Annotated in this window: 930 protein-coding genes, 22 tRNA genes, 2 other RNA genes, 24 pseudogenes, 8 riboswitches and 8 other annotated features (2 of these 994 cut by a window edge); of the genes and pseudogenes, 781 read left to right on the top strand and 197 right to left on the bottom strand. The window is 45.6% G+C overall.

Translation table 11 applies throughout. The features are described 5' to 3' along the window. The 25 genes from P3X63_RS16870 to P3X63_RS16750 all read left to right on the top strand — a co-directional run. Positions 1–61, top strand: a tRNA-Val gene (locus tag P3X63_RS16870); it begins 15 nt to the left of the window's first position. A 14-nt stretch (positions 62–75) separates the two neighbouring features. After that, positions 76–151, top strand: a tRNA-Thr gene (locus P3X63_RS16865). A gap of 70 nt (positions 152–221) precedes the next feature. Continuing rightward, positions 222–297 (top strand) — tRNA-Lys (locus P3X63_RS16860). 7 nt (positions 298–304) lie between these two features. Then, a tRNA-Leu gene (locus P3X63_RS16855) sits at positions 305–388 on the top strand. 16 nt (positions 389–404) lie between these two features. Then, positions 405–476: transfer RNA gene (locus P3X63_RS16850), tRNA-Gly, on the top strand. A gap of 47 nt (positions 477–523) precedes the next feature. Further along, positions 524–600, top strand: a tRNA-Arg gene (locus tag P3X63_RS16845). Between the two features lie 9 nt (positions 601–609). Next, positions 610–683: transfer RNA gene (locus P3X63_RS16840), tRNA-Pro, on the top strand. A gap of 8 nt (positions 684–691) precedes the next feature. After that, a tRNA-Ala gene (locus tag P3X63_RS16835) sits at positions 692–764 on the top strand. 30 nt (positions 765–794) lie between these two features. After that, positions 795–868 (top strand) — tRNA-Met (locus P3X63_RS16830). A 5-nt stretch (positions 869–873) separates the two neighbouring features. Continuing rightward, positions 874–950 (top strand) — tRNA-Ile (locus P3X63_RS16825). Positions 951–958: 8 nt separating this feature from the next. Continuing rightward, a tRNA-Ser gene (locus P3X63_RS16820) sits at positions 959–1,051 on the top strand. Between the two features lie 15 nt (positions 1,052–1,066). Further along, a tRNA-Met gene (locus P3X63_RS16815) sits at positions 1,067–1,143 on the top strand. A gap of 22 nt (positions 1,144–1,165) precedes the next feature. Then, positions 1,166–1,242: transfer RNA gene (locus P3X63_RS16810), tRNA-Asp, on the top strand. An 8-nt stretch (positions 1,243–1,250) separates the two neighbouring features. Further along, positions 1,251–1,323, top strand: a tRNA-Phe gene (locus P3X63_RS16805). Positions 1,324–1,347: 24 nt separating this feature from the next. Then, positions 1,348–1,423 (top strand) — tRNA-His (locus P3X63_RS16800). 8 nt (positions 1,424–1,431) lie between these two features. Continuing rightward, positions 1,432–1,505, top strand: a tRNA-Gly gene (locus P3X63_RS16795). A gap of 12 nt (positions 1,506–1,517) precedes the next feature. Further along, positions 1,518–1,594: transfer RNA gene (locus P3X63_RS16790), tRNA-Ile, on the top strand. A 4-nt stretch (positions 1,595–1,598) separates the two neighbouring features. Continuing rightward, positions 1,599–1,673: transfer RNA gene (locus P3X63_RS16785), tRNA-Asn, on the top strand. A gap of 3 nt (positions 1,674–1,676) precedes the next feature. Then, positions 1,677–1,767, top strand: a tRNA-Ser gene (locus tag P3X63_RS16780). A 10-nt stretch (positions 1,768–1,777) separates the two neighbouring features. Further along, positions 1,778–1,849, top strand: a tRNA-Glu gene (locus P3X63_RS16775). Positions 1,850–2,045: 196 nt separating this feature from the next. Then, the gene (gene glgB, locus P3X63_RS16770; protein WP_277692938.1) at positions 2,046–3,962 is read left to right on the top strand and encodes a 1,4-alpha-glucan branching enzyme; all 1,917 of its coding nucleotides are present in this window, start codon (positions 2,046–2,048) and stop codon (positions 3,960–3,962) included. Further along, complete coding sequence (locus P3X63_RS16765) at positions 3,895–5,025, top strand: glucose-1-phosphate adenylyltransferase (protein ID WP_481748559.1); 1,131 nt, start codon at positions 3,895–3,897, stop codon at positions 5,023–5,025. Before glgB ends, P3X63_RS16765 begins: the two co-directional genes overlap by 68 nt. Positions 5,026–5,061: 36 nt before the next feature. Further along, positions 5,062–6,090: a GlgC family sugar phosphate nucleotidyltransferase gene (locus tag P3X63_RS16760; protein ID WP_277691553.1), complete on the top strand. Its 1,029-nt coding sequence runs from the start codon at positions 5,062–5,064 to the stop codon at positions 6,088–6,090. Beyond that, complete coding sequence (glgA, locus tag P3X63_RS16755) at positions 6,087–7,568, top strand: glycogen synthase GlgA (protein ID WP_277691552.1); 1,482 nt, start codon at positions 6,087–6,089, stop codon at positions 7,566–7,568. The genes P3X63_RS16760 and glgA overlap by 4 nt, the downstream gene beginning before the upstream one ends. Further along, positions 7,529–9,928, top strand: coding sequence for a glycogen/starch/alpha-glucan phosphorylase (locus P3X63_RS16750; protein ID WP_077736160.1), 2,400 nt, complete (start codon positions 7,529–7,531; stop codon positions 9,926–9,928). The genes glgA and P3X63_RS16750 overlap by 40 nt, the downstream gene beginning before the upstream one ends. A 31-nt stretch (positions 9,929–9,959) precedes the next feature. Here the strand turns inward: P3X63_RS16750 and P3X63_RS16745 are convergent, their stop codons facing one another. Both P3X63_RS16745 and P3X63_RS16740 read right to left on the bottom strand, forming a co-directional pair. After that, positions 9,960–10,712 carry a TraR/DksA C4-type zinc finger protein gene (locus P3X63_RS16745; protein ID WP_077736161.1) on the bottom strand — a complete coding sequence of 251 codons (753 nt, stop codon included), beginning with the start codon at positions 10,710–10,712 and terminating at the stop codon, positions 9,960–9,962. A 106-nt stretch (positions 10,713–10,818) separates the two neighbouring features. After that, the gene (locus P3X63_RS16740) at positions 10,819–11,751 is read right to left on the bottom strand and encodes a 1,4-dihydroxy-2-naphthoate polyprenyltransferase (RefSeq protein ID WP_026588396.1); all 933 of its coding nucleotides are present in this window, start codon (positions 11,749–11,751) and stop codon (positions 10,819–10,821) included. A gap of 257 nt (positions 11,752–12,008) precedes the next feature. Between P3X63_RS16740 and P3X63_RS16735 the strand changes: the two genes are divergently transcribed. The 6 genes from P3X63_RS16735 (at position 12,009) to menC (ending at position 19,448) form a co-directional block, all read left to right on the top strand. Beyond that, a complete protein-coding gene (locus tag P3X63_RS16735; protein WP_077736162.1) occupies positions 12,009–13,433 on the top strand; it encodes an isochorismate synthase in 1,425 nt (474 codons plus the stop codon). Next, positions 13,430–15,169, top strand: coding sequence for a 2-succinyl-5-enolpyruvyl-6-hydroxy-3-cyclohexene-1-carboxylic-acid synthase (gene menD / locus P3X63_RS16730; RefSeq protein WP_077736163.1), 1,740 nt, complete (start codon positions 13,430–13,432; stop codon positions 15,167–15,169). The genes P3X63_RS16735 and menD overlap by 4 nt, the downstream gene beginning before the upstream one ends. Next, entirely contained in the window at positions 15,157–15,975 is an 819-nt protein-coding gene (gene menH / locus P3X63_RS16725; RefSeq protein ID WP_026588393.1) for a 2-succinyl-6-hydroxy-2,4-cyclohexadiene-1-carboxylate synthase, read from the top strand. The genes menD and menH overlap by 13 nt, the downstream gene beginning before the upstream one ends. A 14-nt stretch (positions 15,976–15,989) precedes the next feature. Beyond that, a complete protein-coding gene (gene menB, locus P3X63_RS16720) occupies positions 15,990–16,808 on the top strand; it encodes a 1,4-dihydroxy-2-naphthoyl-CoA synthase (RefSeq protein WP_026588392.1) in 819 nt (272 codons plus the stop codon). 81 nt (positions 16,809–16,889) lie between these two features. Further along, on the top strand, positions 16,890–18,326 hold the full coding sequence (locus tag P3X63_RS16715) for an o-succinylbenzoate--CoA ligase (protein WP_026588391.1): 1,437 nt from the start codon (positions 16,890–16,892) through the stop codon (positions 18,324–18,326). Positions 18,327–18,338: 12 nt separating this feature from the next. Then, positions 18,339–19,448, top strand: a complete 1,110-nt coding sequence (menC, locus tag P3X63_RS16710; RefSeq protein WP_277691551.1) for an o-succinylbenzoate synthase — start codon at positions 18,339–18,341, stop codon at positions 19,446–19,448. Between the two features lie 169 nt (positions 19,449–19,617). On the opposite strand, the gene P3X63_RS16705 is transcribed toward menC, so the two are convergent. From P3X63_RS16705 to P3X63_RS16690, 4 genes are all read right to left on the bottom strand, one after another. Beyond that, positions 19,618–19,788 carry a hypothetical protein gene (locus tag P3X63_RS16705; RefSeq protein WP_201278479.1) on the bottom strand — a complete coding sequence of 57 codons (171 nt, stop codon included), beginning with the start codon at positions 19,786–19,788 and terminating at the stop codon, positions 19,618–19,620. Between the two features lie 28 nt (positions 19,789–19,816). Next, entirely contained in the window at positions 19,817–19,978 is a 162-nt protein-coding gene (locus P3X63_RS16700; protein ID WP_077736165.1) for a DUF1540 domain-containing protein, read from the bottom strand. Between the two features lie 66 nt (positions 19,979–20,044). Then, positions 20,045–21,094: a cytochrome d ubiquinol oxidase subunit II gene (locus P3X63_RS16695; RefSeq protein WP_077737182.1), complete on the bottom strand. Its 1,050-nt coding sequence runs from the start codon at positions 21,092–21,094 to the stop codon at positions 20,045–20,047. A gap of 32 nt (positions 21,095–21,126) precedes the next feature. Then, on the bottom strand, positions 21,127–22,452 hold the full coding sequence (locus P3X63_RS16690) for a cytochrome ubiquinol oxidase subunit I (protein WP_026588388.1): 1,326 nt from the start codon (positions 22,450–22,452) through the stop codon (positions 21,127–21,129). A gap of 192 nt (positions 22,453–22,644) precedes the next feature. On the opposite strand from P3X63_RS16690, the gene P3X63_RS16685 reads away from it, so the two are divergent. Continuing rightward, positions 22,645–22,890, top strand: a complete 246-nt coding sequence (locus P3X63_RS16685; protein WP_026588387.1) for a type B 50S ribosomal protein L31 — start codon at positions 22,645–22,647, stop codon at positions 22,888–22,890. 69 nt (positions 22,891–22,959) lie between these two features. On the opposite strand, the gene P3X63_RS16680 is transcribed toward P3X63_RS16685, so the two are convergent. Further along, a complete protein-coding gene (locus tag P3X63_RS16680) occupies positions 22,960–23,964 on the bottom strand; it encodes a metal ABC transporter solute-binding protein, Zn/Mn family (protein WP_026588386.1) in 1,005 nt (334 codons plus the stop codon). Positions 23,965–24,212: 248 nt separating this feature from the next. On the opposite strand from P3X63_RS16680, the gene P3X63_RS16675 reads away from it, so the two are divergent. Then, the gene (locus P3X63_RS16675; RefSeq protein ID WP_026588385.1) at positions 24,213–24,782 is read left to right on the top strand and encodes a beta-class carbonic anhydrase; all 570 of its coding nucleotides are present in this window, start codon (positions 24,213–24,215) and stop codon (positions 24,780–24,782) included. On the opposite strand, the gene yidD (P3X63_RS16670) is transcribed toward P3X63_RS16675, so the two are convergent. Beyond that, positions 24,779–25,006: a membrane protein insertion efficiency factor YidD gene (gene yidD / locus P3X63_RS16670; RefSeq protein ID WP_026588384.1), complete on the bottom strand. Its 228-nt coding sequence runs from the start codon at positions 25,004–25,006 to the stop codon at positions 24,779–24,781. The genes P3X63_RS16675 and yidD (P3X63_RS16670) overlap by 4 nt on opposite strands. A gap of 135 nt (positions 25,007–25,141) precedes the next feature. Between yidD (P3X63_RS16670) and P3X63_RS16665 the strand changes: the two genes are divergently transcribed. Beyond that, positions 25,142–25,615 carry an S-ribosylhomocysteine lyase gene (locus P3X63_RS16665; RefSeq protein ID WP_277691550.1) on the top strand — a complete coding sequence of 158 codons (474 nt, stop codon included), beginning with the start codon at positions 25,142–25,144 and terminating at the stop codon, positions 25,613–25,615. Between the two features lie 134 nt (positions 25,616–25,749). After that, positions 25,750–26,196 carry a FixH family protein gene (locus P3X63_RS16660; protein WP_026588382.1) on the top strand — a complete coding sequence of 149 codons (447 nt, stop codon included), beginning with the start codon at positions 25,750–25,752 and terminating at the stop codon, positions 26,194–26,196. Here the strand turns inward: P3X63_RS16660 and ytzI are convergent. Continuing rightward, a complete protein-coding gene (gene ytzI / locus P3X63_RS16655; RefSeq protein ID WP_077736168.1) occupies positions 26,190–26,333 on the bottom strand; it encodes a YtzI protein in 144 nt (47 codons plus the stop codon). The two genes, P3X63_RS16660 and ytzI, sit on opposite strands and share 7 nt — an antisense overlap. A gap of 131 nt (positions 26,334–26,464) precedes the next feature. Here ytzI and P3X63_RS16650 point away from each other — a divergent pair, with 131 nt between their 5' ends. The 4 genes from P3X63_RS16650 to ytkD all read left to right on the top strand — a co-directional run bounded on the left by P3X63_RS16650 (position 26,465) and on the right by ytkD (position 28,465). Beyond that, positions 26,465–26,902, top strand: a complete 438-nt coding sequence (locus P3X63_RS16650; protein ID WP_026588381.1) for a Dps family protein — start codon at positions 26,465–26,467, stop codon at positions 26,900–26,902. 155 nt (positions 26,903–27,057) lie between these two features. Continuing rightward, the gene (locus P3X63_RS16645) at positions 27,058–27,465 is read left to right on the top strand and encodes a phage holin family protein (protein ID WP_026588380.1); all 408 of its coding nucleotides are present in this window, start codon (positions 27,058–27,060) and stop codon (positions 27,463–27,465) included. Positions 27,466–27,512: 47 nt separating this feature from the next. Continuing rightward, positions 27,513–27,836, top strand: a complete 324-nt coding sequence (locus P3X63_RS16640; RefSeq protein WP_026588379.1) for a hypothetical protein — start codon at positions 27,513–27,515, stop codon at positions 27,834–27,836. Between the two features lie 155 nt (positions 27,837–27,991). Then, positions 27,992–28,465 (top strand): RNA deprotection pyrophosphohydrolase, encoded by a 474-nt coding sequence (gene ytkD / locus P3X63_RS16635; RefSeq protein ID WP_026588378.1) that lies wholly within the window; start codon positions 27,992–27,994, stop codon positions 28,463–28,465. 32 nt (positions 28,466–28,497) lie between these two features. On the opposite strand, the gene P3X63_RS16630 is transcribed toward ytkD, so the two are convergent. The 3 genes from P3X63_RS16630 to P3X63_RS16620 are packed head-to-tail and all read right to left on the bottom strand — an operon-like array spanning position 28,498 to position 31,059. Then, complete coding sequence (locus tag P3X63_RS16630; protein WP_236251152.1) at positions 28,498–29,298, bottom strand: ABC transporter permease; 801 nt, start codon at positions 29,296–29,298, stop codon at positions 28,498–28,500. Continuing rightward, positions 29,285–30,055 (bottom strand): ABC transporter ATP-binding protein, encoded by a 771-nt coding sequence (locus P3X63_RS16625; RefSeq protein ID WP_026588376.1) that lies wholly within the window; start codon positions 30,053–30,055, stop codon positions 29,285–29,287. Before P3X63_RS16625 ends, P3X63_RS16630 begins: the two co-directional genes overlap by 14 nt. Before the next feature lie 11 nt (positions 30,056–30,066). Then, positions 30,067–31,059 carry an ABC transporter substrate-binding protein gene (locus P3X63_RS16620; protein ID WP_481748558.1) on the bottom strand — a complete coding sequence of 331 codons (993 nt, stop codon included), beginning with the start codon at positions 31,057–31,059 and terminating at the stop codon, positions 30,067–30,069. Positions 31,060–31,168: 109 nt separating this feature from the next. On the opposite strand from P3X63_RS16620, the gene P3X63_RS16615 reads away from it, so the two are divergent. Together P3X63_RS16615 and P3X63_RS16610 are read left to right on the top strand one after the other, a co-directional pair. Next, positions 31,169–31,942 (top strand): alpha/beta hydrolase family protein, encoded by a 774-nt coding sequence (locus P3X63_RS16615; protein WP_026588374.1) that lies wholly within the window; start codon positions 31,169–31,171, stop codon positions 31,940–31,942. Positions 31,943–31,992: 50 nt separating this feature from the next. Continuing rightward, positions 31,993–32,235 carry a DUF2584 domain-containing protein gene (locus P3X63_RS16610; RefSeq protein ID WP_026588373.1) on the top strand — a complete coding sequence of 81 codons (243 nt, stop codon included), beginning with the start codon at positions 31,993–31,995 and terminating at the stop codon, positions 32,233–32,235. 40 nt (positions 32,236–32,275) lie between these two features. On the opposite strand, the gene P3X63_RS16605 is transcribed toward P3X63_RS16610, so the two are convergent. Next, a complete protein-coding gene (locus P3X63_RS16605) occupies positions 32,276–33,460 on the bottom strand; it encodes a dicarboxylate/amino acid:cation symporter (protein WP_026588372.1) in 1,185 nt (394 codons plus the stop codon). 132 nt (positions 33,461–33,592) lie between these two features. Further along, a complete protein-coding gene (gene pckA / locus P3X63_RS16600; RefSeq protein WP_026588371.1) occupies positions 33,593–35,176 on the bottom strand; it encodes a phosphoenolpyruvate carboxykinase (ATP) in 1,584 nt (527 codons plus the stop codon). A 195-nt stretch (positions 35,177–35,371) separates the two neighbouring features. Beyond that, a riboswitch (SAM riboswitch) is annotated at positions 35,372–35,512 on the top strand. A gap of 398 nt (positions 35,513–35,910) precedes the next feature. Between pckA and metK the strand changes: the two genes are divergently transcribed. Continuing rightward, positions 35,911–37,113: a methionine adenosyltransferase gene (gene metK, locus P3X63_RS16595; protein WP_026588370.1), complete on the top strand. Its 1,203-nt coding sequence runs from the start codon at positions 35,911–35,913 to the stop codon at positions 37,111–37,113. Positions 37,114–37,335: 222 nt separating this feature from the next. Next, positions 37,336–39,234: an asparagine synthase (glutamine-hydrolyzing) gene (gene asnB / locus P3X63_RS16590; protein ID WP_277691547.1), complete on the top strand. Its 1,899-nt coding sequence runs from the start codon at positions 37,336–37,338 to the stop codon at positions 39,232–39,234. Between the two features lie 42 nt (positions 39,235–39,276). Here the strand turns inward: asnB and P3X63_RS16585 are convergent, their stop codons facing one another. The 3 genes from P3X63_RS16585 to P3X63_RS16575 all read right to left on the bottom strand — a co-directional run bounded on the left by P3X63_RS16585 (position 39,277) and on the right by P3X63_RS16575 (position 41,669). Next, positions 39,277–40,413, bottom strand: coding sequence for a glycosyltransferase family 4 protein (locus P3X63_RS16585; RefSeq protein ID WP_026588368.1), 1,137 nt, complete (start codon positions 40,411–40,413; stop codon positions 39,277–39,279). 40 nt (positions 40,414–40,453) lie between these two features. Further along, positions 40,454–40,984, bottom strand: coding sequence for a phosphatase PAP2 family protein (locus P3X63_RS16580; protein ID WP_051290397.1), 531 nt, complete (start codon positions 40,982–40,984; stop codon positions 40,454–40,456). A gap of 166 nt (positions 40,985–41,150) precedes the next feature. Further along, positions 41,151–41,669 carry a gamma carbonic anhydrase gene (locus P3X63_RS16575; RefSeq protein WP_026588366.1) on the bottom strand — a complete coding sequence of 173 codons (519 nt, stop codon included), beginning with the start codon at positions 41,667–41,669 and terminating at the stop codon, positions 41,151–41,153. A gap of 53 nt (positions 41,670–41,722) precedes the next feature. Between P3X63_RS16575 and P3X63_RS16570 the strand changes: the two genes are divergently transcribed. Then, positions 41,723–42,502: an alpha/beta hydrolase gene (locus P3X63_RS16570; protein ID WP_026588365.1), complete on the top strand. Its 780-nt coding sequence runs from the start codon at positions 41,723–41,725 to the stop codon at positions 42,500–42,502. Between the two features lie 14 nt (positions 42,503–42,516). Beyond that, positions 42,517–43,596 carry a tetraprenyl-beta-curcumene synthase family protein gene (locus P3X63_RS16565; RefSeq protein ID WP_077736173.1) on the top strand — a complete coding sequence of 360 codons (1,080 nt, stop codon included), beginning with the start codon at positions 42,517–42,519 and terminating at the stop codon, positions 43,594–43,596. Between the two features lie 34 nt (positions 43,597–43,630). Here the strand turns inward: P3X63_RS16565 and mnmM are convergent, their stop codons facing one another. Together mnmM and mnmL are read right to left on the bottom strand one after the other, a co-directional pair. Beyond that, positions 43,631–44,215 carry a tRNA 5-(aminomethyl)-2-thiouridylate-methyltransferase MnmM gene (gene mnmM / locus P3X63_RS16560; protein ID WP_026588363.1) on the bottom strand — a complete coding sequence of 195 codons (585 nt, stop codon included), beginning with the start codon at positions 44,213–44,215 and terminating at the stop codon, positions 43,631–43,633. Beyond that, positions 44,212–45,180 carry a tRNA modification radical SAM protein MnmL/YtqA gene (gene mnmL, locus P3X63_RS16555; RefSeq protein WP_077736174.1) on the bottom strand — a complete coding sequence of 323 codons (969 nt, stop codon included), beginning with the start codon at positions 45,178–45,180 and terminating at the stop codon, positions 44,212–44,214. Before mnmL ends, mnmM begins: the two co-directional genes overlap by 4 nt. 151 nt (positions 45,181–45,331) lie before the next feature. Between mnmL and P3X63_RS16550 the strand changes: the two genes are divergently transcribed. From P3X63_RS16550 to P3X63_RS16465, 18 genes are all read left to right on the top strand, one after another. After that, positions 45,332–45,610 (top strand): YtzC family protein, encoded by a 279-nt coding sequence (locus P3X63_RS16550; protein WP_026588361.1) that lies wholly within the window; start codon positions 45,332–45,334, stop codon positions 45,608–45,610. 180 nt (positions 45,611–45,790) lie between these two features. Continuing rightward, positions 45,791–46,708, top strand: a complete 918-nt coding sequence (locus P3X63_RS16545; RefSeq protein WP_035428250.1) for an ABC transporter ATP-binding protein — start codon at positions 45,791–45,793, stop codon at positions 46,706–46,708. Beyond that, the gene (locus tag P3X63_RS16540) at positions 46,709–47,440 is read left to right on the top strand and encodes an ABC transporter permease (protein WP_026588359.1); all 732 of its coding nucleotides are present in this window, start codon (positions 46,709–46,711) and stop codon (positions 47,438–47,440) included. A gap of 19 nt (positions 47,441–47,459) precedes the next feature. Continuing rightward, complete coding sequence (locus P3X63_RS16535) at positions 47,460–48,200, top strand: ABC transporter permease (protein ID WP_026588358.1); 741 nt, start codon at positions 47,460–47,462, stop codon at positions 48,198–48,200. A gap of 110 nt (positions 48,201–48,310) precedes the next feature. Then, the gene (locus P3X63_RS16530; protein WP_026588357.1) at positions 48,311–49,084 is read left to right on the top strand and encodes an ABC transporter ATP-binding protein; all 774 of its coding nucleotides are present in this window, start codon (positions 48,311–48,313) and stop codon (positions 49,082–49,084) included. Beyond that, on the top strand, positions 49,056–50,984 hold the full coding sequence (locus P3X63_RS16525) for an ABC transporter permease (protein ID WP_277691541.1): 1,929 nt from the start codon (positions 49,056–49,058) through the stop codon (positions 50,982–50,984). The genes P3X63_RS16530 and P3X63_RS16525 overlap by 29 nt, the downstream gene beginning before the upstream one ends. 410 nt (positions 50,985–51,394) lie before the next feature. Beyond that, positions 51,395–51,526, top strand: coding sequence for a type A2 lanthipeptide (locus tag P3X63_RS16520; RefSeq protein ID WP_035428248.1), 132 nt, complete (start codon positions 51,395–51,397; stop codon positions 51,524–51,526). Between the two features lie 78 nt (positions 51,527–51,604). After that, positions 51,605–51,736 carry a type A2 lanthipeptide gene (locus tag P3X63_RS16515; RefSeq protein WP_035428248.1) on the top strand — a complete coding sequence of 44 codons (132 nt, stop codon included), beginning with the start codon at positions 51,605–51,607 and terminating at the stop codon, positions 51,734–51,736. A 211-nt stretch (positions 51,737–51,947) separates the two neighbouring features. Next, positions 51,948–55,160, top strand: a complete 3,213-nt coding sequence (locus tag P3X63_RS16510) for a type 2 lanthipeptide synthetase LanM family protein (RefSeq protein WP_277691538.1) — start codon at positions 51,948–51,950, stop codon at positions 55,158–55,160. Continuing rightward, positions 55,157–57,316, top strand: coding sequence for a peptidase domain-containing ABC transporter (locus tag P3X63_RS16505; protein WP_035428246.1), 2,160 nt, complete (start codon positions 55,157–55,159; stop codon positions 57,314–57,316). Before P3X63_RS16510 ends, P3X63_RS16505 begins: the two co-directional genes overlap by 4 nt. Continuing rightward, positions 57,313–57,840, top strand: a complete 528-nt coding sequence (locus P3X63_RS16500) for a TlpA family protein disulfide reductase (protein WP_026588353.1) — start codon at positions 57,313–57,315, stop codon at positions 57,838–57,840. The genes P3X63_RS16505 and P3X63_RS16500 overlap by 4 nt, the downstream gene beginning before the upstream one ends. Beyond that, a complete protein-coding gene (locus P3X63_RS16495) occupies positions 57,833–58,258 on the top strand; it encodes a vitamin K epoxide reductase family protein (RefSeq protein ID WP_277692936.1) in 426 nt (141 codons plus the stop codon). The genes P3X63_RS16500 and P3X63_RS16495 overlap by 8 nt, the downstream gene beginning before the upstream one ends. Before the next feature lie 289 nt (positions 58,259–58,547). Further along, positions 58,548–58,751: a hypothetical protein gene (locus P3X63_RS16490; protein ID WP_026588352.1), complete on the top strand. Its 204-nt coding sequence runs from the start codon at positions 58,548–58,550 to the stop codon at positions 58,749–58,751. 203 nt (positions 58,752–58,954) lie between these two features. Continuing rightward, positions 58,955–59,347, top strand: a complete 393-nt coding sequence (locus tag P3X63_RS16485; RefSeq protein ID WP_026588351.1) for a GntR family transcriptional regulator — start codon at positions 58,955–58,957, stop codon at positions 59,345–59,347. Continuing rightward, positions 59,340–60,221: an ABC transporter ATP-binding protein gene (locus P3X63_RS16480; RefSeq protein WP_026588350.1), complete on the top strand. Its 882-nt coding sequence runs from the start codon at positions 59,340–59,342 to the stop codon at positions 60,219–60,221. Before P3X63_RS16485 ends, P3X63_RS16480 begins: the two co-directional genes overlap by 8 nt. After that, positions 60,215–61,195: an ABC transporter permease gene (locus P3X63_RS16475; protein ID WP_026588349.1), complete on the top strand. Its 981-nt coding sequence runs from the start codon at positions 60,215–60,217 to the stop codon at positions 61,193–61,195. Before P3X63_RS16480 ends, P3X63_RS16475 begins: the two co-directional genes overlap by 7 nt. A gap of 12 nt (positions 61,196–61,207) precedes the next feature. Continuing rightward, on the top strand, positions 61,208–61,906 hold the full coding sequence (locus tag P3X63_RS16470) for an ABC transporter ATP-binding protein (RefSeq protein WP_277691529.1): 699 nt from the start codon (positions 61,208–61,210) through the stop codon (positions 61,904–61,906). After that, positions 61,896–63,221, top strand: coding sequence for an ABC transporter permease (locus tag P3X63_RS16465; protein WP_026588341.1), 1,326 nt, complete (start codon positions 61,896–61,898; stop codon positions 63,219–63,221). Before P3X63_RS16470 ends, P3X63_RS16465 begins: the two co-directional genes overlap by 11 nt. Positions 63,222–63,249: 28 nt before the next feature. Here P3X63_RS16465 and P3X63_RS16460 read toward each other — a convergent pair whose 3' ends face one another. Further along, positions 63,250–63,930, bottom strand: a complete 681-nt coding sequence (locus P3X63_RS16460) for a sunset domain-containing protein (protein WP_277691526.1) — start codon at positions 63,928–63,930, stop codon at positions 63,250–63,252. Positions 63,931–64,167: 237 nt separating this feature from the next. Between P3X63_RS16460 and P3X63_RS16455 the strand changes: the two genes are divergently transcribed. From P3X63_RS16455 to P3X63_RS16435, 5 genes are all read left to right on the top strand, one after another. Next, positions 64,168–64,455, top strand: a complete 288-nt coding sequence (locus tag P3X63_RS16455) for a hypothetical protein (RefSeq protein ID WP_077736181.1) — start codon at positions 64,168–64,170, stop codon at positions 64,453–64,455. 297 nt (positions 64,456–64,752) lie between these two features. Continuing rightward, on the top strand, positions 64,753–65,946 hold the full coding sequence (locus P3X63_RS16450) for an MDR family MFS transporter (protein ID WP_277691522.1): 1,194 nt from the start codon (positions 64,753–64,755) through the stop codon (positions 65,944–65,946). Between the two features lie 211 nt (positions 65,947–66,157). After that, positions 66,158–66,487 carry a DUF4257 domain-containing protein gene (locus P3X63_RS16445; RefSeq protein ID WP_142246139.1) on the top strand — a complete coding sequence of 110 codons (330 nt, stop codon included), beginning with the start codon at positions 66,158–66,160 and terminating at the stop codon, positions 66,485–66,487. Between the two features lie 102 nt (positions 66,488–66,589). Next, positions 66,590–66,796 (top strand) — a binding site (T-box leader). A gap of 107 nt (positions 66,797–66,903) precedes the next feature. Beyond that, complete coding sequence (leuS, locus tag P3X63_RS16440; protein ID WP_026588336.1) at positions 66,904–69,318, top strand: leucine--tRNA ligase; 2,415 nt, start codon at positions 66,904–66,906, stop codon at positions 69,316–69,318. Positions 69,319–69,499: 181 nt separating this feature from the next. Next, positions 69,500–69,904, top strand: coding sequence for a VOC family protein (locus P3X63_RS16435; protein ID WP_026588335.1), 405 nt, complete (start codon positions 69,500–69,502; stop codon positions 69,902–69,904). On the opposite strand, the gene P3X63_RS16430 is transcribed toward P3X63_RS16435, so the two are convergent. Beyond that, a complete protein-coding gene (locus P3X63_RS16430; RefSeq protein ID WP_026588334.1) occupies positions 69,901–70,806 on the bottom strand; it encodes a LysR family transcriptional regulator in 906 nt (301 codons plus the stop codon). The two genes, P3X63_RS16435 and P3X63_RS16430, sit on opposite strands and share 4 nt — an antisense overlap. A gap of 127 nt (positions 70,807–70,933) precedes the next feature. Between P3X63_RS16430 and P3X63_RS16425 the strand changes: the two genes are divergently transcribed. The 5 genes from P3X63_RS16425 to P3X63_RS16405 all read left to right on the top strand — a co-directional run bounded on the left by P3X63_RS16425 (position 70,934) and on the right by P3X63_RS16405 (position 76,427). Continuing rightward, on the top strand, positions 70,934–72,184 hold the full coding sequence (locus P3X63_RS16425; protein ID WP_026588333.1) for an APC family permease: 1,251 nt from the start codon (positions 70,934–70,936) through the stop codon (positions 72,182–72,184). A gap of 33 nt (positions 72,185–72,217) precedes the next feature. Continuing rightward, positions 72,218–73,105, top strand: coding sequence for a dienelactone hydrolase family protein (locus tag P3X63_RS16420; protein WP_277691519.1), 888 nt, complete (start codon positions 72,218–72,220; stop codon positions 73,103–73,105). Between the two features lie 20 nt (positions 73,106–73,125). Further along, the gene (locus P3X63_RS16415; RefSeq protein WP_026588331.1) at positions 73,126–73,887 is read left to right on the top strand and encodes an NAD-dependent epimerase/dehydratase family protein; all 762 of its coding nucleotides are present in this window, start codon (positions 73,126–73,128) and stop codon (positions 73,885–73,887) included. 142 nt (positions 73,888–74,029) lie between these two features. Then, a complete protein-coding gene (locus P3X63_RS16410; protein ID WP_026588330.1) occupies positions 74,030–74,908 on the top strand; it encodes a carbohydrate ABC transporter permease in 879 nt (292 codons plus the stop codon). A 16-nt stretch (positions 74,909–74,924) separates the two neighbouring features. After that, complete coding sequence (locus P3X63_RS16405; protein ID WP_026588329.1) at positions 74,925–76,427, top strand: extracellular solute-binding protein; 1,503 nt, start codon at positions 74,925–74,927, stop codon at positions 76,425–76,427. 371 nt (positions 76,428–76,798) lie between these two features. Here P3X63_RS16405 and P3X63_RS16400 read toward each other — a convergent pair whose 3' ends face one another. Continuing rightward, complete coding sequence (locus P3X63_RS16400) at positions 76,799–79,108, bottom strand: helix-turn-helix domain-containing protein (protein ID WP_277691515.1); 2,310 nt, start codon at positions 79,106–79,108, stop codon at positions 76,799–76,801. 216 nt (positions 79,109–79,324) lie between these two features. On the opposite strand from P3X63_RS16400, the gene P3X63_RS16395 reads away from it, so the two are divergent. From P3X63_RS16395 to P3X63_RS16350, 10 genes are all read left to right on the top strand, one after another. Next, positions 79,325–80,290 (top strand): ABC transporter permease, encoded by a 966-nt coding sequence (locus tag P3X63_RS16395; protein WP_026588327.1) that lies wholly within the window; start codon positions 79,325–79,327, stop codon positions 80,288–80,290. A 30-nt stretch (positions 80,291–80,320) separates the two neighbouring features. Further along, a complete protein-coding gene (locus tag P3X63_RS16390; RefSeq protein WP_277691510.1) occupies positions 80,321–81,442 on the top strand; it encodes a glycoside hydrolase family 88/105 protein in 1,122 nt (373 codons plus the stop codon). Next, positions 81,439–81,933 (top strand): lipoprotein YteS, encoded by a 495-nt coding sequence (locus tag P3X63_RS16385; RefSeq protein WP_277691508.1) that lies wholly within the window; start codon positions 81,439–81,441, stop codon positions 81,931–81,933. The genes P3X63_RS16390 and P3X63_RS16385 overlap by 4 nt, the downstream gene beginning before the upstream one ends. 14 nt (positions 81,934–81,947) lie before the next feature. Next, positions 81,948–83,225 (top strand): Gfo/Idh/MocA family protein, encoded by a 1,278-nt coding sequence (locus tag P3X63_RS16380; RefSeq protein ID WP_026588324.1) that lies wholly within the window; start codon positions 81,948–81,950, stop codon positions 83,223–83,225. A gap of 16 nt (positions 83,226–83,241) precedes the next feature. Further along, positions 83,242–83,886 (top strand): YesL family protein, encoded by a 645-nt coding sequence (locus tag P3X63_RS16375; protein WP_026588323.1) that lies wholly within the window; start codon positions 83,242–83,244, stop codon positions 83,884–83,886. Between the two features lie 56 nt (positions 83,887–83,942). Then, positions 83,943–84,305 carry a DnaJ family domain-containing protein gene (locus P3X63_RS16370; protein ID WP_026588322.1) on the top strand — a complete coding sequence of 121 codons (363 nt, stop codon included), beginning with the start codon at positions 83,943–83,945 and terminating at the stop codon, positions 84,303–84,305. Between the two features lie 109 nt (positions 84,306–84,414). Further along, a complete protein-coding gene (locus P3X63_RS16365) occupies positions 84,415–85,521 on the top strand; it encodes a response regulator aspartate phosphatase (RefSeq protein ID WP_236251149.1) in 1,107 nt (368 codons plus the stop codon). Then, the gene (locus tag P3X63_RS16360) at positions 85,518–85,670 is read left to right on the top strand and encodes a hypothetical protein (protein WP_179115699.1); all 153 of its coding nucleotides are present in this window, start codon (positions 85,518–85,520) and stop codon (positions 85,668–85,670) included. The genes P3X63_RS16365 and P3X63_RS16360 overlap by 4 nt, the downstream gene beginning before the upstream one ends. Positions 85,671–85,730: 60 nt before the next feature. Beyond that, complete coding sequence (locus P3X63_RS16355; protein WP_026588320.1) at positions 85,731–86,045, top strand: rhodanese-like domain-containing protein; 315 nt, start codon at positions 85,731–85,733, stop codon at positions 86,043–86,045. Positions 86,046–86,181: 136 nt separating this feature from the next. After that, complete coding sequence (locus P3X63_RS16350) at positions 86,182–86,364, top strand: sporulation protein Cse60 (RefSeq protein ID WP_026588319.1); 183 nt, start codon at positions 86,182–86,184, stop codon at positions 86,362–86,364. Between the two features lie 125 nt (positions 86,365–86,489). Here the strand turns inward: P3X63_RS16350 and P3X63_RS16345 are convergent, their stop codons facing one another. The 3 genes from P3X63_RS16345 to P3X63_RS16335 form a co-directional block, all read right to left on the bottom strand. Beyond that, positions 86,490–87,002, bottom strand: coding sequence for a hypothetical protein (locus tag P3X63_RS16345; protein ID WP_026588318.1), 513 nt, complete (start codon positions 87,000–87,002; stop codon positions 86,490–86,492). 430 nt (positions 87,003–87,432) lie between these two features. After that, on the bottom strand, positions 87,433–88,971 hold the full coding sequence (gene opuD, locus P3X63_RS16340; RefSeq protein WP_277691500.1) for a glycine betaine transporter OpuD: 1,539 nt from the start codon (positions 88,969–88,971) through the stop codon (positions 87,433–87,435). A gap of 229 nt (positions 88,972–89,200) precedes the next feature. Then, a complete protein-coding gene (locus P3X63_RS16335) occupies positions 89,201–90,475 on the bottom strand; it encodes a BaiN/RdsA family NAD(P)/FAD-dependent oxidoreductase (protein ID WP_077737183.1) in 1,275 nt (424 codons plus the stop codon). A 232-nt stretch (positions 90,476–90,707) separates the two neighbouring features. On the opposite strand from P3X63_RS16335, the gene P3X63_RS16330 reads away from it, so the two are divergent. Continuing rightward, entirely contained in the window at positions 90,708–92,333 is a 1,626-nt protein-coding gene (locus P3X63_RS16330; protein ID WP_026588314.1) for a putative polysaccharide biosynthesis protein, read from the top strand. A gap of 41 nt (positions 92,334–92,374) precedes the next feature. Further along, positions 92,375–93,106 carry a pseudouridine synthase gene (locus tag P3X63_RS16325; protein ID WP_026588313.1) on the top strand — a complete coding sequence of 244 codons (732 nt, stop codon included), beginning with the start codon at positions 92,375–92,377 and terminating at the stop codon, positions 93,104–93,106. Between the two features lie 132 nt (positions 93,107–93,238). On the opposite strand, the gene P3X63_RS16320 is transcribed toward P3X63_RS16325, so the two are convergent. Further along, complete coding sequence (locus P3X63_RS16320; protein ID WP_003184500.1) at positions 93,239–93,460, bottom strand: DeoR family transcriptional regulator; 222 nt, start codon at positions 93,458–93,460, stop codon at positions 93,239–93,241. Between the two features lie 273 nt (positions 93,461–93,733). Between P3X63_RS16320 and P3X63_RS16315 the strand changes: the two genes are divergently transcribed. Beyond that, complete coding sequence (locus P3X63_RS16315) at positions 93,734–94,441, top strand: ABC transporter ATP-binding protein (protein ID WP_372708973.1); 708 nt, start codon at positions 93,734–93,736, stop codon at positions 94,439–94,441. Further along, positions 94,438–95,607 carry an ABC transporter permease gene (locus tag P3X63_RS16310; protein WP_277691494.1) on the top strand — a complete coding sequence of 390 codons (1,170 nt, stop codon included), beginning with the start codon at positions 94,438–94,440 and terminating at the stop codon, positions 95,605–95,607. The genes P3X63_RS16315 and P3X63_RS16310 overlap by 4 nt, the downstream gene beginning before the upstream one ends. Before the next feature lie 63 nt (positions 95,608–95,670). Here P3X63_RS16310 and P3X63_RS16305 read toward each other — a convergent pair whose 3' ends face one another. Next, positions 95,671–96,978: an NCS2 family permease gene (locus P3X63_RS16305; RefSeq protein WP_026588310.1), complete on the bottom strand. Its 1,308-nt coding sequence runs from the start codon at positions 96,976–96,978 to the stop codon at positions 95,671–95,673. 107 nt (positions 96,979–97,085) lie between these two features. Between P3X63_RS16305 and pepV the strand changes: the two genes are divergently transcribed. Next, the gene (pepV, locus tag P3X63_RS16300; RefSeq protein WP_077736189.1) at positions 97,086–98,477 is read left to right on the top strand and encodes a dipeptidase PepV; all 1,392 of its coding nucleotides are present in this window, start codon (positions 97,086–97,088) and stop codon (positions 98,475–98,477) included. Between the two features lie 173 nt (positions 98,478–98,650). Continuing rightward, positions 98,651–99,814 (top strand): MFS transporter, encoded by a 1,164-nt coding sequence (locus tag P3X63_RS16295; RefSeq protein ID WP_026588308.1) that lies wholly within the window; start codon positions 98,651–98,653, stop codon positions 99,812–99,814. Between the two features lie 130 nt (positions 99,815–99,944). Here the strand turns inward: P3X63_RS16295 and cysK are convergent, their stop codons facing one another. Continuing rightward, positions 99,945–100,883, bottom strand: a complete 939-nt coding sequence (gene cysK / locus P3X63_RS16290; protein ID WP_077736190.1) for a cysteine synthase A — start codon at positions 100,881–100,883, stop codon at positions 99,945–99,947. Positions 100,884–101,019: 136 nt separating this feature from the next. Here cysK and thpR point away from each other — a divergent pair, with 136 nt between their 5' ends. From thpR to P3X63_RS16265, 5 genes are all read left to right on the top strand, one after another. Continuing rightward, entirely contained in the window at positions 101,020–101,625 is a 606-nt protein-coding gene (gene thpR, locus P3X63_RS16285; RefSeq protein ID WP_077736191.1) for an RNA 2',3'-cyclic phosphodiesterase, read from the top strand. Next, positions 101,609–102,553: a hypothetical protein gene (locus P3X63_RS16280; RefSeq protein ID WP_077736192.1), complete on the top strand. Its 945-nt coding sequence runs from the start codon at positions 101,609–101,611 to the stop codon at positions 102,551–102,553. Before thpR ends, P3X63_RS16280 begins: the two co-directional genes overlap by 17 nt. Positions 102,554–102,594: 41 nt before the next feature. Further along, positions 102,595–103,515 carry a YegS/Rv2252/BmrU family lipid kinase gene (locus P3X63_RS16275; protein WP_026588304.1) on the top strand — a complete coding sequence of 307 codons (921 nt, stop codon included), beginning with the start codon at positions 102,595–102,597 and terminating at the stop codon, positions 103,513–103,515. A 26-nt stretch (positions 103,516–103,541) separates the two neighbouring features. After that, on the top strand, positions 103,542–105,674 hold the full coding sequence (gene pulA, locus P3X63_RS16270) for a type I pullulanase (RefSeq protein WP_277691488.1): 2,133 nt from the start codon (positions 103,542–103,544) through the stop codon (positions 105,672–105,674). A 188-nt stretch (positions 105,675–105,862) separates the two neighbouring features. Then, complete coding sequence (locus P3X63_RS16265) at positions 105,863–106,666, top strand: phosphotransferase family protein (RefSeq protein WP_026588302.1); 804 nt, start codon at positions 105,863–105,865, stop codon at positions 106,664–106,666. On the opposite strand, the gene P3X63_RS16260 is transcribed toward P3X63_RS16265, so the two are convergent. Continuing rightward, entirely contained in the window at positions 106,661–106,939 is a 279-nt protein-coding gene (locus P3X63_RS16260) for a YtzH-like family protein (RefSeq protein ID WP_026588301.1), read from the bottom strand. The genes P3X63_RS16265 and P3X63_RS16260 overlap by 6 nt on opposite strands. A 181-nt stretch (positions 106,940–107,120) precedes the next feature. Between P3X63_RS16260 and trmB the strand changes: the two genes are divergently transcribed. The 3 genes from trmB to P3X63_RS16245 all read left to right on the top strand — a co-directional run bounded on the left by trmB (position 107,121) and on the right by P3X63_RS16245 (position 110,449). Continuing rightward, the gene (gene trmB / locus P3X63_RS16255; protein WP_277691483.1) at positions 107,121–107,762 is read left to right on the top strand and encodes a tRNA (guanosine(46)-N7)-methyltransferase TrmB; all 642 of its coding nucleotides are present in this window, start codon (positions 107,121–107,123) and stop codon (positions 107,760–107,762) included. Between the two features lie 66 nt (positions 107,763–107,828). Next, positions 107,829–108,674 carry a YtnP family quorum-quenching lactonase gene (locus tag P3X63_RS16250; RefSeq protein WP_077736194.1) on the top strand — a complete coding sequence of 282 codons (846 nt, stop codon included), beginning with the start codon at positions 107,829–107,831 and terminating at the stop codon, positions 108,672–108,674. A gap of 59 nt (positions 108,675–108,733) precedes the next feature. Continuing rightward, positions 108,734–110,449: an NAD-dependent malic enzyme gene (locus tag P3X63_RS16245; protein WP_372708979.1), complete on the top strand. Its 1,716-nt coding sequence runs from the start codon at positions 108,734–108,736 to the stop codon at positions 110,447–110,449. A gap of 28 nt (positions 110,450–110,477) precedes the next feature. On the opposite strand, the gene P3X63_RS16240 is transcribed toward P3X63_RS16245, so the two are convergent. Beyond that, positions 110,478–110,792 (bottom strand): hypothetical protein, encoded by a 315-nt coding sequence (locus P3X63_RS16240; protein ID WP_026588297.1) that lies wholly within the window; start codon positions 110,790–110,792, stop codon positions 110,478–110,480. Positions 110,793–110,930: 138 nt separating this feature from the next. Between P3X63_RS16240 and P3X63_RS16235 the strand changes: the two genes are divergently transcribed. Further along, on the top strand, positions 110,931–112,004 hold the full coding sequence (locus P3X63_RS16235; protein WP_026588296.1) for a M42 family metallopeptidase: 1,074 nt from the start codon (positions 110,931–110,933) through the stop codon (positions 112,002–112,004). A gap of 29 nt (positions 112,005–112,033) precedes the next feature. Here the strand turns inward: P3X63_RS16235 and P3X63_RS16230 are convergent, their stop codons facing one another. Continuing rightward, positions 112,034–112,480 (bottom strand): YtoQ family protein, encoded by a 447-nt coding sequence (locus P3X63_RS16230; protein ID WP_026588295.1) that lies wholly within the window; start codon positions 112,478–112,480, stop codon positions 112,034–112,036. A 300-nt stretch (positions 112,481–112,780) separates the two neighbouring features. Between P3X63_RS16230 and P3X63_RS16225 the strand changes: the two genes are divergently transcribed. The 13 genes from P3X63_RS16225 (at position 112,781) to motS (ending at position 125,623) form a co-directional block, all read left to right on the top strand. Then, positions 112,781–113,101 (top strand): thioredoxin family protein, encoded by a 321-nt coding sequence (locus tag P3X63_RS16225; RefSeq protein ID WP_026588294.1) that lies wholly within the window; start codon positions 112,781–112,783, stop codon positions 113,099–113,101. 19 nt (positions 113,102–113,120) lie between these two features. Then, on the top strand, positions 113,121–113,927 hold the full coding sequence (locus P3X63_RS16220) for a DUF1444 domain-containing protein (protein WP_077736196.1): 807 nt from the start codon (positions 113,121–113,123) through the stop codon (positions 113,925–113,927). A 21-nt stretch (positions 113,928–113,948) separates the two neighbouring features. Continuing rightward, positions 113,949–114,554, top strand: coding sequence for a YtpR family tRNA-binding protein (gene ytpR / locus P3X63_RS16215; RefSeq protein WP_026588292.1), 606 nt, complete (start codon positions 113,949–113,951; stop codon positions 114,552–114,554). 187 nt (positions 114,555–114,741) lie between these two features. Further along, complete coding sequence (locus P3X63_RS16210) at positions 114,742–117,537, top strand: DNA translocase FtsK (RefSeq protein ID WP_077736197.1); 2,796 nt, start codon at positions 114,742–114,744, stop codon at positions 117,535–117,537. Positions 117,538–117,798: 261 nt separating this feature from the next. Beyond that, entirely contained in the window at positions 117,799–119,097 is a 1,299-nt protein-coding gene (murC, locus tag P3X63_RS16205) for a UDP-N-acetylmuramate--L-alanine ligase (protein WP_026588290.1), read from the top strand. Positions 119,098–119,264: 167 nt separating this feature from the next. Then, positions 119,265–119,690 carry a DUF948 domain-containing protein gene (locus P3X63_RS16200; protein WP_026588289.1) on the top strand — a complete coding sequence of 142 codons (426 nt, stop codon included), beginning with the start codon at positions 119,265–119,267 and terminating at the stop codon, positions 119,688–119,690. Beyond that, positions 119,691–120,104: a YtxH domain-containing protein gene (locus tag P3X63_RS16195; RefSeq protein ID WP_077736198.1), complete on the top strand. Its 414-nt coding sequence runs from the start codon at positions 119,691–119,693 to the stop codon at positions 120,102–120,104. Between the two features lie 20 nt (positions 120,105–120,124). After that, positions 120,125–120,451: a bacillithiol system redox-active protein YtxJ gene (gene ytxJ, locus P3X63_RS16190; RefSeq protein WP_277691469.1), complete on the top strand. Its 327-nt coding sequence runs from the start codon at positions 120,125–120,127 to the stop codon at positions 120,449–120,451. A gap of 174 nt (positions 120,452–120,625) precedes the next feature. Further along, positions 120,626–121,411, top strand: a complete 786-nt coding sequence (locus P3X63_RS16185) for a tropomyosin (protein WP_256860338.1) — start codon at positions 120,626–120,628, stop codon at positions 121,409–121,411. A 217-nt stretch (positions 121,412–121,628) separates the two neighbouring features. Then, a complete protein-coding gene (locus P3X63_RS16180; RefSeq protein ID WP_026588285.1) occupies positions 121,629–122,705 on the top strand; it encodes a bifunctional 3-deoxy-7-phosphoheptulonate synthase/chorismate mutase in 1,077 nt (358 codons plus the stop codon). A 313-nt stretch (positions 122,706–123,018) separates the two neighbouring features. After that, positions 123,019–124,023, top strand: a complete 1,005-nt coding sequence (ccpA, locus tag P3X63_RS16175; protein ID WP_026588284.1) for a catabolite control protein A — start codon at positions 123,019–123,021, stop codon at positions 124,021–124,023. Between the two features lie 90 nt (positions 124,024–124,113). Further along, complete coding sequence (gene motP / locus P3X63_RS16170; RefSeq protein WP_026588283.1) at positions 124,114–124,932, top strand: flagellar motor protein MotP; 819 nt, start codon at positions 124,114–124,116, stop codon at positions 124,930–124,932. Continuing rightward, positions 124,922–125,623 (top strand): flagellar motor protein MotS, encoded by a 702-nt coding sequence (gene motS / locus P3X63_RS16165; RefSeq protein WP_026588282.1) that lies wholly within the window; start codon positions 124,922–124,924, stop codon positions 125,621–125,623. Before motP ends, motS begins: the two co-directional genes overlap by 11 nt. Positions 125,624–125,696: 73 nt before the next feature. Here motS and P3X63_RS16160 read toward each other — a convergent pair whose 3' ends face one another. Genes P3X63_RS16160 through P3X63_RS16150 form a run of 3 tightly spaced genes read right to left on the bottom strand, consistent with a single transcriptional unit; the run spans position 125,697 to position 128,152 of the window. Then, the gene (locus P3X63_RS16160; RefSeq protein WP_026588281.1) at positions 125,697–126,857 is read right to left on the bottom strand and encodes an acetoin utilization protein AcuC; all 1,161 of its coding nucleotides are present in this window, start codon (positions 126,855–126,857) and stop codon (positions 125,697–125,699) included. Then, positions 126,854–127,498 carry an acetoin utilization AcuB family protein gene (locus P3X63_RS16155; protein WP_026588280.1) on the bottom strand — a complete coding sequence of 215 codons (645 nt, stop codon included), beginning with the start codon at positions 127,496–127,498 and terminating at the stop codon, positions 126,854–126,856. The genes P3X63_RS16160 and P3X63_RS16155 overlap by 4 nt, the downstream gene beginning before the upstream one ends. 21 nt (positions 127,499–127,519) lie before the next feature. Then, positions 127,520–128,152 carry a GNAT family N-acetyltransferase gene (locus P3X63_RS16150; RefSeq protein WP_026588279.1) on the bottom strand — a complete coding sequence of 211 codons (633 nt, stop codon included), beginning with the start codon at positions 128,150–128,152 and terminating at the stop codon, positions 127,520–127,522. Between the two features lie 155 nt (positions 128,153–128,307). On the opposite strand from P3X63_RS16150, the gene acsA reads away from it, so the two are divergent. The 3 genes from acsA to P3X63_RS16135 all read left to right on the top strand — a co-directional run bounded on the left by acsA (position 128,308) and on the right by P3X63_RS16135 (position 131,907). Then, positions 128,308–130,026: an acetate--CoA ligase gene (acsA, locus tag P3X63_RS16145; RefSeq protein ID WP_026588278.1), complete on the top strand. Its 1,719-nt coding sequence runs from the start codon at positions 128,308–128,310 to the stop codon at positions 130,024–130,026. A gap of 53 nt (positions 130,027–130,079) precedes the next feature. Then, positions 130,080–130,319, top strand: a binding site (T-box leader). 48 nt (positions 130,320–130,367) lie between these two features. Next, a complete protein-coding gene (gene tyrS, locus P3X63_RS16140) occupies positions 130,368–131,633 on the top strand; it encodes a tyrosine--tRNA ligase (protein ID WP_026588277.1) in 1,266 nt (421 codons plus the stop codon). A 130-nt stretch (positions 131,634–131,763) separates the two neighbouring features. After that, positions 131,764–131,907 carry a hypothetical protein gene (locus P3X63_RS16135; RefSeq protein WP_179115700.1) on the top strand — a complete coding sequence of 48 codons (144 nt, stop codon included), beginning with the start codon at positions 131,764–131,766 and terminating at the stop codon, positions 131,905–131,907. Between the two features lie 338 nt (positions 131,908–132,245). Here the strand turns inward: P3X63_RS16135 and P3X63_RS16130 are convergent, their stop codons facing one another. Beyond that, on the bottom strand, positions 132,246–132,656 hold the full coding sequence (locus P3X63_RS16130; protein WP_026588275.1) for an Lrp/AsnC family transcriptional regulator: 411 nt from the start codon (positions 132,654–132,656) through the stop codon (positions 132,246–132,248). 169 nt (positions 132,657–132,825) lie between these two features. Between P3X63_RS16130 and P3X63_RS16125 the strand changes: the two are divergent. Then, a pseudogene (locus P3X63_RS16125) lies at positions 132,826–133,241 on the top strand (MBL fold metallo-hydrolase); the annotation flags it as partial. Between the two features lie 6 nt (positions 133,242–133,247). Beyond that, a pseudogene (locus P3X63_RS16120) lies at positions 133,248–133,823 on the top strand (peptidoglycan recognition protein family protein); the annotation flags it as partial. 282 nt (positions 133,824–134,105) lie between these two features. Here P3X63_RS16120 and P3X63_RS16115 read toward each other — a convergent pair. Then, positions 134,106–134,312, bottom strand: a complete 207-nt coding sequence (locus tag P3X63_RS16115) for a hypothetical protein (RefSeq protein ID WP_481748557.1) — start codon at positions 134,310–134,312, stop codon at positions 134,106–134,108. Between the two features lie 394 nt (positions 134,313–134,706). Beyond that, on the bottom strand, positions 134,707–135,309 hold the full coding sequence (gene rpsD / locus P3X63_RS16110) for a 30S ribosomal protein S4 (protein ID WP_026588272.1): 603 nt from the start codon (positions 135,307–135,309) through the stop codon (positions 134,707–134,709). Between the two features lie 332 nt (positions 135,310–135,641). Here rpsD and P3X63_RS16105 point away from each other — a divergent pair, with 332 nt between their 5' ends. After that, on the top strand, positions 135,642–137,357 hold the full coding sequence (locus P3X63_RS16105) for a sensor domain-containing diguanylate cyclase (protein ID WP_026588271.1): 1,716 nt from the start codon (positions 135,642–135,644) through the stop codon (positions 137,355–137,357). Between the two features lie 14 nt (positions 137,358–137,371). Here P3X63_RS16105 and P3X63_RS16100 read toward each other — a convergent pair whose 3' ends face one another. After that, on the bottom strand, positions 137,372–137,866 hold the full coding sequence (locus P3X63_RS16100; protein WP_026588270.1) for a GAF domain-containing protein: 495 nt from the start codon (positions 137,864–137,866) through the stop codon (positions 137,372–137,374). Between the two features lie 128 nt (positions 137,867–137,994). Here P3X63_RS16100 and refZ point away from each other — a divergent pair, with 128 nt between their 5' ends. Further along, positions 137,995–138,633 (top strand): forespore capture DNA-binding protein RefZ, encoded by a 639-nt coding sequence (gene refZ / locus P3X63_RS16095; RefSeq protein WP_077736203.1) that lies wholly within the window; start codon positions 137,995–137,997, stop codon positions 138,631–138,633. Here the strand turns inward: refZ and hisJ are convergent. Next, on the bottom strand, positions 138,630–139,439 hold the full coding sequence (gene hisJ / locus P3X63_RS16090; protein ID WP_026588268.1) for a histidinol-phosphatase HisJ: 810 nt from the start codon (positions 139,437–139,439) through the stop codon (positions 138,630–138,632). The two genes, refZ and hisJ, sit on opposite strands and share 4 nt — an antisense overlap. Before the next feature lie 188 nt (positions 139,440–139,627). Between hisJ and ezrA the strand changes: the two genes are divergently transcribed. Continuing rightward, positions 139,628–141,322 (top strand): septation ring formation regulator EzrA, encoded by a 1,695-nt coding sequence (ezrA, locus tag P3X63_RS16085; RefSeq protein WP_277691456.1) that lies wholly within the window; start codon positions 139,628–139,630, stop codon positions 141,320–141,322. Positions 141,323–141,411: 89 nt separating this feature from the next. Here the strand turns inward: ezrA and brnQ (P3X63_RS16080) are convergent, their stop codons facing one another. Then, complete coding sequence (gene brnQ / locus P3X63_RS16080; protein ID WP_277691454.1) at positions 141,412–142,749, bottom strand: branched-chain amino acid transport system II carrier protein; 1,338 nt, start codon at positions 142,747–142,749, stop codon at positions 141,412–141,414. A 194-nt stretch (positions 142,750–142,943) separates the two neighbouring features. Between brnQ (P3X63_RS16080) and P3X63_RS16075 the strand changes: the two genes are divergently transcribed. The 7 genes from P3X63_RS16075 (at position 142,944) to P3X63_RS16045 (ending at position 150,207) form a co-directional block, all read left to right on the top strand. Next, positions 142,944–144,089 (top strand): cysteine desulfurase family protein, encoded by a 1,146-nt coding sequence (locus P3X63_RS16075; protein WP_026588265.1) that lies wholly within the window; start codon positions 142,944–142,946, stop codon positions 144,087–144,089. 8 nt (positions 144,090–144,097) lie between these two features. Next, positions 144,098–145,303 carry a tRNA uracil 4-sulfurtransferase ThiI gene (thiI, locus tag P3X63_RS16070; RefSeq protein ID WP_077736205.1) on the top strand — a complete coding sequence of 402 codons (1,206 nt, stop codon included), beginning with the start codon at positions 144,098–144,100 and terminating at the stop codon, positions 145,301–145,303. A 114-nt stretch (positions 145,304–145,417) separates the two neighbouring features. Beyond that, positions 145,418–145,630 carry an alpha/beta-type small acid-soluble spore protein gene (locus P3X63_RS16065; RefSeq protein WP_077736206.1) on the top strand — a complete coding sequence of 71 codons (213 nt, stop codon included), beginning with the start codon at positions 145,418–145,420 and terminating at the stop codon, positions 145,628–145,630. A gap of 136 nt (positions 145,631–145,766) precedes the next feature. Further along, a complete protein-coding gene (gene mbcS / locus P3X63_RS16060) occupies positions 145,767–147,356 on the top strand; it encodes an acyl-CoA synthetase MbcS (protein WP_277691449.1) in 1,590 nt (529 codons plus the stop codon). A gap of 23 nt (positions 147,357–147,379) precedes the next feature. Then, positions 147,380–147,808, top strand: a complete 429-nt coding sequence (locus P3X63_RS16055; protein WP_026588261.1) for a MarR family winged helix-turn-helix transcriptional regulator — start codon at positions 147,380–147,382, stop codon at positions 147,806–147,808. A 138-nt stretch (positions 147,809–147,946) separates the two neighbouring features. After that, the gene (locus tag P3X63_RS16050) at positions 147,947–149,569 is read left to right on the top strand and encodes an MFS transporter (RefSeq protein ID WP_277691447.1); all 1,623 of its coding nucleotides are present in this window, start codon (positions 147,947–147,949) and stop codon (positions 149,567–149,569) included. Positions 149,570–149,571: 2 nt separating this feature from the next. Continuing rightward, positions 149,572–150,207, top strand: coding sequence for a biotin/lipoyl-containing protein (locus P3X63_RS16045; RefSeq protein ID WP_077736208.1), 636 nt, complete (start codon positions 149,572–149,574; stop codon positions 150,205–150,207). Between the two features lie 48 nt (positions 150,208–150,255). On the opposite strand, the gene P3X63_RS16040 is transcribed toward P3X63_RS16045, so the two are convergent. Next, positions 150,256–151,056, bottom strand: coding sequence for an NAD kinase (locus P3X63_RS16040; protein WP_026588258.1), 801 nt, complete (start codon positions 151,054–151,056; stop codon positions 150,256–150,258). Positions 151,057–151,247: 191 nt separating this feature from the next. Between P3X63_RS16040 and sppA the strand changes: the two genes are divergently transcribed. The 16 genes from sppA (at position 151,248) to P3X63_RS15960 (ending at position 165,035) form a co-directional block, all read left to right on the top strand. After that, on the top strand, positions 151,248–152,255 hold the full coding sequence (gene sppA / locus P3X63_RS16035) for a signal peptide peptidase SppA (RefSeq protein WP_026588257.1): 1,008 nt from the start codon (positions 151,248–151,250) through the stop codon (positions 152,253–152,255). Positions 152,256–152,269: 14 nt separating this feature from the next. Further along, entirely contained in the window at positions 152,270–152,812 is a 543-nt protein-coding gene (locus P3X63_RS16030; protein ID WP_026588256.1) for an RDD family protein, read from the top strand. A gap of 85 nt (positions 152,813–152,897) precedes the next feature. Further along, positions 152,898–153,581, top strand: a complete 684-nt coding sequence (locus tag P3X63_RS16025) for a DUF2953 domain-containing protein (protein ID WP_277691441.1) — start codon at positions 152,898–152,900, stop codon at positions 153,579–153,581. Positions 153,582–153,593: 12 nt separating this feature from the next. Further along, a complete protein-coding gene (ytfJ, locus tag P3X63_RS16020) occupies positions 153,594–154,049 on the top strand; it encodes a GerW family sporulation protein (RefSeq protein WP_026588254.1) in 456 nt (151 codons plus the stop codon). Between the two features lie 131 nt (positions 154,050–154,180). After that, the gene (gene tpx / locus P3X63_RS16015) at positions 154,181–154,684 is read left to right on the top strand and encodes a thiol peroxidase (RefSeq protein ID WP_026588253.1); all 504 of its coding nucleotides are present in this window, start codon (positions 154,181–154,183) and stop codon (positions 154,682–154,684) included. A gap of 82 nt (positions 154,685–154,766) precedes the next feature. Further along, positions 154,767–155,753, top strand: coding sequence for a class I SAM-dependent methyltransferase (locus tag P3X63_RS16010; RefSeq protein WP_026588252.1), 987 nt, complete (start codon positions 154,767–154,769; stop codon positions 155,751–155,753). A 227-nt stretch (positions 155,754–155,980) separates the two neighbouring features. Then, positions 155,981–157,168 carry an acetate kinase gene (locus P3X63_RS16005; RefSeq protein WP_026588251.1) on the top strand — a complete coding sequence of 396 codons (1,188 nt, stop codon included), beginning with the start codon at positions 155,981–155,983 and terminating at the stop codon, positions 157,166–157,168. Between the two features lie 95 nt (positions 157,169–157,263). Beyond that, positions 157,264–157,794 carry a MogA/MoaB family molybdenum cofactor biosynthesis protein gene (locus tag P3X63_RS16000; protein ID WP_277691436.1) on the top strand — a complete coding sequence of 177 codons (531 nt, stop codon included), beginning with the start codon at positions 157,264–157,266 and terminating at the stop codon, positions 157,792–157,794. Positions 157,795–157,978: 184 nt separating this feature from the next. Continuing rightward, on the top strand, positions 157,979–159,190 hold the full coding sequence (locus P3X63_RS15995) for an argininosuccinate synthase (RefSeq protein WP_026588249.1): 1,212 nt from the start codon (positions 157,979–157,981) through the stop codon (positions 159,188–159,190). Beyond that, positions 159,187–160,566: an argininosuccinate lyase gene (gene argH, locus P3X63_RS15990; RefSeq protein ID WP_026588248.1), complete on the top strand. Its 1,380-nt coding sequence runs from the start codon at positions 159,187–159,189 to the stop codon at positions 160,564–160,566. The genes P3X63_RS15995 and argH overlap by 4 nt, the downstream gene beginning before the upstream one ends. Positions 160,567–160,643: 77 nt before the next feature. Then, positions 160,644–160,787 (top strand): hypothetical protein, encoded by a 144-nt coding sequence (locus tag P3X63_RS15985; RefSeq protein WP_179115701.1) that lies wholly within the window; start codon positions 160,644–160,646, stop codon positions 160,785–160,787. Positions 160,788–160,974: 187 nt separating this feature from the next. Beyond that, positions 160,975–161,736 (top strand): SDR family oxidoreductase, encoded by a 762-nt coding sequence (locus P3X63_RS15980; RefSeq protein ID WP_026588247.1) that lies wholly within the window; start codon positions 160,975–160,977, stop codon positions 161,734–161,736. Between the two features lie 34 nt (positions 161,737–161,770). Beyond that, positions 161,771–162,457 carry a metal-dependent hydrolase gene (locus tag P3X63_RS15975; RefSeq protein ID WP_026588246.1) on the top strand — a complete coding sequence of 229 codons (687 nt, stop codon included), beginning with the start codon at positions 161,771–161,773 and terminating at the stop codon, positions 162,455–162,457. A gap of 198 nt (positions 162,458–162,655) precedes the next feature. Beyond that, on the top strand, positions 162,656–162,928 hold the full coding sequence (locus tag P3X63_RS15970) for a CPCC family cysteine-rich protein (protein ID WP_026588245.1): 273 nt from the start codon (positions 162,656–162,658) through the stop codon (positions 162,926–162,928). A 136-nt stretch (positions 162,929–163,064) separates the two neighbouring features. Further along, positions 163,065–163,628, top strand: coding sequence for a PadR family transcriptional regulator (locus P3X63_RS15965; RefSeq protein ID WP_026588244.1), 564 nt, complete (start codon positions 163,065–163,067; stop codon positions 163,626–163,628). 84 nt (positions 163,629–163,712) lie between these two features. Next, the gene (locus tag P3X63_RS15960; protein ID WP_077736211.1) at positions 163,713–165,035 is read left to right on the top strand and encodes a CBS domain-containing protein; all 1,323 of its coding nucleotides are present in this window, start codon (positions 163,713–163,715) and stop codon (positions 165,033–165,035) included. A 28-nt stretch (positions 165,036–165,063) separates the two neighbouring features. Here P3X63_RS15960 and P3X63_RS15955 read toward each other — a convergent pair whose 3' ends face one another. Beyond that, positions 165,064–165,366 carry a YtpI family protein gene (locus tag P3X63_RS15955; RefSeq protein WP_026588242.1) on the bottom strand — a complete coding sequence of 101 codons (303 nt, stop codon included), beginning with the start codon at positions 165,364–165,366 and terminating at the stop codon, positions 165,064–165,066. A gap of 145 nt (positions 165,367–165,511) precedes the next feature. Between P3X63_RS15955 and P3X63_RS15950 the strand changes: the two genes are divergently transcribed. Further along, positions 165,512–166,456: a DHH family phosphoesterase gene (locus P3X63_RS15950; RefSeq protein WP_026588241.1), complete on the top strand. Its 945-nt coding sequence runs from the start codon at positions 165,512–165,514 to the stop codon at positions 166,454–166,456. A gap of 112 nt (positions 166,457–166,568) precedes the next feature. On the opposite strand, the gene P3X63_RS15945 is transcribed toward P3X63_RS15950, so the two are convergent. The 3 genes from P3X63_RS15945 to ytrH form a co-directional block, all read right to left on the bottom strand. After that, complete coding sequence (locus P3X63_RS15945; protein WP_026588240.1) at positions 166,569–166,748, bottom strand: YtzJ family protein; 180 nt, start codon at positions 166,746–166,748, stop codon at positions 166,569–166,571. Between the two features lie 107 nt (positions 166,749–166,855). Beyond that, positions 166,856–167,359 (bottom strand): sporulation membrane protein YtrI, encoded by a 504-nt coding sequence (ytrI, locus tag P3X63_RS15940; RefSeq protein ID WP_026588239.1) that lies wholly within the window; start codon positions 167,357–167,359, stop codon positions 166,856–166,858. Next, on the bottom strand, positions 167,356–167,697 hold the full coding sequence (gene ytrH, locus P3X63_RS15935) for a sporulation membrane protein YtrH (RefSeq protein WP_026588238.1): 342 nt from the start codon (positions 167,695–167,697) through the stop codon (positions 167,356–167,358). The genes ytrI and ytrH overlap by 4 nt, the downstream gene beginning before the upstream one ends. 138 nt (positions 167,698–167,835) lie before the next feature. Between ytrH and dnaE the strand changes: the two genes are divergently transcribed. From dnaE to P3X63_RS15900, 7 genes are all read left to right on the top strand, one after another. Continuing rightward, positions 167,836–171,183, top strand: a complete 3,348-nt coding sequence (dnaE, locus tag P3X63_RS15930; RefSeq protein WP_077736212.1) for a DNA polymerase III subunit alpha — start codon at positions 167,836–167,838, stop codon at positions 171,181–171,183. A gap of 142 nt (positions 171,184–171,325) precedes the next feature. Further along, positions 171,326–172,561, top strand: a complete 1,236-nt coding sequence (ystJ, locus tag P3X63_RS15925) for an NADP-dependent malic enzyme (RefSeq protein WP_026588236.1) — start codon at positions 171,326–171,328, stop codon at positions 172,559–172,561. A gap of 358 nt (positions 172,562–172,919) precedes the next feature. After that, complete coding sequence (gene accD / locus P3X63_RS15920) at positions 172,920–173,795, top strand: acetyl-CoA carboxylase, carboxyltransferase subunit beta (protein WP_026588235.1); 876 nt, start codon at positions 172,920–172,922, stop codon at positions 173,793–173,795. Next, positions 173,780–174,757, top strand: a complete 978-nt coding sequence (gene accA / locus P3X63_RS15915; RefSeq protein ID WP_026588234.1) for an acetyl-CoA carboxylase carboxyl transferase subunit alpha — start codon at positions 173,780–173,782, stop codon at positions 174,755–174,757. Before accD ends, accA begins: the two co-directional genes overlap by 16 nt. Before the next feature lie 241 nt (positions 174,758–174,998). Next, positions 174,999–175,958, top strand: a complete 960-nt coding sequence (gene pfkA, locus P3X63_RS15910) for a 6-phosphofructokinase (RefSeq protein ID WP_026588233.1) — start codon at positions 174,999–175,001, stop codon at positions 175,956–175,958. 23 nt (positions 175,959–175,981) lie between these two features. Further along, on the top strand, positions 175,982–177,739 hold the full coding sequence (gene pyk, locus P3X63_RS15905) for a pyruvate kinase (RefSeq protein ID WP_026588232.1): 1,758 nt from the start codon (positions 175,982–175,984) through the stop codon (positions 177,737–177,739). Between the two features lie 121 nt (positions 177,740–177,860). After that, entirely contained in the window at positions 177,861–178,247 is a 387-nt protein-coding gene (locus P3X63_RS15900) for an FxsA family protein (RefSeq protein WP_026588231.1), read from the top strand. Positions 178,248–178,287: 40 nt separating this feature from the next. On the opposite strand, the gene ytvI is transcribed toward P3X63_RS15900, so the two are convergent. Then, positions 178,288–179,406, bottom strand: coding sequence for a sporulation integral membrane protein YtvI (ytvI, locus tag P3X63_RS15895; protein WP_077736213.1), 1,119 nt, complete (start codon positions 179,404–179,406; stop codon positions 178,288–178,290). Positions 179,407–179,504: 98 nt separating this feature from the next. Between ytvI and P3X63_RS15890 the strand changes: the two genes are divergently transcribed. The 10 genes from P3X63_RS15890 to coaE all read left to right on the top strand — a co-directional run bounded on the left by P3X63_RS15890 (position 179,505) and on the right by coaE (position 191,938). Beyond that, a complete protein-coding gene (locus tag P3X63_RS15890; protein WP_026588229.1) occupies positions 179,505–179,969 on the top strand; it encodes a DUF441 domain-containing protein in 465 nt (154 codons plus the stop codon). A 449-nt stretch (positions 179,970–180,418) separates the two neighbouring features. Continuing rightward, positions 180,419–181,537, top strand: coding sequence for a citrate synthase (gene citZ / locus P3X63_RS15885; protein ID WP_026588228.1), 1,119 nt, complete (start codon positions 180,419–180,421; stop codon positions 181,535–181,537). 154 nt (positions 181,538–181,691) lie between these two features. Continuing rightward, complete coding sequence (gene icd, locus P3X63_RS15880) at positions 181,692–182,963, top strand: NADP-dependent isocitrate dehydrogenase (RefSeq protein ID WP_026588227.1); 1,272 nt, start codon at positions 181,692–181,694, stop codon at positions 182,961–182,963. A gap of 51 nt (positions 182,964–183,014) precedes the next feature. Further along, positions 183,015–183,953, top strand: a complete 939-nt coding sequence (gene mdh / locus P3X63_RS15875; protein WP_026588226.1) for a malate dehydrogenase — start codon at positions 183,015–183,017, stop codon at positions 183,951–183,953. Positions 183,954–184,290: 337 nt separating this feature from the next. Beyond that, positions 184,291–185,013 carry a response regulator transcription factor gene (locus P3X63_RS15870; protein ID WP_026588225.1) on the top strand — a complete coding sequence of 241 codons (723 nt, stop codon included), beginning with the start codon at positions 184,291–184,293 and terminating at the stop codon, positions 185,011–185,013. Beyond that, entirely contained in the window at positions 185,006–186,763 is a 1,758-nt protein-coding gene (gene pnpS / locus P3X63_RS15865) for a two-component system histidine kinase PnpS (protein WP_277691422.1), read from the top strand. The genes P3X63_RS15870 and pnpS overlap by 8 nt, the downstream gene beginning before the upstream one ends. A 254-nt stretch (positions 186,764–187,017) precedes the next feature. Continuing rightward, entirely contained in the window at positions 187,018–189,657 is a 2,640-nt protein-coding gene (polA, locus tag P3X63_RS15860; RefSeq protein WP_026588223.1) for a DNA polymerase I, read from the top strand. 17 nt (positions 189,658–189,674) lie between these two features. After that, positions 189,675–190,502 (top strand): DNA-formamidopyrimidine glycosylase, encoded by an 828-nt coding sequence (gene mutM / locus P3X63_RS15855; protein WP_026588222.1) that lies wholly within the window; start codon positions 189,675–189,677, stop codon positions 190,500–190,502. A gap of 188 nt (positions 190,503–190,690) precedes the next feature. Beyond that, on the top strand, positions 190,691–191,323 hold the full coding sequence (ytaF, locus tag P3X63_RS15850) for a sporulation membrane protein YtaF (protein ID WP_026588221.1): 633 nt from the start codon (positions 190,691–190,693) through the stop codon (positions 191,321–191,323). An 18-nt stretch (positions 191,324–191,341) separates the two neighbouring features. Further along, positions 191,342–191,938 carry a dephospho-CoA kinase gene (gene coaE, locus P3X63_RS15845; protein ID WP_026588220.1) on the top strand — a complete coding sequence of 199 codons (597 nt, stop codon included), beginning with the start codon at positions 191,342–191,344 and terminating at the stop codon, positions 191,936–191,938. A gap of 29 nt (positions 191,939–191,967) precedes the next feature. Here coaE and P3X63_RS15840 read toward each other — a convergent pair whose 3' ends face one another. Then, the gene (locus P3X63_RS15840; RefSeq protein WP_077736214.1) at positions 191,968–193,452 is read right to left on the bottom strand and encodes a pectate lyase family protein; all 1,485 of its coding nucleotides are present in this window, start codon (positions 193,450–193,452) and stop codon (positions 191,968–191,970) included. Positions 193,453–193,706: 254 nt separating this feature from the next. Between P3X63_RS15840 and P3X63_RS15835 the strand changes: the two genes are divergently transcribed. The 9 genes from P3X63_RS15835 (at position 193,707) to thrS (ending at position 202,690) form a co-directional block, all read left to right on the top strand. After that, positions 193,707–194,729 carry a glyceraldehyde-3-phosphate dehydrogenase gene (locus P3X63_RS15835; protein WP_277691417.1) on the top strand — a complete coding sequence of 341 codons (1,023 nt, stop codon included), beginning with the start codon at positions 193,707–193,709 and terminating at the stop codon, positions 194,727–194,729. 231 nt (positions 194,730–194,960) lie between these two features. Further along, a complete protein-coding gene (gene speD, locus P3X63_RS15830) occupies positions 194,961–195,347 on the top strand; it encodes an adenosylmethionine decarboxylase (RefSeq protein WP_026588217.1) in 387 nt (128 codons plus the stop codon). 158 nt (positions 195,348–195,505) lie between these two features. Continuing rightward, positions 195,506–195,895: a hypothetical protein gene (locus P3X63_RS15825; protein WP_026588216.1), complete on the top strand. Its 390-nt coding sequence runs from the start codon at positions 195,506–195,508 to the stop codon at positions 195,893–195,895. 16 nt (positions 195,896–195,911) lie between these two features. Beyond that, the gene (gene nrdR / locus P3X63_RS15820; protein ID WP_026588215.1) at positions 195,912–196,370 is read left to right on the top strand and encodes a transcriptional regulator NrdR; all 459 of its coding nucleotides are present in this window, start codon (positions 195,912–195,914) and stop codon (positions 196,368–196,370) included. 97 nt (positions 196,371–196,467) lie between these two features. Beyond that, a complete protein-coding gene (dnaB, locus tag P3X63_RS15815; protein WP_277691415.1) occupies positions 196,468–197,889 on the top strand; it encodes a replicative helicase loading/DNA remodeling protein DnaB in 1,422 nt (473 codons plus the stop codon). An 18-nt stretch (positions 197,890–197,907) separates the two neighbouring features. Then, on the top strand, positions 197,908–198,837 hold the full coding sequence (dnaI, locus tag P3X63_RS15810) for a primosomal protein DnaI (RefSeq protein ID WP_026588213.1): 930 nt from the start codon (positions 197,908–197,910) through the stop codon (positions 198,835–198,837). A gap of 22 nt (positions 198,838–198,859) precedes the next feature. Continuing rightward, positions 198,860–199,492, top strand: a complete 633-nt coding sequence (locus P3X63_RS15805; protein WP_026588212.1) for a TVP38/TMEM64 family protein — start codon at positions 198,860–198,862, stop codon at positions 199,490–199,492. Between the two features lie 78 nt (positions 199,493–199,570). Next, positions 199,571–200,413: a putative sporulation protein YtxC gene (gene ytxC / locus P3X63_RS15800; protein WP_026588211.1), complete on the top strand. Its 843-nt coding sequence runs from the start codon at positions 199,571–199,573 to the stop codon at positions 200,411–200,413. A gap of 345 nt (positions 200,414–200,758) precedes the next feature. Next, positions 200,759–202,690 (top strand): threonine--tRNA ligase, encoded by a 1,932-nt coding sequence (thrS, locus tag P3X63_RS15795; protein ID WP_277691411.1) that lies wholly within the window; start codon positions 200,759–200,761, stop codon positions 202,688–202,690. A gap of 46 nt (positions 202,691–202,736) precedes the next feature. On the opposite strand, the gene P3X63_RS15790 is transcribed toward thrS, so the two are convergent. Then, a complete protein-coding gene (locus tag P3X63_RS15790) occupies positions 202,737–203,534 on the bottom strand; it encodes an HAD family hydrolase (protein WP_077736218.1) in 798 nt (265 codons plus the stop codon). Between the two features lie 131 nt (positions 203,535–203,665). Here P3X63_RS15790 and P3X63_RS15785 point away from each other — a divergent pair, with 131 nt between their 5' ends. Next, entirely contained in the window at positions 203,666–203,818 is a 153-nt protein-coding gene (locus P3X63_RS15785) for a hypothetical protein (RefSeq protein ID WP_163170537.1), read from the top strand. A gap of 176 nt (positions 203,819–203,994) precedes the next feature. Here P3X63_RS15785 and P3X63_RS15780 read toward each other — a convergent pair whose 3' ends face one another. Beyond that, on the bottom strand, positions 203,995–205,548 hold the full coding sequence (locus P3X63_RS15780; RefSeq protein WP_277691408.1) for an alkaline phosphatase D family protein: 1,554 nt from the start codon (positions 205,546–205,548) through the stop codon (positions 203,995–203,997). Positions 205,549–205,786: 238 nt separating this feature from the next. Between P3X63_RS15780 and P3X63_RS22930 the strand changes: the two are divergent. The 5 genes and pseudogenes from P3X63_RS22930 to P3X63_RS15760 form a co-directional block, all read left to right on the top strand. Next, positions 205,787–205,941 (top strand): annotated as a pseudogene (locus tag P3X63_RS22930) (LrgB family protein); the annotation flags it as partial. Between the two features lie 140 nt (positions 205,942–206,081). After that, positions 206,082–206,213 (top strand) — a sequence feature (ribosomal protein L20 leader region). Between the two features lie 68 nt (positions 206,214–206,281). Then, the gene (gene infC / locus P3X63_RS15775; protein ID WP_111304963.1) at positions 206,282–206,800 is read left to right on the top strand and encodes a translation initiation factor IF-3; all 519 of its coding nucleotides are present in this window, start codon (positions 206,282–206,284) and stop codon (positions 206,798–206,800) included. A gap of 17 nt (positions 206,801–206,817) precedes the next feature. Further along, complete coding sequence (rpmI, locus tag P3X63_RS15770) at positions 206,818–207,018, top strand: 50S ribosomal protein L35 (protein WP_003184267.1); 201 nt, start codon at positions 206,818–206,820, stop codon at positions 207,016–207,018. A gap of 33 nt (positions 207,019–207,051) precedes the next feature. Further along, positions 207,052–207,411, top strand: a complete 360-nt coding sequence (gene rplT / locus P3X63_RS15765; protein ID WP_003222420.1) for a 50S ribosomal protein L20 — start codon at positions 207,052–207,054, stop codon at positions 207,409–207,411. A gap of 99 nt (positions 207,412–207,510) precedes the next feature. Continuing rightward, positions 207,511–207,777: a DUF1294 domain-containing protein gene (locus P3X63_RS15760; RefSeq protein ID WP_026588206.1), complete on the top strand. Its 267-nt coding sequence runs from the start codon at positions 207,511–207,513 to the stop codon at positions 207,775–207,777. A 13-nt stretch (positions 207,778–207,790) separates the two neighbouring features. Here the strand turns inward: P3X63_RS15760 and P3X63_RS15755 are convergent, their stop codons facing one another. Further along, complete coding sequence (locus tag P3X63_RS15755) at positions 207,791–208,192, bottom strand: sigma-w pathway protein ysdB (RefSeq protein ID WP_077736220.1); 402 nt, start codon at positions 208,190–208,192, stop codon at positions 207,791–207,793. A 171-nt stretch (positions 208,193–208,363) separates the two neighbouring features. Between P3X63_RS15755 and P3X63_RS15750 the strand changes: the two genes are divergently transcribed. The 11 genes from P3X63_RS15750 to P3X63_RS15700 all read left to right on the top strand — a co-directional run bounded on the left by P3X63_RS15750 (position 208,364) and on the right by P3X63_RS15700 (position 220,978). Beyond that, a complete protein-coding gene (locus P3X63_RS15750) occupies positions 208,364–209,449 on the top strand; it encodes a M42 family metallopeptidase (RefSeq protein ID WP_026588204.1) in 1,086 nt (361 codons plus the stop codon). 192 nt (positions 209,450–209,641) lie between these two features. Then, a complete protein-coding gene (gene abnA / locus P3X63_RS15745; RefSeq protein ID WP_179115754.1) occupies positions 209,642–210,565 on the top strand; it encodes an arabinan endo-1,5-alpha-L-arabinosidase AbnA in 924 nt (307 codons plus the stop codon). A gap of 272 nt (positions 210,566–210,837) precedes the next feature. After that, positions 210,838–212,319, top strand: a complete 1,482-nt coding sequence (gene araA, locus P3X63_RS15740) for an L-arabinose isomerase (protein WP_277691404.1) — start codon at positions 210,838–210,840, stop codon at positions 212,317–212,319. An 11-nt stretch (positions 212,320–212,330) separates the two neighbouring features. Continuing rightward, complete coding sequence (gene araB / locus P3X63_RS15735) at positions 212,331–214,010, top strand: ribulokinase (protein WP_077736222.1); 1,680 nt, start codon at positions 212,331–212,333, stop codon at positions 214,008–214,010. Between the two features lie 27 nt (positions 214,011–214,037). Continuing rightward, the gene (araD, locus tag P3X63_RS15730; RefSeq protein WP_277691401.1) at positions 214,038–214,724 is read left to right on the top strand and encodes an L-ribulose-5-phosphate 4-epimerase; all 687 of its coding nucleotides are present in this window, start codon (positions 214,038–214,040) and stop codon (positions 214,722–214,724) included. A 16-nt stretch (positions 214,725–214,740) separates the two neighbouring features. After that, positions 214,741–215,931: a sn-glycerol-1-phosphate dehydrogenase gene (locus P3X63_RS15725; protein ID WP_077736224.1), complete on the top strand. Its 1,191-nt coding sequence runs from the start codon at positions 214,741–214,743 to the stop codon at positions 215,929–215,931. 30 nt (positions 215,932–215,961) lie between these two features. Beyond that, complete coding sequence (gene araN, locus P3X63_RS15720; protein WP_372709695.1) at positions 215,962–217,242, top strand: arabinooligosaccharides ABC transporter substrate-binding protein AraN; 1,281 nt, start codon at positions 215,962–215,964, stop codon at positions 217,240–217,242. Positions 217,243–217,273: 31 nt separating this feature from the next. Further along, positions 217,274–218,218 carry an arabinooligosaccharides ABC transporter permease AraP gene (gene araP / locus P3X63_RS15715; protein ID WP_277691398.1) on the top strand — a complete coding sequence of 315 codons (945 nt, stop codon included), beginning with the start codon at positions 217,274–217,276 and terminating at the stop codon, positions 218,216–218,218. After that, positions 218,218–219,060 carry a carbohydrate ABC transporter permease gene (locus tag P3X63_RS15710; RefSeq protein WP_026588196.1) on the top strand — a complete coding sequence of 281 codons (843 nt, stop codon included), beginning with the start codon at positions 218,218–218,220 and terminating at the stop codon, positions 219,058–219,060. The genes araP and P3X63_RS15710 overlap by 1 nt, the downstream gene beginning before the upstream one ends. A 35-nt stretch (positions 219,061–219,095) precedes the next feature. Continuing rightward, a complete protein-coding gene (arfA, locus tag P3X63_RS15705; RefSeq protein WP_077736225.1) occupies positions 219,096–220,604 on the top strand; it encodes an arabinosylfuranosidase ArfA in 1,509 nt (502 codons plus the stop codon). A 101-nt stretch (positions 220,605–220,705) separates the two neighbouring features. Further along, positions 220,706–220,978 carry a hypothetical protein gene (locus P3X63_RS15700; RefSeq protein WP_026588194.1) on the top strand — a complete coding sequence of 91 codons (273 nt, stop codon included), beginning with the start codon at positions 220,706–220,708 and terminating at the stop codon, positions 220,976–220,978. Positions 220,979–221,117: 139 nt separating this feature from the next. On the opposite strand, the gene P3X63_RS15695 is transcribed toward P3X63_RS15700, so the two are convergent. Genes P3X63_RS15695 through P3X63_RS15685 form a run of 3 tightly spaced genes read right to left on the bottom strand, consistent with a single transcriptional unit; the run spans position 221,118 to position 223,640 of the window. Next, on the bottom strand, positions 221,118–222,566 hold the full coding sequence (locus P3X63_RS15695; protein WP_277691394.1) for a PH domain-containing protein: 1,449 nt from the start codon (positions 222,564–222,566) through the stop codon (positions 221,118–221,120). Next, complete coding sequence (locus P3X63_RS15690) at positions 222,553–223,032, bottom strand: PH domain-containing protein (protein ID WP_026588192.1); 480 nt, start codon at positions 223,030–223,032, stop codon at positions 222,553–222,555. Before P3X63_RS15690 ends, P3X63_RS15695 begins: the two co-directional genes overlap by 14 nt. Beyond that, positions 223,029–223,640, bottom strand: coding sequence for a TetR/AcrR family transcriptional regulator (locus P3X63_RS15685; protein ID WP_277691391.1), 612 nt, complete (start codon positions 223,638–223,640; stop codon positions 223,029–223,031). Before P3X63_RS15685 ends, P3X63_RS15690 begins: the two co-directional genes overlap by 4 nt. A gap of 164 nt (positions 223,641–223,804) precedes the next feature. Here P3X63_RS15685 and cstA point away from each other — a divergent pair, with 164 nt between their 5' ends. Beyond that, a complete protein-coding gene (cstA, locus tag P3X63_RS15680; RefSeq protein ID WP_026588190.1) occupies positions 223,805–225,601 on the top strand; it encodes a carbon starvation protein CstA in 1,797 nt (598 codons plus the stop codon). 35 nt (positions 225,602–225,636) lie between these two features. On the opposite strand, the gene sspI is transcribed toward cstA, so the two are convergent. Continuing rightward, on the bottom strand, positions 225,637–225,849 hold the full coding sequence (gene sspI, locus P3X63_RS15675) for a small acid-soluble spore protein SspI (RefSeq protein WP_026588189.1): 213 nt from the start codon (positions 225,847–225,849) through the stop codon (positions 225,637–225,639). A 117-nt stretch (positions 225,850–225,966) separates the two neighbouring features. On the opposite strand from sspI, the gene P3X63_RS15670 reads away from it, so the two are divergent. From P3X63_RS15670 to pheT, 3 genes are all read left to right on the top strand, one after another. Continuing rightward, a complete protein-coding gene (locus P3X63_RS15670; RefSeq protein WP_026588188.1) occupies positions 225,967–226,713 on the top strand; it encodes a TrmH family RNA methyltransferase in 747 nt (248 codons plus the stop codon). A 364-nt stretch (positions 226,714–227,077) separates the two neighbouring features. Further along, positions 227,078–228,112 carry a phenylalanine--tRNA ligase subunit alpha gene (gene pheS / locus P3X63_RS15665; RefSeq protein WP_026588187.1) on the top strand — a complete coding sequence of 345 codons (1,035 nt, stop codon included), beginning with the start codon at positions 227,078–227,080 and terminating at the stop codon, positions 228,110–228,112. 15 nt (positions 228,113–228,127) lie between these two features. After that, positions 228,128–230,542 carry a phenylalanine--tRNA ligase subunit beta gene (gene pheT / locus P3X63_RS15660; RefSeq protein ID WP_277691385.1) on the top strand — a complete coding sequence of 805 codons (2,415 nt, stop codon included), beginning with the start codon at positions 228,128–228,130 and terminating at the stop codon, positions 230,540–230,542. Positions 230,543–230,630: 88 nt separating this feature from the next. On the opposite strand, the gene P3X63_RS15655 is transcribed toward pheT, so the two are convergent. Next, positions 230,631–231,431 (bottom strand): zinc-dependent metalloprotease, encoded by an 801-nt coding sequence (locus P3X63_RS15655; RefSeq protein WP_026588185.1) that lies wholly within the window; start codon positions 231,429–231,431, stop codon positions 230,631–230,633. A 760-nt stretch (positions 231,432–232,191) separates the two neighbouring features. Between P3X63_RS15655 and P3X63_RS15650 the strand changes: the two genes are divergently transcribed. After that, positions 232,192–232,527, top strand: a complete 336-nt coding sequence (locus P3X63_RS15650; RefSeq protein WP_277691382.1) for a hypothetical protein — start codon at positions 232,192–232,194, stop codon at positions 232,525–232,527. Positions 232,528–232,875: 348 nt separating this feature from the next. Here the strand turns inward: P3X63_RS15650 and rnhC are convergent, their stop codons facing one another. Continuing rightward, positions 232,876–233,808, bottom strand: a complete 933-nt coding sequence (gene rnhC, locus P3X63_RS15645) for a ribonuclease HIII (RefSeq protein WP_277691380.1) — start codon at positions 233,806–233,808, stop codon at positions 232,876–232,878. A gap of 151 nt (positions 233,809–233,959) precedes the next feature. Between rnhC and zapA the strand changes: the two genes are divergently transcribed. The 14 genes from zapA to P3X63_RS15575 all read left to right on the top strand — a co-directional run bounded on the left by zapA (position 233,960) and on the right by P3X63_RS15575 (position 249,783). Continuing rightward, a complete protein-coding gene (gene zapA, locus P3X63_RS15640) occupies positions 233,960–234,217 on the top strand; it encodes a cell division protein ZapA (RefSeq protein ID WP_026588182.1) in 258 nt (85 codons plus the stop codon). 8 nt (positions 234,218–234,225) lie between these two features. Further along, a complete protein-coding gene (locus P3X63_RS15635; protein ID WP_026588181.1) occupies positions 234,226–234,762 on the top strand; it encodes a CvpA family protein in 537 nt (178 codons plus the stop codon). 129 nt (positions 234,763–234,891) lie between these two features. Next, entirely contained in the window at positions 234,892–236,607 is a 1,716-nt protein-coding gene (gene polX, locus P3X63_RS15630) for a DNA polymerase/3'-5' exonuclease PolX (RefSeq protein WP_277691377.1), read from the top strand. A 16-nt stretch (positions 236,608–236,623) separates the two neighbouring features. After that, positions 236,624–238,981 (top strand): endonuclease MutS2, encoded by a 2,358-nt coding sequence (locus P3X63_RS15625; RefSeq protein WP_077737187.1) that lies wholly within the window; start codon positions 236,624–236,626, stop codon positions 238,979–238,981. A 19-nt stretch (positions 238,982–239,000) separates the two neighbouring features. Further along, positions 239,001–239,405: a DUF350 domain-containing protein gene (locus P3X63_RS15620; RefSeq protein WP_026588178.1), complete on the top strand. Its 405-nt coding sequence runs from the start codon at positions 239,001–239,003 to the stop codon at positions 239,403–239,405. Positions 239,406–239,622: 217 nt separating this feature from the next. Continuing rightward, positions 239,623–241,302 carry an AMP-binding protein gene (locus P3X63_RS15615; protein ID WP_277691375.1) on the top strand — a complete coding sequence of 560 codons (1,680 nt, stop codon included), beginning with the start codon at positions 239,623–239,625 and terminating at the stop codon, positions 241,300–241,302. 153 nt (positions 241,303–241,455) lie between these two features. After that, positions 241,456–242,055: a fatty acid metabolism transcriptional regulator FadR gene (locus tag P3X63_RS15610; RefSeq protein WP_026588176.1), complete on the top strand. Its 600-nt coding sequence runs from the start codon at positions 241,456–241,458 to the stop codon at positions 242,053–242,055. 2 nt (positions 242,056–242,057) lie between these two features. Beyond that, positions 242,058–242,834: an enoyl-CoA hydratase gene (locus P3X63_RS15605; protein ID WP_026588175.1), complete on the top strand. Its 777-nt coding sequence runs from the start codon at positions 242,058–242,060 to the stop codon at positions 242,832–242,834. 31 nt (positions 242,835–242,865) lie between these two features. Then, a complete protein-coding gene (locus P3X63_RS15600; protein WP_026588174.1) occupies positions 242,866–243,639 on the top strand; it encodes an electron transfer flavoprotein subunit beta/FixA family protein in 774 nt (257 codons plus the stop codon). A gap of 39 nt (positions 243,640–243,678) precedes the next feature. Next, positions 243,679–244,656, top strand: a complete 978-nt coding sequence (locus tag P3X63_RS15595; protein WP_026588173.1) for an electron transfer flavoprotein subunit alpha/FixB family protein — start codon at positions 243,679–243,681, stop codon at positions 244,654–244,656. Between the two features lie 186 nt (positions 244,657–244,842). Then, the gene (trxA, locus tag P3X63_RS15590) at positions 244,843–245,157 is read left to right on the top strand and encodes a thioredoxin (RefSeq protein ID WP_026588172.1); all 315 of its coding nucleotides are present in this window, start codon (positions 244,843–244,845) and stop codon (positions 245,155–245,157) included. A gap of 130 nt (positions 245,158–245,287) precedes the next feature. Beyond that, positions 245,288–247,060, top strand: coding sequence for an excinuclease ABC subunit UvrC (uvrC, locus tag P3X63_RS15585; protein WP_277691371.1), 1,773 nt, complete (start codon positions 245,288–245,290; stop codon positions 247,058–247,060). Positions 247,061–247,124: 64 nt separating this feature from the next. Then, a riboswitch (Lysine riboswitch) is annotated at positions 247,125–247,306 on the top strand. Between the two features lie 151 nt (positions 247,307–247,457). After that, positions 247,458–248,690: an aspartate kinase gene (locus P3X63_RS15580; RefSeq protein ID WP_026588170.1), complete on the top strand. Its 1,233-nt coding sequence runs from the start codon at positions 247,458–247,460 to the stop codon at positions 248,688–248,690. A 478-nt stretch (positions 248,691–249,168) separates the two neighbouring features. Beyond that, on the top strand, positions 249,169–249,783 hold the full coding sequence (locus P3X63_RS15575) for a hypothetical protein (RefSeq protein WP_277691370.1): 615 nt from the start codon (positions 249,169–249,171) through the stop codon (positions 249,781–249,783). Between the two features lie 111 nt (positions 249,784–249,894). On the opposite strand, the gene P3X63_RS15570 is transcribed toward P3X63_RS15575, so the two are convergent. After that, a complete protein-coding gene (locus P3X63_RS15570; RefSeq protein ID WP_277691369.1) occupies positions 249,895–250,338 on the bottom strand; it encodes a YslB family protein in 444 nt (147 codons plus the stop codon). Positions 250,339–250,640: 302 nt separating this feature from the next. Between P3X63_RS15570 and P3X63_RS15565 the strand changes: the two genes are divergently transcribed. The 14 genes from P3X63_RS15565 (at position 250,641) to P3X63_RS15500 (ending at position 261,052) form a co-directional block, all read left to right on the top strand. After that, positions 250,641–251,249: a succinate dehydrogenase cytochrome b558 subunit gene (locus P3X63_RS15565; RefSeq protein WP_026588167.1), complete on the top strand. Its 609-nt coding sequence runs from the start codon at positions 250,641–250,643 to the stop codon at positions 251,247–251,249. Positions 251,250–251,282: 33 nt separating this feature from the next. Further along, the gene (sdhA, locus tag P3X63_RS15560) at positions 251,283–253,046 is read left to right on the top strand and encodes a succinate dehydrogenase flavoprotein subunit (protein WP_277691368.1); all 1,764 of its coding nucleotides are present in this window, start codon (positions 251,283–251,285) and stop codon (positions 253,044–253,046) included. Continuing rightward, on the top strand, positions 253,043–253,807 hold the full coding sequence (sdhB, locus tag P3X63_RS15555; RefSeq protein WP_026588165.1) for a succinate dehydrogenase iron-sulfur subunit: 765 nt from the start codon (positions 253,043–253,045) through the stop codon (positions 253,805–253,807). Before sdhA ends, sdhB begins: the two co-directional genes overlap by 4 nt. Positions 253,808–253,869: 62 nt before the next feature. Further along, positions 253,870–254,316 carry an acyl-CoA thioesterase gene (locus P3X63_RS15550; RefSeq protein WP_026588164.1) on the top strand — a complete coding sequence of 149 codons (447 nt, stop codon included), beginning with the start codon at positions 253,870–253,872 and terminating at the stop codon, positions 254,314–254,316. Between the two features lie 36 nt (positions 254,317–254,352). After that, complete coding sequence (locus P3X63_RS15545) at positions 254,353–255,051, top strand: SDR family NAD(P)-dependent oxidoreductase (RefSeq protein WP_026588163.1); 699 nt, start codon at positions 254,353–254,355, stop codon at positions 255,049–255,051. 197 nt (positions 255,052–255,248) lie between these two features. Beyond that, positions 255,249–255,473, top strand: coding sequence for a spore germination transcription factor GerE (gene gerE, locus P3X63_RS15540; RefSeq protein WP_003184172.1), 225 nt, complete (start codon positions 255,249–255,251; stop codon positions 255,471–255,473). A 161-nt stretch (positions 255,474–255,634) separates the two neighbouring features. Further along, positions 255,635–256,078 carry a MarR family winged helix-turn-helix transcriptional regulator gene (locus P3X63_RS15535; RefSeq protein WP_026588162.1) on the top strand — a complete coding sequence of 148 codons (444 nt, stop codon included), beginning with the start codon at positions 255,635–255,637 and terminating at the stop codon, positions 256,076–256,078. Positions 256,079–256,085: 7 nt separating this feature from the next. Next, positions 256,086–256,907, top strand: a complete 822-nt coding sequence (racE, locus tag P3X63_RS15530; protein ID WP_142246095.1) for a glutamate racemase — start codon at positions 256,086–256,088, stop codon at positions 256,905–256,907. Between the two features lie 180 nt (positions 256,908–257,087). Next, positions 257,088–258,197, top strand: coding sequence for a GerMN domain-containing protein (locus P3X63_RS15525; protein WP_277691367.1), 1,110 nt, complete (start codon positions 257,088–257,090; stop codon positions 258,195–258,197). Positions 258,198–258,332: 135 nt separating this feature from the next. Then, a complete protein-coding gene (gene rph / locus P3X63_RS15520; protein WP_077736231.1) occupies positions 258,333–259,073 on the top strand; it encodes a ribonuclease PH in 741 nt (246 codons plus the stop codon). A gap of 21 nt (positions 259,074–259,094) precedes the next feature. Further along, positions 259,095–259,694 carry an XTP/dITP diphosphatase gene (locus tag P3X63_RS15515; RefSeq protein WP_277691366.1) on the top strand — a complete coding sequence of 200 codons (600 nt, stop codon included), beginning with the start codon at positions 259,095–259,097 and terminating at the stop codon, positions 259,692–259,694. Beyond that, complete coding sequence (locus P3X63_RS15510; RefSeq protein WP_026588157.1) at positions 259,691–260,212, top strand: YfcE family phosphodiesterase; 522 nt, start codon at positions 259,691–259,693, stop codon at positions 260,210–260,212. The genes P3X63_RS15515 and P3X63_RS15510 overlap by 4 nt, the downstream gene beginning before the upstream one ends. Positions 260,213–260,314: 102 nt before the next feature. Then, a tRNA-Arg gene (locus tag P3X63_RS15505) sits at positions 260,315–260,388 on the top strand. A 145-nt stretch (positions 260,389–260,533) separates the two neighbouring features. Further along, on the top strand, positions 260,534–261,052 hold the full coding sequence (locus P3X63_RS15500; protein WP_026588156.1) for a hypothetical protein: 519 nt from the start codon (positions 260,534–260,536) through the stop codon (positions 261,050–261,052). Positions 261,053–261,091: 39 nt separating this feature from the next. On the opposite strand, the gene P3X63_RS15495 is transcribed toward P3X63_RS15500, so the two are convergent. Further along, complete coding sequence (locus P3X63_RS15495; RefSeq protein WP_026588155.1) at positions 261,092–261,349, bottom strand: hypothetical protein; 258 nt, start codon at positions 261,347–261,349, stop codon at positions 261,092–261,094. 118 nt (positions 261,350–261,467) lie between these two features. Then, positions 261,468–261,704: a hypothetical protein gene (locus P3X63_RS15490; protein ID WP_277691365.1), complete on the bottom strand. Its 237-nt coding sequence runs from the start codon at positions 261,702–261,704 to the stop codon at positions 261,468–261,470. Positions 261,705–261,761: 57 nt separating this feature from the next. Here P3X63_RS15490 and gdhA point away from each other — a divergent pair, with 57 nt between their 5' ends. After that, on the top strand, positions 261,762–263,144 hold the full coding sequence (gene gdhA / locus P3X63_RS15485; protein WP_277691364.1) for an NADP-specific glutamate dehydrogenase: 1,383 nt from the start codon (positions 261,762–261,764) through the stop codon (positions 263,142–263,144). A 26-nt stretch (positions 263,145–263,170) separates the two neighbouring features. Here gdhA and P3X63_RS15480 read toward each other — a convergent pair whose 3' ends face one another. Further along, positions 263,171–263,431 carry a hypothetical protein gene (locus P3X63_RS15480; protein WP_277691363.1) on the bottom strand — a complete coding sequence of 87 codons (261 nt, stop codon included), beginning with the start codon at positions 263,429–263,431 and terminating at the stop codon, positions 263,171–263,173. A 456-nt stretch (positions 263,432–263,887) separates the two neighbouring features. On the opposite strand from P3X63_RS15480, the gene ilvE reads away from it, so the two are divergent. From ilvE to yihA, 14 genes are all read left to right on the top strand, one after another. Further along, a complete protein-coding gene (gene ilvE, locus P3X63_RS15475; protein WP_026588152.1) occupies positions 263,888–264,802 on the top strand; it encodes a branched-chain-amino-acid transaminase in 915 nt (304 codons plus the stop codon). 3 nt (positions 264,803–264,805) lie between these two features. Next, positions 264,806–265,066 (top strand) — a binding site (T-box leader). 152 nt (positions 265,067–265,218) lie between these two features. Beyond that, positions 265,219–266,943, top strand: coding sequence for an acetolactate synthase large subunit (gene ilvB, locus P3X63_RS15470; RefSeq protein WP_026588151.1), 1,725 nt, complete (start codon positions 265,219–265,221; stop codon positions 266,941–266,943). Continuing rightward, on the top strand, positions 266,940–267,458 hold the full coding sequence (gene ilvN / locus P3X63_RS15465; RefSeq protein ID WP_026588150.1) for an acetolactate synthase small subunit: 519 nt from the start codon (positions 266,940–266,942) through the stop codon (positions 267,456–267,458). Before ilvB ends, ilvN begins: the two co-directional genes overlap by 4 nt. Before the next feature lie 22 nt (positions 267,459–267,480). Continuing rightward, on the top strand, positions 267,481–268,509 hold the full coding sequence (gene ilvC, locus P3X63_RS15460; RefSeq protein WP_026588149.1) for a ketol-acid reductoisomerase: 1,029 nt from the start codon (positions 267,481–267,483) through the stop codon (positions 268,507–268,509). Next, a complete protein-coding gene (locus P3X63_RS15455; protein WP_277691358.1) occupies positions 268,496–270,052 on the top strand; it encodes a 2-isopropylmalate synthase in 1,557 nt (518 codons plus the stop codon). Before ilvC ends, P3X63_RS15455 begins: the two co-directional genes overlap by 14 nt. A gap of 28 nt (positions 270,053–270,080) precedes the next feature. After that, positions 270,081–271,193, top strand: a complete 1,113-nt coding sequence (leuB, locus tag P3X63_RS15450) for a 3-isopropylmalate dehydrogenase (RefSeq protein WP_026588147.1) — start codon at positions 270,081–270,083, stop codon at positions 271,191–271,193. 33 nt (positions 271,194–271,226) lie between these two features. Next, positions 271,227–272,645: a 3-isopropylmalate dehydratase large subunit gene (gene leuC, locus P3X63_RS15445; RefSeq protein WP_026588146.1), complete on the top strand. Its 1,419-nt coding sequence runs from the start codon at positions 271,227–271,229 to the stop codon at positions 272,643–272,645. A 15-nt stretch (positions 272,646–272,660) separates the two neighbouring features. Then, positions 272,661–273,260 carry a 3-isopropylmalate dehydratase small subunit gene (gene leuD, locus P3X63_RS15440; RefSeq protein WP_026588145.1) on the top strand — a complete coding sequence of 200 codons (600 nt, stop codon included), beginning with the start codon at positions 272,661–272,663 and terminating at the stop codon, positions 273,258–273,260. A 132-nt stretch (positions 273,261–273,392) separates the two neighbouring features. After that, positions 273,393–274,400, top strand: coding sequence for a DNA damage checkpoint antagonist DdcA (ddcA, locus tag P3X63_RS15435; protein ID WP_277691354.1), 1,008 nt, complete (start codon positions 273,393–273,395; stop codon positions 274,398–274,400). A gap of 207 nt (positions 274,401–274,607) precedes the next feature. Beyond that, positions 274,608–275,882: a trigger factor gene (tig, locus tag P3X63_RS15430; RefSeq protein ID WP_026588143.1), complete on the top strand. Its 1,275-nt coding sequence runs from the start codon at positions 274,608–274,610 to the stop codon at positions 275,880–275,882. A 261-nt stretch (positions 275,883–276,143) separates the two neighbouring features. Next, the gene (clpX, locus tag P3X63_RS15425) at positions 276,144–277,409 is read left to right on the top strand and encodes an ATP-dependent protease ATP-binding subunit ClpX (protein ID WP_026588142.1); all 1,266 of its coding nucleotides are present in this window, start codon (positions 276,144–276,146) and stop codon (positions 277,407–277,409) included. 132 nt (positions 277,410–277,541) lie between these two features. Next, positions 277,542–279,197, top strand: a complete 1,656-nt coding sequence (gene lonB / locus P3X63_RS15420) for an ATP-dependent protease LonB (protein WP_026588141.1) — start codon at positions 277,542–277,544, stop codon at positions 279,195–279,197. A gap of 221 nt (positions 279,198–279,418) precedes the next feature. After that, positions 279,419–281,743 carry an endopeptidase La gene (gene lon, locus P3X63_RS15415; protein WP_026588140.1) on the top strand — a complete coding sequence of 775 codons (2,325 nt, stop codon included), beginning with the start codon at positions 279,419–279,421 and terminating at the stop codon, positions 281,741–281,743. Continuing rightward, entirely contained in the window at positions 281,740–282,327 is a 588-nt protein-coding gene (gene yihA, locus P3X63_RS15410; protein WP_026588139.1) for a ribosome biogenesis GTP-binding protein YihA/YsxC, read from the top strand. The genes lon and yihA overlap by 4 nt, the downstream gene beginning before the upstream one ends. A 43-nt stretch (positions 282,328–282,370) precedes the next feature. Here yihA and P3X63_RS15405 read toward each other — a convergent pair whose 3' ends face one another. Then, positions 282,371–282,865: a hypothetical protein gene (locus P3X63_RS15405; RefSeq protein WP_410207089.1), complete on the bottom strand. Its 495-nt coding sequence runs from the start codon at positions 282,863–282,865 to the stop codon at positions 282,371–282,373. 180 nt (positions 282,866–283,045) lie between these two features. Here P3X63_RS15405 and hemA point away from each other — a divergent pair, with 180 nt between their 5' ends. The 8 genes and pseudogenes from hemA (at position 283,046) to ysxE (ending at position 291,801) form a co-directional block, all read left to right on the top strand. Continuing rightward, positions 283,046–284,401 (top strand): glutamyl-tRNA reductase, encoded by a 1,356-nt coding sequence (gene hemA / locus P3X63_RS15400; protein ID WP_026588137.1) that lies wholly within the window; start codon positions 283,046–283,048, stop codon positions 284,399–284,401. 5 nt (positions 284,402–284,406) lie between these two features. Continuing rightward, positions 284,407–285,237: a cytochrome C assembly family protein gene (locus P3X63_RS15395; protein ID WP_026588136.1), complete on the top strand. Its 831-nt coding sequence runs from the start codon at positions 284,407–284,409 to the stop codon at positions 285,235–285,237. A gap of 36 nt (positions 285,238–285,273) precedes the next feature. Continuing rightward, positions 285,274–286,215 carry a hydroxymethylbilane synthase gene (hemC, locus tag P3X63_RS15390; RefSeq protein WP_026588135.1) on the top strand — a complete coding sequence of 314 codons (942 nt, stop codon included), beginning with the start codon at positions 285,274–285,276 and terminating at the stop codon, positions 286,213–286,215. Further along, the gene (locus P3X63_RS15385; RefSeq protein WP_077736307.1) at positions 286,205–286,999 is read left to right on the top strand and encodes a uroporphyrinogen-III synthase; all 795 of its coding nucleotides are present in this window, start codon (positions 286,205–286,207) and stop codon (positions 286,997–286,999) included. Before hemC ends, P3X63_RS15385 begins: the two co-directional genes overlap by 11 nt. A gap of 3 nt (positions 287,000–287,002) precedes the next feature. Further along, complete coding sequence (gene hemB, locus P3X63_RS15380) at positions 287,003–287,977, top strand: porphobilinogen synthase (protein WP_026588133.1); 975 nt, start codon at positions 287,003–287,005, stop codon at positions 287,975–287,977. A 25-nt stretch (positions 287,978–288,002) separates the two neighbouring features. Then, on the top strand, positions 288,003–289,298 hold the full coding sequence (hemL, locus tag P3X63_RS15375) for a glutamate-1-semialdehyde 2,1-aminomutase (protein WP_277691348.1): 1,296 nt from the start codon (positions 288,003–288,005) through the stop codon (positions 289,296–289,298). A 135-nt stretch (positions 289,299–289,433) separates the two neighbouring features. After that, positions 289,434–289,982, top strand: a pseudogene (locus P3X63_RS22925) (LysM peptidoglycan-binding domain-containing protein); the annotation flags it as partial. Between the two features lie 796 nt (positions 289,983–290,778). After that, positions 290,779–291,801: a spore coat protein YsxE gene (gene ysxE / locus P3X63_RS15365; protein WP_026588130.1), complete on the top strand. Its 1,023-nt coding sequence runs from the start codon at positions 290,779–290,781 to the stop codon at positions 291,799–291,801. Between the two features lie 16 nt (positions 291,802–291,817). Here the strand turns inward: ysxE and P3X63_RS15360 are convergent, their stop codons facing one another. Continuing rightward, a complete protein-coding gene (locus P3X63_RS15360) occupies positions 291,818–292,009 on the bottom strand; it encodes a hypothetical protein (RefSeq protein ID WP_026588129.1) in 192 nt (63 codons plus the stop codon). A 168-nt stretch (positions 292,010–292,177) separates the two neighbouring features. After that, positions 292,178–292,409, top strand: a binding site (T-box leader). Between the two features lie 59 nt (positions 292,410–292,468). On the opposite strand from P3X63_RS15360, the gene P3X63_RS15355 reads away from it, so the two are divergent. The 11 genes from P3X63_RS15355 to minD all read left to right on the top strand — a co-directional run bounded on the left by P3X63_RS15355 (position 292,469) and on the right by minD (position 304,156). After that, complete coding sequence (locus P3X63_RS15355) at positions 292,469–295,111, top strand: valine--tRNA ligase (RefSeq protein WP_026588128.1); 2,643 nt, start codon at positions 292,469–292,471, stop codon at positions 295,109–295,111. Positions 295,112–295,189: 78 nt separating this feature from the next. Beyond that, positions 295,190–296,503 carry a bifunctional folylpolyglutamate synthase/dihydrofolate synthase gene (locus P3X63_RS15350; RefSeq protein ID WP_026588127.1) on the top strand — a complete coding sequence of 438 codons (1,314 nt, stop codon included), beginning with the start codon at positions 295,190–295,192 and terminating at the stop codon, positions 296,501–296,503. Between the two features lie 114 nt (positions 296,504–296,617). Further along, positions 296,618–297,367 (top strand): prepilin peptidase, encoded by a 750-nt coding sequence (locus tag P3X63_RS15345; RefSeq protein WP_277691346.1) that lies wholly within the window; start codon positions 296,618–296,620, stop codon positions 297,365–297,367. A 205-nt stretch (positions 297,368–297,572) separates the two neighbouring features. Continuing rightward, the gene (locus P3X63_RS15340) at positions 297,573–298,595 is read left to right on the top strand and encodes an SPOR domain-containing protein (RefSeq protein WP_277691344.1); all 1,023 of its coding nucleotides are present in this window, start codon (positions 297,573–297,575) and stop codon (positions 298,593–298,595) included. 163 nt (positions 298,596–298,758) lie between these two features. Beyond that, positions 298,759–299,331: a Maf family protein gene (locus P3X63_RS15335; RefSeq protein WP_077736313.1), complete on the top strand. Its 573-nt coding sequence runs from the start codon at positions 298,759–298,761 to the stop codon at positions 299,329–299,331. A gap of 54 nt (positions 299,332–299,385) precedes the next feature. After that, positions 299,386–300,060: a RadC family protein gene (gene radC / locus P3X63_RS15330; RefSeq protein WP_026588123.1), complete on the top strand. Its 675-nt coding sequence runs from the start codon at positions 299,386–299,388 to the stop codon at positions 300,058–300,060. Between the two features lie 87 nt (positions 300,061–300,147). Beyond that, positions 300,148–301,158: a rod shape-determining protein gene (locus tag P3X63_RS15325; RefSeq protein WP_026588122.1), complete on the top strand. Its 1,011-nt coding sequence runs from the start codon at positions 300,148–300,150 to the stop codon at positions 301,156–301,158. 30 nt (positions 301,159–301,188) lie between these two features. Continuing rightward, positions 301,189–302,097 carry a rod shape-determining protein MreC gene (gene mreC, locus P3X63_RS15320; protein ID WP_026588121.1) on the top strand — a complete coding sequence of 303 codons (909 nt, stop codon included), beginning with the start codon at positions 301,189–301,191 and terminating at the stop codon, positions 302,095–302,097. Beyond that, on the top strand, positions 302,094–302,612 hold the full coding sequence (mreD, locus tag P3X63_RS15315) for a rod shape-determining protein MreD (RefSeq protein ID WP_277691338.1): 519 nt from the start codon (positions 302,094–302,096) through the stop codon (positions 302,610–302,612). Before mreC ends, mreD begins: the two co-directional genes overlap by 4 nt. A 54-nt stretch (positions 302,613–302,666) precedes the next feature. Beyond that, positions 302,667–303,347, top strand: a complete 681-nt coding sequence (gene minC / locus P3X63_RS15310; protein ID WP_026588119.1) for a septum site-determining protein MinC — start codon at positions 302,667–302,669, stop codon at positions 303,345–303,347. A gap of 2 nt (positions 303,348–303,349) precedes the next feature. Continuing rightward, entirely contained in the window at positions 303,350–304,156 is an 807-nt protein-coding gene (minD, locus tag P3X63_RS15305; RefSeq protein ID WP_277691335.1) for a septum site-determining protein MinD, read from the top strand. 37 nt (positions 304,157–304,193) lie between these two features. Here the strand turns inward: minD and P3X63_RS15300 are convergent, their stop codons facing one another. Together P3X63_RS15300 and P3X63_RS15295 are read right to left on the bottom strand one after the other, a co-directional pair. Continuing rightward, positions 304,194–304,532 carry an ArsR/SmtB family transcription factor gene (locus P3X63_RS15300; protein WP_077736314.1) on the bottom strand — a complete coding sequence of 113 codons (339 nt, stop codon included), beginning with the start codon at positions 304,530–304,532 and terminating at the stop codon, positions 304,194–304,196. Beyond that, the gene (locus tag P3X63_RS15295; protein WP_026588116.1) at positions 304,532–304,969 is read right to left on the bottom strand and encodes an SRPBCC family protein; all 438 of its coding nucleotides are present in this window, start codon (positions 304,967–304,969) and stop codon (positions 304,532–304,534) included. Before P3X63_RS15295 ends, P3X63_RS15300 begins: the two co-directional genes overlap by 1 nt. A gap of 149 nt (positions 304,970–305,118) precedes the next feature. Here P3X63_RS15295 and P3X63_RS15290 point away from each other — a divergent pair, with 149 nt between their 5' ends. The 9 genes from P3X63_RS15290 (at position 305,119) to pheA (ending at position 311,458) form a co-directional block, all read left to right on the top strand. Beyond that, positions 305,119–305,913 carry a M23 family metallopeptidase gene (locus tag P3X63_RS15290; RefSeq protein ID WP_026588115.1) on the top strand — a complete coding sequence of 265 codons (795 nt, stop codon included), beginning with the start codon at positions 305,119–305,121 and terminating at the stop codon, positions 305,911–305,913. Further along, positions 305,906–306,772 carry a M50 family metallopeptidase gene (locus tag P3X63_RS15285; protein ID WP_026588114.1) on the top strand — a complete coding sequence of 289 codons (867 nt, stop codon included), beginning with the start codon at positions 305,906–305,908 and terminating at the stop codon, positions 306,770–306,772. The genes P3X63_RS15290 and P3X63_RS15285 overlap by 8 nt, the downstream gene beginning before the upstream one ends. A gap of 77 nt (positions 306,773–306,849) precedes the next feature. Then, positions 306,850–306,925 (top strand) — a sequence feature (ribosomal protein L21 leader region). Positions 306,926–306,937: 12 nt separating this feature from the next. Further along, entirely contained in the window at positions 306,938–307,246 is a 309-nt protein-coding gene (rplU, locus tag P3X63_RS15280) for a 50S ribosomal protein L21 (RefSeq protein WP_006637846.1), read from the top strand. A gap of 12 nt (positions 307,247–307,258) precedes the next feature. Continuing rightward, entirely contained in the window at positions 307,259–307,600 is a 342-nt protein-coding gene (locus P3X63_RS15275; protein WP_026588113.1) for a ribosomal-processing cysteine protease Prp, read from the top strand. Between the two features lie 13 nt (positions 307,601–307,613). Then, positions 307,614–307,895 carry a 50S ribosomal protein L27 gene (gene rpmA, locus P3X63_RS15270; RefSeq protein WP_026588112.1) on the top strand — a complete coding sequence of 94 codons (282 nt, stop codon included), beginning with the start codon at positions 307,614–307,616 and terminating at the stop codon, positions 307,893–307,895. Positions 307,896–308,129: 234 nt separating this feature from the next. Then, positions 308,130–308,699 (top strand): sporulation initiation phosphotransferase B, encoded by a 570-nt coding sequence (locus P3X63_RS15265; protein ID WP_277691327.1) that lies wholly within the window; start codon positions 308,130–308,132, stop codon positions 308,697–308,699. A gap of 34 nt (positions 308,700–308,733) precedes the next feature. Beyond that, complete coding sequence (gene obgE, locus P3X63_RS15260) at positions 308,734–310,020, top strand: GTPase ObgE (RefSeq protein ID WP_026588110.1); 1,287 nt, start codon at positions 308,734–308,736, stop codon at positions 310,018–310,020. 115 nt (positions 310,021–310,135) lie between these two features. Next, positions 310,136–310,579 carry an ACT domain-containing protein gene (locus tag P3X63_RS15255; RefSeq protein ID WP_026588109.1) on the top strand — a complete coding sequence of 148 codons (444 nt, stop codon included), beginning with the start codon at positions 310,136–310,138 and terminating at the stop codon, positions 310,577–310,579. Positions 310,580–310,606: 27 nt separating this feature from the next. Then, positions 310,607–311,458, top strand: coding sequence for a prephenate dehydratase (gene pheA, locus P3X63_RS15250; protein WP_026588108.1), 852 nt, complete (start codon positions 310,607–310,609; stop codon positions 311,456–311,458). A gap of 53 nt (positions 311,459–311,511) precedes the next feature. Here pheA and P3X63_RS15245 read toward each other — a convergent pair whose 3' ends face one another. Both P3X63_RS15245 and P3X63_RS15240 read right to left on the bottom strand, forming a co-directional pair. Beyond that, positions 311,512–312,054, bottom strand: coding sequence for a transcription repressor NadR (locus P3X63_RS15245; RefSeq protein ID WP_026588107.1), 543 nt, complete (start codon positions 312,052–312,054; stop codon positions 311,512–311,514). Further along, positions 312,023–313,201, bottom strand: coding sequence for an IscS subfamily cysteine desulfurase (locus P3X63_RS15240; RefSeq protein ID WP_026588106.1), 1,179 nt, complete (start codon positions 313,199–313,201; stop codon positions 312,023–312,025). Before P3X63_RS15240 ends, P3X63_RS15245 begins: the two co-directional genes overlap by 32 nt. 98 nt (positions 313,202–313,299) lie before the next feature. Here P3X63_RS15240 and nadB point away from each other — a divergent pair, with 98 nt between their 5' ends. From nadB to P3X63_RS15205, 7 genes are all read left to right on the top strand, one after another. Continuing rightward, complete coding sequence (nadB, locus tag P3X63_RS15235) at positions 313,300–314,874, top strand: L-aspartate oxidase (RefSeq protein WP_277691321.1); 1,575 nt, start codon at positions 313,300–313,302, stop codon at positions 314,872–314,874. Next, a complete protein-coding gene (gene nadC / locus P3X63_RS15230; protein ID WP_277691319.1) occupies positions 314,855–315,694 on the top strand; it encodes a carboxylating nicotinate-nucleotide diphosphorylase in 840 nt (279 codons plus the stop codon). Before nadB ends, nadC begins: the two co-directional genes overlap by 20 nt. Before the next feature lie 20 nt (positions 315,695–315,714). Further along, on the top strand, positions 315,715–316,824 hold the full coding sequence (gene nadA / locus P3X63_RS15225; protein ID WP_077736319.1) for a quinolinate synthase NadA: 1,110 nt from the start codon (positions 315,715–315,717) through the stop codon (positions 316,822–316,824). Positions 316,825–316,942: 118 nt separating this feature from the next. Continuing rightward, positions 316,943–318,019, top strand: coding sequence for a SafA/ExsA family spore coat assembly protein (gene safA, locus P3X63_RS15220; RefSeq protein WP_026588102.1), 1,077 nt, complete (start codon positions 316,943–316,945; stop codon positions 318,017–318,019). A 166-nt stretch (positions 318,020–318,185) separates the two neighbouring features. After that, a complete protein-coding gene (locus P3X63_RS15215; protein ID WP_026588101.1) occupies positions 318,186–318,821 on the top strand; it encodes a YhcN/YlaJ family sporulation lipoprotein in 636 nt (211 codons plus the stop codon). 114 nt (positions 318,822–318,935) lie between these two features. Next, positions 318,936–319,658 carry a YebC/PmpR family DNA-binding transcriptional regulator gene (locus P3X63_RS15210; protein WP_026588100.1) on the top strand — a complete coding sequence of 241 codons (723 nt, stop codon included), beginning with the start codon at positions 318,936–318,938 and terminating at the stop codon, positions 319,656–319,658. 184 nt (positions 319,659–319,842) lie between these two features. Further along, positions 319,843–320,160, top strand: coding sequence for a hypothetical protein (locus tag P3X63_RS15205; RefSeq protein ID WP_026588099.1), 318 nt, complete (start codon positions 319,843–319,845; stop codon positions 320,158–320,160). Between the two features lie 101 nt (positions 320,161–320,261). Here P3X63_RS15205 and P3X63_RS15200 read toward each other — a convergent pair whose 3' ends face one another. After that, positions 320,262–320,441 carry a DUF8096 family protein gene (locus P3X63_RS15200; RefSeq protein ID WP_026588098.1) on the bottom strand — a complete coding sequence of 60 codons (180 nt, stop codon included), beginning with the start codon at positions 320,439–320,441 and terminating at the stop codon, positions 320,262–320,264. Between the two features lie 420 nt (positions 320,442–320,861). On the opposite strand from P3X63_RS15200, the gene P3X63_RS15195 reads away from it, so the two are divergent. The 3 genes from P3X63_RS15195 to P3X63_RS15185 all read left to right on the top strand — a co-directional run bounded on the left by P3X63_RS15195 (position 320,862) and on the right by P3X63_RS15185 (position 322,379). After that, the gene (locus P3X63_RS15195; protein ID WP_035428224.1) at positions 320,862–321,584 is read left to right on the top strand and encodes a poly-gamma-glutamate hydrolase family protein; all 723 of its coding nucleotides are present in this window, start codon (positions 320,862–320,864) and stop codon (positions 321,582–321,584) included. 60 nt (positions 321,585–321,644) lie between these two features. After that, positions 321,645–322,109, top strand: coding sequence for a DinB family protein (locus P3X63_RS15190; protein WP_026588096.1), 465 nt, complete (start codon positions 321,645–321,647; stop codon positions 322,107–322,109). A 90-nt stretch (positions 322,110–322,199) separates the two neighbouring features. After that, positions 322,200–322,379 (top strand): small acid-soluble spore protein H, encoded by a 180-nt coding sequence (locus P3X63_RS15185; RefSeq protein ID WP_026588095.1) that lies wholly within the window; start codon positions 322,200–322,202, stop codon positions 322,377–322,379. A 138-nt stretch (positions 322,380–322,517) separates the two neighbouring features. Here P3X63_RS15185 and P3X63_RS15180 read toward each other — a convergent pair whose 3' ends face one another. Together P3X63_RS15180 and P3X63_RS15175 are read right to left on the bottom strand one after the other, a co-directional pair. Then, positions 322,518–322,646 carry a hypothetical protein gene (locus tag P3X63_RS15180; RefSeq protein WP_256860365.1) on the bottom strand — a complete coding sequence of 43 codons (129 nt, stop codon included), beginning with the start codon at positions 322,644–322,646 and terminating at the stop codon, positions 322,518–322,520. Between the two features lie 80 nt (positions 322,647–322,726). Then, the gene (locus P3X63_RS15175; RefSeq protein ID WP_277691310.1) at positions 322,727–323,365 is read right to left on the bottom strand and encodes a protein kinase domain-containing protein; all 639 of its coding nucleotides are present in this window, start codon (positions 323,363–323,365) and stop codon (positions 322,727–322,729) included. Positions 323,366–323,675: 310 nt separating this feature from the next. Between P3X63_RS15175 and P3X63_RS15170 the strand changes: the two genes are divergently transcribed. The 7 genes from P3X63_RS15170 to yajC all read left to right on the top strand — a co-directional run bounded on the left by P3X63_RS15170 (position 323,676) and on the right by yajC (position 328,640). Beyond that, positions 323,676–324,149: an intercompartmental signaling factor BofC gene (locus P3X63_RS15170; protein WP_026588093.1), complete on the top strand. Its 474-nt coding sequence runs from the start codon at positions 323,676–323,678 to the stop codon at positions 324,147–324,149. Positions 324,150–324,279: 130 nt separating this feature from the next. Continuing rightward, positions 324,280–324,885 (top strand): Holliday junction branch migration protein RuvA, encoded by a 606-nt coding sequence (ruvA, locus tag P3X63_RS15165; RefSeq protein WP_026588092.1) that lies wholly within the window; start codon positions 324,280–324,282, stop codon positions 324,883–324,885. A 10-nt stretch (positions 324,886–324,895) separates the two neighbouring features. Then, positions 324,896–325,900 (top strand): Holliday junction branch migration DNA helicase RuvB, encoded by a 1,005-nt coding sequence (gene ruvB / locus P3X63_RS15160; protein ID WP_026588091.1) that lies wholly within the window; start codon positions 324,896–324,898, stop codon positions 325,898–325,900. Beyond that, the gene (locus P3X63_RS15155) at positions 325,893–326,093 is read left to right on the top strand and encodes a DUF2905 domain-containing protein (RefSeq protein ID WP_026588090.1); all 201 of its coding nucleotides are present in this window, start codon (positions 325,893–325,895) and stop codon (positions 326,091–326,093) included. The genes ruvB and P3X63_RS15155 overlap by 8 nt, the downstream gene beginning before the upstream one ends. Before the next feature lie 34 nt (positions 326,094–326,127). Continuing rightward, a complete protein-coding gene (queA, locus tag P3X63_RS15150; RefSeq protein ID WP_077736325.1) occupies positions 326,128–327,156 on the top strand; it encodes a tRNA preQ1(34) S-adenosylmethionine ribosyltransferase-isomerase QueA in 1,029 nt (342 codons plus the stop codon). A 28-nt stretch (positions 327,157–327,184) separates the two neighbouring features. Next, entirely contained in the window at positions 327,185–328,330 is a 1,146-nt protein-coding gene (tgt, locus tag P3X63_RS15145) for a tRNA guanosine(34) transglycosylase Tgt (protein WP_026588088.1), read from the top strand. 46 nt (positions 328,331–328,376) lie between these two features. Then, positions 328,377–328,640 (top strand): preprotein translocase subunit YajC, encoded by a 264-nt coding sequence (gene yajC, locus P3X63_RS15140; RefSeq protein WP_085959518.1) that lies wholly within the window; start codon positions 328,377–328,379, stop codon positions 328,638–328,640. A 70-nt stretch (positions 328,641–328,710) separates the two neighbouring features. Here the strand turns inward: yajC and P3X63_RS15135 are convergent, their stop codons facing one another. Further along, positions 328,711–329,094, bottom strand: coding sequence for a TIGR04086 family membrane protein (locus P3X63_RS15135; RefSeq protein WP_026588087.1), 384 nt, complete (start codon positions 329,092–329,094; stop codon positions 328,711–328,713). A 152-nt stretch (positions 329,095–329,246) separates the two neighbouring features. Between P3X63_RS15135 and P3X63_RS15130 the strand changes: the two genes are divergently transcribed. Then, the gene (locus tag P3X63_RS15130) at positions 329,247–329,891 is read left to right on the top strand and encodes a DUF421 domain-containing protein (protein WP_026588086.1); all 645 of its coding nucleotides are present in this window, start codon (positions 329,247–329,249) and stop codon (positions 329,889–329,891) included. 4 nt (positions 329,892–329,895) lie between these two features. On the opposite strand, the gene spoVB is transcribed toward P3X63_RS15130, so the two are convergent. Then, the gene (gene spoVB / locus P3X63_RS15125; protein ID WP_277691291.1) at positions 329,896–331,449 is read right to left on the bottom strand and encodes a stage V sporulation protein B; all 1,554 of its coding nucleotides are present in this window, start codon (positions 331,447–331,449) and stop codon (positions 329,896–329,898) included. A gap of 116 nt (positions 331,450–331,565) precedes the next feature. On the opposite strand from spoVB, the gene P3X63_RS15120 reads away from it, so the two are divergent. From P3X63_RS15120 to dtd, 7 genes are all read left to right on the top strand, one after another. Then, positions 331,566–331,862, top strand: a complete 297-nt coding sequence (locus P3X63_RS15120; protein ID WP_026588084.1) for a post-transcriptional regulator — start codon at positions 331,566–331,568, stop codon at positions 331,860–331,862. Positions 331,863–331,900: 38 nt separating this feature from the next. Further along, positions 331,901–334,126, top strand: a complete 2,226-nt coding sequence (secDF, locus tag P3X63_RS15115) for a protein translocase subunit SecDF (protein WP_277691289.1) — start codon at positions 331,901–331,903, stop codon at positions 334,124–334,126. A gap of 150 nt (positions 334,127–334,276) precedes the next feature. After that, the gene (locus P3X63_RS15110; RefSeq protein ID WP_026588082.1) at positions 334,277–334,585 is read left to right on the top strand and encodes a LapA family protein; all 309 of its coding nucleotides are present in this window, start codon (positions 334,277–334,279) and stop codon (positions 334,583–334,585) included. A 53-nt stretch (positions 334,586–334,638) separates the two neighbouring features. After that, positions 334,639–336,999, top strand: coding sequence for a single-stranded-DNA-specific exonuclease RecJ (gene recJ, locus P3X63_RS15105; protein WP_277691286.1), 2,361 nt, complete (start codon positions 334,639–334,641; stop codon positions 336,997–336,999). A 5-nt stretch (positions 337,000–337,004) separates the two neighbouring features. Beyond that, the gene (locus tag P3X63_RS15100; RefSeq protein ID WP_026588080.1) at positions 337,005–337,517 is read left to right on the top strand and encodes an adenine phosphoribosyltransferase; all 513 of its coding nucleotides are present in this window, start codon (positions 337,005–337,007) and stop codon (positions 337,515–337,517) included. 164 nt (positions 337,518–337,681) lie between these two features. Continuing rightward, positions 337,682–339,883: a RelA/SpoT family protein gene (locus tag P3X63_RS15095; protein WP_026588079.1), complete on the top strand. Its 2,202-nt coding sequence runs from the start codon at positions 337,682–337,684 to the stop codon at positions 339,881–339,883. Between the two features lie 12 nt (positions 339,884–339,895). Beyond that, a complete protein-coding gene (gene dtd, locus P3X63_RS15090) occupies positions 339,896–340,339 on the top strand; it encodes a D-aminoacyl-tRNA deacylase (protein ID WP_026588078.1) in 444 nt (147 codons plus the stop codon). A gap of 25 nt (positions 340,340–340,364) precedes the next feature. On the opposite strand, the gene P3X63_RS15085 is transcribed toward dtd, so the two are convergent. Continuing rightward, positions 340,365–341,936 carry an N-acetylmuramoyl-L-alanine amidase family protein gene (locus P3X63_RS15085; RefSeq protein ID WP_277691281.1) on the bottom strand — a complete coding sequence of 524 codons (1,572 nt, stop codon included), beginning with the start codon at positions 341,934–341,936 and terminating at the stop codon, positions 340,365–340,367. A 143-nt stretch (positions 341,937–342,079) separates the two neighbouring features. Here P3X63_RS15085 and P3X63_RS15080 point away from each other — a divergent pair, with 143 nt between their 5' ends. From P3X63_RS15080 to P3X63_RS15060, 5 genes are all read left to right on the top strand, one after another. Then, on the top strand, positions 342,080–342,244 hold the full coding sequence (locus P3X63_RS15080) for a YrzK family protein (RefSeq protein WP_163170565.1): 165 nt from the start codon (positions 342,080–342,082) through the stop codon (positions 342,242–342,244). 54 nt (positions 342,245–342,298) lie between these two features. Then, positions 342,299–342,542 (top strand) — a binding site (T-box leader). Between the two features lie 78 nt (positions 342,543–342,620). Continuing rightward, entirely contained in the window at positions 342,621–343,895 is a 1,275-nt protein-coding gene (gene hisS, locus P3X63_RS15075; RefSeq protein ID WP_277691277.1) for a histidine--tRNA ligase, read from the top strand. Between the two features lie 14 nt (positions 343,896–343,909). Then, positions 343,910–345,688 carry an aspartate--tRNA ligase gene (gene aspS, locus P3X63_RS15070; protein ID WP_277691276.1) on the top strand — a complete coding sequence of 593 codons (1,779 nt, stop codon included), beginning with the start codon at positions 343,910–343,912 and terminating at the stop codon, positions 345,686–345,688. A 68-nt stretch (positions 345,689–345,756) separates the two neighbouring features. After that, a non-coding RNA gene (gene ssrS, locus P3X63_RS15065) (6S RNA) lies at positions 345,757–345,953 on the top strand. 145 nt (positions 345,954–346,098) lie between these two features. Continuing rightward, a complete protein-coding gene (locus P3X63_RS15060; protein ID WP_077736332.1) occupies positions 346,099–346,863 on the top strand; it encodes a tRNA threonylcarbamoyladenosine dehydratase in 765 nt (254 codons plus the stop codon). Positions 346,864–347,072: 209 nt separating this feature from the next. On the opposite strand, the gene P3X63_RS15055 is transcribed toward P3X63_RS15060, so the two are convergent. Next, positions 347,073–348,338, bottom strand: a complete 1,266-nt coding sequence (locus P3X63_RS15055) for a replication-associated recombination protein A (protein ID WP_026588073.1) — start codon at positions 348,336–348,338, stop codon at positions 347,073–347,075. Between the two features lie 331 nt (positions 348,339–348,669). Between P3X63_RS15055 and cymR the strand changes: the two genes are divergently transcribed. From cymR to P3X63_RS14950, 21 genes are all read left to right on the top strand, one after another. Next, on the top strand, positions 348,670–349,086 hold the full coding sequence (gene cymR, locus P3X63_RS15050) for a cysteine metabolism transcriptional regulator CymR (RefSeq protein WP_026588072.1): 417 nt from the start codon (positions 348,670–348,672) through the stop codon (positions 349,084–349,086). Between the two features lie 19 nt (positions 349,087–349,105). Further along, positions 349,106–350,245, top strand: a complete 1,140-nt coding sequence (locus tag P3X63_RS15045; RefSeq protein WP_277691271.1) for a cysteine desulfurase family protein — start codon at positions 349,106–349,108, stop codon at positions 350,243–350,245. 83 nt (positions 350,246–350,328) lie between these two features. Then, positions 350,329–351,447 (top strand): tRNA 2-thiouridine(34) synthase MnmA, encoded by a 1,119-nt coding sequence (mnmA, locus tag P3X63_RS15040; protein WP_277691269.1) that lies wholly within the window; start codon positions 350,329–350,331, stop codon positions 351,445–351,447. 97 nt (positions 351,448–351,544) lie between these two features. Further along, entirely contained in the window at positions 351,545–352,195 is a 651-nt protein-coding gene (locus P3X63_RS15035) for a tetratricopeptide repeat protein (protein WP_026588069.1), read from the top strand. A 70-nt stretch (positions 352,196–352,265) separates the two neighbouring features. Then, positions 352,266–354,638: an SF1B family DNA helicase RecD2 gene (gene recD2, locus P3X63_RS15030; protein ID WP_277692935.1), complete on the top strand. Its 2,373-nt coding sequence runs from the start codon at positions 352,266–352,268 to the stop codon at positions 354,636–354,638. 89 nt (positions 354,639–354,727) lie between these two features. Beyond that, complete coding sequence (locus P3X63_RS15025) at positions 354,728–355,192, top strand: PRC-barrel domain-containing protein (protein WP_026588067.1); 465 nt, start codon at positions 354,728–354,730, stop codon at positions 355,190–355,192. A 15-nt stretch (positions 355,193–355,207) separates the two neighbouring features. Beyond that, on the top strand, positions 355,208–355,399 hold the full coding sequence (locus P3X63_RS15020; protein ID WP_006637793.1) for a hypothetical protein: 192 nt from the start codon (positions 355,208–355,210) through the stop codon (positions 355,397–355,399). A gap of 15 nt (positions 355,400–355,414) precedes the next feature. Further along, a complete protein-coding gene (locus P3X63_RS15015) occupies positions 355,415–355,546 on the top strand; it encodes a YrzQ family protein (RefSeq protein WP_077736334.1) in 132 nt (43 codons plus the stop codon). A gap of 90 nt (positions 355,547–355,636) precedes the next feature. Continuing rightward, entirely contained in the window at positions 355,637–356,695 is a 1,059-nt protein-coding gene (locus P3X63_RS15010) for an AI-2E family transporter (protein ID WP_277691263.1), read from the top strand. Between the two features lie 345 nt (positions 356,696–357,040). After that, entirely contained in the window at positions 357,041–359,677 is a 2,637-nt protein-coding gene (alaS, locus tag P3X63_RS15005; protein WP_077736335.1) for an alanine--tRNA ligase, read from the top strand. An 83-nt stretch (positions 359,678–359,760) separates the two neighbouring features. After that, positions 359,761–360,027, top strand: coding sequence for an IreB family regulatory phosphoprotein (locus tag P3X63_RS15000; protein WP_003183920.1), 267 nt, complete (start codon positions 359,761–359,763; stop codon positions 360,025–360,027). Positions 360,028–360,033: 6 nt separating this feature from the next. Further along, complete coding sequence (gene ruvX / locus P3X63_RS14995; RefSeq protein ID WP_026588064.1) at positions 360,034–360,450, top strand: Holliday junction resolvase RuvX; 417 nt, start codon at positions 360,034–360,036, stop codon at positions 360,448–360,450. Positions 360,451–360,463: 13 nt separating this feature from the next. Then, positions 360,464–360,748 carry a DUF1292 domain-containing protein gene (locus P3X63_RS14990; RefSeq protein WP_026588063.1) on the top strand — a complete coding sequence of 95 codons (285 nt, stop codon included), beginning with the start codon at positions 360,464–360,466 and terminating at the stop codon, positions 360,746–360,748. A gap of 105 nt (positions 360,749–360,853) precedes the next feature. Continuing rightward, entirely contained in the window at positions 360,854–361,954 is a 1,101-nt protein-coding gene (gene mltG / locus P3X63_RS14985) for an endolytic transglycosylase MltG (RefSeq protein WP_026588062.1), read from the top strand. A gap of 170 nt (positions 361,955–362,124) precedes the next feature. Continuing rightward, positions 362,125–362,775: an O-methyltransferase gene (locus tag P3X63_RS14980; protein WP_026588061.1), complete on the top strand. Its 651-nt coding sequence runs from the start codon at positions 362,125–362,127 to the stop codon at positions 362,773–362,775. 6 nt (positions 362,776–362,781) lie between these two features. Next, positions 362,782–363,711, top strand: a complete 930-nt coding sequence (locus P3X63_RS14975) for a peptidase U32 family protein (protein WP_077736336.1) — start codon at positions 362,782–362,784, stop codon at positions 363,709–363,711. A gap of 13 nt (positions 363,712–363,724) precedes the next feature. Then, positions 363,725–364,993: a peptidase U32 family protein gene (locus P3X63_RS14970; RefSeq protein WP_077736337.1), complete on the top strand. Its 1,269-nt coding sequence runs from the start codon at positions 363,725–363,727 to the stop codon at positions 364,991–364,993. 4 nt (positions 364,994–364,997) lie between these two features. Next, positions 364,998–365,633, top strand: a complete 636-nt coding sequence (udk, locus tag P3X63_RS14965) for a uridine kinase (RefSeq protein ID WP_026588058.1) — start codon at positions 364,998–365,000, stop codon at positions 365,631–365,633. A 240-nt stretch (positions 365,634–365,873) separates the two neighbouring features. Beyond that, a complete protein-coding gene (greA, locus tag P3X63_RS14960; RefSeq protein ID WP_026588057.1) occupies positions 365,874–366,350 on the top strand; it encodes a transcription elongation factor GreA in 477 nt (158 codons plus the stop codon). Positions 366,351–366,404: 54 nt separating this feature from the next. Then, a complete protein-coding gene (locus tag P3X63_RS14955; protein ID WP_077737192.1) occupies positions 366,405–368,159 on the top strand; it encodes a peptidoglycan D,D-transpeptidase FtsI family protein in 1,755 nt (584 codons plus the stop codon). 64 nt (positions 368,160–368,223) lie between these two features. Continuing rightward, complete coding sequence (locus P3X63_RS14950) at positions 368,224–368,928, top strand: YrrS family protein (RefSeq protein WP_077736338.1); 705 nt, start codon at positions 368,224–368,226, stop codon at positions 368,926–368,928. A gap of 41 nt (positions 368,929–368,969) precedes the next feature. Here P3X63_RS14950 and P3X63_RS14945 read toward each other — a convergent pair whose 3' ends face one another. Next, the gene (locus tag P3X63_RS14945; protein ID WP_026588054.1) at positions 368,970–369,170 is read right to left on the bottom strand and encodes a DUF2536 family protein; all 201 of its coding nucleotides are present in this window, start codon (positions 369,168–369,170) and stop codon (positions 368,970–368,972) included. Between the two features lie 189 nt (positions 369,171–369,359). On the opposite strand from P3X63_RS14945, the gene P3X63_RS14940 reads away from it, so the two are divergent. The 7 genes from P3X63_RS14940 to P3X63_RS14910 all read left to right on the top strand — a co-directional run bounded on the left by P3X63_RS14940 (position 369,360) and on the right by P3X63_RS14910 (position 374,032). Next, the gene (locus P3X63_RS14940) at positions 369,360–370,001 is read left to right on the top strand and encodes a class I SAM-dependent DNA methyltransferase (protein ID WP_077736339.1); all 642 of its coding nucleotides are present in this window, start codon (positions 369,360–369,362) and stop codon (positions 369,999–370,001) included. Positions 370,002–370,021: 20 nt separating this feature from the next. After that, complete coding sequence (mtnN, locus tag P3X63_RS14935; protein WP_026588052.1) at positions 370,022–370,717, top strand: 5'-methylthioadenosine/S-adenosylhomocysteine nucleosidase; 696 nt, start codon at positions 370,022–370,024, stop codon at positions 370,715–370,717. A 52-nt stretch (positions 370,718–370,769) separates the two neighbouring features. Further along, positions 370,770–371,693: a PLP-dependent cysteine synthase family protein gene (locus tag P3X63_RS14930; RefSeq protein ID WP_077736340.1), complete on the top strand. Its 924-nt coding sequence runs from the start codon at positions 370,770–370,772 to the stop codon at positions 371,691–371,693. A gap of 1 nt (position 371,694) precedes the next feature. After that, the gene (locus tag P3X63_RS14925) at positions 371,695–372,837 is read left to right on the top strand and encodes a bifunctional cystathionine gamma-lyase/homocysteine desulfhydrase (RefSeq protein ID WP_077736341.1); all 1,143 of its coding nucleotides are present in this window, start codon (positions 371,695–371,697) and stop codon (positions 372,835–372,837) included. Positions 372,838–372,921: 84 nt separating this feature from the next. Next, positions 372,922–373,155, top strand: a complete 234-nt coding sequence (locus tag P3X63_RS14920; RefSeq protein ID WP_026588049.1) for a YrhC family protein — start codon at positions 372,922–372,924, stop codon at positions 373,153–373,155. A gap of 396 nt (positions 373,156–373,551) precedes the next feature. Next, positions 373,552–373,701: a YrzI family small protein gene (locus P3X63_RS14915; RefSeq protein WP_077736343.1), complete on the top strand. Its 150-nt coding sequence runs from the start codon at positions 373,552–373,554 to the stop codon at positions 373,699–373,701. Between the two features lie 175 nt (positions 373,702–373,876). Continuing rightward, complete coding sequence (locus P3X63_RS14910) at positions 373,877–374,032, top strand: hypothetical protein (RefSeq protein WP_236251281.1); 156 nt, start codon at positions 373,877–373,879, stop codon at positions 374,030–374,032. Between the two features lie 101 nt (positions 374,033–374,133). Here P3X63_RS14910 and P3X63_RS14905 read toward each other — a convergent pair whose 3' ends face one another. Next, positions 374,134–374,280, bottom strand: a complete 147-nt coding sequence (locus P3X63_RS14905; protein ID WP_077736344.1) for a YjcZ family sporulation protein — start codon at positions 374,278–374,280, stop codon at positions 374,134–374,136. 285 nt (positions 374,281–374,565) lie between these two features. Between P3X63_RS14905 and P3X63_RS14900 the strand changes: the two genes are divergently transcribed. The 3 genes from P3X63_RS14900 (at position 374,566) to P3X63_RS14890 (ending at position 379,351) form a co-directional block, all read left to right on the top strand. Further along, a complete protein-coding gene (locus P3X63_RS14900; RefSeq protein ID WP_026588048.1) occupies positions 374,566–375,159 on the top strand; it encodes a class I SAM-dependent methyltransferase in 594 nt (197 codons plus the stop codon). Positions 375,160–375,523: 364 nt separating this feature from the next. Further along, positions 375,524–376,099 (top strand): TetR/AcrR family transcriptional regulator, encoded by a 576-nt coding sequence (locus tag P3X63_RS14895; RefSeq protein ID WP_026588047.1) that lies wholly within the window; start codon positions 375,524–375,526, stop codon positions 376,097–376,099. 33 nt (positions 376,100–376,132) lie between these two features. Further along, positions 376,133–379,351: a bifunctional cytochrome P450/NADPH--P450 reductase gene (locus tag P3X63_RS14890; protein WP_077736345.1), complete on the top strand. Its 3,219-nt coding sequence runs from the start codon at positions 376,133–376,135 to the stop codon at positions 379,349–379,351. Positions 379,352–379,648: 297 nt separating this feature from the next. On the opposite strand, the gene P3X63_RS14885 is transcribed toward P3X63_RS14890, so the two are convergent. Beyond that, complete coding sequence (locus tag P3X63_RS14885; protein ID WP_077736346.1) at positions 379,649–380,869, bottom strand: MFS transporter; 1,221 nt, start codon at positions 380,867–380,869, stop codon at positions 379,649–379,651. A 120-nt stretch (positions 380,870–380,989) separates the two neighbouring features. On the opposite strand from P3X63_RS14885, the gene P3X63_RS14880 reads away from it, so the two are divergent. After that, complete coding sequence (locus tag P3X63_RS14880) at positions 380,990–381,127, top strand: hypothetical protein (protein ID WP_236251299.1); 138 nt, start codon at positions 380,990–380,992, stop codon at positions 381,125–381,127. On the opposite strand, the pseudogene P3X63_RS14875 reads toward P3X63_RS14880, so the two are convergent. Together P3X63_RS14875 and P3X63_RS14870 are read right to left on the bottom strand one after the other, a co-directional pair. Beyond that, a pseudogene (locus P3X63_RS14875) lies at positions 381,074–381,217 on the bottom strand (helix-turn-helix domain-containing protein); the annotation flags it as partial. The gene P3X63_RS14880 and the pseudogene P3X63_RS14875 sit on opposite strands and share 54 nt — an antisense overlap. 175 nt (positions 381,218–381,392) lie before the next feature. After that, positions 381,393–382,235 (bottom strand): NAD-dependent epimerase/dehydratase family protein, encoded by an 843-nt coding sequence (locus P3X63_RS14870; RefSeq protein ID WP_077736347.1) that lies wholly within the window; start codon positions 382,233–382,235, stop codon positions 381,393–381,395. A 110-nt stretch (positions 382,236–382,345) separates the two neighbouring features. Here P3X63_RS14870 and P3X63_RS14865 point away from each other — a divergent pair, with 110 nt between their 5' ends. The 3 genes and pseudogenes from P3X63_RS14865 (at position 382,346) to P3X63_RS14855 (ending at position 384,694) form a co-directional block, all read left to right on the top strand. After that, a complete protein-coding gene (locus tag P3X63_RS14865) occupies positions 382,346–383,164 on the top strand; it encodes a helix-turn-helix transcriptional regulator (RefSeq protein WP_277691241.1) in 819 nt (272 codons plus the stop codon). A gap of 190 nt (positions 383,165–383,354) precedes the next feature. Then, a pseudogene (locus tag P3X63_RS14860) lies at positions 383,355–383,654 on the top strand (LysR substrate-binding domain-containing protein); the annotation flags it as partial. 77 nt (positions 383,655–383,731) lie between these two features. After that, on the top strand, positions 383,732–384,694 hold the full coding sequence (locus P3X63_RS14855; RefSeq protein ID WP_026588043.1) for an iron-hydroxamate ABC transporter substrate-binding protein: 963 nt from the start codon (positions 383,732–383,734) through the stop codon (positions 384,692–384,694). Positions 384,695–384,753: 59 nt separating this feature from the next. On the opposite strand, the gene P3X63_RS14850 is transcribed toward P3X63_RS14855, so the two are convergent. Then, on the bottom strand, positions 384,754–385,701 hold the full coding sequence (locus tag P3X63_RS14850; RefSeq protein ID WP_026588042.1) for a cupin domain-containing protein: 948 nt from the start codon (positions 385,699–385,701) through the stop codon (positions 384,754–384,756). Between the two features lie 103 nt (positions 385,702–385,804). Here P3X63_RS14850 and P3X63_RS14845 point away from each other — a divergent pair, with 103 nt between their 5' ends. Further along, positions 385,805–386,638: a uroporphyrinogen-III synthase gene (locus tag P3X63_RS14845; RefSeq protein ID WP_077736348.1), complete on the top strand. Its 834-nt coding sequence runs from the start codon at positions 385,805–385,807 to the stop codon at positions 386,636–386,638. A gap of 59 nt (positions 386,639–386,697) precedes the next feature. On the opposite strand, the gene P3X63_RS14840 is transcribed toward P3X63_RS14845, so the two are convergent. After that, positions 386,698–387,390, bottom strand: a complete 693-nt coding sequence (locus tag P3X63_RS14840; RefSeq protein WP_236251146.1) for a Type 1 glutamine amidotransferase-like domain-containing protein — start codon at positions 387,388–387,390, stop codon at positions 386,698–386,700. Between the two features lie 2 nt (positions 387,391–387,392). Further along, on the bottom strand, positions 387,393–387,776 hold the full coding sequence (locus P3X63_RS14835) for a winged helix-turn-helix transcriptional regulator (RefSeq protein WP_026588039.1): 384 nt from the start codon (positions 387,774–387,776) through the stop codon (positions 387,393–387,395). A 177-nt stretch (positions 387,777–387,953) separates the two neighbouring features. Here P3X63_RS14835 and P3X63_RS14830 point away from each other — a divergent pair, with 177 nt between their 5' ends. The 7 genes from P3X63_RS14830 to kdpDN all read left to right on the top strand — a co-directional run bounded on the left by P3X63_RS14830 (position 387,954) and on the right by kdpDN (position 396,304). Continuing rightward, positions 387,954–389,192: an MFS transporter gene (locus P3X63_RS14830; RefSeq protein ID WP_026588038.1), complete on the top strand. Its 1,239-nt coding sequence runs from the start codon at positions 387,954–387,956 to the stop codon at positions 389,190–389,192. 29 nt (positions 389,193–389,221) lie between these two features. Continuing rightward, positions 389,222–390,067: an aldo/keto reductase gene (locus tag P3X63_RS14825; RefSeq protein WP_142246099.1), complete on the top strand. Its 846-nt coding sequence runs from the start codon at positions 389,222–389,224 to the stop codon at positions 390,065–390,067. A 227-nt stretch (positions 390,068–390,294) separates the two neighbouring features. Beyond that, positions 390,295–390,439: riboswitch (cyclic di-AMP (ydaO/yuaA leader) on the top strand. A 225-nt stretch (positions 390,440–390,664) separates the two neighbouring features. Continuing rightward, entirely contained in the window at positions 390,665–390,742 is a 78-nt protein-coding gene (kdpF, locus tag P3X63_RS22920) for a K(+)-transporting ATPase subunit F (RefSeq protein ID WP_077737193.1), read from the top strand. A 16-nt stretch (positions 390,743–390,758) separates the two neighbouring features. Continuing rightward, a complete protein-coding gene (gene kdpA / locus P3X63_RS14820; protein ID WP_026588036.1) occupies positions 390,759–392,426 on the top strand; it encodes a potassium-transporting ATPase subunit KdpA in 1,668 nt (555 codons plus the stop codon). Positions 392,427–392,445: 19 nt separating this feature from the next. Beyond that, positions 392,446–394,500, top strand: coding sequence for a potassium-transporting ATPase subunit KdpB (gene kdpB, locus P3X63_RS14815; protein WP_026588035.1), 2,055 nt, complete (start codon positions 392,446–392,448; stop codon positions 394,498–394,500). Positions 394,501–394,509: 9 nt separating this feature from the next. Continuing rightward, complete coding sequence (kdpC, locus tag P3X63_RS14810) at positions 394,510–395,082, top strand: potassium-transporting ATPase subunit KdpC (protein WP_277691235.1); 573 nt, start codon at positions 394,510–394,512, stop codon at positions 395,080–395,082. Between the two features lie 64 nt (positions 395,083–395,146). Next, positions 395,147–396,304 carry a KdpD-like non-kinase potassium sensor gene (kdpDN, locus tag P3X63_RS14805; protein ID WP_026588033.1) on the top strand — a complete coding sequence of 386 codons (1,158 nt, stop codon included), beginning with the start codon at positions 395,147–395,149 and terminating at the stop codon, positions 396,302–396,304. A 20-nt stretch (positions 396,305–396,324) separates the two neighbouring features. On the opposite strand, the gene P3X63_RS14800 is transcribed toward kdpDN, so the two are convergent. Both P3X63_RS14800 and P3X63_RS14795 read right to left on the bottom strand, forming a co-directional pair. Then, on the bottom strand, positions 396,325–396,852 hold the full coding sequence (locus P3X63_RS14800) for a methylated-DNA--[protein]-cysteine S-methyltransferase (protein WP_077736349.1): 528 nt from the start codon (positions 396,850–396,852) through the stop codon (positions 396,325–396,327). Positions 396,853–396,855: 3 nt separating this feature from the next. Continuing rightward, on the bottom strand, positions 396,856–397,419 hold the full coding sequence (locus tag P3X63_RS14795; RefSeq protein ID WP_026588031.1) for a bifunctional transcriptional activator/DNA repair enzyme AdaA: 564 nt from the start codon (positions 397,417–397,419) through the stop codon (positions 396,856–396,858). 238 nt (positions 397,420–397,657) lie between these two features. Between P3X63_RS14795 and catA the strand changes: the two genes are divergently transcribed. After that, entirely contained in the window at positions 397,658–398,311 is a 654-nt protein-coding gene (catA, locus tag P3X63_RS14790) for a type A chloramphenicol O-acetyltransferase (protein WP_026588030.1), read from the top strand. A 47-nt stretch (positions 398,312–398,358) separates the two neighbouring features. Here the strand turns inward: catA and P3X63_RS14785 are convergent, their stop codons facing one another. The 3 genes from P3X63_RS14785 to P3X63_RS14775 all read right to left on the bottom strand — a co-directional run bounded on the left by P3X63_RS14785 (position 398,359) and on the right by P3X63_RS14775 (position 399,855). Next, entirely contained in the window at positions 398,359–398,700 is a 342-nt protein-coding gene (locus P3X63_RS14785) for a DUF4064 domain-containing protein (protein WP_026588029.1), read from the bottom strand. 548 nt (positions 398,701–399,248) lie between these two features. Then, entirely contained in the window at positions 399,249–399,503 is a 255-nt protein-coding gene (locus tag P3X63_RS14780) for a YciI family protein (RefSeq protein WP_026588027.1), read from the bottom strand. A gap of 70 nt (positions 399,504–399,573) precedes the next feature. Next, entirely contained in the window at positions 399,574–399,855 is a 282-nt protein-coding gene (locus P3X63_RS14775; RefSeq protein ID WP_026588026.1) for a YrhK family protein, read from the bottom strand. Positions 399,856–400,018: 163 nt separating this feature from the next. On the opposite strand from P3X63_RS14775, the gene P3X63_RS14770 reads away from it, so the two are divergent. From P3X63_RS14770 to P3X63_RS14720, 11 genes are all read left to right on the top strand, one after another. Then, positions 400,019–401,242 (top strand): MFS transporter, encoded by a 1,224-nt coding sequence (locus P3X63_RS14770; protein ID WP_277691229.1) that lies wholly within the window; start codon positions 400,019–400,021, stop codon positions 401,240–401,242. Beyond that, a complete protein-coding gene (locus tag P3X63_RS14765) occupies positions 401,220–401,630 on the top strand; it encodes a carboxymuconolactone decarboxylase family protein (protein ID WP_035428218.1) in 411 nt (136 codons plus the stop codon). The genes P3X63_RS14770 and P3X63_RS14765 overlap by 23 nt, the downstream gene beginning before the upstream one ends. An 84-nt stretch (positions 401,631–401,714) precedes the next feature. Beyond that, positions 401,715–402,554: a helix-turn-helix transcriptional regulator gene (locus tag P3X63_RS14760; protein WP_026588024.1), complete on the top strand. Its 840-nt coding sequence runs from the start codon at positions 401,715–401,717 to the stop codon at positions 402,552–402,554. A gap of 93 nt (positions 402,555–402,647) precedes the next feature. Next, complete coding sequence (locus P3X63_RS14755) at positions 402,648–403,142, top strand: hypothetical protein (protein ID WP_051290392.1); 495 nt, start codon at positions 402,648–402,650, stop codon at positions 403,140–403,142. A 196-nt stretch (positions 403,143–403,338) separates the two neighbouring features. Next, a complete protein-coding gene (locus P3X63_RS14750; protein ID WP_026588022.1) occupies positions 403,339–403,752 on the top strand; it encodes a YjdF family protein in 414 nt (137 codons plus the stop codon). Between the two features lie 376 nt (positions 403,753–404,128). Then, positions 404,129–406,930: a sigma-54-dependent transcriptional regulator gene (locus tag P3X63_RS14745; RefSeq protein ID WP_026588021.1), complete on the top strand. Its 2,802-nt coding sequence runs from the start codon at positions 404,129–404,131 to the stop codon at positions 406,928–406,930. Positions 406,931–407,137: 207 nt separating this feature from the next. Beyond that, positions 407,138–407,578 (top strand): mannose/fructose/sorbose PTS transporter subunit IIA, encoded by a 441-nt coding sequence (locus P3X63_RS14740; protein WP_077736352.1) that lies wholly within the window; start codon positions 407,138–407,140, stop codon positions 407,576–407,578. Continuing rightward, on the top strand, positions 407,575–408,063 hold the full coding sequence (locus P3X63_RS14735; protein WP_026588019.1) for a PTS sugar transporter subunit IIB: 489 nt from the start codon (positions 407,575–407,577) through the stop codon (positions 408,061–408,063). Before P3X63_RS14740 ends, P3X63_RS14735 begins: the two co-directional genes overlap by 4 nt. 17 nt (positions 408,064–408,080) lie before the next feature. Continuing rightward, entirely contained in the window at positions 408,081–408,887 is an 807-nt protein-coding gene (gene levF / locus P3X63_RS14730) for a PTS fructose transporter subunit IIC (RefSeq protein WP_026588018.1), read from the top strand. A gap of 19 nt (positions 408,888–408,906) precedes the next feature. After that, positions 408,907–409,734, top strand: coding sequence for a PTS fructose transporter subunit IID (gene levG, locus P3X63_RS14725; RefSeq protein WP_026588017.1), 828 nt, complete (start codon positions 408,907–408,909; stop codon positions 409,732–409,734). Between the two features lie 148 nt (positions 409,735–409,882). Beyond that, positions 409,883–411,916, top strand: coding sequence for a glycoside hydrolase family 32 protein (locus P3X63_RS14720; protein ID WP_077736353.1), 2,034 nt, complete (start codon positions 409,883–409,885; stop codon positions 411,914–411,916). A gap of 33 nt (positions 411,917–411,949) precedes the next feature. On the opposite strand, the gene P3X63_RS14715 is transcribed toward P3X63_RS14720, so the two are convergent. Continuing rightward, on the bottom strand, positions 411,950–412,744 hold the full coding sequence (locus P3X63_RS14715; protein WP_026588015.1) for an SDR family NAD(P)-dependent oxidoreductase: 795 nt from the start codon (positions 412,742–412,744) through the stop codon (positions 411,950–411,952). A gap of 363 nt (positions 412,745–413,107) precedes the next feature. On the opposite strand from P3X63_RS14715, the gene P3X63_RS14710 reads away from it, so the two are divergent. Beyond that, the gene (locus P3X63_RS14710; protein ID WP_026588014.1) at positions 413,108–414,481 is read left to right on the top strand and encodes an MFS transporter; all 1,374 of its coding nucleotides are present in this window, start codon (positions 413,108–413,110) and stop codon (positions 414,479–414,481) included. Positions 414,482–414,517: 36 nt separating this feature from the next. Continuing rightward, complete coding sequence (gene xynB / locus P3X63_RS14705; RefSeq protein ID WP_277691217.1) at positions 414,518–416,119, top strand: xylan 1,4-beta-xylosidase; 1,602 nt, start codon at positions 414,518–414,520, stop codon at positions 416,117–416,119. Between the two features lie 71 nt (positions 416,120–416,190). On the opposite strand, the pseudogene P3X63_RS22915 reads toward xynB, so the two are convergent. Beyond that, a pseudogene (locus P3X63_RS22915) lies at positions 416,191–416,312 on the bottom strand (gfo/Idh/MocA family oxidoreductase); the annotation flags it as partial. 197 nt (positions 416,313–416,509) lie between these two features. On the opposite strand from P3X63_RS22915, the gene P3X63_RS14700 reads away from it, so the two are divergent. Then, positions 416,510–417,745 carry a cytochrome P450 family protein gene (locus P3X63_RS14700; protein ID WP_077736355.1) on the top strand — a complete coding sequence of 412 codons (1,236 nt, stop codon included), beginning with the start codon at positions 416,510–416,512 and terminating at the stop codon, positions 417,743–417,745. 332 nt (positions 417,746–418,077) lie between these two features. On the opposite strand, the gene P3X63_RS14695 is transcribed toward P3X63_RS14700, so the two are convergent. After that, entirely contained in the window at positions 418,078–418,599 is a 522-nt protein-coding gene (locus tag P3X63_RS14695; RefSeq protein WP_077736356.1) for a hypothetical protein, read from the bottom strand. A 643-nt stretch (positions 418,600–419,242) separates the two neighbouring features. Between P3X63_RS14695 and P3X63_RS14690 the strand changes: the two genes are divergently transcribed. From P3X63_RS14690 to P3X63_RS14660, 7 genes and pseudogenes are all read left to right on the top strand, one after another. After that, positions 419,243–420,079 (top strand): alpha/beta hydrolase, encoded by an 837-nt coding sequence (locus P3X63_RS14690; protein WP_026588010.1) that lies wholly within the window; start codon positions 419,243–419,245, stop codon positions 420,077–420,079. 133 nt (positions 420,080–420,212) lie between these two features. After that, positions 420,213–420,311: pseudogene (locus P3X63_RS14685) on the top strand (thioredoxin family protein); the annotation flags it as partial. Positions 420,312–420,788: 477 nt separating this feature from the next. After that, positions 420,789–421,859 carry a PAS domain-containing sensor histidine kinase gene (locus P3X63_RS14680; RefSeq protein ID WP_026588008.1) on the top strand — a complete coding sequence of 357 codons (1,071 nt, stop codon included), beginning with the start codon at positions 420,789–420,791 and terminating at the stop codon, positions 421,857–421,859. Further along, positions 421,834–422,478: a response regulator gene (locus P3X63_RS14675; RefSeq protein WP_026588007.1), complete on the top strand. Its 645-nt coding sequence runs from the start codon at positions 421,834–421,836 to the stop codon at positions 422,476–422,478. The genes P3X63_RS14680 and P3X63_RS14675 overlap by 26 nt, the downstream gene beginning before the upstream one ends. A 188-nt stretch (positions 422,479–422,666) precedes the next feature. Then, positions 422,667–423,866 (top strand): NAD(P)/FAD-dependent oxidoreductase, encoded by a 1,200-nt coding sequence (locus tag P3X63_RS14670; RefSeq protein WP_026588006.1) that lies wholly within the window; start codon positions 422,667–422,669, stop codon positions 423,864–423,866. Positions 423,867–423,995: 129 nt separating this feature from the next. Continuing rightward, positions 423,996–425,408 carry a rhodanese-like domain-containing protein gene (locus P3X63_RS14665; RefSeq protein ID WP_077736357.1) on the top strand — a complete coding sequence of 471 codons (1,413 nt, stop codon included), beginning with the start codon at positions 423,996–423,998 and terminating at the stop codon, positions 425,406–425,408. Between the two features lie 101 nt (positions 425,409–425,509). Further along, positions 425,510–426,289, top strand: a complete 780-nt coding sequence (locus tag P3X63_RS14660; RefSeq protein WP_277691209.1) for a sulfite exporter TauE/SafE family protein — start codon at positions 425,510–425,512, stop codon at positions 426,287–426,289. A gap of 234 nt (positions 426,290–426,523) precedes the next feature. On the opposite strand, the gene P3X63_RS14655 is transcribed toward P3X63_RS14660, so the two are convergent. Further along, positions 426,524–426,622 (bottom strand): ester cyclase, encoded by a 99-nt coding sequence (locus P3X63_RS14655; RefSeq protein ID WP_236251279.1) that lies wholly within the window; start codon positions 426,620–426,622, stop codon positions 426,524–426,526. Between the two features lie 222 nt (positions 426,623–426,844). Beyond that, positions 426,845–427,606, bottom strand: a complete 762-nt coding sequence (locus P3X63_RS14650) for an MBL fold metallo-hydrolase (RefSeq protein ID WP_077736358.1) — start codon at positions 427,604–427,606, stop codon at positions 426,845–426,847. A 418-nt stretch (positions 427,607–428,024) separates the two neighbouring features. Here P3X63_RS14650 and P3X63_RS14645 point away from each other — a divergent pair, with 418 nt between their 5' ends. The 3 genes from P3X63_RS14645 to P3X63_RS14635 all read left to right on the top strand — a co-directional run bounded on the left by P3X63_RS14645 (position 428,025) and on the right by P3X63_RS14635 (position 432,908). Beyond that, on the top strand, positions 428,025–428,354 hold the full coding sequence (locus P3X63_RS14645; RefSeq protein ID WP_026588001.1) for an ArsR/SmtB family transcription factor: 330 nt from the start codon (positions 428,025–428,027) through the stop codon (positions 428,352–428,354). Positions 428,355–428,356: 2 nt separating this feature from the next. After that, positions 428,357–430,903, top strand: a complete 2,547-nt coding sequence (locus P3X63_RS14640) for a heavy metal translocating P-type ATPase (RefSeq protein WP_277691203.1) — start codon at positions 428,357–428,359, stop codon at positions 430,901–430,903. A 244-nt stretch (positions 430,904–431,147) separates the two neighbouring features. Continuing rightward, on the top strand, positions 431,148–432,908 hold the full coding sequence (locus tag P3X63_RS14635) for an acid phosphatase (RefSeq protein ID WP_481748556.1): 1,761 nt from the start codon (positions 431,148–431,150) through the stop codon (positions 432,906–432,908). Positions 432,909–433,040: 132 nt separating this feature from the next. Here P3X63_RS14635 and P3X63_RS14630 read toward each other — a convergent pair whose 3' ends face one another. From P3X63_RS14630 to P3X63_RS14615, 4 genes and pseudogenes are all read right to left on the bottom strand, one after another. Beyond that, the gene (locus tag P3X63_RS14630; RefSeq protein ID WP_026587999.1) at positions 433,041–433,838 is read right to left on the bottom strand and encodes a thermonuclease family protein; all 798 of its coding nucleotides are present in this window, start codon (positions 433,836–433,838) and stop codon (positions 433,041–433,043) included. Between the two features lie 263 nt (positions 433,839–434,101). Further along, positions 434,102–434,896, bottom strand: coding sequence for an SDR family NAD(P)-dependent oxidoreductase (locus P3X63_RS14625; RefSeq protein WP_026587998.1), 795 nt, complete (start codon positions 434,894–434,896; stop codon positions 434,102–434,104). A gap of 50 nt (positions 434,897–434,946) precedes the next feature. After that, a complete protein-coding gene (locus tag P3X63_RS14620) occupies positions 434,947–435,960 on the bottom strand; it encodes an AraC family transcriptional regulator (RefSeq protein WP_026587997.1) in 1,014 nt (337 codons plus the stop codon). A 376-nt stretch (positions 435,961–436,336) separates the two neighbouring features. Then, positions 436,337–436,579: pseudogene (locus P3X63_RS14615) on the bottom strand (GntT/GntP/DsdX family permease); the annotation flags it as partial. A gap of 377 nt (positions 436,580–436,956) precedes the next feature. On the opposite strand from P3X63_RS14615, the gene P3X63_RS14610 reads away from it, so the two are divergent. After that, the gene (locus P3X63_RS14610; RefSeq protein ID WP_077736363.1) at positions 436,957–437,346 is read left to right on the top strand and encodes a tautomerase family protein; all 390 of its coding nucleotides are present in this window, start codon (positions 436,957–436,959) and stop codon (positions 437,344–437,346) included. Positions 437,347–437,614: 268 nt separating this feature from the next. Here P3X63_RS14610 and P3X63_RS14605 read toward each other — a convergent pair whose 3' ends face one another. From P3X63_RS14605 to sufU, 4 genes are all read right to left on the bottom strand, one after another. Next, entirely contained in the window at positions 437,615–438,439 is an 825-nt protein-coding gene (locus P3X63_RS14605; protein ID WP_277691198.1) for a metal ABC transporter permease, read from the bottom strand. Beyond that, entirely contained in the window at positions 438,385–439,092 is a 708-nt protein-coding gene (locus tag P3X63_RS14600) for a metal ABC transporter ATP-binding protein (protein ID WP_026587994.1), read from the bottom strand. Before P3X63_RS14600 ends, P3X63_RS14605 begins: the two co-directional genes overlap by 55 nt. Before the next feature lie 42 nt (positions 439,093–439,134). Beyond that, positions 439,135–440,088, bottom strand: a complete 954-nt coding sequence (locus P3X63_RS14595) for a metal ABC transporter substrate-binding protein (protein WP_277692933.1) — start codon at positions 440,086–440,088, stop codon at positions 439,135–439,137. A gap of 314 nt (positions 440,089–440,402) precedes the next feature. After that, positions 440,403–440,843 carry a Fe-S cluster assembly sulfur transfer protein SufU gene (sufU, locus tag P3X63_RS14590; RefSeq protein ID WP_142246100.1) on the bottom strand — a complete coding sequence of 147 codons (441 nt, stop codon included), beginning with the start codon at positions 440,841–440,843 and terminating at the stop codon, positions 440,403–440,405. Positions 440,844–440,955: 112 nt separating this feature from the next. On the opposite strand from sufU, the gene hemB (P3X63_RS14585) reads away from it, so the two are divergent. The 3 genes from hemB (P3X63_RS14585) to P3X63_RS14575 are packed head-to-tail and all read left to right on the top strand — an operon-like array spanning position 440,956 to position 442,973. Then, the gene (gene hemB, locus P3X63_RS14585) at positions 440,956–441,942 is read left to right on the top strand and encodes a porphobilinogen synthase (protein WP_277691196.1); all 987 of its coding nucleotides are present in this window, start codon (positions 440,956–440,958) and stop codon (positions 441,940–441,942) included. Next, a complete protein-coding gene (gene yidD / locus P3X63_RS14580; RefSeq protein WP_026587990.1) occupies positions 441,939–442,166 on the top strand; it encodes a membrane protein insertion efficiency factor YidD in 228 nt (75 codons plus the stop codon). Before hemB (P3X63_RS14585) ends, yidD (P3X63_RS14580) begins: the two co-directional genes overlap by 4 nt. 12 nt (positions 442,167–442,178) lie before the next feature. Further along, complete coding sequence (locus P3X63_RS14575; protein WP_277691193.1) at positions 442,179–442,973, top strand: MBL fold metallo-hydrolase; 795 nt, start codon at positions 442,179–442,181, stop codon at positions 442,971–442,973. A 291-nt stretch (positions 442,974–443,264) separates the two neighbouring features. Here P3X63_RS14575 and P3X63_RS14570 read toward each other — a convergent pair whose 3' ends face one another. Next, the gene (locus P3X63_RS14570; protein ID WP_026587988.1) at positions 443,265–444,257 is read right to left on the bottom strand and encodes a CobW family GTP-binding protein; all 993 of its coding nucleotides are present in this window, start codon (positions 444,255–444,257) and stop codon (positions 443,265–443,267) included. Positions 444,258–444,267: 10 nt separating this feature from the next. After that, on the bottom strand, positions 444,268–444,660 hold the full coding sequence (locus P3X63_RS14565; protein ID WP_077736367.1) for a (2Fe-2S) ferredoxin domain-containing protein: 393 nt from the start codon (positions 444,658–444,660) through the stop codon (positions 444,268–444,270). 630 nt (positions 444,661–445,290) lie between these two features. On the opposite strand from P3X63_RS14565, the gene P3X63_RS14560 reads away from it, so the two are divergent. Further along, positions 445,291–446,340 carry an NAD(P)/FAD-dependent oxidoreductase gene (locus P3X63_RS14560; RefSeq protein WP_026587986.1) on the top strand — a complete coding sequence of 350 codons (1,050 nt, stop codon included), beginning with the start codon at positions 445,291–445,293 and terminating at the stop codon, positions 446,338–446,340. Between the two features lie 544 nt (positions 446,341–446,884). On the opposite strand, the gene desR is transcribed toward P3X63_RS14560, so the two are convergent. The 8 genes from desR to nikA (P3X63_RS14520) all read right to left on the bottom strand — a co-directional run bounded on the left by desR (position 446,885) and on the right by nikA (P3X63_RS14520) (position 455,328). Next, a complete protein-coding gene (gene desR / locus P3X63_RS14555) occupies positions 446,885–447,484 on the bottom strand; it encodes a two-component system response regulator DesR (RefSeq protein WP_026587985.1) in 600 nt (199 codons plus the stop codon). A gap of 19 nt (positions 447,485–447,503) precedes the next feature. Next, positions 447,504–448,616 (bottom strand): two-component sensor histidine kinase DesK, encoded by a 1,113-nt coding sequence (desK, locus tag P3X63_RS14550; protein WP_077736368.1) that lies wholly within the window; start codon positions 448,614–448,616, stop codon positions 447,504–447,506. 118 nt (positions 448,617–448,734) lie between these two features. Further along, positions 448,735–449,793 carry a Delta(5) desaturase DesA gene (gene desA / locus P3X63_RS14545; RefSeq protein WP_026587983.1) on the bottom strand — a complete coding sequence of 353 codons (1,059 nt, stop codon included), beginning with the start codon at positions 449,791–449,793 and terminating at the stop codon, positions 448,735–448,737. 445 nt (positions 449,794–450,238) lie between these two features. Beyond that, on the bottom strand, positions 450,239–451,060 hold the full coding sequence (gene nikE, locus P3X63_RS14540; protein WP_026587982.1) for a nickel import ATP-binding protein NikE: 822 nt from the start codon (positions 451,058–451,060) through the stop codon (positions 450,239–450,241). 31 nt (positions 451,061–451,091) lie between these two features. After that, on the bottom strand, positions 451,092–451,910 hold the full coding sequence (gene nikD, locus P3X63_RS14535; RefSeq protein WP_026587981.1) for a nickel import ATP-binding protein NikD: 819 nt from the start codon (positions 451,908–451,910) through the stop codon (positions 451,092–451,094). 17 nt (positions 451,911–451,927) lie between these two features. After that, on the bottom strand, positions 451,928–452,758 hold the full coding sequence (gene nikC / locus P3X63_RS14530; protein ID WP_277691183.1) for a nickel ABC transporter permease subunit NikC: 831 nt from the start codon (positions 452,756–452,758) through the stop codon (positions 451,928–451,930). Continuing rightward, complete coding sequence (gene nikB / locus P3X63_RS14525) at positions 452,755–453,699, bottom strand: nickel ABC transporter permease subunit NikB (protein ID WP_077736370.1); 945 nt, start codon at positions 453,697–453,699, stop codon at positions 452,755–452,757. The genes nikC (P3X63_RS14530) and nikB (P3X63_RS14525) overlap by 4 nt, the downstream gene beginning before the upstream one ends. A gap of 9 nt (positions 453,700–453,708) precedes the next feature. Next, positions 453,709–455,328 carry a nickel ABC transporter substrate-binding protein gene (gene nikA / locus P3X63_RS14520; protein WP_277691180.1) on the bottom strand — a complete coding sequence of 540 codons (1,620 nt, stop codon included), beginning with the start codon at positions 455,326–455,328 and terminating at the stop codon, positions 453,709–453,711. Between the two features lie 371 nt (positions 455,329–455,699). Here nikA (P3X63_RS14520) and phoB point away from each other — a divergent pair, with 371 nt between their 5' ends. The 6 genes and pseudogenes from phoB (at position 455,700) to P3X63_RS14490 (ending at position 460,393) form a co-directional block, all read left to right on the top strand. Continuing rightward, positions 455,700–457,088 carry an alkaline phosphatase gene (gene phoB / locus P3X63_RS14515; protein WP_077736372.1) on the top strand — a complete coding sequence of 463 codons (1,389 nt, stop codon included), beginning with the start codon at positions 455,700–455,702 and terminating at the stop codon, positions 457,086–457,088. Between the two features lie 68 nt (positions 457,089–457,156). After that, complete coding sequence (locus P3X63_RS14510) at positions 457,157–457,864, top strand: DUF4352 domain-containing protein (protein WP_026587976.1); 708 nt, start codon at positions 457,157–457,159, stop codon at positions 457,862–457,864. 280 nt (positions 457,865–458,144) lie between these two features. Next, a pseudogene (locus P3X63_RS14505) lies at positions 458,145–458,529 on the top strand (GntP family permease); the annotation flags it as partial. 176 nt (positions 458,530–458,705) lie between these two features. After that, positions 458,706–459,551: a MerR family transcriptional regulator gene (locus P3X63_RS14500; protein ID WP_026587974.1), complete on the top strand. Its 846-nt coding sequence runs from the start codon at positions 458,706–458,708 to the stop codon at positions 459,549–459,551. A gap of 82 nt (positions 459,552–459,633) precedes the next feature. Then, positions 459,634–459,798 carry a hypothetical protein gene (locus P3X63_RS14495; protein ID WP_201278478.1) on the top strand — a complete coding sequence of 55 codons (165 nt, stop codon included), beginning with the start codon at positions 459,634–459,636 and terminating at the stop codon, positions 459,796–459,798. 25 nt (positions 459,799–459,823) lie between these two features. Then, entirely contained in the window at positions 459,824–460,393 is a 570-nt protein-coding gene (locus tag P3X63_RS14490; protein WP_277692932.1) for a flavin reductase family protein, read from the top strand. Between the two features lie 599 nt (positions 460,394–460,992). Here the strand turns inward: P3X63_RS14490 and P3X63_RS14485 are convergent. Beyond that, positions 460,993–461,328 (bottom strand): MmcQ/YjbR family DNA-binding protein, encoded by a 336-nt coding sequence (locus P3X63_RS14485; protein ID WP_026587972.1) that lies wholly within the window; start codon positions 461,326–461,328, stop codon positions 460,993–460,995. A 762-nt stretch (positions 461,329–462,090) separates the two neighbouring features. Here P3X63_RS14485 and yidD (P3X63_RS14480) point away from each other — a divergent pair. The 6 genes and pseudogenes from yidD (P3X63_RS14480) to P3X63_RS14455 all read left to right on the top strand — a co-directional run bounded on the left by yidD (P3X63_RS14480) (position 462,091) and on the right by P3X63_RS14455 (position 466,602). Beyond that, positions 462,091–462,315 (top strand): annotated as a pseudogene (gene yidD, locus P3X63_RS14480) (membrane protein insertion efficiency factor YidD). A gap of 511 nt (positions 462,316–462,826) precedes the next feature. After that, a complete protein-coding gene (locus P3X63_RS14475) occupies positions 462,827–463,669 on the top strand; it encodes a sialate O-acetylesterase (protein ID WP_026587971.1) in 843 nt (280 codons plus the stop codon). Positions 463,670–463,941: 272 nt separating this feature from the next. Next, a complete protein-coding gene (locus P3X63_RS14470; RefSeq protein ID WP_277691176.1) occupies positions 463,942–464,280 on the top strand; it encodes a GNAT family N-acetyltransferase in 339 nt (112 codons plus the stop codon). Between the two features lie 221 nt (positions 464,281–464,501). Further along, positions 464,502–465,125, top strand: coding sequence for a L,D-transpeptidase (locus P3X63_RS14465; RefSeq protein WP_277691175.1), 624 nt, complete (start codon positions 464,502–464,504; stop codon positions 465,123–465,125). A gap of 244 nt (positions 465,126–465,369) precedes the next feature. Further along, on the top strand, positions 465,370–465,966 hold the full coding sequence (locus tag P3X63_RS14460; protein ID WP_277691174.1) for a class I SAM-dependent methyltransferase: 597 nt from the start codon (positions 465,370–465,372) through the stop codon (positions 465,964–465,966). A 345-nt stretch (positions 465,967–466,311) separates the two neighbouring features. Then, a complete protein-coding gene (locus P3X63_RS14455; protein WP_277691173.1) occupies positions 466,312–466,602 on the top strand; it encodes a hypothetical protein in 291 nt (96 codons plus the stop codon). Positions 466,603–467,418: 816 nt separating this feature from the next. Here the strand turns inward: P3X63_RS14455 and P3X63_RS14450 are convergent. Continuing rightward, a pseudogene (locus tag P3X63_RS14450) lies at positions 467,419–467,593 on the bottom strand (sigma factor-like helix-turn-helix DNA-binding protein); the annotation flags it as partial. Positions 467,594–467,821: 228 nt separating this feature from the next. On the opposite strand from P3X63_RS14450, the gene P3X63_RS14445 reads away from it, so the two are divergent. From P3X63_RS14445 to P3X63_RS14415, 7 genes are all read left to right on the top strand, one after another. Beyond that, positions 467,822–468,487, top strand: a complete 666-nt coding sequence (locus P3X63_RS14445) for a helix-turn-helix transcriptional regulator (protein ID WP_077736378.1) — start codon at positions 467,822–467,824, stop codon at positions 468,485–468,487. A gap of 5 nt (positions 468,488–468,492) precedes the next feature. Further along, positions 468,493–468,867, top strand: coding sequence for a RidA family protein (locus tag P3X63_RS14440; RefSeq protein ID WP_077736379.1), 375 nt, complete (start codon positions 468,493–468,495; stop codon positions 468,865–468,867). Between the two features lie 74 nt (positions 468,868–468,941). Continuing rightward, positions 468,942–470,045 carry a threonine synthase gene (gene thrC / locus P3X63_RS14435; protein WP_026587965.1) on the top strand — a complete coding sequence of 368 codons (1,104 nt, stop codon included), beginning with the start codon at positions 468,942–468,944 and terminating at the stop codon, positions 470,043–470,045. 42 nt (positions 470,046–470,087) lie between these two features. Further along, positions 470,088–471,062, top strand: a complete 975-nt coding sequence (locus P3X63_RS14430; protein ID WP_277691172.1) for an asparaginase — start codon at positions 470,088–470,090, stop codon at positions 471,060–471,062. Between the two features lie 17 nt (positions 471,063–471,079). Continuing rightward, positions 471,080–471,469 carry a RidA family protein gene (locus P3X63_RS14425; protein WP_026587963.1) on the top strand — a complete coding sequence of 130 codons (390 nt, stop codon included), beginning with the start codon at positions 471,080–471,082 and terminating at the stop codon, positions 471,467–471,469. Next, positions 471,466–472,572: a D-TA family PLP-dependent enzyme gene (locus P3X63_RS14420; protein WP_077736381.1), complete on the top strand. Its 1,107-nt coding sequence runs from the start codon at positions 471,466–471,468 to the stop codon at positions 472,570–472,572. Before P3X63_RS14425 ends, P3X63_RS14420 begins: the two co-directional genes overlap by 4 nt. Positions 472,573–472,595: 23 nt before the next feature. Next, complete coding sequence (locus P3X63_RS14415) at positions 472,596–473,828, top strand: alanyl-tRNA editing protein (RefSeq protein WP_277691171.1); 1,233 nt, start codon at positions 472,596–472,598, stop codon at positions 473,826–473,828. 105 nt (positions 473,829–473,933) lie between these two features. Here P3X63_RS14415 and P3X63_RS14410 read toward each other — a convergent pair. Then, positions 473,934–474,238 (bottom strand): annotated as a pseudogene (locus tag P3X63_RS14410) (sigma factor-like helix-turn-helix DNA-binding protein); the annotation flags it as partial. Positions 474,239–474,361: 123 nt separating this feature from the next. On the opposite strand from P3X63_RS14410, the pseudogene P3X63_RS14405 reads away from it, so the two are divergent. The 11 genes and pseudogenes from P3X63_RS14405 to P3X63_RS14355 all read left to right on the top strand — a co-directional run. Continuing rightward, positions 474,362–474,808: pseudogene (locus tag P3X63_RS14405) on the top strand (ABC transporter ATP-binding protein); the annotation flags it as partial. A 528-nt stretch (positions 474,809–475,336) separates the two neighbouring features. Continuing rightward, entirely contained in the window at positions 475,337–475,597 is a 261-nt protein-coding gene (locus P3X63_RS22910) for a poly-gamma-glutamate hydrolase family protein (protein WP_077736383.1), read from the top strand. Next, positions 475,516–475,788: pseudogene (locus P3X63_RS22905) on the top strand (substrate-binding domain-containing protein); the annotation flags it as partial. The gene P3X63_RS22910 and the pseudogene P3X63_RS22905, both read left to right, overlap by 82 nt. 234 nt (positions 475,789–476,022) lie before the next feature. Next, the gene (locus P3X63_RS14390) at positions 476,023–476,595 is read left to right on the top strand and encodes a TetR/AcrR family transcriptional regulator (protein ID WP_043928354.1); all 573 of its coding nucleotides are present in this window, start codon (positions 476,023–476,025) and stop codon (positions 476,593–476,595) included. Between the two features lie 95 nt (positions 476,596–476,690). Beyond that, a complete protein-coding gene (locus P3X63_RS14385) occupies positions 476,691–477,215 on the top strand; it encodes an OsmC family protein (protein WP_277691170.1) in 525 nt (174 codons plus the stop codon). Between the two features lie 203 nt (positions 477,216–477,418). Further along, positions 477,419–478,708 carry a homocysteine synthase gene (locus P3X63_RS14380; protein ID WP_077736386.1) on the top strand — a complete coding sequence of 430 codons (1,290 nt, stop codon included), beginning with the start codon at positions 477,419–477,421 and terminating at the stop codon, positions 478,706–478,708. 742 nt (positions 478,709–479,450) lie between these two features. Further along, positions 479,451–479,924: an Lrp/AsnC family transcriptional regulator gene (locus P3X63_RS14375; RefSeq protein ID WP_277691169.1), complete on the top strand. Its 474-nt coding sequence runs from the start codon at positions 479,451–479,453 to the stop codon at positions 479,922–479,924. 12 nt (positions 479,925–479,936) lie between these two features. Then, positions 479,937–480,701: an azaleucine resistance protein AzlC gene (gene azlC / locus P3X63_RS14370; RefSeq protein WP_077736388.1), complete on the top strand. Its 765-nt coding sequence runs from the start codon at positions 479,937–479,939 to the stop codon at positions 480,699–480,701. Beyond that, a complete protein-coding gene (locus P3X63_RS14365; RefSeq protein WP_076762672.1) occupies positions 480,698–481,030 on the top strand; it encodes a branched-chain amino acid transporter permease in 333 nt (110 codons plus the stop codon). Before azlC ends, P3X63_RS14365 begins: the two co-directional genes overlap by 4 nt. Before the next feature lie 40 nt (positions 481,031–481,070). Beyond that, a complete protein-coding gene (locus tag P3X63_RS14360) occupies positions 481,071–481,202 on the top strand; it encodes a hypothetical protein (protein ID WP_256860378.1) in 132 nt (43 codons plus the stop codon). A 164-nt stretch (positions 481,203–481,366) separates the two neighbouring features. Continuing rightward, a complete protein-coding gene (locus P3X63_RS14355) occupies positions 481,367–481,612 on the top strand; it encodes a Rok-like winged helix domain-containing protein (RefSeq protein ID WP_277691166.1) in 246 nt (81 codons plus the stop codon). Between the two features lie 150 nt (positions 481,613–481,762). Here P3X63_RS14355 and P3X63_RS14350 read toward each other — a convergent pair. Then, a pseudogene (locus P3X63_RS14350) lies at positions 481,763–482,071 on the bottom strand (sigma-70 family RNA polymerase sigma factor); the annotation flags it as partial. A gap of 329 nt (positions 482,072–482,400) precedes the next feature. Then, a riboswitch (TPP riboswitch) is annotated at positions 482,401–482,504 on the top strand. A 77-nt stretch (positions 482,505–482,581) separates the two neighbouring features. Between P3X63_RS14350 and P3X63_RS14345 the strand changes: the two are divergent. From P3X63_RS14345 to P3X63_RS14315, 7 genes are all read left to right on the top strand, one after another. After that, a complete protein-coding gene (locus P3X63_RS14345; RefSeq protein WP_242792879.1) occupies positions 482,582–483,028 on the top strand; it encodes a nucleoside 2-deoxyribosyltransferase in 447 nt (148 codons plus the stop codon). A 14-nt stretch (positions 483,029–483,042) separates the two neighbouring features. Beyond that, a complete protein-coding gene (locus tag P3X63_RS14340; RefSeq protein ID WP_277691162.1) occupies positions 483,043–484,050 on the top strand; it encodes a thymidylate synthase in 1,008 nt (335 codons plus the stop codon). Then, entirely contained in the window at positions 484,050–484,808 is a 759-nt protein-coding gene (locus tag P3X63_RS14335; protein WP_277691159.1) for a class I SAM-dependent methyltransferase, read from the top strand. Before P3X63_RS14340 ends, P3X63_RS14335 begins: the two co-directional genes overlap by 1 nt. A gap of 14 nt (positions 484,809–484,822) precedes the next feature. Next, complete coding sequence (gene thiD, locus P3X63_RS14330; RefSeq protein WP_077736391.1) at positions 484,823–485,641, top strand: bifunctional hydroxymethylpyrimidine kinase/phosphomethylpyrimidine kinase; 819 nt, start codon at positions 484,823–484,825, stop codon at positions 485,639–485,641. Between the two features lie 11 nt (positions 485,642–485,652). Continuing rightward, on the top strand, positions 485,653–486,888 hold the full coding sequence (locus P3X63_RS14325) for an HAD-IIA family hydrolase (protein WP_277691156.1): 1,236 nt from the start codon (positions 485,653–485,655) through the stop codon (positions 486,886–486,888). Positions 486,889–487,650: 762 nt separating this feature from the next. Continuing rightward, positions 487,651–488,082 carry a MarR family winged helix-turn-helix transcriptional regulator gene (locus P3X63_RS14320; protein ID WP_256860473.1) on the top strand — a complete coding sequence of 144 codons (432 nt, stop codon included), beginning with the start codon at positions 487,651–487,653 and terminating at the stop codon, positions 488,080–488,082. Continuing rightward, complete coding sequence (locus P3X63_RS14315; protein WP_277691154.1) at positions 488,072–488,665, top strand: GNAT family N-acetyltransferase; 594 nt, start codon at positions 488,072–488,074, stop codon at positions 488,663–488,665. The genes P3X63_RS14320 and P3X63_RS14315 overlap by 11 nt, the downstream gene beginning before the upstream one ends. Positions 488,666–488,883: 218 nt before the next feature. Here P3X63_RS14315 and P3X63_RS14310 read toward each other — a convergent pair. After that, a pseudogene (locus tag P3X63_RS14310) lies at positions 488,884–489,192 on the bottom strand (sigma-70 family RNA polymerase sigma factor); the annotation flags it as partial. Between the two features lie 348 nt (positions 489,193–489,540). On the opposite strand from P3X63_RS14310, the gene P3X63_RS14305 reads away from it, so the two are divergent. After that, positions 489,541–492,051 carry a DEAD/DEAH box helicase gene (locus P3X63_RS14305; RefSeq protein ID WP_105953564.1) on the top strand — a complete coding sequence of 837 codons (2,511 nt, stop codon included), beginning with the start codon at positions 489,541–489,543 and terminating at the stop codon, positions 492,049–492,051. A 191-nt stretch (positions 492,052–492,242) separates the two neighbouring features. Next, the gene (locus tag P3X63_RS14300; protein ID WP_105953565.1) at positions 492,243–492,908 is read left to right on the top strand and encodes a hypothetical protein; all 666 of its coding nucleotides are present in this window, start codon (positions 492,243–492,245) and stop codon (positions 492,906–492,908) included. A gap of 194 nt (positions 492,909–493,102) precedes the next feature. Here P3X63_RS14300 and P3X63_RS14295 read toward each other — a convergent pair whose 3' ends face one another. Next, positions 493,103–494,956, bottom strand: a complete 1,854-nt coding sequence (locus P3X63_RS14295) for a DUF4365 domain-containing protein (protein WP_277691149.1) — start codon at positions 494,954–494,956, stop codon at positions 493,103–493,105. Between the two features lie 453 nt (positions 494,957–495,409). Beyond that, positions 495,410–495,718: pseudogene (locus P3X63_RS14290) on the bottom strand (sigma-70 family RNA polymerase sigma factor); the annotation flags it as partial. A gap of 1,133 nt (positions 495,719–496,851) precedes the next feature. Here P3X63_RS14290 and P3X63_RS22900 point away from each other — a divergent pair. The 3 genes and pseudogenes from P3X63_RS22900 to P3X63_RS14280 all read left to right on the top strand — a co-directional run bounded on the left by P3X63_RS22900 (position 496,852) and on the right by P3X63_RS14280 (position 498,586). Then, a complete protein-coding gene (locus P3X63_RS22900; RefSeq protein ID WP_481748555.1) occupies positions 496,852–497,052 on the top strand; it encodes a LysM peptidoglycan-binding domain-containing protein in 201 nt (66 codons plus the stop codon). A gap of 3 nt (positions 497,053–497,055) precedes the next feature. Then, a pseudogene (locus P3X63_RS14285) lies at positions 497,056–498,053 on the top strand (C40 family peptidase). 221 nt (positions 498,054–498,274) lie between these two features. Beyond that, positions 498,275–498,586 carry an AbrB/MazE/SpoVT family DNA-binding domain-containing protein gene (locus P3X63_RS14280; protein WP_277691147.1) on the top strand — a complete coding sequence of 104 codons (312 nt, stop codon included), beginning with the start codon at positions 498,275–498,277 and terminating at the stop codon, positions 498,584–498,586. Positions 498,587–499,286: 700 nt separating this feature from the next. Here the strand turns inward: P3X63_RS14280 and P3X63_RS14275 are convergent. Continuing rightward, positions 499,287–500,828, bottom strand: coding sequence for an AcpB/EbpR/MafR family transcriptional regulator (locus P3X63_RS14275; RefSeq protein WP_277691145.1), 1,542 nt, complete (start codon positions 500,826–500,828; stop codon positions 499,287–499,289). Between the two features lie 795 nt (positions 500,829–501,623). Continuing rightward, positions 501,624–501,818 (bottom strand): annotated as a pseudogene (locus tag P3X63_RS14270) (IS3 family transposase); the annotation flags it as partial. A gap of 132 nt (positions 501,819–501,950) precedes the next feature. Here P3X63_RS14270 and P3X63_RS14265 point away from each other — a divergent pair. The 15 genes and pseudogenes from P3X63_RS14265 to narI all read left to right on the top strand — a co-directional run bounded on the left by P3X63_RS14265 (position 501,951) and on the right by narI (position 523,952). Further along, positions 501,951–505,568, top strand: a complete 3,618-nt coding sequence (locus P3X63_RS14265) for a pectate lyase-like adhesive domain-containing protein (protein WP_277691143.1) — start codon at positions 501,951–501,953, stop codon at positions 505,566–505,568. 14 nt (positions 505,569–505,582) lie between these two features. Continuing rightward, a complete protein-coding gene (locus P3X63_RS14260; protein WP_277691141.1) occupies positions 505,583–505,987 on the top strand; it encodes an LPXTG cell wall anchor domain-containing protein in 405 nt (134 codons plus the stop codon). Between the two features lie 24 nt (positions 505,988–506,011). Next, positions 506,012–506,782, top strand: a complete 771-nt coding sequence (locus P3X63_RS14255) for a WxL domain-containing protein (RefSeq protein WP_277691139.1) — start codon at positions 506,012–506,014, stop codon at positions 506,780–506,782. A gap of 45 nt (positions 506,783–506,827) precedes the next feature. Then, a complete protein-coding gene (locus tag P3X63_RS14250) occupies positions 506,828–507,595 on the top strand; it encodes a WxL domain-containing protein (protein ID WP_277691137.1) in 768 nt (255 codons plus the stop codon). Positions 507,596–507,810: 215 nt separating this feature from the next. After that, a complete protein-coding gene (locus tag P3X63_RS14245; protein WP_277691135.1) occupies positions 507,811–508,887 on the top strand; it encodes a WxLIP family cell surface protein in 1,077 nt (358 codons plus the stop codon). Between the two features lie 13 nt (positions 508,888–508,900). Further along, positions 508,901–509,728: a class A sortase gene (locus P3X63_RS14240; protein ID WP_277691133.1), complete on the top strand. Its 828-nt coding sequence runs from the start codon at positions 508,901–508,903 to the stop codon at positions 509,726–509,728. A gap of 191 nt (positions 509,729–509,919) precedes the next feature. After that, on the top strand, positions 509,920–511,020 hold the full coding sequence (locus P3X63_RS14235; RefSeq protein WP_277691132.1) for an N-acetylmuramoyl-L-alanine amidase family protein: 1,101 nt from the start codon (positions 509,920–509,922) through the stop codon (positions 511,018–511,020). Between the two features lie 304 nt (positions 511,021–511,324). Further along, positions 511,325–512,223: pseudogene (locus P3X63_RS14230) on the top strand (C40 family peptidase); the annotation flags it as partial. 945 nt (positions 512,224–513,168) lie between these two features. Next, entirely contained in the window at positions 513,169–514,482 is a 1,314-nt protein-coding gene (locus P3X63_RS14225) for a DUF3440 domain-containing protein (RefSeq protein WP_277691130.1), read from the top strand. After that, a complete protein-coding gene (locus P3X63_RS14220; protein WP_277691128.1) occupies positions 514,464–514,991 on the top strand; it encodes an IbrB-like domain-containing protein in 528 nt (175 codons plus the stop codon). Before P3X63_RS14225 ends, P3X63_RS14220 begins: the two co-directional genes overlap by 19 nt. Before the next feature lie 923 nt (positions 514,992–515,914). Next, positions 515,915–517,411 carry a nitrate/nitrite transporter gene (locus P3X63_RS14215; protein WP_277691126.1) on the top strand — a complete coding sequence of 499 codons (1,497 nt, stop codon included), beginning with the start codon at positions 515,915–515,917 and terminating at the stop codon, positions 517,409–517,411. 42 nt (positions 517,412–517,453) lie between these two features. Continuing rightward, entirely contained in the window at positions 517,454–521,137 is a 3,684-nt protein-coding gene (locus P3X63_RS14210; RefSeq protein ID WP_277691124.1) for a nitrate reductase subunit alpha, read from the top strand. Then, positions 521,127–522,677 (top strand): nitrate reductase subunit beta, encoded by a 1,551-nt coding sequence (gene narH / locus P3X63_RS14205; RefSeq protein ID WP_277691122.1) that lies wholly within the window; start codon positions 521,127–521,129, stop codon positions 522,675–522,677. Before P3X63_RS14210 ends, narH begins: the two co-directional genes overlap by 11 nt. Continuing rightward, positions 522,649–523,212: a nitrate reductase molybdenum cofactor assembly chaperone gene (gene narJ / locus P3X63_RS14200; protein WP_277691120.1), complete on the top strand. Its 564-nt coding sequence runs from the start codon at positions 522,649–522,651 to the stop codon at positions 523,210–523,212. The genes narH and narJ overlap by 29 nt, the downstream gene beginning before the upstream one ends. Before the next feature lie 20 nt (positions 523,213–523,232). Next, a complete protein-coding gene (gene narI / locus P3X63_RS14195) occupies positions 523,233–523,952 on the top strand; it encodes a respiratory nitrate reductase subunit gamma (protein WP_277691119.1) in 720 nt (239 codons plus the stop codon). 79 nt (positions 523,953–524,031) lie between these two features. On the opposite strand, the gene P3X63_RS14190 is transcribed toward narI, so the two are convergent. Continuing rightward, on the bottom strand, positions 524,032–524,373 hold the full coding sequence (locus tag P3X63_RS14190) for a hemerythrin domain-containing protein (RefSeq protein WP_347176580.1): 342 nt from the start codon (positions 524,371–524,373) through the stop codon (positions 524,032–524,034). Between the two features lie 233 nt (positions 524,374–524,606). Here P3X63_RS14190 and moaA point away from each other — a divergent pair, with 233 nt between their 5' ends. Then, entirely contained in the window at positions 524,607–525,623 is a 1,017-nt protein-coding gene (gene moaA / locus P3X63_RS14185) for a GTP 3',8-cyclase MoaA (RefSeq protein ID WP_277691115.1), read from the top strand. 257 nt (positions 525,624–525,880) lie between these two features. Continuing rightward, positions 525,881–526,732 (top strand): NTTRR-F1 domain, encoded by an 852-nt coding sequence (locus P3X63_RS14180; protein WP_277691114.1) that lies wholly within the window; start codon positions 525,881–525,883, stop codon positions 526,730–526,732. A gap of 210 nt (positions 526,733–526,942) precedes the next feature. On the opposite strand, the gene sigK is transcribed toward P3X63_RS14180, so the two are convergent. Next, positions 526,943–527,668, bottom strand: a complete 726-nt coding sequence (gene sigK / locus P3X63_RS14175; RefSeq protein WP_009327855.1) for an RNA polymerase sporulation sigma factor SigK — start codon at positions 527,666–527,668, stop codon at positions 526,943–526,945. Positions 527,669–528,024: 356 nt separating this feature from the next. Between sigK and P3X63_RS14170 the strand changes: the two genes are divergently transcribed. Further along, the gene (locus tag P3X63_RS14170; protein ID WP_051290390.1) at positions 528,025–528,204 is read left to right on the top strand and encodes a hypothetical protein; all 180 of its coding nucleotides are present in this window, start codon (positions 528,025–528,027) and stop codon (positions 528,202–528,204) included. Between the two features lie 57 nt (positions 528,205–528,261). Here the strand turns inward: P3X63_RS14170 and P3X63_RS14165 are convergent, their stop codons facing one another. Together P3X63_RS14165 and fdhF are read right to left on the bottom strand one after the other, a co-directional pair. Then, a complete protein-coding gene (locus P3X63_RS14165) occupies positions 528,262–528,741 on the bottom strand; it encodes a helical membrane plugin domain-containing protein (RefSeq protein WP_277691112.1) in 480 nt (159 codons plus the stop codon). Positions 528,742–528,760: 19 nt separating this feature from the next. Then, the gene (fdhF, locus tag P3X63_RS14160; protein WP_481748580.1) at positions 528,761–531,700 is read right to left on the bottom strand and encodes a formate dehydrogenase subunit alpha; all 2,940 of its coding nucleotides are present in this window, start codon (positions 531,698–531,700) and stop codon (positions 528,761–528,763) included. A 309-nt stretch (positions 531,701–532,009) separates the two neighbouring features. Here fdhF and P3X63_RS14155 point away from each other — a divergent pair, with 309 nt between their 5' ends. The 4 genes from P3X63_RS14155 to P3X63_RS14140 all read left to right on the top strand — a co-directional run bounded on the left by P3X63_RS14155 (position 532,010) and on the right by P3X63_RS14140 (position 534,238). Continuing rightward, positions 532,010–532,375, top strand: coding sequence for a Na-translocating system protein MpsC family protein (locus P3X63_RS14155; protein ID WP_026587950.1), 366 nt, complete (start codon positions 532,010–532,012; stop codon positions 532,373–532,375). A 12-nt stretch (positions 532,376–532,387) separates the two neighbouring features. Further along, positions 532,388–533,143, top strand: coding sequence for a GNAT family N-acetyltransferase (locus P3X63_RS14150; RefSeq protein ID WP_026587949.1), 756 nt, complete (start codon positions 532,388–532,390; stop codon positions 533,141–533,143). A gap of 136 nt (positions 533,144–533,279) precedes the next feature. Then, entirely contained in the window at positions 533,280–534,011 is a 732-nt protein-coding gene (locus tag P3X63_RS14145; protein ID WP_035428200.1) for an SGNH/GDSL hydrolase family protein, read from the top strand. Between the two features lie 80 nt (positions 534,012–534,091). Next, on the top strand, positions 534,092–534,238 hold the full coding sequence (locus P3X63_RS14140; RefSeq protein ID WP_179115706.1) for a hypothetical protein: 147 nt from the start codon (positions 534,092–534,094) through the stop codon (positions 534,236–534,238). Positions 534,239–534,351: 113 nt separating this feature from the next. Here P3X63_RS14140 and sda read toward each other — a convergent pair whose 3' ends face one another. Then, complete coding sequence (sda, locus tag P3X63_RS14135) at positions 534,352–534,492, bottom strand: sporulation histidine kinase inhibitor Sda (RefSeq protein ID WP_026587947.1); 141 nt, start codon at positions 534,490–534,492, stop codon at positions 534,352–534,354. Between the two features lie 363 nt (positions 534,493–534,855). On the opposite strand from sda, the gene P3X63_RS14130 reads away from it, so the two are divergent. From P3X63_RS14130 to P3X63_RS14095, 8 genes are read left to right on the top strand one after another with little or no spacing between them, the layout of a single operon-like run. Then, positions 534,856–535,374 carry a YqeG family HAD IIIA-type phosphatase gene (locus tag P3X63_RS14130; protein WP_026587946.1) on the top strand — a complete coding sequence of 173 codons (519 nt, stop codon included), beginning with the start codon at positions 534,856–534,858 and terminating at the stop codon, positions 535,372–535,374. Between the two features lie 3 nt (positions 535,375–535,377). After that, positions 535,378–536,478, top strand: a complete 1,101-nt coding sequence (gene yqeH, locus P3X63_RS14125) for a ribosome biogenesis GTPase YqeH (protein WP_026587945.1) — start codon at positions 535,378–535,380, stop codon at positions 536,476–536,478. A gap of 18 nt (positions 536,479–536,496) precedes the next feature. Continuing rightward, entirely contained in the window at positions 536,497–537,333 is an 837-nt protein-coding gene (gene aroE / locus P3X63_RS14120; protein WP_026587944.1) for a shikimate dehydrogenase, read from the top strand. Beyond that, a complete protein-coding gene (gene yhbY, locus P3X63_RS14115; RefSeq protein WP_026587943.1) occupies positions 537,327–537,617 on the top strand; it encodes a ribosome assembly RNA-binding protein YhbY in 291 nt (96 codons plus the stop codon). The genes aroE and yhbY overlap by 7 nt, the downstream gene beginning before the upstream one ends. 20 nt (positions 537,618–537,637) lie before the next feature. Then, on the top strand, positions 537,638–538,207 hold the full coding sequence (locus P3X63_RS14110; protein WP_026587942.1) for a nicotinate-nucleotide adenylyltransferase: 570 nt from the start codon (positions 537,638–537,640) through the stop codon (positions 538,205–538,207). Further along, the gene (gene yqeK, locus P3X63_RS14105) at positions 538,197–538,760 is read left to right on the top strand and encodes a bis(5'-nucleosyl)-tetraphosphatase (symmetrical) YqeK (RefSeq protein ID WP_026587941.1); all 564 of its coding nucleotides are present in this window, start codon (positions 538,197–538,199) and stop codon (positions 538,758–538,760) included. Before P3X63_RS14110 ends, yqeK begins: the two co-directional genes overlap by 11 nt. A gap of 13 nt (positions 538,761–538,773) precedes the next feature. Continuing rightward, complete coding sequence (rsfS, locus tag P3X63_RS14100) at positions 538,774–539,127, top strand: ribosome silencing factor (RefSeq protein WP_026587940.1); 354 nt, start codon at positions 538,774–538,776, stop codon at positions 539,125–539,127. Continuing rightward, entirely contained in the window at positions 539,127–539,882 is a 756-nt protein-coding gene (locus tag P3X63_RS14095; protein ID WP_277691101.1) for a class I SAM-dependent DNA methyltransferase, read from the top strand. The genes rsfS and P3X63_RS14095 overlap by 1 nt, the downstream gene beginning before the upstream one ends. A 67-nt stretch (positions 539,883–539,949) precedes the next feature. Here P3X63_RS14095 and comER read toward each other — a convergent pair whose 3' ends face one another. Next, positions 539,950–540,771 carry a late competence protein ComER gene (gene comER, locus P3X63_RS14090; RefSeq protein ID WP_026587938.1) on the bottom strand — a complete coding sequence of 274 codons (822 nt, stop codon included), beginning with the start codon at positions 540,769–540,771 and terminating at the stop codon, positions 539,950–539,952. A gap of 83 nt (positions 540,772–540,854) precedes the next feature. Between comER and P3X63_RS14085 the strand changes: the two genes are divergently transcribed. The 3 genes from P3X63_RS14085 to P3X63_RS14075 all read left to right on the top strand — a co-directional run bounded on the left by P3X63_RS14085 (position 540,855) and on the right by P3X63_RS14075 (position 544,459). Next, positions 540,855–541,484 carry a helix-hairpin-helix domain-containing protein gene (locus P3X63_RS14085; RefSeq protein WP_277691098.1) on the top strand — a complete coding sequence of 210 codons (630 nt, stop codon included), beginning with the start codon at positions 540,855–540,857 and terminating at the stop codon, positions 541,482–541,484. 68 nt (positions 541,485–541,552) lie between these two features. After that, positions 541,553–542,122, top strand: a complete 570-nt coding sequence (locus P3X63_RS14080; protein ID WP_077736398.1) for a ComE operon protein 2 — start codon at positions 541,553–541,555, stop codon at positions 542,120–542,122. Positions 542,123–542,128: 6 nt separating this feature from the next. Further along, positions 542,129–544,459, top strand: a complete 2,331-nt coding sequence (locus P3X63_RS14075; protein WP_277691095.1) for a DNA internalization-related competence protein ComEC/Rec2 — start codon at positions 542,129–542,131, stop codon at positions 544,457–544,459. A 111-nt stretch (positions 544,460–544,570) separates the two neighbouring features. Here P3X63_RS14075 and P3X63_RS14070 read toward each other — a convergent pair whose 3' ends face one another. Then, positions 544,571–544,702, bottom strand: coding sequence for a YqzM family protein (locus P3X63_RS14070; RefSeq protein ID WP_026587934.1), 132 nt, complete (start codon positions 544,700–544,702; stop codon positions 544,571–544,573). Positions 544,703–544,936: 234 nt separating this feature from the next. On the opposite strand from P3X63_RS14070, the gene holA reads away from it, so the two are divergent. From holA to P3X63_RS14055, 3 genes and pseudogenes are all read left to right on the top strand, one after another. Next, complete coding sequence (holA, locus tag P3X63_RS14065) at positions 544,937–545,959, top strand: DNA polymerase III subunit delta (protein ID WP_026587933.1); 1,023 nt, start codon at positions 544,937–544,939, stop codon at positions 545,957–545,959. A 219-nt stretch (positions 545,960–546,178) separates the two neighbouring features. Beyond that, a pseudogene (locus P3X63_RS14060) lies at positions 546,179–546,509 on the top strand (winged helix-turn-helix transcriptional regulator). 170 nt (positions 546,510–546,679) lie between these two features. After that, on the top strand, positions 546,680–546,973 hold the full coding sequence (locus tag P3X63_RS14055) for an RNA polymerase alpha subunit C-terminal domain-containing protein (protein ID WP_026587932.1): 294 nt from the start codon (positions 546,680–546,682) through the stop codon (positions 546,971–546,973). A 160-nt stretch (positions 546,974–547,133) separates the two neighbouring features. Here the strand turns inward: P3X63_RS14055 and rpsT are convergent, their stop codons facing one another. After that, positions 547,134–547,400, bottom strand: coding sequence for a 30S ribosomal protein S20 (gene rpsT, locus P3X63_RS14050; RefSeq protein WP_026587931.1), 267 nt, complete (start codon positions 547,398–547,400; stop codon positions 547,134–547,136). Between the two features lie 207 nt (positions 547,401–547,607). Here rpsT and gpr point away from each other — a divergent pair, with 207 nt between their 5' ends. From gpr to mtaB, 12 genes are all read left to right on the top strand, one after another. Further along, positions 547,608–548,714 (top strand): GPR endopeptidase, encoded by a 1,107-nt coding sequence (gene gpr, locus P3X63_RS14045; protein ID WP_026587930.1) that lies wholly within the window; start codon positions 547,608–547,610, stop codon positions 548,712–548,714. Positions 548,715–548,829: 115 nt separating this feature from the next. Beyond that, positions 548,830–550,035 carry a stage II sporulation protein P gene (gene spoIIP / locus P3X63_RS14040; RefSeq protein ID WP_026587929.1) on the top strand — a complete coding sequence of 402 codons (1,206 nt, stop codon included), beginning with the start codon at positions 548,830–548,832 and terminating at the stop codon, positions 550,033–550,035. 15 nt (positions 550,036–550,050) lie between these two features. After that, positions 550,051–550,374, top strand: coding sequence for a YqxA family protein (locus tag P3X63_RS14035; RefSeq protein WP_026587928.1), 324 nt, complete (start codon positions 550,051–550,053; stop codon positions 550,372–550,374). Between the two features lie 142 nt (positions 550,375–550,516). Further along, positions 550,517–552,355, top strand: a complete 1,839-nt coding sequence (gene lepA / locus P3X63_RS14030) for a translation elongation factor 4 (protein WP_026587927.1) — start codon at positions 550,517–550,519, stop codon at positions 552,353–552,355. Positions 552,356–552,413: 58 nt separating this feature from the next. Continuing rightward, entirely contained in the window at positions 552,414–553,553 is a 1,140-nt protein-coding gene (gene hemW / locus P3X63_RS14025) for a radical SAM family heme chaperone HemW (protein WP_026587926.1), read from the top strand. An 80-nt stretch (positions 553,554–553,633) separates the two neighbouring features. Beyond that, the gene (gene hrcA / locus P3X63_RS14020; RefSeq protein WP_026587925.1) at positions 553,634–554,665 is read left to right on the top strand and encodes a heat-inducible transcriptional repressor HrcA; all 1,032 of its coding nucleotides are present in this window, start codon (positions 553,634–553,636) and stop codon (positions 554,663–554,665) included. An 80-nt stretch (positions 554,666–554,745) separates the two neighbouring features. Beyond that, complete coding sequence (gene grpE, locus P3X63_RS14015) at positions 554,746–555,333, top strand: nucleotide exchange factor GrpE (RefSeq protein ID WP_026587924.1); 588 nt, start codon at positions 554,746–554,748, stop codon at positions 555,331–555,333. Between the two features lie 23 nt (positions 555,334–555,356). After that, on the top strand, positions 555,357–557,189 hold the full coding sequence (dnaK, locus tag P3X63_RS14010; RefSeq protein ID WP_077736401.1) for a molecular chaperone DnaK: 1,833 nt from the start codon (positions 555,357–555,359) through the stop codon (positions 557,187–557,189). A 181-nt stretch (positions 557,190–557,370) separates the two neighbouring features. After that, on the top strand, positions 557,371–558,498 hold the full coding sequence (dnaJ, locus tag P3X63_RS14005; protein ID WP_077736402.1) for a molecular chaperone DnaJ: 1,128 nt from the start codon (positions 557,371–557,373) through the stop codon (positions 558,496–558,498). Between the two features lie 23 nt (positions 558,499–558,521). Then, entirely contained in the window at positions 558,522–559,457 is a 936-nt protein-coding gene (gene prmA, locus P3X63_RS14000) for a 50S ribosomal protein L11 methyltransferase (protein ID WP_277691086.1), read from the top strand. A gap of 24 nt (positions 559,458–559,481) precedes the next feature. Further along, positions 559,482–560,249: a 16S rRNA (uracil(1498)-N(3))-methyltransferase gene (locus tag P3X63_RS13995; protein ID WP_026587920.1), complete on the top strand. Its 768-nt coding sequence runs from the start codon at positions 559,482–559,484 to the stop codon at positions 560,247–560,249. Positions 560,250–560,251: 2 nt separating this feature from the next. After that, a complete protein-coding gene (gene mtaB, locus P3X63_RS13990) occupies positions 560,252–561,607 on the top strand; it encodes a tRNA (N(6)-L-threonylcarbamoyladenosine(37)-C(2))-methylthiotransferase MtaB (RefSeq protein WP_026587919.1) in 1,356 nt (451 codons plus the stop codon). A gap of 91 nt (positions 561,608–561,698) precedes the next feature. On the opposite strand, the gene P3X63_RS13985 is transcribed toward mtaB, so the two are convergent. Beyond that, the gene (locus P3X63_RS13985) at positions 561,699–562,634 is read right to left on the bottom strand and encodes a Na/Pi symporter (protein ID WP_277691081.1); all 936 of its coding nucleotides are present in this window, start codon (positions 562,632–562,634) and stop codon (positions 561,699–561,701) included. Positions 562,635–562,819: 185 nt separating this feature from the next. Between P3X63_RS13985 and rpsU the strand changes: the two genes are divergently transcribed. The 25 genes from rpsU (at position 562,820) to P3X63_RS13860 (ending at position 586,052) form a co-directional block, all read left to right on the top strand. Then, complete coding sequence (gene rpsU, locus P3X63_RS13980) at positions 562,820–562,993, top strand: 30S ribosomal protein S21 (RefSeq protein WP_003183654.1); 174 nt, start codon at positions 562,820–562,822, stop codon at positions 562,991–562,993. 14 nt (positions 562,994–563,007) lie between these two features. After that, positions 563,008–563,454 (top strand): GatB/YqeY domain-containing protein, encoded by a 447-nt coding sequence (locus P3X63_RS13975; RefSeq protein ID WP_026587917.1) that lies wholly within the window; start codon positions 563,008–563,010, stop codon positions 563,452–563,454. Between the two features lie 146 nt (positions 563,455–563,600). Next, on the top strand, positions 563,601–564,926 hold the full coding sequence (locus P3X63_RS13970; RefSeq protein WP_481748554.1) for an NfeD family protein: 1,326 nt from the start codon (positions 563,601–563,603) through the stop codon (positions 564,924–564,926). 24 nt (positions 564,927–564,950) lie between these two features. Beyond that, positions 564,951–565,943 (top strand): flotillin-like protein FloA, encoded by a 993-nt coding sequence (gene floA / locus P3X63_RS13965; protein WP_026587915.1) that lies wholly within the window; start codon positions 564,951–564,953, stop codon positions 565,941–565,943. A 29-nt stretch (positions 565,944–565,972) separates the two neighbouring features. Beyond that, the gene (locus tag P3X63_RS13960) at positions 565,973–566,410 is read left to right on the top strand and encodes a hypothetical protein (protein ID WP_026587914.1); all 438 of its coding nucleotides are present in this window, start codon (positions 565,973–565,975) and stop codon (positions 566,408–566,410) included. A gap of 63 nt (positions 566,411–566,473) precedes the next feature. Beyond that, the gene (gene yqfC / locus P3X63_RS13955; RefSeq protein WP_026587913.1) at positions 566,474–566,755 is read left to right on the top strand and encodes a sporulation protein YqfC; all 282 of its coding nucleotides are present in this window, start codon (positions 566,474–566,476) and stop codon (positions 566,753–566,755) included. 16 nt (positions 566,756–566,771) lie between these two features. Continuing rightward, positions 566,772–567,968, top strand: a complete 1,197-nt coding sequence (gene yqfD / locus P3X63_RS13950) for a sporulation protein YqfD (RefSeq protein ID WP_277691073.1) — start codon at positions 566,772–566,774, stop codon at positions 567,966–567,968. Then, positions 567,965–568,924: a PhoH family protein gene (locus tag P3X63_RS13945; RefSeq protein ID WP_077736404.1), complete on the top strand. Its 960-nt coding sequence runs from the start codon at positions 567,965–567,967 to the stop codon at positions 568,922–568,924. Before yqfD ends, P3X63_RS13945 begins: the two co-directional genes overlap by 4 nt. Before the next feature lie 109 nt (positions 568,925–569,033). Continuing rightward, complete coding sequence (locus tag P3X63_RS13940; protein ID WP_142246141.1) at positions 569,034–571,118, top strand: HD family phosphohydrolase; 2,085 nt, start codon at positions 569,034–569,036, stop codon at positions 571,116–571,118. After that, positions 571,115–571,591 (top strand): rRNA maturation RNase YbeY, encoded by a 477-nt coding sequence (ybeY, locus tag P3X63_RS13935; RefSeq protein ID WP_026587909.1) that lies wholly within the window; start codon positions 571,115–571,117, stop codon positions 571,589–571,591. Before P3X63_RS13940 ends, ybeY begins: the two co-directional genes overlap by 4 nt. Further along, on the top strand, positions 571,569–571,949 hold the full coding sequence (locus P3X63_RS13930) for a diacylglycerol kinase family protein (protein ID WP_026587908.1): 381 nt from the start codon (positions 571,569–571,571) through the stop codon (positions 571,947–571,949). Before ybeY ends, P3X63_RS13930 begins: the two co-directional genes overlap by 23 nt. 133 nt (positions 571,950–572,082) lie before the next feature. Further along, positions 572,083–572,493, top strand: coding sequence for a cytidine deaminase (locus P3X63_RS13925; protein WP_026587907.1), 411 nt, complete (start codon positions 572,083–572,085; stop codon positions 572,491–572,493). Continuing rightward, on the top strand, positions 572,474–573,379 hold the full coding sequence (gene era, locus P3X63_RS13920; protein ID WP_026587906.1) for a GTPase Era: 906 nt from the start codon (positions 572,474–572,476) through the stop codon (positions 573,377–573,379). Before P3X63_RS13925 ends, era begins: the two co-directional genes overlap by 20 nt. Positions 573,380–573,535: 156 nt before the next feature. Continuing rightward, the gene (locus P3X63_RS13915) at positions 573,536–573,679 is read left to right on the top strand and encodes a YqzL family protein (RefSeq protein ID WP_077736405.1); all 144 of its coding nucleotides are present in this window, start codon (positions 573,536–573,538) and stop codon (positions 573,677–573,679) included. Between the two features lie 37 nt (positions 573,680–573,716). After that, positions 573,717–574,487 (top strand): DNA repair protein RecO, encoded by a 771-nt coding sequence (gene recO, locus P3X63_RS13910; protein WP_026587905.1) that lies wholly within the window; start codon positions 573,717–573,719, stop codon positions 574,485–574,487. Positions 574,488–574,839: 352 nt separating this feature from the next. After that, positions 574,840–575,727, top strand: a complete 888-nt coding sequence (glyQ, locus tag P3X63_RS13905; protein ID WP_026587904.1) for a glycine--tRNA ligase subunit alpha — start codon at positions 574,840–574,842, stop codon at positions 575,725–575,727. After that, complete coding sequence (gene glyS / locus P3X63_RS13900; RefSeq protein WP_026587903.1) at positions 575,720–577,759, top strand: glycine--tRNA ligase subunit beta; 2,040 nt, start codon at positions 575,720–575,722, stop codon at positions 577,757–577,759. Before glyQ ends, glyS begins: the two co-directional genes overlap by 8 nt. Positions 577,760–577,959: 200 nt before the next feature. After that, on the top strand, positions 577,960–578,598 hold the full coding sequence (ccpN, locus tag P3X63_RS13895; RefSeq protein ID WP_026587902.1) for a transcriptional regulator CcpN: 639 nt from the start codon (positions 577,960–577,962) through the stop codon (positions 578,596–578,598). A gap of 25 nt (positions 578,599–578,623) precedes the next feature. Further along, positions 578,624–579,436 (top strand): pyruvate, water dikinase regulatory protein, encoded by an 813-nt coding sequence (locus P3X63_RS13890; protein ID WP_026587901.1) that lies wholly within the window; start codon positions 578,624–578,626, stop codon positions 579,434–579,436. A gap of 264 nt (positions 579,437–579,700) precedes the next feature. Continuing rightward, the gene (locus tag P3X63_RS13885; protein WP_026587900.1) at positions 579,701–580,192 is read left to right on the top strand and encodes a YaiI/YqxD family protein; all 492 of its coding nucleotides are present in this window, start codon (positions 579,701–579,703) and stop codon (positions 580,190–580,192) included. Positions 580,193–580,224: 32 nt separating this feature from the next. Next, a complete protein-coding gene (dnaG, locus tag P3X63_RS13880; protein ID WP_077736407.1) occupies positions 580,225–582,048 on the top strand; it encodes a DNA primase in 1,824 nt (607 codons plus the stop codon). A 202-nt stretch (positions 582,049–582,250) separates the two neighbouring features. Beyond that, the gene (gene rpoD, locus P3X63_RS13875; RefSeq protein ID WP_003183609.1) at positions 582,251–583,372 is read left to right on the top strand and encodes an RNA polymerase sigma factor RpoD; all 1,122 of its coding nucleotides are present in this window, start codon (positions 582,251–582,253) and stop codon (positions 583,370–583,372) included. A 368-nt stretch (positions 583,373–583,740) separates the two neighbouring features. Beyond that, positions 583,741–584,100 (top strand): cytochrome c550, encoded by a 360-nt coding sequence (cccA, locus tag P3X63_RS13870; RefSeq protein WP_026587898.1) that lies wholly within the window; start codon positions 583,741–583,743, stop codon positions 584,098–584,100. A gap of 121 nt (positions 584,101–584,221) precedes the next feature. Then, positions 584,222–584,938 (top strand): tRNA (adenine(22)-N(1))-methyltransferase, encoded by a 717-nt coding sequence (locus P3X63_RS13865; RefSeq protein WP_026587897.1) that lies wholly within the window; start codon positions 584,222–584,224, stop codon positions 584,936–584,938. Beyond that, positions 584,931–586,052 (top strand): Nif3-like dinuclear metal center hexameric protein, encoded by a 1,122-nt coding sequence (locus P3X63_RS13860; RefSeq protein WP_026587896.1) that lies wholly within the window; start codon positions 584,931–584,933, stop codon positions 586,050–586,052. Before P3X63_RS13865 ends, P3X63_RS13860 begins: the two co-directional genes overlap by 8 nt. Positions 586,053–586,243: 191 nt before the next feature. Here P3X63_RS13860 and P3X63_RS13855 read toward each other — a convergent pair whose 3' ends face one another. From P3X63_RS13855 to vrrA, 3 genes are all read right to left on the bottom strand, one after another. Then, positions 586,244–587,821: a Na+/H+ antiporter gene (locus P3X63_RS13855; RefSeq protein WP_026587895.1), complete on the bottom strand. Its 1,578-nt coding sequence runs from the start codon at positions 587,819–587,821 to the stop codon at positions 586,244–586,246. A 225-nt stretch (positions 587,822–588,046) separates the two neighbouring features. Then, entirely contained in the window at positions 588,047–588,991 is a 945-nt protein-coding gene (locus P3X63_RS13850) for a 4-hydroxy-3-methylbut-2-enyl diphosphate reductase (RefSeq protein WP_026587894.1), read from the bottom strand. 117 nt (positions 588,992–589,108) lie between these two features. Next, the gene (gene vrrA, locus P3X63_RS13845; protein ID WP_277691056.1) at positions 589,109–589,741 is read right to left on the bottom strand and encodes a VrrA/YqfQ family protein; all 633 of its coding nucleotides are present in this window, start codon (positions 589,739–589,741) and stop codon (positions 589,109–589,111) included. A gap of 253 nt (positions 589,742–589,994) precedes the next feature. On the opposite strand from vrrA, the gene P3X63_RS13840 reads away from it, so the two are divergent. Next, positions 589,995–591,314 (top strand): DEAD/DEAH box helicase, encoded by a 1,320-nt coding sequence (locus tag P3X63_RS13840; protein WP_026587892.1) that lies wholly within the window; start codon positions 589,995–589,997, stop codon positions 591,312–591,314. Between the two features lie 11 nt (positions 591,315–591,325). Beyond that, positions 591,326–592,219, top strand: coding sequence for a deoxyribonuclease IV (locus tag P3X63_RS13835; protein WP_026587891.1), 894 nt, complete (start codon positions 591,326–591,328; stop codon positions 592,217–592,219). A 26-nt stretch (positions 592,220–592,245) separates the two neighbouring features. On the opposite strand, the gene P3X63_RS13830 is transcribed toward P3X63_RS13835, so the two are convergent. Then, positions 592,246–592,500 carry a DUF2624 domain-containing protein gene (locus tag P3X63_RS13830; protein WP_026587890.1) on the bottom strand — a complete coding sequence of 85 codons (255 nt, stop codon included), beginning with the start codon at positions 592,498–592,500 and terminating at the stop codon, positions 592,246–592,248. A 122-nt stretch (positions 592,501–592,622) separates the two neighbouring features. On the opposite strand from P3X63_RS13830, the gene P3X63_RS13825 reads away from it, so the two are divergent. The 5 genes and pseudogenes from P3X63_RS13825 (at position 592,623) to zur (ending at position 595,690) form a co-directional block, all read left to right on the top strand. Next, positions 592,623–593,504, top strand: a complete 882-nt coding sequence (locus P3X63_RS13825) for a YitT family protein (RefSeq protein WP_277691051.1) — start codon at positions 592,623–592,625, stop codon at positions 593,502–593,504. A gap of 167 nt (positions 593,505–593,671) precedes the next feature. Continuing rightward, positions 593,672–594,097, top strand: a pseudogene (locus P3X63_RS22895) (metal ABC transporter ATP-binding protein); the annotation flags it as partial. A gap of 6 nt (positions 594,098–594,103) precedes the next feature. Then, positions 594,104–594,424 carry an AAA family ATPase gene (locus P3X63_RS22890; protein WP_409444678.1) on the top strand — a complete coding sequence of 107 codons (321 nt, stop codon included), beginning with the start codon at positions 594,104–594,106 and terminating at the stop codon, positions 594,422–594,424. Then, a complete protein-coding gene (locus P3X63_RS13815) occupies positions 594,424–595,284 on the top strand; it encodes a metal ABC transporter permease (RefSeq protein WP_026587887.1) in 861 nt (286 codons plus the stop codon). The genes P3X63_RS22890 and P3X63_RS13815 overlap by 1 nt, the downstream gene beginning before the upstream one ends. After that, positions 595,262–595,690: a zinc uptake transcriptional repressor Zur gene (gene zur / locus P3X63_RS13810; RefSeq protein ID WP_026587886.1), complete on the top strand. Its 429-nt coding sequence runs from the start codon at positions 595,262–595,264 to the stop codon at positions 595,688–595,690. The genes P3X63_RS13815 and zur overlap by 23 nt, the downstream gene beginning before the upstream one ends. A gap of 53 nt (positions 595,691–595,743) precedes the next feature. Here the strand turns inward: zur and P3X63_RS13805 are convergent, their stop codons facing one another. Further along, positions 595,744–596,328 carry a hypothetical protein gene (locus P3X63_RS13805; RefSeq protein ID WP_277691048.1) on the bottom strand — a complete coding sequence of 195 codons (585 nt, stop codon included), beginning with the start codon at positions 596,326–596,328 and terminating at the stop codon, positions 595,744–595,746. A 138-nt stretch (positions 596,329–596,466) separates the two neighbouring features. Here P3X63_RS13805 and P3X63_RS13800 point away from each other — a divergent pair, with 138 nt between their 5' ends. Next, complete coding sequence (locus P3X63_RS13800) at positions 596,467–596,841, top strand: MFS transporter (protein WP_026587885.1); 375 nt, start codon at positions 596,467–596,469, stop codon at positions 596,839–596,841. A gap of 35 nt (positions 596,842–596,876) precedes the next feature. Here the strand turns inward: P3X63_RS13800 and ispG are convergent, their stop codons facing one another. From ispG to P3X63_RS13785, 3 genes are all read right to left on the bottom strand, one after another. Beyond that, positions 596,877–597,995 (bottom strand): flavodoxin-dependent (E)-4-hydroxy-3-methylbut-2-enyl-diphosphate synthase, encoded by a 1,119-nt coding sequence (gene ispG / locus P3X63_RS13795; protein WP_142246142.1) that lies wholly within the window; start codon positions 597,993–597,995, stop codon positions 596,877–596,879. 106 nt (positions 597,996–598,101) lie between these two features. After that, positions 598,102–598,404: a LysM peptidoglycan-binding domain-containing protein gene (locus P3X63_RS13790; RefSeq protein WP_026587883.1), complete on the bottom strand. Its 303-nt coding sequence runs from the start codon at positions 598,402–598,404 to the stop codon at positions 598,102–598,104. 74 nt (positions 598,405–598,478) lie between these two features. Further along, the gene (locus P3X63_RS13785; protein ID WP_077736416.1) at positions 598,479–599,237 is read right to left on the bottom strand and encodes a DUF1189 domain-containing protein; all 759 of its coding nucleotides are present in this window, start codon (positions 599,235–599,237) and stop codon (positions 598,479–598,481) included. A 150-nt stretch (positions 599,238–599,387) separates the two neighbouring features. Here P3X63_RS13785 and P3X63_RS13780 point away from each other — a divergent pair, with 150 nt between their 5' ends. The 9 genes from P3X63_RS13780 (at position 599,388) to pstB (P3X63_RS13740) (ending at position 608,948) form a co-directional block, all read left to right on the top strand. Beyond that, complete coding sequence (locus P3X63_RS13780) at positions 599,388–599,873, top strand: DUF456 domain-containing protein (RefSeq protein ID WP_277691045.1); 486 nt, start codon at positions 599,388–599,390, stop codon at positions 599,871–599,873. 186 nt (positions 599,874–600,059) lie between these two features. After that, on the top strand, positions 600,060–600,668 hold the full coding sequence (gene sodA, locus P3X63_RS13775) for a superoxide dismutase SodA (protein ID WP_026587880.1): 609 nt from the start codon (positions 600,060–600,062) through the stop codon (positions 600,666–600,668). A gap of 122 nt (positions 600,669–600,790) precedes the next feature. After that, positions 600,791–602,077 carry an MFS transporter gene (locus P3X63_RS13770; RefSeq protein WP_026587879.1) on the top strand — a complete coding sequence of 429 codons (1,287 nt, stop codon included), beginning with the start codon at positions 600,791–600,793 and terminating at the stop codon, positions 602,075–602,077. Between the two features lie 109 nt (positions 602,078–602,186). Continuing rightward, entirely contained in the window at positions 602,187–604,304 is a 2,118-nt protein-coding gene (locus P3X63_RS13765) for a peptidoglycan D,D-transpeptidase FtsI family protein (protein ID WP_026587878.1), read from the top strand. Positions 604,305–604,508: 204 nt separating this feature from the next. Then, on the top strand, positions 604,509–605,426 hold the full coding sequence (locus P3X63_RS13760) for a phosphate ABC transporter substrate-binding protein (protein WP_026587877.1): 918 nt from the start codon (positions 604,509–604,511) through the stop codon (positions 605,424–605,426). Positions 605,427–605,501: 75 nt separating this feature from the next. Further along, positions 605,502–606,431: a phosphate ABC transporter permease subunit PstC gene (gene pstC, locus P3X63_RS13755; RefSeq protein ID WP_077736417.1), complete on the top strand. Its 930-nt coding sequence runs from the start codon at positions 605,502–605,504 to the stop codon at positions 606,429–606,431. Next, positions 606,431–607,318, top strand: coding sequence for a phosphate ABC transporter permease PstA (gene pstA / locus P3X63_RS13750; RefSeq protein WP_026587875.1), 888 nt, complete (start codon positions 606,431–606,433; stop codon positions 607,316–607,318). The genes pstC and pstA overlap by 1 nt, the downstream gene beginning before the upstream one ends. Positions 607,319–607,333: 15 nt before the next feature. Then, positions 607,334–608,155, top strand: coding sequence for a phosphate ABC transporter ATP-binding protein PstB (gene pstB, locus P3X63_RS13745; RefSeq protein WP_077736419.1), 822 nt, complete (start codon positions 607,334–607,336; stop codon positions 608,153–608,155). A 13-nt stretch (positions 608,156–608,168) separates the two neighbouring features. Continuing rightward, on the top strand, positions 608,169–608,948 hold the full coding sequence (gene pstB / locus P3X63_RS13740) for a phosphate ABC transporter ATP-binding protein PstB (RefSeq protein WP_026587873.1): 780 nt from the start codon (positions 608,169–608,171) through the stop codon (positions 608,946–608,948). Positions 608,949–609,038: 90 nt separating this feature from the next. Here the strand turns inward: pstB (P3X63_RS13740) and P3X63_RS13735 are convergent, their stop codons facing one another. Next, a complete protein-coding gene (locus tag P3X63_RS13735; protein WP_026587872.1) occupies positions 609,039–609,533 on the bottom strand; it encodes an endolytic transglycosylase MltG in 495 nt (164 codons plus the stop codon). Beyond that, on the bottom strand, positions 609,530–609,880 hold the full coding sequence (locus P3X63_RS13730; protein WP_026587871.1) for a hypothetical protein: 351 nt from the start codon (positions 609,878–609,880) through the stop codon (positions 609,530–609,532). The genes P3X63_RS13735 and P3X63_RS13730 overlap by 4 nt, the downstream gene beginning before the upstream one ends. 176 nt (positions 609,881–610,056) lie before the next feature. Here P3X63_RS13730 and P3X63_RS13725 point away from each other — a divergent pair, with 176 nt between their 5' ends. The 13 genes from P3X63_RS13725 to P3X63_RS13665 all read left to right on the top strand — a co-directional run bounded on the left by P3X63_RS13725 (position 610,057) and on the right by P3X63_RS13665 (position 620,890). Continuing rightward, positions 610,057–610,548 carry a hypothetical protein gene (locus P3X63_RS13725; RefSeq protein WP_277691035.1) on the top strand — a complete coding sequence of 164 codons (492 nt, stop codon included), beginning with the start codon at positions 610,057–610,059 and terminating at the stop codon, positions 610,546–610,548. Next, positions 610,545–611,672, top strand: a complete 1,128-nt coding sequence (locus tag P3X63_RS13720) for a glycosyltransferase family 4 protein (RefSeq protein WP_277691033.1) — start codon at positions 610,545–610,547, stop codon at positions 611,670–611,672. The genes P3X63_RS13725 and P3X63_RS13720 overlap by 4 nt, the downstream gene beginning before the upstream one ends. Before the next feature lie 101 nt (positions 611,673–611,773). After that, complete coding sequence (rpmG, locus tag P3X63_RS13715; protein ID WP_077736422.1) at positions 611,774–611,923, top strand: 50S ribosomal protein L33; 150 nt, start codon at positions 611,774–611,776, stop codon at positions 611,921–611,923. 49 nt (positions 611,924–611,972) lie between these two features. Further along, on the top strand, positions 611,973–612,533 hold the full coding sequence (locus P3X63_RS13710; RefSeq protein ID WP_277691031.1) for a 5-formyltetrahydrofolate cyclo-ligase: 561 nt from the start codon (positions 611,973–611,975) through the stop codon (positions 612,531–612,533). Positions 612,534–612,589: 56 nt separating this feature from the next. Then, positions 612,590–612,763 carry a hypothetical protein gene (locus tag P3X63_RS13705; RefSeq protein WP_201278477.1) on the top strand — a complete coding sequence of 58 codons (174 nt, stop codon included), beginning with the start codon at positions 612,590–612,592 and terminating at the stop codon, positions 612,761–612,763. 89 nt (positions 612,764–612,852) lie between these two features. After that, positions 612,853–614,094: a rhomboid family intramembrane serine protease gene (locus P3X63_RS13700; RefSeq protein WP_277691026.1), complete on the top strand. Its 1,242-nt coding sequence runs from the start codon at positions 612,853–612,855 to the stop codon at positions 614,092–614,094. A gap of 5 nt (positions 614,095–614,099) precedes the next feature. Continuing rightward, positions 614,100–614,390 (top strand): tetratricopeptide repeat protein, encoded by a 291-nt coding sequence (locus P3X63_RS13695; protein WP_277691025.1) that lies wholly within the window; start codon positions 614,100–614,102, stop codon positions 614,388–614,390. 74 nt (positions 614,391–614,464) lie between these two features. Beyond that, complete coding sequence (locus tag P3X63_RS13690) at positions 614,465–615,919, top strand: spore germination protein (protein WP_026587866.1); 1,455 nt, start codon at positions 614,465–614,467, stop codon at positions 615,917–615,919. A 99-nt stretch (positions 615,920–616,018) separates the two neighbouring features. Then, the gene (locus tag P3X63_RS13685; RefSeq protein WP_026587865.1) at positions 616,019–616,216 is read left to right on the top strand and encodes a YqgQ family protein; all 198 of its coding nucleotides are present in this window, start codon (positions 616,019–616,021) and stop codon (positions 616,214–616,216) included. A gap of 26 nt (positions 616,217–616,242) precedes the next feature. Continuing rightward, a complete protein-coding gene (locus P3X63_RS13680) occupies positions 616,243–617,214 on the top strand; it encodes an ROK family glucokinase (protein ID WP_026587864.1) in 972 nt (323 codons plus the stop codon). Between the two features lie 180 nt (positions 617,215–617,394). Beyond that, positions 617,395–619,305: an LTA synthase family protein gene (locus tag P3X63_RS13675; RefSeq protein WP_277691024.1), complete on the top strand. Its 1,911-nt coding sequence runs from the start codon at positions 617,395–617,397 to the stop codon at positions 619,303–619,305. A gap of 181 nt (positions 619,306–619,486) precedes the next feature. Next, positions 619,487–620,431 carry an iron-hydroxamate ABC transporter substrate-binding protein gene (locus P3X63_RS13670; RefSeq protein ID WP_026587862.1) on the top strand — a complete coding sequence of 315 codons (945 nt, stop codon included), beginning with the start codon at positions 619,487–619,489 and terminating at the stop codon, positions 620,429–620,431. Between the two features lie 228 nt (positions 620,432–620,659). Next, a complete protein-coding gene (locus P3X63_RS13665; RefSeq protein WP_051290388.1) occupies positions 620,660–620,890 on the top strand; it encodes a hypothetical protein in 231 nt (76 codons plus the stop codon). Between the two features lie 282 nt (positions 620,891–621,172). Here P3X63_RS13665 and P3X63_RS13660 read toward each other — a convergent pair whose 3' ends face one another. Next, positions 621,173–621,256 carry a putative holin-like toxin gene (locus P3X63_RS13660; protein WP_201278511.1) on the bottom strand — a complete coding sequence of 28 codons (84 nt, stop codon included), beginning with the start codon at positions 621,254–621,256 and terminating at the stop codon, positions 621,173–621,175. Between the two features lie 899 nt (positions 621,257–622,155). Between P3X63_RS13660 and P3X63_RS13655 the strand changes: the two genes are divergently transcribed. Genes P3X63_RS13655 through P3X63_RS13645 form a run of 3 tightly spaced genes read left to right on the top strand, consistent with a single transcriptional unit; the run spans position 622,156 to position 624,773 of the window. After that, the gene (locus P3X63_RS13655) at positions 622,156–623,280 is read left to right on the top strand and encodes a M14 family metallopeptidase (protein ID WP_026587860.1); all 1,125 of its coding nucleotides are present in this window, start codon (positions 622,156–622,158) and stop codon (positions 623,278–623,280) included. Between the two features lie 55 nt (positions 623,281–623,335). Next, the gene (locus tag P3X63_RS13650; RefSeq protein WP_077736427.1) at positions 623,336–624,445 is read left to right on the top strand and encodes a YqgU-like beta propeller domain-containing protein; all 1,110 of its coding nucleotides are present in this window, start codon (positions 623,336–623,338) and stop codon (positions 624,443–624,445) included. A gap of 16 nt (positions 624,446–624,461) precedes the next feature. Beyond that, positions 624,462–624,773: an MTH1187 family thiamine-binding protein gene (locus P3X63_RS13645; RefSeq protein ID WP_026587858.1), complete on the top strand. Its 312-nt coding sequence runs from the start codon at positions 624,462–624,464 to the stop codon at positions 624,771–624,773. Between the two features lie 75 nt (positions 624,774–624,848). On the opposite strand, the gene P3X63_RS13640 is transcribed toward P3X63_RS13645, so the two are convergent. Further along, the gene (locus P3X63_RS13640) at positions 624,849–625,022 is read right to left on the bottom strand and encodes a DUF2759 domain-containing protein (protein WP_003183486.1); all 174 of its coding nucleotides are present in this window, start codon (positions 625,020–625,022) and stop codon (positions 624,849–624,851) included. Positions 625,023–625,180: 158 nt separating this feature from the next. On the opposite strand from P3X63_RS13640, the gene P3X63_RS13635 reads away from it, so the two are divergent. Beyond that, positions 625,181–625,819, top strand: a complete 639-nt coding sequence (locus P3X63_RS13635) for an MBL fold metallo-hydrolase (RefSeq protein ID WP_026587857.1) — start codon at positions 625,181–625,183, stop codon at positions 625,817–625,819. A 41-nt stretch (positions 625,820–625,860) separates the two neighbouring features. On the opposite strand, the gene P3X63_RS13630 is transcribed toward P3X63_RS13635, so the two are convergent. Further along, positions 625,861–626,106 carry a DUF2626 domain-containing protein gene (locus P3X63_RS13630; protein WP_026587856.1) on the bottom strand — a complete coding sequence of 82 codons (246 nt, stop codon included), beginning with the start codon at positions 626,104–626,106 and terminating at the stop codon, positions 625,861–625,863. 213 nt (positions 626,107–626,319) lie between these two features. On the opposite strand from P3X63_RS13630, the gene P3X63_RS13625 reads away from it, so the two are divergent. Further along, on the top strand, positions 626,320–626,697 hold the full coding sequence (locus tag P3X63_RS13625; RefSeq protein WP_035428189.1) for a Spx/MgsR family RNA polymerase-binding regulatory protein: 378 nt from the start codon (positions 626,320–626,322) through the stop codon (positions 626,695–626,697). 60 nt (positions 626,698–626,757) lie between these two features. On the opposite strand, the gene P3X63_RS13620 is transcribed toward P3X63_RS13625, so the two are convergent. Beyond that, positions 626,758–626,829: transfer RNA gene (locus P3X63_RS13620), tRNA-Gln, on the bottom strand. Between the two features lie 118 nt (positions 626,830–626,947). Here P3X63_RS13620 and P3X63_RS13615 point away from each other — a divergent pair. The 9 genes from P3X63_RS13615 to P3X63_RS13575 all read left to right on the top strand — a co-directional run bounded on the left by P3X63_RS13615 (position 626,948) and on the right by P3X63_RS13575 (position 632,175). Next, positions 626,948–627,799: an STAS domain-containing protein gene (locus tag P3X63_RS13615; protein ID WP_277691023.1), complete on the top strand. Its 852-nt coding sequence runs from the start codon at positions 626,948–626,950 to the stop codon at positions 627,797–627,799. A gap of 169 nt (positions 627,800–627,968) precedes the next feature. Beyond that, positions 627,969–629,036: a competence type IV pilus ATPase ComGA gene (comGA, locus tag P3X63_RS13610; RefSeq protein WP_277691022.1), complete on the top strand. Its 1,068-nt coding sequence runs from the start codon at positions 627,969–627,971 to the stop codon at positions 629,034–629,036. After that, complete coding sequence (gene comGB, locus P3X63_RS13605; protein WP_277691021.1) at positions 629,023–630,060, top strand: competence type IV pilus assembly protein ComGB; 1,038 nt, start codon at positions 629,023–629,025, stop codon at positions 630,058–630,060. Before comGA ends, comGB begins: the two co-directional genes overlap by 14 nt. A gap of 14 nt (positions 630,061–630,074) precedes the next feature. Further along, complete coding sequence (gene comGC, locus P3X63_RS13600) at positions 630,075–630,368, top strand: competence type IV pilus major pilin ComGC (protein ID WP_026587852.1); 294 nt, start codon at positions 630,075–630,077, stop codon at positions 630,366–630,368. After that, positions 630,368–630,811 (top strand): competence type IV pilus minor pilin ComGD, encoded by a 444-nt coding sequence (gene comGD, locus P3X63_RS13595; RefSeq protein ID WP_236251143.1) that lies wholly within the window; start codon positions 630,368–630,370, stop codon positions 630,809–630,811. The genes comGC and comGD overlap by 1 nt, the downstream gene beginning before the upstream one ends. Beyond that, on the top strand, positions 630,795–631,142 hold the full coding sequence (gene comGE, locus P3X63_RS13590) for a competence type IV pilus minor pilin ComGE (RefSeq protein WP_277691020.1): 348 nt from the start codon (positions 630,795–630,797) through the stop codon (positions 631,140–631,142). Before comGD ends, comGE begins: the two co-directional genes overlap by 17 nt. Next, positions 631,051–631,539 carry a competence type IV pilus minor pilin ComGF gene (comGF, locus tag P3X63_RS13585; RefSeq protein WP_277691019.1) on the top strand — a complete coding sequence of 163 codons (489 nt, stop codon included), beginning with the start codon at positions 631,051–631,053 and terminating at the stop codon, positions 631,537–631,539. The genes comGE and comGF overlap by 92 nt, the downstream gene beginning before the upstream one ends. A gap of 13 nt (positions 631,540–631,552) precedes the next feature. Continuing rightward, positions 631,553–631,918, top strand: coding sequence for a competence type IV pilus minor pilin ComGG (gene comGG, locus P3X63_RS13580; protein ID WP_026587848.1), 366 nt, complete (start codon positions 631,553–631,555; stop codon positions 631,916–631,918). 71 nt (positions 631,919–631,989) lie between these two features. After that, on the top strand, positions 631,990–632,175 hold the full coding sequence (locus P3X63_RS13575; RefSeq protein ID WP_277691018.1) for a YqzE family protein: 186 nt from the start codon (positions 631,990–631,992) through the stop codon (positions 632,173–632,175). A gap of 291 nt (positions 632,176–632,466) precedes the next feature. On the opposite strand, the gene P3X63_RS13570 is transcribed toward P3X63_RS13575, so the two are convergent. Further along, on the bottom strand, positions 632,467–632,784 hold the full coding sequence (locus tag P3X63_RS13570; protein ID WP_026587846.1) for a YqzG/YhdC family protein: 318 nt from the start codon (positions 632,782–632,784) through the stop codon (positions 632,467–632,469). Positions 632,785–633,053: 269 nt separating this feature from the next. Here P3X63_RS13570 and tapA point away from each other — a divergent pair, with 269 nt between their 5' ends. The 3 genes from tapA to tasA all read left to right on the top strand — a co-directional run bounded on the left by tapA (position 633,054) and on the right by tasA (position 635,226). Then, positions 633,054–633,782: an amyloid fiber anchoring/assembly protein TapA gene (gene tapA, locus P3X63_RS13565; protein ID WP_026587845.1), complete on the top strand. Its 729-nt coding sequence runs from the start codon at positions 633,054–633,056 to the stop codon at positions 633,780–633,782. Next, complete coding sequence (gene sipW, locus P3X63_RS13560; protein WP_026587844.1) at positions 633,779–634,363, top strand: signal peptidase I SipW; 585 nt, start codon at positions 633,779–633,781, stop codon at positions 634,361–634,363. The genes tapA and sipW overlap by 4 nt, the downstream gene beginning before the upstream one ends. Positions 634,364–634,431: 68 nt before the next feature. Then, positions 634,432–635,226 carry a biofilm matrix protein TasA gene (gene tasA, locus P3X63_RS13555; RefSeq protein WP_277691017.1) on the top strand — a complete coding sequence of 265 codons (795 nt, stop codon included), beginning with the start codon at positions 634,432–634,434 and terminating at the stop codon, positions 635,224–635,226. A 109-nt stretch (positions 635,227–635,335) separates the two neighbouring features. Here the strand turns inward: tasA and sinR are convergent, their stop codons facing one another. The 4 genes from sinR to P3X63_RS13535 all read right to left on the bottom strand — a co-directional run bounded on the left by sinR (position 635,336) and on the right by P3X63_RS13535 (position 638,544). Then, complete coding sequence (sinR, locus tag P3X63_RS13550; protein WP_006637528.1) at positions 635,336–635,671, bottom strand: transcriptional regulator SinR; 336 nt, start codon at positions 635,669–635,671, stop codon at positions 635,336–635,338. 33 nt (positions 635,672–635,704) lie between these two features. Further along, the gene (sinI, locus tag P3X63_RS13545; protein ID WP_026587842.1) at positions 635,705–635,881 is read right to left on the bottom strand and encodes an anti-repressor SinI; all 177 of its coding nucleotides are present in this window, start codon (positions 635,879–635,881) and stop codon (positions 635,705–635,707) included. 185 nt (positions 635,882–636,066) lie between these two features. Beyond that, entirely contained in the window at positions 636,067–636,861 is a 795-nt protein-coding gene (locus P3X63_RS13540) for a YqhG family protein (RefSeq protein ID WP_026587841.1), read from the bottom strand. Between the two features lie 3 nt (positions 636,862–636,864). Beyond that, complete coding sequence (locus tag P3X63_RS13535; RefSeq protein ID WP_026587840.1) at positions 636,865–638,544, bottom strand: DEAD/DEAH box helicase; 1,680 nt, start codon at positions 638,542–638,544, stop codon at positions 636,865–636,867. 248 nt (positions 638,545–638,792) lie between these two features. Then, a riboswitch (glycine riboswitch) is annotated at positions 638,793–638,895 on the top strand. 232 nt (positions 638,896–639,127) lie between these two features. Between P3X63_RS13535 and gcvT the strand changes: the two genes are divergently transcribed. The 6 genes from gcvT to P3X63_RS13505 all read left to right on the top strand — a co-directional run bounded on the left by gcvT (position 639,128) and on the right by P3X63_RS13505 (position 646,391). After that, entirely contained in the window at positions 639,128–640,222 is a 1,095-nt protein-coding gene (gene gcvT, locus P3X63_RS13530) for a glycine cleavage system aminomethyltransferase GcvT (RefSeq protein ID WP_026587839.1), read from the top strand. A gap of 30 nt (positions 640,223–640,252) precedes the next feature. Continuing rightward, positions 640,253–641,599, top strand: a complete 1,347-nt coding sequence (gene gcvPA / locus P3X63_RS13525; protein ID WP_277691016.1) for an aminomethyl-transferring glycine dehydrogenase subunit GcvPA — start codon at positions 640,253–640,255, stop codon at positions 641,597–641,599. Next, entirely contained in the window at positions 641,592–643,052 is a 1,461-nt protein-coding gene (gene gcvPB / locus P3X63_RS13520; RefSeq protein ID WP_077736498.1) for an aminomethyl-transferring glycine dehydrogenase subunit GcvPB, read from the top strand. The genes gcvPA and gcvPB overlap by 8 nt, the downstream gene beginning before the upstream one ends. Positions 643,053–643,397: 345 nt before the next feature. Further along, positions 643,398–644,654 carry a glycine/proline betaine ABC transporter ATP-binding protein OpuAA gene (opuAA, locus tag P3X63_RS13515; protein WP_277691015.1) on the top strand — a complete coding sequence of 419 codons (1,257 nt, stop codon included), beginning with the start codon at positions 643,398–643,400 and terminating at the stop codon, positions 644,652–644,654. A gap of 1 nt (position 644,655) precedes the next feature. After that, positions 644,656–645,510 (top strand): glycine/proline betaine ABC transporter permease subunit OpuAB, encoded by an 855-nt coding sequence (gene opuAB / locus P3X63_RS13510; protein WP_026587835.1) that lies wholly within the window; start codon positions 644,656–644,658, stop codon positions 645,508–645,510. Next, positions 645,510–646,391: a glycine betaine ABC transporter substrate-binding protein gene (locus P3X63_RS13505; protein WP_026587834.1), complete on the top strand. Its 882-nt coding sequence runs from the start codon at positions 645,510–645,512 to the stop codon at positions 646,389–646,391. Before opuAB ends, P3X63_RS13505 begins: the two co-directional genes overlap by 1 nt. 161 nt (positions 646,392–646,552) lie before the next feature. Here P3X63_RS13505 and P3X63_RS13500 read toward each other — a convergent pair whose 3' ends face one another. After that, a complete protein-coding gene (locus tag P3X63_RS13500) occupies positions 646,553–646,939 on the bottom strand; it encodes a rhodanese-like domain-containing protein (protein WP_026587832.1) in 387 nt (128 codons plus the stop codon). 175 nt (positions 646,940–647,114) lie between these two features. Here P3X63_RS13500 and P3X63_RS13495 point away from each other — a divergent pair, with 175 nt between their 5' ends. From P3X63_RS13495 to P3X63_RS13485, 3 genes are all read left to right on the top strand, one after another. After that, the gene (locus tag P3X63_RS13495; protein ID WP_026587831.1) at positions 647,115–647,951 is read left to right on the top strand and encodes a lipoate--protein ligase family protein; all 837 of its coding nucleotides are present in this window, start codon (positions 647,115–647,117) and stop codon (positions 647,949–647,951) included. Positions 647,952–648,042: 91 nt separating this feature from the next. Continuing rightward, on the top strand, positions 648,043–648,471 hold the full coding sequence (gene mntR, locus P3X63_RS13490) for a transcriptional regulator MntR (protein ID WP_026587830.1): 429 nt from the start codon (positions 648,043–648,045) through the stop codon (positions 648,469–648,471). Positions 648,472–648,592: 121 nt separating this feature from the next. Next, positions 648,593–649,468 (top strand): patatin-like phospholipase family protein, encoded by an 876-nt coding sequence (locus P3X63_RS13485; RefSeq protein ID WP_026587829.1) that lies wholly within the window; start codon positions 648,593–648,595, stop codon positions 649,466–649,468. Here P3X63_RS13485 and P3X63_RS13480 read toward each other — a convergent pair. Both P3X63_RS13480 and P3X63_RS13475 read right to left on the bottom strand, forming a co-directional pair. Continuing rightward, the gene (locus P3X63_RS13480) at positions 649,465–649,851 is read right to left on the bottom strand and encodes an SA1362 family protein (RefSeq protein ID WP_026587828.1); all 387 of its coding nucleotides are present in this window, start codon (positions 649,849–649,851) and stop codon (positions 649,465–649,467) included. The two genes, P3X63_RS13485 and P3X63_RS13480, sit on opposite strands and share 4 nt — an antisense overlap. A gap of 40 nt (positions 649,852–649,891) precedes the next feature. Next, positions 649,892–650,845 (bottom strand): DUF1385 domain-containing protein, encoded by a 954-nt coding sequence (locus P3X63_RS13475; RefSeq protein WP_277691014.1) that lies wholly within the window; start codon positions 650,843–650,845, stop codon positions 649,892–649,894. Positions 650,846–651,095: 250 nt separating this feature from the next. On the opposite strand from P3X63_RS13475, the gene P3X63_RS13470 reads away from it, so the two are divergent. From P3X63_RS13470 to P3X63_RS13320, 31 genes are all read left to right on the top strand, one after another. Then, a complete protein-coding gene (locus P3X63_RS13470; protein WP_026587826.1) occupies positions 651,096–651,632 on the top strand; it encodes a YqhR family membrane protein in 537 nt (178 codons plus the stop codon). 92 nt (positions 651,633–651,724) lie between these two features. Next, positions 651,725–652,159 carry a type II 3-dehydroquinate dehydratase gene (gene aroQ, locus P3X63_RS13465; RefSeq protein ID WP_026587825.1) on the top strand — a complete coding sequence of 145 codons (435 nt, stop codon included), beginning with the start codon at positions 651,725–651,727 and terminating at the stop codon, positions 652,157–652,159. A 12-nt stretch (positions 652,160–652,171) separates the two neighbouring features. After that, complete coding sequence (locus tag P3X63_RS13460) at positions 652,172–653,233, top strand: M24 family metallopeptidase (RefSeq protein ID WP_026587824.1); 1,062 nt, start codon at positions 652,172–652,174, stop codon at positions 653,231–653,233. Positions 653,234–653,263: 30 nt separating this feature from the next. Next, entirely contained in the window at positions 653,264–653,821 is a 558-nt protein-coding gene (gene efp, locus P3X63_RS13455) for an elongation factor P (protein WP_026587823.1), read from the top strand. Between the two features lie 144 nt (positions 653,822–653,965). Continuing rightward, positions 653,966–654,247, top strand: a complete 282-nt coding sequence (locus tag P3X63_RS13450) for a YqhV family protein (protein ID WP_026587822.1) — start codon at positions 653,966–653,968, stop codon at positions 654,245–654,247. A 92-nt stretch (positions 654,248–654,339) separates the two neighbouring features. Further along, on the top strand, positions 654,340–655,263 hold the full coding sequence (spoIIIAA, locus tag P3X63_RS13445) for a stage III sporulation protein AA (RefSeq protein ID WP_026587821.1): 924 nt from the start codon (positions 654,340–654,342) through the stop codon (positions 655,261–655,263). Further along, positions 655,257–655,772, top strand: a complete 516-nt coding sequence (spoIIIAB, locus tag P3X63_RS13440; protein WP_026587820.1) for a stage III sporulation protein SpoIIIAB — start codon at positions 655,257–655,259, stop codon at positions 655,770–655,772. Before spoIIIAA ends, spoIIIAB begins: the two co-directional genes overlap by 7 nt. A 22-nt stretch (positions 655,773–655,794) precedes the next feature. After that, entirely contained in the window at positions 655,795–656,001 is a 207-nt protein-coding gene (spoIIIAC, locus tag P3X63_RS13435; protein ID WP_026587819.1) for a stage III sporulation protein AC, read from the top strand. Positions 656,002–656,013: 12 nt separating this feature from the next. Continuing rightward, complete coding sequence (gene spoIIIAD / locus P3X63_RS13430) at positions 656,014–656,409, top strand: stage III sporulation protein AD (protein WP_256860478.1); 396 nt, start codon at positions 656,014–656,016, stop codon at positions 656,407–656,409. A gap of 24 nt (positions 656,410–656,433) precedes the next feature. Continuing rightward, complete coding sequence (gene spoIIIAE / locus P3X63_RS13425) at positions 656,434–657,642, top strand: stage III sporulation protein AE (RefSeq protein ID WP_026587817.1); 1,209 nt, start codon at positions 656,434–656,436, stop codon at positions 657,640–657,642. Positions 657,643–657,655: 13 nt separating this feature from the next. Next, entirely contained in the window at positions 657,656–658,285 is a 630-nt protein-coding gene (gene spoIIIAF / locus P3X63_RS13420; RefSeq protein WP_026587816.1) for a stage III sporulation protein AF, read from the top strand. Further along, complete coding sequence (gene spoIIIAG, locus P3X63_RS13415; RefSeq protein WP_026587815.1) at positions 658,278–658,961, top strand: stage III sporulation protein AG; 684 nt, start codon at positions 658,278–658,280, stop codon at positions 658,959–658,961. The genes spoIIIAF and spoIIIAG overlap by 8 nt, the downstream gene beginning before the upstream one ends. A gap of 3 nt (positions 658,962–658,964) precedes the next feature. Further along, the gene (locus tag P3X63_RS13410; protein WP_026587814.1) at positions 658,965–659,615 is read left to right on the top strand and encodes a SpoIIIAH-like family protein; all 651 of its coding nucleotides are present in this window, start codon (positions 658,965–658,967) and stop codon (positions 659,613–659,615) included. Between the two features lie 174 nt (positions 659,616–659,789). Beyond that, on the top strand, positions 659,790–660,275 hold the full coding sequence (accB, locus tag P3X63_RS13405) for an acetyl-CoA carboxylase biotin carboxyl carrier protein (protein ID WP_026587813.1): 486 nt from the start codon (positions 659,790–659,792) through the stop codon (positions 660,273–660,275). Between the two features lie 12 nt (positions 660,276–660,287). Then, a complete protein-coding gene (gene accC / locus P3X63_RS13400) occupies positions 660,288–661,640 on the top strand; it encodes an acetyl-CoA carboxylase biotin carboxylase subunit (protein WP_026587812.1) in 1,353 nt (450 codons plus the stop codon). A gap of 47 nt (positions 661,641–661,687) precedes the next feature. After that, positions 661,688–662,071 (top strand): Asp23/Gls24 family envelope stress response protein, encoded by a 384-nt coding sequence (locus tag P3X63_RS13395; RefSeq protein ID WP_035428366.1) that lies wholly within the window; start codon positions 661,688–661,690, stop codon positions 662,069–662,071. 290 nt (positions 662,072–662,361) lie between these two features. Beyond that, a complete protein-coding gene (gene nusB, locus P3X63_RS13390; RefSeq protein ID WP_026587809.1) occupies positions 662,362–662,751 on the top strand; it encodes a transcription antitermination factor NusB in 390 nt (129 codons plus the stop codon). A 16-nt stretch (positions 662,752–662,767) separates the two neighbouring features. Next, entirely contained in the window at positions 662,768–663,616 is an 849-nt protein-coding gene (gene folD / locus P3X63_RS13385; protein ID WP_026587808.1) for a bifunctional methylenetetrahydrofolate dehydrogenase/methenyltetrahydrofolate cyclohydrolase FolD, read from the top strand. Positions 663,617–663,687: 71 nt separating this feature from the next. Further along, the gene (gene xseA / locus P3X63_RS13380; RefSeq protein ID WP_026587807.1) at positions 663,688–665,037 is read left to right on the top strand and encodes an exodeoxyribonuclease VII large subunit; all 1,350 of its coding nucleotides are present in this window, start codon (positions 663,688–663,690) and stop codon (positions 665,035–665,037) included. Then, the gene (locus P3X63_RS13375; protein ID WP_026587806.1) at positions 665,030–665,290 is read left to right on the top strand and encodes an exodeoxyribonuclease VII small subunit; all 261 of its coding nucleotides are present in this window, start codon (positions 665,030–665,032) and stop codon (positions 665,288–665,290) included. The genes xseA and P3X63_RS13375 overlap by 8 nt, the downstream gene beginning before the upstream one ends. A gap of 19 nt (positions 665,291–665,309) precedes the next feature. Continuing rightward, positions 665,310–666,170 carry a polyprenyl synthetase family protein gene (locus P3X63_RS13370; RefSeq protein ID WP_481748579.1) on the top strand — a complete coding sequence of 287 codons (861 nt, stop codon included), beginning with the start codon at positions 665,310–665,312 and terminating at the stop codon, positions 666,168–666,170. A gap of 261 nt (positions 666,171–666,431) precedes the next feature. After that, entirely contained in the window at positions 666,432–668,333 is a 1,902-nt protein-coding gene (gene dxs, locus P3X63_RS13365; protein ID WP_026587804.1) for a 1-deoxy-D-xylulose-5-phosphate synthase, read from the top strand. After that, entirely contained in the window at positions 668,330–669,175 is an 846-nt protein-coding gene (locus P3X63_RS13360) for a TlyA family RNA methyltransferase (protein ID WP_026587803.1), read from the top strand. Before dxs ends, P3X63_RS13360 begins: the two co-directional genes overlap by 4 nt. Positions 669,176–669,281: 106 nt before the next feature. Next, a complete protein-coding gene (gene ahrC, locus P3X63_RS13355) occupies positions 669,282–669,731 on the top strand; it encodes a transcriptional regulator AhrC/ArgR (RefSeq protein WP_026587802.1) in 450 nt (149 codons plus the stop codon). A gap of 29 nt (positions 669,732–669,760) precedes the next feature. Next, positions 669,761–671,491 carry a DNA repair protein RecN gene (recN, locus tag P3X63_RS13350; protein ID WP_026587801.1) on the top strand — a complete coding sequence of 577 codons (1,731 nt, stop codon included), beginning with the start codon at positions 669,761–669,763 and terminating at the stop codon, positions 671,489–671,491. A gap of 180 nt (positions 671,492–671,671) precedes the next feature. Beyond that, positions 671,672–672,955: a SpoIVB peptidase gene (gene spoIVB, locus P3X63_RS13345; protein WP_026587800.1), complete on the top strand. Its 1,284-nt coding sequence runs from the start codon at positions 671,672–671,674 to the stop codon at positions 672,953–672,955. 290 nt (positions 672,956–673,245) lie between these two features. Beyond that, on the top strand, positions 673,246–674,046 hold the full coding sequence (spo0A, locus tag P3X63_RS13340) for a sporulation transcription factor Spo0A (RefSeq protein ID WP_277691008.1): 801 nt from the start codon (positions 673,246–673,248) through the stop codon (positions 674,044–674,046). Positions 674,047–674,391: 345 nt separating this feature from the next. Continuing rightward, entirely contained in the window at positions 674,392–674,961 is a 570-nt protein-coding gene (locus P3X63_RS13335; protein ID WP_236251141.1) for a serine O-acetyltransferase, read from the top strand. Between the two features lie 421 nt (positions 674,962–675,382). Next, the gene (locus P3X63_RS13330) at positions 675,383–675,691 is read left to right on the top strand and encodes a hypothetical protein (RefSeq protein WP_026587797.1); all 309 of its coding nucleotides are present in this window, start codon (positions 675,383–675,385) and stop codon (positions 675,689–675,691) included. Positions 675,692–675,726: 35 nt separating this feature from the next. Then, the gene (locus P3X63_RS13325; protein WP_035428363.1) at positions 675,727–676,347 is read left to right on the top strand and encodes an N-acetylmuramoyl-L-alanine amidase family protein; all 621 of its coding nucleotides are present in this window, start codon (positions 675,727–675,729) and stop codon (positions 676,345–676,347) included. Between the two features lie 152 nt (positions 676,348–676,499). Next, positions 676,500–677,228 carry a glycerophosphodiester phosphodiesterase gene (locus P3X63_RS13320; RefSeq protein ID WP_277691005.1) on the top strand — a complete coding sequence of 243 codons (729 nt, stop codon included), beginning with the start codon at positions 676,500–676,502 and terminating at the stop codon, positions 677,226–677,228. A gap of 36 nt (positions 677,229–677,264) precedes the next feature. Here P3X63_RS13320 and P3X63_RS13315 read toward each other — a convergent pair whose 3' ends face one another. Beyond that, entirely contained in the window at positions 677,265–677,510 is a 246-nt protein-coding gene (locus tag P3X63_RS13315) for a DUF2627 domain-containing protein (protein ID WP_026587794.1), read from the bottom strand. A gap of 153 nt (positions 677,511–677,663) precedes the next feature. Between P3X63_RS13315 and P3X63_RS13310 the strand changes: the two genes are divergently transcribed. The 8 genes from P3X63_RS13310 (at position 677,664) to P3X63_RS13275 (ending at position 687,712) form a co-directional block, all read left to right on the top strand. Next, positions 677,664–679,730 (top strand): sigma 54-interacting transcriptional regulator, encoded by a 2,067-nt coding sequence (locus tag P3X63_RS13310; RefSeq protein ID WP_277692929.1) that lies wholly within the window; start codon positions 677,664–677,666, stop codon positions 679,728–679,730. Positions 679,731–679,857: 127 nt separating this feature from the next. Beyond that, positions 679,858–680,769 (top strand): phosphate butyryltransferase, encoded by a 912-nt coding sequence (yqiS, locus tag P3X63_RS13305; RefSeq protein ID WP_026587792.1) that lies wholly within the window; start codon positions 679,858–679,860, stop codon positions 680,767–680,769. Positions 680,770–680,772: 3 nt separating this feature from the next. Further along, positions 680,773–681,867, top strand: coding sequence for a branched-chain amino acid dehydrogenase (gene bcd, locus P3X63_RS13300; protein ID WP_277691003.1), 1,095 nt, complete (start codon positions 680,773–680,775; stop codon positions 681,865–681,867). 34 nt (positions 681,868–681,901) lie between these two features. Then, entirely contained in the window at positions 681,902–683,008 is a 1,107-nt protein-coding gene (gene buk, locus P3X63_RS13295; RefSeq protein ID WP_026587790.1) for a butyrate kinase, read from the top strand. Continuing rightward, entirely contained in the window at positions 682,998–684,419 is a 1,422-nt protein-coding gene (gene lpdA / locus P3X63_RS13290) for a dihydrolipoyl dehydrogenase (RefSeq protein WP_077736529.1), read from the top strand. The genes buk and lpdA overlap by 11 nt, the downstream gene beginning before the upstream one ends. Before the next feature lie 22 nt (positions 684,420–684,441). Continuing rightward, positions 684,442–685,434 (top strand): thiamine pyrophosphate-dependent dehydrogenase E1 component subunit alpha, encoded by a 993-nt coding sequence (locus P3X63_RS13285; protein WP_077737212.1) that lies wholly within the window; start codon positions 684,442–684,444, stop codon positions 685,432–685,434. Between the two features lie 13 nt (positions 685,435–685,447). Continuing rightward, a complete protein-coding gene (bfmBAB, locus tag P3X63_RS13280) occupies positions 685,448–686,431 on the top strand; it encodes a 3-methyl-2-oxobutanoate dehydrogenase subunit beta (protein WP_026587787.1) in 984 nt (327 codons plus the stop codon). A gap of 21 nt (positions 686,432–686,452) precedes the next feature. Next, positions 686,453–687,712, top strand: a complete 1,260-nt coding sequence (locus tag P3X63_RS13275; RefSeq protein WP_277691002.1) for a dihydrolipoamide acetyltransferase family protein — start codon at positions 686,453–686,455, stop codon at positions 687,710–687,712. A gap of 25 nt (positions 687,713–687,737) precedes the next feature. Here P3X63_RS13275 and P3X63_RS13270 read toward each other — a convergent pair whose 3' ends face one another. Beyond that, positions 687,738–688,640: a YegS/Rv2252/BmrU family lipid kinase gene (locus P3X63_RS13270; protein WP_026587785.1), complete on the bottom strand. Its 903-nt coding sequence runs from the start codon at positions 688,638–688,640 to the stop codon at positions 687,738–687,740. Between the two features lie 183 nt (positions 688,641–688,823). On the opposite strand from P3X63_RS13270, the gene P3X63_RS13265 reads away from it, so the two are divergent. From P3X63_RS13265 to P3X63_RS13245, 5 genes are all read left to right on the top strand, one after another. Then, positions 688,824–689,261: a BrxA/BrxB family bacilliredoxin gene (locus P3X63_RS13265; protein ID WP_026587784.1), complete on the top strand. Its 438-nt coding sequence runs from the start codon at positions 688,824–688,826 to the stop codon at positions 689,259–689,261. A gap of 224 nt (positions 689,262–689,485) precedes the next feature. Beyond that, positions 689,486–690,250 carry an arginine ABC transporter substrate-binding protein ArtP gene (gene artP, locus P3X63_RS13260; protein WP_026587783.1) on the top strand — a complete coding sequence of 255 codons (765 nt, stop codon included), beginning with the start codon at positions 689,486–689,488 and terminating at the stop codon, positions 690,248–690,250. Positions 690,251–690,340: 90 nt separating this feature from the next. Continuing rightward, positions 690,341–691,003 carry an arginine ABC transporter permease ArtQ gene (artQ, locus tag P3X63_RS13255; RefSeq protein ID WP_077736531.1) on the top strand — a complete coding sequence of 221 codons (663 nt, stop codon included), beginning with the start codon at positions 690,341–690,343 and terminating at the stop codon, positions 691,001–691,003. Next, positions 690,996–691,718: an arginine ABC transporter ATP-binding protein ArtM gene (gene artM, locus P3X63_RS13250; protein WP_026587781.1), complete on the top strand. Its 723-nt coding sequence runs from the start codon at positions 690,996–690,998 to the stop codon at positions 691,716–691,718. Before artQ ends, artM begins: the two co-directional genes overlap by 8 nt. 72 nt (positions 691,719–691,790) lie before the next feature. Then, complete coding sequence (locus tag P3X63_RS13245) at positions 691,791–692,750, top strand: aromatic acid exporter family protein (RefSeq protein ID WP_026587780.1); 960 nt, start codon at positions 691,791–691,793, stop codon at positions 692,748–692,750. 109 nt (positions 692,751–692,859) lie between these two features. Here the strand turns inward: P3X63_RS13245 and prli42 are convergent, their stop codons facing one another. Then, complete coding sequence (prli42, locus tag P3X63_RS22885) at positions 692,860–692,961, bottom strand: stressosome-associated protein Prli42 (protein ID WP_372709190.1); 102 nt, start codon at positions 692,959–692,961, stop codon at positions 692,860–692,862. Positions 692,962–693,058: 97 nt separating this feature from the next. Here prli42 and P3X63_RS13240 point away from each other — a divergent pair, with 97 nt between their 5' ends. Both P3X63_RS13240 and P3X63_RS13235 read left to right on the top strand, forming a co-directional pair. Next, entirely contained in the window at positions 693,059–694,588 is a 1,530-nt protein-coding gene (locus P3X63_RS13240) for an acyl-CoA carboxylase subunit beta (protein ID WP_026587779.1), read from the top strand. A 19-nt stretch (positions 694,589–694,607) separates the two neighbouring features. Beyond that, positions 694,608–695,726, top strand: coding sequence for a tripeptidase T (locus P3X63_RS13235; protein WP_026587778.1), 1,119 nt, complete (start codon positions 694,608–694,610; stop codon positions 695,724–695,726). A 109-nt stretch (positions 695,727–695,835) separates the two neighbouring features. Here the strand turns inward: P3X63_RS13235 and P3X63_RS13230 are convergent, their stop codons facing one another. Then, on the bottom strand, positions 695,836–696,663 hold the full coding sequence (locus P3X63_RS13230) for a membrane protein insertase YidC (protein WP_026587777.1): 828 nt from the start codon (positions 696,661–696,663) through the stop codon (positions 695,836–695,838). Between the two features lie 53 nt (positions 696,664–696,716). Then, entirely contained in the window at positions 696,717–696,998 is a 282-nt protein-coding gene (locus tag P3X63_RS13225) for a hypothetical protein (protein ID WP_026587776.1), read from the bottom strand. 79 nt (positions 696,999–697,077) lie between these two features. Between P3X63_RS13225 and P3X63_RS13220 the strand changes: the two genes are divergently transcribed. From P3X63_RS13220 to P3X63_RS13180, 9 genes are all read left to right on the top strand, one after another. Beyond that, on the top strand, positions 697,078–698,334 hold the full coding sequence (locus P3X63_RS13220; RefSeq protein WP_026587775.1) for a DNA polymerase IV: 1,257 nt from the start codon (positions 697,078–697,080) through the stop codon (positions 698,332–698,334). 86 nt (positions 698,335–698,420) lie between these two features. Beyond that, positions 698,421–699,830, top strand: a complete 1,410-nt coding sequence (gene gndA, locus P3X63_RS13215) for an NADP-dependent phosphogluconate dehydrogenase (protein ID WP_026587774.1) — start codon at positions 698,421–698,423, stop codon at positions 699,828–699,830. Positions 699,831–699,948: 118 nt separating this feature from the next. After that, on the top strand, positions 699,949–700,734 hold the full coding sequence (locus P3X63_RS13210) for a glucose 1-dehydrogenase (protein WP_026587773.1): 786 nt from the start codon (positions 699,949–699,951) through the stop codon (positions 700,732–700,734). 141 nt (positions 700,735–700,875) lie between these two features. Continuing rightward, positions 700,876–702,534, top strand: a complete 1,659-nt coding sequence (locus P3X63_RS13205; protein WP_026587772.1) for an alkaline phosphatase — start codon at positions 700,876–700,878, stop codon at positions 702,532–702,534. 147 nt (positions 702,535–702,681) lie between these two features. After that, complete coding sequence (locus tag P3X63_RS13200; protein WP_026587771.1) at positions 702,682–702,990, top strand: PTS sugar transporter subunit IIB; 309 nt, start codon at positions 702,682–702,684, stop codon at positions 702,988–702,990. A gap of 5 nt (positions 702,991–702,995) precedes the next feature. Beyond that, a complete protein-coding gene (locus tag P3X63_RS13195) occupies positions 702,996–703,328 on the top strand; it encodes a PTS sugar transporter subunit IIA (RefSeq protein ID WP_026587770.1) in 333 nt (110 codons plus the stop codon). 37 nt (positions 703,329–703,365) lie between these two features. Next, positions 703,366–704,682 carry a PTS cellobiose transporter subunit IIC gene (celB, locus tag P3X63_RS13190; RefSeq protein WP_026587769.1) on the top strand — a complete coding sequence of 439 codons (1,317 nt, stop codon included), beginning with the start codon at positions 703,366–703,368 and terminating at the stop codon, positions 704,680–704,682. 15 nt (positions 704,683–704,697) lie between these two features. Continuing rightward, on the top strand, positions 704,698–706,113 hold the full coding sequence (locus P3X63_RS13185) for a glycoside hydrolase family 1 protein (protein ID WP_026587768.1): 1,416 nt from the start codon (positions 704,698–704,700) through the stop codon (positions 706,111–706,113). 120 nt (positions 706,114–706,233) lie between these two features. Next, the gene (locus P3X63_RS13180) at positions 706,234–706,947 is read left to right on the top strand and encodes a GntR family transcriptional regulator (protein WP_277690999.1); all 714 of its coding nucleotides are present in this window, start codon (positions 706,234–706,236) and stop codon (positions 706,945–706,947) included. Positions 706,948–707,064: 117 nt separating this feature from the next. On the opposite strand, the gene P3X63_RS13175 is transcribed toward P3X63_RS13180, so the two are convergent. Then, positions 707,065–707,613: a helix-turn-helix domain-containing protein gene (locus P3X63_RS13175; protein WP_026587766.1), complete on the bottom strand. Its 549-nt coding sequence runs from the start codon at positions 707,611–707,613 to the stop codon at positions 707,065–707,067. 602 nt (positions 707,614–708,215) lie between these two features. On the opposite strand from P3X63_RS13175, the gene brnQ (P3X63_RS13170) reads away from it, so the two are divergent. The 9 genes from brnQ (P3X63_RS13170) (at position 708,216) to P3X63_RS13130 (ending at position 717,700) form a co-directional block, all read left to right on the top strand. Then, positions 708,216–709,571: a branched-chain amino acid transport system II carrier protein gene (gene brnQ, locus P3X63_RS13170; RefSeq protein ID WP_277690998.1), complete on the top strand. Its 1,356-nt coding sequence runs from the start codon at positions 708,216–708,218 to the stop codon at positions 709,569–709,571. An 83-nt stretch (positions 709,572–709,654) separates the two neighbouring features. Continuing rightward, positions 709,655–709,924, top strand: a complete 270-nt coding sequence (locus P3X63_RS13165; protein WP_026587764.1) for a (2Fe-2S)-binding protein — start codon at positions 709,655–709,657, stop codon at positions 709,922–709,924. Continuing rightward, positions 709,921–710,262: a (2Fe-2S)-binding protein gene (locus tag P3X63_RS13160; protein WP_277690997.1), complete on the top strand. Its 342-nt coding sequence runs from the start codon at positions 709,921–709,923 to the stop codon at positions 710,260–710,262. The genes P3X63_RS13165 and P3X63_RS13160 overlap by 4 nt, the downstream gene beginning before the upstream one ends. Next, positions 710,255–711,487: an NAD(P)/FAD-dependent oxidoreductase gene (locus P3X63_RS13155; protein ID WP_277690996.1), complete on the top strand. Its 1,233-nt coding sequence runs from the start codon at positions 710,255–710,257 to the stop codon at positions 711,485–711,487. Before P3X63_RS13160 ends, P3X63_RS13155 begins: the two co-directional genes overlap by 8 nt. Next, positions 711,484–712,665 (top strand): NAD(P)/FAD-dependent oxidoreductase, encoded by a 1,182-nt coding sequence (locus P3X63_RS13150; RefSeq protein WP_277690995.1) that lies wholly within the window; start codon positions 711,484–711,486, stop codon positions 712,663–712,665. Before P3X63_RS13155 ends, P3X63_RS13150 begins: the two co-directional genes overlap by 4 nt. 76 nt (positions 712,666–712,741) lie before the next feature. Then, positions 712,742–713,719, top strand: a complete 978-nt coding sequence (locus P3X63_RS13145; protein ID WP_277690994.1) for an ornithine cyclodeaminase family protein — start codon at positions 712,742–712,744, stop codon at positions 713,717–713,719. A gap of 399 nt (positions 713,720–714,118) precedes the next feature. Continuing rightward, positions 714,119–715,114: a TAXI family TRAP transporter solute-binding subunit gene (locus tag P3X63_RS13140; RefSeq protein WP_277690993.1), complete on the top strand. Its 996-nt coding sequence runs from the start codon at positions 714,119–714,121 to the stop codon at positions 715,112–715,114. An 83-nt stretch (positions 715,115–715,197) separates the two neighbouring features. Then, positions 715,198–715,725 carry a DUF1850 domain-containing protein gene (locus P3X63_RS13135; protein ID WP_236251139.1) on the top strand — a complete coding sequence of 176 codons (528 nt, stop codon included), beginning with the start codon at positions 715,198–715,200 and terminating at the stop codon, positions 715,723–715,725. Then, positions 715,718–717,700, top strand: coding sequence for a TRAP transporter permease (locus tag P3X63_RS13130; RefSeq protein ID WP_026587757.1), 1,983 nt, complete (start codon positions 715,718–715,720; stop codon positions 717,698–717,700). The genes P3X63_RS13135 and P3X63_RS13130 overlap by 8 nt, the downstream gene beginning before the upstream one ends. A gap of 242 nt (positions 717,701–717,942) precedes the next feature. On the opposite strand, the gene zwf is transcribed toward P3X63_RS13130, so the two are convergent. Beyond that, positions 717,943–719,406, bottom strand: a complete 1,464-nt coding sequence (zwf, locus tag P3X63_RS13125) for a glucose-6-phosphate dehydrogenase (protein WP_035428361.1) — start codon at positions 719,404–719,406, stop codon at positions 717,943–717,945. Positions 719,407–719,652: 246 nt separating this feature from the next. Between zwf and rnz the strand changes: the two genes are divergently transcribed. Continuing rightward, positions 719,653–720,573: a ribonuclease Z gene (gene rnz, locus P3X63_RS13120; RefSeq protein WP_026587755.1), complete on the top strand. Its 921-nt coding sequence runs from the start codon at positions 719,653–719,655 to the stop codon at positions 720,571–720,573. Positions 720,574–720,692: 119 nt separating this feature from the next. After that, complete coding sequence (rpmG, locus tag P3X63_RS13115; RefSeq protein WP_006637447.1) at positions 720,693–720,842, top strand: 50S ribosomal protein L33; 150 nt, start codon at positions 720,693–720,695, stop codon at positions 720,840–720,842. A gap of 38 nt (positions 720,843–720,880) precedes the next feature. Here the strand turns inward: rpmG (P3X63_RS13115) and P3X63_RS13110 are convergent, their stop codons facing one another. Next, positions 720,881–721,648 carry an alpha/beta fold hydrolase gene (locus tag P3X63_RS13110; RefSeq protein WP_026587754.1) on the bottom strand — a complete coding sequence of 256 codons (768 nt, stop codon included), beginning with the start codon at positions 721,646–721,648 and terminating at the stop codon, positions 720,881–720,883. A gap of 128 nt (positions 721,649–721,776) precedes the next feature. Continuing rightward, complete coding sequence (gene namA / locus P3X63_RS13105) at positions 721,777–722,847, bottom strand: NADPH dehydrogenase NamA (protein ID WP_236251272.1); 1,071 nt, start codon at positions 722,845–722,847, stop codon at positions 721,777–721,779. A 133-nt stretch (positions 722,848–722,980) separates the two neighbouring features. Here namA and P3X63_RS13100 point away from each other — a divergent pair, with 133 nt between their 5' ends. After that, on the top strand, positions 722,981–724,603 hold the full coding sequence (locus P3X63_RS13100) for a M20/M25/M40 family metallo-hydrolase (protein WP_026587752.1): 1,623 nt from the start codon (positions 722,981–722,983) through the stop codon (positions 724,601–724,603). Positions 724,604–724,638: 35 nt separating this feature from the next. Here the strand turns inward: P3X63_RS13100 and proC are convergent, their stop codons facing one another. Continuing rightward, positions 724,639–725,460 (bottom strand): pyrroline-5-carboxylate reductase, encoded by an 822-nt coding sequence (gene proC / locus P3X63_RS13095; RefSeq protein WP_277690992.1) that lies wholly within the window; start codon positions 725,458–725,460, stop codon positions 724,639–724,641. A 44-nt stretch (positions 725,461–725,504) separates the two neighbouring features. After that, positions 725,505–725,707, bottom strand: a binding site (T-box leader). A 144-nt stretch (positions 725,708–725,851) separates the two neighbouring features. Here proC and P3X63_RS13090 point away from each other — a divergent pair. The 14 genes from P3X63_RS13090 to P3X63_RS13025 all read left to right on the top strand — a co-directional run bounded on the left by P3X63_RS13090 (position 725,852) and on the right by P3X63_RS13025 (position 737,944). Further along, positions 725,852–726,805 (top strand): MBL fold metallo-hydrolase, encoded by a 954-nt coding sequence (locus P3X63_RS13090; RefSeq protein WP_026587750.1) that lies wholly within the window; start codon positions 725,852–725,854, stop codon positions 726,803–726,805. A 10-nt stretch (positions 726,806–726,815) separates the two neighbouring features. Continuing rightward, entirely contained in the window at positions 726,816–727,598 is a 783-nt protein-coding gene (locus tag P3X63_RS13085) for an SDR family NAD(P)-dependent oxidoreductase (protein ID WP_026587749.1), read from the top strand. A 432-nt stretch (positions 727,599–728,030) separates the two neighbouring features. Beyond that, positions 728,031–728,756: a poly-gamma-glutamate hydrolase family protein gene (locus P3X63_RS13080; protein ID WP_026587748.1), complete on the top strand. Its 726-nt coding sequence runs from the start codon at positions 728,031–728,033 to the stop codon at positions 728,754–728,756. Positions 728,757–728,811: 55 nt separating this feature from the next. Beyond that, positions 728,812–729,318 (top strand): DUF3189 family protein, encoded by a 507-nt coding sequence (locus P3X63_RS13075; RefSeq protein ID WP_026587747.1) that lies wholly within the window; start codon positions 728,812–728,814, stop codon positions 729,316–729,318. A gap of 138 nt (positions 729,319–729,456) precedes the next feature. After that, on the top strand, positions 729,457–730,176 hold the full coding sequence (locus P3X63_RS13070; protein WP_026587746.1) for a response regulator transcription factor: 720 nt from the start codon (positions 729,457–729,459) through the stop codon (positions 730,174–730,176). Then, positions 730,163–731,197, top strand: coding sequence for a sensor histidine kinase (locus tag P3X63_RS13065; protein ID WP_277690991.1), 1,035 nt, complete (start codon positions 730,163–730,165; stop codon positions 731,195–731,197). The genes P3X63_RS13070 and P3X63_RS13065 overlap by 14 nt, the downstream gene beginning before the upstream one ends. A 79-nt stretch (positions 731,198–731,276) precedes the next feature. Continuing rightward, on the top strand, positions 731,277–732,197 hold the full coding sequence (gene bcrA, locus P3X63_RS13060; RefSeq protein WP_026587744.1) for a bacitracin resistance ABC transporter ATP-binding subunit BcrA: 921 nt from the start codon (positions 731,277–731,279) through the stop codon (positions 732,195–732,197). Continuing rightward, on the top strand, positions 732,190–732,924 hold the full coding sequence (locus tag P3X63_RS13055) for an ABC transporter permease (protein WP_026587743.1): 735 nt from the start codon (positions 732,190–732,192) through the stop codon (positions 732,922–732,924). The genes bcrA and P3X63_RS13055 overlap by 8 nt, the downstream gene beginning before the upstream one ends. Before the next feature lie 115 nt (positions 732,925–733,039). Next, on the top strand, positions 733,040–733,651 hold the full coding sequence (locus P3X63_RS13050) for an undecaprenyl-diphosphatase (protein ID WP_277690990.1): 612 nt from the start codon (positions 733,040–733,042) through the stop codon (positions 733,649–733,651). Between the two features lie 393 nt (positions 733,652–734,044). Then, the gene (locus P3X63_RS13045) at positions 734,045–734,533 is read left to right on the top strand and encodes a hypothetical protein (RefSeq protein ID WP_026587741.1); all 489 of its coding nucleotides are present in this window, start codon (positions 734,045–734,047) and stop codon (positions 734,531–734,533) included. Between the two features lie 115 nt (positions 734,534–734,648). After that, entirely contained in the window at positions 734,649–735,311 is a 663-nt protein-coding gene (locus tag P3X63_RS13040; RefSeq protein ID WP_026587740.1) for an ATP-binding cassette domain-containing protein, read from the top strand. After that, positions 735,289–736,254: an ABC transporter permease gene (locus tag P3X63_RS13035; protein WP_277690989.1), complete on the top strand. Its 966-nt coding sequence runs from the start codon at positions 735,289–735,291 to the stop codon at positions 736,252–736,254. Before P3X63_RS13040 ends, P3X63_RS13035 begins: the two co-directional genes overlap by 23 nt. Positions 736,255–736,562: 308 nt before the next feature. Beyond that, a complete protein-coding gene (coaA, locus tag P3X63_RS13030) occupies positions 736,563–737,522 on the top strand; it encodes a type I pantothenate kinase (RefSeq protein ID WP_026587738.1) in 960 nt (319 codons plus the stop codon). Between the two features lie 20 nt (positions 737,523–737,542). Then, positions 737,543–737,944 carry a VOC family protein gene (locus tag P3X63_RS13025; protein ID WP_026587737.1) on the top strand — a complete coding sequence of 134 codons (402 nt, stop codon included), beginning with the start codon at positions 737,543–737,545 and terminating at the stop codon, positions 737,942–737,944. A gap of 40 nt (positions 737,945–737,984) precedes the next feature. Here the strand turns inward: P3X63_RS13025 and P3X63_RS13020 are convergent, their stop codons facing one another. Further along, the gene (locus tag P3X63_RS13020; RefSeq protein ID WP_026587736.1) at positions 737,985–739,226 is read right to left on the bottom strand and encodes an MDR family MFS transporter; all 1,242 of its coding nucleotides are present in this window, start codon (positions 739,224–739,226) and stop codon (positions 737,985–737,987) included. Positions 739,227–739,350: 124 nt separating this feature from the next. Beyond that, entirely contained in the window at positions 739,351–739,560 is a 210-nt protein-coding gene (locus P3X63_RS13015; protein WP_026587735.1) for a YqzH family protein, read from the bottom strand. Between the two features lie 696 nt (positions 739,561–740,256). Between P3X63_RS13015 and P3X63_RS13010 the strand changes: the two genes are divergently transcribed. The 4 genes from P3X63_RS13010 (at position 740,257) to P3X63_RS12995 (ending at position 743,360) form a co-directional block, all read left to right on the top strand. After that, the gene (locus P3X63_RS13010; protein WP_077736544.1) at positions 740,257–740,691 is read left to right on the top strand and encodes a DUF6376 family protein; all 435 of its coding nucleotides are present in this window, start codon (positions 740,257–740,259) and stop codon (positions 740,689–740,691) included. A gap of 187 nt (positions 740,692–740,878) precedes the next feature. Continuing rightward, on the top strand, positions 740,879–742,141 hold the full coding sequence (locus P3X63_RS13005; protein ID WP_026587734.1) for a Y-family DNA polymerase: 1,263 nt from the start codon (positions 740,879–740,881) through the stop codon (positions 742,139–742,141). A 15-nt stretch (positions 742,142–742,156) separates the two neighbouring features. Continuing rightward, the gene (locus P3X63_RS13000) at positions 742,157–742,495 is read left to right on the top strand and encodes a YolD-like family protein (RefSeq protein ID WP_026587733.1); all 339 of its coding nucleotides are present in this window, start codon (positions 742,157–742,159) and stop codon (positions 742,493–742,495) included. 226 nt (positions 742,496–742,721) lie between these two features. Further along, complete coding sequence (locus P3X63_RS12995) at positions 742,722–743,360, top strand: FusB/FusC family EF-G-binding protein (RefSeq protein ID WP_026587732.1); 639 nt, start codon at positions 742,722–742,724, stop codon at positions 743,358–743,360. Positions 743,361–743,397: 37 nt separating this feature from the next. Here P3X63_RS12995 and P3X63_RS12990 read toward each other — a convergent pair whose 3' ends face one another. The 6 genes from P3X63_RS12990 to nikA (P3X63_RS12965) are packed head-to-tail and all read right to left on the bottom strand — an operon-like array spanning position 743,398 to position 749,693. Then, positions 743,398–744,738, bottom strand: coding sequence for an MATE family efflux transporter (locus P3X63_RS12990; RefSeq protein ID WP_026587731.1), 1,341 nt, complete (start codon positions 744,736–744,738; stop codon positions 743,398–743,400). Positions 744,739–744,754: 16 nt separating this feature from the next. Next, complete coding sequence (locus tag P3X63_RS12985) at positions 744,755–745,540, bottom strand: ABC transporter ATP-binding protein (RefSeq protein WP_026587730.1); 786 nt, start codon at positions 745,538–745,540, stop codon at positions 744,755–744,757. Next, a complete protein-coding gene (locus tag P3X63_RS12980) occupies positions 745,537–746,379 on the bottom strand; it encodes an ABC transporter ATP-binding protein (protein ID WP_277690988.1) in 843 nt (280 codons plus the stop codon). The genes P3X63_RS12985 and P3X63_RS12980 overlap by 4 nt, the downstream gene beginning before the upstream one ends. A 1-nt stretch (position 746,380) precedes the next feature. Then, complete coding sequence (gene nikC / locus P3X63_RS12975) at positions 746,381–747,217, bottom strand: nickel transporter permease (RefSeq protein WP_026587728.1); 837 nt, start codon at positions 747,215–747,217, stop codon at positions 746,381–746,383. Beyond that, positions 747,214–748,155: a nickel ABC transporter permease gene (nikB, locus tag P3X63_RS12970; protein WP_026587727.1), complete on the bottom strand. Its 942-nt coding sequence runs from the start codon at positions 748,153–748,155 to the stop codon at positions 747,214–747,216. Before nikB (P3X63_RS12970) ends, nikC (P3X63_RS12975) begins: the two co-directional genes overlap by 4 nt. Next, positions 748,152–749,693 (bottom strand): nickel ABC transporter substrate-binding protein, encoded by a 1,542-nt coding sequence (gene nikA / locus P3X63_RS12965; protein ID WP_026587726.1) that lies wholly within the window; start codon positions 749,691–749,693, stop codon positions 748,152–748,154. The genes nikB (P3X63_RS12970) and nikA (P3X63_RS12965) overlap by 4 nt, the downstream gene beginning before the upstream one ends. Positions 749,694–749,976: 283 nt before the next feature. Here nikA (P3X63_RS12965) and P3X63_RS12960 point away from each other — a divergent pair, with 283 nt between their 5' ends. Then, a complete protein-coding gene (locus P3X63_RS12960; protein ID WP_026587725.1) occupies positions 749,977–750,189 on the top strand; it encodes a hypothetical protein in 213 nt (70 codons plus the stop codon). Positions 750,190–750,376: 187 nt separating this feature from the next. Here the strand turns inward: P3X63_RS12960 and P3X63_RS12955 are convergent, their stop codons facing one another. Then, positions 750,377–751,012 carry an esterase/lipase family protein gene (locus P3X63_RS12955; protein ID WP_026587724.1) on the bottom strand — a complete coding sequence of 212 codons (636 nt, stop codon included), beginning with the start codon at positions 751,010–751,012 and terminating at the stop codon, positions 750,377–750,379. A gap of 469 nt (positions 751,013–751,481) precedes the next feature. On the opposite strand from P3X63_RS12955, the gene P3X63_RS12950 reads away from it, so the two are divergent. From P3X63_RS12950 to P3X63_RS12940, 3 genes are read left to right on the top strand one after another with little or no spacing between them, the layout of a single operon-like run. After that, positions 751,482–751,952 carry a GNAT family N-acetyltransferase gene (locus P3X63_RS12950; protein ID WP_277690987.1) on the top strand — a complete coding sequence of 157 codons (471 nt, stop codon included), beginning with the start codon at positions 751,482–751,484 and terminating at the stop codon, positions 751,950–751,952. An 11-nt stretch (positions 751,953–751,963) separates the two neighbouring features. Continuing rightward, positions 751,964–752,320, top strand: coding sequence for an antibiotic biosynthesis monooxygenase family protein (locus P3X63_RS12945; protein ID WP_026587722.1), 357 nt, complete (start codon positions 751,964–751,966; stop codon positions 752,318–752,320). Next, positions 752,317–753,285, top strand: a complete 969-nt coding sequence (locus P3X63_RS12940) for a GNAT family N-acetyltransferase (protein ID WP_077736547.1) — start codon at positions 752,317–752,319, stop codon at positions 753,283–753,285. Before P3X63_RS12945 ends, P3X63_RS12940 begins: the two co-directional genes overlap by 4 nt. 17 nt (positions 753,286–753,302) lie before the next feature. Here the strand turns inward: P3X63_RS12940 and P3X63_RS12935 are convergent, their stop codons facing one another. After that, positions 753,303–753,500, bottom strand: a complete 198-nt coding sequence (locus tag P3X63_RS12935; RefSeq protein ID WP_277690986.1) for a CDGSH iron-sulfur domain-containing protein — start codon at positions 753,498–753,500, stop codon at positions 753,303–753,305. Positions 753,501–753,611: 111 nt separating this feature from the next. On the opposite strand from P3X63_RS12935, the gene P3X63_RS12930 reads away from it, so the two are divergent. Further along, positions 753,612–753,935: an iron-sulfur cluster biosynthesis family protein gene (locus P3X63_RS12930; protein ID WP_026587719.1), complete on the top strand. Its 324-nt coding sequence runs from the start codon at positions 753,612–753,614 to the stop codon at positions 753,933–753,935. Between the two features lie 13 nt (positions 753,936–753,948). Continuing rightward, positions 753,949–754,188, top strand: coding sequence for a YqkC family protein (locus P3X63_RS12925; protein ID WP_026587718.1), 240 nt, complete (start codon positions 753,949–753,951; stop codon positions 754,186–754,188). 21 nt (positions 754,189–754,209) lie between these two features. Here the strand turns inward: P3X63_RS12925 and P3X63_RS12920 are convergent, their stop codons facing one another. Further along, a complete protein-coding gene (locus P3X63_RS12920; protein WP_026587717.1) occupies positions 754,210–755,139 on the bottom strand; it encodes an alpha/beta hydrolase in 930 nt (309 codons plus the stop codon). A 158-nt stretch (positions 755,140–755,297) separates the two neighbouring features. Here P3X63_RS12920 and P3X63_RS12915 point away from each other — a divergent pair, with 158 nt between their 5' ends. Further along, positions 755,298–755,528 carry a YqkE family protein gene (locus tag P3X63_RS12915; RefSeq protein WP_026587716.1) on the top strand — a complete coding sequence of 77 codons (231 nt, stop codon included), beginning with the start codon at positions 755,298–755,300 and terminating at the stop codon, positions 755,526–755,528. A gap of 40 nt (positions 755,529–755,568) precedes the next feature. Here the strand turns inward: P3X63_RS12915 and P3X63_RS12910 are convergent, their stop codons facing one another. The 4 genes from P3X63_RS12910 to mciZ form a co-directional block, all read right to left on the bottom strand. Then, a complete protein-coding gene (locus tag P3X63_RS12910; RefSeq protein WP_077736548.1) occupies positions 755,569–756,489 on the bottom strand; it encodes an aldo/keto reductase in 921 nt (306 codons plus the stop codon). Between the two features lie 58 nt (positions 756,490–756,547). Continuing rightward, positions 756,548–756,892, bottom strand: coding sequence for a DoxX family protein (locus tag P3X63_RS12905; protein WP_026587714.1), 345 nt, complete (start codon positions 756,890–756,892; stop codon positions 756,548–756,550). A gap of 7 nt (positions 756,893–756,899) precedes the next feature. Beyond that, positions 756,900–757,508, bottom strand: coding sequence for a TetR/AcrR family transcriptional regulator (locus P3X63_RS12900; protein ID WP_277690985.1), 609 nt, complete (start codon positions 757,506–757,508; stop codon positions 756,900–756,902). Positions 757,509–757,587: 79 nt separating this feature from the next. Then, a complete protein-coding gene (gene mciZ, locus P3X63_RS12895) occupies positions 757,588–757,710 on the bottom strand; it encodes a Z-ring formation inhibitor MciZ (RefSeq protein ID WP_026587712.1) in 123 nt (40 codons plus the stop codon). A 77-nt stretch (positions 757,711–757,787) separates the two neighbouring features. Here mciZ and P3X63_RS12890 point away from each other — a divergent pair, with 77 nt between their 5' ends. From P3X63_RS12890 to P3X63_RS12875, 4 genes are all read left to right on the top strand, one after another. Next, on the top strand, positions 757,788–758,345 hold the full coding sequence (locus P3X63_RS12890) for an NUDIX hydrolase (RefSeq protein WP_026587711.1): 558 nt from the start codon (positions 757,788–757,790) through the stop codon (positions 758,343–758,345). Beyond that, entirely contained in the window at positions 758,342–759,505 is a 1,164-nt protein-coding gene (locus P3X63_RS12885; RefSeq protein WP_277690982.1) for a TIGR00375 family protein, read from the top strand. Before P3X63_RS12890 ends, P3X63_RS12885 begins: the two co-directional genes overlap by 4 nt. A gap of 21 nt (positions 759,506–759,526) precedes the next feature. Continuing rightward, positions 759,527–759,982: a GNAT family N-acetyltransferase gene (locus P3X63_RS12880; protein WP_277690980.1), complete on the top strand. Its 456-nt coding sequence runs from the start codon at positions 759,527–759,529 to the stop codon at positions 759,980–759,982. 123 nt (positions 759,983–760,105) lie between these two features. Then, the gene (locus P3X63_RS12875) at positions 760,106–760,912 is read left to right on the top strand and encodes a TylF/MycF family methyltransferase (protein WP_026587708.1); all 807 of its coding nucleotides are present in this window, start codon (positions 760,106–760,108) and stop codon (positions 760,910–760,912) included. Positions 760,913–761,802: 890 nt separating this feature from the next. Here P3X63_RS12875 and P3X63_RS12865 read toward each other — a convergent pair. From P3X63_RS12865 to P3X63_RS12855, 3 genes are all read right to left on the bottom strand, one after another. Next, entirely contained in the window at positions 761,803–762,363 is a 561-nt protein-coding gene (locus P3X63_RS12865; RefSeq protein ID WP_277690977.1) for a GNAT family N-acetyltransferase, read from the bottom strand. Positions 762,364–762,384: 21 nt separating this feature from the next. Beyond that, positions 762,385–762,936, bottom strand: a complete 552-nt coding sequence (locus P3X63_RS12860) for a GNAT family N-acetyltransferase (protein WP_077736552.1) — start codon at positions 762,934–762,936, stop codon at positions 762,385–762,387. A gap of 122 nt (positions 762,937–763,058) precedes the next feature. Next, a complete protein-coding gene (locus P3X63_RS12855; RefSeq protein ID WP_372709710.1) occupies positions 763,059–764,495 on the bottom strand; it encodes an NCS1 family nucleobase:cation symporter-1 in 1,437 nt (478 codons plus the stop codon). Between the two features lie 299 nt (positions 764,496–764,794). Between P3X63_RS12855 and P3X63_RS12850 the strand changes: the two genes are divergently transcribed. The 19 genes from P3X63_RS12850 (at position 764,795) to P3X63_RS12760 (ending at position 779,337) form a co-directional block, all read left to right on the top strand. Continuing rightward, positions 764,795–765,094 carry a PTS sugar transporter subunit IIB gene (locus P3X63_RS12850; RefSeq protein WP_077736553.1) on the top strand — a complete coding sequence of 100 codons (300 nt, stop codon included), beginning with the start codon at positions 764,795–764,797 and terminating at the stop codon, positions 765,092–765,094. 31 nt (positions 765,095–765,125) lie between these two features. Next, positions 765,126–766,457 (top strand): PTS sugar transporter subunit IIC, encoded by a 1,332-nt coding sequence (locus P3X63_RS12845; protein WP_256860482.1) that lies wholly within the window; start codon positions 765,126–765,128, stop codon positions 766,455–766,457. A 118-nt stretch (positions 766,458–766,575) separates the two neighbouring features. Beyond that, complete coding sequence (spoIIM, locus tag P3X63_RS12840; protein ID WP_026587702.1) at positions 766,576–767,232, top strand: stage II sporulation protein M; 657 nt, start codon at positions 766,576–766,578, stop codon at positions 767,230–767,232. Positions 767,233–767,350: 118 nt separating this feature from the next. Continuing rightward, entirely contained in the window at positions 767,351–767,800 is a 450-nt protein-coding gene (gene fur / locus P3X63_RS12835; RefSeq protein WP_026587701.1) for a ferric iron uptake transcriptional regulator, read from the top strand. A gap of 118 nt (positions 767,801–767,918) precedes the next feature. Further along, on the top strand, positions 767,919–768,143 hold the full coding sequence (locus P3X63_RS12830; RefSeq protein ID WP_277690972.1) for a YqzK family protein: 225 nt from the start codon (positions 767,919–767,921) through the stop codon (positions 768,141–768,143). A gap of 6 nt (positions 768,144–768,149) precedes the next feature. Continuing rightward, entirely contained in the window at positions 768,150–769,040 is an 891-nt protein-coding gene (xerD, locus tag P3X63_RS12825) for a site-specific tyrosine recombinase XerD (protein WP_026587699.1), read from the top strand. 192 nt (positions 769,041–769,232) lie between these two features. Continuing rightward, positions 769,233–770,417: a phosphopentomutase gene (gene deoB / locus P3X63_RS12820; RefSeq protein ID WP_077736555.1), complete on the top strand. Its 1,185-nt coding sequence runs from the start codon at positions 769,233–769,235 to the stop codon at positions 770,415–770,417. 20 nt (positions 770,418–770,437) lie between these two features. After that, the gene (locus P3X63_RS12815; protein ID WP_077737214.1) at positions 770,438–771,253 is read left to right on the top strand and encodes a purine-nucleoside phosphorylase; all 816 of its coding nucleotides are present in this window, start codon (positions 770,438–770,440) and stop codon (positions 771,251–771,253) included. Between the two features lie 146 nt (positions 771,254–771,399). Next, a complete protein-coding gene (locus tag P3X63_RS12810) occupies positions 771,400–772,572 on the top strand; it encodes a D-alanyl-D-alanine carboxypeptidase family protein (RefSeq protein ID WP_026587696.1) in 1,173 nt (390 codons plus the stop codon). A gap of 93 nt (positions 772,573–772,665) precedes the next feature. Beyond that, positions 772,666–773,019, top strand: coding sequence for an anti-sigma F factor antagonist (spoIIAA, locus tag P3X63_RS12805; protein ID WP_277690967.1), 354 nt, complete (start codon positions 772,666–772,668; stop codon positions 773,017–773,019). Then, on the top strand, positions 773,016–773,456 hold the full coding sequence (gene spoIIAB / locus P3X63_RS12800) for an anti-sigma F factor (protein ID WP_026587694.1): 441 nt from the start codon (positions 773,016–773,018) through the stop codon (positions 773,454–773,456). The genes spoIIAA and spoIIAB overlap by 4 nt, the downstream gene beginning before the upstream one ends. A 12-nt stretch (positions 773,457–773,468) precedes the next feature. Then, complete coding sequence (gene sigF / locus P3X63_RS12795; protein WP_026587693.1) at positions 773,469–774,236, top strand: RNA polymerase sporulation sigma factor SigF; 768 nt, start codon at positions 773,469–773,471, stop codon at positions 774,234–774,236. A gap of 162 nt (positions 774,237–774,398) precedes the next feature. Further along, on the top strand, positions 774,399–775,019 hold the full coding sequence (locus tag P3X63_RS12790) for a stage V sporulation protein AA (RefSeq protein ID WP_026587692.1): 621 nt from the start codon (positions 774,399–774,401) through the stop codon (positions 775,017–775,019). Then, a complete protein-coding gene (locus tag P3X63_RS12785) occupies positions 775,009–775,434 on the top strand; it encodes a stage V sporulation protein AB (protein ID WP_026587691.1) in 426 nt (141 codons plus the stop codon). The genes P3X63_RS12790 and P3X63_RS12785 overlap by 11 nt, the downstream gene beginning before the upstream one ends. 13 nt (positions 775,435–775,447) lie before the next feature. Continuing rightward, positions 775,448–775,897 carry a stage V sporulation protein AC gene (spoVAC, locus tag P3X63_RS12780; protein ID WP_026587690.1) on the top strand — a complete coding sequence of 150 codons (450 nt, stop codon included), beginning with the start codon at positions 775,448–775,450 and terminating at the stop codon, positions 775,895–775,897. Between the two features lie 12 nt (positions 775,898–775,909). Next, positions 775,910–776,929, top strand: a complete 1,020-nt coding sequence (spoVAD, locus tag P3X63_RS12775) for a stage V sporulation protein AD (protein WP_026587689.1) — start codon at positions 775,910–775,912, stop codon at positions 776,927–776,929. 1 nt (position 776,930) lies between these two features. Beyond that, entirely contained in the window at positions 776,931–777,281 is a 351-nt protein-coding gene (spoVAE, locus tag P3X63_RS12770; protein WP_026587688.1) for a stage V sporulation protein AE, read from the top strand. A gap of 6 nt (positions 777,282–777,287) precedes the next feature. Then, positions 777,288–777,896 carry a stage V sporulation protein SpoVABEA gene (spoVAEA, locus tag P3X63_RS12765; protein WP_026587687.1) on the top strand — a complete coding sequence of 203 codons (609 nt, stop codon included), beginning with the start codon at positions 777,288–777,290 and terminating at the stop codon, positions 777,894–777,896. Next, positions 777,850–779,337 (top strand): spore germination protein, encoded by a 1,488-nt coding sequence (locus tag P3X63_RS12760; RefSeq protein ID WP_026587686.1) that lies wholly within the window; start codon positions 777,850–777,852, stop codon positions 779,335–779,337. Before spoVAEA ends, P3X63_RS12760 begins: the two co-directional genes overlap by 47 nt. A 44-nt stretch (positions 779,338–779,381) precedes the next feature. Here P3X63_RS12760 and P3X63_RS12755 read toward each other — a convergent pair whose 3' ends face one another. Further along, on the bottom strand, positions 779,382–779,699 hold the full coding sequence (locus tag P3X63_RS12755) for a hypothetical protein (RefSeq protein WP_026587685.1): 318 nt from the start codon (positions 779,697–779,699) through the stop codon (positions 779,382–779,384). A 380-nt stretch (positions 779,700–780,079) separates the two neighbouring features. Here P3X63_RS12755 and lysA point away from each other — a divergent pair, with 380 nt between their 5' ends. Both lysA and P3X63_RS12745 read left to right on the top strand, forming a co-directional pair. Continuing rightward, positions 780,080–781,402: a diaminopimelate decarboxylase gene (gene lysA / locus P3X63_RS12750; RefSeq protein WP_026587684.1), complete on the top strand. Its 1,323-nt coding sequence runs from the start codon at positions 780,080–780,082 to the stop codon at positions 781,400–781,402. A 241-nt stretch (positions 781,403–781,643) separates the two neighbouring features. Then, positions 781,644–782,432: a poly-gamma-glutamate hydrolase family protein gene (locus P3X63_RS12745; protein WP_026587683.1), complete on the top strand. Its 789-nt coding sequence runs from the start codon at positions 781,644–781,646 to the stop codon at positions 782,430–782,432. A gap of 69 nt (positions 782,433–782,501) precedes the next feature. Here P3X63_RS12745 and P3X63_RS12740 read toward each other — a convergent pair whose 3' ends face one another. Together P3X63_RS12740 and P3X63_RS12735 are read right to left on the bottom strand one after the other, a co-directional pair. Beyond that, entirely contained in the window at positions 782,502–783,398 is an 897-nt protein-coding gene (locus tag P3X63_RS12740) for a DUF1002 domain-containing protein (RefSeq protein ID WP_026587682.1), read from the bottom strand. A 157-nt stretch (positions 783,399–783,555) separates the two neighbouring features. After that, positions 783,556–783,717 carry a hypothetical protein gene (locus P3X63_RS12735; RefSeq protein ID WP_179115713.1) on the bottom strand — a complete coding sequence of 54 codons (162 nt, stop codon included), beginning with the start codon at positions 783,715–783,717 and terminating at the stop codon, positions 783,556–783,558. A gap of 111 nt (positions 783,718–783,828) precedes the next feature. On the opposite strand from P3X63_RS12735, the gene P3X63_RS12730 reads away from it, so the two are divergent. From P3X63_RS12730 to P3X63_RS12695, 8 genes are all read left to right on the top strand, one after another. Next, positions 783,829–784,266 carry a peptidylprolyl isomerase gene (locus P3X63_RS12730; RefSeq protein ID WP_026587681.1) on the top strand — a complete coding sequence of 146 codons (438 nt, stop codon included), beginning with the start codon at positions 783,829–783,831 and terminating at the stop codon, positions 784,264–784,266. A 151-nt stretch (positions 784,267–784,417) separates the two neighbouring features. Then, complete coding sequence (locus P3X63_RS12725) at positions 784,418–784,855, top strand: Hsp20/alpha crystallin family protein (RefSeq protein ID WP_077736557.1); 438 nt, start codon at positions 784,418–784,420, stop codon at positions 784,853–784,855. A 490-nt stretch (positions 784,856–785,345) separates the two neighbouring features. Beyond that, complete coding sequence (locus P3X63_RS12720) at positions 785,346–785,690, top strand: hypothetical protein (RefSeq protein WP_026587678.1); 345 nt, start codon at positions 785,346–785,348, stop codon at positions 785,688–785,690. Between the two features lie 101 nt (positions 785,691–785,791). Continuing rightward, positions 785,792–785,942, top strand: a riboswitch (FMN riboswitch). A 138-nt stretch (positions 785,943–786,080) separates the two neighbouring features. Next, positions 786,081–787,151, top strand: coding sequence for a bifunctional diaminohydroxyphosphoribosylaminopyrimidine deaminase/5-amino-6-(5-phosphoribosylamino)uracil reductase RibD (gene ribD, locus P3X63_RS12715; protein WP_142246149.1), 1,071 nt, complete (start codon positions 786,081–786,083; stop codon positions 787,149–787,151). 11 nt (positions 787,152–787,162) lie between these two features. Then, on the top strand, positions 787,163–787,810 hold the full coding sequence (ribE, locus tag P3X63_RS12710) for a riboflavin synthase (protein WP_077736559.1): 648 nt from the start codon (positions 787,163–787,165) through the stop codon (positions 787,808–787,810). 19 nt (positions 787,811–787,829) lie between these two features. After that, positions 787,830–789,026: a bifunctional 3,4-dihydroxy-2-butanone-4-phosphate synthase/GTP cyclohydrolase II gene (locus P3X63_RS12705; RefSeq protein WP_077736560.1), complete on the top strand. Its 1,197-nt coding sequence runs from the start codon at positions 787,830–787,832 to the stop codon at positions 789,024–789,026. A gap of 34 nt (positions 789,027–789,060) precedes the next feature. Further along, a complete protein-coding gene (ribH, locus tag P3X63_RS12700) occupies positions 789,061–789,525 on the top strand; it encodes a 6,7-dimethyl-8-ribityllumazine synthase (protein ID WP_026587674.1) in 465 nt (154 codons plus the stop codon). Between the two features lie 101 nt (positions 789,526–789,626). Next, positions 789,627–790,001, top strand: coding sequence for a GNAT family N-acetyltransferase (locus tag P3X63_RS12695; protein WP_026587673.1), 375 nt, complete (start codon positions 789,627–789,629; stop codon positions 789,999–790,001). A gap of 10 nt (positions 790,002–790,011) precedes the next feature. On the opposite strand, the gene P3X63_RS12690 is transcribed toward P3X63_RS12695, so the two are convergent. Both P3X63_RS12690 and P3X63_RS12685 read right to left on the bottom strand, forming a co-directional pair. Then, positions 790,012–790,539, bottom strand: a complete 528-nt coding sequence (locus P3X63_RS12690; protein ID WP_077736561.1) for a DUF309 domain-containing protein — start codon at positions 790,537–790,539, stop codon at positions 790,012–790,014. A gap of 139 nt (positions 790,540–790,678) precedes the next feature. Continuing rightward, a complete protein-coding gene (locus P3X63_RS12685; RefSeq protein WP_077736562.1) occupies positions 790,679–790,774 on the bottom strand; it encodes a YjcZ family sporulation protein in 96 nt (31 codons plus the stop codon). A gap of 180 nt (positions 790,775–790,954) precedes the next feature. On the opposite strand from P3X63_RS12685, the gene P3X63_RS12680 reads away from it, so the two are divergent. The 20 genes from P3X63_RS12680 (at position 790,955) to P3X63_RS12585 (ending at position 811,007) form a co-directional block, all read left to right on the top strand. Next, positions 790,955–791,713, top strand: a complete 759-nt coding sequence (locus P3X63_RS12680) for a segregation/condensation protein A (RefSeq protein WP_026587671.1) — start codon at positions 790,955–790,957, stop codon at positions 791,711–791,713. Next, complete coding sequence (gene scpB, locus P3X63_RS12675; protein WP_026587670.1) at positions 791,703–792,296, top strand: SMC-Scp complex subunit ScpB; 594 nt, start codon at positions 791,703–791,705, stop codon at positions 792,294–792,296. Before P3X63_RS12680 ends, scpB begins: the two co-directional genes overlap by 11 nt. A gap of 113 nt (positions 792,297–792,409) precedes the next feature. Further along, entirely contained in the window at positions 792,410–792,898 is a 489-nt protein-coding gene (locus P3X63_RS12670) for a YpuI family protein (RefSeq protein WP_026587669.1), read from the top strand. A 128-nt stretch (positions 792,899–793,026) separates the two neighbouring features. After that, positions 793,027–794,178, top strand: a complete 1,152-nt coding sequence (locus P3X63_RS12665; protein ID WP_077736563.1) for a D-alanyl-D-alanine carboxypeptidase family protein — start codon at positions 793,027–793,029, stop codon at positions 794,176–794,178. Further along, positions 794,166–794,753, top strand: coding sequence for a nucleoside recognition domain-containing protein (locus P3X63_RS12660; RefSeq protein ID WP_026587667.1), 588 nt, complete (start codon positions 794,166–794,168; stop codon positions 794,751–794,753). The genes P3X63_RS12665 and P3X63_RS12660 overlap by 13 nt, the downstream gene beginning before the upstream one ends. Positions 794,754–794,757: 4 nt before the next feature. Beyond that, positions 794,758–795,294 carry a spore maturation protein gene (locus P3X63_RS12655; RefSeq protein WP_026587666.1) on the top strand — a complete coding sequence of 179 codons (537 nt, stop codon included), beginning with the start codon at positions 794,758–794,760 and terminating at the stop codon, positions 795,292–795,294. 157 nt (positions 795,295–795,451) lie between these two features. Then, the gene (gene rluB, locus P3X63_RS12650; RefSeq protein ID WP_026587665.1) at positions 795,452–796,186 is read left to right on the top strand and encodes a 23S rRNA pseudouridine(2605) synthase RluB; all 735 of its coding nucleotides are present in this window, start codon (positions 795,452–795,454) and stop codon (positions 796,184–796,186) included. 88 nt (positions 796,187–796,274) lie between these two features. Then, positions 796,275–796,808 carry a thiol-disulfide oxidoreductase ResA gene (gene resA, locus P3X63_RS12645; protein WP_026587664.1) on the top strand — a complete coding sequence of 178 codons (534 nt, stop codon included), beginning with the start codon at positions 796,275–796,277 and terminating at the stop codon, positions 796,806–796,808. Then, the gene (gene resB / locus P3X63_RS12640; protein WP_026587663.1) at positions 796,808–798,436 is read left to right on the top strand and encodes a cytochrome c biogenesis protein ResB; all 1,629 of its coding nucleotides are present in this window, start codon (positions 796,808–796,810) and stop codon (positions 798,434–798,436) included. The genes resA and resB overlap by 1 nt, the downstream gene beginning before the upstream one ends. A gap of 24 nt (positions 798,437–798,460) precedes the next feature. After that, positions 798,461–799,636: a c-type cytochrome biogenesis protein CcsB gene (ccsB, locus tag P3X63_RS12635; RefSeq protein ID WP_077736564.1), complete on the top strand. Its 1,176-nt coding sequence runs from the start codon at positions 798,461–798,463 to the stop codon at positions 799,634–799,636. 140 nt (positions 799,637–799,776) lie between these two features. Beyond that, the gene (locus P3X63_RS12630; RefSeq protein WP_077736565.1) at positions 799,777–800,499 is read left to right on the top strand and encodes a response regulator transcription factor; all 723 of its coding nucleotides are present in this window, start codon (positions 799,777–799,779) and stop codon (positions 800,497–800,499) included. Then, positions 800,496–802,277, top strand: a complete 1,782-nt coding sequence (locus tag P3X63_RS12625; RefSeq protein ID WP_026587660.1) for an ATP-binding protein — start codon at positions 800,496–800,498, stop codon at positions 802,275–802,277. Before P3X63_RS12630 ends, P3X63_RS12625 begins: the two co-directional genes overlap by 4 nt. Positions 802,278–802,715: 438 nt before the next feature. Beyond that, the gene (locus tag P3X63_RS12620) at positions 802,716–803,417 is read left to right on the top strand and encodes a response regulator transcription factor (RefSeq protein ID WP_026587659.1); all 702 of its coding nucleotides are present in this window, start codon (positions 802,716–802,718) and stop codon (positions 803,415–803,417) included. Between the two features lie 3 nt (positions 803,418–803,420). Beyond that, positions 803,421–804,872 carry a sensor histidine kinase gene (locus tag P3X63_RS12615; RefSeq protein WP_277690949.1) on the top strand — a complete coding sequence of 484 codons (1,452 nt, stop codon included), beginning with the start codon at positions 803,421–803,423 and terminating at the stop codon, positions 804,870–804,872. Continuing rightward, positions 804,872–805,993 carry a WD40 repeat domain-containing protein gene (locus P3X63_RS12610; RefSeq protein ID WP_179115714.1) on the top strand — a complete coding sequence of 374 codons (1,122 nt, stop codon included), beginning with the start codon at positions 804,872–804,874 and terminating at the stop codon, positions 805,991–805,993. The genes P3X63_RS12615 and P3X63_RS12610 overlap by 1 nt, the downstream gene beginning before the upstream one ends. A gap of 331 nt (positions 805,994–806,324) precedes the next feature. Continuing rightward, on the top strand, positions 806,325–807,161 hold the full coding sequence (locus P3X63_RS12605; protein ID WP_026587656.1) for a polysaccharide deacetylase family protein: 837 nt from the start codon (positions 806,325–806,327) through the stop codon (positions 807,159–807,161). 72 nt (positions 807,162–807,233) lie between these two features. Then, positions 807,234–808,151 carry an LCP family glycopolymer transferase gene (locus P3X63_RS12600; protein ID WP_026587655.1) on the top strand — a complete coding sequence of 306 codons (918 nt, stop codon included), beginning with the start codon at positions 807,234–807,236 and terminating at the stop codon, positions 808,149–808,151. Positions 808,152–808,417: 266 nt separating this feature from the next. Next, the gene (sigX, locus tag P3X63_RS12595; protein ID WP_026587654.1) at positions 808,418–809,002 is read left to right on the top strand and encodes an RNA polymerase sigma factor SigX; all 585 of its coding nucleotides are present in this window, start codon (positions 808,418–808,420) and stop codon (positions 809,000–809,002) included. Continuing rightward, positions 808,938–810,062: an RsiX protein gene (locus P3X63_RS12590; RefSeq protein WP_277690945.1), complete on the top strand. Its 1,125-nt coding sequence runs from the start codon at positions 808,938–808,940 to the stop codon at positions 810,060–810,062. Before sigX ends, P3X63_RS12590 begins: the two co-directional genes overlap by 65 nt. Before the next feature lie 120 nt (positions 810,063–810,182). Beyond that, positions 810,183–811,007, top strand: coding sequence for a M23 family metallopeptidase (locus P3X63_RS12585; protein WP_277690943.1), 825 nt, complete (start codon positions 810,183–810,185; stop codon positions 811,005–811,007). 61 nt (positions 811,008–811,068) lie between these two features. Here the strand turns inward: P3X63_RS12585 and serA are convergent, their stop codons facing one another. Beyond that, entirely contained in the window at positions 811,069–812,646 is a 1,578-nt protein-coding gene (gene serA, locus P3X63_RS12580; protein ID WP_277690941.1) for a phosphoglycerate dehydrogenase, read from the bottom strand. Positions 812,647–812,899: 253 nt separating this feature from the next. Then, a riboswitch (FMN riboswitch) is annotated at positions 812,900–813,034 on the top strand. A 157-nt stretch (positions 813,035–813,191) separates the two neighbouring features. Between serA and P3X63_RS12575 the strand changes: the two genes are divergently transcribed. Next, positions 813,192–813,776, top strand: a complete 585-nt coding sequence (locus P3X63_RS12575; protein ID WP_026587650.1) for an ECF transporter S component — start codon at positions 813,192–813,194, stop codon at positions 813,774–813,776. 80 nt (positions 813,777–813,856) lie between these two features. Here P3X63_RS12575 and P3X63_RS12570 read toward each other — a convergent pair whose 3' ends face one another. Continuing rightward, the gene (locus P3X63_RS12570) at positions 813,857–814,105 is read right to left on the bottom strand and encodes a ferredoxin (RefSeq protein WP_003183064.1); all 249 of its coding nucleotides are present in this window, start codon (positions 814,103–814,105) and stop codon (positions 813,857–813,859) included. Positions 814,106–814,370: 265 nt separating this feature from the next. On the opposite strand from P3X63_RS12570, the gene P3X63_RS12565 reads away from it, so the two are divergent. From P3X63_RS12565 to fni, 17 genes are all read left to right on the top strand, one after another. Then, a complete protein-coding gene (locus tag P3X63_RS12565; RefSeq protein WP_277690938.1) occupies positions 814,371–815,429 on the top strand; it encodes a YpbB family protein in 1,059 nt (352 codons plus the stop codon). Beyond that, entirely contained in the window at positions 815,422–816,918 is a 1,497-nt protein-coding gene (locus P3X63_RS12560) for a RecQ family ATP-dependent DNA helicase (protein WP_277690935.1), read from the top strand. Before P3X63_RS12565 ends, P3X63_RS12560 begins: the two co-directional genes overlap by 8 nt. Next, positions 816,912–817,562: a CPBP family intramembrane glutamic endopeptidase gene (locus P3X63_RS12555; RefSeq protein ID WP_026587647.1), complete on the top strand. Its 651-nt coding sequence runs from the start codon at positions 816,912–816,914 to the stop codon at positions 817,560–817,562. Before P3X63_RS12560 ends, P3X63_RS12555 begins: the two co-directional genes overlap by 7 nt. After that, a complete protein-coding gene (locus P3X63_RS12550) occupies positions 817,498–818,256 on the top strand; it encodes a LysM peptidoglycan-binding domain-containing protein (protein ID WP_026587646.1) in 759 nt (252 codons plus the stop codon). The genes P3X63_RS12555 and P3X63_RS12550 overlap by 65 nt, the downstream gene beginning before the upstream one ends. 122 nt (positions 818,257–818,378) lie before the next feature. Continuing rightward, positions 818,379–818,768 (top strand): YpbF family protein, encoded by a 390-nt coding sequence (locus P3X63_RS12545; protein WP_077737215.1) that lies wholly within the window; start codon positions 818,379–818,381, stop codon positions 818,766–818,768. Between the two features lie 87 nt (positions 818,769–818,855). Then, complete coding sequence (locus P3X63_RS12540; protein ID WP_026587644.1) at positions 818,856–819,626, top strand: metallophosphoesterase; 771 nt, start codon at positions 818,856–818,858, stop codon at positions 819,624–819,626. A gap of 153 nt (positions 819,627–819,779) precedes the next feature. Next, positions 819,780–820,364, top strand: a complete 585-nt coding sequence (locus P3X63_RS12535; RefSeq protein WP_026587643.1) for a genetic competence negative regulator — start codon at positions 819,780–819,782, stop codon at positions 820,362–820,364. 195 nt (positions 820,365–820,559) lie between these two features. Next, positions 820,560–821,834, top strand: coding sequence for a Glu/Leu/Phe/Val family dehydrogenase (locus P3X63_RS12530; RefSeq protein ID WP_026587642.1), 1,275 nt, complete (start codon positions 820,560–820,562; stop codon positions 821,832–821,834). An 87-nt stretch (positions 821,835–821,921) separates the two neighbouring features. Continuing rightward, positions 821,922–822,887, top strand: a complete 966-nt coding sequence (locus tag P3X63_RS12525) for a YpdA family putative bacillithiol disulfide reductase (RefSeq protein ID WP_026587641.1) — start codon at positions 821,922–821,924, stop codon at positions 822,885–822,887. Between the two features lie 105 nt (positions 822,888–822,992). Beyond that, entirely contained in the window at positions 822,993–823,961 is a 969-nt protein-coding gene (locus P3X63_RS12520) for an asparaginase (RefSeq protein WP_277690927.1), read from the top strand. 77 nt (positions 823,962–824,038) lie between these two features. Then, positions 824,039–824,707: a glutamic-type intramembrane protease PrsW gene (prsW, locus tag P3X63_RS12515; RefSeq protein ID WP_026587639.1), complete on the top strand. Its 669-nt coding sequence runs from the start codon at positions 824,039–824,041 to the stop codon at positions 824,705–824,707. A 317-nt stretch (positions 824,708–825,024) separates the two neighbouring features. Further along, a complete protein-coding gene (sleB, locus tag P3X63_RS12510; protein WP_372709714.1) occupies positions 825,025–825,936 on the top strand; it encodes a spore cortex-lytic enzyme in 912 nt (303 codons plus the stop codon). A 17-nt stretch (positions 825,937–825,953) separates the two neighbouring features. Continuing rightward, the gene (gene ypeB / locus P3X63_RS12505; protein WP_026587637.1) at positions 825,954–827,306 is read left to right on the top strand and encodes a germination protein YpeB; all 1,353 of its coding nucleotides are present in this window, start codon (positions 825,954–825,956) and stop codon (positions 827,304–827,306) included. A 161-nt stretch (positions 827,307–827,467) separates the two neighbouring features. Then, positions 827,468–827,644, top strand: a complete 177-nt coding sequence (locus tag P3X63_RS12500) for a YpfB family protein (protein ID WP_163170561.1) — start codon at positions 827,468–827,470, stop codon at positions 827,642–827,644. Positions 827,645–827,723: 79 nt separating this feature from the next. Then, on the top strand, positions 827,724–828,404 hold the full coding sequence (gene cmk / locus P3X63_RS12495) for a (d)CMP kinase (protein ID WP_077736573.1): 681 nt from the start codon (positions 827,724–827,726) through the stop codon (positions 828,402–828,404). 220 nt (positions 828,405–828,624) lie between these two features. Then, a complete protein-coding gene (gene rpsA / locus P3X63_RS12490; protein ID WP_277690921.1) occupies positions 828,625–829,773 on the top strand; it encodes a 30S ribosomal protein S1 in 1,149 nt (382 codons plus the stop codon). Between the two features lie 13 nt (positions 829,774–829,786). Next, entirely contained in the window at positions 829,787–830,836 is a 1,050-nt protein-coding gene (gene fni / locus P3X63_RS12485) for a type 2 isopentenyl-diphosphate Delta-isomerase (RefSeq protein ID WP_026587634.1), read from the top strand. 32 nt (positions 830,837–830,868) lie between these two features. On the opposite strand, the gene P3X63_RS12480 is transcribed toward fni, so the two are convergent. Beyond that, positions 830,869–831,000: a YpzI family protein gene (locus tag P3X63_RS12480; RefSeq protein ID WP_077736575.1), complete on the bottom strand. Its 132-nt coding sequence runs from the start codon at positions 830,998–831,000 to the stop codon at positions 830,869–830,871. A 72-nt stretch (positions 831,001–831,072) separates the two neighbouring features. On the opposite strand from P3X63_RS12480, the gene P3X63_RS12475 reads away from it, so the two are divergent. From P3X63_RS12475 to ypjB, 36 genes are all read left to right on the top strand, one after another. Then, on the top strand, positions 831,073–831,675 hold the full coding sequence (locus tag P3X63_RS12475; protein ID WP_026587633.1) for a YphA family membrane protein: 603 nt from the start codon (positions 831,073–831,075) through the stop codon (positions 831,673–831,675). Then, the gene (locus P3X63_RS12470) at positions 831,672–832,571 is read left to right on the top strand and encodes a YIEGIA family protein (protein WP_026587632.1); all 900 of its coding nucleotides are present in this window, start codon (positions 831,672–831,674) and stop codon (positions 832,569–832,571) included. The genes P3X63_RS12475 and P3X63_RS12470 overlap by 4 nt, the downstream gene beginning before the upstream one ends. Then, positions 832,568–832,762: a capping complex subunit for YIEGIA gene (locus P3X63_RS12465; RefSeq protein WP_026587631.1), complete on the top strand. Its 195-nt coding sequence runs from the start codon at positions 832,568–832,570 to the stop codon at positions 832,760–832,762. The genes P3X63_RS12470 and P3X63_RS12465 overlap by 4 nt, the downstream gene beginning before the upstream one ends. Positions 832,763–832,893: 131 nt before the next feature. Continuing rightward, positions 832,894–834,204, top strand: a complete 1,311-nt coding sequence (gene der / locus P3X63_RS12460; protein ID WP_026587630.1) for a ribosome biogenesis GTPase Der — start codon at positions 832,894–832,896, stop codon at positions 834,202–834,204. 14 nt (positions 834,205–834,218) lie between these two features. Beyond that, positions 834,219–835,256 (top strand): NAD(P)H-dependent glycerol-3-phosphate dehydrogenase, encoded by a 1,038-nt coding sequence (locus tag P3X63_RS12455; protein ID WP_026587629.1) that lies wholly within the window; start codon positions 834,219–834,221, stop codon positions 835,254–835,256. Between the two features lie 323 nt (positions 835,257–835,579). Beyond that, positions 835,580–835,783 (top strand): DUF2768 domain-containing protein, encoded by a 204-nt coding sequence (locus P3X63_RS12450; protein WP_026587628.1) that lies wholly within the window; start codon positions 835,580–835,582, stop codon positions 835,781–835,783. A 20-nt stretch (positions 835,784–835,803) separates the two neighbouring features. After that, on the top strand, positions 835,804–836,532 hold the full coding sequence (locus P3X63_RS12445; protein WP_077736576.1) for a hypothetical protein: 729 nt from the start codon (positions 835,804–835,806) through the stop codon (positions 836,530–836,532). 188 nt (positions 836,533–836,720) lie between these two features. Continuing rightward, positions 836,721–838,199 (top strand): stage IV sporulation protein A, encoded by a 1,479-nt coding sequence (spoIVA, locus tag P3X63_RS12440; protein WP_026587626.1) that lies wholly within the window; start codon positions 836,721–836,723, stop codon positions 838,197–838,199. Between the two features lie 392 nt (positions 838,200–838,591). Further along, positions 838,592–838,870: a non-specific DNA-binding protein Hbs gene (hbs, locus tag P3X63_RS12435; RefSeq protein WP_003183006.1), complete on the top strand. Its 279-nt coding sequence runs from the start codon at positions 838,592–838,594 to the stop codon at positions 838,868–838,870. Positions 838,871–839,065: 195 nt separating this feature from the next. Then, positions 839,066–839,638 (top strand): GTP cyclohydrolase I FolE, encoded by a 573-nt coding sequence (gene folE, locus P3X63_RS12430; protein WP_026587625.1) that lies wholly within the window; start codon positions 839,066–839,068, stop codon positions 839,636–839,638. A gap of 21 nt (positions 839,639–839,659) precedes the next feature. Then, the gene (gene mtrB, locus P3X63_RS12425; protein ID WP_026587624.1) at positions 839,660–839,890 is read left to right on the top strand and encodes a trp RNA-binding attenuation protein MtrB; all 231 of its coding nucleotides are present in this window, start codon (positions 839,660–839,662) and stop codon (positions 839,888–839,890) included. Positions 839,891–840,021: 131 nt separating this feature from the next. Next, on the top strand, positions 840,022–840,795 hold the full coding sequence (locus tag P3X63_RS12420) for a heptaprenyl diphosphate synthase component 1 (protein WP_026587623.1): 774 nt from the start codon (positions 840,022–840,024) through the stop codon (positions 840,793–840,795). A gap of 5 nt (positions 840,796–840,800) precedes the next feature. After that, complete coding sequence (locus P3X63_RS12415) at positions 840,801–841,499, top strand: demethylmenaquinone methyltransferase (protein ID WP_026587622.1); 699 nt, start codon at positions 840,801–840,803, stop codon at positions 841,497–841,499. Positions 841,500–841,528: 29 nt separating this feature from the next. Continuing rightward, the gene (hepT, locus tag P3X63_RS12410) at positions 841,529–842,491 is read left to right on the top strand and encodes a heptaprenyl diphosphate synthase component II (RefSeq protein ID WP_026587621.1); all 963 of its coding nucleotides are present in this window, start codon (positions 841,529–841,531) and stop codon (positions 842,489–842,491) included. 124 nt (positions 842,492–842,615) lie between these two features. Then, complete coding sequence (ndk, locus tag P3X63_RS12405) at positions 842,616–843,062, top strand: nucleoside-diphosphate kinase (protein WP_077736577.1); 447 nt, start codon at positions 842,616–842,618, stop codon at positions 843,060–843,062. Positions 843,063–843,214: 152 nt separating this feature from the next. Next, positions 843,215–843,982, top strand: a complete 768-nt coding sequence (locus P3X63_RS12400; RefSeq protein WP_026587619.1) for a CheR family methyltransferase — start codon at positions 843,215–843,217, stop codon at positions 843,980–843,982. A gap of 71 nt (positions 843,983–844,053) precedes the next feature. Next, positions 844,054–845,226: a chorismate synthase gene (aroC, locus tag P3X63_RS12395; RefSeq protein ID WP_026587618.1), complete on the top strand. Its 1,173-nt coding sequence runs from the start codon at positions 844,054–844,056 to the stop codon at positions 845,224–845,226. Beyond that, the gene (gene aroB, locus P3X63_RS12390) at positions 845,226–846,314 is read left to right on the top strand and encodes a 3-dehydroquinate synthase (protein ID WP_026587617.1); all 1,089 of its coding nucleotides are present in this window, start codon (positions 845,226–845,228) and stop codon (positions 846,312–846,314) included. The genes aroC and aroB overlap by 1 nt, the downstream gene beginning before the upstream one ends. Beyond that, positions 846,311–846,694 carry a chorismate mutase gene (gene aroH / locus P3X63_RS12385; protein ID WP_026587616.1) on the top strand — a complete coding sequence of 128 codons (384 nt, stop codon included), beginning with the start codon at positions 846,311–846,313 and terminating at the stop codon, positions 846,692–846,694. Before aroB ends, aroH begins: the two co-directional genes overlap by 4 nt. A 243-nt stretch (positions 846,695–846,937) precedes the next feature. After that, positions 846,938–848,485: an anthranilate synthase component I gene (gene trpE, locus P3X63_RS12380; protein WP_277690901.1), complete on the top strand. Its 1,548-nt coding sequence runs from the start codon at positions 846,938–846,940 to the stop codon at positions 848,483–848,485. Beyond that, positions 848,457–849,473 carry an anthranilate phosphoribosyltransferase gene (gene trpD, locus P3X63_RS12375; protein ID WP_026587614.1) on the top strand — a complete coding sequence of 339 codons (1,017 nt, stop codon included), beginning with the start codon at positions 848,457–848,459 and terminating at the stop codon, positions 849,471–849,473. The genes trpE and trpD overlap by 29 nt, the downstream gene beginning before the upstream one ends. Beyond that, entirely contained in the window at positions 849,466–850,230 is a 765-nt protein-coding gene (gene trpC / locus P3X63_RS12370; protein WP_026587613.1) for an indole-3-glycerol phosphate synthase TrpC, read from the top strand. The genes trpD and trpC overlap by 8 nt, the downstream gene beginning before the upstream one ends. Next, on the top strand, positions 850,223–850,879 hold the full coding sequence (locus P3X63_RS12365; RefSeq protein ID WP_026587612.1) for a phosphoribosylanthranilate isomerase: 657 nt from the start codon (positions 850,223–850,225) through the stop codon (positions 850,877–850,879). The genes trpC and P3X63_RS12365 overlap by 8 nt, the downstream gene beginning before the upstream one ends. Beyond that, positions 850,860–852,086, top strand: coding sequence for a tryptophan synthase subunit beta (trpB, locus tag P3X63_RS12360; protein ID WP_077736578.1), 1,227 nt, complete (start codon positions 850,860–850,862; stop codon positions 852,084–852,086). Before P3X63_RS12365 ends, trpB begins: the two co-directional genes overlap by 20 nt. Continuing rightward, positions 852,055–852,858 carry a tryptophan synthase subunit alpha gene (trpA, locus tag P3X63_RS12355; protein ID WP_277690896.1) on the top strand — a complete coding sequence of 268 codons (804 nt, stop codon included), beginning with the start codon at positions 852,055–852,057 and terminating at the stop codon, positions 852,856–852,858. Before trpB ends, trpA begins: the two co-directional genes overlap by 32 nt. A gap of 12 nt (positions 852,859–852,870) precedes the next feature. After that, positions 852,871–853,953 carry a histidinol-phosphate transaminase gene (gene hisC, locus P3X63_RS12350; protein ID WP_026587609.1) on the top strand — a complete coding sequence of 361 codons (1,083 nt, stop codon included), beginning with the start codon at positions 852,871–852,873 and terminating at the stop codon, positions 853,951–853,953. A gap of 49 nt (positions 853,954–854,002) precedes the next feature. Continuing rightward, positions 854,003–855,118: a prephenate dehydrogenase gene (locus tag P3X63_RS12345; RefSeq protein WP_077736579.1), complete on the top strand. Its 1,116-nt coding sequence runs from the start codon at positions 854,003–854,005 to the stop codon at positions 855,116–855,118. Between the two features lie 10 nt (positions 855,119–855,128). Further along, on the top strand, positions 855,129–856,415 hold the full coding sequence (gene aroA / locus P3X63_RS12340; protein ID WP_026587607.1) for a 3-phosphoshikimate 1-carboxyvinyltransferase: 1,287 nt from the start codon (positions 855,129–855,131) through the stop codon (positions 856,413–856,415). Between the two features lie 214 nt (positions 856,416–856,629). Beyond that, positions 856,630–857,904: a tetratricopeptide repeat protein gene (locus P3X63_RS12335; protein WP_026587606.1), complete on the top strand. Its 1,275-nt coding sequence runs from the start codon at positions 856,630–856,632 to the stop codon at positions 857,902–857,904. 68 nt (positions 857,905–857,972) lie between these two features. Continuing rightward, complete coding sequence (locus P3X63_RS12330; protein WP_026587605.1) at positions 857,973–858,512, top strand: ReoY family proteolytic degradation factor; 540 nt, start codon at positions 857,973–857,975, stop codon at positions 858,510–858,512. A gap of 81 nt (positions 858,513–858,593) precedes the next feature. Further along, positions 858,594–859,040, top strand: a complete 447-nt coding sequence (locus P3X63_RS12325; protein WP_026587604.1) for a YpiF family protein — start codon at positions 858,594–858,596, stop codon at positions 859,038–859,040. A 145-nt stretch (positions 859,041–859,185) separates the two neighbouring features. Then, entirely contained in the window at positions 859,186–859,692 is a 507-nt protein-coding gene (locus tag P3X63_RS12320) for a QcrA and Rieske domain-containing protein (protein ID WP_026587603.1), read from the top strand. 2 nt (positions 859,693–859,694) lie between these two features. Then, entirely contained in the window at positions 859,695–860,369 is a 675-nt protein-coding gene (qcrB, locus tag P3X63_RS12315; protein WP_026587602.1) for a menaquinol-cytochrome c reductase cytochrome b subunit, read from the top strand. A 30-nt stretch (positions 860,370–860,399) separates the two neighbouring features. Beyond that, a complete protein-coding gene (locus tag P3X63_RS12310) occupies positions 860,400–861,167 on the top strand; it encodes a menaquinol-cytochrome c reductase cytochrome b/c subunit (RefSeq protein ID WP_026587601.1) in 768 nt (255 codons plus the stop codon). Between the two features lie 240 nt (positions 861,168–861,407). Then, entirely contained in the window at positions 861,408–861,992 is a 585-nt protein-coding gene (gene lhaT / locus P3X63_RS12305) for a lipoprotein heptaprenylglyceryl N-acetyltransferase LhaT (RefSeq protein WP_026587600.1), read from the top strand. 77 nt (positions 861,993–862,069) lie between these two features. Further along, positions 862,070–862,870, top strand: coding sequence for a sporulation protein YpjB (ypjB, locus tag P3X63_RS12300; protein ID WP_277690888.1), 801 nt, complete (start codon positions 862,070–862,072; stop codon positions 862,868–862,870). Between the two features lie 43 nt (positions 862,871–862,913). Here ypjB and P3X63_RS12295 read toward each other — a convergent pair whose 3' ends face one another. Next, positions 862,914–863,783 (bottom strand): YitT family protein, encoded by an 870-nt coding sequence (locus tag P3X63_RS12295; RefSeq protein WP_026587598.1) that lies wholly within the window; start codon positions 863,781–863,783, stop codon positions 862,914–862,916. A gap of 136 nt (positions 863,784–863,919) precedes the next feature. On the opposite strand from P3X63_RS12295, the gene P3X63_RS12290 reads away from it, so the two are divergent. The 18 genes from P3X63_RS12290 (at position 863,920) to P3X63_RS12205 (ending at position 880,162) form a co-directional block, all read left to right on the top strand. After that, positions 863,920–864,258: a nucleotide pyrophosphohydrolase gene (locus tag P3X63_RS12290; RefSeq protein WP_026587597.1), complete on the top strand. Its 339-nt coding sequence runs from the start codon at positions 863,920–863,922 to the stop codon at positions 864,256–864,258. 11 nt (positions 864,259–864,269) lie between these two features. Next, on the top strand, positions 864,270–865,073 hold the full coding sequence (dapB, locus tag P3X63_RS12285; RefSeq protein WP_026587596.1) for a 4-hydroxy-tetrahydrodipicolinate reductase: 804 nt from the start codon (positions 864,270–864,272) through the stop codon (positions 865,071–865,073). 19 nt (positions 865,074–865,092) lie between these two features. Then, positions 865,093–865,506, top strand: coding sequence for a methylglyoxal synthase (mgsA, locus tag P3X63_RS12280; RefSeq protein ID WP_026587595.1), 414 nt, complete (start codon positions 865,093–865,095; stop codon positions 865,504–865,506). After that, positions 865,499–866,197: a bacillithiol biosynthesis deacetylase BshB1 gene (bshB1, locus tag P3X63_RS12275; RefSeq protein ID WP_026587594.1), complete on the top strand. Its 699-nt coding sequence runs from the start codon at positions 865,499–865,501 to the stop codon at positions 866,195–866,197. The genes mgsA and bshB1 overlap by 8 nt, the downstream gene beginning before the upstream one ends. A 2-nt stretch (positions 866,198–866,199) precedes the next feature. Beyond that, the gene (bshA, locus tag P3X63_RS12270; protein WP_026587593.1) at positions 866,200–867,378 is read left to right on the top strand and encodes an N-acetyl-alpha-D-glucosaminyl L-malate synthase BshA; all 1,179 of its coding nucleotides are present in this window, start codon (positions 866,200–866,202) and stop codon (positions 867,376–867,378) included. Continuing rightward, positions 867,338–868,531: a CCA tRNA nucleotidyltransferase gene (locus P3X63_RS12265; RefSeq protein ID WP_077736581.1), complete on the top strand. Its 1,194-nt coding sequence runs from the start codon at positions 867,338–867,340 to the stop codon at positions 868,529–868,531. Before bshA ends, P3X63_RS12265 begins: the two co-directional genes overlap by 41 nt. Next, on the top strand, positions 868,516–869,499 hold the full coding sequence (locus P3X63_RS12260) for a biotin--[acetyl-CoA-carboxylase] ligase (protein ID WP_277690883.1): 984 nt from the start codon (positions 868,516–868,518) through the stop codon (positions 869,497–869,499). The genes P3X63_RS12265 and P3X63_RS12260 overlap by 16 nt, the downstream gene beginning before the upstream one ends. Before the next feature lie 233 nt (positions 869,500–869,732). Beyond that, on the top strand, positions 869,733–870,572 hold the full coding sequence (gene panB / locus P3X63_RS12255; RefSeq protein WP_026587590.1) for a 3-methyl-2-oxobutanoate hydroxymethyltransferase: 840 nt from the start codon (positions 869,733–869,735) through the stop codon (positions 870,570–870,572). Further along, positions 870,569–871,432: a pantoate--beta-alanine ligase gene (gene panC / locus P3X63_RS12250; RefSeq protein ID WP_026587589.1), complete on the top strand. Its 864-nt coding sequence runs from the start codon at positions 870,569–870,571 to the stop codon at positions 871,430–871,432. The genes panB and panC overlap by 4 nt, the downstream gene beginning before the upstream one ends. Before the next feature lie 2 nt (positions 871,433–871,434). Then, the gene (gene panD, locus P3X63_RS12245) at positions 871,435–871,818 is read left to right on the top strand and encodes an aspartate 1-decarboxylase (RefSeq protein WP_026587588.1); all 384 of its coding nucleotides are present in this window, start codon (positions 871,435–871,437) and stop codon (positions 871,816–871,818) included. 133 nt (positions 871,819–871,951) lie between these two features. Further along, a complete protein-coding gene (gene dinG, locus P3X63_RS12240; RefSeq protein WP_277690880.1) occupies positions 871,952–874,729 on the top strand; it encodes an ATP-dependent DNA helicase DinG in 2,778 nt (925 codons plus the stop codon). Between the two features lie 166 nt (positions 874,730–874,895). Next, positions 874,896–875,066, top strand: coding sequence for a YpmA family protein (locus P3X63_RS12235; RefSeq protein WP_076758946.1), 171 nt, complete (start codon positions 874,896–874,898; stop codon positions 875,064–875,066). 8 nt (positions 875,067–875,074) lie between these two features. Then, complete coding sequence (tseB, locus tag P3X63_RS12230) at positions 875,075–875,560, top strand: cell wall elongation/penicillin-binding protein regulator TseB (RefSeq protein ID WP_026587586.1); 486 nt, start codon at positions 875,075–875,077, stop codon at positions 875,558–875,560. A gap of 22 nt (positions 875,561–875,582) precedes the next feature. Beyond that, positions 875,583–876,767, top strand: a complete 1,185-nt coding sequence (locus P3X63_RS12225) for a pyridoxal phosphate-dependent aminotransferase (RefSeq protein WP_026587585.1) — start codon at positions 875,583–875,585, stop codon at positions 876,765–876,767. A gap of 160 nt (positions 876,768–876,927) precedes the next feature. After that, complete coding sequence (gene asnS, locus P3X63_RS12220; RefSeq protein ID WP_277690873.1) at positions 876,928–878,220, top strand: asparagine--tRNA ligase; 1,293 nt, start codon at positions 876,928–876,930, stop codon at positions 878,218–878,220. Positions 878,221–878,295: 75 nt separating this feature from the next. Then, positions 878,296–878,991 carry a DnaD domain-containing protein gene (locus P3X63_RS12215; RefSeq protein ID WP_026587583.1) on the top strand — a complete coding sequence of 232 codons (696 nt, stop codon included), beginning with the start codon at positions 878,296–878,298 and terminating at the stop codon, positions 878,989–878,991. A gap of 17 nt (positions 878,992–879,008) precedes the next feature. Further along, entirely contained in the window at positions 879,009–879,671 is a 663-nt protein-coding gene (gene nth / locus P3X63_RS12210) for an endonuclease III (protein WP_026587582.1), read from the top strand. Continuing rightward, the gene (locus P3X63_RS12205; RefSeq protein WP_026587581.1) at positions 879,668–880,162 is read left to right on the top strand and encodes a YpoC family protein; all 495 of its coding nucleotides are present in this window, start codon (positions 879,668–879,670) and stop codon (positions 880,160–880,162) included. Before nth ends, P3X63_RS12205 begins: the two co-directional genes overlap by 4 nt. A gap of 33 nt (positions 880,163–880,195) precedes the next feature. Here the strand turns inward: P3X63_RS12205 and P3X63_RS12200 are convergent, their stop codons facing one another. Together P3X63_RS12200 and recU are read right to left on the bottom strand one after the other, a co-directional pair. Next, positions 880,196–882,850: a PBP1A family penicillin-binding protein gene (locus P3X63_RS12200; RefSeq protein WP_277690869.1), complete on the bottom strand. Its 2,655-nt coding sequence runs from the start codon at positions 882,848–882,850 to the stop codon at positions 880,196–880,198. A 58-nt stretch (positions 882,851–882,908) separates the two neighbouring features. After that, on the bottom strand, positions 882,909–883,505 hold the full coding sequence (gene recU / locus P3X63_RS12195) for a Holliday junction resolvase RecU (RefSeq protein WP_026587579.1): 597 nt from the start codon (positions 883,503–883,505) through the stop codon (positions 882,909–882,911). Positions 883,506–883,583: 78 nt separating this feature from the next. Between recU and P3X63_RS12190 the strand changes: the two genes are divergently transcribed. Then, positions 883,584–884,516, top strand: a complete 933-nt coding sequence (locus P3X63_RS12190) for a DUF2515 domain-containing protein (RefSeq protein ID WP_277692928.1) — start codon at positions 883,584–883,586, stop codon at positions 884,514–884,516. Between the two features lie 32 nt (positions 884,517–884,548). Here the strand turns inward: P3X63_RS12190 and sspM are convergent, their stop codons facing one another. Then, complete coding sequence (gene sspM, locus P3X63_RS12185; RefSeq protein ID WP_026587577.1) at positions 884,549–884,653, bottom strand: acid-soluble spore protein SspM; 105 nt, start codon at positions 884,651–884,653, stop codon at positions 884,549–884,551. 204 nt (positions 884,654–884,857) lie between these two features. On the opposite strand from sspM, the gene P3X63_RS12180 reads away from it, so the two are divergent. Next, positions 884,858–885,085, top strand: coding sequence for a YppD family protein (locus tag P3X63_RS12180; RefSeq protein WP_277690867.1), 228 nt, complete (start codon positions 884,858–884,860; stop codon positions 885,083–885,085). A gap of 54 nt (positions 885,086–885,139) precedes the next feature. Beyond that, positions 885,140–885,514 carry a YppE family protein gene (locus P3X63_RS12175; protein WP_236251137.1) on the top strand — a complete coding sequence of 125 codons (375 nt, stop codon included), beginning with the start codon at positions 885,140–885,142 and terminating at the stop codon, positions 885,512–885,514. Between the two features lie 29 nt (positions 885,515–885,543). Here the strand turns inward: P3X63_RS12175 and P3X63_RS12170 are convergent, their stop codons facing one another. Next, positions 885,544–885,744: a YppF family protein gene (locus P3X63_RS12170; RefSeq protein WP_026587574.1), complete on the bottom strand. Its 201-nt coding sequence runs from the start codon at positions 885,742–885,744 to the stop codon at positions 885,544–885,546. A 181-nt stretch (positions 885,745–885,925) separates the two neighbouring features. On the opposite strand from P3X63_RS12170, the gene P3X63_RS12165 reads away from it, so the two are divergent. After that, positions 885,926–886,342: a YppG family protein gene (locus P3X63_RS12165; protein WP_026587573.1), complete on the top strand. Its 417-nt coding sequence runs from the start codon at positions 885,926–885,928 to the stop codon at positions 886,340–886,342. 18 nt (positions 886,343–886,360) lie between these two features. Here the strand turns inward: P3X63_RS12165 and P3X63_RS12160 are convergent, their stop codons facing one another. Beyond that, entirely contained in the window at positions 886,361–886,780 is a 420-nt protein-coding gene (locus P3X63_RS12160; protein ID WP_026587572.1) for an Hsp20/alpha crystallin family protein, read from the bottom strand. A 178-nt stretch (positions 886,781–886,958) separates the two neighbouring features. Between P3X63_RS12160 and P3X63_RS12155 the strand changes: the two genes are divergently transcribed. The 8 genes from P3X63_RS12155 (at position 886,959) to P3X63_RS12120 (ending at position 894,389) form a co-directional block, all read left to right on the top strand. Next, the gene (locus P3X63_RS12155; protein WP_277690864.1) at positions 886,959–887,465 is read left to right on the top strand and encodes a PTS sugar transporter subunit IIA; all 507 of its coding nucleotides are present in this window, start codon (positions 886,959–886,961) and stop codon (positions 887,463–887,465) included. Positions 887,466–887,565: 100 nt separating this feature from the next. After that, positions 887,566–889,839 (top strand): DEAD/DEAH box helicase, encoded by a 2,274-nt coding sequence (locus tag P3X63_RS12150; RefSeq protein WP_035428154.1) that lies wholly within the window; start codon positions 887,566–887,568, stop codon positions 889,837–889,839. Positions 889,840–889,847: 8 nt separating this feature from the next. Next, positions 889,848–891,134, top strand: coding sequence for a ribonuclease H-like domain-containing protein (locus tag P3X63_RS12145; RefSeq protein WP_277690861.1), 1,287 nt, complete (start codon positions 889,848–889,850; stop codon positions 891,132–891,134). Between the two features lie 262 nt (positions 891,135–891,396). Beyond that, positions 891,397–891,678, top strand: a complete 282-nt coding sequence (locus P3X63_RS12140) for a CotD family spore coat protein (RefSeq protein WP_277690859.1) — start codon at positions 891,397–891,399, stop codon at positions 891,676–891,678. A 97-nt stretch (positions 891,679–891,775) separates the two neighbouring features. Continuing rightward, entirely contained in the window at positions 891,776–892,327 is a 552-nt protein-coding gene (locus P3X63_RS12135) for an SLOG family protein (protein WP_026587567.1), read from the top strand. An 80-nt stretch (positions 892,328–892,407) separates the two neighbouring features. Next, a complete protein-coding gene (gpsB, locus tag P3X63_RS12130) occupies positions 892,408–892,707 on the top strand; it encodes a cell division regulator GpsB (RefSeq protein WP_026587566.1) in 300 nt (99 codons plus the stop codon). 49 nt (positions 892,708–892,756) lie between these two features. Continuing rightward, an RNA gene (gene rnpB / locus P3X63_RS12125) (RNase P RNA component class B) lies at positions 892,757–893,143 on the top strand. Between the two features lie 94 nt (positions 893,144–893,237). After that, positions 893,238–894,389, top strand: coding sequence for a THUMP domain-containing class I SAM-dependent RNA methyltransferase (locus P3X63_RS12120; RefSeq protein ID WP_026587565.1), 1,152 nt, complete (start codon positions 893,238–893,240; stop codon positions 894,387–894,389). Positions 894,390–894,496: 107 nt separating this feature from the next. Here the strand turns inward: P3X63_RS12120 and P3X63_RS12115 are convergent, their stop codons facing one another. Further along, positions 894,497–894,991 carry a hypothetical protein gene (locus P3X63_RS12115; RefSeq protein WP_277690856.1) on the bottom strand — a complete coding sequence of 165 codons (495 nt, stop codon included), beginning with the start codon at positions 894,989–894,991 and terminating at the stop codon, positions 894,497–894,499. Positions 894,992–895,264: 273 nt separating this feature from the next. On the opposite strand from P3X63_RS12115, the gene P3X63_RS12110 reads away from it, so the two are divergent. The 13 genes from P3X63_RS12110 to P3X63_RS12050 all read left to right on the top strand — a co-directional run bounded on the left by P3X63_RS12110 (position 895,265) and on the right by P3X63_RS12050 (position 909,039). Beyond that, a complete protein-coding gene (locus P3X63_RS12110; RefSeq protein ID WP_179115715.1) occupies positions 895,265–895,441 on the top strand; it encodes a hypothetical protein in 177 nt (58 codons plus the stop codon). 110 nt (positions 895,442–895,551) lie between these two features. Next, positions 895,552–897,471, top strand: coding sequence for an ATP-dependent DNA helicase (locus P3X63_RS12105; RefSeq protein WP_026587563.1), 1,920 nt, complete (start codon positions 895,552–895,554; stop codon positions 897,469–897,471). Positions 897,472–897,595: 124 nt separating this feature from the next. Continuing rightward, positions 897,596–899,098 (top strand): carboxypeptidase M32, encoded by a 1,503-nt coding sequence (locus tag P3X63_RS12100; protein WP_179115716.1) that lies wholly within the window; start codon positions 897,596–897,598, stop codon positions 899,096–899,098. Between the two features lie 139 nt (positions 899,099–899,237). Further along, positions 899,238–899,337: riboswitch (purine riboswitch) on the top strand. A 118-nt stretch (positions 899,338–899,455) separates the two neighbouring features. After that, positions 899,456–900,040, top strand: a complete 585-nt coding sequence (locus tag P3X63_RS12095) for a xanthine phosphoribosyltransferase (protein WP_026587561.1) — start codon at positions 899,456–899,458, stop codon at positions 900,038–900,040. Continuing rightward, a complete protein-coding gene (locus P3X63_RS12090; protein ID WP_077736590.1) occupies positions 900,037–901,353 on the top strand; it encodes a nucleobase:cation symporter-2 family protein in 1,317 nt (438 codons plus the stop codon). The genes P3X63_RS12095 and P3X63_RS12090 overlap by 4 nt, the downstream gene beginning before the upstream one ends. Before the next feature lie 72 nt (positions 901,354–901,425). Next, a complete protein-coding gene (locus tag P3X63_RS12085; protein ID WP_277690851.1) occupies positions 901,426–901,977 on the top strand; it encodes a GNAT family N-acetyltransferase in 552 nt (183 codons plus the stop codon). A gap of 52 nt (positions 901,978–902,029) precedes the next feature. Continuing rightward, positions 902,030–903,133: a type III polyketide synthase gene (locus P3X63_RS12080; protein ID WP_277690848.1), complete on the top strand. Its 1,104-nt coding sequence runs from the start codon at positions 902,030–902,032 to the stop codon at positions 903,131–903,133. 1 nt (position 903,134) lies between these two features. Then, entirely contained in the window at positions 903,135–903,638 is a 504-nt protein-coding gene (locus P3X63_RS12075) for an isoprenylcysteine carboxyl methyltransferase family protein (RefSeq protein WP_026587557.1), read from the top strand. A 62-nt stretch (positions 903,639–903,700) separates the two neighbouring features. Continuing rightward, on the top strand, positions 903,701–903,790 hold the full coding sequence (fbpC, locus tag P3X63_RS12070; RefSeq protein WP_035428152.1) for a Fur-regulated basic protein FbpC: 90 nt from the start codon (positions 903,701–903,703) through the stop codon (positions 903,788–903,790). A gap of 136 nt (positions 903,791–903,926) precedes the next feature. Beyond that, complete coding sequence (dynA, locus tag P3X63_RS12065; RefSeq protein WP_277690843.1) at positions 903,927–907,493, top strand: dynamin GTPase; 3,567 nt, start codon at positions 903,927–903,929, stop codon at positions 907,491–907,493. Between the two features lie 67 nt (positions 907,494–907,560). Beyond that, positions 907,561–907,830, top strand: coding sequence for a YpbS family protein (locus P3X63_RS12060; protein ID WP_277690841.1), 270 nt, complete (start codon positions 907,561–907,563; stop codon positions 907,828–907,830). Between the two features lie 78 nt (positions 907,831–907,908). Further along, a complete protein-coding gene (locus P3X63_RS12055; protein ID WP_179115717.1) occupies positions 907,909–908,058 on the top strand; it encodes a hypothetical protein in 150 nt (49 codons plus the stop codon). A 93-nt stretch (positions 908,059–908,151) separates the two neighbouring features. Then, complete coding sequence (locus P3X63_RS12050) at positions 908,152–909,039, top strand: 5'-3' exonuclease (RefSeq protein WP_026587554.1); 888 nt, start codon at positions 908,152–908,154, stop codon at positions 909,037–909,039. Positions 909,040–909,052: 13 nt separating this feature from the next. Here the strand turns inward: P3X63_RS12050 and sspL are convergent, their stop codons facing one another. The 3 genes from sspL to P3X63_RS12035 are packed head-to-tail and all read right to left on the bottom strand — an operon-like array spanning position 909,053 to position 910,328. Continuing rightward, a complete protein-coding gene (sspL, locus tag P3X63_RS12045) occupies positions 909,053–909,199 on the bottom strand; it encodes a small, acid-soluble spore protein L (protein WP_026587553.1) in 147 nt (48 codons plus the stop codon). A gap of 42 nt (positions 909,200–909,241) precedes the next feature. Further along, positions 909,242–909,637: a reverse transcriptase-like protein gene (locus tag P3X63_RS12040; protein ID WP_026587552.1), complete on the bottom strand. Its 396-nt coding sequence runs from the start codon at positions 909,635–909,637 to the stop codon at positions 909,242–909,244. Continuing rightward, on the bottom strand, positions 909,627–910,328 hold the full coding sequence (locus tag P3X63_RS12035; RefSeq protein ID WP_026587551.1) for a queuosine precursor transporter: 702 nt from the start codon (positions 910,326–910,328) through the stop codon (positions 909,627–909,629). The genes P3X63_RS12040 and P3X63_RS12035 overlap by 11 nt, the downstream gene beginning before the upstream one ends. Positions 910,329–910,404: 76 nt before the next feature. Here P3X63_RS12035 and P3X63_RS12030 point away from each other — a divergent pair. After that, a pseudogene (locus P3X63_RS12030) lies at positions 910,405–911,086 on the top strand (reverse transcriptase-like protein). Further along, positions 911,079–911,264 carry a zinc-finger domain-containing protein gene (locus P3X63_RS12025; protein ID WP_026587549.1) on the top strand — a complete coding sequence of 62 codons (186 nt, stop codon included), beginning with the start codon at positions 911,079–911,081 and terminating at the stop codon, positions 911,262–911,264. Before P3X63_RS12030 ends, P3X63_RS12025 begins: the two are co-directional and overlap by 8 nt. A 35-nt stretch (positions 911,265–911,299) precedes the next feature. Here P3X63_RS12025 and P3X63_RS12020 read toward each other — a convergent pair whose 3' ends face one another. Further along, the gene (locus tag P3X63_RS12020) at positions 911,300–911,566 is read right to left on the bottom strand and encodes a DUF2564 family protein (protein ID WP_026587548.1); all 267 of its coding nucleotides are present in this window, start codon (positions 911,564–911,566) and stop codon (positions 911,300–911,302) included. A 160-nt stretch (positions 911,567–911,726) separates the two neighbouring features. Here P3X63_RS12020 and P3X63_RS12015 point away from each other — a divergent pair, with 160 nt between their 5' ends. After that, entirely contained in the window at positions 911,727–911,909 is a 183-nt protein-coding gene (locus tag P3X63_RS12015) for a hypothetical protein (protein ID WP_077736596.1), read from the top strand. A gap of 55 nt (positions 911,910–911,964) precedes the next feature. Here the strand turns inward: P3X63_RS12015 and cspD are convergent, their stop codons facing one another. Then, positions 911,965–912,162 carry the 3' portion of a cold-shock protein CspD gene (cspD, locus tag P3X63_RS12010; RefSeq protein ID WP_003153604.1) on the bottom strand. It continues 3 nt past the right edge of the window, so the window shows 198 of its 201 coding nt (coding positions 4–201); its start codon lies beyond the right edge, outside the window — the gene reads right to left on this strand; it ends in the stop codon at positions 911,965–911,967.

Here is a 912,162-nt window from a genome sequence, read left to right as displayed (position 1 = left end):
CTGGGAGAGCATCTGCCTTACAAGCAGAGGGTCGGCGGTTCGAGCCCGTCATCCTCCACCATTCATATTGAATGGGCCGGTGTAGCTCAATTGGTAGAGCAACTGAATCGTAATCAGTAGGTTGGGGGTTCAAGTCCTCTTGCCGGCACCATCAATTTATGATATAATATAAAAGTTGCTGAAAAGAAGAAAATCAACGGCTTTTATCTAAGAATGTCTTAGAGCCATTAGCTCAGTTGGTAGAGCATCTGACTTTTAATCAGAGGGTCGAAGGTTCGAGTCCTTCATGGCTCACCATTTTTATGCGGATGTGGCGGAATTGGCAGACGCGCTAGAATCAGGCTCTAGTGTCTTTACAGACGTGGGGGTTCGAGTCCCTTCATCCGCATCGCCAATTATATTATGCGGAAGTAGTTCAGTGGTAGAACACCACCTTGCCAAGGTGGGGGTCGCGGGTTCGAATCCCGTCTTCCGCTTCAACCATCCGATCCAGGTTGGTGGAATTGGCAGACACACAGGATATGCGCCCGTAGCTCAATTGGATAGAGCGTTTGACTACGGATCAAAAGGTTAGGGGTTCGACTCCTCTCGGGCGCGCCATTATAACAACGGGAAGTAGCTCAGCTTGGTAGAGCACATGGTTTGGGACCATGGGGTCGCAGGTTCGAATCCTGTCTTCCCGATTCTTTTTGGGGCCTTAGCTCAGCTGGGAGAGCGCCTGCTTTGCACGCAGGAGGTCAGCGGTTCGATCCCGCTAGGCTCCACTTTGTTATCTCTATATTCATATTGATCATGGCGGCGTAGCTCAGCTGGCTAGAGCGTACGGTTCATACCCGTGAGGTCGGGGGTTCGATCCCCTCCGCCGCTATTAAAGGACCTTTAGCTCAGTTGGTTAGAGCAGACGGCTCATAACCGTCCGGTCGTAGGTTCGAGTCCTACAAGGTCCACCATTTATTACGGAGGAATACCCAAGTCTGGCTGAAGGGATCGGTCTTGAAAACCGACAGGGGTGTCAAAGCCCGCGGGGGTTCGAATCCCTCTTCCTCCGCCATACATATTTTATCGCCGCGGGGTGGAGCAGTTCGGTAGCTCGTCGGGCTCATAACCCGAAGGTCGCAGGTTCAAATCCTGCCCCCGCAACCAAATTTAAATTCATTGCCAAAATGGTCCGGTAGTTCAGTTGGTTAGAATGCCTGCCTGTCACGCAGGAGGTCGCGGGTTCGAGTCCCGTCCGGACCGCCATTTATCAAGGCTCGGTAGCTCAGTTGGTAGAGCAACGGACTGAAAATCCGTGTGTCGGCGGTTCGATTCCGTCCCGAGCCACCTTGTTAACAATTATATATTGCGGCGGTTGTGGCGAAGTGGTTAACGCACCAGATTGTGGCTCTGGCATTCGTGGGTTCGATTCCCATCAACCGCCCCATGCGAAATGCGGGTGTAGTTTAGTGGTAAAACCTCAGCCTTCCAAGCTGATGTCGTGGGTTCGATTCCCATCACCCGCTCCATTTGCATATCATGGGCCTGTAGCTCAGCTGGTTAGAGCGCACGCCTGATAAGCGTGAGGTCGATGGTTCGAGTCCATTCAGGCCCACCATGATTCCACAGTAGCTCAGTGGTAGAGCTATCGGCTGTTAACCGATCGGTCGCAGGTTCGAATCCTGCCTGTGGAGCCATCTGGAGAAGTACTCAAGTGGCTGAAGAGGCGCCCCTGCTAAGGGTGTAGGTCGCGTAAGCGGCGCGAGGGTTCAAATCCCTCCTTCTCCGCCATTTTCAATAAGGCCCGTTGGTCAAGTGGTTAAGACACCGCCCTTTCACGGCGGTAACACGGGTTCGAATCCCGTACGGGTCATCATCACTTGAAACCCCTGCATCTTTTTGATGCAGGGGTTTTTAATATGTGCTGCAATTCGAAGTCATTGTTGAATTTTGTCAATAAAAAGAAGCGCTTTCACAAAAGGGAAACAGCCATTTTCTGCGAATAAATGAGTAATCTTTAAATATAGTGGCAGAAAGGAGTGACGCGTGTGAGCGCCGCAGAATTTGAAATGCACCTGTTTCATGAAGGCCGTCTTTTCGAAGGCTACAGGCTGTTTGGCGCTCATCAGGCAGAGCAGGACGGCCAAAAGGGCTTCAGGTTCTGCGTTTGGGCTCCTCATGCCAAAGAAGTCCGAATCGTGGGGACGTTTAACGACTGGGTCGGTTTGGCGCATCGAATGGAAAGGGTGAACCGGCAAGGAGTATGGGAATTGTTTATACCCGGGCTTGAAGAAGGGGAGCTTTACAAATATGAAATCATCACGGCGGCAAATGAATCAAAGCTGAAATGCGATCCTTACGCATTTCTTTCTGAAGTCAGACCGAAGACCGCATCTGTTACTTACCGATTTCCGGAGTTCGCATGGAATGATCATCAATGGCGGAAGAAGAAAAGGCGGAAACCAGTTTATGAAAAACCGGTTTCCATCTATGAACTTCACTTTGGTTCGTGGAAAAAGAAAGCCGATGGGAGCTTTTTTACGTATCGGGAAATGAGCGACATGATCATCCCTTATGTGAAAGAGCATGGATTTACGCATATTGAGCTGATGCCGCTGACGGAACACCCTTTGGACCGTTCATGGGGTTATCAGACAACGGGATATTACAGTCCGACGAGCAGATATGGAAAACCGCATGATCTCATGTATTTTATCGATCAAGCCCATCAGCATGACATCGGCGTCATTCTCGATTGGGTCCCCGGCCATTTCTGCAAGGATGAGCACGGCTTGTATTTATTCGACGGTCTGCCTCTATATGAATATATCCATGAGCATGACAGGGAAAACCGGGAATGGGGGACCGCGAATTTTGACCTCGGAAAGCGGGAAGTTCACAGTTTTTTAATATCCAATGCGTTGTATTGGATCGAGATGTATCATATAGATGGTTTTCGAGTCGATGCTGTTGCAAACCTCCTATATTGGCCAAACCGCCCTCAGCCTGAAGCCAACCGCTATGCGATCGAATTGATCCAAACCTTGAATGAACAGGTTTTTGCCAAAGATCCGCACTTTTTGATGATGGCTGAGGATTCCACAGACTGGCCGAAGGTAACGCATCCGACATATGAAGGCGGTCTCGGATTCAACTATAAGTGGAATATGGGTTGGATGAATGACATTTTAACCTATATGGAAGCTTCTCCAGAACAAAGAAAGCATCTGCATCATCTTGTTTCTTTCTCCTTAATGTACGCCTACTCTGAAAATTACATCCTGCCGTTTTCCCATGATGAAGTGGTTTACGGTAAAAGGTCTTTGCTTCATAAAATGCCGGGCGATTATTGGCAAAAGTTCGCTCAATACCGCCTGCTGATCGGATTTTTCATTGCCCACCCCGGAAAAAAGCTTCTCTTTATGGGCGGTGAGTTCGCCCAATTTGATGAATGGAAGGATGATGGACAGCTTGATTGGTTTTTAGACGGCTTTGACATGCATCAAAAGGCGAGGAACTTCGCCAAAGATGCTTTTCACATCTATAAAAAAAGCAGGGTTCTTTATGAAAATGATCATCGTCCGGAAGGTTTTGAATGGATTGATGTCCATAATGCCGAACAATCGGTGGTCTCTTTTATCCGCTACGGAAAAAAGCCGAATGAAGCGCTGATTGCCGTTTGCAATTTTACACCCGCCGCCTACCACGGATATCGGATCGGCGTCCCTTTTCAAACGGAGTACGTTGAAATTTTAAACAGTGATCATCAAGCCTACGGCGGTTCACATCAAATCAACAGAAGGGCTCTTCAGGCACAAAAAAACGGCCTGCACGGCAAGCCATACTGTATCAGCATGACTGTCCCTCCGCTTGGGATCTCGATTCTCAGGGCGGTCAAAAAGAGAGGGGGAAAAAGAGATGAAAGAACGGTGTGTGGCCATGCTTTTGGCGGGCGGCAAAGGAAGCAGGCTGAGCGATTTGACTAAGCATGTGGCAAAACCTGCCGTTCCATTTGGCGGGAAATACAGAATCATCGATTTTGCCCTCAGCAACTGTGCAAATTCCGGCATTCATCATGTCGGTGTCCTGACTCAATATCAGCCGCTTTTATTGAACTCATATATCGGTATAGGCGAAACATGGGATCTGAACCGGAATAACGGCGGAGTCGCCATTTTATCCCCTTATGCCGAAGCATCTGAAGTCAAGTGGTATAAAGGGACGGCGAGCGCCATATACGAAAACCGCCACTTTTTAAAAGAGCGCCAGCCTGACCATGTATTGATCTTATCCGGGGATCACATCTACAAAATGGATTACGGAAAGATGCTTGAGTACCATATTGAAAAAGAGGCGGATGCCAGCATTGCTGTCATTGAGGTCAATTGGGCTGAGGCCGGACGTTTCGGCATTCTTCACACAAACGACCGGCTGGATATCACATCTTTTGAGGAAAAGCCGAAATATCCGAAAAGCAATTTGGCTTCGATGGGCGTCTATATTTTTAAATGGAGTGTGCTTGAAGAAGCGTTGGAAAAAGATGAGATCAATCCTGATTCAAGCCATGATTTCGGCAAGGATATCATTCCCGCCCTGCTTCAGGAAGAAAAGAAGCTGAGCGCTTATCCGTTTCAAGGCTACTGGAAGGATGTCGGGACGGTCGAGAGTTTGTGGCAGGCCAACATGGATCTGCTTGGAGACAATCCTGCGCTCGATTTGTTTGAACGGAACTGGCGCATTTACTCGGTTGCGCCCAACCTTCCGCCCCAGTTTATCGCCGATCAGGCGGATGTCAAAGAATCGCTCATCAGTGAAGGCTGCGCCGTTTATGGAGCAGTCCGCCGCTCGGTTATTTTTCAAGGGGTCAAGATCGGCCGGCATTCCAAAGTGGAACATTCGGTCATTATGCATGACGCGGAAATCGGAGACCATGTTGAAATAAAAAATGCGATTGTTCCGGCAGGGGTGAGGATTCCTGACGGTTTTCGCGCAAGCTGTAAAAGTGGCGGGGTTCTGGCTTATCACCGAGGACTATATAGAAAATCATAAAGTTGTCTAATCAACTGGGAGAGGCGGATGATGCCAATGAATAAACAAATACTGGGAATGATTGACACCGCTTTTAACCAGCAGTCTCTTCAGGATTTAACGGCCTGCCGTTCCATCGGAGCCGTCCCGTTTGCCGGGAGATACCGGCTGATCGATTTTATCCTTTCATCCATGGTCAATTCCGGAATTCGGAGTGTTGCGGTATTTTCAAAGCCTCCGTACCGTTCGTTGATGGATCATTTGGGATCTGGGAAAGAGTGGGATCTGCACCGAAAAAAAGACGGTTTGTTTTTTCTGCCTTCTTCACTTCCCCATGACGATAAGGCCGGGCTTGGCTCGTTTCCGATGTTTTTCGAGCATCTCGATTATTTAGAAAGAAGCAGCCAGCAATTTGCCGTCATCACAAACAGCTATACAGTCTGTCAAATTCCTTTTGAACATGTATTGAAAAGGCATCTGGAATCCGGCTGTGATCTGACTGAAATTTGCCAGGAGGGAAAGCCTCTTGATATGTATGTCATCGCCAAAAAACGATTGAAAGAATTGATTGAGGGCCATCGGGAAACAGGGCTGAACTCGTTTGCAGAAGCTGTCAATAAAGAGCGGGAATCACTTTCAGTCAGCCGGTATGAGCATTCGGGATATACCGCTGTTATCGATACGCCGGACAACTATTTGTTGCACAGCCTGAAACTGATTGATCCCGCGTGTTGGCGGCAGGTTTTTCATATGGATCGCCCCGTTTTTACAAAAATGAAAAATGAACCTCCAGTGAAGTATTCGAAAACCGGCAGTGTGAAGCAATCGATCATTGCAGACGGCTGTGTTATTGAAGGGGAAGTCGAGAATTCCATCCTGTTCCGGGGGGTTTATGTCGGCAAAGGAACAAAAATTAAAAACAGCATCATTATGCAAAAAACACAGATTGGCGAAGGTTGCCGCTTAGAAAATGTCATCTGTGACAAAGACGTCAAAATCGGCCAGCGTATCGAAATGTCGGGGACTTTGGACCTTCCGTTCGTTTTGAAAAAAGGAGCTGTGCAAGGAGCGCTGATGAACTCTTGAAGATCATATCCGCTGTGTCAAAGTGTGCGCCGTTTGTGAAATCCGGGGGGCTCGCCGATGTAGCCGGAGCGCTGCCGAAGGAGCTTTCCCTTTTAGGGATTGAGACGGCCGTGATCATGCCCAAATACAGTTTGATTGCCGAAGGCTTCAGAAAAAGGATGGCCAAAATCGCCGAGTGCGAGGTTTCCGTCGGCTGGCGCAGGCAGTATTGCGGCATCGAAGTTTTGGAGCATGACGGCGTGTCTTATTATTTTATAGACAATGAATATTACTTTAAGCGGGATACACTTTACGGTCATGATGATGACGGGGAGCGGTTCGCCTTTTTTTCGCGAGCCGTTTTAGAAGCTTTGTACACGCTTGATATGGCTGTTGATGTAATTCATACCCATGATTGGCATGCGGCCATGATCAATTATTTATTAAAAGAAGACTACGGAAAAAGGCCTTTTTATCAAAACATGAAAACCGTTTTTACAATTCATAATCTCCAATTTCAAGGAATTTTTCCGAAGGAGGCCGTCAGCGATCTGCTCGGCCTTGATTTTCCCCATTTTACCCCAGAAACGCTTGAGTTTTATGGGAATGTCAATTACATGAAAGGGGGGATTATTGCGGCGGATCAAGTGACAACGGTCAGTCCGACATATCGCGATGAAATCCTCACACCTTATTACGGCGAGCGGCTTGAAGGCGTCCTCTCCGAAAGGCGGCATGTCCTCACAGGCATTTTAAATGGAATTGATGAATCCGTTTATGATCCATTGTACGATCCGGACATCGATTATCATTATGACGCGGAAAATCGCGCAGGTAAACGGAAAAACAAAGCCGTGTTACAGCAGATGATGGGTCTCCCTGAAAGGGAGGACATTCCGGTTGTCGGCATGGTCACAAGGCTCACGAAGCAAAAAGGCATTGATTTGATCAAAAGGGTTTTGCATGAACTGTTTGAAGAGGAAGAGATGCAGCTGATCGTTTTAGGATCGGGAGAAACGGAATTTGAAAACTATTTCCGTTATATGGAGTATGCTTATCCGGAGCAGTGCAGGGCGCACATCGGCTTCAGCGAACAGCGGAGCCGCAAGATTTATGCCGGGAGCGATCTGTTTTTAATGCCTTCGAAATTCGAACCTTGCGGACTGGGGCAGCTGATCGCCCTCAAATATGGAGCGGTTCCGATCGTCAGGGAAACAGGCGGCCTTAATGACACCGTTTCGGCCTTCCAGGAGAAAACCGGAGAAGGAAACGGGTTTACGTTTGCCCATTTTAATGCACATGATATGAAGCACACGATCAAACGGGCGCTTTTCTTTTATCGGCAAAAAGGCGTGTGGAACGGTATCGTTCAAAAAGGGATGACCCAGGATGTGAGCTGGGCCGAATCAGCCCGGCGGTATCAGCGGATATTCGACCGGGTGATAAAGGGGGATGCGTCATGTTCACGTGCAAAGACAGCTTTAAACAATGCTTTTTAAAGCGGGTTGAAAGGTTGTGCGGGAAAAGCTTCCGCGATTCGTCAAAGCTCGATCAGTACCAGACGCTGAGCATGATGGTCAGGGAATACATCAGTTCTGATTGGATCGGGACGAATGAAAAGAGCCGTACCAATCAAAACAAGCAAACATACTACTTATCGATTGAATTTCTGCTGGGCCGTCTGCTCGGCCAAAATCTGCTTAACCTCGGCGTCCGCGGTGTTGTTGAAAGAGGGCTTTCCGATCTGGGCATTTCCCTTGATGAGATCGAAGAGACCGAAATGGACGCGGGGCTCGGTAACGGAGGTTTGGGCCGTCTTGCGGCCTGCTTTCTGGATTCGCTGGCATCGCTGGACCTTCCCGGGCACGGAATGGGCATTCGCTACAAGCACGGCTTCTTTGAACAAAAAATCGTTGACGGTCATCAGGTCGAGCTTCCGGAGCAGTGGCTAAAGCACGGGTATGTCTGGGAAATCCGCAATGCCGATCAAGCGGTCTGCGTTTATTTCGGCGGTGAGGTCAAGATGACAGAGGAAGGCGGCCGTCTGCGTTTTTGGAATGAAAATGCTAAAGTGATAACCGCCGTGCCCCATGATATTCCCGTCATCGGCTATGAGACAAAGACGGTCAACACGCTCAGGCTGTGGAACGCCGAGCCTTGCACTCTTCATCAGGAAACAAACATCTTGAAGTACAAGCGGGAAACAGAAGCCATAACGGAATGTTTATATCCGGATGACACACATGATGAGGGAAAAATGCTCCGGCTGAAACAGCAGTATTTTTTAGTGTCTGCCAGTCTGCAAAGCATTGTGAAAAGCTATAAAAAAAACCATCGGTCGCTATGCGGCCTCCACAAAAAAGTCTCGATCCACATTAATGACACACACCCCGCTTTAGCTGTACCGGAGCTGATGAGAATTTTGCTGGATGAAGAACGCATGACCTGGGAAGAAGCTTGGCATGTAACGGTACATACGATTTCATATACGAACCATACGACGCTGGCCGAGGCGCTTGAAAAGTGGCGGATTGATTTATTTAAACCGCTTCTCCCGAGGATTTTTATGATCATTGAGGAGATCAATGAACGCTTTTGCAGCTGGCTTTGGGAAAAATACCCGGGAGACTGGGAGCGGATCGAAAAGCTGGCCATTATCGCCCACGGAGAAGTGAAAATGGCGCATCTCGCGATTGTCGGAAGCTATAGTGTAAACGGTGTGGCCAACATTCATACCGCGATCTTAAAAGAGCGTGAGATGAACGGTTTTTATCATGTTTTTCCATATAAATTCAACAATAAAACAAATGGCATTTCACACAGAAGGTGGCTTTTAAAAGCAAATCCGCAGCTGTCGGATCTCATAACCGAAGCGATAGGAGACCGGTGGATCAAACATCCTGAAAGCCTGCATAATCTTTTGCCGTTTGCCCATGACACCGCTTTTATTGAGGCGTTTCAAAAAGTGAAAAGGGAACGAAAACAGATTCTCGCAAGACTCATTAAAAATGCGACGGGATTTGCCGTTCATCCGGACAGCATCTTCGATGTTCAGGTCAAGCGGCTGCATGCCTATAAACGGCAGCTTTTGAATGTGCTTCATATCATGTATCTTTACAACAGGCTGAAGGATGATTCAAGCTTTTCCATATACCCGCAAACGTTTATTTTCGGGGCGAAAGCGTCGCCTGCTTATCATTACGCCAAAAAGATCATTAAGCTGATTCATTCTGTCGCCGATAAAGTCAATCATGATCCTGAAGTCAGACAGTCATTGAGGGTCATCTTCTTAGAAAATTACCGGGTCTCATTAGCTGAGCGGATTTTTCCTGCCTCAGACGTCAGCGAACAAATCTCAGCGGCAAGCAAAGAAGCTTCGGGAACAGGGAACATGAAATTCATGATTAACGGGGCCCTGACAATCGGCACGCATGATGGCGCCAATATTGAAATACTGGAACGGGTGGGTTCTGATTGTATTTATACGTTTGGTTTAAAGGCGGATGAAGTGCTCGGCTACGGTGAAAAGGGCGGATACCGGCCGCGGGAATACTATCAGCACGATGCAAGAATCAGGCAGGCCGCTGATCAGCTCATCAACGGATTTTTTGAAGGGGAGAGAGACGAGTTTGAAGAAATCTACGATTCCCTGCTTGCTTATCATGATGAATATTTTGTTTTAAAGGATTTTGCTTCCTATATTGAAGCGCAGGAAAACATCCAGAGCGATTACCGGAAAGAAAGGCTCTGGGCTGAAAAAGCCGTGACGAATATCGCCCATGCCGGCTATTTCTCAAGCGATCGCACGATAAAGGAATACGCCGGAGAGATTTGGGGCATTAAACCGCATCACCGCTAATGCAAAATGCTAAGCCCCAAAGATCCGGGGCTTAGTCATCCTCTGTATACGGCTCTTTTTCCGCTGGAGGAAGGTCTCCGAATGAGGTCATGATCCCTTCTTCATCAAGGAGATCTTCATACTGTTCATGTTCTTTTGTCGGATAGACGGTGATTTCTTTTCCTGTAATATCTGTTGCGGCATAGTTTTCATAATCTTCGACATTTCCGACAGGCTCTTCATATTCCATGTACATTTGGCCGTAGGACAGCGGCGGAACAGCCAAATCCTGCGGAGTATCGGAGTTTCCGTAACGTTCGACCTCCTGATAGGCGTCTTCTGAATCGTATGCGACATTTTCATCCTCTTCATCAAGTTCAAAATGGCCGAACGGAGGATTCAGCACCTCTTCTTCAATCGGACGGTCTTTTGAGACAGAGACTGTTGAGGAATGTTCGCTGCACGTTGTCGCCGTAGGCAGCACGTTCAGCCTTTCATAAGGAATATCCTTTCCGCACACTTCACAGCGGCCGTATTCCCCTTTTTCGATCAGTTCCAGCGCGTGCTCGATATCGTGCAAATGCTCCCTTTCATGTTCATAAAGGGCCAGGTCTTTTCCCCGTTCATACAGCTCTGTTCCCTCATCACCGGGGTGATTGTCGTAAGCGGACAGCTCTCCGGTTGAATTGTAAGGATATGCGTCATCCATGCCAAAATGGTCGCTGTCTTTAAACCGGGTGATAATCTGTTCTTTTCCGGCTTCAAGTTCATTTTTCAATCTTTCCAATTGTCCTTTGGTTAGCACGTATATCGCCTCATTTCTAAAAAGTGCTGCCTTTTTAGTATGAGCGAATTTAAACAGAACTTTCATTGTAAAAAAAGCAAAAAAAAAAGCCTATAAAAGGCTCTTTTTAGAAAAGATATTCAATGGCCAGGGCGAGTGCCAGCAGAAGGCCAAAAAATGTGTTTGTCTGCGCTGTTGATTTCATGGCGACCATCAAATCGGCCGGTTTTTCTTTCACCTTGAATTCCTTAATCGCTTTGATCGGCTTTGGCAGGCTTAACAGAACGAGACAGCTCCAGAACGAAATGATCCCGAACACGATGTACAGTCCGATTAATAAATAAGAAACAATGAATACCCAGCTTAAAATCTGTACGGCATTTTTTCTTCCCGCCAAAATCGGCAGCGTTTTTCTTCCGTTTTCCTTATCACCGACCAAATCGCGAATATTGTTGGACAGGTTGATTCCTCCGACCAAAATCGTAATCGGCAGTGAAATCAGAAACACGCTCCAAGTGAGTCCGCCTGTCTGGATATAGTAGGAAATGAGGATGATGCCCATACCCATAAAGAGGCCTGACATGATTTCGCCGAACGGTGTATATGAGATCGGCAGCGGACCGCCTGTATAAAGATAGCCGACGGCCATGCAAATCAATCCGATGAGCGCCAGCCACCAGCTTGAAGAAACACATATATAGACCCCGAGCAAAACGGCTGCCAGAAAAAGGCCGTAGGCCAGATATAATACCGTTTTCGGCTTCATTCCGTAGCGGACGATGGCGCCCCCGATGCCGACCGATTTTTCATTATCGAGCCCGCGGACATAATCGAAATATTCATTAAACAAATTCGTTCCGATTTGAATTAATATGGAGGCGAAAAGCATAGCTAAAAACAGCCATATATCAATCCGCCCTGCTTCTAGAGACATCACCGTCCCGAGTGTGACAGGGACAAACGCGGCTGTCAGTGTATGCGGTCTTGTTAACATCCACCATACGCGCCATTTTTCTGGCTTTATTTCAGAAACACTCCCTGAAAGTGATTGATGCTGCATAAAGTTTGACTCCTTTAGTTTTAATACGTACACTTCCATACTAAGTTTAGAAAAAGTTAAAAAAGGTGTCAATATAATGGGTTGAAAAAAGCGTTCGGGTCATCTGCAAAAAATAAAAAACGCCTCGTCTTTTTCAAACGGACGATAACGTTTATAATAGTAAGGGCATCTGTTTCAGAAAGTGTCGTTTTGTTGACACACATCGTACACAGGTGTATGGTTATAAAAGCATTTTACGCATGTTGGAGGAATGTATCATGGTGACAGCAGTGCAGCGCACGTTCCTGCGGGAAGCGCCTGAAGCAATAAATGCAGTCAAAAAAGTCAACCATGCTGTTTTAATAAGTTATTCCAGTAAAATAGAAGACATCAATGCCCTTTCCTTTTTTAAAAATGGAGAAGAGAAGTATGCCGGTAAACGGTTTTTGTGGTCTGACCCCGACGGAGGCTTGACGCTTGTCGGCTGGGGAAAAGAAATCACGATTTCCACCGACCGAAAGGATGCCGGCCGCTTTCGGGATATTCATGAAAAATGGGAGCGCTTAAAAGAGACATCGTATCATTTCCATGAGGGTGAAAGACGAAATCAAACGGCAGTAGGACCGCTTTTGTTCGGCGGTTTTTCTTTCGATCCCCTGGAAAAACGGGAACGACATTGGAACGGCTACGGGGAAGGCGCTTTTTTTATCCCTTCCGTCATGCTGACGCAAACCGGAGAGGAAACATTCCTAACTATTAATAAATGGAAATATCCAGAAGAAGATATCCAGTCTGTCCTTGACTGTGCCAAAAACGCCGTTTCACAGCTCTTCAATCAAAAAGTTCTTAAGGTTGCTGAGAAACGGCAGCCTTTGTGTAAAGGAAAGAAAGAGCTTCACCTTCAAGAATGGCTCGGAGCGGTAAATCAGGCGACAGAGGACATTAAAAAAGGAAATTATGACAAGGTCGTACTGGCAAGAGACATTGTCTTGACATTTGACCGGCCTGTTCAGCTTGATCAAGTTCTGACCAATCTGATGTCTGAACAGCAAACCAGCTATATTTTCGCCATTGAGGAAAACGGCAAAAGTTTTGTCGGGGCGACGCCTGAACGGCTGATTAAAAAAGAGGCCGACAAAGTGCTGTCCACCTGCCTTGCGGGATCGACCAGAAGAGGCGAAAGCGAAGAGGAAGACCGAAGGATCGGTCTTGAGCTGTTGAATGATGAGAAAAATTTAATTGAACACGACATTGTCGTTAACATGATCTACAAAGCATTTTTATCAAACTGCACCAATGTCAAAAAACCGGCCAAGCCCGGATTATACAAAACTAAAAATGTACAGCACTTATACACGCCTGTTGTCGGCAAAATGAATGAGGAAGCATCCTTGTTTGATCTGATCAGACAGCTCCATCCCACACCGGCTCTCGGAGGAGCGCCGCAGCAAAAAGCGGTTGAGGTCATCAGGGAAATTGAACCGATGTCACGGGGATGGTACGCCGCTCCAGCCGGATGGGTTGATATGGGAGGCAATGGTGAGTTTGCGGTTGCGATACGATCAGGTTTGATTGAATCGAAAGAAGCCAGGCTTTTTGCAGGCTGCGGGATTGTCGCCGATTCCGATGCCGCACTGGAATATGAAGAAACGCAGATGAAACTGAAGCCGATGCTGTCTGCTCTTGGAGGCGAAATTCGTTGACTGAAAATCCGATTACAAAATATATAGGAAACTTTATCGATGAGCTTTCATTAGCAGGCGTGACAGAAGCGGTCGTCTGTCCGGGGTCAAGATCGACACCGCTCGCGATTTTGGCGGCCGCTCATCCGGACATCAACGTCCATGTTCATGTTGATGAACGGTCAGCCGGGTTTTTCGCTCTGGGAATGGCAAAGGCGAAACGGAAACCCGTCGCTTTGATCTGCACATCCGGGACGGCAGCGGCGAATTTTTACCCGGCGGTTGTTGAAGCTCATTACGCAAGAGTCCCGCTTATCGTCTTAACGGCTGATCGGCCGCATGAGCTGCGCGAAGTAGGAGCGCCCCAAGCGATTGATCAGCAATTCTTATTCGGCAACTTTGTTAAATATTTCACAGACTCGGCTCTGCCTGATATCCATCCCGATATGCTGGCATATATTCGTTCATTGGCAGGGCGCGCCGCCGCTGAAGCGGTGAAAGCGCCGTTTGGGCCGGTGCACATTAATTTTCCTTTGAGAGAGCCGTTGATGCCGAATCTCGATGATGAACCGTTCACAAGAGCGAAAGGCAGCCGTCACGTATCTGCTGTAAGCGGGCGTGCCTCAGCTGACCAACACGAGCTCAAAGCGCTAAGCGAATTCATCAGCGGGACTGAAAAAGGCGTGATTGTTTGCGGAGAGCTTCCACATGCCGAAGCCATCCCGCATATTCTTTCCCTTTCAAAGGCTTTGGGATATCCGATTTTGGCCGATCCGCTTTCAAACTTAAGGAACGGCAGCTATTCGAAGGAGACGGTCATCGATGCGTACGACTCGCTTTTAAAAGACGAAGGAATGAAAGGGACTCTCAGGCCAAAGCTTGTCATCCGCTTCGGGCCGATGCCGGTTTCAAAGCCGCTGTTTCAGCTTTTAAAGCAAAATCCCGAAATCGTGCAAATTGTCGTTGATCCTGATGGCGGCTGGCGCGATCCGACACAGCAAGGCGCGCATATGGTACAGGCTGAGGAACGGGAATTTGCCGCTTTTGTAGAGGCTTCGGTTTCCGAAGAAAGGCCGGGCGGCTGGCTTGAGCAATGGCAGTTCGCCAACAGACGGTTCCGCCATCACTTAAGAAATCTTGAAGCTGAGGATCTTACATTTGAAGGAAATGTTTACCGACATCTTCAGCATTACATTCCGGAAAACAGTTCTTTGTTTGTCGGCAACAGCATGCCGATTCGCGATGTTGATACGTTTTTCGAAAACCAGGACCGGTCTTTTTCGATTTTTGCCAACAGGGGGGCCAATGGAATCGACGGAGTGGTATCGACCGCACTCGGCATATATGCCGCTACAAAAGAGCCGGTGACACTCATCATCGGAGATTTGTCTTTTTATCACGATTTGAACGGCCTCTTGGTCACGAAAACGCTCGGCATACCGCTGACTGTCGTCCTCGTCAATAATGACGGAGGAGGGATTTTCTCATTTCTGCCCCAGTCTGCAGAAGAGACCTATTTCGAGCAATTGTTCGGAACGCCGACAGGACTTGAATTTGAGCATGCCGCCAGGCTGTATGGGGGACGCTATCATTGTCCCGAGTCTCCCGCCCATTTTAAAGACGCCTACTTGTCAGCCGTCGACCGCCCAGGGCTCGACATTATTGAGGTGAAAACAAAGCGTGATGACCGCGTGCCGCATCATCGCCGGATGCTGGATGCGGCTCTTGATCAAATGAAAGAAGAGTGGCCGTTTTGAAATTGACATTACATGACGGTGTCTGTTATGAAATAGAAGACAGCGGCCTGCCTGAGGAAAAAACAGCGGTTTTTCTGCACGGCTTTACCGGCAGTGTGAAAACATGGGATGAAATCGACAATTATATGCGAGGCATCAGGCTCATCAAGATCGATTTGCTCGGGCACGGCAAAACCGATTCACCTAGAGAGGCAAGCCGCTACACAACGGAAAAGCAAGTCGCTGATCTTGAGGAAATCTTTGATCGACTGGGGTTGAAGCAAGTTTTTTTGATCGGCTATTCAATGGGTGGAAGGCTTGCGTTATCCTTTTCAATGATCCATCCCGACCGCGTCGCAGGTTTGGTATTGGAAAGCAGCTCGCCTGGACTGCAGACAGCGTCTGAAAGAGAGAAACGAAGGGAACAGGACGGCCGGCTCAGCCGGAGGGTGATCGATGAAGGAATCGAGTCTTTTGTGACATACTGGGAAAGGATTCCGCTGTTTGCTTCCCAGCGGTCATTAGATTTTTCCAAAAGGAACAAAATCCGTATAGAGCGGCTGAACAACAATCCGCTCGGGATTGCCGGCAGCTTAATCGGCATGGGAACCGGGGCACAGCCTTCCTGGTGGGAAAGGCTCGGCGAACTCGATTTTCCGGTTCTGCTCATCGCCGGCGGCCTTGATCAAAAGTTTGTCGCGATCAATCAGGAGATGGAGCGGCGCATCCCAAACAGCCGCCTCATCGTTTGTGAGCGGGCAGGCCATGCGATTCATGTGGAAGAGCCCGGTTTTTTTGGTAAAATGGTAAGTGAATTTATTTTATGAGGAGGTCGTGTTCCATGACTGTAGAATGGAAAAGCGAACGTCAATACGAAGATATTTTATATGAAACATATAACGGTATTGCAAAAATCACGATCAACAGGCCTGAAGTACATAACGCATTTCGACCGAAGACCGTTTCAGAGCTGATCGATGCATTTGCTTATGCAAGGGATGATGCTGACATCGGTGTGATCGTCCTTGCCGGTGCGGGAGATAAGGCGTTCTGTTCAGGCGGAGACCAAAAGGTCAGAGGCCATGGAGGTTATGTCGGAGAAGACGAAATCCCGCGTTTGAACGTGCTTGATCTGCAGCGTTTGATCCGTGTGATACCGAAGCCCGTCGTTGCGATGGTCTCAGGCTATGCGATCGGCGGCGGCCACGTGCTTCACATCGTATGCGACTTGACAATTGCCGCGGACAACGCCATTTTCGGACAAACAGGCCCGAAAGTAGGCAGCTTTGACGCCGGATACGGTTCAGGCTATTTGGCGCGCATCGTCGGCCATAAAAAAGCCCGTGAAATCTGGTATCTGTGCCGTCAATACAATGCTCAGGAAGCAAAGGAAATGGGTCTGGTCAATACGGTTGTTCCGCTTGAGAAGCTTGAAGAGGAAACGATCAAATGGTGTGAAGAAATGCTTGAGAAAAGCCCGACGGCACTCAGATTTCTTAAAGCTGCGTTCAACGCAGACACCGACGGACTGGCGGGCATTCAGCAATTTGCCGGAGATGCCACACTCCTCTACTACACAACAGATGAAGCAAAAGAAGGCCGCGATGCGTTTAAAGAAAAACGCCGTCCAGACTTTGGGCAGTTCCCGCGCTTTCCGTAAAAACAGAACATTGAAGAAACAGCTTAGTGCGACTGAGCTGTTTTCTTTTATCCACCAGAAATACGTCTTGGAGATGATGATATGCTAATGGACCAGCCGAATTGGCTTAAACAGCGCGCAGAACTCTCACCCGACAGGCTGGCTGTCATTCAGGGCAACCGGCAGCTCACCTTTATGGAATTGCATCAAGAAGCGGCAAAAATGGCTGCTCAGCTCAAAAGCTGTTCAATCGGAAAAGGGGATACAGCCGCGATGCTGCTGACAAACCGGATTGAAATGGTCATCGCCCTTCACGCCTGTATTTTTCTCGGCACCCGAATCGTTTTGCTGAATACGAAGCTGTCAAAAGCGGAAAGAATGTATCAGCTCGAACATTCCGAGGCAAAGCTTTTGATTACGGAACAGCCTTTTGCAAAAGAGCACAAGGAGAATGCTTCTTTCCGCACAGTTGACATTGATGAACTACAAAGCATACAGGCCGGTCCCCTTTTAACAGCAGCGGAGATTCGTTTGGACGATCCGGCCACCATCATGTACACATCGGGTACGACAGGACGGCCGAAAGGTGTGATGCAAACATTCGCCAACCATTATTTCAGCGCCGTTTCATCAGCCTTGAATCTCGGACTCTCGGAGAATGACCGCTGGCTGATCGCTTTGCCGCTGTTTCACATCAGCGGATTATCGGCTTTATTTAAATCTGTGATCTATGGAATGACTGTTGTGCTTCATCAAAAATTTGCCGCAGAAGATGTTCTGCATTCGATTAACCAGCATCGGGTGACGATCATATCGGTCGTTCAGACGATGCTTTCCCGCCTTGCAGCCTGTGTAGAAAGCTGTCCGGAATCGCTGAGATGCCTTTTGCTGGGAGGAGGGCCTGCACCGTTTGCTTTGCTTGAAGAATGCAAAAGCAAACAGATGCCTGTCGTTCAATCGTACGGAATGACGGAAACGTGTTCGCAAATCGCGACGCTCGCTCCCGAATACAGCATCTTGAAGCTTGGCTCAGCAGGAAAACCGTTGTTTGCTTCAAGCATCAGAATCGAAAAAAACGGTGCACAATGCCGGGCGGGGGAACACGGGGATATCATCGTCAAAGGCCCGACTGTGATGAAAGGCTATTTAAAAAATGAAGCGGCAAATGAAGCATCTTTCAAGGAAGGCTGGTTTAAAACTGGCGACATCGGGTATCTTGACGATGACGGATTTTTATATGTTCTCGACAGACGTTCGGACTTAATCATTTCAGGAGGGGAAAATATTTACCCCGCCGAAGTTGAAGCGGTTCTTCTTGCACATCCTTCCGTTTTGGAAGCAGGGGTCAGAGGAGCCGATGACGAGACATGGGGGAAAGTTCCTCACGCTTACCTCGTCGTGAATGAGCCTGTCGATGAACAGGAACTGCTCCGTTTTTGCAAGGAGAGACTCGCTTCATATAAAGTGCCGAAGGCTTTTCATTTTATCGACCGATTGCCGCGCAATGCTTCAAATAAATTGATGAGACATAAATTGTAGAAGGAGATCGCCATGATTCAAATCAGACAGCTGACATTGTACCACCTCGGCATGCGCTTGAAAAAACCTTTTAAATCAAGCTTGGAGACCATTCAAGAGCGCAAATTCATCATTATAGAGGCTAAAGACGAAAGCGGTGTGACAGGCTGGGGCGAAGTCTCCGCTTTCTCATCGCCCTGGTATACAGAAGAAACGACTGAGACCTGCTACCACATGCTAAAAAGTTTTTTTATCCCTGTCGTGCTGCGCGAATCCTTCTCACATCCTTCAGAAGTTCCCGAAAGCTTAAGGGGGTTTAAAGGCAACCGAATGGCAAAGGCGGGACTTGAGGCAGCATGTTGGGACATTTACGCCCAAAAAAAGGGTGTATCTTTAAGTGAAGCCCTGGGCGGAGTCAAAGCAGAAGTGGCTGCCGGTGTTGTCGTCGGACTTGCTCCACTTGAGGATATGCTTCAGGAAATGGCCCAATATGTAAAAGAAGGATATCAAAGAATAAAATTAAAAATTCAGCCCGGACAGGATGTAGAGCTTTTAAAAGAAATCCGCAAGCATTTTCCGAGAGTTCCGCTGATGGCCGACGCAAATTCGTCCTATCACCTGAAAGATATCAGCCGCATCAAGGAGCTTGATCAATTCAAACTGATGATGATCGAACAGCCGCTGGCAGATGATGATATCGTCGACCATCGCCATCTTCAAAAGCATATTAAAACTTCGGTTTGCCTTGACGAAAGCATCAGGTCTGCCGATGATGCGAGAAAGGCGATCGAACTCGGCAGCTGTAAAATCATCAATATCAAGCCTTCACGGGTCGGCGGTCTGACGGAAGCGCTGAAGATCCACGATCTTTGCAAAGAGCATCATATGCCGGTCTGGTGCGGCGGCATGTTTGAAACAGGTATTTCCAGGGCGCATAATATTGCGCTCAGCTCCCTTCCGCAATTTTTAATTCCCGGTGATATTTCCTCATCTTCACGGTATTGGGAAGAGGATATTGTCAAACCGGAAATTGAGATTGAGAACGGCTGGATAAAAGTTCCGAAACGACCGGGAATGGGGTTTGAGGTGGATGAAAATGTTTTGAGAAGACATTCATCAAAAATGGATGTCTTTAAGCGATAAAAAACGGTTTTTAGCCATTGAATGATCGATTTTCGGGATTTGTTTGCAAGCCTGCTAAATTGTATATTGAACATGTACACATTATCCCCTTCTCGTTTGGGCCGGCTAACGATCAGCCGGTTTTTTAACAACAAAAGAGCCGTCTTTAAAGACAGCTCTTTTGCTTTGCTCAATGCTCGGTCTGTCCGATCAGCCGATCCGCATCTTCCGGCAAATCGTCAAGGCCGCCGTATTCATAGTCCCATAAGTTCATGAAGGAGCGGGCCGCCTTTTGAAAAGATGTTTCATCGGCTCCCTGGATTTCTTGATAAAAAGCCTCAAGCAGCGACTCTTTATTCATAACCTTGCCCTCCTTCATTCCTTTCGGTTTAATGGTGTTCAGGTTTAAATGTTTTGCAATCTGTTTCCTCGCTTTTTGAGGCTTTCTCGCCCTCGGCATGGCTGACGACATAGATGGCGTCGGCCGTACATTTGTTTCCTTGATCCCAGTATGTGCAGTTGCTGACTTCACACAGTATTTTTTGTTCCATACGGACTTTGAGCCCCCCTAAAAATGTAGTACACCTTTAGCTTATCCACCTGCCTCAGGTTCATACTTACTCGTGCTGTTTAATGTACCGCCTGTCTTTCATGAATAATTTCCAGAAGTAATAAAAGCCGGGAAACAGAATAATAAAACCGATAATGTATGAAATAAACAGCGCCCTGAATGTTTCCGGGGCGGTAAAGCCGGATTGAATCGTCACATCGGGATAGATCATGTATGGCAGATGGGAGCGCCCGTACACATAGCTTGCCGTAAAATACTGCAGGGTAATAGCGATGACGGCAAGGCGCGGTTTTCCAAGCCGGTCTTTATTGTAGGTGTTGGGTAAAAACAGTGCTGCAAACGCGATCAGAAACAAGAGAAAAGAAAGGACCAGCCAAGGAAGGCCGTTCATCATTCTTGTGAAAAGCCAGTTTGCTTCGGTTCTCATCGTCATCATAATGAAAAAAGACATGATCAAAGCGAGCGGTCCGGATATCAGAGCGTTCCGACGGTAAACCTGATAAGCATCTCTTTCCCCGGCAACGTTTGAAAAATCGGCCAGCAATAAGGATGACAAAAACAAGGTGCTGAAAATGGCAAATCCCATAAATGAGTAGGCGTGCGGGCTCAACAATAAATGAGCGAAAGCCAATTGGTAAGCGCCGTTTTGCTGGTAGACGAAATCTCCGTGAGTCACGGGAAGAACGAGAATTAAGACGGCGGGAATAATAAAGCCGCTGATGCCTGAAACATATGTCAACGCTTTTTCATACCCTTTCGCAGCGTGAGAAAAAACCAAAAAGCCGCTTCGAATTGCCAGCAGCAGCAAAATGATGCTGCCGGGAATCAAAAGCACCGTTCCCAACACATAAGTTCCGCCGGGAAAAAAGCTGAAGAGAGCCACGACGATTCCGACGATAAAGACATTTGTCACTTCCCATGTCGGAGAAAGGTAGCGGTTTGCAATATTCGTTGCTTTCAGCTGTTTTTTGTTCATATAAATCATCGACCAAAAACCGGCTCCAAAATCCATGGACGCCATGACGGCGTAGATGAATATGAAACCCCAGACGATCGAAATGGCCAGCAGTGCATCTGTTGTCCCATCCAATTGCATCATATGACTTCCCTTCTGTTATGGCGTAATGTTTATGCTTCCTTGAGATCTTCTTCGACAGGATGGCGTTTAAAATAATACTGTAAAACAAACACCACCGCTGCCCCCAAAATGATATAAACGATAAAAAACAAAAGAAATAAAATCCCGATTGACCCTGATGAGGTCACGACTTCAGACGTTTTCTGCATGTGATAGATCACCCACGGCTGTCTTCCGGTACAGGCAAACACCCAGCCGAATTCGATCGCAAGCAGGCTGAGCGGTCCTGCCGTCGTGAAAAAGACGAGCATCCAGCGCGGAAAATGGTCCTTTTTCAACACTTTTCTCCATAAAAAGCCGCAGGCAGCATAGACGATCAAGAGCCCTCCGATTAATACCATTCCGTTAAACAGCGTATGGATGAACAGCGGAGGCCACTCATCTCTGGGAAATTCATTCAAACCTTTGACGACGGTATCAAACCGGTTACCTGCCAAAAAGCTCAGAGCCCATGGGATTTCAATCGCCCACTTGATCGATTGTGTGGCTTCATCGGTTATACCGCCGATTGCCAAGGGCGCATGCGACTGGGTTTCAAATAACCCTTCCGCACCCGCCAGCTTTTCAGGCTGATAACGGTGCAGGTATTGTGCGGATTCATGTCCGCTTATGGCAGTGATAAGAGAAAACACGCCTCCGACGAGCAGTCCGAGAAGAAGCGCTTTTCTGTGCAGGATATACACTTTTTCGTTCCCGCGATTACGGAGCATTTTATATGCGGCGATTGTCGCAATGATAAAAGCGCCTGTCATAAAAGCAGAAACAACGACATGAGCAGCCGTTACTGCAAAGCTTTTATTAAAAAAGGCCGTCCACGGCTGCACATCGGTAATTTCCCCGTTTACAATTTTGAAGCCTTCAGGCGTTCCCTGAAAAGCGTGGACATTGGTGATTAAAATGGCAGAAGCGGCGGCGCCAATCACGATAAAGACTACGGCTGTGATTCGCATCATAGGCGACAGACGGTCTGCCGCGTATACATAAATTGACATGAATAATGCCTCGATAAAAAACGCGTATATTTCAATTTGAAAAGGCAGGGACATCACTTTTCCGATCACTTCCATAAAGCCCGGCCAAAGAAGCGCCAGCTGTGTTCCTGCAATGGTTCCGGTCGGGATCGCAACCCCCAGCAAAACGGCTTGGGCCTTTGTCCATCTTTTTGCCATAATCGCATAGTGGGGATCGTTTGTTTTTTGATAAATCAGCTCAGCCAAAAGAATCATTAAAGGAATTCCGACGCCAAGCGAGGCAAAAATGATGTGGAATCCCATCGTTGTTCCGAAAAGGCTTCTTGCAAACATTAAATCATTCATCCGGAAAGCCACCTTTCATTCACACCAGTTTCCTTTTATTGTTTACCTCCTTTTTTAGATTATTCTTCCTGTCTGTCAGCAAAATTGTCAGGATGTTTAAAATTTGTCATATCAATCGTATGATTTTGACATGAAGAAGCGGAAGGTTTATAATAAAACGTAATTATTACGCTTTAAAAGGAGGAATAGTCAATGAAACCAAATATTCATCCCAAAACATATCAAGTGATTTTTCAGGATGTAAACAGCGGATACCGTTTTTTGAGCCGTTCAACAAGAACGTCTACTGAAACGGCGGAGTGGGAAGACGGCAAAACATATCCGGTGATTAAAGTTGAAGTCAGCTCAGATACCCATCCATTTTACACGGGCAGACAAAAATTCAACGAAAAAGGCGGAAGGGTCGAACAGTTTAAGAAAAGGTTCAATATGGATTAAAAGACCGGAGCATCCGGTCTTTTTTTATGCAATAAAAAACGCGCATGACATGCATGCGCGTGTAAGCTGTTATTGATTTGACAATGCCTTTTTCAAAACCGTCAAGTTCTCTTTCATGATGCTGATGTAATCTTCGCCTTTTTCGATATCCTCTTTTGTAACGGATTCGAGGTTTTTCATCGTCAGGCTCTCAGCTCCGATCTCTTTTTTAATGATCTCTGAGATTTTGCTGCTTACATTGTTTTCAAAAATAACATATTTTATATTGTGTTCTTTCGCGGTTTTGACGATATTTTCAAGTTCTTTTTGGGAAGGCTCCTCTGTCGGTGAAAGGCCGAGCACGCTCATCTGTTCAATCCCATAGCGTTTTTCCCAGTAGCCGTATGCGGCATGAGACACGAGGATCTCTTTTTTGTCAGCCTTGTCGACAGTTTGTTTAAACTCCTGATCAAGCTGTTCTAAATCTTTTTTTAGAGATTCGTAGTTTTTTGTAAATGTTTTTTGATGATCGGGATCGAGTTGAACAAGCTCATTCTTAATGTTTTCCGCTAATTTTTCAGCAAGTACAGGGTCGAGCCAGACGTGCGGGTCATGATCTCCATGGTCGTGTCCGTCATCGGCATGTTCGTGCTCCTCATCATGTCCATGTCCATGTTCTTCATGCCCGTGTTCTTCTTCATGTCCATGTTCTTCTTCATGCGTCAGGAGATCAATGCCTTCCCCGGCTTTGACGATTTTCACGTCGCTTCCCTTTAACGTATTGACGGCTTTGTCTGCGAAGCCTTCAACACCGACGCCGGAATAAATAAAGGCATCGGAGTCGGAAATTTCCGCCATTGTTTTTGAGCTTGGCTCATAAGTATGGGCCTCTACGTTAGGAGGGTAAACGCTCTTGACGTTCACATATTCACCGCCGATTTTTTTAGTGAAATCCTCAAGCGGATATATCGTTGTATAAATGTCCAATTTTCCGTTGTCTTCTTTTTGGTCGCCGGAAGCTCCATTGCTTGAGCAGCCTGCGGTTAATCCGGCAGCAAGAATAAATGCAGATGCTAATCCGAATGCTTTTTTCATCGTATTTCTCCTCTCAACATCAAAACTGAAATCGTTCCGATTTAATAAATCCTGTATCATTGTATCGTAATAGTTCCGATTTGAAAAGAGGTAATCTTCGTCAAATCGTGTTGGAAAGTGGAGGTATCCGAAGCAACCTTTCTTATAAAACGTAATTATTACGAATTTCATCGTGGGCAAATGGTGAAAAAAAGAAAAGACATATGTTATATTTAAAATTAAAAAAGTGAAGAGAAAGGAATCGGATCATGAAACTTTTGGATAATATTCTGCAATTTAACCAGCAGTTTGTAGAACGGCAAGACTACAAGAAATATGAAACAAGCAAATTTCCCGATAAAAGAATGGTCATCCTCTCCTGTATGGATACAAGGCTTGTCGAACTTCTGCCGCATGCCATGAACATGCGGAACGGGGATGTGAAGATCGTCAAAAGCGCCGGCGCGCTTGTGGCCCATCCATTTGGAAGCATCATGCGAAGCATTCTTGTCGCCGTCTATGAGCTGAACGCTGATGAAGTATGTGTAATCGGCCATCACGACTGCGGAATGAGCAAGCTGAAAGCTGAGAGCTTTTTGGAAAAAGTGGTGGAACGCGGAATTCCAAAAGAACGGATCGAAACGCTTGAATATTCCGGTGTTGATTTTGAGCAATGGCTGAAAAGCTTTCACTCTGTGGAAGACAGCGTCAGAGACAGTGTGAAAGTCATCCGAAACCATCCGCTGACACCGGCAGATGTTCCTGTGCACGGGCTTGTTATCGATCCGGAAACAGGAAAGCTTGACCTTGTTGTCAACGGCTATGAAGAAGTGAATTAATCCTTTTGCTTTTTATCAGGCACGGGATCAATGCCGCCGGGATGAAAAGGATGGCATTTTAGAATCCGCCTGACGGTAAGCCAGCCTCCTTTGAGCGCTCCATGTTTTTCGATCGCTTCACGGCCGTAGTTGGAGCAGGTCGGATAAAATCGGCAGGAAGGCGGGAGAACGGGCGATATCCATTTCTGATAGAGCCGGATAATCAAGAGGAATAGTGATTTCATGTGTTTCAGCACCTTTTTGTTTTGTCTCTATTATAATATAAGCAAAACACGCACAAAAAGGAAAAGCATTCACCTGAAAACTGACCGGTAAAGTATGATATAATACAAAAAGACCGATGGAAGGGAGAGAGGAATATGCCTTCAGTTGAAAGTTTCGAACTGGATCATGATGCGGTAAAAGCGCCTTATGTCAGACATTGCGGCGTTCACAAAGTTGGGACGGACGGCGTTGTCAACAAGTTTGATATCCGTTTTTGCCAGCCGAACAAACAGGCGATGAAGCCTGATACAATTCATACACTTGAGCATTTGCTCGCATTTACGATCCGCACATATGCTGAAAAATACGATCATTTTGATATTATTGACGTGTCGCCGATGGGATGCCAGACAGGTTATTACCTTGTCGTAAGCGGTGAGCCGAAAGTGGAAGAAATCGTCGATTTGCTTGAGGACACGTTTAAGGAAGCCGTAGAAGTGACTGAGATTCCGGCCGCAAATGAAAAGCAGTGCGGGCAGGCAAAGCTTCATGATCTTGAAGGTGCGAAACGCATGATGCGCTTTTGGCTTTCGCAAAACAAAGAAGATTTATTAAAAGTATTTGGCTAAAAACATAAGCAGCCGGCGCCAAGAGTATGGCGCCGGTTTTTCATTTTTTGTTCACAAAGAAAATAATGCCATTAATCCCTGAACTTTGCTACACTTGTTTATGTAGTACATAACATGACAAAAAGGGTGATAGGATGCGTTGGGGAAAATGGATTGTTCTCTTGTTTTTAGCAATTGGCCTCACCGCCTGCGGCCAAACGGAAAAGCCTGCGGCATCGGATGAAAATCCCAAAGTGCTGACAGCCAAGCTCTCGGCGCCTGAACAAGTCGCCAAAAATGAAAAGGCTGTCATCAAGGCGACCGTGCTTTACGGGGACGAGCCGGTGGCAGATGCAGATGAGGTGGAATTTGAATCTTGGAAGGCGGGGAGCAAGGAAGAGAGCCAGCTTCAAAAAGCAAAGCATGAAGGAAAAGGAGTCTACAGCATCGAGAAATCGTTTCCGGATGACGGACATTATAAAATCCAAGTCCATGTCACGGCCAAAAATCAGCATACGATGCCCGTAGCCGACATGACAGTCGGCTCGCCTGGGGATGAACATCAGGGAGATGATGAAAAAGAGGAAACCCATCATCATTGATGGGTCTGTTTTTCTTCCTGATTCGGCAGGGGATCGACCTGATGCCTGTAATCGTACGCTTTTGACGTAGTGACAAGCGACACTGCCAGCACGGCGCCTGTAATCAAAACACCTACTATAATCCAGAACAGGATCATATGCAACCTCCGCATGCTTTTTCCAACAGTTTACCATATGGGAGAAAGAAAATCATGAGCAAGAGTAAAAGAAATGTTTCCTGCACAACCTAAACGGGTAAAGAAAAAGTAAACAAAGGAGGAAGATCAAGATGTCAGAAAAGTTGAAAACAACGGTTAACAAACAAGTCGCTAACTGGACCGTGCTGTATGTGAAGCTACATAATTATCATTGGTATGTGAAAGGCAAAGATTTCTTTACTTTGCATGAAAAATTTGAAGAGCTTTATACGGAATCTGCACAGTATATCGACGATTTGGCTGAACGCCTGCTCGCCATGCAAGGCTCGCCCGTGGGCACGATGAAGGAATGCCTCGAGCTGTCATCCATTAAAGAAGCGGACGGCAGCGAGACGGCCGAGCAAATGGTGCAGAACATTTACGATGATTTTTCAACGGTGGCTGACGAGCTGAAAAGCGGAATCGAGCTTGCTGAGGAAGTCAATGATGAAACGACGGGCGATATGTTTTTGGCGATCCACCAATCGATAGAAAAGCACAACTGGATGCTGAAAGCTTATTTAGGATGATACGGAAAGGCCGGGCTGATGCCCGGCTTTTTTTGTGTTATTCGTTCTTTTTACAGCCTCTTTTGAAAATTGTCAAACAATTCATCCAAGCCTTTCAAAGCTTTTTTTCATAGGATAAGCTATGAAAAGTCTTTTTTGAAAGGATGTTGAAGCGCATGTTTAAGGACTTAGGCATAGGCATCTTTTCGCTATCGGTCAGCTTATCGGCCGTCGGATTTTTGTTTGGCGCGATCGAATATTTTTTCTTCATTTTAATCACGTTAATGGGAATTGAATTTGTAAGCAAAAGCTTGAATGAATGTGTGAAAGATCAATTTACAATCAACGGGCTGTTTACAAGGCTGGCGAAAAAGTTAGTCACGATTTTTCTCATATCTGTTGCCCACTTTTTTGACCAGCTGCTGCAAACCGATAATTCGATCCGTGATTTTTCAATCATGTTTTATATTTTATATGAGGCGTTTCAAATCATCAGCACCGCCCATTCACTGGGAATCCCGGTTCCGCAGGTGGTGGTGGATATTCTTGAAATCATTAAGGAAAAACTGCGGGGAAAGCTGTAACATTTTAAAACAACTGGCCATACTAACACGAAAAAGGATGATTGGCTTTGGAAAAGAGGACATACTTTGTTTCGGTTCAAGATGGAATGATTTCACAAAGCTCTGACGCTTCCCCGTGGGAGTTTGAAATCAAGGCAACAGACGATGACATTATCATTTTGAGAGAGTATTTTGATCAGATGCATTCCGAGGATTGGGTCAACTTTTTCCGATCCCATGTACCTGCTGTCGAGTACCATTATGACAGCTCCAATGACAAACTGGATGAACTGCGGAAGGACATATATTCAATGCTCTATCGGCTCGGCACGGAAGAAACGAAAACATTCATCAGTGAAAACGGTCTGGCGGACATGAATTCTGCTGATTAACCTATAGACGGGAGCCGCCCGGTGTGTCCGCCTTGTACCCTCTCATATCGATTAGCTTTAATTAAAAGGCGGGAACTCGACAAAAAACATACCGAACGAATCAATATATGATATGATGAGTGGAAGAAGCAAGGAAACGGATTTGAGGGATTATGATGTACGAATTTAAAGATTTCTACCGCAATACGGTTCAGCTTTCATTTGAAAAGCATCCCTTTTCACAGAAGCCCAAACATGTATGGGTCATTTGCCGCTATCAAAATCAATGGCTTTTAACAAACCATCAGGACAGGGGCTACGAATTTCCGGGCGGCAAAGTCGAGCCTTTCGAAAACGCCGAAGAAGCGGCTCTGCGGGAAGTGAAAGAAGAAACAGGCGCGGATGTACGAAAGCTGACATATCTCGGACAATATAAAGTTCTCGGCAGAGAAAAAGTGATTGTCAAAAATATTTATTTTGCCGAGATCGAAAAAATTGAAAAACAGGAGACATACTATGAAACGAAAGGCCCTGTTTTGCTAAAGAACCTGCCTGATGACATGGCCAAAAACAGAAAGTATAGTTTTATCATGAAAGATTCCGTCCTGACGATCAGCCTTGAAAAGCTGAAAAAGCAGGGGATGATCTAGGAAAAGGCCCCGCTGTTAAGCAGGGCCTTTTTTCAAGTTCTTCCCTTCATCCATTTCCTTTCCAAGAGCTCCACGCACTGATACATGATCGTTGCAAACACGGCGATGATGAGAAGGCTCAGCATGACAAGGGTGAAATTGAAAACTTGAAAGCCGTAAATGATCATATAGCCGAGTCCTCGGGCTGATACTAAAAATTCCCCGACGATGACACCGACCCAGCTCAGTCCGACGTTTACTTTCAGCGTTGAAATCATCGTCGGAATGGAAGCGGGAAGAATCACTTCTTTGAAAATTTCACTTTTTTTGGCGCCGAACGTTTTCATGACCTTTACATAATTTTCATCGATTTCCTGAAATGAAGTGTAGACAACGATTGTCGTGATAATGACGCTGATGATGGCGCCCATCGCAATGATGCTTGTGAGACTGGGACCGATGGCGACGATGAGGATCGGGCCCAATGCAACCTTTGGCATTGCATTTAAGACGACGAGATAGGGGTCCAATATATTGGAGAGCCTTGGAAACCACCATAAGAGCGCGGCCAGGAAAATTCCGAGCAAGGTGCCGGCAAGAAAGCCGAGAATGGTTTCAAATACCGTGACGCCGATATGTCCAGGCAATGAACCGTCCCCCATTTTTTCAAGGAAAAGCCCCCAGACGGCTGAAGGGGAGCTGAAGATGAGCGGATCGATCCATGCCAGGCGGCTTGCCGTTTCCCACAGTGAGAAAAAGATGATAAATATCGCGATTTGGTAAAAGCGGACCCGTCGTTTTTCCGCCTGCTGCTTTTTTAAAAACTGTTGATGAAGGAAATCAGTGTTGTTCAAGGTGATTGAGCTCCTTCCATATGGCCTGAAAGATGGCCTGAAATTCCGGTTCCTGCCTTGCTTCAAACGGTGTCAGCTTTCGTAAAGATTCGGGAATCGCAAAGGTTTTATGAACCGTACCCGGCTGCTTTGAAAACAGCAGGATCCGATCGCTCATGGCGATCGCCTCTTCAATGTCATGGGTGACAAGGACGGCTGTCTTTTGATAGGTATGCAGCGTGTTGAAAACCAGGTCTTCAAGGTTGAGCTTTGTCTGATAATCAAGGGCTGAAAAGGGTTCATCAAGCAGGAGGATTCCGGGATCGACGGCGAGTGTGCGGGCGAGAGCGGCTCTTTGTCTCATGCCCCCTGAAAGCTCTTTCGGATACTTGTTTTCCACTTGATGAAGTCCGAACTTTTCCAACAGCTCCAAAGCGGCCTGTTTTGTTTCAAGGCTGAGCTTTTTTGAGATGCGCAAGCCGATAAGGACGTTTTCTTCAATCGTTTTCCAGGGGAACAAATAATCCTGCTGAAGCATATAGCCGATCAGCCGGTCTTTTTCATCAGGCTGTTGCCCTTCAAATAAAACACGGCCTTCCGTCGGCGCCACGATGCCGGCGATGATCGAGAGCAGCGTTGTTTTGCCGCATCCGCTCGGACCGAGAAAAGAGACAAACTCGCCTTTTTCAACATTGATGCTGACATTCTCCAGCGCGGTGGTTTTTTCTTGCAAAGAAAAATAAGTATGTGTGACATCCTGAACTTGCAAAAAAGACATGCGGCCACCTCCTATTGATTTTTTGTGACCTTTTCGGCGATCTGTGTATTGACCAGCTCTTGGTGAGATATGTGTTTCGGCAGCTCTCCGGCTTCATCCATAATGGTTTGCAGCTGATTCCATTCCTCTGCATCAAGAACAGGATGGAGTGCGAAAGAATCCTGTTTTTTATATCGTTCGATAGAGGATGCAATGATGGACAGATCTGTGTCTTTAAAATAATCCTGAATGCTGAGCGCGGCTTCTTTTGAGGAATGTGACTTGACCCACTTTTGAGCTTTATAGATCGCCCGGGTGAATTTTTCCGCTGTTTCTTTATTCTTCTTTAAGTAGCTTTCTTTTGCCATGAAAGTCGTGTAGGGAATCCGGCCCGATTCTTTGCCGAAGGAGGCGACAATTTGGCCGATGCCTTCTTTTTCAAAAATGGAGGCCTGAGGTTCGAAAAGCTGAACATAATCTCCCGTTCCGGAAGCAAAGCTGTTGGCGATGTTGGCAAAGTCGATCGTTTGGATCAAATGAAGGTCTTTCTTAGGATCGATGCCTTTTTGCTTTAAGGCGTATTCTCCCGCCATCTGCGGCATGCCGCCTTTCCGCTGGCCGAGGAACGTTTTACCTTTCAGCTGATCCCAGCTGAAATCATCCGCCTTTTGCCTGGAGACAAGAAATGTTCCGTCCGTCTGGGTAAGCTGGGCAAAATTAATGACAGGGTCGCTTGCTCCCTGTGCATTCACATAGATGGATGTTTCCGATCCGACAAGCGCGATATCTGCGCCGTTTGACAACAGGGCAGTCATTGTTTTATCTCCGCCCCAGGTCGTTTTCAGCTCGATATCGATGCCTTCTTCTTTAAAAAAGCCTTCGGAGATGGCGATATATAAAGGCGTATAAAAAACGGAACGGGTCACTTCCGCCAGGCGGACTTTTTCTGATTGCTGCCCGCTGCAGGAAGCGAGGATAAAGAGCATCACGGTGAAGGATAATATGGTCAAAAAGAAACGCTTCAAACCGATTTCCCTCCTTTAATTTCGGTTGTTTTCGGCATAAAATAGTTTATGTTAAATGCAAAACAGGTGTGAGGGACAACTGCGGATTAAATAGAGGTGACATGACCAAATGTGGATAGAAAAAAGAAGATTCCCATCACCGAACGGCCAAGTGCGGCTGTTTTCCGTTACATACCTTTCACAAGGACTGAAAGTCAAGGGACTGCTTGCGGAACCTGCAGCGCCCGGACGCTACGACGGTTTTTTGTATTTGCGCGGCGGGATTAAAAATGTCGGTATGGTCAGGCCCGGGCGGATCGTGCAGTTTGCCTCGCAAGGCTTTGTCGTTCTCGCTCCCTATTACAGGGGCAATCAAGGCGGTGAGGGGAACGAGGATTTTGCCGGGGATGACCGGGAAGATGCGTTTGCGGCATTCCGTCTGCTGCAGAAGCATGAGCTTGTGAAAGAACAACGCGTTCATATATTCGGGTTTTCGCGCGGCGGAATTATGGGCATTTTAACAGCCATAGAAATGAAATCAGCCGCCGCTTCTTTTGTTTCCTGGGGCGGTGTGAGCGATATGGTCATGACCTATCGCGAACGTAAGGATTTGCGGAGGATGATGAAGCGGGTCATCGGCGGGACGCCGGAAAAAGCGGCGCAGGCATATGCCTGGCGGACGCCGTTTGACAAGCTCGATCATATTGATGCGCCGATCCTTTTGATTCACGGAGTGAACGATCAAAATGTCTCGATTGAACATGCGCGCCGCCTGGAACAGGAATTGATGAAAAGAAGGAAATCGGTTGAAACCTGGTACTTCAATGCGTTCACCCATTACTTCCCTCCGGGGGAAAACAGAAGGATTGTCAGAGAGCTCTCGCGGTGGATGAAGAGCAGGTGATGGACAAGTTATGATAAACTAAAGTAAAAGATAAAGGAGGGGGCTTTCGCGTGGGAATGCCAGTTGAATTTAATACGATGATTGTGACAAAAGGAAAAGAAACAAGGGTCGAGGAAAACTTGTTTACACTGGAAAAAGAAGGCTATCGGGTGTACCCTCTTCACGTACCGATCGAAGTCAGAAAGACAAAGAAGGGCGACATTACTGGAACGGCGCATGCGGAGCGCCTTGAATGGTCAGAAGGACGCACACATTTAACATATAGACTCGTTTCCTTAAATTCAACGAATTAAAAAAGCCAAGGCGCTGAATGCGTCCTTGGCTTTTCTGCAGTTATGCAGGTACATCTTCTTCATTTCCAAGACCTTTTTTGAAAGTCAGTCTGTGAATGATCATCGTAAGAGCGCCGTCCCCCGTGACATTCGTCGCCGTGCCCAAGCTGTCCTGGGCGAGATAAAGGGCGATCATTAAGGAGACGCTTGTTTCATTAAAGCCGAGCATCGACTGTAAAAGCCCGGCTGCAGCCATGACAGCTCCCCCCGGAGCGCCCGGCGCTGCGACCATTGTGATGCCAAGCATTAAGATGAACGGCATCATCATTGAAAAGGTCGGCGTCTGCCCGTTTAAAATCAAGACGCCCATTGCGCAGCTTGTCAGGGTGATCGTACTGCCTGACAAATGAATATTGGCGAGAAGCGGAACCGCAAAATCGGCCACTTTTTGGCTGGCGCCTGTTTTTCTCACTTGTCTGAGCGTCACCGGAATGGTTGCGGCTGAAGACTGTGTGCCAAGCGCGGTAAAATAAGCAGGCGCCACGATTTTCAACAGTGCGAACGGGTTCCTGCCATTGGCAAGGCCTGCCGTCGTGTATTGAAACAAGAGAATGACGAAGTGCAGCACAATAATCATCACAAACACTTTTGCAAACACGGATAAGATGGTCTGTACCTGGCCGCCGTACGTCATATTTGTGAAAATGCCGAAAATATGAACGGGCAATAAAGGAATAATGATATACGAGATCAGCTTTTCGATAACCGTTTGAAATTCATCAAACGCGTTTTTTAATGTTTTGCCAGGCAGATAGGCGATTCCGATACCCATGATGAAAGCGAAAATCAGCGCGCTCATCACGCTCATGAAAGGCGTCATTTCAATCGTGAAAAATCCGCTTTGCAGCACTTCTTCCGGATTTTTAAATTCCTGCAGCTGATGTCCGGAAATGATGGCGGGCAGCAGGTTTGAGCCGACGAGAAAGGCCAAAAGCCCCGCGATAATGGTTGACGCATAGGCGATACCGGCTGTAAGGCCAAGAATTTTTCCAGCTCCGCGTCCGATTTGTCCAATGCCCGGAATGATAAAAGCAATAATAATAAAAGGAATGGCAAATTTGATAAAGTTTCCGAAAATGTCATTGAACGTTGCGGCGGTTTTGACAAACCAAAGCGGAGCAAAGCTTCCAACGATAACACCAAGAACAATTGCCGTGATAATTCTCGGCAGCAATCCAAATTTCATCGATATGTCCTCCTGAAGTATACAAATGTTTTTATCATATTATCATATGAAAACTTTCTTTTGTTAAAAATGAAAAAAGTCTTTATTTTCAAACAACAGCAGCGCAAGATCTTGCGCTGCTGCTTATTGGTTTTAGATCAGAGGACCTCCGGCTTTTTCGATATCGCCGGTATTAGAAAACTTTTTAAAGTTCTTTTTAAATTCGTTTGCCAAAAGAATTGCTTTTTCTTCGTACGCTTTTTCATCCGCCCAAGTTTTTGCCGGTTCGAGCACCTGATCGGGAACACCCGGAACGTGTATCGGCGTATGCAGACCGAAAATCCGGTCCGTTCTCATGTCTGCATGATCCAGTTCACCCTCAATTGCGGCTTGAACCATTGCTCTCGTATAAGCCAGGCTCATTCTCTCTCCGACGCCGTAGCCTCCGCCGGTCCAGCCTGTGTTGACGAGGAATACGCTGACGCCGTGCTCATCAATTTTGCGTCCCAGCATTTCTGCATAAACATGGGCCGGGAGCGGGAGGAATGGCGAGCCGAAGCAGGTTGAAAAAGTCGCTTCAGGAGAGGTGATGCCGCGTTCTGTTCCGGCAAGCTTGCTCGTATATCCGCTCAAGAAATGATACATCGCCTGTTCTTTCGTCAGTTTGCTGATCGGAGGAAGCACGCCGAACGCATCCGCCGTCAGAAATACAATGGTTTGCGGGTGTGCCGCGATGCTCGGTTTGACAATGTTGTCGATCGCCTCTATCGGGTAAGCGGCTCTAGTATTTTCCGTATAAAAGCTGTCAGAGTAATCCGGTTCCCCGGTTTCAGTGTCAACGACGACATTTTCAAGAACGGAGCCGAAGCGGATCGCTCTATAAATCTGCGGTTCTTTTTCTTCGCTTAAATGGATGCATTTTGCGTAGCATCCGCCCTCAATATTAAATACACCTGTACTTGACCAGCCGTGTTCGTCATCGCCGATCAGCCTCCGCTTCGGATCTGCCGAAAGGGTCGTTTTTCCGGTGCCTGACAAACCGAAGAAGAGAGCGGTTCCCCCTTCCTCGCCGACGTTCGCAGAGCAGTGCATCGGCAGAATGTTTCGTTCCGGCAGAAGAAAATTCATAATCGAAAAAATCGATTTTTTCATTTCTCCGGCATATTCGGTTCCTCCGATTAATATGGTGCGCTTCTCAAATGAGACGATGATAAATGTTTCCGATCTTGTACCGTCAAGGAGCGGATCGGCTTTAAAATGAGGAGCGGAAAGGATCGTAAAAGGCTCTTCAGCCGGCTTTTGATGATGATCTTCAGGCCTGATGAACAGCTGTCTCGCGAACAGGTTGTGCCAGGCGAACTCGTTGACGACAGTGATCGGAAGGCGGTATTTTTCATCTGCACCCGCAAATCCTTCAAACACAAACAGTTCGTCGCGCTCCTTTAAATAGCTGACGACTTTTGTGTAAAGCCTTTCAAAAGCGGCCTCTGAAATCGGCTGGTTTACGGCGCCCCAGTCAATCTTTTCCTTTGAGCTTTCCTCCTCAACAATGAATTTGTCTTTTGGAGAACGGCCGGTATATGTACCGGTCGTCGCCCGTACGGCTCCTGATGATGTCAAGACCCCCTCTTTGCGGTGAAGGATTTTTTCAACAAGATGCGGAACGGATAAATTGAACTGGACGTTATCACCCGTTAATAATGTTTGCAAGTCAGTCGCCAAATCTACAGAATTCATAAAAAACCTTCCTTTGCGTGTTTTTTAATGTGTATAACATTAATGTAGAAATAGTATAACACATTTACTCTTATAGTCTATACTGTTTTCTGCAATTTCGTTCGGGTTTTTTCTTCAAAGAGTTGTTCCAAATTTATCTTGACCGATATTGACATGACAAGCCATTTTAAGATAAGATATTTCATTGAGCGGATACTCTTATCCCGAGCTGGCGGAGGGACAGGCCCGATGAAGCCCAGCAACCGGTTTCTCTCTATATAAAGGATGTAAAACAGTTCCTGAGAACACTATGGTGCTAACCTGATGCAAGGTGTCGAATACCTTGAGCGATAAGAGTGAAAGGCACGCAATACCAGACCCTTTCCTCAGAGAATAGGAAAAGGTTTTTTTATTGCATAAATCCATATACAAAAACTGCTAAAAAAAATGCCTTCAGGACGAAGGTACTGGGCGTTTTTCACAGGACGTGAAAGGTTTTAGCCGAGTATCAAGCAGGACGAAGGTACTGGGCGTTTTTCACAGGACGTGAAGGGATGCAGCCGGGAAGCCGATCAGGAAAGGCCGCCTGCAAAAGGGGAATATCGGCTCAGGATCTCGTTAAGAATAAGAAATATGGAAATTCTTTCAAAGTGAGAGGTCATGATGCCCCGGTGCGTCATATCATGTAAAAGGGACGGGTTCCGTATCATCATTAAGATCACGGCTGATCTTCATATACAGGAGGAAATATAAACATGAGCAAAAATCGTCGGTTATTTACTTCAGAGTCAGTTACAGAGGGCCATCCGGACAAAATTTGCGATCAGATTTCGGATAGTATATTAGACGAAATTTTAAAGAAAGATCCGAATGCACGCGTCGCATGCGAAACATCTGTAACAACCGGTTTGGTGCTGGTAAGCGGTGAAATTACAACATCCACATACGTGGATATTCCGAAGACAGTACGCGAAACGATTAAAGAGATAGGATACACTCGCGCAAAATACGGCTTTGATGCTGAAACATGCGCAGTATTAACATCTATAGACGAGCAGTCTCCTGACATTGCAATGGGTGTCGATCAGGCGCTTGAAGCGCGTGAAGGTGACATGAGCGACGCAGAAATTGAAGCGATCGGAGCCGGAGACCAAGGCCTGATGTTCGGCTTTGCCTGCAACGAGACAAAGGAACTCATGCCTCTGCCGATTTCCCTTGCTCATAAATTGTCCCGCCGGTTGACGGAAGTTCGGAAAGAGGAAATCCTTCCATACTTGCGTCCGGACGGAAAAACTCAAGTAACCGTTGAATATGATGAGAACAATAAACCGATTCGCATCGATACAATCGTGATTTCTACACAGCATCATCCGGAGATTACGCTTGAGCAGATTCAGCGCAACCTGAAAGAATATGTCATTAATCCGGTTGTGCCAAAAGAACTGATCGATGAAAACACGAAATATTTCATTAATCCAACAGGACGTTTTGTCATCGGCGGTCCGCAGGGAGATGCCGGATTGACCGGCCGGAAAATCATTGTCGACACGTACGGCGGATATGCCCGCCACGGAGGCGGCGCGTTTTCCGGGAAAGACGCGACAAAAGTTGACAGATCTGCCGCTTATGCTGCCAGATATGTAGCGAAAAACATCGTCGCAGCAGGACTTGCCGAGTCATGCGAGGTTCAGCTTGCCTATGCGATCGGCGTCGCTCAGCCGGTATCGATTTCGATTGATACATTCGGTACGGGAAAAGCGAGCGAAGAGACTTTGATTGAAGTGGTTCGCAAAAACTTTGATCTAAGACCTGCCGGCATTATCAAGATGCTTGACCTGCGCCGTCCGATTTATAAACAAACGGCAGCATACGGACATTTTGGACGCCTTGATCTTGATCTGCCTTGGGAGCGCACGGATAAAGCAGATCAGCTTCGCAAAGAGGCGCTAGGAGAATAACAACCGCATAGCCGCTTAATCAAGCGGCTTTCTTTTTCGCGACGGATACGGGACGCTTTTGAAACTTGAAAAACAGGTTTCATATGTTTGTTTTTTTATTGAAAACAATGAGGGCAATATGCTCGTTTTTCAAGTTTTTTGAAACGTTTTTCTTTAAATACATGTCTAATCAAGAAGCAGATCTTACTCTGCATGAAATTTAAAAAAATCGGAGGCAATACTATGTGTGGATTTGTAGGGGTATTCAATCATCGCCCATCATCCGAGACGGCAGGCCAGGAAGAACTGATTAAACAAATGAATGAATTGATTGTACACCGCGGTCCCGACGATGATGGGTACTATCATGATGAGCATGTAGGCTTCGGATTTAGAAGGCTGAGCATCATCGATGTTGAAAACGGAGGACAGCCTCTGTCATATGAAGATGATTCCTACTGGATTATTTTTAACGGAGAAATCTATAACTATATAGAATTGAAAGATGAGCTTCTTTCAAAAGGCTATCAATTTCAGACCGATTCCGATACCGAGGTTTTGCTTGCGACCTACCGCCATTATAAACAGGAGGCTGCATCAAAACTGCGGGGAATGTTCGCCTTTTTAATCTGGGATAAACAAGAACAGCTTTTATACGGAGCACGCGACCCGTTTGGCATTAAGCCGCTTTATTTTACAAAAACGGACGGCCATGTTTATTTTGCATCAGAACGAAAAAGCCTGATGCCTGTCGGTGCTGAGCTGGAATTTAACGAAAAAGGCCTTCAGCAATATACATCTTTCCAATTCGTGCCTGAGCCTGAAACGCTTGACAAAAAGGTGCGAAAAGTGGAACCGGGTCAGCAGTTTACGATTCGTCCCGGAGAAGATCTTCAATTTAAAACATACTGGAAAGTTCAATTTAAGCCGGTGCAGACGGAAGAAGAAAAGCTTGTTCAGGAAGTAAGGGACGCGATTTTTGATTCTGTCAAAGTCCATATGAGAAGCGATGTGCCTGTCGGTTCATTCCTTTCAGGCGGAATTGACTCTTCCTTTATCGTGTCTGTGGCCAAACAGTTTCATCCGAATTTGAAAACATTCTCGGTCGGGTTTGAACATGAAGGCTTCAGCGAAGTGGACGTTGCGAAAGAAACCGCGGACAAGCTCGGCTTGGAAAACTTCAGCGCCGTCATTTCTCCTGAAGAATACATGAACGAGCTTCCTAAAATCGTCTGGCACTTGGATGATCCGCTTGCCGATCCTGCTGCGATTCCTTTGTATTTTGTAGCGAAGGAAGCGAAAAAACAGGTGACGGTCGTCCTTTCCGGAGAAGGGGCGGATGAGCTGTTCGGCGGATATAACATTTACCGCGAACCGCTGTCATTAAAACCGTTTGAACGGATTCCGTCGCCTTTGAAAAAAATGCTTCTCCGCGTTGCCCAAGCGATGCCTGAGGGAATGAAAGGAAAAAGCTTTTTAATGAGAGGATGCACCCCTCTTGAAAAAAGGTATATCGGAAATGCGAAGATTTTTGAAGAAGGTATGAAATCAAAACTTCTTCGCCAGTATGACAGCAACCTCTCTTACTGTGACGTGACAAAGCCGTATTTTGAAGAAAGCAAGTCCTACAGCGAAATCAATAAAATGCAGTATGTTGATATTCACACATGGCTGCGCGGGGACATTTTGCTGAAAGCCGATAAAATGACGATGGCCAATTCCCTGGAGCTCCGCGTTCCATTTTTGGACAAAGTCGTTTTTGAAGCGGCTTCAAAAATTCCGGAAGAGCTGAAAACAAAGAACGGCACGACAAAATACCTGCTTCGAAAAGCGGCGGAAGGCATCGTTCCCGAGCATGTGCTGAACCGCAAAAAGCTCGGCTTCCCTGTGCCGATCCGCCACTGGTTGAAAAACGAAATGCATGACTGGGCCGTGGGCATTATTAAAGAGAGCGAAACAGACGCATATATTCATAAAGACTATGTGCTTCAGCTCCTTGAAGACCACTGCGCCAACAAAGCGGACAACAGCCGTAAAATCTGGACGGTACTTATCTTTATGATCTGGCACAGCATTTTTGTCGAAAAGCGCTATGTCCCGGAAGAATTAAACCATCAGCCGAAAGAAGTCATCATTGTTTAACTGCAAAAAAAGGTTTTCGATTCGTCGAAAACCTTTTTTTTATTATGCTGTTCTGTCTCCAATGGATTTGGCAAGCACGCTTTCACATTCCGCAAGGAGGCTCTCAAAAATAGCCTCCCACGATTGGGCAAGAGCGTAGTTTCTTGCTTCCTGTTCCATTCGTTTTTTCAAAGAAGGGTTCCCGAGGACATGCATAATGGCTTCTGTGAAGGCTTCCGGACATTTTGGCTCTGCAAGAAATCCGTTTTTTCCGTTTTGAATAAAATCTTTCAGGCCGCCGGAGTCTGCGCCGATGACAGGTGTACCGCAGGCGAGCGCTTCAAGAGCGGAATTTCCGAAGGTTTCCGTCGGGGAAGGAAACACAAACAGGTCTGAGCTGGCGTAAATGCGGGAGAGCTCTTCTCCTTCCACATAGCCGGCAAACGTCATGTTGGCCGGTGCCTGTTTTTCAAGCTCCTTCTTTAATGGGCCGTCGCCTGCGATCAGCCAGTGAACATCTTTTCTCAATGAAGGGTGTCTTGCGATCTTAAGCAGCGTTTCCAAGTCCTTTTCAGGGGCAAGCCTGCCGACATAGCTCAGGATGTATGTTTCTTTTATGCCATAGCGCTCGCGGACCTGTTCGGATTTGAAAGACGGATGAAACCGCGAGCAGTCCACACCCCGTCTCCAAATTGAAAGGTTTCTGAACCGTTTCGCTTTTAGCTGCATCAGCGTTTCATTGGAGGGAACGAAGATTTTATGAAAAGATTTATGAAACCAGCGCATATACTTCCACAAGAGATTGGAAAACATTTGCAGATCATAATAAGAAAGGTACTGGTCAAAATCGGTGTGATATGATGCGACAGCGGGGATGTTCCATTTTTTTGCGAGCTTCAGCCCCGCAAGGCCGATGTTGAACGGTGTAGCGATATGAATGAGGTCAGGATTGAACGTGCGAAGTTCAGCTTTGATTTGGACGAGATTTGGAAGGGCCATTCTGCATTCGGGGTATAAGAAGAACGGAAGGCTTGTAAACCGCCGGATATCGCTTGAGAAAGGTGTCTCATGCGTGCTTTCCGGCGCAAATACTTTAAACGGGATTCCTTTGCTGTTAAGGTAGTCCGTATACCTTTTTAACGTTTTGGCACAGCCGTTCACATCCGGTGTAAACGTGTCTGTAAAAATCGCAATTTTCATTGTTTCCCTCCTGATGATGATTTCTTAAACAAAAGACGGGTTACATGAGAAAGGATGACAGAATGCCGACAGAGACGCCAAGCAGCATGCCGGCGAGCACATCTGACGGGTAGTGCAAGCCCAGATAAATTCTCGAAAGACCGACACTGATGGCAAGAGGAATTAATAAAAGTGCAAGTATCGGAAAGAATACGATTATCGGTGTTATAACAGAAAATATGGCTGTCGTGTGTCCGGATGGAAAGGAATGATCCTTCAGCGGATCTTTCAAAACCTGTGCTTGTTTCAGCGTCATATACGGACGTTTTCGCGGGTAGAGCTTTTTGATGAGCACGACCTGCAGATGGCTGATTAACAGCGCAAGTGCGCTCGCGGTTCCGGCTTGACGTATGCTTCCTGATCCGAAAACGATGAGCGACAGGGAAGCGAGAATGGTGCATAAAGCTCCTCCTAAATGGGTTGAGGAACGAAAAAAGCGATTTAATGCTTTTTGTTCGAACAAGCTGTTCATGCCGAGAAAAATCCGGCATTCAAAGTTGTACATGCCAAGCATCAGTTTATTCAGCGTCATAACCCCCTTAGATGAATGGTTGCTTCTCATTTATTGTAAAAAACAAATGTTTAGCACATAATAAGAAATTGTAAAGATTGCCGTGGCGAAAAAAAAAGCCGCAGATCGCGGCCGGAAGGGTTTTTGCTTAATTTATCCCTAAAAAAATGGTAAAGTTGTAGCAAAGCTAATCTTTCTGTTGCAGGGATTTGTAGTATTGTCCTTTTTCAACATACTCGTTGCGAATTCTTTCCATATCCTGCTGATCGCTTTCGGTTAACGGGCGAATGACTTTTGCGGGTCTGCCAAATGCAAGGTGAAACGGCGGAATCTTCTTTCCCGGCGGGACAAGGCTGCCCGCGCCGATAAAGGCGCCTTCCCCGATCTCGGCTTCGTCCAGAATAATCGAACCCATTCCGATAAGGGCATGCTTTCGTATAACGGCGCTGTGCAATGTGACCTGATGGCCGACTGTCACACCATCCTCGATCAAAAGGGGGCGGTTTGGACTTTGATGCAGGCACGAAAGGTCTTGAATATTTACGCCTTTTCCAATCCGGACCGGTGCGACATCGCCGCGGATAACAGCGGAGAACCAGACGCTTGATTGCTCTCCGATGGTGACGTCACCGGTGATGCACGCATTGTCGGCGATAAAGGCCGTTTCATGAATAGCGGGTTCGGTGTTTTGATAAGGGTAGATCATCAGTTTCATCCTTTCTTTCAAGTGTTTTTAAAAACTAGCGTGAGGTGGCCAGCATGTGGTGCATGGAAGCGGAAAGACCTGTTGCCTCGATTGTCATTGTTCACGGTGCTTGTGAGCATTCTGGCCGGTATAAATGGTTATCCGAGATGTGGCGTTCATCCGGATACAATGTCGTCATGGGCGATCTCCCCGGCCAGGGAACATCGACGAGGGATAGAGGACATATACGCACATTTCAAGAATATATTGATGAAGTAGACAAGTGGATAGATCGGGCGAAAGCCTTTCAGGTGCCGGTACTCCTTCTCGGGCACAGTATGGGCGGTCTGATTGCGATCGAGTGGTTTAAACAGCGCCAAAGCGATGTTGCCGGTCTCATTTTATCATCCCCTTGTCTCGGGCTGCAATTGAAGCCGAACAAATTTCTCGATGTGATATCAAAAGGGCTTAATGTTGTGGCTCCTTCCCTCAGATTTGAATCCGGGATAACGCCTGATAAAGCAACGAGAAATAAAGAAGTCATCGAAGTGGATATCAATGATTCATTATATATCACAAAAGTTTCCGTCAGATGGTATCAGGAGATATTAAAAGCGATTCAAAGCGCGATGGAGCCGACCGACGCCTTTCTCAATATCCCTTTGCTTGTCATGCAGGGGGGGACTGACTGGCTCGTCGACAAAAAAATGGTGCTCAAATGGTTTGACCAGCTCGCTTCCCGCAACAAGACATACAGGGAGTGGGAGGGCTTGTATCATGAAATCTTTAATGAGCCTGAACGGGAGGACGTTTTTAAAGCGGCCAAAGCGTTTGCTGAACAACATATCACATAATGGAGGTGCATTCTTTGTCAGTACCGGAACATCCATTTGGATTAATGGCGAAAGTTTACAGAGAGGTTTTTCCGCTCGTCCATCAGGAATTGGACAAATGGCGGGCCAAAGCTGAACATATTCAAAATCCAGAGCTGAAATTGCAGGCGTTGGCCAGCATCAGAGACAAAACCTTTCACTGTGAAGGGGGCGGCATTATGGCGCTTCTTTCAGGCAGACAAATCAGCAAGTCCATTCGGTTTATTACCGCCTATCAAACGATAAGCGACTATCTGGACAATTTATGCGACCGCAGCACCTCTCTTGATCCGGATGACTTTACAATGCTCCATCAGTCGATGAAAGACGCATTGACGGTCGGAGCCGAACTGAAGAACTATTATCGGTTTCGAGAAGACCAGGATGACGGCGGCTATCTGCACGATCTGGTCAAAACGTGCCAGGATGTGCTGATTGAGATTGAAAATTATGATGTCATCAAAGATCATCTCCTCGAACTTTGCAGCTATTACTGTGATCTGCAAGTCCATAAGCACGTGGTTGAGCATGAACGCGTTCCGCGGCTTGAAGCATGGTTTAACAATTATAAATCCGCTTTGCCTGAAATGGAGTGGTACGAGTTTTCGGCATGTGCAGGCTCAACGCTCGGCATCTTTTGCCTAGTCTCTTATTCGGTCCATTCCGATTTTACAAAAGCGATGGCGGGAAAAATACGCGACAGTTATTTTCCATACATACAAGGGCTGCACATCCTTCTCGATTATTTAATTGATCAAGAGGAGGATTTAATCGGCGGGGATTTGAACTTTTGCACATATTATCCGTCACATTCAGAGATGATGGAGAGGCTTGAACATTTCATCCAAATGGCCGATGAGCATCTGCGCGGTATTCCGCATGAAAACTTCCACCGCTTGATCAACAGAGGTCTTTTAGGTGTTTATTTGTCAGATGACAAAGTCGCGGGGCAAAAGGAGATCGGTCGGCTGGCGAAAAGGCTGATCAAAGCGAGCGGCAAAACATCCTTTTTCTTCTATATCAATGGCAGGGCCTATCGTAAAATTCAAAAAATGCCCTGGATTAAAAGCTCCTAGATGCGGCAATATAAAAACAAACAGAAAGCCCAAATCATTGGTTGATTTGAGCTTTTTTTTCAATCGCGATAATAAACGGCGGATCATTTCGCTGATTTAAATATTGATAACAGAGGACGCGGGCCGCATCCTGGTCAATGGAGGCGCAAAAATCAAGGAGATCGCTTTTTTCCCGCTTTCCTTCCGGATGGCCGTGATACACGACCAAAACGATCAGCCCGCCTTCTTGTAAAACCTCTAAAAGCTGTCTGATGCTTGAGATGGTTGATTCGCTTTTCGTTGTGACCGATTTGTCTCCGCCCGGCAGATAGCCGAGGTTAAAGACGGCAGCCGCCACCCGGCCAAAAGCCTCGGACGGGAGTGCGGAGATCAACTCATCATGGCTTTTTTGAAACAATGTGACCCTTTTCCCGTATGTTTGACCAAGCCTTTCAGCGGTCTTCTCCAACGCGGATTCCTGGATGTCAAAAGCATAAACATGTCCGCTTTCGCCGACAAGTTCAGCCAGAAAATAAGTATCATGACCGTTTCCCATCGTCGCGTCAATGACGATATCTCCTTCTCCGGCTGCTGATTTCAGCAGCTCTTTTGAGTATGGCAAAATGTTCTTCAGCGTCATGACATCGCTTCCTCTTTCGTTTTGTTAAACCGTTTTCCCTGGTAGCTTCCGCGCTTTTCGAGTTCACCGTTGATGGCGTTCAATACCTCCCACTTGTTGACGCTCCACATCGGTCCGACCATTAATTCAATCGGTCCGTCGCCTGTGATTCTGTGGATGATCATCTCCGGAGGCAGAATTTCCAGCTGGTCGCAAACAAGCTGGACGTATTCATCTTGGGAAAGAAACGTCAATTTGCCTTTTTCATATTGCTTCACCATCGGCGTTCCTTTTAAAAGGTGCAGCAGATGAATTTTAATGCCTTGTACATCAAGGTTTGCCACCGCTTGAGCCGTTTCCATCATCATAGCGTAGTCTTCCTGCGGAAGGCCGTTAATAATATGTGAGCAGACGCGTATTCCGTGTTTTCTCAGTTTGTTGACGCCATCGACATAGCATTGGAAATCATGGGCGCGGTTGATCAAGTCTGCCGTCCGTTCATGAACGGTTTGCAGCCCGAGCTCCACCCAAAGGTATGTCCGTTCATTCAGCTCTGCAAGATATTCGACGACATCATCCGGCAGGCAATCCGGCCGTGTGGCGATCGAAAGGCCGACTACACCGTCGAGGCCAAGCACGGTTTCGTATTTTTCACGAAGAACGTCGACTGGGGCATGCGTGTTCGTAAACGCCTGAAAATAGGCCATATATTTGCCGTCTTTCCATTTTTTGTGCGTTCTGTCCCGTATTTGATGAAATTGGGTGATGAGGTCATCAGCCCGGTTTCCCGCAAAGTCGCCGCTGCCTGCAGCACTGCAAAATGTGCATCCGCCATGTGCGACCGTGCCGTCCCTGTTCGGACAGTCGAACCCGCCGTCAAGGGCTATCTTAAAGACTTTATGTCCGAAATGCTTCCTTAAATGATAATTCCATGTATGGTATCGTTTTTCACTGTTCGTGTATGGAAAAGGGTTGTTCTGATGCAAATCTAAAGAACCTCCTTAGAATAAATGGCACATCCTAAAATTGTAGCAAATAAATACGAATTGAACAAATCCCCATCATTTTCTTTATTGAATAAAGGCTGAAGTGGTCAAACTAATCACGATGGATTTTTCCATTAAGGAGGGGTTTTCTTTGGCAACAAGACAATCCGTCGGAGAACACATCCAAAGAAGCGAAGACGCTTATGAATATGCGTTATCTCAATTTGAAACTGCAAGCAGGCAGGAACATTACAATGAGATAGAATACAGCGAAGCGCAGCAGAAGCTTGAAGATGCCGTAAATGATTTAAATAAGCTTTCATTGTTTTCCAATGAACAGCAAAGGGAAGAGATTTACCGCAAAAGACTTCAGCTGCAAACCCTTCAAAACAATATGATCCTGCAAAGGTCATTCGAAAGGCCCCATTAATTGGGGTCTTTTTTTTGGGAAAAATTGTTGACAAATCTTTTGTGTGTCATTATTGTATTAAGTGTACTACTTATATGAATACACTTAGTTCACTGCCAAGGGGGAATCACAAGAATTTATTTAGATTGACAGCATTTATTCAAATCATTGATGAAATAAAGAAAAAGGGGGAAATCAATCGTGAACTCCAACGAAGTATTGGTTAAGACAAAAGGATTGACAAAACAGTTTGGTGAGCAGGTTTCAGTCGATCACCTTAATTTGGAAATTGAAAGAGGCCAAATATTTGGATTTCTGGGCCCGAACGGCGCGGGCAAAACGACGACGATCAGGATGCTGCTCGGTTTAATGAAGCCGACGGAAGGAGAGGTCCGCCTCTTTGGAAAATCCTTTGCAAAGGATAGGTTAGCTATTTTAAGCAAGGTCGGGGCCCTGGTGGAATCCCCTTCCTACTATGGAAATTTGACAGGGTACGAAAATCTGAAGCTGTCCAGCAAAATTTTAGGCGTATCAGATCAACGCATTCAGGAAGTGCTGGACATTGTCCGCCTTAAGGAAGCGGCCAATAAGCAGGTGAAGCAGTATTCACTCGGAATGAAGCAGCGCTTGGGAATCGGCTTGGCTTTGCTCGGTTCTCCAGAATTGCTGATCCTTGATGAACCGACGAACGGTCTTGATCCGAGCGGGATTCATGAGATTCGTCAGCTGATCAAAAGGATGCCGGAGGATTTTGGCATTACCGTCATTATCTCCAGTCATAACCTGGCGGAAATTGAAATGGTCGCGACCCATGTCGGCATTATTCAGACGGGGAAATTAAAGTTTCACGGAAAATTAGCCAAACTTCAAGATGAGAATAAGCCCGTTTTAGAAATTAAAGTAAATGATCCGAAAAAGGCGAAAGAACTTCTCAGCGAACAACAAATAAAAGCTGACTTAAGACATGATGTGTTATGCATTCCGGATTTTGAAGACGATCCGGCTGATCTTAACAGCCTGCTGGTTCAAAATGGCTTGAAAGTTTCCCATCTGTTTGTGAAAGTGCGGACGCTGGAGGAGATCTTCCTTGAATTAACCGGAGGAAAGGGGGCGCTGTAAGTGTTTTGGACCATAATGAGAGCAGAATTGATGAAGCTGAAACAAAGCCGAATTGCTTTTCCGGTCATCCTGGCTCCTTTGCTGATTGTATTGCTCCAACTCGCCAACTTTTTTGTGCGCTACGATAGCGTCGTCAAACCGGGGGCTGATCCTTGGACGATTTTTATTGCACAGCATTTATCGATGTGGGCATTATTGATTTTGCCTATTCTTGTCGCTATTCTGTCCGGAATGGTCGTTTCAATCGAAAACACAAACAACAGCTGGAAGTATATGTTTTCTCTTCCGTTTAAACGGGGATATTTATATTTTGTCAAAGTGGCGCTTGTTCTCTTTTTTATTATCATCAGCTCGGTGATCTTAGGAATCGGAATGATTGCGAGCGCCATGCTGTTGAATTTATCCGGCGCTGTGCCGGTTGATGATCTGGTCAAAACGATCGGTGCTGCGCTTTTGGGAACATTTGCAGTCCTTGCAGTCCAATTTTGGCTCAGCATCAGATTTAAAAATTCCGGAATTCCTCTTGGTGTAGCCATTTGTGCCACAGTAGCAGCTATCTTTTTCGTCCAGTCTACATTTACACATTGGCTTCCATGGGTTTATCCGTATTTGACACTGCCGATCACCTTGAATGAAGGAACAAATGTGATGTGGTATATCTGTCAGTCCCTGATTGTCGGCATCATTTGCTTATGGGCGGGATGCCGCGAGTTTGTCCGCAGGGATGTATAGAAAGGGGTACATGATAATTATGAAGTTTACGCATGTTATGCAGATGGAGCTGTTAAAACTTAAACGTTCATACGTATGGCTGCTGATGATCATTGCACCTTTGATCATGGTTATCTTCGGTGCTTTCAACTTTGTACGCTATAAAGAAGTCTTTTTGCAGGGGGATGCAGTCCCTTGGGATAAACTGCTCGGACAGGTCGTCGTCTTTTACGCGATGCTGCTGCTTCCTTTATCAATTGCTGTAATGGCTGTTTGGCTCGCACGAATTGAACATTCCGAAAACAATTGGAAACACTTGTTTGTTCTTCCGATTAAATACGTTCATATTTATGTTGCCAAAACAATTGTCCATATTTTATTGGTCGGTATATCGATGCTGTTTTTTTTCGCAGGAATGGTTGTTGCCGGAAAAATTGTTGATATCGGGACGATCCCTTATCATTCGCTGGCAATCAGTGTTTTGTTGTGCTGGATAACGTGTTTGCCGATTTTGGCTGTGCAAATGCTGCTCAGCATTCGATTTCACAGTCTTGGAGTTCCGGTCGGTGTTGGTCTGGCAGCATCGATTGCAGGTATGGTCATTTCAAACAGCTCTTATGGAAAGTATTATCTGTGGTCGCTTCCTTCTTTGACACTCAATCCCGGAACTGGAGGAAATGAGCTTCCCGGGTACTCTTACTTTTTAAGCATTTCGCTTATCTCATTTCTTATTATATTTGTGATCGGGTTTGCCATGTTTAGACGACGTGATGTTCAGTAGCTCTGGAGAAGGATCGTTCAGATCCTTCCAGAGCGATCCTTTCATAAAAGAATCGGCAGCCGCGCGTTCGGTTTAACGATTAAAATTTGATTAGAAGGATTGTGTTAATAGTGGATATTTTAAAGGTGAAAAATCTTTCAAAAGTATACAATGGTAAGGTTCCTTATCAGGCATTGTCCAATATTGGCCTGACGGTTAAGGAAGGTGAATTTGTCGGAATCATGGGTCCTTCCGGAAGCGGAAAAACGACATTTTTAAATGTGATTTCGACTATTGATACGCCTGATTCCGGTGATGTTTTGATCAATGGAGAAAACGTCCGCAACCTCAGCAAAAAGAAATTGGCGCTATTCCGCCGGAGAGAATTGGGATTTGTATTTCAAGACTTTAATCTTTTGAAAACGTTGACTGTCATCGAGAACATTGTGCTGCCCCTCACGCTTGAGGGAACGGATGTGAAAGAAATGGAAGAACGTGCAGTCGCGATCGCGAAAAAACTCGGGATTGGGCATATTTTAAACAAACGCACGTACGAAATATCGGGCGGACAATCGCAAAGAACAGCGATCGCCCGTGCCATTATCCATCAACCGAAATTAATTTTAGCAGATGAGCCCACGGGGAATTTAGACTCTAAATCGGCAAAAGACGTGCTGGAAATTTTAAAAAAGATCAACAGGGAGGACCGCGTGACCATGATGATGGTGACGCATGATCCATTGGCGGCCAGTTATTGCGACCGCATCATTTTTATTAAAGACGGTACGCTGTATAACGAAATTTATAAAGAAGAGGATCAACAAGCGTTTTTTAATCGAATTTTGACGGTTTTATCGGCTATAGGAGGAAATAAAGATGAGCTTTCGCCAACTGGTGTTCAATAATGTGTTGCGCAATAAACGCCTTTATGCCGGCTATTTTCTAAGCAGCGCTTTCTCTGTCATGCTCTTTTTCGTTTATTCGATGCTCGCCTTTCATCCAAATCTCAACTTGGAAAAAAGCGGAACGCTGGGTTCGGGAGCACAGACAGGAATGTATTTTGCCCAGTTTATCATCTATGTATTTACATTTTTTTTTATATTGTATTCAATGGGCATTTTATTAAAAACACGCAAAAAAGAATTTGGAATTATGAGCATGTTTGGCATGACGAATATGCAATTAAAGTTTCTTGTGTTTTTGGAAAACCTGCTGATTGGATTTGCTTCGACCATTTCCGGGATTGCGGCCGGACTTGTTCTCTCGCAGGGAATTTTAGCTCTCGGTTCCAAGCTGCTGGACATTGATTATTCCCTCGGGTTTTATTGGCCTCTCAAGGCCATAGGGGTTACATTTTTTTCGTTCATGGCTCTATTTTTGTTTATTTCTTTTTTCACAGCCGCGATTTTAAAAAACAGTTCCATTATTTCATTGTTGAAAGGAACCGCCAAGCCAAAGCCCGACCCGGCAGTTTCCCCATTTTTGACTGTTTTGGCCGTTGTGCTGCTGATCGGCGGATATACGGCTGCATTGCTTGTAAGGGGAATCATGGTTCTAGCTGCAATGATTCCTGTAACGATAGCTGTGATTATTGCCACTTATTTATTGTTTTCACAACTCAGTGTGTTCCTCATCAAATTATCAAAGAAGAAAAAACAATTTTATTGGAAAAAAACAAATTTGATCACGCTCTCTGATCTGGCTTACCGGTTGAGGGATAATGCCCGGATGTTCTTTATTGTAACGATCGTTTCAACGGTAGCGTGCACCGCAATCGGAACACTTGTTGGATTAAGGTCATTATTGCTGCAAATGGAAGAAGATAAACCCGAGGCTGCCATTCAATATGAATCACCAGCGGGCGGCTCTCATCAGCAAAACGATATTCAAATGATCGAACGTTTACTGAACAAAGAAAAGATACATTATGAAAAAACGATCATGAGTATAAAAAACGAAACCGATGTTAGCACTTCAAATAAGCTGACCATATTAAAGGCTTCCGACTATAATAAAGTGATCGAAAGCCATAAACAATCCATCGATCTTGCCGGAAGCCAAGCCGTTTTTCTTTTCAACAAAGGGATGAGCGCGGCTAAAAAAAGTGAATGGACGCTTGAAGAAAGTCAAAAAAAGATTCATGTCATTCAATCTCAAGCCGTTCCAGCGCCTCTTTTGAAATTCACCGGCTATAACGGGGCCCTGATTGTATCTGATGATCTATACGCGCAGCTGGGAAATGGCGAGAATGAAAGAAAAGTTTATGCATATGATATCGCGGACTGGAAGCAGACTGAAAAGGTTTCAAAGGAGATTCAGCATAAACTGGAAAGTTCCTTAAAGGATGACGCTTATCATTTTCAGGCAAAAGCGCTGTACTTTAACGAAATAAAACAGCAAATGGGGCATGTTTTGTTTGCTGGTCTATTCATTGGGGCCGTGTTTTTTGCTGCTGCGGGAAGCTTTTTATACTTTAGAATATATACTGATTTTGAAAATGACCGGGCTCAGCTGCAGGCAATCGAAAAATTAGGTTTAACCGAACAAGAGATGTCAAACATCATAACAACGCAGCTTATGTTGCTGTTTTTTGTTCCGATTGGCGTGGCGCTGACTCATGGAGCCGTTGCACTTACTGCACTGGAGCATGTTTTTGAAGCGGCAGGTGTTTCACTCATCAAAGAATCAGCATTCGTGCTTGGTGCATTTCTTCTCATTCAATGCATGTATTTCTTGTTTATTCGCTTTCAGTATTTGAAACAATTGAAAAACGCCATTTATCATGATGGCGGCGTATCGAAATAAAAAAAAGATGGACTTCTGATGGGAGTCTATCTTTTTTTATTTTACATTCAGGTTAAAAAAGCGTCAAAAAGTGTAAATATTCCATCTTGTTGTTTTTATATAAGTTTAGTCGGGTTTTAAAAAATTTTTTAAATTCCACTTTATATAAATATAATAAAAAACTTTTTATGAAAAAGGTTGTGCTCTTTTCGGAATATTGAATAAACCGTTTTCTTTCATATGAGTATGCGAAATAGATTCAAATATACCGAAATAACCCCTAATAAATGGGTTTAATTATACTAGAAAATTACTAAATTAAAAGGGTGTTGAAAGTCTTGAATTATTTTGAAAAATCCCTTTGACATCATCCTCTCTTTTCATATAATAGGAAATACAGGTAATAATCCCAATTGAAAGGAGGTGAAAAGATGGAAGAATTGAAGAACACAGTCGTCACTTTGTCTGATGAAGAATTGAAGGAAGCAGCAGGAGCTGCAGGCTGCGGCTGGGCATGCACAATCACTGACGATTGCCCTAACAGCGTGTTTGTTTGCTGCTAAGTACAAACTCGTGTAAACAAGTTCTTCTTTACCAATTTTTTGAGAGAAATGCTCTAAAATTAAAAAGAGGTGAATAAAATGGAAGAATTGAAGAATACGGTTGTTACTCTATCTGATGAAGAATTGAAAGAAGCAGCAGGAGCTGCAGGCTGCGGCTGGGCATGCACAATCACTGACGATTGTCCTAACAGCGTGTTTGTCTGCTGCTAATAAAATATTATACATTCTATATCTATGCCAGCAGCTGCAAAGTATTCAACAGGCAGCATCGTTGAGCATGGATTAAATTGAAGGTTTTCCAAACGCTATATATATTTTATTTTCAACAATGGAAACCTTTTATAGAGGGCAAGGGAGAATTCGTTCACCCTTGTCTTCTATTGTCATTACGGATGATGTAAAAGACAGGGAGGTAAGGCAAATGTCAAATCGCTTGTCTACAGTAGATCAGACAGCAGCATGGAATCGGGGTCTTTATTTGCATGAAAGGGCAATTGAGAATGACGCAGATACTAAGATCGATGAAGAAATAGAACTGGAAAAATGGTGCAAACAGACTGGTTTACCTTTGCGTTTGATGGAACATCGTCTGCAAAATGACGGACTTGATAAGCGTTCTTTCCAATTGCTGCTGGCCGCCAAACATTCTCCGGCCGCCCGCCAAAAGGCCGAGTGGATGGATGAGCTGGATGACATATTTTTTAACGAGCATTTGCCGATCAATTGCAAGGTGGACCTGGAAGATGACGAGTTGAAAAGTCATATGTTCATCAGTTTTGTTAGGCCATTTCTGGATTGGCTGAACACCGGCATAGCCGATACATACCGGATTTGGAAGATAAAATACGGACGGGAATGTGCGGAAGAATCCGTCATCAGGCGGAGCATCCTCAGCGCTGTATGCAAAAACTTATTGGCTCTGGCAGAACGCGTCCTTGTCTATGAATTGAATCTTGCCCGGATGGAAGGACGTCTGAAAGGAGACACCCCGGAAAAGCGTTTTGAATATTTTATTGCTGAATACGCTGAAAAAAAGGAAAGCATTTCTCAATTATTATCTAAATATCCTCTGCTGGCCCGCATCATGGTTGAAACGGCAATGAGGAGAAAGAATGCCATTTGTGAAGGAATTGAACGTTTATTTGCTGATTATGATTCTATTCAGCATTCTTTTTCAGGAGACTTCTCTCATCTAACACACCTTAATACAGGGAGCGGTGATTTGCATCGGAATGGGCGGAGCGTGATGATTTTTGAGTTTGCCTCAGGCAGCCGCCTGGTGTATAAGCCTCGTTCACTTGGCGTCGATCTTCATTTCAATCAGCTGCTATTCTGGCTGAATGAAAAAGGCGCTACTCCATCTTTTCAACCTTTACATACAATGGACTGCACTAGCTACGGCTGGCAGGAATTTGCTGAAGCAAGAGAGTGCGAAACTCTTGAGCAAGTAAGCCATTTTTATCAGCGGCTGGGGGGCTGTATAGCGGTACTACATATGCTGTATGCGACTGACATGCACATGGAAAACATGATCGCTTCAGGAGAATTTCCGCAATTTATCGACTTGGAATCCTTATTCCAAAACATCCAGCCGACGGATGAGGACGAATTTACCGCCTTGCAGAGAACTTCCGAAGAACTGTCACAGTCCGTATTAAGAACCGGCATCTTGCCTGCCTCCTTATTTAAGTCGGGATCATTCCGTTCCATTGAACTGAGCGGAATCGGCGGACATGGCGGACAAAGACTGCCGAGGGGAAAATATAAGTACGAAAATATCAGAACAGACAAAATGCGGCTTGTAAAAGGAAGCGGATTTTCAAAAGGGGCGAAAAATCGGCCGAGCCATAATGGGAACGAGATTTCGCCGGAGGATTATATCGATGATATCGCTGCCGGATTTGAACGAGTTTACTTAATATTTATGCGGCATCGGGAAGAACTGCTTTCTTCAGAGGGGCCTGTCAAGGCTTTTCAACATGATACAGTCCGTTCGATTTTTCGGCATACACAGTCCTATTCTACTATGCTGGAAGCCGGTTTACATCCTGATTATCTTCGAAACGGACTTGACAGAGTTCGGCTATTTGACTACTTATGGCGGATAGTGGACACAAATGATAAATTTTTGGAACTTATACCTTCAGAAACACGGGATTTGCTGCAGGGGGACATCCCTTACTTCTATTCGAAAATTAATTCTTTGTCTGCTTGGGACAGCGACGGCAAGGAGATTCAGAACTTTTATCATATTACGGTATTAGAGCGAGTATTGACTAGGATCAAGATGTTCAGCAGAGAGGACTGTTCCAAACAGATTAGGTATATCCGCACCTCGATGGCCACGATGCTGAAGCGCTGGGACCTTAAGCAATACCGAAACGATTTTTCTAACGTGAAAATTGGACATCAGCATCCGCCTGAGGAATTTGTCAAGCAGGCCATGATGATCGGTGATCGGTTATTGGAAGCAGCTTATTGGGGCGACAAAAAAGAAGATGTCAGCTGGATCGGTATCGGCGCTTCCCTTAATGACCGGTGGCTGTTTACGCCTTTGGATGCCACCTTATATGACGGCGTGCTTGGCGTCGCGTTGTTTTATGCGTATTTGGCGGAAATTTCCGAGGATCGGCGTTATGCAGAAGTAGCTGAAGCCGCGGTAAAATCAGCCGAAGACTTTCTTCACCGGTATAATGGTCTCGGTTCTCTCTCCGCTTTTCACGGGTATGCTTCCATTGCCTATGTGTACAGCCATCTGTGGGCATTATGGAAGGAAGAGAAATATATCCGGAAAGCGGCGGATGCCATCGGAGAGTGTGAAAAGTGGATCGAAAAAGATCAAATGTTTGATCTGATCGGCGGATCGGCGGGAACACTCCTAGTGGCATTGCGTCTTTACCATTTGACAAAGTCAGACAAGCTTCTGCAGGTTGCCGTTCAATGCGGCGAACACCTGCTTGCAAATGCAGCTGAGCAAAAGGCAGGGTGCGGTTGGACATCGCCAGTTGACAAAAGCAGGGCGCTGATCGGCTTGTCTCACGGCACTGCAGGGATCGCTTGGGCATTGGCGGAACTGTACACCGCCACAAAAGATACGCGTTTTCTTGAATGCAGCAAACAGGCCATTTCCTATGAGCGAACAATGTTTATACCTGAAGAGGGAAATTGGGCGGATCTTCGCTACCGGGAAGAACGAAAGAGTCTAGGCATTACAAATCCGGTTCAATGGTGCCATGGCGCGGCTGGAATAGCGCTGGGACGGCTTATGACAATGCAGCACTGGCGGGACGATAAAATGAAGGAAGAACTTGAAACGGCAATCCAGACGACGCTCCGTGAAGGGTTTGGCGGAAGTCATTGCCAATGTCACGGTGACTTCGGCAATTTGGAAGTTTTGTTATTGGCTTCAGATGTTTTAAAAGATGAAAAGCTGAAGAAAAATGCCATGCAAATCGGAAGTGCAATCGTAGAAGAAGCGATGGATAAGGGATGGTGCTGCGGAATACCTCAAAATGAGGAAACCCCGAGCTTAATGCTGGGGCTGTCAGGGATCGGATACGGCTTATTGCGTCTTGCAGCTCCTGAGAAGGTGCCGCCTGTCGTCGTACTCGGAACTCCATTGAGGAGGGAATGATGAAACGTTTGCGTATACCTTTCATAGAACAGATGGAGCAGTCAGAATGCGGGCTATGCTGTCTTGCCATGGTATTATCCTCCTACAAATGTCAATACACATTGACGGAATTAAGGGATATGTTAGGCGGAGGCCGGGACGGGATCAATTTATTGACGATAAAAAAAATGGCTGAAACATTGGGATTAAAAGCAGAAGGAAAGCGCGTGCAGCCCGAGCATCTTGATAAGCTTGAAACTCCTGCTGTTTTGCATTGGGAGGGCAATCATTTTGTCGTACTGGAGAAAGTAAAGGGCAAAAAAGCTCACATTTTAGACCCTGCTGTCGGGCGTCGAATCCTTCCAATGAAAGATATGGAAAACCATTTGACCGGAATGTGCTTAACGATGAAGCCTTCCGAACATTTGAAACGCCGCAAAGTAAAGGGAATATGGCGCGAATACCTTCGCTTTTTATGGCAAGAGCCTTGGCTTGTAAGCTTTATTATTGCCTGCTCCCTATGGGTGCAAGTATTGGCCATTGCAACTCCGATGTTCGTACAGTTTGTGGTTGATCAGGTGATTACCCCAGGCGAAGAAGCAAATTATATGAACGTACTAGGGATTGCCATCATCTTGCTGGTCGTTATTCAGTTTATCTTTACATTGTTCAGGTCAAGAACCCTTGTATGGCTGCAAACACGGCTTGATTGGAATTTAATGAGCCGGTTCTTTAACCGTTTGCTGCAGCTTCCGTTTCATTTTTTTCAAATGCGGTCCAGCGGCGATTTAATTTTGCGGGCAAACAGCAACATGATTGTCCGGGAAATTTTATCGACCCGCACAGTCACAATGTTTCTTGATGGCGGCCTTGTGTTCCTATTTCTTTTCTATATGTTTAGCAAATCGGCACATTTAACGATGTACGTTCTGGCAATCGGAATTTTACAGGTTGGTTTGCTCATGATCAGCCAGCGTTATACGAAGATGTATGCCCAAGAAGAGATACTGCGCCAAACGCGCGCTTCGAGCTATTTGGCGGAAATATTGAGAGGGATATTGGTCGTGAAGGCTGAAGGTGTAGAGCCCGGTGTATACGGCCATTGGTCCGGTCTGTTTCAAGAGCAGATGAAAGCAGCCCGCAAAAGAGGCTTCTTTACGGCTTACGTAGACAGCATGCTGCAAACGCTGCGCTACGCAGCACCACTTCTTGTCCTGTGGGTTGCAACTCAGGAAGTCATCGCCCAGAAAATGACGCTCGGTTCAATGTTTGCATTCTATACATTGTCAGTAAGCTTCTTAATGCCGCTTACCAATATTGTCACAACTGCAAATCAGATGATTTTCATGGGAACTTATTTCAGGCGCATCATGGACATTCTTGATGCCACACCGGAACAAAATGAAGAGCAGGCGATCAGTCCTCCGCAAATAAAAGGCGATATAGAGCTTCAAAATGTGGGATTTCGGTATCATCAATACAGTCCCCAGGTGATTCATAATGTTTCGGTCAAGATTCAGCCCGGTCAATTTGTGGCCATCGTCGGTTCAACCGGATCGGGTAAAAGCACGTTGGCATCTTTGTTATTGGGACTTTACCAGCCGACACAAGGAAAGATTTTATTTGACGGCCAGGACATCAGCGGGCTCCACAAATCTCAGCTGCGACAGCAAATCGGGGTGGTTACGCAGCAAATCCATCTATTCAATCGGTCTGTTTTTCAAAACATTGCCTTCCATAATCAAAACTTGTCGGAAAAAGAAGTGATACGTGCGGCTCAGATGGCGGAAATTCATGAAGACATCATGAATCTTCCAATGAAGTACGAAACACTGCTATCAGAGGAAGGCACGAATATTTCAGGAGGGCAGCGTCAGCGTCTTGCTTTAGCAAGAGCATTGGCGCACAATCCAAGGATATTGCTGCTGGATGAAGCGAGCAGCTCTTTGGATACGAAAACGGAGCAAAAAATTCATGATAACCTTGATGAATTGGATTGTACGCGAATCGTCATCGCCCATCGTTTAAGCACGGTTGTTCGCGCAGACTTAATTCTTGTTGTTGAAAAGGGGCAAATTGTTGAACAAGGTACGCATTTTGAATTGATGGAACTCAATGGGCATTATGCTAACTTGCAGAAAAGCCAAATCAAGAAAACTGCGGAGGTTATCTCATGAAAAAATATTTAAAGTGGGGTATGTTGATCGTGATGTTGGGGATTGCTGTCCTGGGTATTTGGGTGGTGACCAATCCCAAGGCTGCGATTGAGACATTTGTCGATATGGGCGGATTAAAGGAAGGAGCCGAACTTCCGTTGGTAAAAGGAGAAGAAGTAGATGGCAAACCGGTTTCCTTAACAGAGTATAAGGGGAAGAAATTTGTGGTGATGATCGGCCGGATCGATTGTGAAGTTTGCCAGCAGACATATCCTCTTTTAGAAAAATTAAAGACCGAGTATCCGGATACAAAGCTGATACTGATCGGCCAAGGGGATAAAGGCAAATATGCCGAAGTCAAAAAGGAGCATCAATTTCAATTTCCTATTATGTCGGCGAATGCTCAAATCCGTAAACAACTGAATTTTAAAATTTTCCCTGTGTTTTATTTGGTCAATGAACAAGGTACCATTGAAGAGAGATTGAATGGTTTGGATGAAGACCAGCTAAATGGCATGCTAAGGAAGGCCGGTGAAAATGCTTAATCACATACGTTTGTTGTTGCTGCAGATCATTGCAATTTTAGGGGTGCTTGTTTCTCTCTATCTCTACCTCACGCATTTATCAAGCAGTACTTTTTGTCCGCTGGGGGATTGTGCAGCAGTCAATAACAGCAAATATGCCCAAATCGGCGGAATCCCAATGTCAGTCCTTGGATTTTTTTATTACATGTGCCTATTCGCGGTCTCTATGTTTAGCGGAAGAAAACTTTTTTCTTTGTTGATGAAAGCGATGCTGCTATTCGGTCTGCTATTCTCTATCTATTTAACGTATCTTGAAATTTTTGTTATAAACGCCATTTGTTTTTGGTGTGTGATTTCTTTCATTTTAATTCTTACAGGAAATGCAATCGTGTTTTGGGCTAAGAAAAAAGATGGCAAACGGAGCTTTTTCCATGTGTAAACCGTTTGCAGCATGATGATATTCTGACGGACAGTGTCCCTTGAGGGGGGCGCTGTCTTTTTTTACCCTCAACTTTCCTGATGGTAAAACCATCCTTTATTGTCGTTATTATATAGAAATACTTGCTGAACATTGCGAATTCCGTATTGGATAGTATTTTTAACCTAATTTTTAAACGCGAATTTAAGAAAACATGTTGACAATCTGCAAACATGTCATTAATGTATTAAGTGTATTATGTTTTATAATACACCAATACAGTCTCTTCATCTAAAAGGAGAGTTTCAAAATGAATAAAATAAAATTGATGATGAAACGTTTGATCAGTGATGGAAAATATATGAGTTTGATTGTCTCGGTAGCTATTGCCTGCTCATTCCTGCTTATGTTTACGGTGTTCAGTTTTGCCGTCCAGAAAAAGATGGAGCAAGAATTCCTGACGAGCGATTCCATCGAGTATATCCACACACAAATCAAGCCGAAAATAGAGTGATCTCGTAAGAACGGAGCGGCGGACCCGGGAGATCAGGGATACATAGCGTCTTCAATTCCGGCAGCATCATGTGCTGTAAACAAAAGATCAGCTGCCTTCGAGCGGCTTATAAAGAAATTTGGACTCCTGATGTAAGTTCTTAATAAGGATGGAGCTGGTGTACGATGAAGAAAATTGAAATTGGACAGAAAGAAGGGAGATAGATGATTCAAATCGATCCGAGAAGCTCGACACCGATCTATGAACAGATCATTCAGCAGATGAAAGAGCTTTGTTTAAAAGGGATTATGAAACCAGGAGATAAGCTTCCTTCTGTCCGAGAGCTTGCAACCATTATCATTGCAAATCCAAACACGGTTAGCAAAGCCTACAAAGAGCTTGAACGCGAAGGAATTATCGAAACTTTGCGGGGAAGAGGGACATACATTTCAGAAAATGCGAAAATCACGCTTGATGAAGGGAAGATTACGATGATGAAAGAGCAGTTAAAGCAGCTGATCATCGATGCCCATTATGCAGGAGTTGATATCAAAAAGCTGCAGGAATGGATGGCGGAAATCAGCGAAGAAGTGAAAGGAGGCCAGACGAATGATTGAGGTAAAGAATGTTTCTAAAACGATAGATGGAAAACAAGTGCTCAAGGATATTTCTTTTAAGCTTGAAGAAGGGGAGATTTTCGGACTGCTCGGCAGAAACGGGTCCGGGAAAACGACGCTCCTTCGGCTCATTCAGCAAATCCTGCTTCCTGATCAGGGGGAGATCTTATTTGACGGCATCAAAATTAAAGACCACCCGTTGGTGAAGCGCAATATCGTTTATATGCCGGTCCAGAACCCTTATTTTGAGAAGTATAACTACAAGCAGCTCGTTGCGATTTTACGCAATGTTTATCCCGATTTTGATGTTACATATGCCAATGAATTAATGAACCGTTACGGCATATCCGACTCAAAAAAATACCGGGAGCTGTCAACGGGTATGAAAAAACAGCTGTCACTCATTCTTTCGTTTGCCATCCGCCCGGCCGTCATTTTGCTTGATGAACCGACAGACGGAATTGATGCGGTGACAAGACACGACGTTCTTCAGCTGATGGTCGATGAAGTCGCTGAGAATAATACGGCTATCCTGATCACATCACACAGGCTTGAAGATATCGAGCGGATGTGCAGCCGAATCGGATTTCTCGAAGACAATACATTGTCAAATGTCATGGATCTTGACGATCTGAAAGGCGACTTTATCAAAATTCAGATGGCTTTTGAAGAAGAAGATGTCGATTTGAAAATCAGAGAGAGGGAAATTCCTGTTTTAGATCATGCGGGCGTGTTTTATACAGTTCTCATCCCGAAAGAAGATGACGTAAAAAAGCAGTTTCTTAAAAGTTTGTCTCCTAAGGTGTGGAACGAGCTTCCAGTCAGCCTTGAGGAAGTATTCATCGCGAAGTTTGGAGGGAAGCGAAGATGGTAGACCGAGGGCTGTTTTATAAGGAATGGAAACAGCATCAAGCCGTATTGCTTGTGATTTTCTTGCTTTTCTTTTTAAGCACTCCTATTTCAATCATAAGCGAATATTTTACTTATCAGGGATGTTTGAGTGATCATTTTTATCCTAAAGATTGCCGATTTTATCTAGATTATCAAACCGGCGGTTCACTTCAATTTTTCTGGGCGCCGGCTGTGCTGTTGGCGATAGTCCAAGTGGGGCTTGAGCGAAGCAAAGGGCTGCTGGATTTTACGTTAAGCCTGCCGTATTCACGAGGCCAGGTGTTTAACACGAAATTTTGGATGGGAAGCTCTATTATCGTAGGCGCCCAGCTGCTGGGCTACATGTTGTCAAAGCTTTTGATCATGCTATTAAATCCCGGAAGCGTCGAATTTTTCGATCACTTTATGGTCGGCTCGATGATCATCAGCTTTATGGCGTATGCTCTGGTGATGGCGGCAGGAGCATTAACGGGAAATATATTTGCCCAGTTGTTAACATCTTTTTCCGTAACGATTTTGCCCGTTTTACTTGTGGTGCTCCCTGCTATCAATCTCGGCATCATCATAGGAAGTGATCATTTTTGGGGAAGATATCCAATTGTGGATTCTCCGATTTTTCAGTATTTAATCCCGATTATATACGTAAATCCTTCGTGGGTCATGGATTCGAAATATATTTTACTGATTCCGGCTGCAATGGGAGTTCTATTTTATCTTATCGGGTATGTCAGCTTTATTAAACATCCATGCGAACGAAACGGGAGCTTTTTCTTATGGAAGAAGCTTGATCGGCCGATTCAAATCTTGGTTATTATTCTAGGTGTTCTCGCCTTTGGATATATGGGCTATTCCGCCGGCGATTCCATTATCGGATATCTGCTCGGCATGATCCTGGGCGCTGTCATCGGCTTTTTAATCAGCTATTTTGCCATTTATAAAAAGACAAAATTGTTATAAAGGAGAGGGAAAATGATTGACATTCAGCACATTCACCACTCATTCAAAATCGGAAAAAAAGGCAGAGAAAGCGAAATTAAGGTATTGAAGGATGTCTCGCTCACGGTCCAAAAAGGAGAAATCGCCTGCATCGTCGGGCGAAGCGGTTCGGGAAAATCGACGCTTTTAAACTTAATCTCCGGCTATATTGCGCCGACAAAGGGAAAGATCGCGATCGGCGGGACGGATGTAACGGGCTTCAATGAAAAAGAGTGGGCGGAGTTCCGCCTCGCACATTTCGGCTTTATCTTTCAAAGCTTTCAGCTCATTCCGAGTCTGACGACATTTGACAACATTGAGCTGCCCCTTACGTTAAAAGGCGTCCGCCCGGCGGAGCGCAAACAAAGGGTGACCGAAATGCTGCACCGCGTCGGCCTTGAAAATCATGCCGGCCATTATCCGAACGAGCTTTCAGGAGGGCAGCAGCAGCGCGTCAGCATCGCCCGCGCGCTGATCTTAAATCCGTCCATCATTTTGGCGGATGAGCCGACGGGAAGCCTGGACACGGAAACAGAAGAGGAAATCCTTGGATTTATCAAGCAGCTGAATCGGGAGCGGGGCATTACCTTTGTGATCATCACCCATGATGACGAAGTGGCATCGATCGCCGATACGAAATTTCATTTAGCAGATGGTGTGCTGGAGAAGGGAGTGGAGCCTGTTGAAGTTTAAGGATCAGCTGACATTCATCAGAAGAAATATGAAGAAAAACCGTCTCCGCGTGTTTATGACGATCCTTGCGACGACTGTGGCCTGCGCGTTTTTAATCGTACTTTCCTCCGTCGGATTTGGCCTGCAAAAATCGCTGACCGAGCAGCTGATGAAGGAGCAGGTTGTGACGAAAATCGATATTGTCGGTCAAGAGGGGCAGAGTGACAAGCCCGTACAAAAGAAAGATTTAAATGAGTTTGCAGACCGCGATGATGTGGCGGCCATCATTGAGCGTGCACAAGTGAATGTACCTGTTGAAGCCAAATTAGGCGACAGGACCAATCAGCAAATTCCGTATGTTACGATAACCGATATGGCAGCGGAGCAAAAGGCCAATATTGACCTGGACCGCGGACGGGTTGCGAAATCCCCGAATGAAATTGTTGTCGGCTATCATTTTGGAGAGACATTCTGGACGAAAAAAGAAGCCGAAGAATATGAAAAGCAGATGAGCAGCAATGCGGAAGATATAAAAGAGCCAAAAGGCTATCAACAAGATATACTCGGCAAAACGATTGAATTAAAGGTCTCGCAAATCGATGAGAAAACAGGGGAAGAAGGCAAAGAAAAAACGTACGATTTTAAAGTTGTCGGAGTGACGAAGAAGCCTTCATATGATTGGGCAAGCGATACGAATGTGTATATCAGCGATGAAATGGCAAAACAATTCAGCGACTTTTTGAAAACGGACAAAGCCGACGGTGTCATTCAAAAAACACTGTCAGTCTTTGCCGACAGCTTTGAACATGTTGGACAGCTGACAAGCGATTTGGAAGACAAAGGGTTCTACGTTGATTCAGTGACGAAAAAGCTTGACAGTATCAATGTGTTTTTCATGGCTTTTAAAATCGGCCTGATTTTCGTCGGCGTCATTGCCGTACTGATTTCCGCGATCGGCATTTTCAACACGATGACGATGGCGGTCACAGAGCGCACACAGGAAATCGGCATTATGAAGGCGATCGGCGCGAGCCCGAATGTGATACGCAAAATGTTTTTGATGGAAAGCGCCTATATCGGCATCATCGGATCGGTTTTCGGTGTGGTCATTTCTTACGGCGTCAGCTTTTTAGTGAACAAAATGATTCCGCCGCTTCTGACATCCATGACTCAAGGCGGAGGGGAAGAGTTCAACATTACATTTTCTTATATTCCGTTGAGCCTTGTCATCATCGCCACCGCCATCAGCGCAGGCGTCGCGATCCTTTCCGGCCTCAATCCGGCCGTCAAAGCGACAAGAACGAATGTGCTGACGGCATTAAGAAGAGAATTATAGAATGAAAGCCGGCGCAATGCCGGCTTTTTTAACGTTTAGGCGGCCTGTATCCAGCCGCCTGGGCTTCTTTTTCTGAACAGAACCATTGGACGACGTTTTTCGTGCGGTTGTAGTATGTACTTCCCGGTGTATGGTAAATGTGGTTGACGCTTCCCTTGATTTTGCACTCTTGATTGCTTTGTGCGGTATTTTGCGAAGAACTGTCGTTGTTGTTTGACGGAGGGGCGGCGGCGGAAGTGCTCTTTTCTTTTAGCTCCGGTTTTTCCTCCCCGCTTTTGATTTCAGCTTTTGCGAGTTTTTCAGTCAGTGATTTTTTTTCTTTTGTCAGCTTGTCTTTTTCTTTGGCGAGTTTTTCGTTTTCTTTTTTCAGCGCTTTATTCTCTGTTTGAGTGGCTGTTAGCTTTTCTTGTGCTTGTTTGATCTGCTGTTTTAATGTCTTTTGTTCTTTTTGTAAATTTGACTTTTCAGAGGTTAATTCTTTCACTTCCGCCGTCAAATCTTCAGATTTTTTTGCGGCGGAATATGTTTGCTGATCTGTAAATGGCGCAGTGATGAACATCAGAAGAAGCCCGCCGATAAAACAAGGATAGAAGATTTTTCTTGAAAGCCTTTTGTCTTCTTTGGAAAAGAACTTTCGAATAAAGACAAATAGCAAATACCCGATGGAAAACATAATAGATAAAAATCCAATCCCCATTAAAGATTCCATTTTTCCTCTCCTTTCTGTTTTGATAATCATATTTTAACTTATTATGAAAAAAATGTTTAACTAGATATTTCTGTAACCTGCATAAAATGAATGGCAAAATAGCCGATAGAAAAAAGGAAAGCTGAGACCTGATGAACAATGAGGGATCGGAGCAGCCAAGATGTAGGATGTTTAAAGGAAAGCGGAAAAAACTCTTGCAGAGTGCGGAAGAGTTTTTTTGATTGGGAGGGGATCAAAGTGATCAAATTGATCATGATGACGGGTGCGCTGGGATTGGCGGTCATCATGACGCTCTTCGTCTCATGGGCAAACGGGACGGACAGCGGCAGCCGAAAGATTATCAGCGGGGACGAGATCGAACAGTATTTTCATTTTCAACCCCGTAAAAAAGCAACGGCGGCTGTTTTTTCGGAGTCACTAAGTGCAGAAAATCGTTATATCGATTTGTTTCAAAATGGGATTTTGGCAGAACTTCAATCGAAAGAAACAGGCAAAAAGCCCGGCGGAGCGGCTGAAGCGAAATAGCCGGATCATCCGTTAGCAGGATGCGGTAAACGTCCCGAGGCAAAACAGTTTGTTGACGCATGGAACAAAGAGGGCGGCGGGCCTGAGAAGATGCAATTACATCATGCTCCTGGACCTGAAAAAAGCGCTCATCAGCGGTTTGTAGCGGAAAAACAGAAATGATCCTTTTGCTGAATATTAAAAGCCCCTTTTCAAAGGGGTTTTTTAAATGAGGAAAACAGAATTCTCTTCAATTGAAAAAAACAAGGAGAACGAATAGAATCTAGGAGGAACTAAATTTAGAAAGAAGGAAAAACAATGCCGCGAACATTATGGCTTTTGGTCATCGGGATGTTTATCAATGTAACGGGAGCTTCTTTTTTGTGGCCGCTGAATACGATTTATATTCACCAGCACCTGGGCAAATCTTTAACAGCAGCCGGATTCGTGTTGATGCTCAACTCCGGTGCGAATGTCATCGGCAACTTGTGCGGCGGACTTCTTTTTGATAAAATCGGCGGTTTTAAAACGGTTCTTTTAGGAATTGTGATGACGTTTGCCTGCCTGTCAGGGCTTGTCTTTTTTCACGGCTGGACCGCTTACATTCTTCTGTTGACAGCGGCCGGCTTTGGTTCGGGCATTGTTTTTCCGGCATGTTATGCAATGGCCGGTTCGGTTTGGCCGGAAGGCGGAAGAAAAGCGTTTAACGCAGTGTATGTGGCACAAAACGCGGGGGTTGCCGTAGGTTCGGCCCTCGGAGGGCTTGTCGCCTCTTTTTCTTTCACTTATGTATTTTTTGCGAATGCGCTTCTCTATGCATTGTTTTTCCTGATTGCGTTTTTTGGATTGAAACATATCCGGACGGAAAAGACGGTTCAGTCATCTGTTCTCGATCATGCCGATACGGTCAATGTGAAGCCGCGGTTTGCCGCCCTGATGATCGTATGTACGGGATATCTTCTGGCTTGGATCGCCTATTCCCAGTGGTCCTCAACCATCGCTTCACACACACAGGAGCTTGGTATATCCCTTGGCCAGTACAGCCTGTTATGGACGGTAAACGGAGCGCTGATCGTCCTTGGACAGCCGCTGATCGGCCTCTTTGTGAAACGGGTAGCCGAATCGCTGTTGAAACAGATTGTGATCGGCTTTGTCGTTTTTATGTTTGCTTACGGCATTTTGTTTGCGGCGGAACATTTTCCGGCGTTCCTTGCTGCCATGATCGTGCTGACGATAGGTGAAATGCTTGTGTGGCCGGCGGTTCCGACGATAGCCAACCGCCTCGCCCCGCAGGGAAAAGAAGGGTTTTACCAAGGGTTTGTCAACAGCACGGCCACAGGAGGAAGGATGATCGGGCCTCTTTTTGGCGGCGTGCTGGTTGATGTTTTCAGCATGCAGGCTTTGTTGGCGGTGATGATCGCCATATTAGCGATCGGCATCGGAACGGCATGTTTATACGGAAGGAAAGAAAAGCAGCTGCCAACCCATCACCACAGTAATGACAATGCATAGAAAAAATAGGTAATTGTAATTACTCGAAAATGAATCAAAGGAATCAAGATTATCAACCAAATCTTCACATATAATGGAAGAAACAAGCTTTTTTTCTTCAAAGACAGAACACATTTTCTGTTTGGTAGTATCGAATATCATCGCACAGGGGTCTAGGGGGGCTGCTCGATGGCCTGAAGTCGCTTGACTAAATAAGGGCTTTAGGAAGGTGATGAAGATGCTGCATCAAGTTTTTGTTGCTTGTTTGATTGGAGGGATTATGGGGGTTCTCGGGCATATTAAAAAAAGAGGGCGCCTTGAGAAACCGAGAACAACGAAACGATTCATTTACCTTGGCTTTTTTGAAGATATTCTTGTCAGTATGGTTGCTTCTATTTTGCTTGTTTTATCTGCGGAACCCGACTCGGGAATTCAGCTTGTGATTTTATCGATTATTGCAGGCTACGGCGGTGAAGCTGTATTGAGAAGTTTTGACTTTGTCAGAGAACAGCAGGCAAATGTACAGAACTCCGAACGGCAAAACAAATCTCCACATGAATAAGATCCTCACTCTTACCCTTTTTTCAGCACATTCCCATTGTATACAAACCTGCTTGCACTTATGAACAGAATTCTATAAAATACAGATAAGATTACGGTTACGGCAAGAACGGTGAAGAGGAGCAGTAAGAAGCCCATTTTGTTTAGAGAGTTGACGGCTGGTGAAAGTCAATCAAATGCGCTTCTGAACTCGCCTCAGAGTTGCAGCAGTGATAAGCTGCTGCCGCATTTCTGCGTTAAAGATATCAAGTGAGTGTGCAGCCTGCACGCTAACAAGGGTGGTACCGCGGGAAAATCTCTCGTCCCTTTTGGGGATGGGAGAGTTTTTTTGATTTTAGAATAATCTGAATATAAAGCTGTCAGGCCCGTCTATACTTGAAACAACGAAGCCGTACGCACAATAAGGAGGTTTTTCAATTGAGTTTTGATCATCAAAAAATCGAAAAAAAGTGGCAGGACTATTGGCTGAACAACAAAACGTTTGCCACGCTTGAAGATAAATCCAAACCGAAATTTTATGCATTGGACATGTTTCCGTATCCGTCAGGTGCAGGGCTGCACGTCGGCCATCCCGAAGGCTATACAGCAACGGATATCCTGTCCCGCATGAAGCGGATGCAAGGGTATGATGTCCTGCATCCAATGGGCTGGGACGCATTCGGGCTTCCGGCTGAGCAATATGCGCTTGATACAGGAAACGATCCTGCGGTCTTTACAAAGCAGAACATCGACAACTTCCGCCGCCAGATTAGGGCCCTCGGTTTTTCGTACGACTGGGACCGTGAAGTGAATACAACAGATCCGGCCTACTATAAGTGGACACAGTGGATTTTCTTAAAGCTTTATGAAAAAGGACTCGCTTACATAGATGAAGTGCCTGTCAACTGGTGCCCTGCGCTCGGAACGGTTCTGGCCAACGAAGAAGTCATCGACGGAAAAAGCGAACGCGGCGGCCACCCCGTAGAACGCCGTCCGATGAAGCAGTGGATGCTGAAAATTACGGCATACGCCGACCGCCTTCTTGAAGATCTTGAAGAGCTTGACTGGCCGGAAAGCATTAAAGAAATGCAGCGGAATTGGATCGGCCGCTCTGAAGGCGCTCACGTCCATTTTGCCATCGACGGCAGCGATGAAACGTTCACCGTTTTCACAACGCGTCCTGATACACTGTTTGGCGCGACATATGCCGTACTCGCTCCCGAACATGAGCTTGTTCAAAAAATTACGACGAAAGAACAGCAGGATGCAGTCAATGCCTATATTGAAGAGATTCAGTCAAAGAGCGATTTAGAGCGGACAGACCTGGCCAAAACGAAGACAGGCGTCTTCACAGGGGCTTACGCGGTCAATCCGGCAAACGGAGAAAACATTCCGGTCTGGATTGCGGATTATGTTCTGGCTACATACGGAACCGGGGCGGTCATGGCTGTGCCGGCCCATGATGAACGCGATCATGAGTTTGCTGCGGCCTTCGGTCTGCCCGTCAAAGAAGTCGTTAAAGGCGGGAATGTTGAGAAAGATGCCTATACAGGAGATGGCGAACATATCAATTCCGATTTTCTGAACGGTCTTGATAAAGCGGCTGCGATTGCAAAAATGATCGAGTGGCTTGAAGAAAACGGCAAAGGTGAGAAAAAGGTGACATACCGCCTCCGCGATTGGCTGTTCAGCCGTCAGCGCTACTGGGGCGAGCCGATTCCGATCATTCATTGGGAAGACGGCACATCAACACCCGTCCCTGAAGAAGAGCTCCCGCTTATGCTGCCGAAAACGTCTGAAATCAAGCCGAGCGGTACAGGTGAATCCCCGCTTGCCAACATTAAAGAGTGGGTGGAAGTGACAGATCCTGAGACTGGCAAAAAAGGAAGACGGGAAACGAATACAATGCCGCAGTGGGCCGGCAGCTGCTGGTACTTCCTGCGCTATATCGATCCTCATAATCCGAATCAACTCGCCTCGCCGGAAAAATTAAAGGAATGGCTTCCTGTCGATATGTATATCGGAGGCGCCGAGCATGCGGTTCTTCATTTATTGTATGCGCGCTTCTGGCACAAATTCCTTTATGATATCGGTGTCGTCCCGACGAAAGAGCCGTTCCAGCAGCTGTACAACCAAGGCATGATCCTTGGCGAAAACAACGAGAAAATGAGCAAATCTAAAGGCAATGTCGTCAACCCGGATGAAATTGTCGAGACGCACGGCGCGGATACGCTCCGTTTGTACGAAATGTTCATGGGACCGCTCGATGCATCGATCGCCTGGTCAACGACAGGACTTGACGGAGCCCGCCGTTTCCTAGACCGTGTATGGCGTCTGTTTATCGATGACAATGGCGAGCTGAACAGCAAGATCAAAGAAGGCGCCGGTGAAACGCTTGAGCGCGTCTACCATGAAACAGTCATGAAAGTGACAGACCATTTTGAAGGCTTGCGTTTTAATACAGGGATTTCCCAGCTGATGGTTTTTGTCAATGAAGCGTATAAAGCGGACGAGCTTCCGAAGGAATACATGGAAGGCTTTGTGAAGCTGCTTTCTCCTGTAGCGCCGCACCTTGCTGAGGAGCTGTGGAGCCGCCTCGGGCATGAAGGAACGATCACATATGAATCATGGCCTGTCTATGATGAAGCAAAGCTTGTCGATGATGAAATCGAAATCGTCGTTCAGCTGAACGGAAAAGTGAAAGCGAAGTTAAACGTACCGGCTGATGCTGGAAAAGAAGAGCTTGAAGAACTGGCCAAAAACAATGACAAAGTAAAAGAACAGCTGGAAGGAAAAACGATCAGAAAAGTGATCGCTGTTCCCGGAAAGCTAGTGAATATAGTCGCGAATTAACCGGCTTATTAAAGAAAAGGCTTCAGCCCTGGATTTCACAGGGCCGAAGCCTTTTTTCTCGCAATGGTTCTTTTTTTAACCGGCTCCTCTTTAAGGCCAAAGTCTGAGGGTTTTTCATGATTTTAGCCGGTTTCAGCAGCCGGCGTCAGTCGTAACATATGGATAAAGGAGTGTGATCATCATGAAGTTTGCCGATTTTTCCGCTGTGCAGGTCAGAATGGCACGGCCGACAGACCGCATGAGTGCAGTCATCGATTTTTATGAAAAAGGGCTGGGATTAGAAAGGCTTGGCGAATTTTCCGGACATGCCGGTTATGACGGTGTGATGTTCGGCCTGCCGAATGAAAAATACCATCTGGAGTTCACTTCCCATGTCAGCGGAAGCCCCTGCCCCGCACCGACAAAAGACAATTTGCTCGTGTTTTACATGCCTGATTCGCATGAAATCAAGGCCATTTTGCAGAGGCTCGCTGCTATGGGATATCAAGAAGTGCCGCCGGAAAATCCATATTGGAAAGACAAAGGCGTGACAGTCGAAGATCCTGATGGATGGCGAATCGTCCTGATGAATACCGAAGGCATCTAAACTTCTGCCAACTCTTGCGCCCATTCTTTGGCCTGCCTGCGGACAATTTCGAGGAAAGCCGTCATGGCAGGCGACAGCCATTTGTTTTTATGATAAGCCATTTGTGTAGAAAAAAGGGCGTCGCGGACCATTGTGCCCTGAAGCTTCCCTTCGCTGATGTCAGTCCTCGTCGTGATCAATGGCAGGAGAGAGACGCCTAAACCGCACATCACGCATTGTTTTATCGCCTCTACACTCCAAAACTCCATCGTATGATCGGTTATGACGCCTTGTTTTTGCAAGTATTCCTCAAAAAAGTCCCTGTAGCTGCAGCCGTGTTCCGTGTATAAGAACGTTTCATTCGCGGAAAAAGCCAGGTCGTCAAAGGCTGTCTCACCGGATGGATGTCCCTTTGGAAACACGAACACCATCGGCTCTGCGACAAGACTTTCGATCTGAAGGTCATCCTCTTTGCGCTCCTTATCCAATAGAAAAGCGATGTCAATTTTACCCTGTTTCAGCTCATCCCTCAGCTGCCAGCATGTTGAGGACTTTAATGTCACCGTCACCTGCGGATATTGGCTTGTAAATTCATGAAGAATCGCAGGCAATCTGTAAACGGTTAAAGACTCGGAAGCCCCGATGGTTAAGTTTCCCGACGGTTCCTGGTCATTTTCGGGAATGTGCCTCGCTTTTTCATAAAGCTCTATCATTTCCGCCGCATAAGGGAGAAGGTGTTTCCCCGCTTCTGTCAAGAGCATTTTTTTCCCCAGCCGGTAGAACAACGGCTTTCTGATTTCCTGTTCGATCGCCTGAATGTGTGATGTCACGGTTGATTGCGCATAGCCCAAATAATCGGCCGCTCTTGTATAGCCTCCGATTTCCACAATGGTTTTGAACGTTTTCAGATGCCGGATTTCCATTTCAACTATCTCCTTTTTTTCTAATATCGAAAAATTCGAATCTTGGAATCGATAATATCTATTTTACTGATTAAACAAACAAGATTACAATCATTTTAAATTGCTTCTTGGAAGGGTTGTGCTCATTATGAAAGAAAAAAAGCTTGGGTCCGTGTTGCTAAGCGGTTTAATGACAGGGCCTATTTTAGGATCGGGGATTATTTTATTGCCGCCGATGATTCATCAGATAGCGGGGGATTACGCGATTTTTGCGTGGCTGCTGATGATGGGCATCGGCTTTTTATTTGCCTGGGTCTTTGCCAGGTTAAGCGTTGAGCATCCGAATGATGCGGGGGTCGCCTATGCGGCTGAAAAAGCGTTCGGTCCCCGGATCAAAAAGGTTGCTGTCTTTTATTTTATCATGGCTGCCAGCTTCGGACCCGCCGCAGTGTTAATGACGGCAAGCGAATATATTCATTCGCTTGCAGGCGATGTTTCGATCCCCGCCGCAGGATATGGTTTTTTGTTTTTCATCATTTGCATGATTGTCCTGTGCTTTAATCTTTCGTTTGTCGGGATGGTTTCCTTCATCTTTTCCACGGCGGCTGCGCTCGTCTTGTTTGGGAGCAGTGTGGCATCCGTTCCTCATTTCAGGGAGGGGCCGCTCGTGGAAGGGACATTTCAGTTTGCCGATTTTGGCTGGGGGTTGCTTTTGCTGTTTTGGGCGTTGGTCGGCTGGGAAATCGTCGGCAATTACAGCATGGAGGTGAAAGACCGGAAGAAAACCATTCCCCGGGCCGTCATGATCAGCTGTCTCACGGTAACCGTGATTTACCTGGTGACAGCCGCGGCTGTTCAATGGATTGATCCTGAGCGCTTTGAAAGCGGACAGTTGAAGCTTGTGATCATGCTGACACCGCTGTTCGGTTCTTTTGCATTGCCGGTGATTGCGGTCCTGACTGCTGTCCTGTGTATGAGCGCTTATTTTCAGGTTGCGGGCGGAGTTGCCAGGCTTATAGCTTCGCAAGCCGGCGGGTTTTTTGCGTACCGGTCAAAGAGCAATCAGCCGCTTGCAGCTTTAGGATTGATATTCTGCATCCATACGATGGTTTTTGTCTGTTTGTTTTTTCACATTCTGAATGTTGAGGCCCTGGTTGCGATTGCAAACGCCTTTTTCATCTGCCATTCGCTGTGCGGTCTGGCCGCTGCTTATAAGCTGCTATCCGGCCTTGTTTACCAAATGGTTTGCCTTTTTTTAACGGCATGTTTTTTACTGCTTCTCCTTTTTTCATCACCATGGGTATTGTTGTTTATCTTTCTTATGACCGCCTTTTTTGTTTTGAACAAGGCTCGCGTTTTCAGCTGGAAAAAGGTAAAAAGCCCTTTCAAATCGTATTAATGAATCAAGCGATAAAAAGAAAGGAGCACCAATATGCGCAAACACCTTTTCAAATTGCTCGGCGATTTGCCGGAAAAAAGGGACATTCAAGCCAGCACCCTTAGGATTGAAGAAAAGGAATCATTCATGGTTGAAACGCTTTTGCTTGACTTAAACGGGATGGAACCGGTTCCGGCTTATTTTGCAAAGCCGAAGCATGCGAAGGGCCCGCTTCCAGCCGTGCTTTATTGCCATTCCCACGGCGGGCGTTATGAGAGAGGAAAAAAAGAGCTTCTTGAAGGTGCGGAATATTTAGCGTCGCCGCCATATGCCGAGGAGCTCACATCCCTTGGGTTCTCAGCGCTTGCCATCGATCATTGGGCGTTCGGAGACAGGCGCGGGAAAACGGAAAGCGAGACGTTTAAAGAAATGCTGTGGACAGGCCGGGTGATGTGGGGAATGATGGTGTACGACAGCCTGAGGGCTCTCGACTATCTAGAAGCCAGGGATGATTCGGACAGCAGCCGGATGGCAACGCTTGGAATGTCAATGGGGGGAGTGATGGCCTGGTGGACGGCGGCATTGGATGAACGGGTCAGCGTATGCGTTGATATGTGCGGCCAAGTCGACAGTGAAACACTGCTCAAAACGCAAAACCTGGACCGCCACAATCTGTATTTTTACGTTCCGGGGCTCGTCAAGCACTTCTCCACTGCCCAAATCGAAAGTCTGATCGCACCAAGGCCGCATCTGAGCCTCGTCGGGACAGCGGACAAACTGACGCCTGTCACAGGAATAGACATCATTGAGGAAAAGCTTTCTTCTGTGTATAAAGAAAAAAACGCGGGCGAACGCTATGAAGTGTTCCGCTCTCATTCCGGCCACATTGAAACGGCTGTGATGAGGCAGAAAGCGCTTGCCTTTTTAAAAACGTGGCTCTGAACAGGAGGAATGAAAAAGCTGTGAAAAAGGTGATGATTTTCGGAGGAAACGGAACGGTGGGGCGCATTTTAGCCAAGGGGCTGTCACGGGACGGGTATGAGCTGACGGTCATGGATTTGAAAAAGCCTGAATCGGCAATGTCAGCCCGGTTTGTCCGCGGTGATGCAACAGATTATGAACAGGTGGTAAACAGTATTCCGGCGCGGACAGACGTGCTGATCAACCTTTTGGCTGTAAAGCCGTCCGGCGATCTCCTTGACCGAAATGAATTCGAGAAAATGACCGGCATCTACTTTAAAGCGACGTACAGCATTTTGCGGGCGGCAGCCGAGTGCGGTGTTCCCAAAGTTATTTTTGCCAGCAGCAACCATGTCACAGATGTTTATGAAAAAGACGGGGTGTCTCTTTTAGAGAGGGAGATCCAGACAGATGACTACCCGCAGTCCAAAAGCTTGTACGGACTGTTGAAATTGGCTTCCGAAAACCTCGGTCATTTGTTTGCACATCATTCAGAGGCTCCGCATTCCGTTATCAATTTGCGGATCGGAACAGCGGCTGACAACGAAAAAGAAACGCTTCATAAAAAGCCGAGAACAATCAAAACACTGTTGTCGCACACGGACCTTATCAGTATTTTTAAAGCCGCCATCGAATCCGGGATCACGTATGGTACATATTACGCAGTCAGCGACAATCCACAGAAGCCGTGGTCGATTGACTCAGCTGTCCGCGAGCTGGGCTACACGCCGAAAGTCAACACGTCAGACCTTCTCGGGACCTGACATGTCATTTCTTAAGGTCATAATCCGATTCTCCGTTTTCCCGCCCCTGCTTAAAAAATGATTATAGACGCTCTCACCTCTGTTTGCTACATTTTAGACACGATATCGTAATTTTTTGATAGCGCTTACAAGGAGGGGTGGAATGACGATCAGACATTCTGCAGGTAGCCGTTTGTTTGACATATTGAATTATTCATTTTTAGCGGGATTTGGACTGGTTTGTGTACTGCCGTTTATCCATGTGATAGCCGCTTCTTTTGCGACAGTGGAAGAGGTGATTTCGAAAAAGTTCATTTTAATCCCGACGACTTTTTCACTGGAGGCGTACAAATATATTTTTTCGACCGATATTGTCTACAGAAGCTTAATCATTTCCATTCTTGTGACGGCCGCAGGAACGGCGGTCAGCATGTTTCTTTCCTCACTGATGGCCTACGGATTGTCGAGAAGAGAGCTGGCGGGCAGACGGGTGCTGATGTTTTTAGTCGTCTTTACGATGCTCTTCAGCGGCGGTATGATCCCGACATTTCTCGTCGTCAAAACACTTGGACTCTTGGATTCCTACTGGTCTCTGATTCTCCCGACCGCCATCAATGCCTTTAACCTGATCATTTTAAAAAATTTCTTTCAAAATATCCCGGATAGTTTGGAAGAATCAGCGAAAATGGACGGCTGCAATGATCTGGGGATTTTCTTCCGCATCATTCTGCCGCTGTCCCTGCCGGCGATTGCGACGATTTCACTGTTCTATGCCGTCACCTATTGGAACACGTATATGCAGGCGATTCTGTATTTGAATGATTCGACGAAGTGGCCGATTCAGGTTCTGCTTCGGCAAATCGTGATTGTATCAAGCGGAATGCAGGGAGATATGACGGAAATGGGAGCGGCTTCACCGCCTCCGGAGCAAACGATTAAAATGGCGGTTATCGTCGTTGCGACCATACCGGTGCTGCTCGTATATCCGTTTATTCAAAAGCACTTTGCAAAGGGAGCGTTATTAGGATCTATAAAAGGATGAAAACGGAGGGGACGATATGGGGAAAAAATGGCTGATCCCGATGTTGATGCTGCTGCTTTTGGCGGGGGGATTGCTGGGCTGCTCGAAGGGAGCCGACCAGGCTTCTTCAAAGGATGAGAAGGTGGATCTTGATTCTCCCCTTGATTTGAGCTGGATGGTGATTCTCTATCACCAGCAGCCGCCAAAGGATACGGCGATTAAAAAAATTGAAGAGCTCACCAATACAAAGCTTGATTTAATGTGGGTGCCTGATGCGGTCAAAGAAGACCGCTTGAATTCCGCCCTCGCCGCCGGAAACCTGCCGAAAGTGGTCACCATTCAGGACATCAAAAATTCATCTGTCATGAATGCCTTCAGATCGGGGATGTTTTGGGAAGTCGGCCCTTATTTAAAGGATTATCCGAATCTGAGCAAAATGAACAAGCTCATCAATAAAAATGCATCAATCGATGGAAAGCTTTACGGCATCTACAGAGAGCGCCCGCTATCAAGACAAGGGATCGTCATCCGCAAAGATTGGCTCGACAACCTGGGTCTCGAGATGCCGAAAACATTGGATGATTTATACAAAACGGCCAAAGCGTTTACAGAAAATGATCCAGATCAAGACGGAAAGCAGGATACGATTGGATTTGCCGACAGAAATGATCTGATTTACGGGGCGTTTAAAACATTGGGTTCATATATGGGGATGCCGACAGACTGGAAAGAACAGAACGGCAAGTTTACACCTGCTTTCATGACGACAGCATATATGGACACCATGAAGTATATGAAAAAGTTGTATGACGAAGGGCTGATCAATAAGGATTTTCCGGTAACAAGCAAAACACAGCAGCAGGAGCTGTTTTCTCAAGGGAAATCCGGCATTTATGTAGGAAACATGGTCGATGCCGTCAATTTAAGAGACCAGTCTGTTGATGACAAGATGGAGCTTGATATCATCAACCGCATCAAAGGACCTGACGGGAAAGAACACGTCTGGGCATCCGGCGGACATAATGGAATCTTCGCCTTTCCGAAAACGAGCGTCAAAACGGAGAAAGAGCTGAAACGGATTTTAGCCTTTTTTGACCGAATTGCAGAAGAGGATGTCTACAGCCTGATGACATACGGCATCGAAGGGGTTCACTACAAAAAAGAAGGGGATCAACATTTCAAACGCATTGAGAAAAACCTGAAAGACTGGCAAGCCGAAATTCAGCCGCTTGTCTCACTTGTCGGCATTGATAAAGCCTATTTGAAAAACACGGGAGATCCGCTTCGTTCAAAATATGAAGAGCTGACAGAAGACAATCAAAAGATCATCGTCTCAAACCCGGCTGAGAGCCTGTACTCCCAAACCGAATCGGAAAGGGGAGATGAACTGCAAAAGATCATCGATGATGCCACATATCAATTCATCCTCGGGAAGATAGATGAAAGCCAATTTGAACAAGCGGTCGAAAAATGGCGCTCAAACGGCGGCGATCAAGTGATAAAGGAGTATGAAGAAGCGTTTCAAAAAGCGGAGAAATAGGAGACAATCCCGGCCCCCCGGGATTGTTTTTATGTAATTTTGACTCTATAGGATGGGGCGATTTCGCCTGCTACTGAACAGTCTGTTCTGGTTCTAAAATAACCAATTGATGTTTTTGAGGCATCCTCCTTCTTACTCAATTGGATCTTTGTCTTTTAAATGCTCTAATAATCAGAAATACAGTACCGATAACGGCTAAGATGGAAACTATTAAAGTTCCTAATGGCATTTAATGACCTCCTAACAGGAAGTATCCTTTTCATGTATGATTTTAAATCATTTAACACAAATGTAAACCCATGGCGGCTTATGTCCAGCATAATTGGGGACATCAAAAATAATAACCACCCTTGATGACGGGTGGTTATTATTTATGCCGAATGATTTTTCAATTCGCGGTACTTTCCGGGTGTGATCCCTTCCAGTTTTTTGAATGAACGGATGAAGTTTTGCGGATTTTTATATTTCAGTTTTTCAGAGATTTCTTTGACGGACAAGGTCGTTTCGGTCAGCCAGCTTTTCGCGATATGATGACGGTATGATGATAAATATTCGCTGAATGATATCTTCATTTCTTTTCGGAAAATGCTGCTTAAATAATTCGGGTTGTAATGGAGTCTTCCGGCGATGGATTCAAGGGTCAGATCGGTATCGAACTCCTGCTGGATGATATGGACGATTTGCTCTGAGATGTTTTTGTACTGCGATTCTTCTCTGACTGAGAGCGTCTCGATCATTTTTCCGATCATCTGTCTGTTCAGCCAGCTTTCGATCTCTTCCAATGTGGTCAGCTCAAATATATCGTCATACAGCATTTTGTTTCCATCCGATTCGAACAGTTCGATGCCGAGCAGGTGCATATATTCGATTAAGTTGTTCAGCAGTCTCGCAATGGTGACCTGGCATTGATGCGGGTTCGCGTTCTCAGAGCAGATGGCGTCCAGCAAAAGCCGGAGCTTCTCGGCTGCTTTTTCCTCTTCACACGCTTTAATCGCTTCAAACAACTCATTTTGAATCTGTTTGGGAAACTGGGTCAGCAACGCTTTGTTCCGGTCAAGATGCTCAAAGAAAATGACCGCGCGCTTTCCGGATTGCAGCCTGTATGTTAAGGCTTCAAGACCTTCCAGATAAGCATGCTTGGACATGGAAAGGCTTGTAAAAGGCTGGCTGATGCCGATGCTGACATGGAGTCCGAGCTCCTTATGGATTTTTTCCTGAATGGACACGGCGGCCGTTTTTAAATATTGGTGAAATCTGTCGAGTGACTGGCCGCGGTTGATGATGATGGTTGTTTGCGTTTTGTCGATGACGACTGGCGGCAGCCGCTTTTCTTGCGGCACGGCGCGTTCCGCAAGACTGTTGATCGCAAACAGCAGGACATCGAGATCCTTTTTTTCATATGCCGTACCTTTCAGTGTATCAATCTGCAAACTAAAGATGGAGAGATGGCTCCAATCTTCGGGAAATCCGAGCCCTGAGAAGCGCTCTTTGATTTCCTCTTCCGTCAGCTTGCCGAGCAAAAGTCTTGTCAAAAAATACTGCCTCAATTGTGAGACCTGCTGCTTCACCCGTATCGTGAGGTCATGATTTCTATCTTTCATCTCTTTAATATTCCGCTCAATCAATTCGAATTCGCTTTCAGGCCGCTTTTTCCCGGAGTCGGTTCCTGAGGTGAAGCCTGAGACGGATTCATAAAGAACCTTGATTGGCTTGTAGAAATGGCGTGATCCGAACCAGGAAAACAAGCATGAAAGCGCTAACAAAATGGCGCAGATCGTAAAGGTGAACCAGCCGATTGAAGTGGTTTGCTGATAGAGCTCAGGCATGGTCGTGAGAGAAATGTATATCCAGTTGTTATAGTCGGATTTCTGGTATGTAATGTTGTAATTTGTATCATTGATCATTGTATCAAACTGCCCGTTTTTTGTTGACAGCCTGCGGATTTTTTTGAAGTACCCTTCATTTTTGATCGATTGTCCGATCATGGAGGGCTTGGGATGCAGCATAATCCGGCCGTTGTCATCGAGCGCCATCATGCTGCTTGTTTTTGATTTGAGCGGCATTCTTTTCACGAGCGAGCAGGAAGGAATGCTTGCGATCGCAAGACCTTTGTTTTCCATGCTGTTCAAAGGAAGCTGTTTGACCAGGTTGATATTGTACGGGCAGTTTTCAGCTGTTCCTTCCTTTGTAGCGACAAGGGCATTGTTTTTTTCAAGCACCCAGCTTGACCGGCTTTTTAGCGAGTTGTAGAGCGAGATCATCAGGGCTTGCCGCCGCTGATCCAAATGGTATAGCCCCGAATTGTTGATATACCACTTTTTTTCTTCACTGATCAAGGTGATATCGCTCAAGTCGGTGTCAAATGTCTGCAGCTTGTTTAATTCTTTATTGATTTGGTTGTACAGCTGAAAGCGTTCTGGCGTGATGCTCAGGCTTAGCGTCTGAATTAAAGGGTAGGAACGGACATAATGGGTGAAGGAATGATCAACCGTTTTTAAAATATGTTCGATATTCAATTGCGCCTGGCCAACGGTTTGGAGCTTTTCGTTTGTGACGTTTTGTTCAATCGTCTCCGCTGATCTTTGATAGGAAAAAAAGCCGACGATGACGACCGGAATGGTGCTGAGAATCAAAAAGAAGGTCACCAGCTTATAGTAAAACTTATATTGTTTCCTTTTCATAAATTCCCCCCCAACCGAGTCTGGAAATGAATTGCTCATATATAATTAATCCGACTTTTGTGTGAATTTGTCAATAATCATTTCCTAATCAACGTTTCATTTTATTAGATCTTAAAGCTTGGAAAGAAAGCAGCGGGCGATGTGATGATATGATTGTAGACTGCATTTTGCGGCCTGATTTAAAGTGGAAGCAAACACCGTGAAGGGAGGCCGTTTATGAAAGCTGCACAAGTTCCGACCGGGAAGGAAAAGGCCCTGATTGTCGGAAAAGAGAGAAAGACGCGTTTTTTTGAGAAAGCCCTTCAGCAAAAATATTTATATTTAATGATCCTTCCGGGATTGATTTACTTTCTTCTTTTCAAGTATGTACCGATGTGGGGAATTGTCATCGCCTTTCAGGATTACCAGCCATTTCTCGGCATAACGGGGAGCGAATGGGTCGGATTTAAGCATTTTGAAAGACTGTTTACAGAACCGACCTTTTTTATGCTGCTGAAGAACACGTTGGTGTTGTTTTTCTTAAACCTTGTCGTATTTTTTCCGATTCCGATTATTTTAGCTCTTTTGCTCAACGAAGTCAGAATCGCACTTTTTAAAAAATTTGTCCAGACGATGATTTATATTCCGCATTTTATGTCCTGGGTCATCGTCGTTTCGCTTTCATTTGTCCTGTTGACGGTGGACGGAGGGCTGATTAATGAGTTGATCGCCTATTTTGGCGGGGAAAAAATCAACTTTTTGCTGAATGAAAACTGGTTCAGGCCGATGTATATTCTTCAGGTCATCTGGAGGGAGGCCGGATGGTCGACGATCATTTATTTGGCGGCGATGACCGCGGTCGATCCGCAGCTTTACGAAGCGGCAAAAATGGATGGGGCCAATCGCCTGCGGAGGATGTGGCATGTTACCCTGCCGGCGATCAGAAGCGTGATTGTCGTACTGCTGATTCTGAAAATCGGCGATACCTTGGAGCTTGGATTTGAGCATGTGTACCTGCTGTTGAATGCTACGAACCGGGAAGTAGCCGAGATCTTTGATACGTATGTGTATACGGCCGGGTTAAAGCAGGGGCAATTCAGCTACAGCACGGCTGTCGGTTTGTTCAAAGCCGCTGTGGGACTCGTGCTGGTCATGTTTGCGAACAGGATGGCCAAGAAGTTTGGAGAAGAAGGAATTTACTGAAAAATTCTTGAATGAAAGGATTTGAGTGAAATGAACCAATCTCTCGCCACAAAATCACCGCTTTTTGTCGCTGAGGAAGCAGCCAAAACAATAATGAAAGCGTATACAGTAGACAGGCTGCCCCCCGCCGGACGCTGGCACTACCATCAAGGCGTGTTTTTGTGCGGTCTTATTCATCTTTGGAATGAAACGGGAAAACAGACGTATTTTAATTATGTAAAAGATTACGTTGATGATCTCGTTGATGAGTACGGAAACTTTTATTTCGCAAGAGATGAGCTGGATGCCATTCAAGCAGGGCTTCTCTTATTTCCTTTGTATGAAGAGACGGGAGATGAACGCTACCTGAAGGCGGCGAAAAAGCTGCGGGGCCTTTTTGAAACGCTCAATCAAACGGCAGAAGGCGGCTTTTGGCACAAAGATAAATACCCTTACCAAATGTGGCTTGACGGTTTGTATATGTGCGGACCATTCGCCCTGAAATTCGCGCGGGCCTTCAATGAGCCGGAGCTTCACGATATGGTCGTCCTCGAAGAAAATTTGATGAGAAAGCATACAAAAGACGCTCGGACAGGATTGTATTACCATGCCTGGGACGAGAAAAGAAAAATGCCGTGGGCCGATCCGGAGTCAGGCTGCTCCCCTGAGTTTTGGGGAAGATCGATCGGCTGGTACGCCCTTGCACTGAGCGATATGATCGAGCTCCTCCCGCAGCATCACGAAAAAAGACGGGAATGGACGGCAACGCTTCAAGAAATGGTGAAAAGCCTCGCCGATTTTCAGGATGAGGAAACAGGGCTCTGGTACCAGGTCGTTGATAAAGGCGGACGGGAGGACAACTGGCTTGAAAGCTCCTGTTCATGCCTGTATATATACGCGATGGCAAAAGGGACGCGGATGGGCTATATCGACCCGTCATATCAAAAAAAGGCGCTAAAGGGATACAGGGGGCTTCTGGCGGAGAAAATCGAGTTCAGCCTTGAGGAAGGCCTGCTGCTAAAAGACATTTGCGTCGGCACATCAGCAGGAACGTATGAGTATTATGTCGGCCGCGACAAAAGCACCAATGATCTGCACGGAGTCGGCGCCTTGATCATGGCGCTTACAGAGCTTGAGAGAAGCAGCCGCTTTGTGGACGGAGGAGAAAGGTGAGAAAGCTTGTTTGGCTATTCATGCCGGCCATCGCTGCCTTTATTCTTTCTGCCTGCGGAAAGGGCGAGGCGGCGGGGACGGATGTTTTTGTCTTTTCCGATGCGCCGGAACAAGTTAAGCAGAACATCGGGAAAGCCGCCGGGAAAGAGGGCTTGCATGTTACGGCTTTCCCGGCTTCACCCGAAAAATTGCTTGTTGAAATCGCAGCGAAAGAAGGAGATCTGTTTATCGTTCCAGAAGACATGTTTGAACCTTTTTACGATCCTGAAGGACTTCAGCCGCTCAAGGCTCGATCAGAAGAGCGGTCGCCATACAGTGCTGCCGGCAAAAACGGCCGGGAGCAGATGTATGCCGCCATCATTAAAAAAGGGGAAAAACGTTTGAACGGCTACACGTTTCAACTGAACACGGATATGGCTGCATTTATTCCGGTCTATGCAAAGAAAACCTCTGAAGCGGTGAAGTTCATTCAGACGCTTCAAGGTCAATGAACAGAGGGGTGCCAATGAAAAAATATGCGATTTGCGGGCTGAGCGGCCGCGCCATCAATATGTTTATCGAGCCTCTTCTGAAGCAATACCGACGGAAGCACTCGATCGCCGCGCTTTTGGATGATGATCCGCTGCGGGAAGCCGTCTGCAAAAAGAGATTTCCGGAGCTTGGGCCGGTACCTTTTTTTCGCGCTGAACGATTTGAGGCCATGCTTGAGGAAGTCAAACCTGACGCTGTGATTGTTGCGGGCCGCGATGATACACATGCCCGCTATATTTTGGGCGCTTTAAAAAAGAATATCGACGTGATTGCTGAAAAGCCGATGGTGACAACAGCCGGGGATGCAAGAGCTGTATTGGAAGCCGAAAAGGCCAGCAAAGGCAGAGTGACCGTCACGTTCAACTACCGCTATAATCCATTCCACCGCAAAATTAAAGAGATGATTCTTGCAGGAAAGCTCGGCACCATTACATCGGTTGACCTGAACTGGTATATCGACACGTACCATGGAGCGAGCTATTTTAAGCGCTGGAACAGAATGAGAAAGTACTCCGGCGGGCTTTCCGTCCATAAGTCCACACACCACTTCGATCTTGTCAATTGGTGGCTTGATCAAAAACCCCGTGAAGTCTTTTCCTACGGCGGTCTGAACTACTACGGACCGGACGGTGAAATGAACCCTGAAAAAGGGGAGCCGCGTTATTGCGGGACATGTCACGTCAAAAAGAAATGCCGTTACTATATGAGATGGAAAGACGGCGATCCCGAGGATGACCACATCAAAGCGGATGACAATCAGCATCTTTTATACTCCGGCTACCGGCCTGACGCTTGTATATTCGATGAAGAAATCGACATCGAAGACACCTACGCCGCCGTTTTGAAATATGACGGGGGTGCCATATTGAATTATTCGCTGCTTTTTTCCGCTCCGTATGAAGGCTACCGCCTTGCGATCAACGGTACAAAAGGAAGGCTGGAAACGAAAGAATACCATGCTCCAGGAAGAATTCCTTTTGAAGTGGATGAGCAGACGATCGACTATTTTCCGCTGTTCGAGTCGAAAGAAACGATCCGCGTCGTTCAGAAGCCCGGCGGACATGGCGGCGGAGATCCCCTGCTTATGGAGGAGCTGTTTTCAGGAAAAGACCCTTTGAGGGATTACGAGATTCTGGCTGGGGCTGAAGCCGGCGCCTATTCGATCGCAGCCGGGGAAGGATTGTGGCGTTCCATCAAGGAAAAAAGGCCGATCGACATTCGAGAGCTTCTTCAGGTCCAAGCCATACACTGAAAAGGGGGCTAAAAACGTGGAACAGGATGTCTCCATGGGAAGAGTGCTGAGCTTTTGCGAGTGGGTGATGAGATTTTCTTATGCCAATCTGCTGTGGTTTGCGTTTACACTTTTCGGGTTTGGTGTATTCGGATTTATGCCGGCGACCGCCGCTTTATTTGCCGTCACAAGGAAATGGGTGATGGGCCGCTCGGACATTCCGATCTTTCGGACGTTTTGGCAGGCGTACCGCGGGGAATTTTTCCGCGCGAACGCAATCGGCTTCATTCTATTGATCGTTGGAGCGATTATTTATGTTGATCTGGCATTTATTCATCCGGAAAATCTATTTTTGCACATTCTTCGTTTCGTCATTATGGTGTTCGGGTTTTTATACGTCATCATGCTGTTCTATGTGTTTCCGCTTCTGGCCCATTTCGACTGGAAAAAGCGGTTGTATTTAAAATTTTCCCTGCTTCTCGGGATTTCGTACCTGCAATATACCTTGACGATGATCGCGCTTACCGCCTTGCTGTTTGCCGTTTTTGCCTATCTGCCGGGAATCGTTCCATTTTTCAGCGTCAGCCTGCTCGGTTATTCGATCATGTGGCTGGCCTATCAAGTCCTGAAAAAGGCGGAAGCAACGGGTCCGGCGGAGCGGTCTCACTCAGCGGAAGCGTGACACTGCACCTGCGTTTATGAAGCGGGTGTGTTTTTTCATGAAAGGAGGCGGTACACATGAGCAAAGAAAATGATAAACGCTATATTCACTGGATCGATCAGGCTGTTCAAGACAGTCTTAATCAAGACGGCGGTGTTCAATCTCTGCCCGGCTTCGGCAAACCGCTCTCAAAAGAAGCGCTTCAAGGAGACGCGCTTTCCAGCACGCTGAAAAACGCCAAATATCTGCCCGAATGGCTGAAGCTGCAAAAGGAAATAAAGCAAGAAATCGAAAAAGCCAGCAAATCGAATAAACGGGAAGAAGAGATTGAAGACATCAACCGGAAAATCAAAAAATACAATCTTTCCTGTCCAAGCCAGTTCCAAAAGGGCCTTGTGACAGCGCAAAATCTCGAAAGCCAGCTGAAGCACTGGAGCTGACCGATTAGAAAATTGATTGCTAACAACAATCATTTTTTGTAAAATAAAGTTATAAAAAGGAAATAATAGTATGGCCATTTTTTGAAAATAAGAAAGGATGAATCAAGAAGTGGATGCGAAAACGGCGTACGAAAAGGCGGCCGGACTTTTGAACCGATGGTATACCATGATCAAGCGCCATGAAGCGCTCCAAGCTGTATCTTTAAAGTACGAGATTAAGAGGCTGCTTTCGGGAATGGAGAAACAAGGAGATTTACAGCTTTATTTTCATCTGCTCGATTACAGGTTCAAATTGATGACCGAACAGTTTGCCGAATCTGCCGAGCTTTTCAGAGAAATCAAACGACAGAAGGAAACGATTGTGCATGCTGATGATGTTATTCAATACTATTTCTACTTTTTTTCCGGCATGTACGAATTTCATGAGAAAAATTATCTTGAGGCGATCAGCTGCTACAAGAAAGCGGAAAACAAACTATATAAACTGACAGATGAAATCGAAAAAGCGGAATTTCATTATAAAATCGCGGGCGCCTACTATCAGATTAATGATCATTTCCGTTCGATGAACCATGCCGAAAAAGCGCTTTCCATCTTCAGCAAACATGACGATTACATAGATAAAGCGATTGGATGCGACATGATTCTCGGTTCGAACCAGTTTGACCTGTTCCGCATGAAGCAGGGGGAGAAGCACTACCGACGGGCATTGGATCAGGCCGTTTCTCTTCAAAATGAAAGAATTATCGGACTCATCCATCATAATATGGGACTGAAGTATGCGAATCGGAACATGCCTCTTTTGGCGGAGGAGCATTTTCGAAAGGCGCTTGCCGTTGATCTCCATAAGCGGTCCGTTTTTGGCATCAACACCATCTTCGAACTTTCTCATCTCATGTATAAAAACGGCCGCCGCGAAGAAGCGAGCCGGCTCTGCAAAAAGGGCTTTTCCAGGTCTGTCGAAGATGGTGAGGAAGAATATACGGCGAAATTCAGGCTTATTTTTGCCTTGTATGATACCGGAAATCCGCTGGATATCGAATTTTCATTGGAATACCTGGCAGGTAAGAAGCTGTGGGTGGATGTCGCCGAATTGACAAAAGATATTGCCGATTACTATCTGTGCTCGGGTGATGACAAAAAAAGTGATTTGTATCTTGAGAAATCCCGTTGTGCAAGAAATCAAATATGCAAAGTGAAGGAGGGGATCATATGAAAAAGGTCATTTGCTTTTCAGCTGTCATGCTGGTCTGTCTGGTTGGAGCGGGCATGGCAGAGGGAGCCGCCGCGGGCAGCGGGTCTTTCCAATCGTTTGGAAAATCGATCTTTCCCGACAACAAGCTGAACCAAAGCACCCTCCGATAGAAATCCGCTCCTGACTTTTGCTATAATATGTTCACGTACATGATAAAGGGAGCTGGAAATATGACAGTAAAAGAAATCACACCTGACAAGCTGCAGGAAAAGCTTTCAAAAGGAGAAACGCTCAACATCATTGATGTCAGGGAAGATGAAGAAGTGGCCGAAGGCATGATCCCGGAAGCCGTTCATATTAAGATGGGTGACATACCGGAAAAGATCGACATCTTTCAAAAAGATCAATCTTATATTTTTGTCTGCCGCTCAGGGAAGCGCAGTGAGAACGTCTGCCTCTACCTGAAGGACAAAGGATTTGACGTGACAAACATGATCGGCGGCATGCTTGAGTGGACCGGCGATACGAAGCCGAAAACAACATAAGGTCTTAGCTTCTTATCTTGGCGGTAAGAAGCTTTTTCATTTTGCAATGCGAACGTCGCCAAGCGCCTCACAGTCTCTTTTTTGATCATAACTTCGGCTGTTCGTGAATACCTTTCATATAGAAAGGAGAGAGCGTATGCTGAAGGTTGCCGTATTTGATGAAGAACACGAAAAAGATTTGCAGCACGAAATCAACGAATTTTTAAAAAAGCTGTCCGAAGACCAGCTGGTCGATATAAAATATGACGTATCTGCCGCATGCGACCCTCAAGGCGAACAGCTTTACTGTTTTTCGGCACTTATTTTATACAGGAAATAACAGACTTTATAATCTATTATTGACAATATTGAAAACGAGATCAACTAGGCGCTGGAAAGTCGTGATCGGATGAGAGATAAAAATATGAATAAAGGGCTGATTTTCAGCCCTTTAGTTAAAAATCATTATTGGATTGCGACACTTCCTGAATGTCCTAAGCTGGGATCTTTCCAAAAAATATTTAAGTTAGGCTTTATATAGCCGCGAAGACTATTTGAAGTATAGTATTGAACACTCCATAGCTGTTTCACTTTTTGACCTCTAAAATAAGGGTTTGCTAAACCAGAATCCATTAAACTACCATAAGAAGGAATTGGATTGCCAGTATACGTATATTTGCCTTCACCTTTTTCATTAAATAAAGCCACATGGGTATTACTGAAATTCATGCCTGCATTGGAATCTAATCCATAACGAATATTGATCGATTCTATTACAGCTGTATCAGGAATGCTGTCAATGTTTCTAAGATCCCAGTACGCTTTTTGAGACCATACATTTTTTCCATAAACACCAACTAGTAGACTTGGAGTGCTTGGTCCAGCACTGTAGTATGTTGCTGCAGAGCTGCTGCTAGGGAAAACAAAAAGAGAAATTGCGGCTGCTAATGAAGCCAAACTGATCATGATTTTTTTCATTTTAAACGCTCCTTTAAACAATTTTAATGAATGTTATGAAATGGCACCTCCTCCAATTTTTTTATCGGCAAATTCTAAGGGAAATTTAGTAAAAAAAAGAAAAATTAATTTAAGTCTTCATGTGTTATTCAAGCAAATGATAAATAAAGAATGTAGTAAACAGTCGAACTTGAGAAGTATAAAAGATGATTTCAGAACAAAAGAAATGAGTAGCATCAGCTTGTACAGAAAACGTGATCTTCTTTATATGCTGGAATGATACTTCATAGGCCATTAAAAACATCCAAAATGATTGTACACACAAGACCTGATACTGCGGTGACGGCGGAAAGCATCGTATAAGTTCCCAAAGCTTCCTGCTCCTGTCGCCAGCGCATTTCAAAGATAAAGAAAAAGCCGGCTTTAGCCGGCTTTTATTGAAGTTATTCAGTTATGCTTTTTTCACCCGAGGGCTTCTCGGTTTTTGAAATTGTTCGGACTTTTTAATCTCTTTCCGTTCTTGGGACAGAGATTTGTAAAGCGATACGATCATGAAGATGATCACGATTGAAAATGGCAGAGCGGCCAGGATCGCGGTGTTTTGCAGCGCCGATAGTCCGCCTGAATACAGGAGCGCCCCAGCCATTGCTGACTGGATGATGCCCCATGATATCTTGACCGAATTCTCAGGATTCAGTGAACCGTAAGTCGTTTGCATTCCGAGAACAAATGTTGCCGAGTCTGCAGAAGTGATAAAGAATACGGCAATGAGCAACAAGGCAACGATAGATGTAATCATAGCCAGCGGGTAGTGGTCAAATGTTCCAAACAGCATCGTGTCTGTAGACAGTTTTGCAACGTTGAAAATCCCTTTTTGCTGAAGATCCATCGCTGAAACCCCGAAAATTGAAAACCATAGAAACGCCAGCACAGTAGGCGCAAACAAGACGGCAATCAAAAATTCCCTGATTGTGCGCCCCCTTGATACGCGGGCGATGAAAATACCGACAAACGGCGACCAGGAGATCCACCAAGCCCAGTAGAAAATCGTCCATGAATTGATCCATTCACGGCTGTCCGGATCATTAGGCGCAAGGCGGAAGCTCATTTGCACCACATTGGAGATATACGTTCCGATCGTGTCCGTAAACGAGTTCATAATTAACACCGTCGGTCCGACAAACAGCATAAAGATCATCAGGACGCCGGCCAGCACCATGTTCGTATTGCTCAAGTACTTGATGCCTTTTCCGATTCCGCTCCAAGCGGAAATTAAAAACAGAACGGTGATGACTGCAATGATCGCCAGCTGCACCTGGAAGCTGTTCGGCACTCCGAATAGATAATGGAGTCCGCCGTTGATCTGCGTGGCGCCGATTCCGAGACTAGTCGCTACACCGACGACGGTTGCAAATACAGCGATGCAGTCAATCCCTTTTCCAAGCGGTCCGTTGACTCTGTCGCCGAAGACCGGAAACAGCGTCGCGCTGATCAAGCCAGGCGCGTCTTTTCTGAATTGAAAGTATGCGATGCAAAGGGCAACGATCGCATAGATCGCCCAAGCATGCAATCCCCAGTGGAAAAATGTATACCTCAGAGAATCTCTGAAGGCCTGGGCTGTTTCTGTTTCACCTGATGGAGAGCTAATGGCATAATGGCTGATCGGTTCAGCCGCGCCATAAAATACGAGACCAATGCCCATACCTGCGCTAAAAAGCATGGCAAACCAAGATAAGCGAGAGAATTCAGGTTTTTCTTCCGGTTTCCCCAGCTTGATCTTTCCGATCGGACTGAAGATCAAAAAGATGCTGAACGCTACAAATAGAGAAACCACCAATAAGTAATACCATCCAAGTGTATTCGTGATATATCCTTGAATCGAACTCGTTAACGCTTGTAGGTTATCCGGAGCAACGATTCCCCATAATACTGCTGCTGATGTGATAACAATCACAATCCAAAAAACGCTTGAGATATTTTTCAAATTCATCCTCACCCTCTAAATCATTTTTCGTCCTTCTTCCCATCCATATGTTTAGTATGAGTTGCACATAAAAATTTCATTCTCTCTCAGGAGGTTTGGCCTAGCTTCTCCTATTACCCCACAATCAGGTGAAACAAAACTCTTTAACCGTAACATACTTTTCAAAAAAGGCACAAGTCTGAATCTTGGCGCGGATGCCTCGCAAATCCTTGTTTGTCAAGGGGTTGAGGTTATTTTATTTTTTTCTTTGAGCGATTGAAAATTCACCTGCATTCAAGCCGGCCAGCCTTCCGGTGACAAGGGCTGATGTGATATTGTACCCACCTGTATATCCGTGAATATCAAGAATCTCCCCGCAGAAATAGAGACCGTCCATTTTTTTGGAGGCCATTTTTTTAGGATCGACTTCTTTTACGGAAACACCGCCGCCTGTCACAAAGGCTTTATCGAGCGAAAGCGTGCCGTTCACACTGATGGTCAGCTCCTTGCAATCTTTGACGAACGCTCTGAAACGGTCTTTGGAAAGAGATGAAAAGGTTTCAGAAGGATCGATCTGATTGCGTTCGAAAAGAAAGAGCAGATACCTTTCCTGCATCCATGATTTCAGCGCGTTTTTCAGCGTTTTTTTCGTCGCGTCTTTCAGCTCTTTTTGCATCCGTTGAAAAAGCTGCTCTTCGTGAAGCTCAGGGAACAAATCGATCTTCAGTCTGACTGTTTCCTGTTTCTTTAATTCCTTCACGACAAATTGACTGCATCGCAGAATGGCGGGGCCTGAAAGGCCAAAATGCGTAAAAATCATATCCATCCTGTGGGTGATGACAGGCTTTCCTTTTTTGTTCAGCACACTGACGGCGACATTTCTCAATGATAAGCCCTGCAGGGTTTTTTGTTTAATAAAAGGCTCGGCCGATGTGACCGGAACTTCTGTCGGAAAGAGCTCTGTAATCGTGTGGCCCGCTTTTTCAGCCCATGCATAGCCATCTCCCGTCGACCCGGTATGGGGCACGCTTTTGCCTCCAACCGCCACAACGACTGATGAGGCTGGAATGTTTTCTCCGTTGTTTGTGATGATGCCGCATGCTTTCTGATCCTTATATATGACCGATTTGACACTTTCGTTCGTCCGGATTGTCACATGCAGCTGCTCAAGCCTTTTCAACAGGGCGTCGACAACGCTCTGCGCTTTGTCGGAAACGGGAAACATTCTTCCGTGGTCCTCTTCCTTCAGCTTGACACCGAGGCGCTCGAAAAATGCGATGATGTCTTCATTGTTAAATTCGGAAAAAGCGCTGTATAGGAAGCGTCCGTTTCCGGGAATATGGCGGATGATTTCATCCACGGGAAGACGGTTGGTGACATTGCAGCGTCCGCCTCCTGAAATGGCCAGCTTGCGTCCGAGTTTGTTACCTTTGTCGATCAAGAGAACATCGGCCCCTTGCTCACCGGCCGCGATGGCGGCCATAAGCCCGGAAGGTCCTCCGCCGATGACAATACAATCGAATTGACTCATAAACATATCCTCAACTTTCCTTTGTGTAAAGCCTGTCGGATGCAGAGATGCCTCAGAAAGTGACAAATCATCATCCGCGCTTCATTTTATATTATAACGAAATAACGCCCCCTTTAGAAAACGATGAAGCAAGTTCTGTTAAAATTTAGCCATGTTATTATTACCTAGGTGAAGCACCTGTGTGTTAAAATAGAAAAGTTGAATCTATTGTAGAAAAATGGTGATTGGGAACATGTCAAGCAAACTGTTAAGAGGCACGTTTACATTAACGCTTGGTACCTATATTTCAAGGATCCTTGGAATGATCTATTTGATTCCGTTCGGAGCTATGGTCGGTGCCACGGGCGGTGCCCTGTTCCAGTACGGTTATAATCAATACACGATGTTTTTGAGCATTGCCACGATGGGTTTTCCGGCGGCTGTGTCCAAGTTTGTGTCGAAATATAATTCGATCGGTGATTACGAGACAACGAGAAGGATGCTGCGCGCGGGAATGTCGATGATGCTCGTCACGGGCATTATTGCTTTTTCGATTCTTTACATGTCTGCTCCGTTTTTTGCACAGGTGGCCCTCGGCGGTGCAGAGAACAACGGACTGACGATTGAACATGTCGTTTACGTCATCCGCATGGTCAGTCTGGCTTTACTGGTCGTGCCGATATTAGCACTTGTCAGGGGATTTTTCCAAGGTCATCAGATGATGGGGCCCACAGCCGTTTCACAAGTGGTTGAGCAAATTGCCAGAATCGTCTTTCTTTTAACCGCTACATATTTGGTGATGAAAGTATTGAACGGCGGTCTCGTCGTAGCTGTCGGCTATGCGACTTTCGCCGCTTTGATCGGTGCGTTTGCCGGGCTTTTCACCCTTTATTTTTCCTGGCAGAAACGGAAAGGCGCACTGCTGGCGCTAAAGCCGAATCTCGTTCCGCCATCCAATATTACGTATACGCAGATGTTTAAGGAGCTGTTCTGCTATGCCGCTCCTTACGTGTTTGTCGGGCTGGCGATTCCGCTTTATCAGTATATTGATACGAATACGTTCAATAAGGCGATGATTGAAGCGGGCTATGGCGACATCAGCCAGGACATGCTGGCGATTGTGACGCTGTATGTTCCCAAGTTGGTGATGATCCCGGTATCTCTTGCGACGGCCTTCGGACTGACGCTGATCCCGGCGATGACCGAAAACTTCACCAACAAAAATTTTCCCGCTTTAAACAGACAGATTGATCAGGCGATGCAGATCATTCTTTTCATCGTCCTTCCGGCATCAGTCGGTATGGCGCTCCTTTCAGGACCGGTGTACACGTTCTTTTATGGATCTGATAACCTGCACCCTGAAATGGGACAAAATATCCTATTCTGGTATGCACCCCTGGCCTTGTTATTTTCTCTATTCACTGTCAATGCAGCGATGCTGCAGGGTGTGAACAAGCAGAAATTTGCGGTGGTCAGCCTGTTGATCGGAATCATCATCAAAATCGCGCTCAACGTTCCTTTGATCAAGCTGTTTCAGGGGAACGGTTCGATTTTGGCGACAGCCCTCGGCTATTCAGCATCCTTGCTATACGGTTTCATTATGATCAAACGCCATGCAGGATATTCCTATCGAAAATTGTTTAAAAGGCTTTTGCTGATGATGATTCTGACGGCGGTTATGGGAATTGTTTTATGGGTTGTCCAAGCGTTGCTCGGCTTATTTATTTCCTATGAAGGCGGACCGATTCGTTCCGCCATCGTGATCCTCATCACATCCGCGGCCGGCAGTGCGATCTATCTGTATTTGGCTTATCGGCTGAAACTGCTGGAAAAAATCTTCGGTCAGCGGCTAAATCGCTTTTTCAAAAGAAAAGCCTGATGAGCAGGCTTTTCTTTTGATCTGGAAGGGAGACATGCTGTATGAGATTGGATAAGTTTCTGTCGCACAGCGGCTACGGCTCGAGAAAAGATGTCAAAAAAATGCTGAAAAACGGCGCGGTGGCATTAGACGGCAAAATGGTCAAGGATGCGAAAGCACAGGTTGATCCAGATGCGGATGAAGTGACGGTGTACGGTGAGCCCGTCTTTTATCAGGAGTTCATCTATCTGATGATGAATAAGCCCCAGGGGGTGCTTTCGGCAACGGAGGACAGCCGTCAGCAGACGGTTGTTGATCTGCTCGATCCCGAGCTTTTAAGGTTTGAGCCGTTTCCTGTCGGACGGCTTGACAAAGATACGGAAGGCCTGCTGATTCTTACCAATGACGGGCAGCTGTCGCATCAGCTTTTGTCGCCTAAAAAACACGTGCCGAAAACATATGAAGTGCATGTTGATCAGCCAATGACACCGGAGGCTGCCGCTCAGCTTGAGACAGGAGTTGACATCGGCGAAGGATATATGACTAAGCCTGCCAAAGCGGTGATACAGGATGAAAACAGCTGCCGGCTGCTTTTGACGATCACGGAAGGAAAGTTTCATCAGGTCAAGCGGATGCTGAAGGCCGTCGGCCGCGAAGTGATCTTTTTGAAGCGGCTGAAAATGGGGGATGTCGAGCTCGATCCAAAGCTTCTGCCTGGAGAATACAGGGAGCTGAAAGAATCCGAACTTGAGGCATTAAAAAACAAAAGACACTCTGATCATTCGAGTGTCTGAAAGAATTGGCAGAGCCCGTATTCTATGAAAAGCAGTGGAGCATCAAACGTACTTGACGTTTGGTGCTTTTTGTATGTTTAATGGTTGTCTTATATGATATTTTGCGTTAATGTTCTATTTTTCAGAATATTTCTACGAGGAGATTTTTACTTTTTTTCTTGTTGTTTCCCATTTGCCTCTGCTGGGGCTATGAACTAAATCGTTGTATGCCAACACATTCAGATCACGCTGGATTGTTCTCGGTGTAGTGCCAAATTCATCAACCAGTTCCTGGGTTGTAACGAGTCCTTTTTCTTGAATGAACATGTAGACTGATTTGATCCTGGTTAGCATTCGGTTTGTTGAAGGTTTCAAACAACCACTCCCTATCGTATGATCGAATGGACTTGACTACCACAACTTACGACTCCAAAATGCAGCATGGACGATTTGTGATCACTTTCCCTGAAAATGATCAATAAATATTATACACGATGATCTAGACAAATATCCAGCAAAAAACCCGTTCCAAATTCATGAAAAAAACGAAAAACGCGGGGAAATCCCCATACACCAACGTTCATTTTAATAAAAAAAACAAACTTTTTCCTGATTGATACGTAATAAAAAACAGAGGTGGTGAATTCGGTGAAGCTTTCAGTACATATTGAACAAGCAGGATATGAAGAGGAGAAACCGACGATTGAAAACATTGCATTTACTGTTGGAGCAGGCGAGCTTGTCGGCTTAATCGGTCCGAACGGGGCGGGAAAAAGCACGACGATCAAAACGATTCTCGGTTTAACTAGGCATGTGACCGGCGAGATAAACTGGAATGAAACACCAAAATATGCATACATACCAGAGCAGCCAAGCTTTTATGATGAATTGACCCTTTGGGAGCACATCACAGCTTTAGGGACTTTTTTACAGGAGGACGAGTCTGTTTTTTATCGCAGAGCCAATCGGCTCATGGAGCAATTTTCATTGGAGCATGCCGTTCATGAGTATCCGGGTACATTTTCAAAAGGGATGCAGCAAAAGCTGATGCTCATCCATGCTTTTCTGATGAAGCCCGATTTATATATTATTGACGAACCGTTTATCGGACTTGATCCGATCGCAAACCGGCTTTTTTTGGATATGCTGAAAGAAGAGCAACAGCGGGGAGCGGGGATTCTCCTGTGCACACATGTTCTCGATACCGCGGAAAAAATCTGCGACCGCTTTTTGCTGCTTACAAACGGCAGCTTGGTGATGCAGGGAACGCTTGAAGAGCTCCGAATGAAGACCGGCTTGCCGGAAGGATCGCTGCTCGATTGTTTTTATGAGGCGGTAAAGGGTGGAGCCCTATGAATGGACAATCACTGTTTCGAAGCAGGCTCAAGGCGGATTATCGGTATCAGCTCCGCGTCCTGAACCTGGTGATTGACTGGACGGTTTGGCTGTATATCGTTTTGCCCGGTATCGCGATTTTAGTCTATCAGTATATCAAATGGGTGAATGGCGGAGCTGTGACGCAGCATGAATGGCATGCGGGGATGGTTTTACTGATCCCGGCGCTTTTTACGCTGTTTGGATCGGTGCGGACGTTTCTGATGGAAGCGGATCAGCTGTATCTTTTACAGAAAAAAACCGTCATTTTTGAGATGAAAGTATGCGGGTTTGTTTATTGCCTGTCGCTTCAGCTTTGCAAATGGCTGTTGTTAATCGCGGTTTGTGCTCCTGTTTACATCAATAAGTTGCAGATGGATCTGTCAGTTTGTATCGCTGTTTTCTTTTTCTATCTCTGTATCAATCTGTTCATGATTAGTTTAAAACAGCTGCACCTCAAAAGGCCGCCCCGCTTGAAATACCGGCTATTGCATGCGGGAGAGGTGCTGCTCGTTTTGATCTGCGCTTCGTTCGCCGTTCTATCCGCTTCTATGTATGTGCTTATAGGGGTCGCACTGGTGCTGGCTGTGGCGGCGGTGTACAGCATCATGGCTTCGCTTAAGGATCTGTTTCTTTTTTACGATCAAGTTGATGCTGAGACGAAGCACAAGCTGAAGCTGGCTGCATTTTTCTTATCTTTTAACCAGGATGGCACCATCCCCAAGCCCGGGAAAACAACGAGGGCGAAAAAGCCGAGGCTGTTTTTTAGAAAGTCTCAGCCCCTTTTTCAAACGCGAACGGTGCAAAATGGCTGCCGGGAAGTGTTTTTCAAAGTGATGCTGCGCCATCCCGATTATAAAAGACAGCTCATTCGACTGATCAGCATTTTTACGGCGCTGATTCTGTTAGGGCCGGTCTGGCTGAAAGCGATAGCCCTTTTGATTTTTGCCGCCGCTTACCGAAATCTGGTGGCCATCCAGTTTGACAAGGTGATGGAACGCTCTTATTTATTGGGGGCGGATCATGACAGCACCGCTTATCGTGAAGCAAGGCGCAGCTGTATCAATTGGCTGTTTTTCCCGGGGCTCATCTGGTGCTGTGTCAACCTGGCCGTCAGCCTATTGTTCAAAGCTCCGTCTTCTTTTTAAGATGGGATGCATTGTCGTCCAGGAGATATAAAACCCCCGTTTGTAAAAACGGGGGTTCGCAGTTTAATGTCCTTCTAAAAAGAAGAGGTGTATGAAAAATAGAATCGCAAACACTAAGACAAGCGGATGGATGTCACGCCATTTTCCTTTTGCCGCTTTAACAATTGGGTATGAGATAAATCCAAGCGAGATGCCTGTTGCGATGCTGGATGTCAGTGGCATTGCCAAGATGACGAGAAAAGCCGGGAATGCTTCATCAAGCTCTTTCCAGCGGATGTTTGTGACAGCTCCGATCATCATGCTTCCGACAATGATCAATGCCGGGGACGTAATGGCGGCAATGCCTGAGACGGCGCTGACAAGCGGACTGAAAAACAGTGCCGCACCAAAGAGGACGGCGACTGTCAACGATGTAAGCCCCGTTCTTCCGCCTGCGGCAACTCCAGCCGATGACTCGATATAGGCGGTTGTCGGGCTTGTCCCGAACATGGCGCCGATCGTCGTCGCTGTTGAATCGGCAAGCAGCGCTTTTCTCGCGTTCGGCAGCTTGCCTTTTTTCATCAGCCCCGCCTGTTCGGCAACACCGATCATCGTCCCTGTCGTATCAAAAATCGTTACCAAGAGAAAAGAGAAGACAACCGAGTAGAGGCCGTAATGGATGACATCGCCGAAGGCGGCGAAAGGGTTTGTGACAATCAGTTTTTCCGGCAGATGGGGCAGTGACAGAACCCCTTGGGCAAAGCTCAGCTGCCCGGTGAAAAAGGCGATCAGCCCGGTCAACACCATCCCGAAAAACAGGGCTCCGTTTACATTCATGACCATCAGGATGACGGAAAAAGCGAGTCCGATCAATGTTAGGATCACTTCAGGGGAGCGCAAGTCGCCGAGTCCGACTAAATTCGCTTTGTTTGCCGTAATAATACCCGCTCCTCTTAAGCCGACAAACGCGATGAACAGGCCGATTCCCGCTGTAATGCCGTATTTTAAATTGGCCGGGATGGCTTCGATCAGTTGTTTTCTAAGCGGTGTTAGCGATAAGATAATAAAGAGAATACCCGCTGTGAAGACAGCGCTGAATGCCGTCTGATACGAAATCTCGCCATTTGATGAGCCGACGACTGAAACCGCAAAATAGGCGTTGAGCCCCATGCCCGGCGCAATCGCGATCGGAAAGTTTGCGGCCAGCGCCATCCAAAGCGTTCCGACGACTGCGGCAATAATCGTAGCGGTGAACACCTGGTCAAAAGGGACACCTGTGCCTGAGAGAATGCCGGGATTGACGACGACGATATAAACCATCGTAAAAAATGTTGTAAGGCCGGCAAGTATTTCTTTTTTAACAGTGGTTTGGTTTTCTTTTATGTTAAACATCATTTCCTCCAATAACGAACATTGTAACAAAACAATATCTATATTATTCGTTATCAGCTGGTTTTGCAAGTGTTTCAGGTTAATCTTTTAAAAGAAAGGGCGAAAATATGAACTGGGAACAAGAAGTATCAAAAAGAAAGAATGAGATTGTCCGGGATATTCAAAATTTCTTGAAAATCAACAGCGTCCTTGATGAAGCGACGGCAAGCCCTGAAAAGCCGTTCGGAGAAGGAATCCATCAATGCTTGACAACGCTTTTGGAAAAAGGTGAAGAAAACGGCTTCACGGTGAAAAATCTTGATGGGTATGCAGGTCATATTGAATGGGGGGAAGGAGACGACATCATTGGAGTGCTGTGTCATATCGATGTCGTCCCCCCTGGAGACGGATGGACGAGTGACCCGTTTGCCGCCGACATCAGAGATGGACGGATATACGCAAGGGGAGCGCTCGATGACAAAGGACCGACAATGGCCGCGTTTCACGCGCTGAAAATCGTCAAAGAAATGAATCTGCCTTTATCAAAGCGGGTCAGAATCATTATTGGAACGGATGAAGAAAGCGATTGGAGATGTGTGGAACATTATTTTAAACATGAAGACATGCCTTCAGCCGGTTTTGCGCCTGATGCTGATTTTCCGATCATTTATGCTGAAAAAGGACTGATTGATGCGGCTTTGAAAATAAAATGTCCCGCGGCTGATCCAGGAGCTGATCTGGTTCTGAAGTCATTCGGATCAGGCCGCCGCTTAAACATGGTGCCTGATGATGCAGAAGCTGTTCTGGCCGGGCCGATCACAAGCGATTTTGAAGAATCTTTCACCTCTTTCGTCAAGGAAAAACATGCCGATGGACGGCTGCTTAAGGAAGGTGATACGGCAGTTTTAAAGGTGCACGGCAAATCAGCCCACGCGATGGAACCCGATAACGGGGTCAACGCAGGTCTTGTTTTGGCAGAGTTTTTACATACACAGGCGCTTGATGGAGCCGGCCTCCATTTTGTCGAAACGGTCACCAATGCTTTCGCTGGTGACACGAGAGGGAAAAAGATCGGGATTGCCGCAACCGATCAGATCAGCGGAGATTTGACATTAAATGTCGGCCGGCTGTCTTATGCAAATGGCAAAGGCGGCGAGATCGGCATCAATATCCGCTATCCGGTAACAGGGGAGAGCGGCTGTGTGAAAAACGCGCTTGAGAGCATGCCAGGGACGGAGCTTGTCAGCTTTAAAGACAGCAAGCCCCACTATGTGCCAAAAGATCATGAGTTGATTCAAACGCTTCAGCGCGTTTATGAGGAGCAGACAGGAAAGAAAGCGGAATTAATCTCGATCGGCGGTGCGACATACGCCAGGTCCTTACAAGCCGGAGTCGCGTTCGGACCGCTTTTCCCGGGCCGGCCTGACGTCGCCCACCAAAAGGACGAATACATGGAAGTGGATGATCTGTTGCAGTCAGTTTCCCTTTATGCCCAGGCGATATACGAACTGGCAAAATAAATGGATGTTTTCCCGTCCGGCCGCAAAACCGATCGCACAACATCTGACATGAAACGGACATCATTTAGGCCGCTCATTATTGGAGCGGCCTTTTTAAATAAAGGATTGCTGGATTTGGAAATAAGACATATAGTTAAGGTGGAATGAAGCTCTTTAAGAGGGAGAGTTTACATATGAACAAACGGTTTTATTCTTTTTATTTTTTGTTCTTTTTTGGCTATGGGGCGTTTTATCCGCTTTTGTCCGTTTATTTGAAAGATGCCGTCCATTTGTCCGGCGGCCAAATCGGCTTGATCATGTCGATCAGCCCCGTCGTGATGATTTTCATCCAGCCTGTTTGGGGATTGATGAGCGATCTGACGAGGAGACCGACCGCATTGCTGACGACTGCATTATTGTTGACCGCATTGTTCACACTGCTATTTTCCCTGTCCGCATCTTATGAGGTCTTGATCGTGGCGATGATTTTCCTGGCTGCATGTCAGAGCGCTGTCGTTCCGCTTTCAGACAGCATTGCACTCGGCTTTTCTGAAAAGTCCGGGGTCCCCTACGGATCAATCCGGCTGTGGGGGGCGCTCGGTTTTGCGGGAGCCGTTTTCTTTATGGGCAATCTGGCTGAAACCTTTCATCTGGCACTCATTTTTTATACGTATGTTGTTTTTTTAATCTTGTCGGCTTTCTTTTCTGCAAGGCTCCCAAAAGAAAATAAAGCGATGAACATCAGTTTGAGGGCCGGAATCAAAGAACTCTTTAAGCTGAAGAAGTATTTTCTGTTTTTGACGGCAGCTTTTTTTATGATGGGCCCTACTTTAGCCCATAATATTTATTTCGGAATCTATATTCAGGAAATCGGCGGAACGCTCGCGGGAGTGGGGATCGCTTTTTTAATTGCGGCGGGCAGTGAAGCCCCTTTCATGAAAGCAGCAAGCCGTTTGATTCAGCGGTTTGGGATTGAAAAAGTTTTGATGTTTGCCATTCTCATCTCCTCGCTCCGCTGGATATTCTATTATGCTGCGCCTTCGCTGCCGCTCGTATATGCGACATGCATCGTGCAGGGATTTTCCGTCGGCTTGTTCATTCCCGCTGCCCTGCAGTATGTCAGAAAGATTGCGCCGGATCATTTAGGCGCGACGGCGATCAGTTTATATACAGCCGTCGGAAACGGTTTGGGGAACTGGTTTTGCACATTTATGGGCGGGCTCATCTATGAGCGTTCTTCCGCGCTTTATGTTTACTTGTTCTTTGGCATATTATCCACGCTGTCTTTTTTGCTGATCGCAGGCATGTATATCCTGTCGAAGAAAGCTGCCGCCGTACAATCATCGGTTTCCTCCTAATAAAAAAGCTTGATTTCTGATCAGAAATCAAGCTTTCAGTGTGGCGGCAAACCCCTGCCTTCGTTGGCAGTTCTGTGCTGGTGAAAGCCCGCTCCGATTCTCGGCCTTCCTAGACTGCGAGAGTTTTTACTCAAGCTTCAGAAAAAGAAAATAGATCGCTCGATAAGTAGCGTTCTCCGGTGTCGGCTGTCATGCAGACGACAATTTTTCCCGGCGGCAGTTTTTTTGCGGTTTCAACGGCAGCGAAGCAGGCAGCTCCTGAAGAAGGTCCGACGAGAATTCCTTCTTCACGCGCCAATCTGCGCGTCATCTCATAAGCTTCTTCATCCGTAATTTTTAATATTTCGTCATAGACATCCTCATTTAAAATATTCGGAATGAAGCCGGGGCTTGTCCCGACGAGTTTGTGCTTGCCCGGTTTGCCTCCTGACAAAACAGGGGAGCCGGCCGGCTCTGCCACATGAACGGTAATGTCCGGGAACAGCTCTTTCAGGGTTTCACCCGTTCCGGTTATCGTTCCGCCCGTCCCCGCAGTTGCTACAAAAGCCGCAAGCGGTTTGCCGATTTCTTCTATTGCCCGGGCAATTTCCAAAGCTGTTGTTTTTCTGTGCGCATCAGGGTTGGCTTTATTGTCAAACTGCATCGGTATAAAGCTTCCGGGGATCTCTTCTGCAAGCTCCTGCGCTTTTTTGATGCTCCCCGGCATTCTTTCGTCCCCTGGAGTCAGAACGACCTCCGCGCCATAGGCTTTTAAAAGGTTGATCCGTTCTTTCGTCATCGTATCAGGCATAACAAGAATCGCTTTGTAGCCTCTCGCGGCCGCATTCATAGCCAGCCCGATCCCCGTGTTTCCGCTTGTCGGCTCAATGATTGTAGAGCCTGGTTTGAGAAGGCCTCTTTCTTCTGCATCAAGAATCATTTGATAAGCGGCCCGGTCTTTCACACTGCCGCTTGGATTAAAGGATTCAAGCTTTACATAAACTTGCGCCGCGTGTTCAGGCTGCACCCGGTTTAATTTGACGAGCGGCGTATCCCCGATTAATTCCGCGATGTTCTGCACATCTTTCACATTGGGCACCCTTTCTAGAAAACATTCTTTTTCAATATCCTATCATAAGGCATTGAAAAGTGAAAAATGGAGAGGTTATAAGTCCCTTTGTTTTTTGTTAAAATGTAAAGAAGATCAATGGAAGGAAGTCATACATATGCCAGCAAAACCGCATTATTTTATCGGAATCCCTTTTCCGGCTGAGCTTGCAGAGCCGTTACATCAAACGATCAGCGGCCGTCCGGAACTTTCTTTTCATAGATGGGTGCATCCTTTAGATTATCATTTTACCCTCGTCTTTCTCGGACCAGCGGGTAAGGAGCAGCTTTCCGCGCTGGAGAAGAAGCTTGCGCTTATTTCTGATGAAACGCCTCCTTTTGCGCTCTGTTTAAAACAGCTCGGGACCTTTGGAAAACCGTCAGAGCCGAGGATTCTTCATGTAGAACCGGAGCATTCCGCCCCCCTTTTTCAGCTGAGGGAACGCGTCAAGCAAGCCGCGGCTGCTGCCGGTTTTGACATTGAGAAACGGCCTTTCCACCCGCATATGACTGTCGCCAGGAAGTGGAAAGGCTCCGCTCCGTTTAGCGGGTGCCTGGAGCCGCTTGAAGGCGGGATTTCATTCACTGCCCGGCAGTGCACCCTTTTTCAGACTCATTTAGACAGGCTTCCCAAATATGAACATAAAGCCGTTTTTCTGTTCGGCAACGGGGAGCAAATCAGAAAGCAGGATTCGGAGATGAACAGCGATGGCACAGATTGTTAAAATTCAGGATTGCATTTCAAGATATGAGCAAGACCCTTATCACTATATGAATCAGTTTATCCGCTTAAAAAAGCAGCGCTGGCAGTCGCTGAAAGAAATGGCGGAAAAAAAAGAGGAAGGATTTTTCCGCGGTGAAAGTATTCCTTCAGAAAACGATGGCAGCCGAAAAAAGAGAACATTTTCATTAAAAAGAAAAAAAGAATTATCCGATATTAATAATGGAAAAGAAGCCGTTGATCAATGGTTTAACGGTTTGGAAGAGGAAATGGATGGGGATCTGATCGCCAGAATTCCCGCCGGTGAAAAAGAGCTGGCTGCTTTTTTTAAAGAGCGCCTTTATCAATTTCAATTAAAATGGGCGAGCTCGACGATTTCAGACATATCAGGCCTTTCCCGGGAAATAAAAAGCGATAAAATTCTGCAAATTTTGGCGCAGCAGCTGCCGGATTCGTATTTTATTATGTATCATCCGGTTTTGCAGGTCAGCCAGGCGGCGGCTGAGTTGAGCATCATCATCCTGACGCCGCTTGAAATCTATTGTTTGGCATTTCTTGAAGGTGATAAAGAAAGCGCCTTTATCGGTTCCAAAGACCGTTTTTGGAAGGAGAAAACCGTCAGAGGCAAGGAAAGGTCTGTTCTCAATCCGACCACCGAACTTCTCAGAACAGGTTCGATCCTTTCACAGCTCTTAAAAGGATCGGATATCGAACTGCCGGTGCGCAAATTCATCATCAGCAGAACATCATATATCGATTATCCCGAACCTCCCTACGGGATCGAGATTTATGACCGAAGACAATGGAGTGACTGGCTGGCGAAGCAGCAGAAAAACTTTGCCCCGATCAAAAGCCGGCAGCTGAAAGCTGCGAAAATTTTGCTGTCTTACGGAGTGTCGGAATCGAAGCGGAGAAAGGAATGGCTGGATTAATTCCCGTTTTATTTCATATTATGAAGATGGAGAATAGAATCATGAGTGAATGGTATATCATCATCAATCCGAAAGCCGGAAACTCAGCGGCTCTCAGAGTATGGAAATCATTGCAGAAAGAACTCCAAAAAGCAAACATATCGTATCGCTCGTTTTTGACTCAGCATCAGGGACATGCCGAAGTGCTGGCGAGGCAAATATCGACGATACAGGATGACAGACTGAAACGTCTGCTCGTCATCGGCGGCGACGGCACCATTCACGAAGTCTTGAACGGATTGGTCAGCCTGGGAGATATTCAGCTGAGCGTCATACCCGCAGGCTCGGCAAATGACTTTAAGCGCGGATTTTCTGTTAAAAAATCGGACGTATTCAAGGGAATGAAACGGGGCGGACACTCGCTGACCCGCACTTATGCGCTCGGCGGTTTCCGGACAAAAGATAGTGTACATGAACTTTACTTTGTCAATCATCTCAGTTTAGGTTTTGACGCCTGTTTTCTCAAGAAAATGTCTGATATGCCGAAGTGGACGTTCTTTTTCCGGCTGAATCACCTGATTCAGCCGCTGTTGTTCTTAGCCACCGCTTTTACGTTCAAACCGTTTGTCCTGTCCTATGAAAGCGGTGCTGAACAACGGACGTTTAAAAAAATCTGGTTTGCATCTGTTTCCAATCACCCATACTACGGCGGAGGAATGAAGATTGCGCCAAACGCAAATCCTCGGGAGGAGCAGTTGGATGTGATGATCATTGAAGATCTCCCGGCGCTGAAAAAAGCCGGGCTGTTGTTTGCGATGATGTTTGGCAAACATATCGGAAAAAAAGGGGTCACCTCGTTTAAAACGAAAGACATCTATTTTCATACCAATGAGAGAGTGCTTTTCCAAGCGGACGGAGAATTGATCGGTTCAACACCTGTTTTTGTGAAAACCGGGACGGAATCTCTCCGCTTAAAAGCATAAATCCTCCGGATGAAGGAGAGACTGTGATGCTGAATATCAGCCGCCCTTTTGAAGCTTATCTGGATGAGATGCGCACAATCACCGTATTGGTTTCGCGAAACCGGACTGATTGCTTTGGCCCGCCTTTCCTGCTTGAAGATGAACAGGGAAAGGAGAGCGGGCTTTTGATAAAGGAAACGCGAGAACTGAAAGAGCACCGCAAATATGTGCTGGAAAGCGAAGGACCCGTTCCTTTGGGGCGGGTCCATAAAGTCCGCTGCCGAGGAAGCGAATGGACGGATCTGCAGATCGGAGCCGTCATCAGAACGGCGGAATTTGATCAAGCTTTTTTTTACGAAGGCACACTGGGCGCCATTTATTCCAGAGAACGGACCATATTCAGAGTGTGGGCGCCGAGTGCCTCCGCAGCTATGCTTGAACTCCAAAGCCCCGATGGAACGCAAAAAACGGTGCTTCAAATGGTCCGAAAACATAAAGGTGTTTATGAAATCACCGTCGATGGCGATATGAACGGCTGGATGTATATGTATCACATTTATGTCAATCGAGAACGGTTTAGGACGGCCGATCCGTATGCAAAGGCCGTGACGGCCAACGGTGAAAAAGGAGTTGTCCTTGATCCCGACGAGTTAAAAGTCGAAAAGCACGATCCTCAAGCTTTTCAAAGTCCGTGTGATGCCGTTATTTATGAAGCGCATATCCGCGATTTCTCGATTCATGATGAGAGCGGCATGCAGTATAAGGGGAAATATTTAGCGTTAACAGAAGAACATACCGAAACGGCCGGCGGTTTCTCAACAGGGGTATCCTATTTGCAAGAACTCGGGATCACCCATGTCGAATTCCTCCCTTTCAACGACTTTGCCGGGGTTGACGAGCTTGATCCGGGGACATCATATAATTGGGGTTACAATCCCCTCCATTTTAACGTGCCTGAAGGAAGCTATTCCCTTGATCCTCAAGGTCCGAAAAAGCGGATCATCGAGCTCAAAACCGCGATCCAGGCGCTGCACAAAAACGGGCTGAACGTCATCATGGATGCCGTATACAACCATGTTTACAAGAGGGAGGATTCCCCTTTTGAAAGAACGGTTCCGGGGTATTTTTTCCGTCACGATGAATTCGGCTTTCCCGCTGACGGAACGGGTGTGGGAAATGACATCGCCTCAGAGCGGCTGATGGCTAGGAAATTTATACTCGACTCCATCCGCTTCTGGCTGGAAGACTATGATGTCGACGGGATTCGCTTTGATTTAATGGGCATCTTAGACATCGAAACGGTTCGCCGGATCAAACAGCTTGCCGAGCGTGTCAAACCGGGGGTGCTGCTGTTCGGTGAAGGCTGGGATTTGAACACGCCGCTTCCAGACGGACAAAAGGCAGCGCTCCACAATGCGGGGAATATGCCGGGGATCGGCTTTTTCAACGACCGATTCAGGGATGCCGTAAAGGGGAGCACGTTCCACCTTGAAGACCGCGGATTTGCGTTGGGAGATGTCCGGAAGAAAGCGGCGGTTCAGGATGGAATCGCCGGTTCCCCAGGCTTTTTATCGCCGCAACAGTCGATCAATTATGTCGAATCTCATGACAACCATACCTTTTGGGATAAGATGGCTTTCTGTTTGCAGGAAGATCAAAAGACCAAACGGCTCAGACAGCGGCTTTCCATCGCGATCGTCCTTCTGTCGCAAGGTGTCCCGTTTCTTCATAGCGGACAGGAGTTTTGCCGTACAAAGCAGGGGAATCAAAACAGCTACAGAGCAAGCGATCAGATCAATCGGCTCGATTGGAAAAAAAGAGCGGCGCTTCATGGGGATATAGAATATGTGCGAAAATTGATTGCCCTGCGGAAAGCCCATCCTGCTTTTCGCCTCCGAACACACGGAGAGGTCAAGAAACACCTTTCTTTTTTGGAAGAAACGAAAGAGGCGATCGCTTACAGGCTGTATCATATTGGAAAGATTGACGGCTGGAATGAAATCATTGTCGTCCACTGTCCATTTGCGAAACAGGAAGAGCTGAAGCTTCCGGATGAGAAAAGCTATTTGTTATACTGCGATCCTTTTACATTTTTTCAGGAGATGGTCCCGGTCAGCGGATGGCTTCAGCTGAACGGCATCGGTACGTATGTTCTTTACGAACCAAAAGGGATTTTTTAGTTTTGCTTGACGAAGTTTAGCGTATAGCGCTAAAATTTAAAAGACGGCTATTGTTTAGCACAAATGACTCTCAATAGCCGTCTTTTTATTTGAAAACAAAGAGACGATCAATACAGGCGGTTTGTCTCCCTTCAAGGGATGCAGATGCTTTTAAAATCTTTTAATGAAATGATGGGTTGAAAATCGATATGAACTGGTTGGGACAATTACTAGGTAGCGAATGGGAGATTTCCCCCGCAGGAGGAGCTACAGGAGACGCATATTATGCAGAACATAACGGACAACAGCTTTTTTTAAAGCGAAACAGCTCTCCTTTTTTGGCTGTCCTGTCCGCGGAAGGAATTGTTCCTAAGCTCGTTTGGACAAAACGAATGGAAAACGGGGATGTGATTACAGCACAGCACTGGCTCAAAGGCAGAGAGCTGAAACCGAAGGATATGAACAGTCAGGCGGTGGCTGAAATGCTTCGGAAAATCCACAGCTCCAAAGAGCTTTTAGACATGCTGAAAAGGCTTGGAAAACAGCCTTTCCAGCCAATCTCTGTGATCACTCAATTAAAGCAGTTTATCCAGGCCCGGCAATATCCAATTTCGCAGCTGGATCAAGCGCTTTTTTATCTGGAGCATCATCTGGAAGATGTGCAGTCCGGGGAAAAAGTCGTCTGCCACTGCGATGTCAATCATAATAATTGGCTTCTAACAGATCAGGATCAACTTTATTTAATCGATTGGGATGGAGCGATGATTGCGGACCCCGCGATCGATTTGGGGCCGCTTCTTTATCACTATGTTGAAGAGCAGGAATGGGAAAGCTGGCTTGAACGCTACGGCGCCTCTTTAACGGACAATCTTAAGCTAAGAATGGCGTGGTACGTCTTGGCAGAAGCTGCGATGAATACCGTCTGGCAAAAGGCGAAAGGAAATCAGGACGGCTTCAACCAGGGGCTTGAACAGCTGCATTTGCTGTTGCAGCGGCTCGCCAGATCTTCATGAAAGTGAGCCGATTTCTTCCACCCACTGAGTGAGGCGGTCTTGGTGCTCCAGGATGTGGTCGTTGAGCGAATTGGACGATCTTCCTCTCTGGCTGTACAGATAAATATCTTCAAGGACGCCTTTCAGATTGCCGTCCAGATTTGTGTTCGCCATTAAAGACTTGATGATCCGTTCCACCTGTTCGCATTCGGCAACAGTACCGGAGCAATCTGCTTGGTGGTCTGAGAGAATGTCTTTTAATAGATGAATTTGATTTTCTCGATTTAAGCCCATAATATTGGCACATCCCTTCATTCTAAAGGTATATGGTTTAAAATGTTCATAAAGTTTATTTTTATACATGAAGGACCCGAAGGCGATCGTCGGGTTCTTTTTGCTTTGAAAAGAGCTCTTGCGAGGCTCTTGTATTTCATGGTATGTTGTAAGACGATATAACAGATAGAGGTGTAAGTACATGCGAATGCGTCACAAGCCTTGGGCGGATGATTATTTGGCTGAAAACTCTCATATTGTCATCAGCGAACCGTCCCAATATAAAGGGAAATGGCATTCCGTTTTTGGGAATGACAATCCGATCCATATTGAAGTAGGAACCGGGAAAGGGCAGTTTATTTCAGGAATGGCCCGGCAGAACCCGGATGTCAATTATATCGGCATCGAATTATTTAAGAGCGTCATCGTCACCGCGGTAGATAAAGTAAAACAAGCTGAAGCGCCTAATGCAAGGCTGTTGAACATCAATGCCGATATGCTTTCAGATGTTTTTGCGGAAGGAGAAGTCGATCGCGTTTATTTGAACTTTTCTGATCCGTGGCCTAAAAAGCGCCATGAAAAGCGGCGCCTCACCAATCACGCGTTTTTGAAAAAGTATGAGCAGGTCCTCGGCGCAAAGGGAGCGATCCATTTTAAAACGGACAACCGCGGGCTATTTGAATATTCTCTATCAAGCTTCTCTCAATACGGACTCGTTTTGACGTTTGTCAGCCTTGATCTGCACCAGAGCGGCTTTGAAGGAAACGTCATGACCGAATATGAAGAAAAATTTGCCGCCAAAGGCCAGCCGATCTACAGAGTCGAAGCTGAATGGAGAGCATAAAAAAACAGACATTCCGTCTGTTTTTTTTATTTGTTTTTGCTACGATAAGATGTAGGAGGGATGATGATGGAAACTTTGAACATTGGAGATATCAAGCTGACATGGCTTAACGGCGGTGTGACACATATGGACGGGGGAGCCATGTTCGGCGTTGTCCCGAAGCCGCTTTGGTCGAAAAAATATGCCGTGAATGACCAAAATCAGATTGAGCTTAGAACAGATCCGATTCTTGTGGAGAAGGACGGGGACAGGCTGCTGATTGATTCGGGAATCGGCCGCGGAAAACTGACGGACAAACAAAAACGAAACTATGGTGTGACAGAGGAATCGTCAATTGACGAATCATTACAGACGATCGGGCTTTCAACAGCGGATATTGACGCTGTTCTCATGACACATCTTCATTTTGACCATGCCTGCGGATTGACGCGCTATGAGGGAGATGATCTTGTCTCCGTTTTCCCGAATGCTGCAATATATACATCCTCTATAGAATGGGAAGAAATGAAAAATCCGAATATCCGCTCCAAGAATACATATTGGAAAGAAAACTGGGAAGCGGTTCAGCATCAAGTGAAGACCTTTGAACAAAAACTTGAGGTTTTGGAAGGCATCACAATGCACCATACAGGCGGCCACAGCGACGGCCACTCTGTCATCACACTCGAAGATTCGGGGGAAATGGCTCTTCATATGGCGGATATCATGCCGACTCATGCCCACCGGAATCCTTTGTGGGTGCTCGCTTATGATGATTATCCGATGACATCGATCACCGCAAAACAAACATGGCAGAAAAAAGCCGCTGAACAACATGCATGGTACATTTTTTACCATGATGCCATTTACAGAGCTTTAAAATGGGATGAAAACGGCGATATCACGGAATCCGTGAAAAGAGAAAGACGATAAGCTTGCGCTTTTGGTGAATGGTTTGCCCGATTGATAAACATGCTATAGATAATGAACATGTGAAAGGAAGAAGACGGGTGAGCCAGACAAAAGGGAATGAACAAGTCATCGAAACACAATTAAGGGGATTTGAAGTCCTGTCAACCCCCTTCCTTAACAAAGGGGTTGCATTTACCGTCGAAGAAAGGAAAGCGCTGGGGCTGACGGGGCTTCTTCCGCCGAAGGTACTGACGCTTGAAGAGCAAGCGAAGCGGGCGTATCAGCAATTCCGTTCACAGCCTGATGACTTAAGCAAAAACGTCTATTTGACGGCGCTTCATGACCGGAATGAAGTTTTATTTTACAGGCTGCTGAATGATCATATGAAAGAAATGCTGCCGATCGTATATACCCCGACTGTCGGAACGGCGATCCAGCAGTACAGCCATGAATACAGAAAGCCGCGGGGCCTGTTTTTATCTGTCAATGACCCGGAAGGCATGAAAACGGCTTTTAAAAACATGGCGGCCAAAAAGGGGCATATTGAGTTGATTGTTGCAACAGATGCCGAAGGAATTCTCGGCATTGGGGACTGGGGTGTAGGAGGCATCGCCATTTCTATCGGAAAGCTTGCCGTATATACCGCGGCAGCCGGCATTGATCCAAGCAGGGTGCTGCCTGTGGTGATTGATGCCGGGACGAATCAGGAAAAGCTTCTCAATGATCCGCTGTATGTCGGAAACCAGCATTCTAGAATCAGGGGCGAGCGCTATGATTCCTTTATTGAACAGTATGTTCAGACTGCGACCGAGACTTTCCCGGGTGTCTTACTGCACTGGGAGGATTTCGGTACGCAAAACGCCCGCCGGATTTTAAAAACATATCAAGACAAGGTATGCACATTTAATGATGATATCCAAGGAACGGGCGCTGTCACGCTTGCAGCGGTGCTGGCGGCTGTCAAAATATCGAAAATGCCGCTGAAAGACCATAAAATCGTCATATTTGGAGCGGGTACCGCCGGTATCGGCAATGCCGAGCAGATTCGTGCCGCTTTATTGAAGGAAGGGATGTCAGAAGAAGAATCCTACCGCCGTTTTTGGTGTGTGGACCGGAACGGACTGCTGACGGACGACATGGACGATCTGCAGGAACTGCAAAAGCCGTATGCAAGGCCCGCCGAAGAGGTCAAGGGGTTTGAACGAAACGGACCGGGGCAAACGATTGATTTGGCTGAAGTTGTCAAAAAGGTTCAGCCTACAATTTTGATCGGTACTTCGACCGTATCTGGGGCATTCACCGAAGAAATTGTTAAAGAAATGGCGGCTCATGTCAAAAGGCCGGCGATATTTCCGATGTCTAATCCGACACCGCTGTCTGAGGCGAAGCCGATCGACCTGATCAAATGGACGGAAGGCCGGGCGCTTGTAGCCACCGGTAGCCCGTTTGATCCAGTGGAATATGACGGTACAGAATATGTCATCGGCCAGGCGAACAATGCTTTTGTTTTTCCGGGGCTGGGACTTGGCACACTTGTTGCAAAAGCACGGCGGATTACCGACAATATGTTTTACGCAAGCGCTGAAGCGATTGCGAATATGGTTGATACCGGCCGACCCGGTGCCGCGTTGCTTCCGCAGGTCGAGGAATTGCGGACGGTATCGGCAACCGTTGCAGCGGCGGTCATCAAAGCGGCCGTTCAGGACGGTGTGGCAGAAGAAGAGCCGAAAGATGTCATACAGGCTGTGCAGGACGCTATGTGGCATCCTGTCTATCGGCCGATTCGCGCTATATAAAAAGCTGCGGCCTTTTTGCCGCAGCTTTTTATGCCGCCGTGTCAATCACATCAACGATCATTCCTGTTTGAGCGTCAACCATGACTTCATATTGCTCAAGCTCTCCAAAAACGGAACGGGTAATGCCGGTTTTATACACCATGACGGTTTCTCCGTTTACGGTATATGACTCTGGAACGGTATATATCCATGAGCCGTCAATCGGTCCTCTCTGCTTAAATGCAGATTTGACAATGCGGAGCGCCTTTTCTGAAGAAATATAAGGCGTCATCACATATTGTTTGACAACGACGGCTGCGGCGATGCCGATTCCGGCTCCGAGAAGAAAATGGCGCAATTTCATAATTTTTGGCACCTCCAAAGCTTCTTTTTTCCATTATACAGAACATGTCCTTTGATGTTAAGAATGGGCTCTCTTCTGGAAACATACTGCACACTTATGTAAAATGTGAACTAGATACATATGAAATGAGGGAAACTGATGAATCAGGAAACGAAAACGCTTTTTCAGACGCTGACGGAGCTTCCGGGAGCTCCCGGAAATGAACATCTTGTCCGGGCTTTCATGAAAAAAGAGCTCCAAAAATATGCAGACGAGATCATTCAGGACAGACTCGGAAGCGTATTCGGCGTTAAAAACGGCCGGAAAGGCGGCCCGAAAATTATGGTGGCCGGTCATATGGATGAAGTGGGATTCATGGTGACATCGATTACAGACAACGGCATGCTTCGCTTCCAAACACTCGGCGGATGGTGGAGCCAGGTTCTCTTGGCGCAACGGGTCGAAATTCATACGGAAAACGGGCCGATACCAGGTGTGATCGCAAGCACGCCTCCGCACCTTTTAACAGATGAACAGCGAAAACGGCCGATGGACATTAAAAACATGATGATTGATATCGGAGCGGACGACAGGGAAGACGCCGAAAAAATCGGTGTCAGGCCGGGACAGCAAATCGTGCCGATCTGTCCGTTTACCCCGATGGCCAATGAAAAGAAAATATTGGCGAAAGCCTGGGATAATCGTTATGGCTGCGGGTTAAGCATTGAACTGCTGAAAGAGCTGCAAGGCGAAGAACTCCCGAATACGCTCTACTCCGGGGCAACCGTACAGGAAGAAGTCGGAACAAGAGGCGCCCAGACGGCGGCCAATATGATTCAGCCGGATCTGTTTTTCGCGCTGGATGCAAGCCCGGCAAATGATGCAAGCGGCGACAAACATCAATTTGGCCAGCTTGGAAAAGGAGCGTTGCTCAGGATTTTCGACCGGACGATGGTGACGCACAGCGAAATGAGGAATTTTGTCCTTGATACCGCTGAATCCAATGGCATTCCTTATCAATATTTTGTTTCCCCGGGAGGAACAGACGCCGGGCGGGTCCATATTTCAAATGAAGGCATCCCTTCAGCCGTCATCGGCATCTGTTCAAGGTACATCCACACATCAGCATCCATCATCCATGTTGATGACTATCAAGCGGCAAAAGAATTGCTCATCAAGCTGGTGAAGGTGTGCGATGATTCCCTGGTCAGGTCAATCATTGAAAACGACTAAAACCTGTGCAAGATGCACAGGTTTTTCTTTTATTTGCTTTCGAACACGTATGACAGCGATTTGATCGCCTGGTTTACAGTTTCAACGGTGATGTTCGCTTTGTTGGACAGCTCTTTTAATGGATGGTGGAGAGACTCGGGACGAATGATGATCAGCGGTTTTCCCTTTGCGATCGCATAGGACGCATCCATGGCTGTATTCCATTGTTTATATTTTTCTCCGAAAAGCGCGATGACGACATCCGCCTTGTTCATTAAAACTGAGGTTCTAAAGTTGTTTAAATCGGAGGCAGCATCATCTTTAGCGATTGCATCGGCCTGTTTTCCGAGAATTTCTTCGCCGATATTGTCGGAACGGTCATGGTTTTCCATCGGCCCTACAAATGTGATCGGCAGTTTAAGAGATTTCGCCTTTTCCTTTACTTCCTCGCGCCAGTTGCTATGTATTTCTCCGGCAAGATAAACGATGAATTCCATACAACTTCCTCCTGACTTTGATTTTTCATAGGGCAGCGGACCCGGCTAATGGCTGCGGCGCCTTAACGGATATTTTTACCCTTTCATTCACCATGTTAAACGAGGATGGCTTGATAAAGCAAAAAAATTATGCTAATGATATGAAGTAGGCTGTTAGGTAAGGTTGCCTAATCGTCATAAGGGTATGATACATAAAGAAGCGTTCATCTGTTGCGGAAGGTTGCAAAAGTCTGGCTATACAGCCGGTTGTCTGGTATGATCCGAATGGATGATCAGATTATATATTGGAGGCGTTGTAAATTGAAAAAAATCGAGTCTAATGAAGAATTGCAAAAAGCTGTCAATGATGATTTGTCCCTGTTGATGTTTTCGGCGGATTGGTGTCCTGACTGCCGTTTTGTCGAACCGTTTTTGCCGGAGCTTGAGGCGAACTATCCGGAGTTCACATTCTACTATGTCGACCGTGACAAATTTATCGACACATGCGCTGAATGGGACATTTTCGGAATTCCGAGCTTTCTCGTATTCAAAGACGGAAACGAAATCAATCGCTTTGTCAGCAAGGATCGAAAAACGAAAGAGGAAATCGAGCAATTTTTGACGGATTCTCTGAACAAGTAGCAGAAAGGAGAGTTCCTCTATGAAAATGACGTCAAGGAAACTTTCCGATATATTGAAAAAACGCCTGCAAAATGACAGCTGGGCCTTTCATTTTGACAGGGAAAAAGATAGCCTGAGAATCGAGGATAAACACACGAAAAAAGGCATCACCCTTGAGCTTCCGGGCATTATCGCGAAATGGGAGCAGAAAAAAGAAGAAGCCATCGACGAAGTCGTCTATTATACGGAGGAAGCGCTCAATGCCATGAAAGGCCAGTCACAGGAGATGGAAGGCCGGGAAAGCCTGATTTATCCCGTGATCCGCTCGACGTCATTCCCCGATAAGTCCAGCGCCGGCATTCCCTTGATTTTCGATGACCATACAGCCGAGACGAGAATTTATTATGCGCTTGATCTTGGCAAAACGTATCGGCTCATTGATGAGAACATGCTTGAAAAAGAGGGCTGGACGAAGGAAAGAATCAGGGAGACGGCGTCGTTCAACCTCCGCTCGCTTCGCACGGTTGTCAAAGAAGATGTTGTCGCAGGCAACCATTTTTACTTTTTCAGATCAAATGACGGCTACGATGCCAGCCGGGTTTTAAATGAATCGATTCTCTCTGAATATGAAAAAAAAGCGCAGGGTGCTCTTGCGGTGTCAGTCCCTCATCAGGATGTGCTGATCATCGCCGATATCCGCAACAACAGCGGGTATGATATTCTCGGACAAATGTCGATGAGCTTTTTTGCAAACGGCACGGTGCCGATCACAGCGCTCTCTTTTTTATATGAAGAGGGAAAGCTCGAACCGATTTTCATTCTCGCTAAAAACCGCCCTAAAAAGTAATGATTAGAAAGGAATTTTTCAATGAATGTTTTTTTTAACCGCGAAGGAGTAGGCGACACGCTATTGATCGCCCTTCAAGATGTTCCCCGTGAAGATATCGCTTTTGAACGCCACGGAGATGTCGTCAAAATTTTTCATAAAGACACAAAAGAAACGGCAGGCTACAACATTTTTAACGCTTCATCCTATATAAGTCTTGAGGAAAGCGGGTCAATCGCTCTTTCTGAAAGCTTTGTACAGGATGTGAACGAAATATTGATCCGCAACGGTCTGAAAGATGAACTGACGGTTGATCTTTCGCCAAAATTTGTCGTCGGTTATGTCGAGGAAAAAGAGAAACATCCGAACGCCGATAAATTAAGCGTCTGCAAAGTAAACGTCGGCAGCGAGACATTGCAGATCGTCTGCGGTGCCCCGAATGTCGAGGCCGGACAGAAAGTCGTCGTCGCCAAAGTGGGAGCTGTGATGCCAAGCGGTATGATCATCAAAGATGCAGAGCTTCGGGGTGTGGCGTCAAGCGGCATGATCTGCTCGGCAAAAGAACTGAACCTTCCCGATGCACCGAAGGAAAAAGGAATCCTCGTCCTTGATGACAGCCATCAGACAGGAGAAGCCTTCACATTTTAAAACGGCATAAAATGAAACAAACTTTCGAATACATGTAAAAAGAAGCCGCTGGGTAGCCAAACTTAGCGGTTTTTTTATTCGGCGGACGAAACGGATTAGGATGACCTTGTCCTTTTCTGACTGATGAAGCAGTGGTATACTAAAAATCGTCCCCGAAAAATATAAGGGAGTTAGAGAGTGATGATTCATGAGCTGGTTTAATAAAATGTTCAGCCTGTTTTTAGGCGATGATGAAAATAGTGAAAAACAGACGAACCAGACAGAGCAAACCATGTCGGATTCGTCTTTTGAAGAAAATGAAGAAATGCCGCAAATCGCGGATGCAAAAGTTGTTTATGAATACCCAAAGGGAAAATTCCGCTTTCCGGTCATACCTGACCAAAAGTCCCCGCAAAGGGAACAAAACGAAGGGCGCCATACAAGGAACCGCCGCACCGGCAGCCGGCCTTCAGCCTATCAGCCAAAGACCAACCATTCGGCGAAGGGAGCGGAACAAACGGCCAAAAAGCCGTTTAGACCCTCTGTCATACCTTCACCGGTTTATGGCTTTAACGAGCAAAAAAGGGCCAGACCGAATGATTTGGCCAAAAACAATACATACGGCGGTCGAAGGCAAGAAGGTGTAACGCTTTTTAGTGAAGAAATCAAAAATCAGCAGAACTTCGCCGAAAGCAAACCGCCAATGCCAGAGCAGCCGGCCGGAACGGATCCAACGCCTTTTGCAAACGATCCGCAGTTACGCCCGAAAGCAGCTGAAAAAAGCCGGAATTTTTTCGATAAGGAAAGCACGATGGAGCAAGTCAGCATGCAGGAGCCGCATGCACCCATGGAGAAACGTGCAGAAAAAGGCGGTCCAGGGCCGGAACGAACGAAAGAAAAACCTGAGCCTGAGCCGCCAATCAGCGTGCAGGAACCGCCGGCCGGTATGGAACAGCCGGCAGAAAGCGGAGAACCAGAAGGAACGGAAGAACAGTCTGTACCGCAAATCAGTGTCCAAGAGAACCCTGACGGCATGGGAAGAGAACCGCATTCAGAAGGAAACGAAGAAAAATCTGTGCCGCACGATATAGATGAACCGGTCGGCGCGGAAGAAGAAGCCGAAGATATCGCTCTCCCGTTAACAGAAGAAGCCGAAAAGAACCGGAGCTTTTACGAAGATGCGCAATCACCTGCAGAAGATGAATGGCGGGAAGCGTCCGCCGAATCGGCTGGTCCGGCGGAGACAGGTGAAACAGCAATATACGCCGGGGAAGCGGTGTTTTTCGAGGATGAAGTGCAGACCGGCGGGCTAGAAGAATCAGCCGCACCTGAACAAGGCGTAGAGCCCTATGCGGATGAGCAGAATGAACAGACCGCGGCACAAGATCAAGCCCGAGATGTTGATCATGCGGACAGCGAGGCTCAAGATGAGCAGCCAATAGCCGAAAAAGCGGAACATTCTCCAACAGTACCGCACAAACCGGAAGTAAAACACACCTCAAAACCGAGCCAAGGCACCGTGCCGTTTAATGTGATGATGCTTCCGACAGATAAGCAGAAAGAGAAGACACCTTCCGGTTATCAGTTCCCGAACCTGTCTCTGCTTGATGTGCCTCCTGCCCAAAAGCAGGATGACCATGTATGGATAAACGAGCAGCGCGAGCTCTTGGATGTGACGCTTGAAAACTTCAATGTTAAAGCCAATGTCGTACATGTCACACAAGGCCCATCTGTGACGAGGTTTGAAGTGCATCCTGAACCAGGAGTGAAAGTCAATAAAATCACAAATCTTTCGGATGATATTAAGCTCAGCCTGTCAGCGAAAGATATTCGCATCGAAGCGCCGATTCCGGGAAAGAATACAATCGGAATCGAAGTACCCAACTTACATAGCAAAATGGTTTATTTGCGCGAAATGGTTCGCAGCTCGGAATTCAGAACGAATCCGTCCCCTCTGACGGCGGCACTAGGGCTCGACATTTCCGGAAAACCGGTTGTGGCCGATCTGAAAAAAATGCCTCACGGATTGATCGCAGGCGCCACAGGATCAGGGAAAAGCGTCTGTATCAACACGATTTTAGTCAGCCTGCTGTTTAAAGCGGCGCCGACTGATGTCAAGCTTCTGCTCATCGACCCTAAGATGGTTGAGCTTGCGCCGTACAATGAAATTCCGCATCTCGTCAGCCCTGTCATTACAGATGCAAAAGCGGCCACTGCTGCTTTGAAATGGGTTGTTGAAGAAATGGAGCGGCGCTACGAATTATTTGCTCATTCCGGTGTCCGGGAAATCGAGCGCTTCAACGAAAAGGTTCGCGACACGAAAATGGGTGAAAAGCTTCCGTATCTTGTCGTCGTAATTGATGAGCTTGCCGATTTAATGATGGTTGCGCCAAATGAAGTCGAGGAAAGCATCTGCCGGATCGCACAAAAAGCCAGAGCCTGCGGCATCCACCTTTTGATCGCGACACAGCGGCCTTCTGTCGACGTCATCACCGGCTTAATTAAAGCTAATATTCCAACCAGAATCGCGTTTTCCGTTTCCAGCGGCGTCGATTCCAGAACGATTATCGATATGGCTGGAGCGGAAAAGCTTCTTGGAAAAGGGGATATGCTCTTCTTGGAGAACGGGTCCGGAAAACCGGTCCGCCTTCAAGGCAACTTTGTGTCCGACCATGAAATCGACCGGGTCGTCTCACATGTCAGAAAGCAGCAGAAACCGTCCTATTTATTTGAACAGGAAGAATTAATCAGACAGAATCCGGCTGGGTTTGATCAGGACGAACTGTTTCTTGAAGCATGCGAATTTGCCGTGGAACAAAACAGCGCCAGCACCTCAAGCCTGCAGCGGCGTTTCCGCATCGGCTACAACAGAGCCGCCAGATTAATCGATATGATGGAAAGCGAAGGCATGATCTCGGAAGCAAAAGGAAGCAAGCCGAGAGAAGTGCTGATTACAAAGGCAGATCTGGAACAGCTCATAGAAAGTAGTTCACTTTTCAGCTAAACGTGGTATGATAGCTGATGGGCGCTTTTTTAGAGCGCCGCGTATGAAAGCGCCGCTTGCGGCGTTTTAATCGGTTTTTAAGAGCTTTGCTGAAAGGATGAAAAAATCATTCAAGTAACGGGTTTATTCACTCTTAAAAATGCCTGATAATGAATATAGTTCACACTAAGAATAAAAATTGATGCGGCCGGGCTTTAGGTTGCAAATTGAAATAGGCGTCATATACTGGAAAGCAGATAGACGTTTGTTGGAGGTACAATTATGACTGTTTATCATTTTGTCGGAATAAAAGGGACAGGTATGAGTCCGCTTGCCCAAATACTCCATGATAATGGATATACTGTCCAAGGATCGGATATCGAAAAGTATATTTTTACACAAAATGCGTTGGAAGAAAGAAACATTCCTGTTTTTCCATTTGACCCGGAAAACATTAAGCCGGGAATGACCGTTATTGCCGGGAATGCCTTTCCCGACACTCATCCCGAAATCGAAAAAGCGCATGCCGAAGGACTGCCTGTCGTGCGATACCATAAATTTCTCGGTGACTATCTGAAAAAGTTCACGAGCATCGCTGTAACAGGAGCACATGGCAAAACTTCAACGACAGGACTTCTGTCCCATGTGATCCAGAAAGCAAAACCGACATCTTATTTGATCGGAGACGGTACGGGAAAAGGCAGCGAAAACAGCGAGTATTTCGTCCTTGAAGCCTGTGAATACCGGAGGCACTTCCTGAGCTACCAGCCGGATTATGCCATCATGACAAATATCGATTTTGACCACCCTGACTATTTCACCAATATCGATGATGTATTCGACGCGTTCCAAACGATGGCTCTTCAGGTGAACAAGGGAATTATCGCCTGCGGTGACGACGAGTATTTGATGAAGATCCATGCCAACGTTCCGGTCGTCTACTACGGCTTTGCCGAGGAAAACGACTTTCAGGCGAGAAATGTCATCAAAAACACTGAAGGCACAACCTTCGACGTTTTCGTCAGAAATACATTCTATGACACATTCTATATACCGGCATACGGAAACCACAACGTTCTGAACGCTTTGGCTGTCATCGCCCTATGCCATTACGAGCAAGTGGATGTCGACATTATTAAAGAAGGGCTTACAACCTTTGGCGGCGTAAAACGGAGATTTAACGAAAAAATCATCGGAAATCAAGTGCTGATTGACGATTATGCCCATCACCCGACCGAAATCAAGGTGACGATTGAAGCTGCAAGGCAAAAGTATCCGGAACGCGACATTGTCGCCGTATTTCAGCCGCACACTTTTACACGGACACAGTCTTTTCTTGAGGAATTTGCCGAAAGCCTGAAGAAAGCCGATTATGTCTATCTCTGCGACATTTTCGGATCAGCCCGTGAAAATGCAGGCAAGCTGACGATCGGTGACCTTCAGGAAAAAATCGCTCACGCGAAGCTGATTGATGAAAATGACACATCCATTTTAAAAGAGCATGAAAACGGAGTCTTAATTTTTATGGGTGCAGGAGACATTCAGAAATATCTGAGAGCATATGAAAATGTTTTAGCATAAGATAAAAAAGGCAGTGTGAGTCGATCCGCTGCTTTTTTGTACATATCGACGAAGCAATTGTTAAAGGAATTCACCCGGATGTGTAGAAAAAAATATACAAAGGGGTTTACAAGTTGGCCAAATGGGTAAACATCAACTGTAAGCCCGGAAGCTTTAAGGAGGATATGATGATAATTATTCTTTATTTAAGCGCCGCACTTATTGCCATCGCTTTTTTCATTTTAGTAATCTATTTATCAAAAATGCTAAAATCGCTGCAAATGACGCTGAAACATGTCGCTTCAACCTTAGAAGGACTTGAAGGTCAGATGAAGGGCATTACGGCAGAAACTACAGAGCTCCTTCATAAAACAAACCGTCTTGCGGAGGATATTCAGGAAAAATCGTTGAAATTGAATCGTGTTGTTGATGCAGTTCAGGAAGTCGGAACTTCTGTCAGACAGTTTAACAGCTCCATACAGCAGGTGTCTGATTCGGTTGCAACCGCCGCGGAAGAAAACCGTGAAAAAATTTCTCAAGTTGTCAGCTGGAGCAATGCAGCTTTGGAAATTTGGAATAAATGGAAGCGAAAGAAGATGAAGGAGGAATCATAAATGAGTAAAGAAGGAATGAATGCTAAAGATTTTCTCATCGGGACATTTGTAGGAGGCATCATCGGTGCGGCAACGGCCTTATTTCTGGCGCCGAAGTCGGGAAAAGAGCTTCGCGGCGATATCGGTCAGCAGGCCGCTGTTCTTAAAGACAAAACCGAAAGACTGACAAATGAAGCGAGAGAAAAAGGTTCCGAATATGTCAGCCTCGCAAAGGAGAAGACATCTTCGATTTCACAGCTCATGGCGGATCAATCCTCACAGCTTATGGAGAAAGTCAAAGATCTGCGGAGCAAGGGTGCCGATAAAGCGGATGAGATGAAGGAGGAAACTTCATCCGCAATCGAAGAAACAGCAGAGGTCGCTGAAAACGAAATGAAAAGTGAAGCAGAACCAGCGGACACAGTCCAGAAATAAATACGGAAAGGGAGTTCACCATGTCGAAGCAGCTCATTCAAACAGAGGACGAATTTAGACGGCTTGAAGAATCGGGCGGCACGTTTGTCTTTTTGAAACACAGCACAACATGTCCGATCAGCAGGCGCGCCTTCGAGGAATTTAATGCTTTCGCAGAGCATCATGAAGACATTCCCGCCTATTATCTGAAGGTGCAGGAAAGCCGTCCGCTCTCAAATTATATTGCTGAACGGTACGGGATCAAGCATGAAAGCCCTCAAGCGATTATTTTTACAGATGGCAAAGTCAAATGGCATGCCTCCCATTCACAAATTACCGAGCCGGCGCTTGAAGCAAACAGCCAATAGGCTTTTTGAAGCCGAATACAACATAATCGTAATCAAAAAGACCGAATCGCATCCAGCGTTTTGGTCTTTTTTACTGGTCTTTTCACCTTTTACCTCTTAGAAATGCCTTTTTACCAAGATGCATAGTGAGTACCGTTGGACTACGATATAATAAAACAAGCGGGAGGTGAAGTGGTGAACAGCGAATTAAAGGATATGCTTCAATCTGTCCTAAAGGAAGAGCTAAACCCAGTCAATCAACGACTAGACAAAATTGATCATTGTCTGAATGAAATGGACCAGCGCTTTGACGGAATGGATCAGCGCCTGAATAAAATAGACAAGCGTTTTGACGGAATGGATCAGCGTCTGGGTGAAATGGACAAGCGTTTTGACGGAATGGATCAGCGTCTGGGTGAAATGGACAAGCGTTTTGACGGAGTAGATCAGCGCCTGGGTGAAATGGACAAGCGTTTTGACGGAGTAGACCAGCGTCTGAATAAAATGGACAAGCGCTTTGATGGAATAGACCAGCGTCTGAATAAAATAGACAAGCGCTTTGACGGAATGGATCAGCGTCTGGGTGAAATGGACAAGCGCTTTGACGGAGTAGACCAGCGTCTGAATAAAATGGACAAGCGCTTTGACGGAGTAGATCAGCGCCTGAATAAAATGGACAAGCGCTTTGACGGAATGGATCAGCGTCTGAATAAAATGGACAAGCGCTTTGACGGAGTAGATCAGCGCTTGAATAAAATGGACAAGCGCTTTGACGGAATGGATCAGCGTCTGAACCGCCTTGAAACAGATGTTAAAGACTTGAAAAAAGGGCAGGAGCTGCTGCAAAAAAATATCATTGAAAGCATCGGGCGCTATACGGACAACATTACTGAATACGTCGATGTTAAGAGCGCCGCTCTCAATCAGCGGGTTTTTGCCGTAGAAACCGAGATACAGCGATTATATAAACAATCAAGTTAAAGAATCATGCATGGATTCTTTTTTTTTGTAAAATTTTCGATCAAAAACCTACACAACAACGATGAAAGCGCATATAATACTTTATCGCTTAAAAGCGTTTGGGTAATAAAGAATTTTTTCGTGACATTTCAGTAAACATTGTTTATAATTAACCCTAATCAACCTGAATCATTTTTATTCTCATATAGGGTGAAGCCAAAAAGAAAGGATGAATAACATGAGCAACACTGAACTTGATTTGCTGAGGCAGCAGGCGAACGAATTAAACTTGCAGATTTTAAAGCTGATTAACGAGAGGGGCAGGATCGTCCAAGAGATTGGAAAAGCGAAGGAAGCGCAAGGGATTAACCGCTATGATCCAGTCAGGGAAAGAACGATGCTGAACAGCATTATTGAAAATAATGACGGCCCGTTTGAGGATTCTACAATCCAGCATATTTTCAAAGAAATTTTCAAAGCGGGGCTTGAATTACAGGAAGATGATCACAGCAAAGCGCTGCTGGTTTCCCGGAAGAAAAAGCCGGAAAATACGATTGTCGACCTGAAAGGCGAAAAAATCGGTGACGGCGAGCAAAGATTCATCGTCGGTCCTTGTGCAGTTGAAAGCTATGAGCAAGTCGCAGAAGTAGCAGCGGCGGCTAAAAAACAAGGCTTGAAGCTGCTGCGCGGCGGAGCCTTCAAACCGCGTACAAGCCCGTACGATTTCCAAGGCCTCGGTGTTGAAGGCTTGCAGATTTTGAAGCGTGTTGCTGATGAATATGATCTGGCGGTGATCAGTGAAATCGTGAATCCGCAGCATATCGAAGAGGCGCTCGACTACATCGATGTTATTCAGATCGGCGCCCGCAATATGCAAAACTTTGAGCTCTTGAAAGCGGCCGGATCTGTGAAAAAGCCTGTTCTCCTAAAACGCGGACTTGCTGCAACATTGAAGGAATTCATCAATGCAGCGGAGTACATCATGTCTCAAGGAAATGACCAGATCATCCTTTGCGAGCGCGGCATTAGAACGTATGAAACGGCGACGAGAAACACCCTGGACATTTCTGCGGTGCCGATTCTTAAACAGGAAACGCATCTTCCGGTATTCGTTGATGTCACTCATTCAACAGGACGCCGCGATCTCCTGCTCCCTACGGCAAAAGCAGCGCTTGCGATCGGAGCTGACGGCGTAATGGCCGAGGTTCACCCTGATCCTTCAGTCGCACTATCCGACTCCGCTCAGCAAATGGATATTCCGACATTTGAAAAGTGGCTGAACGAATTGAAGCCGCTTGTACAAGTAAAGGCATAAGCCGCTCATTTCATTTAGGACCGCGCACAGCGGTCCTTTTTTATGTGCAAATTGTCGAAAAAATTTCTTATTTTTAATTAAAAAGCTGTTTTTTTCTATTTAAATTAATTATAAAAATAAAGGGAACGTTTTCATATTAGGTAAAACCGTGTATAATTTCAGAAGAGAGCTTATGCTTTGAACAATTATGAAAAATAATGTAAACTGGTGATCTGTTTATTTTACATAAAGTATTACATTTTGACATTTCTCTACATGAAAATGTTTATGCTATAGAATAAGAAAAGTGTACCCAGTTGAAGGAGTGGTAAAAATGAGTAATGTGACAATATATGATGTAGCACGGGAAGCAAATGTAAGTATGGCGACGGTTTCACGGGTTGTCAACGGCAATCCGAATGTGAAGCCGACAACGAGGAAAAAGGTGCTTGAAGCAATCGAGCGCCTCGGATATCGTCCAAATGCCGTCGCAAGAGGACTGGCGAGCAAGAAAACAACGACCGTCGGCGTGATCATCCCCGATATTTCAAGCATCTTTTATTCAGAGCTTGCCCGGGGAATCGAAGATATTGCCACAATGTATAAATACAACATTATTTTAAGCAACTCTGACCAAAATATGGACAAAGAGCTGCACCTGCTCAACACGATGCTTGGAAAGCAAGTCGATGGAATCGTCTTTATGAGCGGGAATGTTACAGAAGAACATGTTGAAGAATTCAAGCGTTCACCGGTGCCGATCGTTCTTGCCGCGTCTGTCGAAGAGAAAGGAGAGACGCCGTCCGTTGCCATCGACTATGAACAGGCCATATATGATGCTGCAAGCATGATGATTGAAAAAGGCCATAAGCGCTTGGCGTTTGTTTCAGGACCGCTCTTGGAGCCGATCAATAAAGCCAAGAAGCTCCAAGGCTTCAAAAGAGCGCTTCAGGATCAAGGGATCGACTTTAAAGAAGAATATCTCGCAGAAGGCGATTATACGTACGATTCCGGTATGGAAGCACTCGAATCGCTGATGAAGCTCGATGAAAAACCGACGGCGATTCTTTCGGCCACCGATGAAATGGCGCTTGGCATTATTCATGCCGCTCAGGACAAAGGTCTTTCCATTCCGGACGATCTTGAGGTCATCGGATTTGACAATACAAGGCTTTCACTAATGGTTCGTCCGCAGCTCACAACAGTCGTGCAGCCGACGTATGACATCGGTGCAGTGGCCATGAGACTTTTGACAAAACTGATGAACAAGGAAGAGGTCGAAGAGCACATTGTCCAGCTTCCGCACCGAATTGAATTAAGACAATCAACTACATCTTAAACATAACAAACCAAGAAAAGAAAGCAAGTATCCGCGGGCTTTTGACACGGATGCCTTGCTTTCTTTTCCATGAGCTGGAGAGAATGAAATATGAAACGATTTGATTATCTGACACCGGTCGGCTTGATTTTAGGCATTTTCATTTTGGTGATCGGCGTTGTCTCGGGAGCGGGTCTTTCCGGTTTTTATTCATTTATCGATTTAACGTCCTTTTTTATCGTGACGGGCGGATTATGTGCAGCTGTATTCATCAGTTTTTCTCCAAAAGACTTAAAAAAAGCCCCATCTGTATTGAAGCAGGTGTTTATTTCGGAAGATGACGATGTGCGGAATCTGGTCAAAACCTTTGTCACTCTTTCCGAACAGGCGCGCAAGCAAGGCATATTATCGCTTGACGCTGATGTGAATGAAATGAAAGATCCGTTTTTAAAAAAGGGCCTTCTCTTGGCTATTGACGGCTGGGATGAGGAGACAATCCGCAATGTGATGAACGCCGAAATCGCAGCGATGGAAGAAAGGCACAGAAAGGGAAGGAGAATCTTTGAAAAAGCGGGGGAGTTTGCACCTGCATGGGGAATGATCGGTACCCTCGTGGGGCTTGTGATGATGCTAAAAAATCTGAACAAACCTGAAACTCTCGGGCCGAACATGGCCATCGCCCTTTTGACGACGCTTTACGGATCGCTTCTGTCCAACATGCTGTTTATTCCGATCGCCGCGAAGCTTGAAGAAAAGACGGAAAATGAAATCTTCAAGAAGCAGGTGATGATAGAAGGCATCATCGGCATTCAATCGGGAAGAAATCCGCGCAACCTTGAAAGCCAGCTTGTCGTTTTCGGCTCCAAGGAAGAGTGGAGAAAAAAGCAGGCGGAAAACACGAAGCAAAAGGGTACGGCTCATGAAGCTTAGGCATGAGAGAAGAAAGCGTGAACCCGGCCGCAAATCGTCAAACTGGATCATCACGTTTTCGGATCTGATTACGCTGATTCTCGTGTTCTTTATTCTGCTGTTTTCGATGTCGCAAATCGATTTAAATAAATTTAAAGCGGCGGTAGGTTCGTTTCAGGAGAGAGCCGATGGAAAGTCCGCCGCGGAGCACACAGTGGAGAGCCATGATCGTCATTCGAAAAAAGCGGCCAAAAGCGAAGATGATATGTTAAAGAAAATCAATGACTATATTGAAAAAAATCAGCTGTCCGGCACGATTACAGCTAAACGTGATGACCGCGGCGTCATTCTTGTCCTTCAGGAAGCGGTGCTCTTTGATTCGGGAAAAGCGGATATCAAAGATAAGGCTTACCCTGTCCTCGATAAAATCGCCATTTTGCTCAAAACGGTGTCCAATCCGATCAGTGTAGAGGGGCATACAGACAGCAGGCCGATTTCCACTTACCGTTTTCCTTCCAACTGGGAGCTTTCTGCAGCCAGAGCGAGCACTGTGATCGGGTACTTCACGGAAAAAGAAAAACTCGATTCTTCCAGGTTTACAGCCGTCGGCTATGCGGATACAAAACCAGTCAGGGACAACCGCACCGAAAGCCATATGAAAGAAAACAGGCGTGTCGAGATCGTAATTGGAAAACTGAACCAAAAGAAATAAAGGCCTTGCCGCAAGCAAGGCTTGTTTTATGTTTTACGCGATCGATAAAAGAAATTCCGGGTCTTTCAGTCGGCTACATCATCCGCCGGGCAGAGCGAATCGGGAAAAGAGCTTTTGCTACGGTTTGCGCGTTTTTTTCTGTAATTTCCGCTTTTCTGGGAATCGGAGGATATAATGCTTCGGGATCACACCATTTTCCAGGGAGCGGGACCGATGCTTGCTTTTCCCATCTTTTCAGCCATTTTTCAGGCAGGTTCCCCTCAGCTTTGATCCCTTTCATTTCAAGCCAAATTCTTGCCCATGCCCTTGGCACGACCCGCCAAATATCATAGCCGCCCCCGCCGACGGCAATCCATCTTCCGCTGCAGTGGGCATGCGCCAATTCATGGGCGAGCTTTGGAATCGCTTCGTAAATCCTCATCGTTGTGCATAAGTGTGTGAGCGGGTCATAGTAATGAGCGTCAGCCCCGTTTTGCGTCAAAATGACATCCGGTTTGAAGAATTCAGCGATTTCAGCCGCAGCCGTTCGGTAGGAGTCCAGAAAAGATTCATCTTCAGTGAACGCATCAAGCGGGATGTTAAAAGCATATCCATAACCTTTCCCATGACCCCGTTCCTGAACCTGGCCCGTTCCTGGGAAAAGATAGCGGCCGGTTTCATGAATCGATACCGTGCAGACCGAAGGGTCATCATAAAACGTGAATTGCACACCGTCTCCGTGATGGGCGTCTGTATCAATGTATAGCACTCTGGCGTGGTATTTTTTCTGTAAGTAGCGAATAACGACTGAGCTGTCGTTGTAAACGCAAAAACCCGATGCTCTCCCTCTGAATCCGTGGTGAAGCCCGCCACCCAGATTAAGGGCGTGTTTGGCTTTTCCCGTCATCACATAGTCGGCGGCTGTCAGTGTTCCTCCGACCAAAAGAGAGGCGGCTTCATGCATGCCGGCAAATACGGGCGTATCTTCTGTTCCAAGACCGTAGTTTTCGCTTTCAGCGGCCGGCAGTTTCCCCGCCCCGGCCAGCTTGACGGCGCTGATGTAATCGCTTGTGTGAACGAGTGCGAGCTCGGATTCCGACGCCATGCGCGGAGGGATGATCTCCCCTTGTTCGAATGCGTCCATGGCGCCCAGAAGATCGTATGTCACATACACTCTGAGCTGGTTGAATGGATGGTCTTGATGAAATTGATAGGTTTGGTAGGAGGGAGAGAAAATAAACACGCTGTCCTTCATAGCTGTTCCCTTTGTTCAGCCGGCCAGAGCACCTGATGCCCTTTTGACTTCACGTCTTTTATGATGGAGGCGGGGTTCATTGTCTGCACGCGAAAAACGAGAATGTTCGAACTTTCTTCATCGCCTGGATATACGAGTACGCTCAAAATCCCGATTTGGCGCTTTTTGAATATCGCGCTGATATCGGCGAGGCTCTGCGCGATATCACGGGTTTTAATTTCGATATGCGACCCTGGATGATGAGCGCCTGTCAGCTGAACAAGTGTATGAAGCAAGTCTGACTTTGTCACGATGCCGACGAGCTTTCCGTTTTTCACGATCGGGAGACAGCCGATATCATGTTCGAAAAACACAGCGGATATCTCCTCGGCGAAATCAAGCGGATGTCCTGTGACCACTTCTTTTGACATGATCAGGTCAACAGGCTTTTGCAGTTCCTCTGCGGAGCTGCCTTGACTAAAGATGCTCGGGGCTGCCGTCTTCACATCCCTGTCGGTGACGATGCCTACGACAGTGCCTCGTTCATTGATGACAGGCAGGTGCTTGATATGGAACATCCGCATCCGCCTGATCGCTTCTTCGATCGTATCTGTTCTGGAAAGCGTCACAACATCCCTTTTCATGATCTTTTCAACAATCATATTCACATCCCCTTTGCTCCCTTAGTACATAAAACGATTATGGAATCTGAGCCTGTCGAACTGCTCGATCGATTCCTGACCGACCTCTTTTCCGATGCGGGCCATTAAACAGTTGGCGGGATGAGAACTGATTTCCGGGTCGTCTGTTGCAAACCAGACAAGCCCTCCGGCATTCATCATCTTCTCCATCATCTTTCTGTATTCCCAAACATCCATATTTGTCCCTTTTAAATCCCAGTGCCAGTAATACTCGGTTGTAATGATAATGTATTTTTCCATCTGCTTATCCATCATGCTGACCTCTAAAAGCGTCTTTCCGACGGAGTGCCCCCTGAACATAGGGATCACCTCGATGGCGCCGAGTTCAATTAAATTTTCCATATTTCCTTCTGACCATCTTTCGAGCGGATCCGGATAAACATAGGTGACATAGCCGACAATGGTGTGATTGAAACGAGCGATGATGATCCTTCCTTCGGGAAGTCCTGCGATTTCGATCAATGCTTCGTGCTGTTTTTCAGATGGGCGAAAGGCTGTAAGCTCGCCATGAAATTGATAGTCTGCAAGCTTTTCGGGACTGATAGGACCTTCTATCAGCAATGCGCCTTTCTCGGTCTGCAATTCTTTGGCATGATAGGTTTTGTGATGCTCCACGTATCCACCGCCTTACATCTTAGTTGAAGTCTTTTATACATAACATACCAAAATATTAAGCGTTTTCATAGGATAGAACAGTATTTTTTAAAAATTGAGAAAATAAAAAATCTATACTATAATATATTTTGATGATCGAACAAAGGGGGATGGACATGGAATTGAAAGCGCTGCCGGCAGAAAAGGGAAATTACAACTTGACTGACTATGATGAAACATACCGGACATTTGACTGGAAGGATGCCGAAAAGCATTTTTCATGGTACAAAACGGGAAAAATCAATGCAGCTTATGAAGCGATCGACCGCCACGCTGAGTCAAATTTGAAAAACAAAGTGGCATTTTACTACAAAGATCCGGTCCGCGAAGAAAAGTACACCTTCAGAGAGATGAAAAATGAAACCAATAAAGCCGGGAATGTCTTAAAGCAGCATGCCAATGTGAGAAAGGGAGACCGTGTGTTTGTTTTTATGCCGAGATCACCCGAGCTTTATTTTATTCTTCTCGGCGCTGTCAAATTGGGAGCGATTGTCGGGCCGTTATTTGAAGCATTTATGGAAGGTGCCGTCAAAGACAGGCTTGCAAACAGCGGAGCGAAGGTCATCGTGACGACGCCGGAATTGCTTGAACGGGTGCCGGCCGATGAACTTCCGGACCTTGAATCAATCATTGTCGTTGGAGAAGGCGTAAAGGAAGAAGGACCTGTCATCGATTATTACGCGAAAGCGGCGGAAGCAGGCACTGATCTTGAGATTGAATGGATGGATCAGGAAGACGGGATGCTGCTTCACTATACATCGGGTTCAACCGGCGCGCCAAAAGGGGTTCTCCACGTCCACAAAGCAATGATTCAACATTATCAAACAGCCAAATGGGTTCTTGATCTGCATGATGATGACATCTATTGGTGCACCGCTGATCCCGGCTGGGTCACCGGAACGGTTTACGGGATCTTCGGTCCGTGGCTGAATGGAGCAACGAATGTCGTCGTAGGCGGCAGATTCAGTCCTGAGGCATGGTACGAAACAATTGAAAAAATGGAAGTGACGGTATGGTACAGCGCGCCAACGGCTTTCCGGATGCTGATGGGTGCAGGCGACGATCTTGTGAACAAATACAATCTGAGTTCACTACGGCATGTTTTAAGCGTAGGGGAGCCGTTAAATCCTGAAGTCATCAGATGGGGGCATAAAGTCTTCGGCAACCGGATTCATGATACATGGTGGATGACTGAAACAGGAGCGCAGCTCATCTGCAATTACCCGTGCATGGAAATTAAACCGGGATCAATGGGCAAGCCGATTCCCGGCGTAGAGGCTGCGATCGTCGACAATCAGGGAAATGAACTGCCTCCTTACAGAATGGGGAATCTCGCCATTAAAAAAGGCTGGCCGTCGATGATGCATTCGATCTGGAACAACCCTGAAAAATACAGCTCCTATTTTATGCCGGGTGATTGGTATGTGTCAGGCGATTCCGCCTACATGGATGAAGACGGATACTTCTGGTTCCAGGGACGGATCGACGATGTCATCATGACATCAGGCGAGCGCGTCGGCCCGTTTGAAGTCGAGAGCAAGCTTGTCGAGCATCAAGCTGTCGCCGAAGCGGGTGTCATCGGCAAACCGGATCCGGTCCGCGGAGAAATTATTAAAGCGTTCATCGCGCTTAGAGAAGGTTATGAACCGTCAGATTCGTTAAAAGAAGAAATCAGGCAGTTCGTGAAACAAGGCTTGGCCGCACATGCCGCGCCAAGGGAAATCGAGTTTAAGGATAAACTGCCGAAAACGAGAAGCGGCAAAATCATGAGGCGTGTCCTGAAAGCCTGGGAATTGAACCTGCCGGCCGGGGATCTTTCCACAATGGAAGACTGATGTCTCATTGACAATGAAAAAATATTATGTTAAAAAAGATTTAGTCGAATATTTAAAAGGTGAAGACTGAGACCAGTAGAACGATCCTTCCCTGTCTTAGAGAGCTGATGGCCGGTGAAAATCAGCACATATGGATGGTTTGAATTACACTCATGAACCGCTTTTGCGAAAAAAGCCTCCCGGGCTTTGTGTAGCAGAAGAACGGAAGCTTTTCCGTTATCAATGAGAGTGAAAAGAGCGCGGCCATGCGTTCTTTTAAGCAGGGTGGTACCGCGATTTTTATCGTCCCTTCGTTTTTGCGAAGGGGCGTTTTATTTTTGGAAAAAAGGAGCTAAATGATGATGACACACTTACTTGATGATTTGTCCTTCAGGGGACTGATTCAGCAGCAAACCGATGAAGCAGGCTTGAGAGAACTGCTGGATTCAGAGAAAATCAGCTTATACTCCGGATTTGATCCGACAGCTGACAGTTTGCATATCGGGCATCTGCTGCCGATTTTAATGCTTCGCCGCTTCCAGCTGGCCGGACATCGTCCGATTGCACTCGTAGGCGGAGCAACGGGTCTGATCGGTGATCCGAGCGGAAAGAAAGCGGAGCGCACGCTGAACAATGAAGAAATCGTCCGCGAATGGTCGCAAAAAATCAAAAATCAGCTTTCGCGTTTCCTTGATTTTGAAGCCGGTGACAACCCGGCGGTGATGGCGAATAACTACGACTGGATCGGGCAAATGAACGTCATTGATTTCCTGCGCGATGTCGGCAAAAACTTCGGCATCAACTACATGCTTGCCAAGGATACGGTAAGCTCCAGAATCGAGACGGGCATATCTTATACTGAATTCAGTTACATGATCCTGCAGTCTCTCGATTTCTTGAATTTGTACAGAAACAAGGAATGCAAGCTGCAGATCGGCGGAAGCGACCAGTGGGGTAATATCACATCAGGCCTCGAGCTCATCCGCAAATCCGAAGAGAATGCAAAAGCTTTCGGATTGACGATTCCGCTTGTGACAAAAGCAGACGGCACGAAGTTCGGAAAAACCGAAGGCGGAGCGATCTGGCTTGATAAAGAGAAAACATCGGCCTACGAGTTCTACCAATTCTGGATCAACACAGATGACAGAGATGTCGTGAAATACTTAAAATACTTCACTTTCTTGTCCAAAGAAGAAATTGAAGATCTCGCTGAAAAAACAGAGACGGCGCCTGAAAAACGCGAAGCGCAAAAGCGCCTCGCCGAAGAAGTAACCGATCTTGTACACGGTCGTGAAGCACTTGAGCAGGCTGTCAACATCTCAAAAGCACTGTTCAGCGGAGATATCAAACAATTGACAGCTGAGGAAGTGAAGGTCGGCTTTAAAGGCGTACCTTCGCTGGAACTCGATCAGACAGCCGAATTGCCGCTTGTCGATGTGCTCGTCCAATCAAAACTTTCGCCTTCAAAACGTCAGGCTCGCGAAGACATTACAAACGGCGCGGTCTACATCAACGGCGAACGCCGTAATGACGTAGGCGCCGTCCTAGGCAGCGAAGACCGCATCGAAGGCCAGTTTACCGTCATTCGCCGCGGGAAAAAGAAATACTTCCTGCTGACTTACAAATAATCCATTGAAACCCTTGCTTAAACGGCAAGGGTTTTTTTATCAAAACGTTTGATGTATGTTCATTCAGGAAATGTCAAAAATAGATATAGAAAGTAAAGCGTTTCCATTCTCTAGTCGGGAGGAATTCAGAATGAACTTGTTTATTGCCGCGAAAGAAAAATTCAAAGAAGATTATCAAAAGCAGCTTGAAGCTGTACGAAAAACACAGGCCGAACAGACAGTGGACGGCTTTAATCAATTGAACGATTCGGAAGAGACGAAGCGTTTAAAATAAAAAAACGGCGAATTCATGCCGGGGGGCACTGTCATCATGAATTCGCCGTTCTAAAGCAGACGGCTTTTAGCAGACATTATAAAGCAACGTATGAGCCCGGGACATTCGAACCCGGAAACGTTCTAATAAAATGGAACCGAAAAAGCAGGGATCATCCCGCTTTTTCTTTTTGTGTTGATTCATTAAAAATGCCGACATTGTGATGTTATTAATCGAAAAAATATGAATGCGAATAATGCCGAGCCCCACCAAATAGATTCATATTCTTCTACGCGCATTCATTTAGATCCAAGAATATCAAAGAGCAGAGCAATATAATCCCGCAAAGAATGGATGCACTATTTACTAATCACAATCGACAACTTATAATTGGCATGCTTGTTCAAGCCGATTAAAAATTGGTCTAAATGTTCATTGGATGGAAATTTGCATTCAAGCAGATAGCAGCCATCCCCGCTGATTTTATAGTTGTTGATGATGTGTTTCTCTTGTGCGTTGATAAATGAAAGATAAGGCTGGTGATGAGTGCTTTTGGTGTAGATATTGATAAACGCGTGGATAAAACACCCTAGTTTCACTTGATTCGCTTTAATGGTATAGCCTTCAATCACCCCGCTATCTTCTAATTTCGCAACTCTGGTTGCGGCAGCTTGCCCTGTCAAATGAACTTTTTCTCCCAATTCCTTCATCGTCATCCGGCTGTTTTTCGAAAGCTCTTCTAATATCCGCAAATCTGTATGATCAAGCATCTAATCAAATCCTTTCTCAAATGCGATCGACCTAAAACATTCCGGCACAAAATAAAATACGTTTTTTCAAACATCAAGTCAAACAGAAAAAAGACTTGATCTTAACTATGTAAATCTCAAGGGATCATAGTATAAACTATCGATAAGACAAAGAAAAGGAATCATAACCATGGATATTCAACAAATTCGCAATGCTACACTAGTCGTCGAATATGCAGGCAAAAAGTTTCTCATAGATCCAATGTTAGCTGGGAAAGGGACTTACCGCCTTTTCCAAATTCGCTAAGGCTGCCGACATCAATGGATCATTTGATTCGGAATCCGGATGCTGTGATTGTAACATATCCGCATTTGGATCATTTTGATGATGCTGTCAAAGAAGTGCTTGTCCAAAATGAAGCGGATGCTGGGGAAGAGAGAAAGACCGGTTTTCTAATGTAGAGGTTTTAACAAAAGATGCGGTTTTTGAGGGAATTCAATTCATCAAATCAAAAGGCGAACGCGGAAGAGGAGAAGATGTTGTATGCAGCAGGAGATACAGTTTGGGATGAAGGGATTCAAGCAGAAATGAATGAACATCAGCCGGGGTATCAGTACATCATTCCTGAAAATGAGGGCACCTACATATGCACACGACAAAAATCGCTGTTATGTCAGTTTTTTAAAGCCGAGCGAAAATACAACAGCGATAGACGTTGAAATGTGTGTCGAAAAAGACGGCAAGATTCACAGTGAAACAGTTCAGAATACTGCTGAACTGGTCACCCATCTGTGCAAGCGTTACGGTTTGTCTACAAATAAGATCGTTCGCCATTACGACGTAACAAACAAAAATTGCCCGGCTCCGTGGGTAAGAGATTCAAGTCAATTATCGGCATTACGCAAAAAATTTGACAGCCTGCTCGGTCAAACGGTATCAGAAAAGAAAGCATCCGCAAGCCAGTCGAGCAAATCCACCGGCACGATCTTGAAAAAAGGATCGTCAGGCCCCAAAGTCAAGACCTTGCAAAAACGTCTGATTGCCGCGGGCTTCTCGTTACCTAAATTCGAGGCCAATGGCTCTTATGGTATGAAACTGTGCAGGCTGTCAAATCCCTTCAAAAAAGAGCTGGAATTGCGGCAGATAGCATTTACGGACCAAAGACTAAGGGGAAACTTGAGTCGTTACTGAAATAGAAAAGAAGGCGCCGCAACCGGCGCCTTGAACACAAAAATTATGTTTGTTTCTTACTTTATTCTAATCTTGAATACGGATTTTCAATGTTTCCTTCTAATTCCTCTATAGTTTCCTCAATAAGCTCTCAAGGTCGTACCCAAATCCGGCTCTAACTGCATCATAAACTCCTGCAAATTCCAAACCAGTCTTTCCCATTCGCTTTTTTCAACATCTTCAGGAACGGTGTAAGTAGGTTCTAGCTTGACGATTATATCACCATCTATATAAGCTCACTACACTGTGTCATTATAAAGAGTATATTTCTTTTCTAGCTTTTCTAACTCCTCTTCACTATACACTTTCTTAGAAACTTTTTGTGCCGCCAATTTTGTTGTTCGATCAGGGTCGGCGAGAGTATTCATTTCAGTGTCTTCTTTGTTTCCGACTTTTTTCAACATAACACCCATCGCTGTTTCTTGATTTCCACTCAGGGTATCCATCTCATCTGGCTTTAAAATTGATCCTTTCTGATTGAAATGGCGAAAAAATACAGACCCTATGATGAGTAAAGCCCTTCCAGCTGTGAGAAGGGCTTACTTTATTTCCACGCCGACGACATTTTAAATTTAATGAGGTTGTTGGTGTTTCCTTTTGAATCCACGACATGAAAAAAACCTTGCGGATCTGATTTATGTAATGAATTTTTCCTTCCATATAAATGATTTCCCCGGTTTCCGCTCCATTTAAAAAGGGAACGGCTCCCAAACTTCCCCCAAACCAATGGGGGAGAGAATACAATATTCCACAAAGCAGAGAGCAAACAAAAAACCCTAGAATCGTTGGTATATCAACGATTCTAGGGTTTTTGCCGATGCTCTTTACAGAGCATTTGTTTTAACGAGAGTAGAACTCAACGATCAACGCTTCGTTAATTTCAGCAGGGAGCTCAGAGCGCTCTGGAAGGCGAGAGAACGTACCCTCAAGTTTTTCAGCGTCAAATGTTACGTATTCAGGAACGAAGTTGTTCACTTCAACCGCTTCTTTGACGATGGAAAGATCTTTTGATTTTTCGCGAAGGCCGATTGTTTGACCAGGTTTTACTTGGTAAGACGGAATATCAACGCGGCTTCCGTCAACAAGAATATGACCGTGGTTTACCAATTGGCGTGCTTGGCGGCGAGTGCGCGCTAAGCCAAGGCGGTATACGATGTTGTCAAGGCGAGATTCAAGAAGAATCATGAAGTTTTCACCGTGTTTACCGGCCATTTTCGCAGCTCTGTCAAAAAGATTGCGGAATTGGCGCTCATTTACACCGTACATATGGCGAAGCTTTTGCTTTTCTTGCAATTGCAAACCATATTCTGATAATTTTTTACGCTGTCCCGGACCGTGCGGACCTGGCGCGTAAGGACGTTTTTCTAATTCTTTACCCGTCCCGCTTAAGGAGATTCCTAAACGGCGGGATATTTTCCAGCTTGGACCTGTATAGCGAGCCATAATGTGACTCCTCCTTTGGTTTTATTTTTGTGAAAATAAAACCCATCTGTTCAATTCAGCCATGTCCATTTTGTTTTCATGTATCCTCGCTCCAGCAGCAAAGAGTTACACGATACACCTTATATATAAGGAACAAAATGAAACACGGAAGCAGAACAAAAAGGCTGCAATATTTCACACAAAGTCGATTATATAATGTCCTAGGGTTAAAGTCAACCACATATGGACAGGCTTAAAATGGATTTAAAACACATACCGGGATATAGTCCTGTTTTTATGATATAATTAGGAAAATAAGATTAGATTTCAATGGATGTTTTTGGGTGATATTAATGAATAGACAAACTGAAGACCTATATCTCTCTTTTCATCAGGAGCTTCTCCAATTTTTGTTAAAAAAGCCGGCTCTTTCATACAATAACTCTGTCGTTTGGCTGAAAGAGGCAGCAGAGTCATTTTTCTCGCCGATTTCCTTGACTTTGCAAGCCTCTTCTCATAAGCCGGCGAAGCTGAAAGACCGTAACGATTCAATCAGCTGTATCAATGATTATTATACCATTATAACAATAGAAAGAAACAGTAAATATATCGAACTTATAAGTCTAAAGAATCGTAAAATACCGAAAAATCTGGCTGAATCGATTTATATGTTTTTGAAACATTGTACAGAGCTCGAAAAAACACATAGGGATACGCTTCGCAAAACAAGAATTTATAAAGAGACGGAACGGGTTCATGGGCTGATGGATCAAGAAAAAGTTCTCAAAACGATGCTCGAGAGTTTGAGGGGTATTTTTCCTGATTTAACCTACTGCCTTTTTTTATCCTTTGATCAGGATCAATACATCAATCTGCCTGCAAAAGAAATCGATGTTCAAAATGAGACGACTGATCCCTTTGCATTGGAGGCTTATTTGTCAGGGAAGCGGAAGCAGAAGGATGATTCAATCGTTTATATTCCGATTAAAGGAAGACAGGGGACTTACGGTGTTTTGAAAGCATCGGGACCCGATGCTGCCGGAATGGCTGAGGAAATATGCGTCATTTCGAATGCGGCAGGTACAGCCTTTGAAAATTCCCGGCTCTATGAGCAATCCAAAAATATGATTTCGAATTTGGAGCTGATCAACGAAACCTCCCATCAGCTGAACAGGACAAAACAGCTTCCTGATATGATGAAAAACTTGTCCGACAGGCTGATCGGCTCATTCGGGGCTGAGGAAGTCGGCTTTTTTTATCACAATCATTTGGAAGAAGAGAATTTGCTGCCAGGGAGCACAAGCTTTTTTGAAACGGATGCAGCAGATCCTTATATTCGCTATGTTAAAGAAAAAGTATCCGAAGAGAACGGAGTGTTTGTCGGAAACGGCTCTACACTGTTCGGACAGGACGGATATGCTTCATTAATGGGTGTTCCTATGCTTGAAAATAATGAAAACAAAGGGTTTGTCATCGTTTTGAAAAAAAACGCCTGTTCGTTTACTTTTGAGATGTTCAAGCTGTTCCAGACGCTTATCCGGCATTCCACTCTGGCCGTTTCAAATTCAATGCTTCGCGATCGGCTGAAGTATCTTGTTCAGACGGATCGCCTGACAGAGCTATATTCCAGAAGCTTTCTTGATGAAAAGATTCAATACAGCATGAAGGCTGACCAAAGCGGAGTGTTTTTGTTAATCGACATTGATGATTTTAAACAGATCAATGACACCTACGGACACCAGAAAGGCGATGAGATTCTCATCCAAGTGTCCCGGGCGATTCAGCGAAACATTCGCGAGCAGGATGTCGGGGCAAGGTGGGGCGGAGAAGAGCTGGCGATATACCTTCCGAAAGCCGATTTGCATGCTGGGAAAATGCTGGCAGGCCGATTGATTGCGCTTGTCAGGGAGTGCACGAATCCGCAAGTCACGATCTCCTGCGGGATATCCTGTTGGTCAATGAATTGTCCGAAAACCTTGGCGTCTCTTGTAAAACAGGCGGATATTGCCCTGTACGATGCCAAGCGAAACGGTAAAAACAAACTTAGCGTCTACAACGCTTCTTCATGAAAAAAGAGCCGGTTTTACCGGCTCTTTTCGCTTAAGCGTTCTCCAAGTTTTTCGGTGAATTTTTTCAAGTAAAGTTCATCGGTTTCATCGAAACGGTTTTTAATCGGGCTGTCTATATCAAGCACTCCGACCATCTCCCCGTTGATTTCAAGAGGGATCACGATTTCGGATTGTGATGCCGCATCACATGCGATATGTCCCGGGAAGGCGTTGACATCGGCAACGCGTTCGATCCGGGCGTTTGCATAAGCTGTGCCGCAGACCCCTTTTCCAACCGGAATCCGCACACAGGCAGGGAGCCCTTGGAATGGCCCGAGCACAAGCTCACCGTCTTTGGCGAAATAAAAGCCGGCCCAGTTGATGTTTTCCAATGAGTGATACAAGAGTGCGGAGGCGTTCGACACATTCGCTATCAAATCGGTTTCGCCTTCTGTGAGCGCATCGATTTGTTTGAGAAGCAGCTCGTATTTTTTTTCTTTGCCGCCTTCTGTTTTTTCGACATGAAACATTGTATTTCCCTCGCTTTTTCTTTAAAATGCCAATTTTGCGCTTGGCGTGATGCTATTTGTCGAGCACTTTTTACAGGAACAATCCCAGATGAAGTGGAATTGTTTTAAGTAAGAAGGGGTGAAGCAAAATGGGATCAAACTCTTTTTTAACCACAAAGGACAGGATCATCGAATCCGCTATTGCGCTGTTTAACCAAAAGGGGTTTACAGGAACGTCCGTCCGTGAAATTGCAGCAGCAGCGAATGTCAATGTGGCCCACATCTCCTATTATTTTAACGGAAAAGGCGGTTTGATGGAGCATTTAGTATCCCGTTTTTATGAAGGCTATTTAAAAATCCTTGAGAACGGCCATGAGCGTCTTCAGGACCTCAATGCAAAAGACTGCCTTCTTCAATTGGTTTTTGATATTCTATCGTATCAGCATGAACACCGTCAATTAACTCGATTCGTCTACCGTGAAGTGACGATTGATTCGACGCTGATCCGCGAAGTGATGTCGACATATTTGACAAAAGAAAAGTACATTCTCCACCTGATCATCGAAAAAGGAAAACAGGACGGTGAATTCTCCCGTTTTCCGCTTTCTCATTTTATGATTCAGCTGAAGTCCCTTTTGATGATGCCCTATCTGCAGCCTCAGTATATCTCTGAAGTGCTTTATCTGCAGCCTCATGAACCTTATTTTTATCAGGCGTATTATAAAGAGGTGAAAACTTGGATCATCAGCCTCTTGTACAGAGAACAGCAGCACATTGCCGCCATTTAGCCAAAGCGGCGTTCAAAATGTTCGTAACCAAACCCGGCATCCTTAGCTTGATGGGCATCAGACCCATAAACAAGCGGGATGTTTTTTTTCGCCGCTTCCTCGATCATCCACTCTTCCAAATAAATGTCACCGGCATAAGGCTTGCGCAGACCCGCTGTATTAAAATCGAGCTCAAGGCCGCGTTTTGCGGCTTCGTCCAAACAGGAGGAAGCCAGCCTCCGGACAGGTTCAGACATGGAATAAGGGTAGAGCTGAACAAATTTTTTCACCAGCGTTATATGGCCGATTCGTTTTGGCTTATAGGTGCCGAGCGGTGATACAATGGAAGAAAAGATTTCCTGAAAATAGGTTAGGTACACCTGCTCGATGCTCCCATGACAGTCAATCAGGTTTTGGAATGCATCTTCATCATAATCAAGGCAGATGTGTGAGGAGTCCGCCGGCAAAAAATGAACCGAAAGGATGCTGTCGTCAAGGAAAGACCCGTACGTATCAAGAAACGTTTTGATTTCATGCTCAAAGGCGCGGATATAGTCAACTTCCAGGCCGATCAAAATATCGATCTGTCCTGTATACTCTTCCTTCAAGCGCTTGAGGATTCCAAGGTAATCCTCAAGGGCGGACATCGGTATGGCGCTGTCTTGTTTGGGGGTCGGATCGATGAAAGAGGGCGGAAGCGGAGCATGCTCCGTAAAGGAAACGGAATCGAAGCCTTTTTTGCATAATTCTTCTATATAATATCTGAATTGATCGTTTGATCCGTGCGGACAAAAAGGAGAATGAACATGACCGTCTCGTTTCAGCATGATGTCACCCCGTAAAAAAATAGTCAGATGTTGTCACTTTGATGTAAAAAAATTAAAAATTCTGCTCAAAAAATGTTGGTTACATGGTATCATAAGAACAATGAAAACGATAGCTAAACTTTTAGTTTTACATACAATTTCAAATATCATACCCTGACAGAACAAGTTAAACAGCAAGGGGGCTCATTATGGAGTTTGTCATCGGCTTATTGGCGTTATTTTTAATCTTATTCGCTACAGGCTACTTATTCAGGAGAAATATATATAAAGAAATTGACCGTTTGGAAGCGTGGAAAATTGAAATACTGAACCGTTCAATTGTGGAAGAAATGTCAAAAATCAAGCATTTAAAGATGACGGGTCAGACGGAAGAGTTCTTTGAGAGATGGCGCAATGAATGGGATGAAATCGTGACTGCGCACATGCCCAAAGTTGAAGAGCTGCTGTTTGAGGCGGAGGATTGCGCCGACAAGTACCGCTTTCAAAAATCAAAGCAGGTGCTCGCCCACATCGAGAACCTGTTGTCGGCGGCTGAATCCAATATTGAAGAGATTTTAAAGGAAATCGCCAATCTCGTCTCAAGCGAAGAACAAAACCGCAAGGAAATTGAAGAAATTAAAGAGCAGTATACAAAAATACGCAAAAATCTGTTGGCTTACAGCCATCTATACGGAGATCTCTATCCGAAAATAGAGGCGGATCTTGATTCGGTGTGGGAAGGAATTAAACAGTTCGAAGCCGAAACAGACGGCGGGAACTACATAGAAGCAAGAAAAGTGTTGCTTGCGCAGGACCGCTTGCTTGAAGAGCTTCAATCACATATAGACGACGTGCCGAAGCTGCTTGCCGGCTGCAAACAGACGGTGCCGAACGAGCTGGTGAAGCTGAAAGCCGGCTATCAGGAAATGATCGATAAAGGCTACAAGCTCGATCATATTCAAATTGAAAAGGAACTGGAAAACCTTGAAAAAGAACTGAAACGCGCGGAAGATGCGCTTTTGAGCGAGCTGAATTTGGAAGAAGCCGCTGCGACGATGCAGATGATTGAAGAAACGATTCAGACGTTGTACACCCAGCTTGAACAAGAGGTCGAAGCCGGCAGGGTGATCCTCGCTAAAATGCCTGAGCTGGCCGCCGCATTGGAAAAGCTTGAAACCAACAAGCAGGATACAAAAGCAGAGACCGATCTTGTGAAGGAAAGCTATCGGCTTTCAACGGGTGAACTGGAGAAGCAGCAGTCGTATGAAAAGCGTCTTGAACTGATAGAAAAACAATTTGAACAGGTAAAAGAGAGGCTTGATCAGAAGCATGTCGCATACTCCCTCCTGAAGGAAGAGCTTCTGGACATCGAAAAGCAGCTGGAAGCGGCTCAAAAGGAGTATGATGAGTACAGAGACATGCTGCAATTGCTGAGAAAAGAAGAACTCCAGGCGAGAGAGCTCCTTCAGCAGTTGAAGCAGACGATTACACATACCGCAAGGCGCTTGGAAAAAAGCAATGTACCGGGCATTCCGGCATCTATAACAGAAAGAATAGAGCAGTCCCGCTCCGCCGTACAAAAAGTGAATGAGCAGCTGCAAATGCTGCCGCTCAACATGGAGGCGGTCAACGAGCGTTTACAGGGCGCTGAGAGCCTTGTCACAGAAGTGAAACAAGAAACAGATGATTTAGTCGATAAAGTAAGGATGATCGAGCGCATCATTCAGTACGGCAACCGCTTCAGAAGTCAGAACCATGCGCTTTCTGAGCAGTTGAAGGAAGCGGAGAACCGCTTCTACTCCTATGAGTATGATGAAGCTTACGAGTTAGCCGCAAGAGTGGTGGAAAAAGCGTCTCCCGGAGCGGTAGGCCGTTTGGAAGCAGAGGCGCGCGACACTGAATAAAAAGACCGGCACTTTTAGAAAGTGCCGGTCTTTTCGATTTCCCCTCATCAAAACCCCTCCGCATCACACGGAGGGGTTTGTTGTCTGCATCAGCTTACTTTTCTTAAACGGTCGGCCTGTGAAGGGATGAAAAAGGTCGTAATATATCCGATTACAGCACCGATGAGGGCCGGAACAACCCAGCCGACACCGTTAGAGTAGAGCGGAATGTATTGGCCTAAAATGTCATTAAGCGGTCCTAACGGAATTTTAGCAGCGTTTAAACCGTCAATAATACTGAAAATTCCGGTCGGAATTAGGGCGCCGATATACACTTCGCGCCGTTCTTTAAACAGCTTGTCAATAAATGAAAACAATACAACGACGATGGCAAGCGGATAAATCGCCGAAAGAATCGGCACGGAAAACGAAATGATTTCAGTCAGACCGAAATTGGAAATCGCAAGACTGAAAAGAGTGACGATGATCACGACAGTTTTATAGGAAAGCTTTGGAATCAGCTTTGAAAAGTACTCGCCGCAAGAAGAGACAAGTCCTACACTCGTCGTCAGGCAGGCGAACAAAATCGCGATTCCGAGAACGGCATTGCCGAGTGATCCGAATAAATACGCCGAAGCTTTCGACAGGATTTCCCCGCCGTTATCCAGTGATCCCACTGTATCAACACTCGTGGCTCCCAAATAAGCGAGTGAGACATATACCAATCCAAGACCGACGGCAGCCACAACCCCTGCTTTGATGCAGGAAGCGGCAATTGATTTAGGGTTTGTCACACCGCGATCTTTAATCGCATTGATGACAACAATTCCAAAAACGATCGATGCAATGGCATCCATTGTTTTATAGCCTTCCAAAAATCCGACGAACAGCGGTGCGGACTGATAAGCTTCTGTCACAGAACCAATGCTGCCCATCGGCGTCACAAACGCTTTAATGACTAAGAGGGCGATGACAGCCAATAATATCGGTGTCAATATTTTGCCGATCCGGTCAACAAGCTTGCTTGGATTTAATGCTAAAAAGTATGTGATACCGAAGAAAATTAAGGTAAAAATAAACAGGTAAAGATTTGATGAATGTTTTCCTAAAAAAGGTTCAACAGCGATAACATACGAAACGTTCCCCGTTCTCGGGATCGCAAACAACGGTCCGATCGTTAAATAAATGCTGACGATTAAAATCGTTCCGAAAACCGGGTGCGCTTTGTCGGCCAATCCTTTTGCGCTCCCGGTCAGAGCGACCGCAATAACCCCAAGCAGCGGCAGCCCGACGCCTGTGAGCAAGAACCCGGTGATGGCCGGCCATACATGTTCTCCCGCAGCCTGACCAAGCTGGGGAGGAAATATCATATTTCCCGCTCCGAAAAAGAGAGCGAAGAGCATGAGCCCGATCGCAGTCGTTTCCTTAGCGGATAGTGAAGTTTTCATTAAAAAGAACCTCCTGGCGATGTTTAAATTTTCTGTCAATTAGTTTTTGCGATATAGTATGACAAAAGTCCAAAGACTATTATATTTTAAAAATCAGAGAAGTCAAACACTTTTATTTTTAATTTTCAATTACAAGTTGTTATGATAACATATACAGTCATGAAAAAGAACGTTCAATTTTAAAGGAGAAGGTCATGATTTATCTTGATAACAGTTCGACAACCAAACCTTATCAGGAAATATTACAAATTTATGAACAAGTAAATCAGCGCTTCTTTGGCAATCCTTCGTCATTGCACCGCCATGGTGTTGAAGCAGATCAATTATTGACTGAGGCGAGACAGCAGATCAAATCGGCTCTGTCTCTCAGCCGCTATGATGTCGTATTTACATCAGGTGCATCAGAAGCCAACAATATGGCGCTCAAAGGAACGGCACTGGCTCATCAGCATAAGGGAAAACATATCATCACTTCTTCCATAGAACACCCTTCAGTCTCAGAATCATTGGAGCAGCTGAAGGAGGCGTTCGATTTTGAGGTCACATATCTCCCTGTTGACGGCCAGGGCTTTGTTTCACCCGAACAGTTGGAAAAAGCGCTTCGCAAAGATACGATTCTTGTCAGCGTTATGCATGTCAATAATGAAACAGGCGCCATTCAGCCGATAGAAGAAATCGGAAGAATCGTTAAAGAAAAGAGCCGTGCATACTTTCATGTTGATTATGTTCAAGGCATCAACAAGGTTCCTCTCGACATCACCCGTTCAGCGATTGACCTTTGCACGATCTCAGGCCATAAATTTCACGGGTTAAAAGGAACCGGCGCCCTTATACTAAAAGAGGAGCTTACGCTTTTTCCGTTAATCTCGGGCGGAGAACAGCAAAACAACCGAAGAGCCGGAACCGAAAACACCGCAGGCGCAGTTTCGCTTGCAAAAGCCGTCAACATGTCTTCAAAGGATTATGACGATTATATAGAAGAAATGAAAGCGGCAAAATCGGACATGATCAGAGAGCTAAAAGAGATAAAAGGTGTGATATTAAATACGCCGGAAACCGGCAGTGCGCCGCATATTATTAATTTCTCCGTTCCCGGAATGAAAGCTGAAGTTCTCTTGCATATGCTTGAAGAACGAGATATTTTTGTATCGACGACATCCGCATGTTCATCAAAACAGCATAAACCAAGCAAGGTGCTGTCAGCCATGGGCAAAGGGGACGAGGCCGCCAAAAGCAGCATCAGAGTCAGCCTGACTTACCGCGATGGCAGAGAAACAGTCGAGCCGTTTATGACGGCCTTAAAAGAAAGTTTACACAAATTAAAAGGAATTATGAGGTAGGGAAACAGATGAAATACGATTACATTTTAATCCGCTTTGGTGAAATCTCAACAAAAGGAAAGAACAGACGGCTTTTTGTCGACCGGCTGAAAAGGAACATGAAAATGGTCCTCCGCGATTTTAAGAACATCCGTTATGAGTCAACCCGTGACAGAATGACCCTGATGTTAAACGGCGAGGATGCGGAGCCCGTCATCGCCCGCTTAAAGCATGTGTTCGGGATTCAGTCCTTCAGCCTCGCCGTCAAATGCGAGACAAACTTGGACAGCATAAAAGAGACGGCTCTCGCCTCTGTTCAACAGCAATACAAGCCTGGGGACACATTTAAAGTATCCACTAAAAGAGCCTATAAGCAGTTTGAATTAAACACGAATGAAATGAATGCCGAAATCGGCGGTCATATTTTGCGAAATACAGACGGCCTGTCCGTTGACGTTCACTCGCCTGATATCCATTTAAGGATCGAGATCAGAGAGGATGCCACTTATTTGACGTTCAGGGATGAAAAAGGCGCCGGAGGTCTGCCTGTCGGAAGCGGAGGAAAAGCGATGCTGATGATCTCGGGCGGGATTGACAGCCCTGTTGCCGGCTTCTACGCAATGAAGCGCGGACTTGAAATTGAAGCCGTCCACTTCTTCAGCCCGCCATACACAAGTGAACGGGCCAAGCAAAAAGTCATTGATCTGACCGAGCGTCTCACAGCGTTCGGCGGGGACATCAAGCTTCATATCGTTCCGTTTACAAAAACGCAGGAACTCATTCAAAAACAAATTCCGGAAAACTATTCGATGACTGCGACGCGCAGACTCATGCTGCAGATTGCAGACAAGCTTCGCGAACGGCATAATGCCCTGGCCATCTTTACCGGAGAAAGCCTCGGGCAAGTGGCAAGCCAGACGCTGGAGAGCATGTATGCCATCAATGCCGTTACGAGCACACCGGTTTTGCGGCCGCTGATCGGAATGGATAAAACAGAGATCATCGAAAAAGCGAAAGAAATCGACACGTATGATATCAGCATTCGTCCATATGAAGACTGCTGCACGATCTTTACTCCTACAGCGCCGAAAACACGCCCGAAAAAAGAAAAAATCGAGCACTTTGAAAGCTATACGGATTTTGAACCGCTCATTCAAGAAGCGGTCGAAAAAACGGAAACGATCGTATTAAGCAGCAAAAAAGAAGCGAAAGATAAATTTGCCGACTTTTTTTAAAGCTGTTTGGCGGCACACCGTTTTGTCTGTTTTTATTGCATACAATTACCAATCATTATTTGCATGAAGTCATGTGTTTTTACACAATCTATACTCACAAGGAGGTGAGAACACATGGCTCAACAAAACAGACAAAACAGTTCTAACCAACTATTGGTTCCTGGCGCTGCTCAAGCTATCGACCAAATGAAGTTTGAAATCGCTTCTGAATTCGGCGTTAACCTTGGTGCAGACACTACTTCTCGTGCAAACGGTTCAGTTGGAGGAGAAATCACTAAGCGTTTAGTTTCTTTCGCTCAACAGCAAATGGGTGGACCACAACAATAACCTGAAAATTGAAAAGCAATGGATAATGGGTGGGGTTTTCCCCACTCTTTTTATATTGGCAAAAAAGGAAAATGGTTCAGAATACATAAAGGGTTATGTATAATAGAAAGACGGCAAAAGATGAGAGGTGTATGCGTTGAGAAGAGAAGATTTGATAGCGCCGCTTAAGTACAATGCGGTTGATGAAATTGAAAAGTTTAAGGCTTCTTCAAATAAAACGGCTTTCATTTGGGAAGATGAAGCAGGGCGCAAATTGTCGTGGACCTATCATGATCTGATCGAAAAGGCGGATAAAATCGGCAGCGTTTTAACGGGGAAGGGACTGAAAAAAGGCGACAAGCTGATCGTGATGATGCCGCGCGTTTTGGAAACGTATGCTGTCTACATGGCGATTTTAAAAGCGGGAATGGTGGTCATCCCTTGCTCTGAAATGCTTCGGGGAAAAGACTTGGAATATAGAATCAAACATGCCGGTGTAAAGGGGGCAATTGTCTATTCGTCATTTGCCGATTCTTTCCGGGAAGTCGAGTCTGTCGGCGGGCTGACGGCATTTTCAGTCGGAGAAGGCCAAGAAGGATGGATCGATCTTTCTAAAGAAATGGACCAAGCAAACGGAGCGGAATTTCAAGCTGCGGATACATCCCGGGATGATATTGCATTTATTTCCTATACATCAGGCACGACAGGTCAGCCGAAAGGCGTCGTTCATACACACGGCTGGGCGTATGCCCATTTAAGAACGACGGCTGCCGCATGGCTTGCGATCGAAGAAAACGACCTCGTCTGGGCGACGGCTGGACCCGGATGGCAAAAATGGGTGTGGAGTCCCTTTTTAGCCGTACTGGGAAGCGGTGCGACAGGATTTGTCTATCATGGAAAATTCGATCCGGAAACCTATTTGGAGCTGATGGAGCGCTATCAAATCAATGTGCTGTGCTGCACCCCGACAGAGTACAGGTTTATGGCGAAGGTCAATGATTTGTCAACCTTTGATCTTTCATCCGTACATAGCGCGGTTTCAGCGGGTGAACCTTTAAACAGGGAAGTCATCGACACGTTTAAAAAGCATTTTCATGTGGATGTGCGCGACGGATACGGACAAACGGAGAGCACGCTGCTCGTCGGTGTGCTGAAAGGGATGGAAATCAAGCCTGGAAGCATGGGAAAACCGACTCCCGGAAACATCGTTGACATTGTGAACGTGGACGGGAAAGTCTGCGCCCCGAATGAAACGGGGGATATTGCCGTGCATTTGAGCACACCGGCTTTGTTTAAAGAATATTATCAAGATCCGGAAAGAACGCAACACCAAAGACGAGGGGATTATTTTATCACCGGGGATAAGGGCCGGAAAGATGAAGACGGGTATTTTTGGTTTGAAAGCCGCAGCGATGACATTATTATCAGTTCCGGCTACACGATCGGGCCCTTTGAAGTCGAAGATGCGCTCATCAAACATCCGGAGGTCAAAGAATGTGCGGTGGTCGGGAGCCCTGATGACATTAGGGGATCGATCGTCAAAGCGTACGTTGTCTTAAAGGATATGTCCCGTGGGGACGAACGCCTCGCAAAAGAATTGCAAAATCATGTGAAGGCCATGACCGCGCCTTATAAATATCCCCGGGAGATTGAATTCATTGAAGAATTGCCGAAAACGCCTTCAGCGAAGATCAGGCGTTTTGAACTCAGACAACGGGAAATCGCCCGTAAAACGAAAGCTGAATAACCAAACAAGAGGGGGAATATCCTTTGGGGCGTGACTCACTCCGGAACATCGAGAAGGAAATCGCGCTTTTGGTCCGTCTGACAACAGCTTACAGTCCGCGGTTTGGAAATCTGGACCGCTCGGAATATCTGCTGCTGAGTGAGCTTGATAAGCAAAGTCCTCTTGCCATCAACTCGCTGGCGGAAACTTTAATGCTGAACCTTTCGACAGCAAGCCGGCAGGTTTCCGCTTTGGAACGGAAAAAGCTCATCAGGCGTTTTCCCGATCCTAAAAACGGCCGGATCAGCCTTGTCGAAATGACTTCAGAAGGCATTGACACTCTGAACAAAGTGCAAAGAGCCCGCTATCATGTATACACCGAAGTTCTTCAAGACTGGACAAAAGAAGAGCTGAATACGTTGGAAACTCATTTAACCAGGCTGAATCGGGATTTTAAAAAGTGGAGCAAATAATCGGCTAAAGGCTGTTGATCAGAAGATCACCAGCCTTTTTCTTTTTTAAACCTGTTGATTTATTGAAAGAAGGATGTATAATATAACTTGTATTATACAACTTGTATTATGAAATATATAATGAAAGGAGGGGCTCTTATGGGTCCATCCGCTGCGACAATTCAAGGGTCTAAAAAAATGGGCATTCCGAAATATTTTATCATTTCGGTTTTAACGATATTGGCCATTGGCCCGCAATACTTTCTCAATCTTTCCTATACGCTGAGCCAGGTCGTCATTCAAAATGGACTGCATCTGTCACCGGACGATATGCGGATCCCGTCCATTTTGTCAAACCTTGCTTTTGCTCTCGGTGTTCCGCTTGGACGTATATTTTCAAGAAGGTTCGGGATTAGGAACAGCTACTTGACCTTCATCACCTTATTTTTATTTGGTTCACTGATTGACGCGTTTTCAACAGGTTTGCTGTCGCTTATCGCCGGAAGGGTGATACAGGGATTGAGCGCCGGGATGTTATTTTTGACGATTCTCCCTGTCAAATTGATTTCGTTTCCGAACAAGATCCGCAACTTGTTTTTGTTTTTCGTCATCAGCGGATTGTTCGGCGCCTCTGCCATCGGGGCGGTGTTTGGTTCGCTGTCATTGAGCGCGGATGCATGGCGCTGGGTGTTTATATTAAATATTTGTTCGCCTGCCCTTTGTCTGGTGATCGGTTTCTTTTCTTTGCCTAAACAAACAGCAGAAGAGCGGGAGCATCATTCGATTGATAAGACGGGAGTATTGATGCTCTCATTACTCATGATTGTGTTGGCGGTGCCGCTTATCAATTTGCAGAAGACGGGTGTTCACTCTTTTTATGTGTGGCCGTTCTTTTTGGCTGGATTCATCATCTTGGCGTTGTTTATCATCACAGACTTGCGCCCCCCGGATCCGCTTGTGCCGTTTCGTTCGCTGTGGTCTGCAAAAGCCGTTTCCGGGACAGTCATGGCCGTTGTGTCACACATTGCACTCATTGTTTCTCTTGCCGGGATAAACGGATTTTTGGAAAATATTGCAGATGCTTCTTTTGACAATCTCACCCGCTTTTATATGTGTTTTTTCACGGGGATTTTAGCGACAGCCGTGCTCAGCACGCTTTTATATGATCAGGTTGGCGCCGGATTGCTCGGCTGCGTCGGCGCTGTGGAAATGATCATCGTCGGATTGGAATGGAGATCGGTTCAACCGGGTGTTCCGATGGAATCGTTATATCTTCATGCCTTTTTGCTTGGCAGCGGCGTCAGTATGGTATTGGTGTCGGGAGCGCTTGGCACAGCGCTGGCCGGCGATATCCATCAAGCTTCAAAACGGTCGGTTTCGCTTCATTTTATCCGCAATTTCGCCGGCGCCTGGGCTGCGCCGGTGTTCGGCTGGTTTGCTTCAATGAAGAATGCCGTCCACTATGAGATGATCAGGGGCCATGTCAGCGAGACTGATCCTGAAATCCAGCTGGAATTGTCAAAAATGATTCATCATTTTGTCAGCACCGGGCTCTCTCTCGGTGATGCGAAAAACATGGCGGCCTATACGGTTGTTGCGAATGCCAGAAAAGCTTCAGCTCTCGGTGCATATCATGACTTGTTTACCATACTGCTGTGGCTTAGCGTGATATTGCTCGCGGCTTCGATTGGAAAGGCGGCGACCGGAAAGGGAAGATCGCTCGTTCAAAAGCGGCTTCATCTGCCTGAGCCTTCAGCAAATCAACAAAAGGAGATAGGATAAACATGAGTAAAGGACGTTTGGTGATCATCAATATGATCGGTATTATCGCACTTTTAACGCTTATCGCTGTATGCGGGTATTACTATTATCAAAATCAACATTATGTCACGACAGATGAAGCAGAGGTTTCCGCCAACATGACAAAAATAACGGCTCCGGCATCAGGGAAATTAAGCGGCTGGAGTGCAAAAGAAGGTGATCATATTTCAGACGGAGACAAGCTCGGAGAAATATCAGACGGCCAGCAGTCGGTATCCGTCAAGGCTCTATCCGACGGAACACTGGTCAAACATGCAGCCGTCAATCATCAAATCGTAAACGCGGGGGATGTCATCGGCCAAACTGCTCATATGGATGACCTTTATATTACAGCCAATATTAAAGAAACGGAATTGCACGACATCGAAAAGGGCGATAAAGTGGAGATTACAGTTGATGGAGACCCTGATGCAACGTTTGAAGGAAAAGTCGAGGAGATCGGATATGTGACAAATTCGGTATTTTCGATGCTTCCGCAAATCAATACAAGCGGGGACTATACGAAAGTCACCGAAAAAGTCCAAGTGAAGATCTCGATTCAAAATCCGTCCGCCAAAGTGCTGCCCGGCATGAATGCAGAAGTTAAAATTACGCTATAAGTTTCATCAAAAAGAGCAAGACGGGAGTCTTGCTCTTTTTTTAAAAAATTAAAGGAATGTGCGCTTTACTTTTTCCCAGAATGAGTTGTCTTTTAATTTAATCGTTTTGATCACCTTGCCGGAAAGGCTGACCTCGACTTCTTTTACATGCATCGTGCTGAAGGCTTCGTTATCAAGGCCGATGATCGGATAATCATTGCCGTCCTGGACGATTTTTAACGTCAGCTTGCGGTCCGCGCTTAAAATAAACGGAGACCCCAGCGTCCGGTAAGTGTTGTTGTTGAGCGATGCGAGCTCTGTGACTTGTATGCAAGGCAAGAGCGGATCGACAACGGCACCTTCGACAGATTTATTATAGGCGGTGCTGCCCGTAGGAGTAGAGACAATCATACCGTCTCCCCGAAATGTTTCAAAATGAAGATCATCAATAAACACATCCATGACAAACGTTTTGATGATGCTGGAGCGAATGGAGACTTCGTTCAGGCACTGAAAACGGTTGGTTCCGTCGACTGTCACATCAATCAGCGGATATTTTCTGACTTCGATTTGTTCGGAATTTGTCGCTTCAATCATTTTATCGGTGTCATGTATATTAAAATCCGCATATAAATGAGCTTTCCCCTTTTTCGCGATACCCACGTAAAGGCAGTCATCCCTGAAATTCGTTTTTCGCACCGCCTGCAAAAAGGTGCCGTCACCGCCGATGCTTGCGATAATATTGGCATCCTCATGATGATGAACGACGCGAAATCCGTGTTCTCCCGCGAGCTGTTTCAGATTGTTGCACTGTTCGTCGGTTTCTTCGCTTTTTTTGTAAAAGAAATAAATGTTCCGGCGGTCTGTCACAATCATTCTCCCCTTTGTCTGTTGAAGTTTAGATTTTTCTGCCATTTCACATTGTGTTAAAATGACCAGTGACCCTAGTTTACCATGTCCTAAATATTTCTTGTATATGAAGCCATATCATAATGAACTTTTTCTCTTCATATACGTACAAAGACATGCAGCGTTTAAATGTTAAAGGAGGAGAACAAAGGATGAATCCTAAAAGATGGATCGCGCTTGTAATCGCATTGGGGATTTTCGGGTTTTCTGCGGTTATAAGTCTTGTGCTGTCTGTATTTGACAGCTTTGGCGAGGACGGCAAGATGCAGTTTGGACTCAATGACACACAGGAGGAAACGGTGCTTGAACAAGGCAGCTCATCAAGCAAAATCGCCGTGCTTGAAGTGAATGGAACGATCGCCGATAATGGGGGTGCTTCAAGCCTGCTCGGGTCTGATGGGTATAATCACAGAGCATTCTTAAAAACGCTTGAAAAAGCAAAGGATGATTCCGCGGTAAAAGGGATTATTTTGCGCGTCAATTCTCCGGGAGGCGGAGTATACGAAAGCGCTGAGATACATAAGAAGCTTGAAGAAATCAAAAAGGAAACGAAAAAGCCGATCTACGTTTCCATGGGGTCTATGGCTGCATCAGGCGGCTATTATATTTCAACGGCAGCCGATAAAATTTACGCAGCCCCCGATACGCTCACAGGCTCTCTCGGGGTTATTATGGAAAGCCTGAACTACAGCGGACTTGCGGAAAAACTCGGACTGAAAACCGAAACGATTAAAAGCGGAGAATTTAAAGACATCATGTCTCCGACTCGCGACATGACGAAAAAAGAACGGGAAATCATGCAGGGCATGGTCGATGATGCATACGAAGGATTTGTAGATGTCATCGCTGACGGACGCCATATGTCGGAAAGCGATGTGAAGAAAATCGCCGACGGCCGTGTTTACGACGGACGCCAGGCGAAGAAGATCAATCTCGTTGATGAACTCGGCTACTATGAAGATGTGGTGAAAGCGATGAAAAAAGACCATAAAAGCATGGCGGGCGCATCCGTTGTCAGCTATAAAGAATCAACAGGCCTCTCATCGCTTTTATCTATGAGCGCCAACAAAATCTTTAAAAGCGAAGTGGACTTCTTAAACATTAAAGAAGCGATTTCGCAAGCAGGCGCACCGAGAGCGATGTATTTATACGCTAAATAGGAGGGGACCGAAAAATGGATATGACTTATGATGAAAAAGGTCATCATGAATTAACACCGCCCGCTGAAGCTTCTGAGCAACAATCGGCCCCGCTGTTGGAGCATGCCTATGCCGGTTTTTGGATCAGATTTTGGGCTTTTCTGCTCGACGGCATTGTCGTCGGCAGCTTGAACCGCTTAGTGATATCTCCTGTTTTCAGCTTGCTCAATCTACCGAAAGAATCTGGGTTATTTACGTTTTCACTATACTCGGTCACGACGGCTATCGTGTTTTTTGCCTACTTCGCCGTCATGACAAAGTACTTTAGGCAGACATTGGGCAAAATGGTATTCGGACTGAAGGTTGTGTCACTGATTCCGGAAAAGGGGCTGACATGGGATGTTATCCTCTTCAGAGAATTCATCGGCCGCTACATCAACAGCCTGTATATCACGTATATCGTAGTGGCGTTTTCGCCGAAAAAACAAGGTGTCCACGATTTTATAGCCGATACAGCAGTTGTACATGAAAAATTGTATCGGAAAACAAATAAAGCAGATGAAAACCCGGCTATTTAAAGCCGGGTTTTTTGCTGTCTGAAGCCGCCATGTTTATTTTGCCGGATTTCTTCCCATAATGCCTAGTATAAGAGGAAGTGAAATCATGGTATACATATGGATTGCCGGAGCGCTGCTTCTGTTGGCAGCGGTTTTGATCATGAAAATCCGCGTGGCGGTTGAATACCTTCATTCATCTGATGATGACCGCCTGACAGTTAAGATTCGAACGGGATTCGGCCTTCTTCACATCAAAAAGGAAATTCCCCTGATAAAAGTCAATCCGGATGATATGACGATCGATGTGAAAGAACGGACGAAAACAGCCTTAAAAAAAGATCAAAAGAAAAGAAAAGTCGGCCACGGGGAAATGCTGGATCAAATAAGGCAGATGAAACAGCTGGTCGAACAGGTCATCAATCTTCAGCCGATCGTCCGCGGATTTTTGAAGCGAATACATGTGACAAAACTGGAATGGACGTCTGTACTCGGATTTTCCGATGCCGCTTTAACCGGAATAATCACGGGTGCTGCCTGGTCTGTTAAGGGATGGGTGATCGCTGTGCTGGATCTGCTTTTTTGCTTTGATCATCAACCCGATTATGAAGTGATCCCTGCTTTTAACCAGCCGTCCTCCAAAACGCACCTGACATGTATATTCCATTTTCGCCTTGGACATGCTATAACCGCAGCTTTCAGAATCGTTATTCATTGGAAAGGGAAAATGCGCGGCTTGTTTAAGCTGCCTAAACATCTGTCGGGTTCAACAAAGAATGATTCATCAGTATAGGAGGAAATGAATATGGCTGAACACCCAATTCAAGGTTTGATGAAAACCGCAATGGAAAATTTAAAAGAAATGATCGATGTCAATACCATTATCGGAGATCCTGTAGAAACACCTGACGGCAGTGTCATTTTAACCGTCTCCAAAGTCGGCTTCGGGTTTGCAGCGGGAGGAAGCGAGTTCAGCGGCAATAAACCAGCGGAATCAAAAGCAAGCGACGGAGAGCGCGAGCGGAAGGAAGCGAAGCTTCCGTTTGGAGGCGGCAGCGGCGGAGGTGTCTCAATCACACCGATCGCCTTTTTGATTGTCGGCTCATCGGGCGTCAAAATTCTGCATTTGGATGAAAATACGCATGTCGTTGACAAAATTTTGGAAGCGGCCCCGCAAACGATTGAACGGATTCAGCAAATGTTTAAGAAAAACGCCCAGCAAAAACAACAGATGAATCAGCAAAACAACACACCGTTTTAAAGAATAGCAGCCCTTCAAAGTTAACTGCCTGATGCAGTTAACTTTTTTCTGTTCGTTTTTAAACGTAAGTTTTGCAGTTTGGCCTAAACTCTTTTATAGTAGAGTCATACATAAGTGAAGGAGGAATGATGATGGCTTCAATTACATTTAAAGGAAACCCTGTGACACTGGTAGGGTCAGAGGTGCATGTCGGAGACCAGGCTCCAGATTTCACGGTGCTCTCCAACTCGCTAGAAGAAGTGACACTTCAAGATATCAAAGGCAAACCGGCGATTATTTCTGTCATCCCATCTATTGACACAGGGGTATGTGATGCACAGACCCGCCGTTTCAATGAAGAAGCCGCAAGCCTCGGTTCAGTGAAAGTGTATACAATCAGTGCAGATCTTCCGTTTGCACAGGCACGCTGGTGCGGGGCAAACGGTATCGAAAATGTGGAAACATTGTCAGATCACCGCGAGATGTCATTCGGGGAAGCGTTTGGCGTTTATATCAAGGAATTAAGGCTGCTTGCCCGCGCTGTATTTGTTTTAGATGAAAACGGAAAAGTCGTCTATACTGAATATGTCAGTGAAGCGACAAATCATCCGGATTATGAAAAAGCGATTGAAGCTGCCAAATCGCTCGTGAAGTAAAATGAACGTTTAAAGGGCTCCAGGTGATCAACTCCCCGGAGCTCTTTTCATGGACTCTGATTTTTTAATAAGGAGAGACATTATGGAGAACAATCAAGTGGAAACAATATATGAATGGCTTGACGTAGGGGCGAACATCATTGCCGGCGATCGGGACATTCCATACTTAGAGGCTCTGGCAGAGGCTGGCGAGGCGTACTTTTCTGAGGATGCAAACCGCGGATTGTCTGAAGCAGCTGCACAAAAACTGGAGGCTCTTATCGGCAAAGTCCGCTTTTTTGAATGCAGCCATGAATCGATACGCAAAGCGTTCCAGCTGGCCATACTGAAAGGCCAGAAGGAAATTCCCCATCCGAACAGACAGATGACGCCGGATACCATCGGCTTATTTATCGGATATCTTGTCAACAAATTCATGGAGAGCAAAAAAGGGATGACGCTTTTTGATCCGGCAGTCGGCACCGGCAACCTTTTGCTTGCCGTTTTAAACCAGCTTTCTCATGAGGCGGGCAAAGCCTTCGGCTCAGACATTGACGATGTACTGATCAAGCTCGCGTATGTTCAGGCCAACCTTCAGCAAAAAGAAATTGAATTGTTTAACCAGGACAGCTTGCAGCCCATTTTTATGGACCCGGTCGATACGGTTCTCTGCGATCTTCCTGTCGGATACTATCCGGATGATGAAAGCGCTGCGGCATTCCAGCTGAAAGCCGATGAGGGACACTCTTTTTCACATCATCTGTTCATTGAACAAAGCCTGACATACGCAAAGCCGGGCGGATATTTATTTTTCATGATTCCGAACCATTTGTTTGAAAGCAGCCAGAGTGAAAAACTGCGCACCTTTTTAAAGGATCATGCGCATATTAATGCAGTTCTCCAGCTGCCATCATCGATTTTTAAAGATGAGGCGCATGCCAAAAGCATCCTGATCCTGCAAAAGCACGGGGAACAGGCGATCGCGCCGAAACAGGTGCTGCTTGCTCAAATCCCGTCGTTTTCAAATCAAGAAGCGATGCTCAACATGACGGCTAAACTCGACAATTGGATTCGGCAGGAAAAGAACTAAGCAAGTCAGAGATGGTATTCTCTGACTGTTTTTATTTTCAGAAAATAATAATTTCTTGTTGAAAACGCTATCATTCAAGATCTCGACTTGAAAAGGATTGTTCTTTAGTGTTTAAATGAGTAAGGCAGATATTTTTTGAATTTACTAAGAACGATTTTATACATATTTTTTATGATCCGGGTCGAACATAAAGTCACCGGACTATAGGTAAAAAGGAGCGTCATTTTATGTCCAAAATTATCGCAATCAATGCTGGAAGCTCATCACTGAAATTTCAACTGTTCGACATGCCCAGCGAAAAAGTATTAACAAAAGGTTTAGTTGAACGAATTGGGCTGGACAACGGCATCTTCACCATTTCTGTCAACGATGAAAAGAAAAGTGAAACAACTGATATTCCGGATCATTCCGTAGCCGTAAAAATGCTGCTGGATAAACTGACAACATTCGGCATCATCAAGGATTTAAATGAAATCGACGGAATCGGCCACCGCGTCGTTCACGGAGGCGAAAAGTTCAGCGACTCCGTTTTATTGACAGATGAAATGATCCATGAGATCGAAGAGATTTCAGAACTCGCGCCGCTTCATAACCCGGCCAATATCGTCGGAATCAAAGCGTTTAAAGAAGTTCTTCCAAATGTTCCTGCCGTGGCCGTTTTTGATACAGCATTCCATCAAACGATGCCGGAACAATCTTATTTATACAGTCTGCCATATGAATATTATGAAAAATTCGGGATCCGTAAATACGGTTTCCACGGTACATCGCATAAATATGTAACTGAACGTGCGGCAGAGCTCCTCGGCCGTCCGCTTGAAGAACTTCGCCTGATCTCCTGCCACCTCGGAAACGGGGCGAGCATCGCAGCTGTTGAAGGCGGCAAATCAATCGATACATCAATGGGCTTCACTCCGCTTGCGGGTGTGGCGATGGGGACGCGTTCAGGAAACATCGACCCTGCACTCATTCCGTTCATTATGGAAAAAACGGGACAAACAGCTGACGAAGTCCTGAACACGCTCAACAAAAAGAGCGGTCTTTTGGGTGTTTCCGGTTTCTCAAGCGATTTGCGCGACATCGTTGAAGCGGCTAAAGAAGGCAATGAGCGTGCGGAAACAGCGCTCGAAGTGTTCGCAAGCAGAATTCATAAATACATCGGTTCTTATGCAGCAAGAATGAGCGGTGTAGACGCGATCATTTTCACTGCCGGCATCGGCGAAAACAGCGTTGAAGTCAGAGAACGCGTTCTTCACGGACTGGAGTTCATGGGCGTATATTGGGACCCTGCACTGAATAATGTCCGCGGAAAAGAAGCGTTTATCAGCTATCCGCATTCTCCTGTCAAAGTCATCATCATTCCGACGAATGAAGAAGTGATGATTGCAAGAGATGTTGTAAGATTGGCCCAGTAATTTTAAAATGGCAGCCTTCTCTAGAGAGAAGGCTGTTTTTTTATCACCGCTTCCCTTTATAATAAAAAAGGAATGCAAAAAAGGAGGCGTCATCCATGAGTGTTGAGCAGCACAAAAAAGAAGCGCCCGACCGGGTCTTCTGCAAGGTCATTACTGTTAGTGATACGAGATCGGAAGAAACGGATAAAAGCGGGCGGCTGATGAAAGAATTCTTGAAGGAAGCGGGCCATGAAGTGATCTCATATGACATTGTCAAAGACGAAAAAGAAGCCATTCAGGCGGCAGTGTTTGAAGGCTGCCTTGATGACCGCATCGATGCGATTTTGCTGAACGGCGGGACAGGCATAGCAGCAAGGGATGTGACGATCGAATCGATTGTCTCCCTCTTTTCAAAAGAGATTCCGGGTTTCGGGGAAATATTCCGCATGCTCAGCTACACGGAGGATATCGGTGCAAGCGCGATTCTTTCAAGAGCGGCGGCGGGCGTTATCCAAAACAAGGCCGTTTTTGCGACGCCTGGTTCAAGCGGTGCGGTGAAGCTTGCGATGTCAAAGCTGATTGTTCCTGAAATCGCCCATGTCATCAGAGAGCTGAGAAAAGACAAGCAGTCAACAAAATCCGATTGATGCAACGAAAACAGGCTGAATATGAACTGAACTTCATTCATTAAAAATGAATGAAGTTTTTTTTATAAAAAGGTTGAAAAAACGAGACTTCCTTGTTAAAGTGTATACATATTAAATGTATTTTTATTAGACAAAACTTATTTTTATACAAAAAAGAGCACCTAGATGAGAGGAGTTTTACAAAATGACGCAAAAGAAAAAAGTGGTTTTAGCATACTCGGGAGGGCTTGATACCTCTGTCGCGATCAAATGGCTTCAGGAGCAGGGATATGATGTGGTGGCCTGCTGCCTTGACGTCGGCGAAGGGAAGGACTTGGCATTCATTCAGCAAAAAGCGCTTCAGGTTGGAGCTGTTCATTCTTATGTCATCGATGCAAAAGAAGAATTTGCACAGGATTTCGCTCTGATCGCCCTTCAGGCTCATACGCTGTATGAAGGGAAGTACCCGCTTGTCTCAGCTCTTTCAAGACCGCTGATCGCAAAGAAGCTGGTTGAAGTGGCAGAAAAGGAAAATGCCGTAGCCGTAGCACACGGCTGCACCGGAAAAGGAAATGACCAGGTCCGTTTTGAAGTGTCCATTAAATCGTTGAATCCGGATCTGGAAGTTCTTGCGCCCGTCCGCGAATGGAAGTGGTCCCGCGACGAAGAGATCGCATATGCAGAAAAACACGGTATTCCGATTCCGATCAATCTTGACAGCCCATATTCAATCGACCAGAACCTGTGGGGCAGAAGCAATGAATGCGGCGTTCTTGAAGATCCATGGGCAGCGCCTCCTGAAGGAGCGTATGATTTGACGAAGCCGCTTGAAAAAACCCCTGATTCGCCTGAAGTGATCGAAATTGCTTTTGAACAAGGAATTCCGGTATCAATCGACGGTGTTCCGTATTCCCTGTCAGACTTGATTTTGAAGCTGAATGAACTGGCAGGCGAGCATGGCGTGGGACGTATCGACCATGTGGAGAACCGCCTTGTCGGCATCAAGTCCCGTGAAGTCTATGAATGTCCGGGCGCGATGACTTTGATCAAAGCGCACAAGGAGCTGGAAGATTTGACATTGGTGAAAGAAGTGGCGCACTTTAAGCCATTGATCGAGCAAAAAATGGCGGAAGTGATTTATAACGGACTGTGGTTTTCTCCTTTGAAAGATGCCCTTTTCGCTTTCCTGAAAGAAACGCAGCAGCATGTCACAGGCGTCGTCCGCGTCAAGCTGTTTAAAGGCCATGCCATCGTTGAAGGCCGTCATTCCGAGTACTCTCTCTATGATGAAAAACTGGCGACATATACGAAAGATGATGCTTTTGACCATCATGCGGCAGTCGGTTTTATCGAACTGTGGGGACTTCCGACAAAAGTAAACAGCATCGTCAAAAAAAAGGAGCAGATTAAAGCATGAAAAAGCTTTGGGGAGGCCGGTTCCAAAAAACACCGGAAAAATGGGTCGATGAGTTCGGGGCCTCGATCCACTTTGACAAAGCGCTTGTAAAAGAAGATATCGCCGGGTCTCTCGCGCATGCTTCCATGCTTGAAAAATGCGGCATTTTAACCGAAGCTGAAGCGTCCAAAATAAAAGAAGGTCTGACATCTCTTTTAAATAAAGCGGAAAAAAACGAACTCGATTTTTCGGTTGATTATGAAGACATTCATTTAAATCTTGAAAAAATGCTCATCGATGAAATCGGACCGCTCGGCGGAAAGCTTCACACGGCCAGAAGCCGAAACGACCAGGTTGCGACCGATATGCATCTGTATTTAAAACAGCATACAGAGCATATCATCGAGCTGATTGCCGCCTTTCAAAGTGTGCTTGTCGAGAAGGCGGAGGAACATGTGGAGACGGTTCTTCCCGGCTATACGCATCTGCAGCGGGCTCAGCCGATTTCTTTCGCCCATCACCTTTTAGCATACTTTTGGATGCTTGAGCGTGATAAAGAACGCTACAATGACTCGTTAAAACGGATCAATAAATCGCCGCTGGGCTGCGGAGCCCTTGCAGGGACGACATTTCCGATTGACCGTGAATATTCGGCCGAACTGCTCGGCTTTGATTCGATTTATGAAAACAGTCTTGACGGGGTCAGCGACAGGGATTTCATCCTTGAGTTTTTAAGTGCAAGCAGCATTTTGATGATGCATTTGTCGCGATTTTCCGAAGAAATCATCCTTTGGTGCTCACAGGAATTTAAGTTTATCGAACTTGACGACACATATGCGACAGGCAGCAGCATGATGCCGCAGAAAAAAAATCCCGACATGGCTGAGCTCATCCGCGGAAAAACCGGGCGGGTATACGGCGATCTTCTTGGGCTTCTGACGATCATGAAAGGTCTTCCGCTGGCTTACAATAAAGATTTGCAGGAAGATAAGGAAGGCATGTTTGATACGGTTCAAACGGTGGAAGGAAGCCTTGAGATCTTTGCCGGCATGATTCAAACGATGACGGTCAACAAAAGCATGATGAAAAAAGCGACGGAACAGGACTTTTCAAATGCAACAGAGCTTGCCGATTATCTGGCGAAAAAGGGAATGCCGTTCAGAGAAGCGCATGAGGTCGTCGGCAAGCTTGTCTATACTTGTATTGAGAAAGGCATTTTCCTGAAGGGTCTGCCGATGGAAGAATTCAAAAAGGCGAGCGGGCTTTTTGAGGAAGATGTTTACATCGTGCTTGACCCCCATCATGCGGTTGAGAAAAGAATGAGCGAAGGCGGAACCGGATTTAAAAAAGTGGCGGAAGCGATCCAAAAAGCAAAACAATCTTTAAACAATTTTTAACATGACCCGATTTCGATTCATAACTATGCTGATCAAAGGCAAAATAAAGCTGTGAATCGAAAAAGTGGGGTGTAGGAATGAAAAAGGATCAGTTACAATCGGCATATTTGTTTGATGCCGATGGCGAGAAAGAAACCGTCCAGCAAATCTCTGATGCCTATTTCAGCGGATTTGTAGCTCATGATGACGAACAGCCGCTTTTAGATCAAGACAAACAATAAAAAGCCGGCGCAGGCTGAAGCCCGATTGAACAATCGACGGCTTCAGCTTTTTTTAATGGCGGCATTTTTGAAAAATGCCGATGCTCTACATGTGATATCCTCATGGTTTTGTAGTAAAGTATAAGTAGAAAAGAATATCATGCCAATGATGGAGAATTCCGAGAACCAATGCTTGGGGGGAAATGATGTGCGCCATGCGTTAATTACAGCCGGCTCAAAAGGTTTGGGGCGTAAAGTGACCGAAGCGCTCTTGGAGAAAGGGTATTCAGTGACGGTCAATTACAGGCAGGATGAAGAAGCCGTCAGCCGCCTCAAAAGAGAATGGCGGTCATGCCTCGACCGTCTGCAGTTTGTAAAGGGAGATGTCACGAAAAAGGAAGATTTGCTTCACATGGTGAACGCTGCTCTCGAGCGGTTTGGAAAAATCGACCTGCTGATTAATAATGCCGGCCCATACATATTTGAACGGAAAAAGCTGGCGGATTATACTGATGATGAATGGTATAACATGCTTGAAGGCAATCTAAGCGCTGTCTTCCATTTGTTTAAAGCGGTCATTCCAAGCATGAGAAGCCGCAAGTTCGGCCGTATTATCACCTACGGATTTCAGGGAGCAGATCACGCGCCCGGCTGGCTGCACCGCTCCGCTTTTGGAGCGGCGAAAGTCGGACTTGCTTCATTGACGAAAACGATCGCCATCGAGGAAGCGGGCTCGGGCATTACGGCCAACATGGTCTGCCCGGGCAACATCGTCGGGGAGATGAAGGAAGCCTCGATCTCGGAAGCGAGGGCTTCGCTTGACAACGAAACACCGATCGGCAGGTCGGGAACGGGTGAAGACATCGCGAGGATCATCGCATTTCTTTGTGACGAAGATTCAGACTACATTACAGGAACGGTGATTGAGGCGACAGGCGGCTTAAATGTGATAAACCGCCATTCTCTCTAAGCCGTTTTTAAAAAAGATATTAGGGGTGGATATGATGAAAGTGACTTACCATGGCCATTCAGTGATCTCAGTTGAGACGGGAAAGCATAATATCATATTTGATCCGTTTATCACAGGAAACACATTAACAGATTTAAAGCCTGAAAACGTCAAAGCGGATGTGATTCTTCTAACGCACGGCCACAATGACCATGTCGGCGACACAGTGGACATCGCCAAGCGTAACAACGCGCTTGTCGTAGCTCCGAATGAACTGGCGGTTTATCTCGGCTGGAAGGGGCTGAATGTACACCCGATGCATATCGGCGGCTCTCATCAGTTCGATTTTGGGAAAGTGAAATTAACCCAGGCTTTCCATGGCTCAGCTTATACCGAAGAAGACGGCCATAAGCTGGTCTATACGGGAATGCCTGCCGGGATTCTCTTGACTGTTGAAGGGAAGACGATTTTTCATGCAGGGGATACCGGTCTCTTTTCAGATATGAAGCTTATCGGTGAACTGAATCATATTGATCTCGCATTTTTGCCGATCGGCGACAATTTTACGATGGGCCCGGAAGATGCAAAGCTTGCTGCAGAGTGGCTCAGGGCGAAACAAGTCGTTCCCGTCCATTATTCCACATTCCCTGTGATCGAGCAGGATCCGCACGCCTTTGCAGACAGCCTGCCGGGCGGCGTCGGAAAGGTGCTTGAGGTCGGCGGTTCGATCGAATTGAAATAGGCCTGGCCGCACCGGATTTTCTAACGGGATCAATCGCAATAAGCTTTTAAGCGTGGATTCGCAAATGAATTCACGCTTTTATTTTGATTGATAACGAACCCAGTGTTTTATCCATTTCGCTTCAGGTTTTTACGTATGAATATTGTTGTGCGGTGAGAACGAATGTGCAAAAATAGATGTGAATTGGGGGTGTGAAAATTGAAATATACTTGTCCATGTTGTGGTTACAAAACCCTCGATGAAAAACCCCCAGGCACATTTGACATTTGCGCTGTTTGTTTTTGGGAGGATGACGAAGTCCAATACGATGATCCCGATTTTTCCGGCGGTGCCAATATTCCTTCATTAAGGCAAGCGCAAAAAAACTTTCTTGAATTTGGGGCTTGTGAAGAAAGATGTATTGAATTTGTTCGAAAACCAAATAAGGATGATATAAAAGACCCTGATTGGAGATCACTAGAAAAAGATTAAAATCATGATTTTTATGAATCATGGAACCTCAACGGGAAGAGATTTATGGGGTCTTTTGATCTTATATGTCAATCAAAACATGTCGATCATGATAAAATAGAGCGAGAGACGATTAAAGCAGTGTTGGAGGATGATGATGAGGGTATTGAAATACGCGATTTTAGGATTGCTTGATAAAGGCAGCCTCAGCGGCTATGATATGACCAGCCGTTTTAAAGCTGAGCTCGGCCAGTTTTGGTCAGCGAAGCACAGCCAGATTTATCCCGAGCTGAAAAAGCTGACAGATGAGGGGTTTATTGAATTTCAAACCGTGATTCAAGGGGAGAAATTGGAAAAGAAAATGTACTCCATCACACCGGAAGGCAAGCGCGAGCTCCACGAGTGGCTCACAGCCTACAAGCCTGTCCCCGATACGGTGAAAGACGAATTTATGCTAAAGGCATATTTTATCTCTTCGATGGAGCTTGATGAAGCCAGAGGCCTTTTTTCCGACCAGCTTCTGAAACGAAGGAAAAAAGCCGCCTTTTTAAAAGAAAGGCTTCAAGAGCTGAAAGATGAAGCGGATGATCCGGTTTCCTTTCAGTCTCCGCACTTCGGCCATTACTTGGTTTTGACAAGGGCGCTGGAGCGGGAAAATGGTTATTGTTCCTGGCTGGAGAACGCGCTGAAGCTGATGGAGGATGGCGAGCCCCCTGCTTGAATGCCTTGAGCCGGATTGCGGTCAAAACGCCCAAGCATTTATAATAAAATCATATCTAGCAGTCAGAGGATGAAGGTGAAACGAGTGGCAACAAAGCATGAACAGATTTTAAAATATATCGATTCCTTACCCGTCGGCGAAAAAATCTCTGTCAGACGGATTGCCAAAGAGATGAAAGTGAGTGAAGGGACGGCTTACAGAGCGATTAAAGAAGCTGAAAACAAAGGGTATGTCAGCACGATCGAAAGAGTCGGAACGATCAGAATCGAACAGAAGAAAAAAGAAAACATTGAAAAGCTGACCTATGCAGAAGTAGTCAATGTGATTGACGGGCATGTCCTCGGCGGGAAAGCAGGGCTCCATAAAACGCTCAATAAATTCGTCATCGGTGCCATGAAGCTTGATGCGATGATGAGATATACCGGAGCCGGCAACCTTTTGATTGTCGGAAACCGGTTCGATGCGCACCGCCAGGCCTTGGAAGCGGGTGCGGCTGTTTTGGTAACAGGCGGCTTTGACACGGAGCCGGAAATTATTGAGCTCGCTGACAGGCTCGAGCTGCCGGTTATATCGACAAGCTATGACACCTTTACCGTCGCAGCGATGATCAACAGGGCGATCTATGATCAGCTCATCAAAAAAGAAGTCGTGCTTGTTGAAGACATTTTGACCCCGCTCGAAAAAACGGTCTGCTTATCACCGCATGAAAAGTTGGAAAGATGGTATGAAAAAAACTTTGAAACGGGTCACGGCCGCTTCCCGGTCGTTGATGATCAGATGAGAATCCACGGCATTTTGACCTCAAAGGATGTGGCGGGGTATGACCGCTCTGTGCTGATTGAAAAAGTCATGACGAAAAATCCGATTACGGTGGTCGGCAAAACATCTGTTGCTTCCGCGGCGCAGATGATGGTCTGGGAAGGAATTGAAGTGCTTCCTGTTGTCGATGAACGCCAAAAGCTGATCGGCATGATCAGCAGACAGGATGTTTTAAAAGCGTTGCAAATGATTCAAAAACAGCCGCAGGTCGGTGAAAAGCTCGATGACATCATAACGGGCGGTTTCAAGGAATCGGAAAACGACAAGACCAAGCCCACACCTGTATATCAATATGAAGTTACACCGCAAATGACGAATCATTTGGGGACGATTTCCTACGGCGTATTTACGACTATACTGACCGAAGCGGCAAACCGCTTTTTGCGTTCACACAAAAAAGGCGATCTTGTCATCGAGAGCATGACGATTTATTTTTTGAAGCCGGTGCAAATGGAGTCTGTCATTGAAATTAAACCGAACATACTTGAAGCCGGAAGGAAATTCGGAAAAATGGATATAGAAGTCTTTCACCAAGGTGCTCTCGTCGGCAAAGCGATGATGATGATTCAGCTGATGGAAAGAAGCTAAGGGACGTGCCGATGTCCCTCTTTTTTTCTCAGGCGTTTTCCCTTTCGTTTTCTTTGGCAAGGAGAGGGACATAGTGCTTATAAGCTTTATATCCGGCCCACATGCTTCCGAGTCCGGTCAACACAAAAATGACGCCGATCACGGCGGTGAGCGCCCCTCTGTATAAAAACAGCTGGTTGATCCCGAAAAACATGATAAAAAGGCCTAAGCTCATACTCGATTTGGCGGAGAAGTATTCCTTTTCAACCGCCCTTTTTGTGCGCACATATTTTACTTTGTAGAACACATACAAAATGGCTGAAACCACAATGAAAAAAACAAAAAACGGCATAATCGACATCCTCCATTGTAAGTTTTACAAACCCATTGTATACATAAACGGGTCCGCTTTCTACAATAAAAAGTCATGACTTTCACTTTCCACCAACAACTTATTATGATTTAATGGTTAAAAACAAGTAAAGAAGGGGCACGGCATGAAAAAAGAATTGATCAGAACCATATCATTATATGACACTATCATCATACATAGACATGTGAGACCTGACCCGGATGCCTACGGATCTCAATGCGGCCTTACGGAAATCCTGAAGGAAACGTATCCGGAAAAAAATATTTTTGCAGTCGGAGCGCCTGAACCATCGCTGTCGTTTTTATATACCCCTGATGAGATTGAAGATTCGGTTTACGAAGATGCACTCGTCATCGTTTGTGATACGGCCAATCAAGCGAGAATTTCCGATCAGCGCTACAAGTTGGGCAGCAAGCTGATCAAAATCGACCATCACCCGAATGAAGATCAGTACGGCGACCTTTTGTGGGTGGATACAAGCGCGAGCTCAACGAGTGAAATGATTTATGAACTGTATTTGACCGGAAAAGAAGAGGCGGGATGGAAGCTTCCCGTGAAAGGAGCAGAACTGATTTACGCCGGCATCGTCGGTGATACCGGCCGCTTTCTCTTTCCGAACACAACGAAAAAGACGTTAAAATACGCCGGCGAGCTGATCGAATATCCGTTTTCTTCACAGGAACTTTTCGATCAATTATATGAGACGAAATTAAATGTTGTGCGTTTGAACGGATACATTTATCAAAATGTCTCGTTATCGGAAAACGGTGTGGCTTCCGTTTTTATTACAAAGGATATTTTGAATCAGTTCAATATCACGCCGTCTGAAGCCTCACAGCTCGTCAGCACGATCGGCAATATTTCCGGTATCAAGGCCTGGGTGTTTTTTGTTGAGGAAAGCGATCAAATCCGCGTAAGGCTTCGATCAAAGGGGCCGATTGTCAATGAAGTGGCCAAAAAATACAACGGCGGAGGCCATCCGCTTGCAGCAGGGGCTTCCATTTATGACTGGAAAGACACCGATTTGGTCATCGCTGATTTGGAGCGTATTTGCACAGAATACAAATAAGAGGGGGGATCCCCTCTTTTTGCAGTATGATTGTATGCGTTTGCAATTTTTGCGTTATTGATACGCCGTCAGATAAGAAAGCCTGGACGGCACGGGCTGCATGCGCTCCGGTTTACTCGGGAATAAACCAGGAACCGAGATCTGTCACATCTTCGTAGACATGAATGTTTTGCGCTTGCAGTTCTTTTTTGATAAGGGACGCGAGACTTTCAGTTTCCGCATAAGCCGAGTAGCCGAGCTTGATCCGGTTGACTTTATCTCTTGCCAGCTGATGGTAACTGTAAATGTACATTCTGCCTTCCTCCCTTTTTTAGCTTTCGTATCGCTTACTGTCAGTTTAAAATAAAATATGGAAAAAAGCGACGAATGTCTTTAAATAGTTAAAAAAAATCCATATTTTCATTCTGAAAAAGATATTTTAATTTCCACAGAAAGCCTCGTATAGATCGTCAATTCAGTCACTTTGGCTTTGTAGGTTTTATCGTTAATCGTATATTCCTTGTTTTCAATCGTGCGCTTTAAAAGCTCTTTTGTCCGGTAAACACTTTCGATATCCTTTGTAATGACATCTGAAATATCATCGCGAATGTGCTCTTCAAAATTCATCATGTCAGGCTGTGACAGCTTGTATTGTTTCCCGTTGATCAGCTTGACGTCCACGCTTTGAATCAACAGTCTTCTTTTATTGTCTTCATTCAGTTTATGGAGATCCTCCCGGTAAATGGTGATCTGGTCATTCAAGTCTTCGATGCGCTCCTTCTGCTCACGAATCATCACGACCTGCTTTTCCTGAAAGGTGCCGTACGTAAACAGAAAAACGAGCCAGCTGACGATGGCTCCGCACATCATTCCGGCAAAAAAACGCTGCCATCCCGGCTTTTTATAGTAAGGAGGAATTCTCATGAGGAGATATGCTCCTGTGTGAGCCAATTGATGATCAAAAACCCTGTCTGCGCTCCTCCCATCGCCGAAAGGATCAGGAGAAGCTGTTTTACGATGTCTCTTGTATTGCCTTCAATGATGCCTCTTTCAAAGCTGTAAACGGCATCGAATGTACCGCCGATGGCGGCGACCAGTGCCCAGATCTTCAGTCGGTTGGCAAGACTTGTAATAATCGACAAAGGCGGCTGCCCCGACAGGTAAGCGCCGATGCCGCCGATCAATGCACCGCCGAGAAGAACGCCGAGCGCAATAAAATAAGAACTGATAAAGTTTGGCAAAAAGGGCTGTTCAGGGTCCATTTCGATCACCTCACCTTTTAACATGATATGGACAAAGCGAGACAAGTATGATCGAAAAGACAAGAAAGAACATTTGTTTCTCATTCACTCACATCTTATAATGAAAAGAGATGGCTCGAAAAAGGAAGGGGTGACAGAATGCCTTTTGTTCACCTGCAAGTACATAGCGGCTACAGCTTGTTAAACAGCGCCGCATCTGTAGAGGATCTCACGGCCAAGGCGAAAGAGCTGGGTTACAGCGCACTGGCCTTGACGGATGATGAGGTCATGTACGGAGCGGTGGAGTTTTACAAAGCGTGCAAAAAACGCGGCATCAAGCCGATTATCGGGCTGACCGCAGCCGTTTTGACAGATGAAAAAGAACAGCTTTCATATCCGCTCGTTCTGTTAGCGAAAACAAATAACGGATACAATAATCTGCTGAAAATCAGCAGTGTTTTACAGTCAAAATCAAAAACAGGCATCAAGGAAAAATGGCTCAAAAGCTATCATGAAGGCATTATCGCGCTGACAACAGGTGAGACAAGCTATGTTGAAACCCTTTTAAAAGAGGGTCTGACAAAAGAGGCCGAAGAGGCCGCGCTCCGCTATCAGTCCATCTTTGGCGAAGGCAGCTTTTATTTGTCATATCAGCCGTACAAAGCAGACCCGTTCCTTTCTGAACGCATTCTTGAGCTGTCGGCAAAAACGGGAATTCCGATCGCCGCCTCTGGAGACGTCAGGTACATCGAGAAAGAGGATGTCACAGCCTATACGTGCTTAAAAGCGATTAAAGCGGGGGAAAAACTCGGAGAAAACCTGGAGGGGAAGAACGATCAGCATCTTGATTTAAAACCGCCAGCTGAAATGCTGGAGATTTATCAGGACCAGCCCGACGCATTGGAGAACACGATCAAGATCGCAAGGCAATGCCGCGTCGATTTGAGCCTCGGCCAGACGCGTCTGCCCAAATATCCGGCGCCGGACGGGAAGAATCCCGACGATTACTTAGCCGAACTTTGCTTTGAAGGGCTTAGGAAGCGGCTTGCCGAACCGCCTTCACAGGAATATGCCGAGCGGCTTGAATATGAGCTTGCCGTTATTCGAGACATGGCCTTCAGCGACTATTTCTTAATCGTTTGGGATTTTATGAAATTTGCGCACGAAAACGGAATTTTTACAGGCCCGGGCCGCGGATCTGCGGCCGGTTCTCTTGTCGCCTATACGCTGTTTATCACAGATGTGGACCCGATCAAACATAAGCTGCTGTTCGAGCGGTTTTTAAATCCCGAGCGGATCAGCATGCCTGATATAGATATCGATTTTCCGGATACGCGAAGGGATGAAGTCATTCAGTACGTCAAAAATAAATACGGCGACATGCATGTTGCCCAGATTATTACATTTGGAACACTGGCCGCCAAAGCGGCGCTAAGAGACGTCGGACGGGTGATGGGCATCAGCCCGAAGGAAGCCGATCAGCTGGCGAAGCTGATTCCTTCCAAGCCGGGAGTCACATTAAAAGAAGCCCTGGAACATTCTTCAGAGCTCGGCAAACGACTCAAAGAATCAAAAAAGCTGCAGGAGATATTTAAAACGGCCCAAAAAATCGAAGGTTTGCCGCGCCATACATCGATTCACGCGGCAGGGGTCGTCTTAAGCGAAGAGCCCCTGACCAATGTAATACCGATACAGGAGGGCCATGACGGCGTATATTTAACACAGTATTCCATGAGCTATCTGGAAGATTTGGGACTTTTGAAAATGGATTTTCTCGGCCTGCGCAACTTGACGCTCATCGAGTCGATCAAGGCGCTGATTGAAAAAAAGGAACGGATCAAGATTGATCTCTCGGATATTTCCTATCGCGATGAGCAAACGTTTCAACTGTTGTCGGCAGGGGATACAACGGGTATTTTTCAGCTCGAATCAGCCGGCATGAGAAATGTCTTAAAAAGGCTGAAGCCGACTAGCCTTGAGGATATTGTCGCCGTCAACGCCCTGTACCGCCCCGGACCGATGGAAAATATTCCGCTGTACATCAAGAGAAAGCACGGCCAATCTCCGGTATTTTACCCGCACGAAGATCTGAAGGACATTTTAAAAGACACGTACGGAGTCATTGTCTATCAGGAGCAGATCATGATGATTGCATCAAAAATGGCGGGCTTCAGACTGGGGGAAGCCGACCTTCTCAGAAGAGCCGTCGGCAAAAAAAACAAGGAAATCCTTGATACAGAGAGAAATCATTTTATTAATGGGTGTTTGAAAAAAGGATATTCCGCTCAATCAGCAAATGAGGTATACGATCTGATTGTGAAATTTGCCAATTACGGTTTTAACCGCAGCCATGCGGTTGCCTACAGCATGATCGGCTATCAGCTCGCCTATTTAAAAGCTCATTTTCCCCTGTATTTTATGTGCGGGCTTTTGACGAGCGCGATCGGCAATGAGGAGAAGCTTGCCCAGTACATCTATGAAGCAAAAGGCAAAGGGTTGAACGTTTTGGGGCCTTCGATCAACAAAAGCGGCTACCCGTTCACTGTTGAAAACGGCGCGCTCCGCTATAGCCTGAGAGCAGTGAAAGGCGTCGGCATTTCCGCGGTGAAAGACATTTACAGAGCGAGAAGGGAAAAGCCATTTTCCGACCTGTTCGATTTCTGCGTCAGGACCTCTGTGAAAAGCGTGAACAGGAAAACGATCGAAGCGTTAATATTCGCCGGGGCAATGGATGAATTCGGCGAAAACCGCGCCACATTGCTGGCTTCGATAGACATCGCATTGGAGCATGCTGAATTATTTGCCGGGGACAATGACCAGCTCGGCTTCTTCCTTGATGAAGGCTTGACCATCAAGCCGAAATATGCAGAAGCGGAAGAAATGCCGCTCGTCGACCTGCTTGCCCGCGAAAAAGAAACGCTCGGCATCTACTTCTCAAACCATCCGCTTTCCGTTCATCGCGAGCGATTGGCTGAGGCGGGGGCGCATCCGATCATTCAGCTTCTCGCCTCAGATCAGAAAAAAGCCGCGCTCGGCGCGCTTTTAACCAAAATGAAAACGATCCGGACAAAAACGGGACAGACGATGGCTTTTCTTGAATTGAGCGATGAAAGCGGGGAAATGGAAGCGGTCGTTTTTCCAGAGCAGTTCAGACAGCTTTCGCCGATATTGGAAGAGGGGGCGCAGGTTTTTGCGGAGGGGCGCATCGAGACAAGAAACGAAAAGCGCCAGCTGATTGTCGCCTCAGTTTCCCTGCTTGAATCGCTGCACACCAAAAGGCAGCCTTCCGTTTATATCAAAGTGGAGGAAAATCAGCATAACCAAGAAATCCTTGAAAAAATCAGCAGCATTTTGCTTGAGCACAAAGGCGGTACACCGGTCTGCATCTACTACGAAAAGAAAAAACAAACGATGAAGCTTCCCGAGGCGTACAGCATAACGGCCGATCACGCCGTGCTTTACAGGCTGAAAAGCGTCGTCGGCGAAAGAAATGTTGTGCTCAGATAGCAGCCGATATGAGCATATTCGATTAAAAAAATGCGGGAATTGTGTTATCATTTTTAAGATTCTATTGCTCGTTTTACAAGAATCTTAGCAGGACCCGAAGCAAAATTTTAGACAGAATTCCCTTGAAGGAGTGTTTGTTAATATGTCATTGAAAGAAAAAGCGCTGCATATGCACAAAGTAAACCAAGGTAAATTAGAATCAAAATCAAAAGTGCAGGTTCGAAATGCGGATGATTTAAGCCTTGCGTATTCTCCCGGTGTAGCGGAGCCATGCAAAGCCATTTATGATGACAACAGCAAAGTATATGATTATACAATGAAGGGAAACATGGTAGCAGTCGTATCAGACGGGACGGCTGTGCTCGGCCTCGGCAATATCGGCCCTGAAGCCGCCCTTCCCGTCATGGAAGGAAAGGCGGTGCTTTTCAAAAGCTTCGCTGGTGTGGACGCTTTCCCGATTTGTTTAAATACATCGGATGTGGATAAAATTGTTGAAACGGTCAAGCTGCTTGAGCCGACATTCGGCGGTGTCAACCTGGAAGATATTGCGGCTCCGAACTGCTTTGTCATTGAAGAACGCCTCAAAAAAGAAACGAAAATTCCGGTGTTCCACGATGATCAGCACGGTACCGCAATCGTTACTGTAGCAGGCCTTGTCAATGCCCTTAAGCTGTCAGGCAAATCGATGTCCTCCGTTAAAGTTGTGGCCAACGGAGCCGGTGCGGCCGGAATCGCCATTATCAAGCTGCTTTATCATTTTGGCGTTCGCGACATCATTATGTGCGATACAAAGGGCGCGATTTATGAAGGGCGTCCGAACGGCATGAACGCTGTAAAAGCCGAGGTTGCCAAGTACACAAATAAAAACCGAATAGAAGGATCGCTTCAAGACGTGATCAAGGATGCGGATGTTTTTATCGGTGTATCTGTAGAAGGAGCCCTGACAAAAGAAATGGTTCAAAGCATGGCGGATCAGCCGATCATTTTCGCCATGGCCAACCCAAATCCGGAAATTATGCCTAGCGAAGCGCATGAAGCCGGAGCAAGCGTCGTCGGCACAGGCCGCTCAGATTTCCCTAACCAGGTGAACAATGTCCTCGCATTCCCGGGCATTTTCCGCGGAGCGCTTGACGTACGCGCAACCCACATCAACGAAGAGATGAAAATCGCCGCTGTTGAAGCGATCGCATCGCTCGTCTCCGACGAAGAACTAAAACCTGAATACGTGATTCCGGCTCCATTTGATCCGAGGGTCGCCCCGGCCGTTGCCAAAGCTGTTGCCAAAGCCGCGATGGAGACAGGGGTGGCGAGGATCGATGTAGATCCTGAAGAAGTCGCTGAAAAAACAAGAAAACTGGCAGTGATCGAAGAAAACTAAAACTTCTCATTTTGATCAGCGCGTGACAGCCCTGTTTCAGGGAGCTGTCACGCGCTGTTTCTCAAATGAACTGCGCGTTTTTTCCTCTTATTGGAGATGCGCCAGGGGAGTCAGACGCTTCCGGGAAATTTTTTTCGGCCTGCTTTTTCAATCTTTTGTATCCGCTCTCAAGGCTGATATATCAAATTGCCGCCCGCTGATCCCGTTCACCTTGATTTCCGCGTTTGCCGATTAAAAATGTCGAATTGAGGATGACACGGTTTGACAAAAAAAGTACAATAGTTTCGGTATAGTGATGTTCTAGTCTATGAGCAGGACAGGCATATATGAAGAACCCTTCAAAAAGGGAGGTAATCTTTTGTTAAAAGATATATTCACTAAAAAGAAAAAGAAATACGCTTCCGTTCCCGCGGAAAAGGCGAAGCAAGATGTGCCGGAAGGGATTATGACCAAATGCCCCAACTGCAAAAAAATCATGCTCACAAAAGAGCTCGATAAAAACTTAAGGGTCTGCATGAACTGCGGCTATCATCTGCAAATGAACGCGAAGCAGCGTATAAAAAGCCTGGTTGACGACCAGACTTTTGAAGAATTTAATCAGGATATGGTCTCGGAAAATCCGCTCGAATTCCCGGGTTACCTGGAGAAGCTTGAAAAAGACAAGGAAAAGACGTCTTTAAACGAGGCTGTCGTAACCGGAAAAGGCATGATCGACGGGCATCCGGCGGTCGTCGCAGTAATGGACTCAAGCTTCAGAATGGGAAGCATGGGATCTGTTGTCGGTGAAAAAATTACGCTGGCGATTGAAAAAGCGAGAGAAGAAAAAATTCCTTTCATCATTTTTACAGCTTCCGGAGGAGCGAGAATGCAGGAAGGCCTTCTCAGTTTGATGCAGATGGCGAAAACAAGCTCCGCACTGAAGCTCTTCAGCGAAGAACAAGGCTTGATCATTTCGGTGATGACACATCCGACGACAGGCGGGGTGTCCGCAAGCTTTGCGTCCCTCGGAGACTACAATCTCGCCGAGCCAGGCGCCCTGATCGGCTTTGCAGGCAGAAGAATTATTGAACAAACGATCCGTGAAGAACTGCCCGAGGATTTTCAGACGGCAGAATTCCTGCTGAAACACGGACAGCTTGACTCCGTCGTTCACAGAGCCGACATGAGAAAAACGCTCGGCAGCATTTTAAGCATGCACCAAACTGGAGGTGATCTCGAGTGGCTGGAGAATTAGAATTTGAAAAGCCGGTAATCGAACTGCGCGATAAGATTGCCGAACTGAAAAAGTTTACACAGAATTCGGATATGGATTTAAGCGCTGAAATTACAAAGCTTGAAGCGCGTCTGGAACGGCTTGAAGAAGATATCTATACAAACCTGAAAGCCTGGGACAGAGTCCAGATTGCAAGGCATCCGAACCGTCCGACAACGCTCGATTATATCGAACATCTCTTTACCGATTTTTTCGAATGCCACGGGGATCGTTATTTCGGTGATGATGAAGCGATTGTCGGCGGCATCGCCAAGTTCAAGGGGCTTCCTGTTACCGTCATCGGCCAACAGCGGGGGAAGGATACAAAAGAGAACATCCGCCGCAATTTCGGGATGCCGCATCCGGAAGGATACCGAAAAGCGCTGAGGCTGATGCATCAAGCTGATAAATTTAACAGGCCGATCATTTGCTTTATCGATACAAAAGGAGCTTATCCGGGAAAAGCGGCTGAAGAAAGAGGGCAAAGCGAGGCCATCGCGAAAAACCTTTTTGAAATGGCAGGACTCTCCGTGCCCGTCATCTCCATCGTCATCGGCGAAGGAGGAAGCGGGGGAGCCCTTGCGCTCGGCGTTGCAAACCGCTTATTCATGCTGGAAAACTCAACTTATTCGGTGATCTCTCCAGAAGGCGCGGCAGCGATTCTCTGGAAGGATTCAGGGCTCGCCAAAAAAGCGGCTGAAACAATGAAAATCACCGCTCCCGATCTGAAAGAATTAGATATTATCGATCATGTTATAAAAGAAGTAAGAGGCGGAGCACACCGCGATGTGAAGAAGCAGGCCGGATATATTGATGAAGTGCTGAAAGATGCGCTCAAGTCCCTGTTGAAACTGGATCAAACGGAGTTAATCCAGCAAAGATATGACAAATATAAATCAATTGGAAAAATCTCGACTGAAAACCAATATGTTGGGGTAAAATAAGTAAACGTGAGGCCTTTTGGCTCACGTTTATTTTTTATGAGAGCGAAGAAAGTGAAAGGATTGTGTCATTTGCCGCGATTTTTCAAAGAGTTTGTTTAAAATTTATTTAAAAACTGTTTGTTTAATTGTATAATGATTAAGGTTTTATAAGGGATTTTCAGAAAAATTACATCCCTTTTTCATTGTTTTTGCGGCAATGTACGTGTTAAGGTAAATTATATAAGTTTTAGAGGTGAAAAAGATGAAACGTATCGGAGTATTGACGAGCGGCGGGGATTCCCCTGGAATGAACGCGGCTGTTCGCGCGGTTGTCAGGAAAGCGATATACCATAATGTGGAAGTTTACGGAATTTATAATGGTTATTCAGGTTTAATCAACGGCAAAATAGAAAAGCTAGAACTCGGTTCTGTCGGAGATATCATCCACCGCGGCGGAACAAAGCTTTATACAGCAAGATGTCCAGAGTTTAAAACGGTAGAAGGACGGGAAAAAGGCATAGCGAACCTGAAAAAATATGGGATAGAAGGATTAGTTGTCATCGGCGGAGACGGTTCTTATATGGGAGCCAAGAAGCTGACAGAACACGGTTTTCCTTGCGTCGGCGTACCGGGAACGATCGACAACGACATTCCTGGAACAGATTTGACGATCGGCTTTGATACGGCCTTAAACACCGTGATTGACGCCATTGACAAAATCAGGGATACGGCGACATCTCATGAACGTACATATGTGATCGAAGTAATGGGCCGCCATGCCGGAGATATCGCACTATGGTCAGGTCTGGCCGGAGGAGCGGAATCGATTCTGATTCCTGAAGCCGACTACGATATGGAAGAGATCCTCGCCAGACTGCAAAGAGGACATGAGCGCGGCAAAAAACACAGCATCATCATCGTTGCAGAAGGTGTCGGAAGCGGAGTTGAATTCGGCAAACGGATCGAAGAAGCCACAAATCTCGAAACTAGAGTATCCGTTCTTGGACACATTCAGCGCGGGGGATCACCGACGGCCGCTGACCGCGTATTGGCGAGCCGGCTGGGAGCCTTTGCGGTTGAACTGCTTCTTGAAGGAAAAGGCGGACGCTGTGTAGGCATTCAAAATAATAAACTTGTTCATCATGATATCATTGAAATTCTTGATCAGAAACATACCGTTGACCAGAGCATGTACCGCCTGTCTCAAGAACTGTCAATCTAGTGTAAACCCGAGGAGGAAGCAATATGAGAAAGACTAAAATCGTTTGTACAATAGGTCCGGCCAGCGAAAGTGTGGAAAAGCTCACTCAGCTGATGGAAGCCGGAATGAACGTGGCGCGTCTCAACTTTTCCCACGGAGATTTTGAAGAGCACGGCGCAAGGATCAAAAACATCCGCGAAGCGGCCGCCAAGCTCGGAAAAGATGTAGGGATTCTTCTTGATACAAAAGGGCCGGAAATCCGCACGCACACGATGGAAAATGGTGCAATTGAGCTGGAAGCCGGTTCACAGCTGATCGTTTCAATGGAGGAAGTCATTGGGACGACAGAAAAAATTTCTGTTACATATGACGGTTTGATTGATGATGTGTCAGCAGGTTCAACCATTTTACTTGACGACGGCCTGATCGGTCTTGAAGTCATCGAAGTGAACGCAGATAATGGCGAAATTTTGACGAAAGTCATGAACAGCGGAACACTCAAAAATAAAAAAGGCGTCAATGTGCCGGGTGTCAGTGTGAACCTTCCGGGAATTACGGAAAAGGACGCGAAGGATATCGTCTTCGGAATTGAACAAGGCGTCGATTTCATCGCTGCGTCATTTGTGCGCCGCCCGTCAGATGTTCTTGAAATCCGCGAATTGCTTGAAGAGCATCGCGCAACAGACATCCAAATTATCCCGAAAATCGAAAATCAGGAAGGCGTCGATAATATCGACCGCATTCTGGAAGTGTCTGACGGCCTGATGGTTGCCCGCGGCGATTTGGGCGTTGAAATCCCGGCGGAAGAGGTGCCGCTCGTTCAAAAAGAGCTGATCAAAAAATGTAATGCGCTCGGCAAGCCTGTCATCACGGCAACACAGATGCTGGACAGCATGCAGCGCAACCCGCGTCCGACGCGCGCTGAAGCGAGCGATGTCGCAAATGCGATCTTTGACGGCACAGATGCGATCATGCTTTCAGGTGAAACGGCAGCCGGAAATTATCCGGTAGAAGCCGTGCAGACGATGCACAATATTGCATCCCGCTCAGAAGAAGCGCTCAACCATAAAAAAATTCTTTCTGCAAGGAGCAAACAAGTCGGTATGTCGATTACCGATGCAATCGGCCAGTCCGTTGCACACACAGCGATTAATCTCGATGTTTCGGCGATTGTGGCGCCTACAGAAAGCGGCCATACAGCGAGAATGATCTCCAAATATCGCCCGCAGGCGCCGATCGTTGCCGTTACTGTCAATGACTCCGTTTCAAGAAAGCTGTCTCTTGTCTTCGGCGTTTTCGCTACGAGCGGCCAAAATCACAGCTCTACGGATGAGATGCTTGAAAATGCGGTGCAAAAGTCGCTTGATACAGGCCTTGTCCGCCATGGCGATTTGATTGTGATTACAGCCGGTGCTGTCGGTGAAGCCGGTACAACGAACTTGATGAAGGTATATGTTGTCGGTGATGTGGTGGCAAAAGGACAAGGAATTGGCCGTAAATCGGCGATAGGAGAAGTGGTCATTGCCGAAAACGCGAAAGACGCGAGCGAAAAAATGAAAGACGGCGCCGTATTGGTGACAAAATGCACGGACCGCGATATGATCGCATCGATCGAAAAAGCGGGTGCTTTGATCACGGAAGAAGGCGGCTTAACAAGCCATGCGGCTGTTGTAGGCTTAAGCCTCGGCATTCCTGTTATTGTCGGTGTCGAAAATGCCACTTCCATCTTGAAACAAGGTGAAGAAATTACGGTCGACTCAGCCAGAGGAGCAGTTTACAGAGGACGTGCAAGCGTTCTTTAATATCTTGTCATTTTCCGGAAAAGAAGGGGAATCCATTTCCCTTCTTTTTTTGCAAGCTATGAAAACGCGCACAAAAAAAGAGCGGCCGTTCGCTTCTATCTAAGAACACGAGGTGAAAGCAATGAAGTTTTTCTTATTATTTCTCGTCATCTTCCCCGCTAGTGAAATCGGTCTGTTTTTATTGTCGGCTAATTGGATCGGCGTGCTTCCGACCGTTTTGCTGATCATCCTGACGGGCTTTCTCGGTGCAGCTCTCGCAAAAAAACAAGGGATCGAGGTATACCACAAGGTGCAGCGGGATCTTCAATACGGAAAGATGCCCGGAGATGCGATTTTAGACGGGCTCTGTATCTTCATTGGCGGCATGCTGCTTCTTTTGCCCGGGTTTTTATCGGATATCATCGGATTGCTGCTTCTGTTTCCGGCTTCACGCAACCGTCTGAAGCCATTCTTGTCCCGCAAGCTGAAAAGGATGTCTGAAGGCAGGCGGGTGAAAATCATCAAATAGTTTTATTGGTGCGGCAGCCTGCTGTAATGCGGATTGTCGTTTATTTTTGCTCTCCTTTTATAATAAATAGCCATATATCTTTTAAAATCCCCGTCGTAAAGAGCGCTTGAATAAGGACGAGAAGCGCGGGACCCATGATCAGTCCGAGAAACCCAAACAACTTGAACCCGGCAAAAAGGGCGATTAACGTGCTTAAAGGGTGAAGTCCGATCGATTTGCTCAAAATTTTTGGTTCGGCAAGCTGTCTGAAAAGCAGGACCACAACGTACAAAACCCCGAGGCCGATCGCAAGCGGCAGCTGTTTGGTTATCGCTAAATAGACGATCCATGGGACAAACACAGACCCCGCCCCGAGATATGGGAGAAGATCGACAATCGCGATCAAAAAGGCGATGGCGATCGCGTGGTTGACCTTTAATACGAACAGTCCGATCATCACGAGAACCATCGTGATGGTCACGAGTGCAAGCTGAGCCTTTAAAAATCCCGCTAGTGCTTTTTTCAATTCAGCATAGACCGCAGCTGCCCCCGAGACCAGGCGTTCTGGTAAAAATGCCTGCGCTCCTTTTTTCAATTTATGAAGATCTTTGCTGATGAAAAAAGTGGCCAGCAGTGAAAAAATCAGCACGGCTGCCGTATTTGGCAGAAATGCGAAAAAAAGCGGCACCGTTTCAAGAATTTTAGAAAGGAATAAGGCGGTGCTTGAAGCGATTTTACTGCCCAAATGTTCGATCTGCGTGATGATGGATTCCTGCTGGCCGGCTTCGAGCCCGTCAAAATATGCGGCAAGCTGATTGTACAGCGGCATGATTCTGTTTGTGAAAAAATGCTCGACATAAAGAGCTGCCCGATTCAGCTGGGCGGGCAGTATTTTGGCCAAATAAGCAGCACCGGAGGCGATTTCGGCGACGATCAATGTTAAAAAACCGGCCCCCGCTGTCAAAAAAGCGGACAGTACAATGGCGACATTAAGACCCCTCGGAAAGCCCGACCGCTCTTCCAGCCATTCCACAAAAGGATTGATGATGACAGCGAGAATAAGGGCAATCACAAAAGGATAGGTTAACGGGAAAGAGTAGTAGCCGAGCGTTCCGATAGCCGCAGCGAGGATGAGCACAGAGCCCGCCCGAAGTGCAATTGCAAGATGGGATTGATTCACGTCAAAATCCTCCTGATCAGAAAGCGTGTCCTAATTTCATTTTATTCATGAGTCTTGTTATTATGAGAAAGGTCAATAAAAAATGGAGATGAAAGCAGATGTTTACTCAAGCCAATTTATTTTTGCTACTTTTGCTGGCGATCGCTTTAGTTGCGAAAAACCAGTCTTTAATCATTGCCGTATCCGTCCTGCTTTTAATCAAGCTGGTCGGCCTCGACCAAAAGCTGTTTCCCGCCATACAATCCAAGGGAATCAACTGGGGCGTGACGGTGATTACGATCGCCGTTTTAGTGCCGATTGCAACAGGCGAGATCGGATTTAAGCAGCTCGGTGAAGCGGTGAAATCATATTATGCGTGGATCGCCCTCGGCGCCGGCATCCTCGTAGCGCTGATCGCCAAAAACGGCATCACATTGCTTGCGGAAGATCCGCATATTACAACCGCCCTTGTGTTCGGAACGATTTTAGCCGTCGCTTTATTTAAAGGTGTCGCGGTCGGCCCTTTAATCGGCGCCGGCATCGCATATCTTGTCATGCAGGCGGTACAGCATTTCACTCCGTAGGCATACATGGCAAGACAGTCTCGAAAAAATGCACCCCTTTAAAAAAGGGGTTTTTTCGTTTGATAAGAGAATAAAACGTTTCGGAACCGAAAAAATTTCAGCATCGTATTTTTTCAAAAAAACATAATTGAATATAAATAAAGCCTGTAAAACTACTAGAAATCTGTAAAGAAAAGCCGATTGGGGGGAAAAATAAGAAAAAAAAACTATAGTTAAACATTTAACAAATGTCTGAAATTTGTTTATAATATAAATAGGCTTAATCTTCATTAAGCATATCGGAGTATTGAATGGTATATAAAACACCGCGATTGTTTTATTTGAAAAACGATTTTATGTAAGCATTTTCTTTTGAGCCAAAAGGTGGTGTTTACATTCTGCGTTGTTTTTGCTCCAGGGTTTTGGTTTAATTTTAAAAGGGGAAATCTTTAAATAAGGGAGAGATGTATATGACAGCAACACGCGGCCTAGAAGGGGTAGTCGCCACTACATCATCAGTGAGTTCAATTATTGATGACACCCTTACATATGTAGGGTATAACATCGATGATTTGACACAAAAAGCCAGCTTTGAAGAAGTTGTGTATCTGCTTTGGCATTTAAAGCTGCCGAACAGGGAAGAGCTTACCGAGCTAAAAAAACAGCTTTCTGAGAATGCCGGTATCCCCAAAGAAGTAATTGATCATTTCAAATCCTACTCAAATGGAAAAGTCCACCCGATGGCAGCACTGCGCACAGCCGTTTCTTTACTGGGATTGTTCGACGAAGAAGCAGATCAAATGGATTCGGATGCAAATTACAGAAAAGCGGTCCGTCTACAGGCCAAGATGCCTGCGCTTGTCGCCGCATTTTCAAGAATCCGCAAAGGGCTTGAGCCGATCGAGCCAAATCCGGAACTCGGCTTTGCCGCTAATTTTCTCTACATGCTGAATGGAAAAGAACCTTCGCCGATAGAAGTGGAAGCGTTTGACAAAGCTTTGATCCTGCACGCGGATCATGAACTGAACGCATCGACTTTCACGGCCAGAGTATGCGTAGCCACGCTTTCTGACGTATACTCAGGTATAACAGCGGCAATCGGCGCCTTGAAAGGCCCGCTTCACGGGGGAGCAAACGAAGCTGTTATGAAAATGCTTTCAGAGATTGGTGAAGTGGAAAATGTAGATTCATATATTCAAGCCAAGTTCGAAAAGAAAGAAAAGATTATGGGCTTCGGCCACCGCGTATACCGTCAGGGAGATCCGCGTGCAAAACATTTGAAGGAAATGAGCAGGCGGCTGACGAATTTAACCGGTGAAAGCAAATGGTTTGAGATTTCCGAGCGGACTGAGCAAATCGTCACATCTCAAAAAAAGCTCCCGCCGAACGTAGACTTTTATTCTGCATCGGTTTATCATAGCTTAGGAATCGACCATGATCTTTTCACGCCTATTTTTGCGATCAGCAGGGTATCAGGATGGCTTGCCCATATTCTTGAACAGTATGAAAACAACCGTCTGATTCGCCCGCGCGCAGATTATACAGGCCCTGACATGCAGACATTCATTCCGATTGAAGAAAGAAGCTGACCGATGTAAAGAGGTTTGCCCGCGACTCGTCTGGCCGGCCTCTTACGGTTCTTTCTAAAACATTGAATCTATGAAAAAAACATGCTTGTCCCCCGCACTCACGGGGGAAACAGATGTTTTTCTATATGAATTACATATTATGGGAGGTTTTATTGTGGCACAAGGTGAAAAAATTACAGTCTCTGGCGGAGTATTAAACGTTCCAAACAACCCGATCATCCCGTTTATTGAAGGGGACGGAACCGGTCCTGATATTTGGAGAGCGGCTTCCAGGGTTTTGGAAGCAGCCGTTGAAAAAGCTTATAACGGCGAAAAAGAGATTACCTGGAAAGAAGTTTACGCCGGGGAAAAAGCATACAACAAAACCGGTGAATGGCTTCCAGAGGAAACGCTTGACGCGATCCGCGAATACCTCATCGCGATCAAAGGTCCTTTAACAACTCCTGTAGGCGGCGGAATCCGTTCATTAAACGTCGCTCTCAGACAAGAGCTTGACTTGTTTACATGCCTGCGCCCTGTCCGCTACTTCACTGGCGTACCATCCCCGGTTAAGCGCCCTGAGGATACAGACATGGTCATCTTCCGTGAAAATACCGAAGATATCTACGCCGGCATCGAGTATGCGAAAGGCTCTGAAGAAGTTGAAAAGCTGATTTCTTTCCTGAAAAACGAGCTGGGTGTCAACAAAATCCGCTTCCCTGAAACATCAGGCATCGGCATCAAGCCTGTTTCTGAAGAGGGAACATCAAGGCTTGTCAGAGCGGCGATCGAGTATGCGATTGAACACGGCCGCAAATCTGTCACACTCGTACACAAAGGAAACATCATGAAATTCACTGAAGGAGCCTTCAAAAACTGGGGTTATGAAGTGGCTGAAAAAGAATTCGGCGATAAAGTGTTCACATGGGCCGAATACGACCGCATCGTCGAAAAAGACGGCAAAGACGCGGCTAACAAAGCGCAAAGCGAAGCTGAAGCAGCCGGAAAAATCATCGTTAAAGACAGCATCGCCGACATTTTCCTTCAGCAGATTCTGACGCGTCCGGCCGAGTTTGACGTCGTTGCGACAATGAACCTGAACGGGGACTACATCTCAGACGCCCTTGCAGCACAAGTGGGCGGAATCGGCATCGCACCTGGAGCAAACATCAACTATGAAACAGGACATGCCATCTTTGAGGCGACACACGGAACAGCGCCTAAATATGCCGGACTGGACAAAGTAAACCCGTCTTCGGTCATCCTTTCCGGCGTTCTGCTTCTTGAGCATTTAGGCTGGAATGAAGCTGCCGACCTTATCATTCAATCGATGGAAAAAACCATCGCTTCCAAAGTCGTGACCTACGATTTTGCCCGCCTGATGGACGGCGCGACAGAAGTAAAATGCTCTGAGTTCGGGGATGAGCTCATCAAAAACATGTCTTAAGCGGCAACTGGGTTTCATAACAAAAAAACAACAATTAAAGGGGTAGAAAAAATGGGAAAGAAGCGAAATAAAGTATCTGTCATCGGAGCGGGTTTTACAGGTGCAACAACTGCATTCTTAACGGCTCAAAAAGAATTGGCCGACGTCGTTTTGGTCGACATTCCGCAGCTGGAGAACCCTACAAAAGGGAAAGCGCTCGATATGCTTGAAGCGAGTCCTGTCCAAGGATTTGACGCGGATGTGAAAGGGACGGCGAACTATGAAGACACGGCCGGTTCTGATATTGTCGTCATTACGGCGGGCATCGCAAGAAAGCCTGGAATGAGCCGGGACGACCTCGTGGCTACGAACGAAAAAATCATGAGAAGTGTAACCAGAGAAATTGTCAAATATTCGCCTGACTGTATCATCATCGTGTTGACAAACCCTGTTGATGCGATGACTTACGCCGTATACAAAGAATCGGGCTTTCCGAAAGAGCGGGTCATCGGACAGTCCGGAATTCTGGATACTGCAAGATTCAGAACGTTTGTCGCTCAGGAGCTGAACCTGTCTGTCAAAGACATCACCGGTTTTGTGCTGGGCGGTCATGGCGACGATATGGTACCGCTCGTTCGTTACTCTTATGCAGGCGGTGTTCCGCTTGAAACGCTTCTTCCAAAAGACCGGATCGATGCCATTGTCGAAAGGACGAGAAAAGGCGGGGGAGAAATTGTCAACCTGTTAGGAAACGGAAGCGCCTATTATGCGCCAGCCGCTTCTCTGACTGAGATGGTTGAGGCGATCTTGAAAGACCAGCGCCGCGTGCTGCCGACCATTGCCTTCCTTGAAGGCGAATACGGCTACAGCGGTATTTACCTCGGCGTACCGACGATTATCGGCGGAAACGGTCTTGAAAAGATCATTGAGCTTGATCTGACCGAGTCTGAAAAAAGTCAGCTTGATCAATCCGTACAATCGGTTAAAAACGTGATGAAAGTACTCTCATAAAACAAACAGACAGGCAGGCTTAATAAAAAGCCTGCCTGTTTTTCGGATTACATAATATAGAAAATGAAAATGAAAGACATAAACAGAGGCTGTCAGCATATACCTAATCATAATCATCTGCCCGGACATTTTCGTCTTTGAATGGAATTTGAACCAGTCATCTCACTTTTCACCATTGAACGGCCGGATGTTGGCAGAAAAAAGAGATTTTATTCAAAACAATGAAAAATCAAATTGTCGAACAGAAAGGCTTTCGTTAAAATAAGAGTGAAAACGTTTCGCACATATAAAAATAGAGATAGAGATGTCGGGGAAATATGAAGCCTGGAGGCATGTCATGAGCAAAAAGATATTAGTTGTAGACGATGAGGAATCAATTGTTACGCTTCTTAAATATAACCTTGAAAGGTCAGGCTACCACGTTGTGACGGCCATGGACGGAGAGGCGGGCCTGTTAAAGGCGATAGAAGAGAAGCCTGATCTGATCGTGCTCGATCTGATGCTTCCGAAAATGGACGGAATCGAAGTCTGCAAGGAACTTAGGCAGAAAAAGCTGATGTATCCGATTTTGATGCTGACCGCAAAGGACGATGAATTTGACAAAGTGCTCGGACTTGAGCTGGGCGCAGACGATTATATGACAAAGCCGTTCAGCCCGAGAGAAGTGACGGCTAGGGTCAAAGCGATTTTAAGAAGAACACAGACGATGTCTGTTCAGCCCGAAGAACCTGAAGAAATCGATGCGGGTGAATTGATTATCGGCGACCTAAAAATACTGCCTGAACATTACGAAGTGTATTTTCAAAATGAGCGTCTCGAGCTGACGCCGAAGGAATTTGAGCTCCTTTTGTATCTTGGAAAACATAAAGGAAGGGTGCTGACAAGGGATCTTCTCTTGAACGCTGTCTGGAATTACGACTTTGCCGGAGACACGCGCATCGTCGACGTCCATATCAGCCATCTTCGCGATAAAATCGAAAAAAACACGAAAAAACCGGAATACATTAAAACGATTAGAGGTCTTGGCTACAAAATGGAGGAGCCGAAACTGAATGATTAAATTCCGGACCAGGCTTTTAGCTGCCCTGCTGACGCTGTTGATTCTCGTATTTGCTTCACTCGGTTTTCTGCTTGTTCACTTGTTCCACTCCTCTTACAATGCAAAATTAAGCAGCCACATTGAAAAAGAGGCCGGCTTGCTAGCCTCGCTGACGGATGCCGGAAACCTTAAGTCTTCTAAACAAGGCGCAATTTTAGAGAAAGCAAGCCGTGAACTGGACAGTGATGTATCACTGATTGATACAAAAGGTCAGGTTCTTTTTCATTTTGGAGAGCATGCGGCAAACAAGTCCGTCATCAAACAAGCGGTTGAAACCGATTTGGATGGCGAAGGCGGAGGCTTCAGAATCAGGCCGAGTGATGAGTCTGTGTTCCGCTATGTCCAGCCGCTCAAAGAGGCGGGGGAGCTGCAAGGCTATATTCTGATCAGCTCTCCGGTCGATTCTCTGCAGGATATCAATCAAAAAATTTGGATTCTTCTAGGTGTCAGCCTGGGAACGGCTTTTTTAATCATTGCCGGGCTTGGGGCGAGAATTACGTCCCAATACACGAATCCGATTGAATCCGCGACACAAGTTGCCATTGAGCTTGCGAAAGGAAACTATAAAGCAAGGACGTTCAATGAAGATGAAACGATGCTGAGCCAGTCCATCAATATGCTCGCCCAAAATTTGCAGGACATGACAAGAGCGCAGGAAATGCAGCGGGACCGGCTGCAAACCGTGATTGAAAATATCGATTCAGGCCTGATTTTAATCGATGGCAAAGGCTATATCCATCTTGTAAACCGGGCCTATCAAAAGCAGTTCCATGTAGAAGCCGACCAGCTTCTCTACCACTTCTACCATGAAGTGCTTGAACATGAAGAGATCATCAATCTCATCGAAGAAATCTTTATGACGGAAACAAAGGTCCGCAAGATGTTTAAGCTGCCGATCAAAATCGAGAGAAGATATTTTGAAGTCGACGGTGTTCCGATTATCGGCATCAATGATGAATGGAAAGGCATCGTCCTCGTTTTTCATGATATGACGGAGAGAAAGAAGCTTGAAGAAATGAGGAAGGACTTTGTCGCGAATGTTTCTCATGAGCTGAAAACACCAATTACCTCGATCAAAGGATTCACAGAGACGCTGTTGGACGGAGCCATGAACGAACGGGAAACCCTTTTGCAGTTTCTCTCGATCATTTTAAAAGAAAGCGGCCGCCTGCAAAATCTCATTCAGGATCTATTGGACCTTTCGAAAATCGAACAGCAGAACTTCACCTTAAATATTCAAAAATGTGACATCGGCGAAATTCTCGAAGAGATCGAGATGCTGTTAAAGAATAAAGCGGAGGAAAAAGGGATTGCGCTGACCCTGGAAAAACCGGCAGTGCCTGCCGTTGCTTCCGGAGATCCGCACAGACTAAAGCAGGTTTTTTTGAATTTGGTTAACAATGCGATCACATACACACCGGAAAAAGGCAGTGTGACGATTCATGCGGAAGTGCTGGAAGATGCGGTTCAGGTCAAAGTAAAAGATACGGGGATCGGCATCAAGCGCTCGGAAATCCCGAGGATTTTTGAACGGTTCTACCGGATTGACAAAGACAGAAGCAGGAATTCGGGGGGAACAGGTCTCGGCCTTGCCATCGTCAAGCATTTGATCGAAGCGCATCACGGAGAAATCGATGTCGAAAGCGAGCGGGGAAAAGGCACTGTGTTTACGGTCCGCTTAACACGAGCTGCTGCAAACGGTGAGGAATAAAAGAAACTTTACAAAGGCTTTACAACTTTGATAAACACGTTTAAAACTTGGCTGATAGGATCATTAGTGAACCCCTTCATCCAAGGAGCCATATAGACGGACGCGATCATCAAGCGCGTCCCTTTTTTTGTTTTCTTTCTAAAAAAAGGACTCTGATTTTCCTTTCAAAATGAACTTTGCTAAAATAAAATAAGCAAATATGTGTATGAAGTTGAATGGAAGCTGGAAAATCACGGCTTCTTAGGAGGATCAAGATGACAGAACGAAAAAAATTAGTGTTGGTTGACGGAAACAGCCTGGCATACCGTGCGTTTTTCGCACTGCCTCTTCTCAGCAATGAAAAAGGAATACATACAAATGCCGTGTACGGTTTTACGATGATCCTGATGAAAATGCTTGAAGAAGAAAAGCCGACCCACATGCTGGTCGCTTTTGATGCGGGAAAAACGACGTTCAGGCATAAAACGTTTAAAGAATATAAAGGAGGCCGGCAAAAAACGCCGCCCGAACTTTCCGAGCAAATGCCGTTTATTCAGGAGCTTCTCGATGCCTACCGGGTCTCCAGGTATGAGCTTGAAAATTACGAGGCCGACGATATCATCGGAACGCTGGCTAAATCAGCCGAAACAGACGGCTTTGAGGTCAAGATCTTCTCCGGTGATAAAGATTTGACACAGCTGGCGACGGAAGGAACAACGGTGGCGATCACGAAAAAAGGCATCACAGATGTTGAATATTATACGCCTGAACACGTCCGGGAAAAATACGGGCTCACACCTCCGCAAATCATCGACATGAAAGGACTGATGGGCGACGCCTCAGACAATATTCCCGGCGTTCCCGGCGTCGGTGAAAAAACGGCGATCAAGCTCCTAAAGCAGTTCCATACGGTCGAAAAGCTTTTATCGTCAATCGACGAGGTCAGCGGAAAAAAACTGAAAGAAAAGCTTGAGGAATTTAAAGACCAGGCTTTGATGAGCAAAGAGCTCGCGACGATCACCACTGAAGCTCCCCTTGAGATTACATTGGACGCCCTTGGCTATGAAGGCTTTGACAGGGAAGCCGTCATTAAGCTCTTTAAGGACCTCGGCTTTCATTCGCTGCTTGAAAGGCTCGGGGAAGACACCGCAGAAAAAGAAGAGGAACAGTTCGAGGAGCTCGACGTCAAGATCACAAATGAGATCACTGAGGAATTGTTTGCGTCACCGGCTTCATTCGTTGTCGAACAGCTTGGAGACAATTATCACGAGGCCCCGATACTCGGTTTTTCGATCGTGAATGAAAACGGCGCTTTCTTTATCCCGAAAGAGACGGCCATTGCTTCCGAACGTTTTAAAGAATGGGCTCAGGACGACTCGAAAAAGAAATGGGTATTTGATGTAAAGCGTGCGGCGGTCGCTTTGCGCTGGCAGGGGGTTGAACTGAAAGGCGCGGAATTTGACGTTCTCCTCGCGGCTTACATCATCAATCCTGGCCACTCGTACGATGATGTCGCAAGCGTTGCAAAGACCCATCAGCTGAGCATTGTATCCTCCGATGAAGCGGTCTATGGAAAAGGTGCCAAACAGGCGGTTCCCGCTGAACAGGAACTTGCCGATCATTTGGCCAGAAAAGGAAAGGCGATTTCCCTGCTCCGCGACAAACTGCTTGATGAATTGGAAGAGAACGAACAGCTCGAGCTGTTTGAAGATCTCGAAATGCCGCTGGCCCATATTCTCGGTGAAATGGAATCCATCGGCGTCCAGGTCGATGTGGACAGGCTGAAAAAAATGGGTGAAGAGCTTTCAGGAAAATTAAAAGAGTATGAAAAGAAAATCCATGAGTCGGCTGGAGAGACCTTTAACATCAACTCGCCGAAGCAGCTCGGCGTGATATTGTTCGAAAAACTCGGCCTGCCCGTCATCAAAAAAACAAAAACGGGCTATTCCACATCGGCGGATGTGTTGGAAAAGCTGCGCGACAAACACGTCATTATCGAAGACATCCTGCATTACAGGCAAATCGGCAAGCTGCAGTCCACATATGTTGAAGGGCTTTTAAAAGTCATCCGCAAAGACAGCCATAAGGTGCACACGCGCTTCAATCAGGCTTTAACACAGACCGGGAGGCTGAGCTCGACAGATCCAAACCTGCAAAATATTCCAATCCGTCTTGAAGAAGGCCGGAAGATCCGGCAGGCGTTTGTTCCGTCTCAAAAAGGCTGGCTGATGTTCGCCGCGGATTATTCGCAGATCGAACTGAGGGTCCTCGCACACATCTCGAAGGATAAAAACCTGATCGAAGCTTTTACAAATGACATGGACGTTCACACGAAAACGGCGATGGATGTTTTTCATGTGGCTGAAGAAGAAGTCACATCGGCGATGAGAAGGCAGGCGAAAGCCGTCAATTTCGGCATCGTCTATGGCATCAGCGACTACGGGCTTTCGCAAAACCTGGGCATTACAAGGAAGGAAGCCGCCGCGTTTATCGAACGCTATTTCAACAGCTTCCAGGGAGTCAAGGAATACATGGAAGAAACCGTTCAGGAAGCCAAGCAGAAAGGCTATGTCACAACGCTTTTAAGCAGGAGAAGATACATTCCGGAATTGACGAGCCGGAACTTCAACCTCCGCAGCTTTGCCGAGCGGACGGCGATGAATACGCCGATCCAGGGAAGCGCCGCTGACATTATTAAAAAAGCGATGATCCAAATGGCGAAAAAGCTGAAAGAAAAAGGCCTTCAGGCCAAATTGTTGCTGCAGGTGCATGATGAATTGATCTTTGAAGCGCCTGAAGAAGAGATTAAAGAGCTTGAAAAGCTGGTCCCTGAAGTAATGGAGAGCGCATTGGAGCTCGATGTTCCGTTGAAAGTGGATTGTTCTTCAGGCCCATCATGGTATGACGCAAAATAAAAAAAGGAAGTGATCATGTGCCGGAATTGCCGGAAGTTGAAACGGTCCGGCGCACTCTTGCCGGACTTGTCAAAGGAAAAACAATAGATGCGGTTGATATTAGATGGACGAACATCATTAAACGTCCGGCGGAACCTGAAGAATTCGCCAGACTTCTTGCCGGTCAGACGATTCAGTCGATAGACAGAAGAGGAAAGTTTTTATTGTTTCATCTTGATCACTGCGTCATGGTTTCCCATTTGAGAATGGAAGGGAAGTACGGTCTCCATCAAAACGGAGAGCCCCTTGATAAACATGTGCATGTCATTTTCAAGTTCACGGACGGAACGGAGCTGCGCTATCGGGATGTCAGGAAGTTTGGCACGATGCATTTGTTTAAGCCGGGTGAAGAACAGACAGAGCTGCCGCTCAGGCAGCTCGGCCCGGAGCCGTTCAGCAGCGAATTTACAGCCGGATATTTAAGAGAGCGCTTGATGAAAACAAACCGCTCGGTGAAAACCGCGCTTCTCGACCAGCGGACGGTCGTCGGATTGGGGAATATTTACGTGGATGAAGCCCTGTTCAGAGCGGGAATCCATCCGGAAACACCTGCGAGCAGGCTGACGAAAAAACAGACGGTTCTCCTCCATAAAGAAATCGTCCAGACGTTAAAAGAAGCTGTTGAAGCCGGAGGGAGCACAGTCAGATCCTACATTAATTCACAAGGGGAAATCGGCATGTTCCAGCTCAAGCTGTACGTCTACGGACGAAAAGGTGAACCTTGTAAAACATGCGGATCTGAAATTGAAAAAACGGTCGTTGGAGGAAGAGGTACACATTACTGTGTGAAATGCCAAAAAAAATGACAGTAGCGGATAAAGGCAAATCGAGTCGTATCCTTGTTTAATCCTTTCGGTGCAACCCTTAGGTATTGTTGCTTTTTAGAATGAACAATACACAGATGGTTTTCTTTTCTCATATATATAAGAAGCCTAAAAAATATGCCTAAGGTTAAAAACTTGCACCGCTGCATCAACAGAAAGGAAGACCGGATATGATATTTGCATCTTTCTTGCTTCTGGCATTTGCCGTCAGCCTGGACAGTTTTTCAGTCGGATTAACCTATGGTTTGCGAAAGCTGAAAATTCCTTTTAAAGCGATATTGATCATCGCTTTTTGTTCGGGCGCCGTTATGCTGACTGCTATGATGATCGGATCGCTTTTGGAGAAGTTCCTCCCCGTTGTTGTAACGGAAAGGCTCGGCGCCGTTATTTTAATGGGGATCGGCGCTTGGGTGCTGTACCAATTTTTCAGGCCGGAGAAAGAGCAGGAAGTTGCCATTTCGAAAAAAACCTTGTTGAACCTTGAATTGAAATCCCTGGGAATCGTCATTCATATTTTAAGAACGCCGACAAGCGCCGATATTGATAAATCGGGAATCATTACCGGCATGGAAGCGGTACTGCTCGGCTTCGCTTTATCGATTGACGCCTTTGGCGCAGGGATCGGAGCAGCGGCACTCGGTTTTTCACCGGTTCCGATGAGCATAACCGTAGCCGTGATGAGTTCATTATTTGTCTTTTTTGGCATGAAGTCAGGCCGTTTTTTATCAAAATGGAACTGGATGGATAAACTGACTTTCCTTCCCGGTATATTGCTGATCATGATCGGAATTTGGAAACTGTAAGAAGGGGGTGCTAAGCACGTGACATTGGTCATCGGTTTAACCGGAGGCATCGCCAGCGGAAAAAGCACTGTCGCGCAAATGTTTCAGCAGGCCGGCATCACAGTGGTTGATGCCGATGTCATCGCAAAAGAAGCCGTCGAAAAGGGAATGCCGGCATATTGGAAAATCGTCGAGGCATTTGGCGATGGCATCCTGCTTGAGACAGGCGATATCGATCGGAAAAAACTCGGAGAGCTTGTATTTACGAACGAAGAAAAAAGGGTGCAATTAAACGAGATCGTCCATCCGGAAGTGAGAAAAGCGATGATCAAACAACGCGATGACGCCGTTTCGGCCGGAGAACAATTTGTTGTTCTTGATATTCCGCTTTTATATGAAAGCGGGCTTGAACATTTGACAGACAAAGTGATCGTCGTCTGGGTCCCAAAAGAGCTTCAGCTAAAGCGGCTGATGAAAAGAAACAAGTTTAATGAAAAAGAGGCGCTTAGTCGAATTCAAGCCCAGCTTCCCCTTGATGAAAAAAAGAAAAAGGCCGACGCGGTCATAGATAACAGCGGCAGCCTGAAGGACACGGAAAAACAGCTTCAAGACCTTCTGGAGAGATGGTCAAAATGAGTGCGGGAAAACCGCACTCATTTTTTTGTTCAATATTGCTTGAACTGGCTGAAATTCGCGTAATACAATGCGGAATTTTGCGCACCTGCGTACCGTTCGGCAAAAGCTTTGGCATTACCCGCCTTCATCGTTCGATAGCTGTAATTGGATGAAGGTTTCCAGCTTGTCTCGGGTGATTTCTGCCCCTTTATCGCCGGGTATGACCCGACATCTTTAAACGCACCGTCTCCGTAATCATCCAATATGCCTTTCTCGTTGCCCGTGCCAAAGTAATTGGCTTCAGAATATATTTTGGCCAATGTCGTAATCGTGAAGCCGAGATGGAAATTGTTAATATAATTGTTTTTTACGTGAAAATAACCGTAACGCATCAACCCGGGCGCCCTGACGTAGAGATTCTCGAACCGATTGTGGCTGATCGTCATTCTCGGATATCCATTATAGATACTGTGGTACTGCTTGTCATCTTGAGGCCAGCCGAGAATCAGGCCGTACCTGTGGTCTGTGAACATGCTGTGAGACAGTGTGATGTAATCGGCTTTGGCGCCGACGTATAAGAGCTTGTCGAGATCGTGGCCGTTTGCCGAATAGCTGTGGCCCTGGAATGTAACATGGTCAATCCAGTAGTTTCGCGAATCTGTAATATAAACAGGGATGTCATTGTTTTCGTGAATCGATTGATCATGGGCAATGACCAGGTTTTTGAAAATGACGTTGCCAGACTCCGCTTTTGTTTTAAAGTAAACATTGTTCAGCTTATGTTTTTCAAACGAGCCGACAATCGTTTTATTGGCGCCCGCCGTCAATACCGTTTTGGCTGAAGCACCGATATTGCTGGAGACGACAACGGTGCGCGGTGTTGAATCTTCAATATTGGCCTTCAGTTCGCCCAGGTTGTTGACGTAGACGACTTTTCCGAGCAGCCCGCCGGTCGTGCCTGTTTTCTGCCTGCCGCTCGTTTCCTTCGCATAGCCGGCGAAACCTTCGAGCCCATCGCTTGGAAGCTTCCACTTTTGGAGGGAGCTTCCCGTATATTTGCCAAGCTTCACTCCGCTTCCGTCCCGTGTCAGTGCCAGGTTGTTGTTTTCTGCGCTGACGATTTTATACGTCATAAAATCCCCGTTCGCATCTTTGTCAGCCCCAATGATGTTCCACAACTCTTCCTTCCGTGAATTGTCATAGTAAACCACAGCGGGATTGTTGTCTGACAGGGCATAATGGGCGGGAATGATAATTTTGCCGTTATCCATGTTTCTGATTTTGAATTGTTTGCCGTCAGATGTATCAAGCCTCCACCTTTCTTCTTTTTCCCCGCTCGTTTGTTTCGTTGTAAGCGGCGCGTTGTCCTGATTCCCGGCGGGTGTGATGTTTAAGCCTGATGAGCTTTCCAGCCTGATCATCTGTTTCGGATAATCTTCGCTTGCCGCAGACGCGGCCTCTGTCCCTAATAAAAAAGAAATGCCAGCCGCAGCTAAAAAAGAAATGATGAAAGATGCGTTTTTGATCAGTTTCATGTTTGTCCTTCCTTGAAGACACTGCCTTCTGTCGTGTGAAAATTTAGCGCTGTTGGAAATTGTAGCACTTAAGATGTATTTGAAATATATGCTTTAAGGATGATTTTTTTTAGTCTTTTGTTCACTTTTTCACAACGATGCGTAAATTTGCTGTAAAAGGTATAAATGGTATGGCTAATTTAAAATAATGTGTTATACTTATTTTGAATAAAACATGATGTGGAATGACATAAAAAACAAGGGGTGTATGTTTAATGAAGGTGAAAGTTGCCATAAACGGATTCGGCCGCATCGGCAGAATGGTATTTAGAAAAGCGATGCTTGATGAACAGATTGACATTGCGGTGATCAATGCGAGCTATCCTGCGGAAACACTCGCTCATTTAATAAAGTATGACACAAATCACGGACGCTATGAACTGGATGTCAAAGCAGGGGAAGACCATTTGCTGGTCAACGGGAAAAAGGTCATGCTCACCAATCAAAGGGAACCGAAGCTTCTTCCGTGGGCCGATTATGGAATAGACATTGTCGTCGAGGCGACGGGCAAGTTTAATTCGAAGGAAAAAGCGGAAGCTCATCTTGAAGCGGGTGCAAAAAAGGTCATTTTAACGGCTCCCGGTAAAAATGAAGATATTACGATCGTGATGGGTGTGAATGAACACGAATTCGATGCGGAGCGCCACGCAATTATTTCAAATGCATCGTGTACAACAAACTGTCTTGCCCCTGTGGCAAAAGTGCTTGATGATGCATTCGGAATCGAAAACGGGCTTGTCACGACCGTTCACGCATTTACAAACGATCAAAAAAATATTGACAATCCGCACAAAGACTTGAGAAGGGCGCGCGCCTGCGGATCTTCGATCATTCCGACGACGACTGGCGCAGCGAAAGCGTTGTCTCTCGTCATGCCGCATTTAAAAGGAAGAATGCACGGATTGGCTTTGCGTGTTCCTGTTTCAAATGTTTCACTCGTTGACCTTGTCGCCGATGTAAAATGCGATGTATCGGCAGAGGATATCAATGAAGCGTTCCGCACGGCTGCGGCAGGCTCCATGTCCGGCATCATTGATGTATGCGATGAACCTCTCGTGTCAGCGGATTTTAACACAAATCCATATTCCGCCGTCATTGACAGCCTTTCAACAATGGTTCTTGAAAACAGAAAAATGAAAGTGCTTGCATGGTATGACAATGAATGGGGATACTCCTGCAGGGTCGTTGACCTTGTCAGATTTGTCGCTTCAAGAATGAAACATCCATCAGCTGTATAAAATAAAAGCATGGACGGATAAAAAAAACCCCTTAACCACCAATTGATAAAACCGCCTTGCAAAAAATATTCAAACAAAGTATACTATTTTTCGTGAACTTCTAGTTCGTGAGCGCTTCGGCATTACTTAAAGGGTTAGGACCTCTCCGGACTAACTTTCCCCCGTGGTAATTGACCGGTTCAGTTGCTTGGAAATTCACTTTTTTAATTCTTGTTAAGGGGGGTCCATGCTATGGAAACAATGGGGCGTCACGTCATCTCCGAGCTGTGGGGATGCGATTTTGATAAGCTGAATGACATGGATTTTATTGAGAAAACGTTTGTAAATGCGGCACTCAAATCAGGTGCTGAGGTCCGTGAGGTTGCTTTTCATAAGTTTGCTCCGCAAGGTGTAAGCGGGGTCGTGATCATTTCCGAATCTCACCTGACCATTCACAGTTTTCCTGAACACGGGTATGCCAGCATTGATGTTTATACTTGCGGAGATCTAGATCCGAACGTAGCTGCGGATTATATCGCAGAAGAGTTAAAAGCGGAAACAAGAGAGAACATTGAAATACCGAGAGGCATGGGGCCTGTTCAAATCAAACAGGCTAAAGCCAAAGCACAGGCACTTTAAAGGGAGCTGGATGAAAAAGCGGATATCGCTTGAACATCCGCTCCTTTTTCTTTCCCTTCATGATTTTTTCCTGCATTTTCAGGCTGTTTGATTTTCCCTTGGAAATGGACTGTTTTTTTAATAAAATATAGAGAAGAAAGGCAAAGGGGACAAAGGAAATGAGTGTTCTGCAAAAAATTCAGGGATTTTTTTCAACCCATGCCGAGACATCTGACCGCCATCCCGTCGACGAGCTGAAAAGCCGCTATTACAAAGCGACGGCAAAACAGGCGCTCGAAGCTGTTTTAGACACGCTGGAAGGGCTTGACGGCTGCACCGTGATCTCGGTGTCGGAGGAAAGAGGAGAAGTAAACGCGGAAGCCAAAAAACCGAGAAAGTCTTTTGTGGTCGCGACAGTCGTTTCCGTCCGTCCATTTGAAACAGCGGTCGATTTTAATGTATCGACGGAAACGTTTTTGCCGACCGATTTTGGCTCAAGCCGCGGCATGGTTTCAACGTTTTATAAGGAACTGGACCGAAAGCTGACCAAGGCAAAACCAAACAACTGAATAGGGAGCTGAAAAAATGAAATGTCCAGCATGTCAGCATAATGGGACGAGGGTTTTGGACTCCCGCCCGGTTGACGAAGGCAGATCCATTCGCAGAAGGCGCGAATGCGAATCATGCAATTATCGGTTTACGACATTTGAAAAAGTGGAAGAAATTCCGCTGATCGTCGTCAAAAAAGAAGGAATACGCGAAGAATTCAGCCGGGAGAAAATGCTCCGCGGCCTGATCAAAGCCTGTGAAAAAAGGCCTGTCGCTTTAAAAGAGCTTGAAGATATTTGTTTTGCAATTGAAAAAGAGCTTAGAAATCAAGGCGTCTCTGAAGTGAAAAGCGAAATGATCGGAGAAATGGTGATGGATCGTTTGGCGAAAATCGATGAGGTCGCATATGTCCGCTTTGCTTCAGTATATCGTCAGTTTAAAGATATCAACGTATTTATCGACGAGCTGAAAGATTTAATAAAGAAAGAACGGTAAAGAGCTGTAAATATATCCAGCTCTTTTCTCATGACAAAAACATCGGGAAAAGGTGTAAAATGAGGACAAGAAACAAAGTGGAAGGTTGACATAAAATATGAGTAATTATTGGAAAGATTTGCTTCCTGTCGATCCTTACATGGTCAAAAGCTATGGCATGCTTCAGGATTTAGACCGGCAAATTATCACGCTATTGTATCAGCCTTTAATCGGCTCCTTTTCACTCAGCTTGTTTTTTACGCTTTGGGGAGAGCTGGAACAAAACAGGGTATGGGGAAAAAGCTCGACCCACAGACAGCTGATGGGAGCGATGCAGGCCAATCTGAAGATGATTCACGCCGAAAAGGAAAAGCTTGAAGGAATCGGACTGTTAAAGACATATATGAAAGAAACAGATGAGGAACGTTTATTTATATATGAATTGATCCCGCCTTTAAGGCCGGATGAGTTTTTCCAGGACGGAATGCTGAATGTGTTCCTATACAACCGCGTCGGAAAGACGAGGTATCAGCAGCTGAAAGAATATTTCGTACATGCATCAGTCCCTGAAGATGCCCGTGACATTACCCGTTCGTTCAACGAAGTTTTTGCATCCGTTCAGCCGAATGAGTGGAAGATGTCAGAAGATATGGCCGAGGCGATGAAGCTTGGCGATGAACAGGAATTCATGAAAGAGGGAACAGGCCGGTCTGTCACAGTCACTGAAGATGAATTCGATTTTCAATTGTTTCTGGCCGGTTTATCGGAAACGCTTATACCGAGAAAAGCGCTGACAGATCAGGTAAAGGAAACGATAAAAAAACTGGCCTTTCTATACGGAATCGACCCGCTCGATATGCAGAACGTTGTCATGTCAGCCGTAGATGAGCATGATACCATTACATCGGAAGCGCTCAGAAAAGCGGCGAGCGACTGGTATCAAATCGAAAGAAACGGTTTGCTTCCTGAACTTGTTGACAAAGTGCAGCCTCTCAAGCTCCGTGAACATCCAAATGAACAGCCGTCCAACAATTCGAAGGAAGATCACTTAATCTCTCTGCTTGAACAAGTATCGCCAAGGAAGCTGCTTCAGGATATCGGGGGAGGCGCTGAGCCGTCGAAAGCCGATTTGAAAATCATAGAGGAAATCATGCTTGACCAAAAACTGGAGCCTGGCGTCATCAATGTTTTGATCTACTATGCGATGCTGAAAACCGATATGAAGCTTTCTAAAAACTACATTCAAAAAATCGCTTCCCACTGGGCCAGAAAAAAAGTGCGGACGGTAAGGGAAGCCATGCAGCTCGCCAAAGCAGAAAACCGCCAATATCTTGAGTGGGCGGAAGGCAAGAAAAAGCAGACCTCACGGAACAAAAAAGTCATCAGAGAGGAAAAACTGCCGGATTGGCTCAAGGAAAGCAAAGCTGAGGATTTGTCTGAGCCAACAATGCAGACTGCGGCAAGCATGGAAGATTTTGAACTGGAGAAGCAGAAGCTGCTTGAAGAAGTGAAGAAACTGAGGAAACATTCCGCCCTTTAACATGTGAGGTGAACGAATATGGAGCCGATTAAACGCGCACTCGAAGGTGTGACGAAAAGGCCTGACTTTAAGAAACGCCTGGAAGATATGAAAGAAAAGGTTCTCTCTGACAAAGATGTTCGGCAATTTATCGACCAGCATCAGGCTGTAGTGGATGATCGTATGATCGAGAGAAGCTTAAACAAGCTTTACGAGTATACACAGCAAAGCAAAGCCTGCGGGGACTGCCCAAGTTTAATGGAATGCAAAAACCTGATCCAGGGATACCATCCGAAGCTTGTGCTGAACGGGAAAACGATCGATGTCCAGTATGACACCTGTCCGGAAAAACGAAAAGCTGATGAAAGGGAGAGACAGCGGTCGCTCATCAAAAGCATCTATATTCAGGAGGATCTTCTGGATGCCACATTTGCCGACATTGACGGTGACGACCCGAGCCGGTTGAAGGTGATTCAGCTGGCGACTGAATTCTTTCATGACTACAACGAGACAGGAAAAGGAAAAGGAATTTATGTCCACGGGCAGTTCGGCGTTGGAAAAACCTTTATGCTGGCGGCCATCGCCAATGAACTTGCGGCAAAGGATCACCCGTCCATCCTTGTCTATGTTCCCGAATTTGTCAGGGAGCTGAAAAACGCAATTCACGATCAGTCATTGGAGGAAAAACTCGATATGGTCAAATCGACGCCGGTTCTCATGCTCGATGACATCGGAGCAGAATCGATGTCCAGCTGGGTCAGGGATGAAGTGTTCGGCACGATCCTTCAGCACAGAATGAGCCGGCAGCTGCCGACGTTCTTTTCATCAAATTTTGACCCGGACGAGCTGAAGCATCATTTCACATATTCCCAAAGGGGAGAAAAAGAGGACGTGAAGGCGGCAAGGCTGATGGAAAGGGTGCGGTATTTGGCTACACCCGTCCGGCTGAATGGGAAAAACCGCCGTTAGTGACGACAGGGAGATGAAGAGCATGCAAAAAAAAGGCTTGGGCAAATGGGCGGTGATCACCGCGCTTCTTGCCGCCGGAATATGGTTTAATACAAAGTATTTGAATCTCAGCCCGCGCCATATCAGGGAAGCCGTCTTATCCTTCGGCGTTTTTGCCCCGCTGATCTACATCGGTTTATTAATGATCCGGCCGTTTTTGCTGCTTCCCGCCTCGGTTTTTGCCGTCGGCGGCGGTTTGGCATTCGGTCCGCTGTTCGGATCTTTATATTCGTTTATTGGAGCCGCCGGCGGGGCTTTTTTATCATTCGCCCTCGCTTACAGGCTTGGCGGCGGTATGAAAAAAGCGCCTCTGAAACTTGAAAGTTTTCGGGCTCTTTTGCAAAAGAACGGTTTTTTCTGCATCCTCCTCTTGCGGCTCGCACCGATTCATTTTGATGCGGTCAGCTATGCGGCCGGCGTCTCGAAAGTCAAGCCTCTCGCTTTTTTGGCGGCCACTGCCGCGGGGATCATTCCTGGTACGGTTATTTTAAATGCACTCGGGTCAAGCCTCTTGTCCGGAGACATCGCCGCGATTGTGATCATCGCCGCCATCTACCTTTTGTTCATTACCGTTCCCTTGTTGTTCAGAAAAAAGGTGCAGGAGCTGTTTGATTGAACACGGAGTCCTTTTTTTAAGTCTATTTTTTTTGTCCCGCCCATATACATGTATCAGATGTTGTTAGGGGGGACAAACATGCTCGAAATTACATTTGAAGATGATTATGATACAGCCGCGTTTTTGCATCTGCTTCGCAATGCGGATCAAAGCCGGCATATCAAGGTTCACAAAGCGCCAGGAAAGATCGGAATTGAAAAAACCCATTCCTCTGTCAGTATCCAGGCTTTTATTCAGCCGATTTTGACGAGGTTTTTTACAGAATGCAAGGAAGATGAATATATGCTTTCGGTCATTGAAGGTGATTATTACTTTTTGGATCGGGATGAGCAGCAGCAAATTCTTCAATTGGCCCACAGCATTATGGAGGGTGAACTGGAGGGGCTGCCTCTCAATCAGGACGATACCCCTCGTGAGCATTACATCATCCAGGAGCTCAAAACGATCTGTCTTGAAGAAAACGTCTTGTCGATCCGCTCCTTTATGACGTTTCGGCTCGGCAAATATTATGAGCGCCTGAGAGGCTATGTCGAAGCGGCGATCGATGAATATAAAATGGAACAGGAATACCAGACGTTTATTCAGTCGCTGAGAGAGTATGTCATGGCGAAGGAGCCGATGATTGAGCGAGTTCATATTGTCCATGATGATTATTTTGTATTGTGGGAGCTAAAATTTGTTTCAGAACGGGAACAAAAAAAATACATAGACAGACGATTCATAAGAGAACACCCGATGTATATTGATTCCCGCCTGCTGGCGCCGCTCGTATCGATAGCTCCGAGGAAAATCGACCTTTATACAGAGAATCGAGAGCATGCTATGGTGCAGACGATTCAAAATATTTTCCAGGAGCGGGTGCGGATTTTATCACTTGATTCCTTTCATCCTGAGGAGAACATTTTTGAAGAGCATTCTTGATTTTGCATGAAAAACGATTTATAATACGGTATAAACTTAAAGATCTATGTGTTGATAAGGACATGAAAAGATGAACACCGGTTTGACAGAGAGGGAGACCAAGGCTGCAAGTCTCTTAAACCAAGGATCATTTTTTTACCGCCTTTGAACATCAGTTGTGAAAGACGAAATGTCAAGTAATGGCTGACGGGACTTCCCGTTACAGAACCTAAAGCCGAAAGCGCCCAAGGGTTTTTTGCGCTTTTCGGGAAAAAGGGTGGAACCACGAATTCCGTTTATCAAATCCTCGTCCCTTTCACAGGGAGACGGGGATTTTTTATTTTGTAAAAAAAAGGAGTGACTAGGATGTCAGATATGGTAAAAATCAAATTTCCTGACGGAGCGGTTAAGGAGTTTCCCAAAGCGACGACGACAGAAGATATCGCGGCATCAATCAGTCCCGGCTTAAAGAAAAAAGCGATTGCCGGAAAATTAAACGACAAAGAAATCGATCTGCGCGCACCGATCCTTGAGGATGGCGCCATCGAAATCATTACGGAAGGCAGCGAAGAAGCGCTTGACATCATGCGCCACAGCACCGCGCATTTAATGGCTCAGGCGATCAAGCGACTGTATAAAAACGTCAAGCTTGGCGTCGGTCCGGTGATCGAAAACGGCTTCTATTATGACGTCGATCTGGAGGAAGCGCTGACTCCGGAAGACCTTCCAAAGATTGAAAAGGAAATGAAAAAAATCGTCGGCGAAAATCTGCCGATCGAAAGAAAAGAAGTCAGCCGCGAAGAAGTGAAAGAGCGGTTTGCCGCAATCGGCGATGACTTGAAACTGGAACTGCTTGACGCGATTCCGGAAGGCGAGACGGTATCGATCTATGAGCAGGGCGAATTCTTCGATCTGTGTCGCGGTGTTCATGTTCCTTCGACTGGAAAAATCAAGGAATTTAAGCTGCTGAGCCTTGCGGGAGCATACTGGCGCGGGGACAGCAACAACAAGATGCTGCAGCGCATCTATGGGACGGCTTTCTTCAAAAAAGCCGAGCTTGAAGAGCATCTCCGGCTGTTGGAAGAAGCGAAAGAGCGCGACCATAGAAAACTGGGCAAAGAATTGAAGCTGTTTGCGATTTCACAAAAGGTCGGACAAGGGCTGCCGCTTTGGCTGCCGAAGGGCGCGACCATCAGACGCGTCATCGAGCGCTATATTGTGGATAAAGAGCTCGCTCTCGGTTATGAGCATGTCTATACGCCTGTGCTTGGCAGCAAAGAGCTTTACGAAACATCAGGACATTGGGATCATTACCAGGACACAATGTTCCCGCCGATTGAAATGGACAATGAAACATTGACGCTTCGTCCGATGAACTGTCCGCACCATATGATGATTTATAAAAATGACATTCACAGCTACCGTGAGCTGCCGATTCGGATCGCAGAGCTCGGGACGATGCACCGCTATGAAATGTCAGGCGCTCTTTCAGGTCTGCAACGCGTCCGCGGGATGACGTTGAATGATGCCCACATTTTCGTCCGCCCTGATCAAATCAAAGACGAATTCATCCGCACGGTCCGCCTGATTCAGGAAGTGTATGAAGACTTCGGTCTTGAACAGTATTCATTCCGCCTGTCTTACCGCGATCCGGAGGATACGGAGAAGTACTATGATGACGATGAAATGTGGAACAAAGCACAATCGATGCTGAAGGAAGCGATGGACGAGATCGGCCATGATTATTACGAAGCTGAAGGCGAGGCGGCGTTCTACGGACCGAAGCTTGATGTGCAGGTCAAAACAGCAATCGGCAAAGAAGAAACACTGTCAACTGTTCAGCTTGACTTCCTGCTACCTGAAAAATTCGATCTGACATATGTCGGAGAAGACGGAAAACCGCACCGTCCGGTCGTCATTCACAGAGGTGTCGTATCGACAATGGAACGCTTTGTCGCCTTCTTGATTGAAGAGCATAAAGGAGCGCTGCCGACATGGCTTGCTCCGGTGCAGTTCCAGGTCATCCCTGTGTCGCCATCCGCACACCTCGACTATGCAAAAAAAGTGCAGGAACGCCTGCAGCGTGAAGGTTTGCGCGTTGAAGTCGACAGCCGTGACGAAAAAATCGGCTACAAAATCCGTGAGGCGCAGATGCAAAAGATCCCTTACATGCTTGTCGTGGGGGATCAGGAAGTCGAAAATGAAGCGGTCAATGTCCGCAAATACGGTGAGCAAAAATCAGAAACGGTTTCACTTGAGGATTTCGTGAAAAAAGCCGTCGCTGAAGCGAAAAAATAACACATGAAAAAAAGCATGATTCCATTCGGAGTCATGCTTTTTTCGTTTATCTTGACTGCTGTTTTTCGGCGAGGATGTCAAACAGTTCATGTAAATCACTGATTTCATAATCCGGCTTCACATCGGTTTCATTGACTTTGCCTTTGCGGTTGACCCAGACGGTTTGAATTCCCGCTCTTGAAGCGCCGAGAATATCGGTGTTCAAGTTATCTCCGACCATCACTGTTTCATCCTTTGTAATGCCGAGAAGACCGAGGCAGTGTTCGAAAATGCTCGGGTCCGGCTTTCCTTTGCCGAAATCACCGGAAATGACGATTTCATTAAAATAAGGAGCAAGTTCCGGTACACCAGCCAATTTTTCTTTTTGCAGGCTCGGATCGCCGTTTGTCAGTAACAGAAGCTCAACGTTTCCTTTCAGCTCATCCAAAACGGCAAATGTTTCTTCATACACAAAAGGGCTTTTTCGGCGAACTGCCGCAAAATATTCGCCGAGTTCTTCCCCGAAGGCGGGATTGTCGATGCCAAACACCTTTAATCCGTTTGTCCAGGCGTTCTTTCTGTATTCAGGAACGATTTTGTTGAGCTTTTGAAACCCTTCGCTGATCGGTTCGCTGAAGTTCGACCACAGTCCTTCGAACGGGTTGATGCCGATCATCACCGTGTAAGGATATGTTTCATAAGACGTGTAAAGATCGCGCGCAGCCTGGCGGACGGCTGCTTCAAATTCAGCCGCATTGATTCCGTATTTTTCTTCGGCTTTATGACATGTTTTGGAAAATGCAGTACTGACGCTTTTTTCATCCCAGAGCAATGTATCGTCTAAATCAAAAAATACGGCTTTCATGATCTTCTCCTCTGCCTTTAGTTTATAGAATTCTCTCATTTATTTTACAATAGATAAATAGGATGTGAAAGCGGTGATTTTAGGATTGTGATGTAACGCAGTATCAAAGGAAAGCAAGGGGACGCCTCGGTTTGCCGATGGTGATCAAATGGAATGAGCCTATCTTTCTGTCGCTCATCCAATCTTTTATTCGGAAAGAAGAGCAGGCAAAGGCTGTGCAGACCTATCGGGTGCTGTCAATCGCTGCTCAGACGTCCCCCTTTTTTCCGCCAGAGGCTGAATGAGAGAGCTGCCGTCCATCATACATTGGCCGCTCTGGAGCAAATAGAGAGTCCAAGGTTTTTTGGTGACCGCCTTCATTCGAGACATAATCTCTTCGTGAAAGAAGGTTCAATGGTTCGGTCAGCGCACCTATGCAAAAGAGCTGAAAACTGCTTCATTTGCTATGAAGCAGACGGTATTACAGTACTCGTTCCAGTCCAGGCCGGCCCGCTTCAATGACAAAGCTGGCATATGTTGAGGCTGAAGCGCCTGGCCGGGTGATATAAGGAAGAACCTGAAAGTCGGCTTGTATGTGTGACCGGGTCATCGTGCAGCGGACATACCCCCGCTGGGCATTGTACAATTTGACATGGGGATTTCCGAGCCAGATCGGCGCCAGAGAATCCGTCTCCGACCCGTCGGCGTCAGAAGCGATCGATGTTGTGATCAATTCAGTACCGATCGTCTCAGATTGAATATCATTGAAGTCGGCTTTTAAGTCTGCAGCTGCATGTCTGTGAATATCTCCCGTCAATACGACCGGGTTTTTGATGCCGTACGCTTTGTATGCGGAGAAAAGCCTGTCGCGGCAGGCGGGAAATCCGTCCCACTGATCGGTACTGTATTCGACCCCGGGCCCTGTGTCGCGATCGATTTGCGCGACGACGACTTGCTGTGCCAGCAGGTTCCAGATCGCATCTGACTTGCTGAGACCGTCAAAAAGCCACCGCTCTTGGGCGCTTCCAAGGATCGACCTTTTTGGATCAAGCCGCTCCTCTTCATTTGCCGGATAGTTGTCGCGGTGCTGCCGAGTGTCGAGGACATTAAATTCCGCCAGATTTCCGTAGCAGAACCGCCGGTACAACAGCATATCAGGACCGTTCGGAATCGAGGCGGCGCGGATCGGAATGTTTTCATAAAATGCTTGGTAGGCAGAAGCGCGCTGACGGAGAAACGCTTCGGGTGATGTATTGTATTGCGAATGTGGGCCGGCATAATTATTTTCCACTTCATGGTCATCCGGCGTGACGATCCAAGGCGCCAACGCATGGATCATCTGAAGGTCGGGATCTGTTTTGAAGAGGGAATACCGCAGCCGGTATTGGCTTAATGTGACCGTTTTGGCGTTGTGTGCGCTCGACAGTTCGACATCCCGGTAAAGGTTCTTGGCATTGATGGGATATTCGTAAATATAGTCGCCCAGGAAAAAGACAACGTCCGGATGGTCTTTTGCCATATGCCGATAGGCGGTGAAATATCCGTGATACCATGCCTGGCATGAGGCAAGAGAAAACGACATGCCTTTGAGATTTTCAAATGGGGAAGGCGCTGTTTTTGTCCTGCCTGTGCGGCTGATCTCGGGGCCTGCTTTAAATCTGTACCAGTAATATCGACCCGGTTTTAAACCGTGTACTTCAACATGAACTGAGTGGGCAAGCTCAGGGAGTGCGGCTGCTGTTCCTCGTTTGACGATCCGGTGAAAGTGTTCGTCTTCAGCTACCTCCCAGCGAACCGGGACATTCCGGCTCGGCATCCCTCCTAAGCCGTCTTCAGCGAGCGGATCAGGCGCAAGCCTCGTCCATAACACAAATCCGTCCGGGTGCGGGTCCCCTGAGGCAACGCCGAGCTTAAACGGATGATCCGCAAATCTCGGCGCTTCGGCGGCAAGAGAAGCGTCTTCCGGCAGCAAACCGCGCTTGACGGATGAGCTGAATGCCGCAGCAGGAATAAAATGCTGTCTTCCATCATTCATTGACTGCCACTCCTTTATTCATCATGTGGTTCACATTAATCACTATACGATTGATATTGGCTAATTAGCACATATTGGAATTGATTGCCGTGCGAAAAGATCTCACTTTCCGCTATTTTGTATTTCAGCGCCTCTTTTCTGCAGCAGGCCCCGATATCCTGCAAGTGCCGGTAAAATCGTTTTGAATACAATGAAGCCGGCAAGCCAAAAGAAGTGAGCAGAAAAAAACGAACGGGCTTTTCTGGTTACACCTTTGTTCGTCGCTGTGATTCCCGGGATCGCCTTTCCGAGAGCAGGCGGTTTTACATATGAGGATGACAAAAGCGAAGGGGACATCATGAAGTCTTTTTAAAGCCGGCGACAATCGGATTTGCGATTCCGCTGTTCGTCCAGATCGCCGGTTAGAATGAAAAATATGAAAATCACCGTTGCTATTTCAAAACCGGCCTGTTATAATAGCAAATGTTGTGATAAATTTTATATCTTGACTTGCAGGATTTGTTTATGTAAGATGGATAATGAATTGAATATATATCAACAAGCAGAAGCACCCGCTTCTCACCTGATTGACACATTCTTGTAGTTGGCAGGTTAAACGTACATTTCTTATTTTTTATGCAGATGTTCGCAGTGTGGGTGTTTTATGCCCACACTTTTTGTTTGCCTGTGGAAATGCAAAGAAACGGTCAAAATGAGTTGTGAAATCAATTCAAAGATTCTATGGAGGTGGCTCATTATTAGCAAAGATCAATTGGTTAATGAGGGTATCCGTGCGCGTGAAGTCCGTTTGATCGGACAAAATGGCGATCAGCTTGGGATCAAATCCCGCCAGGAAGCACTGGAAATTGCGGGTCGCGCAAATCTTGACCTTGTGTTGGTTGCAGCGAATGCAAAACCGCCTGTATGCCGGATCATGGACTACGGAAAGTACAGATTCGAGCAGCAGAAGAAGGAAAAAGAAGCACGCAAAAATCAAAAAATCATTAACTTAAAAGAAGTTCGGCTGAGCCCTGGTATTGAAGAACACGACTTCAATACAAAGCTTCGCAACGCCATCAAGTTCCTGCAAAAAGGGGACAAAGTGAAAGCATCCATCCGTTTCAAAGGCCGTGCGATCACGCATAAAGAAATCGGACAGCGCGTGCTTGACCGTTTTTCAGAAGCCTGTGCGGAAGTGGCGACTGTTGAAACGAAGCCGAAAATGGACGGCCGCAGCATGTTCCTGGTGCTCGCACCTAAAACTGAAAAGTAATTAAGGAGGAAACATCCATGCCAAAAATGAAAACTCACCGCGGATCTGCGAAACGTTTTAAAAAGACAGGTTCCGGGAAACTGAAACGTTCTCATGCATATACAAGTCACTTGTTCGCAAATAAATCTCAAAAACAAAAACGCAAGCTTCGCAAAAGCGCAGTCGTCAGCGCCGGCGATTTCAAACGCATCAAGCAGCAGCTTGCCAACATTAAGTAATTTCGGAAAAGGTATAATTAGGAGGGAAATCAAATGCCAAGAGTAAAAGGCGGAACTGTTACACGCAAACGTCGTAAAAAGGTTCTCAAATTAGCAAAAGGTTATTTTGGTTCAAAACATACATTATATAAAGTAGCTAACCAGCAGGTTATGAAGTCAGGAAACTACGCTTTCCGCGACCGTCGTCAGAAAAAGCGCGATTTCCGCAAACTTTGGATCACTCGTATCAATGCTGCAGCACGTATGAACGGTCTTTCTTACAGCCGTTTAATGCACGGTCTTAAACTGTCCGGCATTGAAGTGAACCGCAAAATGCTTGCTGACCTTGCTGTAAACGATCTTACTGCATTCAATCAGCTTGCTGATGCTGCTAAAGCGCAACTGAATAAATAATGAAAAAGGCCGGTTTCGGCCTTTTTCTTATGCTTTCAGGGGGGCGTTTCCGCGGCGAATGTCCCGTCTTTCTTAAGAACATGAAGGAGCAGTCAAAAAATGAATACGATTTTGCTGATATACGTAATCCTCATCAACGGATACGGTTTTTTATTGATGAAAAGCGATAAGCAAAGAGCCGTCAAAAACAAATGGAGGGTGTCTGAACGCCGGATCTGGCTGACAGCGGCTGTTTTCGGCTCCCTGGGTGTCTGGGGCGGCATGCTCCTGTTCAGGCATAAGACGAAACACCTTTCCTTCAAGATCGGGGTTCCTCTTTTGCTGATTGCGCACGTTGTTTTGACGGGCTTTTATACTTTTAACTAAACAGGCAGAGAAGCTATTGCTGCTCTGCCTGTTTGTTTCGCCACTTTAGGATGGACGAATCCCAATCGATTTTACAGTCGGGGAAGCGCTGTTTAATCTTTTCTTCCAATTCGCTGAAATCCGCGGCTGTAAATGCGCCGAGCTTTTCTTCAGGGCTTTCGGTCCAGACGAAAACCGCGTGAATAAACAACGGATGGTCTTTGGACGGAATGTGTTTTTCTCCTTCGAAAAGCACGCCTTTAAAGGTTAATCTGAAATTTTTGCGCGTGTTTTTTCGTTCATCAAAAAAGTAAAAATGTTTTTTTGCCTGTGCTGTTTTCAATCTCCGGTCCGGACTTCCTAAAAACTGAACGATCCTGTATACGGCATAAATCAAAAGCGCCAGCAAAGCGAGCCTTATCACGATCACCAACATATTTAAAAAAGCCCTCCCTTTTGAAAGAAAATGAGTATATCTGAATATATACGTCCCGATTAACATAAGGTTTCATTTTTTATGAAAAAAGCTAGAGGCAATATTGACCGTATTGAAAAGGCATGTTTTTGTATAATAGTAATGAGGGTTAATAAAGGAGGCAATGTATTGATGGCAAAACTCGATGAAACACTGGCCATGCTAAAGGAATTAACAGATGCAAAAGGAATACCGGCAAATGAAAAAGAACCGAGAAAAGTGATGAGGTCATACATAGAGCCGTTTGCAGACGAGGTAACGACAGACAGACTGGGAAGCCTGATTGCGAAAAAAACCGGACAAGCTGACGGGCCGAAAATCATGATCGCCGGTCATCTTGATGAAGTCGGTTTTATGGTGACACGCATAGATGACAGAGGCTATCTCCGGTTTCAAACGGTAGGTGGCTGGTGGTCCCAGGTCATGCTGGCACAGCGCGTAACGATCGTAACAAAAAAAGGGGACATCACCGGTGTGATCGGTTCAAAACCGCCGCATGTCCTGTCGCCTGACGCGCGCAAAAAACCGGTCGACATCAAAGACATGTTCATCGATATCGGCGCTTCAAGCCGTGAGGAAGCGATGGAATGGGGCGTTCTTCCGGGAGACCAAATTGTGCCTTACTTCGAATTTACGGTCATGAACAATGAGAAAATGCTGCTTGCCAAAGCATGGGACAACCGCATCGGCTGTGCGATTGCCATCGACGTCTTGAAAAATTTGAAAGGAGCCGATCACCCGAATGTGGTCTATGGTGTCGGCACCGTTCAGGAAGAAGTCGGACTGCGCGGCGCAAAAACGGCCGCACACACAATCAAGCCTGATATCGCCTTTGGTGTTGACGTCGGAATCGCCGGGGACACACCGGGAATTACAGAAAAAGAGTCGACTAGTAAAATGGGCGAAGGACCGCAGATCATTTTGTACGATGCCTCAATGGTATCGCATAAAGGGCTTCGCGATTTTGTCACAAAAGTAGCGGACGAAGCCGGGATTCCATATCAATTTGACGCTCTTTCAGGCGGAGGAACCGATTCGGGTTCAATCCACCTGACAGCAAACGGAGTGCCCGCTCTGTCGATTACGATTGCGACCCGCTATATCCACACACATGCGGCTATGCTCCATCGCGATGATTATGAAAATGCGGTGAAATTAATTACCGAAGTCGTCAAAAGGTTAGACAAAGAAACAGTTCAACATATTACATTTGATTGAATGGTGATTAAGCAGACAGTTTTGTAAGCTGTCTGCTTTTTTTAGAATATTTTAGAAAACGCTTACATATATAACAATGTTCCAAAAAATTACAAGGGAGGGGGACCGTTTGTTTTTGTCGTGCAATATGATGGATAGGAGTGTGGTTTAGTGAAGCGCGTTTTGAAAGGAATTTCTTTGACGGCGGCTTTGATGATTGGTTTGATCACGGCTTTTTCAACGCCTCAAGCAGCTTCGGCTGCATTTTGGGATACGAAAGGAGACAACTTTATTCATGACCCTTCCATCATTAAAGAAGGGAATACATGGTACACCTTTGGAACCGGTCTTGGCAGCGGACTGCGCGTCATCAAATCAGCTGACGGAATCACATGGAGCGCAGCGCCGAGCATCTTTCCAACTCCATTGTCATGGTGGAAGATGTACGTACCAAATCACGAAGCGCATCAATGGGCGCCTGATATCAGTTACTATAACGGGCGGTATTGGCTTTACTATTCCGTTTCTTCATTCGGCTCAAACACTTCTGCGATCGGGCTGGCTTCAACAGACCGGATCGCTTCCGGCCAGTGGCGCGATGACGGGCTTGTCATCAGGTCGACTTCTGCAAACAATTATAATGCGATAGATGGAGACTTGGTGGTTGATAAAGACGGGAATCCATGGCTTTCCTTCGGTTCGTTTTGGAGCGGCATCAAGTTGACAAAGCTTGATAAAAATACGATGAAGCCAACGGGGGAGCTGTATTCGATCGCTTCAAGGCCGAATAATGGCGGAGCTGTTGAAGCTCCGAACATTACGTACAAAGACGGCTACTATTATTTATTCGTTTCATTTGACCGTTGCTGCCAGGGGATCGACAGCACGTATAAAATTGCCTACGGCCGTTCGAAAAATATTACGGGGCCTTATTATGACAAGAGCGGCCGAAACATGCTGAACGGCGGGGGGACGATATTGGACGCCGGAAACGAACGCTGGAAAGGACCTGGACATCAGGATGTGCTGAACAACTCCATTATTGTCAGACACGGCTATGACGCTCTTGACAATGGGGTTTCCAAATTGCTGATCAACGATTTGTACTGGGATTCCCAAGGGTGGCCGAGGTATTAATCGTTCTTAGAGCCAAGCGGTATTCTGCTGCTTGGCGTTTTTTGTTTGCGAATTGTCAAAAAAAATTGCCAAACAAACCGGAAATTAAATTGACAGTATGTGGTCTTATTAATATAATAAACTTGTTCGTACAAATATATTTTTTATTATTAATTGTACGTACATATAGAATCATCATCATCGGTACCGAATAGATTGGCCAGATGTTTATGTAAGCGTTTTAATAGTTTACTAATGTTCCACAATACCTTAAATGCAAAGGAGGCAACATCTTGATTCAGTCAAAAACGCATGAATTTTGGTTTGTGACGGGCAGTCAGCATTTATATGGAGAAGAGGCCGTAAGGGAAGTTGAAGATCATTCAAACATCATCTGCAAAGGATTAAATGACGGCCAATTGAAGTTCAACATCAAGTACAAGGCGGTTGCGACCTCGCTTGATGGCATCAGAAAGCTCTTTGAAGAGGCTAACAGGGATGAGACATGCGCCGGCGTCATCACATGGATGCACACATTTTCACCGGCAAAAATGTGGATTCCGTGCCTTTCTGAGCTGAATAAACCGCTCCTTCATTTTCATACACAGTTCAACAGGGACATTCCATGGGACCAAATCGATATGGACTTCATGAATATCAATCAATCTGCCCACGGCGACCGCGAATATGGCTTTATCGGAACAAGACTGGGCATTCCGCGTAAGGTCATTGCCGGCTACTGGGAAGACGAGGATGTGAAACGGTCGATCGATCGCTGGATGAGCGCTGCGGTGGCTTACATTGAAAGCCGTCATATCAAAGTGGCCCGTTTCGGCGACAACATGCGCAATGTTGCTGTGACGGAAGGGGATAAAATCGAAGCACAAATTCAGTTCGGCTGGACTGTTGACGGCTATGGAATCGGCGATCTCGTCCGGGAGATCGACGCGGTATCAGAACAAAGCTTAAGCGAGCTGCTGGCCGAATATGAGGAGCTCTACGACTGGCCGAAAAGAGATGGCGTCCGTGAATCCGTGAAAGAGCAGGCCCGGATTGAGCTTGGATTAAAGCGCTTTCTCGAAGGCGGCGGCTACACCGCCTTTACGACGACCTTTGAAGATCTGTACGGCATGAAGCAACTGCCGGGTTTGGCTGTCCAAAGGCTCATGGCTGAGGGCTACGGCTTCGGAGGAGAAGGAGATTGGAAAACGGCGGCTCTCGTCCGCATGATGAAAGTGATGGCAGACGGAAAAGAGACATCATTCATGGAAGATTACACTTATCACTTTGAACCGGGCAATGAAATGATTCTTGGCTCGCACATGCTTGAGGTATGTCCTTCAATTGCCGACAGCAAGCCGAGAATTGAAGTCCATCCTCTGTCAATGGGTGGCAAAGATGATCCGGCCCGGCTCGTGTTTGACGGAATCGCGGGTTCCGCTGTTAATGCCTCTCTCGTCGACTTGGGCGGGCGCTTCCGGCTCGTGATTAATGAAGTGGAAGCTCAAAAAGTGGAGCATGATATGCCGAATCTTCCGGTGGCCCGCGTCCTTTGGAAGCCGGAGCCGTCTCTCAGAACGTCTGCGGAGGCCTGGATTTTGGCAGGTGGAGCGCATCATACATGCCTTTCTTATCAGCTGACCGCTGAACAATTGCTCGACTGGGCTGAAATGTCAGGTATTGAAGCAGTTTTGATCAATCGCGGCACAACGATTCCAAACCTGCGGAACGAACTCAAATGGAGTGAAGCTGCACATCGGCTTCGCATGTTTTAAGGGGTGAGCATATGTCATACACAATCGGGGTTGACTTTGGAACGTTATCGGGGAGAGCTGTCTTGGTCGATGTCAGGACCGGTGAGGAGGTTGCGACTGCTGTAAAAGAGTACACGCACGGCGTGATTGACCATGAACTGCCCGGAACAAAACGGAAGCTTCCGAGGGACTGGGCGCTTCAGCACCCGGCGGACTATATTGAAGTGCTGGAAGAAACGATTCCAAGCCTTTTGGCGCAATCGAAAACGGCTCCGGAAGACATCATCGGCATCGGCATCGATTTTACCGCATGCACGATTCTGCCGGTTGATGAAGCCGGGACACCGCTATGCATGAGGGCTGAATACGCCGCAGAACCTCACAGCTATGTGAAGCTTTGGAAGCACCATGCTGCACAGGAGCACGCAAACCGGCTCAATCAAATCGCAGAGGAGAGAAATGAAGATTTTCTGAAAAGATACGGCGGGAAAATTTCTTCTGAATGGCTTGTGCCAAAAGTGATGCAAATCGCAGAAGAAGCGCCTGACATTTATGACGCGGCGGCCGAAATGATGGAAGCGGCCGACTGGATCGTCTTCACCCTTTGCGGAAACAGAAAACGAAACAACTGTACAGCCGGTTATAAAGCGATCTGGAACAATAAGACCGGCTATCCATCCGGCGACTTTTTCGCGGCTTTGCATCCGAAGCTGGAAACAATCGTTCAGGAAAAATTAGCGGAAGACATTTATTCGGTTGGAGAAAAAGCTGGCGGATTGACTGCGGAAATGGCGGCCAAAACAGGTCTTTTACCGGGAACGGCGGTTGCCGTCGCAAATGTCGACGCCCACGTTTCAGTGCCGGCCGTCGGAATCACGGAACCGGGAAAAATGCTGATGATCATGGGGACATCCACTTGCCATGTGCTGCTCGGCGAGGATATCCGGATGGTGCCGGGCATGTGCGGTGTCGTTGAAAACGGCATTCTCCCGGGATATGTCGGCTATGAAGCGGGTCAGTCCTGTGTCGGCGATCATTTTCACTGGATGATTGAGCACTTTGTACCGGAATCCTATATGAAAGAAGCGGAAGCAAAAGGGATCACGATTTTTGAGCTGTTGAGCGAAAAAGCCGACAAGCTGCGCATCGGCGAAAGCGGGCTGCTTGCATTGGACTGGTGGAACGGCAACCGTTCGACACTGGTCGATGCGGACTTGACGGGAATGATGCTGGGGATGACGCTCGCCACAAAGCCGGAAGACATATACCGGGCATTGGTGGAAGCGACCGCCTACGGCACGAGAATTATCATTGAAACGTTCAGACAAAGCGGCGTACCGATCGAAGAGCTGTATGCCGCGGGCGGAATTGCCGAAAAAAATCCGTTCATCATGCAGATCTACGCTGATGTGACAAACATGGAAATCAAAATTTCCGGCTCTCCGCAGGCTCCCGCTTTAGGATCTGCGATATTCGGAGCCCTTGCTGCCGGAAGCGAAAACGGCGGGTATGATCATATCGAAGATGCTGTCAGACATATGGGCAAAATCAAAGAGCATACGTACAAACCGATACCGGAAAACGTCGCATTGTATGATCAGCTATATGAGGAATACAAGGCGCTGTATACGTATTTCGGAAAACAAAACGATGTCATGAAGCGTCTCAAAAAATTAAAAAACATCCAGTCCGTCAGCCCGGCCGTCCGCTAAACGATCATTAAAAGGAGGGGGAAACTTGTGCTGGAAGCGTTAAAAGAACAGGTTTTAAAAGCGAATTTACAGCTTGAGGAGCACCGCCTCGTCACATTTACATGGGGGAATGTGAGCGGCGTCGACCGCGAGAAAGGGCTGGTGGTCATTAAGCCGAGCGGTGTGAAATACAGCGAGTTAAAAGCGGAAGATTTAGTCGTTTTGAACTTGGAAGGCGAGGTCGTAGAAGGCAAACTGAAGCCGTCTTCCGATACACCGACACACCTTTATCTTTACAAACAATTTGCGACGATAGGCGGTATTGTCCATACCCATTCCCCGTGGGCGACGAGCTGGGCGCAATCCGGCAGGGATATTCCGTCATTGGGTACGACACATGCCGACTATTACTACGGTGATATTCCATGTACAAGGGAGATGTACGCCGAGGAAATCTCCGGCCAATACGAATTGAATACGGGAAAGGTGATTGCGGAAACATTTCAGCACCTTGATTATCGCGATGTTCCGGGGGTTCTCGTCAACAACCACGGTCCGTTTTGCTGGGCGGAGGATGCTTTGACAGCCGTCCACAACGCCGTTGTTCTAGAAGAGGTGGCCAAAATGGCCTATCACTCTCTGATGCTGAATCCGTCTCTTCACCCGATCAGCAGTGCTTTACAGGATCGGCATTTTTTCCGGAAGCATGGAGCTGACGCGTATTACGGCCAATAGAGGAGGCAACGGTTCAATGAAGGACCTGATTTCTTATATCAACAATACTTTAGGTTCATGCGAGTGCGGATCTGTTCATCATCCGCTGACAGTCGAAAAAATAGCCATTGGCGGACATGCCGTCGACGAGGAGCTCCCGGAATACGTGAAATCGGCTGGCTTTCAAAAAGCTGCCATCATCTGCGACGAAACGACTGAGCAAATCGCCGGAAAAAGGCTGCTGCATCTTCTGAAGAGCACAGTGAGAACCGTCCCGGTCAAGCTGAAGGCGAATGAAGCCGGCGATGTCACGGCAGATGAAACAACGTTGGTCAGTGCGCTGATCAGCGTGCCGATGGACACGGATGTGCTGATCGCCGCCGGCTCCGGCACGATCCATGACATCGTCAGATTTTGCGCCTGCCAGCGCGGGATTCCGTTTATTTCCGTGCCGACGGCGCCATCGGTTGACGGGTTTACTTCAGCCGGTGCGCCGCTGATTTTGAAGGGGAAGAAGCAGACGATTCAAACGGTTGCGCCGCTTGCATTATTTGCCGACCTTGAGATTTTGCGAAATGCTCCGCAGAAAATGATCGCTGCGGGGTTCGGCGATATGCTCGGCAAAGTGACATCGCTTGCAGACTGGGACATTTCCCGTCTGCTTGCAGATGAGCCCCACTGTCCGGCCGCTTGCGCCGCCACAAAAGAAGCGCTTGAACAGTGTCTGTCCAGTATAGATGAGATTGCGGCAAAAACGCGCGCAGGCATTGAAAAACTGATGGAATCGCTCGTTATTTCCGGCCTTGTCATGCTGGTGCTTGATCATTCAAGACCGGCATCTGGCGGCGAGCATCACCTTTCACATTACCTGGAAATGAAAGCGCTTGAAGATGGGAAGCGGCAGTTGCTTCACGGTGCAAAAGTGGGCTGCGCCGCCATTATGCTGGCCGATGTTTATCGATCCCTTAAAGATCTCACATGGGATGATGAACAAGTCGGGAAAGCCGTTTCCTCTGCTTATCAAAACCTTCCCGCCGGTGACAAAATGGCCGACTGGATGAGGCGAATCGGCGGGCCCGTATCATTTCAAGAACTGGATGTCGATCAGCATCTGCTTAATGAAGCGCTGAAGAACGCCCACCACCTCAGAGATCGGTATACGGGACTCAAAATCATCAATCAATACGGCCTTTTACCTGAGTTGAGGCCATTCCATGAAAGGGGGTAAAACGTGAAAAAGTTCCTTTCATATGTTCTGATGCTGACGCTTTCCGCAAGTTTGCTTTTGACGGGGTGCAGGGCAAGCCCTGCCTCTGAGCAAACACAGGATGCCACCGAGCTGACTTTTTGGACGTTTAATGGGCTCCATGAACAGTTTTACGCAGAAATGGTGAAAGAATGGAACAAGAAATACCCTAAGCGCAAAATTAAGCTGAATACGGTTGTGTATCCATATGGACAAATGCATGACAACCTGTCAATTTCACTGCTGGCGGGGAAAGGCGTCCCAGATCTCGCCGATATTGAACTCGGACGATTCTCCAATTTTTTGAAAGGATCGGATATTCCTCTGACAGATTTAACTTCCTTGGTTGAGAAGGAGCGCGACAAGTTCGTTGAAGCGAGGCTGACCCTCTACAGCAAGGATGAAAAGCTGTATGGACTTGGCACGCATGTCGGAACGACCGTGATGTACTACAACATGGACATTTTAAACAAAGCCGGGGTCGATCCGGACGACATCAAAACCTGGGAGGATTACAGGGAAGCGGGCAAAAAGGTTGTCAAAGCCGTCGGCAAACCGATGACGACGATCGAAACAACCGATCCGAATTCCTTTTTGCCGCTGCTAACCCAGCAAGGTTCAGGATACTTTGATCAAAACGGAAATTTGACATTAAATAATGAAACAAATGTGAGAACACTTGAATTTTTGAAAGAGCTTATCGAAAAAGATAAAATCGCGATCACCACGCCTGGAGGTAACCATCACAGCGAGGAATACTACGGATTTATGAACCAGGGCGGGGCGGCATCCGTCTTAATGCCGATCTGGTATATGGGCAGGTTTTTGGATTATATGCCTGACTTAAAAGGGAAAATCGCGATCAGACCGCTTCCTGCCTTCGAAGAAGGAGGAGACCGGTCGGCTGGCATGGGGGGCACAGCCACCGCCATTCCGAAACAAGCGAAACACGTCGATTTGGCCAAGGACTTTTTAAAGTTCGCGAAAGCATCAAAAGAAGGCAATATCAAACTGTGGACAGTGCTCGGATTCGATCCGCTCAGATGGGATGTGTGGGATTCTAAAGAATTGAAAAAACCGAATCAATACACGAAATATTTTCAAAACGGCAGCGATATTTTTTCGATGCTTCTTGACATTAAAGATGAAATCAACCCGCTTTATTTACACGAGGATTATGCGAAAACTTCCGACTTGGTGAACAAAAATGTATTATATGAAGCGCTGAAAACCGGAAGTAAAACGCCGAAAGAAGCATTGGACAAAGCAGCCGCTGAAGTGAAGGGGCCATAGTCTTTCATTACTGTTAAAGCGAGGCGATAACTTGAAGACTGTTAAAACAGATACAGTGCATTCGTTTCCGCCGGTAGCGAGAAAAAGAAAGATCAGAAATTTGTTATATTCAGCAAAAGCCGCACCCTATATTTTCACAGCACCTTTCGTACTCTCCTTTTGCATATTTTTTCTTTATCCGCTTATCAGCGTCGTCATCATGAGCTTTCAAAGCATTCTCCCCGGCGACATCCGCTTCATCGGGGTGGAGAACTATAAAGCATTAAACAATCCTACTTTCTATACTGCACTTTTTAACACCATGAAATATACCTTTTGGACATTGTTGATTTTAATACCGGTTCCGCTTATCCTTGCCTTCTTTTTGGATTCGAAGCTGGTGAAGTTTAAAAACGTGTTTAAATCCGCATTATTCATCCCGGCTCTCACTTCAACGATTGTGGCGGGCATCATTTTCCGGCTGATTTTCGGGGAAATGGATACATCACTGGCGAATTCGATTTTGACGAAGCTAGGGGCTGCACCGCAAAACTGGCTGAACAATGAGCATACCGGAATGTTTTTAATGGTCATGCTCGCATCGTGGAGATGGATGGGCATCAATGTGCTTTACTTTTTGGCCGGCTTGCAAAACGTGCCCAAAGAGTTGTATGAAGCGGCGGAAATCGACGGCGCCGGCACGTTTAAAAAGTTTTTTCATATCACGCTTCCGTTCCTCAAACCGGTCACCGTCTACGTGCTGACGATCAGCATCATCGGCGGCTTTCGGATGTTTGAAGAAAGCTATGTGCTGTGGCAGAACAACTCGCCTGGCAATATCGGCCTGACGATGGTCGGATACATTTACCAGCAGGGGCTTGCCTACAACAACATGGGCTACGGCGCGGCGCTCGGCATCGTGCTCTTGATCATTATTTTCATCGCCAGCCTTATTTCATTAAAGCTGTCTGGATCATTTAAAAAGGAGGGCTATTAATGCGTCCTGCCAGAGGCTTAAACATCGCAAAAATCGCTTTATTTCTGCTGTTTGCTATTTTGGGCTTTTTGTTTGTGTTCCCGCTTTTATGCCTTGTGCTCGGCTCGCTTAAGCCATCTTCGGAGCTGCTGCGCTTCGGGCTGAATTTAAAGCTGAGTCCTGACATCCTGAGCCTTGACAACTATACTTATTTATTTAACGGTGGAAGCATTTATTTTAAATGGTTTTCGAACAGCCTGATCCTCGTTGTCATTTCAACTGTTTTGACGCTTCTGTTTTCTTCGATGGTCGGCTACGGTCTTGCCGTATACGATTTTAAAGGGAAAAACCTGATGTTTGTGTTTGTGCTCTTGATCATGATGGTGCCGATCGAAATTTTAATGCTGCCTTTATTTAAAATGACGGTTTCTTTGCACATTGTCGACACATATGCCGGTGTGATACTCCCGTTTATCGTGTCGCCTGTCGCCGTATTTTTTTTCAGACAGTATGCGCTCGGTCTGCCGAGAGATTTGCTTGACTCGGCGCGAATGGACGGCTGCACCGAATTCGGCATTTTTTTCCGGATTATGGCGCCGCTTATGAAACCGGCGTTCGGGGCGATGGTCATCCTGCAGTCATTAAACAGCTGGAACAATTTTTTATGGCCGCTGATCGTTTTACGGTCAAAAGAAATGTTTACGCTTCCAATCGGGCTGTCCGCTTTGCTTAGTCCTTATGGAAATAACTACGACATGCTGATCTCGGGGTCGGTGCTGGCGATTTTGCCTGTGATTTTGATATTCCTGTTCTTCCAGAAGTATTTTGTATCAGGGCTGACCGCAGGCGGAATCAAAGGCTGATTCAACATATTTAATTTGAAAGGAATGATTTTTTAATGACGGAAAAAAAGGCGAAAATGACGATTGACAAAGAATTGAAGGTTGCAGAAATTGACAAACGGATATACGGTTCGTTTATCGAGCATCTTGGCAGAGCGGTATATGAAGGAATCTATGAACCGGACCACCCTGAGGCTGATGAATCGGGTTTCCGCAAGGATGTCATCAAACTGGTCAAAGAGCTGAAGGTTCCGTTTATCAGGTACCCCGGCGGCAACTTTGTATCCGGGTATAATTGGGAGGATGGCGTCGGTCCGGTTGAAAACCGGCCGACAAGGCTTGATTTGGCATGGGCGACGACAGAACCGAATCTGATCGGTACGAATGAATTCATGGATTGGGCGAAGCTTGTCGGCGCCGAAGTCAATATGGCCGTCAACCTCGGTACGAGAGGAATTGATGCGGCCCGCAATCTTGTTGAATATTGCAATCACCCGTCAGGTTCTTACTACAGCGATTTGAGAAAATCGCACGGTTATAAAGAGCCGCATAAGATCAAAACTTGGTGCCTCGGCAATGAGATGGACGGTCCGTGGCAAATCGGCCACAAGACAGCCGAAGAATACGGAAGGATTGCCGCTGAAGCAGCAAAAGTCATGAAATGGACGGACCCATCGATCGAGCTTGTCGCCTGCGGCAGCTCCGGAAGCGGCATGGCGACATTCATCGACTGGGAAACAACAGTGCTTGACCATACGTATGAGCATGTTGAATATATTTCGCTTCATTCGTACTACGGCAATCGCGACAATGACCTGCCGAACTATTTAGCGAGATCGCTTGATATGGATCACTTCATCAAAACGGTTGTCTCTGTCTGTGATTATATGAAGGCGAAAAAACGCAGCAAAAAGACGATTCATCTTTCCTACGATGAATGGAATGTCTGGTATCATTCCAATGAAAAAGACAAAGAAGCCGAGCGCTGGGCGAAAGCGCCGCACCTCCTCGAAGATATCTATAACTTCGAAGATGCGCTGCTTGTCGGCTGCATGCTGATCACGATGCTGAAGCACGCCGACCGCGTCAAAATCGCCTGCCTCGCCCAGCTCGTCAATGTCATCGCGCCGATCATGACAGACAAAGGCGGTGAAGCATGGCGGCAAACGATCTTCTATCCGTTCATGCACGCCTCTGTTTACGGCCGGGGAACCGTATTGCAGACGGCAGTTTCATCACCGAAGTATGACAGTAAAGACTTCACAGATGTTCCGTATTTGGAGTCCGTTTCTGTTTTCAATGAAGAAGCAGAGGAACTAACGGTGTTTGCTGTAAACCGCGCGACAGACGGCGTCCTGGAAATGGAGGCTGATATGAGAAGCTTTGAGGGATACACTGTGACAGAGCATATCGTCCTTGAGCACGAAGACAATAAAGCGACAAATGAGAAAGACAAAAACAATGTCGTCCCTCATTGCGGCGGAGACGCCAAAGTATGTGACGGCAGACTGACAGCTCATCTTCCGAAACTTTCCTGGAATGTAATCAGACTGAAGAAACAATGATTTTAAAAAACCGGCCGCTGTGCCGGTTTTTTTCAGGTGTAAAAAGGTTTACACATTCATGCCGGAGAATAAGATCAACAAGGGGAGGAGGAGGAGGATATATGAAGACGTTTATGTCAGCTGCTCACTGCTTTTTGATGTACGGATTTTTAGCATACCTTTTGCTTTTGTTTATGACGGAAGTGATTGATCGCTCCCCTTTTACCAACTCATTTTTAAAGGGAGGCGCCATCTTTATCGGCATGCTTTTGTTTTCATCCCTCGTTTATCATCTCAAAGCTTCGCTCGTAAAAACAAACAGCAGTCGTATCACGGGAATCGCTGCGTTTCTTCTTGTCATGGCCATTCATTTTTATGTCGTTCCGTTATGCTGAAAGCAAAAAAGGGCGGAGATCAGATGATCCCCGCTAAATCCGTCTATTGAGACAGGAGGTGAAGTTTAATATCATTTTATTCTTATTATTCATATTTTTCAACTTGGTTTTATCATGTGCTAAACGTTTTGAAACATCCTCAGCTTGTTTTAAGGGCATGTTGATAAATCATTGTTGCATCCTCTATTGGGATGTGGGTTATAGAAAACTTCACATTTTCTTTTCCTGAAGCAACGGCCAGCTTAATGGATGCCAAATTCTTTCTCTCTTGTACAGATGTTTGGCCTAATGATGCCCATTGAATGCGCCCGCGTTTAATAAGTGCCGTTTTGCGGGATAAGGAGCCATATTGCAAAGTTAAAAAATAGCGGCTTTGATGCCAGCCAATCATTCGATATACCATCGTCCCCAGACATAATAATCCAGGCGGCAGAACCGCAGCCAGATAATGATAGTAACCGGGCACAAACATCCATAGCGGTATGGCAAGAACACAACCTGCTATAAATGGCAGAACCATATTATAATGTTTGGCTTCCTTTGTGAGCATGTGCAAATGGTTGCCTTTCCGGTAGCCGGTATACGTTTCAAGAATGGAACAGACTTTTTCTTTTTTAACAAAAGGAAGGAGGGTGATCGTTTTACTGCTTTGTTCATTTGGCCGATTACGAATCACAACAGCTTTGATTGATGCAAATCCCAGGAGGCGGTGAAGCGGATGCTCGATGATTAGAATGGCCTGTATCCTGTTTTCGTCGATCGTTCGTTTTTTCTTCTCAAACAGGCCTTGTTCGATTTCGAGTTCGCCTTTGCTGTTCCTCTTTAATGTGAAATGATAATCACTTACAAATGTTAATAACAATGAAAGTGCAAACGAGAGAAGTACGATGATAACCATCACGACGATGATCCAGTTAGAACCGAACCAGCTTGATAAGTTAGTAAATAAAGCGGATCGATCTGTTTCTTTCGATATATCCAAATATTTCAATAATCCTAGTGATAATAATGAAAGCACAATCCCGAATTTAGGGGAAAGCAGACTGTGTAAAATGAGATCTTTTTTATACAATTGAAACATTGACGCTCCGCCATGCTCGATCGGCTTGCTTTTTGACTCTGCATTTAAAACCGTTCGAATGCGCTGTTCTTCTTCTCTTGAAATACAGCTGAGTGTGATGCTGGATTCATCTCCTCCGGCAAGTTCAATCGTTAAAGTTCGTGTAGAAAATAAATGGTCATATAGACGGACCGTAGAATCAATGGACTGAATGCGGTCCGGCTGCACCCATCTTTTCTTGACTATAAACAAACCATATTCTATATATATCGATTTCTCGCGTATCTGGTAGGTGAATGCCCGCCACCTTAATACACCAATCATGATCAATACCATCATGAGAAAAATAACGAGAAAGACGCCGATGATCAAAGCGGGAATTTGGCTGCCTATCTGTTTATGAATCAATAAAATGAGCAGCGGGTATAACCAAATAAATGATAAAGATTCCTTGCCTGCCTTCATCATAAAATAAAGAATCGAAATGGGATGGAGACGATGTTTTATTAATTTTTCAGACTTGTTCATCGCTTAACCTCGCATATGTTTCAATATCCTTACGTACGGAATCGGCTGTTTTTTCGGCTAATCCCAAAATTTCGTGGCTGCCGGCTGCCGTGGATAACGTCACTGTATATAAGTTGTACTTTTTTAAAATAGGACCTTGTTTTGCTTCGACATGCTGGACTTTCCCCACAGGAACTAATATTTTTCGCTTGAAAATGATTCCTTTATGGATTTGGATGCTTAAGTCACTTAGACGATATCGCCAAAATTCATATTTCCACTTCGGTAAAAAATAAAGTTCAAACGGTACAGAGACTATAGCGAAACATGTGATGACAGCCAATATCCATTTCGGCCAGCCGAATGTTAAAGTAAAGTAAAGCACTACAAGGATTGTGCATGCATAGACGCATAATGTGATCATACCTTCAAGCTTCCTTACGACAACAATTTTTTCGTCTATTTTCTTAAATTCGTCAGTAATCACGATAGCCCCCCTATAGTTTTAGGTGTTTTTCTCGTTGCATAATCGAACGTATCTGCAATTTCAGATATCGCGCACTCTATATCTGATATATCATGATTTGCGATTTTGGGTCCCAATGAATCGATGACGCTTCGCACGGTTCTAGCCATAATTTGCGGGGAAAACTCTCTGAAACTCCCTTCTATTTCCTGTCCCCACTTAAAAATTTCAATCAGCGGCTCATATATTGATTCATCTTCATTCTGATAAAACAGATCACCGCTTTCTGTTCGTAAGTTGGAAACCACTTCAATGATTGCGGTCACGTATTTTCGATGTTCATACATGAATCTGAGATTTGATTCAATATACGCGCGGAGTGTGGCCGGAGCACTGTCTAAACCGTCCATGAATTTTTCCATATAAGGTGCTGCAAGTCCATAGGAATGCTCCACAACAGCCTTCATAAGCTGTAATTTATTTGGAAAATGATACGTTACAACCCCTTTGCTGATTCCCCCCTTTTTTGCGATATTGCCGATAGAGGCATTCGCATAACCTTCTTCCACAAGCACTTGAATAGCATCTTCAATAATTTGCAGTCGCCTTTTTTGTGTTTTTGTATTCATGACCTCATTTTAGTACGATCGTGCTAAATCGTCAATCTAAAACATCCATTTTTAACTGTTATATAAATCGAAGAATGAGGGGAGGTCTTTTTTGAAAAAAAGATGATTGCGCTTACAAAAAATATAAGCTATGTTAAAAAGGACAACAAGGAGGGAGGAATTGGATGAATGCCATTACGATTGTGATCGCTTCCATCTGTATATTGGCGATCGCCTACCGTTTGTACGGAACGTTTATGATGGTGAAAGTGCTGAAGGTGGATGACGACAAACCGACTCCTGCCCATCTCCAAAAAGACGGCAAAGATTATGTGCCGACAAACAAATGGGTGTCTTTCGGTCATCATTTTGCAGCGATCGCGGCCGCGGGGCCGCTCGTCGGGCCGATTTTGGCTGCGCAGTTCGGCTATTTGCCGGGGCTGTTGTGGCTGTTGATCGGGGCGGTCATCGGGGGAGCCGTCCACGATATTGTCGTTTTATTCGCGTCGATGCGGAGGAATGGTAAATCGCTTTCAGAAGTCGCTAAAGAAGAACTCGGACCTGTCGCCGGGTTTTGTACGGGCCTGGCGATGCTGTTTATTATTACGATCACGATGGCGGGACTGTCGATGGTTGTCCTCCACGCGCTTGAGCGCAATCCGTGGGGGACGTTCTCGGTCGCGATCACGATACCGATCGCCATGGGTGTCGGTTTATTTTATAAAAAGACAGGAAACCTGAAGCTCGCGTCAACGGTCGGGTTTATTCTGCTGATGGCCGGCGTGTTCATCGGACCGTCAGTCGCCAATACGCCGCTGGGAGAGGCCTTGACGCTTGATATGAAAACGCTCTCCATCGCGCTTCCGGTCTACGCGTTTTTCGCAGCGGCCCTGCCTGTCTGGCTGCTGCTCGCACCGCGCGACTATTTGAGCAGCTTTATGAAAATCGGTGTATTCATTGCTTTGATAGCCGGTGTATTCATCGTGAATCCGGCGATCCCGTTTCCGGCATTCACCGAGTTTACGGGCGGGGGAGGCCCCGTTTCGCCGGGACCAGTGTGGCCGTTTATTTCGATTACGATTGCCTGCGGAGCCATTTCCGGCTTTCACGCCTTTGTCGGTTCCGGCACAACGCCGAAAATGCTCGACAAATGGAGCGATATGAAATTTGTCGGCTTTGGCGCCATGCTTGTCGAATGTCTCGTCGGGATTATGGCGTTGATCGCGGCGACTGCATTGCAGCCAGGCGATTATTTTGCGATCAACAGCGCACCTGAGGTTTTTCGGACGCTTGGCATGGATACCGTCCATCTGCCGGAGCTCAGCCGGGAGATCGGGCTTGATTTGGAAGGAAGAACGGGCGGAGCTGTTACGCTCGCCGTCGGCATGGCTTATATCTTTACAGATATCCCGTTTTTCAGCCATTTGGCCTCATATTTCTTTCAATTTGTGATTATGTTTGAGGCGGTCTTTATCTTAACGGCGATTGATGCCGGAACAAGGGTGGCCCGCTATTTGATTCAAGACTTTTTCGGTGAAGTGTACAAACCGCTCAAAAAAACGGATTGGCTGCCGGGGTCAGTAATAGCAAGCGCTCTTGCCTGCTTCATGTGGGGGTATTTGCTTTATTCCGGGGACATCAGCTCCATTTGGGCGCTGTTTGGCGTATCCAATCAGCTAATGGCATCCGTCGGACTGATCATCGGGGCGACCGTCATTTTAAAAATCGCGGATAAACGAAGATATATGCTGACGTGTCTTATTCCGCTCGCCTATTTGTATGTGACCGTCAATTATGCGGGGTACTGGATGATCAGACACGTTTACTTCAATGCAGAAGCCGGCGGCTACAGCGTGTTGAACGGCATTTTATCGATTGTGATGCTCGTTTTGGGATTGGTGATTATGGCGGCCGCCATTAAAAAGTGGACGGAGATTTGGCGCGATCCTTCCTTAAGGATGGAGCCTTCCATTCCCGGCTGATCAAAATAAACCGGAGGCCTGTTCGGCCGTCCGGTTTATTTCGTCTTCAACCCTTGCTCCAACATTTCAAGCATTTCGGTTTTGTCTGTTTCTGATGCGTTCTGCCAAATGACCTCGAACAATACGCCCAAACCGGGAAGCATTTTCTCTTCACCGCTTTGAATCGCATCGACAATCGTATGTTCAAGCTCATCCTGTGAATTTCCTGATACATTGGCAATCACCGCATGGCGCAAATTCAAATCCATCTTTTTCACTCCATTTCATCTTCTGGTTTTCTATATTCTGCCTCACTATCGGGTTTATTATGTACCATTCATGAGATATAATGTGACTATTCGCGAAACAAAAGGAGCCAAACCGATTTGAAACATATTGAATCAGCCAAAAACCAAAAAGTGAAGGATTGGAAAAAACTTCACACGAAAAAAGAACGAACAAAAACCAATACTTTCTTAATAGAAGGGGAGCATCTTCTTGAAGAAGCGCTGAAAACACCGGGCACTGTCAAGGAAATCATCATTTTAGATGAAGCTGATATGCCGGACGGGCTGGATCCGGATATAGCCTGCTATCTTGTCAGCCGCGACGCGTTTCTTGCCATTTCAGAAACCGAGACTCCCCAGTCTGTCGCCGCAGTCTGCCGAATGCCCGACAGCGGTCCTTTTCAGTATGAAAAACTGCTCCTTGCAGATGCTATCCAAGACCCCGGCAATTTAGGAACGATCATCCGCACGGCCGATGCCGCGGGAATCGATGCCGTGGTTGTCGGCCATGGGACGGTTGATCCTTATAACGCCAAAACGCTCAGATCTGCGCAAGGATCACATTTTCATATTCCGATTATCAAAGCTGAGCTTTCAGGGCTGATGAAAGAGTTGAAGGAAAAACAAATCCCCGTCTATGGAACTGCGCTGCAACATGCCGTTCCATTTAAAGAAGCAGAGCCGTCAGACTCGTTTGCGCTGCTGATCGGAAATGAGGGTTCTGGGGTTGATCCCGAACTGCTCGCACAGACGGACAGAAATCTTTACATTCCCATTTACGGGAAAGCGGAGTCCTTGAATGTGGCAGCCGCCGCAGCGGTGCTGTTATACCATCTCCGCGGATAACCGGTTGCACAAGAAAAAGGAATTCACTATAATGAATTTAATATGTTTAAAAACAGTGACAGAGGACTGTTTTGACCACTCCGCCATCAAGGGAGAAAATGCCTTAGACTGAAAGCATTTTTATGGCCGGTGTCAAAACGCTTCACCTCTTGAGTTGTCACCGGGACCACATCTTTCTTAAAAGGTGTGTAAAGGTGAACCGGATTCAAATCCGTTATGCCAATGAAGTGAGTAACAAAGCTTTTTTTCGCTTTGTTTAAAAAAGGGTGGTACCACGGGCCACAAGTCGTCCCTTTCATGAAGAAAGGGGCTTTTTTTATTGCAGCGAAACAATGTGAGCTACATAAAAGGAGGAATTATTAAGATGCAGGAAGAGCTGAAACGGCTTGAAAAAGAAGCGGTTGAAAAAGTCGCAGCCGCAGGATCATTAAAGGAAGTCAACGATGTCCGCGTTCAATATCTCGGAAAAAAAGGACCGATTACAGAAGTGCTTCGCGGGATGGGAAAGCTGTCTGCTGAAGAAAGACCGAAAATGGGCGCTTTGGCAAACGAAGTGAGGGAGACGATTGCAAGCGCGATCGCTGAAAAAAATGCCCGTCTTGAAGAAGAAGAAGTGGCAAGAAAGCTGAAAGAACAGACGATTGATGTCACGCTTCCGGGAAGTCCGGTCAAAACGGGTGCGCGCCATCCGTTAACGATCGTCATCGAGGATATTGAAGACCTGTTTATCAGCATGGGGTATTCAGTTGAAGAAGGACCGGAAGTGGAAACGGACTACTACAACTTTGAAGCGCTCAACCTTCCGAAGGAGCACCCGGCCCGGGATATGCAGGACAGCTTTTACATCACCGAAGATACGCTGATGAGAACACAGACCTCTCCTGTTCAGACGCGTACGATGGAGAAGCATGAAGGGAAAGGCCCGGTCAAAATCATCTGTCCGGGAAAAGTATACCGCCGCGACAATGATGATGCGACACACTCCCACCAATTTATGCAGATTGAAGGGCTTTGCGTCGATCGCGACATCAGCATGAGCGATTTGAAGGGCACGCTTGAAACCGTAGCGAAGAAAATGTTTGGCGAAGATCGCGAAATCAGACTTCGACCAAGCTTTTTCCCGTTCACAGAACCGTCTGTCGAAGTCGATGTCTCCTGCTTCAAATGCGGAGGAAAAGGCTGCTCAGTCTGCAAGCAGACCGGCTGGATTGAAATCCTCGGCGCGGGAATGGTGCATCCGAACGTGCTTGAAATGGCCGGTTTCGATTCCAAACAATATCAGGGTTTCGCTTTTGGAATGGGTGTTGAGCGGATCGCGATGCTGAAGTACGGAATTGATGATATCCGCCATTTCTATACAAACGATGTCAGATTTTTATCTCAATTTAAACAGGCTTAAAGAGGAGGACGCGTGATGTTTGTTTCATATAAATGGTTGCAGGAATACGTGGATTTAGACGGAATGACGCCGGATATTCTCGCTGAAAAGATCACAAGAAGCGGGATTGAAGTGGAAGGCGTTGAATATAAAGGGGAAGGAATCAAAGGTGTTGTCATCGGGCATGTTCTCGAACGCGAGCAGCATCCGAACGCCGATAAATTAAATAAATGTCTTGTCGATATCGGCGCGGAGGAGCCGGTGCAAATCATCTGCGGAGCCCCGAATGTGGACAGAGGGCAAAAAGTAGCCGTCGCAATGGTCGGCGCGGTTTTGCCGGGCAATTTTAAAATCAAAAAAGCGAAGCTTCGCGGCGAAGCTTCAAACGGCATGATCTGCTCTTTAGAGGAGCTCGGCATTCAAGGAAAGCTTGTACCAAAAGAATATGCGGAAGGTATTTTCGTATTTCCGAGCGATGCCGAGATCGGCACGGATGCGCTCACCAGCCTTGCGCTCGATGATGCGGTGCTGGAGCTGGGACTGACGCCAAACCGCGCCGACGCCATGAATATGCTCGGTGTCGCTTATGAAGTGGCTGCGATTCTCGGCCGCGAAGTCAAGCTCCCTGAGACGGCTTATCAAGCAGGCGCCGAAAAAGCGGCAGACTATATTTCCGTCAAAATTGAAGATCCAGAAGCCAATCCTTTATACGCGGCGAAAATCATTAAAGACGTCAAAATCGGGCCGTCCCCGCTGTGGATGCAGACGAAGCTGATCAACGCCGGAATCAGGCCGCACAACAATGTCGTCGACATTACCAACTTTGTGCTCTTGGAATACGGCCAGCCGCTGCACGCTTTTGATTATGACCGCTTCGGCTCAAAAGAGGTCGTCGTCCGCAAAGCGGAGGAAAATGAAAAAATGGTCACGCTTGATGATGAAGAAAGAACTCTATCAGCCGACCATCTCGTCATTACAAACGGCTCTCTTCCGCAAGCCGTCGCAGGGGTCATGGGGGGAGCGGATTCCGAAGTCCGCGAAGATACGGTGACGATTTTGCTGGAAGCGGCATATTTTAACGGACAGACTGTCCGCAAAGCTTCCAAAGATCTTGGACTGCGCAGTGAATCAAGCGTCCGCTTTGAAAAAGGCATCGATCCAGCTCGTGTTCTCCCTGCCGCAGAACGTGCAGCACACCTGATTAGCCGCTATGCGGGGGGCACAGTTTTAGAGGGCACGGTTCAGGAAAAACACCTTGACGTGAAAGACAGAGTCATCAGCCTGTCCGCTGAAAAAGTCACAAAAGTTCTCGGGATGTCCATCAGTGAAGAGGAAATGGTCCGCATTTTTCAAAGACTCGGGTTTTCCGTTGAAGAAACGGGCGGCGAGCTGATCGTCACCGTCCCTTCAAGAAGAGGCGATATCACGATCGAAGAAGATTTGATTGAAGAGGTTGCAAGATTGTACGGATATGACAACATTCCGTCATCACTGCCTGAACTGACCGGCTTTAGCGGCGGATTGACCCCTTATCAGGAAAAACGGAGAAAAGTCAGACGCTTCCTGGAGGGAGCCGGGCTTTCTCAGGCGATCACTTACTCACTGACAAGCGACAAAAAAGCGACCGCATACGCGCTGGAGAAATCGTTTAAAACGATCCTTTCACTGCCGATGAGTGAGGAAAGAAGCGTCTTGAGGCACAGCCTGCTGCCGAATCTGCTTGATTCGTTATCCTACAACCTGGCAAGACAAACCGATTCAGCAGCATTTTATGAAATCGGTTCGGTTTTCTTAAAAGCCGAAGAACAGACAAAACCGGTCGAAAAAGAACACGTCGCCGGAGCTGTGACAGGTCTGTGGCACAAAAACCTCTGGCAAGGGGAGAAAAAGCCGGTCGATTTCTTTGTTGTAAAAGGCATAGTCGAAGGCTTATTTGACAAGCTCGGCATCAAAGAGGGCGTTGAGTTCGTCCAGTCTGAAAGAAAAGAGCTCCATCCGGGGAGAACGGCCAACATTCTGTACAACGGCTCTTTAATCGGCTTCATCGGCCAGCTTCATCCATCGGTTGAAAAAGAGCTTGATCTCCATGAGACTTATGTATTCGAGCTTGATCTCCATGAGCTCTTCGCGGTTGATGTGCCGGAGATTACGTATACGGCCATTCCGAAATACCCGTCCGTCACCCGCGATATCGCGCTGGTCGTAGACAAAGGCATCGCCAGCGGCCAGCTTGAGGATGTCATTCGAAAAGCCGGCGGCGCATTGTTGAAGGAAGTGCACGTCTTTGACGTCTATGAAGGCGAGCACATGGAAGAAGGCAAAAAATCCGTCGCCTTCAGCCTGCAATATTTGAATCCTGAACAGACGCTTACTGAAGAAGAAGTGACGAAAGTTCACGACACAGTGTTGAAAGCGCTGGAGGAAACACATCAGGCTGTGCTGAGAGGATAAAATACGAAAACGGCCGGTCCCTGTTGGGGGCCGGTGTTTTTGAAAGTGCAAAAAGGGCGCCTGCCGCTTCATGCAGGACGCCCTTTTTTTACTTGTACCAAGCTTTATTGTTTTCAATCTGGCTGTTATGCGACGAATCCCAGACATCGACTGTGTATGCGTAATCGTAATTCATGATGCAGCGAATGCCGCTTCCTTGCGCATCATGGTGTAACCCGAAGTTATGGGAGAACTCATGTGTGGCTGCTTTTGCCGTATTAGCCGTTCCCTGATCAAGGTTGACGCTGAAGGCGCTGCCACCCGGTTTGCCGCTGTATACATAAGCGATGCCGCCGGCGTCAAAATGGCTGTTGGCTGTAAATCCGACGACGAATTTATAATTTTTCCCGCTAAAATTGCGCTGAAGGTTTGATAGAATCTGAGAACTGTTGCTGCCGGAGGATGTCCAAGGGGCAACTGCCTCTACGACAAAATCAATGCTGTGATCGCGGTTGAACATCACATCCGCCTGTTCAACAATTTGGACGATCCTCGTCTGCCAGTCGCTGTATTTTGCCCGGTACTGCGCGTCTGCCACCGCCAACACGCTCACCTTTTGGCTGCCTGTGTTCGCCTGTGTCGAAAACTTTCCATTGCCTGTATTCTTTTTGAAGGTTTTCTGTCCGACGACATTTCCTTTTTCATTAAGTATTTTCGTTTTCGTCGTTTTTTCAATCTGAACTTTGCCATGCAAATCTTTAAAGGTTTTCGCTTTAGGTAATGAATCGATATAAGTCCCTTCGGCCGCATGCGTGTGATCGTGTCCGCTGTCTTTCGCGGCTCCCGCCGTTACCCCGGGAATGATGCCGGCGGTAAGTAATAACGATAAAAATAAAGAACGCTTTTTCACTTTGTACCCCTCCTTTATTTTGAACAAATCAGGAATTCTAGGAATTATCTAAAAATTCCTTCAATTCATCCGAAAAGAGGACATAAATCATACGTTCTTTTTGTTGCTCTTTCGATATTCCTGCAAATCACAGTGTTTCGACAAAATATATAGACAAAAAAACCTGCCGTTTGACAGGTCTTTGAACATGGAGAAGTGAAAAGAATTTTGCGCTTTTAGTGGCTGTCACACATAACAAATGCAGAAAGAGAAATTTGAAAAATCAAAAGCTTAAAGCAGATCGCTCCGTCTATGATAAGACGGGAGAGGTTGCTGTCATCCTTTTGGCGACAGCTCTTGGGATTATTTAAAGGCAGTTTTTGAACATCACATTCTGAACTAAACAAGGATGATTAATTCCTATTCAAAATCGTTTATTACGGTGATCTGAATATCTTTAAATCTACATTATTTTGCTAAGCGAGACAAAAGTGTTAAGTTTTTTGGAAACAAGAAAAAACAAAAATACCTAACGGTGACAAGAAATTGGTCAAAAGAGCAGGCACAAGATATTTTAAATAATAAGAGACCTAAATTTGAAGGGAAAACCATGCAAGGACATCACAGTTATAGTACTTCTAAATTCCCTCACTTAAGCGATAATGGAGAAGTGGTATATCCAGTAACAACAAGCGAGCATTTATAGTGATAGCATGGAGGATAGTCTCCCGGGAAAACCGATTAAAGATATTAAAGATTTTTATTTTAGAAGGGAGTTATTATGATGAACTTGATTGATGTGGAAGTACTCAATGATTCAAATATTACTAAGTACATTTCGTTATTAAGAAAAACATCGTCCAAACCTATTAAGGAACTAAAGCAGGCAATTGAATCTGGAAAACCTGTTATTGAATGTGATTACTATGACACGGGAGAATTAAAATCATTAGTAAACATAATAGAACAGTTACTATCATTGGGAGCCAGCATTAAAATTAATGAAAATAACAGAGAAATAACACTTGAAATGGTAAAGAACTTGATCGAAACTTATGAAGGTATTGCAAAAGATCGAGAAGAAATGGATGAGTTATTATTTGGTGATGATGATTAATGCTTATAGGTGATGAATATAGTGTTCATCTCTTCTACCTTGATTGGCTACTGCCTTTCAAGGTTTTTTGATATTCAAATCCGACAAAAAGGGGATCTTTTTCTATTCCATTTTATCATGCGATAGAGAGAAGGAAAACGACGTGAGTATTTAGTCCAAATGCAGATACTGATCTTTTGTACATTGATGTTGTATACTGATGGGCGGCCGCTGTTTTAATGACCAGAAGACGCACCTTTTCCTTATCAATATAGGCGTCAGCTTCATAAGTGGCACCGTATCCACTCCCTCTCGGTTACTCCCGCCGAACAAAAAAGCACCCCTGCACAACAGGAGTACTTTTCACCGCTAAACCATCCGCTTCGCCTTCTGCGTATTCGCAAAATGCAGCTTTGTAAACTGCCGCAGGGCAGTTTCGCCTTTTTTTCTGATCAGCTTTGCCGCCGCTTCGTCGACGAGCGGTCCGGCGCCTTTCGGAAGCGGGAATCCGGCTTCTTTTGACAGCTTATCCATCTCCATTAAAAATGAATAGCGGGCGATGATTGAAGCCGCGGCGACGGAGAGGTGGATGCCTTCCGCTTTTGTGCTGAAATATGTGCGTTCTTTGATGGCGGTCTTGCCTGCCAAGTGTTTAAAATAGACGGCCGGCTCGGCGAACTGGTCGATCAAAATGGCCTCTGGGCGTATGCCGTCCATTTTTTTGAGCAGATTCGTGATCGCCTGGTTGTGCAGGAGGGCTTTCATTTTTCCCTGGCTCATGCCTTTTTGCTGCATCTCATTGTATTTTTCATTTCTTAAAACGAGCAGGCTGTAGGGGACCGTCTTGATTAAATCGCGTGCGATTTGGATGATCTGCGGGTCCTTTAAATGCTTTGAATCTTTGACGCCCAGCTCTTTTAAAAGAGGAAGCTTTGCTTTATCGGCGTATACGCACGCGACTGTCATCGGACCGAAATAATCGCCTGTTCCGACTTCATCAGAGCCGATCACAGACATGGAGCCGATGCCTTCAGGCGGCTGATAGACGGACGGGGCGCTTTTTTTGGAAGCGGGCTTTTTTTCCGCCGGTGCATCGGCCGCAGCCGCCCAGCGCTCAGCTTCTTTTTCGGCGTTTTTTCCTTGGAACAAAACCTTTCCTGAGCGATATGCTGTAATGGTGCAGCCTTGGGGTTTGGCCTGGAAAACCGCTCCCTGCACCGATTGGGAGGTCAAATCAGAACGGTAGTGGTCCTGCATTCGTTCAATAACGGGATAGGGAACTTTTAAAACGGAATGTGACACGGTTCAATCTCCTTTTTCAGCTGATAAAACAGGCTTTATCAACATTTTTATAAGTGTATCATAACAGCGGAGGGCTCGTCTTTCCATTCAATCTGTAATCATGTTATGATATAGACTAGGATTCTCGCACAAGTGGAATGGAGGAGAAACGTTGTCTGATGGTCGTAAAACAAAAACAACAGTTGACATCTACGGTCAGCACTTCACAATTGTCGGCGAAGAAACGAAGAGCCATATGAGGCACGTTGCTTCAATTGTGGATGATAAAATGAGAGAAATCAATGAAAAAAATCCGTATCTTGATATAAATAAGCTTGCCGTTCTGACCGCTGTGAACGTGGTTCACGATTACTTGAAGCTGAAAGAAGAGCTTGAAAGATTAAAAGGACAAATTAAAGAAAAGGATTGAACATCACGATGTTAGATATCATCATTATCATTTTGCTTTTGTCCGGTCTGTTTATCGGATTGAAAAGAGGGTTTATCAGACAGTTTATCCGTCTGATCACGTTTATCGCCGCGATCGCTGTAGCCGGAACCTATTACGGCGATCTTGCGCCGAAGCTCGGCTGGATTCCGTCTCCGGATTTTTCAGGCGGCCAGGCGGCGCTCGCATTTGTGAGCGGGAGTATTGAAGGCGCCTATTACAACATGATCGCGTTTCTGATTCTCTTTTTCCTGACGATCATCCTGCTTAGAATTGCCGCATCATTTCTGGACGCAGTGGCAAGCATTCCGATCATTAAGCAAATCAACCAGATTCTCGGGGCTGTGCTCGGTTTCGCCGAGATTTATTTATTTGTGTTTGTCGTCTTGTTCATCGGTGCGCTGCTGCCGATTGATGCGCTGCAAAGCATGATGTCGAACTCGGTATTGGCCGATTTGATTATTCATAAAACGCCGTATCTGTCAAACATGCTCAACAATCTGATGAATGAGTACGGGTCTTTGTAAAACTTCTCTGCTTTAAGGGAAGTTTTTTTCAGTGAAAGAGTTGTCGAAAGGCGGCTGTTTGTTGTCGGAACAGCCAAAAATTTGTATGATTGAAACAGGATGTATACGGGGAAACAAGAGGTGAAAAAAGTGAACAAAAAAGATGTTATCAGATTGCTTGAAACGATTGCGATATATATGGAACTGAAAGGGGACAACCCGTTTAAAACATCAGCGTTCAGAAAGGCCGCGGCGGCGCTTGAACAGGATGACCGCAGCCTCTCGGAAATTGATGATATGATGTCTCTTTCCGGCATCGGCAAAGGGACATACGCCGTTATCAAAGAATATATGGACCACGGTGTGTCCGGCACGCTTGAACGGCTGCAAGAAGAGGTTCCGGAAGGGCTTGTGCCGCTGTTGAAGCTTCCCGGCCTTGGCGGTAAAAAGATCGCCAAGCTGTATCAGGAGCTGGGCGTCTGTGATGCGGCTTCCTTAAAAGAAGCCTGCGAACAGCAGAAGGTTCAGGGGCTTGCCGGATTCGGGAAAAAAACGGAAGAAAAAATCCTCCAAGCTTTGGGAGAAGCCGGAAAACGCCCTGAACGGTACCCGATCGCGGTCGCTTTGGCCGTCGCCGATGTGATCGAAGAGCAGCTTAAAGGGCTGCCGGGCCTCGTGAAATTCTCGCGGGCAGGGAGTTTAAGACGGGCTAAGGAAACCGTGAAAGACCTTGACTATATTATGGCTGTCACTGATCCGGCCCTTGTTCGCGACGGGCTTTTGAAGCTTTCCAACATCAAGGAGGTCATTGCCAGCGGAGATACAAAGGTGTCATTGACTTTTTCCTTCGAAAACGAAATCAGCGCCGATTTCCGGCTTGTAACCGAAGAACAGTTTTCAACGACACTCCATCATTTTACAGGATCAAAAGATCATAATATCAAAATGCGCCAGCTCGCCAAAGAAAGAGGCGAAAGGATCAGTGAATACGGCGTCGAAAACGTCGAAACGGGTGATATCCGGACATTTTCAAGCGAAAAAGAGTTTTTCGCCCATTTCGGACTTCCGTTTATTCCGCCGGAGCTGAGGGAGACGGGAAAAGAAGTCGAGGAATACAGCGATGATCTCGGGCTGATTTGTGCGGAAGATATTAAAGGAGACCTCCATATGCACTCGGCGTGGAGCGACGGCGCGTTTTCGATCAGGGAAATGGCTGAAGCTTGCATGGTAAAAGGGTACCGTTATATGGCGATCACCGACCACTCGCAATATTTAAAAGTGGCAGGCGGCTTGACCCCGGAAAGGCTGCGCATGCAGGCGAAAGAAATTGACGAACTGAACAAGGAATTTAGCGATTTTCACATTTTTAAAGGCGTTGAGATGGACATCCTGCCTGACGGGACGCTTGACTATGATGATGAACTGCTGAGCGAGATGGATCTTGTCATCGCATCAATCCATTCGAGCTTTTCACAGCCGCAGCATGTCATCATGAAGCGGCTCGAAACCGCGCTGAAGAATCAGCACGTTGACATTATCGCCCATCTGACGGGCCGGCTGATTGGAAAAAGAGCCGGCTATGAAGTGGATATTGACCAGCTGATCGAGCTGGCGAAAAAAACGAATACAGCGTTGGAGCTGAACGCCAACCCGGCGCGGCTTGATCTGAGAATGGAACATTTGATCAAAGCGAATGCCGCAGGGGTGACACTGGTCATTAATACGGATGCCCACAATACGGCGATGCTTGATGATATGACAACAGGCGTTACGGCAGCGAGAAAAGGATGGACAGGGAAAGCGAACGTCTTGAATGCCCGTTCCTTTGAAGAAGTCCAAGCCTTTTTGTCGCGCCATCGAACTTAAGGAGGTTTAATTGATTTTGCAGCAAAAAGCGCTATCAGCACTTGAATTTCATAAAGTAAAAGAACAGCTAGCAGAGCATGCGGCCTCTTCTTTAGGGAAGGAGATGCTTTTTGAGCTCAAGCCCTCGGTTTCACTGGAAGAAGTCCGTAAGCTGCAGGAAGAAGTCGATGAGGCGGGGACCGTGCTGCGATTAAAAGGCAGCGCCCCGTTCGGCGGCCTGACAGACATTAGAAAAGCGTTGCGGAGAGCTGAAATCGGCAGTCTGTTAAGCCCTGGGGAGTTTACGGAGATTTCGGGGCTTTTATATGCCGCCAAACAGATGAAGCATTTTCTTGAAGGTTTGTTTGAGGACGGCGTGGAGATCCCTTTTCTGCATCAGTATGCGGAACAGCTGATTCCGCTTTCTGAGTTGGAAAAAGACATCAATTCTTGCATCGACGACCACGGAGAAGTGCTTGACCATGCGTCAGAAACACTGCGGGGAATCAGGACGCAGCTGAGGACCCTTGAGTCAAGAATCAGGGACCGGCTGGAAGCGATGCTGCGGTCTTCTTCCGCACAAAAAATGCTCTCGGACACGATTATCACGATTCGAAACGACCGCTTCGTCATTCCCGTGAAACAGGAGTACAGATCAAGCTACGGGGGAATTGTGCATGATCAGTCATCCTCCGGGGCGACCCTGTTTATCGAACCACAGGTGATCGTGGATATGAACAACTCGCTTCGCCAGGCAAAGGTCAAAGAAAAACAGGAGATCGAACGGATTCTGCGGATGCTGACAGAAAAAACGGCAGAGCATACGGACGAGCTTTTTCACGATGTGAACATCCTGCAAACCCTTGACTTTATTTTCGCCAAAGCGAAATACGCAAAAGCGACAAAAGCGGTTAAACCGGCTGTCAATGCCGACGGCTATGTGCGCCTTATCCAAGCCCGCCATCCGCTTTTGCCCCAAGGTGAGGTCGTTCCCAACGATATCGAGCTCGGCGGAGAATACACAGCCATCGTGATCACCGGACCTAACACAGGGGGGAAAACGGTGACGTTGAAAACGCTCGGGCTCTTGACGATTATGGCGCAGTCCGGACTGCATGTGCCGGCCGGGGAAGGCTCGGAAACCGCTGTGTTTGACCAGGTGTTTGCCGATATCGGCGATGAACAGTCGATCGAACAGAGTTTAAGTACATTTTCTTCACATATGGTGAACATTGTCGATATATTGCAGGACATGACGGAAAACAGCCTTGTGCTCTTTGATGAACTCGGGGCCGGAACAGATCCGCAGGAGGGGGCGGCCCTTGCGATCAGCATCCTTGACGAGGTCTGTCAGACGGGCGCCCGCGTGATTGCCACGACTCACTATCCCGAGCTGAAAGCATACGGCTATAACCGCGGCGATGTCATCAATGCGAGCGTTGAGTTTGATATTGAAACATTGTCCCCGACCTATAAACTGCTGCTCGGTGTGCCGGGCCGAAGCAATGCCTTTGAAATTTCGAAGCGCCTCGGTCTGCCTGATCATTTGATCGGCCGTGCCAAATCCGAGATGACGGATGAGCACAATGAAGTCGATACGATGATCGCCTCCCTTGAAGACAGCAAAAAACGCGCCGAAGCAGAGCTTGCCGAAACCGAAGCGATCCGAACGGAGGCCGCGGCCCTGCACCGCGACCTGCAGAAGCAGCTCAGCGAATGGCAGGAGCAAAAAGACAGGCTCTATGAAGAAGCTGAGAAAAAAGCGGCCGAGAAAGTCAAGGAAGCCATGCGGGAAGCAGACGAGATCATCCAGTCGCTGCGCATGATCAAAGAAGACCATAAAGCGTTTAAAGACCATGAATTAATCGAGGCGAAAAAGCGTCTTGAAGAAGCCGTGCCTTCGTTTGAAAAGACGAAAAAGCCGGCGAAGAAAACAACGGATAAGCGCACCTTGAAGCCGGGGGATGAAGTCAAGGTTTTGACCTTTGGCCAAAAAGGGACACTGCTTGAAAAAACGGGTGCAGATGAATGGAATGTGCAAATCGGCATCCTGAAGATGAAAGTGAAGGAAAAGGATCTGGAGTTTGTGAAATCGGCGCCGGAGCCCGAAAAACAAAAATCGATTGCCGCTGTCAAAGGCAAGGATTATCATGTCTCACTTGAGCTCGACCTCAGGGGAGAACGGTATGAAAACGCGCTTCACAGGGTTGAAAAATATTTGGATGATGCGGTGCTGGCCGGATATCCAAGGGTGTCGATCATCCATGGAAAAGGAACAGGCGCTCTGAGAAAAGGCGTTCAGGACCTGTTGAAATCCCACCGCAATGTGAAAAACTCCCGGTTCGGCGAAGCGGGAGAGGGAGGATCAGGAGTCACCATTGTCGAATTAAAATAAAAAAGGGAGTCTGGAAAGCATGAAACAGTTTTGGGAAAACGACCTCGTCGAAATTGCCGCCTATTACAGTGTTTCCGTTCTTTGCCTGGTGATCTTTTTGTCTGTCTTTGAGCTTGTCACCGCATATAAAAATTGGGAACAAATTCAAAAAGGGAACTTGGCTGTGGCGATGGCCACGGGCGGAAAAATTTTAGGCATCGCCAATGTGCTGCAAAAATCGATCAGTCAGCACAATTCTCTGCTGCAAATGATGGGATGGGGATTATTTGGTTTTATGCTGCTGCTCATCGGCTATTTCATTTTTGAATTTTTGACGCCGCGTTTTAAAATCGACAAGGAGATTGAAAATGACAACCGCGCCGTCGGCTTCATCTCATTCGTCATCTCTGTCGGTCTGTCATTTGTCGTAGCCTCCGGAATCTAAAGGGGATCAGCATGGAAAAATTAGCGAAAATCCTGTTTTGCACAGCAGGGATATTTATGATCATCGGCTTTATCTATATTGTGTTTTATATGTAAGAAGAATGCCGCCCGGTACATGGTTTCCGGGCGGCTTTTTTGAAAGTTGAAAAAATCATTACTTTCTGAATATTGTTTTGCTATACTGAAATTGAGACTATATTTGTTAAAGGGGGGCTCCTATGCCGACTGAAAAACCGTGGCTGCTTCATTATCCTGAACAAATTCCTCATGACCTGGAGTTTCATGATCAAACGCTCCAATCCATCCTGCAGCAATCCGCCCAACAGTTTTCTGAAAAAACAGCCATTCACTTTCTCGGAAAGAAGCGATCCTATCGGCAGGTATACGAGGAAGCTTTAAAAATGGCAGACTATTTATGGTCCCTCGGCATGAAAAAAGGAGACAGGGTATCGATCATGCTGCCGAACTGTCCACAGGCGGTTATCGCCTATTACGGGGTGCTTTTCTCAGGAGGCATCATCGTCCAGACAAATCCTCTTTATACAGAAAGGGAGCTTGAACATTTGCTTCAGGACAGCGGAGCGGAAATCATCATCACGCTCGATGTGCTGTATCCGGCGGCATATAAAATGAAAGCGTTAACAAATTTGAAGCATATCATTGCAACAAGCATTAAAGAATATCTGCCTTTTCCTAAAAACCTGCTGTATCCGTTTGTCCAAAAAAAGCAGAACCAGATGACGGTTGAAATCTTCGAAAATGACACGACCCACCTTTTTCGCACAATCATGAAGCGCCCGGCTCCCGACGATCCGCCAGCCATTGATATTGATCCCGCACACGACATTGCCGTCCTTCAGTATACCGGAGGCACCACAGGGACGCCAAAAGGCGTGATGCTCACCCACCGCAATATATTAGCCAATATGGAAATGTGTGCCGCCTGGTTTTACAAATTGAAAAAAGGCGAAGAAAAAGTGCTCGGGATCATTCCGTTTTTCCACGTATACGGAATGACGGCGGTCTTAAACTTCACGATCAAGCAAGGTTATGAAATGGTCCTTTTGCCAAGGTTTGACGCGCGTACGGCGCTGAAGACGATCGATAGAGAAAAGCCGACCATATTTCCGGGCGCACCCACGATTTATATTGCTCTCTTGAACCATCCCGAGATCCATCAATATGATCTTTCATCGATTAAATGCTGTTTAAGCGGATCAGCCGCGCTTCCAGTTGAAGTCAAGCAGCAATTTGAAAAAGTGACGGGAGGAAAGCTTGTTGAAGGATATGGATTATCTGAAACATCCCCGGTCACCCATGCCAATTTTATTTGGGATCTGAATAAAGCGGGAAGCATCGGCTGTCCATGGCCGGGCACGGATGCCGCCATCTATTCGGATGATGCGTCCGGTTTTCTCGAGCCTTATGAGCATGGAGAAATCGTCGTCAAAGGTCCTCAAGTGATGAAAGGCTATTGGAACAATGATGAAGAAACCGCTGCTTCCCTCAGGGATGGATGGTTTTTTACCGGGGACATCGGGTACATGGATAAAGACGGTTTCTTTTATATTGTCGACCGCAAGAAAGATGTGATCATTGCAGGAGGGTTTAACATCTACCCGCGCGAAATCGAAGAGGTGCTCTATGAGCATGAGGCCATTCAGGAAGCCGTTGTCTGCGGCATCCCTGACGAATACAGAGGAGAAACCGTTAAAGCCTTTGTTGTTTTAAAAGATCATGCTACAATAACGGAGAAGGAATTGGACGAATATGCCAGGTCCCGTCTGGCGCCCTATAAAGTTCCGAAAGTGTATGAGTTCAGGGACGAACTCCCGAAAACGGCGGTCGGGAAAATTTTAAGACGAGCGCTGGTCCATGAGGAAAAGGCAAACGTATGAACAGCGGAGTCTGCCGTCGATTTTGGCGGCATGCTTTTATGTAAGGCTCTGAAGAAGGAATTTCATGTTCTGATCTTGACAAAGCCTGCGGATTTATTTACGATTAAATCATGAATGAATCCTCATTCATTAATGGGAAAGGAACGAAGCCAATTGAAACAGAAGAGACCAAAGTATATGCAGATTATTGATGCAGCTGTCATTGTGATTGCAGAAAACGGATACCATCAGGCTCAGGTTTCCAAGATTGCCAAGCAGGCAGGTGTGGCCGACGGCACCATCTATCTTTATTTCAAAAACAAAGAGGACATTCTCATCTCACTGTTTAAAGAGAAAATGGGCCAGTTTATCGAGCAAATGAACGAAGAAATGAAAGCGAAAAATTCGGCGACAGAGAAGCTGTCTTTGTTCATCAAAAAGCACTTTCAACTGCTGAGCAGCGACCGGCACCTGGCGATTGTCACCCAGCTTGAGCTGAGGCAGTCCCATCGCGAGCTGCGGCTGAAAATCAATGAAATTTTGAAAGGCTACTTAATGATTTTGGAAGACATCATCACAGAAGGAAAAGAAGCGGGCGAATTCAAAAAATCGCTCGATGTCCGCTTAGCGAAACAGATGATTTTCGGCACAGTGGATGAAACGGTGACAACCTGGGTGATGAATGACCAAAAATACGATCTGCCTCATTTGGCAGACAGCATTCATGAATTGCTGATACATGGCTTCAGCGAAACGAAGAAAGAGGGGGAATAAACATGGCAACATTACAAACATCCATAGACGGACATGTCGCTGTCATTACGATCCAGCATCCGCCGGCCAATGCGCTTTCATCAAAAGTCCTTGAGGATCTTTCGGCTGCTCTTGATGAACTTGCCGAAGATCAACAGGTCAGAAGCGTCATCATTCACGGAGAAGGAAGGTTTTTCTCAGCGGGTGCCGATATTAAGGAATTTACATCATTGATGGATGGATCTGATTCTGCCGGTCTTGCAGATAAGGGTCAGCAAATCTTTGAAAAAGTGGAGTCTTTTCCAAAGCCGATTATTGCCGCCATACATGGAGCTGCCCTCGGAGGCGGGCTTGAACTCGCAATGGCCTGTCACATCCGGATTGCCGAGGAAAATGCCAAGCTCGGCCTTCCAGAGCTGAACCTTGGCATCATTCCGGGATTCGCCGGCACACAGCGCCTTCCGAAATACGTAGGAACAGCGAAAGCCCTTGAGATGATCGGAACATCAGAACCGATTACCGGGAAAGAAGCTTTTGATTACGGCCTTGTCACCATTTTGGCCGCCGATGAAGCTGAAGTGCTAACGAAAGGAAAAGAGCTGGCGCAAAAATTTGCGGAGAAAAGTCCGCAAACCATGGCTTATGTCATCGAGCTTTTGAATACCGGCAAAGTTTACTCTTATGAAGGCAGCCTGAAGCTTGAGGGCAAGTATTTCGGCGAAGTCTTCCAGTCCGAAGATGCGAAGGAAGGGATTCAGGCGTTCCTCGAAAAGCGGAAGCCGCACTTTAAAGGGAAATAACAAGCGTGAAAACAAAGGGGATGAAAAGAGCATGAACATTTATGTCTTAATGAAACGCACGTTTGACACAGAGGAGAAAATTCAGATAGAACAAGGGGAAATCGCAACCGACGGAGCGGAATTCATCATTAATCCGTACGACGAATACGCGATTGAAGAAGCGCTTCAGCTTAAGGAACAGCACGGCGGCGAGATTACGGTTGTCACGGTCGGTGAAGAGGAGTCTGAAAAAGAGCTCAGGACGGCGCTTGCGATGGGGTGTGACAAAGCTGTGCTGATCAATATCGAAGACGATTTGGAAGAAGCCGACCAATATACGGCGTCCCACATCCTCTTTCACTATTTGAAAGAGAAGGAATACGACATCATACTCGGAGGAAATGTGGCGATTGACGGGGGCTCAGGACAAGTAGCGCCGCGCTTGGCTGAATTGCTTGGAATCCCGTGCCTTACAACGATCACTAAGCTTTCCGTAAGCGGCAGGGATGTTGAGGCAGAACGCGATGTAGAAGGCGATCTTGAGGTGGTGCAAACGACTCTGCCGATCGTTGCCACCGCTCAGCAGGGATTAAATGAGCCCCGCTATCCGTCTCTTCCGGGAATCATGAAGGCGAAGAAAAAGCCGCTTGAAGAATTGGAGCTGGATGATCTCGATGTGGATGAAGACGATGTCGCCAGTAAAACGAAAACAATCGAACGGTTTTTACCGCCGAAGAAAGAAGCCGGGAAGATTCTTGAAGGGGAGCCAAAGCAGCAGGCAGCAGATCTTGTGTCTCTTTTGAGAAGCGAAGCGAAAGTGATTTAAGGGGAGTAGCACGGTCATCAACATACAGGGGGAAATGATATGAGCAAAAAAGTTATCGTATTGGGAGAATGCCGGGACGGCACATTAAGAAACGTCACCTTTGAAGCGATAGCCGCTGGAAAAACGATTGCCGAAGGGGGAGAGGTGATCGGTATCCTGGTCGGTGAAAGCGTTTCAAATCATGCGGATGATATGATCCGCTACGGCGCCGACAAAGTGCTGACAGCCGAGGATCCAATGCTGAAACACTACACATCGGACGGCTTCGCACAAGCGATGATGCCGATTCTGGAAAAAGAAAAACCGGATGCGCTCATCATCGGCCATACATCAATGGGAAAAGATCTGTCTCCAAAGCTTGCGGCCCGTTTGGGAACAGGGTTGATTTCAGATGCCATCGATGTCGAGGTGGCAGGCGGAAACGCCGTGTTTACACGGCCGATCTACTCTGGAAAAGCGTTTGAACGGATCATTTCTGAAGACGAGATGATTTTTGCGACGATCAGGCCGAACAATATCGCACCGCTCGCGAAAGATGACGCGCGCACCGGAGCTGTTGAAAAAGCCGAAGTCAGCATCCAGGACATCAGAACGGTGATCCGCGATGTCGTCAAAAAAACGTCTGAAGGCGTCGACTTGTCAGAAGCGAAAATCATCGTTGCCGGCGGACGCGGTGTGAAAAGCGCAGACGGGTTTAAGCCGCTTCAGGAGCTCGCCGATGTGCTCGGCGGCGCTGTAGGCGCTTCAAGAGGCGCGTGTGATGCGGACTACTGCGACTATTCGCTGCAAATCGGCCAGACCGGAAAGGTCGTCACACCGGACCTTTACATCGCCTGCGGCATTTCGGGAGCGATTCAGCACCTTGCCGGGATGTCAAACAGCAAAATCATCGTCGCCATCAACAAAGATCCTGAAGCCGACATCTTCAAAGTCGCCGATTACGGCATTGTCGGAGACCTGTTTGAGGTCGTTCCGCTTTTGACGGAAGAATTTAAAAAGCTGAGTGTCAGCACTTAAAAAAGCCGGCCTGATCGCCGGCTTTTTTGATCGCACATCTTGACGGCCGGACAAATAAAATGGGATATATGTGCATGTGTAAAACACGGCCTGATGGGGAAACGTATATTCAAGCATTATGTTAGCGTGAACCAAAGGGAGATGCTATACTAAAAAGCATAATTTCACAATTGGAGGAATGAAAGAATGGCTATCGTAAAAGCAACTGATCAAACTTTTTCAACTGAAACAAGCGAAGGCGTAGTCCTTGCCGACTTCTGGGCTCCTTGGTGCGGACCTTGCAAAATGATTGCGCCAGTCCTTGAAGAGCTGGATCAAGAAATGGGAGACAAACTGAAAATCGTCAAAATCGATGTTGACGAAAACCAGGAAACAGCCGGCAAATACGGCGTCATGAGCATCCCGACTTTACTCGTACTAAAAGACGGTGAAGTGGTTGAAACATCTGTCGGATTTAAACCGAAAGAAGCGCTTGAAGAACTGATCAACAAGCATTTGTAAAATATAGAACGAGAAAAGGCGATTCCCAGGGGATCGCTTTTTTCTTAGCAACTCCTCCAATTGTAGCGAACGTGTGGTCGGTCATGATAAACTATAAGAAGAAAAACGCCGAAATAAGGAAGGATTTTTGATGAACAAAACAATCAAAGAAAAGCTTGCCCTTCTTCCGGATCAGCCGGGCTGCTACTTGATGAAAGACCGGCAGGAGACCGTGATCTATGTCGGGAAAGCGAAAATCTTAAAAAACAGGGTCCGCTCCTATTTCAGCGGCTCCCATGATGCAAAAACACAGCGGCTCGTCAGCGAAATCGAAGACTTTGAATACATCGTCACATCCTCGAACATCGAAGCTCTCATTCTGGAAATGAATTTAATCAAAAAGTACGACCCGAAATACAATGTGATGCTGAAAGACGATAAAAGCTACCCGTTTATCAAAATCACCAATGAGCGCCATCCGAAGCTGATCGTGACGCGGAAAGTCAAAAAAGATAAAGGCCGCTATTTCGGTCCTTATCCAAACGTTCAGGCCGCAAGGGAAACGAAAAAGCTGCTGGACCGTCTCTACCCGCTCAGAAAATGCGCCAAGCTGCCCGACCGCGTCTGTTTGTACTATCATCTCGGGCAATGCCTGGCACCGTGTGTCTATGACGTGTCTGAAGAGACAAACAGGCAGCTCACTGAAGAAATCACACGCTTTTTAAAAGGCGGCTATAACGAAGTCAAGAAAGAGCTTGAAGCCAAAATGCTCGAAGCATCTGAAAACCTCCAGTTTGAACGGGCGAAGGAATACCGCGACCAGATTGCCCACATCGAATCGACGATGGAGAAGCAGAAAATGGCGATGAACGATATGATCGACCGCGACGTATTTGCCTATTCGTATGATAAAGGCTGGATGTGTGTACAGGTCTTTTTTATCAGGCAAGGGAAGCTGATTGAAAGAGACGTCAGCATGTTTCCGCTGTATAGGGAAGCGGATGAAGAATTTTTGACATTCATCGGCCAGTTCTACTCGAAAAACAATCACTTCCTTCCGAAGGAAATTTTAGTGCCCGACAGCGTAGACAGGGACATGATCGAGGAGCTTTTGGACGTGAAAGTTCACCAGCCGAAAAGGGGACAGAAAAAAGACCTCCTGCTTCTCGCCCATAAAAACGCAAAGCTCGCCCTGAAAGAAAAGTTTTTGCTCATCGAACGCGACGAAGAGCGGACGATCGGTGCGATTGAAAAGCTCGGCAAAGCGCTGGGCATCTACACGCCGTATAGAATTGAGGCGTTTGATAATTCGAATATTCAAGGAGCGGATCCGGTTTCGGCCATGATCGTCTTTCTCGACGGAAAACCGCATAAAAAAGAGTACCGGAAATATAAGATTAAGACGGTTGAAGGGCCTGACGACTACGGTTCAATGCGCGAGGTCGTTAAAAGAAGGTATACAAGGGTGCTGAAAGAAAATCTGCCGCTCCCGGATTTGATTTTGATCGACGGGGGAAAAGGGCAGGTTTCAGCAGCGGTCGACGTGCTTGAAAATGAACTTGGCCTTGACATCCCGGTGGCCGGCTTGGTGAAGGACGACAAGCACAGAACATCGAACCTCTTGATCGGTGATCCGCTTGAGATCGTTCAGCTTGAACGGAACAGCCAGGAATTTTACCTGTTGCAGCGGATCCAGGACGAAGTGCACCGGTTTGCGATCAGCTTTCACAGGCAGCTCAGGGGAAAAAGCGCTTTTCAATCGGTGCTGGACGGGATACCGGGTGTCGGCGAGCAGCGGAAAAAGCTGCTGTTAAAACATTTTGGCTCCGTCAAAAAAATGAAGGAAGCGACTGTCGAAGATATCCGCAGTGCCGGAATTCCGCTGAAGACCGCACAGCTGATTATAGAGGCCTTGAAAAAATAACGTTGAATTTTTAAAAAGAATCTGATAGAATTTGTACTAATTTCATAATAAGATCGTGTTATATGGTGAAGATAGAGGTGCGAACTTCAAGAGTAGGCTTTCGGAGAAAGATGGATTTCAAAGAAGGAAGCTGAAAGGGGAGCGTCGCCGAAGCGGGTAAAAATCCATTCGTTTTATCTGCTGGCTTTACATTGAACAAATGTGGGGCTGTCAAGAAAGTCATTTTCTTGGAGAGCTATCTCGTTGTTTTAGATCATCGGCTGTTTTTGTTGATTCAAGCAATGAGGGAATTCTCTCATTGCTTTTTTTGTACGCTAAAACCGTACAAGCCGGAAGATCAAGGCTTTCCTCTTCATACATAAACGTGCACGAACGAAAACAAAAAGGGTGGTATTTGATGGGTCTCATCGTCCAAAAATTTGGCGGAACTTCCGTCGGATCAGTGGAAAAAATTTTGAATGTCGCAAATCGGGTCATCGAAGAAAAAAAGCGGGGTCATGACGTCGTCGTCGTTGTTTCCGCCATGGGAAAATCGACGGATTCCCTCGTCGCACTTGCCAGGGAAATCACAGATCAGCCGAGCCGGCGGGAAATGGATATGCTGCTTTCCACAGGAGAGCAGGTGACGATTTCTTTATTAACAATGGCTTTAGAGGAAAAAGGGTATGATGCGGTTTCATATACAGGCTGGCAGGCCGGCATCGAGACCGAAAATATTCACGGTAACGCAAGGATTACGAACATTGATACAGACAAGCTGAAAGAGCGCCTGAATGAAGGGAAAATCGCCGTTGTCGCCGGATTCCAGGGCACGACAGCGGAAGGCGAAATCACAACGCTCGGCAGAGGCGGATCAGATACGACAGCCGTTGCCCTCGCAGCAGCCCTGAAAGCCGATAAATGCGATATTTACACCGATGTACCGGGGGTTTTCACAACCGATCCCCGCTATGTGAAAACAGCGCGGAAGCTTGCCGGAATCTCCTATGATGAAATGCTTGAGCTTGCCAACCTTGGAGCAGGCGTCCTGCACCCGCGAGCCGTCGAATTTGCAAAGAACTATCAGGTGCCGCTGGAAGTGCGCTCAAGCATGGAAAAAGAAGCAGGCACATTAATCGAGGAGGAATCATCCATGGAGCAGAATTTAATCGTAAGAGGAATTGCATTTGAAGATCAGATCACACGCGTGACCGTATGCGGCCTGGCGAGCGGCCTGACGACGCTGTCAACGATTTTTACAACGCTCGCTAAACAGAACATCAACGTGGACATCATCATTCAATCGGTGACAGCCACAAGCAAAACGTCGATTTCTTTCTCAGTGAAAACGGAAGACCTGTCCAGAACGGTAGAAGTGCTTGAAGAATACAAAGACGCGCTCGACTACGAACAGATCGAGACGGAAAACAGGCTCGCCAAAGTGTCGATCGTCGGCTCCGGCATGATCTCAAACCCGGGCGTAGCCGCGGAAATGTTTGCGGTGCTGGCAGAGAAGAACATCCAGGTCAAAATGGTGAGCACGTCCGAGATCAAAGTCTCCACCGTCATCAGTGACAGCGACATGGTGAAAGCTGTTGAAGCGCTTCATGATGCGTTTGAACTATCGAAAATAAGCGTGGCTGCCAAATAAAAATAATCCTAGAGCTCTCTCTAGGGTTTCTTTTTTGCCCGAGGGCGGGGTGTGCTACAATTACCATAATAAGGGCGGAGAAAGGAATTACATTATGACTGCATTAATACATACAATAGGTCCAGTGTTCGTGGCAGCTATTGCCAGCATTGTTGTACATGAGCTGGGGCACGTTCTTTTCGGATGCATCGTCAGGCATCATGTACAATGGCTGGCAGTCGGACCATTCATCATGTTTAAAAATAAGAAAATAACATTTCGATGGAAACACAAATATTTTGGCGGTGCAGTTTTTTTATATGGTAAATCCATTAAAAACAAAAAAACGTATTAAAAAGAAAAGGGGAAATTCGTCGCGGGTCTGCTGGGTGGTCCACTCACAAGCTTCTTGACGGGATGGATCTTTCTGAACTTTATACCTCATCATGAATATGCTTTATATTTTGGCATGTTCTCATATGTAATAGGGACAGTCACATTGTTATTTACGGACGGATTGGCTGTATTGTCGATTTTAACCAATAGCCTGTATGCAAAACTGCATTTTCTGAACGTGGAATTGCTGTCATATAAAACGGAGAAGCAATTTGATTTTTTGCTGAAGGAATTGGAGGAAGAACTGCAGCAAGAGAAGGATGCCTCCATTGGAAAATTGAGCCTGACCTGTCTGCATGCATTGTTTTTTTATTTATATTTTATGCAAGTGAAGTTTGATATGGAGAGCCGCAAAAGGCTCGAGATATTTCAAAATGTCTTGAATGAATTAGAAGCGGAAGGGCTCGGCTCCATTAAAAATAAACAAAAAAGGTCTGTTCTGAACGCAATTGCTTATTTGGAAGAAATCAATTTATTGATAGAAAATAACAAAGAAGAGACAGGGAAGCTGTATTCAAAGCTGATTGCTGGAGATGACGACCGTTTAAACAGGCTGAAGCGCAATTCCATCATCGATCATGATGATAAGGCAAAAGATCTGTATATTAACGAATTAAGCTCTGACATTTTTAAACGCAATACATTGCTTCTCAAAATTGAAGAACAATTTATACAGAAAGCGAGGGAACACATACACAAAAATCAAGATTCTGCATGACGATAACATTGGTGTTGGAAGACTGTGGACATTGTCAACAGCCGATTGAATAAGCGCGCGTTGATTTAGGCTTTATTGAAAAAGGCTGCTGAAAATGCAGCCTTTCGATTATCATGCCGGATCTTTCATATCCCATTTGACTGTCAACACAACTTTTCCGGCTCTTTTTTTCACCTGCTCATACGATTCGGCAATATGCTCATTCAACAGCTGGATCTGCTCGGCGATAAACCCGGCTTCAAGCTGGAAGCAGGGCTCTTTCTGATATTTGAGGCGATTGGAGACCAAAGGGCCTTCCAGTTCAAATTCGAGCTCCTGCTTTTTTGAATGGACGATCGCAAGCGTTCCCCAGCCTGCATCATGAAAAAATCCAGGGATATCCTCCCATGAATCAAGCGGGAATTTGCGGGCCAAGTTTTTGCCGGCCCAATACATCATATCTGCGTACTCTTGTCCCAGCATATCGGGAAGCAGCACTTCCCTGATCAGCTCATATCCATATGCGGAGACTTCCAGATCTTTTAATTGCGCTAAATTTGCTTCATATTTGTTCATTGTCCAATGTCTCCCCTCTTTCCTCCGTTTATTATAGCCCAAACGGGGGGGAAGATGACAGCGGAGAGATGCGTTTGAAAAGAAAAAAATCTGATATATTTATATTTTGATAAAATAAAATTTTCAAAAATATGATTAAATTTTAGAAAATTTCAATTTATGTACGCGTTTTCTTGACGCCTATTTCTCATAGGAGTAAAATGAAATTGTCATAAAAACTTAACAAAGTGCGATATTTGAAACAGGACGGGGGATAGGAGACCATTCATTTTTACGGCACTTTTCAACTAGGGGGTTAAGCAATGGCCGGGAACAGAGAATTTGTGTATCGAAGACTGCATTCTTTGCTTGGCGTTATACCGGTGGGCATTTTTTTGATTCAGCATTTAGTTGTCAACCATTTTGCGGCAAGCGGAGAAGAGGCGTTTAACAATGCCGCTCATTTTATGGAAAACCTGCCGTTTAGGTACGCTTTGGAAATCTTTGTGATTTTCCTTCCGCTGATTTACCATGCCGTTTATGGTGTGTACATAGCGTTTACAGCGAAAAGCAATGCGGGCAGATTCGGATTTTTTAGAAACTGGATGTTCGTTCTGCAGCGTGTCACAGGAATCATTACGTTAATTTTCGTCAGCTGGCATGTCTGGGAAACGCGGATCGCCGCCCAAATGGGGGCTGAAGTAAACTTTGACATGATGGCTGATATTTTGAGCTCCCCGATCATGCTCGGCTTTTACATTGTAGGTGTCCTCTCAACAATCTTCCACTTTTCAAACGGTTTATGGTCGTTTGCGGTTACTTGGGGAATTACCGTTTCTCCGCGTTCGCAGCGAATCGCTACGTTTGTGACAATGGGAGTCTTTGTTGTGCTGTCCTATGTAGGGCTGAGAGCGATTTTGGCATTTGTGTAAAAGAACTAGATTACTAGAGGGAGTGGGGCTGGCATGAGCAATTCAAGCATCATCGTTGTCGGCGGAGGACTTGCGGGTCTGATGGCGACCATTAAAGCTGCGGAAGCAGGAACAAATGTAAAATTATTTTCCATCGTTCCGGTAAAGCGCTCACATTCTGTATGTGCGCAGGGCGGAATCAACGGTGCGGTCAATACGAAAGGTGAAGGCGACTCTCCGTGGGAGCATTTTGACGATACGGTATACGGCGGCGACTTTTTGGCCAACCAGCCGCCGGTCAAAGCAATGTGTGAAGCCGCGCCTTCGATCATCCATCTGCTCGACCGCATGGGCGTCATGTTCAACAGAACGCCGGAAGGGCTGCTCGATTTCCGGCGTTTCGGAGGAACGCAGCACCACAGAACGGCGTATGCTGGTGCAACGACAGGACAGCAGCTTTTGTATGCGCTTGATGAACAGGTTCGCCGCTATGAAGTCGCAGGGCTTGTTTCAAAATATGAAGGCTGGGAGTTCCTTGGAGCGGTGCTTGACGATGACGGCAAGTGCCGAGGGATTGTCGCTCAGAATTTAACGACAATGGAAATCGATTCTTTCCGTTCGGACGCCGTCATCATGGCATCCGGCGGACCGGGCATCATTTTCGGAAAATCGACGAACTCCATGATCAATACGGGATCAGCGGCTTCGGTCGTCTATCAGCAGGGAGCGTATTACGCGAACGGAGAATTCATCCAGATTCACCCGACGGCGATTCCGGGGGACGACAAGCTCAGGCTGATGAGCGAATCGGCGCGCGGTGAAGGAGGACGAGTCTGGACATACAAAGACGGTAAACCTTGGTATTTCCTTGAGGAAAAATATCCGGCATACGGAAACCTCGTCCCGCGCGATATCGCGACACGCGAAATTTTCGATGTCTGCGTCAGACAGAAACTCGGAATCAACGGCGAAAACATGGTTTACCTTGATCTTTCCCATAAAGATCCGAAAGAGCTTGACATTAAGCTTGGCGGCATTATCGAAATCTATGAGAAATTTATGGGCGACGACCCGCGCAAGCTGCCGATGAAAATTTTCCCTGCGGTCCATTACTCAATGGGCGGCTTATGGGTTGACTATGATCAAATGACGAACATTCCAGGGCTGTTTGCCGCGGGAGAGTGCGATTATTCCATGCACGGAGGAAACCGCCTCGGGGCGAACTCGCTCTTGTCCGCCATCTACGGCGGCATGGTGGCTGGTCCAAATGCGGTGAAATACGTACAAGGGCTGGAAGCATCCGCCGAGGATTTATCTTCCTCTATTTACGATGCCTATGTCAAACAAGAGGAAGAAAAATGGGCGGACATCATGAAGATGGACGGCAAAGAAAATGCTTACGTCCTTCACAGAGAGCTTGGCGAGTGGATGACCGACAATGTGACGGTTGTGCGCCACAATGACAAGCTTCTGCGGACGGATGAAAAAATCCAGGAGCTGATGGAGCGCTATCAGAACATCGATATTAATGACACGGCAAAATGGAGCAACCAAGGCGCTGTCTTTACCCGTCAGCTGAAAAACATGCTGCAGCTGGCAAGGGTGATCACGCTCGGTGCATACAACAGGAACGAAAGCCGCGGAGCCCATTACAAACCGGATTTCCCTGAACGAAATGATGAAGAATGGCTGAAAACGACAATGGCGAAACATGCAGGCGATACTGAAGCTCCGAAATTCCATTATGAGGATGTCGATGTTTCATTAATCGCGCCGCGCAAACGGGATTACTCGAAGAAAAAGGTGGCGAAATCATGAGTGAAAATAAGACAATCAAGTTTATCATCACTCGTCAGGATACGGCAGATTCCGACTCTTATCAGGAAGAATTTGAACTTGCTTACCGTCCGAACATGAACGTCATTTCCGCTTTAATGGAAATCAGAAGGAATCCGGTTAATGCAAAAGGGGAAAAAACAACGCCGATTGCATGGGATATGAACTGCCTTGAAGAAGTATGCGGCGCTTGCTCCATGGTCATTAACGGAAAGCCGAGACAATCGTGTACTGCGCTGGTCGATAAGCTTGAACAGCCGATTCGTCTCGAACCGATGAAAACATTCCCCGTTGTCCGCGACCTTCAGGTCGACCGGAGCCGGATGTTCGATTCGTTGAAGAAGGTTAAAGCATGGATTCCGATCGATGGCACATACGATTTGGGTCCTGGACCGAGAATGCCTGAAAAGAAACGGCAGTGGGCTTATGAACTGTCAAAATGCATGACGTGCGGCGTTTGCCTTGAAGCTTGTCCAAACGTCAATGACAAAACGAACTTTATCGGACCTGCTCCGCTTTCACAGGTACGCTTATTCAACACTCATCCGACAGGAGCGATGAACAAGTCTGAGCGGCTTGAAGCGATTATGGGAGACGGCGGACTGGCGGAATGCGGAAATTCGCAAAACTGTGTGCAGTCATGTCCGAAAGGAATTCCGCTTACGACATCAATCGCTGCTTTAAACAGGGATACAACCGTGCAGGCGTTTAAAAACTTCTTTGGAAGCGACAACACAGAATAATTGGAAAACGCACCTCTTCAGTTTGAAGAGGTGTTTTCATGATGAAAAGGGGATGGAAAACATTGAAGCTGCCGGAATATATTGAGGAACCGTTTGAGAAATGGTGCCGGTCATTTTCTTTTTTTGATGAAGTGTCCGTCCGTTTTTCGGAAACGGATATGTTCGGTCATATGAACAATGTGACACCGTTTATTTATTTTGAAGAAGCACGCATTTCTTATTTTAAACACCTTCAGACAATGGATCGTCTTGGAGAGAGCCGGACGATTCCCGTTGTCGCCAGCCAGCAATGCGATTATTTTCGGCAGGTGATGCTGCACGAGAATTTAAAGATCGGCGTCAAAACGGCAGCTGTCGGCAATGCCTCGCTTACGCTTCACTACTTGGCGATTAATGACGCCGGTGAGCCGTGTTTCACCGGAAAGGCTGTCATGGTGCAGATTGCAAAAGATACAGGGAAGCCAGAAAACTGGACAGATGAACAAAAAGTGAAATGGCTTGGGCATTAACTCATTTCCTGAGAAATAATCTGTAAGGAGAACGAGATGAAAAAAGCGGTCATCATCGGCGCCAGCTCCGGAATCGGCAAAGCGCTGGCGGAAAGGCTGTCAGCGGAAGGCGTAATATTAGGACTTGCCGCAAGACGGAAAGAGCGGCTTGTCAAATTGCGGGATGCACTGCCGGGTCATTCGTATATCAAAAAGATAGACGTGGCTGACGGTGAACGTGCGAAGATGCAGTTAAACGATCTGATTTTTGAGATGGGAAGGGTGGATGCGGTTTTCATCTGTTCAGGTGTCGGCTATTTGGAAAGCGAGATGGACCCGCAAAAGGAAAGAGAAACGATTGATGTCAATGTGTCCGGCTTTATTTCCTGTGCAAACGTGTTTGTGGATCATTTCACGGAAAACAGAAGCGGCCATTTGATCGGCATCTCATCTGTTGCCGCTTTGAGAGGCAATGGATCAGCCGTTATCTACAGCGCCTCAAAAGCGTTCGTCTCAAATTATTTGCAAGGCCTTAGACAAAAAATGAACAAGCGCGGATACGCTGACATATATGTGACCGATATTCAGCCCGGCTTTGTGCAAACAAAACTTGCTAAGGGAGAAAAGCTGTTCTGGGCGGCTTCTCCTGAAAAGGCTGCCGCACAAATCATCGGGGCTGTTCAAAAAAAGAAATCACATGCATATATTACAAAAAGATGGCGGCTGATCGCCTGGATCATGAAATGCTTACCTTAAACACTTCCAGTGGAGCCAGAGGCGGGTGACCCTGTACGCCTGCCAATCGTTTTCGCCAAAAAAATAGGTGCAGAAGCGGCCCCTTTTCTCCTTCAGAAACGTCACCGACCTTGCGCTTGCTTCATATGATATCACGACTATATCGAAACCCATTCGTTTCAGATCAGCTCTCACCTTAGCAAGGAGGGTTACAATACTTGAAGGAGAAAGAGTTTCAATCAAAGCCGCTGCTAACAAAAAGAGAAAGAGAAGTGTTCGAATTGCTCGTTCAAGACAAGACAACAAAGGAAATCGCAAGCGAGCTCTTTATAAGTGAAAAGACTGTTCGTAATCACATATCCAATGCAATGCAAAAATTGGGTGTGAAAGGCCGTTCGCAAGCTGTTGTTGAACTTCTTCGAATGGGTGAGCTAGAGCTCTAAATTGAGCCGGTATTCCTTCTTGAATAAGAAGGGAACCGGTTATTTGTTTTGCCCGCGCAAGTTGTATATTCATGTTGAAGCCTTGCAATTTCTGTAGAAAAGAAGGAAAATAGACTCAAGTGTTTTGCAAACAAAACAACGAGTTGAGCGAGGTAGAGGACATGAATTCAAAAGCTTCTTTGAATCACATTGCAGATATTGAGAAATCTCTCCGCCATATCGCGGGCATCATTAAGCAAAAAGGAAGAGAAATTCTTACCCAATATACGATTACACCTCCCCAGTTTGTCGGTCTGCAGTGGCTGTATGAATACGGGGACATGACGATCGGCGAATTATCCCAAAAAATGTATCTGGCGTGCAGCACCACGACAGATTTAATTGACCGAATGGAGAAAAACAACCTTGTTGAACGGGTGAAAGACCCGTCAGACAGGCGTGTCGTCCGGATTCGTCTTTTATCGGAAGGAGAACGGATCATCCAGGAGGTTATTCAAAAAAGACAGGATTATCTTGAAAACATGTTAGAAGCGTTTTCGGAAGAGGAGACAGCCGATTTCGAAAAATTATTAATCAAACTTCAGCAGGAAATGAACAGAAAATGAGGCGATTTTGTTGGATCAACCGATAGGAGTCATTGATTCGGGAGTTGGCGGTTTGACCGTTGCGAAAGAAATCATGAGACAGCTGCCAAAAGAAAACATCATTTATCTCGGAGATACAAAGAGATGTCCATACGGACCGCGGGACAGAAAAGAAGTCCTGTCATATACATGGGAAATGACAAACTACTTGTTATCCCGCCACCACATTAAAATGCTCGTCATCGCCTGCAATACAGCAACGGCGATTGCTTTGGAGGAAATCAGCCGGGAGGTCGCGATTCCCGTCATCGGTGTGGTGCAGCCGGGCGCCAGAACCGCCATTAAAGTGACGGAAAATCAGCGGATCGGTGTCATCGGAACGGAAAATACGATCAAAAGCGGAGCATACGAAGAAGCGCTGCTTTCATTGAACAGCGATCTGACGGTGGAAAATTTGGCCTGTCCCATGTTCGTACCGTTTGTGGAAAGCGGTCAATTTTTGGATGAAACGGCCGATGAGATTGTGAAATCTTCCCTTTATCCGCTCCGGGATTCCTCCATTGATACGCTGATTCTCGGATGTACGCATTATCCGATTTTAAAAGAGCCGATTCAGCGCTATATGGGGGAGCGGGTCAGCATCATTTCGTCCGGGGATGAGACGGCGAGAGAGGTCAGCACGATTTTGTCCTACAACGGACTGTTAAACCAAAACCCGCTGCCGCCAGAACATCAATTTTTAACAACCGGAGAACGCGACCGCTTTAAAAAAATCGCCAACGATTGGTTTGGATATGAAGTGAAAAATGTTGAAAGTATCTCGCTTAATGAAACAAGCATACTGAAATAAAGCTGCCGCAAACGGCAGCTTTTTTGCATCTTCTCCCTAAAGCAGACCTGTTCTGAAAAAGAAGAGGTTTTTCTTTTTTAAAGCAAGCTTTCATACATGAAAACGAATTTTTAAAAAACGGTCTAATTCACAAATGGGCTCGTATACATAATAGTACAAACTGCCTTAGGAGGGAAAAGTATGCTGAAAAAAGGAATGAAAGGAATCGCGGTCACAGTCACAGCTTCCGCGCTGCTTCTTTCCGGGTGCGGATTATTTCAGTCAGATCAGGCCTCAGAGGAAATAGATCCGCCGCAGGATATCACATATGTAAAAGAGGAGAAGAATCAAGACCAAACGGATAAGATGGAAGACAAGAAAGAGGACAAAGAAGACAAAACGACCGGTGATCATAAAGCTGCAGAAAATAGTGATACAGTCATGAGAGAGCTTTATCTGATAGATAAAAACGGTTATGTGACAGCCCAGACGCTGCCGCTTCCAAAAAAGGAGGGAACGGCCAAACAAGCGCTCGAATACCTTGTTGAAGGAGGCCCGGTCTCAAACATACTGCCGAATGGATTCAGAGCCGTGCTTCCGGCGGACACAGCCGTCAATGTCGATATTAAAGAAGACGGGACAGCGATCGCCGATTTCTCGAATGAATTTAAAAACTATAAGGCCGAAGATGAACAAAAAATCGTTCAGGCGATCACATGGACACTGACCCAGTTCAACTCGATTGATAAAGTGAAAATCCGCATGAACGGCCATGATTTAAAAGAAATGCCTGTCAACGGCACACCGCTTTCAGAAGAGCTCAGCCGTAAAGACGGTATTAACATCGAGACAGCCGGAGTGACCGATATAACGGCGACAGAACCTGTGACCGTTTATTATTTGGCGGAGTCGGATGAAGGTGAGTATTATGTACCGGTGACAAAGCGCACATCAGGCACAGAAAGCGATCCGGTGACGGCGGCGATTAAAGAATTGACGGTTGGCCCAAGCCTCAAAAGCGGGCTGCTGTCGGATTTCCAAGGAAACGTAAAACTTGAAAGCAAGCCGAAAATTGAAGACGGTCATGTCACCCTCGACTTTAATGAAGCCATTTACGGCAGTGCAGACGGCGAAAAGAAAGTGATTTCAGACGAGGTTTTAAACAGCATCGTTTTGACATTGACCGAACTTCCGGATATTAAGAGCGTTTCCGTCACGGTAAATGGCAAAGCCGAGCTTGTGAATGAAAAAGGCGAAAAGCTTTCCAAGCCTGTCACAAGGCCGAGCCGGGTGAACACAGGTAGTTTTTAACCGCAGGTTTTTGATATACTATATAAAAAGAGGTGAGCGTATAAAGCTGCCTCTTTCTTTATTCAGCTTTTCAAATACATGTGTGTAAAGCGGAATGATTGGGAATGTTTATGTACATATAATCGGAGGTAAAACATGAGATACGATGGAAGAGAGAACAATGAACTGAGACCCATGTCGATGGAGCTTGACTTTATCACGCATCCCGAAGGATCGGTCCTGATCACAGTCGGCGATACAAAGGTCATATGCAACGCTTCTGTAGAAGACCGCGTCCCGCCCTTTTTAAGAGGGGAAGGAAAAGGCTGGGTGACGGCGGAATACAGCATGCTGCCCCGTGCGACGAATCAAAGGACGATCAGGGAATCGTCAAAAGGAAAAGTGTCCGGCCGGACGATGGAGATCCAAAGGCTGATCGGCCGAGCCCTGCGTGCAGTCATTGATTTGGAGAAGCTGGGTGAGCGGACCATCTGGATCGACTGTGATGTCATTCAGGCGGACGGCGGCACAAGGACGGCATCGATCACCGGAGCCTTTACGGCGATGGCCTTGGCCGTCGGACGGCTTGTAGAAGACGGCTCAATCAAAGAGATGCCGATCACGGATTTTCTGGCCGCCACATCTGTAGGAATTGATCAGGAACACGGACTCATTCTGGATTTGAACTATCAGGAAGATTCAAGTGCAGAGGTCGATATGAATGTCGTCATGACAGGCGACGGCCGCTTTGTCGAACTGCAGGGAACAGGGGAGGAAGCGACGTTTTCCAGAAACGAACTGGACGGGCTTTTGGAGCTTGCCGAAAAAGGAATCAAAGAACTCATCGACAAACAAAAAGAAGTGCTCGGAGATATTGCGGCGTCCATTCAACAATAACTTGAGAAAGGCTTGATATGAATGAAGGAAGTCATCATTGCCACAAAAAACGAAGGGAAAGTCAGGGAATTCAAAGAGATGCTCGAACCGAGAGACTACGATGTCAAATCATTATTGGATATCGGCTATACGGACGAAATCGAAGAGACCGGACAAACATTTGAAGAAAACGCCATCATTAAAGCGGAAACCATCTCTAAAGAGACCGGCAAAATGATCATTGCGGATGATTCAGGTCTTTCAGTCGATTTTCTCGGCGGGAGTCCGGGCGTTTATTCCGCGCGTTATGCCGGTGAAGAGAAAAACGACCTCGCCAATTTAAAAAAGGTTTTGAATGAGCTTGAAGGAGTGGAAAAGGAAGACCGTTCGGCAAGGTTCAGGTGTGCGCTTGCCCTATGTGTTCCCGGAGAGGAAACGAAAACGGTTGAAGGCTCAGTGGAAGGATACATTACCGAAGAGCCCCGCGGCACCAACGGCTTTGGCTACGATCCGATTTTTCTCGTCAAGGATAAAGATCAAACGATGGCCGAGCTTTCAAGCGAAGAAAAAAATAAAATCAGCCACAGGGCGGATGCGCTGAAAAAGCTGACCGCTTTATTGGATGAGGGGGAGCCGGAATGAAGGTGTTGATTGTCAGCGACAGCCACGGCCTTGAAAATGAGCTGCAAACGATCGCAGAACGGCATGAGAATGATGTGGATCTCAGCATTCACTGCGGAGATTCCGAGCTGGATTTTTCCCACCCGGCCCTTGCCTCTTACTTGACGGTAAAAGGGAACTGCGATTTCTACGGGGATTTTAAAGATGAAATCGTCGTCCCGATCGGCTCACACAAGCTCTTTTTCACACACGGACACTTGTATGGCATTAAAGAGTCGCTGTTAAACGTTTACTATAGAGCCGCCGAGCTCGGCGCCGATATCATCTGCTTCGGTCATTCCCATATCGCGGGAAGTGAGCTGATGGACGGCAAACTCTTGATCAACCCCGGCAGCATCCGCCTTCCGCGGGTGCGGAAAGACAAAACTTATGCTATACTAAGCATTGACAAAGACGATGTGTCCGTCCGTTTTTACGATACAAACGGACGGGAAATTGAAAGCTTGGCAAACCATGTCCAACTTCAGACGCCATCATGAGGAAGAATTTTTTTCTTCCTCATGATGAAAAAAATTCTAAAAAGTTGTTGACTTTCTGGTACAATGCGAATATAATAAATCTTGTCGCTGATAGTTCAATGTGTCCCAGTAGCTCAGCTGGATAGAGCAACGGCCTTCTAAGCCGTCGGTCGGGAGTTCGAATCTCTCCTGGGACGTCATCATAAGAAAGCCTCAAACCTTGATATACAAGAGTTTGAGGCTTTTGTTTTGCAAAAAAACAACATCCTAAAAATTCCCTTTCATTTTTTCGGCAAGATTGACAAAGATAAAGGATGTGATCAACTTTAAGGAGGATGTTGTATGACTAAACAACAGCAAAATCAGCAGCAGCAAAAGCAAAAACAACAACAACAAAAACAAAAGCATGAACAGCTGCTTGGGGCCAATATCACGGATGCCGAATTCGCCCAAGAATTCGGGAACATTCAGCAGCAGCTTGCCCAGCTGGAACAAACCGTTTCTCAAATGGGTTCACAGCAGCAAGGTCAAAGCGGCCAGCAGAGCTCTCAATTAAGTCAGGGAATCAATCAATTAAAGCAGCAAATCCAGCAATTCAGCTCTCAATCTCAGCAGCAAATGCAGCAAACGGATCAGCAGATTCAACAAAGCATTCAGCAGGCTGTCCAACAGCTAAATCAAGCCCTCCAAGGCATCCAGACAAATCAGGCGATGAACCAAATGAGCCAAGCGCTGCAACAGGCGCAGCAGTCCTTTAACCAGCAAGGGCAACAAGGACAGCAGGGACAGCAAGGCCAACAAGGTCAGCAAAACCAGCAGCAGCAAAACCAAAATCAAAATTTCCAACAACCGCTTCAATAATATTGAAAAAGAGCCGTGCAGAACGGCTCTTTTTGATTATTATTCCTCGTTTTGATCATCTTCGTCATGAGTTGGGTGTGCACCCGGATACTGCCTTGGCAGCCCTTGGTGCAGATTTCTGAATTCATATGTGAAATTGCTGTAATATTGCTGACCTTCCCGCCATGGCGTTTCTTTGTTTTCAACAGGCTCGTTTTTGCCCGCCGCGGCTCCATAGGCCCCTTCGGGAAATTCCTCGGCTGCAAGGAATTCTCGCTGCGTCTCAACATTTGACAAATCTTCGTATTTCTTATCCATCACAACACCCCGTTTTTAATCATAGTGTTGCCCTGAAATACGGGGAGCTATGTGTTTTATTTTATATGCTGAAATCATCATTTTTTTGCGGGGTAAAACCGGGATGCATATTCATCTGTCAATCAACGAAAAATGGCGTCAGACCGGAGAAAACAACCATACAGACTGCAGAAAAAATGAAACATGCGGCCGGCATTTTCACGGTTATAGTCCGTTCCGCCCCTGTTTGAAGGCGAGTGCCGCCAAGGCTTAGTACCCGCTTATTTTCGCTTTCTGGTAAACATCTCATAAAAGCAACGGTTTCATCTGTTTTCCAGATTGAAGAAACGCCTTTCTCAGATGTAAAATTTACCATGATAGAAAATCTTCCAATGTACGATAGACATTGATTGAGAAAAGGGGCTGAAGAAAGGTGCATGTACTTGAAAAAGCTGAACAAACCAATGTGCAAGCGGCAAAAGATTATGTGACAAGAGCCTATGAAACCGTCCGACAGCGAAATGGTCATGAAAGCGAATTTCTTCAAGCGGTAAAAGAAATATTTGATTCGCTCGTCCCTGTGCTCGCGAGGCATCCGAAGTATATAGAGCAGCGTATTTTGGAACGGATCGCAGAGCCGGAGCGAATGATTGTATTCAGGGTTCCGTGGGTGGATGACCAGGGTATTGTCCGGGTGAACCGCGGATTCCGTGTTCAATTCAATAGTGCCATCGGTCCGTACAAAGGAGGGATCCGATTTCACCCGTCGGTAAACGCCAGCATCATCAAATTTTTAGGCTTTGAGCAGATTTTTAAAAATTCGCTGACAGGACTTCCGATCGGCGGTGGTAAAGGCGGGGCAGATTTTGATCCGAAGGGCAAGTCAGACCGAGAGATCATGAGCTTTACACAAAGCTTCATGAATGAACTGTACAAATATATCGGCCCTGACACGGACATCCCGGCTGGGGATATTGGCGTCGGGGCGAGAGAAGTGGGCTGGATGTTCGGACAGTATAAAAAAATCCGCAGCCGTTATGATGCCGGTGTATTGACAGGAAAAGGCCTTGAGTACGGGGGAAGTTTGATACGTAAAGAAGCGACAGGCTACGGGCTTGTCTATTTCGTAGAAGACATGCTGAAAGACCAAGGGATGAGCTTTAAAGGCAGCACCGCCGTCGTCTCGGGATCTGGGAATGTGGCGATCTATGCCATGGAAAAAGCGGCTGCATTCGGCGCCAAAGTTGTAGCCTGCAGCGATTCTGACGGGTATGTATATGATCAAAACGGCATCCATCTCGATACGGTCAAACGGCTTAAAGAAAGCGAGAACAAAAGACTCAGCGAATATGTAAAAACTCATCCTGAAGCACGCTATGTTCCGGGGTGCTCAGGTGTCTGGTCCGTTCCGTGCGATATCGCGCTTCCTTGTGCAACGCAAAATGAGATTGATGAACAAGCAGCTGAAACATTGATCATGAATGGTGTTAAAGCCATCGGTGAAGGGGCGAACATGCCTTGTGATCAAGATGCTGTCCGGCGGTTTTTAGATGCGGGCATTTTATTCGCTCCCGCCAAAGCGGCAAATGCCGGCGGTGTTGCCGTTTCTGCGCTGGAGATGGCGCAAAACAGCGCGCGATTGCGCTGGACGGCAGAAGAAACGGATGCCAGACTGCACGCCATCATGACGGACATTTACCGAAGCAGTAAAAAGTGCGCTTCTGCATATGGCAGAGCCGGGAATCTGATCGACGGCTGCAATATTGCGGGGTTTATCAAAGTAGCAGATGCGATGATCGCTCAAGGTGTTGTTTAAAGAGGGGAAGCCTGCTGCTCCCCTCCTTACATTCTGTAACCGCCGAACGATCCGGTGAATCCGTGTGCTCCCATGAATGGAACGCCGGTATGACCAATTCCGAAATCCCCGAGGATGGGTCCGGTCAACACGTTGCCGAACGGATAGAACACAGTTTGGCCCGCATGCATGGAAGGGTTATACACGTATGTCTGGGAAAATCCAAAATACCCGGGATATGGATACTGGCGGGTATCCCAGCTTGGAATCCGAATATACGGATTGTATGAAATGAAGGTTGTCATCATATTCCCCCGTTTATATTGATTTCTCTAACATTTTATGACAATTTACAAAAATGGAGTTTGTACTTCTTGATTGATAAAAAATCTCACCGATTAAACAGGTCGGTGTTTATTTTTTGTGTCATAAAATATAACAAAATCGTAGGAAACGTTGTTCGAATTGTGTATTGTGTATAGATTAAAGAAAAAAGTTAAAATTGTTTTTTATTTTTACGTTTCCTTTTATATCAATAATGTAAGCGTATACAAGTAGATTGATTAATCTAAATTGTCTAATAATTTTAAAAAATACGGTTGACACTGCCTGTAAAGGGGCGTAATATGAGTTCAAACAAAAGAACAAATCAATTGAAAACATTTCATCTTTCACGAGGAAGACGGCGGGAAATCGGGTTCCCGCATCATCATTTTTTACTCGTTTAAAGCGTTCATTTACAACAGAAAGGTGTGCAAGAGGGCATGGGGGACCAGAAAGACCAGTGGATCTTCCTAAACGACAAACTCGTTAAAAAAGAAGACGCTAAAATATCGGTCTATGATCACGGATTTTTATACGGGGACGGTGTGTTTGAAGGGATCAGGGTATACGACGGAAACATCTTCAGAATGAAGGAACATATGGACCGGCTCTATGATTCGGCAAAATCGATTTTGCTGGAAATCCCTTTTCAGCAGGAAGAACTAACACAGCACGTTCTCAAAACGGTTGAAAAAAACGGGCTTAAAGATGCTTACATTCGCCTGGTTGTATCAAGAGGGGCGGGCGATCTCGGACTCGATCCGAACAATTGCTCAAAACCGAGTGTCATTATTATTGTCGAACCATTGGCAATATTCCCGAAACATTTATATGAAACTGGGATTGATATCATCACGGTTCCGACGAGAAGAAACCGGCCCGATGTCTTAAGCCCGAAAGTGAAATCCCTAAACTATTTAAATAATATTCTTGTCCGAATCGAGGCGCAGATGGCGGGTGTCAGCGAAGCGCTCATGCTCAATGACCAAGGCTATGTGGCCGAAGGTTCCGCGGATAATGTATTCATTTATAAAAACGGAAAACTGTTAACACCGCCGGGCTATATCGGAGCGCTGGAAGGGATTACGCGCAATGCCATCATAGAAATTGCCGAAGAGCTTGGCTATGAAGTGAAAGAAGAGCCGTTTACCCGCCATGATGTTTATACGGCGGACGAAGTGTTCTTAACCGGAACCGCCGCCGAAGTGATCGCGGTTGTCAAGGTGGACGGCAGACAGATTGGAGACGGCAAGCCGGGAGTGCATACAAACCGGATGCTTGAAAAGTTCCGCGAGCGCGTCGTGCGCGAAGGGGAAAAAGTAAACATCAAAGATCAAAGTTTAAGTGTCAGCTGAATAGGATAAGCGTAGAAGAGGATAAGTAGCAGCGGAAACGCCATCTGCAGAGAGCCGGGAGTGCTGGGAACCGGTGATGGCATCCGCCGTGAACTCCCCTCTGAGCGTCAGCCTGAACGATTTTCTCGATTTAGTAGGGCCGGCCGGGTGAACACATGAAGGTTCACTCGTTATTAAACCGGATAAGCGATTATCCATAAGGCGGCTGTAAAAAGCCGTGAACAAGGGTGGTACCGCGGAAAGAAAAGCCTTTTCGCCCCTTTGGCCTGCGAGGTGAGCAGCGTCAATTGTGGGCGGGAAGGCTTTTTTAGCTGTAAAAGCAGTTTGGAAACGAATGCTTTACAGCATACATTGCAAAATGACAAAACAATTGTGAACGAACAGTGATGATCATCACTTGATAAGGAGGAAGAAAAATGGGGACGAATGTACAGTTGGATGCAGAAAATGCCCAATGTACACAAACAATGGCAGGGGCGTCAATGCTGATTGAGGCTTTAAAACAGGAAAATGTTGAAGTAATCTACGGTTATCCGGGCGGGGCGGTTCTGCCGATTTACGACAAGCTGTACGGGTCAGGCATGTTTCATGTGCTGACGCGCCATGAACAGGGCGCCATTCACGCAGCTGAAGGATATGCGAGAATTTCCGGAAAACCCGGCGTCGTCGTCGCCACGTCAGGCCCAGGCGCGACCAACCTTGTGACAGGTCTTGCCGACGCGATGATCGATTCATTGCCATTGGTTGTGTTTACGGGGCAGGTGGCGACATCGGTCATCGGCTCTGACGCCTTTCAGGAAGCGGATGTGATCGGAATTACGATGCCGATTACAAAGCACAGCTATCAGGTGCGGAATGCCGAAGACCTGCCGAGGATCATCAAAGAAGCGTTTCACATTGCGACAACCGGGAGACCGGGTCCCGTTTTAATCGACATTCCGAAAGATATCGCTGTCGTCGAAGGTGAATTCAGCTATGACCATGACATTCATCTTCCGGGCTATCAGCCGACGAAAGAACCGAATTACTTGCAGATCAGAAAGCTTGTTGAAGCGGTCAGCGGAGCGAAAAAACCGGTCATTCTGGCGGGTGCGGGTGTTTTGCACGGAAAAGCGTCAGAAGAATTAAAAAATTATGTCGAACAGCAGCAGATTCCGGTCGCCCATACGCTTTTGGGTCTGGGAGGCTTCCCGGCCGATCACCCGCTCTTTCTCGGAATGGCGGGGATGCACGGCACATATGCCGCCAACATGGCGCTGTACGAATGCGACCTGCTGATCAGCATCGGCGCCCGGTTTGACGACAGGGTGACAGGGAATTTGAAGCATTTCGCCAAGTTTGCAAAAGTCGCCCACATTGACATTGATCCGGCTGAAATCGGTAAAAACGTTGAGACACATATCCCTGTCGTCGGAGACAGCAAGCTTGTGCTCAGAGAGCTGATCAAGCAAAACGGCAAGCCGAGCGCTTCTGATGAATGGAAACAGCAGCTTGCGGACTGGAAAAACGAATATCCGCTCTGGTATGAAGAGAATGAGGAAGAAGGCTTTAAACCTCAGAAGCTGATCGAATACATTCACCGCTTTACAAAAGGTGAAGCGATTGTGACAACGGATGTAGGGCAGCATCAAATGTGGGCCGCACAATTTTATCCGTTCCAAAAAGCTGACAGATGGGTCACTTCAGGAGGGCTCGGAACCATGGGATTTGGACTTCCAGCGGCCATCGGCGCTCAGCTCGCTGATCAAGATGCAACGGTTGTCTCCATTCTCGGTGACGGAGGATTTCAAATGACGCTTCAGGAGCTCGCCGTCATCCATGATCTGAATCTTCCGATTAAAGTCGTTGTCCTGAATAACCGCTGTCTCGGAATGGTCCGGCAATGGCAGGAAATCTTTTATGATGAACGCTATTCGCACTCAAAATTCACGTCACAGCCGGACTTCATCAAACTGTCTGAAGCTTACGGCATCAAAGGTGTGCGGATTACATCTGATGAAGAAGCGGAAGAAAAGCTCGAAGCCGCTTTGACATCGAAAGAGCCGATGGTCATCGATGTTCAGGTAGCACAGGCGGAAAAAGTTTTTCCAATGGTTGCGCCAGGAAAAGGGCTGCATGAAATGGTGGGGGTGAAACCTTGAAAAGAATCATCACGCTGACGGTTTTGAATCAGACCGGCGTCTTAAACAGAATCACGGGTTTGTTTACAAAACGGCATTACAACATTGAAAGCATTACGGTGGGCCACACTGAAACACAGGGCATCTCCAGGATCACATTTGTCGTCCATGTGGCAGATGAAAAAGAAACGGAGCAGCTGACAAAACAATTAAATAAGCAAATTGATGTGTTGAAAGTCACAGATATTACGAATCAATCAATCGTCCAAAGGGAACTGGCGTTAATCAGAGTCGTTTCGCCTCCTTCCAGCAGGGCGGAAATAAACGGTGTGATCGAGCCGTTTCGAGCCTCTGTCGTCGATGTCGCAAAAGACAGCGTCGTCGTTCAGGTGACAGGCGAATCAAGCAAAATTGAAGCCTTAATCGAATTGTTGAAACCATACGGGATTAAAGAGGTCGCCAGAACAGGCACCACGGCATTTGCAAGGGGAACACAGCAAAAGCCGGCCTCTATTAAAACAATATCTATTGTATAAAACATAAAAGGGAGAGATTGAAATGGTAAAAGTTTATTATAACGGTGATATCAAAGAAAACGTATTGGCAGGCAAAAAAGTGGCGGTTATCGGATACGGTTCACAAGGCCATGCTCACGCATTGAATTTGAAAGAAAGCGGAGTGGACGTTATTGTCGGCGTCAGAAAAGGAAAATCCTTTACAAAAGCAGAAGAAGACGGCCATCAAGTATACACGGTCAGAGAAGCTGCGGCACAGGCGGACATCATCATGGTGCTGCTTCCTGATGAACAGCAGCAAAAGGTATATGAAGCTGAAATTAAAGACGAACTCCAAGCTGGCAATTCACTTGTTTTCGCACACGGCTTCAACGTTCATTTCCATCAGATCGTTCCACCGGCGGATGTAGACGTATTCCTTGTCGCTCCTAAAGGACCGGGACATCTTGTCAGAAGAACATTTGAACAGGGTGCCGGCGTTCCTGCACTGTTTGCGATCTATCAGGATGTCACAGGTGAAGCGAAAGATAAAGCACTGGCCTATGCAAAAGCGATCGGCGGTGCGAGAGCCGGCGTTCTGGAAACGACATTTAAAGAAGAAACAGAAACAGATCTTTTCGGAGAACAGGCGGTTCTGTGCGGCGGACTGACTTCCCTTGTCAAAGCCGGCTTTGAAACGCTGACAGAAGCGGGATACCAGCCTGAGCTCGCATACTTCGAGTGTCTGCATGAGCTGAAGCTGATCGTCGACCTGATGTATGAAGAAGGCTTGGCCGGCATGAGATACTCCATTTCCGACACGGCTCAATGGGGAGACTTCGTATCAGGACCGCGCGTTGTTGATGAAAACGTCAAAGCGTCGATGAAAGAAGTATTGAAAGACATCCAAAACGGAACGTTCGCGAAAGAATGGATCGTGGAAAACCAAGTCAACCGTCCTCGCTTCAACGCGATTAATGCAAGCGAAAACGAGCATGAAATTGAAGTGGTCGGCAGAAAGCTTCGCGAAATGATGCCGTTTGTCAAACAGGGCAAGAAGAAGGAAGCGGTGGTAGCCGGTGCGAAAAATTAATTTTTTTGACACAACACTCCGTGACGGTGAACAGTCGCCGGGCGTTAATTTAAATACGCAGGAGAAGCTGGCGATTGCCCAGCAGCTCGAAAAACTCGGGGTTAACATTATGGAAGCGGGCTTTCCCGCTTCATCCCCCGGGGATTTCAACGCTGTCAAAGAAATCGCCGGGACGATTAAAAACTGCTCTGTCACAGGGCTTGCACGCTCTGTGAAAGGCGATATCGATTCGGCGTGGGAAGCGCTGAAAGACGGAGCCGAGCCAAGGCTGCATTTGTTTATCGCCACTTCCGACATCCATTTAAAATACAAGCTGAAAAAAACGCGTGAACAGGTTCTTGAGCAGGCGGTCGCAATGGTGAAATACGCCAAGGAGCGATTCCCGGTCGTCCAGTGGTCTGCCGAAGATGCATGTCGGACCGACCTGCCGTTTTTAGCCGAGATCGTCAGTGAAGTGATCGCCGCCGGTGCAGATGTCATCAATCTTCCGGATACAGTGGGATATTTAACTCCTGCCGAATACGGAAACATCTTCCGCTATATTAAAGAAAATGCCGCAAACGCCGACAAAGTTCAGCTTTCAGCCCATTGCCACGATGATTTGGGCATGGCTGTCGCCAACTCTTTGGCTGCGATTGAAAACGGCGCGGACCAGGTGGAATCGGTCATTAACGGCATCGGCGAAAGGGCCGGGAACGCGGCTCTTGAAGAAATCGCTGTCGCATTGCATATCCGCAAAGATTTCTATCAGGCGGAATCAACGATTCAATTGAATGAAATTAAACGGACAAGTGATTTAGTGAGCAAGCTGACCGGAATGGCCGTACCCCGCAATAAAGCGGTCGTCGGCGACAATGCTTTCGCCCATGAATCAGGTATTCACCAGGACGGCTTCTTAAAAGAAAAAACCACATATGAAATCATTTCTCCAGAGCTTGTCGGCGTCAAAACGGATGCGCTGGTGCTCGGAAAACATTCAGGGCGCCACGCCTTTAAAGATAAGCTGCAAACCTTGGGCTTCCAGTTTGGGGAAGAGGAAGTGAATAAGTTCTTCAAAATCTTTAAAGAGCTGACCGGGAAGAAAAAAGAATTTACAGATGAAGATCTGATTTCCCTTATTCTCGAAGAAAAAGCGACAGACCGCAAAATCGGCTATGATTTTATTTCTCTTCAGGTGCACTACGGGACCTCGCAAGTTCCGACGGCTACTGTTTCTCTGAAGGAACAGGAAACCGACCGGATCATTCAGGAAGCAGCGACGGGAGCGGGAAGCGTTGAAGCGGTTTACAACACGCTGAAACGCTGCATGAACAAAGAAGTCCAGCTTCTCGACTACCGGATTCAATCCAACCGCAAAGGGCAGGATGCCTTCGCACAGGTTTATGTCAGGGTGATCATTGACGGAAAAGAATCAGGCGGACGCGGAGTCGCCCAGGATGTCCTTGAAGCTTCTGCAAAAGCGTATTTGAACGCGGTCAACCGTTATCTTATATTCCAATCGAATGCGATAGGTTTCGCAAAACAAGCAGCTGTAGGATCATGACAGTTAAGAAGGAAGGAGTTTGTTTAATTTGAAAAAACGAATCGCACTTTTGCCCGGTGACGGAATTGGTCCCGAAGTATTGGAAGCGGCTGTTGATGTGCTGAAAAGCGTTGCTGAACATTATCAGCATGAGTTCGAATTTGAATACGGTCTGATCGGCGGCGCGGCAATTGATGAGGCGGGTGTGCCGCTACCTGAAGAAACTGTCGCTGTCTGCAAAGCTGCGGACGCCATTTTGCTCGGCGCGGTTGGCGGGCCGAAATGGGATCAAAATCCTTCTGAACTGAGACCTGAAAAAGGGCTGCTTGGGATTCGCAAACAGCTCGACCTATTCGCCAATCTGCGGCCTGTTAAGGTGTTCGAGAGCTTGGCTGAAGCATCCCCTTTAAAAAGCGAACATATTGAAGGCGTTGATTTTGTCATCGTTCGCGAACTGACGGGCGGCTTATATTTCGGAAAGCCGAGCATGCAGTATGAGAATCAGGACGGTGAACGGGAAGCCGTCGACACGCTGCTGTATCAAAAATCAGAAATCGAAAGGGTTGTCAGGGAAGCTTTTCGAATGGCCAAAGGGCGCAAAGGGAAAGTCACATCTGTCGATAAAGCAAACGTCCTTGAATCCAGCAAACTTTGGCGGAAAACAGCGGAAGAAGTCGCCCAAGGCTTTCCGGATGTCAAGCTTGAGCATATGCTTGTCGACAATGCCGCAATGCAGCTCATCTACAATCCCGGACAATTTGACATCGTTGTCACAGAGAACATGTTCGGCGATATTTTAAGTGATGAAGCTTCCATGCTGACCGGATCGCTCGGCATGCTTCCGTCAGCGAGTCTGTCAAGTTCTGGTCTTCATTTATATGAGCCTGTGCACGGTTCAGCTCCTGACATCGCGGGGCAAAACATCGCCAATCCGCTTGCTGCGATTTTGTCTGCTGCGATGATGCTCCGGACGTCATTCGGTCTTGAAGCGGAAGCAACAGCCGTTGAACACGCGGTCGATCAGGTGCTCCGCTCAGGAAAAAGAACGAAGGATCTCGCAAGAGGGTCTGAGCATTGCACGACAACGTCGATCACGGAGGAAGTAAAAGCCGCATTGGCGGATGACAATGCCATTTCAAACATCATGACCGCTTACGTTTAAGGAAAATGGATATTGGTAGAGGGAGGAAACAAGATGATGCCTCGAACGATCATCGAAAAAATTTGGGATCAGCACGTCATTAAAAAAGGAGAAGGAAAGCCTGACCTTTTATATATCGACCTGCATTTGATACACGAGGTCACTTCGCCTCAGGCCTTTGAAGGCTTACGACAGAAAAATAGAAAAGTCAGAAGGCCCGAAAATACGTTCGCTACGATGGACCACAACATTCCGACTGTGAACCGGTTTGAGATTAAAGATGAAGTCGCAAAGCGGCAGGTCAGCGCACTTGAACGGAACTGCGAAGAGTTCGGGATCCGCTTAGCCGACCTGTCAAGCGTTGATCAGGGGATCGTTCATGTCATCGGTCCGGAGCTTGGATTAACACTGCCTGGCAAAACGATCGTCTGCGGAGACAGTCATACATCGACACACGGGGCATTCGGTGCACTCGCATTCGGGATCGGAACGAGCGAGGTTGAACATGTTCTGTCAACACAGACACTCTGGCAGAAAAAACCTAAAACGCTGGAAATCCGCGTGGACGGCAAGCTGCAAAAAGGTGTGACCGCCAAGGACGTCATTCTTGCCATCATCGGAAAATACGGAGTCAAATTCGGCGCAGGCTATGTGATTGAATATACCGGCGAAGTATTCCGAAACATGTCGATGGACGAACGGATGACCGTCTGCAACATGTCGATCGAAGCGGGGGCAAGGGCAGGGCTGATCGCACCTGATGAAACGACTTTTGAATATGTAAAATCGAAAAAATACGCACCAAAAGGCGAGGAATTTGAAAAGGCTGTCGCAGAATGGAAAAGTTTGAGAACCGATCCCGGCGCTCAATACGACCGCTCAATTGTAATGGACGGAAATGACATTTCACCGATGGTGACATGGGGAATCAATCCGGGGATGGTCCTCCCGGTTGATGCAGCGATTCCGGGACCTGAGGCATTCGCACAGGAAGACGATCAAAAAGAAGCGCTGCGCGCCTATGAATATATGGGTCTTGAACCTCATAAAAAAATTGAAGACATTACAATTGAACACGTCTTTATCGGCTCATGCACGAACTCGCGCATGACAGATCTCCGCCAGGCGGCCGAAATGATCAAAGGACAGAAAGTCGCAGAAGGCGTGAGAGCGATCGTCGTTCCGGGTTCGCAAAGCGTCAAAATCGAGGCGGAACAAGAAGGCCTTCACGAGATTTTTATCGAAGCGGGCTTTGAATGGAGAGAATCCGGATGCAGCATGTGCTTGAGCATGAACAACGATGTTGTACCTGAGGGTGAGCGCTGCGCTTCCACTTCCAACCGCAATTTTGAAGGAAGACAGGGCAAAGGAGCGAGAACCCATCTCGTCAGTCCGGCAATGGCGGCGATGGCCGCAATCCACGGTCGCTTTGTAGATGTCAGAAAACATTATCAAGAGACAACAGCTGTGTAAAGGAGTGAAACGAAAGTGGAGCCTTTAAAGACGCATATCGGAATAGCGGCGGTATTAAACAGAATTAATGTAGATACAGACCAGATCATTCCGAAGCAATTTTTAAAACGGATTGAAAGAACCGGGTACGGCCGCTTTGCATTCTTTGATTGGAGATACCTGGAAAGCGGTGAGCCAAACCCTGAATTTGAACTCAATCAGCCCGAATATAAGGGAGCATCGATTCTCATCGCCGGTGAAAACTTCGGCTGCGGTTCATCACGGGAGCATGCGCCATGGGCGCTTGGTGACTATGGATTTAAAATCATCATCGCGCCGTCATTCGCCGATATTTTTCATCAAAACTGTTTTAAAAACGGAATGCTGCCGATCCGCCTTCCTTATGAGACGTGGAAAGGGCTTGCGGAACAGTACGAAAACCAGTCTTTGAACATGACCGTCGATCTTGAAAAACAGACGATTACAGATCACAGAGGAAAGCAGATCACCTTTGAAGTCGATCCGCATTGGCGGGAGATGCTGCTGAACGGGCATGATGAAATTTCATTAACATTGCTCCTCGAAGAAGAAATCGAACAATTTGAGAAGCAAAGAAGCTCCTGGCTTCAAGCATAAAAAAGCTGTCCGATCCTTTTCGGAGGCTTTTTTTGCTAAAGGGACAAAACACATTGTCATCGGTTCTTTCTTGTTTTTAGCGGGCCGGGTTGATACACTTGTAAAAAATAAGTGCCTGAAAGGAACTTAAGCATGAAGCATGACAAGAAAAACTCAAAAGTCATCCCGTTCCCCAACGTAAAGGAGCGTTTGGTGCATAAAGGGATGTCCGCGCTTAAAGAAAAAGATTATCACGAGGCGCTGAGGCTGTTTTCAGAAGCGAAGCACTACGATGATGAGGAGTCGGACATTTATCTCGGAATGGCCATCTGCCTTTTGGAGATAGGCGAACTTGAGGAAGCGAAGAACATCTGTGAAAAAATGCTGAAGGAAGGCCACGGACACTATTTTACGGTTTTACAGGTCTACCTGACGATTTTAATCCAGCTCAGGCAGTATGAAAAAGTAAAAGAGACGATCGAAGCTGTTCTCGAAGAAAACAAGCTGCCGCCGGAAAGCGCCGAACAGTTTTATAAATTGCTCGATTTCAGCCGCAAGATGACGGAAGATCCCGGCCCGGAGGATGTCATGGAAGACCTGCCGGAGACAAAAGAACTCGATCAGGAGACGATTTTGTCCGACACCGGCGAGCAGTTAAAGCTGATTCACGGGCTCAAAGACCGCAATCTGACGAACTACATCGGCTTATTGAAAACGATTCTGCAAAACCCGAACGGGCATCCCGTCGTGAAAACGATGATTTTGCAGCTGCTCGCAGAATCAGACCATGAAAAACCGACGCTTGTCGCAAAGTTTGGCGAATCGATGACAATCAACCCGAAGGAAACGGTAAAACCGGAAGACATGACGATTCTCAAAGCTGTACTGAATGTGCTGGACGACACGCTGGGGAATGAAAATCCCTCGCTTTACCAGGCGGTGGAAGAGCTGTGGCGCAGGCATATTTATGTGCTGTATCCGTTTCAGCCGAAATACGCAAACCGCGAACTTTGGGCTGCCGCGCTTCATAAAGTCGGATATGAAATGCATGGCATCGACATCGATAAAGCGGAGCTTCATATGCTTTATGAATTCAATGACAGTCAGCTGGAAGAAGCCTGCGCGATGATCAAAGATATAGAAGAAATTTCTTATTTGTAATTGTTGAAAGCAGCAGGCATTGTGTTATAATATAGTGGTTGCATTTGTGAAAAACGGAGCTGATCCGTTTGCCGCTAAAGATTCATTATTTATCTTTGTATACATAATGATGGCTGACATTAGAGCGAAGCTTTTGATGGACGTAGCCGTTTGCTTGTTTTAAAATGGAAAACCGACACAACCTGAATAGATTTTGGAGGGAAACAAATGTCAGTAAAATGGGAAAAACAAGAAGGAAACGAAGGCGTTTTAACGGTTGAGGTAGATGCCGATACCTTTAATAAAGCCCTTGATGATGCATTTAAAAAAGTTGTGAAGCAAGTATCCATTCCTGGATTCCGTAAAGGGAAAGTGCCGCGCGGTTTGTTCGAACAGCGCTTCGGTGTTGAAGCTCTTTATCAGGACGCATTGGACATCCTGCTTCCTGTCGAATATCCAAAAGCGATCGAAGAAGCGGGCATTGAGCCTGTAGATCGTCCGGAAATCGATGTCGAAAAAATCGAAAAAGGCGAAAGCCTGATCTTCACTGCGAAGGTAACGGTTAAGCCTGAAGTGAAGCTCGGCGAATACAAAGGGCTTGGCGTTGAAAAAGACGATACGGCCGTAACGGATGAAGACGTTCAAAACGAACTCAAATCCCTTCAAGAGCGCCAGGCTGAACTGGTCGTGAAAGAAGACGGAAAAGTGGAAGAGGGAGACACCGTTGTTCTTGATTTCGAAGGATTCGTTGACGGTGAAGCATTCGAAGGCGGAAAAGCGGAGAACTATTCCCTTGAAGTCGGCTCAGGCTCATTCATTCCGGGCTTTGAAGACCAGCTTGTAGGCCTTGAAGCAGGTGCTGAAAAAGACGTTGAAGTGACATTCCCTGAGGAATACCACGCTGAAGAATTAGCGGGCAAACCTGCTGTATTCAAAGTGAAAATCCATGAAATCAAAACGAAAGAGCTTCCAGAGCTTGATGACGATTTCGCGAAAGATGTCGACGAAGAAGTCGAAACGCTTGCCGAGCTGACTGAAAAGACGAAAAAACGTCTTGAAGAAGCAAAGGAAAACGAAGCGGAAGCTAAGCTTCGCGAAGAGCTTGTAACAAAAGCTGCTGAAAATGCCGAAGCCGATATTCCTCAAGCGATGATCGACACAGAGCTTGACCGCATGATGAAAGAATTCGAACAGCGTCTGCAAATGCAGGGCATGAATCTTGAGCTTTACTTCCAATTCTCAGGCCAAGATGAAAACGCGCTGAAAGAGCAAATGAAAGAAGATGCCGAAAAGCGCGTAAAATCAAACTTGACGCTGGAAGCCATCGCCAAAGCTGAAAATCTTGAAGTGACGGATGAAGAAGTCGAAGAAGAGCTTTCAAAAATGGCTGAAGCTTACAATATGCCTGTTGAAAATATCAAACAAGCAATCGGTTCTACAGATGGAATGAAAGAGGATTTGAAAGTTCGCAAAGCGATTGATTTTCTTGTAGAAAACCGTTAATATGTTTCATAATCATAATAATAAAACAGGGCGCGAATGTTTCGTGCCTTGTTTTATACAATTTTGACTTATCAGCTTTTCTTTGGGAAAGGATAATGTCAAGCGGATGAACATACATATTGAATATGCCGGATAGGCAAACACAACGTTATCGCCTTTTCGGAAAGTGTGGTAAAATGCAATACATAATGGAACGAATGTTACAGCGTATGTTTCTTTCAGGCGAAGAAACGGAATGACAAGGATATAAGGGGTGAAAGAATGTTTAAATTCAACGAGGAAAAAGGACAATTGAAATGCTCGTTTTGCGGTAAAACTCAAGATCAGGTACGCAAGCTTGTCGCCGGACCAGGCGTGTATATATGTGATGAGTGCATCGAACTTTGCACTGAAATTGTAGAAGAGGAACTCGGTTCAGAAGAAGAAGTGGAGTTTAAAGACGTTCCGAAGCCGAAGGAAATCCGCGAAATTCTTGATGAATATGTCATCGGCCAGGATCAGGCGAAAAAATCCCTTGCCGTGGCCGTCTACAATCACTACAAAAGGATCAACTCCAACAGCAAAGTCGACGATGTCGAGCTGTCCAAGAGCAATATTTCCATGATCGGTCCGACCGGAAGCGGGAAAACGCTTCTTGCGCAAACGCTGGCCCGCATCTTAAATGTGCCGTTTGCCATTGCGGATGCCACATCTCTTACAGAAGCAGGCTATGTCGGTGAAGACGTGGAAAACATTTTGCTGAAGCTCATCCAGGCTGCTGACTACGATGTTGAAAAAGCCGAAAAAGGCATTATTTACATCGATGAAATTGATAAAGTAGCGAGAAAATCCGAGAACCCTTCCATCACACGCGATGTGTCGGGTGAAGGTGTTCAGCAGGCGCTGCTTAAAATTCTTGAAGGTACGGTTGCAAGCGTTCCGCCTCAAGGTGGAAGAAAGCACCCTCATCAAGAGTTTATTCAAATTGACACAACCAACATCCTGTTCATTTGCGGAGGGGCCTTTGACGGTATTGAGCAAATCATCAAGCGCCGCCTCGGACAAAAGGTGATCGGTTTCGGTTCTGATAACAAGCATGACAATCTTGAAAGAGAAGCGCTGCTCTCAAAAGTGCTTCCTGAAGACCTGCTTCGCTTCGGTCTGATTCCGGAATTCATCGGACGTCTGCCGATCATCGCCAGCCTTGAGCCGCTGGATGAAAAAGCGTTGGTCGATATTTTGACAAAACCGAAAAACGCACTCGTGAAGCAATATTCGAAAATGCTTGAATTGGATAATGTGGAGCTTGTGTTTGAAGATGAAGCTCTCACGGAGATCGCCAAAAAAGCAATCGAACGCAAAACAGGTGCGCGCGGACTTCGTTCCATTATCGAAGGAATCATGCTCGATGTGATGTTTGACCTGCCGTCACGCGAAGACATCGAAAAATGCGTGATTACAGGCAAAACCGTCACTGACGGCGAACCGCCGCGTCTGATTATGAAAGACGGCACTGTCGTCAACAAAGATAAAAAGACATCTGCTTAAGATGAAACCCCTTGATTTCAGGGGGTTTTTTCTTTTGCAAAATTATCCCCTCCTTACGTTTATTCCCTCCCTGTTCAGGAAATACTAACTGACATACTTAAGATACGAAACCATTTCAGGAGGGACCATCAGTTGAGCTGGACGAGCATTGCACTTTTTGTACAACTATTTTTCGGAATCATCATCGGTTTATATTTTTGGAATTTGCTTAAAAACCAAAGAACGCAAAAGGTTACAATAGACAGAGAGTCCAAAAAAGAGATGGAACAGCTCCGGAAAATGAGATCGATCCATTTGTCAGAACCTTTGTCAGAAAAGGTAAGGCCTGCAACCTTTAAAGATATTGTCGGCCAGGAGGACGGGATTAAAGCGCTGAAAGCCGCGCTTTGCGGGCCGAATCCGCAGCATGTGATCATCTACGGCCCTCCCGGAGTGGGAAAGACGGCTGCCGCTCGGCTTGTGTTGGAGGAAGCGAAAAAAAATAAGCGCTCCCCTTTTCAGGAACATTCCGTCTTTGTCGAGCTTGATGCGACAACGGCCCGTTTTGACGAACGGGGGATTGCCGATCCGTTAATCGGCTCGGTCCATGATCCGATTTACCAGGGAGCCGGGGCGATGGGACAGGCGGGTATTCCGCAGCCGAAGCAGGGCGCCGTCACACACGCCCATGGCGGTGTTTTATTTATCGATGAAATCGGCGAGCTTCACCCGATTCAAATGAATAAAATGCTGAAGGTCCTTGAGGATCGAAAAGTATTTTTGGAAAGTGCTTATTACAGTGAAGAAAACACGCAAATTCCAAAACATATTCACGACATCTTTCAAAACGGACTGCCCGCTGATTTCAGGCTGATCGGTGCAACAACGAGAATGCCTGAGGAAATCCCGCCCGCGATTCGTTCGCGTTGCTTGGAAGTGTTTTTCCGGGACCTGGAAAAACACGAATTGAAAACAGTCGCAAAAAAAGCAGCTGAAAAAATCCAAAAACAAGTCGCAAATGAGGGGCTGGACCTGTTGACGCGCTATGCACGTAACGGCCGTGAAGTCGTCAATATGATGCAGATCGCCGCCGGAATGGCTTTAACGGAAGAACGCAGCGATGTGACCCTTGAGGATATCGAATGGGTGATCCATTCAAGCCAGCTGACACCAAAATACGAACAAAAAATCGCTCAAAAACCACAAGTCGGTATTGTCAACGGTCTTGCCGTCCACGGTCCAAACAGCGGCTCGCTTCTGGAAATTGAAGTGACCGTCAATCCGGCGGCTGATAAAGGGACGATTAATATTACGGGCATAGCCGAGGAAGAGAATATCGGCAATCAGTCAAAATCGATCCGCCGCAAAAGCATGGCGAAAGGGTCTGTTGAAAATGTCATGACCGTTCTTAAAACAATGGGAGTGAAAGCTTCCGACTATGACATTCACATCAATTTTCCGGGCGGAATTCCGGTGGACGGGCCGTCGGCTGGGATTGCGATGGCGGTCGGCATTTTTTCAGCCATCCATAAAATCCCGATTGACCATACGATTGCCATGACGGGCGAAATCAGCCTGCACGGCCGGGTAAAGCCGATCGGCGGTGTGATTCCGAAAATAAAAGCCGCCAAACATGCGGGCGCTAAAACCGTCATCATTCCGCATGAGAATGTGCAGTCGATCTTAAATCGGATTGAAGGCGTTCATATCATACCGGTCAAAACCTTGCAGGAAGTCCTTGATCTCGCTTTAGTGGACCCGCCGACGGAAATGCCGGAAGGAGCTCAAATCAAAAAAGAATCCGTATAATCCTCATCATCAGATGGGGATTTTTTTAACGGCGTCAGAGGCGTTTTCAAAAGCCTTTCGGAAGCGGCAAGTTTTCTTTCCAAAGGTCATCTTTTCCTTTTTCAGAAGTGGAAGAAAGGGTATACTACAGTAGACCCTTTTATTTCGGGCTTACAATTGTACAGGGATAAAAAAAGTATATTATAATGGTTCATACTAAAGCTACGGAGGTGTCAGTCAAAATGGCAGATGAAACGAAACGAAACATCCCGCTCCTCCCTTTAAGAGGTTTACTTGTCTATCCGACGATGGTTCTGCACCTTGATGTAGGGCGTGAAAAGTCGGTTGAGGCGCTTGAACAGTCTATGATGAATGATCATATGATCTTTTTGGCCACACAACGGGACATATCCATAGACGAACCGAGTGAAGAAGAGATCTTTACGTTCGGAACCTATACGAAAATCAAGCAGATGCTCAAGCTGCCGAACGGAACGATCCGCGTGCTCGTTGAAGGCATTCAGCGCGCCCGCATCCTCGAGTATCATGAAATGGATGACTATACATCTGTAAAAATCGAGCGAATCGAAGAAGAAACCGAAAAAGACGTGGAAGACGAAGCGCTTATGCGTACGCTGCTTGACCACTTCGATCAATACATAAAGATTTCTAAAAAAATATCGGCTGAAACCTTTGCGGCAGTGACAGATATCGAAGAGCCCGGACGAATGGCGGATATCGTCGCCTCCCATCTTCCGCTTAAGTTAAAAGACAAGCAGGAAGTGCTGGAAACCATCGATGTGAAAGCCAGATTAAATAAAGTGATCGACCTGATTCACAATGAAAAAGAAGTCCTTGAGATTGAGAAGAAAATCGGGCAGCGTGTGAAGCGTTCAATGGAAAGAACGCAAAAGGAGTACTACCTGCGCGAGCAGATGAAAGCCATACAAAAAGAGCTCGGCGACAAGGAAGGAAAAACCGGCGAAGTCCAAAAGCTGACTGAAAAAATCGAGCAGGCCGGGATGCCCGACAATGTAAAGGAGACGGCATTTAAAGAGCTGAACCGGTACGAAAAAATCCCGTCAAGCTCCGCTGAAAGCTCGGTGATCCGCAATTATATCGAATGGCTCGTTTCCCTCCCGTGGAATGAGGCGACAGAAGACAGGCTCGATATTAAACTGGCCGGCAAAATACTCGATGAAGAGCATCACGGCCTTGAAAAAGTGAAGGAACGGGTTCTCGAATATTTAGCCGTGCAAAAGTTGACCCGTTCTTTGAAAGGGCCGATTTTGTGCTTGGCCGGACCGCCGGGAGTCGGGAAAACGTCGCTGGCCAAATCGATCGCCAAATCGCTCGGCCGAAAATTCGTCCGCATTTCGCTGGGCGGCGTCAGAGATGAATCGGAGATCCGCGGTCACCGCCGCACATATGTGGGTGCGATGCCGGGCCGGATCATTCAAGGAATGAAAAAAGCCGGCAAGAACAACCCTGTATTTCTTTTGGACGAGATCGACAAAATGGCTTCTGACTTCAGGGGAGATCCGGCGTCAGCGATGCTGGAAGTGCTCGATCCTGAGCAAAACCATACATTCAGCGATCATTATATTGAAGAAACATTTGACTTATCAAAAGTATTGTTTATCGCAACGGCGAACAATTTAGCGACGATCCCCGGCCCGCTGAGGGACAGGATGGAGATTATCACGATTGCGGGCTATACGGAGGTCGAGAAGGTTGAAATTGTAAAGGACCATCTGCTTCCAAAACAGCTGAAGGAGCACGGATTGAAGAAAACCAATCTGCAAATCCGCGACAACGCTGTCCGTGATGTTATTCGCTATTATACGAGGGAAGCCGGTGTGCGGAGTCTTGAACGCCAGATCGCATCGATATGCAGAAAAGCGGCAAAGCTGATCGTCTCAGGCGAAAGAAAAAGGATCACGGTCACGGAAAACAACCTTGAAGACTACCTTGGAAAACGGATGTTCAGATACGGACAGGCTGAGCTCGATGATCAAATCGGCGTTGTCACGGGCCTTGCGTACACGGCGGTCGGCGGAGATACGCTGTCAATCGAAGTGTCGCTGTCCCCTGGGAAAGGCAAGCTGATCTTAACCGGAAAGCTCGGCGATGTCATGAGAGAATCCGCACAGGCTGCCTTCAGCTATGTACGTTCAAAAGCGGAAGAATTAAACATCAGCCCGGATTTTCATGAAAAACAAGACATCCACATTCACGTGCCGGAGGGCGCAGTTCCAAAAGACGGCCCATCCGCAGGCATCACGATGGCGACCGCTCTCGTATCCGCGCTGACGGATCGTCCGGTTTCCCGCAGCGTCGGTATGACAGGGGAAATCACGCTGAGAGGCCGGGTGCTGCCGATCGGAGGTCTCAAGGAAAAGACGCTGGCGGCGCATCGTGCCGGCCTGACAACGATTATTATGCCGAAAGATAACGAAAAAGACATAGAGGATATTCCAAAAAGCGTGCGGGAAGGCTTGACATTCATACCCGTCGCCCATCTGGATGAAGTCCTCAAGCATGCATTAGTAGGAGAAGAGAAATGAAAGTAACAAAATCAGAAATCGTCATCAGTGCGGTGAAACCCGAGCAGTACCCTGAAGGGGGGCTGCCGGAAATCGCCCTTGCCGGAAGGTCGAATGTCGGAAAATCGTCATTCATCAATACGATGATCAACCGGAAAAACTTAGCGAGGACGTCTTCTAAGCCCGGAAAAACACAGACATTGAACTTTTATATTATTAATGACGTCCTCCATTTTGTCGATGTCCCGGGCTATGGATTTGCAAAAGTGTCAAAAACAGAGCGTGAAGCATGGGGCCGGATGATCGAGACGTATTTGACATCACGCGAAGAGCTGAAAGCGGTCGTCCAAATCGTCGACCTCAGGCACGCTCCTTCTCAAGATGATGTCATGATGTACGACTTTTTAAAGCATTACGGAATCCCTGTGATCGTGATCGCGACAAAAGCGGATAAAATCCCGAAAGGAAAATGGGAAAAGCATGCCAAAGTCGTCAGACAGACCTTGAATATTGAACAGGGAGACCAGCTGATTTTGTTTTCTTCGGAAACGAAAAAGGGCAAACAGGAAGCGTGGTCTGCCATTGAACACATGATCAACAGCTGAAAAAAAGCACTTGCCGTCAGAGCAAGTGCTTTTTTGGAATAAATTACTTTCTTTTCAAGAATAATAAGAAGAGGCCGATGAGTATGAAAGCGGCCGGCCAATACGTTTCCACATACGCCGTCTCGATTTTCAGCGAACGGAGCCAGCTGATAATCTGCTGAAAGAAATAGAGGTATAAAGCGACGGCGATCATCAAGAGACTCTCATATTGGTATTCCTTCGTCCGCATTGATTTAACGAGAAGGGCCGCTCCGACAATCAGCACGATCACCGCAAAATCATCCGCATGTCCAAACAGCTCCTGTTTAAAGGTAAAATAAACGCTGATGGCGGTCACCAGCAGGCCGGCAAAGAAGTGGGCGGAATCGGCTTCTTTTTGGCCCTGATATAAAAAGGCCAGACCGATCAATCCCGACAGGACAGACCATTCAGCTTGTCCTTCAAACAGGTTGATCTGTCCCGTTCGCAAAAAGGCGTAAATGGATACGGCGAGCAGCAGCAATGGAAGCAAAACAGATTTCTTTTTCAACGTTATCACCTTCTTGATGTTGTAAATAGAACTAGGAAAGCAATTTCTACTATATCACATCAATTTTTTAAAATCTGTTCACATTTTGTGAAGAGAAAATAGTGAATATATGTTATAATCGTTTTGAATAATAAATTCTATATTATAATGATTCTAATTTAGATAGATGTTGGGGGTGCAAGCAGGAATATGCATATACTTGTCGTGGGATTGGATTACAAATCAGCCCCTGTTGATATACGCGAAAAGCTGACCTTTCAGCCGAGTGAGCTGGGGCAGGCCATGTCGCAGTTAAAAGAAGAAAAAAGCATACTGGAAAACATTATCGTGTCGACATGCAACCGGACAGAGCTGTATGCAGTCGTAGATCAGCTGCACACCGGACGTTACTATATGAAAATGTTTTTGGCGAACTGGTTTGGACTGGCGAAAGAAGAAGTTTCCCCTTACTTAAAGTTTTATGAAAACGACGGGGCCGTTGAACACCTGTTCAGGGTAGCCTGCGGTTTGGATTCGATGGTTATCGGCGAAACGCAGATTTTGGGCCAAGTTCGTTCAAGTTTCAAGCTGGCTCAGGAAGAGAAAACGATTGGCACCGTTTTCAATTATTTGTTTAAGCAGGCCGTCACCGTCGCCAAACGCTGCCATTCTGAAACAGATATCGCTTCCAATGCCGTATCTGTCAGCTATGCCGCTGTTGAGCTCGCCAAAAAAATCTTCGGTGATCTTTCCGATAAGCATGTGCTTATTCTCGGCGCCGGCAAAATGGGGGAGCTTGCGGTGCAAAACCTTCACGGCCAAGGAATCGGACAGGTTACGGTCATCAATCGAACCTTTTCAAAGGCAAAAGAGCTTGCCGGCCGTTTTTCAGGTGAAGCGAAAAGCTTGAATGAGCTGCAGTGCGCTTTAATGGAAGCCGATATACTCATCAGCTCAACTGGGGCAAACGGGTATGTCGTGACAAAGGACATGATCGAACAAGTCAACAAGCTTCGCAAAGGTTGTCCGCTTTTTATGGTGGATATTGCCGTTCCGCGTGATCTTGACCCGGCACTGAGCGAAGCGGAAGGCGTCTTTTTGTATGACATCGACGATCTCGAAGGCATCGTAGAGGAAAACTTGAAGGAGCGTCAGGCTGTTGCTGAGGAAGTGGAGCTGATCATCGAGTCTGAAATCGTCGCCTTCAAGGAGTGGCTGAATACGCTCGGCGTCGTTCCGGTTATCTCGGCTCTGAGGGAAAAAGCTTTGACGATTCAGTCGGAAACGATGCAGAGCATCGAACGAAAACTTCCTCATTTGAGCACGAGGGAGAAAAAGCTTTTAAACAAGCATACGAAAAGCATTATCAATCAGCTTTTGCGCGATCCGATTTTAAAGGTGAAGGAATTGGCGTCAGAACCGGCTGCCGAAGAAAAGCTCGCTTTGTTTATGCAAATCTTTGATATCGAAGAAGCGGCTTTTCCGGCTGCACAGGAACAAGATGAGCGTCAGCCTGCTGCTGTTTTTAAAAGGCTGCAGGGGATCACTTCCATCGCGAGTGAGTGACGGTTATGACGGACACATTGCTGGCAAGGCTTAATGAAGTGACAATCGTGTTTTATGCGCTCAGTGTTCTCTTTTATTTTATAGATTTTCTACAACACAACCGGAAGGCAGGGAAAATGGCCTTCTGGTTGCTTTCTATTGTCTGGATTCTTCAGACGTTCTACCTTTTTTATTTCATGCGGTATACGGATGCATTTCCTGTTTTGAACAATGTCCAGGGTCTGTATTTCTACGCGTGGGTGCTTGTCACGTTGTCGCTTGTGCTGACAAAGCTTTTGAAGGTGGATTTTCTTGTCTTTTTTACAAATGTGATCGGATTTTCAATGGTGGCGATTCATACGTTTACACCGACTGCTCAGCAATCGGCGGAGCTTTCAGGGAGGCTTGTATCAGAGCTTTTGATCATCCATATTACAATGGCGATACTCTCGTACGGAGCGTTTTCTCTGTCTTTCGTCTTTTCGGTGCTTTACCTGTTCCAGTACCGTTTGTTGAAACGGAAAAAATGGGGGAAATGGCTCCTCAGAATTGAAGACTTGTCAAAGCTTGATCATATGGCATACATTCTCAACATTATCGGGGTTCCGATGCTGCTTTTGAGCCTGATACTGGGGATAATATGGTCCTATGTGTCACTTGAAACGCTCTACTGGACGGATCCGAAGGTGCTCGGTTCAATCGTGCTGCTTTTTTTATATGGATACTATTTATTTATCAGGATTGTCAAAGAGCTGCAGGGACGGATTGCGGCGATGTGGAATACCGCGTCTTTTCTTGTTCTCTTGATCAATTTCTTTTTGCTCGGCAGTTTTTCGCAATTTCATTGGTTTAGTTGAAAACGGGCTGGCCGTAGTGAAGTGGGAGGAAAAAACATGAGAAACATCATCGTAGGCTCAAGAAGAAGCAAATTGGCGATGACCCAGACAAAATGGGTGATCAGCAAACTGAAGGAATTCAATCCCGAAATGACGTTTGACATAAAGGAAATGGTGACCAAAGGCGATCGTATATTGGATGTCACCTTGTCAAAGGTTGGCGGGAAAGGGCTTTTCGTCAAAGAAATCGAGCAGGCGATGCTCGCTGGGGAAATCGACATGGCGGTTCACAGCATGAAGGACATGCCGTCCGCACTTCCTGAAGGGCTCATGATCGGCTGTGTTCCGAAGCGGGAAGATGTCCGGGATGCGCTGATTTCCAAAGGACATCAAAAGCTCGCGGATCTAAAACAAGGAGCGGCGGTAGGAACGAGCAGCCTGCGGAGAAGCGCGCAGCTCTTGCAAATCCGCCCGGACCTTGAGATCAAGTGGATCAGGGGTAATATCGATACAAGGCTGAAAAAGCTGGAAACGGAAGATTACGACGCGATTGTTTTGGCGGCGGCAGGCCTGTCAAGGATGGGGTGGCAGGACGATGTCGTTAGCGAATTTCTTGATCCGGAAAGCTGTCTCCCCGCCGTTGGACAAGGCGCTTTGGCGATTGAATGCAGAGCGTCCGACAAGGAGCTGCTGTCTCTGTTTTCCAAGCTGAATGACCGCTATACCGAACGGACCGTTATGGCTGAGCGCAGCTTCCTTCATGCGATGGAAGGCGGATGTCAGGTTCCGATTGCAGGCTTTGCGATGATGGATGAAGAAGATGTCATCGAACTGACCGGACTTGTCGCCTCTCCCGACGGCAAAACGGTCTACAGAGAAAAAGCGAGGGGAACGGATCCTGAGGCTGTCGGCCGGGAATGTGCGCTGGCCATGTCTAAAAAAGGCGCAAAGGCGTTAATTGACCGCGTCAAACAGGAGCTTGATGAACATGAAGGATGATCATCTTCCTTTAAAAGGGAAAAAGGTGCTCATCACCCGCAATAAAACGCAGGCCCGCTCTTTTGCAAAAAAAGTGGAGGAATTGGGGGGAGAAGCGGTTTTAACTTCATTGATTTCATTCCGCCCCGCCCTGCCAAGAGAGCAGGCGTCTCTCTTTCAAGCGGGCCTTGAAGCCGCTGACTGGCTGGTCTTTACAAGCGTAAACGGGGCCAAATTCTTTTTTTCATACTTGGAAGATCACGGAATCAACCTGCCGGAGGCACCGCGGGTAAAAGTGGCCGCCGTCGGCGAAAAGACCGCCCGGTATTTGCGGGACAGGCGCCTTGACATCGACCTCATACCGGATCTTTATGTGGCTGAACAGCTGGCGGAAGCTTTAAAACAACAGCTGAACCGGGGTGAAAAAGTCGCGGTAATAAAAGGCAATCTCTCCCGCGATGTGATCAAAAAAACCCTTTCTCCCCTCGGGATTGACGTTTCGGAATGGACGCTGTACGAAACCGTCCCTGACCGGCGGGGAATTCGTGATCTGAAAGGCGTGGCAAAACGCGAAGCATTTGATTTTGTGACGTTTACGAGTTCCTCGACGGTACATACATTTATGAGCATTCTGAAAGAGGAAAGCAAGGATTGGGCCGAACGGGGCCATACCGTGTTTATCAGCATCGGCCCTTTGACGAAGAAGGCGCTTGCGGAATACGGAATCCCTTCCTTGATGTCTGAAGTATACACAATTGACGGAATGCTGGAAGCGATGTGCAGCATTTCAAGAAAAGGAGAATGACAAATGGAAGCATCATTTCACAGACACCGCCGTCTGCGGACGACAGCAGGCATGCGAAAATTAGTAAGAGAAACCGAATTGGGGGCCGCAGACTTCATCTACCCGATTTTTGTGACGGAGGAACAGAACGCGAAACACGAAGTGCCGTCCATGCCGGGAGTATATCAGCTGTCTTTAGACAACCTCAAAGAAGAGATGGAGGAAGTCGTTCGTCTCGGCATTCAATCGGTGATTGTTTTCGGTGTGCCTGTGCACAAAGATGATGTCGGAAGTGGAGCATATCATGACCACGGCATTGTCCAAAAAGCGATTTCAAAAATTAAAGAAGACTTTCCTGAGCTGGTCGTCATCGCTGACACATGTCTTTGCGAATATACGGACCACGGCCACTGCGGCCTTGTTGAAAACGGGGAAATTTTAAATGACGAATCGCTCGTCCTTCTGGCGAAAACAGCGGTCAGCCAAGCTCGCGCTGGCGCGGACATTATCGCTCCGTCAAATATGATGGACGGATTTGTTGCCGCGATCAGGGAAGCGCTTGATCAGGAAGGATTTACAAATGTGCCGATTATGTCGTACGCTGTTAAATATGCGAGCGCTTTTTACGGACCTTTTCGCGATGCGGCCGGCAGCAGTCCGCAGTTTGGAGACCGGAAGACATATCAGATGGATTATGCCAACCGCCGTGAAGCCCTTAGGGAGGCGCAGTCTGACGTGGAAGAAGGCGCCGACTTCCTGATCATCAAACCGACGCTTTCCTATCTCGATATTGTCCGCGAGGTGAAAAATGAATTCAATCTGCCTGTCGTCGGATACAATGTCAGCGGGGAATACGCCATGGTTAAAGCGGCTGCCCAAAACGGCTGGATTGACGAAAAAGCGCTTGTTCTGGAAATGCTGACAAGCATGAAACGGGCCGGCGCGGATCTCATCATTACGTACTTCGCAAAAGATGCGGCCAAATGGCTGGCAGAATAAGATTATGAACTGGGGGTTTTAGAGGATGCGCAGCTATGAAAAGTCTAATGCGGCTTTCAAAGAGGCGAAACGAGTCATGCCGGGCGGAGTGAACAGTCCGGTTCGCGCCTTTAAATCAGTAAATATGGACCCGATTTTTATGGAGCGGGGAAAAGGCTCAAAAATATATGATATTGACGGAAACGAATATATCGATTACGTCTTATCATGGGGTCCGCTTATTTTAGGGCACAGCAATGAGAAAGTCGTCAGCGGCATACAAAAGACCGCTCTGAATGGGACGAGCTTCGGCGCGCCGACAAAGGTTGAAACAGAGCTTGCCGAGCTTGTCATCGAGCGCGTTCCTTCCATAGAGGTCGTGCGCATGGTGAGCTCGGGTACCGAAGCGACGATGAGCGCCTTAAGGCTTGCGAGAGGATATACAGGCCGGAATAAAATTGTGAAATTTGAAGGCTGCTACCATGGACACGGCGATTCGCTGCTGATTAAAGCAGGCTCAGGGGTCGCCACACTGGGTCTCCCGGACAGCCCCGGGGTTCCCGAGAGCATCGCCCAAAATACGATTACTGTTCCCTACAATGATCTCGACAGCATGAAGCTTGTCTTTCAGGAATACGGAGATGACATAGCCGGCGTCATCGTAGAGCCTGTAGCCGGAAATATGGGAGTTGTTCCGCCGCTGACAGGATTCCTTGAAGGGCTTCGCGAGCTGACGGAAACGCATGGCGCACTGTTGATCTTCGATGAAGTCATGACAGGCTTTAGAGTGGATTACAACTGCGCACAAGGATACTTCGGTGTGACGCCTGATTTGACATGCCTCGGAAAAGTGATCGGCGGCGGTCTTCCTGTCGGCGCTTACGGAGGAAAAGCCGAGATCATGGAGAAAATCGCTCCGAGCGGACCGATTTATCAAGCCGGTACCTTGTCAGGCAATCCGCTGGCGATGACGGCGGGGCTCGAAACATTGAAGCAGCTGACGCCTGATTCCTACAAGGAGTTCTCCCGCAAAGCCGACCGATTGGAAAAAGGCATCTCTGAAGCCGCTGAAAAACACGGCATTCCTCATACATTCAACCGTGCGGGATCGATGATCGGCTTCTTCTTTACGAACGAACCTGTCATCAATTATGAGACGGCCAAACAGTCTGATCTTGATCTGTTTGCCGAGTATTATAAAGGCATGGCTGATGAGGGCGTGTTCCTGCCGCCGTCACAGTTTGAAGGATTGTTTCTGTCAACCGCGCATTCTGATGAAGATATTGAACAGACGATTTCGGCCGCTGAAAGGGTATTCGCGAGAATCGGCCGATCCAAATAAAAGCAGAGAGGCTGCCGGCATGTCCGGCGGCTTTTTTTGTGCGCCCCCATGTTTTCTGTTCATATTCTCCCGGTTCTTTTCATACATCTTTACTGACATCTAATTTTAAAAATTAGGTGAAGGGAGGATATCAGTTTGCCGCAAAACAATCGTTTGCAATTTTCTGTAGAAGAGTCGATCTGTTTTCAAAAGGGACAGGAAGTATCGGAATTATTATCAATTTCATTGGATCCGGATATTTCCGTTCAGGAAGTGAATGATTATGTATCCATACGCGGGTCATTAGAGCTGACAGGCGAATACAACATAGATCAAACCCGGGAGTATGCTGAGCTGCCTGCGACAAGCCGATTTGTGGAAGATGTGAAGCTAAAAGGGGATAGCAGCGCGGAGCTGACGCATTGTTTCCCTGTGGATATCACCATCCCCAAAAACAAAGTCAGCCACTTAAATGACGTGTTTGTTTTTATCGACGCTTTCGATTATCAATTGACAGATGCCCGTATGCTGACGATACAGGCGGACTTGGCGATTGAAGGACTGCTGGACGTGGCGGGGGACGCCGACGAGACTGAGGAAGCGGATGTGCCGGTTTTTGAAGATGCACAACAAGCTGAAGAGTCGTTTGAGCCCGTTTACAGGGACCAAGGGGAGGAAGAGGAACTGAATGAAATCCCGCTTCATCTTGACACCCCGTACGATGAGCAGGCCGTGAATCAGCGGAACGAAGAGACGGATGATGAAAACGTGCCGATTTATCAGTCGTTTCTTAGCGATGACGAACATGAAGCAAAACCGTTTTTCACTGCGTCACTGTCGGCGGCGGAAAGGGCGAAGCGTGAATGGGAAGGACAAAAAGAGCCGGCTGACAGCCTAGAAGATGCAGAGGCCCAAAAGGAATCTGCCAAAAGCGCTGAAGAGGCTGAACCTGAACTTGAAAGAGAAGAAAGTGAAGAACAAAAAGAAGAGGAACCGGTTTACAGAACTTATCAAAACCATGAAGAATCAAATGAAACTCCGTTTTTCGGCGACCCGCCTCTTTTGGAGGACGAAGATGAAGAAAGAGAGCCGGATTCTTTTGACATTGAAGTGACGCAGGAATCCTCGGAAGAGGAGGAAGCCGCCCACTCGATTGAGATTCCGGAATACTCGTTTCACGAGCAGACAGAACCTGAAGAGGAAGCGAGAGATGAAGCCGATATACACGAAGCATCCGCCAAAGAAAATGACAATGCGCTTTATTTGACAAAGCTGTTTACAAAAGAGGGAGAGGAGGAGTTTTCGCGAATGAGGATGTGCATCGTTCAGCAAAATGATACCATCGATCTTCTGTGCGAACGTTACGACATTAATGTTCAGCAGCTCATACGGATGAATTCCCTTTCCCTTGACGAAGAGTTAAAAGAAGGACAGATCCTTTATATTCCTGATTATCATAACAGCCATGCCTAACGTATGAGCAAAAATGTGGTGAGCGAAAATGGAAGACATCCAGGCTCTCTTAAATGAATACGGTCTAGCCGCCGAATATATCGAACCTGTCAGCCCGAAAGTATGGAAGGTTTACACCGCCCACGGTGTATTCGCGTTAAAGAAGCTGGAGCCTTCAAGGAATAACCGCTTCACTGAACAGATGATACTGCTGGAGGAAAAAGGCTACAGACAGTTTGTTCCTGTCTACCGAAACCGCGGAGGGGAATTTTTAACCGGAGCGGGTCAAGAAGTTTGCTATTTAATGCCCTGGCTCACGCTGGAAAGAGGGGAAGAGCGGGATCAAAAGCATGAACATCTGTTTCAGGAAATTGCCCTCATCCATCAGAAAACGGAAAAAGAACTCAGGATGAGGCGGGAAGATATCGTCGGCCACTATGATCGGACAAAACGAAAATGGGAGATAGAGAAACAAAAATACGAAGAGATTGTCAGCCGGGCTGAGAAAGAATGGTATATGTCCCCTTTTCAGCTTCAGGCGGCCATGTATTACAGAGAGACGATTTCCGCCGTTGATTTTGCGCTAGACCGCCTTGATGAATGGCATGAAGCGATCAAAGAAAAAGAGTCTTCCAGAATCGTCTTGAACCACGGGCAATTGTCGGTCCATCATTTTCTGTACAACGATATGGGAACGGGCTATTTTACAAACTTTGAGAAAGCAGGATATGCCCCGCCTGCGAATGATCTGATCTTATTTTTCACAAGAATGTTCAAGTCCAATCCTGCATCATGTACGGAATGTGTGAACTGGTATTATACGTACCACGGTGTTTATCCTCTGCGCGAGGAGGAAGTGAGTTTATTCTTAAGTTATATGGCATATCCGGGGGCGATGTTTAAGACACTCAGCCGCTATCAGACAGAGAAGAAGCTGGAGGAAAAAGAAGCTTGCACGAAACTCTTGAAGGCGTATTGGCAGATGAAAAATGCAGAACCGCTTGTGATGAACATTCATAAAACAGAAGAAAACCGAAAACTGCAGGAAGAAACAGAGTCCCCATCATCATGATGCGGACTTTTTTTACTTAAATCCAGTCAAGGTGAAAGGCGCAGGCAAGGAGTATCAGAATGCCTAAAAGGAGAACATCAAACGTTGTTGGGAAGATGATGGTTCGAATGCCGTGAAAGATCGTAATCGGGAGGGCGACCTGGACTGCGACAAGCTTGATTTGTTTCAGCCAGGGCTGGAGTGAATATGTGTTGAATTTTTTTCGCATCTTTTGCCTCCTCTCCTTGTCGTTACAGCATCATATGAGAAAAAAAAGCCTGTGTGCATGGCCCAATCTTGTATAGAACAAGATCAAAGCGGAAAAGATGATTGACGAAATGAAAAAAGATTTAGTAATATAAGAACAAGAAAAAGTACGTGCTGAAAAATCAATGATCCACCCGCTTTGAATGGGAAGAGTACAAAAACAGACGCTTACAGAGAGGGATGTCGGTTCGCTGAAAGGCTCCCAGCCAGTCTTTTTTGGAAGGTCGCCCAGGAGCGCAATTTCTCGAACATAAAAAGTAGAGAAATTCGGGAAAGTCCCGTTATCCCATTTAAGTGCATGAATGCGTATTTGCATTCATGAAAAAAGGTGGTACCGCGAGAGAGTTCTCTTCGTCCTTTTGATAGGATAAAGAGGACTCTTTTTTATTGATCAGCCGTTTATACTGCTGGAGGTTTGAATATGGATAAACAAGAACTGACGATGCCGACAAAATATGATCCGGCCTCAATTGAAAAAGACAGATATGAATATTGGGTGAACGGCAAGTTTTTTGAAGCCGAAAATGATCCGGAAAAAGAGCCGTACACCGTCGTCATCCCGCCGCCGAATGTCACGGGAAAGCTGCACTTGGGCCATGCCTGGGATTCGACGCTTCAGGATATTGTAACAAGAATGAAACGGATGCAAGGATATGACGTGCTCTGGCTGCCGGGTATGGATCATGCCGGAATCGCGACACAGGCAAAGGTTGAAGCGAAGCTCCGTGAAGAAGGCATATCGCGCTATGATCTGGGCCGCGAAAAATTTCTTGAAGAAACATGGAATTGGAAAGAGGAATACGCCGATTTCATTCGCAGCCAATGGGCGAAACTCGGCCTTGGCCTCGACTATTCAAGAGAGCGGTTTACCCTTGATGAAGGGCTGTCAAAAGCGGTTCGCGAAGTCTTTGTCAAGCTCTATGAAAAAGGCCTGATTTACCGCGGAGAATATATCATCAACTGGGACCCTGCAACAAAAACGGCTCTGTCTGATATCGAAGTCATTTATAAAGATGTTCAGGGTGCGTTTTACCATATGCGCTACCCGCTGAAAGACGGTTCAGGCGCCATCGAGATCGCCACAACCCGTCCGGAAACAATGCTCGGAGACACGGCGGTCGCCGTTCACCCGGAAGATGAACGGTACAAACATTTAATCGGCAAAACGGTCATCCTGCCGATCACCGGGAGAGAAATTCCGATTGTCGGAGATGACTACGTCGATATGGAATTTGGTTCAGGGGCTGTTAAAATCACACCCGCCCATGATCCGAACGATTTTGAAATTGGAAACCGCCACAACCTCGAGCGGATTCTCGTCATGAATGAAGACGGAACGATGAATGACAACGCCCTTCAGTATAAAGGTATGGACCGTTTTGAATGCCGCAAACAGATCGTCAAAGATCTTCAGGAAGAGGGTGTGCTGTTCAAAATTGAAGAGCATACACATTCGGTCGGCCACAGCGAACGCAGCGGAGCAGTCGTTGAGCCGTACTTGTCAACGCAGTGGTTCGTGCAAATGCAGCCGCTTGCCGATGCAGCCATCGAATTGCAAAAAAGCGAAGGAAAAGTCAACTTCGTCCCTGACCGTTTTGAAAAAACGTATCTTCACTGGATGGAAAATATCCGTGACTGGTGCATCTCCCGCCAGCTGTGGTGGGGACATCGGATTCCGGCCTGGTACCATAAAGAAACGGGCGAAATCTATGTCGGTGTTAAAGCGCCGGGGGATGCCGAAAACTGGGAGCAGGACAACGATGTTCTTGACACCTGGTTCAGTTCGGCGCTGTGGCCGTTTTCAACAATGGGCTGGCCTGATATCGACGCTGAAGATTTCAAACGCTACTATCCGACAAACGTCCTTGTAACTGGCTATGACATTATTTTCTTCTGGGTATCCAGAATGATTTTTCAAGGGGTCGAGTTCACCGGGGAACGGCCGTTTAAAGACGTCTTGATCCACGGGCTTATCCGCGATGACCAGGGCCGGAAAATGAGCAAATCGCTCGGAAACGGCGTTGATCCGATGGATGTGATCGATAAGTACGGAGCGGATTCCCTGCGTTACTTCCTTGCGACAGGAAGCTCACCGGGGCAGGATTTGCGCTTCAGCTTTGAAAAAGTTGAATCAACATGGAACTTTGCGAATAAAATTTGGAATGCGTCAAGGTTTGCGCTGATGAACATGGACGGCATGACATATGAAGAACTCGACTTGACCGGGGACAAATCGGTTGCCGACAAGTGGATTTTAACAAGACTAAATGAAACGATTGAAACGGTGACGCATCTCGCCGATAAATATGAGTTCGGTGAAGTCGGCCGCCACCTGTACAACTTTATTTGGGACGATTTCTGTGATTGGTACATTGAAATGGCCAAACTTCCGCTTTATGGCGATGATGAAGCGGCGAAAAAGACGACGCGCTCCGTATTGGCGTATGTACTCGATCAAACGATGCGCCTCCTGCATCCGTTTATGCCGTTTCTGACGGAAGAGATTTGGCAGCATCTTCCTCATGAAGGGGAATCGATCACAGTCGCCAAGTGGCCTGAAGTCGTCAAAGAATATACCGACACTGAAGCTGCAGCGGATATGAAGCTTCTTGTCGAAGTGATCCGCGCCGTTCGGAACATCCGCAGTGAAGTGAATACACCGCTCAGCAAGCAAATCGAGCTGTATATTAAAACGAGCACACCGGAAATCGCCGCCCGTCTCGATGAAAACCGCTCGTACGTGGAACGTTTCACAAACCCGAGCCTGCTTCAAATCGGAACGGATATCAAAACGATTGATAAAGCGATGACCGCCGTCGTTTCAGGTGCCGAGCTGATTTTGCCGCTCGAGGGTCTGATCAACATTGACGAAGAAATCAGCCGCCTTCAAAAAGAGTTTGATAAACTGACCAAAGAAGTGGAACGGGTTCAGAAAAAATTAAACAATGACGGCTTTATGAAAAAAGCGCCTGAACACGTCATTGAAGAAGAACGGGCAAAAGAAGCCGATTATACGGCGAAACGGGAAGCTGTCGAAAAGCGGATCGCTGAATTGAAAAACTAAAAAGGAAAAAGAGAAGGTGTTTTCCGGGCCCCAAGGGCGGCTGGAAAACACCTTCATCATTGAAGGGAGGGAATACGCATGTTCAAAACATTTTCTGAAGCACTCAGCTGGATTAACGGACGGCTCAAATTTGGCGTGAAACCGGGATTGCAACGGATGGAATGGCTTCTCAATGAGCTCGATCATCCCGAGAAAAAGCTCAAGGCCATTCATGTAGCCGGCACAAACGGAAAAGGCTCGACCGTCGCTTACATCCGCTCGGTGTTAAATGAAGCCGGATATTCGGCGGGCACATTCACTTCTCCGTACATCATCACCTTTAATGAACGGATCAGTGTGGACGGCATCCCGATCTCAGACGAAGAATGGACAGCGCTGTTTAATGAAGTATATCCCCTCGTTCTTGAGCTTGAAAAAACCGATTTGGGGGCGGCGACCGAATTTGAAATCATTACTGCCTGTGCATTTTTATATTTTGCAAAGTACAGGAAGACCGATTTTGTCATTTTTGAAGCCGGTCTAGGGGGCCGCCTGGATTCGACGAATGTCGTTGAGCCGTTAGTGACAGTCATTACCTCAATCGGTCATGACCATACGGCGATTTTAGGAGAAACGCTTGAAGAAATCGCCCGAGAAAAAGCGGGCATCATTAAACACGGTGTTCCTGTTTTGACGGCCGTTCACCAGCCTGAAGCGGCCGAGGTCATAAAGCGGAGAGCAATGGTAAAGGAAGCTCTTTATCTATCCCTTCATGAGCATTGTGAACGATATGATGAACGTTCATTGCCGGATGGCGAACTGTTTTCGCTGATCACACCTCAAAAGCGCTACGAACAAGTGGAAACAGGCCTGATCGGCACCCATCAGCGGCAAAACGCAGCCTTGGCGATTCTTGCAGCTGAATGGCTGACAGCTGTACAACAGGCGAACATCAGCCGGCAGGCGCTCTATAGCGGAATCAAAAAAGCCGCATGGGCCGGCCGGTTTGAAAAAGTGCTGGACAAGCCGCTTACATTTATAGACGGGGCACATAACAAAGAAGGGGTAAGCCGGCTGAGTGAAACGGTTCTTGGCCGCTTTGGAGAGCGGAACATACACGTTTGCTTCAGCGCCTTAAAGGACAAGCCTTATCAAGACATGATCCGCATCATAGAGGCGTTTGCTTCATCCATTCATTTTGCGTCCTTCGACTTCCCGAGAGCGGAATCTGCTCAAAAGCTGTTTGAACAAAGCCGTGCCGGGCATAAAACATATGATGAATCAATCGGCTCTGTTTTGGATTTTATACATGAAAAAACGGCCGATGAAAAAGCGGTCGTTGTCATCACAGGTTCGCTTTATTTTATTTCCGAGGTCAGGTCTTTATTAAATGAACATAAAATGCGTTTTTAGCCTATGGCTGAGGACGCATTTTATTGTTTTAGGAAAAGCGATACCTCACCTTGTCTGCTAAAATAACAGCTCCCGGTCTTTTTGCCGGGTAAATAACTTGTGAGGCTGATGCTGATGTTTTTGGCTTATCTTTTTTTATCAGGCTTAGTGCTCGGCTCTTTTTTTAATGCAACCGGCCGCCGCATCCCCGGCAAAATATCGCTGATCTTCCCCCGCTCCTCATGTCCTGTCTGCCGCCGCAAACTGACCTCCCTTGAGCTTATTCCGGTTTTGTCATACCTGTTTCTGCGCGGAAAATGCAAGGGCTGTAAAAGCCCTGTTTCCATCCTTTATCCCGCTGTTGAACTGTTGACTGCATTGCTGTTTGTCTTGGCGGGGCTCCGTTTTAAAAGCCCGGGAGAGCTGCTGCTCATGCTCGCCCTTTTTTCCTTGCTTTTGATCGTGTTGGTTTCAGATATCGCGTATATGGTGATTCCAGATGCCATCCTTTGTTTTTTTCTGCCTTTTTTCGTCATTGGCAGAATGCTGGTTCCGCTTGAGCCCTGGTATTCCGGCTTGACAGGAGCGGCCGCCGGTCTCCTGTTGCCGTTTATTGTCAAGCTGTTCGCGAAGGATGGGATCGGCGGGGGAGATGTGAAATTGTTCGCCGTTATTGGCTTTGTCCTTGGCGCAAGGCTGATTTTTCCCGTTTTTTTTATCTCCGCAGCGGCAGGAACATTGCTGGGCTTCGCCGGAATGATCGCCGGAAAGGTCAAAGGAAGCGAGCCGATACCTTTTGCACCTGCCATTTTAATCGGAACAGTGATTGTCTGCTTCTATGGAGAACCGTTGATTGATTCATATATTGAACTGTTGCACATATGAGAAAATTGACGAAACCTTTTTGAACGAGACGACAAAAGTCTTGTTCTTTTTTTTTCGGGCTGTGGTAAAGTGTGGACAATAAGAGGGACAGCCTTCAGGAGACCTCCTCCTTCCTTTTGGCTTCCCTCTCTGACACGTCCTAGAAAATGGCGGGGGTTCCGCCTTAAAGATCATGATAAACATAGAAAGAAAGCGAGGGAAGGATATGAAAAAACGGAAAAGCAAAAAACATTCGACCGGACAACCGCATAAAGCAGATCCCCTTAAAGTGATGATCAACGGCAAAGAAGAGACAATCTACGGAAATGAAAAAGAATGTTCAAAAAATCTTGAGCAAAAAAAACTAACCTTTTCGAATTGGGAGGAAAAGCGCAAGGCGGAACAGGAAATATCGGCTTCAAAAGAAGACGGGAAGACCGGACAAGACGAATTTACATGGGTTCCTCCCGATGAAGAAGAAAACGTGTTGAAAGACGATCCGAAAGTGGTTACACCTTATAAAAAGAAAAACGAAAACAAAAAAAGCCATCCCAAAACAAAAAAGTCACTTGCATATCCCGTCAAGCGCTTCGCAGTCACGATTATATTTGCCGTTTTGCTCGGGACAGGCCTCGGGGTGTTCGCCTTGAATCTTGCGGCCAACAAAGAAGATGTGCCGGCATCAGGCAGCCTTGGGTCAGATGCGGAAGACAGCCAGACGGTTAAAGCGGGCGATGACAGTCAGCAGAACGGGGGAGAAAAAGCTGCGGGAGAAGAGTTTAACAGCTTTGCTGTCCAGGCGGGCAAGTTTTCTTCTAAAGAAGGGGCGGAAACGCTGACTTCCCAATTAACAGACAAAGGCTATGCCGCCGTTTCCCTGTCGAAAGAAGACGGGTTTTACGTCATCGCCGGCATAACCGGGGAAAAGCAGATGACAACTGAACTGGGCCAAATATTAATCGATCATGACTTTGAAGCATGGGGCGGCAAGGAGCTTCCGGTTTCATTGGCTTCAGGGCTAGCCCCGGTTTTTGAAGAAGCGGCTGAGCTGTCCGCCAAAGCGATTCTCGGTGCTGAGGTTACATCCAAAAATGTCGCTGACCTAAAAGCGAAAATAGACGGTATACAACCCAAAGAAGACGCGGAAAAGACAAAAGAGGCCATCCTTCAAGCCGCAGACCTGCTGGAGAATCCGACGACAGCGAACGGCTGGAAAAGCCAGCAGCTGCTCTTGGGCCAAATCAAGTAAACAATGTGAAAAACCAGCCTGTGCGGCTGGTTTTTTTATTTTTGCCGCTTTTTGTCATCAAAAAGTTATTTTTCTGAAATTGTGGCTCTCGCGTTCTTTTGGTAGGATAAAACAGGCAGGTATCTTTTTTTCTGATGCAAAAACCCATGAAAGGATGGCTTCTATGACACGACAGCTGATTTTAGCTTCACAATCACCCCGCAGAAAGGAACTCCTCGATCTTCTTCAAATTCCGTACGACATTGTTGTAAGCAATGCAGAAGAAAAATTAAGTCGAAACTTTTCGCCTGCAGAAAACGTCAAATGGTTGGCGGAACAAAAAGTGCGTACAGTATCCGAACAGCATCCCGATGCTGTTGTGCTTGGCGCAGACACGATTGTGTGTTTTGACGGTGTTTGTTTGGGCAAGCCCAAGGACTCAGACGACGCGGAAAGGATGCTTAACATGCTTTCCGGACAAACCCATTCAGTGCTGACAGGTGTCTGCATCAAGTCAAACAGCAGATGTGAAACATTTTTTGAAGAAACAGAGGTTGTTTTTTGGCCCCTTGAAGAAAAGGAGATCAGCGCTTATATCGCAACAAGGGAACCGTTTGACAAAGCGGGTTCTTACGGGATTCAGGGAAAAGGCGCGCTCTTTGTCAAGGAGATCAAGGGTGACTATTATTCAGTTGTGGGCCTGCCGATTTCAAAAACGATGCGAATGCTGAAAACATTCGGGTTTCACTCCTTTTGATGAACCGAACGAGAAGGGGAGTCACAGGGAGGGTTTATCATAAACGAACTGTCATTGAAACTAAGGGATTTTCCGGAGGATGAAAGGCCGCGGGAACGGCTCCTTTCAATAGGGGCCGAAAGCTTGGCAAACAACGAACTGCTGGCGATCCTGCTCAGGACGGGGACAAAAAAAGAATCGGTCCTGCAGCTTTCAAACCGGCTGCTTCAGACGTTTGACGGTCTGCGTTTATTAAAAGAAGCGTCCGTTGAAGAGCTTTCCAGCATTTCCGGGATCGGTCGTGCAAAAGCCGTTCACATTTTGGCGGCGCTTGAGCTTGGCCGGCGCATACACAAATTGGTTTATGAAGAGCGGCATGTGATCCGCTTTCCGGAAGACGCCGCCAATTTTTTAATGGAAGACATGCGCTTCCTTCAGCAGGAACACTTCGTCTGCCTCTACCTGAACACAAAAAACCAAGTCATTCATAGACGCACCGTTTTTATCGGGAGTCTGAATTCTTCGATTGTCCACCCAAGGGAAGTGTTTAAAGAGGCGTTGAAGCGCTCCGCCGCTTCTTTCATCTGCGTCCACAACCATCCGTCCGGAGATCCGGCTCCAAGCCGCGAAGACATAGATGTAACAAAGCGTCTGAATGAGTGCGGCCGGCTGCTTGGAATCGAATTGCTCGACCACATTGTCATCGGCGATCAAAAATTTGTGAGCTTAAAAGAAAAAGGATATTTGTAACACTTTTTTTTTCATTAAATTAAGCTATAATAGAATTTATGGGTTTTTGCTTGGGAATTTTGTTTTAAGAAAGGAAGATACATACAAATGTTTGGAATTGGTGCGAGAGACCTTGGAATAGATTTAGGAACAGCGAATACGCTTGTTTTTGTTAAAGGAAAAGGAATTGTCGTCAGAGAACCTTCTGTCGTTGCGCTTCAAACAGACACAAAGCAAATTGTTGCAGTCGGAAACGACGCGAAAAACATGATCGGACGGACTCCTGGCAATGTTGTGGCACTCCGCCCGATGAAGGACGGCGTCATCGCTGATTATGAAACGACAGCTACGATGATGAAACATTATATTGGAAAAGCTGTGAAAAACAAAGGATTGTTTGCAAGAAAGCCGTATGTCATGGTCTGTGTGCCTTCAGGCATAACAGCCGTCGAGCAGCGTGCGGTCATTGACGCCACGCGCCAGGCCGGAGCGAGGGATGCATACCCGATTGAGGAGCCGTTTGCCGCGGCGATCGGTGCGAACCTTCCAGTTTGGGAGCCGACGGGAAGCATGGTCGTCGACATCGGCGGAGGAACGACAGAAGTTGCGATCATCTCCCTCGGCGGAATTGTCACATCCCAGTCTATCCGCGTTGCCGGAGATGAAATGGACGATGCAATCATAACTTATATCAGAAAAACATATAACTTGATGATCGGTGACCGTACAGCGGAAGCCATCAAGCTTGAAATCGGTTCTGCTGAAGCATCTGAAAACGGAGAAAGCATGGAAATCCGCGGCCGCGACCTTTTGACGGGACTGCCGAAAACGATTGAAATCACCGAAAAAGAAATCACGACGGCATTGCGCGACACCGTGGCTGCAATCGTCGACGCTGTGAAAAACACGCTCGAAAAAACACCTCCTGAGCTTGCGGCTGATATCATGGACCGCGGAATTGTTCTGACAGGCGGCGGCGCCCTTCTTCGCCATTTGGACAAAGTCATCAGCGAAGAAACGAAAATGCCGGTTTTAATTGCGGAAGACCCTCTTGACTGTGTAGCGATCGGAACAGGAAAGGCACTTGAACAAATCCATCTATTTAAAGGCAAAAACTAAGGACACAGGAAACAGAAGAGGTGTATAATCATGCCGCAGTTTTTTACAAATAAACGGTTGATGCTTTTACTCCTTTGTATCATCATTTTAGTGGCAATGATTGGATTTTCGTTAAAAAAAGACCGGAATGCAACTTGGCCCGAAAAATTCATTGGCGATACAACTGGTGTATTCCAAAACATTTTTCATACACCCGCCCAATTTGTCGCGGACTTCTTTGAAAATGTAGAGGACCTGAAAAACACGTATAAAGAGAATGAACGCCTGCGGAAGAAGCTGGACGGCCAAACACAGTATGAAGCAAAGCTTCAGGAGCTGGAAAATGAAAATAAGTCTTTAAGAGAAGAACTTGGCCATCTGAAGTCTATCAAAGACTACACGCCGATTTTGGCTACGGTTATTGCCAGAAACCCCGACAAGTATGAGTGGTGGAACCTGATCAAAATCAACAAAGGTTCAAAACACGGTGTTGAAAAGGATATGGCGGTAACAGATGAAACCGGAAACCTGATCGGGAAAATCAAAAGCACGAAAGTGAACAACTTCACTTCCACTGTTCAGCTGTTAAGTGCTACTGACAGAAACAACAGAATTTCCACCGTCATCTCCGCAAAGAAAGGCAAGAAGACAGTAAACGGAATCATCAACGGATATGATTCCGACAAAAAGGCGCTTTCGATGGAAATTATTGAACCTGATGCGGAAAGGGAAGTGAAAAAAGGAGATCTGGTGGAAACCTCCGGTGCAGGCGGCGTTTTTCCGAAAGGTTTGACGATCGGAAAGGTGACAGAGGTTGAACCCGATTCCTACGGCTTAACGAAAATCGCTTATGTTGAGCCTGCTGCTGATTTGTATAATCTTGACAATGTGATTGTCGTTGACCGGACGCTTGATACGGTTGATGTCGACAAGATGGATGATGAGGAGGAAGGTTCGTGAAACGTTTCCTTCTTCCCGTTATCATGATGTTTGTTTTGGTATCTGACAGCATGTATGCGGATTTTATCAGGCTGCCTTTCGTGACGGAAGATCAGCAGCTGATTCCGCGTTTTCTGCTGCTTGTTTTAGTGTTTATGACGGCTTATGTTAATCAGCCTTTTGCCATTACATATGGATTTATTTTCGGACTGTTATATGATATTAACTATACAGACCTTTTAGGTATGTATATGTTCGGTTTTGCCGGTATTTGCTATTTATCGTCAAAAGCATTCAAAGTGTTGCAGACGAACGCGTTTGTCGTCATCTTTATTTCGGTGCTCGCCGTCTCAGTGCTTGAGTTTTACCAATATGGTGTGCAGATGCTGATTCGTCCGGAAATCATGCCGTTTTATCAATTTGTGCTAGGACGGCTTCTGCCTACGCTTGGGCTGAACGCTGTTGTCGCGATGCTGCTCGTTTATCCGTTTAAAGTGTTTTTTACCAGTCTTAAGAAAGAGCTTAGGGAAGAGTAAAAAAAGGATTTTATGAGCCGATGTCGAAATGAGTATGATGTTGAGGTGAACACCGTGAAGACCCAAAAGCAGCAATACGTAACAATTAAAGGAACGAAAAATGGACTGACGCTTCATCTTGATGACACATGCTCTTTTGAAGAATTACTATACGGTCTTCAGGATATGCTGTCACTCGAACATTATATGGATGGAAAAGGCCAGAAAATCAGTGTTCTCATTAAGCTCGGCTACCGCTATGTCACAAAGGAACAAGAAGAACTGCTAACCGAAGTGATCACTGAGAAACAAAACCTGTTTATCCACTCCATTGAAAGTGAAGTGATGACCAAGAAAGAAGCAAACCGTTTGAAAGCGGAAAGCGAGATCATTTCCGTCGCTAAAATTGTCCGTTCAGGGCAGGTGCTGGAAACGGAAGGCGATTTGCTTCTCATTGGGGATGTGAACCCGGGAGGAATGGTGAAGGCCGGAGGGAATATTTTTATTCTCGGCTCATTAAGAGGGATTGCCCATGCCGGCTTTAATGGAAATACACGAGCTGTTATTGCGGCTTCGGACATGAGACCGACGCAATTGCGTATCAATCATGTGCTCAATCGCTCCCCAGACCACATCCAAGAAGGGAACGACATGGAATGTGCTTATTTAGATGAAAACGAGAATATGGTCATTGACCGCCTTCAACAATTAGCTCATTTAAGACCTAGTTTAACAAGGCTTGAGGGAGGAATGTAAAATTGGGTGAAGCTATCGTAATAACCTCGGGGAAGGGCGGAGTAGGAAAAACGACGACATCCGCCAATCTGGGCACCGCCTTGGCCATTTTAGGGAAGCGGGTCTGTCTTGTTGATACAGATATCGGCCTGCGCAATCTGGATGTCGTCATGGGCCTTGAAAATAGAATCATATACGATCTGGTGGATGTTGTTGAAGAAAGATGCAAGATCCATCAGGCGCTTGTCAAGGATAAACGTTTTGACGATCTGCTTTACCTGCTGCCGGCGGCGCAGACTAGCGATAAATCGGCTGTTTTGCCTGAACAGATGATCCAACTGATCACACAGCTGAAACAGGACTTTGATTACATCATCATCGATTGTCCGGCGGGGATTGAGCAAGGATATAAAAATGCAGTATCAGGCGCGGACAAGGCGGTTGTCGTGACTACGCCGGAAATATCCGCGGTTCGTGATGCCGATCGGATCATCGGTCTTCTTGAAAAAGAAGAAAATATTGAACCGCCGCGGCTGATTGTCAATCGCATCCGCAACCATTTAATGAAAAACGGCGATACATTGGATGTCGACGAAGTGATCCAGCACTTGTCGATCGAACTGATCGGCATTGTCGCGGATGACGACCAAGTCATTAAAGCGTCTAACAATGGAGAGCCCGTTGTCATGGACCCGAATAATAAAGCTTCCATCGCATACCGGAACATCGCCCGCCGCGTGTTGGGCGAATCCGTGCCTTTACAGTCATTTGAAGAAGAGAGTAAAGGCGTATTTGCTAAAATTAAATCGTTTTTCGGTGTGCGCGCCTAGCAAAAAAGCAATCTCATCAGTCTGAGATTGCTTTTTTTCATAGATTATCTTTTTTGTCGCTGTTTTCGACCTTATATTTCAGCATTGAAAGTTTGTTGTCCCAGTAGCGGTCGAAATAAGCGAGCCATTCCTGCAATTCGCTAAGCGGCTCGGGCTGCAGCTTGTACAGCTTTTCCCGGCCGACTTTGCGTCCGCTGACAAGCCGAGCCTCGGCTAAAATCCGCAGATGCTTGCTGACGGCGGTCCTGGTGATCGGAAAATGACTGCTGATATCAGTAATCGGCAATTCCTGATCGGCAAGAAGCTTCATCAGCTTTCTGCGGGTAGGGTCGGAAACGGCTTGAAATACATCGTGTTTTTGTGCAGGTGTCGACACTAGTTTTCAACTGCCTGACGAAGCTTTTGATTGACGATGTTTTCCCAGCCGCCGTTCATTCTGTTGCGGACATCCGTTTGCTTGTCTCCCGCTTTCACAACCGTTTCTTCCGGATCTCCCCATCCTGAGTGTATCAAGGTAAATTCCGTATTGCCATCCGGTGTCTCTTTCAGTTCAAATGACACGACCCAGCCTGAGGTATCCCAGGTGAAAGAAAGGCGGTGCGGCGCTTCAAGTTCAATCACTTTGCACGGGGAAGGCCCGAACGGCGACTGCAGGGTAAATTCATGGCCGACTTCCGGCCGGAAATCGTTTGGCATAAACCAGTCTGCAATCCCTTCACTTGTGGCTACAGCTTCCCACACCTTTTGTATCGGCGCTTGAAATACGGCTTTTTTATGTATATCAGGCACTTTGCCTTGATTGTTTTCCTTCATGATCCGACCTCCATTCATAAAATAAAACCAAAAGGTTTCATTTTGTATGATATAACACCTTATGGTTTTATGTCAATGTTGTCGTCATAACTGCCGTGGACAAGGCATATGAATGGTACAAACCAACCTGAATGTAAAGGATGAGGGTGATGAGCCACAGAGCAGATGAGATTCGTAAAAGAATCGCGAGAAAACGCAAGAAAAAAACACCGGGAAAACCGCTGGGGCGACCGGAACATAAAAAAGATGAGACCAGGCAGCCGCCTCTCTGGCCAGCCTTTGCCGACGATGAAACCAACGGAGAATCCTCTGCCCCACAAGGAAATTCGCTTTTGATAAACGGTAAACATCCGCTCGTCAAAGCCGATGCGCTAATCATCAAATGCCTTCTGGCGGCATGCCTCGTTCTTGTATCCGCTATCGCCTACAAAGGACATTTCGAACCTTTAAAACAGATCAAACCGGCAATCGGACAGGTGTTCACCGAAGAGTTTCAGTTTGCGGCTTTAAAAGATTGGTATGAGGCGAAATTCGGACATCCGCTCGCCCTGTTTCAGCCAAAAAGCAGCAAAAAGGCCGGACAAGTAGAGGTCAACAAAGATTTGGCTACGCCTGCTATGGGAAAGGTTCAGGAGAAATTTTCCGGACAGGGGATTAAGGTGGAAACAGAAGAAGAAGCCATCAGGAGCATGAAAGAGGGTTATGTTATTGAAGTGGACAAAAACCCTGATACCGGCCTGACCGTTGTCATGCAGCACGCGGATAACAGCTATACGTATTACGGGCAGCTGAAAAAAGCGGATGTCGCCTTATATGACTTTGTTGACAAAGGAGCGAAGCTCGGAACGATTGAACAGAATAAAGATGATAAAGGCGTCTATTACTTTGCGATAAAAAAGGGAGACGAATTTGTCGATCCGATCCAGGTGATTACATTTGAGTAAATGGACAGAGCTCGTCACAAAGCTTCATATTCATCCGCTCTTGTGGCTTGTGACGGCGCTCGGCTTGATGACCGGGCATATTAAAGCACTGCTATGTTTAATGATCATTATTTTCATCCACGAGCTTGGCCATGCCGCAGCCGCCGTTTATTTTTCATGGAGAATGAAAGGCATTTTTTTGCTGCCCTTTGGAGGAACTTTAGAAGTTGACGAACACGGCAACAGACCGTTAAAAGAAGAGCTCGCCGTCATTGCGGCGGGCCCGCTGCAGCATATTTGGCTTCAATTTGCAGCTTGGCTTTTGGCGAATGCTTCGTGGATCAGCCCTCACATGTTTGAGATATTTACATTTTACAACATGACGATCCTCCTGATTAATCTCTTTCCCATCTGGCCGCTTGACGGGGGAAAACTGCTGTTTTTGTTGTTTTCCAAATACGCTCCATATCAAAAAGCACAGCGGCTGAACTTGTTGGCGTCTTGTTTTTGCTGTGCGACTTTATTCGCTGTCATTTTACTCATCTCCCCGTTTCAGCTGAGCGCCTGGGTGCTGCTTTTATTTTTGGCTGTGTCTTTATATAAGGAATACCGAAACCGGCATTATGCACATATCCGTTTTTTGCTTGAACGCTACTATGGGAAAGAGCGGGAAGTGCGCCGGCTGTCGCCGATCACCGCCCGCGCCGATGAAAATGTCTATGAGGTCATGCTCAGGTTCAAAAGGGGCTGCAAACACCCCATCATCATTGAGAAAGACGGCGACCAGCTGAGCCAGCTGGATGAAAACGAAGTTCTGCACGCTTATTTCGCCGATAAACGGACGACATGTTCGATGGAAGAGCTCTTGCTTGTCTACTGACGATCTCGCATCGATCCTAAAAGACATTGACATTGGGACTATTCTTTGATATAGTTTTTAATGTTATGGATGTAGCACCCGTGCTACAACCGCTCAGCACAGGTGTTAAGCGCTTTTCAAAGCCCCCTGTGATTGGCGAGTCTTAGTTTATTAGGAGGTGCAGAGATGTACGCAATTATTCAAACAGGCGGAAAACAAATCAAAGTTGAAGAAGGTCAAACTGTATACGTTGAAAAGCTTGCTGCTGAAGCCGGCGAAACAGTTACTTTTGACAACGTATTGTTTGTCGGCGGTGAAAACGTGAAAGTTGGTAACCCGACGGTTGAAGGTGCTACGGTGACAGGCAAAGTTGAAAAACAAGGCCGCGCTAAAAAGATTACCGTATTTAAGTACAAGCCGAAGAAAAACCAACATAAAAAACAAGGTCATCGTCAGCCTTACACTAAAGTTGTCATTGAAAAAATCAACGCTTAAGGCGTGTCAGATATGATTCAAGCAACGATTACAAGATCCCGATCGAACAAAAGCATTCAGTCTTTTGAAATGTCGGGTCATGCGAATTTTGCTGAACATGGACAGGATCTCGTTTGTGCGGGAGCATCGGCTGTCGCCTTTGGAGCGGTGAATGCGGTCATGAAGCTGACAGGCATTGAACCGGTTGTCGACCTCGGGGGAGACGGAGGATTTTTATCCTTCAAATTCCCGGATGACGCGGATCAGGAGGCTTTGAAAAAAGCCCAGCTGCTTCTTGAAGGCATGGTCGTTTCCCTTGAAACGATCGAACGGGATTACAAAGGTTACTTAAAAGTAACGACGAAAAACAAATAGGAGGTGAGCTACCATGCTAAGACTAGATCTTCAGTTTTTCGCTTCTAAAAAAGGAGTAGGTTCTACAAAGAACGGACGTGACTCTGAGGCGAAGCGCCTTGGTGCTAAACGTGCCGACGGTCAATTCGTAACAGGCGGTTCAATCCTTTACCGTCAACGCGGAACGAAAATTTACCCAGGTGAAAACGTGGGCCGCGGCGGAGATGACACTCTATTTGCGAAAGTCGACGGAACGGTTAAATTCGAACGTTTCGGCCGTGACCGCAAAAAAGTGAGCGTATATCCTGTAGCCTAACTTTAAACGAAACTCCGGTCGTTCTGACCGGAGTTTTTTACATAGTGTGAAAATTTCCCTTTTGAATCGTGAAAACACCCGCCCGGCGGACGCCAAAGCGCCGGGGATTCCGCGCCGATTCTGCTTCGTTAAGTATATAAACGTGTTTCATTTATACTGTCTTCTCTGTTATAATTCAAAGTACAAACTGAATCAGACTCCTAAAAGAGAGAACTAACGATTGGGAGTGCCAAAATGGAAGAAATGTCGAAAAAACATGAAAATAATACGGATGATAAGGCTTTGACACATGAGCTGATTCACTTGCTCAGCCATTCAAGACACGACTGGATGAATAAACTGCAATTGATTAAAGGAAATCTAACATTAAAGAAATATGACCGCGTCTTTGAAATCATCGAGGAAGTGGTCATAGAAGCTCAGCATGAATCAAAGCTTTCAAATCTTAAAATACCGCGCTTTGCTTATGAGCTGCTCACATTTAACTGGAAGGCTCATTCGCTGACGCTTGAATATGAGGTGATCGGTGAAGTCAGGGATTTGTCTGCCTATGAAGAAAAGCTGGTCGTTCTCGTCAGAAAGCTGTTCCGGATTTTTGACGATTCCGCTATGAAGGGCGGCGACAATCATCTGTCGGTCACATTGCAGACGGACGGGCCGCTCGTCATCTATCTCGATTTTCACGGTATGTTGACGCGGCTGGCCGATTTCAAAGGGTTTCACGATTCACATGTCGATGATTATATCATCAAACGGTTTGATATATCGGACCGGGATTGCATAGCAGAAATTCATATTCGGTAAAGCGCGGTTTTTTAGGAATAGAACGGAGGACGTTATGTTTGTTGATCAGGTAAAAGTATATGTTAAAGGCGGGGACGGAGGCAACGGAATGGTTGCTTTCCGCCGCGAAAAATATGTCCCTAAAGGGGGGCCTGCGGGCGGAGACGGCGGTAAAGGCGGAGACGTCGTGTTTAAAGTCGACGAAGGTCTCAGCACGCTGATGGATTTCAGGTATCAAAGACATTTTAAAGCGGACCGCGGAGAGCACGGCATGTCAAAAAATCAGCATGGCAGAAATGCCGATGATATGGTGGTGAAAGTACCGCCGGGCACCGTTGTCATCGATGATGACACAAAGCAGGTTCTCGCCGATTTAACCGAGCATGGACAGGAAGCGGTCATCGCAAAAGGCGGGCGCGGCGGACGAGGCAACACCCGTTTTGCGACACCGGCAAATCCGGCGCCGCAGCTGTCTGAAAACGGCGAACCAGGCACAGAGCGCTATATTGTACTGGAGTTGAAAGTTTTAGCCGATGTCGGGCTTGTCGGTTTCCCTAGCGTGGGAAAATCGACCCTCTTGTCCGTCGTTTCTTCAGCGAAGCCAAAGATCGCCGACTATCACTTTACAACGCTTGCCCCGAACCTCGGCATGGTAGAAACAGAGGACGGACGGAGCTTTGTGATGGCCGATCTTCCGGGACTGATCGAAGGGGCGCATGAAGGAGTGGGACTCGGCCACCAATTCTTGAGGCACGTTGAGAGAACGCGCGTCATCGTCCATGTCATTGACATGTCGGGTCTTGAAGGCCGCGATCCTTACGAGGACTACATGACCATCAATAAGGAGCTTGAGCAGTATAATTTAAGGCTGACCGAACGTCCGCAGATTATCGTCGCCAACAAAATGGACATGCCGGAAGCGGAAGACAACCTGAAGGCTTTTCAAGAAAAACTGACTGACGACCATCCTGTTTTTCCGATCAGTGCAGTCACAAGACAAGGCTTAAGAGATCTGCTGTTTGAGATTGCCAACCGTTTGGAAACAACGCCGGAGTTCCCGCTTTATGACGAAGAGGAACTGGCCGAAAACAAGGTCGTGTATAAGCTTGAAGAGGAAGAAGCACCGTTTGAGATCACCCGTGATCCTGACGGCACCTTTGTTTTGAGCGGCGCCAAGCTGGAGCGCTTGTTCAAAATGACGGATTTCTCAAGAGACGAGTCTGTTAAGCGCTTTGCCAGACAGCTTCGCGGTATGGGAGTTGATGACGCGTTACGGGCGCGCGGCGCCAAGGATGGGGATACGATCCGCCTGCTTGAGTTTGAATTTGAATTTATCGACTGATCGACTCGGAGAGTTTGCCCGGCAGGCTCTCCGAATTTTAGATGAAAGGAAGCGTTTTTCCTTTCAAATCGATCGATTGATTATGGAAACCGGTTTTTAAAGGAGAGAAGGACCAGTGAAAGAGGAGACCTTTTATCTTGTCAGGGAAGACGTGCTGCCGGAGGCAATGAGGAAAACACTTGAAGTGAAAAAGCTGATTGAAAGGAAGAAGGCCGAATCTGTTGCTGAAGCGGTTCAAAAGGTTGATCTGAGCAGAAGCGCTTTTTACAAGTACAGAGATGCCGTCTTTCCCTTTTATACAATGGTTAAAGAACAGATCATCACGCTTTTTTTTCATTTGGAAGACCGTTCGGGGACACTGTCCCATCTGCTTCAGGTTGTCGCCGAATCAGGCTGCAATGTGCTGTCGATTCACCAGACCATTCCCCTTCAGGGAAGAGCCAATGTCACATTGTCCATCAGCACGAGGGGAATGGATGAAAATGTTGATTTGCTGATGAACAAATTAAGAAAGCTGGAATTCGTGGAAAAGGTCGAAATACTCGGTTCGGGCGCTTAAAGGGAGAGAATGTTATCTATCATGAGTATGAAAGTTGGTTATTTAGGTCCAGAAGCAACATTTACACACCTTGCTGTTTGCTCCTGTTTTGCGGGAGCTAAACAGCAGGCATTCCGCACAATACCAGCCTGTATGGATGCAGCCATGAACGGTGACATCGATCTGGCTGTTGTCCCGCTGGAAAACGCGATCGAAGGTTCGGTGAATCTGACAATCGATTACTTAATCCATGAACAGCCTCTTTACATTGTCGGGGAAATCACCGCGCCGATCCGCCAGCATCTGCTTGTGCATCCTTCAAGAAAAGAGACGTGGGAGGATATTCAAAAGGTTTATTCCCATTCTCATGCGATTGCACAATGCCATAAATTTTTGCACAGCCGGTTTGATGCTATTCCGTTTGAATATGCAACATCTACAGGAGCGGCGGCAAAATATGTGAATGAACATCCGGAGGAAAACATCGGGGTGATCGCCAATGAAATGGCTGCTGAAACCTATCAATTGGAAATCGTGAAACGGGATATCCATGATTATGAATATAACCATACAAGGTTTGTGATGCTCAATCCCGATCCGCACGCTTCCATTCAAGTCAATCCAGAGCTTAAGCCAAGGCCGAAAACAACGCTTATGGTGACCCTGCCTTCAGACAGATCAGGGGCGCTCCATCAAGTACTATCAGCTTTTGCGTGGAGAAATTTGAATCTTTCCAAAATTGAATCCCGTCCGACGAAAACCGGACTTGGAAATTATTTCTTTATCATAGATATCGAAATGGCTTTAGACGACGTCCTGATTCCGGGCGCCATAGCTGAGCTTGAGGCTTTGGGATGCAAAGTGAAAATGCTCGGGGCTTACAATGCATATCAGTTATGAGAATAGACAAGGTCCTTTGCCTACGGGCAAAGGACCTTGTTTTGTTTCCTGTCTTATTCGGAAATGAGGATACCCGCTTTTTTGAGGGCCTCGCAAGCCTGATCGATTTTTTCCTCTTCATTCGCCTCCAATGTGTGGAGATGGATGCCGTTTGTCAGCTGTGACAAGTAAGCGGCATTTGTGGAGGATATTTTTTTGACAAAGTCTGAGACTTCTTTTCTCGTGCTCACCCTGATGGATGCCGTCAAATCGCCGTAGACCGGATGTTCAATTGTGACATCCTTGACTGAGACGCCAAAATCAACGATCAAGTTCAACTCTTCTTCTGTTTTTTCAGGGCGGTGATCACAGGCGATGATCCGCTGCACCGGCTGTTTTTCTCCGGCTGCGGAGCGCAGGTACATATACCCTTGGCTTGTTGCAATAATCGGTTCATTCTTCGCTTTTAACAACGAAATGTCTTGTACGATGACCTGTCGGGAAACAGAAGCTTTTTTGGCGAGCTCGCTTCCCGTTAACGGAGCCTCCGATGCCTTAAGCCAGGCAAGCAGCTTGTTGCGCCGCTCAGTTCCCATAAGTTTTAATCCGTCTGTCAATCCGTTGGTCTCCTTTCTCATGATTCATATCTGTCAATACATTCAACAGTTTCGCAATGTGTTCCTTGGTTGTGTCACATCCGAAGGAAATCCGGATGAATTGAAGCGCCAGCTCCCTCGGAACCTGAAGGGCGTTCATCGTGTTTGACGGCTCATGATAGCCGGCAGAACATGCGCTTCCGGTTGATATGCAGATTCCGCGCCGATTACATTCCAACATAACATATTGTCCTTCAAAGGAATGAAAAAAACAACCCAGAATATGCGGAAGCACCTCTGAGTCGGCCGATTCGGGAACGGCAAGGGAAAGCGGCAGGCTCCGTTCTTTTGCTCCCCGCAAAAAATGGCTCCGCAGCATCTGTTGCTTCTCAAAAACAGCATTCATTTTGCCGGCTGTTTCTTCAGCAGCCGTGATAAAAGCCCCGATGGCGGGAACATTGACTGTGCCGCTTCGAAAACCATTCTCATGCAATGTACCGGGATAGACCGGCTTCCAATTCACACCGGGCCGGATATAGACCGCTCCCGTTCCTTTAGGGCCGTATACTTTATGACTTGACACAGACAATGCATCGATTCCAAGCTGAGCAGCATGAACAGGGATTTTGCCAAATGTCTGAACACAGTCGCTATGCAAAAGCACACCGCGGTCATGCAAATAGGAAGAGAGCTCAGCCAGCGGCTGGATGACGCCTGTTTCGGAATTCGCGTGCTGGATGGAAACAAGACCTGTATCCGGCCGCAGATGCTGTTTTAGGATGTCGATGGTGATGATCCCGGCGGCATTTGGCTTCACCAAGCTCACCTCAAATCCAAGCATGTCAAGATGCCGTTTTAAAATATGGATCGATTGATGTTCCATTTCTGTCATCAGGAAATGCCGTTTATCGGCAGGGAGTCCGTTCAAAATCGAGTGGATCGCCAAAAAATTAGATTCGGTGCCGCCGCTTGTAAAATAAACACCTTCAGGTTCACCTGAAATCAATGCCGCCAGTCTGTTTCGGCAGTGTCGTAATATGCTGTCCGCCTTTCCTCCGGCATCGTGCAGGCTGCTTGAATTGCCGTAAAGATGAGTGCTCAGTTTTTCGAACGCTTGCAGAGCATCCTTTGACATCGGTGTTGTCGCTGCATAATCAAGATAAATCACAACTCAAGTCTCCCATTCTTTAAAAAATACTTGAGTTTATTGTATCGATATGTAAATATAGGTGTCAAGACACATGTAAATTTACAGGAGGAGTCATCATGTCTCATCAGACGATCATTGTTGTCGGGGCAGGTGCGGCTGCTCTGTCTTTTGCTGCGGCGATGCCGCCGTCATATGAAGTGATGGTGGTGACAAAAGAGTCGGTCAGTGACAGCAATTCAACACTCGCACAGGGGGGGATTGCTTCATCCACATTACCGTATGACTCAGGATCTGCACATGCGGAAGACACATTATACGCCGGCTGCGGCCACAATCACATTGAAACAGTCAATGATACCATTAGAGACGGACAGCGGCTTATCGCGGAGCTAATCAAGCAGAATTTCCCTTTTGATACAGATGAAAAGGGAAGGCTCCGTCTCGGAAAAGAAGGCGCACATTCGGTGAACCGGATTTTGCATGCCGGCGGAGATGCGACGGGGCGGATGCTGATCCGTCATTTAATCGGACAGCTCGGCGGTCATGTCACCCTGAAAGAATACGAAACCGCAGCGGACTTGTGGATTGAAGACGGCCGCTGTCGAGGCGTCTGGACAAAAGACAGCAGCGGAAAGGCCGTTCTCAGAAAAGCCGACTATGTGGTGTTGGCGACGGGAGGATGCGGGCATCTTTTTCAAGTGCATACGAATAACCGCTCAGTGACAAGCGACGGACTTTCTCTCGCATATCGGGCGGGTGCCGAGCTGGCTGATTTGGAGTTCGTTCAATTTCACCCCACACTGCTTGTGAAAAACGGGCGGGCGCACGGGCTTGTCTCTGAGGCTGTGCGCGGGGAAGGAGCCGTTTTGACAGATGAAAGCGGGCGGCAGGTGATGGACGGTGTTCATCCCTTAAAGGACTTGGCGCCGAGGGATGTTGTCTCAAGAACGATTCATGAAACATTAGCGGATGGAAGCCGCGTATTTTTGGATATCCGTCATATTCCGGATTTCCGGTGGCGTTTTCCAACGGTGACTTCGATTTGTGAGGAGGCGGGGGTTCCCATTGAAAACGGACGGATTCCGGTCTCACCGGGCATGCATTTTTTAATGGGTGGCGTCTCTGTCGATAGGTGGGGAGAAACGTCTGTGCCAAACCTTTTTGTCATCGGAGAAGCCGCTTGTACGGGTTTTCACGGGGCCAACCGGCTGGCAAGCAATTCCCTGCTGGAATGTATTGTGTTTGGTCAAAGAGCGGCAGAGCGGATCAAAAGCCGGAAGCAGGCGGTCTTTGCCTGCGGAAAAGCACCTTTACCTGAAGACATCACATTTACCGTACCTTTGTGTGATGTAAAAGACATTCAAAAATGGATGACAGATCACGTCTCCATCGTGCGTAAGGCAGATGAACTGCGGAAGGTGAAAGATCGGCTTGAGCAGCTGCCTGTTCAAACGGTAAATGTGAAAGAAATCACAAAATCTCAGCTTACCCTGACCCATCTATGGCAGACCGCTAAACTGATGACAGCTTCTGCCTTGCTGCGGACAGAAAGCAGGGGAGGGCATTTCCGCTCAGATTTTCCGGCGGCAGATGATAAAAACTGGAAAGGGAAACAAATCATTCATGTAAAAGGCGATGTCGAGATTATAGAAAATGAAGGGATTGTGAAGGATGCAGCAGTTCAAGCTTAGACAAATGCTCGGAGAATTTTTTAAAGAGGACATCGGCTGGGGAGACCTCACCTCCCAGGCTGTTTTTGACGAAAATCAGCAATGTGAAGCCTTGATAACAGCGAAAGAAAGCGGCTTGTTTGCAGGGGAAATGGTGATAAGGGAAGGTTTTCATCTCATCAATGAATCGATAGCCATCGATCTTTTGAAAAAAGATGGAGAACTGGTCGAAAAAGGGGAGGTGATCGCCCATCTTAAAGGTTCGGCCGCTTCGCTTTTGACCGGTGAACGGGTTGTGCTCAACCTCATCCAACGAATGTCGGGCATTGCCACATTAACAAATCAATCTGTCATCAAGCTGAATGACCCAGGCATTAGAATTTGTGATACGCGAAAAACGACACCCGGGCTTCGCATGCTTGAAAAATACGCTGTCCAAACAGGCGGAGGCGCCAATCACCGCTTTGGACTGGACGGCGGCATCATGATTAAAGACAACCATATCGCTGCTTGCGGCTCGATTTCTCAAGCGGTCGAAAAAGCGCGGGCAGCCTGCGGACATATGGTGAAAGTTGAAGTGGAGATCGAATCTGAAAACGAGCTTAAAGAAGCGATCGAAGCCGGAGCGGATATTATTATGTTTGACAACTGTCCGCCGGAAACGGTAAAAGCATTTGCGGAAATGACGCCTGCCGGAATCATAACGGAAGCTTCCGGCGGCATCACATATGAAAATCTCCCTTCTTACAGGGGAACAGGGGTGCATTATATATCGCTGGGCTATTTGACACACTCGGCGAAAAGTCTGGATTTCAGCATGAATGTTGATCTGAAAAAATAAACGGGATTGGAGAGGGAACGATGTCTATTTTAAACTTGATTAACGATCAGAATGCGGGCATGATGCCGGATCATTATAAAGAGTTGCCGGAAGAAGAAATGGTGCAGAGAATTTTGCGGATCAAAAAGACATACGGAGAAAGGCTGTTCATTCCAGGCCACCATTATCAAAAAGACGAAGTGATTCGCTTTGCCGATGCTACAGGGGATTCGCTTCAGCTTGCTCAAGTTGCACAGCAAAACACAAAAGCGGAATATATCGCGTTTTGCGGCGTACATTTTATGGCGGAAACAGCCGATATGCTCACATTAGATGAACAAGTTGTCGTTTTGCCTGATATGAGAGCCGGCTGTTCGATGGCGGATATGGCGAATATGCAGCAGACAAACAGGGCTTGGGAGCAGCTGACACAATTGTTCGGCGATACGATCATTCCGCTGACATATGTCAATTCTACGGCTGAGATTAAAGCCTTTACGGGAAGAAACGGCGGGGCAACGGTCACATCCTCAAACGCAACCCGCATGTTAACATGGGCACTCGCGCAAAAGGAACGGATTTTATTTCTGCCGGATCAGCATCTCGGGCGAAACACAGCATATGAACTGGGCATTCCGCTCACACAGATGGCGGTATGGGACCCGATAGCGGAAAAGCTGATGTATGAAGGTGATATACAGGACGTGAAAATCATCTTGTGGAAGGGCCACTGCTCAGTTCACGAGAAATTCACAGTAAGAAATATCCAAAATGTCAAACGACGCGATCCGGAGATCAATATCATCGTACATCCGGAATGCACTCATGAAGTCGTGACGAACAGCGATTACAGCGGTTCCACTAAAAAAATTATCGACACGATCAATGCAGCGGAGCCTGGAAGCAAGTGGGCGATCGGAACAGAAATGAATCTCGTCCAGAGAATCATCAATGAGCATCCCGACAAACAGATTGAATCACTTAATCCGGACATGTGTCCGTGTTTGACGATGAACAGAATCGATCTTCCCCATTTATTATGGTCGTTGGAACAAATTGACAAAGGTGAACCGACGGGAGTCATCAAAGTTGAAAAAGACATCGCAGAAGATGCCGTCACCGCTTTGAACCGAATGCTCAGCATCAGCTAACTTTTTCAAAAAGAACAAGTTTTTATCATAACCCCTCCTGTCTCTGCATAAATTTGTGAGGAAACATATTTGTTATTCTCATGCGTTCGTTCACGTTTTTGCATAGGAGGGGAAAACGTTGAAAATTCATATTGTCCAAAAGGGCGACACTCTTGAAAAAATAGCAGAACGATATGAAGTGGACTTTCAAGAACTGAAAAAACTGAACTCGCAGCTCAGCAATCCAGATCTGATCATGCCCGGCATGAAAATAAAAGTGCCGTCAGGGGGAGTGCCGGTTAAAAAAGAGGAGCAGCCCAGTATACGGAAGGAATTTCCGAAAAAGCAGGAACATCCATTTGCAAAAGAAAAGCCTAAAGTCAAGCTTGATGTGGAAGATACGAAACCGAAAGAAAAGCCTTCGGTTCCTTATGTTCCGCCTGTACCCAATACCAATATAGGCGGCCAGTCAAGCATGCCTGAGGGTGATATTTCCAACTTTTATCAAAATGTCAATCAGCTTCATCAGCCGTTTGTACCTCCGAAACCGTACGGACATCACGAGGAAGGGCCCAACATGAATATGCCATGGACAAATGAGGAGGAGAGTCATATGGAAAACGTCAACTATCCAAATATCCCGCAGCCGTCACAAGTCGGCGGAGCAGAAGAAAACAAGTATCACGGGATGCCGAATGTTGCACCTGCATATCACCAACCATTTCCGTATCCGTATCATCCGGGGTGCTTAATCCCTGTTTCACCTGTACTTCCAGGCACAGGTTTGTGCTATCCATGGTATCCATATCCTGCTCAACAAATGCCTTACATGCCGCAGCAGCAGCCGGGCTATGTATCACCGGCCGAATATGACGGTGATGACAATATGGGTCATGATAACATGGGCCATGACAATGCCGGCCATCACGGATACCATCACCAGCCGATGAACGCACCGGCCTACATGCCATCGTATCAGCCATTCCCAGGGTATGCACCGCCTAATCTAGGTCATGCCGGAGATCCGAACATGGCGCATACAGGAAAGGATGACTGCGGCTGCGGACCCGGCCAATATCCGGGAGGATTCCCAGGAGGTGTCCCATATGGCCAAATGCCGCCAATGCAGCAGATGGGAAGTCCGTACGGCATGGGAGGATACCAGCAGCCGGCGGGAGGTCAAATGTTTAACAGGCCGGAAGATGACGAGGACTGATCAAACATGCGGGACGATGATATATCGTTCCTTTTTTCATGCATTTTCTAAAAATGCCCGAATGTCAAGCTGTCTATAACTGTCAAGGGTAGGCTCTCCTTTTTGCGTACATCCTAAAAGCGAGCGTAATGCTCAAAAACTGCGGTTTTCACGGGGGGTTCTACCATTGGATAAGAAGCTGAAAATGTTTTCGGGTATTTTGCTTTTGACAGCCGGTCTTTCAGCCTGCGGAACGAACAATGCCATGGATAATCGATACGATAATAATGCCCGTCCAATCGGATATTATTCCAATGACGCAGATCGTAATGACGGTTTTGATAATGACGGGCCTGTAACGGATATGCTTGAAAACATGAACGGGAGAAACGGCACAACAAATGTGACAAATCGAAACGGCAACCCCGTTCCGACGGGAGACGGAACGTACAGCCGGGGAGACATGAACTATCACAACCATTTAGTGGGGACACTAAACACGGGATATGATAAACCGCAAAACCGTAAAATCTCGAGAAACATCACGAAGCGTATTAATCAAATGAATAATATCGACGAAAGCCAGGCGGTCGTAACCGATGAAACAGTCATCATCGCGGTGCGGGCTGATAAAAACCTGTCAGATACCGACAGAAATCAAATGAGACAAATCGCTAAAAGGTATGCCGGAGACCGAACGGTTCAAATTGCTGCAGACAACGGCACATTCACAAGGCTGCGTGAAATGAACGACGATCCACAGAACGTAAGAGACCGCGGAAACACAACGAATGATCATGTGAACCGCTTGCGGAATCAATGACATTTCTATAATGGCCGGGTTTTTCCCGGCCATTTTGCCATTTTCTTTACAAATGCAGCTAAAACCGTATAAAGTGGTACATAGAGACGAGAATTTTTTTGGAGGTAGAAAGATATGGCTGGCCATTCTAAATGGAAAAATATTCAGAGACGGAAAAATGCCCAGGATGCAAAACGGGGCAAAATTTTCATGAAACTCGCCAAAGAAATTTATGTAGCCGCAAAAGAGGGAGGTTCTGACCCTGAAGCAAACGCGAGCCTGCGTCTCGTCATCGATAAAGCTAAAGGTGCAAACATGCCGAACGACAACATCGAACGCGCCATCAAAAAAGCCTCAGGCAGCCAAGACGGAAACAGCTATGAAGAAATTTCGTATGAAGGCTACGGGCCAGGCGGTGTTGCCGTCATGGTCAAATGTCTGACCGATAATAAAAACCGGACGGCGACCAGCGTCCGGACCGCCTTCAGCAAAAACGGGGGAAGCCTGGGAGAAACGGGCTGTGTCTCTTATATGTTTGACCGCAAAGGATACATCGCCATCGAGCGCGAAGATCTTGAAACAGATGAAGAAGAATTCATGCTTGAAGTGATTGATATAGGCGCGGAGGAGCTCGAAACGAGCAATGAGCTGTTTGAAATTTATACCGAGCCGGAGCAGTTTGAAGAAGTGAAAAAGGGATTGGAAAGCAAAGGCTACAAACCCGCTACAGCGGAAATTACGATGATCCCGCAAACCTATGCCGAAGTGGATGAAACGGTTCAAGAAAAAATCGAAAAACTCGTCGATGTGCTTGAAGATGACGATGATGTCCAGGAAGTGTATACAAACGTTCTTTAAAGCGTGAGTCAAATGAAATGACAAAATCCCAAAACTAAAAGCCGTTTTGGGATTTTGAAGGACGCCCCCCGGCGTCCTTTTTCTATGTCGTCAACCATTTAGCAGACGGGTCAAACAGCTGCGGAAACAAGTTGTTTCTTAAAACATATATTGTGAAAGAGTAAATAGAGAGGAGGAATGTGATATGTCTGAACAGCAGCAAAATCAGCAGCCGTTCTCAGCTTTGAACACAAACCAGCAAGACCAGGAAGTCGCTCAAGTCATTGAAAAAATCAACAGCCTTGTCAGCGGTTTTGGCCAATCCGTTAATGAATTGGTCCAAAAGAACAGCGGTATCGATGTAACCAATTTTTCATCAAACGAAAACACAGAGTTCAACCAAGCGATGCAAAATATCATCAACGAATACATTCAAAATGTCAACAGCCTGAATGCTGAAATCAGTGAAAAGATCGGCAATTCGGTTAACGGTATCATCACCAGCCAAAATAAAGACGCGTAGAAATTGACAATGAAATCCACTTTGCCGGCAAAGCTTCATCGCATTGCCGGCAACTTTTTATACATATGAAGGGTTCCCTGATCTTCAGGAAGCGGTTTGCTTTAAATGCTTTTTTTCATGCCGCAGCGCCGGCATTCGCGCAAAAATTGCCCGTCCTTGACCGAGCTCTTAAAAAGCGTGTAGTCGCAATTATCGCAACGGCCGTGGTGGACATCGGGGTACTGGTTGTAGTCATAAACGGTTGTCGTGTCATAGCCTTTTGTTTCATACTCTGTTTCCAATATCGTTCACCTGCACTTTTATTATCGGTTATAGGATAACAGAAGAAATAAAAAAAAGGAAATAGAACTTCAGCATACAACGGACGGACACACTTTTATCAAACCGTATACCCTGATTGTGGTAAAACGCTCCTCGTTTCCGAACGGAATGGGCTTACGGCAGAAAAAATGGTCTTTTTCCGAATTTTCTTATGAGATTTTCTTCTTAAGTTTTATCTATCTTTAACACTAAAGAAAAAGTATTGTTTAATAAAAAAATTTTAAATTTTTATTTTTTATCAAACTTATTCATAATTGAATGCGTCATATGTAAAGCGTAAAATAACTGTGTCACAAAAAAGTCAAAAACACTTGAACAGTTCAGCATGACCGACATGCTTTTTTCATTTGGCAATACATGAAGCAAAAGGGGAAGTAAACATGAGGAAGAATGTAGTCATAAAAGGATTCATCTATTTGGTGATTCTGGTTGTGATGATAAATGGTGTATACAGGTGGACTGAAAAAACGGCCAGGGAGGAATATCAGCGCCAGGCCGGTGACAAATATGTCAGTTTCAAGGAACTGCAAAAGCATGAAAATGGCGGATATGATATCGATTATCATGAAGAAGCGGGAAGCAGGTGCTTAATCTTTTCACCCCACGGCGGGAGAATCGAAGGCGGGGTCAGCGAGCTTGTCCGCGCTTTTAACGATGATTACTCGACTTATTTATTCGAAGGAAAAAAGGATGAGAATAATTCAGATCTGCATATCACAAGCACAAATTTTGACGAGCCGCTCGCATTGCAAAAAATAAAAGAACACCGTTATACGATCGCTTTTCACGGCTATTCAGGCGATCGTCGGCACACATTGGTGGGCGGCACCGACAGAAAGCTCGCCAAAGCCATCGTCAGATCGCTTAAAAAATATGATTTTTCCGCAGAACTGGTCGAAGTAGACGGTAGATTTGCCGGAACGGATACTGAGAACATCAACAATGAAAGCAGCTCAGGCATGAGTGTGCAGCTGGAAATCAGCACGGCGCAACGAAAAGCATTTTTTGAAGACTTTGATTATCAGGACAGGGAAGAAACAAAAACAAGAAAGTTCTACAGGTATGTCAAAGCGGTTCGAAAAGTTTTGGAAGACAAATGTTGAAAACATTCAGGTAAAAGATGTTATTCTAAAACTGTATCAACATAAAGGGGGAATGAGAAGGTGGAGCGCAAAGACCGTATCGTTCAGGAATTTTTATCACATCGCAGTGTCACAGAAGAGCTGATTCAAAAGATTGATGATGAACACATGGATTACAAACCGACCGAAACTTCAATGTCAGCCAGAGATCTCATCACACATATGCTGCATTCATTTTATCGATTTGCTTTGACAGCCAAGGAAGGAACCCCGGAAGGCTTTAAAAGGAAATTGGAAGACCCTGAGACAAGCCTTGCCGAGCTGGCGCAAGCGTATACGGAAAAAACGAAACAATTGCTTGAATCGTTTACAGATGAGGAATTGGATCGTGAAATTGACTTGACCAAGATGTTCGGCCGTAAAGTGGCTGCTGAACAGCTCGTCCAGCTTGCCGTTGGCCATGAGATTCACCATAAGGGCAACCTATTTGTGTATGTGCGCGAAATGGGGCATACCGACCTGCCTTTATACGTCAAGCTTCGCTGACCGCGAGTGTGTCCTGAAAAACCGGCCAATATGAATATGAAAGCAAGAGGGAGCGCACATTATGAATAAAATCTAAAGGAGGATTTTATGATGAATACACAGCGCGCCCAAGAGATCGTTGAATCTCCGGTGATGGTCGATGTCACTTACAACGGCCGGCCGATTTATATTCAGCATGTCGATCAGCAAAACGGAACGGCCAGAATCTATCCGCTCGGACAGCCTGAGAACGAACAGGAAGTACCGCTTGCAAACCTACAGGAGCAATAAAAACGAAACAAAGCGATCCCCTTTTCTTGAAAGGGGATTTTTTTATTCGCTGATATAAGCGGAAAAGCCGCTATTTTTGCCTCGTCACATCTGCGGTGTATTTGTTGCTCAGCTAAAAAGCGCTTTAGCGGGGACGTGTTAATTAATGAATTTCACAATGCCTCTGAATGCGAATCTCAGCACATAATATAAAGGCTCGATCAGATCAAGCAGAAACCAATAATCCGATTCGGCATGTTCCCGCCGTTTTTTCTTTTTTAATCTCAATCTCGAATGCTCCTTTCAGGAGAGTGTTATTTCTTCATACGAGGAATATTCCTTGAAGTTTCATGAGTTCGCTTTATCGGTCAAATTTTATTTTTTCTGGCGTCCCAACGTTTTTGGAGCCAGTTTTTTTTATAAAGAAACGCAATCATTTCCATCCATAATTTAGGGAGTTTTTGCGGGAACTTTCTCTTTTTATAATATCGATAGGCTGTTTTCAGATCATCCCACTGCCTGCATTCCTTTGTTTGCCGAAATCTGGCGACATCGATGACCTTTACCGCTCCGGACGGGGTCAGAATCAGGTTTCTAAGGTGAATGTCGGAAGGGTTTAATCCCTGCTGCCGGGCATAATGCAAAGCGCGGTCCACTTCCCGGATCATCTCTTCCTCGATAGGGATGCCTTGATTTAAACATTCGTAAAAAGTATGTCCTTTAATATATTCCATTAATATATATGAATGCCCTGTCTCATAAATATCAGGATAATACGGGGAATCAGCCAGTTTTTGATAGATCTCCGCTTCCTTTTGAGCGATGTCTGTGAATTCTGGGAAAAAGACTTTCAGCGCCATGTCTCTCCCGCACTCTTTCAGCTTAAAAACGTATGCGCTTCGTCCCTTCCCGATCAATTCTAAATCATCGGGCTTTTGGACAAGCTTGTTAAACCGCTTTTTCGTATCGTAGATTACTGCTTCTGAATATCTTTTCGCCTTTGTCACGCTGAGTCCACCTTCTTTTTAAAAAGAAACTCTATACTGCTTTTATACATGAGAACGGGCGGCTTTGCATCCTAAATGCTTCACATCTTCTCCATTGGCTTTAAAATGTAATCATTGTCATCGGTCTGTAAAATCATTGTATCCGGCATCCCCCGGGGCTTGAACAGGAAACGCATGCAGACGACTAATTTTTGCAAGCGTTGGTCAAACTAAGGGTAATATCTTGAAGGCAAAAAAGAAGGTGATATGTGTGGACAGCCTGAAATTATGGAAGAGAATCAGTTTGTTTGTCACCCTGGTGTTTACCGTTATGTTCAGTTTTCAGCAGGAAGCTGCAGGAAGATCGGCATCGGAGGCAAAGGAGCAGGACAGGGTGCACATTCAGTTTGAAAAGGTGTATTTAGACGGGGATGTTGGCATTGAAAACAAGGAAGAGCCGCTCGGTAAGGTGGAAGATGTAAAAGCCGCATATAAAGGATGGCAGCTTGTTGATCAAAAAAAAGGGTTCATGCTGTTTCGCAAGCAGGTGGATGACATCTCTCCTTTAAGCAAAACAAACGGCTATATCGGGGTGACGGAGGATGGCGTCATATCGACTTTTCACGGCCGTCCCGGCGTTTTGTCAGAGCCGATTCAATCGTTTTTTCAGATTGATATAAAGCGGCTTGAGAGCCGAATGGCGGATGACCTGCGCAAAGGGATTCCCTATCGGACGAAACATGAATTTCAGCATGTCATTGAAGCCGTAAAATCATCGGGAATTATGAAAGATATGAAGACATGACGCTGTTATGTCTTTTTTAGGGTGAAAAAAAACGTCCTGTTATGACTAGAGCGAACATATGTTAACTTTTTCATTCTAGCTTTGCCTGTTTTATGTTACAATGAAGAGCAGTCAAAGAGGTGAATGAACGTTGATCGAATTCGTAAAGGGCACCATTGATTATGTGTCGCCCCAGTATATTGTCATTGAGAACGGCGGAATCGGCTATCAAATTTATACGCCTAATCCGTTTATCTATAAAGAAAACAGCGAGGAAACGATTTATACATATCACTATGTGAGAGAAGATACAGCTGCTTTGTACGGCTTTTCGACACGGGAAGAAAAAATGCTGTTTACAAAATTGCTGAATGTAACGGGCATCGGCCCGAAAGGTGCGCTTGCGATCCTTGCTTCCGGTGATCCGGGTGCGGTGATTGAAGCGATCGAGAATGAAGATGAAGCGTTTTTGGTGAAGTTCCCCGGAGTGGGGAAAAAAACCGCCAGACAGATCATCCTCGATTTGAAAGGCAAATTGGCTGATGCCATTCCTGAAGCGGCGGCAAGTCTTTTCAACCACGAAGAGCGGGAAGAAGCCCATGAAGCTAAGACCGCTCTAGGGGAAGCGCTTGAAGCGTTGCAGGCGCTCGGCTACTCAGACCGCGAGATTAAAAAAGTTCAGCCTCACCTGAAAAAGGAAGAGGCGCTTTCAACAGATCAATATGTTAAAAAAGCATTACAAAAATTATTAAAGTAAGGTGATGTTCATGGATGAGCGGCTCGTATCAAGTGAACTAGACAACCATGAATCAGCGATTGAGCAAAGCCTGCGTCCGCAAAAACTGGCGCAGTACATCGGCCAGGAAAAAGTCAAAGACAATCTCAGGGTCTTCATCGAAGCCGCGAAAATGCGGGAGGAGACCTTGGACCACGTCTTGCTATACGGCCCTCCCGGATTGGGGAAAACGACCCTTGCCGCCATCATCGCCAATGAAATGGGGGTCAATTTCCGCACGACGTCAGGACCTGCAATCGAACGCCCCGGCGATTTGGCGGCGATTTTGACCGCCCTCGAACCCGGTGACGTTTTATTCATTGACGAAATCCACCGTCTGCACCGTTCGATTGAAGAGGTACTGTACCCGGCGATGGAGGATTTCTGCCTTGATATCGTCATCGGCAAAGGGCCGTCAGCCCGTTCTGTCAGGCTTGATCTGCCGCCTTTTACACTCGTCGGCGCGACGACCAGAGTCGGACTCTTGACCGCGCCTCTCAGAGACAGATTCGGTGTATTGTCAAGGCTTGAGTATTACACCCGGGATGAGCTGTCAGAAATCGTCGTCAGAACAGCCGAGCTGTTCGAGATTGACATCGACAGGCTTTCCTCTTTGGAAATCGCGCGGCGTTCAAGAGGAACGCCGCGGATCGCCAACAGGCTGCTGAGAAGGGTCAGGGATTTTGCCCAGGTTCTTGGAAACAGCTCCATCACAGAGGAAGTAGCCCTTGATGCACTTGAGCGCCTTCAAGTCGACAAGCTCGGGCTCGATCATATCGACCGCAAGCTGTTAATGGGGATGATCGAAAAATTCGGCGGCGGCCCCGTCGGCATCGATACGATCTCGGCGACGATCGGAGAGGAGTCCCATACGATTGAGGACGTTTACGAGCCGTACCTCCTGCAAATCGGCTTTATTCAAAGAACACCGCGGGGGCGGATTGTAACGCCGGATGTCTACAGCCATTTTAAAATGGAGGTTCCGAACCATGACTGAGTTTCCAAAGCTTTTGATGATTTTAGGCGCGGTCATTTTTGGCATTGGTTTATTCATGCAAGTCATCGGCAAGCTTCCGGGAGACATTTTTGTGAAAAAAGGAAACGTTACATTTTTCTTTCCTGTTGTTACATGCATTGTCATCAGCATCATCCTGTCCTTATTGTTTTCGATCTTCGGACGGATGAAATGAGACCAAAGTATATAGATAGAATAAGGTGAAAAAAATGAAAGTTGATTTATTTGATTTTGACCTGCCTGAACGCCTGATCGCCCAGGTTCCTTTAAAAGAACGGGATGCTTCAAGGCTGATGGTGCTGGATAAAGAAACGGGCGATATCACCCACAGTACATTTAAGCACATCCTTGATTTTTTGGAAGCCGGCGACTGTATCGTCCTGAACGATACAAGGGTTTTGCCGGCCCGTTTGTTCGGAGTGAAAGAGGAAACGGGTGCAAAGGTTGAGGTGCTTCTTTTGAAGCAGGAGGAAGGCGACGTGTGGGAAACGCTTGTCAAACCGGCGAAACGGGTGAAGCGGGGAACCGTTCTTACGTTCGGCGACGGTCGGCTGACGGCGGTCTGTACAGAAGAGCTTGACCACGGAGGACGAAAAATAGAATTCCGCTATAAAGGGATTTTTTACGAAGTCCTCGAATCTCTGGGAGAAATGCCGCTGCCTCCTTACATCAAAGAACAGCTTGATGACAAGGAGCGCTATCAGACGGTCTACTCCAAAAAACAAGGCTCAGCCGCGGCGCCGACGGCAGGACTTCATTTTACGGAAGAGATTCTTGACGCGCTGAAGGAAAAAGGCGTGCACATCGCCTTCATCACCCTACATGTCGGATTGGGAACTTTCCGGCCCGTCAGTGCGGAAAATGTTGAGGAACACGATATGCATGCGGAGTTTTATGAAATGACGGAAGAGACAGCCGAAGCTCTGAATCGAATCAAACAGAGCGGGGGAAGGATCATTTCCGTCGGAACGACATCAACGAGGACGCTCGAGACGATCGCTTCCGAGAATGACGGTCGTTTCAGGGAAGCGAGAGGCTGGACATCGATCTTTATATATCCCGGCTATACATTCCGGGCGATAGACGGGATAATTACGAACTTTCATCTCCCGAAATCTTCCCTGATAATGCTTGTCAGCGCGCTTGCGGGCCGGGAGAACGTGCTTTCCGCCTACCGCACCGCGGTCGAGCACGAATACCGCTTCTTCAGCTTTGGAGATGCGATGCTGATCAAATAAAGTACAAAAAGATTGGAGGGCTCATCATTTGTCGCAGCAACCGATACGTTATGAGTTCATAAAAACATGCAAACAAACAGGAGCAAGGCTGGGGAAAGTCCACACCCCCCACGGCTCCTTTGATACACCGGCATTCATGCCGGTAGGGACACTGGCCACCGTCAAAACAATGGCTCCGGAAGAGCTGAAAGAGATGGGCGCCGGCATTATTTTAAGCAACACCTATCACCTTTGGCTGAGACCAGGCCATGAAATCGTCAAGGAAGCGGGCGGCCTTCACAAGTTTATGAATTGGGATCGCGCGATTCTGACCGATTCAGGCGGCTTCCAGGTGTTTTCTCTAAGCGAATTCCGCAAAATTGAAGAGGAAGGCGTTCACTTCCGCAATCATCTAAACGGAGACAAGCTGTTTTTATCGCCTGAAAAAGCGATGGATATCCAAAACGCCCTCGGCTCCGATATTATGATGGCGTTTGATGAATGTCCGCCATATCCGGCGGAATACGACTACATGAAAAGGTCTGTTGAACGGACAAGCCGCTGGGCGGAAAGGTGCCTTGCAGCCCACAAGCGCCCTGATGAGCAGGGGCTCTTTGGGATCGTTCAAGGCGGCGAATATGAAGATTTGCGGAAACAGAGTGCGAAAGACTTGATTTCGCTCGATTTCCCGGGCTATGCTATAGGTGGACTTTCAGTCGGAGAACCGAAGGATGTCATGAACCGCGTGCTGGAGTTTACGACTCCTTTGCTTCCTGCGGATAAACCGCGCTATTTGATGGGTGTCGGTTCACCGGATTCACTCATTGACGGCGCGATCCGCGGTGTCGACATGTTTGACTGCGTGCTGCCGACGAGAATTGCCAGAAATGGCACGCTCATGACGAGCGAAGGCCGCCTCGTCGTCAAAAACGCCAAGTATGAAAAGGATTTCAGGCCGATTGATGAGCACTGTGACTGCTATACGTGCCGAAACTATTCACGGGCGTATATCAGACATTTAATCCGCTGCAATGAAACGTTTGGAATTCGTTTAACTTCTTATCATAATCTTTATTTTCTGTTAAAATTAATGGGGCAAGTCAGAGATGCCATTCGTGAAGATCGTTTAGGTGATTTCCGGGAAGAGTTTTTTGAACGCTACGGTTTTAATAAACCAAACGCTAAAAGTTTCTGACACATAAACGAAAACCAGCGATATTTCATTTGAAAGGGGTGAAAAAATAATGGAGATGCTTGGAACATTACTTCCGATTATTTTAATGTTTGCGGTTCTTTATTTCCTGTTGATCCGTCCTCAGCAGAAGCAGCAGAAAGCTGTCCGCCAGATGCAGGAGGAGCTGAAAAAAGGAGATAAAGTCGTAACGATCGGCGGCCTGCACGGTATTGTTGATTCAATTGACGAAAGCAAGGTTGTCATCAAAACAGGCGACAATACACGTCTGACATTCGATCGCCGCGCGATTCGAGAGGCGTCAGCCGAATAGCCGGCAGCTGCTTATTACATAAGCGAACAAAAATGAGGGAGCGGATTGATCCGCTCCCTCATTTTTCGGTCTATGCCCGGCTTCCGTGGAGATTGACCCCGAAAATCCCCCCGATCATGCTGACACCCATAAACCCTGCATGATACAGAAGCTGTTTGAGGTTGAAAGCTTCTCCGAACCCGAGATATTGAAACAGCAGCACTGTCAGCGAGAAGCAGAGAGCTGTCAAAGCTCCGATCAGCCACCCTTTTTCCTTCGCCTTTCCTCCGGAAACAAACCCGCCGATGAACAGTGTAATAAAGGATATAGCGGTAATCAACCAGCCGAATGAGCTTTCGGTGAGCGATGTCCATGTCAAGAGCAGTGAAATCAGCAGGCTTCCCGCAAACATCAAGGCGAAAATGACGACCAGACTGTATAAAATCCCCTTGCCGATTTGCTTTGGCTCGTTCATCAAGAACCTCCTCTCTAAAAATAGATGGCCTCCTCTTTAAATGTATTCTGCCTGTCCGGCAAATAGACTAGCTGTTCCGAGCTTTTTGTACATAAAAGCCCTGTTTTAACAAAGGCTATGAATAGAGGTTCAAGCGGAAGGAGGCGGCCGTTATGGAGGAAATATTTGCTCTTATTTTTCGGACGGTCTTTTTGTATGCGGTCATTTTCATCTTGTTTCGCTTCATGGGAAAAAGAGAAATAGGAGAATTAAGCATATTGGATCTTGTCGTTTTTATTATGATCGCTGAAATAGCGGTGCTGGCCATAGAGGATCACGATGATCACCTATTGCATACGCTCGTTCCGATTTTTGTCTTAACATTGATTCAAGTTTTTTTTGCTTATTTATCATTGAAAAACCAAAAAATCCGCCACCTTCTCGATGGAAAACCGACGATTATCATTGATCGCGGGAAAATCGATGAGCAGGCAATGAGAACCCAGCGCTATAATTTTGATGACTTGCTGACCCAGCTGAGAGAAAAGAACATCGAGCGCATTGCAGATGTTTCCTATGCGATTTTGGAGCCGACGGGCAAGCTGTCGGTGTTTACCAAAGACCGGACGAATCACCGGATTGAACTGCCGCTGATCGTCGATGGAATCGTTCAGAAAGACCATTTGCAGCGGATCGGCAAAAATCAGGAGTGGCTTGAACAAAAGCTTGCCGAAAGAGGCCACCGCGACCTGTCCGAGATATCGTTCTGCGCGTATCACAAAGGTTCTTTCTTTATTGATCTCAAGGACGAAATATAAAGCGTTAGGAAATCCAGCGGCCGAACAAAGGAAAACGCTGGATTTCTTCTTTTTTGATGAGCCTGAAAGCGACCAAAAGGAATACGTACAGACAGCTTGTCGCCAGCACGCAGTAAAAGAGGCGGATCGGTTCGGCGTGCTCGATGAAGAGGTGCTGCTTCATCCAGAGGCTTGCCCAGCCCGAAATGAAAATGACAGCAAAGGACAGCACATATTCCTTTAAATTGATGCTGATGGGGAGCACTTTGCTGACCGTTGCCGCATGCAGCATCGTCACAAGGATCATGCCTGTTACAATCGCCAGAGCCGCCCCCATAATGCCGAGCGACGGGCGTGAAGCGAGCACGAATATCAGACCCGTTTTCACAAGGGCGCCGACAAGGCTGTTCATCATGGCCGCCCCGGCCAGGTTTAAAGCCTGCAATACGGCTTGAAGCGGGCCCTGAAAATAATAAAACAAGAAAAACGGGGCCATCACTTTGACATAAATCGCGGCATTTGAAGAACCGTACATCACGCTGACAAGCTCATCCGCATAGGAAAACAAAACGACAACGGAAATTCCGCCGCTTAAAAGGCAGAGCCGCATCGCCTGTTCTAACCGGTATTCAACAACCTGCATTTTTTTCTGTTCGATGCCTTCGCTGATGGCCGGAACAAGGGCAGTTGACAGCGAATACGTAATAAAGCTTGGCAGGGTGAGAAGGGTCATGGCAAAACCGGTCAGCTCCCCGTATTGGCCCGTTGCAGCCGAAGCGGCGACTCCGGCAATCGCCAAACTTTGCGCAACGACGATCGGTTCAAAAAACCATGACAAGTTGCCGATAAACCGGCTGCCTGTTGTCGGGAGCGAGACGCTCATCAGCTCGAAAAAAGTTGTTCGTCCGGATATCAGCGACTTAAAAAAGCGTTTGCGAATGCGGATTTTCTTTTTATATTTAAAGGCGATAAACAAATAAAGCAGTGAAACAAGCTCTCCAAAAACGGAGGACAGCATCGCGCCTGCTGCGGCGTATTCGATTCCGAGCGGCAAAAAGGCAGTTGTGCAGACCGCGACAAGCGATATCCGGACGATTTGTTCAAGCACTTGGGATACGGCGAGCGGCCTCATATTCTGCTTGCCTTGAAAATAGCCCCGCAGCACGCTGGAAACGGCGATGATCGGAACGACCGGTGTCACCGCCAAAAGCGGATACAGCGTTCGTTCATCCGTTAAAAGCGTTTCGGCCATCAGCGGCGCATAAATAAGGAACACCGGTGTGATAAGGGCGCTGAGCGTGCCCGTGATCGCAAGAGACATCACCAAAATCTGCTTTGTTTTTCTGTGATCGCCGCGGGCCTCCGCTTCAGCCACGAGTTTGCTGATGGCGACGGGAAGGCCGAATTGGGTGAGGGTCACCGCCAGAAAAAAGGTCGGCGCCGCCATCATATACAGCCCTACGCCTTCTTCGCCGATGAATCTGGCGATGACAATCCGGTTGATAAAGCCGAGCATTCTTGTAATCAAACCTGCTGCTATCAAGATGAGCGTGCTTTTTAAAAACGTCTGCTTGGTCATTTCTTAGTCCCCTGCCTTCTCAAACAACCTTTAATCATATACAATAAGATATGCGCATACATCGTCCAAGCATGACAAGTCTCTCTGAAAAAATGTGAAAGGAGCGTGGCTTTAGCATGGACAAACATCCGGCCGATCTGTACAAGGATCATCTGAAACCGTTTCTTCTCAGCAAAACGGAAGAGTTCATGGTCCTTGGTTATGATGATATTGAAATAAAGGAATTATGGTCATACTTATTGAATAAGAAATGGAAGAACAAGAAGGATGTTCAAATTCACCAGCTGGCCGATGATATTTTAACTGTGAAAATTGGCGAATTTATGAACTATGCAACCGTCGAATCGTTTAAAACGTCTAATTTACTCGACAGCCCAGAAGGGCAGGATATGCTCGATGAGCTGCTGAAGTAACCGTCGATTTTTTGGTTGATTTAAGGAGGAAATACATAATGAAAAAAGGACGCTTGATTGCGTTTTTCGTTACCGTTCTGTTGATCGGTACGGGACTGGGATTGTTTACGAAGCCGGCTGCCGACAACATCAGCCTTGGCCTTGACCTTCAAGGCGGTTTTGAGGTCTTGTATGAAGTCCAGCCTGCCAAAAAAGGGGATAAAATTGACAGGGATGCGCTCGTCAGCACCGTTGAAGCGCTCAATCGCCGGGCCAATGTATTGGGGGTCAGCGAGCCGAACATCCAGATTGAAGGCAACAACCGGATCAGGGTGCAGCTCGCAGGCGTTGACAACCAGAACAGGGCGCGGGAAATTTTATCCACACAGGCGCAGCTCTCATTCAGAGACACGAATGACAAGGAGCTTTTAAATGGCTCAGACCTTGTGGAAAACGGCGCCAAACAGTCTTTTAAACCAGATACGAACGAGCCGATCGTGACGATCAAGCTGAAGGATGCGGATAAATTCGGGGAAGTCACTAAAAAAGTGCTCGATATGAAGCCGAACAATCAGCTTGTCATTTGGCTTGACTACAAAAAAGGCGATTCTTACAAAAAAGAATCGCAAAAAGCGGACCATAAATACATTTCAGCCCCGAATGTCAGCCAGGTGCTGAATACGTCTGACGTCATGATCGAAGGGAATTTCACAGTTCAGGAAGCGAAAGACATGGCAAGCATTTTGAATGCCGGAGCCCTTCCTGTCAAGCTCGTTGAAAAATACTCGACATCCGTCGGTGCGCAGTTTGGGGAACAGGCTTTAAACGATACGGTGTTTGCCGGAGTCATCGGAATCGCTATTATTTTCTTATTTATGCTTCTTTACTATCGTCTGCCTGGGTTAGTCGCGATTATCACGCTTTCCGTCTACATTTACATCACCCTGCAGATATTTGACTGGATGAACGCCGTCCTCACCCTTCCGGGAATAGCGGCGCTCATATTAGGTGTAGGTATGGCCGTTGATGCCAATATCATTACCTACGAACGGATCAAAGAAGAGCTGAAGCTCGGCAAATCGGTCCGCTCGGCTTTCAGATCAGGGAACAGAAGATCGTTTGCGACGATTTTTGACGCCAACATCACAACGATGCTTGCCGGAATCGTTCTGTTTATCTTTGGAACAAGCTCTGTCAAAGGGTTTGCGACAATGCTGATTCTGTCGATCTTGACAAGCTTTGTCACGGCCGTTTTCCTATCGAGATTTTTGCTCGGTTTATTGGTCGAAAGCCGCTGGCTCGACCGGAAAAAAGGCTGGTTCGGCGTCCGTAAAAAAGATATCTTGGACATCAACAAAACGGACGAAAATACCGAGCCGCCGACACCGTTTGAAAAATGGGATTTTGTCGGAAAACGAAAATGGTTTTTCGCTTTCTCCGGAATCATTTTAGCTGCCGGAATTGTCATTCTCCTTGTATTCAGGCTGAATCTGGGGATTGATTTCTCCAGCGGAGCAAGGATCGAAGTCCAAAGCGACCATAAGCTGACGAGCGAACAGCTCCAAAAGGACTTTGAGGAAGTCGGGCTCACCGCCGATTCGATCGTTCTTTCAGGGGATGGTGACCACCGCGGTGTCGCCAGGTTCGTCGGTGTTCCGAACCAGAAAAAAATTGCAGAAGTGAAAGATTATTTTAAAGACAAGTATGGAATGGAGCCGAATGTCAGCACCGTTTCGCCGGTTGTCGGAAAAGAGCTGGCGCGAAATGCGCTTTTCGCTGTGGCGATCGCTGCCCTCGGCATCATCTTGTATGTATCGATCCGCTTCGAGTACAAGATGGCGATTGCGGCCATTGCTTCATTGCTGTACGACGCATTTTTCATTATCGCCGTCTTCAGCATCACAAGGCTTGAGGTGGATATCACCTTTATTGCCGCTGTATTGACGATTATCGGTTATTCGATCAACGATACGATCGTTACGTTCGACAGGATCAGGGAGCATGTCAAAAAGCGCAAACCGAAGACATTCAGCGATTTGTCTCATATCGTGAATTTAAGCTTGCAGCAAACCTTTACGCGTTCGATTAATACGGTTTTGACCGTTGTCATCGTCGTGATTGCGCTCCTCGTTTTCGGCGCTGCATCGATTACGAACTTCTCTGTCGCACTGCTGGTCGGTCTATTGAGCGGTGTGTATTCTTCGCTCTATATCGCAGCTCAATTATGGCTGATCTGGAAAGGCCGCGAACTGAAAAAGCCTAAAGCGAAGCTGGAAGAAGAATAGATCTGAACTGCCCGGGATAGGCCGGGCAGTTTTTTTAGTGAAAATCAGATTTTTTCACGCGCCTGCTTCCTGCTCGGCGCCTTTTTGTTTAAAATTGGAGCATGGCGGGAAAATAACGCCTAGACAATTATGCGAATGGAGAGACTAATCATGAACAAACAATGGACATTAATTTCTGCACTTATTTTTACTCTGATTGTTGCTGTTTTCGCGGTCATCAATGTCGAGCCTGTCACGGTCGATTTTCTCTTTGGCACAGCTGAATGGCCCTTGATTCTCGTTATTTTGGTATCTGTTTTGATGGGAGCGCTGATTATCGGTTCAGCAGGCGCTTTTCAGATCATGAGGCTGAAAAAAGAGCTCAGGACGCTCAAAAAGGAGGAAATGGAAAAACTGCAACATTCAGATTCTGAAGAGCCTGCATCAGCAGAACAAAAGGATGAAAGATATACGAAATAAATTGAATCCCCTCAGGCCGCTCTAGTATAATAGGGTGGTTGAGGGGTGAATTTATGTTAGCGTCAAAAATGCGTTGGGATGTGAAAACACCCGACAAAGAAAAGGTGGAGCTGCTCTCCGAACAGTTGGGTATCACTCCCCTTGCCGCCTCGTTGCTTGTCATGAGAGGCTACGATACAGCAGACAAAGCAGCTTCATTTTTGTACGGCAAAGATGCTGTCTTTTATGATCCTTATCTGCTTAAAGATATGGAGAAAGCTGTACAGCGAATCAAACAGGCCATTTCAGAAAATGAAAAGATTATGATTTATGGAGATTATGATGCGGACGGTGTGACAAGCACGACTGTCCTCCTGCAGATCTTAAAAAAATATTCAGCTCAAGCCGATTTTTATATACCTGACCGCTTTAAAGAAGGCTACGGCCCGAATGAAGCCGCATTCCGGCATATAAAGGAACAGGGCTATTCACTGATTGTCACGGTGGATACGGGGATTGCCGGTGTTCACGAAGCAGAGGTCGCAAAAGAGCTCGGCATCGACTTGATTATTACCGATCACCATGAGCCTGGTCCGGTTTTGCCTGACGCCTATGCGATCATTCATCCGAAGCAGCCCGGATGCAGCTATCCTTTCAAAGAGCTGGCCGGCGTCGGGGTCGCATTTAAGCTTGCCCATGCTTTGAACGGCGACATTCCTGAGGACCTTCTTGATCTTTGTGCGATCGGAACGATTGCCGATCTTGTGCCGCTTCATGATGAAAACAGGCACATCGCCAAGCTCGGGATGGCCCGGTTTAGAAAGACGAACCGCCCCGGCTTAAAAGCGCTCGCGAAGATTGCGGGAGCCGAGATTCAAAGCGCGGATGAAGAGACGATCGGGTTTCAAATTGCTCCGCGAATCAATGCCGTCGGCCGAATCGTTCAGGCTGATCCGGCTGTTTATCTTTTAAACACAGAAGATGACACAGAAGCCGGGGAGCTGGCTGAAGAAATTAACGCACTGAACAAAGAACGGCAAAAAATCGTCAACCAGATCACAGAAGAAGCGGTCCAAATGATAGAGGACGAGGGTCTGGACCAGTCTGTCATCGTCTGTGCGCGGGCCGGCTGGAATCCGGGCGTTGTCGGGATCGTCGCCTCCAAGCTGGTCGAACGGTTTTACCGGCCGGCCATCGTTCTCGGAATTGATGAAGAAAAAGGGATTGCCAAAGGCTCTGCGCGCAGCATTAAAGGCTTTGACCTGTTTCAAAACCTTTCGGAATGCCGGGATATCCTTCCCCATTTTGGCGGCCACCCGATGGCGGCCGGAATGACGCTCAGCCAGGAAGATGTTCCGCTATTAAGAGAACGAATCAACCGCCAGGCTGAAGCTGTTTTAACAGCGGAAGACTTCATTCCCGTCCAGGAAGTCGACCTTTGCTGCCGATTGGAAGATATTACGGTGGACAGCATCGCAGAAATGAACAAGCTGGCTCCGTTCGGCACGGGAAACCCGAAGCCGTTCGTCCTTGTCAGCGACGCCAAAATTGATGAGGCGAGAAAAATCGGCGCCAATCAGAATCACCTAAAGCTCGTGTTGGCAGACGAAGGGACAAAGCTTGATTGTGTCGGATTCTATAAAGGTGATATCGAAGAAAAAATCGTATCCGGCGCAAACATTTCCATTGTCGGCGAATTGTCGATCAATGAATGGAATAACAGAAAAAAGCCGCAGCTCATGATCAAGGATGCGGCCGTAAACGAATGGCAGCTGTTTGACTTCCGGGGAAAGCGTTCATGGAAAGAAAAAATCTTAAAGCTTGATCCGGCAAAACGGATATTCCTTTGTTTCCGGGAAGAAACGAAAACGACATTTGCGGGAACTGAGCTCGCAGATGAGCTGATCTTCATCAGCGGGGAAGAGGAGGCAAAGCGTCTCGATCTACATAACCGTTATGCGGTTTTCATTGACACGCCCCAGTCGCTTGAGAGGTTCGACCATGCTGTAAAAGGCAAAAAGCTTGAGCGGATTTATCTGATTTTTCATCAGTCTGACGAGCATTTTTTCTCGACGTTTCCAACGAGGGATCATTTCAAATGGTACTACGCTTTCCTTCTCAAACGAGGCTCGTTTGACTTAGCAAAATACGCCGGAGAGCTTGCCAGACATAAAGGCTGGACAAAAGACACAATTGATTTTATGACAAAGGTGTTTTTTGAGCTCGGTTTTGTTACAATAGAGAATGGTGTTTTATCTGTTAAATTCGATGCCGCGAAGCGGGATTTAACAGAATCTGACACTTACCGTGAAAAACAGCGCCTGATTGAATTGGAGCAAAAGCTCGTCTATTCTTCGGCGGACGAGCTCAAACAGTGGCTGAATAAGCTGATGGGCGAAAGCGCTGAAGCTTATGAAAGTATGAGGAGGACATGAAACAGATGGATTTGAAGAAGTATGTGACAATTGTGCCGGATTACCCGAAGGAAGGCGTACAATTTAAAGATATTACGACATTGATGGATAAAGGGGACGTCTATCGCTATGCGACAGATCAAATTGTGACCTATGCGAAAGAAAAACAGATTGATCTTGTCGTCGGCCCTGAAGCGAGGGGATTTATCATCGGCTGTCCGGTTGCTTACGCTCTTGGCGTGGGATTTGCACCGGTCCGCAAAGAAGGCAAACTGCCGCGGGAAGTCATTAAAGTCGACTATGGTCTGGAATATGGAAAAGATGTCCTGACCATCCATAAAGATGCCATTTCACCTGGCCAGCGCGTCTTGATCACAGACGATCTTTTGGCGACCGGAGGGACGATTGAAGCGACAATCAAGCTTGTTGAAGAGCTCGGCGGCGTCGTTGCCGGAATCGCCTTTCTGATCGAACTGACATATCTTGAAGGAAGAAATAAACTGGACGGATATGATATTTTAACCTTGATGCAATACTAAACAAATTTTATACTATAAAAAGCACTCATAAAAGCGGGTGCTTTTTTCCTATTCGTTAAAATGTTGCGGACCGGTGTGTCCTTTTCAATTTCTTCTCTTTACATCTGTGACATTTTTCTTGATAATAATTACAATACAGTTTTCAATATAAAAAAGGTGATTCCATGGCGAACGAACAAGTATTAACTGCTGAGCAAGTCATTGAAAAGGCAAAGTCTTACCTTTCCGATGAACATATAGCTTTTATCCAAAACGCGTATCGATATGCGGAAGACGCGCATCGCGAACAGTACCGAAAATCAGGTGAGCCGTACATCATCCACCCGATTCAGGTGGCGGGCATTCTCGTCGATTTGGAAATGGACCCTGCCACCATTGCGGGAGGTTTTCTTCACGATGTGGTGGAGGATACGAGCGTCACGCTTGAAGATTTAAAAGAAGCGTTTAACGAAGAAGTCGCGATGCTTGTCGACGGCGTCACAAAACTGGGGAAAATTAAATATAAATCACAGGAAGAACAACAGGCGGAAAATCATCGGAAAATGTTTGTGGCTATGGCTCAGGATATCCGCGTCATTTTGATCAAGCTGGCGGACCGCCTTCACAATATGAGAACGCTCAAGCATCTGCCGCAGGAAAAGCAGCGCCGGATTTCAAATGAGACGCTGGAAATATTTGCTCCGCTGGCTCATCGCCTTGGGATTTCGAAAATAAAGTGGGAGCTTGAGGATACCGCATTGCGGTATTTGAATCCGCAGCAGTACTACCGGATCGTCAATTTGATGAAGAAAAAGCGGGCCGAAAGAGAATTGTACGTCGAAGAAGTCATCAATGAAGTCAAAACCCGCGTCGAAGAGGTCAACATTAAAGCCGACTTCTCCGGACGGCCGAAGCATATTTACAGCATCTACAGAAAAATGGCCATGCAGAACAAGCAATTCAACGAAATCTATGACTTGCTCGCAGTGCGGATCCTTGTCAACAGCATTAAGGACTGCTACGCGGTACTGGGCATTATCCATACATGCTGGAAGCCGATGCCTGGCAGGTTCAAGGATTACATTGCGATGCCGAAGCCGAACATGTACCAATCCCTGCATACGACCGTCATCGGTCCGAAAGGAGATCCGCTGGAGGTTCAGATCAGGACGTTTGACATGCATGAAATCGCCGAATACGGGATCGCGGCGCACTGGGCATACAAAGAAGGCAAGGCCGCGAATGAAGAGTCAAGCTTTGACAAAAAGCTGTCTTGGTTCCGCGAGATTCTGGAATTCCAAAATGAGTCGACCGATGCCGAAGAATTTATGGAATCTCTTAAGATCGATTTGTTTTCCGACATGGTGTTCGTCTTTACGCCAAAAGGCGACGTCATTGAGCTTCCCTCAGGCTCTGTACCGATCGACTTTTCATACCGCATTCATTCGGAAATCGGCAACAAAACGATCGGCGCCAAAGTAAACGGCAAAATGGTCACGCTTGACTACAAGCTGCGCACGGGAGATATCGTTGAAATTTTGACGTCTAAGCATTCATACGGACCGAGTCAGGACTGGATCAACCTTGCCCAAACATCTCAGGCGAAGCATAAAATTCGCCAGTTCTTCAAAAAGCAGCGGAGAGAAGAGAATGTCGAAAAAGGCAGGGAGCTTGTCGAAAAAGAGATTAAGAACTTGGATTTTGAAGTGAAAGATGTGTTAACACCTGAAAATCTTCAAAAGGTCGCGGACAAGTTTAATTTTTCCAATGAGGAAGACATGTATGCGGCTGTCGGCTATAACGGGATTACAGCCGCACAGGTCGCCAACCGTCTGACAGAAAAAGAGCGGAAGATGCGCGATCAGGAAGAACAGGTGAAAAGCGTTCAGGAAGTAACGGTCGAATCGAAGCCTTACCAAGGGAAAAAACGCGAAGCAGGCGTACGCGTGAAAGGTGTCGAGAACCTTCTCATCAGGCTTTCCAAATGCTGCAACCCGGTTCCGGGAGATCCGATTGTCGGTTTCATTACAAAAGGTCGGGGTGTATCGGTTCACCGCGAAGACTGTCCGAATGTGATGACAAGTGAAGCGCTCGACCGCCTCATTCAGGTGGAATGGGAGCATGAACGGCAGACGCAGCAGAGAAAGGAATATAATGTCGAGATCGAAATCCTCGGCTACGACCGCCGCGGGCTCTTGAATGAAGTGCTTCAGGCCGTAAACGAAACGAAAACGAATATATCATCCGTTTCCGGAAAATCGGACCGCAATAAAGTAGCCACCATTCATATGGCCATTTTCATACAAAATATCAATCATTTGCACAAAGTGGTCGAGCGGATTAAGCAAATCAAAGACATTTATTCCGTACGCAGGGTGATGAATTAGGGGGAAAAGGTCATGAAATTGGTTGTGCAACGCGTGACAGAGGCAAGCGTCTCAGTAAACGGCGAGACGGTCGGCAAGATCGGGGCCGGCTTGATGGTGCTTGTCGGCGTCACACATGATGACACAAGTGAAGATGCCGCATATTTAGCGGAAAAGCTCGTCAATCTGCGAATATTTGAGGATGACGGCGAAAAAATGAATCTTTCTCTATTGGATGTTGGAGGCTCGGTTTTGTCGGTCTCTCAATTTACACTGTACGGAGAGACGAAAAAAGGGAGGCGCCCGAATTTTACTAAGGCGGCGAAGCCGGATACGGCGCTTCAATTGTACGAAGAGTGGAACAGCCTCCTCCGGGAAAAAGGCGTCACTGTCGAAACGGGCAGGTTTGGGGAAATGATGGATGTCAAATTGACGAACTCCGGCCCGGTTACATTTATCATGGATTCAAAAGCGTAAAAAAGCTGCCAAATGGCAGCTTTTTTTAGTCGAAATAATGTTCAAGTCCGCTTCTGATCCCGTCCGTCACCCGTTCACGGTAAGCGTTTGTGCTGACGACCGCTTCTTCCTGCGGATTGCTTAAATAGCCGAGTTCTAACAGGGCAGCCGGCTGCTGATTTTCCCTCAACACAAAATAATCGCCGAACAACACGCCGCGGCTTTTCAGAGGCGAGTGTTTTTCGATTTCAGACTGGACGTCTGCGGCCAGCTTCTGATCTTTAGACGTACTGTAGTAATAAGCCGTGTTACCATTTACAGATGAATTGGCGATACTATCATAATGAATGCTGATGAATGCATCGGCATTTCGATAATGAGAGGTCGCAACACGCGACTGAAGGCTGACGAAGGTGTCGTCATTGCGCGTCATGTAGACGTTAACCCCATCGGCTTTGAGCTTGGCGGCGAGAAGATTCGCCGTTTTTATGGTCAGCCTCTTCTCAAGCGTCCCCCGCGTTCCGATTGTTCCGCTGTCATGTCCGCCATGTCCGGCATCAATCACAACCGTTTTGTTTTGGATAGAACCGTTTGAATCCGAACGTTTTGATGAGGGAGGTGAAGGGATGTCCAAATCTCCCGCTGAACTTGATCCATCAGACGTCTGAACGACCCAGCTGGCGACATAAGCCGTGTTACCGTTTGACAGCGTAATTTCATACCAGTCCGCTTTTTCGCCTGTAATCGGGTAGGACTCGCCTTTTTCGGCGCGTTCGACAATCGGCGAGGAAGTCGAAGCATCGCTGCGAATATTTGTTCCTTCGTACACGATGGTGGCTTTCTGTTTAGCATCGGATGCGGCGCTTGTTTCTCCATCGCCCGTGTTCTCTTTATGATCCTCTACAATATAGTGGCTTGCTGCCCAGCCCTTTTGCCCGTCAAACTCGATTTCATACCATCCGTGCTGTTCATCTATAATCGTCACGTCTGTGTTCCGTTTCAGCGTAGCGATGATTGTTCCTTGATGGGAAGCATCGCTGCGGACATTTAGAATGGAGACTCCGACTGTGCCTGTTTTAGATGAAGTATTTGTACCTGATGATTGAGCTGTTTTTTGCTCTGAACCATCTTGTGTGACATAATCGGAATGAACCCATCCTGTTATATTTTGATAGGAAATCTTCATCCATTTTCCATCGGTTTTTAATACATCAGCCTGTTCACCTTGAGGGAAAGTGCCTTGGACTTCATATGAAGTGCCGGGCCCTTTTCTGATCCTCAAATCAGATGCGGAAGATGTCACCTTTCCGCTTGTGGATTCAGATCCGCCGGAGCTTTGAGCTTTTTTCTGAATCAGCCAATCGACAACCCAGCCTTTTTGACCGTTGTTCAACTGGATTTGCACCCAGTCCCCTTTTTCTTCGAGGATCGGATAGCTTTCATTCCGGCTGACGACGCTGATGATCTCGTGGCTCAATCCCGGACCGCTTCTGACGTTGATTTCATCGGTGGCGATCACGGCTTCCCCGATCGCCGCCGACGCGGTGCCGGACGGTGTGAAAATGGCCGCAGGAGCTGCCAGCATGATCGACAGGATCAATATTGCGCTTTTTTTCATATTGATTCTCCATCTCCTCCTTTCAGTAAGAAACTTGGAACAATACTTCTTTCTTTATATCGTATATTCCTTGGAGATTTTTTAATAAAATGAAAATGATTTGTTTATACTATAGAAAAAAGATTGCAAAAGGATGTTGCGATATGAGGTATAATCAAAGGATGGGTAAAGCGATCCATGAGCTGGATGCAAATCTGCATCTTAAGGATGATGCCGATCCCGAGCACATAGGCTTCCTTGAAGAAACAGCAACAGAGCTGGGTCTGACATCAAAAGAATCACTAAAGAATAAAAAGAACCGTCATTAGGGTTGACATGGAAACAGAACCTTCGTATTATAATATAAATTGGTATACATATGAGTTGAACTGAAGATGGAGAATAGTAGGTAAGAGTACGTGAAAAGAGAGGAACCGCCCTGGGCTGAAAGCGGTCTGCACGGTATCTTATCCGAATGAACACTCCGAAGGTTTCCCGCTGAAAACTAAGGTCGAAAAAGACAGGTGATTAGGCGGAGGACGTGAGCCTGCGTTAAAGGTAAGAAAAGCGGGAACTGTAAAAAGTTCCAACTAGGGTGGCACCACGGGTATAACTCTCGTCCCTACTATTGGTTTTATAGTAGGATCGGGGGTTTTTTCTATTTTACATATAAGAAAAAGGTATTTTGAAGAGGAGGCTTTACAAATGGGATTTAATATTCCAAGGGGAACGCAGGATATCCTCCCCGGAGAATCAGAGCGCTGGCAATATGTAGAGAAGATTGCGAGAGAGACGTGTCATGCGTATCAATATAAAGAAATCCGGACGCCGATTTTTGAACATACAGAGCTATTTTCACGCGGTGTGGGAGAATCGACTGATATCGTTCAAAAGGAAATGTATACGTTCGCTGACAAAAAGGGGAGAAGCCTGACGCTCCGTCCCGAGGGTACGGCTTCTGCAGTCCGTTCTTTTGTTGAAAATAAACTGTTTGCAAATCCTGTCCAGCCGACAAAGCTGTATTATATCGGCCCGATGTTCCGCTATGAAAGGCCGCAGACCGGACGCTTCCGTCAATTTTATCAATTTGGCATCGAAGCGATCGGTTCAAGCGATCCGGCGATTGATGCGGAAGTCATTGCGCTGGCGATGAGCGTGTACAAAAAAGCTGGTCTGCGCAATTTGAAGCTCGTCATTAACAGCCTTGGCGACAAAACGAGCCGGGCTGCTCACAGAGAAGCGCTGATCGATCACTTCGAACCGCGCATTGATGAATTTTGCGGCGACTGCCAAAAGCGTCTCAAGCAGAATCCGCTGCGGATTTTAGACTGCAAAAAGGACAGAGGTCATGAGCTGATGAAAACGGCGCCGTCCATTTTGGAATATTTAAACGAAGAGTCAAAAGCTTATTTTGCAAAAGTGCAGCAATACTTAACAGACATCGGGATTTCGTTTGAAGTGGATCCGAATCTCGTCAGAGGACTTGACTACTACAACCATACAGCTTTTGAAATCATGAGTGATGCGGAAGGCTTCGGAGCCATCACGACGCTTGCCGGCGGAGGGCGCTATGACGGGCTGACCGAGGAATTCGGCGGACCGAAAGCGCCGGGCATCGGCTTTGCGATGAGCATTGAGCGCCTGCTTGCCGCACTGGATGCTGAAAATGTAAAAGTCGGAGCGGATGAAGGCATTGACTGCTATATCGTCACACTTGGCGACAAAGCCAAAGACTATTCCGTATCCCTTCTCTATAAACTGAGAGAAGCGGGGATATCCGCTGAAATCGACTATGAACAGAAAAAAATGAAAGGCCAGTTTAAAGCCGCCGATCGCCTCAATGCGAAATATATCGCTGTTTTAGGCGAGGATGAACTGAACCAAAATCAAATGAATGTCAAAGATGCGAAAACAGGAGATCAACAGGCCATTGGCCTTGATGAATTCATCCGTTTTTTGAAAACAAACACTGAAAGTTAAAGGAGAGGACCGCTTTGTTTGGACGAACGTATTATTGTGGCGAAATAACGGAGAAGGCGATCGGAGAATCCGTCGTTTTAAAAGGATGGGTTCAAAAAAGACGCGATCTCGGAGGCTTGATTTTTATTGATTTGAGAGACCGTACCGGCATTGTGCAGGTCGTATTTAATCCAGACGTTTCCAAAGACGCCCTGGAAACAGCTGAAAGCATCCGCAGCGAATATGTGCTTGACATTACAGGCAAAGTCGTTGCCCGTGAAGAAGCAACAGTCAATCCGAACTTGAAAACCGGAAGGATCGAAATTCAGGCGGAATCCGTTGATGTGCTGAGTGCGGCTAAAACGCCTCCTTTTGCGATCAGCGACCAGGCTGCAGAAGTATCTGAAGACATCAGATTGAAGCACCGCTATCTCGACTTGCGCCGTCCGGAGATGTTCAACTCCCTGAAAATGCGCCATAACGTCACAAAAGCTGTCCGCCGCTTTTTGGATGACAACGGCTTTCTTGATATTGAAACGCCTGTTTTAACAAAAAGCACGCCCGAAGGCGCGCGCGACTATCTTGTGCCGAGCCGTGTGCATGAAGGGGAATTTTATGCGCTTCCGCAATCTCCGCAAATCTTTAAGCAGCTCTTGATGGTGTCAGGGTTTGACCGCTATTATCAAATCGCCCGCTGCTTCAGGGATGAGGACCTGCGCGCCGACCGTCAGCCTGAGTTTACGCAAATCGATATCGAAATGTCGTTTATGAGCCAGGAAGACATCATGAAGCTCTCAGAAGAAATGATGGCGCATGTGATGCGTGAAACGCACGGCATTGAAATCTCGCTTCCGCTTCCTAGAATGTCGTATGAGGATGCCATGAACCGATACGGCTCAGACAAACCGGATACGCGCTTCGGCATGCTTTTGACGGATGTGTCAGAAGCAGTGAAGGATTCGGACTTTAAAGTGTTCGCTTCAGCCGTGACGAACGGCGGAGCGGTCAAAGCGATCAATGTTAAAGGTGCCGCTGCAAACTACTCTCGCAAAGATATCGATGCGCTTGGAGAGTTCGCTGCAAACTATGGAGCAAAAGGGCTGGCTTGGCTGAAAACAGAAGCGGATGGACTTAAAGGACCGATTGCGAAGTTTTTTGCCGGCGAAAAACAGGAGGCGCTTGTTCAGGCGCTTGACGCCGCAGATGGGGATCTGCTTCTCTTTGTGGCCGACAAGCTCGAAGTCGCCAATGACGCGCTGGGAGCACTTCGTTTAAAGCTTGGTAAAGAGCTGAACCTGATCGATGAAAGCTTGTTTAACTTCTTATGGGTTGTCGACTGGCCGCTTCTTGAGTACGATGCTGAGGAAGGCCGCTACTATGCCGCGCACCACCCGTTCACAATGCCTGTCAGGGAGGATCTCAAGCTGATCGAGACGAACCCGCAGGACATGAAGGCGCAGGCTTACGATCTTGTCCTAAACGGCTATGAACTTGGAGGCGGTTCGATCCGTATTTTTGAAAAAGACGTTCAGGAGAAAATGTTTGGCCTTCTCGGCTTTTCAGAAGAAGAAGCGAAGGAGCAATTCGGGTTCCTGCTCGAGGCTTTTGAATACGGGGCTCCTCCGCACGGCGGTATTGCGCTCGGTCTTGACAGGCTGGTGATGCTGCTCAGCGGCCGTACGAATTTGAGGGATACGATCGCATTTCCGAAAACGGCCAGCGCAAGCTGCCTGATGACCGAAGCGCCAAGCGAGGTCGACAACGCTCAGCTTGATGAGCTGCACCTGGAAATTAAACACAAAATTCGACAGTGAATTGTAAAATATACGGCTGTACATCCCATTGAAAATCAAAGGGACGTATGATATCATTTTTAACAAATAAAGTCCTGATGTGTTTGTTGTACACCTAGTTTTGACCGAACATTTTTTTACTTGGGAGTTCGACGTTTTCAAATGGAGCAAACGCCTCTTATCACTCGGGTGCTAAAGAGGACTTGCAAAGTTTGGAACAGAACACCCACCTGCCGAGAGCGGGATCAAAACGAAGGAATGCGACAACGGCACAATCGGGACTTTTTTTGTGCGGAAAAAAGGCGGTTTTTAAGCCATACATAGGATAATGTATGAGACGGAACGAAAAAATATGAAAAAGACTGCTTGTTTAATCACCCGATTGTGTTAAGATACTATCGGTAATTGTATATAAAGATGGAGTGAGGTTCTTGTTACATCAGTTTTCACGCAATGAATTAGCGATTGGCAAAGAAGGATTGAATATTTTAAAAAACAGCACGGTTGCCGTTTTAGGCATCGGCGGGGTCGGCTCATTCGCGGCCGAAGCGCTCGCCCGTTCTGGAGTCGGCCGGATCGTCATGGTCGATAAAGATGACGTTGACATCACGAATGTCAACCGTCAGCTCCCCGCTTTGCTTTCAACGGTCGGGCAGCCGAAAGTGGACTTAATGAAAGCGAGAATCGCCGATATTAACCCGGAATGCGATGTCGTCGCTTTAAAAATGTTCTATACCGAAGAGACGTATGAGCAGTTTTTTGCTTATGAACCGGATTATGTGATCGACGCTTCAGATACGATTCATTATAAGATCCATTTGATGAAAGAGTGCCTCAAGCGGAACATCAGCATCATTTCGAGCATGGGTGCGGCCAATAAGACGGATCCGACAAGATTTCAGGTGGCCGATATTTCAAAAACGCATACGGACCCGATTGCGAAAGTGGTGCGGACAAGGCTGAGAAAAGAAGGGATTACAAAGGGTGTCAAAGTCGTGTTTTCTGACGAAAGCCCGATCGTCATCCGCGAAGACGTCCGCAAAGAAGTGGGCAATGACGAAGCGAAAATCCGCAAAGCGCAAATGCCGCCGTCTTCCAACGCTTTCGTCCCGTCCGTCGCCGGCTTGATCATGGGCGGCCATGTGGTCATGGAGCTTTTGAAAGATATTCCGATCAAAAGGGTGAAAGATAAATAAAGCAAAAAGGACAGCAGAGGTGCTGTTCTTTTTGTCATTTTAAGAGGAAAAGCTTCAGAATGCGTAGCGCACACTTGGACGGTACTTGCCAAGTGCCAATCTTTTGAGGCGTTTGACGAGTATTTCGTTCATCGATAAAAGAAATGGAGAGATAGGCGTCCCGCAACACCGTCCGCTATATTTAAAGGCCTGACTCAGCAGGCCTTTTGTTATTTCTTTTTCATCAAATTGTCGTAGATCTGCTTTAACGCCAGTTCAAACTTCCCTGTCTGTTTCGGCTGATAATACACTTTGTTTTTGAGAGGATCGGGCAGGTACTGCTGTTCGACCCAGCCGTTTTCGTAGTCATGCGGGTATTTGTAATCAACACCTCTGCCAAGCTCTGCCGCTCCTTTGTAGTGCGCGTCTTTTAAATGCTTTGGCACATCGCCGATTTTTCCCGCGCGGATGTCGCTAAGAGCCTCGTCAACAGCGAGAATCGCCGAGTTTGACTTGGGCGACAGACATAGTTCGATCACGGCGTTTGCCAGTGGAATGCGTGCTTCCGGGAAGCCGAGCCGCTCTGCCGTTTGAATCGCCTGGAGCGTTCTTCCCCCGGCTTGAGGGCTGGCAAGGCCGATGTCTTCATAGGCGATGACGAGCAGCCGCCGGGCGAGGCTTTCTAAATCCCCCGCCTCAATCAGCCGCGCCAAGTAATGGAGAGCGGCGTTGACGTCAGACCCTCTGATCGATTTTTGAAAAGCGGAGATTACGTCATAATGGGCATCGCCATCTTTATCATGTGTAAAGCTTTTTTTCTGCAGACACTCCTCCGCAATGTCCAGTGTGATGTGAATCGTTCCCTCACCGTTTTCCTTTGTGGACAGGACGGCAAGCTCCAAAGCGTTCAGCGCGGAACGGACATCTCCGCCGCAGCCTGCGGCGAAATGGTCAAGCGCTTCTTCATCGATTTTGACGTCATATGTGCCTAAGCCCCGGTGTTCGTCTCTTAACGCACGTTTGATGGCCGCTTTTATCTGTTCGGAACTCAGTGGATGAAGCTCGAAAATCTGCGTTCTGCTTCTGATCGCGGGATTAATCGCATGATATGGGTTCGCTGTTGTCGCACCGATCATGATGATCATGCCGTTTTCCAAATACGGCAGGAGGAAATCCTGCTTGCCTTTGTCGAGCCGGTGGACCTCATCCAGTATTAAAATCACCTGCCCGGACATTTTTGCTTCGGCAGCAACGGCTTCCATGTCTTTTTTGTTATTGATCACGGCGTTCAGCTTCCGGAAGGCGATGCTTGTGCTTCCGGCAATCGCGGTCGCGATCGATGTTTTTCCGATTCCCGGAGGGCCGTATAAAATCATCGATGAAAGGTGTTTTGCCTGTACCATCCGGTGAATGATTTTTCCTTCTCCTACGAGATGATCCTGGCCGAGAATGTCTTCTATTTTGGTCGGTCGCATACGAAATGCCAATGGTTTCATGAATAATCTCTCCTGAATGTATTCTTTTTATAGAGTAACGGAAAAAAGACGATTAGAAAAGAAATGAATATGGCAAGCTGAACATATGGGTTGAAAATGAAAGTTTAAATAAAGTGTGCTATAATAACCTGTAATCTATCAGATGGACAAGGCGGAAGACCTGTCCCAAAGCGTATTTTTTACATATCAGATGCCCGGTGTGACACCCGGGCTTATATAAGCGCCGGGCGTGTTGATGACCGGATAGCGGCTAAAAGGGGCAGCATCCCTTTAAGCACCGGTATGAAGCCCGGCTGAAAGCTTGACTTTTTATAGGGTAGAGGTGTTCATTTTGAAAATATCAACTAAAGGCAGATACGGGCTGACGATTATGATTGAGCTTGCCAAAAAGCATGGGGAAGGTCCGACTTCATTGAAAAGCATTGCCCAGACGAACGATTTATCAGAACATTATTTAGAACAGCTTGTTTCACCATTGCGGAATGCCGGCCTCGTGAAAAGCATCCGCGGCGCATACGGCGGCTATATTCTCGGTGACGATCCTTCGGCGATTACGGCGGGGGATATCATTCGCGTCTTGGAAGGCCCGATCAGCCCCGTTGAAGTGCTTGAAGATGAGGAGCCGGCCAAGCGCGAGCTGTGGATTAAGATCCGCGACGCCGTTAAAGAAGTGCTTGACTCGACGACGCTCGAGGATTTGGCAAGCTACACGGAAGGCGATCAGGAAGCCTATATGTTTTACATTTAAGATCGAGGTGTAATCTAGGATGGAACGGATATATTTAGATCATGCAGCAACGTCTCCGACTGACCCGCGCGTCGTCGAAAAAATGCTGCCTTACTTAACGGAAAACTTCGGAAACCCTTCAAGCATACATTCTTTTGGAAGGGAAAGCCGGAAATGGCTTGATGATGCAAGGGCGATGATCGCTGAAGAAATCGGAGCGCATCACAATGAAATCGTTTTTACGAGCGGCGGGACAGAAGCCGATAATATGGCGATTTTAGGCAGCGCGCTGGCGAGAGAAAAAGAAGGCCGCCACATCATTACAACCAAGATCGAGCACCACGCCGTTCTCCATACATGCAACAGGCTGGAGGACATGGGGTTTCATGTCACATATCTTGATGTGGATAAAAGCGGACGGATCTCGGCGGAGCAGGTCAAAGAGGCGCTGCGCGACGACACCATCCTTGTCACTGTGATGTACGGAAACAATGAAGTGGGAACGATTCAGCCGATTGAAGAAATCGGAGCGCTTTTAAAAGATCATCAAGCCTTGTTTCACACAGACGCTGTCCAGGCCTTCGGCTTTTTGCCGATTGATGTAAAAAAGAGCCATATCGATATGATGTCTGTCTCCGGGCATAAATTGAATGGTCCCAAGGGGACAGGCTTTTTATACGTCAATGAGCATGTGAAGCTCACCCAGCTCCTTTTCGGAGGCGAACAGGAACGAAAACGCCGTGCCGGAACGGAAAATGTCCCGGGCATTATCGGGCTGAGGGAAGCCGTCTCGCTTGCAAAACAGGAGAGAGACGAAAAACGCGCGCTCTACCGTCGATTGAAAGACATCATCACCGATACGCTTGAGACGGAAGGGGTCTCATTTGCTGTAAATGGAAGTGTCCGGCACAGCCTGCCGCACATTTTGAATTTATATTTTCCCGGGGTATCGGTTGAAGCGCTGCTTGTCAACTTGGATATGGCGGGGATTGCGGTGTCGAGCGGGTCGGCCTGCACCGCCGGATCAGTGCTGCCTTCCCATGTGCTCTCCGCCATGTTTGGCGAGGATGCGGACCAGCTGACATCATCGATTCGGATCAGCTTCGGCTTCGGCAATACGGAAGATGAGGTAAAGCGGGCCGCAAAAGAGCTTGCGGACATCGTCAAGCGTTTGTCATAAGCTAAAGATTCGCATCAGGTGCGGCAATGATGATATGATCTGGAATGACAAGTTTTTGAATTGATTTATTGGAGTTGATGGAAATGGCGAAGCGGCCTGAGGATACACGCGTAGTCGTGGGGATGTCAGGAGGCGTAGACTCATCTGTGGCAGCTCTGCTGCTGAAAGAGCAGGGCTATGATGTCATCGGAATTTTTATGAAAAACTGGGATGACACAGATGAAAACGGTTTTTGCACAGCGACGGAAGATTATGAAGACGTCATTAAAGTGTGCAATCAAATAGGCATTCCATATTATGCGGTAAACTTTGAAAAACAATATTGGGAAAAGGTCTTCCAATATTTTCTTGATGAATATAAAGCGGGAAGAACCCCGAATCCCGATGTCATGTGCAATAAAGAAATTAAATTTAAAGCTTTTTTGGAGCACGCTTTATCCCTTGGCGCCGATTTCCTCGCCACAGGCCACTACGCGAGAGTCGACCGCAGCGGGAACCGCGTCAAAATGCTGAGAGGTCTTGATGAAAATAAAGATCAAACCTATTTCTTGAACCAGCTGACAGAGGAGCAGCTTAGCAAAGTGCTGTTTCCGATCGGAGAGCTGCAAAAAAGCCGCGTCAGGGAAATGGCCAAAGAAGCGGGACTCGCGACGGCGTCGAAAAAAGACAGCACTGGGATCTGCTTTATCGGCGAACGGAATTTCAAAACGTTTCTCAGCCAATACCTCCCTGCACAGCCGGGAGAAATGCGGACGATGGATGGCGAAGTTAAAGGCCGCCATGACGGTTTGATGTACTATACGATCGGGCAAAGGCACGGGCTTGGTATCGGCGGAAGCGGAGAGCCTTGGTTCGTCGTCGGAAAAGACCTGGAAAAAAATATTTTATATGTTGATCAAGGCTTCAGCAATCCGCTCCTATATTCTGATCAAATTACGGCGACAAATGTCAGCTTTGTACATGAGGGCGCATTTGGCGGCGAATCTGAACTCGCCTGCACAGCTAAATTCCGCTACCGTCAACCCGATACCGAAGTCACTGTCAGAATGACCGGAGAAGGTGAAGCGGAAATCGTCTTTAAAGAGCCTGTCCGCGCCGTCACACCCGGGCAAGCCGTCGTTTTTTACAAGGGCGACGAATGCCTTGGCGGCGGAACGATTGACGATGTGTATAAAGACGGACAACAACTGTGGTATGTATAAAGAGGGCATTCCGGGAAAATAAAGGGCCCCGGGGCTCTTAACGGCTGTCGACACTGTCGACGGCCTTTTTAAAATAGAGGACGAAAGGGAGAGGGCGTTGGACTACAACCAAACAGGAATTGAAGCCATGCAAAAAGGCGATTTTGAAAAAGCGGCGGAAGCCTTTACAAAAGCGATTGATGAAAACAGCGGCGACCCCGTCCCGTACATCAATTTCGCGAACTTGCTATCAGCGGTCGGCGAATTGGATCGGGCGCTCAAATTTTATGAAAGAGCGGTCAGCCTTGATGAAAAAGCCGGTGCGGCTTATTATGGTGCCGGAAATGTATATATGATGAAAGAGCGTTATCAAGAAGCAAAGGACATGTTTGAAAAAGCACATCGGACGGGCATGGAAAACGGCGATCTCTTTTATATGCTCGGCACCTCGCTGATGAAACTTGAGCAGCCGAAGCTTGCGATGCCGTATTTGCAACGGGCGGCCGAGCTGAATGAATCGGACCATGAAGCGCGCTTTCAATACGGGATGTGCCTTGCTAATGAAGGGATGCTTGACGAAGCGATTGAGGCTTTTTCTAAGGTTACAGCCCTTGATCCATCCCATGCGGATGCTTTCTACAATTTAGGGGTCGCTTACGCATTTAAAGAAAATCGCCAAAAAGCGCTTGACATGCTGAACAAGGCGATTCAAATCCAGCCTGACCATATGCTGAGCATACGTGCGAAACAGCTGCTTGAAGAGGATTGAATCCGTCTTGTCAGGCCAAAGCTAAAAAGGAGGGGGGAAAAACGTGAAACAGCCTCAAAATCCCGGGCAAATGCAAATGGAAGAAGCCTCTTTTCTGAAAGGGACGGTAACGGGTGTCATTTATCATAATGAAACAAACCTCTACACCGTCCTAAAAGTAAAAGTGCAGGAAACATCGGAGTCTTTTGAAGAAAAAAGCGTTTCAGTAACGGGATACTTCCCTGCGGTCTTTGAAGATGAAACCTATACATTTTACGGAAAAACCGCCTCCCATCCGAAGTTTGGCCTGCAATTTCAAGCGGATCATTTTAAAAAAGAAGTTCCCACGACAAAAGAAGGCGTCATTCAGTATTTAGCAAGCGATTTGTTTGAAGGCATCGGCAAAAAAACGGCCGAAGAGATCGTCAAAAAGCTTGGAGAGGGTGCGATCAATAAAATTTTAGAGGACGCTGCCGTCCTGTATGATGTGCCAAAGCTCTCCAAAAAAAAGGCGGATAAGCTTGCCTCAAGCCTTCAGCAGCATCAGGGACTTGAGCAGATTATGATCTCCTTGAGTGAATTCGGCTTCGGGCCGCAGCTTTCCATGAAAATTTACCAGGCATACGAATCGGAAACCCTTGATAAAATCCGGGAAAATCCGTACCAGCTTGTCAAGGATGTGGAAGGCATCGGCTTTATCAAGGCAGATGAACTAGGCGGAAGAATGGGGATTTCAGGCAAACATGCCGAACGGATCAAGGCGGCGCTTTTATATACGATTGAAGCGGCATGCCTTCAGGAAGGACATACGTACATAGAAACCAAGCAGCTGATCATCGAGACGCAAAAGCTGTTGAACCAGTCGGCAGGCGATGAGAAAGTGACGGAAATGGATGTGGCGGATCAAATCATTGCGCTTGGCGAGCAAAAAGAACTTTTCGTAGAAGACGACAGATGCTACTATCCATCGCTTTACTACGCTGAACAAAACTTTGCCAAAAGAGTCCGGAAGATCGCCGAACAGACCGAATACGATGAGCAGTTTCCCGAATCTGAATTTCTGCTTGCTTTAGGCGAGCTTGAAGAGCGGATGCAGGTTCAATATGCACCAAGCCAAAAGGAAGCGATACAAAAGGCGCTGATGTCGCCGATGCTGCTTTTAACAGGCGGCCCCGGCACGGGTAAAACGACCGTCATCAGAGGAATCGTTGAATTGTACAGCGAGCTTCACGGCTTGAGTCTGAATCCCGCCGATTATAAGAAAGACGAAACCTTTCCGTTTGTATTGGCTGCGCCCACAGGAAGAGCGGCAAAACGGATGAGCGAGTCGACAGGTCTCCCGGCTGTCACGATCCACAGACTTCTCGGCTGGAACGGCGCCGAAGGTTTTACACATGATGAAGACAACCCGATCGAAGGGAAGCTGGTCATCATCGATGAAACGAGCATGCTTGATATATGGCTGGCCAACCAATTGTTTAAAGCGATTCCCGATCATTTACAGGTGATTATGGTCGGGGATGAAGACCAGCTCCCGTCCGTCGGTCCTGGACAGGTGCTGAGAGACCTGCTCGCATCAAACGTGATCCCGGCTGTCAGACTAACCGATATTTACAGGCAGGCCGAAGGGTCGTCCATTGTGGAAATGGCGCATGAAATGAAAAAAGGCTACCTCCCGAAAAATTTGACGGCGCCGACGAAAGACCGCTCTTTTATCCGCTGCCGCCAACAGCAGATCAAGGAGGTTGTAGAAAAAGTCGTCAAAAATGCGCTGCAAAAAGGGTATTCAGCACGGGACATTCAAGTGCTTGCCCCGATGTACAAAGGACCGGCCGGTATCAATGAATTGAACTTGACCCTGCAAAACATCCTGAATCCGCCGAAACCGAAGGGCAGAGAAATCAAATTCGGGGAAGTCGTATACCGGACGGGCGATAAAATTCTTCAGCTTGTCAACCAGCCTGAACACAATGTATTCAACGGCGACATGGGCGAGATCGTCTCCATCTTTTATGCAAAAGAAAACACGGAAAAAGAAGATATGGCGGTCATCTCTTTTGACGGCAACGAAATCACATTTACCAAAAAAGATTTTAACCAATTTACACATGCGTATTGCTGCTCGATTCACAAATCGCAGGGCAGCGAATTCCCGATCGTGATTCTTCCCATTGTCAAAAGCTATTACAGGATGCTGAGAAGAAACCTGCTGTATACAGCCATCACAAGAAGCAAAAAATTCCTGATTTTGTGCGGAGAAGAGGAGGCTCTTGAATGGGGCGTCAGAAATAAAGAATCCTCGGAACGGCAGACGTCTCTTAAAAGAAGGCTGCAACAGGCCGCCCATGAAGAAGATGAAGAGCTGATGGCGCTCCAAAAGGAACTGCCTTTCAGCGTATTTGACGCCAATATCGGAATGGAGGGTGTCACACCGTTTGATTTTATGGAAGAAGAGGCGGAATAAGGATCTTTTCATGGAATCCATTACATCGTATGAGTCCCTTTCTTGCGGCAGAAGCTAAGACTGTTCGACAAAAGGTGGTTGATCACACTTTGAGAACATGCAATGAGCTGGAAGGGCTCAATGTTTATGATAAACAGTCTTCTCTTTTGCTTGGGATGGTGACGGATATCTGTTTTTCGCAGGAAGGGACATGTCTCGGATTTATTATGGAAGAAAAACGGCGGTTTTATCATCATCGTTCCCTTCTTCCGCTTCCCGCTGTCACGGACATTACAACAGACGGCGTATATGTTGATTTCACCGAATTTAAGCCGATGCACATCCCGAAGCAGGCTCTATCCTACGACCAGCTGAAGCAAAAAATGGTCAAAAACGGCTCTGGTGAAACACTGGGGATGCTGGAAGATGTATACTTTTCTTCAGACTCGGGCATAATCGTAGCATATGAACTATCAGACGGTTTTTTTGCCGATTTGTCAGGCGATAAAAAGCAAGTTCAGTCATCAGGAGAACCGCTTGAAATAGGCAGAAACACAATCGTCTTGAATGAATAAGAGGTGTGTGTTCAAATGCTTATTTGCCCGAACTGCAAAAGTAAAAACATCGGCAAAATCGGTGTGAATCAATATTATTGCTGGGGATGTTTCATTGAGCTGACCCTTTCAAAAGGAAAAATTTCAACCCATCAAGTCGAAGAAGACGGAACATTGAGCAGCCTTGACGATCTGTTTACAGATGACGAACGTACGATTAACCTTTGAATGGGGGTTCGTAATTTGAATCGGACAATGACTTCTCTCATTTCTTTAGGAGCCGGAGCTTTGATGTACCGCATGATGTCGCAAAACGACATGTTGAACAGACGGAACATGAGAAAGCTCAGAAGACGCGTCATGAAAATGTTTTAACACCCTAAGGGTGCCCTTATGACAGGGCATCCTTTTTTTCTTGGGGAATAAATACAAACAGATTTCAAAAGCTAACAAGGGGTGAAAAAAATGCTGAAAAAACCGCTGCACCTTTTAATGTGGATCACAATTTTCATGCTCTTATTGTTGACCGTCTATATCTTTTTGCAGCTCAGAATGATCTGGGAGCCGGCGTGCATTTTACTCAAATCGATTTTGATCCCTCTGGCGATTGCGGTTTTTATCACTTATCTGCTTCTGCCCATCGTGGAAAAAATCCACCGCGCGGGTGTGCCGCGGACGCTGAGCATCTTGCTGATTTACTTCTTGTTTTTCGGGGGGCTCGGCTATGCCTTTTACAAAGGCGTCCCCATTTTCATCAAACAGCTGACCGAGCTGTCTGAAGGGATTCCCGTCCTTGCTGCATCTTATGAAAACATGCTCGAAAAACTGCATCACCATACAGATGGCTGGCCTGACGGGATGCATGACAGAATCGACAAGTATGTCGATCAGACCGAAGAATTCGTGGGAAGCTGGGCGGAACGGACGATTACAAGCATCCGTTTTGTTTTTGACTATATGCTTGTTGCGGCTGTCATTCCTTTTTTGGTGTTTTATATGGTCAAAGATATTGATGTGATGAAAAAAGCCGTCTGGTATTTAACCCCTCGTTCGTGGAGGAAGAGAGGCGGCGCGTTTATCAAAGATGTCGATGATTCGCTTGGAGACTATATCAGAGGCCAGCTTTTTGTCTGCCTTGTGATCGGCTTGGGCGCAAGCCTCTCGTTTTGGTTTTTCGATCTGCCCTATCCGCTGATCCTCGGTCTGATTATTGGCGCGACGAACATCATTCCTTATTTCGGTCCGGTCATCGGCGCGATTCCAGCTGTGATGATTGCCGCCGCGCTGTCCGCGAGACTGGTTATCGTCGTCATGATCACCATTTTGGTTTTGCAGTTTATTGAAGGCAACATTCTCGGGCCGCTTGTTGTCGGGAAAAGCCTTCATATGCACCCTGTCGTGATTATGCTCGGGCTGCTTGCCGGCGGCGAATTGGACGGAATTATCGGCATGATTTTAGCCGTGCCCGTAATGGCTGTTTTAAAGGTCATGTTCGCCCATTTTCTGGCGGCGAGAAAGGCTTGAATGAAGAAGATTGACATTCCCCTTTTCGTTGTCTATAATGTCGAAATAGACATACATACGTATCTCGTTTGACGGATCCGAGTATACTGAAGCCCTGTTTAAAAGAGAGAAGCTCCGTGCGGTGAAAGAGCTTTAAGCAGAAGAGCAGTAGAAGCTAATCCTGAGTGCAGGCTTAAAACCTGCCGTTTCATCCGGCGTTATTCGGATATGAGGTGATGGGCGTTCTTTTTGCCCATAATCAGGGTGGTACCGCGAGATGGAGCTCTCGTCCCTGTGTAAACGCTTGTTTGCATGGGGCGGGAGCTTTTTATATTGCATGTGAGCAACTAAAGGAGGAGTTTGAATATGAAGGTGTTAACATCCGCACAAGTGCGGCAAATGTTTTTAGACTTTTTTAAGGAAAAAGGACATGCCGTTGAGCCGAGCGCTTCCCTTATTCCGCATGAAGATCCTTCACTGCTTTGGATCAACAGCGGTGTAGCGACGCTGAAAAAGTACTTTGACGGACGGGTTGTCCCGGAAAATCCGCGCATCTGTAATGCGCAGAAATCGATCAGGACAAATGACATCGAGAATGTCGGAAAAACGGCCCGCCACCATACGTTCTTTGAAATGCTCGGAAACTTTTCGATCGGTGATTATTTTAAAAAAGAAGCGATCGAATGGGCATGGGAATTTTTGACTGATCCGAAATGGATCGGCTTCGATCCTGAGCGCCTGTCGGTGACGGTTCATCCGGAAGACGATGAAGCCTACGATTTATGGGCGAAAAAAATCGGTGTTCCCGAAGAGCGTATCATCAGGCTTGAAGGGAACTTCTGGGATATCGGGGAAGGCCCGAGCGGACCGAATACCGAAATCTTCTATGACCGCGGTGAAGATTATGGACATGATCTGTCTGATCCGGAACTTTACCCGGGCGGGGAGAACGAGCGTTACCTAGAAGTATGGAACCTTGTGTTCTCCGAGTTCAACCACAATCCTGACGGAACATACACACCGCTGCCGAAGAAAAACATTGATACAGGGATGGGTCTGGAACGGATGGTTTCCGTCATTCAAGATGCCAAGACAAACTATGATACAGATCTGTTTATGCCGATCATCAAGGCGACAGAAGCCATTTCAGGAGAAAAGTACGGAACATCTGCTGAAAAAGATACGGCCTTTAAAGTTGTCGCCGATCATATCCGGACGGCTGCGTTTGCCATCGGTGACGGAGCGCTTCCGTCCAACGAAGGGCGCGGCTATGTCATCAGAAGGCTGCTCCGCCGCGCTGTTCGCTATGCCAAATCAATCAATATCAATCGTCCGTTTATGTATGAACTCGTTCCCGTTGTGGCTGACATTATGGCCGCTTACTACCCGGAAGTAAAAGAGAAAGCCGATTTCATCGCGAAAGTCATCAAAACGGAAGAAGAGCGTTTCCATGAAACATTGAACGAAGGGCTTGCCATCCTGTCTGAAGTCATTCAAAAGGAGAAAGCGAAAGGAAACAGCGTTATTTCCGGAGAAGATGTCTTCAAGCTGTACGATACGTACGGATTCCCTGTCGAACTGACGGAAGAGTACACCGAAGACGAAGGCATGAATGTTGACCATGAAGGCTTCGAACGCGAAATGGACAAGCAGCGCGAACGCGCGCGCCAGGCCCGCCAGGATGTCGGCAGCATGCAGGTTCAAGGCGGTGTTCTCCGCGATATCATGACCGAAAGCGAGTTCATCGGCTATACGGATCTGAAAACGGAAACGAAAATCGCCGAGCTTCTTCAAGACGGAGAGGTTGCTGATCAAGTTCATGCAGGTCAATCCGTCCAATTCATCTTGGAGAAAACACCGTTTTACGCCGAAAGCGGCGGACAAATCGGCGACAAAGGCTGGGTCAGAAGCGGCGATGCTGCTGTCCGCGTCACGGATGTCAAAAAAGCACCGAACGGACAGCATTTGCATGAAGGTACGGTTGAAAGCGGAACAGTTGAAAAAGGGATGATGGTGACCGCTGAAGTAACAAACCGGCTCAGAAAGGATATCGTCAAAAACCATACGGCGACACACCTGCTCCATCAAGCATTGAAAGATGTGCTCGGAACGCACGTCAACCAGGCCGGATCGCTTGTGTCAGACAGCCGTCTGCGCTTTGACTTCTCCCATTTCGGCCAAGTGACGAAAGAAGAGCTTGAGCTAATTGAAGCAAAAGTAAATGAAAAAATCTGGGCTTCAATTCCTGTGCAAATCGATTTGAAACCGATCGATGAAGCGAAAGCAATGGGAGCCATGGCATTGTTCGGAGAAAAATACGGGGATATCGTCCGCGTCGTCCAAGTCGGCGATTACAGCATCGAACTGTGCGGCGGCTGCCACGTGAAAAACACGGCTGAAATCGGCCTCTTTAAGATCGTGTCAGAATCGGGCATCGGAGCCGGGACCCGCCGGATCGAAGCCGTCACAGGCAAAGGCGCTTACGAGGAGATGAACGCCAAGCTCCAAGTTCTCGAGGCTGCGGCAGAAGTGCTGAAAACCAATGTAAAAGAAGTACCAAAGCGGATCGAATCCCTGCAGTCCGATTTAAAAGAAGCCCAAAGGGAAAACGAATCCCTGCTCGCGAAGCTCGGCAACAAAGAAGCGGGAGAGATCCTGGAAAAAGTGAAAGAAATCGGCGGGGTGAAACTGCTCGCGGAAAAAGTCAATGCAAAAGACATGAACCATCTGCGCACAATGGTCGATGACCTGAAAGCGAAGTTGGGTTCAGCCGTCATCGTGCTTGCGACGGTTCAACATGAAAAAGTGAATATTTCTGCCGGAGTTACAAAAGATTTAATAGAGAGAGGATTCCATGCCGGCAAACTTGTTAAACAAGTCGCCGAGGCGTGCGGAGGCGGTGGCGGCGGCCGTCCTGACATGGCTCAGGCGGGAGGAAAACAGCCTGAAAAATTGGAAGAAGCTTTATCTTCTGCAGAAGAATGGGTGAAATCCGTTTTATAAATGACCGATGTGGTGTAGAATGATGATGAGAAGGCAATCAGGCTGGAACTTTGCCTGCGAATTTGGGAAAGAGGTGCAAAACGGTGAGCTCATTTGATAAGACGATGAAATTTAACTTTTCCGACGATTCAATGGAGACAAATGTAAATGAGGTGCTGATAACCGTCCACGACGCGCTTCAGGAAAAAGGCTATAACCCGATCAACCAAATTGTCGGATATTTGCTATCAGGTGATCCCGCTTACATTCCAAGGCATCGAGATGCACGCAATCTGATTCGGAAAATAGAGAGAGACGAGATAATCGAAGAGCTGGTTAAATCGTACTTAGAACAGCATAAAGAGGCGTAAATACAAATGCGAATATTAGGTCTGGATTTAGGTTCAAAAACGCTCGGCGTCGCCCTCAGCGATGAAATGGGCTGGACGGCTCAAGGCATTGAAACGATTAAAATTGACGAAGCGAATGGTGATTACGGCCTGAGCCGCCTCGCTGAGTTAACGAAAGACTATACAATAGATAAAATTGTACTCGGGTTTCCCAAAAACATGAACGGTTCCGTCGGCCCGAGGGGAGAAGCCAGCCAGAAGTTTGCGCAGGTGCTTGAAGACGCGTTTCATGTACCCGTCGTGCTTTGGGACGAGCGGCTCTCGACGATGGCGGCCGAAAAGATGCTGATATCAGCAGACGTCAGCAGGCAAAAACGAAAAAAAGTAATCGATAAAATGGCAGCTGTGATGATCCTGCAAGGATATCTCGACAGCCTAAACTAATGAGGTGATCATGGTGGAACATGGAGAAAAAAACATTACGATTGTAGACGATAAAGGAAATGAACAGCTTTGTGAGGTGCTCTTCACATTTGACAGCGATCAATTTAATAAATCATATGTGCTGTATTATCCAGTTGAAGCACAGGATGAAGAAGAAATCGAAATTCACGCTTCAAGCTTCACTCCGAATGAAAACGGTGAGAACGGCGAATTGATGCCGATTGAAACAGAAGAAGAATGGGATATGATCGAAGAGACGCTGAACACGTTTTTGGCTGATGAAGAAGAGCAAGAATAAAAAAGCTGCCGCAGGGCGGCTTTTTTTTATGAAAACATTTTGTAATAAATTGCCGAATGAATACGAATCATGTAGTATATAGCATGGGAGGAGAGGAGGACTTTAATGTTTGCAGATCAGACTAAAAACACATTTTTTCAAAAACTCCTTAATCATAAAATAAAGTTTTGTCTCGCCGTGGCAGCCGTGCTGCTCATCATTGGCGCGGGCGGTTTTTCTCTGTATGTAAAATCCGCACTTGAACCGGTCGATAAAAACAGCAAAAAAATGGTCAACGTCTATATTCCGAAAGGATCGTCAGTTTCTTCCATTGCTGCAAAACTAAAAGAACAGCACTTAATTAAAAACGAAAAAGTGTTCATCGCTTATGTGAAATTTAAAAGCGCATCCGGTTTTCAAGCGGGAAATTTTCAGCTCAGCCAGTCCATGGAACCTGCCGATATGATCAAAAAGCTGACAAGCGCGTCACATGTTCCGGCCTTTAAAATCGTCGTTCCCGAAGGCAGACAGCTGAGTGAAATCGCCGACATCATCGCCGGAGAAACGAACTACTCCAAACAAGAAGTCATGAACAAGCTGGATGACCGTGATTTTATCAACACATTAAAAAAGAAGTATCCGAAATTGATCACGGATGAGGTTTTCAACAAGAATATTAAACATCCGCTTGAGGGTTATCTTTACCCTGCGACATATCCCTTCTATGATCCGGAGACAAAGCTTGAGAACATCATCGAAGCGATGATCAAGCAAACCGATAAACGGGCCGAAAAATACGAGTCACAGATGAACGATAAAAAAATGTCCGTCCACAAAACGCTGACAATGGCTTCACTGATCGAAGAGGAAGCGACGGAAAAAGCGGACCGCCACAAAATTTCGAGCGTGTTCTATAACCGTTTGGCCAAAAAAATGCCGCTGCAAACGGATCCGACGGTTTTGTATGCGCTTGGAAAACATAAAAGCCGCGTCGTCTATAAAGATCTTGAGGCGAAGTCCCCATATAATACGTATAAAAATACCGGACTCCCGCCGGGACCGATTGCCAACGCGGGGGAATCGTCATGGGAAGCGGCACTTAACCCTGATCAAACAGAATACGTCTACTTTCTCGCCAAGAAAAATGGAGAAGTCGTTTTTACAAAAACACTTCAGGAGCACAATAAAGCCAAATCAAAGTACATCACCAACAATCAAAGCGAGTGAATTCGGACGAAGGAGAGGGAGAGTAAAAAAATACTCTCCTTTTATTCGCAAACAGAAAGGTTTTATGGTAAAATATATCGGGTTGTTTATTCGAGAAAAGACATGTACCGCTTTAGGAGAGTTCAACATCTGACCTAAAGCTCTTTTTATGAAAGGGAGGCTCATCCGCCGTGAAGATCGGACATGAGGAACTAACCGGCTATCTGGAACGGCTTATCAAGCCGCGGCCGCCGGAAATTATGGAATTGGAATATTATGCCGAAGAGCATGGTGTGCCCATTATGGAACCGACCGGTATTGAAGCGCTGCTGCAGCTTCTTTCGCTCAAAAACCCGAAAAAGATTCTTGAAATCGGCACCGCCATCGGATACTCGGCCATTCGGATGGCGCTTCATCTCCCTGAAGCTGACATTTTAACAATTGAGCGCGATGAAAAAAGGTATCATGAAGCGCTGAAAAATATCAAATCCTTTCAGATGGAAAACAGAATCCGCGTGATTTTCGGAGATGCGCTCAGCGAGTCAGACGCCGTTCAGTCGATGGCTCCTTACGACGCGCTTTTTATTGATGCAGCAAAAGGACAATATCAAAAGTTTTTTACGATGTATGAAAAGATGCTGGCGGATGATGGAATCATCTTCACCGACAATGTCCTGTTTAAAGGGCTTGTCGCCGGCGGCTGCGATCAAATCGAAAGCAAGCGGATCAAAAAACTTGTCTCTAAAATAGATCATTATAATCATTGGCTGATGGACCATCCCGATTATCAAACGGCGATATTGCCGATCGGAGACGGATTGGCCGTCAGCAAAAAGAGGTGAACGGATATGAAAAAACCTGAACTGCTTGTAACACCGACAGCTGTTCAAGATATTAAGCCTTTGGCTAAAGCGGGCGCCGACGCATTTATCATCGGCGAACAAAGATACGGATTGCGCCTGGCCGGGGAATTTTCCCGGAAGGATATCGAGGAAGCGATCCGGGAGGCCCATGAAGCCGGCGCAAAAGTGTATGTCGCCATGAACGCGATCTTTCATAATGATAAAGTGCCTGAGCTCAATGACTATCTTTCGTTTTTGGCCTCGGCAGGCGCCGATGCAGTCGTCTTCGGCGACCCCGCAGTTCTGATGGCTGCGCGCGAATCGGCGCCGGACATGAAGCTCCATTGGAATACGGAGACGACCGCAACCAACCATTATTCCTGCAATTATTGGGGGCGCAAGGGAGCCAAGCGCGCGGTGTTGGCAAGAGAGCTGAATATGGACAGCATGATCGACATTAAAGACCAGGCTGAAGTTGAAATCGAAATCCAAGTTCACGGGATGACGTGCATGTTTCAGTCCAAGCGTTCATTGATCGGAAATTATTTTGAATACCAAGGCAAAGTCATGGACATCGAAGGCAAGAAAAAAGAAAAAGGCATGTATCTTCATGACAAAGAACGCGGCAACAAATATCCGATTTTTGAAGATGAAAACGGCACGCATATTATGAGCCCGAATGATGTTTGCATCATCGACGAGCTTGAAGATTTAATCGATGCCGGAATCGACTCCTTTAAAATCGACGGCATTTTAAAAACGCCTGACTACATCCAAGAGGTGACGGCCATGTACCGCGAGGCCATCGATCTTTGCATCACAGACAGACAAGCGTACGAAGATAAAAAAGAACAGTGGATCGAGCGGATTGAAGAGATTCAGCCTGTCAACCGCAGCATCGACACCGGGTTCTTTTTCAAAGAGACAGTATATTAAGGGAGGGATCACCATGTCTGCAGTAAAAGATAAAATTTCCAAAATCGTCAATGGGAAACGCGTCATTACGAAAAAGCCTGAACTATTGGCTCCGGCGGGAAATCTGGAAAAGCTGAAAATCGCCGTCCACTACGGAGCAGACGCGGTATTTATCGGCGGACGTGAATATGGACTCCGCTCAAACGCAGATAATTTTTCGATTGAGGAAATGGCTGAAGGCGTTGAGTTTGCAAAAAAATATGGTGCAAAGATTTATGTGACGACCAATATTTTTGCCCATGAAGAAAATATCGACGGCCTTGAAGGCTATTTGCGCGATCTTGAAGGCGCAGGTGTTTCAGGTATTATCGTCGCCGACCCGCTGATCATTGAAACGTGCCGCAGGGTTGCACCAAAGCTTGAAGTGCATTTGAGCACCCAGCAGTCCCTTTCAAACTGGAAAGCTGTTCAGTTCTGGAAGGAAGAAGGCCTTGAGCGGGTCGTGCTTGCGCGTGAAACAAGTGCTCTGGAAATCAAGGAAATGAAAGAAAAAGTCGATATCGAAATCGAAACGTTCATTCACGGTGCAATGTGCATCGCTTATTCAGGACGCTGCGTGCTCAGCAACCATATGACGGCAAGGGATTCAAACCGCGGAGGCTGCTGCCAGTCCTGCCGCTGGGATTATGACCTGTACCAGACAAACGGTGCAAACGCGCTTCCGCTTTACGAAGAAGAAGATGCGCCGTTTGCGATGAGTCCAAAAGACTTGAAGCTGATTGAATCGATCCCGCAAATGATCGAAATCGGCATTGACAGCCTCAAAATCGAAGGACGGATGAAATCGATCCACTATATTGCAACCGTCGTCAGCGTCTATCGAAAGGTGATCGATGCTTATTGCGCAGATCCCGAAAACTTCGTCATTCAAGAAGAGTGGCTGAAGGAACTCGACAAATGTGCAAACAGAGACACCGCTCCCGCCTTCTTTGAAGGAACGCCGGGCTATGAGGAGCAGATGTTCGGCGTCCACGGCAAGAAAACAACATACGACTTTGTCGGCCTTGTCCTTGATTATGATGAGGAAACAAAAATGGTCACGCTCCAGCAGCGCAACTTCTTTAAAACCGGAGATGAAGTCGAATTTTTCGGCCCGGAAATAGACAATTTCACAACCAAGATTGAAACGATTTGGGACGAAAAAGGCAATGTGCTTGATGCAGCCCGCCATCCCCTGCAAATCGTCAAATTTAAAGTCAACAAGAAGATTTATCCGAGCAACATGATGAGAAAGGGGCAGTAATGGCATGGGGAAGAAACCGGTAGTCATTGGAATAGCTGGAGGCTCAGGATCGGGCAAGACGAGCGTCACCAGATCCATCTATGAACAGTTCAAGGGCCACTCCATTTTAATGCTTGAGCAGGATTTGTATTACAAAGATCAAAGCCATCTGCCATTTGAAGAACGGCTGAATACAAACTACGACCATCCGCTTGCATTTGATAATGACTTTTTAATCGAGCATTTGAACGAATTGCTGGCATACAGGCCGATTAAAAAGCCGATTTACGACTATAAGCTGCATACGCGCTCAGAAGAAGTCGTGCATGTCGATCCGAAAGATGTTATTATTTTGGAAGGAATCCTTGTTCTTGAGGATGAAAGGCTCCGCGATTTAATGGACATCAAGCTGTATGTCGATACGGACGCCGACCTGCGGATTATCAGAAGAATGCTTCGGGATATTAAAGAGCGCGGACGCTCGATTGATTCTGTCATTGAGCAGTACATTTCCGTCGTCAGACCGATGCATAATCAATTTGTCGAACCGACAAAACGTTATGCTGATATCATTATTCCTGAGGGCGGCCAGAACCGCGTCGCAATCGACCTGATGGTGACCAAAATACAAACAATTCTTGAACAAAACGCGATTTTATAATAACATAGCATAGACAAAGACTACTCTGACCATATTATGTATAGAAATTGAAGGGATCTCGCTTTGAGCCCTTCTTTAACTGTATAAGCACGATTGACCGGAGCCTTCCATCCGGTTTTCATTATACTTTACAAATATGGGAGAGAAGAAGGGGACATGGGTTGTCCTCATTCTTGTATATTCAAGTCTATACTCTCACATACAAGTGATGAGGGACCAACTAGAAGGAGTGAAGGAACAATGGCACAAGAGAAAGTATTTCCTATGACTGAATCAGGGAAGAAAAAACTTGAAGAAGAACTCGAGTATTTGAAAACGGTTAAACGCAAAGAGGTTGTCGAGCGCATCAAGGTCGCGAGAAGCTTTGGAGACCTCTCTGAAAACTCCGAGTACGATTCTGCAAAAGAAGAACAAGCCTTTGTAGAAGGGCGTATTACGACCCTTGACAATATGATTCGGAATGCGAAGATTATTGAAGACGATGGTGCAAATTCAAACATTGTCACCCTCGGAAAAACCGTCACATTTAAGGAGCTTCCCGATGGTGAAGAAGAAGCTTATACGATTGTGGGCAGCGCGGAGGCCGATCCGTTTGAAGGAAAAATCTCCAACGATTCCCCGATTGCCAAAAGCCTGATCGGCAAACAGGTCGGAGACGAGGTCACTGTACAGACCCCGGGCGGAGAAATGCTTGTAAAAATTGTGAAAATTTCTTAAAATTTGTTTAGCAGATCATAGCCTCGTCCACAATGTGGATGAGGTGTTTTTATGATGAAATTGCGAAAGCGTATGAAATGGGTCTCTATACTGATTTCAGCCGCCCTTTTATTTCTGCTGTTCAGATTGGCGGAAATCCAACTGTTTTTTACGGAATCCTTTTCAAAACGGAATGTGAACCTTATTGAGGAAAGTGTCAAACAGCGTACCGAAGCGGTTCAGATTTCAGATGGAAGAGGATCTTTTTTAGACCGAAACGGCGAACACTTGTCCGTCAGTCAAAAGCCGGCCATCATCTTCTTTCCTTTTTTAAATAAACAGCAATGGCCGATTGAGGAAGCGGCCGGAATTTTAAACATATCGAAAAAAGAGATCAAGCAAAAGCTGGAAAGCGTGAAAAAACCGGTCATTCTCACGAAACATGAGGGGAAGCCCATTTCAAAGACGGCGCTCGAAAAAATCAACAAGTTGAAATATCCGGGACTTTACGGCGTATACATAGAAGAAACAGAAAAAAACAGACTCGCAGCCCATACGCTTGGCATGACAAACCAAGATCCGGACCTTCTCCGCAGCAAATACCCGCATAAAGACGACTTGTCCATCAGCACAAAAATCGGCACATTCGGCATGGAACGGACATTTGATGAATTCCTGCTTCCCGAACAAGAAACGAAGCTTTTATATCATGTTGACGGTATGGGAAACCCTTTGTTCGGTATGGACGTCAAATATACAGCTGACGCAAATCCGTTTTATCCGTTGCAAGTCAAAACGACGATTGATAAAAAGATTCAGGAATCGGTGGAAGACGTGTTAAGTGAGCAAAAATTAGAAAAAGGCGGCGCTGTTCTAATCGATATCGAAAACAGCAGTGTACTGGCGATCGCCAGCAAGCCCGACTTAAACATGGCTTCGCAAAAAACGCGGCAAAACTACATGCTCACACCGATGTACCCGGGTTCCGTTTTTAAGACGGTGATCGCAGCAGCAGCCGTTGAAAACGGTTTGGATCATCCGTCGAAAACATTCAACTGCAATTTGAACCTTTACGGTGAACCAGGGGAAGACAAAGGGAAACTGAATATCGAAGACAGCTTTGCACAGAGCTGCAACTACACGTTTACAACCCTCGCCGGGCAGCTTGTGGAAAAAAACAGCTCCATCATTGAAAAGACAGCGCAAAAGCTCGGCCTGACCGAACGCGTCGGCTGGGAAGGGAAGCTTTACCATCAAGACCATTTCAGGCAGTTTTACCGTGAAACAGCCGGGTCGATCTGGGGGGATGACCGGGATAAACAAGTCAAAAAAGCGGTGGCGCAGACCGCCATCGGCCAAAAGAATGTGAAGCTGACGCCTCTGGAGATCGCCAATATGATGTCTACGATCGCGAGAGGCGGCGAGAAAAAGCAAGTCAAAATCGCTGATGAGATCGAATACAAAAACGGCACATTGATGACGGCTTTTAAAGACCAGGATCTGCCGGGAGAAACAATTGATCCGTATACTGCGCAGAAGCTGCAAAAGCTGCTCAGAAAAGTTGTCACATCAGACGAGGGGACAGGCCGGCGCTTCCGCGACCTTCCCTTTGAAGTGGCGGGGAAATCGGGCACTGCGCAAACCGGGCGGAAGTCAAAAGATGAACAAACGCTTTACCATAAGTGGTTTGCCGGTTATTTTCCGGCGGACAAGCCAAAATACGCGCTCGCTGTCGTGCATATGGATACGCCGGAAGGTAAGGCTGCGACAAATGCAGTATTTTATGATATTGTTAAAAAAGTATATGAAATTGAAAAGAACCAGACATAGAAGAAAGCCTCCGGTGATGATAAAATAAGAAGCGAGGCAAGAGGGAGTAAAGGAGTGCAAAGAATTGAGCGAATCAAGGGAATCTCGATTTGAAAATCGTGATAAGCGCAGGAAAGCAAATCTTGTGCTTAACATTTTAATAGGCATCGTATTGGTGTTGATTGTTGTCGTCGCCAGCAGCCTGATGATGAACAGCCCGAAAGAGCAGGCGACACAGGACGTCTCAAAAAACGACTCTGAACAGACGAAAGAAGCGCCTGCATCAGACAATAAAAAACAAACCTCTGATGAAGATGTGAAAGACAAAGATGACAGTAAAACGAAAGACGACTCAGCTGACAAAGAAGACAGCGCATCAGATTCCGATGCTGATAAAGATCAGGAAAAAGAGACCGCTTCAGACGAAGACAAAGAAAAATCCGACGATCCGTTTGAAGGGGCCGAAGTAAAAGAAGGAGGCTCCAGCGCCAACGTCGAAAAGACGATCATCAACCCGAACTGGAAGCCTGTCGGCACAAAACAAAGCGGAGAGCATACGGCCACATACGATTCTTCTTCACAAGACTGGGCCGAGATGCTTGAAGCCATCTCTTATGCAACAGGCGTTTCCAAAGACAACATGACCGTGATTTGGCTTGGAAACAACGGTAGTCCTCAAGACGCGAAAGGAACGATTCAAACCAATGACAGCGGAGTGAAATATCAAGTGGCCATCACATGGGTTGACGGAAAAGGCTGGAAACCGACAAAGGTCGAAAAGCTGAAATAAAGGAAAAAGCGGCGGGTTAAAATGAACCCGGCCGCTTTTTTTTATTCCGCTTTAAAATGAACCACAGCACTGTATAGGATCCGTCCGTCGATGACCGCCGTCTGGTGGGAAACCGAATGGACCTTTAACAAAATCGCCTGATTGTTTTCGATCTGCTGATTCACTTTCTTTTCCAGCTCCTCCAGTGTCGGGGCTTCAAAAAATTCAACTTTTTCCTTGATCAGATCCAGTTCGAATTTCATAAACCAATCCTCCGTTTGCTTCAAGTCATTCTTATTAAATCAAAGAAGCGGGTCTTGTGGCAAGAAGAAACAAAGCCAAACCATTTTTGTATGCAAAATGAATAAATGATGTTAGGATAAGAACTAATCAATCGTTAAATCATACTATACTTATAGGAATTATAAAAATAAGTGGAGAGTGGCGATACAATGGGAAGAGAATTTATTTCTTTATTTGATCATTGGGCAGATTCCTATGATGACACAGTCGTGGGGCATGACATACAGTATCAAGAAGTTTTTCGAAACTATGACGGTATTTTGGACGATGTCGTCAGGCGTTCCGGCGAGCGAGTGCTCGAGTTCGGGCCAGGCACAGGCAATCTGACTGCAAAGTTGCTCGATGCCGGAAAAAAAGTCTGCGCTGTTGAACCGTCAAAAGCGATGAGAGCCATTGCCAGAGGCAAGCTGCCGAAAGACACAGCCATTTTGGACGGAGATTTTCTCGACTTTCCGTCAGTTCCGTTTACACCTGATACCATCGTGAGTTCTTATGCTTTTCATCATCTGACAAACGAAGAAAAACAGGAAGCGGTAGGGCGATATGGAAAAATGCTTAAAAAGCATGGTAAAATAGTGTTTGCTGATACCGTCTTCAAGGATAGCGAAGCCTTTGTTTCCGCCGTCAAACAGGCGAAGGAAAAAGAATTTCACCAATTGGCGGAAGACCTTGAAACAGAACATTATCCGACGCTTTCCGAGATGGAAACGATCTTTACCTCAGAACAATTCAGGATCGCCTTTCAAAAGCATAATGATTTTGTCTGGGTAATGGAAGCGGCAAAATTGTAAATTTGAAGGGATGTTATGATATGAAAATAGCAGTTATCGGAGCAATGGAAGAAGAAGTCACGATTTTGCGGAGCAAATTGGAAGAGACAAACCGGGAAGTGATTGCAAACTGTGAATTCACAAGCGGGAGCTATGAAGGAAAAGACGTCGTCCTTTTAAAATCAGGCATCGGCAAGGTGAATGCGGCCATGAGTACGACGATCCTGCTGGACCGTTTTAAACCGGATGTTGTGATCAACACCGGTTCAGCCGGGGGCTTCCATCACTCCCTCAATGTCGGGGACATCGTCATATCTACGGAAGTCCGCCATCATGACGTCGATGTCACGGCTTTTGATTATGAATATGGACAGGTTCCAAATCTTCCGGCCGCATTTCAGGCTGACGGCGCATTGGTCAAAACAGCCGAAGAAGAAGCGGCACAACTGGGGCACATCCAGGTGGTCAAAGGAACGATCGCAACAGGCGACTCCTTTATGAGCGACCCCGAACGGGTGGCTTTCATCCGCGGCAAATTTGAAGATCTTTATGCGGTGGAAATGGAAGCGGCGGCTGTCGCACAAGTCTGTCATCAATTTAACACCCCGTTTGTTGTGATCAGAGCGCTCTCAGATATTGCCGGAAAGGAATCTGAAGTATCATTTGACAAATTCTTGGATCAGGCTGCAAAGCATTCGACAGACCTCGTACTCCGCATGATCAAAAGAATCAATTAAAACAGGGGGGGCTTTCCCCTCTGTTTTGCACCTTCCTGAAGGAGGAAAGAATATGAATGTGATCACAGATATCACACAATTAATCGGCAAAACCCCTTTATTGCAGCTGTTGAATTTTCCCATACCTAAGGGGGTCAACATCTATGCAAAACTGGAAATGATGAATCCCGGCGGGAGCATTAAGGACCGCCTTGGAGAAGTGCTGATTGATGACGCACTCCAGCAAGGAAAGCTGAAACCGGGCGGCACGATCATTGAAGCGACGGCCGGCAATACGGGGATCGGATTGGCCATGGCCGCCAGAAAACACGGAATCACCGCCATTTTTTGCGTGCCCGAGCATTTCAGCATGGAAAAACGGTCGATCATGAAAGCGCTCGGAGCAAAGATTGTTCACACGCCGAGAAAGAAAGGGATGAAAGGCGCGATTGACAGGGCTCTTGAATTGGAGAGGGAAATTCCAAATTCTTATTGCGTTTTACAGTTTAAAAACCGAGTAAATCCATTGGTTTACTACAAAACACTTGCGCCGGAAATATGGCAGGATCTTGACGGGAAGGTTGACGTGTTTGTCGCCGGAGCCGGATCAGGCGGGACTTTTGCCGGGACTGCCCGCTTTTTGAAAGAACAAAATCCGGCCGTTAAAACGGTCATTGTTGAACCGGAAGGCTCGATATTAAACGGAGGAGAACCGCACGGACACAAAACAGAGGGAATCGGAATGGAGTTCATTCCCGATTACATGGACGAAAAGCACTTTGATGAGATCTACACCGTCCTCGATGAAGATGCGTTCCGGCTCGTCAAGGAAGCCGCTGAAAAAGAAGGCCTCCTGATCGGAAGCTCGTCTGGCGCTGCTTTATTTGCGGCATTGAAAGAAGCAGAAAAAGCGGAGCCGGGCACAAACATTGTGACGATTTTTCCTGACGGCAGCGACCGTTATTTAAGCAAAAACATCTATGAAGGAGGAATGTAAGATGAAGCAAAAAACGAAAATGATCCACGGCGGTATAACGGGAGATGAAAAAACAGGCGCCGTCTCGGTTCCGATATATCAAGTCAGCACGTACAAACAGCCGCGGGCCGGACAGCATACGGGGTATGAATATTCAAGAACGGCAAATCCGACGCGAAGCGCGCTGGAAGCTTTAATCACAGATCTTGAAGGAGGGGCAGCAGGCTATGCGTTCGGATCTGGAATGGCGGCCATAACAGCGGTCATGATGCTGTTTAAAAGCGGCGATCATGTCGTTTTGACAGATGATGTCTACGGCGGCACCTACCGTGTCATGACAAAGGTGATGAACCGCATCGGCATCGAATCGACCTTCAGCGACACGAGCAACACTGGCGACATTGAGAAAGCGATCAAACCGAATACGAAAGCGATTTACGTCGAAACCCCGACAAACCCGCTTTTAAAAATCACCGACCTGCAAAAGGTCGCTGAAACAGCGAAAAAACATGATCTCTTGCTGATCGTGGATAACACATTCTATACACCGTATTTCCAAAACCCGCTTTCATTTGGCGCCGATATCGTGCTTCACAGCGCGACAAAATATTTAGGAGGGCACAGCGATGTTGTCGGGGGGCTTGTGGTGACTGCTTCTCAAGAACTCGGAGAAGAGCTTCACTTCATCCAAAATTCCACCGGCGGCATTCTTGGCCCGCAAGACTCATGGCTTTTGATGAGGGGCATGAAGACGCTCGGTTTGAGAATGGAAGCCCATGAACAAAATGCCCGGAAAATCGCCCGATTTTTAGAAGAGCATCATGCCGTCAAAAAGGTGTATTACCCAGGGGTGCCGTCCCACCCCGGGCATGAGCTGGCTAAACGGCAAAGCAAGGGATTCGGCGGGATGATCTCCTTTGATATCGGCGAGGAGGAAAATGTCGATATCGTTTTAGGACGACTGAAGCTGTTTACCATCGCCGAAAGTCTGGGTGCGGTGGAATCCCTGATCTCTGTTCCGGCGCGGATGACCCATGCATCGATCCCGCGCGAACGGAGGCTCGAGCTTGGCATCACAGACGGACTGATCCGCATTTCTGTCGGAATTGAGGACATGGATGATCTGTTGGAAGACTTGAGCCAGGCGCTCGCTCCGCTTTCATAAATTGGCTAAAATTACATGTCTGATCATCTGTTAATCTATGTTATTCTGATTCATATCGACTATGAACCAGGCAGGTGATCATACATGCATCAGAAAAAGGTTAAATCGTTAATGGAAGATTACAAACAATTTGCTTTTACACTTCTCAGTGTAAGCGCGTTTTTATATATCGGCTCCATCATTCCCGGCCAAGGGTTGGGTGCAGGGCAAAAAACGGTGATGATGCTTGCGACATGCGGCTTTTTGGCCGGCGCTTTCTTTTGTGTGAAACGCTCGCTCAAATACAAAAGACAATTGGATGAAATGGAAGAATCATAGGCAGAGCAACTCATATTGAGTTCTCTGCCTTTTTTGAGCGCCCTAAAATGCGTCCATTTTTTGAAAAAAAGGTTTACAAACAGGAATTTGATGGATATACTTACAAAGTAAACAAAAAGCAGAGGAGGTTGATGAACATGAAACAGACATTGACTACATACACTAGACTTTGTGAATACCATGCTTCATTCAACCTGTGGGAGACATTGTGCCCTTCCTTAACCGCTGCTTATGCCGCACAGTGAAACGTTAGGAAGGAAAAACAATACGCTGCTCCTCGCAAGATAAAGACTTTGTTGTTTTTATCTGGCGGTTTTGGTTTGCGCCCGCAGGTTTGTCAGATGATCTGCGGGCTTATTTTATTTTGAACAGCAAACTTGAAAGGAGGTGAGCGACATGACGATTAATCTATTCTTTTTAACATTAACCATTCAAAAGCGATTTAAAAGTCCGGAAGAGTACGAGCGAGAATACGAGATCGAACAAATGTACAGTGAAATGAAAGATCAGCAGCTGAAGTACCTTTATTTGAACAGCCAGCGCTGATCACGGAAGTCATACAATCAATAAAGGAGGAGATAAAAATGACATTCAGAAGGGAATTGCTGGCACATTATACACAGGAGAAGGATCAGGTTTAGCCGGGGCGGCATCGGTTCCGCATTTCATTTGTCTGCATAATATAGATTAGAAATGCAATAGATGAATGCAGGTGATGAATATGCAGAAAGACGGCAGAATGCCATTTATCGGCCATGGATATACATCAATGCCCCATTCTTTTAAGCATGGCTACGGAAATCCGTATCGCCGCCAAAGAATGGAATGGGCGCGCCAATCCGGTTATTGGACGCCTTATTATTGGTACTATTATTAGGAAGGAGCAGAAAATTATTTTCTGCTCTTTTTACTTTTCAGCTTGTCTGGGAAGCGCGGAAAACAAAATGAAGGAGGTGAACAACACCCCCTCCGTTTCATTTAGCAGACGTAGCAAGCGCCAACAATAATCAAAAGAATGAAGAGAACGACGATAAGCGCAAAGCCGCCGCCATAACCGACACCGCCGTAGCCATAGCCGCCGCCATAGCCGCCGCAGCGGCCGAAACCGCCATAACCAAAGCCCATAAATAGCACCACCTTTTAGTGAAAGTTCCTTACATCCTATGCATTTATATCAATGATTGAAAGGGCGGATAGTCCATTTCATTGCAGGCTTTTTCAGCGTGCGCGAAACATTTGCCGATATGAATCCGTCTAGTCTTGAGAAGTGCGGGTCAAGATATGTTGGCCAATGCTTTTAATATTCTGTCTTGCTGACCGATATGATGTAGTAAGGCCCGTTTTGTTTTCTCATTTGTCCGATGCTAAAAACAAAATTCGGGCTAAAAAGATTAAAGCAGGTGTTTTAACGTGTTTGAACAATGGCTTGGAAAACGATTGCGGAGTCCGTGGGGGATGTTTTCGAAATGGACCGCTTCTTATATGAATCATGATATAAACGAATGGGTCATTCAGTTATTGGATGTCCGCCCGCATGAACGCATTCTGCAAATCGGAACGGGAAGCGGAGCGGTGCTATGCCGGGTAGCGGAAAAGCTTGAAAGCGGAACAGCCTGCGGGGTTGATCCCGCCAAAAGGATGGTAAAACAAAGTCTGCGCCGCACCCGCCATTTAAGAAAAGAAGGGAGAGCGGAAGTGAAAGTCGGCCATGCCGAACACATTCCTTTTGCCGACCGCTCTTTTCATAAAGTATTCTCGATCCATGCGATGGATGGCGGGACGGATATTCAGCAGGCATTAAAGGAGTTTTACCGAGTGCTGCAGGTCGACGGCACCGTGTTTTTCACCGTTCACCTTAACGGGCAAACGAAACATTCAAGACAGGCAAAAGGAGATACTCTATATACCGAACAGCAAATCAAGCGCCTGCTCGAAGAGAGCCATTTCAGGGACATCACCGTACATATGCGTGACAAAGATTGCTGCATAACAGCGGTAAAATAAAGGCAGCCACCCTCTCAACATGAGAGGGTTTTTGCGTTTTTCATAGAATTTAAGTCGGCTCGCGTCAAAAGACAAACCCAGCTGTTCATCATCAGCTCTTTTTTTGTGCAGCCGTTATATCACAAACGAAATTAGACATAAAAATTAATATATAAGAATACTATCAAAAGACAGGAAGGAATATCCTGATCTTTTTTTGTTGTGTAATTTATCATACAACAAAAAATAGGCCGTTCATCCTCATTTTGCTTTTTGATTAAAAATTTTTATATTGAAAAAGGAATTTTGTGATGATCTGTCAAAAGGGAATATAAAGGAATCTGCGGAATGAATGTTCATTCCGTTTTGCTTGGGGGAAATTCATGTGGAACAAAAAAGCAAATATCAGAGGATCATTGAGGCTGCGCTCGTCCTTTTTGCAGACCGGGGCTTTGATGCCGCAACCATCCCGATGATCGCTGAGAGGGCAAACGTCGGAGCGGGAACAATCTACCGATACTTTGACAGCAAGGAAGGCCTTGTAAATGTTCTCTTTCAAGATAGTGTGAAACGCTTCAAAAAAAAGCTGGAAGAGGGCCATCCCGGACATTCTGCGGGCATACGCGAGCAGTTTCAGCATATTTTCCGCTGCCTGTTCAGATTCTCCCAGGAAAATGTCCATGCTCTCTATTTTCTGGAGATTGATAAAACCTCCCATTATCTCACTGAAGAAAGCCGGGACGTACTGAATGACCTGCTGGATTTTGTCTACGCATTTTTTGAAAAAGGAAAGGAAGCGCGCATCATTTGTCCGCTGCCTTCCCATATTTTATCTGCGATGGTGTTCGGCGCATTTGTCCACATTCAAAAACTCGTCAAAGCTGGGGAAATTGAAGATCCTTCCGAACTGATCGAAGAGATTCAGGCATGTTCTTGGAATGCCATCAAACATCATGGGTAACCTGCTTTTTTCAAAATAGAAAGGATGATGTTCATGAACGCATTAAGCTCAATTCCAATTCCGAAAACATACGGGCCGCTCGGCAACCTCCCATTGCTTGACAAAAACAAAGTGTCCCAGTCTCTTTGGAAAATCGCAGACGAATTGGGGCCGATCTTTCAATTTCGATTCGGGGATGCCGTCGGCGTTTTCGTTTCCAACCATGAACTGACAAGAGAGGTATGTGATGAATCACGGTTCGATAAAAACATGGGAAAAGGGCTTTTAAAGGTTCGCGAATTCAGCGGAGACGGGCTGTTTACAAGCTGGACGAACGAGCCCAACTGGCGGAAAGCCCACAATATTCTTCTCCCGAGCTTCAGCCAGAAAGCGATGAAGGGATACCATCCGATGATGCAGGACATTGCCGTTCAGCTCATTCAAAAATGGTCCCGGCTCAATCGAAATGAAAGCATTGATGTTCCGGATGATATGACGCGTCTCACGCTTGATACAATCGGATTGTGCGGCTTCAACTTCCGCTTCAACAGCTTTTACCGCGACGGACAGCATCCGTTCATCGAAAGCATGGTCCGCGGGTTGCATGAAGCGATGAGGCAGACGAAGCGTTTTGAATGGCAGGATAAACTGATGGTCAACACAAGGCGCAAATTTAACCGCGACATAGAATCGATGTTTGCACTTGTCGACCGGATCATCGCCGAACGGAAAGAAGCCGGCGGAGAAAGCGGCGATGACCTCTTGTCCCTCATGCTTCATGCGAAGGATCCCGAGACGGGTGAAAAGCTGGATGATGAAAATATCCGTTATCAAATCATTACATTTTTGATCGCGGGGCACGAGACGACCAGCGGCTTATTGTCATTTGCACTTTATCTCCTTCTGAAATCTCCTGATAAGCTAAAAAAAGCATATGAAGAAGCGGATCGCGTGCTGACAGATCCTGTCCCTTCGTATCAACAAGTACAGAAGCTCAAGTATATCCGCATGATTTTAAACGAATCCATCAGGCTTTGGCCGACAGCTCCTTCCTTTTCTTTATACGCAAAGGAGGAAACGGTCATCGGCGGAAAATACTTGATTCCAAAAGGCCAGGTTGTATCGGTTTTATTACCAAAACTGCACAGGGATCAGAGCGTCTGGGGAGAAGATGCCGAAAACTTTCGGCCGGAGCGTTTTGAACAGATGAAAAGCATTCCCCAGCACGCCTACAAACCGTTCGGCAATGGACAGCGGGCATGCATCGGCATGCAGTTCGCGCTGCATGAAGCCACATTGGTGCTCGGAATGATTCTTCAGCATTTTGAACTGGAAGACCATACGAATTATCAATTAAAAATAAAAGAAACGCTGACCTTAAAGCCCGAAGGGTTCACGATGCGGGTGAAACCGCGAAAGCAGCAGCTCATGATGACGGTCCCAGCCGGCAAAGCAAAAGAGAGCGAACCGGGGGAAGCACGCTTCGCCAAAGCCCCGCAGGAAAACGCGCATGGCATTCCTCTCTATCTGCTCTACGGTTCAAATCTTGGAACGGCCGAAGAGGCGGCAAACGAGCTCGCTGATCGGGCGCGCCGGCAAGGCTTTATGTGCCGGACGGCAGAGCTTGACCAATATAAAGGCAGCCTTCCAAAAGAGGGAGCGGTCATTGTTGTCACAGCTTCCTATAACGGAAATCCCCCGGATAATGCGAAGGAATTTGTCGATTGGCTTGAACGCGATCATCAAGACGATTTGTCCGGTGTCAAGTATGCCGTATTCGGCTGCGGAAACCGGAGCTGGGCAAGCACCTATCAGCGGATTCCCCGTCTGATTGACAGCGGATTGGAAAGAAAAGGGGCAAAGCGGCTGTTAAAGCTGGGTGAAGGGGATGCCAATGATGATTTTGAAGGGCAGTTCGAAGAGTGGCAAAGCGATCTTTGGCCGGCTTTACGAAAAGCATTTTCTTTAAAAGAACCCGCTCAGCCGGAAACGGCCGGCCAAGAACTATCTGTCGAATTTGTCAAGGCGTCTGCCGCCGCACCGCTTGCCAAAGCTTATGCTGCATTTTCTGCACAAATCGCAGTCAACCGCGAGCTGCAGTATGAAGGCAGCGGGAGAAGCACAAGACATCTTGAGCTTGTCCTGCCTGACGGGGTCGAATATGTCGAAGGAGATCATCTCGGCGTGCTGCCGCAAAACGGCGGGGAGCTGATCAGGAGGGTCATTGAACGGTTTGGCTTAAACGGGGATGAGCACGTGCAGATCAGCGGAGGCCGCGCCTCCCATTTGCCGCAAGACCGCCCGGTTCTGATAACAGACCTTTTGACAAACAGTGTTGAGCTCCAGGAGCCGGCTACAAGAGCCCAGCTTCGCGAATTGGCCGCTTATACAGCGTGTCCGCCGCATAAGCAGGAGCTCAACGAGCTGCTGGAGGACGAATTGTATAAAGAAAAAGTCTTAAGGAAACGTCTGACGATGCTCGATCTGCTTGAACAATATCCGGCTTGTGAACTGCCGTTTGCCCGCTTTTTGGCGCTGTTGCCTTCACTCAAACCGAGATATTATTCGATTTCAAGCTCGCCCCGGCATAAACAGCGGCAAGCAAGCATAACGGTTGCTGTTGTAAACGGTCCTGCTCTAAGCGGACGCGGGCAATACCGCGGAGTCGCCTCAAACTACCTGGCGGGCCTCTCCCCAGGAGAGACGATCGCATGCTTTATTCACCGGCCGCAGTCGGGCTTCTGTCTGCCTGAGGATCCGGAAACGCCGATCATCATGATCGGGCCGGGAACGGGAATTGCGCCTTACCGCGGCTTTCTTCAGGCGCGCCGCAGCCAACAAAACGCCGGCGCGAACCTCGGTGAAGCGCACCTGTATTTCGGCTGCCGCCACCCTGAGCAGGATTACCTGTATCAGGAGGAGCTGGAGAAAGCGGTGCAAGACGGGCTCGTTCATTTGCATACTGCATTTTCCCGTCTTGAAAATCGGCCGAAAACATATGTGCAAGATCTGATCAAAGAGGACTTGGAAAGGCTGATACACCTTCTCGATAACGGCGCCCGCCTGTACGTCTGCGGAGACGGCAGCAGAATGGCTCCAGATGTTGAGCATGCCCTGTGTGCGGCATATCAAAATGTCAATCATGCCAGCCGAGAAGAAGCCGAAAACTGGCTGAACGCCCTCCAGGCGAAAGGACAATATACAAAAGATGTCTGGGACGGGGGCGGCGTTTCAGACATGACGCCGGAAGTTGAGGCTGTTAAGACAAGGTGAGCGAACGGTAAAAAGAGACATTCTGTCATCAGAATGTCTCTTTATTTATTATTGACCAAGGGGCAAAGTGATACAAAATAAAGCTGCCGCGGAGAGGATATTTGGCGGTGCGCCGCTTGGATCAATATCCACCCGTGGCAAATGTTCAAAAAAACAAAAGTCAGGAATCCGTTTAGAAAACGGTATAAGGAAAAGCCAACATGACGGACTATGTGCAATCTTTTAAAAACGGCTGATCTTCAGAAGGAATTGCCATGCCGGCTCCTGAGCTTTATATCGGCACAGCCTGAAAAAAGTTTAGCTAAAGTGATTGCCTTTTTCCCGGCATGCACCATATTCTGATTTTTTCTTTTCGGCCAAGAAAATAACCGGGTAAGCGAGCAAAATGAGCCCTGTAATGAAAGCGATGATTCCCGTCCAGTGAAAATGGTTCCAGAAAAAACCGCCGAAAGAACCGGCTAAGCTTGAACCGAGATAATAGCTGAGCAAATAAAGAGATGAGGCTTGAACGCGTTTTTCATTTGCCGTCTGCCCAACCCAGGAGCTGGCGATCGAATGGGCGCCGAAAAATCCGAACGTAAAGACGGCAATGCCGGCTATTTTCAAAAGAAGCTGGGGGAAAAGTGTAAGCAATGCCCCCGCAGCCATGATAGCGACGGCGATTTTGATCATGAACGGACTGCCGAAGCTGTCGGCTTTCTTCCCCATATAAACCGAGCTGAGCGTTCCCGCCAAATAGACGATGAAGATCAGTCCGATGATGGTTTGTGACAGGCGGTAAGGCGGGGCGGTCAACTGAAAGCCGATATAGTTAAACATCGTGACAAAGCTTCCCATGAGGATGAAACCAAGCGAAATTAACAGCATCAGCCGTCTGTTGACAAGGACAGCCTTATAGGCGCCGCAAATTGTTTTCACATCGGCCCTTCTTTTCACAGAGTGCCGGGGCTTCGGCAGCAGTACCCAAAACAGATAGCTTAGGATGACGGAAATGGCGCCGATGATGCCGAGCGCTTCCCTCCAGCCGAAAAGGTCTGTTAATAGACCGGTCAAGAGCCTTCCGCTCATGCCTCCCAGGCTGGTGCCGCTAATATAGAGCCCCATCATTTTGCCAAGGCCCTTCGGATCGAATTCTTCCCCGACATATGTCATCGCAATGGCCGGAACACCCGCCAGAAAAAAGCCAAGCAGGCCTCTCATCACAATGAGAGATGCAAAGTTCGGACTGAAGGCTGTCAAAAGGCCGAGGATAGAGGTGGAAAAAAGCGAGAGCGTCATAATCGTTTTCCGGCCGAATCCGTCCGCCAATGCGGCTGCAGTCAGTAGGGCAAACGCCAATATTCCAGTTGAAATGGATAATGTTAAGCTTGCAGCTGCCGCCGATATGGCGAATTCCTCCGCAAACAGAGGCATGAGCGGCTGTGTCGTGTAAAGCGTGGCAAATGTCACAAAACCGCTGATGAATAAGGCGATGCTTGCTTTTTGATAATCCTTCGTATGCGGCTGTATGTAAGTCATGGCAGCTCCTCTTTTCTAGAATGAGAATCTATGTTTCATGGTACGCTTTCATTTGCGATGTGTCTAATTTATAATAACTATCATCATCATGCGTTTTAGTTATGAAGGAGCGGATGAGCATTGGAACACTATCAAATTGACCATTTCATGGCCGTGAGCAGGCATAAAATTACAAAAGCAGCCCAGGAACAAAGGATTTCCCAGCCGGCTGCCGCCGCGTTTCAGTTCCCGTGCGATGGTAGAGGGATGACGACCTAGCTCATGCCCGATCTTGCGGCATGGCCAGCCCAATCGATACAGCGCTTCCAGTTGTCCCCGATCAATTGTGCTAAGATGGGAGTAGCTTATGTTAGGTTCTCCCGTAGAAAATGGTGTTGTGGTTGTCAGAACCAAATAAACATATTAGAACGATGGCATTGCATATTCACAAACCGTCCTTCCATGCAAGCTGTTTATGAGGATAAATAAATAGCGACATTCTTGGAATGTCGCTTTTGTTCTCATTACGGTTACCATAAATTTATTACAATGCACCTGCATCTCTTGCCGAGTAGAACGAAGGATAAATCGGTCGATAGTTTAGTTCGTCTCTGATTCGCGTTGTATCGACGACCATCTCCCACGGATCATAATCCTTTTGCAGTGCTTCTGACGGTATCTTGCTGTTATCAAGTTGAAAAAGCTCCGCAATCGAGATGGGCGCATCGTCGCCAACATTATAGATTCGGCCATCAAAACCCGGTATAATGGCGGCGAGCATCAGGGCTTGACTTACGTCCGCATGGTGTACCATATGGATTCTTTTGGCTGGATTCCAACTACGGAAGTACGGCAGACTTTCCGTGATGTGGGGATCGCGCTCACCATAAACAAAGGGCAGCCGAACGATGCGCACTCCCAATCCCTGTTCGCGATGAAGCTGCAGCAGCGCCTCTTCGGCCTCAACTTTACTTTGAGGATAAGGATGAACGGGTCTAAGCTCGTCGTCTTCGCGGTTTGGTCTCAAACGATTAACCGAACCATAGACGTTATTGGTACTGGTAAAAACAAATCTTGGCACATCCGCCTGCAACGTTGCATGAGCTAAGGCTATACTGCCATCGAGGTTTGCTGTTCTAGTCGTATTCTCGTCTACCCCCCGGAACTGTGCAGCCAAATGAATCACAACATCATTGCCCTGGAGATCGTCGATATAGCTTTCCGGCTGCAAAAGATCGCCTTCTACAAGCTCGGCCCCTTGCTGATAAAGCCAATCCGCTTTTGCGGTGTTCCTGACTAACAATTTAACTTGGTGTCCGCGCTCCAGCATCCGGGGGACAAAACGGCTTCCTATTTTACCTGTAGCTCCTGTTACAAAAATGTTCATTTTTAATCCTCCTCAGCTTTTGAATGTCTCAGGTTTAGCTTAATAGAAGGCTCGATTAGCCGCCTTCCTGTGTTTATCGTATGATTAGGAATATCAGGATAAGGAGGAGTATGATGAAGGAGATTCCCTCCAAAAAGTTACTAGGTGATTTTTTACGTTCTCGTCGCGAACGCCTTTCTCCAGAAGATGTTGGGTTGGTATCTTATGGACGACGACGGGTGTCGGGACTTCGAAGGGAAGAAGTAGCCCAGCTTGCCCATATTGGAACTTCATGGTATACCTCATTGGAACAAGGTCGAAGTGTCAATCCATCAGAGGATGTACTCAATAGCATCGCAAACGCGTTGCGATTGACGGAGGATGAACGTGAACACCTCCACCTTCTTGCAAAACCGGCACAACAGGAAAGGGCAGTTAATGAGCAAATGAATATGGGTTTGGAACGGACAATAAGTGCTCTTGAACCTCATCCAGCTTTTATTCTCAATAGATATTGGGATTTGTTGATATGGAACAGAGCGGCTGCATTCGTTTTCCTATTACCGCCATTTTCCAATCATATGCAGCAGAGAACCAATTGGTTGAAACACCTTTTAACGAGCGGCTTGCTAGGGTCGGACAAATACAAAGCACAAATTGCGATCGCACAGTTTCGTGCAGATTATGCACATTTACGCGATGATCCGAGGTTTCATGAGCTCATTGAGGAATTAATGAAAACCAGTCAGCTGTTTTGTGAGTTATGGCCGTTACATGACGTTCAGGTCGTTACGGATCGCTACAAAAGAAGTTACGATCCTCATATCGGAGAGATGGAGTTTGAACATGTGATTCTCCAACCGTCAAAAAATCCCGACTTGAAGATGATGATTTATACAGCTTCAACAGATACGGCAGCGCGTTTGCAAAGTTTAATAAGCACTTTGTGAGATGGATAAGTTACTTGTGACTGCTGTTAAGGAGCAGCTCTCATGATCTGTTAGTATGATCTCTTGCCCGTCAGGATAGTGGAATCCTATCAAAGCCGTAACGAAAGTACCGGCAGTAGATTAAAGGCGAGCATCAGCGTAACGAAGTCTGGCGGCCACAGGGCCGCCATTTGCCGGTCAATTGCACCGTTTTAAGCCGGGGTATGGTCTTCGATATGTGTTCAACAAATGTGCCGGGAACTCTCCATCAGCCCGAAGCTTGCTTTTGAAGGGGAAGAAGTGTCTTCGATTTTGGGTCTAGTATCAGCAAGGGCTTGGTGCGGCAATCCTGCCGAAAACGGCAGAGCATGTCCATTTTCTCCAGTGGCATTTTGCCGGGTTTCAGACGACCGTTCTGAGGGGAAGATCGGTCTCGCCGTAAGCACGTCGCAACTTTAAAGAATTTGTCAGCGAATACTATCGGCGGAACGAGCGGTCTGACCAGCCATAAATCAATTAAGGACTTCTCAAGATAACGAATATCCTGTATATTGATAATGATAATTATTATCAATTGGAGGATTGGACATGAGGAAAAAGCATGATTCTTATATATTTATCGTTTTACTCGCTTTCGCTCTATTTCTTTCCGGCTGTCAAAGCGGCCAGAAACAAGCAGCATCAGTGAAGAATGAAGAGAAAACAAGAGTGGTGAAAACCATCAATGGAAATGTCAAGATCCCGGCCAATCCGAAGCGGGTCGTGACGATCGGCTATGCGGCAACAATGCTCGCATTCGGAATCAAGCCGGTCGGTGAAACGGGGAAGTATCTGGAAAACCCTTATATTAAGGAGCAAGTGTCCGGAATGAAAGATATCGGGGCGAAAGACGGCGTTTCAGTGTCAGTTGAAAAGATCTTTAAGCTGAAGCCCGATTTGATCGTCTCGATGAATAACGATCCAAAAGTCTATGAAAAACTGTCAAAAATCGCTCCGACTGTTGTCTATCCGTTCGGCACATTTAAGGATGCCCGCGAGGAAATGAAAACATTCGGCGAGCTGCTCGGCAAGGAAAAAGAAGCTGAGGAATGGACGAAAACGTTTAATCAAAAAATGGAAGCAGCCCGCGCGAAACTAAAAACTGCATCTGTTCAAGATCAGACGTTTTCTTTGATCGGGGCCTATGCAAAATCGTTGTATGTCTATGGCGCTTACGGGTATAGGGGAGGAGAAGCCATCTATCAGCAGCTGGGGCTGACACCGCCTGATTCTGTCAAAAAAGATGCCATTGATGCATCAGAGGGATACAAGGTTATCTCCTTAGAAGTTCTTCCTCAATATGCCGGAGACTACATATTCGTCGATGAATCCTACAGCGGAAAGCTTGATCAGGACAATTCAGTTTGGAAGTCGCTTGACGCGGTGAAAAATGGCCGGGTATTTTTCCTTGACCCTGACAGATTCTGGCCGTATGATCCAAACGCCGTTCAAGCACAGGCAGAAGAAATTGCCGATATGCTTGTAAAGCAAAACGAACAGGCTGAAAAGTAGTTTGGAAAACGGCGGGAAGTCAGTATCTCAGAAGGACTGCTTCCCGCTGCAGCATTTTTTCACTCGTAATGCTGAAATTGAATATCCAATGTGCGAAGATAAGTTTGCAGACCTGCATCCTGAATCGGAATAATGTAGGCTGGCTCATTCGATTCATTGTGATGGGAGTGCCACAGACCGGGTGGTGTGATAAAGGCTTTTCCGGTTTCCCAGTCCACTCGAATCGGATCGATGATCTCTTTTGTGGAAGGATCGATTTGCTTTCCGACCAATGTATACGTGCCCGGTGCCGCATAGGCGACAAAGTCAAGAGCGACCGATTTATGGCTGTGCGGCGCTTGACGGGAGCCGGGCGGGACGATGCCGAACATAGCCCACAGGACATGTGTGATCGTCAGCGTTTGGTCAAAGATTTCGTTGTTGAGCAGAACGGAGATGCGGTTTCGTAAATGGGCGTCAGGGGATGCGGCTGCTTCCTCTAATTTGGCCTTTGCTTGTTCAGCAGTGTAAAGGGTTGGTTTGAAGCGTGCTTTAGCGGGTTTGACTCCTAAATAATCAAGGAGTGGCGAATCTGTAATATAATAGATGGCCGTATCTGCGGCTGCGCGGTGGCAGCTGTTTGATTCTGCGGGCAGTGTAAAAAAGTCTCCTTTTTTCCAGCTGATCGTTTCACCGTTCACATCTGTAGTGCCTGAGCCTTCAATGACGTAATAAAGTTCGCTTGTCGCACGAGGCGCTGTCTCGATCGTGTCGCCTGAACAAATCTTGATGAAATGCGCGAGAAGGGAAGGGCTTGAAGCAGCATAATCCGTCTTCAGTTGTTCGGAGATGTCCAGCGGGATGATCCGCGTTTCACCTGTCTCATACAATTCAGGGCCGAACTCTTTCACAGGCACCGGGCTGATTATTCCGCTTCCAATCGGGTCCGAGGCAGTGGTATACTCAAAAAAACGGGCATGTTTCGTCAAATGCTCTATTCGCGTTTCAAATTGAGAATGAGTGGACATGAAAAAAACCTCCTTATTTTTTGATAATTCAATCATATCTCATTTGGAAGATGCTAGTAAACAGCGATCTGAATAGAAAACGATAAAGAAAGAGGGATTTGTATTGGGGAAAGGATTGAACGGCAGAAGAATCGCCATCGGCGCATCGCGTAAAACTGAGGAAATGAGCACACTCATCAAAAAGCAGGGCGGAATTCCCGTCGTCCGCTCCCTGCAAGGTACCGTGTTTTTGGCGGAAAAAGAGGTCGGGCCTGATTTGCAGACATTTGTTGAAACAGGAGCCGATTGGGTGATTTTCACGACCGGAATCGGTACGGAAACACTTGTCAGTCTGGCTGAGAAACTTGGAATCGGCGAACGCTTTTTGCAGGTCATCCGTCAGGCAAAAGCGGCATCAAGGGGCTACAAAACGGCCGCCGCCTTGAAAAAGCTCGGCATCACGCCGACAGCCTCTGATGATGACGGAACGACGAAGGGGTTGATTGAATCGCTTAAACCTTATGATTTTACCGGTAAGCGGGTTATGGTTCAGCTCCACGGCGAAAACGCGCCATCACTGCTTGCGTTTTTGGAGGAAAAAGGCGCCGCTGTCTTCCCGCTTCTTCCATATCAGCATGTCGCGCCTGATGAGGAAACCGTTGCTTTACTGTGCCAAGAGCTGCTTGATCATGAAGTGGATGCCGTTTGCTTTACAACGGCCGTCCAAGTCCGTTCGCTTTTCAAATTCGCAAAGGAAAACGGAGTGCGGGAGAAAATCGTCCAAGCGTTTCAGGACCACGTCCTTGCAGCAGCCGTCGGAAAGGTGACGGCAGAGGCATTGAGCGAAGAAGGTGTGGTGCGGCTGCTTGCGCCTGAGCTCGAACGGATGGGGGCGATGATCGTTGAACTGTCCAGGTTCTATGAGACGGACAGAAACCCTGAGTTTGATGGAAGTTGATTACCGTGGAGGCTTAAAACGAAAAAACGCTTGGGCTGGCTGCCTAAGCGTTTTTTTCGTCACAGATGGATAAAATCATCCGGGTAAACGACAAATTTGCGTTCCCCCCTGAAAACACAGGCGGGCTTCGATCCGACCGCCAGAATGCCCTTGCTGCTGACGAGGGCTCCTGTTTCCTCAGTAAGTGCGATGACAGGGTTATGGAATTTCTTGATATACTGTTTGATTAATGGGTCATTTTCATGACTGTAGTGGCACCAAATCGAGTACTCTCCTGCAAGCTGTAAACCTTGAAAACGGCGCACCCCGAAAGTGTTTTTATCAAGATGGGAACAAGTCATGATATTTTGCCCTAAAATGACGGCTCCCGCACTTCCCCCATAGATGATGCCGCCGTTTGCGAAATAGTTTTTGAATACATCGCTGAACTGGGCATCGCGAATATGCTTTAATAATTGAAAGGTATTTCCGCCGCCGATATAAACGGCGGAAAAATGATCTAAATCTTGAATCGTTTTGTTTTTCAGATTTGTCCACATGGTGATGTCTTTTATGCCGAGCGGCTTAAAAACCCTTTGGATCCACTGAAAGCCATCATCAAACATGGAGGCATCCATTGCAATCGGAATATACAATAGCGGCTTTCTTGGCCCCGCTTCCTCTGCAAACCGCCGATCCAGCGCTTGCGTCTGCTCTTTGTCTCCGCCGCCGGAAAGAAACAATTTCCCCATCAATCCCCATTCCTTTTTCATTTTTATTCATGATCCTGTTTCAATTTATCATTCAACACACTGTCCTCCAAAACAGCGAATTTATCACCGTATACTTTCGTAATATGTTTTTCGCCCCAGGCGCACAGGGAGTCTAAGATGCCCTCAAGCGTCCGTCCGTATTCGCTCAATTCATATTCGACTTTTGGGGGAACCTGCTGGTAGACAATTCGATTGATGACGCCGTCTTCTTCCAGCTCGCGCAGCTGCTGGGTCAGCATTTTTTGAGTGATGTTCGGCATGAGGCGTTTCAATTCACTTGTCCGTTTTTTTCCGTGCGTCAAGTGGCACAGGATGACGCATTTCCATTTTCCCCCGATCACTTCAAGGGTCGCTTCAACTGATATATTGTACTTTTTCTGCTTCATGTTTATCCTCCTTTTGGGTACAAAAAAGTGCCTATATCACTTTTAGGTTCCTATCATACTTAAAAGTGCGTACTTTTCTTTGATCTCTATATGGATGATAATATCATGTGCCGGATGGATGATAATATCATGTGCCGGCTGTTGTTTGCTATACACGATAACAAAAGGAGGAGAAAAATGTCTTCTATTCAGCATAAAAAGCGCAGTATATTGGCGCTGTTAGCTTTGGCTGTCAGCGCATTTGCCATCGGAACGACGGAATTTATCAGCGTCGGGCTCTTGCCTTTGATCGCCGGGGACATGCACATCCCCGTGACGACGGCCGGGCTGACGGTTTCTTTATATGCGCTGGGCGTGACGTTTGGAGCGCCTGTTTTAACATCATTGACATCGCGGATCCCGCGGAAAACGCTGCTGCTTTTGATTATGGTCGTTTTTATGATCGGAAACGGGATCGCCGCTTGTGCCGGAACGATCGGTGTTTTGCTCGCCGCCCGTGTGCTTTCCGCGTTTTCGCACGGTGTGTTTATGTCAATCGGTTCAACGATTGCTGCGAGCCTGGTGCCGGAAAACAAACGGGCCGGCGCGATTTCGATTATGTTTACCGGACTGACCGTAGCGACGATCACAGGTGTTCCAATCGGCACCTTCATCGGCCAGCAATTCGGCTGGAGATTGGCCTTTATGGCCATCGTTGCCGTTGGAGCGCTCGCGTTGATCGCCAACAGCATCCTTGTCCCGGCTGATTTGCCGAAAGGTGCGCGAACGACGTTCCGGAGCCAGTTTAAACTTGTGGCGAACGGCCGCTTGCTCCTGTTATTTATCATTACGGCCCTTGGATACGGAGGAACATTTGTCGTCTTCACGTATTTATCTCCGCTGCTTCAGCATGTAACAGGCTTTAAGGCAGAAGCCGTTGCGGTTATTTTGCTCGTATACGGGGCTGCGATTGCCCTCGGCAACATCATTGGCGGAAAGGCGGCAAACCAAAAGCCGCTTGATGCATTATTTTATATGTTTATAGCCCAGGCGGCAGTGCTTTTCATTCTCACAGCGACAGCCCCGTTTAAAACAGCCGGGCTGATCACGATCATTTTGATGGGGTTTTTAGCTTTTATGAATGTTCCCGGACTTCAGGTCTATGTCGTCATGCTGGCTGAGCGGTTTGTTCCGGGAGCGGTGGATGTCGCATCAGCCGTTAATATCGCCGCGTTTAACGCAGGCATTGCCATCGGCTCTTACGTGGGAGGAATCATCACAGACTCGATCGGGCTGATCCACACGCCATGGGCCGGCGGGTTTATGGTGCTCGGCGCTGTCCTTTTGACAGGCTTATGCAGGAGCTTTGAACGAAAAGATGAAAAACATGATCAAGCTGACAAAGTCTTCTTTGCCGATGATGGAGACTGCGCTTGATCAAAACAACACTAATCAGGAGGTCAATCATGACTGCAAAACATTTACAAGATCGAATCACTTTGCATAACGGCAAGGACATGCCCTGGTTTGGGCTCGGTGTATTTAAGGTGGAAGAAGGGCCTGAGCTGGTTCAGGCGGTCAAAACGGCGATTGCCCACGGCTATCGCAGCATTGATACGGCGGCAATCTACGGAAATGAAGCAGGAGTCGGACAGGGAATCCGTGAAGGGATCAAGGCGGCCGGTATTTCAAGAGATGATATATTTGTCACATCAAAAGTATGGAATGATGATTTAGGCTATGAGTCTACCATCTCCGCCTATGAAGCGAGCCTTGAAAAATTGGGGCTTGATGCGCTGGATTTATATCTGATCCATTGGCCTGTCGAAGGGCGGTATAAAGAGGCCTGGAGGGCGCTGGAAACCCTTTATGAAGCAGGGCGCGTGAAAGCGATCGGAGTCAGCAATTTTCAAATCCACCATCTCGAAGATTTGTTGAAGGATGCCAAAATCAAACCGATGATCAATCAAGTCGAGTACCATCCGCGCCTGACACAGAAAGAACTTCATTCATTTTGCAGCGTTCACGGGATTCAGCTTGAAGCTTGGTCTCCGTTAATGCAGGGGCAGCTGCTCGACCATCCGCTTTTACAAGACATCGCCAAAAAACACGGCAAAACCGCTGCCCAAGTTATATTGCGCTGGGATTTGCAAAACGGCGTCATCACGATTCCGAAATCAACCAAACCGCAGCGGATTGCGGAAAACGCGGATATATTCGATTTTGAGCTGACACAAGAGGAGATGAGGCAAATTGACGGGTTGAATGAGAACACCCGCGTCGGCCCTGATCCTGACAATTTTGACTTTTAAGTCATGACACCGTTCGATGGTCGAACGGTGTTTGTTGTCCAGCTTTTTCACAATTGCGTTTTAGAAAAAGTGAGATTTTTAAAGAAAAGAGACGAAAGTATGAAATAAAGTATGATAATAGAGGGATAAAAGGTGAATATCGTCATATTTGACCACTTATGAAACTTTACACTTCTGTTTTACGGGCGTAATATAAATCTCATCAAAAAACTGAATAAAATTTCCAATTTACGTAACCGCTGAATTCCAACCGGAAGCGGGGGAACCAATTTTTTGTGGCATGCCACTTGGGGTGAATCCTTTTTCAAGGTAAGGTGACTCTTTGCACCTGAATCCGACAGCTAACCTCGTAAGCGTTTAAAGAGAACCCAAATACGTGCGGAAAGCACGGTTTCTTAACTGTGCCTAAAAAAAGCCGTAAGAGGTTTGTTCTCTTGCGGCTTTTTTTCATGCCTTCAAAACAGAAATGAGAGGAGGTGAGTAAACGTGCGTGATATCGTGATGCTGGCTGTGACCGCATCTTTAACGGCGATGCTGCTTTTATTGGTGAAGTGGGCGGGAAAAACGACTGATCATTCATAGAGAGGGTGAATCCAAATGATATGTCTCTTTGCCATAGTGATCGCCATGTTTGTTTATTTAACCTATGCTTTGTTGAATCCGGAAAAATTTTAACTGGGGGTAAAAGAAAATGACATCGCTTTTGTCGATCTGTTTCATTCTGCTGATCGCATTGTCGGCGGCTAAACCGATGGGGCTTTACATAGCTAAAGTGTTTGATTACGCTCCGTCTCAAATCGACCGTATTTTTCTGCCGGCTGAACGTCTGTTTTATCGAATTGGCGGTGTGAAAACGGAAAATCAATCATGGAGGAAATACGCTGTCTCCCTTGTTTTGACCAACACGGTGGTGATTTGCACGGTCTATCTCGTTTTCCGCCTGCAAGGGGTATTGCCTTTCAATCCGACAAACGTTGCGGGTATGGAGCCGACGCTTGCCTTTAATACAGCCGTCAGTTTTATGACCAATACGAATTTACAGCATTACAGCGGTGAAAGCGGTCTTTCTCTGTTGTCGCAAATGATCGCCATTACCTTTTTAATGTTTGCGGCGCCTGCCACCGCCCTCTCTGCAGCGATGGCGATGATTCGGGGGCTTGCCGGAAAGCCGCTCGGCAATTTCTTTGTCGATCTGATTCGCTCTATCACCCGGATTTTACTGCCGATCTCCGTTGTTGCGGCCCTTGTTTTTGTCGGTTTAGGGGTACCTCAGACGCTCAGCCCGACCGCCACAGCCCATACGCTAACCGGAGGGGAGCAGACGATTTTGCGCGGGCCGGTCGCTTCTTTTTTATCCATCAAAGAACTGGGAAACAACGGAGGAGGGTATTTCGGGGTCAACTCTTCCCATCCATATGAAAATCCAAATGGATGGAGCAATGCGGTTCAAATCTTGTTGATGCTTCTCATCACCATTTCACTGCCGTTTACCTACGGGAAAATGGTAGGGAACAAAAAACAGGGACGGATCCTTTTTGTATCGGCCGGTCTTTTGTTTTTAATCGCCGCCGGTGCAGCCTTTATGACGGAATCGGGAGGAAACACCGCTGTCAGCGAGCTGGGGATCAGCCATGATGAAGGCAGTATGGAGGGAAAAGAAGTCCGTTTTGGAACATTGAATTCAGCCTTTTATGCGATGGTCACCACCGCAACTGAAACGGGTGCGGTCAATACGATGCACGATACGCTGGCGCCTCTCACAGGGCTTATGGCATTGCTCAACATGATGCTGAACACGGTTTTTGGCGGAATTGGTGCCGGATTTATGAACATGCTTTTGTATGCGATGGTCTCCGTTTTTCTCTCCGGTTTAATGGTGGGGAGAACACCTGAGTTTTTAGGCAAAAAAATTGAAGGAAAAGAAATGAAGCTCATTGCTGTCACGCTGCTGATTCATCCCCTGTTGATTCTAGGGGCGTCAGCGCTTGCAATGTATACACAGGCCGGGCAAGATGCGATCTCAAATCCCGGTTTTCACGGGATCAGCCAGGTTTTATATGAGTATACATCCTCAGCCGCGAATAACGGTTCCGGCTTTGAAGGACTGGGAGATGCCACACCATTCTGGAATATAACAACCGGGATTGTGATGTTCATCGGCCGTTATTTCTCAATCGTCACATTGCTGGCTGTCACGGGATCTTTGTTGAAAAAACAAGCCGTCCCGGAAACGACCGGCACATTCCGGACGGATACAAGTCTGTTTGGCGGCATTTTTGTTGCCTCGATTTTGATTGTCGGAGCACTCACCTTCTTTCCTGTGTTGGTGTTGGGGCCGGTTGCAGAGTTTTTAACATGATGATAGGGGGGCTTTATCAATGAACGATTTGCCGATCGTTTCAGATTCGGTTCGCAAGCCAAAGCGTATGATGGACAAAACAATCATAAAAGCTGCGATCAAAGATGCTTTTTTAAAATTAGATCCGAGACGTATGGTTAAAAATCCGATTATATTTATGGTGGAAGTTGGTTTTTTGATTGCCGTTCTGCTTTCCATTTTTCCGCAGTATTTCGGAAGCGCGGCGGCTCCTTGGTTCAACCCGGCAGTTTCCGTGATCTTGCTTTTTACGGTTTTGTTCGCCAACTTCGCTGAAGCATTGGCTGAAGGAAGGGGAAAAGCGCAGGCGGATTCTTTAAAACAGACGAAAAAAAGGATCTGGGCCAATAAAGTAATGGATGGCAGAAGCGAAAAAGTGTCATCAGACGATCTGCGAAAAGGGGATATTGTCATTGTATCCCAAGGTGAAATGATTCCCGGAGACGGCGAAGTGATCGATGGTCTCGCCTCCGTTGATGAATCGGCCATTACAGGTGAGTCCGCCCCGGTTATCAAAGAAGCGGGTGGCGATTTTAGTTCTGTCACGGGTGGGACCCGCGTCATCAGCGATTCGATTACAATCGAAATCACAAGCGATCCCGGTGAAACCTTTTTGGATCAGATGATTGCCTTGGTCGAAGGAGCGGAAAGGCAGAAAACCCCGAATGAAATTGCCTTGAACACCGTGTTAATGAGCTTGACCATCATTTTTCTGATTGTTGTTGTGACACTTCCGTTGTTTACGGCTTACCTCGGTTTTCAACTTGATCCCGCGATCCTGATTGCACTGCTTGTCTGTCTGATCCCGACGACGATTGGAGGGCTTTTGTCGGCGATCGGGATTGCGGGGATGGATCGTGTCACCCGGTTTAACGTGCTGGCGATGTCGGGGAAAGCTGTCGAGGCCGCCGGTGATATTAACACGATCATTCTCGATAAAACGGGAACGATCACGTTTGGGAACCGGATGGCTAGTGAGTTTGTGCCGGTCGGAGAAGAAACACTGCAGTCTGTCGGCGAATATGCAGCTCTCAGTTCGGTTCATGATGAAACACCGGAAGGGCGCTCTGTCATCGAACTCGCCAAAAAACGGACAATCCAATACGACTCATCTGTTGTTGAAGGCGGAGATTTCGTCGACTTCAAAGCGGAAACAAGAATGAGCGGAGCTGATCTTCCGGATGGAAGAAAAATACGCAAAGGTGCCGTCGATGCCGTGAAACAGTGGGTCGAAGAAAACGGCGGAACGATTCCGCAGGATCTTGATCAAAAAAGCGAACAGATTTCAAAAGAAGGCGGTACTCCGCTGGCCGTGGCGGCCGATGATCGAATGTTCGGTTTGATTTATTTGAAGGACACCGTCAAACCGGGGATGAGAGAACGTTTTGAAGAGCTTCGCAAAATGGGAATAAAAACGGTGATGTGTACGGGTGATAATCTGCTTACCGCTGCAACCATCGCCAAAGAGGCCGGGGTCGATGATTTTATCGCGGAATGCAAACCGGAAGATAAAATCAACGTCATCAAAGAGGAACAATTGAAGGGAAAATTAGTCGCCATGACGGGAGATGGGACAAATGATGCGCCGGCGCTGGCCCAAGCTGACGTAGGGATTGCCATGAACAGCGGGACGACTGCGGCAAAAGAAGCGGCGAACATGGTGGATCTTGACTCGAATCCGACGAAGATTATTGAAGTGGTGTCGATTGGAAAGCAGCTGCTCATGACCCGCGGCGCTTTAACGACGTTTAGCATTGCAAATGATATTGCCAAATACTTTGCCATTATTCCGGCGATGTTTATGCTGGCCATTCCCGACATCAAAGCACTGAACATTATGGGGCTTGCTTCACCGTTGTCGGCCATTTTATCGGCACTGATTTTTAACGCGGTGATCATTCCGCTTCTCATCCCGTTGGCGATAAAGGGAGTAGCATACAAACCGATGAGCTCAAATGCTTTATTGGCCCGCAACTTATTGATCTATGGACTTGGAGGTGTGATTGTTCCGTTTATCGGGATTAAGCTGATTGATATGTTGATTCAGATCATGTAAGGAGGACAGATGATGATAATGAAAGAATTAGGAGCGGTTGTCAGGGTCAGCTTGCTACTTATGATCATGTGCGGGCTGGCGTATCCCTTGGCGATGACAGGAATTTCCCAGACGGTTATGCCTGAAAAATCAAACGGAAGTCTTGTTTATAATCCAAAAGGAGAAATCATCGGCTCGGCGCTAATCGGGCAGTCATTTACAGATCCGCGTTTTTTTCACGGCAGGGAATCAAGCATCGGCTATGATGCGGCAGGGTCGGGATCACCGAATGAGGCATCGTCAAATCCAGCTTTGTTGAAGCGGATCAAAACTTCAATTGAATCATGGAAAAAGGAAAATCCCGATGTTCCTGTCAAAGGGATTCCGGTTGATGTCATCACGAATTCTGCATCGGGGTTAGACCCCGATATCAGCCCGGACGGCGCACGAGTTCAAATTCCAAGAATCAGCAGACTGACAGGAGTTTCACAGAGAGATCTTGAACAATTGGTTCATAGACATACAAAAAATGCTTCCATCTTCAGTGAACCGCGTGTGAATGTACTGCTCCTAAACATTGATTTGAAGGAAAGGCTGAATTAGTGATGTCTCCTCAATGTCTAGATACTGCAGACATTGGGGAAGACATTCCGAGGAGGGCTGACTATTGCAAAAAAACCCCCGGGACTTTAGAAGAAAAACACCGGAGGAACTATTGGCTGAAATTGAAATGCTGAAAAGTGGGCATTGGACGATTTTTATCGGTTCGGCTCCCGGCGTCGGGAAAACGTACCGAATGCTGCAGGAGGCCGATGGTTTAAAACGTGAGGGCATAGATGTGGTCATCGGTCTAATCGAAACGCACGGCAGGAAAGAGACGGCCGCTTTAATGAATGATTTGGAGATCATTCCAAAGAGGAAAATCGAATACAAAGGAAAAATGCTCGAAGAAATGGATGTCGACGCGATCATTGAGCGTAAGCCCGATCTTGTGATCATAGATGAACTAGCGCATACAAACATTCCCGGATCGAAGAATGAAAAACGCTATATGGACGCAGAAGATATTTTGAAAGAAGGGATCAACGTTCTCTCTGCGGTCAATATTCAGCATGTAGAGAGCGTTCATGATATTGTTCAGCATGTGACGGGTGTAAAAGTAAGGGAACGGATTCCTGACCGCGTCTTGGATAGGGCTCATGAAATTATCCTGATCGATGTCACCCCTGAAACATTGCAAAAACGGCTGCGGGAAGGAAAAATTTATGAAAAACATAAAATAAAACAGGCTTTATCCCACTTTTTCACCAAAAATAATTTAGCGGCGCTCAGAGAACTCGCTTTGCGCGAAGTGGCAGATGATGTGGATGACCGGATGGAGCGGACCGGTTTCAATGGGAGCCGGCGGCCAAGGGGAACAAATGAAAAAATACTCGTCTGCGTGCAGCACGGAAAAAATGCCGAAAAACTGATTCGCCGCGGCTGGAGAATTGCGAGCAGGCTGAAAGCCAATCTGTTTGTGCTGACGGTTTCCCCCCAGTCAAAAGAGCGGCTGGGAAAACACGAACGCGACAAAATCAGTCAATGGGAATGCCTCTGTGCCCAATTTGGCGCCGAGTTTATTTTTATATTTAAACCTTCCGGCAAACGCTATGTGTCAGAAACGATTACCGAGATCGCGAAGAAAAAAAGCATCACCCAGATTGTGCTGGGGCAGTCCGCTCGCTCAAGATGGGAGGAAATCACGAAAGGTTCCATTGTCAACAGCATCATGCGGCATACGGACGGTATCGACATTCATATCGTCTCAGATGAAAAAGTTTAGATTTGACAGCAAACAGCGCCTTAGTCTCCCAAATCTCCGCTCTGTCGGCCTTCAAGCCTGAGCAAGTGCTGTTTCATCTCCAGACCGCCCCGGTAGCCTGTCAACTTGCCGTTTTTTCCGATGACACGATGGCAGGGGATGACGATTAAAAGCGGATTGGCGCCGATCGCGGCGCCAACGGCCCGAACAGCGTCCGGCCTTTGGATCACAACGCCGATTTCCGAATATGTGCGTGTTTCTCCATAAGGAATCATGCGCAAAGCGTGCCAGACCGAGAGCTGAAAAGGCGTGCCGGTGAGAGCAACGGGCATGCTGAAATGCCTGCACCGCCCGCTAAAATAAGCCGTCAATTCATCCGTGTATGGCTGAAGCTTTTCATCATCGCGGACGACAGCAAGGTCCGGAAACCTTTTACTGGCCCAGTCGGCCAGCTTCCGTGAGCCCTTCTGATCGAAGTCTGTATAGCAAAGCCCTTTTGCTGATGCCGCGATTGTGAGAGTCCAGCTGCCCCATTCAAACTGACTCCACTGCAAGATTTTTTCAATCATTGGCTACTTCCTCCGCTTCATCTGCCGGTACTCTGTCGGCGTTTGTCCTTTGATTTTTTTAAAGAGGACGGCAAAATAATCCGCATTTGCGATGCCGATCGCCGCGGCAATTTCCGCCATCGGTTGATTTGAAGAGGCGAGCAGCTTGCCCGCTTCAGAGATTCTTTTTTGCCGGATATAGTCTACCGGAGAAACACCCTTGATCCGTTTGAATATCCGCTGCAGGTGAAAAGGGCTGACATGGCTTATGTCGGCTAGTGCTTTGAGCGTCAAGGGTTCACGGTAATGTGTGGCGATGATGTGTGCGACTTGTTCTGCAAGCTCTTCATCGGGAAGCAGCGCACCGTCCGGCCGGCAGCGCTTGCACGGACGAAAGCCCGCTGCTAGAGCTTGCTCTGCATTTTGGAATATACGGACATTTTCAATTTGGGGAGCCCTTGATTTACAGGAGGGACGGCAAAAGATTCCCGTTGTTTTTACCGCATAAAGAAAAGCGCCGTCATAAGACCGGTCGTTTTCGACAATCGCCCGCCACCGTTCAGGCGTCAATTCCGATTTACTGTTCATATGATCACCCCGCTGTATGTCAGTATAACCTGAAAAAGGGTGTATGTGTTCGTGTAAAGAATGGGAGCGCAAGATGACAAAGAAAAAAATCATGTGCTCAGAAAGCGGCTGACCGCACTTGATTCTGAATCTTTAAAGGACTACACTTGGATAAAAGACCCATGGGGTGAGACTGATGAAGAAATCAGAGAAGTTCGCCTCCTAAAATAAATATTCTATTATTTTAGGAGGATCAAGCATGAATTTTAAAAGAATAGACCTGGAGCATTGGCATCGAAAACCTTATTTTGAACACTTCATGTCAGAAGGGAAATGCTCTTTCAGCCTGACGGCAAACCTGAATATCAGTGCAATGCTGGAGGTGCTGAAAGAACAGAACATCAAGCTTTATCCCGCGTTTATTTACATGGTTTCAAGGGTTGTTCAAGCCTATCCAGAATTCAGAACGGGCTACAATGAGAAGGGTGAGCTCGGGGTATGGGAGCAGATGAATCCCTGCTATACGGTTTTTCATCATAAAGAACAAACCTTTTCCGCCGTATGGACGGAGTATGATATTGATTTTTCGCGGTTTTATCATAACCATCTGAAAGACATGCTTCGCTTTGGAAACAACAAAGGACTGTGGGCTAAGGAAAATATCCCGGCCAACGCGTTTTCGATCTCCTCTATTCCATGGGTAAGCTTTACAAGCTTCAATTTGAACCTTGCAAACAGCGGACATTTGCTGCCGATCATCACAAACGGGAAATTCTTTTCGAATGGAACAGAGACGCTGCTGCCGGTTTCCCTGCAGGTTCACCATGCGGTGTGTGACGGCTGGCATGCGGGTGTTTTTATGAATGAATTACAGAGGTTGGCTGACTCCGGCGAGGAATGGCTGAAAAAGTGAATGGAATGAAAAGAGGCCGGATACACACCCGGCCTCTTTTTGATACGTTATGCAGCTATTGTTTTCTCTTTTCTGACCAATCCCATGATACCGGCGATGAAAAGCAGAACGCCCGATAAAATGTAGAACATGAAAATACAAATAAATCCGCCGATTGCAGAAATTAAAAGCATGATTCCGCCAAGTTTTGCTTTATTCCTCACTATGACTGATCCAACAATACCGAGAATGGAAAAGAAGACCGCTCCCCATCCAAGTCCAACGATTTGACTTGTGCCGGATGAGCTGAATGCAGCGTCGATGCCGCCGATCATCAATGCAATAAAAGCGCCGATAAAACCGAAAATACCGCCAATTAGACCTAGTACAAATTCTGTCGTTCTTTTCATATGTAAAAACTCCTTTTTTTTGCCGGTACCGTTACTGGCACAGGCTTCTTTGTCCAAAATCGCTGCCGTCACCCGTCAAATGCTTGCATCATTGTTTATGATCTGCCCTTCCAGCAACGAAGCTTCAAGCAACCGTAAACTTCCTCTATGAACAGCGGCAATAAAAATAAATGTTTTAATCATTGCATATTCCAATTGCTGTGAAAGAATAAAAGTTTAAGATTGTTGCCCATGAAGATTTTCTGCACCCCAAAATGAACCTTGTTTTTTAGGCCTCATCCTGCCGGCAACGTTCTTTTTGGAATGATCCTCTTTCAATCGCTCCATACAGCTGAAATAAGCGGGCTTTTGATCTGTTCGAATATCCACCTCCTGTTCTCAGTACGAACACTCCTATTATCATAGGTTAAAATACCCAATTTTTCAATAGGTTTTTTTGGAGTCAAAATAAGTATCGGTCGAAAAGGCCGTTTCTTTATATTTTCGGACGGAGTATGTTCATAAAAAAACCTCCCGCGCAGGGAAGGTTTATATTGCATATGAAGCTTTTATTTGATCTGCCATTCTTTGATCACCAGTGTGGAAGAGCCGCTTTCAACAATCGGATCGGAATGTCCGATTTCTGTTGCTTCTTTGAGAGACTTTGCCCTGATGAGATACGCACCTCCGGATGCATCGCTGAAAGGGCCGAACATGTCCAGGCGGTTCTCGGCTTTCAGCCTGTCCAAAAATTCATAATGGGCCGGCACATATTGATCGTTAAAGTTCTCGGTTCTGGTTGTCATAAGTAGATATTTTTTCATCGTAGCACTCCTTTCTGTCAAAAGATGACTTTATTTTAGCACAAATAAAAGATTCATATAAAAGGTTCGCCTAATCTGAATTCGTCCGCATCAACCGGCGTTCAAGATATCTTCTGTAATGAACATCGTGTATGAAGCGAATCGCAGGTCTTGTCATCAGCTGAAAACTTCCGATGACAAACAGCCAGATTCCCGCGGGCTTCAACGTGGCCGAAAAAAAGAAGAAGCTCCCGACAAAAAATAAAAGACCGATGAGAAAGTCGTTTACTGTATGGAGCACCTTATATCTTTTTTTGAAAAACAATTCATATCGGTCCATATGCTGCTGCATCTCGTTTGCTTCTTTTGACATTGTTCCATTCCCCCCATCTCTTTTTTCTTACCCTTGAGGAAGTAAAAGTAAAACGTGAAGAGCAGGTGCTCTTAGTCATGGTACTCCTGATACTATGATCAATACACTGCTATTTTCCTATGTTCGAAGTCACTTATAATGCATAGCGTAAGGGGGTGACAAAATGGAAAAGCTGAATTCTGGGGTCTCGACAGGGTTGATTCTCCTAATGGCGGTGATTTCAGGATTTACTGTGGCAAATATCTATTTAAATCAAACGCTTCTGGTCAGCATGGCGCATACGTTTCACACAACAGCCGCCGAGACGGGCATGATCGCGACAATCACCCAGGCAGGCTACGCATTGGGAAATTTAATGCTGGTTCCTCTTGGCGATATGTTTGAAAGGCGCCGGCTGATTTTAAATCTGTTGTTACTTGTCTGTCTCTGTTCTGCCAGTTCAGCGATTGCCGTGAATTTTTTCTGGCTTGTGACAGCACAGCTTCTGCTGGGGTTTTTTACGATCATCCCGCAATTGATCGTTCCTTTTGCAGCAGACCTTGCCCGTGAGACGGAGAGAGGAAAAGTGATCGGCAATGTTGCAATCGGCCTGGTGTGCGGAATTTTGGGAGCAAGGCTTTTTAGCGGCATCATTGATTCGCAGTACGGCTGGAGGTCGGTGTATTGGATCACGTGTGCGGCATCAGTCATGATCATGGTGCTGATTCGTTTGTTTTTGCCGAAAAGCAAGGTTGCAAACACCGTTCACTATAGAAAACTTTTGGCATCTCTGGGGCCTTTGCTCCTGCAGGAAAAAACTCTGAGAAAAGCCTGTTTGAGCCAAGGTCTTATGTTTGGCGCTTTTAGTTTGTTTTGGACGACGCTTGTTTTTCTGCTGAATGATCCACCTTATACCTATGGAAGCCAGGGCGCAGGAATGATTGGGCTTGTCGGAATCGGAGGCGCCTTTGCTGCTCCTGTGATCGGGCGAATTATTGACAAGAGGGGGCACGTTTTTGCAAATGTGCTGTGCATGTCATTATCATTATTTGCTTTTATCCTCCTTTTTTTAGGGAAAATATCTTTAATAGCCGTCATTATAGGAGCGCTCTTTGTCACCATGGGCACGCAAGCCAATCAGGTTGTAAGCCAGGCTATGATCTTTCAATTGTCCGGTGAGATGAGAAGCCGTCTCAACGGTATGTTGATGGTTATGGTTTTCCTCGGCGGCGCCTTGGGTTCATTCCTGGGCGTTTTGACCTGGAGCAGCTTCAATTGGCCAGGTGTTTGTGCGCTCGGAATACTGATGACCGGTATCGCCTTCACATCACTGTTGATTTCCGACAAGCCTGCCCAAAAAATTCAATGCGAGGAGAGAATAGATCATGCAAATGTGCGACAATTATAAAAAAGGACTTAAAGTATTAGAACAAATTGATCAAGACCATTACGAAGAAATTGTAAACAGTTTCAAAGAATCGATTGCCCCTGATCTTGGAAAGTTGGCCGTGGAGTTTAACTACGGCCAGATCTTTTCAAGACCGGGCCTTGAATTGAAGTCCAGGCTGCTGGCGTCAGTAGCGGGTCTAACCGCGCTTGGAAACACAGAGCAGCTGCCGTTTTATATCAATGGTGCGCTAAATGCCGGATGGACAAAGGAAGAGATCATCGAAGTGATGATGCAGATGATCATTTATTCAGGTTTTCCAAACGGCCTTAACACAATATTAACGGTCGCCTCAGAAGTGTTTGCCGAGCGAAACGGGGATCCAGAAGAATCCCACTCATCACAATAAATAGCAGGTTTTATCTTCATTCCGCTCCTTTTTCATGTAGAATCTTAAATAGAAGATGTTCGCCACGCAGGAGGAGTGAGTATTTTGGATGGAATGAAAGAGAAAAGAAAAGAGTTGGGCGATTTTTTGAAATTAAAAAGGTCAACAGTATCCCCCGAAGAATACGGGATGCCGCTCGGACAGAGAAGAAGAACGAAAGGTCTGAGAAGAGAAGAACTGGCCCAGCTTGCCGGCATTGGGGTGACCTGGTATACGTGGCTTGAGCAGGGGAGGGATATCCAAGTATCGACACAGGTGCTGGAAAGCATTTCGAGAGTTCTCAAATTAAACTATGAGGAAAAAAAGCATGTCTTTCTGTTGGCTGGACAGCAAATCCCGCTCTATGAACTGCAAAGCACCAAACAACACTTGAACCCGGCCGTTCAGCATCTGATTGAGCATTTAAAAGATTGTCCCGTCTACGTCACAGATGAAAAGTGGGACGTGATTGCCTGGAATGAAGCGGCGTGTTTGGTGTTCGGCGATTTTAAACGGATGAGTCATAAAGAAAAAAATGCGATTTGGCGCTGTTTTTGTTCCAAGGACTATCAAAAACTTCTGGCTGATTGGGAAAGCCATGCGAAAAGACTGCTGGCGCAATTTCGATTCACAGCTTCCCGCTTCATTGGAGAAGAATGGATCAACGAGTTGATCGATGAGTTGTCGCAAAAAAGCGCTGAATTTCGCAGCTGGTGGAATCATCATGACATCCTCGGCACGCCCGCCGGTGAAAAAGAAATTAATCACCCTTCGGCCGGCACGATGTTTATGGAGCATGTCACTCTGCAATTATACGATGCGCCTGATTTAAAGCTCACGGTGTATAGACCGTTGGAAAAAGAAAACACGATTTCAAAACTGAGAATGTTATTGTCTAAATCGTAAAGGGAGCGGATCAATCCGCTTCCTTTTTTCATGAACAAATGCATCATCCATACGGGGGAGGGCCAACATATTAAAAACGTCATGAGGAGGTTTATGATGAAAAAACTGTTGTTTACCATTGGTGCATTTTGTATTGCAAGCGCGCTTTCGCCAATTTCGGCAGCAAACGCGCTCAATATTCAGCAATTGCCGGTCAAGCAGAAGACAGACCAATGGACGGTTGAAATCGGCAAAGCGAAAGAAGGAAAGAACCTGGCAAAAGCTGAACAAGGAAAATATCAAACATATTCGGTCAAGGTTCAAAAAATCGGCCGCGATATAGCTTCAGCGGAAATTCATCTTTTTAGAAATGATCCGCACTCCGAAACGAAGTATTCTCTTTTCGGCAAGCGTGACGAACGTCGTGATCACAAGGAGGAAGCTTTGTTGGCCAAAAGTTTGAATAATGGAACGCCTGTCAGCTACAGCAATATTTTAGTAGCCGAAAAAGCATCGGAATTAGAAGTCGATATCCTATGGACGGAAAAAGGAACTGAAGGAAGAATGTTAAAGGAGACATTTACATTCACATCGAATGCCCGCAACTGATGGGGGCGACATAAAAGGTCATAGAAAATAAACGGAACACCCTTCCATTGAATTGAAAAGTCTGCTACATTGATCTAGAAGAATGAAAAAACACGATCCGGTTGGTAGTCCAGATGCATCTTGATGATGTCAGTAACCTTCCCCTCCTCGGGATGTCCATCATTCTTCGTAAGTTTTAATAGAGGAGGGAATCGTGATGAAATTAACGATTTACCATGATGGCCAGTTTTACGTCGGGATTATTGAAGTTGTACGGGAAGGCAAATTAAGGGCATTTCGCCATATGTTTGGCCAGGAGCCGAAAGATAAGGAAGTGCTCGAGTTTGTCAACCATCAGCTTATGCGGATCATTGCAGATGCTGAACAGGAAGGGATTCGGATACAAGCTGAACCCGAAAGGAAAATCAATCCGAAAAGGCTTCAGCGCCAAGTGGCCAAAGAAATGAAGCATGCCCGGATATCCACTAAAGCTCAAGAAGCCATCAAACAGGAACAGCAAGCCAAAAAAGAAAAGAAAAAACGCTTGAATAAACACCGCCGGGAACAGGAAAACATGCAAAAATACCGCTTGAAAAAGCAAAAGGCAAAAGCGAAGCATAGAGGCAAGTAAGCGAATGTTCCCGCCAAAGGTTAAAACGGCCCTCATCAGATGAGGGCCGTTTGATTTGAAATCGTTCCCCCGCATCCTACTCATCTGAATAGGCATCAATATTCCTTACCTTCCGCTCTTGTCATTTGCAAGAAAAATATCATCATCGATATATATGATCGTTTCAGAGAATGGTAAACTATTGACAAACAGTACTTTGGAAGGGGGTATCTATGACCAATATCGCATATGGAATATCTAGAATCCTTTTTAATATGAGATGAAACGCTTGATGCGTTCAAACGTCCGGCTAACACTCAGGATTCGTATTCGGAATTTTCTAAAAAACTAGCAAACGGCAACGGACAATATCCAAAAAGGACAAAGGATGATAGACATGAAAAGAATCGATAAAGTGTATCAGCAGCTTATGCAAAATTTTCATGAAACAACCTTGGATCACCTTTTAAAGGTGCAAGGATATTCTGCAAAAGAAATCGCTGAACAGCTGAAAATGGAGCGCTCCAATGTTAGCTTTGAATTGAACAACCTTGTACGCTCGAAAAAGGTCATCAAAGTTAAAACATTCCCTGTTCGTTATGTCCCTGTTGAAACGGTGGAAAAAACGTTCGGACGTAAATGGAATAAAGACGTGATGGAAGTCGAGGAACTGAAGCAGTATGCCGGCCATTCGAAAAAGCCCCGCCGGGATATTTCCACGAATCCGCTGGAACTTATGATCGGGGCGAAAGGCAGCTTAAAAAAAGCGATCTCGCAAGCGAAAGCCGCTGTCTTTTATCCTCCGCACGGCCTCCATATGCTCCTTTTAGGACCGACGGGTTCGGGCAAATCGCTTTTTGCCAACCGGATTTACCAGTTCGCCATTTATTCCGACATATTGAAGCCGGGCGCTCCGTTTATTACATTTAACTGTGCAGACTACTATAACAATCCGCAATTGCTGCTTTCGCAATTGTTTGGACATAAAAAAGGGAGCTTTACCGGCGCCGGCGACGATAAAGTCGGTTTGGTCGAACAGGCCGACGGCGGCATTCTGTTTATGGATGAGATCCACCGCCTTCCCCCGGAAGGACAGGAAATGCTGTTTTATTTTATTGACAGCGGAACATATAACAGGCTTGGGGAGACGGAACATAAACGGACAGCAAAGGTATTGTTCATATGCGCGACGACAGAAAACCCGAGCTCTGCTCTATTAAAAACATTTCTGCGAAGAATTCCGATGACGATACATATTCCCTCGCTTGATGAACGATCATTGCAGGAAAGAGTCGAGCTGACGACGTTTTTGTTGGGGAAAGAAGCAGAGCGGATCAAGAAAAATTTAAGCGTCCACATTGATGTGTACAACGCGCTGATTCATTCGGCGAAATTCGGAAATGTGGGACAGCTGAAATCGAATGTACAGCTTGTTTGTGCACACGGGTTTTTAAACCACCTGGACCGGGAAGATGTTGTGGAACTGACCGTCCGCGACCTTCCGGAGGACATCAAGCAAGACTGGATTTCCAGCAGCAAAAATATTGAAAGAAGCAAAATGATTTCTGAATATGTCAATATTACCACGATCATTTCGCCGATTGTCGAGGATGAAACAACCAAGATCGAAGACGATCTTTCCTTTAATCTGTATCATTTGATAGAGGAAAAAGTCAAAATCTTAAATCAGGAAGGTTTATCAAAAAAGGAGATTAATCAATACATTTTAACTGATATCCATTTGCATGTCCGCAGCTTTTTCCATCAACGAACATTTCAAAACTACAGCCTGCTGAAATTTGTGGAAGACGATGTGCTTCACATTACGAAAGCATTAAAAGAAGTTGCCGAACATGAGCTGAATTGCAAATTTGACCGTAAATTCATCTACTTTTTAAGCATGCATATCGACTCATTTTTAAAGCGCGGAAAGCAAATTGATGTCTTGAATACACAGGAGACGGACGAAATCCGTGACACCCATGTGAAAGAATATCAGGTCGCCCTGATTTTCAAAGATAAGATTGAAGAATATTTTAGAGTCGTCATTCCGGAAATCGAAGTCATCTATTTAACGATGCTCATTCATTCGATCAAATCATTGGAGGAAACGAAAAGGGTGGGGATTGTCGTGGCTGCACACGGAAACAGCATGGCAAGTTCCCTGGTGGAGGTGGCAACTGAACTGTTGGGCAGCACCCCGATTGTAGCCGTGGATATGCCCCTTACTGTATCACCGGCGGAAATCATCGAATGCCTGGCGGTAAAGGTTGAGGAAGTGGACGAAGGAGAGGGCGTTTTAATGCTCGTCGACATGGGATCGCTTGCAATGCTGGGAAGCAGGCTCGAAGAAAAAACCGGCGTCAAAATCAAAACGATCAGCAATGTTACCACAGCAATGGTGCTGGATGCGGTTCGAAAGGTGAACTATCTGAATCTAAACCTTCATGCGATCTATGATTCGGTTAAAAAGGACTTTATCGAATTATGGGACCAGCAGCCTGCGGCATCCGGCAAAAGGAAGGCGCTGGTCTCGATTTGCACGACAGGCAGCGGAACGGCCAAAAAGCTGGAAGAGATTTTAACAACGATCGTCAACAAAGCATCTGATGATCCGATTAAAATCCTGACCGTTTCATCCATGAAATTGGCAAACAGCATCAAAAAAATCGAACAAGAATATGAGATCGTTGCCACAGTCGGAACGAAAAACCCGAAAATCGACGCTCCCCATGTATCTTTGGAAGTATTAATTGAAGGAGAAGGCGAAAAAATTCTTCAGCAGGCGATCACAAAAGGTCATGCACCGGCAAACGTCGGACTAACCAGCCCGAATATCGTTGTGCGGGAGCTTTGCGAAGATAGTTTGAAAAAGTATCTGGTCTTTTTGAACCCGTACCATATTACAGAGATTTTATTGGAGTGGCTGCAAACAATCCAGGACGAATTGGGCATCATCTTAAACAACTCAGTGATGATCAAAGTCATCGTACACACCGCATTTGCTTTTGAAAGGGTGATCAAACAGAACCCGATCGCTTTTGCGGACGAAGAAGAGATAACCGATCAGCTGGAACGGGTCTACCGCGTGACGGAGCAGACATTAATACCTTACGAAGAAAAGCTCGGACTCAACATCAGCCGTGATGAAAAACTGTTTATCGCCTCGATTTTTGCCGAAGAATTGCAGTCTTCATGAAATGCAGGCTGTTTTAAATCCGCCTTTTTTCTATAAACCTGTATTAAATGGACCCCCATTTTAATACAGGTTTATTTTTTATTTGAAATGTGTTTCATACCGAAAAAATCACCGACTTAAGATTCAATAAAAAATGCTGATACTCCTACCTTGGCACGATACTTGCATGAATAATAAGCGAACGAAAAAAGGAAAGGAGCAAACATCATGATTTCAGTCATTATCAGTGGACATGGACATTTTCCCACAGCATTAAAAGAGTCTTCAGGCATGATATTCGGTGAAGAAGACAACCTCATGGCGGTGCCGTTTTTGAAAGGTGAAGGCATCCAAACATTGCAAGAAAAATATAAAGAGACGCTGAAGGGCATTCCCGAGGAACATGAAGTTCTGTTTTTGGTGGATATTTTTGGAGGGACGCCATATAACGCGGCCACCCCTTACATCGTCAGCGACCGAAGAATCGATATGGCCGCCGGCGTCAACCTGCCGATTCTGTTGGAAGCCTTAAGCTTGAGAGGACATATGCCGCTGAAAGAGCTGCTCGGCAATTTGAAAAAGATGAGTCAAGAAACCTTTCAAGTGTGCAGTGAACATTTAGAAAAAGTAAAAATCTCCCATCAAGAAAGAGAGGATGAATTATTATGAAGATTGTACTTGCAAGAATTGACGACCGCTTCATTCACGGCCAGGTGCTAACAAGGTGGATTAAAATTCATGCCGCCGACCGCATCATCATCGTCTCAGATGAGATTGCGGCTGATGAAATGAGAAAAACGCTGATCCTTTCTGTGGCGCCTTCTAATGTAAAAGCGAGCGCCGTCTCGATTTCGAAGATGGCCAAAGCGTTTCACAGTCCGCGCTATCAGGATACAACAGCGATGCTTTTATTTGAAAAACCGGGTGATATCGTGTCCCTCGTTGAAGCAGGTGTACCAATCGAGACAGTCAATGTCGGCGGCATGCGCTTTGAGAATAACCGCAGGCAAATAACAAAATCGGTCAGTGTTACAGAAAAAGATATCGAGGCGTTTGAAGCACTGCATGAAATGGGTGTGAAACTGGAGCTGCGGCAGCTTCCTTCCGATAACAGTGAAGATTTTATGCAGCTTTTAAGAAACGCCGCAAAATAAAAGGAGGATGAAACAAGATGACGACCATACAAATCGTTTTGTTGCTGATCATCGCAGCCATTACAGGCATAGGCAGCGTGCTGGACGAGGGGCAGACGCACCGTCCGCTGATTGCCTGCACATTGGTCGGCTTGGTGCTCGGTGATTTAAAGACGGGAATCATTCTCGGTGGAACACTTGAGCTGATGGCGCTCGGCTGGATGAATGTCGGTCTTGCCATGGCGCCGGATACAGCGATCGCCTCTGTGATTTCAACGATTTTAGTCATTACCGCTGATCAGGGAATCGGTGAAGGCATTGCCGTGGCTGTCGCACTCGCCGCTGCAGGGCAGGCGCTGACCATTTTTGTCCGCACAATCACCGTCTTTCTCATTCATCGCGCTGACAAATATGCGAAAGACGGGAATTTTAAAGGAATCGAAATCATGCACATCACCGCGATGGTCTTTCAAGCGCTGCGGGTCATGATCCCGACTTTGATTGTGGCATTGATCAGCGTCAGCGCCGTTCAGGCCTTCTTGGGAAATATACCTGAAGTCATCACAAAAGGTTTGCAGGTAGGCGGGGGAATTATCGTTGTCGTCGGGTATGCCATGGTCATCAATATGATGAACATCCCTTATTTAAAGCCATTTTTCTATATCGGATTTTTACTGGCAGCATTTACAGATTTCAACCTGGTTGGGTTTGGCGCACTGGGGCTTTGTCTGGCGCTCTTATATCAGCAGGTCATGCAAAAAAACACCGCGCATGGCGCAGTCGCCGCTGCCAGCGACAGCAGTGTGGCTGTCTATGATGACGACGATGATGATCTCGATGCCTAAATCATAAGGAGGGATGAAGATGGATACAGAAAAAAGATTAACGAAAAGAGAAATTTTCAGCATGTTTATACGTTCCAATTTTTTGCTGGGATCATTTAACTTTGAGCGTGTTCAGGCCATGGGGTATTGCTATGTCATGATTCCGGCGATTAAAAAGCTTTACGGCCCGGGAGCGAAAAGAAGTGAAGCGCTCCAGCGCCACCTGGAATGGTTCAACACGCATCCATGGCTGACAGCGCCCATTTTCGGCGTCACAGCCGCCATGGAAGAAGAAATGGCCAACAATAAAGGAATTGACGCCAAAGCGATCAGCGGAATGAAAATCGGATTAATGGGACCTTTGGCCGGTGTGGGCGACCCTATTTTCTGGGGAACATTGCGCCCGGTACTGGCGGCTTTAGGGGCATCGCTCGCTTTAGGCGGGAACATCGCCGGTCCTTTGCTGTTTTTCTTCTTAATCAATGCGATTCGATTAAGCACGAAGTATTACGGTTTAAAATACGGTTATGTAAAAGGAATGGAAATTCTGCAAGACTTGGTCGGAAACCGCATTCAAAAGTTGACGGAAGGCGCCACCATCCTCGGCTTGTTTGTCATGGGAGCCCTCGTCTCCAAGTGGACCACCATCAACATCCCGGTCGTGGTGTCAAGAATTAAGGATGAGTCAGGCAAAGTCGATGTTCAAACGGTGCAAAATGTGTTAGACAGCATCATGCCGGGAGCTCTCCCTTTGGGATTGACATTGTTCGTGGCCTGGATGCTGCGCAAAGGTGTGAATCCTCTGTTGATTATATTGGGTATTTTTGTAATTGGGATTCTCGGCTATTGGGCTGGATTTTTGAAGTAGGGAGAAAGTCAGCCGCGAAATGGAAGCGGGCTGTGCGGCCGTAGACATTCTTGGCCGTTTAGCAGCTGTTGGACAATAATCATAGTAGCTTAGCTGCAGCAGGAAGCGGCGGTAAGGTGTTAAAAAGGAAAAAGAGAGGAGCAAAAAAGTGAAAAAGGCATGTATGCAAGTTGGAATCATTTTGATGATGATGTGGTTGTCAGCCCTTCCTGTTTCTGCAGCCGACCCGGGCTACTATGATGAAAAGCATCGGCCAAAGTACCATTTCACACCTGAAGCCAACTGGATGAACGATCCAAACGGAATGGTTTATTATAAAGGGGAATACCATCTGTTCTATCAATATCATCCATACGGCCTCAAATGGGGGCCGATGCACTGGGGTCATGCGGTAAGCAAAGATTTAGTCTCTTGGGAACACCTTCCGGTTGCGCTCGAACCGGATGATAAAGGGACGATTTTTTCCGGAAGCGCCGTGGTAGATTGGCATAATACAAGCGGTTTTCAAACAGGTGCAGAGAAGCCGCTTGTCGCCATTTACACACAAGATCGGGGTGGCGTTCAAGTGCAAAGCATTGCCTACAGCAATGACAAAGGCAGAACATGGACGAAATACGCAGGCAACCCTGTTATTCCAAACCCGGGCAAAAAAGACTTTCGCGATCCGAAAGTGTTTTGGCATGAAAAGACAAACAAGTGGGTGATGGTGCTTGCCGCCGGAGATCGCATCTTGATGTACACATCGCCCGATTTGAAGGAATGGGCTTATGCAAGTCAATTTGGCCACGGGCAGGGGAGCCATGGAGGAGTATGGGAATGTCCGGATTTATTTGAGCTTCCTGTGGAAGGCCGTCCAAATCAAAAAAAATGGGTCATGCAAGTCAGTGTTGGAAACGGATCGGTTTCAGGAGGATCAGGCATGCAGTACTTCGTTGGCAGCTTTGATGGAACGACCTTTAAGAATGAAAATCCGCCGGAACAGGTCCTTTGGACAGATTACGGTAAAGACTTCTATGCGGCTGTTACTTGGTCAGACATCCCGTCTTCAGACGGACGGCGGCTTTGGTTAGGATGGATGAGCAACTGGCAATATGCCAACGATGTGCCGACATCCCCGTGGAGAGGGGCCATGACCCTTCCAAGACAGCTAAAATTGAAAGCGCTTTCTGAGGGATTCAGAGTCGTTCAAACCCCAGTCGCGGAGCTTCAATCAATCCGGGGAGCGTCACAAGAGTGGAGACACAAGATGATTTCACCGCGAAGCAGGAATTTGCTGGCCGGTTTTTCAGGGGATGCCTATGAAATCAATGCTGAATTTCAAATATTGCCGGGGATGACGTCCGAATTCGGTTTTAAGGTGCGAAAAAAAGGAGATCAATATACAAAAATCGGTTATGATTCAAACAGCGCCGGTCTGTTCGTTGACCGGAGCCGTTCAGGAAACATATCCTTCAATCCGAGCTTTAACAATGGGAAGCATATGGCGCCAATGCGTCCGATTGATGGAAAGGTGAAGATGCGCATTTTTGTGGACCGCTCGTCAGTCGAAGTCTTTGGAAACGATGGACGGCGGGTGATCACCGATATCATTCTCCCTGATCCATCCAGCAAAGGTCTTGAGCTGTATGCGTCAAACGGTTTAGTCAAGCTAAACTCGCTTACGATCCAACCTCTGCAAAACATATGGAGGTCGTCACCCTTCAAGTCCAATTTAACCGGCTGGACGACTGTCAACGGCGTGTGGGCCGACACAATAGATGGAAAACAAGGGCGCTCTGACGGTGATTCTTTCATTGTATCTTCAAAATCGGGAACAGACTTCACATACGAATCCGATATCACGATAAAGGATGGAAATGGAAGAGGGGCGGGGGCTCTTGTGTTTCGGGCTGACCAAGATGTCAAAAACGGCTATCTTGCCAATGTTGACGCCAAACATGACGTCGTTAAATTTTTTAAGTTTGTAGACGGAAACGCTACAATCATCGCCGAATATAAAACACCGATCGATATCAATCAAACCTATCATCTTAAAACGGTGGCTAACGGTACCCGCTTTAACATCTATTTAGATGGCCGCTTAGTGATCGATGCCAATGACTCAACTTTTTCCAGCGGCTTACTTGGTTTAAACGTGTGGGAGGCGACGGCATTCTTTCAAAATGTTTACGTCAATCAATGAAAAAAAGGCTGGAATCAACATTCCAGCCTTTTTTTAAATGACGCTGCGGACCAATCCGCCATCCGCCCGCAATGCGGCACCATTGATCGCCGAGGAAAGCGGGCTGCTTAAAAACGCGACAAAGTGTGCGATTTCTTCCGGACGAATCAGCCTCTGGATAATCGATGTCGGCCGGTTTTCTCTCATAAAACGCTGTTCCGCTTCTTCTGCGGTCAGGTTTTCGCCCGGATAGAGAGAATGCAGCATCGTTTCAACGCCCTCAGTTAAGGTTGAGCCCGGCATAACGGTATTGACCGTCACATTTGTGCCCGATGTAAGCTCTGCCAGGCTCCGGGAAATGGAGAGCTGCATCGTTTTCGTCGCACTGTAATGCGCCATTTCCTGTGATGGCATCACCGCGGCTTCGCTTGCAATAAAAATGACCCGGCCTTCCTTTTTCTCGATCATCTTCTGTAAATACCTGCGCGAGAGCCTTACCCCGCTCATGATATTCACCTCGAAAAAGCGAAACCATTCCTCATCCGGTATCTCAAAGAAATCCGCCGGCTCAAAAATCCCCAAATTATTCACCAAAATGTCAACTTGAGGGAATGCGGCAAACAAGTCTTGGCATCCGTTTTCGGTCCCAAGATCAAAAGCCGCCGGATAAAGAACAGCCTCAGGATACCGCGCTTTCAATTCGTCTATCGTTTCTATGACTTTCTCTTCCCGGCGCCCATTGATGACGACAGCCGCCCCTTCTTCCGTGAGTGAAGCGGCAATGGCTTTGCCGATCCCTGATGTGGACCCGGTCACCAATGCCGTTTTTCTTTGTAAATCAAGTTTCATCATCCATCCCTCCGTTTTCTTTATAACCATCTATACCCATTATCAAACAGAAGAGTCAAAAAAAGAAGTGCGCACTTTTAAGTCACATAGGTACTTTTTAGTGCCTTTTAGCACATTGTTTCTATCTGTTTTTGTGTCATATAACAAATGATTGACAACGCTTTCATAACGAACTAAACTTAGTTTAACGAATAAACAAAGTTGGGCGATCACTGTCCAGAACAAAAAATGAAAGGAGGCTTGCCGTGTTTGGAGGAGAAATCCGCTGAATTGCAGCGCGATTGTTTGAAAGCTTGTGATGGGGACAAACCTTGAGTGGTTAGTAGATATCAAAAAGCGTCTGCTTTTAGGGGGGGAAAGAATATGGCTGGTGAACATGTTAAAACAATCAGTATGTTTGAGAAATCTGCCTACGCCTCTGGAGATCTGGCATGTAATTTGATTTACACGACCGTTTCAACGTATCTTTTATTTTTCTATACCGATGTGTACGGTTTATCAGCAGCGGCTGCCGGCACGATGTTTTTAGTTGTGCGAATGATTGATGCGCTTGCCGATCCTTTTATCGGAACAATCGTAGACAGAACAAATAGTAAATTTGGGCGTTTTAGACCGTATTTGCTGTTTGGTGCGTTTCCTCTTTCTGTACTTGCCATCCTCTGTTTCACAACACCGGATTTTTCCCATATGGGCAAATTAGTCTACGCTTACGTGACGTATGTCGGCTTATCGCTTACATACACGACGATAAATGTGCCATACGGTGCGTTAACTTCCGCAATGACGAGAAATCATCAAGAGGTCGTCAGCATCACATCTGTTCGGATGGTCTTTGCCAATCTCGGCGGACTGATCGTATCTTTTTTCGTTCCATTATTATCTGCTTATTTAGGTGATACAACCGGAAACAAAGCTCTTGGCTGGCAGCTGACGATGAGCATGTTAAGCATCATTGGCGCCTGTTTGTTAATCTTTTGTTTTAAAAGTACAAAAGAGAGGGTCACCCTGAAAAATCCGGATGAGAAAATCAAATTTTCTGATATTTTTGAGCAATTCCGGGTGAATCGGCCATTGGTTGTACTGAGCATTTTCTTCATTATTATCTTTGGCGTCAACTCGATCAGCAATTCTGTCGGAATCTATTACATGACATACAATGTTGGCAGAGAAGACCTTGTGAAATGGTATGGCTTGCTGGGAAGTCTTCCTGCATTGGCCGTTCTGCCGTTTATACCGCGAATCAATCAATGGCTGGGAAAGAGAAAGCTGTTAAATGCCGCTTTATTATTAAATATCATTGGACTTTTAGCCATTCTCATTATTCCGCCAAGCAATGTGTTTCTGGTGCTCTTCTTTCGTGTCATTGCCGCAGTAGGAAGTGTTACAGCAGGGGGATATATGTGGGCGCTTATTCCGGAAACGATCGAATACGGCGAATATCGGACAGGAAAACGCTTGGGCGGATTGATTTATGCGATTATCGGCTTTTTCTTTAAGTTCGGCATGGCACTCGGCGGAATCGTTCCGGGACTGATACTGGACAAGTTCGGCTATGTTGCCGGTCAAGTTCAATCTCCTGAAGCATTGACAGGGATATTAATCACGACAACTGTCGTCCCTGTTATATTCCTGATCATAGCGATGATCGACATTAATTTTTATCATTTAAACGAAGAAAAATATGCCAAAGTCGTACGTGAATTAGAGAATAGAGATAAAGTTGACTTGGACATTTAAGGTAGCTTAGCACTTTCAAGATGAGGAGGAATGAAGATGAAAATTAGCAATCCGGTACTGAAAGGCTTCAATCCCGATCCGAGCATCTGCAGAGTCGGTGAGGATTATTATATAGCTGTATCCACCTTTGAATGGTTTCCGGGGGTGCAAATCCATCATTCAAAAGATCTGGTGAATTGGCGTTTGGTTGCCCGTCCATTGCAGCGGATTTCGCAATTGGATATGAAAGGAAATCCCGACTCAGGCGGGGTATGGGCGCCTTGTTTAAGCTACAGCGAGGGCAAGTTTTGGCTCGTATATACGGATGTAAAGGTTGTCGATGGAGCATGGAAAGACTGCCGTAACTACTTGGTCACTTGTGAAACCGTTGACGGTGATTGGGGGGAACCCATCACATTAAATCGTTCCGGCTTTGATGCTTCTTTGTTCCATGATACGGACGGAAGAAAATATTTATTAAATATGCTGTGGGACCATCGAACAGACCGCCATTCATTTGGGGGCATTGTGATGCAGGAATATTCGGAAAAGGAAAAAAGGCTGATCAAACATCCGACAATCATTTTTAAAGGTACAGATATCAAACTGACTGAAGCACCGCACCTTTATCATATCGGGGATTATTACTATTTATTAACGGCGGAAGGCGGAACACGGTTCGAGCACGCAGCCACGATTGCCCGCTCAAAAAACATTGAAGGGCCGTACGAAGTTCACCCTGATAACCCAATTTTAACGTCTTGGCACGCTCCGCAACATCCATTGCAAAAATGCGGACATGCATCAATTGTGCAAACACATACAGGTGAGTGGTATTTGGCTCATTTGACAGGGCGTCCGATTCACCCGGATGACGATTCGGTGATTCACCAAAGAGGATATTGTCCTCTGGGAAGAGAAACAGCGATTCAAAAGTTGGCATGGAAAGACGGATGGCCTTATGTGGTCGGGGGAAAAGAAGGGAGCCTTGAGGTGGAAGCGCCCCGTATTTGTGAAACAAAGTTTCCATCGACATACCCGCAAATTGATCAATTTGAAGATTCAACATTAAATATCAACTTTCAGACATTACGGATTCCATTTACGAAAGAATTAGGCTCACTAACGGAAAGGCCGAACCATTTACGCTTATTCGGCCAGGACTCATTAACATCCACATTTACCCAGTCGTTTGTGGCAAGGCGCTGGCAAAGCCTCCATTTTGTTGCGGAAACGGCCGTTGAATTCCGCCCCGATACCTTTCAGCAAGCAGCCGGATTGGTGAATTACTACAACACCGAGAATTGGACGGCTCTGCAAATCACGTATGATGAAAACCTTGGGCGCATTCTGGATGTAACGGTATGTGATAACTTTTCGTTTTCACAGCCGCTAAAAGATAAAATTGTTATCCCCGGCGAAACAGAATATGTTTATTTAAGGGTAAATGTAGAATATGAGATGTATCATTACTCGTATTCTTTTAACAAAGAAGACTGGCATAAAATTGAGCTCATGTTAGAGTCTAAAAAGTTATCAGACGATTATATCCGCGGAGGGGGATTCTTCACAGGAGCTTTTGTAGGCATACAGTGCCAGGATACAAGCGGAGCGTGTAAACATGCCGACTTTTCCTATTTTATGTATAAAGAGCTTTAAATTTTAAGTGCTCAATAGAAGAGGCCGTGATCATACCACGGCCTAAAATGCCTTGTGATATAGCGGCGCATTTATTTAAAATCAACCCATGCTGACTCAAGTTCAGCCGAACGCACGCAATTTTCCATCCAGCGTATGCCTTCAATGTGAGGGTATATCACGTTTTTAACGTTTCTTCATTTCCGCGGTTTTTCTTCGTGTACGGATTTTAAGATATCGAAGCTCATTCTTTCATCATATCTAAAAGTTGTAAGGAAGAACCGGCATTTGAAAATACTTTGCTGCACTTTTCGAATGTTGGATATAGATAGCATAATCTACCATTGTGGTTTATAATGCTAATAAAGGATTAAATTAACAATGTTTTACGGGAAAAGGAGGCTTGCAGGAATGGTTTCAAAAAATGAGGAAAGCTCCGCTATTTTATCGGAACAACACTTATCGTCGGCGGCATTTAAAGATGAGGCGTATGAGTTCTACAAAGAATTGCGCGTTTCCCGTCCTCTTTATCCTGTATCTTTGGGGGATCTGGGGGAAGGCTGTCTCATGACAAGGTATGATGATGCAATACGTCTATTAAAGGATGCAAAATTAAAGAAAAACTATGAAAATGTATTCACCGAGGAAGAAGAGAACCGCCCCATTCTCTCGGAAAATGAAGAAGCCTTGACAAAGCATATGCTGAACTCAGATCCTCCTGATCACAGCCGCTTGAGGACCCTTGTTCAAAAAGCATTTACTCCCCGGATGATTTTGCAGCTTGAAGACAGAATCCAACATATCGCTGATTCTTTACTGGATGAAGTATATCCCACCCATTCTATGAACCTTCTAGACGATTTCGCTTTCCCTCTGCCGATTATCGTGATCAGTGAAATGCTTGGCATTCCCCTTGAAGATCGACAAAATTTCAGGGTTTGGTCGGAAGCGATTATTGAGTTTCCAGATACCCCTGAAAGCATGGAGGAAAACAATCAGAAAATAGGAGAATTCGCAAAATACCTGGAATATTTAGTTCATAAAAAAAGAGATGAGCCTGCAGAAGATTTAATCAGTGCATTAATTGAGGCGGAAAGTGAAGGAACAACATTAAGCACAGAAGAGCTGTACTCGACGATTATGCTGCTTATCGTTGCAGGTCATGAAACGACCGTAAACCTGATCGCCAATATGACATATGCCTTGCTGAGTCACCCTGACCAATTGGAGAAGCTTCTCCTCAATCCAGACTTGATGGATTCAGCGATAGAAGAGGCGTTACGATTCCACAGCCCTGTGGAATTAACGACCTTGCGCTGGGCGGCTGAACCGTTTACATTACACGGACAGGAAATCAAAAGAAAAGATGTGATCATCATTTCATTGGCATCGGCAAACCGCGACGAACAAGTATTCCAGAATGCCGAAATGTTTGATATTGCAAGAAAGAACAATCGCCATATTGCCTTTGGCCACGGCAGCCACTTTTGCCTCGGCGCACCGCTTGCCCGCTTGGAAGCAAAGATAGGCATTTCAACATTATTGCGCCGCTGCCCAAATCTACAGATAAATGGCGAAAGGGAACAGATCAAATGGAAAGGGAACTTTTTGATGCGAGCTTTAGAAGAACTGCCATTGCGTTTCTAATCATGTCGTGCTATCCATCTGAAGGAAGGGAATCCTGAGTCTTTCACTTTTTGATGGATTCATTTCCGAAAAGGAGGCTTTGCTGAAAAAGCGGATGTAAGGGTATTGGGTTCGCTGCCATTTTTTGAATAGGGGTATGCCTCTGATGGTCCAAATACCGGCGGAAAGAGGAGGTTGGAGTTTGAAGCCGGAGGTTGGGCTCTTTCGGAACGATAAACGGGAAAGTATCTTAAAAGAAAAAGAGGGTTGGAAAGGAATGAACCGTGCTTGCCCGCCGTCTTAATATTGATCATTCCTGCTGTCCAAGCGGACAGCAGGAAATCAGAGATGAGCTATTTTACTTGAACAGTCAGTGAAACAGCTTGATTTTTCATAAAGTCTTCAGTCGTTACATCACCAAAGTTTAACTTGATTTCTTTTACTTGATCAATATCAAGCTCTTTTCCTTCCGGCACTGTAAATTCAAGAACGCCATCTTGTTTAACCCCGCCTTGGACTTCTCCGCCAACATCACCGTCAGTTAAAAACATGTTGGCTGACAATTGCATATCTCCAACTACTGCGTTTCCTTGATCAGGATAAAAGTTTAATACTTTATCAGTCGTATTTTCAATGTTGATGCCGACATTAATTTTGTCTTTCATGATTTTAATATCACCTAAGTTAACTTTCATTCCTAAAGCTTCAGTCTTTTGGCTGCTGGCATCAATCTTTTTTGAATCATCATCTTTCTTTTCTTCTGTCTTCTTATCTTTTGAATCATCTGCCCCAGTTGATACATCATCAGTTGAGCCACAGGCAGCTAATGCCATAGCTAAACCAAGCGATAAGAATAAGACTAAAAATTTTTTCATGATCATGTCCCCCTATGTTATTTTATACGTCTTTTATCATAGGTTAAAATTCATGTTTTTTCAACAGTGATTTACCATTTTTGTTAAAGATTTCAGTTCTTTTTGCTTATGTACTTTAGAAGGGAAATAGCAATTAGATTCACTTGTATTATTGGTGTTCTTCCAAAAATCAAATTATGATGATTGCTATAAATCGCAGATTAAGGAGCCGGAGAAGACCTTTATCCTATGACGTAAACTAGTACTTTTAGCATATCACAGTAGGGGTGCTAACAGAAAAAATTTTGTTCGCCAGGAAATGAAGTGCTTGGTCTTGTGGTAGAATTTGTGTGAAAAACAGAACAAACCTGTATCTTTAAGCAGGAAATTAAAATATAATAAAAACAACTTCAGAAGTAGTTTTTATTATAAAAATGGAGCATCATACGCCTAATTCGGCATCAGAGCAGATAGATCAAAGCTTGAAAAAGTGTTTTCTTATCGGTGTCATCGGTGATAAAAAAGGATATGCATTTGAGAAACCTTAGAAGCAAAACAAGCATGGCATTTTAACTGAAACACCCATTGAGATTTGAGAAATTGATCGGAATATGAGTCCACCGTCGGAAAGCTTGAAAACGCTGAAGAAGAAAGGTGTGTAAATTTGAGAAACATCATCAAATGGACAGCATTTACAGCATTAGTCATTCTATGTATCAGCTTCATCGCATGTAATGCAGACAAAAACGCAAAAAATATTCAATATGCAAAGGACGAAAAACAAACACTGGATATTTATACACCGAAGACCGACGAAAATGAAAAACATCCCGTTCTCATCTACATTCACGGCGGGGGATGGACAGGCGGGGACAAGAGCGGGGCTGCTTCCAAGCCGGCGTTTTTTACAGAAAACGGCTATGTTTTCGTGTCTTTAAACTATCGGCTTCATCCTGATGCTCAGTATGATGATATGGCCTATGATGTTGCCCAAGCCATCAAATGGGTGGTGAATCATGCAGATGAGTATCAAATCGACCAATCGAAAATCAATGTGATGGGACATTCGGCAGGAGGGCACTTAACGGGCTTAATCGCCGCAGATGCTAAATATTTAAACAGTGTAGGCCTAAAACCGGCATCACTCAAGTCGATTGTGATATTAGACGGGCCTTTGAATCTGAAGTCATTCATCGGAGCGATCCCGTCCTACAAAAAGGTGTTTGGCTCTGATGAAAAGGTGTGGACAGAAGCATCACCGCTCACCTACATCAACCATTCCAATCTGCCGCCGGCCTATTTAGTTACCCGATGGGAAGATCCTGCTGTTTACAAATTTGCAGAAATCGCAAACCATGCGAAAGGGTCTGATTTTGTTTACCGAGTCAAGAACTTATCTCACAGCAATTTAAATAAAATGCTCGGTTCTCCGGATGCACCGACAGAAGCACAGGATTTGACAAAAGCTGTTATGGCGTTTTTAAAGGAGAAAAACAAATAAGTTGATTTGTAAAGTGCTGAAGCGGCACAAGCTTTCTTATAAAAAAGCCCTCAAAAGGGTTTTTTTAATTAAATCGTTTGTTTTACACCCAAGAGGTTCAGAATCGGGCTTCAACCCGTATTTCAATTGGCTTTCAGTCTTCACAATTCCTGTGCTTCTTTTAAGAGAAGCCCGTTTTATACATTTTGAACAATTGGAACAAAAGTTGAACACAATCTATCAATTGTATAAAGAGTCATTTCACTCCAGGGAAAGGGCATTGATCCATAGATTAAACTCTTTCAAAAATCAATTCAAACGGCAAAAAGACTTGATTTTGTCCATGTATTCCGTCATCGGCTAGAGGTAAAATAAAGAAAAGAGTTATTCAATCATTCGAAATGAAACATTTTGAATCGCGATCGGAGCAAGGCACCTGCCCGCCATTCCTGAATTCTTACAAGAGATTAATAAAATTGTTTAGTCAGCTTGACCACGTTCGATGCAGTCATTGCCAATCAACCGCATGTAGACCACTTTGATGAGTCTGTCCAAAGAGAGAGCAACCCGCATAGCGAGACATCCTTGTTATAAATGGCGGAATCTATCGAATCTTTGAAGGTCATTCTCTCATCATGAGTAAGGGGGATCTAAATTGAAACGTAAAAAGCTGGCCCGCGGCGACAAAAATTGTTGTCAATCATTGGAGACAGGCACATTTTCTAATGGTTTGCTACCAGATGGAAAAGGAAGAGCGCTGGAATGCCGCTATTTAAGGCAAATCTACGAACACTTGCAAGATGGAATCATTATGATGGATCAGGAACGTAGAATTCTGGTGATGAATCCATCAGCAGAGAAGATGACGGGATGGAAATTGGGGGACAAGGTACCGTACTGTTCCTACTGTCAAGCGAGAAAACTGGAAGCGGGAGAGGAGCGTTGTTATTTGCTGGCCAAGCGGGAAGCTCCTTATTTTCTTTCCTCAATGCCTACCTATGAGGGACGATTCGTCGACATGGAGATGAGCACGGCTGTCATCTATGAAAACGGTGAACAAAAGAAACAGAAAGTCCTTTTGGTTTTAAAAGATTTAACGATGAAGAAAAAGGAAGAAGAAGCGAGGATCTCCAAGCTGGTTTTGCAGAAGACGTTGGAAGCGCAGGAAAACGAACACAAGCGGTTGGCTCAGGAGCTGCACGATGGCTTAGGACAATCGCTTTATTCGGTTTCAGTAGGTATTCAAGCGATTCAATCGCGCATTGACCAGGAAGAGAAATATAGAACGTACATGCAGGAGATCGTGGATGAGCTGGAAAAAGCGATACAAGACGTCAAGCTCTACTCTCTCCAATTACGTCCGCAAAGTCTCGATCAGCTGGGACTCGTCCCTGCGATCAAGCATCTCGTTAGCAGCTTGAACAAGACTCATCAGGATGTTTCGATTACGTTTACCTGCAGCAATGTCAATGATCGTTTGCAGCCGGTTTTGGAAATCAATTTATACCGTGTCATTCAGGAAGCGCTGCATAATGCCCTGAAATATGCGAAAGCCACGCTGATTGAGGTCATCTTGTTCAAAGTAGGCGACGATTTGATGTTGAAGATTCAGGACAACGGCATAGGATTTAAGCGCGAACTGGTGCAGGAAGGTCTGGGACTTAACCATCTAAAAGAAAGAGTAGATCAGATTGAAGGAAGTCTTCAGATTCACTCCATTCCCCGGAAAGGGACATCTATTCATGTGCAAGTACAGTATAGGGAGGGGAAGGAGAGTGATCAGGGTATTGCTGGTCGATGATCATACGATGATTCGGAAAGGTATCCGTGTGCTTTTAGAAGGTTATCCCGAAATCACCATTGTGGGAGAAAGCCACAATGGTAACGAGGCTATCATCAAGACGAATCAGTTGGAACCTGATGTGGTGCTGATGGATTTGTCGATGCCAGATGGATTGGATGGATTTACAGCGAGCAGTCAGATCCGAAAGTTGAAACCATCGGTTAAAATCGTCATTTTGACGATGCATGACGAGGAGATCTTTGTCCATAAAGCAATCGAAGCAGGGGCTCAAGGGTATGTTTTAAAAAATAGCCATTGCGAACTGCTTTTTCAGGCAATTGTCGAGGTAAACAGGGGAAAATACTTTTACAAGACATCCGTATCCCAACACATGATCAGTCAATGGCTGAAATCAGAGTCGGAAAAACCGCCTTCTGTTTTAACCGTTCGCGAAAAGGAGATTGTCAGGCTCATTGTACTGGGCTATGCCAATAAGGAAATCGCTGATCAACTGTCAATTAGTGTTAAAACAGTGGAAAACCACAAATCGAATATCATGCAGAAGTTAGAGCTGGATTCCAAACACGAGTTAATCCAATATGCGATCAAAAACAAGTATTTGGAGCTGGCGTTGTAACCTCTCGTCCCTTGACCTGTCTCTTGGCAGTTCAGGGGATTTTTTTTGAGGGTGCAGGGGCCTGCATAAATAGGGGAGTTCCCCTATATGGAAAAAATGGTACGAGCGTATACTTAAAAATAGAGATATGCATCTTATGAAAAATCAACACGCACTAAAGGATCCAGTTACAGAAAAGGGGGGGAACTATGACAAAACACGTTCATTATTCGGTGATCATTGTAGGGGCTGGGACTGCTGGTATTTCGGTAGCTGCCCGTCTTGTCCGGGCTTCGAAAAAACTCAAAGGACAAATTGCCATCATTGACCCGAAAACCAAGCACTACTACCAACCTTTGTGGACATTAGTTGGGGGAGGTGTAGTGAAGAAGGAAGAGTCGGAGCGTCATCTAGCCACCCTGATCCCTGCCGGCGTTGACTTGCTTGGCGATGCTGTAACAGGGTTTCAGCCGAAACAAAACAAACTCTTGACCAAACAAGGAATGATTGTTTCCTATCATTATCTCGTTGCAGCAGCCGGTTTGCAAATCGATTGGGACGGGATCAAAGGCTTGAAAGATGCGGTGGGAAAAAACGGAGTTTGCAGCAACTATTCATACCATACGGTGGACAGCACATGGGAAAATATCCGCAGTTTTAAAGGTGGAACCGCCATTTTCACTCATCCTGATTCTCCCGTGAAATGCGGGGGAGCTCCACAGAAAATTATGTACTTGGCAGACGATTATTTCCGCAAGTCAAATGTTCGCAACCGGTCGGAATTGATGTTTGCGTCAGCGAAAGCAAACATTTTTGATGTCCCGAAATATGCAGATGCGCTCGAAAAAGTCGTCCAGCGCAAGGGCATCCAAACGATGTACAAAAGAAACCTGATCGAAATTCGGCCGGATTCAAAAGAAGCTTTGTTCGAGAATCTGGAGACGAATGAACAGGAAATATTAACATACGATCTTCTTCATGTCACCCCGCCGATGAAAGCGCCTGAATGTATAAAAGACAGCGAGTTGGCGGATGCCGGCGGATGGGTCGATGTTGATCCGTATACGCTGCAGCACAAAAAGTTTGCCAATGTTTTCGGAATTGGAGACTGCGCAAGCCTCCCGACCTCCAAAACAGGAGCAGCGATTCGCAAACAAGCGCCGGTTGTGGTCCGAAACCTGACGTCTTTGATGAACGGCTCGCCATTAAATGCGAAATACGATGGCTATACCTCTTGCCCGCTTGTGACAGGATACAATAAATTGGTACTGGCTGAGTTTGACTACAACAAGGTGCCGCAGGAAACGTTTCCGTTTGATCAGTCTAAGGAACGGTTCAGCATGTACCTGCTGAAAAGAAGGCTGCTTCCCATGATTTATTGGAATGGCATGTTAAAAGGATGGATGTAAGACATCACACCGAAAAAAGGACAAGCCCCGAAACGGTCATAATCTCCGGTAAAAATGCTGCGCTATCCAATCGCTATTAAAAGTGCATATAGAGAAAAACAAATCATGATCCAAGAGGAGGAATGTAACATGTTGCTGCGTTACTTTTACGATGAAAAGCTGGCCCATGCATCCTATCTGGTTGGCTGCCAAAAAACAGGGGAAGCGATTGTAATTGATCCAGGCCGCAATCTAAAACCATATTTGAAAACAGCCAAAGAAGAAGGGCTAAAAATCAGAGCGGCCGCTGAAACTCATATTCACGCCGATTTTGTTTCCGGTGCACGCGAACTCGGCGTTACCCATCAAGCGAAGCTGTATCTTTCCGATGAAGGCGATGCAGATTGGAAATATCAATATGCCGATGAATTGAACCATCAACTAGTGAAAGCTGGCGATCGCTTTTCGATCGGAAACCTGATGTTTGAGGTTATCCATACCCCCGGTCATACCCCTGAAAGCATTTCTTTTCTGTTAACAGATCGCGGAGGACATAAAGACCGTCCTATCGGCATCTTTACAGGAGATTTCGTCTTTGTAGGCGACATCGGCAGACCCGACTTGCTGGAAAAAGCGGCGGGGATCAAGGGAACGTCAGAAGCGGGGGCAAAAGCGATGTTCAAGTCTCTCTTGAAGTTCAAACAACTTCCGGATTATCTGCAGGTGTGGCCGGCTCATGGCGCGGGCAGCGCTTGCGGCAAGGCACTTGGAGCGATTCCTTCTTCCACCGTTGGTTATGAGAAGATGTTTAACTGGGCAATGGGTTACAGCGATGAAGAGGAATTCGTCAAAACCTTGCTTGATGGACAACCGGAACCGCCAACATATTTCGCCGTGATGAAACGGGTCAATAAAGAAGGCCCTGCCTTGCTTAAAGACCTCCCTGCCGTGCGGGAAATCACCTCGATGGACCAAGTAAAAAGTTTGCAGGGAAACAGACAAATTGTCGATACCCGCCCTTCCCGGGAATTTGCCGAAGGGCATGTGGAAGGTACGATCAACATTCCATTTAACAAAGCATTTACGAACTGGGCAGGCTGGTTTATCGACTACAATCGTCCTGTGTACTTCATCACGAATCCGGATGAAGTGGATGAACTCCTAAAAGCACTCCGCTCCATTGGCATTGACAATGTGGGAGGGTTTGTGGATCGTGACAAAATCCTGGCAAGCGGTGCTTTTTCACTTGAAACATACGAGGAAATCACACCACCTGAGATCGCAAAATTAGTGGAAGACGGTTTTGTACACGTACTTGATGTTCGCAATCTGACTGAATGGCAGGAAGGTCACATACCGAATGCGCAGCACATCATGCTGGGAACGCTTCAAGAGCGGCTGGAAGAAATCAACAAAGACGGTCCGATCCTTGTGCAATGCCGTTCCGGAGCCCGGTCTGCCATTGGGGCCAGCATCTTGCAAGCTAACGGCGGTTTCAAACAAGTCTTGAGTTTGAAGGGCGGAATTGTCCAGTGGCAGAAAGACGGCCTGGCCCTGGTGTGATAAGGGGCAGCCTCTAATCTTTTATGCAAATCGATTCCCCGGCGCAACTGGAAGACACATGTTTGACATTTCCAACTGCGCTTAGGGTGAAAGGGGAACATATGACAATCAGTTTGATTATGACATTGTTTTTGATCGGTTTTACAGGATCTTTTATGTCCGGGCTTTTTGGAATCGGGGGATCGATCATCAATTATCCCATGCTTCTGTACATTCCTCCAGCGCTCGGATTTGCGGCCTACACATCCCACGAAGTATCCGGAATCATTGTCATCCAAACTTTTTCTGCCACCCTTTCAGCTCTCTGGTCTTTACGAAAAGACATGCTGATCCATTATCAGCTCGTTTTGTATATGGGTAGCGCTATTATTATCGGAAGTCTGTTGGGAGGATATGGCGGAAGATTCCTCTCGGCAGATGTCATCAATGTCGTGTATGCCATCTTGGCTACTATGGCTGTGATCATGATGTTCATGCCAAAAAGGGGAATCGATGAGCGGGAGGTAACGAGCGTTACTTTTCATAAAACAACTGCTGTATTATTCGCATTGATTGTCGGAATCGCCTCCGGTATTGTCGGAGCTGGAGGCGCGTTTATCTTAGTCCCAATGATGCTGATCATCCTCAAGATTCCTACGAGAATCGCGATTGGATCTTCACTTGCCATTACATTCATATCATCCATCGGATCAGCTATCGGGAAATTGATGGCTGGTGCTGTGTTAGTCTGGCCTTCTCTCATCATGGTGATCGCCGGTATGATGGCTGCGCCACTGGGAACGATGTTAAGCAAGCAAATGAATACCAAAGTTCTTCGGGCCATTCTTGCGGTGTTGATTCTTGGTACCGCTTTGAACATTTGGATTGAGATCATGATGTGATATGACCGCGAAGATCGGGTTTGTAACAGGTGGTGATCTAGAGTGATGAAATGCTGTCATCGTCTAAAAATAGTCCGAGGCAGGCTTCACAACATAAAAAAAGAGACCAAGCCATTGCTTGATCTCTGAAGTAAAATGATTTTCTTATTTCTCTCACTAGGCATTGGCGCCAAGCTGGACAAGAATATCATGTACATCCACATGGCAATACGTAACAACATCATAAGAGAGAATTTAACATTTCCTCGTCGCAGGAACTCCGGCAAATGGGGCACCTGTGTGCTTACCTTCAAAAATAAAATAAACGGCTACAAGATCACCTTCAGCTGTCATCGCTTTAATCGGCATTTTGAAACTTGGGAAAGCAAACCCTCTACACCTGGAAACAGTGTATCTAATTGCGGATAGAATACAAAGTCTTTATGGCAAAAGTCTTTTAAGTCATCGTACTTTTCCTGTTCAATTGTTTCAAAGTATCGACGGATTCATTCTTTATTGTTTTCAACTGACATCTGAACACTACTCTCCTTAACTACAAGACACTCACGCTTCAATTTAAAATGAATAGGATTCCCCATCATCAGGCACTAAAACATGAGAAGCGATTCCTTTTTCATGAATAAAGGATTTTAATTCTTCTTTTGATAATCCCCAATGGTTCACAGCTTCCATGTGGCTCACGATCATTTTCGCATGCGGGGCAGCCTTATGCGTTTTATAGATATCTTCTTTACCCATGATGAGAGAACCGCCCTCGTAGAATTGATTATCACCGCCATTTACGACAATAATTTCTGGTTGATGTGTATCAATCTCTTCTTGAATCCCCTCATACCATACGGTATCTCCAGCTACATATAATGTTTTCTCGCTTTGGTGTTTGAAGACGACGCCGCATACAAGGCCTGCCATTTTTAACATGTCTCCTCTTCCGTGTTCGCCTTTCGTTTTGATTAATTGAATACCTTCAAATACTGTATCTTTTGTTAACACTTCGACATTTTTGAATCCGGCATTTCGTATTTCAGCTGCATCTTCTTCATTTTGGGAGAACAACTTGATATCTTTTGGCAATACCTCTTTAGCAGCCTCATCCCAATGATCATAATGTAGATGGGTAACAATAACAGCATCAATATCTTTAATCATATTGTCGACAGATGTTGGCAATTCAACTAAAGGATTGTTTTGATTCTGTCTTGGCGCATTCGGGAATGGAGGATAAGCACCTTTCTCGGCTAACATTGGATCTATTAAGAACTTTTTGCCTGCATATTCGACAACAAGTGTAGCATTACGAATTTGTTGAATGTTCACGTGTAAAACTCCTTTTCTTTAAGATATGTATAGTATAAATACAGCCTTTTAATAAATACATGGAACAAATCAAGTCTTTCTGCGGTTTGACTTGATTTTTGAAAGTATGTATTTGCATGAAGATAAAAGAACAATCAAGCTTGAGTTTTATTGTGAATGTGCTGAACTGCACTTTTTTAAAATTCATCCGGTTTTCAAAAGGAAAAGCTTAATTTTGCAGCGGGTTTTGCAGCTTCAGCAGGAGGGGATCAAGGATCAATGGCGCCGCATATATAGAAAAAGAGTCGCTAAACTTCTATTGTAACGGCCATTTGTAACGGCCATTTTCTTCTTCTATTGATTGACACACATATTAGACAGCGCTAATATGATAGCAAAAAACATATTAGGTGTGGCTAATATGTGAGGGGGAGAATAGATGGAACATAACAAAATAGATACAAAAGTGAAATTAATTCACGGCTTTTCAAATAAAACAAGACTGCAAATTCTTGAATGTATCAAAGACAAAGAAAAAACAGTCTCTCAGATTGTAGAAGAGATCAACGGCAATCAATCAAATATTTCACAACACCTTGCCTGCCTAAAAGGTTGTGGAATTATTGTCGGCAGAAATGAGGGGAAATACTGCTATTACAGTTTACGCAATCAACATATAAGAGACTTGCTGGCGATGTTCGATATTGTTTTAGGTGATGTTCAGCATGATGTTGCGTGTTGTGACAGGCATATCGATCAGGGGGAATGAAAATGGCTGACAAATGTTGCAGTACAAATCACAACAGCGAAAAAACTGGAAAAATGATGTCAAGTTGTTGTTCCGCGAACAAAGCTGGATTTATTCATTCTTCTTCGGTGTCTGATGGCATTCCGGGTGAAATTAATTGCTGCAGTCACTCTCAATCCAACAAGAATACACAAGAAGACGGCAGCTGTTGCAGCCCAGCGGTTACAGAACAGTCTAATTGCTGCAGTTCAAAAGAAACGGTACGGAAAGAATATAGCGTTCACGGTATGGATTGTCCCGCTTGTGCAAAAACGATCGAAAAAAGTTTAATGGCCTTAAGTGATATCGTTGAGGTCAAGGTTAACTACGGTACAGCAAAAATGCTTGTGACTGCAGGTCGCGCAGATGCTTTGCTTCCGATTGAGAATGAAATAAACAGACTCGGATATGCTATAGAATCTTTCAATCAACATAAAAATATTAAAATATACAATATTGAAGGTATGGATTGTGGAAGTTGTGCCAAAAGCATTGAAAATCACTTTCACACTCATCCGTCTGTTCAACATGTCAGTGTGAATTTCTTCGCCGGAAAAATGAAAATTGCGCATTCCGGCCGTGTTGAAGAAATCATTTCTGAAGCAGCTAAAATCGGTTATAAAGCTTCATTACATTCGAGAAGCCAACCAATACAAGTGAAAAAGGGCAATAAGGAAAGCGGCTTGATCATCATGTCCGGTTTATTCATTGCCTTTGGTTTTATCGGATCCTTGACAGGTGTTTCAGCATTGGTGTCTGCCTTGCTTTATGCAGCTGCAATGGTGATCAGTGGGTATAAGCCGGTTAAAAGTGCTTTTTATGCAATCAAAAGTCGATCCCTTGATATGAATGTACTGATGTCTGCTGCGGCAATCGGAGCCGCTCTTATAGGGGAATGGGTTGAAGGTGCTACTGTGATTTGGCTATTTGCCATCGGCAACTTTCTGCAAACCAAATCAATTGATCGTACAAGGAGCTCGATACGGAATCTAATGGATCTGGCCCCTCCTGAAGCTTGGGTTAAAGGGAATGCTGAGATCATGAAGAGGCCTGTCGAAGAAATATCCATAGGGGAGACGATCATCGTCAAGCCGGGCGATAAGATTCCTTTAGATGGTGAAATCATACAAGGAGAATCAAGCGTCAATCAGGCTCCGATCACAGGAGAATCCATTCCTGTCGATAAGGTACGTGGTGACAAAGTATACGCAGGGACGATCAATGAAAATGGATCACTGGAGATCAAAGTGACAAAGCTGGTTGAAGATACAACCATATCAAAAATCATTCACTTAGTTGAAGAAGCTCAGGAGCAAAAAGCGCCGACTGAAGCATTTGTTGATCGGTTTGCAAGTATTTATACACCGGTTGTCTTCCTTTTAGCTTTAGCGGTCATGGTTCTGCCTCCGGTTGTTGGATTCGGCGCCTGGGGAGAATGGTTTTATAAAGGGCTCGAACTAATCGTTGTCGCTTGTCCGTGCGCTTTAGTCATTTCAACTCCAGTTGCTATTGTATCTGCCATCGGCAATGCGGCGAAAAACGGAGTCTTAATCAAAGGTGGAACGTTCTTAGAGGTCGCAGGCTCTATTCATGCCATTGCATTTGATAAAACAGGTACTTTAACCGAAGGTAAGCCTAAAGTGACAGAAATAAAAGCATTGAATGTCCCGGAGGAAGAATTGCTTTCAACAGCTGTAACGCTGGAAACCTACTCAACACACCCTATTGCGAAAGCGATTGTCGATTACGCGAATGAAAAAGGAATAAAGGCTAAGAAGGCCGGATTATTCAAAAACATAGTCGGAAAAGGCGTTCAGGCGACAATTGATGGCACTCTTTTTTATGCGGGAAATCCTAAACTGTTCAGTGAAAAGAAAATATCATTAGAGAATGTGAAGGAACATGTTCAAGAGATGCAGAGCAATGGAAAAACGGTTGTTTTGATAGGGACGGAAACGCAATTGATTGGGCTTGTCGCCGTTTCTGATCCTATTCGTGAAACCACTGCTTCTGCTTTAAAAGCATTAAAAGACAGCGGAGTAGCGCAAACGGTCATGTTGACTGGAGATCACAAAGGAACTGCAAAAATGGTGGCTGCAGAAGCGAAGGTCGATCGTTATTTTGCTGAATTATTACCGGAGGATAAAGTTGATATCGTCAAGACATTGCAAAAGGAAGGGTATCAAACAGCCATGGTCGGAGATGGCATTAATGACGCTCCCGCGCTGGCAACGGCTGATTTAGGGATAGCCATGGGGGGAGCAGGAACCGACACAGCGATGGAGACAGCAGATATTGTTTTAATGGCGGATCACCTCGATCAACTTCCTCACACCCTAACATTAAGCCGGAAATCCTTAGCCATTATCAAACAAAATATATGGTTTTCGATCATCATTAAAATCACTGCGCTAGCCTTGATCTTTCCCGGCTGGCTTACCCTCTGGATGGCCGTATTAAGTGATACAGGCGCAGCCTTGATCGTCATTTTAAACGCATTAAGGCTGTTAAAATTTAAAGGGCAGATGTAAAGTAAAGGAACGCGAACCACTGCGAAAATGGAATTCATAAAAGGGGGCGGAATTTTTTCCGGCCTCTTTTTAGCTTTTCTCCAGCCCGTAAATCCCAAAATATAAACAAAACATTAATAAAACAACACGATTTGATTAACAAATTTACGATACGATCATTTATAACTTGATCGTTGGGAAACGCTTTTGGAGATTAAGAGTAGGGAGATATGATGTGAGAATGAAACGACTAAGGATGAGAAGGATGAGAAAGCTATTGGCCGCTGTATTTTCTTTGGCGCTTCTTCAAAGTTCCCTGAGTGTAAGCCATGCGGGCGCGGCAACCAAAATGGGAACAGCAGCTCCGACCCCTTCAGGACATTTCATAGATCATTACAAAAACAATAACGCTGCTAATATGACAGTGAATTCCAATCCGGTGATCGGGATGCTTTCCGGATTTAATCAGCTTTGGGTTCCCGGACATACGTGGGATAGCGGTATCAAGCTGAACAGCGGCGTGTTGGATGCCAATATTCAAAAAGTCGTTGATATTGCTGAAAGCCGGACCCCGCTTGAGGAAAATGCTGCATATTTTGATGATCGCAGGCAGCAGAGCTACAGTGTGATTGATGGTCTTGGTTCACTTACTGACGTATATCGAACGAAAGCGGGAGCGACGACAACGATCAACAGCATCCCGGCCGACGCCTCGATGATAAAATATCATGATGAAGGAACCAATTCAGGCAGCACGGGTTCGAGTCTTGGTCACGTCGTGAGCTTGGTCAACACTTTACGCGGCAACTATTCTTCAACGAATCCGGCTAAAGGCTATTTCAATTATCCTCGCCCGTTTCGCTGGAAAGACAATTCCATCATTGTTCCAACCCTTGTTCCCGCTATCAATCCTGATCCAAACAAAGATGGAGGTTTTCCGAGCGGACATACAAATGCCGCATATCTCAGCGCTTTTGCCATGGCCTATGCAATACCGGAGCGCTATCAGGAGCTGCTTACCAGGGCTTCGGAGCTCGGCCATAACCGTATTGTCGCCGGTATGCATTCCCCGCTCGATGTCATGGGAGGACGGGTCATGGCAACCGCATTGGCAGCTGCTATCCTATCTGATCCAGCCAATGAAAGCTTGAAGAAGGCTGCTTATGATGAAGCTCACAGCAAGCTGTTAACCGAAACAGGTACAGCCCAAGATAGATTCAACGATTATAGTGTCAATAAAAAACAATATACGCAGCGACTAACATATGGATTTGGTCAAATCAAGCGGACGACGAAACCGATGGTGGTTCCTAAGGGCGCTGAAGTCCTGCTGGAAACACGCTTCCCATACTTTGATAAAAAGCAGCGCCGTTTGGTTTTAGCGACTACCGGACTTCCTTCCGGATATCCTGTTCTTGATGATGCTGAAGGGTGGGGGCGGCTTAATCTCTTTTCCGCAGCCGATGGATATGGGGCACTTCCTAAAGACGTTACCGTGACCATGGATTCTGCAAAAGGCGGCTTCTATGCATGGGATCGCTGGCGCAACGATATCTCCGGCTCCGGAAAGCTGACCAAAAAAGGGACAGGCACTTTAAAGCTGGAGGGGAACAATACCTATTCCGGCGGTACAAGGATTGACCAGGGAACACTTGAAGGCGGCTCGGAAACAGCCTTTGGAAGAGGTGATGTGTCAAACAACGGAGGCACTCTGAAGGAAGATGTGTCAGGAACACTGATCATCGGGGGAGACTACAAACAATCTGCCAAAGGTGTACTTGAGCTCAATCTTAGCGGTAAAGAAGATATCCTTAAAATCAAAGGCAAGGCAAAAATGAAAGGGACATTGCGCCTCCATTTTTCGAACAATTATGTACCGGCCGATGGAGCTGCGATCATCACCTTTAATAAAGGTCATGGATCATTTTCTTCAATCGAGACGAAGGGTTTGCCGAGTAAGTACAATGTGAAGGTGATCTATAAATCCAACAGTATCAAACTGAAAATCGAGTCTAAGTCGATTTGAGTCCTGCCGGCTTAAATGGTGATCAGAAAAGCGCCGGCCCTATAAGTTCAATCATATACCTCACAAGCTGGCGCTTATCGCCCCAGCTTGTTTTGAATGTGTTGAAGCCTAAAAAGCCCGTGGTCGAGTTATCTATCGTTCACAAGCATAATTGTCATGATCGCGATCCATTTTTGATTGATAAGCGGGGTGAGAGCTTGGCACACCATTCGGGTATTTCTTTCTCAATTCGGTACAATTTGCAAAAACTTCAGTACTTCCTGTTGCCGGAGCGGAGTCAGAAGCGCTTTTTTCACTTGGCGAATTGGCCGGTTTTTGAGGAGTGCTCTGTTTTGGATTTGTTTTTTGTACCGTTTTTGCTTTGGCGGAAACGCACCCATTAAAACCCTTATCGGTTACATAGCCGGATTTGCTCCAAATCGCAAGTTGTTTGCTTTGCGCGCTTTTTTCAACTTCTTTATATTGCTCCACGTATTTTGTATTTGGAGGATATATGTAAGCCACCCTGGCAAGGCCCTCTTTTAACAGCTTTTCTTGGACGGATTGACCGTCGACATAAACATAGGCCAGCAGTCTATCATATTTATCAGTGCGGTCACCTTTATCAAATTCCAATTCGAGTTTTCCGCTGCTAACCAATTCTTTATTTCTCTCAGAAGCGTCTTTTCCGTAGGGCTGGACACATGAATTTGGTTTTTTTGTTTCCGGAGTATCAACCAGTAAATAGCGGACTGTTTCTTCTTTTCCTTTGTACTTGACTTTGATTGTATCTCCATCAACAGCTTTCGTCAGTGTTACAGGAACACGATCCGCGTTTTCAGCCGTCACATCGGCGGTTTCTTCGGTTTTATGAGAAGCGGTACTTGAGTTGCAAGCTGTCAATGAAAAACTGAAAGTCAATGCAGCTATAGCCAGTAAACATTTTTTCAAAAAGAATTCCCCCTATCGTTTAAAAAACATCTATAATCATCCTCCAAAAACATGTCATTTTCAAGAGGATTTACAAAAAATATTGCTGTTTTTAACGTGAAAAAAGCCCTCATAAGAGAGCGCAGGAAAGATGCAGTATGTTTTGTTAAACGATAGGATGCTCCAACATCAAAACCGCCGTTTCATCCATCACCGAAAAGTCAAATCGCTAAACCGTTGAATTTCACCCTTGATCACGGTTAATTTCTCTAACTATGAAAATATTAAAAAATAGTCGGTACCATCCCTCCGTCCATACGGATTGGCGAACCTTTAAAGGCGGATGCATAAGGGCTGCATACAAATGTTGTGAGTCTGCCGATTTCAATTGGCTTGATAAAACGCTGTATTTCAGATTGAGGCAAGTTTGCTGCCATAAAGTCTTTCTCTTTTTCTGAAAACGTCATCTCTTCATCAAGGTACATACCCTCAATGATTTGCTGCACATTTTCAGAAAGTGTTGGTCCCGGCATGATCGTATTGACAGTCACTTCTGTTCCTTTTGTTAATTTCGATAGACTTTTTGACAATGATAACAGCATTGATTTTGTCATACAGTACTGAGGCATTTGTCCTGAAGGCATAATGGCTTCTTCGCTCGCAATAAAGATAATCCGGCCATCATTATTGTTCAGCATTTTAGGTAAATAAAATTTAGATAAACCATTTGCAGCAAGAACATTGGTGCGGATGTATGTTTCCCATACTTCATCATCCACGTCCTCATATTGCATTATTTCATAGATCCCCATATTGTTAACTAAAATATCAACATTGGGATATTTTTCAAATAAAGCTTCTCTTTGTCCGATATCGACAATGTCGGCTGCAGCATTTTGCGGAGAGGTGGCCGGAAAAGCGGATTTGATTTCCTTTACAGTTCGTTCCGCCTCTTCAGCGCTTCGGCCGTTGATGAGTACATTCACGCCTTCCTTGGCAAGTTCGATGGCAATAGCTTTACCGATGCCTTTCGTTGATCCAGTAACTAAAGCTGTTTTATTGCTTAATCCCATATCCATTATCGAGTTCTCCTTTTATCGTGTTGAAAAATTTACGTTTAAGACAATGTTCATTTATCCGAGTTTGCACCTAAGTGTTCAGTACGCCAATTTGCAGGAGTCTCACCTTCCCAAAGGCGAAAGGCGCGGTAGAACGAGTTTTGGTCTTCATAGCCAATCAGGAAGGCCACTTCTTTAATATCAAGCAAGGGGTCTGCCAAGTACTCTCGAGCCTGCTCGTGACGGACATGTGTCAACAGCTGTTTGAAGCTTGTGCCTTCGTCTGTAAGCCGACGCTGCAAGGTACGATCGCTCATCCCCAATTCGCTCGCGACAGTCTGAATATCGGGGCGCCCGCTCGTTAGGCTGCGTTTCAATATCCACTTGACCATTCCGGTGATTGAGAGGCTTGCTTGCTGCTGATTCAACGATTGGTCCAGCACAGGGGTCAGAACCTCCAGCAACTCAGCGTTGTACGAGATAAAGGGGCGGTCCAGATCTTCTCGATGCAATGTCAACCGGTTACAATTTGTACCGATCTGAATACGGCAGCCGAAGTAAGCTTCAAGTGTTTGCACATTGCCCATTGGCTGCGAAAATTCGACGAACCTCGCCTGCAAATGTTGACCAGTCCCCCGGAGGCCCAGCTCCAGAAGAAATGCCAGCGTAATACCCACCAGCATCGGAGGAACCGATTGTTCGGTATTCAGCGATTCCAGTTCGATTGTACAGTGCTCACCTTTCTCAGTGATGTGTAACCTTTCCGGGGGGCACAGTTGTTTGTAGCGGGCCATTCGCTTGAGCGCGTCGCGATAGTCACGGGCATGGTAAGTCGCTAAGACGGTCGGTGGGAAATGTGCTGTTTCAAAGGCGGTTGTAAGCTTGATGATTCCTTCGGCAATGTCATCAATGAGATCGGAATAAGCCTGCCAAATCGCGAAATATTGGGCGGTGGTGACAACCGGTTCAGCTATAATGGTGAGCGGCAGTCGTGCTTTTCGGACCACATCGTGGGGGGCAATCCCTAATTGACGTAATCCTGCCCAAAATCCCGCCGGCATTTTTATACGAGTATGGGACGTCATACAGATCGGCCTCCTAAGTTTTCGTTTTAGAATTCCGCCTTGTTGCCGGGACAGTTATGACTTTACCTACCCAATGGCGCTTTGTAACTAGCAAATGGCGCCATTTTACTTGCCGATTACGTCGAAATTTGTAACGGCTGCAACAAGCCGGCTGCTATCGATGCAGCCGATGCTTCATTTTATCATTAACCTCTCATATGAAGTGATATTCAAAATTGTTAAGACAGTATTCGTTCCTTTTATCTTGGAAGATCGTTTCATTTGAACAGCAACTTTACGATGGTTGTAGATAGGGGAGGGCCTGAAAAGGGACAGAGGAGCATAGCTTTTTTGTTATGGTTCAGCCATAGGAGGCGCGGAGCGGAAGATGAATCAAACCGCCGCCTGCGTCTGACACAAGCCTCCCTAACATCGCACCCGGCCCGAAAACGAGAGCTAAGTGACCAAGCTGACCGCCGATTCCGGCTTCAATAGAAAGAACGATTTTGTCAAGATCCATCCCAAGCCCGATTGCCACTATAAATGAAACGACCAAAAGCGAGATAAAGGTATTTAATTTTACTTTGATGATGAGAAACAGCAGAATAAGAATGCCAATGGCCACAATGAAAATCGACATCACATAACCTCCGGGAGATTGTGTGTCTTTTAACAGAGCCAAACAATGACCATCAAACCAGAATACAAAAAGGCACTTTCTGAAATATGGATCAATCACTTTATGATTATTTTATTGTTATGTTTTGATTAACTGTTATTTCCATACTAATCTTGTCACAATGTATCGTCAACACTTTTTACGTTCAGAATGGACGTTTTCTATCCTGTGTCAGACAAAATAACAAATGGTTAATTGTTGATTATGTTTTGGTTATGTGATATGTTGTTATCAAGTTAGCAGAAATCATTTTGGATATAACCGTTGTGTACAAATCGAAATAATACCCTTTTATTTCTCTAACAAGCTTTGAAACCATGAAGGAGGAAATCAACAAGATGCCATTATTACGTTTCGATTTAATAGAGGGCCGCGATGAAAAAGCATTAAAAACATTGTTGGATGCCGCACACGATGCGATGGTGGAAGCTTTTAACGTTCCTGAGAGAGACCGCTATCAAATTGTCCATCAGCATCCGGCAAATGAGCTCATTATTCAAGATACAGGTTTGGGATTAAATAGATCCAAGGATTTGGTTGTGATCAGTATCACCAGTAAAACGAGAACGAAGAGTCAAAAAGAGAAATTGTACGCCTTACTGGCTGAAAAACTTGAAGCAGAATGCGGAATTTCCCCTGAAGATGTAATGGTTTCCATTACCGAAAACGGAGATGCCGATTGGAGTTTCGGCCTCGGCGAAGCGCAGTTTTTGACTGGGAAGCTGTAAGGTCTCGAAAGGGATGATTGAGGAAATTTGAAAGAGACACATTTACCTTGGCGTAACTTATTTCACAAAAAGTATCATTAGCTGTCTGGAATGCTACGGTTAGAAGCCGGGGGAATGGAGCTGACTACTCGCCCCGTCAGGCAGTTATGTTTAAATGATTCCCTTACTTAAAGCGACACCAATTAAAAAGGGGGCCTGGGATTATATCATCCCAGGCCTCTTCATTGATTTTTCCTTTTTGTGCCCGATTCAACCTCTTTAAAAAATCTTAAAGTCGTGTTCTTTTGACCAGAAAAGCGGCCTTCTGTATCATAAATCCCGCTATTAAAAATACGGCTAGCAATAAAGTGATGGTTGCTCCCGGAGGTGTACCCCACTTATAAGAAGAGGTAAGACCAGAGAGAATACTAAAAAGAGCAATGATGATAGAAACCGAAAAAACAGCTGTAAAGCCTTTGAACAGTCGAATGGCAAATGCCGCTGGAAGCACTAATAATGCCGACACAAGCAAAACGCCGATTGTTGGTATAATCACAGCGACTGTCATTCCAACTAGAATGCTGAATGAAAGAGAAAGCAGCCGAACATTTACTCCGCTTGATTCGGCTGTATCCTCATCAAAAGTCATTAAATAAAGCTGTCTTTTAAACATAAAGAAATATAATAAGACAAGCAGCGTAATTCCGCCCATAATGTAAAGCTGTTCAGTGCTGATCGTTACAATAGAGCCAAATAAGTATTGCTCAATATTCGTTGTCATACCGCCCTCTGTAACACTTAATAAAAAGAGGGCAAAAGAAAGACCAGCAGCCATTAAAATGGCAATGGAGACCTCGGAATACGTACGGTAAGCCCTCCTCATATATTCAATGCCTACGGCTCCAACCGTTACAACTAAAAAACTTGATAACGTGATATTCGTATGGACAAAGAAACCGATGGCGACGCCGGCTAGTGAAATATGAGATAGAGTATCGGCCATTAGAGCCTGTCGTCTGAGGACGAGAAAGACCCCGAGTAATGGAGCGATGATCGCGATTAAGCATCCTGCGTAGAAGGCTCTTTGCATGAATTCCAAATGAAACATTTCCATCTGCTGTTCTCACCTCTCTCTAATCGAATATTCTTTGTTAAATATGGCTCCGCTTCGTCTTGGTCATGGGTGATCATGATAACGGTTTGTTGGTGTTGCTGCACTTGCCGGTCCATCATTTGATAAAAGGACCGGCGGCTTTCAACATCCATACCTGTTGTAGGTTCATCCAGGACAAGTATGTCAGGTTCTGAAGCCAAAATCCTTGCTATACAAACTTTTTGTTTTTGTCCCCCAGATAAATGGCCAATCTTGCGATCACGAAATTCCCACATTCCGACCATCTTTAGTGATTCTTCTATTTTTTTATGATCTTGTTCCTTTAATTTGTTAAACCAGCTTCCTTTCTTGTACCGCCCTGAGCGTACAAGCTCAAGTACAGTACTCGGAAACCCTGCATTAAAAGATGCGATCTGCTGTGGCAAGTATCCGATTTTCAAACGTTCTCCGCTAGAATTGGTTGTGCTGATATCCACACGTCCATGCCAGGGCTTTAACAAACGAAGCATAAGGCGGAGAAGCGTGGATTTTGAGGCTCCGTTAGGTCCCGTAATCCCGACAAATTCTCCGCTATTAATGGTGAATGTGATATCTTCCAATAGAGGTGTATGCTCATATCCGTATATCACATTGTGTAATGAAATAAGTTCCAATATCAATCTTACCTTTCCATCAAAAACATGTTGCGTGTCTCATCATTGAGATAATGACGATTCTAACTGTTTTAAATTATTTTTCATTAAATCAATATAATCCAGCCCTTGTTTTTGCTCCTCTTTACTTAGTCCTTCTAACGTATGGAGCACTTCTGTTTTAGCTCCAATTTCATCTGCTAATGTTTTCGCAACTTTCGGAGAAGCGAGTTCTTCAAAGAAAATGGTTTGAATATGGTGTTTCTGGGCAAACTTCTTTAATTCTGCGAGCTTAGCTGCACTTGGCTCCTGTTCAGGGGAAAGGCCTGCGATAGGCACTTGCGTTAATCCATATTGTTTCGCTAAATATCCGAACGCTGCATGCTGTGTAATGAGCTCTTTGTTTGGAACATCTTTTAATGTTGACTCATATTGTTGATCGAGATCCTCTAATTTCTGCAAAAACGCATCGCGATTCTTTTCATAGTAAGCTTTATTGTCCGGGTCTGCTTTTTCAAGCGCTTTTGTAATGTTTTTTACTTCCTGCTGGGAAAGGACAGGACTTAACCATACATGGGGATCATATGTATGCTTATGCCCGGATTCTTCATGTTCTTCTTCCTCTTCTCCAGTTCCTTTCATCAGTTCAATGCCTTTGCTTGCTTTTACAAAAGTCGGTCCATTTTTTCCTACACTTTTTTCGATAGAGGGTTCCCATGTTTCCATATAAGGACTGTTATAAATTAGGACATCCGCTTCCCCGATCTTTTGAACATCTTTTGGAGAGGGGTCCCATTCATGGGGTTCAACAGTAGATGGAATTAAAAGATCAACATCTGCTTTTTCTCCGGCAACTTGCTTTGTAAACTCATACATTGGGTAAAATGTTGTGATGACCTGTAATTTTTGATCATCTGATGAGGAACCGCTTGCTTGTTTTTCCTCATTTCCCGAACATCCAGCAAATAGTGAAAGACATGTCGCCGCAATCAAAGCTGCTGTCGTATATTTTTTCATGTTTATTCCTTCTTTCTTGAAAAGTATTGATTCGTTCATTTCGTGTGATTGATCATTCAAATCAACAAAAACACTTAACTTCATGAACTAATTCCCCATTAAATCATAATCATTACGATTTGTGAAGTATTTTTTATTTTTAGGTGCGAGATCGTCAGTATTACGACCTTTTATGCATAGATCGAATGTCAGCAGGTCGGAACAAGCCACAGACTTCCTGACAGGGAAGGAGGGAGCTGGCAGTCGTTTGCAGGCTCATTTATCGTGAGGCTGCATGAACCATGGGATACTTTTGCGAGCTTGGTCGTTTTTATTTATTGCGGTTTTTCCGTCAATTTTTTTATTTTTTCTAAGGCTTGCCAAGGCATTAAAGCACAATTATGGCGAGCTTTTAAAGGGTGAACGCCTATGAAGGAAACCGCATCTCCCAGTGTTTCCTCTTGTGGTTCTGTCCCATTGCGTATCATATCTTCCATGGATTTTTGCATGTCTTCGACTGCTGTCATTGTTTTGTCTTTTATAAGGTCAGTCATTATGGATGAAGACGCCATACTAATGCTGCATCCTTCCCCTATAAAGGAAGCGTCCTTTATCCTGTTATCCTCTATATCAATATACAGAGTGATGACGTCGCCGCAAGTGGGGTTTTTATAATGAACAAATAAAGCGTTGGGATGCTCGATTCTTCGAAAATTCCGCTTATATTTTGAGTGGTCCATGATAACGGCTCGATATAAATCTTCTAACATCATGATTGCTCCTTTCCTTTAACATTGAAATAATTGATGTGATTGTATATACTTTAAAATACAAATCAAAATCATTACGATTTAAGGTTAACTCATTTAGAAAAGTGGTGCAATAACATTGAAGCAATTTTTCACATTCTCTCGGCATCGCAGACTGCGTTCAACGCCAGGTATACGGGATTTAGTAAGAGAAAATCGGCTTTCCATTAACGATTTCATATATCCTCTGTTCGTCCAAGAGGGTATCGGGTTAAAGACAGAAGTACCTTACATGCCAGGCGTTTATCAACTGACATTAGATTTATTAGATAAGGAAATTCAAGAATTAAAACAGCTGGGGATTCAAGCGATTCTTCTCTTCGGCATTCCGAGTTGGAAAGATGATTTGGCAACGTCTGCTTATACATCAGATGGCATTGTTCAACGAGCGGTTAGGCAAATCAAGGCTTTAGATTCTGATTTGGTCATCATAACAGACACATGTATATGTCACTATCAAACAGAAGGCCATTGCGGCATACCGGTAAACGGCAGGATTGATAATGACGTGTCTTTAGATATACATGCAAAAGTCGCCATATCTCAAGCTGAGGCAGGTGCCGATATTCTGGCGCCCTCAAGCATGATGGATGGATTTGTGACGTATATACGACATGCGCTGGATGAGTCCGGTTATCAAGACATACCGATCATGTCGTACGGTATCAAGTATGCTTCAAGCTATTATGGACCATTTCGAGATGCCGCGGATAATTCGCCTGCTTTCGGTGATCGTGGAACCTATCAGATGGACCCGGCAAATCGTTTAGAAGCTTTTCGCGAGGCTCAGTCTGACCTTGAAGAGGGAGCAGATTTTATTATTATTAAACCGGGTCTTCCTTATTTAGATATCATGAGGGATATGCGAAATTCTCTCCATATTCCGCTGGTTTCATATCAAGTAAGCGGCGAATATGCGCAAATAAAAGCAGCATCGCAAAACGGCTGGATTGATGAAAAAAATACAGTATTGGAAAGCATGCTTTCTATGAAGCGGGCCGGAGCCGATCTTATCGTTACATATTTTGCAAAGGATATAGCAAGATATCTTCGGGAGGAATCATGAAACAGGCAGCGATCGCATTCATTCGATTATATCAAAAGGCGATATCACCTCTATTTCCGCCAACCTGCAGGTTTTATCCAACATGCTCCAACTATGGGCTTGAAGCGATTCAAAGGTTTGGATTTATAAAAGGCAGCTGGCTGCTCATCAAACGATTGCTGAAATGCCACCCTCTTCATCCGGGAGGCTTTGATCCTGTTCCGAGCAACAGATCAAAAAAGTGAGGGGGACTCCCTGTGAACCGGCCATATCAAATCAAATTTGACTCTTTTCGCATGATGGTTTTTTCTGATGGACAGTTTCCTGTAACAAAGGATTTTTTTCTGGCAGGGGCAAATGGTGACCGGGAAGTTGAGCGCTTTCCTGGTGAATTCGAGGTAGCGCTGAATTTTGTCTGCCTGCAAATCGGGAGTAAGCTTATTTTAATTGATACAGGGTTTGGAGAGGCAGGCGGACAGGAGTCAGGGCATTTATTAACACGCTTAGAACAATCTGGGATTCATCGTCATATGATTGATTACGTTGTTTTGTCACACAGTCATGCAGACCATACCGGAGGGCTTGTAAAAAATGAAAAACCTGCTTTTCCAAATGCCGTTCATATCATGAGTAAGAAAGAATGGTTATATGCGAAACAAACTCCTGATTCCAGACAATTCAAGGTCATAAACAAAGTACTTCCGCTTCTGACATTGATTGAAGAGGATACTGAAATATTACCGGATGTATGGCTGAAACATACACCGGGTCACACACCCGGACATCTAACTGTTGAAGTCCGTACAAATCATGGCGTATATTTGATCGCGAATGATGTATTCAATATTCCACACAGCATTTCTAATACAAGTTTGCGTGTCGTACTAGAAGAAGATCCTGTACAGGGGATAACTACTAGGAATCAATTGATACAATTGGCTTGCAAGGAGCAAGCCTTCATTCATTCCTGTCATTTTCCTTACCCGGGGCTTGGTATGATTGAAAACAGAGACTCATTATATCAATGGAAACCCATTGATATTTTATCCTGACCACAGGACATATATTTGAGTAAGTACAGGAAGAGAAGTTCGTTTTTTTCATTGCCTCTCATTCATGGGATGTGTTGAATAAACAGAGCGAAGTTTCATCCTATTGAATATGGTTAAGCGGAGATGATAGCTGAGGTTAACATGTAGATAACTGAAACCATTATTTAAGATATTATATTTGCAGCCTCCCTTGAGGAAGGCTGCTATTTTGTTCGTTTTATTATAACGTCCAAGCGTAGAAGCACATATTGCTCTTGATTGATGTCAACAGTTGATCATAAATATTTAAGGCTACTTCGCTATGCAGTTTTTAAATTGCTGTTCCAATTCTTCTTTGTTTAAGTCCTTTCCAATGAAAACAAGTTCGCTTTGTCTTGTCTCGTTTTCGCTCCACTTCCGATCGGGACGTCCTGAAAACAACATATGAAGCCCTTGGAATACGATTCGATATTCTTCCCCTTTAATAGAAAGGATTCCTTTATAACGTAATAAATCTTCTCCTTTTTCCCGTACGAGATAACTCATCCAATGATCCACCTTTGCCAAGTCAAGAGGCTTCTCTTCCCGAAAAGCAATAGAAGACACTTTATCATCATGATGGTGGTGATGATGATCCTTTAGAAAATGAGGATCGATTTCAATTTTTCGATTGACGTCAAACGTATTGATTCCCAGTATATCTCTTAAATTGATCTTGCAATCTCTGGCATGCAGCCTCTTAGCCGTAGGATTAATGTTGACAAGTCTTTGCTCCAAGGATTTCAGATCGTTATTCGATACTAAATCTGTTTTATTGAGGATGATGACGTCAGCAAATGCGATTTGCTCTTGCGCTTCATCCTGATCATCCAGATGTCTGGTGACATGCTTGCTGTCTACTACCGTGACGATGCTGTCAACTTCAAATATGTCGGATAACAGTTCATCCATAAAAAAAGTCTGGGCAACGGGGGCAGGGTCAGCCAGTCCCGTTGTTTCGATTAAAACGCGATCAAATGCAACTTTCCCTTGATCCATTGAGAATACAAGAGTTCTCAGAATACGAATCAAATCTCCGCGGACCGTGCAACAGATGCAGCCGTTGTTCATTTCTAAAATTTCTTCTTCAGAATCAACGACGAGCTGATTGTCTATCCCGACTTCTCCGTACTCATTAACAATAACCGCAACCTTTTGATTGTGTTTTTCCGTAAGTATTCGATTTAAAAGTGTGGTTTTCCCGGCGCCTAGATATCCAGTGAGAATGGTGACAGGAATTTTCTTTTTAGTTAAAGGCATGATCATTCGACTCCATTTAAAATTTTTTCGATACTTTGACTACTTTTTCTTTGTCTTTTGCAACTCCGGCGATGACGTCAGATGAACGCTCGAAACGTTGGCCATCATACAAATGGCTTGCTTTTTCTTTATAATCTTCATTGGTACAAAGTGAGTCAATCAGGAGGGGGACATCCTCAGGTTTTAAATCTTTATACCAAGTTCCTTTCGGGTAGTGGATGACCACGCACTTATCTTGGCATCTGCCATTACAGCGCGTGCGCGTTGTATGAATAACATCGTCAAGCTCCCGGTCTGAGATTTCTTGCCGAATCACTTGAGTCAGTTCCTCAGCTCCGACCCGATTGCAACTGCTGCCGTTGCAAATAAAGATATGATGTTTCATATTACTTAAATCCCATGTCGCCATATGTGTCATTTCCCTCCAAATAAAACAAAATTATTACGATTTGTAATGGAGCATTTAAATGCATCAAAGCGCCGATCATAAACTGTCTTAAACATCCTCCGGCTCTTTTTGTCATTTCACAAAGATGATACAAACGAGCAGGGGATAAACCGCTCGCCAGCTTTTGCACCGCTCCATAGTCAATGAAATCGTAATAATTACGATTTACAACCTATTTTATCTCTTTTCAAAGTCAAAAGCAAACAGAAGAAAAGGCTAAATTGCATGAATGAGCCGTTGATACGCTCCTATTCTTTAAGTCACACAGCATTTTCTGAAGATTGTCATGGTCTAAATCATCACCGATAAAGACGAGTGTATTGTTCATCTTTGCTCGTGTAAGATATACACATTTTCACATTGGAACAAAAGATTTATGACTTTATCGAATCTTTTTGTAATGGAGAGGTTGCAGTTTTTTTTTAAAAGCCTCACTGATGATCGGCCGCTTTGATGATTGTGTGGACCCACAAGATCAATTTTTAATCAAAAATGGATTGTAAAAATGAACAAGTCAAAGTACACTAAATGATAATGATAATCATTTACGACATGGAGATAAGCCATGCACTATACTAGGAGTGAAGAGCGATGAACAGGAATGAAGTATATGATGTGACGGTTATCGGCGGAGGACCGGCTGGATTATATTCCGCCTTTTACAGCGGACTGCGGGGGATGAAAACAAAGATTATTGAATATCAGCCCGTGCTGGGGGGGAAGGTCCATGTTTATCCGGAAAAAATGATTTGGGATGTCGGAGGGCAAACGCCGATATCGGGAGCGAAGCTGATTGAACAGATGGTGCAGCAGGGATTAACATTTCATCCGGAAGTGCTGCTGAATGAGAAAGTGGAGTCGATTGCCCGTAATGAAGAAGGGCTGTTTGAATTACATACGGCTGCCTCAGGGGTGCATTTGTCCAAGACGGTCATCGTTGCTGTAGGCGGTGGTATCCTGAATCCGCAAAAGCTTCAGATTGAAGGGGCAGAGCGTTTTGAAGTGTCCAATCTGAATTATACGGTCAAGTCGCTGCAGCATTTTAAAGATAAAACGGTCATTGTCTCAGGCGGCGGCAATTCGGCTGTCGATTGGGCCAACGAGCTTGAGCCTGTAGCGAAGAAGGTTTACCTCGCTTACCGTAAAGAAGCGCTCAGCGGGCATGAGGCCCAGGTGGATCAGCTTCTGAACAGCTCGGTGAGCTGCTTCTTCCATACCGAGATTACCAAGCTGATCGCTTCAGATGATCATGAGGTGATCGAACGAGTCGAGCTCACAAATGCTCAAACCGGTGAGGTGATCGAGCTGCCTGTAGACGAAGTCATTATTAATCATGGATATGAACGCGACAAATCGCTGCTGGAGAACAGCCGGCTGGATATTACCCGGGTTGATGACTATTTTATCGCGGGTACCGCCAACTCTCAATCTTCGGTGCCAGGGCTGTATGCGGCTGGGGATATCCTGCATTACGACGGCAAGCTGCACCTGATCGCCGGTGCGTTTCAGGATGCGGCAAACGCAGTGAACAGCGCCAAACGCTATATTGATCCCGAAGCGCATAAGAGCGCGATGGTGTCGTCGCATAATGAGGTTTTCAAAGAGCGCAACCGCGAGCTTGTGAAGAAGATGTTCGGGTAGCCCGAAGGCACACTCAAGATAAAAACAAAAAGCAAAAGGGTGTTCGCCGGCTCTGATATTTCAGACCAAGGAACGCCCTTTGTTCGTGAGAAGGTTGAATCCTAAATATATTCATTTTAACAACCTGAACTATCCGTTAATAGAAGGAATATAGAACTCTATCCGCGGAACATAAAAGTTATGTGCGAACTTATGCCGTAGCCTCAAGAATGAAATGTGAAAAGAAGTTTAATGGATCAGTATAAAAAAGACTTGCTGCCATACTTGTATAACAATTCTTTTTAAAAATTATTTCGTTTCATTTCTGTGCAGCCTAAACGCATAAATTGCTCCAATGAAAAATACAATTCCTTGAAATAAAAGAAAGAATTGACGGAAGTATTCAATATTTTGGGGAAGTGGTCTACTGCCGATCTCATTTAGTTGGTGGTTTTTCCTTCGTCGCCATTTACTTAGTCTCTCTAAAGTATCCATGATGTGGCAGAAATGCCGAGTTGAATAGCCAATCCACTTACCTGCTGAGGATCTTGACCAGATCCTCTTTTTATTTAAACCAGCCTTTTTCCTTAGAACGGGTAATGGCTTCGATTCGGTTTTTCACCTCCAGCTTTTCAAGAATCATTGAGATATAATTGCGGACCGTCCCGCTTTTGATGCTGAGTTCTTGGGCGATTTCTTTTGTGTTTTTTCCATCGGCTACGAGTTCGAGCACTTCTTTTTCTCTATCTGTGAGAGGGTTGGCCTCACCGTACATATCTTCCATCAATTCAGGCGCATAGATGCGCTTTCCGTTCATGACGCTGCGGATGGCGCTCACAAGCTCTTCGCTCGGGCTGTCCTTTAACAAGTAGCCTTTAACACCGGCTTTAATCGCTCGCTGAAAGTAGCCTGGGCGGGCAAAAGTGGTTAAGATAATGATGTTGCAGCCTGTATCCTTTAATTCCTCAGCAGCTTCAAGTCCCGTTTTTCCGGGCATTTCAATATCCATAATGCATACATCAGGCCGATGTTTTTTGGTGAAGTCAACGGCATCCTGCCCGGTTGTTCCTTTGCCGACGACTTTCATATCATCTTCTAAATTCAAGAGCGATCCTAATGCACCCAAGAGCATCTGCTGATCTTCCGCAATAAATATACTAATCATGCTAAGCCATCCTTTTTGTTTATTTTGAGTTATTAGGGATTGTCATGGTAAGCTTTGTGCCGTTTTTGGTATCGATGTGAAGGCTGCCGTTGGCAAACTCAAGCCGTTCTCTCATCCCGAGTAAGCCATGTCCTTTTGAAAAGTACTTTTCTTCACCTTGAAACTCTCCATCGTCCGCCACTGTAATGACAACTTCCTTCCAAAGCTGCTGAATGTCAACACGGCAGGTTTTCGCCTGACTGTGTTTGACGACATTTGTGACAGCTTCCTTTAAGCACATGCTCAAAATGTTTTCATTGAGCAATGAGATATTTTCCGGCAATTTTTCTTCTTCATAGATCAACGTGATGTCAGCTGCTTCGAGAATTTGTTTGATGTTTCTGATTTCATCCTTGAGCCGGATGCCTTTCATAGAGGATACAATTTTTCTGACTTCATTTAAAGAAGTTCTCGCTGTTTGCTGAACGCTTTTTAGCTCATGCGCTGCCTGATCGGGATCTTTGTAAATTAATTTTCTCGCCAAGTCGCTTTTTAAACCGATTAGAGACAGCTTTTGTCCAAGTGTATCGTGGAGGTCGCGGGCGATCCGCTGCCGTTCCTCTAATTTTACCAAATGGGCAATCCGTTCATTTGCATCTTCGAGTTTTTCTTCAAGCCGTTCGCGCTCCTTGCGGCTTCTTATACTGAATGGCAATAAAATCGCGCTGATGAGCGTGATGACCACAAAAGGAATTTGTGTCAGAAACAATTCTTTTTTTAACACGAGACTGAAGTTGCTGGCGACGGCTGCGCTTATTAAATGAATGTAATATAAAATGTGAAAAGGGACGCGTTCTCTAATGTTTCCTATAAAATATGCGATAAAAAAAGCAAAATAAATATAGCTGAACAGTGTAATCGAAGCCGTTGAAATGCCGATTAAAATAAACGCCCATAAATAAACGGCCCAGCCTTTTGAGACGAAAGCAAATCTGTAAATCGAAAAAAATAAAAGCGTCAAAATGATGCCGACGACGATCACAAACGTTGATGGTGATTGGAATATGAAGTAGAAGGGGAGGATAAAAAATATCGTCCATATATATGGCGAGATCCCGCTTAGTTTTTGAAATGTAAAATGCTTTTTAACCATGATATAACCTCATTTTCAACTTTTCGTCTTAAGAGTAACTTTACCATTGCCAGAGCCGGATTGCATCACTGAACCATAAAAAGGAAGTCTTCTTGGATATAAGAAGACCTCCTCTTCATCAGGCGTTTTTCCGCAGCTTCTGTCTTTCTATAGAATCAGGCGGAAGGTGGATCGGTATTTGTTTGATATCCCGAAATGTCACAAATTGCTTTTTCTCTTCATCCCAAAGGCGGAAGGCGAGTGATTGCAGGCTTGTTTTTAAGGTGATTGTCGGGACGTTTTTTAATGGTTCGTGCTGTTCATGAGCTGCTTCAAGTTTATAGTTGGGCACCTTTGGACTCAGATGGTGAACGTGGTGGTACCCGATATTGCCTGTCAGCCATTGAAGCAGTTTCGGAAGTTGATAAAATGAACTTCCTTCTACCGCGGCCTGAACGTAGCTCCAGTTTTCATCCGCTTCAAAATAAGAATCTTCAAATGTATGCTGAACATAAAACAGCCAAACGCCGATTGAACCGGAGATCAGAAAGATCGGACCTTGCACGAGCAAAAACGATTGCCAGCCAAAGATGACACAGCACAGAGCAGCCAAAGCCGCGATTGCAAGGTTCGTCAGGTATGTGTTCACACGCTCTTTCCGTCTGGCGCCTTTTTTGTTAAAACGGTTTGTGATCAGAAAAACATAAATCGGTCCGAGAATAAACATGATAAACGGATTTCTATAAAGTCTGTATGCGATTTTTGTGTGGAGAGGCGCGGCTTTATATTCGTTTACCGTCAACATCCAGATGTCACCCGTCCCGCGTTTGTCAAGGTTGCTGCTGGTCGCATGATGAATCGAATGGCTGTGCTGCCATTGAAGGTATGGGAATAGCGTCAGAACGCCTGTCAAAAAACCAAGCATATGGTTATAACGCTTTTGTTTGAAAAAGGAGAGATGGCAGCAGTCGTGAAAAATAATGAAAATTCTCGTCAAAAACCCCGCGGCAATCACTGTTAATCCTAAAGTAAGGAGATAGGAGACATCGAGGCTGAGATAGGCAAGAAACCACAGTCCGAAGTAAGGGACAAACGTATTGAAGAGCTGAATCAGACTTTTTTTGTTATCAGGCAGAGCAAAAGCAGCAACTTGTTTTGTCAGCTGTTTTTGCTTATGGGCGATGGTTTGTTCAGTCATAGTAAAGTATCCTCTCATTGATGTGTCTCGCTTAAGTATACGCCTAAGAGACACATACTTTGTAGTAGCACACATCATGCTTCATACATGACACTTGTCATATACAGTTCCTTCGATATGTGTTGAATACCGCCCTGTCAACTCGCACTTTGATGCTGAGTCACAGGTTTAGTATCCCTGTCAGCTGTTTTTTAAAGGGAATTTTGGCGGGAAAGTGTTCAGGGGAAAATATGAAAAATAATATGAGCCACCTTTCTAAAAGTGGCTCATATTTGGGTTGAAAACACTCAGTAGACACCTGATGATCAGGTAACAAAAGATCAAACAGCGCAACGGAAAAAAAGCACCACTTGATCAAACAGAAGGGAAAGCACAGGGGAATATAGCAGGGCCGGTTCGCTGTAACACCCCCAATCATTCGCGGCGCCTCAAGCTAAGTAACCAACTATTGTTGCATCGTCTTTGTTCCTATCGAACGAAAGCGCGGGTGTTCTGCAAGTATGGAACTTTTCATCTTTTTTACAGCTGGATGATCTGACGAAAAAAACTGATGTTTGGACTCGTAAAGCTCAACTAATTTGCCTTTATCCAATACAGCTAGTGTGTCACTCAATTGATAAGCGGCTTTCAAATCATGCGTAATAAAAAAATACGATAACCCAAAATCGTCTTTGAGCTCTTTTAACAAATCTAATATGAGCGTTTGGGTCACCATGTCCAGACTGCTGACTGATTCGTCTAATACGATCAGCTTCGGTTTGAGCGAGATGGCTCTTGCGATATTGATCCGCTGCAATTGACCGCCGCTGAATTGGTGTGGGTATTTTGTTAAATCCTTTTCACTCAAGCCGACTCGTTCCAGCAGCTCGATAATGGTTCGCCTTTGCTCTGAGATGGTGAGAGTTTCATAGTTTTCTAATGGTTCTGCAATAATCCGTTCCGCCGTCATTCGCGGATTGACGGCCGAGTATGAATCCTGAAAGACGGCTTGAAGGTCGCGGCGAATTTTGCGGCGGATCGATTGATCTGCTTGATATACATCATGGCCTTGGAAAAGGATTTGACCTGATTGCGGCCGCTCTAAACCAAGCAGCACTCTTCCCAATGTACTCTTACCAGCCCCGCTTGGCCCAATCATGCCTAAGCATGTGCCCTTCTCAATCGAAAAGCTGACATCGGAAAGGACTTGTTTAGACTGAAATTTCCATTTGAACAATGAACGCTCCGCATAACGATGAGTGACTTCCTTCACTTGTAATAAACTCACTTGTTCACCCCATTAAAATGCCGATCTTTTGTTAAATTGACCCAATAGCAATTGGCAAGGTCATACGTGCATTTAACAGCTTCTTTGTATAGTCATGCTTTGGTGCATCAAACAGCTGAAACACATCTGCTTTTTCTACGATTCTTCCATACTGCATCACAGCGACTTCATCTGCCATTTCAGCAATGACTCCTAAATCATGAGATATGAGCAAAATCGCTGTTCCAAATTTAGAACGCATGTCGTTTAAATGTTTCAGCACTGTCTTTTGATTATTCACGTCCAGTGCAGTGGTGGGCTCATCCGCTATGAGAATGGCTGGATGCATGCATACAGCGATTGCAATCATAACCCGTTGAAGCATTCCCCCGCTTAATTGAAAAGGATAAGATTTTAAAAGCTTAAGAGGAGCGGGTAAGTTCATATCATGCAATGCTTCGATTGCAAGCTCTTTTGCCTGTTTCTTTGTGAGTGACGTATGGGAGCGAATCGTTTCGATCATTTGCTGACCAATCGTGAAAACGGGTGTGAAAGCGTTCATCGGATTTTGCATAATGTAGGCAATATCTTTGCCGCGGATTTTACGCATATCCTTATCTGTTAATCCGTTCAGTTCTCGACCTTGTAATCCGATACTTCCTTCCACCTTGGTTGTTTTTTGATCGTGTATTTGAAGAATAGACATGCTTGTGACCGTTTTTCCACATCCGCTCTCGCCAATCAGACCGAAGACTTGGCCGCGCTTCAGGTCGAAATTGATGTCTTGCACGAGGGTAGAAGCGCCTTTTGGCGTTTTGGTCTGGACATGTAAATCTCTCACTTTCAGCACCGGTGATTGTTCTGTTCCCAACTTCCTCATTCCTTTTATTATCGACGTTTGATTCCGTATTTTTCTGATAAGGTTTCGCCCAATAAATTGAACGTCACAACGACAATCATGATCATCATCCCTGGATAAATCATCAACTCAGGGTTCGTCCGAATATACGATTTACCTTCATGAATCATCGCTCCCCATTCAGCCGCCGGAGGCTGAACCCCCAATCCAAGAAACGACATAGCGGATATATCCATAATCGCCCAGCCCATCTCCAATGTACCCATAACGACGAGAGGGGGGAGCACATTGGGAATGATATGGTTTTTAATAATCTTCCACTGCGAAGATCCGTTGATTTTTGCAGCCGCAATAAAGTTCTTCTCTTTCAGACTTAGCACCACTCCTCTAAAGATTCTTGCATAATAGACCCATTGCACAAGGATGAGGGCAAGAATGACTTGAGGAAGTCCAGGTCCGAATATGCCCACAAGACCAAGAACTAAAATTAAGTTCGGAAAAGCCATCACACCATCACAAAGTCTCATTAACAGTTGATCAATCCAGCCGCCTTTATACCCTGAAATCGTACCGACAATGAGACCGATAACCAGGGAGGAAATAAAAATGAGCATCGCAAACCCCAGAGAAATCCGTGCGCCATACAAAAGGCGGGATAAGTTGCATCTTCCTAAATGATCGGTTCCTAAAGGAAACGTCCAGGACGGAGGCTGCAGCTTATAAGCCAAATGAACAGCAACTGGGTTATGCGGCGCAATCCAGGGGGCAAATACAGCGATGATAAACAGAATGGATAATATGATGATACATGCCGTTATCACGTTTTGACCTTTGTATATTCTGCGTATGCTTGTGATCATCGATGCTGTCCTTCTTTCCTCGAAATGCGCGGATCAATATACATTTGAATCAGATCAACGATTAAGCTGCTCAATATAAATAAGGTGGCTGCTATGAACACATAACATTGAATGACAGGGATGTCGCGATTGAAAATCGCCTCAATAAAATAGCGGCCAAAGCCAGGCCAAGAAAAAACCACCTCAACAATAATGGTTCCGGTAAGCAGCTTCCCAAGATTCATTCCCAGTCCTGTAATCATCGGAGAAATGGCCATTCTCAACACATGCTTGGCCAATATGTGTTGATTCTTCAGTCCTCTGATTCGTGCGAATTGTACATATGGTTCTTGCAAGTTTTCAATCACGCTGGCGCGCAAAAGCCTTGTATACATCGCAATTAAAGGAAGCGCCAACGTCATTGACGGCAGTACGAGGTGCTGCCAAGTCCCAATTCCCTCTACAGGAAAAAGATCTAATTGAACAGAAAAGAAAAAAACCAACATATACCCTAACCAAAAGGTCGGAATGGATGCTCCGAAAAAGGAAATGAAGCGACTGATATGATCAATTGCCCCATTTCTTTTGATTCCCGCAAAGAAGCCGAGAGGGACACTGACAAGCACCGCGATCAATAAACTCCCAAGCGCAAGCTCGATCGTTGCTGGTATTCTGAGTGCAACCTCGTCCCAAACCGGCTGATTCGAAACATAAGATATGCCAAAATCGAATTGGCATATCTTCAAAATAGAGTTGACATATTGAATAAAGAATGGTTGATCTAGGCCAAACTCATGCCTTTTTTGCGCTAAAATTTCATCGGTTGGCTGAATATGCGCTGCGGCTAAATACGCTTCAGCTGGGTCAACAGGTGAGAGATGAATCATTCCAGTTGTCAAAAGCGCAGCTAAAAGAAACACTGGAATAATGGATATGATTCGTTTCAATATATAGTTGCCCATAAAAACCTCCTACTGCTTAATGCGAATACCTGTAAACGGATGTTCGTCACGGTTAGCAGGGAAAGTAAAGTTGGTGATATTCTTTTGATAGATCGCTGTCTTTTTAATATAAGAGATCGGAACGATGGCTCCTTGTTCTTGAAGAGATTTTAAAATAGATGAATAAAGCTCTTGCCGCTCTTTTGCATCAGTTGTTTGAGGGACCTTTGACATCTGCTTCAATAACTTCTCTTTGTTTGGATAGGCTGAGATCGCTTCATTAAATCCAAATCCTTTTGACGCGACAATGTTTAAAAATGTATGCGGGTCATAAGGCGCACCATAGTTGCTAAAGAAGTTCATATCAAACTCATTCGCTTTAAACCGTTTTACTTGAGTTGCCAATTCTACTCCTTCAAGATTCAACTTTACCCCGATCGCTGCCCATTCTGCTTGCAGGGTTTCTGCCATTGTTTTTTGAATGGATTCTGCTGAATCATACATTAAACTAAATTCAAGCGGCTTTCCGTCTTTCTCACGCACCGTCTTTCCGTTCGAAAGCTTCCAGCCTGCAGCATCTAACAGCTCTTTCGCTTTTTCAATATCATATTTTACTGGTTTTACATCAATATCAGACGTGTATGGGAAGGTTGTCGGCAAAATATAATCTGCTTTTTCTTCTAACCCTGAGGTGATACCTTCGACCATGGCGTCTTTATTAAAACCATAATGAAGGGCTTGGCGCACCCGTTCATCTGAAAGCTGTTCTTTTTTCGTATTCATGACAAGCTGTCTCGTCGCCACTGGTTCAGAAAGGCTTGTTTCATATTTACCTGTCGATTGCAGCTGCTTGTATGCATCCAAACTGATGACGCCTTCACCGTAAATGAGGTCCAGTTCACCTTTTTCAAATGCCAGCACCCTTGTTTCTGCGTCTGGGATGACTTTCACCTTGATTTTCTCGACTTTTGGCTTTTCGCCCCAATAATGTTCATTGCGTTTAAAAACCGCATATTCATCAGCTTTATACTCTTCCAATACCCATGGACCCGTTCCCACCGGTTTTTCGACACCTTTTGATGTATCGCCATCCTTAGGGAATCCAGCTTCTCCTAAAAACCGAACCGGCCGAACAACTGCCAGCTCCTGAATGGTTGGGTAATATGGTTCAGTCAGCGTCAATTGAAATGTATGATCATCGATCACTTCCGTTTGAGCTATTTTTGTGATAAACCCCAACCAGCTGTGCAGCTCTGTATGTTTTAAAATGGAATCAACATTCCTTTTCACGATTTTTGCATTAAACGCTGTTCCATCTGAAAATTTGACATCCTTACGCAAATGAAACGTATACACTTTGCCGTCATCAGATATATCCCATGATTTTGCTAAATGCGGTTTAAGCTTTCCGCCCGCTTCATAAGTGACCAAAGGTTCATATACCATCGACTGGGCAAACAATTGAGAAGGATTATAGACATGGGGATTCAGTTCGCCTATATCTCTTGGCCAAGCCATTGTGATCATATTGTTATGATCTTTCGTCTCTGTTGAATTTTCTGCGTTTGTACATCCAGCTAATAAGATTGAAAAGACGAGTATCGATAAGAAAGTAATTTTAATTTTCAAACTAATCCTTCCGCTAAACATGCATAGTTTCCTCCTGAATGATGTTGATAATCATTTTCATTTTAAGGAGGAAGCATATTCTTGTCAATGTAAGAATATAGACATTGGGTTTCTAGCAAAACATTTAAAGATCCTGTTTTAGATTTTTAAATTTCCTGCATGAAGACAGAGTTAGGTTTGGATGTAAAAAAGAAGACATTTCGTTTACATGAAAGTGATAGAGAATGGAAGGTCAGGATTCGCAAACCACCATCCCGCTTCCTTTACATAATTTGTCCGCGTTTCTCATCTTGTAAATCCAATCTTTATAAACGATTAATATGAACTTAATACTTTAAAAATATAATAGGGTTGTCACCCTGAGATTCATATATTTTTAGGAGGTTATCCAGTTGAAAAAATTCCCGAAGAAATTACTGCCTATCGCGGTTTTATCATCTATTGCGTTCAGCAGCTTAGCAAGCGGCAGTGTGCTTGAAGCCAGCGCTCAAGAAAAGAAGAAGGGGAAGCAAAATGACATTAAAAATGTCATCGTTCTAATCGGTGATGGCATGGGTGTGTCGTATACATCCGCTTATCGCTACTTAAAGGATAATAAAAAGACAAAGGCTGTGGAGCCTACGGCTTTTGACCAATATCTTGTCGGCCAGCAAACGACTTACCCCGAAGACCCTGAGCAAAATGTGACGGATTCTGCAGCTGCGGCAACGGCCATGTCTGCGGGAATTAAAACATACAATAACGCCATTGCGGTGGATAACGACGGGTCGGAGGCCAAAACCGTTCTTGAAGCGGCAAAAGAAAAAGGGAAATCAACAGGACTTGTGGCCACTTCAGAAATTACACATGCCACTCCGGCTTCTTTCGGTTCACATGACCACAGCCGGAAAAATATGAACGCAATTGCCGATGATTATTTTGATGAAATGGTAAACGGCAAGCACAAAATCGATGTCCTTTTAGGCGGTGGAAAAAGCAATTTTGACCGTAAGGACCGCAATTTGATCAAGGAATTCAAAAAAGCGGGATACAGCTATGTGGATAACCGCAAGGACATGCTGAAAAATAAAGACAGCCAAGTTCTCGGCCTATTCGCTGACGGCGGCCTGCCTAAAAAAATGGACCGCACGAAGGATATTCCTTCATTAAAAGATATGACAAACACAGCGATTAAAAAATTAAGCAAGGATAAAGACGGATTCTTCCTTATGATTGAAGGCAGCCAGATTGACTGGGCGGGCCATGACAATGATATTGTCGGCGCGATGAGTGAAATGGAAGACTTCGAACAAGCTTATAAGGCGGCTCTTGAGTTCGCCAAAAAAGACAAGCATACATTGGTTGTCGCAACAGCTGACCACTCAACCGGCGGATACTCCATCGGTGCAGACGGCATCTACAACTGGTTCAGTGAACCGATTAAAGCCGCAAAGCGCACGCCTGACTTTATGGCAGAAAAAATCGCCGGCGGTGCGGATGTGGAAAAAACATTAAAGACATATATTGATCAAAAAAAGTTAGCCTTAACGAAAGGGGAAATTCAATCGGTTGAAGAAGCAGCCAAATCGAAGAAAGTGCTTGATATCGACAATGCGATTGAAGACATTTTCAACAAGCGCTCTCACACCGGTTGGACAACGAGCGGACATACAGGTGAAGATGTTCCTGTCTATGCATACGGACCGTCAAGCGAGACATTTGCCGGGCAAATCGATAACACTGAAATCGCCAAAAATGTTTTTGATGCTTTACAATACAAAATCAAGATTAACGATAAGTAAGAGAATACAAGGTGTCCCGTTGCTTGTATGAAGTGACGGGATCTCTATTTTGAATGGAGGCCATTAAGGTGAGAAAGGCTCTTTTCATCTTTTTTTCGATCATGATGCTTGCCGGCTGCTCATCAAACGCCGGCCATAACAATACAGGCGGCGGCCAAACAGCAGAAGTCAAAACGCAGAACGTTTCAGCTCAAGCAGACAGGCAAATAAATGAGTACCAGCCTAATCCGCAAGTTACAGATGACAGGTCTTTAGAAAAGGTTAATCAAACATTTGCTGATGACAAAGGTGAAGCCGTTTTAAAAGATATCAAAAACGTGAACAAAACATATGACATCGGAGCAATCGAATTAACCGTAAGAAACATGAAGCTGATTCACCTACGTCCGGATTACAGCATGATTGATTATTTTCACGTGTTGACACATGATGAGGAGTTTGATTTCGTTAAGGTTTTCGTTGAAATCAAAAACAAGTCTTCTGAGAAAGTGAATTTTGCACCAATTGCATTACTGAAAACAAACACAGGTGAAACCTTTGATTGGCAAAAGGATATTTACCTTGAGGAGTTAAATGGAGAATTAGAAGGCGGCGCTGCAAAAGCCGGAAACTTAGGTTTTATCGTTAACACAGCAAGCGGACACGGGCATCACAAGGAAGCAGAAGACAACAAGAAGACAAAGGATTTGAAGTGGATCGAGATCACCACGAGTGACGTTTTTGATAAAAACCACAAGAAAATCAGTGATTCGCAAAAAATTAAAATTGAGTTTTAATGACGGCCTCTCGTGTATGTACGGGAGGTTTTTTAGCGGCTTCCGACGAATAAGGGGCTCGAGAGAGGGCTTGGTGACCGGATTGCTTTTATTGCCGTCCCGGGAAGGAGATGAGAAAAGCTCTAAAAAAGAGCTTTCTTTTTTTCCGTAAAAGCGGAAAAATCCGCCTGGCCGGAATCGTTGTTGCTCATGTTCCCTGAAAATATGGGAGGCTGAAATGGAGTTTTGGCAACTGGCACGGAACTTGCACGATAATATGGCGGAAAGGGAGGGGATGTTTGTGGACATGATCATTACTCTTTTGGCGGTGGGGTTGCTGATGTTTTTCGTCTATCGGGGATTTGTCGTCATCTTGTTTGCTCCGATTGGTGCTTTATTTGCTGTGCTGTTGACAGATCCAAGCTTTACACTTCCTTTTTCTAACAGTATTTATGGAAAAGATGGCGGGTTTTTTAAGCTGTACTTTCCGGTATTTCTGCTTGGCGCTATTTTCGGGAAGGTCGTCGAGATTTCCGGTTTGGTTGCGTCGATTGCGAAGACCATTGTCAGGCTGGTCGCTATCGTATTGATGGGTGCGATTTTAACGTAAAGCGGAGTCAGCCTGTTTGATGTCGTCTTTGCTGTATATCCTTTTTACGAAAAATCTGTTCAAAGAAGCCGATATTTCCTGAGCGGCTCATACAATCGTGATGAGACAGGAAAGATCATGTCTTCGTGGATATGTTCAACATAGAACAAAATGAAGATCGTCTTAGACAGTTTTTTTCTCAAGGTCGTTCAGTTAGGATTTTGAAGGTAATCGTATATAGTGGAAGAAAGAATAAAAGAAAGGGTGGGATTGATGAAGGAATATTTTTCAATTGGGGAAACAGCCCGTCTAAATCACATTTCCATTCAAACATTGCGCTATTATGATAAGATCGGAATTTTCAAGCCTCAATGTACAGACCGGGATAATGGCTATCGATATTACCATGTTAAACAGTTCTTTTATTTGGATATTATAAAATATCTCAAATCTATTAAAACGCCTTTGGAAGAAATTAAGCGCATGATCTCATATACATGTACCCCTGAACTGATGCAAACCTTTCTTGAAGAGCAAGAAAGCGTGATTGAGCGTGAAATGGAAAGACTCGAACGTGCCAGGCAATTGCTTCAAAGAAGAAAGAATCAGCTTCACGAACAATTGGAGATACGCACTAAAAAAGAAGAAGGTCTGGTTTATGTTCGGCATATAGAAGGCCAAACCATTTTAAAAGCAGCGACACCTCAAGTGAATCCTCATAATCAATCAGATTGGTATTACCGCAAACTGGCTGAAGTCCTTGAAGAAAGAGGAGATATGGTTGATAACTATTATGGACTGATTTATGATTTAAAGCCTTATAAAAATTCCGGTGATATTTATTGCAACAGTGTTTATACGACGATTTATGATGGAGTAAAGATAGATACAGACGAACAAAATATTGGGATAGATACGATCCCGTCCGGTGAATATGTATGTATTTCATTTGATTGCTCTTCAACAAATTATTTTTCATACTATCAAAAACTGTACCATTTTATTGAATCTCACGGCATTCAAACGGATGGAAAAGTATATCAAGTTTCTTTTCCAAACAGCTATAACTCATTAAAAGAAGAAGACTTCCTCACAGAATTTAGAGTGCTGAAAAAATAACGAACCCCTTGACCCTATAGTTGCTATAGGGTTTATTATTTATGCATCTTCTCGTGAATATTGGAAAGGAAGGATGTGTAAGATGACAGAAAATAAGACGCTTCGGTTACTCACGCCGCAATGGCAAGTCGGAAACAACCCGCCGGGAGTCCATTTGTTAAACTGGCTTGCAGCTAAAACGAACGGTCCATTTGAAGAAGAACATGTCGATGTTGATGCGAGCCTCTCAAATTTTAATAAAAAATGAATCTAAAACAAAAGGAGCGATGAAGATGAGAGCACCGATCGATGAACCAATTTGGTACGCCTACCCCGGCATGGTAGCTGTCGTTACGGCTCAATATAAAGGTGAAAAAAACGCAATGGCCTCCGGGTGGCATACGTATATCGGATCTTCTCCCGGAATGTATGGGGTATCAGTAAACAAAGAGACATATACCTACAAATTGATTGAGAAAAGCGGTGTTTTCGGTGTGAATTTTCTTCCGGGAAGATGTTCGGAACTCATTCAAGCATTAGGCACCCATAGCGGCAGAGATATCAATAAGTTTGCAGCATTTCATATTCAATACGAAGAAGGACGAAGAGCTGAGATACCGATTTTAACTGATGCGTATTTTGCTTATGAGTGTAAAGTACACAGTGTTTCCACTTTAGGGGATCAAGAGTGGATTGTGGGAGAAGTTTTACAGAGATATCAAGATAAAGAGCTTTTCTTAAGAAATGGAATGCCAAATTTAGAGAAACTGGATATTCCGCTTCATATTGGAGGGTCTAGCTATCGCATATTAAATAGTGAAGCAGAGGAACATCAACACGCATTTTATCCCGAAACTAACTGAGACATGCAGGTTCCTCCACATTTATTGTTACATGGCATAAAGCCGCTATGGCTTGGGTGCATCTCACACGGGTCCAAATGAATTCTATCTTCTCAGACAAATGATTCGTAAGAGGAAACATCAAAATAAAACATCAATGATATATGTGTGGATTCTGCTGGAATCCATTGACTATACTAAGCAAAAAAGAGACCCGCAGACCGCAAAGCTTCTTCAAGAAAGCTTTGCGGTCTTTTGATATGTATAAGCCCTCACCATGGAAAGATGCTCCTATCATGTCCTCACAAAATGAAGAGTGCTTGAGCCTATAGTTGTTCACCTACAATCAAAGTGAGGAAAAAGTGTTTGAAGGTGAGTTATCTGTATAATTAAGCGTTAAAAAAACTCCGGCACAGAAGTTTTCATCATGTTTTGAAATGGGCTGACTTTTGAGTTCTTATATGTCAGGGCTCTACAGAGGTATTTTATATAAACACAATGATATACAAAAAGGAACTCATCAGAGGTTCCTTTTCTTTATAAACAACTCGGTCAATCCCTAAGGGGAGTTCATTAATACCTAGAGACGTTATCGATTTAATGCAATAAATAAATGTGTATCAGATACGTGCCTTTGGCTTAGTCAATTCAAAACTATGCTGCACCATATCATGAAGATCATCCTCTGGGAGATCACCATCTAATATGATGGTATTCCAGTGCTCTTTATTCATATGATACCCAGGCTTCACCTCTTTAAATATGCCGCGGAGAAAATGAGCGCGATGAGGTTCACATTTAAGATTTACGCATAAGTGGCCATCAAGATTAAAGATAAGAGCAAACAACTTTTTATTACCGTTGTGACGCATCGCAGTCCATCCTTCACCAAAAGGGTGGTCTTTATAAGTATCTGAATAAGACAGGCAGTACTCGATTATTTCAGCTTTCGTCATAAATAGGACACCTCCATTCTTTGTAAAATTCACATTGTGTAAGAACGGCTGCAAAGAATATGAATATCCAAAAAGATATAGGCTTCTTCTATACAACTTGATCTTAGAGGAATGCCAAGTGTTCCAATTATTCATTATTCCTTTTAGTCCAATCTGAAATTTGTTCTAACCTTTGTTTGAATTTCACTTCAGAGCCTTGTGTTGTCGGGTGATCATATTCACGCACAATCAAGGAATCCGGCATCGCCTGCCTTGTTGTTCAGATATTGCATTGAATTTCTTCATATTATTTTACCACAACCAGTAAATATCTAAACGAGAGCAGACACAGAGGATAGTATAGTGACGAGAGATGAGATGGAGGCTCTTCATTGAAGGTTTCTGCTCAGTGTCCAAAAAATGAACAAAGAAACTGATCTGCTAACATGATCTCCCGCTACTCTTCTTTATTTCCCCGAAAAAGAGATCTTGTCAAGTGAAGAATCTCACGAGAAAAACCACTTTTCTGAATCATGCAGATGTAACGTTCATATCAACAAGAAAAGCTTTTTTTGGTCACAATTTTGACAAAAGCGATAGCTCGTTGGAGTCATGTTATCTTCTATTTTTTATTCTAAACATTTACTTTAACCGATTAATATGGTGACCTGTCGGCTGACGAAAGATCAGCGGCAGTGCCGGGTGCGGATCTGATTGTTACATATTTTGCAAAGGATATAGCAAAATTTCTTCGGGAGGAATCATGAAACGGGCAGCGAAGTATTGATTCGATTCTATCAAAAGGCGATATCACCTCTTTTCCCACCAACTTGCAGATTTTATCCAACATGTTCCAACTACGGTCTTGAAGCGATTCAAAGGTTTGGGTTTATCAAAGGCAGTTATCTGCTCATCAAATGATTACTGAAATGCCACCCTCTTCATCCGGGAGGCTTTGATCCTGTTCCAAGCAAAACAGATAAAAAAAGTGAAGGAAATTCAAATTAAATAGGATTTAACTTTTTTCGAACGTTTTTACTTGCGGGGCAGGCAGGGGAAGTTGACCGCTTTCCTGAAGAATACCTGCACATTCAGGGAAGTAATTGAAAAGCCGCATAAAGATGACCGGGTGTATGTTTCAGCAATACACCCGGTCATCTAATTGTGTATTTTTATACGAGAAATTTCGTTATTTATCAAGACCTAAATCAAAAAAAGTCATAAAAAATAAGGAGTTATACATATTTTACATGACTAATATGTATAACTCCTTTAGTTCTTGTTCAATAATCGCGCCCGATTGTGGAAGATCGTTATTATTAAACTAAAGCCCCCGATAGTTGAATAAGAAAAGCAAAAGAACATGCTATTTCACAAATACATCCACCAAATTTTCAATGTTAGTTTGTTTTTCATACATGCTAATAAAAAAATAAAACCTGTTAAAACTTTACAAGACAAACTGAATTCACTATAGTCTAATTAGACCAAAATATTGATGTAAAGAAGTGAAAATTAGATGATAAAGTCTTTTTTAATGTTGGGGCAGTCGAATATGGCGGGCCGTGGATTTTTGAATGAAGTAGACCCTATCTATAATGAAAAAATAAAAATGCTGCGCAATGGACAGTGGCAGATGATGACAGAGCCGATTAATTACGACCGTCCGGTTTCCGGCGTTGGCCTGGCGGCATCTTTTGCAGATGCATGGTCGAGAGCTCATCCCGATGAAGAAATTGGCTTGATCCCTTGTGCGGAAGGTGGCAGTTCATTGAATGACTGGCATCCGGAAGGCATCCTTTTTCAGCATGCTTTGTCCGAAGCCCGCTTCGCCCTCCGGTCCAGTCAAATTTGTGGAATCCTTTGGCACCAAGGTGAGAGTGACAGTTATCGTTCGCTACATGAAACTTATTACGAGAAATTAACCCTTATTATCGAAACGCTAAGAAACGAGTTGAAACTTGATGAGGTACCGTTGATTATTGGAGGGCTTGGTGACTTTCTTGGGAAGACCGGTTTTGGAAAGCACGCGACCGAATTTCGACAGGTTAATGAACAATTGCTGCGTTTTGCTAATGAACAACAGAATTGTTATTTTGTTACTGCAGCAGGTTTGACTGCGAATCCTGATGGCATTCATTTAGACGCAGCTTCACAACGCAAATTCGGTTACCGCTATTTCGAGGCTTTTTCGAAAAAGTACCATATCCTGAAACCCATTTCGGGAGAGGAGCAATCACTGAAAGTGAATGGTGACTATTCTAAAACAGAACAGATTTACCTTCATAGTATGGATTTGGCTTCGGGTAAAATCACGTACGCGGAATTTGAGGCGCGGGTGGCGAAGGTGATGAAACCATAATTCCCTTACTTATCCTTGGCTTTCTAATCCAAAACCCCGGAGCTCGCTTCGTGGTGCAATGGACATATTGCATTATGGCATTCTGAACACATGCTGTCACATCTCAAAATACCAATAGAAAATTCATTGTTAGAGAGGTGTTCATATGAGTTTACCTCTGGATGATCAACTGCTCATTGATAAAAGAACCGGTATTATTAATGGTTTTCAAAAAATGGATATTGAACCTGTTTTTTGAATGAATGGCTTCCGTGGGTGATGAGGTGAAAAGTGTGAAAGACAGTCAAGAGTTCATTACGTTTGCACAAGAAGAAGCGGAATCCGGATCTTCGCTGCATCTCGACATTTTTGAAAAAGGCCGTTTGGCAGGGAAAGTGTGCTTATATCAAATCAATGACAGAATCAAAACAGCCTCTATTGGCTACTATATAATAAATCGCTTAGAAATAAAAGTGATCAGCCAAAATAAACGAAGCCTCGCTGTACCTCAGAGACTTCGTTTCTCTTATGAGGGCTGTTTGCGAGAAAGCGGAGAATTTCAGGGAAAGCCTGCTGACCAGCTTATAGTTTCGGTGCTAAAAAAGGAATTTCAATCTAAGGAAAGATTTTAGCTAACGTTTAAAAATGACCACGACAACAATTGACTAAAGTGCCGGCAGTGCTTGGATTAAAACGAGTTTTAGAGAAGCATGGAAATGAAGATGCTCCGAGTTTGAATGAAGCCTGAGCTTTTTGAATGGCCTTGTGCTTTGACAAAAAATGATACACTAAGCTACAATCTAAATCGTAATGTTTAAGATTTATATGGGGAAGCAAGGAGGAAAGACTTCATATGAAGCATAAACGGCGAATTGGATTAATATTAGTAGCTTCTGTATCTCTGGTTGGCATGATGGCAGCTTGTTCAAAGTCAAAAGCTGAAATGGAACAGGTGAACGCTGAAGTAAGCAAGCCTGCTGATACGTCATCAACAGAAACATCTAACAATGTAAAAACAAAAATGGAGAAAAAAGAAATCGACTGGACAAAACCTTCAGACGGAAAATACCCTGCCATTAAAAATAAAGATTCTATCTGGATTGATGTGTCTACAAAAAAACAGGAGGCCTACATCAAAGATGGAAGTCAAACAATCTACACGATGAATATTTCCTCAGGTCTTGATCAAACAGAGGATGATTCAACACCAAAGGGTACATATTATGTAGAGCCTGAACGAGGTGAGTGGTTTTTCTCCCCAAAATATCAGGAAGGTGCAGAGTATTGGGTTTCATGGAAAAATCATGGTGAATTCTTATTTCATAGCGTACCATTCACCAAAGATAAGAAGGTCATTGAAAAGGAAGCAAAAAAATTAGGAAAAAAAGCTTCCCATGGATGCATCAGGCTTGCGATTCCAGATGCAAAATGGATTTATGAAAACATACCTGAAAAAACAAAAGTAGTGATCAGCTGATTTGGCTTCGTTTGAAGGCCTTTCAGGCAGGATATTTCATGAGGATGTCTGGGATATTTTCCGTCAGCTTGGCAGTATACCGGTGCGGCTTTTTTTCAACGGGCCGCAAGCTGACAAAATTGTATGGTTTTATATCCTTGCTCAAAAGAGCAAATAGAATCCGCCCATAAGTCCTGAGTGGAGCACCTCAAGCTATAATGACCACGATGTAGCTTTATTTTTAAATAAAAATAGGGAGTGGAATATGGAACATAACGTTTTTGAACAGATGGCAAAACGATATGATACAGAAGAAAGAATTGAAATAGCAAAAGTGATCGTGAATGAAGTAAGACCGGAATTGCGAAATAGTCAATCAAAATCTTTAATCGACTATGGGAGTGGTACTGGTCTCATTAGTTTAGAATTATCAGATTTAGTACACTCTATTTTGTTGGTCGATTCATCAAAACAAATGTTGGAGGTGGCGAAAGCTAAAATTTCTCGCAAAGGAATTGCCAACGCAAAAGTGCTTTATTCAGATTTTACCGAAGAAACTCCTGAACTGAAGGCAGACATCGTTTTAATGTCACTCGTCCTTCTTCATATTCCGGATACGAATAAAATTTTACAAGAATTGTTCGGTGTTTTAAATAATGGCGGCAAGCTCTTGATTATTGATTTTGACAAAAACGATAAAATTCAACATCCGAAAGTTCACAGCGGTTTTTCGCACGAAGAATTGAAAAAAAGATTATCCGATGTTGGATTTAAATCAACTGAAATGAAGACATTCTATCACGGCCATCGTATTTTTATGGATCAAGATGCTTCAATGTTTATATCCAGCAGCATAAAGTGATTTCTTGTTTTTTAAAATGACATAGAGGAAGCCGGAAAATGAAATCTGGCTTCCTCTTGCTGATTTCATTGAGTATTAGAGGTTATCCGTGTAAGTGATGATACAATCAGCAGCGTATTTTGGTTATCGAAATGAGGATAAAAGCTTCTGTGAGAAAATATAAATGTAGAATAGGATATTAAAAAAATAAGATCATTTTTTTCTAAAAGATCGCAGAAAGAAGCATGGGATTTTTATCAATGTATTTTTTTAAATGCTCCTAATTTTTGATATTGCGAGGATTTTCTTAATTATGTTAGCATGGCAATGAAATACCAATTGAAATGCAAAATTAGGATTGAATGGTTGAATGTTAAAAAATGCTTTTTTCTGATTCTTATACTTGCAATAACGACTTTTTCGGGTCCGTTTATTGCTAAAGCTACATCATCAAAAACCGTCAGTGATTTATGGAGCGATAAAGACTTCGAAGCGGCTGAATTAATAATGAAACACCTACATACATATGTTGATGACAATGGTAAAAAGTTAATGAAAGTTGTTGATAAAAAAGCTTTAGATAAGGGGCTTGCTGAATTAGAATATTCGATGACTGCCTCTGAATTGGAAGGTTATATTCATAACTTTAATGAATGAATTGGGAAAGATGGCGCTGTATCTGATTTTACAAATGATGTTTCTAGTGACTTAGCCGAAATTACAAAAGATGGGGCTAGCGAAATAAGGATCAACAGTGTTATCACATGTAGTAATGTACTAGGGGCTATTGGTTTGATTCATTCTGGTTCTTATACCGCCGCCGCTCTTGCTCTTGGGATTTCAGGCGGGCTTTCAGCCTCGATTCCATTTATCATATCCACTGCATATTATTTAGGAAGCACCCTGTGTTAAAAATGTGTAATTTTTAAAAGGGTTGAGAGATAATGAATTATTTTAGAAAATTTTACTTTTCGTATATTTTTCTTGGAATAACAATCATATTATTTTCCCGGGCATTCATAGGCGATGAGAATGGATTTTATTTAACGTTCATTTTCTTATTTCTTGCCAATTTCACTTGTTTTGCTACCGAGTATCTATTGATTAAACATTTTGAGGAGAAAAAACAAGTAATCTTTCGTAAGCGAAGTGAATTTCTTCAACATAGCCAAGTTCGCAAAGGATATGTAGTGTTTATAGGAAGTCAAATTTTTACAACGTTAGTTATTTTCTTTGTGTTTAAATTAGTTTTTTAAATGTTGAATCAAGTATGTTAAACGTGCAAAAGAAAGGGGCTGTAGTATAGCCTCTTTTATGTTCATTGCATAAAAAACCATCCAAGAGCTTTAAGTCTTATTCATTCATTATTTTCTTATTAAGTCGTGAAGCAGTCTTAATGCATCAACGTATTTCCATGAAGAACGAAAGATTCCATACGTACTTAATATAAGTAGCTTCATATTTTCTTATTTGTCACTTCCGCTTCTCCTTCTTCGCCCGATAAAACTCGTGAAACATCTTCAGCAGTGCACGCTTCTCAGGTCCGGACACTACTCTGCGAAATTCCGAGAGCCTTTGCAATTTCCCGCTGCTGCGTTTTCTCTTTCTTCAAATCAAGGCCGAAGCGGCCGACGATGTATTCTCTCTCGCCAGAGGATATCGATGCACGACAACAATTGTTCAGTGGTTTATTTATAGCTTAAAATATAGCCCATTTTGTGGCCCAAAAAAGGTGCAAATAAGTGTAATGAATGATCAATCCCTTGTATAAAAAAATATATTTTTGTTTCATTTTTGTATAAAAAATTATATAATGAATCCATGAATGAAATCACTTGAGATAAATGCAGGTAAATGAAAGTTAGGTGTTCAGGTTTTGACTGAAGCAAAACAGATTTTAAAAAGTTACATACCATTTGCAAAAACGATAGGGGAAATGTTTGGTCCAAATTGTGAGGTCGTCATTCACGATTTGACAACACCACAGTCTTCCGTCATTTTCACAATCAACAATCATGTAACAGGAAGAGAGGTTGGCCAATCCTTTGACCACTTAGTGAAAAAGGTTCTTTTATCCAATGAATTTAAAGAGGATTACTTAGCTGGATATGAAATTCAAACAGATGATGGGAGAACAATAAAATCATCGACTACCCTCATTAGAGATGGCCAACAGCAGGTGATTGGGGCTTTTTGCACCAACTATGACATGAATGTAATGATTCAAATGAAAGAAATGTTAGATGCATTTATGCCTGGTGTTGAAAAGAAAAATCAAATACAAACTTCGAATACGGCGGAACAGGAAGCTTCGATTCAGAATGTAGAAGAGATCACGAACCAGTTAATTGAACAAATTGTAGCGAACCGCAAACACTCTATGATGAAACGCCGGGAAAAAATCGAGCTGATCAGATTTATGGATGAAAAGGGGATATTCCTCATGAAAGGTGCCATTGATAAAGTAGCAGAACAATTAGGCATTTCAAAGGTCACAGTCTACAGCTATTTGGATGAAGTGAAAAAAAGACAATCGGAGTGAGCGAAGTGGAGAGTATTTTTGAGGCAGGCAATTTAAAATCGAACGGTCATTATGCGTTAGCTGTGGTTCATCAAAACACGGTCTATGTATCAGGGCAATTTGCCATTGATCCAATCACGCAGGAAAAGAAATTTGGCACCATTGAAGAAGAGACTTTACAGGCATTGTCAAATATAGCGTATATCTTAAAAAAAGCCGGTAGTCATAAAGGCAAAATTGTAAAGATGACCCTATATCTACACGATATCAATTTATTAGACCGTGTTGACAATGTCTGTCAGGGTTTTTTTCACAATTATCGCCCAGCACGGTCAGTTGTTCCGACGAACGAGCTGCATTACGGTTTTCAGGTTGAAATTGAAGCAATCGCCAGTCTGTAATATATTTTTTTGTCTAAAGCATATAAAAAAATATATAACATATAAAAAAATATATAATAGGAGGTCTAAAAATAATGGAACAGTATCAATGTCATTCCTGCCGTACGAAATACAATGTGTCTGAACAGGTGTGGAAATGCCAGTGTGGCGGAGTGTTAGACCTTGTAAAAGAAAAAGTAGAATGGTCCGATTCAAAAGTGCTCAAGGATATGCCTTCTATGTGGAGATATATTGATGCTATGCCATTTGATCGCGACTCCGACATATGGCGCGGTATCACGATGGGGGAGGGATACACGCCTTTCATCGTGTTAGACAGCGGGGAGCCGAATACTTTTGTGAAAGTGGACTATATGATGCCTACTTTGTCTTTTAAAGATCGCGGTGCGGCTGTATTAATAGCTAAGGCAAAGCAGCTGGGAGTGAAGCATGTGATCGCCGACAGCAGCGGAAATGCAGGGACATCTATTGCAGCTTATGCCAAGCGGGCTGACATCGCATGTGACATCTTTCTTCGAAAGGGTACATCGCCTAAGAAAATCGCGCAGGTGAAAGCGCATGGAGCCAACGTTCGCGAAATTGAAGGCACAAGAGAAGATGTGGCTGAAGCAGCGCAAAAGGCTGTGGATATAGAGAAAAAATTCTATGCCAGTCACGTTTTTAATCCATATTTCTATGAAGGAACAAAAACGTATGCCTTTGAGATTTGGGAACAAATGAATGGAGCGCCGGATACGCTTATTATTCCAGTTGGCAATGGTACGTTATTACTTGGGGTTTACTATGGATTTAAAGAGTTACTAGAGAACAAATGTATAGACAAAATGCCAAGGCTGGTTGCGATACAGGCAGAGAATTGTGCGCCGTTGGCAAAGGCATTTATCAACAATCAACAAGCTGCTGAACCCGTCGAAAACAGCGGAACACTTGCAGAGGGCATCGCGATTGCCAAACCGGCAAGATCTGCTCAAATATTAGAAGCCATCCGTGCCACAAACGGTCAAATCATTACAACCAATGAGGAAGAGATTCTAAAAGCTCGTACAGCATTAGCAAGTAAAGGCTTTTATGTTGAGCCAACAACAGCGGCTAACTATGCAGGATATTTAAAATACAGTCATTCTTCTGATGAAAAAATCGTGATTCCATTATGCGGGGCTGGGATTAAATCTAATTAGGAACTAAGAGAGAAACCTTTAATATGAAAATGGGGAGTTAATATGGAAAACAAGAAAATCATTTTGCTGAGTACCGGCGGTACAATTGCAAGTAAGCCTGATCCTGAAACAGGTCTATTAGAAGCAGGTGCTATGACAGGTGAAGAGCTTTCTGAAATGTGCCGACTGCCTTCTCATATAGATATTGAAATTAAGTCAGTCTTTCAATTACCCAGCAGCCATATGACATTTCATCACCTTAAAATTTTAAAAGAAAATATAGAGAGTTTTTTCCGGAATGAAGATGTTGCCGGAATTGTGATATCGCATGGGACAGATACCCTTGAAGAGACTTCGTATTTCCTTGATCTGGTTATTTCTGATGAAAGGCCGGTTGTGTTAACAGGGTCACAAAGAGGACCGACACTTGACGGTACAGATGCATTTGTGAACCTAAGACAAGCTTTCTTATTAGCGGCACATCCTGATGCGAGAAGCTTAGGGGTAACAGTGTTGTTTAATGAGAGGGTCTTTGCTGCTCGATATGTGAAAAAACAGCATGCGTCAAATGTTGATGGTTTTTTCTCACCGGGATTCGGTTATTTGGGAACGGCCGATCAAGATGAGATCGCAATTCATCAAAGATTAATCAAGCGTGAGACGTATCAGCTGATTCAACCATTGCCAAATGTAGAACTCATTAAGTGTTCACTTGGATCAGACGGAAAGTTTATAGATTATGCAGCCGAGTGCGGGAGTGCAGGAATCATTATTGAGGCGCCGGGAAGAGGCCATACGGCTCCGGCAATTTTAGAAAGTGCAAAGAAAGCCGCAGAGAAAGGAATTACTGTCGTTCTGACAACAAGTGCTGACGAAGGTGAAGTCAAGGGAGTATATGGATTCCAAGGAAGTGCTTCAACATATGCAGATGTCGGAATCATACTAGGCGGCAGCTATGACAGTAAGAAAGCAAGGATCAAACTGGCTGTTTTGCTGGCTGCTGACCAGAAGATTGATGAGGCTAGCTTTAAATACTAGGAATGGGGGAGATTATATTGAAGTCTGTACACACGAAATATTCAACACGTGATGGAGGCCATTACGTGCCAGCTATGGAACACAATGATGTTCTCTATATTTCAGGGCAGCTGTCGATGAATCCGGAAACGGGGAAAATTCCAGCTGGGGGCATAAAAGAAGAAGCAAAACAGGCATTGGCAAATATGGAGCTTGTCCTCAAGGAACGGGGATTAGCCAAGGAAGATGTGATATTATGCAGACTTTATACCCCAGATGTCAAGTATTGGCCGGATATCAATGAGGTTTATGCTCATTTCTTCGGCAATCATAAACCGGCAAGAGTAGTTGTTCCATCAAATCATTTATATGCCGGATGTCTGGTGGAAGTTGAAGCCATTGCAGCGATAAAGGAGGGGGCACAATGAATGATTTACAATTAGATACACCAGCTCTTTTAATCGATAAAGACGTGATGTTAAGCAATATGAAGGATATGCAAAATTACGCTAACGAACAGAAGGTAAGCTTACGCCCTCATACAAAAACACATAAAATGCCTAAATTAGCTAAACTGCAAGAAGAAATGGGAGCTGTAGGAATCGCTGTAGCGAAAGTAGGAGAAGCTGAAGTGATGGCCAGAAATGGCTTAAAAGATATCTTTATCGCAAATGAAATTGTTGGGAAACCAAAGCTTGAACGTATTAGAAAACTATCTGAAACGATTGATATCTCTTTTGGAATCGATAGTGCGTATCAAGTACGTGAAATTGAAGAAGTATTTGAAGGAGCCACAAAGAAAGCCCAAGTGTTAGTGGAAATTGAAGTAGGAGAACAACGCTCCGGGATTATTGAAGAAGATGATTTTCGTACTTTATTAGAATTAATCAAAACGTGTCAAAATGTCGAGCTTAAAGGAATCTTCTCACATGACGGACATTCTTATAAAGCGAAAAGTATAGCACATTGTAAAGAAATCTATAAAGAAAGTGTAGAACGAACATTACATTTCGCCCGAATTGCGGAAGAAATGAATCTAAAGCCGAAAGTGGTTAGTATTGGCTCTACTCCTCCCTTCATGTTTAAGTTTGATATTCCAGAAGGGGTTACAGAAATTAGACCTGGCACTTACATTTTTATGGACGCCTCACAAGCAAATGTAATTGGTACGTATGATCGCTGTGCTGCTTCTGTGCTCACAACCGTGATTAGTAAACCAACAAAAGAACGAGTCATTACAGATGTAGGGGCTAAGGGAATTACTGCCCAAACACGAAGCGAAGGGCTTACTGCAACCAAAGGGCTTGGCCGTATCAAAGAATACGAGGACGTTTATATTCATGGCGTATTCGACGAACATGCTATTATTTATCATGAAGAATTCAACAAAAAAGTAAGCATTGGAGATAAGGTGCGAATTATTCCAAATCATATCTGTCCAGTATGTAACTTGCACGATAAAGCCTATCTAGTCGATAATGGAGAGGTTGTAGACGAATTAAATATTGAAGGTAGAGGAAGACTTCAATAATTTAAAAAATAAGGGGAGATGGCATGAGTCCGAATCATCACAAACTTTTTTACAAAGATCCCTATCTTAAAACGTTTAAAACGAAAATCTTGAAACAACAACAGGACAAAAAAGGTGATGTTTATATTACCCTAGAGGAAACAGCGTTTTATCCAACAGGCGGGGGCCAGCCTCATGATACAGGAACATTGAACGGAGTCAAAGTTTTAAACGTTGAAGAGATAGATGGAGAAATTCGTCATTATGTAGAAAGGCCTTTGCCGCATTTAAATGATCAGGTGGTTGGGGTTATTGATTGGGAACGTCGTTTTGATCACATGCAACAGCACACCGGGCAGCATATTTTGTCGGCGGCATTCGCGCAGTTGTATGATCTTCATACAGTTGGATTCCATCTTGGAAATGATACGGTTACCATTGACCTTGATGTATCAGAATTAACAGAGGAAATGGCAGGCAAAGCAGAGAAGCTTGCAAACGAGATCATAATGGAAAATAGGTCCATCGTCGCGAAGTGGGTAGAATATGATGACTTAGTAAATTATCCGATTCGTAAACTCCCATCTGTAAAAGAAAATATTCGTCTTGTCATGATTGATGAATTTGATTACAACGGATGCGGCGGAACACACCCGAGCGCTACAGGAGAAGTCGGAGCAATAAAAGTATTGAATTGGGAAAGACAGAGGAAAAAAATTCGTCTGTATTTTGTATGCGGTAATCGGGTCATAACCCAATTCGATCAAAAACAAAAAGCAATCGTTGAATTGACTGGATTACTTAATCGTCCTGAAGGGGAATTAAGCGAAGCTGTCAAACGGTTACTAGAAAATGTAAAGAAGCTAGACAAAGCGCTTCTAGAATCTAATGAAAAAAACCTTCAGTATGAAGCCAATGAATTATTAGCAAAAAGCGCAATTGAAAATGATACTGTAATGGTGATAGAAACGTTTTCAGATCGATCGCTTCAAGAACTTCAAAAGTTAGCAAAAATGATCGCTGATCGAGAAAAACGGTCCCTTATTTTTTTCTTATCAGAGAACGATCATCGCTTCCAATTGGTTTGCGGGCGAGGAGAAGCAAATAAAATGAACATGAGAGACCTAATGCAAGAAACCCTTTCCCTCATTGATGGAAAAGGCGGAGGAAATAAAATGTTCGCTCAAGGTGGAGGGACTGCTTCATTAACAAAAGAGGAATTTATGAAAAAGGTTATGAACATTATAGCAACACAAGTAAACCCAGAAGAAAATTAAAAGGTAACTTCAACAGGCCTCTGTAATTGGATAACAAGCTCCCGCTTTATTGAGGGCCTGGTGGAAAGAAATAGAAGCCGGTGTTTTAGGCCGGCTTCCATGACATCATTTCCCCTTCGGCTTCTTCCGCTTCTCCTTCTCCGCCCGGTAAAACTCATGAAACATCTTCATCAGCGCCCGCTTTTCGCGACATATAGCTCCGCGAAATCCCAAGCTCCTTCGCGATTTCACGCTGCGTTTTTTCTTTCTTCAAATCAAGGCCGAAGCGGCCGACGATGACTTCTTTTTCTCTGCCGTCCAGGATGTCGATGTATTTTTTGACTTTTTCAAGCTCTGTGCCTGAGCTGGATGGTGTCGATGACGTCTTCGTTTTCAGATTTTAAGACATCGATGAGTGAAATTTCAATGCCACTCACAGGTTATCCGTTTTTGTTTCGTTAAAGTGATAAAGGATTAATCGGTTTTGTTTAGGGAGCTTACTGTTACCGGATACTCCAAAGTCAGTTATTGCAATGAATATGCCTATTATAATTGCTTTACAAGCAACGGGGGAGGAGCTGTGCAATCGGACGCTTGATGCCATTTCGGGCGGACAAAGGCAGAGAGCCTGGATTTCCACGTCTTTGGCGCAAGGCACGGATCTGCTTCTGCTTGACGAGCCTGCAACTTTTTTGGATATCGCGCATCAGATCGAATTATTGGAGCTGTTAAAACAACTGAATCGGGAGCATGGGCGTACAATTGTCATGGTATTGCAGGATTTGAATCAGGCCTCACAGTACGCCGATTATTTAATCAGCATATTGGACGGGAAAGTATACAGCGCCGGTGCTCCTGTTGAAGTATTTACACCAGAGCTGTTCCGAGACGTTTTTGGACTTGAATGCTGCATTATGAAAAGCCCGGTCGATCAAAAGCCGATGTGTCTGCCGACCGGATTATGCGGTAGAGCTCTTGTAAAAACAGGGCAAAATAGTTAGGCACAATGCGAAATATTTACGCTTGGAACAGATCTTTCGCTTGTCATTGTATTCTCTCAAACACTATTACGTAATAAAAAGACAGGCTCACGAAAAAGTGTCCGTCTTTTATGTTTTTATATTCAGTTTTAGTGGATTACTGTATTATTCTTTCGCGTGTATTCACACAGATAAGGAATATATTTTTTCACTGGTTGTTTGGCTGGTGGGGTATGCTGCCGTTATGATTTCATTTATGATTATCAATAAATAACAGCTGAGGGGAAGATAGTATGGCATATAGAATCTTTAATGATCGTGCAGATGATAAAAGCTACTCACTCCACCGTCCAATGCTTCAAAGGTACGCGGAGCGAGCGTGTTATTCGTTTCTTTCCTAGTGTTGTTTACTTCTGTAAATATCACCTATGCTTCTGACAAGTATCGGAATTTCGCTGAACTTAAAGAGGGCGAAGACCCTGCGAGTTATAATATCTTTACTAGGGATCTAGGAACTTCTGCTCTAATCTTCGCGCCGCCGGCGGAGGGATCGAAGGAGGGACAAGCGAGATTGCCAAAGAACTCAGCACTCATTTCTCGACTTACTTGTTTGAAGCCTTAAAAATTCCGGGAGCGTTGGACCTGCATATTACGAGTACGAACTTCGACGAGCCACAAGCCTTAGACATATTGAACAATCATGATTTTACGCTTTCAGTTGACGGGATATTTTTGCAAGTGATGATATCATGGCTGCAGGAGTTATTACGGAAGCCAAAAAACGTGGAAAAGACATTCCAGATCAATTAAAAGTGATCGGTTATGACGGCACAGAAACCATTCAGGCTATTCTGCCAGAATTGATTACTATCCAACAGCCGATTGAATTAATTTCCAAAACGGCCATTAAGATTTTAGAAAAACAAATTGAAGACAAATTTGATGATTTCCCACTTGAAACGTATTTGCCCGTACAGCTTTTCGAAGGTAGGACAACTTAAAAATTGCTGGAGTAGGTACTCTATTGTGTAATCGAGTAATATTATTTCTCCAAAATCAGGGAAGGGGTGTCTGTTTCGAGTTCATTCAGAATCGCAACTGTTCATTACATGAAAGTAATGTTCTGATGACTATACTGAATGATGGAAATATGAACCATTCCTAAATTACTTGGCAAAAACCTAATGGAATCATATAATATATAAACTAAACTTTGCGATTAAGGTGTGAGAAATTTGTCTAAAAAGCAAGAAATAATATCAGCTGCAAGAGAGATTATTTATTCTAAGGGATTTCAAGCAACCTCTATAAAAGATATTCTTATGGCTGCAGAAATTGGAAAAGGCCAATTTTATCATTACTTCTCATCTAAATATGATTTAGGATTAGCAGTAGTGGAATCTATAGTCCATGAATATCAAACAGAGTTAATATCAAATATTCTTCAGTCCGATAATACTCCAGTAAATAAGTTAAATATGATGCTGGACAGAACCCTTACTTTTCATACTGAAGTGAAGAATAAATCAGGTTGTCCTATTGGAAACTTAGCCATTGAAATGAGTGAGCATGATGAAACGTTTCGTGTGAAAATTCAACATTTATTTGAATGTTGGATAGGGGCTATAGAGACTACATTAAATGAAATGGTTGAACAAGGTCTGTTAGATTCCTTTGATACTAAAAAAGATGCTCAAGCAATTGTAGCTATGATTGAAGGAGGAATTTTGTTAATGAAAAACCAACAAAACGTCAACTTTTTAAGTGACATTATAGAAGTAATCCGAAAACAATTTAATCTAGAATAGTCAACTGTTTTTTTCTTGCAACATTGTTTTTCTTATGTTAAGTTCTTTTTGTACCGACTGGTAGGTATAATTCCGTACTGAAGGAGAGATAAACAATGGCAAAATTAAATGGTGTTGATATGAGTATTATTGAAGGTTTAGTGGAGCAATACAAAAAAAATCCTGCTGAAGGTACTGGAAGTTGGTCATCTTCTGTAAAATGGGATAATGGATTCCATGTTGAGGCAAAAGCAGGTGATCATGCTCCTATTCATGTTGATGAGCCAAAATGGTTAGCAGGTTCCAATAAGGGAGCGAACCCAGTGGAATATTTATTAAGCGCAATAGGTTCTTGCTTGTCAGTGGGGTTTATTGCAAATGCTAGTGGAATGGGAATCAAGATAATCTCGTTAGAAGTAGAGGTTTCAGGACAACTAGATTTGAATGTCTTTTTAGGATTAAAAGAAGGAAATCCTGGTTTTGATGAAATCAATGCACATTTTAATATCGATAGTGATGCGGATGAACATCAGATTGAAGAACTTGTTGCACAGGCCATGAAACTTTCACCTGTAAAAAATACAATCCAAAGAAATGTTCATGTTCAGGCATCTTTAAGTCACAATAAGAAGAAAGAATAATTATAAGAGTATTTTTCAATAGTTACTGTACCGAATAGTAGGTACAGTTAGGTGTGAAATAAAAAAGTTAGAGGGGAAAATTATGAATCAGAACGATAGTTTATACAAAGAATCACAAACAAAATGGGGAGTAGAGAAGTAAACTCTGTGATATCATTACGCAATATTCAAAATATAAAGACGAGTGAAACGAGGGGGTAATGATGGAGAAAAAGCATTCATTAGGGTTTGAAACAATCGCTCTTCATGGAGGACAAGTACCTGACCCTACTACAAATTCTAGAGCAGTCCCTATTTATCAAACAAGCTCATATATTTTTAACGACACAGATCATGCTGCAGATTTGTTTTCTTTAAAAGAACCCGGAAATATTTATACACGTATCATGAATCCTACTCATGATGTTTTTGAGCAACGTGTTGCCCTAATGGAAGGCGGCGTAGGGGCATTAGCAACTTCATCGGGACAGTCAGCTATTACATATTCTATTTTGAACATAGCAGAAGCAGGAGATGAAATTATCGCTTCCAGCAGCCTGTATGGGGGGACCTATGCTTTATTTGCTCATACTTTGACAAAGCTTGGAATCAAATTTCACTTGGTTGATGTAGACGATCCAGCTCAATTTCAAGAAAAAATGAATGATAAAACAAAGGCTGTGTTTATAGAAACGATTGGAAATCCTCGAATTAATATTGCGGATATTCAAGCAATTGCCGATATTGCACATGCAAATAATGTTCCGCTTATCGTTGATAATACATTTGCCTCCCCATATTTATGCAGGCCGATTGAGTATGGCGCAGATATTGTGGTTCATTCAGCTACCAAATTTATTGGCGGCCATGGAACCTCTATCGGCGGTGTTATTGTAGATTCTGGAAAATTCAATTGGGCTAACGGAAAATTTTCAGGTTTGTCAGAACCAGATCTAAGTTATCATGGGCTAGTTTATACAGATGCACTGGGATCGCTAGCTTATATTACAAAAGCACGCGTTACGTTGCTTAGAGACATTGGAGCTTCCGCTTCGCCATTCAATACATTTATGTTTCTTCAGGGATTAGAAACTCTTCCTCTACGGATGGAGCGCCATGTAGAAAATGCCCTTAAGGTTGCACAATTTTTAGAAAAACATCCCCATGTCTCATGGGTTAATTATCCAGGCCTTGCATCAAACCCTTATCACGAACTTGCTCAAAAGTATTTGCCAAAAGGAGCAGGATCCATTTTCACATTTGGTATTAAAGGCGGTGTGGAAGAAGGGAAGAAATTTATTAACAGCGTGAAGATTTTCAGTCATTTGGCGAATGTTGGCGATGCGAAATCACTGGTTATTCATCCTGCCAGCACGACCCATCAACAGCTGGATGAAGAAAGTCAGGTAAAAGCCGGTGTTACTCCGGATATGATTCGTCTTTCTATTGGTATTGAAACGATTGATGATATTCTTTACGATTTAGACAACGCTCTCCAAGTCAGTCAGCAATAACATTACCTGCAGCTCATCGCAAAGTAAATTTAAAAAACGTCATTCTATCATTACAAACCAATAGAATGGCGTTTTTAAATAGAAGAAACAACGGGTTTTTAAGAATTATTATGGTGTTATCATGTAACAGCTAGCATATTGAAGATCTCTATTGTACGTATAAGTCGCTAAGTTGGAGTATATGACGAAGGCTGCGCAAGAGCTTCTGTTTTTGCTCAAATAAAGATTAAGGTAAATCACCAGTAGATACTAGATCACTTTGTTCCGACTAATGCAGGAGAAGGGGGAGAATTTCTTGTAGAACTAGCGAAAACAGGATTTCTCTCGGCCCCTCTGTTACGATACGGGTTACTTATCTTGGTCGTCATTTTCACTTTCTTGGATATGGTCTTTTTGTTATTGTACTTACAAATCGTATACCGCTGAAGGAAATGGACATAGCTTGAAATTTATCAGACGACAACTACGACTTTCCCAGGCACAACAAAAGCATTTATTTTAATCAATAATTTTCCGAAAGAAAAAACTGCAGATATTTTAGTAGATTTACTTAATGTAATAGGGGCATCTGAAGCAATAGGACCAACCTGCACCAACTGGTCCAACAGGAGACATAAATAAATTTTATTCTCTGTATTATTGTTTTTTATAAATTTTATATAGTTATACATACTGATTACCGGCATAAAATACGTTAACATATCGATTAAACAATATATAAGATATTAATTGGAGGTTCGATATGGCGATTATTTTTGACGATTATGACAAGGCAATATTAAGAGAATTTCAGGAAGATGATTCCATATCAAATCTAAATTTATCAAAGAAAATTGGGCTTTCACCATCGGCATGTCTTGCAAGAACAAAAAACCTAGTAGAAACTGGTATGATTAAAAAGTTTACGACGATTGTTGATGAGAAAAAATTGGGGATTGAAGTCACAGCATTAGCACTCATCAATTTATCACCCCTGAATAGGGAAACCATTCATTCATTTTTAGAGGATATAAACAAATATCCACAGGCTCAAGAGTGCTACACACTGACAGGAAGCCATGACTACATGCTTAAGATTGTAGCAAAGGACATGGAGAGTTATCGAAACTTTATCATTGATTCATTAATGCAGAATCCGGCAATCAGTGAAGTTGATACAAGCATGGTTATGAGTACAGAAAAAAGGACGGTCAGTGTGCCAATTGACGAAGTTTAGGAGGTTATGGATTTGAATGAGAACAAGGATTCGTTAAATTTAAATTCTCTTAGGACATACAATCAAGTGAATAAAAGAATTCAAATATGGGCTGCATTTCGTGCGGCTTTTCCGCATACGGTTCCTATTTTGGCGGGTTTTGTATTTTTGGGGATTGCCTATGGGATCTATATGAATTCATTAGGGTTCAGCGCTATTTATCCAATCATCATGAGCTTTGCCATTTTTGCAGGGTCAATGGAGTTTGTCGCAGCCAATTTTTTGCTTGTGGCGTTCAACCCGATGAATGCTCTTTTTTTAACGTTAATGGTGAACGCACGCCATTTGTTTTATGGCATTTCTATGCTGGATAAGTATAGGGGAACCGGGAAGAAAAAGTTTTATCTGATTTACGGGATGTGTGATGAGTCTTTTTCTATCAATTGTACAGTTGATATTCCGAAGAATGTGGACAAGGGCTGGTTTATGTTCTTTGTAACACTGCTTAATCATTCTTATTGGGTGATAGGGGCAGCGATTGGCGGCATTTTTGGCTCTCTTGTCAAGTTCAACACAGAAGGGCTCGATTTTGTGATGACGGCTCTTTTTGTTGTGATTTTCATTGAACAGTGGATCAAAGAGAAACGGCACTTCAGCAATCTTGCAGGACTTGGACTTTCAGCAGTCAGCCTTATGATTTTTGGCGGAAGCAACTTCATTATTCCTGCGATGCTTGCTATTTTGGTGACGCTTACCGCTTTGAGAAAACCATTGGAGAAAGTTGAGGTTGCCCGATGACAATGAGTGTAACGCAGCAAATCATCACGATTGCCATAGTCGTGATAGGCACAATGCTGACAAGGTTTCTTCCATTTATGGTTTTCCCATCGGGTAAACCAACACCGAAGTATGTGCAGTATCTCGGTAAAGTACTGCCATCGGCAGTGTTAGGACTTTTGGTGATCTATTGTTTTAAGGATGTGAGCCTGCTTTCTGGCAGTCACGGGTTCCCTGAGCTTATTGCAGTAGGTGTAGTTGCACTGCTTCACTTCTGGAAGAAAAATATGCTCCTCTCCATAGCGGGAGGAACCGTTGTATATATGATTTTGGTACAATTGGTTTTTTGATCATACTGATTTGGATTTATGAAAAGCAAAGGGGCGGGGAATGGTGAAAAAGAAAATTGACGAGTCTCAAATCTATGAACAATACCGTGAACAAATTTATAAACAAGTAGAGAATGATCCGTATGCACAGTCGTTAGGAAGATGCCTGATCAAAGAGAAGCTTTGCGTATGAGGTTAGTAGAATTAGATAAACTTGAAATGTCAATACTTCTCTCGTTCTGATCAGTACGAGAGAAGATCTATGCACGTTTAAGAGAATTAGAACGACCTGAGTAAAGGGAAGAAGAATCCATCTTTATTTGAGGTCGTTGAACTAACAGCAAATGATGTAAAGAAATGCAACAAAAAAATGTAACATTAAAACGCATCGAACACCCAATCAATAAGGCAGGTGAGAAAAAAAGGCGACCGCGCAGAGTTGAATCAGAGACCTTACATGAAACAGCATTAAATATATTAAAGCAGCAGGAAAAGCCAATTAGAAGTATCAATCTGCAAAAGAAGATTGAAAAGAAAACTGGTAGACAAATCTCTAATATGACGGTATTTATGGATCAATTAAAGAAAAAAATCCAGAGATAAGAAAACCTCATAGAGGACGATATATTTTGGTGAGGACTTAAAAAATGGAGCGCTTGTAATACTGGGGGAATATAATTTTCATAAATTTCCACCTTTTTGAGGACCTAGTGAAAGAAATAGAAGCCGGAATTTTGGCCGGCTTCTACAGCGTTATTTCCCCTTCGCTTTTTTTCGTTTCTCCTTCTCCGCCCGGTAAAACTCATGAAACATCTTCATCAATGCCCGTTTTTCGATCCGCGACACATAGCTCCGCGAAATCCCGAGCTCTTTCGCGATCTCGCGCTGCGTTTTTTCTTTCTTCAAATCAAGGCCGAAGCGGCCGACGATGACTTCTTTTTCTCTGCCGTCGAGGATGTCGATGTATTTTTTGACTTTTTCAAGCTCCATGTTGAGCTGGATGGTGTCGATGACGTCTTCGTTTTCCGATTTGAGGACATCGATGAGGCTGATTTCAATGCCACTCACAGGTTATCCGTTTTTGTTGCGTTAAAGAGATAAACAATTAACTTGTTTTTTAGGGAGCTTACTGTTATCGGTTAATTTTATTAGGTAATATCCTTTTACTTGATGGGAAACTAAAACTAATTAAAAAATAGCGAACTATATCGGCATTTTTTGCTACTACATTAGAGAATCTCTCTAGGCGTAGCCATGACATGCCATCAAATGCAACTCATGGTTAACTTTCAAAAAAACTTTTGTCGGTTGATACGTAGGGTTCAACGTTAATCCTATCATTGTTTGACAAGTGGTATGGAATAGTTTAGAATTAAAGTAAATATTTATATTTTATCCACTGGGGGAGCTTTTAGAAGCTGAGAAGAGACATAAGTCCTGACCCTTTGAACCTGATTTGGTTAACACCAACGTAGGGAAGTGAAAAAATTAGAGAGATTTTTTTATCTTATCTATATTTAAGCCACTTTCCATATGAAAGTGGCTTTATTTATTTGAAAGGATGATATTAAAGTGACAACTAAAAAAGTTTTTTTAGCAGGGCCTTTTAAAAGTTTAGTAGATGAGAATACCGGATTGATGAGTTTACATGAAAGGGGAAAGTTAGAGTCGTTAATTTCTTTTTTTGAAAATGAAGGATGGTTAGTTCATAATGCCCATAAGCGAGAAGGATGGGGGAAAGATTTCATGACACCCCAACAATGCACTAAAATTGATTTTGATGAAATAAGCACTTGCGACCTTTTTGTAGCTTTTCCTGGCTCACCGGCTTCTCCTGGAACTCATATAGAAATTGGATGGGCTTCTGCCTTGAAAAAAAAGATAGTGTTATTACTAGAAAATGATAGGGATTATGCATTCTTAATCCAAGGGTTAAATGTAGTAGCTGATGTTGAATACATTAATTTTAAAGATACCGATGATTTATTAAAGAAGATTAAAAGTATCCTTATAAAATAAAGGGTGGAATCTAAATGAGAAAGAAAACTTTTCATGAAGCATATATGGAAACCCTGTATGACATCTATTACAACCCTGAATTTTTGAATTCACCGCGTGGACAAAAAAGCAAAGAAAAATTGAACTATCATCTGACCCTTGAAAATCCAATAGAACGTGTCACTTACTTACCCTCTAGAAAAACAAATATCGTGTTTAATTTTGCTGAAGTTTTATGGTATTTATCGGGGAATAACAACTTAGATTTTATTAGTTATTACAATAAAAAAATGCCTTTATATTCAATGAATAAAAAAACATTAACAGGTACTGCGTATGGGCCTAAAATATTTGAATTTGGAAACGCAAAATTAAATCAATGGAATAGAATAAAAAATCTTTTGACACAAGAAGACGTTGATTCAAAAAGGGCTTTTATTCAAATATTTGATGCCTCGGAACTCTTCGTTTCAGGAAACATTGATGTTTCTTGTACAATCGGTTTGCAATTTTTCATAAGAGAAAACAAGTTATACATGTCTTCCGTCATGCGTGCAAATGATGCATTTCGAGGAATGATTAGTGATCTGTTCTCTTTTACATTTATGCAAGAATTAATGGCGAGAGAACTTCGTTTAGAAGTCGGGGAATATTTCCATAATGTTGGTTCTATTCATATTTACGAATCGGACAACGAATGGGCAAAAACAGTACTTGAGGAAGCTAAAACCCATAATGATATCGCGGCTTTTGAATTTCCTAAAATGCCTGCCGGGAATAATTGGGCCTTCATCGAAACAGTTTTAGAATATGAGGTTTTGCTTAGAAAAGATCAAATTTCAATGTCAAAGCAGGATATTGAAACTCTAGACTTACCTGAATATTGGAAACAGATTCTTTTACTTTTCAGTATATATCAGCATATTGCTTATAAACGAGATATGGATCATTCTCTATTTCAAGGGTTACTTCCTATTTATCAATTTTTTGTTAGAAATAAGTGGTTTAATTACTTCTCAACTAAACAAAAGGGGGGAATTTAATGAAAACTTCTTGGAAAGAAGACAGTGTTGCTGGTAAATTCGATGCTTATAACGACGTTTTAGAACAAACATTAGGTTTTGAGTATGTTTTTCGTAAATTTGATAAAGCGGATATTAAAAAGGTGCTCGATTTTGGCTGTGGTCCCGGAAAGGTAGCATATAGGTTAGCTGAAAGAATAGATTGCAATGTAATCGCAGTAGATGAATCAAGTAAAATGTTAGATATAGCAAAGACAAAAAGAAAGCATCCACATGTTGACTATCATTTAATTGAACATGATAATCTTTCCTTCTTACCAGATCATTCAGTTGATGCTGCTATGGCCTGTTACGTCTTTATTAATACAGAGAGTGATCAACGTATCAAAAGAATCATGGATGAAATTTTTCGTGTGTTAAAACCGGGTGCTTCTTTTGTTATACTCGATACCAACCCTGATTCAACTGGAATAGAATTTTCAACCTTTCGCAACGGAATACCGGGGAAAGAATATTCTTATGGAGAAGAAAGAAATGAGTGGCTTCATGTTCCTGAACAAGCGGATTTAATTTTAAATGACTTTCATTGGCCGAAGTCAATGTACTATAAGCTTTTATCTAGTGCAGGTTTTGAAAGTGTAACTTTACTAGAACCAACGTTAAAGGAAATTGACGGAGAGCAGTTAAAGGCTATCGAACAAAAATTTAAATTTAATAATTGGAAAAGCGAAAAGGAATATCCACCTTTTATCATTTTTGAAGCGGTTAAACCTACCTAAAGGAGGAGTATAAGTTGACGGATATCTACAAAGCACTTTCGATTGCTGGAACAGATCCAACCGGGGGAGCAGGAATTCATGCAGACCTAAAAACCTTTCAGGAGCAGCAAGTATATGGAATGGCTGTTATTACATCAGTTGTTGCTCAAAACACACTTGGTGTGAAAAGTTTTGAGGAGGTATCTCTGAATAATATATCTCAGCAAATAGACTGTGTCATTGGAGACATAAAACCGGATGCTGTAAAAACCGGTATGCTTGCAAGTGTGGAAATTATTGAACTAATAGCTGAAAAATTAAAAGCGGCTAATATCCAATCGTATGTGATGGACCCAGTTATGGTTGCTAAAAGCGGACATCATCTGCTTCATAAGGATGCCGTTAATCATTTGAAAAAATTATTAATACCTCAAACAACTGTTATTACACCAAATATTCCAGAAGCGGAAGTAATCATCGGCAAATCAATAAAAACGATACAGCAGATGCGTGATGCTGCTAAAGAAATTGTGGAAGTATACGGGGCAAAGAGTGCTGTCGTAAAAGGGGGGCATATGAACGGAGAAGCTCGTGATATTATGTATTTTGATGAGGCCTTCGAGGAATTTGTTTCCCCTCGCTTTGATACAAAACATACCCATGGGACAGGCTGTACTTTTTCTGCTGTCATCACTGCAGAGCTAGCAAAGCAGCACAGTATACCAGAATCAGTAGCAACTGGAAAAGAATTTATTTCAGCAGCCATTAAACATCCTATAGGGATTGGGAAGGGACAAGGGCCTACAAATCATTTCGCGTATCGCTCAATTATTAATCAAGAGACAACTACTTAAGGAGTGTTACGATGATCTATAAGAAATATGATGTATTTTTATTCGATTTAGACGGAGTAATTTATATAGGAGACAAAGCTTTACCAGAAGCTGTTTCTTCTTTAAAACGCCTCCGTGAAGAAAAGAAATCCATTCGTTTTTTAACGAATGATCCCTGTGTTACAAGAGAAACGATTGTTAAAAGGCTTCATAAACTCGGTTTTTCAGCAAGTATTGATGAAGTGATTACTTCGGGGTGGGCAACAGCTAATTACCTTGTTAAGGCTGGAATAAAGAGAGCATATATATTAGGAAATGATGAACTTAAAAGCGAGATTCAAAAAGCTGGTATTGATCTTGAAGAAGACCTAGCAGAGGCTGTTGTCATTGGATGGGATCACAATATTACTTTTCAAGATATACATAAGGCGGTAAATCTCATCCGCAGTGGGGCTTCATTTATTGCTACAAATGGGGATAAAACATTTCCCACCGCTAAAGGACCAGCTCCAGCTACAGGTGCCATAGTTGAGGCTGTTAAAACGGGAGCAGATAAAGAGCCCATCATCATTGGAAAGCCGGAGTCTTCAATATTTGAAAAAGTACTTGAGTCCTTTGAAGATAGAGAAAGATGCGTCATGATTGGAGATTCACCTGAGACAGATATTATTGGAGCGAACCGAATGGGTATATCTTCTATCTTAGTTTCTGATCAAAATACTTTATTTCCTGTAGAACATGACTTTAGAAATCCAGATGTTGTGATCCGCGATTTGAAGTATTTGTTCGATAGTGAAGTTATGATAGAAGTACGTGAGAAACCAGATTATCAATGGACAGAACAAGTTAAAGCTGGAGTCGCTGGAATAATAATCAAAGAATCAAGTTCGGTTTTATTAATGAAGCGTGCTGATAATGGTCAATGGGGCATACCTTCAGGACATGTGGAACCTGGTGAATCAGTTGAACAAGCGATAATAAGAGAAATAAAAGAGGAAACCGGATTAACTGTTAAAGTCTCTAAAATGATTGGAGTTTATTCAGATCCAAGCTCACAGACATTTATTTACCCTGACGGAAGAGTCAGTCACTTTATTACCAACTGTTTTCAATGTGAAGTGATTGGAGGAGAATTGAAAAAATCCACAGAGGAGGCTTTAGAAATTAGGTATTTTAATATCCACGAGTTACCAGAAAATCTACTGCCAATGCACCCTAGGTGGTTGGAGGATGCCTTAGCACAGAAAGACCTTGCTTTTATTCGTTAAGTTAACTTTATATTTTCCATTAGTAAGATGAAATATGCTAACAATTGTAAAGGGAATCAAATAGAGAAGATGCCAAAGATTAAATTGGTATCTTTTTTGTTTTTCATCCCTACAGGTTTATCCTTGATGCAGTATCAGTGACTATTTTGCACACAAAATGAATGTAACTTTATGCAAACATAGAGATTGAATGGGCCTCCACGTTTGAAATATAGGATCGGAAAAAACAAAGAATTGCAAAATGAAAAAAGACTGGCATGCCGAATTGGGAACGTTAGGCTCTCCATTTTTTAACCATAATTCATATAAACGTAAAGAAATGGTGCAAAGTGAATATACGAGTGTAATGAGAATAAGCTTTCATAACCAATGATATGGATTCACTATGTTGAGGGTCTAACTTAGAAAACCATACCAAAACATCTCGGTATGGTTTTTTATATTATAATTATTCAATCCCAAAACAACTTTATTTGGACTGGGAAGATTATTCTTCCCAATTTAAGAGTTTTTATTTTAATATATAGAAAGAAAATCATTTTCCATATATGAGGGACTCGATCTAGATAAAGATACCAAGCAGTGTTGGTATCTTTTTTATTTGTGCTTTTACATTATTCAATCTCTGTATTTGGTATCATTAATTAGATAAAACTTTGTCTAGAACAGAAGTCGTCTCATAAGGAGTATCAGTTGATCAAATTTAGTTAAGTGATTATAATTAAATTGACTTAATTACTTAGGGGTGATTTGGTGAATCTCATGCATGCACTAGATAAATCGTATTACGAATGGGCTTTGAAAAATCTCCGTGCAATGAATAAAGATAATGTCTATAAGAACCTAACCTATAACAGCTTATTATATTTAGAGATGATTCTATACAACGAAAATTGTACAGCTAGTTTTTTAGCTGATACACTCCATGTGGCTCGTTCAGCTGTAACTGTGAAAATTAATGAGTTAGTCTCTAAAGGTTTGGTAATCAAAACACCTAGTAAAACAGATAAACGTGTAAGCTACTTGAAAGTCAGTCCTGCAGTTGCTAAAGATTATATAAGAATGGACGATTCCTTACTAGCTGCCACGAAAGAAATTGAACAGACTTATAGCAAGGAAGAAATTAAGGCATTTACAGAAATGCTTGAAATTATTCAAAAGCATTATACGAGAGGGGATAAGTATGAAAAGTAATGTATTGAATCACAATGATATTTACCTTCAAAAAGTGCCTATTAATAATCTCCAAACTCTATTCAACTATGTTTACATGGATTTTTCTTTCTTGAAGGGTACTTTTCCTTCAAGAATCATAAACTCTGCTATAAAAAAAGGTATTTTACACCCGGTATATCTCACGAATGGGTCTGACATATTTGGATATGCTCTATATCAAGATGTGCCCAAGTTGAATTGTATACATGTTCTATTTCTTGCAGTTTTGCCTGAGTACCGTTCGACTGGATTAGGTAGTGTTCTTCTTGCTCGTTTGAATGGAATAGCAGAGAATGGCCTCATTTTAGAAGTGGAAGACCCTGAAACGGCGAAGAGCGAAGAAGAATTGGCGATTCAGACTCGTCGCATCACTTTTTATCAAAGGAATGATTTTCATCTTATTGATGATGTGAAGTTTAGTCATTTTGGTTATGCTATTCGAGTGATGACCAATTTTAATCCTCCTAATCAGGACTGGCTTAAATTTCATCGGAATTTGTACAATCGTGTTTATCGAATTTGCGGAGTGCCTTTGTCTACATTTACACTTAAAAATCGATAAAATTAAAAGAACCCTACATCTAGATGGGAAAGTTAGGACGGATATTGTTTTGGCTCACCATTTTTTAACCATAATTGATATAAACGTATAGAAATGATGGCAAATGAATATAAGGATTGTAGTGAAAACAAGCTTCCATAACCAATGATACGGATTTAATATGTTGAGGGCCTAATGGAATGAAAAGAAGCCGGAGTTTTAGACCGGCTTCTATGACATTATTTCCCCTTCGCCTTCTTCCGCTTCTCCTTCTCCGCCCGATAAAACTCATGAAACATCTTCATCAGCGCCCGTTTCTCAATCCGCGACACATAGCTCCGCGAAATCCCGAGCTCTTTCGCGATTTCGCGCTGCGTTTTTTCTTTCTTCAAATCAAGGCCGAAGCGGCCGACGATGACTTCTTTTTCTCTGCCGTCCAGGATGTCGATGTATTTTTTGACTTTTTCAAGCTCCATGTTGAGCTGGATGGTGTCGATGACGTCTTCGTTTTCCGATTTGAGGACATCGATGAGGCTGATTTCAATGCCACTCACAGGTTATCCGTTTTTGTTGCGTTAAAGTATTAAAATTTTCTTGAGGTTAAAAAAGATCACTAATGCTTTTCTGTCATTTCTAAAAAAATTTAAAATCAAAAACTGCTGTACACATCGCATTATTATAAAATCAGCATGCTCATACTGTTTTTGAATGAGCAAAAGGGAGGCTTGGGTCAATTTGAAATTAAGAAGTGTATTGTTTAAATTAGATTTTAGTAAAACAATTTTCGGATTTTTCTTTATATTCATATTGATATTGATATGGAAAATCCGGAAGCGTATGTAATATTCTTATGGTAAAATTATAATATTGAAAAATTTAAAAAAGAGGTTGATGTCATGGTAGATTTCAGAAAACTCAAATCGAAAAAAACAAAACCGAAGTCAATTGAACCAACTGAGATATTCAGAAGATTACCCAAACCAGAAGGAATTAATGATTTGTATACAAGTCAAACTGAAATACTCCAAAAATGGTTTGACCGTAGAAATGAGCGGGATATAGTACTTAAGTTACATACAGGAGGCGGTAAGACTTTAGTGGGCTTACTTATTGCACAATCTACCCAAAATGAAACTGGTGAACCAGTTCTCTATTTAACCCCCACTACACAACTGGTTCAGCAGACACTTGAAAAAGCTGATAAATTAGGTATTCCTGCTGTACCATACGTAAAAGGTGGGCCTCTTAACAACGATTTTGTTAATGGGAAAGCTATTATGGTCGGGACATATAAGGCATTATTTAATGGAAAAAGTAAATTTGGTCTTCGAGGTGAAGCAAATCCGCAGAAGATAGCCGCAGTTATTCTTGACGATGCACATGCTGCTTTTTCAGTGGTTCGTGATTCGTTTACTCTTAATGTGGAAACTAAGGATAATTATACTCGTTATTCAGAGCTAGTTGACCTGTTTCGAAAATCTTTTAAGGATATTGATAAACTTGGGACATTAGAAGATATAGTTTCAGGTTCTGATTATTCAATTCTAGAAGTACCCTATTGGGCTTGGCATGAACAATTAGATGTGGTTAGAGAGCAACTAAAGTCTGATTCGGATAAGTACGGTTTAGTATGGCCGTTGTTAAGAGATCAACTTCATCTCTGTCACGCACTTGTCAGCAAAGATGCTTTTACAATCACACCCATTCTTCCTTTAGTAAATGCATTTCCAACCTTTTATGAAGCACCCAGGAAAATTTATATGTCAGCAACTATCGCAGACGATAGTGAAATTATTCGAACTTTTGATGCAAATCCTGATTCTGTTAAAAATGCTCTTCAATCTCGATCCTTGGCAGGTGTAAGTGAGCGAATGATTCTTATACCTGAATTAATGTCATTTGAGTTCCAACAGGAGCATAGTGAAGGAATTATTAAATGGGCAGCTGATAAAAAAGAAGTTGGGTCGGTTGTTCTTGTTTCATCGGATGAAGCGGCAAAGGTTTGGTCCAAAGTGGCAACTGTCGCAAAGGGGTCAAAAGAAGTCGAAAGATTGGTTACACAATTGCAAGAGGAAAAGATTAGAGGTCCTGTTGTCTTCGCCAATCGGTACGACGGAATTGATTTGCCTGGTGACTCTTGTCGAATACTACTTATGAATGGTTTACCATCAGGAACTTCTAATTACGAGCTTTTCAAAGCAAGTGCCTTTTATGGGGGGACAACTATCACTCGCGTGTTAGCTCAAAGAATTGAGCAAGGAATAGGCAGAGGAGCTCGTGGAGCAGGGGATCATTGTGTAATTTTATTAGTGGGAAGTGATATTTCATCTTGGGTTGCAAAGGATGCAAACTTTCAATTTCTTACTAGTGCAACCAGAGCTCAATTAGATATAGGTATAGAAGTAAGTAAGGAAATAGAGAGTGCGAGAGACTTAGTAGAAACTATTCAAAGAAGTATTGACCGAGATAAAGAATGGACTGAATATCATGCTGAAACTCTTGCTGAGCTGGTCGATGAAGATGCATCTAATGATTTTTACCTTACTCAAGCTAAAGTGGAAAGGAAAGCAGTAAATCTTTGGAATGACGGTTATCATGAAAAAGCAATTGCTAAACTTGAACAAGTAGTAGATGACGATAAACAAGCTCATGATATACAAATGCGTGGATGGTTTCAACAATTAGCGGCTCGTATAGCAGATAGATGGGGTAACAAGGAAAGAGCTTTAGACTTACAGCGTCAAGCCTTTGCCAGTAATAGAAACTTAATTAGGCCAAGAAGTCTTACACCATATCGGCCTTTATCAGTACCAACATCGCAAGCAAGAGCAATTGCTCAGAAAATAGGGGGCTATCGACAGCGTCAAGGGTATTTAAAGTCATTTGAGGAAGTTGTAGCGAATTTGCATCAAGATGCAACAGCTAATCGATTTGAACAAGCTCTTTGCGATTTGGCTTCCATGATAGGACTTAGCTCTGAGCGTCATGATGTTGACGGTGAAGGCCCAGATGTACTTTGGCTATTGCCAGAACGAGTTGGATTTGTTATTGAAGCAAAGAGCAGAAAAAAAGAAAAAAATGCATTGACAAAGGAACAACACGGGCAACTTCTGGTAGCTGCTGAGTGGTTTGCAAAAGAATATCCAGAATACAAGTGTGTAAGAGTCAGTGTGCATCCAAAGAATCAGGCTACCCGTTCTGCTGTAGCAGGAGCCTCACATGCACTTACATATGAAAAGCTTATGTCTTTGGTTGCAGATGCCCGTACATTTTTATCTTCACTTTGCGAATCACAGCTTAATACTGAAATGCTAGAGGCAGAATGCAATCGACTGTTAGAAATTTCAAATCTTCGTTCTGATCATATTGCAAAAAACTATTTGATACCTTTTGATATTCAAGCTTGAGTGATTTCACATTGAAATTTTGCTAGTTAATTTGCTTATTATTTTGGTAGTATATCAGTGTCTAAAGGCGCATATTCCAATTTTTAAGCATTTTTTACTGAATGTGTTGTTAAAAGCTGAATAATCATTTTGTTCTAAGAAAATGAGGTCAATAAATATCAGATAAACCAAATTGTTAAGGAGAATTCAAGATGTTAAAAAAAAGAAAGGGAATCAGATGGTCTTTTGTATTATGGGGAGGAGGGTTATTAACTTTAATATTATTACTAATAGTATTCATGATGGCAGGGGATTTTGCTGTCTCTGTTCATATTTTAATGCTTATTGGTTATGTGATTTTTGCAATTCCGATTTATGTATTTTTTTATTATCCAATTAAACCTAAAAGAGATAATTTATATTTATGGTTAGATTCACCTTACGGAAGAGATGAGGACCTTATTTCTGATCTATCAAAAATTCCAGTTAATAATACGTTAACAAATTTAGATACATTATCAAGAAGATTGTTAGTTTATGCTAATTTTGATGTGAAAAAATTGAGGCTATTAAAAGCGTACTTTAGGACTCTTCATGCAGAAAGTCAGGGCGAAACGTTTTTAAAGGCAGCTTTTGCAATTTTTTGTGGTCCTGTTATCATTTACGCGTTAAATAACTTTGACTCATTAATGCTCTTTAAACCCATAGAGTTTCAAGACGTGAATCCAACATTTTTGACATTATTTAATATTTTGGCTGCTATATTTTATCTATGTGGTTTCTTATTTAAAATGATAAGAGGTATTACGACAAATAAAAAAAGAAATCGTTTAGTCGAAGAAGTTATTGATGCTTGTATTAGCAATTTAAAAGATTAGACCCTGAGAAGTTTATTGGCAAAAAATCTTACTAATATTTAATACTAGCGGGGCAACCCTGTGAAGGTTCAAGTCCTTTCGACCGCATCATAGGAATACCAAGGGTTTAATTCCCCCTTGGTATTTTTTGTTATACTTTCGTTTATTTTTTACTCCAGTTACTTAAAGTAAGTTTTTATAAGAAAAATAGTATACTACCTTAAATTTTCATAAAAATGGTAGATTGGAAACTCCATCAGTTTTTCTTTGTCTTCAGCCTCAAGGGAATTAAATATTCTCTGAGCCTTCACTTTACTTTCTAATAAGACTTCACATGCGAAACTTAATGTTTTGTCCGTAGCACTCTCAGCTCTATCTTGTATATCCAAGATATCAGCTTGTTCTTCTTCTGACAGTTTATAACCCTTTATGAGCTTAATTAGGTAAATATTGACCTTTGGGATGTCCTCTGTTAAAAATTTCGAGAGGTGTCGTTGATTTAGATCAAGAGCAAGGTCTAAATATTTCTCATCATGGAATTTATTATAATAATTTATATAGTTTAATGAAGTATTAATTGTTAAGTGAGCTTTGATATCATGGTGTTTATCAGAGAAAGATAATTTAACTATTTCAAAATCAAAGTTAGCATCTTTCGCCATCTCCTCAACGTTTTGAGCTGAATAAATACTAACTCGTTGATAATAGTCCTCCCAATTATCAGGTAAACCGACAGGAATCTTATCATCTTGATCATGTTCTCTAAGAAGATCTGTTTTCGGTAATAATCCACCTAGTGTTGTTAAAACTTCATTACTGTAAAAGTTAATGAAGTTATCACCAGTGAAAACTAATCTTACTCTTACGTAATCAGAAAGATTAATTGCGTATAACCTCATGTTTTCTAGTTTTTCTTGATTATTGATGTTTAGCAACTTATATTGTTTCTTCTTAAAAACTTTAATTATGCCATTGAATAACGACGATAAATTCTCATCTTTATTAAATACATAATTTTCGTTTATTCCAATTTGACTGCAAACGTCTATTAACTCTTTGTGCGACTTAATGTCTTCTTCAATAGTCTCTAACTTCTTTTTATTGTCTAACCTCAACTGTAACTGGAAAGACTGAAATGGGAGTTTATCGTGTACCATGAAATAGTTTATTATTTGCAAACACTTCATATATGAACCTAGTGTTTTCAATTTACCTAATTTAAAAGACCCGGCTATTTTTTCTTTTTGCAATTCAATACTCAAAGTGTCTTCTATGACAACTTTGTGATAATCTTCCGTCTCAATTATTTCGTAGGTAATATTAACTTCCTCATCATTTAATCGTATACTCTCTGTTTTAACACTTTGTATTTTGGTTAATTGGGCTACGTCTATAGGTATCCCTATATTGTCTGCTGTGAACCCATAAACATAGGCAGTCCTTTCAAATAAATCAGAATAGTCATTGTTTATATCGGAGATGTCCACTTTATAACTTGTGAAATTCATTTGCTCACTAACCTCAATATATTGTTGGGGCTGTTTTTTTACGATATTTATAAATCTATTACACAGAGGTTCTAAAGCGCCCTTATCTAACTTTTTGAAGTCTAGGGTAATAGACTTTTTTCCGTTTTTATCAAGTTCTACTAAGAGCATTTTTAAATCGAATGGAGCCAACATTCGATAATATGCTTGCCTTTTTAGTGTAGTTGGATTTATTGTTACAACAAAGTAAAATACGCCCACACCAAATTTATAATAAACTTCTATGTCTTCTTTCTTTACAGGGTGTTTTATTTTGTCTCTTTTGTGAATTTTTTTAAATGTCGTAGTTCCTTTAACTTGTACTCGAACTTCACCAACAACATTTGATTTGACTAGGTTTTTATTGTTATAAACAAGAATCTCACCATCAAAAGAGATCCCCTTATCATTCCAAGTAATGTTACTAACCAAGTGGAATGGTGGTTGAAGTGTTAAATTGTTGATTTCTAAGCAAGCCAAATGTTCAATAATTGTTGTATCAATTTTGTCATGATTTTTTTCATTACGCTTTTTTGAAATCATTAAAGTATCTCCTTAATATTATTAATTAAGAAGTCCATAAACGATAACCTTTATTGTGGGCTTATGCCTGTGATAGTTTAAGACTCTCATATTAATAATACCAAGGATTACAATTTCTTTGGAATTTTTTGTTTCAGGATGTGAAAGTATTGATATGATGATATAACTGAAAGAAATATGAAGTGAGACAAAAAATAAAGAGAGAAGAGAGTATGAATATGGAGTTTAACTGAATTCTATTAATAGTGTTGAGTTAAATAACTAACGCCAACTCACCTTGAAGACGAAAACAGTGCGCATTTTGTGCCCAAAATGAATATAAACCATTGTAAATGGACGTAGTGAGTGACTTGAAATGCTTGAAATAATAGGTTTTTATTAGTAATAATCTTCCGCTATTGCGTGCCTAGTGAAAGAAATAGAAGCCGGAATTTTAGACCGGCCTCTACGACATCACTTCCCCTTCGCCTTTTTCCGCTTCTCCTTCTCCGCCCGGTAAAACTCATGAAACATCTTCATCAGCGCCCGCTTTTCAATCCGAGACACATAACTCCGCGAAATCCCGAGCTCCTTCGCGATTTCGCGCTGCGTTTTTTCTTTCTTTAAATCAAGGCCGAAGCGGCCGACGATGACTTCTTTTTCTCTGCCGTCCAGGATGTCGATGTATTTTTTGACTTTTTCAAGCTCCATGTTGAGCTGGATGGTGTCGATGACGTCTTCGTTTTCCGATTTTAAGACATCGATGAGCGAAATTTCAATGCCACTCACAGGTTATCCGTTTTTGTTACTTTAAAGAGATAAAGAATTAACTGTTTTGTTCAGGGAGCTTAGAGTAATTTTATCTGTTTGAGTTCCTCAAAGTTTGATGCTTCACTTTGGGATAAATAGCTTTATGAAGTATTGACTTTAACATCGGGTTTTCCTTCTTCGGATCGTATGTTTTGAAGTATCTATTTTAAGTGTAACAAGGTGCTTATAAAGCCTCAAATTTTGAATTAGTTACCGTTCATGAACGAACAGATCAGCTACGGAAAAAGCCAGATTTTACTCAGAGACTATCCTGACCCGGATGAAGTCAAACCTGAGATCTTTCTGGCGATACGTTTATTGCATGGAGTTTCTTGAGAACCAATTGGTCAAAGCCTATAAAAATTCAAAAGCAATGGTTTCGCAGCAGAAAAAGACATGAAAACCATTCTGCACCATAAAATACTGCCTTTAGAAGTTTTTTTAAACAACATCTCAATGATGCAAACGACTTGATTCAGGAATTACTCTATTAATTCGTTTAATAGTTGAATAATGATCAGCATAACATGACGGGTTTTTTCATTGTCTCAAGATGTGAGGTTCATATGAAAAAAGTGTCATTTTTTCAGTATGGCCAAAATAGACTACATATAGCTTTCATTTCAGATTGTCGACAAAGTCACAAAAAGTGACTTCAGCGACAATTTTTTTGTGAAATGAGAATCGTGAATCTTCCATTTCGTTTTCTTACCATCTGATCCATTGTAATTGATAAGATATCACCAATATGGAACTGGCCAAATTCATCTTTTTGTACTTCAACGTCAAGCCAGAAGCGACATCAAGAATGCGAATAAAATATATGTCGAACATGAAATGCGGGTTAGATAGAATTACTAGTTTAAGGTATATGTACTACCACCAAAGCTACTCTTTTGTCGAATACACCACCAATAATAACAACAATACTACATCTATGACATTTTCTTTTATAGCGAAGTTTCTGAATTCATTCCACATAATTCTCCCCCTTTAAACAAATAAAATAATACTTCTACATTTTTTCGTGATTTTTGTCAAAACAAAAAATTGTTTAGGCGAAAAAACAATGTATAATTCCTTCTCAAGGAAGGTGGTTAAAGGCTATGAAGAAGATAACTGCAGATTTGGTAGTCTCTGTGGCAGTTGTATCCACGCTGACTATGGCACCGGCGGAAGCTCAAACCATCAAGGTGAAAAGAGGAGATTCGCTTTGGAAGCTTTCAGCTGAATACAACACAAGTGTTTCCGTCCTGAAATCAGTCAACAATCTATCATCATCGGTTATTTATGTTGGACAAACCTAGGAAATCCCAAAAAATAATAGCGGTAAATCAAAATCCAGCAACACAAAGTCCAGCTCTAAAGCGAGCACTTGCACGGTCAAACTGGAGATTCTCTATAGCTGATCGCCAAAGATTTCAAAACAAACATCTAGAGATCAAGAAGTTAAATAGTTTAAATAGTGATATGTTTTATCCGGGTCAAGGGCTTGTGGTGAAAGGGAGTAAAAAACATGCAAGTTCCGGCACGAGCAGTAATTCGTCATCTTCAAGTACAGGAGTAAACACTTCAAAAAGCTCAAGCAGTACATACACAGTTGAATTGGGCGATACGCTATTGAAAATCGCTAATAGTGTTAATATGACCGCTGCCGAGATTAAAACGTTGAACAATTTGAAGTCGAATACGGCTTATCCAAATCAATTCTTAAAGTAAAAGGAATGCAAGCAAATTGTCCTTCCGGTTCGTCTCCAAGCTCAGGTAGCAGCTCGAAAACAGCGACTTATATTGTAAAGGCCGGCGATTCGTTTTGGAAGATTGCAAATTCGTTCAACATGACGGTACAAAGTATCAGAGAAACTAATCAATTTAAAGACAGATATTTTGCAAATTGGACAAAAGCTGAATTTCCGGAACATCTAAGTCCCTGACTGGCAGCAGCACTTCATCCCTAGTGCCAAGCTCTTCAACCAACAATTCATTGAGTGCGAAGGTGGAGAGGATGATTGATGAAGCTGTAAAACATCTCGGTGTTCCATACAGATGGGGAGGCAACAATCCATTTGGTTTTGATTGCAGTGGCTTCATTTATTATGTACTTAACAAAGTTACATCTGTCTCAAGGTTGAGTGCAGCTGGATATTGGAATATCATGGAGCCTGTAAACGAGCCTTCAAAAGGGGATTTTGTTTTTTCGACGTATAAAGCTGGTCCTTCGCATGTCGGCATTTATTTAGGTAACGGAAAATTCATTAATGCCAATAACTCCAGAGTCAGCATTAGCGATTTGAACAATTCCTATTAGAAGCAACGTTGCCTCGGCGCAAAACGGTATGCTTTCTGAAAATAGTCTTGTCGATAATAAAGTTTTAGAACTTTATCGGCAAGCCTGTTCTAATCAAACGATTCTTTTTTGTATTTTTCAATTTTTTCTTTTTAATAATAACACAATGTTTTTTGGATTCAGAACGTTCAAAATATAAAGAAGAAAAGGAATCTAACCATAGACGAGGTAGGTGTAATTTTATGCGGAGTACAGGAATTCTTCGTAAAATCGATGGTCAAGGACGAGTTGTTTTGCCAAAATCGATGATAAGGAGCCTAGGAATTAACGGAAGTGATCCTGTGGAGTATTTTGTAGATGATGAAAAAATTATTATACGTAAATATCAGAAGGATAAAACTTGTATTGTTACCGGTGAGGTATCAGATCAAAATATAACTTTATCAGGAGATATTGTGTTAAGCCCTGAAGGTGCGAGAAGTTTATTAGAGGATTTATTGGCATATCGATTAAAGGTGAATTTTGAGAAGAAATTAGCTGTATTGAAAAAGTGATCGGGCTTGATAGAAGTAATAATAGTGCAGCCCCAGGACAAAGGAGATTTTATGAGGAAGGAAGTTTTAAAATTAGCTCGAGATATTTTAAGGAGCGAAACTGAAATCCGAATTTTGGAAGACCGTAGACCATTGAATTTTAAAGTCAGAAGGCGGAAAAGGATATTTCACGATTGCTAAGTGTGTTTGTGGCTACCAGTTTGGAATGATGCCCTGACTGGGGCAATTCTGTCCGTTTTGTGATAAAGAGAACGAATGAAAACAAAAGTAAGGACTAGGAGCCCTATAGCATTTACTACCCCGTCCTAAATGAGTCCCTATCGTTTTTTGATTTGAGATTTTATTCTTCTAAAAATCTTGAATTAAAACGGTTACTATTCAGTAATGTTTTTTCTTTATACTATATTCAAATAAAGAGGTTATTTAGTGAAGTATCTATTGGTGAAGAAGATATTATCCAATAATGATCCTTATTTTATTGAGCGACTAGAAACAGATCTGAAAGATGAAAATTTTCCAAAGCGCAACCCGGAAATAAAAAAATGAAAAAACTTGTAGGAAAAAAGTTTTTTTCTACAAGTTAAAAATTATAAAGGAGTATGTTTGGGCTAGGTTAAGAGTGTTTTATTAAAAAGGCTGTAAAAGTTAAGGCATTTTTTAATATGAAGTACTTTTGAATGAAAAAAATGTTCATCTAATTTTATTCGGCATAGTTGTTAGCCAAATATTTCTCTGACATTTGAGCTACTATGTCATGAATTTTGTCGAGTTCCTTCCTTGTAGGAAATGAACTAACCATTAAGATTGGCAGTTGCATGTGATCGGGGAGGGCAGTATCAGTATCAGTGACAATCAAATTAATCTGGAATTCGTTCAAATAGTTGGCATTCAAAGCATTTTCACGGCTTGCAAATATTTGAACATAATTGTTGGTTCTTCTTTTAATCAAATCTGCAACAAAAAGGCAATGATTATAACCCAAGATAGAAGTGACCAAAATATTGATACAGGATTTTCGCTGCATTTCTAAATGAACAAGTCCTCTCCAATTAGAAGTAATGATACAGATCAAATCTTTCTTATTCTTCACAAAGGATGATAGCAGATCATCTGTTTTAAATTGACTGATAATATTCATTATATTTGAATAGAAATACGGAAGCTGCTTTTTTACCTGTGCTAAAAATTTGTCTTTCTTTTTAAAAATAAAACCGTCCCTTACCTTGATTTCATTTATATAAATATGAAAATAAAGCAATAGCGCTGCAATCTCTACACTATTGCTGATTTCTTTATTGTAAATCAGCTCGAGCTGATCAATAAACGAGTAAACTGCATCGTATAATTTTGGGGTATGAACTCGGAAAAAAGATAGTTTCTGTTTGACCGATTCTAGTGATTTATGGTTCCCCGCTGAAAATTCAATGAATAACAAAAACACTAATTCATCATGATCGATTGTAATATTGAATAGCTTTGAGGTTTGAAGATTAAAATGTTCTATTGATTGTTTGAGTTGATCTAATATCTTTTTTGCCTCAGACGTTTGTCTATCTGTGGGTAAAGGATATCTAACTCTTCGCTTAATCTTATGATTATGACGAACTCGATGAATTGTCACCGCTAGCGACACGCAGTATTTATCCAGCGCTATATCAGGTACATTCACCTGAAGTGTATTGAATATGTCCAATAGTAGCCTTGAAACGACTTTCTTTTCTATAGTAGGAAAAGGCCAATGTTTGTTCCCGTAAACCTCAAAGAAAAATTCCGCAAAAAAATGACGTATTTCCTTTTCATCCCCGTAAAATTCCATCGTATCTGACCTTAATTTTATTCCATAATCTTTAAGTTTATCGTTAATTTTTTTCACAGTAGCATACATAGTAGACCTGCTTACATTTAACGTATCCATCCATCTTTGGAAAAACTTTTTTTGTTCGAAAAAAATGCCCTGAATGAGTTGGACCGCAAAATTTTTTTTAAGAATCTCTTTAATGTAGTAATCAACACGATAGAACTGTGTAAAACAAATAGAGATCCCTTTCCTCCGTTCAATTCGAATTAAAGGCTCCCCTTCTACTGTTTTATATTCCTTCATAAGTTCTAAATCGTTTTGAATAGTACGTACTGATCCAATGTTCTCATCGGCTATCTCTTGTAAGGACCACCATTTATTTTCAGAGGTAAGTAGCTTTAAAATACGAATGATCCTTTTTGACTGATTATCAATTATTTTCACATAGAACACTCTCCTTCAATTTACAATTTGATGATCTGAAGAAAATTTCACAGAAAAAGATTATACACTTTGAGAGCTGTCTGTTCGTTTGAATTTTTAACAACAATATTAGTATTTATTCGGACGATAAAGCGATTTTTTTTAAAAAAGGCTATTTTACACCAAAGTTTTTAGTGAGTATTAAGTGGAATGTTTTATTCAGGGGGGAGTCTGTTTTTTTGCGAGAAAAACAGAAAAATTAAGAATCTATATGTAAAAGTTTTGTGTTAAAAATTATTAAGAGGGGGCGGCGTGTTGCTAGATCTGTATATAATCCAGCGAGTATTGCTCAGTATTTTATAACTTTATAATGGACTTTCACAGATATGATGAATCTTTCAAAGGTGAAGGAGCCCCTATTTTTTGATTCCAACACAATTACGGTTGGGAAAACGCGTCTTTCATAGGCATTCTATCACGGTCAGCGTTCAGGAATAGAGCTGTATGTCAGCTATACCTCAGAAACCGAAATGCCTTTTCAAGTCGTTGAATCGACAGGTCTTAAACACGATAGATCTATTAGCGAGCAACTAATCGATTCTAGATTTGTGATAGTGGAAAGAGGATACTCCTCGGGCAGAAGCAATTCTATAGGAATTGATAGAAGTACATTTTACAAAATGAAAGGGGAAGGTTCGTTCACTATTGAAGAAGCTAATAAAATTGCTAAAACAATTCCGTTAACAATAGAGGAGGCGATTGAATTTTTTTGGAGGGAGAAAAGTCTGGAATATCAACACAAAACTAGACAATTTCTTAAAGGTGTAAGGCTTTGTAATCGATGGGTGATCGATAATCGAGTGAACCATGGATGCGTATATGGTTGAACCAGTGAGCGTAATCAAATAAAGCAAGATCAAGTTCGTGTTGGTTAGGGAAAACCTTTCCCGAAACAAACTCGATTTTAATCACTTTAAAGGTGGCTTCTGCGACGGCGATGTCATAGCGTGTTACTCATCATAGTTTAGTATTGATTGTTATTTGAAAGGGGGTGATTCAAAAAATACGAGATTGTGGTGGGGAATAATGTAAGTCGAGAAACAATATTATTTTCATTAACGAGAGGGGGAGTGAAGCAAACTTATGCGAAGACAGCCTAAGCCATATTCAGCTAGAACAAAAAAGAGAATTTTACCTTTATTCATAGTTTTTCTATTAAGTTTTCAGCAATTGAATATGGCTGATATATTTGGAAGTATACATGCTAAAGCACAAGAATCTTTATTATCAATTGACACAGATTCCATATATGAAGGGGATGAGGCCGCATTAATTCTTAAAAGGTCTACAGAGGGTGCGGAAGTAATAGAGTTTACATTGCCGGATGGTATCGCTATTGATATTGATAAAACAGAAGAGAATTTTTCTGATACGACGGAGTTCAATTTTGATGAGGATAATAACAGGGTGAAAGTTTCATATGCTGAAGGGGGTTCGGATAACTTAGTTAAAATTCATATCTTATTTGAAGTGGCTGGAACTTATGAAATTACTGCTACATCTACTAGTGGTGATTCAAGTAAACTTAATTTGATAGTTAATGAAGCAATGAATGAAGAGCAGACAGAAAAAAAAGAAGAAGAAACAGCAGATGAAGGTACTCAGGAAGATGCGGTAAATGTTGAACTTCAAACACAGAGAGAAGCAATTGAAAAAAAAGAAATGGATGGCCCTATTCATAGAAGTGAAGCTGAAAGGGTTACTACTTGGGATGAATTTATTGCTGCTTTGAAAAATACTGAGGTGTCTGTAATTGAAATTCAAGCAAATTTAACGAGAACAGCAACCGGAACTCAATATAACCCAGGAAGTATCGCTCGTAATTTAACAATTAATGGGAACGGGCATGTCATTGACTTTGGAAGTGGTGGAACTAGTTCAAACGGGATTATACTTGATGCTGTATCAGAATCGACAAATTTAGTCTTAAATGATGTTTACTTTAGTAAAACACAAACACCTGGTACACCTATTTTTAATCAAAAAAATACTGCAGCAAGTACGAACTGGCATATCATATTAAACAATGTCAATTCTGCTGAGGATAACTTAGCAGGTCTGGTTACAGCTGAAAATGCAACTGTTACTGTTTACGGCGAAAACAATTTGGCATTAAGTGGAAGTTCATATCAGTTCTATGTGAGCAACTTTGAGATGACAGAAGGAGCAGCATTGACGGCTACGTCAAGCGGAACTTCTTATGCAGTGATTCGTATTGCATCCGGTGAAGTTAACTTAAGAGCTGATTCTTCATTAAAAATTGTCAATACAGGCACAAGAACAACCGCAGATGGTACGAACACAGCAAATTACTCCCATGGACTATACGGTTCGATCAGCAGTTTGAATTTGGAATCAAATTCCTTGTTAGATATTGATGTAACAAATACAGGTTATCGTACTAACGTTGTCAATTCTTTAACTATGGTAAACGGTGCCGTTTTTAATTCGAAAGCTAGGGTTCAGAGTGCAGTTGTGCTCGCTGAAAATTACGGCGATGGAGCCGGTAATACGGCGACAGTAAAACTGGATGGTGAAGGAACACAACTCAATATAGAAACAGAAAGTAAAGATAGAGCTCAACATGGTGCTGCAATGCGTGTGGCGGGTTCTAATTCTACTCTTGATGTGCAAAATGGTGCGGAGGTTAAGTCCTATAGTAAATATGGAACAGGTCTCCAATTTCAAGGAAGCGATACTGTGTTCAATGTGAAGAGCGGATCTAAAATTAACATTGTTCAAGAAGGAGATAATGGTTACAGTCTGGGAGCAGCTCTACGTTTTAGGTTATCGGGAAACCAAACTTTTAATGTTAACAATGCAGAGATTAACATCACAAAGTTAAGCGGGGACGCTCCAGCAGTAAGATTATATGGGGGTAATAACGCAATCAATGTGACAAACGGAGGAAAGTTTGTTGTACATAATACCGGAAATGGTAGCCCGAATAATGGGACAGGAGATAGGGGCAACCAAGGTATTCTGTATACTAACGGAAATTCAGATTCCTTCAATTTAGATGGATTCGGAAGTACAGTTGAAATTACAGCTGATAATGGCCCTGCGATAAGAACAAATGGGAGATCAGCAGTCACAGGTGGAGAAGGAACTATTTTTAATTTAGAAGGAAAAACTGCCGGTGATAATTACGGTATTCTTTCTAGTAGCAGCGCTATTGATATTACTATAGATAACCCACTGTATTTTGACTTTAGAAATAATCGTTCAGGTGGTGGAAATGTTTTTAGGACTGGTAGCAGTTCATCCTCATTTGTTAGCACTAATTCAGATTTATCAGTCTGGACAAAAGGAAGTAATTTGGATGGAACACCAACAGCTTCTTGGACAAAATTTGATTATAGTTTGACAGGATCTAACTTTAAAGAAATTGAATCAACAAACATTCCTGAAACTTTTAATGAAACTACTTATTTAGGTGCAGATAACTATTCTAGAATGAGTGCGAATAACGCCACTGCTGTTATTGATGAATTACGGGTTCCAACAGATGCTGATAAGTATATCTATGGTCACGCAAGTGTTCCGGAAGGTGTTACTGGGTCTAGAGATGCTTGGACAGACGAAGTTTGTGTAACTGTACGAGTGAAAAATGCTGATGGTACAACAGCTTATGAACTGGAAGGAACTACTGTCGGTAAAGATGATAACAGTGATGGTCTAAGTGTTTATGGGGAAGACGAGCGAGCAGGGATATTTGTAATCTTAAATGATCCTGACGGAGATGGTGTTGGTCAATACCTAGAAGCTGGACAAACTGTTGAAGTGGTTTCTGCTTACCGTTCTTCAGGTCTTGCTAGCTTAGTAGATGGTGATAGGGTTCACTACAGTTCTGAAGATGATATTATAACATCAACAGTAACCACTCGTGATGTTACACCACCAAGTGCGGTTGTATTAGATGAATCTTCGCAATCAATTAACACATTCACGAAAGAAATATCAGGTACGAACGCTGAAATTGGCGCAACAATCCGGGTGAAAGTGAATGATGAATGGGTAACTGATGGGACTGGTGCAATTCAAACGGCAACGGTAGATGCAGATGGAAAATGGTCTTTTTCTCTACCAACGTTAGCAGAAGGTGATGTAGTTGCTATTTATGCTAGTGATAATACTCCAGAAAGTGAATGGGACGATATTTTAAACCCTCCTATAACTAGTGGTGAATTTGGAAATATTAACCCTGATGAGGATATGGATTATCATGATGCTACATTCCCTGCAAGAGTGGCACTAACAGTTATTTATACAGGTAAGTTATCATTAGTTGCTCCAGATAATATATCATTCGGTGACAATGTTGAGATATCTCCTCAAGATACGCTTTACCAAATTGAGACAGCAGATAATGCTTTAGAAGTAATTGATACAAGAAGTACTAAATCGGCTTGGAAATTAACAGCTGAGTTAATCAATGAACTGCATAACGATACATATGATAGTACATTATCACTATTATATGTGAAGGGTGGAAATGAGGCTGTTTTGTCGACGGATGCTCAGGTGCCTATTTATGAGCATACCAATACAGCTAATGATACTTTCTCTATTATAGATACATGGTATGGAGAGTCTGGAGATGGTTTATATGTACAAGCAAATAGTGGACAAGCTAGAGTCGGAGAGTATACAGGAGCAATAAAATGGACACTGGCAGATACACCTGCTAATGAAGAGTAAAGGAGGCTTGTAGAGTGAAAAAACTATCTTGGTTATTATGTCTTATGGCTATGCTAGTTGTGGTACCTGTTTCAAGCGCCTTTGCTGAATCCACAGCGTCCTACGATTCAGATGCCAGTGTAGGTTTTTACGGAGAGGCTGTGTATCCTGATGAGCCGTTGCCTGAAAAAGAAATGCTTGAAAACCCATCAGGGAATGGGGGAAGTAATGGAACAGACTCTTCACCAGATGGAAACGAATCAAACTCTGGTTCTGGAACAGCGTCTGAGGATGGTACAACAACCCGAACATTGCCGCAAACCGGTGATATTGCAAGTTCTCAGACAACTTTAATAGGGTTGTTATTCATATCGTCTGCTTTTCTATTAATTTATAAAAGAACGAATAGTTTAATGTTAGTTAGTAATAAAAAAATATAGAACAAAAAAAGGAGAATGAAAAAGATGAAACCAGTAAAAGTTTTAGCATCTTTAACGGTGGCAGCAGGTGTAGTAACAAGTGGAGCGTTCTCAGCATTAGCAGCAGATGGCGGAGAATATGATTCTAAGGGGATTGTCGAATTCACACCATCGACAGGAATCACACCTCCGGTTGATCCTGAAAATCCAGGTGAAGAAGTTGAACCTGAAGGTCCGGGTGGAGAGACACCAGAACCAGGAACTAATGGTCCATTAAGTATTGATTTTGCTTCATCTTTTAACTTTGGTACAAATGAAATTTCCAACAAAGATGAAGTATATTATGCAGCACCTCAAAAAATTAACATAACAGATGCGGAAGGAAATACAAGAACAGAAGAACGTGCAAACTACGTTCAAATTTCTGACAACCGCGGAACAAACGCTGGTTGGACGTTACAAGTTCAAGAAAATGGTCAGCTTTCTAATAGTGATACATTAAATTCTGAATTAACAGGAGCAGAAATCACATTAACTGGAGCTACAGCAGTATCCTCTTCTTCTGATAGTGTAGCTGCACCAACAACATATGATATTACACTTGATCCAGCAGGTACATTGCAAAATGTAATGACAGCTCAAGAAGGCGAAGGGGCTATGACATGGCTAGACTATTTCGGTACTCTTGAAGAGGTTGACGGCGAAATGAAAAACACAGCTGTTCAACTATCAGTACCGGGAACAACACCAAAAGACGCTGTAGAATATAGCACAACATTAACTTGGACATTATCTGACGTAGTAACAAATTCGTAAATAAGTAAAATTAATAAAAACTAAAAAAGAATAGGAGTTTATTTTATGAAACCTTTTAAATTAATGACATCAGTAGCGTTAGCAGCATCTCTAGTTTCTGTAGGAAGCATTTCAGCATTTGCAGCAGATGGCGGAGAATATGAATCTAAGGGTATTATAGAATTCACACCATTTACAGGAATCACGCCTCCGGTTGATCCTGAAAATCCAGGTGAAGAAGTTGAACCTGAAGGTCCGGGTGGAGAGACACCAGAACCAGGAACTAATGGTCCATTAAGTATTGATTTTGCTTCATCTTTAGATTTTGGTACACAGGAAATTAGTTCCCAAGACCAAACATACTATGCGGCAGCTCAAAAAGTCACTAAAAATGGAAAATCTATAGCGGTTCCTAACTATGTACAGGTATCTGACAACCGCGGTACTGAAACAGGTTGGGGACTATCTGTAACACAAAACACTGAATTTACTTCTACAACAGACTCAGATCATACTTTAGCAGGAACAGAAATTGTGATTTCAAATATAGAAGCTGTTACTGCATCTGAATCAGAATCTCCAACTGTGAATACTGAAATCATATTAGATGGTGCAGGTGTTACTTCTAATGTAATGACAGCAGCAAATGGACAAGGTGCAGGTACACATTTGGCGAACTTTGGTGATGATACAACAAAAGCAGAAAGTGTTGCGTTAAATATACCAGGTAAAATTACAAAATATGCAGAAGCATATGAAACTACACTTACTTGGACTTTAACTGATACAGTTGCTAACGGAAACGAAGATGTAGAAGACGGCGTAGAGGCTTAAGAGAACGAAGTAGGGCTATCTTAAAAGCTAAATTTTTGGGAGGGAGGTAAGCACTGGCAATTTTATTGAATCATTGGTATGACAGAATTTATGAGAATTGTCGATGCTTACGGGATTGTGAGAATTGGTCGGATTTTGACCATTTCTCACAACTCCATGTTATAAAAAAACAATCAAAAAACGTAATACATCGTATTATTTTAGAGGGTGTTGAATTGTTAAAAAAAATCTTATTTACTTTCACAGCAATTTTATTATTTGCATTATCAGATCCACTAACTTTGCTAAGAGCCTCAGCATCAGAATTGAATTTTGCTGTTGAGACAGTAATCCCTGAAAATCAAATAAATAAAAAACTGACATACTTTAATTTATTGATAGAACCTTCAGAGAAGCAGATTTTAGAGATTAAATTAAGAAACGATACAGATAAAGATGTTACCGTAGTACCTAAAATTGCCAGTGCTACTACAAACCATAATGGGGTTGTTGAATACGGATCAAGTGATGTAGAAGCCGATTCAACTTTACAGTACAATATGAAAGATATTGTAACAACCGAGGAAGAAGTAACAATTCCTGCAAAGGGATCATACACATTGAAACTGGAAGTCAATATGCCTGACGAGGAATTTGATGGCGTGTTAGCAGGAGGAATAACACTACAAGAAAAAGATGATGAATCAAGTGACAATGGCGATGAAGTATCTGGCGATAAGTCAGGATTATCTATTGAAAATAAATTTGCTTATGTCGTTGCGATTGTTTTACAAAATAATGAAAACAAAGTGTCACCAGAGTTGACGTTAAATGATATATATCCTGATCAAATCAATAAACGAAATGTAATCAAAGCAAATGTTCAAAACATCATGCCGATGTATATGAACCAAATGTCCGTTAATGCAAAAATTACCGAAAAGGGCAAATCAGAAGTTCTTTATGAAGCAACAAGCGAATCATTGCAAATGGCACCGAATTCCAATATGGACTATCCGATTCGTTTGAATGGCGAAGCCCTTAAAGGCGGAGAGTATACACTGGATATGACAGTTACATCTATGGGAGAAACTTGGCATTGGACAAAGGATTATAAAATAAAACCTGAAATAGCAAAAGATTTAAATGAGGAAGATGTTACGATTCAAAATGATTATACATGGCTTTATATCGCTGGGGGAATTGCTGTTATTTTGTTAGCGATTCTTTTATGGCTCTTATTCTGGCGTAGAAAGAACAGAAAAGAGAAAGAACAAGAACAAACAGAGCGCAATGATCTAGAATTAATGTAGTAGGTAGAATCTCATGATAGAAAAAGAGAATAATAAAGAAAAATTGAAAGACTATCTTTTCATCAGCTTCTTTATTTGCTTAATATTAATAGGGATGTTGCTTGTTTTATCGCCATGGCTCAAAAATGTAATGATAAAAGAAGCAACAGTGAAATATTCCTTAGATAAATTCACTGCGGAAGAGGTTGCTAACAATCAAGAGAGCGCTGAAGAAGTCCCATGGGACTCAGCAATAGAGGCACCTAATTTCACAACTGTTTTAACGAGTATTTCCAAAGTGAATCAGAAAGATGTACTTGGTGCCATCTCTATTGATGATGTAGATATTCTGTTACCAATATTAAATGGAACAAATACTCAAAACCTTCTTGTTGGAGCTACTACTGTTAATGAAGGACAGATAATGGGGGAAGGAAATTATGTTCTAGCAGGTCATCATATGAGAAATCATACATTGTTATTTGGTCCATTGCTTGAAGTTGAAGTAGGTACGTTTATTCAAATAACAGATAAAGCTAACATATATACGTATCAAGTAGTTGATAAGAAAATTGTGAAAGAAACTAATTTAAGTATTGTAGGAAAAACAACGGTTCCAACTGTTACATTAATAACTTGTGATGTTGCGGGTATAAATACAAACAAAAGATTGGTTATTAGAGGAGAATTGATGAATACTAGTTCTTACTCTGCTGATAATGAGTATGTAAATATGTATAAATTACAAGAAGAGAAAGAGGGAAGGCAGAGTTACTCTATAATTTCTTGGAGTATATTATTAATCGGTCTTGTTATTCTATTCGTTTATGGAATGTATATTTATAAAGGTAGAAAGATTTAATATAGTGATACCGATGTTAGTCAGAAATAGCGAATTTTTTAAATTCATTCCACATATCTTTCTTTCCCTCCTTAACATACTAGTTTAACAAACTTTTATTACATTTTCTCTAAAATTTCTTTTGAAATTTGTAATACAAAAGAATGGAAAAACATTGTATATTCTGTCCAAGGAAGGAGGTGAGAGCCAATATGAAGCGACTTATTGTATGCATCTTAGTGATCATTCTTCTTTCAGGGATGTCCGAAGGCGTTAAAGCTAGTGATAATGATGTGTACACGGTTGGAACATCATCTTTAAATATAAGAAATGCTCCTCACATCAATGCAACGGTTATTGGCTCCTTACGTCGCGGTTCAATAATCCAAGTTGATGAGAAGAAATACGGATGGGCGAAGATTCTTTATAATGGTCGTACCGGATGGGTTGCTTCCACATATTTATATGAATTGTCTTCAAATGAGGTATCTGAAACATCTTATCAAAAATCTTATGCAGGAAAAATTCATGTCACAGGAAGTCATGTTCGTATACGTACTGGACCCGGTACGGACTATAAGGTAATGAAAATCGCCAATCAAGGTGATGCTTATCAAGTACTTGATAAGAAAGGACAATGGGTACATATTCAAGTTAACAGTACTCAGTCGGGATGGATTGCAGGATGGCTGGTGTCAGATTCAAGTCAATTAGGCTCTTCTGCCGTTACTCGAACTTCTGTTTCTAAATCATCTTCTCAAACGTCTAATAGTTTAAGAGGAAAAAATATTGTTATCGATGCAGGCCATGGTGGGATCGATCCAGGAACAATCGGCTATAACGGTTCTCTTGAAAAAAACCATACTCTAGCAACCACATCACGCCTTGCTTCCCTTTTAAAAGAAAAAGGAGCTAATGTCATTTTAACGCGATCTTCCGATCATTACTTAAGTTTAAATCGTCGTGTTGTTATTAGTAGTTCGTATAATACGGATGCGTTTGTTTCGATTCACTACAACTCATCTCCTGCTCAATTGAGTCATGGAGTTGAAACGTATTATTATGCAGGAGACGCCGACAAATTGTTAGCGGCAAATATTCTACGGAACGTAACCAGCCAAACTGGATTCCAAAGTAATGGTGTTCGCTTCGGTGATTTTTATGTCTTAAGGGAAAACTCAAAACTAGCGGTGTTAGTGGAACTTGGATATATCTCAAATCCTAGCGAAGAATCAAATATACAATCTGAAACCTACCAAATAAGAGCAGCCAATGGAATTGTTCAAGGGTTATCTGATTACTTTAGTTCTTAATATGAGTCCTAGTTTCTTGCAAATGGTTATTATTGTATCAATATTTTGGAGGGGCTTCAAGGGAGTGTCATGCAAACAATTAAAAAATCAGGAATATACGTTAACTCTAAAAAAACGTTGGGAATATTGGTTTGTACAAGAAAATAAGATCCCTGTTCTTGTGTCATGGTTAAGCTGGGGCGCTCCTCAAAGCGATTATAAAAAACGGGTATCCACTTATACAGCAATGGACTAAATCTGGTTTCATAATCAATACACTTCTAACCATAGGAGGAACGAAAATGAGATGGGAGGTTAAAAGGTAATGAAGAAGAAGATAGTAGTAGGTTTGGCTGCTTCTGCGGCTCTTGGAACCTCGCTGGCTACGTCACCGGCGGAAGCCCAGACGATTAAAGTGAAGAGCGGGGACTCGCTGTGGAAGCTTTCAGCTCAATACAACACGAGCGTTTCCGCGCTGAAATCGGCTAACAATCTGTCATCAACGATGATTTATGTTGGACAAACCTTGGAGATTCCAAATAGAAAGTCAGGAAGCAGCAGCAAAAAATCCACAAGCTCCGGCTCTGAAAAGACCACGTACACGGTTAAATTTGGTGATTCTCTTTGGCTGATCGCAAAAGACCACAAAACGACTGTCCAAGAGATTAAAAAGTTAAATGGCTTGAGCAATGACATGATTTACCCAGGTCAGAAGCTTGTGATTAAAGGAGCAGTCAAAAGCACAAGCCCAAGCACGAACAAAAAGTCTTCATCGTCAAGCTCGAGCTCAAAATCAAGCTCTAGTAGTTCAAGCAGCACGTACACAATCAAGCTAGGCAACTCTTTATGGAAGATTGCCAACTCGATGAATGTGACGGTGCAAAGCCCGGGGAAGCACAATTTAAAGACCGACGTTTTACAAATTCAAAAGCTGAAAATTTCCGGTGCATCGAGATTAACGTCGTCAGGATCTTCAAATAATCCTTCAAATTCTTCGAAAACAAGCACTTTGTCAAGCGCGAAGGTAAAACGGATAATTGACGAGGCTGAAAAACAGCTGGGCGTTCCTTATAGGTGGGGCGGAAACAATCCTTCCGATTTTGATTGTAGTGGTCTCATTTATTATGTGCTCAACAAAGTCGCATCCGTTTCCAGATTGAGCGCGCCTGATATTGGAATATCATGATGACGCCTGTCAGCACGCCTTCACGAGGGGATTTCGTTAATTGAGAATGAGGGATATGCAAAGAACCTAACGGGGATAACGGAAACCTATTATTACCAGGGAGGGGCTGACAAACTGTTAGCTGCAAATATTTTGAATAACATGGCTAGCAAAACGGGCTCCACAGTAATGGTATCTGCTTCGGTAATTTTTATGTCTTAAGGGAGAATCCCAAAATTGCGGTGTTAGGGGAACTTGGACATATCTCAAATCCTAGTGAAGAATCGACTATACAGTCATAAGCCCACCAAATAAGGGCAGCCAGTGGGATCGCTCAAGGATTATTAGAGCACTTTAGTTCTTAATATGATCTCTATATTCCCACAGAATGATGTTATTGTTGGGATATTATAAACATTCATAATGTAAGAGTTTGAGGCAGATCATGTATGCCATTAAGAAATCAGGAAGATACTTTTATTACTAGCCCTCTTTAGAAATGATCCCCTAACCTAAATAATTAGGGGATTTTCGCTTTTGTTAGAAAATTAATACTATTATTTGTTAGATTTTGTGTGCTTTTTATTCAATAAGAAGGGAGCATAACAAAGCGATCATATGAAGAGACTGTCTGACAAGCAAATTATTAATGCCTATTTTAGATGGAATTGAGCACTACCTGTCATTCATAGAAGAGGAAAAATAGTAAATCTTTTATTTAATAAAAGAGCCTTCATGATATCAAAATCATTGGCTATTGTTACTGTATATAAAGTTTTAACGTATAACGTGTCAGATAAAGAACGTAGACACTCATGAGAGACCGTTATGTGCTTCTTACAAGACGGATAGACTTTAAAAGCTTTGGTAATCAACTAAAGTTGCAAGTATAGACGATAAATTTCCTTTACTTGGTCAAGCATATGAACGTAAAGAGCAATTCTTTGATATCTATGAAGCTGAATGAATCAACGAAGAATATAAACTCTACATAGGAGCTTAATATGGGGAAAATTCATCTCGGAAAAAATGTGTATGATGCTACGATGGAGCGTTTGGACTATATCTTTCAACGATTCGACCATGTTGTGGTGCCTTTTTCTGGCGGAAAAGATTCTGGTTTATTGCTAGAATTGGTGCATGTTTATTACGAACAACACCATCCCGATGTGCAAGTGTCCGTTTACCATATTGACTATGAAGGGAACTATCAACAAACGATTGAATATGTTGAGCGCTGTATGGGCAAGTACCCGGAATTTCATTATTACCATCTTTGTATGCCAATTTCTGCATCTTGCGGCGTTACCATGTATCAATCTACATGGATGCCTTGGAACCCGGAAGAAAAAGAGATTTGGTTCCGAGAGATGCCGGAGAATGTGATTAACTTTGACAACCATCCGTTCGATTTTTTTGAGGTAGGTATGTCGGACTATTCTTTTCAAACTAAATTTGGAAAGTGGCTCCATAAAGAGAAAAGCAAAAAACGTACAGCTGTCCTGGTTGGTATACGTGCACAAGAAAGTCTGAATCGTTATCATGCCGTGACAAGAAATGACACCTTTACGATGTACGGAAAGTTGAAATATAGTAAGCGGCTTGCAATGAATCTCTTTAACTTCTACCCGATTTATGATTGGAAAGTAGAAGATGTATGGATAGCTAATGGAAAATTCGGCTTTGATTACAATCACCTGTACGATTTGTATTATCAGGCTGGTGTTTCGTTGAACGATATGCGGGTGGCAAATCCCTTTCATGTTTGCGGGGTGAATGCATTGAAGTTGTATCGTGTCATTGAACCGACCGCTTGGAGCCGTCTTGTGGAGCGAGTGAACGGCGCTAATTTTGCGGCGATCTACGGTGGAACAAAAGCTGTTGGTTATAAATCGGTTTCTCTGCCGCCAGGACATACATGGAAAACCTACACCAATTTTCTCTTAAAGTCCCTGCCTAAAAATACACGAGACATATATCTGCGCAAATTTCAAGCTTCCATTCGCTATTGGGTAGAAACAGGCGGCGCATTGCCTGTCTCGGTTGTTAAAGAGTTAGAGAAAACAGACCTTGTTTTTGAAAACCTCGGTAAACCAAAAAACAAGAGAAAATATAAGAAGGAGTATCATGTCATTCGTTTCAAAGTATACCCCGATGAAGTGCATATAAAAGCTTTTCGATTGGTTCCTTCATATAAGCGCATGTGTATTTCTATTTTGAAAAATGACACTTCTTGTCATTACATGGGCTTTGGACAAACGAAAGATGAGTTGCAAAAGCAAAAGGAGGCAATGAAACAATGGGAAAACCTTTTATAAGCCCAGTATACAATATCTTGCGAGTACCGATTAGGAAGATTCAAGCAAATTCCTACAATCCGAATTACGTTGCCCCACCAGAAATGAAACTATTGGAGCGATCCATTTTAGAAGATGGCTATACGATGCCGATTGTTTGTTATTACTTGAAGGAAGAAGATCACTACGAAATCGTGGACGGTTTCCACCGTTATATGGTGATGAAGCGATGTGAAGAAATCGCACAACGTGAGGATTATTGCTTACCTGTTTCTGTCATTGACAAGCCTTTATCTGATCGGATGGCAAGTACGATCCGGCACAATCGAGCACGTGGTACGCACTCGATTGATATTATGGTAGATATTGTTCAAAAACTGACGGAAGCGGGGCTTAGTGATTCGTGGATCATGGAAAATATCGGTATGGATCAAGATGAACTTTTGCGATTAAAACAGATCAGCGGCATCGCATCTTTGTTTGCGGAAGATGAATTTTCAGAAGCGTGGGAAAGTGATGATATTATATGAATTAAACCTCTCGTGACTAAAATCACGAGAGGTTTAAGCCAGACCGTTGACAAAATGTTTCAGCCGTACATGCATGGGGGAATTTAATTAACATACGAGGTTTCAACTTAAAATCTAATGATAATTAATAGGATTCTAGTTGGTGATAGTTAGTGATAGTAGATATTGCATTATTAGTACCTTAGTTGAGCTGGATGGTGTCGATGACGTCTTTGTTTTCCGCTTTCAGGACATCGAATTGAAATTCATTGATTCCTAGACGTTATCCCTTTTTATTGTATTAAAGTGATAAAATTTTAGGAAATTAAGGTGGTCACAATAAAAATTCAAGATAACAAATCCCATGAGGGTATACATTTTAGCTTGATCTTTTGGCGGAATATTGAAAGTGAAATTGCTATTTAGGGAAAGCTTGAACCGATAACTCCGCTGTACCAAGTGTATAAAATTTGTAAATACTTAAATGCTAAGAGGAGTTTATAGAGTCCAAAAGAGTCTAGAGTTCTTCTTTTCTTCATTTAAAATTGTAACTAGTTAAAACTCCACTTGCTCTCCCTAAGCTTCTAAATCTATATTTTCAACTCCATTCCCTCCCTTAAATAACAGACAATTCCATTATGTTGACTTCTATGTTTCAAGTTCTATATTCAATTGTACGGTATTAATTCCGTCCTTGTTTTCTGATTTAGGCTATATATGAGAAAAATCTTGTTTTCGGTAAATTCATTTAAATAATCTAGACCGTCCTCTTTTATAAAATCTATATAAATGCATTGAAAAGTACGTGTTATTAAAAAACACTATGTTGGATACAAATCTAAGATTTGTTCAATTACTTTTCAATGATTCCTTGGCAAATGCATAAATAGCACTCATTTGGGAAGAATGGAAATAACGTGAAATATTAAGGAAGGTCATGAGAAATGAAGTTAACAAAAATTCAGCTACCCCTTCAAACATTCAGCTTAATTGTGGGGTTTATGGTGTGGGTCATTATTTCATCATTAATGACATATATCAAACAGGATATAGCACTTTCGTCAGCGCAAATATCATGGGTAACCGCAATTCCAGTAATATTAGGATCTGTTCTTAGGGTGCCTATTGGTTACTGGACGAATCGGTATGGAGCAAGGCGTGTTTTTCTCATAAGCCTTTTATTTTTGATAGCCCCCGTCTATTATTTAAGCCTTGCTAATACTTTTAATGACTTAGTCATCGCTGGGCTATTTTTAGGAGTCGGCGGAGCAATATTTTCGGTAGGAGTTACTTCTTTGCCAAAGTATTATCCAAAAGACCGGCATGGATTTGTCAATGGGGTGTATGGAGTTGGAAATATTGGAACAGCGCTGACTTCATTTGGTGCTCCTTTTCTTGCAAATCAACTCGGGTGGGAAGCCACTGTCAGGATTTTTCTGATTCCTTTGCTCATATTGGCTGTTCTAAATATCTTATTGGGAGATAGACATGAGCCAAAAGTGAAAACAGCTTTAAAGGAGCAAATCCTCAATGTTTATCGGGATGAAAAACTATGGTTTCTCAGCCTTTTTTATTTTATAACGTTTGGCTCATTTGTTGCATTTACCGTATACCTTCCTAATTTTTTGGTTACTCAATTTAAACTAAGCGAAGTTGATGCAGGGTTGCGTACAGCAGGATTTATCACGATTTGTACGCTGTTTCGCCCCCTTGGAGGATGGCTGGGGGATAAATTCAGTCCATTTAAAGTTCTTATGATTGTATTTTCAGGATTAACTTTCTCTGGGGTATTACTCTCTTTTTCTCCAACGATTACATTGTATACCGTAGGAGTTTTAACAGTGGCGGTTTGTTCGGGAATTGGAAATGGAACCACGTTTAAACTGGTACCTCTCTATTTTTCAAAACAAGGCGGCATTGTTAATGGAATTGTTTCAGCCATGGGCGGACTTGGGGGATTTTTTCCGCCTCTCATTTTAACTGCGGTCAATCAGATGACAGGGAGTGATGCGATTGGTTTCATGGCGTTATCCGAGTTTGCCTTGGCAAGCTTAATTATAGTTATTTGGATGTTTTATTCTGACAGGCTTAGACTTGCGGACAACATTGTTGAAAATACTGGTCAAGGGGTAATGGTTACTAACACTAACGGCATTATTCAAAAAGTAAATCCTGCATTTAGTGCTGTAACCGGATACCAAGAAGAAGAAGCTGTTGGCCAAACTCCGCGGCTTTTAAGGTCTGGAAGACATGATAGAAATTTTTACGAAGAAATGTGGAAGGAACTCGAGAAAAGTGGGTATTGGCAGGGCGAGATTTGGAATAAGCGTAAAAATGGAAAAGAATATCTCGAATGGTTAACAATCAGCGCCGTTGAAAATGATGCCGGTGAAGTCATGTATTATGTAGCAATTTTTAGCGATATTTCTCAAAAAACGTAAAACAGAATGGGCTTCGCAAAACAATCGAAAGGGAGTATAGTCATGAAGAAAAAAATATCTCCGTTGCTCAAAAAGATGACTTTTTTTGGTCGTACCACAGATTTAAACAATCATAGTACGTTATCTAGTGCTGACCGCGAGTCTGAAAAATACTACCGCAGGAGATGGCAGCATGATAAAGTGGTTCGCACCACTCATGGCGTGAATTGCACAGGTTCCTGCAGCTGGAAAGTCCATGTAAAAGACGGAATAATTACATGGGAAACACAACAAACAGATTATCCGACTACAGGCCCTAATATGCCTGAATATGAGCCAAGAGGATGTCCGCGCGGTGCAAGTTTCTCATGGTACACATACAGCCCTATACGTGTTCGTTATCCATATGTGAGAAGCGCGCTGTTAAAGGTGTGGAAGGAAGCTTTCAAAAAAACAAACGATCCTGTAGAAGCATGGAAAATCATTTCCGAGAATCCCGATATGCAAAAATCCTATAAATCTGCACGCGGAAAAGGTGGATTTGTCCGGGCAAACTGGGACGAAGTCAATATGATGATTGCTGCTCAATTGATTTTTACGATCAAGAAATATGGTCCGGATCGCATTGTAGGCTTTTCACCGATTCCGGCAATGTCCATGGTCAGTTATGCGGGCGGAGCGAGGTTTTTGAACTTAATCGGCGCGCCGCTACTCAGCTTTTATGATTGGTACGCTGACCTTCCGCCTGCATCGCCGCAGATATGGGGCGAACAGACGGATGTTCCTGAAAGCTCTGATTGGTACAACTCCAGCTACCTGTTGGTTTGGGGTTCTAATTTGCCGCAAACGAGAACACCTGATGCACATTTCTACGTGGAAGCCAGATATAACGGAACTAAAGTGGTTTCTATTAGTCCTGACTATGCTGAGTTTGTTAAGTTTGCCGATCATTGGTTAAACGTCAGTCCAGGTATGGATTCTGCGTTGGCGATGGCGATGACCCATGTTGTTCTCAAAGAATTTTATGTCGATCAAAAAACGCCCTATTTCGAAGATTACGTCAAGAAATATACGGATCTGCCTTTTCTCATTATATTAAAAAAGAGCGCCAATCACTATAAAACAGACCGATTTTTGCGGGCAAGCGACCTGGGGATGAATGTAAACAAGGCTGAATGGAAAACGATAGTATTTGATAAAAACTCCAATCAGTATGCTGCACCTAATGGAACCATCGGCCATCGCTGGTCTGAAGGAGGGGAGTGGAATTTACACCTGAAAGATACTGAAAATCAGCTCGGAGATCTTGAACCTGCACTCTCCTTTTTAGGGATTGAAGATGAAACCGTATTGCTGCAGTTTCCTTACTTTGGTCAAGAACAGAAGCAAATTATCGCGCGAGGAGTACCAGTTAAGGAAATTCAACAAAATGACGAGTCTGTTTATGTCACAACCGTCTTTGATCTCATGCTCGCGCAAACAGGCGTGAATCGCGGATTGCCCGGTGATTATCCAAAAAATTATGATGACCCGAAACCATACACACCGGCATGGCAAGAACAAATTACCGGTGTGGATCGCAAATTAGCTGCCCAAATTGCAAGAGAATTCGCCCAAAATGCGGTTGATAGCAAAGGCCGGTCGATGATTATTATGGGGTCAGGCATTAACCATTGGTATCATTCTGATACCATTTACAGGGCGATCCTCAATCTAGTTTTGTTAACAGGTTCACAGGGAGTAAACGGTGGAGGCTGGGCACATTACGTCGGCCAGGAAAAAGTACGCCCCCTTGAGGGATGGCAAACTGTTGCGATGGGCCGTGACTGGGGAGGTCCGCCGCGTTTACAAAATGGGACATCTTTCTTTTATTTCGTGACAGAGCAATGGCGTTATGAAGACCAAAAATCTTCAGATTTAATTTCACCATTAGTCGAGAAGCCCAGATATCATCATCTTGGAGATTATAATGTGCTCGCTGCAAGATTAGGATGGCTGCCTTCGTATCCGCAGTTTAATAAAAACTCCATTACCCTATACGAGGAAGCGAAGGCAGCTAATAACGATGAAGCCGTGAAGTATGTCGTTGATCAAATCAAAAATGGGCAAATGAAATTTGCAATTGAAGAGCCGAGCAATCCGGTTAATTTTCCGAAAGCGTTATTTGTCTGGCGGGGAAATTTAATCGGAAGTTCAGCAAAGGGACATGAGTACTTCCTAAAGCACCTGCTCGGTACGCATTCAAGCATTCTAGGAGATCAAGATCAATCCCTGCATGCAGAAGAGGTAGATGCAGCATCGGTTGCACAAGATGGAAAGCTCGATTTGCTGATTAATATGGATTTTCGGATGTCCGGTACAGGATTGTATTCGGATATTGTCTTGCCAGCTGCAACCTGGTATGAAAAATATGATATCAGCTCAACCGATATGCATCCTTTTATTCACCCTTTCAATCCTGCGATTACACCGCCATGGGAGAGCCGGTCTGATTGGGATACGTTTAAAAAGCTGGCTAAAACGTTTCAATCTTTAGCTGAAAAATATCTGCCGGAGACGGTAAAGGACATTGTCACTGAACCGCTCCTTCACGATACTTCAGATGAGACATCACAGGCGTTAGGATTGATCCCTGATTGGAAAAATAACAAAATCGAACCTATTCCTGGAGAGAACTTCCCGCGTATTCATGTCGTCGAAAGGGAGTATACGAAAGTATACGATAAATTCATTGCGCTTGGGCCAAATATACGGGAAAAAATCGGTGCAAAGGGACTAAGCTGGGATGCTAAAGAGGAGTATGATGAATTAAAAGATATTTTAGGTACGGCTAAAACGACTAAAGAATATAAAGATTGCCCAGACATCTCAGCAGACCGAAACGCTGCGGAGGCCATTCTGACGCTATCCAGCACTACAAATGGTTCGCTCGCGATGAAAGCATGGGATACATTGGAAAAGAAAACGGGGCAAAAGTTAAAGGACCTGGCCATTGAACGGGCTGAAGAGCACATTTCATTTGACGAGATTACAGCCCAGCCCAGAAAGGTTTTATCCTCTCCGGTCTATAGCGGGACGGAGACAGGCAATCGCCGTTACTCGCCTTTTACGACAAATATAGAACGGCTTATTCCATTCCGAACTTTGACCGGCAGACAGCATTTTTTCTTAGACCATGAAATCATGCGGGAATTTGGAGAAGATCTGCCGACATTTAAAGCGCCTTTAAGAAAAGCTGCTTTCTATAATAAAGATGGTAAGCCGGCATCAACAACACAGGAAATAAAACTGCGCTATTTAACGCCTCATTTTAAATGGTCTTACCACAGCACATACTATGACACATTGCCGATGCTTACGCTGTTCAGGGGCGGACCGCATGTATGGATGAATAATAAAGATGCGGAAACTGTGGGCATACGTGATAATGACTGGCTGGAAATGTACAACCGCAACGGAGTTGTCGTCGCCAGGGCTGTCGTCAGTCATCGATTACCGAGAGGCGTGGCGTTTATGTATCATGTGCAGGACAGAACGATTAATGTTCCCGGTTCCAAAATAACGAAAGAACGCGGTGGAACTTTTAATAGCCCCACTAGGATTCACGTTAAGCCGACACAAATGATAGGGGGATACGCGCAACTAAGCTACGGATTTAATTATTACGGCCCGACCGGAAACCAAAGAGATGAACAAGTCGTCATTCGTAAATTAGAGCGAAACGAGGTAGATTGGCTTGAAGATTAAAGCGCAATTCGGAATGGTGATGAACCTTGATAAATGCATTGGCTGCCATACATGCAGCGTGACCTGTAATAATACATGGACGAATCGTACCGGTGCCGAGTATATGTGGTGGAACAACGTCGAAACAAAACCGGGCGTTGGCTACCCGAGGGAATGGGAAAACCAAGAAACCCAGCGCGGAGGTTGGGAGTTGAAGAACGGAAAGATTGAACTGAAAGCCGGAGGCCGTGCCAAAAAGCTGCTCAATATCTTTTACAACCCAGATTTGACGCGTATCGATGATTATTATGAGCCGTGGACCTATGATTACGAGAATTTAATCAAAAGTCCTCAGAAAAAGCATCAGCCAGTGGCAAGGCCTGTCTCGCAGCTTACCGGCGAATACATCGATTTGAAATGGGGGCCGAACTGGGAGGACGATCTTGCAGGTGTTTATGAAACGGCTAAAAAGGACCCGAACATGCACAATGTGGATGAACAGGTCATCCAAGAATATGAACATGCGTTTATGATGTATTTGCCGAGGATTTGTGAACACTGCATCAATCCGTCATGTCTCTCTTCCTGTCCGTCCGGGGCCATTTATAAACGCGATGAAGACGGCATCGTTCTTGTTGATGAGGATGCATGCCGCAGCTGGCGTTTTTGCATGTCAGGCTGCCCGTATAAAAAAGTTTATTTTAACTGGAAAACGAATAAAGCTGAAAAATGTACGTTTTGTTTTCCTCGTATTGAAAACGGCCAGCCAACGGTTTGTTCTGAAACCTGTGTCGGCCGCTTGCGTTATATAGGCATCGTCCTTTATGACGCAGATAAAATAGAAGAGGCGGCATCTGTTGAAAATCCACAAGATTTATATGAATCACACTTGGGTATTTTTTTAGATCCAAATGATCCGGATGTCGTGAGACAGGCAAAAAAAGACGGAATTCCGGAAGATTGGATAGAAGCAGCCCAAGCGTCTCCCGTGTATAATCTTGCCGTGAAACATAAGGTGGCATTACCTCTGCATCCGGAATACAGGACCTTGCCAATGGTTTGGTACATCCCGCCTTTAAGCCCAATTACCAATACGTTCGGTGGTCAAATTGATATGCTGGATCCCAGAATCATTTTCCCGACGATCAAGCAATTCAGAATTCCCATCCAATACCTTGCAAATTTGATGTCAGCTGGGGATACGAAAGTAATTGAACGGGTATTAAAGAAAATGGTTGCCATGAGGAGTTATATGAGAAGCGTTAATCTGAAGCAACCATTTGATAAAGCCGTTCTTAAAGATGCCGAGTTAACGGAAGAAACTGCCGTAGAATTGTATGAATTATCCGCAATAGCGAAATACAATGATCGTTATGTTATTCCAAAATCACACCGGGAAGAAGCAGGCAATATGTATTCGGGACAAGGATCTTCGGGGTACGAATTTATGGAGGGCTGCTCAGGCTGCAGTTTAGGCACTGAAAAATATGAAGATTTATACGCCTTCAGTGAAGAATATTGGAGTGATCTAAATGGAAATGCAATGGATGGAAGAAGATAGATTGGTGTTTAAACTTTGTTCATTATTCTTGAGATATCCAGATAAAGAATGGACTGAATCGGAAGAAGTAAATCAAATTGTGGATGAAATGACGGACAAAGGGATGAAACACTGCCTCCGGCAGTTTCTGACCTATGTGAATGAAACCTCTTATAAAGAGTTGTGCGAGAACTATGTGAGGTGGTTCGACTTTAGCGAACCAAAAACCCTTTATTTAACTCATGCAAGGTTTGGAGAGAACAGAGAGCGCGGCTTGGCTTTTGTAAAACTAAAAATGGAGTTTGCAAAAGCCGGGTTTTACATTAAAAATGATGAATTGCCTGATTATTTACCGCTTATCTTAGAGTTTGCATCAATTGCCGAAAAAGACTTTGTTCAAAAGGTGTTTTTAATCCACAAAAAAGCAATTGATCAATTGCTGACAGAACTCGAAAAAGAGGATAATCCGTATGGTTTTTTATTAAAAGCTTGTTTAGCAGACATTGCGACATATTTGCCGTCTAATGAAAAAGACGCGGAGCACCATGCGGGATAAATCGAATTGGAGGGATTGTTATGACAAAATTAGATTATTTCTTATGGGTAATCATCCCCTATTTATCGTTAACGATTTTTGTTGTCGGCCATATTCATCGTTATAATACAGATCAATTCGGTTGGTCGGCCCAATCAAGCGAATTTATCCAAAAAGATCAATTTTTGAAGTGGGGGAGCACACTGTTTCACTACGGCGTAATTTTTGTTTTCTTTGGACATGTGGCAGGGGTGCTGATTCCTAAAGGGCTTTATGATGTGATCGGAATAACTGAACATATGTATCACTTTGGCGCTGTATGGTTCGGGGGAGCCGCCGGGGTGATGATGGTTGTTGGAGGAGCATTATTGACAGTACGACGGCTTAGAAGCAAAAGGGTAAGGAGAAACAGCCCAAAAAAAGACCTTTATGTTTTGCTTTTAATCGGAGTTGTGACCGTTGTTGGTTTTACGAATACTGTGGCTTATACAGCGACAGGGGGAGAGTTTGACTACCGGGCAACGATAGGTCCGTGGTTCAGGGGAATTTTGAGCTTTCAGCCTTCTCCATATTTGGTGATGAACGCACCGCTCGGGTTTCAACTTCATATTTTGGCGGCGTTTGTTTTATTTGCAGTTTGGCCTTATACGAGGTTGGTTCATGTGTGGAGTCTGCCTTTAGAATATTTGTCTAGAAAGTACATCGTATACAGAAAAATGAATCCGAAAAAAGCCCTTAAATATATAGAACGGAAAAATTAAACTGCTCTGAACACAAAAAGCCACTTCGGTAAGACCCTAGAGTGGCTCATTTAATTATCATTGACTATAACGCGTTTCATTAATGATGATCCAACAAATAGCTTTCCTCATCCCGATTGTGTATTTGTACCAGAACGTTAATCGCTTTAAAACGGTCGATCACATCATCATTTACTACTTGTTTATCCAGCTTTTCTTTTATATCGCCTACCAGTATCCTAAGCAAATCATGATCACGTTTAAGCATGCTCAGTGTATGAGAGATATCTGGGTTTTCTTCAAGTTTTCTCTTGTACAAACCCTCTTCTTCCGAGTCTGCGTGTGCAATTGTGCGGGTTTCCCAATGATCCAGAAGGGCTTTAGCTGCAATCATGGCGTGCTTTTCGTGTTTTTCACCATAAACCCGTTCCAATACTTCCATCAAATCCCTTCCTTCGGTTACGGCTCCATCGTGGATGGATCTATGGGCATCTAATTTATTTAAAGATGGACCTGACAATAAAGAAATCCTCCTTTTTTAATCAAATTTGTATAATATGGGTGTTTGTATACATTATGAACAGATTTTATAATCTTAAAACAAGTTCAGCATGTTTTATTTTTCAATAGAATATAATTTAGGAATATGGATAGGAACTGTAAGGGGGAATAGACATGAAAAGTAATCAAATCAACGACAAGTACGAGCGTCCACTTCAAGATTTGCGTATTTCCATTATGGATAAATGCAATTTTCGCTGTTCTTATTGTATGCCTGCAGAAGCCTTTGGAGAAGACTATTCATTTATGCCTCAGAATGAGCTTCTGACTTATGATGAAATTGAAAGAATTGTTATCCAATTTACCGAGTTAGGTGTAAGAAAAATTCGTTTAACTGGGGGAGAACCTCTTTTAAGAAAAGATATTCACCTTCTGATTGAAAGGCTGTCAAAAATAAATAATATTGACGACATAGCAATGACTACAAATGGATTATTATTGGTTAAACAAGCTCATGCGTTAAAGGAAGCCGGACTAATGCGTGTAAATATAAGCCTTGATGCATTGAATGAACATACCATTCAATCGATGAACGGTCGTAATATTAAATCGGAGAGGATTTTAAGCGGAATTGATGCCGCCCTTGATGCAAGACTTTTTGTTAAGGTAAATATGGTTGTGATAAAGGGCGTCAATGAAAATGAGGTATTAAAAATGGCCGCTTACTGTAAAAATAGGCGGATAACCTTAAGGTTTATTGAATTTATGGATGTCGGCCAAACCAATGATTGGGATTTTTCTAAAGTGGTAACAAAAAAGGAGTTATTAGATATAGTTTCATCTGTTTGGCCACTTGAAGAGCTTCAAAAAGATAAATTAGGTGAAGTTGCTTCGAGGTATAAATATAAGGGGACAAATATAGAAATTGGATTTATTTCATCTGTTTCAGAGCCGTTTTGCAATAATTGTACACGAGCTCGTATATCAGCGGATGGAAAACTTTATACATGCTTGTTTGCTGAAAATGGTTATGACTTACGAGGTATGATAAGATCTGGTGCTACAGATGAAGAAATTAAAAATAAAATTTCGGAAGTTTGGAAAAAAAGAACCGATAAATATTCGGAATTACGAACTGCTGAAACTGCAAAACACAGAAAGAAAATTGAGATGTCCTACATCGGAGGTTGAAATAATTCTATGGAAGTGAATAATAGATACTTGCCAATGTATGAAGCAAAGTTAGACGACCGCCATTTTTATTTTTTCTCCGAACATGAGATAATCATATCAATATTGTATAGAAATTGTAAGTGCAAATTATGCTTGTTTTGTTGCAATAAATCTAGACAGAAAAATTAGATCGGATTTTAAAACCCGATCTAATTTTGATAACCTTTTTTCTTCCCGGTAAAACTCATGATACATTTTCAAAGTCCTTATCGTCGATGATTTTTCTCTGCAAGATTGATCGGACGAACCGTCACTTCGTATATTTTCAATTTGTTTCAGCTATGGAAGGTGAAGGTAACGAGTTTCCTGTTTCTCTTGCGAGAACGGGATTTCTCCCAGTGCCTTCTGTGACGATACAGGTTACTTATTTTGACAATCAGTTTAATTTTCTCGGATACGGGTTATTTGCCATTGTGCCGTCAAGCAGAATACTGTCAGCCGAAAATGGGACATGGCTTGAAGTCTATCAAACAACTTCGCCGGCTCCCCTCGGTACCACCCAGGCATTCATTTTGATTAACAACATTCCACAGGCGGGAACTGCAAACGTGCTGGTGGATGATGTTGCTCTATTGAGTGTTGAGGGTGGAGGAGCTCCGACAGGTCCAACAGGATCGACGGGAGCCACAGGACCAACGGGTTCAACCGGACCACAAAACGAGTTATTCTTTACTAATACATCTGGTCCAATAACAGTATATAGTCCACCAACTGTTCCATTAAATACAGAAGTAATAGTTGCCACAGTAGCAAACGTGCCTGTAACCAGCGGGCAAGATATTCTAATAAATTATGCTCTTGCTTTAGAAACTGTAGCTACAGCAAACAATAATGTAATTTTTCAGGTAAGGCTTTATCGAGATGGAACTTTACTTCAAACTCGAATATTTAATAGAAATGCCCAACTAGCTGGAACACAAAGATTCCCGTTATCTGACACTTATGTTGATACTGTAACGGCCACTACAACACTGACTTATACTGTTAGAATAGCTGTTACAACAGCTTCAAGCATCACTTCTGCAACAGTATTCAATAGAAATTTAAATTTAACCAGTTATCCTTAAAAATAATGGGGGGAACTCGATTAGAGTATCCCCCTCACCATATAAAAATTAATTTAGATTAGTTAACATATTTGTTGACAATGTTCCTGCTGGAGTGAAATTTTACAAAAGGGCTTAAAAGAGGTTAGAAGTGGAGGACGCTTTTAAAGCATCCTCCCTTACCTTTTTGTGGAGTGCGCGGAAATGGTTTGTGTATATAATGAATGATTTTTACTTCCTCTTCGTCTTTTTCAGCTTCTCCTTCTCCGCCCGATAAAACTCATGAAACATCTTCATCAGCGCCCGTTTCTCAATCCGCGACACATAGCTCCGCGAAATCCCGAGCTCTTTCGCGATTTCGCGCTGCGTTTTTTCTTTCTTCAAATCAAGGCCGAAGCGGCCGACGATGACTTCTTTTTCTCTGCCGTCCAGGATGTCGATGTATTTTTTGACTTTTTCAAGCTCCATGTTGAGCTGGATGGTGTCGATGACGTCTTCGTTTTCCGATTTGAGGACATCGATGAGGCTGATTTCGTTGCCTTCTTTGTCTTGACCGATCGGATCATGGAGTGAGACGTCTTTTTTTGTTTTTTTCAAGGCGCGCAAATGCATGAGAATCTCGTTTTCAATACAGCGCGCGGCATAAGTGGCAAGCTTTGTTCCTTTTCCTGCAGAATAGCTTTCGATCGCTTTGATCAGGCCGATCGTTCCGATGGAGATCAGGTCTTCGGCGTCTTCGCCGGTGTTTTCAAATTTTTTGACGATGTGGGCGACCAGCCGGAGATTGTGTTCAATCAGCATGTTTCTCGCATGCTCATCCCCTTGGGCCATCAATTCTAAATACTTTTTTTCGTCACTGCTTGATAGCGGTTGTGGAAAGGCATTGTTTTTCACATACGATACTAAAAAAACGAGTTCCTTGATGACATAGCCGAGCGCTGCAAAAACACCTGTCATTAACGGCACCTCCACAAAATGTATGTAGGCAGAAGCCTATATGTAAATGTATGTGGGTTGGGGGTCGTCTGTGTCTGTACGATAAAATTACCGGATTTTTGCGGGATTTAACCTTATAATCAAATCAGGAGGAGATGGACATGCAGTCAGAACCAACCGAGCGCTGAAGCTGATCAGTTTAATGAGGCTTCAGTGCTAGACGAATCTTAAACCGGCATGCTTTCCAATGCTTTTTGCAACCGCTTCCGCCTTTTATGTATTTACAAAAGTTAACAGGTGCGTGATAATAAAGGTAGGGGGTGAGGGTGCCGGACGGTCAAGCAAAAAGCGATCATAAATGAAGTCCGGTGCGGCAAATGAAAAACAAACGTATTTTCATTCTTTCATTGATTGTGTTGAGCGTCATTATGATTGGAATTCAGGAAACACATGCGACCCCGCTCACGACCGGTTTAATGATTGTAGTCATTGTGACGACCGTATTTCAGATTTTAAAAGAATCGTTGAGCAAACAGGATGGAACACACAGCAAATGAACGATGGCCCTCATCATCAGAAAACCGGCTCGGACCAAGCGAGCCGGTTTTTTCATTTTACTCTTTCAGCGCTTTCCCCATGCCTTTTAAAAACTGAAGGCCGAAGCCGACGGCGCGGTTGATGTCAGGGTCGTTCATGGCTTTTAGCAGGGCGAAGACGCTGACTTTTTGATCTTCCTTTAAAAAGCGCTGACCTTGTTCTATACCTGCTACCAGGCTTTCCGCAAGCTTTCCCGTCAATTCGGGATCGGCTTTTGACAGGGCTCCGCCGGCCGCCATTGCCGTGTTGATCAAGTTGACGACCGGTTCACGGGACAGCTGGCCGAGCGCGATTTTAGCGATGTCTTCTTTCGCCTGCAGCATGCTGTCTGCGGCATCAAAGACGCCGAGTCCGTTCAGCTCGCCGATGAGGGTCATTGTTTTAGAGAGGGCGTCTTCATTTTCTGCCAATAGCGATTTTAGCTCTTCCAGTTTTTCAAGCTTGATTTGCTCCTCTGATTTGCGCTCCTTTTGAATCGCAGTAATGGGGGTGGCCATGTATGATTTCCTCCTTGCATTAGTCTGTCAGATGGATATATCCCGGACGTTTCCATTTACGCTCCACTTCGACCCCGTTTTGCGGGTTGCGTTTTTTGTTGCGCGGATTCGTTTTCGGCAGCGGCGGCGCTGTGCAGCCTTCGAGGACTTCCATTCGCACTTTCGTTTGTTTATAGGCTGGCGTGTTCGTGCGCGCATCGACTGCCGGACCGGTTAAAAAGTTAATCGCCGATTCTTTATTTGTTGAGTTCATCGGCAGGTACAGCTCATTCGCCCGCACGCGATCCGTAATAAGCGCGGTCAATTTCACGGCGCCGTATGGAGAGACGAGCCTTACGAGAGATCCGTCACAGATTCCCCGTTCCTTTGCCAGGTCGGGTGAAATCTCAACAAAGACGTCCGGTACTTTCGCTTGAATCCCTGCCGATTTATTGGTCAGATTTCCTTCGTGGAAGTGCTCAAGCATCCGCCCGTTGTTAATATGGAGGTCGTATTCCTCAGGGAATTCGGCCGGCTCCGTCCAATCGGCCGGCGCAAAGCGCGCTTTTCTGTCAGGAAAGTGAAATCCGTCTTCATAAAGCAGCGGTGTGCTTTCTCCGCTCAAGCTGCCCCAGAGAAAACTGTTCCAGCCTTCAAGCGTTTCGTAGCTCGCTTTGCCAAACAGTGGAGACAGGCTCGCCATTTCTGAGAAAATGTCTCCCGGGTGATTGTAATTCCAGTCAGCTCCGAGCAGATTTGCGATGGCTTGGATGATCTGCCAGTCGGGCTTTGAATCCCCGAGGGAAGGGAGTGCTTGATACAGCCTTTGAACACGGCGCTCCGTATTGGTATAGGTTCCGTCTTTTTCGAGAGAAGGCGCCGCAGGCAGGACAACATCGGCGTACTGAGCCGTTTTCGAAAGGAATATGTCTTGAACGACGAGAAATTCAAGCCCGGATAAAATGTCATGGACGCGGTTGGCGTTGGAATCGACAAGGGCCATATCTTCGCCGACGATATACATCGCTTTCATATCACCTTTTTCGATCGAATGAAGCATTTCGATATTATCAAGGCCGGGTGCACTGTCGATTGTCACGCCGTAAGCCTCTGCGAATTTTTTCCGCGCTTTGTCATCGGAAATATGCTGGTATCCAGGAAGCCAGCCTGGCAGCGTCCCCATGTCACAGGCGCCTTGGACATTGTTGTGGCCGCGAAGCGGATAGGCTCCGGCACCGGGCCGGCGGTAGTTTCCGGTCGCAAGCAAGAGATTTGAAATCGCCGCAGACGTATCAGAGCCTCCCGTATTTTGAGTCACGCCCATTCCCCACAAGATGCAGGTGCCGTCAGCGTCCCGGATCATTTCCGCGATTTCGATCAGCGTCTGTTGCTTGATGCCTGTGACGTTTTCTGCATATTCAAGGGTATATGTTTCAAGAGATTCTTTATAATCCTCAAAGAAATTCACGTTTTCTTCAATGAACGCCTGGTCATGCCAGCCTTGATCGATCATGTGTTTTGTCACGGCCATCAGCCATACTTGATCCGTCCCTTGGCGCGGTCTGATGAACAGGTCTGAACGCTCGGCCATTTCGTTTTTGCGAAGGTCGGCGACGATCAGCTTTTGCCCGTGAAGCTTATGGGCCCGCTTAATGCGGGTTGCAAGGACCGGGTGGCCTTCGGCCGGATTTGCCCCGACGATAATGACGAGGCCGGCTTTTGCGATATCTTTGATCGTACCTGCGTCACCTCCCATTCCGACCGTGCGGAAGAGCCCGTCCGTTGCCGGTGATTGACAGTAGCGGGAGCAGTTATCGACGTTATTCGTTTCAAAGACTTGCCGTGCCAGCTTTTGCATCAGGTAGTTTTCTTCATTCGTAATTTTGGAAGAAGAAATAAAGCCGACAGACCCCTTCCCATATTGCTGGCGGATCGACCCTAAGCGGCTGGCGACAAGATCAAGCGCTTCCTCCCAGGTGGATTCGACGAACGTATTGTTTTTCCGGATTAAAGGCTTTGTAAGCCGCTCTTCGGAATTGACGAAATCCCAGCCGAATTTTCCTTTGACACAGGTGGAAATGGCGTTGACGGGCGCGTCTGATACCGGCTGGACCTTCAAGATTTCCCGGCCTTTCGTCCAAACTTCAAAGGAGCAGCCGACACCGCAAAAAGTGCAGACGGTTTTTGTCTTTTTGGTCCGAGTTTCCCGCATCGCCGCTTCTACTTCGGAAACGGCGAAAATGCTGCTGTAACCGGGCTCTACGTTTTTCACGAGGTCGATCATCGGCTCCATGACGTCCTGTTTGATGCCTGTCAAAAATCCGGCCTCCCCGAGCATTGACTTTTCCATCAGCGCATTGCACGGGCAGACGGTCACGCACTGTCCGCAGCTGACGCATGAAGAGTCGTTGATCGAAACACCGTCATCCCAGATGACCCGCGGGCGTTCCCGCTCCCAATCGATCGACAGCGTTTCATTGACCTGGAGATTTTGACACACTTCCACACATTGTCCGCACGCAATGCACTGGTTCGGGTCATAGCGGTAAAAAGGATGCGACATATCGACGGCAGTCGCCGGATCTTCCTTCGGCATATAAGGGTATGTTTGCTCTTCAATGCCCATCATTTCCGCCGTATTATGCAGCTTGCAGTTGCCGTTGTTATTATCGCAAACCGTACAATAAAGCAGATGGTTTTCGAGGATTCGGTCCATCGCTTCCTTCTGCGATTTTTTCACCCGCTCATTCGAAAGGCTGATCGACATGCCGTTTTCCGCTTTCAGCGAACAGGCGCGCTTTAATTTTCCGTCTGCTTCGATGAGGCAGGTGTCGCACGTTTGAATGGGATCAACCTCGGGAACATGGCAAACTTGCGGATGTTCGATCCCGTTTTCATTTAAGATGTCTAAAACCGTCGCCCCTTCCCGAGCCACGTATTCTGTGCCGTCTATTAAGATCTTGAGCGGCTTTTCGTCCATCATTTTTGTCCCTCCATCGTTGTCAAGAAATCAAAAAAAGCCATGTACACATATACCGGCTCCCGTCCTGGCAAGCGGCATAAACATACATGGCGGAGTAGTTTACTAGCAATCCTTACTAACAGACCAATCCCAATATGTAGAAACGGATAGATTTATAACATGTCTCTATCATAAATCCATCAACATAACTTTTATTATAAAATAATATTTATTATAATTCAATAGAACAGGAAAATTTTAACCAAGTTAAGTGTTTAAGGGAACATCACGATAATTTGCATGGTTTAAAGGGGAAGGGGTATAACAATGTCTAAAAAAATCCATCAGTTTAATGATATCATTCGCAAGCTGCGGAAAGAGCTGTTCGGCAAGGGGCCTGAACGGATTCATACCGTATTTGTCGACAATATGGCGGTTTCGACGCTTTACGGCAATTTGACCGCAAGCGAGCAATTTATCGCAAGTACACCTGAAGGCAAAGAAATGGTGCATGCGGCTAGGACGGTCCTGATTCAGGATCATTATTCCAATCATACCCCGGAGGGCATGGAAGAGCTGATCGGTGCAAAATTGGAGCATCTGTTTTCAGATATCAAAATCCAGGAGGATATTGCCGTTTCCGTGTTTATTTTTGACCGGAACATCGCCGGAAGCGATGAGGCGGCAAATTAATTGGAGGATAAGATGATACGGCTAAAAACAGCAGATATGTCCAAGGCAAAATTGATGCTGCACGAGGGCAGTCCGACATTTGCCCATGCGATAGCAGACGGAGTCACAGGCGGCAAAATATTTGCCGATCGATCGGATGTTCCGCGCACAGCGCTTTTTCAAACACCTTCGGGAATTTATTATCTTGCCGGGAGTCCCCCTGAAATGAAGCGGGACAAATGGCATCATTACTTGAATGAGCAAAGGAACGCCGGGCGGTTTACCGTCTTTTCCGGCTCGGCGGAATGGGACGCTTTTTTAAGAGCCGCCCTGGATGATATAAAACAGATGAAGCGCACCGTCTTTTCCTTTACAAAGGAGCCTGATCATGATGAGGAAGACGTCGGTGCAGTCGTTGAAATGTTTTCCGAAGGCGATCTGAAGCGCAGCGTGCATTTCGATGAACAGTATGCTGATGAATATTGGGGAGGAACCGCGAATTTTTTGAAGAGCGGCTTCGGTTTTAAAATCCTCTATGAAGGGCGGACGGTCAGCGAATGCGTCGCGATTTTCCGCTCGGAACGCTTCGCTGAGATTGATATCGCCACACATTCGGATTTCAGGGGACGGGGATTTGCCGCACAATGCGCCCGCGCATTCATCTCATACTGTCAGGATCTTGGGATAAAGCCGCGCTGGGATTGTGATTCGCAAAACAAAGCGTCCATCCGGCTCGCCGGGAAATTGGGGTTTCGCCCCATCAAAACCTATTCATTGTTTGTCGGATAAACGGGCGGATGTGAATGTTCCTGAGTCGAAAAGAACAGATTAAAAGCGTAGTATCAATCATTCAGAGAGAGTTTCTCCGTTGAAATTGACCAATCTCTTTTATATGATCGTATTATTGGCTTTTGGAGGTGAAACGATGAAAAAAATGTTTGCAATGGTCCTCGTTTTCCTGCTGCTTCTTTCCGGATGCGGAAAGGACGGCACCCGAAAAATCGTTGCGTTCGGTGACAGCAATACACGCGGTTCAAATTGGCAGTTTCGCGAATATCCAAAAGCGGAGAAGTGGGTCAATTTACTACAAACTTCTCTTCGCGGGAAGTACAGCATCGTGAATGCGGGTATCGGCGGAGAAACGACGGAAGACGCCAGATTTCGCTTTCGAAAGGATGTGCTCGACAAGCATCCGGCATACCTTTTGATCATGTTCGGAACAAATGATGCGGCAATACTTGCAAAAGGGGTTCCGCGCGTGTCGAAAAAAAGATTTAGAGAAAATCTGTCTTATTTCGTCAAAGAAAGCCGCCGCCATGGGATAAAACCGGTGTTGATGACATGTCTTCCGCTCGTTGAAGGAAGCGGGAACAACATTTTTTATTATTCGAGATACAGGGCTGCTTCGTTTGAAAAGTACGGAGGAGCGAGAAAGTGGCATGATTCCTATAATGAGGTCACAAGGAAAACGGCGCGCAAATTGGATGTGCCACTCATTGACAACTGGAAAAGCATCGTTGACAAGGCTGGCGGACAAACGGATGAGCACTTGATCAAATCGGGGTATATCGATCCGTCGGGAAACCACTTAACCCCAAAAGGCGCTCGGATCATTTTTGAAGACATCAAAAAAAGCGGCGTCATAAAAACTTCTTGAGAATCGGTCAACGGCCTAGCCATTTCTCCTTTTTGGTCATAGGCTGTTACTACAATAGTCTTAAAAGGAGGAATGATGTGATGGCCTTCGGATATCCGTATTCATATCCGGCTTATCCCGGCTACGCAGGTGCAGCATACGGCTATGCTTTTGTTGTCGTTCTCTTGGTCGTATTGCTGGTGATCGGTGGATTTTACTGGTTGAGTCCGTACGGATTCTTCAAATAGCACCTCTTCTGACAGAGGTGTTTTTTCATGAAAAACAGTAGTAAGCGTATTATTCAAGTGATATAATATCAACCTAAGTGAAAAAAGCGGCAAGAACGCCCGGAAGTGCTAACTTAAGAAGAGACGGAAAGCAGATGACCGAGCGACCTTCTTTTGATTTCAGATTCAATCAGCTCGATGAATTCGCGGTTTAAATTCATCTCATTTGCTTTAATGTATGATTCTATTAAAAGTTCATCAGACAGCTTTCTCATACTTGGTACCCATTTAATGGGGAAGACACCTCCTCATGAAAATTGGAATAACCAGTTTTGAAACTGCATAAAATGTTAAGTTATATGATCTTGTTTGAAGTACCTATAATCTATCATGAATATTGGGCAAGAACAATCGTTCTGTTATCCACACCAAAAAGTGGATAACTTGTGGGTATCATGTTTATAATTTAATAAAAGGTTGATGAAATAAGAGTGGATACTGTGTGTAATTTTATCCACACCTGTTGAAGAATCCTATTATATGTCGAAAACTTTTCGGACAGCCGATTTTTTAAGACACTTTTAGATTTGATTCGACACATAGAAAAAAGCAGTAAGTGAAAGGAAAGGGTGCGGCTTGTGTTAAAAAAGTTTTTTCTGCCGGATGAATTTGTTAAAAATATTTTTCATATTACCCCTGAAAAGCTGAAAGAGCGCAATGTTAAAGGGATTATTACGGATTTGGACAACACGCTTGTGGAATGGGACAGGCCAAGCGCTACACCGCGTCTCATCGAGTGGTTTGAAGAGATGAAGGAGAACGGCATTAAAGTTACCATCGTTTCCAATAATAATGAAAAACGGGTCAAAATTTTCTCGGAACCGCTGAATATCCCGTTTATTTATAAAGCGAAAAAGCCGATGGGCAGAGCTTTCAGGAAAGCTGTGAAAAATATGGGACTGAAAAAAGAGGACGTTGTGGTGATCGGGGATCAGCTCATGACCGATGTCCTCGGAGGAAACCGCAATGGCTTTCACACGATTCTTGTTGTGCCTGTGGCCGCTTCCGATGGCTTTTTTACGCGTTTTAACCGTCAGGTGGAACGGAGGATTCTCAGTTCGTTAAAACGAAAAGGCCATATTCAGTGGGAGGATTAAAGCATGGAAAAGGTAGTATGTATCGGATGCGGAGTTGCCATCCAAACCGAAAATAAAAATGAACTGGGCTATGCGCCTGAATCATCTCTCCTGAAGGAAGACGTGATTTGTCAGCGCTGCTTCAGACTGAAAAATTACAACGAAATCCAGGACGTCTCTCTGACGGATGATGATTTTCTAAACATCTTGCACGGCATTGGGGAAACGGATTCGCTTATCGTGAAAATCGTCGACATTTTTGATTTCAACGGAAGCTGGATTAACGGATTAAGCCGTATTGTCGGAGGCAATCCGATCCTATTAATAGGAAACAAAGCGGATATTCTGCCGAAATCGGTCAAGCGGGACCGACTAGTTCATTGGATGAAACGCGAAGCGAAAGAGCTCGGGTTAAAGCCCGTCGATGTTCTGCTTGTCAGCGCAGGGCGCGGCCAGGGTATGAAAGAAGCGATCGATGCGATTGAGCATTACAGAAACGGCAAAGATGTGTATGTCGTCGGATGCACGAACGTCGGAAAGTCCACTTTTATCAACCGGATTATCAAAGAGGTGTCGGGAGAAGAAGACATCATCACAACATCCCAGTATCCCGGCACAACGCTTGACGCGATTGAAATCCCGCTTGATGACGGCTCATCAATGTACGACACTCCGGGAATCATCAATCACCATCAGATGGCCCATTACGTCGCAAAACGCGATTTGAAAATATTGTCGCCGAAAAAAGAACTGAAGCCCCGCACTTTTCAGCTGAATGACGGGCAGACGCTCTTCTTCGGCGGACTGTCAAGGCTTGACTTTGAATCCGGAGACAGGTCGCCGTTTGTATGCTATATGCCAAATGAACTCAATATTCACAGAACAAAGCTTGAAAACGCGGATCAGCTTTATGAAAAGCATGCGGGGGACATGCTGGCCCCACCTGCGAAAGAGGATCTTGAAACGTTTCCCGAGTTTGTCAGACACACATTCACGATAAAGGATCAGAAAACCGATGTCGTCTTTTCAGGGCTTGGCTGGGTGACGATTCAGGGCGCTAAGCAAAGAATTGTCGCACACGCTCCTAAAGGCGTTTCCGTCTTTTTGCGCAGATCATTAATCTGAAGATAGGGGGAGAGGATGATGAAACCGATTTACGGACTGATTGGAAATCCTGTCGCACATTCCATGTCTCCGGACATCCATAATGCCGCTTTGCAAGACCTTTCCTTGGACGGGCATTACCATGCTTTCCGTGTTGAAAAAGACGATCTGGAAGATGCGGTCAAAGGTATGCGGGCCCTCGGTGTGCAAGGATTTAATGTGACGGTGCCGCATAAGGTCTCCATTATGAAATACCTTGACCGCATTGATGAAAGCGCCAAAGCGCTCGGAGCGGTAAACACTGTCAGAAGAGAAAAAGACGGGCTTGTCGGATATAATACAGATGGGGAAGGATTTTTAAAATCGCTGAAACAGTCTCTTGATCGGCCGATTCGCGAGCTTTCTGTTTTGATTGTCGGCGCGGGAGGCGCGGCCCGGGCGATCTTTACGACGCTTGCGTCACAGCGGCCGCAGCGGCTTGATGTGGCAAACCGCACACCTGAAAAAGCAGAAGCGTTTACCGGGCTTTTTGAGGGAGAGGTGCAGGCGCTGACTTTGCAGGAGGCGGAAGCCAACCTGTCAGCGTACGATGTCGTGATTCAAACGACATCTGTCGGCATGCACCCGGACGTCGATGACGCCCCGATTTCTTTAGCGAATGCAAAAGAGGCGAGCCTTGTTTGCGACATCATCTACAATCCGCTCAAAACCGCTTTATTGAAAGAAGCTGAAGCAAAGGGATTGAAAATACTGGACGGTGTCGGCATGTTCATCGGCCAGGCCGCTTTATCATTTGAACTGTGGACCGGACGTGAGCCGAATATTGAAAAAATGAAATCCATTGTTTTGCGAAAATTAGGAGGAACAACATGTTAACTGGAAAACAAAAGCGCTATTTACGAAAAGAAGCGCATCATCTGTCACCGATTTTTCAAGTCGGAAAAGGCGGAGTCAACGATAATATGGTAAAACAAATCAGCGAAGCGCTTGAAGCCAGAGAATTGATTAAGGTAAGCGTGCTGCAAAACTGCGAACAGCCGAAAGACGAGGTCGCGGATGCTTTGGCAAGCGGAGCAGGCGCCGAACTGGTGCAAACGATCGGTAATATCATTGTGCTGTACAAGGAGTCAAGAGAAAATAAACAAATTGAACTTCCTTAGGCTCTTAAAAGGTGGTAGACATGAGGAAAATCGGGGTTTTTGGAGGGACGTTTGATCCTCCGCACAACGGGCACTTGCTGATGGCAAATGAAGTGCTGTATAAAATGGGTCTTGATGAAATATGGTTTATGCCCAATCAAATTCCGCCGCATAAACAGGAAAATTCGTTTTCGCAAAGCCGTCACCGTGTTGAAATGCTGAAGCTCGCCATCAAGGGAAAAAGGAATTTTAAACTGGAGACGATCGAGCTTGAAAGGGAAGGCCCTTCCTATACATATGATACGGTCTGTCTGTTGAAGAAGCGGTATCCGAATGACGAATTTTATTTTATCATCGGGGCGGATATGATTGAATATTTACCGAAATGGTCTAACATTGACAAGCTGATCGAAATGATCCAATTCGTCGGGGTCAAGCGGCCGGGCTTTCAAATTGAAACGCCCTATCCGCTTGTTTTCGTAGACGTGCCGGTATTTGAAGTATCATCGTCTTTACTCAGGGACCGCATCAAAAATCGTCAGCCGACCGATTATTTAATTCCTGACGATGTAAAGGTCTATGTAAAGGAGCATCATTTATATGAAACGTGAGGAAGCACTAGCTTGTGTGAAAGAGCAGCTGACAGAGCAGCGCTACATCCATACAATCGGGGTAATGGAAACGGCTGTGCAGCTGGCGGAACGGTTTGGCGCCGATGTGAAAAAAGCGGAAACCGCAGCGATTTTTCATGACTATGCCAAATTTCGTCCAAAAGAGGAATTGAAACATATCATTCAAAAAGAAGGCAGGCCCTTGGATGTGCTCGATTTTCATCATGAATTGTGGCATGCACCCGCCGGGGCGGCGCTTGTCAAAGCCGAAGTCGGAATCACCGATGAAGACATATTGTCGGCGATCAGATATCACACATCGGGGAGGCCGAACATGACCCTGCTCGACAAGGTGGTTTATGTAGCCGATTATATTGAACCGGGCCGCCGTTTTCCGGGGGTTGACGAGGTTCGTTCACTGGCTGAAGAAGATTTGGATCTTGCGCTCATTCAGGCGCTGAAAAATACGATTACCTTTTTACTATCAAAGAACCAAGCCGTTTATCCGGAAACGGTCGCGACATATAATGCTTTTGTAAAAGAAAGACAATAGGAGGAATTTGTGAATGGATCAAGCTTCAATATTAAAAATAGCTGCCGAAGCCTGTGATGATAAACGTGCAGAAGATATCATCGCCATGAATATGCAAGGGATTTCCCTTGTCGCTGATTATTTTCTGATTTGCCACGGAAATTCTGATAAGCAGGTTCAAGCCATTGCCCGGGAAATAAAGGATCAGGCTGAAGAAAATGGAATTGACGTAAAGAAAATGGAAGGGTTTGACGAAGCCAGATGGATCTTAATTGATTTAGGCGATGTCGTCGTTCACGTTTTCCACAAGGAAGAAAGAGGTTATTACAACCTTGAGAAACTGTGGGGAGATGCTCCTCTTGAAGACCTTTCATTCGGAGTCAATTAATGATTTATAAAGGTTTTTCCGGCATTTATGACAGCCTGATGGCCCATGCTCCTTACGATCAGTGGGTCGAATGGATAGAGAACGCGCTCAGCGAAAAACGGAAAGAAGATATTCGCATTCTTGACCTGGCCTGCGGAACAGGTGAAATATCTGTGCGCCTTGCCGAAAAAGGCTATGATGTCACAGGCGTTGACTTCAGTGAAGATATGCTGTCACAGGCCCAGCAAAAAGCGGCTGACCGCAGGCTGGAGATCCAATTTTTACAGCAGGATATGCGTGAGCTTGGGGGATTCGGCCGAGCATTTGACGCCGTTGTCATTTGCTGTGATTCATTAAATTATCTACCTGATGAAAAAGGTGTTTTCGCTACCTTTAAAAACGTTTTTTCGTTGTTAAAAGACGGCGGCCTTCTGTTGTTTGATGTCCATTCCGTCTACAAGATGGACGTTGTATTTCCGGGCAGCACGTACGCTGACCAGGATGAGGCCATCAGCGTCATCTGGCAAAGCTATGCAGGGGAAGAAGCTCATTCCGTTATGCATGACCTGACGTTTTTCGTAGAAAGCGGCGGCGTTTATGAACGGTTTGATGAATCCCATGAACAACGGACATTTGAGACTGAGGTATACATCCGCTTATTGGAGAAGGCCGGATTTGACATTCAAAAGATCACGGCCGATTTTTCCGGTCTTGAACCAGAGGCGGATACAGAACGGCATTTTTATATCGCTAAAAAAGCTAAAACCATCGTTTAATATGACGATGGTTTTAAAAATGCCATTTTCCATTGTTGAGCAGGCGTTCAAGATGTGAAACAATGGCTCAAACGGGAAATTGCTTTTTGACTGCGGCGATATCTTCTTCATACTTCAGATGCGTGTTGCGGAACAGCTGCCGGAACATATCCCCGACACCGTTTTCCAGCGCTTTGATGCCTTCCCCGGTGACACCCCCTTTTACACAAACCTTTTCCTGAAGAGCGGGCAGTGTGTAAAGCTCTGTTTCAAGGAGTTTCCCAAGACCTACCAGCATCTCCTTCGTCATCAAGATGGCGTCCTCTTTTGACACCGCCGTTTCTTCAACAGCGGCTTGAATGAATAATTGGGTTAAATAGCTGATGAAGGCGGGGCCGCAGCTGACGATATCTGAGGCGACTCGCGTAATGCCGCTTTCGATTTCCAGCGGAATCGAAATCTTTTTCATCATATTTGTGATTTTTTCTTTCGCCTCTTCGGTGCAGCTTTCGCCGAACGTTAAAAGTGAAACGCCTGAAAGCGCCCTGTTTGTGATGCTCGGAATCACCCTTGCCGCCTGGCAGGAAACGACCGCTTCCAGCTGTTCGACCTGTACCGGGCTGGTTATCGTGATGAGAATCTGATCTTTTGTGAACGCGGGTGCCAATCGTTTTAACAAAGGAAAAATGTCAAGCGGCTTCACGCAAATCAATACGGCTTCACTTTCGGAAATGACATCTTCCGGCCGCTCTGCAACCTGGATTTCCGGAAATCGTTTTTTTATGTTCAACGCTTTGTCGATCGTTCGGTTTGTGATTGTTAAAGATGAGGGAATGACCGCTTTGGATTCAATGAGCGCCTCAATGAGTATCGTCCCCATGTTTCCTGTTCCGATAAAGCCGATATTCAATCGTTCTCCCCTCCTTTTCAACCTGTATCTTTTAAACGATATGAAAGCGGCAGTTAATTTATGTATGAAAGCGGGTGAACTGTATGCTAAATTGGCTCAAACAATACAAATGGTTTGCGGCAGGGGGATTGGCGCTAGTGGTCATCATTGCCGCCGCAGTCGTCACAAAGGGCGGTGACGATCTATCCTCAGCTCATTCGAGTGTGCCGGATGAAGCTTTGCAATCACCTGAGAAGACGGCAAGTTTGCCAGAGGATAAGAAAAACGAAGAAAAAGAAGAAATCGTCATCGATCTGAAGGGGGCGGTCAAGCAGCCCGGTGTTTACGAAATGAAGGCAGGTGACAGAGTTCATCATTTACTAAAAAAAGCGGGCGGCACCGTGAAAAAAGCCGATCAAAAACAAGTCAACCTAGCCGCCATTTTACGGGACGGCATGGTCGTTTATATTCCGTTTCAAGGAGAAGAAGCCTCCGCTCATTCTGAATCAGGGTCGTATTTGGCAGAAGGAGAAGAGGAAAACACGATCAATATCAACACAGCTTCTGCAAAAGAGCTTGAGGACATTCCCGGTGTTGGCCCTTCAAAAGCGGAAGCGATCGTCACATATCGGGAGGAAAACGGCCCATTTCAGACGATAGAAGACATCACCAATGTGTCAGGTATTGGAGAAAAATCATTTGAAAAAATAAAATCGTCAATATCGGTAAAGTAAATTGACGTCCTTGGATAAACATATGTACACTTAGGGAAGCTTACATCGTATTTTTGGAGGGAAAACAAGTGGAACGCATTTCATGGGATCAATACTTTATGGCGCAAAGCCATTTGCTCGCGCTTCGCAGCACATGTACAAGGCTTGCCGTGGGAGCGACGATTGTCAGAGATAAACGCATCATAGCCGGAGGATACAACGGATCAATCGCAGGCGGCGTCCATTGTGCGGATGAAGGCTGCTATATCGTGGACGGGCATTGCATCAGGACGATTCATGCCGAGATGAACGCGATCCTGCAATGCGCAAAATTCGGCGTTCCGACAGAAGGTGCCGAAATATATGTGACTCACTTTCCGTGCATTCAATGCTGCAAATCGATTATACAAGCAGGAATTAAAACGATTTATTATGCGAAGGATTATAAAAACCACCCTTATGCAGTGGAGCTGTTTGAACAGGCTTCCGTTAAAGTGGAGCAGGTTGAATTGGAAGAAATGATTATTGATTTGAAAAACCAGGAGAAATTATCATTTGTAGCCGATTTGATCAGGAAGCTGTCTGAAAAAGGGCTTGAGGAAGAGGAAATCAAAAACATACATGAGCAGGCCAACAAACTGTTCACAAGCTATGTTTAATCTGGAATGGACAAACACCGACTCCTCCCCTGCGGGGCAATTTCAGCGGCGGTTGGAATTGCCTTCGCCCACTCTTCATCATTCCTCTTCTTCGCCGTGTTCATATCGGTGCCGGCCGCCGTCAGCATGGTCAGAAAACAGTACCTCCTTTTTCTATTTTGCGCAGTGTGCTGCGGTTTTTACTCGATTTATTTTTTGGTGATTGACCATTTAAACGGCTCCATCTATCAAGAGGGTGCCATTCAAACGTCCGCATCAGTCGGAAATGTTCCAACAATCGACGGCGACCGCCTTTCTTTCAAAGCCGAAACCCCGGACGGAGAGTCCTTGAAAGCCCGCTATACCATTCAGTCACGGGAAGAAAAAAGAAAGCTGGCCGACCTTGGCCCCGGCAGTATATGTTTCATGAAAGGCGAATTGAAAAAGCCTAAAAACGCGACGGTCCCTGGAACATTTAATGAAAAAGAATATTTGCGCACACAAGGCATCCACTGGAACTTTGCCATTCAATCTATCAAAAACTGCAAGCAGAAAGACGCGCTTTCTTCCATTTTGTTAAACATCAGAAAATCAGGCCTCGATTTTATTGAAGATAACATGTCGGAAACCGCGGCCGGGGTTGTATGTGCGCTGATATTCGGCGATCGGTTTCTCATTGAACAGGAAGTCCTTGACGGATATCAAAGCCTTGGAATCATCCACCTGCTAGCGATTTCGGGTCTCCATGTCGGCATTTTGGCCGCCGCGCTGTTTTATTGCCTGCTGCGTCTTGGCATTACGAGGGAAGGTGCAAAATGGATTTTGATTTTTGCACTTCCCGCTGCCGCCGTGATCACCGGCGGAGCTCCGTCCGTGTTGAGGGCCGTGTTTATGTCGGACATCTATCTGCTTTCTTCATTGTCTAAAAAACGGCTGAAAAGCGCCGATGTTCTCAGCATAGCCTTCCTCGGCCTGCTGTTGTACAACCCGTATCTGCTCTTTCAGGCAGGTTTTCAGCTTTCCTTTGCAGTATCCTTCGTTTTTATTCTTTCAAAAGGCATATTGCTCAGACCGAAAAACAAAACGGCGCAGCTGCTGCTTGCATCTTTTCTTGCTCAGCTCGGCTCGCTTCCGATCCTCCTTTTTCACTTTCAGGAGTTTTCCTTTCTCAGTGTTCTGGCGAATCTATTTTTCGTACCATTTTATTTATTTGCCGTGATCCCGCTGTCGTTCGCCAGTTTGCTGGGGCTGATGTTGATTCGCCCCGCGGGGGAAATAGCGGCGGGAATCCTTGACATTTTACTTGGATGGAGCCACGAGGCTGTCAAAATCATATCTTCGGCAGATATGTTCACATTCGCTGCCAGCAAACCGGATGGGCTGCAGCTGCTTTTTTATCTCGGGTCCATCGGTATGCTCCTTATTGCTATGGAAAATGCGGTCTCCCTCCGAAAACTTTTCATCCCTTCCTGTCTTTTCATTTCCGTTTTTCTCTGGCATGTGATGCTGCCGCATTTCACACAAGATGGAGAGGTTACCATGCTTGATATCGGACAGGGTGACAGCATCTATATCAGTGGGCCCCGACAGAAAGGGAATGTTTTGATTGATACCGGGGGAATGGTTTCGTTCAAAAAGGAGCCGTGGAGAGAAAGAAAAAAAGCTTTTTCCCTGGCGGAAAACGCGATTATCCCGTTTCTCGCTACCAAAGGGGTTCAACAGCTTGATGCTTTGATTTTAACGCATGCCGACCAAGACCATGTCGGTGAAGCGGAAGTACTCATCAAAAAACATAAGGTGAAAGAGCTGGTTGTTCCGATAGGCTATGCGGCCGATCCGGCGGATGAAAAGCTGCTTCGCACTGCTATCGAACATGGGGTTGCTGTAAAAGCTGCCAAAAGAGGCGATAAGCTGAACATAGGCGGTTTGCAGTTTTATGTGCTTTCACCGGAAAAGGTGGATGGCGATAGCAAAAATAACAGCTCACTCGTTTTGTGGATGAAGCTGGGTGGTTTAACATGGCTTTTAACAGGCGATTTGGAACAGGATGGCGAAAGGGAGATCATGAAAGCCTATCCGGAACTGAAAGCCGATGTGTTGAAAGTCGGGCACCACGGGAGTAAAGGGTCGACAGGAGAGAATTTCATCAAACAAATCAAACCGAAGACAGCCTTGATTTCAGCCGGGGAACATAATCGGTACGGCCATCCGCACAAGGAGGTGTTAGACATCTTAAAACGCCATCGCGTCAAGGTATACCGGACAGATCGCGACGGAGCAGTTCAATACCTATTTGACAGGGGAAAGGGAACGTTTTTGCTCCATCCCCCATATGATAAAGTACATTCCACGCAATAAAAAAGACTGCCGCCTTGAGCAGTCGTCATAAAAAAGCCGGGCTGATAAAAAGCGAAGCTTTCGGCCGGGAACCCGTTCGAAGCAGCATCCGGATTTTCCGCCAAGTTCGATCTAAGCGGCGAGATGGATAACTGTGGCAATGATAAACATTGTAGCGAAAAATCCAAAAGTCACGATAAAGCCGACACCTGAATCTACAAGATCGTTGCGTTTGCTTTGTACGTCTTTTTCAAACTCATTCACAATTTACCCCTCCTATTGATATCCAGTATAATTCAATTCTTTACAAAAATCTAGAAGCTGTATGCGACCGTTTTCTACAATTTATGAACATCGTCTTTTATAAACTGACCCGGGGGTTTATAGAAGGCGTTTATTATAAATGAGAGAGCGGATGAGTCCGCTTCTCTCTTTACTAATTGCTGAACAGGATTTACGATATGAAGGGAAGGATGAAAAGAGAGGAAAGAGCAGATGATGGTATTTGATGTTTGGAAAAGCTTAAAAAAAGGCGATATTCATCCTGTTTACTGTTTGTACGGGAAAGAGACGTATCTTTTGCAGGAGACGGTTCAAAGGATTAGACAAGCTGTCGTTGATGAAGAGACGAAGGATTTCAACCTTTCCGTATTTGACTTGGAAGAAGAGGCATTAGACCTTGCCGTTGAAGATGCTGAAACCTTTCCGTTTATGGGGGAGAGGCGTCTTGTCGTTGCCAAAAACCCTTCTTTTTTAACAGCTGAAAAAAAGAAAGATAAACTGGAACATAACCTGGGGAGTCTGGAGGATTATATTGCACAGCCGGCGCCTTATTCCGTTTTTGTTCTGCTCGCCCCTTATGAGAAGCTTGATGAGCGTAAAAAGCTGACCAAGCTGTTGAAAAAACACGCCCAAATGGTCGAAGCGAAAGAGCTGAACGGCCGGGAAACGGCCGATTTTATCGCAGGGCTTGCAAAATCAGAAGGGAAGCTCATTGAACGAGAGGCGGCGGAGGAGCTTGTCATCCTGTGTAATGCCAGCCTGTCGGCCATTGCCCAAGAGGTGAAAAAGCTGAGTACATATATCGGTGATCGTGACTCGATCACGCTTGACGATGTCAAAAAGCTCGTTGCCAGAGGACTTGAGCAAAATATTTTTGAATTGATCAACAAAGTCGTGAACCGGAAGCGTACAGAAGCGCTGCAAATTTTCTATGACCTGTTAAAGCAAAATGAAGAACCGATCAAAATGATGGCGCTGATCGCAAACCAGTTCAGACTCTTAATGCAGACCAAGTATTTTTCACAGCAGGGGTACGGGCAAAAGCAAATCGCCTCAAACCTCAAAGTCCACCCGTTCAGGGTTAAGCTCGCGATTGACCAGGCGAGGCTGTTTTCAGAAGAAGAGCTGAAAAGCATCATCGAGCAGCTCGCCGTCATGGATTATGAAATGAAAACAGGCAAAAAGGACAAGCAGCTTGTGCTTGAGCTGTTTTTGCTGAAGCTTTTGCAGTCCGATTGAAAAAAACGGTTCTCTTAGATGAGAGAGCCGTCAGGCTGTTGAGATTTTCTCGACAGCCTTTTATTTGTTCTTTTGACGGCGGCAGAATTTTTCATAGTAATACGGTAAAATGTACGATGTATGTAAAATAAGAGTACTGCCGCGAATCTGGATGATATGGTAACGTAACTGATAATACCGAATCGGGAGTTGATATAGGTGAAGTCAAACGTCTAAGAAATGAAGACGACAGAAGGGATCATCATCACATTGGATGCCATAGGGGAAAATGGGATCACGCTGATCCTGGTTCATATTACTTCATGAAGGCACCAAACGCTTCGGAGAGCTGAGCCGGATGCTCCCTGGAATTACATAGGGTATGCTGACTAATCAGCTTCGGGAGCTTGAACATGATGTTTTAAGTGTGTCAGTAAATCCCTCCGAAGGTCGAATATAGTTTAACCGAGCATGGAAAACGTTGGCGCCGGTGTTGACCGGTATGTGCAGCTGGGGATATAAGCATCTCTACTTTGTGCGGCAAATAAATGATGAAGAGAGTTTGTCTTAAAAATCTTTACATACCTTCTATTTTTCGCTGCTTGTCATGTTCGAATAAATATAGGTCCGGCCATACATTTTGGTCTGCCTTTTATCAGAGCTTATGCAATTTTGCGCCCATTCAGCAAAGGATTGAACGTCTGCTGGAAAATAATAATTGAGAAAGGGAGAAATGTAAAAATGACAACCTCAAAAAAGAATTTAAGGACTTGCAGCAAAGGACACCAGTATTATAAAAGCAGTGATTGTCCTGTTTGCCCGATTTGTGAGCAAGAGCGCAAACCTGACAACGGATTTCTTTCATTACTCTCTGCACCAGCCAGACGAGCATTGGAACACAATGGAATAACTTCTTTGCAGCAGCTATCAAAATACAGCGAAAAAGAGATTTTGAAATTTCACGGTATGGGGCCGGCATCTTTACCTAAATTAAGGGCTGTTTTGAATGAAAATGGGTTAACATTTAAAAGCTAGACATCAAGAATGATTATATGTAACGAAAAGTTGTATAACCGAGAATTTATTTGCTGTCTTCGGACAAGAAAGGGAACTTCCAAAGGAAGTTCCCTTCATTTCTTAGAGAGCCGTTTTTATGATGGCAAGCAAAAAAGCTTGGCTTTGGCCAAGCTTTCTATTATGCAGAAAGTCCGTTCACTTTTTTTGCTAGGCTTGATTTGTAACGAGCTGCAGTGTTTTTGTGGACAAGACCTTTTTTCGCTGCTTTATCGATTTTCTTCGCTGCTGCAGAAAGAGCTGCTTTCGCTTTGTCTGCTTCGTTGTTGCTTACAAGCGTTTCAACTTGTTTGATCGCAGTGCGCATTGCAGATTTGATTGTAGCGTTGTGTGCGCGGCGCTCGTTGTTTGTTTTTGTGCGTTTGATCGCTGATTTAATGTTTGGCAATGTGTTTCACCTCCTAAGACATAACCTCTGTTCCTTTTCGATAGGTTAAATCTTCACAATAGAACAAATTGTATTCTATCAAACACACCTTTAGATTGCAATATAAATGTAAAGTATTTTTGTTTGAAAGCACCTCTTGAAGGGAATGTTTACAGATCGGCTGGGCAACACTAAACAACAGTTAATGTTTTGAAGGGAGTGCTAGTGATGGACAATCAAAAGCTCGACTTAAGTCAATATACCGTGCGGACAGATTTGGCCGTTGAGGCAAAGGATTTAGCGCAGGAAAAGGAAGCTGCCCCGACAAATAAGCTGAAAGGATTTACAATCAAAGAGTATGAAGAAGACGGCATCAAGATCCAGACGATGGATATTGATGAAGAAGGCGCAAAGCTGTCGGGAAAAAAAGCCGGCCGTTATCTGACGTTTGAGACCCAGGGCATCCGCCACCAGGACTCAGACATGCAAGACAATGTGATCAATGTGTTTGCAAAGGAATTTTCCGCTTTTCTGGACTATTTAAATATCCAAAAAGACGCCAGCTGTTTGATCGTAGGGCTTGGAAACTGGAATGTCACGCCGGATTCGCTTGGACCGCTGGTCACCGAAAGCCTATTGGTCACAAGGCACCTGTTTAAGCTGCAGCCGGAAAATGTCGAGGATGGATATCGTCCGGTCAGCGCGCTTTCGCCTGGAGTGATGGGCCTGACGGGGATCGAGACGAGCGATATTATCCAGGGTGTGATCGACCGCTCAAAACCTGATTTTGTGATTGCCATTGATGCTCTGGCATCTAGAGCGATCGAAAGGGTCAACTCTACCATCCAAATTTCTGACACCGGAATCCATCCCGGATCTGGCGTAGGAAATAAAAGAAAAGAGCTGAGCAAGGAGACGCTCGGCATCCCTGTCATTGCAATCGGCGTTCCGACCGTTGTCGATGCGGTAACCATAACAAGCGATACGATCGATTATATGCTCAAGCACTTCGGCCGGGAGATGAAAGATGACAGTCCGTCCCGCTCCCTCGTTCCGGCGGGGATGAGCTTTGGGAAAAAGAAAGTGCTCACTGATGAAGATCTTCCTGATGAACAAGAGCGCAAATCGTTTCTCGGCATCGTCGGAGGCCTGGCAGAGGATGAAAAGAGACAGCTTATTTATGAAGTGCTTGCTCCGCTGGGCCATAATTTAATGGTGACGCCAAAAGAAGTCGATACATTTATCGATGATATGGCCAATGTCATTGCAAACGGGCTGAACACCGCACTTCATGAACAAGTGTCACAGGAAAACAAAGGGATGTACAACCACTAAGGAGAGGCGGCTGAACAGCCGCCTTTTTGTATTTTTTGCGAATCCCGAGAACTTGTTCTACTTCTTCTATCTTGTACATAGTCTATTTACTAGACAAGCTCTGGAGGGATAGATGATGAAAAGAAGAGGCAGAAACCGTCAGTTGGTTCTGGCTGTAAATGGAAGAAACGCGGTGAAGGCGGTCTTCCTGTTTATCGCAAGCCTTGTGTTGATTTTTATTTTGTCAGGAGCACTTACATCTCTCCGTCCTGAATTAAGGCCGTCTTCAACATTGTATCGGGTGGCGGATGAGCTGGGGGGCGAGACATTCGGCCGCATTTTAGGGATGGAAAACCACTACTTTGCTTCCGAGCTGCCTGAACCCCATAAGAAGTTCGAGCTTTCACCTCTGATCCTGAAGCTGGCGACAAGCATTAATTTAAAAGATCCGCGCAGCTTTCTCGGCCGCGAGCTCCCGGGCTTTTCCCATTATGATTCAGAAATTCTCGTGGCGGGGCAGGGGACGGATTATACGAACATGCCATCTGAATCTCAGCCGCCGACCGAAGTGTTAAAAGAAGAAAGAGAAGCAAACCTTGCAGAGCTTGAAGGGACCGGGAAAGAGAGAGAAGAGAAGAAAAGTCCGCCTGAGCAGTCCACAGGGGACCGCAAAGTCGTATTTATTTACAACACCCATAATACGGAATCCTATCTTCCCTTTTTAAAGGGTGAGACCAATCCGAATCTTGCCATTCATTCAAAGGCCAATGTTACGATTGTCAGCGATATGTTCGGTGATGCGCTGGAATCCCAAGGCGTCGGCGCGATGGTTGACAAAACGGATGTTCAGGCGAACCTGAAGAAAAAGGGCTGGGATTATTCGCGGTCATATGACCAATCTAGACCGGTTGTTAAAGAAGCGATGGCCGAAAATAAAAATCTCGAGTATTTTATCGACATTCACAGGGATGCGTCCCGCAAAAAAACGACGACAACGACGATCAACGGGAAAAGCTATGCACGGCTCGCGTTTGTGATCGGCAAAAAAAGCTCCAATTTTGAAGCCAACTTCAAGCTGGCGAAAGAGCTGCATGACCGGCTTGAAAAAAAATACCCCGGCTTAAGCCGCGGCGTTATATCCAAAGGCGCTTCTGGGGATAATGGGGTCTATAACCAGGATTTAAATGAACGCTCCATTTTAATAGAGTTTGGCGGCGTTGACAATAACCGCAAGGAACTCGAACGGTCCGCGGACGCCATGGCGGACGTCTTCAGCGAAATGTATTGGGATGCTGAGAAGGTCGATGGCAATTCAGGTGAAGACGATAAGACAAAACAATAGGAGCAGGTGATGAAAGTGGCTTCTTTTCTGGGGAAATGCATACTGGCTTGCGCTGTCATGTTTTTCGGTGTGCTGTTCGGCATGCAGCAGGCGAATAACGGGATGATCGAAATGAAGGGCTATCAGGACCCTGATTTAAAAGGCGCCCTCACGGTTTCCGAAGGAGACGCAAAAGAGGCGTCCATCCTCGGCCATGAAGTCGATTTGGAAGAAAAACAGAAAGAGCTTGAACAACTGGAAGCATTCAACCTTTTTTCTTCTGCCGGCCGCGCGCTGTCCGATTTTGTTACAAACTCCGCCAGGTCGGTTTATGACTGGGTGAAAGAGAAAACCGAATAGCCGGAAAACGAGGCGCCCGCCTCGTTTTTTTTCTTTAAAAAACAGAGCACCGGCCACAAGGCTGTCACGTATTGAATCTTCATAACCCTATTGATATAATCTAAGCTAGCGCATGTTGCGTTTCATAGTAGGAGTGATAAGTGTGACAGACAAAGACAAACGATTGCAAAGACAGTCGAGAATCCGGAATTTCTCGATTATCGCCCATATCGACCACGGAAAATCAACCCTGGCTGATCGAATATTGGAAAAAACGGCGGCAATCACTCAAAGAGAAATGAAAGAGCAATTGCTCGACTCGATGGATTTAGAACGCGAAAGAGGAATCACCATTAAACTGAACTCCGTACAGCTCAAATATCAAGCAAAAGACGGAGAGGAATATATTTTTCATCTGATCGATACCCCGGGACACGTCGACTTCACCTATGAGGTGTCAAGAAGCTTGGCCGCCTGTGAAGGCGCGATTCTTGTCGTTGATGCCGCCCAGGGGATCGAGGCGCAGACACTGGCAAACGTCTACCTTGCCCTCGACAACGACCTCGAAATCCTGCCGGTCATCAATAAAATCGACCTGCCGAGCGCTGAGCCTGAGCGCGTCCGCCAGGAAGTGGAGGACGTCATTGGTCTTGATGCTTCGGAAGCCGTCCTTGCCTCGGCAAAAGCCGGCATCGGAATTGAAGAGATCCTTGAGCAGATCGTTGAAAAGGTCCCAGCTCCAAGCGGCGATCCTGATGCGCCTCTGCAAGCTTTGATTTTTGATTCGCTGTATGATGCCTACAGGGGTGTTGTCGCCTATATCAGGGTAGTGCAGGGAACGGTGAAGGCCGGTCAAAAAATTAAGATGATGGCGACCGGAAAGGAGTTTGAAGTCACTGAAGTCGGGGTGTTCACACCTAAGGCTGTTCCGGTTGACGAATTAACGGTCGGCGATGTCGGCTTTTTGACCGCTGCGATCAAAAACGTCGGGGACACTCGTGTGGGGGATACGATTACAAGCGCGGAGAACCCTGCGCCGGAAGCATTGCCAGGTTACAGAAAACTGAACCCGATGGTCTATTGCGGACTGTATCCGATCGATACAGCGAAATACAACGATTTGCGGGAAGCGCTCGAAAAACTTGAGCTCAATGATTCATCCCTGCAGTATGAAGCTGAAACATCGCAAGCCCTTGGATTCGGTTTCCGCTGCGGTTTCCTTGGGATGCTGCACATGGAAATCATTCAGGAACGGATTGAACGCGAATTTAAAATCGATCTGATCACGACGGCGCCGAGCGTTATTTATGACGTCTACATGACAGACGGTGAAAAGATCATCGTCGACAACCCGTCAAATATGCCTGATCCGCAAAAGATTGACCGGGTGGAGGAACCGTTCGTCAAGGCGACGATGATGGTGCCGAACGACTTTGTCGGAGCGGTCATGGAGCTGTGCCAAGGTAAACGCGGCCAGTTTATCGATATGCAGTATCTTGATGCAAACCGCGTCAGCATTGTTTATGAAATCCCGCTGGCTGAAATCGTTTATGAATTTTTCGACCAGCTCAAATCGAATACGAAAGGCTATGCATCATTCGATTATGAGTTAATCGGATATAAACCGTCCAAGCTTGTGAAAATGGATATTATGCTGAACGGCGAAAAAATCGACGCCCTTTCCTTTATCGTTCATCGCGATTATGCGTATGAGCGCGGAAAGGTCATCGTCGAAAAGCTGAAGGAATTGATTCCGCGCCAGCAATTTGAAGTGCCGGTTCAAGCTGCCATCGGCACAAAAATTGTCGCCCGTTCAACGATCAAGGCGATGCGGAAAAACGTCTTGGCGAAATGCTACGGCGGAGATATTTCCCGAAAGCGCAAATTGCTAGAAAAGCAAAAGGAAGGAAAGCGAAGAATGAAACAGGTCGGTTCTGTCGAAGTACCGCAGGAAGCCTTCATGGCTGTCCTGAAAATGGACGACAGCGGCCAGAAATCATAAATCCTTTTTCGCCGCAGCGTAACAACTGCGGCTTCTTCCTGTAAAGAAGGTGAAAACGATGAAATCAGCATATATCCATATACCGTTTTGCGAGCATATATGCCATTATTGCGATTTTAATAAATTTTTTATTCAGAGCCAGCCTGTTGACGAGTATTTGCGTTCGCTTGAGAAGGAAATGGCCAATTCAATGGAAGAAGCCGGACATCCGGAGCTAAGAACGATCTTTATCGGCGGGGGAACGCCGACATCTTTGTCAGCCGGCCAGCTTGAACAATTGCTTGATTCAATCCGCAACATTTTAAAGCCGTCTGAAAACCTGATCGAATTTGCAGTGGAAGCCAATCCCGACGATTTGTCGTCTGAAAAGCTGAACGTCTTGAAAGCCGCGGGTGTCAACAGGCTGAGCTTTGGCGTCCAAACGTTTGAAGACGAGCTCTTGGAAAAAATCGGCCGGGTCCACAAGCAAAAGGACGTGCTCGTCTCCTTTGAGAGAGCGAGGAGCGCCGGCTTTGACAACATCAGTCTCGATTTGATGTTCGGCCTTCCGGGGCAACAAATCGATCATCTCGCCGCTTCACTTGACACTGCGCTCGCGCTCGGCGCCGAGCATTATTCGGTTTACTCGCTGATTGTCGAGCCGAAAACCGTCTTTTATAATTTGATGAAAAAAGGCCGTCTCCACCTCCCGCCGCAGGATCAGGAAGCCGAGATGTATGAGCTTGTCATGAACAAGATGGCTGAAGCGGACATCAGCCAGTATGAGATCAGCAATTACGCAAAAAAAGGCTGTGAAAGCAAGCACAACCTCACGTATTGGAACAATGAAGAGTACTTTGGTTTCGGGGCGGGCGCACACGGCTATATCAATGGAAAAAGGACCGTCAACGCCGGCCCTGTCAAGCATTATATCGACCTGATCGACAACTGCGGTTTTCCTTATAAAGAAACGCATCAGGTGACACGAAACGAACGGATTGAAGAGGAGATGTTTCTCGGTCTCCGCAAAACCGCCGGCGTCAGTAAGGTGAGGTTTTTTGAAAAATACGGAGAAGCGCTTGACAGCCTCTTTCCTGAAGTGCTCCGCACGCTCGAAGAAAAAGGGCTGATCCAAAACACGAGCAAAAGCGTGTGTTTGACACATCATGGAAAACTGTTGGGAAATGAAGTGTTTCAGGCATTCTTAGGTGAGTTATAATTGACATTTTGATTGCGGTTTGGTAATTTTGATATACAATTAGCACTCGTTGTCTGAGAGTGCTAACAGGGGTGATATGGATGTTAACAAATCGTCAGCTGTTAATCTTGCAGGTCATCGTTAATGATTTCATTCGTTCAGCTCAGCCGGTTGGATCAAGAACGCTATCTAAAAAGGAAGACATCACATTCAGCTCGGCCACGATCAGAAATGAAATGGCCGACTTGGAAGAGCTCGGTTTTATCGAAAAAACACACTCTTCCTCAGGCCGGATTCCTTCTGAAAAAGGCTACCGCTACTATGTGGATCATCTGCTTTCTCCAGGGAAGCTGAGCCAAACGGATTTGCGATTAATCCATTCCATTTTCAAAGAGAAAATCTTTGAACTTGAAAAAGCCGTTCAGAAGTCAGCCCAAGTATTATCTGACCTGACGAATTATACATCGATTGTCCTCGGTCCAAGACTGAGCGAAAACCATTTGAAGCAAATTCAAATTGTACCGATTCAGCCCAACAAGGCCGTTGCCATTCTTGTGACGAACACCGGCCATGTCGAAAATAAAACGATTAATTTTCCGGCCGAGGTCGAACTGTCAGATCTCGAAAAGCTGGTTAATATATTAAATGAGCGCCTCGCAGGCGTGCCGATCTCTGAACTGAGAGACAGGATTTTCAAAGAGGTTGTCATCTTTTTGCGGTCGCATATTCAAAACTATGACCAAATCCTGCAAGCGCTCGGCGCTACATTTGATTCTTCAGTCCATACCGACCGGCTGTTTTTCGGCGGCAAGATTAATATGCTGAATCAGCCCGAATTTCACGATATTGACAGGATAAAATCACTCTTGTCGCTGATCGAGAAAGAACAGGAGATTCTGAGACTCTTTCAATCGACGGAATCCGGAATCACCATTAAAATCGGTAAGGAAAATGACTATGAAGAAATGGAAAACTGCAGCCTGATTACCGCGACATATACAGTCGGATCAAAACAGATCGGCTCGATTGCGGTCATCGGTCCGACGCGGATGGACTATTCGCGAGTCGTCGGCTTGCTTCAGCACGTATCGTCTGACTTGTCAAAAGCGCTGACTAGTTTGTATGATGGGTAAGGCAGTATTAGCAAACACCGAAGAAGGGACTGCTCCCTTCTCTTCATCATGAAACGAACCTTTAAGGGAGGTGAACACAGATGGCAGAAGAAAAACAAAATCAAGAAGAACGAATGGATCAAGAAGAACTGAACCAGACAGAGGCGGAAACAGCCGAAGCAGAGGATGCGGCTTTGGAAGCCGATGACCGGACAGAAGAAAACCAAACTGTGGAGCTTGAAAAACAATTAAAAGAGCTTCAAGAGAGTCTTGAAGAAAAAGAAAATAAACTTTTACGTGTTCAAGCAGACTTTGAAAACTATAAAAGACGTGCCCGTCTTGATCTTGAGGCAGCGGAGAAATATCGTTCACAGCGCATCATCGGCGATTTGCTTCCGGCGCTTGACAACTTTGAACGCGCCCTGCAGATCGAGCCTGACAATGAGCAGACGAAAAGCCTGCTGCAAGGGATGGAAATGGTGCACCGTCAAATTTTGGAGGCCCTTAAAAATGAAGGGGTTGAACAGATTCCTTCAGTCGGCGAACAATTTGACCCGAATCTGCACCAGGCCGTGATGCAGGTTGAGGAAGAAGGTTACGAATCCAATGCAGTCGTTGAAGAGCTGCAAAAAGGCTACAAACTTAAGGACCGGGTAATCCGTCCTTCTATGGTAAAAGTAAATCAATAACTACATAGCAGGAGGTTTTGAACATGAGTAAAGTTATCGGAATCGACTTGGGAACAACGAACTCATGCGTTGCAGTGCTTGAAGGCGGAGAGCCGAAAGTCATCCCAAACCCAGAAGGAGCCCGCACGACTCCGTCGGTTGTTGCATTTAAAAACGGAGAACGCCAGGTTGGTGAAGTGGCGAAACGCCAATCCATCACAAACCCAAATACAATCATGTCAATCAAACGCCACATGGGAACCGACCATACGGTTGAAATCGAAGGCAAAAAGTACACGCCTCAAGAAGTGTCCGCCATCATCCTTCAGCATTTGAAATCCTATGCTGAAAGCTATCTTGGCGAAACTGTATCAAAAGCGGTTATTACCGTTCCTGCATACTTTAATGATGCAGAGCGTCAAGCGACAAAAGATGCCGGTAAAATTGCCGGACTCGAAGTTGAGCGGATCATCAACGAGCCGACTGCAGCTGCGCTTGCCTACGGTTTAGATAAAACGGAAGAAGATCAGACGATTCTTGTATACGACCTTGGCGGCGGTACATTTGACGTTTCGATCCTTGAACTGGGAGACGGCGTATTTGAAGTCCGCTCTACAGCAGGTGACAACCGCCTTGGAGGAGACGATTTTGACCAAGTGATCATCGATCATCTCGTCTCAGAATTCAAAAAAGAAAACGGCATCGACCTTTCAAAAGATAAAATGGCGCTTCAGCGCTTGAAAGATGCGGCTGAGAAAGCGAAAAAAGACCTTTCCGGCGTATCTTCTACACAAATCTCACTGCCGTTTATCACAGCGGGAGACGCAGGTCCGCTTCACCTTGAACTGACGCTGACCCGCGCGAAATTTGAAGAGCTTTCTTCACACTTGGTTGAGCGCACAATGGGTCCTGTCCGCCAGGCGCTTCAAGATGCAGACCTTTCTGCAAGCGAAATCGACAAAGTCATCCTTGTCGGCGGATCAACTCGTATCCCAGCCGTTCAGGAAGCGATCAAAAAAGAAACAGGAAAAGAAGCGCATAAAGGCGTAAACCCTGATGAAGTCGTGGCTCTTGGTGCGGCGATCCAAGGCGGTGTCATCACAGGTGACGTAAAAGACGTTGTCCTTCTTGACGTAACTCCGCTGTCACTTGGTATTGAAACAATGGGAGGCGTGTTCACGAAGCTGATCGAGCGCAACACGACAATCCCGACAAGCAAATCCCAAGTGTTCTCAACAGCGGCTGACAACCAGACAGCGGTTGACATTCACGTCCTTCAAGGTGAGCGTCCGATGGCTGCCGACAACAAAACGCTTGGACGCTTCCAGCTTACCGACATCCCGCCGGCTCCGCGCGGTGTGCCGCAAATCGAAGTATCTTTTGATATCGATAAAAACGGTATCGTTAACGTAAGCGCAAAAGACCTTGGTACAGGCAAAGAGCAAAACATTACGATCAAATCTTCTTCAGGCCTGTCCGATGACGAAATCGACCGCATGGTCAAAGAAGCTGAAGAAAACGCGGAAGCGGATGCGAAGAAAAAAGAAGAAATCGAGCTTCGCAATGAAGCCGATCAGCTCGTTTTCACAACTGAAAAAACGCTCAAAGACCTCGAAGGCAAGGTCGACGAAGCGCAAGTGAAAAAAGCGAATGAAGCAAAAGACGCGTTGAAGAGCGCAATTGAGAAAAATGACCTTGAAGAAATCAAGGCGAAAAAAGAAGAATTGCAAACGATCGTTCAGGAGCTTTCCATGAAGCTTTACGAAGAAGCGGCTCAACAAGCTCAAGCCCAGCAAGAAGGCGGAGAAGCGAAAAAAGCGGATGACAATGTCGTAGATGCTGAATATGAAGAAGTGAACGACGACGATAAAAAATAAGAAAAATAGAATGACTGTGCGGCTCCGTTCCGCACAGTCATTATGACCTTACAGGCGCGAAAGTCAAAGTCAGGATCTCTTGGCTTTGACTTTTTTCTTCCCAGGGGACAAAAGGAATTGAAAAAACGTAATTTGAAATGATACAATCTAATTTATGTGAGAAAATCGGGAGTGTGAAAAGATGAGTAAGCGTGATTACTATGAGGTGCTTGGGGTAAGTAAGAGCGCTTCGAAAGATGAGATAAAAAAAGCTTACCGCAAGCTTTCTAAAAAATATCACCCTGACATTAACAAAGAGGCCGGAGCGGCTGAGCAATTCAAAGAAGTCAAAGAAGCCTACGAAACACTTTCTGATGACCAAAAACGGGCGCATTACGATCAGTTCGGCCACACCGATCCAAACCAAGGATTCGGCGGCGGCGGCTTCGGTGGCGGCGACTTTGGAGGCTTTGGGTTTGACGATATTTTCTCAAGCATATTCGGCGGCGGCACAAGACGGAGAGACCCGAATGCCCCGCGGCAGGGAGCGGATCTGCAATACACGATGACGCTGTCTTTTGAAGAAGCGGCCTTCGGAAAAGAGACGACGATTGAAATCCCGCGTGAAGAAACGTGTGACACATGCCGCGGTTCAGGAGCAAAACCCGGTACAAAACCGGATACATGCTCACACTGCGGAGGATCAGGCCAGCTGAACATGGAGCAGTCCACACCGTTCGGCAAAGTCGTCAACAGAAGAGTATGTCACTACTGTAATGGAACGGGCAAACAAATCAAACACAAGTGTTCAACATGCGGCGGCACCGGAAAAGTGAAAACACGCAAAAAAATCAATGTCACCATTCCAGCGGGTGTGGATGACGGCCAGCAGCTGAGGGTCTCCGGACAAGGTGAACCTGGGGTGAACGGAGGACCGTCGGGTGACTTATTCGTCGTGTTCCGCGTTCAGCCGCACGAATTTTTCGAGCGCGATGGAGACGACATTTACTGTGAAATGCCGTTGACCTTTGCACAAGCGGCGCTCGGAGACGAGATCGAAGTGCCTACTCTTCACGGAAAAGTGAAGTTAAAGGTGCCTGCAGGAACGCAAACGGGTACGAAATTCCGTTTGAAAGGAAAAGGCGTTGCCAATGTCCGCGGCTACGGCCAGGGCGATCAGCATATCGTTGTCCGCGTCGTCACGCCGACGAATTTGACGGAAAGCCAGAAAAATATTCTCCGCGAATTTGCTGAAGTAAGCGGAAATATGCCAGATGAACAGGAAATGAGTTTTTTTGACAAAGTAAAGCGCGCATTTAAAGGCGATTAATGATTGGATGAGGAGTTGGTAGTATGAAATGGTCCGAAATCTGCATTCACACAACACATGAAGCGGTTGAGCCCATCTCGAATATTTTGCATGAAGCTGGCGCAAGTGGAGTGGTCATCGAAGATCCGCTTGATTTAATCAAAGAACGTGAGAATGTGTACGGAGAAATCTACCAGCTCGATCCAAACGATTACCCGGATGAAGGGGTCATCATCAAAGCGTACCTCCCGATCAACAGCTTTTTGGGAGAAACGGTGGACGGAATCAAGGAAACGATCAATAACCTGCTGTTATATGACATTGACCTTGGGAGAAATAAGATCACCATCAGCGAAGTGAATGAAGAAGAATGGGCGACGGTGTGGAAAAAATATTATCACCCCGTCAAAATTTCCGAAAAGTTTACGATCGTTCCAACCTGGGAAGAGTACACGCCTGTTCATACGGATGAACTGATTATCGAAATGGACCCTGGAATGGCCTTCGGCACGGGGACGCACCCGACGACCGTTCTTTGCATCCAGGCGCTTGAGCGGTATGTAAAGGAAGGGGATTCAGTCGTCGATGTCGGCACGGGAACGGGCATTTTAAGCATCGCTTCCGCCATGCTGCGGGCAGGCAGTGTCGAGGCGTACGACCTTGATCCGGTAGCTGTAGAAAGCGCCCGCCTGAATTCAAAGCTGAATAAAGTCAGCGGCCAGATCGCCATCAAACAAAACAATCTGCTCGACGGTGTCGAGGGAGAAAAAGATGTGATCGTCGCCAATATTTTAGCTGAGGTGATTTTGCGGTTTACAGAACAGGCGCACAGCCTGTTGAAAAAGGACGGCTACTTCATTACTTCAGGCATCATTCAGCAGAAAAAACAGGAAGTGAAAGACGCCCTTGTAAAAGAAGGATTCAAAATCATTGAAGTTCTTTCGATGGAAGACTGGGTCAGCATCATTGCCCAAAAATAATCGTTAGTAGGTGTCAAAAAGCGTATGCAACGATATTTTATCGAACAAACAAAACAAGAGGTTCAAGCGGAACCTATGCTCTCCATTCAAGGAGAGGACGTTCACCATATCGTCAATGTGATGAGAATGTCGGCCGGCGATCACGTCGTTTGCTGTGCCAAAGACGGGCATGAGGCCAGATGCCGAATCGAGTCATTATCAAAAGAAGAGGTTGTGTTGAGCATTGTCGAGTGGACCGGTGACAATCGCGAACTGCCGGTTCGGGTCCACATTGCAAACGGCCTGCCGAAAGGCGATAAACTGGAATGGATCATTCAAAAAGGGACGGAGCTCGGCGCAAGTTCATTTATCCCCTTTGAAGCGTCCCGGTCTGTTGTCAAGCTTGATGATAAAAAAGCAAAGAAAAAACGGGAAAGATGGGCGAAAATCGCCAAAGAAGCTGCGGAACAGTCCCATCGAAACATCGTTCCTGAAGTGGCCGCCGTCCATACTTTTCAAAGCTTGCTGAACAGCCTTGAGGGTTTCGATAAATGTGTCGTTGCATACGAGGAATCATCTAAACAGGGTGAGAAGAGCCGGTTTCAATCCGCGGTCAAAAGCCTGCCGGAAGGTTCTTCGGTGCTCATTGTATTTGGTCCTGAAGGCGGATTTTCAGAAGCGGAAATCGAGGCGCTTAAAGAAAAAGGAGCCGCCGCCTGCGGTCTCGGTCCGAGGATATTAAGAGCGGAAACAGCCCCGCTGTACGCGCTGGCGGCAATTTCTTATCATACAGAGTTATTAAGAGGTGAATAACAATGGCAACCGTTGCATTTCATACACTTGGCTGCAAGGTCAACCATTATGAAACAGAAGCGATCTGGCAGCTTTTCAAAGAAGCCGGCTATGAAAGAAAAGAATTTGAAAGCACTGCTGATGTATATGTGATCAATACGTGCACCGTGACCAATACGGGCGACAAAAAAAGCCGACAGGTGATCAGACGGGCAATTCGCCAAAATCCCGATGCCGTGATTTGTGTGACGGGCTGCTACGCTCAGACGTCTCCGGCGGAAATCATGGCCATTCCGGGCGTTGACATCGTCGTCGGCACTCAGGACCGCGAAAAAATGCTTGGATATATTGAGCAGTATCAGGAAGAAAGACAGCCGATCAACGGCGTCGGCAACATTATGAAAGCAAGGGTTTTTGAAGAGCTTGACGTTCCCGCGTTTACAGACAGGACTAGAGCTTCTCTGAAAATTCAGGAAGGCTGCAACAATTTCTGCACATTTTGCATCATTCCATGGGCGCGCGGCCTGCTTCGCTCCCGCGATCCGGAAGAAGTCATCCGCCAGGCGCAGCAGCTGGTTGACGCCGGATATAAAGAAATCGTCCTGACCGGCATCCATACCGGCGGATATGGAGAAGATATGAAAGATTATAACTTTGCACAGCTTTTGAAAGAATTGGACAGCCGTGTGAAAGGCTTGAAACGAATCCGAATCTCCTCTATTGAAGCGAGCCAGATCACCGATGAAGTCATCGAGGTGCTGGATCGGTCCGATAAAATCGTCAGACATCTGCACATTCCTTTGCAGTCCGGTTCAAACAGCGTGTTGAAGCGGATGAGACGAAAATATACGATGGAATTTTTCGCCGACCGTTTAACAAAGCTGAAAAAAGCTCTTCCAGGGCTTGCGGTCACATCAGATGTTATCGTCGGCTTTCCAGGGGAAACGGATGAAGAATTTATGGAAACGTACAATTTTATTAAAGAGCACAAGTTTTCCGAACTCCATGTCTTCCCGTACAGCAAACGGACCGGCACACCGGCCGCACGCATGGACGATCAGGTTGATGAAAACGTGAAGAACGAACGTGTTCACAAGCTGATCGCCCTCTCAGACCAGCTTGCAAAAGAGTATGCTTCAGACTATGAAGGCGACGTGCTCGAAATCATCCCTGAAGAGCCGTTCACCGAAACAGGCGAAGACAACTTGTTTGTCGGCTATACCGACAACTATATGAAAGTTGTTTTCGAAGGGTCTGAAGACATGATCGGCAAGCTTGTCAAAGTGAAGATTATCAAAGCGGGCTATCCTTACAATAAAGGTTTGTTCGTCCGCATCGCAGAGGATGCGGCGGAGGAGAACATCCGCTTATCCTCTTAATATGAAAAGCCGGGTTCACAGCCATGTGATCCCGGCTTTTTTGCGGATTTACAGACGGCTGCTGCCGCGGTACCACAGTTAGAGCAAAACATTAGCGGGCCTGGCCGTTGTTTGGGATGAGGAACATGATAAACGAATGAAATAAATGGGTCAGCGGCAAAAACAACAGCGAAGTCACAACGTTAAACAGCAGGCTGAAATGGGCGATCTGCTGTGCCGGACTTGCCGAAAGGGCGGAAATAAATCCGGTTAAAGATGTGAGCAGCGGATAGACGGCCGCCACGCCGATCACATTGAACAGCACATGGGCATAAGCCGTTTGCTTGGCGGCGGGGCCCCCGTTGAAAGCCGCCATGACTGCAGTAATGCATGTCCCGATATTGGAGCCGAGGACAACGCTCATCGCCTCAGTCAGTCCGACGACCCCCTGATCCATAAAGCTCATCAGAATGCCAACACAGGCCGAGCTTGAATGTATGATGGCAGTCAGCACCGTGCCAATGACAAGTGCGTAAAGTGATGAATGTTCGACCAGGCGGACGATATAGGCGCCTGAGTCAAGCTGTGACAAGGGAACGGCAAGCCTGCTGAACCCGCTGATGCAGAAAAAAATCACACCCAAACCGATCAGGCTCACCCCGACATGCCGAAAGGGCGGTTTTCTGGTGAGGAAAAGGACCGCGCCAACCGCAAAAAGGGCGAAAATCAAAAATTCCAGCTTTACGGCCAAAAATTCAGTTGTGAATGTGGAGCCGATGTTTGTCCCCAAAATCAGCGGAATCGAGCGTTTAAAAGAAAGAGCGCCGATGCTGACAAACCCGATGACGATCACCATAAATGCCGAACTGCTTTGCAGAACGCCTGTAAACACTATGCTCACCAGGAAAGCCTTCAATGGATGATCCGTAAAAAAAAGCAGGCGCTTTTCAATCTTCTCGAACGTCAGGGAGATCAGGCCTTTTCTCAGCATGCCCATGCCCGCCAGAAAAAGGCTGATCAGCAGCACAAATAAGATCAAGATCAGCATCAGATTTTCGAACAGCCTCCTTTATAAATGTATACAGACAAGCTGCCGAAATGATGACTAAACAATAAAACAATCTCGTTTGGTTGACCTTGCCGAATGCTTATATTATAATGTCAAGGTACATGTTTAAATGTATATCTTTTTTTAAAGCAGTCGATTGGTGTATTCGGAGGGAGGGAAAGAGAATGTCAAAAACGGTCGTTAGAAAAAACGAATCGCTTGAAGATGCTCTTCGTCGCTTCAAACGCAGTGTATCAAAGACAGGTACTTTGCAAGAAGCAAGAAAGCGTGAATTTTATGAAAAACCTAGCGTAAGACGCAAGAAAAAGTCTGAAGCTGCCAGAAAGCGCAAATACTAAAAGAGGGTGGATTTATGAGTCTTCTTGAGCGTCTGAATCAAGACATGAAGCTCTATATGAAAAACCGTGAGAAAGACAAACTGACTGTCATTCGCATGGTGAAGGCTTCGCTTCAAAACGAAGCAATCAAGCTTAAGAAAGACAGGCTGACCGAAGATGAAGAACTGACTGTTCTTTCTCGTGAATTAAAACAGCGTAAAGACTCCCTCCATGAATTTTCAAACGCTAATCGTTCAGATTTAGTAGATAAAGTTCAAAAAGAGTTAGACATTCTGGAAGCTTATATGCCTGAACAGCTGACGGAAGAGGAATTGCTTGCGATCGTAAACGAAACGATCGCAGAAGTCGGCGCCTCTTCAAAAGCGGACATGGGCAAGGTGATGAGCGCGATCATGCCGAAGGTTAAAGGCAAGGCTGACGGCGGCCTCGTCAATAAGCTTGTCAGCAAACAACTGTCTTAAAGAAAAGGACATCTTTCACCATTTGAAAGGTGTCTTTTTTTATGCGCGGTCATAAAAATAGAAAAGGAGTAAAAATCTGAAACCTTTGATACATTTACAACGTATGTAATGTTAATGATAAAGGAGGAAGGAGGAGTCAAAAATCGGTGCTGTTGAAAAAAAGTAGAATTTTAGTTGCTGTGGCGTGCGGTTTTGTTTTATTCTTATTATTAAGCGTTCATTTGACCGTGAAAGCCGATGCCGATGGAGACAAAGTGTATGTGATCCCGGTCGAAGACACGGTTGAAAAGGGACTCTCAAAATTTCTTGAGCGCTCATTTCAAGAAGCAAAAGGGATGAATGCCAAGCATATTATTTTGGATATCAATACCCCCGGCGGAGCGGTCGACGCAGTCCTTGATATGGCTGATACGATTCATAACTCCGACATTCCGGTGACCGCTTATGTCAACAGAAGGGCCCTTTCGGCAGGCGCGTACCTCGCCTTGAATGCAGACGACATTTATATGGCGCCCGGCGGAAAAATGGGAGCCGCGGCGATCATTGATGCAGAGGGAAACGCTGCTGATCAAAAGGCGGAATCTCTGTGGCTGGCGGAAATGGAAGATGCGGCCAAAAAAAACGGCCGTGATCCAAAATATGCGCTCGCGATGGCAGATCCGGACGTTGACGCCAAAGAAGTAGGGGCGCCAAAGGGAGAGCTTTTGACATTGAGCTCTGACAAAGCGTTGAAAGTCGGCTATTCGGAAGGCACGGTCTCAAGCTTTGACGACCTTTTAAAAAAGCTGAATTTAAAAGGGGCCGAAATCGAGCATGCTGAAGTGAGTTTTGCCGAAAAAGTGGCGCGCTTCCTCACACATCCGGTCGTGATTCCGATTCTTCTTTCAATCGGAAGCCTCGGGCTGATCGTCGAACTCTATTCACCGGGCTTTGGAATTCCCGGCTCTATGGGCCTTGCGGCGCTGATGCTCTTTTTCTACGGCCACCTTGTGGCTGGGCTCGCCGGAATGGAAACCCTCCTTCTGTTTATTGCCGGTATCATATTGATTATTTTAGAACTTTTTCTGCCGGGCGGCATCGCGGGAATTATCGGCCTCACAGCCGTTGTTCTAAGTCTCTTTTTAGCATCGGGAAGCGTGACGGTCATGGCCGTCTCGATTTTGATTGCAACCGCTGTTTCGATAGCGGCATCCATTCTACTGACAAGGGTGTTGGGGAAAAGAATGAAATTCTTTAAAAAATTAATATTAACCGACTCTACCAATTCGGAAAGCGGCTATGTCTCAAATGAAACCCGGCGCGATCTGATCGGGAAAACCGGTGTCACATATACACCGCTCAGACCGGCCGGAACGGTTATTATCGGCGATGAACGGCTCGATGTCGTTTCCGAAGGTTCGTTCACCGCAAAGGATAGGAAAGTCAAAGTGGTGAAAGTGGAAGGCTCGCGCATCGTCGTGAGAGAAATATAAACCATACTTTTTAGGAGGAATATTATGGATCCGTCAACTCTATTACTTTTGGTTATCATTGCAGCCGGCATCATTTTATTAGCTGTCTTCTTTACATTTGTTCCGGTGATGCTGTGGATCTCGGCCTTGGCCGCAGGCGTCAAAATCAGCATTTTTACACTGATCGGTATGAGGCTCCGCCGCGTCATTCCAAACCGCGTCGTCAATCCTTTGATCAAAGCGCACAAAGCGGGACTGGATGTAGCCATCAACCAGCTTGAAAGCCACTACTTGGCCGGGGGGAACGTCGACCGCGTTGTCAATGCGCTGATCGCCGCCCAACGCGCTAACATTGAATTGACATTTGCCAGATGTGCGGCCATTGATTTGGCTGGACGCGATGTGCTTGAAGCCGTTCAAATGAGCGTTAATCCGAAGGTTATTGAAACACCGTTTATCGCGGGTGTTGCGATGGATGGAATCGAAGTGAAGGCGAAAGCGAGAATTACCGTTCGTGCAAATATTGACCGCCTTGTCGGGGGTGCAGGCGAAGAGACAATCATCGCCCGTGTAGGTGAAGGGATTGTTTCGACGATCGGTTCGTCTGACAATCATAAAAAGGTGCTTGAAAATCCGGATATGATTTCACAAACGGTCTTGAGCAAAGGTTTGGATTCAGGCACGGCTTTTGAAATTCTGTCGATCGATATCGCTGACGTGGACATCGGCAAAAACATCGGCGCCATTCTTCAAACAGACCAGGCTGAAGCCGATAAAAACATCGCTCAGGCCAAAGCGGAAGAACGCCGCGCCATGGCGGTTGCCCAAGAACAGGAAATGCGGGCCCGCGTCGAAGAAATGCGCGCCAAAGTGGTCGAGGCGGAAGCGGAAGTTCCGCTTGCGATGTCCGAAGCATTGCGCAGCGGAAAAATCGGGGTCATGGATTATCTCAATATGAAAAACATCGATGCCGACACAGATATGCGTGATTCCTTTGGTAAAATGACGAAAGACCAAAATGAAGACGATCATAAATAAACAAGCCCCCGTAAAAAGGAGGGAGCGCATTGCTTGATTTATTGTTCGACAATCCGATCATCATGGCAGTCATCGTCGGAATCATTTCCGTCATTTTCAACAAGATCGGAAAAAATGATGAAAACGAAGAAAATAATCGCAAAAAAGCGCCTGAACAGCGCAAAACAAAAGCGCCGAAGCAGCAGGAAAAGCGCCATCAGACAGCGGAAAAGCCAACTGCAAAGCCCGCTGCCATGAAAAAGAGCAATGACCTCGTTCAGGAGCTTGAAAGAATCAAAGCGGATGCCGAACGGTCGATGCCGGCTGTGGAACGGGCTGTCAAAAAGCAAAGCAAGCGGATGTTAGAGCCGCATGCCGAACGGCTTGACATCAATAAGAAAAGTGTTGTCCAAGGAATTGTCCTCGGTGAAGTATTCGGTCCGCCGCGCTCAAGAAAACCGCATTACACGATGAGGCGCCGCCCTTAAAAATTAAAGTGTTAGAACCCCTTTCTCACTCATACATATGAGATGAAAGGGGGTTCTTTTTTTATGGCGCAAAAGAAAAATCGATTTAAAGCGTGGCTGACAAGAACATTGGAAATTCCCCCTGATGTCATGATGGATCTTCCGCGAATGACGATGATAGGGAGACTTCACATATATATCGAGAATCATAGAGGGCTTTTGCTTTTCAGCGACCGTGAAGTAAGGCTGCTGCTGAAGCAGGGGCAGTGCATCATCCAGGGCAAGGACTTTGTCATTAAAACGATCCTGCCTGAGGAAATTTTGCTTGAAGGCACGATAGAGCTCGTCCGCTATATCGATTCATAAGTCAGGGGGAAGAGACGTGAAGAATAAATGGCTTTCTTTTTTCTCAGGAAAGATTCAGCTTGAAGTGACGGGAATGGGAATCGAACGTTTATTAAATGAGTGCACAAGGCGCGGCATCCCGATGTTTAATGTGAAAAAAAAGAAAGACTCTGTCTTTCTTTATATTCTGCTTTCCGATGTACATGCCTTTCGAAAAGTCATCAGGACCTTTGACTGCAAATGCCGTTTTTTAAAACGGAAAGGCCTGCCTTTCATCATCAGGCAATCGATGCGAAACAGCGGGTTTACTTTGGGGATCGCAGCTTTTTTTATCATCATGTTCCTCCTTTCCAATATGCTGTGGAAGATTGACATTTCCGGCGCCAATCCGGAAACAGAGCACCAAATCAGGCAGCACCTTGACCAGATCGGAGTGAAAAAAGGCCGCTTTCAATTCACCATGTTGACCCCGGAGAACATTCAGCAGTCGCTGACAAAGAGCGTTGAAAATATTACTTGGGTCGGCATCGAATTAAACGGGACAGCCCTTCACATGAAAGTGGTGGAGAAAAATGAGCCTGATAAGGAAAAATACATCGGTCCAAGGCATATCATCGCCAAAAAAGAAGCGACCATCTCCAAGATGTTTGTTGAAAAAGGAGAGCCGCTCGTTACGGTGAATCAGCATGTTGAAAAAGGGGAGATGCTCGTTTCAGGGCTGATCGGAACAGAGGATGAGAAGCAAAAGGTCGGCGCCAAAGGCAAAATTTACGGTGAAACATGGTACAAGTCTAAAGTGACGGTGCCGCTTGAGACATCATTTGATGTTTTTACGGGTAAAGTAAGGACAAAGCACAAGCTCTCCATCGGTTCACTTTCCGTTCCTTTTTGGGGATTTGCATTCAAAAAAGAAGAGCTTTTGCGTCCGAAGACCGAAGTCGAAAAACATTCGCTTCACTTCATGAACTTTAAGCTTCCCATCGCTTATGAAAAAGAAACGACGCGGGAAAGCGAACAGGTCAAAAGGGTGTATACCAAAAAAGAAGCGGTTCAGGAAGGCATCAAAATGGGAAAAAGGGACGTCCGGAAAAAAATTGGCGAAGATGGGGACATTATCAATGAAAAAGTTTTGCACGAAACGAGTGAGAATGGTAAAGTTAAATTGATCATCCTTTACCAGGTTATTGAAGACATTGTTCAAACAACACCAATCGTTCAGGAGACTAAAGAATGACAGAACACTTACTTGCGATTAATCAGCAATTGGAAAGTCCGAATGAAGCTCAGGCGCTGTTTGGAAATCAGGATTCGCATCTAAAAATGATGGAGGAAGAGCTGAACGTCTCGATTGTTACACGGGGTGAAACCGTTTATGTAGCCGGTGACGAGAACACGTTTCAAATCGTTGACAGCCTGCTCGCGTCCCTCTTGAATCTGATCCGCAAAGGAATTGAGATTTCTGAACGGGATGTCATCTATGCGATCAAGATGGCGAAAAAGCACAAGCTTGAGTTTTTTGAAAGTATGTATGAAGAGGAAATTACGAAAAATGCCAAAGGGAAGCCGATCAGAGTCAAAACCATCGGGCAAAGAGAGTATATCACGGCAATGAAAAAGCACGATTTAATCTTTGGCATCGGTCCCGCCGGAACGGGAAAAACCTATTTGGCGGTCGTAAAAGCCGTTCATGAACTGAAAAACGGACGCATAAAAAAAATCATCTTGACGAGGCCGGCCGTTGAAGCAGGAGAAAGCCTCGGCTTTTTGCCCGGTGATCTGAAAGAAAAGGTCGACCCTTATTTAAGGCCTTTGTATGACGCCCTCCACGATGTGCTCGGAACGGACCATACAGCGAGGCTCCTTGAAAGGGGAACCATTGAAATCGCGCCGCTCGCTTATATGAGGGGCCGGACGCTTGACGATGCCTTTGTCATTTTGGACGAAGCGCAAAACACGACGCCTGCACAAATGAAAATGTTTTTGACGAGATTGGGTTTTGGTTCTAAAATGGTCATTACAGGCGATATTACGCAAATCGATTTGCCAAAGGGAGTCAAGTCAGGACTTGCCGTCGCGAAAAGCATGCTCCTTGATATCGAAGGAATTTCATTCGTTGAACTGGATCAGACAGATGTGGTCAGACATCCGCTTGTCGCCCGAATTATCGAAGCATACGAACAGACAAAATAACTCCGAATGGCCCGATCGCCCGCTATCGGGCCATTTTTTAGTTTCTCGCCGGAAAGAGGTGCTATTGTTGAAAAAGAAAAAAAGAGGCGGTAAAAACCGGCTTACCCGAATGGAAAAAGCCCGTTTTCTCCCCGTTATTCTTTATACAGCCATATCAGCGCTGATGTTTATTCTGCTTTTTTTCCATGTCAGACCCGAGTCGCTTGATCTTGATTTGTTTTCAATCAGCGAAAATACGATTTATGCACCGGCTACGGTAGAAGACCAAAAGGCAACATCTGCCAAAAAACAGGAAGCAAGGGAAGAGGTCCCCGATCAGTACACCCTGAAAAAAGAGTACTCTGACAACAGGGTCGATCTTGTATCGTCTATCTTCGACATCATTAAAGAAGTCAAAAAAGAAAGCGGGGATCAAAAGGAAAAAAAACAGATTAAATCCGTGGAAGAAAAATTGACTTCTGATGTGACGGACTCCCTGTCAGAGGACTCTGTCAAAAACCTTTTGCGGGCGAGCGACGGAGAGCTTTCCATGACACAGGATTCGGTCATAACGGCCGTCAACGATGTGATGAGCAAAGAAATCCCTGCCGGAAAGCTTGACGAAGCAAAAGAAAATCTTACAAAGGAGCTGAAGGGCAACTCGGTCCCTTCAAAACTGAAGAATGCCGCCAATGAAATCGGACGCTTTGCGATCATCCCCAATTATGTCTATGATCCCGACAAAACGGAGCAAAAGCGCCAGGAAGCGGCGGACAGCGTTCAGCAGGTGCAGATCAAGCAGGGGCAGATTCTCGTTGAGGAAAATCAGCTGATCGACAGGGAAGTGTACCGGAAGCTTCAATTGACGGGGCTGTTAAGCGGAGCCAATATATTTAAACCGGTCGGCGGACTGCTGCTTTTGATCGCGCTTTTCATCTCGGCATTGATTTACTATTTTGAAAAACAATACAGCAATCGGCTGCCGAAGACGAAATCGCTGATGCTCTTTTCCTTGATAACAGCGATGGTATTGATCGTCATGGAAGTCATCAGCCTGTTTCAAGAGCTCGAATTCAGCCATATCGGCTATATCGTGCCCATTGCAATGGGCGTCATGCTGATCAAGCTGCTGATTAACGAGCGGCTGGCGATTCTCGCGAGCATGATCCTTTCCATCTGCGGAAGCATGATGTTTAACCAGGGTGTCACAGGCACTTTTAACTATGCGATCGGAACGTATTTCTTAATTAGTTCGATAGCGGGCATACTGTTTTTAGGAAAGCATAATGCCAGAACAAAGATCCTTCAGGCGGGACTGTTTGTTTCGTTTGTCAACATCGTTGTCATGTTCACCCTCCAGCTGATTCAAAATACGGCCCAATCCGGTCTGGAGATGGGCACATATCTCGTGATGGGAGCTGTTTCAGGCATTGGATCTTCCGTTCTTGTCCTCGGTTTCATGCCGTTTTTTGAAAGCGGGTTCGGGATCTTGTCGACGATGAAGCTTCTTGAGCTTTCCAATCCGAATCACCCGCTCCTGCGCAAAATTCTGACTGAAACACCGGGAACCTACCATCACAGCGTCATGGTTGCCAATTTATCGGAGGCGGCGTGCGAAGCGGTCGGAGCGAACGGATTGCTCGCAAGGGTCGGTGCGTATTATCATGATATCGGTAAGACGAAACGGCCTCAGTATTTCATCGAAAACCAAATGAATATTGACAATCCGCATGACAAACTGTCACCGCAGCTGAGCAAAAACATCATCATCTCGCATGCGACAGATGGAGCGGACATGCTGAGGGAGCATAAAATGCCGAAGGAGCTCGTCGATATCGCCGAACAGCACCACGGTACATCCCTGCTCAAGTTTTTCTACTACAAAGCTAAGGAAAAAGGCGATCAGACGACAGAAGAAGAGTTCCGTTATCCGGGGCCGAAGCCGCAGTCAAAAGAAGCGGCGATTATTTCCGTGGCCGACAGCGTGGAAGCCGCCGTCAGGTCGATGCACAACCCGAATCCGGAAAGGATTGAAAAGCTTGTGCGCGGCATCATTTCCGACAAGCTTCAAGACGGGCAATTTGATGAATGCGATCTGACTTTAAAAGAACTGAACATCATTGCCAAGACGCTATGTGAAACGTTAAAAGGCATTTTCCATTCCCGGATCGAATATCCGGAGGCCAATCCAAAACAGAAGGTGAAACAATCATGAGTTTAAATCTCGATATCTCAGATGAAACAGGGCGTCTCTCAGAGGGGCAGCTCGAGGAAATTGAAAAGCTTCTTCAATTTGCGGCGAAGGAAGAAGGCGTCGCCGATCAGGCCGAAGTGTCCGTTACGGTCGTAGGGAATGAAGAAATACAGGAAATCAATAAAGAATACCGGGGGAAAGATTATCCGACAGATGTCATCTCTTTTGCTCTTGAAGAGGACGGTGAGGGAGAAGTGGAGATTATCGGCGCCGACATGCCGCCCGTTCTCGGCGATATCATCATCAGTGCAGATAAAGCGGAAGAACAGGCGGAAGAGTACGGACATTCCTTGATGAGAGAGCTGGGATTTCTTGCGGTTCACGGCTTTTTGCATCTGCTCGGATATGACCATATGACAGAGGAAGAAGAGAAAATCATGTTCACTAAGCAAAAGGAACTGTTAAATCGCTATGGGCTTTCAAGATCATCATAAACAAAGTGAATGGATCAGGCTGAGAAAAAGCTTTTCACACGCCTTCACGGGAATTTTGAAAACGTTCATGTCCGAGCGCAATTTTCAAATTCACACCGGAGCCGCAATCGTTGTGATCGCTTGCGGCTTCATCTTCAGGCTGACCGCTTCGGAATGGGCCGTCATTTTGATCCTCATCGGCGGAGTGCTTGCCTTGGAGCTCATGAACACCGCGGTTGAGCATGCTGTCGACCTTTTCACAAAAGAGAATCATCCGCTGGCAAAAGCCGCTAAGGATGCCGCGGCAGGAGCGGTTTGCGTGTTTGCCTTTGTTTCGTGTATCATTGGATTACTCATCTTTTTGCCAAAATTGTTTTGATCAGTGTATGCGCCCTGGCAAAAGATTCTTACAAAAATTTTACATTTTTGATTTGGGCGTGAAATAACAGCCATTTTTATGTAAAATAAAAGTGTTAGCGGTATCATCGCCGCTATAGGAAGGAATACACACATTGAACAAACAAGAATTGATTACAGAAGCGTTAAAAGCAAGAGAATATGCATATGTTCCGTATTCAAAGTTCAAAGTGGGAGCCGCCCTCTTGACGGAGGACGGCAAGGTGTACAGAGGCTGCAACATTGAAAATGCTGCTTACAGCCTGTGCAATTGCGCCGAACGGACGGCATTATTCAAGGCGTATTCCGAAGGTGAAAAAGCCTTTAAGATGCTCGCCGTTGCCGCTGATACACCGGGGCCCGTTTCACCGTGCGGAGCATGCAGACAGGTCATCTCTGAACTTTGTTCAAAAAACATGCCTGTTGTTTTAACCAATCTGAACGGCCAAGTGAAAGAAATGACGGTTCAAGAATTACTGCCAGGAGCTTTTTCATCGGAGGATCTAAATGACACAGAACAGCTTTAAATCAGGATTTGTGTCCATCATCGGACGACCAAACGTAGGAAAATCTACTTTTTTAAATCGCGTGATCGGCCAAAAAATCGCCATCATGAGCGACAAACCGCAGACAACGAGAAACAAGGTGCAGGGTGTTTTGACCACCGGAACTTCTCAAACGATTTTTATCGATACGCCCGGCATTCATAAACCGAAGCATAAGCTGGGCGACTTTATGATGAAAGTGGCGCAAAACACGCTGAAAGAAGTCGACTTAATTTTGTTCATGATCAATGCGGCGGAAGGGTATGGAAAAGGCGACGAATTTATTATCGAGCGCTTAAAAGGGCTGAACACTCCCGTTTTCTTAATCATCAATAAAATCGACCAGATTCACCCTGATGAACTGCTTCCGCTTATTGATGAATACAGAGCCAGATACCCTTTTAAAGAAATCATCCCGATTTCCGCCCTGGAGGGGAATAATACCGACACTCTTCTAAGGCAAATTGAAGATTATTTGCCGGAAGGTCCGCAGTTTTACCCGAGTGACCAGGTGACCGATCATCCAGAACGCTTTATCATTTCTGAGCTGATTCGGGAAAAAGTGCTGCATCTGACAAGGGAAGAGATCCCTCACAGCATCGCGGTCTCGATTGATTCGATCGAAAAACGGGAAAACGGGTCTGTACATGTGAGTGCGACCATTGTCGTCGAACGCGATTCGCAAAAAGGAATTGTCATCGGTAAGAGAGGCAGTCTGCTGAAAGAAATCGGCAAACGGGCACGGGTTGATATCGAAGCGCTGCTCGGCTCATCGGTTTATTTGGAGCTGTGGGTCAAAGTGCAAAAAGACTGGCGCAATAAGATGTCTCAGCTTCGTGATTTTGGATTTAGAGAAGACGAGTATTGATCGGCACACTTGACCGGGTAGTCGTTACAAAATCTCTCGAAATCAAAGCGATATTAGAAAAAATTGTTTAACATGAAATGGAGGATTCAAGGTCAAGATAATCTTAAGAATTTGGATGTTTGAAAAGCTAGTTATAAACAGAAAGGTGGGGCTTTTATGTTGAATTTTACTTGGAATGTATTTTCACAAACAGGAAACGTTGATACGTACCTCCTTTTCAAGGAATTGGAGAAGGAGAACCTGGAAAGACCCGAAGCACTTGACGAAGAGCTAGCAGAAGTTGACTTTCCAATTTTGTGATCAAGCTTGACCCCTCCGATTTTTGGATGGTGCACATATGCTGACGAAATGTGAAGGTATCGTCATTCGTACAAATGATTACGGAGAATCAAATAAAATCATTACACTGTTAACGAGGGAAAATGGGAAAATCGGCGTGCTGGCCAGGGGGGCAAAAAAGCCGAACAGCCGCCTGTCCGCCATTTCCCAGCCGTTTCTTTATGGCTCGTTTTTATTCAGAACGTCATCAGGTCTCGGCACATTGGAGCAGGGCGAAATGATCGATAGCATGCGGAATATCCGGGAGGATCTTTTTTTAACGGCATATGCCGCATATATCGCAGAATTAATTGATAAGGGGACTGAGGAAAAGAAGCCGAATCCGTTTTTATTCGAACTGCTTCTTCAGTCGATGAGAAGGCTGAATGACGGTACAGATCCCGACATCATCACCAATCTCATCGAAGTCAAAATGCTCGGTGTGCTCGGCCTGTATCCGGAATTAAACGAATGTGTCCACTGCAAAAGTAAGGAAGGCACATTCCACTTTTCCATTCGGGACAACGGCTTCATTTGCCATCGCTGTTTTGCGAAAGATCCGTACAGGGTTCCGCTGTCTCCTGCATCCGTAAGGCTCTTGAGGCTGTTTTTTTATTTTGACCTTTCAAGGCTTGGCAATGTATCGGTCAAACAGGAGACGAAAGAGGAGCTGAAAACAGTCATCCAGCTTTATTATGATGAGTACTCCGGGATTTATTTGAAATCACGGCGCTTCATGGAGCAAATGGACAATATGAAAAAAATGCTGGGGAAAGAAAACAAAAGTTGACATCCTCTTCATCTTTTTATAAGATCATGTCATAAAGATTGCGGGATCTAAAAGTCCGCTTATAAGTTTCAATAATGTGTTGCGGCGACGGAAAGAAGTAGTTGCGCCCCCTCATTGAAGCGACCCCGGGACGGTGAAAGCCGGGGATGAGAGCGTAATGAAAGGCATTCCATGAGCAACTTTTAAAAAAGAGGCTGGGACGAATCTCTCAGCAATTAGGGTGGAACCGCGGGAGAACTCTCGTCCCTATGTTTGTGGGAAAACAAGCATAGGGACGGGAGTTTTTTCTGCTTAAAACTTTAGCCCTATGCCAATATGAAAAAACGAAACACGTTCTGTGGAGGTGCTTGATTTGAATATTCAAGAAATGATTCTGACACTGCAAAAGCATTGGTCTAATGAAGGCTGTGTCCTTTTGCAGTCGTACGATGTTGAAAAGGGCGCGGGAACAATGAGCCCCTATACATTTTTGCGGAGCCTCGGGCCGGAGCCGTGGAAGGTAGCGTATGTTGAGCCGTCAAGGCGCCCGGCTGACGGAAGATACGGCGAGAATCCAAACAGGCTTTACCAGCATCATCAGTTCCAGGTCATCATCAAACCGTCTCCGGACAATATTCAGGAGCTGTATTTGGATTCATTAAAAGCGCTCGGAATTGATCCTTTGGAGCATGATATCCGGTTTGTTGAGGACAACTGGGAAAACCCGTCACTCGGCTGCGCAGGGCTCGGCTGGGAAGTATGGCTTGACGGCATGGAAATCACCCAATTCACGTATTTCCAACAGGTCGGAGGTCTTGAATGCAAGCCGGTTTCCGTTGAAATCACATACGGGATTGAGCGGCTTGCTTCATACATTCAGGATAAAGAAAATGTCTTTGATCTGGAATGGACAGACGGCTATACGATCAGAGACTTATTCTTGATGGCCGAATACGAGCATTCAGTCTACACGTTTGAGACATCTGATGTGGAGATGCTGTTCGAACTGTTTGCCACATATGAAAAAGAAGCGATCAGGCAAATGGATCAGGGACTCGTTCATCCGGCGTATGATTATGTCCTGAAATGCTCCCACACGTTCAACCTGCTTGATGCCAAAGGAGCCATTTCCGTTACGGAAAGGACAGGATACATCGCAAGGGTCAGAAACCTGGCTAGAAAAGTAGCCAAAACGTATTATGATGAACGCGAAAAGTTAGGCTTTCCAATGCTGAAGGAGGAAGAGGCTTCACATGAGTAATCAAGATTTGCTTTTAGAAATCGGACTGGAAGAAATGCCGGCTCGTTTCATGCACGACAGCATGACCCAATTGGGGGAAAAGCTTGAAAGCTGGCTGAAAGACAAAAAAATCGCGTACGGGGAAGTCAGGCTTTTTAACTCGCCGAGAAGGCTTGCCGTCCTTGTCAAAGATGTTGCTGAAAAACAGGAAGATGTGAAGGAAGAAGCCAAAGGACCGGCAAAGAAAATCGCCCTTGATGAAAACGGTGAATGGACGAAAGCGGCAATCGGTTTTTCACGGGGACAAGGGGCGAGCCCGGAAGACCTGTATTTTAAAGATGTAAAGGGAACAGAGTATGTATTTGTACAGAAATTCCAAAAAGGCCAAGAGACGATGACACTTCTTCCCGAGCTCCGCGATTTGGTGACAAGTCTCCATTTTCCGAAAAATATGCGCTGGGGCAGCGAGGAGCTGAAATACATCAGGCCGATTAAATGGATTGTCGCCCTTTTCGGCAGCGAGATTGTTCCGTTTTCTGTCGCCCATGTTGAAAGCGGCCGGGTGACGGAAGGACATCGCTTCCTCGGCAAAGCGGCGGAGCTTGGTTCGCCTGCAGAATACGAAACAAAACTGGAAAGCGAATTTGTCATCGCTGATCCGGCAAAGCGAAAGCAGCTGATCACGAAGCAGCTGGATGAATTAGCCGCGGAAAAATCATGGGATATTCCGAGAGACGAAGGTTTATTGGAGGAAGTCAACCATCTGGTTGAATATCCGACCGTTCTGTTCGGAGCATTTGAAGAAGAGTTCCTTTCCATTCCTGAAGAAGTCCTTGTGACAACGATGAAGGAACATCAGCGCTACTTCCCTGTCAAAGACGAAAACGGCAGTCTCCTCCCTTACTTTGTGACGGTGCGCAACGGGAATGACCGCGCTCTTGAAAACGTTGCGAGAGGGAATGAAAAGGTGCTGAGAGCCCGCCTTTCAGATGCAGCCTTCTTCTATAAGGAAGATCAAAAACTGAATATCGAAGAGAATGTTGAAAAGCTTGAGAAGATCGTCTTCCATGAAGAGCTCGGTTCGCTCGGAGACAAGGTAAGGCGTTCAAGCGCAATCGCAGAACGAATCGCCCGGAAAATCGGTGTCGATCAAGAAACGCTTGAGCTGATTCAACGCGCTTCACACATTTCCAAATTCGACCTTGTGACCCATATGGTATACGAGTTCCCTGAGCTTCAAGGTATCATGGGTGAAAAATATGCGCGGATGCTCGGCGAAAAAGAAGAAGTGGCGCTTGCGGTCAATGAGCATTACATGCCAAGGCAAGCCGGCGGACAGACGCCGTCATCAGTCATCGGTGCCGTTGTCGCTTTAGCCGATAAGCTTGATACTGTGGCTTCATTTTTCAAAATCGGTGTGATTCCGACCGGATCTCAAGACCCGTACGGATTAAGACGGCAGGCGAGCGGAATCGTGCAAATTCTGCTGGACCGGAATTGGGGAATTTCCTTTGAGGAGCTCGCCTCTTTTGCAGGGCAGGAAGAAAACAGCGAACTGCTTGATTTCTTCAAACTGCGCCTTAAATATGTCCTGACAGCTGAACACATCCGTTATGATATTGTCGAAGCCGTGCTTGAAAGCACCGGTCTTGAGCCGTATTCAGCGCTCAAAAAAGCCGTTGTGCTGGAGAATGCAGCCGCCAAGCCGGACTTTAAAGAAACGGCCGAAGCGCTGGCCAGGGTCATCTCGATCAGCAAAAAAAGCGGAGACGGCCATGTGGATGCGTCCCTGTTTGAAAACACTCAGGAAGAAATGCTCTTTAAAGCTTATGAGGAAAGCAAACGTCGGATTGAAGGCTTTTATGAAGCAAAAGATTTTGATGGTGCCTTCAGCGAACTGTCTAAGCTGAAAACACCGATTGAAGCATATTTTGATCATACGATGGTTCATGCTGAAGATGAAAGATTAAAAGAAAACCGCCTGGCGCAAATGGCAAGTCTGGCGGAGCTGATTCGCTCTTTTGCAAACATCGATGCCATCATTGTAAAATAAACGGCAAAAGACGGTTGCTGACAGCCCGGCAATCGTCTTTTTTAAACTAAGGGTATCGATTTTTCACATCCCTGTCAAAATGTGCCTGTCTTTTTCATAGAATCCAAATATAATTGCTGTTATTTTCGCGGCTTTATGCGTTATAATATGTTATCGACTTTTATACATATTGCACGAAACACGGGGCTGACTTAAAGGTGGTGAGTACAATCGAACTAAATAAACGTCAGGAGCAAATTTTGCAGATCGTCAAAGAGAACGGACCGATCACAGGGGAGCATATAGCGGAGAAATTGAATTTGACAAGGGCCACTCTCCGCCCGGATTTGGCGATCTTGACAATGTCGGGTTTTTTGGAAGCAAGGCCGAGAGTCGGCTATTTTTATACCGGAAAGACAGGCACGCAGCTCTTGGCAGATAAGCTGAAAAAGCTGCAGGTAAAAGACTTTCAGTCCATCCCGGTGGTGATCCATGAAAATGTTTCCGTCTATGATGCGATCTGCACGATGTTTTTAGAGGACGTAGGAACGCTTTTTGTCGTTGATGATAATGCCATCTTAGTCGGTGTACTTTCACGAAAAGACTTGCTCAGAGCAAGCATCGGCAAGCAGGAGCTCCCTTCAATTCCCGTCCATATTATCATGACGAGAATGCCGAACATTACGCTGTGCAGGCGTGATGATTTCATTTTGGACATTGCCAAAATGCTGATTGAAAAACAGATTGATGCATTGCCTGTTGTAAAAGATACGGAAAAAGGCTATGAAGTGGTGGGGAGAATCACCAAAACGAACATGACAAAAATCCTTGTCAGCTTATCTGAAAATGAAATCATGTAGAGCAAACAACAAATGGGGGGATATCATGAGTAACCGCACGATTTATGTTGTATCCGACTCTGTCGGCGAAACCGCTGAACTCGTAGTCAAGGCGGCGATCAGTCAATTTAACGGTTCATCTGAACATACCAATATCAGGCGGATACCTTATGTGGAAGACCGCGGAACAATTAAAGAAGTGATTGCACTGGCCGAAGCGGACGGCGGCATCATCTGCTTCACCCTCGTCGTGCCGGAGATTCGCGAATTTTTAATTGCCGAAGCAGAGAAAGCGAATGTTGTCTATTATGATATTATCGGCCCCTTGATCGAAAAAATGGAATCCGTCTACGGTTTCAATGCAAAATATGAACCGGGCCGGGTTCGTAAGCTTGATGAAGATTATTTCAAAAAGGTGGAAGCGATCGAATTTGCCGTGAAATATGATGACGGCAGAGATCCGCGGGGCATTCTGAAGGCGGACATCGTGCTGATCGGCGTGTCAAGAACGTCCAAAACCCCTTTATCGCAATATTTGGCCCACAAGCGTCTCAAGGTGGCCAACGTGCCGATCGTTCCGGAAGTGGATCCTCCTGAAGAACTTTTTTCGGTTGACCCCGCCAAATGTATCGGGTTGAAAATCAGCCCTGACAAGCTGAACCATATCCGCAAAGAGCGCCTGAAATCGCTCGGTCTCAACGACAAAGCGATCTATGCCAATATCAACCGCATCAAAGAGGAGCTCGAATATTTTGAGAAAATCGTGAACCGCATCGGCTGTGAAGTCGTAGATGTATCGAATAAGGCGGTCGAGGAAACGGCCAACATTATCCATAACATGATGACAAAAAGGGCCTAACGAACAAAACTCAGGACACCCCATCCTGGGTTTTTGCTTTGACGGTATCGGGAAAGTTGAAAATGATAGCATCTTTTACCCATTTGTATTATAATAAAAAATTGTGATAAAATAATTAACTTTTAGGTTTAAGCTAAGTACAGAACGAATAAACTATTATGGGTATCGTGTCAAGAATTTCAAGAAAAAAACTTTCGACAAATTCTTATAGCTCGATCGTTTTTAAACCTGTGTGATTTTGCCTGTATTTATAGCAGGAGATTGATGGAGGGATGGAGAATTAGTCTTCTTGAAAAAGAAAGGACGATTTTTGTCGATGCAGACGCATGCCCGGTAAAAGATGAAGTGTTAAAAACAGCAGCGGACTTCCGAGTGAATGTCGTTTTTGTGGCCTCATTTGAACATTTTCAAGTCACGAGGAAGGAAGAAGAGAATTGGCATTATGTCGATCCTCATAAAGAAGCTGCCGATCTGTATATTGCCAACCATGTTCGTCCCGGCGATGTGGTCGTCACACAAGATATCGGGCTTGCATCGCTCTTGCTGGGCAAAAAGGTCTTTGTGATGTCGGAGAGAGGCTTTCTTTTCAAAGAGAGTTCCATCGACCATGCTCTATACCGCCGTCACGTCTCACAAAAATTGAGAAGAAGCGGACGCCATACAAAAGGCCCGAAAAAATTGGTCAAAGAAGACCGGGAGCGATTTGTCAAAGAGCTGCAAAAAATCTTGTCGAAAAATGAAGGATTTACGTATTAAGCAGCGAATTATGTACGACGGAGTGTTGGAACATGGGCAATCGTATACCAGATGAAATTGTGGAACAAGTACAAAAATCAGCCGATATCGTTGAAGTAATTGGAGAGTACGTCCAGCTAAGAAAACAGGGGCGTAATTATTTTGGGCTCTGTCCATTTCATGGTGAGAACACACCATCTTTTTCCGTTTCTGGAGAAAAACAGATTTTCCATTGTTTTGGATGCGGAGCCGGAGGAAACGTTTTTTCATTTTTAAGACAGATGGAAGGCTATTCATTTGTTGAAGCGGTGTCCCACTTGGCGGACAAATACCGCATCGATCTTCCTGAAGCGGCTATTTCAACAACCGCCGCTACCGGCAGCAGCTCAAATGAACAGAAAATGGCGGAAGCCCATGAGCTGTTAAAGAAATTTTACCATCATTTGCTGGTCAATACAAAGGAAGGTCAGGAAGCGCTCGATTATCTGCTCGAGAGAGGCTTTAAGATGGAACAGATCGAGCAGTTTGAAATCGGATATGCTCTTGATTCATGGGATTTCATAACGAAATTTTTGGAACGGAGAGGTTTTGATGCCGCACTGATGGAAAGAGCAGGGCTCATTATCAGGCGCGAAAACGGGGACGGTTATTTCGACCGCTTCCGAAACCGGATTATGTTTCCGATACATGACCATCACGGCACAACCATTGCTTTTTCCGGCCGGACGTTCACGGGTGAACAGCCGAAATATATGAACAGCCCGGAAACGCCGCTCTTTCGAAAAAGCAGGCTGCTCTATCATTTTCATCAGGCTCGCCTTCATATCCGCAAAGAAGAGAGGGCGGTCCTGTTTGAAGGATTTGCCGATGTCATATCAGCCGTTAGTTCGGGTGTGAAAGAATCGATCGCGACGATGGGGACATCGCTCACTGAAGAGCATGCAAAAATCATCCGGCGCAATGTCGGTGAAGTGATCCTGTGCTATGACTCGGATCAGGCCGGCTATGAAGCAACGCTGAAAGCGGCCGACATTCTTCAGAAAAAGGGCTGCACGGTCAAAGTGGCCATGATACCGGACGGACTGGACCCCGATGACTACATCAAAACATTCGGAAGCGAAAAGTTTAAGCGGGATGTAATAGGGGCCAGCGTCACCTTAATGACCTTTAAAATGAACTATTTCCGCAAGGGGAAAAACCTTTCAGATGAAGGAGACCGCCTGGCCTACATCAACGATGTGCTCAAAGAAGCCAGCATGCTAAGCGGGCCTTTGGAGCAGGAAATATATCTCAAGCAGCTGGCAAATGAATTTTCAATTTCATTCGATTCCTTAAAGGATCAGCTATCCGTCTTTATTAAGCAGGCTGCGGGGCGCAATAAGGAGAGCAGCCGTCAGGAATCAAACGAAAAGCGCGCAGCTATCTCGCGCTCCCCGCGAAAGAGAACGGGGCTGCGGCCGGCACATGAGAATGCGGAACGGATGCTGCTCGCCCACATGATTCATGACCGCGATGTCATCGGTAAGGTGTTGGAGCGGGTGGGTTTGGAATTTAACCTTGACCAGCATCGCGCTGTTGCCGCTTATCTGTATGCCATGTATGAAGAGGGGGCTGAGATTTCCACCCAGCAGCTCTTCAATAGAATCGAGGATCAGGAGCTTGCTCAGCTCCTGACGGATATTTTAATGCTTCAGGTAAACGAAGAACTGAGCGAAGCAGAATTATCTGATTATGTAAAAAAAGTGTTGAATTATCGAAATTGGTCAATGATAAAAGAAAAAGAAGCTGAAAGGGCTGAAGCCGAAAGGCAAAAAGATTTCCTCAAAGCGGCTGCATTGGCTCAAGAAATCATAAAGTTGAACCGTTCGCTCAAATAAAACGTTATATCTAATAGGATGGGCTTTTGGCAATGAATCCTTACGGAGGAGCAAATGCTTGTCCTAATCACATATTGTCAATTTATGATTGCTTTTACGTGAAGCTCTAGACTAGAAAGAAGGCTTTCAACGTGAAATAGGAACAAATAAAGCGGGATGCTTTTTAGAATTCGTCTATAAGTTTGGAAGGAGGGATCCATGAATGGCTGATAAACAAGCGCACGAGACCGAAACTGAATTCACGTTTGAACAGGTAAGGGACCAATTAACAGAGGCCGGAAAAAAACGTGGTGTGCTCACATATGAAGAAATTGCTGAGCGCATGTCCAGTTTCGATATCGAATCAGACCAAATGGATGAGTATTATGAATTTTTAGGAGAGCAAGGTGTTGAATTAATTAGTGAGAACGAAGAAACTGAGGATCCTAATATTCAACAGCTGGCCAAGGCCGAAGAAGAATTTGACCTGAATGATTTAAGCGTGCCCCCGGGCGTTAAGATAAATGATCCTGTCCGGATGTACTTGAAGGAAATCGGACGGGTAAACCTTTTATCCGCGAAAGAAGAAATTGAATACGCGAAAAAGATAGAAGAAGGCGACGAGGAATCAAAGCGGCGTCTGGCTGAAGCGAACTTAAGGCTTGTCGTCAGCATCGCAAAGCGCTACGTCGGCCGCGGAATGCTTTTCCTAGACCTGATTCAAGAAGGAAACATGGGTCTGATGAAGGCTGTTGAAAAGTTTGACTACCGCAAAGGATACAAGTTCAGCACATATGCTACATGGTGGATCAGACAGGCGATCACAAGAGCCATTGCCGACCAGGCGAGAACAATCAGGATTCCTGTGCATATGGTGGAAACCATCAATAAACTGATCCGTGTGCAAAGACAGCTCCTTCAGGATCTCGGCCGCGAACCAACGCCTGAGGAAATTGCTGAAGACATGGATCTGACACCGGAAAAAGTCCGTGAAATCCTGAAGATCGCTCAGGAGCCGGTATCACTCGAAACTCCGATTGGTGAAGAAGACGATTCACATCTGGGTGACTTCATTGAAGATCAGGAAGCAACGTCTCCGTCAGATCATGCAGCATATGAACTTCTGAAGGAACAGCTGGAAGATGTGCTTGATACGCTGACAGACCGTGAAGAAAACGTTTTGCGCCTTCGCTTCGGTCTAGATGATGGACGGACAAGGACATTGGAAGAAGTTGGTAAAGTATTCGGGGTAACAAGAGAACGAATTCGTCAAATAGAAGCTAAAGCACTTCGTAAATTGAGACACCCAAGCAGAAGCAAACGTTTGAAAGATTTTCTCGAATAAGTTGAACGGGTCACAAGATCCGTTCTTTTTTCAATCTTTTTTATGAAAGCGCTATTATTGGTAAACTCGATTATATTTTACTTAATTTCTTTCGATATTGCAAATACTTGTGGAAGTTCATTTTAAGCCATTATAACCTTGAGATTGCCGGAAAAGCCCTTTATAATTGTTACTGTAACCGTATTCAAAATATGGTTTTCAAATGGCAAATCAAAAAATCAGGATGATCGGCTTCTTTGTTCATCATTTTGTCTAAAGTGTGAACTTCATCAGCTTTTGTTTCATAACCGGTTTACTTTTTGTAAAATTAAAGTAGAATTAGAAGTGTTTACATAAGGGGCTGGGTTAATTAAAAAGGGGGATGTAAAATGAACCGCAATCCGTTGATACCATTTCTGCTTATTGCCATTATGGGCATTGCACTAGTTTTTTTCCTTTCATTCAAGGGACTGAATGATGCAAAAGAAATTGCGGGTGAAGGAAATAAAACCGCTGAAGAAAGCAAAGCGGATGCGTCGCCTGAAGAAATTTACAAGGCGAACTGTGTGACTTGTCATGGTGAAAACTATGAAGGTGTTTCAGGTCCCAAGCTAAAAGGAGTCGGCGATCACATGGATACAGCTGCCATTAAGGAGAAAATTCAAAAAGGCGGAAACGGAATGCCCGCCGGACTTGTACCGCCTGAAAAGCTTGATGAGATGGCCAAATGGGTGTCAAACATTAAATAGGTATCCAAAAAGTCCTTTTACAAAGGGCTTTTTTATTTGGCGGCAAGGCGCTTGGAAAAAAAGCGATTTTTTAATATGATGGTAAGGGATAAAATGAATATAGAAAAGTAGTGATGGTGTAGTGAATGAAGTAAAGTTGTCCAAAAGACTTGAAACGGTCGCAAAATACATACCTAAAAACGCGGTGCTTGCCGATATCGGATCAGACCATGCGTATTTGCCGTGCTATGCGCTTTTAAACGGTTTGGCCAAGCGGGCGATCGCAGGCGAAATTACAGACGGCCCGTTCAATTCCGCGAAAAATCAAGTGGAGCGCTTGGAGCTGTCCGACTTGATATCGGTTCGAAAAGGCGACGGACTAGAGGTCGTCAAGCCCGGTGAAGCGGATACGGTGACGATTGCCGGAATGGGCGGGGCATTGATCACAAGCATTCTCGAACATGGAAAGGGGAAGCTCAGCGGGGTGAAGCGGCTTGTTCTGCAGCCGAATATTCACGCTTATCATATCAGGGAATGGCTCTATCAAGAGAATTATGAGCTAATCGGCGAGGAGATTCTTGAAGAAGACGGCAAGTTTTACGAGGTGCTCGCCGCCGGCCCGGGAGACAAAGCGCGTCCGTACCAGGGAGTTGATTTTGAAATCGGTCTGTTGACAGGCCCGTTTTTGTCCAAAGAAAAAAACGCCGTTTTTATAAAGAAATGGTCAAAGGAGCTCAGCCATTTGGAAGGTATTAGCCGCGGGTTGGAGAAAGCGGCTCCGACTGCGGAAAATAAACTGAAGCATGAAGACGTGCTAAAGCGCATAAAGCAGCTCAAGGAGGTTCTCGAACGTGGTTAAAACGATCAACGGAAATGAAATCATTCAATTGTTTGAACAATTTTCGCCAAAGTCTTTTGCCGTTGAAGGAGACAAAATCGGTCTGCAAATCGGTACGCTTAACAAAAAAATCAAACACGTCATGGTTACGCTTGATGTGCTTGAAGAAACGGTGGACGAAGCGATTGAAAAGAACGTCGACTTGATCATCGCCCATCATCCCCCGGTTTTCAGGCCGCTGAAACATGTCATAACAGACCAGCCGGGCGGAAGGCTGATCGAAAAATGCATCAAGCATGATGTTGCGGTCTATGCGGCACATACAAATCTCGATGTCGCGGACGGCGGCGTCAATGATATGCTCGCGGAAGCATTGGGGTTAACGAAAACAAAGGTGCTCATTCCAACCTATGAAGAGCCCTTTAAAAAGCTCGCTGTCTACGTTCCGAAGGATTACGAGGATCAGGTCCGGGCGGCGCTTGGAGATGCGGGAGCGGGCCATATCGGCGCATACAGCCACTGTGCGTTTTCCTCTGAAGGCATCGGCAGCTTTCGTCCGCTAGATGAAGCCGACCCATTTATCGGCGAGACCGGCAAGCTTGAGCGGGTTCACGAAGTCAGGATTGAGACCGTCTACCCTGCCAGTCTTGAAAAAGCGGTGATCAAAGCGATGAAGAAGGCTCATCCATATGAAGAAGTCGCCTTTGACATCTATCCGGTCGAGCAGGCGCCGCTGCAAAAAGGGCTCGGGCGGATCGGCGAGCTGGAGGAAGACATGACGCTTGAACAATTTGCCCGCCATGTGAAGGAAAAACTTCAGGCGAATGGCGCACGGATGGTTGGGAAGCCTGATGCAAAAGTGAAGAAAGTCGCCGTACTCGGGGGAGACGGAAATAAATATATCCACCAGGCAAAAAGAATGGGGGCTGATGTCTACGTTACAGGTGATCTTTATTTCCATACGGCGCATGATGCGATGATGATCGGTCTGAATGTCGTTGATCCAGGCCACTACGCCGAGCAAATCATGAAAGAGGGCGTCACAAAAAAGCTGTCGGTCATGTGTGAAAAGAAAAAATACGATGTCACCATTTTTCCGTCAGAAACAAATACAAATCCGTTTACTTTTATATAAAAAAGGCTGTGGATTTCTCCAGGCTAGTTGCAGATTGAGGGGAAAACGGAACCAGTTTTCTTCACAGCCCTGTGCCAGAAGTTTTTAGAAACATGAATCAAGATATGAAATAACAAAAAAGCTTGTAGAAAAAACATGGGTTTCTCTACAAGCCAAAAGCAGACTGCGGGCAGTCTGCTTTTCTGTGTTTGTTAATGGTCATTTTCCAAACGAACGATTTCATCAATGATTCGCGCTTGCTCTTGTTCAGCGACTTCGTTTGAGATGATACCTTCCTTTGATAAGTTCTCGATCGCTTGATGTTGGGCGTATAACGAATGTTTTTTCAAGATGGTTTGCTGTTTGTTTTTGAGTTCCGGATATGTGTCGAATAATTTGTTGGTTTGTTGATGCAGCTGGCTGATCTCTTCTTTGTACTGATCTGTCAGTTCGCTGGAGACAGCTTCGTGTATAAGCAAATTGCGTTTGACTTGCTGGACTTCTTGAATGGCGGTTTCTAAGCGATGTCCTTTTGCAAGCAATTCCTCATATTCCTGATTGCCTTCTTCTTTTTGATTCACGCCTAACCGTTCAAGAAGCGGTTTGATCGTGAGCCCTTGAACAACAAGGGAGAACAAAACGACACTGAAGGCGAAAATGAGAATGTCTTCACGCCCTGGGAAGTCTCTCGGCAGGCTCAGCACGAGTGCAATGGACAGAGAACCCTTCAGCCCGCCCCAATTGATGGTATGTTTCCATGTAACCGGGAATTTCTTGATAAAGGCCAGACTGATATAGACGGCGGCACTTCGGGCGATGAGCACTATCACAATCGCCATCATGGCCAACCCCCATTTGTCAGTCAGGTCAATTCTCGTGATCTCGAGCCCAACCATTAAAAAGACAAGGGAGTTCGCGAGCAAGGCGGCGACATCCCAAAAGTTACTGATATTCAGCTTTGTCGTCGGGCTCATGCCAATTCTGGCGCCATAATTGCCGAAAATAAGCGCTGCGACCACGACGGCGATTACCCCGGAGGCTCCCGCCATTTCAGCTAAAAGAAATGAACTGTAAAACAGAATAATACTGAAAATAATTTCTAAAGGGTAATCATCAAAATACTTGGTGAGCTGGGAAAAGACATATCCTAGAACGCCACCGATGATAAGTCCGAGAGAAATCACTTTGATGAACTCCCACAAGCCTAAACCGGCGCCTTGGATGCCGAGATCCAAATAAGTCATCAAGTAAAAAGCGGAAATGTTGAACAGCACAACCGCCAGCCCGTCATTGAACAGACTTTCTCCTTCAACAACGATCGCAAGCTTTTTTGGCGCGCCGACGCTTTTGAAAATCGACAATACACTGACAGGATCTGTGGCACTCATCAGTGCGGCAAAGACAAATGCTGCCGGAATGGCCAAATGCATCAGCCACATGGAAGAAAAGCCGACGATCAGAAACGAGATGAGCGTACCGCCGAAAGCAAGTGCCAGAACGGGCCGTTTGTTTTCTCTCAAATGGGAAAAAGGAAGCTTCAGCGCCGCTTCCCCTAATAAAGCCGGCAAAAACAGCGTGATGATGACGAAGTTAAAGACTTCTCCTTCAGTAATAAAATCTTTCAATGGTTCAAAGAGCGGAATATGTACAAGTCCTATGATCGTCCCGACAATCACAAGCGCGATCGGATAAGGCTGCCTGCACTTCTTGGCGATCGCGGTGATTCCTGCTGCAATCATGACCAACAAAAAACCTAGTTCAAATATATGATGCAAGTCTAAGTGTTCCATCGAGACCTCCTTTTGTTAATGCGAACTAAAGAATTACCCTCATGTTGTCATTTGTAATCATATCATATGTAAGACAGCCCTTTGTCAGTCTGCAGAAAACAAAAAACGCCATATGATGCTGAGGTAAAAAGTTCAAAGCAGAAAAATACGCTGGCATCAAAACCATTTAAAACAACAAAAAGCTTGCAGAAAAACATCGGTTTCTCTACAAGCTGACCTGAAGCTTCAGTTTTTTGCTTTAACTTTAGGCAATATTTTTTGCAGCGGCACATCGTGGCTGACGGACCATGTGGACGGATCTTCATGGTCAAACTGTTCTAAAAAGCGGATCACTTCTTTTGTGATCGGCGTCGGTGTTGATGCGCCGGCGGTCACTGCCACCGTTTCGACACCTTCAAGCCATTCCAGCTTCAATTCGCTTAAATCGCCGATCCGGTATGCTTTTGTACCGGCGATTTCCTCAGACACTTGCGCGAGGCGGTTGGAATTATTGCTTTTCGGGTCGCCGACGACAATCGTCAGGTCGGCTTTTTTCGCCTGTTCAGAAACCGCTTCCTGCCGAACTTGGGTGGCCAGACAGATTTCCTGGTGAAACTCGACATGAGGATATTTTTCTTTTACCTTTTCCATAATATCGTGGACATCCCATTGGGACATTGTTGTTTGATTTGTAACGATCAGTTTGTCTGAATCCACATCCAGCCGCTCTACATCTTCTTCGGTTTCGACCAAATGGACGATGTCAGGGGCGACGCCCACAGCGCCTTCTGGTTCAGGATGCCCTTTTTTGCCGATATAGATGACATGGTAGCCTTCAGCTTTCATTTTCAGGATTAGATCATGCGTTTTCGTCACATCGGGGCATGTTGCATCAATGGCGACCAGCCCTTTCTCTTCAGCCGCTTTGCGGACTTCCGGAGATACGCCGTGTGCGGTAAAAATAACGGTTCCTTTGTCAACCTTATTTAAAATTTCGAGTCGGTTTGGACCGTCAAGCGTATAGATGCCCTCTTTTTCAAATGCATCTGTGACATGCTTGTTATGAACGATCATTCCTAAAATATATATCGGTCTTGGCAGACTTTTATCAAGAGCCGCGTTTTTTGCGATCACCATGGCATCGACGACACCGTAGCAGTAGCCGCGCGGCGATATTTTAATAACGTTCATTCTTTAGTCCTCCTATAACGTTAAGACCGGGCATATAAAAAGCCGTAAAAACGGCTTATTTTCTTGCAGTCTCTTTGCCCTCATTATATCTGATCCAGGAGGAGATATCAAAGAATGTTATATATACAGTTTTGGTTTAGAGTCTCCGGTTTTTCTTTCCTTTTTAGGGGCGGAACGTCCTGATTGCGGAAGGCTGTCTTTGGATTTCGCTTTTTCCGGTTTGGAAGCCTCTTTTTTGACACTTGTTTCTGTCTTTTTTTCCGGTTCTTCTTTTTCCTCTTCTGCGTTCTCCTCAGCGCTGTCTTCCGAATTCAGCTGTCTGAACATTTTCACCATTCCCGGCAGATTGCGGACAAGCGGCCCGTATTGCTGTATCATCGGGGTCACTTGCTGAGCGACGCCCAGCGCCTTTTGCACATTGCCGAGCATGTTTGAAATAGAAGACGGGTTGGCAAGCCCCTGAATTCCGCCGAGTCCGCTTCCTGCACCTCCGCCTCCGAATCCGGCGCCTGTTCCTCCTCCTGCTGCTGATCCGCCCGGCAGCAATTTGGACAGGAATCCCTGAATTCCGCCTCCGCGGGCGGCGGGCTGCTGCTGAACGGGGCCGAGAGGGTTAAAAAACTGCTGAAACCCCTGTTGTCCGGGAGGCTGCTGGTACATCCTCATTCCCGTATTTCGCTGCATTAAGGTTTTGGATGGCCGCTGCGGCCCAAATCCCGGCCGATTTCTCATCGGCTGTTGTTGATACATACTTGTACCTCCTTTCCAAATCCTTCTCTTGATAGGGTATGCAGCCTCTGTCTAAAGTGCTTTTGTCTCTGGCGCCCGAGCTGCGTTGGCAAAGATGGTTTTTTTTCGCGGTATCAGTTATAATTTAATGATGGACATGATACCAGCCTTTTTTGGCGCTGCGGCATAAAAAAGCATACATAAGCGCACAATTCAGCCATATAGGATAATGCTTGGAGCGTCTTTTGACGCCTTCCAAGAAGGAGTTGGGAAAATGAAACAAACGAAATTTGACATGTACGATTTAAAGCCGTTTATCATAGAGGCCGTACACCAGCTAGGTTTTTATGAGCCGACAGATATTCAAAAACGATTGATCCCTTCAGCTCTCAAAGGGGAGAGCGCCATCGGGCAGTCGCAGACAGGGACGGGAAAAACCCATGCCTATCTGCTGCCGATTTTGAGCAGAATCGATCCTGAAAAAGATATCGTTCAGGCCGTGATTACGGCTCCGACAAGAGAGCTGGCAAATCAAATTCATCAGGAAGTGCTGAAAATCACAAAATTTTGCCGTCCGGATGAAGCGATTCGTTCAAAATGTTTTATCGGCGGTACTGATAAGCAGAAAACGATCGATAAACTGAAAACACAGCCTCATCTTGCAGTCGGGACGCCGGGAAGGATCGCCGATCTGATCAGAGAACAGGCGCTTGACGTGCACAAAGCGGAAACGCTCGTCATTGATGAAGCTGATTTAATGCTCGATATGGGCTTTTTAGAGGATGTTGATTTTATCGGTTCCCACATGCCGGAAAATCTGCAAATGCTCGTATTTTCCGCGACGATTCCCGAAAAGTTAAAACCGTTCTTAAAAAAATATATGGCCAATCCAAAATATGCGCATGTTGAACCGAGGCATATTACAGCCGAAAAAATCGAGCACATTTTGATCCCTTCACGGCACAGGGATAAACATGAACTGTTGCTGGAGGTCATGACACACTTAAACCCATATTTGGCGATCGTCTTTGCCAACACAAAAACAACCGCTGACGATATCGCCGCGTTCCTTTCTGACAAAGGGATGAAAGTGGGGCTTCTTCACGGCGGGCTTACCCCGAGAGAACGCAAAAAAGTCATGAAGCAAATCGGCGACCTTGAGTTCACCTACATCATTGCGACTGACTTGGCGGCAAGGGGCATTGACATTAAAGGCGTCAGCCATGTCATCAACTATGAGCTGCCGGAAGACCTTGACTTTTACGTTCACCGCGTCGGCCGTACAGCGCGCGCCGGGTCATCGGGAACAGCGATGACATTTTATGATACATCTGATGAAGACGCGCTGACAAGGCTTGAGCAAATGGGGATCGTCTTTGAAAACAAGCGGCTTGAAAAAGGCGAATGGAAAAAGATCGATGACCGAAAGCGCCGGCAAAATCGCAAAAAAAAGCCGGATGAAACGGATGAAACCGCCAAGCGGCTTGTGAAAAAGCCGAGAAAGGTCAAGCCCGGCTATAAGAAAAAAATGAAAACAGAAATCAATAAGATCAAAAGACAGGAAAAAAGAAAACAATTCAGAAAAGGAAAGTAGGGGAAACCATTTTGTTAAAAATCGGTTCACACGTTTCAATGAGCGGAAAACATATGCTGCTGGCGGCCAGTCAGGAGGCAAGTTCATACGGCGCCAATACGTTTATGATCTATACGGGAGCGCCCCAAAACACCCGCAGAAAAAAAATCGAGGACTTGAATATTGAAGCCGGACGAGCCCACATGGAAGAGCACGGGATTAGCGATATTGTCGTCCATGCGCCATATATCATCAATATTGCCAATACGACAAACCCGGCGACATTTGAGCTTGGCGTCGACTTTCTCCGGTCTGAAATTGAAAGGACGGCAGCCATCGGGGCGAAACAAATCGTCCTTCACCCAGGCGCTCATGTCGGTGCCGGAGCTGACACAGGCATTAAAAAAATCATTGAAGGGCTAAATGAAGTAATCGATCCTGAACAGGACGTGCAAATCGCTCTGGAAACCATGGCCGGCAAAGGTTCGGAATGCGGCCGGACATTTGAAGAGCTTGCACAGATCATCGACGGCGTCACCCACAATGAACATTTGTCGGTCTGCTTTGATACGTGCCATACACACGATGCAGGCTATGATGTCGTTTCAGATTTTGACGGGGTGTTGAACGAATTCGATAAAATCATCGGGATCGACCGTTTAAAAGTGCTTCATATCAACGACAGCAAAAATGTCAGAGGAGCGAGAAAAGACCGTCATGAAAACATCGGGTTCGGGGAAATCGGCTTTGATGCGCTTCAATACGTCGTTCACCACGATCAGCTTGAAAGCATCCCGAAGATCCTTGAAACACCTTATGTAGGAGAGGATAAGAAAAATAAAAAGCCTCCATACAAATTCGAAATCGAAATGCTTAAAAATAAAGCGTTTGATGAAGAGCTTTTGGAAAAAATTAAAGCGCAATGATGAAAGGGGGCCTTATAGAGCCCCTTTTATGATACATATTGTGCGAACAGCTGATTTAAAAGCTGGACGGCTTCCTTTGAAGTAACAGCCTCAACTTGCCGCAGCAGTTTTTTTCGCTCTTCTTCATTGAAAATATTAATGTTTTTCCCGTTGACGAGCTTTTCGACCTCGAGAGCCTGTTTTCGTGTCACATCAATTCCGTATTGTTTAGCATACTTCAGCACATCATCGGCCGTCACCTGGTTTAAGCGCTGAAGGACCATTTTCTGAAATAAAATCACGTCCATTCCTCCCCTCTGAACTAATGTATGGCGGAGTACGGAAAATGTGTTTTTTTTTTATTTCATTCTGTTAAATGATATGATGATAAGAAAGGACAGTTCAGCTCAAAAGGAGAGACAGCATGGCAACGAAAAAACAGCATAAAAAAGAATCAGCGGTCCGGATGCTATTTCGGATCATCATGATTCTGATCGGTGCTGCCTGTGCAGCCGCAAGCATTGAATTATTTTTAGTTCCAAACAACATTATCGATGGGGGCATCATTGGGATTTCTCTAATTTTAGACTACCTGTTTAAAGATACACCTTACATCAACTTCGCCCTTCTTGTTGTGGTCCTGAACATTCCATTCATGGTTTCCGGCTACAAGCATATTGGGAAAACGTTTGTTATTTCTACACTGATCGGTATATTCAGCTTGTCCATTATTGAAACACTGTTGCATCATGTAGAAGGGGTTACGACTCAGCCTATATTGGCTGCTGTTTTCGGCGGACTTTTGCTCGGATTCGGCGTAGGGCTTGTGATTCGTAACGGCGGTTCTATGGATGGAACGGAGATTCTGGGGATTTTGCTCACAAAAAAACTGCCGTTTTCAGTCGGCGAATTTGTGATGTTCGTCAATGTTTTTATTTTTACGTGGGCCGGCTTTGTGTTTGGGCCTGAACAGGCGATGTTTTCCGTGATGACGTACTATATCGCGATGAAAACGATCGACGGCGTAATTCAAGGGCTTGATGAGACAAAAGCCGTTATTATCGTATCAGACCAATACGAAGAAATTTCTGACGCGCTTTTGCACCGTCTTGGACGGGGGACAACAAAGCTGAAAGGAAAAGGCGGCTATTCTGATGAAGATACAGAAGTGATTTACGCTGTCGTCACAAGGCTTGAGGTGACGAAGCTTAAATCGATCGTATTCGATATTGACAAACAGGCGTTTATTACGATCATGGACACGCATGAAACGCGGGGCGGACGGTTTAAAAACGCGATTCATTAGGCTTTTATTTACTTTTTTTATGATTCTATGTATAATTTAAGAATGAACTGTTCAATCGGTTGAAAATGGCTTGCTGGCATCCGGCTGCCATTTTCTTTTTGTGTGTTAAATCGTAATGATTCTGGAGAATTTGAAGGTGAAAGAAAGTGAAACAACCCATTATCGAAATGAAAGATGTTTCATATTCCTATGAACATCGAAATGTGATAGAAGATATCAATTTAACGGTTAATGAAGGCGCTTTTCTCGGGTTGGTCGGTCCGAATGGTTCGGGAAAAACAACCTTGTTAAAATGTATACTCGGATTAATAAAGCCGCAACAAGGTGAGTTGAAATTATTCGGCGTCCCGATCAAAAAATTTAAAGACTGGAATAAGATCGGTTTCGTTTCCCAAAAGGCAAACAGCTTTAATACCGGGTTTCCCGCTTCGGTATATGAAGTGGTGGCCAGCGGTCTGACCGCCAAGCTCGGCCTGTTTAAACGAATGTCAAAAGCCGATAAACAGAAAGTGGCTGAGGCGATTGAAGCCGTCGGGATTACACAATTGAAAGACAGAAATATCGGCGAGCTTTCCGGTGGACAGCAGCAAAGGACATTTATCGCAAGAGCGCTAGTCAGCGAACCGAAACTGCTCATTCTTGACGAACCGACGGTTGGCGTCGATCAAAAAACGGTTGAAGGCTTTTATCAGCTGCTGGAAAGTTTAAACCGGGAAAAAGGGATCACATTGATTCTTGTCACACATGATGTCGGGACGGTTTCCGATAAAGTCACACATGTTGCCTGTATGAATAAGCATCTTCATTTTCACGGCAATGCGGAAGAGTTTGAGTCGATGACAGATCAGGACCTCTCGCAATTTTACGGTCATGATGTCCAAGCCATCAGCCATAACCATCATCATGGAGGACACGAATAATGCTGACACCTTTTTTTCAATATGATTTCTTGCAAAACGCGTTTATTTCAGGAATATTGATCGGTTTGATCGCACCGTTGCTCGGCGTCTTTATTGTTGTCAGGCGCCTGTCACTCATCGCAGATGCGCTCAGCCACGTTTCATTAGCCGGAATTGCTGCAAGCCTTTATTTGGGAAAGCAGTTTACGATGCTGGCCGGTGTCAGCCCGATCTATTTCGGGATGATGTTTTCTGTGGGCGGTTCTTTGATTATCGAGAGGCTCAGAACGGTTTATAAGCATTATCAGGAGCTGGCGATTCCGATTATTATGTCGGGGGGCATCGGTGTTTCCGTTATTTTTATTTCGCTTGCACAAGGATTTAATACAGATCTGTTCAGCTATCTGTTCGGAAGCGTCAGCGCGGTCTCGCGCGAAGACCTGCTGGTGATCGTCGGCATCTCGGCCGCTGTTCTCATCGTGATTTTTTCTCTTTTTAAAGAGCTGTTTTTGCTTTCGTTTGATGAAGAGCATGCCAAAGCATCAGGCATTTCCGCGAAATGGATTCATTTTATTTTTATTTTGATCGTGGCACTTGTCATTGCCGCCTCGATGAGAATCGTCGGTACATTGCTTGTTTCCGCGCTGATGACGCTCCCTGTCGCGGCAAGCATGCGCATAGCGAAAGGGTTTAAGCAGGCGATTTTCTTTTCCGTACTGTTTGGGGAGCTGTCCGTCATTATCGGGCTTGTGCTCGCTTACCATCTGGATCTTGCACCGGGCGGAACGATCGTGCTGCTGTCTATTTTCATACTGATATTATGCATCAGCTTTAATAAAATCAAAAGGAGGATTCGCCGTGAACGTACAGGAAGCGCTTGATCTGTTAAAGGAGAAAGGGTATAAATACACAAGCAAGCGGGAGGATATGCTTCAGCTTTTTAGTGATTCTGATAAATATTTAACGGCGAAGAATGTACTGAACGCTTTGAATGATGACTACCCTGGTTTAAGCTTTGATACGATTTACAGAAATCTGTCCCTGTTTGAGGAGCTTGGCATATTGGAAACGACAGAGCTTTCAGGTGAAAAGCTGTTCCGTTTCAAATGCTCTTCCGTTCATCACCACCATCACTTCATTTGCATGGTTTGCGGCAAGACGAAAGAAATTAAACTGTGTCCGATGGAGAAGCTCACCGATGATCTTGACGGTTATCAGATCAGCGGTCATAAGTTTGAAATTTACGGCACATGCCCGAACTGTGAAGAAAGCGGCATCGAGGTGTAGACATCGTTCGGCAATTGCCGGTTTATACTTGCAAAAAAGCATGTAAGTCTGACTTACATGCTTTTTTTTGATTCGAGATATTTTTTGTTTTTTCTGAGCCAGTCTGCGGCTTCAAGCCAGCTGTTGACTCTGATAATATTTGAATCGGACGGCAGCTGATTGTAAGGTGTGTTAAACAGAAGGACAGGGATATCAGCTTCTTTGGCGATCATTGTGGCGTTTCCATGATGATCTTCAAAAAAAACATCAATGCCGTGTTTTAACACAGCTTCAAGTTTGTCGTGTCCGCCGACAAGTTCGATGTGATCGTAATGAATATTGTGTTGGCGGAACCAGTTAAAGGTAATGTCCTTGAGGTGGTCCCTTCTCGCTGTAATATATATCAGCCTGTGCTGCTGTTTCAGCTCGTCAAGCGTCTGTTTGGCGTATTGTGCAAGCAATGCTTCCTGATATATGCGGGGCTCATTTTCATTCATCCATTTCCAAAAATCCTCATCAGAAATGTTCAAAAGCTTTGTCAAGTCATAGTCTTTGATATCGTCCAATGTGATGGAAAGGCTGAATGACTCGTTTAAGTAGGGAACAAAAGTATCCTGAGCTGTGATCGTTCCATCAATATCGATTCCTAAATGTAACATGTCCACACTCCTTCTCATCCATTCCTTCAGTTTATCATAAACTTTTAACATTTACAGTAAAGTTTAGCAAACATGAATTCGTCCAAGAATGCTTACACTATAAATGCTCCTTTATGGATTAAAGAGGGGGGATAACGAATGGACCGAGATCAAAAAACCCGTAACCGTGCTGGTTATGATGCAGACCTAGTCGATGCGACTTTAGGTGATAATGATGAATATTTAGAAGAAACGGCCGCAGAAGTTGCCCCGCAGCCGTATCGTGCGGAAAACGGCCGCGATCGAGAAGCTGTTAACGGTGATGCCGATGCAGCAGGCGGACGTGTAACCGGATATATCGCATTAGCGCTTTCCATTATTTCATTGTTTATGCTTCCCGTATTATTGGGAATCGCAGGGATCATTGTCGGTTATATAGCCAGAAGACAAGGAGCAGCTGGCTTAGGAGCCTGGGCAATGGGTATCGGTGCAGTTTCTTTAGTACTTGGCATATTTATAGCGCCATTTTTCTAAAGCAAAAGCTTGACGGATTTCCGTCAAGCTTTTTGTTATGTGTTTAATTTTTCTTTTTCAGCCTCTTGTTTGGCATAATGCTCTTCGGCAAGCTTGTCGATTTCTTTCTTCAGCTCTTCGACCATCGTTTCCTCAGGGACTTTTCGAACGATTTCCCCTTTCCGGAAAAGAAGGCCTTCGCCACGGGCGCCCGCAATGCCGATGTCAGCTTCCCGCGCTTCCCCCGGACCGTTGACTGCACAGCCGAGTACGGCGACTTTGATCGGGGCTTTAATTTTGGCGATATAATCTTCCACTTCATTGGCGATCTTGATCAGGTCGATTTCGATCCTTCCGCAGGTCGGGCAGGAAATCAGTGTTGCGGCATTTGAAGCAAGCCCGAAAGATTTCAGCAATTCCCTTGCCACTTTTACTTCTTCAACCGGATCCGCGCTTAAAGAAATGCGCAGGGTGTTTCCGATGCCTTTGGAAAGGATGGCACCGAGGCCGGCAGCGCTTTTGACTGTTCCGGCAAACAATGTGCCTGACTCTGTGATCCCCAAATGGAGAGGATAGTCGAATGCCTTCGCCGCTTTTTCATAAGCTTCAATAGCCAGATTGACATCTGAAGCCTTCATGCTGACGATGATATCGTGAAAATCAAGGTCCTCAAGGATTTTGATATGATGGAGGGCGCTTTCGACCATACCGTCAGCCGTTGGATAGCCGTATTTCTCAAGAATCCGCTTTTCAAGAGATCCCGCGTTGACACCGATGCGGATCGGAATGCCTTTTTCCTTTGCCGCATTAACGACGGCTTCGACTTTTTCACGTCGGCCGATATTTCCGGGATTGATGCGGATTTTATCGGCTCCGCCTTCGATTGCTTTTAACGCGAGTTTATAGTTGAAATGGATGTCCACGACAAGCGGAATGGAGATCCGTTTTTTGATCTCAGGGATCGCGTCGGCAGCCCGTTCATCAGGACAGGCAACGCGGACGACTTGACATCCGGCTTCAGCCAGCCTGTTGATTTCGGCGACCGTTGCTTCGACATCGTGCGTTTTTGTTGTTGTCATGCTTTGGATGACGACTTCATTGTTGCCGCCTATTGTTAAAGGTCCCACTTTGACGGGACGCGTTTTTGTACGATGTGTGATTTCACTCACTTGAATTCGCTCCTTAAGTATAATTCTGGAGCAGAAAGCCCCATTTCTTATACCGAATCGTTTACAAGTCTTATTGTAACGCCCGTTCATGAAACTGACAAGAAATTAACGTTTACTCCTGATAAACGGGGAATTTGTAGGTGGCTCCTGCCTGTATGCTGCCTGCTTTGACATTCGGATTCAGCGCTTCAAAGTCCTGCGCGATTTTGTCAGCGGGAATATGCTTTTCGCCGATGATTGAAAAAACCGTTTGTCCCGGTTTTACGGTAACCGTTTTATAGTGAAGGGCACCGGCGGGTTCTTGGGCTGCAGCTGTTACAGGCAGAGCCTTTTGCGGGATGGTGCCTGATTTGATGTCATAATAAACAATGAACAAGGTCAGCAAAATAGAAAGGAACACGATAAGACGCTTCATTTTAACTTGTCCCCATTTCGTTTGTTTTTTACTATTTTACGCTTGTCCTTTTTTTAACATGACAACAAAAAGGCTTATCCCGCTGTTTTTTGGGAAGGCACTTCTTTCACAGCAAGAAACAGCATGATAAAATTGACAGCCCAATTTAATAAAAACTGACTCGGGACAAGGGCTTGCAAGCTATCCATCACCATGAAGAAAACGGTGGCAAGCGTCATGGCATAAGCCGACATCACCCACAGCTGTTTATAGGACAGCTTTTTCTTTTGCGCATTCCGAATCAAAAGTCCGATGACAGCAAGGACTGTCACATCAATGAATTTGCCTGCAGCAGTCGCCAAAAACAGCAGCGCGCACAATACGGGAACGATCACCGATTTGTTTTGTTCGATGAGCGACAATATATCCTGTTTTGTCATGTCTTCCGGCAGCATGGTGTAAGGCATTTCCTGAACTTGTCCATCGATTGCGATCACGAATTTGTCTTTTAAAATGCCGAGGGAATTGCGCTTATCTTTAATCTGTTTTGTCCCGTAAGAATCGGTTGGATCAAAGACGACGACAAATCCGAACGACTGTGCTTCCTTCGCTTTCTTTGCATCCGTATCCAAAGTGCCGTTTTTAATGGAGAAATCGGGAATTTCTTTAACCGCTGTTTGAAAGCTGTTCATGGTCTGCACCATGCCTTTGCTCGTATGGTAAAGGTTGGGCAGAGCGGCGATGATGCTGAGCAGAAACACGTATAAAATGGATTTTCCTATCCCCTGAAATCGCGTTTTGGCGACGGCGGGCGGGGAGTATGTACTTTTAAATAGCAGCTGGAATAACTTCATTCAGACTTCACTTCCTATTTCTATAATGTATCTGCATTATTGTATCGTCACAAATGAATGAACACAAGGAACTTTATCGATCAGGAAGAGTGTTTTGGGGGGAAACAAGGTATAATAAAAGCAAATTTTTAGACAGGAGGCGACATAAAAATGGACGTTTTATACTGGCTCATTATTGCGGCCATGTTTGCCGTTGCTTTTGCCGGGCTTGTTTTTCCGATTATTCCGAGTGTCGTATTTATCGTTGCTGGCTTCGTGCTCTATGGGTTTTTATTTACATTCGGCGATTACTCATACATATTTTGGATTGTGGAAGGGATATTTACGGCCGTCTTATTTGCAGCCGACTATGTAACAAATCTTCTCGGAATCAAACGTTTCGGCGGCAGCAGGGCGGCGATATGGGGCAGCACGGCTGGGCTTTTGATCGGACCGTTTGCGATCCCTGTGGCGGGCATTATACTCGGTCCCTTCATCGGTGCTGTGGCCGGAGAGTTGATCGTCCATCGAAAAGACATCAAAACCGCGGCGAAGATCGGAGTCGGGTCGCTCATCGGTTTCATCTCCGGTGTGTTTGCAAAAGGTGTGATCCAGCTGATCATGATCGGCTTTTTCCTCTATACAGTTTTGAAATAATCCCGAAAAGATGTTTAAAATAAAGAAGGAAGGGATAAAGTTGAGTATGTCCGCTAAAGAAATGTATTTGTGATCATTTTGTGAGCATTTCCATTGAAACAAGCCCTTTCTTTTGATAAATTGAAAGAGGAAAGGCTTGCTAAATGGCGGCATTTCAATACATACAATTTTAAGGAGGAATTGATAATGGCTTACAAACTTCCAGAATTACCTTATGCTTACGATGCGTTAGAACCGCACATCGACAAAGAAACGATGAATATTCACCATACGAAGCACCATAACACATATGTTACAAAATTGAATGAGGCGGTGGCAGGCAAGCAAGATCTTGAAAGCAAGTCTGTTGAAGAGCTTGTAGCAAATCTTGATGCTGTTCCGGAAAGCATCCGCACAGCGGTTCGCAACAATGGCGGCGGACACGCCAACCACTCTCTTTTCTGGACGCTTCTTTCACCAAACGGCGGCGGCGTTCCTAGCGGTGAACTGGCTGAAGCGATCGACAAAAAATTCGGCAGCTTTGATCAATTCAAAGAAGATTTCGCTGCGGCAGCTGCAGGACGCTTCGGCTCCGGCTGGGCATGGCTTGTCGTAAATAACGGAGAGCTTGAAATCACAAGCACGCCAAACCAGGATTCCCCGCTTTCAGAAGGTAAAACACCTGTTTTAGGCCTTGACGTTTGGGAGCATGCTTACTACCTGAACTACCAAAACCGTCGTCCAGACTACATTAAAGCGTTCTGGAATGTCGTCAATTGGGATGAAGTTGCTCGCCTATACAGCGAAGCAAAATAATATTGACCGCAGGAAAGGTCCGCGAAAGCGGGCCTTTTTTGTTTTTCGTTTCTTTTGGATCTTGGTACATAACTGACTTTTGATGTGACAGACTAAGGTGTATCAGTAAAGGGGAGTCAGTTATGAGCAGAATCAAAAACATTATAGGCGATGTTGAAGTAAACAGAGACCTGCTGCTTTTGCTTACTGTCGGCGGCCTTTATTCGCTGAGCATTGCGCTTTCAAATACGTTTGTGAACGTGTATCTCTGGAAGCAGTCGGGAAAGTTTCTTGACTTGGCGATTTATAATCTGTCAATCGTTGTCATGCAGCCGCTTACCTTTATGTTAGCCGGGCGCTTGGCAAAAAAAATCGACAGAGTCTTTATTTTAAGGTTTGGCGTATCTTTTTTAGCCGTGTTTTATTTAACCGTTTTATTGGCGGGGGAAAATGCCGGATCGCGATTGGTGCTGCTCGGCGGTGTCCTTGGAGTCGGATACGGATTTTATTGGCTTGCTTTTAATGTACTGACATTTGAAATCACTGAACCGGAAACGAGAGATTTTTTTAACGGGTTTCTCGGCGTTTTAAATTCAGGCGCCGGCATGATCGGACCGATCGTCGCCGGTTATGTCATCTCGCGACTCGCTGACAATACGGGATATACGGTGATCTTCAGCCTTTCGCTGGCTTTGTTTACAGTAGCTGTGATCACCAGCTTCTTTTTAAAGCGAAGGGAGTCGCGCGGCCGGTATATGTTGAAAAGAATCTGGGCGGAGCGAAATGCGGATGCAAACTGGCGCAACGTTACCAATGCCCACTTTTTCCAGGGGCTTCGTGAAGGGATTTTTGTTTTTTTGATCAATGTCTTTGTCTTTATTACGACAAAGAGCGAGATGGCCCTGGGGAAATTCGGACTGTTGAATTCGGCTGTTTCTTTTTTTGCTTACTATTTTGCGACAAGGATGATTAAAAAAAACACGCGCAAAAAAGCCATTTTAATCGGAGGCCTTGTTTTATTCGGAGCCCTTTTCCTTATATTGTTTCATATGACATATGTGACACTGCTTCTTTATGCCATAGCGATTGCGATCGGCTATCCGATTTTGCTTGTTCCGTATTCATCGCTGACCTACGATGTGATCGGCAAAGCGAGGTACGCGAGGAAAGCAAGGATTGAATATATCGTGGTACGGGAAGTTTTTTTAAACATCGGGCGGATTGCCTCCATTTTGGTTTTTTTGCTCCTTGTCTCATTATTAAAGGAGGACTTGGGAATACCCGTTTCTTTAGTATTGCTTGGGGCCGGCCATACGCTGATTTACTACTTCGTCAAAGATATTCAACTGGCAGAACCCGCCCGGGAAACGGTCGGAAAGGATGCGCAGAAGCAAACGGCCGAACCGAGCTATATCGAAGGCAAAAGGTGAATTTTTTAATCTTGAGGGAAATTAGTAGAAAAATGCCGAAAAAAACTTTACAATATATGTGGCACCTTTTCATAAGGTGTCTTTTCTTTATTTAAAGAAGGTGATGCAATTGATAAAAAGGAAACCGAAAACAGAAAAGCGAAAAACGCTGCCCATCAGGCTGAATATATTGTTTTTTCTTGCGTTTGTGATTTTTACAGCAGTCGTCGTACGCCTTGGCGTGGTACAAATCGTATACGGGGAAGACTATAAAAACGAAGTTCAGCAGGAGGATAACGTCGGCGTTTCAACTGTTCCAAGAGGAAAAATCTATGACAGGAACTTAAATACGATCGTCAAAAATAAGCCGCTGAACGCAATTACATACACAAGGACGTCCTCAACCCCGCAGAAGGAACGCCTGGAAGTTGCACGAAAGCTGGCGGAGATGATCGACGTAGACACGGATAAAATAACGGAGCGGGATAAAAAGGACTATTGGATATTAACGAGGCCGAAGGAAGCTGAAAAACTGATCACCGCAAAGGACCGGAAGAAAGTCAAAGACGGTACATTATCCGAAGACGATCTGTACCAGCTTCAGCTCGACAGAATTACAAAAGACATGCTGAACGAATTAACGGACAAAGATTTGGAAGTGCTCGCGATTAAACGGCAGATGGATTCCGGTTATGCGTCGACACCGCAATATATTAAAAATAAAGACGTGACTTCAAAAGAAATGGCTGTTGTCAGCGAACACTTGGACGAGCTTCCGGGAGTTGACGTGACGGCCGATTGGAAGCGCGACTATCCGTATAACGGGCTGCTCAGAACGATGATCGGAAGCATTTCCGATTCGAATGAAGGTCTTCCGAGAAACCAGCTCGACTATTATTTGTCACGCGGCTACAACCGAAATGACCGGGTCGGAAAAAGCTATCTTGAAGCGGAATATGAAGATGTGCTGCAGGGTCAAAAATCGAAAGTGAAAAATATAACCGATAAAAACGGGGAAATCGTCGACACGGAAATCTTATCAAAGGGCGAAAGCGGCAAAGACCTGGTGCTGACGGTCGATGTCGAGATGCAAAAGGCGATTGAAAAGATCATCGGGGATGAGCTGAAAAAAGCCAAAACCCAGCACAGCGCACCTTTTCTCGACCGCGCCTTCGTCGTCATGATGGACCCGAGAAACGGCGAAGTTTTATCGGTTGCCGGCAAGCAGCTTAAAAATAAAAACGGCAATTTAAAAGTCGAAGACTATGCGCTCGGCACGATGACGTCTTCGTATGCAATGGGATCCGCTGTCAAAGGAGCCACCGTTTTAACAGGGCTGCAAACGGGAGCGATTAATTTAAATACGACGTTTTATGATGAACCGCTTTATATCGGGCAAGGCAAACCGAAAAAGTCCTGGTCCAGCAATCTCGGAACATTGGGCATCCAGGGAGCGCTGGAACAGTCTTCGAACGTATTTATGTTTAAAACAGCGATAGCGGTCGGAAAAGGGCAGTATAAGCCCCACCAGCCGCTGGACCTTAATACGAAAGCCTTCAGTACATTCAGGTATTATTTCAATCAATTCGGTCTCGGTGTTAAAACCGGCATCGACCTTCCGAATGAAGCAACGGGATACCAAGGCTCCAAAAAGCTGCCAGGTTTCCTGCTCGACTTTGCCATCGGACAGTATGACACGTACACACCGCTGCAACTGGCACAGTATGTGTCAACGATTGCCAATGGCGGCTACCGCATGAAGCCCCAGATCGTGAAGGAAATCAGAGAGCCTGATTCGAAAAAAGGCATCGGAGCCGTGACGGAATCGATTCAGCCGGAAGTATTGAACAAAGTGGACATGAGCAAGGAAGAGATCGAAACCGTCCAAAAAGGTTTCAGACGGGTTATGACGAATGGGACGGCAGCAGGAGAGTTTGCATCTGCATCGTATAAACCCGCCGGTAAAACGGGAACGGCCCAGTCTTTCTATGACGGACCGGATAAATCGAAGACGGGAATGCCTACGTATAATACGACACTTGTCGCTTATGCGCCTTACGACAACCCGGAGGTCGCCATTTCCGTCGTTGTTCCTTGGGCCTACAATGATTACAGCAAAAGATACTCCATTACGAATGATATTGGCAGAAAAGTGCTGGATAAGTATTTTGAGCTGAAATCAAAACAGGACAAAGAGAACACAAAAGAAAAAAATAAGGACAAAATTGAAAAAGAAGCAACCGAATAGGTCTTAAGTTCCTTTTTTGAAAGAAGCACCCGCATCAAGCATGCGGGTGCTTTTTTTTTTGCTTCTTTTCCCTTTCTTTCCTGCTTTTATACAATATTCAAGCTTAATTTACAAAACCTTAATAATTCATTTAAACAAGATTAATACAAGAAAGGTACGCTATACACGTAGGACAAATTACACATTTACGTGGGAGGATTAGAAGTGAAACCATTTAAAAAGATCACACTGATGTTCATCATGTCCGTTTTAGTTGTCTTCGCAGCAGCATGTGGGAGCAATAATACAAACGGTAATGCAGAAGAAGGCAAACAAAACGATAAAACAGAAAATAAGGCTTCAGGCTCTTTAACGATTTCCGGATCTTCAGCGATGCAGCCTCTTGTCTTAGCCGCGGCGGAAAAATTCATGGATGAAAATCCAGATGCCGACATTCAAGTGCAGGCGGGCGGTTCTGGAACCGGCCTTTCCCAAGTGGCTGAAGGAACCGTTCAAATCGGAAACTCTGATGTATTTGCTGAAGAAAAAGAAGGCATTCCTGCCGATGAGCTCAAGGATCATCAGGTAGCCGTTGTCGGTATGGCAGCAGCCGTCAACCCTGAAGTAGGCATCGATAATCTTTCATTAGAGGATCTGAAAAAGGTATTCACGGGTAAAATCAAAAACTGGAAAGAGCTTGGCGGGAAAGATCAAAAGATCACTCTTGTCAACCGTCCCGATTCTTCAGGAACGCGCGCAACTTTTGTGAAGTATGCGCTTGATGGAGAAACTCCTGCTGAAGGAATCACTGAGGATTCTTCAAACACGGTGAAGAAATTAATCGCTGAAACACCTGGAGCGATCGGATATCTCGCATTTTCATATCTGACGGACGATAAAGTTACAGCACTTTCAATTGACGGTGTGAAACCGACGGCAGAAAATGTGCAAAAAGGTAAATTCCCGATTTGGGCTTATGAGCATTCTTATACAAAAGGTGAACCGGAAGGATTGGCTAAAACATTTTTGGATTATTTAATGAGTGACGAAATTCAAAAAACGATTGTGACAGAACAGGGCTATATTCCGGCAACACAAATGGAAGTCAAACGTGACGCAGATGGAAAGCAAACTGCAAAATAATGAAAACAGAAGATGGGAAAGTGTGCTGCTTAGCCACTTTCCCTATTATGACTTGTATTTATAGGAGTGTAAAAAATGACTCAACAAATAGAGAAAATGTCCGCCAAAGAGCGGCTGATCAGCTCCAAGCAAAACCGCAAAATGGATGAAGTTCGCGGAAAAATTCTGGTTTCAACGTGCGCGTTAATCATGATGGCAGCAGCGATTTCAATCACGATTTTTCTGGGAAATAAGGGGTTGCAATCTTTTCTGACTAGTGGTGTAAGTCCGATTGAATTCTTAACCAGTCTAGATTGGAATCCAATGAATGATCACCCCAAATACGGGGCGCTTCCGTTTATCATCGGATCATTTTCAGTGACCCTTCTTGCATCTCTGATTGCGGCGCCGCTTGGCATAGGAGGAGCGATTTTTATGACGGAAATCGCACCTTCATGGGGAAGAAAAGTGCTGCAGCCGGTAATTGAATTGCTTGTAGGCATTCCTTCCGTCGTTTATGGATTCATAGGCCTTACAGTATTAGTTCCGTTTATTGGGCAGTTTAAAGCAAGCGGATCAGGACACAGCCTGTTGGCGGGAACCATCGTCCTGTCCGTCATGATTTTACCGACGGTGACATCCATTTCAACAGATGCGCTCATGTCGCTTCCTAAAAATCTCCGCGAAGGATCATATGCGCTGGGGGCTACGCGTTGGCAGACGATCCGAAAGGTTTTGATTCCGGCAGCGCTGCCTTCGCTTCTGACAGCTGTCGTTTTGGGAATGGCGAGGGCATTCGGCGAAGCGCTCGCCGTGCAGATGGTGATCGGAAACTCCCGGAATCTTTTCGAGAGCCTGTTGGATCCAGCGGGAACATTGACCACGATTATCACGCTGAACATGGGTCACACAACGTATGGCAGCGTGGAAAACAATACGCTCTGGTCAATGGGGCTTGTTCTGTTGATCATGTCATTCTTATTCATTCTGCTCATCCGTTATCTGTCATCCAGGAGGAAACTGTAATGAACAGCAAAGTAACAGATCGTCTAGCAACCGGTGTTTTTGGATTGATTGCCTTGATTATCTCCGCCATTCTTGTCGGACTGTTCGCTTATATTTTGATCAACGGTGTTTCACAAATCAACCTCGACTTTTTGACATCGCGTTCCAGCGCGCTTTCAAGCGGAGGGGGCATTCGTGATCAGCTGTTTAACTCATTTTATATTTTAGTGCTGACGATGCTGATCACTGTTCCGCTAGGTGTCGGAGGCGGTATTTACATGGCGGAGTATGCGCCAGACAATAAACTGACCGATTTTATCCGAGTCTGTATTGAGGTTTTGTCATCCCTTCCTTCCATTGTCATGGGGATGTTTGGGATGCTGATGTTCGTCAACCTGACGGGCTGGGGATACAGCATTATCGGCGGAGCGCTTGTTTTAACGATCTTTAACCTTCCCGTCATGGTGCGGGTGACAGAAGATGCGATTCGTTCCGTGCCGAAAGAACAAAAAGAAGCTTCCTTAGCATTAGGCGTATCAAAATGGCATACGATCAAAACCGTTTTGATTCCGGGGGCTGTTCCATCGATCATCACCGGTGCGATCCTTGCGTCAGGGCGGGTTTTTGGAGAGGCTGCAGCATTGCTGTTCACAGCCGGACTGACAACACCGCGATTGAATTTTGCCGATTGGAATCCATTTTCGGAAACGTCTCCGCTTAATATTTTCAGACCGGCGGAAACGCTTGCCGTCCACATTTGGAATGTCAACACACAGGGCATTATTCCCGATGCCGAGGCGATCGCAAACGGCGCTTCAGCGGTTCTTGTTTTATCCGTTTTGGTCTTTAATCTGGCTGCAAGATGGCTGGGCTCCTTTATTCACAAAAAATTAACGGGAAATAAATAGGAAGGGTGAAATCATATGGTTCAGGTCCCGACTTTGGAAATTGTGCGTGACGATATCGGATTGGCTCCGCTCCCTGAAGTAAAAGAGCATATTTTGAAAGTGCAGAATTTAAATATCCATTATGGGGAAAAGCGTGCGGTCCAAAACATTTCTTTCAATATTGAAAAACAGGCCGTAACCGCGCTGATCGGTCCTTCGGGTTGCGGCAAATCGACTTTTTTAAGAAGCATCAATCGGATGAATGATCTGATACCGTCCGCCAAAACAACGGGCAACATATTGTATGAAGGGCTGAATATCCTTGATTCCAATATTAACGTCGTCAACCTGCGCAGAGAAATCGGAATGGTGTTTCAAAAGCCGAATCCTTTTCCAAAATCGATTTACAACAATATCACCCATGCGGTGAAATATGCGGGAGAGCGCAAGAAATCGGTGCTGGATGATATCGTGGAGGAAAGCTTGACGAAAGCCGCGCTCTGGGATGAAGTAAAAGACCGGCTTCACCAATCCGCTCTGTCTCTGTCAGGAGGCCAGCAGCAGCGCCTCTGCATCGCAAGGACGCTTGCCATGAAGCCGGAAGTGCTCCTATTGGATGAGCCCGCTTCTGCGCTGGATCCGATTTCAAACGCGAAAATCGAGGAATTGATCGTCTCGTTAAAAGAGGAATATTCGATTATAATCGTTACTCATAATATGCAGCAGGCATCGAGAATTTCCGATAAAACAGCCTTTTTCTTAAATGGCGATTTAGTTGAATATGACAGAACGGAAAAAATCTTTATGAATCCGTCGGAAAAAAAGACAGAGGACTATATCAACGGCAGGTTCGGATAAGGAGGACGGCATCGTGAGCGCTGTAACAGCAGTAAAAACAAAAAATGTGTACCAGATCAACGATTTGAATTTATGGTACGGTGAGCATCACGCTTTAAAAAACATTCATCTGACCATTCCTGAATATGAGATCACCGCCATTATCGGACCGTCGGGATGTGGAAAATCAACGTTCATTAAGACGCTGAACTTGATGATCAATATGGTTCCGAATGTCAAAATGACCGGTGAAATCAGCTATAATGGCAGCAACATCCTAAACAGCAAAGTCGATCTTGTCGAATTGCGAAAGAAAGTCGGCATGGTTTTTCAAAAAGGAAACCCATTCCCGCAGTCGATTTTTGATAATGTCGCATACGGCCCGAGAATTCACGGACAGAGAAATAAAAAAGTTTTACATGAAATAGTGGAAAAGGCGCTTGTTGATGTGGCGCTGTGGGATGAAGTGAAAGATCGTCTTCATTCTCAGGCGCTCGGCCTCTCAGGGGGCCAGCAGCAGCGACTCTGCATTGCAAGAGCGCTGGCGACAAATCCGGATGTATTGCTGATGGATGAACCGACATCTGCCCTTGACCCTGTATCCACTTTAAAAATTGAAGAACTAATGCTGCAGCTGAAAGAAAAGTATACGATTGCCATTGTCACTCATAATATGCAGCAGGCGTCCCGCATCTCTGATCAAACCGCTTTCTTTTTAATGGGAGAGCTCATAGAGTGCAATGATACAGTCAAAATGTTTTCAAGCCCAAGTGACCATCGGACAAAAGACTACATTACCGGCCGTTTCGGTTAAAAAAACAGGCCGCCGATCAAATCGGCGGCCTGTTGATATGAGCAGCGAAACATATGAAAAAACCAGGCTGAAATGAAACAGCCTGGTTTTTTATTTGGACAGTGTTTTGACGATGTTTTTCAAACTGTCTCCGCGTTTTAATTCAAATTTGCCGGCTTTGATTTTGGATTCATATCCGGTCTTTTTCACATAATCTTTGAAGTCGTCGGCGGATGAGATGACTTTTTCTTTTTCAAGGAGGTCTGCGATCTCTGCAGTGCTCATGCCGCTTTTAATTTCAAGCTTGTATTTGGTTTCTTTTTTCTTCTCGTTTTTTTGCTCGTTTTCTTTGTCTTTTTTCGTTTGGGAGGCGTCAGCCTGCTTAAGCGCCGTCTCTTTGTAGTGCAGAAGCTCCTGGTATTCTTCACGTTTAACAGAAACCTGCTGGTTGTCTTTCAAATAGGTTTTGACATCCGCGTCACTGATTTTCTGACCGTCCTTTGAAGCTTCGGCCTTGCCGTTGTCAGTCAGATAAAATGCGCCTGCAAGAACCGCCGTCGCCAAGATCATGCCTCCGGCAAAAGCCTGTATACTTTGTCTGGTCATACAAGCACCCTCTCGTTGTCTTTGATGATCGCCCTGACATCCTCAACAGAGACATGCTCCGCTTTTGCAATGGCATCCACTGACATGCCGTTTTGGTATTTTGAAAGAATCTGCTTTGCGATATGCTGGCTGATTCCTGCGTTTGGCCTGCGGACGACAACGCTTGAATCGAGAAGCTCTTCCTCGAGCACCGTCATTTTCTTTTTCAGCTTATAAATTTCCTGCATGGCGGACAGCTGAAGGGTTTCCAATTCCTGTTCGACTTCTTTAATCGGTTCTCTTTGAAAATATGAGAATGCGATCAGCGCAATACTGACAACAAGCAGCGCAATGATAGCAACTTCCACGTTCATCACCTTCAATTCTTATTTTCTCCTTCTTTTTTATACCATAAAAACGCTAGCTTCAAAAGGAGTTACGCAAAAAAATAAAAATTTTGCCGAAAAAATTAATTTCTATTGCATCACAAGGGACCTTTCCAATAGGATAGGAAATAAAAAACTTTCCCTGGGAGGGCGTGGCGGTGAAAAGGACAGATGGGAAAAAACCTTTTCAAGAAAGTATTCGAAACGACTTGTCGTTTTCTAACGATATTTTAAAAATAACGTCAGATGATCAAGCAGCACTGACCGTAACATGGGAACTGACGGACGCCCTCCTTTCGGCTGCTGAAGCCGTGCTATTAGAAGACAAAAGAGATATCAAAAAGCAAATACGGCTGACTTGCATAAAAGACGGGCAAAAAATGGTGCAGACGATACATATCGAATCGTTCAAAGGGGAAGTGACCGTTTCTCAGGCTGCAGGCGGCGCTTATTACAAAGCGGAGTACAGGCTTTATAATGCGCTGAACATATCGCTGTCGATTCTTAGCTCTGACCGCTTCTATCTGGAGAAAAACGGGATCGCAGCCGGCCGGCTCTTTTACCCGGAGGACAAAAGGCATGACTGGGTCGATCAATTTTCCGCATATACGGGATATTCTTTAAATGAAGGAAAGGGGTCTGTCACATGATGAAGGTGCTGATGCTGTCGCTTGAAAATCCTTGTGCCATCAAAAGCGGAGCAGGACGGTATTTGCAAAACCAGCTTGACCTATTAAAAGAGGACATCATGTTTACGGTCTTAACGACGCACAGAGGAGAACGGTGCTTCGATGGCGGCGGTCAATGGAAAATGCTTGAGATTCCGCTCGAACTTGCAGCACACGCTTCTTTTGAGGATGCGCTGGCAGAGATGAATATTCAGATGATCAAAAAAACGTTTGAATATAAAGGCAGCTTTGACATCATTCATGCTCATGACGATGTCACGGCTCCCGCCGCCGTTTACCTCAAACGCGCCTTAAATCTCCCGCTCATTTCCACCGTACACGGCTTTGAAAGCGACCGGCAAAAAGCGGCTGGCCGGAAAGCGCACCCCTACAGGCTGCTGCTTGAGCGTTTGCTATTAAAAGAAAGCGGGCGCATCATCGTGTTGAGCAGCATGATGAAAGACTTCGTGAAAGAAAGATCTCCAGAAGCAGCGGAAAAAGTTCGAATCATTCCCAATCCGTGCCGAAAAACAAAAACGGTAAAAAGCCGGCCGAAAACCGCCCCATATCTTTTTTCTTACGGCCGATTCGTTCCGGAAAAAGGTTTTTTGCAGCTCATCCGCGCCTTTAATGAACTCGCGAGGCTACAGGACGGTCTTGAACTTGTCATAGCCGGTGAAGGCCCTCTCAAAAGCGCATATGAGAGAGAAGCCAGATCGTTAGGCATGGAGGATCGCCTCACAGTTCTCCCTTTCCTCTCAGATCAAGAAAGGGAGAACTGGCTCGGATTCTGTGAAATGGCTGTTTTTCCAAGCGGATATGAGCCATTCGGCATCGCTGTTCAGGAAAGCATGGCAGCGGGCGTTCCCGTTGCTGTCGGAAAAACCGGAGGATGGAACGATTTTGTCATGGATTTTAAAACAGGCTTTCACATCGATTTTACGGATGCGTATGAAGCCGGCCGCAAGCTGGACGGACTTCTTCGCAACAAGGCGGCTTTGAGAAAGGTCAGACAGGCGGGAAAAGCATTCATCTTCGATCTCCATCACCCGGAGAGGATAAAAAAATCGTTTTTGAAAGGTGTGTACAGCCCGTCATTTGAATAAACCGCGGACAAACGAAAAAAACGCCTGGCATTCCGGCGCCAGAAGTGGTATTATAGATAAGTCTGAACAGCAAATGATATATAGTTTGGAGGGAAAAATAAATGCGCGTAAATATTACTTTGGCTTGCACTGATTGCGGCGAGCGTAACTATATTTCTACAAAGAACAAGCGTAACAACCCAGATCGCGTTGAATTCAAAAAGTATTGCCCACGTGACAAAAAAACAACTTTACACCGCGAAACAAAGTAAGCAGCAGGGATTTTCCTGCTGTTTTTTCAATTTTAAAGGGGGGAGAAAAATGAAGCGCGCTTTGCGGAATGAAATGAAAACGAAGCTTGCACAGATGACGGACAAAGAATATCAGCAAAAAACAAATGCCATTCACGAGGCTTTTTTCAGCTCAAAACAATGGAAGGAAGCATCCGTCATCGCCCTTACGATCTCGAGAAAGCCCGAGGTGGCGACAAAGCCGATCATTGAGCGGGCCTGGAAAGAAGGGAAGACGGTTTGCATTCCGAAATGTCTGCCGGAAACAAGTGACATGCATTTCCGCCGCTTTCAAGACGAAAGCGAATTGGAAGTCGTTTACTTCGGTTTGCAGGAACCGATTGTACATAAAACCGATCAGCTTGCGCCCGAAGACATCGATTTTATTCTAGTTCCGGGGATATGCTTTGATCCGCGGGGGTACAGAATCGGCTATGGAGGAGGATATTATGACAGGTATTTGGCCGGATTTACAAAAGAGACGGCTTCTCTCGCATTCCACTGTCAGATCATCGACAAGGTTCCCCATGAGGCACACGACATCCCTGTCAGTCAAATTTTCACGGAAAAAACGACTCTCATTTGTCAGTGAAGTCTCCTGAATAAATATAAAAAATTGAGACACGATACGGTTATAGGAGGGATCATATGAGAAAAGTTACGTTTATTCTATTAGGCACACTTGCCGCTCTCATTCTTTTTCAAAACCGCTATCGTGTAATCAATGTCATTCTTGGCCAAAACCGGATCCGCCATTATTTTATCCACTGGATCATGAGGATTCCGTTTGTTCGTAATAAATTTATCCAGCAGGCTTTCTAAACCCCGTTTTGAATAACGGGGTTTTTTAAAGGGGCAATCAGACGTGTTTCCTGATATAATGGACAAAAATAATGATGGAGCGTCTAAAGATGTATTCAGTTGATTATATGTACTGGAATTTAATCGGTAATCTTTTAAAACGAGATTTTGAGCTTGTACAGACTCACCCTTCGTTTGAAGAAGCTTGGCTTGAAGCGAGGGGGAATGCCCCGTATGATTTGATCCGCATCTACAGGCGGGATGTCGATTTCAGGCAGGAGCTCGTCCGCGATCTTGAAGATCTTTTTGAAAGGGCCGAACGTCTGAGAACGGCTTCAGGAAGACGCAAGCTGTCCATATTGAATATCTACTTATCGGAGCAGGCGCCTGTTGATGAATGGGAGGATGTCACAAGCCAGCCGGTTGCGGATCAGCGCGTCAGCATCGTGCCGATTTTTATCGAACAGACTTCAAGAGCAGAAGGCTTACATAAGATTGCCCTTGCCTTAAATATAAGTCCTGATGATCTCACAGGCCTGATCCGGGATGCTTCATACGAAGATGTTGACCAGATCAGAGCCGAGGTATTGGCTGCGGCCAAAAAGAGAGATGAAGAAAGGCGGCGTGAAGCGGCGGTATTTGAAAGAGGAAAGCCTGTTTTTACATGGTTTTTCGCGGTTCTTCAAGTTTTGATGTTTCTGCTTTTGGAAATGTCGGGCGGAAGTCAAAATACCGATACCCTTATTCGGTTTGGAGCGAAGGAAAACAGCCCTCTTTTAGCCGGTGAATGGTGGAGGCTTGTGACGCCGATCATCCTCCACATCGGACTCGTCCATCTGATGTTTAACACCTTTGCATTATTGTCGGTGGGGGCAGCCGCAGAAAGAGTATTCGGTTCACTTCGTTTTCTTGTCATTTATATATCAGCCGGCATATTTGGTTCGATCGGCAGCTTCCTGTTCAACCCGTATCCTTCAGCAGGAGCGTCAGGGGCCATTTTTGGCTGTTTGGGCGCTTTACTATATCTCGCCTTTTCAAATCGCAAAGCCTTCTTAAAAACGATCGGCACCAACATTATGGTGATGATCATTCTGAATCTCGGCCTCGGCTTCGCCATTTCAAATGTTGACAACGCGGGCCATATCGGCGGATTGATCGGCGGACTTCTGACGGCGCTGGCAGTCGGTCTGCCGGGAAAAAGAAAGCCTGTCCATCGCTTGGCCGGCTGGGTGCTATTATTGCTTATTGGAGGCTGTTCTCTTTACTGGGGGACACATTCAGCGCCGATTCATGAAACCTCCATGCTGTATCAGGCGGGAAATGGTATGAACAAGGCGAGTATGAGAAGGTAAAAGAGGTGTTGAAGGAGGCAGGCGACGACCCGAATGCTTCGATCGAAAGCCTGAAGCTGCTTGCCGTCTCTGAAATGCAGCTCGACCAATATGAAGGTGCAGAAAAACACCTGAAAATGGTTGTCAAAAAAGATCCTTCAGACCATGCCTCCCATTATAACCTGGCCGTTGTTTACGCGAGACAAGGCGAATGGTCAAAAGCGGAACAATCCGTCCGAAAGGCCTTAAAAGAAAAGCCTGATGAAGACATCTATCAAACGCTGCATGACAAATTAAAAAAGAAACGGCTTAGGTGATCAAGTATGAAAAGCTTCCGTTATGTTAAAAATGGTCTAACAGAGAACAGACTCATTTGACGGGAGCTTTTATCATGGAAAAAAAGCATGTTGTGCAAAAAGATTTAGCTGAAAATATTGAGTTTTTAAACGAAAAGCTTGGAGTCGATAAGAGCTTTGACATGATCAGGCTCGATGTGGTGTACGCGGGGAGAAAGATGGCGTTTTACCTTGTCGACGGGTTTGTAAAAGACGATATCATGCACTATCTCCAAAAAAATCTGTCAAAGCTCTCACCGGCTTGTTTGGAAGAGGATCCGCTCGAACATCTGATTAAGACGTATATTCCCTATGTGGAAATTGCAACTGAGGACGATCTGGACAAAGTAGCAGACCAGGTCTTGTCAGGTCCGACCGCGCTGCTTGTCGACGGCATTGATCACGCGATTATCATAGATGCCAGAACATATCCGGCCAGAAGCCCTGAAGAACCCGATAATGAGCGGGTTGTCAGGGGATCGAGAGACGGTTTTGTCGAAACGATTGTGTTTAACACAGCGTTGACAAGAAGAAGAATCCGCGATCGTTCCTTGAGGATGGAGTATATGCAAATCGGAAGAAGAAGCAAAACAGACGTCGTCGTCTGTTATCTGGAAGATATCGCTGATTTGGAGAATGTCAAAAAACTAAAGCAGTCATTGGAAGCGATCGACACGGACGCTTTGACGATGGCCGAGAAGACGCTGGAGGAATACATCGGCGGCCGGCACTGGAACCCTTACCCGACGGTCCGCTATACTGAAAGACCGGATACTGCTGCCGTTCATTTATATGAAGGCCATATCCTCGTCTTTGTCGACGGTTCACCGAGCGCACTGATTACTCCGGCTACTTTCTGGCACCATTTGCAGCATGCCGAAGAGTATCGGAACAAGCCTCTTGCCGGTGCCTATATGCGGTTTGTCCGTTTTATATCAGTATTAGCTTCGATCTTTTTGCTTCCGCTCTGGTTTTTGCTGTCCGTTCATCCTGAACTGCTGCCTGATGCCCTTCAATATATCGGGCCTGAAAAAAAGGGGGCCATCCCTTTGCTCGCGCAGTTTCTGATCATCGAAATAGGGGTCGACATGATGAGAATGGCTGCAATACATACGCCGTCATCGCTTGCAACAGCACTCGGACTTGTCGCGGCGTTAATGATCGGAGAAGTCGCGGTGCAAGTCGGACTGTTTTCGCATGAGGTTGTCCTTTATCTGGCCGTCGCCGCCATCGGCACATTTGCCACGCCAAGCTATGAAATGAGTGTTGCGAACCGGCTGGTCAGGATCGTGCTGCTCCTCACAGCCGGCGCATTCGGACCGATTGGATTTGTCATCGCCATCTTCTGCTGGATTGTTTATTTGGTCAGAATGAAGTCCTTCCATGTCCCATACTTATGGCCGTTCATTCCCTTTGACTACAGAGCGTTTCGCGATATCGCGATTCGCACGCCGATGCCTCTCAAAAATAGACGGCCCGTATTTTTAAATCCTCAGGATCCCGACCGTTAAAAGCCTGCTTTCATTTCCGAAAGCAGGCTTTTTTTTGCTTGACGCAGGCAGGCATTATTTATAACCTATTGTTAGACCTCAGGAAGCTTGGTGAATAAAATGAAAACCGTATATGATGTACAGCAGCTTCTGAAACGATTCGGATGCTTCGTATATTTCGGAGATCGAAAGCTCGAGATTGAGTTCATGATGGAAGAACTGAAAGAAATCTTCCTTTCAAATCTGATCGAAAAAGAACAATGGATTCAAGCCATGTCGATTTTGCAGAATGAACTGACGAATATAAAGAAAAAATAAAACAGTTGGACTAGGGGGATTTATAAATGAATGACAGCTGGCTGGTCGGGATCGATCTTGGAGGAACGACTGTAAAACTCGCTTTTGTAAGCGCTTATGGAGAGATCCAGCATAAGTGGGAAATTCCAACCGATAAATCGGGTGACACCGTTACATTAAGCATTGCAAAAGCGATCGACAGCAAACTGGAGGAAATCGGAAAGCCGAAGCAGATATTGAAGTGGATCGGTATGGGAGCGCCCGGCCCGGTCGATATAGAGACAGGCATTGTTTATAAAACAACCAATATGGGCTGGGAAAACTATCCTTTAAAAGACCATTTGGAGGCTGAGACAGGTTTGCCTGCGGCCATTGAAAACGACGCGAACATCGCGGCTCTCGGCGAAATGTGGAAAGGGGCCGGAGACGGCGCGAAGGATTTGATTCTCGTCACGCTGGGAACGGGAGTCGGCGGCGGCATTATTGTCAATGGAGAAATTGTCCACGGAAAAAACGGAGCCGGGGGAGAAATCGGCCACATCTCATCGGTTCCTGAAGGCGGAGCGCCATGCAACTGCGGAAAAACCGGCTGTATCGAAACGATCGCGTCTGCAACAGGCATCGTCAGAATCGTCAACGAGAAAATCGCAGCCGGCTGTGATTCGGTTTTAAAGGACATTCCTGATGTAACGGCTCGTCATATTTTTGAAGCCGCTGAACAAAACGATCCGGCCGCCTTGGAGGTCATCGATTATGTGACGAACCATTTGGGCCTTGTTCTCGGCAACTTGGCGAGCTCATTGAACCCAGCAAAAATCGTGATTGGCGGCGGCGTTTCAAAAGCAGGTGAAATCCTGCGTTCAAAAGTGGAAAAGTCGTTTCAGCGATACGCCTTCCCAAGAGCGGGCAAGGCCGCTGAGATTGTCATCGCCTCCCTTGGAAATGACGCGGGAGTCATCGGCGGCGCATGGATTGCGAAAAACGCATGGCTTAAAAATCAAGCAAAGCCTGTGATATAAACCTTTTCCGCGGTTAATGGAAGCAGATATTGAACACTTTGAAACAAATATTAAAAAAGTTTGATTTTTTTGTCCAATCAGGTTAAGATATCGTTTAGTCATTTTGTTAATTTTCTAAAAACAGGATGTGGAAATAGTATTTCCCGGAATTATGCGTCTTGCTGTAGAGGGAGGTTTGGCATGAGAAAGCCATTTTTTTCGAAAGTATCATTTTTGCTGCTTGCGACATTGCTGATGTGGCTGAAAACATATGTCGTTTATAAAACCAGCTTTAACATTAAAATTGAAAACTTCATGCAAGAGTTTATTTTGTTCATCAACCCGTTAAGCTTTTTGCTTGTTGTTTTCGGAATCGGCTTGTTTTTTAAAGAAAAAAACAGAAACCGCTTCATTATCGGAACGAGTATCGTTTTGACACTTATTCTTTTGGCCAACATGGTTTTCTATCGTTTTTACAACGATTTCTTAACGATTCCTGTCTTATTCCAGACGAATAATATGGGGGATTTGGGAAGCAGCATCACATCTTTGTTTATGCCTGCCGACCTGCTTCTTGTCGTAGACATCGCGATTTTGATTTGGCTTCACAAACGCCATGCCGCCAAATCCGGCAACACGTTAACGAGAAAGGAGCGAGCGGCATATTTTTTGTTTGCCGCAGCCGTTTTCTTTTTCAATTTGGGAATGTCAGAGGCTGAAAGGCCGCAGCTCTTGACGAGATCGTTCGACAGAGAGGTGCTTGTCAAAAACATCAGCCTTTACAACTACCATATCTATGACGGCCTCATCCAGTCGAAGCAGTCCGCCCAGCGCGCTCTGGCAGACAGCAACAGCCTCACAGAGGTTGAAAACTTTGTCAATGCGAACAGGACGGAAACAAACAAAGATTTAGCCGGTATCGCCAAAGGGCGAAATGTGATTCTCGTATCTTTAGAATCGACCCAAAGCTTCGTCATCAATCAGAAGCTGAACGGCAAGGAAATTACGCCATATTTGAACGACTTGATTAAAAAAAGCTACAGTTTTGAAAACTTTTATCATCAGACAGGCCAGGGAAAAACCTCAGATTCAGAATTTATCGTCGATAATTCCCTTTATCCGCTGGGAAGGGGAGCGGTCTTCTTTACGAATGCCGGAAATGAATATACGGCAGCTCCGGAAATTTTGAAAAATCACGGCTACTATTCCGCGATATTTCATGCGAACAACAAAAGTTTCTGGAATCGGGATATCATGTATAAGTCTTTAGAATACGACAAATTTTATGATATCAATTCATATGAAGTCAATGAGGGAAACTCTGTCGGCTGGGGGCTGAAAGACAAAGAATTTTTTGAGCAGACGTCAGAGCTGATGAAAGATCTGCCACAGCCTTTTTACACGAGACTGATCACGCTGACGAATCATTTTCCGTTTGAACTTGATGAAGAAGATAAGATGATTGACGAATATGATTCAAAGAGCCGCACATTAAACAGATATTTTCCTACAGTCCGCTATCAGGATGAGGCGCTCAAGCGTTTTATTGAAAAGCTGAAAGAGGACGGCCTTTATGAGAACTCCATCATCGTGTTATACGGAGACCATTACGGCATTTCCGAAAACCACAATGAAGCGATGGGGCAGTTCCTCGGAAGGGAAGTAACGCCTTTTGAGGAAGTCCAGCTTCAAAGAGTGCCGCTGGTGATTCACATTCCAGGCGTAACCGACAAAGAACCGAAAACAATTGATACCGTCGGCGGGCAAATTGACATCAGGCCGACTCTGCTGAATTTGCTTGGAATTGACTCAAGCGATCAAATCCAGTTCGGAAATGACTTGTTTTCCAAAGATAAAGAGGAGTTCACGGTGCTTCGCGACGGAAGCTTTATTACGAAAGACAAAGTTTACACAGACGGTGTATGCTATGATAAATCAACGGGACAGCCTGTGAAGAATCAAGAGAGCTGTGAGCCCTACATCGAAAAAGCCAAACAGGAGCTTTCACTCTCAGATCAGATCATATACGGCGATTTGTTGAGATTTTACGACAGTGAACGATTGAAAAAACAGCCGGCTGCCGGTCAACAAAAGGGCAGCCAAAAAGAATAAAAAAGCTTCCGTTCTTTAACAGCGGCAGCTTTTACAGGCCGGTTTTCGACAGATCCGGCCTGTTTTTTCCGTTCTGTGAAGTTCGCTCACTTTACAAAAAACAGTGTGTCAAGCATACTTTCCATGGTATAATTGATAATGATTTTCTTTATCATATAAACATTGAAAGAAGGTATGACAGATGACGTTTAAGTGCAAGAAAATCGGAGCTGCATTGTTTGCCTTACTCATGATTGCGGCTTTGGCGGCATGCGGAAATCAATCAGAGAATAAAGGATCTTCTTCTGATGCAAAGCAGGAAGAGACCATTACATACAAGGCTGAAAACGGAACGGTTAAAATCCCTAAGCATCCGAAAAGAGTAGTTGTCATGGCTGACGACTATTACGGATATTTCAAGACGCTTGGGATCAACGTGGTCGGGGCGCCTGACAGGGTATTTGAAAACCCGTACTTCAAAGGGAAAACCGATGGCGTGACAAACATAGGAGACGGTGTTTCCGCTGAAAAAATCATTAAATTAAAGCCGGACCTGATTGTGGTTTGGACGACGCAGGATGCAGATATTGAAAAGCTGGAAAAAATCGCCCCGACGGTTGCCTTGAAATACGGCAAGGACAGCCTCGAACAGCTGAAGGATTTCGCTAAAATGACCGATACGGAAGATAAAGCGGAAAAATGGCTGGCTGAGTGGGACAAGAAGGTTTCCGCGGCAAAAGCAAAAGTTCAAAAAGCCATCGGCAACAAAACGGTTTCCATTATGCAAACGAATGGCAAAGAGATCTATGTGTACGGCGATAAATTCGGAAGAGGCGGAAGGATCGTCTATCATGACCTCGGATTGAATGCAACAAAGCTGACGAAAGAAAAAACAATCAAAGAAGGTCCGGGATATACGAGCATTTCCCTTGAAAAGCTGCCTGATTTCGCCGGAGACTATATTTTTATCGGGCCATGGCAGTCAGGCGGTGAAGACGGCGGTGTATTTGATACTTCCATCTGGAAAAATCTCGACGCCGTCAAGCATGATCATGTGTATCAAATCGATCCGGTGGCTTTCTATTTTTCTGATCCGATCTCATTGGAAGGCCAGCTGAAGTTTATCACTGAAAGTTTAACAAAGTAGAATAAAAAGCTGTCTTAAAGTTTCCGGAGGAGAGGCCGGAAGCTTTTTTCTTTCGTTAAGGAAGCGTTCACAAAGACGCTTTTTCATTTGGAAACGGGGAGAGTACATATGTTCATTATTAAGTGAGACTTAATGTGCACCTATATCATTAGATATTTAACGGTGAATAGCCTCTCTCCTATCGCAGAAAGACTAGCGCAATGGAAATAATGACTGAGGCAAGAGCTTTTGAATCAACTTCTGAGAGCAGAGCGAAACGTCAAAAAATCGGTTTATCTCTATCTCAAAGACAATGAACAATTTGACTGTGAATTAATCAAAGATGAAACCGGGAGCAAAGATGAATCAAAGGATGACGGATCAAAAGAAGATGATGAAAAGAATGCATCGACCTCTTTAAAAGCATACACAGAATCCGAATTGAAAGCCGTGACGAAGGCAGGAAAATCACGTTTATAACCATAAATTGGTTGTGGATATAAGCCTGCTCTTTTACGTTGAAGAGGCACTTTAAATGTTCATACATGTAAACAAAATCGTTTACAACGTAATGAAATTTGATTACTATTAAATAAAGAATGTAATGCATTACATGGTTTATTCTTATTCATCTTTGCATAAACTAAAAAAGACCCGACTGCGCCAACAGTCGAGTCAGAAGTACAAAGCGGCCCTCAAGGGGCTGGCTCAAAGCGTCTTTTGAATAGACTTTCCCTGGAACTTTGCGGGCTCAAGGGAAGTCTATTTCTTGTTTATATACGACAACAAGGCAAGAATAAACGTGCCAAAAGCGATCATTAAATAAATCGCATGAAAAGTTGCCATTAGCATCACCCCCTTTCATAGGGGATGAGCCAACTTCCCTTGAGTGAGCCAAAACTTTGTACAATGAATATTTTACCATAACACTTTCAAACACTGAGAGTGTTTTTTCATTATCTAATGAGCAAATATTGATGAGAAGTCCTGCAATTCATATGAAATGCATTACAATTTTTGTCTTAAATATTGCTAATCGTTAGAAACCTAAGAAGACATCAATAGTTAGGCAACTTCCAAGACTTGAGTATGGTGATATTTGAATTCTCAACACTTTTATGTGCTAAACAATCGGACAAGCCATTCAAAACTGAAGGAGCCCTAGGTTGTATAGGTGCTGTTGGTGACGTACTGGCCAGCTTAGTTAAAGCGGTTAAAGATCAAAAAAGCCATAAAAGCTTTTGGAGGAGTCAAAACTCACTAAAACATATTCGTACGACAATTATTATAAGAAAACATATCGAAGCAAAAAACTGCTTGGAATAAAACAGTTTCTAATGAGTAAAGCCCTTTCTGCTGAAAGAAGGACTTACTTCATTTCTACACCTGAAAATCCTCAAATTTAATGAGGTTAGTGTCTCCTTTGAATCCGCGGCATGAAAAACCTTAAATGATTTCCCCGGTTTCTGCTCCATTCAAAAAGGGCAGCGGTTTTATACGGCAAATGGCCAGGGTACATTGACTCACATATAACTCTTCCCATTACGAGTATCGGCCTTTTTCCTCTATAGTGATTACTCTTCAAATCGCAGAGCATGTTGATATGTTCCGGCAGCAAAAACGGCAACTGATAAGTAACAAAAAAACAACACGAACAGCAAAATAAAGCAGGGATCGAAAGGGAATGAAAATCTGCGAAAACCATTTGAATCATCGGTCATATGCTATTGTGGGAGGGATCATTGATGGCATTTATCAAAATCAAACCGGAGTTAAAACAAAACTTGTCAAGGCTGTCTGACATCCTGAACATACCCGAACAACTTTTAATCAGCGCAAACCTTGGCGCTTCTGTAGAAGAATTTTATTTTCCGGGAGCATCTTTAGAAGCAGGAAATAACACCCCAACAGCAGAAACATATGAACAGATGAAATTATTGGTAAAGGAACGGGGAAACTTCGATGAACAATGGCTGACAGAAACGGCCGTGTATGATTCAACAGCGCTGACAAACGAAATCGAAAAGCTGACGTCTTGCTTCCCGTTTATCACAACCCGCGTGATTGGCCGCTCCGTGCTGGGGCAGCCGATTTATGAACTGCGCCTCGGATCCCGGGATGCAGAAAAAACGACTCATATCAATGCTTCATTCCATGCCAACGAATGGATTACCACCTCTGTGCTGATGAAATGGCTTAAAGAATATTGCCTTTATTTATGTACCGGCCGCCAACTGTTTGATTACTCACCACCGGCGCTTTTTTGCCAGACTAAGCTTTCAATCGTGCCGCTCGTGAATCCCGACGGAGTTGATCTGGTGTTGAACGGTCCCGAGTCTCTGGGAATAGAGTCAGGCGCACTTGATGACATAAATGAGCATCAGCCCGATTTTAAGGAATGGAAAGCCAATATCAACGGGGTCGATTTAAATAATCAGTTTCCGTCTTTTTGGGAAATCGAGAAACAGCGCAAGCCTCCTAAAGGACCGTCGTACAGAGACTATCCCGGTGATGCGCCGCTGACCGAGCCGGAGGCGGTCGCCATGAGGGATTTAATCGCCAGCCGGCCGCCTGATCGTCTTGTGGCGCTTCATACGCAGGGTGAAGAAATTTATTGGGGATATAAAGGCTTTGAGCCTTCTGAATCTTTCAGTGTCATCCAAACGTTTGAGCGTCTCAGCGGATATCAAGGAGTCAGATATATTGACAGCTATGCGGGTTTCAGGGATTGGTTCATTCATTTTTATCAAAAAGAAGGGTATACAGTTGAACTCGGCAAAGGGAAAAATCCTTTACCGTTGAAACAATTTGACGATATATATTGTAAAAGCAGAGGAATCTTGTGGGCATCCTGTTTTTTTGAGAGCTGAAACCTTTTTGATGCAAAACCGTAATGTAAGACAGAGAATCATTGATGGAGGGAGAATGGCCGGTTTGAGAGTTTCATTATGTATCATTGCCGCTGTGATGACGGGTTTGTCAGCTGCCTGTACGCCCTTTCACATGGGCGGCTCGGAAAACGTTCATCAGGAACATTCTGAAAAAAAGCGGAAAAACGATGAAGTAGTCGAGGAAAAAAAAGTTGCAGCACTCAAGGACCGGCATTTTGATGAAGCTGCGGGTTGGCTCGATCATGAAACCATTTTATATACGCGAACACATCCGGTTGCAGGCAGTGAAATCAGATCATATGATATATTTAAAGGGACGGGTGAAACGATCTACAAAACAGATAAAAGACTGATATCACTGGAGTTGAACAGGGAAAAAGGCATGATGCTCATTCAAACCGCCGGCGACGGGTCTGAAATCAAATTAACGCTGATGAATGTGCAGGGAGATGAGCTTTTTTCAAGAGGCTTTCGCACACATGAACTGCAGGTGGACTGGAATGAGCACGATCCTTACCTTTTATATGTGACAGCTTTTACGAAAGATTGGAATTATGAATCATATTTGCTCAATGCAAAAGAAGCCAAAATAAAAAGAGACATCGTCCAGGCCGCTTTTATTCACTGGACGTCTCCCGACTCTTTCGAATTCTTGAAATGGAATAACCAGGACCGGCAAAAACCGGCTCCTGTTTATTCCTATGATATGGCGGACGGACGGGAAAAGAAAATCGCTGATCAAGCTGTGCTGCTCGACGTCTTCAACAACGTGCGGCTGGTTGTTAAGACATCCGCAGACAGCAAAAACGGGACCTACATATTTTCAGATGTTTCCTCTTCGGAAAAGCTGCGCTCGTTCACGCTTCCGCTGTTCTCCGAATATTCAAGTCTTTCGCCAGCGGAATATGGCTATGATGATCAACATCAATTGTTTTACACATATCAGCCGAGTGAATCAGGATCTCTGTTTGATCTGATATCCGTCAATCTCAAGTCCGGAAAACGGAAGGTCATTGTTAAGGATATCGATATGCTTCCGATTGAATTGTCTCCTGACGGGAAATATGCATTATACGGGTATACACGGGATCAGATCATTTCACTCCGCACCAGTCAATACGAGCCCCTTGTGATCAAGGAATAGAAAGGAGTATTAAACAGTGGCAATAGCAGATGTAACCATTATACCGATCGGAACGGAAACGCCGAGCGTAAGCGAGTATGTGGCAGAGATTCAGACGATTTTAGAGGGATTTCAAAAAGAAGGAAAAATCAAATATCAGCTGACACCGATGAATACGTTAATCGAAGGGGAACTAAGCGCTTTGTTCGAGGTGATTCAAACCATTCATGAAGCGCCGTTTCAAAAAGGCATACACAGAGTGGCGACAAACATCAGGATTGATGACCGGCGCGATAAGAAAACGACAATGGAAGGGAAGCTGTCAAGCGTACAAAATCGCTTAAAATGATCAAAGACGGCAGAGAAAAAGCCTTGCTCCGCGTTTTCCGGTGCAAGGCTGTCCTATTGTCCAAAAGGAAACAGCTTAGTGTACCGTCGGATATCCGCTGTTTATAATCGTCATGACCGTAAACCAGCCGAAGACTAAAAAAGCAGCTCCGCCGAACAAAATGCCGAGCACATTGATTTGTTTAAGCGAACGAAGAACACCCAGAGCTGATAATATCGTGACAAGACCGAATATGATCACGAGCAACATCAATATAAACCCCCTTCGTTTGGATCCCCTGCAGTTTATTTCCAATAATTCAATTTTAACCGTTTTCATTTGTTTTGTCGAGGGCAACCTGATTCATTGAAAGTTTTTCACAAAACCTTCATAATGGAACAAAGAATGATCAATCCGAGGTGAAAGAAATGAAGTGGAGAAGAATGCCTTTAGGCCCTATTCAAACAAACGCATATATCTTAGCAAAAGAAGACGGCGCATGCCTGATCTTTGATCCCGGAAGCGAAGCCGGAAAACTAAACGAATACATAAAAGAAAAAGGGCTTAAACCGCTTGCCGTCTTACTGACGCATGCCCATTTCGACCATATCGGCGCGGTGGACAAGGTAAGAAAAGAATGGGACATTCCTGTATATGTACATCAAAATGAAGCAGAGTGGCTGCAAGATCCATCATTAAACGGATCAGCTCTGTTAACCGGACAGACGATTACAGCTGAAAAAGCCGACCATCTGATCGAAGAAGAGCAGGTGCTTGAAATCGGTCCGTTTCAGCTGCGTGTTTTCTTCACCCCGGGACATTCCCCTGGAAGTGTTTCCTATTATGTGGAAGAAGAACAACTCATCATCTCGGGAGATGTTTTGTTCCGAGGAGGCATCGGCCGTACAGATCTGCCGGGAGGGAACCATGAAGTTTTAATTAAAAGCATTCATCAAAAGCTTCTTACCCTTCCTGAAGAGACGCTGGTGTTAAGCGGCCACGGCCCTGAAACAGATATAGCGACAGAACAGGAACAAAATCCGTTCATTAACGGGTTTACGATTTAACATAAAAAAGAGACGCATCCGGAGGATCGTCTCTTTTTTTCTTAATGGCCCCCCTGACCGGGAACCATGATAAAAACAGAATAGTATGTAAAAGCGGCAAAAAAGATCGTCAAGTATGCCCCGAAAATATAAATATACATTCGTTCGGTCAAGTTAAGGTACGATAAGAAGACGAAGAAAACCGTTTGACCGAAAAACAGCAGTGACGCATCTTTCATATCTCCTAAATAAAACATGACCGCAAAGATACCTGTCCAGAAACCTAATACGCGGAACATGCGATTCATTGATATCCCTCCCAAAAAGCCCCTTTGCATCTATTATAAATCAATTGAACTTTAAATGTAAACATTTTCATTTTGAGAAAAACAATTCATTTTTTACAATTTTGTGATGAAATGAAATGACGGATAAAAAATTCACTTTGCCGTGTTTAAGGCAAAAAGATCAAGGGTACTACACATAACAAAGGCAAACATAACAGGAGGAGGGGACATCATATGGGAGACTTGATCTTTTATTCATACCCGAGCTGCACATCATGCAGAAAAACAAAACATTGGCTGAAAGCCAATCAGATTGATTTTAAGGAGCGTCATTTATTCAAAGAGACGCCCAATCAAGAAGAACTGAAAGAGATTCTGGCTCTGACGACCGAAGGCATTGATGAAATACTGGCAACAAGAAGCCAGGCGTTTAAAGAGCTCAACCTGAATATTGAAGAATTAACAGTCAGCGAAGTATTGGAGCTGTTAATTCAAAAACCGAAACTGTTGAGACGTCCAATTATCGTCAATGGAGAAAAGCTTGTTGTCGGATATAATCCCAGCGAACTTTTGAAATTAAAGAAAAACACGCTGCATCGATCAGTATCCTGAAAAAAACGAAGATCTGCTGAAAAGCCCATTCAGCAATCTTCGTTTTTTCGCATGGAACAACTGGGCTAGCTGGATTCGAACCAGCGCGTCACGGAGTCAAAGTCCGTTGCCTTACCGCTTGGCTATAGCCCAACGTACTGTAGGAATAGTGTTGGACAATATCTGTTGTTTTATACATATGGATGAAAAACTCTCAGATCCAGGTGAAACATTCTGAATTTGTGAGCAATTTTAGTGAGGAGGATTGAAAATGGATAGCACGAATTCCGCTCTTTATCATTATTTGATGAAACAAGCGGATCAAATCGCTGATGAATGGATGGCTCAAATTCCTTCGGAAAAAGACAACACCGGGGCAGAATTTCAATATTTTGTACACGCGGTCTCGAATGTGCTAACAGAGGAAAAGACGGAGAAATATTGGGAAAAAGCCGGCATTTGTCTGAAACAAATGGCCAGGGACAGAGCCGCAAGGCAAATGCCTGTTATGGAAAGCGTAAAGGGATTTAAAATCTTCCGCTGTATTTTAATGGATAAGATCCAAGCGTTTTCAAATGATCATGACTGTTCAAAAAAACATCTATTTGCTTGGAACAGACGGCTTCACTCGCTGATGGATGAAATCATTGAACATTTTCTTTCTGAATATGATCAGGCGACAGCAAGCTGTTTGAAAGCGCAAAAAGAGATGATTCATGAATTGAGCGCTCCGGTTATTCCGATCTCAGCGCAAATCGGCATTTTACCGCTCATTGGAGAAATCGATACACATCGGGCAAAAGTGATTATTGAATCGGCACTCAGCCAATGTACAGCACTTCACCTGTCCCATCTGTTTATCGACATTTCAGGTGTGCCGGTCGTCGATACAATGGTTGCTTATCAATTGTTCAAGGTCGTTGACAGTACAAAACTTTTGGGGATTGAAACGATTATTTCGGGAATTCGCCCGGAAATCGCCCAGACGGTCGTGAAGCTCGGCATCGACTTTTCTCATATTAAAACAGAGCAAAGTTTGGCTAAAGCTCTTGGAAAAAAAGGCTTTTGCATCAGGGAAGAACACGGCTTGCAGGAAAATAAAGCCGGCAGCGACCTAATGTAGACGCGTGATGAATTTTATAAAATGAGCTTTGAAAGCTATCTAAAATAGAGAATTGCGCCTTCCAAAACTTATTTTTTTCTGCCGGTTTCAGCTGATTTTCATTTTTTTGTGGTTTGATGCTGCTGGTGTTTTTCGTTTAAACTGCGGTTAGAAAGGAGGCGCAAGGTTTTTGCAGACGACTGAATCATTTAGCGGGAAATTATTCGAAGAGGCATTCATGATGAAAGCTTCGGATATCCATATTGTTCCGGGAGAAAAAGACGCGCTGATACGCTTCAGAATTGATGGTGAGCTGTTTAGAAAGCATCGATTAACGAAAAATGAATGCTCGAGGCTTATTTCTCATTTTAAATTTTTGTCTTCCATGGATATCGGTGAACGCAGGCAGCCGCAAAGCGGGTCCTTGACCTTGCACATGAAGGGGGAGCCCGTTCATTTAAGAATGTCCACATTGCCAACCATAAATGAAGAAAGCCTGGTGATCCGCGTTTTGCCGCAGACAAGCAAACAGCCGCTCAAAAAGCTTTCTTTGTTTCCAAGCGCAACATTCAAGCTCCTGTCTTTCCTGAAACATGCTCACGGTTTAATGATCTTTACCGGTCCGACCGGATCAGGCAAGTCGACAACACTTTATTCGCTGATCGAATATGCCAAACGCCACTTTAACCGCAACATTATTACATTGGAGGATCCGGTTGAATCGAGAAGCGAAAATATTTTGCAAGTACAGGTGAATGAAAAAGCGGGAATGTCGTATTCGGCCGGTTTAAAGGCGGTTCTCCGCCATGATCCGGACATGATCATACTGGGGGAAATCCGTGATGCCGAAACAGCCGAAACCGCAGTCAGAGCTGCGCTGACAGGACATCTCGTCCTCACGAGCATGCATGCGAAAAATGCAAAGGGAGCGATTTACAGGCTTCTTGAGTTTGGTATTGACATAACAGAAATTGAACAGACGCTCATCGCAGTAAGCGCTCAGCGCCTGGTAGGGCTTGTCTGCCCGTTTTGCGGCGACAGATGCTCTTTGTTTTGCCGATTGTCCAGGCCTGTGAGAAGAGCAAGCATTTTTGAGCTGCTTTATGGGAAAAGGCTTCACCAATGTGTAAAAGAAGCAAAAGGTGAATATGCCGTTGTCCGCGATGAAACTTTAGGCATGCTGATTCGAAAAGGAATTGCGCTCGGCTATCTGCCGGCGGAAGCCTATGAGCGCTGGGTTGATCATGAGTCGGAATAAAGGCAAATGGCCTGTGCGGGAACAGGCGGAGCTTCTTGAAAAGCTCGGCGAGATGATAGTAAACGGCTATACGCTGCTGGACGCTTTAAGCATGCTGGCGCTGCAATTGAACCAACATCAAAGAGCGGACATCTCGTTTGGAATACGGAAGCTTACTGAAGGACACCCTGTTTTTCAAGTTTTGAATATGATGTCATTTCATCAAGACGCCGTCAGCATTGTCTATTTTGCCGAGCAGCATGGGAATTTGCCCTTCGCTTTCTGCCAAAGCGGAGAGCTGCTTCACCGTAAAATCGGCCAGGCCGAAAAAATCAAGAAAGCCGCAAAGTATCCTTTATTCTTAATTTTGACGGTCTGTCTCATCTCTTATATTTTAAAATCGGCCATTCTGCCGCAATTCTCAGCGATCTACGATTCGATGAATATCGAGAGAACTTTTTTGACTTCCTTCATATTTTTGTTTTTTGACAGTTTCACATGGCTGTTCATCCTCATGCTGCTGTTGGTCGCAGTTTTAGCTGTGTACTATGTTTGCAGCTTCCGGCATAAGCCTCCTGAAGCCCGAATGCTTCTTTTCATCAAAATTCCTCTGCTTGGCAGAATCCTCAAATTATTTAACAGCTATTTTTTTTCACTTCAGCTGAGCAACCTTTTAAAATCCGGTTTGTCTATATACGAAAGTCTAAAAGCATTTGAGAGCCAGCCTTTTTTGCCGTTTTATCAGCACGAGGCCAAGTGTTTGATCAAGAGGCTGAAACAAGGGGAAGCGATCGATGAAATGATAGCCGGACGCCCCTATTATGAAAAAGATTTGTCCAAAGCGATTGTTCACGGCCAGTTAAACGGTCATCTTCACAGAGAACTATATTCGTACAGCCAATTTCTGCTCGATCGTCTCGAAAAGAAAGCGGCAAAGTGGACAGGCATGATCCAGCCAATGATTTACGGACTGACCGCGCTGATGATACTCATTCTTTATCTGTCTATGCTTTTGCCAATGTATCAAATGATGAATCAGCTATAAAGGAGGGCGACAGTTTGAATGAAAAGGGATTTACTTTGATCGAAATGCTCGTCGTCATGCTCGTTGTATCCATTCTGCTTTTGATCACAATCCCCAATGTCACAAAACATAATCAAAGCATCCAAAAGAAGGGCTGTGAAGGGCTGAAAAATATGATTCAAGCGCAAATCACAGCTTACCAGATGGACCATGACGGCAAGACGCCAAGCTTGAGCGAGCTTGAATCAGAAGGATATGTTAAAAAGAATGTAAGATGTCCAAACGGGAAGGCGATTGTAATTTCCAACGGCAAGGTGCAGTCTGATTAATGGAGATGGATGAAAAAGGGTTTACTCTTTTAGAAAGCTTAACGGTTTTGATGATCAGTTCACTGATGATGGTCATTTTATTTGCCGGACTGCCTCCCATTTATGAAAAAAAAGCCGTTCAGAACTTCGTTTCCCAGCTTGAGGAGGATTTGCTTTATGCGCAGCAGACAGCGCTCGCACAAAATACGAAGGTAAAGGTGCAGTTTGATTTTGACCATTTCAAATACGTTATTCTGCCTGCTGATAAACGTTCTGACCCTTATCTGACAAGAACCTATGATCGTAAAATCTCCATCAAAAAATCGACGCTGAAACGGCAGCTAACCTACAGTCCAAACGGAGCCCCGAATCAAGGAGGGAAAATGGTGATTGAAACAGGTGATGCTTATTTTGAATTGACGATTTATTTAGGAAGCGGCAAAATCAATGTTCAAACGAAATAAAGGTTTTACAACGCTTGAGGCCGTCTCCGCTTTCAGTATTTGGACGATGATCACCGTCTCGTTTATCCCAATGTTTCATCAGATTGCATTACATCGGGACATGATAGAAAAAGAAGAGGAGGCGTATCGCATACTCGATGAAAAGATCAGCCGCTACATGCTGACAGGCCGGTTTCAGCCGCGGGAAACCGAGGTGTATCAGGGGACCCGTTTTAATATTGATTGGAAGGAGAAAGGGGATGACTATAAAGTCTGTATTTCCATCGAACCTGGAAAAAAGGAAAAACACTGCTTCACCATTTTACAGACAAAAGGGCTTTACCCTTCTTAATGTTTTATTCTCATTTACGGTTTACCTGTTTATAGCCGGAACAATGGCATCCATTTTTCAGCTGTTTTTATCTCCCGCAAGACAAGGAGATCTCAATTTGCAAGAGTGGACCATTACAGCCGAGCAGCTTGTAAAAGAGTGCAGGGCTGCCGTTGATGTCAAAGTGAAAAGCGGTCGTCAAGCATTGGAGATGATCAACTCACTGGGACGGACGGTCCGCTACGAACAATATCAAACAATCATCCGCAAAAGGGTCGATTCAAAAGGCCACGTGCCGATTTTACAAAATGTCAAACAGATCACATTTCAGGTTCAAGATCATCAATTGAACCTTGAAGTGACAAGTCTGAGCGGCAAGGCATATCATACAGCATGTCCGATCTATCATTCAGCTTAGAGGGTGGTCAAGTGTGAACAATTCAAATGGGTTCATTTATCCCGCATCTGTTTTTATGGCTGTGATCTGCATGCTTTGCGCTGTCCATTCGGCTGTTTCATTGATCACCAGGTCTGACTTTGCAGAACAGACAAAAGAATTTTATACTCAGCAAAACCTTCTCCAAAACGGCATACTGCACGCTGTTCGGAACATTCGCGAAGAGACGGATGGAGAGGTTGAAACGGCTTATGGACTTGCGACATATACTGTTACCCAAGCTGATCAACAGATGAAGCGTGTGAAGATCACGGCCAGGACAGCGGAGGGAGCGGTGAAACATGCCGAATTTCTGTTTCGTTTCAAGGAAAATAACATCCTTCAATGGAAGGAGTATTAGACCTTTCAAGCATGTATAAATAAAAGGCCGGGTGACAACACTTCTTCATATAGGAATGATGAGGTGATTTGATGAAAACGAACGATTATGTAAAATATATGACAGAACAGCTTGTGAAGTATATGGACACGCCAAAGAACGAAAGAAAACAGATGAAAGAGAGGCGCAGGGAGAGCAAACCTTCGTCAAGAATTTACCGCTGGTTTGGCATATTGCCGGTCGGCTGTGCCATGTTGTTTAAACGCCGCGATAAATAAAATGTCAGTCGGCAAAATCCTTTCCACCTGAGAAAACCGCTTCCCTTTCGTTTAACATGAAAGCCGCTTTGCATCGCAAAGCGGCTTTCAGCGTGTCGACAAACCCTCGCATTCGTTGTCAGGCCTGCGCGTCGGTGCTCACGAATTGCAACATTCGCTCCGCTCCGATGCTCGGCCTTCCTAGACTGCAAGGGTTTTCAATCACGCTGAAAGGATGACAAAATCCCAAAACTAAAAGCCGTTTTGGGATTTTGTCAACAATCTGAAAGCCGCTTTGCATCGCAAAGCGGCTTATTTATATTCTTCCACGACGACCACTTTATTAATTTTATGTGTTGTGGGTTCATATGAAATGGTGACAAAAACACCAAAGTTTTTGTTTCCTTCGCTAAGAGTCACATGGTATTGTTTGACCGCTTCGTCTGTGCGCTTTCGATCCCATACTTTTTTCGTGAGGCGCACTTCTGCTGACGGATACCTTTTTTTTGCTTCCTGAACCGCTTTTTCTTCCCATTTTGACATGTGGGCTGTGTCTTGAGCTGCCGCTTGTTGAAGCGGCCCGAAACCTGCCAGCAATAAAAACAAGCATAAGATGGAGTTTTTCAGCATGGGGTTATCATCCTTTCTTCACTATTTTTTCCTTGTCAACACGGTTTATACAAAAATTAAGAAGAAATTGTGTACATTATAAAGAACTTCAAAGTTTTCAAAAAGATGAGAATTTAAGAGGTTTTTTGAGGAATTAAACGATAATGTTCTGTAAAACGAACTTAATCGACTATTTTGACAGTTTTCAACCTTACCCCTGTTCTTTATACTCTAACTATAAGGTTCTTTAAAACGAACGGGATATACTTTGACTCGCTAGGAGGGTGGTCATGATCCGATTTTCTCGCACTAGGAGATGCCGAAAAAGAGACAAGAAAATAGTTATCGGTTTTCAAATGATTTTGATCATTTACCTTTTAATTGGATTGGGGAGTCAGCTGAATCAATATACGAACGCATCGTTTCATGATGTCGAATATTACAGCATGCCCTTGAAAGCGTCTGCAAAGTTTGATCAAGCAGATGATGTCCTTTGGGATGGAAGCGATTTGAAGCTTCAGAAACAGACCGAGACGAACAAGACAGTGTGTGCGCCTAGCGCCTTATATGCCGAATATAAAAACAGCGGTGACAAGATAACCAGCTCGGAATGGAAATGGGAGCTTCACAAACTGGAGAATCCGGCGAAGACACCGAAGGACGGAACTGTCATTGATAAAGGTGTGGTTTCAAAAGAAGGAAAAGGCGGCGTGTACAGGATCGAGTCAAAGCGGGCAGTAAAGGAAGGAACATACGCGTTTAAACTGATCAAGCCTGAAGGCCACCCTGATCAAAAACAGGGAAAAGCTTTCATCTGGTCTAAAGCAATGGTTCTTCAAGATTGCAAGGAAGAAACACCTAAGCCACCTAAAAAAGCAACATCAACAGAAAAAGACAAGACAGACGTACAGAAAAAATCTAAACAAGACACACATAAAGAAACAACAGACGGCAGTCAATCGGTCAATGAAGAAAAAAATAACGAAGACCATTCATTAGAAAGCGGGGAATCGTCATGAAAAGAGTAATGAAATGGGTCAGCAACATTTTGTATGTGATTATTTTCACGCTGATCATCGCGGCGGTGATCGTTGTGATCTCAACGAAATCGTCCGGCGGAGAGCCGCAGCTGTTCGGCTATCAATTGAAAACGGTTTTATCCGGATCGATGGAGCCGGAGTTTATGACAGGCTCTGTGATCGCCGTTGAAAAGGTGAAAAATCCCGCCTCATTGAAAAAGGGAGACATCATTTCATTCATGCAAGACAAAGACACAATGGTTACCCACCGAATTATCGGTATAACAAAAAATAAATCAAATCTTATCTTTCAAACAAAGGGTGACAACAACCAAAACCCTGATTCCGATCCTGTTTTGGCGGAAAATGTAGTAGCAAAATATTCGGGTTTTACGGTACCGTATGCCGGCTATGTGCTGGATTTTGCTAGCAAACCAATCGGCACGGCCATCTTGTTAATCGTGCCTGGACTCTTATTGATTCTTTACGCAGTCATTACAGTATCAGCGGCTTTAAGAGAAATAGATCAAAAAGCAAAAGCGATCGAAGCTGCCGGAAAAGATCAATCAGTTTCCATGTAATCTTCGTTGGCAACCTGATATTCAGGTTCCATATATAGAGTTTTTATTATAAAAGGAGGAGTTTATCAATGGGTACAAAGAAAAAAATCGGATTAGGCGTTGCTTCCGCTGCGCTGGGACTGGCATTAGTAGGAGGAGGAACTTGGGCTGCGTTCAACGATATCGAAACAACTCAAGCCACTTATGCGGCAGGTACACTTGACCTAAACGCTAAAGATACATCTGCAAGAGTGAACTTGTCTAACCTGAAACCAGGCGACAAATTCACCAAAGATTTCGAATTCAAAAATGATGGCTCACTTGCTATTAAAGAAGTACTGATGCAGCTTGGCTACAGCAATTTCATTGACGGAAACGCGAAAAACGGCGGGAAAAACTCTGCTGAAGACTTCCTGGAACAATTTAAAGTCAGCGTTCTGACTGTCGGAGTTGAAGGCGGAAACGGCTATCCTAAAAACATCATTTTAGATGAAGCGAACCTGTACGATCTGTACAATATGTCTGCGAAGAAAGATAAAGCGGCAATGGAAAAAGTCAAAAAAGCAATTGCGCCGGGCTTCCTGCATGACAACGGCAAAATCAATGTCGCGACAATCGACGGCAAAACTGCACCTGAATATGACGGCATTCCTAAAGATCCGTATGACTTTGACAAAGTGCAGCTTGTTATTGAGTTTGTCAATGACAAAACAACGGATAAGGATGGCAGAATGGTGCAGAACAAATATCAAGGAGATTCTGTGCAGCTTGACTTCTCATTCGAAGGCACTCAATGGAACGGCCTGACAATCGACGGCAAAAAACATGCTGACGAAAACGGATATGTAAAAGAAAACGAAAGAGCTCACAGTGAAGATAAGTAATATGGAGCAATGCGAAAAAACGGATCTGAATGATCCGTTTTTTTATGTTTATTAAAGAATTGGCTCAGTATTCGCGTAAAAAGACCAAAAGGGAGTAAGAGATGTGCACTTACTCCTTTTCTTGTCTTTTCTTCCACTTTTGATAATCTAAAAATTCTCGAAATTGTTTTTTAGAAACCCCTGAAGCCATAGCGTCACGTACTAGATTCTCCCATTCACTATCTAATTGACCATCGTATTCGGTTTCATCTTTTTCATCAAGCAGGGTATGAACCGAGACGTCCAGAACAGCGGAGACTTTTTCTAGAAATTGAATGGAGGGGTTTGTTTGTAAGTTTCTTTCTATAGAACTTAAATAAGACTTCGCTACCCCAGCCTTTTCAGCTAGTTCAGATAGTGAGTAGCCTTTTTCTTTTCGATATTGTTTAATACGCTGGCCAATCAATGTCATCACCTTCCTTTCGATATTATAGCACATTCAGAAAGGATTTATTGAATGACTTCTTTCAATTGATGTGGAAGCTTCGGAAGACTTCTTTCCTAAACGAAGAAAAAACCGTATTTCTTCTGGACTAATGCCTGCTTTCAGGGCATTTTTGATCAGCTCTGCCCATTCCTCATCCCATTCTTCTTTCTCATTTTTATCTTTATTCATATATTTCCCCCCTAAAATACTTGATTATGTATTTCAGTCAACTGTGATGTCATAAACAAAGATAAATCTCAAGGCTCACCACTTTTCCATCCTTGTCCAAAAAATGAAACAATAGTTTGTCTCCATAATTTCATTATAATTCCCCGCTTTTGAATAAAAACAAGAACGATGTCGAATCGGAAAATTTATCCTGAAATTTTTTTCTGCAAATAAAATAACCCGCCGCTTTCCACCTTTATTTCAATTTTCGGCTCGTAAAGCGATTGGAGCGCCTTTTTTTCAATTTCATACTCTTCCGGTTTTTCCTCTGTTTCTTCATAAAATTGATTCAGCAGTGCAAGGTCACTCTCCCATCTTTTATGGGAAGCCTCCGCCCAGTCGAGCGGCTCATTTCTGGCCGCCTGTTCGATATACCGCTCAATCCGTTTGATGCCGCTCTCCGGTTTGATCAATGGCGACATCGTAAAGCAGTAATCGGATATTTGCGAAGAAAGAGCTCTCTCCTCCATTTGCTCTTGAAACTCTTCTATGAGCTGACCGCTGATCAAGTGAAGGCCGAGAGACAAAAGCTTGTCTTTTTTCTTATCAGACTGATAAGAGATCGTCACATTCATCCCCAGCCAGGGCTCAAGTGGAACTTGCGTTCCTTGAGAATGGATTTTTTCATAAAGGCGGATGAATCTTCCGTTTTTCTTGACCGCTTGAAAAATTTGAAAAAGTCTTGGCGAGCCAAAATGAATGAAATCGCCTTCGATACCGTCCGGCGCCAGATCTTCATTTGTAATCAGCGTGATTTTCATCGGGTTTGGCTCGCCGCCCGTCTTTTCAAGCCAATGCCAGTAAAACGGCCTGTTCATGATTTGTTTATCGACTTCGGGCGTCAGCTGTACGGTTAAATGGCCGTCGCTTTTGTCGGTGATATCACATCCGTTTGCCGTGAAAAAGCGTTCCAAAAAGCGGTGTATTTCTTCCTGACGCATCTGTCAGCCTCCAATCTGTTTATGGCTTCCTGCCGCGTCATTTCCATAGGAAATGAATGACGCCAGGTTTTCCATCTTGATCTTCATTTCATCGTCAGTAGCCGAATAAAAAAGGATGTCGTGCAGATGCTCTTCAAAATTGCCGACCTCTATTTTTGTTAAAATATCATCCAAGTCCCCGACTACTTTTTCGAACAGGTGAATTTTTTCATAGAGCAGTTTTAAGATATGTTCTTCGACCGTATGCTTTGTTGCCATATTATAAATGTAGACGTCCCGTTCCTGGCCGAGGCGGTGAATCCGTCCGATTCTTTGCTCAAGGCGCATGGGATTCCACGGCAGGTCATAATTGATAATTTTGTTGCAAAATTGCAGGTTGATCCCTTCACCGCCCGCTTCAGTTGCGATCAATACTTGCACTCTGCCGCGGAAGAGCTCTTTCATCCAGTCTTTTTTCCCTCTTTTAAAACCGCCTCTGAACGGTACAGAGGTGATGCCGTTTTGCTGGAGGAACCATTGCAGATAGATTTGCGTTGCTCTGTACTCTGTGAAAATAATGACTTTGTCATCGAGCTCCTGGATGAGCTCGACGACTTTCATGGCTTTGGAGTTCTGCGCCACTTCATTTACTTTGTCGATCAGATGATGAATCGCAGGCTCTCCGATAACAGGCGCTTCTCTGTCTTTTTTGTCAAGCATGTTTTTCAGCGTCATGTAGACCGCTTCTCTGCTTGAACAGCATTCCCGCTCCAAGGTCATGATGGAAAACATGCTTGATGAATGCAGATGGTCTTTTTTCAGCTTTCGAATCTCGTCATATAAAGCCTGCTCAGTCGGTGAAAACGAGATAGGTACGGTTTCGACATGGCGTTTTGTCCACGTGATGCCCGTATCCTGCCGTCTGTTCCTGATCATCACTTTGTTGATCAGCGATTTTAAGCGCTCATGCGTTTCTTTTGAATTGATCTGCTTTGAATAGTCTTTGTTGAAATTGCTCTCATTGCCTAAATGGCCGGGTTTTAACAGGGAGACGAGGTTGAATATTTCGTCAATCTTGTTTTGGATCGGTGTCGCCGTCAGCATCAGGCAATATTTTTTCTTGAGATTGCGGACGAACTCGTAGTTTTTGGTTTTATTGTTTTTCAGTTTGTGAGCTTCATCGATGATAACGACATCATATTGAATCGACAAAACGGTTTCTCTGTGCGGTGACCGTTTGGCCGTATCAAGAGAGGAGACGACAACATCGCACTGCTCCCATACATAGCTTTTTTTCTGTTCTACGGCCGGGATCAGAAATTTTTCGCGCAGCTCTTTCACCCATTGAGACACTAAGGAAGCGGGGACAAGGATCAAAATTTTTTTTGCCAGCCCCCGAATCATGTATTCTTTTAATATCAGCCCGGCTTCAACCGTCTTGCCGAGGCCCACTTCATCGGCTAAAATGGCTTTTCCGTTCATCTCCTCCACCACTTTCTGGGCGACTTCAAGCTGATGGGGAAGCGGGGTGAAATCAGGCAGATGAAACGGAGCCTGCAGTCCTTCAAAGGTTGGAATCGCCAGCCTTTTTTGCACCTCGCAGGAAAGCTGGTAAAGCTCCCAATTCGCCCAAGGTCCGTCTTCCTGAAGATGTTTTTTGAACTGTTCGGGCCATTCATTGTCAAAATGAATGTCTGGTTTCATCGTAACGCCGCCTTTCCTCGATACTAAATCAGATAAATGTTCTCTTTTTTTAGAAAATCTTTTCTGTTTAAAGATGATTTCATACAGAAATCAATAAAAAACGAACATTGAAAACAAAAAATAATAAAATGTTAATGGTTTTTTCTATTGCCCAAACGCTTTGATGATGGTAGGATATTTGTAGATCATCAGCGAAAATATCGTGAGCTTTATCTAGTATGTCCATGAAAAGAAATGAATATGAGCGAATGAGAGCAAGGGGAGAGACCGAAGGGGAACGTAACCGACGGCGCCGAAGGAGCAAGCTCAAAAAATAGCGAATCTCTCAGGCAAAAGAACTCTTGCTTGACGCAACTCTGGAGAGAGTTTGTATCATCTTCATGTTTAGCAAACCACCAAAGGGGACATCTTTGCGTTTTTTAGCAAAGTAAACTTTCAGGTGCCAGGACAGAGAACCTCCGAACTGACTAAGGGGGTTCTCTGTCCTTTTTTGTGCCGTCAAACGGGATTTGATGACGGAATCTTTCGCGTTTTCTGATGATTGGCAAACTTGGTTTAGATTGAAATCGAAGGGGGAAGCAGAATGCTTAAACGAACGCCTTTATTTGATCTTTATAAGGAGTATGGCGGGAAAACGATTGACTTTGGCGGCTGGGAGCTGCCTGTTCAGTTTTCATCGATTAAAGAAGAGCATGAAGCGGTGAGGACGAATGCGGGGCTGTTTGATGTTTCACATATGGGGGAAGTCGAAGTCTCAGGAACCGGCAGCCTTCCGTTTTTGCAAAGGCTTTTGACCAATGATGTTTCCGCACTGACTGAAGGCGGGGCGCAATATACGGCCATGTGCTATGAAGACGGCGGAACGATTGACGATCTCTTGGTTTATCAAAAAGGACCCAATCGCTATCTATTGGTGATCAATGCGGCTAATATCGACAAGGATATCGATTGGATGAACAGGCATGCCGAAGGCGATGTTGTGATCAACAATCTGTCTGACGATATATCTTTGCTTGCCCTTCAAGGACCGAAAGCCGAACGAATTTTAAAACAAGTAACAGACATTGACCTCTCCGCGTTAACGCCGTTTACCTTCCGTGATGAAACAGCGATCGGCACCGTGCGGGCGCTTGTCTCCAGAACGGGCTATACAGGTGAGGACGGTTTTGAAATCTACTGCCGAGATGAGGATGCCGCATACATTTGGCAGCTTCTTTTAGAAAAGGGCAAGGAAGAGGGACTTGTGCCGTGCGGCCTCGGCGCGAGAGACACCCTCCGCTTTGAAGCGAAGCTGCCATTATACGGACAGGAGCTTACAAAAGAGATCACTCCGGTTGAAGCGGGGATCGGCTTTGCCGTCAAAACGAATAAAGAAGCTGATTTCTTCGGAAAATCCGCTTTGGCAGCCCAGAAAGAAAACGGGCCGGACAGAAAGCTCGTCGGTCTTGAAATGATTGATAAAGGGATTCCGAGACACGGATACGCCGTTTATTACCAGGGTGAAAAAGCCGGTGAAGTGACAACGGGAACACAGTCGCCGACTTTGAAAAAAAACGTCGGTCTCGCCTTGCTGAAAAAAGAAGCCGCCGCAATCGGCACCGAAGTCGAAGTGGAAATCAGAAAAAAGCGGCTGAAAGCAAAAGTTGTCAAAACCCCCTTTTATAAACGGCAGCCATAAGTTTGCCATGATCATGAAAGGAGACTGAAGATGAAGCACCGCTACCTTCCAGCGACAGATCAGGATAAAAAAGAGATGCTCGAAGCCATTGGAGTCGAAAAGATCGACGATTTATTCTCTGACATTCCGGAAAGCGTCAGATTTAAAGGCGAATATCAAATCAAAAGGGCGAAGTCCGAAACAGAGCTGACGAAAGAACTCGTCAAGCTCGCGGCCAAAAATAAAGACACAGGCGCATACGCTTCATTTTTGGGCGCCGGCGTCTACGATCATTACCAGCCGGTGATTGTCGACCATGTGATTTCCCGGTCTGAATTTTATACGGCTTATACACCGTATCAGCCGGAGATTTCTCAAGGGGAGCTTCAGGCGATTTTCGAGTTTCAGACGATGATCTGCGAATTGACCGGAATGGATATCAGCAATTCATCGATGTATGACGGAGGAACAGCATTGGCGGAAGCCGCGATGCTGGCTTCAGGGCATACGAAAAAGAAAAAGATCGTCGTTTCCGAAACCGTTCACCCCGAATCGCGCGACGTTTTAAAGACATATGCAAAAGGACAGTACATCGATGTGCTTGAAGTGCCTGCGAAAAATGGCATGGCAGATCTTGAAGCCCTTGATGCTGCAGTTTGTGAAGAAACCGCTGCCGTGGTCGTGCAGTATCCAAACTTTTTCGGCCGGATTGAACCGTTAAAAGACATTGAGCCGATCGCCCACAAAGGAAAATGCATGTTTATTGTCTCCGCCAATCCGCTCGCTCTCGGGCTTTTAACGCCGCCCGGAGCATTCGGTGCCGACATCGTCGTCGGGGATGCCCAGCCATTCGGGATTCCGGCCGCTTTCGGAGGACCGCACTGCGGCTTTTTCGCTGTCACGAAAAAGCTGATGAGAAAGGTTCCGGGCCGTCTTGTCGGCCAGACGGAAGATGAAAACGGCAAGCGAGGCTTCGTTTTAACCCTTCAGGCGAGAGAGCAGCATATCAGGCGCGATAAAGCGACATCGAATATCTGCTCCAACCAGGCGCTCAACGCGCTTGCCGCTTCCGTCGCCATGACGGCGCTCGGCAAACAGGGTGTCAGGGAAATCGCCTGGCAGAACATGCAAAAAGCGGCGTACGCCAAAGAAGCTGCCAAACGGGCGGGACTTACAGTCGCATTTGAAGGGCCGATGTTTAACGAGTTTGTCATCAGGCTGAATGAGCCCGTCTCAGAAGCGAATGAACGCCTGCTTGAAAAAGAGATCATCGGAGGCTTCGATCTCGGCGCTGCATACCCGGATTTAAAGCAGCACATGCTGATTGCCGTCACAGAGCTCAGAACGAAAGAAGAAATCGATACACTCATGAACGAATTGGGGGATCGCCATGAATAATCACGATCAATCGCTTATTTTTGAAGTGTCAAAAGAAGGCCGGATCGGCTATAGCCTGCCTGAGCTGGACGTCCCTGAAACAGATGTATCAGACCTCCTTGATGATGCCTATCTCAGAGAAGAGCCGGCCGAGCTTCCGGAAGTGTCTGAGCTTGATATTATGCGCCATTACACCGCTTTATCAAAGCGCAACCACGGCGTGGATTCGGGCTTTTACCCGCTCGGTTCCTGCACGATGAAGTACAATCCGAAGCTGAACGAAAAAATCGCGAGAATTCCCGGTTTTTCTTCGATCCATCCGCTTCAGGATGAACGGACCGTCCAGGGGGCGCTCGAGCTGCTCTACGATTTGAGCGGGCATTTGGAAGAGATTACAGGCATGGACGAAGTCACACTGCAGCCGGCGGCCGGCGCACACGGAGAGTGGACGGGGCTGATGATGATCCGCGCTTTTCATGAGGCAAACGGCGATCATAAAAGGACAAAGGTCATCGTACCCGACTCGGCCCACGGCACAAATCCTGCATCGGCAACGGTTGCCGGCTTTGAAACGGTTACGGTCAAATCAAACGCCGACGGGCTTGTCGATCTTGACGATTTAAAGCGGGTTGTAAACGAAGAGACGGCAGCATTGATGTTGACCAATCCGAACACACTCGGCCTTTTTGAGGAACATATTTTAGAGATGGCTGAAATCGTTCACCAAGCCGGAGGGAAGCTGTATTATGACGGTGCCAACTTAAACGCCGTGCTCAGCAAAGCAAGGCCCGGCGACATGGGATTTGACGTCGTGCATTTAAACCTCCATAAAACCTTTACAGGCCCCCACGGAGGAGGAGGACCGGGCTCAGGACCGGTAGGCGTTAAAAAAGAGCTGATTCCTTATCTGCCGAAGCCTGTTTTAGTCAAAAAGGACGGCCGTTATACATTTGACTATGACCGCCCGCAGTCAATCGGCAGAGTCAAGCCGTACTACGGAAATTTCGGCATTAATCTGAGAGCCTATACGTATATTCGTTCCATGGGTCCCGACGGGCTGAAAGAGGTCACGGAAAATGCGGTGTTGAATGCGAACTATATGATGAGAAAGCTTGCATCACATTACGATCTCCCGTTTGACCGCCACTGCAAACACGAATTTGTGCTGTCAGGCAGACGTCAGAAAAAGCTCGGTGTCAGAACGCTTGATATCGCCAAGCGCCTCTTGGATTTCGGCTTCCATCCGCCGACCATATACTTTCCGCTCAATGTTGAAGAATGCATCATGATTGAGCCGACGGAAACGGAGTCAAAAGAAACGCTCGATGCGTTTATCGAAACGATGATCCAGATTGCAACAGAAGCGGAGGAAAACCCTGAAATCGTTCAGGAAGCCCCCCACAAAACCGTTGTTAAGCGAATGGACGAGACAAAAGCGGCACGCCAGCCCGTGCTTCGCTTTCAAAAGAACTGACCAAAAAGCGGCGAGTTGATCTCGCCGCTTTTTTTATATTTGTAAGCGGATTCTATAGCGGTCCAACAGGATTTTACCTTTCTGGAATAGTAAAAACGAGTAAATTAAAATGAAAAATGATAATTATCTTTAAAAACGTGATAGTTTCAAGGGTTTTTCATAAGGTAATGGTTTAATTTACCTTAATAAAAGAGGATACCGGAGCATTTAGAAGCATTCGCAAGGTTACAGGGGGACAGCGAGATATATGAAGGTATGATACAAAATTAAAGAGAATATGCCGTTTGTCTGATATGTTACATAAGTGTTACGGTATATAAGATTGCTTAGAACGGGAGGAGAAATATGAATTTAGATGATAAACCGATTAAAATAAAAGTCGAAAAAGTATCAAAGGTTTTCGGAAAACAGACAAAAAAAGCGCTGCAGCTGCTTGCCGCCGGCAAAAGCAAAAAAGAAATCTTAAAAGAAACCGGGGCAACCGTTGGTGTGAACCAAGCAGATTTCAGCGTGTACGATGGTGAGATATTTGTCATCATGGGTCTATCAGGGAGCGGTAAATCAACTTTGGTGCGGATGTTAAACCGCCTAATTGAACCGACTGCCGGAAATGTGTACATAGATGGTGACATGATAACAAATATGTCCAAAGACCAGCTTCGGGAAGTCCGCCGGAAAAAAATCAGCATGGTCTTCCAAAAATTCGCCCTCTTTCCGCACAGAACCATTCTGGAAAATACGGAGTATGGTTTGGAGCTTCAGGGGGTAGACAAAGCGAAACGCCAGGCAAAAGCGCTTGAATCATTACAGCTTGTCGGTCTTGAAGGATATGAACACCAATATCCGGATCAGCTGAGCGGCGGGATGCAGCAGCGCGTCGGACTTGCCCGCGCATTAACGAATGATCCCGATATTCTGCTGATGGATGAAGCATTCAGCGCTCTTGATCCGCTGATCCGCAAAGATATGCAGGATGAACTCTTGGATTTGCATGAATCTGTAGGTAAAACGATTATTTTCATCACGCACGATCTCGATGAAGCATTGCGAATCGGCGACCGCATCGCGCTGATGAAGGACGGGAACATCGTGCAAATCGGCACGCCGGAAGAAATCCTGATGAATCCATCGAACGAATATGTTGAAAAATTCGTTGAGGATGTTGATTTATCCAAAGTGCTGACGGCCGGCCACATTATGAAGCGCGCGGAAACCGTGCCCGTTGATAAAGGTCCCCGTGTTGCATTGACGCTGATGAAAAACCTGGGGATTTCATCCATTTACGCGGTTGATAAGCACAGCAGGCTCCTTGGCACAATTGATGCGGAGACTGCCAAGAAAGCGGCTGAAAAAGGCCAGCCTCTGGAAACGGTCATTTCAAAAGACATAAGGACGGTTCAACATGATGTCGTCCTCACTGACATTTTTGAAATGGTTTCAGACGCCAGCATTCCAATCGCTGTTGTCGATGAAAATGAGCGGATGAAAGGCATTATCGTTAAAGGCGCTCTGATCGGGGCCCTCGCCGGTAATGACCAATATATCAACGCAGATCATCAAGCAGCTGAAGAAACAGAAGCTGTCATCCAGGAGGTGAGATAAGATGTTTACACTATCCTCGCTTCCCCGCATTCCTTTGGCCGATTGGATCGATCAGTTCGTCGACTGGCTGACCATGTCGTTCGGAGGCGTGTTCGACGGAATCGCCAACGGGCTGGAAACGTTTGTTGATTCGATTGTTCAAGGGCTCGGCATGATTCCGCCGGTCATTTTGACCGTCATATTTGCCGCGCTCGTTTGGCTGATCAGCAAAAGAGGAATCGCACTTTTCACATTGATCGGATTTTTAATTATCGATTATCTCGGGTATTGGGACGCGATGCTTGAGACATTGGCGCTCGTCGTCACATCCGTTTTGATTTCCGTCATTATCGGGATTCCCGTCGGCATTTGGGGATCTCAAAAGAAAACGGTCCAAAGAATCGTTACGCCTATCCTTGATTTAATGCAGACGATGCCGGCGTTCGTTTATCTGCTTCCGGCCATTTTCTTCTTCAATATCGGGGTTGTTCCGGGTGTTGTGGCTTCCGTTATTTTTGCGATGCCTCCAACCATCCGGATGACGATCCTGGGCATTCAGCAGGTGCCTGAGGATTTGATCGAAGCAACGGAAGCATTCGGGTCGACGACAAGCCAAAGGCTCTTTAAGGTTCAGCTGCCGCTGGCGACAAAAACGATCCTTGCGGGTATCAACCAAAGCATCATGCTTGCCTTATCAATGGTTGTCATCGCCTCAATGGTGGGCGCGCCAGGACTCGGAGAAGAAGTCTACCGCGCAGTGACACAGCTGAAAACGGGAACTGGTGTTGAAACCGGCCTTGCGATTGTCATTATCGCAATCGTACTTGACCGGGTTACACAAAATATAAAACTGAAAAAAAACGGGGGGAATGCATAATGTGGAAAAAGATGGCCGGAATCGGCGCCGCGGCTGCTCTGACATTAGGGCTGGCCGCTTGCGGAAGCAGCAATAATGAAAATGCTTCAGTAGGTGAGCAGGTCGATCATAAAATTACCGGTATTGATCCGGGTGCAGGCATCATGACTGCGACGGATAAAGCGGTGAAAGACTATGATCTGAGCAAATGGACGGTAACATCTGGATCAAGCTCGGCGATGACAGCCGCCCTCAAAAAAGCGTACGACAAAAAAGAACCGATTATCATTACGGGATGGACACCGCATTGGATGTTCGCAAAATATGATCTTAAATATTTAAAAGACCCTAAAGGTTCATACGGTGATGCCGAAGAAATCCATACCGTAACACGCAAAGGATTTAAAGACGATCACCCAGGCGCAAACAAGCTGTTAAGCCAATTCAGCTGGACGGAAGATGACATGGGTGAAGTGATGCTTGCCATCCAGGAAGGCAAAAAACCTGCAGACGCTGCAGCTGATTTCGTGAAAAAACATCAAGATCTCGTTGAAAAATGGACAAAAGGCGTTGAGAAAGCCGACGGCGAAAAAATTAAGCTTGGCTATGTCGCATGGGACAGTGAAATCGCCAGCACAAATGTAGTCGCGAAAGTTCTTGAAGATCTGGGTTATGACGTCACACTCAGCCAAGTGGAAGCCGGCCCGATGTGGACTGGAATCGCAAACGGAAGCATCGATGCTTCAACAGCTGCATGGCTGCCGAAAACACACAAAACATATGCGGAAAAATATGAAGGCAAGTTTGAAGACATCGGAACAAGCATGACCGGAGTCAAACTCGGCCTAGTCGTTCCAACATATATGAAAGATGTCAATTCAATTGAAGATCTGAAGAAATAATGCAGAAGCCGGCGGTTGCGCCGGCTTTTTCTCTGCGTAAAAAAGCTGTGTTCCCGGTATTTTAAAAGGGCCAAGCCGGGTGAATAAACATAACAAAATCCTAAAACGTTTAAGCTTTAGGATTTTGTGCAGTCTGCTGTCTAAAGGGACAGCTCGCTTCATTATTTTTTTGCTTTAATTTTTCCGCTCCACTTTTTGAAGCCGCCCTTCAGGTTGTAGATTTCCTGACAGCCGTGCTTGCGCAGCATCTGTGCGGCGCGCCCGCTTCTGACATTGTTTTGGCAGTATAGATAAACGGGTTTGTCAGGGCGGATTTCAGCTTTTCGCTGTTTCATCTGTGAGAGCGGTATGTTTCGTGCCCCTAAAATGTGACCGCCTTCATATTCGTTCGGTTCACGCACATCAATGAGCTGCGCCTTCCGGTAACCGGCCCTGAATTCTTCTTCTGTCAAGGTTTTCATAATCCGCTGCTGATAGATGTATGAAACGACCGCATAGACAATGAGCGCGGCGCAAATGATGAGAATGATAATACTGCTGGTAGACAATCTGATCCGACTCCTTTTTCCATCATCCCTGTAAGCGGGATTTTTCGATATGTAAGACAACTACTATTATAGTAAAGGCACAGAAATCTGTCATCTGATTAAGCTGAATTTATTTTCAATTTTCAAAGGGAATGGTAGACTTATTTTATACCAAAGAAAAAGAGGGTATGTGTTGATGGAAAAGGAAACTTGGTGTTTTATCGATTCGGGGCGACAAGACCCCGCTTATAATATGGCACTTGACGAGGCGCTGCTTTATTGGCACAGCGAGCAGAAAATTCCGCCGACCATCCGCTTTTACGGATGGAATCCGCCAACGCTATCGGTCGGCTATTTTCAAAACATTGAAAAGGAAGTCGACCTCGAAGCCGTCAAAAGACACGGTTTAGGTTTTGTCAGAAGGCCGACGGGAGGAAGGGGTGTTCTCCACGATCAAGAGCTTACATATAGTGTCATCGTCTCTGAAGAACATCCGGAAATGCCGAAGACGGTGACGGAAGCCTACAGGGTTATTTCTGAGGGCATCCTTCAAGGATTCAGGGAGCTGGGGCTTGACGCGTATTTCGCTATCCCGAGAACAGAGAAAGAAAAGCAGAGCCTCAAAAGCCCGCGGTCATCCGTATGTTTTGACGCGCCTTCCTGGTATGAGCTCGTCGTCGAGGGCAGAAAGGTTGCCGGAAGCGCCCAGACGAGACAAAAAGGGGTCATTCTTCAGCACGGGTCGATTCTCCTTGATCTTGATGAAGACAAGCTGTTTGATTTGTTCATTTACAAAAACGACCGCATCAGAGAGCGCATGCAGCGAAGCTTTAAGGAGAAGGCGGTCGCCATTAATGAGCTCGCGGCCAAACGGGTGACGATTGAAGAAGCGAGCGCTGCGTTTAAAACAGGGTTTGAAAAAGGGCTGAACATCCATTTGGAGCCCTATGAACTCTCACGGGAAGAAACCGAATTTGTCGAGGAACTTGCCCGGACGAAATATGTGACAGATGAATGGAACTATAAGAGATAACTCTGTGAAAACGTTATCTGATTGCTTGTTTTTTACATGCACATAGTGTAAACTTGTTATGATTTGAATAGGTGTGATTTGGAGGGATTTGATGACAACACCGAGTATGGAAGATTACATAGAACAAATTTATATGCTGATAGAAGAAAAAGGATATGCCAGAGTCTCAGATATTGCAGAGGCTTTAGCCGTCCATCCCTCCTCGGTTACAAAAATGGTTCAAAAACTCGATAAAGACGAATATTTGATTTATGAGAAGTATCGCGGACTTGTGCTGACGCCTAAAGGGAAAAAAATAGGCAAGCGTTTAGTATACAGACATGAATTATTGGAGCAGTTTTTGCGAATCATTGGTGTTGACGAAGAGAAAATATATGATGATGTCGAAGGCATTGAACATCATTTAAGCTGGAACAGCATCGATCGGGTCGGAGATCTTGTGCAATACTTTGAAGACGACCGCAAAAGAATCGACGACTTGAGAAGCGTTCAAAAAAGAAATGAACAGGAAAACCAGTAAAAAAAGCCGACCGGATCACCGGCGGCTTTTTTCATTTGCCGGCCTCCTTGTCTTATGGTCTTTTTTTACCGATCCCTTCTTAAAATGGTGTTAGGGCCATCTTTTAAGGGGGGAGAAGGGCATGTACATAGACGGGGTTTTTTCAGGCGGCGGAATGAAAGGCATCGCACTGGCAGGGGCATATGAAACGCTTGAAAAACGGGGCTTCCGTTTTAAGAGACTGGCCGGAACAAGCGCCGGCTCAATTATTGCATCGTTTATTGCAGCCGGGTATACGAGTCAAGAGATCCGCAGAATGTTGGAGGAACTAAATGAAGGCGATCTTCTTGATCCGCGTTTTTCGTTTTTGCCTTTAAAGCTGCTGCAGTGGGTCTCGATTTATTGGCGGTTAGGGTTATATAAAGGAGATAAATTAGAAAACTGGATTTCCGCGAAATTAAAAGAGAAAGGCATTTCCGTGTTCGGCGATTTTGAAAAGGGAAAGCTCAAGGTGATCGCTTCCGACTTGACGAACGGTAAGATGCTTGTGTTGCCTGACGATCTTCATCGATACGGTTTGAATCCGGATCGTTTTTCGGTTGCGAGGGCGGTGCGGATGAGCTGCAGCATCCCTTATTTTTTTGAACCGGTTAAACTGAAATCCTCGGCCGGCATTAGTACAGTTGTTGACGGCGGGGTGCTGAGCAATTTTCCGATTTGGCTGTTTACCGCTGAAAAAAAGCGCCCGGTTTTAGGCGTCACATTGATGCCCAATGAAAAAGAGAGGCCGAAGAAAACGATCAATAATGCGTTTGAGCTGTTCGGGGCGCTTTTTGAAACCATGAAGGAAGCGCACGATGCCAGGCATATTTCCACGAAGCATGAACGGAACGTGATTTTTTTGCCCGTGGAAGAAGTGCTGTCGACTGAATTTGCGCTTTCAGCAGAAAAAAAACTAGCTCTGATTGAGCTAGGTAAAAAACGAACAGAATTATTTTTGAAACAGTGGACGTATTAAAAGAAAGCCCTGTTTTTCTTTTTGCTTTTTTTGCCTTCAATCACTGTCAGCTGCGTCTGGCTTTTTTTCTTGACCAGTACAGGCTTTGATTTATTGATAGAAGGCACGCTTCTAAGATGATTGACACGGCCTTTTGAGGAGCGTTTTTTATGGTCCTGAAAACGCCTGTTGGATTGTTTGGCTGCCTTTTTAAAAGCGGCTCCTTCACTGCCCATAGCACGATTGGAAATACGCCTGATCACAAAGTAGATGATCGCGCCGACTGCAGCAAACACGAGCAGGTATTGCAGCAGCTGGCCTGGACTTGTGAAGGCAAAATAGGCAAAGCCAAAAATTCCAAACGCCATAATTAAAGCTGAGACAGGATGTACGCGTTGCTTCATAATTGTCCACCTCCCAAAAAATTAACCGATTCGTTAAAATTCAAATTACGATATTAGAAGGTTCCTTCTGTTCGTCCTCTGCTTTGGTCTCCATCTGAAGAAGCTCGTTAAAGCTTGTGATTGCCACTTCCACCTGATCGTTTGCCGGCTCTTTTGTCGTCAAAAGCTGCAGCCAAAGGCCCGGGTAGCCCAGCACTTTCAGCACTGGTATGTTTCTCGCTTTGTTGGTCAGCTGCAGCACTTCAAAGGAAATGCCGAGAACAACCGGTATCAGTGCGATTCTATTCAAAATACGGACCCAGAGAGGGTCAGCAGGAACAAGCAAGTAAACAAACATGCCCACGATCACGGTAAATAAAATGAAGCTGCTTCCGCATCTATAGTGAAGTCTTGACTGGCGCTGAACATTTTCAACCGTGATCGGCAGATTTTGTTCGTAACAGTTTATGACCTTGTGTTCGGCTCCGTGATATTGAAAAACCCTTTTAATAAAAGGGGTGCACGATATCGCGTATATATAGCCCAAGAGAAGGATCAGCTTGAAAAAGCTTTCGATCACAATCTGTGCGACGTCGGACTGAAATACCGGCCTGGTGAGCTCCGCGAGAAACACGGGAACAAGCGTAAAAACAAACTTGCTGAAAACAAATGAAAGCACACCGACTGCGGCAAGACCGAAAATCATCGTCAGTTTCGACGGCTTCTCCTCTTTCAATTGCTCATCTAAAGAGGGGTCACGGTCATAACGTTCACTGGAGAAATTCAAATGCTGCGTCCCGTTTGCGCTTGCTTCGATAATGGCGATGATCCCTCTGAGAAAAGGGATTTTCTTTAACCTGTCAAGCATCTGGTTCGTTTTGCGCGGCAGCTTGAAAAATTCAATGCTCCGGTCTTTTCTGCGGATCGCTGTTACATAATGGCGCCTGCCGCCAAACATGACGCCTTCGACGACAGCCTGCCCTCCGTATGCGGGGCGTTTTTTTTGATTTGACATATGCATCAACCTATCTGTATCAATCTATGATTACATTAACCATTTCCTTACACCTATTGTACAGGAAAAATGCTGAAACCTCTAGATTGACGGGCCTAAAAAATCAAGAATTTCACACCCGGCGAATGCCAAATCTAATTTAAGTATACCCGCCTGTGCAATTTTTACACTCCGGTTTAAAAATATTGGCAAAATGATGTTGCCTCCGCTGTTTTTGGACATACTGGAAATGGAGGTGATCGAGAGCATCATGAGCAATGAAGACAATCAGAAACAATCGGAAGAGTTGGAGCAGAATAAGCGGGAAAGTCCGATGTCCTTCAGCGGCAGGGTGATCACTACGGGATTTTTCGGCGGACTGATTTGGGGAACCATCGGTGAACTGGCATACCTGTTTAAATTTTCGGAAGTCAATCCGAACATGATTCTTCAGCCTTTTGTCATCGGCGATTGGAAAAACGGATTTCTCGGCACGGTGATCAGTATTCTATTGATCGGAGTCATCTCCATCGGAGCTGCACTGATTTATTTCGGCTGTCTGAAACAAGTGAAAGGCATCTGGGGCGGTATGGCGTATGGGGTTGTTTTGTGGCTCATTGTCTTTTATCTGTTTAACCCTATGTTTCCCGATGTCCGGACTGTCCCTGAGTTAAAGAGGGAAACAGTGGTGACGACGCTCTGTATCTATCTGCTTTACGGCTTGTTTGTCGGTTACTCGATTTCGTTTGAGTACAATGAACTGAATGAGGAAAAGCTTTCGCGGGCGCTGGGGGAAACAAGGGAATAGTGTTGATGCCGGATCAATATGATAAAATGTTCACTGTAAGTGGACATTTTTTTTGGCGTGAGAATGTTTTGAGTGAAAAGGGGGGAAGAGAATTGCCGCACATTTTAATAGTGAACGGTCCGAATTTAAACCGTTTGGGCAAACGCGAACCGGAAGTATACGGGAAAGACACATTGACTGATTTGGAGCAGAAGCTTTTTCAATTTGCTGAAGGCGTGCATGCCGAGCTGACTTTTTTTCAATCCAATCATGAGGGGGATATCATCGACGCTCTTCATGAAGCAGATGAACAGTATGATGGCGTTGTTTTAAATCCCGGGGCTTTTTCACATTACAGCTATGCGATCCGCGATGCGGTGGCAGCGATCGGGATTCCGGTGATCGAAGTCCATCTATCAAATCCTCATGCAAGGGAAGAGTTTCGCCGCCGATCGGTCATTGCTCCTGTCACAAGAGGCCAGATCACCGGGCTTGGATTTGAAGGTTATAAGCTTGCTGTCTGTTATTTTTTGAACAATAACCAATAGGGGGAGTCAAAAATGAAACTGAACAAATTGAGAGAGCTTTTCGGCGGCCTGGGAATCGAAGGGCTTTTGGTGACGAGCGGCATTAATTTGCGTTACATAACAGGCTTTACCGGATCATCGGGACTTGCGGTCATTTCAGAGGACAGAGCGGTGTTCATCACGGATTTCCGCTACACAGAGCAGGCGAAAAAGCAGGTCGCAGACTTTGAAGTCGTCCAGCATACAGGCGGCATCGTCCAAAAGGCAGCCGAAGTGATCAAAGAAATGGGATTAAATAAAATCGGTTTTGAGCAGGATAAAATGACATACGGGACGTATGCTTCTTATAAAAAGCAGCTTCCATCAGCCGAGCTTGTTCCGGTTTCACAATCTGTGGAAAAGTTGCGCTTGATTAAGTCAAGTGAAGAGATTAAGATATTAAAGGAAGCTGCAAAGATAGCAGATGATGCATTCAGCCATATTCTCACGGTTATACGGCCCGGCATGACGGAAATCGCCATCGCCAATGAGCTTGAATTTTACATGCGGAAGCAGGGAGCCGATCATTCCTCATTTGATATGATCGTCGCTTCCGGATTGCGTTCGAGCCTCCCCCACGGAGTGGCAAGCGAAAAAGCCATCGAGAAGGGCGACTTTGTGACGCTCGACTTTGGGGCCTACTATAAAGGATACTGCTCGGATATGACGCGGACGATCGCGGTGGGCGAGCCGAGCGACGAGCTGAAAACAATTTATCAGACCGTATTTGAAGCACAGGCCATCGGCATGGAGACTATCAAGCCGGGAATCACCGGAAAACAGGCTGATGCTTTGACAAGGGACTACATTACTTCAAAGGGCTACGGCGATTACTTCGGCCACTCAACAGGCCATGGCCTTGGCATGGAAGTTCATGAAAGTCCGGCGCTTTCTGCGCGTTCAGACCAGACGCTTGAAAAGGGCATGGTCGTCACGGTTGAACCGGGAATCTACATACCGGGTAAAGGCGGAGTCAGAATCGAGGATGATATCGTGCTGACCGACGGCGGGAACGAATCCCTTACCCATTCCGCAAAAGAATTAATTATTTTATAATCCGTTGATTGGAGCAATAGGAGGATAATCATGATTTCAGTAAACGATTTTCGCACAGGTTTAACAATTGAAGTAGACGGAGGCATCTGGCGCGTTGTTGACTTTCAGCACGTCAAGCCGGGAAAAGGTGCTGCTTTTGTCCGCTCAAAACTGAGAAATCTCCGCACAGGCGCGATTCAGGAGAAAACCTTCCGTGCAGGTGAAAAAGTAGCGCGCGCTCAAATTGAAACAAAAACGATGCAGTATTTATATGCGAACGGCGATCAGCACGTTTTCATGGATACAACAACCTATGAACAGCTTGAGCTGAATGCTTCCCAAATCGAGCACGAACTCAAATTCTTGCTTGAAAACATGTCCGTTCAAATCATGATGTATCAGACAGAGACTCTCGGAATTGAACTTCCGAATACAGTCGAGCTGAAAGTTGTTGAAACAGAACCGGGCATAAAAGGCGATACAGCCTCTGGCGGAACAAAACCAGCAAAAACTGAAACAGGTCTTGTTGTCAACGTGCCGTTCTTCGTGAACGAAGGCGATACGCTCGTTGTCAACACTTCTGACGGATCCTACGTATCAAGAGCATAACATCAGGATAAAGAGCCGGCTTTTAAAGCCGGCTCTTTTTTTTGCCTTCATTCTACCTTCAAATGGAAAATTTAGAAGACTACTTTTTCAAAAGAGAGCATAGATTGTAAAAAAAGCCGGAAGTGTTACTGGAGGTTTAAGATGATGAAGTTTTTCTTTGGACAAGTCAATCCGACGGTTTTATCGATGGCTGCGTTAAGGGTTGTCTCCTCCCTGATTGAGCTGACGGCCGCCATCGTGATGCTTTTGATGAACGATGTCCGCAAAGCGGTGGCGGTTAACAGCGTTCTGGCAATGGTCGGACCGCTGATCTTTATTATTACGATGACAATCGGAATATATCAAATTGCAGGGCAGCTGTCATATGCCAAACTTGTTTTGATTTTCATGGGTGTTGTTTTTATTATTGCAGGCATCTACAAATAGCCAAAACAGCGGGGAGAGACGGACTTGTCATAAAGTCTTCCTTTGAACATACATTTTTATAGAAGACAAGCTTGGAGAAGGAGGGAGTGTTTTTGCACCACATCACAGAGATTCTCCCTGACACGATAAAACGCGCGCTCAGCGGACTTAAAAAACATGAAGCAGATCAAATAGAAGAAATTCGGATAAGGACAAGTCGTCCGCTGGAACTGGTCCGCCAGGGGCATTCGCTTTTTTTGAATTATACCGCCACACATGAAGATGCGGCGCTGTTTTTGACCAGACTGGGCGATTACAGCATGTATACGCTTGAAGAAGAGCTGAAAAAAGGCTATATCACCATCAGAGGCGGACACCGGGTCGGCCTGGCCGGCAGAGTTGTCGTGGAAAACGGGGCCGTCAAAGGAATCAGGGACATTTCATCATTCAATATTCGCATTGCCAAAGAAAAAATCGGTATCGCCAAGCCGTATGCATCCCATTTGTTTCAACACATGTGGCTCAACACGCTGATCATCGGTCCCCCGCAAACAGGCAAAACAACCCTGCTTAGAGATCTTGCAAGGCTGATTAGCGCGGGGAACGGAAGCATCCCCGCCAAAAAGGTGGCGATCGTTGATGAAAGGTCGGAAATTGCCGGCTGTGTTAACGGCATTCCTCAATACCGGTTCGGCGATCGCATCGACATTCTTGACGCCTGTCCGAAGGCGGAAGGTCTGATGATGATGATCCGTTCGATGAGCCCGGACGTTGTGATTGCAGATGAAATTGGCCGAATGGAAGACGCTGAAGCGCTTTTGGAAGCGGTGCATGCAGGAGTGACAATTATTGTGTCCGCCCACGGATTCACATATTCAGATATCGCCAAGCGCCCGTCGCTGAAGCTGCTCAGGGAATACGGCGTATTTCAGCGAATTGTCGAGCTTTCCAGAAAGAACGGCCCGGGCAGCTTAAACCGCATCTACAATGGTGATGGAGAACCGCTCGGGGCGAATCAGAGGGTGTTATCATGCTGAAGCTTTTGGGAGCAGCGCTGATTTTGGCAGCTGCCACATGGACGGGATTTGAAATGGCCAAACCTTTCAGGGAAAGGCCGAAGCAAATCCGTCAGCTCTTGGCCGCCTTGCAGTCGCTGGAAGCTGAAATCATGTATGGACACACACCGCTCCGCACGGCTTCCCATCATATCGCAGAGCAGATGCAAGAGCCCGTCGCTTCCATATTTGCAACCTTTTCTGAAAAACTGGAAGAAGGAAGCGTCTCGGCCGGAGCGGCGTGGGAAGAAAGTTTGCAGAAAGTATGGCCGCAAACGGCTCTAAAGAAAAAAGAGCTTGATATTTTGCGGCAATTTGGAGAAACCCTTGGCCGTCATGATCTGATTTCTCAGCAAAAACATATCAAACTGGCGTTAACCCATTTAGAAACAGAAGAAGCTGAAGCGAATCTGGCGCAGGCGAAAAACGAAAAGATGGTCAAAAGCCTTGGGTTCCTGTCAGGACTGCTGCTGATTCTTCTATTGATGTAATGAAGAGGGGAGCATACATGAAATGGGAATAGACGTAAACATTATTTTTCAAATAGCCGGCGTCGGAATCGTCGTCGCATTTCTCCACACCATACTCGACCAAATGGGGAAGAAAGAATATGCCCAATGGGTCACGCTTTTAGGATTTATTTATATTTTATTCATGGTGGCTACTGTCGTCGATGATTTGTTCCAAAAGATAAAAGCTGTCTTTCTATTTCAAGGATAGGGGGGCTTACTCATTGAAATCGTTCAAATCGTAGGATTGGGAATGATTGCAACCTTCCTCAGCTTGATTGTCAAAGAGCAGAAACCGACTTTTGCTTTTCTCATTGTCGTTTTTGCAGGCTGCACTATCTTTTTATTCCTAATGGATCAGGTCTATGAAATCATCCGCATGATTGAAAAAATAGCCGCCAATGCAAATATCAACATGATGTATGTCGAAACGATTTTGAAAATTATCGGTATCGCGTATATCGCGGAGTTTGGCGCACAGCTGGCCAAGGACGCCGGGCAGGGGGCGATTGCTTCGAAGATCGAACTGGCAGGAAAAATCCTCATTTTGGTCATGGCCGTTCCCATTTTAACCGTCATTATCGAAACCATCATCGGGCTGATCCCTTCGATGTCCTAGTCAGAAAGGAGGATGTTCTTTAGTATGAAGCGTTTTCTGTTCTGGCTGTTTGTCATCGGGATGATATGCTTCGGAGCGCGGGATGTACAAGCAGCGGACGAGGAGCCGCAGGAAGCAGGCTCAGCCCAAGAAACGGAAGAATCCGCTGAAGCGATGGCAAAAGAGCAGGCCGAGGCATTGGAACTCGACCGTGTGGGAGAGTTTTGGAACAAGATCATGACAGACTATGGGGGCTATCTTCCTGAAAGTCAAAAAGGAAGTTTATTGGATTTTATAAAAGGAGAAAAGCATTTTTCCCCTGAAGAATGGGTCAAGGCGCTGTTTTCCTACTTGTTCCATGAAGTGCTGGCTGGCGGAAAACTCCTGGGGACCTTGATTCTCTTAACGATATTTTGTGTGCTGCTCCAGCTGCTGCAAAATGCGTTCCAGCAGAGCACCGTCAGCAAAGTCGCCTATGCGATCGTTTACATGGTCCTGATTATTCTTGCGCTAAACAGTTTTCGGATCGCCGTCACGTATGCGAATGAAGCGATTCAATCGATGACAAGCTTTATTCTGTCGCTCATACCCCTGCTCCTCGCCCTGCTGGCAAGCTCAGGAGGAGCCGTTTCAGCCGCTTTTTTTCATCCTGTGATTCTCTTTTTAATGAACTCCAGCGGTTTGTTTATCCAATATGTCGTCCTGCCGCTCTTGTTTTTATCAGCGATCTTAAGCATCGTCAGCACGATGACAGAACAATACAAGGTCACACAGCTCGCCCAGCTTTTAAGGAATGTGGCAATCGGGACGCTGGCCGCTTTTTTAACCGTATTTCTCGGGGTCATATCTGTACAGGGCGCCTCAGCTGCGGTTACGGACGGAATCACCCTGAGGACGGCCAAATTCATCACCGGCAATTTCATCCCCGTCTTGGGCCGCATGTTTACAGAAGCGACAGATACGGTGATCAGCGCTTCTCTTCTGCTGAAAAACACCGTCGGAATCCTCGGTGTTGCGATCTTGATCTGCATCGCCGCTTTTCCCGCCATCAAAATCCTCTCGCTGGCATTGATCTACAAAATAGCCGCCGCTGTTCTGCAGCCGCTTGGGGGAGGGCCGGTGATCAGCTGCCTTGATGTCATCAGCAAAAGCGTGATCTATATTTTCGCGGCGATGGCTATCGTCTCGCTGATGTTTTTCTTAAGCTTAACCGTCATTATTACAGCCGGGAATCTGACCATGATGATGAAGTAGGGGAGGGGCTCATGTGGAATTTTTGACGGAGTGGCTCACAAATATTATTTTATTTATTCTGCTTGCCATCGTCATCGATATGCTTCTGCCGAATTCCAGCATGCAAAAATACGCGAAGATGGTCATCAGCCTGCTGTTGATCGTCGTCATCCTGAAGCCGATCTTCACGCTGTTCCGCACCGATCCGGAAGTCATTTTCGAACATCTGACCGAGAATGGACAAGTTCAGTCAGGAGAAATAAAAAATCAGCTGAATTCAGAAAAAAAAGAAATACAAGCCTCACAGCAAGCATATATTTTAGAACAGATGGCTGTTCAATTAAAAAAGAGGGCGGAGGAGATGTTCAATCATGACCAATATATGATAGAACAAGTCAAAATCTCTTCAGACGAACACCTGAAATCTGAGAAAGACATCGCTGAACATATGAAGGTTGCAGTCTTCATGGGCTCCGCTTCCGAAAAAACGGTCCAAGCCGTCGCCCCGGTGGACATCAACCCGGGGGAAAGCTACAGCTCGAAGCGCGATCAAGAGGAGAAAGAAGCGGAAAGAATCGCCGAGCAGCTGGCAGACATATGGGAAATGGACCCCGGCAAGATCACAGTTCATTTAGAAGGGGGAGAACAAAGCGGCCATGAATAAAAATTGGATCGGAAAGCTGATCGGACAACTGCTCCCGAACGAAGAGAAAGAGGGAAAGAAGCTCACAAAATATCATTACTTTCTGCTGTTGTTTGTTCTCGGTGTCTCCTTCATGCTGGTAAGCCAGATCTTTTCTGCCGAACCTTCTGAAGATCACAAGACCGAGCCCGCATCATCGCAGCAAGCCGGCACTGAAACGAGCGAAAAGGGCCGGGAAAAAGAAGTGTTTAAACCGACGGGCAACGAGAAGCCGAAGGAGTCTATCGATGATTATGAACAAGAATACGAGAATCAGCTGAAAGAAATTTTGGAAACGATCATCGGTGTTGACGATGTCTCGATCGTCGTCAATGTTGACGCAACATCGTTGAAAGTATTTGAAAAAAATCAGAAGACGCAAGAGACATCGACAAGTGAGACGGATAAACAGGGAGGCAAACGGACGGTGACGGAAATTTCTTCAGACGAAGAGATCGTCATGATTAAAAACGGCCAGGAAGAAACACCTGTTGTCGTTCAGACGAAAAAACCCGAGATCAGAGGTGTCCTCGTTGTCGCTCAGGGAGTCGACAACGTTCAAATAAAAAAGACCATTATTGAAGCAGTGACAAGGTTTTTGGATGTCCCGAGCCACCGCGTCGCTGTCGCCCCTAAAAAAATGAAGGAGGATTCATAAATGATGCTGAAAAAACAAACGGTCTGGCTTTTAACCATGTTAAGTCTTGTCGTTGTGCTGAGTGTCTATTACATCATGTCACCTGAAGGAGAGAACGTCGTTTCCGTGGATCAAGAAGGACAAGTAGCCGCGGAAAAAGAAAAGCAGGAAGCACCGGCGAAAGAGGAACCTGCAAAAGAGGAACCTGGGAAAGATAAAGGCACAGAGTCCGAAAAAGGAAAGACCGAAGGAAAAGATAAAGAAACGTCAGCCAGTGAACAGAGCGGCAGCAATGGAGAGGTTGTCACAGAGGAATCATCCGGCGACGATGTATTTACGACATATCGGATGGAAATGGACGATCAGCGCAGCAGAGAGAGGGAGCAGCTAACCGAGATCGTCAGAAGCGACAAAGCGACAGCTAAGGAAAAAAGCGAAGCCTACGATAAAATGAATGAGCTCAGCGAAGCGGAGGGAACAGAAAAAACGCTGGAGACATTGATCAAAACAAAAGGATACAAGGACGCTCTTGTAAATGCTGACGGCGACAAAGTCAACATTACCGTCAAAGCGAAAGAACATTCCAAATCTGCCGCTGCTGATATCATCGATATCGTCGCAAAAGAAGTCAAAAACTTAAACGATGTGGCCGTAACGTTTGAGCCTGCTGATTAAACCGTTTCCCGCTTGCAGAAAGCGGGATTTTTTGCGCCTATTAGCCGCGGGCTGACAAGGCGCCTTTATGATTGTAGTTGAATTCGGCATTCCTCTCCTGTAAGATGAATATAGTATGTACTTTTAGTACTAACTGATAAACATGATAAATCTTTTCATTAGGAGTGCGATAGCATGTTAAAAATTGATGAAATTAAAGAATTGATAAAATTAATTGATGAATCTTCGATAAATGAATTTACATATGAAAACGAAGGATCGAAGGTTGAACTGAAAAAACAAAGCGGTGTCGTACAAACCATCCAGCAGGCGCCGGCCGTTCCTGTTCAGGCTCCGGTACAAGAAGCTGCTGTTCAGGCAAAGCAAGCGCCCGTCCAGGAAGCGCCGGCTCAACAGGAAGCCGCCAACGCCAATGAAAACCTTCATAAAATCACCTCCCCTATGGTCGGGACGTTTTATGCATCGTCTTCGCCTGAAGCTGATCCTTATGTAACCGTCGGTTCAAAGGTGACGGAATCTTCCGTTGTCTGCATCGTCGAAGCGATGAAGCTCTTCAATGAAATCGAAGCTGAAGTAAAAGGTGAAATCGTTGAGGTGCTGGTTGAAAACGGCCAGCTTGTTGAATACGGACAACCTTTATTTTTAGTAAAAGCAGAGTAAGGAGCAATTGAGATGATAAAAAAGCTATTAATTGCGAACAGGGGAGAAATTGCTGTCAGAATTATCAGAGCGTGTAAAGAACTGGGAATCGATACAGTTGCCGTCTTTTCAGAGGCTGACAGAGAGGCGCTTCATGTACAGATGGCCGATGAAGCATTCTGCATCGGACCCAAGCTTTCAAAAGACAGCTATTTAAACATCACCAACATCGTCAGCGTTGCTAAAATGACCGGGGCGGACGCGATTCATCCGGGTTACGGCTTTCTTGCGGAAAACTCAGATTTCGCAGAGCTTTGCGAAGAAGTAAACGTCACCTTCGTAGGACCGACCGCGGACGCGATCTCCAAAATGGGAACAAAGGATGTCGCAAGGGAAACGATGAAGCAGGCCGGCGTTCCGATCGTACCGGGCTCTCAAGGAATTATTGAGGATATAGAAGATGCGGTTTCATTGGCACGCGATATCGGGTATCCTGTGATTATAAAGGCAACTGCCGGAGGCGGCGGAAAAGGAATCAGGATTGCCCGGACGGAAGAAGAGCTGATCAACGGCATCAAAATCACCCAGCAGGAAGCCGCGACAGCGTTTGGCAACCCCGGTGTGTACATCGAGAAATATATTGAAGATTTCCGGCACGTCGAAATTCAAGTCCTTGCAGACACACACGGAAACACGATTCATTTGGGTGAGCGCGACTGCTCGATCCAAAGAAGGCTGCAAAAACTGATTGAAGAAACCCCTTCGCCTGCGCTTGATGAAGGAATCAGGGAGCAGATGGGTCAGGCGGCGGTCAAAGCGGCTGAAGCCGTTCAGTATACGGGAGCGGGAACAGTCGAGTTCATTTATGACTACCGCGAACAAAAGTATTACTTCATGGAAATGAACACGCGGATTCAGGTTGAACACCCGGTGACGGAAATGGTGACCGGCGTCGATTTGATCAAAGAGCAGATCAAAGTGGCTTCAGGCGAGAAGCTGAGCCTGACCCAGGATGAAGTCGCCTTTAACGGATGGGCGATCGAATGCCGGATTAACGCGGAAAATCCGGAGAAAAACTTCATGCCTTCTCCGGGAAAAATCGAGATGTACCTGCCTCCGGGCGGTCTCGGCGTCAGAGTGGACTCAGCTGCATATCCGGGCTATATGATTCCGCCGTACTATGACAGCATGATTGCCAAGGTCATCACATATGGAAAGTCGCGGGAGGAAGCGATCCAAAGAATGAAGAGGGCGCTGAGCGAATTCGTCATCGAAGGCGTTCATACGACGATCCCTTTCCATTTGAAGCTGCTTGACCATGAAACATTTGTAAGCGGAGAATTTAATACGAAGTTTTTAGAAATATATGATGTAATGGGGTCGTAATTTATACGGAGGTGAGCAGATTGAAAGACGACAACAGCTTATTGGAAATGAGCCATGAAGAAGATCATTTAGGAAAAGTGGAGATCGCTCCGGAGGTCATTGAGGTGATTGCCGGAATCGCCGCTTCCGAAGTTGAAGGCGTTGCCGGAATGCGCGGCAATTTCGCAACAGGTGTTGTAGAACGCTTTGGAAAAAAGAATCACGGCAAGGGCGTCAAAGTTGATCTGACCGACGACGGCATTATCATTGACGTCTACTGTGTGATGCTATTCGGCGTTTCCATTCCTAAAGTTGCAAATGCCGTCCAGGATAATATCCGCCAGACGCTCCTGAATATGACGGCTCTGTCGATTAACGAAATCAACATTCATATCGTTGGAGTCCAATTTGATTCAAAAACACAAGAAGTGGAAATCGATCAAGAGATGTAGCACTTTTTTGGGAGAACCAAGGGGAATGTCGGCCCTTTGGTTTTTTCATGTTCCGTGTGTTTAAAAAATCATTTTTCATAAGCATCATTCCGGTGGTATCGATCAAAAATAAAAGCAATGAAAGACCCGGCGCAAAAATAAAAACGAATGTTGTTGGGAGTTTATTGTTTATTATTCGGTTATTGGCGATAAAATCACGATTTTCGCATGCGAAAACACTAAAAATATGATATGATCTCTTTGTGGCTTAAGCGGCAGCAGCAAAGAGGATTAAAGGAGAAAAAGTAAGGATGAAAAGAAGAACAGCAAGAGAAAAGGCTTTGCAGTCATTATTCCAGATTGATGTCAGCGATATAGAACCGAAAGAAGCAATGCAGCATGCCCTTGACGGCCTTGAAAGCGATGCTTTTTTCGAACAGCTTGTTTACGGGGTCTTAGAGAACAAAAGCAAAATCGATGAGATGATCAAGCGTCATCTCGTCAATTGGAAGCTCGACAGGCTCGCCAATGTCGATCGCGCGATTCTGCGTTTATCCGCTTATGAAATGCTGTTTTTGGACGACATACCTGTCAACGTCTCTATGAATGAAGCGATAGAACTGGCAAAGCAATTTGGTGATGACAAGTCAGCGAAGTTTGTAAACGGTGTTCTTTCTAACATTAAATCAGACCTTGAATAATTTAGGAGGAGAGCAAATGACAGCAACCATCATCGACGGAAAAGAAACAGCGAAAGAAAAGCGCGGGCAGCTGGCCAAGGAAGTTGAAGAGCTTAAAAAACAGGGAGTTACCCCGGGATTGGCCGTTATTTTAATTGGTGATGATCCGGCGTCTCTTTCATATGTACGCGGAAAGAAAAAAGCAGCTGAAGCTATGGGGATGCGCTTCCAATTGGACCATTTTGACGCAGATTTCTCTGAACAGGAACTTCTTGAAGTCATCGACCAGTACAACAAGAATGACGACTTTCACGGAATTCTTGTCCAGCTGCCTCTTCCGGATCATATTTCCGAACAAGCGGTGATTGAAAGGATATCTCCTGACAAAGATGTTGACGGTTTTCATCCGCTGAACGTAGGAAAGATGCTGCTCGGCGAAGATACATTCCTGCCTTGCACACCGGCGGGAATCGTCGAATTGCTGAAGAAAACCGGCATTGATCTGTCAGGGAAAGAGGTTGTTGTCGTCGGCAGAAGCAATATCGTGGGGAAACCGGTTGGCCAGCTGCTTTTGAACGAAAACGCAACCGTCACATATTGCCATTCAAGGACGGCCGATATAACGGCGCACACGAAAAAAGCCGATGTGCTGATCGTAGCTGTGGGGAAAGCCAATTTTATCAAAGCGGATCAGATAAAAGAAGGAGCCATTGTCATTGATGTCGGCGTCAACCGCCTTGACAACGGAAAGCTCACCGGAGATGTGGCGTTTGATGAGGCAAAAGAAAAAGCATCATATATCACGCCTGTACCCGGAGGCGTCGGTCCGATGACGATTACAATGCTTGCCCATAACACGGTAAAATCAGCGAAACGTTCCCTTTAAAAAAACGTTCACCCGCCGGATGATGTCCGGCGGATGAACCTACCTGCGCCTCTAAGAAAGGAGACTGTGCCATGAGTGAAGTATCATTTGTCACGGTCACGGCTTTGACAAAATATATTAAACGCAAGTTTGACGTCGATCCCCATCTTGATGATCTTTGGATCAAGGGCGAGCTGTCAAATGTGAAAATACATAGCAGAGGACATATTTATTTTACGCTCAAGGATGACAATGCCCGCATCCAGGCCGTTATGTTTGCCAGACAAAACAAAGGTCTCGGCTTCACCCCTGAAAACGGGATGAAGGTGTTGGTGAGAGGCGGCATTTCGGTTTACGAACCGAGCGGCAGCTATCAGCTCTATGCGAAGGAAATGCAACCAGACGGCATCGGTGCGCTTCATCTGGCTTATGAAGAATTAAAGAAAAAACTTTCACAAGAAGGTTTGTTTGACGAAAAACATAAAAAATCCATCCCCGCCTTTCCATCTGTCATCGGTGTTGTCACTTCTCCTACAGGAGCGGCTGTACGGGATGTCATCACCACCATTAAAAGAAGATATCCCCTTGTAAAAGTGATCGTCCTTCCAACTCTCGTTCAGGGAACAAACGCGAGCCAGTCTATCGTCAACAGCATTGAAGAAGCCAACCGCAGAGAGTTGTGCGACGTATTAATCGTCGGACGCGGCGGCGGGTCGATTGAAGAGCTGTGGGCTTTCAATGAAGAGATCGTCGCCAGAGCCATTTTTTCGTCCGACATTCCGATTATTTCCGCCGTCGGGCATGAAACGGATTTTACGATCAGCGACTTCACAGCTGATTTGCGGGCTGCAACTCCGACGGGTGCCGCCGAGCTTGCGGTCCCAAATATCATTGATTTGCTGGAGCGCTTAAAAACACTTGAAGCAAGAATCACAAACACGATGCAACAGGATCTAAAAAAAAGACAGGAGCGGGTGAAACACCTTCAGTCGTCCTATGCTTTCCGCTATCCCAAAAGGCTCTATGCCCAAAAAGAACAGGAGTTTGATCTCGCGTTTGACCGTTTTCAAAAACAGCTGGCCTTGACACTGGAGCAAAAAAAACAGATGCTGAACGAAAAGACGTACAAATTGGAAATGCTACATCCGGCTGAACAGCTGAAACAAGCGAAAAGGCGCCATGAGGAACAGACAAACCGGCTGAAACGGAACATGAGAGTGCAGCTTAAGCACATTCACTCGCAGTTTCAAACGGTTCTTGGTAAACTGAATGCATTGAGCCCTCTTGAAGTCATGGAAAGAGGGTACAGTTTGACATATAAGGAAAACGAACTGATTAAAAGTATTGAACAGGTCGAGGAAAAAGACGAAATCCTTGTCAAATTAAACGACGGGACTTTGGCCTGTGAAGTACGGCAAAAGAGAGGCGAAACAAATGGCTGAAGATAAGAAAAGAAACCAGGAGGACGTTACGTTTGAAGAGGCCATGAAAGGTCTGGAACAGATCGTAGCAAAGCTTGAAGAAGGGGATGTGCCTTTGGAAAAAGCGATCGATTACTTCCAGGAAGGCATGACTCTTTCAAAAATGTGCCACGAAAAACTGCAAAATGTTGAAAAGCAAATGGACTATATTTTGCGGGAAAATGGCGAATTAGCTCCTTTCAGTGTCCGGGAGGAGGAAAAAGGTGAGCGTTAATCTGGATGTTTTTTTAAAAATGAGAAAAGCATTGATCGAAGAACGCCTTCCTATATATATACAAGAACTGCAAGCGCCGACATCCCTGAAAGAATCCATGCTTTATTCTTTGGAAGCGGGAGGAAAAAGGCTGAGACCGATTTTGGTGCTTGCGCTTCTTCATGCTTACGGCAAAAATGAAGCGGACGGAATTCCGGTCGGATGTGCGGTCGAAATGATCCACACCTATTCGTTGATCCATGATGATCTTCCCTGTATGGATGACGACGATTTAAGAAGAGGAAAACCGACAAACCATAAAATTTTCGGAGAAGCGACAGCGGTTCTGGCAGGAGACGCATTATTGACCGAGAGCTTTAAATTGATTGCTTCGCAGATGCCGGCAGACGTCTCCGCCGAAAAGCGCCTGAGACTGGTAAATGAGCTGGTTTCAGCGGCGGGGGCCGAAGGGATGGTCGGCGGCCAAATTTTAGATATGGAAGCTGAATCAAGATCCATTTCCCTTGAGGACCTGCAGACGATTCACGAAGGAAAAACGGCCAAGCTCCTCAGCTTCAGCGTGATTGCCGGCGCCGTTCTGGCCGATGCACCTGAAGATGAAATCGAAAAGCTCCGCGAATTCAGCCATCATATCGGCATCGCTTTTCAAATCAGAGACGATATTTTGGATTTGGAGGGGTCCGAGGATAAAATCGGCAAGCGGATCGGTTCTGACACGACAAACGGGAAATCGACCTATCCAGCAATCCTTTCTGTGGATGGCGCTAAACAAAAGCTCAGCGAGCATATTGAAAAGGCGAAAGAGCTAATCTCGACGCTTTCTTTGGAAAAAGAACTCCTTTATGATTTTTGCGAGATGATTGCCCGCCGGGATCACTGATGCCTTTGTTTCCATTTGAGCACACAAGGCTGATTATGCTAAAATAGAAGCAGTTGAACCGGAAACGCCGCGCCGTTATCACGATGTGTTAGCGGCTGTTTTTTCAGATTAAAAAGCGTCCCGATATGCACGTTTGCGCATGAGGATGTTTTCATCATATAATAATCCAAGCTGATCATAATGAAAGCAGTCCTTAAAATGCAGTTGAAAATGAGCAAGGCGCATACTTGCAGAAATCATGCTGAAAGTGAGTTGATCCGATTGGATCTGTTATCTATAAAAGACCCCAAATTTTTAAAAGATCTTTCCCTTCAGGAACTGGAGGATTTAAGCGCTGAGATTCGCCGCTTTTTAATTGAAACGCTTTCCGAATCAGGGGGGCACATCGGTCCGAATCTCGGCGTCGTTGAGCTGACCATTGCTTTGCATAAAGAATTCAACAGTCCGAAAGATAAATTTTTATGGGATGTCGGGCATCAATCTTATGTACACAAGCTTTTGACCGGCCGCGGAAAAGATTTTGCGACTTTGCGCCAGCATCTGGGATTGTGCGGCTTTCCGAAACGAAATGAAAGCGAACACGATGTCTGGGAAACAGGCCACAGCTCAACTTCTCTTTCCGGTGCGATGGGAATGGCAGCTGCCAGAGATTTAAAAGGTACAAACGAGTACATCATCCCGATCATCGGCGACGGCGCTCTGACGGGCGGCATGGCGCTTGAAGCGCTGAACCACATCGGACACGAACAAAAAGATATGATTGTCATTTTAAATGACAATGAAATGAGCATCGCTCCAAATGTCGGAGCGATTCATTCCATGCTCGGAAGGCTGCGCACAGCCGGAAAGTATCAATGGGTGAAAGATGAGCTCGAATATTTGTTCAAAAGAATACCCGCTGTGGGCGGAAAACTTGCCTCAACGGCTGAGCGAATCAAAGACAGCCTGAAATATCTGTTGGTGTCAGGGATGTTTTTTGAAGAGCTTGGTTTCACGTATTTGGGGCCTGTTGACGGGCACTCATACGAAGAGCTGTTCGAAAACCTGCAGTATGCGAAGAAAACGAAGGGGCCTGTCCTTCTCCATGTCATCACCAAAAAAGGAAAAGGCTACAAACCTGCGGAAACCGATAAAACCGGAACTTGGCATGGAACCGGCCCTTATAAAATCGATACGGGGGATTTTGTCAAGCCAAAAGCCGCCGCTCCGTCATGGAGCTCACTTGTCAGTGAAACGGTCCGGAAGCTTGCGCGCGAAGACGAACGGATTGTGGCCATCACCCCGGCCATGCCGGTTGGCTCGAAGCTTGAAGGGTTTGCAAGCGAGTTTCCGGAGCGGATGTTTGATGTCGGCATTGCCGAACAGCACGCTGCCACGATGGCTGCCGGTCTTGCCACACAGGATATGAAGCCGTTTTTGGCGATCTATTCCACTTTTCTTCAGCGCGCATATGACCAGGTTGTCCATGACATCTGCCGGCAAAATTTAAACGTATTTATCGGTATTGACAGAGCAGGGCTTGTCGGCGCAGACGGGGAAACCCACCAAGGCGTATTTGATATTGCCTTTTTAAGGCATATTCCAAATCTGGTGCTGATGATGCCGAAAGACGAAAATGAAGGCCAGCATATGGTCAATACGGCTGTCAAATACAATGACGGTCCTATCGCCATGCGTTTTCCGCGCGGAAACGGACTTGGCGTCAAAATGGATCAAGAGTTGAAGACGATTCCGATCGGGACATGGGAAGTGTTGCGGCCCGGAACTGATGCCGTGATTTTAACGTTCGGCACAACCATTCCGATGGCGCTTGCCGCGGCGGAGGAGCTCCAAAAAGAAGGGCGCTCCGTCAGAGTAGTGAATGCCCGCTTCATCAAACCGCTTGATGAAAAGATGCTCAAGGGGATTCTGAACGAAGGTCTTCCGATCTTAACGATCGAGGAGGCTGTCCTTCAAGGCGGTTTCGGCAGCTCGATTCTTGAATTTGCCCATGACCATCAGTCATACAGTCCGATGATTGACAGAATGGGGATTCCTGATCGTTTCATCGAACATGGAAGCGTTGCAAAGCTGCTTGAAGAAATCGGCTTAACGAAAGAAGAAGTCATCAGACGAATAAGGATGCTGACACCTGTAAAGACTCATAAAGGAATTGGATCATGACAGCAAAAAAAGAACGGCTTGATGTTTTATTAGTAGAAAGAGGGTTAATGGAAACGCGGGAAAAAGCGAAAAGGGCGATCATGGCCGGTATTGTCTATACGAATGAAAACAGGCTGGACAAGCCGGGTGAAAAGGTCGACCGCACGATTCCGCTGACCATTAAAGGGAACCCGTTAAAATACGTCTCTAGAGGCGGATTAAAGCTTGAAAAAGCATTGAAGGAATTCCAACTTTCCGTCCGCGGCAAATTGATGATCGATATCGGTTCGTCAACGGGCGGATTTACCGACTGCGCCCTGCAAAACGGTGCTTTGCGCTCCTATGCGGTGGATGTCGGCTATAATCAGCTTGCCTGGAAATTAAGGCAGGATGAGCGGGTGATCGTGATGGAGCGCACGAATTTCCGCTACTGTACTCCAGCTGACTTTACGGCAGGAATGCCGGAGTTTGCCACCATTGACGTCTCGTTTATCTCGCTGAAAATCATATTGCCAGTGTTGAAAAACATTTTGGTGGCGGACAGCGATTGCGTCGCTCTGGTCAAACCGCAGTTTGAAGCCGGCCGTGAATCAGTTGGGAAAAAAGGCATCGTCCGCGATCCTCTCGTCCATAAAGCTGTGCTGAACGATATCAGCCAATTTGCCGCCCGGGAAGGATATCATTGCAAAAATGCATCATTTTCTCCGATAACAGGAGGAGACGGCAACATTGAATTTCTGCTTCATTTGCATTGGGAAGGGCCAGATAAGCCCGGAACACCGATCGCAGAACATATGGTCAATCAAATTGTCGAAGAGGCTCACGACACATTAAAAGCGAAAAAGTCGGATGAAAAGGAATAATAGTGGGCTATTATTCCTTTTTTGCTGCAAACGTGTACTTTTTCGGCAAAATCATATAACATAAATGTATAAACATACACAATGTGTGTATAAGCAGAGGTGGAATATGAACAAAGGTCAAAGGCATATTAAAATCAGGGAAATTATCACTGCAAATGAGATTGAGACACAGGATGAGCTCGTCGATATTTTAAAGAAAGACGGATACAATGTCACACAGGCCACCGTTTCACGCGATATCAAGGAGCTTCACCTGGTGAAAGTGCCGACAAATAACGGCTCCTATAAATACAGCCTGCCTGCTGATCAGCGGTTTAATCCGCTCTCCAAGCTCAAGCGATCATTGATGGATGCGTTTGTCAAAATTGATTCGGCAAGCCACATGATCGTCCTGAAGACGATGCCCGGCAACGCCCAGGCAATCGGTGCGTTGATGGACAATTTGGATTGGGAAGAAATCATGGGGACGATCTGCGGCGATGATACGATTTTGATTATCTGCAGAACTCAGGAAGATACGGAACATGTTCAGAAAAAAATTCTGGAACTTTTATAAATAGGCCCGAAAAGAGGTGTCACAAAAGTTTGTTAGCTGAATTATCGATCAAAAACTTTGCCATTATTGAAGAGTTAACCATTTCATTTGAAAAAGGGCTTACTGTATTAACCGGAGAGACTGGAGCTGGAAAATCGATCATCATTGATGCAGTATCGTTGCTTGTCGGGGGCAGAGGGTCGAGTGAATATGTCAGATATGGAGAGAAAAGGGCCGAATTAGAAGGGTTGTTTCTGCTTGACAGCGGACATCCCGTTTTTGATCTCTGCGCCGAACTTGGAATTGAAGCCTCGGATGATATGATCGTTATGAGAAGAGATATTAATGCAAACGGCAAAAGCATCTGCCGCGTCAATGGAAAACTTGTGACGATCGCAGCTCTCAGGGAAGTCGGCAGACTTTTATTGGACATCCACGGCCAGCACGACAACCAGCTTCTAATGGAAGATGATCAGCATCTTCAGCTGTTGGACAGATATGCGGGCGAAGAAATTGATAAGGCATTAAAAGCTTACCAAGAAGTATACGACCGCTATATGAATGTCGTCAAAAAGGTCAAGCAGCTTTCTGAAAGCGAACAGGAAATGGCGCACCGGCTCGATTTGATTCAATTTCAGCTTGATGAAATCGAATCCGCCAATCTTCAGCCGAAAGAAGACGAACTGCTGCAAGAAGAACGCCAGCAAATTGCCAATTATGAGAAAATATATGAAGGGCTTCAGCATGCCTATAACGCCCTGCGCAATGAGCAAGCCGGGCTCGATTGGGTCGGGATGGCCTCAAGCGAGCTTGAGAATGTATCAGAGATCAATGGCGGGCTCAAAAAAATCTCTGAGTCAGTGGCGAATGCCTATTACATTCTTGAGGATTCAACATTTCAGATCAGAAACATGCTCGATGAATTGGAATATGATCCCGAACGGCTTGATTTCATCGAATCACGCTTGAATGAAATCAAGCAGCTGAAACGGAAATACGGCGCCACTGTCGAAGACATACAAGCCTACTCAGCCAAAATAGAGGAAGAGATCGACCGCATTCAAAATCGCGACAGCCATCTTCAGGCATTAAAGGCAGAGCTTGAATCAGTCGGCAAAGATGTTGCGATTGAAGCGGTAAATGTCTCAGACATTCGTAAATCATGGGCGAAGAAGCTCGCCGGACAAATCCAGCAGGAGCTCAAAGAGCTTTATATGGAAAAATCGACATTTGATACACAATTTCAAATCAAAACGGCAGATGCCCGCGATGACGCTCCTACCGTCAACGGCGTACCCGTCCAGCTGACGAAACAAGGCATTGACAGCGTTCGCTTCTTAATATCGACAAATACGGGAGAACCGCTCAAATCCTTATCAAAAGTCGCTTCAGGAGGAGAATTGTCAAGGATCATGCTGGCGATGAAAAGCATTTTCTCCGCGCAGCAGGACGTCACTTCGATCATTTTTGATGAAGTGGACACAGGTGTCAGCGGAAGAGTGGCCCAGGCGATTGCTGAAAAAATCCACCGTGTTTCAATCGGTTCACAAGTGCTGTGCATCACCCATTTGCCGCAAGTGGCCGCCATGGCGGATACCCACCTTTTGATCACGAAGCAATCGAAATCCGGAAGGACGACGACGAGCGTCACTCCGCTGTCAAAACAGGAAAAAATAGCTGAGATCGGCCGGATGATCGCCGGCGTTGAAGTGACAGATTTGACAAAACGCCACGCCAAAGAGCTTCTGCATCAAGCAAAACTTGTCAAAACGGGCGGATAAGCTGTTCAATCTTTTGAACAGCTTATTTTTTGTCTCATTTTCTTATTCCAACGTTTCTTTATCATTTTATCCAATGTTTTTCTTCTCTTCGCAGTTATAAATCACTGTCAGGAAGGCAAAAGTAATGAATGTAGCGAAAGAATTTAGATGGTGTGGGTTAGGTGCGAGGAGAGTGAAAAGGTGGATGTTGAAAAAATCAGAAAAGCTGTGGGTATAATTCTCCTTGTTTCTTTAATAAGTGTAGGATTTTACAAACCGGTGAAAGAATACATTGAAATACCAAAAAACATGAACATTTTTGAGACGGGTTCAAGAGCAATAGAGACAAGCTTAGCCGTCCATACTCCTCAAGATGAATCATCAGAGGCATTCACATTAAAAGAGAATAAACATGAAGTCGAGATCAAAGGTGAAAAAAACGGAAAGGCAGAACTCGTTTATGACTTTGCCGGATTTCCAGTTAAAAAAACAAAAGTAAATGTCCTGCCGGATCTTAAGGTCGTTCCAGGAGGGCAGTCGATTGGCGTCAAGCTACACTCTGTCGGCGTACTGGTCGTCGGGTTTCATCAAATCAATACGCCTGATGGCAAAAAGTCCCCCGGCGAGGCTGCCGGAATCGCGGTAGGCGATATCATCACCGAAATCAACGGCACGAAAATAGAAAAAATGAATGACATCACCCCTTTCATTCAAAAAGCAGGGAAAACAGGTGAAACGCTAAATCTGTTGATCAAAAGGGACAAACAGGAGATCAAAACAAAACTGGTCCCGAAAAAAGATCAGGCTGAGGATAAATACAGAATCGGTTTATATATCAGGGATTCTGCCGCAGGGATCGGCACCATGACATTTTATGAACCAAAATCAAAAAAATACGGAGCGCTCGGCCACGTGATTTCCGATATGGATACGAAAAAGCCGATTGTCGTGGAAAACGGTCAGATTGTGAAATCGACTGTCACCTCCATCGAAAAAGGAAAGGGCGGAAACCCCGGTGAAAAACTGGCGCGCTTTACTTCTGAACGAAAAGTGATCGGCGACATTAACAGAAACAGCCCGTTTGGGATATTCGGGACGCTGCATGAATCGATCAAAAACCATGTGGCTGACAAAGCGGTGCCGATCGCATTTTCAAATGAAGTCAAAGAAGGGCCTGCGCAAATTTTAACAGTCATTGAAAACGATAAGGTCGAGAAATTTGATATTCAAATCGTCAGCACAACACCGCAAAAGTTTCCTGCAACAAAAGGAATGGTGCTGAAAATTACCGACCCCAAGCTCTTGAATAAGACAGGCGGTATCGTTCAAGGAATGAGCGGCAGTCCGATTATTCAAAATGGAAAAATCATTGGGGCGGTCACACACGTTTTCGTCAATGATCCGACGAGCGGCTACGGCGTTCACATCGAATGGATGCTGTCCGAAGCCGGGATCGATATTTACAAAAAGGATCAAGCAAGCTAACTGCCGGGAATCCCCCGGCAGTTTTTTGTTTTCACCTTTCATTCTCCCGCACTGTGAGTTAAAATAAAACAAGAAAGATTTTTCGACAAATTCGCGTTCTTCCGTTTGTCAAACTGCATATCAAGTCGAAAAATCAAGAAAATCTGAGAAAAACGAAAAAAAAGAGAGATAAACCACTAATATTGGAGAAATCATTTTTTAAAAAAGGGAATAAAGTGGTCTTGTCGAATTAAACATATTAGAAAAAGATTAATGAAAATGATCAACATACACATTGGGGAGGAAGAAACGTGGAGAAAATTAAAGTATGTGTTGCTGATGATAACAGAGAACTTGTCGGACTGTTAAGCGAATATATTGAGGGGCAAAACGACATGGAAGTGCTCGGTGTGGCTTATAACGGGCAGGAATGTCTTTCTTTGTTTAAAGACAAGGAGCCCGACGTGCTCGTTCTTGATATTATCATGCCTCATCTTGACGGCCTGGCTGTGCTTGAAAGGCTGAGGGAGTCACAGCTCAAAAAACAGCCGAATGTCATTATGCTGACGGCGTTCGGACAGGAAGACGTGACGAAAAAAGCTGTTGATTTAGGCGCGTCATATTTTATCCTAAAGCCGTTTGATATGGAGAATCTGGTCGGCCATATCCGCCAGGTCAGCGGAAATGGTTCACAATTGACGCACCGCGCGCCGTCTTCGCAAAGCAGCGTGCTTCGTCCGCAGCCTGAATCGCCGAAGAAAAACCTCGATGTCAGCATCACGACGATCATCCATGAAATCGGTGTTCCCGCTCATATAAAAGGATATTTATACTTACGTGAAGCCATTTCCATGGTGTATAACGATATTGAACTTTTAGGCAGCATCACAAAAGTGCTGTATCCAGATATCGCTAAAAAATTCAACACAACGGCAAGCCGAGTCGAACGGGCCATCCGCCACGCGATCGAAGTCGCATGGAGCAGAGGCAACATCGATTCGATCTCATCGCTGTTCGGCTACACGGTCAGCATGTCAAAAGCAAAGCCTACCAACAGCGAGTTCATCGCGATGGTCGCCGACAAGCTGCGCCTGGAGCATAAGGCGTCTTAAGCCCGGATATTGCTGATTGATTTACCCAATAAGTGAAGACCTCGTCTTTGATAGGCGAGGTTATTTTTTGTGAATCGTAAACAACATGTGCAATGTGTCATTTGTCTCATTTGTTAAGCAAGCCCTAACTGCCCACTTGCGAAATGCCGAAATATTGTAATTGCAGCACGTTTGATACATGCCCGAAAGCTATATGATGGAATTCAGTAATGCCTTTGATACCTGGGGGGAATTCTCCTTTGTTTTTGCCTTAACATCCTGTCTTTTCGGACGGGATTATTTTTTTGACATGGACTAAAGACCTCCGAAAAACCGATCACAAAGCAGGATGATTGTGTTAAAATTATGAAAAAAGTGGGTGACGATGTGATCTTAACGAAAACTGATCTTCGCTATTATCTCGAACAAGACAAAAAAGCGTTGGGAATCTCCAAACGCAAGCGGGCTAAATGGTTTGGCGATGATATATGGAAGTATCAGATAGCCCTTCGCAAACATGAATATTATACAAATACCAATTCCAAGGTGTTCAAGCACATCTACCGGTATCTGCATAAAAAGAAAGGATTGAGGCTCGGCTATGATATCCCGGTGAATGTATTCGGCCCAGGGTTGAGAATCAACCATTACGGCATGCTCATCGTCAACAGCAATGCTAAAATAGGCGCAAACTGCGACATTCATCAAGGGGTTAACATCGGGCAAAATCATGATCATCATGATGTTCCTACGATTGGCGACAATGTCTGGATCGGACCTGGAGCCAAGCTTTTTGGCAACATTCACATTGCCGACGGCATTTCGATCGGAGCGAACGCCGTAGTCAACAAATCTTTTACTGAAGCAAACATAACGATCGCCGGCGTACCGGCCAAAAAAATTAAAGGGAAACAGGTTGTGCAGCAGCAAGGATAAGCCCATTTTTCAGCATGGCAACCCAACAGAAACCGTATGTTTCAGACAGCTGACTAAATGGCGATAACGGTCGCACGCCATCATAACCTTTACATAAACTGAAGGATATAAAGCCAAGCCGTGTTAAACGTCTTTTTGAAAAGAAAAAAGGCGTTTTTTTCATACAAAAAAATCGCTTATTGAACTTTTCAGCAAAAAATGATGAAAAAGATTGGCTCCCTTCCATTTTTCATCCATTTTCCGTCCGGGATAGATCATTTTTCATGGACGAATCAGAGCGGATGGCTGCTAACAACCGGAAATCGCTGAGCCGTTGGAAGGTGGAATTCAAGAGTGATGGGCCGGAGTGATGAGCTTTACAGCTAAGGAGGGTTGAAGATAAGGTACAGGTGTACAAAATCCAGCGGATGAGGTGATCGAAGTGAAAAAAGGAGTCGTTCTGATTTTGTCCGCCATACTGTTTTTGACAGGCTGCGGCACTTCTCAGCACAACGGCCGCAACGAGGATGAAACGGGCGCGGAAATCATGACAAAGGAAGGTACATTTGTCGGTTTGGCTGATCAGCATACCGTAGCCGTCAATATTGATGGCAAAGAGACGATGCTGCAGGTCCCGCCTGATAAACGGGACAGCTATAAAGGAATCGAAGAACAGACAAAGGTGGAGGTCAATTATACGAAAGCTGAGGACGGCACATTGCAGCTTGAAGATATCAAAAAGAAAGAATGATGGATCGTAAAATGGAGATGTGGGAGGAAGAAACGGTGAAATGGCTAGTAAAGAGCTTATTTATAGTGCTATGTTCTTTTGTGATGGTTCTTCCCGGTGCTTTTGCGGCAGAACCGCTTTCCGGAAAAACGGTTTATGTCGATGCAGGGCATGGGGGAGAAGACAGCGGAGCGGTCGGAAACGGACTTTTGGAGAAGGATGTTAATCTTGATGTATCCAAGTTGCTGAATGAAAAATTGCAGGATGAAGGGGCAGACACAGTCATGACGAGAACGGATGATACGTTTTTGACCCTTGACGATCGTGTGGCAAAGGCGGATGCCGACGGCTCAGATCTTTTCATCAGCATTCATGCAAACTCTGCTGTACCTGAAGCTTCAGGTACAGAGACGTATTTTGACTCGACGTATCAAGCGGCTGAAAGCGAGCGCCTGGCATCGGAAATCCAAGAGCGGCTTCCCGGTGCGTTGGAAACCGCGGACAGAGGAGTAAAAGAGTCGCCGTTTTATGTCATCAAGCATTCAAAAATGCCGAGTGCTTTAGTTGAACTGGGTTTTATCACAAATGAATCTGATGCCGATAAACTCATCAGTTCACAATATCAAAAAAAAGCGGCCGATTCGATCGCTGAAGCTGTCGTTTCTTATTATGAATAACTTCTTTAAGCCCCGTTAGCACCGGGGCTTTTTGCATGTCATCGAGGCGAAGAGGTTTTTGATGTTAAAAAAGGGCTTAAAGGTGGAAAGAAAGCAGTAAAGTATTCATAATGAGGAGTAACGTTTATTTCATTTTTAGGGGTGAAACCTACATGACGAAAATTTTTGCACACAGAGGCGCTTCAGGGACGTTTCCTGAAAATACAATGACGGCATTCGAACATGCGGCCGCTTTAGGCGCCGACGGCATCGAGTTGGATGTGCAAATGACGAAAGACGGCCGGCTTGTCGTGATTCACGATGAAAAGCTTGACAGAACGACATCGCTGACAGGTTATGTTAAAGATTATACATATCAGGACCTCAAAACGGGAGACGCAAGTCATCGCTTTTCTGAAAAGACCGGTTTTGTCCCGGTCCCGACTCTTGAAGAGGTGTTTGATTGGGCGGCGACAGGCGATTTTCTCGTGAATGTTGAACTGAAAAACAGCATTGTCCGCTATCATGGAATGGAAGAAAAAGTGATGGCGCTGATTTCCGAATATCAGCTTCAGGATCGGATGATTCTTTCTTCTTTTAATCATGAAAGTCTCGTTCTTTGCCGGCGGCTGAACCCTGAAATCGAACTGGCCGCCCTTTATATGGATGTGATTTATCACCCTGAACAGTATATTGAGATGATTCCCGCCTCCGGGTTTCATCCCTACCTCCGCTCCATGTCGGAACATACGATCAAAAACGCTCACCAGAAGCAGAAAGCAGTCAGGCCGTTTACCGTCAACCGCGAGGAGGATATGAAAAGACTGATGGAAGCCGGTGTTGACGGTTTCTTCACCGATTTTCCCGAAAAAGCGCTCCAGCTCAAGAAAACCATGTCGTAAAAAAACCGCGGAGATTGATCCGCGGTTTTTTTGCCGTTAATTGTTCTGTTTTTTTCTAAATCGAGGGCTCACCTGGTTTCGCTTGCGGTCTCTGTAAAAAATAAATCCGCCCAACAAATACAGTCCGCCGGCAAAACAAATCATACCGGTAAGCCCTTGAAGCCAAAGGATTTGAAAAGGATCGATTAAAACCCCGAAAACCGTGTCCCGCATTAATTTGATGCCTGCAGCAGCCAAAGCGCCGGGAATCAGCAAAATCAGCAGTGCGATCAGTCTCCCCATACACGAATCCCCTTACCAAAGATTTACCTTTATTGTCTATTCGAAAAAAAAGTTTGTCAAGAATGGAAAACATGATAACATAGATGTTGTGCAAATTGTTGCAAATGATGATTATGGTATGCAAAATTTTTCATGCAAAGGGGTTAAGGGATGATACAAAAAGTACTGATTGTTGGTGCTGGAAAAGGGGGAACAGCTCTCTTAGATTTGCTGTTGAAAACAAAGTCGCTCAATATCGCCGCAGTCATTGACAAAAACCCAGCGGCTCCCGGGCTCATCTTTGCTCAGGAGAATAAGATCGAAACGGCTCTGGACTGGACGCCATACATAACAAAACAGATCGACATCATCATTGAAACAACCGGTGATCCTGATGTATTGCAGCAAGTGATGCGGAAAAAACACGACAGAACGATTGTTGTGCCGGGTTCGCTCGCATATATCATCTCCCAGCTGATGAATGAAAAACAGCAGCTGATCCAGATGCTCAAAGAACAAACCTATAAGCATGACCGCATTTTTAATTCAATGAATGACGGCATGATTTTTATCGACATTCGTGAAGAGATTATCCTGTTCAACAAAATGGCTGAAGAAATGACCGGAACAAAGCGCCGTGAAGCGATCGGTCAGCACATCAAGAATGTCATTCCGACTACGAAGCTTCCCCGCATCCTGAATACGAGGGAGCCTGAATACAACCAAAAACAGTTTTTGCATCCGAACAGACAGATTGTCACGACGAGAATTCCGATCATCGATGACGGAGGGACGCTTTTAGGTGCGCTCAGCATATTTAAAGACATTACCGATGCGGTCGAACTGGCTGAAGAGGTGACGAACCTGAAGGAAGTCAGAACGATGCTTGAAGCGATTATTCAGTCTTCTGATGAAGCCATTTCTGTCGTCGATGAAAACGGAAACGGAATGATGATCAACAGGGCGTATACAAAGATGACGGGCCTGACGAAAGAGCAGGTGATCGGCAAACCTGCGAACACGGATATTTCAGAAGGTGAAAGCATGCATTTAAAGGTGCTTGAAACAAGGCGGCCGGTCAGAGGCGTCAGAATGAAGGTCGGACCGAATAAAAAGGAAGTGATCGTCAATGTCGCGCCGATTATCGTTGACGGTATCCTGAAAGGCAGCATCGGCGTCATCCACGACGTTTCAGAAATCCAATCGCTGACGAACGAGCTCAACAGGGCTCGTCAAATTATCCGTACGCTTGAAGCGAAATATACATTTGCCGATATTATCGGCTCAAGCGAGCAGATGCTTGTCGCGCTTGAACAGGCAAAATTGGGGGCGAAGACCCCTGCGACGATTTTGCTGAGAGGCGAATCCGGAACGGGGAAAGAGCTTTTTGCCCATGCCATACATAACGAAAGTGACCGAAAGTATAATAAGTTTGTCCGGGTCAACTGTGCGGCCATTTCAGAATCGCTGCTGGAATCAGAGCTGTTCGGCTATGAGGAAGGCGCCTTTTCCGGAGCGAGGCGCGGCGGAAAAAAGGGCTTTTTTGAAGAAGCGAACAACGGCAGCATTTTCTTGGATGAAATTGGGGAACTCTCGTTAAATACACAGGCAAAGCTGCTCCGTGTGCTGCAGGAGAAGGAAATCGTCAGGGTCGGCGGGACGAAGCCGATTCCTGTAAACGTCCGAATTATTGCCGCAACAAACGTTAATATTGAAAAAGCGCTGGCAGACGGCAGATTTCGCGAAGATTTGTACTACCGGATCAATCGTTATCCGATATCGATACCGCCGCTCAGACAGCGAAAGGAAGATATCGAAGCCTTGAGCCGGCATTTGATCGGAAAAATCAATCAGGAATACGGCCGCAATGTAAAGGGCCTGACGAAACATGCGCTCAAATCCTTAAAAGCGCGAAAGTGGCCGGGCAATGTCAGGGAGCTTGAAAATGTCCTGGAGCGGGCTATGATTTTTTTGAAGCCGCAGATGGAATTTATCGATCTCGAACACTTGCCTGAAGCAGACCTCCCGAAAAAGAAAACAGAAATCGGATACGCTTTTCCGGATATCGAAAATGAAAAGCTTTCCGACGCCGTTGAACGGTTTGAAGCTCATGTGATTAAAGAAATGCTTGAAAAGTATCAATATAACAGGACGAAAACAGCAAAAGCGCTTGGCGTCAGCATCCGCAACCTTTATTACAAAATGGATAAATACAATCTTGCAAAAGGCGGCATGCAATAAGTTGCAGTTAAACATGCAGAATCATGCAAACTTTAAAACAAGATCATTGAGCCGATCCGCTTTATTGACAGTGGCACGAATCTTGCATGATAAAGAGTGCGGATGTTTGCTTAGAAAGGTGGGTACTATGAAGCTGAAACAACTATTTCAAAAAGCGGCGGAGCTCGACAACAAAACGGTCGCCGTCGCACATGCAGAAGACGATCAAGTGCTTCAAGCCGTCAAGCTTGCGGTTGACAAGCAATTCGCCCGGTTTTTGCTGATCGGGCACAGAGAAAAAATCAGACATATGATGACAGAGCAGAACATTTCAAAACAGCATGTTGATATCATCCATTCGGAAACGCCCGCAGATTCAGCAAGAATCGCTGTTCAAGCTGTAAAAAGCGGGAATGCGGATGTACTCATGAAAGGAAATGTGCCGACAGCCGTCCTGTTAAAAGCCGTTTTAAATAAGGAATACGGGCTGCGCTCCTCTCACGTGCTGTCACATGTAGCGGCATTCGAAGTCAGCGGGTTTGACAGGCTCATCTATGTAACCGATGCGGCTATGAATATCAATCCGAAGCTTGAAGAGCTGAAGCAAATTTTAGAAAATGCCGTCCGCGTCGCAAGATCAGTCGGAGTCCAAATGCCGAAAGCCGCCTGTCTGGCTGCTGTTGAAACGGTGAATCCTGCAATGGAAGCCACATTGAATGCAGCTGCTTTAACACAGATGAATCACAGAGGACAAATCAAGGACTGCATCGTTGACGGTCCGCTGGCTTTGGATAACGCGATTTCAGAGATTGCTGCCCGGCATAAAAACATTTCCGGGATTGTGGCGGGCCAAGCGGATATCCTGCTTGTTCCTTCAATTGAAACAGGCAATGTCCTCTATAAATCATTGATTCATTTTGCGGGTGCGAAAGTGGGAGCCGTTTTAGCAGGGGCAAAAGCGCCCATCGCTTTAACAAGCAGGGCCGATTCCGCAGAAAACAAGCTGTATTCGATTGCTTTGGCGTTATGCACGTCTGAAGGACGACATGAGGAGGAATAAGAAATGGAACTATTTCGATATATGGAACAGTATGACTATGAACAATTGGTGTTTTGCCAAGATAAGCAGTCCGGTTTAAAAGCGATCATCGCGATTCATGATACGACGCTCGGACCCGCTTTGGGCGGGACGAGAATGTGGACATATGAAAGCGAAGAAGCCGCAATTGAAGATGCGCTTCGCCTGGCGCGGGGGATGACCTATAAAAACGCGGCGGCCGGATTGAATCTCGGAGGAGGCAAAACGGTCATCATCGGAGATCCGCGCAAAGATAAAAATGAAGAAATGTTCCGGGCATTCGGCCGCTACATTCAAGGACTGAACGGAAGATACATTACCGCAGAAGACGTCGGCACTACTGTTGAAGATATGGATATCATTCATGATGAAACAGACTTTGTCACAGGCATTTCACCGGCTTTCGGTTCCTCGGGCAATCCGTCGCCTGTCACAGCCTACGGTGTGTATAAAGGGATGAAAGCCGCAGCGAAAGAGGCGTTTGGAACGGATTCACTTGCAGGAAAAACCGTTGCTGTCCAAGGCGTCGGCAATGTTGCCTACAATCTTTGCCGCCATCTTCACGAAGAAGGCGCGAAACTGATCGTCACCGACATTAACAAAGAAGCTGTTGAGCGCGCCGTCGCGGATTTCGGCGCCCGCGCCGTCGACCCTGATGATATTTATTCGCAGAATTGTGATATCTATGCACCGTGTGCACTCGGAGCGACGATCAACGATGATACGATTCCGCAGCTGAAGGCCAAAGTCATTGCCGGAGCAGCCAACAATCAGCTGAAAGAGACCCGCCATGGGGACCAGATCCACGACATGGGCATCGTCTATGCACCGGATTATGTCATCAATGCCGGGGGCGTCATCAATGTCGCCGACGAACTATACGGCTATAATGCAGAGCGCGCGCTGAAAAAAGTCGAAGGGATTTACGGAAACATCGAACGGGTTCTGGAAATCTCTAAGCGCGATCGAATTCCAACTTACTTGGCGGCGGACCGTCTGGCTGAGGAGCGGATAGAACGGATGCACCATTCCAGAAGCCAATTTTTGCAAAACGGCCATCACATTTTAAGCAGACGTTAATTACACCCCCTATATACACTGGAGGTTCAAGGAAATGCAAATACAGGAAAAGCGTATTCTCGTCATCAATCCGGGATCAACATCTACTAAGATCGGCGTTTTTCACGATGACCGTTCCATTTTTGAAAAATCAATCCGTCATGACGAGGAAGAGCTAAAGCAATTCGAAACCATCATTGATCAATATGCGTTCAGAAAGCAGGCTGTTTTGGAGACGCTGCATGAACAGGGCATCAATATTTCAAAACTGAACGCCGTCTGTGCAAGAGGAGGTCTGCTCCGCCCGATTGAAGGCGGCACATATGAAGTGAACGCCGCGATGATCGAGGATTTGAAAAACGGCTATGCCGGCGAGCATGCTTCAAATCTTGGCGGGATCATCGCCAGGGAAATTGCCGACGGCTTAAATATACCGGCCTTTATCGTCGACCCCGTTGTCGTCGATGAAATGTCTCCCGTCGCAAAAATTTCCGGAACCCCGGCAATCGAAAGAAGAAGCATCTTCCATGCGCTCAACCAAAAAGCGGTCGCCCGAAAAGCGGCCTGGCAGTTTGGAAAGCGGTATGAAGATATGAAAATGATCATCACCCATATGGGTGGCGGGATTACGACAGGCGTTCATTACAATGGACGTGTCATCGATGTTAACAACGGCCTGCACGGGGAAGGTCCGCTCAGTCCGGAGCGGGCCGGAACCATTCCGGCCGGAGATCTGATCGATATGTGTTTCTCAGGCGAATATACCCGTGACGAGCTCATGAAGATGCTCGTTGGCGGCGGCGGGCTTGCCGGCTATCTCGGCACGACCGATGCCGTAAAAGTGGAAAAAATGATCAAGGAAGGCGATCGAAAAGCCGCGCTCATCTATGAAGCGATGGCTTATCAAATCGCCAAAGAAATCGGGGCTGCCAGCGCCATTTTAAAGGGTGAAGTCGATGTCATCATTTTGACGGGCGGGCTGGCTTATGGAAAATCATTTGTTGCCTCGATCAGAAAATACATAGACTGGATTTCGGATGTCGTCGTCTTACCCGGTGAAAATGAGCTGCAGGCTTTGGCTGAAGGCGCTTTTCGCGTATTGAACGGCGAAGAAAAGGCGAAACAATATCCGAACCAGAGGAGGGAAAGTCATGGCAACTGAATACGATCTCGTCATTCTTGGCGGTGGTACAGGCGGCTATGTGGCGGCCATCAGAGCATCTCAGCTGGGGCTTAAAACAGCTGTTGTGGAAAAGGGGAAGCTTGGCGGCACATGCCTTCATAAAGGCTGCATTCCGTCAAAGGCGCTCTTGAGAAGCGCAGAGGTGTATCGGACAGCGCAAAAAGCGGAAGAATTCGGAGTGGTGATTCCTGAAACCGAACTGCGGTTTTCCCAGGTTCAAACACGAAAACAAAGGATTATTGACCAGCTTTATAATGGTGTCAAACATTTGATGAAAAAAGGGAAAATCGACGTATATGAAGGAATCGGGCGGATTCTCGGACCGTCGATATTTTCGCCGATGCCGGGCACGGTATCTGTCGAGATGGCGAACGGAGAAGAAAATGAAATGCTCGTCCCTAAAAACGTCATCATCGCCACCGGTTCAAGGCCCCGTTCGCTCTCGGGGCTCGAGCCGGACGGTGAACGGATTATGACATCTGATGAAGCGCTTGAGCTTGAGCGTCTTCCGGAGTCCATCTTGATCGTCGGCGGCGGTGTCATCGGAATTGAGTGGGCTTCCATGCTGTCCGATTTCGGTGTTGACGTGACGGTGCTTGAATATGCCGAACGGATTTTGCCGACGGAAGATGCAGACGTTTCAAAAGAAATGCAAACCCTGCTGACGAAAAAAGGCATCAAGATTGTCACGGGGGCAAAAGTGCTTCCTGACACTCTGGAAAAAGGGGAGTCTGTCACCATACAGGCAGAAAAAGGCGGAGATACGCAACACTTTGCCGCTGAAAAAATGCTCCTTTCAGTCGGAAGGCAGGCCAATGTCGAAGGAATCGGCCTGGAAAACACGGATATACAGGTGGAAAACGGCTTTATCGCGACAAACAGCATGTATCAAACAAAAGAGTCCCATATCTATGCGATCGGTGACGTCATCGGCGGATTGCAGCTTGCCCATGCGGCTTCCCACGAAGGGATCACCGCTGTTGAACACATCGCCGGCAATCAGCCTCATGCCATTGACTACTCGCTTGTTTCCAAGTGCATCTACTCCAGTCCAGAGGCGGCGTCTGTCGGCTTGACTGAGGAAGAGGCAAAGGCGGCAGGCCGGAAGATCAAAATCGGCAAATTTCCGTTTCAGGCCGTCGGCAAGGCGCTCGTCTACGGCGAATCAGCCGGCTTCGTCAAAATTGTCGCTGACGAGGACACAGATGACATTCTCGGCGTCCATATGATCGGCCCGCATGTGACGGATATGATTGCTGAAGCGGGGCTCGCCAAGGTGCTCGATGCGACGCCGTGGGAGGTCGGCCAAACAATCCATCCGCACCCGACGCTATCTGAAGCCATCGGAGAAGCCGCTCTTGGCGTGGATGGAAAAGCGATTCATTTTTAACAAGCATGAAGGAGTGAAAAACATGAGCAATAATCGTCATGAAGCAGTGGGATTAACGGATGAACAAGCAATCGAAATGTACAAAACCATGCTTTTAGCCAGAAAGCTTGATGAGCGGATGTGGCTCTTAAACCGCGCCGGGAAAATTCCTTTTGTTATTTCCTGTCAAGGACAGGAGGCGGCACAGGTTGGTGCAGCTTTCGCTTTAGACCGCGACAACGACTATGTCCTCCCGTATTACAGAGATATGGGGGTGGTGCTCGCTTTTGGCATGACGGCAAAAGATTTGATGCTGTCCGCCTTTGCGAAAAAGGAGGACCCAAACTCCGGAGGCAAACAAATGCCGAGCCACTTCGGCCAAAAGAAAAACCGGATTGTCACAGGGTCTTCACCTGTGACGACACAAGTGCCCCACGCTGTCGGCGTAGCGCTTGCCGGCAGGCTTGACAATCAAAATATCGCGACATTTGTCACATTTGGAGAAGGCTCTTCAAACCAGGGGGATTTTCACGAAGGGGCAAACTTTGCCGCTGTTCATAAGCTTCCTGTTATTTTCATGTGTGAAAACAACAAATACGCGATTTCCGTCCCTTACGAAAAGCAAGTGGCCTGTGAGAACATTTCCGACCGCGCCGTCGGCTACGGTATGCCCGGCCAGACAGTTGACGGAAATGATCCTCTTGAAGTTTACAAAGCGGTGAAAGAAGCGAGGGAACGTGCCGGAAGAGGTGAAGGCCCGACATTGATCGAAACGATTTCATACCGGCTGACCCCGCACTCAAGTGATGATGATGACAGAAGCTACAGAGAGCGCGAAGAGGTAGCGGAGGCGAAGAAAAACGACCCGATCATCAAATTCGCACAATACTTGAAAGATGCCGGCCTGTTGGATGAGCAATCTGAAAAAGAAATGACAGACGAGATCACAAATGTTGTCAATGAAGCAACAGATTATGCCGAACATGCCCCATATGCCGATCCTGAAGAGGCGCTGCGGCATGTTTACGCAGAGTAAGGGGGAATCACAAATGGCTGTTATGTCATATATAGATGCTGTCACTTTAGCTTTGAAAGAAGAAATGGAAAGGGATTCCCGCGTCTTTGTTTTAGGCGAAGATGTCGGGAAAAAAGGCGGCGTGTTTAAGGCGACTGCCGGCCTTTACGACCAGTTTGGAGAAGAGCGGGTCATGGATACGCCATTGGCGGAATCCGCGATCGCCGGCGTCGGAATCGGGGCTGCCATGTACGGGATGAGACCGGTCGCCGAAATGCAGTTTGCTGATTTTATCATGCCCGCTGTCAACCAGATTATTTCCGAAGCGGCAAAAATCCGCTACCGCTCTAACAATGACTGGAACTGTCCGATCGTCATCCGCGCACCTTACGGCGGAGGCGTGCACGGCGCGCTGTACCATTCACAGTCGGTTGAAGCCGTGTTTGCCAACCAGCCGGGGCTGAAAATTGTCATGCCGTCAACGCCTTATGATGTGAAGGGGCTTTTAAAGGCGGCGATTCGCGATGAAGATCCGGTGCTCTTCTTTGAACATAAACGTGCCTACCGCCTGATCAAAGGCGAAGTGCCGGATGACGACTATGTACTGCCGATCGGCAAAGCCGATGTCAAACGGGAAGGCGACGATATCACCGTGATTACGTACGGGCTTTGCGTCCACTTTGCGCTTCAGGCGGCAGAAAGGCTTGAAAAAGACGGAATTTCCGCCCATATCCTTGATTTAAGAACGGTTTATCCGCTTGATAAGGAAGCGATCATTGAAGCGGCATCGAAAACGGGCAAAGTTCTTCTCATCACCGAGGATACGAAAGAAGGCAGCGTCATGAGCGAAGTGGCGGCCATCATTTCAGAGCATTGCTTGTTCGATTTGGACGCGCCGATTAAGCGGTTGGCCGGACCGGATGTCCCGGCTATGCCGTATGCGCCGACAATGGAAAAATATTTTATGGTCAATCCTGATAAAGCAGAAGCGGCAATGAGAGAACTGGCCGAGTTTTAAACACATAAGGAGGACAATCGTATGGCAGTGGAACAGATGACAATGCCCCAGCTCGGAGAAAGCGTCACCGAGGGGACGATCAGCAAATGGCTCGTCAGCGTCGGGGATCATGTCAACAAATACGACCCGATCGCCGAAGTGATGACAGATAAAGTCAATGCTGAAGTGCCTTCCTCTTTTACCGGGACGATTACCGAGCTCGTCGGAAAAGAAGGAGAGACCTTGCAGGTTGGAGACATTATCTGCAAAGTCGAAACAAATGAAACAACAAAAGAGGAGACCCCTTCAGCTTCAGAAGAACCGAAAGAAGCGGCAGGGCGGCAGCAGGCACCCGCGGATACATCGAATAAAAAACGCTTTTCACCTGCCGTTTTACGGCTTGCCGGGGAGCATAACATTGATTTGGAGCAGGTGGAAGGCACCGGCAAAGGCGGGAGGATTACAAGGAAGGATATTCAGCAAATCATCGACTCCGGTGTGACACCTGCAAAAGAGCCGGCAGTTGATCATCAGCCGGCCGAACAGGCGGCGCCGACCCCAGAACCTGCGCGAAAAGAGAGCCCTGCGCCTCAAAGCGCAGCGGGCGATATCGAAATTCCGGTCACAGGCATCCGCAACGCCATTGCTTCCAATATGGTCAAGAGCAAGCATGAAATTCCTCACGCCTGGACGATGATGGAGGTCGATGTCACAAGCCTTGTCAGCTACCGCAACAAAATAAAAGACGAATTTAAAAAGAAAGAAGGCTTCAACCTGACCTTTTTTGCTTTCTTCGTCAAAGCGGTTGCGCAAGCGCTGAAAGAATTCCCGCAGGTCAACAGCATGTGGGCCGACGATAAAATCATTCAGAAAAAAGACATCAACATCTCCATCGCCGTGGCGACGGAAGATGCCTTGTATGTGCCTGTCATCAAACATGCCGATGAAAAAACAATCAAGGGCATCGCCAGAGAAATCACCGAGCTGGCGAATAAGGTGCGAACCGGTAAGCTGACAAGCGCTGATATGTCAGGCGGGACGTTTACGGTGAACAATACCGGTTCGTTCGGCTCCGTCCAGTCCATGGGGATCATCAACCATCCGCAGGCGGCCATCCTCCAGGTTGAATCGATTGTGAAGCGTCCGGTCGTTATGGACCACGGCATGATCGCTGTCAGAGATATGGTCAATCTCTGTCTGTCACTCGATCACAGGGTGCTCGACGGTCTGATCTGCGGTCGATTCCTGGCCCGAGTAAAAGAGATCCTTGAACATATCGATGAGAATACATCTGTTTATTAAAAAAAAAGCTGATCCCTTTAACGGATCAGCTTTTTTCTCTATTTGCCGGTGCAAGCATCCGCAGATGCCCCTTAAGCACATCAATCGAAGCCGGCGCTTTTGTGCAGATTTCCCCATCCGTATCAGCGTCCATTTCCGCTGCCGTTTCTACTTTGATGGACTTGCCTTGATAGTATGAAAGCTCTCCTTTAAATGGTTCCAGCTCTGGTTCTTCCATGGAGAAGAGCTCTTTTAATGCAGCCAGATTCGTATTTCTGCATACAAGGATTTCGGCTTTGCCGTCACAAATGCTTGCCCCCTGAAGCGGAATGCGGCTCGTGCCGATAAAATGGCCATTCAGCACCATAATCATTACCGCTTCATCTGTCAGATTTTCTCCGTCAATGGACATCTTAAAGGGGAATGGCTTAAGGCCGGAGATTGTCCGCAATGCACTTGTGAAATAGCTAAGCCTCCCCAACAGCGCTTTTTCCGTTTGATTGATCCGGCTTGAGGCTTCCGTAATCAAGCCGATGCCCCAAAAGTTTAAACAGTAATGGCTTTCCGTCTTGAGCACATCGACGGCAACGGTGTGACCATTGACAAGTGTTTCCGCCGCTTGCCCGATATTTTGCGGAATCTGGAGCGCCCGTGAAAAATCGTTGCAGGTCCCGCCGGGAAGAATGCCGATCTCAGGCTTCACCGCAAGCGGACTGAGACCGTTGATGCATTCATGGACCGTCCCGTCTCCGCCTAAAATATAAATCTGCTCGATATCTTCGCTGATGTGCCGGCAAAAACGGAATGCATCATGCTTTTGTCTTGTCTGCTTCACAATCAGCTCATCTATGGCTTGGGAAAGAATCGGCACCGCTGTACCGAGCGTTTTTTCAACGTTTTTTTGTCCGGCATTGCCGTTATAAATCAATAAGGCTTTCCGTCGATCCATTTTGCTCTCCTTTGTCTGTAAGTCGTCTGTTTGTTTATTTTTCCCCGATTGCTTAAACCGATAAACCCTTGAAGGGGAAATGAAACACCTGATTTGCGGTATGAACGGTTTCCAAGTATCATTAGAAAAGATGGATCATACAGCTGCTTGGTTCTAAAGCGGCTAAAAAGGAGAGATCTTAAGGTGAACATGGATTTTAATTTATTTATGAATGATGTCGTCCGCCAAGCCAGACAGGAAATAACGGCAGCCGGCTACCAGGAGCTTAAAAGTGCAGAAGAAGTGGACGAGGCGCTGACGAAAAAAGGCACTACACTTGTCATGGTCAACTCAGTCTGCGGCTGCGCCGGGGGAATCGCACGCCCTGCCGCATATCACGCAGTTCATTATGACAAGCGGCCCGACCAGCTTGTCACCGTATTTGCGGGGCAGGATAAAGAAGCCACCGCAAGAGCAAGAGAATATTTTGAAGGGTATCCGCCTTCCTCCCCGTCATTTGCTTTATTAAAGGACGGCAAAATTGTAAAAATGGTGGAACGCCATGAAATAGAAGGCTATGAGCCGATGGCTGTCATCACGAAGCTTCAAGGATTGTTTGAAGAATATTGTGAAGAAGTATAAGAACACACGCCTGCCGATCATTTGCGGCAGGCCTTTTTTTGTGTATAAAAATTCTATTTATATGCAATATGACAGGCGGGTAAGGTTCTGTTTCGGTTGTTTCAACAAGGCGTATAAAAGGGATTATAAGTAATTTTTCAAAAAGTATTGCAATAGGCTCGAAAAATGTTTAAAATACATAACAACGAATAAATATTCAAAAGAATTGCAGGGGGATATACAACATGAAAAAATGGATGTTGCTGTTGGTAACAGCTTGTATCACATTGGCTTTAGCAGCTTGCGGGACAAGCAGCTCTGAAGATAAAAAAACGCTGGTCATGGGAACTTCTGCCGATTATCCGCCGTTTGAATCGAAGGACGGAGACAAGATCGTCGGTTTTGACGTCGATTTGGCCAAAGCGCTTGCCAAAAAAACCGGTCATGAAATCGAAGTCAAGGACATGGACTTCAACGGTTTGGTGACAGCGCTGAAAACAAATAAGGTAGACATTGTGCTGTCAGGCATGACACCGACTCCAAAACGGAAAAAGCAAGTTGATTTCTCAAAGGTTTACTATACGGCCCACAACATGATCGTCACAAAAAAATCGAGCGGCATCAAATCGCTTGATGACCTGAAAGGTAAGACGGTCGGCGTGCAGCTTGGCTCCATCCAGGAAGAAAAAGCGAAGGAACTGACTTCTGACTACAACTTAAAAGTGGAAAACCGCAACCGCATCTCGGATTTAACTGAAGAAATCAAAGCGGGCCGCTTTGACGCAGCAATCATTGAAGATATCGTTGCCGAAAAATATATTGATAAAAATGAAGAACTGGTTGGTTACAATCTGCCGAAAGAACCGGATGAAAAAGCCGGCTCTGCGATCGCCTTCAAAAAGGGAAGCGATTTGACCGAGAAGTTCAACAAAGCGCTTGAAGAAATGGAGAAAAGCGGAGAACTTGATAAGCTGAAAGAAAAATGGTTCGGCGGAGAAACAAAAAAGTAAGCATGAAAAGTTCAACTTTTTGTTGAACTTTTTTTTCTAAAGTGATTGTACGCCTCTTTTACCTGAGGCGGGAGAGGGAGAGTCATCATCATGAATTTTCTTGATTTTTCTAGTACAATACCTGAGATGCCTTTCATCCTGGAAGGCTTGGGTGTTACCTTAAAAGTTGTCGCTGCTGCGGCGGTGTTTGGATTTTTGCTAGGGGTTTTGATCACGCTTCTGAAAATCAGCTCGATAAAACCGCTCGCTTGGATAGCGGATTTTTACACGTCAATATTCAGGGGGACACCGCTTGTTCTCCAGCTGATGATCGTTTATTACGGTCTGCCGCAATTACTGGGCTTTGATATTGACGCCTATTGGGCGGCCGTGACAGCATTTGGCTTAAATTCCGCTGCTTATGTATCAGAAATCATCAGAGCCGGAATCAATGCGATCGACAAAGGGCAAAAAGAGGCGGCGATGGCTCTTGGTGTGCCGTATGCAAAAATGATGAAGGATCTGCTGCTTCCGCAGGCATTTAAAAATATTATGCCGGCTTTGATCAACGAGTCCATTACACTGACAAAGGAATCAGCCGTTGTGACAGTCATCGGACTCGGCGATATTATGAGACGGAGCTATCAGGCGGGGGCTGCCATCTACAGTCCGCTGGAACCGATGCTTTTCGCCGGCCTTATTTATTATGTGCTCGTCCTGATTTTGACGTTTATCGGTAAAGCGATTGAAAGGAAGCTGAATGTCAATGATTAAAGTTAGCCAACTCTCGAAATCCTTCGGAAAGAATGAGGTGCTCAAAAATATTTCCGTTTCCTTTGAAAAAGGCGAAGTAGCCGCAGTTATCGGCCCTTCAGGCTCAGGCAAGTCGACATTTCTAAGATGCTTGAACCTGCTTGAGAAACCGACTGAAGGAAGCATTTTCATCCAAGGCGAAGAAATCACAAATCCAAAAGCAAAGGTGCTCAAAGTCAGAGAAAATATCGGAATGGTCTTTCAGCATTTTCACTTATTTCCGCATAAAACGGTTCTTGAAAACATTACCTATGCGCCTGTTAATGTAAAAAAAGAAAGCAGACAGGCTGCAGTCAAAAAAGCGGAAGAACTGCTTGAGAAAGTCGGCCTTCTCGATAAAAAAGATGATTATCCAAACCGTTTATCAGGCGGACAAAAGCAGCGCGTCGCGATCGCCAGGGCGCTGGCGATGAATCCGGATATCATGCTGTTTGACGAACCGACATCAGCCCTTGATCCGGAGATGGTCAAAGAAGTGCTTCAAGTGATGCAGGATCTGGCGAAAACCGGAATGACGATGGTGATTGTCACACATGAAATGGGATTTGCCAAAGAAGTCGCCGACAGAGTGCTTTTCATGGATGGAGGAACCATTGTCGAAGACGATGATCCGAAAGCGTTTTTTTCTTCTCCAAAATCGAAAAGAGCTCAAGACTTTTTAGAGAAAATACTATAAAATAAGCTGAAGAAGATGCTGATCTTCTTCTTTTTTATTCACTAAGACTAGCAGAAAAGATTGGGGTTAACGATGTTTAAAATAGGTTATCGCACATTAAAAACAGCGCTTGGAACAGCATTGGCCATCTATATCGCACAGCTCATCGGCCTCCACAATTTTGTTTCAACAGGCATTATTACAATCCTTTGTATTCAAGTGACGAAAAAACGGTCTCTTCAAGCTTCATGGGCCCGTTTTGCGGCATGCTGCCTGGCGATTGTTTTTTCCTACTGCTTTTTTGAACTGATCGGCTATCATCCGATTGTCATCGGGATCATGCTGCTGTTCTTTATTCCGACAACCGTTTTTTTGAAAATAAAAGAAGGCATTGTGACGAGCTCGGTCATCGTCCTTCATCTTTATATGTCAGAGGGAATCACCCTTCCGTTGATCTGGAATGAATTTTTAATCATCGTCACCGGGATCGGGGTCGCTCTTCTCATGAACTTGTATATGCCGAGCATGGACAAACAGCTTAAGGGGTATCAGCAGAAAATCGAAGATAACTTTGCCAAAATCTTCGAAGAGATCGAGCGCTATTTGCTGACAGGAGAGCAGGATTGGACGGGAAAGGAAATCCCTGAAACGCATCGTTTGATCGACGAGGCGAAAACATTGGCATACCGCGATGTCGAAAATCATGTCCTGCGCCATGAAAATATTTATTATCACTACTTTAAAATGCGGGAAAAACAATTCGAAATTATCGAAAGGGTGCTGCCGAAGATTACATCGATCTCGATGACGGTGGAACAGGGCCATATCATCGCAGCGTTTATTCATGATTTGAGGGGAGCCATCCATCCGGGAAATACGGCTCACAAATTTTTAAAGCGTCTCGTTGAGATGAGAGAGGCATTCGAAGAGATGGAGCTGCCGACGACGCGCGAGGAATTTGAAGCGCGCGCAGCCCTTTTTAACTTTCTCGGTGAAATGGAAAGGTATTTGGTGATCAAAAGTTATTTTAAAGGGATTAAATCTCCTGCATGATCGCATGAGTTTCTCCTTCATTGGCCAATCTAATGAAGGAGAAATCGCTGCGGTCTTTTTTTTGTCTGGCGGATCAGTGATCCATACGATCTTTTAAAACATGTATCGTTTAAAATATCATGCTGATTCCTGTAAGCACGCTCGTCAGTACCATAATACTGATCATGACAATCACCATGATTTTGATAAATTTTTGGGACAAGCTGTTCACCTCTGTTTTCTATTCTTCCACTATTTTATCCTGCTTTTCTTCATCGGACAAGCGAAGGCCACGAGAACACAATCTTTTTAGAGAAGGAGCAGAAATAATGGACATGTTTGAAAGAGTCGATGATTTAGCTCAAACCCGCCGCATTGCCTCTCTCGGCGGAGGGAAGGAAAGGATCGACAGGCAGAAGCAAAAAGGGAAGCTGACGGCCAGGGAGCGAATCGAGCTCTTGCTTGATGAAGGCAGCTTCACTGAACTGAACGCCTTTGTCAGAAGCAGGCAGTCCGGCGGGCCTCTAGGAGATGGGGTTGTGACTGGATTCGGAAAAATCGACGGCCGGCCGGTGTATTTATTTTCACAGGATTTTACCGTCACCGGAGGGGCGCTTGGAGAGATGCATGCGAAAAAAATTGCCGCCGTCATGGATCTGGCTCTTCAAAATAAAACCCCTTTCATCGGTCTGAACGACTCAGGTGGTGCGAGAATTCAAGAGGGTGTGCTATCATTAGATGGATACGGTCATATTTTTTATCGAAATGTCCTTTGCTCTGGCATCATTCCGCAAATCTCTGTCATTCTCGGACCTTGTGCCGGAGGCGCCGTTTATTCACCGGCGCTGACCGATTTCGTTCTGATGAGCGAAAAAACCGGACAGATGTTTATTACCGGGCCGAAAGTGATCAAAAAAGCAACGGGAGAAAATGTCACAGCCGGTGAATTAGGAGGTTCGTCCATACATAATTCAATCAGCGGAAACGCGCACTTTTCCGGGGATTCCGATGAGGCCGTCCTCAAGGATGTGCGCAAGCTTTTATCCTACATCCCGCAGAATCACGAAGAAAAACCTCCTGTTCAAATGAAGCCGGCAAAAGACGACGATATGAGGCCCACTCTTTTGACGATACTGCCCAGCGATGGCCAGCGGCCGTACGATATGAAAAACATCATCCATGAAATCGCAGACTGCGGGACATTCTTTGAAGTACAGCAGCATTTTGCCAAAAACGCCGTGATCGGCTTTATACGGATCGCCGGTGAAGTGACGGCCGTTGTCGCCAATCAGCCGAGACATCTGGCAGGCAGTCTGAACATGGATGCGGCTGATAAAATTGCTCGATTCATCCGTTTTTGCGATTCGTTTCAGATCCCCATTCTGACGCTGGTCGACGTACCAGGGTTTCTTCCGGGAATCCGCGAGGAGCACGGAGGGATGATCAGACATGGAGCAAAAATCCTTTATGCCTATGCAGAAGCCACCACACCCAAAGTGACGGTTATTATTCGAAAAGCGTACGGAGGAGCTTATGTGGCTTTAAACAGCAAGGCCCTTGGGGCGGATGCCGTATTTGCCTGGCCGAATGCCGAGATCGCGGTGATGGGAGCCGAAGAAGCCGCTGACCTGCTGTTTGCCGAAGAAATTGAAAGCTCGGCACATCCGGAGGCGGAAAGGGCTCGCAAGGTCCGGCGGTGCAAGCAGGCTTCAAGTCCGTTTATCGCCGCCCGTCACGGGATGGTCGATGATATCATTGATCCGAAAGAGACGCGGAAAAGACTGATTCAGACGTTTGACATGCTGAAGAGCAAGCAGGAGATTCGGCCGATAAAAAAGCATGGAAATATACCGCTTTAAAAATGGAGGGGGAACAAGCATGAACGAAAAACGACTGTTGGAAGAGTTTTTAGAGCTTGTGCAAATCGACTCGGAGACAAAGCACGAAGCAGACATCTGCAAAGTGCTGAAAGAAAAATTTACGGCTCTGGGAATGGAGGTCGTTGAAGATGACAGTGCGTCATCAACCGGACATGGAGCCGGCAATTTGGTATGTACACTTCCCGGAACAAAAGAGGCGGACACGATTTACTTTACATCGCATATGGACACGGTTGTCCCCGGCAAAGGGGTAAAACCTGTCATTGAAGACGGCTATGTCAAAACCGACGGTACGACGATCCTGGGAGCCGACGATAAAACAGGGCTTGCGGCCATGCTTGAAGCCGTGAGAGTCTTGAAGGAAAGGAACATTCCGCACGGTACGATCCAATTGATCATCACGGCCGGAGAAGAATCGGGGCTTGTCGGAGCGAAAGCTTTGGACCGGTCGCTCATTAAAGCGGAGTATGGCTATGCCCTTGATTCAGACGGCAAGGTCGGCAATATTATCGTGGCTGCGCCGACACAGGCGAAAATCAGGGCATCTGTCTACGGAAAAACGGCTCATGCAGGAGTTGAACCGGAAAAAGGCGTTTCCGCTATTACGATCGCTTCAAAAGCGATAGCTAAAATGCCGCTTGGCCGCATCGACGAGGAAACGACGGCCAACATCGGCCGCTTTGAAGGCGGAACACAAACCAATATCGTGTGCGACCAGGTCGAAATCCTGGCGGAAGCTCGGTCACTCGTACCTGAAAAAATGGAGAAGCAAGCGGAAAAAATGAAGCAGGCTTTTGAAACGGCTGCCGCCGAAATGGGCGGAAGAGCCGAGGTGGAGATCGAAGTCATGTATCCCGGATTCAAGTATCAAGACGGGGATCCCGTTGTGGAGATTGCCAAAAAAGCTGCCGAAAAAATCGGCCGTCCATATGAGCTGTTGACTAGCGGCGGGGGAAGCGACGCCAATGTCATCGCCGGTCACGGCATTCCAACCGTCAATCTTGCGGTAGGATATGAAGAAATTCACACAAAAAATGAAAAAATGCCGATTGAAGAACTTGTCAAAACAGCAGAAATGGTGCTTGCGATTATTGAGGAAGTGGCCAATCCGTCATAAAGCGGCGGTTGACATGGAAATCAACATGCCAACCTTTCTGCCAGTAAAACTCATCCGAAACATCGAAGGAATGTAAAAAAAGGTCGCGCCTTTTAAAGGCGCAACCTTTTTATTTTGATGTTTGTTCAGCCGGCTGAACCGCGTGCTTGTTTTTTCGGTAAAGCTGATGAAGAACGACGGACTGAATCGTCAAAAACAGCCCGCTTGTCATCCAGTAAAGCGGCAGTGCTGCCGGGACGTTGAGAGAAAAGATCGTCATCATCACCGGGAAAAACAATCCCATGATCTTGGCGGACTGTTGAGCCGCCGGGTTAGACTGAGCAGAAGTCTGCGCGTTCATCTTTTGCGTCACATAAAACTGGATGAAATACATCAAGCCTGCACATAAAGACATGAACACATCAGCATGCCCAAGGTTAAACCAAAGGAATGAATGGGATGCAATTTCAGGTGTCGACCGGATGGCATAATATAAACCGACCAAAATCGGAAATTGAATCAGCATCGGCAGGCACCCGATCGCCAGCGGATTAATGTTGTGCTTTTGATAAAGCTTCATCATTTCCTGCTGAAGCTCCTTTTGCTTGGCAGGGTCTTTCGTTTTTTTCAATTTGCTTTGAATCGCATCCATTTCAGGTTTGACCAGCGCCATTTTTTCCTGCATGACCCGCTGCTTTTTAAACTGGTTGGCAAACAGAGGCAAGACGAGAAAACGGACGATGATCGTCACCAGAATAATCGAAAGCCCGTAGCTTCCGTGAAACAAACCGGCGATTCCTTTGATCAGATCTGAAAACGGAACCACGATATAATGTTGGAAGAAGTTGCCGTCTCCCGCCGGGGAGCTGCCTGTGGCAGCCGAGGCATGCCCTCCGATCAATAGCGTTGAAAGCAGCAGCAAGGCTGCTGTAAAGAATTTTTTTAATGTCGTGTTCAACACGTTCTCCTCCTTCTTTTGGGCTCTTTTTAAGCCCCTTGTCCAATTGAAAATCAAAGAAGAAGGAGACGATGGTCTTCATCATCATTCGATGAAGTCTTCATGCGTATGACTTTACTTATCCATACCGTAATGCGATGATATAGGATAACGAGAAAATCGATTTTGTAAATAAAATGAATCGCTTTATATTCTTCAATCCGTTTGTTTTTCCAATCGTTATCCGTACAGCAATCCTTTAAAATCAGGGCGATTCCAATGGCGGTCAATGCGGGAAGAATGATTGTGAAAAACTCAAACAGAAAAAAAGCATCGTTAAAAGTTTCAAGAATCAACATGATCACTTCCGTTTCAATAACCATCTTACTATATGAACGTTTCGATGTCTAATGGGACAATCAGGAGGGGGACGCTTTGACTGCAGGAAAACCAAAAGGAAGAGTCATCTTTCATATCGATATGAACAGTTTTTACGCTTCGGTTGAAATGGCGTATGATCCTTCCTTGAGCGGCAGGCCGCTCGCCATTGCGGGAAATGCGAAAGAGCGCAAGGGGATCGTTGTGACATGCAGCTATGAAGCAAGAGCCCGCGGAGTAAAGCCCCCGATGCCGCTTTGGGAAGCGAAGCGCATCTGCCCTGAACTGATCGTGAAACCGCCGAATTTTGACCGTTATCGCAGCTCTTCAAAAGAAATGTTTCAAGTGTTGAGGGAGTACACCGATCTGGTCGAACCCGTTTCCATTGATGAAGGCTATATGGATTTGACCGAGACACCTTACCGCAATCAAGCATATGAAACCGCACTGGAAATCCAAAAGCGCCTCCAAAAAGAACTGCTTCTCCCGTCAAGCATCGGGATTGCGCCTAATAAATTTTTGGCGAAAATGGCTTCAGACATGAAAAAACCGCTCGGAATTACGATTTTAAGAAAACGGGAAGTGCCGCAATTGCTCTGGCCCCTTGATATCAGCGAAATGTACGGAGTTGGGCAAAAAACGGCCGAAAAGCTCAGAGGGCTGGAAATTGAGAAGATCGGGGATCTGGCCGCGGCAGATGAGCACGCTTTAAAACAGCTGCTCGGCATCAACGGTCCAAGGCTGAAAAGACGGGCCAATGGAATCGACACAGGCGAGGTGAACCCGGAGAGAATTTATGAATTTAAAAGCGTCGGCAATTCCTCGACGCTTCCGCATGACTCTACAGATGAAAGAGAGCTCGCCGGCCTCATCGACAAGCTGTCCGTTTCGGTCAGCAACAGGCTGAGACGAAAAGAAGTCATGGCTTCGAAACTGTTTATCATGATCCGTTATGCTGACTGGACGAATATCACAAGAAGCAAGACCCTTCTCAATCCGACCGATGTCGCAGACGCGATTGCCGAAGAGGCGAAAGCGCTGTTTAAACAGCATTGGCAAGGAAGCGCCGTCAGGCTTTTAGGTGTGACGGGGACAGATCTTGTCAAACGGAAAGAAGCGGTCAAACAGCTTGATTTGTTTTCTTTTCAGCAGGATGCCAAAGATGAGCCGATCCAAAAGGTGATCGAGGAGCTGAACGGGAAATATGGCACGGATCTTATCCAAAAAGGAATCAAAATCGCAGGGAAAGAGAGCCGTACAAGCGGAACAAGTTTCAACAAAGATTTTTTCCAAGACGGGAGAAAAGATCAATAGCTTGAAAAGATGGGTCAAAGTGTGGTAATTTCAATTTAAATAAAAATTAAACTATAATGCTAAACGCTTTAGAAGGGACGTTAGACATGGCAAAACAACAAATTGGTGTAGTTGGTTTAGCAGTAATGGGAAAAAACCTCGCTTTAAATATTGAGAGCCGCGGGTTTTCGGTTTCTGTATACAACAGATCAAGCGAGAAAACCGACGAATTTCTCAAAGAAGCAGAGGGAAAACAGGTTGTCGGCACATACAGCATAGAAGAATTCGTTGAATCTCTTGAAAAGCCGCGCAAAATCCTCCTGATGGTCAAAGCCGGAACACCGACTGATGCTACCATTCAATCACTTCTGCCTCATCTTGAGAAAGGCGATATTTTGATTGACGGCGGAAATACATATTATAAAGATACGCAAAGAAGAAACAAAGAGCTTGCCGAAAGCGGTATTCATTTCATCGGTACCGGCGTATCCGGCGGTGAAGAAGGCGCCTTGAAAGGCCCGTCCATCATGCCGGGCGGACAGAAGGAAGCCCATGAGCTTGTCAAGCCGATACTTGAAGCGATTTCTGCAAAAGTCGACGGAGAACCATGTACGACTTATATCGGTCCGGACGGAGCCGGCCATTATGTGAAAATGGTTCATAACGGCATCGAATACGGAGACATGCAGCTGATTTCTGAATCCTACTTTATTCTTAAACACCTTGTCGGCTTGTCATCTGATGAGCTTCACGAGGTATTTTCCGAGTGGAACAAGGGAGAGCTTGACAGCTACCTGATCGAAATCACGGCTGACATCTTTACGAAAAAAGATGATGAAACCGGCAAGCCGCTTGTTGATGTGATTTTGGACAAAGCCGGCCAAAAAGGTACAGGAAAATGGACGAGCCAAAGCGCCCTTGATCTTGGCGTTCCGCTTCCGATCATTACCGAGTCCGTTTTTGCCCGCTTCATTTCCGCGATGAAAGACGAGCGCGTCAAGGCAAGCAAGCTTCTTGCAGGCCCTGAGGCGAAAACAGTTGCGGAGAACAAAGAAGAATTGATTGAAGCCGTCAGAAAAGCTCTCTTCATGAGCAAAATCTGTTCTTACGCGCAAGGCTTTGCCCAAATGAAAGCCGCTTCAGAAGAATACGGCTGGGATTTGAAATACGGTGACATCGCGATGATCTTCCGCGGAGGATGCATCATCCGTGCGGCCTTCCTGCAAAAAATCAAGGAAGCGTACGACCGTGATCCTGAGCTTGATAACCTGTTGCTTGATCCTTATTTCAAAGACATTGTTGAAAGCTATCAGGGGGCTCTCCGCAAAACGATTGCCCTTGCTGTTGAACAGGGAATCCCTGTACCTTGCTTCTCAAGCGCTCTCGCTTATTTTGACAGCTACCGCACTGCGACACTGCCGGCCAACTTAATCCAGGCGCAGCGCGATTATTTTGGAGCACATACTTATGAGCGCACAGACAAAGAAGGCATTTTCCACACCGAGTGGATGAAATAAACAAGCAAAAACCGCAGCCGAGAGGCTGCGGTTTTTTTGATGACTCCGGAAATGCATGCTTTCAGCGGTTATGTGGAAACATATGAAACATCAGCATTCATAAGGAGGAATCAATACGATGTATCCAAGTTTAGAGGGAAAAACGGTTGTCATCACCGGAGCCGGGACAGGCCTTGGAAAAGCGATGGCGCTGCGTTTTGGAGCGGAAAAGGCCAATGTTGTCATCAATTACTTTAAAGAAGAAGAAAATCCGGGGGAAACGGTGAAAGAAATAGAAGATGGCGGCTCCCGTGCGGTTGCGATTCAAGGAGATGTCTCAAAAGAAGGAGATGTGAAAACGCTCATCAAAAAAGCGGTTGATACATTCGGTTCAGTCGATGTGATGATCAATAATGCGGGAGTGGAAAACGAAGTCCCTTCTGAAGACTTATCTCTTGAAGATTGGAACCGCGTCATTTCGACGAATTTGACCGGTATGTTTTTGGGCTGCCGGGAAGCGATTGATTATATGCTTGCGCATGACATCAAAGGGTCTGTGATCAACATGTCATCCGTCCATCAGCAAATCCCGTGGCCTCATTTTGTCCATTATGCAGCGAGCAAAGGAGGCGCCAAATTATTGACGGAAACACTCGCCCTTGAATACGCTCCGAAAGGCATTCGGGTCAATGCGATCGGACCGGGCGCAATCGATACGCCGATCAACGCCGAGAAGTTTGCCGATCCTGAATTAAAACAAGGGGTGATTGAACTGATTCCAATCGGCTATATCGGAAAACCGGAGGAAGTCGCCGCATGTGCGGCCTGGCTGGCGTCAGATGAAGCGAGCTATGTGACGGGGCTGACCTTGTATGTGGACGGCGGAATGACAAAATACCCGGGCTTTCAAGCCGGAAAAGGGTAATGAAAAAGAAGGCGAAAGGCCTTCTTTTCATCATAAGACAACAATCATTACATAAGATTAATAGACAGAAAAAACCCTGTTAACATTGCGGTGATAAAGTAAGGGGTGTCAACAAATCAACAGCTTTGGAGGGGGTACATAATGGGTTTTTTGCGCAACAGAATCATCGGCTTTACATTGGCGGGCGCTGTCGCATTAGGTTCAGCTGGAACGGGCAGCGCGGCAATGGAGACAGCGAAAAAAAAGGAACCGAAAGCAAAAAACGTCATCATGATGGTCATGGACGGAACAAGCTCAACGGCGACGACTTTGGCGCGCTGGTATAAAGGCGAGCCTTTAGCGCTGGATCAAATCGTCACCGGCGGTGTCAGAACGTTTTCCGCTGAATCGGCGATCACAGATTCAGCACCGGCTGGAACGGCGATGGCAACCGGGAGGAAATCAAATTCTTCCTATGTCGGTGTACTGCCTTCAGTCGTCAATTCGCCTGGTGCAGAGCCCGTCAGTGAGAAAGACCATTACCGCCCTGTGGCAAATGTCCTCGAGGGAGCGAAACAGACAGGCAGAGCAACCGGAATTGTCGCGACATCAGAAATTCAGCATGCGACACCTGCCTCTTATTCCGCGCACCATTTGAACCGAAACAATTTTGAAGTGCTGGGCGAACAGCAGGTTTATCAAAACATCGATGTCGTTCTCGGCGGCGGAAAAGAATCGCTAAAGCCGGGTAATCGTGAAAAGAGCCGCAAGGACAATGAAGATCTTGTCAGCGTGATTCATGACAAAAAATACGACTTTGTGGAAACAAAACAAGATCTGGTCAAGTCAAAATCGAAAAAAATCTGGGGAGCTTTTGCCGAGCGCGATCTGGCATATGATATGGATCGCAGCATCACAAATCCCGATCAGCCGACACTGGCCGAGATGACGAAAAAATCGATTCAGACGCTGTCCAAGGATAAAGACGGTTTCTTCTTATTCGTTGAAGGCAGCAAGCCGGACTGGGCGGCGCATCAAAATGATCCGATCGGCATCATCAGCGATGTCCTGGCATTTGATGACGCGGTCAAAGAAGCCTTGAATTTTGCCAAGAAAGACAAAAACACGATGGTCATCGCCGTCACCGACCATGGCAACAGCGGCATTTCAATCGGGAACAGCAATACGACAAAAGGCTATGACAAAACACCGGTTTCCGCCTATATTGATCCGCTGAAAAAAGCCAAAATGACGCTCGAAGGTGCAACAGGAAAGCTGAAAGATGATTTATCAAATATCGAAGAAGCAGCCGGGCTGTATGGCCTCGACAATTTAACGGCTTCTGAGAAGGAAAAGCTGCAAGGTGTCAAAAACAAGGAAGAAGCAGCCGACGTCTTTAAAAAGATGCTGGCAAACCGGGCGAACATCGGCTTCACAACGGGCGGTCATACCGGGGAAGACGTCTTCCTGTATTCGTACGGTCCGAAAAAGCCTGAAGGGCTCGTTGATAATACCGACATCGCGAAAACGATGGCAAAGGCCATGGGCTTTAACTTAAACAAATTAACGAAAAAATTGTTTATTGAAGCCGAACAGGCGTTTAAGAAAGCGGGAGCCAGCGTGACCATCGACAAAAAAGATCCGGAAAACCCGGTGCTGGTCGCATCCCGCAAAAACACCAAAGCAGAAATGCCGGTCAACAAAAACATCATCAAGATCAAAGGAAAAGAATATGAATTGGACAGCGTCATCGTCGAAAGCAATGGAACATTCTATGTGCCGGAAGAAGCCGTCAAGCTCTTTAAAAAGCATACCCGATAGCCGGAAAAAGCTCCTCTCAGAAAGAGAGGGGCTTTTTGATATGACAAAATAAATACAAACATTTATTTTTAAATGTATAGACATTTAAAAATAAAACGATATAATAATAGTATGTGAAAGCGCTTTTAATAAAGGAAGGAGATCATCATGAAGAAAATTTTATTGGCATGCAGTTCAGGAATGTCAACAAGCCTCCTTGTCACAAAAATGGAGGAATACGCGAAATCGCTTGGTGATGAAGTGACAATCTGGGCGGTTGGACAAGACCAGGCTAAAAAAGAAATGGCAGAAGCCGACGTTGTATTAATCGGTCCGCAAATGAGCTTTTTGAAAGACGAGTTGCAAAAGGAAGCGGAAAAGTACGGCATCCAAGTCGATGTGGTTGATATGATGGCTTACGGCATGGCTGACGGAAAAAAAGCATATGAGCAGGCTTTAAGCCTGATCGGGGATTGACAGTGATGGAAAAAACAACATTTGCCGAATTAACAGACGAACAAATTTGTTTTCAGCTGATTCTCCACAGCGGAAACGCCCGCAGCAAAGTCATCCAGTCCCTCAGGGAATACAGAGAGGGAAGGGCAGAAAAAGCGATGGCGCTGCTCAAGCAGGCCGAGGATGATCTGCGGCAGTCCCATGATATTCATTTTCAAATGATCCAAAGGGAAGCGGGCGGGGAGAAAAACGAGTTTTCTTTACTTTTGCTGCATGCGGAAGATCATTTCATGTCGACGCTTACGATGAAGGAACTTGTCTCCGAGTTGCTGGAATTGTTCAAAGAGAAAAAACTATAAGCCGCAAAAGGCGAAGGATAAGGGGGAAACTTCGACCATGTTTGAAAAACTAAGCAATCTTCTCGTTCCGATTGCCGGGAAGCTGAATAACAACCGGTATTTAGGCGTGCTTAGGGACGCGTTCATGCTGGCTTTTCCGCTCACGATTTTCGGATCGATTATCGTCGTATTAACGAATTTGCCGTTCCTTAATAAAATGATGAGCAAATCAGCGCTTGAAAATTTTCAGTCCGTTTTAAGCATTGCTCCGAATGCCACGATCAACATCATGTCTGTGTTTGTCGTATTCGGGATCGGATACTATCTATCCAAAAGCTATAAAGTCGAGGCGGTGTTTGGGGGAGTCGTCGCTTTGGCGTCGTTCCTATTGCTTACGCCGTTCTTTTTAAACGGAGAAGGCGGAGAAACGGTCTCCAATGTCATTCCGATTGACAGGCTCGGTGCAAAAGGAATGTTCCTCGGCATGATAACGGCCTTTACATCGGCCGAGATATTCAGGTTTTTTGTCCAGAAAAATTATACGATTAAAATGCCTTCCGGTGTCCCGCCGGCGGTTTCTAAATCATTTGCCGCGCTGATTCCGGCGGTGATGACGCTGTCGGTCTATTTAATCATTAATATCATCATCACCCAGGTGTTCAACACGAATATGCATGATTTGATCTACACTCTCGTTCAGGCGCCGCTTGTCGGACTTGGAAGCGGTATCATTCCGACCCTTGTCGCCATCTTTTTTACGCAGCTGCTGTGGTTCTTCGGGCTGCACGGACAAATCATCATCAATTCGGTGATGGATCCGATCTGGAATACGCTATCTATTGAAAATTTAAACAGCTACACGGCAACAGGTGAGGTGCCGCACATCATCAACAAACAGTTTATGGAAGTTTATACGGTCGGAATGGGAGGCACCGGGATGACGCTGGCCGTCATCGTTGCGATTCTATTGTTTATGAGAAGCAAGCAGATGAAGCAGGTGGCGAAGCTTGGTGCGGCTCCGGGCATTTTTAATGTAAACGAACCGATTATTTTCGGCCTGCCGATCGTCATGAATCCGCTGATTTTCATTCCGTGGGTCATCTCGCCGATGATCGTCACGCTGATCACGTATTTTGCCATGGCCTCAGGAATCGTTCCGCCGCCGACGGGTGTCACGATTCCTTGGACAGTGCCGATTTTTATCAGCGGCATGATGGCCACCAATTCGCTCGCCGGCGGCATCCTGCAGATTTTTAATTTAGCCGTTGTCTTTTTAATCTGGTTCCCGTTTTTGAAATTCATCGACCGTATGAATATGAAGAAAGAACAGGAAACCAGCGCTTCAGAACAAAATAAGACGACGATAGGGTTGTAAAAGGAGATTGATGACATGACAAAAGCAGAAATAAAGACAGAGCGACTTCCATATCGTTTTCCAAAAAACTTCTGGTGGGGATCGGCAGCATCAGCCACTCAAACCGAAGGGGCGGCCGATGAAGGAGGCAAAGGGAAAAATATTTGGGACCACTGGTATGAAAAAGAACCCCATCGTTTTTTCGACGGAGTGGGGCCAAAAAAAACGTCGCGTTTTTACGAGACTTATAGAGAAGACATTCAGCTGATGAAGGAGCTTGGCCACAATTCTTTCCGCTTTTCGATTTCATGGTCGCGGCTGTTTCCTGAAGGAAAAGGTCTGTTGAACGAGGAAGGGGCGGCCTTTTACAATCGAGTCATCGACGAGCTGCTTGCGGCAGGCATCGAACCGTTTGTCAACCTTTATCATTTTGATATGCCGCTTGCGCTTCAGGAAATCGGCGGCTGGGAAAACCGGAAAGTTGTCGACGATTTTGTTTCATACGCGGAAACCTGCTTCCGCCTTTACGGGGACCGGGTCAAAAAATGGTTTACGCATAATGAGCCGATTGTTCCGGCGGAAGGCGGCTATTTATACGATTTTCATTATCCGAATGAAGTGGATTTTGCGAAAGCCGTGCAGGTGGCCTACCACGAAATTTTGTCAAACGCCAAGGCGGTCGAAGCCTACCGGAATCTTGGCGGGGACGGAAAAATCGGCATCATTTTAAATTTAACGCCATCCTATCCGCGAAGCCGTCATCCGGCAGATGTTAAAGCATCTGAAATTGCCGACGCATTCTTCAACAGGTCGTTTCTTGATCCGGCCGTAAAAGGCGAGTTTCCGCAAGACTTAACAGATATTTTAAAAGAGGAAGGATACATGCCTGAAACCAAGCCTGGCGATTTGGACGTGATCAAAGAGAATACGGTCGATCTGCTTGGTGTCAACTATTATCAGCCGAGGCGTGTCAAAGCAAAAGAACATCTGCCGCACCCGGATGCGCCATTTATGCCTGAACGCTTTTTTGACAACTATGAGATGCCGGGCCGCAAAATGAACCGCCACCGCGGCTGGGAGATTTATGAAAAGGGTATTTATGATATTTTAATCAATCTCAAAAACAACTACGGTAATATTGAATGCTTTATTTCCGAGAACGGAATGGGGGTTGAAGGAGAGGAGCGTTTTCTTGGCGAAGACGGCATGATCCATGACGACTACCGGATTGCGTTTATTAGAGAGCATTTAAAATGGGTGCATCAAGCCATTCAGGAAGGCTCGAATGTAAAGGGCTACCACCTGTGGACATTCATGGACAACTGGTCGTGGACGAACGCTTATAAAAACCGCTACGGCTTTGTGTCTGTCAACCTTGACAAAAACGGCGAGAGGACGGTTAAAAAGAGCGGCCACTGGTTTAAGCGGGTCAGCGAAAATAACGGATTTTAAGCGGTTCTGTTAGAAGAGATGGTCTTTTAGGCCATCTTTTTATTTCCAGCCTAAAACAGATATAATAAGAAAGAATGGACAGAACATAAAAATAGAATCCTTAGTACTGGTGGTTAAAACATGAGAAAATACGAATATATTTCAAATGAAATGAGGAGGCGGATTCAGGAGGAATGCTATCCGGTCGATCAGCCCATACCTGATGAGCTTTCTCTCGCCAAAGAATTTTCCTGCAGCAGAATGACGATGAAAAGGGCTCTCGACATTCTCGTTTCAGAAGGTATGCTGTACCGCAAACGGGGGCACGGCACCTTTATTGTGAAATCATCCATTCAGGATCTCCCCGTCAGCGTGACGGATCGTGAAAACCTTGGGTTGACAAAACTTCTCGCCAACAAACAGATCGAAAGCCGCATCATTCAGTTTGATGTTGAGTTTCCGTCGCCGGAAGTGGCTGATCGATTATCAATCGAAAAGAGCGTTCCGGTGTATCACATCATCAGGCTCCGGAAGGTCGAAGGCGAACCGTATGTCATTGAAGAAACATACATGCCTTCCAACGTGATTCGAGAATTAAACGAAGATGTGCTTCACAGCTCTGTTTATCGGCATATCACGGAAACGCTGAAATTGACAATCGCCGGCTCCCACCGGAAAATCAGGGCGGATAAGCCGACGGAACTGGACCGCAAATATCTGGAATGCGCTGCCGACGATCCGGTGCTTGAAGTCGAACAGGTCGCATTTTTAAATACGGGGGAGCCGTTTGAATATTCTTTTGCAAGACATCGCTATGATAAATTTGTGTTTTCCAGCGTTCATATTCGGAAATGATCAAAACTGCATGAGTAGGAGTGTTTGCATAGCCATAACAAAAGGATCGATTTTTTTAAAAAATCGATCCTTTATTTTGCACTGCTTGTCCCGTAAGACACTTGTTGAGATATGGAATCAATCACGAGAGGGGGCGGCACTAACAAATATAAAATTCGTAGGTTTGTCTGTTTTGTTAAACCAGTTGTGAGGTTTGGTTGATTCTATATGGATGCTGTCCCCGGGGAAAAGATCGTATTCTACGTCATCAAAAATGATCGTCATCATGCCTTCGATGACGTAAATAAATTCCTGCCCTTCATGAGAAAAAGGTATGCCTCTTTTATCACCAGGCATCAGGGTAACGAAAATGGGCACAAACAAGGGGTTCGATACATTGCCGGATAGATCCGAATAGGTAAAGGATGTCTTATGTTCAACTTGTCTGTCAGAAGCTCGTCTAATCATGTTTTTGTCAATTTGTATATTGTCGGGAAAGAAATAACTGGGACTGACCCCGAGAGCTTCAGATATTTTTCGTAAGGAAAGCAATGTAATGGAACATAGAGAACGTTCTACCTGGGATATGAAGCTGATCGATAAGCCTGTTTTTTCGGAGACTTCCTTCAATGTCATTTTTTTCTCTTTGCGGAGCCTTTTAATTAAATGTCCTACATCTGAATCCATTTTTTACCCCCAAAAAATAAGCTGCTGGTCTGTTCAACATTACAGAGATCCGGGTTCAAAAAACTTTGTCAAAAGAAATCGTCTGTAATATGTTCTCACGAAGCAGTTGTCGACCCGATTTGTTTCATTTTATAATTTAACCACTGCTTAAAAGAATCCATTTTTAATTATTCTTAATTTTAACATGTCGACCTTGGAAAGTGAAGTTATCTCATTTTTACCTCTCATATTTAAAAACAACTGTGACCAAAGATATGCTTTAAGAAAAATCATTAAATGATTGAATTTTTAGAAAATGAAAAGTATAATAACATCAACACTTAAAATTTAAGTGACACTTAAAAATTTAATTTGTTTTAAAATATGGACTTTAGGAGGTGAAGTTATTTTATTAGCGTTTCCTTCTATCTATTATTTTTAGTCTAAAATTTAATTGTCACTTAAATTTTTAAATGTTGATTTTAGTGTCCGTTCAATTCATGGATAAGGTATCACTGTGATGGCTAACCGTTTTTATTTTCTCTGCATCAAATTAAAGCGTTTACAAAGGGAGATGGATGATATGCAGAGAGAGGTTCTTTACATGATAAGGGGGACTTTAAATGAAAAATACTTTGTCGGCAGGACAACTTATGGCTATCGGTCTGATGTTATTTGCGATGTTTCTCGGGGCCGGTAACACCATATTCGCACCAATGGTCGGTCAACTTGCAGGAACGAACACATGGATTGCGATGTCAGGGTTTTTGATTACAGGTGTCGGACTTGTCTTATTAGCCATTATCGCATTAGCCATCTCGGGAGGTACGGTAGAGAAGCTTGCGTCAAGAGTACATCCAAAGTTCGGGATGATATTTTCGATCGCTCTTTTTTTAACCTTAGGACCCATCTACGTCATTCCAAGAACGACATCAGTCGTATATGAGATATCGGTAAACCCTGTCATCACTGAGAGGGTTCAATCAAATCATGCTTTCTTATTTCTGTTTTCTTTTCTGTTTATTCTCATGACTGTTTTGCTTTCTCTTAACCCAAGTAAGTTTGTCGATCGGCTGGGGAAAATGATAACGCCTATATTTGTTACGCTTTTAATCATCTTAATCGTCAAGTCATTGATGACCCCAATGGGGAGCTTTGGTGAACCGAAAGAACCGTATATACAAGATACGTTTTTTAAAGGGTTTGTTCAAGGATATTATACAATGGATGTTCTTGCCGCGTTTACATTCGGAGGAATTTTCATCAAATCGATTCAAAATGTGGGAGTTGAAGGGAAAAAAGAAATATCCGTTGTTTTTATGAAAGCAGGAATGATAACGGTCGTTGGCTTGGTGCTTTTGCAGTTATCTTTAGCCTGGATAGGAGGATCGAGTGTTGAGGCGATTGGATATGCCAGCAATGGCGGAGAAGTGTTGGCAAAAAGTGCAATCCATTTGTTTGGATATGGCGGAGTATTTTTAATAGGGACTGTTATATTTTTAACCGGAATCACAACAAACATAGCATGTTTATCATCAGTAGCAGAATATTTTAATAGAATCTACCCGAAAGTTTCTTACAAAAAATGGGTAGTGCTCTTAGCTGTTGTTAGTTTAATCATTACCAATTTTGGTTTGAACACAATACTTGAGTTAGCGTCGCCAATTCTCCTTCTTTTATATCCAATAGCGATTACGTTAATTGTTCTTTCCTTCATCAATAATCTATTCAAAGGTTATCAATCCGTATATATCGGTTCAATTATTGGCAGTGGATTTGTCGCATTGTTAGATGCTTTAAAAGAAGCAAATATTTTTGCGGATTTTATTAGTCAAACCTTTTCCTTCATCCCGCTGTTTCATATCGGGGCGGGATGGATCGTAACTGGACTGATTGGAGCTGTTATCGGTATGATTACCGCTGTTTTGAATAAATCGGAAGAAAGAAAGCTTGATATAGGGAATGAAGAAGTGTCCTGATATCGTTCATTTAAGATTGTAACCGTCTAACGATCATTCCGGTTTCATCCCGTATTCATCAAGTATAAATTGAGGTGTTTCCAATGAAAGAAGATGAAATGATTATATGCAGGTGTGAAGAAGTCAGTTTCAAGGAATTGGAGACTACAGCCGCCAGGTATAAATGCTCGTCCAGGGAATTAAAGCTTCGTACGAGGGCGGGCATGGGCTATTGCGGCGGAAGAACATGCCGGACTATTGTCGATCAAATAGCGGCGGCAGCGAATCATCAAAATCCGACATGTGTATCATTGAAATATCAGCCGCCTATACGACCGGTTAGCTTTAAAAATTTAGGAGGGGAAGATCGATGACGCGCAGAATCTCAAACCACCCTATACTCGGAAAAATTAAGGATGATCATGATGTTTCCTTTACATTTAATCATAAGGTCTACAAAGGGCTGGAAAATGAATCTTTGGCAGCGGCACTTTTAGCCAATGGAATTCGCACGCTTCGACATCACGAAAAGAGCGGGTCACCAAGAGGTATCTATTGTAATATTGGCCATTGTTATGAGTGTAGAGTATCGGTAGACGGTCAACAGGGGATCCGGGCATGTCTTACACCTCTTAAAGAGGGAATGGTTGTTGAAAGCAGCGGCGGACTGCAACCAGCCAGTAAAGGAGATGGAGGACTGGGAAATGGATAATGCGATGATTATAGGCGCCGGACCTGCAGGTTTAACAGCGGCAGTGACTTGTGCAGAAAATGGAGTGGATGTTGTCGTCATTGATGAATATATGAAAGCTGGCGGCAGGTTGCTCGGACAGCTTTATGAAGAACCGAATGGGTCTTGGTGGAATGGGATGAAAGAATCAGCTGCATTATATGAAAAAGCTGTGAAGCTTGGCGTGACATTTCATTTAAATGTAGCGGTACATCATATCGAGAAATCAAATGGACGCTGGGTTGTTTATACGGAAAAACAAACATTTTATACCAATCATTTGTTGTTAGCAACCGGTGCAGCCGAATCCCCTCTACCTGTACCCGGTTGGACATTACCCGGCGTTATGTCGGTTGGGGCCGCACAGGTGATGACAAATGTTCATCGGATCAAGCCCGGGGAGCGCGGGGTGATAATCGGTGTGAATGTTCTCTCGGCTGCCATTGCTATGGAATTACAACTAGCTGGCGTAGAGATCGCTTGTCTCACTTTACCAAAGATGAACGGTATGACAAAGGGTGCCGGTCATCCAGGAGAAGTCATGGATTCACTTCTTCATGTCTCCCATATGGCTCCGTCTCGACTTGTTCGCTATGGCAGCAAATTCATGAAGAATGATTTTATGAAAAAATTGGGCGTTCAGTTATACCCTAAAAAAGGAGTGAAGATGTGGGGCATTCCCATTCAACTTCGAAAAGCTGTCATCGAGATTTATGGCGAGAATAAAGTGGAAGGCGTGACAATAGCAACAATTAATGCCGATGGGGAAGTCGTTTATGGCAGTGAGGAACAGATTGAAGTGGATTTCGTTTGTATTGCCGGAGGTTTATACCCATTAGCTGAATTAGCGGCAGTTGCAGGTTGTCCATTTTATTTAGTGGAAGAACTGGGAGGCTATGTCCCTTTACATAATGAAAGGATGGAAAGCCCTTTAGAAGGACTGTATGTTGCGGGAAACATTACGGGTATTGAAGGAGCAAAGGTTGCTGCTGCACAGGGGAAAACGGCAGGTTTATCAATTGCACACCGCGCCGGAAAGAAAGGATTGGATATGGAGATTCAAGATTCTATTAAAATGACTGAACAGATCAGAAATCGTGCATATATACAATTCCACCCGGAAATAGAGGCCGGAAGAAAGAAAATCTCACAGCAATGGGAAGTTTATCAATCTACTAAAAGAAGTCTAGGAGGCGGGGTCACATGAATAGCACATTTCATCGCGATGTTGTTGTCATCGGGGGTGGAATTATCGGTTCAGCGATCGCTTACTATTGCTCAAAATCCGGTTTGGATATCACGGTTCTCGAAAAAAATGAATTGGCGAGTGGAACATCCTCTAAATGCGATGGAAATATTTTAGCAGTGGATAAGGATCCTGGCTTTGATAGTCAAATGGCTCTAAAAAGTCAACAATTGGTGCATGAATTAAGCCATGAGCTTGAAATCCCATTTGAATATCGGAACCCTGGCAGTGTTTTAGTTTGTGAAAACGACACGGAAATGGAAGCTGCACAAAAATGGGTCCGGCAACAACAAGATGCAGGCCTGGATTTTCGACTGTTGGATCGGGAAGACTTGCGCAATGAATCTCCTTACTTTTCAGACGATCTCCCAGGCGGGCTTGAGTGCAGGACTGATTCGATCGTCAGTCCCTATATGCTCACATACTCGATGATTCACCGTGCCCAACAATTCGGAGCGAAAGTACATACGAATACGGAAGTGAAACAGCTTTATCAAAATCAAGTCAATCAATTTGTCATTGAGACAAATAACGGAACCTTTACAGCGAATAAGGTTGTCAATGCGTGCGGGGTATGGGCTCCGTTTATTGGAGAGATGCTCGGTATAGACATTCCAATAAAGCCGCGTAAAGGTCAGGTCATGGTTGCTTCTAGACAACAGTCTGTTGGATTAAGAAATGTCATGGAATTTGGCTACCTTATTTCAAAATTTGGCGGGGAGAGGAAAGTGGATCCCTTAACTGATCAATACGGAGTTGCATTGGTTTTCGAGCCTACCGAAAGCCAAAACTTTTTAATTGGCAGCAGTCGTCAATTTAATGGATATGACACAAAAGTGAATCATGAAGTGATGAAATGTATCGCCAAAAGAGCTGTTCGTTTTTATCCTAAAATTGCCGATATGACGGTGATCAGAACATACGCGGGATTACGGCCGTGGACCGCTGACCACCTTCCGATTATTTCACATGTTGAAAAGGTGCCGGGATTTTATATAGCAGCGGGACATGAAGGGGACGGCATAAGCTTAGCGGCGATTACAGGTCAAGTCATTTCAGAAATGATCAATGAACATGATACATCGATTCCGATTGAACCACTCCGGTATGACAGATTCAATGTCCATGTCAAGCAGTGATCGTCATGAAGACACCATACCAGAAACAAAAGAACGGAATAAGTCTTCCGCAATTTGCAGGAAAGGATGAAAAAACATGTTAATCTTAAACGCTGATGAACAAAAAAGTTTAGTCAATATGAATGAGATCATTGAATGCGCCGCTGTCGCATTGAAAGAATTTTCAGAAGAAAGAACAATTACACCGATTCGTGCCGCATTACAGTTTGATCATGGTCAAAATACTGCATTGGTCATGCCTTCGGTAGCTGAAGAGCTCAGGACCCTTGGATTAAAAATAGTCACCGTAGCGCCTCATAATAAGACCTTAGGGAAGAAAACGATCAATGGTGTTGTGATGTTGTCAGACTTCAAAACAGGAGAACCAATCGCTCTTTTGGAAGGCTCTTATTTAACGATGATGAGAACAGGCGCCTTATCAGGTGTAGCAACGAAATATTTATCCCGCCAAGATTCAAAAAAGCTATGTATAATCGGTACAGGGGAACAAGCAAAAGGTCTGGTTGAAGCTGTACTCGCTGTTCGAGACATTGAAGAGGTTTTACTTTATAACCGAACAGAACAAAAAGCACAACAATTTAGCGAATATATTAAAAAGAAATTTAATAAACGAGTACGCGTCTATTCAGACCCGGATGAAGCAGTACGTGAAGCTGACATTATTGTAACGACAACAAATTCTACAACACCGGTATTTTCAGAGCCATTAAAACAGGGGGTTCATGTCAATGCAGTAGGTTCATTTAGACCAGCAATGCAAGAGTTGCCATCTCATGTCATGTCTCTAGCCGATAAAGTCGTAGTGGAATCTAGTGAAGCAGCATTAGAGGAGACTGGTGATTTACAAGTTCCGATAAGCGAAGGCGTTTTTAAGCCTGGCGACATCTACGGAGAGCTTGGGCAAATTGTAAGCGGAGAATGCAACGGACGAGTCGATGATCAAGAAATCACTGTTTTTAAATCAGTTGGATTAGCTGTTGTGGATATTGTAGTCGCTCAATATTTTTATCAAAAGGCTATTGAACATAAGGTTGGGATTCATATTCCTTTTTAAGCTGCATAAATGATTTTTCTCCTTTATTTCATATCAAAGTGATCATGTACCGAATGAGCATCTTCCTCTTTTTTGGAGGCGGATGCACATTTTTAGTGTGCGGCAGACCGTTGGCTCCAGGTTCACTTGTCCTTTTATCTCGGGTCACTTTTTCGTGTCCTTGAGAAGATGACGTTTTATCAGGTTTTAATTTTTTCTTTGTAAATAAACTTCCATTTTGTGGTTGGTTGGACGAACCTAGACCGGTGAACGGATTTTGCCGCGGACATGGCATATTAAGAACCGGTCGCTCATAAAATTGACTAAAGAATTAGAAATGAAAGAATATATTGACAATTAATCCAATTTTCATGGTACGATAGAATTGTTATTTGTCCAACAAGCAAAGGGGGAGAATGAATGAAAAAGTGGAAAAGCTTATCATGGTTAGTATTGATGCTGGCGCTTGTCATGGGATTGGCCGCGTGCGGAAGCGACAATGCATCAGGAAATAAGGATGGGGGATCTGCGTCAAAAGGATCAGGAAGCTACAGTCTGCTTACAGGAGGAACCGGCGGTACATATTATCCGCTTGGCGGGCAGTTTGCAAATCTGTGGGAGGATGCGACAGGAGACAAATTTACCACACAGACAACAGGGGCATCGGCTGAAAATATGGCCACTCTGCAAAAAGGGGAAGCTGAAGTCGCTTTTTCTCAGACTGACATTGCCACTTATGCCGTAGAGGGCAAAGAGATGTTTCAAGAAAAAATTGACGGAATCAAAGCGATTGCCGCCCTTTATCCGGAGACGGTGCAGATTGTGACGACAGAAAAAAGCGGGATCGATTCTATTGAAGACTTAAAAGGAAAAACGGTTTCCGTGGGCGCAGCAGGCGCAGGGGTCAACATCAACGCCAAGCAGATTTTGGAGGTCCACGGGCTTACCTTTGACGATATCAAACCGCAAAATCTTTCATTTGAAGAATCAACCGACGGCATCCAGTCCGGTGCGATCGACGCTGCATTTATTACGGCCGGAACGCCTACAGGGGCAGTTGAAGGGCTGTCTGCACAAAATAAAATCAAAATCTTAAACATTGGAGAAGACAAACAGAAAAAGCTGATGGAGAAATATCCGTTTTATGCGAAGGATACGATTAAAAGCGGAACGTACGGGATCGACAAAGATGTGAACACAGTGGCGGTCAAAGCGATGCTTGTTGGGACCGACAAGCTGGATGAAGACACCGTCTACAAGATGACAAAAGCGCTTTTTGAAGCGGATAAAATCAATCATGCAAAGGGCGAGTTTATCAAGCCGGAAACAGCGCTTGAAGGATTGGGCGATATCGAGATCCATCCGGGGGCAGCCAAGTATTACAAAGAAAAAGGGATCGAAAAGCCAAACGAATAACTTTGACCGGGAATCATCCCGAAATCGATAGACCGCTTTTAGGTGAAACGACGGTCTATCGATTTTCTGTTCGGTATGAGGATGTGGAAAAAATAAGAAAAAAGAAGCTGGTGAAAGGGCTGGCCGCATTATCATTTATCTTCATAGCGATTGCAGCATGTTTGATACCATATCAGCCGGCCGTTGTATTCATGAAAGAAGACAGCGGTGATCTCATCGCTTTTCTTCCCCTCCAAAAGAAGAAAAACTTTGATGTGATCTATACGCATTCCATCCACAAAACAAAGGTGGTTGAATCGTATGTATGGGAGAACAAAAAGATCAGACAAACAGCTTTGAGCTATCATGATCCGGCAGTCGGAATGCCGGCGAACGCGGGAGAAGGGGAAAAGCTCGTCATCAAAAACGGCATATACACCATCTCCAATATGAAGCGGACATTCCCATATATCGATATGAGAATCGGGAGAGTCAGGGCGAACCACCGGATCAGGTACAACGGCAAAGTCCATGAATTAAAACGGTATATCCGCCCCGGCTCATGGACAAGGATGTCCGTTCAAAAATTAAATGTCTTGCAACAATTGAGGGGAGTGAAGATAAATGGCTGAGCAAAAGGAGCACATTGCTGAACTTTCTGAAAAAGAGCAGCAGGAACTGCTGGAAAAATACGATCCGGAACAGGGAACGAGAAAGCTGAAGGGATTGGCGGGGGCCATATCATTTATCGGTTTGCTCGCATTTTCATTGTTTCAATTATATACAGCCATTTTCGGGGTCTTTCCGGCTCAAATTCAAAGGTCCGTCCATTTAGGATTTGCGCTCGGTCTGATCTTTCTCTTGTTTCCGGCGACAAAACGCATGCGGAAAACCGGCAAGTTTAAAGTGGCCTGGTATGATTGTCTGTTAGCCGTTATGGGAGCCGGTGTCGGCGCCTACTGGGTCATCAATTATAAAACGATTGTCGGCGGCATCGGCCTGATTACAACCACCGACTTTTATGTCGGTCTTCTGGCTGTCCTTTTGGTATTGGAAGCGACAAGAAGGGCTGTCGGCCTGCCGATTACGATCATCGCCGGCTTGTTTCTTCTTTACGGGCTTTACGGCTCCTATCTGCCGGGGTTTCTGTCTCACAACGGGCTGACTTTGGAAAGGCTTGTCCAAACGATGTATTTTACGACAGAAGGGATCTTGGGAACGCCTCTTGCTGTTTCCTCGACCTTTATCTTCCTGTTTATTTTGTTCGGCGCGTTTCTCGTCCGAACAGGAGTGGGGCAATATTTTAACGATCTTGCCGTTGCCATCGCCGGAAGGAGCACGGGCGGGCCCGCCAAAGTAGCGATCTTCTCCAGCGCCCTTCAAGGAACAATCAGCGGCAGCTCCGTTGCCAATGTCGTCACTTCGGGGTCGTTTACGATTCCGATGATGAAAAAGCTTGGCTATAAAAGGGAGTTTGCCGGTGCCGTTGAAGCGTCCGCATCGACTGGCGGACAGCTGATGCCTCCGATTATGGGGGCGGCCGCCTTTTTAATGGTGGAATTCATCGGCGGCGGGATTACGTATTGGGATATTGCAAAAGCGGCGATGATTCCGGCTGTTCTTTACTTTACAGGCATTTGGATAATGACGCATTTTGAAGCGAAGCGCCTGGGGTTGCGGGGGCTATCAAAAGAAGAGATGCCGAATCGGAAGGAAGTATTTAAAAAGATTTACCTCCTGTTGCCGATCATTTCAGTCGTCTTGCTGCTCATGTCGGGAATCATCGTCATGCATGCCGCGCTGTACTCGATCGTGCTGGCTATTGTTGTCGGTTTTTTCAACAAAGAAACGAGGCTGGGGCTGAAAGGGATTGTGCTCGCTTTGGCTGAAGGGGCGAGAATGGCGCTTTCAGTGGCCGCGGCAACGGCTGCAGCCGGGATTATCGTCGGCGTCGTTACAAAGACGGGGCTCGGGCTTAAGCTGGCAAACGGACTGCTCGACTTGGCGGGCGGCGCATTATTGCCTTCACTCTTTTTGACGATGGTCGCCGCTTTGATCCTCGGAATGGGGTCGCCGACAACGGCGAACTATGTGATCACATCCACGATTGCCGCGCCTGCCTTGATCTTATTGAATGTACCGGATCTGTCGGCCCACCTGTTTGTCTTTTATTTTGGCATTGTGGCGGACATCACCCCGCCTGTTGCCCTGGCCGCTTTTGCGGCGGCGGGCGTTGCGGGAGGGGAGCCGATCAAAACCGGAATCAATTCCGCCAAACTCGCCATCGCCGCTTTTATTATTCCGTATATATTCGTCCTGTCACCGGAGCTTCTCATGATAGATGCCCACTGGTATGAGATCATCTGGGTGATTGTGACCGCATTGTCAGGGATGATTGCCATCGGGGCCGGGATGATCGGCTTCTGGATGAGAAAAGTGTTTTGGTATGAAAGAATATGGGCGGCGCTTAGCGGTCTATTGCTGATTTATCCCGAAGGATATACAGATTTGATCGGGCTCGGAATGTTCGTTCTCCTGTTCGTCCTTCAGCTCATGTGGAAGCGGGACAGAAGCCGCCCGGAAGAAGTTTCGGCTTTAAAAGCGTAAAAAAACAGCCTTCATATTGAAGGCTGTTCAGCATGTCGACAAACCTTCGCATTCGTTGTCAGGCCTGCGCGTCGGTGCTCACGAATTGCAACATTCGCTCCGCTCCGATGCTCGGCCTTCCTAGACTGCAAAGGTTTTCAATCACGCTGAAAGAAGGATGACAAAATCCCAAAACTAAAATCCGTTTTGGGATTTTGTCAACAATCTGAACAGCCTTCATATTTGAAGGCTGTTTTGCTGTATTAAAGCGGCCACCAATGGAAGCCGTCTTTGGCGAGAAGATCGTCGGAAGCTTTAGGACCCATAGAACCTGCTTCATAGTTTGGAGAAAGTGTTTTGTTCTCTTCCCAATGCTGTGAGATCGCATCGACAAAGCTCCAGGAAAGGGCGACTTCATCCCAATGGGCGAAGTTTGTCGCGTCTCCGTGCAGACAGTCCAAAATCAGCTTTTCATAAGCTTCAGGCGTGTTGATCCCGTCGCCGCAATTATGGCAGTAGTCGAGTTTAATCGGCTGTGCAAATGTGCCGCCGCCAAGCTTTCTCGCATTTAAATGAAGGGTGATGCCTTCATCCGGCTGGATATGGATGACCAAAAGGTTTGGATGCATCGTATTTCCGTTTCCGTAGTAAAGGTTCATCGGAATATCTTTAAATTGCACGACGATCTGCGTCGATTTTTTCTGCATTCGTTTACCAGTTCGGATGTAAAACGGCACTCCGGCCCATCTGAAGTTGTCGATCAAGAGTTTTCCTGCAACGAATGTCTCCGTATTGGAGTCTTTCGCCACATTTTGCTCATCGCGATAGGCGGGAACCTGCTTGTCATCAATCACACCTGCATCATACTGCCCGCGCACGAAAAATTGATCGACTTCGTCCTTTTGAACCGGGCGGAGGGCTCTGAACACCTTGACTTTTTCGCTGCGGATTTCTTCGGTATTCAGCTTGATTGGCGGTTCCATCGCAAGAAGCGCCACCATCTGAAGAATATGGTTTTGCACCATGTCTCTCAGCGCACCCGATTTTTCATAATACCTCGCCCTGTCTTCAACACCTAAATCTTCGCTAGAAGTAATTTGAATGTTCGAGATGTACCGGTTTGTCCAGAGCGGCTCAAATATCGCATTGGCGAAGCGGATGACCTCGATGTTTTGCACCATTTGCTTGCCAAGGTAGTGGTCGATCCGATAAATCTGGTCTTCCGTAAATGCTTCGCGTATTTCCTGATTCAATGCTTTTGCACTTGGCAGGTCGTGGCCGAACGGTTTTTCGATGACAAGCCGCGACCATCCTGTTGTGGAAGTGACGCCTTCCGATTTTAAAAACTTCGCGATGGTTCCGAAGAATTCAGGCGCCATCGCCAAATAAAACATCCGGTTATTCGGAATATCATATGTACTTTCAAGCTTTTCCAACAGGCTGTTTAATTCCTGATATGAGCCTGGGTTTGTCACATCGAACGGATGGTAGTAAAAGTGAGAGGTGAACTCATCTACATCCTTCTCATTCAACGGAAATTTCGAAATTGACTGCTGAACGGTGTCGCGGAGGTCTTCATTCGTCCACGGGCGTCTGCCAACGCCGACGACAGCAAATTCTTTGCCGATCTGGCCGTTTTCATACAGCCTGTGGATGGATGGATATAGTTTTCGTTTTGCCAAATCCCCTGTTGCGCCAAATATAACGATTACTGCTTTTGGTTGCATTTGATCTTTTTTCAACTAAACGTACCTCACTTTTTCGAGCATAAGTTTATTTTCTTCATTTTAAAGCTAATAATCCTGTAAAGCAAACATTTGAGCTGATTTCATATGAAAAGTTTACCGAAAACAGGCGGGGAATTGTGCTCAGGATCGAGGCTGAATGTACGCTAAAAGGCCTGCATTTCTTTTTTTTTCGACTTCCTGTATGCTTGTAGGTAAGATGTTGATCAGCAACAGGAGGAAAGGATATTGGAATTATTATTTTTAGGAACGGGGGCAGGTATTCCTGCAAAAACAAGAAATGTGACATCTGTCGCACTGAAGCTTTTGGAAGAACGGCGGTCTGTCTGGCTGTTTGATTGCGGGGAAGCCACACAGCATCAAATCTTACATACATCCATTAAACCGAGAAAAATCGAAAAAATCTTTATCACCCATCTTCACGGGGACCATGTATACGGACTGCCGGGCCTCATCAGCAGCCGCTCTTTTCAAGGAGGGGAGAGCCGCCTGACCGTTTACGGGCCGAAAGGAATCAAAACGTTTCTTGAAACCGCGCTCGAAGTCACGGGAACGTATGTCACGTATCCTTTGGTCATCGAGGAGATTGAAGAGGGAACAATCTTTGAAGACGACCAGTTTACCGTAACGGCAAAACGAGTCTCTCACGGAATAGCGGCTTTCGGATACCGGGTGCAGGAAAAGGATATACCCGGGGCTCTTGATGCCGGAGCCTTAAAAGAGATCGGGGTTTCCCCGGGACCGGTCTATCAAAAATTGAAAAACGGTGAAACGGTGACACTGGAAGATGGACGGACAATCCATGGTCCGGACTTTATCGGCCCGCCGAAAAAGGGGCGGATAGTCGCATTTTCCGGAGATACGAAGCCATGTGATAATGTAAGACTGCTGGCGGAGGGAGCTGATGTGCTCGTGCATGAAGCGACATTTGCCAAAGGCGACCGGGAACTGGCCGGTGATTATGATCACAGCACAGCCGAGCAGGCTGCCGAAACGGCCAAAGAAGCCGGCGCCAAGACATTGATTCTTACTCATATCAGCGCCAGATATCAGGGGGAAAGCGTCAGTGAATTGGTCGATGAAGCACGCGAGGTTTTTCCAAACAGCACGGCGGCTTATGACTTTTATGAGTTTGATGTGAACAGATGACAGACGGTGAAAAAAGCTTCTTGTTCCGCTAATCAGGAACTTCAGAAGCTTTTTTTGTTGACAAGAAGCCGCAGTCCTGTATAATAAAGCGTAATGATTACGTTTTAAGGAGGATCAGCATGAGAGTTAAAATTACATTGGCATGCACTGAGACAGGAGATCGAAATTATATCACGACAAAGAATAAACGCACGAACCCGGACCGGCTGGAATTGAAAAAATATTCCCCGCGTCTGAAAAGATACACGATCCATCGTGAAACAAAATAATCAAAAACCAGCGGTCTCTGACCTGCTGGTTTTTTATATTAATTAGCGGTTTGGTACGTAAAACCGTACTGTTGTGCGGCATACCATACATCATAAATGGCGAGCTGAACGATATGGGGCTCATCAAGGTGGATCAAATGAGAGCTGTTTTTCGCCTGAATCCAGCCGCTTTGATGTGAAAGCGACAACAGCCGGCTGTGCAGCTTCAGCCATTCTTGATGGGCTTTTTTCATAACAGGCGTCCGTTTTCCAGCCGAAAGGACGAGTAAAGGGATGGTCCCTAAATGATCTTCTTCCTGTTTCAGCATGTTCAGGCTTTGCTCAAATTCTTCATGTGAAGCTTCGAGAGAAAATTGATTGAAGTAGTCTTCGCGCGCTTTTTCAGGCAAAAGGGGCAGCACTTTCCGCTCCTGGTCTTCACATGCGGGGTCGAGCAGGACCATGCCGACGACGTCATCGGGAAAACGGCTTGCGAAAAGTCTGGCGATGACGGCGCCGAAGGAATGGGCGACAAACAGGTATGGCGGCTTAACCTCTGCTGCATCCAGGAGCCCTATAAGCTCCTTCACCATTTGATCCGCCGTCCTTTTTTTGCGGGACGGTCCGCTCTTTCCAAGGCCGGCGCGGTCATATGCAAAAAGCCCGAGATCTTCGTCTATATCCGGTAAAATCGGCGCCCATGTATCCGAAGAAAAACCGTAGCCCGCTTCAAAGATAATGGTGGCGCAACTGTTTCCTTTGCGATGTTTTGTATGAAATCTACACCCTTCAACTGTATATGTTTTTTCCATAATATTTGGATTCATGGAGGTCATCCTCTCTCTGTATATGGTGTTCTACTAGGAAAGACGCATAATAGAGGAGGATCGTTTCTCTCGGAATGGAAAAAAAGAAATATCCCGCGGAAAACGGGATATTTTTTAAAGTTTGCTGCTTACCAGGCTCTGCCGTACTGAACAGGTCCTTCGATTTCTGTATTCAGCTGTTTTGCCGCCGTTTTTGGCCAATACGGATCTCTGAGAAGCTCTCTTGCTACAAAAATGAGGTCTGCGCGGCCGTTTTGGAGAATTTCTTCCGCCTGCAATCCGTTTGTAATCAAACCGACAGCACCTGTTTGAATGTCCGCTTGTGCACGGATCGTATCGGCGAAGCCGACCTGGTATCCAGGGAATACGTTGATATTAGCAGGTACGACTGCACCGGAGCTGACGTCAATCAAATCAACGCCTTGTTCTTTCATCCATTTGCCAAAGCCGACGTAATCGGCTACATCAAGGCCGTTTGTCTGATAGTCAGAAGCTGAAACGCGCACGAATAAAGGACCGTCCCATACTTCTTTTACCGCGTCGATCACTTCGCGAAGCAGGCGGTAGCGGTTTTCCGGAGATCCGCCGTATTCGTCTTCGCGCTTGTTGGAAAGAGGTGATAAAAATTCGTTGATCAAATAGCCGTGGGCTCCGTGAATTTCAATGATATCAAAGCCCGCCGCTTTCGCGCGTTCCGCGCCTTTTTTAAATGCCAGAACGGTGTCTTTTATATCATCTTTTGTCATTTCAACAGGTGTCCGGGAGTTTTCGTCAAAAGGAATCGCAGACGGTCCGTAGATGGCCCCGTCAACTTCTGACTTTCTTCCGGCGTGAGCCAGCTGAATCGCCGTTTTGCTGCCGTAAGGTTTGATTTGCGATGTTAAAGCGGCCAGGCCTTCGATATGTTTGTCATCCCAGATTCCTAAATCCTGATCGGAAATTCTTCCTTCAGGCTTGACGGCGGTGGCTTCAACCATAATCAGCCCGACTTGTCCGACGGCGCGTGTTATGTAGTGCGTCATGTGAAACGGCTGCACTTTCCCATCCTTTTCATGGGAGGAATACATGCACATTGGCGACATGACGATACGGTTTTTTATTGTAACCCCTTTTAAGCTCCATGGTGTAAACAGTTTTCGATTACTCAATCTTTTTCGCCTCCCGTAAGTTTTCGAAACGATTATACCAATTCGGACCATCCTCGTCATATAAACTGCTCAAGTCGTTTCCGTATATACCAATTTTCTGTACAATAAAATTGTCTATTATTCTATTTTTATCAACATATGATTTCGAATATATCTTCGGCAATCAGAAGAGGAGGCTTGCTTCATGAAATGGCAGACAGAGGAGGAACTAAAGCAGCTGCTCGTTTCTCTCATTCAATATGAGAGCATATCCGGTACGGCTGGGGAAGTAGCGCTTGCAGAGTATATGTACAATGTATTAAAGGAGCGGTCATATTTTCAAAAGCATCCGGAGCATTTGAAGCTTCATCCGATGAAAGACGGACGCTGGTTTTTGACAGCGCTTGTCAAACAGTCGCCGAAAAAAAATACGGTGCTGCTCATCAGCCACTTTGATGTCGTTGATACAGCGGATTATGGGGAATTTCAGCACATGGCATGCAAACCGCCGGAACTGATGGATGCATTGACGGAAAAAAAAGAATCGCTGCCCGATCGGGTCAAAAAAGACTTGGAAAGCGGCGAGTGGCTGTTCGGAAGGGGGAGCATGGATATGAAAGCGGGTCTTACCGTTCAGTTATCCATGCTTGAACGGGCCATGAACGGCGAGTTCGACGGAAACCTTCTTCTCATCACCGTACCGGATGAAGAAGTCAATTCACAGGGGATGATTGAAGCTGTGCCGACGCTGAAAGCGTGGGAAAAAGCATTTGACCTGCAATATACATCCTGTTTAAACTCCGAACCGATGTTTGAACAATACCCGGGGGACCCGAAGCACTACGTCTATTCGGGAAGCATCGGCAAAGTGCTCGCCGGATTTTTCTGCAAAGGGATTGAAACGCATGTAGGCGAGCCGTTTTCAGGCTTGAACGCGAATTTGATGGTATCGGAAATCAACCGGCTCCTTGAATTAAGTGCGGACTACTGCGAAGAAGTCGACGGAGAGGTGACACCTCCTCCGGTCAATCTGATGCAAAAAGATTTAAAGGAAGCCTACTCTGTACAGACTCCGCATACGGCCGTGTCGCTGTTCAATGTGCTGACGATGAAGCGTTCGGCAGAGGAGCTTCATCAGCTGCTCATGGATACCGCTAAAAAAGCGGCCGCTAACATCAAAGCGAATATGGAACGGAAAGCACTGGACTTTCAGCGGTTCGCCGCTTTTACGCCAATTGAGCGGACCATCTCCGTCCTCACCTTTGGCGAATTGTGGGATAGAGCAAAAGAAAAAGCCGGCAGGGCTGAGGCGGAGCGGATTCTTCATTTTGCGTTCGCCAACAGAGGAGAGCTTGGCGATCGCGATTTTTCCACGAAATTGGTTTCCGACCTGGCTTCGCTCTGCAAAGATGACACCCCCATGATCGTGTTATTTTACAGTCCGCCGTTCTACCCTGCCGTTTCTTCAAAAGACGACCCGCTCATCCGCAAGGTGATCGGCGAAGTGACGGACTATGCGGAGGAGCGGTACGGCTTTGAGTTTCAGGAAATTCAATATTTCCCTGGACTTTCGGATCTAAGCTATCTTCAGCTGCAAAAACAGTCGATTTCCGCTTTTACAGACAACATGCCGCTGTTTAATCATGGCTATTCACTGCCTTCCGGACAAGAGAATGCGCTCTTTGTGCCGGTTATTAACATCGGACCCGTCGGCAAAGATCCTCATAAATGGACGGAGCGCCTTCATGTGCCTTTTTCATTCGGGAAACTGCCCGATCTGCTTCAGTTTGCAATTCAGAGATTGCTATCTAGTAATGTGCAGCTTTAAAGGAAGACCGGAACGGTTTTGATTCGTTCCGGCTTTTATATGTGGACGGCAAACTGCTTTCTGATCTCTTGAGAACGGTGTGCGGCTTCTTTTATACACGATATGACCGTTTGTTCAAATTGCAGCTCTTCGAGAACCCGAATGCCGGCTTCCGTCGTACCTCCCGGGCTTGTGATGTCCTTTCGCATCAGAGACGGGTCTCTTCCGGTTTCCAGCATTTTGACTGCTCCCGCCATCATGTGGGTGATCAGCTGTTTCGCCGTCCCTTCATCAAGACCCAACTCCCGGGCCGACGCCTCCAACGCTTCCACAAAACGGTAAACGAAAGCCGGACCGCTTCCCGCGATGGCTGTCACCGCATCGAGTGCCGCTTCTTCCACGATTGTGACGCTGCCGATCGTCGCAAAAAGTGCCGAGGCTTCCTCAATCTGCGCCGCTGAAACAAGCGGGCCGGCCGCAAGGGCTGTCGCCGATTGCTGAATGGAAGCCGACGTATTTGGCATCGCCCGGACAACCGGCAGTTCTTTTCCTGTGTAGTGCTGAATTGTATCAATCGGAATGCCGGCAAGAATCGAAATCAGCAGCTGTTCTTCTTTTAAATGCGGTGCAATGGCGGCAATCCCGTCTGCGGCGTCTTTCGGTTTCATCGCCAACACAAGTGTATCTGCAAAGCCGATGACTTTTGCTGTATCGGTTTCGCCGCGCACTCCGTACGTTTCTTCAAGCTCTTTGAGCCGGACGCTGTTCGAATGATTTGTAACGGCAATCTGACCGGGCGCAACCGCACCGTTTTTGACAAGTCCTTTCATCATCGCTTCGGCCATCGAACCCGCTCCGATAAATCCAATTCGTTTCATCTTTAAGTCCTCCTTTTAAAAAAACAAAAAACCTTTTCGTCTTCTTAAAGGACGAAAAGGTTTCGCGGTACCACCTTCATTAGCATATGACATGCTCAGCTCTTGTCCCGTAACGCGGGAAACGTTTAGGTTTGCCTAAGCGCTCTGAGGGCAGGTTCAACAGGAAAGCGGGCTGTGAAATCTTTCAGCCGGGAATTTCACTCTCTTTAACCATTGCCTGTTTACTATTCCTCTTCATTTCGTCTTCTTATGATCAGCATCATATATTTGTTGTTCATTATGCAATGAGGGGCTAGCGTATGTCAACAGGCAGGTGAAGCAAAAATGACACACGAGGGGGAAAAAGGTAAAATATGATCAACGTCAATTTGCAGGATAGGAGAAGAACATGATGACAGAAGAACGTATTATCCCCGTTTCGCTGCCGACTCCGTTTGCGATCGGAGACGTCAACATTTATTTGGTGATAGGAGAGGCGCTGACACTGATTGATGCAGGCCCGAAAACAAAGGAAGCTGCCGGGATTTTAACAAGAAAGCTCGGCGAACTCGGTCTGACGGTAAGCGATATTGACCAGGTGGTGCTGACCCATCATCACGCAGACCATGCCGGTTTATTGGATGAATTGCCCGACGGGATCAAGATCATCGGCCATCGCTATAATGAACCGTATATCAGCCAAAATCCCGCCTTTATCCAAAAACAGCAGTCCTTTTTTACATATCTGTTTCATAAGCTCGGCGTCCCGGTTGATATCAGTCCAGTCAGCCTCGCGATCAAGCAGTCGTACCGGTATTCGTGTAAACGGTCGTTGACGCAAACCGTTTCAGAAGGCGATCGGATTGACGGGCTCAAAGGGTGGCGGGTTCTTGAAACACCGGGGCATGCAGCTTCACATATCGTCCTTTATCATGAAACAAACGGCAGCATGTTCGGCGGAGATTTGCTGTTGAAACCGTCTTCTTCCAACCCTTTATTGGAAATGCCGCAAGAAGGAAAAGAGCGTCCGACGCCGCTTTTGGATTATCTATCATCACTCAAACGCCTGCCTGAGCTTCCATTACAGGTGATTTTCCCCGGCCACGGCGAAAGGATTTATGATGCTGGGGAGCTGATCGCCAAGCGGCTGGAAAAGCAGCAAAACAGGGCGGACGAGGTATACCGCATGCTTGCGGAAAGACCTCATAGCGCATTTGACCTGTGCCGGAAGCTGTTTTCCTCGGTCTATGAGAAGCAGCTGTTTTTGACAATGTCTGAAACGGTCGGCCAGCTTGACGATTTGGCGGCGCGCGGCCGCATCACAAGCGAAGAAAGAATCGGAATTCAATATTATCGTACAAAGTAGGTGAAGAAGGATGAAAAAAAGCTTAATAGACAAAAGGGTTATGATCACAGGCGCTTCAGGCGGACTTGGCGAACGGATCGCCTATTATTCCGCAGCGGCAGGAGCGGAAGTGATTCTCGCGGCGCGCAGAGCAGAGCGTCTTGACCAATTGAAGGAAAAAATATCGACCGAGCTCCATGCAAAGTGCCGGACGATCGTTCTGGATGTCAGCCGGACGGACGAAATTGCAGCGGCATTCGAAGAGGCCGGGCCGATTGACATTCTCGTCAATAATGCGGGCTTCGGGATCTTTGAGCCGGCCTTGGAATCATCTCTTGAAGATATGAAAGCGATGTTTGAAGTGAATGTCTTTGGCCTGATTGCCTGCACGAAGCTGGCACTCCCGCGTATGATCGCGCAAAACAGCGGTCACATCATCAATATCGCTTCACAGGCCGGCAAAATTTCTACCCCGAAGTCAAGTCTTTATGCTGCGACAAAGCATGCGGTGCTTGGGTACTCCAACAGTCTGAGAATGGAGCTTGCCGGAACAGGAGTCCATGTGACTACGGTAAATCCCGGTCCGATTAAGACCGATTTTTTCAAGACAGCCGATAAAAAGGGTGATTATGTGGAAAGCGTCGGGAAATGGATGCTGGACGCCGATCAAGTGGCGTTGAAAATCGTTTCGATCATGATGACGAACAAGCGTGAAATCAATCTGCCGCGCTGGATGAACGCGGTCAGCAAACTATACCAGCTGTTTCCGGCTCTTGTTGAAAGGGCTGGCCGCAGCGCTTTTTATAAAAAGTAGTCCGAACCGCATTCGGCGGGTTCTAAAAAAACGGATTTGCCCCAAGGCAAATCCGTTTTTTTTATTGGTTTACTCCCTTCCATCAGAGAATGAGGGACGCAAAATATCATATAAAAGCAGGAAGACTTTTACCCTTTAAAAAAATGGAAGCGCTTCAGCTGTTCAAGCTTCGGCGACCTGTGATCTGAAGGCACCGAGGCCGTGTGAGGCGATCGATATAAAAACAGCGTCTCGAAACACTTCCGGTGCGTCTGGAAACACGGCGGGGCCGCTTTTTAAAAATAAGGTAAAGGTCGGTTTCATTCCGCTGTAATCGACATATAAAATGGCAAATGGACGAAAGGTATCAGTAAATTTTTACCATATTATGAAAATGCCGAAATGAAAGGAAGAATGACGAGAACAAAATACGCTAAAAAGGAGTTTCAAACAGTGCGGGAAGAATGGAACCAAGTGATGAAAAAACGTTGCATCATCGGGTTGATCATGGGAGTATGCACATGCGTCTTTTGTCAATTTCCGCTGGACAATAAAGCGTCGGCGGCTTTGGATAAGTACGTAAACTTTGCCGAGCTTGCTGAAAACGAAATAGAAGGGGAGGATTATCGTATAGAATATACCGACATGGGAACGGATCTCCTGGTTTTATCTCCGCACGGCGGCGGGATTGAAGGCGGGGTCAGCGAACTTGTCCGGGCGTTCAGCGATGAGTATTCAACCTATTTGTTTGAAGGAATAAAGCCGTCACAAAATTGGGATCTGCACATTACGAGCAATCATTTCGATGAGCCGACAGCACTGGAAGCGGTTAGCGCACACAACTATATTTTGGCTTTTCATGGATATGAGGATACGGAAGAACATACCCTTGTCGGGGGAACGGACAAAAAAGGCGGACAGGCCATCACCAAGGCGCTGAAGGAGCATGGCTTTTCGGCTGAACTGGTGGATCAAGACCACAAATTTGCCGGGACAGATCCGGACAATCTGAATAATAAATGTAAAACGGGATTAAGCATTCAATTGGAGATCAGCACTCCTCAGCGGGAGGCTTTTTTTGCGCGGTTCGGATTGAAGACGAGAGAAAGCACGTCGAATGAACGGTTTAATGAATATGTAGCAGTCATCAAAGAAGTGTTGGAAGAAAGATTGAAATAAAGAATGTATATTTAGGCTACATTAAAGACAAGACGTCAAGCAGAGGGTGATCATGTTGATTTATATTTACAATTGTTATGGCGGCACCCATTCATCTGCACTGGCCGCCGCTTATCATCTTAAGAAACTTCCGCTCAGCAGAAAGCCGACCAAAAACGAAATATTAAACACGGATTGCTTTAACCGGCTCAGCCCCAAAGAAATGGGGAAATTAATCTATCACGGACTTGATGAAGAAGGCAGCAAGGTGTATACGATCGGCAGGGGATCATCAAAAGCCGTTATTCCGGCCATGCGGGGAGTCCTTGAACTGTTTGAAAACAGTGGAATGCTCAGTGAAAAAGTGATTTTTTCAAATACATCTCCCACAGTCCCATTAGCCATGACCTTTGGGGGCTTGTTTTCAAGAAGGCTGAAAATCGATCCGCTCGGCGTACCATTATTGGTTTTGGGTTCACAGCAGGCCTATCAAGATATCATCCAACTTGTTGAACGCACGAAAAAGCACGCGAAAACAACCTCTTCTTTCATTGATGTGCTGGACAATGGCTTTCTTGATTGAATGATGAGCAAGAAATATATGTTTAAAAAAGGTGCCTGAAAAAGGTGCCTTTTTCAATTGGAAGGTTTTTTCTCTGCTATAATGTAAAAATGAAATGAGAGGGAAGTTTTCCGAATTTAGTCAAGGCGGGTGAATCAAATGGAAGCTATTCGAGTGCTGATAGCGGATGATGAAAAAGAGATCAGAGATTTATTGAAAGCATATTTAAAAAGAGAGTGTTATGAGGTTGATGTGGCAGTTGACGGAGACGATGCGCTGAGGCTGTTTGAACAAAACCATTACCACCTCGTGGTATTGGATGTGATGATGCCGAAAATCGACGGCATCGAAGTGTGCAGAAGGATGAGGAATCATACGAACATTCCGATCCTGATGCTGACAGCCAAAGACCTTGAAGGCGATAAAATTTTAGGGCTGTCGATCGGTGCCGACGATTATATAACGAAGCCTTTCAGTGTGAACGAAGTGCTTGCGCGGATCAAAGCTATGCTGAGGCGTTTTTTGGTCCTCGGCAGCGAAAGCCGCTCTTCTGATGAACAATCAAAGATTCAATTTAAAGGATTGACCATCGATTTGAAAACATATACGGTCACCGCAGGCGGACGGGACATCTCCCTGACGGCGAAGGAGTTTGAACTGCTGAAGTTTTTCGCCTCAAATCCGGGACAGGTATTTACGAAGACGCAGCTGTTTCGAAACGCTTGGGGAGACCAATACATAGAAGATGATAATACGGTCATGGTGCATATCAGAAGGCTGAGAAAAAAAATAGAGCCGGACCCGTCCGATCCCCAATTGATTCAAACCGTTTGGGGAATCGGCTATAAGTTTGTAGGTGAGAAAGATGCTGCGCGATAAAAAGCTGCTGCTTCTCATCCTGCAATGTGCGGCGCTTGCCGGACTTTTGTTCATTCATATGAAGAGCGCATCCCTCGGGGGCTACAGCATCACGCTGTTTATCATTCTGTTTGGGATCAGCGCCCTCTTGTTTGTGATGAGGCTTGGCTTCATCAGCCGCTTAAAGGTGATCGAGACCGAGCTGAAACGCGTGGCCGACGGGAATGTAAGAAGGAGATTGCTCGCAAAGGGCGACGAGCCGTTTCATGACATCATGTTTTCCATTAACGAATTGATCGACAAGCTCGAAAAAATCCAAATCAACGCCGCAAAATCGGAAGCGGCAAGGAAACGGCTGCTGTCCAACATTTCCCATGATATCCGGACGCCGCTCACATCAATCATCGGCTATGTGGATGCATTGAAAGACGGTGTCGCTTCATCCGAGGCAGAAAGGCGGGAATACCTCGACATTCTTTCTAAAAAATCCAACAGCTTAAAGCAATTGATCGATGAAATGTTCAATATGGCAAAACTCGATGCAAACGAAATCCAGCTGAAAACAGAGTCCTTTGATCTTGCTGAAGTCGCAAGAGAAACGCTGATCGACTTTTTGCCAGAGCTGAAAAAACACGATATGGAATTGAAGGTGCAGATTCCGGAAACGAAATGTTGGGTAACCGCTGATCGGCTCAGTCTGATCCGCGTGCTCGAAAACATCGTCAGAAACGGCATTCACCATGGAAAAGAGGGAAAGGTGCTCGGAATCGAGCTGACGGAATCAGAGCATGAATATCAGCTTCTCGTCTGGGATCAAGGGCCGGGGATTCCGGAAAGCGATATCGAAAACGTGTTTGAAAGGATGTACCGCAGAGACCGCTCGAGAAGTCTTGATGACGGCAGCGGCTTGGGGCTTGCCATCGCCAAATCGCTTGTCGAAAAAAACCGCGGTCGCATATGGGCAAAGAGCGTTCCCTGGGAAAAAACGACGTTTGCTTTTTCACTGCCTAAACAAAGCTATCTCCATACATTTAAGAATTAATTAAGAATTGGTTAAGAAGGAATTAAATCCTTCTGTTTATGATGTAGCCATAAGGTTAGTGAAAGCGAGTGATGCAAATTTGAGCACGATCATTAAAACGACGAATCTCACGAAAATGTACGGGTCGCAAAGATCGGTAGACCGCCTCAATATCAACGTCAAACAAGGAGGTATATACGGCTTTCTCGGCCGAAACGGCGCCGGGAAAACGACGACGATCAGAATGCTGTTGGGGCTGATCAAACCGACCGATGGACAGATTGAAATTTTCGGAGACAACTTTTTTAAAAACAAAAAAGAAATTTTAAGGAGAATCGGCTCCATTGTAGAAGTGCCGGGCTTTTATGCGAACCTGACGGCAAGGGAAAACCTTTTGATCAACGCGAAAATCATCGGTGTCCATAAAAAAAATGCGATCGATGAAGTATTGGAGATCGTGGGGCTTCATCATGAAACGAAAAAGCTCGTCGGCAAATATTCCTTGGGAATGAAGCAAAGACTGGGGATTGCAAGAGCCCTGCTTCATTATCCGGAGCTGTTGATACTGGACGAACCGACAAACGGCCTCGACCCGATCGGCATCAAGGAAATGAGAAGTCTCATTCATTCTCTCGCCAAAGAAAGAAACATCACCATTTTTATATCGAGCCACATTTTGTCTGAAATCGAACAGCTCGTCGATCATGTCGGAATCATTCATGAAGGAAGGCTGCTTGAAGAAATTCCGTTTGATCATCTCAGAAAAAGAAACCGCAAATATCTGGAATTTCAACTGTCCGATCAAAATAAAGCCGTCGTGCTGCTGGAACAGCATTTTAATATTCACGACTATGACGTTCACCAGAACGGAATCGTCCGGGTATATTCCCACTTGGGCCAGCGGGGAAAGCTCAATAAAATGTTTGTCGAAAACGGAATTGACGTATTGAAGATCACGGTGAGCGAAGACAGTCTTGAAGACTACTTCGTCAAATTGATAGGGGGCGGGACGATTGGTTGATTTGCTGTATACCGAACTGCTGAAGCTCAAGCGCTCACAGATGTTTCTGGTCAGCATCTTGGGAGCGGCAGCAGCCCCTTTCATTTGTTTTATATCATCTTTGGCTAAAAAAGCCAAGTATCCTGATGTACCGATTCGCTTCAGCGAGACTTTTTCCGATACCAATCTGTACATTGTCCTGTTGATCGGAGTCCCGCTTTACGGTGTCATTACTTCATATTTATTCAATCGGGAATACGCCGAAAGCACGCTGAAGAATCTCTTGACGATTCCTGTTTCAAGAATCAGCCTGATCATCAGCAAATTGGTCCTGCTCTTCATTTGGATCATGCTGCTGACGTTAATCGCCTGGGTGCTGACGCTTCTGTTTGGGCTGATCGGACAATTTGAAGGTCTCAGCTCGGCGGTTTTAATAGAAGAGTTGAAACAATTTATGACAGGCGGGGCACTTCTTTTTTTCCTGTTGAGTCCAATTATATTTGTGACACTGCTGTTTAAAAATTATGTGCCGACCATTATCTTTACGATCATTATCTCAATGGTCAGCATTATGGTATACGGCACGGAGTACAGCGCTTTATTCCCATGGTCGGCGGTATGGGTGATCGCCTCGGGTACGTTCTTTCCGGAATATCCGCCTGCATTCTCTTTTATCAGTGTCATCGCCACAACCGTTCTTGGATTAGCCGCGACGATCGTCTACTTTAAGAAAATCGATATTCATTGATACATGAAGGGAATGTGCGGCCGGCCATTGCACATTCCTCATTATCGTTTAAAGCTTTTTTACGCAATTAAAATGGATATATATTGAATTTAAGTATAAAAAAGGAGTTTGAGTCGTGTCTTTTTCAGAATTAAATATTCACGTTTTTCGTTTCATTCATGAGTTGGGAAAAATGTATTCGATACTGAATCCGGCCGTTTACTTTCTGGCTGAATATATGATGTATGTCCTCGCATTGGGTCTTGTCGTTTTTTGGCTGACCCGGACTGCCAGAAACAGATTGATGGTCATTTATGCGGTCATCTCATTTGCGATAGCCGAAATGCTCGGGAAAATGGCGGGCTCTCTTTATTCCAACTATCAGCCCTTTGCCGTGCTTAGAAATGTCAACAAGTTGATTGAACACGATATTGACAATTCGTTTCCGAGCGACCATACGATCCTGTTTTTTTCAATCGGTTTTATGTTTTTCCTGTTTCATAAAAAAACGGGATGGCTGTGGCTTGTGCTCGCATTCGCCGTAGGGATTTCCCGGATTTGGTCCGGCGTCCACTATCCATTTGATGTGGCCGCGGGAGCTCTCCTTGGCATCGTGTCAGCTCTGTTTGTATACTGGACAGCGCCAAAGCTGTCTATCATTCGGCAATTGCTCGTTCTTTATGAAAAGGGTGAACAGCGGATGTTTCCTTCCAAAAGTAAATCAGACGATAAATCCAACAACATTTAAAGACTGCCTTGATTTTTGGCCGTCTTTTTTGCACATGGCCTCCGTTCAGTTTGAGAATCAGTCTGACGCCTGGGTCTCAAGTTCCAAGAATTAAAAAAATCCCTATTAAGAAGATGCCATTATCATTTTATGGAATATAGTAGTCGGTAACAGATTCGTTATTTCTTAGAAAATAGAATTGTTAATAAGGAAAAATATGCTACAATATAGAATATAGGAGGTGATAATTTCCAATAGGTAATAATAAAATGGTCTGATTTTCTAGGATTCACTCTTTCCATCGCTTAAAATAATAGAATGCGCGACCGTAAACCGTTTTTGCTGCTGGAAATGTTTCACGGGTGCCATCTCAAGACATACATAAAAATGTTGAAAAAATACGGGGGCGTTAAAATGAAAAAAACAATTTTAGGCGTGTCTTTGTCGGCAGCGCTTCTGGTTCCATCCTCGTTTGCGGCGGCTTCAGAAGACGGACGGCTGACAGATGAACAGAAAGAACTGCTTGAGGCCAAAACAGAGTATGTCCAGTCACTTCCGAAACAGGCCGGTGTTCAAAGCGGTCTCTCGGCCTATTCGGGAAAAAGGCTCACGATTAAAAGAGGGAGCTTTCTCGCTTGGTCGAAAGATGAGATTGACTGGTACTACAACGGCAAAAAAATATCCAAAAGCAGCGGCTTCCAGGATGTGGGCTACATCTTTCCGAATGTCGTGAGGGCGAAAGGGATCAAAAGGTATTACAAATCCACGGGGCTTCACAAATGGCGGGCGAAAAAAACGCACAGTATCGGGAGTGTGACGCCGTGGGGAGATGTTGAATTTGCCAGCACAACCTATACCGACAGAAGATGGGTCAACAAAAAAGGCAAATATGGAAAGGATTAATTTGAAATAAACAAACGGCATACAACGCTGCTAAAAGACTATTTTGAAAATCTTGGCAGCGTTGTATAATGGAGAATGTTGCAACACCATCCTCGCCTAAGAAAGGATTTTTCCATTGATTAACATCAATCATTTGACAAAAATGTATGGAAATCAGACGGTCTTCAACCGTCTCAATATGAATATTGAAAAAAATAAAGTCAGCTTCCTGATGGGGGAAAACGGCGCCGGAAAAACGACGCTCTTGAAATGCCTGCTTAAGCTGGAACACTACGAAGGCGGCATTCGCTATGACGGCGAACCCCTTGAAGCCGTCAGAGACCGGGTGCATGTCATTTATGATGATTCCCCGTTTTATTTCAATCTCACAGGCTATCAAAACATCAAAATCTTATTAAACAAACCCGTTAAAAAAGAAGAGCTCGAACAGACGTCGCAAACATTTCTCGATCACTCGCTCTTGAAAAAGAAAGTCAAAACCTATTCCTACGGGCAAAGAAAAAAGCTCGCTTTAACGATCGCCGCCTTAAACAAACCGGCGTACTTGTTTTTGGATGAGATATCAAACGGATTTGACTATCGTTCAATGATAGAGCTTCAGGAGATGATCAATGACTGGTCAAGCGAAATGACGATTGTGGCTGCGGGTCACCAATTCGAATTTTACTCTTCGATCGTTGATCAATTGTTCGTGCTGAAAGACGGTTCGGCTGTTCATGTGGAAAATTTTAAAGCGAATGGGGCAGATTTGGGCGATGTCTATAAAGAATATTTATAAAATCCTGAAGAACGAGCTTGCCTATCAATACTATTCAAAAACGCTCTTGCTTTTGATCATTCCTCTGTTGCTGATTTCATCCGGGTACATATACTTTCAGTATCAGAATACAGAAGGCAGCTACCGGCTGTTTTTGAAAACCGAAGCTGAATACAAACAGCTCGGTATCGATATTCAAAAGGCGCTTGACTCGCCAGTCAAGGTGAAGGAAGGGGAGCTCAAAAGCAAGGACGGCGACGGGGAGATCGTTGAAAATATTTTAAGATATGACTATGAGAATTTCGTGCTGTCGCTTCACAATCTCCAGCCGAAACAAGCGGTCGTCACCACGATGGAGTGGATGGGGTTTATTTTGTTTCCGCTCGCCTTTACGCTTTACGCCATTTATATTTCTTCCTATGACATGCGATTTAAGACGGTGAAAATCAAGGCGGTCAGACATGATTGGAAGTCGGTTTTGCTGGCCAAACAGTGCTCGGTCTATATGGTGATGCTTGTCGGAATGTCCGCCGTTTTATGTGCGGCATATGTGTCGAGCCTTATTCTTTATTCCCAGGCAGCGCGGACGATTCCGGTCGACCAGTTCACAATACCGGAGGTGTCAAAAAGCAATATCCTGCTTCAATTTATTGTCATAGCGGCAGTCAGCTTTATTTTCACAACGATCGGGTTTTATTTGGGCATTCTGTTGAGGAGTTTTGCGGCGCCTGCTCTGCTTTATATCATCTACAGCCTGCTGGTTCCGGTACTGGGCAAATTTGATTTGAAAAACCTTTTGTCCAATCTCGGGCATGCGGTTTTCAATTTCAACGGCCATTTTAAGCTGTTTACACCGGTTAAGGTAGAGATCTTTCCGATCATCCTGATTCTGGCCGCCGCCATCGGCCTGCTGTCGGCCGCCGCTTATTACGCGGCGCACAGACAAAGCAAATATGTCGTGTGAATGCCCGGCTGTTTTTAGAGTGCGAACCTGCGCTCTTTTTTTATTGTCAAAACAGAAGGATTCGGCAGAAAGCCAAGCGGATATTGAGGATCTCCCATCCGGCGAATTCAGCATTCCGTGGTGAGCCTGCCAGGGGGCACCTTGACGAAGCCGTTTGATTTAAAACGGAAATCAAAACAGTTTTCTGATATAAGCATTTCTCGATCCTGATCCCTCGTAAATATTCTAAAAATTCTATATAATAGAAAAAGCGGTTTGGATCAGATATCTAGTCATACAGCGTATGAACAGAGGGACAGGTGAGAAATATGGCAAACCAAGATTTGAATTTGCAAACGTTATATACGAGTCATACCCGGGACGCCTGGGCGCATCTGGGCGGACATATGTCGGTAGAGATGACCGAAGAGGAGGCGAAAGAGCTTGAAGGTTTAAATGATTATCTGTCTTTGGAGGAGGTTGAGACGATTTATGTTCCGCTGGCAAGGCTTCTTTACTTGCACCGGACTTCTCAATATGAACGGAACTCCCGTGTGAACGGTTTTCTGAATTACCCCCATGCAGCCAAAATTCCGTTTATCATCGGGATTGCCGGAAGCGTGGCGGTCGGGAAAAGCACGACGGCCAGAATCATTCAAACCGCGCTTTCCCGCTTGCGGGAGCGTCTGAAGGTCAGCCTGATTACAACGGACGGGTTTTTGTATCCAAATGCGGTTCTTTCAGAAAAACAGATGATGTCAAGAAAAGGATTTCCGGAAAGCTATGATGTAAAGGCGCTGCTTGAATTTTTAAACGATTTAAAATCAGGGAAGAAAAGCGTCAAAGCACCCGTCTACTCCCATTTAACATACGACAGAATGGAAGGCGTTTATGAAACGGTGGAGGAGGCGGATATTGTCATTATTGAAGGCGTCAATGTGCTGCAAACACCGACGATTGAAGATGATCGGACAAAGCCGCGGGTTTTCGTATCTGATTTCTTTGATTTTTCAATTTATGTGGATGCAGAGGAAGCTCTCATTATCAAATGGTATCTCGAGCGGTTCCGGATGCTCAGGGAGACGGCTTTTCAAGATCCGACTTCTTATTTTCATAAATTTAAAGATCTCACAGATCCCGAAGCGGATGCGATGGCGAAATCGATATGGGAGACGGTCAACCGCCCCAACCTGTATGAAAACATTTTGCCGACAAAATTCCGGTCGGATTTAATTTTGAAAAAAGGGGAAGGCCACAAGGTCGAAAAGATTTTGGTCAGACGGGTGTAAAGCGGGGAGGAAAAGCTGTGATTCATCATATCGAACTGTATGTTTCCAATTTAGACAGGTCAAAGCGTTTTTGGGGATGGTTTTTACAGGAGCTCGGCTATGAGGCTTACCAGCGCTGGGAGGGTGGCATCAGCTGGAAGAAGGAACGGGCTTACATCGTTTTGGTTCAGGCCGAAGAGAGATTTATAGAAGCGGGCTATCACAGACGCCGGGTCGGCTTAAATCATCTTGCCTTTCAGGCGGATTCAAAAGCCCAGGTCGATGATATGACAGAGCAGCTGATGGAACGCGGCTATCGGCTGCTCTATGAAGACAGACATCCGTTCGCCGGCGGGGACGGGCATTATGCGCTGTATGCGGAAGATCCCGACCGCATCAAAGTTGAACTCGTGGCGCCGGCCGATTTTCGTCAGACTGTATAATCAAAAGCGCCGGCCTTTGGAAGATGGCCAGGCGCTTTTTTTAATGCTGCAATGTTTTCTTTGCATGGATGTTCACTTTTGCAGCTTCCACCATTCTGACTCTGCGGAAAGCCGCAAAGAGGAAAGGTGAGCCGCAAAGGGTGGCGAGGGCCAGGATCGAAAAGGTGAAAAAAGGCTTTCCCGCTCCGAACGTATCCAGCAGTATTCCGCCTGCCCACGGGCCGATGACGCTTCCCAGCTGGGTGAAGCCCATCGCTCCGAAGTAGGTCCCCTTCAGTTCAGGGCGTGCAATTTGGTCAACCAATATATCCATCATCGAAAATAACAGCACTTCTCCTATTGTAAACAATATGACAATGAAGGTGATCGACAAGAGGTCATGGAAAAATGAAAGGCTGAACAGACTCATGCTGACCAAAACATTGCCTGTGATGAGCGACAAAATCGGCGAAAACCGTTTTGCGATTTGTACGATCGGGTACTGTACGATCAGCACGGTCGCAGCATTTAACGTCAGCATGATCCCGAATATCTTCGTTCCGTCTTCGATGAAAGGGCTTGCCGACATATACTGCGCCAGCGTTGATGAAAACTGGGAGTAGCCGAACAAACAAAGAATCGAGCCGATCAGTGTGATCGTAAACACCCGGTCCGTTCTTGTCACCTGCAAGGCATCCTTTACTTTGATGCGCTTGTTCGTCTCCATCGCCGGGACGTCGTGGTTTTTAAATTGAATCACCAGGCCCGCTCCGTAAAGCAAATAAATAAAAGCGGCGATAAAAAACGGCAGCGTCGTTTTCGAAGAGCCGAGGTAGAGGCCCAAAAGCGGCCCGAAGACAACGCCGAGGTTGATCGCCGCATATCTGAGGTTGAAGACAAAGAGGCGCGTCTCAGGTTTGGATACATCCGAAAGCAGCGCTCTTGAAGTCGGCTCAAACAGGGCGCGGCACAATCCGTTTAAGGCATTCATCAAAAAGAAGGTCCATACGTGATCAGCGAGGGCAAAGCCGGCAAATACGAGCACCCAGCCGAAAATCGACAGCAGCATGATCTTTTTCCGGCCGAACCGGTCTGACAAATATCCTCCATAAAAGCTCGCCGCAATCCCGATCAGGGAGCTTACCGCTATCACGGCTCCGGCAAAAGACGCTGAAGCGCCTTTTACCTGTGTCAAGTAAATCGCTAAAAAAGGAATGCTCATTGTCGTGCCCATCCGTCCGAAAATCGTTCCGACAATAATGGTCCAGCTGAGCGGGTGGATACTTTGCCATTTCTGTTTCATGATGAACTCTCCAGACATGTTTTATTGTACTATCATACATGAAACAGATGGTGCTGAATAGAGGTTTTTCTATAATGTGGGAAAGAAAAAAGCCTCCTTCTAGGAAGCCTAAAGCCTGTCACGTTTAGGAAAACATGCCCTGGTTTGTCACATAATCATAAATGACGTCTTCAATATGCGCATGCAGCCCCTCGTCAGGCTCCTCGATCCGCCTTTCCTTCAGCGCCAGCTTCAGGATTTGCTTTTCATGGGGGCTGAGCGGATCGGTTGCTACATTTCGCCCATACTGCCGCAGAGCCTGTCCCAGCATTTTTTCAATCAGTTTCTCATCCATTTGCCTTCTCCTTTTAGGCGTTTCTTCTTTTATCTTACTAAGAAAAAACACTGTTCTCAAGCGGCTTAGCCTGTTTTGAATTGTTTTCTTTTTTTCGTAGAGTATAATGAGGGCATAAAACCGCAAAATGAAAAAGAACCGGGAATACGGCAACATTCCGGCTTGTAGGAAAGCAGGCCCATAGATAGACCATCCCCGAACTTGTCAGGGCTCAAGCTTTATGTTTCGACAACACGGCAATCATATTTTTCACAGGGAGTGAGCCAGACCGCCTTCTTTCCAAAGAAGGTTTTTTTGCGGAAAGAGCGATTTCTTTCATAAGCCGATTAGCAGGAATTTGACTGGATAGGCTTTGTGCTTTAAAATCAAAGTAATAAAAATGAATACTCCAAAGGGGAGTAGCTGTCACAGTAAAGTCGTCATTACGGGATGTCTTAAATCCTCGGCTTTGCTGGCAATCTAATTGTTAGCGAGACCTTTGCCAAATCTGATTTGGTGAAGGTCTTTTTGTTTATCAACTTCACCAAATCGGTGGAGTTTTTTCATTTTTATCAAAAGGGAAAGGAGACTGACTGTGTCCAAGCTTAGGAAATGGCTGAAGCGTGAACTGGTGAAGAAAGGTCTGCCTTTAGCGAAAGAAAAATGAATTTCGATTGTGAAAGAAAAAATCAAGAAGAAACGGTGAGGAGGTAAACAATGAAAAGAATTCTTACAGTTCTTGCCGGAATCGGCCTTTTAGGTGCGGGCGGATGCGGAATGCTTGACGGATTGAACTATACAAATGAAGCGGCCGGCTATATTCAAAAAGTGAAAACATTTGCGGAGGAGGCACCTTCCTTAGCTGAACAGGCTGTAAACGACACGCATGCAAGAGAAAAGCTGGAAACGCAGCTTGAGTCTGTTCGGCAGGCTGCAGCCGATTTTAATGAATTAACCCCTCCCGATGCCGCAGCCGAGATTCATAAGACGATTGAGAAGCATAATGAAACACTGCAAAAAAGCGCTGAGGATGTTTTGAAAAGTGTTGAGGAAGGAAAATTAACAGTTGAGAAGCTGGAGCAGTCAGAGCTGGTGCAAAGCGCTCAGCAGATCAGCGATGTGATGGGCCAGATTGAAAAATTGACCGAATAGAAAAAGTATCCCGGTTTGGGATGCTTTTTTTATTACTCAAAAACCCGGTTTCAGTTAACGGAAAATGAAAGACTCAAAGGGAATATTTTCATTGGGTAAATTTACACCTGGAAATCGAACGTATATTCGCAGTATAGTATTCATACACTAATTGTGCGAACATCAGTTCTTTTGGAAGGTGAAGATGATGGATTACAGTCAATATCCGGCGCGCTCGATTTTGTGTGTTGATATGCGGAGTTTTTATGCAAGCTGTGCCGCCGTCTTGCTCGGACTTGATCCGATGACTTGCCTGCTGGCGGTTGTCGGGAATACGGAGCGGCAGGGGAGCGTCGTCTTGGCGGCTTCTCCGGCTCTGAAAAGAGAGTTCGGTGTTCAAACAGGGACAAGGGTGTATCAGATTCCGGACGATCCGCGCATTCAGCTCGTCAATCCAAAGATGGCGGTATTTGTCCGCGTTTCCACAGAGCTCACCCGGCTGTTTGGCCGCTATGTTCCGCATGACGCCATTCACACGTACAGCATTGATGAAAGCTTTATTCAGGTGGACGGCGTCGAGAGCATGTGGGGAGACGCGCGGACGATCGCCATGAAAATACAGGACGACATGGCAAGGGAATTTGGTCTGCCGTGTACCGTCGGAATTGGGCCCAATATGCTGATGGCTAAGCTGTGCCTTGATCTTGAAGCGAAAAGGGCGCCGGACGGTGTGGCCGTTTGGGGTTATGAAGATGTGAAAACGAAGCTTTGGCCGCTGTCTCCGCTGCGGCGAATGTGGGGAATCGGCTCCAGGCTGGAAAGAAGGCTGAACAGGATGGGGATTTTTACGGTTGGCCAGCTGGCGCAATATGATCTCAAGCGCCTTGAGAAAACATTCGGTGTGATGGGAAACCAGCTGTACTATCATGCATGGGGCATTGACCTTTCAGCGCTCGGAGCGCCGATCATGGCCGGACAGGTCAGCTATGGGAAGAGCCAGATTCTGCTTCGCGATTATCCGGACCCGGCTGAAGTCCAACATGTCATCCTTGAAATGTGCGAAGAGGTGGCCAAAAGGGCGCGCGCCCACCGGCAGGCGGGACGGACCGTCAGCCTCGGAATCGAATACAGCCGCGATGAGCTTGGCGGCGGGTTTTACCGTTCGAAAACGATGGAGCGTCCTTCAAATATTACACTGGACCTTTATCACACATGCCTTGCCTTGTTTGACCGCTTTTATGAAGGAAAAACGGTTCGGAAAATTTCCGTTTCCCTTTCCAATATCGAGGATGACATCTATATGCAGCTCGACCTTTTCCATCCCGATCAGGAAAAAAAGCGGATGCTCGGCTATGTGATGGACGGCATCAGGGAACGGTACGGTTCAACAGCGCTTTTGCGCGCCGCTTCTTATACAAACGCCGGGACCGCCCGTCTGCGGTCAAAGCTTGTCGGCGGACATCAGGCATAGAAAGGAGAACGTGTGATGCTAAAAGACAGAGGCAGCATCAAATGGGTCTCGATGATGCTGCCGGAACACGTGGAATTGCTTAGGGAGTATCATGAGAGCCTTCATAAACATGAAAAACCGGTTTTAGATGAACAAAAATATGAAGAATTGAATGAACGGATTTGTGAAGCGATGGAAGAAAACAGGCCTTTGCAATTTACTTATTACCAACAAGGGGAAATGAAAAAGCTGGCCGGCCGCGTTCACTATGTTGACGCCCTGAAGCGGGAGCTCCGCATCATGAGCTGTACAGATCAACACCACAGATTAAAGCTCGATGATATTATTGAGATTGAATACGATGATCATGTATAATAGATTCATCATTCGGAGGTGGTAAAATGGTAAATGACATTCATTTGCCAACTGCAGCGTCTCATGCAAAGCCTGTTATCTTGAAAGGCGATACTTTGCATGAGGTGGAGCTCTAAACGAATCGCCTGATTGTAAGGTATCATTTCTGATCATACGGCTTTGCACCTTATTTTTAAAATATATAAATAAGGAGCTGGCACAAGTGAAGAATGTAAATACAGCGAATATGGAACCTTTTATCAGAAATGATCAATATCATTTTATTCAATTTCAAACGGACAGCCTTGTCCAGGGGCATGCGAACGTCAAGGATGGAAACGTGCTTGACGCTTTGAAATCCAATGCTTTCCATCAAGTCTTAGATCTGTTTCCTGATCTCAGCAATGACCAAAAGGCTTTGCTGAGCAAAATGGTTGAAGTCGAAGACAACAGCGGAGCCGCGCGCTTTTTAGCCGAGTTAGAGGACCTTGTGATCCCGTTTCAGCAGGTAACGGCAGCAAAGGTCAAAAAGCTGTTTTCTAAGGTGAAAAAGTTAAAAACTCCCGAATTTGAGCAGATGGATTTCAGGAGATATTCCTATTTAGGATGGAATGATGCAGGCTCGGGCAGAAAATATATGATTGTGGATATCGGCGGAAAGCTGACGGGAATATACGGAACGATCAGACCCAGCAATAAAAAAGGAATCTGTTCGATATGCAACAGGGCCGAAGAGATCGGACTGTTCATGTCCAGGGTGAAAAGCGGCAAAGAAACCTATACGGACAGGGGCAATTACATTTGCTATGACAGTGAAACATGCAACCAAAATATCATGACACTAGATCATTTGAACGATTTCGTCATGCAATTAACGAAATATTGACCTGAAAAACCCGGCTCGGGCTCCCGAGCCGGGTTCTTTATGATTCGGCTTCAGCCTTCATCTCATGCAGCTCCCGTTTTCCGAAAATCCGTCCGGTCAGTCCAGGCACAGCCATGCATAAAAATAAGGAACGGCCGAAGCTGAATAAAAGAAAGGAGAGCCACAGCCCATGGTTTCCGAAAACGGGCACAGCGGTGAAAAAGGCGGCTAAAAAGACAAGAGCGGCCAAAGCAATCGAATTTCTAACCGGGCCGATTTCAGTGGCTCCGATGAAGATCCCGTAAAAAATCAGTCCAAAACTTGCGGCCAAAGGAAAGAGAACAATCCAAACATCATATGTTTTCGCCGCTTCCAGGACGCTTTCAAGCGGTGTAAATAAAGGAATGATTGCATCTTTCAAGAGAAAATAGCCGGCCGAAAGCAGCACTGCAGAGATAAGCGCCCACTGGGTCGAAAGGGAAAGCGTGCGGGCATAGAGCTCCCGATCCATTCTCCCGACGGCTTTGCCTGTAAAAATGCTTGATGCATTGGCGAACCCGTCAAAAACGTAAGCCATCATGTAATGAATTTGGATCAAGATCGCATTTGCGGCCAAAATTTCAGCTCCGAAATCAGCCCCTTTAGCCGTAAATAAATTGAAAACCGTCAGCAGGCACAATGTTCTGATTAATAAATCACGGTTGACGATCATCATTTTTTTAAACGGTTTTGGGTCGAACAACAGCTTGACAGGCGGAAGTTTAAACGAGATGGCGGCATTTCTTTTCACAAGCCAGCAGCCGATCAGGCAGCCCGTCAATTCTGAAATCAGGGTGGCTGCCGCGATGCCGTTCACTTCCATATGAAAGACATAAACAAAGACGATATCAAGGGCGATATTTAAGATATTCATCGACACTTGCAGAAGCAATGTCACTTTGATGAGGGACATTCCCATCAGCCAGCCGAGAATGCAATAGCTCATTAAAGCAAAAGGAGCTCCCCAAATCCTGAGCGAAAAATATTGCGAGGCAAATTCCGCCGTGTGCTGATCCGGCTGGATCATGATCAGCGCCGTATATTCAAGGGGTTTTTGCAAAAGGATGAACATCAGTCCGGCAAAAAACGCAATGCAAACGGGCCGGGCGAGAGCCAGCACGCTCTCCGACCTGTTTTGGGCGCCGAGCGACTGAGCGGCGAATCCCGATGTGCTCACCCTTAAAAAACCAAGGAGCCAATACATCGTATTAAAGATCATCGTTCCAACCGCAACGCCGCCGATGTAAGCAGGGGAAGAAAGCTGTCCGGCCACCGCCGTATCAACCGCTCCGAGCAGCGGAGTGGTGATCGTTGAAATGATCAGCGGAACGGCCACCGCAAGATAATGCCTGTGATTCATTTTTTTGTAACCCCCCTTAAGATTGAAACACCTGAAGCAGCTTTTTTGTATAAGGGTGCCTTCCTGTGGAAAACAGCTCTTCTTTTGCAAATTGATCGGCAATCTGCCCGTCTTTCATCACCATGATGCGATGGCTCATGAAGTGGACAGCCGCAAGATCATGGGAAATAAACAAATAGGAAAGCCCCATCTCGTCCTGCAAATCTTTGAGAAGGTTCAGGATTTTCGCCTGACTCGTGACATCAAGGCTTGCCGTAGGCTCATCAAAGATGATGAAAGAAGGCTGGGTGCTGATGGCTCTGGCGATCATAACCCGCTGCAGCTGTCCACCGCTTAATTCATGGGGATAGCGGTCAAGAAGGGGCGGCTTTAGACCGACCATGGAAAACAGCCGTTCAGCGGCCAGCCGGCGGCTGCCTCTGCAATCCTCTAAAAATGGCGGTATGTCTTGTTTGGAAACATCCAACGGCTCCATTAATGAATCGATGATGTTCAGCTTTGGATTTAATGATGCGGCTGGATGTTGGAAAACAGCCTGAAGCTTCCGGCGCTGTCTGCGTACTTCTTTTTTGTTTATGCTCCTCAAGCGATGTTGATGAAGCCAAATCTCTCCCTGATCGATTTGTTCCAGCAGCAGGAGGCAGCGGGCGAGGGTGCTTTTCCCGCTGCCGCTTTCACCGGCAAGCCCGAGACATTCACCCTTTCGAATGGAAAATGATACGCTGTCAACCGCTTTGTGGCCGCAAGCATAATGTTTTGTCAGATTGCTGACACGAAGGATGGTCTCCTCTGGATGGGTCATGAAGCACCTCCTGTTCCCGAAAGCGCCGTTTTCTTTTCTGCAGGCTGTGCCATCAGCCTGAGCGGAGGGTTTTCAAGCGGCGGAACGGCCGCGAATAGACGCTTCGTGTATTCGTGTTTTGGATGGTTGATGAAGTCGGCGGTTAAGCCGGTTTCAACAATTTCCCCGTTTTGCATGACGGCCGCCTTGTCGGCATATTTTTTGACAAGCCTCAAGTCATGGGTGATAAAAAGGATCGCACAGTTTGTTTTAGCGCGCAGTACGGCCAACTGCTTTAAAACGTCCGCCGCCGTGATGCTGTCCAAAGCCGTCGTCGGTTCGTCGGCGATTAAAAGCTTCGGCCGGAGCACCATCGCTTGAGCGATCGCAGCCCTTTGCAGCTGTCCGCCGCTCAATTGAAACGGGTAGCTTTCATATACTCTGTTTTCCGGAAGAGAGACATCTTGAAAAGAGCGGAGAATCGCTTCTTTTCGCTTTTTCTTCGGCCAATTCGTATGTGTTTTGACCATTTCATCAATTTGTCTTCCGACTCTTATAAAAGGGGTGAATGCCCCGTGAGAATCCTGAAAAATGCAGGCGATCTCTTTTCCGCGCATGCGCTGGAGCGCTTTGCGGCCGGCCTGAAGCATATGATGCCCCATGAATCGCACATCTCCGCCGGACGCCGTTAATCCGTCCGGAAGCAGCCCGGTGATGGCTGACGCGGTCAGGCTTTTTCCGCTGCCGCTTTCCCCGAGCAGCGCGAGCCATTCCCCTTCGCCAATCGAAAAAGAAACGTTTTTGACAATGGTTTGCTGCCGAGAGCTGATCGATAAGCTCTCAATGGATAAAATCGGCATATTAAGAAACTCCTTTGTTGTTTTTGACATCAAACCGGTCTCTTAAGCGATCGCCGTACAGGTTTGACAAGAGGACGATGAGCATGATCGCAAAGCCGGGGATCATCATGAGCTGTGGCGCATGCAAAAAGTAGTTTTTTCCGTCGTTCAGCATGGCGCCCCATTCCGGGTATGGAGGCTGGGCACCCAGTCCGATATAGGACAGGGCGGCAATCATTAACACCGTTTTTCCAATGTCAAGGGTGGCAAGCACAGAAACATTCCCGAGAACGTGGGGCAGCAGGTGTTTTTTTAAAATCGCTCCGGACCGTAAGCCCGTGAGCTCGGCCAAAGCGATATAGTCTTTTTGTTTTTCCGCAAAAACCGTGCTGCGGACCAGCCTCGCATAGCCGACCCATTTGACAGCGACGACGGCCAATATTAAGTTCATCAGGCCCGGGCCAAGCAAACCGCTTAAGACAATCGCGACAATATACTCGGGAAATGCCATAACAGCGTCAACGATTCTCATAATAATCCGGTCCAGCCGTCCGCCGAAAAAGCCGGAGGCGAGTCCGGCGGGAACACCTATGAAAACGGAGATCAGAATCGCGGCCAAGGCGGTGCCGACCGTCGCTTTCGCACCGGCGATCATCCGGGAAAATAAGTCCCTTCCCAAATGATCGGTCCCGAGCCAATGCTGAATACTGATCGGCTGGAGCCGGTTTGCCATATCGGTGCGGAGCGGATCGAACGGCAAAAAGAAGGGGGCTGTAAACAGTGCGGCAAAAAACAGCAGCAGTATAAGTTCTGGCAGTCTTGTTTTTGAGCGGAATACGTGTTTGACGTTTTTTCTCATCGGCGTCCAGCCTCCTTTAAGCGAATTTCCGGATTGAGGTACCGATAGGAGAGGTCAACCAAAAGATTGATCAGAACGACTGTGATTCCCATGAAAAGAATATAGCCCTGGATGATCGGGTAATCGCGCTGAATGATGGCATCAACGACAAGCTTGCCGACGCCGGGAAAGGCGAAAAGGACTTCAATAATCACCGTTCCGCCGAGCAGGCTGCCAAGGCTCGTCCCGAATATCGTAATCACAGGGATCAGGCAGTGGCGAAACGCATGAAAGAAGAAAATTCTCGCTTCACTGATGCCGCGTGCCCTTGCCGACCTGATGAAATCCTGTCCAAGGCTTTCAATTAAGCTTGACCGCACAAGCCGGACATAAACGCCCGACATTGCGATTCCAAGCGTGAGAGAGGGGAGAATCAGATGTTTGAACGTTCCGGCCCCCATCGACGGCAGCCAATTCAGCCTCACTGAAAAAAGATCAATCAAAATCAATCCGAGCCAAAAGCTGGGGAGTGCGGCTCCGACTAAAGCGAGCAAGCGGCCGAGATGATCGACCCATCGATCCCGGTATAAAGCGGAAAGCGTTCCGACCGGCACGGAAATCAGCAGCATGATGAGAAGAGATGTACCGGTCAAAAGCAATGTCGCCGGGAACTTTTGGCCGAGCTCGTCGATGACGGGCTGGCGGGTCGTATAGGAATGTCCTAAATCAAATTGGAAAAAACGCTTAAACCAGTTCCAATATTGAATATAGACCGGTTTGTTCAATCCGAGTTCTTCTCTGAATTCCTCTATCTGCTCATTTGTCACTGCCACGTCATCCACGCGAAGCATCTGTTTCACCGGATCGCCGGGAGCTGCTTTCATAAAGACAAAGCTGATAAATGAAAGCATGAATAAGAACAGGATCAGTTCAAACAGCCGCTTGGCAATCTGCTTCATTTCGTTTTCACATCCAAATCCTTCGTCAGCATATAATATTCACTTTGGCTGGTTTTCCAGTTTAATACATCCTTTTGATAGGCTGTGATGTTTTGCGGAGTGACGAGGAAAGAGTTCAGCGTCTCCTTCTCGATCAATTCAGCCGCTTTTTTGGCGAGGCGGTTCCGCTTTTGTTCCTCAATGGTACGGTTGAATTCCTCAATCCATTTGATCAAGGTTTGATTTTCGATCCCGCTGTAGTTTAAAGCGCCATTCGGTATATAGGCGGTGTTCAGCAAATAGCCGGCGTCGCCTCTAGGCGCGGTCATCGAGCTGTATGTCGCCAAATCCCAATCCTTGTTTTTCGCCAAATACTCGTCGATATTTTCCACCTGCTGAATCTTAATCGAAATACCCAGTTCCTTCGCATTTGACTCAAGTATTTGCGCGATTAAAGGCAATTCCGGACGAGACTGATAGGTTAGCAGTGTAAAAGATAAGGCTTTTCCATCCTTCACGGCTTTGCCGTTTTCAAGCTGGTAGCCCGCTTTTTTCAGTTCCGCTTTTGCAGCTTTCAGTCCGCTTGGCTTCTGAACCTTGCCAGAGGCAAACGGGAAGTCGGCCAAAAAAGGGCCGTCCGCAGGCTGGGCATGTCCGTTTAAAATGCTTTCTGCGATTTCTTTGCGGTCCAATAATGCATCAAAGGCTCGGCGCAGGTGACGATCGGCGAGCTCCTCCTTCTTTGTATTGTAGAGAATCTGGTGAACACGCAGGCTCGGCACCGAATCAACAATAATTGATGAATCCTTTTGAATATGTTCAATATTCTCAATACTCGGCCTGTAAATAATGTCGGCATCTTTTGACTGAAGAGCCATGACGCGGGCGTTTGCGTCTTCATTAAACGCGAATGTGACGTGCTTCAGCTTTGGTTTTCCGTCCCAATAATCGTCATATCGTTCAAGTTCAATCTTATGGCCGGCCTCAAAGGAGGAAACTTGGAAAGGCCCTGTTCCGACCGGTTTTTGAGCGATATCGCCCGCACTGACGTCGATGATCGATGTATTCGGATGAACCAATTCTGAAGGGAATTCGGGAAAAGGCTCTTGCGTTGTAATGGTCAATGTTTGTCCATCCGCTTTCATGTCTTTGATCTTTAAAGCGTTCTTCATGGCTTCGCTGTCGCGTATCGTTCGTTCCAAAGACGCTTTTACCGCATTTGCATCCGCTTTTTTGCCGTTTTGAAACGTCAGATTGCCTTTAAGAGTGAAAATCCACGTCTGCCCGTCTTTGCTTTTCCAATCCTTTGCCAGCCACGGCTCGATGGTTAACTCGGAACTGATTTTGACAAGCGTTTCGCTGACACCTGCACGGACGGCGGTATAATTGACATCCAAATTCGGATCAAGGGTTTGACTCGGAATATTGAAAAGAAAGGTGAGTTTCTTCGCATCACCTTCCTGGTTTTCAGCGGTTGAATCAGCGCCTCCGAGAGAGCAGGAAGCGAGCAGGAAAAGGGAAACAATCGGCATGATGAAGCGCTTTGCTATGTAATTCATATGTTACACCTCCAAAAAGTAATAGTTACGATTTATCTTCATTATCATAGGGGATATTTTCTCCTTTGTAAACAGGAATTTTTGCCCCGGCAATTTGGATTTTAGCGGGGCTTCTGCATGATCACAATTTTATCGTCGGACAGGCCGGCTTTTCCCTAAAAAAAGGTCTGTAAAAAAGAAAGCCCGAATAATGTGAAACGAAAGAGTTAATGGCACGATTTTCAGAGAAAAAAAATATGCTGTTAATAAGATGTTGAAACAGCAAGTGAAAGGAGCCATAGTGATGCGGATTACAGTTAAAATACGCCATACTGCCGAAAATGAAGGCACGGACATCGGAGAATTCACTCCCGCTGAAATTGAAGATATCGTCCAGACAATCAGAAAATACGGAGCTTGGCTTTCACCTGATGCTGAAACGGATGATTATAAATTTTCCTTCCAGGATGCTAAATACAACCTTGAACAAAGAGTCTTTGAAATCATTGTAGAATAAAACATACCGGTGGGCTTCCGCGGACACTGAATGAACGATCACAGGGTGCGTTTATTTAGAGTCCTTTTTATTTCACGTCAGGTGGACAAAAAGAGAGGGGCTTTGCGCGGATGAAAAGTTTAAACCGTACATGGTGCTTTCTAAAAGTGAAACCTTGAAGAGGCTTGTCTCTCCAAGGTTTTTCACATTAATTGGTATTTTGGCCTCCGCCTGTCAGACCCTCTTTGATGAGGGCGTTCACTTTGCTGCTGAACAGCAGACCGACATGGCTTACGCCCGAGATCTGGATATTTTTGGCCCCTTCCAATTTAGAAAGGCTGTTTAAGACGATGAGATCGCTCGTGCTGTAAATGGATGTGTACAAAATCTTTTGATCAGGATCGGTTCCCGGCAGCGCTTTGTTTGTGACCAACCGGTTCGCTCCTCCGATCGTGACGACATTTTCTATTTTATCTCCGCCGTCCAGGTTTTTAATGTAATAGAGGGTGTTGGCCCCGCCCATACTGTGGGCGACGATGTCGACTTTCTCCGCTCCCGTCTTATTTAAGACCTGTTTGACGTATTCAGATAGTTTCGGCCCGTTGTTGAGGTTGTTTCCGGTTTTATCGAAAAAGTTGACGGCATAAAGCTGATTGCTTGACCACCCGTTAGATTGCAAATACGATTTGATGCCGATGAAATTATAATCGGCTCCGCCGATGCCGTGAACCATGACAACGGGATTGTGGGAAGCGGCGGAAGCTGTTGGAGTCCTTAGCGAAAATACGGAAACAACAGACAGCATGCAAATCAATAGAATGGATAAAAATGAATGACGACGCATTGTCTCTCCTCCTCAATAATAGTAAATTCACAACGACAATTCTATAAAACGAACATATGACAAAGAAGTGTACATCTATCTATTTTTCCACCCGAAAAAAGAGCAGTATATGAAACACTACTTTCCCGCCGCTTCCTGCTGACCTCTTTAGGACAAGGAGAGAGGAGCTTTCCCAGAGGGGAGCGGAAATGTTTGTTCTGTTGAATAAGAACTAAGAGCTTTATCCTATTAATCTGCTGACGTATTAAAATGGCGGAGCGGAAGAAAAAAACGTTATAATAGAACATAATATCTATTGATAAAGGGGTGATCCGCAAGGGTGCAAGGTGACCCGATTGTGCTCGCAATCCTTTCCACCCGCGGCAAAAGGGATGCCGATTATCATGACAAGCTGATTGCGGAGGCAACAAGGAACGAGTACCGGTAGAAGTCCGAGTGAAACATTCAGGTGACAAGGGGGAGTTGAACAGTGCTGATTCGCCATGCCGAAGCTGCAGATTATGAAAAGGTTGCACCGGTCATTAACGATTGGTGGGGCGGAAGGAACATGCAGGATAAACTGCCGAGATTATTTTTCGACCATTTTCAACATACGAGTTTTATAGCTGAGAAAGGCGGAGATTTGATCGGCTTTCTGATCGGCTTTTTATCACAGACTAATCCGGAAGAATCGTATATTCATTTTGTCGGTGTTCATCCGGATTACAGAAAAATCCAAGTCGGCAAAAAACTTTATGAAGCCTTTTACCGGAAAGCGAAGGAGGCGGGGTGCAAGACAGTCCGTTGCATCACTTCGCCTGTCAACAAAGTGTCCATCGCTTATCACCGGAAAATGGGATTTTCAATCGAAAAAGGAGATAAAATATCGGACGGCATCCATGTGTTTTCAAATTATGACGGACCGAATCAAGATCGTGTTCTGTTTGTAAAAGAGCTGTGAACAAAAGGAGGATGAACATGATTTCAAAAACACCTGAGCCGCCGTATTACGCGGTGATTTTCACATCCGTCAGAACAGATGGGGATAACGGCTACGAAAAGACGGCCGCACACATGGTAAAGCTCGCCGAAGCCCAGCCCGGTTTCTTGGGAGCGGAAAGTGTGAAGGACAAAAACGGCAACGGGATAACGGTTTCCTATTGGGAAAGCCTTGAAGCCATTGACGGCTGGAAGTATCACACAGAACACTTGCACGCGAAGGAAAGGGGACGAAAAGAATGGTATGCTGACTTTGCGGTGCGCGTAGCGAAGGTGGAAAGCGCACGTTTTTCGGAAGCTGAGGGTGTCGATAGAGAGGAATCGCGATGATTCAATTGCTCAATCAAAAAGATCCTGATACCGCCCGCTTCATTTTAAATGTTCAAATCCCGGCCTATCAAAAAGAAGCGGAGATCATTCAATTTGACGGGATTCCGCAGCTGTATGAAACGGTCTCTGACATCAGCAACACAGATGAAACATTTATCGGCTCGTTTGAAGGCGGAGTCTTGACAGGAATAGCTTCATACACATTAGCGGCTGGAAAGCTTGTCATTTGCAGGCTGGCCGTTCATCCAGCTCATGTTCGAAAAGGGATCGCCTTGGCGCTGCTTCACTATGTCCTGATGGAAGATGAAGCAGAGGTGTTCGAGGTGACCACAGGAGCGCGCAATGAACCGGCAAAAGCGCTGTATCAAAAGCTGGGGTTTACTGAGATGGAGCAGTTTGAGCCTGAAAAAGGGGTTGTTCTTTCAAAGTTTTTTCTGCATGCGCCGAGAAAGGTTGAAGTCGTGCCTTACCACAAAGAGTGGAAGCATGAATTTATCAAAGAAAAGCGACAGCTTGAAGCGCTTTACCGTGATGAAATTGTTCACACCCATCATATCGGCAGCACGTCGATTCCGGGCATGAGCGCCAAACCGGTCATTGATATTTTGCTCGAAGTGAAGGATATCGGATCTTGCGCCCGCTTTGAAAAAGGGATGGAGTTGCTCGGCTATGAAGCGAAAGGTGAAAACGGTATTCCAGGAAGAAGATATTTTCAAAAAGGCGGGCGAAACCGGACACACCACGTGCACATTTATGAAAGCGGGCATCCTGATATCAGGCGGCATCTATTGTTTAGGGATTATTTAATCGCCCATCCGGAGCGGGCGGAAGAGTACGCAGAATTGAAAAAAAGGCTGGCGAAGAGGTTTCCGCGGCAAATCAATTGCTATGTCAACGGCAAAGCCGGCTGGATCAAAGAGACGGAGCGTCTGGCTAAAGGGTGGGGCAAAGCCGAAAGGGACTAGTGACGCCCCTTCCGGCTTCAGGCTCTGACACAAGAGTCGAACGTGCCTTTATGGCTTCCGTCACAATATGGCATTTTCAGCGATTTTCCACATCTGCACAGGGAAAAAGCCGCTTTTTTAGGAAATGGATTTCCTTCCATGTCGATCAGTTCAACTTCTCCCGTCACTCTGAATCCGCCGTGATCCGTCACTTTAATCTGCGCTTTTTTTGACATCTCTCCACCTCCGATCCTCTTCCATATGTATGTCTGAAGCCCGGAAACCATGCGCTTTGGCCTGATCATGTGGTACAATGTCGGTAAAATAAAACAAAAGGATATGATATGATGCAGCTTGAAATCACCGAACAGGCCAAACAAGCCATTCAACAAGCGAAAGCGGCCTACCCGGATAAAAAAATCCAGCTCCGCTATGATTCAGAAGGCTGCGGATGCGCGGTCAGCGGCGTTCCCGTCCTTTGGCTGACAGACGAGTTGTCGGGAACATGTGAGCCGTTAAAAACAAACGGGATTCCCGTTTATATCCAATCATCGCAAAAAGTCTTTTTTGATGAAGCGATGACGATCGACTATTATGAGAAAGCGGGGGCGCTGATGCTGAAAAGTCCGGCCCAGGTGCTTTCTCCGAGAATGAGTATTTTAGTGAAATAGGGTGGCGTTTTTTTTGAATCAAAAGGTGAAATCGTTAAAACAAACCGCTCAAAACAAAACATGGGTATCGTTTTTACATCAAAATCATCCATACAGCCTTCTCCATTGGTCAATCGGCGGAACAGAATCCGTCCAAAAGGATGTTTGGCTCCTTCAGGATGAAATGACCTTTGAAACAAAGGAATTCGATACGATTGAGTCGGCCATTGCCTGGATCGGCGAGAATATGAAAGACATTACAGATATCCTGTAATGCAAAAAAGCGAATGGGTCTTTATGCCCGTTCGCTTTCTTTGTTCATGCCTGTGACGTTCTGGAGAAATTCCCGAACCGCTTTTTTGTAGCTGTTCCGGTTTTGCGTGTAGCTCATCGCGTGCGCTCCTTTTTCGGCGATGTACAGCTGTTTCTCCCCGGTTTTTTTCTCGTAGAGCGTCTCGCTTGATTCCGCCGGGATGTAGTCGTCATCTTTGCTGTGGATGAACAGCACCGGCTTATGAATTTGATCGATGACCGAAAGAGGCGCAACATCGCGGATCCGGTAGCCGTCCCGCCATTTCAAAAAAAGGTTGGCAAGCGGGAGAATCGGCGTGCCGGGCAGGCGGAAATCCTCCTTCAGACGGTAGATCAGCTGCTCTTCAAAAGTAGCGAACGGGCAGTCGGCGATATAAAAATCGGCAGCGTCATCGGCCATGCCGGCATATAGTAGCGTCGTCACGGCGCCCATTGATTCGCCATGGATGCCGATGAGCGCATCATTCCCGTTCCGTTTTCTCAGCCAGTCGACCACCGTTTTCAAGTCATGTTTTTCATAGTAGCCGTAGCTTGTCGTTTTTCCGCCGCTCATCCCGTGTCTGCGATGGTCATAGATGACGGCATTCCAGCCGAGCTCCAAAAACAAATTCATATATTTAATAGAATTCAGCAAATTCATGGTGACCCCGTGGCAGATGATGACGGTGTTTTTCGTCTTGTTGGGGTGGACATAGTATCCTTTAATATCATAGCCGTAAATAGAGCGCAGGGTGATGCTTTCCTTGGGCAGGGCCTCAAACTCTTCCTCCGCATAATGGCCGTCCGCCGTTTCCCGTTCGAGAATGAATTGATTTGTCCGTGTTTTAATATACATGATTTGGTTCGTAAAATAGATGCCCAGTGTGAAGAGAAGCAGGAGCGCCGCCCCAAGCACGGCAAACAAAATGTACATCAGCTGTTTCTTCCTTTCTGTAAAATAAAGCTTCTGCAGTCTATCTTAGCATATCAAAACGTGAAAATATGTAAAAAAACCTCACGACCTTCCGCTTGTGGAAAATGGGCTGCTCCTGATAAACTATCATCACAAACGAAGGAGGAGGAGGGAATCGCATGGCAAAGAAAAAACAGGAGCCGCGACATGAACAGCAGCTGAAAGATGCGCTCGCCGACGATCTAAAACAGCAGCTTCAGCAAATGAAAAACGAATTAAAAGAAGAAGACGAAAAAAGAAAAGAGCGCGAGAAAGAGCGTCTCATCAAACAGAGAAAAGAAAAGGAAAAAAATAAAACCTTTGAAGAACTGCTCAATGAAAGCGGGCTCGACTGGAGACAGTATAAATAACAAAGCACCGTCTGTGTGAGACGGTGCTTTGTCATGTTTTCTAGCCGCGGTGGGCGGTATACACGCCGCGCTTCGTATAAAAGCGCAGCGCTTTGATTTCCTGGTCTGTCAGACGGCGTCCGCCGACAGATTTGACGTTTTCCCGAAGCTGCGGGATTTTGCTTGCCCCCGGGATGACCGCGCCAACAGCAGGCTGGGCGAGAACGTATTTCATGGCGGTTTCGGTTGCGGTCAGATCCGGCGCCGTTTTCTCAATATCAGCTTTTGTCTTGATCAGCTCGCCATAAGAATAAGATAAATAACCGCTTTTCTTGATATTGGCGTTTGCCTGGGAAATAGGTCTTTCGGTGAGGAGACCTTTTGCAAGCGGTCCTCTTGCGATGACGCTGATTCCGTGTTCTTCCAGGAAGGACAGCCATTCCTCAGGCCGGCGGTCGAGCAAGCTGTACTGCATCATAACAGTGATGATATTCGATTTTTTGACGTATTCTTTGATGACATTCGGACGGATCGAAGAAATTCCGTAATAGCGGATGACGCCTTCCTGCTTTAATTCTTCAAACGCTTCGATCGTTTCGTCGATATTGTCTTCAATCGTTCCGCCATGAAGCTGATAGAGATCGATGTAATCCGTTTGCAGGCGCTTCAAGCTCCGTTTGACAGCTTCTTTTATGTACGCTTTGCTCGGGTCCCAAAACCAGCCCGGTTTTCCTTCCTCCCAGCGGTTTCCCGCTTTGGTGGCGAGGATGACGTCATGGCGCCTCGCCTTGATTGCATCACCGACCATTTCTTCATTTAATCCAAAGTCGTACAGATCGGCAGTATCGACATAATTGATGCCAAGCTCCAATGCTTCATCCAAGATGGACCGTGCACGCTGTTTGTCTGTTCCGAGGGACATACAGCCGAGGCCGACTTCACTCACCTTTAATTCAGATCGTCCAAGCGTTCGTTTTTCCATATGCTTCACTCTCCTTTTCTGCTACTTTGAACGTAATACAAAGAAGCGAAGTTTTCAACTAAATCAGCTCCATTATCACGATGGCCAGAGAGCAAATGAAACAGACTGCCGCGGGAATGGCCATTAAAAAAGATTGGCGGGCCCGGAATATGTGAGCATGGATGGCTCCGATCATGAGAATGGAGAACAACACCCCTGAAGAAAGAGCCGAATACGGATTCCACACTCCCCATGCCATGCCGAGCGCCCCAACGATTTCAAGACCCCCTGTCATTGAAAGAAACCATAACGGGTATTGATAATGGCGCCAATGTTCCACTTGGAATGGAACGTGTAAAACCTTGATGACGCCTCCAGTCAACATAAACGCCGCCAAACCGATTTTTAAAAAAAGCAATACCATCTGAGATTCACTCCGTTTCCGCTGGCTGTTCAGGAGACGGCAGCATGCCGTGTATGAAAAGGTCGACTGTGTGTGCCGCCAGACCCGCCGGATCTTTTGTTCCTGTAAGCAAGTATAAGTCTGTCAGGTGTTCGATCATCCCGATCAGGCATTCCGCAACGGTTTCCATATCCAACCCGGAGCGAAAAAAGCCGAGCCGCTGTTCAGCTTCTAAGTTTTCTTTCAGCGCCACCGTCAAATCCCTTTTGATTTGTTTGGCTTCCGGATTGAGAAAAAAGCCGATGCGGGTTAAATCCGGGTCTTCAGCCAGAAACATAAAAACGGTTTCTACAGCAGACAACACCCGTTTTGCAACATCTTTTCGTTCGATTCCACTTTCTAAGCGAAAGGACTCGATCTGCTTTTTTAAACTCGTATGAAAATCGGTGATTAACTCTTTGAAGATGGCATCTTTGCTTTGAAAATAAAGATAGAAGGAGGGCTGGGTCAGTCCGGCTTTTTTGACGATTGTACTCACCTTTGTGTCGTGAAATCCCCGGCTGGCAAATTCATTTGCCGCCACTTTAAGCAATCGCTGTCTGCTTTCCTTTCCTTTTCGTCCTTTTTCATTTTCCACATTGAATCGCCTCACATAATAATACTCGTCAGTAATGTTACTGACGAGTATTATTTCATATCGCATCATAGGTTGTCAATTATTGATCTGAAATCCATTCTCTCACATATTCATACATCCGCCCGTATTCTTTCAGCTTGGCGCGGATCTCCCACGCTTTTCCCGACATCACGATTCTGTCGGCTAAACGGTAGATCTTCATGGCGCGTCCCCCTTTTCGTGGTGTATGATAAAATGTATGGGATAAACAGCAGCAACAGAACTTAGGAGATGATCAAACTGAAACGCTTAGAGGAGAAAACAATATCAAAAGAAAAGCTTTTTTCAGGCAAGGTAATTGATCTGTATCTGGAAGATGTCGAACTGCCGAACGGCAAAACAGGCAAGCGCGAAATCGTCAAACATCCCGGTGCTGTGGCCGTCTTGGCACTGACCGATGAAGACAACATCATCCTCGTCAAACAGTACAGAAAAGCGCTTGAACGGACGATTGTCGAAATTCCGGCAGGCAAGCTCGAAAAAGGGGAGAAGCCTGAATATACCGCAATGCGGGAGCTTGAAGAAGAAACGGGGTATACGGCGTCCGTGCTCAAAAAAATCACCGCTTTCTATACATCTCCGGGGTTTGCCGACGAACTGGTGCATCTGTACTTGGCGGAAGGGCTGACACCTCTGGAAGAAAAGCGCGAACTTGATGAAGACGAATTTGTTGAAGTAATGGAGGTGCCGCTTGACGGGGCGCTGAAGATGATGGAAAGCCAGGACATCTACGATGCGAAGACAGCTTATGCCATCCAGTATCTTGAGCTTAAGAGAGCCTTGCAAGCAAAAAAATGAAAGAAATCTTTGCGGACATGCATATCCATATCGGGCAGACCGAATCAGGAAGGCCGGTGAAAATAACGGCGGCCCGCTCGCTCGTGCTTGACGAGATTTTAATTGAAGCAAGCGAACATAAAGGAATGGGGTTGATCGGCATTATCGACTGCCATTCGCCTGAGGTGCTGGCCGAAATCGAAAAAGGAGTGGCGTCCGGACGCTATGCCGAGCTTGAAGACGGCGGAATCAAATATAAAGAGACCGTGCTGTTATGCGGATCTGAATTGGAAATCTATGATGGCAGATGCCGCGGGCCGATTCACGTCTTGGCGTTCATGCCGACGATCGAGAGGATGAAGCAGTTTTCCGACTGGCTCTCCGAAAGGGTCACAAACATTCATCTCAGCTCACAGCGCATCTATGAGACAGGCGTCCGCCTTCAGGAGAAGGTCAAAGAACTGGGCGGTCTGTTTATTCCCGCTCATATTTTCACGCCGCATAAGAGCCTGTACGGAAAAGGAGTCAGGTACTCCCTGAAAGAGGTCTTTGATGAGCGGCTGATCGATGCGGTCGAACTCGGACTGAGCAGTGACACAGAAATGGCCTCGCATGTGTCTGAACTGAACCGGTATGCTTTTTTGACCAATTCCGACGCCCATTCTCTCGCAAAAATCGGCAGGGAATACAATAAGCTGCTGCTGAAGCAGGCGAGCTTTAAAGAATTTTCGCTTGCTTTGAAGAATGAGGAAGGGCGGCGCATCGCGGCTAACTACGGAATGAATCCGCAGCTTGGCAAGTATTATCAGACTGCCTGTGAGAAATGCAGCCGCCTAAAAGAAGCCGGCGAAACGGAATGCGCAGCATGCGGCAGCACAAAGTTTACAAAAGGGGTCAGCACCCGCTTAAAAGAGCTGTACGATCAACATACAAGCCCGGTCAAGCGTCCGCCTTATGTGCACCAGGTGCCGCTTCAGCTCCTCCCCGGCATCGGCCCGAAAACGATTCAGAAGCTGAAAGAGGCCTTCGGAACGGAAATGAATATTCTTCATTACGCCGAGGAAAGCGACCTTTTCGGCATGCTCCGTCCGCAAACGGCCGAGCTTGTGATCAAAGCGAGAAAAGGTGAGCTTGAGCTAAAAGCGGGAGGCGGAGGGACCTACGGAAAAGTACAAATGTAAAAAGGAGACTTAAGGAAGAGAATGGAGTGGAAGCTGAAATCTTTTGAAGGTTTGTCAAAAGACGAGCTGTATCGCATCATAAAGCTGCGAATAGACGTCTTTGTCGTCGAGCAGAACTGTCCGTACCATGAACTTGATCATTTGGATGAGCTGGCCCACCATTTATTTTTAGAGGAAAAAGGTGAGATATTGGCCTATTGCAGGCTGTTTCCAGGCGGAGCGGTTTATGAAGAGGCGTCAATCGGCCGGGTGATCGTCCGCAAAGAGGACAGAGGCAAGAGATACGCGCAGACGCTTCTTGAAAAGGCGCTCGGTTTTTTGGAAAGCGAGTGGAGAGAGAAGGCTGTCAAAATCAGCGCCCAGGACCATCTGCGCTCCTTTTACAGCTCATTTGGATTTAAGGAAGTTTCGGAAGTCTATTTAGAAGACGGCATCCCACATGTCGATATGCTCAAGAATGTCCAACAGAAAAAATAAAACAGAGAAAAATCCTCCCTTTTCTAAAGGAGGATTTTTCTTTGGCTGAAATAACCAGAACCTGACTTTCATATCACACATAAGATGCTAAATATAATGTTTGGCACAGGAGGCATTTATGATATGGAACAGGCTGAGCAAATGTATGTAGAGCTATTAAAAAAAGCCATTTTATTTGAAATTTGGCAGGAGCATGAACGTTATATACCGGTCAATGTACCTGTCCCGCATGAATTGCAAAGGAGGATCGGATGGAACAATCTAAAAATTGTGCGCTGTGTCGCTCCTAATCCTGAATCCCGCAAAGCGGGAACGGACTGGCCGCCGATTGCCCACAGCATGATCGGCCGGGTGCGTATGAACAATTTGCAGATGTGCATGGAAACGGTATTGAAAGAAGACATAGCGGGAGATTTCATCGAAACAGGTGTATGGCGGGGCGGTGCTTGTATTTTTATGAAAGGGTTCTTGAAAGTGCATGGAGTCGATAACCGCAAAGTGTGGGTGGCGGATTCCTTTGAAGGCCTGCCGGCGCCGGACATCGAAAAATACCCGCAAGACACGGGGGACCGGCATCATAAGGTTGATTTTTTAAGGGTTTCGCTCGAGGAAGTGAAACAAAACTTTCAAAAATACGACTTGCTTGATGAGGGCGTTCAATTTTTGAAAGGCTGGTTCAAAGACACGCTGCCTGAAGCTCCAATTGACCAGCTCGCCATTTTGCGGCTTGACGGCGATATGTATGAATCGACAATGGATAGTCTGTCCAATTTATATGACAAGGTGTCAAAAGGCGGCTTTATCATTATTGATGACTTCACTCTAAAAGGATGCCGCGCAGCCGTGCTTGATTTCCTGAAAGAACAGGGGCTGGATCAATCCGTGCTCGTTCCCATCGATCCATACTCCGTTTATTGGCGAAAGCCGTAAAGGAAAACCGAAGGTGCATCTTCAGGGTTAGATGCACCTTTTTTCAAATCGATTCACTCTCCGAGTTCTTTTCTGTACATTTTTCTTAAGGTTATACCGGAAAATATTCAAGAAACCGGGTGAAGGGGAGCGACGTCTTTGCAATAGGCGGCTGTTGTGAAAGGAGATGAGATTTAGTTTGTTTGTTGTATTCCATCAACACGCAATCTTGATGCTCGCCTCATGCAGTTAATTTCGGAAGGATTCGCACTTTTTTAAAACCGCATTTTTCATAACATCGCAAAGCGCGCGTATTTCTCATTGGAGGGTCTATAACTACTTGCTCGCTTGCCCTTTCATGCAAAATTCATTTTCTTATTTGAGCAGAAGGGAAAGAGAGATTTTTTTCTTTGCCATGTGTATGGGAATTTTTATCACTTTTTGGATCCATGGTACAATAACAAATTCAAGCTCTTAAACGAATAGAGGTGGACACGAGAAGTGTTGTTTTACATATTTTTAACACTGTATATCATCGCAGTATTGTTTCTTAATTCTGTATATGATTTAAGTAATGAAGTATGAACTGTTTTATTTGCTATATTTTTAAGTGCTCTAGTATTTCGAAGGATTTTGAAACGAGTGAAAAGGTATATGATAAAACCCTTATAGGCCATAGGAATTTTTTCTGTAGTTCAATTGAAAAAACGCGTTCAGCAGGACGAATTATCATTCGTGATTCTGAAAGAAGGTCATGAAAAAGTATCAAAACACCAAACCTCTTCCAATCCGATCAAACGTTTTTCACAGCACATCCTCTTTTCTAATGCTCTGCTCCTGGGCTTGGTGAATCCACGGCTCAAAACCGACTTGATGATATCATTGACTGTATTTCAAGGAAAAAATACACCTTAACATACGGCGGCATAAATACAAGTATCCCTGTATTCGCTCAGGTCATTCGAAAGATCGTCATGATGCAAAACCGCTTCAAGCTGAAAACCGAGCCGCTCAGCCATTTTTCTGCTTCTGTGATTGGTGCTGTCACAGCGTATTTCGAGCCGTTTTGCCCCGAGAGCGTTCTTTGCGAAATCGATGAGGCCCTTGAGCGCTTCTGTCATATATCCTTTTCCGGCAAATTCGGAATGGCACCAATAGCCGATTTCAAACCGCTTCGCTTCCCAGTTCATGCGGTGAAGGCCGGTGCTGCCGATAAAAGCGCCGGATTCTTTATGGAAAATATGCATTCTCAGATCCTTCCGCAAAATAAAATAGGCCTGCGCCTGTCTGACGTTGATTTCTGTTTCTTCCGCCTTCGGCAGCTCCCTGGCAAACGGCATCCACGGCTTCAGCTCAGGCAACGATTTTCGAATGGCGTCATGGACGGCCGCGCCGTCGCCTGCCCTTGGAGCTCTGACAAAAAAGCGCGGGGTTTCAAAGCTGTCCGGAAAATTAAGCAGTATCGGATTCATACGGGTCTCCTCCAATTTTTCTTAAATGCCCTGTTCATCATGCCATCTTCCCATCACAATCGTGTTTTCATATGTGCCGTCAGAAAGCCGCTTGTCTTTTTTTAAAATTCCTTCTATTTCAAAGCCAAGCTTTTGATATAGACTAAAAGCCCTCTTATTTGTTTCCGACACGCGCAGGGTTATTTTTTGAATGCTTGCGGTGTCAGCCCAAACAATCGATTCGTTTAAAAGGCGGTTTCCGATGCCGTATCCCCAAAACTCTTTCAGCACGCATATACCAAACTCCACTTGATGAGAGAAGCGTTTTAAATCCTGTCCGGCACATCTTGAAAAGCCGACGATTTTGTTTTGCGCGACCGCCACTAAAAACAAGCGGCGTTCATGTTCGCTGTCTTTTTTTATCAGTTCTCTAAAGTCCGCTTCATCAATAAAGCCTTCACCTTTTTCCCTGTCCAAATATTCGGTTTCTCCATCGATCTGTACCCTTAAAGCCGACAATTCCTTTGCATCTTGTCGTCCGGCGGGCCTGACAATGTAGCTCAGCCCTTTGACATCAAAGTGTTTTTCGTTCATGAGGTACTCCAATCATTTTTTATATCCAATAGTCTATCACATTCTTTAGTTGAAAATGACTGAATATAACAAAAATAGACCGCGGTGGTCGTTTTCGCGGTCTATAGCTTACGGCCTTAACCTTATCCATTGCTTTCGGCAGCGTAATCAGCGGTTTGATCTCTAAGGGCGCCGGGTGGATGAATGCGCATTAAAAAGACATATGCCGCAAAAGCGAGAAGCACGCCTGAAAACCATGAAATATCATAGAGCGGCTTCAAAGCCGGCAAGTATGTCCCGATCAGAGACATAAACGCTCCGAGCCCGACTGCGGCAAATGCGCGGTAATTGTAGCCTTTATAGTACGTGTACCTCCCGTTTAGAGAGTAGAGCTCTTCGATGTGAAGCGTGCGCCTGCGGATGATGTAATAATCGGCAAGCATCACACCGGCGACAGGCCCCAATATTCCGCCGATCGTGCCGAGAAAGGAAAACACGCTTGCTTCATTCTCCATCAGCTTCCACGGGAACGTAAACAGGGCAAAGCCTGCGGTCATATAGCTTCCGCGCTTAAAATTGATATATTTCGGCAGCGCATTCGCCAAATCATAGGCGGGAGAGACGATGTTTGCCGCGACATTTACCGAAATGGCGGCAATGCAGAGCGTAATGACTGAAAGCGCGATGATCAACGGATTATCGAAATGATTCAAAATGTCGACCACGTCCCAAATCGGCTTGCCGTAGGCCACTTGTGAACCTGACGTGACGGTGATGCTTGCAAAGGCAAATAGCACGAATGTGCCCGGCAGACCGTAAAACTGCCCCTTTATCTGTTCCTTTTGGCTTGAGGCAAATCTCGTAAAATCGGGAATATTCAAAATCAGCGTTGCCCAGATGCCGATGATTCCCGTCACTCCGGCCAGGAAAGGCCAAATCAAGTCGCCGAATGTATGAAATGTTCCCGGCTGTTGATAGATGGGGCCAAGTCCGCCTGCGATATCGACCGCCCACCATACCATACCGCCAAAAACGAGATAAACGAGCGGGCCGGCCCAGACTTCAAACTTCCTAATCGACTCCATGCCGTGGTGAAGCACGAGCAGATGGATCCCCCAAAAGAAAATAAACGACAAAAGGCCCGGCAAGCGAAGGCCAAACAAATTCCAATCCCCGCCGATGTTTTCAAAGCCGCTCCACAGATTTAAAACCAGGATGTGAATCGCCGTACTGCCGGCGAAAGCTTGAATGCCAAACCACATAATCGCGACAAAACCGCGAAGAAGCGCTGGAATATTAGCGCCGAAAATCCCGAAGGAAGATCTAATCAGCACGGGAAAGGGAACGCCGTACTTCGCGCCGGCATGGCCATTCAGCGCAAGGGCGATATAGAGGACAAGGGAAGCAACAGCGATAATCCCCAACACCTGCCACGGGGAAAGCCCGATAGATATGAGCCCGCCCACTGTTGCATATGTTGGGATGTTATGGATGCATCCCATCCAAATCGAGGCAAAATTGACGGCTTTCCAGTTGCGCTCCTCCGGCTTTAAAGGCAGCAAATCCTTGTTCATCAGCATATGTTCTCCGCGAATGTTTTCTTGACTGCTAGATTTCATGTCATCCCTCCCGATCTTCCATTTTTAAGAAATATAACTTAAGAATCTGAAAATTCCATCAGACAAACTAAACAATTTTTTTGCAGCGTTTATGAAGGTTAACTAAAAGCAGGATCAGACATGCCGGAGAGGGGCGAGCAAAAATATTCGCTTTTTATGAAACAGTTGTTTATTTCATTCATAGGATAAAAGACCGGGAAGGCGTTTATCCACAAATGTGAAAACGCTTTCTCTACGGATCACTATGAGGAGGGGTCAATGTGAAGAAAATTGTATTGGTCTGCGCAGCGGGGATGTCTACGAGCCTGCTCGTCAGCAGAATGAAACAGCATGCAGAGGTGCTGAAGGAAGAGGTCGACATCATCGCTTTGCCCGTTTCAGAAGCTGGGAGCGCCGCTGCTTCCGCGGACATCGTTCTTTTAGGTCCGCAGGTCAGATATCAAAAATCCCAGGTTGAATCAATAGCGGGAGACATTCCCGTTAGAGTGATCGACATGCGCGATTACGGAACAATGGACGGCAAAGCCGTGCTGGAAAAAGCTTTAGCGCTTATTGAATAAAAAGGAGGGGATCAGTGTTTTGAGCGGATTTATGGAGAAATTTGAACGAAATGTCGAACGGTTTTTAGTTCCGATCGCGGCAAAACTAAATTCACAACGACACATCTGTGCGATACGCGATGCTTTTATTTTATCCTTTCCGATTATTATGGCAGGTTCCATTATCATCTTATTAAACTTTGCCATCCTGTCGCCGGACGGGTTCATCGCCAAAATTTTGTTTCTTGAAAAATGGTTTCCGAATTTAGCCGATTATCAGGCGGTTTTCACGCCTGTATTACGGGGATCGCTTGACATTATGTCGATCTTTGTCGTGTTTCTCGTAGCGCGCAATTTAGCGATCTCCATGAAAACGGATGAGCTGCTGGCTGGCCTGACGGCTGTTTCCTGCTATTTTATCATTTATGCGCCGTATCGCCTGATCGAAAACGAAAGCTTTTTAACAATGAAATGGCTCGGCGCCCAGGGCCTGTTTGTCGCATTGATCATCGGGATCATCGTCGGTGAAGTGTTCAGCAGACTTTCAAACGCCAAGCGTCTGCAAATTCAGATGCCCCCGCAAGTTCCGCCGGCGGTGGCAAGGACGTTCAAAGTGCTGTTTCCGATCATTTTTATCACCATCGGCTTTGCCATCTTGAGCTTCGCGCTGACATCGCTGACGAAAAACGGTCTGCACGAACTGGTTTATACCGTTCTGCAAGCGCCGTTAAGGGATATGGGCACCAATATTTTCACGGTTGTCTTTCTCGGTGTCGTCGCCAATTTCCTTTGGCTGTTCGGGATCCATGGGCCCAATACGATCGCGGCGATCAGAGAAACGATTTTTGCCGAAGCCAATCTGGAAAATCTCGCTTTCGCGGCGAAGACGGGATCTGCCTGGAATGCTCCTTTCCCGGAGACATGGGCGCTTAATGACGCTTTTGCAAATTACGGGGGTTCAGGGATGACGCTTGGGCTTTTGATCGCGATTTTTATCGCTTCAAAGCGCCGGGATTACAAAGATATCGGCAAGCTTTCGATCGGTCCGGGATTATTTAATATCAATGAACCTGTGATTTTCGGTCTGCCGGTCGTATTAAATCCGATCTTTATGATTCCTTTTATCATTGTGCCGGCAGTCAATACTGTCGTCGGGTATTTGTTTATCAAGTTTCAGATCATTCCGCCGATCGCCTATGCCGTTCCGTGGACGACCCCGGGCCCGCTGATTCCGTTTCTCGGGACGGGCGGCAATTGGATTGCGCTTGGTGTCGGGCTTCTCTGTCTGGCCATTTCAACGATCATCTATCTACCGTTTGTGATCGCCGCCAATCAGACAGCGAATCTCGGCGGGGATCAGCAGCCTGAAAAACGAGAATCATAACACTCGTAAAGGGAGGCCTTGCCTGAAGCCTTCCTTTTATTTTTTAAAAAAAGTCATGCCGTTCTCGTTTCTCTCATACAATCTATTAAAATCAAAAGAGCGTCTGGGAGGAAGAACGATGCGAAAACACACGATGAAAGAACAGATATTTCAGCATTTGAAGGATCATCTGTCGATCTATTTATTTGTTTCGGTATTATTTTTGATGGGTGTGATTTTCGGCGCGGTGATCGTGAACAGTATGACGATCAGCCAAAAAGAAGATTTGTTCTATTATTTGAACCGGTTTTTTGGACAGCTCTCCGAGGGAAAAGCGGCAGGCTCAAAGGAAATGTTTGTACAAAGCTTTCTTCATAATATAAAATATTTGGGTTTGATGTGGATTCTCGGCATCTCGATCATCGGACTGCCCGTGATTTTTATCATGGTTTTTTTAAAAGGGATCGTCGTCGGATTTACAGTCGGCTTTTTAGTGAATCAAATGGGAATCAACGGTTTTTTCCTGTCGTTCGTGTCAGTGCTCCCGCAAAACGTCCTTCTGATCCCGGCTTACCTGATCATGGGCACATGCGCGATTGCCTTTTCACTCAGGCTCATCAGGCAGCTGTTTGTGAAGCGGAGCATCACGGAAGCGCCGGCCCAATGGTTTGGACGGTACGCGCTTGTCCTCTTGCTGATTCTTTCGATGTCTTTTGCATCCTCATTATTGGAAGCTTATCTTTCACCGCTGTTGATGGAAAAATTGACAAACTACATTTTGCCGAAACAGCATTAATTTATAATCATTATTAGAAAATATTCATTTTGTTTATCAATTTATAATGATTATAGTTGGCTCTCCGCGTCCATTTTGATATAATAAGCTAGGTAATGCGGCGTAGGAGGGAAAGTCAATGGAAACACGTATCGATCGAATTAAAAAACAATTGCATTCTTCCAGCTATAAACTCACCCCTCAGCGCGAGGCAACTGTAAGGGTGCTGCTTGAGAATGAGGAAGACCATTTAAGCGCAGAAGATGTATACCTCCTCGTAAAAGAGAAATCTCCTGAGATTGGTCTTGCCACAGTATATCGTACGCTTGAATTATTAACCGAATTAAAAGTGGTAGATAAAATCAACTTTGGCGACGGTGTGTCAAGGTATGACCTTCGCAAAGAAGGAGCCGCTCATTTCCACCACCATCTCGTCTGCATGGAATGCGGATCGGTCGTCGAAATTGAAGAAGATTTGCTTGAAGATGTTGAAGACATCGTTGAAAAGGATTGGAAATTTAAAATAAAAGACCACAGGCTGACATTCCATGGTATCTGCCATGACTGCCAGCAAAAAGAAGCGGAATAGACCGGATAGCGAGAACCCTTTCATCTCTGAGCGGGTTCTTTTTTGATTCATACGTATAAAACTTGTCTCTTTTGGCATAAGTTTTAGTAATGGAATCAAAAGAAGGGACCTGAGAGCGATGAAAATGCTGAAAACGGCTGCCGACATGATCAAAGTGTTCGTGCTGTTTACCGGTTTTACCGTCTTGTTTTATTATGCTATGATATGGATAAATTCAGAGTATGAAAACTATCATCGGTATGATAAACCGGAAGGAGCCGCTATGAAGGTCGCCTCGATGGAAGGAGTCGACGAGAACAGCTGGTTTGACCGGTTAATCTTTTTTTATTTAAACGGGGAGTAGAATAGCGTGAAAGTTCATATTAAAGATTTTATCCATTATGCCGTTGTTGAACGAGGGCTTTCCCACAACACGGTTGTCAGCTATGAACGGGATTTGAACAACTATGCCGCACATTTGGAGAAAACGGAAGGTCTCACTTCTCTCAATCAGGTGACAAGACTCCACATTATCCAGTTTTTAAAGCATTTGAAAGACGCCGGAAAATCGGGCAGGACAATCGCCAGACATCTCGCTTCCATCCGCGCCTTTCACCAGTTTCTGCTGAGAGAAAAAGTGACCGCCCAGGATCCCTCCGTCCATATCGAATCGCAAAAAACGGAACGGACGCTTCCGAAAGTGTTGTCTTTACAGGAGGTCGAAATCCTCCTGGACACGCCGAAGCTCACCAGCCCGTTCGGGTACAGGGATAAAGCGATGCTGGAGTTATTGTATGCGACAGGTATCCGCGTCAGCGAGATGATCGAACTGAAGCTTTCCGATGTCCACTTGTCGATGGGGTTTATCCGCTGCTTCGGAAAAGGGAGGAAAGAGCGGATCGTTCCGCTCGGCGAAGCGGCTTCACATGCCATCGGAGAATACCTCTCAAAGGCCAGGGGAAAGCTTTTGAAGAAAAACACGGAAGACGCCCTGTTTTTGAACCATCACGGCAGACAGATGAGCCGGCAGGGGTTTTGGAAAAACTTAAAGAAAATCGCTTTGGAGGCGGGGATTCAAAAAGAGCTCACTCCCCATACCTTAAGGCACTCATTCGCCACTCATCTCCTTGAAAACGGCGCCGATCTCAGGGCGGTACAGGAAATGCTCGGACATGCCGACATTTCGACGACGCAAATCTATACCCATGTCACGAAAACGAGACTGAAAGACGTCTATAAGCAGTATCATCCCCGGGCATAGCCGCGCTAGAGAACAAGGCGCGGTTTTTCATTTGCCGGGGGAAGGCTTTTTTGGCGTACGAATTGCGGGAAGTTTCTCACTATTTCCGTTCGTATTGTCAACCGTTGTGTAAACGGTTTATACTTGGCTAATAGCGGTATTTTGGTTTTTTTATGCCAAGCATAAAGATCATAGGAAAAAGGAGGCCATCAAATGCCTGCATATCATTACAACCGCGTATTTTTAATCGTTATGGATTCCGTCGGGATCGGTGAAGCGCCTGACGCTGAAAAATTTAATGACAAGGGTGCGGATACATTAGGCCATATAGCTGAACATATGGGAGGCATCAGCCTGCCGAACATGGCGAAGCTCGGGCTCAGCAACATCCGCGAGATCAAAGGAGTGCCGGTGGCAGATCAGCCGCTTGCCTACCACGGCAAAATGAAAGAAGCCTCAAATGGAAAAGACACCATGACGGGTCATTGGGAAATCATGGGGCTGTACATAGACAAACCATTCCGGGTATTTCCCGAAGGTTTTCCTGATGAATTGATCAATGAACTTGAAAAAAGATCGGGAAGAAAAGTGATCGGAAACAAGCCGGCGTCAGGGACGGCGATTTTAGACGAACTCGGCGCCGAACATATGGAAACAGGGGCGCTGATCGTCTATACATCAGCGGATTCCGTTTTGCAGATTGCCGCCCACGAAGAAGTGGTGCCGCTTGATGAGCTTTACAAGATCTGCGAGATCGCCCGCGAGCTGACGCTTGATGAAAAATATATGGTCGGCCGCGTCATCGCACGGCCGTTTGTCGGCAAGCCGGGTGAGTTTAAACGGACGCCGAACCGTCATGACTACGCGTTGAAACCGTTTGACAGAACCGTCATGAATGAAATGAAAGATAACGGCTTTGACGTGATTGCGATCGGCAAAATTTCCGATATTTACGACGGCGAGGGCATTACAGAATCGCTCAGAACAAAATCCAATATGGACGGGATGGACAAGCTGATCCAAACGCTTGAGGCGGACTTTACCGGCCTCAGCTTCGTCAACCTCGTCGATTTTGATGCCTTATTCGGACACCGCCGTGATCCTGAAGGATACGGAAAAGCGCTCGAAGAATTCGACGCAAGGCTTCCGGAGGTATTTGAAAAAATGCGGGAAGATGATGTGCTCATCATCACCGCCGACCATGGAAATGATCCGATCCACCACGGGACGGACCATACAAGGGAATATGTTCCGCTTCTCGTATACAGCAAGAAACATAAACAAACGGGGCAGCTTCCGCTCGCCGACACTTTCGCGGATATCGGCGCGACCATCGCCGACAACTTTAACACGAAAATGCCGACATACGGAAAAAGCTTTTTATCCCTGCTGAAATAGGAGGAAACGACGTGAAACAGATGATTTCAAATGCCGCGCAATATATTAAAGAAAAGACGGAGCACAAACCGGCTGTCGGTTTGATTTTGGGATCTGGCCTCGGTGTGCTCGCCGATGAGATTGAAGATGCCGTTCACATTCCGTATGAAGACATCCCCGACTTTCCGGTCTCTACTGTTGAAGGTCATGCCGGACAGCTTGTCTTCGGCGAGCTTGACAATGTGCAAGTCGTCGCAATGCAAGGACGCTTTCATTTTTATGAAGGCTACTCTCTCGATAAGGTGACCTTCCCTGTGAGAGTGATGAAAGAGCTTGGCGTCTCGACATTAATCGTTACAAACGCTGCAGGTGGTGTGAATGAATCATTCCGTCCCGGCGACTTGATGCTCATCTCGGATCACATCAACTATATGGGAACGAACCCGCTGATCGGGCCCAATGATTCAGCGCTTGGCGTACGATTTCCAGATATGTCGTCGGCTTATGATAGAGAGCTTCGCCTAATGGCGAAGAAAACAGCCGAGGAGCTGGACATCAGCGTACAAGAGGGTGTATACACGGCGGTTTCCGGCCCGTCCTATGAAACACCGGCCGAGGTCCGTTTTCTCAGAACGATCGGCACCGATGCCGTCGGTATGTCAACCGTTCCGGAAGTCATCGTCGCAAGGCATTCCGGCCTCCGCGTCCTTGGTATTTCATGCATTTCAAATGCGGCCGCCGGGATTCTCGATCAGCCGTTGTCACACGATGAAGTCATCGAGGTAACAGAAAAAGTAAAAGCCGACTTTTTACGGTTTGTCAAAGCCGCCGTTGCGAAAATCGGTCAAATGCAATAAATAAACGATCATCCAAGCCAATGCCAGTTCTAAAAAAGAGCATTGGCTTTTTCTTTTGAGATTTGGAGAAATTTTTACCAAAACATCCGTATAAATCCACCTGATTTGGAAAAAATAAAAAGGATTACGAAATGGAGGTCTGGGTGATGAAACGTCATTTATCCAAATTGCTGATTTTTACGATAATCCTTATGACAGCGCCATCCGCGTTTGCCAAAGAAAGTGGAAAGAAATCGACGGAGCTTGCTCATGAAGCGAAATCCGCCGTTCTGATCGAACGGGACACCGGAAAAATCATGTATGACAAAAACAGCCATGAGAAGCTTCCGCCGGCCAGCATGACAAAGGTCATGACCATGCTTTTGATCATGGAAGCCCTTGATGAAGGCAAGATTAAAATGAAGGATAAGGTCAGAACAAGCGAGTACGCCGCATCAATGGGCGGTTCGCAGATTTTCCTTGAACCCGGTGAAGAAATGACCGTTGAAGACATGCTGAAAGGAATCGCCATCGGGTCGGGAAATGACGCCTCTGTAGCCATGGCAGAGCATATTGCCGGATCTGAAGAGGAATTTGTCAAAAGAATGAATGAAAAAGCGGCTGAGCTGGACCTGAAAGATACATCTTTTCAAAACACGACAGGTCTTCCTGAAGAAGGCCATTACAGCACGGCTTATGACATGGCCATCATGGCCAAAGAGCTTTTAAAATATGATAAAATCACGAAGTTTACGGGCACATATGAAGACTACTTGAGAGAAGATTCGGATAAAAAATTCTGGCTGGTCAATACAAACAAGCTTATCAAATTTTATCCGGGTGTCGACGGAGTCAAGACAGGATTCACAAATGAAGCCAAATACTGCCTGACGGCTTCGGCGAAAAAAGGAGACATGCGCGTGATCGCCGTTGTTTTCGGCGCAAGCACGCCAAAGGATCGGAATGCGCAAGTCACAAAAATGCTCGATTACGCGTTCAGTCAATATGAAACACATCCGATGTATAAGCGGGGTGAAGTCATTTCCGAATTGAAGGTCAATAAAGGCCGCGATCAAAACATCAACCTCGTGACATCAGAACCGATTTCCCTTTTGACGAAAAAAGGTGAAAATATGGAATCCGTCAAAAAAGAGGTCAAACTGAAAGACGAGACTCAAGCGCCTGTCAAAAAAGGCACAGAACTAGGCACCCTCGTCCTCAAAAAAGACGGCAAGGTGCTCCATGAAAGCCCTCTTGTCGCAGAAAAAGATATGGAAAAAGCAGGCATGTGGACACTGTTCAAACGGACGATGACAAATTGGACAAAGTGGAGTGAATAATGCCGAACGGCCACTAGTTTTGTCATGGTGAAGGAATTTGCAAAGTCTGAATCGAAACACTCATTATCCGATTTAAATCAAGGAGGAATGAGGATGAGCCTCGGAATCGACTTTAACGTCAAAGAATCCGTGCTTTGCGTTCGGTTAACAGGTGAACTTGATCACCATACAGCAGAAGCCTTAAGAAAACAAGTCAGCGATCATTTCGTGCAGTACGGCATCCGCCACATTGTTTTGAATCTTGAAGACCTTTCGTTTATGGACAGCTCAGGTCTAGGTGTCATATTGGGCAGATATAAGGAAATTAAACAGGTGGGCGGAGAGATGATCGTCTGTGCGATTTCCCCTGCGGTCAAGCGCCTGTTCGATATGTCAGGCCTGTTCAAAATCATCCGTCTGGAGCAGTCGGAACAGCATGCGCTTGTCACATTGGGGGTGGCGTCATGAAAAACGAAATGAACATTCAGTTTTCCGCGCTCAGCCAAAATGAATCATTCGCCAGGGTGACGGTTGCCGCTTTCATTGCACAGCTTGATCCAACAATGGATGAATTAACCGAAATTAAAACGGTTGTCTCAGAAGCGGTTACAAATGCGATCATCCACGGCTATGAAAACTCAGGCCAGGGTAACGTATACATTTCTGTCACCCTTGAAGACCATACCGTCTATTTAACGATTCGCGATGAAGGCATCGGCATCACCGATTTGGAGGAAGCGCGCCAGCCGCTGTTCACGACCAAGCCGGAGCTTGAAAGGTCTGGAATGGGCTTTACGATTATGGAAAATTTCATGGACGACATCACGATTGACTCCTCACCTGAGATGGGGACCACAATACACTTAACAAAGCACTTATCAAAAAGCAAAGCGCTTTGCAATTAAGGGAGATTTGTTATGGATGTGGAGGTTAAAAAAGAAAACCAGAACACTCAGCTTAAAGACCACGAGGTAAAAGAACTGATTAAAAACAGCCAGAACGGCGATCAAAGAGCAAGAGACCTCCTCATAGAAAAAAACATGCGTCTTGTTTGGTCTGTCGTTCAGCGTTTTTTGAACAGGGGCTATGAGCCCGACGACCTCTTCCAAATCGGCTGTATCGGCCTCTTGAAATCCGTCGACAAATTCGATCTATCCTATGATGTCCGGTTTTCAACCTACGCTGTTCCGATGATTATCGGCGAAATTCAGCGGTTTATCAGGGATGACGGGACAGTCAAAGTCAGCAGATCGCTAAAGGAACTCGGCAATAAAATCAGGAGGGCGAAAGATGAACTCTCAAAGTCAAACGGACGAATTCCGACCGTCCAGGAAATCGCCGAGCATCTTGAGATCAGCTCTGAAGAGGTCGTGATGGCTCAGGAAGCCGTTCGTTCTCCTTCGTCCATTCATGAAACGGTTTATGAAAACGATGGAGATCCAATCACACTTCTCGACCAGATTGCCGATCAGTCCGAGGATAAATGGTTCGACAAAATCGCTCTGAAGGAAGCCATCAAAGATCTGGACGAGCGGGAAAAGCTGATCGTTTATTTAAGGTACTACAAGGACAAGACGCAATCTGAAGTAGCCGACCGCCTCGGCATATCACAAGTTCAAGTATCAAGACTCGAGAAAAAAATCTTGAAACAGATCAAAAACAAAATGGATCATTCGGAAAACTAAAGGGCTGCCGTTAACGGCGGCCTCCTTAACTTGAAATGTCGGCTTTCTCCTGAGGCCGGCTTTTTTGCGTGTGGTAATTTATGGACTTTGGCAGCTTGCTGAATGCGTAAATGGGATGAACCACATACTACAACCATAACCATCATATAGGAAGTGACCCAGATGGAACGTCAAGTTTTTATCAGACTCCGCCACCGGCTCAAGGCAGATCCGGATGAATTGATCAGGCTCGGCCATATCGCACAGGTGGCGGGAGACCGTCGGTTTAAGGAAAAGCTTGAACAGCTGCCTGTTTACCAGGTAAAGAAATCGGATCAAAGCATGGTAGTTCTGGATGTGATGAAGGTGATCGAAGCCATACATATATCGTGTCCAGACCTTGATGTCCAAACCGTCGGCAGCTCTGAAACCATCGTGGAGATCCAATATCCAAAACGGAATTTATCCCCAGTGCTGTTCATCGCTGTCTGGCTGCTTTTGTTTGTCGGCGCCGGCCTTGCGGTCATGAATTTTCATGAAGATGTCAGCATGAGGGACGTGCATATTCTGCTCTATGAAATGGTGACGGGGAAGATCAATCGTTATCCATACCTGTTGCAGATACCGTACAGCATTGGCCTCGGCCTCGGTATGATTTTGTTTTTTAACCACTTATTTAAAAAACGTTTCAATGAGGAGCCCAGTCCGCTGGAAGTCGAGATGTTTAAATATCAGCTTGATTTGGATCAGTATGTGGCGATGAACGAAAATAAAGAAACGACAAAGGATATTCATGATCATTAATACGCTCTTGATCATCTTTCTCGGTTTTGCGGGAGGGATCGCGGTAGGATCAGGATTTGTCGCTTTCCTTACGGTCCTTGGCATTATTCCGAGGCTGACCCAGCTGACGAAAACCGGGGCGTTTATCCAGGCGTACGAATGGGCTGTTATTTTGGGCGCCGTTTTTGGAGGCTGGGAATCGTTGAATATGACCCGGCTTTTTTTATCCAAATGGCTGCTCATTCCAATCGGGCTTCTCGCGGGCGTTTTTATCGGAATGCTTGCAGCTGCGCTTACAGAAGTGCTGAACGTCCTGCCGATTTTGGCAAAGCGGATCGGCATGGGGGACAGGATTTTAATTCTTTTGATGGCCATCGTGTTCGGGAAAATTCTCGGATCGCTGTTTCAATGGCTTATCTTTGTTCATCTGTCATAAAAGGAGGATTATGATGTCAAGTTTAAAAGGTGATTATCAGTCAAAAGTGAAAGAGTATCAGCCTTCCCCGCCTTATGTGCTGAACTGTATTAAGGCTTTTCTCGTCGGGGGGCTGATCTGCGCGATCGGTCAGGCCTTTCAAAACTTTTATATGGCCGTTTTTCATTTTGATGAAAAAACGGCGGGAAACCCTACAGTTGCCACACTTATCTTAATATCCGCCCTTTTGACAGGGCTTGGGATCTATGACAGAATCGGACAGTTTGCAGGTGCGGGGTCGGCCGTTCCTGTGACGGGGTTCGCCAACAGCATGACCAGTGCGGCGCTTGAGCATAAAAGTGAAGGCTATGTTCTCGGTGTGGGCACCAATATGTTTAAACTGGCCGGCAATGTCATCGTCTTCGGCGTTGTGGCCGCGTATATTGTCGGGTTGATCCGCTTTTGCTTTGACAAGCTGTTTTAGGAGGAAAACATCATGAAACTGAAGGGAAAACAAACATGGGAATTCGAAAATCCGCTGTATGTTAATTCGAGCGGAACAGCTGTTGGGCCAAAAGAAAAGCAGGGGCCTTTAGGACATTTATTTGATCATTCATACGATGAAATGCATTGCAACCAAAAAAATTGGGAAATGGCGGAACGAAAGCTGATGGAGGACGCGATTCAGGCCGCCTTGTCGAAACAAAACCTCAAAAAGGAAGACATTGATATCTTTTTAGCCGGAGATCTGCTCAATCAAAATGTGACAGCCAACTATGTAGCGAGACATTTGAAGATTCCGTTTCTTTGTTTATTTGGCGCATGCTCCACCTCCATGGAATCGATTGCGATCAGCTCGGCATTGATCGACGGCGGTTTTGCAAAACGCGCGCTCGCCGCGACAAGCAGCCACAATGCCACAGCCGAAAGGCAGTTTCGTTATCCGACCGAATACGGCGGGCAAAAGCCGGGCACCGCGACTTCGACCGTCACGGGAAGCGGTGCGGTCGTCCTCAGCCAAGATCCGGGCGATATTCAAATCACCAGTGCAACGGTCGGCAAAGTCATCGACCTTGGCATTACAGATTCACAGGACATGGGGTCGGCAATGGCGCCTGCCGCTGCGGATACGATTAAACAGCATTTGGAAGATATGGGCCGCACCCCGGATGATTATGATTTGATCTTGACCGGGGATCTTTCGGGCGTCGGCAGCCCGATTGTAAAGGACCTTTTAAAAGAAGAAGGGATCAATGTCGGGACAAAGCACAATGATTGCGGACTGATGATCTATACGCCTGATCAGCAGGTGTTTGCAGGAGGAAGCGGCTGCGCCTGCTCGGCCGTCGTCACATTCGCCCATATCTTTAAAGAAATCCAAGCGGGACGGCTTCAGAAGGTGCTTGTCGTCGCCACGGGTGCGCTTCTGAGCCCGACCATTATCCAGCAAAAAGAATCGATTCCCTGCATTGCGCATGGCGTCGTATTTGAACGATCCGAAAGGGGGAGTGCCTAACATGGAGTATGTGATTGCATTTATTGCGGGCGGCTTGATATGTGTCATCGGACAGCTGCTGCTAGATATCTTTAAGCTGACGCCGGCTCATGTCATGTCAACCTTTGTCGTAGCAGGAGCGATTCTGGACGGGTTCGGCATCTACGACAGGTTTATTGATTTTGCCGGAGCAGGCGCAACGGTGCCGATCGTCAGCTTCGGACACTCCCTTTTGCACGGAGCGATGCATCAGGCAAAAGAACACGGCTTGATCGGGATTGGAATGGGAATATTCGAATTGACATCCGCCGGTATTTCCGCCGCTATTTTGTTCGCCTTTATCGTAGCCGTGATTTTTAAACCGAAAGGATAAAAAAAGATGACAGCAAAACGCAAGGTCATTTTGGTCACAGACGGCGATATATACGCTGCAAAAGCCATTGAATATGCAGCAAGGAAGACGGGAGGCCGCTCGATTTCCCAATCGATGGGAAACCCAAGCGTGAAAACCGGCCCCGAGCTTGTTTCGCTGATTTTGAAAACGCCGCATGATCCCGTTTTTGTCATGTTTGACGATTCCGGCCTGCAAGGGGAAGGACCGGGGGAGGCGGCCATGAAATATGTGGCGAAGCATCCCGATATCGAAGTCCTCGGCGTTATCGCCGTCGCCTCAAAGACCCATTATGCAGAGTGGACAAAAGTCGATGTGTCGATTGATGCGGAGGGTGAGCTGACAGAATACGGAGTCGATAAACACGGTGTGAGAGAATTTGATGTGCAGCGGATGAACGGTGATACGGTCTATTGTCTTGACCAGCTTGATGTGCCGATTGTCGTCGGCATCGGCGATATTGGAAAAATGGGCAGAAAGGACGATGTGAAAAAAGGTTCGCCGATCACAATGAAAGCGGTCGAGCTCATTTTAGAAAGGAGCGGGTATCATGAGTGCTCAGCCAAAAGAGAAAGAGAAGACAAAAATATTCCTTGATCCTTCTAAGAATGAAGCGTATTTTAAGAAGTTCGTCGGCATGGGGGAGAGCTTTGACCTGGGCGTCCGCAAGGTCATGGTCCTTGACCGTGAAGTTCAGCTTTATTATGTGAACGGATTATGTGACACGCAATACATCATTCACCTGTTAAGAGAACTGGTTCACCTGAATGATTCGGAAAAAGAGTCGGGCGATCCTGAAGAAATCGTTGAAAACAGGCTGCTGAATCAGCAGGTGTCAAAAGCGAAAACGCTTGATGAAGCTGTCGATCAAGTGCTGTCCGGACTGGTCGCTATCATCGTCGAAGAAGCGGACTTCGCTTTTATTGTCGATGTCAGAAGCTATCCGGGAAGAACGCCGGAAGAGCCTGATACGGAAAAAGTCGTGCGCGGGGCGAGGGACGGGTTTGTCGAGAACATCATTGTCAACACGGCTCTCATCAGGCGCCGGATCAGGGATGAACGCCTCCGCTATAAAATGCTTCATATCGGGGAGCGCTCCAAGACTGATATCTGCCTTTGCTATTTGGAAGATGTGGCAGACTCGGATCTTGTCAAGGTTTTAAAAAAAGAGATTGAAAACGTGAAAATCGACGGGCTGCCGATGTCTGACAAATCGGTCGAGGAATTTCTCGTCGGCCAGGGTTTCAACCCTTTTCCGCTTGTCAGATTTACGGAAAGAGCGGATGTGGCAGCCAGCCATATCCTGGAGGGGCACGTGATCGTGATTGTCGATACATCGCCGAGCGTCATCATCACGCCGACCACTTTTTTTCATCACGTTCAGCATGCGGAGGAATACAGGCAGACGCCGGCTGTCGGCACGTTTTTAAGATGGGTGCGCTTTTTCGGCATTTTTGCCTCTACCTTTTTGCTGCCCCTTTGGCTTTTGTTTGTCATTGAACCGTCGCTTTTACCGAAGAACCTTTCATACATCGGCTTAAATAAAGAATCACACATCCCGATCATTATGCAGATTTTTTTAGCCGATCTCGGGGTCGAGTTTTTAAGAATGGCGGCGATTCACACGCCGACGGCGCTGTCAACGGCCATGGGTCTGATCGCCGCCGTGTTGATCGGCGATATCGCGATCGATGTCGGACTGTTTTCCCCTGAAGTCATTTTATATGTGGCCTTGTCAGCGATCGGCGCTTATACTACCCCGAGCTATGAGCTGAGCCTGGCGAACAAAATGGTGAAGCTCTTCATGCTGATCCTTGTCGCCATCTTTAAGGTCGAGGGGTTTGTCGTCGGCTTAACGATATTAACCGTTGTGATGACTTCCATCCGTTCCTTGAGAACGCCGTATCTCTGGCCGCTCCTCCCCTTTAACGGGAAAGCGTTTTGGCACGTCCTTGTCCGCACATCCGTTCCGGGAGGGAAAGTGAGGCCGAGTATTGTTCACCCGAAAAACAGGGTCAGGCAGCCGAAACATTCTTAACCATCACTTTAGAGAGGCTTATCATAAATGAAAAGCCTCTTTTTTTAATATCCGTATCTTTGCATTCCTCTGTATTCATTGGCTGATATCGCCACCGCCCTGAGGCTGCAAATATTGTTCTGCCGTCTGATCGGATAGACGATGTACAGCATTTCGCGGCCGGACGGATCAATGGTTGACGAATGAAGGAATACCTCTGTGCCTCTCCGCCAGAACCTTGTATTGGCAGGGGCGGTTATAATCTGGCCTTCATATGGCTCATAAATTCTCAGTTCATCGTACGGAGGTGCCCCATATGGATCGTGCCTCTCCTCATACATATAGGCTGGAAGAGGAGGGTGGGGGTAAATGTGTTGATACATGCTGAAACCCTCTTTCTGACATGATTTTTTCTTGACACTCTGTTTATGTGTATATTCAGATAAGTGCCTACCTGTATAGGTGAAGCGCCCAATTTTTCATTTTTTTCTGGAAGCCGCATGAAGCCGGGCTTTCAATATCGCATAGATGTTGAGAATGCCTATTTCGATCGATTGCTGTTTTCTGTTATGCTAGAGTTAATAGAGAAGAATGGAAATCATTTTCAATTTAAAGCGAGAAAATTTAGACAAATGGTGGTTTAGATTTTGATACGAAATGTTATAATACAACATAAGAAATTGCACTATGAAGCGAAAGATGCATCGGGCAGTGATCCGGACTGTTCCTTTCACCTTTATAGATAGAGAAAGAGGGATGACAATTGTTTTTACATGGTACCAGCAGACAAAATGAAAGAGGACATCTCGAAATCGGCGGTGTTGATGTTCTATCATTAGCAGAAAAATATGGAACTCCCCTTTATGTATACGATGTAGCTTTGATCAGGGAACGCGCCCGGAAATTCCAACAAGCGTTTCAGGAAGCCGGTTTGAAGGCGCAAGTCGCCTATGCAAGCAAGGCGTTCTCATCTGTGGCGATGATTCAGCTTGCCGATGAAGAAGGGCTGTCATTGGACGTTGTTTCAGGCGGAGAGCTGTTTACAGCGATCAAAGCAGGCTTTCCGCCAGAACGGATTCATTTTCATGGAAATAATAAAAGTCCGCAGGAAATCGAAATGGCGCTTCAGCATCAAATCGGCTGCATTGTGCTCGACAATTTTCACGAGATTGCCATCACGGAAGAGCTGTGCAAACGCTCCGGACAAACTGTGGATGTATTGCTCAGAATTACGCCGGGAGTTGAAGCGCACACACATGATTACATTACGACAGGTCAGGAAGATTCCAAATTCGGTTTTGATCTGCATAACGGGCAGGTGGAACAAGCCATCGAGCAGGTACTCCGCGCACCGGGTTTCCGGCTGCTTGGCGTACATTGTCACATCGGTTCGCAAATCTTTGATACGGCGGGCTTTGTTCTGGCTGCAGACAAAATTTTCGAAAAGCTCGCAGAGTGGCGGGAATCCTACTCCTTTATCCCGAGCGTGCTCAACCTTGGCGGCGGCTTCGGCATCCGTTATACAAAAGAGGATGAGCCGTTGGGTGCAGATGTTTATGTCAAGAAAATTATTGAGGCGGTTAAAGCAAACGCCGAACACTTCGGCTTTGACATTCCGGAAATCTGGATCGAACCTGGCCGGTCGCTCGTCGGAGATGCGGGAACGACGCTCTATACGATCGGTTCGCAAAAGCAGGTGCCCGGCATCCGCAAATATGTGGCGATTGACGGAGGAATGAGCGACAATATCAGACCGGCGCTTTATGAAGCAAAATATGAAGCAGCGGTCGCCAACAGAATGAATGTTGCCTGTGATGATACGGTGTCGATTGCCGGCAAATGCTGTGAAAGCGGCGATATGCTGATATGGGATTTAGAGGTGCCGGAAGTCCGCGACGGCGATGTTCTTGCTGTTTTTTGCACCGGTGCATACGGCTACAGCATGGCCAACAATTACAACCGGATTCCGCGCCCGGCCGTCGTCTTTGTTGAAGATGGGGAAGCGCAGCTCGTCATTCAGAGGGAGTCTTATGAAGATATTGTCAAACTGGACCTGCCGTTGAAGTCGAAAGTCAAACAGTCATAACAAAAGGGAGATGCTCACGATGGGTATCTCCTTTTTTCATGCGTTCGCGGCGGGGCTCAATGTCAAACAGCACTTTCAGATTTTTGGAAGTGTTTTTTTTTATGAAAAAGAACATGTCATACATAGAACAGCATCCGGGCTAATTGTATATAATATTGGGAATTTAACAAAAATTTAACAAAAGGAGATGGTTCAGTACATGATCAAAATGCGAAGGATTTCAGATGTAGAGGCGGAGTAGATGAAACCGGCCAAAGTATCCCTACTCCACCGCATGCTCCATTGCCTGAAGCAATGTGTTGATTGTAACACAGCAAAGTCATTTACAGCAATCAACAGATTTGTGAATATTTTATTAATTTTAGCTGTGATTTCATTCCCATTTTCAATAGCGGCTCACGGATTTTCTTCACAATCCGCTGATCAATATGACAGCTTTGCAGAACTAAAAAATCATGAAGACCCGGCCGATTACCGAATCGTTGCCAAACATGGCGGCAGCCGGATGTTGATCATGGCAATCCACGGGGGCGGAATAGAACCGGGAACAAGCGAAATAGCCAACGAATTGTCCAGAAGCTATTCCATGTACCTGTTTGAAGGGCTGAAATCCTCAGGAAACAGTGTGCTTCATATTACAAGCACCCGCTTCGACGAGCCAACAGCGCTCGAGATGGCTGCAAGCCATGAATATATCATGTCGCTTCACGGGTACTATGGGGAGGAACGTCTGATTAAAGTGGGCGGGACAGACCGCACAAAAATCAAACGGCTGGTCATCGAATTGAACAAAGCGGGATTTGCCGCCGAAATGCTTGACACCGATGACAAATATGCCGGAACCCATCCGGACAATATCGCCAACAAATCCATTTCAGGACTGAGCATCCAGCTTGAAATGAGCACCGGTTTTCGAAAATCTTTATTCGATGTCTTCACACTGAAAGACAGGGCGTCCACGCAAAATCCGGCATTTTACCGCTTCACAAAGCTGTTAGCAGATTTCATTCAGAAAAACTATCAAGACTGAGAGAGTTTCTCTTCTTTCATAGAAAAACACCTCCTGCAATCAAAGGAGGTGTTTTTACTATAGATTCGATCATCCATTAGATTCCGAAGCGCCGCCGCCCGTGAAGACGGAAACGATGGCATTCCACAGGGAAATAAAGAAATCGATCAGTTTTTGAATGAAATTTTTCCCTTCTTCAGAATCTAGGAATTTAGTGATTTTGTCTTTGGCTTTGTCAAGCTGGTCTCCAACCTGGTTCCAGTCGATGTTGATGTTTTTCATGTTGTCAAACAATGACAGAAGCGATTTTTTCTGTTCATCTGTCAATGTAATGCCCAAATCAGATGCAGCCTGATCAATCGTTTTTTCTATCTCTTCCTTCGATTGTGAACCGCCGTTTTTCGCGACTTCTTCTTTGACTTTGGCCAGCAGTGCTGATGCATTGTCAGCGCCGATTTGTTGGCCGAGCTCAGAAGTGGTGACAAGCTCTTCATTTGCGACTTTTTTGACATCTTCGGAAATCTCTTTGCCGGAAGTTGTTTCATACGCTTTCATCAGCCCTGTTAAAGCGGCTGTTCCGGATACTTCAAAAGGCGCGGTGACATAGATTTTGGCATCCTTGACTCCTGCCGTCATCAGCGCGTTTAAATACATTTCATCGGTAATTTTGCTGATGTTGTTCGTTTGGACCTCCAAACCGGTGCCTTTTTTCGCTATCGTAATCGAAGAAGAAGATATCGCTCTAGTGCCGATGTCCGCTTTCGGGATATAATCTCCTAAATATTTATGCTCCTCAGCATTTGTCACCTCAATGATCGTCGCGTTATCAGGCGCATTCATTTCATTCAGCACTTTTTGTCTGTCCTGAGCTGACAGGTCTTTTCCCAGTGTAATAATCACGTCTCCCGCTGCGGCGTCAGCAAAGCTGACCTGCGGAAAGATGAGCAGACACAATGCTGTGCAAATTCCAAGTAGTGTTTTTTTCAAGCTAAATGCCCTCCTTAAAAATGCAGGCTTCAGGCAGAAATTGCTGTAGGGGATAGAAGCCTGCCGGAACGAATTTATCCATTCCGACAATATAGACGGATAAAAAGCGGGGGAGGTTTCAAAATGATTTGCTTGTTACACCCGCCTTTTCATTCAATCACTTCTTTTTCAGTTCCTTCCTGATGTCTCGCAAAATATCAATGATGATCTCATTTTGTTCGGCGATCGTTCTTGAATTTTTGACAGAAGCCATAAAACAGGATAACAATATGACGCTGATCGCGATGACAGCCATTGGAGCCATTAAGAGTTCCAACAATTATAAGCCCTCCTCGGGAAAAAAGATGCCGTGTATATTTGCTTCGGCATTGGCTCTGCGATTCCCTTCTGTGATATAATGAGCCTTGTCAAATGAAAGGAGAGAATCAAGATGGCTAAAAAAGGATACATACAATTAACAAACGGCAAAAAAATCGAGTTTGAATTATATCCGGAGGCAGCGCCAGGCACTGTCGCCAACTTTGAAAAACTTGCGAACGAAGGGTTTTACGACGGACTGAAATTTCACCGCGTCATTCCGGGATTCGTCAGCCAGGGAGGCTGCCCGCACGGCACAGGAACAGGCGGTCCCGGCTACACGATCAAATGTGAAACAGAGGGAAATCCCCATAAACATGAAGCCGGTTCTCTCTCAATGGCGCATGCCGGCAAAGACACAGGCGGCAGCCAATTCTTTATCGTCCATGAGCCACAGCCGCACCTGAACGGCGTTCACACGGTCTTCGGCAAAGTCACATCAGGTCTTGATGCTGTGACTTCAATGGAGCAGGGACAAGGAATGGAAAAAGTCGAAGTGTACGACGCATAAAACATAAATGTTTGAAACAGCCCGGTATATGCGGGCTGTTTTTTTTATAGATCGCCCGCCACCCATCCCTTAGGTGATTCTGTATGTATAAATATGTAAAAAGTAATGAATCATAAGGAATAAGGCATGAGAACAAGGAGGAGGAAAAAAGATGCCGTTAGTACCTTATGACCCATTTAAACATTTAAATACGATCAGAAGAGAGTTTGACAGGGTGTTTGCGGACTTTCCGGCAAATGCCGGAGGAGAGCACGGGTTCGGCGACATTCGGGTGGATGTTCATGAAACCGGAAATGAAATCGTAGCCTCCTGTGATATTCCGGGGCTTGAAAGCAAGGAAGATGTTCATATTGATGTTGAAAACAACATGCTGCACATCAGCGGGTCTGTCAACAGATCGAATGAAGTGCAAGAAGAAAACATGCACAGAAAGGAGCGGTTTGTCGGCCGTTTTCACAGATCTGTGATGCTTCCGGCTTCTGTCTCCCATGAGGGTATAAAAGCATCGTATAAAAACGGGGTGCTTGAAGTAAGGATGCCAAAGGAAAACCAAGACCATAAAAGAAAAATAGATGTTGAATTTCACTGAGACGGTGCGTCTTGCAAAAAAGATTCCTGCCTGGGGATCTTTTTTAGGTTCGGCGCCTGATAAGGAACAGCGACACAAAAAACACGGCGTTTTTCTGGAAGGATGGATGGGCTTTTTTTATAATAATAGGTAAGCCAGCGCGTGTTTTGTTGAAATTCTGCATCAAATGGCCCGTTCAGCAGATCTGCAGTTATCGGCAGGTGTTCCCCGGGCAAAGCTTCCCGGCGATTTTGGCTCGGGTGAAAGAGGCAGATCGGGCTTTGTAGTCTTTTAGTCTCGTTTTAGTCTTAATGACCTATCAACCCCTGAAGACAGAATGTACATTCGTAGGTTATAAGGAGTATTTCGCCCGAATATGAAACGATTTGCCACTATTTTGCGTTATACTTAGAAACCACATATTTTCCGTCTGAATCGAAAATGTTTTTATTTCATCAAATAAAGTGAAAAAACATATGATAGTTCAGAATGTGTTCTGGAGGTTTTGATCATGGGGAAAATAAAAGTCAAGCTCACGGTGTTGATGATTTTGGCCGCCGTGCTGGCAGGGGGCTTCTACTATTTAAAAAACGGAAGCATGCAGGATGCTTCAACAGCGCTCAGTCAAACGGTCTCATCCGGAGAAAAAGACTATACCATTCATCAATATAAAATAACTAAAATTGATGGTACTGAGTACCACGGAATTGCTGATAACGGAACAAAAATTATTTTTGATGCGAAAAATCTCGATCAGGACTTGTCCGATATTAAAGAAGGAGACAAAGTCAAAGCATATTTCAGCAATTCAAACAGAATCGAAGGATTGATAAAAGTCGTCAAGGTGACGAACTAACGGCCCTCTGCCTGCAGAGGGTTTTTTCTATAGAAAGCGGTTTTCATTGCAATTTCGACATCGGGCCGCTATAATACGCATAAGGACAAGAAAATATCGATTGTATCCTTCGGGGCTGGGTGAAAATCCCGACCGGCGGTAGTAAAGCTTAGGAGACGCTTTAGAGCCCGTGACCCGCTCTGCGCTATGCAGGCGGTGGATTCAGTGAAAAGCTGAAGCCGACAGTGAAAGTCTGGATGGGAGAAGGATGATGTAAACTATGTGAAAAATATTGTCATGCATAGTTTTATTTCTCATGCACAAAAATTAAACCCCGGAATGTATATTCCGGGGTTTTTTGCGTGAAGCTTACAAAAGAAGGGAGGGAAGGAATTGAAGGACGAGGATTATATGAATCTCGCATTAGAGCTGGCAAAACAGGGCGAGGGGCAGACCGGCGCCAATCCGCTTGTCGGAGCTGTCGTCGTAAAGGACGGTCAGGTTGTCGGAATGGGTGCCCACTTACAATACGGTGAAGCGCATGCTGAAGTGCACGCCATTCAAATGGCGGGGCGCCATGCAGAAGGAGCTGTGATATACGTCACGCTTGAACCTTGCAGCCACTACGGAAAAACGCCGCCATGCGCGGAGCTGATCATTCGCTCCGGGCTCAGCAGAGTCGTTGTTGCTGCCGAAGATCCGAACCCGCTTGTTTCCGGAAGAGGAATCAAGATGCTGCAGGAAGCCGGAATTGAAGTGACGACAGGTGTTCTCAAAGAGCAGGCGGAAGAGCTGAACGAAAAATTCATGCATTTCATGCGGACGGGACTGCCGTATGTTACATTAAAGGCCGCTGCAAGCCTTGACGGCAAAACGGCTACAAGTACAGGCGACAGCAAATGGATCACCTCCAGTGAAGCCAGGATGGATGCTCATAAGTACCGAAAAAATCATCAGAGTATTTTAGTCGGTGTGGGCACAATAAAAGCGGACGACCCGAGTCTGACGTGCCGGCTGCCCGATGTGGTGAATCAGCCGGTCAGGGTGATACTCGACACCAGCCTGACGATTCCGCTTGACGCCAAGGTGATTCATGACAAAGAAGCGCCCACTTGGATTTACACGACATCCAAGGCCGATCCAGACATCGTCCGCCATCTCGAGGAAAAAGGCGTTCAGATCATTGTTTTCGACAACGAGTCGATTTCAGTAAAGGAAGTGCTTCAGCATCTGGCGGAAAACGGCATCGCTTCTGTCTATGTTGAAGGCGGATCGACCGTTCATGCAAGCTTTGTCAAAGAAGGACTTTATCAGCAGATCATCTTCTATCTTGCCCCAAAATTAATCGGAGGGTTTTCTTCTCCCAGTGCCATCTCCGGTGAAGGCTTTCAATCGATGAAAGATGTCCCCTTATTACAATTCACAACCATTACGAAAATCGGCCAGGATGTAAAACTGGCAGCTAAACCGATAAAAGAATAGGGTGGTGGCCCATGTTTACAGGCATCATTGAAGAAGTCGGAACGATTTTAGACTTGAAAAAGGCAGGAAACGCCATGTCTTTAGTCATTCAATCAAACATAGTGACCGAAGATGTCAAGCTTGGCGACAGCATTGCGGTCAACGGAGTCTGCCTGACCGTCAATGATTTTAAAAAAGGTCAGTTTACGGCCGACGTCATGCTGGAAACGCTGAAAGCGACATCGCTCGGCACATTGAAAAAAGGCAGTGCCGTCAACCTGGAAAGGGCGATGGCGGCGAACGGCCGTTTTGGCGGCCACATGGTGTCGGGGCATGTCGACGGCACGGCAACCATTGTCCGGATAGAAAAAGCGGAAAACGCCGTATACTATGATTTAAAGCTTGATCCAGCATTGGCGAAAATGCTTGTTATAAAAGGCTCCATCGCCGTTGACGGCGTCAGCCTGACGATCTTCGGATTGACCGAGGATCAAGTCACTGTCTCGCTCATTCCGCACACACTGGATGAAACGATTTTTCCGGAAAAAAAGGTCGGAAGCATCGTCAATATTGAGTGCGATATGATCGGCAAATACATTTACCGGTTTCTTCACCAGCAAAATCAAGAACAGCAGACACCGACAATCACTGCAGCATTTTTAAAAGAAAACGGGTTTTGATGAAAGGAGGCGCATGCCCATGTTTCATACAATTGATGAAGCGATACACGATCTAAAGCAGGGGAAAGTTATCATCGTGGTCGATGATGAAGACAGGGAAAATGAGGGTGACTTCGTCGCATTGGCCGAACATGCGACACCAGAGGTGATCAACTTCATGGCATCCCATGGAAGAGGCTTGATTTGTGCGCCGCTGACCGAAGAGATCGCGTCAAGGCTCGACCTTCATCCGATGGTGGATGAAAATACAGATGCTCATCACACCGCCTTTACGGTCAGTGTGGACCACCGTGAGACAAAGACAGGAATCAGCGCTCAGGAGCGCTCTTTGACGGTGATGTCGCTGATCGACGAAAACGCCGGCCCGCTTGATTTTAAAAGACCGGGGCATATTTTCCCGCTGATCGCGAAAAAAGGCGGCGTGCTCAAAAGAGCAGGGCATACGGAAGCGGCCGTTGACCTTGCGGCGGCGTGCGGTTCCAAGCCTGCCGGCGTTATTTGCGAGATCATGAATGAAGATGGGACGATGGCGAGGGTTCCGGAGCTCAAAAAAATTGCTGATCAGCACGGTCTGAAAATGATTACGATCAAAGATCTCATCGAATACCGATACAGCAAAGGAACGCTGATCAACCGCGAAGTAGGCATCACGCTTCCTTCAGATTTCGGCACCTTCAAGGTGTTTGGCTACACAAACGAAATTGACAATAAAGAGCATATTGCCCTTGTCAAAGGGGATGTTCCGTTTGGTGACGAACCTGTGCTTGTCAGGGTTCATTCAGAGTGTCTGACGGGCGATGTTTTCGGCTCTCACCGCTGTGACTGCGGTCCGCAGCTCGCCGCCGCGCTGTCGCAAATTGAAAAAGCCGGCCGCGGCGTCCTCGTATATTTACGGCAGGAAGGAAGAGGCATCGGTCTGATCAATAAGCTGAAGGCCTACAAGCTTCAGGAGGAAGGCTATGACACCGTACAGGCAAACGAACAGCTTGGCTTTCGTCCAGACCTGCGAAATTACGGCATCGGCGCTCAAATCTTAAGGGATCTAGGCGTGAAAAACATGAAGCTTTTAACGAACAATCCGCGGAAAATTGCCGGTCTTGAAGGCTACGGTTTAACAATCGCCGGCAGAATTCCGCTGCAGATGGAAGCGAACAAAGACAACGAACATTATTTAAAAACGAAAAAATCAAAACTGGGGCATATGCTTCATTTTTAATACAGAAATCATCACAAAAAAGGACGGGATTCATATGAATAAAATTGAAGGCCATGTAGTTGGAACAGATTTGAAAATCGGCATTGTCGTATCAAGATTCAACGATTTTATTACAAGCAAGCTGTTAAGCGGTGCAGAAGATACGCTCTTAAGACATGGGGTCAAATCTGATGATATCGATGTCGCCTGGGTTCCCGGTGCATTTGAGATTCCATTGATCGCGAAAAAAATGGCTGAAACGAAAAAGTATGACGCGGTGATCACGCTGGGTACGGTGATCAGGGGGGCGACAAGCCATTATGACTATGTGTGCAATGAAGCGGCAAAGGGAATCGCAGCAAGCGGCATGTCGACTGGTGTTCCGGTCATCTTTGGAGTCGTGACGACTGAAACGATAGAGCAGGCGATAGAACGCGCCGGAACGAAAGCCGGCAATAAAGGCGCTGAGGCTGCTGTTGCGGCGATTGAAATGGCAAACCTGACCCGGTCGCTTCAATAATTGCCGAAAAAGAGTTTAAAAAGGTATTAAAAATGTTTATAATGTGATGTGAAGCGACTAGCCTTCGTAAGATCCACATTTTGATATATTGAGGGGTATTTATGTTAATTCGTTATAAAAAGTCATTCGAAAAGATTGCGATGGGTCTCCTTTCGTTCATGCCGAATGAGAAGGATGTCAAGCAGCTTCAGCAGACAATAAAAGACTATGAAACGGACGCTGAAAGACAGCTTTTCCTCTGGAAAGAAGGCGAGGATATCGTCGGCTGTGTAGGAGTAGAAAAAAGAGAAGAAGAAGTTGAAATTAAGCATATCAGTGTAAACCCGTCTCACCGTCATCAAGGAATCGGCAAAAAAATGGTATCGGCCGTTTCGCAGATGTTTGACCCAAAACCGCTGGTTCCGAATGAATTAACGAAAGGATTTTTTGAACGCTGTCAGGATCACGAAAATGAAGACATCACATATAACAAATGAGCAGAGGCTGCTATCGGCCTCTGCTCTTTTTTCGCCGCGCGATTTCTTTTTCCCGTTCGGCCAGCACTTCACTCCGGTCTCTCAGCCGGTGTTTATCGATGAGGAAGGCGTCCTGTACAACGCTTGTCCGCCCCCATGGATAGGATTGCTGTTCGCATTTTTTTCGGCATCGCTCCTCAAGCGCCTTGTCTGCAATGGGAAGCATGATGCTTTCGTAAGGAGAATGCGATTCGATTTTTCGGTAAGTATGCTTTAGCAGGCTGATGAGCCGGCTGTAGTCTAATCCGAGTGATTCAACGGCCGTCTGCTCGCCTTCGAGAATGCGGATGCTGTTTGCCATTAACCTTTTCGCGCCGGTGAAGTTGTTTCTCCGCTGATGGTAGAGGGCGACGGCCAGCTGGATCAAACCGACCCAGTAAAGCTTCCGTGCTCCCGGAGGTTCTTTTTTCCAATGTTCCTCCAAAATTTCATGGCACTCAAAATAATCCCTTGATCCATGAAATTCAGCCAGATAATCGATGTAAGCTTCGGGATACATCCGACAGCCTCCTTTTCTTTTCCGTTCAAGTGTATCACAAGAACCCGGCAAAGAAAAAACGCGAGGGAGTGCCCGCGAGTTTTTAGGAAAATGAGCGTCCGTTTATTGCGGACGCTCATGGCGATCAGCCGTTTTTATATTAATAGATCCATGCGGCTCCTACAATAATTAACAAAATAAACAGAACCACAATCAAAGCAAAACCTCCGCCGTAGCCGAAGCCTTGACCGCTCATGCTGTTCCCTCCTCTATTTAAGAATTCACCATATTCTATGTGTGTATTTCTCAATTTGTATAGGCGGATGCCTCCCGAGGCTTTGTAAATTATATTGGACTTCGGATAGACGCGTAATTTATACTTAAGGGTAGCCAGTTTAGGCCGGCAAAGAAGCGATTGTGAAAATGGTGAGAAATGATCATGGAATATCAGGTGAAAATCGAGGCGTTTGAAGGACCGTTGGATTTGCTTTTGCATCTTATCAATCGGCTCGAGATAGACATTTATGACATACCTGTTGCGAAGATAACCGAGCAATATTTATTATATGTGCATACGATGCGTGAGCTTGAGTTAGATGTAGCGAGCGAATATTTGGTGATGGCCGCCACCCTGCTCAGCATTAAAAGCCGGATGCTCCTTCCGAAACAAGAAGAAGAGCTGTTTGATGAGGAGTTTCTTGAAGAGGAAGAGGACCCGAGAGAAGAATTGATTGAAAAATTGATAGAGTACAGAAAGTACAAAAGTGCGGCGCAAAATTTAAAAGAGCGTGAAGAAGAGCGGCAAAAATCGTTCGCCAAACCGCCGAGCGACTTAAGCAGCTACGCCAAGGAAATCAAGCTGAGCGAACAAAAGCTTTCGGTAACGGTTTATGATATGCTCGGCGCATTTCAAAAGGTGCTGAACCGGAAGAAAATCAGCCGTCCTTCGGAAACGAGGATTTCAAGGCAGGAAATCCCGATCGAAGAAAGAATGGCGCAAATCGTCGACAATTTGAAATCGGCCCGAAAAAGAATCAACTTTACGGAACTGTTTCCGTATGAACAAAAAGAGCATTTGGTCGTGACGTTTTTAGCGATATTGGAGCTGATGAAAAATCAGCTGATCATCATTGAACAGGAACATAATTTTTCAGATATTTACATCACAGGGAGTGAAGCGATTCATGACGCTTGATATCGTGAATTGGAAGGCCATTGTCGAAGCGTTGCTCTATGCGGCGGGAGACGAAGGCCTTACCAAAAAACAGCTGTTATCCGTTTTGGAAATCGATGAAACAGAGCTTCAGGATATTATGCACGACGTAAAGGAAAGCTATGAACAGGAAGACAGAGGCATTGAGCTTGTTGAATACGCAGACACTTACATGCTTTCGACAAAAAAAGAATTTGCCGTCTATTTGAAAAAGCTGATCGAAGCTCCTTCAAAAGGGCTTTCCCAGGCGGCGCTTGAAGTGTTGGCCATCGTCTCATATAAACAGCCGATTACAAGGGCTGAAGTCGAAGATATAAGGGGGGTTAAATCCGAACGGATTCTCCAAAGCCTTGTCGCAAAAGCGCTGCTCTGTGAAGTAGGACGAGCGGATGGGCCGGGCCGGGCGATTTTATACGGAACGACAGACACATTTCTAGAGCAGTTTGGATTAAAGGCGCTTGAAGAACTTCCGCCGCTGCCTGAAAACGTCGAAGAAGACGGGGTGCAGGAGGAAGCTGATTTATTCTTCGAGAATTTCAATCAGACGTTTGAAGATTTAAAATAGATTCACCTTAAGAACGAAGTATGATAATATATATTATCGTATTTTTTATGTTTAATTTAAACGACGTAAGAATACGATTGTAACAAAGCGATGAGGAGAGGGTGCCGACACCAATGGGAAAATCTATGGCAAGAGCCCAAACCGAGCAGGCAGAGGAATTTTTATCACAGGCTGTTCAGACGCTGAGCGATTATTTGAACGAAACAACGCTTTCATCTCTGGAAACGGAAGAACCGGGACGAAGCGCCTATTTCCGGGATGTCCTCAGCAATTTAAGAAAGCTTACGGTCTACTGTGAAGAAGGACTTTCAGCCTGTCGAGTCATGCTGCAGCAGGAGCCTTTTCGGGATGCTGCGGCGGAAAGGACGCTCTATCAGATTTATCATCGATGCATAGAGGAATTTTTTACACCGAAAAAAGAAACGTGGTATGAAGACAGCAGAGCAGCTTATACGGGAAGGCACGCCATTCGCTTTCACGAACCAGCGCCGGCCTCATTAAAAAAATTGATGGCTTCTCTTGAAACGGGATACCAATCGATGAGAGAAGAATTGGAATACTATGCAACGGACTATCAGATGAAGGTGGTTCATCCAAGATAAAATTACCCGAACTCTCCCTTTTGAGGGGGAGTTTTTTCATGCGATTTTTTAAGAATTGCACATTTGATGATCATATCGGTTAGACAAGCGCATAAACTTGTACAAACAACAACAAGGACGTGAGAAAAATGCGCTTTCTAAAACGAACTGCAGCAGCGGCCATTCTTTTTTTTCTTTTTTTCTCTTCTTTTCAAATCGCTGAAGCAGAGGCTTCCATTCATGTCAGCGCAAAAAGCGCAATTGTCATAGACGGTCAATCCGGCAGGGTTTTATTTGCCAAGGATGAACATGAAAAGCGGCGCATTGCAAGCATCACGAAGATCATGACGGCCATTTTGGCGATCGAGTCGGGAAAATTGGAGGATACCGTGACAGTCTCAGACAGGGCTGCAGGTACGGAAGGTTCTTCCATATATTTGACGAGCGGACAAAAAGTTAAGCTAAAAGACCTTGTATACGGTCTCATGCTGAGATCGGGAAATGACGCCGCCGTGGCGATTGCCGAACACGTCGGCGGCAGTCTTGAAGGCTTTGTGTATATGATGAATCAAAAAGCGGCCGATCTCGGGATGGAAAACACCGTGTTTCGCAATCCCCACGGTCTTGATGATCATGACGGCCATTATTCAACCGCATATGACATGGCGCTTTTGACAAAATATGCGATGACAAATCAGACATACCGAAAAATCGCCGGAACAAAGCATTACAAAGCGGAAACGATGCAGGGAATCTGGAGAAACAAAAACAAGCTTTTAACAGGCTTGTACCGCTACAGCACAGGGGGCAAGACGGGGTACACAAAGCTTGCAAAGCGCACGCTCGTATCCACTTCCTCTAAAGACGGCACAGATCTGATCGCGGTCACGATCAACGCTCCTGATGATTGGAATGATCATATCAATATGTTCAGCTATTGTTACGATCATTATAAAACGTATGTTGTTGCCAAAAAAGGAGAAATTCACAGGCTGCGGGATTCGTTTTATGGAAGCAAAGTTTTTATTAAACGCGATGTCAAGTATCTCTTAAGCGATGAGGAAAAAGACGAGGTGAAGATCGACTTAGAACTTCTCGAGCCGAAGAAATCTTGGCGGAAAAACGAAAAAGCGATTCCGGACATCATTGGCAGGATGAAGGTGAAACTGGACGGAAAAACGATTGCCGACCTGCCTGTGTACTATGAAAATGAACGGAACAAAAAGCCGAAAAAATCGTTCCTTGATACCTTTCAATCTGTTTTTAAAAAAGCGGCGGGCGGTCCATCATGGTCAATATAATCTGGGTCGGTTTAACGGTCATCGGTCTTGTGTTTGCGCTTGTGAACGGAACGGTTCAAGAAGTGAACGAAGCTGTATTTAAAGGAGCGAAAGAAGCGGTCACCATCGCGATCGGACTGATGAGTGTCCTGGTCTTCTGGCTGGGGCTGATGAAAATAGCCGAGCAGTCCGGGCTCCTCGACAAATTCAGCCGCATGTGCCGTCCGTTCATTTCAAAGCTGTTTCCTGATATTCCTCCCGACCATCCGGCGATGGGGTACATTTTATCCAATTTAATGGCCAATTTTTTCGGACTTGGCAACGCGGCGACACCGCTCGGCATCAAAGCGATGGAACAAATGAAGGCGCTCAATCAAAACCGCGCCGAGGCGAGCCGTTCGATGATCACCTTTTTGGCGGTCAATACGTCAAGCATTACACTCATTCCGACGACGGTGATTGCGGTCAGAATGACTTATGATTCAAAATCGCCGACAGACATCGTCGGACCGACGATTTTGGCGACGCTGATATCAGGAATTGTTGCGATTATCATCGACAGGTATTTTTATTATAGAAGAAAAAAGAAGGGGTGAGCGTTTGGAATTCATCAATTGGCTTTCTTTAGCCCTTATCCCGTTTATCATCGCCTCGATTCTTTTATATGGCACATTTAAAAAAGTTCCGACTTATGAAGCGTTTGTAGAAGGGGGAAAAGAAGGGATCCAAATTGCGTTTTCCATCATCCCCTACCTGGTCGGGATGCTTGTGGCGATCACGGTTTTCCGCTCCTCCGGGGCGCTCGATTTTTTTATGGATATATTGAAACCCGTTTTTACTGCCGTCGGCATGCCGACAGAGGTCGTGCCCCTCGCCTTGATCCGGCCGATTTCAGGAACGGCGGCGCTCGGCATGACGACAGATCTGATCGCCGTTTACGGGCCTGATTCGTTTATCGGCCGTCTTGCCTCCGTCATGCAGGGATCGACTGACACGACCCTTTATGTCCTGACCGTCTATTTTGGGGCGGTTGGAATCAAAAAAATGGGGGATGCTTTAAAGGTGGGCCTGCTTGCCGATTTAGCGGGTGTCATCGCTTCTGTCATCATTGTTGCCTTGTTGTTTGGAAGCGCCTAAACAGGCGCTTTTTTTGCTTTTTGGCCAAAACTGTTTTACTTTTGGGCTGAGAAAGGATACATTAAAGGGCGGAGTTCAGGTTTTTACGCGAACAAGCCGCACTGAATGCTTGTTTGTTGAATTGGAAAAAAGTAAGATAATACATGAGGTGAAAGATATGGAACGACTGCAAAAAGTGATCGCTCACGCCGGAATTGCATCAAGAAGAAAGGCGGAAGAGCTGATAAAAGAAGGAAAAGTGACGGTCAATGGCAAAACAGTCAGAGAGCTCGGCGTCAAAGTGACGAGTTCAGACCGGATAGAAGTAAACGGCATTCAGCTTGAATCCGAAGAGCCGGTTTATTTCCTCTTTTATAAGCCGAGGGGCGTGATTTCCGCGGTGAAAGATGATAAAGGGCGGAAAGTGGTGACCGATTTTTTCCAAGAGGTTCCGCAGCGGATTTACCCGATCGGACGGCTCGACTATGATACAAGCGGACTGCTTCTGCTGACGAATGACGGGGACTTCGCCAATAAATTGATGCACCCGAAATACCAGATCGACAAAACGTACGTGGCCAAGCTGAAAGGCATCCCGGCAAAGGAAAACTTAAAAACGCTCGAGCGCGGCGTCAAGCTTGAGGAAGGAAAAACCGCCCCGGCTAAAGTGAAACTGCTTTCGCTCGACAAGAAAAAGCAAACCAGCATCGTCCAAATTACCATTCATGAAGGACGCAACCGGCAAGTGCGGAGGATGTTTGAAGCGATCGGCCATGAAGTGGTCAAACTGAAAAGGGAGGAATACGCCTTTTTGAATCTGCAGGGGCTGAAAACGGGAGAGAAGAGAGAGCTGACACCGCATGAAGTAAAGAGGCTCAGGGCCATGGCGGAACACGGCAAACATGCTTTCTAAATTTTCACACAACCTTCAAAAAAAGAAAAAAGGCAGTCAGTATCAGGATGCTATAATGATACTGAGTGTCTAAATGAGGGGGCGGAATATGAAGAAAAAGCGTTTTTACATTCGGACAGTCATTCTCCTTGTTTTGCTGGCGGCGCTTGGCTATACGCTTTACAGCGCTGTATTTCAAAACAACGAAAGCGCGGCAGTGGGGGAGAAAGCGCCCAATTTCTCGCTGGAGGATGTGGACGGAAACCGTCTCAAGCTGGACGAACTAAAAGGCAAAGGGGTCTTTTTAAACTTTTGGGGAACGTGGTGTGAACCATGCAAAAAGGAATTTCCTTATATGGCTAAACAGTATAAGGAGTTTAAGGATCAAGGAGTGGAGATCGTTGCCGTCAATGTCGGGGAATCAAACCTTGCCGTGCAAAACTTTATGAAAGCCTACGGCGTCAATTTTCCCGTGGTGCTTGACAAGGACAGGCAGGTGGTGGATGCGTACGATGTCACCCCGCTTCCGACCACATTTTTGATCAACCCGGAAGGCGAGATCGTCAAAGTGGTCACAGGGACAATGACGGAGCGCATGATCCATGATTACATGACAATGATCAAGCCTGAGGGATCATCATGATGAAAGAAATCAAATGCGAATGCGGTCATGTAAATCCGACAGGAACCGTTCTGTGCGAATCGTGCGGAAAGCCGCTGAAAAAACAGGACGCCAAACTCCTTGATATGCGATATGACGGCAGCGCGAGGCGCTCCCAAACTTACAATAAAACGATTGTAGATAAAATTTGGAACTTCTTTTCATCTGTAAAGGTCGGCGTCTGGCTGATCGTGATTACGCTCACCGCTTCGGCTTTCGGAACGATTTTTCCGCAGGAAATGTTTTTGCCGCCGGGTGCGCAGGCTGATACATATTATGAAGAACAATACGGACTATTGGGACAAATCTATTATCTTCTCGGGTTTCACAACCTTTACGGCTCATGGTGGTTTATCATCCTCGTCGCCTCAATCGGCGTTTCCCTGGTCATTTGCAGCCTTGACCGCGTCGTCCCGCTGTACAGGGCCTTGAAAAATCAGGGAGTGATCCGCAATCCGAATTTTATGGAGAGGCAGAGGCTGTTCAGCCGGACCGATTCCGTCATGTCTGAAAGCGTGAGGACGCAAATCATCGAGCGGCTGAAACAAAAGCGCTACCGCGTGAAGGAGGAAAACGGCAACCTGTTTGCTGAAAAAGGGCGTTTTTCAAGATGGGGCCCTTATGTCAATCATGTCGGTCTGATCATTTTCCTCATCGGTGTCATGCTTCGTTTTGTTCCGGGTATGTATGTCGATGAAACCCTTTGGATCAGGGAAGGGGAAACCGTCCCTATTCCGGGTACGGACGGCCGCTACTATCTGAAGAACCACCAGTTTAAAAGGGAAATGTACAAGAGTGAAAAGGAAAAAGAAGTATTTTCGGAAGCGATCAATAAAGCCGGAGACGGAATGGTGGCGAAGAATTTTCAGACAGATGTCGAACTTTATGAAAGTGAACATGCCAGCCTTCCCGGTGAAGACCCTGAATTAAAAAAAGTGAAAAACGACACGATCAGAGTCAACGATCCGCTGAAATTCGATTCTTTTGCGCTTTATCAGCTGGATTACAGGGAAGGCGAGCTCGACAAGATGGTGTTCCAGCTTATCGAAAAAGACAGCGGGAAATCGTTCGGCAAGGTGTCGATCGACCTTCTGGAGCCGAAGTCGGACTACGATCTTGGCAACGGTTACAAGGTGCATCTCGCAAGCTATCTGCCAGATTTTTATTTTAATAAAGCCGGTGAACCGAGCACGAAAACGAGAAATCCGAACAATCCGGCTTTCGTTTTTCAGATCACCGCGCCGGACAGGCCTAAAGGGGAAAAGAGCTTTGTAGCGATTCAGGAGACGATAGAAGGCTCTGACAACAACAAATACAAAATGAAGTTTGACCATGTTGAAACGAAGAACCTCTCAGGGCTTACGGTCAGAAAAGATTTGACACTATGGGTGCTCATGACAGGCGGCATCATCTTTATGATCGGTGTTATACAAGGTATGTATTGGCACCACAGAAGGATTTGGCTCAGAACGCAAGACGGACAGGTGCTCGCCAGCGGACATACAAACAAAAACTGGTACGGGTTGAAAAAAGACTTTCAGACAGTACTGGCGGACACGGGGATAAGCGAACCGGCCGATCAAAAAGAACTGTTGAAGGAAAAAAAATAAACGCCAGCATAGGGAGGGGTTTTCATGGCAGAGCTTAGCGGCAATTTATTGTACGCGGCATTTCTCTTGTATCTCGCAGCGGTCTTCTTTTTTGGCGGCTCAATCAGAAGCAAAACATCAGCGCCAGTAAAAAAGAACCGGTGGGCATCCATCGCCGTTTTGATCACGATCGCCGGATTTGTATGCCAGCTGGGATATTTTATTGCGAGATGGATCGCATCAGGACATGCTCCGGTCAGCAATCTCTTTGAATTCACAACGGCATTCAGCATGATGCTGGTACTGGCCTTTCTCATCATCTATTTTATTTACAAGCTTTCCGCTTTGGGGCTGTTTACACTGCCGGTTGTCCTGCTTTTAATCGCATATGCCAGCATGTTCCCGACTGATATTACGCCGCTGATACCATCGCTGCAAAGCAGCTGGCTGTATATTCATGTGACAACGGCTGCGCTCGGGCAGGCGATACTCGCCATCAGCTTTGTCGCCGGCGCCATCTTTCTGCTCAAGCATGTCGATCAATCAAAACCGGGTAAAAAAACGTTCTGGCTTGAGTTTGTGATGTTTATGCTCGTGACGACGCTTGCATTCATCATTGTAACCACCGCATTCAGAATAGGGGGTTATGAGGCGCAGTTCAAGTGGATCGATAAAAACGGTCAGGAAGATGTCATGGTTTACGAGCTTCCTGCGCTCATCGGCCCGAATAAGGGAGAGCTTTTGACAAAGGAAAAAATGGAGCCGCTTTTCAATGTGCCGCCTGTTTTTTCCGGGCGCAAGCTGAATACGGTCATTTGGTCATTCGGTGCCGGTATGTTGCTTTACGGCTTGATCAGATTGATCATCAGAAAACGTGTCAGCCAGCTGTTACAGCCGCTGGTGAAGAATGTGAATCTCGATCTTGTCGATGAAATCGGCTACCGCTCCGTATCCATCGGTTTTCCCGTTTTCACGCTGGGCGCGCTTATTTTTGCGATGATTTGGGCGCAGCTGGCCTGGACCAGGTTCTGGGGCTGGGATCCAAAAGAAGTATGGGCGCTGATCACCTTTTTATTTTATGCCGCCTATCTGCATCTCAGGCTTTCAAGAGGCTGGCACGGGGAAAAGTCGGCATGGCTTGCCGTGATCGGTTTTGCCATTATTATGTTCAACCTTATTTTTGTAAACCTTGTGATCGCAGGGCTACATTCGTATGCATAACCATTGAAGGCAATGGAAGGTTCAGGAGGTTCCTGAACCTTCCGGATGTTTTTTGTCAAATGGAGGAATAATCTCAGCTTGGATTACTATCATTTTTCTAATAAAATGAATGTAAGAAGATTCAATTCAGGAGGTTTACGATGGAACAGACAAAAGAGACAAAAATATTAGTAGTAGATGATGAGGCAAGAATCAGACGTCTTTTAAAAATGTATCTTGAAAGAGAAAATTATGTGATTGAAGAAGCCGAAAACGGTGATGAAGCCATCGAAAAAGCGCTTGGCAACCACTATGATCTGATCCTGCTCGATTTGATGATGCCGGGTACGGACGGTATCGAAGTGTGCCGCCAAGTCAGAGATAAAAAAGCGACACCGATCATTATGCTGACGGCAAAAGGGGAAGAAGCCAACCGGGTGCAGGGATTTGAGGTCGGTACAGATGATTACATTGTCAAGCCTTTCAGCCCGAGGGAAGTGGTGTTGAGGGTCAAAGCGCTCTTGAGAAGATCATCGCAAACCTCTTATCTCAATACGGATACAACAGCAAAGAATGTTCTTGTTTTTTCTCATTTGTCCATCGACCATGATGCTCACAGAGTCATGGCAGACGGAACAGAGGTCAGCCTGACCCCGAAAGAGTATGAGCTTCTTTACTTTTTGGCAAAAACCCCTGATAAAGTTTACGACCGCGAAAAGCTGCTCAAAGAAGTTTGGCAGTATGAGTTTTTCGGGGATTTAAGAACGGTCGATACCCATGTCAAACGTTTACGTGAAAAACTGAACAAAGTCTCTCCGAAGGCGGCCAAAAAAATCGTCACAGTGTGGGGTGTCGGTTACAAATTTGAGGTCGGAAACGAATGAAGTTTTGGAAGAGTGTCGTTGGTAAGCTCTGGTTTACCATCCTTCTTTTGGTTTCATTTGTCTTATTTATTCTTACCGTTTTTCTGCTTGAATTCATTGAAAACTACCATGTCGATGAAGCGGAGGCCGATCTGACGAAGCTCGCCAGCAAAGTGGCTGTGATTATGGAAAACCACAAAGACCAGGAGGTCGCCAGGTCCATCTCATGGGAGCTTGCGGATGAACTGACGAGTATCGCGATCATAAAAAGTGATGATGAATATTGGAATTCTCCGCGCAAAAATGAAAAGGTGTCCCAGATCACTTTAAAGGAAATCAAACGGGATTCCGATTTGAATGATGCGCTCACCCATCATCAAAAAGTGCAAAAGCGGCTGGCCCTCAAAAACCATAAAAACGATCAGCTGATTGTCGGTGTTCCATACGGGAAAGGCGATAACGGGGGCATGGTGTTTATTTCCCAGTCGCTTCTCGCCGTCAAGGATACGACACAGCATACGACAAGATATATCCTTTTTGCTGCGGCGATCGCGATCGTTTTGACGACGATCTTCGCGTTCTTCCTGTCAAGCCGGATCACTTACCCGCTCAGAAAAATGCGGCAAGGTGCACAGGATTTGGCCAAAGGAAAGTTTGACACGAAAATTCCGATTTTAACGCAGGATGAGATCGGCGAGTTGGCGATCGCTTTTAACCAAATGGGACGCCAGCTGAAGTTTCATATTACGGCTTTAAATCAGGAAAAAGAGCATTTATCAAACATTTTAAGCAGCATGGCCGACGGTGTGATCACCATCAATATCGACGGCACGATCCTTGTCACCAACCCTCCGGCAGAGCGCTTTTTGCAGGCGTGGTATTATGAGCAGAACATGAATGTAAAAGAGGGACATGAGCTGCCTCCCGAAGCGAGGGAACTGTTTCAAAACACCGTCAGCACGGAAAAAGAACAGATGATTGAAATGACGTTGCAGGGAAGGTCATGGGTGCTCTTAATGAGCCCGCTTTACAACCAGGCACATGTGCGCGGAGCTGTCGCCGTCTTGAGGGATATGACAGAGGAACGACGGCTCGACAAGCTGAGAAAAGATTTTATCGCCAATGTCAGCCATGAGCTGAGAACACCGATTTCGATGCTCCAAGGGTACAGCGAAGCCATAGTGGATGATATCGCCAGCTCTGAAGAAGAGAAAAAGGAAATCGCCCAGGTGATTTATGATGAATCTTTGCGAATGGGCAGATTGGTAAACGACTTGCTTGATCTTGCCAGAATGGAAGCTGGACATATTTCCTTAAATGTGGAAACTGTTGAGCTCAAAGAATTTTTCGAGAGGGTGTTCCGCAAGTTTTATGGAGTGGCAGCAGACAAGGAGATCACCCTCTCCCACAATCTCGATTTGCAGGAAGCGCAATTTGAGTTTGATCCGGACAAAATGGAGCAGGTACTGACCAATCTGATTGACAACGCGTTGCGCCATACAAATGCAAGTGGCACCGTCCATGTTGAAGTGCAGTCCGCCGCAAGCGGCTTGAAGACTGCCGTAAAAGATTCGGGAAGCGGTATACCGGAAGAAGACCTTCCGTTTATCTTTGAACGCTTTTACAAAGCCGACAAAGCGAGAACAAGGGGAAAAGGCGGAACAGGTCTCGGACTTGCGATCGTCAAAAACATCGTCGATGCGCACAACGGATCGATCGCGGTCCACAGCAGGCTGAATGAAGGAACGACATTTACGTTCTATATTCCAAGAAAAAGGAAAGATGCTGGCCAAATTTGACGAAGAATATTGTTCCATAAGAAACAGAGAGCACCTGTTCATTTCGAACAGGTGTTTATGTTTTTCAGCAAAAATGTAACCAATTTGTAAACATTCCGCTCACCTTGAAACATTTAGGTCTTCGTTGTCGTTAAAAGAGTGAGAAGATGAAAATAAAACGGGCGGAGAATGCGAAAAGCCGGAAATTTTCATAGTCGTAAGTGCATATGGAAATAGTCGTTTCCATTCTGATACCCTATAAAGGCAGTCCGTTTTTTTCTAAACCGTAAAGTCCGCTTCCGCTTAAAGCGGAAGTATGGCAGCCATCCCCTATTGATTGGGGAGGAATGAATCAGGTGGAGTCCATCTAATGAAGACTTTAGCCTGGATTTATGTATAATCTCTATAGAAGGATGCAATGCAAAATAAGCGCATGAGACAGGGAATGAGTGATGTTTAATGGATAAAACCAAAATACTAATTATTGAAGATGATGAACCAATCGCTGATTTGCTTTCTTACGGGCTGGCGGCGGAAGGATTTGAAACGTGTACTGTCAATAGCGGTTCGTTAGGAATGAGTAAAATAGATCAATCCAAACCTGATCTTCTGCTTCTCGATTGGATGCTGCCGGACTGCAGCGGATTGGATATTTGTAAAAAAGTAACCGAGAGCTACAATATTCCGATACTAATGATCACAGCAAAGTCAGATATCACGGATAAAGTACTTGGATTGGAATTCGGGGCCGACGATTATATTACAAAGCCGTTTGATCTGCGCGAAGTTGTGGCCCGAATTCGTACGATACTTCGCCGTCTCGAACAAGCTCATCATTTGAATGAGCAGGAAACGGTAAAAGAGGATGTTATTCGCTTTAAAAATATTGTGATTGTTCCAGGTGAAAGGCTTGTGACAAAAAACGGAACGGCAGTCGAATTGACTCCTAAAGAATTTGATTTGCTCATGACTTTGATTGGCCATCGCGGAAAAGTTTTCACGCGTTCAGAGCTTTTGGAATTCATCTGGGGATACGATTTTGCCGGGGATACACGTACAGTTGATACCCATATTCAAAGACTCCGTAAAAAGCTTGATGCAAGCGACTTGATCACAACGGTGTTCGGTATCGGATATAAATTCGAGAAGCAGGAGGAGTAGAGCGTGTTACGCACCATCAAGGGCAAGTTTATTGTGGGCTTTTTTCTGATTTTTTCTCTCTCCTTCCTTGTGCTCAATCATACGGTCAAGAACGTCATTTGGTCGAGTAATGAAAACATTGTGACATCGGATTTGGTCGAATTGAAAAAAAACAGTACCGTGTATGTAAACCAAGCATTTTTAATCAATCATTATAAAAACAATGAACTTTATTTTGGCGATATGGCCGATGAAATGGTGGATAATTTAAATCACTCTACAGGAAGCAATGTCGGTGTTTATACCGTGGATGGCACTTTGCTGTCTTCTTCCGACAAAAAGGTGTTTTCCGAAGGAAGTGATGATGATCTTAAACAGGCTATCAAAGGAAAGACCGCCTATCATATCACCTATGATCGAAATAAAGCGGAGGTATTTTTCTCATATCCAGTTGTCATTGACGGAACAAAAGTAGGCATATTGCGTTTTTCGAAAGATTTTGACCTGCTCTATAAGCAAAGCGGAGAGATTCTCGATATCGTTTTTTACATCGCCCTTGCCATATTTGTGGCGGCGTTTCTTTTCTCCTATATCCTCTCCAGACATATCACGATTCCGCTCGTGAAGCTGACAGAGGCTTCATCACAAGTCAAAAAGGGCAAGTTGGATGTGGATATCCACTTTCAGAGAAAAGATGAGATTGGCCAGCTTGCCGTCAATTTCAATGATATGATCAACAGGATTAGAGAACAGATTTCAACCATTGAAAGGGATCGGGATCGCTTAAAGGAACTGAACGAGCAAGAGAAACGCTTTTTTGACAATATGACGCATGAGCTGAAAACACCTTTGACTTCCATCCAAGGATATGCCGAGATCATAAAAGCAAAAGGGGAAGCGGATCGGGTATTTTTTGATAAAGGAATGAACCACATTGTTGAAGAAAGCCGGCGCCTGCACAATTTGGTGATCAAGCTTCTTGAAGTATCCCGGGAAGTGTCCAAGGATGATCAGTTTGCCAGAATCGACGCAGGGGACATTTTAAAAGATGTTTGCGAATCGATGAAGTTTCGGGCGGAACGGTATAAGAAAACGATCACCTGTGGCATTGAAGAAGATCTATACGTTCACGGTCAGGTGAATAGGCTGCGCCAGCTTTTTATCAATTTGCTGGACAATGCGATCAAATACAGCTTATCCCATTCGGAAATCATCATTAAAGCCGGGATCGTTGGAGAAAAAGTTCTTTTTACGTTCAAGAATCCGAGTGCTCCATTTGAACATAACCAACACTCTAAAATGTTTCAGCCCTTTTATTCGGTCAACCAAAAGATCACGGAAGAGGGAAGTGTAGGTTTGGGATTAAGCATTGTGAAAACAATTGTTGATGAACACGGAGGAACTATTGAGATGTTCTACAAGGAAAACGATACAACGATTCAGGTTGAATTAGCTTACGCAAAGGTTGAGAAATAATGAAGAACAAACCATTTATCATATGGGCAGGGGTGCTGTTGTTTCTCGTTATTATCGTGTCCAGTTATAATGTGGGAAAACGCTCGGAAACCATTATTATACCAAGCAAGGAAGAGAATGTTCAGAAGAACCGCCCCTTTCAAGTAAAAACAATATATCGCCTTCCAAGAGCAGATCAGTTGCTTGGATGGTCTTCATCGGACTCCGTCGTTGGGTTTTTCAAGGGAGATGAGACATCTGAACGTGCAAAACACCGTCTTCAGCGTCTATCCTCCCCTTATGAAAAAGCTGAAAATCTGCAAGGGATTGAAAGCAATACGTCCAACCTAAAGGTGTCTCCGGACGGAAAGAGTATCGCCGGGGTAACCGTGTCATCAAATAAGGCGTCAATGAATCTGATCTCGTTGGTAAACGGGAAAAAAACGGAAATCGCAAGTTTCGCCTCAAGCAGTGAGGTTTATGTCCAAGATGTTTCATGGTCAAATAACAGCAAATACGTTTGTTATCTAGTCATAGATGCCGGGCAAGATGGTCAGACTAGCCTTCATGTTTTCGATACAGATTCCAAAACGCACAAAACGTATTTATTGAAGGGTTTTGCCGAGAAAGATTCGCTTACGGGAGTTCACATCTCTGATAATGGACGCGGCTTGCTGCTTACCGTGTTACAGATGGGGAAGAAAGAAAGCATCATGATGGGAACCGTTAACGGCAATCGCATCGATATTCAGGACAAGCGTCAAAACAGCCTTGGCGAGCCTGTTTGGTTAAACAATGATCAATTTGTATTCCTCGGTACCGGGGAAACCCTGTACGAATACGATCGCCGAAACGGCGAGCTTTCTGCTCTGCTCGAAAAAGTAGCCGCGTTCACATTTTCAAATGACCGAAAGAAAATCGCTTACTTTTTGAATGATAAAGACAGTATTTATGCAGGTAAGCTTCAAGGAAAAAATATCCTGTATGAAGAACCGGTATACCACGGCACCATACCGTCAGAAATATATTGGAGTCCCGATGGCAACAGCCTGCTCGTGAATGCGCAAAACCAGTATTCTTCTACGGAAAGTGCTTCAGCGCGATTTTTTGATGATCAAGCTTATATCATCACATTTAAATAACCGATTGTTCTCTAAAAAACCTTATTTCAGTTCATACCGAAATAAGGTTTTTTTCTTACCTCGTGATGTTCTCCTGTTGATTACGATCACATCATGTCAAACAGAGTAATAAGTCCCTGTTTTCTATCCCCGAAAAATGATGTTTTCTTTCTTTTTGTGACATTTTGTTTACAAGTTGGTCGAACTTCTGCGATATCTTCCCCTTATATTAAAAGAGCATCCTTCTTAGCAAACTTTGTTTTTAATCAGCAAAACTAAAAAATTGTCATTTGTATGTGACGAGTTTACAAGAAACCTAGTGATCATATCTACAGTCAAGGAGTTGGAAAAAGTGTCGAATTCACCAAGAAAAGTTCATAAATTGAACAGGCTAGGAAAAATAGTGTTGGGTATGCTGACTGTCCTGGGTGTGACTTTGTTATGCATGTCTTGGAATGCACTTGCAGGTTCAAAGCAGAAGTCAATAAAAGGAAGTGCCGCCGCTTCAGAGCAGGTGGCGGAAAGGAGCAAACATACAGCAGAGAAAAAGGAAAGTAAACAAACACCGCCGGAAATCGGAAAGGTCGTCTATTTGACATTTGATGACGGGCCAAACCCGGCTGCTTCAGAAAAAATTCTAAGTTTGCTCAGTCAATATCATGCAAAAGCGACGTTTTTTATGTTAAAACCTAATATCGAACAAAATCCGGAAATCGTGAGGAAAATGGTGGAGAACGGCCACTCCGTTGGGTCACACGGAGTGACCCATCAAGTATCGAAAATCTATCAATCTCCTGAAAGCTTTGCGGCAGAAATGAACGATACGCTTAAAACGATCAAAGAAACAGCCAACGTCAACACACATTTGATCAGATCGCCATATGGATCAAAGCCTTATATTACGGGTCCATTTCAGGCAGTCATTAGGCGTGAGCATTTTAACATTTGGGATTGGACGGTTGATTCAGAGGACTGGAAGTCTGCAAATACAAATGGTCAATTCGTCAATAATGCGATTCAGCAAGTCAATAACCTGACCGGAGTTGAGCCGCTTGTCGTATTAATGCATGAAAAACCGACGACTGAAGCGCATTTGGAAAAATTATTGAAATACTTACAAGAAAACGGGTATGAAATGAAAGCCATTCACGATTCGATAAAGCCGGTTCATTTTAGATGGAATTCATAAATCAACAATAATCAGAGAACGATAACGGTTTCGACTGCGGAAGCAATATGAGCAGGCATCGACAAGGAAGGGATAGTGAAAATGAGAAAAAGAAAATTAAAAATGAAAAATATAATATTGCTGGTTCTAGTTCTATTGATATCTAGTGGCGGTTTGGTGTCTTACGGCATTTACCGTAACGTGGCAAAATCAATCAGTCATATGTACGAACCTCTTCATCGTGAATCCGAGAAGGAGAATGCAGCTGCTTCACACGATCCGATATCCATTCTTTTATTGGGGATAGACGAGCGCCCCGGTGATAAAGGCCGTCCGGATTCGATGATTGTGGTCACTGTTAATCCGAAGACAAAAAAAACGACAATGACAAGTATTCCGCGTGATACGAGGGTATTTATAAAATCTAAGAATACCTTTTCCAAAATGAATTCGGCGTACACCTATGGCGGAATTGAAGGGACTATTCAAACTGTGGAACAATTTTTGAACATTCCCATCAATTATTATATCAAAGTAAATATGGAAGGGTTTAAAGATATTGTAGATGCGGTTGGCGGAGTTACGGTGAATAATCATATTGATTTTACCCTTGAAGGGGTGCATCTAGCAAAAGGGAAACAACATCTTGATGGTCAGACCGCTCTTACATATGCCCGGATGAGAAAAGACGATCCCCGCGGTGATTTTGGACGTCAAGAGCGTCAGCGTGAGATTATCAACCAAATTATTCATGAAGGTGCACAATTAAAATCATTAGCAAACTATCAAGAGATTTTAACGGCATTAGAAAAAAACGTCAAAACGAACTTAACACTTGACAACATGATCGATATTCAAAGCTCTTATAAAGAAGCTGGTCAGGATATTAAACAAATAGAAATTGAAGGTGAAGATAAAAAAGTTGACGGCTTATGGTACCACCTGGTGACTGACGAAAAGAGAAAGGGGGTCTCAAAAAAGCTACGCCGACAATTGGATTTAAAGTCATAAACGGATAGAAATCAGTCCATGTCAAAGAATCCGCCAACTTGCCGATATGGAGAACGAAAGCGCACTTAGTGAAAACGAGGGTTCCTTATAAGCTTGGCACCTGTTCATTTAGAACGGGTGCTTTTATGCTTTAGTTTAGTTAAAATTAACCTTAACTTTATCAAAATCCCCTTCCATATTTCATATAACCGTAATATAGTTGTAATAGTTGTAATGTAACTTTTTTCGATTGACAAACGACAATAAATTGAACGGAGGGGTTTCCGGTGGAAGAAACCTTTCAGAAAATATATGATCAATACCATCAGGATTTATTTCAATTCTTATTTTATATGGTAAAAGACAAAAATCAGGCGGAAGACTTGGTGCAGGAAGTATATATCCGCGTTTTGAACTCATATGAGACATTTGAAGGCAGAAGCAGCGAAAAAACCTGGCTTCTTTCGATTGCCCGTCACGTCGCAATCGACTGGTTCAGAAAGCAGCAGACGATCCGCCAGCGGATTTTGGGGACGTTTGACTGGGATAAACAAGAGGTAAAAGACCGAAAGCCTCTGCCTGAAGACATCGTGATGCAGAGCGAAAATCTGAAAGAAATTTTTGCGGCGCTGGATAAATGTACGCTGGACCAGAGATCTGTCATTGTTTTGCGGTTCATTCAAGGCTATTCGATTTCAGAAACGGCGAAAGCCTTAAACTTTTCTGAAAGCAAGGTGAAAACGACTCAGCACCGCGGTCTGAAAGTGCTTCGTAAACAGATGGAGCTTTTGAAGGAGGATCAAAAGGATGAAGAAGTCAGAATGGAACGAAGAACGGCTAAAGGCGTTACTAAGCCAACTTCCAACGGTTAAGGATAACCGTTCGGCAAATCAGATCTATCAAAAGTTGGTTTTGGCACAGCCGAAACATAAATTGCCTAAAAAGCGGGCGGGCGCAGTTGCTGCGACGGTTTTAGTTCTCTTTCTTCTGATGCTGATGTCTCCTCAATTAATCGACCAAATCAGATCCCAAAACGGTTCTGACGCGAATATGCCCTCTGTGGTGCAGCCCCAAAGCGGCAAAAAGGAGATGGCCGATACCGCGGACACAGCAGTTTCAAGCACCTTTGTCGTCCCGCGCGAGCAAAAAGACAACTATATCACCTTTGCATTTGTTGATGATTCCAAGTCTGTCGTTGTGCCGATCAGCCTTCGTAAAAACGTCGCCATCAATGATATGGAAGATGCATTGGATGCCTACACTCGGCTGGATGTCGACCAGTTTACATCATTCAACACTTCCTATCTTGATCAGGTGACATTCAGCGAAGAGAAAAAGAGCAAAAAAGTGACGATCCAAGTCAATGAAAAGATCCCCGGGCTTTCTGAAGAGGATTTCAATCTGTTGAGGGAAACCATCAATCAAACCTTTAAATGGGGGTCCTATGACTCTGTATTGTTTTTGTCATCCAACGGAGGCGAGTCTGGCGCTGAATACGATTCTTTTGGAATGGAGGCAGACATTGCGATCACACATCAGGGGCAAAGAGGCTATTTTTTATATGAAAGTTCTGACGGCAAGCGATTTCTCGCACCGTCACAAGAATCGTATCAAAGTATAGAAGAAGCGGTCAAAATGATGCAAACAGCGGAAAGCGGCTCTCATTTAAAATCGATTATAACCGGAGATAAGCTCATTCAAGATGTTCAGGAAAAAGGAAAAGAGCTTGTCATCCAATTCTCATCCGCTGCAGACATTCAAAATCAAACCGATGACATCTTAATGGTGGAAGGTCTGCTCCTGACAGCAAAGGACTTTGGATTTAATCAAGTCAGATTTGAAAATGCGAAAATCGACAGGATCGGAAGCTATGACTTGTCAAAATCTGTACAGGTTCCATATGCGCCGAATCCGATGACGATAGAAAACTGAAAAGACCCCGTATGGGTCTTTTTTTGATGTATAAAAAGAATGGATTTGGAATTATACTAAGCTGTCGCCAAAAAGAGAAATTTTTACCGAAAGATGCATGTAATAGGAGGCCTAGACCACTTGAAACAGCTTAGACATCTACACTTCCTGTTAGCAGCAATATGGATATCAGGTTTTGCCTTAAACCCGCCGGCAGCCGAAGCAGCGGAATGGATCGAGCCGATAAAAGGCGAGATCACCGACCGATTTGGTACAAGAGGCGGCAAGCATAAAGGACTGGACATCGCTGCTCCTGAAGGAGAAAGCGTTTTGGCAGCGGCAGATGGAACGATCAGCAAATCGTACAGATCCGATTCTTACGGCCAAGTGATTTTTATCAAACATGATAATGGGTATGAAACCGTATATGCCCATTTAAGCAAACGTCTGAAAAAGAAGAATGACCGCGTTGCAAAAGGTGAAGAAATCGGCATCATCGGCAATACCGGCATATCGACCGGAACCCACCTCCACTTTGAAATGCACCATGGTTCATGGACGAAAAATAAGAAAAATGCGATTAATCCGCTGGCGGTTTACCATGAACAGGCGTTTCAGCAAAATGCTGTTCATGTTCAGCAAGGGGATGCTGAGAAAGGTTGGGCCGTCCCCGTGCAAAAAGGAGATACGTTGTGGCGGATCAGCAAAGAAAACGGGATATCTGTCGAGAAGCTAATGGAAATCAACGGCCTGGCCGATTCGCATCTCTACATTGGGCAGAAATTGCTTCTTCGCGAGCACGGCCGTCATGCTGGTCAAAGCACTTACATCGTCCAAAAGGGAGACACGCTTGGTCAGATTGCTGATAAAATGGGTGTAACCGTCAGGAGGATTCAGGAGTGGAACGATTTGAAAGGGGATGAGATCTATCCCCGGCAGCCGCTTAAAATTATGGAAAGCTCCTGAAAAGAACGACATAAAAAAAGCGGAACTCGGGAAAGACACTTTCCTGAGTTCCGCTCTCTGTTTACGGAAGGTCGATCACCTTAACAGAGACGATGCCTGCGATGTTTTTCAGCTCATCTAAAATCTCGTTTTCCAGATGACGGTCAAATGAAAGCATCATGATCGCTTCGCCGCCTTTTTCTTTTCGTCCGACCTGCATCGTTGCGATATTGACGTCGTGATCTCCGAGAATCGCACCTACATGACCGATCACCCCAGGTTTATCGTGATGGTGAATGTAGACGAGATGTCCGGCTGGAGAAAAGTCGATGCCAAAGCCGTTCAATGCGACAATGCGTCCGCCGAAATGAGGAATATATGTTGCTCTTAACGTAAATGTTGTGACATCGCCTGTCACTTTAACAGATATGCAATTTTCATATCCTGATTCATTGGAAGAAATCTTTTCGCTGAAGCTGATGCCGCGTTCTTTTGCAACGGTTCCGGCGTTGACTTCATTGACTGTAGCCGCTACGCGGGGCTTCAGGAATCCGGCCAAAAGGCTTTTCGTAATAAACGATGTTTCAAGCTTTGCGATGGAGCCTTCATAATCGATGGCCACATCTTGAACCGGTTCGTTCATGCACTGGGAAACGAGGCTTCCGATCGTATTGGCAAACTGATGATAAGGCTGGATTTTTTGGAAGGAATCCTTTGTCATGGCCGGAAGGTTGATCGCGGACATCACCGGATTTCCTTGTGCGTACTGGAGCACTTCTTCCGACACTTGTGCGGCTACATTCAGCTGCGCTTCTTTTGTGGAAGCTCCCAAATGCGGAGTCGCGATGACAAGCGGGTGATCGATCAGTTTTGAATCAACAGGAGGTTCGATTTCAAAGACGTCGAGAGCCGCCCCTGCGACATGTCCGCTTTCAAGCGCGTCAAGAAGGGCCGCTTCATCAATGATACCGCCCCGTGCACAGTTGACAAGACGCACGCCTTTTTTCGTCTTGGCGATGGTTTCCTTATTCAAAAGCCCCTTCGTTTCTTTCGTCAGCGGGGTGTGGACGGTAATGATATCCGCACAAGCCAGGACTTCCTCAAAGCTGTTCGCATTAACGCCGAGCTTGCTTGCTCTTTCCTGTGTCAAGAATGGATCAAATACATGAACCGTCATTCCGAATGCTTTGGCGCGGCTCGCAATCTCACTTCCGATGCGCCCCATTCCGACGATGCCCAGCGTTTTGCCGTAAAGCTCAGAACCGACATAGGCGGAACGGTTCCACTCCCGGGACTTAACAGAGATATTCGCCTGCGGAATATGCCTCATCAGCGCTGAAAACATAGCGAAAGTATGCTCAGCGGTTGAAATCGTGTTTCCGTTTGGCGCATTGACGACGATGACGCCGTGTTTTGTCGCCTCGTCAATATCGATGTTGTCTACGCCTACTCCTGCTCTGGCGACGATCTTCAATGAGGTCATCTTGCTAAACAGTTCTTCCGTTACTTTCGTGGCGCTTCTGACCAGCAGAGCGTCAAACGTATGCAGCTCTTCTTCCGCTTCAGTGACGTTTTTTTCAACAATTTCAATAAAATCTGCTTCCATTAATGGTTTAAGGCCGTCGCTTGACATTTTATCTGAGACCAATACTCGAAACATGTAAGATTTCCTCCTAAATAGACGTCATAAATATCTGATAATTTACCATATTCCATAAAAGGTGTCAATGAGTTTTCGGCAAAAGACGAAAATTAAAAATGAAAATACTGTGAATGTGCGGTTTTTGCACAAATAAGAGATAGCGCTTTCTTCATACGGCTCGCGTTGCGCCGAAAACTGCTGGTCCTATGAGCATCGATCTGTACATTTCTTCACAATTAATTTATAATAATATCAAAATTAAAAAATACAGATCAATCTTCGGGGCAGGGTGAAATTCCCTACCGGCGGTGATGAGTTTAAACGCTCTAAGCCCGCGAGCCTTTTTAAGGCAGGATTCGGTGCGATTCCGAAGCCGACAGTATAGTCTGGATGGGAGAAGATGGAGGTTCCGCGCGTTTTGAAATGAAATGCTTTCAAACGTTTATTCGACCTGTCTTAAAACCGCCCCGCTTTCGTTAAAAAGCGGGTTTTTTGTGTTTAGGCGGGGGAAGAACCATTCCTCTTTTCGTGAGATGTGATCGAAAAGGAGAGAGTGACAAAAAATGAAACACACCAGGGTGAGACGTCTCGTCTCCATCAGTATGCTGAGCAGCATTGCATTTATTTTAATGATGCTGAGCTTTCCGATTTTAGGCGCATTTCCATATTTAAAGATCGACTTCAGCGACATCCCTGCATTAATCGCTGTTATATTGTATGGTCCCGGGGCGGGAATTGCCGTTGAGGCGGTGAAAAATGTGCTGAATTACTTTATTGCGGGAAGTGCATCAGGTGTACCGATCGACCAGACGGCAAACTTTGTCGCCGGAGTCTTGTTTATCATGCCGGCCGCTTTGCTGCTGAAAAAAACAAATTCCGCCAAAGGATTTGTGACAGCTCTTTTTGCAGGGACAATTTTGATGGCACTTTCCATGAGCATCTTAAATTATGTCTTGTTTCTCCCTGCCTACACATGGTTCTTAAACGCTCCGGCTTTATCGGCAGGCGCGCTGAAGACAACGATACTGGCAGGCATTTTGCCTTTTAATATCATCAAGGGCCTTGCAGTGGCTTTAGTGTCCACCGCGATTTTCCTTCAGCTGAAGCCGTGGCTGAAAGAAAATGTGCGCATGGCCAAACAATTATAATTTAAAGAAGCCCGGCGCGGGAAACGCCGGGCTTTGCTTTAAAAATATCCGGCGGAAGGAGCGCCGGATATTTGTTTGCTCTATTCGTGTTTAAGCGGGTCGCCTTCAAACGGCTCATCCGCTACTTTAATTGAGTCAGTAGGGCAGCCTTCGAACGCGTCCATCATATCTTCTTCCAGGACATCAGGAACTTCGACGACACCTTGATTATCATCAAGCGTGACAAATGCGATTCCTTCATCATCATAGTCGTAAATATCAGGAGCCGCTGCACCGCAAGCACCGCATGCGATGCACGTATCTTTGTCTACAATTGTATATTTTGGCATGAATAAAAAACCTCCCAGATTGTTCTTCGGTGGAACAAATGGTTTAACCCTCTATCTATCCGATATGAAACCTATTCCCATTCCTTATTGTAATGGTGTTAATCTGACATTTCAACTCAAAAATACTGAGAATGCTTATCACATAAGGGTTCTACTGCTAACATACCCCTTTTAAATGAGTTTAAACATCGATTTCTCCGCAAAATCTGTTAAAATAAAAGAAGAAAAATCTCGAATGCTGTCCTAAAAGAATGCAGGTGATGCTATGTCGGTTCATTTTTTTGACGCCATTGTCCTCGACATCCTTTCGTCTATGAAAGGAGAGCGGTCGAAAAGCGCCGTGTTTCATTTATTAAAAGGGAAAAGATCGTCACAGACGATACAAGACGCCGGTTTGTTTGCCGTCTCAAAATATTTCGGATTTTGTCCATCCCTTTCGAGAGACCGGTTAAACGAAAGTGTTCAAAAATTGAACCGGGAATCGTTGATTGCCGACAAAACGGGAACTGACACTTATACTGTCACTGAGAGCGGCGCGGATGAACTCGCCAGCTGCTTCAGCATCAATCCATGGCCGCCGCACTTTCACGGGGCATATTATCATGCGGCCGCCAAAATCATGTGGGCGAGGATGTCTCTATTAATCCAGGTGCTGTCAAACAGGCTTCACGGTGTGCGCATTTATTTGCCGATCACAAAAGATTACCAGATTCAAAACTGGGTCAAGCGCTATTTGAAAAACCGCAATTCCGAGGAAACGGCCGCACGCCTTCACAAGGAACTGGAAGAAAGGCTTCAGGCATTGAACCATCACGAACAGGCTTCCGTTTTTGTGCATTCTTTGACATCGGCTCAAAAGGCCGGCTTTACTGTTAAACAGCTTGCGGAAAAGATGCATCGTGATGAATGGTACATATATGCGCTGTTTTGGGATGTGCTGCACTATTTTATTCAATCCGCCCAAAATGGTGAAAGTCCTGCTCTGCAATCGCTGATTCAAGACATCCCATTGAAAGATACGCTGACACAATCGACGAGAAAAACGCTGTTTCTCGTGAAAGAAGGCAAATCCATCGATCGGATTGCGGAAATCCGGAAGCTGAAAAAGGCGACGATCGAGGATCATATCGTGGAAATCGCTATTCATGACCCGGCTTTTTCCATTGAAAGCTATGTCTCAAAAGAGGAGCAGAAAATCATTGCCGATTATGCACAAACCAATCAAACGAATAAAATCAGACATATTAAAGAAGGTCTTGGGGGCCGATTCAGCTATTTTAAAATCCGTCTGGCTCTGTCGAAAACGGTGAGCCGCCATGGATAAGCTGCATCAGGCCCTTCGCCGCCATTTCGGCTACAGCTCGTTCAAAAAGGGACAGGAAACGATCATCAAAAGCGTTCTGCAAGGGCGGGATACGGTAGCGATGCTTCCCACTGGAGGAGGGAAATCGCTGTGCTACCAGCTCCCCGGGTTTTTGGCGGATGGAATGGTGCTGATCGTTTCCCCGCTGCTTTCATTAATGGAAGATCAGGTGCAGCAGCTGAAGATGCGCGGCGAAAAAAGGACGGCCGCTTATAACAGCGCCTTGACCTATCAGGAAAAAGACTACATCTTAAGACAGCTTCACCGCCTGAAATTCCTTTATATTTCACCTGAAGCACTCCAGTCCGAGCAGATGATGAGCCGGCTTGAAGCCATGAATATCAGCCTTTTTGTCGTAGATGAAGCCCACTGTATTTCGCAATGGGGACACGATTTCAGGCCCGACTACTCGAAGCTTGGCGACATTAAAACGCGGCTGGGCCACCCGGTCACTCTGGCGCTTACAGCGACGGCTACTGAGGAAACATTAAAGGATATCTCCAGGATGCTCAAGACGACAAAAGCCCAATTTATCATCCATTCTGTGGACAGGCCGAATATCGCCCTCCATATTGAAAAGTTGCACGATGCAGCCGAGAAGGCGGAAAGGCTTGTTGAACTGGTGCGTAAATTGGAAGGGCCGGGCCTTATCTATTGTCCCACGAGAAAATGGGCTGAGGAGCTCGCTGACAGGCTGGCTGAAGAGACAGGGCTCAGGATGGGACATTATCACGGCGGCATGGATCCGGTAGACAGAATGCTCATCCAGCAGCAATTCATCCGCAATCAGCTTGATGCCGTCTGCTGTACAAACGCCTTTGGAATGGGGGTTGACAAGCCGGATGTCAGATACGTGATCCATTTCAGCCTCCCGCAGACCGCGGAAGCTTTTATGCAGGAAATCGGACGTGCGGGCCGCGACGGGAAAGAGAGCATCAGCATCCTCTTGAAAGCCCCGGGAGATGAAGGCATTCAAGAACAGCTGATTGAAACCGAATCTCTCAGCCAAAGCGAGATCGGCTTTTTATATGAAAAGCTTGCCAACCGGCAGGATGAACGTAGTTTGAGAGAAATCCTCGAACAATCGGGATTGACAGAAACGCAAGCCCGCCATTTCGCACACCTTTACGTTAAGGTTCGCCATTTAGGCGATGACGGCCGTAAGCTGATCCACCGGGAAATGGACAGGCGCAAACAGCTGAAATTAGAAAAGATGGCGGGTTTCGCAGCGATCACCGAAAACGAAGAATGCTTCCGCGAAAACCTGCTGGCTTATTTTAATGAAAAACGAAAGCCGCAAAAAACGGGTGATTCAGCCTGTTGTACATATTGCGGATTGGACCTTGCAGCATATGAAATTAAAGGAGATCGTCCATTGATGAATACATTAACAGCCTGGAATGTGGAATTGGATAGGATATTCGCAGCCAGCCGTGATCGGTTATGCTGAAAAAACAGAGCGACATCATCAGGCGGCTTTCAGACGGGGAAATGTTGAAGCAGCTCTATTTTTCGCAAATTTTGATGCTGGTGTTGGCCATGCTTTTTGGCGTCTTTTTATTTGCCGATGCCGGCGATTTTTTCTCGCTTTGGCAATTGTTCGACCTAAACATCCTGACTTTTGGGATTCCATTAGCGTTTTTCGTGATCCTGGCGGATCTGGCAGTGATGAAATGGGTTCCCCGGCATATGTATGACGATGAAGGGATTAATGAGAAGCTTTTTCGAAACCGGTCATATCCGCATATTCTGATCCTGACGCTGTTTATCGCGTTTACCGAGGAAATATTGTTCAGGGGCGTCATCCAGACTCATTTCGGCATTTGGACTGCAAGCATCATTTTTGCGATATTGCATTTTCGCTATCTGAAAAAATGGCTGCTTTTTGTCATGGTTGTTTCGATCAGCTTTTTGCTCGGACTGAGCTTTCAACAGACAGATAACTTATTCGTACCTGTCACGGCGCATTTTTTGATTGATGTTGTATTTGCGTGCCAGATTCGTTTTCTACATGTAAGGAGGAGTTCACATGGCGGAGATGTCCAGGATAGAGAGGAAAAGGAAGAAACAGGAGCAGGAGAAAGCCCGGGCTGACTTCAGCTGGGAGCCTCCGGCGGAGCCGGAGATCTCTGATGAGCTCCCATCCAGGCAGTCCTATCGTGAAAAAAAGAAACACAGCCGGAAAAAGAATAAAAACAGAAATCCTTTATTTACATCGCTTGCTGTCATGTTTTTTTTCATCCCGATCATCGTTTTTCTTGTGTTCATGTATATGCTGAACCAAAACGGTTCCGATCCTGAGCCCGGCCAGTATGATGATGTGTTTTATGAGAAATCGGGGGAGACAGGGATGCTCAATGAAAAACAAGACAGCGGCCAGTCGGCTGATCAAAAAGCAGACGCCCAGTCCGCTGCAGCTGCCTCCCAAGAAGAAAAACCGAAGGAAAGTGAAAAAGCCGAAAAGCAAGAGAAGCCAAAGCAAAAAGCTGAACAAAAGCCGGCCGAAAAAAAGGCTGCGCCTGAACCTGAAGAAAAAGAAACAGCCAAAACTTCGGAAAAGCGGGCGGCAGCAGAGAAAAACACAGCTAGATCAGAGCCGGCGCAAAAATCCCCCGAACCAAAGCCGAAAAAGGTGATTCAGCATACGGTCGCTGAAAAAGAAAACCTCTTCAGAATTTCCATGAAATATTATAAGGATCGGTCAGGAGAAGCAATCATTCGCAACTACAACGGATTATCCGGCAACGATGTCTATGTGGGACAGGTGCTGGATATCCCTTTTTATTAACCATGGCATGATCCCCGCGGCATCTTCATATACATTGTACTAACAAATAGGACAAGGTGTGAGGATCTGTGGGAAGCGCGCTTGATCAACTGGATCGTTTTACCGACGAACCTACAATACAAATGCTCCGCGGTTTGATTAAAAGGAAGCGAAAGTATGAAAACTACCGAAAGCAGACAATCAGATGGCAGGCAGCCGCCCTGATTTGCGCCGCTTCGTTTTGTTTGTTTCTTGCTGCGAAAGGACTGGGGCAAAACGGTTTTTTATCCGAGGTGCTCAATGATTCGATTTACCTGTTTTGGATCATGTCGGCCGCTTTCGCCTACAGCACCGCTTATTATTTCAAAAAGAAGGAAGATAAAGCGGAGGGGGAATTCCATAAGCTGAGATGCGAGATTATTCAGAAAAGCACGGATTTATGGCCTCAGCCTGACATGTGGAAATCAAGGGAAACGGTATTTAAGATCATGAAACAAGAGTATGACATCAACCTTTATTTCGAAAGCAAATAAAAGAAAGAAGACGTTTTCTTAAGAAGAGAAACGTCTTTTTTTATCAGAGCGTCTTATAGAAAAAGCCAAAATGAATGGAGAATCGGTATGATCTGTATACTCATCTTAATGGTTGCGTTGATTTGCGGCATCGCGTTTATTTGGAAAATGTCGGCCATCGCCAAAGAAGAGAGGATCGTCTCTTGTCTGTTTCCGATCGGGGGACTTAAAAAGCCGCTGAACATCTTTTTTATTTCGGACATTCACAGACGAACCGTCAGCAGTGAAATCATTGAAAAAGTGAAAGAGCAGAAGGTTAAGCTCGTGTTCATCGGCGGCGACCTGGCGGAAGAGGGCGTTTCATTTCAGGCGATTGAAGACAATATCAAAAGGCTTTCAAGCCTTGGAAAAACGTATTTTGTGTGGGGAAACAATGATTATGAAGTCGATCAGGAGAGGCTGTCCGCTATTTTTGAGAAGTATGGTGTCACGGCCTTGCGCAATGAATCGGTTTTATACGATCATGACGGTGAAGTCATCAATATTTGCGGAGTCGACGATATCAGGCTTGAATTGGATGATTATCAGGAGGCGGTGCGCCGCATCCAAAAGGAGGCTCCGACCCTTTTATTATCACATAATCCGGCGATTCATCATCAAATACAGGAGACCGACGGAATTGACGCCGTATTCAGCGGACATACACACGGCGGGCAAATTCGCATCGGCAGGCTGGGCTTTTATGAAAAAGGGGGAACGGGAACCGTTCACAAAGCATATTATCTGATCAGCAACGGCTATGGGACGACTAAGCTTCCGTTAAGGCTCGGGGCGCGACCTGAAACCCATCTCATCAAGCTCGTACCAAAACATAAATAAGCATTTTTCAGTGAAAACGGACGAAAAGACGGCGTAGTGCTTGTCTTCCACCCAAACACAGTGTAAACTGGTATCAAAATTAAGAACCTATGACTCATCATCTCCATATAATAAGATATATGATGTGTGCAAGAAGAGGCAGGAGGGAACGTTATGCGGCTTGAGCGTCTAAATTACAATAAGATCAAGATTTTTCTGACACTTGATGATCTGACAGACCGGGGGCTGACGAAAGAAGACCTTTGGAAGGACTCATTTAAAGTTCAGCAGCTGTTTAAAGACATGATGAACGAAGCGAATACAGAGCTCGGGTTTGAAGCGAATGGCCCAATTGCTGTGGAAGTGTATTCTCTTCAGGCACAAGGAATGGTCATCATTGTCACCAAAAATCAAGAAACAGATGAAGATGATAATGAGTATGATGAGGATTATATCGAAATGCAGGTCAAGCTTGGCGAAAGTGTTGACATTATATATGAATTCCAAACGTTTGAGCATCTGATCGAGCTGTCTAAAAACCTCGACCGGATCGGAATCCAAGGCGGCACGGTGTATCACTATGAAAACAGATACTTCCTGAGCCTCGACGATTTCGACTCCCGTTCCGTCGACGGCGTGATCTCAATCCTTGCCGAATATGGAAGCCCGACAACTTTAACCATTTACAGGCTTCAGGAATACGGGAATAAAATCATGGAAAACAACGCCGTCCAGACCATTCAGACATACTTTAAATAGACCGCATTTACAAAAGTTTTTCTGCTGTGTTAAACAGCAGTTTTTTTCTGCCGAAAATAAGAATATAACAAATAAGATTTTTCTCGAATATTTTCACGAAAAATGGTTGATTGTTCTTTGCATCATTAGTGCGAGGGTGTATACTATTCTCTGAAAGGACAACATGCCAGAAAGACTTTAGGAGGTTAACTGAAAATGGTAGCCGATCAAAACACCGGTCATACTGAAGAAAATACACTCGACGTTTTGAAATCAACGCAAACGGTGATACATAAGGCGCTTGAAAAATTAGGGTATCCGGAAGAAGTGTATGAATTATTAAAAGAACCGATTCGTTTTTTAACGGTGAAAATTCCGGTTCGCATGGATGATGGGTCTGTTAAAATTTTTACGGGATACCGCGCTCAGCACAATGATGCAGTAGGGCCGACAAAAGGCGGCATCCGTTTCCATCCGGGAGTTACAGAAAATGAAGTTAAAGCGCTTTCTATATGGATGAGTCTGAAATGCGGCATCATCGACCTTCCATATGGAGGCGGAAAGGGCGGGATCATTTGTGATCCGCGGGATATGTCCTTTCCTGAACTGGAACGTCTAAGCAGAGGCTATGTTCGGGCGATCAGCCAAATTGTCGGACCGACAAAAGACGTACCGGCTCCCGATGTATTTACTAATTCTCAAATCATGGCATGGATGATGGACGAATATTCAAGAATCGATGAATTCAACTCTCCGGGTTTCATTACCGGAAAACCGCTCGTTTTAGGTGGTTCTCACGGCAGAGAATCTGCGACAGCAAAAGGGGTTACAATCTGCATTAAAGAAGCGGCGAAGAAAAAGGACATCGAAATAGAAGGGGCTGCTGTCGTCGTGCAGGGGTTCGGAAATGCGGGAAGCTACCTGGCGAAATTCATGTATGATGCAGGGGCGAAAGTCGTCGGAATTTCCGATGCATACGGCGGTCTGTACGATCCGGACGGACTTGACATCGATTATCTCCTTGACCGCCGTGACAGCTTTGGAACCGTCACAAAGCTGTTCAATGACACGATTACAAATCAGGAGCTGCTTGAACTGGAGTGCGACATTTTAGTGCCGGCAGCGATTGAAAATCAAATTACGGCGGAAAATGCGCACAACATCAAAGCGAAAATCGTTGTAGAAGCCGCCAATGGGCCGACAACGCTTGAAGCGACGAAAATCCTTTCCGACCGCGATATTTTGCTTGTGCCTGATGTGCTGGCAAGCGCGGGCGGTGTGACGGTTTCCTACTTTGAATGGGTGCAGAACAATCAGGGCTTCTACTGGACGGAAGAAGAAGTGGAAGAAAGATTGGAAAAAATGATGGTGAAGTCATTTAATAATATTTATGAAATGTCCCACAACCGCAGAATCGACATGCGGCTGGCCGCCTACATGGTGGGCGTCCGCAAGATGGCGGAAGCATCCAGGTTCAGAGGCTGGATTTAAGCATAGCATTTGCAACAAGTCAAAAAATCTCCTATCCTAAAATAGGAGATTTTTTGTTTTTCGGATATGACAGGAGATGAACGGAACATGAAAGAAGAAAAAGTGATCATTATCGGCGGCGGCCCCTGCGGGCTTTCTGCAGCCATCCACATGCAAGAGATCGGGGTGGACGCTCTCATCATTGAAAAGGGAAATGTTGTAAACAGTATTTATCAATATCCTACACACCAGACCTTTTTCAGTTCGAGCGAAAAGCTGGAGATTGGCGATGTGGCATTTATCACCGAGAATCACAAGCCGGTCAGAAACCAGGCGCTGTCTTATTACAGAGAAGTCGCGAAACGGAAAAAATTGAGAATTAACGCTTTTGAAAAGGTTCATTCCGTAACGAAAACCGAAAAGAACCAGTTTAAAGTAGAAACGTCCAAAGACACTTATTTGGCCTCTTTTTGCATCATTGCGACCGGGTACTACGACAATCCGAACTATATGAATGTACCGGGTGAGGATCTTCCGAAGGTTTTTCATTATTTCAAAGAAGCCCATCCATATTTTGATAAAGATGTAGCGGTCATCGGCGGGAAAAATTCGAGTGTTGACGCTGCGATGGAGCTTGTGAAAGCAGGCGCGAGGGTTACGGTTTTATACAGGGGAAAAGAGTATTCTTCAAGCATCAAACCGTGGATTCTTCCGGAATTTGTCTCCCTTGTCAAACACGGAAAAATCCGGATGGAGTTCCGTGCGGTCGTCAAAGAAATTACGGAGGACCGGCTGATTTTTACGGTTGACGGGCAGGAGGAGAGCATCAAAAACGATTTCGTATTCGCGATGACTGGCTATCATCCCGACCACAGCTTCCTGCAAAAAATGGGCGTTCAGATCGATGCTGAAACAGGCCGTCCGTTTTTCAATGAAGACACAATGGAAACGAATGAGGATGGCATTTTTATAGCGGGTGTGATCGCAGCGGGCAACAATGCCAATGAAATTTTCATTGAAAACGGCCGCTTTCACGGCGGTTTAATCGCCGCTGAAATCGCCAAACGGATCTAAATTTCCCGCTTCATGATGTGTAATGCGGAAAGAAGAGCACATTCTATACATAGATGTGCTCTTTTTTATCGGCACACAGATCATGACGAAAAGGGGCGGCACGAGATGAAAAACAAAGTAGCTCTCATCACAACAGGCGGAACGATCGCAAGCAGAAAAACCGAAAGCGGAAGACTTGCTGCGGGAGCTATCAGCGGGACGGAGCTGGCCAAAATCTGCAACCTTCCTGAAGATGTTGAGATTGATGTGTTCCCGGTATTTCAGCTTCCAAGCATGCATATCACCTTTCGGCATCTTTTGGAGCTTAAACACGCGGTCGAACAGGCTTTTCAGGACCCGACTTATAACGGAGCCGTTGTCACGCACGGGACAGACTCGCTTGAAGAATCGGCGTATTTTTTAGATTTAACAATCCAGGATGACCGGCCTGTCGTTGTCACAGGCTCGCAGCGCGCTCCCGAGCAGCAGGGAAGTGACGCCTATTCAAACATCAGGCACGCCGTCTATACGGCATGCAGCAAGGAGCTCATGGGAGCCGGCACGGTTGTTGTATTTAACGAAAGAATATTTAATGCGCGCTATGTCAAAAAAGTCCATGCCTCCAATCTGCAGGGCTTTGACGTTTTTGGCTTTGGCTATCTGGGGATCATTGACAATGATAAAGTGTATGTTTATCAAAAACCATTAAGACGGGACGTTCATCAACTGAAAAAGCCTCTCCCGGAAGTGGATATTATCAAATGCTATCTCGATGCAGACGGAAAATTTGTCCGCGCTGCTGTAAATGAAGGCGCTAGCGGCATCGTGCTGGAGGGGGTCGGAAGGGGACAGGTGACCCCGAAGATGATGGCGGATATTGAGGATGCGCTAAAAAGGGGTGTATATATCGTCATCACGACAAGCGCTGAGGAAGGCGAAGTTTATACCACTTATGACTATGCCGGCAGCTGCTATGATTTGGTAAAGAAAGGCGTCATATTAGGCAAAGATTACGACAGCAAAAAAGCGAGGATGAAATTGGCGGTTCTGCTTGCCAGCTATGAGAGCGGCATAAAGGAAAAGTTCTGCTACTAACGGAGCGTCTTTTTCAATTTCAAAACCTTCCGAATCATGATAGGATAGAATCAGATGAAAAGGAAAGAGGTTTCCTCATGTTCGGAATTATCTCCGCAGGCATAGCTCCCGGAATCGCATTGTTAATGTATTTTTACTTAAAGGAAAAATATGAATCAGAGCCCATTCATATGGTGATCCGCCTCTTTATACTGGGGGTTTTGCTCGTTTTTCCGACAATGTTTATACAGTATGTTTTGGAAAAAGAACACATTTCCGAGGGCAGCTTTCTGATTTCGTTTTTATCTTCCGGATTTTTAGAGGAATTTTTAAAGTGGTTTTTGCTGATGATCAGCATTTTTCAGCATGCCGACTTTGATGAACATTATGACGGAATCGTTTACGGGACAAGCCTTTCATTGGGGTTTGCCACGCTGGAAAATATTTTATACCTCATCGGAAACGGGGTGGAGCACGCATTCATGCGCGCTTTGCTCCCTGTCTCAAGCCATGCCTTATTCGGCGTGATCATGGGTTTTTATATCGGCAAAGCCCGTTTTTCAACCCGGAAAACGATGAGGAAATGGCTTTTGCTCTCGCTCCTGATCCCGGCCGTTTTGCACGGCCTTTATGACTATATTCTTCTTGCCTTGAACAACTGGATTTATTTTATACTGCCGTTTATGGCTTTTCTCTGGTGGTTCGGTTTGCGGAAAGCAAAAAAAGCCCGCTCAGTCAATGCCGGAGAACAGCCGCTGCAGTTCTAGCCGTTCGTCAACCGGTTCAGTGCTGATATTTGTTGACAGGTGTGCTGAGAAACGGCGGCTGATGGCTCAGGACGTCCTTCCTGAACAGCCGCGTCCTCACACCGCTGAAAGTCCGCGAAAGGACGACAAAAATTCGACAGCCGCCAATGAGGCGGCTTTTTTTATTGGCTGAAATCGCGTTCCTGCCATTTTTTTGCCGCGGATGAAACAGAAAGGAAAGCGTGTATAAAATCTGCCTCTCTACAAAAGATATGGATACAAAAATGCTGGAGGAGGCTTAAAACATGAAGTCGAAAGGTTCTTTTTGTTTAAGAGTCATGTTTTGTACCATTATGGCCATCAGTCTTTCACTTCCATTCAGTCAAAAAAGCTCCGCCTTTTCTGATCAGGTGATACAGCGGGGGGCAACGGGGGATGATGTGATTGAACTGCAGGCAAGACTTCAATATAACAGCTATTATAATGGCAAAATTGACGGAGTTTATGGATGGGCGACATACTGGGCCGTCCGCAATTTTCAACATCAGTTTGGATTAAATGAGACTGACGGTCTCGTCGGTCCGAAAACGAAACGATATTTGATCAATCATACGAAATATTACAAAGACTATGTTCACAGACAGCTAAGAAAAGGCAATCAATTCACACATTACGGCGGTATGCCGCTGAAGTATCAGACGAAGCCTTCGAAAGAGGTGCAGCGTCAGGCGAGACAGAAGGCGGAAGCCAGACAGCGCCAAAAGGGCGCTCCAAAGCAGGATACCGCGCAGCAACAGCAGCAGGCAGCTCCTCAACAGCCGAAAAAGCAGGCTAAGCCGAAGGATGCTGCACCTAAGAAACAAGATGCCGTGGCTGCCAACATGCCGGGCGGTTTTTCAAACAATGACATCAACCTCTTGGCCCAGGCGGTTTACGGAGAAGCGCGCGGGGAGCCGTATGACGGCCAGGTTGCGATTGCGGCTGTCATCTTAAACAGGCTTGAAAGCTCCACTTTTCCAAATACAGTTGCCGGCGTTATTTTTGAGCCGCTGGCATTTACCGCTGTGGCTGACGGGCAAATTTATATGACGCCGAATGAAACGGCGAAAAAAGCCGTGCTTGATGCCATCAACGGATGGGACCCTTCGGAAAACGCTTTGTACTATTTTAATCCCGATACGGCCACAAGCTCATGGATATGGGGAAGACCTCAAATCAAAAGAATCGGCAAACACATTTTCTGTGAATAAAAGCGAGGTGTTATCAATTGATCAGAGGAATATTAATCGCCGTTTTAGGAATCGCCATTGTCGGAACAAGCTATTGGGGCTATAAAGAACATCAGGAAAAAGATGCGGTGCTCCTGCACGCAGAAAACAATTATCAGCGGGCGTTCCACGATTTAACCTATCAGGTGGACCAGCTCCATGATAAAATCGGCAGCACGCTTGCCATGAACAGCAAAAAAACGCTGTCTCCCGCTTTGGCGGAAGTGTGGAAAACGACGTCTGAAGCGCACAACAATGTCAGCCAGCTGCCGCTGACGTTAATGCCTTTTAACAAAACGGAAGAGTTTTTGGCAAACGTCGGGGATTTCAGCTATAAAGCAGCGGTGCGGGACCTTGATAAAGAGCCGCTGAGCAAAAAGGAGTACGCCTCTTTAAACAAGCTTTATGAAAATGCAAAGGATATACAAAATGAGCTGCGCAATGTCCAGCATTTGGTCATTGACAATAATTTAAGATGGATGGACGTCGAGCTTGCGCTGGCATCAGGGCAAAAGCAGAGCGACAACACGATTATCAACGGCTTTAAAACGGTGGAAAAAAGCGCAAGCGCCATTTCGGAAAGCGATTTTGGCGCGGGCACAAAGACGAGCATGAAAAAAGAGCAGCAGGGATACGGTCATTTAGAGGGTGAAAAAATAACCGAAAAAGAAGCGCGCAAAATTGCCCAAAAGTTCGCCCCGGATAAAAACCATAATATCAAAGTGGCAAAAAGCGGGAAGAAAACGAACAGGGATGTCTACAGCATCAGCATGAAAGACCCTGACCAAAAAGCTGATATTTATATGGATATTACAGAAAAAGGCGGATATCCGGTTTATCTCATCCAAAATAAACAGATCAAAGACGAAAAAATCAGTTTGAATGATGCATCAAACCGGGCGCTTCAGTTTTTGAAAAAGAACGGCTATAACGTCGGCGAACTGGAAATGGATGAAAGCTCGCAATATGACGGTGTCGGCGTCTTTTCATTCGTCCCGGTCCAGGATGATGTATGGCTTTATCCGGACAGCATCCGGATCAAAGTCGCTCTTGATGACGGTGAAATCGTCGGCTTTAACGCCAAGGATTTTCTCACGGCTCATAAAAAAAGAGATCTGCCGAAGCCTAAATTGACGCCGGAAAAAGCGAAAGCGAACCTCAACCCGAATGTGAAGGTTCAGGAAACGCGCCTCGCACTGATTACAAACGACCTTTCTCAGGAAGTGTTATGCTATGAAATACTCGGTACGATCGAAAATGACACCTTCCGAATGTTCATCAACGCCGATGACGGCAGCGAAGAGAAAATCGAAAAAATGAAAAGTGCGGAACCGATCTACAAGGATCTTTAAACAAAAAGGAAAAGGCGCTCATCTGCCTTTTCCTTTTTGGCATGTGGAATAATTAAACCCGAACATTTCCATACTGATGGTATGGAAAGCGGCTTCATCTGCCGTTTCCTGAAAAATGGCGCGATCCGGTGTTTTCCGGACGTCTCCACGGAGGAATCATTATGAAGACAATTGAGCGTATACTGCTGAAAATTCTCATCGTGCAAGGCCTGATTTTATTATGTGTCCAGCTTCTTTTTCATTTTTCAAAAGCCGAGCCTTATCTGTCAAAAGTCGTGCAGTATGAAGGTGTCAACAAAATGAAAATCGGCGAATGGATCGAGACATTTAAACCGTAAATCACATGAAAATCTCCCCTTTTTCACCTAGAACATGATACAATCCTATAAGGAGTACCAGAGAGCAAGGAGAGGAATTATGGAAAAGAAATTATGTATCGCAATCGACGGCCCGGCCGCTGCCGGAAAAAGCACAGTGGCGAAAATCGTGGCTAAAAAAAAGGGCTATGTTTATATTGATACGGGCGCTATGTACCGGGCCATCACGTATTTAGCGCTCGAAAAGGGCGTCGATCTGACAGATGAAGCCTCGCTGACGGCTTTATTGAAAGGCGCCGTCATCGATCTCTCGGTTACAAAAGAAGGGGAGCAGAAGGTATATATCGCAGGCGAGGATGTAACGGAAGCCATCCGAACGGACGATGTAAGCAATCAAGTGTCGATCGTCGCCAAACACGGGGGCATTCGCGAAGAGATGACAAAAAGGCAGAAGCAGCTTGCCGAAAAAGGCGGAGTCGTAATGGACGGCCGTGACATCGGCACACATGTGCTTCCGGATGCGGAAGTGAAAATCTTTCTCTTGGCGTCCGTTGAAGAGCGGGCGAAACGCCGCTTTGAAGAAAACGTCAAAAAAGGGTACAATGTAAACTATGAAACGCTTGCAGAAGAAATCAGACGCCGCGACAAGCTGGATTCCGAGCGTGAGATTTCCCCTTTAAGAAAAGCGGAAGACGCGCTTGAAATCGATACGACATCATTGTCCATTGATGAGGTGGCTGAAAAAATTTTGCAAATTGTAGACAAAAAGGCTCAAAAATAAAAATTCCGGGCAAATTACTTATTGTCTACATGTTTTGACTTGACAAACACAGGCTTTTATTAGAAGTTAGTAATAATAAATCATTTTATAGAACATTCAAATATCCATTTTTGAATGGTTCTTGAATACATATTCGGCTGTCCGGACTGGGTGTTGCATCCGGTTCGGAATAACCGTTTTCACAAAAGCTGTGTAGGTTTGGACCAAGGAGGTTATTGAAATGACAGAGGAAATGAATCAAATTGATGTTCAGGTGCCAGAGGTTGGAGATGTGGTGAAAGGTATTGTAACGAAAGTTGAGGACAAGCATGTTGATGTTGACATCCCCAACTGCAAGCAAACCGGTATTATCCCAATCAGTGAATTATCAAGTCTCCATGTTGAAAAAGCGTCAGATGTCGTGAATATCGACGATGAGCTTGAATTAAAAGTAACAAAAGTGGAAGACGATGCATTGATTTTATCAAAACGTGCTGTTGATGCAGACCGCGCTTGGGAAGACCTAGAGAAAAAATTTGAGTCAAAAGAAGTGTTTGAAGCCGAAGTCAAAGACGTCGTCAAAGGCGGTCTTGTGGTCGATATAGGCGTGCGCGGATTTATCCCTGCGTCACTTGTCGAAGCACACTTTGTTGAAGATTTTGCAGATTATAAAGGAAAGACGCTTACATTAATCGTCGTTGAGCTTGACAGAGATAAAAACCGCGTGATTTTATCCCACCGCGCGGTTGTTGAAAAAGAGCAGTCCGAAAGAAAGCACGAATTCCTGCAGACATTGGAAGCCGGACAGGTTATTGAGGGCAAGGTGCAGCGTTTGACCGATTTCGGAGCATTCGTTGATATCGGCGGCATTGACGGCCTCGTCCACATTTCCCAGCTTTCCCATTCACACGTTGAGAAACCGTCAGACGTTGTTGAAGAAGGCCAGGAAGTCAAAGTCAAGGTCCTCTCAGTTGACCGCGACAATGAAAGAATTTCATTATCGATCAAAGAGACGCTTCCTGGACCATGGGCGAACATCGGCGAAAAAGTGAAGCCTGGAGACGTCCTTGACGGTAAAGTGCAGCGTTTGGTAAGCTTTGGTGCTTTTGTCGAAGTGCTTCCTGGGGTTGAAGGACTTGTTCACATCTCCCAAATCTCAAATAAACACATCGGAACACCTCACGAAGTGCTTGAAGAAGGCCAGGACGTGAAGGTTAAAGTTCTCGATGTCAATGAAGCCGAAGAACGGATTTCTTTAAGCATGAAAGAGCTTGAAGAAAACAATGAAAAAGCTGAACAGGAAGATTACCGCCAATATCAGGCGAAGGAAGAATCGACAGGATTCCAGCTTGGTGAAATGATTGGAGATAAACTGAATAAATTAAAGTAATTTGGTGATAATGGTGACGCGAGCCGAGAGAAAAAAGGAACACATTGAACACGCCTTGTCCACCGGACAAAAACGCGAGACAGGGTTTGATGATATTACATTTGTTCACGTCAGCCTTCCGGAAACGGCATTGTCACAAGTTGATACTTCAACAAAAATAGGCGAACTGTTCTTAAGTTCGCCTATTTTTATCAATGCAATGACCGGCGGAGGGGGACGAGCAACGCTTGAGATTAACAAAGCGCTGGCGAGAGCGGCCAAAGCCGTGAACATACCCGTTGCCGTAGGATCGCAAATGTCCGCTTTAAAAGACCCTGATGAACGGCCCTCTTATGAAATTGTCCGTAAAGAAAACCGGAATGGGCTTGTGTTCGCCAATTTAGGAAGCGAAGCGACGGTTGATGAGGCAAAAAGAGCCGTTGATATGATTGAAGCAGACATGCTCCAAATTCATCTCAATGTCATTCAGGAAATGGTCATGCCTGAAGGGGACCGCGATTTCACCGGCAGACTGCGCCAGATCGAGGACATTTGCCGCAAAGTCTCTGTGCCCGTTTCTGTGAAAGAAGTGGGCTTTGGCATGAGCAGGGACACCGCTGCCAAACTGTTTGAAGCAGGGGTGCAAGCGGTGGATGTCGGCGGTTTTGGCGGAACGAATTTTTCAAAAATCGAGAATCTGCGCAGGGACAAAGCGGTCAGGTTTTTCAATCAATGGGGCATATCGACAGCTGCAAGTGTAGCCGAGGTCTGCTCTGCCTTCAGGAATCGTCCGGTTATCGCCTCAGGGGGGATTCAGGATGCTCTTGATCTGGCAAAGTCGATTGCTTTAGGAGCGTCTGCTGCAGGCATGGCCGGCTATTTTCTTAAGGTGCTGACAGAATCAGGCGAAGACGCTTTAGTCGAGGAAATCACAAGCCTGATCGAAGATTTGAAAAGGATCATGACCGTTTTGGGCTGTCAGACCATTGAAGAACTCAAAAAAGCTCCTCTCGTCATAAAAGGGGAGACATATCATTGGTTGAAAGCAAGAGGTATTGATCCTTCCGCTTACAGTTTGCGTTAAAAAAACCGGCTTGGTTAACCAAGCCGGTTTTTTTATGGGTTTCTCCTGCGTGCTTCTTCAGCGCTTTCGAGAGAGGTCGCTCCGTTATGCCTGATGGACTGATCCCGGTCAGACTCGGTGCGCCTGTCTTTTCTCAATTTCTTTTCCTGCCTGTCTTTTCCCATTCCTGCTCCCCTCCTTTACACAGGTTTAAAATTCGGTCAGCCGCTCCATACTGAAATATGGAGGATGGAAAAATGGAACAATTTTATTACTTTTGGTCAATGTGGTTTTTGTGGGTTTTGACAACGTTTATCCTGAAGAAAAACAGGAGCCGTTTATTTGCTTCGGCATTTATTTTGCTCAACATTATTTTAAGTATGTATCAGCTGCACTTCTCCTTGTCTTTTAATGCGGCGTATCTGCTTTTTTTTACAGGCGCTTTGATCATGGGCGGCTATCAGTCAATTCACAAAAGCATCAAGCGCCTGTTTCTCCATCTTGCAATGGTGTTTGCCTACGGCTTTTTGTTTCTTTTTGCATTATATGATCCGGTTTGGTTTATCCTAAAGCCTGAATGGCTGATCATCGTATTGTTTATGATCATGACGGCGGCTTTTGAAAAAAGCTTCGCCAGCCGCCTGGCGCTGTTTGTACTTGGCATGTGCCAGGGGGAGCTTTTGTACTCGCTTATCATCAGAAAGCTTTACGGGGACATCGTTGTCGGCGGATATACCTGGCTGTCCATGTGCTCAGCCGGCATCGTTCTCGTGTATGGGATTTCCCAATATGAGCGGCTTGTCCAACAGATTCATCAAAAATGGAAGCGATTGAATAAAGGAGCAACAAAAATGTCATGACTCATTATACTTATCCGATTATCTTGGGAATAACAGCAGGTATTGGCGTCAGAGTGTATATGCTGAGGACCGATTATCGCCAGTATCCCACCTATCTTCACGGGAAAACGATCCATATCGCACTGGCGATGATCGCTGCAAGCATCGGAGCGATCATCATACCGTCCATATTAAAGTCCGATTATACAGCGATCACCTTTTTAACGCTGGCTGCCACCCAATTCAGGGATGTCCGCAATATGGAAAGGGAAACTTTGACACAGCTTGACGGCTATGAGCTCGTTTCAAGAGGGAGCACATACATCGAAGGGATTGCGATAGCCTTTGAAAGCCGGAACTATATCGTCATTTTCACATCGCTTTTAACGACTTTGGCCTATATCCTTTTTTCTTCCGTATGGGCAGGGCTTGCGGTTGTCGTGATCTGTTTTATCGCCGGGAGAATTTTAATGTCCGGCAGTTTTATTAAGCACATTGCCGATATAGAGTATCAAAAGCCGCATTTTGAGGGCGCAGGCTTGTATGTCGACGATATTTACATCATGAACATCGGTATTCCCGAAAAGCAAAAGTTGATCCTTGAACATGGCATGGGCTTCATATTGAAGCCGAAAAATTTTAATTCAGCGGTGACGCTCGCCAATCTCGGCCAAAGGCAGGCGATATTATTCGATGTCTCAAATGTACTCGGCGTCTACCGGGATTCAGGGGAACCGTCGCTCACCCCTTTAGCGAAAAGGGATTTAAATGACGGTCGAGTCGCAGTATTTGTCCTTCCGACCATCAGGGATAAGGATATGGCCATCAAAGTGATCGGAGATGTCCCAACGCTTGAAAATGCCATTCGGGTGCCGATGGAATTTATAAAAGAAAAGCACGGTAAGGTGATAAAATGAGCGAGTCGATCGAAAAATTTATTTTGGCAGTCGTCACAACAAGGCGAGATCGGGTGATTGGAGGCACAGCCGTGTTTTTTTGCGACAACAAGGAGGAAATGGATACCTATGCCAAAAACCTTGAGGCCATTCTCGACGGAATCGCCCATGGGATAGGGGATGATCTGTATTTGATTGTGAAACATTTTTGATTAGAGTTGTGATCTCTTTAGAAATTGATATAATATATGAGTTAAGCCCTTCTGCATGAACAAAGAAGGGTTTCTTTCTTCACGATGATTATTTGACAATGCTCCTGAAGAGAATTGAAAGGAAGGGTACTATGGGAAAACCTGTCGTAGCCATAGTTGGAAGACCCAATGTTGGGAAGTCCACGATCTTTAACCGGATCGCGGGCGAAAGAATTTCGATTGTGGAAGATACACCCGGTGTGACACGGGATCGGATATACAGCTCTGCCGAATGGCTGAACCATGATTTTAATCTGATTGACACCGGTGGAATTGAAATCGGTGATGAGCCGTTTCTCGCGCAAATTCGCCATCAGGCGGAAATCGCTATGGAAGAGGCGGATGTGATTATATTCATGACGAATGGACGCGAAGGGATCACAGCTGCTGATGAAGAAGTCGCGAAAATTTTATACCGGACGAAAAAGCCGGTTGTCCTGGCGGTCAATAAACTTGATAATCCGGAAATGAGGGCCAATATTTACGATTTTTATTCGCTCGGCTTTGGGGAGCCGTATCCGATCTCAGGTACGCATGGCCTTGGCCTCGGGGATCTGCTTGATGCCGTCAGCGAACATTTTAAAAACATTCCGGAAACGAGATATGAAGATGAAGTGGTGCAATTTTGCCTGATCGGACGTCCGAACGTCGGAAAATCGTCCCTCGTCAACGCTATGCTCGGCGAAGAGCGCGTGATCGTCAGCGATATTGCCGGAACGACAAGAGATGCGATTGACACGAGGTTTACATACAATCAGCGCGATTTTGTCATCGTTGACACGGCCGGGATGAGAAAGAAAGGCAAGGTCTATGAGTCAACTGAAAAATACAGTGTGCTCAGAGCTTTAAAAGCGATTGACCGCTCAGAGGTCGTCGTCGTCGTTTTAAACGGTGAGGAAGGCATCATTGAACAGGATAAGAAGATTGCCGGTTATGCGCATGAAGCGGGAAAAGCCGTCGTCATCGTCGTGAACAAATGGGATGCGGTCGAAAAAGATGAGCGGACAATGAAGGAATTTGAGCAAAATATTAGAGATCACTTTCTGTTTCTAGATTACGCGCCTGTACTGTTCATGTCCGCCCTAACCAAAAAGCGGATTCATACGCTGATGCCGGCCGTCATGACGGCAAGTGAAAACCATTCGATGAGGGTGCAGACGAACATCCTGAATGATATCATTATGGATGCGGTCGCCATGAATCCGACGCCGACCCACAACGGAAACCGCTTGAAAATCTATTATGCGACCCAAGTGGCTGTTAAGCCGCCGACTTTTGTCGTGTTTGTCAATGATCCGGAGCTGATGCACTTTTCTTATGAGCGCTTTTTGGAAAACCGGATACGCGATGCGTTTGGATTTGAAGGAACACCGATCAAGATTTTCGCAAGAGCAAGAAAATAAAGAGGTGTAGTGGAATGACTAAAGTATCGATTTTAGGAGCCGGAAGCTGGGGAACAGCATTGGCCCTTGTGCTGGCGGACAATCGCCACGATGTTTGCGTATGGGGACACCGCGAAGAGCTGATTAAGCAAATCAATGAAAAACATGAAAACGAAGATTATCTGCCGGGAGTCAAACTCCCTGATGCCGTCTGCGGTACTACGGATCTGCAGGCTGCATTGGCCGATGTGCAAACGATCATTGTCGCCGTTCCGACGAAGGCGATCCGGGAGGTTCTCAGAGAGGCTGTCTCCTTTATTAAGAAAAAAACGATTTTCGTCCATGTTTCAAAGGGAATCGAACCTGACACACTGCTCAGAATTTCAGAGATGATGGAAGACGAAATTCCTGCCGAATTACGGGAAGACATCGTCGTCCTTTCCGGTCCAAGCCATGCCGAAGAAGTCGGTTTAAGACACCCGACAACAGTCACGGTTTCCTCGAAAAACATCGAAGTCGCACAGACCATTCAGGATTTGTTTATGAATCAGAATTTTCGCGTCTATACCAACCCGGACATTATCGGAGTAGAGGTCGGCGGTGCGCTGAAAAACGTGATTGCGCTTGCCGCTGGAATTGCCGACGGCTTGGGATACGGCGATAATGCAAAAGCCGCTTTAATCACAAGAGGCTTGGCGGAAATCGCACGCCTGGGCACGAAAATGGGCGGAAATCCGCTGACATTCTCAGGCCTTGCCGGAATCGGCGATCTGATCGTTACCTGTACAAGCGTTCATTCACGAAATTGGCGGGCCGGTAATATGCTGGGTAAAGGCTTCAAACTTGAAGAAGTTCTGAAAGAAATGGGGATGGTCGTTGAGGGGGTACGCACGACTAAAGCGGCATATCAGCTTTCACAAAAATATGACGTCAAAATGCCGATCACTGAAGCGCTGCATAAAGTTTTATTTGATGGCAAAAAAGTTGATATTGCCGTTGAATCATTGATGGCAAGAGTGAAAACACACGAGATGGAAGATCTTGTGAACACGTTCGAAAATCAAATCAAATGACCAGCCCGAAATGGCGTTAACGCTCTCCTCCAGGTTCGTTTTTAAAAAACTGAAACATTTGGAGACTTAGGCAAGAGAGGATACATTTGTCCGAACACTTGCATAAAATAGAATCGAAGTCTGGAAGAGCTGTATCTAATCATTGGGTTATATAGTCACCATTCACAAGCCTGAAGCAAAGTCCCCCTCTTTGCTTCAGGTTTTTTTACTGCCTATGCCCGCTTCTTAAAAATTGGAAAAGCTGTTGAACTTCTGGTTTTTCTTATATAAAATGAAATATAACGCTTACAACACAAGAGAATGATAGAAGGAGGGCTTTTAGCGTGAATCCCGGTCTGTTAAAAATGTGGTTTGCCTTAGGAGCGATGGGCCTGATGTTCTTAGCGGTGATTGCCATATACATAAGCAGGTACAAATTCAAAAATCCTTTTCTCAAAATCGTCACGTCGTTTCTGGCTTATACATGCATGCTGATCTCGGGCGTGATCGTTTTTTTCGTCGTCTTCAGCGGTCCCGTTAATGAATAATGTTCAAAAGGAAGATGCATATGAAAACAATCAGCGTACTGTTCACACTTTTGCTCACAGCCATTCTTTTAAGCGGATGTTTATACCCTGAACAAAAAAGAGCGAAAAACAACGTCCCCTATCAACATCAGCTCAATGAAGTGCAGGCCGCGGTCGACGAATTCAGGAAAGCGACAGGCGGGCTCCTTCCGATTAAAACAAAAGATATGTCCATCCCAATCTATCAAAAATATCCTATCGATTTTAACAGGCTGTCTCCGCGGTATTTGGAGGAGCCTCCCGGCACTTCCTATGAAAACGGCGGAGAGTATGTATATGTTCTCGTAGATGTTGAAAAAAATCCGACGGTCAAGCTTATTGACGTGAAAATGTCGGAAGCGGTCAAGGAATTGAAGCTTCGGATCGAAATGTACAAAGATCAGCATCGGTATCCCCCGTATGAAAAAGTCGTAGCGAAAAATTTATTTACACTCGATTATCAGAAGCTGGGGCTGAAAGAACCCCCTTCTGTCACAAGTCCGGTAACAGGCGATTCACTGCCGCTTCTTGTCGATCAAAAAGGCGACATACAAGTAGATTACCGGATGGATTTGGCCAAACTGCTGAAAAAATCAAAAAAGGCTTTAAAACCGGGTGATGAAATCCAGGATGTCATGTGGAAAGAAACGCCTTTCGTGCCGGCGTTTTCTGTGAAATACAGCGTCAATGATAAGCAGGAACCGGTTTTTTTAGAACAACCTAAACGGTAAGCGCAAGAATTAGTCATGAACCTTTCTCCGCAGCATACAATAAGGAGAAAGGTTTTTTCATGCATGCCGAAAAAATTTCCCTGAGCTGTCATATTGAAATAGGACAACGTCATACACTGTAATGTCCTGTTTTTGATTGATGAAGAAGTAAAAAATTGAAAAGGATTGGAAGTCCGGGAGGGGATCACTTGGAAAAGGTCGATATTTTCAAGGATATCGCTGAACGAACAGGAGGCGATATATACTTAGGTGTCGTAGGAGCCGTACGCACAGGAAAATCTACGTTCATTAAAAAATTTATGGAGCTAGTGGTGCTCCCGAATATCAACAATGAAGCAGACCGGGCGCGCGCACAAGATGAGCTCCCTCAAAGCGCCGCTGGCAAAACCATCATGACAACCGAACCGAAATTTGTTCCGAATCAGGCGATGTCAGTTCATGTCAGTGACGGACTCGATGTGAATATAAGACTTGTAGACTGTGTCGGCTATACTGTCCCTGGAGCGAAGGGCTATGAAGATGAAAACGGCCCAAGGATGATCAACACGCCTTGGTATGAGGAGCCGATTCCGTTTCATGAAGCGGCGGAAATCGGCACGAGAAAGGTTATCCAGGAGCATTCTACAATCGGCGTCGTCATTACGACCGATGGTACGATCGGCGAAATTGCCAGACAGGATTACATTGAGGCGGAAGAGCGGGTGATCGATGAGCTGAAAGAGGTTGGCAAACCGTTCATCATGGTGATCAATTCCGTCCGTCCATATCATCCTGAAACAGAGGCGCTTCGAAATGAACTGATGGAAAAATATGATATTCCGGTGCTGGCGATGAGTGTGGAAAGCATGCGAGAAGCCGATGTCTTAAGCGTTCTCAGAGAGGCGCTTTACGAGTTCCCGGTTCTTGAAGTAAACGTCAATCTTCCGAGCTGGGTCATGGTGCTGAAGGAAAATCACTGGCTGCGGGAAAACTATCAGGATTCAGTAAAAGAGACCGTCAAAGATATTAAAAGATTACGAGATGTTGACCGCGTCGTAGGGCACTTCAGCGAATTTGATTTCATCGAGCGCGCAAGCCTCGCCGGAATTGAAATGGGGCAGGGGATCGCAGAAATCGATTTGTACGCTCCTGATGATCTGTACGATGAAATCTTAAGGGAAGTCGTCGGCGTTGAAATCAGGGGAAAAGACCATCTTCTCCAGCTGATGCAGGACTTTGCCCATGCCAAGACGGAATATGACCAGGTGTCAGACGCTTTGAAAATGGTGAAACAGACCGGCTACGGAATCGCTGCACCGGCATTAACCGACATGAGCCTTGATGAACCGGAAATCATCAGGCAGGGATCGAGATTCGGCGTTCGCCTGAAAGCGGTAGCGCCATCGATTCACATGATCAAAGTCGATGTAGAAAGCGAATTCGCCCCGATCATCGGGACGGAAAAACAAAGCGAAGAGCTTGTCCGGTATTTGATGCAGGACTTTGAAGACGATCCGCTGTCTATCTGGAATTCCGACATTTTCGGCAGAAGCCTCAGCTCAATCGTCAGGGAAGGCATACAGGCAAAGCTGTCTCTCATGCCGGAGAATGCAAGATACAAGCTGAAGGAGACGCTGGAGCGCATCATTAACGAAGGCTCAGGCGGCTTGATTGCGATCATCTTATAAAAGGGAAGACCTCTTTATATACGGGAGGTCTTTTTTTATTGTGTTTATGTACAAATGTCGGCGCAGCGGGCTGGAAATATAGGAGAGAATCTGATGAAAAAAGGAAAAACAGGAATATTCGTTCGCCGTATTTTGCCTTAAACCTTGACGAATAAGGGATCATAGCTTTAAAATGCTTGATATGGCTTTTCATATGTGTTAATCTACATACAGAAAATCTTCACTTTGTTGGACAATCGTTCCTCTAAAAGTGAAATTTTCACCTGAAAGCTGTGAAATGCCTTTTCTATATTGAGTTGAAATTTCTGTTCAAACAGGTATAGAAACAGGTTGAACTGTGAAGAAATGATGATAATCTATTGATTGATATCTTTTGGGAGGAGGTGAAATGCATGAACAAGACAGAACTAATCAATGCGGTTGCAGAAGCAAGCGAATTATCTAAAAAAGACGCTACCAAAGCAGTTGATTCTGTTTTTGATACAATTTTAGATGCACTTAAAAACGGTGAAAAAATTCAATTGATCGGTTTCGGTAACTTCGAGGTTCGTGAGCGCTCTGCTCGTAAAGGACGCAACCCTCAAACAGGTGAAGAAATCGAAATCCCTGCAAGCAAAGTGCCTGCTTTCAAACCAGGTAAAGCGCTTAAAGATGCTGTAGCAGGCAAATAATCGTATGTATATGCCGTTTTTTACGCGTTATACATACCGTATTGTTTCTTCACAGGAAAGCCCCTTTTAAAAGGGGCTTTTCATATTTTTCAGATGAGATTCTTTTTTCCCGGTTCAATACCTTTCATTTTGCTTTTATAAGCTGAATTGTGCTAGAATCTGAATTAAATGTATGCGTTTCTGGAGGATAATACAATGAGAGAAATCAACAAAGAACAAATTGAACAAGCCGTCCGTCAGATTTTGGAAGCGATCGGTGAAGACCCGAACCGCGAAGGCCTTCTTGATACACCAAAACGGGTCGCGAAGATGTATGCCGAAGTATTTGCGGGTCTAAACGAAGATCCGAAAGAGCATTTTAAAACGATTTTTGGCGAAGACCACGAAGAGCTTGTTCTTGTTAAAGATATTCCCTTTTATTCCATGTGTGAACATCATTTGGTTCCTTTTTACGGGAAAGCGCATGTCGCTTATATTCCCAAGGGGGGAAAAGTCACCGGTCTCAGCAAACTGGCGAGAGCAGTTGAAGCGGTGGCGAAGCGTCCGCAGCTGCAGGAACGGATTACGTCGACAATTGCAGACAGCATCGTGGACACGCTGACGCCTCATGGCGTGATGGTCGTCGTTGAAGCTGAGCATATGTGCATGACGATGCGGGGCGTGAAAAAGCCCGGGGCCAAAACCGTCACCTCTGCTGTAAGAGGAACATTCAGACAAGATGTAGCCGCTCGCTCCGAAGTATTGGAGCTCATTAAACATCACGATTAAAAATGAGAAGGTGCGATGAACATGAGCAATATTCAATCGAATGACTATGTGGTGATCAAGGCCGTTGAAGACGGCGTAAACGTGATCGGCCTCACGAGAGGAACAGACACGAGATTTCATCATTCTGAAAAGCTCGACAAAGGCGAAGTGATGATCTGCCAGTTTACAGAGCATACCTCCGCCATAAAGGTGCGCGGCGAGGCTTTGATTCAAACAGCTTACGGCGAAATGAAAAGCGAAGCGAAAAAATAGCGCACATCTTTCAGCCTATTCAGGCGCCGTAAAAGATTATTTTTTATCATAGTATGATATACTAAAACTTTCTCCGCTGCATATAATCAATCATGAGAAAAACTGCGAATTTTGGGACAAGGGTGATATCTTTGCAAGACATCTACGGACAATTATCTCATTTGAAATTCAAGCTGAATCAAAAGCTCTCACATCCTTATCTGGCCAAGCATTTGACTGCGCCAAAAGTGGATGAGGATAAGCTGTTTCTTTTTTATGCCCTGTTTGATGAAACGGAATTAAAAGAAGCTGACAAAGAAAATTACATTTTAACGGCGATGCTTGTTCAAACAGCCCTTGACACCCATGATGAAGTCACGACCGCAGCTTCAATCAAGCAAGATGACTATAAAAACCGGCAGCTGACGGTTTTGGCCGGGGACTATTTCAGCGGCATGTACTATTCCCTGTTATCGGGAATGAAGGATATCTATATGATTCGGACGCTGGCTGCCGCTATTAAAGAAATCAATGAACACAAAATTAGGCTTTATGATCATTCCGCAAAAGACTTAAACAGCCTGACAAAAAGCGTCAGCATCGTAGAAGCTGCCCTTTTTCATCATCTCGCCGACCACTTTTATCTGCCTCACTGGAAAACAGCTGCCAACGACTTTCTTGTGTTTAAAAGGTTTGCGGCCGAAGAAAAAGCTTCGGACTCCCGTTTGCTTGAGACGATTTTAAAGGAAGAGTTTCCGGAAGAGGCTTCATGCGGGCAATTGGCAGACGCGGCTTATGCAAAAGCCAAGCTGCAGATTGACCAATCCCTTGCAAAGAAGCCGGCCTTTCAGAAATGGCTTTTGGACCGCCTGCAAGCGATCAGGCCTGAAAAACGAACTTATCATCAGAAAGTGGAAGAAGGGTAACCATCATGGAGCAGTCAAAAGAACAGCGCGTACATGGCGTGTTTGAAAAAATTTATAAAAATTACGATCAGATGAATTCCGTTATCAGCTTCAGGCAGCATAAAAAATGGCGCGACAAAACGATGCGGATCATGAATGTTCCAAAAGGAGCCAAAGCGCTTGATGTATGCTGCGGAACGGCGGACTGGACGATCGCGCTGGCGGATGCTGCCGGAGAAAATGGCGAGATCAAAGGCCTTGATTTCAGCAAAAATATGCTGAGCATCGCCGAGCAAAAAACAAAGAACTACAGCCAGATCGAACTGATCCACGGTAATGCGATGGAGCTTCCATTTCCGGACAATACGTTCGACTATGTCACCATCGGCTTCGGCCTTCGCAATGTACCTGACTATTTAACTGTCCTAAAAGAGATGGCCCGGGTCACGAAACCGGGCGGTCGGGTCATATGCCTTGAAACGTCCCAGCCGGAAATGTTCGGATTCAAACAGCTTTACTTTCTGTATTTCCGCTTTATTATGCCTGTGTTTGGAAAGCTCTTTGCCAAAAGCTATAAAGAGTATTCCTGGCTTCAAGAGTCCGCCAGGGAATTTCCGGGTATGAAAGAGCTTGCCGCTTTATTTGAAAAGGCCGGATTAGAAAATGTTCAATATCATCCCTTTACAGGCGGTGTAGCTGCTACACATGTCGGCTGGAAGCGATGATGACTACTGAAACTCTCGGGTGAATCGAAATGAAATTGACAACGTTATATTCTTTTTTGAATGACGATATTGATTTAATAGAAAAAGAGCTGGAAAGAACCGTGCACTCCGACTATCCTTTGCTGAGTGAAGCGAGCCTTCATTTGCTGCAGGCCGGGGGCAAACGGATCCGTCCTGTGTTCGTTCTGCTTTCCGGCATGTTTGGTGAATACGACATTAGCAAAATTAAAAATGTCGCCGTTTCATTGGAATTGATACATATGGCTTCGCTCGTCCACGACGATGTCATCGATGATGCGGAGCTGAGAAGGGGACAGCCGACAATCAAAGCGAAGTGGGATAACCGGATTGCGATGTATACCGGCGATTATCTGTTCGCCCGTTCGCTGGAATCCATGACAAAAATAAACGAGCCGAAAGCCCACGAAATTTTATCCAAGGCGATCGTTGAAGTCTGTCTTGGAGAAATTGAACAAATTAAAGATAAATATAACATGGAGCAGAACCTCAGAACCTATTTAAGGCGGATCAAACGCAAGACGGCGCTTTTGATCGCGTCGAGCTGCCAGCTTGGAGCCATCGCCGCCGGCGCCGGAGAAAAGATTCATCAAACCCTTTACTGGTTTGGTTACTATGTTGGAATGTCTTACCAGATCATTGATGACATTCTCGACTTTACATCCAGCGCAGAAGAGCTTGGCAAGCCCGTAGGCAGCGATTTGCTTCAGGGGAATGTTACGCTTCCTGTTCTGTACGCGCTCAAATCGCCTGAACTGAAAGCCCGCCTAAAGCTGGTCAACAGTGAAACGACACCTGAACAAATCAAACCGCTGATCGAAGATCTGAAACAAACCGATGCTATTGAACAATCGTTCAAAGTCAGTGAAATGTATTTAAATAAGGCGTTCCGCCTGCTTGAAACGCTTCCGAAAAGCCGCGCCAGGAAAGCGTTGGGACAAATTGCGAAATATATTGGCAAACGAAAATTCTAGGCGGCGGCAATTGAGTCAAAAGTATGAATATTCTCCACCCTTTATTGATTAATTGATTGAAAAATGTTATATTTCCGATGTAGTGTTGAAAGCCTATACATAACAGTGGGGTGGAGAATCGAATATGGAAAAAACCTTTGTAATGGTAAAACCTGATGGCGTTCAGCGTCAGCTGATCGGCGAGATTTTGTCAAGATTCGAACGTAAGGGCTTACATTTAGTCGGAGCCAAGCTGATGAAGGTCTCAGAGGAGACGGCAGGCGAGCATTATAAAGAGCATAAAGAGAAGCCTTTTTTCGGAGAGCTTGTTGACTTTATCACATCCGGTCCCGTATTTGCCATGGTATGGGAAGGTGAAGACGCGATTGCGATCGCCAGGCAGCTGATCGGGAAAACGAATCCTAAGGAAGCGCTTCCGGGTACAATTCGCGGGGATTTCGGCATGATTGTCGGGAAAAATATCATTCACGGTTCAGATTCTCCTGAAAGCGCACTTCGCGAAATCAATTTGTTTTTTAAACAGGATGAACTTGTTGAACACGAAAAATTAATGAACCAATGGATCTACTAAAATCAGCTGAAAAGCTGATTTTTTATATGGAACTTAACGTCTGCTTTCCCTTTTTCGAAGAAGCGGGCGTTTTTTCATTTTAAACGTACAAATTCTCAGGAAAACAGGCTATAATTGTAGTCATATCAGCATGATGGATTAGGAGAGAAAACATGGACAATTACAGCTTCTTCGTTGATAAATGGAAAAAAATGACGGGTGTTGACTTGGCATTATATAAAGAGGCGCAAATGAAAAGAAGGCTGACATCCCTTTATGAAAAGAAGGGATTTGGCGATTTTCGGGAGTTTGCTCTCGCCCTTGAAAAGAATGACCGTCTTCTGCAGGAGACGTTAGACAGGATGACGATTAATGTTTCTGAATTTTACAGAAACTATAAAAGATGGGATGTGCTCGAGAGAACGATTCTTCCGCTGTTAAAGCCTTCCAAAACACTGAAGGTTTGGAGTGCGGCGTGCTCAACGGGAGAAGAGCCTTATACATTATCGATGATTTTAAGCAGGCAGAAGGATCTGTCAGACTATCAAATCATCGCCACTGATATTGATGACAAGGTGCTTGCCAAAGCAAAAGAAGGAATTTATCAGGAGAGATCCCTGCAGGAAGTGCCGAAAGAAATGAAGGAACGGTTTTTCACACAAAATGGAAGCCGTTTTACCGTTAAAGATGACATTCGAAAAAACATCCGCTTTCAAAAACACAATTTATTGGCTGATCCTTACGAAAAAGACTTTGATATTATCGTATGCCGAAACGTATTAATCTATTTTACGGAGGATGCGAAAGAGACGATCTATCATAAATTCGGCAAAAGTCTGAAGAAAAACGGCGTTTTGTTTGTGGGAAGCACCGAACAGATCTTCAATCCGGAAAAATACGGTTTCCGGTCAACAGATACGTTTTTCTATCAAAAAAGTTAGCTGACTTTTTATAAGAGGTTATGTTATAGTTTTACTTAAAAGCGTTAATGTGATGAAGGGAGAACGAAAGCATGAGGTATTTAACAGCCGGGGAATCTCACGGCCCGCAGCTTACGACAATTATTGAAGGGGTTCCAGCAGGACTTCAAATCACGAAAGAAGACATCAGCTATGAGCTGCAGAGACGTCAAAAAGGCTACGGTCGCGGACGGCGGATGCAAATTGAAAAAGATGAGGCGCAAATTACAAGCGGCGTAAGGCACGGGCGTTCTCTCGGATCGCCGATCGCCCTTGTCGTTGAAAACAATGACTGGAAGCATTGGACGAAAATCATGGGCTCCGAACCGATTACAGCCGAAGAGGAAAGCGAAATGAAGCGCCAGATTTCAAGGCCGAGACCTGGTCATGCCGATTTAAACGGCGCGATCAAATACGGCCACAGGGATATGCGAAATGTGCTTGAGCGTTCTTCCGCAAGGGAGACAACCGTTCGGGTTGCGGCGGGTGCTGTCGCTAAAAAGATTCTCTCACAGCTCGGCATAAAAGTGGCCGGCCATGTGCTTGAAATCGGCGGCGTCAAGGCCGAACAAACAAATTACGCTTCAATCGAAGAGCTGCAAAAAGTGACGGAAGAATCTCCTGTCAGATGCTATGACGAGGAAGCGGGCAAAAAAATGATGGCAGCGATCGACGAGGCGAAAGCAAATGGAGATTCCATCGGCGGAATCGTCGAAGTGATCGTCGAAGGAGTTCCGGTCGGAGTCGGCAGCTATGTTCATTATGACAGGAAACTCGACAGCAAGCTCGCGGCTGCTGTTTTAAGCATCAATGCATTTAAAGGCGTTGAATTTGGCATCGGTTTTGAAGCGGCAAGGAAAAACGGCAGTGAAGTCCATGACGAAATTATTTGGGATGAACAAAAAGGCTATACGCGGGCCACGAACCGTCTGGGCGGACTTGAAGGCGGAATGACAACAGGCATGCCGATTGTCGTCAGAGGCGTTATGAAGCCGATTCCGACATTATATAAACCGCTGAAAAGCGTTGACATCGAGACGAAAGAGCCGTTCACAGCCAGCATTGAACGTTCCGATTCCTGTGCTGTCCCTGCGGCAAGCGTTGTGGCAGAAGCTGTAGTGGCATGGGAGATCGCCAATGCGGTCGTCGAACAGTTTGGCGTCGATCAAATGGATCGCATCGCTGAAAACGTCGAGAAAATGAGAAGACTTGCGAGGGAGTTTTAATGAAATCACTTCAAATCGAAACCGCATCTCTGTCTTACCCGGTTTTTATCGGAGGGGGAATCAGAAAAAACGCGGCTGAGCTTTTGTCATCTTTAAACCTTCCCATGACAAAACTGCTTTTGATTACCGATGAAGAAGTTGACAAACGCTACGGAACAGAGCTGTTCAATCTACTCCAAAGCAGATGGCAAGTGAAAAAGGTAGCCGTCCCCAGCGGCGAGCAGGCCAAATCGATCGATATGTTCATGATGCTGCAAACGGAAGCTATTCAGTTTCAGCTTGACCGTTCATCATGCATTTTGGCGCTGGGCGGAGGTGTCGTCGGTGATCTTGCGGGATTTGTGGCTTCGACTTTTATGAGAGGCATCGATTATGTTCAATTCCCGACGACTCTGCTTTCACATGACAGCGCGGTCGGCGGCAAAGTCGCCATCAACCATCCGCTCGGCAAAAACTTAATCGGCGCTTTCCATCAGCCGAAAGCGGTGATTTACGATACGGAATGCCTGGCAACTCTCCCTGAAAAAGAAATGAGGTCGGGGATGGCCGAAGTCATCAAGCACGCTTTTATTCACGACGAATCGTTCTTGCAAGACCTTCTGAAAATAGACTCGATTGAAGAAGTGACAAATGAACAGCTGAATGAAATGGTTTATAAAGGCATTTCGATAAAAGCGGCGATCGTCTCAAAAGATGAGCGTGAAGCCGGAATCAGAGCCTTTTTAAACTTTGGGCATACGCTCGGCCATGCTGTTGAAGCCGAATATGGATATGGAGAGATCACGCATGGAGACGCCGTTGCCTTAGGCATGCAATTCGCCTTGTTTGTCAGTGAAAAGGTCCTGAATGCTCCGATTGATGTCAAAGGCATGTCAAACTGGCTGCAAAAGCTCGGCTACCCGGGAAGCGTGAAAAAAGAGATATCAACAGAAGCGCTGGTCAACCGAATGATGAATGACAAAAAAACGCGCGGTGGAATCATTCAATTTGTCCTGCTTGATGAGATCGGCAGTGTACATCTCAGCTCCTTTGAAGCTCGGGAAATCGAACGATGGCTGAATCTGTGGAGATTGGAGGGAGACGAATGATGATGCGCGGGATTCGGGGAGCGACAACTGTTGAACAAGATACAGACAAAGAGATCACGGCGAAAACGAAGCAGCTGATCGAAAAAATGATTGTTGAAAATAAAATCGAACCTGAGCAAGTGGTGCAGATTTTGATCTCGGCTACTTCCGACATTCACGCCGCTTTTCCTGCCAAAGTCGTCAGAACGTTTGACGGTTGGCAGCACGTCCCCGTCATGTGCATGCAGGAAATGGATGTTGAGCATGGTCTTAAACAATGCATCAGGGTGATGATGACGGTTCAGACCGAAAAGCGCCAGGATGAAGTCCGGCACGTCTATTTGGAAAAAGCGGTGACACTCAGACCAGATTTATCATTGACAAAAAAGACTGAATTGTAATACGATTGTAGAAACCTTGGAAATACACAGGAGTGTGTATATAGGTTTGACAATGAAAGCTGAGTATGAGACTAGGGTAGTTAGAGAATGAGTTGAGATGAGCTGAGACAAAACGTTTATCAAATTCTACCCAAAAGACGCTGTTCTTTTGGGTTTGTTTATTATTCCCCACATTTCAATCAATTTGTCTGCCTCAGAGGCTTCTTCTCATTCTCCTCCGCCTGAAAAAGGAGTGAGAAACCATTGACATATCAAAGCGATTTTTCCTCGTTTATGGAGGACACTTCACATTTTAGAACGATTCCCATTATAGAAAGCTTTTCCGTCGATACGCTGACACCTGTTCAAATGGTTGAAAAGCTTGAAAATGACATCGTGTATTTGCTGGAAAGCAAAGACGACACATCGGCATGGTCAAGATATTCGTTTATCGGACTCCGCCCTTTTTTGACGATTAAAGAAGAATTCGGTCGGTTTCATGCTTGCGGAGAGGACATGGAGAAGCTATACACCGCTTCACAGCTAAAGGAAGTTCTTCAATGGATGTCGGAAACATGCTTAATTAAGGCGCCTGATCTTGATATACCGTTTACCGGCGGCGCCGTAGGTTATTTAAGCTATGATCTGATGCCGCTTGTTGAGCCGGCCATCAAAAGGCATGAAAAGGAAACAGAGATGGCAAAATGTCTGCTGTTTGTCTGCAGCACCATGATCGCTTATGATCATGAGCAGAAAAAACTGCACTTTATTCAATATGTAAGGCTTAACGGCAGTGAAACAGAGAACGAAAAATCGCTGCTGTTTCAACAGGCTAAAAATGAGCTGAAAAAACTTACAAAAAGGCTGGCAGACCGAAAAACGGCGAAAGAGCTTTTTCTCCCGCAAGGACGGTATGACACTCCAAGCTTTGAACATGTTCAATCAACATATGAAAAACCGCAGTTTTTAGCCGATGTCGAACGATTAAAAGAGTACATTAGAGCGGGGGACATCTTTCAAGGAGTGCTTTCCCAAAGGTTTGATATCCCGGTCAAGGTCAGTTCCTTCGAGCTGTACAGAGTGCTGAGAATGATCAATCCGTCGCCATACATGTACTATATCAAGCTGCCTGACCGCGAGCTTGTCGGAAGCTCCCCGGAACGGCTGATCCACGTCCAAAACGGCCATCTTGAAATCCATCCGATCGCCGGAACGAGAAAAAGAGGAGCAGACCATGCCGAAGACGAGCGCCTGAAAAAAGAGCTTTTGGCAGATGAAAAAGAAAAAGCCGAGCACTATATGCTCGTCGATTTGGCGAGAAACGACATCGGCAGAGTCGCCGAATACGGATCGGTTCAGGTGCCCGAGTTTACAAAAATCGTTTCCTTCTCCCATGTCATGCACATTATATCGATCGTAACCGGTTCGCTGAAAGCAGATGTCCATCCGGTTGACGCTTTAATGAGCGCTTTTCCCGCCGGCACGCTGACAGGGGCGCCGAAAATCAGGGCGATGCAGCTTTTAAATGAGCTGGAGCCCGCCCCGAGGGAAACGTATGGAGGATGCATCGCTTATATCGGCTTTGACGGCAATATTGACTCTTGCATTACGATCCGCACGATGAGCGTCAAAGACGGTGTGGCCTCCATCCAGGCCGGTGCGGGGATTGTGGCTGATTCAGTCCCCGAAAATGAATGGGAAGAAACGTGTAATAAGGCCGGTGCTTTGCTGAAAACGATCCAAATAGCTGAGGATATGTTTCTGGAAAAGGAGGAGGACGGCAATGAACGAACTGCTGAAATCATGCGTTAATGGCCGCACACTGAATGAAGAAGAAGCGAACAACATCATGCATCTGATGATGAACGGTGAACTGACTGAAGCTGAAATTGGAGGGCTGCTATCCGTTCTCGCCTACCGGGGGGAGACCGTCGAAGAAGTCACCGGTTTTGTCAGAGCGATGCGGGAGAAAGCTTTTACAATCGCCGGTCCTGAACGTGTTGTCGATACGTGCGGGACGGGTGGAGACGGCAATTCGACTTTCAACATTTCCACTGCTGCAGCCATTATTGCGTCAGCCGCCGGGGCTAAAATTGCCAAACACGGAAATCGATCGGTTTCTTCGAAAAGCGGGAGTGCGGACGTGCTGGAATACCTCGGCGTTTCCATACAGACGACGCCTGAGGAAACAAAACGCAGTATTGAACGGCGCAATATGGGGTTCTTATATGCGCCAAGCTATCATTCTTCCATGAAGCATGTCACCGTGCCGAGAAAGGCTCTCGGATTTAGAACGGTGTTTAATCTGCTTGGACCGCTCAGCAACCCGATGAAGGCGAAACGCCAGGTCATCGGCGTCTACTCCTTTGAGAAAGCGAAGCTGATGGCCGGAGCTTTAGAATCCTTTGAACCGGATCATGTCCTGTTGGTTTCCAGCAGGGACGGCCTTGATGAGCTGTCCATCACATCGCCGACAGATGTGATAGAACTGAAAGACGGCAAAAGATATGAATATACCGTCGACCCGAACGATGTGGGGCTGCCGGCGGGGAAGTTTAGCGATATCCAGGTAGAGACGCCTGAAGAGAGCGGCCGCCTCATCATCGATATCCTGAAAAACCGGAGTGCTGAATCGGCGCTTCACATCGCTGCGTTCAACGCCGGAGCCGCTTTGTATGTCGCCGGTCAGGCGGGCGGTTTGAAAGAAGGGGTTGAAATGGCGCTTGAAACCATCGCAAGCGGTGAAGCGCTCAGCCAGCTGGAGCGATTAAAACAGAAAGAGGAAGAGATGTATGCTTAATCAAATTATTGAAAGAAAACGGGAAGATCTGTTGAATATCATGCTGCCGGAGGATCTGAATCTGCCGAAGCGGTCATTTAAAAAGGCTCTCCTGTCTCCAAACCGATTTGTCGCGTTAATCGCCGAAGTCAAAAAAGCGTCTCCTTCAAAAGGAGTCATCCAAGCGGATTTTCAGCCGGAAGCGATTGCGAAACAATACGAACAGGCGGGCGCCGATTGTTTGTCTGTGCTGACGGACGCTCCATTTTTTCAAGGAAGAAACGATTATTTGTCAGCGGTGAAGCGCACGGTTTCCCTGCCTGTTTTGCGAAAGGACTTTATCATCGATTCGATTCAGGTTGAAGAAGCGAGCCGCATCGGAGCTGATGCGATCCTGCTGATCGGCGAGGCGCTTGAGCCCGGAAAACTATTCGAACTTCATGAAGAAGCTGTTGAAAAAGGAATGGATGTGCTCGTTGAAGTTCATGGGGAAGGGACGCTTGAAGGGATCTTAAACGTCTTTACGCCTGAGATCATCGGTGTGAACAACCGAAATCTAAAAACCTTTGAAACTTCCGTCAGCCAGACGGAACAGGTCGCGAAACTGGTTCCGGACGGCACCGTTCTTGTCAGCGAAAGCGGCATCGGCAAAAAGGAGGATCTCACATTTGTAAAAGCCTGTGGGGCGCAAGCCGTACTTGTCGGGGAATCCTTGATGAGAGAGGCGTCACAGCTGAAAGCGGTCCATGCTTTATTCGGAGAAGCCGGCGATGAATAGACCAAGCTTAAAATATTGCGGGATTCATTCTTTGGAAGATTTGCGGCTGACGGTCCGATCGAAGGCGGACTACCTTGGATTTATTTTTGCGGACAGCAAACGGGCGGCAGATCCCGCCGTTGTGAAAAGCTGGCGCAGTCAGGTTGATACGGGAGAAAAAAAGCTTGTCGGCGTGTTTGTCAATGAGGATTGCCGCCGCATCGCCGAAATTGTAAAAGACGTTCGGTTGGACGTCATTCAGCTTCACGGGGATGAAACGGTGGAGGATATCAAGCATCTCAGAAGTATAACAGATTGCGAGATTTGGAAGGCGCTTCACCACGGTAGCGAAACGATCGCGAAAATGAAAGCCGCCGCACCCTATGCAGACGGGTTTGTCATTGACTCTTCCGTAAAGGGCATGAGGGGAGGAACAGGCATTTCATTTTCATGGGAAAGCGTCCCGGAATATAAAGAAACGGCTGCCGGGGCAGGTAAGCGCCTGTTGATTGCCGGAGGCGTCAATCCCGAAAGCGTAGCAGATCTTCTGCGCTGGGAGCCGCCGGGCATCGATCTGGCAAGCGGAATTGAAGAGAACGGGCATAAAAGCGGAAAGCTGATCAACCTTTTAGAAGAAAGGATGTACAATCATGTATTCATATCCGAATGAACAAGGCAGATTTGGTGATTTTGGCGGGAAGTTTGTTCCGGAAACACTCATGCAGCCTTTGGAAGAAATCGAAAAAGCGTTTCGTCAATTAAAAGATGATCCTTCATTTCAAGAGGAATACAAAAAACTGTTATTTGAATATTCGGGACGCCCGACCGCTCTGACCTTTGCAGACCAGCTGACAAAGCGCTTGGGCGGAGCGAAAATTTATTTGAAGCGCGAGGATTTGAACCATACCGGCGCCCATAAAATCAACAACGCGCTCGGCCAGGCGCTGCTCGCTAAGAAAATGGGAAAAACGAAGCTGATCGCTGAAACAGGTGCCGGACAGCACGGAGTCGCCGCGGCAACCGTGGCCGCAAAGTTCGGCATGTCGTGCATCGTGTTTATGGGTGAGGAAGATGTTGCAAGACAGTCGCTCAATGTTTTCCGCATGAAGCTTTTGGGGGCGGAAGTCGTCCCGGTCTCAAGCGGAAATGGAACGTTGAAAGACGCGACAAACGAAGCGATCAGATACTGGGTCCAGCATTGCCAGGATCATTTTTATATGATCGGGTCAGTTGTCGGGCCGCATCCATACCCTTATATTGTAAGAGAATTTCAGCGGATGATCGGTGATGAAGCGAAGGCGCAGTTTTATGAAACGGAGGGGAAACTTCCCGATAAAGTGGTCGCCTGTGTCGGCGGCGGAAGCAATGCAATCGGGATGTTCACTTCATTTATTGAAGAGCCTGTCGAGCTGATCGGTGTTGAAGCTGCGGGCAAAGGCGTCAACACGCCCCTTCATGCCGCCACGATTACAAAAGGTACCAAAGGTGTGATACACGGCTCTTTGACCTATCTGCTTCAAGATGAATACGGTCAGATCATTGAACCGTATTCCATCTCGGCCGGACTCGACTATCCGGGCGTCGGTCCTGAGCACGCCCATCTTCATCATACAGGCCGCGTCCGCTATGAATCGGTAACAGACGGCGAGGCTGTCTCGGCATTAAAAAAACTTGCGGAGACAGAGGGCATTTTGCCGGCGATCGAGTCGGCCCATGCGCTGGCTAAAGCATTTGAAATGGCACAAGAAATGCCGGGAGAAAAAAGTATTCTGGTTTGCCTGTCAGGCAGGGGAGACAAAGACGTCCACACCTTGATGAAGGTGTTGGAAGAAGAGGTGAATAAAGATGTTCAATCTGAAAAATCAGTCGTCAGATAAACTATTCGTTCCGTTTATTACAGCCGGAGATCCGCTGCCGGAGGTTTCGATCGAACTGGCAAAATCCCTTCAGGAAGCGGGCGCATCGGCTCTTGAACTCGGTGTTCCATATTCTGATCCGCTTGCCGACGGACCCGTTATTCAGCGCGCTTCCAAACGCGCGCTTGACAACGATATGAACATTGTAAAAGCGATCAAGCTCGGCGGTGAAATGAAAAAAAACGGCGTCCATATCCCGATTATTCTCTTTACGTATTACAATCCTGTGTTACAATTAGATACAGATCACTTTTTCGCTTTACTGCGACAAAATCAAATTGACGGACTTTTAGTTCCGGATCTGCCTTTTGAAGAAAGCGTATATTTGCAGCAGGAGTGTAAGAAGCAAGGTATCACATATATTTCGCTTGTCGCGCCGACAAGCGAAAACCGCATTCAAAAAATCGCAGAGCAGGCCGAAGGGTTTGTCTATTGCGTGTCTTCGCTCGGTGTCACAGGTGTGCGCAACGAATTTGACGATTCTGTTTCTTCATTTATCAGATCTGTAAAAGAAAAAAGCTCCGTCCCTGTTGCCGTCGGTTTTGGGATTTCCAGCTTTAAACAAGTGGAGATGATGAACGAACTGTCAGACGGTGTTGTTGTAGGAAGCGCTCTTGTCAGAAAAATCGAGGAGCTGAAAGAAGATCTCACAGATCTCGAGACAAGAGAGCAAGCCCTAAAAACGTTTGAGGAATACGCTAAAACATTCAGCGTATCGCACATGGTAAAATGAGGTGACAGCATCTTGCAAATCAAAGAACAATTAAAGCAGTTAAAGCCTTACCAGCCAGGCAAACCGATTGAAGCGGTCAAAAAAGAATTCAATCTGGAAAAAGTCGTCAAGCTTGCTTCAAACGAAAATCCGTACGGCTGTTCAGAAGCGGCCAAAGAAGCGATTCAGACTGAAATCCAGCAAATGGCGCTTTATCCAGACGGCTATAGCGCCGCACTGAGAACAAAGCTTGCGGGGCACCTTGGCGTAAACGAAACGAACATCATCTTAGGAAACGGGACAGATGAGGTCATTCAGATCATCTCCCGTTCTTTGCTGGGGCCGGGTCTAAACACCGTCATGGCGAACCCGACATTCTCACAATACAAACATAATGCAGTCATCGAAGGTGCAGAGATCCGGGAAATCGATCTGCTTGAGGACGGATGTCATGATCTCGATTCCATGCTTGAGGCGATCGATGAACAAACGAAGGTCGTCTGGGTTTGCAGCCCGAATAACCCGACCGGCACTTATGAATCAGAGCAAAAGCTGCTCCGCTTTTTGGAAAAAGTGCCGGAGCACGTGCTCATTGTTGTCGATGAAGCGTATTATGAATATGTAACAGCAGAGGATTATCCGGAGACCATTCCGCTTTTAAAACGCTACCCGAATCTGATGATTCTCAGAACGTTTTCCAAAGCATACGGTTTGGCTGCTTTAAGGGTCGGATACGGCATCGCTTCAGAACAGCTGGTTCAGGCGATTGAACCGGCGAGACAGCCGTTTAATACAAATCGGCTTGGTCAGGCTGCCGCGCTGGCCGCCCTTGGCGACCAGGCGTTTATCAAAGATTGTGTTAGGAAAAACAATGAAGGGCTTAAGCAGTACTACGATTTCTGCTCTGAGCATGGGCTGAAGTATTTTCCTTCACAAACGAACTTTGTGCTGATCGACTTTAAGCGGAATGGCGACGATCTCTTCCGCGAACTGCTTACAAAGGGCTATATCGTCAGATCCGGAAATGCGCTCGGCTTCCCGACTTATATCAGAATTTCCGTCGGCACGAAACAACAAAACGAAGCGTTTTTAAAAACTTTAGCCGGTATGTTGTAAGAGGTGATGTTTCAGTCACCTCTTTAGTCTATTGAACCAGGTGATAATCATGACTCAATCAAATGAAACGATATTTTTGGCCGGCTTGGGCTTAATCGGCGGTTCCATTGCCCTAGCTATTAAAAAGGAGCATCCGGAAAGAAGGATCATCGGATTTGATGTTTCCGGAGAGCAGGCAAGAGCCGCACAGAAGCTTGGTGTCATTGACGCCCCGGCCGCTTCTTTTTTAGAAGGAATCAAAGAAGCATCGACGGTTATTCTAGCCGCACCCGTCGAACAGACGCTCTACATGCTCGATGAGCTGGCCGCATCCGGCATGAAGAAAAGGATGCTGATTACCGATGTCGGCAGTACAAAGCAGAAGGTGGTCAGCCATGCTGAAAAAGTTTTGCCTAACGAGTATCAGTTTATCGGCGGCCATCCGATGGCCGGCTCCCACAAATCAGGAGTAGCCGCTGCCAAAGAACTGCTGTTTGAAAATGCGTTCTATATTCTGACGCCTTCCCGCTCCGCCGACAAAGAAGCCGTCGCCTCGTTAAAAGAGCTTTTAAAAGGGACGAATGCAAAGTTTGTGGAAATGACTCCGGAAGAGCATGATGCCGTCACAAGCGTCATCAGCCATTTCCCTCACATCGTGGCGGCCAGCCTCGTCCACCAGACGGTCAAATTCGAAGACCAGTATCCGCTCGTCAAACGTTTTGCCGCAGGCGGTTTCCGCGATATTACGCGGATTGCTTCAAGCAGTCCGGCGATGTGGCGGGACATTCTTCTGCACAATAAAGACAAAATTATCGAGCGGTTTGACGAATGGAAGCAGGAGCTGGACAGAATTCAGTCTTTTGTTGAAAATGAAGATGCAGACGGGCTGTTTGAATTTTTCCGGCAGGCAAAGGAATACCGTGATGAACTGCCTTTGCGGCAAAAAGGCGCGATCCCTTCCTTTTACGATCTTTATGTCGATGTCCCTGACCATCCGGGGGTCATTTCGGAAATAACGGCGATTCTCGCCGAGGAACAAATCAGCATCACGAACATCCGGATTATCGAGACAAGGGAAGAGATAAACGGTGTTCTCCGGATCAGTTTTCAATCTGACGAAGATCGCAAACGAGCTGAAAAATGCATTCAAACGCGCGCAAAATATGAAACATTTTACGCTGATTGAGGTGGAACAAATGAAAAGAGGAAAAGTCAGTTCACTTAATGGAGAACTTCATATTCCGGGGGATAAGTCGATCTCCCATCGTTCTGTTATGTTTGGCGCCATTGCAGAAGGAAAAACCGTCATCAAAAACTTTTTGCCGGGAGCAGACTGTTTGAGCACGATCGAGTGCTTCAAAAAAATGGGCGTTGGCATCGAACAGAACGAAAGCGACGTCACGGTTTACGGCAAAGGGCTTGATCAGCTCTCTGAGCCGAAAGAGCTTCTTGACGTCGGAAATTCCGGAACGACGATCAGACTGATGCTGGGCATTTTGGCCGGCCGCCCGTTTCACAGTACAGTGGCTGGGGATGAAAGCATCGCCAAAAGGCCGATGAAGCGTGTAACAGAACCGCTTCAGCAAATGGGTGCAAAAATCGACGGCCGCGCCGGGGGAGAATACACACCGCTTTCTGTCCGGGGCGGCAATCTGACAGCGATCGATTTTCAGTCACCTGTTGCCAGCGCGCAAATCAAGTCGGCCGTCCTCCTCGCCGGACTTCAGGCCGACGGCACCACGACGGTGACAGAACCTCACAAATCAAGAGATCACACAGAGCGGATGCTCTCGATGTTCGGCGTTACGCTCGAGGAAAGCGACACCTCTGTTTCGATTACAGGGGGACAGACGTTAAAGGCAGCCGATGTATTCGTCCCTGGAGATATTTCATCAGCGGCATTTTTCCTTGCAGCAGGTTCGCTTGTGCCAAACAGTGAAATCGTTCTGAAAAATGTCGGGTTAAACCCGACAAGAACGGGAATCATCGATGTCCTTGAAAAGATGGGTGCGGATCTCGAAATCGAGCCGAATGATGCCGCAAGCGGCGAACCATACGGCGACTTGAAAATCAAGACGGCGCCCCTGACAGCCACGGAAATTTCCGGTGATTTGATTCCGCGGCTGATCGATGAAATTCCGATCATCGCCCTGCTTGCTACACAGGCTGAAGGGATGACGATCATTAAAGACGCCGCCGAACTGAAGGTGAAGGAAACCAACCGAATCGATACCGTCGCATCCGAGCTGAAAAAACTTGGCGCGCGTATCGAGCCGACCGAAGACGGCATGAAGATCTACGGAAAGACGCAGCTGAAAGGCGGAGCGGAAGTTTCCAGCCATGGCGACCACCGCATCGGCATGATGCTTGGAATTGCCGCTTTGATCTGTGAACATCCAATTGACATCTTACATCCGGAAGCTGTGAGCGTATCGTATCCGACATTTTTTGAACATATCGAAAAGCTTGCAAAAAAAGCCTGAAGCCTCCGTGCTCCAGGCTTTTTTACGCATAAAACGGGGCATGACAGCATAGCTTGTCTTAAAGCGAAATCTATCCGCTTCCCCTTTTCTTACAAAAACCCGGGCAACAAATTTGCCGACAACGCCTTCAGTGAATTATGATAAAAATAATCTTACAAAGTATTGCCTAAAAGAGAGCAGGCGATGATTTGACGAAAGAAAGGGACGTTTAGATTTGAATACTTCGATTCAAGAAGCCATAAAATTAGTTGAAGCAGGCCATACGGAAAGCGGATTGAAAAAGCTTGCTGATATCGAGTCCAGTCTTCATGATGAAGACAAATTAATAGCAGCCCAGCTGTACTATGAATGGGGAATTGTTGATAAAGCAATTGCCATTGTGAATGATTTGCATGAACTTTATCCGGAAGAAACAGAACTGACTTGTTTTTATGCTGAGCTCCTCATTGAAACCGATCAGGAAGAAAAAGCGCTCGCGGTCCTGGAAACGATTCCGGAAACAGATCAGGCATACCCGGAAAGCCTGCTCTTGATGGCCGATCTCTATCAGATGCAAGGACTGTTTGAAGTCAGCGAGCAGAAGCTCTTGAAGGCGAAATCGATTTTGACAGATGAACCGGTGATCGATTTTGCTTTGGGAGAGTTGTATTTTACTCAAGGGGCTTACGGAAAAGCGGTGCGGCAATACAAAAAAGCAGCCCGTGAAAAAGCTGTCATCGGGGGTGTCAATGTTTATCAGAGGCTGGCTGAATCATTGAGCTCGTCAGGGGAGTTTGAAGAAGCGCTGGAATGGTATGAAAAAGCCGCTCAGGAAAATCCGGAGCCCAATACGCTGTTCGGATTCGGTTTTACCGCTTGGAAAGCGGGGTATTCTAAAACTGCGATCAAGCAGTTGACAGAGCTCAAGGAAATGGATCCGTCCTATTCTTCGCTTTATAAACCTTTGGCGAACAGCTACGAAGCCGAGGGGCTTTATGAGGAGGCCTTTGAAACGGCAAAAGAAGGTATCCGCGTAGATGAATTCAATAAAGAGCTTTACCTTTCTGCAGCAAAAGCAGCCCTTAAAACGAAAAGGCATTCAGAAGCGGCAGATCTCCTTCGTGAAGCGCTGGCGCTTGATCCAGGTTATATTGAAGCTGTCCAAACCCTGCTCGCTCTTTACCTCGAAGAAGAAGACTATGAGGGGATCATTGACCTTGTTCACGAAGTCCGCAAATACGGCGAGGATGACCCTAAATTCAGCTGGTTTCTGGCTTCGGCTTACAGGGGGGAGGAAGAGTATGGGAAGGCTTCGCAGGAATATGAGAGCGCATTTGAGCACTATCGGGATGACGGAGATTTCCTTTACGAGTATTCGCGCTTTTTGCTTGAAGAAGGAAGGCGGAAAGAAGCGCTGCCGCTGTTGAAAAAGCTGGCAGAGCTTAACCCCGCAGACACGGAAACCCAGGAGATGATTTTCAGAATCGAAGACGAAAATTCCTTTGAATAAGAAGGATATGACCGGTTTGTGTGGAATTATTAATGTAATACACAAGATGCGATAGAGGAGGGAATAACATGCAGACCCCTGTTTCTGTCAATGAAAAAAAAGATTTTATCCGCTGGTTTTTAAACCACTATCAGCTAAAGCGTAGAGAGTGTGTATGGATTCTGAATTATTTAATGAGCCATGACTCGCTGATGGAAAAAGTGCATTTTGTCGAGCAGGCCGAATTTTGCCCAAGGGGCATTATCATGTCCACCCACTGTGTCGAAGAAGTGCCTTTTCGTTTTTATAAAGAAAACGTCATGACGACCGATGCAGAGAAATCGTTTCATGATATCAGGCTGAATAAGCAGCAGGATCTCTTCATCCAGCTGAATTTCCGTTCAGCTTATAATTCACCGGAATACGCGGCTGTTTTGGAAGCTAATCCGCATATTCCGAAAGACCTGTACGAAAATGAAAAAGATAAGATTGTCGCTGAACAGATTTTGGAGCACTCCATTTCTACATTTCAGAGACAAAAGCTGCTGCGGGAAATAGATGAAGCACTAGACCGCCAAGATAAAGAAAGCTTCGAAAAACTTGCGAAACAACTGAATCAGCTGCGATAAATCGCCAATAACAAGCCTTGCCGAAACGCAAGGCTTGTTCAACTGGCGGAGTAAGCGCTGTCATAAGGAGGAGTCGGAAGCGTGAAATGGAATGCGCATGATGCGGATGTTTATCTGAATGCAAAAGAATATATCGATACAGCCGTGATCCCGCTGATTTCGGTTCAGTTGGGGGATCAATTCAAATCGGCCGTATCAAAAGGGGAATTTACGTCTATACTGGCAGAAGAGCTGGAGAGGCAGCTGAAGGGCCGCGTCTACCTGTTTCCGCCCTATACATATTTGCACGCTGATGAGAAAAGCGCCGAGGATCTTGCTGATCTGGAGGAAATGGCAGCTCGGCATTTCCGGCACATCGTGTTTTTGACGACGGACGAGCGCTGGAAGCAAGTGCTTGGAAATGAGCAGAAACTGCTTTGGATTCCGGCGATTCCTCTCGAACATATGAAAGATTCATTAAAGCAAAAGCTTTTGGAAGACCAAATTGAGCAAATATTGAACATTTTGTTACAAAATTGGAACTCTTAATAAAAACACTTACATTTCCTTTGGATAATGATTTTGGCAATGTTGACCTTCCTAAAATATTGATATATTATGAGGGTGTCCTAGTTCATGAATTTTTTTCTATTTCAGTTATATTGTAGCTGGGGACTTGAGGGGGGATATGAAGATGAGCGAAAAAAGACATCGGGTATCCAGACGTCAATTTTTGAACTACACGCTGACCGGAGTCGGCGGTTTTATGGCGGCCGGAATGCTCATGCCTATGGTTCGCTTCGCGCTCGATCCGGTTTTAAGACCGACTGAGGAACAGGACATGGTTCAGGTTGTCAGCGTTGATGAACTGACAAATGAACCGCAGCGCTTCGACTTTAAAATCAAGCAAGTCGACGCCTGGTACGAGTCTGAAGAATCGAGGTCTGCGTGGGTTTTCAAAAATGGGGAAGAAATTGTAGCTTTATCACCGGTTTGTAAACATTTGGGGTGCACGGTCAACTGGAACAGCGATCCTAAAAATCCGAACAAGTTCTTTTGTCCGTGCCATTACGGGCTTTATGAAAAGGATGGTACCAACGTACCCGGAACTCCGCCTCTGGCTCCGCTAGACCGCTATGAGCAAGAGGTTAAAGACGGCTTTCTTTACTTAGGAAAAGCCAAGCCGAGGAAGGAAGGGTGATCATGCTAAACAAAATTTATGACTGGGTTGATGAAAGACTGGATATCACGCCGCTTTGGCGGGATATTGCCGATCATGAAGTTCCTGAACATGTCAATCCCGCTCACCATTTTTCCGCCTTTGTATACTGCTTCGGGGGACTGACGTTTTTCGTAACGGTGATTCAGGTTCTTTCCGGCATGTTTTTGACGATGTACTATGTTCCCGACATTAAAAACGCCTGGGAATCGGTTTATTACCTGCAAAATGAAGTGGCATTCGGGCAGATCGTAAGAGGGATGCATCATTGGGGGGCAAGCTTGGTCATCGTGATGATGTTTCTTCATACGCTGAGGGTTTTCTTCCAGGGGGCTTATAAAAAGCCGAGGGAGCTGAACTGGATCGTCGGCGTGCTGATCTTCTTTGTCATGCTCGGGTTAGGATTTACAGGCTACCTTCTGCCTTGGGATATGAAAGCTCTGTTTGCGACGAAAGTCGGTTTGCAGATTGCTGAAGCGACACCGCTGATCGGGTCGCAAATCAAAACACTGCTTGCCGGTCATCCTGATATTGTCGGCGCTCAGACGTTGGCGCGCTTTTTCGCCATACACGTCTTTTTCCTGCCAGCCGCTCTGTTCGCCCTTATGGCAGCACACTTTATCATGATTCGGAAGCAAGGCATTTCAGGGCCGCTTTAAGCAAATGACTCAAAAGAAGGAGGGGATGGCATGAAAAGGGGAAAAGGAATGAAATTTGTCGGAGATTCGAGGATTCCGGCGGAAAGAAAACCGAATATTCCAAAAGATTATTCCGAGTTTCCGGGAAAAACGGAAGCGTTCTGGCCGAACTTTCTGCTTAAAGAATGGCTTGTCGGCGCGGTTTTTCTCATCGGTTTTCTTGTGCTGACAGTCGTTCACGAACCTCCGCTCGAGCGGATGGCGGATCCGACGGATACCGGCTACATACCTTTGCCAGACTGGTATTTTCTATTTCTGTACCAATTGCTCAAGTATGAATATGCTGCCGGACCGTATACGGTGGTCGGCGCCATTGTCATTCCGGCGATTGCATTCGGGGCGCTCCTGTTGGCCCCGTTTCTCGACAGGGGCCCAGAGAGAAGGCCTTATAAACGCCCGGTTGCCGTAGGGCTAATGCTTTTAGCGCTGGCGGCGACGGTTTTCTTAACATGGCAGTCGGTTGCCACCCACGATTGGGCCGCCGCTGAAGAGCAGGGGAAAATCAAAGAGGAAGCCGATATTGATACGAGTGCAGCAGGCTACAAGCTTTACCAGGAGCAGGGCTGTATCTCATGCCACGGAGATAATATGCAGGGAGGGGCCGCCGGACCGTCTCTCGTCGATAACGGATTGTCTCCTGAAGAAATTGCAAAAATCGCCAAAGAAGGAAAGGGACAAATGCCAGCCGGCGTCTTTAAAGGATCAGATAAAGAACTGAAAGAACTGTCTAAGTTCATCTCTGAAACAACAGCCAAGTAAAAAGTGTTGTCAAGATGATAAAGGCAGGCTATACTCTTGATAGAGCTGAAGCTGACGCTTGGTCAGCCTCTCAAGGCTGTCGACGATGTCGATGGCCTCTTTCATGTTTGGACATCTGAATGTATAGGGCCGTTTGCGAGCCAAAAAAGGTTCTGTCGCGTCCGATATTTTCCAGACATATCCCTGAGGAAGTGACCCGTGCCGTATTTTTTGATTTAAAGAGACTGTGAGTTGATTCGTTTGAAATTGATATCTTACATACTTGGGCAAAAGCCGATGACGATCATGCTTTTGATCATTAATTTTTTGGGAACGGTGTACGGCTATTATTGGTATCTTCCCCAGCTGACGAATACACCTGCAAAATTTTTGATCTTTGTCCCTGACAGCCCGACAGCCACCCTGTTTTTTTTATTTGTCCTAATCGGCCTTTTATTGAAGAGCAACGCTTCTCTCTTTGAAGCGCTTGCGCTTGTGACGCTCGTCAAATACGGCCTCTGGGCCGTTGTCATGAATATCCTCGTGCTTGTGACGACCGGAAGCCTGCATTGGACGGGATATATGCTGATTGCATCCCATTTTGCCATGGCAGTGCAAGGTGTTCTGTATGCACCATATTACCGGTTCAAAGGATGGCATTTGGCGCTTGCGGCAGTTTGGACGCTGCACAATGACATCATTGATTATGTGTTTGGAATGATGCCCAATTATTCGATGCTTGATCAATACATGCCGCAAATCGGCTATTTTACATTTTGGCTCAGCATTGCTTCGATCGGCTTGGCCTATTACCTTGTCCTGTCCAAAAAAGCATTCAAACTGTAAAGGTTTGCTCAACAATCTTGGTCTAACCTTGTCCCTCTCTTCATACGATTTAATAGAAGGAGTGGGAGGGACCGTGAATGATACGAAAGGTGATCCTTTGCATGCTGCTTGCGCTTGTTGTTCCTGCGAACGGTTTAAAAGCGGAAGATTCATCCGCTTTAGAGGAGCTGACCGAACTGTCTGATACGGTATTCCAATTAACAAGACAGGCTCAGTATGAGGAGGCAGTTCAGATTCTTCAATATTTTGAAAAGCGGCTGAAAACCGCAAAGAGAGACGGGGCTGAAGATGTGATGACAGGTTCCGAGATCCGCCAGGTTAACCTGGCATACCACGATCTGCTGAAAAGCCTGGAAAACGAAGGAACGGCGAAAAATGACAAGTTCAAAACCGCCGCCCAGTTTAGAATGCTGATGGATGCCATCGAATCCGATCATGATCCGCTTTGGGGTTCATTAAAAAAACCGATCATGGATTCATTCAGGGCGCTAAAAGCCGGTATTCAGAAAGAAGACAGCCTGACGTTTCGGGAAAAGTGGAATCATTTTTTATCATTGTATGAAACGATTTATCCGAGCTTAACGATTGATATCTCGCCGAAGCAGTTAAAGAATGTATCCAACCATATCGAAGTTGTCGATCACGGCGATTTTCAGCAGATGACGGAAAGCAGCAAGCTTGAGCGTTTGACGATGCTGGAAAAAGACTTGGAAGATGTCTTTAATCAGGTGGAGGAAGATGACGCAGACCCTTCCTTGTTGTGGGTCATTTTGACAACCGGAAGCATCATTTTATCCACCCTGACATATGTGGGGTTCAGAAAGTATAAAGCAGAAGGGGACAAGCGCAAAAAAAGAGAAAAAGATTGGCCGAAATAAGAAGCTCCTATCATCTGAGAGCTTCTTTTTTGCTTTTTGATGGTCAGGTGATGGGGTTTTTGTTTTCATCCAATGTAAAACCTTCCCCGAGTACATCATGAACATCGCTTACAGCGACAAATGCATGCGGATCTATGGAAGTAATCACATTTTTCAACAGGAACACTTCGTTTTTCGGGACGACGCAGTATAATACATCCCGCTCTGTTTTCGTATAAGAACCTTGGCCTTTTAAGACGGTGACACCTCTTTCCATTTCTTCGATGATTTTTTGCTGAATCTGATCGTTCTTTTCAGAAATGATGGTGGCACCTTTTGCCGCGTATCCGCCTTCCTGCATAAAATCAATCACTTTGGAAGCGACAAATACGGCGACAAGCGTGTACATGGCTTCCTTATAGGAAAGGTAAAAAATCAGCGACAGCGTGATGACACAGGCATCAAAAACAAACATCGCTTTTCCCATCGGGACTTGAAAATACTTGTTGATGAGCCGTACGATAATATCGACGCCGCCTGTCGTTCCCCCGTATTTAAAAATAATCCCCAACCCTGTTCCGATAAAAACTCCGGCAAAAAGTGCGGCCAGCGCAAGGTCATGCTGAAGGGGCATATGGATCTGATAACGCTGGAAAATCCACAAAAACACGGACAAGCCGACTGTCCCGAGAATGGTGTAGGAAAAAACCGTTCGCCCAAGAAGCTTCCAGCCGATAATAAAAACCGGAATGTTTAATACCAGGTTGGAAATGGAAGGATCAATATGAAACAAAAAGTAAAGCAGCAGAGTGATTCCGGTAAAACCGCCCTCCGAAAGGTTGTTCTGCATGTTAAAATGCACGAGTCCAAAAGAAAACACTGCGGCACCTGCCAATATAAACAAGACGTTTTTCATTCTGATATTTCCGAGCATAAAAAAACCCCTTTCCTTCCATAAGCTGGCGTTAATATTATAGTTTATCCCACTTAAAACAGCAAACCCGTTTTAAACATTTGTCAAACTTGTTTGAATTCGCTAACATGTAAGAGATGACAGGAGGTTTTACCGAATGGCGAAGGAAAAAACGATGAAAGAGATACAGCGTGAGGTTGATGAATATATCGGCCAATTTAAAGAGGGCTACTTCAGTCCGCTTGCGATGATGGCCAGGCTGACAGAAGAACTCGGAGAACTGGCGAGGGAAGTCAACCATCATTACGGAGAAAAGCCAAAGAAAAAAACAGAAGCTGAAAAGAAAATTGACGAAGAAATAGGAGACGTTCTGTTTGTTTTGGTTTGTCTGGCCAATTCGCTTCATATATCATTGGATGAAGCGCATGATATGGTCATGGAGAAATTCAACACCCGTGACAAAGACCGCTGGACAAGAAAAGAAGAAGGAAAGTAGAGGAGATTCATATGTCAAAGGAAACAATCAAAATCGTCATAGCAGGACCGCGAGGAAGAATGGGAAGCGAAGCGGTTAAGCTTGTAGAAGACACCCCTCATTTTGAGCTGCGAGGTGCAATAGACCGTACATACAATCGGGAGAAGCTGGCAGATGTGATGCCTTGCCGGTCAGAGGCCGTCATATATACAGACATATACGAATGTTTTTCAGAAACAGCTCCGGATGTGCTGATCGATTTAACAACGCCGGAAATCGGCAAGGTCCATACCAAAATCGCCTTGGAGCACGGCGTCCGTCCTGTCGTGGGAACGACCGGATTTTCTGAAAGCGACCTGAATGAGCTGATGGAGCTGACGGATGAGAAAGGGATCGGTGCGATCATTGCGCCCAACTTTGCGCTCGGGGCCGTCCTGATGATGAAGTTTTCACAGATGGCCGCCAGCTATTTTTCCGATGTTGAAATCATCGAGCAGCACCATGATCAAAAGCTCGATGCGCCAAGCGGAACAGCTTTGAAAACAGCGGAAATGATTTCGGCAGTCCGCGAAGCGAAACAGCAGGGCCATCCTGATGAACAAGAAATTTTGCCGGGCGCAAGAGGTGCAGAGCAAAACGGAATCCGCCTCCACAGCGTCCGTTTGCCGGGACTGATCGCCCACCAGGAAGTGCTGTTCGGCGGAGACGGCCAAACTCTTAAAATCCGCCATGATTCATATAACCGCGCATCCTTTATGTCCGGGGTGAAATTGGCTGTTGAACAAGTCATGAAAATCGATCAGCTTGTCTACGGCCTGGAAAATATTATAGAGTAACAAAAAGGGGGAAATCGCTTTGAAAATCGCTTTAATTGCCCATGACCGCAAAAAACAGGATATGATTCAACTGACAACCGCTTACAAACACATCCTAAAAAAACATGAACTGTTTGCAACGGGAACAACCGGTTTGAAAATCACGGAAGCGACAGGACTGCCCATCGAGAGATTTCAATCAGGACCGCTTGGCGGAGATCAGCAGATTGGCGCGATGATCGCAAAGAATGACATCGATCTCGTTATTTTTTTGCGGGACCCGCTGACTGCCCAGCCGCATGAACCTGATGTGTCGGCATTAATCCGTTTATCCGATGTATATGCGATCCCGCTTGCAACCAATATGGGAACGGCGGAAATTTTGATCCGGTCTGTTGAAGAAGGTGCGCTTGATTTTCGAAAGCTTGTTCATGGCGTGGATCAGGATGCTTGATATACTGGCTTTTGGCGCACATAGCGACGATGTGGAAATCGGCATGGGAGGAACCATTGCCAAATATACTAAAAAAGGTTATCGAATCGGCATCTGCGATTTAACCCGGGCTGAATTGTCTTCAAACGGTACTGTCGATACGAGAAAAAGCGAAGCGGCACTGGCGGCTGACATTTTGGGCGCCAGTCCGCGGATTTCCCTCGCACTTCCTGACAGAGGGCTGTTCCTCAGCCAGGAAGCAATCAGGGAAGCAGTCTCCGTCATTCGGAAGTATAAGCCCAAGATCGTCTTTGTTCCTTATCAAAAAGACCGGCATCCTGACCATGGGCATGCGGCAGACATCGTCGAAGAAGCGGTTTTTTCCGCCGGAATACATAAATATGAAGATCAAAACAAACAGCCGGCGCACAAAGTGCAGAATATTTACTACTATATGATCAACGGTTTTCATAAACCTGAATTTGTCATCGATATTTCCGAGACGATCAATGTGAAAATCGAAAGCCTCAAGGCGTACAAGAGCCAGTTCAGCCGATTGCAGCAATCAGTGGAAACACCGTTGACAAACGGCTATATTGAAACGGTTGAGGCCAGGGAGAAGCTGTTGGGCAAAGAAGCCGGCGTCCAATATGCGGAAGGATTCTTTTCCAAGGGAACGCTTTTGTTAAACAATGATTTATTTGGGGGCTGATGATGAAAAAACTAAAAATCGGAATCACGTGTTATCCGAGCGTCGGCGGATCAGGCATCATCGCGACAGAACTCGGCAAGCTGCTGGCGGAAAAAGGACATGAAATCCATTTTATTACATCAAGCATTCCGCACAGGCTCAATAAAGTGTATTCCAATATCTATTTTCATGAAGTCGAAGTCAATCAATATGCCGTGTTTAAGTACCCGCCGTATGATTTGGCTTTGGCCAGCAAAATGGCGGAAGTGGCAAAACGTGAACAGCTTGATGTTCTGCATGCCCATTACGCGGTGCCTCACGCGATTTCCGCTTTCCTGGCAAAACAAATGCTTGACGGAAATATCAAAACGGTTACGACTTTGCACGGCACAGATATTACCGTTCTCGGATACGACCCGTCTTTAAAGGATCTGATCAAATTTGCGATCGAATCCTCCGACCGCGTAACGGCGGTCTCATCGGCTCTCGCGGCCCAGACGTATGATTTAATCAAGCCGGACAAAAAAATCGAAACCATCTACAACTTTGTCGATGAACGCGTTTATGTCAAACAGGACCGTCATTCTTTAAAAGAGCAGTACGGGATTTCCCCTGAGGAAAAAGTGGTCATCCATGTTTCGAATTTCAGACAGGTCAAGCGCGTTCAGGATGTCATCCATGTGTTCAGCCGTATTGTCAAACACTTGCAAGCGAAGCTGCTTCTTGTCGGTGATGGACCTGAAATGACGGTCATCTGTCAGCTCGTCCGGCAGCTCGGTTTAAAAGACGATGTCCTTTTTCTCGGGAAACAGGACAGTCTTGAAGAGCTTTACGCGATCAGCGATTTAAAGCTGCTTCTCTCTGAAAAGGAAAGTTTCGGTCTTGTCCTGCTCGAAGCGATGGCTTGCGGTGTTCCTTGTATCGGCACAAATATCGGAGGCATCCCGGAAGTAATTAAAGACGGAACCTCCGGTTATTTGGTGAATGTCGGAGATGTTGATGATGCGGCTGAAAAGGCGGTTCGACTTTTAACAGATGACGGTCTGCATCATCGTTTTGCACAAGCAGCGCTGAAAAACATTAAGGAGCGTTTTTCTTCCGGCAGCATCATCAGCCAGTATGAGGATATTTATCAACAATTGATAGAGGAGGAGTCGGATAATGGAGGATCTCTTTCGAAAAGCTCTTCCTCTCCTTCATGAGCTGGAAAAGCACGGCTGGCAGGCATATTTTGTCGGCGGAGCGGTGAGGGACACGCATATGAACCGGTCCGTCGGCGATGTGGATATCGCAACAGACGCACCTCCGGAAGAAATTGAAAACATTTTTCCGAAAACGATTGATGTCGGCAAAGAACACGGGACGATCATTGTGCTGATGGATGGTGAGTCTTATGAAGTGACAACATTTCGCGCTGAGCTTGAATATGAGGATTTCAGAAGGCCGAGCGGCGTTAAGTTCATCAAATCGCTGAAGGAAGATTTGAAGCGGCGCGATTTGACGATCAATGCGATGGCCATGGATGCTGAAGGACGGCTGATCGATTATTTCGGCGGCCTTCACGATATCAAGGAAAAGCTGATTCAAACCGTTGGCGACCCGGCGGAGCGCTTTCATGAAGATGCGCTCCGCATGCTGCGGGCGCTTCGTTTTATGAGCCAGCTTGAATTTAGGCTTTCGCCGAACACAAAACAGGCGATTTTTGAAAACAGCGGGCTTTTGGCGCATATTTCCACAGAACGGAAAACGGCTGAATTTGAAAAGCTTTTAAAAGGAAAAGCGGCTGGACAGGCGCTAAAAGCGGCAGCTGAAACAGGCCTTTTCAGAGAACTCCCGGGACTGGACGGTAAAAAAGAAGACATCCAGGCTGCCGGCCGTTTTCCTTTTTTCAAACTTGAAAGAAGAGCGGACATCTGGGCGGCCTTCGTGATTCTAATGTCAATCGATCCTGCCGATGCACACGGCTTTTTAAAAGAGTGGAAGCTGCCCGGCAAAGTCATCAAACAAGCGGTGCAGACCGCGGCCCGGATCGGGCAGAAGTGGGATGTGGCCTCCATGTATGAAGCGGGGGAAGAGACGCTGATTTCCGCCTTGACGATTCAAATGCTGAATGAGTGCCGTGAAGTCGATCAGCGCCGTTTAGCTGAAGTGAGGCAGGCGTACGAGGCGCTTCCGATCAAAAGTCTGAAAGATTTGGCCGTAACCGGCGGGGATCTCGTCAACTTCAGGAAAAAAGCGCCTGGAAAATGGGTATCTGAAGATTTAAAACGAATTGAGCAGGCCGTACTGCACGGGAAACTTGCCAATCGAAAAAAAGCCATAGAGGAGTGGCTAAAAGGATGCAATCAAACTTAAGGAAAAAACTGATTCAATTGTTTACAGAAGCTGACGGTGAATTTATTTCGGGCCAGAAAATCAGCGAGGAGCTCGGCTGTTCCAGAACGGCGGTCTGGAAGCATATCGAGGACTTAAGAAAATCGGGTTACGAGCTGGAAGCCGTCCGAAAGCTCGGCTACAAAATGAAAAAAAAGCCTGATAAAATCAGCGAAAACGAAATCAGACTCGGCTTAAAAACGGAAAAAATGGGACAAACCATTTATTTTCAAGACGTCGTGGCTTCAACTCAAAAAATCGCACATGAACTGGCGAACAACGGTGCCGCGGAAGGAACGATCGTCGTCGCCGACAAGCAGACCGAAGGAAGGGGAAGAATGGCGAGAGGCTGGCATTCTCCTAAAGGGAACGGCGTTTGGATGAGCATCATCCTCAGGCCGGAAATCCCTGTGCAAAAAACGCCGCAGCTGACCCTTTTGGCCGCAGTCGCCCTTGTTCAGGCGATCGAAGAAGCAACCGGCATCAGCGCGGAAATCAAATGGCCGAACGATATTTTAATCGGCGGCAAAAAAGCGGTCGGAATTCTGACTGAGCTTCAGGCCGAGGCCGACCAGGTTCATTCCGTCATTGTCGGAACGGGGATCAATGTCAATCAGCTGAGAGGCGATTTCCCGGAAGAATTGCAGGAGACGGCCACAAGCCTCCGGCTTTCAGGCGGCAAAAAGGTCGACAGGGCGGCCTTGATTCAGACGATTCTTTTAACATTTGAAAAACGGTACAGAGACTATCTTACCCACGGTTTTCAGCCGATCAAGCTGTTGTGGGAAAGCTACGCTCTATCATTGCACCGCGAATTGACGGCGAGGACGCTGAATGGAACGTTTCACGGCAAAGCGCTCGGCATAGACGATGAGGGAGTTCTGCTTCTGGAAACAAGTGAAGGCATACAAAAAATATACTCCGCCGATATCGAAATCAGTCCTTCTTAGTTGGAAGAAACGGCTGGTTTTTGGTATACTTCGGTTGGGCAGTATCCTTGGGGAACTGCACCTTTTAGGAAATATTGCGGAATAAAAAAGTCTGCCTTGATCCAAAAAAGGACTGGGACAGAGGGATGATTCTTGCCGATCGCGGAGTCAAAAAATCCTTCTTTTAGCGGAAGGTTTTTTTACTGTCCGAAAAAACGGCAGCTCATCTCCTCTGAATGAAGAGGAGGAGAAACATGAAGACAAAACTTGATTTTTTAAAAATGAAACAGCACGGGGAGCCAATCGTCATGCTGACGGCTTATGACTGTCCGGCGGCGAAACTTGCCGAACAAGCCGGAGTGGACATGATCCTTGTCGGCGATTCTCTTGGAATGGTCGTTCTCGGTCTTGATTCGACTGTCTATGTCACTGTCGAGGACATGATTCATCACACAAAGGCCGTCAAACGCGGGGCAAAGGATACATTCATCGTCACGGATATGCCTTTTATGTCCTACCACTGCTCACAGGAAAGTGCACTGAAAAACGCGATGAAAATCGTGCAGGAAAGCGGTGCCGATGCCTTGAAGCTTGAAGGCGGTGACGGTGTGTTTGACACGATTGCGGCTTTGACTAGGGGCGGAATCCCGGTGGTCGGCCATTTGGGCCTGACACCTCAATCCGTCGGCGTTCTCGGAGGCTATAAAGTCCAGGGGAAAGACGAAGAAAGCGCTCGGAAACTAATAGATGACAGCCGGCGCTGTGAAGAAGCAGGAGCGATTGCACTCGTTCTTGAGTGCGTCCCGGCGGCGCTTGCCGAACGGATCGCAAAAGAGCTCACCATTCCGGTCATCGGCATTGGAGCCGGCGCAGGTACGGACGGACAGGTTCTCGTCTACCATGATGTGCTCGGACACGGAGTCAGCCGGACGCCTAAATTTGTAAAACAGTATGCGCAAATCGATCAGCCGATTGAAGCAGCGCTTACCGGTTATGTTAAAGATGTGAGAAACCGCTTTTTTCCCGAAGACGCGCATTCCTTCCGCATCGACCATGAAGTGCTGGAAGGATTATACGGAGGCAAATCATCATGATTGAAATCCACCGCGCAAAAGATATACAAAACTTGACAACATCATACCGGAAAGAAGGAAAAACAATCGGCTTTGTGCCGACAATGGGATTTCTTCATGAAGGCCACATGTCGCTTGTGAAAGAAGCGCGAAAACACAATGACATCGTGGTCATGAGCATTTTCGTCAATCCTCTGCAATTCGGCCCGGGTGAAGATTTTGAAGCTTATCCAAGAGATATTGAAAGAGACAGGAAGCTGGCCAAAGCAGGCGGAGTGGATATATTGTTCACGCCAAGCGCGGCGGATATCTACCCACAGGAATCAACCGTCATCGTCAATGTGAAAAAAAGAACGGATGTCCTTTGCGGACGGTCAAGGGAAGGGCATTTCGACGGTGTTGCAACCGTCTTGACGAAGCTGTTCAACCTCACGGCTCCGACAAGGGTTTATTTTGGAATGAAGGATGCTCAACAGGTGGCAGTTGTTGACGGATTGATCACTGATTTCTTTATGGATATTGAGCTCGTTCCGGTTGAAACGATGCGTGAGGAAGACGGGCTTGCCAAAAGCTCCCGCAATGTCAATCTGAATGCGGATGAACGAAAGGAAGCGCCCGCTCTTTATGAAGCGCTCAAGCGCGGAGCCCGGCTGATTCGGGAAGGGGAACGGGACCCGGAGGCCGTTAAGAAAGAGGTCCGCCTTCATATAGAAAAAACAAGCGGTGTCATCGATTATGCAGATGTTTATTCCTATCCCGATCTGGAAAAACGGGAAACACTGGCTGGAAAAATCATCATAGCGGTTGCCGTTCAATTTTCAAAGGCCCGCTTAATTGATAATATCATCGTCGATATCCCGTTGGATCGAAAGGAGGATTGATCATGTACCGAACGTTAATGAGCGGCAAGCTGCACAGAGCGCGAGTAACGGAAGCCAATTTAAATTATGTCGGCAGCATAACGATCGATGAAGATTTATTGGATGCTGTCGGAATGATGGCAAATGAAAAAGTGCAAATTGTAAATAATAATAACGGAGCCCGGCTGGAAACATATATTATTCCCGGTGAAAGGGGAAGCGGCGTCATTTGCTTAAATGGCGCGGCAGCTCGTCTCGTACAGGTCGGAGATGTCGTCATTATTGTCTCCTATGCAATGATGTCTGAAGAAGAGGCAAAGACCCACAAGCCGAAAGTAGCCGTTTTGAACGAAAAGAACGAAATCGAGCAAATCCTGGGTCAAGAGCCGGCCCGCACCATTCTGTAGCCCCCTTTGCCTTAGGGGGCTTTCATGTGGATAGATCATCGGTCAGTCCGCCTTTTTTTACTGAGCGGCTCCCGCATCTTTCCAAAACGTGTTACACTTTTGTCGAACGCAACAAAATTGAGGTGTCCATTTAATGTACAATCAACGATATGTAGTAATTGATGTGGAAACGACAGGGAACTCGCCCAAAAAAGGCGATAAAATAATTCAAATTGCAGCGGTTGTCATTGAAAATGGACAGATTACCGAACGTTTCTCCAAATATGTGAATCCGGATCAGCCGATCCCGGCTTTTATTGAACAGCTGACGGGAATCACAAACGAGATGGTTGAACGCGAAGAACCGTTTTCGGCCATTGCCGAAGAGATATATGAACTCCTTAGCGGCAGCTGTTTTATCGCCCACAACATTCACTTCGACCTCGGCTTTGTGAAACATGAGCTAATGCGGGCAGGCTTTGATGAACTTGAATGCGATGTACTTGATACGGTAGAACTGGCAAGAATCGTATTTCCCCGTTTTGACGGGTATAAACTGACAGAGCTGAGTGAAGAGCTGAACCTGCAGCATGAAAATCCTCACAGGGCTGACAGTGACGCGGAAGTGACCGCTTTGATCTTCCTGCATATGCTTGAGAAGCTGAAGCGGCTCCCTCTGCCTGTTCTAAAAGCGATCAGGCGGTTATCCTGGCACTTGATCAGCGACGCGCAGGAGCTTTTGGACCGTTTGATTCATGAGAAGGATAGCCGAGCAGAACTTGAAGCAGGCTATATAAAGACCGGTTCATTTGTGATTAAAGAGCCTGTGCAAACAATGGAAGAGCGCGGGGAAGAACGCGAACCCTTCAATGCTGATCCGCTGATTTGGGAAGAGGACGGCGGCCTTCGCTCATTGCTTGAGCATTTTGAAAATAGAAGAGGGCAAACCAAAATGATGAAAGAGGTTTGGACCGCTTTTGATCATCATGAGCATGTCCTGATTGAAGCTGCTGCGGGAATCGGCAAAACGATCGGATATCTCGTACCTGCAGCCCTGCGCGCCAGACAGACCGGAAAACCGGTCGTCATCAGCACCTTTACAACATTGTTGCAGCAGCAAATTTTAACCCGGGATATCCCGCTTTTGGAGCAGGTCTTTCCGTTTCCGATCAAGGCGGCGGTTTTGAAAGGGCGCTCCCATTATATATCGATTCACAAATTCGAGCATATTTTGCAGGAGGAAGATGATAATTACGATGCCGTTCTCGCCAAGGCGCAAATCCTTGTTTGGCTTACCGATACTGAAACGGGAGACTTGTCTGAACTCAATCTGCCCTCCGGAGGCAAACTGCTTTGGGACAGAATCTCATATGATGATCGATCATTTGCGCGCAACGCTCCGTTAAGGGAATACTGTTTTTATGAACGGGCCAAAGCGAAGGCTAAACAAGCCGATCTCATTATTACCAACCATGCCCTCCTGTTGACTGACGAAGCGAATAAACGCACCATGCACGCGGATACGGTGATCATTGATGAAGCCCACCACTTTGAACGGGTAGCGGGTGAACAGTTTGGCGCGAGGGCCGACTATGTTTCATTGCACAAAAAACTGATGCAGCTCGGCACCTTGAAGCAGAAAGGGCTGTTAAAAAAAGCCGAGCGGCTGTTTCGGTCCGCCGGCTTCACTTCAGAGTCCTTCTTTCAAATGGATGAATGGCTCAGTCAGCTTCTCGAAGAAAGCGATATGTTCTTTACTTCAGTCCATTCTTTTGTTAAACGCAGGAAACCAAAAAACGATCTGAATCGTCTTCTTTATAAGGTCGGAAAAGAACAGGGCAGGGCGTGGAACAGGCTTGAGGAAGGAGCCAGAAGGCTGTGTGCCATGCTGTTTGATATGCACGGGCTGTTTGTCGAGCAAATGGAAAAGCTTTCTGAGCAAAAGTCTTCTTTTACGAGCCGTCAGGCGTTTCTTTTGGAAGAATACCAATCGTGCATGGTCTATCTCGAGGAATACGGAAAAAAGCTCGGCCGTTTGTTTTTTGATCCTGCAGAAGATGAAGTCGTCTGGATTGAAATCGATGCAAAAGGGGCCAAAAATGCCGCATCGGTTTATGCACAGCCGCTTGATGCTGGCGAATTGCTCGCCGATCGTTTTTTCACCGAGAAAAAGAGCGTTGTTCTGACTTCGGCGACCCTCGTTGTGGAAAACTCATTCAGCTATATGATTAAAAAGCTTGGTTTAAACGATTTCTATCCGAGGACATTGCAAATCGAGTCGCCTTTTTCTTATGATAAGCGTATGAAAATCTTGATTCCAACCGACATCAGTCCGATCAATGATCATCCTGAAAGCTATATTCATGACGTTTCCCGGTCCATTAAATCGCTGGCCAGACAGCAGAACGCGAAAACGCTCGTTTTGTTTACGTCTCATGACATGCTGCGCTCGGTATATCAGGAATTGAAAAATGATGATGACTTTCCTTGTCAATTGCTGGCTCAGGGCATTTCAGGCGGAAGTCCTGTCAAGATCATGAAACTGTTCAAATCATATCAGCATGCCGTTCTTCTCGGCACCAATCATTTTTGGGAAGGTGTTGACTTTCCCGGTGATGAACTGACAACGCTGATCATCGCCAGGCTCCCTTTCAGACCGCCTGACCATCCGGTGGAATCGGCGAAGTGTGAAAGGGCGAAGCGAATGGGGGAAAGCCCGTTTCAAGCTGTTTCTTTGCCCGAAGCGGTTTTAACCTTCAGGCAGGGAATCGGAAGGCTCCTCCGTACTGAGGAAGACAGCGGTACAGTCGTCATCCTTGACCGCAGAATCCGGACATCATCATACGGCAGAGTATTTTTGCAGGCGCTGCCTCCCGCTTCAATCGAAGAGCCGACGCTTCTTGAGCTGGAAGACTATGTCTTCAGGACTTAAATGTAAAAAGCCGCATCAAAGCGGCTCCTCTTGAAAAAATGGTGTGGATTAAGGTTTATTTTTTGGCTGTCTATCTAAAACGGGATTCCCGTTGTAACAACTAGTATGGCTTATGCCAGACAGAGTATGAATGACAATAATTGTTTCGTCTCGGAGGTATTTGAATATGGACAATAAAATTGAAATTCTTTCAACCGTCAGTGTGCAGCACTCAGAAGATCTTTACAAAATCGTCGATCTGTTAAACCGGACGCTCAAACGGGATGATTTAATGTTTGGACTCGCCCTTGACGAAGAGGATCAAAAACAGGCCATTTTTACAATTTATCGTACATAGGAGGAAAAATGGGCAAAAAAACATTAATTTTCATACTGATATTTGGTATTATCTTTGTAACGGCCATTCTTACGGGGGCGAATGTCTACCAGACAGCAATGAGCCAAAAGGAAAGCGGCCATGAAGAAGCTGCTGAAACGGCGAAAAAGGAAGCCGGCTTAAAAGAAGTTGACAATGTAGAAACATTTGTCGGCAAAGAAAAGCAGTACATCGTCATAGGCAAAAATAAAAAAGGCGAAAAAATGTACGTTTGGGTACCGGCTGACAAAAAGCAGAAAACGATAGTTAAAAACGCATCGGATGGCATCACAAGCCGCCAGGCCGCAAAAGCGGTCCAGGATAAAGGTCTGATGTCATCGCTTCAAGAGGTGCACTTGGCAAGGGAAGGCAATGTGCTATTGTGGGAAGTTACATACTTAAATCAAGATGGGCAGTACAGTTTAAGTTATGTGGACTTTATAAACGGAAAAATTCACAAAAATATTACGCCATAAGATGAAACAGGGGGAAATCAAGTTGAATCTAGCTAAAAGAGTATCAGCGTTAACACCGTCTGCAACATTGGCAATCACTGCAAAAGCGAAAGAATTAAAAGCGGCAGGACACGATGTGATCGGCCTTGGCGCCGGAGAGCCGGACTTTAATACACCGCAGCACATCATTGACGCGGCTGTCCGTTCCATGAATGAAGGGCACACAAAATATACGCCGTCCGGCGGTCTTCTCGCGCTTAAAGAAAGCATCAGCGAAAAATTCAAGCGCGATCAGGGAATCGAATACAGCCTGTCTGAAATCATTGTCTGCACAGGTGCAAAACATGCTCTTTACACACTTTTTCAAGTGCTGCTGGATGAGGAAGATGAAGTGATCATTCCGACGCCGTATTGGGTAAGCTACCCTGAACAGGTGAAGCTTGCAGGCGGCAAGCCTGTATTTGTGGAAGGGCTTGAAGAAAACAGCTTCAAAATTTCTCCGGAGCAGCTCGAAGAGGCCGTAACGGAAAAAACAAAAGCGGTGATCATCAATTCTCCAAGCAACCCGACGGGCATGATGTATACCGAAGACGAGCTGAAAGCCCTCGGTGAAGTGTGTCTCCGCCGCAATATTTTAATCGTCTCCGATGAAATATATGAAAAACTGATATACGGCGGGAAAAAACATGTGTCGATCGCACAGCTTTCTCCCGAGCTTAAAAATCAAACGATCATCATCAACGGCGTTTCAAAATCGCACAGTATGACAGGATGGAGAATCGGCTATGCCGCAGGAAACGAAACCGTCATTAAGGCGATGACAAACCTTGCCAGCCACAGCACTTCAAATCCGACATCAGTCGCCCAATACGGAGCCATTGCCGCATATAATGGTCCGTCAGAGCCTGTGGAAGAAATGAGAAAAGCATTTGAAGAACGGCTCAACAAAGTATATGAACTGCTGATCGACATTCCTGGATTGAATTGCCTTAAGCCTGAAGGGGCTTTCTACTTGTTCCCGAATGCGAAACAGGCAGCTGAAGCCTGCGGTTTTGCGAGCGTCGATACGTTTGCAGAAGCGCTTCTTGAAGAGGAGAAAGTCGCGATTGTTCCCGGATCAGGGTTTGGCGCACCGGATAATATCCGTTTGTCATATGCCACATCCCTGTCACTTTTGGAAGAAGCGGTAAAGCGAATCCGCCGCTTTGTCGTCAATCACAGCCGCTAAGGCAATAAAAGCGTCCGTCTGCCCGGACGCTTTTTTGCGGCACCGACTCCGGGTCTGAACTGCATTGACCTGATCCGTTCAAAAAAGGTATAATATACGTTATGGATGTCAGAGAGAAAAGGGAGAGACCCTTTTTCTCGTGTTTTGGAGGGAAACGATAGTGAAAACAACAATCAACCAAGTGTACAAACATGTTGGTGAAGAAGTGACAATCGGCGCTTGGATCGCGAACAAACGTTCAAGCGGTAAAATTGCGTTTTTACAGCTTAGAGACGGAACAGGCTTTATCCAAGGCGTCGTCGTTAAGGCTGAAGTGGCTGAAGAGGTGTTTCAAACCGCTAAAACGGTCACACAGGAAACCTCTTTATATGTGAAGGGCATTGTCAAAGAAGACGAGCGTTCACCTCTCGGATTCGAGCTTGCCGTGACTTCGCTTGAAATCATTCATGAAGCGAAGGACTACCCGATCACACCTAAAGAACACGGAACTGAGTTTTTGATGGATCACAGACATCTGTGGCTCAGATCAAAACGGCAGCATGCGACCATGAAAATCCGCAACGAAATCATTCGCGCTACATATGAGTTTTTCAATAAGGAAGGCTTTGTCAAAGTCGATCCGCCGATTCTGACCGGAAGCGCTCCTGAAGGAACGACAGAGCTTTTTGCGACGAAGTATTTTGATGAAGACGCTTATCTGTCCCAAAGCGGCCAGCTTTATATGGAAGCCGCTGCAATGGCTTTAGGAAAAGTCTTCTCATTCGGACCGACGTTCAGAGCGGAAAAATCCAAAACGAAGCGCCATCTGATCGAATTTTGGATGATCGAGCCTGAAATGGCTTTTGTCGAGTTCAATGAAAACCTCGAAGTTCAGGAAAGTTACGTCTCTTTTATCGTTCAAAGCGTGCTTGAAAACTGCAAAATCGAGCTGAATACGCTCGGAAGGGACACGTCCAAACTTGAACAGATCAAAGTGCCGTTTCCGCGAATCACCTATGATGAAGCGGTTCAGTTCCTGAAGGAAAAAGGGTTTGATGATATTGAATGGGGAGATGACTTTGGGGCGCCTCATGAGACGGCGATTGCCGAAAGCTATGACAAGCCTGTGTTCATCACACATTATCCGACATCATTAAAACCGTTTTATATGCAGCCTGCGCCTGACAGAGAGGATGTTGTGTTATGCGCCGATTTGATCGCACCGGAAGGCTATGGTGAAATCATCGGCGGGTCAGAACGCATCCATGATCTTGAGCTTCTTGAAGCGCGGCTGAAAGAACACGGTTTAGAATCTGACGCTTATCAATGGTATGCGGAATTGCGAAAATATGGTTCTGTTCCGCACTCAGGCTTCGGCCTCGGATTGGAGCGGACGGTGGCCTGGATCAGCGGCGCGCCGCACGTACGCGAAACGATTCCGTTCCCAAGACTCTTAAATCGCTTATATCCTTAAAAAAAAGTCTCCTGCTTTTACAGGAGACTTTTTCACAGTCATCCATGATATACTGGAAGGTAAGAGGTGTATCAAATGAAAAAACAGCAATTTATCAAGATGCAGGAAATGGGATCTGTCAGCATTCCTCATCTGCTCTTCAGCAATTACCGTGAGCTTGGTCTGAATGAAACAGAGTTTATGCTGCTGTTAAACATCAAAATGCATGTGGAAAGAGGCTCTTTGTTTCCAACTCCCGAAGAGTTGAGCAAAACGATGACGATCGCCACCGAACAATGCATGAATATGCTGAGGATGTTTATCCAAAAAGGCTTTATCTATATAGAAGAATGCGAAGACCAGAATGGCATCAAGTATGAAAAATATTCGCTTGAGCCTCTTTGGGGCAAGCTGTTTGATTATCTCGAAATGGAGGAGAAGGAAAAACAGCACGAACAGAATAGAGGGGAAGAAAAAAGCCTCTACACGATTTTTGAAGAAGAGTTTGCAAGACCTTTGTCTCCGTTGGAATGCGAGACGCTCAGCATCTGGCTTGACCAGGATCACCACGATGTGCAGATGATTAAGCAGGCGCTGAAAGAGGCCGTCATGTTGGGGAAATTGAATTTCCGCTATATCGACCGCATTCTTTTCGAATGGAAGAAAAACGGAATCACAACAGTTGAACAAGCCGCAAGCTACAGCCAAAAATTCAGGCGGAAGGCGCCACGGCAAAGCGATCAAAAGGAGTATACAAGACAGGTTCCTTTTTACAATTGGCTTGAACATTAAAGTGAAAAGGTGAAGAGATGTTAACGAAAAAACAAATCGAGTATTGTTTAGAAACCATAGGTGACATGTTTCCGCATGCTGAATGCGAACTGGTCCACGACAATCCATTTGAACTTGTCATCGCCGTCGCTTTATCGGCACAATGCACAGATGCCCTGGTCAATAAGGTGACAAAAACGCTTTTTAAAAAATATAAAAAGCCTGAAGATTATCTAGCCGTCCCGCTTGAAGAGCTTCAGCAGGATATCAGATCGATCGGCTTGTACCGCAATAAAGCGAAAAATATCCAAAAGCTCTGCAAAATGCTGCTTGAAGAATACGGAGGAGACGTTCCGCGCGACAGGGACGAGCTGGTAAAGCTGCCGGGCGTCGGGAGAAAAACCGCCAATGTCGTCGTTTCCGTTGCCTTCGGCGTTCCGGCGATCGCCGTGGACACACATGTCGAGCGCGTGTCAAAAAGGCTCGGCTTTTGCCGCTGGAAAGATTCAGTCACAGAAGTGGAAAAAACGTTGATGAAAAAAATACCTGAGTCCGAATGGTCGGTCACCCATCATCGGCTCATTTTTTTCGGACGTTACCACTGCAAGGCGCAAAGGCCGCAATGTGAAACATGTCCGCTGTTTTCTTTGTGCAGGGAAGGGCAGAAACGGTATAAAAAAGGGCTGGTGAAGCTGCCGTGACAAGTGTATCGCTGTTAGATGCCTATGAAAAAACGTTGAGAGAACGCGCCCGAAAACCTGTAAACGGTGACCGGTTTGCGGTGCTTTCAGCAAATCCGCTCCACTTTGATTTCTCGCCGGAAGAAGGGGCGCACAAACCATGGAAAGATCAGCAGGAATGGGTGCCGCTCCTTTTTGACATTTGGGAGAATACGAAAGAAAGGCTTCTCCCCGTATTTCAAACGAGGAAGTCGAGATGCAGCCAGGATGAGATGCTTGGCGGGATATGCTGTTTGATCGCATGCTTCCATTGGACGATGGGGGAGCCTGTGACTACGCTGAACTGGGAGTCACTCATTGAAAAACATTTTCCCGTCAAGCCGATCAATTGGACGGAGCGGCTCGAATTTATCCTGCTCAAGCCGACTCAATATCATTGTTTTATTCAGCTTGACGAACTGTTTACGGAAATGAAAAAACAGTTTTATAAATATGCGGCGATGAATAAATAAAGACCACTCACACGTTGTGAGTGGTCTTTATGTTTAAGTGCCGGATTGAGTTTCCGTCTGGCTTCCGGGATCGTTGGTTTGATCTTTGTCATTGCCCGTTCCATTGTCAGGAGAATCATCCTGGTCTTCATCATCTTTTCTGCCATTATTGTCGGAATTGCCTGGGTTTTGGTTGCCATTGTTCGTATCGCCGGGATTCTGCTTTTTGTCATCCGGCTGATTGCTGTTTCCGTTATTTTGTTTGTCCTTGTCTTGATCATTCTTCTGTTTATCATCGTCCTGCTGTTTCTGTTCATCTTCTTTTGATTCATCATCGCTGGCAGCGTTGACTTGAAGCGTCACAGAAGCAGGATCGCTTTCATTATCCTCGGTGACGGCTGTGACCTGGAACCTGTAGACAGATCCTTCTTTCGCGTTCGGAATCACGGCTTCTTTAGCACTGCTGTTTTGAATCTCGCTGTATCCGCCGCCGTCGACAGACTGTTTGACTTTAAATGTGACGTCATCATCGTCTTCACCTGAGTAAGACCATGACAGCTTGATGCTTTTTGATGATTCATCATATTCCGCGCTCAAGCCGGTCGGCTTGGAAGCTTCTTCTTTTTCCTCATATTTTTTCGAAACAGTCGTCGGCTGTGTGCCTTTCACGAATAATTCGGTGACCTTTTTGTCGCTCGGCGTATTGCTGCTGGCCAAGACCGCCGGATTTGATCCTTTTAAGACGGTCGCCTTGACAACGCTGTCCGGCTTCTTAAATGAGCCGCTGCCGTCGTCGACTTCGGTAATCAGCTTTTTAAACAAGAGCTTGGCGATTTGCTGTTCGCTCGTATTAAGCGAATTGTAGCCTTTTTTTCCGGTCCAGACGGCTGCCGTATATTGCGGTGTGTAGCCGACAAACCACGAATCTTTTGCACCGTTCGGGTTTAAGCCGTATTTGTTGACGATATCCTCAGGGAAGTTCGTTGTCCCGGTTTTCCCGGCCACTGTAACGCCAGGGACTTGGGCGGCGGTTCCGGTTCCCGTTTGAACGGCCGTTTTCAGCATATCCGTCATCATGTAGGCGGTGTAATCGCTCATGGCTGCTTTTGATTCAGGCGTTAGGTCAAGCTTTGTACCGTCGCTGAATTCCACGGCTGTGACGGTGTGCGGCGCATTGTAATAGCCGTTGTTGCCGAAGGCGCTGTACGCTCCTGCCATTTCCATAGAAGACACACCATCTTTAAAGCCGCCGATCGCATATGATTCAACTAATTCATCTGAATCAATCGAAAGGCCGAGGTTGCTGGCAAATTTGACGATGTTTTCTTTGCCGGCTGCCTGGAACGCTTTTAAAGCCGGGATGTTTCTTGAATCGGCAAGCGCCGCTCTCATCGACATCCAGCCTTTGTGGCGGTTGTCATAGTTGTGGATCGGTGTCCCTGTTGAATACGTATATTCTTCATCTTTAATCTGCTCATAAGTCGACCATTTTTTGTTTTCAATGACAGGCCCGTAGTCAAGGATCGGTTTGATCGTTGAGCCCGGCTGGGTTTTTCCTTGGGTTGCGTAGTTGTAGTTGCCGGCCTTTCGATTTCGACCGCCTCCGACCGCACGGATTTCTCCGGTTTTCGTATCAAGCAGGGTGATACTGGCCTGCATTTTATCAGTGTACGGGATTAAATCGCCGTCCATGAGCTCATTTACATAGTCCTGTGCTTCTGTATCAAGCGTTGTGTAAATTTTTAATCCGTCTTTACCAGGATTTACGTTGGCTTTCTCTTCAACTTCTTCCACGACTTGTTCAACGAACATGCTGTATTTGTTTGAAGTCGATTTTGCATACTCCTCAGAAGAAACAAGGCCTTTTTTCACCGATACTTTTTTCGCCTTGTTGTAGTCTGCGTCGGAAATGAAGCCATGCTTGTTCATCAGGCTTAAAACGACATTCCGTCTTTTTTCGGCCTGTTCCGGATGTTTGATCGGGTTGTAGTTATTCGGGCTCTGCGGCATTCCCGCGAGTGTTGCAGCCTGTTCCACTGTCAAGTCGTTTAAGTCTTTCACCCCGTAAAACTGCTCAGCCGCTTTGCCGACACCATAGGCTTGCGGCGAGAAATAAATCCGGTTTAAATACATTTCAAGGATTTCGTCTTTTGAATATTTTCTTTCAAGCTGGAATGAAAGCCATACTTCCTGAACTTTCCGTTTGACCGTTTTTTCATGTGAAAGAAGGGAGTTTTTCACGACCTGCTGTGTGATCGTACTTCCGCCCTCTGAGCCGAAGCCGCCTTCAAGGTTTGCGACAAGCGCTCCCCCGATGCGGATCGGGTCGATTCCGTGGTGGTCGTAAAAACGGGCGTCTTCAGTGGCGAGAAAAGCGTTTTTCACAGTGTCGGGTATATCTTTGATCGACACGTATGTCCGTTTTTCCGCACCGATTTCTGCTATTTCTTTACCGTTTTTATCATAAATGATGGATGAGTAAGGCGTTTTCAGCTTTGACTCATCAAGCGACGGTGCGTCTGCAATCATGACTGCAAACGTCACGCCTCCGGCGATCAGGCCGATGACGCCAATGATCAAAATAGATAAAAGGATTTTCTTAAAAAGTCCTGCTTTCTTCTTTTTCTTGGGTTTCGTATGAGTATTAGACCTGCTTTTGCCCTGTTGGGCTTTTCGCCGTTCCTGGCGGCTGTTAAATTGATCTGACATAACATCTCAACCTTTCGTAGTTAAAACCTTTCCGCTCACATGACTTTAAAATCATAATTTATGATGGCGAAAAATACAACTGGTCAATAACTTTAATATAATCAATTCTTGGCGAGTATCCAAGTGAAATGGGATGAGCAGCTTCCTGCAGTTCATCTTTTCGAATCGATTTTCTGCCGTTTTTCTGCTTTCTGTCCCAGAAATAAAATAATTTTTCTGCTTCCAAAAAATAAATTTCTTCAAATGCGGATATAATAACAAAGCAAATACCGTCCTGGGCCACCACCTGCTTCATATGCTCGATCTGGTGATCGTGAAAATTTTGCAGGGGGAACGATGTCCGGCTCTTTGTTTCTTTCGCTTCAAAATCGATGTAGCGCCCTTTATAAATCCCGTTATAATCAGTCGTTGACGACTGTTTAAAGTAGGCTTCTTTGATCACTGCCGCGCTTCGTTTCGGGTAGTCGACCTGGACAATTTGGACAGGTGTCGGTTTTTTATGAATCACCGCAATCGAATGATTGAGATAATACATATTCGTTTCATTCAGGTCGTCTTCGAGGGTCATCCCGCGATTGCTGTATGACGGCTTCTTTTTTAAGGATGAGGCAGCATTTTTCGGCTGATAGGCTTTGCCGTTCGGATAGCGAATCACTTTCTTCATCCTCCTTTTAAAAAAATCTGGACATAAACGGAAGTGGTGGTCTTGCGAAACAGATTCTCCGGGGGAGAGCTGACGCGTCATATACTAGAGCTGACCGGAAAGCTGAATAAAGATAATATTTCGCGGACATATGCCTATAAAAGCTACTTTGACCGCCATCCGGAGATCAAGTGGTCGCTTTTGGCGTCATTTGTTTCCCGTAATGCAGGCTGGTCGATGACCGATTTAAAAGGACGCCTGTTTCAGCTCGGCCTTTCGGCTTTTCAGCAGAAATGGCTGTTCATCACATATGAACGGGCGAACTGGCTGATTTTTTCTGACGCTTATCCGCAGCTTCTTTTATATCAGTGGTCCAAAGATATCGGACAGCCGCTGTTTGATTTGCTTCCCGGATTGGGCGTGTCTTTGTTCATGAAAACGGAGTGGGAGCGCTTTTGGCGCGAGCGCGATCAAAAAAGGCTCATGTACGCTCTCATCATCAATGAACAAAACACTATCCAAACTCCTATTATACAAAATCCTCTGTTCAAAAAGAATGTTTTTCACACGATTCCTTTTCAGGTTTATGAATGGTTTCACTTCAACACGGTCATCTTTCCGACGGTTGAAGGCGTTTTTTACGGAGTGTCTGTCAAGCGGTTTACAAGCTTAAAAGAACGGATCAAGCTCGGCAAGCAATTAAGCCGGCTTTTGTTCAGCCCTGAGCTTTTCCCGTCTTTCTTCCACTTTACATCCTATGTTCCGCATACCGGCTCGCGCTTTGATATGGAGCGCTGGGCCGGTGTGAAATCCAGATCTTCGCCGTTTTTGCGAACCTGTTATCCAGTCATCACCCATTCATTAGACGGATCAAAAAGCGATTGGTTTCGCGGGGAAGATAAGGAGGGGATGTTTCGCGATGAAAAGCTGCCGAAAACGATTGAACTAACGGAATGGTATTTTCAAAAGAGGAGGCAGCTCGAGGCTGTTTTTTCTCTGGAACGCTTGCTGAAAAAAAAATAGCAAAAGAAAAAAGCAAGGAAAATCCTTGCTTTTTAAGTGGACGGCCGGTTTGGTCCGCCTAATTTCTTATCCAATGTATCCGTCTGTTTCACGTCAGGTTTGGTTTTCGCAGGTGATTTCTTTTTGTTGTTTTCCACAGCGGGCACCTCCTTACCTCTATAGATTTCTCAGGAAAAGCGCCGTTCATACCATTTTTCGCAGAACCCGCTTTGTCGAATTCGCGGGCGTTCTTTTGGGAAATTGATTTTCTTTGCCATTTTCCTTCTAGTTTTGTCAGCTGTGAAGGAAAGGCCGGAGGAAAGGAAGAAAAGATAGATGGCTATTAAAAAGGAGGGAAGCAAATGAGCGGATTTGTAAGCAAAGATTCGGTCCTTCAAATGCTTTTGGATACCGAAACAGAACTGGAATCTGCGGAAACAGCGCTGACAGACGCCGTCACCAGGGAGAAAGACGAAAAAAGCAAAGCTTGGAACGAACGCCTTGATCTCATTGAAAAGGAACTGACGGAGCTTTCATCCTGCCTAAACAGCACGCTGATGGGTGTCAAGCCTCATGAGGAGTCCGCTTAGCCTCTTTCATTGTGCCGAACCTTTTCCTTTGATACGATAGCATTTGAGGTGAGCATGTTGGAAAAACAATCTCTTCTTGAGAAAACACGGGAACTGATCGCCCTGGCAAAAGAAGCGGAAGCCCGCTATCAAAAGGGCAGAGAGGAAGGCGCGGAGCACGACTTTTTCAGCGTCGTCAAACCGTCTGTGGAGCGGTCTGAACAAGCAGTGAAGAGCTGGCTGCAAGAAAGTTTATCATATATTAAGGCATATCGCCCGAAGTACTTGTATGAAGAACAGCTGCGAGCGGTTGAGGAAAACCTGAATGAGATCGTGCTGCAGTCATATTTCGGCAAAATTCATAAAAAACGCTTTAAAGATCTTGCCGAATCAGTGCTTTATACATTGAAACATCTTGAAGACGACATTGAAAAAGACGACCGGGGATAAATTCCCGGTCGTCTTTTTCCATCGCCGGTTCAGCCGGCGTCTGAATGTATGTCATAGGCAGGGTGCTGTGCTCCATTGGCTTCAAGAACTTTCATACTCGTGCGAAATTCGTTTAATGTCAGATGCCCCTGGATATACAAAAACTTGGCAAAATCCATCAGCTTATTCATACAGTCTGTCTCGTACTGCTTCATCTCGGCAAAACAATTTCTTAAGTATGATACGTTCATGTGGTGCATCCCCTCTCGTTTCGTATTAATAATATAGTACCATAACAATTCGACTTTTTTCTGTTTTTCAAAAATTAAAACTTTCGACACTTTTTGACAGAATTGTGACAGCCCATTGGAACGGGAATTGCCCCCATGTCATACACTGATAAAAAAAGGGCTCTAAAGGGAGAGATGAAAGATGGAAGAGAGGAGAGACGCCAGATACCCCTTTTCCGGTCAACAGCCGTATTATCCCGTTCATCCGCAGCTTGACACGAACCAGTACCTCCAGCAATACCAAGAACCGTTCCAATATTCTGCGCCAGTCCAGCGTCCGCCGGCTTATGAACAGCCATATGTTGATCCGTACTCAAGCTATCAGCAGCCCGTTCATCAGCAGATCCAGCCATTTCATATCACTCCTTACCCGAACCCATATCCGTCGCCGCGGCCAAATCTCCATCAGCCTTCCCAGTTTCAGGGCTTTCTGTCGCAATTTAAGAAAAAGAACGGACAGCTTGATTTTAGCAAAATGATGGATACGGCCGGTTTAATGATGAACACGGTCAACCAGATGGGGACGCTTGCCAAAAGCTTTATGGGATTCTTTAAATAAAAAAAGCATGGATGAAAATCATTCATGCTTTTTTACGTCTGGGAATGTCACGGTGAGAACATTGCCTTTCCACGAGGTTTTCATCGTTTCTTCACGCACCGGATAAGGAAGCAGGATGGTTCTTGACAAGCTTGTGCATGATGACGAGTCACCGTTTTTGGCTTCTTCTTTTAATGCGATATGCAGATATCTCGATTTCGCTTCGATCATGATGTCACCGTTTTGAAAGGATTCCGGGACAGCAATGTCGACACAAAGCGCTCCGTTTTCTTCTCTGATCTCCATTGAAATGCGTGCGGACTCCAGCTGATCAGATATGAGTTTTTGGAATGAATTTAAGATTTCGTGAAAAGGAGAGGCGTAAAATAACTGTTCAATGGCCTCTTGAAAATCGTCCTTTTTGCTGAGGGAATGATTTTCATTTTCCTTAGAATCCATGTCTGACCACCTCCTCAAATTTTATTTTCAGCTTATGCAGGAGCTGTTCATATGGTTATTAATTGATGGGATTTTGAAAGTGTGGTTAAATAGTGGGGAATCCAAAGAATGATATTCAATCGCCCCTCTTTTTCCAGGCGAAAACAGAGGCATATTGATTGAAAGGAGCCCAATTGTATTGCTGAAAAAATTATTCGGTATCGGTCAAAAACAGGATGAAGTGAAAGAAGAAACCGTATTTTCCCCAGTAGATGGACGAGTGCTGGCGCTTTCGGAAGTGCCTGATCCCGTTTTTTCTCAAAAAATGATGGGCGACGGAATCGCCGTTGAGCCTTCCAGCGGAGAGATCGTGTCACCGGTTGACGGAGTAGTGATCCAGCTGTTTCATACAAAGCATGCCATCGGTATCCGCTCATTGTCAGGGGTGGAGATTTTGATCCACATTGGGCTGGAAACCGTGAATATGGAAGGTGAAGGCTTTACCGCCCATGTCAAAGAAGGCGACAAAGTGAGTGTCGGAGATCCTTTAATGACTTGTGACCTGGAGCTGATCAAAGAGAAGGCGAGCAGCACGATTACGCCGATCGTCATCATGAACGGCGATGTGCTGGAGCGCGTGACAAAGCATGAAGAACAAGAAGCGAAAAAAAGTGAGACGAAGCTGATGGAGCTTAAAGTCAAGTAAAGATGAAAGGCAGAGAGCGATTCTCTGCTTTTTATTTTTCTTGCCATCACCTCTTCCAGAACGAACTGACATTCGCTAAAATATAAGAGAAGAGGTGACAATGTTGTTTCAAAAACGAAATTTGACCGATATCATCCAGTTTCTGAAAGAAGACGAAGCTTTCAAGAGACAAATTGTTCATTGGCATACAATCGAGAAAAAGGAAGCGGACTACCGCGACTTTCCGGAACAACTGCATGAAAAAATCGTTCATGCTTTACATAAAAGAGGAATTGAAAAGCTTTATTCCCATCAGGCTGACGCGTTTTACCAGAGTCAAAACGGAAAAAACGTCACGCTTGTGACGCCGACAGCATCTGGAAAAACGCTCTGCTACAATCTTCCCGTCATTCAGAGGATCACGGAAGACCCCGATGCCCGGGCTCTGTACCTGTTTCCAACCAAGGCTTTGTCACAGGATCAAAAAAGCGAGCTGAATGAACTGATTGATGAAATCGATGCATCCATCAACTGCTATACGTATGACGGAGATACGTCGCCTGCGATCAGGCAGAAGGTGAGAAAAGCCGGACATATCGTCATCACCAATCCCGACATGCTGCATTCGGCGATTTTGCCCCATCATACGAAATGGGTGTCATTGTTTGAAAACCTGAAATATATCGTGATTGATGAGCTTCATGTCTACCGGGGCGTTTTCGGAAGCCATGTTGCCAACGTCATCAGGAGGCTTTTACGGATCTGCGCGTTTTACGGGAGCAAACCGCAGTTTATCTGCACGTCCGCGACGATCGCCAACCCTTTGGAGCTCGCCGAGACGCTGACAGGACAGCCGATGCATCTCATTGCCAAAAATGGCGCTCCTGCGGGAAGAAAGCACTTTTTATTTTATAATCCGCCGATTGTCAACCGCTCGCTGAACATTAGAAAAAGCGCCACACTTGAAGTCAGAAAGCTTGCCTCCGAATTTTTGCAAAACGGGATTCAAACGATTGTTTTCGCAAGGAGCAGAGTCAGGGTGGAAATTATTTTGACATATTTGCAGGATGTCATGAAGCCGATTGTCGGCGCCCACTCCATCCAGGGATACAGAGGGGGATATCTGCCGCACGAACGAAGGACCATTGAAAAAGGGCTGCGCAGCGGGGATATCAAAGGTGTCGTCAGTACGAACGCCCTTGAACTCGGCGTTGATATCGGCCAGCTGCAAACCTGTATTATGACGGGATATCCGGGGACGATTGCAAGCGCCTGGCAGCAGGCCGGCAGGGCCGGAAGAAGGCACAATGAAGCGCTGATCGTCATGGTGGCAAGCTCGGCGCCGCTTGATCAATACATTGTGCAAAACCCGGACTATTTCTTCAAACAAAATCCGGAGACGGCCGTCATTAACCCGGACAATCTTGTGATCCTTGTCGATCATCTCAAATGCGCCGCGTTTGAACTTCCTTTCAAGCGAAACGAGACTTTTGGCGAGACGGAAGTAGAAGATATTTTAGAATATTTGGCTGAAGAAAGGGTGCTGTACTTAAACGGCGACACATACCATTGGATGAATGACGCCTTTCCGGCCCACGGCATCAGCCTGAGATCGGCATCACAGGAGAATGTTGTCATTATTGACCAGTCCAGACGTGAAAAGGCGCGAGTGATTGGTGAAATGGACAGGTTCAGTGCGATGACATTGCTGCACGATGAAGCTATTTATTTGCATCAAGGGGTTCAATACCAGGTGGAAAAGCTCGATTGGGAGGAGAAAAAAGCGTTCGTCCGCGAGGTGAAAGCCGACTATTATACGGATGCCAATCTCGCCGTCATGCTGAAAGTGCTGGAAATAGATAAAATAAAGGAAACAGATATGGCAGCGTTCGGTTTTGGCGATGTCACCGTGCAAGCGAAGGCGACTATTTTCAAAAAAATAAAATTTGAGACACATGAAAATATCGGCTCCGGTCCGATTCACCTCCCTGAAGAGGAGCTCCACACAAATGCTGCCTGGGTGCAGGTGAATGACGAAGAGCGCCGGAATTGGAACGAGATCAAATTGGAAGAGGCTTTGCTCGGGGCTGCGAATGTCCTCGGATATGTCGCCGCCCTCAAGGTCATGTGCGATCCGTCTGACTTGCATGTTTTTCCGCAAATTAAAGCCGTCCATAATGAAAAGCCGACGATTTTTTTATATGACCGTTATCCCGGAGGCGTCGGATTATCTGAGAAGGTTTACGAACAAATGCCGAACATCATCAGAGAAGCGCATCAGCTGATTGCCAAATGCCCGTGCCGGTCAGGCTGTCCGTCATGCATCGGTGTCCACGGTGAAACCAATCAGACCAAAGACAATGCGCTGCGCCTTTTAGAAAGCTGGAAAGGTTGAGGTTGAACATGTCTTTAAAAAGAAAGCTTAACCGTTTTAAGCATCACCTGGGAAATACGCAAAAAAAAGAAGAAAAGCAAGCTGACAAGAATGCGCATCCCGCCCCTTCGTTTTCTAAAGAATGGACTGCTCTCGGCGCAAGGCCGTACGTGTTTGAAGACGGCTATTGCCTGATCCGTGAAGTCGAATATCCGCTGACACATGTTCACGGAAAGTACTCGTTTGCCGAGCTTCATGAAACGGTCAATCAATGGAATCAGAGCGGTGTATCCCACGACCTTTCAAGCAAAGGATACATCCCGAGCCAGCTTTTTTTCTTTGACACGGAAACAACCGGGCTCGGAGGGGGAGCGGGCAACACGATCTTCCTCCTCGGACATGCCAGGGTCTATGATGACAAAGTCGTCGTCAAACAGCATCTATTGCCCAAGCCGGGAAACGAAGCGGCGCTTTACCACAGTTTTTTGAGCGAGGTCGATATCAAATCGCTAGTCACTTATAATGGACGAGCTTTTGACTGGCCCCAGGTCAAAACGAGGCACACGCTGATCCGCGACAGGGTTCCCGAGCTCCCGGATTTCGGCCACTTTGACCTGCTTCACGGGGCGCGGCGGCTCTGGAAGCACAAATTCGACCGCGTGTCTTTAAGCACCGTGGAAAAAGAAGAGCTCGGCGTTCAGCGGACGGAGGATACACCGGGGTATCTCGCGCCGATGATCTATTTTCAATTTTTAAAGGAAGAACGGCCGAAGATCATTGAAGGCGTTTTGCATCACAATGAGCTTGACGTCCTGTCTTTAATTACGCTTTATATCCATATCTCGAAGAAAATTCTTTCCCCTGATCAGACACCGGAAGCAAATGAAAAATACGCGCTGGCTAAATGGCTCATGGCCAACCGGGAAACCGAGCTTGCGACAGAGCAGCTAAAGGAGCTTGAACTCGAGCGTTTTGAACAGTCTGAACGGGCCTCGTTTGATTTATCGATGCAATATAAAAAACAAGGCAAGCTTGAAAAAGCCGCCGGACTATGGGTGAAGCTGCAAAATGGCGCGGACGGGAAGACCGTCTTCCGGGCCGGCATTGAGCTCGCCAAATATTTTGAACATCAAGTTCGCGATATACCGGCGGCTTTAAGAACGACACAGCACCTTCTTGAGCGGTGCAGCCCGGAAAAGGTTGAGCTGACGGAAAGAGAAAGAGAAGCCCTTGACCTCCGCCGTCAGCGATTGAAGAGGAAATACGGGCAAAATATTCCCCGGGCAAGCGCAGGAAGCGACGATCTTCGCCTGTAAACATTGGAAACATGTTTTGGATTGTAGAAACGGAGCGATTCTTGTAAAATGACGTTAGAAATGTTTGAAGGGAGCGCTGATATGTATAAGGGGTTGTTTTATTTGTTTTTTGTCGTTGTCTTGTTTATCGTTTTTGTTTTGACCAATTTCAAGGAAAGCTTTATCGCTTACTTTTAAAATAGGTTTTTATATTAGTACATGTTTACCCCTTGCTTCATAGTTTAGTAGTGTATATAGAAGCTTTAGGAAAGGGGATTTGTTCATGCACTGTAAACCAAACATGATGTCGCCGATTGTTCATCCTACACAATGCTGTTATAATCATACGCAAAGCAATACGATCGTTCCGCACATTCATCCGCAGCATACAACCAATATTAATCATCAGCATTTTCAGCACGTCCATTACTATCCGCAAACACAATCATCTGTCAATGAGGCCTCCCACCAGCATTTTGTCAGCCCGGGACAGGGACCTGTACCAGGACCGGGAATGGGCCCAGGAATGGGAATGGGTCCAGGAATGGGAATGGGCCCTTACTAAAACATGACGGACGTTTTGCGAGGATGAATCAAGATCGGAAACAGAATATTTCAAAAGATGGGGCGGATTCCGGCCCCATTTTTTAGCAGGTGATCAAATGAAAGTGTTGGCTGTCACAGGGTACAAGCCGTTTGAAATCGGAGTATTTAAACAAGATGATCAAGCCCTTTTTTACATAAAAAAAGCCATTGAAAACCGGATGCTCGCTTTGCTTGATGAAGGGCTCGAATGGATTCTCATCTCAGGTCAGCTTGGAGCGGAAATCTGGACGGCACAGGTCGCTTTTTCCCTTCAGGAAGAGTATCCGGAGCTGAAGGTGGCGGTGATCACTCCGTTTTTGGAACAGGAAAAGAACTGGAATGAGAAAAACAAGGAGCTTTATGAAGACGTATTAGCTCAAAGCGACTACACGGAAAGCCTGACGCACAGGCCGTATGAAAGCCCTGTTCAATTTAGGCAGAAAAACCGTTTTTTTATTGAAAAATCTGACGGCTTGCTGATTCTTTATGATGAAGAAGTGGAAGGGTCTCCGGTTTACATGCTGAACGAGGCCAAAAAAGCCCAGGAAAAACGCGATTATCCGATCTACACGATTACGATGGATGATTTGCGAGTGACCGTTGAAGAACACAGCTTTTCAGAAGAATAAACAGACGGAGAGAAAATTTGACATCACACACGTTTTCTGAAAAAATATAAGATGATGATTCACGATATGAGGTGAAAAAGATGCTTGCTGATAAAGTGAAGCTTTCTGCTAAAGAAATTTTAGAAAAAGAATTTAAAACAGGCGTCAGAGGCTACAAACAGGAAGATGTTGATAAATTTCTGGACATGGTGATTAAAGACTATGAAGCCTTCCACCAGGAAATCGAGGAATTGCAGCAGGAGAACCTGAATTTGAAAAAGCAGCTGGAAGAAGCCAGCAAGAGACAGCCTGCACAATCCAATACGACCAATTTTGATATCTTGAAACGGCTGTCCAACTTGGAAAAACATGTATTTGGAAGTAAATTATACGATGAATGAAAAAACCTTGTCCTTTGATGGGAAGTAGGGTATAATAGTGGATGTCTTAACGTTCGGGTAATCGCTGCAGATCTTTGAATCTGTAGAGGAAAGTCCATGCTCGCACGGTGCTGAGATGCCCGTAGTGTTCGTGCCTAGCGAAACCATAAGCTAGGGCAGCCTGTATCAGGCTGACGGCAGGAAAAAAGCCTACGTCTTTTCAGATATGGCTGAGTATCCTTGAAAGTGCCACAGTGACGAAGTCTCACTAGAAATGGTGAGAGTGGAACGCGGTAAACCCCTCGAGCGAGAAACCCAAATTTTGGTAGGGGAACCTTCTGGAAGGAATTGAACGGAAAGAAGGACAGAGATGACTCTGTAGATAGATGATTACCACCTGAGTACGAGGCTGAAAAAGCCGACCGCAGTACGATGGAACAAAACATGGCTTACAGAACGTTACACACCATTAATGATCATGAACATGTATAAGCTCTCCGCCAAAAGGAGAGCTTTTATCATGTAAAAAATACATAAAAACAGGTGATATGATGAGAACCTTTACATTAATCGCAACCGCGCCGATGGGCATCGAAGCCATCGTCGCCAAAGAAGTGCGGGAACTCGGATACGACTGTACCGTTGACAATGGAAAAGTGGTTTTTAAAGGCGATGCTCTTGCCATCTGCAGAGCCAACCTGTGGCTGAGAACGGCGGACAGGGTCAAGGTCCAGGTTGCCGAATTTACGGCGAAAACATTTGATGAGTTGTTTGAAAAAACGAAAGCACTTGACTGGAGCGCCTTTATTCCTGAGAATGCGACCTTTCCCGTGACAGGCAAATCGGTCAAATCGGTTCTCGCCAGTGTGCCCGACTGCCAGCGGATCGTGAAAAAAGCGATTGCCGAAAAGCTGAAAGCACAATTCGGAAAGCAAAGCGAATGGCTTGAGGAAACGGGTCCTGAATACAAAATAGAGATCTCGCTTTTGAAGGATAAAGCGGTGATTACGCTTGATTCATCAGGAGTTGGCTTGCATAAAAGGGGCTATCGTACAGGCCAGGGGGAGGCTCCGCTGAAAGAAACCCTCGCCGCAGCGCTCATCCTGCTGACAAATTGGACCCCGGACAGGCCGTTTGTTGATCCGTTTTGCGGTTCGGGAACGATTCCGATCGAAGCGGCTTTGATCGGACAAAACATCGCACCGGGATTCAACAGGGATTTCGCCTCTGAAAAATGGGAATGGATCGGAAAAGAGGCTTGGGATCAAGCGAGACTGGAAGTCGAAGAAAAGGCGAATTACGATCAGCCGCTCGCCATTTTTGGGCACGACATCGACCACCGCATGATCGAGATCGCCAAAGCGAATGCCGAAGAAGCCGGTCTTTCTGATCTCATTCATTTTAAACAAATGCAGGTAAAGGATTTTACGACACAAGCGGAATATGGTGTCATTGTCGGAAATCCGCCGTACGGCGAGCGTCTCGGCGAAAAGCAGGCGGTTGAAAACATGTACAGGGACATGGGGAAAGCATTTGCCGGGCTTGATACATGGTCTGTTTATATGCTGACTTCAAATGAACGGTTTGAGGAATGCTACGGAAAAAAAGCGACAAAAAAACGAAAGCTTTTTAACGGCTTTATTAAAACGGATTATTATCAGTATTGGGGCAAAAGGCCGCCAAGGCCAAAAAAAGCTGAATAAATCGGACTGCCGGGTAAAGGCCGTCTTTTTTTGGAGAAAATCCCCGCTCTTTTAAAGAAGCGGGGTTTCTGATTAGATAAGGAAGGTATGGTTAAATCAATGATTCACTAGACGATCCATGAATCATTTTTCTTTTTGTATGAATGATCATATTTTTTGCGAGGCTCGCGGTAATAGCAGTCTTTTTTACACGGCTCATAATCGTAATAATCTTTTTTGCAATGGTCATATCCGTAGTCTTTTTTGCACGGCTCATAGCAGTGGCAGTCTTTCTTGTAGGAGTCGTGATGCTTTTTGTGCGGCTCATAATAGTAGCAGTCTTTCTTATAGGAGTCATCATATTTTTTGCACGGCTCATAATAGTAGTAGTCTTTCTTGTAATCGTCGTCATGCTTTTTGTGCGGCTCATAATAGTAGCAGTCTTTCTTGTAGGAATCATGGTGTTTTTTGCACGGCTCGTGATGGTAGCAGTCTTTCTTAGAGAAGTCATCATGCTTTTTGCACGGCTCGTGATAATAGAAATCTTTCTTGCAATAGTCATCATGCTTTTGATAAGGATCATAATCCCAATAATCTTTTTTTGCCGGTACGTAGTAATACATAAACTCTCCACCTTTTGTCTATAATTTTTAAATTCCCTACAGAATATGATGAAAAAATGGAATAGACTGGGTTGTTGCTTTGGATCAAAAGCACATTGTCTAGCAAAAGCTCTCTTTTTCAAGAACACCGGGATGTGAGAGGCGTTGACAAATTCCTGAAAAGACGCCATTCGCCGCTGGAAACAGCTTTGCAAAAAATGTGAAAACAGCCTGTATAAAAGCGGATCATCCTGCATATACTCGGGATTATTCCATTCGTATAGAGGTGACGTTATGTTAAACAACGAGCATATCGACATGATTCAAAAAGCGCTTGAGGCTACAACAAACAAGCTGGAAAGCCTTGGTGAAGAACGGCTTACATATGCAAAGGAAGATCTGAAAAACGCGATCAGTCATATGGAATCAACAGACCATCCCTTTCAGACGTACCTGGTTAACCGGAAATAAGCGCTTCTGGCCCCCCGCTTTTTTTAGCGAAATTTTTTCTTGTTGAATTCTTCTAGCCGTAGTGATAGGATAGTAATTCTGAGAACTTGATAGTTGGGGGTTGGAGCAGGGTGACAGCATCTCGTCTGCCTTTTTCTTTAACAAAAACAAAAAATTTTTATGAAGAACTGAACAATTGGATTGGTGATGTCTTTTACGATATTCTTCCTGAAAAGGGATTTGATTTGCGTGACGAGCAAATCTTTATGGCCTTTCAATTAGAGCGGGCATTTAAAGAAAAGAACGTCATGTTTGCCGAAGCGGGTGTCGGAACGGGAAAAACGCTTGTTTATCTTCTGTTTGCACTCAGTTATGCCAGGTATACGGGGAAGCCCGCGGTGATAGCCTGTGCGGACGAGACGCTGATCGAGCAGCTTGTCAAAAAAGAAGGGGACATTCAAAAAATCTCCGAACACTTGGGTCTGACGATCGACGCACGGCTCAGCAAATCCCATGACCAGTATTTATGTTTGAAAAAGCTGGAGAAAACGATGCAGCGCTCTGATGATGAGAAATGGCTTGATCTGTATGAGGCGCTGCCTCAATTTGTTCATGAGTCCCAAGGCATGCAGTCATTTTATCCATACGGCGACCGCAAGGAATATTCGGCTCTGTCAAATGATGAATGGGCCGAAATCGGTTATGATTCATTTCAAGACTGTCTGACTTGTGATATGCGGCACCGCTGCGGTCTGACGCTGTCAAGAGACCATTACCGGAAATCAACGGACTTCATTATCTGTTCTCATGATTTCTACATGGAGCATGTCTGGACAGAGGAAGCGAGAAAGCGTGAAGGACAGCTTCCGCTTTTGCCTGACCACAGCGCGGTCGTCTTTGATGAAGGACATCTCCTTGAATTTGCGGCGCAAAAAGCGCTCACATACCGGGTGAAACAATCCACATTGGAAATGTTTCTTGAACGCCTTCTCGGAAATGACATCAGGGAGGAATTTGCAGAGCTTGTGGAAGAAGCGCTCCGCGTCAATGATGAATTTTTCAGCCTGCTTCAAGAGAGCGCTGAAAAAGCGGAAGGTTCAGACCGCCTGCGGATCAAGGATCATGCCAAAGTGAAGAGCGCGGCCGGCGAGCTGTACGAATTGCTTGAAAAAATCGGTGAAGCGCTCGTTTTTGAAGGGGAATTGTACACGATTGACCAGTACGCGCTGACAGTCGTCGAAGAATACCTTGAGCAGATGGCTTATTCTCTTTCCTTGTACAGAAAGAACGCGATCAGCTGGCTGGAACGAAAAGAGTTTGAATCGACATTTGTTGTCATGCCGAGGACGGTATCGGAAGTCCTTGGAGAGAAAGTGTTTTCCAAAGAGATTCCGTTCATTTTTTCTTCCGCGACATTATCGGAAAACGGATCTTTCGATTACTTGGCGAAGAGCCTCGGCATCCGCGACTATCTATCGCTTACGGTCGATTCGCCTTACGATTATGAAGAACAGATGAAAGTGCATATCCACCGAATGGATGACGCGGAATCAAAAGGACATGCGGCCATTGCAAGCATGAAAGAATCCGGAGGGAGAACGCTTATCCTGTTCCCGTCATTTGAGGAGCTTGAAGCGTTTAAACAGCAAGCATCCCGGGAAACACTGCCGTTTCCAGTCTATTTTGAAGGCGATGAAGAAATCAGCACGATCGTGCAAAAATTTCAAACGATTGAAGAGTCGGTTCTTTGCTCTGTCCATCTATGGGAAGGGCTCGATATTCCGGGCGCGTCGCTGGAAAATGTCATCATTTGGTCGCTTCCTTTTCCGCCGCATGATCCGGTCTTTGAAGCGAAGCGGAGCAGCGTGGCAAACGCTTTTCGTGAAGTCGATCTTCCTTACATGCTGTTAAGGCTGCGCCAGGGAATCGGACGTTTGATCCGGTCAAATGAAGACCGCGGCACGATCGGCATTTTCATAGCAGATGAAAAAGAATGGGACGTCATAAAAGAGGTGGAGGCTGTTCTCTCTGTTCAGCCCGTCTATATGTAAGAGAAAAGCGGTTTTTTCGCTTTTCTTTTTTTTGCGGCCGACTGCAAAAAAGTTGACTTTCGTAAATATTTCCATTAGTCTGATTACAATTCATCAACATCAATGGGAAGAGGAGGATGGTATGATGAGCATCAATACATACGAAAAAGAATTTTTAGACACATTGAAAAAAATCAGCCAGTATGAACAAGCGATTAATGTCATGTACTGGGATATGAGAACCGGTGCGCCGAAAAAGGGGGAAGAGCACCGGGCTGAAGCGATCGGCCAGCTGTCCGCCGATGTTTTTCAAATGAAAACATCAAAGCGGATGAAGGAGCTCCTGGATCAATTATGGGCTCAAAAAAACAGCTTGCCGTTTGATACGCAGAAAGCGGTTGAAGAAGCCAAAAAGGAGTATGATCTAAACTGCAACATTCCCGAAGACGAATTCAAAGAATATACCACGCTGACATCCAAAGCGGAATCGGTCTGGGAAAAAGCGAAAAAAGCCTCTGATTATTCGCTGTTCGCCCCTTATTTGGAGAAGATCATCGACTTTAAAAAACGGTTTATTACATATTGGGGGTATGAAGGGCATCCTTATAATGCGCTTTTGGATTTGTATGAGCCGGGGGTTACCGTGGAGGCGCTGGACAGCCTTTTTGCCGAATTGCGCGAGGCGATCGTACCGCTCGTCCAAAAGATCGCCCAAAGCCCGAAAAAACCGGATACAAGCTTTGTGCATCAGCATTTTCCAAAAGAAAAGCAGCGCGAACTATGCAACTTCTTTTTAAGGGAGCTCGGGTATGATTTTGATGCCGGACGGCTTGATGAGACGGTTCATCCGTTCCAGGTGACGATCAGCCGCGGGGACGCCCGGGTCACGACAGCCTTTAACGAATCCGATTTACGCTCAGCGGTTTTTGGAACGGTTCACGAGTGCGGGCACGCCATCTATGAACAAAATATCGATGAAGCATTAAGCGGGACCAATTTGGCAGACGGGGCCTCAATGGGAATCCACGAATCGCAATCTCTGTTTTACGAAAACTTCATCGGCAGACATCAAGGCTTCTGGAAACGGTATTTCAATACAATCAAAGATGTCTGTCCCGAACAATTTGCAGATGTCACAGCCGAAGGATTTTACAGAGCGGTTAATGAATCAAAGCCTTCACTCATCCGGGTCGATGCCGATGAGCTGACATATCCGCTTCATATCATGATTCGCTACGAAATTGAAAAGGCGATTTTCAGCGGTGAAGCATCTGTCGAGGATCTTCCAAAGCTTTGGAACGACAAATATGAAGCATATCTTGGGATTACACCGCCTGACGATGCCAAGGGAATCTTGCAGGATGTCCATTGGTCCGGCGGAGACTTCGGCTATTTCCCTTCATACGCGCTCGGCTATATGTATGCCGCGCAGCTGAAATCAAGCATGCTGAAAGATCTTCCGGAATTCGACATGCTTATTGAAAACGGCGATCTTCAGCCGATCAGACAGTGGCTGACCGATCACGTCCATATCCACGGCAAAAGAAAAAAACCGCTTGATATGATAAAGTCAGCGACAGGCGAAGAACTGAACGTCCGCTATTTAATCCGCTACTTGGAAGAAAAATACACGAGCTTGTATTTGTAATCGAAAAAAACCCTCCCGGTGTATCGGGAGGGTTTTTAGGTCTGAATTTTCTGTTAAATACGAACGATTCCCTCTGAATTTACCTTGCGGGTTCGTTATTTTTTGTTTTAGTCTTCCCAATCCGGGCGAAAGTTGTTATAATTTGATACATTATATCACTCGTATAATCGCGTGGATATGGCACGCAAGTTTCTACCGGACACCGTAAATGTCCGACTATGAGTGGGCGCATGTAAACGAACGTCTTGATGCAGCAGACGGTTTTCGTCTTTTTTAGCATTGCCCGCTCAGTATGTCGAACTGAGCAGGCAATGCTTTTTTTGTTAAAGGGCATTTCAATAAACGGAGGGTTTATTCATGGAACAGCTAAAACGAAAAATTAGAGAGCAAGGCACTGTTTTATCAGATGATGTGCTGAAGGTTGATGCTTTTTTAAATCATCAAATTGATCCGGCGCTCATGCTCGCCGTCGGCGAAGAGTTCGCTTCTCTTTTTCAAAGCGAAGGAATTACGAAAATTGTCACGATCGAATCTTCTGGAATCGCACCTGCCGTCATGACGGGGTTGAAGCTTGGCGTACCGGTCGTTTTTGCAAGAAAGCGGCAATCCCTCACATTGACGGAAAATCTGCTGACGGCTTCTGTCTATTCATTTACGAAGAAAACAGAAAGCACGATTGCCGTATCGGCCAGCCATCTGTCAAAAGATGATAAAGTTCTTGTCATTGACGACTTTTTGGCAAACGGACAAGCCGCAAAAGGGCTCGTCTCCATCATCGAACAAGCCGGTGCACAGGTCAGCGGCATCGGAATCGTGATCGAAAAATCATTTCAAAGCGGAAGAAAAGAACTGGATGGACTTGGAATCAGGGTCGAGTCACTGGCAAGAATCGCCTCGCTTGCAGGCGGTAAAGTCACCTTTTTACAGGAGGTTCGTTCATGAAACTCACAGCCGGTAAAGCCGTTTCACTAAGTATTCAGCATGTCCTCGCCATGTATGCGGGAGCTGTTGTGGTTCCGCTTATTGTCGGAGATGCCCTCGGATTGACTCCGGCGCAGCTCACTTACCTTGTATCTGCCGATATTCTGATGTGCGGGGTGGCGACATTGCTTCAAGTCTGGAAAAACCGCTTTTTCGGTATCGGTTTGCCAGTCGTGCTGGGTTGTACGTTCACGGCTGTTTCTCCGATGATTGCGATTGCCGGAAAATACGGGATTCCCGCCATCTACGGGAGCATTATAGCCGGAGGTGTGATCATCATCATCCTTTCCTTTTTCTTCGGAAAGCTGGTCCGGTTTTTCCCTCCGGTTGTCACCGGATCTGTCGTGACGGTGATCGGTATTACGCTGATTCCCGCTGCCATGAACAACATGGCTGGAGGAGAAAACAGCAGTGACTTCGGCGCTCTGTCAAATCTTGCTTTGGCCTTTTCGGTTCTTTTGGTGATTATCCTTTTATACCGTTTTACAAAAGGGTTTTTAAAATCGATTTCCATTTTGATCGGACTCATTGTCGGAACAGCTGCAGCAAGCCTGATGGGGAAGGTCGAATTTACTGAAGTGGCGAACGCGGGCTGGATGCAGATGATTCATCCTTTTTATTTCGGCACTCCCGTGTTTGAAATCACACCAATCATCACGATGACCCTTGTATTAATCGTCAGCCTTGTCGAGTCGACAGGCGTTTACTTTGCATTGGGTGATTTGACGGATAGAAAGCTGTCGGAAAAAGATTTAGCAAAAGGATATCGAGCAGAAGGGATTGCCGTTTTATTCGGCGGGATTTTCAATGCCTTTCCTTATACGGCTTATTCGCAAAACGTCGGGCTCGTTCAGCTGACAGGCGTCAAAAAGAACAGTGTCATTGCTCTGGCAGGCGGATTTCTCATTCTTTTGGGCCTGTTTCCGAAAGCCGCGGCCCTGACGACCATTATCCCAAAACCGGTGCTCGGCGGCGCTATGGTGGCGATGTTCGGCATGGTCATCGCCTACGGCATTAAGATGCTGAGCAGAGTTGATTTTGCTAAACAGGAGAACCTTTTGATCGTTGCCTGCTCAGTCGGAATCGGCCTTGGCGTGACAGTCGTGCCGCAAATGTTTCAAAACCTTCCGGATGCGCTTAAGCTTTTGACAGAAAACGGGATTGTCGCAGGAAGTTTCACCGCCATTTTATTGAATATGATCTTTCATATCCGCCCGTTCTCCCGTCCGATTGAGCGCCATGATACGGTAGCAGGCGAAAAATCCGCCGTTTAAAACCTCACGATTCGTGAGGTTTTTTTGTTCTGTCAAAAGACATACTATCGGTATAAAAGGGGGGCTTATCCGATGGGTACAGAGAAAGAGCATGTCGAACACATCTGGACAAAAGACGGCAAAGAGGCAGTGATCCGCCCCGTCCGCCCGGAAGATGCGGGAGATATCATTGAAGCGGTCGCGGATGTGATGAATTCCGGCGTCTACATTCAAAAGGAGCGTCCGCGGACGCTTGAGGAAGAAACGGCTTTTATCCATGAGATGAGAGAAAAGGATAATATGTATGCGGCTGTGGAAATGGACGGAAAGGTGTATGGAATCGCCCGAGTCATCCGCGGCGAACTTCAGATGAAAAAGCACACCGGCCTGTTCAGAACATGGCTTCACAGCAGGGCACAGGGGCTTGGAATCGGCAAAAAAATCATGTCCTACACACTCGATTGGTGCAGGCGCCATTCGCTCCATAAGCTGTGTCTGACTGTGTTTCCTTCAAATGAAGCGGCGCTTGCATTATATAAAAAAAGCGGATTCATCATCGAGGGTGTGCAAAAGGAACAAATTTTGGCAAACGGAATTTTTGAAGACGAGGTGCTGATGGCTTATTTTTTTGAGTCAGCCAGATGAGGATTGCATACAGATTTTTTTTTGGGAGACGCTGTAGGGTAGAGGTGGTGCTATGGCCTATATCGTATCGGCGGGAACAAGCATTCCCCGTTTTCATGTGGATCAGGAAGAGGCCGCACGATTTGCCAAGGAGATGTTCAAACATTCTTTTAAAGACATTGATCGCCTGCTCGCTTCATTCAAAAATGGAGAAATCGAGTCAAGGCAGTTTGTCATGCCTTTGGAATGGTATAAAGAAGAAAAGAGCTTCAGGGAAAAAAATCAGGCGTACATAGAGACGGCTCTTCAGCACAGTGCCGATGCCGTCACAAAGTGCTTAACCGATGAGCGGTTTCTTACAGATGAATGCCCTTTTGAAAACATTGAAGCGGTTTTTTTTGTGTCGTCAACCGGCATTTCAACTCCCAGCATAGAAGCGAGACTCATGAACATTCTTCCCTTTTCAAATCGGACGAAGCGCATTCCGATCTGGGGGCTCGGGTGTGCGGGAGGAGCATCAGGCATTGCCCGTGCATTTGAGTACTGCAAAGCCTTTCCGAAGGCCCATGTCCTCGTCATCGCGGCGGAGCTGTGCAGTTTGACATTTCAAGTACAGGATAAAACGAAAAGCAATCTCATCGGCACATCGCTATTCGGCGATGGAATTGCCGCTGTTTTAATGTGCGGAACAAAAGCGGAGACCGCTTTCTCCAAGCTTCACACGCTTCCGGAAGTGCGGGGTTCACAATCGGTCACTTTAAAACACACTGAAGATGTGATGGGCTGGGAGATTGCAAACAGTGGTTTTCAAGTCGTTTTTTCCCGGGATATTCCGTCCTTGATCAAGACCCATTTTAAGACGGATGTAGAAGCCTTTCTCAAGCAGAAGCATGTCGGTTTTCGCGACATCGAGGTGTTTTTAGCTCATCCGGGCGGAAAAAAAGTGCTTGATGCCTATATAGAAAGTCTGGGTTTTTCTGAAAAACACCTTGAAAGCTCACGGAAGATTTTGGCGAAGCACGGCAATATGTCTTCGGCAACCGTTTTGTATTGTCTCAAAGAGTATATGCTAAACAACACCCTCCCATCAGGAACATACGGTCTTATGGGAGCGCTGGGTCCGGGCTTCTCTTCAGAACTTCTCCTGATAGAATGGACGCAAAAAGAGAGTGGTTGACATGTTTTGGACGATTGTGATCATCTTTATCGGCCAGCGGCTGATTGAGCTTGCGGTTGCAAAGCGCAATGAAAAATACGCGTTCAAGCGGGGGGCTGTCGAATACGGCAAGTACCACTATCCGTATATCGTCGCCATGCATGTCCTCTTTTTCATTTCTTTGATTTGGGAACATATCATTTTTCAGCGCGGAACCGCACCATCTGCAGCGCTCATTTTGGCGGGGCTTGTCCTCGTTCAGGTGCTTCGCTACTGGTCACTGTTTTCTTTAGGAAAGTGCTGGAACACAAAAATTCTCATCATCCCAAGAACGGATCTTATTCGAAAAGGTCCGTACCGGTGGATCAGACATCCGAATTATGTGGCTGTAGCCCTTGAATTGCTTCTCCTTCCCTTGCTGTTTCAGGCGTATTTAACCGCAGTAATATTCACGGTTTCAAATGCCGTCTTGATGTTGATCCGCATCCGTGCCGAAGAAAGGGCGCTGAAAGAATTATGCCATTGAAAATGATTCTCACCTCGTGTATAATAATGAAAAACATTCTCATTACAGGATGGTGAGCGATTATGACGATGTTTTTTCTTCTGGCAGCTGTGAGTACATACAGCTTATTGATCGGGTTTGTCTTAAAGGGGATAGCCAAGCGCTCCGCATAAAATAAAGCAAAGCTGCTGTAACGGCGGCTTTTTTTATGTTTTCTTGCAAAATGTGAACAAAAGTACACAAATGTTGTGTAAAATGGGGGAAAAGGGCTAAGGTGGCTAACAACAAAGCATAAAAGGGGTAAGAATCATGGCACACATCAACATAAAAGACGATCTGGCGAAAAGAGCCGGAGCTGTTTTCAGCGAGCTGAAGAAAAACGGAGATCACAAGCGGGCGGCACAGCTTGCGGGCATCATCCGAAAATGGCTAAAAAGAGAAGTTTACATCGCTTTAACCGGCCACTATTCGGCGGGAAAATCGTCTTTGGTCAACGCGCTGCTTCAGGAAGACGTTTTGCCGACCAGTCCGATTCCGACAAGCGCGAATCTCGTCCTCGTCCGCCGGGGAGAATTGAAAACCGCGCTCCACACGACCGATGGGAAATACGCCGAGCTAAAGGGCGCTTATGACAAACAAAAAGTGCAGGCCTACTGCAAGGATGGCAGCCAAATTGAAATGGTGGAAATCGAGGGGCCGTTTTCCGGACTCGAGCCTCACGCCGTCCTGATTGACACGCCCGGAATTGATTCAACAGATGACGCCCATTTTCTGTCGGCCTCTTCGATTCTTCATCAGGCCGATGCACTGTTTTATGTCGTTCATTACAATCACGTCCACTCTGAGGAAAACATCAATTTTCTTCGTTCAATAAAAGAAAAAATTCCGAACATCTACTTTATCGTCAACCAAGTTGACCGTCACGATGAAACAGAAACGGATTTCGCCAGCTATAAACATGAGGTCCTTAACATGCTGAAGAAAGAGGGAATCGGCGAGGATCATCTCTTTTTTACATCGGTAACAGATATTGAACACCCTCTTAATGAATTCAAGCGGCTGCGTGACGTGATGAAGCGCCTGCAGCATCAGGCTGGACAACAATTGGATTCCTATACCGAGCAAAAAGTGGTCCGTTTAATGAATGAGCATGCTGAGATGCTCATCACTGATGAGGACTCATCCCTTGCCGAAGAAACCGCTTCCCAGGCCAACATAGTCGAGTCGCTGAATGAGCAGCTGGCCAAATCCGCAGATCAACGTCTACAGGCGGAGGAACAAATCAGAAAAGAAATCCAAACCATCATTCAAAATGCGAATGTAACCCCATTTCATATGAGGGAGCTTGCAGCATCCTATTTGGAATCAACCGATAAAGGCTTTAAAAAAGGGTTTATTTTCAGCAAAACGAAAACGCTTGAAGAAAAACAAAAGCGCAAAAAAGCCTTTCTTTCAGACGTCCAAAATAGGGTCCAGGCTGAAATCGACTGGCACATCATAGAAGTGTTGAAAACGTACATGAACCGCTATGAGGTTAAGAGCGATGATTTGCTGCAGCAAACTTTGCAGTTCACGACAGACATAGGTGAAGACCACTTGCTCCGTTCGCTGAAAAAAGGGGCTTCACTGACGTCTGAATATGTGCTGAACTATACAAAGGATCTGGCTGAAAACATCAGAAGAGAGGCAAAACGGAGCGCCCAGCCGCTCATTGATCAGTTTAGAAGCTTGCTGGAGCAAAACGAAATGCGGGCCATGGAGGTGGCAACAGGCAAATATGAAGAAGAAAAAGCGAAGCTCGCCGCATTAGAAGAACGGCTGAAGCAGCAGCAGCAATCATATCAAAAGGCAAAACGTCTTTGGGAGCTGTGGGAAAACGGAGGAGACGGCACCGATCAAGGCGGCTGGTACGCGGCCGAAAAAGCGGCGGTGCTAGATTCATTTGCGACCGCCGCGCCTTGTGACAGCGGAATTTCCCAAAAAACAGACATTGCGGAAAAGACACAGATACAAAAAATGAACGTTTCAGAATACATGGAAAAATTTGCAGAGCTCGCCCGTCATCTAGAAGGCATCCCGATTTTACAAAAGCAGAGGGAGGCATTTTTGCAAAAAACGGAGCGGCTTCAGTCAAGACAGTTCACATTGGCGCTTTTCGGCGCTTTCAGTTCAGGCAAATCCTCTTTTGCCAACGCGCTCTGCGGCCAAAAAGTGCTCCCGTCCTCTCCGACGCCGACAACGGCAACGATCAATAAAATCACAAAACCGAAGGGAGCCAAACAAGACGGGACGGCTGATGTATCCTTTAAAACAGAAGCGGAAATCGCCGCCGAACTGGATCAGCTTTTAGATGGGAAAATATCCGCTCTAAAAAGAGGCACTCTTGCGGAAAAGCTTGAGCACCTATTGAAAAAAGGCAAGCTCGATGATGATGAACGTCTCATCACAGAACATTTTGCCAAGGCGTATCAACGATTCCGCGACTTTATCATAAGCCAGGATATATTAACGATTGCCTCAGGCGAGCTAAAGCCCTATGTGGCTGAAGAGGAAACGGCCTGCGTCGTGCGGGAAGTGACCGTCTATTTGCACACACCTGTCACCGATAAAGGAATCACGATTGTCGACACGCCAGGGGCCAATAGCGTCAACAAGCGGCATACTGAGCTCGCTTTTCAGTATATGAAAGATGCTGACGCCCTCCTTTACCTCACATATTACCAGCATGCGTTTTCCAAAGCGGACCGGTCGTTTTTGCGAAAGCTTGGATTAATCAAAGACGCTTTCAGCTTGGATAAAATGTTCTTTATTTTAAACGCGGCAGATCTGGCTGAAAGCTCGCAAGAATTGAGGACAGTCGAAGAATATGTGAGGGGAGAGCTTCTGAAAGAAGGGATTCAGCATCCGCATTTCTATCACGTCTCAAGCAAACAGGAACTGAGCGGTCAATCCTCGTCGTTTAACGATTTCGGCTTCTTGAAAAAAGCGCTCGACGATTTTATTGAAAACGGCTTGACAAAAGCGGCCGTCGATCAGCTGATATATGAAGGCAAAAAGCTGTGCGAGACAGTGATTCAGCTCCGCCGCTCTCTCCATCGCTCCGCACAAGAAGCGGAAGCCGAGAAAAAGCGAATCGCGAAGGCCTATGAAGCCGCATGCACAGCGATAGCCGAGGTCGAAAAAGGGTCCGCCGTTTTTCAGATGATCGAAAAAGATATCGAAGAGCAATTTTATTATATGAAGCAGCGCCTGTCTTTTTATGCGCATGATTTGTTCAAAGCAGCGATTCATCCCGGCCTGCAAAACGGGAGTTGGCTGCACAATCTGCAAAAAGCTTTGAAAAGCTGTTTGAAGGAGTATGCGTTTGAATGCGTGCAGGAACTGAAAGCCCTCGACATTCGGCTGGAGCAGGAGATGATCAGCATCACCGACAAGCAGTGGATTGCGGCCATCAAGCAGAGAATAGCGGACAATCCATACTTTTCCGTTCATATCGCCCCAGAGTCTCCGGAAGGCAACAGCGCAGAATGGGCGGAGCCTCCGGCAGATGAGGGATTGTTTAAAGATGAGCTGAAACCATTCAAAGCACCGAAGTCATTTTTTCAGCAAAATGGAAAAGCGAGGCTGATCGAAGCGCTCACCTCAAAGCTTTCCGAGATAACAGCCGACTGGGTTGAAGAGCAAAAACAGGCTTTTTTCAGCCGCGCCGAAAAAAGCGCGCGCCATCTGGAGGAGGCTGCTGTTCAGGCCGCTTTCACGCAGATCAGCGAGCAAAAAGAAACGTATTTCCACGAACCTTTAGAAAGCGGTGACAGGGACAAAATCGAAAAGGCCTATACGTCAGCGGGTGAATGGCTCTCCGGGATCGATTCATAGCCAATTTGAATGTGGATACATGAAAGAAAGCATGATAGACTAAATAAAAAGAGAAGGGGATAAACCGATGACAGACGTCCATAAAGCGATTACAGCACATTCCAAAAAACAGCACCAGCATATCAAGGCGTTCATTCTTCTCGAACAGGAAAGAGAAAAAGCGATAGAGGAAGCCGTGATCAAGTGTGAACGACATGAACCGTTTTCCACCGAGAACATCAATCACATTACGGCGAAAATGAACGAACTGTCCAAGAAGGGCATCGTCCCGGAAAGGCGGCTTGTAACCAAAGAAATGATCGAGGAATATGTCAGCCGTAAAAGCGCGCGCGCATAGCTGGTTGATCCTTCCGCGAGTGCGCTTTCGATTTATTGCAAAAAATAGATCCAAGCCGCCCGCTGGAGGTGAAGGTTAATGGGAAGAACAAAGCTCGGCAATGCAAATGCGCAGCGCAACAATAACGCTAAAAAGAAAAACGGTTTTAATACCGAGTTTTCTTCTGATTCTTATGCGCAAATGGAAGCCGCGAAGATGATCTCAAACAAGAAAAACCATCAGGAATAACCAATCAAAACAGCGTCCTTGGGCGCTGTTTTGATCATTTTTGCTCCTGTGGTACAATAGGTGCATTGTATAGTGAAAGGAAGTTTTAAAGTGATGACGAAGAAGCTGCTGCTTATTGACGGGATGGCGCTCTTATTCCGGTCGTTCTTCGCAACGGCGGTACACCGGAATTTTATGATGAATGATAAAGGAATTCCCACAAACGGGGTTCACGGCTTTTTAAAGCATATGCTGACGGCGGTGGAGGCGTTTCAACCGAGCCATGTCGTCTGCTGCTGGGATATGGGGAGCAAAACATACCGCAATGATTTATTTAAGGATTATAAAGCAAATCGCGGCGAGCCGCCGCTTGAATTGGTTCCCCAGTTTGACCTGGCAAAGGAAGCCGCAGCAGAGCTGGGTGTTTTAAACATTGGCCTCGCGGGGTTTGAAGCGGATGACTGTATCGGCACGCTGTCAGCGCTGTTCCGCGAAAAAGCGGATATCACCATCCTCACGGGAGATAAAGACTTGCTGCAGCTTTTGGCTGGCACTGTCAAAGTCGCATTGATGCAAAAAGGGATCGGCAACTACAAAGTGTATACAAAAGATACATTTGTTGAAGAAACAGGCATCGAGCCGAATGCTCTGATCGATGTTAAAGCGCTGATGGGGGATGCTAGCGACAATTATCCCGGTGTCAAAGGAATCGGCGAAAAAACGGCTTACAAGCTGATCAGGGAGTATTCAACCGTGGAAAAGATGCTTGAAAACCTCGATCAGCTGACAAAAAGCCAGCAGAAGAAAATCGCCGAAAGCCTTGAAGACCTCAAACTGTCTAAAATACTCGCTGAAATCAAATGCGATGTGCCGCTGTCGTGTTCATTGGAAGATGCCGACTTTTCGCTGTCGCTTGACAAGGCCAGGGACATGCTGAGAATGCATCAGATCAGGGGCATTGAACCACTGCTTATAAAAATGGAAAAAAGAGAGATCGGTTAAACAATCGATCTCTCTAATGTTTTGTATTGCTTTTTTTCGCCCTGTTTTCAAGCTCGGTTTTTGGATCTGTGTGCTGGTTATGCCGGTTTGTGACAATGTCTCCCTGCGGCGTAACTCCGCCGGTCAGACGGCCTTTTCCGGCAGGCTGTTGTTTATCCACTTGAACCACCTCAAGGACTATGATGCGCAAAAAAAGCCGCTTTTACTCGGAATTGAGCAAAATCGCTTGTTTCGCCAATTTGTCAGCCGTCTGATTGTCTTTGGAAGGGATCCATTTAATAAAAAACAAATCGAAAGCTTTCTTCAGACGGAGAATTTCATCAAGGTAAGGCTTGAATGCCTCGTTCTTGACAAATTCCAAATCCGCTGCACGCTCAACGATCTCAGAGTCTGTTCGAAACGAAACAATCGGGTACTGCCTTTCGGCGCAAAGCTTCATCCCTTCGATCAGAGCCGAAAATTCCGCTTCGTGATTGCTTAATCGGCCGGCGGGCAGAGAAAATGATTCAGACTGTGCCCCGTTTTTAATAAAGATGCCAAGTCCGGAAAGGCCCGGATCGCCGGCGCTTGCTCCGTCAATATATACCTCAACCGGCATCGGTTTCACTCCTTTCATCCAGAGGGGTGATCTTTTTGGCGGCATATGCGTAAGGCGCTGCCAAAAGGGCGACGACAAATTTTAACACATATGTGGTGATAAAAATCTCCACCCAGACACCAACAGGATATGTGCCGATAAAAGCGACGCTCGTAAAAATCAATGTATCGAGAAGCTGGCTGACGGCGGTGCTCCCGCTATTGCGCAGCCATAAGGCGCGATCGGAAGGAAATAACCTTCTGATCCCCGAATATACATAAACATCAAGGGTTTGGCTGATGATATACGCAAGCAGGCTTCCAAGCGCAACGCGCGGCAGAAATCCGAAAATCGTCTCAAGCGCCGGCTGTGCGATATCAGACGGATGCGGCTTGAAAAGCAGTGCCCCCTGCATGACGGCGGTCAGGCTGATCAGGATGAAAAAGCCAAGTGAAACGGCTTTTTTCGCTTCTTCTTTGCCATATCTTTCATTGATCACATCTGTCGCAAAAAACACGCTGCCGTACAAGATATTGCCGAGCGTTGCTGTCAGGCCGAACAGTTCGACTGTTTTTGTGACTTCGATATTCGCCGCAGCTGTCGCAAATCCGATCCAGACAAATAAGCCGATTTTGCCAAATCGTTTGAAAAAAAAGAGAACAATGATAAAATGAATGATTGCAAAACCAATCCAAAGCAAATCGTTATACAAGAACAGGTACTTCCTTTCTAAAATAAACTGTTTTGATTATAGCATAACAAGCCAAGATTTGAATAAAGGTGATTTTGTGAAACTTAGAGCATGTATGAAAATAAAATTGAAAGCATCGCCATCCGTTTCATTTACGGCTGACGAATGGATTGAGACAAATGATGCTGTAACGCTCGGCCGCCAGCTTTCTCAATATTCGTATGTCAAAGAACTCGAATTTGAGGACGAAAAGGGAAGCTTCTGGACGCTGAAAGAGCTCGAAAAGCTAAAAGAAGAGCTTGCGCACGAACCGGATGACATCACGGTGTTTTTTGACGGGAGCTATGACAAAGAGAGCCAGCTTGCCGGTTTGGGCATCGTGATATACTATTCCCTCGGCGGGGAGAGGTATCGGATCAGAAAAAATAAAAGCTTCCGGCTGACGACAAACAACGAGGCGGAGTATGCAGCTCTCTATGAAGCCGTAAACGAGCTGAGAGATCTTGGCGCAAGCCGGAATTCCGTCGTCATCAAAGGGGACTCGCTTGTCGTGCTGAATCAGCTCGAAGGAAATTGGCCATGCTATGATCCGGTTCACTCGAAGTGGCTGGACAGAATCGAAAAACAGCTCAATCGCTTAAAGCTCACACCGACCTATATGCAAATCAGCCGCAAAGACAATAAGGAAGCGGATCAGCTTGCAAAAAAAATGCTTGAGCATACCATGGTGGAAAGCTGCACGAAATTAGATCAATAACGGAGATGAAAGCCTTGGATAAGAAGGAGATTTTTAAAGAACTCGCCCATTTGCATGATACGTATTGTGATGGGTGTTTTATCAAAAAACATTTCAGAAAAGAATACGGTAAAACGTATGCACATGCATTCTGCATTTCAAAATGCACAGTCGGCGAAAAGCTCCGTACATATGGAGAAGAGCTGACAAATAAAAACTGACAGAAAAAAACCGCTTTATGGCGGTTTTTTTGTTTTTAATGCTGTGCTTCGTCAAGCTGGTGTTCACAGTTATTTAATATCGCCAGCTGCTGATGTAAAAAATCCTCATCCAAAGCGGACAATTCTTCAGACTGTGACAGTTTTCTTGCGTCTTCAATTGATTGATAAGCCGATTTCAGCAGGGTGGAGCTGTTTTGCCTAGTCGCCATCCCCGTTGTTCTTTGCGCGGTTTCCACAGCTAATTCAAGCTGCTTTCGCTGATTGAACCCTGTATTGATATCATCGTGACGCTCTGATTTCATGATCAAACACCTCCGGCTTTATTTTTTAAAAAAAGAAGCATTTTTATGTGCCAAAAAAGAAAAAATATCATAAAATTAATCCGATATAACTATTGAACCTGAAAAATATAAGTCTATATTACTAATTTAGGTATCTTAGTCAAAAAAGGAGCCTGTAAAAGTGGAACGTAGTGAATTGCAAACCGTTCTTCACAAGACATTTGTGGAGGTATATAAAGATCTGGAACAGCTTGTGGATATCGCGAAAAAAGGCCGGCCTTCTCTGGAGAAAAACATCGAGGAAATTGAGCAGAGGCTGAAGCAAAACATCCTGGCCATTGAAATTCAGCTGAAAATTAAATAGGAGAGGCTTATACAGCCTCTCCTCTTATTTGAAGTTTCATTTTGTCTTGATTCGCTTATAGCTTCACAACGTTAGATGCTTGAGGTCCACGATTACCTTCAACGATTTCGAAAGAAACTTCTTGTCCTTCTTCTAGAGATTTGTATCCTTCACCTTCGATTGCAGTGAAATGAACGAATACATCGTCTCCGCCTTCAACTTCGATGAAGCCGAAGCCTTTTTCATTGTTAAACCATTTTACTTTACCGTTTTG

The sequence above is a fragment of the Bacillus sp. HSf4 genome (assembly GCF_029537375.1).
Lineage (GTDB): Bacteria > Bacillota > Bacilli > Bacillales > Bacillaceae > Bacillus > Bacillus sonorensis_A.
This window is presented reverse-complemented; position numbering and strand designations above follow the sequence as displayed.

What these genes read in the sequence shown, in the direction of transcription:
- glgB (WP_277692938.1), top strand. Translation starts at nt 2,046, where the DNA reads ATGCACCTGTTTCATGAAGGCCGTCTTTTCGAAGGCTACAGGCTGTTT.
- P3X63_RS16765 (WP_481748559.1), top strand. Translation starts at nt 3,895, where the DNA reads ATGAAAGAACGGTGTGTGGCCATGCTTTTGGCGGGCGGCAAAGGAAGC.
- P3X63_RS16760 (WP_277691553.1), top strand. Translation starts at nt 5,062, where the DNA reads ATGAATAAACAAATACTGGGAATGATTGACACCGCTTTTAACCAGCAG.
- P3X63_RS16750 (WP_077736160.1), top strand. Translation starts at nt 7,529, where the DNA reads ATGTTCACGTGCAAAGACAGCTTTAAACAATGCTTTTTAAAGCGGGTT.
- P3X63_RS16740 (WP_026588396.1), bottom strand. Translation starts at nt 11,751, where the DNA reads ATGCAGCATCAATCACTTTCAGGGAGTGTTTCTGAAATAAAGCCAGAA.
- P3X63_RS16735 (WP_077736162.1), top strand. Translation starts at nt 12,009, where the DNA reads ATGGTGACAGCAGTGCAGCGCACGTTCCTGCGGGAAGCGCCTGAAGCA.
- menB (WP_026588392.1), top strand. Translation starts at nt 15,990, where the DNA reads ATGACTGTAGAATGGAAAAGCGAACGTCAATACGAAGATATTTTATAT.
- P3X63_RS16715 (WP_026588391.1), top strand. Translation starts at nt 16,890, where the DNA reads ATGCTAATGGACCAGCCGAATTGGCTTAAACAGCGCGCAGAACTCTCA.
- menC (WP_277691551.1), top strand. Translation starts at nt 18,339, where the DNA reads ATGATTCAAATCAGACAGCTGACATTGTACCACCTCGGCATGCGCTTG.
- P3X63_RS16705 (WP_201278479.1), bottom strand. Translation starts at nt 19,788, where the DNA reads ATGAATAAAGAGTCGCTGCTTGAGGCTTTTTATCAAGAAATCCAGGGA.
- P3X63_RS16700 (WP_077736165.1), bottom strand. Translation starts at nt 19,978, where the DNA reads ATGGAACAAAAAATACTGTGTGAAGTCAGCAACTGCACATACTGGGAT.
- P3X63_RS16695 (WP_077737182.1), bottom strand. Translation starts at nt 21,094, where the DNA reads ATGCAATTGGATGGGACAACAGATGCACTGCTGGCCATTTCGATCGTC.
- P3X63_RS16690 (WP_026588388.1), bottom strand. Translation starts at nt 22,452, where the DNA reads ATGAATGATTTAATGTTTGCAAGAAGCCTTTTCGGAACAACGATGGGA.
- P3X63_RS16685 (WP_026588387.1), top strand. Translation starts at nt 22,645, where the DNA reads ATGAAACCAAATATTCATCCCAAAACATATCAAGTGATTTTTCAGGAT.
- P3X63_RS16680 (WP_026588386.1), bottom strand. Translation starts at nt 23,964, where the DNA reads ATGAAAAAAGCATTCGGATTAGCATCTGCATTTATTCTTGCTGCCGGA.
- P3X63_RS16675 (WP_026588385.1), top strand. Translation starts at nt 24,213, where the DNA reads ATGAAACTTTTGGATAATATTCTGCAATTTAACCAGCAGTTTGTAGAA.
- yidD (WP_026588384.1), bottom strand. Translation starts at nt 25,006, where the DNA reads ATGAAATCACTATTCCTCTTGATTATCCGGCTCTATCAGAAATGGATA.
- P3X63_RS16665 (WP_277691550.1), top strand. Translation starts at nt 25,142, where the DNA reads ATGCCTTCAGTTGAAAGTTTCGAACTGGATCATGATGCGGTAAAAGCG.
- P3X63_RS16660 (WP_026588382.1), top strand. Translation starts at nt 25,750, where the DNA reads ATGCGTTGGGGAAAATGGATTGTTCTCTTGTTTTTAGCAATTGGCCTC.
- ytzI (WP_077736168.1), bottom strand. Translation starts at nt 26,333, where the DNA reads ATGATCCTGTTCTGGATTATAGTAGGTGTTTTGATTACAGGCGCCGTG.
- P3X63_RS16650 (WP_026588381.1), top strand. Translation starts at nt 26,465, where the DNA reads ATGTCAGAAAAGTTGAAAACAACGGTTAACAAACAAGTCGCTAACTGG.
- P3X63_RS16645 (WP_026588380.1), top strand. Translation starts at nt 27,058, where the DNA reads ATGTTTAAGGACTTAGGCATAGGCATCTTTTCGCTATCGGTCAGCTTA.
- ytkD (WP_026588378.1), top strand. Translation starts at nt 27,992, where the DNA reads ATGTACGAATTTAAAGATTTCTACCGCAATACGGTTCAGCTTTCATTT.
- P3X63_RS16625 (WP_026588376.1), bottom strand. Translation starts at nt 30,055, where the DNA reads ATGTCTTTTTTGCAAGTTCAGGATGTCACACATACTTATTTTTCTTTG.
- P3X63_RS16615 (WP_026588374.1), top strand. Translation starts at nt 31,169, where the DNA reads ATGTGGATAGAAAAAAGAAGATTCCCATCACCGAACGGCCAAGTGCGG.
- P3X63_RS16605 (WP_026588372.1), bottom strand. Translation starts at nt 33,460, where the DNA reads ATGAAATTTGGATTGCTGCCGAGAATTATCACGGCAATTGTTCTTGGT.
- pckA (WP_026588371.1), bottom strand. Translation starts at nt 35,176, where the DNA reads ATGAATTCTGTAGATTTGGCGACTGACTTGCAAACATTATTAACGGGT.
- metK (WP_026588370.1), top strand. Translation starts at nt 35,911, where the DNA reads ATGAGCAAAAATCGTCGGTTATTTACTTCAGAGTCAGTTACAGAGGGC.
- asnB (WP_277691547.1), top strand. Translation starts at nt 37,336, where the DNA reads ATGTGTGGATTTGTAGGGGTATTCAATCATCGCCCATCATCCGAGACG.
- P3X63_RS16585 (WP_026588368.1), bottom strand. Translation starts at nt 40,413, where the DNA reads ATGAAAATTGCGATTTTTACAGACACGTTTACACCGGATGTGAACGGC.
- P3X63_RS16580 (WP_051290397.1), bottom strand. Translation starts at nt 40,984, where the DNA reads ATGACGCTGAATAAACTGATGCTTGGCATGTACAACTTTGAATGCCGG.
- P3X63_RS16575 (WP_026588366.1), bottom strand. Translation starts at nt 41,669, where the DNA reads ATGATCTACCCTTATCAAAACACCGAACCCGCTATTCATGAAACGGCC.
- P3X63_RS16570 (WP_026588365.1), top strand. Translation starts at nt 41,723, where the DNA reads ATGTGGTGCATGGAAGCGGAAAGACCTGTTGCCTCGATTGTCATTGTT.
- mnmM (WP_026588363.1), bottom strand. Translation starts at nt 44,215, where the DNA reads ATGACGCTGAAGAACATTTTGCCATACTCAAAAGAGCTGCTGAAATCA.
- P3X63_RS16535 (WP_026588358.1), top strand. Translation starts at nt 47,460, where the DNA reads ATGAAGTTTACGCATGTTATGCAGATGGAGCTGTTAAAACTTAAACGT.
- P3X63_RS16525 (WP_277691541.1), top strand. Translation starts at nt 49,056, where the DNA reads ATGAGCTTTCGCCAACTGGTGTTCAATAATGTGTTGCGCAATAAACGC.
- P3X63_RS16520 (WP_035428248.1), top strand. Translation starts at nt 51,395, where the DNA reads ATGGAAGAATTGAAGAACACAGTCGTCACTTTGTCTGATGAAGAATTG.
- P3X63_RS16515 (WP_035428248.1), top strand. Translation starts at nt 51,605, where the DNA reads ATGGAAGAATTGAAGAATACGGTTGTTACTCTATCTGATGAAGAATTG.
- P3X63_RS16510 (WP_277691538.1), top strand. Translation starts at nt 51,948, where the DNA reads ATGTCAAATCGCTTGTCTACAGTAGATCAGACAGCAGCATGGAATCGG.
- P3X63_RS16505 (WP_035428246.1), top strand. Translation starts at nt 55,157, where the DNA reads ATGATGAAACGTTTGCGTATACCTTTCATAGAACAGATGGAGCAGTCA.
- P3X63_RS16500 (WP_026588353.1), top strand. Translation starts at nt 57,313, where the DNA reads ATGAAAAAATATTTAAAGTGGGGTATGTTGATCGTGATGTTGGGGATT.
- P3X63_RS16495 (WP_277692936.1), top strand. Translation starts at nt 57,833, where the DNA reads ATGCTTAATCACATACGTTTGTTGTTGCTGCAGATCATTGCAATTTTA.
- P3X63_RS16490 (WP_026588352.1), top strand. Translation starts at nt 58,548, where the DNA reads ATGAATAAAATAAAATTGATGATGAAACGTTTGATCAGTGATGGAAAA.
- P3X63_RS16485 (WP_026588351.1), top strand. Translation starts at nt 58,955, where the DNA reads ATGATTCAAATCGATCCGAGAAGCTCGACACCGATCTATGAACAGATC.
- P3X63_RS16480 (WP_026588350.1), top strand. Translation starts at nt 59,340, where the DNA reads ATGATTGAGGTAAAGAATGTTTCTAAAACGATAGATGGAAAACAAGTG.
- P3X63_RS16475 (WP_026588349.1), top strand. Translation starts at nt 60,215, where the DNA reads ATGGTAGACCGAGGGCTGTTTTATAAGGAATGGAAACAGCATCAAGCC.
- P3X63_RS16470 (WP_277691529.1), top strand. Translation starts at nt 61,208, where the DNA reads ATGATTGACATTCAGCACATTCACCACTCATTCAAAATCGGAAAAAAA.
- P3X63_RS16460 (WP_277691526.1), bottom strand. Translation starts at nt 63,930, where the DNA reads ATGGAATCTTTAATGGGGATTGGATTTTTATCTATTATGTTTTCCATC.
- P3X63_RS16450 (WP_277691522.1), top strand. Translation starts at nt 64,753, where the DNA reads ATGCCGCGAACATTATGGCTTTTGGTCATCGGGATGTTTATCAATGTA.
- P3X63_RS16445 (WP_142246139.1), top strand. Translation starts at nt 66,158, where the DNA reads ATGAAGATGCTGCATCAAGTTTTTGTTGCTTGTTTGATTGGAGGGATT.
- P3X63_RS16435 (WP_026588335.1), top strand. Translation starts at nt 69,500, where the DNA reads ATGAAGTTTGCCGATTTTTCCGCTGTGCAGGTCAGAATGGCACGGCCG.
- P3X63_RS16430 (WP_026588334.1), bottom strand. Translation starts at nt 70,806, where the DNA reads ATGGAAATCCGGCATCTGAAAACGTTCAAAACCATTGTGGAAATCGGA.
- P3X63_RS16425 (WP_026588333.1), top strand. Translation starts at nt 70,934, where the DNA reads ATGAAAGAAAAAAAGCTTGGGTCCGTGTTGCTAAGCGGTTTAATGACA.
- P3X63_RS16420 (WP_277691519.1), top strand. Translation starts at nt 72,218, where the DNA reads ATGCGCAAACACCTTTTCAAATTGCTCGGCGATTTGCCGGAAAAAAGG.
- P3X63_RS16410 (WP_026588330.1), top strand. Translation starts at nt 74,030, where the DNA reads ATGACGATCAGACATTCTGCAGGTAGCCGTTTGTTTGACATATTGAAT.
- P3X63_RS16405 (WP_026588329.1), top strand. Translation starts at nt 74,925, where the DNA reads ATGGGGAAAAAATGGCTGATCCCGATGTTGATGCTGCTGCTTTTGGCG.
- P3X63_RS16400 (WP_277691515.1), bottom strand. Translation starts at nt 79,108, where the DNA reads ATGAAAAGGAAACAATATAAGTTTTACTATAAGCTGGTGACCTTCTTT.
- P3X63_RS16395 (WP_026588327.1), top strand. Translation starts at nt 79,325, where the DNA reads ATGAAAGCTGCACAAGTTCCGACCGGGAAGGAAAAGGCCCTGATTGTC.
- P3X63_RS16390 (WP_277691510.1), top strand. Translation starts at nt 80,321, where the DNA reads ATGAACCAATCTCTCGCCACAAAATCACCGCTTTTTGTCGCTGAGGAA.
- P3X63_RS16380 (WP_026588324.1), top strand. Translation starts at nt 81,948, where the DNA reads ATGAAAAAATATGCGATTTGCGGGCTGAGCGGCCGCGCCATCAATATG.
- P3X63_RS16370 (WP_026588322.1), top strand. Translation starts at nt 83,943, where the DNA reads ATGAGCAAAGAAAATGATAAACGCTATATTCACTGGATCGATCAGGCT.
- P3X63_RS16360 (WP_179115699.1), top strand. Translation starts at nt 85,518, where the DNA reads ATGAAAAAGGTCATTTGCTTTTCAGCTGTCATGCTGGTCTGTCTGGTT.
- P3X63_RS16355 (WP_026588320.1), top strand. Translation starts at nt 85,731, where the DNA reads ATGACAGTAAAAGAAATCACACCTGACAAGCTGCAGGAAAAGCTTTCA.
- P3X63_RS16350 (WP_026588319.1), top strand. Translation starts at nt 86,182, where the DNA reads ATGCTGAAGGTTGCCGTATTTGATGAAGAACACGAAAAAGATTTGCAG.
- P3X63_RS16345 (WP_026588318.1), bottom strand. Translation starts at nt 87,002, where the DNA reads ATGAAAAAAATCATGATCAGTTTGGCTTCATTAGCAGCCGCAATTTCT.
- opuD (WP_277691500.1), bottom strand. Translation starts at nt 88,971, where the DNA reads ATGAATTTGAAAAATATCTCAAGCGTTTTTTGGATTGTGATTGTTATC.
- P3X63_RS16335 (WP_077737183.1), bottom strand. Translation starts at nt 90,475, where the DNA reads ATGAGTCAATTCGATTGTATTGTCATCGGCGGAGGACCTTCCGGGCTT.
- P3X63_RS16330 (WP_026588314.1), top strand. Translation starts at nt 90,708, where the DNA reads ATGTCAAGCAAACTGTTAAGAGGCACGTTTACATTAACGCTTGGTACC.
- P3X63_RS16325 (WP_026588313.1), top strand. Translation starts at nt 92,375, where the DNA reads ATGAGATTGGATAAGTTTCTGTCGCACAGCGGCTACGGCTCGAGAAAA.
- P3X63_RS16310 (WP_277691494.1), top strand. Translation starts at nt 94,438, where the DNA reads ATGAATGGACAATCACTGTTTCGAAGCAGGCTCAAGGCGGATTATCGG.
- P3X63_RS16305 (WP_026588310.1), bottom strand. Translation starts at nt 96,978, where the DNA reads ATGTTTAACATAAAAGAAAACCAAACCACTGTTAAAAAAGAAATACTT.
- pepV (WP_077736189.1), top strand. Translation starts at nt 97,086, where the DNA reads ATGAACTGGGAACAAGAAGTATCAAAAAGAAAGAATGAGATTGTCCGG.
- P3X63_RS16295 (WP_026588308.1), top strand. Translation starts at nt 98,651, where the DNA reads ATGAACAAACGGTTTTATTCTTTTTATTTTTTGTTCTTTTTTGGCTAT.
- thpR (WP_077736191.1), top strand. Translation starts at nt 101,020, where the DNA reads ATGCCAGCAAAACCGCATTATTTTATCGGAATCCCTTTTCCGGCTGAG.
- P3X63_RS16280 (WP_077736192.1), top strand. Translation starts at nt 101,609, where the DNA reads ATGGCACAGATTGTTAAAATTCAGGATTGCATTTCAAGATATGAGCAA.
- P3X63_RS16275 (WP_026588304.1), top strand. Translation starts at nt 102,595, where the DNA reads ATGAGTGAATGGTATATCATCATCAATCCGAAAGCCGGAAACTCAGCG.
- pulA (WP_277691488.1), top strand. Translation starts at nt 103,542, where the DNA reads ATGCTGAATATCAGCCGCCCTTTTGAAGCTTATCTGGATGAGATGCGC.
- P3X63_RS16265 (WP_026588302.1), top strand. Translation starts at nt 105,863, where the DNA reads ATGAACTGGTTGGGACAATTACTAGGTAGCGAATGGGAGATTTCCCCC.
- P3X63_RS16260 (WP_026588301.1), bottom strand. Translation starts at nt 106,939, where the DNA reads ATGGGCTTAAATCGAGAAAATCAAATTCATCTATTAAAAGACATTCTC.
- trmB (WP_277691483.1), top strand. Translation starts at nt 107,121, where the DNA reads ATGCGAATGCGTCACAAGCCTTGGGCGGATGATTATTTGGCTGAAAAC.
- P3X63_RS16250 (WP_077736194.1), top strand. Translation starts at nt 107,829, where the DNA reads ATGGAAACTTTGAACATTGGAGATATCAAGCTGACATGGCTTAACGGC.
- P3X63_RS16240 (WP_026588297.1), bottom strand. Translation starts at nt 110,792, where the DNA reads ATGAAATTGCGCCATTTTCTTCTCGGAGCCGGAATCGGCATCGCCGCA.
- P3X63_RS16235 (WP_026588296.1), top strand. Translation starts at nt 110,931, where the DNA reads ATGAATCAGGAAACGAAAACGCTTTTTCAGACGCTGACGGAGCTTCCG.
- P3X63_RS16230 (WP_026588295.1), bottom strand. Translation starts at nt 112,480, where the DNA reads ATGGAATTCATCGTTTATCTTGCCGGAGAAATACATAGCAACTGGCGC.
- P3X63_RS16220 (WP_077736196.1), top strand. Translation starts at nt 113,121, where the DNA reads ATGAAAATGACGTCAAGGAAACTTTCCGATATATTGAAAAAACGCCTG.
- ytpR (WP_026588292.1), top strand. Translation starts at nt 113,949, where the DNA reads ATGAATGTTTTTTTTAACCGCGAAGGAGTAGGCGACACGCTATTGATC.
- P3X63_RS16210 (WP_077736197.1), top strand. Translation starts at nt 114,742, where the DNA reads ATGAGCTGGTTTAATAAAATGTTCAGCCTGTTTTTAGGCGATGATGAA.
- murC (WP_026588290.1), top strand. Translation starts at nt 117,799, where the DNA reads ATGACTGTTTATCATTTTGTCGGAATAAAAGGGACAGGTATGAGTCCG.
- P3X63_RS16200 (WP_026588289.1), top strand. Translation starts at nt 119,265, where the DNA reads ATGATAATTATTCTTTATTTAAGCGCCGCACTTATTGCCATCGCTTTT.
- P3X63_RS16195 (WP_077736198.1), top strand. Translation starts at nt 119,691, where the DNA reads ATGAGTAAAGAAGGAATGAATGCTAAAGATTTTCTCATCGGGACATTT.
- ytxJ (WP_277691469.1), top strand. Translation starts at nt 120,125, where the DNA reads ATGTCGAAGCAGCTCATTCAAACAGAGGACGAATTTAGACGGCTTGAA.
- P3X63_RS16180 (WP_026588285.1), top strand. Translation starts at nt 121,629, where the DNA reads ATGAGCAACACTGAACTTGATTTGCTGAGGCAGCAGGCGAACGAATTA.
- ccpA (WP_026588284.1), top strand. Translation starts at nt 123,019, where the DNA reads ATGAGTAATGTGACAATATATGATGTAGCACGGGAAGCAAATGTAAGT.
- motP (WP_026588283.1), top strand. Translation starts at nt 124,114, where the DNA reads ATGAAACGATTTGATTATCTGACACCGGTCGGCTTGATTTTAGGCATT.
- motS (WP_026588282.1), top strand. Translation starts at nt 124,922, where the DNA reads ATGAAGCTTAGGCATGAGAGAAGAAAGCGTGAACCCGGCCGCAAATCG.
- P3X63_RS16160 (WP_026588281.1), bottom strand. Translation starts at nt 126,857, where the DNA reads ATGAAGGACAGCGTGTTTATTTTCTCTCCCTCCTACCAAACCTATCAA.
- P3X63_RS16155 (WP_026588280.1), bottom strand. Translation starts at nt 127,498, where the DNA reads ATGATTGTTGAAAAGATCATGAAAAGGGATGTTGTGACGCTTTCCAGA.
- acsA (WP_026588278.1), top strand. Translation starts at nt 128,308, where the DNA reads ATGGAATTGAAAGCGCTGCCGGCAGAAAAGGGAAATTACAACTTGACT.
- tyrS (WP_026588277.1), top strand. Translation starts at nt 130,368, where the DNA reads ATGACACACTTACTTGATGATTTGTCCTTCAGGGGACTGATTCAGCAG.
- P3X63_RS16135 (WP_179115700.1), top strand. Translation starts at nt 131,764, where the DNA reads ATGAACTTGTTTATTGCCGCGAAAGAAAAATTCAAAGAAGATTATCAA.
- P3X63_RS16130 (WP_026588275.1), bottom strand. Translation starts at nt 132,656, where the DNA reads ATGCTTGATCATACAGATTTGCGGATATTAGAAGAGCTTTCGAAAAAC.
- P3X63_RS16115 (WP_481748557.1), bottom strand. Translation starts at nt 134,312, where the DNA reads ATGGATACCCTGAGTGGAAATCAAGAAACAGCGATGGGTGTTATGTTG.
- rpsD (WP_026588272.1), bottom strand. Translation starts at nt 135,309, where the DNA reads ATGGCTCGCTATACAGGTCCAAGCTGGAAAATATCCCGCCGTTTAGGA.
- P3X63_RS16105 (WP_026588271.1), top strand. Translation starts at nt 135,642, where the DNA reads ATGAATAGACAAACTGAAGACCTATATCTCTCTTTTCATCAGGAGCTT.
- P3X63_RS16100 (WP_026588270.1), bottom strand. Translation starts at nt 137,866, where the DNA reads ATGTTTCATGTCGAAAAAACAGAAGGCGGCAAAGAAAAAAAATACGAG.
- refZ (WP_077736203.1), top strand. Translation starts at nt 137,995, where the DNA reads ATGGGATCAAACTCTTTTTTAACCACAAAGGACAGGATCATCGAATCC.
- hisJ (WP_026588268.1), bottom strand. Translation starts at nt 139,439, where the DNA reads ATGCTGAAACGAGACGGTCATGTTCATTCTCCTTTTTGTCCGCACGGA.
- ezrA (WP_277691456.1), top strand. Translation starts at nt 139,628, where the DNA reads ATGGAGTTTGTCATCGGCTTATTGGCGTTATTTTTAATCTTATTCGCT.
- brnQ (WP_277691454.1), bottom strand. Translation starts at nt 142,749, where the DNA reads ATGAAAACTTCACTATCCGCTAAGGAAACGACTGCGATCGGGCTCATG.
- P3X63_RS16075 (WP_026588265.1), top strand. Translation starts at nt 142,944, where the DNA reads ATGATTTATCTTGATAACAGTTCGACAACCAAACCTTATCAGGAAATA.
- thiI (WP_077736205.1), top strand. Translation starts at nt 144,098, where the DNA reads ATGAAATACGATTACATTTTAATCCGCTTTGGTGAAATCTCAACAAAA.
- P3X63_RS16065 (WP_077736206.1), top strand. Translation starts at nt 145,418, where the DNA reads ATGGCTCAACAAAACAGACAAAACAGTTCTAACCAACTATTGGTTCCT.
- P3X63_RS16050 (WP_277691447.1), top strand. Translation starts at nt 147,947, where the DNA reads ATGGGTCCATCCGCTGCGACAATTCAAGGGTCTAAAAAAATGGGCATT.
- P3X63_RS16045 (WP_077736208.1), top strand. Translation starts at nt 149,572, where the DNA reads ATGAGTAAAGGACGTTTGGTGATCATCAATATGATCGGTATTATCGCA.
- sppA (WP_026588257.1), top strand. Translation starts at nt 151,248, where the DNA reads ATGAATCCTAAAAGATGGATCGCGCTTGTAATCGCATTGGGGATTTTC.
- P3X63_RS16030 (WP_026588256.1), top strand. Translation starts at nt 152,270, where the DNA reads ATGGATATGACTTATGATGAAAAAGGTCATCATGAATTAACACCGCCC.
- P3X63_RS16025 (WP_277691441.1), top strand. Translation starts at nt 152,898, where the DNA reads ATGGTATACATATGGATTGCCGGAGCGCTGCTTCTGTTGGCAGCGGTT.
- ytfJ (WP_026588254.1), top strand. Translation starts at nt 153,594, where the DNA reads ATGGCTGAACACCCAATTCAAGGTTTGATGAAAACCGCAATGGAAAAT.
- tpx (WP_026588253.1), top strand. Translation starts at nt 154,181, where the DNA reads ATGGCTTCAATTACATTTAAAGGAAACCCTGTGACACTGGTAGGGTCA.
- P3X63_RS16010 (WP_026588252.1), top strand. Translation starts at nt 154,767, where the DNA reads ATGGAGAACAATCAAGTGGAAACAATATATGAATGGCTTGACGTAGGG.
- P3X63_RS16005 (WP_026588251.1), top strand. Translation starts at nt 155,981, where the DNA reads ATGTCCAAAATTATCGCAATCAATGCTGGAAGCTCATCACTGAAATTT.
- P3X63_RS16000 (WP_277691436.1), top strand. Translation starts at nt 157,264, where the DNA reads ATGAGTGTTGAGCAGCACAAAAAAGAAGCGCCCGACCGGGTCTTCTGC.
- P3X63_RS15995 (WP_026588249.1), top strand. Translation starts at nt 157,979, where the DNA reads ATGACGCAAAAGAAAAAAGTGGTTTTAGCATACTCGGGAGGGCTTGAT.
- argH (WP_026588248.1), top strand. Translation starts at nt 159,187, where the DNA reads ATGAAAAAGCTTTGGGGAGGCCGGTTCCAAAAAACACCGGAAAAATGG.
- P3X63_RS15985 (WP_179115701.1), top strand. Translation starts at nt 160,644, where the DNA reads ATGAAAAAGGATCAGTTACAATCGGCATATTTGTTTGATGCCGATGGC.
- P3X63_RS15975 (WP_026588246.1), top strand. Translation starts at nt 161,771, where the DNA reads ATGAAAGTGACTTACCATGGCCATTCAGTGATCTCAGTTGAGACGGGA.
- P3X63_RS15965 (WP_026588244.1), top strand. Translation starts at nt 163,065, where the DNA reads ATGAGGGTATTGAAATACGCGATTTTAGGATTGCTTGATAAAGGCAGC.
- P3X63_RS15955 (WP_026588242.1), bottom strand. Translation starts at nt 165,366, where the DNA reads ATGCCGTTTTTTGTTTTTTTCATTGTGGTTTCAGCCATTTTGTATGTG.
- P3X63_RS15950 (WP_026588241.1), top strand. Translation starts at nt 165,512, where the DNA reads ATGAAAAAAGAATTGATCAGAACCATATCATTATATGACACTATCATC.
- P3X63_RS15945 (WP_026588240.1), bottom strand. Translation starts at nt 166,748, where the DNA reads ATGTACATTTACAGTTACCATCAGCTGGCAAGAGATAAAGTCAACCGG.
- ytrI (WP_026588239.1), bottom strand. Translation starts at nt 167,359, where the DNA reads ATGAGAATTCCTCCTTACTATAAAAAGCCGGGATGGCAGCGTTTTTTT.
- ytrH (WP_026588238.1), bottom strand. Translation starts at nt 167,697, where the DNA reads ATGGACCCTGAACAGCCCTTTTTGCCAAACTTTATCAGTTCTTATTTT.
- dnaE (WP_077736212.1), top strand. Translation starts at nt 167,836, where the DNA reads ATGCCTTTTGTTCACCTGCAAGTACATAGCGGCTACAGCTTGTTAAAC.
- ystJ (WP_026588236.1), top strand. Translation starts at nt 171,326, where the DNA reads ATGTCATTGAAAGAAAAAGCGCTGCATATGCACAAAGTAAACCAAGGT.
- pfkA (WP_026588233.1), top strand. Translation starts at nt 174,999, where the DNA reads ATGAAACGTATCGGAGTATTGACGAGCGGCGGGGATTCCCCTGGAATG.
- pyk (WP_026588232.1), top strand. Translation starts at nt 175,982, where the DNA reads ATGAGAAAGACTAAAATCGTTTGTACAATAGGTCCGGCCAGCGAAAGT.
- P3X63_RS15900 (WP_026588231.1), top strand. Translation starts at nt 177,861, where the DNA reads ATGAAGTTTTTCTTATTATTTCTCGTCATCTTCCCCGCTAGTGAAATC.
- P3X63_RS15890 (WP_026588229.1), top strand. Translation starts at nt 179,505, where the DNA reads ATGTTTACTCAAGCCAATTTATTTTTGCTACTTTTGCTGGCGATCGCT.
- citZ (WP_026588228.1), top strand. Translation starts at nt 180,419, where the DNA reads ATGACAGCAACACGCGGCCTAGAAGGGGTAGTCGCCACTACATCATCA.
- mdh (WP_026588226.1), top strand. Translation starts at nt 183,015, where the DNA reads ATGGGAAAGAAGCGAAATAAAGTATCTGTCATCGGAGCGGGTTTTACA.
- P3X63_RS15870 (WP_026588225.1), top strand. Translation starts at nt 184,291, where the DNA reads ATGAGCAAAAAGATATTAGTTGTAGACGATGAGGAATCAATTGTTACG.
- pnpS (WP_277691422.1), top strand. Translation starts at nt 185,006, where the DNA reads ATGATTAAATTCCGGACCAGGCTTTTAGCTGCCCTGCTGACGCTGTTG.
- polA (WP_026588223.1), top strand. Translation starts at nt 187,018, where the DNA reads ATGACAGAACGAAAAAAATTAGTGTTGGTTGACGGAAACAGCCTGGCA.
- ytaF (WP_026588221.1), top strand. Translation starts at nt 190,691, where the DNA reads ATGATATTTGCATCTTTCTTGCTTCTGGCATTTGCCGTCAGCCTGGAC.
- P3X63_RS15840 (WP_077736214.1), bottom strand. Translation starts at nt 193,452, where the DNA reads ATGAAACTGATCAAAAACGCATCTTTCATCATTTCTTTTTTAGCTGCG.
- P3X63_RS15835 (WP_277691417.1), top strand. Translation starts at nt 193,707, where the DNA reads ATGAAGGTGAAAGTTGCCATAAACGGATTCGGCCGCATCGGCAGAATG.
- speD (WP_026588217.1), top strand. Translation starts at nt 194,961, where the DNA reads ATGGAAACAATGGGGCGTCACGTCATCTCCGAGCTGTGGGGATGCGAT.
- P3X63_RS15825 (WP_026588216.1), top strand. Translation starts at nt 195,506, where the DNA reads ATGAGTGTTCTGCAAAAAATTCAGGGATTTTTTTCAACCCATGCCGAG.
- nrdR (WP_026588215.1), top strand. Translation starts at nt 195,912, where the DNA reads ATGAAATGTCCAGCATGTCAGCATAATGGGACGAGGGTTTTGGACTCC.
- dnaB (WP_277691415.1), top strand. Translation starts at nt 196,468, where the DNA reads ATGAGTAATTATTGGAAAGATTTGCTTCCTGTCGATCCTTACATGGTC.
- dnaI (WP_026588213.1), top strand. Translation starts at nt 197,908, where the DNA reads ATGGAGCCGATTAAACGCGCACTCGAAGGTGTGACGAAAAGGCCTGAC.
- P3X63_RS15805 (WP_026588212.1), top strand. Translation starts at nt 198,860, where the DNA reads ATGCAAAAAAAAGGCTTGGGCAAATGGGCGGTGATCACCGCGCTTCTT.
- ytxC (WP_026588211.1), top strand. Translation starts at nt 199,571, where the DNA reads ATGCTCGAAATTACATTTGAAGATGATTATGATACAGCCGCGTTTTTG.
- thrS (WP_277691411.1), top strand. Translation starts at nt 200,759, where the DNA reads ATGTCAGATATGGTAAAAATCAAATTTCCTGACGGAGCGGTTAAGGAG.
- P3X63_RS15790 (WP_077736218.1), bottom strand. Translation starts at nt 203,534, where the DNA reads ATGAAAGCCGTATTTTTTGATTTAGACGATACATTGCTCTGGGATGAA.
- P3X63_RS15780 (WP_277691408.1), bottom strand. Translation starts at nt 205,548, where the DNA reads ATGAATGATGGAAGACAGCATTTTATTCCTGCTGCGGCATTCAGCTCA.
- rpmI (WP_003184267.1), top strand. Translation starts at nt 206,818, where the DNA reads ATGCCAAAAATGAAAACTCACCGCGGATCTGCGAAACGTTTTAAAAAG.
- rplT (WP_003222420.1), top strand. Translation starts at nt 207,052, where the DNA reads ATGCCAAGAGTAAAAGGCGGAACTGTTACACGCAAACGTCGTAAAAAG.
- P3X63_RS15760 (WP_026588206.1), top strand. Translation starts at nt 207,511, where the DNA reads ATGAATACGATTTTGCTGATATACGTAATCCTCATCAACGGATACGGT.
- P3X63_RS15755 (WP_077736220.1), bottom strand. Translation starts at nt 208,192, where the DNA reads ATGTTGGTGATCGTGATAAGGCTCGCTTTGCTGGCGCTTTTGATTTAT.
- P3X63_RS15750 (WP_026588204.1), top strand. Translation starts at nt 208,364, where the DNA reads ATGGCAAAACTCGATGAAACACTGGCCATGCTAAAGGAATTAACAGAT.
- abnA (WP_179115754.1), top strand. Translation starts at nt 209,642, where the DNA reads ATGATTGGTTTGATCACGGCTTTTTCAACGCCTCAAGCAGCTTCGGCT.
- araB (WP_077736222.1), top strand. Translation starts at nt 212,331, where the DNA reads ATGTCATACACAATCGGGGTTGACTTTGGAACGTTATCGGGGAGAGCT.
- P3X63_RS15725 (WP_077736224.1), top strand. Translation starts at nt 214,741, where the DNA reads ATGAAGGACCTGATTTCTTATATCAACAATACTTTAGGTTCATGCGAG.
- araN (WP_372709695.1), top strand. Translation starts at nt 215,962, where the DNA reads ATGCTGACGCTTTCCGCAAGTTTGCTTTTGACGGGGTGCAGGGCAAGC.
- P3X63_RS15710 (WP_026588196.1), top strand. Translation starts at nt 218,218, where the DNA reads ATGCGTCCTGCCAGAGGCTTAAACATCGCAAAAATCGCTTTATTTCTG.
- arfA (WP_077736225.1), top strand. Translation starts at nt 219,096, where the DNA reads ATGACGGAAAAAAAGGCGAAAATGACGATTGACAAAGAATTGAAGGTT.
- P3X63_RS15700 (WP_026588194.1), top strand. Translation starts at nt 220,706, where the DNA reads ATGAAGACGTTTATGTCAGCTGCTCACTGCTTTTTGATGTACGGATTT.
- P3X63_RS15695 (WP_277691394.1), bottom strand. Translation starts at nt 222,566, where the DNA reads ATGAACAAGTCTGAAAAATTAATAAAACATCGTCTCCATCCCATTTCG.
- P3X63_RS15685 (WP_277691391.1), bottom strand. Translation starts at nt 223,640, where the DNA reads ATGAATACAAAAACACAAAAAAGGCGACTGCAAATTATTGAAGATGCT.
- cstA (WP_026588190.1), top strand. Translation starts at nt 223,805, where the DNA reads ATGAATGCCATTACGATTGTGATCGCTTCCATCTGTATATTGGCGATC.
- sspI (WP_026588189.1), bottom strand. Translation starts at nt 225,849, where the DNA reads ATGGATTTGAATTTGCGCCATGCGGTGATTGCCAATGTATCAGGAAAT.
- pheS (WP_026588187.1), top strand. Translation starts at nt 227,078, where the DNA reads ATGCAGGAAGAGCTGAAACGGCTTGAAAAAGAAGCGGTTGAAAAAGTC.
- pheT (WP_277691385.1), top strand. Translation starts at nt 228,128, where the DNA reads ATGTTTGTTTCATATAAATGGTTGCAGGAATACGTGGATTTAGACGGA.
- P3X63_RS15650 (WP_277691382.1), top strand. Translation starts at nt 232,192, where the DNA reads ATGATGAACTTGATTGATGTGGAAGTACTCAATGATTCAAATATTACT.
- P3X63_RS15635 (WP_026588181.1), top strand. Translation starts at nt 234,226, where the DNA reads ATGTTAGATATCATCATTATCATTTTGCTTTTGTCCGGTCTGTTTATC.
- P3X63_RS15620 (WP_026588178.1), top strand. Translation starts at nt 239,001, where the DNA reads ATGAAACAGTTTTGGGAAAACGACCTCGTCGAAATTGCCGCCTATTAC.
- P3X63_RS15615 (WP_277691375.1), top strand. Translation starts at nt 239,623, where the DNA reads ATGCCGACTGAAAAACCGTGGCTGCTTCATTATCCTGAACAAATTCCT.
- P3X63_RS15605 (WP_026588175.1), top strand. Translation starts at nt 242,058, where the DNA reads ATGGCAACATTACAAACATCCATAGACGGACATGTCGCTGTCATTACG.
- P3X63_RS15600 (WP_026588174.1), top strand. Translation starts at nt 242,866, where the DNA reads ATGAACATTTATGTCTTAATGAAACGCACGTTTGACACAGAGGAGAAA.
- P3X63_RS15595 (WP_026588173.1), top strand. Translation starts at nt 243,679, where the DNA reads ATGAGCAAAAAAGTTATCGTATTGGGAGAATGCCGGGACGGCACATTA.
- trxA (WP_026588172.1), top strand. Translation starts at nt 244,843, where the DNA reads ATGGCTATCGTAAAAGCAACTGATCAAACTTTTTCAACTGAAACAAGC.
- uvrC (WP_277691371.1), top strand. Translation starts at nt 245,288, where the DNA reads ATGAACAAAACAATCAAAGAAAAGCTTGCCCTTCTTCCGGATCAGCCG.
- P3X63_RS15580 (WP_026588170.1), top strand. Translation starts at nt 247,458, where the DNA reads ATGGGTCTCATCGTCCAAAAATTTGGCGGAACTTCCGTCGGATCAGTG.
- P3X63_RS15570 (WP_277691369.1), bottom strand. Translation starts at nt 250,338, where the DNA reads ATGAACAAATATGAAGCAAATTTAGCGCAATTAAAAGATCTGGAAGTC.
- P3X63_RS15565 (WP_026588167.1), top strand. Translation starts at nt 250,641, where the DNA reads ATGGCCGGGAACAGAGAATTTGTGTATCGAAGACTGCATTCTTTGCTT.
- sdhA (WP_277691368.1), top strand. Translation starts at nt 251,283, where the DNA reads ATGAGCAATTCAAGCATCATCGTTGTCGGCGGAGGACTTGCGGGTCTG.
- sdhB (WP_026588165.1), top strand. Translation starts at nt 253,043, where the DNA reads ATGAGTGAAAATAAGACAATCAAGTTTATCATCACTCGTCAGGATACG.
- P3X63_RS15545 (WP_026588163.1), top strand. Translation starts at nt 254,353, where the DNA reads ATGAAAAAAGCGGTCATCATCGGCGCCAGCTCCGGAATCGGCAAAGCG.
- P3X63_RS15535 (WP_026588162.1), top strand. Translation starts at nt 255,635, where the DNA reads ATGAATTCAAAAGCTTCTTTGAATCACATTGCAGATATTGAGAAATCT.
- P3X63_RS15525 (WP_277691367.1), top strand. Translation starts at nt 257,088, where the DNA reads ATGCTGAAAAAAGGAATGAAAGGAATCGCGGTCACAGTCACAGCTTCC.
- rph (WP_077736231.1), top strand. Translation starts at nt 258,333, where the DNA reads ATGAGATACGATGGAAGAGAGAACAATGAACTGAGACCCATGTCGATG.
- P3X63_RS15515 (WP_277691366.1), top strand. Translation starts at nt 259,095, where the DNA reads ATGAAGGAAGTCATCATTGCCACAAAAAACGAAGGGAAAGTCAGGGAA.
- P3X63_RS15510 (WP_026588157.1), top strand. Translation starts at nt 259,691, where the DNA reads ATGAAGGTGTTGATTGTCAGCGACAGCCACGGCCTTGAAAATGAGCTG.
- P3X63_RS15500 (WP_026588156.1), top strand. Translation starts at nt 260,534, where the DNA reads ATGACTAAACAACAGCAAAATCAGCAGCAGCAAAAGCAAAAACAACAA.
- P3X63_RS15495 (WP_026588155.1), bottom strand. Translation starts at nt 261,349, where the DNA reads ATGGATAAGAAATACGAAGATTTGTCAAATGTTGAGACGCAGCGAGAA.
- P3X63_RS15490 (WP_277691365.1), bottom strand. Translation starts at nt 261,704, where the DNA reads ATGGTAAATTTTACATCTGAGAAAGGCGTTTCTTCAATCTGGAAAACA.
- P3X63_RS15480 (WP_277691363.1), bottom strand. Translation starts at nt 263,431, where the DNA reads ATGATGACAACCTTCATTTCATACAATCCGTATATTCGGATTCCAAGC.
- ilvE (WP_026588152.1), top strand. Translation starts at nt 263,888, where the DNA reads ATGGGGGACCAGAAAGACCAGTGGATCTTCCTAAACGACAAACTCGTT.
- ilvB (WP_026588151.1), top strand. Translation starts at nt 265,219, where the DNA reads ATGGGGACGAATGTACAGTTGGATGCAGAAAATGCCCAATGTACACAA.
- ilvC (WP_026588149.1), top strand. Translation starts at nt 267,481, where the DNA reads ATGGTAAAAGTTTATTATAACGGTGATATCAAAGAAAACGTATTGGCA.
- leuC (WP_026588146.1), top strand. Translation starts at nt 271,227, where the DNA reads ATGATGCCTCGAACGATCATCGAAAAAATTTGGGATCAGCACGTCATT.
- ddcA (WP_277691354.1), top strand. Translation starts at nt 273,393, where the DNA reads ATGAAGCATGACAAGAAAAACTCAAAAGTCATCCCGTTCCCCAACGTA.
- tig (WP_026588143.1), top strand. Translation starts at nt 274,608, where the DNA reads ATGTCAGTAAAATGGGAAAAACAAGAAGGAAACGAAGGCGTTTTAACG.
- clpX (WP_026588142.1), top strand. Translation starts at nt 276,144, where the DNA reads ATGTTTAAATTCAACGAGGAAAAAGGACAATTGAAATGCTCGTTTTGC.
- lon (WP_026588140.1), top strand. Translation starts at nt 279,419, where the DNA reads ATGGCAGATGAAACGAAACGAAACATCCCGCTCCTCCCTTTAAGAGGT.
- yihA (WP_026588139.1), top strand. Translation starts at nt 281,740, where the DNA reads ATGAAAGTAACAAAATCAGAAATCGTCATCAGTGCGGTGAAACCCGAG.
- hemA (WP_026588137.1), top strand. Translation starts at nt 283,046, where the DNA reads ATGCATATACTTGTCGTGGGATTGGATTACAAATCAGCCCCTGTTGAT.
- P3X63_RS15395 (WP_026588136.1), top strand. Translation starts at nt 284,407, where the DNA reads ATGACGGACACATTGCTGGCAAGGCTTAATGAAGTGACAATCGTGTTT.
- hemC (WP_026588135.1), top strand. Translation starts at nt 285,274, where the DNA reads ATGAGAAACATCATCGTAGGCTCAAGAAGAAGCAAATTGGCGATGACC.
- P3X63_RS15385 (WP_077736307.1), top strand. Translation starts at nt 286,205, where the DNA reads ATGAAGGATGATCATCTTCCTTTAAAAGGGAAAAAGGTGCTCATCACC.
- hemB (WP_026588133.1), top strand. Translation starts at nt 287,003, where the DNA reads ATGGAAGCATCATTTCACAGACACCGCCGTCTGCGGACGACAGCAGGC.
- hemL (WP_277691348.1), top strand. Translation starts at nt 288,003, where the DNA reads ATGCGCAGCTATGAAAAGTCTAATGCGGCTTTCAAAGAGGCGAAACGA.
- ysxE (WP_026588130.1), top strand. Translation starts at nt 290,779, where the DNA reads ATGGAAGACATCCAGGCTCTCTTAAATGAATACGGTCTAGCCGCCGAA.
- P3X63_RS15360 (WP_026588129.1), bottom strand. Translation starts at nt 292,009, where the DNA reads ATGCGAAAAAAATTCAACACATATTCACTCCAGCCCTGGCTGAAACAA.
- P3X63_RS15355 (WP_026588128.1), top strand. Translation starts at nt 292,469, where the DNA reads ATGGATAAACAAGAACTGACGATGCCGACAAAATATGATCCGGCCTCA.
- P3X63_RS15350 (WP_026588127.1), top strand. Translation starts at nt 295,190, where the DNA reads ATGTTCAAAACATTTTCTGAAGCACTCAGCTGGATTAACGGACGGCTC.
- P3X63_RS15345 (WP_277691346.1), top strand. Translation starts at nt 296,618, where the DNA reads ATGTTTTTGGCTTATCTTTTTTTATCAGGCTTAGTGCTCGGCTCTTTT.
- P3X63_RS15340 (WP_277691344.1), top strand. Translation starts at nt 297,573, where the DNA reads ATGAAAAAACGGAAAAGCAAAAAACATTCGACCGGACAACCGCATAAA.
- P3X63_RS15335 (WP_077736313.1), top strand. Translation starts at nt 298,759, where the DNA reads ATGACACGACAGCTGATTTTAGCTTCACAATCACCCCGCAGAAAGGAA.
- P3X63_RS15325 (WP_026588122.1), top strand. Translation starts at nt 300,148, where the DNA reads ATGTTTGGAATTGGTGCGAGAGACCTTGGAATAGATTTAGGAACAGCG.
- mreC (WP_026588121.1), top strand. Translation starts at nt 301,189, where the DNA reads ATGCCGCAGTTTTTTACAAATAAACGGTTGATGCTTTTACTCCTTTGT.
- P3X63_RS15295 (WP_026588116.1), bottom strand. Translation starts at nt 304,969, where the DNA reads ATGAAGGAAAACAATCAAGGCAAAGTGCCTGATATACATAAAAAAGCC.
- P3X63_RS15290 (WP_026588115.1), top strand. Translation starts at nt 305,119, where the DNA reads ATGAGCCACAGAGCAGATGAGATTCGTAAAAGAATCGCGAGAAAACGC.
- rplU (WP_006637846.1), top strand. Translation starts at nt 306,938, where the DNA reads ATGTACGCAATTATTCAAACAGGCGGAAAACAAATCAAAGTTGAAGAA.
- P3X63_RS15275 (WP_026588113.1), top strand. Translation starts at nt 307,259, where the DNA reads ATGATTCAAGCAACGATTACAAGATCCCGATCGAACAAAAGCATTCAG.
- rpmA (WP_026588112.1), top strand. Translation starts at nt 307,614, where the DNA reads ATGCTAAGACTAGATCTTCAGTTTTTCGCTTCTAAAAAAGGAGTAGGT.
- P3X63_RS15265 (WP_277691327.1), top strand. Translation starts at nt 308,130, where the DNA reads ATGGAAGAAATGTCGAAAAAACATGAAAATAATACGGATGATAAGGCT.
- obgE (WP_026588110.1), top strand. Translation starts at nt 308,734, where the DNA reads ATGTTTGTTGATCAGGTAAAAGTATATGTTAAAGGCGGGGACGGAGGC.
- pheA (WP_026588108.1), top strand. Translation starts at nt 310,607, where the DNA reads ATGAAAGTTGGTTATTTAGGTCCAGAAGCAACATTTACACACCTTGCT.
- nadB (WP_277691321.1), top strand. Translation starts at nt 313,300, where the DNA reads ATGTCTCATCAGACGATCATTGTTGTCGGGGCAGGTGCGGCTGCTCTG.
- nadC (WP_277691319.1), top strand. Translation starts at nt 314,855, where the DNA reads ATGCAGCAGTTCAAGCTTAGACAAATGCTCGGAGAATTTTTTAAAGAG.
- nadA (WP_077736319.1), top strand. Translation starts at nt 315,715, where the DNA reads ATGTCTATTTTAAACTTGATTAACGATCAGAATGCGGGCATGATGCCG.
- P3X63_RS15210 (WP_026588100.1), top strand. Translation starts at nt 318,936, where the DNA reads ATGGCTGGCCATTCTAAATGGAAAAATATTCAGAGACGGAAAAATGCC.
- P3X63_RS15205 (WP_026588099.1), top strand. Translation starts at nt 319,843, where the DNA reads ATGTCTGAACAGCAGCAAAATCAGCAGCCGTTCTCAGCTTTGAACACA.
- P3X63_RS15195 (WP_035428224.1), top strand. Translation starts at nt 320,862, where the DNA reads ATGAGGAAGAATGTAGTCATAAAAGGATTCATCTATTTGGTGATTCTG.
- P3X63_RS15185 (WP_026588095.1), top strand. Translation starts at nt 322,200, where the DNA reads ATGAATACACAGCGCGCCCAAGAGATCGTTGAATCTCCGGTGATGGTC.
- P3X63_RS15170 (WP_026588093.1), top strand. Translation starts at nt 323,676, where the DNA reads ATGTTCAGTTTTCAGCAGGAAGCTGCAGGAAGATCGGCATCGGAGGCA.
- ruvB (WP_026588091.1), top strand. Translation starts at nt 324,896, where the DNA reads ATGGATGAGCGGCTCGTATCAAGTGAACTAGACAACCATGAATCAGCG.
- P3X63_RS15155 (WP_026588090.1), top strand. Translation starts at nt 325,893, where the DNA reads ATGACTGAGTTTCCAAAGCTTTTGATGATTTTAGGCGCGGTCATTTTT.
- queA (WP_077736325.1), top strand. Translation starts at nt 326,128, where the DNA reads ATGAAAGTTGATTTATTTGATTTTGACCTGCCTGAACGCCTGATCGCC.
- P3X63_RS15135 (WP_026588087.1), bottom strand. Translation starts at nt 329,094, where the DNA reads ATGAACGAGCCAAAGCAAATCGGCAAGGGGATTTTATACAGTCTGGTC.
- P3X63_RS15130 (WP_026588086.1), top strand. Translation starts at nt 329,247, where the DNA reads ATGGAGGAAATATTTGCTCTTATTTTTCGGACGGTCTTTTTGTATGCG.
- spoVB (WP_277691291.1), bottom strand. Translation starts at nt 331,449, where the DNA reads ATGACCAAGCAGACGTTTTTAAAAAGCACGCTCATCTTGATAGCAGCA.
- P3X63_RS15120 (WP_026588084.1), top strand. Translation starts at nt 331,566, where the DNA reads ATGGACAAACATCCGGCCGATCTGTACAAGGATCATCTGAAACCGTTT.
- secDF (WP_277691289.1), top strand. Translation starts at nt 331,901, where the DNA reads ATGAAAAAAGGACGCTTGATTGCGTTTTTCGTTACCGTTCTGTTGATC.
- P3X63_RS15110 (WP_026588082.1), top strand. Translation starts at nt 334,277, where the DNA reads ATGAACAAACAATGGACATTAATTTCTGCACTTATTTTTACTCTGATT.
- recJ (WP_277691286.1), top strand. Translation starts at nt 334,639, where the DNA reads ATGTTAGCGTCAAAAATGCGTTGGGATGTGAAAACACCCGACAAAGAA.
- P3X63_RS15100 (WP_026588080.1), top strand. Translation starts at nt 337,005, where the DNA reads ATGGATTTGAAGAAGTATGTGACAATTGTGCCGGATTACCCGAAGGAA.
- P3X63_RS15095 (WP_026588079.1), top strand. Translation starts at nt 337,682, where the DNA reads ATGGCGAACGAACAAGTATTAACTGCTGAGCAAGTCATTGAAAAGGCA.
- dtd (WP_026588078.1), top strand. Translation starts at nt 339,896, where the DNA reads ATGAAATTGGTTGTGCAACGCGTGACAGAGGCAAGCGTCTCAGTAAAC.
- P3X63_RS15085 (WP_277691281.1), bottom strand. Translation starts at nt 341,936, where the DNA reads ATGAAAAAAAGCGCAATATTGATCCTGTCGATCATGCTGGCAGCTCCT.
- P3X63_RS15080 (WP_163170565.1), top strand. Translation starts at nt 342,080, where the DNA reads ATGAGGTATAATCAAAGGATGGGTAAAGCGATCCATGAGCTGGATGCA.
- hisS (WP_277691277.1), top strand. Translation starts at nt 342,621, where the DNA reads ATGGGATTTAATATTCCAAGGGGAACGCAGGATATCCTCCCCGGAGAA.
- P3X63_RS15055 (WP_026588073.1), bottom strand. Translation starts at nt 348,338, where the DNA reads ATGAAACCATTGGCATTTCGTATGCGACCGACCAAAATAGAAGACATT.
- P3X63_RS15045 (WP_277691271.1), top strand. Translation starts at nt 349,106, where the DNA reads ATGGAACGGATATATTTAGATCATGCAGCAACGTCTCCGACTGACCCG.
- mnmA (WP_277691269.1), top strand. Translation starts at nt 350,329, where the DNA reads ATGGCGAAGCGGCCTGAGGATACACGCGTAGTCGTGGGGATGTCAGGA.
- recD2 (WP_277692935.1), top strand. Translation starts at nt 352,266, where the DNA reads ATGCAAATGGAAGAAGCCTCTTTTCTGAAAGGGACGGTAACGGGTGTC.
- P3X63_RS15020 (WP_006637793.1), top strand. Translation starts at nt 355,208, where the DNA reads ATGCTTATTTGCCCGAACTGCAAAAGTAAAAACATCGGCAAAATCGGT.
- P3X63_RS15010 (WP_277691263.1), top strand. Translation starts at nt 355,637, where the DNA reads ATGCTGAAAAAACCGCTGCACCTTTTAATGTGGATCACAATTTTCATG.
- alaS (WP_077736335.1), top strand. Translation starts at nt 357,041, where the DNA reads ATGAAGGTGTTAACATCCGCACAAGTGCGGCAAATGTTTTTAGACTTT.
- ruvX (WP_026588064.1), top strand. Translation starts at nt 360,034, where the DNA reads ATGCGAATATTAGGTCTGGATTTAGGTTCAAAAACGCTCGGCGTCGCC.
- mltG (WP_026588062.1), top strand. Translation starts at nt 360,854, where the DNA reads ATGTTTGCAGATCAGACTAAAAACACATTTTTTCAAAAACTCCTTAAT.
- P3X63_RS14975 (WP_077736336.1), top strand. Translation starts at nt 362,782, where the DNA reads ATGAAAAAACCTGAACTGCTTGTAACACCGACAGCTGTTCAAGATATT.
- P3X63_RS14970 (WP_077736337.1), top strand. Translation starts at nt 363,725, where the DNA reads ATGTCTGCAGTAAAAGATAAAATTTCCAAAATCGTCAATGGGAAACGC.
- udk (WP_026588058.1), top strand. Translation starts at nt 364,998, where the DNA reads ATGGGGAAGAAACCGGTAGTCATTGGAATAGCTGGAGGCTCAGGATCG.
- greA (WP_026588057.1), top strand. Translation starts at nt 365,874, where the DNA reads ATGGCACAAGAGAAAGTATTTCCTATGACTGAATCAGGGAAGAAAAAA.
- P3X63_RS14955 (WP_077737192.1), top strand. Translation starts at nt 366,405, where the DNA reads ATGAAATTGCGAAAGCGTATGAAATGGGTCTCTATACTGATTTCAGCC.
- P3X63_RS14945 (WP_026588054.1), bottom strand. Translation starts at nt 369,170, where the DNA reads ATGAAATTCGAACTGGATCTGATCAAGGAAAAAGTTGAATTTTTTGAA.
- P3X63_RS14940 (WP_077736339.1), top strand. Translation starts at nt 369,360, where the DNA reads ATGGGAAGAGAATTTATTTCTTTATTTGATCATTGGGCAGATTCCTAT.
- mtnN (WP_026588052.1), top strand. Translation starts at nt 370,022, where the DNA reads ATGAAAATAGCAGTTATCGGAGCAATGGAAGAAGAAGTCACGATTTTG.
- P3X63_RS14930 (WP_077736340.1), top strand. Translation starts at nt 370,770, where the DNA reads ATGAATGTGATCACAGATATCACACAATTAATCGGCAAAACCCCTTTA.
- P3X63_RS14925 (WP_077736341.1), top strand. Translation starts at nt 371,695, where the DNA reads ATGAAGCAAAAAACGAAAATGATCCACGGCGGTATAACGGGAGATGAA.
- P3X63_RS14920 (WP_026588049.1), top strand. Translation starts at nt 372,922, where the DNA reads ATGCATCAGAAAAAGGTTAAATCGTTAATGGAAGATTACAAACAATTT.
- P3X63_RS14915 (WP_077736343.1), top strand. Translation starts at nt 373,552, where the DNA reads ATGACGATTAATCTATTCTTTTTAACATTAACCATTCAAAAGCGATTT.
- P3X63_RS14910 (WP_236251281.1), top strand. Translation starts at nt 373,877, where the DNA reads ATGCAGAAAGACGGCAGAATGCCATTTATCGGCCATGGATATACATCA.
- P3X63_RS14905 (WP_077736344.1), bottom strand. Translation starts at nt 374,280, where the DNA reads ATGGGCTTTGGTTATGGCGGTTTCGGCCGCTGCGGCGGCTATGGCGGC.
- P3X63_RS14890 (WP_077736345.1), top strand. Translation starts at nt 376,133, where the DNA reads ATGAACGCATTAAGCTCAATTCCAATTCCGAAAACATACGGGCCGCTC.
- P3X63_RS14885 (WP_077736346.1), bottom strand. Translation starts at nt 380,869, where the DNA reads ATGACTTACATACAGCCGCATACGAAGGATTATCAAAAAGCAAGCATC.
- P3X63_RS14870 (WP_077736347.1), bottom strand. Translation starts at nt 382,235, where the DNA reads ATGAACATTTTTGTAACAGGAGCTACAGGTAAAATAGGAAGCCGTTTT.
- P3X63_RS14865 (WP_277691241.1), top strand. Translation starts at nt 382,346, where the DNA reads ATGATGAAGGAGATTCCCTCCAAAAAGTTACTAGGTGATTTTTTACGT.
- P3X63_RS14855 (WP_026588043.1), top strand. Translation starts at nt 383,732, where the DNA reads ATGAGGAAAAAGCATGATTCTTATATATTTATCGTTTTACTCGCTTTC.
- P3X63_RS14850 (WP_026588042.1), bottom strand. Translation starts at nt 385,701, where the DNA reads ATGTCCACTCATTCTCAATTTGAAACGCGAATAGAGCATTTGACGAAA.
- P3X63_RS14840 (WP_236251146.1), bottom strand. Translation starts at nt 387,390, where the DNA reads ATGAAAAAGGAATGGGGATTGATGGGGAAATTGTTTCTTTCCGGCGGC.
- P3X63_RS14835 (WP_026588039.1), bottom strand. Translation starts at nt 387,776, where the DNA reads ATGAAGCAGAAAAAGTACAATATATCAGTTGAAGCGACCCTTGAAGTG.
- P3X63_RS14830 (WP_026588038.1), top strand. Translation starts at nt 387,954, where the DNA reads ATGTCTTCTATTCAGCATAAAAAGCGCAGTATATTGGCGCTGTTAGCT.
- P3X63_RS14825 (WP_142246099.1), top strand. Translation starts at nt 389,222, where the DNA reads ATGACTGCAAAACATTTACAAGATCGAATCACTTTGCATAACGGCAAG.
- kdpF (WP_077737193.1), top strand. Translation starts at nt 390,665, where the DNA reads ATGATATGTCTCTTTGCCATAGTGATCGCCATGTTTGTTTATTTAACC.
- kdpA (WP_026588036.1), top strand. Translation starts at nt 390,759, where the DNA reads ATGACATCGCTTTTGTCGATCTGTTTCATTCTGCTGATCGCATTGTCG.
- kdpB (WP_026588035.1), top strand. Translation starts at nt 392,446, where the DNA reads ATGAACGATTTGCCGATCGTTTCAGATTCGGTTCGCAAGCCAAAGCGT.
- kdpC (WP_277691235.1), top strand. Translation starts at nt 394,510, where the DNA reads ATGATGATAATGAAAGAATTAGGAGCGGTTGTCAGGGTCAGCTTGCTA.
- P3X63_RS14800 (WP_077736349.1), bottom strand. Translation starts at nt 396,852, where the DNA reads ATGATTGAAAAAATCTTGCAGTGGAGTCAGTTTGAATGGGGCAGCTGG.
- P3X63_RS14795 (WP_026588031.1), bottom strand. Translation starts at nt 397,419, where the DNA reads ATGAACAGTAAATCGGAATTGACGCCTGAACGGTGGCGGGCGATTGTC.
- catA (WP_026588030.1), top strand. Translation starts at nt 397,658, where the DNA reads ATGAATTTTAAAAGAATAGACCTGGAGCATTGGCATCGAAAACCTTAT.
- P3X63_RS14785 (WP_026588029.1), bottom strand. Translation starts at nt 398,700, where the DNA reads ATGAAAAGAACGACAGAATTTGTACTAGGTCTAATTGGCGGTATTTTC.
- P3X63_RS14780 (WP_026588027.1), bottom strand. Translation starts at nt 399,503, where the DNA reads ATGAAAAAATATCTACTTATGACAACCAGAACCGAGAACTTTAACGAT.
- P3X63_RS14775 (WP_026588026.1), bottom strand. Translation starts at nt 399,855, where the DNA reads ATGTCAAAAGAAGCAAACGAGATGCAGCAGCATATGGACCGATATGAA.
- P3X63_RS14770 (WP_277691229.1), top strand. Translation starts at nt 400,019, where the DNA reads ATGGAAAAGCTGAATTCTGGGGTCTCGACAGGGTTGATTCTCCTAATG.
- P3X63_RS14765 (WP_035428218.1), top strand. Translation starts at nt 401,220, where the DNA reads ATGCAAATGTGCGACAATTATAAAAAAGGACTTAAAGTATTAGAACAA.
- P3X63_RS14755 (WP_051290392.1), top strand. Translation starts at nt 402,648, where the DNA reads ATGATGAAAAAACTGTTGTTTACCATTGGTGCATTTTGTATTGCAAGC.
- P3X63_RS14750 (WP_026588022.1), top strand. Translation starts at nt 403,339, where the DNA reads ATGAAATTAACGATTTACCATGATGGCCAGTTTTACGTCGGGATTATT.
- P3X63_RS14745 (WP_026588021.1), top strand. Translation starts at nt 404,129, where the DNA reads ATGAAAAGAATCGATAAAGTGTATCAGCAGCTTATGCAAAATTTTCAT.
- P3X63_RS14740 (WP_077736352.1), top strand. Translation starts at nt 407,138, where the DNA reads ATGATTTCAGTCATTATCAGTGGACATGGACATTTTCCCACAGCATTA.
- P3X63_RS14735 (WP_026588019.1), top strand. Translation starts at nt 407,575, where the DNA reads ATGAAGATTGTACTTGCAAGAATTGACGACCGCTTCATTCACGGCCAG.
- levF (WP_026588018.1), top strand. Translation starts at nt 408,081, where the DNA reads ATGACGACCATACAAATCGTTTTGTTGCTGATCATCGCAGCCATTACA.
- levG (WP_026588017.1), top strand. Translation starts at nt 408,907, where the DNA reads ATGGATACAGAAAAAAGATTAACGAAAAGAGAAATTTTCAGCATGTTT.
- P3X63_RS14715 (WP_026588015.1), bottom strand. Translation starts at nt 412,744, where the DNA reads ATGAAACTTGATTTACAAAGAAAAACGGCATTGGTGACCGGGTCCACA.
- P3X63_RS14710 (WP_026588014.1), top strand. Translation starts at nt 413,108, where the DNA reads ATGGCTGGTGAACATGTTAAAACAATCAGTATGTTTGAGAAATCTGCC.
- xynB (WP_277691217.1), top strand. Translation starts at nt 414,518, where the DNA reads ATGAAAATTAGCAATCCGGTACTGAAAGGCTTCAATCCCGATCCGAGC.
- P3X63_RS14700 (WP_077736355.1), top strand. Translation starts at nt 416,510, where the DNA reads ATGGTTTCAAAAAATGAGGAAAGCTCCGCTATTTTATCGGAACAACAC.
- P3X63_RS14695 (WP_077736356.1), bottom strand. Translation starts at nt 418,599, where the DNA reads ATGAAAAAATTTTTAGTCTTATTCTTATCGCTTGGTTTAGCTATGGCA.
- P3X63_RS14670 (WP_026588006.1), top strand. Translation starts at nt 422,667, where the DNA reads ATGACAAAACACGTTCATTATTCGGTGATCATTGTAGGGGCTGGGACT.
- P3X63_RS14665 (WP_077736357.1), top strand. Translation starts at nt 423,996, where the DNA reads ATGTTGCTGCGTTACTTTTACGATGAAAAGCTGGCCCATGCATCCTAT.
- P3X63_RS14660 (WP_277691209.1), top strand. Translation starts at nt 425,510, where the DNA reads ATGACAATCAGTTTGATTATGACATTGTTTTTGATCGGTTTTACAGGA.
- P3X63_RS14655 (WP_236251279.1), bottom strand. Translation starts at nt 426,622, where the DNA reads ATGACAGCTGAAGGTGATCTTGTAGCCGTTTATTTTATTTTTGAAGGT.
- P3X63_RS14645 (WP_026588001.1), top strand. Translation starts at nt 428,025, where the DNA reads ATGGAACATAACAAAATAGATACAAAAGTGAAATTAATTCACGGCTTT.
- P3X63_RS14640 (WP_277691203.1), top strand. Translation starts at nt 428,357, where the DNA reads ATGGCTGACAAATGTTGCAGTACAAATCACAACAGCGAAAAAACTGGA.
- P3X63_RS14635 (WP_481748556.1), top strand. Translation starts at nt 431,148, where the DNA reads ATGAGAAAGCTATTGGCCGCTGTATTTTCTTTGGCGCTTCTTCAAAGT.
- P3X63_RS14625 (WP_026587998.1), bottom strand. Translation starts at nt 434,896, where the DNA reads ATGGATATGGGATTAAGCAATAAAACAGCTTTAGTTACTGGATCAACG.
- P3X63_RS14620 (WP_026587997.1), bottom strand. Translation starts at nt 435,960, where the DNA reads ATGACGTCCCATACTCGTATAAAAATGCCGGCGGGATTTTGGGCAGGA.
- P3X63_RS14610 (WP_077736363.1), top strand. Translation starts at nt 436,957, where the DNA reads ATGCCATTATTACGTTTCGATTTAATAGAGGGCCGCGATGAAAAAGCA.
- P3X63_RS14605 (WP_277691198.1), bottom strand. Translation starts at nt 438,439, where the DNA reads ATGGAAATGTTTCATTTGGAATTCATGCAAAGAGCCTTCTACGCAGGA.
- P3X63_RS14595 (WP_277692933.1), bottom strand. Translation starts at nt 440,088, where the DNA reads ATGAAAAAATATACGACAGCAGCTTTGATTGCGGCGACATGTCTTTCA.
- yidD (WP_026587990.1), top strand. Translation starts at nt 441,939, where the DNA reads ATGAAACAGGCAGCGATCGCATTCATTCGATTATATCAAAAGGCGATA.
- P3X63_RS14570 (WP_026587988.1), bottom strand. Translation starts at nt 444,257, where the DNA reads ATGATCATGCCTTTAACTAAAAAGAAAATTCCTGTCACCATTCTCACT.
- P3X63_RS14565 (WP_077736367.1), bottom strand. Translation starts at nt 444,660, where the DNA reads ATGGCGACATGGGATTTAAGTAATATGAAACATCATATCTTTATTTGC.
- P3X63_RS14560 (WP_026587986.1), top strand. Translation starts at nt 445,291, where the DNA reads ATGAACAGGAATGAAGTATATGATGTGACGGTTATCGGCGGAGGACCG.
- desR (WP_026587985.1), bottom strand. Translation starts at nt 447,484, where the DNA reads ATGATTAGTATATTTATTGCGGAAGATCAGCAGATGCTCTTGGGTGCA.
- desK (WP_077736368.1), bottom strand. Translation starts at nt 448,616, where the DNA reads ATGGTTAAAAAGCATTTTACATTTCAAAAACTAAGCGGGATCTCGCCA.
- desA (WP_026587983.1), bottom strand. Translation starts at nt 449,793, where the DNA reads ATGACTGAACAAACCATCGCCCATAAGCAAAAACAGCTGACAAAACAA.
- nikC (WP_277691183.1), bottom strand. Translation starts at nt 452,758, where the DNA reads ATGATCACAAGCATACGCAGAATATACAAAGGTCAAAACGTGATAACG.
- nikB (WP_077736370.1), bottom strand. Translation starts at nt 453,699, where the DNA reads ATGGGCAACTATATATTGAAACGAATCATATCCATTATTCCAGTGTTT.
- nikA (WP_277691180.1), bottom strand. Translation starts at nt 455,328, where the DNA reads ATGTTTAGCGGAAGGATTAGTTTGAAAATTAAAATTACTTTCTTATCG.
- P3X63_RS14500 (WP_026587974.1), top strand. Translation starts at nt 458,706, where the DNA reads ATGAAGGAATATTTTTCAATTGGGGAAACAGCCCGTCTAAATCACATT.
- P3X63_RS14495 (WP_201278478.1), top strand. Translation starts at nt 459,634, where the DNA reads ATGACAGAAAATAAGACGCTTCGGTTACTCACGCCGCAATGGCAAGTC.
- P3X63_RS14490 (WP_277692932.1), top strand. Translation starts at nt 459,824, where the DNA reads ATGAGAGCACCGATCGATGAACCAATTTGGTACGCCTACCCCGGCATG.
- P3X63_RS14485 (WP_026587972.1), bottom strand. Translation starts at nt 461,328, where the DNA reads ATGACGAAAGCTGAAATAATCGAGTACTGCCTGTCTTATTCAGATACT.
- P3X63_RS14475 (WP_026587971.1), top strand. Translation starts at nt 462,827, where the DNA reads ATGATAAAGTCTTTTTTAATGTTGGGGCAGTCGAATATGGCGGGCCGT.
- P3X63_RS14465 (WP_277691175.1), top strand. Translation starts at nt 464,502, where the DNA reads ATGAAGCATAAACGGCGAATTGGATTAATATTAGTAGCTTCTGTATCT.
- P3X63_RS14460 (WP_277691174.1), top strand. Translation starts at nt 465,370, where the DNA reads ATGGAACATAACGTTTTTGAACAGATGGCAAAACGATATGATACAGAA.
- thrC (WP_026587965.1), top strand. Translation starts at nt 468,942, where the DNA reads ATGGAACAGTATCAATGTCATTCCTGCCGTACGAAATACAATGTGTCT.
- P3X63_RS14430 (WP_277691172.1), top strand. Translation starts at nt 470,088, where the DNA reads ATGGAAAACAAGAAAATCATTTTGCTGAGTACCGGCGGTACAATTGCA.
- P3X63_RS14420 (WP_077736381.1), top strand. Translation starts at nt 471,466, where the DNA reads ATGAATGATTTACAATTAGATACACCAGCTCTTTTAATCGATAAAGAC.
- P3X63_RS14415 (WP_277691171.1), top strand. Translation starts at nt 472,596, where the DNA reads ATGAGTCCGAATCATCACAAACTTTTTTACAAAGATCCCTATCTTAAA.
- P3X63_RS14385 (WP_277691170.1), top strand. Translation starts at nt 476,691, where the DNA reads ATGGCAAAATTAAATGGTGTTGATATGAGTATTATTGAAGGTTTAGTG.
- P3X63_RS14380 (WP_077736386.1), top strand. Translation starts at nt 477,419, where the DNA reads ATGGAGAAAAAGCATTCATTAGGGTTTGAAACAATCGCTCTTCATGGA.
- P3X63_RS14375 (WP_277691169.1), top strand. Translation starts at nt 479,451, where the DNA reads ATGGCGATTATTTTTGACGATTATGACAAGGCAATATTAAGAGAATTT.
- P3X63_RS14365 (WP_076762672.1), top strand. Translation starts at nt 480,698, where the DNA reads ATGACAATGAGTGTAACGCAGCAAATCATCACGATTGCCATAGTCGTG.
- P3X63_RS14360 (WP_256860378.1), top strand. Translation starts at nt 481,071, where the DNA reads ATGGTGAAAAAGAAAATTGACGAGTCTCAAATCTATGAACAATACCGT.
- P3X63_RS14355 (WP_277691166.1), top strand. Translation starts at nt 481,367, where the DNA reads ATGCAACAAAAAAATGTAACATTAAAACGCATCGAACACCCAATCAAT.
- P3X63_RS14340 (WP_277691162.1), top strand. Translation starts at nt 483,043, where the DNA reads ATGAGAAAGAAAACTTTTCATGAAGCATATATGGAAACCCTGTATGAC.
- P3X63_RS14335 (WP_277691159.1), top strand. Translation starts at nt 484,050, where the DNA reads ATGAAAACTTCTTGGAAAGAAGACAGTGTTGCTGGTAAATTCGATGCT.
- P3X63_RS14325 (WP_277691156.1), top strand. Translation starts at nt 485,653, where the DNA reads ATGATCTATAAGAAATATGATGTATTTTTATTCGATTTAGACGGAGTA.
- P3X63_RS14320 (WP_256860473.1), top strand. Translation starts at nt 487,651, where the DNA reads ATGCATGCACTAGATAAATCGTATTACGAATGGGCTTTGAAAAATCTC.
- P3X63_RS14315 (WP_277691154.1), top strand. Translation starts at nt 488,072, where the DNA reads ATGAAAAGTAATGTATTGAATCACAATGATATTTACCTTCAAAAAGTG.
- P3X63_RS14305 (WP_105953564.1), top strand. Translation starts at nt 489,541, where the DNA reads ATGGTAGATTTCAGAAAACTCAAATCGAAAAAAACAAAACCGAAGTCA.
- P3X63_RS14300 (WP_105953565.1), top strand. Translation starts at nt 492,243, where the DNA reads ATGTTAAAAAAAAGAAAGGGAATCAGATGGTCTTTTGTATTATGGGGA.
- P3X63_RS14295 (WP_277691149.1), bottom strand. Translation starts at nt 494,956, where the DNA reads ATGATTTCAAAAAAGCGTAATGAAAAAAATCATGACAAAATTGATACA.
- P3X63_RS22900 (WP_481748555.1), top strand. Translation starts at nt 496,852, where the DNA reads ATGAAGAAGATAACTGCAGATTTGGTAGTCTCTGTGGCAGTTGTATCC.
- P3X63_RS14280 (WP_277691147.1), top strand. Translation starts at nt 498,275, where the DNA reads ATGCGGAGTACAGGAATTCTTCGTAAAATCGATGGTCAAGGACGAGTT.
- P3X63_RS14265 (WP_277691143.1), top strand. Translation starts at nt 501,951, where the DNA reads ATGCGAAGACAGCCTAAGCCATATTCAGCTAGAACAAAAAAGAGAATT.
- P3X63_RS14255 (WP_277691139.1), top strand. Translation starts at nt 506,012, where the DNA reads ATGAAACCAGTAAAAGTTTTAGCATCTTTAACGGTGGCAGCAGGTGTA.
- P3X63_RS14250 (WP_277691137.1), top strand. Translation starts at nt 506,828, where the DNA reads ATGAAACCTTTTAAATTAATGACATCAGTAGCGTTAGCAGCATCTCTA.
- P3X63_RS14240 (WP_277691133.1), top strand. Translation starts at nt 508,901, where the DNA reads ATGATAGAAAAAGAGAATAATAAAGAAAAATTGAAAGACTATCTTTTC.
- P3X63_RS14235 (WP_277691132.1), top strand. Translation starts at nt 509,920, where the DNA reads ATGAAGCGACTTATTGTATGCATCTTAGTGATCATTCTTCTTTCAGGG.
- P3X63_RS14225 (WP_277691130.1), top strand. Translation starts at nt 513,169, where the DNA reads ATGGGGAAAATTCATCTCGGAAAAAATGTGTATGATGCTACGATGGAG.
- P3X63_RS14220 (WP_277691128.1), top strand. Translation starts at nt 514,464, where the DNA reads ATGGGAAAACCTTTTATAAGCCCAGTATACAATATCTTGCGAGTACCG.
- P3X63_RS14215 (WP_277691126.1), top strand. Translation starts at nt 515,915, where the DNA reads ATGAAGTTAACAAAAATTCAGCTACCCCTTCAAACATTCAGCTTAATT.
- P3X63_RS14210 (WP_277691124.1), top strand. Translation starts at nt 517,454, where the DNA reads ATGAAGAAAAAAATATCTCCGTTGCTCAAAAAGATGACTTTTTTTGGT.
- narJ (WP_277691120.1), top strand. Translation starts at nt 522,649, where the DNA reads ATGGAAATGCAATGGATGGAAGAAGATAGATTGGTGTTTAAACTTTGT.
- narI (WP_277691119.1), top strand. Translation starts at nt 523,233, where the DNA reads ATGACAAAATTAGATTATTTCTTATGGGTAATCATCCCCTATTTATCG.
- P3X63_RS14190 (WP_347176580.1), bottom strand. Translation starts at nt 524,373, where the DNA reads ATGGAAGTATTGGAACGGGTTTATGGTGAAAAACACGAAAAGCACGCC.
- moaA (WP_277691115.1), top strand. Translation starts at nt 524,607, where the DNA reads ATGAAAAGTAATCAAATCAACGACAAGTACGAGCGTCCACTTCAAGAT.
- P3X63_RS14180 (WP_277691114.1), top strand. Translation starts at nt 525,881, where the DNA reads ATGATTTTTCTCTGCAAGATTGATCGGACGAACCGTCACTTCGTATAT.
- sigK (WP_009327855.1), bottom strand. Translation starts at nt 527,668, where the DNA reads ATGACAGGTGTTTTTGCAGCGCTCGGCTATGTCATCAAGGAACTCGTT.
- P3X63_RS14170 (WP_051290390.1), top strand. Translation starts at nt 528,025, where the DNA reads ATGAAAAACAAACGTATTTTCATTCTTTCATTGATTGTGTTGAGCGTC.
- P3X63_RS14165 (WP_277691112.1), bottom strand. Translation starts at nt 528,741, where the DNA reads ATGGCCACCCCCATTACTGCGATTCAAAAGGAGCGCAAATCAGAGGAG.
- fdhF (WP_481748580.1), bottom strand. Translation starts at nt 531,700, where the DNA reads ATGGACGAAAAGCCGCTCAAGATCTTAATAGACGGCACAGAATACGTG.
- P3X63_RS14155 (WP_026587950.1), top strand. Translation starts at nt 532,010, where the DNA reads ATGTCTAAAAAAATCCATCAGTTTAATGATATCATTCGCAAGCTGCGG.
- P3X63_RS14150 (WP_026587949.1), top strand. Translation starts at nt 532,388, where the DNA reads ATGATACGGCTAAAAACAGCAGATATGTCCAAGGCAAAATTGATGCTG.
- P3X63_RS14145 (WP_035428200.1), top strand. Translation starts at nt 533,280, where the DNA reads ATGAAAAAAATGTTTGCAATGGTCCTCGTTTTCCTGCTGCTTCTTTCC.
- P3X63_RS14140 (WP_179115706.1), top strand. Translation starts at nt 534,092, where the DNA reads ATGGCCTTCGGATATCCGTATTCATATCCGGCTTATCCCGGCTACGCA.
- sda (WP_026587947.1), bottom strand. Translation starts at nt 534,492, where the DNA reads ATGAGAAAGCTGTCTGATGAACTTTTAATAGAATCATACATTAAAGCA.
- yqeH (WP_026587945.1), top strand. Translation starts at nt 535,378, where the DNA reads ATGGAAAAGGTAGTATGTATCGGATGCGGAGTTGCCATCCAAACCGAA.
- aroE (WP_026587944.1), top strand. Translation starts at nt 536,497, where the DNA reads ATGAAACCGATTTACGGACTGATTGGAAATCCTGTCGCACATTCCATG.
- yhbY (WP_026587943.1), top strand. Translation starts at nt 537,327, where the DNA reads ATGTTAACTGGAAAACAAAAGCGCTATTTACGAAAAGAAGCGCATCAT.
- P3X63_RS14110 (WP_026587942.1), top strand. Translation starts at nt 537,638, where the DNA reads ATGAGGAAAATCGGGGTTTTTGGAGGGACGTTTGATCCTCCGCACAAC.
- yqeK (WP_026587941.1), top strand. Translation starts at nt 538,197, where the DNA reads ATGAAACGTGAGGAAGCACTAGCTTGTGTGAAAGAGCAGCTGACAGAG.
- rsfS (WP_026587940.1), top strand. Translation starts at nt 538,774, where the DNA reads ATGGATCAAGCTTCAATATTAAAAATAGCTGCCGAAGCCTGTGATGAT.
- P3X63_RS14095 (WP_277691101.1), top strand. Translation starts at nt 539,127, where the DNA reads ATGATTTATAAAGGTTTTTCCGGCATTTATGACAGCCTGATGGCCCAT.
- P3X63_RS14085 (WP_277691098.1), top strand. Translation starts at nt 540,855, where the DNA reads ATGCTAAATTGGCTCAAACAATACAAATGGTTTGCGGCAGGGGGATTG.
- P3X63_RS14075 (WP_277691095.1), top strand. Translation starts at nt 542,129, where the DNA reads ATGGACAAACACCGACTCCTCCCCTGCGGGGCAATTTCAGCGGCGGTT.
- holA (WP_026587933.1), top strand. Translation starts at nt 544,937, where the DNA reads ATGGTATTTGATGTTTGGAAAAGCTTAAAAAAAGGCGATATTCATCCT.
- P3X63_RS14055 (WP_026587932.1), top strand. Translation starts at nt 546,680, where the DNA reads ATGACAACCTCAAAAAAGAATTTAAGGACTTGCAGCAAAGGACACCAG.
- gpr (WP_026587930.1), top strand. Translation starts at nt 547,608, where the DNA reads ATGGACAATCAAAAGCTCGACTTAAGTCAATATACCGTGCGGACAGAT.
- spoIIP (WP_026587929.1), top strand. Translation starts at nt 548,830, where the DNA reads ATGAAAAGAAGAGGCAGAAACCGTCAGTTGGTTCTGGCTGTAAATGGA.
- hemW (WP_026587926.1), top strand. Translation starts at nt 552,414, where the DNA reads ATGAAATCAGCATATATCCATATACCGTTTTGCGAGCATATATGCCAT.
- hrcA (WP_026587925.1), top strand. Translation starts at nt 553,634, where the DNA reads ATGTTAACAAATCGTCAGCTGTTAATCTTGCAGGTCATCGTTAATGAT.
- grpE (WP_026587924.1), top strand. Translation starts at nt 554,746, where the DNA reads ATGGCAGAAGAAAAACAAAATCAAGAAGAACGAATGGATCAAGAAGAA.
- dnaK (WP_077736401.1), top strand. Translation starts at nt 555,357, where the DNA reads ATGAGTAAAGTTATCGGAATCGACTTGGGAACAACGAACTCATGCGTT.
- dnaJ (WP_077736402.1), top strand. Translation starts at nt 557,371, where the DNA reads ATGAGTAAGCGTGATTACTATGAGGTGCTTGGGGTAAGTAAGAGCGCT.
- prmA (WP_277691086.1), top strand. Translation starts at nt 558,522, where the DNA reads ATGAAATGGTCCGAAATCTGCATTCACACAACACATGAAGCGGTTGAG.
- P3X63_RS13995 (WP_026587920.1), top strand. Translation starts at nt 559,482, where the DNA reads ATGCAACGATATTTTATCGAACAAACAAAACAAGAGGTTCAAGCGGAA.
- mtaB (WP_026587919.1), top strand. Translation starts at nt 560,252, where the DNA reads ATGGCAACCGTTGCATTTCATACACTTGGCTGCAAGGTCAACCATTAT.
- P3X63_RS13985 (WP_277691081.1), bottom strand. Translation starts at nt 562,634, where the DNA reads ATGCTGATCTTGATCTTATTTGTGCTGCTGATCAGCCTTTTTCTGGCG.
- rpsU (WP_003183654.1), top strand. Translation starts at nt 562,820, where the DNA reads ATGTCAAAAACGGTCGTTAGAAAAAACGAATCGCTTGAAGATGCTCTT.
- P3X63_RS13975 (WP_026587917.1), top strand. Translation starts at nt 563,008, where the DNA reads ATGAGTCTTCTTGAGCGTCTGAATCAAGACATGAAGCTCTATATGAAA.
- floA (WP_026587915.1), top strand. Translation starts at nt 564,951, where the DNA reads ATGGATCCGTCAACTCTATTACTTTTGGTTATCATTGCAGCCGGCATC.
- yqfC (WP_026587913.1), top strand. Translation starts at nt 566,474, where the DNA reads ATGGCGCAAAAGAAAAATCGATTTAAAGCGTGGCTGACAAGAACATTG.
- P3X63_RS13945 (WP_077736404.1), top strand. Translation starts at nt 567,965, where the DNA reads ATGACAGAACACTTACTTGCGATTAATCAGCAATTGGAAAGTCCGAAT.
- P3X63_RS13940 (WP_142246141.1), top strand. Translation starts at nt 569,034, where the DNA reads ATGGAAAAAGCCCGTTTTCTCCCCGTTATTCTTTATACAGCCATATCA.
- ybeY (WP_026587909.1), top strand. Translation starts at nt 571,115, where the DNA reads ATGAGTTTAAATCTCGATATCTCAGATGAAACAGGGCGTCTCTCAGAG.
- P3X63_RS13930 (WP_026587908.1), top strand. Translation starts at nt 571,569, where the DNA reads ATGGGCTTTCAAGATCATCATAAACAAAGTGAATGGATCAGGCTGAGA.
- era (WP_026587906.1), top strand. Translation starts at nt 572,474, where the DNA reads ATGACACAGAACAGCTTTAAATCAGGATTTGTGTCCATCATCGGACGA.
- P3X63_RS13915 (WP_077736405.1), top strand. Translation starts at nt 573,536, where the DNA reads ATGTTGAATTTTACTTGGAATGTATTTTCACAAACAGGAAACGTTGAT.
- recO (WP_026587905.1), top strand. Translation starts at nt 573,717, where the DNA reads ATGCTGACGAAATGTGAAGGTATCGTCATTCGTACAAATGATTACGGA.
- glyS (WP_026587903.1), top strand. Translation starts at nt 575,720, where the DNA reads ATGAGTAATCAAGATTTGCTTTTAGAAATCGGACTGGAAGAAATGCCG.
- P3X63_RS13890 (WP_026587901.1), top strand. Translation starts at nt 578,624, where the DNA reads ATGAGTAACCGCACGATTTATGTTGTATCCGACTCTGTCGGCGAAACC.
- P3X63_RS13885 (WP_026587900.1), top strand. Translation starts at nt 579,701, where the DNA reads ATGGAGGGATGGAGAATTAGTCTTCTTGAAAAAGAAAGGACGATTTTT.
- dnaG (WP_077736407.1), top strand. Translation starts at nt 580,225, where the DNA reads ATGGGCAATCGTATACCAGATGAAATTGTGGAACAAGTACAAAAATCA.
- rpoD (WP_003183609.1), top strand. Translation starts at nt 582,251, where the DNA reads ATGGCTGATAAACAAGCGCACGAGACCGAAACTGAATTCACGTTTGAA.
- cccA (WP_026587898.1), top strand. Translation starts at nt 583,741, where the DNA reads ATGAACCGCAATCCGTTGATACCATTTCTGCTTATTGCCATTATGGGC.
- P3X63_RS13855 (WP_026587895.1), bottom strand. Translation starts at nt 587,821, where the DNA reads ATGGAACACTTAGACTTGCATCATATATTTGAACTAGGTTTTTTGTTG.
- P3X63_RS13850 (WP_026587894.1), bottom strand. Translation starts at nt 588,991, where the DNA reads ATGAACGTTATTAAAATATCGCCGCGCGGCTACTGCTACGGTGTCGTC.
- vrrA (WP_277691056.1), bottom strand. Translation starts at nt 589,741, where the DNA reads ATGTATCAACAACAGCCGATGAGAAATCGGCCGGGATTTGGGCCGCAG.
- P3X63_RS13840 (WP_026587892.1), top strand. Translation starts at nt 589,995, where the DNA reads ATGAAACAAACGAAATTTGACATGTACGATTTAAAGCCGTTTATCATA.
- P3X63_RS13825 (WP_277691051.1), top strand. Translation starts at nt 592,623, where the DNA reads ATGGCAACGAAAAAACAGCATAAAAAAGAATCAGCGGTCCGGATGCTA.
- P3X63_RS13815 (WP_026587887.1), top strand. Translation starts at nt 594,424, where the DNA reads ATGCTGACACCTTTTTTTCAATATGATTTCTTGCAAAACGCGTTTATT.
- P3X63_RS13805 (WP_277691048.1), bottom strand. Translation starts at nt 596,328, where the DNA reads ATGTTACATTTAGGAATCGATATTGATGGAACGATCACAGCTCAGGAT.
- P3X63_RS13800 (WP_026587885.1), top strand. Translation starts at nt 596,467, where the DNA reads ATGGACCGAGATCAAAAAACCCGTAACCGTGCTGGTTATGATGCAGAC.
- P3X63_RS13790 (WP_026587883.1), bottom strand. Translation starts at nt 598,404, where the DNA reads ATGAAGCGTCTTATCGTGTTCCTTTCTATTTTGCTGACCTTGTTCATT.
- P3X63_RS13785 (WP_077736416.1), bottom strand. Translation starts at nt 599,237, where the DNA reads ATGAAGTTATTCCAGCTGCTATTTAAAAGTACATACTCCCCGCCCGCC.
- P3X63_RS13780 (WP_277691045.1), top strand. Translation starts at nt 599,388, where the DNA reads ATGGACGTTTTATACTGGCTCATTATTGCGGCCATGTTTGCCGTTGCT.
- sodA (WP_026587880.1), top strand. Translation starts at nt 600,060, where the DNA reads ATGGCTTACAAACTTCCAGAATTACCTTATGCTTACGATGCGTTAGAA.
- P3X63_RS13770 (WP_026587879.1), top strand. Translation starts at nt 600,791, where the DNA reads ATGAGCAGAATCAAAAACATTATAGGCGATGTTGAAGTAAACAGAGAC.
- pstC (WP_077736417.1), top strand. Translation starts at nt 605,502, where the DNA reads ATGACTCAACAAATAGAGAAAATGTCCGCCAAAGAGCGGCTGATCAGC.
- pstA (WP_026587875.1), top strand. Translation starts at nt 606,431, where the DNA reads ATGAACAGCAAAGTAACAGATCGTCTAGCAACCGGTGTTTTTGGATTG.
- pstB (WP_077736419.1), top strand. Translation starts at nt 607,334, where the DNA reads ATGGTTCAGGTCCCGACTTTGGAAATTGTGCGTGACGATATCGGATTG.
- P3X63_RS13735 (WP_026587872.1), bottom strand. Translation starts at nt 609,533, where the DNA reads ATGACCAGACAAAGTATACAGGCTTTTGCCGGAGGCATGATCTTGGCG.
- P3X63_RS13720 (WP_277691033.1), top strand. Translation starts at nt 610,545, where the DNA reads ATGATGAAGGTGCTGATGCTGTCGCTTGAAAATCCTTGTGCCATCAAA.
- rpmG (WP_077736422.1), top strand. Translation starts at nt 611,774, where the DNA reads ATGCGCGTAAATATTACTTTGGCTTGCACTGATTGCGGCGAGCGTAAC.
- P3X63_RS13710 (WP_277691031.1), top strand. Translation starts at nt 611,973, where the DNA reads ATGAAGCGCGCTTTGCGGAATGAAATGAAAACGAAGCTTGCACAGATG.
- P3X63_RS13705 (WP_201278477.1), top strand. Translation starts at nt 612,590, where the DNA reads ATGAGAAAAGTTACGTTTATTCTATTAGGCACACTTGCCGCTCTCATT.
- P3X63_RS13700 (WP_277691026.1), top strand. Translation starts at nt 612,853, where the DNA reads ATGTATTCAGTTGATTATATGTACTGGAATTTAATCGGTAATCTTTTA.
- P3X63_RS13690 (WP_026587866.1), top strand. Translation starts at nt 614,465, where the DNA reads ATGGAAAAAAAGCATGTTGTGCAAAAAGATTTAGCTGAAAATATTGAG.
- P3X63_RS13685 (WP_026587865.1), top strand. Translation starts at nt 616,019, where the DNA reads ATGAAAACCGTATATGATGTACAGCAGCTTCTGAAACGATTCGGATGC.
- P3X63_RS13680 (WP_026587864.1), top strand. Translation starts at nt 616,243, where the DNA reads ATGAATGACAGCTGGCTGGTCGGGATCGATCTTGGAGGAACGACTGTA.
- P3X63_RS13675 (WP_277691024.1), top strand. Translation starts at nt 617,395, where the DNA reads ATGAGAAAGCCATTTTTTTCGAAAGTATCATTTTTGCTGCTTGCGACA.
- P3X63_RS13670 (WP_026587862.1), top strand. Translation starts at nt 619,487, where the DNA reads ATGACGTTTAAGTGCAAGAAAATCGGAGCTGCATTGTTTGCCTTACTC.
- P3X63_RS13660 (WP_201278511.1), bottom strand. Translation starts at nt 621,256, where the DNA reads ATGGCAACTTTTCATGCGATTTATTTAATGATCGCTTTTGGCACGTTT.
- P3X63_RS13655 (WP_026587860.1), top strand. Translation starts at nt 622,156, where the DNA reads ATGGCATTTATCAAAATCAAACCGGAGTTAAAACAAAACTTGTCAAGG.
- P3X63_RS13650 (WP_077736427.1), top strand. Translation starts at nt 623,336, where the DNA reads ATGGCCGGTTTGAGAGTTTCATTATGTATCATTGCCGCTGTGATGACG.
- P3X63_RS13640 (WP_003183486.1), bottom strand. Translation starts at nt 625,022, where the DNA reads ATGTTGCTCGTGATCATATTCGGTCTTGTCACGATATTATCAGCTCTG.
- P3X63_RS13635 (WP_026587857.1), top strand. Translation starts at nt 625,181, where the DNA reads ATGAAGTGGAGAAGAATGCCTTTAGGCCCTATTCAAACAAACGCATAT.
- P3X63_RS13630 (WP_026587856.1), bottom strand. Translation starts at nt 626,106, where the DNA reads ATGAATCGCATGTTCCGCGTATTAGGTTTCTGGACAGGTATCTTTGCG.
- P3X63_RS13625 (WP_035428189.1), top strand. Translation starts at nt 626,320, where the DNA reads ATGGGAGACTTGATCTTTTATTCATACCCGAGCTGCACATCATGCAGA.
- P3X63_RS13615 (WP_277691023.1), top strand. Translation starts at nt 626,948, where the DNA reads ATGGATAGCACGAATTCCGCTCTTTATCATTATTTGATGAAACAAGCG.
- comGB (WP_277691021.1), top strand. Translation starts at nt 629,023, where the DNA reads ATGAGTCGGAATAAAGGCAAATGGCCTGTGCGGGAACAGGCGGAGCTT.
- comGD (WP_236251143.1), top strand. Translation starts at nt 630,368, where the DNA reads ATGGAGATGGATGAAAAAGGGTTTACTCTTTTAGAAAGCTTAACGGTT.
- comGE (WP_277691020.1), top strand. Translation starts at nt 630,795, where the DNA reads ATGTTCAAACGAAATAAAGGTTTTACAACGCTTGAGGCCGTCTCCGCT.
- comGF (WP_277691019.1), top strand. Translation starts at nt 631,051, where the DNA reads ATGACTATAAAGTCTGTATTTCCATCGAACCTGGAAAAAAGGAAAAAC.
- P3X63_RS13575 (WP_277691018.1), top strand. Translation starts at nt 631,990, where the DNA reads ATGAAAACGAACGATTATGTAAAATATATGACAGAACAGCTTGTGAAG.
- P3X63_RS13570 (WP_026587846.1), bottom strand. Translation starts at nt 632,784, where the DNA reads ATGCTGAAAAACTCCATCTTATGCTTGTTTTTATTGCTGGCAGGTTTC.
- tapA (WP_026587845.1), top strand. Translation starts at nt 633,054, where the DNA reads ATGATCCGATTTTCTCGCACTAGGAGATGCCGAAAAAGAGACAAGAAA.
- sipW (WP_026587844.1), top strand. Translation starts at nt 633,779, where the DNA reads ATGAAAAGAGTAATGAAATGGGTCAGCAACATTTTGTATGTGATTATT.
- tasA (WP_277691017.1), top strand. Translation starts at nt 634,432, where the DNA reads ATGGGTACAAAGAAAAAAATCGGATTAGGCGTTGCTTCCGCTGCGCTG.
- sinI (WP_026587842.1), bottom strand. Translation starts at nt 635,881, where the DNA reads ATGAATAAAGATAAAAATGAGAAAGAAGAATGGGATGAGGAATGGGCA.
- P3X63_RS13540 (WP_026587841.1), bottom strand. Translation starts at nt 636,861, where the DNA reads ATGCGTCAGGAAGAAATACACCGCTTTTTGGAACGCTTTTTCACGGCA.
- P3X63_RS13535 (WP_026587840.1), bottom strand. Translation starts at nt 638,544, where the DNA reads ATGAAACCAGACATTCATTTTGACAATGAATGGCCCGAACAGTTCAAA.
- gcvT (WP_026587839.1), top strand. Translation starts at nt 639,128, where the DNA reads ATGCTTAAACGAACGCCTTTATTTGATCTTTATAAGGAGTATGGCGGG.
- gcvPA (WP_277691016.1), top strand. Translation starts at nt 640,253, where the DNA reads ATGAAGCACCGCTACCTTCCAGCGACAGATCAGGATAAAAAAGAGATG.
- gcvPB (WP_077736498.1), top strand. Translation starts at nt 641,592, where the DNA reads ATGAATAATCACGATCAATCGCTTATTTTTGAAGTGTCAAAAGAAGGC.
- opuAA (WP_277691015.1), top strand. Translation starts at nt 643,398, where the DNA reads ATGAATTTAGATGATAAACCGATTAAAATAAAAGTCGAAAAAGTATCA.
- opuAB (WP_026587835.1), top strand. Translation starts at nt 644,656, where the DNA reads ATGTTTACACTATCCTCGCTTCCCCGCATTCCTTTGGCCGATTGGATC.
- P3X63_RS13505 (WP_026587834.1), top strand. Translation starts at nt 645,510, where the DNA reads ATGTGGAAAAAGATGGCCGGAATCGGCGCCGCGGCTGCTCTGACATTA.
- P3X63_RS13495 (WP_026587831.1), top strand. Translation starts at nt 647,115, where the DNA reads ATGGAAAAGGAAACTTGGTGTTTTATCGATTCGGGGCGACAAGACCCC.
- mntR (WP_026587830.1), top strand. Translation starts at nt 648,043, where the DNA reads ATGACAACACCGAGTATGGAAGATTACATAGAACAAATTTATATGCTG.
- P3X63_RS13485 (WP_026587829.1), top strand. Translation starts at nt 648,593, where the DNA reads ATGTACATAGACGGGGTTTTTTCAGGCGGCGGAATGAAAGGCATCGCA.
- P3X63_RS13480 (WP_026587828.1), bottom strand. Translation starts at nt 649,851, where the DNA reads ATGAAGCAACGCGTACATCCTGTCTCAGCTTTAATTATGGCGTTTGGA.
- P3X63_RS13475 (WP_277691014.1), bottom strand. Translation starts at nt 650,845, where the DNA reads ATGTCAAATCAAAAAAAACGCCCCGCATACGGAGGGCAGGCTGTCGTC.
- P3X63_RS13470 (WP_026587826.1), top strand. Translation starts at nt 651,096, where the DNA reads ATGAGCAATGAAGACAATCAGAAACAATCGGAAGAGTTGGAGCAGAAT.
- P3X63_RS13460 (WP_026587824.1), top strand. Translation starts at nt 652,172, where the DNA reads ATGAAACTGAACAAATTGAGAGAGCTTTTCGGCGGCCTGGGAATCGAA.
- efp (WP_026587823.1), top strand. Translation starts at nt 653,264, where the DNA reads ATGATTTCAGTAAACGATTTTCGCACAGGTTTAACAATTGAAGTAGAC.
- P3X63_RS13450 (WP_026587822.1), top strand. Translation starts at nt 653,966, where the DNA reads ATGAAGTTTTTCTTTGGACAAGTCAATCCGACGGTTTTATCGATGGCT.
- spoIIIAB (WP_026587820.1), top strand. Translation starts at nt 655,257, where the DNA reads ATGCTGAAGCTTTTGGGAGCAGCGCTGATTTTGGCAGCTGCCACATGG.
- spoIIIAC (WP_026587819.1), top strand. Translation starts at nt 655,795, where the DNA reads ATGGGAATAGACGTAAACATTATTTTTCAAATAGCCGGCGTCGGAATC.
- spoIIIAE (WP_026587817.1), top strand. Translation starts at nt 656,434, where the DNA reads ATGAAGCGTTTTCTGTTCTGGCTGTTTGTCATCGGGATGATATGCTTC.
- spoIIIAG (WP_026587815.1), top strand. Translation starts at nt 658,278, where the DNA reads ATGAATAAAAATTGGATCGGAAAGCTGATCGGACAACTGCTCCCGAAC.
- P3X63_RS13410 (WP_026587814.1), top strand. Translation starts at nt 658,965, where the DNA reads ATGCTGAAAAAACAAACGGTCTGGCTTTTAACCATGTTAAGTCTTGTC.
- accB (WP_026587813.1), top strand. Translation starts at nt 659,790, where the DNA reads ATGTTAAAAATTGATGAAATTAAAGAATTGATAAAATTAATTGATGAA.
- accC (WP_026587812.1), top strand. Translation starts at nt 660,288, where the DNA reads ATGATAAAAAAGCTATTAATTGCGAACAGGGGAGAAATTGCTGTCAGA.
- P3X63_RS13395 (WP_035428366.1), top strand. Translation starts at nt 661,688, where the DNA reads ATGAGCCATGAAGAAGATCATTTAGGAAAAGTGGAGATCGCTCCGGAG.
- nusB (WP_026587809.1), top strand. Translation starts at nt 662,362, where the DNA reads ATGAAAAGAAGAACAGCAAGAGAAAAGGCTTTGCAGTCATTATTCCAG.
- folD (WP_026587808.1), top strand. Translation starts at nt 662,768, where the DNA reads ATGACAGCAACCATCATCGACGGAAAAGAAACAGCGAAAGAAAAGCGC.
- xseA (WP_026587807.1), top strand. Translation starts at nt 663,688, where the DNA reads ATGAGTGAAGTATCATTTGTCACGGTCACGGCTTTGACAAAATATATT.
- P3X63_RS13375 (WP_026587806.1), top strand. Translation starts at nt 665,030, where the DNA reads ATGGCTGAAGATAAGAAAAGAAACCAGGAGGACGTTACGTTTGAAGAG.
- P3X63_RS13370 (WP_481748579.1), top strand. Translation starts at nt 665,310, where the DNA reads ATGAGAAAAGCATTGATCGAAGAACGCCTTCCTATATATATACAAGAA.
- P3X63_RS13360 (WP_026587803.1), top strand. Translation starts at nt 668,330, where the DNA reads ATGACAGCAAAAAAAGAACGGCTTGATGTTTTATTAGTAGAAAGAGGG.
- ahrC (WP_026587802.1), top strand. Translation starts at nt 669,282, where the DNA reads ATGAACAAAGGTCAAAGGCATATTAAAATCAGGGAAATTATCACTGCA.
- P3X63_RS13335 (WP_236251141.1), top strand. Translation starts at nt 674,392, where the DNA reads ATGAAAAAAGTGGGTGACGATGTGATCTTAACGAAAACTGATCTTCGC.
- P3X63_RS13320 (WP_277691005.1), top strand. Translation starts at nt 676,500, where the DNA reads ATGACGAAAATTTTTGCACACAGAGGCGCTTCAGGGACGTTTCCTGAA.
- P3X63_RS13315 (WP_026587794.1), bottom strand. Translation starts at nt 677,510, where the DNA reads ATGGGGAGACTGATCGCACTGCTGATTTTGCTGATTCCCGGCGCTTTG.
- yqiS (WP_026587792.1), top strand. Translation starts at nt 679,858, where the DNA reads ATGAAGCTGAAACAACTATTTCAAAAAGCGGCGGAGCTCGACAACAAA.
- bcd (WP_277691003.1), top strand. Translation starts at nt 680,773, where the DNA reads ATGGAACTATTTCGATATATGGAACAGTATGACTATGAACAATTGGTG.
- buk (WP_026587790.1), top strand. Translation starts at nt 681,902, where the DNA reads ATGCAAATACAGGAAAAGCGTATTCTCGTCATCAATCCGGGATCAACA.
- lpdA (WP_077736529.1), top strand. Translation starts at nt 682,998, where the DNA reads ATGGCAACTGAATACGATCTCGTCATTCTTGGCGGTGGTACAGGCGGC.
- P3X63_RS13285 (WP_077737212.1), top strand. Translation starts at nt 684,442, where the DNA reads ATGAGCAATAATCGTCATGAAGCAGTGGGATTAACGGATGAACAAGCA.
- bfmBAB (WP_026587787.1), top strand. Translation starts at nt 685,448, where the DNA reads ATGGCTGTTATGTCATATATAGATGCTGTCACTTTAGCTTTGAAAGAA.
- P3X63_RS13275 (WP_277691002.1), top strand. Translation starts at nt 686,453, where the DNA reads ATGGCAGTGGAACAGATGACAATGCCCCAGCTCGGAGAAAGCGTCACC.
- P3X63_RS13270 (WP_026587785.1), bottom strand. Translation starts at nt 688,640, where the DNA reads ATGGATCGACGGAAAGCCTTATTGATTTATAACGGCAATGCCGGACAA.
- artP (WP_026587783.1), top strand. Translation starts at nt 689,486, where the DNA reads ATGAAAAAATGGATGTTGCTGTTGGTAACAGCTTGTATCACATTGGCT.
- artQ (WP_077736531.1), top strand. Translation starts at nt 690,341, where the DNA reads ATGAATTTTCTTGATTTTTCTAGTACAATACCTGAGATGCCTTTCATC.
- artM (WP_026587781.1), top strand. Translation starts at nt 690,996, where the DNA reads ATGATTAAAGTTAGCCAACTCTCGAAATCCTTCGGAAAGAATGAGGTG.
- P3X63_RS13245 (WP_026587780.1), top strand. Translation starts at nt 691,791, where the DNA reads ATGTTTAAAATAGGTTATCGCACATTAAAAACAGCGCTTGGAACAGCA.
- P3X63_RS13240 (WP_026587779.1), top strand. Translation starts at nt 693,059, where the DNA reads ATGGACATGTTTGAAAGAGTCGATGATTTAGCTCAAACCCGCCGCATT.
- P3X63_RS13235 (WP_026587778.1), top strand. Translation starts at nt 694,608, where the DNA reads ATGAACGAAAAACGACTGTTGGAAGAGTTTTTAGAGCTTGTGCAAATC.
- gndA (WP_026587774.1), top strand. Translation starts at nt 698,421, where the DNA reads ATGGCAAAACAACAAATTGGTGTAGTTGGTTTAGCAGTAATGGGAAAA.
- P3X63_RS13210 (WP_026587773.1), top strand. Translation starts at nt 699,949, where the DNA reads ATGTATCCAAGTTTAGAGGGAAAAACGGTTGTCATCACCGGAGCCGGG.
- P3X63_RS13205 (WP_026587772.1), top strand. Translation starts at nt 700,876, where the DNA reads ATGGGTTTTTTGCGCAACAGAATCATCGGCTTTACATTGGCGGGCGCT.
- P3X63_RS13200 (WP_026587771.1), top strand. Translation starts at nt 702,682, where the DNA reads ATGAAGAAAATTTTATTGGCATGCAGTTCAGGAATGTCAACAAGCCTC.
- P3X63_RS13195 (WP_026587770.1), top strand. Translation starts at nt 702,996, where the DNA reads ATGGAAAAAACAACATTTGCCGAATTAACAGACGAACAAATTTGTTTT.
- celB (WP_026587769.1), top strand. Translation starts at nt 703,366, where the DNA reads ATGTTTGAAAAACTAAGCAATCTTCTCGTTCCGATTGCCGGGAAGCTG.
- P3X63_RS13185 (WP_026587768.1), top strand. Translation starts at nt 704,698, where the DNA reads ATGACAAAAGCAGAAATAAAGACAGAGCGACTTCCATATCGTTTTCCA.
- P3X63_RS13180 (WP_277690999.1), top strand. Translation starts at nt 706,234, where the DNA reads ATGAGAAAATACGAATATATTTCAAATGAAATGAGGAGGCGGATTCAG.
- P3X63_RS13175 (WP_026587766.1), bottom strand. Translation starts at nt 707,613, where the DNA reads ATGGATTCAGATGTAGGACATTTAATTAAAAGGCTCCGCAAAGAGAAA.
- brnQ (WP_277690998.1), top strand. Translation starts at nt 708,216, where the DNA reads ATGAAAAATACTTTGTCGGCAGGACAACTTATGGCTATCGGTCTGATG.
- P3X63_RS13165 (WP_026587764.1), top strand. Translation starts at nt 709,655, where the DNA reads ATGAAAGAAGATGAAATGATTATATGCAGGTGTGAAGAAGTCAGTTTC.
- P3X63_RS13160 (WP_277690997.1), top strand. Translation starts at nt 709,921, where the DNA reads ATGACGCGCAGAATCTCAAACCACCCTATACTCGGAAAAATTAAGGAT.
- P3X63_RS13155 (WP_277690996.1), top strand. Translation starts at nt 710,255, where the DNA reads ATGGATAATGCGATGATTATAGGCGCCGGACCTGCAGGTTTAACAGCG.
- P3X63_RS13150 (WP_277690995.1), top strand. Translation starts at nt 711,484, where the DNA reads ATGAATAGCACATTTCATCGCGATGTTGTTGTCATCGGGGGTGGAATT.
- P3X63_RS13145 (WP_277690994.1), top strand. Translation starts at nt 712,742, where the DNA reads ATGTTAATCTTAAACGCTGATGAACAAAAAAGTTTAGTCAATATGAAT.
- P3X63_RS13140 (WP_277690993.1), top strand. Translation starts at nt 714,119, where the DNA reads ATGAAAAAGTGGAAAAGCTTATCATGGTTAGTATTGATGCTGGCGCTT.
- P3X63_RS13130 (WP_026587757.1), top strand. Translation starts at nt 715,718, where the DNA reads ATGGCTGAGCAAAAGGAGCACATTGCTGAACTTTCTGAAAAAGAGCAG.
- zwf (WP_035428361.1), bottom strand. Translation starts at nt 719,406, where the DNA reads ATGCAACCAAAAGCAGTAATCGTTATATTTGGCGCAACAGGGGATTTG.
- rpmG (WP_006637447.1), top strand. Translation starts at nt 720,693, where the DNA reads ATGAGAGTTAAAATTACATTGGCATGCACTGAGACAGGAGATCGAAAT.
- P3X63_RS13110 (WP_026587754.1), bottom strand. Translation starts at nt 721,648, where the DNA reads ATGAATCCAAATATTATGGAAAAAACATATACAGTTGAAGGGTGTAGA.
- namA (WP_236251272.1), bottom strand. Translation starts at nt 722,847, where the DNA reads ATGGTCCGAATTGGTATAATCGTTTCGAAAACTTACGGGAGGCGAAAA.
- P3X63_RS13100 (WP_026587752.1), top strand. Translation starts at nt 722,981, where the DNA reads ATGAAATGGCAGACAGAGGAGGAACTAAAGCAGCTGCTCGTTTCTCTC.
- proC (WP_277690992.1), bottom strand. Translation starts at nt 725,460, where the DNA reads ATGAAACGAATTGGATTTATCGGAGCGGGTTCGATGGCCGAAGCGATG.
- P3X63_RS13090 (WP_026587750.1), top strand. Translation starts at nt 725,852, where the DNA reads ATGACAGAAGAACGTATTATCCCCGTTTCGCTGCCGACTCCGTTTGCG.
- P3X63_RS13085 (WP_026587749.1), top strand. Translation starts at nt 726,816, where the DNA reads ATGAAAAAAAGCTTAATAGACAAAAGGGTTATGATCACAGGCGCTTCA.
- P3X63_RS13070 (WP_026587746.1), top strand. Translation starts at nt 729,457, where the DNA reads ATGGAAGCTATTCGAGTGCTGATAGCGGATGATGAAAAAGAGATCAGA.
- P3X63_RS13065 (WP_277690991.1), top strand. Translation starts at nt 730,163, where the DNA reads ATGCTGCGCGATAAAAAGCTGCTGCTTCTCATCCTGCAATGTGCGGCG.
- P3X63_RS13045 (WP_026587741.1), top strand. Translation starts at nt 734,045, where the DNA reads ATGAAAAAAACAATTTTAGGCGTGTCTTTGTCGGCAGCGCTTCTGGTT.
- P3X63_RS13035 (WP_277690989.1), top strand. Translation starts at nt 735,289, where the DNA reads ATGTCTATAAAGAATATTTATAAAATCCTGAAGAACGAGCTTGCCTAT.
- coaA (WP_026587738.1), top strand. Translation starts at nt 736,563, where the DNA reads ATGGCAAACCAAGATTTGAATTTGCAAACGTTATATACGAGTCATACC.
- P3X63_RS13020 (WP_026587736.1), bottom strand. Translation starts at nt 739,226, where the DNA reads ATGAAACAGAAATGGCAAAGTATCCACCCGCTCAGCTGGACCATTATT.
- P3X63_RS13015 (WP_026587735.1), bottom strand. Translation starts at nt 739,560, where the DNA reads ATGGATGAGAAACTGATTGAAAAAATGCTGGGACAGGCTCTGCGGCAG.
- P3X63_RS13010 (WP_077736544.1), top strand. Translation starts at nt 740,257, where the DNA reads ATGAAAAGAATTCTTACAGTTCTTGCCGGAATCGGCCTTTTAGGTGCG.
- P3X63_RS13005 (WP_026587734.1), top strand. Translation starts at nt 740,879, where the DNA reads ATGGATTACAGTCAATATCCGGCGCGCTCGATTTTGTGTGTTGATATG.
- P3X63_RS13000 (WP_026587733.1), top strand. Translation starts at nt 742,157, where the DNA reads ATGCTAAAAGACAGAGGCAGCATCAAATGGGTCTCGATGATGCTGCCG.
- P3X63_RS12995 (WP_026587732.1), top strand. Translation starts at nt 742,722, where the DNA reads ATGGAACCTTTTATCAGAAATGATCAATATCATTTTATTCAATTTCAA.
- P3X63_RS12990 (WP_026587731.1), bottom strand. Translation starts at nt 744,738, where the DNA reads ATGAATCACAGGCATTATCTTGCGGTGGCCGTTCCGCTGATCATTTCA.
- P3X63_RS12985 (WP_026587730.1), bottom strand. Translation starts at nt 745,540, where the DNA reads ATGACCCATCCAGAGGAGACCATCCTTCGTGTCAGCAATCTGACAAAA.
- P3X63_RS12980 (WP_277690988.1), bottom strand. Translation starts at nt 746,379, where the DNA reads ATGCCGATTTTATCCATTGAGAGCTTATCGATCAGCTCTCGGCAGCAA.
- nikC (WP_026587728.1), bottom strand. Translation starts at nt 747,217, where the DNA reads ATGAGAAAAAACGTCAAACACGTATTCCGCTCAAAAACAAGACTGCCA.
- nikB (WP_026587727.1), bottom strand. Translation starts at nt 748,155, where the DNA reads ATGAAGCAGATTGCCAAGCGGCTGTTTGAACTGATCCTGTTCTTATTC.
- nikA (WP_026587726.1), bottom strand. Translation starts at nt 749,693, where the DNA reads ATGAATTACATAGCAAAGCGCTTCATCATGCCGATTGTTTCCCTTTTC.
- P3X63_RS12960 (WP_026587725.1), top strand. Translation starts at nt 749,977, where the DNA reads ATGCGGATTACAGTTAAAATACGCCATACTGCCGAAAATGAAGGCACG.
- P3X63_RS12955 (WP_026587724.1), bottom strand. Translation starts at nt 751,012, where the DNA reads ATGCGTCGTCATTCATTTTTATCCATTCTATTGATTTGCATGCTGTCT.
- P3X63_RS12945 (WP_026587722.1), top strand. Translation starts at nt 751,964, where the DNA reads ATGAACATGATTTCAAAAACACCTGAGCCGCCGTATTACGCGGTGATT.
- P3X63_RS12940 (WP_077736547.1), top strand. Translation starts at nt 752,317, where the DNA reads ATGATTCAATTGCTCAATCAAAAAGATCCTGATACCGCCCGCTTCATT.
- P3X63_RS12935 (WP_277690986.1), bottom strand. Translation starts at nt 753,500, where the DNA reads ATGTCAAAAAAAGCGCAGATTAAAGTGACGGATCACGGCGGATTCAGA.
- P3X63_RS12930 (WP_026587719.1), top strand. Translation starts at nt 753,612, where the DNA reads ATGCAGCTTGAAATCACCGAACAGGCCAAACAAGCCATTCAACAAGCG.
- P3X63_RS12920 (WP_026587717.1), bottom strand. Translation starts at nt 755,139, where the DNA reads ATGTACATTTTGTTTGCCGTGCTTGGGGCGGCGCTCCTGCTTCTCTTC.
- P3X63_RS12915 (WP_026587716.1), top strand. Translation starts at nt 755,298, where the DNA reads ATGGCAAAGAAAAAACAGGAGCCGCGACATGAACAGCAGCTGAAAGAT.
- P3X63_RS12910 (WP_077736548.1), bottom strand. Translation starts at nt 756,489, where the DNA reads ATGGAAAAACGAACGCTTGGACGATCTGAATTAAAGGTGAGTGAAGTC.
- P3X63_RS12905 (WP_026587714.1), bottom strand. Translation starts at nt 756,892, where the DNA reads ATGGTATTGCTTTTTTTAAAAATCGGTTTGGCGGCGTTTATGTTGACT.
- mciZ (WP_026587712.1), bottom strand. Translation starts at nt 757,710, where the DNA reads ATGAAGATCTACCGTTTAGCCGACAGAATCGTGATGTCGGGAAAAGCG.
- P3X63_RS12885 (WP_277690982.1), top strand. Translation starts at nt 758,342, where the DNA reads ATGAAAGAAATCTTTGCGGACATGCATATCCATATCGGGCAGACCGAA.
- P3X63_RS12880 (WP_277690980.1), top strand. Translation starts at nt 759,527, where the DNA reads ATGGAGTGGAAGCTGAAATCTTTTGAAGGTTTGTCAAAAGACGAGCTG.
- P3X63_RS12875 (WP_026587708.1), top strand. Translation starts at nt 760,106, where the DNA reads ATGGAACAGGCTGAGCAAATGTATGTAGAGCTATTAAAAAAAGCCATT.
- P3X63_RS12865 (WP_277690977.1), bottom strand. Translation starts at nt 762,363, where the DNA reads ATGAATCCGATACTGCTTAATTTTCCGGACAGCTTTGAAACCCCGCGC.
- P3X63_RS12860 (WP_077736552.1), bottom strand. Translation starts at nt 762,936, where the DNA reads ATGAACGAAAAACACTTTGATGTCAAAGGGCTGAGCTACATTGTCAGG.
- P3X63_RS12855 (WP_372709710.1), bottom strand. Translation starts at nt 764,495, where the DNA reads ATGCTGATGAACAAGGATTTGCTGCCTTTAAAGCCGGAGGAGCGCAAC.
- P3X63_RS12845 (WP_256860482.1), top strand. Translation starts at nt 765,126, where the DNA reads ATGGAGAAATTTGAACGAAATGTCGAACGGTTTTTAGTTCCGATCGCG.
- spoIIM (WP_026587702.1), top strand. Translation starts at nt 766,576, where the DNA reads ATGCGAAAACACACGATGAAAGAACAGATATTTCAGCATTTGAAGGAT.
- fur (WP_026587701.1), top strand. Translation starts at nt 767,351, where the DNA reads ATGGAAACACGTATCGATCGAATTAAAAAACAATTGCATTCTTCCAGC.
- P3X63_RS12830 (WP_277690972.1), top strand. Translation starts at nt 767,919, where the DNA reads ATGAAAATGCTGAAAACGGCTGCCGACATGATCAAAGTGTTCGTGCTG.
- deoB (WP_077736555.1), top strand. Translation starts at nt 769,233, where the DNA reads ATGCCTGCATATCATTACAACCGCGTATTTTTAATCGTTATGGATTCC.
- P3X63_RS12815 (WP_077737214.1), top strand. Translation starts at nt 770,438, where the DNA reads ATGATTTCAAATGCCGCGCAATATATTAAAGAAAAGACGGAGCACAAA.
- P3X63_RS12810 (WP_026587696.1), top strand. Translation starts at nt 771,400, where the DNA reads ATGAAACGTCATTTATCCAAATTGCTGATTTTTACGATAATCCTTATG.
- spoIIAA (WP_277690967.1), top strand. Translation starts at nt 772,666, where the DNA reads ATGAGCCTCGGAATCGACTTTAACGTCAAAGAATCCGTGCTTTGCGTT.
- spoIIAB (WP_026587694.1), top strand. Translation starts at nt 773,016, where the DNA reads ATGAAAAACGAAATGAACATTCAGTTTTCCGCGCTCAGCCAAAATGAA.
- sigF (WP_026587693.1), top strand. Translation starts at nt 773,469, where the DNA reads ATGGATGTGGAGGTTAAAAAAGAAAACCAGAACACTCAGCTTAAAGAC.
- P3X63_RS12790 (WP_026587692.1), top strand. Translation starts at nt 774,399, where the DNA reads ATGGAACGTCAAGTTTTTATCAGACTCCGCCACCGGCTCAAGGCAGAT.
- P3X63_RS12785 (WP_026587691.1), top strand. Translation starts at nt 775,009, where the DNA reads ATGATCATTAATACGCTCTTGATCATCTTTCTCGGTTTTGCGGGAGGG.
- spoVAC (WP_026587690.1), top strand. Translation starts at nt 775,448, where the DNA reads ATGTCAAGTTTAAAAGGTGATTATCAGTCAAAAGTGAAAGAGTATCAG.
- spoVAD (WP_026587689.1), top strand. Translation starts at nt 775,910, where the DNA reads ATGAAACTGAAGGGAAAACAAACATGGGAATTCGAAAATCCGCTGTAT.
- spoVAE (WP_026587688.1), top strand. Translation starts at nt 776,931, where the DNA reads ATGGAGTATGTGATTGCATTTATTGCGGGCGGCTTGATATGTGTCATC.
- spoVAEA (WP_026587687.1), top strand. Translation starts at nt 777,288, where the DNA reads ATGACAGCAAAACGCAAGGTCATTTTGGTCACAGACGGCGATATATAC.
- P3X63_RS12760 (WP_026587686.1), top strand. Translation starts at nt 777,850, where the DNA reads ATGAGTGCTCAGCCAAAAGAGAAAGAGAAGACAAAAATATTCCTTGAT.
- P3X63_RS12755 (WP_026587685.1), bottom strand. Translation starts at nt 779,699, where the DNA reads ATGTATCAACACATTTACCCCCACCCTCCTCTTCCAGCCTATATGTAT.
- P3X63_RS12745 (WP_026587683.1), top strand. Translation starts at nt 781,644, where the DNA reads ATGAAACCGGCCAAAGTATCCCTACTCCACCGCATGCTCCATTGCCTG.
- P3X63_RS12730 (WP_026587681.1), top strand. Translation starts at nt 783,829, where the DNA reads ATGGCTAAAAAAGGATACATACAATTAACAAACGGCAAAAAAATCGAG.
- P3X63_RS12725 (WP_077736557.1), top strand. Translation starts at nt 784,418, where the DNA reads ATGCCGTTAGTACCTTATGACCCATTTAAACATTTAAATACGATCAGA.
- P3X63_RS12720 (WP_026587678.1), top strand. Translation starts at nt 785,346, where the DNA reads ATGGGGAAAATAAAAGTCAAGCTCACGGTGTTGATGATTTTGGCCGCC.
- ribD (WP_142246149.1), top strand. Translation starts at nt 786,081, where the DNA reads ATGAATCTCGCATTAGAGCTGGCAAAACAGGGCGAGGGGCAGACCGGC.
- ribE (WP_077736559.1), top strand. Translation starts at nt 787,163, where the DNA reads ATGTTTACAGGCATCATTGAAGAAGTCGGAACGATTTTAGACTTGAAA.
- P3X63_RS12705 (WP_077736560.1), top strand. Translation starts at nt 787,830, where the DNA reads ATGTTTCATACAATTGATGAAGCGATACACGATCTAAAGCAGGGGAAA.
- ribH (WP_026587674.1), top strand. Translation starts at nt 789,061, where the DNA reads ATGAATAAAATTGAAGGCCATGTAGTTGGAACAGATTTGAAAATCGGC.
- P3X63_RS12695 (WP_026587673.1), top strand. Translation starts at nt 789,627, where the DNA reads ATGTTAATTCGTTATAAAAAGTCATTCGAAAAGATTGCGATGGGTCTC.
- P3X63_RS12690 (WP_077736561.1), bottom strand. Translation starts at nt 790,539, where the DNA reads ATGTATCCCGAAGCTTACATCGATTATCTGGCTGAATTTCATGGATCA.
- P3X63_RS12685 (WP_077736562.1), bottom strand. Translation starts at nt 790,774, where the DNA reads ATGAGCGGTCAAGGCTTCGGCTACGGCGGAGGTTTTGCTTTGATTGTG.
- scpB (WP_026587670.1), top strand. Translation starts at nt 791,703, where the DNA reads ATGACGCTTGATATCGTGAATTGGAAGGCCATTGTCGAAGCGTTGCTC.
- P3X63_RS12670 (WP_026587669.1), top strand. Translation starts at nt 792,410, where the DNA reads ATGGGAAAATCTATGGCAAGAGCCCAAACCGAGCAGGCAGAGGAATTT.
- P3X63_RS12665 (WP_077736563.1), top strand. Translation starts at nt 793,027, where the DNA reads ATGCGCTTTCTAAAACGAACTGCAGCAGCGGCCATTCTTTTTTTTCTT.
- P3X63_RS12660 (WP_026587667.1), top strand. Translation starts at nt 794,166, where the DNA reads ATGGTCAATATAATCTGGGTCGGTTTAACGGTCATCGGTCTTGTGTTT.
- rluB (WP_026587665.1), top strand. Translation starts at nt 795,452, where the DNA reads ATGGAACGACTGCAAAAAGTGATCGCTCACGCCGGAATTGCATCAAGA.
- resA (WP_026587664.1), top strand. Translation starts at nt 796,275, where the DNA reads ATGAAGAAAAAGCGTTTTTACATTCGGACAGTCATTCTCCTTGTTTTG.
- resB (WP_026587663.1), top strand. Translation starts at nt 796,808, where the DNA reads ATGAAAGAAATCAAATGCGAATGCGGTCATGTAAATCCGACAGGAACC.
- ccsB (WP_077736564.1), top strand. Translation starts at nt 798,461, where the DNA reads ATGGCAGAGCTTAGCGGCAATTTATTGTACGCGGCATTTCTCTTGTAT.
- P3X63_RS12630 (WP_077736565.1), top strand. Translation starts at nt 799,777, where the DNA reads ATGGAACAGACAAAAGAGACAAAAATATTAGTAGTAGATGATGAGGCA.
- P3X63_RS12625 (WP_026587660.1), top strand. Translation starts at nt 800,496, where the DNA reads ATGAAGTTTTGGAAGAGTGTCGTTGGTAAGCTCTGGTTTACCATCCTT.
- P3X63_RS12620 (WP_026587659.1), top strand. Translation starts at nt 802,716, where the DNA reads ATGGATAAAACCAAAATACTAATTATTGAAGATGATGAACCAATCGCT.
- P3X63_RS12610 (WP_179115714.1), top strand. Translation starts at nt 804,872, where the DNA reads ATGAAGAACAAACCATTTATCATATGGGCAGGGGTGCTGTTGTTTCTC.
- P3X63_RS12590 (WP_277690945.1), top strand. Translation starts at nt 808,938, where the DNA reads ATGAAGAAGTCAGAATGGAACGAAGAACGGCTAAAGGCGTTACTAAGC.
- serA (WP_277690941.1), bottom strand. Translation starts at nt 812,646, where the DNA reads ATGTTTCGAGTATTGGTCTCAGATAAAATGTCAAGCGACGGCCTTAAA.
- P3X63_RS12575 (WP_026587650.1), top strand. Translation starts at nt 813,192, where the DNA reads ATGAAACACACCAGGGTGAGACGTCTCGTCTCCATCAGTATGCTGAGC.
- P3X63_RS12570 (WP_003183064.1), bottom strand. Translation starts at nt 814,105, where the DNA reads ATGCCAAAATATACAATTGTAGACAAAGATACGTGCATCGCATGCGGT.
- P3X63_RS12565 (WP_277690938.1), top strand. Translation starts at nt 814,371, where the DNA reads ATGTCGGTTCATTTTTTTGACGCCATTGTCCTCGACATCCTTTCGTCT.
- P3X63_RS12560 (WP_277690935.1), top strand. Translation starts at nt 815,422, where the DNA reads ATGGATAAGCTGCATCAGGCCCTTCGCCGCCATTTCGGCTACAGCTCG.
- P3X63_RS12555 (WP_026587647.1), top strand. Translation starts at nt 816,912, where the DNA reads ATGCTGAAAAAACAGAGCGACATCATCAGGCGGCTTTCAGACGGGGAA.
- P3X63_RS12550 (WP_026587646.1), top strand. Translation starts at nt 817,498, where the DNA reads ATGGCGGAGATGTCCAGGATAGAGAGGAAAAGGAAGAAACAGGAGCAG.
- P3X63_RS12545 (WP_077737215.1), top strand. Translation starts at nt 818,379, where the DNA reads ATGCTCCGCGGTTTGATTAAAAGGAAGCGAAAGTATGAAAACTACCGA.
- P3X63_RS12540 (WP_026587644.1), top strand. Translation starts at nt 818,856, where the DNA reads ATGATCTGTATACTCATCTTAATGGTTGCGTTGATTTGCGGCATCGCG.
- P3X63_RS12535 (WP_026587643.1), top strand. Translation starts at nt 819,780, where the DNA reads ATGCGGCTTGAGCGTCTAAATTACAATAAGATCAAGATTTTTCTGACA.
- P3X63_RS12530 (WP_026587642.1), top strand. Translation starts at nt 820,560, where the DNA reads ATGGTAGCCGATCAAAACACCGGTCATACTGAAGAAAATACACTCGAC.
- P3X63_RS12525 (WP_026587641.1), top strand. Translation starts at nt 821,922, where the DNA reads ATGAAAGAAGAAAAAGTGATCATTATCGGCGGCGGCCCCTGCGGGCTT.
- P3X63_RS12520 (WP_277690927.1), top strand. Translation starts at nt 822,993, where the DNA reads ATGAAAAACAAAGTAGCTCTCATCACAACAGGCGGAACGATCGCAAGC.
- prsW (WP_026587639.1), top strand. Translation starts at nt 824,039, where the DNA reads ATGTTCGGAATTATCTCCGCAGGCATAGCTCCCGGAATCGCATTGTTA.
- sleB (WP_372709714.1), top strand. Translation starts at nt 825,025, where the DNA reads ATGTTTTGTACCATTATGGCCATCAGTCTTTCACTTCCATTCAGTCAA.
- P3X63_RS12500 (WP_163170561.1), top strand. Translation starts at nt 827,468, where the DNA reads ATGAAGACAATTGAGCGTATACTGCTGAAAATTCTCATCGTGCAAGGC.
- cmk (WP_077736573.1), top strand. Translation starts at nt 827,724, where the DNA reads ATGGAAAAGAAATTATGTATCGCAATCGACGGCCCGGCCGCTGCCGGA.
- rpsA (WP_277690921.1), top strand. Translation starts at nt 828,625, where the DNA reads ATGACAGAGGAAATGAATCAAATTGATGTTCAGGTGCCAGAGGTTGGA.
- P3X63_RS12480 (WP_077736575.1), bottom strand. Translation starts at nt 831,000, where the DNA reads ATGGGAAAAGACAGGCAGGAAAAGAAATTGAGAAAAGACAGGCGCACC.
- P3X63_RS12475 (WP_026587633.1), top strand. Translation starts at nt 831,073, where the DNA reads ATGGAACAATTTTATTACTTTTGGTCAATGTGGTTTTTGTGGGTTTTG.
- P3X63_RS12470 (WP_026587632.1), top strand. Translation starts at nt 831,672, where the DNA reads ATGACTCATTATACTTATCCGATTATCTTGGGAATAACAGCAGGTATT.
- P3X63_RS12465 (WP_026587631.1), top strand. Translation starts at nt 832,568, where the DNA reads ATGAGCGAGTCGATCGAAAAATTTATTTTGGCAGTCGTCACAACAAGG.
- der (WP_026587630.1), top strand. Translation starts at nt 832,894, where the DNA reads ATGGGAAAACCTGTCGTAGCCATAGTTGGAAGACCCAATGTTGGGAAG.
- P3X63_RS12455 (WP_026587629.1), top strand. Translation starts at nt 834,219, where the DNA reads ATGACTAAAGTATCGATTTTAGGAGCCGGAAGCTGGGGAACAGCATTG.
- P3X63_RS12445 (WP_077736576.1), top strand. Translation starts at nt 835,804, where the DNA reads ATGAAAACAATCAGCGTACTGTTCACACTTTTGCTCACAGCCATTCTT.
- hbs (WP_003183006.1), top strand. Translation starts at nt 838,592, where the DNA reads ATGAACAAGACAGAACTAATCAATGCGGTTGCAGAAGCAAGCGAATTA.
- folE (WP_026587625.1), top strand. Translation starts at nt 839,066, where the DNA reads ATGAGAGAAATCAACAAAGAACAAATTGAACAAGCCGTCCGTCAGATT.
- mtrB (WP_026587624.1), top strand. Translation starts at nt 839,660, where the DNA reads ATGAGCAATATTCAATCGAATGACTATGTGGTGATCAAGGCCGTTGAA.
- P3X63_RS12415 (WP_026587622.1), top strand. Translation starts at nt 840,801, where the DNA reads ATGGAGCAGTCAAAAGAACAGCGCGTACATGGCGTGTTTGAAAAAATT.
- hepT (WP_026587621.1), top strand. Translation starts at nt 841,529, where the DNA reads ATGAAATTGACAACGTTATATTCTTTTTTGAATGACGATATTGATTTA.
- ndk (WP_077736577.1), top strand. Translation starts at nt 842,616, where the DNA reads ATGGAAAAAACCTTTGTAATGGTAAAACCTGATGGCGTTCAGCGTCAG.
- P3X63_RS12400 (WP_026587619.1), top strand. Translation starts at nt 843,215, where the DNA reads ATGGACAATTACAGCTTCTTCGTTGATAAATGGAAAAAAATGACGGGT.
- aroC (WP_026587618.1), top strand. Translation starts at nt 844,054, where the DNA reads ATGAGGTATTTAACAGCCGGGGAATCTCACGGCCCGCAGCTTACGACA.
- aroB (WP_026587617.1), top strand. Translation starts at nt 845,226, where the DNA reads ATGAAATCACTTCAAATCGAAACCGCATCTCTGTCTTACCCGGTTTTT.
- aroH (WP_026587616.1), top strand. Translation starts at nt 846,311, where the DNA reads ATGATGATGCGCGGGATTCGGGGAGCGACAACTGTTGAACAAGATACA.
- trpD (WP_026587614.1), top strand. Translation starts at nt 848,457, where the DNA reads ATGAACGAACTGCTGAAATCATGCGTTAATGGCCGCACACTGAATGAA.
- trpC (WP_026587613.1), top strand. Translation starts at nt 849,466, where the DNA reads ATGCTTAATCAAATTATTGAAAGAAAACGGGAAGATCTGTTGAATATC.
- P3X63_RS12365 (WP_026587612.1), top strand. Translation starts at nt 850,223, where the DNA reads ATGAATAGACCAAGCTTAAAATATTGCGGGATTCATTCTTTGGAAGAT.
- trpB (WP_077736578.1), top strand. Translation starts at nt 850,860, where the DNA reads ATGTATTCATATCCGAATGAACAAGGCAGATTTGGTGATTTTGGCGGG.
- trpA (WP_277690896.1), top strand. Translation starts at nt 852,055, where the DNA reads ATGTTCAATCTGAAAAATCAGTCGTCAGATAAACTATTCGTTCCGTTT.
- P3X63_RS12345 (WP_077736579.1), top strand. Translation starts at nt 854,003, where the DNA reads ATGACTCAATCAAATGAAACGATATTTTTGGCCGGCTTGGGCTTAATC.
- aroA (WP_026587607.1), top strand. Translation starts at nt 855,129, where the DNA reads ATGAAAAGAGGAAAAGTCAGTTCACTTAATGGAGAACTTCATATTCCG.
- P3X63_RS12330 (WP_026587605.1), top strand. Translation starts at nt 857,973, where the DNA reads ATGCAGACCCCTGTTTCTGTCAATGAAAAAAAAGATTTTATCCGCTGG.
- P3X63_RS12320 (WP_026587603.1), top strand. Translation starts at nt 859,186, where the DNA reads ATGAGCGAAAAAAGACATCGGGTATCCAGACGTCAATTTTTGAACTAC.
- qcrB (WP_026587602.1), top strand. Translation starts at nt 859,695, where the DNA reads ATGCTAAACAAAATTTATGACTGGGTTGATGAAAGACTGGATATCACG.
- P3X63_RS12310 (WP_026587601.1), top strand. Translation starts at nt 860,400, where the DNA reads ATGAAAAGGGGAAAAGGAATGAAATTTGTCGGAGATTCGAGGATTCCG.
- ypjB (WP_277690888.1), top strand. Translation starts at nt 862,070, where the DNA reads ATGATACGAAAGGTGATCCTTTGCATGCTGCTTGCGCTTGTTGTTCCT.
- P3X63_RS12295 (WP_026587598.1), bottom strand. Translation starts at nt 863,783, where the DNA reads ATGCTCGGAAATATCAGAATGAAAAACGTCTTGTTTATATTGGCAGGT.
- P3X63_RS12290 (WP_026587597.1), top strand. Translation starts at nt 863,920, where the DNA reads ATGGCGAAGGAAAAAACGATGAAAGAGATACAGCGTGAGGTTGATGAA.
- dapB (WP_026587596.1), top strand. Translation starts at nt 864,270, where the DNA reads ATGTCAAAGGAAACAATCAAAATCGTCATAGCAGGACCGCGAGGAAGA.
- bshB1 (WP_026587594.1), top strand. Translation starts at nt 865,499, where the DNA reads ATGCTTGATATACTGGCTTTTGGCGCACATAGCGACGATGTGGAAATC.
- bshA (WP_026587593.1), top strand. Translation starts at nt 866,200, where the DNA reads ATGAAAAAACTAAAAATCGGAATCACGTGTTATCCGAGCGTCGGCGGA.
- P3X63_RS12265 (WP_077736581.1), top strand. Translation starts at nt 867,338, where the DNA reads ATGGAGGATCTCTTTCGAAAAGCTCTTCCTCTCCTTCATGAGCTGGAA.
- P3X63_RS12260 (WP_277690883.1), top strand. Translation starts at nt 868,516, where the DNA reads ATGCAATCAAACTTAAGGAAAAAACTGATTCAATTGTTTACAGAAGCT.
- panB (WP_026587590.1), top strand. Translation starts at nt 869,733, where the DNA reads ATGAAGACAAAACTTGATTTTTTAAAAATGAAACAGCACGGGGAGCCA.
- panC (WP_026587589.1), top strand. Translation starts at nt 870,569, where the DNA reads ATGATTGAAATCCACCGCGCAAAAGATATACAAAACTTGACAACATCA.
- panD (WP_026587588.1), top strand. Translation starts at nt 871,435, where the DNA reads ATGTACCGAACGTTAATGAGCGGCAAGCTGCACAGAGCGCGAGTAACG.
- dinG (WP_277690880.1), top strand. Translation starts at nt 871,952, where the DNA reads ATGTACAATCAACGATATGTAGTAATTGATGTGGAAACGACAGGGAAC.
- P3X63_RS12235 (WP_076758946.1), top strand. Translation starts at nt 874,896, where the DNA reads ATGGACAATAAAATTGAAATTCTTTCAACCGTCAGTGTGCAGCACTCA.
- tseB (WP_026587586.1), top strand. Translation starts at nt 875,075, where the DNA reads ATGGGCAAAAAAACATTAATTTTCATACTGATATTTGGTATTATCTTT.
- P3X63_RS12215 (WP_026587583.1), top strand. Translation starts at nt 878,296, where the DNA reads ATGAAAAAACAGCAATTTATCAAGATGCAGGAAATGGGATCTGTCAGC.
- nth (WP_026587582.1), top strand. Translation starts at nt 879,009, where the DNA reads ATGTTAACGAAAAAACAAATCGAGTATTGTTTAGAAACCATAGGTGAC.
- P3X63_RS12200 (WP_277690869.1), bottom strand. Translation starts at nt 882,850, where the DNA reads ATGTCAGATCAATTTAACAGCCGCCAGGAACGGCGAAAAGCCCAACAG.
- P3X63_RS12180 (WP_277690867.1), top strand. Translation starts at nt 884,858, where the DNA reads ATGAGCGGATTTGTAAGCAAAGATTCGGTCCTTCAAATGCTTTTGGAT.
- P3X63_RS12175 (WP_236251137.1), top strand. Translation starts at nt 885,140, where the DNA reads ATGTTGGAAAAACAATCTCTTCTTGAGAAAACACGGGAACTGATCGCC.
- P3X63_RS12170 (WP_026587574.1), bottom strand. Translation starts at nt 885,744, where the DNA reads ATGAACGTATCATACTTAAGAAATTGTTTTGCCGAGATGAAGCAGTAC.
- P3X63_RS12165 (WP_026587573.1), top strand. Translation starts at nt 885,926, where the DNA reads ATGGAAGAGAGGAGAGACGCCAGATACCCCTTTTCCGGTCAACAGCCG.
- P3X63_RS12160 (WP_026587572.1), bottom strand. Translation starts at nt 886,780, where the DNA reads ATGGATTCTAAGGAAAATGAAAATCATTCCCTCAGCAAAAAGGACGAT.
- P3X63_RS12150 (WP_035428154.1), top strand. Translation starts at nt 887,566, where the DNA reads ATGTTGTTTCAAAAACGAAATTTGACCGATATCATCCAGTTTCTGAAA.
- P3X63_RS12145 (WP_277690861.1), top strand. Translation starts at nt 889,848, where the DNA reads ATGTCTTTAAAAAGAAAGCTTAACCGTTTTAAGCATCACCTGGGAAAT.
- P3X63_RS12140 (WP_277690859.1), top strand. Translation starts at nt 891,397, where the DNA reads ATGCACTGTAAACCAAACATGATGTCGCCGATTGTTCATCCTACACAA.
- P3X63_RS12135 (WP_026587567.1), top strand. Translation starts at nt 891,776, where the DNA reads ATGAAAGTGTTGGCTGTCACAGGGTACAAGCCGTTTGAAATCGGAGTA.
- gpsB (WP_026587566.1), top strand. Translation starts at nt 892,408, where the DNA reads ATGCTTGCTGATAAAGTGAAGCTTTCTGCTAAAGAAATTTTAGAAAAA.
- P3X63_RS12120 (WP_026587565.1), top strand. Translation starts at nt 893,238, where the DNA reads ATGAGAACCTTTACATTAATCGCAACCGCGCCGATGGGCATCGAAGCC.
- P3X63_RS12115 (WP_277690856.1), bottom strand. Translation starts at nt 894,991, where the DNA reads ATGTATTACTACGTACCGGCAAAAAAAGATTATTGGGATTATGATCCT.
- P3X63_RS12110 (WP_179115715.1), top strand. Translation starts at nt 895,265, where the DNA reads ATGTTAAACAACGAGCATATCGACATGATTCAAAAAGCGCTTGAGGCT.
- P3X63_RS12100 (WP_179115716.1), top strand. Translation starts at nt 897,596, where the DNA reads ATGAGCATCAATACATACGAAAAAGAATTTTTAGACACATTGAAAAAA.
- P3X63_RS12095 (WP_026587561.1), top strand. Translation starts at nt 899,456, where the DNA reads ATGGAACAGCTAAAACGAAAAATTAGAGAGCAAGGCACTGTTTTATCA.
- P3X63_RS12090 (WP_077736590.1), top strand. Translation starts at nt 900,037, where the DNA reads ATGAAACTCACAGCCGGTAAAGCCGTTTCACTAAGTATTCAGCATGTC.
- P3X63_RS12085 (WP_277690851.1), top strand. Translation starts at nt 901,426, where the DNA reads ATGGGTACAGAGAAAGAGCATGTCGAACACATCTGGACAAAAGACGGC.
- P3X63_RS12080 (WP_277690848.1), top strand. Translation starts at nt 902,030, where the DNA reads ATGGCCTATATCGTATCGGCGGGAACAAGCATTCCCCGTTTTCATGTG.
- P3X63_RS12075 (WP_026587557.1), top strand. Translation starts at nt 903,135, where the DNA reads ATGTTTTGGACGATTGTGATCATCTTTATCGGCCAGCGGCTGATTGAG.
- fbpC (WP_035428152.1), top strand. Translation starts at nt 903,701, where the DNA reads ATGACGATGTTTTTTCTTCTGGCAGCTGTGAGTACATACAGCTTATTG.
- dynA (WP_277690843.1), top strand. Translation starts at nt 903,927, where the DNA reads ATGGCACACATCAACATAAAAGACGATCTGGCGAAAAGAGCCGGAGCT.
- P3X63_RS12060 (WP_277690841.1), top strand. Translation starts at nt 907,561, where the DNA reads ATGACAGACGTCCATAAAGCGATTACAGCACATTCCAAAAAACAGCAC.
- P3X63_RS12055 (WP_179115717.1), top strand. Translation starts at nt 907,909, where the DNA reads ATGGGAAGAACAAAGCTCGGCAATGCAAATGCGCAGCGCAACAATAAC.
- P3X63_RS12050 (WP_026587554.1), top strand. Translation starts at nt 908,152, where the DNA reads ATGACGAAGAAGCTGCTGCTTATTGACGGGATGGCGCTCTTATTCCGG.
- P3X63_RS12040 (WP_026587552.1), bottom strand. Translation starts at nt 909,637, where the DNA reads ATGCCGGTTGAGGTATATATTGACGGAGCAAGCGCCGGCGATCCGGGC.
- P3X63_RS12020 (WP_026587548.1), bottom strand. Translation starts at nt 911,566, where the DNA reads ATGAAATCAGAGCGTCACGATGATATCAATACAGGGTTCAATCAGCGA.